Here is a 922746-nt window from a genome sequence, read left to right as displayed (position 1 = left end):
TGAGCAGCCCTCTGGCCCCGCCGCGGTGCTCGCCGCGCTCTCCCAGGCCGAGCCTCCATCGCTCGGTGCCCTCCGGCGTGCGTTCGAGCTGGCCGCCCCTCCGGTCATCCCCGCGGAGCTCGTGTCCCTGCTGAAGAAGGAGGAGGCCCTCCCGGAGCTCCTCGTCCTGGTGCTCGACACGCTGGGCTCGCACGGCCTGGCCACGGCACCCTTGTGCACGCCTTTCTTCTCCCACCCGGCTCCCCAGGTGGCCGCCGCTGCCCTGCGCGCCGCCGGGCGCATGCGCCTGCCGCTGGACCCGGGGGGGCTCCAGCGCGCGCTCGGCTCGGCCGAGCCCATGCTGCGTGATGCCGCCATTGTGGCTGGACTACAGGGGGGCCACCGCAGCGCCTGGGCCGCCTGTCAGGCCGTGGTCGAGTCACGCACCCCCAGCGCTCGGTTGCCTCTGTTGTTGCTGGCCATGGGCGGCGATGAGCGGGATACGAAGGGGCTGCTGGAGCTGCTCTCCGACGAGTCTCTCCGTCCGGACGTGCTGTGGGCGCTCGGCTTCTCCGGCAGTGTCGCCGCCGCCGAGGCCTGTCTCGAGTGGATGCGGCAGGAGCCCAGCGCCGCGCTGGCGGGCGAGGCTTTCAGCGCCATCACCGGGCTGCCCATCGAAGGGAAGTATGCCGCCGAGAGCCAGGAGCCGGAGGCGGAGCAGCCCGTTCCCCTGGAGCGGGAGGATCTCGACGCCGACCTCGTACCCCGGCCCGAGGACGCGCTGCCGCTGCCCCGGGCGGAGGCCGTGGCCTCGTGGTGGATGGAGGCCCGCCGCCGAATGGACGCGCGGGCGCGCTACCTCGCGGGCCAGCCCTTCACGCCGCAGGTGCTGCTCGACGCGCTCGCCAATGCTCCCATGCGGCGCCGCCACGCCCTGGCCCTGGAACTGACACTGCGCAGCCGGGGCGCCCTTCAGGTGCCGACGCGGGCGTTCGTCCCGCGTCAGCTCGCATCCTTGCAGCAGGCGCGCGCGGCCACGCCTTCCACCTTCAGCCGCCCCTTCGCCGAGGGACTCCGAGGCTGAACTCCTGGTAAGTGAATCTTCAGAGACCAATAAGTTTCACTGGTGTGTTTCTGACCCGTGATTCAGTAACCCCCTGGCGGAGTTTCTGACCGGCGGGTTAGTCATGCGGCCGTCATGGCCCGTCCCGCGGATCCACATGCCCGAGCAGCCCTCATCGCCGCCGCGCGCGCGGAGTTCGTGAAGAAGGGGCTGCGCGGGGCACGCATCGAGGACATCACCGCGGCCTGCGGCCTCTCCAAGGGCGCCTTCTACCTGCACGCCGCCTCCAAGGAGGCCCTCTTCGGCGAGGTGGTGGGCGAGTTCACCTCCGCGATGAACCTGCTCATCGAGCGGCGCATCCAGGAGATGGAGCGCTTCTTCGCCGAGCACGGCCCGCTGGAGGCGCGCGACGTGGCCGAGCGCTCCGAGCGCTACGAGCTGATGGTGGAGATGAACACCGAGGCGGACCTGGGCACGCTGGAGTTGATGTGGGCCTACCGCGATGTGGTGCACGTGCTCATGCGCGGCAGTCAGGGCACCGAGTTCGAGTCGCTGATGTGGGGCATGGTGGACCGCGAGGTATCGCGGGTGACGCGGGAGTTCGAGCGCCTGCAGGCGGATTGCGTGAGCCGCGCGGACGTACCGGCCACCGTCATCGGCTCGCTCATCGTCGGCACGTACCTGCTGCTGGCGCAGCAGATGAGCCAGATGGAGCAGAAGCCGGACCTGGCCGGGTGGGCCCGCTCCATCCACCGGCTCATCCGCGAGGGCAGCCTGCCCCCGGGCTCCACGCCGCGGGCCGCGTCCGCGTCGAAGCCGAAGAAGACTTCCCCGCGCAAGCCCCAGGCCCGCGCGCTCTCTCGTACCCGCAGCACCTCGAGGTCATGACCGTGAAACTCTCCAGGACGCAGCTTGTCGCCGGGCTTGCCGCCGTGGGCATGGCGGCCACCGCGCTTCCCCTCTCGGGCTGCAAGGCCGACGCGGCTCCGGCCCCCGCCGCCACCAAGGGCTCCACGCCGGAGCTTCCCTCGGTGACGGTGCTCACCCCGCGCGCGGTGAAGACGTCGCTGCGCGAGGAGGTGACGGGCACGCTCTTCCCCGCCCAGGCCCTGCAGGTGGGCTTCGAGGTGGGCGGCCGCCTGGACAAGGTGCGCGTGAAGAAGGGCCAGACGGTGCAGGAGGGCCAGGTGCTGGCGCAGCTCAACGCGGAGATTTCCGACGCGCAGCTCGCGCAGGCCCAGGCCTCGGTGGCCGCCGCCGAGGTGAGCGCCGCCATGGCCACCGACGTGGCCGGCCGCAACGCGAAGCTGCAGGAGCAGGGCAACGTGAGCGACCTGCAGAACCTCACCTCCAGCACCCAGGCGAAGCAGGCCGAGGCGCAGTTGCTCGCCGCGAAGGCGCAGCTCGCGCAGGCGCAGGCGGGGCGGCGCAAGCACGACCTGAAGGCGCCCTTCTCCGGCACCGTCGTGGACGCGCCCGAGCAGGTGGGCGCCATCGTAGGCCCGGGCGTGCCGATGTTCTCGGTGGAGAACCTGGGCACCCTGCTGCTGAAGACGACGGTGACGGATTCCGTCCGTGCGCGCCTCAAGCCGGGCACGAAGGTGCGCGTGGAGGTCATCGGTGGCGGCGCGTCCACGGACGAGGCTGTCATCCGCACCGTCATCGCCTCGGCGGACGCGGCCACCCGCCGCATCCCGGTGGACATCCTGGTGCCCAACAAGGATGGCCGCTTCGTGGCCAACACCCTGGCGCGCGTCATCCTCCCGCTGAGCGACGAGCAGGAGGCGCAGGCGCTGCCCACCTCGGCGCTGTCCTCCTCGGGTGGTGACCATGTCTACGTGGTGGGCGCCTCCAACGAGGTGCGCCGCGTGGACGTGCAGGTCATCGAGCGCGGCATGCGCGAGGTGGTGGTGAAGGCCGCCGCTCCGTTGGACAAGGTCGTCGAGTACCCCACGGCGTCCCTCTCCGAGGGCACGCGCGTCTCCGTGAAGTAATCCCCGCCGCACGATTCCAGGGCGTCCCCTCCCATGCTCCTCAGCGACGTCTCCATTCGCCGGCCGATCTTCACGGCCATGATGTCCCTCTGCCTCATCGTCCTCGGAGTGATGGGGTACACGCGGCTGGGGACCGATCTCTTCCCGGACATCTCCATCCCGGTGGTGGTGGTCAACACCATCTACAAGGGCGCGGGCCCGGGTGAGATCGAAACCCAGGTCATCAAGCCCATCGAGGATGCCGTCGCCGGCATCAGCGGGGTGGATAAAATCCACTCCTTCAGCCGCGAGAACGTGGGCACGGTCATCGTCCAGTTCAAGCTGTCGGCGAACCTGGACCGGTCGGTGCAGGAGGTGCGCGACAAGGTCTCGGGCATCACCAACAAGCTGCCGCAGGAAGCGGATGTTCCGGTGGTGGGCCGCGTGGACATCTCCGCGGTGCCCGTTCTCACCTACGCGGCGAGCGCCGAGGTGGACTCGCGCAGGGTGCGCAAGATCATCGAGGACCAGCTCAAGCCGTCGCTGGCGCAGCTCGAGGGCGTGGCGGACGTGCGCATCAACGGTGGTGACGTGCGCGAAATCCAGGTGGACGTGGACCTGGACAAGGCGCGCGCGGTGGGGGTGTCCGCGATGGACATCGCCCAGCGCATCGGCTCGGAGAACCTGGATCTGCCGGCGGGCCGGTTGCAGCTCGGGCCCACCGAGCTGACGGTGCGCTCGCTGGGACAGTTCAAGAGCGTGGACGAGCTGCGCCAGCTCCCGGTGGCGCAGAGCCGCACGGGCGCCCAGGTGCGGCTGGAGGAGATCGCCACCATCACGGACGGCGCGGCCGAGCGTCGCACCACGGCGCGCCTCAACGGCAATGACGCCGTCATCCTCGAGGTCATCAAGCAGCCCGGCTCCAACACCGTGGCGGTGAGCGACGCGGTGAAGATGGCGATGGACAAGCTGGTGCCCACCCTGGGCCATGGCTTCCAGACGCGGCTGCTCATCGATCAGTCGGTGGACATCCGCGAGAACGCCCACGAGGTGTGGGTCGCCCTGCTGTTCGGCGGCGCGATGGCGGTGCTCATCATCCTGATGTTCCTGTTGGACCCGCGCGGCACCTTCATCTCCTCGCTGGCGCTGCCCACGTCCGTCATCGGCACGTTCTTCGTGATGTACGTGCTGAACTACTCGCTCAACCAGATGACGCTGCTGGCGCTGTCGCTGGCCATCGGTCTGCTCATCGACGACGCGGTGGTGGTGCGCGAGGCCATCACCCACCGCCTGGAGAAGGGGGAGGATCCGGTGAGCGCGGCCTCCAACGGCACCAAGGACGTGGGCCTGGCGGTGCTCGCCACCACGTTCGCCCTGGTGGCGGTGTTCATCCCGGTGGCCTTCATGCCGGGCATGGTGGGCCAGTTCCTCCAGCAGTTCGGCATCACCATCTCGGTGGCGGTGCTCATCTCGCTCTTCATCTCCTTCACGTTGGACCCGATGCTGTCCGCACGGCTGGCGAAGCAGCGGCAGGCGGGCGAGCACCACCAGGAGAACGCGGTGGCCAGCGCCATCCGCCGCTTCCTGGATGGCAGCGAGCGCGTCTACGCGAACATCCTGCGCTGGGTGCTGGACCACAAGTGGCTCACCACGGGCATCACCGTGCTGGTGATGGTGGTGTCCTTCGGCGCCGCCAGCCGCCTGGGCATGGAGTTCCTCTCCGCCGAGGACCGCTCGCAGTTCATCGTGCAGCTCATCCTGCCGGATGCCTCCAGCCTGGAACAGACGGGCAAGCGCGTGGCGCAGGCCGAGGAGATCCTCAAGGGCATCCCCGAGGTGACGGACGTCTACGCCATCGTCGGAGACAACGGCGATGTGAACAAGGCGCGCCTCCGGGTCATCACCACGAACAAGCAGTCGCGTACGCGGGGCATCCAGGCCATCAAGGAAGAGGCGCGCGGGCTCCTCACTCCGGCGCTGCCCGCCACCCGCGTCAACCTGCAGGACCTGCCCATCATCGACGGCCTGGGTGGCGACTTCTATCCCATCATGATTCGTGTCACCGGCCCGGACCTGGGGAAGATCCACGAGGAGTCCGAGCGCATCGCCCAGATTCTCCGGGACATCCCGGGCACGGCGGACGTGCGCGTGGACTACAACCCGCCCAAGCCGGAGCTGGCCATCGAGGTGGACCGGGCGCGCGCCAAGGACCTGGGCGTGAGCGCCGCGGCCATCGCCCTGCAGATGCGCATGGCCATCGGCGGTGACGTGGCCGCCAAGCTGCGCGAGGGCGTCGACGAGACGGACATCCGCGTGCGGCTGAGCGAGCGCGACCGCGCCACCCCCGAGCGCGTGCGGCAGATCATGCTCGCCACGCCCAAGGGGCTCGTCCCGGTGACGGACGTGGCGAAGGTGGAGCTGCGCGACGGACCGAGTGTCATCGAGCACGAGAACCGTCAGCGGCAGCTCGCCGTCTACTCCCAGCTCAACGGCGCCCCCCTGGGTGACGTGGCGGCGAAGCTCAAGGAGAAGATCGCCGAGAAGCCGCTGGCCCCGGGCTACTCGCTCATCTACGACGGGCAGATCAAGATGATGACCGAGCAGAACGACGCCTTCAGCACCGCGTTCCTGCTGGCCTTCGTCTTCATCTACATGGTGCTCGCCAGCCAGTTCGAGTCGCTCAAGCACCCCTTCACCATCATGGTGTCGCTGCCGCTGGCGCTCGTGGGCGCGCTGCTGGGCCTCGTCTTCGGCGGCTACCACGTGTCCATGGGCGCGATGATCGGCATCATCCTGTTGATGGGCCTGGTGACGAAGAACGCCATTCTCCTGGTGGACGGCGCGCTGCAGTACCTGCGCGAGGGCGCCACGGTGGACGAGGCGCTCATGAAGGCGGGCCCGCGCCGGCTGCGTCCCATCCTCATGACGAGCGCCGCCATGGCCATCGGCATGGTGCCCACGGCCATCGGCAAGGGCGTGGGCTCCGAGTTCCGCGCGCCCATGGCCATCGCCGTCATCGGCGGCGTCATCACCTCCACCTTCCTCACGCTGCTGGTGGTGCCGGTGGTGTTCGCGGCCATGGAGCGCATCGGCTTCTCCAAGCGCCCCCAGAAGAAGGACGAGGGCCTGCCCATCCCCGTCCCGGAGTCCCAGGAGCAGCGCGCCGCCTGAGTGGCCGCGGGCGCTGCCCCTCTCCCCATCCTCCTTCGCTTGCCCTTGCCTATGTTCATCCGAATCGCTGCCGGGTCCGCCCGGCGCCCCCTCTCGCTCGTCCTCCTCGCCGCTCTCTCTCCGCTCGGCGCGCTCGCCCAGACGGCCGCGGACGCCCCGCGCGCCGTGGAGCCCGCCGCCCGGCCCGAGCCGGTGGGGGCTCCCGCTCCCGGCACGCTGCGCACGGTGACGCTGCGGGAGGTGCTCTCCCTGGCCGCGACGCAGAGCCCGGACGTGGCCGCCGCCCGCGCCCAGGCCGCCGTGGCCGCCGCCGGAGTCCGCCGCGCCTGGACGGCCTGGCAGCCCGAGGTGACGCTCGGCGCCCAGTACGTCCACTCCAGCGCCGAGGCCCAGCTCGACCTCGGCGGCTTCGTCGGGTTGGTGGCCGGCGTGTTCCAGCTCATGCCGGTCAACCCGCAGCTCGTCCCGGAGCCCGTCGTCATCACGGCGAGGAATTCGCAGTACGCGTCGGCGCAGATCTCCCAGCCCCTCTTCACTCCTGCGGGTGTCTTCCTGCTCGGCCCGGCGAAGGCGGGCGCGGAGGCCGCGGAGCTGGGCGCCCTGGAGGCCCGTGAGCAGGTGTTGCTGGCGGTGGCGCGCACCTTCCTGGGGCTGCAGGGCATCCATCAGATGATGGACGCGGCGCGGGAGGCCGAGTCGGTGGCCCTCCAGCGCGAGGGCGAGGCGAAGGCGCAGCTCGGCGCGGGAATGACGGTGGAGGCGGCGCTGTTGCGCGCCCAGTCGGAGACGGCCCAGGCCCGCGTGCAGCTCGCGCAGCTCTCCGGCCAGTACGCGCAGTTGCTGGCGCTCCTGGGTGCACTGGTGGGCGAGCCGGTGCAGCCCGCCCTGCTCGAGTCCTCCGGCGGCCCCCGGTGGCTCATCCCCTCCGAGGACCAGAGCCCCTGGGAGGACACGTACGCGGTGCGCTCGGCCTCGCTGGCGGTGAAGGCCAACGAGGGCAAGGTGACGTACGATCTCTTCTCGTGGCTGCCGAGCGTGGTGGCCCAGGCCCGCGGCCTCTACAACTCCAACGCGGGCTTCACCGGGCAGAACACCACCTACGAGGTGTCCGTCGCGGCCTCGATGCCGCTGTACGACCGGGGGCAGCGCTACGCGGCGCTGGCCGAGGACCGGGCGCGGCTGGCGCAGGCGAAGGCGCAGTACGCGTCGGCGCGCGCCAGGGCGCATGCCAACTGGGTGGCGGCCAAGGCCAACATCCAGGCCGCCGAGGCCGCGCTGGCCCAGGCCGAGTCCCAGGCGCAGCTCGCGGCCCGGGTGCAGAAGCAGGTGGCGGCGGCCTTCCGGGCGGGCATGTCCACGAGCCTGGAGATGTCGGACGCGGACACGCGGCGTTTCCTCGCCGCCAGCGCCGCGGCCCAGGCCCGGGCCACGCTGGAAATCCGCCGCGTGGAGCTGGCCGGTGCCGCGGGCCGCATCGCCGCCTCGGTCGACGAGGCGGAGCAGCCCAGGCCCTGAGCTGAGAAACCTTCCTGAGAAACCTTCCCTCTCCCCCCGGGAGAGGGTCAGGGTGAGGGTGCCCGGGCCCGTTCTTCAACCCGTGGACCGCGCTGTGGGCAGAGGGTTCAACCCGGGTTCACCCGAAACCCTCACCCCGTCCCTCTCCCGAGAGGAGAGGGGAAATGGCCGCTCACCCTGGGTAGAGCGTATCCATCGCGTCCAGCACGTTCGAGAGCAGCCTCTGGCCCTCGGACGTGTCCGGGCACAGCCCGCCCCAGGCGAGCGTGAGGTTGGACCCCACCTGCTTGTAGAGCATCCGCCCGCGCATCCTCACCGGCTCGTAACTCTGGCGTCCGCCGGCCATGAACTCGCTGCCGGGCAGGCCGAAGACGGCGTAGTAGCGCAGGTCCGGCGACACGGCGTCCCGCAGGTAGTGCAGTCCGCTGGGGATGGTGGCCGCCACGTCCAGCACGTGCCAGGAGCGGTGCCGGCCCGCCTTCACTTCCTCGGTGCGGAAGCACATGCGCGGCGGCGGGCACCCGAGCGCGCCCGCAGTGAGCCAGTTGTAGTCGAGCTCCGGCACCTGGAGCATCTCGGGGATGTTGGGGGTGCCGTCCGTGTGGAAGCCCCAGGCGCTCCCGTCCGGCTCGTACGAGCGCAGCCCATAGGCACCGTAGAACACGTTGTACCAGGGGCTGTGCGGGTTGTAGTACTCGGAGCACCCCGTCGAGTCCGCGAAGTCCCCGATGGTGAACGCCACCAGCAGGTCGAAGGAGCGCCGCGTCTCGCGAGCCATGAAGGGCTCGTGCGCCACCGCTCCGATGGAGCCCGGCAGCAAAGGCACCGGCGTGGGGATGTTGGCGGCGGCCATGAAGTTGTCCCCTCCACCCGGCAGGGGGGTGGCGCGCATGGCCAGCGTCGCCAGCTCTTTTTGCAGTCCCATGAAGTGTCTCTCCTGTCCGCGCTAGAATCTCCGGCATGCCGGAGCGGCTCGTCTACGAACATACCGTTGAGGGGCTCTTCGTGCGGGGCCTCGCCAGGCGTATTTCACCGGCGGTGAAGCAGCGGCTGCGCCAGTCCGGGCTGGACCTGGATGGCAAGCTGCTGCCGGCCTACCCCTTCGACACCTGGGCCCGGTGCGTGGCCATCGCCGCCGAGGCGCTCTACCCCCACGAGCTCCAGTCCGTGGCCTACCAGTGCCTGGGCGCGCGGATGGTGGAGGGCTACCGGGAGACCTTCACCGGGCGGCTGATGTTCCGTGTCCTCCAGTTGCTCGGCCCGCAGCGGCTCGTCGCCCGCGCCGAGCAGAACTTCCGCTCGGGCAACAACTACACCGAGGTCCGCCACTCGGACATCGCGGCCAACGTGGTGGAGCTGTGGGTGAACGAGCCCGGGCCCACCCGCTATGTCGTCCAGGGCGCCATGCTCGAGACGCTGCGCGCCGCCCGGCCTGGGGATGCGGGCGTGCGCGTGGACGTGCTCGACTTCACCGCCGAGAGCGTCACCTTCCGCGTCGCCTGGACGGAGGGGGAGTGAGCCCCGGCGCACCCGAGGGGCCCGCGCTCCTCGCGGTGGACCTCGGGTTGCGCTCCGGGCTGGCCCTGTATGGCCCCGACGGGCGGCTGCGCTGGTACCGCTCGCAGAACTTCGGCAGCCAGTCCCGCCTCAAGCGCGCCGTGCCCTCCGTGCTGCACTCGGCCGGGCCGCTCGCGTGGTTGGTGTTGGAGGGGGGAGGACCCATCGCCGAGGTGTGGGAGCGCGAGGCGTTGCGGCGCGCGCTCCCCGTGCTCCGCGTGTCCGCCCAGGACTGGCGCGCCCGGCTCCTGTACGCCCGCGAGCAGCGCTCCGGCGGGCTGGCGAAGGAGGCCGCCGATGGGCTCGCGCGCCGGGTGATTGAGTGGTCCGGTGCTCCCCGGCCCACGTCGCTCCGGCATGACGCCGCGGAGGCGGTGTTGCTGGGGTTGTGGGCTTCGCTGGAGGTCGGCTGGTTGGAACAGGTTCCTCCCGAGGTCCGCAGGTAGGCATGGCCACCCAAAAGAAAGAGCCCGACCCCGGGAAGAGGTCAGGCTCCAGGACTCGTCCGGGTTGACGGACTAGCTGGCGGCGCGAACGTTCTGCGCCTGCAGGCCCTTGGGGCCCTTGGTCACTTCGAACTCCACGCGCTGGCCCTCGGCCAGGGTGCGGAAGCCATCCATGTTGATGGCCGTGTGGTGGCAGAACACGTCCTCACCACCGCCGTCCTGCGTGATGAACCCAAAGCCCTTCGCGTCGTTGAACCACTTGACAGTGCCAGTTGCCATGAACCGTTCTTCTTTCGTTACAAGGCGGAACATGCCGCCTTTTCGGCTCTGACTTGAGCCGGGGCTCAAGGCGTAATCCCTCTATTCCGAAATGTCGAGTGGGGGCCCTCCCCAAGTGTTCAGGTTCGAGCAGCGTTGATGCCCGACTCCAGGGCGTCCACGTCCTCGGAGGTGAGCTGCACGGACTCACCGGTGGGCGGATCGAAGGGCGCGCGGCCGATCTGCTTCGTGCCGAGGCTGGGGAAGAAGGGCGCCAGCAGGTAGTTGCGGATGCACCAGCCGAAGAAGCTGCGCTGCACCAGCTCCGGGTGGATGTTCGGGGCAATCTTCGCGTGCAGCTCGGGCAGCGTGCTCCAGTGCGCGCCGGCCATCTCGTGGTGGGCGGTGTGCAGGCCGTTGTTGAAGAGCAGGAAGTTGATGAGCTTGCCGTCGAAGCTGCGCGAGTGGTCGTGCTCGCTCCAGGGGTCCGTGTGGACGTGCTGGATGTAGTTGAAGAACATGATGGTCCACAGCGCGAAGAGCGCCGGGATGAGGAAGGCGAACGTCCACACCTTGATGCCGGCGCCCAGCCCGTGCATCGCGATGGCCACGCCCAGCAGCGCCAGATGCGCGCCCGCCCACACCACGTACTGCAGGATGATCTGCCGGAAGAGCACCGGGTTGGAGCGGCGCGCCTTGGCGATGTACTGCTTGATGGGATCGCTCTGCCAATAGGACGAGACGAAGAAATACGTGAAGGCCACCAGCCAGTTGTTCTTGTTGGTGTAGCGCCAGGTGATGGTGGCGTCGCCGGCCTTGTTCACCAGCTTGTGGTGGTTGAGGTTGTGCGTGGGCACCCAGGCGAAGGTGGGGTAGCCGTAGAAGTGGGAGATCCACAGGCCCATCAGCGAGTTCATCCGCCGGTTCTTGAAGGTGGGGCAGTGGTTGTGGTTGTGCGCGATGACGCCGGCGGCAAGGGCCAGATAGCAGCCGAGCGGGCTGAGGTACGGGATGAGCTCGGGCCTGGCGTACTGTGCCAGCGCTACCACTGGCATGAAGAGGCACCAGAGAAGGGTTCGGTAGTCGGCTGCGTAGCGAGGAGTCATGGTTGTCCCGGGGCTATAACCGACCCAGTATGGGACACCTAGGACCGTTTCAGGAAGGGACTCGCCCCGCGCTGTCCGAGCAGGCATGAACCGCTGAACGCCTCGGCGGCCGGGCGTGACTACCTTCGAGATGGGAGGTCGTCGCCGATGAGTCCCAGCCCTGTTCCCCAACCCCGGGCCGCCACGGTGCGCGGCGCACTGGAGGCCGAGCTGTCCTCGGCGCCGGAGACGGGCCTCACCGCGAAGGAGCTCTCCGCGCTCGTGGGCATCTCCGAGAAGGACGTGGCCGGGCACCTGGAGCACCTGGAGAAGTCCCTGCGGGCCGGGGGCGCCGCGCTGGAGGTGATTCCCTCCGAGTGTCTCGCCTGCGGCTTCGTCTTCAAGGAGCGCAAGCGCCTGACGCGGCCCGGCTCCTGCCCCGAGTGCCGCTCCACCCGTATCGATCCGCCCGCGTTCCGCATCCGTTGAAGGCTCGCCCAGGCGGCCCGCAAAAGCGAAGCGGCGGGAAGCCGGGGCTCCCCGCCGCTCGTGTCACTTCAGGCCGTGGGGCCCGAGGGTGACTAGGCCGGCTTCACGCCCGGCTTGCTGTCACCGGCGATGGCGGCCATCGGGGTCTCGATGCGCATGCCGTAGAAGGAGCGGTACACGAACACCATCGAGGCGACGAAGAAGGCGCCCGCGAGCACCGTGGTGAGGGTGCGCTGGCCGGACGCGGCCAGCTCCACCGCCAGCTCCACGGCGAGCAGGCCGAAGAGGGTGGTGAACTTGATGACCGGGTTGAGCGCCACGGACGAGGTGTCCTTGAACGGATCGCCCACCGTGTCGCCCACGACCGTGGCCGCGTGCAGGTCCGTGCCCTTGGCCTTCAGCTCCGTCTCCACCAGCTTCTTGGCGTTGTCCCACGCGCCGCCGGCGTTCGCCATGAAGACGGCCTGGTAGAGGCCGAAGATGGCGATGGAGATGAGGTAGCCCACGAAGAAGTACGGCTCGAGGAAGGCGAAGGCCAGGGTGCTGAAGAACACACCCAGGAAGATGTTGAGCATGCCCTTCTGCGCGTACTGGGTGCAGATCTCCACCACGCGCTTGGAGTCCTCCACGCTCGCCTTCTCCACGCCCTCCAGCTTGATGTTGGCCTTGATGAACTCCACCGCGCGGTAGGCGCCCGTGGACACGGCCTGCATCGACGCGCCGGAGAACCAGTAGATGATGGCGCCGCCCGTCACCAGGCCGAGCAGGAACGGGGCGTGCAGCAGCGACAGGTTGGCGGCGTTGGCGGCATTGAGCGAGCGGAAGCCGTCGGCCCCCACGGTGATGCCCACCAGGATGACGATGATGGAGAAGATCATCGTGGTGGCGCCCACCACGGCGGTGCCGATGAGCACCGGCTTGGCGGTGGCCTTGAAGGTGTTGCCCGCGCCGTCGTTCTCCTCGAGGTACTGCTTGCCCTTCTCGAAGTCCGGGGTGAAGCCGAAGTCCTTCTGGACCTCCTCCTTCACGTTGGGGACGTTCTCGATGAGGGACAGCTCGTACACGCTCTGCGCGTTGTCCGTCACCGGGCCGTACGAGTCCACCGCGATGGTGACCGGGCCCATGCCCAGGAAGCCGAAGGCCACCAGACCGAAGGCGAACACCGCCGGGGCGATCATCAGCGTGTTGGGGATGTCGAGGCTGAAGAAGTAGGCCCCACCCATCAGCGCCGCGATGATGATGCCCATCCAGTAGGCCGAGAAGTTACCGGCCACCAGGCCCGAGATGACGTTGAGCGACGCACCACCCTCGCGGGAGGCCGTGACGACCTCGCGCACGTGGCGGCTCTCGGTGGAGGTGAAGACCTTGATGGCCTCGGGGATGATGGCGCCGGCCAGCGTGCCGCAGGTGATGATGGCCGACATCTTCCACCACAGCGTGCTGTCATTGGCCAGGTTGGGGATGAGCAGGTAGGACACCAGGAACGTCAGCGCCACGGACACGATGGACGTCAGCCACACCAGGAACGTGAGCGGGTGCTCGAAGTTCATGTGGTCCGCGGTCTTGTACTTGCCGCCCTGGATGATGCCGTTGAGGCCGTAGGAGCCGAGCGAGGCCAGCACCATCACGATGCGCATCATGAAGATCCAGACGAGGAGCTGGACCTGGAACTCGGGCGGAACGGCGAGGAGGATGAAGGTGATGAGCGCCACGCCCGTCACGCCGTAGGTCTCGAAGCCGTCGGCCGAGGGGCCCACCGAGTCACCGGCGTTGTCACCGGTGCAGTCGGCGATCACGCCGGGGTTGCGCGCGTCGTCTTCCTTGATCTTGAAGACGATCTTCATCAGGTCCGAGCCGATGTCGGCGATCTTCGTGAAGATACCGCCGGCGATGCGGAGCACCGAGGCGCCCAGCGACTCACCGATGGCGAAGCCGATGAAGCAGGGGCCGGCGAAGTCGCGCGGCACGAACAGGAGGATGATGAGCATCAGCAGGAGCTCGGTGGAGATGAGCACCATGCCGATGGACATACCGGCCTGCAGGGGGATGGAGTAGGTGGGGTAGGGCTTGCCGCGCAGCGACGCGAAGGCGGTGCGGCTGTTGGCGAAGGTGTTCACCCGGATGCCGAACCAGGCCACGCCGTAGCTGCCGGCGATGCCGACGAGGCTGAACACCAGGATGGTGATGACCTTGACGGCCTCCATGTGCCGCAGGAAGCCGAAGTACACCACCATCACGGCGCCGATGAGCACCTGGAGGATGAGGATGAACTTGCCCTGGGTGATGAGGTACGTCTTGCAGGTCTCGTAGATGAGCTCGGAGATCTCGAGCATCGACTTGTGGACCGGCAGGTTGCGCAGCGACGAATACTGCATGAAGCCGAAGGCGAGGCCGAAGAGGGAGACGACGATGCCCGCCATCAGCAGGGCACGGCCGTTGAGGTCCCCGATGAAGGAGACCTGGGTGAAGTCCGGGAGGACGAGGTCCGCCTCGCTGGCGCGGGCGGTGCCGGAGGCCAGCACGGCCAGGAGTCCGAGGACCCTGACGGCGGTTCCGGTGACGCTCGCGCGGAGAGCGTCCATGCGTGAAGTGGGGTTCATGGGGTTCAACTCCTCAAAAGCTCATCATCTGTGGCGGGCGGCGCTCTCGGCCTCCGCTCGCCGGGAAGAAGAGGGGGTGTCGAGGGGTTGGCCGCCTGCGGGCGGACATCCGCACGCCGACGCTTCAGCACAGCCTCGCCCTTCAGGGCCGGAGAGCACGCCTGAAGGCGGCCCGCGTGTACCACGGCCCTGGTAGCGAAGTCGAATTCCTGGAAAGTGATTGTCGCGAGAATCCCTCTCCCTTTGGGAGAGGGACGGGGCGACGAGCCTTATCCCACAGGTAAGGCCGGCTTCTCGTGAAGGTGTGTCGGCGAGACTCAGAGCACCTTCACCTTGATGCTCTTGAGCTTCCTGATCGCCCCGCATGATGGTGACGGTCCAGTCACCGGCCTTGTTCATGCGCACGCCGGTCCACTGACGGGAGCGCCAGCCCTCGCCCTTGATCTTCACGTCCTTGGTCTCGCGCACCACGTTGCCCTGCTTCACCTGGACCATCAGGTCCTCGATGCTGTCACCCTGGGGAACCAGGTAGGACTGCCACAGCATCACGTTGGTGCCGGCCTTGACGCCATCGGCGCTGGCCTCGGCGATGCACTCGAACTTGTTGGGGCCGTCCTTGGCCACCTCGGTGCACAGCTTGGCGTCCACGAGCACGGGGCCCTGGCCCTGGCCCTTGTAGAAGTACTCCCACGTGGTCTTCACCGCGTCGGCGGACGGGGCCTTCACGGGCTCCTGCGCCGGGGCGGCCGACTCGTCCTGAGCCATCGCCACGCCGCTGAACGCCACCACCGCGCACATCGCCAGCTTCTTCAGATTGCCTGCCATGGTGTTTCCCCCTCGATTCGGGATGAGCGGGGCCGGCCAGTCCCGCCGGCCCCCTGGGGGCAGGTGTCTAGCACAGGACGCACCCGTGCTGGCCAGCCTCACCCCCACAGGAAGAAGGCGAGGGTGACGAGCGGCAGGTAGACGAAGAAGGCCACCAGCAGGAAGCCGAGGATGTCCTTGAAGTCGAGCCGCGCCACGGCCAGCAGGGGCAGGGCCCAGAAGGGTTGGATGAGATCGGTGGCCATGTCCCCCCAGGCGTACGCGAGCACCACCTTCTCCGGTGCCACCCCGAGCGTCCGGGCCGCCTCCAGCAGGTAGGGCGCCTCGATGGCCCACTTGGAGCCGCCCGAGGGCACGAAGTAGTTCACCACGCCGCTGTAGAGGTAGACGATGGCGGGGAACGTCTGGGTGGTGGAGAGCGAGACGAAGAGCTGGCCGATGCGCTCGGTGAGGCCGGTGGCCTTGAAGATGCCGTAGATGCCCGCGTAGAGGGGGAACTGCAGCACGATGCCGTGCAGCACGCCGGCGGCCTCCTCGCTGGCCTTGAGCAGCCGCGCGGGGGTGCCGTGCAGCAGCACCGCCAGCGTGAGGAAGAGGAAGTTCACCACGTTGAGGTTGATGGCCTTCCAGCCGCCGTGGAGCCACAGGTGGCGTCCGAACCAGACGAGCCCCATCACGCCGAAGAGCACGTTGAGCAGCGGTGAGAAGTCCAGCCACACGGCGGGGCTCTTCTCGCGCGGGCGCACGGGCGGCTCGAAGTCCTTCAATTGCTCCAGGATGGCCGGGTCCACCCGCACCGCCGCCCCGGGCCGCGGGTGCAGCGCCCAGGCCAGCAGCGTGAGGCCGCACACCACCGCCACGGTGAGCCCGAGGTTGAAGGGGGAGAAGAGCGTGCGGTCGATGGGGATGAGGCCGAGCTGCTTCTCCAGGAAGTGGCCGGGGGTGGCCACCAGCAGCGGGGCGGAGGCGGACAGGCCGGCGTGCCACGTGGCGCCCAGGCCGAAGTACGCGCAGGCCACCAGCAGCCGGTAGTCCACCTCCGGCTGCCGCCGCACCACGAAGCGCACCAGCATGGCGCTGGCCACCAGGGACAGGCCCCAGTTGATGTAGGCCAGGCCCATGGACACCGAGGCCATGAGCACCACCGCGCCCCGCGGGCCACGCGCCAGCCCCGCCAGGTGCTCCAGCAGCGCCCGCACCGGCCGTGTGAGCGCCAGCAGGTACCCGGTGAACATCACCAGCGCCATCTGCATGGAGAAGGTGAGCAGCTCCCAGAAGCCGCCTCCCCACGCATCCACCACCTTGCCGGCCGGCGTGCCCACCCAGCCCATCGCCAACCCCATGGTGAGCAGCGACAGCAGCACCGCGATGGCGAACGAGCTGGGCACGAAGCGCGCGGAGAAACGGCCCAGGGCCTCCGCGATGCGAACGAGTGTTTCCACGGGACGTCGGGCTCCGTTGAGGGGGGGAGGACATCCACTCCCGGGGCCTCATCTGAACACGGAGCAGCACGCCTTCCGAGAAAACCGGCACGGGCTCTTCCCGGCCCCGCGGCCACTCCCGTGACCACTGGCGCACACTCCGGGCCGTTCGAGTGTCTGGATTGTGGCGGAATGGAACCGGGGAACAGCTTCGCTTGTCAGGGAATGCGCAGCCCCCCACTTGTGAGTCCGTGGAGCAATGGCCATCTGGCCTCCCATGGCCTACCGCATCCATATCCCAGTGGAGCTGTGGAGCACCTTGAAAGCGCTCCCACCCGCGCTCGTCGAACGGGTGCACCGGCGCATCGACGACATCGCCCAACTGGCCGAGGTGGCTCCTCCCCTCAACCCGCTCTGGTTCAAGCTCGGCGCCACCGACCGGCCCCTGCTGCGCTGCATCGTGGATGGGTACGCCCTCCTCTATGAGGTCGACGAGTCCTGCCGCACCGTCTCCGTGCTCGACGTCGAGCAGGAGGAGTCCGACTCGGGCTCGCTGTCCCCGGATCTCCTGGCCGCCAACGGCCGTCACTGACGCGGCTTCCCCCCCGTCGCCCGTTGCACCCTCGCCCCCCCGGGAGAGGGGATGTGGATTCATCTGGTGCGCAGGACGCCGTACGCCGTCATCAGCCCCCCTCCGGCGATGATGATGCCCCGCACCCAGGCCGCCGCAGCGCGTCCATCCGTTCGCCACCACCGCTCCGCGCCACCGAGGCAGGACCCTCCGGGCCCGGGCTCGCCCAACTGGTCCGATTGTTGGACCAGCCGGTGACGGTCGCCGCCGGAGCGCGGCCTTCCGGGCCCGGGCTCAGCGCGCAGCCTCAGTGGATCATTCAGAGGTGGACTGGAAACAGACGGCGGAGCGGTAGATGTTTCAGCCCGGTTGAGGTGCTTTTTACAGCCCTCCGAGCGTCCACCTGTACCAGCGAATGAGGGGATGCGCTCCGATAGTGTCCCACAGGCGGGGCACTTCAACTACTTCGCGACGGAGCAAGTGCGCGAACCCGCGTCGGCGGCGGCGGCACGAAGCTGGCAAGGAGCAGAGGTGCCGTGGAACCCGACTCCCGCCCGAACTGCGCCTGCCACACTCCGCACACGGAAATGGCGGAGTGCCCCACCGTCGTGCGGACCCCGGAGGCCCGCGCGTCGGCCCCGATGACCCTGCCGCCCTCGGGCGAGCGGGCGGAGCGGCTCGTGGGCCAGCGCTTCGGCAGCTTCATGTCCCTGCGCGAGCTGGGCCGCGGCGGCATGGGCACGGTGTTGCTCGCCGAGCACGTCCTCATCCCCAAGCGCGTCGCGGTGAAGGTGCTCCACCGCCACCTCGCCGATGAGCCGGATCTCGTCGCCCGCTTCCTCGCCGAGGCGCGCGCGATGAGCCTCGTACAGCACGAGAACGTCGTCACCGTCTACGACCTCGACACGCGCGACGGCCGCCCCTACTTCGTCATGGAGTACCTGGAGGGCCAGAGCCTCGCCGCCTTCGCGCGCGGGCCGCTCGAGCCGGCACTGGCCGTGGAGTTGCTCGCCCAGGTGTGCGACGCGCTCGGGGCCGCCCACGCGCGCGGCATCGTCCACCGCGACCTCAAGCCCGCCAACGTCTTCCTCGTGCCGGGCCCCCATGGGCGCCACCGGGTGAAGCTGCTCGACTTCGGCATCGCCAAGCGGCTCGTCCAGCTCGACGGGGAGACGCCCACGCGCACCGGCGTGCTCATGGGCACGCCCGAGTTCATGGCCCCCGAGCAGTGCGGCGGCGAGGACGTGGACGCGCGCACCGACCTCTACGCGGTGGGGGTGCTCGGCTACCTGCTGCTCACCGGCACCGCGCCCTTCACCGGCCGCAACGCCGCCGAAATCCTCGTGGCCCACCTGCAGCAGGCCCCGCGCCCGCCGCACGAGGTGCGCCCGGGGATTCCGGCCTCGCTGTCCGCGGTGCTGCTGCGTGCGCTCGCCAAGCGTCCCGAGGCGCGTTTCGCCACCGCCGCCGAGCTGCGCGCCGCCCTGGAGGCGTCCATGACGCCAGCGCGCACGCCCGCGCCGCTGCCCTCGGCCGGCTTCTTCGCGCGCGTGCCGGTGCATGGCTCGCTGGGCACGCGCGAGTACCCCTGCGAGCGCGTGGGCCGCACCGGCCTCTTCCTGCGCACCGGCGACGAGCCACCTCCTGTCCTCTCGGACGTGTCGCTGTTGCTGCGGCTGCCCGGGGGCGAGCTGCCCTGCACCGGCCAGGTGGTGCGCCACGTGACGGCCGAGCAGGCCCGGGCGTGGAACATGGTCCCGGGCTTCGGCGTGGAGCTGCGCGACGCCACCGCCACCTTCCAGCAGAACTTCGCCCGGCTGCTCGCGGGGGAGAAGCCGCCCGAGTCCCCGTCTCCCGCCGCTCCCCACCCGGACGACGCCCGCGCCGAGCCCGTGCTGCGCGAGTTCCGTCAGCGGCTCTCCGGAGACCACTACTCGGTGCTGCGCCTGCCCCGGGACGCCGACGCGGACATGGTGCGCACCAGCGCCCGCGACTCCCGCAACCGGCTCGAGCCCCTGCTCGCGCTCCCGCTGTCTCCCGGCCAGCGCACCTTCGTCCAGCGTGCGCTGGGCAAGGTGGCCGAGGCGCTCCTCGTGCTCGGCCACCTGGAGCGGCGTGTGGAGTACGACGCGGAGCTGCGCAACCTGGACGGCGTGGTGCGCTGCCTCGCCGCCGGCCTCACCGTCACCGCCCTGGAGGCGTGCCGCCGGCGCTACCTCGCCCGCCACCCGGAGACGGAGGGCCACTCGTTGCTGCACCTGGCCTCCGGGGAGGCCTTCCGCTCCGCTGGCCGCCTGCCTGAGGCCGTCTCCGCCTACGAGGCCGCCCTGCGGGTGGATCCGCTCCACCTCGAGGCCCTCAAACGCTGGCATGCCCTCCGGGTGAGGGTGCGTGGCCATGCGGCGCCCGCGGCCTCCCGTTAGGATGGGGCCGCTCCCATGGCCTCCGACCCTTCAGACCTCGACGACAAGCTCCCCCTCCAGGGGCGTTTCAACCGCTTCCGCAAACTGGCCGGCCTCTCCGCCCAGCTCAGCGCGGACGTCCTCAAGAACGGGGCGAAGCGGCTCGCCGGCCAGGAGCCGGAGTTCCTGAGCAAGGCCGCCGCCGAGAAACTCGTCTCCACCCTGGGAGAAGCTCAAGGGCGCGGCCATGAAGCTCGGCCAGGCCGTGTCCATGGACACGGAGCTGCTCAGTCCCGAGGTGCGCCAGGTCATCGCCCGCCTGCAGAACGAGGCCCCGCACATGCCCTGGGAGGTGGTGGCCCGCGTCATCCGCGAGGAGCTCGGGGACGCCCCGGAGGTGCTCTTCCGCGAGTTCGAGCCGAAGCCGCTCGCCGCCGCCTCGCTGGGCCAGGTGCACCGCGCCGTGCTGCACGACGGCCGGTCCGTGGCGGTGAAGGTGCAGTACCCCGGCATCGCCGAGACACTCTCCGGCGACATGGACAACCTGGGCGTGGTGGTGAAGACCGTCTCCAAGGCCTCTCGCCTCACCGACGGCACCGCCTACTTCCAGGAGCTGCGCGAGGAGATGTTGCTGGAGACGGACTACCTGCGTGAGGCCGGGCTGTGCACCACCTTCGCCCGCGGCGCGGCGCGCCTGCCGGACCTGAAGGTGCCCGAGGTCATCTCCGAGCGGACCTCCCGGCGCGTGCTCACCCTGGAGCTGCTGAAGGGCCGCACCCTCAAGGACTGGGTCGTCTCCGCGCCCTCCGCCGAGGAGCGCTTCCGCGTGGCGCGCCAGCTCATCCTCGCCATCTACGGGCCCTTCTTCCTCAGCGGGGAGATGCAGGCGGATCCGCACCCGGGCAACTTCATGGTGCTCGAGGATGGGCGGCTGGGGGTGCTCGACTTCGGCTCCGTCAAGCGCTTCAGCCCGCGCTTCGTGGACGCCAACCGGCGCATGTTCCTGCACGCGGTGCGGCTCGAGTCCATGGACGTGATGGGCCTGAGCCGTGAGGTGGGCTTCACCTCGGAGCTGCCGGACGCGGAGGCCGCCCCCCTCATCCAGGAGATTCTGCACATCGCCGGGCGGCCCATGCGGACCACGCCCTACGACTACGCCACGTGCCAGATTCCGCGCGACATGAAGCTGCACTTCGCGCGCAACGCCGCCCGCTTCCTGAAGATCCGTCCGCCCGCCGAGGCGGTGATGTTCTTCCGCTCCACGGGAGGGCTGGCGCAGAACCTGAAGTTGATTGGGGCCCGGGGCGACTTCCGCGGCGTCTTCCAGGAGGTCGCCTCGCTGCTGTGAGCGGCCCGGGGACGACCCTCCCCCCCCCCGCCCTCTCCCAGAGGAGAGGGAGCATGCGCGACTAGCGGGCCCCCGCCGCCGGCAGCCGGCTCTTCTTGTAGATGCTGATGAGCTTGCGGGCCAGCGCCTCGCCCTGGACGCTCTTGGAGATGTAGCCGTCGGCTCCCGAGGCCAGCGCCAGCGAGCGCAGCTTCGATTCGTCCGAGGCCGAATACAGGATGAAACGCGTGGTGGCCGGCGCCTGGTTGCGCGCCAACGCCAGCACCTTGTCACCGCTCAGCGCCGGAATGTTCACGTCCAGCAGCACCAGGTCCGGCATCGCGTGCCGCACCAGGTTGGACACGCCCAACGAGGAACGGTGCGTGCGCACCTCGAAGCCATAGGCGTGCAACGACCGCTCCAACAGCATCAGCTGATCCACATCATCGTCCACCACGAGGACACGAATCTTGTTCTCGCTCTCGGACATGGGCTCCCCTTGGAGGCTTGGCAAGATGATCTCCAGGATACCGCCTCGGGCTGCCGCTGGGAGGCCCACCCCCCCTCCCAGAAGCCGTCGAGGCCACAATTCCGGCCTCCACAGGCCGGGGAGATGTGCAAAGCCGGTAAGAGTCCATGACCCCGGGTCCAGGGAGATGGGCAAAGTCTGGAAGACGACAGGGCGGAAGCCGTGCCGGGGCGCTCACTCGCGCCGCGAGGACACCCGGGGCAGCCGGACGGTGAACACCGTGCCCTCCTCGCGTGTCGAGCGCGCCTCGGCCGCCCCCCCGTGCGCGGCGGCGATCTGCTGGACGATGTAGAGCCCCAGCCCCAGTCCGGACGTGGCGCTGCTCCCGCGTGCCTCTCCCCGGCGGAAGGGCTCGAACAGCCCGGGCAGCACCTCTCCGGGAATGGGCTCGCCCTGGTTGTGCACCTCGATGCGCACCCGCGCTCCCTCCGCCTGGAGGGCCAGCGTGATGGGCGTCCCCTCGGGGCTGTAGTCGACGGCGTTGCGCAGCAGGTTGCCGAGCAGTTGCGCCAGCCGGTCCTGATCCCACTGGCCCTGCAGGTCGCCGTGCGCTTCCAGCCGCAGCTCGCGCGCCGGATGGGCCACCTCCAGCTCGCTCACCACGCGCCGGCCCAGCGAGCCCAGGTCACAGGGGGCCGGGGTGATGGGGATGCCACCGCCCAGCCGCCCCCGCGTCAAATCCAACAGGTCGCCGATCATCCGCGCCATCTGCTCGGCGTTGAGGGAGATGCGCTGGGCCAGCCGCAGCGCCCGCTCCGGCAGCGTCTCCTGGCGCAGCAAGAGGGTGGCCGACAGCGTGATGATGCTCAGCGGGTTGCGCAGGTCATGGCTGACGATGCCGAGGAAACGCTCGCGGAACTCGGCCGTCTGGCGAAGCTGCTCCTCGAAGCGCTTGAGGTCGGTGATGTCCACCACCGACGTGGCCACCATGAGGGGGCGGCCCTCGCGATCCTTCACCGGGGCGTAGCTCTCCAGGTAATAGCCGGGCTCCCCCCCGCGGCTCGGGGTGGGGTGGGCGCGCTCCACGTTGAGCTCCGGCTCGCCCGTCTCCAGGACGCGCCGGTAGTGGGGCTCGACGGTGGGGGCGACGTGCGGGACGACCTCCCAGAGGGTGCGCCCGAGGGTCTGCTCCTCGGTGATGCCGTTGATGGCGGCGAGCGCGGGGTTGATGCGGACGTAGCGCAAGTCCTTGTCCACGCAGCACAGGCCCACCGGGATGGTGGCCAACAGCGTGTCCACCAGCGCCAGGGCCTCCTCGCGCTCCTGCGCCAGGGCCCGGCGCAGCGCGATGTCCCGCGCGGAGAACACCGCCCCACCGGGAGTGCCGTCGGGCTGGAGCAGGGGCCGGGCCGTGACGGAGACGGGCAGCCGCGTCCCATCCGGCCGGTGGAGCCACAGCAGCTCGTCGCGCACGTGCTCGCCCAGGAGCGCGCGGTAGAGCGGCACCCGCTCCAGGGGCAGCGGGTGCCCCTCCTCGTCGGACAGCCCGTACGCCTCCACCCATTGGGCCGGGGGAAGCTCCTTCAGGCCCACGCCATGCTGGCGCTCGGCCTCCGGGTTGAAGATGCGCAGCACGCCCTGGGCATCCGCCACGACGATGGCATCGCCGCTCTGCGCGATGATGCCCTCCAGCAGCGCCCGCTGCCGCTCGGCCTCGGCCCGGGCGGCGCGCTCGCGCTCCCACATCGCCGCCCGCTCCTCCTCCGCCTTCCGGCGCTCCTCGTCGCGGCCGTGCTCGGAGTCGGCGACGGCATCGCCCATGGCGAGGTCCAGGCCGCGGTGGAGCGCCCGCTGCTCGGCGAGGACGAGCACGCCGCCGGTCTCCTCCAGCAGCCCGAGGATGCAGTCGCGCACGGCCCCGTACTCGCGGACGATCTGCGTGACGTCGTAGCCGAGCGCCTGCCGTTGGGCGCGGTGCCGGCGTGCCGTCTGGCGCATCCGCCCGCTCAGCGCGGACGAGGCCTCCGCGCTGGAAGGGTTGCTCAGGAGCTCGTACAGCTCATCGAGGAGTTGCGGGAGCGTGTCGCGGATGACGGAACGCGGCTGCCCCTGCAGCGGGAAGCGAGCCAGCACCTCACGCTCGAACCGCTGGAGGATGTCCTCCCGCCGCAGGGCGAGGAGGTCGGCCAGTGCACCCATGGAAGTGCAGCTAGACACGCCAGAGGGGAGCGGGCAAGGACGCGAGGGGCCCGGGCCGGGTCTGTCTTGTTCAGGGGTACAATTCACTTCCACGCCGAGGCTGAGGACAGTGAGAGACAAATGTCCTTCACCATTCATATCGAACAGCCCGTGGCTCCCCTGCTGGAGGAGTTGCCCTTTCCGGTCCGGGACTCGCTCCGGGCCCACCTCCAGCGCATCGCCGAAACCGCCGAATTCCTGCCCCCGGAGGACCCCCGCTGGGAGGACCTGGTGCAGGTGCAGCCGGATGGAGACGGCCTGCGCACCTACGTGGCGGGCTGCTGCGTCCGCCTCCACCTGCTGCATGACAGCCGCGAGCTGGTGGTGGAGCAGATCGGCCGCGTGCGCATCCGCCTCCCCGAGTCCCTGGCGCTCGCCTGGTAGGCTCCCCTCCCGCTGAGCAGCCCGCTGTGTCCAGTACCAGGGACGCATTTGACGACGGGTCGACAAACCGCCGCGACAGAGTCACTCCAAAGTTGAACGTCCAGCCCTAGAATCCCCCACGAGCGCAATGGGTTTAGTAAGGGGCTGAGACGTAAGGAGTCACCTCATGACGGTGGGAATGACGGCGGGACGGATTCGGATCGGCATCCTGGAGGACCAGCAGGTCTTCCGCGAGAGCCTCGTGGCGCTCTTCCAGGGGTCGGGGATGGACGTGGTCGCCCAGGGCCGGGACGTCGAGGGCTTCCTCGCCCAGGTGCGGGAGGTGAAGCCGGACGTGGTGCTGGTGGACCTGCGGCTCGAGCGCCCGGACAGCAGGGAAGTGGAGGATGGCCTGAAGGTGGTGGAGGCGCTGCGCGAGCAGCAGCCGCAGACCCGAGCCCTCATCCTGTCGTCCGTCCGGGAGCTGCCGGTGATGGAGCGCTGCTTCCAGGCTGGTGCCGCCGGGTACCTGAGCAAGCTCACCGTGAGCGGCGCGGAGCTGGTCACCGCCGTGGAGCAGGTGGCCCGGGGCGAGTGGGTGGTCCCCGCGGATTTCATGAGCCCGGCGCAGGCCGCGCGCGCCGAGCGCCCCGTCACCCCGCTGGATCGCCTCACCCTGCGCGAGCGCGAGGTGCTGGGCCTGGTGGCCTCCGGCGCGGACAACCTGCAGATCTCCGCCCGGCTGGGCATCACCGAGCGCACGGTGAAGGCGCACGTCTCCAATCTCTACCGCAAGCTGGGAGTCCAGAACCGCGTGGAGATGGCCATGATGGCGTACCAGACCGGCCTCTCCACGCCGATGGACGCGCAGCACCCGTAGCGGCGCGGGCCGCCCTGTACCCGAGTGCGTTGTACCCGGGCACACTTCTCCGGACGGGCGCGCGGACACATCCTCAAGAGTGGCACGGCATCTCCCTCTGGCCGTGCCCGGTCCGCGAGACCGCGTCTGTCCAATGTCCCCCCGGGCCGGGGCAGGGCTGTCCCACTCTGCCCCGGTCTTTTTTTGTCCGGCGGGGGCACTCAGGCCGGGACGGTGTGGTCCTTGTCGAGGAAGGCCGTGAGCTTCTGGATGAGCTCGGCGCCCTGGACGCTCTTGGACAGGTAGCCATCCGCACCCGAGGCCCGCGCGAGCGAGCGCAGCCGCGACTCGTCCGAGGCCGAGTAGAGGATGAACTTGGTGTTCCGCGGCGCATAGCGGCGGGCCAGGCTCAGCACCTGGTCTCCCTTGAGCGCGGGGAAGTTCACGTCCAGCATCACCAGGTTCGGCTCCCCATTGCGCACCAGGTTGGACACGCCCAGCGCGGAGTGGTGCGTCTGCACCTCGAAATGAGGCGTCAGCGTCCGGCGCACGAGCTCCAGCAAATCCGGATCATCGTCCACCACGAGGACCCGGACCTTGGGGACCGCCACATCAACCATGACTTCTCCCGAGATGCTTGCGAATGGTCTCGAGCAGCAGGTCGCGGTCGAGAGGCTTGGTGAGGTACCCGTTGCAGCCGGCGGCCGAGGCCTTCTCCTGGTACTCGCGGCCGGCGTGGGCGGTGACGGCGATGACCGGGATGGAGGACGCCGCGGGGAGCTGCCGCAGGCGGCGGGTGGCCTCCCAGCCGTCCAGGCGGGGCAGCGACAGGTCCATCAGGATGAGGTCCGGCGTCTCCTTGCTGGCGCGCTCCACGCCGAGCTCGCCGTCCTCGGCCTCCAGCACCTCGAAGAGGCCGCCGAGGTAGCGCCGGACGATGTCGCGGTTCTGCGGGTTGTCCTCGATGTAGAGGATGCGTGGCAGGCGCCCGGCGCGCTGGGCGCTCTGCTTGAGGAGCAGCCCCTTGGCCTGGCCGATGACTTCCTCCAGGGCATGGCCGCCCTTCTGGACGAAGCCCGCGAAGCCGTCACGCAGCACGGACTGCTCCTCGCTGGAGAGCGTCTTGCCGGTGAGCACCACCACCGGGACGTGGACCTTTTCGGCGCGCAGGCGGCGCAGCACCTCGAAGCCGTCCAGGTTGGGCATCATCAAATCCAACACCACCAGGGTGGGCGGGGAGACGCGGGCCTTGAGCAGGGCGTCCTCGCCGCTGTGGGCCTCGTTGGTGGAGAAGCCCGCGCGGCGCAGGGAGCGGCTGACGAGCTCGCGCGTGGAGGCGTCGTCGTCCACCACCAGCACGTCGCCGGAGCTGGTGGCGCCACCGATGTTGCGGCGCACCACGTCCACCAGGTGCTCGGGCTCGATGGGCTTGATGAGGTACTCGCACGCCCCCAGCGAGAAGCCGCGCGCGCGCTGCTCCTCCACGGAGATGATGATGACGGGGATGCGCGCCAGGTCCGGCTCGCTCTTGAGGGTGGACAGCACGCTCCAGCCGTCCAGGCGCGGCAGGTAGATGTCCAGCACGATGGCGTGCGGACGGAGCTCCCTCGCCTTCTTGAGCGCCTCCAGCCCATCCGAGGCCGTCACCACGGTGAAGCCCGCGGGCACGAGCTGCCCGGCCACCAGGTGCTGGACGAGCGGATCATCATCCACCACCAGCACGGTGCCGCCCTGCATCATGGGCGCGAGCGCCCCGCCCACGTCCTGCGGGGACACCGGCTTGTCCAGCTCGCGCGAGGTGCCCAGCGCCTCCCCCTCGAGGATGCCGGCCAGCCGCACCGTGAAGGTGGTGCCGCGGCCCAGGATGCTCTGCACCTCCACGCCGCCGCCGAGCACCTTGCTCAGCTCCTTGACGATGGCCAGCCCCAGCCCGGTGCCGCCCACCGTGCGCGTGGTGGAGCCGTCCACCTGGCGGAACTTCTCGAAGATGAAGGGGAGCTGGTCCCCGGGAATGCCGATGCCCGTGTCCTCGACGATGAAGACGGCCTCGTTGCCCTCGGCGCGCGCCGTGAGGGACACCTCGCCGGACTCGGTGAACTTGGCCGCGTTGGACAGCAGGTTGAGCAGGATTTGCCGCAGTTTCAGCGCGTCCGTGCGCACGTACGCCACGCGCTCGTCGATGTCCGTGCGCAGCTCGACGTCCTTGCCCTTGAGGTACTCCTTCACCGTGGCCGTGCACTCCTCGGCCAGCTCCTGCATGTCCACCCGCTCCACCACGACTTCCACCCGGCCCGCTTCAATCTTGGACAGGTCGAGGATGTCGTTGATGAGCGCCAGCAGCGTCTGTGCGTTCTTCTTCACCACGTTGAGGTCGCGCCGGCCGTGCGGCGTGAGCCGGCTGCCCTCCTCGCGCATCAGCAGATCGCAATAGCCGATGATGCCGTTGAGCGGCGTGCGGATTTCGTGGCTGAAGTTGGCCAGGAACTCGCTCTTGAGCCGGGCGGCGGCCTCGGCCTCGCGCGCGCGCTCCTCCTCGTTGCGCTTGGCCGACGTCAGCTCCGTGGCCAGCCGGTCCAGGTCCTCGTTCTGCTGGCGGATGATCTCCATCTGGAGGGCCCGCTGCTGGTAGCTGGCCAGCGTGCGCGCGGACACGGCGCGGCTCTTCTTGAGCTCCTCCAGGTTCTCCGCCAGGCGCTTGTTGGACTCCTCCAGCTCGGCCTTGGACTTGCGCAGCGCCTCCTCGGCGGCCTTGCGCTCGGTGATGTCCTCGGTGATGCCCAGCACGTAGCGGGCCTCGCCCTTGTCATCCAGCAGCGGCAGCTTGCGCGTGGCGTAGATGCGGTCCACCCCGCCGGTGCGCGCCACCTCCTCGAAGGCCTTGAGCTTCTTCGTCTGGAGGATTTCGGTGTCGATGGCCACGAAGGAGTCGGCCTGCTCCGGGGGGAAGTAGTCGTGGTCCAGCTTGCCGAGCAGCCACTCCTTGGTGACGCCGAAGGCGTCCGCGAAGGTCTTGTTGGCCACCTGCAGCCGGCGCGCCTCGGCGTCCTTCACGAAGAGGACGAAGGGGAGGCTGTCGACGATGCACTCCAGCAGCCAGCGCGAGCGCTCCTGCTGCTTCTCGGCCTCCACGTGCTGGCGGCGCTCGATGACGCGCTGGAGGCTCGCGGCGGACGACGGGCACGAGCACGGCCATCCGCTCCGGGTCGATGTAGCTGGCGGCGCCGGCCTCCTCCATGGCCGCGCTCATCTCCGCGTCGTCCCACTTCGCGGAGATGACGAGGAAGGAGAGCTGGGGGGCCTTCTCGCGCAGCAGCGGCGCGGCCTCGCGGAAGCCCAGCTCCGGCAGGCCCGAGGCGCACACGGCCAGCTCCCACGGCGTGTCCAGCGCCGCCGCCAGCTCCTCGCGGGAGGACACGCGCCGCGCGGACACCTTCAGCTCCGCGCGCCGCAGCAGCTCCAGGACGCGTGCGCACTCCCCCTCGCCGCCCACCAGGAGCAGCCGGGGCGCCTCATTGCCCGACACCGCAGGAGCCGGAGTGCTCATCCGTCAGTTTCCCCCAAACGCCAGGACCGTCAGCGTCGTGTTGATGTGGAACCCCGAGTAGATCTCGAAGTGCACATTCATTCCAGCCGCCGCCGGTGCGTGGCGCAAGGTCTCGGCCAACTGGGGGATGGTGCCGGTCGCGCCGGCGTACCACATGCGCCCACTGCAATGGAAAAGCAGGGTGGCCTGGGGGTTCTGGACGCGGCGGGGGAGCTCCTCCTGGAAGAAGGCGCGGGTGAGGCCCGCCATGTCCCCCATCTTCATCAGCTCCAGCTCGGTGCCCTCCTCCAGGAGGTTGGCGAAGAGGACGGAGCCGTCGGGCAGGGGCTTCCAGGGGGAGCGGATGAAGTACTCGCGGCCCACCTTGAGGGCGGTGGGGTGGACGGCGAAGCCCCGGGGCTTGCCGAACTCCAGCTCGTCCACCGGGACACCGAGCAGGTCGGCGTAGCGCTGGGCCGCCGGCTTGCCGTCGATCTCCAGGGCCCGGGTGGCGCTCTCGTCCACGCGGGTGATGGTGAGGCGCTCGCCGGTGGGCTGGTACCAGTGCGAGCGCAGGGCACCCCAGGGCGCGCTCGTCTTGAAGAGGGCCACCACCACGGCGTCGGTGACGACCTCGCCGTCCACGTGCAGCAGGGCGGACTGTTTCGTGGGGTCCTGCTCGTGGTCGGCGGCGCCCCCGCCCACCAGCACCAGCGTCTGGTTCTTCTCGAGGATGCCGAGCAGCAGCTCCTCCTTCTTGTAACGGAAGCCATCGTCGATGACGAGGCCCACGTACTGGCGCGAGTCGATGTCCGACTGGCGCACGCCCAGGTCCTGCGCGGCGTGCTTCATGGCGCTGGCGCCAGCGCCCACGGCGTCCACGGACAGGCCGCTGCCCAGGCCCAGGCCCACCTCGAAGTCACCGGAGAGCGCGCCCAGCACCACGCTGCCGGAGTGGATGCCCGTGTTGTCCAGCTCGCCCGCGGTGGTGGCGCCCACCAGGCGCGTGCCCTTGGGCAGCCGCTCGCGCACGGCCCGGTTGAGGGCCCGCTGATCCCTGTCCCGCGAGGCGAACAGGGTGACGAGCCTGGGCGTCTCGCCTCCCTGCAGTTGTCCGAGGAGGTCCTCCGCGGCGGCGACGGGCTCGGCCCGCGTGGTACGGGCCGTCTGCATCTTCACTCGAGCCAAGGAGGACCTCCGGGAGGTGTGGGGGGCCGCGGCGTTAGAAGCCGCTCCCCGGGTGGGTGGTGTGGCAGGCGCCGGTGCACTGCTGGAAGGACTCACGCCCGCCGCCGACATACATGCTCTCGATGGGGCCGAACTGGGCCACGTGCGAGTCGGGGTAGCTCTTGTGGCACGAGAGGCAGGCGGCCTTGCTGGTGCGCTGCGTGCTCTCCCGCGTCACGTGGCAGCTCGAGCACTGCTCCTTGGGAGCGTCGAAGCGGTCCGAGCGCGAGTGGATGAAGTGCGTGCGCACCACGATGGGGCCTTCCAGCTCGAAGCCCAGCGGGGCGTGGCAGCCGGCGCACGCGGCGCGGTTGTCATTGCCGTGCAGCACCTGGGAGAACTCGCCGCCCTGGTCGTGGCACGTCTTGCAGGAGCCCGTGGTGAGCGCCGCCTGGGTGCGCTCGGGGGTGCCCACCTGGATTTCGAGGGTGCGGCTGGCGGGGACGTCCTCGCCCAGGTAGACGCGGCGGCCCTTCACCGTCACCAGGTAGGTGCCGGGCTCGGCGTTCGCCGGAAGCTGGTACGTCCACGAGGTGCTCACCGGCGCGTCCCAGCCCAGCGTCTCCGGGAAGAAGGCCCCGCCGAAGAGCTTGTTGGACGGCGGGAAGGTCTGGAACTGGGCGTAGACGCCGTCGCGCTCGAGCGTGCCGATGGTCTGCACGTCCTCGGGGCCGAGGAACGCGTCCAGGTCCACGATGCTGCGGATGGGCTGGATGCGCTGGGCGGGCCCGATGATCTGCGTCATCAGCATGCGCTCCCGGTGCTTGCGGCGGTAGTACGTGGTGGACGGGTCGATGAAGGCGAAGGCGCGGTAGTACTGGATGCCCGGCTCATTCTGCCCGAAAACCACCTCGTTGTAGGAAGGCAGGCTGCCCTCCGCGTGGAGGCGCTTGCCCGCCCCATCGCGCAGCGCCATCTGGAAGGTGACGGCCGTGCCGGGCGCGTAGGTGCCATCCGCGCGCGGCGGGGTGACGGCCTGCACGTCGATGGAGAAGCCATACGCGTAGGTGGGCGCGGCCACCTGCGTGACGGGGATGGTGTAGGCGGCGCCGGGACGCAGCGACCAGCTCAGCCGCAGGGCGGTGGTGTCCGGCGGGAGGGTGAAGGGGATGGCGCCGGTGCGGGCGTTGCGCACCTCGACGAGGGCCTCCTCGGAGAAGTTCTTCGCGCCCGTGCAGTCCGTGGCCGTGCGGCAGTCGTAGGTCCACTGGATGGCGCGCAGGCGGCGGATGAAGAAGTCGTCGTTGGACTTGCGCCGGTCGTCCTTGCCGATGTGCAGGGAGACGGCCCGGCCCGTGGGCAGGCCCTCGGCGTCCACCGGCTGCACGTTGAAGACGCTCGGCTGCTCCATCCACTGGGCATTCCGGTAGAAGCGGCGGCGGGTGAAGGTGCCGTCCGGGTTGGCCAGGGGGATGGGCTCCTCGTCGGCCAGGCTCACGCCGTCCCAGGAGAGCTGCGCGAAGTCGCCCGCGCGCCGCAGGCCGTCCACGCCCTCGTCCCGCGTGGCCGTCAGCGAGGCCCTCAGGTCGATCTGATTGATGTAGAAGGTCTGCCCGGCCTTCACCTTCAGGGGAAGGCCCGTGCCGTCATCCACCTCGAGCGCCAGCCCCACCGCCGACTCCAGGCTCGGGCGCATGGCCGCGGCCTCCGTGAGGGCCTCGGACAGACTGGGGGCCGCCGCCGAGGTGCTCTCCGTGAGGGCCTGGGACTGGTGGGGGGGCCTGGCCGCGCTGGCCTCGCGCATCGCGGTGACCTCCCGCTCCGTGCAGCCTCCCGCGAGCAGCGCGAGGGCCGCGAACCACATTCCCCTCACCCGGCCCGGAACGCGGACAGACGACTGCGACGGCACACAGAGTGCTCTCACTCCGCTCATGGCGGCCCCTCTCATTTCGGTTTGGGTCCCGGGCAACGCCCCCACCCGGCCCTGTTCTCGCCACCGGCTTCCGTTCCCTACCTGTCAGGTCGGAGCCGATGCTTCCTCGAGTGCTCCCCTGTCCTTCAGGGAACGGCTCGGTTTGAGCCAGGGCAGAATAAAGTGATTCGACCTGGAATTTCAACTTCTATGGGAATTATTCACCCACCTCTTAAGCCATTTTTGGCGGTTTGGTGTGAGACGCTGTAGGTGACGTGTGCGGTTGGGTGAGAGGACGCGTCGCGTCATCCCCGGCCCCGTCTAGGACGAGGCGTGGGAAGCGGGCAGCTCGACGGTGAAGGTGGCGCCGTGGCCCGGGCGGCTGGAGACGTGGATGGTGCCGCCATGGGCCTCGACGAGCTGGTGGACGATGTAGAGGCCGAGCCCGGTGCCGGGCCGGCCGGTGGTGCCCAGCCGCTCGAAGCGGCCGAAGAGGCGCTCCTGGGCGTCGGGGGGCAGGCCCACGCCGTTGTCCTTCACGGCGAGCCGGGCCCGCCCGCCCTCGGCGAGCACGTGCACCTCGATGGGTTGGCCCTGGCCGAACTTCAGGGCGTTGCTGAGCAGGTTGGTGGCTACGCGATCCAGGCGATGACGGTCCCACCGGCCATGCACCGGGCCCTGGGCGTGCACCACCAGGGGGCTGCCGGCGGCGGCGGCCTGGTCCGAGAAGCGCTCGGCCACTTCGCGGGTGAGGGCGGCCAGGTCCAGCTCCTCGAGGTCCAGGGGGAGCCGGCCCTCGGACAGGCGCGAGAGGTCCAGGAGATCATGCACCATCAGGCCCATGCGGCGCGCCTCGCGCTCGACGAGGGCGAGCCCCTCCTGGGCACGCGGATCCTGCCGCGTCTGGGCGCGCAGCCGCTGCAATCGCAGTTGAAGCGCGAGCAGGGGATTGCCCAGGTCATGCGCGGCCACGCCCACCAGCTCGAAGGCGCCCTGCACCTGGGCGCGCAGGCGGGCGTTCTCCCGGGCCAGGGCGTCCTGTGCGGAGTCCGGCGCGGAGGAGCGGGGCGCCTCGGGGGGGAACGTCTGGCGCAGCGTCCAGCCCAGGGCGCACCCCATGGCCAGCCCCACGAAGCCCATCATCATCACCAGCAACCGCGGCCCGTCGGCCTCCTCGCTCCGGAGGGGCAGGGGCCCCGGTGCCAGGAGCAGGTAGCCCGCCCCGAGCAGGGCGAAGGCAGACAGGTTCACGCCCGCGCGCAGCGCGGCCGTTGGATGACGCGGCGGCATGTGGCTCTCCCCCCCAGCGGCCATGGACTCCGGGCGCGCAGGTCGAGCCACCTTGCCTGGAGTGGGAGGGTCTCGAAATCGCCCCGGTGGGCAGGGGGCTGTCGAATGGGTGACAGCGGCATCGCCCCGGAGTACGAGGCCGCACCTGAATTCGAGGGGTTCGCGGGATGGCCGTGGGGGTGGGCCGGGGTTATGAGCGAATCCCCTTTCACATCGAGGGTCCGTTTCCGACCATGTCCTTTGTCCCTGGCAACAAGGTCCGCTACCTCCCCCAGCCCGAGTGGGGCGTGGGGCATCTCATGGAACTGCAGGATGAGGGCGCCAAGGCGCTCGTCCTCTTCCCCGCCCGGACGGGAGAGCCGGTGCTGGTGTCCACCAAGGGCGGCGCCCTGGTGCACTACGCGCTGACGAAGGGGGAGCCGGTGCAGACGGCCAAGGGCCGGCGCGCCACCGTGCTGGGCGAGGAGGAGGGCGGCCGGGGCCTGCGCCGCTACGTCCTGCGCTACACCGACACGGGGGAGGAGGACGAGATGCCCGAGTCCGAGGTGCACGCGCTCGCGCCGCGCTCGGATCTGCTCTCCACGCTGCGGGATGGGCGCGTCGGGGACTCGCGCGCCTTCGCGCTGCGCAAGCAGGCGCTGGTGATGGACGACGAGCGGCGGTGTGACGCGCTGGGCGCGCTGCTGGCCAGCCGGGTGATGGTGAAGCCGCACCAGGTGGGCGTGGTGCAGCGCGTGCTGAGCGCGCGCCGGCCGCGCTTCGTGCTCGCCGACGAGGTGGGCCTGGGCAAGACAATCGAGGCGGGCATGGTGTTCAGCGCCCTGCGCCTGTCGGGCCTGGCCAGGCGCGTGCTGGTGGTGGCGCCCAGCCACCTCACCGTGCAGTGGCTGGTGGAAGCTCTTCCACAAGTTCAACCAGCTCTTCACGCTGATGGACTCGGATCGCTACGCGCAGTCGCTCAAGGAGATGCCCGGGGTGTCGCCGTGGGCGCGCTTCCCGCTGGTGGTGACGAGCCTGGAGATGCTGGCGCGCGGCGAGGAGCACCGCCGGGCGGTGGCGGGCGAGGACGCCTTCTGGGACCTGGTCATCATCGACGAGGCGCACCACCTCAAGGGCGAAAAGGCCTTCGAGGCGGCCGAGGCGCTGGCGGGCAACAGCTGGGGCCTGCTGCTGCTGACGGCGACGCCCATGCAGTTGGATCCGGCCGAGTACCACGGGCTGCTCACGCTCATCGACGCGTCCACGGCGCCCACGGTGAAGGGCTTCGAGCAGCGGCTGGCGCGGCAGGAGGAGCTGAGCGCGGCGGTGCGCGGGTTGCTGGAAGGCAAGGACGCGGCGGGGGCGGTGAAGGCCCTGGCGGCGCGCTTCCCGGACGACGCGAAGCTGAAGACGCTGAAGGAGCGCGACGCGCTGATGCAGCACCTGGCGGAGACGTACAGCCTGTCGGACCGGCTGGTGCGCAACCGGCGCGCGGTGGTGGGCGGCTTCTCCACGCGGCGTCTGCACCGGCACCCGGTGAAGCTGTCGGCCGAGGAGCTGAAGACGCGGGACGCGGCGCTGGCGGCCCTGGCGGAGAGCAACCTGCGCGGCGCACCGCTGGGCAACCTGCTGCGCCGGTTGGAGTCGAGCCCCGCGGCCTTCGGCGAGGCGCTGCGCACCAACAAGGCGCTGGCCGGGGTGGCGGGGAGCCTCAAGCTGCCCTCGCGCGACGCGAAGTTCGGCGCCTTCCTGGAGGTGCTGCGCGGCCGCATCTGGAGCGCGGAGCCCAACGCGAAGGTGCTCGTCTTCACGGAGAGCCGCGACACCCTGGAGACGCTGCGCGCGGAGCTGGGACGCGAGGGCGTGGAGGCGCTCGCCTACCATGGAGATCTGCCGATGGTGGATCGCGACCGGCAGGTGGCGCGCTTCCGAGATCCGGAGGGCCCCAAGGTGCTGCTGTGCACGGAGGTGGGCGGCGAGGGCCGCAACTTCCAGTTCGCGCACCACCTGGTGCACTACGACCTGCCGTGGAGCCCGTCCACGGTGGAGCAGCGCATCGGCCGTCTGGACCGCATCGGGCAGAACCACCCGGTGGAGATCCACGTGTTCGACCCGGCGGGGACGCTGGCGTCGGACGTGCTGATGCTGCTGGCGGACGCGGTGGGCGTGTTCGGCGAGACGGTGGGTGGCCTGGACGCGGTGCTGGAGGAGGTGGAGGAGCGGCTGACGGAGATGGCGCTGCTGCCGCGCGAGTCGCGGGTGGCGTACGCCTCGGAGCTGAAGGAGCGGGTGGAGAAGGCGCGGGCGCAGGTGAAGCGCGCGTATGACCCGCTGCTGGACATCCGCTCGTTCGACAAGGACGCGGTGGCGCGGCTGGTGACGCGGGCGCAGGAGCGCATCGGCGTGGAGGCCGACGAGGAGGAGGAGCAGAGCCTCGAGGAGGGCCTGTGGAGCGTGGCGAGGGATCTCGATGAGAAGCTCGAGGAGACGGTGACGGAGCTGGCGAAGCGGGTGGGCATCGGCGTGGACACGGACGAGCAGGTGGATGCCTTCCAGTGCGCGTTCCACTTCGGCCACGCGTTGAAGGTGGAGGGCCTGCCGGGAATCGACATCAACGAGGACCGGACGGTGCTGGGCACCTTCTGGCGGGACACGGCGGTGGAGGCGGAGGAGCTGGAGTACTTCGCGACGGGCCACTCGATTGTCGAGGCGCTGTTCGGCTTCCTGCGGGACGGGCCGTACGGGCGCAGCGGGGCGCGGTTCATCGAGAAGCGCGGGCCGCTGAAGGCCAAGGGCGTGGAGCTGCTCTACCACGTGCAGATGCCGGAGCCCGAGGACACGTCTCCGGGCGCGCGGGTGCCGAGCCGGCAGATCGCCCGTTTCCTGGAGCGCACGCTGGTGCACGTGGCGGTGGTGGAAGGCCCCACGGGCCCGAAGGCGGACACGTCGGTGCTGCCGGCGCTGGAGGCCGAGGGCAAGGGGCTCAAGGGCGACGAGTGGCTGCGCATCTTCCCGGGCTTTGGCGCCTTCGTGGACCAGGGCATTCCGGTGGCGCAGAAGGCGGCCGAGGCGGAGATGGCGAAGCTGCAGACGCGGGCGCGCAAGGCCATCGAAGCCGAGCGTGACGGGGCGCTGGAGCGGATGCGGCTGTCGCTGACGCACCAGGGGCTGGAAGCGGAAGCGGTGGAGGATCAGCTCGCCGCGGAGCGCACGCACTACGAGCGGCTGCTGACGGCGCTGGCGGGAGCGAAGGTGGTGCTCGACTCGGCCTGCGGCTTCGTCATCAATCGCTAACGCTGTTTGTGTATACCTTGTTGAGCCTTTGTTGAGTCTTCTGGAGGCCCTTCCACTCGAACCTTTCCCCTCTCCCTTCGGGAGAAGGACGGGGTGAGGGTATCGGGCCCCTGTTCTCACTTTCTGGGAGCACCGCTGGCAAACCGTGCGCTCGGCGGCCTGCCAGCTCGAAGCTCAGGTAGATGAGATGCGCGGACGTGTGTGTATTTGTTGGGACATAAACGAGCCACAACGATACAGGTTCACGTGACCCGCTGCGGCGGTACACCCTCGAGAACCGCACCATGCACGGACCCCACCCACTGCGTCCCGACACCTTGGATCAGCGCACCCACCCCAGTGGCCCTGGCCTGCCGAGCGCTTCTTCCCGCCCTGGCGCGAGCGCCAGTCCCTGAATCGGGGAGACGACATGTTCGAACAGAACGCGCAGGCGGTTCTGGAGCTGGTGGACGCGCGGGACGACCAGGCCCAGCGCCTCATTGATAGCCTCTACGACTACGCCATCATCATGCTCGATGTCTCGGGGCGGGTGCGGAGCTGGAACAGCGGCGCGGAGCGCATCAAGGGCTACAGGCGGGAGGAGATCCTCGGCCGGCACTTCTCCGTCTTCTACCCGCCCGAGGACGTCGTCGTCGGCCGGAGCGAGCGCGAGCTGCGGACCGCCGAGAAGGAGGGGCGTTTCGAGGAGGAGGGCTGGCGCGTGCGCAAGAGCGGCGAGCGCTTCTGGGCCAACGTGATCCTCACCACCATGCGCGACGCCAAGGGCCAGCTCATCGGGTTCGCCAAGGTGACGAGGGACCTCACCGAGCGCCGGAAGGCCGAGGAGCAGCTCCGGCAGAGCGAGGAGCGCTTCCGGCTGCTGGTCACGAGCGTGAAGGACTACGCCATCTTCATGGTGGGGCCCGACGGGCGCGTGGAGAGCTGGAACGCGGGAGCCCAGCGCATCAAGGGCTACGAGGCCGGGGAGATCATCGGCCAGTCCATCACGCGCTTCTACCCGGACGAGCTGGTGGCCCAGGGCAGGCCGTGGGCGCTCCTGCACGAGGCGGCGGAGTCGGGACACGTCGAGGACGTGGGCTGGCGCGTGCGCAAGGACGGGACGCCCTTCTGGGCGGACGTGGTCATCACCGCACTGCGCGACGAGAGCGGGCAGCTTCGGGGCTTCGCCAAGGTGACGAGGGATCTCACCGATCGCAAGCGGGCGGAGGAGGAGCGCCTGCGGCTCGCCCAGGCCCAGGAGTCCATCCGGCTGCGCGACGAGTTCCTCGCCATCGCCTCGCACGAGCTGAAGACGCCGCTCACCGCGCTCCAGCTCCAACTCCAGAGCCTGCAGATCCGCGGGGAGTCCCTCGCGCCGGGGGTCTCCGCGAAGCTCGACCGCGCCATCCACAGCACCGAGCGGCTGGCGGGCCTCATCGAGACGCTGCTCGACGTCTCCCGGCTGAGCACCGGCCAGCTCACGCTCAGGCAGGAGCGGATGGAGCTGCTCGCCACGGTGAAGGACGTGACGGAGCGGCTGCAAGAGGCGGCCGCCCAGGCGGACTGTCCGGTCGTGGTCCGGGAGGGGCCTCTCCTCGAGGGGACGTGGGATCGCCTCCGCATCGAGCAGGTCGTCTCCAACCTGCTGTCCAACGCGTTCAAATACGCGGCGGGAAGCCCGGTGAGGCTCTCGGTCTCGCGGGAGGGCACGGAGGCGATCCTCGTCATCCATGACAAGGGGCCCGGCATCCCGGAGAAGGACCTGCACCGGCTGTTCAAGCGGTTCGAGCGCGCCGCGCCGATGAAACACTATGGCGGACTGGGCCTGGGGCTGTACGTGACGCGGGAGATCGTCCAGGCCCACGGCGGGAGCATCTCGGTGGAGAACGCCGCGGAAGGCGGCGCCCGCTTCACGGTGCGCCTGCCTCTGTAAAGCGCGGAGGTGAGGCTCAGACGCGCAGCTTCTCGCGCAGCACCTTGGCCCGGCCCTGCGTGTCCGGGTCCGAGCTGGTGCAGCTCGATGCCCTTGAGCCGCTGATCCAGGCTCTTGGGCAGCTTCGCCTTCACCAGCTTGCCCCCGGCCTCCATCTCCTCCAGCTTGCCCAGCGCCTTGTCGGCGATGCGCTCACGCGGATGGCCCAGCAGGCTGTCGAGGAAGTACGGATCCTCGGGCAGCTCGGGGTACTTCTCCAGGTAGTCCACCACGCCCGCCGCCCAGGCCCGCGGATCCTCGGCGGACTCCATCAGCTTCTGCATGGCCTGTTTCTGCGCCTTGCGCTTGCCCTCGGGGTCGAAGGTCTTCGCCAGGCCCTCGGGCAGCTCGCCGCCGGTGAAGAGCGCGTCCGCCGCCGCCTTGTACTTCTCGTAGGACGCGCTGCGCTCGATGCGCTGCTGCGCCGGGTCATCCTGCCGGGAAGCTCGGGCCCCGGCCCTTGCCGCGTGAAGCGTCGATCTCCCGCCAGCTCTTCGTCCGTTTGCCGGAGAAGCCCCCGCCGCCCCGATCGTCGTCCTTGTCACGTGCCATTCGTCACTTTCCCTTCCGGGCACTCCACAGCGCCGCCAGTCCGCGCTTCACCAGGGTGCGTGCCTTCGCCAGCTCCTCGGGTGACAGGGGGTGCTCCTCGTCCTGCTCCGCCTCGAACAGCGCCTCGTCCGCGTATGCGGTCAGGGCCGTGGGCACTGGCGAAGTCTCCATGCCCGGTGTCTCCAGCGCCGCGGGAGCCACGCTCGCCAGTCCCTGCGGCCAACCGAGCTCCAGCATGGCATGCAGCTCGAAGAGCAGGTGACGGGCGACACCGTATCCTTCGTCCGTCAGCCCCGCGGCGTCAAGCACCCCCAGCAGCGCGTCCTGCTTGTTTTCGAACGCATCGTGCAGGCGGGTGCGTCCCTTTTCGTCGTCTTCCAGATAACGCCACGCGCCCTCCACGAATGCCGTGTCCGGCTCGCCCGGGGCGAAGGGCGTGGGAGGCTCCGTCTTCTGCTTCTTGGGCCGGGGCGGGCGAGGGCCGTCCTCGAACCGCACCTGCTTGCCTTCCTGTACCAGGTCCCACAACCCCAGCAGGTTCTGGAAGAGGCGGCGGGCCAGCTCGGGGGACTCGAAGCGCGGCTCGCGCCCGCCGAAGAGGCTGGGAATGACTTCCTGCGAGGGGCGTCCCTCGGCATGGGCCTGCCGCATGTGGGCCAGCACCGTGAGGCTGTCATGGGAAGTGCCCGCGAGCTCCAGCAGCCCGTCGAGCACCGGCGCGCCCTCGAAGTGGCGCACGAAATCCATCTGTTTGGAACGGGAGCGACTCATGAGGTGCACACCGTAGCGCCCGGACGGCGGAGAGGCACGCGGCTCAATGCGGTGCGTGTTCCCACTCGCCCATCAGATCGTCCTGGTGCTGCTTGGGGTTGGTGGGCCATTGGTAGTCCTCGGGCATGTGGCCTCCGCCCTGCTCGGCCGTGCCAATCCAGCTCACGTCCGGGAAGCGGGAGTCCGGACTGGGGTAGAGCGGCTCCAGTTCGTCCGTCACCCCGGTGCGGTTGGGGGGCACCACGAAGGGGGTCTCTGGGGGGTTGATGTTCGCCATGAGTGGGCTTCTCCAGTCCCAACCATGGGGATGACCCCACCCGAAGGCCCGGCCCGTCCCGGGGAGACCGGCCAGGGGACCAGCGGCATGCCCGAGCCGTCCTTTCCTGGACGAGACCCGCTCCACGCCTTTGCTCCTTCCGTTTCCTCCCTTCCGACCCTAGGCTGACGCCCCGTCCATGAGCGATCTGTCCTCGGAGAGACTGAAGGCCGCGGTGCTGGCGCTGTACCAGGCGCGCCCGGTGGAAGGGCCTCCGGGTGACGACGGCCAGCGCTCCGTCTGGCACCTGTCCACCCAGGGGGCGGAGCTGCTCTCCTTCGTGGACCCCGAGGGCCGCGTGCAGCGCCAGGAGCTCACGCTGCTGGATGAGCACTGCGTGTGGTCCAACGGCGTGGGCCTGCGCACCGGACGCGTCGAGCAGGACGGGGCCGCGCGCGCCGACACGAGCGTCGTCCACCCGGACGCCCAGCCCGTCCCCGCCCGGCTGTTGCGCGCCGCGCTCGCCCTCGAGCACTACGAGGGCGAGGATCGCTACATCCTTCATATCCAGCGGGTGCTCGCGCTCGCGCGCCAGGGCCTCGTGCTCGCCGGCGGCGCCGGTGCCGCGCCCGCGCCCGCCGCACCGCGGGCTTCCGCGCCTCAGGCTTCCACTCCCGCCGCTCCGTCCCCGGTGCCGTTCCAGGCCCCGTCCGTCGACCCTGTCATGCTCCGCAGACAGAAGACCGAGGGACTGACGATGCTCATCGTCCTTGGCGTGGGTCTGCTGTTCAGCGTGTGGCTGCTGTACTGGCTGCTCTGAGGGAGTCCGCGCAACTCAAGCGGCGACGGCGCCCTCGCCGAGCAACTGGGCGTAGCGGCCCCCCCGGGCGGAGAGCTCCGCGTGGGTGCCCGCCTCCACCACCCGGCCCGCGTCCAGCACCACGATGAGGTCCGCGTCACGCACCGTGGACAGGCGGTGCGCGATGACGAGCACCGTGCGCCCCTTCATCAGCGCCGCCAGGCCCGCGCCCACCGCGGCCTCGCTCTGCGCGTCCAGCGCGCTGGTGGGCTCGTCCAGCAGCAGCACCGAGGGCCGCCGCAGGAAGGCCCGCGCCAGCGCGAGCCGCTGCCGCTGTCCACCCGACAGCCGCGCGCCGCGCTCACCCACCGGCTCGTCCAGGCCGCCCGGCAGGGCTCCCACGAAGTCCTCCGCGTGCGCCAGCCGCAGCGCCTCCCACACCTCTTCGTCCGTCGCCTCGGGCCGCCCCAGCAGCAGGTTGTGCCGCACGCTGCCCGAGAAGAGCACCGGCTCCTGCGGCACCCACGCCAGCTGCGCGCGCACGCTCGAGGGCTTGAGCTGGGACATCGGTGTGCCGTCCCACCCCACCGTGCCGCCGCTCGGGGGCATGAAACCCAGCAGCACGGAGAAGAGCGTCGTCTTGCCCGCGCCCGAGGCTCCCACCAGCGCCACCCGCGCTCCCGCCGGCACCGTGAGGTCCACCCCGCGCAGCGCCTCGCGGCCGTCCGCGTAGGTGGCGCGCACGCCCTTCAGCGTCAACGCCTGGGTGAGGGGATGGGCCTCCGCTCCCTCGTCCGGCGGCACGGGCACGTCCGCCAGCGCGAAGAGGCGCTCGGCCGCCACCAGCCCGATGATCACCTGCGAGAGCGTGCCGCTGAGCGACTTCACCGGCTGGTAGAGGAGCAGCACTGCGGCGAGGAAGGACAGCAGCCGCCCGGAGAGCGACGGGTCCCCGGAGATGGCCCGCGCGCCCCAGGCCACCGCCACCGCGACGCCGGCAATCCCCATCACCTCCACCGTGGGGCTGTACGCCCCGCGCAGGAAGAGCGAGCGGCGCATCTGCGTCAGGTAGCGCCCCGACTCGGCCTCGAAGGACGCCAGCGCCCGGGGCGCGCCCCCATAGGCCTGCACCACCGGCAGCGCCTGCAGCTGCTCCGCGGTGAGCGCCGTGAGGGCCCCGAGGCTCGTCTGCGAGCGGTTGGCCACCTTCTTCAGCGAGCGGGCGAAGCTGCGCACCGGCAGCACCGTGAGCGGCATCACCACGAAGGTGATGAGGAAGAGCTTCGCGTCGATGAGCAGGCACGTGACGAGCAACGCGACAATCTGCAGCCCGTCCCTCACATAGGAGGAGAGCGCCTGCGTCACGGAGAACTCCACCAACGGTACGTCCGCGGTGAAGCGGGTGAGCAGCTCGCCCGAGTGCTGCCGCTCGAAGAAGGCCGGCGGCTGGGCGAGCAGCCGGGCGTAGAGGAAGGCCCGCAGGTCCGCCATCACCCGCTGCCCCAGCCGCTGCATCCACCCGCCCTGGAGGAAACCCGCGGTGGCCTTCACCGCCGCCAGGGCCACCACGAGCACGGGCAGCACGCCGAGCAGTTGCTCGCCCGGCAGCGTGAATCCCGCCAGCACCACGGGTGTTCCCGTAAGGACAGCGTGTAATAGCGGCCCCACCAACCAGGCGTAGCCTGAAGTAGCGGCCGCGGCGGCCAGGGAGGCGCTCACACCGCATACCAGCAGCCTCCGATAGGGACGGAGGTAGCCCAGCAGACGGCGATAGACGTTCGGGGAAGGACGGGGGGCCACGGCGGAGCGCTCACTCTCGCACCGTCAAGCGTCCCGGGCAAAGGCTCGTGCCCACTCGCTTGCCCTGCTGCCCGGTATCCGGTCCATGTGGGAGCTTTCATTGCCCCTGCGGGAAGCGGCGGACAGGTTTCCGCTAGCCATGGACAACACCAACACTGGGAAAGAGGCGCTGTTCAGTCCGGGCTGTGAGCCGGTGGTCGAGGATGAAGAGCGCCGCCGGCTCTTGTGGCTGATGGCGGAGTACTTCCGAACCATCGGCTGCACGGACCTCAAAGCCCGGCTGCCCGGCTTCATGCCACCGCCCATTCTTTCGGGCACCATCGAGGACCACCGGCCAGACTTCACGTGCCGTCAGTCCGACTCGGCTCGCACCCCCATCATCCTGGAGATCGTCACGCCAGGCATGGTGGAGGACCCCGCCACGGAGAACCGCTGGAGCCTCTTGTCCAGCGCGGCGAAGCTCTACAACGCGGAGCTTCACTTCGTGGTCCCCAAGTGGGCTCAAAGGGGCGCGGTCGACCCGGTGCTCAAACGGCGGCTCGCTCGCATGGAGCTGACGGCCAACCGGGTGTGGACGGTCTGAAGCCCTACCGGAGCCCGATGTGTCGAGCGTTCATTCCGATGCGCCCGCCCCCTTGATGGGGCGGGCGCGGATTGCCGGACCTCCCGCCTGCGTTATAGTGATTTCGAAGACTACGCGAGCGTAGAAAGTCCAATAAATCCAGGGGTTTGAACGCAATGCCAGCGGCGGCGGGCCAGAAACGCGACTACTACGAGGTACTGGGGGTCCAGAAGAACGTCTCGGGGCAGGAGCTCAAGAGCGCGTTCCGGAAGGTGGCCTTGCAGTACCACCCGGACCGGAACCCCGGGAACCATGAGGCCGAGGAGAAGTTCAAGGAGGCCTCGGAAGCCTATGAGGTGCTGAGCGACCCGGAGCGGCGGGCCCGGTACGACCGGTTCGGCCATGCGGGCGTGGGCGGCGCGGCCGGGGGAGATCCGTTCGGCGGCTTCCAGGGCGTCAACATCAACGACATCTTCGGGGAAATCTTCGGAGACATCTTCGGTGGGCGGGGTGGCCGGGGCCGGGTGAGCAACCGCGGCGCGGACCTGCGCTTCAACCTGGAGATCTCCTTCGAGGAGGCGGCGTTCGGCTGCCGTCCGAAGGTGCCGATTCCGCGTCCGAAGAAGTGCGACACGTGCAGCGGCTCGGGCAGCAAGAGCGGCTCGGCGCCCAAGGCGTGCGGCACGTGCGGTGGCTCGGGCGAGCTGCGCTTCACCCAGGGCTTCTTCGCGGTGAGCCGGCCGTGCACCGACTGCGGCGGCACGGGCGCGGTGGTGCCGGACCCGTGCGGCAAGTGCCGGGGCTCGGGCAAGGTGCCCGCCGAGGAGGTCATCGAGGTCAACATCCCCGCCGGCGTGGACAACGGCACGCGGGTGCGGCTGGGCGGCCTGGGCGAGCCGGGTGACCGGGGCGGGCCTCCGGGCGACCTCTACGTGACAGTGATTGTCCGCGAGCACTCGCTCTTCCAGCGCGAGGACTACGACGTCTTCTGCGAGGTGCCCATCTCCTTCACGCAGGCGGCGCTGGGCGCGAAGATCGACGTGCCCACGCTGGACGGGAAGGTGAAGATGACCATCCCCGAGGGCACGCAGTCGGGCAAGGTGTTCCGGCTCAAGGGCAAGGGCATCCCCCACCTGCACAGCGGCCAGCGCGGAGACCAGCACGTGCGCGTGGTGGTGGAGACGCCCACGGCGCTGTCGGCGAAGCAGAAGGAGCTGCTCGAGAAGTTCGCCGACGCCAGCGGGGAGGACGTGCACCCTCAGTCGAAGAACTTCTTCGAGAAGGTGCGCGAGCTCTTCGGCTGAGTTGCACAACCCCTCTCCCCCGGGAGAGGGACGGGGTGAGGGTGCCGCGGACCACGCAGTCCGGGCACCCTTTTCCTTTTCAGGCGGGCCCTACTGCACGGTGATGATGTCCGAGAGGGCCTGCGAGCCGGTGATGGGCACGGTGAGGCGGAACGGCTGCTCGGTGATGTCCATCCCCGGGGTGGTGTTCGAGTCGAAGACGATGACGTACGTGTTGCCCGAGGTCATCAGGCCGGGCGGCAGCCGCACCCGGGGGTTGTTGGTCCGCACGGAGCCCACCAGCCTGCTCACCGTCGCGGTGCCCTGCACCGAGAGCTGGTGCACGAAGATGATGTAGTGCATGTCCGGCGAGCTGGAGGGCGGCGTCCAGGTCAGCTCGGGCGTGGGGGTGGTGAGGGTGACGGGCTGGAAGGCGTCCATGCCCTCGATGCGCGGATTCCCCACGGGACCGAACGGGGGGGCGATCTCCCGGGAGGTGAAGGCCGCGACCGTGTCCGCATCGGAGATGGACGCGAAGACGGCGCCCGGGGTCGTCGTGCCGGGCAGCGTGTAGAGCACCTGGTAGCGCGACTCCATGACCCCGATGGGATTCCAGCTCGCGGGGTAGGGATTGGCGTAGGTGAGGGTGGTGCGCATCTCGTCCACGGTGGGCGCCTGGGCGATCTCGACGAGCCGGGGCACGGAGGTGAAGTAGCCGTAGGTGAGTGGCCTGGGCAGGATGTCGAAGACCAGGAGCTGCGTGACCACGGTGGCGCGCGGGTTCACCGAGGCCGCCAGGTTCTTGTACGCGAGGATGTCCCAGTGGAGGGGGGCCTCGAGCGGCGTCAGCTCGCTCATGGCGGCGGAGATCGTCTGCTTCTCCGCGATGCGCATCTGGAAGGGCGTCGGAGCCTCGACGGCGTGGCTGACGGAGCGGTAGGGCAGCGTCTCGCTGGTGCCTTCGAGCGTGGCGGTGCGGCTGGCGAGCTGGGTGAGGAGGACGCGATCCCCCTGGCTCGAGTCGATGAGCGGTTGGCCGGCGCGGACCGTGTAGGTGAAGCTTCCGGACGTGGCCGTGTTGGTGATGGTGGGCGTGAGCCGGAAGCGCGGCACGTTGGCGTTGGAGGAGAAGAGGGTGATGCTGTCGGTGGCCTGCCACGAGCGCAGGTTGCTGAGCTCGAAGACCATCTCGGCGGCACCGGCATCCGCGGGCTGGGTCATGGGATCCGGCCTGCCGAGCGCGGGCGCGGAGAGATCCACTTCCCGCGAGTCCGTCACCACGAAGAAGGTGGGGTCCACGCGCAGGTAGTAGGGGCCGGCCGGGACGTTGGGCACGGTGAAGGTGCCATCCGCACGGCCCTCACCCTCGTAGGTGACGAAGGTGCCACCCTCCAGGACGAGCGCCTGGGGCGGCGCGGCCGAGAGATCCACCGGGACGCGGACCTCGCCGGTGTCCGTCAGGTAGATGCGGCTGCGCTCTCCGCTGACCTTGGCCAGCGTTCCCGCGTCGACGCCGGCATCCACCTCCGTTCCGGCGTCGGGAGGAGTCGGATCCGGGGACGGACAGGCTGTCAGCCCGAGTGTGAGTGCCAGGCATGACAGCAAGGAAACTGGGAGACGGCTCGAACGCATCTTCTTCCCCTGTAGGACGGGCACTGGTGATGGGGGTACCCGTTCGCGCTTCCACCGTACCACTAGGAGGCCACGCGCTGGGCGTCCGGGGCTGGCTCCACCAGCCGGCCCGAGTCCAGCCGCACGAGCCGATCCGCCACGTGGAAGTAACGATCGTCGTGGCTGATGACGAGCACGGCCTTGCCGGCGCGCTTCATCTCGGGGAGCAGCTCCTCGTAGAAGATCTGCTTGAAGACGGGATCCTGATCCGCGGCCCACTCGTCGAAGACGTAGATGGGGCGATCCTCCAGCCAGGAGGCGAGCAGGGCCAGCCGCTTGCGCTGGCCCAGGGAGAGCGCGGTGGTGGAGAGCTTCCCGTCGGTGACGCGCACCTTCTGATCCAGGTTCAGCCGGGCCAGGTAGTGCGCCACCTGGCCGGAGCGCTCGGGAGGAGCCAGGCCGAGCAGATTCTCGAAGAGGTGGAAGTCCGAGAAGACGGTGGAGAAGAGCTGGCGGTAGGCGTCGCGCGTCTCGTCGGTGACGGGCTGGCCATCCAGCCGCACCTCGCCGGACTCGGGCGCGTAGAGGCCGGTGAAGAGCTTGGCGAGGGTCGTCTTGCCGCTGCCGTTGCCGCCCACCAGGAAGAGCAGCTCGCCCGGCTCCAGGCTCATCCGGAGGGGGCCGAGGGTGAAGCGGGAGTCGTCATTCTCGCGGTGGTAGGTATGGGTGACGTCCACCAGCTCCAGCCGGCGGAAGGTGCGCGGCGGGTTGCTGGAGGCCAGGGCCGTGGGCGGCTCGGCGGAGGCTTGCAGGGACAGGCCCATGTCCTCCACCTTCTTCATCGCGACGTCCGCGCGGGCCAGGTAGGGGACCAGCTCGGTGAGGGCCTGCAGCGGCTGCTGCAGATAGAGCACGGTGAGCGTGTAGCCCGTCAGCTCGGCCAGGCTCAGCGGGCTGAGCACGGGCATGGCGAAGATGAGCAGCCCGATGACGACGAAGAAGAGGAACATGCCCCAGCTACTGCTGGCCGAGTAGATGTTGAGGCTGCGGGTGTACATCTGCCGCAGCGTGGCCGCCGTGCCCTCCAGCACCTCCCCGAGGAAGACCTCGCGGCGGTTGCCGTTGAGCTTGAGCTCCTCGATGCCCTCGGTGATGGAGCGGAAGTGCTTGTAGAGCACATCCTGCGTCTTGCGCGCCTCCGCCACGCCCCGCACGGCGATGCCGCTGAGGAGCGAGAAGGAGAGGACGCCCAGCGACAGGAAGACGACCATGCCCAGGAAGAGCTTCCAGGACAGCCACGCCAGCCACCCCAGGCAGCCGATCAGGATGGCGGCATTGACGACGATGATGGGCAGCAGCATCAGCCCGTTGCTGATCGTGGCGATGTCCTCGGTGAGGGTGGCCATGAGCTGATGGGCCCCCTTCTCCTCGAGGCTGCGCAGGGGCGCCGTGAGGATGCTGCGGCTGAGCCGCAGGCGCATCTCGTAGAGCGCGCCCTGCTGCATCCCGTTGAGCAGCACCTGGGAGATGATGCGGGCCACCAGCGCCAGCAGCATCAGGCCGATGAAGCCGCCCACCAGGACGCCATCCGTCAGGCTGGTGCCGGTCAGCTTGCGGTTGATGAGGGCGATGAGGGCCGCGCTGCTGGCTCCGGAGAGCAGGCCGCAGAAGGCCGACAGGAGGACGCTGCCGCGCGAGGCGCGGAGCAGGAGGGCAAGGAGTTTCATGGGGTCCTTTGGGCCGCGGCGGCCTGCTCGTGGGCGCGCTCCAGGTACTCGCGCAGTCGCTCGGCCACGGCCTGCACGGCAGGAGGCTGCAACAGCTCGAAGTGTGCGCCGGGCACCTCGTGGATGTCCAGCCTGCCCGGGGCCAGGGCCGCCCAGCCGCGATCCTCGGCCTGGCCCGGTGCCGGCTTGCTGGCCCGCAGCAGGATGAGCCGCCCGCCCACGGACGGGGTGGGCGTGTAGTGCCAGAGGGCCCGCAGGTTGGCCTCGAAGACGTCCCGCAGGGCGCGCACCTGCTCCACCCCCACGCCGGGCAGGGCGAGCCGGGCCTGGCGCGCTCCCTCCATCAGCACGTGGAGCAACTCCTCGCGTCCCAGCGTCTTCACCTGCTCCTCGGGCACCTTGAAGCCCTGGCCGACCAGCTCCTCCACCAGCCCCACGAAGGCCTGTTGGAGGGCCTCGTCCTCGTTGGGGAGGTGCGAGGGCCGCCCGCCAGGCACCTGCGCGTCGATGAGCAGCAACGGCTCCACCTGCTCGCCCTGGCGCTGGAGCTGCTGGGCCATCTCATAGGCCACCACTCCGCCCATGGACCAGCCACCGAGCAGGTAGGGCCCGGAGGGCTGCACGGTGCGGATGGCCTCCACGTAGAGGGCCGCCATCTCCTCGACTGTCTGGCTGGGGGGCAACGAGCCGTCGAGCCCACGCGACTCGAGGGCGTAGAGGGGCTGCTGGGGACCGAGCTGGCGTGCCAGCTCGGCGTAGCCGATGACGGTGCCGCCCACCGGGTGGACACAGAAGAGGGGACGGCGCGGGTTGCCCGGCTCCCGGGGCACGAGCGGCACCAGGGGGGACCAGGCCTGGGGCACCCCGCGCAGCAGTTGCGCGAGCTGCTCCACGGTGGGTGCCTGGAAGAGCGCGGCCAGGGGCAGGGTGCGGCCCGTCACCTCGCGCAGCCGGCCCATGAGGCGCACGGCGAGCAGCGAGTGCCCGCCCAGCTCGAAGAAGTTGCCGTGTGCGCCGATGGGCCGCACGTTCAGCACCTCCTCCCAGATGCTCGCCACCTGCAGCTCGAGGGCATCGCGCGGCGGCACGTAGGCCCCCGCCGCCTCGATGCGGCCCTGCTCCGGCGCGGGCAGCGCCTTCCTGTCCACCTTGCCGCTGGAGTTGAGCGGCAGCTTCTCCAGGGCCACGAAGGCCGAGGGCACCATGTACTCCGGCAGCTTCTGCCGCAGGGCGCCGCGCAGCCCGGCCAGGTCGAAGGGCTGGCCGTCGCGGGCCACGAGGTAGGCCACCAGCCGCTTGTCGCCAGGCGTGTCCTCGCGGGCCACCACGCTGGCCTGCTGGACCCCCGGGTGGCTGGAGAGCACGGCCTCGATCTCCTCGAGCCTCGATGCGGAAGCCGCGCACCTTCACCTGGAAGTCCACGCGGCCCAGGTAGTCGAGGGTTCCGTCCGGCAGCCAGCGCACCAGGTCCCCGGTCCGGTACAGGCGGGCGCCGGGCTGCGGGCTGAAAGGATCCGCGACGAACTTCTGGGACGTCAGCTCGGGGCGGCGCAGGTAGCCGCGGGCCACGCCGGCGCCGCCGACGTACAGCTCACCGGGGACGCCCACGGGCACGGGCTGCATGCGCGCATCGAGCACGTAGCCGCGCACGTTGGGCAGCAGCCGCCCGAGCGTGGGCCGGGGCCAGTCACGCACCTCGCACGCCGTGGTGTCCACCGTGCACTCGGTGGGGCCGTAGACGTTGAAGAAGCGGGTGCGCGGGTGCTGGGACAGCGTGGTCCACAGCGCCTCGTCCAGCGCCTCGCCGCCCACGAGCACGTGCGTGGGCACGCCCTCGGTCCGGGTGGCCAGGCCCGCGCTCAGCAACAGGCGCAGGTGCGAGGGCGAGCAGTCCAGGACGTCCAGCCGATCGCGCGCCAGCAGCGCCAGGAGCGCGTCCACGTCGCCGCGGGCCTGGTCGGGCACCATGCAGAGCGCGTGGCCATCGAGGATCTGCACGAGTTGCTTCACCGACGCATCGAAGGACAGCGGCGCGTTGAGGCTCACCCGGAGCTGGCGCTGGACGCCGGCGTACACGGTGCTGGCCAGGGCGCGGTGCAGGTTGAGCACGGAGCCCTGTTCAATCATCACGCCCTTGGGCACACCGGTGGAGCCGGAGGTGTAGATGACGTAGGCCAGGTCCCCGGGGCCGTTGACGAGGGGCGGATTCTCCATGCTCTCGCGGGCGAGCCGTGGGCCCTCCGCGTCCAGGCAGAGCACCTGGGCGGTGGGGGCCTGGAGCCGGGGGAGCAGGTGCTGCTGGGTGAGCAGCAGCGGCGCCTGCGAGTCCGCGAGCACGAGGGCCAGGCGCTCCTGGGGGTAGGCGGGATCCAACGGCACATAGGCGCCGCCGGCCTTGAGGATGCCGAACACGGCCACCACCTGCTCCAGGGAGCGCTCCAGGCACATGGCCACCAGGACATTGGGGCCGATGCCCCGCGCGCGCAGCAGGTGCGCGAGCTGGTTGGCCCGCTGGTTGAGCTCGCGGAAGGTGAGCGAGGCGCCCTCGTACATGAGGGCCAGCGCCTCCGGGGTGCGAGCCACCTGGGCCTCGAACGCGGCGGGCAGGGACTGCTCGACGGCGAAGTCCCGCCGGGTGTCGTTCCACTCCGCCAGGAGCTGGCGCCGCTCCGCCTCGGAGAGCAGGGGCAGCAGCCCCAGGCTCCGCTCGGGGTGGGCGACGGCTCCCTCCAGCAGGACGCCCAGGTGTCCGGCCAGGCGCGCGGCGGTCTGGGGCTCGAACAGGTCCGCGTTGTAGCTGAGCACGCCGGCGAGCTCCCCGGCATGCTCGGCGAAGGTGAGGGACAGCTCGAAGCGGGCCGTCTGCGCGTCCACCTCCAGCGGGCGGAGCGCCAGCCCGGGCGTCTCCAGGGCCTGGACGGGGGTGTTCTGGAAGGTGAGCGTCACCTGGAAGAGCGGCGAGCGGCTCAGGTCGCGCTCGGGATGGAGCTCCTCGACGAGCTTCTCGAAGGGCACCTCCTGGTGGGCGTAGGCGCCGAGCGTCGTCTCGCGCACCTGGGCCAGCAGGGCGCGGAAGCTCTGCTGGGGCGAGAGGCGGGTGCGCAGCACGAGCGTGTTGACGAAGAAGCCGATGAGGCCCTCCACCTCGCCGCGGTTGCGGCCGGCGATGGGCGATCCGACGCTGATGTCGTCCTGCCCTGAGTAGCGGGAGAGCAGCACCTGGAAGGCCGCCAGCAGCAGCATGAAGGGGGTGACCCCCTCGCGCTGGCAGAGCTTCAGCAGCGCCTGCGAGAGCGCCGCGGGCAGCACCACGGGCTGGCTGGCGCCACGGTGGGTCATCACGGGAGGCCGCGGCCTGTCCGTGGGCAGCTCCAGCGCGCGAGGCGCATCCGCCAGTTGCTGGCGCCACCAGGAGAGCTGCTGCTCGAGCACGTCGCCCTGGAGCCAGCCCCGCTGCCACGCCGAGTAGTCCGCGTACTGCACGGGCAGCTCCGGCAGGGGCGAGGGCTTGCCCTGGGTGAAGGACTGGTAGAGCGCGGCCACCTCGCGCACCAGCACGCCCATGGACCAGCCGTCCGAGACGATGTGGTGCAGCGTGACCACGAGCACATGCTGGTGCTCGTCCAGCCGCAAGAGCAGGGCACGCAGCAGGGGCCCGCGGCCGAGGTCGAAAGGCCGCAGCGCGTACTCGGTGGTGAGCCGCCGCACCTCGGCCTCACGCTCGGCGGGAGGCAGGGAGTGCAGCTCCACCACCTGCCACGGCAGCGAGCCCTGGGGGGCGATGACCTGCACGGGCTCGCCCTGGTGGGTGTGGAAGGTGGTGCGCAGCGACTCGTGGCGCTGCACCAGCGCGGAGAGGCTGTTCTCCAGCGCCGTGACATCCAGCGCCCCTTCCAGCTTCACGGCCGTGGGCACGTTGTAGAAGGGGTTGCCCGGCTGGAGCTGATCCAGGAACCACAGCCGCTGCTGGGCGAAGGAGAGCGGAAGCGGCCCCTCCCGCGAGACGCGGGTGAGGGCAGGAGCCTGGACGCCCTGGCCCGCCCGGACGGCCGCGTCGAGCCTCACCGCCAGGGTGGCGATGGTGGGGGCCTCGAAGAGATCGCGCAGGGGCAGCTCGGCCTTGAAGGCGGTGCGGATGCGCGAGAGCACCTGGGTGGCCAGCAGCGAGTGGCCGCCTAGCTCGAAGAAGTGGTCGTGGACGCCGATGCGAGGCACGCGGAGCACCTCGGACCAGAGCTGGGCGAGGAGCTGCTCGGTCTCGTTGCGCGGGGCCACGTACTCCTGGCTCGTCTGCGCCTGCTCCGGCACGGGCAGGGCCTTGCGGTCCACCTTGCCGTTGGGAGAGAGGGGCAGCGTGCCGAGCACCATGAGCGCGGAGGGCACCATGTACTCGGGCAGGCTCTGCTTGAGGAAGGAGCGCAGCTCGGCGGCGGAGAGCGTCTGCTCCGGCTGGGCCACGAGGTAGGCCACCAGGCGCTTGTCGCCCGGGGAGTCCTCGCGGGCCAGCACCACGGCCTCGCGCACGGCCGGGTGGCCGCGCAGCGCCGTCTCGATTTCACCCAGCTCGATGCGGAAGCCGCGCACCTTCACCTGGTTGTCGATGCGGCCCAGGTACTCGAGCACACCGTCGGGCAGGTAGCGGACCCTGTCACCGGTGCGGTAGAGGCGCTCACCGGGGGTGGTGGAGAAGGGATTGGGGACGAAGCGCTCGGCGGCCAGCTCCGGACGATGCAGGTAGCCCCGGGCCAGTCCCGCGCCGCCCAGGTAGAGCTCGCCCGGCACGCCCACCGGCACCAGTTGCATGCTGGCATCCAGCACGTAGCCCTGGGTACCCGCCAGCGGCCTGCCAATGGTGGGCTCGCCCTGGAGCTGCCGGGGCACGCGCACGAAGGTGGAGTAGGTGGTGTCCTTGGTGGGGCCGTAGAGGTTGTAGAGGGCCTCCACGTGGGGCTGCTCGTGGATGAGCCGCGAGAGGGCGCCGGTGAGCGGCTCGCCCGCGAGGTTGACGGTGCGCACCGAGGTGGGCACGCCCTTGCCTCGCAACAGCTCCGCCATGGCGGAGGGCACGGTGTTGATGAGGGTGACTTCCTGGCGGGCCTCGAGCGTGGGCAGCGCCAGGGCATTCTCGGCCACGATGACCGCGCCGCCGCTGCTCAGAGGCGCGAAGAGCTCGAAGACGGAGAGGTCGAAGTTGAGCGAGGTGGCCGCGAGCACGCCGGCGAGCTGCTGGGACGAGAAGACGCGCAGGGCCCAGTGGACGAAGGCCACGGAGTTGCGGTGCTCGAGGGAGACACCCTTGGGCCGGCCGGTGGAGCCGGAGGTGTAGAGCACGTAGGCCAGGTTGCTGGGGTGCACGGGGGCATGGCAGCGCTGCGAGGGCAGGGACTCGAGCAGCTCCCGGGCCTCATCCAGCAGCACCACGTGGGCGGGGTGCGCGGGCAGGGAACGGGCGGGGCGCTGCTGGGTGAGAAGCACGGGCACGCGCGTCTGCTCGAGCATGTAGCCCAGGCGCTCCTGGGGGTAGGCGGGGTCCAGGGGCACATAGGTGCCGCCCGCCTTGAGGACGCCCAGCACGGCGATGACCAGGAAGCTCGGAGCGCTCCAGGCACAGGCCGACCTTGACCTCGGGCCCGACGCCGAGGGCACGCAGGTGGTGGGCGAGCTGGTTGGAGCGGCGCTCCAGCTCGCGGTAGGTGAGGCGCCGGGTGCCGGAGATGACGGCGATGGCGTCGGGAGTGCGCTCCACCTGGGCTTCCACGAGGTGGTGGAGGCAGGTGTCACCCACCGGCTCGGGAAGCGGCTCGCTCCAGTCGACGAGGAGCTGACGGCGCTCGGCCTCGCCCAGCAGGGGCAGCTCCCAGAGCATGCGCTCGGGGGAGGCGGCGATGCCCTCCAGCAGCACGTGCAGGTGCCCCAGCATGCGCTGGACGGTGGAGGGCTCGTACAGGTCGGTGTTGTACTCCAGGTCACCCAGGAAGCCCTGTTCGGTCTCCAGGAAGCCCAGGGAGAGGTCGAACTTGGCCGAGTCACCCTCGAGAGGCACAGGACGCAGCGTGAGGCCGGGCAGGGACTGCTCCGGCATGGGAGCGTTCTGCACGGTGAACATGACCTGGAAGAGCGGCGAGCGGCTCATGTCGCGCTCGGGCTGAAGCTCCTCCACCAGCTTCTCGAAAGGCACCTCCTGGTGGGCATAGGCCCCCAGCGTCGTCTCCTTCACCTGGGCGAGCAGCTCGCGGAAGCTCCGCTGGGGCGAGAGGCGGGAGCGCAGGACGAGGGTGTTGACGAAGAAGCCGATGAGCCCCTCCACCTCACCGCGGTTGCGGCCAGCGATGGGCGAACCGACGGAGATGTCGTCCTGTCCCGAGTAGCGGGACATGAGCACCTGGAAGGCGGCCAGCAGCACCATGAAAGGCGTGGCGCCTTCCCGCTGGGCCAGCGCCTTGAGGGCCTGCGACAACGACAGGGGGAGCTGCGTGCGGAGGATGGCGCCGCGGTGGGTCATCACGGGAGGCCGCGGCCTGTCCGTGGGCAGCTCCAGCGCGCGGGGCGCGTCCGCCAACTGCTGACGCCACCAGCCGAGCTGCTTTTCGAGCACCTCGCCCTGAAGCCAGGCGCGCTGCCATACCGAGTAGTCCGCGTACTGCACGGGCAGCTCGGGCAGGGGGGAGGGCCGGCCCTGGGAGAAGGCCGAGTAGAGCGCACCCATCTCCCGGATCAGCACACCCATGGACCAGCCGTCCGAGACGATGTGGTGCATGGTGAGCAGCAGCACGTGGGACTGCTCCTCCAGCCGCAGCAGCAGGGCGCGCAGCACGGGCCCGCGGCTGAGATCGAAGGGCTTCATCGCATCGGCCAGCGCCAGCCGCCGCATCTCGGACTCACGCTGGGAGGGCGGCAGGGACTGGAGCTCCACCACCTGCAGCGGCAGTGAGCCGTGGGAGGCGATGACTTGCACGGGCTGGCCCTGCTCCTCACGGAAGACGGTGCGCAGCGACTCGTGGCGCCGGACGAGCTCGTCGAAGCTTCGCTCCAGGGCCGCGACGTCGAGCTGCCCCTCCAGCCGCACCAGCGTGGGGATGTTGTAGAAGGCGCCGCCCGGCTGGAGCTGCTCGAGGAACCACAGCCGCTGCTGAGCGAACGAGAGCGGCAGGGCGCCCTCGCGAGACACCCGCGTCAGCGCTGGAGCCTGGGACACGGGGCTCGTTCCGCGCGAGGCGTCGATGCGCCCGGCCAGCCCGGCCAGCGTGGGGGCGTCGAACAGCTCGCGCAGGGCCAGCTCCACCTGGAAGGCCTCGCGGATGCGCGAGAGCACCTGAGTGGCCAGCAGCGAGTGGCCGCCCAGCTCGAAGAAGTGGTCGTGGACGCCGATGCGAGGCACGCGGAGCACCTCGGACCAGAGCTGGGCGAGGAGCTGCTCCGTCTCGTTGCGAGGGGCCACGTACTCCTGGCTCGTCTGCACCTGCTCCGGTACGGGCAGGGCCTTGCGGTCCACCTTGCCGTTGGGCGAGAGGGGCAGCTTGTCGAGCACCATGAGCGCGGAGGGCACCATGTACTCGGGCAGGCTTTGCTTGAGGAAGGAGCGCAGCTCGGCGGCGGAGAGCGTCTGCTCCGGCTGGGCCACGAGGTAGGCCACCAGGCGCTTGTCGCCCGGGGAGTCCTCGCGGGCCAGCACCACGGCCTCGCGCACGGCCGGGTGGCCGCGCAGCGCCGTCTCGATTTCACCCAGCTCGATGCGGAAGCCGCGCACCTTCACCTGGTTGTCGATGCGGCCCAGGTACTCGAGCACACCGTCGGGCAGGTAGCGGACCCTGTCACCGGTACGGTACAGGCGCTCACCGGGGGTGGTGGAGAAGGGATTGGGAACGAAGCGCTCGGCGGCGAGTTCCGGACGGTGCAGGTAGCCCCGGGCCAGTCCCGCGCCGCCCAGGTAGAGCTCGCCCGGCACGCCCACCGGCACCAGTTGCATGCTGGCATCCAGCACGTAGCCCTGGGTACCCGCCAGCGGCCTGCCAATGGTGGGCTCGCCCTGGAGCTGCCGGGGCACGCGCACGAAGGTGGAGTAGGTGGTGTCCTCGGTGGGGCCGTAGAGGTTGTAGAGGGCCTCCACGTGGGGCTGCTCGTGGATGAGCCGCGAGAGGGCGCCGGTGAGCGGCTCGCCCGCGAGGTTGACGGTGCGCACCGAGGTGGGCACGCCCTTGCCTCGCAACAGCTCCGCCATGGCGGAGGGCACGGTGTTGATGAGGGTGACTTCCTGGCGGGCCTCGAGCGTGGGCAGCGCCAGGGCATTCTCGGCCACGATGACCGCGCCGCCGCTGCTCAGAGGCGCGAAGAGCTCGAAGACGGAGAGGTCGAAGTTGAGCGAGGTGGCCGCGAGCACGCCGGCGAGCTGCTGGGACGAGAAGACGCGCAGGGCCCAGTGGACGAAGGCCACGGAGTTGCGGTGCTCGAGGGAGACACCCTTGGGCCGGCCGGTGGAGCCGGAGGTGTAGAGCACGTAGGCCAGGTTGCTGGGGTGCACGGGGGCATGGCAGCGCTGCGAGGGCAGGGACTCGAGCAGCTCCCGGGCCTCATCCAGCAGCACCACGTGGGCGGGGTGCGCGGGCAGGGAACGGGCGGGGCGCTGCTGGGTGAGAAGCACGGGCACGCGCGTCTGCTCGAGCATGTAGCCCAGGCGCTCCTGGGGGTAGGCGGGGTCCAGGGGCACATAGGTGCCGCCCGCCTTGAGGACGCCCAGCACGGCGATGACCAGGAAGCTCGGAGCGCTCCAGGCACAGGCCGACCTTGACCTCGGGCCCGACGCCGAGGGCACGCAGGTGGTGGGCGAGCTGGTTGGAGCGGCGCTCCAGCTCGCGGTAGGTGAGGCGCCGGGTGCCGGAGATGACGGCGATGGCGTCGGGAGTGCGCTCCACCTGGGCTTCCACGAGGTGGTGGAGGCAGGTGTCACCCACCGGCTCGGGAAGCGGCTCGCTCCAGTCGACGAGGAGCTGACGGCGCTCGGCCTCGCCCAGCAGGGGCAGCTCCCAGAGCATGCGCTCGGGGGAGGCGGCGATGCCCTCCAGCAGCACGTGCAGGTGCCCCAGCATGCGCTGGACGGTGGAGGGCTCGTACAGGTCGGTGTTGTACTCCAGGTCACCCAGGAAGCCCTGTTCGGTCTCCAGGAAGCCCAGGGAGAGGTCGAACTTGGCCGAGTCACCCTCGAGAGGCACAGGACGCAGCGTGAGGCCGGGCAGGGACTGCTCCGGCATGGGAGCGTTCTGCACGGTGAACATGACCTGGAAGAGCGGCGAGCGGCTCATGTCGCGCTCGGGCTGCAGCTCCTCCACCAGCTTCTCGAAGGGCACCTCCTGGTGGGCATAGGCGCCCAGGGTCGTCTCCCGCACGCGCGCGAGCAGCTCGCGGAAGCTCCGCTGGGGTGAGAGGCGGGAGCGCAGGACGAGGGTGTTGACGAAGAAGCCGATGAGCCCCTCCACCTCACCGCGGTTGCGGCCGGCGATGGGCGAGCCGACGGAGATGTCGTCCTGTCCCGAGTAGCGGGACATGAGCACCTGGAAGGCGGCCAGCAGCACCATGAAAGGCGTGACGCCTTCCCGCTGGGCCAGCGCCTTGAGGGCCTGAGACAAGGGCAGAGGGAGCTGCACGCGGCTGGTGGCGCCGCGGTGGGTCATCACGGGAGGCCGCGGCCTGTCCGTGGGCAGCTCCAGCGCGCGAGGCGCATCCGCCAACTGCTGACGCCACCAGCCGAGCTGTTGCTCGAGCACCTCGCCCTGGAGCCAGCCCCGCTGCCAGGCCGAGTAGTCCGCGTACTGCACGGGCAGCTCGGGCAGGGGCGAGGGCTTGCCCTGGGAGAAGGCCGCGTAGAGCGCACCCATCTCGCGGACCAGCACGCCCATGGACCAGCCGTCCGAGACGATGTGATGCAGGGTCAGCATGAGCACATGCTGGTGCTCGTCCAGATGCAGCAGCAGGGCGCGCATCACCGGCCCGTGGCCGAGGTCGAAAGGCCGCAGCGCCTCCTCGTTGGTGAGCCGCCGCACCTCCACCTCACGCTCGGTGGAGGGCAGGGCGCGCAGATCCACCACCCGCAGCGGCAGTGTGCCGTCGGGGGCAATGACCTGCACGGGCTGGCCCTGCCGGGTATGGAAGGTGGTGCGCAACGACTCGTGGCGCCGCACCAGCTCGGAGAGCGCGTGCTCGAGTGCCGTGACATCCAACGCGCCTTCCAGCTTCACGGCCGTGGGCACGTTGTAGAAGGCGCTGCCCGGCTGGAGTTGATCCAGGAACCACAGCCGCTGCTGGGCGAAGGACAGGGGCAGGAGCCCGTCTCGGGAGACCCGGGTGACGGGAGGGGCCTGGACGCCCTGGCCCTCGCGCATGGCCTCATCGAGCTTCAGCGCCAGAGCGGCGATGGACGTGGCTTCGAAGAGCGCACGCAGGGGCAGCTCGACCTGGAAGGTGGCGCGGAGGCGGGAAAGAATCTGGGTGGCCAGCAGCGAGTGGCCGCCCAGGTCGAAGAAGTTGTCGTGGATGCCGATGCGAGGCACCCGGAGCACCTCGGACCAGAGCTGCGCGAGGAGCCGCTCGGTCTCGTTGCGAGGGGCCACGTACTCCTGGCTCGTCTGCGCCTGATCCGGCACGGGCAGGGCCTTGCGGTCCACCTTGCCGTTGGGATTGAGCGGGAGCTTGTCGAGCTTCACCAGGGCGGCCGGGACCATGTAGTCCGGCAGCTTGTCCTTGAGGTAGGCCTTGAGCTCAGCGGCCTCGAAACCCTGGCCCTCGCGAGCCACCACGTAGCCCACCAGGCGTCTGTCGCCCGGAGAGTCCTCGCGCACCATCACCACGGCTTCGCCCACGCCCGGGTAGCCCAGGAGCGCGGACTCCACCTCGCCCAACTCGATGCGGAAGCCGCGCACCTTCACCTGCGAGTCCACACGGCCCACGAACTCGATGTCGCCGCCGGGCAGCCAACGCACGACGTCGCCGGTGCGGTAGAGCCGCTCTCCGGGCTGGCTGGCGAAGGGGTGGGGGACGAACTTCTCGGCCGTCAGTTCGGGGCGGTGCAGATAGCCCCAGGCCAGGCCCTCGCCGCCAATGTACAGCTCACCCGGCACGCCCACGGGCACCGGCAGCCCGTTGCGATCGAGCACATACAGCGTCGTGTTGGACAGCGCGCCGCCGATGGGCACGGTCGTCACGTTCTGCGCCACCTGCTCCACGTGGTACCAGGTGGCGAAGGTGGTGCTCTCGGTGGGGCCGTACACGTGCAGCAGCTTGCCCGGAGCGCCCTTGGTCAATACTTCCCGCACCGAATTGGGGTCGGAGGCCTCGCCACCGAAGTGGAGCTGGCGCAGGACGGAGAAGGACTCGGGCCGCTCGCGGGCCACCTGGTTGAAGAGGGCGGTGGTGACGAACAACACGTTGATGCGGGTGCGCTCCAGGTGCTCGCCCAGGGCCCTGGCCTCGAGGGCCACGTCCTTGGGGACACCCACCAGGCGGGCGCCATTGAGCAGCGCGCCCCACAGCTCGAAGGTGGCCGCATCGAAGGAGGCGTTGGACGCCTGCCCCACACGGTCGGTCTCCTTCAGCTCGATGAAGTTGGTGTTACGCACCAGGCGCACCACGGCCTGATGGGGGACGCACACGCCCTTGGGCTTGCCGGTGGAGCCCGAGGTGTAGATGACGTAGGCGGCCTGTGCGGAGTCGACGGACCGGACAAGCTGTTCCGCGGACTGCTGACGGATGAGGTGCTGGTCCTCGTCCAGGCACACCAATGCGCGCTCACCGAGGGGCAGGGACTGCACGAGGTGGCGCTGGGCCACCACGACGCGGGCCTGGGTGTCTTCCAGCATGAAAGACAGGCGCTGCTGGGGGTAGGACGGGTCGAGCGGGACGTAGGCGGCGCCGGCCTTGAGGATGCCGAGCAGGCCAATGACGAGGTCAGCGGAGCGCTCGACGCAGATGCCGACGAGCTCACCGGAGCGCACGCCCTTGGAGGCCAGGAAGTGGGCGAGTTGGTTGGCGCGCTGGTTGAGCTGCACCGTAGGAGAGCTGGGTCTCGCCGAACTCCAGAGCAATGGCCTCGGGGTGGCCGAGGGCGCGCTGCTCGAAGAGGTGATGGATGCTCTGCTGGCGCGGGAAATCGGTGTGGGTCTGATTCCAGTCCACCAGCACCTGCTGACGCTCGGTGGCACTGAGCAGGGGCAGCTCCCGCACCTTGCGATCAGGAGCGGAGACAATCCCCTCCAGCAGCACCTGCAACTGCTCGAGCATGCGCCGGGCCGTGGCGGCCTCATACAGGTCGGTGTTGTACTCCAGCTCCCCTGCGAAGCCCTGGTCGGTCTCCAGGAAGCCCAGGGTGAGATCGAACTTGGCCGAGTCGCCCTCGAGTGCCAGCGGGCTCAGCTTGAGCCCCTGCGTGGCCAACTCCGGCATGGGCGCGTTCTGCACGGCGAACATGACCTGGAAGAGCGGCGTGCGGCTCTGGTCCCGCTCGGGCTGGAAGCTCTTCCACCAGCTTCTCGAAAGGCACTTCCTGGTGGGCGTAGGCGCCCAGCGTCGTCTCCCGCACGCGCGCGAGCAGCTCGCGGAAGCTCTGCTGGGCGGAGATGCGGGTGCGCAGGACGAGCGTGTTGACGAAGAAGCCGATGAGGCCTTCCACCTCGCCGCGGTTGCGGCCGGCGATGGGGGAGCCGACGGAGATGTCGTCCTGACCCGAGTAGCGGGACATCAGCACCTGGAAGGCCGCCAGCAGCACCATGAAGGGCGTGGCACCTTCCCGCTGGGCCAGCGCCTTGAGGGCCTGCGACAAGGGCAGAGGCAACTGCGTGCGGCAGATGGCGCCGCGGTGGGTCTGCACGGCAGGCCGGGGCCTGTCCGTGGGCAGCTCCAGCGCGCGGGGCGCATCCGCCAGTTGCTGGCGCCACCAGCCGAGTTGCTGCTCGAGCACCTCGCCCTGGAGCCAGCCCCGCTGCCACGCGGAGTAGTCCGCATACTGCACGGGCAGCTCCGGCAGGGGCGAGGGCTTGCCCTGGGAGAAGGCCCCGTAGAGCGCGGCCATCTCGCGCACCAGCACACCCATGGACCAACCGTCCGAGATGATGTGGTGCAGGGTGAGCATGAGCACATGCTGGTGCTCGTCCAGACGCAGCAGCAGGGCGCGCAGCAGGGGCCCGCGGCCGAGGTCGAAGGGCCGCAGCGCCTCCTCGGTGGTGAGCCGCCGCACCTCGGCTTCACGCCCGGCGGAGGGCAGGGCGCTCAGATCCACCACCTGCAGCGGCAGCGTGCCGTCGGGGGCAATGACCTGCACGGACTGGCCCTGCTGGGTGTGGAAGGTGGTGCGCAGCGACTCGTGGCGCCGCACCAGCTCGGAGAGGCTGTTCTCCAGCGCCGTGACATCCAACGCGCCTTCCAGCTTCACGGCGGTGGGCACGTTGTAGAAGGCGCTGCCCGGCTCGAGCTGATCCAGGAACCACAGCCGCTGCTGGGCGAAGGACAGGGGAAGGGCGCCCTCCCGCGAGACGCGGGTGATGGGCGGAGCCTGGGTGCCCTGGCCAGCCCCGAGGGACGCGTCGAGCCTCAGCGCGAGCGCGGCGATGGTGGGGGACTCGAAGAAATCGCGCAGGGGCAGCTCGGCCTTGAAGGCGGTGCGGATGCGCGAGAGGGCCTGGGTGGCCAGCAGCGAGTGCCCACCCAGCTCGAAGAAGTTGTCGTGGATGCCAATGCGCGGTGCCGCGAGCACCTCGGACCAGAGCTGCGCGAGGAGCCGCTCGGTCTCGTTGCGAGGGGCCACGTACTCCTGGCTCGTCTGCACCTGATCCGGCACGGGCAGGGCCTTGCGGTCCACCTTGCCGTTGGGATTGAGCGGGAGCTTGTCGAGCTTCACCAGGGCGGCCGGGACCATGTAGTCCGGCAGCTTGTCCTTGAGGTAGGCCTTGCAGCTCAGCGGCCTCGAAACCCTGGCCCTCGCGAGCCACCACGTAGCCCACCAGGCGCCTGTCGCCCGGAGAGTCCTCACGCACCATCACCACGGCTTCGCCCACGCCCGGGTAGCCCAGGAGCGCGGACTCCACCTCGCCCAACTCGATGCGGAAGCCGCGCACCTTCACCTGCGAGTCCACACGGCCCACGAACTCGATGTCGCCGCCGGGCAGCCAACGCACGACGTCGCCGGTGCGGTAGAGCCGCTCTCCGGGCTGGCTGGCGAAGGGGTGGGGAACGAACTTCTCGGCCGTCAGCTCGGGGCGGTGCAGGTAGCCCCAGGCCAGGCCCTCGCCGCCAATGTACAGCTCACCCGGCACGCCCACGGGCACCGGCAGCCCGTTGCGATCGAGCACATACAGCGTGGTGTTGGACAGCGCGCCGCCAATGGGCACGGTCGTCACGTTCTGCGCCACCTGCTCCACGTGGTACCAGGTGGCGAAGGTGGTGCTCTCGGTGGGGCCGTACACGTGCAGCAGCTTGCCCGGAGCGCCCTTCTGTAGAACCTCGCGCACCCACTTGGGGTCGGAGGCTTCGCCACCGAAGTGGAGCTGGCGCAGGACGGAGAAGGACTCGGGCCGCTCGCGGGCCACCTGGTTGAAGAGAGCGGTGGTGACGAAGAGCACGTTGATGCGGGTGCGCTCCAGGTGCTCGCCCAGGGCCTTGGCCTCGAGCGCCACATCCTTGGGGACGCCCACGAGGCGGGCACCATTGAGCAGCGCGCCCCACAGCTCGAAGGTGGCCGCGTCGAAGGAGGCGTTGGACGCCTGCCCCACGCGGTCGCTCTCCTTCAGCTCGATGAAGTTGGTGTTGCGCACCAGGCGCACCACGGCCTGATGGGGGACGCACACGCCCTTGGGCTTGCCGGTGGAGCCCGAGGTGTAGATGACGTAGGCGGCCTGTGCGGAGTCGACGGAAAGAGGGAGCTGCTGGGCGGACTGCTGGCCGATGAGGTGCTGGTCCTCGTCCAGGCACACCAATGCGCGCTCACCGAGGGGCAGGGACTGCGCGAGGTGGCGCTGGGCCACCACGACGCGGGCCTGGGTGTCTTCCAGCATGAAAGACAGGCGCTGCTGGGGGTAGGACGGGTCGAGCGGGACGTAGGCGGCGCCGGCCTTGAGGATGCCGAGCAGACCGACGACGAGGTCAGCGGAGCGCTCGACGCAGATGCCGACGAGCTCACCGGAGCGCACGCCCTTGGAATCCAGGAAGTGGGCGAGCTGGTTGGCGCGCGTGTTGAGCTCGCCGTAGGAGAGCTGGGTCTCACCGAACTCCAGGGCCACGGCCTCGGGGTGGCCGAGGGCGCGCTGCTCGAAGAGGTGATGGATGCTCTGCTGGCGCGGGAAGTCGGTGTGGGTCTGGTTCCAGTCCACCAGCACCTGCTGACGCTCGGTGGCGCCGAGCAGAGGGAACTCCCGCACCCTACGGTCAGGAGCGGAGACAATCCCCTCCAGCAGCACCTGCAACTGCTCGAGCATGCGCCGGGCCGTGGAGGCCTCATACAGATCGGTGCTGTACTCGACCTCCGCGAGGAAGCCTTCCGCCCGTTCCGTGAGGGTGACCGTCAGATCGAACTTGGCCGAGTCTCCCTCCACCGTCAGCGGGCGCAACTTCAGCCCCGGCAAGCTCAGCTCCGGCATGGGCGCGTTCTGCACGGCGAACATGACCTGGAAGAGCGGCGTGCGGCTCATGTCCCGTTCGGGCTGGAGGCTCCTCCACCAGCTTCTCGAAGGGCACGTCCTGGTGGGCATAGGCCCCCAGCGTCGTCTCCTTCACCTGGGCGAGCAGCTCCCGGAAGCTCTGCTGGGGCGAGAGCCGGGTGCGCAGCACCAGCGTGTTGACGAAGAAGCCGATGAGGCCCTCCAGCTCGCCCCGGTTGCGGCCGGCGATGGGCGAGCCCACGCACACGTCTTCCTGCCCCGAGTAGCGGGACATCAGCACCTGGAAGGCCGCCAGCAGCACCATGAAGGGCGTGGCTCCTTCCTGCTGGGCCAGCGCCTTGAGGGACTCGGAGAGCGCCTTGGGCAGCGTTCGCGAGCACGTGGCCCCCCGGAAGGAGGGACGAGGCGGGCGAGGCTTGTCGGTGGGCAGCTCCAGCACCCGCGGGGCGCCTACGAGCTGCTTGCGCCAATAGTCGAGCTGCTTGGACAGGACGTCGCCCCGGAGCCACTCGCGCTGCCAGGCCGCGTAGTCCGCGTACTGCACCGCCAGCTCCATCAGCGGCGAAGGCTTGCCCTGGACGAAGGACGCGTAGAGCGCGCCCATCTCCCGCACCAGCACGCCCATGGACCAGCCGTCCGAGACGATGTGGTGCATGGTCAGCAGCAGCACGTACTCCTGCTCCGCCAATCTCAGCAGGCTGGCGCGCAGCAGGGGGCCTCGCTCCAGCTCGAAGGGCTTGCGCGCCTCGTCCTCCGCCAGCCGCCGCACCTCGGCCTCGTGCTGCCCGGTGGGCAGGGCCCGCAGGTCCACCGTCTCCAGGGCGAGCTCCGCCTGGGGCGCGATGACCTGCACCGGCTGGCCCTGCTCCGTGCGCAGCGTGGTGCGCAGCGACTCGTGACGCCGGAGCAGCTCGTTGAAGCACCGCCGCAGCGTCGGCTCGTCGAGCGCTCCGGTGAGCCGGATGGCCACGGGGATGTTGTAGAAGGCGCTGCCCGGCTGGAGCTGATCCAACAGCCACAGCCGCTGCTGGGCGAAGGACAGCGGATGCAGGTCCGTGGTGCGCGGCCTCCGGGGGATGGCTGCCTTGACGTTGCCTGCCTGCTTCTGACGAAGCTGACGCAGCAGCAGCTCTCGCTTCTCGGGGGGGAGCGATGCGAGGCGGTCGTACACGTCACTCATTAGAAGAGACCTTCTTGGTTGTATCGTCGAGCTGAGAGTTCGAGAGGAGCGCTTCTGTCTCTTCACCCGAGAGCTGATCGAGCTCGGCCATCATCCGTTCCAGCTCCGCGGTGTCCACTTGCGAGGCCTGCTCGTTGAGGATCTTCACCGCGACGTTGGCGACGGTGGGTTCCCCGAAGAAGTCTCGCAGGGGCAGCTCCACCTGGAAGGTGGTGCGGATACGGGAGAGGGCCTGGGTGGCCAGCAGCGAGTGGCCGCCCAGGTCGAAGAAGCTGTCGTGGATGCTGACGCGGTCCACCCCGAGCACCTCGGCCCAGAGCTCCGAGACGAGCCGCTCGGTATCATTACGAGGGGCCACGTACTCCCGGTTCGTCTCCACCCGGTCCGGCACGGGCAGGGCCTTGCGGTCCACCTTGCCGTTGGGGTTGAGCGGGAGCTTGTCGAGCTTCACCAGCGCGGCCGGGACCATGTAGTCCGGCATCTTGTCCTTGAGGTAGGCCTTGAGCGCCCCCACCTCGAGGCCCTCGCCCTCGCGAGCCACCACGTAGCCCACCAGGCGCTTGTCGCCCGGGGTGTCCTCGCGCACCATCACCACGGCCTCGCCCACGCCGGGGTAGCCCACCAGCGTGGACTCCACCTCTCCCAGCTCGATGCGGAAGCCACGCACCTTCACCTGCGAGTCCACACGGCCCACGAACTCGAGGCTCCCCGCGGGCAGCCAGCGCACGACGTCGCCGGTGCGGTAGAGCCGCTCTCCGGGCTGGCTGGCGAAGGGATTCGGGACGAACTTCTCGGCCGTCAGCTCGGGGCGGTGCAGGTAGCCCCAGGCCAGGCCCTCGCCGCCGATGTACAGCTCACCCGGCACGCCCACGGGCACCGGCAGCCCGTTGCGGTCGAGCACATACAGCGTGGTGTTGGACAGCGCTCCACCGATGGGAATGGTGGTGATGCCATCGGCCACCTGCTCCACGTGGTACCAGGTGGCGAAGGTGGTGCTCTCGGTGGGGCCGTACACGTGCAGCAGCTTGCCCGGAGCGCCCTTCTGTAGAACCTCGCGCACCCACTTGGGGTCGGAGGCTTCGCCACCGAAGTGGAGCTGGCGCAGGACGGAGAAGGACTCGGGCCGCTCGCGGGCCACCTGGTTGAAGAGGGCGGTGGTGACGAAGAGCACGTTGATGCGGGTGCGCTCCAGGTGCTCGCCCAGGGCCCTGGCCTCGAGCGCCACGTCCTTGGGGACACCCACCAGCCGGGCACCATTGAGCAGCGCGCCCCACAGCTCGAAGGTGGCCGCGTCGAAGGAGGCGTTGGACGCCTGCCCCACGCGGTCGCTCTCCTTCAGCTCGATGAAGTTGGTGTTGCGCACCAGCCTCACGACAGCCTGATGGGGGACGCACACGCCCTTGGGCTTGCCGGTGGAGCCCGAGGTGTAGATGACGTAGGCGGCCTGTGCGGAGTCGACGGACCGGACGAGCTGCTCCGCGGACTGCTGACGGATGAGGTGCAGATCCTCATCGAGGCAGACGACTGCGCGCTCACCGAGGGGCAGAGCCTGCACGAGGTGGCGCTGGGCCACCACGACACGGGCCTGGGTGTCCTCGAGCATGAAGGCCAGGCGCTGCTGCGGGTAGGACGGGTCGAGCGGGACGTAGGCGGCGCCGGCCTTCAGGATGCCGAGCAGGCCGACGACGAGGTCAGCGGAGCGCTCGACGCAGATGCCGACGAGCTCACCGGAGCGCACGCCCTTGGAGGCCAGGAAGTGGGCGAGCTGGTTGGCGCGCTGGTTGAGCTCGCCGTAGGAGAGCTGGGTCTCGCCGAACTCCAGGGCAACGGCCTCGGGGTGGCCGAGGGCGCGCTGCTCGAAGAGGTGGTGGATGCTCTGCTGGCGCGGGAAATCGGTGTGGGTCTGGTTCCAGTCCACCAGCACCTGCTGACGCTCCGTGGCACTGAGCAGGGGCAGCTCCCCCACCTTGCGGTCAGGAGCGGAGACAATTCCCTCCAGCAGCACCTGCAACTGCTCGAGCATGCGCCGGGCCGTGGCCGCCTCGTACAGGTCGGTGTTGTACTCCAGCCACATCGAGAACCCAGCGGGTGTCTCGGCGACCGACATCGTCAGGTCGAACTTCGAGGTCTGGCTCTCGGGCTCGATGGCCCGCAGCTTCAAGCCGGGGAGCTTCAGCTCGGGCTGCGGGGCATTCTGCAGACCGAACATGACCTGGAAGAGCGGCGTGCGGCTCTGGTCGCGCTCGGGCTTCAGCTCCTCCACCAGCTTCTCGAAGGGCACGTCCTGGTGGGCATAGGCCCCCAGCGTCGTCTCCTTCACCTGGGCGAGCAGCTCTCGGAAGCTCTGCTGGGTGGAGATGCGGGTGCGCAGCACGAGCGTGTTGACGAAGAAGCCGATGAGGCCCTCCACCTCGCTCCGGCCGCGGCCGGCGATGGGCGAGCCCACGCAGATGTCGTCCTGTCCCGAGTAGCGGGACATCAACACCTGGAAGGCCGTCAGCAGCACCATGAAGGGCGTGGCCCCCGCCTCGTGCCCCACGGACTCGAGGGCCTTGGAGAAGCTCGAAGGGGAGCTGTGCCGTCAGGCTGGCGCCGCGGGAGGTCAGCACCGTGGGCCGGGGCTTGTCGGTGGGCAGCGTCAGGACCTGCGGAGCCCCCGTGAGCTGCTGGCGCCAGTAGCCGAGCTGCTGGGCCAGGACGTCGCCCTGGAGCCACTCGCGCTGCCAGGCCGCGTAGTCCGCGTACTGCACGGGCAGCTCCGGCAAGGGCGAGGGCTTGCCCTGCACATGGGCCTCGTAGAGCGCCGCCATCTCCCGCACCAGCACGCCCATGGACCAGCCGTCCGAGACGACGTGGTGCATGGTCAGCATCAGCATGTGCACCTGCTCGTCCTGACGCAGCAGCAGGGGCCGCAGCAGCGGTCCCCGCATCAGGTCGAACGGCCGGCGGACCTCGGCTTCCACCTGCCGCCGCACCTCGGCCTCTCGCTCCCCGGTGGGCAGCTCCCTCAGGTCCACCACCGCCAGCGGCAGCCGGGCCTCGGGGGCAATCACCTGCACGGGCTGGCCCTGCTCCTCACGGAAGACGGTGCGCAGCGACTCGTGGCGCCGGACGAGCTCGTCGAAGCTGCGCTCCAGGGCCGCGACGTCGAGCTGCCCTTCCAGCCGCACCATCACGGGGATGTTGTAGAAGGCGCTGCCCGGCTGGAGCTGATCCAGGAACCACAGGCGCTGCTGGGCGAACGAGAGCGGCAGGGCCCCCTCGCGAGACACCCGCGTCAGCGCTGGGGCCTGGGACGCGGGGCTCGTCCCGCGCGAGGCGTCGATGCTCCCGGCCAGCCCGGCCAGCGTGGGCGTGTCGAACAGCTCGCGCAGGGGCAGCTCCACCTGGAAGGCCTCGCGGATGCGCACCACCACCTGGGTGGCCAGCAGCGAGTGGCCGCCCAGCTCGAAGAAGTCATCGCGCAGGCCCACCCGCTCCAGGCCCAGCAGCGAGCGCCAGATGTCCGCCAGCTTCACCTCGGTGTCCGTGCGCGGGGCCTCGAAGCCGGCCGCGTCCGAGCGCGAGCCGTCCGGCTCGGGCAGGGCCTTGCGGTCCACCTTGCCGTTGGGCGAGAGCGGCATCGCCTCCAGCACCACATAGACCGGGGGCACCATGTACTCGGGCAGCCGCTCCTTCATCCAGGCGCGCAGCGCGCTGGTATCGGGCGGGGACTCGGAGTCCTTGGCGACGACGTAGGCCACCAGGCGCTTGTCGCCCGGTACGTCCTCACGCACCACCACGGTGGACTCGCGCACCTGCATGTGCTGCGCGAGCACCGACTCGATCTCCCCCAGCTCGATGCGGAAGCCACGCACCTTCACCTGCGCGTCGCGGCGGCCGAGGAACTCGATACGGCCATCGGGCAGGTAACGGGCCAGGTCCCCCGTGCGGTACAGGCGGGCTCCGGGCTCGGTGCTGAAGGGGTGCGGCACGAACTTCTCGGCCGTCAGCTCCGGGCGGTTGAGGTAGCCGGCAGCCAGGCCGTCACCGCCGGTGTAGAGCTCACCGGCCACGCCCACGGGCACCGGCTGCATCCACGCATCCAGCAGGTACACCTGGGTGTTGGAGATGGGCTTGCCGATGGACACGGAGTGACTCACCTGGGACACGTCCCGCATGGGGTAGCAGCAGGTGAAGGTGGTGTTCTCGGTGGGACCGTAGCCGTTGACCACGAGCCCTCCGTCCGCGAGCCGCTCCTTCACGCGGCCCACGGGGAGCACGTCACCACCGGCCAGCAGTTGCCGCACGCCGCGCAGGGCCTGGGGCTGGGTGGCCTGCATCTGCTCGAAGAGCGCGGCCGTCAGCCACAGCGTCGTCACGCCGGAGCGCACCAGGACCGTGCCCAGCTCGTCCAGGGCGGGCGTGCCAGCGGGGTACACCACGAGCTTCGCGCCGTGCAGCAGCGCGCCCCACAGCTCCAGCGTGGAGGCGTCGAAGGAGATGGGCGCGAGCTGGAGGAAGACCTCCTGGGGGCCCAGGTCGATGAAGGTGCTGCCCTGAACCAGGCGCACGACACCGCGGTGGGGCACGCACACGCCCTTGGGCCGGCCGGTGGAGCCGGAGGTGTACATGACGTAGGCCACGTGCTCGGCCGTGATGCCGGACGAGGGATTCTCCCCGGGCTGCACCTGGACCTGATCCCAGTCGGCGTCCAGGCAGACGAAGAGCGAGCCCTGCGCGGGCAGCTCATCGGCCAGGTCCTCCTGGGTCACGATGACCATGACGCCGGTGTCCTGGAGCATGAAGGACAGCCGGTCGGCCGGGTAGGAGGGGTCGAGCGGGACGTAGGTACCCCCGGCCTTGAGGATGCCGAGGATGCCGACGATGAGCTCGAGCGAGCGCGCCAGGCACAGGCCCACGCGCGACTCGGGACCCACGCCGTAGGCCCGCAGGTGGTGGGCGAGCTGGTTGGCGCGGGTGTTGAGCTCACGGTAGGTGAGCGTCTGGCCCTGGTACTCCACGGCCACGGCTTCCGGCGTGCGCTCCACCTGCGCCTCGAAGAGCGAGGGGAGGGTGGCCTCGCGCGGGTAGTCCACCCGGGTGGCGTTCCAGTCCACCAGGAGCTGGCGGCGCGCGGCCTCGCTCAGCAGCGGCAGCTCCCGCACCTTGCGCTCGGGGGCGGCGACGATGCCCTCCAGCAACGTGCGCATCTGCTCCAGCATCCGCGTGGCGGTGCCGTGGTCGAACAGATCCGTGTTGTACTCGAGCAGCGTGTGCAGGCCCTGGGGCGTCTCGGTGAAGGTGAGCGTCAGGTCGAACTTGGCGGTGGGGGCCCAGGTGGCCTCCAGCGGGCGCAGCGCCAGGCCCGGCAGCGTCAGCTCCGAGCGGGGCACGTTCTGCAGCACGAACATCACCTGGAAGAGCGGCGAGCGGCTCAGGTCACGCTCCGGGCGCAGCTCCTCCACCAGCCGCTCGAAGGGCACGTCCTGGTGGGCCAGGCTCTCCAGCACCACCTCACGCACCTGCGCCAGCAGCTCGCGGAACGTCTGCTCCGGCGTCAGGCGGGTGCGCAGCACCAGCGTGTTGACGAAGCAGCCCACCAGCCGCTCCAGCTCGGCGTGGTTGCGGCCGGCGATGGGGCTTCCCACGCTCAGGTCGAGCTGTCCGGACAGCCGGTGCAGCAGCACCTGATACGCCGAGAGCAGCACCATGTACGGGGTGGCGCCCTCGCGCTGGCTCATCGACTGGACGGCCTCCATCAGCGCGCGAGGCATGATCACCGTCTGGTGCGCTCCGCGGAAGCTCTGCACCGCGGGCCGCGGCCTGTCCGTGGGCAACTCCAGCGCGCGAGGCGCATCAGCGAGTTGCTGGCGCCACCAGGCGAGCTGCTGCTCGAGCAGCTCCCCCTGCAGCCATCCGCGCTGCCAGGCCGCGTAGTCCATGTACTGCACCTGCGGCTCGGGCAGCGGCGAGGGCCGTCCGGCGAGGAAGGCCTCGTAGATGGCCGCCGCCTCCTGGATGAGCACCGCCATGGTCCAGTCGTCCGAGACGATGTGGTGCATGGTCAGCAGCAGCACGTGCTCGCGCTCGGCCAGGGACAGCAGCGCCGCGCGCAGCAGCGGCCCACGGCCCAGGTCGAAGGGACGCTGGGCTTCCTCGAGCGCCAACCGCCGCGCCTCGTCCATGCGCCCGGCTTCGGGCAGGTGCTTCAGGTCCACGCTACGCAGCAGGGCCTGCGCGTGGGTGATGACCTGCACCGGCTGGCCGGAGCGGGCGGGGAAGATGGTGCGCAGCGACTCGTGGCGGCGCAGCAGCTCCGCCAGACTCCGCTCGAGCGTGGGCACGTCGAGCGAGCCCTCCAGGCGGACGGCGAGGGCGATGTTGTAGAGCGGGCTGCCCGGCTCGAGCTGGTCGAGGAACCACAGCCGCTGCTGGGCGAAGGACAGGGGCGGCTCGCCCTCGCGCGGCAGGGCGCGCAGGGGCGGGAGCTGCAGGCGGCGCCCGGAGCGCAGGGCCACTTCCAGCTTCCCGGCCAGCGTGGCCACCGTGGAGGACTGGAACAGCTCGCGCAGCGGGAAGCCTCGACGCCGAAGTGCGCGGCGACGCGCGAGAGCACCTGGGTGGCCAGCAGCGAGTGGCCGCCCAGCTCGAAGAAGTTGTCGTGGATGCCAACGCGGGGCACGCGCAGCACCTCGGCCCAGAGCTGGGCGAGGAGCCGCTCGGTCTCGTTGCGCGGGGCCACGTACTCCTGGCTGGCCTCCGGCCGCTCCGGGGCGGGCAGGGCCTTGCGGTCCACCTTGCCATTGGGCGAGAGCGGCAGCTTGTCGAGCACCACCATCGCCGACGGCACCATGTACTCGGGCAGCGCCTGCTTGAGGGCGGACCGCACATCGCCGGTCACGAGCGTCTGCTCCGGCTGCGCCACGAGGTACGCCACCAGGCGCTTGTCGCCGGGCACGTCCTCGCGGGCCACCACCACGGCCTCCTTGACGGACGGGTGCTGCAGCAGGGCCGACTCCACCTCGCCCAGCTCGATGCGGAAGCCACGCACCTTCACCTGGTGGTCCAGACGGCCCAGGTATTCGATTTCACCCTCGGGCAGGAACCGGGCGAGGTCTCCGGTGCGGTACAGGCGCGCTCCGGGCTCGGCGGCGTACGGGTCCGGGACGAACTTCTCGGCCGTCAGCTCGGGCCTGCCCCAGTAGCCGCGGGCCGGCTGCACGCCGCCGATGAACAGCTCTCCCGGCACCCCCACGGGCACCGGGTTCATCTGGCCGTCCAGCACGTACATCTGCGTGTTGGAGACAGGGCGGCCGATGGGAATGGAGCGGCGCTTGTCGCCCGGCTTGCACTCCCAGAACGTCACGTCCACGGCGGCCTCGGTGGGGCCGTAGAGGTTGTGCAGCTCGGCCTTCAGCTTGCCGTGGAAGCGCTCCGCGTGCTCCACGCCGAGGGCCTCACCACTGCAGATGACGCGCTGGATGCCGCGGCACTGCTCCACGCCCGGCTGCTCCAGGAAGGCCTGAAGCATGGAGGGCACGAAGTGCAGGGTGGTGATGCGCTCCTGCTGGATGAGGTTCACCAGGTAGGCGGGGTCCTGGTGCCCACCGGGCTTCGCCACCACGAGACGAGCGCCGGTCATGAGGGTCCAGAAGAACTCCCAGACGGAGACGTCGAAGCTGAAGGGGGTCTTCTGCAGGACGGAGTCCTGGGCACCGAGGCCGTAGGCCTCCTGCATCCAGAGCAGGCGGTTGCAGATGGCCTGATGGAAGTTCATGGCGCCCTTGGGGCGGCCGGTGGAGCCCGAGGTGTAGATGATGTACGCGAGGCCTCGCGGGTGGAGCTGGAGGTTGGGCCGGGCGGTGCTGTGGGCCGCCACCTGGCTCCACTGGGAGTCGAGGCACACGCGCGTGGCGGAGGAGGCCGGCAGTTGCTCCACGAGGTGCTGCTGGGTGAGCAGCACGGGCACGCTCGAATCCTGGAGCATGTACGCGAGGCGATCCTGCGGGTAGCTGGGATCGATGGGCACGTAGGCGCCGCCGGCCTTGAGGATGCCGAGCAGGGCGACGACCATCTCCAGGGAGCGGTCGGTGCAGACGCCAACGGGGACCTCGGGCCCCACCCCCAGGGAGAGCAGGTGGTGGGCGAGCCGGTTGGCGCGCTGATCGAGCTCACGGTAGGTGAGCGTCTGGCCCTCGTAGGTGACAGCGGGCGCATCGGGCGTGCGGTCCACCTGCTGCTCCACCATCTGGTGCAGCCGGGCCTCGGCGGGACGCGGCAGCGCCGTGGCGTTCCATTCCACCAGCACGCGCTCGCGCTCCTCCGCGGGCAGCATGGGCAGCCGGGAGATGCGCTGGCCGGGATCGGCGACGATGCCCTGGAGCAGCGTCTGGAGGTGGCCCAGCATGCGCCGGGCCGTGGCCGCCTCGTACAGGTCGGTGTTGTACTCCAGCTCCGTGTGGAAGCCGTCCGCCTGCTCCGTGAAGGTGAGCGTCAGGTCGAACTTCGCCGTGCGTCCCTCGGCGGCCATCGGGCGCAGCTTCAGCTCCGGCAGGGCCAGGTCCGGCATCGGTGCGTTCTGCACCACGAACATCACCTGGAAGAGCGGTGAGCGGCTCAGGTCGCGCTCGGGCTGGAGCTCTTCCACGAGCTTCTCGAAGGGCACCTCCTGGTGGGCATAGGCGTCCAGGGTGGTCTGCCGCACCTGGGCCAGCAGCTCGCGGAAGCTCAGGTGGCCCGAGGGCCGCGCGCGCAGCGCCAGCATGTTCACGAACAGGCCGATGAGGCCCTCGAGCTCGGGACGGGTGCGGCCCGCGATGGGCGAGCCCACGCAGATGTCCTCCTGTCCCGAGTAGCGGTGGAGCAGCACCTGGAAGGCGGCCTGCAACACCATGAAGGGCGTGGCGCCCTCCTTCTGGCCGAGCGTCTTGAGGGCCTCGGACAGCTCGCGCGGCAGGAGCTGGGTGTGGCTCGCGCCCCGGAACGTCTGCACCGGCGGGCGAGGCCTGTCCGTGGGCAGCTCCAGCGCATGCGGCACCCCCTCGAGCTGCTGGCGCCACCAGCCGAGCTGCTGGGCGAACGTCTCGCCCTGGAGCCTGTCCCGCTGCCAGGCCGCGTAGTCCACGTACTGCACCGCCAGCTCCGGCAGGGGCGAGGGCTGGCCTTGCGAGAAGGACGCGTAGAGCGCGCCCAGCTCGCGCACCAGCACACCCAAGGACCAGCCGTCCGAGATGATGTGGTGCATCGTCAGCACGAGCACGTGCTCACGCTCCGCCAGCTTCAACAACAGCGCGCGCAGGAGCGGGCCCTGGGCCAGCTCGAAGGGCCGCAGCGCCTCCTGCTGCACCTGCTGGTGGGCCTCTTCTCCACGGCGGGCCTCCGGCTCGTGGCTCAGGTCCACCCGCGCGAGCGGCAGCTCCAGCGAGGGGGCGATGACCTGGCTCGGCGCTCCGCCGTGCGACACGAAGGTGGTGCGCAGCGACTCATGGCGGCGGACCAGCTCGGCCAGGCCGCGCTCCAGAGCGGCCGCGTCCAGCGTCCCCTCGAGCCGCACCACCACGGGGATGTTGTAGAGCGAAGTGCCCGGCTCCAGCTTGTCGAAGAACCACAGCCGCTGCTGGGCGGACGAGAGCGGCAGGGCCCCCTCCCGCGTGGCACGCGGCAGCACCTCGGCCGGGCGCTCCAGGCCCGCGCCGCGGGCGGCGTCGATCTTCCCGGCCAGCCCCAGGACGGTGGGGTGCTCGAGCAGCTCGCGCAGCGGCACGTCCACCTGGAAGAGGGTGCGCACGCGCGAGGCGATCTGCGTGGCCAGCAGCGAGTGGCCGCCCAGCTCGAAGAAGTTGTCGTGGAGGCCGATGCCGTCGATGCCGAGCATCTCCTCCCACAGCGTGGCCACGGCGCGCTCGGTGTCACCGCGGGGCGCCTCGTAGGCATTGGCCAGGTCCGGCCGCTGGTGGCGGGCGGAAGGCTTCGCCGCGGGCGCGGCCTGCTGCACCTGCGCGTCCTCGTGGCTCCGCTCGCGCGCGGGCTCGGCCCAGGCGGCGCCCTGCACCCGCCGCTGCTCGATGAAGTAGCGCTGGCGCTGGAAGGGATAGGTGGGCAGCGGGAGCCGCTGCCGGCGCTCGGGAGCGTGGAGCTTCGCCCAGTCCACCTGGACTCCGGCGAGCCACATGCGGCCGAGCGTCTCCAGGAAGGCCGCGCTGTCGGGCTGCTCATCCTTCGCGCGGGGCAGCGTGGAGAGCACCGTGCGCCCCACCGCGGCCGGCCCGGCCTGCCGCACCAGCATGCCCAGGGCCTGTCCGGGGCCCACCTCGAGCAGCAGCGCCTCCGGCGAGGCCAGCAGCGTGGTGACTCCGTCGCCGAAGCGCACCGCCCGGCGCAGGTGCTCGGTCCAGTAGCGGGGATCCGTCGCCTGCTCGGCGGTGATCCACGTGCCGCTCAGGTTGGAGACGAAGGGAATTTTCGGCGGGCTGAGCTTCACCTGCCGCACGCGCTCGGTGAAGGGGGCGAGGATGGGGTCCATCATCGCCGAGTGGAAGGCGTGCGAGGTGCGCAGCCGGCGGTGCTCCACGCCCAGCGGCGCGAGGCGGGCCTCCAGCGCCTCGATGGCCTCGGTGGGGCCGGAGACGACGCAGAGCGAGGGCGCGTTGACGGCGGCCAGCGACAGCCGCTCGCCGAGCAGCGGCAGCACCTGCTGCTCGGGCAGGGCCACCGAGAGCATGGTGCCGCCCGGCAGCGACTGCATCAGCTTGCCGCGCGCCGCCACCAGCGCCAGGGCATCGTCCAGCGAGAGCACGCCCGCGATGCAGGCGGCGACGTACTCACCGAGGCTGTGGCCGATGAGGGCCTGCGGCTTGACGCCGAGGGCGATCCACTGCCGGGCCAGGGCGTACTCGATGGCGAAGAGGGCGGGCTGGGCGAGCGCCGTCTGCTGCAGCCGCTCGTTGGCCTCGGCGGCGCGCGCCTCGGGGGCGTGGAGGAGCTCGCGCAAATCCAGGCCGAGGTGGGCCTGGAGCTTGTGGCAGCAGGCGTCCAGGTTCTGGCGGAACAGGGGCGCGGTGGCGTACAGGCCACGCGCCATGCCCACGTGCTGCGAGCCCTGGCCCGGGAAGAGGAAGGTGACGGTGCGCTCGGTGGCCTCCTGCACCTGGGTGAGCAGGCGCTGGGGATGCTGGCCGGAGAGCACGGCCCGCGCGTCCTCGAGGCCCCGGCACACCACGGCACGGCGGTGGGTGAAGCGCTGGCGTCCCGCCTGGAGGGTGAAGGCCACGTCCGCGAAGCTCCAGCTCCGGGCGCCGCGACAGGTGCTCCGCGAGCTGTCCGGTGGCCTGCTCGAGCGCGGGGGCCGAACGGGCCGACAGCACCAGGAGCTGCCAGGGCTGGGCGCTGGGCGTGCGCGCCACCGCGGGAGCCTCCTCGAGGATGGCGTGGGCGTTGGTGCCGCCGATGCCGAAGGAGCTCACCCCGGCGCGCCGGGGCTCGTCACCGGCGGGCCACTCGCGCAGGGTGTCGTTGACGTAGAAGGGCGAGCGCTCCAGGCCCAGCCCGGGGTTGGGCTCGCGGAAGTGGAGGCTGGGGGGCATCTGGCGGTGCTGCAGCGCGAGCGCCGCCTTGATGAGGCCCGTGACGCCGGCGGCCGCATCCAGGTGCCCGATGTTGGTCTTCACCGAGCCGATCGCACAGGAGCCCGGGCCGCCGTGCTGATCCTTGTAGGCCTGGGTGAGGCCGGCGATCTCGATGGGATCTCCCAGGCGGGTGCCGGTGCCATGGGCCTCGACGTACTGGATGCTGCTGGCGTCCACGCCCGCGACGGCGAGGGCCTCGGAGATGGCGCCCGCCTGCCCCTCGATGCTGGGCGCGGTGAAGCCCACCTTGCCGGAGCCGTCGTTGTTGAGGGCCGAGCCGCGGATGACGGCATGGATGAAGTCCCCGTCCTTGAGCGCGTCGGACATGCGCTTGAGGACGACGACGCCCACGCCGGAGCCGGCCACGGTGCCCTGGCCCTGGGCATCGAAGGCGCGGCAGTGCCCGTCGGGCGAGAGGATGGAGCCCTCCTGGAAGACGTAGCCGGAGCGCTGGGGGAAGGAGATGGAGACACCGCCGGCCAGGGCCATGTCCGACTCGCCGGACAGCAGGCTCTGGCAGGCCAGGTGCACGGCCACCAGCGAGCTGGAGCAGGCCGTCTGCACGCTGATGCTCGGCCCGCGCAGGTTGAGCTTGTGCGAGACGCGCGTGGCCAGGAAGTCCTTGTCGTTGGCGAGCAGCAGGGCATAGGGCCCGGCCGAGCGCACCACGTCCGGCTGCGACATCAGGTTGTAGAGCAGGTAGCTGCTGATGCTGGAGCTGGCGAAGACGGCGGTGGAGCCGCGCTGGCGCTCGGCGTCATAGCCGGCGCGCTCCAGCGCCTCCCACGCGCACTCCAGGAAGAGGCGGTGCTGCGGATCGAGCAGCTCGGCCTCGCGCGGGTTGAAGCCGAAGAAGCCCGCGTCGAAGAGCTCGGGGCCCTCGAGGGGGAAGCCGGCGCGCACATAGCCGGGCTGGCCACGCAGCACCGGATCCACCCCGGCCGCCTCCAGCTCCTCCTCGGAGAAGGAGACCCGGGCCTCCACGCCCTCACTCAGGTTGCGCCAGAAGGTTTCCACATCCCGGGCCCCGGGAAAGCGGCCCGTCATGCCGACGATGGCAATGGTCTCGAACTGCTCGGACACGGCGTTGTCACTCATCCGGCGTTTCCCCTGTGGACTGCTCGGCGCGGCCTGCTCTACGTACGCGCCGTCTCTGCTCGAGCAGCGTCCTGCGATTATCAGCGCGTTCCTGACTCTCCTGACGCAAGTCCGGTTCGTTGGTGCGTCCAGCGAGGTACGCCGCGAGCGCGCTGATGGATGGGTATTTGAAGAGTTCTGTCAGGGAGATTTCAAGCCCCAGCTCGGCACGCAGCCGGCCATGCGCTCGCACCAGCAGCAGCGAGTTGCCGCCGACGTCGAAGAAGCGATCGTGGATGCCGACCTTCTCCACGCCGAGCACTTCCTGCCACAACCGGGCGAGGTTGCGCTCCAGCTCGGTCCGGGGCTCCACGTAGGGCGTGTCGGACTGGAGGCGCAGTCCCTCCGGAGCCGGCAGGGCCTTGCGGTCGAGCTTGCCGTTGGGAGACAGCGGCATGAGCACCAGGGGCACGAAGGCCGCCGGCACCATGTGCTCGGGGAGCCGCTGTCCCAGGTGGGCGCGCAGTTCCTCCAGCGTGGGTGCCTGCTCGGCGGCCACGTAGTAGGCGACCAGGCGCTTGTCGCCGGGCACATCCTCGCGGGCCACCACCACGGCCTCCTTGAGGGCCGGGTGCTGCAACAGCGCCGACTCGATCTCCCCCAGCTCGATGCGGAAGCCACGCACCTTCACCTGGTTGTCGATGCGGCCCAGGTACTCGATTTCGCCCTCGGGCAGGAACCGGGCGAGGTCTCCGGTGCGGTACAGCCGCGCTCCGGGCTCGGAGGCGTACGGGTCCGGGACGAACTTCTCGGCCGTCAGCTCGGGCCTGTTCCAGTAGCCACGGGCGGGCTGCACGCCACCGATGTACAGCTCACCGGCCACGCCCACCGGTACCGGGTGCATGTGGCCGTCCAGCACGTACATCTGCGTATTGGACACGGGCCTGCCAATAGGGATGGAGCGGCGCTTGTCACCCGGCAGGCACTGCCAGAACGTCACGTCCACGGCGGCCTCGGTGGGGCCGTAGAGGTTGTGCAGCCCGGCACTCAGCTTGCCGTGGAAACGCTCCACCAGCTCGGCGCCGAGCGCCTCACCGCTGCAGATGACGCGCTGGAGGCCGCGGCACTGCTCCACGCCCGGCTGCTCCAGGAAGACCTGAAGCATGGAGGGGACGAAGTGCAGGGTGGTGATGTGCTCGCGCTGGATGAGCTCGACCAGGTAGGCGGGGTCCTGGTGCCCACCGGGCTTCGCCACGACGAGGCGAGCGCCCGTCATGAGGGTCCAGAAGAACTCCCAGACGGAGACGTCGAAGCTGAAGGGGGTCTTCTGCAGGACGGAGTCCTGGGCACCGAGGCCATAGGCCTCCTGCATCCAGAGCAGGCGGTTGCAGATGGCCTGGTGGAAGTTCATGGCGCCCTTGGGGCGGCCGGTGGAGCCCGAGGTGTAGATGATGTACGCGAGCCCCTGGGCGTGGATGGGAACCTGGGGCCGGGCGGTGCTGTGGGCCGCCACCTGGCTCCACTGGGAGTCGAGGCACACGCGCGTGGTGGAGGAAGCGGGCAGCCGCTCCACGAGGTGCTGCTGGGTGAGCAGCACGGGCACGCTCGAATCCTGGAGCATGTACGCGAGGCGATCCTGGGGATAGCCGGGGTCGATGGGCACGTAGGCGCCGCCGGCCTTGAGGATGCCGAGCAGGGCGACGACCATCTCGAGGGAGCGGTCGGTGCAGACGCCAACGGGAACCTCGGGACCCACGCCCAGGGAGAGCAGGTGGTGGGCGAGCTGGTTGGCGCGCTGGTCGAGCTCACGGTAGGTGAGCGTCTGCCCCTCGTAGGTGACGGCGGGCGCGTCGGGCGTGCGGTCCACCTGCTGCTCCACCATCAGGTGCAGGCGGGCCTCGGCGGGACGGGGCAGCGCCGTCTGGTTCCACTCCACCAGCACGCGCTTGCGCTCCGCTTCCGGCATCATCGGCTGCGCGTCATGGCGGGCCATGGGGTCGCGGGCGATCTGCTCGAGTGCCGCCGCGTAGTGCCCCGCGAGCGCCTGCACCTGCGCATCCGGCAGATCGCTCGGGTCGTAGTAGAGCTGCACGCGGACGTCCGAGGTGACGAAGTCGAGGCCCGCCTCCACCGCCAGGGCGAAGTTGGTGCGGGCGAACTCGCTCGCGCCGAGCAACTCCAGCCCGCCCCGGTCCAGCACCTTGCGGTACATGTGGAAGTGGGTGAAGTCGAACATCGTCTCGAAGAGCGGCACGCCGGGCGCGGCGCGCTGCACCTCGGAGAGCGGGTAGCGGCGGTGCGGGAGCAGCTCGCGCTCGTGGCGGAAGGTCTCCTGGAGGAGCTCCAGCCAGCTCCGGCCCGGCGGTAGCTGCATCCGGAAGGGGAGGGTGTTGAGGAACAGCCCCTTCACCTGGTCTCCATCCGCGGTTTCCGGGCGCCCGTTGCACACGAGGCCGGTGACGACGTCACGTTGGGCGGAGAGCTGTCCCATCACCCGGACGTGCGCGGCCAGCAGCACCGTCTTGATGGGGACGCCGGCGCGGCGGGCCACCTGCTTGAGCGTCTGGGAGAGTTCGGGCGTGATGGAGACGCGCTGCTGGTGGAAGGCCGAGTCGGGACGGCTCTCGGCCGGGTGCGGCCAGCGCGAGAGCGTGCCGGGGACGAGTCCCTGGAGCTGGCCGGCCCAGAAGGCCCGGGTGGCCTCGCTGCGCATCGCCTCGCGCTCCATGACGATGAAGTCGCGGAAGGACTGCTCCGGCAGCGGCGCCACGGCGGGCGGGGTCCCCTCCAGGTGCGCGAGGTAGTGCTCGAAGAGCTCGGCGATGAGGGAGTTGATGCTCCAGCCGTCGCCGATGACGTGGTGCTCGGTCCACCCGAACTCGAAGGTGTTCTCGGAGAGGAGGTGGGCCGTGCAGCGCAGCAGGGGAGGCCGGGTCAGGTCGAAGCGCTGCTGGTGCTCGGCGGCGTAGTGGGCCGTGAGCACGGACGCCTGCTGCTCCGGGCCCTGGCCGCGCAGGTCCTTCACGGTGAGCGGGAGCGGGGCGGTGCGGTGGATGAGCTGGAGCGGCTCGGAGTAGCCGGTCAGCGCGTAGCTGGTGCGGAGGATGGCGTGCCGGGCGGCGATGTCCGCCAACGCCTGCTCCATGGCACCCGGGTCGAAGCGCCCCTGGAGCCGGACGAAGTTGACGTTGAGGTAGACGGCCTTCTCCGGGTTCAGCTCGGCGTGGAACACCATGCCGAGCTGGAGCGAGCTCATGGGGAAGGCGTCCTCGAGGCCCTCCGGCAGCGCGCGCCGGTCCTGCTCGGACACGAGGCTGAAGGGCGAGGTGCGCGGGGTCTGCTCGAGACTCGGGGCCTCGTTGCCCAGCACGCGAGCCAGTGCCCGCGGGGTGGGGTTCTGGAAGAGCTGCGCCACGGTGAAGCGCAGCCCCCGCTGTCCGGCGTGTGCGACGACGGGGATGCTGCGGATGGAGTCACCGCCCAGCTCGAAGAAGTTGTCCTCGGCTCCCACCTGCTCCAGGCCGAGCACCTGGGCGAAGATGGAGGTGAGCACCCGCTCCTCGTTCGTCTCGGGCGCGACGTAGGTGTGCTCCTGCCGGGCGAACTGCGGCGCGGGGAGCGCCTTGCGGTCGAGCTTGCCGTTGGGAGACAGCGGCATGAGCGCCAGGGGCACGAAGACCATCGGCACCATGTACTCGGGGAGCAGCTTCCCGAGGTGGGCGCGCAACTCGTCGCGCGTGGGCTCCTGCCCGGCCGCCACGAAGTACGCGACCAGGCGCTTGTCGCCGGGCGAGTCCTCGCGGGCCACCACCACGGCCTCCTTGAGGGCCGGGTGCTGCAACAGCGCCGACTCGATCTCCCCCAGCTCGATGCGGAAGCCACGCACCTTCACCTGGTTGTCGATGCGGCCCAGGTATTCGATTTCCCCCTGCGCCAGGAACCGGGCGAGGTCGCCGGTGCGGTACAGGCGCGCTCCGGGCTCGGAGGCGTACGGGTCCGGGACGAACTTCTCGGCCGTCAGCTCGGGCCTGTTCCAGTAGCCACGGGCCAGTTGCACGCCGCCGATGTACAGCTCACCGGCCACGCCCACCGGCACCGGGTTCATCTGGCCGTCCAGCACGTACATCTGTGTGTTGGAGACAGGGCGGCCGATGGGGATGGAGCGGCGCTTGTCGCCCGGCAGGCACTGCCAGAACGTCACGTCCACGGCGGCCTCGGTGGGGCCGTAGAGGTTGTGCAGCCCGGCACCCAGCTTGCCGTGGAAGCGCTCCACGTGTTCCGCACCCAGGGCTTCACCGCTGCAGATGACGCGCTGGAGGCCGCGGCACTGCTCCACGCCCGGCTGCTCCAGGAAGACCTGAAGCATGGAGGGGACGAAGTGCAGGGTGGTGATGCGCTCCTGCTGGATGAGCTCGATCAGGTAGGCGGCATCCTGATGGCCACCGGGCTTCGCCATCACGAGGCGAGCGCCCGTCATGAGGGTCCAGAAGAACTCCCAGACGGAGACGTCGAAGCTGAAGGGGGTCTTCTGCAGGACGGAGTCCTGGGCACCGAGGCCGTAGGCCTCCTGCATCCAGAGCAGGCGGTTGCAGATGGCCTGGTGGAAGTTCATGGCGCCCTTGGGGCGGCCGGTGGAGCCCGAGGTGTAGATGATGTACGCGAGCCCCTGGGCGTGGACGGGAACCTGGGGCCGGGCGGTGCTGTGGGCCGCCACCTGGCTCCACTGGGAGTCGAGGCACACGCGCGTGGTGGAGGAAGCGGGCAGCCGCTCCACGAGGTGCTGCTGGGTGAGCAGCACGGGCACGCTCGAATCCTGGAGCATGTACGCGAGGCGATCCTGGGGATAGCCGGGGTCGATGGGCACGTAGGCACCACCGGCCTTGAGGATGCCAAGCAGGGCCACGACCATCTCGAGGGAGCGATCGGTGCAGACGCCGACGGGAATCTCGGGACCCACGCCCAGGGAGAGCAGGTGGTGGGCGAGCTGGTTGGCGCGCTGGTCGAGCTGCACGGTAGGTGAGGCTCTGGCCTTCGTACGTGACGGCGGGCGCATCGGGCGTGCGGTCCACCTGCTGCTCCACCATCAGGTGCAGGCGAGCCTCGGCGGGACGCGGCAGCGCCGTCTGGTTCCACTCCACCAGGACGCGCTTGCGCTCCTCTTCCGGCATCATCGGCAGCCGGGAGATGCGCTGGCCGGGATCGGCGACGATGCCCTGGAGCAGCGTCCGCAGGTACACCCCGAGGCGGGTGATGGTGGAGGCATCGAACAGGTCGGTGTTGTACTCGAAGGCGCCGACCAGCCCCTGCTCCTCGCGGGACAGCGAGAGGTGCAGGTCGAACATCGCCGTGCCCGTGTGCGTGTCCTCGGTGTTCAGGCGCAGGCCGGGCATTTGCGGAAGCGCCCCCTGGGCGTTCTGCAGCACGAACATCACCTGGAACAGCGGCGTGCGGCTCAGGTCGCGCACCGGCTGGAGCACGTCCACGAGCTTCTCGAACGGGACGTCCTGGTGGGCATAGGCCCCCAGCGCTCCCTGGCGCACGCGCTGGAGCAGCTCACGGAAGGTGGGCTCGGCCTCCAGGTTCGTGCGCAGCACGAGCGTGTTGACGAACAGGCCGATGAGCCCGTGCGTCTCGGGGCGCTCGCGTCCCGCGATGGGCGTGCCCACCGTCAGGTCACTCTGTCCCGAGCAGCGGTGCAGCAGGACCTTGAAGGCCGCCAGCAGGGCCATGAAGGGCGTGACGCCCTCGCGCAGGCTCAGCGCCTCGAGGGCCTCGGCCAGCTCGCGCGGCAGGTGCAGCGGCAGCTTCGCGCCGCGGTACGTCTGCACCGCCGGGCGAGGCCTGTCCGTGGGCAGCTCCAGCACCGGAGACGCCCCCGCGAGGTGCTGCTTCCACCAGGAGAGCTGCGACTCGAGCACCTCGCCCTGCATCCACCCGCGCAGCCAGAGCGCGTAGTTGGCGTACTGGATGGGCAGCTCCGGCAGGGCCGGCGTCTTGCCAGCCTGGAGCGCCTCGTACACCTGGGCCAGCTCGCGCACGAGCACACCCATGGACCAGCCATCCGAGAGGATGTGGTGCATCGTCGCCAGCAGCAGGTGCTCGCGCTCGCCCAGCTTCAGCAGCGTCACGCGCAGCAGCGGCCCGCGCGCCAGATCGAAAGGACGGCGCGCCTCCTCGGCGAGGAGCCGGCGTGCCTCCTCCTGGCGCTCGCGCTCCGGCAGCGAAGACAGGTCCACCAGCGGCAGCGGCAGGCTCGCCTCGGGGGCGATGACCTGGAAGGCCCGGCCGTCCACGGTGCTCACCGTCGTCCTCAGCGACTCGTGGCGCTGGAGGAGGGTGGCGAAGCTCCGCTCCAGGGCCGCCACGTCCAGCGCCCCCTCGAGCCGCAGCGCGGTGGGGATGTTGTAGAAGGCGTTGCCCGGCTCGAGCTGGTCCAGGAACCACAGCCGCTGCTGGGCGAACGAGAGCGGCAGCTCCACGCCCGAGGGCCTGCGGGAAATCGTGATGCGCGGCGCGGAGGACTCCCGGCGCCGGGCGACGATGGTGCGTGCCAGCTCGGCCGTGCTCGGGCCCTGGAGCAGGGCCTCCATGGGCAGGCTCACTCCCAGCACCTTCTCGATTTCCCCCGTCATCTCCACCGAGGCCATCGAGTCCAGGCCCAGGCGGGTGAGGGGCACCGAGGGGTCCACCTCCTCACGGCGCACCCGCAGCAGCGCGGGCAGCCGCTCCAGCAGCCAGGCTTCAATCGCCTCGTCCGCCACCGGCCCCGAGTCCACCGCGGCCGTCACCGCCGCCCCGGCCTGGGGCGCCCCGGCCTGCTCCTGCTGCGACTCCTGCCACGACAACACCACCCGCAGCTCGCCCGCGTTCAGGCTCGCGCGGCAGGCGCGGCGCTGGATCTTCCCGCTGGACGTCTTGGGAATGGCGCCCGGCTCGATGAGCACCACCGCGTGAAGCTGCAGCTCGTGCGTCTCGGCCACCCGCTGGCGGATGAGCCCCACCAGCGACTCGGGCGGGTCGGGCAGCTTCCTCGGGTCCACCTCCTGCACCACCACCAGCCGCTCCTCGCCGTCCACCTCCTGGGCGAAGGCCGCGCCGCAGCCCGGGCGCAGCGCCGGATGGCTCTGATCCACCGTCATCTCGATGTCCTGCGGGTAGTGGTTGCGCCCGCGGATGATGATGAGGTCCTTGAGCCGGCCGGTGACGAACAGCTCGCCGTCCTCGCGCAGGAAGCCCAGGTCTCCGGTGCGCAGCCAGGGGCCCTCGCCGCTGTCGCTCAGCCGGCCCTGGAACGTCTGCGCCGACTCCTCGGGCCGCTGCCAGTAGCCCAGGGCGACGCTCGGCCCGCGCACCCAGATTTCACCCACCCGGCCCGGCGCGCACCGCCGCGACTTCTCCAGGTCCGCGATGAGCAGCTCCTGGTCCGGCATCGTCCGGCCGCAGCCCACCATCAGCCGCGCATCCGGCTGGGCCGCGTCCGCCGTCACCACCTCGTTGCGCGCCAGGGCGAGGCCCGACAGCGACATCTCCTGAGGAGGCTGCGCGGCGTCTCCACCCGAGGCGATGAGCGTGCCCTCGGCCAGGCCGTAGCAGGGATAGATGGCCTCGCGCCGGAAGCCCTGGGGCCCGAAGGCCGCGAGGAACCGCTCCAGCGTCTCGGTCCGCACCGGCTCGGCCCCGCTGAAGGCCACCTTCCAGCGGCTCAAATCGAGCTGCGCGCGCTCCTGCGGCGTCATCTTCCGCACGCACAAGTCGTAGGCGAAGTTCGGCCCGCCACTCACCGTGGCTCCGAAGCGCGAGACGGCCTCCAGCCAGCGGCGCGGCTGCTTGAGGAACGTCAGCGGCGACATCAGCGCCACCGGGAAGGCCCGGTACAGCGGCTGGAGGATGCCGCCGATCAGCCCCATGTCGTGGTACGGCGGCAGCCAGATGACGCCCACCGACTCCTCCGTGGTTCCGAAGGAGCGGCTGATGCACTCGAGGTTGTGCAGCAGGTTGCCGTGGCTGAGCATCACGCCCTTGGGCGTGCCCGTGGAGCCCGAGGTGTACTGCAGGAAGGCCAGCGCCTCGCGCCGCAGCTCCGGCCGCTTCCACGGCGCCTGCCGGTCCTCGGGCAGCTCATCCGTGGCCATCCAGTGCAGGGCGCGCAGATCCGGCGCCTGCTCGAACAGGAACTCCCCCATGCCGTGGATGAAGGACACGGTGAGCACCACCGAGGCCCGCGCATCCTGGATGATGGAGCGCAGCCGCGGCAGCGTCCGCTCCAGCCGCATCGGGTCCGGCGGGTAGGCCGGCACCGCCACCATTCCCGCGTAGAGACACCCGAAGAACCCGGCGATGTACTCGAGTCCGGGCGGGTAGAGCAGCATCACCCGGTCCCCTGGCGAGGCCACCTCCTGCAGCGCCGCCGCGATGAGCCGCGCGCGCTCATCCAGCCGCGCGTACGTCATCGTGGACTCTTCACCTTCGGAGTCTTCCAGGAAGGTGTACAGCCGCCGCTCGGGCATTACGGAGGCGCGTGCCTCCACCAGATGCACGAGGGTCGCGGACTCACTCTGAGGGGGGGGCATCGGGGGGGTCTCCGCCGGGCTCGTCCGGCGTGGAAAAACATCCCATCAGGTAGCACGACGTGAGGGGACGTTCCTGTAGCGGATACTGGACAGAAGCTATTCTGGTGGCGAATACTGACGCAAGTTCCAGGCGGTGACGGGAGATGGCAGCGGAGGCGGGGTCGACCAGTCCCGGAACGCGTTCAGGAGCAACCCCCCGACATGATGCAGAACTGGATGAAGTGGATGGCCGCCTGCGTGGCGCTGCTCGCCCCGCCCGTGCTGGCGCAGTCGCCGGCGCAGGAGGTGTCGGTGGGTACGACCAGCGTCTACTATGCCTCTTTCTACAGCCGTTCGCCCACCGTGCTGACGGCGGAGGTGGCCTACAACCGCGCACTGGCGTCCGAGGGGTTCTGGAGCCGGGTGCGGGTCGGAGGCGGACTGCGGGGTGGACTTCCCAGCAGCCTGAGGAGCTTGCCGCTGGAGCTCTACGTCCAGGCCCGGCTCACGGCGCGCCTCGGTATCTGGGAGGGCGCGGCGGGGCCCGAGGTGGGGGTGAGCGGGCTGTCGGGGCTCTACCCGCTGCTGGGGGACAATGACGCGGGACAGCAAGAGGCCGCGCTGGTGGGCCCGGCGTACTTCGGCTTCGGCGCGGCGCCGCTGCGCTTCCACCTGGGCCGGGTGCTGCTGAGCGCCATGGAGTTCAACCTGGCCGCGAGCGGGCCGCCCATGGGCTCCGCCTCGGTCATTCGTGTCACCCTGCTTCGCCTGGGAGTCTCGCTGTGAAGCCCTCTTCCACCTGCCAGATGCTGCTCGCGGGCGTCCTGTTGGGCGCGGCCGCCTGCACGCCCGTGACCCCGCTGGATACCTCGCAGCTCCCCGCAATCGAGAGCCTCATCCAGGAGATCGACGAGGCGCGGTTGATGGCCAACGTCTCCGACCTGGTGGCGGCCCACAAGAGCGAGGCGCCGCTGGACTGCGAGCTGCTGGGCACCAACAGCTCCGTCTACCCGGAGCTGTGCAACCTCACGCACCTGCGCGCGGGCGAGCTGATGCACACCCGGCTCGAGCAGTTGGACCTGCCGGTGCGCCGTGAGGTGGTGGCCAAGGACACGCTGACCGTCTCCAACGTCATCGCGGAGCACAAGGGCGTGAAGTACCCGGAGGAGGTCATCCTCATCTCCGCCCACTTCGACGCCTACTACGCGGCGGCGGATGACAACAGCACGGGCGTGTCCGCGGTGCTGGAGCTGGCGCGCGTCCTCTCGCGCTACAAGTTCGATCGCACGCTGCGCTTCGTCGGCTTCGATCTCGAGGAGCTGGGCTACGTGGGCAGCCACCGCTACGTGGACTCGCTGGGCACCAGCAACGAGGTGGTGCTGACGGTGAACTTCGACAGTCTGGGCTACTACAACGACACCCCGGGCTCGCAGAATGTCTCCCTCGGGCTGCCCGCGCCCTCGGAGGCCAACTTCCTGGCGGTGCTGGGGAATGACAACTCCCTGGAGCGCGTCAACGAGATCGTCGCGCTCAACCAGGAGTTCGAGATGATCCGCATGTTCGGGGTGGTGGCCGGCGGCCTGGGCAACAACCCCGGCAACGCCCCGCTGCTGCGCAGCGATCACGGCCCCTTCTGGCTGCGCGGACACCAGGCCATCTTCATCAGCGACACGGCCTACTTCCGCAATCCCGGTTACCACAACGAGAAAGACACCATCGAAGTGCTCAACCCTCCCATGTTCCGCAGGGCCGTGCAGATCTCCGCCGCCGCCATCGCCTACTGGGCGGGAGGCCCGCGATGAAGCGCGCCCTGCTCGCCGCGGCCCTCGTGGCGCTCGCACCGGCAGGCTCGCGCGCCGCCGACGAGCAGCCCGCCGCCGAGGTGTCTGCCCACCAGTTCACGGTCTACAGCCGCGGGGGTGTCCAGGCGTACCTCTCGCCCAACCGCTCCACCGGGATGTTCGGTGGCTCCCTGGGGGTGCGTGACACCATTCACGGCCGCTTCATCCTCCAGGCGGACGTGGGCTACCTGATGAACTTCGGCAACGTGGTGCCGGTGCAGGTGGCGGCCGGCATCCAGCGCAAGGGCTTCTACACCCCGGCCGCGCTGATGACGCTCACCGGCTTCCTGGGAGACAGACTCACCTTCGTCACCCCGGATCACCCCTCCGTCAACCGCATCCCGCCGATGGCGTTGGGCGTGCTGCTGGCGCCGGCGCGCTTCACCGTGGCCGGTGGCCAGCTCTCCCTGCTCGAGTTCGGCCTGGGCCTCAGCCCGGAGTTCCCCGGGCTCGGGGTGGCCTACCAGCTCAACCTCGTGGACGTGGGCGTCTCCTTCTAGTTCTAGCGGCCCGGCGGAGCGGCCGGCCGCGAATTTTCTGATCCAGCGGAATACGCGCGTGGCGGAGTGGAGGCTCATGTGCCGCCACCTGCGCGCGTGCCGCAGAGGGCCCCACCGGCCCTGGAGACCAGGGCGGTTGACCACCCGTGAACGCCCCGGGGGCGCGGTGCGTCAGCCGAGTGCCGCCGGGTGGACGTTCATCACGTCCCGAAGCGAAGGGCACTCACCAACCCTCCCGCCCGTGCCCATACCGAGCACGCAACCAAGGGAGATGGGGGAGGTGCCGGCATGGCCACATACCGACTCATCCGCAAGCTGGCAGCAGGCGGCATGGCGGAGGTGTTCCTGGCCAAGGTGGTCGGGGCCGAGGGCTTCGAGAAGCCGGTCGCGGTGAAGCGAATCCTTCCGTCGCTCGCGCAGGACCGGGAGTTCGTGGAGTTGTTCCTGCGCGAGGCGAAGCTGACGGTGTGCTTGCAGCACGCCAACGTGGTGCAGGTGTTCGACCTGGGCTCCATCAACGGCCAGTACTACATGGTCATGGAGTTCATGGACGGAGAGAACCTGCGCGCGGTGCAGCGGGGCGCCTCGGGCAACCAGGTACCGCTGGGCCTGCGCGAGGTGTGCTTCATCGTCCAGCAGGTCACCGAGGGCTTGGCGTACGCGCACAGCCGCTCGGACGCGGTGGGCCGGCCGCTCAACATCATCCACCGGGACGTCAACCCGTCCAACGTGATGGTGGCCAGCAGCGGCGAGGTGAAGCTGGCGGACTTCGGCATCGCCAAGGCGGCCAACGCGCAGAATGGCACCCAGGCCGGCGTGGTGAAGGGCAAGGCGGGCTACCTCGCGCCGGAGCAGGTGAAGGGCGCGGAGGTGGATCAGCGCGCGGACCTCTTCCTCATCGGCCTGATGCTGTACGAGCTGCTCGCGGGCAGGCAGCTCTTCAGCGGGCCGGACTACTTCCTCACGCTGCGCAACATCGCCCAGTTCGACGTGAAGAGCCTGGCGCCGGTGCCGGGCGTGCCTCCGGCGCTCTGGAGCATCGTCACCCGGGCGCTGGCGCCGGAGCCGTCCGCGCGCTTCCAGCGGGCGCGGGACATCTCGGACGCGCTGCAGAACTTCCTCTTCGATCACCGGCTGCGCGTGGGCCCGCAGGACGTGGCGGCGCTCTTCTCGCGCTGCTTCCCCGAGCGCCGCTCGCCGCTGGAGGGGGCCACCGAGGTGCGGGGCGAGGAGATCCGCCTGGGCTCGGACGCGGGGCTGCAGCGCCCGCAGACGATCACCTCGGTGCGCTCGCGCCCGCCCTTCCCGGGTGGGCCTCGTCCGGGGACGGGCTCCATTCCCGTGATGCGGCCGGTGACGGACCCGGGCCGGTTGACGCCGCCGCCGCCGCCGCCCGAGGCGCGCGCGCGCACCTCCGTCACCATGCAGGTGCCTCCGCCGCCCGGCACCCGGAACACCTCGCTCACCATGCAGGTGGGCCCTCCGGCCGGTGCGCGCACGGGCACGCAGCCGGGGCTCAACACCTCCCTCTCCCTGCAGACGCAGACGCGCGTGATGCGCCCCGCGCGCCGCAAGCTGGGGGAGATGCTGGTGGCCTCCGGCAGGCTGTCGGAGACGCAGCTCAAGGGCGCGCTGGAGCGGCAGAAGCGCACCGGCGGCCGCATTGGCGAGCTGCTCGTCGCCGAGGGCATCGTCTCCGAGGAGGACGTGGTCCGCGCCCTGAGCGAGCAGGGAGGCCTCTCGTTCGTCTCGGACAAGGTGCTGCGCACCATGCCGGTGCCCAAGGCGCTGCTGTCGCTGCTGCCGGTGGAGAAGGCCGAGCGGCTCGAGGCGGTGCCCGTGGCCCAGCAGGCCAAGGAGCTGGTGTGCGCCATGCGCGAGCCGCGCGACCTGGCCCGCCTGGACGAGCTGAAGTTCATCACCGGCTGCCCCGTGCGGGGCATCTACGCCACCGAGGGCGCCATCCGCCGCGCCATCGGCCGCTTCTACCGCGGGGATGACCCGGACCAGATGGATGACTGGTCCAACATGATGCCGCTGGCGGGCTCGGAGTCGGAGGCGGGTGTCACGCCCTACGCCGACAAGCACACCCGCACGCGCGAGCGCCTGCTGGACGAGTCCGCCTTCGAGGAGATTTCCGCGGTGCCCACGCTGCCGCCCGCGGCGCCGCCGCCGGTGGCCGAGCCCACGCCCGTGCCCGCGCCGCCGATGCTGCGCGCGACGCCCGCGCCCGCCTCGCTGGCGCGCACCATGCTGGTGGTGTCAGACGACGCGGAGCTGCGCGAGGCGGCCGTGCGGTTGCTCACGCGTCAGGGCGTGGCGGCCTCGGGCAGCAGCGCCGCGGACGTGGAGAAGGCCATGGCCCTGGGCGGCACCGAGGTGGCGCTGGTGGCCGCGGACACGGTGCAGGATGCGCCCGCGGTGGTGGCGCGGTTGATGACGGTGGCGCCCTCCATGGAGGTGCGCGTGCTGCCCTCGCTGGCCGAGGCGCTCGGCGGCGAGGCGGGTCCGTTGAGCCGCGCGGCGCGGTTGCATGCGCGTGTGGTGGACGCGGCGCTCGCGGCACTCGGCGGAGTGGGCGTGCAGGGCGCGGCGTTGGCCAAGCTGGCCCGGCGCGTGGCCCGGCGGCTCGGCGCGGGGCGTGCGGAGGCCGAGCGGGCCTCGGCGGTGGCCTATGCGCTGGCGCTCGCGGCCTTCCAGGAGTCGGGCTCGGGGGATCGCTTCACCCGGCCCTCGTGCGAGTCGATGCGCGCCATCCTCGGCCGGGACGCGGGCGAGCTGGCCGGGCTCATCGGGTCGTGCACCCGGGACGCGGCGCCGCTGACGGAGAGGGCCGACAAGGCCACGCAGGCGCTGGCCGCGGCGGTGTCGCTGTTGGAGGTCGCGGGCACGGCCATGCTGGGCGCCGCGGCCGCGTCACAGTCGCTCGTCAAGCTGCGCGCCGAGGGGCGGTTGCCCGCGGCGGCCCTGGAGGCGCTCTCCGCCGAGGTGATGGAGCTGGTGCTGGGCGAGAAGGCCTCGCACACGGTGGTGCTCGCCGAGCCCAATTCGGCGCGGGCCTCGGCGCTCCAGGCGCGCTTCCTCGCGGACGGGGTGCGGGTGGTGCTCGCCGACTCCGCGGCCCGGGCGCGCGTGCTGCTGTCGCAGGGCAGCCAGGCGCTCGTGGTGGCCTCTCGGCTGCCGGACGGGGACGGTGCCGAGCTCACCCGCTCGCTGCGCTCCGTGGCGGAGACGGCCGCGCTGCCCATCTTCGTGCTGGCGCCGCCGGAGGATCCGGGGCTCGTGGAGGCCGGGCTGGATGCCGGTGCGGACGACGTCCTCACGTATCCGGTCAACCCGGAGGTGCTGGTGGCCAAGCTGCGGCGTGCGTTGCAGCCTCGCCGGACGTCGGTGACTCCGGTTCCGGCTCCCGTGATGGCGGCGATGGCCCCGGCCTCCGTTTCCGCATGAGCGCCTGAGCCGCCTCAGTACCGGAGGCTGGATTTCTCCCCGCGCAGCAGCTCCAGGAGCGAGGTCGCCGCCTCGAGCGGATGGGTCGCGAAGTGCCTCACCCCGCGGCTCCAGGGCCTGCGCATCCAGCGCTTCGGCGGAAGGTCAGCCGCCGCGGCGCGGACGGTGCCGGAGGCCGGTGGCTCCTCCGGGGCGCTCGCGCTCCTGCGCGGCTCCTCCTCGGACATGGGCACGTAGCGGGGATGCGGGACGCTGCCGCGCTCTACCTGGACGGGGTGGGCCTCGGCGTGCTTCGTGGCGGCCACCATCTGGTGCGTGGCGAGCGTCTCCGGTGACTCCCGTTCCTCCAGGGGCCGCTGCTCGTCGCGGGCGCGCCTCGAGGACCAGAAGACCTCCACGAGGTCCGTCGCCTCCAGGCGGGCCCGCGGGTGGCCATGCTCGGGCGTGAGCAGGACGCCGTGTTCGTCCAGGGCCTGCACTTCGTCGAGCCGCACCCGGTGCTCGCGCGTGACGACCACCCGGCGCTCGAGCACGAAGCCCTCGTCATCGACGGCGATGACGCGTCCGAGCGGCTCGCCATCGTGGCCGCGCACCACCATTCCCGCACGAATCTTGGATTGAGACATGACTGACTCCGTTCGCGTTCTTCAGTCCCCGTTCTCCGTGTCGAGCGGCCCGGGCAGGGCGTTCACGTGCACCACGTGCCCTCCCTCGTCCGGGGGCGCCCGGGCGGCCTCGCTCTCCTCCGGGGTGTGGGGCGCCCGCTCCTCGAAGCCGTCGCCCTCCAGGTTTCGCTGCCGCTGCTCGCTCGTGCTCCCGTAGCCCTCCCGCAGCCGTTCCCTACCTGTCATGGTCATCCGCTCCTGGGTGTGAACGTCCAAGCCGTAACGGTTGGGATGGGAAGCGGGGGCCGCAACGCCTCCCTCCCTGGGAGAGCCCGGCCCCGGTCCAGTCCCGGCAGGCGCCTTCTCCACCGGCCGCCGGGCAGGCGAGTACCCAGGCACACACCCCCGTGGCCCGGGGCCCACATGGGCCTGGCTCCCGAGGCGGCCGCTCCGGGGAGCCAGGGCGGCACGTCTGGTGCAAAACCCAGGAGGCGGGGTGGGGAATGTCCCCCCCGCTCGACTGTCGACGGAGGCGCGCCCCACTGCTATGCACACCCACACCATGGATGTTCGCCCCTCTCCGCGCCGCGCGCTGCTGCTCGCGCTGGTGCTGCTGATGTCCGCCTGCAAGACGCCCTCCGCCACGGGCGGTGGCTCTTCCCCTGGCCATTCGTCCGGCTCTTCCTCGGGCCAGGGCCGCAACGAAGACGTACCCCAGGGAGACCCGTTCCCCTCGAGGCCCTCCGTCGAGGCGCGCAAGGACGCGCAGGCGGACCAGGCGCTCGCCCAGGCCATCCAGCAGGCCGAGACGGCGCCGCGCAAGCAGGCCGCCGAGGCCTTCCTCGCGGTCCGCAAGGCGTACCCGCAGACGACGGCGGGCCAGGAGGCCCTCTACCGGGCGGGCGTGCTCTTCTACGACTCGCAGGACTACGTCAACGCGCGGAAGACCTTCAACGAGCTGCTCTTCGAGAACCCGCTCCATCCGCAGGCCACGGAGGCCAAGCGCCGGCTGGGCCGGGCCGCGTTGGAGGTGGGGGCGTTCCGCGACGCGTACCAGACGCTCTACAGCCTCGCCGAGCGCGCCGAGGGCGCCGAGCGCATCCAGTTGCTCGAGGACTCCGTGAAGGCGGCGGAGAAGGCGGGCCTGTACGGGCAGGCGCTGCGAATCTCGGTGGACCTGGCCGGCAACGCCCAGACGCCCGAGGCGCAGCAGGCCGCGGTGGCGCGGGTGCAGCAGTTGGTGGAGGGCCGCGCGGGCTTCATGGACGTGGCGGAGATCATGGAGGAGCTGTCTCCGGCCAACCCCGCCTGGCCGGTGCTGAGCTTCAAGCTGGCCCGCATCTACTACCACCTGCGTGACTGGACGCGGCTGGAGGAGCAGCTCAACCGTTTCCTGGCCGAGGCGCCCAACCACCCGTTCGCCGGTCAGGCCCGCGAGCTGCTCGCGCGCGCCACCCGCCGCGTGGACGTGCAGACGAAGACGGTGGGCGTGCTGCTGCCGCTGTCCGGCAGGTACAAGGCGGTGGGCGAGGCGGTGCTGCGGGGCATCAAGCTGGCCCTGGCCGGCAGCGACATCGAGCTCGTCGTCAAGGACACCCAGGGGGACGTGAACGTCACCGGGCAGGCCATGGAGCAGCTCGCCTTCGACGAGGGCGCCATCGCCGTGCTGGGCCCCATCACGGTGGACGAGTCCCGCCGCGCCGCGCTGCTGGCCGAGGAGCTGCAGGTGCCGCTGCTGACGCTCACGCGCCAGGAGGACATCACCGGCATCGGGCCCTTCGTCTTCCGCAACATGCTCACCAACTCGGCGCAGGCGCGGGCCATCGCCGACTTCGCGATGAAGCAGAAGGGCTTCAAGAGCTTCGCGATGCTCTACCCCAACATGACGTACGGGGTGGAGCTGGCCAACGACTTCTGGGACCACGTGGTGGCCAACGGCGGCCAGGTGCGCGGCGCCGAGACGTACGACCACGACCAGACGACGTTCACCACCGAGGCCAAGAAGCTGGTGGGCCGCTACTACCTGGAGGACCGGCTCGACTACATCGAGGGCGTGCGCGAGGTGCAGAAGGAGACCACCGGCCAGGACGCGTTCCGCAGGCGCAAGGCGATGGAGAAGATGAAGGGCAACGTGGAGCCCATCATCGACTTCGAGGCCATCTTCATCCCCGACGAGTGGAAGCGGGTGAGCCTGGTGGCGCCGGCGCTGGCGGTGGAGGACATCGTCACCAACGCCTGTGACGCGCGCGACCTGGAGCGCATCCGCAAGACGACGGGCCGCAAGGACCTCAAGACGGTGATGCTGCTGGGCACCAATGCGTGGAGCAGCGGCAAGGGCGCCAGCGGCCTGCCCGAGCTCGTCGAGCGCGGGGGCAAGTTCGTCACCTGCTCGGTGTACGTGGACGGCTTCTTCGTGGACTCGCAGCGGCCGGCCACGCAGCGCTTCGTGAAGGCCTACCGCCAGGCGAACCCCGGGGACCCGGGCCTGTTCGAGGCCTATGGCTACGACTCGGCGCGCATGGTGCGCCAGTTGCTCGAGTCGAAGCAGGCGCCCAAGAGCCGCGGGGAGTTCCGCGAGTCCCTGGCCAACGTGAAGGACTTCGACGGTGCCACGGGCAAGACGTCCTTCGATGAGAAGCGCGAGGCGCGCAAGCCCCTCTTCCTGCTCTCGGTGAGCAACAAGGGCGTGACGGAGGTGCCTCCGGAGCAGTCGGCGGCGCTGGGTGGCTCGTGAGGGCCGCCGCGCCTCGTGCGCTGTGGCTCGCGAGTCTGCTGTCCCTGGCGGGGTGCCGGCACGCCGCGCCGGTGCTCTCGCCGGACACCGCCTCCCGGTTGGAGTCCACGCCGGGCGGCTTCCTCGCCGGTGAGGTGGTGGGCCTCGAGGACGGCGCCGTCCTCGACCGCAAGGACTTCGTCTGGACGCTGGCCTTCTCGCCGGAGTCCTCGCGCGTGGCCTACTCGCACATGGGCGCGCGCGATTACCAGCTCGCGCTCTGGACGCTGAGGCCCTCGCTGGCGCGCGTGGTGGACCAGGCCCTCAACCCCTCCGAGTTCGACGTGGAGGCGCTGGCCTTCTCCCGGGACGGCTCGCTGCTGGCGAGCGCGGGCTGGGACGGCATGGTGCGCCTGCATGACGCGGCCACTGGCGCGCTGAAGGCGAGCCTGCGCACCGAGGAGCCCCTCACCGCGGTGGCCTTCCACCCGGCCGGGGGCTACCTCGTGGTGGGCAGCGCCCAGGGGTTGGTCACCGTGCTGCGCGTGGCGGACCTGGGCTTCTCCTTCGAGGCGCGGCCCCACACGGACCGGGTGAGCGCGCTCGCCTTCGCGCAGGACGGGACGCTGTACTCGGGGAGCTGGGACAAGCGCATCCGGGTGTTCGACGCGCGCGAGGAGGCGCTGCGGCGCGAGCAGGCGCGGGTGCGTTTCGAGCGGCGCGGGGGCTTCGCGGTGGTGGGTGGGACGCTCAACGGGAAGTCGCCGGTGGCCTTCGCGCTGGATGCGCGCGCGCCCGCGCTCGTGCTTGGCACGCAGGCGGCGGCGGCGGCCGGTATCGACACGGCCATGTTGCAGGAGACGGTGTCGCTGCCCACGGCGATGGGCTCCACGCTGGCGCGGGTGGCCCGTGGCCAGCACCTGCGCCTCAAGGGGCTGGAACTGGACGGCCTGGATGCGGCGGTGTGTGACGCGTGTCTGCCTCCGGGCGTGGGGGGCGTGCTGGGTGCTCCCTTCGCCGAGCGCGTGGACGTGGCCTTCGACGACGCCACGGGCGAGGCCGTGCTCACGCTGAAGGCTCCCGCGCCGGTGGGGCAGGAGGAGCGGGGGCTGGTGCTCGCTCCGCGCACCGGGTTCACCTTCGAGGCGCACGTGAATGACGTCACGCTCGACGCGGCCGGGCGCCGCCTGGGCGTGGCCTTCTCCGAGCCCAAGGCCGAGCGCAACCGCACCGTCTACGAGCGCGAGAAGAAGGGGCTCGTGGAGCCGCCCGCAGAGTGGAACGCCGCGGCGCTGGTGGACGCGGCCTCGGGGCAGGTGTTGCGGAAGTGGACGGCGCACCGGGGCGTGGTGGCCTCCGCGGGCATCTCCCCGGATGGGCGCTCGCTGGCGAGTGGTGGCTGGGACAAGCTGCTGTACGTCTGGCGCGAGGGGCAGGAGGCGCCGGTGGCGGAGCGGAAGTTCGGCTGGTCCGTGCGCCGGGTGCGCTTCAGCCCGGACGGGCGGCTGGTGGGCGTGGCTGCGTGGACGCCGCAGAAGGCCGCTGGAAACCAGGAGAGCGATCCAGCCGCGGCCCTCTTCCCCGTGCGCTACGCCGCTCCCACCGTGGAACGGTGAGGCGAGACCACTTCAGGGAACAATTCCCCTCTCCCGAAGGGCGAGGGGATATTGGGCGTGGTGGTCAACGCATGTTTCCAGGGGCCACCTTCGCGGACTGACCCTCACCCTAGCCCTCTCCCAGAGGGAGAGGGGACATCCACGGGTTCTCGGAATGGGGCTGCTCACTCTCGGGCTCGTCCAGCACCGTGAGGATCGGCCGGGCATCCGCCAGGGTCGGCGCGAAGAGGGACGGCTGCTCGGGATCGGCGAACACCGCCGCGAAGTCCTCGGGCGTCAGTGCGCGCACCAGCCGGGCCGCGAAGGTCTCGCGTAACTGCCGGGCGTAGAAGTCGGCGTCATAGTTCCGGGGATCCTTCCCCGTCTCGCCCGCCTCCGGCTCGGGCAGCAGTCCCGCACGCCCTCCCACCGCCCGGTACACCCGGACGTGCTCGCCGGAAGCCCAGTGGGTCCGCCCGCTCGCCAGCATGGCCTCGTAGGGCAGCTCGCGCCTGCGCGCGGCGAGGTATTGCGCCGGTGTCTTCGTCAGCCGGACCTGTGCCGCCACGCTCAGCGTCGGGAGCGTCCGCCGGCGCAGGGCCGTCACGGTCTCGACATAGGCGTCCCGCACGCCCGGGATGTCTCCCGCGAGCAGGCAGCGCAGCGCCCGGCGCAGGAAGTCCTCGCCGAAGGGCTCCGCCCGGCTGGACCGGAACGCCACGCCGCGCAGGATGAGCGCTCCGTCGTAGGGCTGCAGCGCGTAGTTCTTCGGTTCGTGCGAGAGCATCGCGGCGTAGCGTCCGTCGAACTCGAGGCGGACCTTGGGGGGCAGCAGGGCCGCGACTTCGGAGACCACCCGGCGCTCGTCGGCCTCGCTCCAGCCGTCCGGCACGGAGAAGTACACGCCGTCCGTGTCGGCCTCCAGCAGCGTGACGCCGCGCCGTGCCAGCTCCTGGCAGATCTGCGCCAACACCTCGCGTCCACGCCGCGTCACCTCGTTGGCGGCGTGCACGTCCGCGAAGCGCGTGAGCCCGCCCGCGCCCAGGTAGCCGTAGGCCGAGTTCACGACGATCTTCATCGCCGCGGAGAGCGCCTCATTCGTGTGCCGTTCCGGAGAGCCGGGCGCCGCGGCCTTCGCGCGAGCCTTGGCCGCCAGCCGCTGCTCCACGAGCCGGTCCACCAGCGCGAGCATCACGCCGAGCCGATCCCTCCGCGGGCCGATGCGGTACTGGCGCATCAGCGAGGGGTACAGGCTGGCGACGTCGGCCTTCACCACGTGCCGCGCCACGCCCGTGGCGAACAGGTGGAGCGCCGCGCCGCTGTGGGGTGTGCCGTCGCCTGGCTCATGGGCGGGCAGCGCGGCCCCCGCCCGGAGATAGGCGCGCACGAGCAGCGGGTCGATGACACCGGTGGCGGGCCCCGCGTCGGCGAGGCGCTCGTAGCGGCGCGGCGCCATCCGGGCGAGCGCGAAGGCCGCCCCGCCGAGCATGCGCGCCAGTCCGGCGGCCTCCGTCACGTCATCGCGGGCGTAGCGCCGCACGCGCTCGGGGTCGCTGCCGAAGACCTCGTACACCTGGGACCCTGGAATGTGCTCCCGTTCCGGGCCCGCGAGGCCCAGGTGCCGCGCGACGGCCTTGAGCCCGTGCCCCGGCAGCTCCCGGGTGGAGAAATCATGCCGCCGCACGGCATCCAGCGTGTCGATGAACTCGCGGCCGGGGACGGTGTACCGCGCGCGGCGCATCGCATCGTGGGCGGCTCCCCCCCGTCCGGGAGAGGCCCCTCGTGCGGCGGGACGCTGCCGCAGGCCCGGCGCACCGGCACGTCCCAGCGCGAGCGGCACGCCGAGCAACCGCGCTCGGTGGGCGATGAACGGGAGATCGAAGCCGTGCAGGTTGTGGTTCTCGAGCACGTCCGGGTCGATGGTGCGCACCCGCGCGACCAGCCGCTGGAGAAGGTCCGCCTCGGCGGCGTCGCCATCGCCGTGGGCCTCGAGGGTATCGGTCCTGCCCTCCGCATCCCGGATCGCCACGAGGAAGATCCGGTCGTGCGTGGGATCCAACCCGGTGGTTTCGAGATCCAACTGCATGCGGCGCAGGTCATCGAACCGGAAGCTCGCGGAAGTACGTGCGCCCCGAGGCGACGAGGTACTGCTCCTCGGGAGGAAGTGTGAGCACCGCCTGGGCGCCCAGCTCCCGCAGGTTCCCGAACGAGCGGCCGAGTCTCCGCGAGGCGCCCTGGAGCACGGCCGTGGCCAGCGCGCGCCCATCCTCCGCGCGGACCAGGTAGCGAAGCGCGCCGGGACCCTCCAGCTCCTGCCAGGTCACCCGGTACGGCGCGGGCCCCGCGTGCTCGGGCTGGAGCCTCGCGCCGAGGTGCTTCACATCCTCCAGCGAGGCGAGCAGCAACCAGGGACGGAAGCGCACATCCTCGCGCACGAGCGCGCCGCTCTGGGGAAGCCGCCGCCACACGAAGGCGCGGCCATCGGGCTCCGCCCACACCGAGACGATGCCGGGCGTGTCATCCCAGCCCCAGAGCCACTCATCCTCCGGCGTGTGCGCCATCGTGGGCTCTTCAGTAGTTGAGGTGGATGGCCTCGCGGGGCAGCCCGAGCGTCCGCAGCGCGTCGATCACCCCCTGCACCATGCCCGACTGGCCGCAGACGAAGGCCACGGTGTCCTCCACCTGCTCCTCGTCCAGGCACGCCTGCACGTAACCGGTGAGGCCCTGCCAGCCGCTCGCGCCCGGCTGGCTCACCGTGCGCACCACGCGGATGCCCGCCGCCTCCCAGTGCTGCAGCTCGTCCTCGTAGGCGAAGGCCTGAGGGGTGCGCGCTCCGAAGTACAGCGTCACCCGCCCGTAGGCGCTCCGCTCCTGGCGGATGCTCTCGATGACGGAGCGGATGGGGGAGATGCCCGAGCCGGTGGCGAACAGCAGCAGGTTCCCGCCCCGCGCCCGCACCAGGGGGAAGCCCCGGCCTTCGGGACGCCCGCTGTGCACCGGGGCCCCCGGCTGCAGCTTCACCAGGGCATCCGCCAGCGGGCTGCCCCCCTTGAGGAGGAACTCCCAGCGGGTACCGAAGGGCTCCGGGGCCGAGGCGATGGCGAACAGACTCTCGCCCACCTCGGGCAGGGCCAGCCGCACGTACTGCCCCGGGGTGCGATGGGTCCCCACCAGCGGGGTTCCGCCAATGTCCAGGACGAGCTCGGTGAGGCCCTCCGCGGCCGGGAGGACGGCTGCCACGGTGGTGGGGTGCCAGTCGTTCATGTCGGAACTTGATTTAACCCGGACCCGGCCCGCCGTCGCCCTTTGATAACCTGGGGGGCGTGAAGACCCTGCTCTGGTTGGTGTTGTTCCTCATCGGGCTGGCCGGCGTGGTGCTGCCGGCCCTCTACCTCCATACCGCCAGCAAGCTGCCCCAGCTCGAGACGGAGTTCGACCTGGAGAAGCAGCTGCGCCACTCCATCGAGGGGGAGCGGATGAGCCTCCAGGCGGGCACCTTCGGGCCCAAGCGGCCCATTGCCTACGCGCGGCCGGACTTCTCGCGCCTGCCCAAGGACCTGGTGGCCCTCTACATCGCGCAGCTCGGGTGCCCCACCTACTTCCAGACGCGGCGCGAGGACGGTGCGAAGTGGGCCTGGCGCCTCTTCTCCGTCGTCACCTTCGGCACCGAGCCGCCGGGGGATGGGGCCTGCGAGCGGCGCATCGCCACGCGGCTCGCCGTGGCGCTGGGCATCCCGGGCTCGCTGGAGCAGGCGGTGGCGGCCAACCGCCTGCACTCCTTCCTCCAGAAGGACCAGCTCATCGCCTATGACCTGTCCACCCTCTACTTCGACCGGGGCGTCGTCGGGGTGGAGGACGCGGCCTTCAAGGTCTTCGGGCGCGAGCTGGACACGCTCAAGCTGCCGGAGCTGGCCGAGCTGGCGCTCACCCTGCCGCCGCACGAGATGTACTGGGATGCGCTCGTGTGCCGCAACGCGAGCCTCATCCGGCAGAACCGGGACGTGCTGCTGTCGGACCTGGCGACCTACAAGCTGGTGACCGAGGAGCGGGCGCGCAACGCCATGGCCCAGCCCGTCATCTGCAGCAAGTGAGGCGCCGGGGGCCTGGCGCGGGCCGGGCCCCTCGTCACTTGCGGCGCAGGAAGAACTTCTCCCAGCCGTCCAGCTCCTTGGCCACCTGACGGCGCTCCTCGGCCGTCGTGGCCGCCTCGGCCTTCTTGCGGATGTTCTCGAGGGTGCGGCGCGTGGCGGGGCTGAGCTTCTGGCCGGACTCGGAGAGCGTGTCGACTTCCTTGTCCAGCTTGCGGATGCGGGTGAGCAGCGCGGCCTGGGTGAGCGAGCGCTTCACCGGAGGCTCCGGCGTCTCGGTCGCCGTCACCACCTGCGCCGCCGGCTGCACGGCGTTGCCCTGCTGGGCCGTGGCGCTGGCCGGAAGGACGCTGCCCGCGTCGGGCACCGCGGCCGGGGGCGGCGTCTGCTGCGCCAGGCCCGCGCCCGCGTCCGGCGTGGGCTCCACCACCGGCTGAGGCGCGGGCTTCACGGGCTCCGGGGGCGGCGCGATGACCACCTGCGGCGGCGGGGTGGGCTCTCCGCGCAGGGCGAGCACGAGGCCACCGCCCACGGCCACCAGCGCGAGTGCTCCCACGCCCATGAGCAGCCGCCGCGAGGACGTGCCGCCCGTGTCGCGCGGCGTCTCGGGTGGGGGCCGCGGCTTCACCGGCTCGGGCGCCGGGACGGGCTCGGGCTCGAGGGGCTCGGCGGGCGCCAGGTCCCGCGGCGTCTCCCGGCGGGCGGGCTCCGGGGCGGTGGGGCGGGCCTGGGCCGGGTGGGCGAGGGTGTCGCGCAGCCGCTGGAGCTGGCGGCGGAGCTGCTCGGCGGAACCGGGGCGCGCCTCCGGATCCTTGGTGAGCATCTGCAGGACGAAGGCGTCGAGCGCCGCGGGCAGCTCGGGGACGAACTCCGAGGGCCTCGGCGGCCGCGCGTCCACGTGCTTCATCAGCAGATCCACCGGCGAGGTGCCGGTGAAGGGCAGCCGGCCGGTGACCATCTCGAAGGCCACCACGCCCAGGGCGTAGAGGTCCGTCATGGGCCCCACGGGCTGGCCCCGGGCCTGCTCGGGCGCCATGTACTCCGGGGTGCCCACCACCATGTCCGTGCGCGTCTGCGCGGTGCGCCCGGTGGGCAGGCCCATCTTCGCCAGGCCGAAGTCCAGCAGCTTCACGTAGCGCGAGCCGTCCGGCTGCTTCACCAGGTAGATGTTGCTCGGCTTGAGGTCGCGGTGCACCACGCCGGCCCCGTGCGCGGCGCCCAGCGCGCTGAGCACCTCGTCGAGGATGTCCAGCGCCTCGGACACCGGCAGCCGGCCCTTCTCCGTCAGGTGCGCGTCGAGGGCCACGCCCTCGAGGTACTCCATGATGATGTACTGGCGGCCGTCGGGCACCTGGCCGAAGCCGAAGATGTCCACGATGCCGCGGTGGCGGATGGCGTTGACGGCGCGGGCCTCGGCCAGCAGGCGCGCCACCTGCTCCTCGGCGGCGGCCAGCTCCGGGCGCAGCACCTTCACCGCCACGCGCTTGCCGATCAGCGGCTGGATGCCTTCGTACACCAGGCCCATGCCGCCCACGCCGATGCGCTGGCGCAGCTCGTACTCACCGACCTTCAACCCGGTGAGCGGATCCTGCGCGGAGGAGTCGTCCATCACGTGCACCGTCCTCCCGGGTGACGTCCGGCGTGCGCCTCCCGGGTCGCCGCTGAAGGGCGAGGTCGAGGCGTCGAGCAGCACGGTGCCGTCGCGTGGGCAGATATCGGTATCCGCCGGCACGGAGAGACCGCAGGTTTCGCAGAGACGGGAGTCAGCCATCGGGGAAGTGGCCCCAGGGTAGCAGACCGGGAGCGGATTCCCACAAGCAGGCGACCAGGCGGGGGGGACCCGCCTGGTCGGATGCCGTCAAGGGGACGTGGAGAGGCAGTTGTGGACGTCCTGCTGGAGGACCTTCAGGTTGGTGGGGCCGGGGCCCTCACCGGGCGCGCCCGCGGGGCCCCGCGTGACGCGCGTGTCCTTCTGGGTCACGGACGAGCCGGTCTCGCACCACAGCCCCACGGAGGGGCCACCCGCGCCGTTGCCGCCGTGGCCTCCATTGCCGCCCTTGCCCCCGTTGCCGCCGTTGCCGCCCACGCCTCCCACGACCGTCACCTTGTACGTGGGATGCGTCTGGGGGTTCGTCTGGCCTCCGGGTGCGCCCACCCCGCCGGTGCTTCCGATGCCGCCCCTTCCGCCGTTGCCGCCCTTGCCTCCGCCGGCCGTCACCAGGGTGGTGCTCTCCAACTCCACGTGCCCGTTGATGACGAGCACGGCGATGGAGGCCCCGCCGCCCTGGCCGCCGTTGCCGCCCTGGCCCGGGCAGCCGCCAGCGCCTCCACCCCCGCCGCCGCCTCCCTTCGACACGGCCTCGCCGCCCGCGGAGACCACGCCACCGCCACCGCCACCGCCACCGCCACCGCCCGGTTCTCCCACCCGGCCGGCGTCGCCCGCGCTGGCGCGCCACGTTCCGCCCTCCAGCACGCCGGTCTCATGGCCCGCGGGGCCGGCCATTCCATTGCCTCCATCGAAGCCCTCCTGCCCGGGGTTGCCGGGCTTGCCCCGGAAGGTGCAGCCGCTGCAGCTCAGGTTGGCGTCGTAGTCGGCGGCTCCCGGGGTCCCCCCATCCGAGGAGGGAAGGCCCCCCTCGCCGCTCGTGGCGGGCAGGCCGAAGGTGCCTCCCTTGCCCCCGGTTCCTCCCCGGTAGGTGCCACACGCGCTGTTGCCGGGCGTTCCACCCACGGCCTGCGTGTCGGCCGGCGTCTCGACGGGGTTGGGGGGTTGGCCACCATCCGCGGCGTGTGGGATGTCGCCGCCGGGGGTGCCATCCCTGCCGGGCTTGCCGGCCGCGGCCGCCACCTCCACATGACGCAGGCGCACGCTCGCGTCCAGCACCCGCAGGCCGATGGAGGGTGCTCCAGGCTCGGAGCCCTGGATGGCGTTGATGTGCAGCCGCTCCAGGGTGATGACCCCGGCGTCCGGGTCCGGCCGGGTCACCGTCAGGCCGATGCTGCCTCCGTTGATGCGCGCGATGTGGTCGGCGCTCCGCTTCCAGTTCCCGTCCAGGCCGCTGTAGCCGCCGTAGAGGGAGACGGGCATGTTCAGCTCCAGCCCCGGCTCGTTGTAGTCACCCTGGGCGAGGTAGAGCACCCCGCCGCCGTCGGCGGCCACGGGCAGGGCGTACTGGAGGGTCTTGAACGGGGCCTCGCGGGTCCCGGGATTGACGCGGTCCAGGCCCCGGGAGGGATCGACGAAGAAGCCGCCGTCGGCGGCGCCGTCGAAGTCGTCGCAGTTGGAGTCGTGGAAGAGATCATCCGGCAGGTCCACCGCCGAGCGATCGCACCCGCTGGGCTGGCACTGGCCGGAGGCCACGCATTCCTCGAACGCCGTCTTGAAGTCGAAGCAACCGGTGGTGGCCAGCAGCGCCAGCACGAGCCCCGCGGCGAAAGGCTTCTTCGTCTCGAGCATGTGAGTCCTCACGGGAGTGTTCCGGCCACACCCACCATCCCGCCGCCGTTGCCCACGGAGGCGGTGGGCCGCACCTGAGAAGGCGTGCCCGGGTCCTTGCCAGACAGCAGATAGATGAGCCCCGTCGTCACCACGCCGGCCGCGCCCGCCGCGAAGGAGGCCCGGCTCAGCCACTGCGCCCGCTCGCCCGAGGCCCGCAGCCCGGCGCCGTCCGTGGGGCCGGAGACCCGCTTCGCCTTGAGGGCGGCGTAGTCATTGCTGGCCTGCACGTAGAAGACCGTGCCCACGCCCAGGAGCACCGCGCCACCGGCGGCCGGCATCCACGCCCAGCCCGGCGCGCTCGAGCGCGAGGCCGTCACCTCGGGCGTCACCGGCACCGGCTGGACGGGCGTGGGGAGGGGCTGGGGCTGGAGTCTCGACCAGGGGCTCCGAGGACGGACGCAGCGCGCGGCGCACCGGCGGCACCACCTTCTCGCTGGCCTGGGTGAGCGCGTCGAGCAACTGGTCCTCGCGCACGCCCGGCACGTAGTGCTCGGAGAGCTGCTCGCCGTCGCGCGTGGCGTAGGCCTTCAGGCCCACCCGGTAGCCGCTGAGGAACTGCACCAGCTCGGCGATCACCACCGCGTCGGCCTGGGCGGCCTCGCCCATCGTGATGCGGCAGGCGGCCTCCAGCCGGTTGCACCCGAGCACCGTCTTGCGCTGCGCGGGCGGCAGCCGCTGCGACAGCTCCGAGGCGCGGACCACCTGCAGCCCCTGCGTCTTGAGCTGCTCGTACACATGCTCCTGGGCGAAGGAGACGATGTGGGAGGGGACCCCCGCGGCTTCGGGCGGGGCGATCAGCACGGTGAGCGGTGCCTCGGAGGTCGCGGGCGCCTGGCCGAGCACGACGAGCGTGGCGAGGAGTGAAAGGAACACGGTGGCGTCACTTTCCCCTCATGTGGCGCCTACCGCAAGGTCACGCACTCCAAGTAATGCGGGGTGCGTGAGCGCGTGTGTCCAGGCGAGCGGGCTCAGCGGCGGGGCTTCTCGGGGATGGGCTTGATGTGCGTCTTCTCCGAGCTGTCCAACTCGCGCGGTGCGTCATCGTCCTCCAGGTCCTCCGAGGGGACGGGAGGAGGAGGCCGCACGGGAGCGGGAGCGGGCCTGCGAGGAGGCGCCGCCACGGCGGGGCGTGCGCCGGTGGGCGAGGCGGGACGCGGCGGAGGCGTGGCGGGACGGGCCGGACGCGGCGGAGGGATGCCGCGGCCCTGGGTCGCGTCGAGATCCTCGGCCATGAGGTCCGCGGACACCTGCACGCTGGGCTCGTCGGGGGGAGCGCCGAACCCGTCATCCGCCTCGGAGGCGAAGGGGTTGCGCGTGGGCGGCGGCGTCTTGTCGGGGTCCTGCTCCATGACGGGCGGGGGAGGACGGTTGGCGGGCAGGTTGGGCCTCGGGGCGGGCCCGGTGCGCGCGGCGGGAACCTCGTTTGTCCGGGACCGCGCGGGCGGCTCGGGAGCCCGGGGGGCCGCGATGGGGAGGTTGGCGGGCACCTGCACCTGCACCGGCGCGGAGGCGGGCGACGGGGGCTTGTCGCCCTTGGCGTCGTGGGCCTCGTCCTTCAGGCGCTGCTCGAAGTCCGCCCACTCCTTCTTGAAGCTGGAGGGATCCTGCTCGCCGCGCTCGCGGTGCTTGAGCGAGGGGGCCCAGCGCACGGTGTAGCTCTCACCGGCCTGGAAGGAGGGCGGGGGCGGCACGCCGTAGGTGGCCGGGTCGAAGAAGGACTCGTCCAGGTCCGAGAAGCCGTAGGCGCGCGCCCGGGCGACGAAGTTGGGGATGATGCCGGTGGGCGCGTGGTAGCCGAGGATGTGGCCGTCCTCGTCCTTCGTCACCGGGGTGAAGACGAAGATGTCCTGGGTGCGGTAGTCGCCCTTCTCGGTGAGGGGGAGCACCTCGGAGAGGGCAATCGTCTTACGGCTGCCGTCGTGGAGACGCTCGCAGCAGACGATGAAGTTGATGGCGCTGGCGACCTGGGCGCGGATGGCCACCATGGGCAGGTCGATGCCGGACATGAGGCAGAGCGACTCGATGCGGCGCAGGGTGTCGGTGGGCGTGTTGGCGTGGGTGGTGGCCAGCGAGCCGCCGTGGCCGGTGTTCATCGCCTGCACGAGGTAGAAGGCCTCGCCGCCGCGCACCTCGCCCACCACGATGCGGTCCGGGCGCAGACGCAGGGCCGAGTTGAGCAGGTCTCCCATGTCCACGCCGCCCTTGCCGAACTTGTCCGGGGGCCGGCTCTCGAAGGGCACGAGGTGGGACTGGTTGAGCTGGAGCTCGGCCGAGTCCTCGATGGTGAGGATGCGCTCCTCGTCGGGGATGAGGGAGGAGACGATGTTGAGCAGCGTCGTCTTGCCCGAGCCCGTCCCGCCGGACACCAGCATGTTGAGCTTGGTGTGGATGCCCGCGTCGATGAGCCGCGCCATCTGCGGCGTCATGGACTTGAATTTGATCAAGGACTCGATGGTGAGCTTGTCCTTGAAGAACTTGCGGATGGAGATGGTGGTGCCCTTGCGGGCGATGGGCGGGATGACGACGTGGATGCGGCTGCCGTCGGGCAGGCGCGCGTCCAGGCGGGGGCGCTCGTCATTGAGGAGGCGGCCGACGAACTGCGCCATGTTGCGCGCGGCGCCGATCAGCCCTTCTTCGGTGAACGTGGCATCGGTCTTGGAGACCTTGCCCTTGCGCTCGATCCAGATGTCGGTGGGCCCGTTGATCATGATCTCGGAGACCGAGGGGTCGTCGAGATAGGGGAGGACGGGCTTGAGGAAGGCGCGGAGCGACTCGTTGTACATCGACATGGCGCCCCCGAGGGTAGCCCGACTGGGGCCGAGGCCCAAGTAGACGGCTTGCTTGACGGGAGGGAGGGGAGACGGGCGGCTGGGGAACGGCTCAGCTGCAGCTCCGTCAGCAACCCCGCCCCGTCGAGCAGTCCGCGAACCTGGTCGGCCAGGGCCACGTGAGCCGGGTCGTGCCCGTTGAAGCGCTCCGGGGTGAGAATGACGAGCGTGCCCTTGTCCTCCACTGGCGCGGTCCGCACCGGCTCTGGCAGGGGGGGCACCTCTCCCCGGTTCCGGGAGAAGTACATCAGCCAACCCATATGGGGGGGGCCCACGGGTTCATCTCGTAGTTCCTGATAGGCTTGCGAGTAGACCCCGCCATCGTCCGGCTCCCAGGCCAGCACCATGGCACGCATCATCTCCGTCAGCACGGACGCGGTGAGCACGCGTTCCGCTCCCGGCCCTTCATCTGGCAGATAAAGAAGACAATTGTTCGGTGGAGGCGTCACGGCGGAACCACAGCTGAGCATCACACTGCCGCCATGCCCATCCTCCTCGTGCCCTGTCCATGCACTGAAGCTGACGCCGAATGCCCCCTCGTTGTACTTCCTGCTCTTGAAGAAGCGCAGGAGGGTCTCATAGGTGGGCTCGAACCGCAGTTGCAGTGCTTTCTTGAGCGAGTTCGCCTGCTCGAACCATCGAGCATAGGTCGGGTCGCATTGGGACAGAAGACGGAAGAGAGCTCCGCACGCCGAGCGCATTCGTCCGCGGACTCCTTGCGACCTGACCAGTAGACTCCCGCATAGAAGTCGTCTTGCATGGACATGCCACAGGGCTACGGCGGCGTGTGGACCACGTCAATTCCCTGGATTCTGTTCCTCTTGAACAACTTCTTGAGGATGGCGACCATCTGGGGCTCCGCGACATTCCAGCGGATGGGGACACCATTGGCCACCCGCTGCTGCCGTTGAGCCTGTCTGACAAGCCGCTCCGCGCCCTTGAAATGTCGCTTGGGATTGAGCTTCGCGTCGAAGTGCTTCTCGTAGCCCAGGCCCTTGGTCTCCTGGAGGATGCCCCCGTCGAAGCCATCGAAGTCCGCCTTCTCTCCGTTGCGCCACACGCGGTACACCCAGCCTGCGGGGGCCTTCGTCACCTTGTGCTGGAAGGCGCGCGAGCGCGGTGACATCCACTCGTTCTTGGGTACCCACTGGCCGGGCCCGCCCACGGGCGGCACCCAGTTGCCTCCCCCGCCCGAGCCCACCTGGGCCAGGTGAATGCCCCAGGTAACGCTCAACCCCTGTCCCGCCACGGCCACGGCCCGCCCGGGCACCGCCACCAGCCGCAGCACCAGCTCGCCCTTGCGCGTCAGCGTCAGCACGGGCACCGACAGTCGGCCGAGCTTCTCGCCCCATTGCACCGACTTCACCGCCCCCGCCCCCGAGGTGCCCACCGTCAGCAGCGCGTTGGCCATCAGCCGCGACACCGTGCGCACCTGCTCGCCCCGCGGCTTCTGGCGGAACGCTTCCCAGTACTCGGGGGCGTTCTGGAGGAGCACGCGCGCCACCCCCGGCAACTGGGCGATTCCCTCCAACGTCTCGTCCGGTTCGACGACGAGCCGGTAGAGCGCCTCCACCGTATCCCCCAGCGCCAGTCCCACCCCGTCCAGTGCCGGCAGCACCACGCCGTCATCCGGCACGTAGGGGCCCAGTGGCTTCGCGCCCCGGGGCACCTCCAGCCCCGTGTCCACCGGCCACAGTTGCCCGTCCTCCACCGCGTGGAAGGGGCCTACCTCGTAGCGGCCCGCGCGCAGCGTGCCGTCCTCGGCGAGCCGAACCTCTCCGGCCCGCTGCACCGCTTCTCCCGTCACCACCTCCACCACGTAGCCGTCTGGCCGCACCACCCGCAGCCGGTGGAAGCGGTCCATGCGCGCGTGCAGCTCCTCGCGCGTCACGGGTCTCTCGCCCGTGGCCACCTCCAGCAGCAGGTGCGCCGCCATGCGCTGGCGGGGAAACTCCACGAGCCCCGCCTCCGCCTCCACCAGGTGTCCCAGCAGTCGCACCGCTTGCTCGGGTGACAGGGTGGGACCGTTCTTGGGCAGCACCTCGTGGGGCACGCCCACCTGCGCGAGCAGGCCTTGGAAGTGGTCCAGGCTGAAGGGCACCGGCCAGGGGTGTCCGTCCCCCACGCCATCGCGCCAGCCCACCGGGCCCGCTTCCCCGTCCTCCAGCGGCTCCTCCTCCGGCACCGGGTGGCCTGCCCTCGAGCCGGGTGCGCCTCCGGGTACGTTCGCCACGGCTTCCGGGGCACTCCACTCCTCGTCGAAATCGTCCTCCGGGTCGTCGTCCTCGTCGGGCGAGGGGGCCTCCTCTACCGGTGCCGCGGTCCGCGTGGAGTCGGTCGCGGGCCTGGGCAGGCGCGCCTGTGCGGCGAAGGCCGGTGTCAGGCGGTGGGGGCGCGGGCTCCCCAACAGCCCGGCTGGAGGCGCTCCCGTGGCGCACCCGCCCAGCATCCAGGCCACCAGCAGCAGGAGCGTGCCCGCGTGCCACCGCGCGTGACGACAGCAGGAGACAGCGAGCCCCGCGAACATGCGTCCTCCTGGAGTGCTTCGTGGTCCCCAGGCTACGGCTCGCCCTGACGCACCCGCGCCCATGTCTCGCGACCTGAAGCCACCTGATGGGTTTGGCTCGCCAGCCTGGCCATGCTGGGTTACCTCGCGGACTCGCGGCAGCCCGCGGCGGACGGGGCAGGGCCCGCCCAGGTGTAGACGTCTACACCTGATGTGGGGGGGCACTTCTCCCCGGGCCTCACCTGGGAGGTGGGTGCTGTTACACTGCCCCACCTCGGAGGTGGTGCGCATGAGCGAAGCCGGCACGGACAGCGGTGGGCAGGAGCAGCGGCGGCCGGAGGAGTGGGCGCACCTCCCGCACGAGTCCGCACCGTGGCGGCCGGGGCCGGGGCTGGAAGTGGCCGGCTACCGGCTGGAGGCGAGGCTGGGCACCGGCGGCCAGGGCACGGTGTTCCGAGCCACGCGCGGGGGACAGCAGTACGCGGTGAAGTTCCTCTTCCTGCCGCGCTCGGCGCCCTGGGCCTGGCGCGAGCGCGACGTCATGGTGAAGCTCAGCCACGCGGGCGGCCTGCCCCTGGTGGACGAGGGCGTGTGGCCCGAGCACCCGCCGCTCTACCTCTTCCTCGTCATGCCCCTGGTGCGCGGGCTGCCGCTGGACGTGTGGACGCGCGTCAACAACCCCTGTGCCCTCCAGGCGGCGCAGCTCTTCGGCCAGGCGGCGCGCCAGCTCTCGGTGGTGCACGCGGCCGGAGTCGTCCACCGGGACGTGAAGGGCGCCAACCTGCTGGTGTACGGCGAGGACCGGGTGGTGCTGGTGGACTTCGGGGTGGCCACCTACGAGGACGCCCCACCGGTGACGGGGGCCCTTCCCCCGGGTACCTGGCCCTATCTCAGTCCCCGGGTGTGGCGCTCCTGGCGCGGCGAGGAGGCGTCGCGCGCCAGCCCGGGCGATGACCTGTGGGCGCTCGGGGTGGAACTCTACCTCGTGCTCACGGGCCGGCTGCCCTTCCTGGGCGGCGAGGGCGAGCTGGTGCACGCCATCCTGCGCCAGGAGCCGCCGGTGCCGCACGAGTACAACCCCCGGGTGCCGCGGGCGCTGGGCGAGGTGTGCTGGCGCATGCTGCGCAAGCAGCCCGGGGAGCGGTACGCGGATGCGCTCGCGGTGGACGCGGCCCTCGGGGAGGCGCTGAAGCAGGCGGACGAGACGTGGCGGGTGCCGCTGTGCGAGGCGTGGGGGCCGCACCACGCCACCACCGTGCGCGAGCGCGACATGTGGCAGGGGGCGGACCTGCTGGCCCTCTATGCGCGGCTGGCCTCCTACCCCCGGGGGCCGGTGCGCGGCAGGCCGCGTGCGCGCGACGAGGTGTCCACCCTGCTCTCGCGGGGGCCGCCGCCAGGGCCTGGCCTCGAGGCTCCCGCCGGGGGCACGGTGTCCACGGAGCCGTCCGTGACGCTCCCCGCGCCACAGGTGGCGCTCGAGGTGGACGGGCCCCGGGCCGCCTCGCGAGAGGCCGTGACGCTCGCCGGGCCCGGCGGGGCGCGAGTGGAGGACGCGCCCCAGTCGGAGACACCACCGGCCGTGCCCGTCCGGGAGGCCGCCCTGCCCGCGGTGCGCTCGCGCCGGGTGCTCCTGGCCACCGCCGCGGTGCTCGCGTTGGGCCTGGGCGTGTGGCTCGCCGCTCGCCCGCCGCCTGGCTCCGGGTCCACCACCCCACCGCTGGGGACACCCCTCGTCAGCCTACCGGAGGAGTTCCTTCCTATCACCCTGGAGCCTTCTGGCCAGGAAGTGGCGCCCCCGTGGAAGCGGCCGGAAGGTGACGGTGGCGCGGCGCCCGAAGCGGCGGCAATCCCCGCGCCCGTCGCCCCCGCGACGCGCTCCCAGGAGACGCGCGTGAAGACTCCAGCGAAGGTCCCCGCCCCCCCGCGGCAGCAGCCGAAGCAGACGGGCTCCACGGCCGGAAGGGTGGGCTCGCTCATGCTCGGCTGTGCCCTCGCCACCGGCTGCCCCGGCCCCACCACCACGCCCCAGGTGCGGCCTACGCCCCCACTCCCGCCTCCCGCCGAGTGCCCGGAAGGCGCCGCCCAGGCCATGAAGGAGCTGGGCCTGCTGTACACAGGCTCTCGGGGGGTGGTCGACGTTGGCACCCGCGACAGGTTCATCATCGTGCGTCCGGGCCCGGTCACTATTCCTCTGATGGGGGGGTTTGGGGATTGGGGCAAGTTGCCGGTAGGCACCCTGTTCACCGGCGAGCGGCTCTTCGGGGAGCGTGTGCACGGCCGCTTCACCCAGGCCCACACGCCCGACGGGCACACGTATCCGGTGTGCCTGGAGTTTCGCGACGGGGCGGAGTGGGGCTGGGAGAGGTTTGAAGACTTTGGCCAGGACCTCGCCAGGATCTCCACGGGTGGGACTCTCGAACCGGTGAAGCGTTTCGGGGAGGCGTGGCGGTACAAGGACCGGACGAGGCCGTAGGAGCATACGTCGGAGGCCCTGTTGCACTGGTTCACTCCGGAGGTCACCCCGCTCATGCCTTCCCTGCTCACCGCCCCTTTGTTGCTCGCGCTCTTCCCGGCCCTGTCGGCCCCCGGGCAGGTCTACCTCCAGCCCCGCTCCTGCGAGTCGTTGTACCTGGAGTCCCGTCAGCCGCGCGAACGGGCGGAGCGGTGCGAGGCCGAGCTGGAGCAGGAGCACACCCGCCCGGAGGGGCCGCGCCCCAGCGGCATCACGGACCTGTTCGATGCCGGGCTGGTGGGGGAGGGCCAGGGCGTCGTGGTGCGGCACATCATCAATGATGTCACCCAGAGCCCCGATGAAATGCTCAGCGTGAAGAAGGCCTGGAGCTACCGCGCCGAGCCGCGGAGCCTCGTGGCGGTGGAGCTGCGGGTGTTGAACACGAGCCTCCTGCCTTGGACGGCGGACAGCGTCGAGGGAGCGGAGCTCGTGAGCACGCAAGGTGTGCGGCTGCGGGTGGTGCGGGTGTGGCAGCGCACGCCCGCCGAGCCCGGAGTGCTGGCGCAGCTCGTGGTGGAGGCGGAGGCCACGGTCGAGCAGTGCCAGGGCACCTTCCTCCTGAAGCTGGGCGAGGCGGGAGGGCCGCGCACCCTCACCGTGCGCGGCGTGAGCTTCCCTTGAGCGACGGAGCCGCCTGCTCCTGGCCCGGTTCATTTCCCGAGCGGTGGTATCAGCCCCGCCTTCTCGAGCTGCTCGCGAACGCTCGCGGCCAGAGCGACATGTGCCGGGTTCTCCAGGGAGAAGCGCTCCCTCGTGAGGAGGATGAGCGTGCCCTGGTCCTCCAGCGGCTCGAGGTGCACCTGCTCCGGAAGGGGAGGCAGGCTTCCGCACCGGTTGGCGACATAGGTGAGCCACCCGACGCAGGGGCGCCCATCCTCCATCGCCTTGCGCGTGACCCGGTCACCCTCGGCGATCACCGCGCACCCGTCCGCGTCCCACACCCGCACGATGGTGCGCACCACCTGCTTCAGCACGGGGAGGGCGAGCACCCGGCTGGCGGCCGGCTCCTCCCGAGGCAGGTAGAGCTGACACCCGTTGGCATAGTAGGGACTGTTGGAGCCGCAGAGGAAGCGCAGCATGCCGCCACGCCCCTGCCGCTCCTGCCCCGTCCAGGCCTCGAAGGTGAACACGTCCCTGTCGAGCCGGTACTTCCTTCTCTTGAAGAAGCGGAGGAAGGCCTCGGAAGTAGGCTCGAACGGCAGCCCGAGCGAGTGCTTGCGCGAGTACGCGAACTCGAACCAGCTCGCATATGCCGGGTCGCACTGGCCCAATTGCTGGAAGAGTGCCTCCACGCGCTGGGCACACTCCTCGGCGGATTCCCTACGGCCTGCCCAATGTGCTCCCACCTGGAAAGGTTCCATGAATCAATACTACGCCATCTGACCGCAGAAGTAGTGTAAGACGAGGGCTTCAACGGGGTTCGATACCAGGAGACGTGATGGGCTCGATGAAGGACAGGCTGCCGGCGGACTGGAAGAAGGTGCTGAAGGGCGTGCTGGACGGCCCGGCGTTCGCGGAGCTGGAGGCGTTCATCGCGGCGGAGCGGCGGGATCACACGGTGTACCCGTCGGAGGAGGACCTGTTCTCGGCCTTCCGGCTGACGCCGTACGAGAAGGTGAAGGTGCTGCTGCTCGGGCAGGACCCGTACCATGGACCGGGACAGGCTCATGGCCTGGCGTTCTCGGTGCGGCCGGGAGTGAAGCCGCCGCCCTCGCTGGTGAACATCTTCAAGGAGCTGCAGAGCGATGTGGGCGCGCCGAAGCCGAAGGACGGCTCGCTGGTGCCGTGGGCGGAGCAGGGGGTGCTGCTGCTCAACGCGGTGCTGACGGTGTGCCAGGGAGAGGCCAATGCCCACGAGGGGCATGGCTGGGAGTACTTCACCGACGCCGTCATCCAGAAGGTGAGCGACAAGCCGGAGCCGGTGGTGTTCATCCTGTGGGGGAGCTACGCGCAGAAGAAGAGGGCGCTCATCGACGAGTCGCGGCACACCGTCCTCGCGGGGACGCACCCCTCGCCCCTGTCGGCGAAGAAGGGGTTCTTCGGGAGCAAGCCCTTCAGTGGCGCCAACGCCGCCTTGAAGAAGGCGGGGCGAGAGCCCATCGACTGGACGCTGCCGGCATGAAGCCGGGGACCCGGTGGTGACGCCCGTACGAGCAAGGCGGCCCGCGACTGGTTAGAGTCTAGCCACCATGGCGAAGACCGCACCCCGCAAGGCCCCGGCGAGCCAGAAGAAGGCCGTCCGCGAGGCACCGAAGAAGAAGAGCGCCGTTTCCGCGAAGAAGAGCCCCGCGCCCGTGAAGAAGCGTGCGGCTCCGGTGAAGAAGCCCGCCGCCGCGAAGAAGCGTGCCGCTCCGGTGCCACCTCCCGCGCCCGAGGAGACCGTGCAGGACGTGGCGGCCCCCATCGCCGAGCCCGTCCCCGAGATGAAGGCCCTGCCTGCTGGCGAGCCCGTGCCCGGTCCCACGCTGCCCTTCGAGATCGACCCCAAGCGCGTGGAGGAGAGCCTGGGCAAGCTGCGCGACGAGCTCGTGCACTGGGCCAACAAGGGCCGCTACACGAAGGTGCGCTTCAAGTTCCGCGGCAAGCAGTTGCTGCCGGACCTGCCCATCGCCGCCGTGGTCGCCGCCGAGGGGCTGACCTTCTACTGGGGCGGCATCCTGCGGGCGCTCGTCTTCACCGTGGCCGGAGGAAGCCTGCTCCAGGTGGAGCTCGTCAACGACGCGGACAAGCGCGTGCAGGCCGGCAAGGAGGCCCTGCTCGCCGGTGACCTGGACGACGCCCTGGCGCACTTCCGCGAGGCGCTCGCGATGGACCGGGACAACATCGGCGCGCACCTCAACGTGGGGGTGGCCCTCAAGCTGAAGGGAGACCGCACGGGGGCCCTGGCCTCCTTCGAGCGGGCCAAGGAACTGGACCCGGAAGGCCCCCTCGGCGTCGAGGCCGAGCGGCTCGCCGCTCCGCTGCGTCCAAAGGGAGACACCATGGCCCAGGTGGGTTGAGCCACCATGGGAGCACCGCTCGACGAATACCAACTGCGTTTGGAGGGCCGGGCGGGGCTGCTGGTGCCCGCCCGCGAGCGCTACTACCGGCTGGTGTTGGTGCTCGCCGAGTCCCGGTGGCAGGAGCGGTTGCGGCGCGAGTTGCCCCTGGTGCGCGAGGTGGCCGCCCACCAGGAGGCGTTGGACGCGATGCTCGCTCCCGCCCTGCGCCGCGCCCAGGCCGAGGACTGGCCCACCCACCACCCGACCGTCCGCTGCCTGCACGAGGTGCACTCGCTCCATGAGCAGCTCGTCCGGGACGTGGCCCGCAAGCTCGGACGCAGTACCCAGGAGCCCCTGGGCAGCCTGATGCGGGCCCTGGAGGACTGGCTCATCACCATTCCTCGCGAAATCCCTCCCCACCTGCGCGCGAGCACCGCGCTGGAGCTGCTGCCGGACTCGCTGCCCGCGCTCCGGGAGGCCGCCGCCTTCGGGGGCTTCCTGGAGCCGCTCTTCGCCCACCCCATGCTGCTCACCGGCCGCATCCCCTTCACCCATGTGCAGCGCGAGGAGCTGCGCCTGTGGTGGCCCAGGGGCGAGGCCGCCCTGGCCTCCGTCTGGAACCGGCTGTCCGGGGTGGATGCGAAGGGGTTCATGGTGGCCGAGCTCCGCAAGCAGGCCACCCGGGCGCCGCACCACCCGCCGCGTACCGGCCCCGAGCGCCTGCTGCACGCCGAATACTGGCACCAGGAGGCGTGGGCCCGGATGCGCCAGCTCGTCCAGGTGCGGCTGGCCCCGCTCGTGCCCGAGCCCCACGAGCTCACCCCCGTGCTCTGGTGGCTCTTCGAGCGCGAGTACGTGCCGCGCGTCCGGCTCCTCGCCTCGGAGGCCCTCCCGGACGCCCGGGCCGGTCTGATCGAAGTCGCCTACGAGCTGTGGGACGCCCAGCGCCCGGATATTCCCGATGACGAGCATTGGACGCCCGCACGCTGGGTGCGGCTGGAAGAGCAGGCCTGGCGGGCGGATGAAGGCCGGAGCGGAGCGGACGGGGAGCGGGTCCGGGGCGTCCTCCGGGAGCTCATCCAGCGGCACGGGATTGGCTCGCAAACCCTGCGCGGCTGGAAGGATTCGTCGCGGCTCGTCCCGCTGGTGCAACAAGCGCGCTCGCTCATCGGTTGAAGGGGGAAAACAGCGGCCCGGAAGGGTGTCCGAAGCCCCCCGGCCGGGCAGGCTCCGGACCGCCTTTCTGGCTACCCCTCACCACCCTCGTGTTTCCCTTGTTGACGCAGGAAAATCCGGGGGTTAGGTAACCACGTTACCCAAGATGGGCCCCCTCGCGCGGGCCCCTTCGAGACCCCCAGATTTCATGGCCGACGACACTACCGACAAGCCGGCAACGCCCCCCGCTCCTCCGCCTCCGGGCAGCGTGGGAGAACTCATCCCCGTCAACATCGAAGACGAGATGCGCCGCTCGTATCTCGACTACTCGATGTCCGTCATCATCGGGCGCGCCCTGCCCGACGTGCGTGACGGCCTCAAGCCCGTGCATCGCCGCGTCCTCTACGCGATGAACGACCTGGGCAACTACCACAACCGCGCCTACAAGAAGTCCGCGCGCGTGGTGGGTGACGTCATCGGTAAGTACCACCCCCACGGCGACACCGCCGTCTATGACGCCATGGTGCGTCTGGCCCAGGAGTGGAGCCTCCGCTACCTGCTGGTGGACGGCCAGGGCAACTTCGGCTCGGTGGACGGCGATTCCCCGGCCGCCATGCGTTACACCGAAGTGCGCATGGACCGTCTGGCCGAGGAGATGCTCTCGGACATCGACAAGGAGACGGTCGACTTCGGTCCCAACTACGACGACTCCACCGTCGAGCCGCTCGTCCTCCCCAGCAAGTTCCCCAACCTCCTGGTCAACGGCAGCACGGGCATCGCGGTGGGTATGACCACCAACATCCCGCCGCACAACATGACCGAGGTGCTCGACGGGACGCTGCACCTCATCGATCACCCCGAGGCCACCGTCCGGGAGCTGATGCAGTTCATCCCGGGTCCGGACTTCCCCACCGCCGGCTTCATCTCCGGCCGTGAGGGCATCGTCCGCGCCTACGAGACGGGCCGCGGCCAGATTACCCTGCGCGCCCGCACGGAGATCGAAACCTCCAAGAAGGGCGACCGTGAGAGCATCATCGTCACGGAGATCCCCTACCAGGTGAACAAGGCGCGGCTCATCGAGAAGATCGCCGACCTGGTGCGCGAGAAGAAGCTGGAGGGCATCAGCGACATCCGCGACGAGAGCGACCGGCAGGGCATGCGCATCGTCATCGAGCTCAAGCGCGATGCGATGTCCGCGGTGGTGCTCAACAACCTGTTCGCCAACACCCCGCTGGAGACGACCTTCGGCGCGGTGATGCTGGCCATCGACGCGGGCCAGCCGCGCACGCTCACCCTCAAGGAGCTGCTCGAGCGCTTCATCTCGCACCGCCGCGACGTGGTGACGCGCCGCAGCCGCTACGAGCTGCGCAAGGCGCGCTCCCGCCGCCACATCGTCGAGGGCTTGCTCGTCGCGCAGGATCTCATCGACCTGGTGGTCAGCCTCATCCGCGCCTCGAAGGACCCGGACGAGGCGCGCTGGGGCCTGATGAACATCCTGTCGCCGGCCCTCTACGAGCACGAGCGCTTCAAGAACCTGCAGCGCATCGACTACGAGAAGGCCAAGGCGCAGATGGAGCTGCTCGTCTCGCGCGCGCGCGCCGAGGTGCCGAGCTACTCGGGCCTGGAGCACAAGTACGAGGGCTCGGGCTTCAGCGAGGAGCAGGCGAAGAACATCCTCGAGATGCGCCTGCAGCGCCTCACCGGCCTGCAGCGCGAGGAGCTGTTCCGCGAGCTGGTGGACCTCATCCGCGAGATTCTCCGGCTGGAGGACATCCTCGGCAACGAGTCGAGCCTGCTCAACGTCATCAAGACGGAGCTGGCGGAGATCCGCGAGCGCTACGGAGACAAGCGGCGCACGGAGATCACCGGCGCGGCGGATGAGATGACGAGCGAGGACCTCATCGCCGAGGAGACGATGGTGGTCACGCTGTCGCACACGGGCTACGTGAAGCGCTCGCCGCTGAGCGAGTACCGGGCGCAGAAGCGCGGTGGGCGCGGCAAGACGGGCGCGACGACGAAGGAAGACGATTTCGTCACGGACCTGTTCGTGGCGAGCACGCACGCCTTCCTGATGCCCATCACCAACAAGGGCCGGCTGTACTCGCTGAAGGTGCACGAGATTCCGTCGGCGGGCCGGACGTCGCGCGGCAAGGCGATCGTGAACCTGGTGCAGTTCGGCGAGGGCGAGCGGCTGGCGCAGGTGCTGGTGACGCGGGAGTTCGTGGAGAACCAGTTCGTGTTCTTCGTGACGAAGCGGGGCGTGGTGAAGCGCACGGACCTGTCGGCGTTCGCCAACGTGCGCTCCAGCGGCATCATCGCGCTGGGCATCGACGAAGGGGACGAGCTCGTCGCGGTGAAGATCACCGACGGGACGAAGGACATCCTGCTGTCCACGGCGACGGGCATGAGCATCCGCTTCCCGGAGAGCGAAGTGCGCTCGATGGGCCGTCAGGCGTACGGCGTGAAGGGAATCACGCTGGAGGACGGTGACGAGGTGGTGGGCGCGGACGTGGTGGAGAAGGACACCACCATCCTGACGGTGACGGAGAACGGCTACGGCAAGCGGACGGAGGAGAGCGAGTACCGTCAGCAGGGCCGAGGCGGCAAGGGCATCATCGACATCAAGGCCACCGAGCGGAACGGCAAGGTGGTGGGCCTGGTCCAGGTGACGGACAAGGACGAGGTGATGTTGGTGACGAACGGCGGAATGCTCATCCGGATGAAGGCGAAGGAGATCTCCGTCATTGGCCGCAACACGCAGGGCGTGCGGTTGATCGCGCTGGAGAGCGCGGACGAGAAGGTGACGGGCATCTCGAAGCTGCCGGAGTCGGATGAGGAGACGGAGACCGTGACGCCGGTGGAAGCCGCCGCGCCGGAGGAGCCGTCGGACGCGGGAGCCGCCCCGGAGAGCGCCGAGGAGCCCACGGAGAACGGGTCCTCGGAGCCGGAGCCCGAGCCGAGCTGAGGTAGCCAGGAACCCCTCTCCCCTCGGGAGAGGGACGGGGAGGGCTGGGGTGAGGGAATGTCCCTCCTCCGGCCCTCTTCGCGTTTCAGAGCCCGGAAGCCCCGCAGGGCAGTCCGGAGTGAAACCCCGCACAGAAGCGCCATGGAAACCCCCTACCGCAAGTCCGTCACCGGACGGTCAACCCCGCCTTGCCTGCGTCATTAAGTTCTGGAGGCAGGCGCGCCTTCTCCTGAGTCGAGACAGGCGGCCGGCGGAGGGGGGTTCAATGCGTTCTTTCTTACTCCTGGCCCTGGCTGGAGCCACGGCGCTGACGGCCTGTCGTGCGTCGGTGGAGGAGCCAGCCGTTCCCACCACACCCCAGGTATCGAGGCACCCGGAGCGCCGGGGAATCGGCCTGCTGAGCGTGAGTGGGCTGCAGACGCTGGCGGAGCCGGAGGAGGACATCGTCGTGGATCCGCGGCGCTCGCTGGCGGTGACGGACGAGGTCATCCTGGCGCGCTTCAGCTTCGAGGAGGTGATGAACCGGCTGGCGGAGCAGAGCGGCATTCCGGGGCTCACGGGGCTGAGGCTCTACCAGGAGTGGTGGGACTCGCAGCGGAAGGCGCCGGGGCTGGGGCTGGGCGGCCCGCACTGCGATGACAGCTTGCTGCCGGACGGAAAGCCGGGCTTCAACGGGTTCAGTTACACGTGTCATCGCGAGGAGTGGCGCCAGGCGTTGGAGAACCCCTTCGTGGAGCCCGCGACCAATCCCGCGGCCTACGTGCCCATCGGGCTCTTCAACCGCTTCGACCTGGCGGCGGAGGACGGGAGCGACTGCGGGGAGTACCGCATCGTCTTCGCGCGCCGCTCGGGCATCACAGACCCGCAGAAGCGCAACCTGATCGCCTTCGAGGGCGTGCTGCCCAACCCGCGCGAGAAGAAGGGGCTCGACGGGTGCCGCAAGGTGGCGCGCTTCTGGGCGGAGCTCTCCCGGGAGCCGGATCCCGCGGCGCGCGCCGAGGCGCTGCACCGCTTCTACTTCGAGGGCGTGGGGAAGTTCCCGCCGGTCATCCACATCGACCACCTCGGCAGCGGCACGGAGCCGGTCACCGGCCAGGTACGCACCAACCAGTTCATGCACAACATCTGGACGCTGCGCGAGTTCCGCCTGCGCAAGCGCTGCGAGGGGGACACGTGCGTGATGCGCTTCGAGCCGGACACGGTGAAGACGAACCCGGCCGGCGTGCTCTTCAGCGCGAGGCAGGACCATCCGCTGAAGGAGGCGTTCTCGGAGTCGCTCACGTCCCAGGTGGAAGCGCTGTCGGCCAATGACCTGCTGCGCTACACCCTGGACGTCGAGGACCGCTTCAACAGCGGGCAGAGCAACTCGAGCGGGACGGAGAACCTCTACGCCCACCAGATGGGCAACGGGGAGAGCCCGCTGCGCACGAAGCTCCAGGCGCGGCTCAACAGCCTGGGCAATCCGCTCACGGCGGCGAACATCATCGCGCGGACGCAGACGCTCTCGTGCGCGGGCTGCCACCAGTTGAGCACCGGAGCGAACCTCGGAGGCGGGCTCACCTGGCCCTCGAAGACGACCCTCTTCACCTTCGTGCACGTGAGCGAGCGCACGATGGAGGCGGGGCCGGATGGCCCGCGTTTCGGGCTCTCGGAGGCGCTGGTGGGCACCTTCCTCCCACCCCGGCAGCAGTTGCTGGAGGCCTTCCTCGAGCGGCGTCCGCCCTTCGACAAGCATCCGGACCCCGATGACGAGTGCCAGGAGCCGGAGGGGCCTGGGGCGCGAGCCGGCAAGCCCGGCAAGGACAAGCCCGGCAAGGACAGGCCCGGCAAGGACCGGTGCGACGACGAGGGCGAGGACGACTGAGGACACTCGCGGGGCGAGGCGGCTTGCCCCACGAGCGGCCGGGCGCCTACGGTGAGGGGCCGCAATGGTAAGGGGTCTCCATCCGTAGGAGAGGACATGAACGTCGCAGGCCTTCGAGCAATGGGGACCCGGTTCTTCCGTTACGTGCGAGACCCGCGCGTGCCGAAGTGGCGGAGGTTCGCGGGGTTGTTCGCCGTCATTTACTTCGTGATGCCGTTGGACGCGCTGCCGGACGTCGTGCCCATCCTGGGCTGGTTGGACGACGTGGGCGTGTTGTCGGCGGCGGCCCTCTTCATGGTGCGCGAGGTGCAGCGCCACCAGCCGGAGAGTGAGCCGTCGGGGTGGCCGCAGCCGGTGGCGGAGCAGGCGGGCACGCCGCCGCTGCGCGAGCGCTGACAACCTCGCGCCGCCAACGACCATCGTGCTGGCCCCGGGTGTCCGCTGGCGGTTATGAGGGCCCTCATGACCGCCACCAATCATCAGTTCCGTCTCGCCGCCCGTCCCGTGGGCATGCCCAAGCGTGAAGACTGGTCCTACACCGAAGAGCCTGTGCGTGAGCCGGGCGAGGGAGAGCTGCTGGTCAAGGTGCTCTACCTCTCGCTCGACCCGGCCATGCGCGGCTGGATGAACGAGGGCAAGTCCTATATCCCGCCCGTGGGCATCGGCGAGGTCATGCGCGCTGGCGCCGTGGGCCGCGTCATCGCCAGCAAGCACCCCGGCTTCGCGGTGGGAGACCATGTCTCCGGCACCTTCGGCGTGCAGGAGTACGCGCTCTCCAACGGCAAGGGTGTCACCAAGGTGGACACGAGCTTCGCCGCGCTGCCCGTGTACCTCGGCACGCTCGGCATGCCGGGCATGACGGCGTACTTCGGGCTGCTGGACATCGGCAAGCCGCAGCCGGGCAACACCGTCGTCGTCTCGGGCGCGGCCGGCGCCGTGGGCACGGTGGTGGGGCAGATCGCCAAGCTCAAGGGCTGCCGCGTGGTGGGCATCGCCGGTGGCGCCGACAAGTGCCGCTACATCGTCGAGGAGGCTCGGCTTCGACGCGGCCATCGACTACAAGTCCGAGGACGTCAAGAAGGCGCTGCGCACGCACTGCCCCAACGGCGTGGACGTCTACTTCGACAACGTCGGTGGCGACATCCTCGATGCGGTGCTCACGCAGCTCGCGCGCAATGCGCGCATCATCATCTGCGGAGCCATCTCCCAGTACAACAACACGACCCCGGTGAAGGGCCCGTCCAACTACCTGTCGCTGCTCGTCAACCGCGCGAGCATGACGGGCATGGTGGTGTTCGACTACGCCGCGCGCTACGGCGAGGCCGCGCGCGAGATGGCCGGCTGGATGGCCGCGGGCAAGCTCAAGTCGCGCGAGGACATCGTCGAGGGACTGGAGACGTTCCCGGACACCCTGCTCAAGCTCTTCAAGGGTGAGAACACGGGCAAGCTCGTGCTCAAGGTGGCCGGGGAGTAGTCGTGTTGCGCATGCTCCCTCTCCCAGGGGGAGAGGGGAAGTCAGCGCGCGGCGAGCGCGTCGACGTGCTGGCGCAGGGCCACTTCGTTCTCCAGCCGCGAGCTGAGCCCGGCGATGGGCTGAGCGGCCTGGGCGATGCGCCCGCGGGTACGAGGACCCGCGGCCACGAGCCAGGCCACGCCGAGGACGAGCTCGGCCACGTCGGGAGCGCCCCCGAGCTGCGGGACGAGCGCGAGCAGCGCCTCCACGGCCTTCTTCACCTGAGCGCCGTGCAGGGCATGGCTGCTGGTGATGCCCTGGCGCAGCAGCTCCAGCAGGGCGAGCGCGGTGGCGCGGGCCTGGCGCACGGGCTCGGCGCCCGGACCCGTGCCCGCCCAGAGGCCGCTGGCGAGCTGCTGCTCGAGCAGGCCCACCCCGCCGCCGGTCGCGAACACCTGCTCGCTGGCGGCCTTCTCGGCCATGGGCGCGGCCCGCGACATGCTGGCGAGCTCCTCCGCGGACTCCTCCGCCTCGCCGTCATCGCTCAGGGCGTCCATGACGGGCTCCGCTTCCCTGGGCGCCGGAGCCTTGTCCTCGAACAGGGCACTGAAGAAGCCCCCCTTCTTCTTGGCCTCCTTGGGAGCCGGGGCGGCGCGAGCTGGAGAAGGCGGCGCGGCCGGCGCGGCGGCCATGGGCGCGGGCATCCGAGGAGGAGGAGGCGGCGCGCCCGGGGGCATGGGCTTCGAGAGCATCGCGACCTTCGCGCGCCGCGACGCACTGCCTCCCGAGGAGGCACCGAGGACGGCGCCCTCGGCCTCCTCCCGCTTCGCCGTGCCGAACATGGCCCAGCCCGCGGGAGCGTTGACGGGGACGACGCGCGTCTCCGGCTGGCCCGAGGCGCGGCGCTCGCCCGTGCGCTCCTCCACCACGACGAAGGAGGTGTAGGGCGTGACGATGCCGTGCGCGAGCGCGAGCTGGACGATGCGCTCCTTGAGGGACTGCGCACGCCGGCCCACCAGCGCCGCGTCCTGCCACGCGCGGATGCGCTCGGCGGCCCACAGCTTCTCCACCGCGGGCCGGTCGCTCTGCGCGGGGAAGCTCACGGGGATGGAGAGCGAGAAGGTCTCCGCGCCCGACTTCCCCTTGAGCACCAGCTTGCCGCTGCCCGGCGTGGTGTAGCGGCCGAAGAGGCTCCACGGCGTGCCGTCCACGAGCTGCGGCGGCTCGGCGGGGGCCAGCTCCGAGGCCTCCACGCCCTCGAAGCGCACCTCCACGCCGGTGACGCGGGGCGCGAGCGCGCGGGAGAACTGCGCCACCACCTTGTCGTCGATGCGCTCGCCCGGGTGGATGAACTCCACCGCGCCGCCCGTCTGCCGGGCCAGGTCCTTGAGCAGCACGTCACTCACATTGGTGCCGATGCCGAAGGAGTAGATGCGCGCCGTCTTGCGCGCCCCCATCACCGCGTTGAGGATTTCGGATTCGTTGCCCACCTGGCCGTCGGTGAGCAGCACCACCACGCCGTCCGGCGCCGCCTGCATCGCGGCCACCATCGGCTGGAGCAGCTCGGTGCCACCACTGGCGTTCAGCGCGGCCACCCAGCGGTCCGCCTGCTCCAGCGTCTTCTGGGTGAAGGTCACCGGCTCCGGCGAGAAGAGGCGGAAGGAGTTCTCGAAGGCGATGATGTTGAAGCGGTCCCCCTCGCGCAGGTGGCGCAGGCACAGCCGGAGCGCGCCCTGGGCCTGGGGGAGGCTCTCGCCGTCCATGGAGCCCGAGGTGTCCACCACGAACACCACCTCCTGGCGCCTGGGGCCCGCGGCCATGCCGAGCAGGTCCGGCACCACGGTGAGGGCGAAGCTGCCCGGCTCCTCGCCCATGCGGTGGGTGACGAGCGTGGTGAGCGGGGTGCTGGTGTCCGGGCTGCGGATGCTCAGCACGAGGTCGCGGTCCAGCGCCACGTGGGGCTGGGAGAGCTTCACGCGCGTGCCGCCCTCGGCGCGCGAGATGTCCAGCTTGTGCGAGGGGCTCTCCACCACCACCTCGCGGCCCAGCGCCAGCAGCAGGTCCAGCGTGAGGCCGTAGCGCGCGTCCCCCACGGGCGGGGTGATGCGGTCCGCGTCGGGCACGCGGTTCGTCGGCTCGGCCGAGCCGTGGGCGGAGCGGTCCCCCGTGGGCGCGCCGGGGATGTAGCGGGGCGCGACGAGCGTGGGCAGGGCCCAGCGTACGCAGCCCTCCTCCACCTGGATGGCCTGGAGGAACTCCACCTCCACGAGCGTCTCCTCGCCGGGCAGCAGGTTGCCCACCTGGGCGGTGAAGACGTTGGGGCGCTCCTGGTCGAGCAGGGCGGCGCCGTGGCCGGCCGTCACCGCGTCGTCATAGGCGCGGAAGGCCTCCTCGCGCTCCTTGAGGACGCCCTGCACGCGGCGCCCGGCGCACTCCATGGAGAAGGCGGTGAGGGTGGCGTCGGAGGGGAGGGGGAAGACGTAGACGGCCTCGACGGGCTTGGACTCGGTGTTGCGGTAGCGCTGGCGCACGCGCACCCGGGCGTGGCCTCCGAGCAGCTCACCGGTGACGTCCACGCCTTGCAGGGGAACCTGGGCACCGCTCTGCGTGTACAGACCTGCCTTCTGGATCTCCATGGCTCTACCTTTCCTGGGACTCTTGAATGAGGGCGCGCACGCGTTCCATGAGCGCCCGGGTCTTCGCGTCCGCCGTGTCGGCGAGGTGCAGCTCCAGCCCCGGCGCCAGCTCCCACCGGCGCCAGCTTGTCACCGGGGCCGAGGGGTTGGCAGGGGCCTCGTCCTTCACCGGCCCGGGGCGGGACGGCGCGGCGGGGGGCACCGCGGACGGCGCGGCGGGGACGGCCTCGGAGGCGAGGGACGTGGGCTCCGCGTCCGCGAGCGCCTTCAGCTCGTCGGGGCCCAGCCGCGTCAGCTCCACCTGGATGGCATCGAGCGGGAGGAACCTCGCCTGGAGGACCCGGATGGCCTTGAGGCGCACCAGGTGCTCCTCGCCATAGACGGTGTCCGGCCCCCTGAAGGGCGGGGCGGGCAGCAGCCCGCGCTGGACGTAGTAGCGCACGGTGCGCGGGGACACGCCCGCCGCCTCGGCCAGCTCCGTCAGCTTCCACTCCTTGCGTGTGTTCGTCGTGCTCACGCCCCTGACAGTAGGACTCGACAGTGGTGGTGTCAAGTCGTCACTGGTGATTTGTCACTGTCATGTAGCCAGTGGCGGGAGGGAGGAGGGCAGGCGACCTGGCTTGCACGGGGAGGGAGCGGGTGTGACAGAGAGGGGCATGGACGCAACGGGCGGCATGGACATCTCCTCCATCCGGGTCATCGGAGCGGCGGTGACGCCAGCGGTGATGGTGTCGGCGTGCGGCATCCTGGCCACGGGGCTGGACAACCAGATCGCGCGGATGACGTCGCGCTCGCGGGACATGCTGAAGGAGTGGCGCTCGCTGCCGGAGGACAGCCCGCGGCGCGAGGTGCTGCGGCTGGAGGTGGGCATCCTGGACCAGAGGCACCGGCTGCTGGCGCGGGCGATGGCGATGGCCTACGGGGCGCTCATCTCGTTCGTGGTGACGTCGCTGCTGTACCTGTCGCAGCGGCGCTTCGGCGTGCCGGATGTGTTGCCGGTGGTGTCCTTCTCGGTGGGCGTGGTGCTGCTGGGAAGCATCGCGCTGTTCGCGCTCGCGTCGTTGCGGCTGGGGCGTGCTGCCCTCGAGCTGGAGAAGCGCGAGATGTTCGGGGTCGTCGTACCGCCCGGGCCCGGGGGCGAATCGTAGAGCAATCGCCCGGGAGGAAGGCGAGCACGCCTGTCCCGAGACCCAGAAAGAGGTCTGGACGTCCGGAGCCCTTGCCCGCCCGCCCGGCCTCGCGGTGAGTGAAGCGGCCCCCGCTGCCTGGACGCCCTCCCGATGTGGCGAGGCGGGGCTCCCCGGGGAGTGCTGCGCTGGGGAAGCGCACTGCACATGCTGATCAGCGGAGCGCCCGCCAGGGTGCTCGCGACAGGCACCCCCGAGCGAGGAGAGGCACCATGGACGAGACCCATCGCAGGACGTTCCGCCCCCTACCCGAAGTGCGGTGGGGCGCGGTGGCCACGGGCGCGTTGTTGGGCGCGGCGGTGTGGCTGGTGCTGCTGCGCTTCGGGGACGTGCCCCGGGCGCTGCTGCTGGAAGAGGAACCCGGACTGGGGCGCCAGGTGTGGTGGGTGGTGGCGCCGCTGCTGGCCGCGGGCCTGGCGGCATGGACGGGAGCCTCCGCCTCGGGCGAGCGCGGCATCCTCGGCGCGTACCTTCACGGACTGCTCGCCTGGGCGGGCGCGCTCCTGCTCGCGGCGGTGGTGGGGCCGGGCAGCATCGGCGTGCTGCCGCAGGCGGGATGGAGCGGGCTCGCGGCGGTGGTGGGCGCGGTGGTGGGGGCGGCGCTCGGACGCGCCCTGCTCGCCGGGCGGTTGGCGGCGCCACGCGGGTTGCACGGGCACGGCCGCACGGCCGAGTCGAGCCAGGTCTCCCAGGTCCGGTCGCGGTGGCGCGAGGTGCTCACGGCGCGGCGGGGCGCTCCGGAGGGCCGCCGGCCCGGGGCCCACGAGGACACGGGGCGTCCGGACCAGGACCTGCACTGAGGTGAGGGCACGGGTGGGGACGAGGCACGACACGACGGGCAACCGAGGAGCGGACGGTCATGGCTGGAGACGGGACGGAGGAGCTAAGGACGGGGCTCGCGGTGCGAGGCGCGGACGGCAGGCGCCTGGGCACGCTGGTGGGGCTCGAGGCGGGGGCGCTGGTGGTGGAGCGCGGCTTCTTCTGGCCGCAGCGTTTCACCATCTCCCGCAGTGACGTGGGGGTGGTGAAGGACGGGGAGGTGCGGCTGCTCGGAGGGGCCGCGCTGCGCGAGACGCATACCGGGGCCCCCTTGAGCGAGCCCCTCCATCGGGAAGAGGCCGCCGCGCGGGAGACGTCCGGAGCCGGCGTGCGCGAGGAAGGCGATGACGTCCGGGTGCCGCTGGCGCGCGAGGACGCGTACCCGCTGCTGCGCATGCGCGACGTGGGCGCGGTGCGCGTGCGCAAGGTGGTGCGCACCGAGCTGAAGCAGCTCACCGTGGAGGTGCGGCGCGAGGAACTCGTGGTGGAGCGCCTTCCCGTGCAACCGGGGGCCGCCGGTGCTCCCGAGCGCACCGCGGGGGCGTTCGAGGAGTTCGAGCAGGTCATCCCCCTGTGGCGCGAGGACGTGGAGGTGGTGAAGCGCGCCGCCGTCTACGAGGAGGTGCACCTGAAGAAGGCGGTGGAGCGGCGCACGTGGACCGAGGAGGTGCCGCTGCGCCACGAAGTGGCCCGCGTGGAGGAGGAGGGCGAGGCGCAAATGGTCGTGGACGACACGCGCCCGGACCCGCACTCGCACTGACTCACTTCGGCTGCATGCCGAGCGCCCGCATCAGGTCCAGGGGGATGGGGATGATGGTCTGGTTGCCGCCGCCCGTTATCTCCACCAGCGTCTGCAGGTAGCGGAGCTGGAGGGTGATGGGATTGCGGTCGAGCACCTCGGCGGCCATGGAGAGCTTCTCGGCGGCCTGGTGCTCGCCCTCGGCGGCGATGATCTTGGCGCGGCGCTCGCGTTCGGCCTCGGCCTGGCGGGCGATGGCGCGCTGCATCTCCACGGGCAGGTCGATGTGCTTCACCTCCACGTTGGAGACCTTGATGCCCCACGGGTCGGTGTGGGCATCGAGCACCTTCTGGATGTCGCGGTTGACGCGGTCGCGCTCGGAGAGGAGCTGGTCCAGCTCCACCTGGCCGAGGATGGCGCGCAGGGTGGTCTGCGCGAGCTGGCTGGTGGCGTAGAGGTAGTCCTCCACCTGGAGCACGGCCTTGTCGGCGTGGATGACGCGGAAGTAGACGACGGCGTTCACCTTCACGCTGACGTTGTCCTTGGTGATGACGTCCTGCGGGGGCACGTCGCGCGCGACGGTGCGCATGTCGATGATGACGATGCGCTCGACGAAGGGGATGATCCACCGGAAGCCGGCGCGCTTGAGGCCCACGAAGCGGCCGAGCCGGAAGACGACGCCGTTCTCGTACTCGTTGACGATGCGCACGCCGGAGAGGAAGGCGAGCAGGAGGATGCCCAGGGGAATGAGCAGCCCGAGGGCGCCGAAGAAATCGTTCATGTCTTCACCTCATCGACGAAAAGGGTGAGCCCCTCCACACGGCGCACCACCACGCGGGCGCCGGGAGAGAGGGGAGTGGAGGAGACGGCGGCCCAGCGCTCGCCATGGACGAACACCTCGCCGCCGGAAGGCGAGACGGTATCGAGCGCCTGGCCCACCTCGCCGACGAGGCCCATGTCACCGGCGAGCTGGGGCTTGCGGCGGGTCTCGGCGGCGCGGAAGGCGAGGTAGACGGCGGCCCCGGCGACGAAGAGGGCGGTGGGCAGCATCGTGCGCAGCGGAACCCGGAGGGGCGTGTCGAGGAACCACTCCGGGTCGAACTTGTTCACGAGGAACACGCCGCCGAGCACGAGCAGTCCCAGGCCGGCGGCACCGAGCAGGCCGCTGGTGAAGAAGAGCTCGCCGCGAGCAACCCGACGCCGAGCACGAGCAGGATGATGGCGCCGATGTTCACGGGCAGGGCGGAGGAGGCGAGCAGGGCGAGCACCAGACACACCACGCCGATGATGCCGGGGATGAACAGGCCGGGGTGGGTGAACTCCACGGCGATGCCGAGGCCGGCGAGGAGGAAGAGGATGTAGACGACGGCCGGCTGGGCGAGGGCGTGGAGGATGCGCTGGGCGAGGGTGGGCTTCTGTTCCACCAGCAGGGCATTGGCGGTGCGCAGCGTGACGGGCGTGTCGCCGACGGTGACGGAGCGGCCGTTGGCCCACTCGAGGAAGGCCTCCTGGGTGGGAGTGACGTGCTCGATGACGTTCAGCGCGAGAGCCTTCTCGGCGGGGACGCTCTCGCTCTGGCGGACGGCGCGAATGGCCCACTCGACGTTGCGGCCGCGCTGCTTCGCGATGGACTCGACGAAGGCGACGGTGTCGTTCTCGATTTTGCGGGCCATCTCCTTGCCACCCGCGGCCTCGGGGTCCTGGCCGGAGAGCCCGACGACGGGGTGGGCGGCGCCGATGTTGGTACCGGGCGCCATGCCGGCGAGGTGGGAGGCGAGGGTGATGAAGACACCGGCGCTGCCGGCCCGGGCGCCGGAAGGCCCGACCCACACGAGGACGGGAACGCGGGCCCCGAGGAAGGCGCGGACGATGTCGCGGGTGGACTCGAGCTCTCCGCCGGGAGTGTCGAGCCGGACGAGAAGCGCCTGATGACCGGCCTCCTCGGCACGGCGGACACAATCGACGAGGAAGGCACTGGAGCCGGCATCGACGGTGCCATCGAGGACGCAGTGGGAGACGACCCCGGGCGCGGGAGAATCCGCGCGGCTGGTTGCCTGGCCGAGCAGCAACAAGCCCAGTGCGAGCACTCCCCAGAACGAACGCCCGAACCCGCCCATCGTGCCTCCAAGTCGCCCACCATCAGCCAGCACCACGTATCCACTGGGCCCCCCGGTGTCGCCCCTCCCTGAAAGGCAACCATCCAGCCGAGCACGCCTCACAGTGGGTCAAGCGTTGCCTGTGATACAGAGCGGCCAGTCCATGCTGCGTATCCAACCGAATCCCGACTCCGTGCTCGCCCTGTCTCCGGTGGAGACCCAGACGCCCGCGCGAGGTGGGCACCTGCTGCTGATGGGCGGAGGCTTCAAGCCCTTGGAGGTGCTCAAGCGCTTCGTGCAACTGGCGGAAGGCGGCGAGCGCCCGGTGGTGGTGTTCCCGATGGCGAGCGAGAAGAGCCGTCCCACGGGAGCGGAGCTGAAGAAGCAGCTCGAGGCGGCGGGGGCGAGGCATGTGCAGGTGGTGCACATCGACGAGCGGCGGGACGCGCTGAAGCCCGAGGTGGCGGAGGCGGTGAAGCGTGCGGGCGGGGTCTTCTTCAGTGGAGGGGACCAGAACCGGATTTCACAGCGGCTGGTGGACACGCCGGTGCTGGAGGCGCTGCGGGAGGTGATGGCGCGCGGGGGAGTGGTGGCGGGGACGAGCGCGGGAGCGGCGTGCCAGAGCGAGGTGATGTTCGTGGGCGAGGGGGACGAGACGGTGCTGCGCGCGTCGAACATCGTGACGACGCGAGGAATCGGGCTGCTGCCGGGGACGATCGTGGACTCGCACTTCATGGCGAGGAAGCGGCAGGGGCGGCTGGTGAACCTGGTGGCGGAGCACCCCTCGCTGTTGGGGGTGGGCATCGACGAGGCGACGGCGGCGTGGGTGAAGCCGGACGGGACGCTCGAGGTGCTGGGGGAGGGGTGGGTGGTGCTGTATGACGCCGCGAACGCGCGGGTGGCGCGCACGGCGGACAACCGGATGGCGGTCTCGGGACTGGTGCAGCACGTGCTGGTGGACGGACAGCGCTTCAACCTCCATCAACGGACGATGGCGGAAGAAGCGGAGGCCATCGCCCTCCCCATGGCGAGCCGCTAGCCCCGTCATCCCACCGTGGAAGCTCCCTCTCCCTCTGGGAGGGGGTTGGGGTGAGGGTCTTCCCGCCGCTGCTCACTGGCGAGCGTCTCGAGCAGAAGAAGCTCATCGAGCAGCAGCCGGGGCAGGAGGAAGTGATGGCGGACGCGCTCGCGTCCACTCGCTCCGAGCGCATGCGCATCCTGGGGATGGCGCAGGAGGTGGAGCAGGGCCTCCGCGCACTCCTCGACGCTGTCCACGAGGATGCCGCCGGTGCCCGGGGGCATCTGCATCGGAATGCCGCCGACGCGCCCGGCGACGACGGGCGTGCCCTTCCAGAGGGCCTCGGAGACGACGAGCCCGAAGCCCTCGCGCAGGGACTTCTGGATGACGACGTCGGAGAGGGACTGGAAGGCATTGACCTCGACGTTGCCCACGCCGACGAGGTTGGTGAAGACATGGATGAGGGGATCTCCGGCGGTCTCCGAGCGGACCTTCTCGTAGATGTCCCAGGCCTCGGGGTCGTCGAGGGCCATGGAGCTGACGAGGGCGAGCTGGAGGTGGGGGATGCGCTGGCGGACGAGCCGGTAGGCGGCGACGACGCCGAGGGGGTCCTTCCACTTGTCGAAGCGGCTGACCTGGGTGACGAGGGGGCGGTCGAGCCGGACGCCGATCCACTCGAGGATGTGGCGGGCGAGTTCCTTGGGGAGGGCGAGGTTCTTGGGGCTGAGGGGATCGATGGCGGGCGGGAGGATGGCGACGCGGCGGATGGGGAAGCGGGGGGGGATGAAGTTCTCGAGGGTGAAGACGGCGGCGTCGTAGGCGCCGAGGTAGGGCGTGAGGAAGTCCCAGATGGAGGGATTGGGGTGGGAGGTATCGATGTGGCAGCGCCAGATCCACCGGGAGCCGCGGTGGCGGGCGAGCCCGGCGATGGCGGCGGGCTGGGGATCGTGAACGATGACGAAGTCATAGCCCTCGGCGAGGTGGGGCGCGTTGAGCTGGGCGTTGCCGAGGTAGAGGGCCTTCTCGGTCTCGGAGAGCTCGCCGGGAGCACCCTGCAGGCCGTTGTGGAGCCGCTTGGTGATCTGGAAGAAGGAGTCGCCGCCGCGGATGATCTTCCACTCGGTCTCGAGCCCGAGGTCCCTCAGGAGGGGGACGCAGGAGCGGAGGATCTCCGAGACGCCGCCGCCGTAGGAGGTGGCGTTGAGGTGGAGGATGCGGGCGCCGCGCAGACGTTGGGCGACGCGGACGAGCGCCTCGAGCTGCTCGTCGGGAGCGACGCCCCGGTACGCATCGAGGGACCTGTCACCGATGTCGATGACGTCGAGCATGGGAGCTCCTGACCGCGAAGGTGCGGCTCGGAGAAAAGGTGACGATGCCCACGAGGGAAGGCGGAAGGGTGGAGCCTGGCGGGTGGAGCGGGGGGCGAAGAGGGGAGCGCCTCTGGGGGCGCGTGCATCCGATGGAGGACGGAGCGGGGCGGGAGCGCGTTGCGGAGGAGGGAGGGGCTCCCTACGGTGGGAGCGGGATGCTTTCAGGAGGACGCATGCGCCGTGCCCTGCTCATCACGATAGGAGTGGTCGTTTCCCTGGTGGCCTGCCGGACGACGCAGCCACCGGGAACGGAGAACGCGATGCCGATCCAGGATCCGGCACAGAAGGAGGAGGGGCAGTTGGTGCCCGCGGAGCCGCCGGGGCCGACAGGTCCGCTCATCGTGCCGGACCCGGGCGCGGACGGAGGAACGCCTCCGTAGCCTTTCTGTAGAGAGTCCGTGGTCCGTGGAACCCCTCCGGAGGCCCTCTCCCTCGCCCTCCGGGAGAGGGGTCGGGGGTGAGGGTGTATCCGTCCCCCGTGTCGAGCCCGCGTGAACGCCCCGCGAGGCTCCACGGCGGCCGTGACAGGCGCGAGCGGCTGGCGCACAGTGGCGCCGTCGATGCGGGGACGTTCATCCCAACACAGAGCAGGAACGAGAGCCCGCGGTGCGGCGTGGATGGCCCTGATGGGGACACTGCTGCTGACACTGGGGGAGGGGTGCGCCCGGAGGGCGCCCGAGGGAGCGCGAGTGGAGACGACAGTCTACGTGGCACGCCGGATCCGGACGCTGGACGAGCGGAAGCCGGAGGCGCGGGCGCTGGCGGTGCGGAAGGGGCGGCTGGTGGCGGTGGGGACGAAGGCCGAGGTGCTGAAGGCGGCGGGCGAGGGGGCGCGGGTCGTCGATTACGGCGACGCGGTGGTGGTGCCGGGGCTGGTGGACGCGCACGCGCACATCGCGGGGCTGGGCCGGAGCCTGACGGTGGCGAGGCTCGAGGGGGCGCGCTCGGTGGACGAGGTGGTGCGGCGCCTGGCGGAGGCGCCGTCGACGAGCTTCCAGGGGGACTGGCTGATGGGGAAGGGGTGGGACCAGAACGGGTGGCCGGGCCAGCAGTTCCCCGGGCGGGACGAGCTGGACGCGCGCTTCCCCCGGACGCCGGTGTACCTGGAGCGGGTGGACCACCACGCGGCGTGGGTGAACGGGGAGGCGCTGAAGCGGGCGGGGATTTCGCGCGAGACGCCGGACCCGGCGGGAGGACGGATCCTCCGGGACGCGAAGGGGGAGCCGACGGGCGTGCTGGTGGACAACGCGATGGACCTGGTGGCGAAGGTGGTGCCGCCGCCGACGGACGAGCAGTTGGAGGCGAGACTGTCCGCGGCGCTGGAGCGTTGCGCGCAGGTGGGGCTGACGGGGGTGCACGACGCGGGGATGGACCTGAGGACGTTCCGCAAGCTGCAGGCGTGGGACATGGCGGGGCGGCTGCCGGTGCGGGTGTACGCGATGGCGGACGGGCAGGGGGAGGAGCGGCACACGTACCTGGAGCTGGGGACGTACGGGGGGCGGCTGCTGGAGATGAAGTCGGTGAAGTTCCTGCTGGACGGGGCGCTGGGCTCGCGAGGGGCGGCGCTGCACACGGCCTACAGTGACGCGCCGGGGGAGACGGGGCTGCTGTTGATGGAGCCGGAGGAGCTCGCGAGGAGGACGTGGGCCTTCATGGAGCGGGGCTTCCAGGTGTGCGTGCACGCGATTGGAGACCGGGCGAACACGCTGGTGGTGGACACGCTGATTCGAGCGTCGGCGGCGACGGGGACGAAGCCGCTGCGGCACCGGGTGGAGCACGCGCAGATTCTCCGGCCCGAGGACATCCAGAAGCTGGGGGAGGCGGGGTTGGTGGCGAGCGTGCAGCCGACGCACGCGACGAGCGACATGGGGTGGGCGGAGGCGAGGCTGGGAGCGGAGCGGCTGAAGGGCGCGTACGCGTGGAAGAGCCTGAAGGAAGCGGGGGCGGTGCTGGCGTTGGGGAGCGACTTCCCGATCGAGAACCCGGACGTGCTGGCGGGGCTGTACGCGGCGCGGACGCGACAGGACGCGGCGGGGAAGCCGGAGGGCGGGTGGCAGCCGCGGGAGCGCCTGTCGGGGCAGGAGGCGCTGGAGGGCTTCACGGTGGGACCGGCGTGGGCGTCGTTCGCGGAGGCGCGGCGGGGGAGGCTGGTGGAGGGGATGGACGCGGACTTCACGGTGCTGACGGTGGACCCGGTGTCGGACGAGGCGAAGGCACTGGTGGACGCGAAGGTCGTGGCCACGGTGGTGGACGGCCGCGAAGTGCACCGCTCGCACTGAAACGACGCCCCCCTCTCTCCACCCAATATCCCCTCTCCCCTCGGGAGAGGGACGGGGTGAGGGTGCCCGTCCCCCGGGTTCACCCCCCGAGCCCCTACCCGAACAACCGTGAGCGAGCGGTCTCGGCGATGGCGACGACCGCGGGATGGCGGAGCCGGCGCTCGACGGAGATGGCGTAGAAGCACGTCTCGATGTCGTGGGTCTGGCCGATGACGGAGACGTTGAACTGGCGGGAGACCTCGGCCTCGATGACGGAGGGGGCGGCGAAGACGCCGTGGCCGCGCTGGCCGAAGGCCTTCAAAAGGGCGCTGTCGTCGAAGTCGCCGATGACGAGGGGGTAGATGCCCTGGGCCTCGAACCAGAGCTCCAGCGAGCGGCGGACGGAGGAGGCGTCCGAGGGCAGGAGCATGGGAGCGCCGTCGAGGGAGCGGGGGAAGCCCTTGGCGAGATGGGCGAGCTTGGAGGCGGCGAAGAAGGAGACGCCGCACTTGCCGAGCAGGTGATTGAAGGCGCGGATGCTGACGGGCTCGGAGGAGGGGGCGTCGGCGAGGACGGTGTCGAGCTCGTGGAGGGCGAGGGAGGCGAGGAGTTGGGGGAGGGGGCCTTCGCGGCAGGTGATGTGGATGTCGGGGGAGACGTCGAAGGCGGGCTGGAGGAGCCGTTCGGCGACGAGCTTGGGGATGACGTCGGTGACGCCGACGGCGAAGCGGAGCTGCTGGCCGGAGGGAAGGCCGTTGACGACGTTCTTGAGCTCGTTGCCGAGGCGGAAGATGTCATCGGCGTAGCGGAGGACGGTGCGGCCGACGTCGGTGAGGACGAGGCGGCGGCCCTGCCGCTCAAAGAGCTTGTGGCCGAGCGACTCCTCGAGGAGCTTGAGCTGGGCGCTGATGGTGGGCTGGGCGAGGCGGAGCTCCTGGCTGGCCTTGGCGATGGAGCCGGCGCGGGCGACGGTCCAGAAGTAGAGGAGGTGGTGGTAGTTGAGCCAGCTCACGGGGGGCCTCCGGGAGGACAGGGGAGGATTTAACGAAAACGCACAGGCGGTGCGTGAGAAGACGGTGGGAGGGAGGCCGGGCGTGCGAGCGGGGAGGGGGAAGGGGGCGAAGTAGAGGGGAGTTGAAGAACCAGCTTGACGGAAGGGCCGAGTCCCCGTAAATCGCCCCTACTTCGCGCGGTTGAGCAGCACGCCCAGGTAGCTCAGTTGGTAGAGCAGGGGACTGAAAATCCCCGTGTCGGTGGTTCGATTCCGCCCCTGGGCACAAAAACTCAAGAGATTTCAGGGCGTTGAACTTCGGTTCGGCGCCCTTTCTTTTTGCCCACGAAGCTCATGGGCAAAATACGGGCAACCCCCCGCACGTTCTCCCCAATGGAGGTCGAGGACGATGGGCGAGGGCACGAGCAAGAGCCAGGACTACGCGGAGACGTGGGAGGGCGGGTTCGTCCGTCTCGATGCGAAGGGCCGGAAGGTCTACGTGATCCGCCGGATGATCAACGGGCGGAACTACAAGGTGAGCACCCGGGCAACCACGCTCCGTGCGGCCATGGAGCAGCTCAAGCGGTTCGAGACCGACCCGGAGAACTACAACCCGGCGGGCCTGCCCCACGAGCAGCCGATCTACCTGGACGCACCGCTCGCGGAAGAGTTCCTGCTGTGGAGCCGGGACACGAAGAAGAACTCGCGCGAGTGGCTGGAGAAGCAGCAGCGTTACCTCGCGTGGTGGGCGGATCAGCTCAAGGGGCTCGACCTGCGGAAGCTCAACCTCGTGGACCACATCAAGCCCGCGTTGAAGACGGCCGGGAACGTCCCTCACCGGATCGCGGTCCTCAAGAGCCTCTACTCCTGGTTGCGCAAGGAGAAGCACCTGCTCTCGGTGAACGAGGACCCAACGTTCCAGACGTTGGTGGTGCCCCAAGCGAGGCCCGAGCAGTGGAAGCGCGACAAGGTGGTTCCCCGGGAGCACTACCTCCTGGCCCGGGAGCACCTGGCTCCCTACTGGCGCGACGGGATGGACGTGCAGGCTGGCACCGGCTGGCATGTCACGGAACTGGTGCGCTTCGCTAAGATGGGCAGCGTGGAGCCGTACCGGGGCGATGCCGAGGGTGTCGCGGGCGTGCTGGTGTGTCCTCAGACCAAGAGCGGCGAGCCTCTGCGTACCGCCGTGTCCGCCGACGTGTTGGAGGCCGGGAGGCGGCTACTGGAGAGAGGCACCTTCGGTCGCGAGAAGTACGGTATGGCCGTCAACGCGGCCTGCAAGGCTGCGGGCATCCCACCCTTCACCCCGGGAAGATTCCGGCACTCCGTCGCCACCTGGGCCATCGAGAAGGGAGCTGCCCCGGCCTCGGTGGCGGCCTTCCTCAACCACAAAAGCCCGAGCACCACGCGGCGCTTCTACGCGACGCATGCTGTCCCCGCGAAAATTCCTACTCTACGGTGAGGCTCGGCTCTTGGTGAGTGTCATCCCACTACTTCGGCACGGCCCGGACAAGCTGTGCAACGGTCTTGATGTGGATGAACATTGGCAAAGGCCAAGAGGTTGCACCGTCGAGCGGTTTGAATCCGTGCTTCTTGTAGAATTGGGAGGCGCTCTCGTCCTTGGCCTCAGTGAAAATGCCGGAGCACCCAAGGAGTTCAGAAGCGTGCAGGCACTTCTCGAAGGCATCGAGAAGCATTCGTTTGCCGCGCATCTGCCCCTGTGCCCGTTTATCTACGGCCAGCCTGCCCAGTAGAGCTGCGCCGTGGAGCTTGGGGGCGTTCTGTCGCAATACCCTCGGAAGTGCCGCATCACGCTCAACTGTGGCCATGGTGAGGGTGTAATACCCCACCACTTTTGGGGCACCTTCGTCCTGGCGAAGGACGAAGGTGTTGCCGAAGTGCCTCTGATGATTCGGGAGTGCGTGGTCGAAAAAGAACCTGTCTAGCGGTTCAACCCCGCAGGAGAAATCCGACTTCAGATCCTCATCGGTGATGGGGTTGATGCTGAACAAGTACCGATCCGATTGCGTGGGGCTAACGCTTCAGCTTGGTGAAGGCGGCGAGAACCTCAGGTTCTGCATCTGGAGGATTCGCACAGATCTCCAGATAGCGGGAATACTGAGTAGGTGACAGTTCCACCTTTTGGGTGAACTCCATCCACTCGTGCTCGCGCTTCGGCTCATCGCGCTCACGCTTCGGATCACGGCTCCGCGCCTTCAGTTTGGCAGCCTGCAGCATCGTGTCCTCCGGGACCAAAGCGGCCTTGGAACGGCCTTGCTTCTTCTCGTGAACCGCCATGTGCACACCATGGCGGTACGGTGCGTAGCACCGTACCGCCATGCTCCCTGATAGTAAAGCCCCCTGCCTCTGGGGGCAAGGCTCTTGACGTACTCATCCCTGGTGGCGCAGGCTCGCACACGAGCCTGCGCCACCAGGGATGAGTACATGGACGGCAGTGTGCCTAGCGGTGCTAACCCGGTGCACACTTAGAACCCGAATCTCCCTCGCACTATTCGTTCCCTCTCGAAGCTAAGTCGCCTCTTTGGGGGTACCACCCCGAGTGCATAGAAGCCGAGAGCTGGCTCGGGTGCTTGCTTGGGGACTAGGCGTCCTTTCCGAAGCGTCGCTCATTCTGAAGGGGGACTTCGGCTCAGCGAGAGGACGGTCTGCGCCTGCGGTTCGGGCTGCTTCAGAGGGCAAGAGCCATTCGCTTCTCGGCATAAGGCCCTTGGTAGTGACCTTGACGCTTTGGCCAGGTGGTCAATGCGCCTTCTTCCAATCCACCCGAGGAGGAACGCAGATGGAACACATCAGCCTCTCCGCTGAGCTGGGGGAGATTCGTTACGCCATTGAGGGCGCCCACTGGATCGCGGACAGCGTCGCCATGGGCGCGGTGCCCGACCCGGAGCGGGTGCACAGCGCGCCCGTCATCATCAGTGCCATCCTGCTGCTGGTGGAGAACAGGCTGCATCAACTCGGCCGTGTGCTCCGGGGCGAGGAGAACCCGGCGCACTTGTTGACGCCGCACAACGCCACCACCCAGGAGGATGCGGACAGGGACGACGTGGTTCTGCGGGCCTGGGACTGGAGCGGAGCGTCGAGGCTGTCTCCGTCCGAGAAGAAGGAGACCGAGCAACCCCGTCCAGTAGCGGAAACGGAGCCCACCCGTTCGTTGGAAGAAAGCCCTCCCGCCGAGCCCAGTAAGCAGGGGCAGCAACCGCCAACCACCGAAGAGCAGAGCTGACGTCTGCTGCCGGTGTCGCGCCTGGAGTTCCAGGGGAAGGGAGGTGAAGACGACGATGGGCGCCGTGAAGAAGCTGGCCACCTCACCGCTCACCCGCCGGGTAGCAGCGGCCATCCTGCTCGGGCTGGCCGAGCACCTGCGGGAAGTGATGCGACTGGGGCGGTGAAGAAGTCGGAGAAGAGAGGCACGGTCCCCGCTGCACCAGCACCCACCGTGGTGTCTCCGGCCTCGGCCGGGTGGTGTGGCGGGGGCCGGGTTGTCGGGCACCAGCTCCGGTGTAGTTCCACCGCTGGAAGTCCCCGGTCACTTTTCCCGGTGGTCCTCGAGATTTTTAGGTGTCAGGGGCGCCCTACCCCCTCGTGCGCGAGGAGTTGAAGGGCGAACACTGGGTACGGCCATCAGTAACTCCTGGGCGAAGCTCGCCAAGTCCCGTGTACCGGGAGCAGCCCGCTGGAGAATCCCCCTAAAAAACTTGAGGTCCACCCCATCCCGGGGGCTCAGGTGAAGATCGGGGGCTTGCAGGTGGACCCGCGACAAGGGAACCCCTGTCCCCCTGGGGTGGGGGCTCTCACTCAGCTTCGATAGCCCTACTGATTAGCGAGGAGGGAGAAGAGGGCCGGGAGGAGCCGTCAGAACGAACCCGACGAACCAGCCCGGCATGGCTGGGGGCAAGCTGACGGCGCGAATCAGCTTTCTCCTTCTGTGGGCTCCGATGGCGACTCGAAGAACCTCCTGCGATGGAAGTAGTACCAGGGCACCGGATTCTTATTGGTCTTCCGCGCGACACCGTAGGCGTTCACGGCGCTGTTGATGGACCCATGCACCATGATGTCCGCAAGATCCTCGGCAGTCCCTTCCGTGCTCGCGTGGAAGTTCAGATGGAAGATGAACGCATTCCTCGTAAGGACCAAGTAGAGGTCACCGAGGAGACGCTCGAAAATATCGAGTTGGCCCTGTAGGTCGCCCAGAGACTGGAAGTGCCGTGCGTCGAAGTGCCGCTCGTAACGGTGCGCGCGGACCCTGTTACGGTCCCGTTCCAGCGGCTCGGTTTGTTTCATGAACCGTTTGACGAGCGCCTGTACTCCTTTTGGCGTGACCGGGGACTCGCCGGGTATTAAGCGGTCGAGCGCGCCATTGATGCTCCGGGTCACAAGCTCGCGATGGTGCTGCTGCACCTCGGCTTGAATGCGGGCGTAGTCTTCAGGGCCATCTATGCCGCCATGTAGCATGGCGGGCACCATGGGAATCTCCGACGGGTCGCACCGTCGTAGACGGGAGCAGTCCTGTTCCAGAAGGTGGAGGAGCCCGCGTTTAACCAGGCGCTCTCGGGTGGAGAAGAGGTCGATGACGAACATGTCGAAGCTGTCGCGGGCGAGTTGGAAAACCGCATCGTTCCAGATGCGGACTCTCCTGCGGCTGGTCTTCTTCTGGCTGAGCTGGTTCATGACCTTGTCCAGCTCCTTGGAAATGGCCAGCAAGAGCGGATGGCGCCTCTTGGTTACGACGTAGGCGTTGATGGCCTCGTTCAGCGTCACCAAGATTTCATCCCGCTGCTCCGGCGGCGGTGGGGAATTGGAACTGTCGGTCATGGTGGTGACCAGCATGCTCCCACTGGGGTCGGCTGCAAGTCCGTGGAGCTGGCACTCCCCGGGAAGTGCAGGGTGGTTGTCTCACTTCACGAGCCGCAGCTTCACCCTCAACGCCTGCGTCTCGGGCGAGTTCTCCGTCTTCGTGTTGGCCAGCTCGGCGCGGATCTGGTGGAAGATGGCGAGCTGCCGCTGCATGGTGCCCTCCAGCGTCCGGCGGGCCTTCTCCAGCTTCCGCAGATCCGCGTCTTCGAGCAGCAATACCTCGGCGGCGAGTCGTTCACGCACGGGACCGAGGATGGCCTCTTCCTCGGCCAGCTTCATGGTGAGGGCGCTCTTCACCACCCGGGCCATGTTGCCCAGGTTCTCGTAGATGGCCGGGGGGATGCGCTCCGTCTCCTTGTTCTCCTCGGCCATCTTGAGCGCGAAGGCCAGGGGCTCCACCACGACCATCGGCAGGCCCGGCACCTCGCGCAGCACGGTCACGGTCTTCTCCACCCCGGTGAGGAAGGCTTTCGTCCTCTCCGCGTCCTTCGGCGGGGTGGGGATGGCCTCCACGGACTCGACGAAGGCCGTCATCATCGCCAGCGCCATGCGGGTGCTGTCGTAGGTCTTGAACTCGTCCGTCTTCTCCAACTCCTCCTCCAACCGGGCCCGCATCCGGCCGTTCTCCACCCGGCTCAGCCGCTCCAACTTCCAGCTCGTGTCCGCGAGCTGCGCGACGCTGGTGGCCTCGGGCATGGTGCTGGGGGAGAAGCTGGTGAACCACTCGCTCACGAACTTCTCGTAGGCATCCGGGTCTTCTCCGGGAAGAAGAAGATGCGAGGCGGAGAACCCGTAGCGGACGGAGTTGAGCGAGGAGGTGGCCTTGCCCTGGGAGGTCTTGGGACCGTGGGATTTGGCCCCGTTGATCGCGCTGGTGGCGGCTTGTCGGACGGAGCGGACAGAGGGTAACTGCTCGCCGGACCCCGTCGTGACGAGAGGGGCAGTGGCGTGAGGCGTCCAGGCAATAAACCTGGAGGTGCACGTGGAGAAGGAGTTGGAGCAGTTCCGGCAGGAGGCGCAGAGGCTGAGGGCAGGACGAGCGAAGGGCTCGGGCCCCTTCCCCGAGCCACTGAGAGTGTTCGCGGTGCGCTACCTGGCACAGGCGATAGAGAAGGGGGAGACGTTCAAGTCGGTGGTGGAGCGGCTGGGAGTGTCGGAGCCGACGTTGCAGGCGTGGAGACGGGGGCAGACGCCCGGCAGCAAGAAGGCGCAGCGCAGTGAGCCGAAGGCCGCGCCGTTGATGCCCGTGGTGGTGCGCCCGCCGAAGGCGCATGCGGCCTCGCCAGTGGCGACTACCTTCGCGGTAGTGTCGCCGCAGGGCTGGAGAGTGGAGGGACTGGGCCTGGAGGAAGCGGCGCAGTTGCTGCGGAGGCTGGCGTGCTGACGCTCACGCGGGCGGTGCGCGTGTTCGCCAGTGCGGTGCCCGTGGACATGCGCAAGGGCTTCGACGGGCTGAGCGCCCTGGTGGAGCAGCAGTTGGGAGGACAGCTCCTCAAGGGCGACGTCTTCCTCTTCGTCGGGAGGTGCCGGCGGCGCGCCAAGGTGCTGTACTTCGACGGCACGGGGCTGGTGCTACTCACCAAACGCCTCTTCAAGGGACGTTTCGCCAGGCCCTGGGTACAGCAGGGAGCGCCGAGTGTGGAGCTGACGGTGGCCGAGCTGTCGCTGTTTCTGGAGGGCTGCGAGCTGGCCGGGCGCTGGAAGCTGTCGCCCCCCGCCTTCGAGGAGAAAGAGCTTGCGGTGGCGCCCGTCGTGTAGCACTACCGCGGAAGTATGGTTCGCCTCGAGCACGTAACAGACTTGGAGACGGCCAAGCAGATGGCCGCGCTGCTCGAGGCGGAGAATGCGCGGCTGCACCAGCGCCTGGAAGTCCTCGTCGCGGAGAATGCCCGGCTCAAAGGCGAGGATGCCCCGCAGCGGCTGCAGATGGAGCTCAACCAGCTCAAGGAGCAGCTGGCGCTCATGCAGCAACGCCTCTTCGGCGCCTCCAGCGAGAAGCGCAAGCCTGCCACGCAGACGCCGGTGCCGGAGAGCACACGCAAGCAGCGCGGACACGGGCCGAGAGCCCAGCCGCAGTTGCCCGTGCAGGAGGTGGTGCTGCCCCTGGACGAGGCCGACAAGGTGTGCGGCTTGTGCGGCGGGGCGTTGAAGGAGTGGACGGGACAGACGGAGGACAGCCAGGAGGTGAGCGTGGTGGAGCGCCACTTCGTCCTCAAGCACTACCGACGGCAGAAGTACCGCTGCCCCTGCGGATGCGCGCCCGTCACCGCGCCGGCCCCGCCGCGCCTCATTGAGGGCGGTCGCTACTCGGTGGACTTCGCCGTCCACGTCGCCCTGCAGAAGTATGGCTTCCACCTGCCGCTGGCGCGCCAGGAGCGCATGTTTGAGCGTGAGGGCCTGGTGGTGGACAGCCAGACGCTCTGGGACCAACTGTCCGCGCTGGCCCTGCACCTGCAGCCCAGCTACGAGGCGCTGCCCGCCATCGTCTTCTCCTCCCCGCTCATCCACGCGGACGAGACGCACTGGTACATGCTGAACAAGGGCCCGGGGAAGAAGTGGTACGCGTGGACGGTGGCCTGTACGGACGCGGTGTACCACCGGATTCTGCCCAGCCGCTCCGGGGCCACCGCCAAGCTGGTGCTGGGTGACTACGCGGGCGTCGTCATGGTGGATGGCTACGCCGCCTACCAGACGGCGACGAAGCCCGGAGCGGACGGGCCAGCATCCTGCTCCCTGGTGTTTTGCTGGGCCCATGTGCGACGCAAATTCGTGGAGGCTGAGAGCGTGGCCCCCGCGTGCGCCGAGGTGCTGTCTCTCATGGGCCAGCTGTATGCCATTGAGGCCGACTTCCCGGACCCGCACGTCCTGCAGGGGGAGCAACAGGCCGCGGCGCTCGCGCAACGGCTCACGGTGCGACAGGAGAAGTCCGCTCCGCTGGTGGCTGCCATCCGCGAGTGGGCGCTCGCTCAGCGCTCGCTGCCGGGCAGCGCTCTGCGCAAGGCGCTCGAGTACATGCTGGGGCTGTGGAACGGCTTGACCGTCTTCCTCTCCAATGCCTGGGTGCCGCTGGACAACAACCTGGTGGAGCGGCAGCTGCGCGACATGGTGGTGGGTCGCAAGAATCACTACGGCTCCAAGTCGCTGCGCGGTACCGAGGTGGCGGCCCTCTTCTACTCGCTTATTGAGACGGCCCGCCTGCGCGGTGAGGACCCGGGGCGCTACCTGCTGCGCGCCGCTCTCGCCGCCATCGCCAATCCCGGCACTGTCACTCTCCCGTCCAGTTCCGACTGACGTCTCCGCGCACTGCCTCGATGCCCGGCAGGCTCATCCCCGCCCCGTCCAGACGGGGCGCGGCGAGCTGTTACAAAGAAGCCAGCCCGGCTACCGCCCATTCGGACTGGAGCCATCTGCGCGCCACCGCCCCCACCGCTTCCGGATTACCTCCGTCCCCCTCTTCCCATGAGGCGGGGGCGTCCCGATGGATGGGTGTGCCGACGATGCACGGAGTGGTGGGACTGGCACCCGTACCGGCCTCCGACAGAGCAGGAACTCGACATGCCGTGCGTTGAATGCCGCAAGACGATGGATCCCGAGGAGCGCGCGGTGGAGGTGAACCGGCACCTGCTGGCGCGACTCAGCGCGGGCTCGGCCCTCCCGGTCTTGCCTGTTCCCGCCGTGTCTCCGCTCCCGGTCCGTCAGCAGCGCAAGGCCAGCTCCGGGCTGTTGTCGAAGAAGGAGGCCGCCCGTCGCCTCGGGGTGGACCGGGCCACCACCCTGGCGCAGTTCATCGCCTCGGACCGCATCAAGACGGTGGACGTCAACGGGCACCAGCGCATCCCCGTGTCCGAGATCGAGCGCATCTTGAGCGAGGGCCTCCCCGCTACCGAGGAGCCGCGTCCCAAGACTCGTCGTTCTCCGAGGGCGGCCATGTCCATGCCCTCCGAGTCTCCCGGGGATGAGATTCTCAAGCTGAAGCTCTGACCATCCTCAAGGCGGGTGACCGCTTAGATTACCCCTTGGTATGCTGGTGGTCATGGCCAACGACCCACACCGGGAGCACTGCCGACGCCAGCACCGTGTACTGGGGCACTACCTCAGTATCGAATCGTGGAGACGCGGTTTGGACTGCATCGTCATAGTTCGTGCAGACCTGTCCGCTTTCTTGGGGCTCAAGCGCTTCAAGGATACGCGCATCCAGTGGTTACAACAGGATCTCAAGCCCTGGTTTCCGTACCAAGAGCCCTACTACGCGACCAAGGCACCTTCGTCTCTCCGCTCTCTATTCTTGTCGCGCGTGCCGATCAGCAAGCACCTGCCGGCTGGTTCAATGACCACGCGAGAGAGGATACGGAGAATGGCCTCCAATTCCCCTAAGACGGCGCCCTTCTTCGGGAAGGAGGGCGCGACCAATCGCCCCAATGAGGAGCAGATTATCTCGCGCATGGCGTTGCTGTCCTCCGGCCTGCTAAAGCCCTAGACAGTTCCGCGTTTCAAGGTCGTGCCGCGCGAACAAGAGAAGGTGCCCACTGTGCTCAACAGGTGTGGGCAAATTACGGGCAACTACATCGCCCGTTTTCGACGGCTTCAACCCCGTCTCCAGAGGAGAGTTGGAAGGGCCTCCGGCCCTTTTATGGACTGAAAATCCCCGTGTCGGTGGTTCGATTCCGCCCCTGGGCACTTCCCACAGTTCCGCAGTACACCGAGGCCGATACGCACCCCGTATCGGCCTTTCGTGTTTTCAGCCCCTGGGCTCGACGGCATCGCCCGGAGTCATCGCCCCCCCGAGGCGCGCAGGAGATACAGGGCCCAGCCCGTATCGATCCACCGGGTCGAGCCCTTCGGAGTTCCTTCCAGATAGCGCAGCCGGTTGACGCGGGCTTCGTCCAGCAGGCCTCCCGTGGTGTGCGCGTCGTCGCGCGCGATGATGGCCCAGGCAATATCGGTCAAGGAGACCGTCCGCTCCTCGAAGCCACCTTCACCGCCATCGATGCGCACCCCTCCTTGGGCGGCGCTGCCCACGATGCGACAGCGCTTGCCGTCCTGCTCGATGAGGTCCCCGGGACGATGCGTGCTCAGCAGGTGGTTGACCCAGGCCGTGGCTCGTTCCGTCGCATCAAGGGGCATCCGACGTGAACTCTGGCGGCCGTGCCCGAGCGCCCGCCAGGTGACGTAGTCCACTGGCTCCACGAGGGCCCAGAGCTCCTCGTCCTCCCGCCAGCGAGCAACACCCGCATATCTCCAGGTTTCTTCCGGTGCGCTCCGGGTCAGCACGAAGGCCGTTTCCGCCGGGCGGCGAGCCTCGATACGCAAGTCCAGGCGATCCGGCTCGGTGAGCGCTCCCTTTTCAGTCACACACAGGAAGAGATGGCCCTGGATGCGCCCGGTCTCGAGGGGTGTGGAGAGGCCGAACGTGCGGGCTGCTTCTTCATCCGTCATCCGCTCGCCAATGGCGGGTCCGAGTCTCGCCGGTGGAATCACCTCCACGAGCAGGGCGATGGGAACCACCTCCTCTGTCGCCTCGTAGGATGGCCGAGCCGGGTTGTCGGAGCGGAGAATCCACCTGTCACCCACTCGCACGACCCGCTTCACCTGATACCCGTAGCCTGATGGGTCCGGCACCTGCACGAGCGCCACCTTGCCCTCGACCGTGCCGACACCGGCGGCTCTGGCGTAGCGCATGACGAGCCAGTCACCGTCTCGAATCGGGCGCTCGCCTCCATCCATGGAGTCGCCGGACGCACGTATCGCGAAGAGCCCCTCGCCACTGGCCTGGACCGGGAGGCTCACCTGCTCCGCTTCTGGCGCGCTCTCCAGTGCGAGGGAGTGGCTCACCGCTCCCGCCGCGGCACGCAGGCTCGGGAATGCCACGAGTGTTCCCCGGGAGGGCAGGGAAATCACCTCCGCTTCGACGGGAGCCACGCTCCATCCGTCCGGTCCCGGCGTGAAACGGACGTGGAACGCGGTGCTCGGCTGGCCCACCGTGGGACCGAACCAACGCCGCAGCAGGTCCGGCAGGGCATTGCGATCCGTCCCCGCGGGCCTCGCCACGTTGCAGAATTCCTTCGCCATCCGGAAGCGCCAGGGACTGCCATCCGGCAGCCTCACGTCCAGTTCGCCCTCTGGCAGGTCCGTCCGCTGCTTGCGTGAGGGCAGCTTGATGATGGGGTCTCGTGTGTTCCGGAGAATCTTGGCCTCGAAGGCCGCCCCAGGTGTCTCCATGCGCTGCCGGGCGCGGTACTGCGCGAGCCGGTAGTCCACCAGCTCCCGCGTGAGTTCCACGAAGGCCTCCCTCGTCTCCTCGGTAATGGGGAGGCGGGAAGCGAACTGGTTGTCCTCCTTCCGGAACCAGGGGCCTCCGATCCACGCCTTGACCGGGTTGTCGTTCCAGTACTTGAGGAAGGACTGCGGCTCCGGGTTGCGCCAGTCGTCTCCCAGCGCCTTGACTCCCTCGATGTCCCGCAGCAGCTCCGGGGAGCGGCGCAGGATGGCCAGGCTGCGCTCGGCCAGCTGCGGGAGCGTCAGCCCCTTATCCAAGGCTCCGGCTTCGAGGATCGCCTCCAGCGAGACCATCTTGAAGCTCTTGGTCATGGGCGTGGTCTCGAGTTCATCGAACCACTTCGCACCCATCTCCAATGCGCGGGACTGCTCCTGCGTCAGGTCGCCCTGGCTTTGCACGAATCGCAGCCATCCCCCTTCCACCCCACGGAGTGTGGCGGGCCGGTAGCCCATCCGGTACAGCTCACCCGCCGTGGGCCGCCGCTCCCAGGTCTCCCGCAGCTCGAGATAGACCCGCTCCACTTCGCTGCGTCCGTTCGGCAGCAATTTCGCCAGCAGGTCCTTGGCCTCCAACTCCACCTGCACCGAGCAGCCGGGAGGCAGCTCGGGTTCCTTGCCGTCCACGAGGAAGTCGCGCAGCGACAGCCGCTCGCCCGAATCCGCCAGCGCCAGCAGTGCGCGCACCCGGTCCAGGAACACCCGGTGGTTGCCGACGAAGTCGATGACCGTGACAGTGGGCTTGCCGTCGGCCTTGCGCAGTCCGCGCCCGAGCTGCTGCAGGAACACCACGGGTGACTCCGTGGGACGCAGCATCACCACCCGGTCCACGGCGGGCACGTCCACGCCCTCGTTGAAGAGGTCCACCGCGCAGACCGCGTCCAGCTCGCCAGCCGCCAGCTTGCGCAGTGCCTCCGCCCGGTCGTCCGTTCCCCGCGCCGAGTGCACGGCCACGACCCGTACGCCCCGCTCCTTCAACCAGCCCTTCACGTAATCCGCGTGCGACACCGAGCAGCAGAACACCAGCGTCCGCGTCGCGCGGTGCTCCTCCCACGCCGACCACATCCGCTGCATGCGTGCTTCCGTCTGCACCGCCGCCGCGAGCTTCTCCGGGTCGAAGCGCCGGTTGCGCCACGGGATGTTCTCGTACGCGATGTCGTCCTTGAGCCCATGGTACGTGAATGGCACCAGCAGCCCTCGAGCGATGCCCTCGCCCACGTCCGCACGGTAGGCGAGATGATCGTCGAACAGGCCCAGCACGTCGCCCTCGTCCGCGCGCTCCGGAGTCGCCGTCAGCCCGAGCAGGAACTCCGGTTCCAGGCTCGCCAGGATGCTCCGGTAGCTCGCCGCCGCCGCGTGGTGCACCTCATCCACGACGACGTAGTCGAAGCGGGGCACCTCCCGGAGCTTCGCGAGGCTATCGGGGCGTGACAGCTTCTGCACGGACGCGAAGACCACGTCCCCCTCGAGGTCCGACTGGTCCGCGACGAACCAGCCAAAGCGTGACTCGGGGAGCTGCCGCCGGAACGTCTCCGCCGCCTGGGCCAGGAGCTCCGCCCGGTGTGCGAGGAAGAGCACCCGCGCACGTTGCTTCCGCGCCTTTTCAAAGGCTTCCACATCCAGCGCCGCCAGCAGCGTCTTCCCCAGTCCCGTCGCCAGTACCACCAGTGCCCGTTGGCGCCTGTCCTGCCGGCTCCGTGCCAACGCCTCGAGCGCCTCGCGCTGCACTTCATGGGGCTGGCGCGGCGTTTCCAGGTACTCCACCTCCGCGTCATCCGACGGCGGTGGGCGCGGGAGCTGCCGTGCCCGGGCCGCGTACCGCTCGATCCAGGCCGCATCGAAGCGCAGCGCCCGCGACCACCAGCTCTCGAATGCCGCCACCACCTCCTGCCAGGCGTGCGGATCCCGGTCGCGCTCGATGCGCAGGTTCCACTCCACGCCCGTGCGCAAGGCCGCATGCGACACGTTGCTCGAGCCTACGAACGCCGCGCCCAGCCCTGGTCCCTCGAAACGCCAGGACTTCGGATGGAACGAGCGCCCCAGCTTCTCCGTTTCCACGACCCGCGCTTCGAAGGTGCCTCGGGGGGTCTCGCGTTGCTCCACACCCCCACGCCGTGCCGCACTTTCGTCCATCCAGTCGAGTAGCCGGCGCAGTGCCGCTGCCTGCGTGATGGCCAGGTAGTCCCCGGTGAGAATGCGCACCCGCGCGCCCCGCGCCAGCGCCGCCTCCACCGACTCGTGCAGCACCTCCAGCCCACTGTCCTGGACGAAGGCGGCCAGCACCGCCACTTCCGTGGCGCGCGCGAACAGCGGATCCAGGTGCCGCTGGAATGGATCCTCCAGGCCTCCCGTGGCCAGGGGCTTCACCGACGCCGCGAGATAGTTGCCCTTGCCCGGAATCACGTGGCGCACTCCACCCCGCGGGTCCGCCATGTCTCCCCGGTAGCGGGGAATCACGTGCACGTGGAGGTGGAAGACCGTCTGCCCCGCCACCTCGCCCACGTTGATGCCAAGGTTGTAGCCGTCCGGCGGCCGGGGGCTCGCGTCCAGCCCGCGCTTCACCTCGTCCACCAACTCGAAGAGGGCCCGCTGTTCCTCGGGCGTGGCCTCGAACCAGGTGGCCACCGGCCGGCGCGGAATCACGAGTGTATGTCCCGGGCTCACCGGGAACCGGTCCCGGATGGCGAAGGACAGCGAGTTGGATGCCACCCACTCGGACTCGGGGATCTTCAGGAAGGGCGAACTCACGCGCGCACCCTACCCCACGAGGACAATCCTCAAGAACCACCGCGGCAGGTCCCGTTAAGAGGCGGGCGGCATGCCCCGAGTCGCTTCCTGTGCTGGCGTGGCTTCTTCTACCCTTCCAGGGCGACTCGCTCCCCCAGGAGGTGGGCCATGGCCATGCGCCAGGCAGGTGCCCTGCTGCTGATACTGCTGACGGCCTGCGCGAGCACGACGCGCCACCTCCCCCTGAGTCCAGCCCCGGATTACACACTGGAGACCCGCTGGTACGAGGTGGACGACGTCGAGCCGGGCAGGGGCGCCACTCGTCCGGTGGCGGTGGGCCGGGAGGAATTCCAGCGTGCCTTCCGGCAACTCGCCCAGGACGTGCGGTGGGATGCCCCGCCTCAGGAGACCGCCCGCGCGCTGCTGGAGGCGGGGTTGGAGGAGGAGTGGGTGGCCGAGGTGTACCGGGGCCGCGTGCTCACCCTGGTGCCGCTGACGGACAAGGGGCTCTTGACGCCGGTGGAGGAAGCGGCGCTGAGGGAGGAGTACGAGGGCATGTGCCGCACCTGGGGTGGGGGGGACTGCCTGCGCCTGTACGCGGACGGCCCCTACCTGCGGGCGGACGACCGGCGCACGCTGGCCTTCGCGCTGGCCTTCAGCTCCGTGCTGGAGGAGACACGACAGGCGCTGGTGCGCGAGGCGCTCAATCCCCAGGCCGTGGTGGCCACGCTCGCCTGGATGGGGGGCATGTACCTGGCCATGTGGCTGGTGCCCGAGCCCGTCACCAAAGCAGCGGCCGCGGTGCTGACGCTGGCGCTGATGGGCTGGGTGGGTGTGGACGCCCTATGGGGGCTGGTGGACGGATGGGCCCGGCTGGCGCACCGGGCGCACGAAGCACGCACCTTTACCGAGCTGAACGAGGCCGCGCAGGAGTACGCCAGGACGGTGGGGGACCACACCGCTCGGGCATTGGTGATGGCGGTGGCGGCGGTGATGGGCGGCAAGGTCGCGGAGGTGGCCAGGAAACTGCGCTCACTGCCGGGGTATGCCCGGGCGCTGGTGCAGGCCGAGGTGCAGGGTGCTCGCCTGGGGATGGTGGCGGAGGTAGAGGCGGTAGCGGCCACCTCGGAGGGCGGCTTCTGGGTGATGATGCGCGGCAAGCGGGGCGGGGGCGGCGTGGCGCCGGGGGCCCCCGTGCCCGGAGGCGTGTCCGTGCTCAGCGTGCTGCGCCACCGCCTGGGCAACCTCCAGGTGGTGCTCAGCAACGGGCAGCGCTGGCACGTGCCGCGCGGCAGGTCACTCCAGGACATTCCGGCTGCGGACCCGCTGGGGGACGCGCTGCAGGCCGCCGCCACCCGGTTTGCGAAGCGCTGGGGAAAACACAGGCTCACGCGCGCAGAGCAAGACGCCATCAACGAAGCCCTCAAACAGGGCCAGCATCTCCAGGCAGCCCGGCTCGAGGGGCAGGCTCGGGGACGCTGGGTACAGAAAGAGCTGGAGTCGGAGTTCCCTCGATTGGAATGGAATCGTCAAGGGGTCGATATCACCAACCCCGCGGGGCTGGAGTTCCACTATGAGGTGCTCGCCGGGACGGCGGATAACTTCGGGCGGCACGGACGCCGGATGTCCGAGGTCTTCTTCCGGATGATCTACTTCTGACAGGGGACGACTGCGCGCATGAATATCATCTATGAGGACCGGCAAATAGAGGGCGAGCGGCTGGAGTTGGATGGCAAGAAAGGCAATTACTACCTCGGTCCGAACCTGACCCTGCGGCGCTGCACCGTGGTCACTCGCGTGAGTGCGCGCTGGTTGCATATCCGGCAAACGCAGTTCATCGATTGTGCCATCGAGGTGAAGCAGGAACTGAAGAACCACCAGGACTGGGTCAAGACATCCCTGAAAGGCTGCCGGTTTTCGGGGCGCCTGTTCGGGTGTGACTTCGGCCACTGGCCCGACTTCGCGGACGGGTGGGAGTACGGTGCCCTCGTGGACTGCGACTTCTCCGAGGCCTGCCTGGATGCGTGCCGGTTTCACGGCTGCGATCCACGTACCCTCCGCTTTCCGCCGTGGCCTTGCTTCACCTTCCTGAATCCGATTGGCAGGAGCCGTGAGTTGAACAGCGTCGAGTGGCCAGGGCGCTTCGGGGGAGTCGTGGTGGAAAACCTGCATCAGGACCCGCCTTCTACCGTGGCATTGACCTACCACGCCCCGTCCGTTGCAAAGCGGTTGGGGACCACCGCGGAAGAGCTCAGGTCCGTCATCGAGAAGTTCGATTTCATCGTGTACTGACACACAGGGATCGAATCGCCAACCCTGACGAAGAGGAGGGCGCGCATGAACATCATCTACGAGGACCGGGAAATAGAGGGCGAGCGGCTGGAACTGACCGACAAGGAAGGTAACTACTACCTCGGTCCGAACCTGACCCTGCGGCGCTGCACCGTGGTCACTCGCGTGAGTGCGCGCTGGTTGCACATCCTCCCCACGCGCCTCATCGACTGCACCGTCGAGGTGAAGCAGGAACTGAAGAACTTCGCCTGGGTGAGAGCCGCCCTGAAAAGCTGCCGATTCACGGGGCGCATGGCGAGCTGCGACTTCGGCCCCTGGCGCGACTACAAAGAGGGTTGGGAGAACGGTGCCGTCGAGGACTGCGACTTCACCGAGGCCCGGCTGAGCAACTGCCGCTTCCACGGCTGTGACATGCGCTCTCTGCGCCTGCCCCCGTGGCCCTGCTTCACCATCCTGGACCCCATTGGCAGGCTGCGTGAGCTCAACAGCGTCCAATGGCCGGACCAGTTCGGCCGCATCATCATCAAGAACTTCTACAAACACCCCCCGTCCACGGTGGCCTTGACGTACCACGCCCCCACGGTGGCGAAGCAGTACGACACCACCGAGGCGGAGCTCCGCGCCGTCGTCGAGAAGTTCGACTTCATCGTCTACTGACGCCGCCTGGCGTCGTATTCGTCGCTGAGAGGGCGACTCGCCCCCCAGGAGGAGAACCATGGCGATGCGCCAGGCAGGCGCCCTGCTGATGATACTGCTGACGGCGTGCGCGAGCACGGTGCGCCACGTGCCCCGGGGGACGTCGCCGCGGGAGACGGCGGACACCCGGTGGTACGAGGTGGTGGAGGTGGAGCCGGGAGCAGTGGCGACGCGGCCGGTGGAGGTGGGCCGGGAGGAATTCCAGCGGGCGATGAGGCGGCTGGCCCGCGAGGCGCGCTGGGACGTGGCGCCGCGGGAGGCGGCGCGGGCGCTGCTGGAGGAGGGGCTGGAGGAGGAGTGGGTGGCGGAGGTGTACCGGGGGCGGGTGCTCACGCTGGTGCCGCTCACGGACGAAGGGCCGCTGACACCACTGGAGGAGGCGGCGCTGAGGGAGGGGTACGAGGGGGTATGTCGGGGATGGGGAGGAGGCGACTGCCTGGGGCTGTACGCGGACGGCCGCTACCTGCGGGCGGACGACCGGCGCACGCTGGCCTTCGCCCTGGCGTTTGGGGACGTGCTGGAGGAGACGCGCCAGGCGCTGGTGCGCGAGGCGCTGGACCCCCGGGCGGTGCTGGCGACGCTGGCCTGGACAGGGGGCATGTACCTGGCCATGTGGCTGGTGCCCGAGCCGGCCAGCAAGGCAGTGGCCGGGGCACTGACGCTGGCGCTGGTGGGCTGGCTGGGGGTGGACGCGCTGTGGGGGTTGGTGGACGGGTGGGCGAGGCTGGCGCACCGGGCGCACGAGGCGCGCACGCTGGAGGAGTTGCGCGAGGCGGGACGGGAGTATGCCAGGAGGGTGGGGGAGCACGCGGCGCGGGCGCTGGTGATGGCGGTGACGGCGGTGGTGGGGGGCAAGGCGGCGCAGGTGGCCCGCACGCTGCGCTCGCTGCCGGGGTATGCGCGGGCGCTGGTGCAGGCCGAGGCGCAGGGGGTGAGGCTGGGGGCGGTGGCGGAGGTGGAGGCGGTGGCGGTCGGCTCGGAGGGGGGCCTGTGGCTGATGATGCGCGGCAAGCGGGGCGGGGGCGGCGTGGCGCCGGGGGCCCCCGTGCCCGGAGGCGTGTCCGTGCTCAGCGTGCTGCGCCACCGCCTGGGCAACCTCCAGGTGGTGCTCAGCAACGGGCAGCGCTGGCACGTGCCGCGCGGCAGGTCACTCCAGGACATTCCGGCCTCGGACCCGCTGGGGGACGCGCTGCAGGCCGCCGCCATCCGGACGGCGAAGCGCTGGGGAAAGCACCGGCTCACCCTCGAAGAGCAGGCCGCCATCGACCGGGCCCTCGAACAGGGCCAATACTTCCAAGCAGCCCGGTTGGAGGGGCAAGCCCGGGGGCGCTGGGTAGAGGCGGAATTGAGAAAGGAGTTCCAGCACCTGGAATGGAATCGCCAGGGGGTCGACATCCCTCATCCCGCGGGGCTGGAGTTCCACTATGAGGTGCTCGCCGGGACGGCGGACAACTTCGGGCGGCATGGGCGCCGGATGTCCGAGGTCTTCTTCCGGATGATCTACTTCTGACAGGAGACGATTGCGCGCGTGAACATCATCTACAAGGACGAAGAAATGGAGGGGCAGCGGCTGGACCTGGCTGACAGGCAGGGCATCTATTTCCTCGGCCCGAACCTGACCTTGCGGCGTTGCACCATGGTGCTTCGTGTGCCTGGGCGCTGGCTGCACATCCTGCCCACGCGCTTCATCGACTGCGCCATCGAGGTGAAGCAGGAGTTGAAGAACTGCGCCTGGGCATGTGCCTCCCTGAAGGGCTGCCGGTTCACGGGGCGTATGGCGAACTGCGACTTTGGTCCTTGGACCGATTACACGGCCGGGTGGGAGAACGGTGCCGTCGAAGACTGCGACTTCACCGAGGCCCGGCTGAGCAACTGCCGCTTCCACGGCTGTGACATGCGCTCTCTGCGCCTGCCCCCGTGGCCCTGCTTCACCATCCTGGACCCCATTGGCAGGCTGCGTGAGCTCAACAGCGTCCAATGGCCGGACCAGTTCGGCCGCATCATCATCAAGAACTTCTACAAACACCCCCCGTCCACGGTGGCCTTGACGTACCACGCCCCCACGGTGGCGAAGCAGTACGACACCACCGAGGCGGAGCTCCGCGCCGTCGTCGAGAAGTTCGACTTCATCGTGTACTGACCTACAGGGATCGAATCGCCAACCCTGACGAAGAGGAGGGCGCGCATGAACATCATCTACAAGCGCTCCTGGCTTTCCTCGAGAAGCTGGACGGAGTCATCTACTGACACAACCCGCCCGGTCTGTACGACCGCGGACGTCTTCCTGGGAAGGTGACTTCCCAAGTCACACAGGGAGGCCCATGCTCTGGCCGCCATGAGCACCTACCAATACTACGAGTTCCGGGCCGTGGACCGGCCGCTCACCTCCGCTGAGCAGGGCGCCCTGCGCAAGCTCTCCACCCGCGCGGACATCACCTCCACCCGCTTCGTCAATGTCTACAACTACGGGGACTTCGGCGGTGACCCGGACCGCTTGATGGAGCGGTACTTCGACGCCTTCGTCTACCTGTCGAGCTGGGGCTCCCGCGAGTTCCAGCTCCGTCTGCCCCGCGGGCTGTTCGACCCCGCTCTCGCCCGGCCCTATTTGCGCGAGGAGGTCCTCTCGGTGCGCACCACGAGCGAGCACGTCATCCTCAAGTTCCATGTCGCCGCGGAGGACGAAGGCGATTGGACGCAAGGGGAGGGCTGGCTCGACTCGCTGCTCCCGGTGCGCGAGCTGCTGCTCTCGGGCGATCTGCGCGCCCTCTACATCGGCTGGCTCGCGGGTGGGCCCGGGGACGAGGAAGAGGGCTCGGACGGGCAACCGGAGCCCCCCGTACCGCCCGGCCTGCGCGAGTCCTCCAAGCCGCTCCGGGCCCTCGCCGACTTCTTCTTCGTGCCACGCTCGCTGCTCACCGCGGCCGCCAAGGCCAACCCCGCTCCGGCCTCCTCGGCCCTGCCGAAGCAGGCGCTGGCGCAGTGGCTCTCCACCCTTCCCGCCGCCGAGAAGGACGCGCTCCTCCTGCGCATCATCGAGGGCCCGCAGCCCCTGCTCGGCGCGGAGCTGCTCCATCGTTTCCGGCAGGCCCATCCCCGCGAGCAGGACGCCCAGGCCGCCGGGACGCGGCGCACGCGGGGAGAAGCTCCAGGCCTCGGCCGAGGCGCACGAGGCCGAGCAGGAGTCGCGCCTGGCCCGCCGGAAGGCCCGGGAGCGCGTCCGGGCGCTCGAGGCGCTCGCGGCGCGTGAGCCCGAGCTGTGGCGCGAGGCGGCCTCCCTCCTGGCCACCCAGAAGCGCACCGGGCACGAGCGGGCGCTCCAGCTCCTCGTGGACTTGAGGGACCTCGCCCGGCACCGGGGGACGGTGGCCGACTTCCAGCGCAAGCTCTCCAGCCTCCGCGAGGAGAACGCGCGACGCCGCAAGCTCCTCCATCGCCTGGACGAGGCGGGGCTCGTGTAGGCCCCGGTGCACGCCCAGTGTAGGCGGTCAACCCCCCGTCCGTGCGCCAGCCGGGTAGCCCCGTGACAACGAACGTGGTGGGACGGCCTGCATCCGGTACATTGCCTCTCGCCAGAACCCCACAGCCGGGGTCTCCAGGCAGGGAGTTCCATGACACCACGTGTGGAAGAGACGGATGTCCTCATCGTCGGGTGCGGCCCCGTGGGGGCGCTGACGGCCAATTTCCTCGGGCTCTATGGGGTCCGCACGCTCCTCGTCGAGCGCATGCCCACTCCCCACGGCCTGCCGCGTGCCATCACGTGTGACGACGAGGCCCTGCGCATCTATCAGGCCGCCGGCCTCGCCGAGCCCATGGATGCCCACATGTACACCGTCCCCGAGGTCCAGATGACCGGGGCCAATGGTGAGCTCTTCGCCCGCGTCGTCATCCAGGGGCTCGACTTCGGCAACGGCTTCCCCGCCCTCCGTTTCTTCAGCCAGCCCTACGTCGAGGACGTCCTGCGCCAGGGGCTCTCCCGCTTCCCCCATGTCGAGCTGCGCTTCGGCCAGTCCGTCGAGGCCTACTCGCAGGACCCGCACGGCATCTCCGCCACCGTCCGCGATGCCCGCGACGGCTCCGAGCACACCGTGCGCGCCCGCTACCTGCTGGCCTGTGACGGGGGCCGCAGCACCCTGCGCCGCCTCGCCGGCATCGAGATGGTGGGCTCCACCTATGACGAGCAGATGCTCGCCATCTCCCTCCTGCTGCCCGAGCCTCCGCCGCCCCTGTGCCGCATGGTGTGTGATCCCCACCGCCACGTCTTCGTCGCCCGCTGCTCCGGCAACGAAATGCGCGTCGACTGCACCATCCGTCAGGACGAGAAGGTCGAGGATCTGCTCCGCCCCGAGCGCATCCGCGAGTTCATCGCCCCCTTCGTGGACCCGGATCGCGCCACCGTCCTGCGCGCCGCCGCCTACGTCTTCAACCGCCGCATGGCCTCGCGCTGGCGTGACGGGCGGCTGTTCCTCCTCGGCGATGCCGCCCACCTCATGCCGCCCGTGCTCGGCCAGGGGCTGTGCTCCGGTCTGCGCGACGCCCACAACCTCTCCTGGAAGCTCGCGTCCGTGCTCCACGGCCATGCCGATGAGCCGCTGCTCGACACCTACGAGCAGGAGCGCCGCCCCCACGTCGAGGCCATGCTCGACACCAGCGTCCACATGGGCCGCGTCGTCCTCACCGGCAGCCGCCCCATGGCCATGCTGCGCGACAGCGTCTTCCGGGCGCTCGACAACATCCCCCGCGTGCAGCGCTTCATCCGCAACTTCGAGTTCAAGCCCCGGCCCCTCATCTCCCGCGGCTTCATGCTCGGCGGCTCGCGCGCCCACCGCCAGGCCCCCGAGGGCACCTACTTCCCCCAGCCCCGCGTGGGCGCTCCGGGCGGTGAGGTGGTGCGGCTCGACGAGCTGCTGGGCCCCGGCTTCGCCGTGCTGGTGCACCCCGACACCCGCGAGACGGCGCGCCGCGGTGCCCAGGTGCTCGCCGACAGCCTGGGGGCCCGGTGCCTGCGCATCATCCCGCCGCGCTCCGGCCAGGCCCAGCCCGGTGAGGTGGTGGACACCGAGGGCAAGCTCGACGCGTGGTTCCGCGAGCACAAGGTGGAGATCGCCGTCCTCCGCCCGGATCGCTACCTCTACGGTGCCGTGCGGGGCTCGCATCTCGCCTCGCTCTCCACCGCGCTGCGCGGGTGGATCCACGGCTCGCCGGGCGCCCCGGCGCCGCCCGCGCCCGCATTCAAATCCTCGGTGGGCTGAGCGCCGCGCCAGCCCTCGGGGAATTTCCACTGAACCCACCCGTTGGGTGGGCTCTTCGAGCCATGGAGGGAGAGCGGATGCTCAGACAGAAGTTGCTCGTCACGGGGTTGGTGCTGCTGGCCGGGACGGCCGCGTGTGCCCAGGGCCGGGCCGCGACGCCCGGGACGGCGGCCACCAGCGCCGCGCAGAAGCCCGGCGCCCAGGTGAAGACGAAGACGTTGAAGAACGGGTTGAAGGTCATCGTCTGGGCGGACCCGGACAACCCCAGCGTCGCGCTCTACAACTGGTTCCGCGTGGGCAGCCGCAACGAGCGCCCCGGCATCACCGGCCTGTCCCACTTCTTCGAGCACATGATGTTCAACGGCGCGAAGAAGTACGGCCCGGGTGAGTTCGATCGCGTCATGGAGGCGCACGGCGGCCGCAACAACGCCTACACCTCCGAGGACGTCACCGTGTACCAGGACTGGTTTCCGCGCTCGGCGCTGGAGAAGATTTTCGACCTGGAGGCGGACCGGCTGCAGCACCTCGCCATCGACCCGAAGGTGGTGGAGAGCGAGCGCGGCGTCGTCTACTCGGAGCGGCGCTCCAGCGTGGACAACGACAACAACGGGCTGCTCATGGAGCAGGTGCAGGCCACCGCCTTCGTGGCCCACCCCTACCAGTTCCCCGTCATCGGCTGGCCCTCGGACATCGAGAGCTGGAAGCTGGAGGACCTGGAGCGCTACTTCCGCACCTACTACGCGCCCAACAACGCCACCCTCATCGTGGTGGGCGCGGTGACGCCCGAGGAGATCTTCTCGCTGGCGGAGAAGTACCTCGAGCCCATCCCCGCCCAGCCCGAGCCCGAGCCGGTGCGCACCCAGGAGCCGCCGCAGCAGGGCGAGCGCCGGGTGGTGGTGCGCAAGATGGCCCAGGCGCCGCTGCTGCAGATGGCCTTCCACGGTCTCAAGGCCAGTGACGCGGACGCGCCCGCGTTGGACCTGCTGGTGCGCATCCTCACCGAGGGCGACTCCTCGCGGCTGCACCGGCGGCTGGTGGAGGAGGAGCGGGTGGCCATCAACGTGGGCGGCTACCGGGGCGCGGGGTTCGATCCCTCGCTCACGTGGATGCTGGTGGACCTGCCGCCGGGAGGCGACCTGGCCAGGGCCGAGGCGGTGCTCGACGCGGAGCTGGCGAAGGTGGTGTCCACGGGCGTCTCGGACGCGGAGCTGCGCAAGGCGAAGAACATCGTCGTGGCGGACTTCTGGCGCAGCCTGGAGACGAACAGCGGCCGGGCGCAGGCGCTCGGCACCTACGAGGTGTTCCACGGCGACTGGCAGAAGCTCTTCCAGGTGCCGGAGCGCTACGAGGCGGTGACGCGCGAGCAGGTGCAGAAGGTGGCGGCGAAGGTGTTCGCGAAGAACAACCGCTCGGTGGGCGTGCTGGTGCCCGAAGCCGCGGCGGACGAGGCGAAGAAGGAGGCGGCGCGATGAAGGTGATGAACGGGAAGGTGGCGCTCGCGGCGCTGCTGGTGGCCTCCTCGGCGGGGGCACAGGAGACGAAGGCCCCGGCGGCGCAGCAGGTGCGCAAGGCCGCGGTACAGGATGCGGTGAAGCTGCCCAAAGCCACCGTGCTGGAGCTGAAGAACGGCGCGCGGCTGCTCCTGGTGGAGAAGCACGAGGTGCCGCTGGTGTCCTTCAGCGCGAAGGTGCGCGGCGGGGCGCTCGGAGACCCGGAGGGCAAGGAGGGCGTGGCCGCGCTCGCCGCCGAGCTGCTCCAGAAGGGCGCGGGCAAGCGGGACGCCGCGCAGTTCGCCGAGGCGGTGGACAGCGTGGGCGGCGTGCTCGGAGTGGCCTCCAGCCGCGAGTCGCTCGAGATTGGCGGGCAGTTCATGTCGCGCGACACCGCCCTCATGGTGGAGCTGCTCTCGGACATGCTCATGCGGCCCCGCTTCGACGCCGCCGAGCTGGAGAAGATGCGCGAGCGGATGGTGTCGGAGGCTCGCCGCGGCGAAGGACGGAGACCTGCGCGGCATCATCGGCACCTACTTCCAGGCCTTCCACTTCGGGCCGCACCCCTACGGCCGGCCCGTGGGCGGCAGCGAGGCCTCGCTCGCCACCCTCACGCGCGAGGACGTGCTGGCGTACGCGAAGTCGCACCTGGGCGGAGACCGGCTCATCCTCTCGGTGGTGGGCGACTTCGACGCGAAGAAGCTCGCGAAGCAGCTCGAGGCGGCGCTCGGGGGGTGGAATCGCGCGGGCACTCCGGCTCCGGCGGCTCCGCCCACCCAGCCGCTCGAGGGCCGGCGCGTGCTGCTCGTGGACAAGCCGGACGCCACGCAGACGTACTTCTGGGCCGGCAACACCGGCATCTCGCGCACCGACCCCGCTCGCGTGGATGTGACGCTCGCCAACACGGTGCTCGGCGGCCGTTTCACCTCGCTGCTCAATACGGCTCTGCGCGTGAAGTCCGGCCTCACCTACGGCGCCGGCTCGTTGGTGCTCCCGGGCATCCAGCCGGGCCCCTTCGCCGTCTCCTCGTACACCAAGACGGAGGCCACCGGGCAGGCGCTGGACATGGCCCTGGACGTGCTCGCCAGCTACCGCCAGCAGGGCATGGATGACGCCACGCTCGCCTCCGCCAAGGAGTACCTGCTGGGCCAGTTCCCTCCCACCCTGGAGACGAGCCAGCAGATCGCCGCCAGGCTGTCCGAGCTCGCCTTCTACGGCCTGGACTCGAGCGACGTGGATGAGTTCGCCTCCAAGGTGGCCGCCGCCGACAAGGCCCGCATCCAGGCCGCCATCCAGCGCGTCATGCCCGCACAGGATGACCTCACCCTCGTGCTCATCGGCAAGGCCTCTGCCATCCGCGACGTGGCTCGCAAGTATGGGCCCGTGACGGAGATGAGCATTACCGACCCGCACTTCTCTCCCCGGGCCTCGGGGAAGGCGCAGTAGGCGTATACCCTCACCCCAACCCTCTCCCAGAGGGAGAGGGGGCCTCCACGGGTTCGACCCTCTCCCTCTGGGAGAGGGCCGGGGTGAGGGTCTTCCGTGGCTCCCCGCTGCCTACTTCGGCAGCGCCGCGTAGCGGTCCATGCACTTCCGGTAGCGCCTGTTCACCGACTGCGCGAACCACGCCGTGGACTTGTCCCCACTGAGTTTCGGGCTCCGGATGACCACCGTGGGCAACTGCTCGTAGGCCGGTGTCTCCCCCGTCTGCTCCTGGTACACGCGCTTGATGGCGCTCCAGGTGTCCGTCTCCTCGAAGGCGAGCTCCTTCTCCTTCTCCACGTCCTTGCGCACCCTCCGCTCGCTCACGTCCTCCGGCACGTACCGCTCCCGGAAGGCCAGGAGCGCCTTCAGCGAGTTGCTGTCCTCGTCCACCGGCTCGCCCTGCTTGTCGTAGGCCAGCAGGTCTCCGTCCATCACCAGCTTGATGCCCGTGAGGCGGCTCACCTGCGCCTGCACCGCCGCGTTGCGTGAGGCGTAGAAGCCCGCGTTGTAGTCCGCGAAGCGGTAGAGCGGCTCGCTGTAGTGCGCCTCGTAGCCCAGCAGCCGCGCCGTGCCGTAGTACACCCCGCCACTCCGCGTGTAGAGCTCCTCGCGCACCCGCTGCAGCGCCCGCTCGTCGCCTCCCGCCAGCTCCTCCGAGAAGCGCACGCTCACCTGCATCGAGCCCGCCGTGGTGATGGGGTTGAGATCCTCCAGCCGCGTGGACTTGAAGAGGCTGCTCGCCACCTTCGCCGCGAAGTACGTCTTCGGGAACTCCGTCTCGTAGTACTCCAGCAGCTCGCGGAAGACGCGGTCCAGGTCCCGCTCCGTCTTCACCTGTGCCAGCCGCTGCTCGAAGGTCCGCGAGTAGCCCGGCGCCTTGCCCTCCAGCAGCCCCTTGATGGCCGGCGGCCCCAGCGGGCCCAGCTTGTCCGCGTAGGACTCCAGCTTCTGCTGGACGATGCGCGACAGGCCCGGCACCGCCGGGTTGGCCTCGAAGCCGGACTCCTGCTCGATGACCGCCAGCACCGAGCACACCGACTCCGCCGAGGGGTACAGCCGGTGCGCCTCCAGCGCCGCCAGCACGTCCTCCGCCCAGCCCGCCCGGTCCTTCTCACCCGGAGGCACGAGCTGCGTCGCCTGCTCCACCGTGACGCGGGGGGGCAGCGGCACCTCGGGCCGGGTATGGCGCGGGGCACAGGCCGCCAGCGCCGCCAGCCCGCATACGGCCAGCACGTTGCGCCCCACATGGAAGAATCGCGCACCGTTCCATGCCCCCCGGGAGGAGACGCGTGGAGGGAGGGGCATTTTTACAGTCCATGAATCAGAAAAATTCCTGAAAACCATCACAGCCTCTTGTTCGCTGCTTAATTCGGAGTTCAAGTGAACCGTCTCTTCTTCCGAGGAGTATCGAATTGGCTAATCGAGTGATGCGGACCCTGTGTGTGGCGTGGCTGGGCGCGAGCCTCGCCGCCTGCGGTTCGACGGTGGAGCTCAACGAGGAGGCGGTGCGGGCGGGGGAGAAGGACGTCGACATCCAGGCGGCGCTGGCGCGTTTCAAGGACGTGCGCGTCGCGGGCAGCGAGGCCGGCGTTCCCTACGCGGTGACGGGCAAGCTGGGCCGGCTGTCGCCCGCGGGCACCGTGGGCGAGCTGCGCGCGAAGGACGAGCTGCGCGAGGCGGTGGTGGACCTCGCGCCGGTGTTCCGCGTGAGCGGAGAGGACCTGGTGCTCAAGCGCTCCACCGTGGACGAGCAGGGCCACCGGCACGTGCGCTTCCAGCAGACGCTCAACGGCCTGCGCGTGGTGGGCGGCGAGCTCATCGTGCACGCGGATGGCGCGGGCAACATCTACGCGGTCAACGGCTCGGCCCGGACGGGTGAGCAGGTATCCGCCTCGGCCCGGGTGGCCCCCGAGGCCGCGCTGCAGGCGGCCGTGGCCGGCTCCACCGCCCGGAGCGCTTCCGTCCAGGGCGAGGCGAAGCTCGTCTACGTGCGCGCCGAGCACGGCCAGGAGCTGCGGCTGGCCTACGAGGTGTCCGTGAAGGGCGAGCGCGACGGCATGCCCGCCGATGACCTGGTCTACGTGGACGCGCTGCGCGGCGGCGTCCTCCTGGAGAACCCGCTCATCCACTCGGCGCTCAACCGCAAGGTGTACTCGGCCAACAATGGCTCCACCACGCCGGGCACGCTCAAGCGCAGCGAGGGCCAGGCGGCCATCGGCGACGCCCATGTCGACACCAACTACGACATGCTGGGCGTTACCTACAACTGCTACAAGACGCTCTTCAACCGCGACTCGTACGACAACGCGGGCGCCACGCTCATCAGCACCGTCCACTACGGCAGCAACTACGTCAACGCCTACTGGGACGGCACCCAGATGGTGTACGGCGACGGCAACAACTCGGACTCCATCGAGCTGGGCAAGGACCTGGACGTCACCGTCCACGAGCTGACCCATGCCGTGACGGACTCCGAGTCGGACCTCATCTACTCGGGTGAGTCCGGTGGCCTCAACGAGTCCATGTCCGACATCTTCGCCGGTGTGTGCGAGAGCTGGAACCGCGGCTGGGCCGTGGACGCGGACATCTTCAAGATTGGCGAGGACATCTGGACGCCCGGCACCGCGGGTGACGCGCTCCGCTACATGGATGACCCGGCCAAGGATGGCGTGTCGCTCGACTTCTACGGCGACTACTCCGCGGGCGTGGACGTGCACTACAGCTCGGGCATCAGCAACCTGGTGTTCTCGCTGCTGACCAAGGGTGGCACGCACCCGCGCGGCAAGTCGGCCAACGTGGTGCCGGCCATCGGCCCGGAGAAGGCCGGCCGCATCTTCTACAAGGCCAACACGGACCTCTTCACCGCCAGCACCACCTTCGAGCAGGCCAAGACGTACACCCTGCAGGCCGCCGAGACGCTCTTCGGCGCGGGCTCGGCCGAGGTCCTGGCCGTGAACGAGGCCTGGAAGGCCGTGGGCGTGCCGCCTCCGCCGCCCGTGGTCACCGCGCTGACCAACGGCGTGGCGCTGACGGGCCTCTCCGGTGGCAAGAAGTACTACTCGCTCCAGGTGCCCGCCGGACAGGGCAGCCTCGTGTTCGACATGAGCGGTGGCACGGGTGACGCGGACATGCACGTGAAGTTCGGCGCGCTGCCGACCGCCAGCTCCTACGACTGCCGCCCGTACAAGGGGGGCAACGCGGAGAACTGCTCCTTCACCAACCCGGCCGCGGGCACCTGGTACGTGTACCTGAACCCCTACTCGGCGTTCTCGGGCGTCACCCTCAAGGGGACGTACACCGCGGGCACGGGTGGTGGCGGCACGCCGGTGACCACCACGATCAACGACAGCGTGGCCTCGGGCGCCTCGGACAACTTCGGCCCGTACAGCGTGGTGGCTGGCAGCAAGTTCAAGGTGGTGATGTCGGGCTCGGGTGACCCGGACCTCTACGTCCGCTTCGGCGCGGCGCCCACGACCAGCACCTACAACTGCCGTCCGTACGCCTCCGGCGCCTCCGAGACGTGCGACCTGACGGTGCCCGCCGGCCAGAGCAGCGCGTACGTCATGGTGCGCGGCTACACCTCGGCCACGTACACCCTGAACATCAGCTACACCAGGCCGTAGTTCCGGTGAGCAGGATGGGTTGACGGGCGGGCGGCTCTCCACGCGGGGGCCGCCCGTCGTCTTTTTCGTCACCGCCGAAGCTGGATGTCTCGCGCGAGGCTCTCGCCCCCGCCCACCAGATCGAACGAGGCCCGCACGGGCGCGCCCTCGGTGATGTCCTTCAGCGGGATGTGGCGGCCCCGGCGCAGACCGCGGCTGCGGCCATCGATGCGCAACTCGTAGACGTTGCCCTCGTCATCGCTCACCTCGATGGTGCCGGGGCGCACGCGTTTCACCCGGCCATCCACGGTGCCCGTGGCGATGGTGACCTCCTCGGCGGGCGCGGTGGCGGAGATGCTCCCGTTGCCGGCACGTGCCGCCTCCGCGGCCTCGAGCAACCCGATACGCTCCTCGTCCATCAGGTCGGGACGGGCGGGCCGGCTCCCCGGCCGCTCCCAGGAGCCGGAGTCCGTCTCCAGCAGTTGCGAGGGCGGGGTCTCCGCGTCCGTTTCACTCGCGAGGCGCTCTCCCGGTGGCTCGGCCTGGCTGTCTTCGGCAGGAGGGGCCGCCAGCTCCGGCAGCTCGACGACGTCGATGGTCTGGACGGGGGCGGGCTCGGCCCGGGTCTCGGCGGCCACCGCGACCTGTGTGACTTCGGTTTTCGGCTCCGGCTTCCGGCACCCCGTCAGACAGAGGACACAGCAGCCCAGCAGCCCCCACCCCATCCATTTCCCCATCCCCACCCCCCACACTCGCCCGCGGGGAAGGTGGGGCCCTCGCACGGCCACGGCAACCCACCCGTCCGGGCCGCTGTTCGCCGGCCGCGAGAGAGCAGGCAGGCCACCGTGCGCCTGCTCCGAGCGATATCCCCTCTCCCTTCGGGAGAGGGTCAGGGTGAGGGTGTCTCGCCCCCCGGGTTCCCCCCTCGCGGCCCGCGCCACCGTTGCATCAACTCGCGCGCACTGCCTCCGCGCTCGAGCCGTGCGTCCACCACGGAGAGATCCGGCGCCAGCTCCAGGACGAACGCGAGCGTCGGCTCGCCGCGCAGGTGGTAGCGCAGGTCGCCAATCCGCACCACGGTGCCCCCCTGTGCACCGGGCGCCGAGGAGATGACGGGGAAGCGGGCCCAGGCGAGCGCCTCGTGCACGGTGGGCACGGCGCGCACGGAGGAGGGGAGTGCCTCCACCGAGGGCCTGGGCAGCCGGCGCTCCTCGCGCGGAGGCGCGCCGGGGGACACGGAACCCGCGACGTACTCGGAGGGGAGCACGGCCACGTAGCGCCAGGTGGTGAGCGAGAACCACGCGGGGAAGACCTGCACGCGCTCCGCCGAGGGCCAGGCCTCGCGCACGCGGGACGTCAGCGTGGCCTGGAGCACGACGCGCAGGCCCACGTACGCGGCCGAGCACGCGAGTCCCACGAGCAGGGCCCGCCGCCACTGTGCCCGGCGGCGCCAGGCCCATACCGCACCGGCGAGCAGGGGGAGGGTGACGAGCGGGTCCACCACCATCGTCCAGTCGAGCGTGAGGCGCCGGTCGGAGAAGGGGAGGAGGAGCCGGGTGCCCCAGCCGGTCCACAGGTCGGGCAGCAGGTGGGCCACGCCGAGCGCGAGCAGGCTGGAGAGGTAGACGGGGAGGAAGCGGGCGCGGCGGAAGAAGAGCAGGGCGAGCCCGGTGGCGGCGAGGGCCACGACGGGCGCGAAGGCGAGCGCGTGCGACAGGCCCCGGTGGGCGCGCAGGGCGTGGTCGACGGAGTTGGCCGCCGGTAGGAGGGTGTCGAGATCGGGCAGCTCGGCGGCGAGCACGGAGCCGAGGAGCACGGCCTTGTCGGTGGGGGAGAGGGGAGTGCCCGAGGGGGACTCGGGCCGGCGCAGCGCGCCGAGGGCGAGGCCCAGCAACCCGTGGGTGAGGTTGTCCATGGCGTCACGCTCCCAGGGCGCCGGCCACGCGCTTCACATGCGCGCGGACGAGCTCGCGGGCCCGGGTGAGCTCCTCCAGGTTCGTGGGGACATACCCGAGGCACAGCACCACTTCGTCCTCGGGGGTTGCACGGGCGCCCAGCGCGGCGTAGTCGAGCGTGCGCGAGAGGGGCTCGCCCTCGGTGTCCGGGGTGAAGCGGCCGAACACGGCGGCGTGGGTGCCCCGGCCGGGCGCGGTCTCCTTCAGGGCGAAGAGCTGGCGCACGGCCTCGAGCGCCGCGGGGCGGGCGGCGAGCGCCTCGGGGTCCACGGGCCCCGCGAGCTCCCACTCGAGCAGGCGCAGGCAGCCGCGGACGAATTCCACGTCGGTGATGACGAGCCCGTACAGGTACCAGTCCGCGCACGCCGCGTGGACGAGCCGGGCCTGGGCGTCCGTGAGCCACGTGAAGGAGGGGCAGGTGAAGGTTTCACAGATGTCGGCGCGGTAGACGCCGCAGTCACGCAGATCCGCGCCGCCCGTCACCTTCGGGTGGCCGAGGCAGCCCACCCGTGTGTGCTCCGCGTCGATGAAGCCCAGCAACGGGCAGACGCGCACGGCGGGGAAGAGGGGACTCTCCCGCCGGGACTCCAGGAGCGAGCGGGCCGCGGCGTGCCAGGCCTCCGGCTCATGAGGAACGGTGCGCAGGGCCTCGGTCTGCGCGGCGAGCTGCCCGGTGAGCGTGGCGCGCGAGTGGTCGCGGAAGTTGTAGAGGCCACAGCAGGCGCCGCACGAGGCGCCACGGCCGGGCTGGCACAGGTGGAAGGAGACGGACATGTCAGAACCACTCGGGCCGCATGCGCGTGTACGAGTCTTCCCCCGAGCGGCACAGCGCCACCAGGTGGCTCACCCGAGGCAGCTCCGTGTTCAGCCAGTACTGCGCCGCCGCCAGCTTCCCCTCGTAGAAGTCCCGGCCCTCGCCACCGCGCGCCAGGCCCTCGCGCGCCGCCGCCGCCTGCGCCAGCCACCGCCACGACACCGCCAGCACCGAGAACAGCTCCATGTAGTCCGCGCTGTGGCGCAACATCCGCTCCACCTCTCCCGCCATGCCCGCCGCTCCCAGCTCCGTCGTCAGCTCCACCACTTCCTGCAACGCCTTCCCCAGCGCCTCGCCCCACGCCGGCTCCACTCCCGCCCGCCGCGCCCGCTCCACCGTCGCCCCCACCTCCTCCGCGAAGGCCCTCATCGCCTCGCCCCCCGCCGCCATCACCTTGCGCCCCAGCAGGTCCAACCCCTGGATGCCCGTGGTGCCCTCGTGGATGCTGTTGAGCTTCTGGTCCCGCAGGTACGCCTCGGGCAGGTACTCGCTCGAGTAGCCGTAGCCCCCGTGCACCTGCACCGCCAGCGCGTTGGCCTCGAAGCCCTTCTCCGCGGGGAACGTCTTCGCCAGCGGCGTGAGCAGATCCAACAGCAGCCCCGCGCGCTGGCGCTCCTCCTCCGTCTTCCCGTGCGCCGCCACGTCCGCCTGCCACGAGGCCGCCGCCAGCAGCGACAGGCCTCCTTCCACGATCGCCTTCTGCCGCAGCAACATCCGCCGCACGTCCGCGTGCTCGATGATGGGGCGTTGCGGCTGCGTCGCGTTCTTCTCCCACGCGGGGCGCCCCTGCGGCCGGTTCTGCGCGTACGCCAGCGCCTCGTGGTACGCCACCGAGGCCGTCGCCACGCCGTTGAGGCCCACCATGATGCGCGCCTCGTTCATCATCTGGAACATGTGGGCCAGCCCCTTGCCCGCCTCGCCCACCAGCCACCCGCGGCAATCCCCGCCCTCGCCGTAGTTGAGCGCCAGGCTCGGCAGCCCCTTCCAGCCAATCTTGTGGATGGCCCCCGCCACCCGCACGTCGTTGTCCACCAGCCGCCCGCCCTCGGGCCGGCGCGCGGGCACCGCGAAGAGCGACAGGCCCCTCGTCCCCGCCGGAGCGCCCTCGATGCGCGCCAGCGTGAGGTGCACCACGTTCTCCGTGAAGTCCTGGTCCCCTCCACTGATGAAGATCTTCGAGCCCGTGATGCGGTACGTCCCGTCCTCCGCCGGCGTCGCCCGGGTCCTCACGTCCGCCAGGCTGCTGCCCGCCTGCGGCTCGGTGAGCGCCATGGTGCCCGTCCACTCGCCCCGGTACATCCGCGCCATGAACTCGTCCTTGAGCCATGGGCTGCCGAAGGCCTCGATGAGGTGCGCCGCGCCGCTGGTGAGCCCGATGAAGCCGTACGCGCTCAGGTTCGCCGCCATCAGGTACGCCGACGCCAGCGAGTACACCGTGATGGGGAGTTGCTGGCCGCCTGCCTCCACCGGGTGCGTCGCCGACAGCAGGCCCAGCTCCACGAGCTGCGGGTACAGCTTGCGCATCAGTGGATGCACGTGGACGCGCCCATCCCGGAACGCGGGCGGCTCCGCGTCCATGAGCCGGTACGTGGGCAGGAGCACGTCCCTCGCGAACCGGCGCGTGCTGTCCAGGAAGAGCGTGAACGTCTCGCGCGAGTGGTCCGCGAAGGCCGGGAGCTGGCACAGCGACGCAGTGTCCAGCACCTCGTAGAGCTGGAAGTCCACGTCACGGTCGGAGAGCAGCGGGTTCGAGGCGGGGGCGGTCATGGGGCGTGTGTTATCCCATAGAGCCGCGGTGTGCAGGGACAGTGTTACCAGCGGTGAGACAGGCCCGCTCCCGCGTAGACTGACAGTGGCGGCGCCGGTTCGAAGTAACGCCCCCGGCTCGCGTTCACCCGCACGTTGTCGCTGTAGCGCGCCGAGAGCAGGTTCTGGAACCCCAGGAACGGGCTCACCTCGAACCTCCCCATCGGGAAGCGGTGCCCCAGCCTCGCGTTCACCACCCAGGCCGTGTGCTCTCGCACCCTGTTCGCGTCGTCCGCGTACAGCCCGCCCGCGCTGAACACTTCCACCGCCGCCCTCGCCCCGCTCGCGTGCTGGTACACCGCCTCCGCGCTCACCTGGTTCGCTGGAATGCCTGGCACCCGATTGCCTCTCAGTTGTCTGCCCTGGGACACGTAGTCGCGGAACGTCGCCTGCAACGCGTTGTAGGCCGCCCTCACCCGCAGCTCCTCCGTCACCTTCGCCTCCAGCGCCACCTCCGCCCCCACGTGCCGCGAGCGTCCCGTGTTGCGGAAGTACGCCCGCGCCCGCTCGTCCTCGAAGCGCACCAGCCCGTCTCGTATCCACACCGAGAACAGCGCCACGTCGTAGCGCAGCCGGCCCCACAGCAGTCCGCGCGCTCCCAGCTCCACCCCGTTCGAGCGCTGGGGCTTCAAGTCCCTCGACAGCCCACCGCCCGTCCCCGCCGGCACCGCCAGCTCCGTCGTCGTCGGCGCCTCGAAGGACTGCGTGACGCTCGCGAACACCGACACTTCCTGCCTCGGCGCCCAGATGAGCCCCAGCCGTCCCGTGGGCTGCTGGAACGTCCGCGTCCCCGTCCCGTCCCCGTCCTCCTTCAGGAAGTCCTCCACCGTGTAGCGCGACACGTCGAACCGCGCTCCCGCCACCAGCGTCAGGCGCTCGCGCAGCTCCAGCTCCTCCTGCGCGAAGAGGCCCATCCCCAGCACGCCCTCGTCCTGGTCCAGTTGCAGCACGCTGCCCGGGCGGCCCTCCACGTTGTCGAAGTTCTTCCGCCGGTCCGCCTGTGACTGCACCTCCGCTCCCACCGTGAAGCGGCTGCGCAGCCCGAGGAGCGGCCCCCGGTTCCCGTAGCGCACCGACACCCCATCGAAGGTCCGGTCGAACGCCACCACCACTTGCGGCAGCGCGTTCTGGAAGCGCCGCAGCGCCAGGAAGCCGCTCGCCTCCACCTCATGCTCCTCGCCCAGGCGCCGCCGGTACGTCAGCCCCAGCCGCCCCTGCCTCACCGACTCGCCCGCGCGGTACTGCGCGTTGAGCGGCGAGGCCTGCCGGGGGTCCCCCTCCACCTCCGCCCGCGTCAGCCCTCCCGCGTCTCCCGCCTCCGGCGCGTCCACCAGCGACAGCACCGCCTTCAGCTCCGAGCGCCCATCCGGCGTCCAGCCCACCTTCCCGTTCAGCAGCACCTGCTCCGTGCCCGACAGCCGCCGCCACCCCTGCTGCGTCTGCCGCGACGCCCCCACCATCCAGCGCATGTCCCCGCTCTTCCCCCCGCCCTTCACGTTCAGCTTCCACAGCGCGTTGTCCCCGTGCACCGTGCGCGCCTCCACGAAGGATCGCTCCGGGCCTTCCTCCGTGGTGATGCTCACCACTCCTCCCGCGGCGTTCCCGTACAGCGACGAGGCCAGCCCCCGCAGCACCTCGATGCGCTCCGCCGAGGCCATGTCCAGGCTGTCCACGTTCGTCTGCCCGTCCGGCATCGTCTCCGGAAAGCCGTCCACCAGCACGGTGATGCCCCGGATGCCGAACGCCGAGCGCGCTCCGAAACCCCGGATGGACAGCCTCAGGTCCTGCGAGGCGTTGTTCCGGCTCTGCGTCACCAGCCCCGGCACGCCCACCAGCGACTCGTACAGGCCCAGCGTGGCCCGGCCCGCCTGGATGTCCTCCCGCTCCACCACGCTCACCGCCGCCGGCGTGCGGCTCAGCGGCGTGGGCACCTTCGGCGCCACCACCGTCGTCTCCTGGGGCTCCGTGGGAGGAGTTTCAGGTGCGGGGGATGCGGTTTGTGCCAGCGTGGCGGACAGCAGCGCGCAGGGGAGCAGCCAGGACATCCGGAGAAGTTAGCGCTCCACCTGCACGCCCTTCCAGAAGGCGATGTGGTCCCGGATGTTGCTCGCCGCGTCCTTGGGCTCCGGGTAGTACCAGGCCGCGTCCTTGTTCACCTTCCCGTCCACCTCCACGTCGTAGTAGCTCGCCACCCCCTTCCACGGACACGTGGTGTGCGTGGTGCTGTCCTTCAGCACCTCGCGCTTCACCGCCTCCCGCGGAAAGTAGACGTTCCCCTCCACCACCTCGTACGTGGTGCTCTCGGCGAGCACCGCTCCGTTCCACATCGCCCTGGCCATGGAAATAGTCTCGCATACCCACCCTGGGCGCCGGGCCCCAGGGCGGGCGGCCAGATGAGTGCTCCACACTTCGTCCCCCGGGAGAGCGGATGCGGCGGACGAGTGTCCGCTGGTGGAAAGGTGGGGGGAGGGGAATGGGGTGGGGCGCTCCGGGCTGTTCTGGTCCTGTTAACGTCCCCCGTCCCCTTCATGAACCCCACCGAGCGACGCGTCCCGGACGTGCAACCGCTGTTGAATCCGACCCTGAGCCTCGACGGCCAGAATCGCACCACGGACTCGCTGCAGCTCCTCGCCGAGGCGGGCGCCCTGCTGGGCTCCTCGTTGGATTACGAGACGACGCTGGCGGCCCTCACCCGGCTGGCCGTGCCCCGGCTCGCGGACTGGTGCTCCCTGGACATCCAAGGCGAGGACGGTGTCGTCCGGCTGCTCGCCGTGGCGCACGTGGACCCGGCCAAGGTGAAGTTCGCCCACGAGCTGCGCCGGCGCTACCCGCCCGACCCGAAGGACGCTCACGGCATCCACGAGGTCATCCGCACCGGCCGCTCCTCGATACTCCCGGACATCCCCGACGAGCTGCTCGTCAAGGCCACGCGCGATGCCGAGCACCTGCGCATCGCTCGCGAGCTGGGACTGCGCTCGGCCATGACCGTGCCCCTCACCGCGCGGGGCCGCACCTTCGGGGCCCTCGCGCTCGTCAACTCCGAGTCCGGCCGGCGCTTCACCCCCGAGGACCTGGCCCTCGCCGAACAGCTCGCCGGCCGCGCCGCCCTGGCCGTGGACAACGCGCGCCTCTACACCGACGCCGTCCGCGCCGAGGCGCGCTTCCGCTCCCTCATCCATGCCACCGCCCAGGCCGTCTGGGTCACCCAGCCGGACGGATCCGTGTCGGAGGACTCGCCCTCCTGGCGCGCCTTCACCGGGCAGTCGCGGGAGGAGTACCAGGGTTACGGCTGGCTCGCCGTCGTCCACCCCGAGGACCAGGAGCGCGTGCGGCGGGGATGGCAGGCCGCCCGCGCCATCAAGCAGCCCTACGAAGTGGAGATGCGCGTGTGCCGGCCGGATGGCGGCTGGGCCATCACCCTGTCGCGCGCCGTGCCCATGCTCGATGCCCAGGGGCAGGTGCGCGAGTGGATCGGCACCAGCACGGACATCACCGCCCAGCGCCGCGCCGAGGAGACCTCGCGCCGTCTGGAGAGCGAGCAGCGCGCCCGCCAGCTCGAGGCCTTGCGCGCCGAGGTCAGCGAGGTGCTCTCCCGCGAGGACTCCCCGCCCCGGCTGATGCAGGCCTGCGCCGAGGTGATGGTGCGCAACCTGCCCGTGCTCTCCCTCGTGCAGCTCTGGACCTTCAGCCGTGAGGCCCAGGCGCTGCACCTGGAGGGCAACGCCGGCCCCGCCGCGCCCCTGTCGTTGAATCCGTCCCGGCTGGAGCTGGGGCAGACGCTCGTGGGCGTCGTGGGCCAGTCGCGCCAGCCCCTGCTCGTCAACGAGCTGCAGGCGGACCCCCGGTTGCGCTCGCGCACGTGGGCGCAGGCCAACGAGCTGGTGTCCTTCCTGGGCGCTCCGCTGCTGGTGCGCGGCCAGCTCGTGGGCGTGCTCTCCGTCTACGGCCAGATTTCCCTGGAGGAGGAGACGCTCGCCACGCTGGCCACCGTGGCGGACGCGGTGGCCCAGGGGCTCGAGCGCCGCCGCGCCGAGGTCTCCCTCCAGGAGCATGCCCGCGAGCTGGCGCGCTCCAACGAGGAGTTGCAGCAGTTCGCCTACGTGGCCTCCCATGACCTGCAGGAGCCCCTGCGCATGGTGGCCAGCTACACGCAGCTCCTGGCGCGGCGCTACCAGGGCCGGCTCGACGCGGACGCGGACGAGTTCATCCACTTCGCCGTGGACGGGGTGAACCGCATGCAGCGGCTCATCCAGGACCTGCTGGCCTACTCGCGCGTGGGCACGCGCGGCCACGAGTTCAAACCGCTCGACTCCGGCCAGGCGTTGAACAAGGCGCTGGCCAACCTCAAGACGCTGGTGGACGAGACGGGGGCCAGCATCATCCAGGGCAAGCTGCCCCAGGTGATGGTGGACGAGACGCAGCTCACCCAGCTCTTCCAGAACCTGGTGGGCAACGCGCTGAAGTTCCGCGGCCAGACGCCGCCCCGCGTGCTGGTGGAGGCCGAGCTCCAGGGCACCGAGTGGCGCTTCACCGTCGAGGACAACGGCATCGGCATCGAGCCCCAGTACTACGAGCGCATCTTCGTCATCTTCCAGCGGCTCCACGGCAAGGAGGAGTACCCCGGCACCGGCATCGGGCTGGCCATCTGCAAGAAGATCGTCGAGCGGCACGGAGGCCGTATCGGTCTGGACTCCCAACCCGGGCAGGGGACGACGTTCTGGTTCACCCTTCCCGCGGTTCCCACCCTTTCACCCCCGGGCACCCCTTCATGAGTGACGACACCCTCGGACGCCCCATCGAAATCCTCCTGGTGGAGGACAACCCTGGCGACGTGCGCCTGACCATCGAAGCCCTCAAGGAGGGCAAGGTGCGCAACAGCCTCTCCGTCGCACGCGACGGGGTGGAGGCGCTGGCCTTCCTTCGCCGCGAGGGCCCCCATGCCAACGCGGCGCGGCCGGATCTCATCCTGTTGGATCTCAACCTGCCCAAGAAGGACGGGCGCGAGGTGCTGGCGGAGATCAAGGATGACTCGCGCCTGCGCCGCATCCCCGTGGTGGTGCTGACCACGTCCAAGGCGGAGGAGGACATCCTGCGCACCTACGATCTGCACGCCAACTGCTACATCACCAAGCCGGTGGACCTGGAGCAGTTCATCTCGGTGGTGCGCTCCATCGACGACTTCTGGCTGTCGGTGGTCCGGCTGCCTTCGGTGGAGTGAGGCCGCCATGACCCTGGATCAGGCGAGGCCGTTGCGGCTGCTGTTGGTGGAGGACAACCCCGGGGACGCCCGGCTCCTGCAGGAGGAGCTGAAGGAGGTGGCGTCCGCCCGCTTCGAGGTGTGCCATGTGACGCGCATGGCCGAGGCGCTGGCGGCGGTGGGCGAGCCGGGGCTGGACGTGGTGCTGCTGGACCTGTCGCTGCCGGACGGGCACGGGCTGTCCAACATCGAGCGGGTGGTGCAGGCGGCGCCGGCGCTGCCGCTGGTGGTGCTCACCGGCACGGACGACGAGCAGCTCGCGATGCGGGCGGTGCACGCGGGCGCGCAGGACTACCTGGTGAAGGGCCAGGTGACGGGTCCGCTGCTGGTGCGCGCGCTGCGCTATGCCATCGAGCGCAAGCGGGCCGAGGAGGGCCTCAAGCGCGAGGAGGCCGCGCGGCAGACGGCGCTCTTCCGCGAGCAGTTCCTGGGCATTCTCGGGCATGACCTGCGCAATCCGTTGCAGGCCATCTCCGGCAACGCGGCGCTGCTGCTGCGCTACGGCGGCCTGTCCGAGCCCCAGCGCAAGGCGCTCAACCGCATCTCCATCTCCTCGGACCGGATGGCGCGGATGATCTCCGACATCCTGGACTTCACCCGCACGCGGCTGGGCGGGGGCTACACGCTGCAGCGCACGTGGATGAACGTGCACGAGGTGCTCAAGCAGGTGGTGGAGGAGCTGGAGGTCGCGCACCCGCAGAAGCGCTTCGAGCTGAATGTGTCCGGCACCGGCTGGGGCGAGTGGGACGCGGACCGCATCGCCCAGGCGGCCTCCAACCTGGTGGGCAACGCGGTGCAGTACTCGCCGGAGGACAGCCCGGTGCGGGTCCTGGCGCGCGACGAGGGCGATGGGGTGCGGGTGGAGGTGCACAACCTGGGCACGCCCATCCCGGCCGAGCGCCTGTCGCACATCTTCGATCCGTTCGTGCGCGGGCGGGAGGGTTCCCGCTCGGGCTCCCGCTCGGGGCTGGGGCTGGGGCTCTACATCACGTGTGAGATCGTGAAGGCGCACGGGGGCTCGCTGCAGGTGCGCTCCACGGAGGCCGAGGGCACGTGCTTCTGGCTGAACCTGCCGCGCCATCCGCCCTCCGCCGCGAAGAGCTGAGCCCCCTCTGGCGGCTGACCAGCCGGAGGAGCGCACCCGCTGAGCGGTCCCGTGACAAGACGTTCCCCTCCGACGGAGACGGCGACTCCGGCACCTGGCAGTACGAGGTGGAGGTCTACCGCTCGCCACCCCGCTCGATGCCCAGGAGCTTCATCCCCGCTGGTGCATGTGCAACCTAGTGGCAAGGGGCTGGCGGTACGAGAGCAGGAGTGGAGCGGGATGTCCGAGATCGAGACGCCCCAGGATGGGGCGCTGGAGCCGAGGGCGTACACACTGCGGACACGGCGGGGCCCGGTGGACACGCTGCTGTACGAGTCCCTGGGGGCGAAGGAGGGGGTGCTCCTGGCCGGTGGGGTGGGGGGAGGCTTCGACACACCGGCGCTCGGGCTCTACCCGCGGCTGGCCGAGGAGCTGCTCCGCCACCACATGTCCACGCTGCGGTTGAAGTACCGCCACCCGACGGACCTGACGGAGTCGGTGCACGACGTGCTCGCCGGGGTGGAATTCCTGGTGGGGCGGGGGTTGGAGCGGGTGGCCCTGGTGGGGCACTCGTTCGGCGGGGCGGTGATGATCGACGCCGGGGCGCAGTCCCCCTGGGTGACGACGGTGGTGGGGCTGGCGCCGCAGAGCTACGGGACGGAGGCGGTGTCACAACTGGTGCCGCGCTCGCTGCTGCTCGTGCACGGCCTGTCGGACGCGGTGCTGCCACCGAGTTGCTCGCAGAGCATCCACGAGCGGGCGAGGGGACGGAAGGAGCTGGAGCTCATCCCGGGCGCGGGCCACGTCCTGGACGAGGCCGCCGAGCGCGTCTTCACCCGGGTGCGTGACTGGCTGCTGCGAGAGCTGCGCGCCTGAGTCCTCCGGGGGGAGGGTCTCGAGGTTCCCGAGCCCTCCCCGGTGCGAACCGTCAGCTGTGCTTGTCGCTGCCCGAGCTGTCCTTGCTGCCCTGCTCGGAGGGCCCGCTGAACTCGCGCTGGCGCTCGGTGCCCTCGGCGTCGCTGGGAGCGCTCTCCTTCTCCGACTTGCCGAAGACCTCCTTGCGGGTCTCTTCGCTCATCTTCGCGTCCCCGTGCATCGTGGGGTTCTCTTCCTGCGGCTTGCGAGGCATATCGTGCGTCCTCCGGCGCGATGGGTTTGTTGGACTTGTGACTCAAGGTCGGGTGGTCCGGAGGAGACGGCAAGCCTGGGGGCGGCATGGAGACCGGGCGGGCGGGCAGCGGCTCACCCGTGTCTCTGCCCCACGCGCTCCAGGGGCGGCCCTAGCTTGAGAGGAAAGGAGGTCGCTCGAATGGCATTCCTCATTGGCTTCGTCATTTTCTTCCTGGTCATCGCGCTCACCGTCATCCTGGGGGGCATCAGCAAGGTGGGAGACAGGCGCGTGGAGATGGAGGGGCGTCCCACCGAGGGGCAGCGTCTGCCCACGGACCGGGAAGCCCACGGTTACTGAGTCTCGTCCCGCGCGCCGGGAGGGCGCGGGTTGTAGTAGCGCCGCAACCAGCGGGACAGCCCGTCCAGGCCGGGGAAGAGCACGCGCTCGGTGATGTTGGCCTGGTCGAGCTTGTCCCGCACCTCCTGCTTGAGGTGCGCGGGGACGATGAGGCGGCGCACGCCCTTCTTCTGCTTCTCGAGGAACGTGTCCAGCCGCGCCGAGGCATCGTTCATCACCGAGAAGAGGGCGAACTGGTTGACGATGCGCTCGTCGATGGAGGGCGGCTCGAAGAAGAGCACGAAGGGATGGCGGGTGAGCTTGTCGAAGGTGCCGAGGTCCCCGGCCACCGTGGCGAGCATCTCGGCGCTGAAGACGTCCGCGCCCTCTTCCTGGAGCTGGGCCTTGAGGGGGCGGGGCAGCAGCCGGTTCGTCTCCCGGTAGTCCACGCTCCACACCACGCCGTCCACCCCGTACAGCTCGGGGTCTTCCGAGAGGAAATGCAGCGCCACGTAGGGGCTGAAGGTCCAGTCCAGCAGGCGGGTGGGCAGGCCGTGGTGCTGGGCGAGCGACAGCCAATCCCACAGGGACTCGCAGGGGTTGGAGGTGCCGCGCGCGTATTTGCGGAAGGCGCGCAGCATGACGTGCTCCTGCCGGGAGTAGTTGCCCCCACGACGGTTGAGGCTGGTGGCCAGGTCGTGGCGCGAGTCGGGCATGCCGCGGAAGGCGAGCGTGGGGCGGAAGCGCTGGAGGCTTTCGTTCCACGAGCCCGCGAAGAGCGCGTCCTGCAGCTCCACCCAGCTCTGCACCCGGTGTTCCAACACGGCGGGAAGATGGGCAGCCCGCGACGCCCTGGCACGTGGGGGGACAAGCCCCTCCCCGCCCGAGTGTCAGGAAAAGAGGGTGGGAGATTGTCTCCAGGGCCGATGCCGCGGTGCGTGAAGTGACGCCCGTTTCCAGCCTGTTCTGGAGGGCATGAGCGAAACCCCGGAAGGACTCCGCTTCCTGCCCGGCTTCCTCTCCGAGGAAGAGGAGCGGGTGCTGGTGGACGAGCTGTCGCGGCTCTCCTTCCGGGAGATCCACATGCACGGCGTGGTGGCGCGGCGCACCGTGGTGCACTACGGCTGGGACTACGGCTACGAGTCCTGGCGCCTCACGCCCGCGCCACCCCTGCCCTCCTTCCTGGAACCGGTGAGGGCCCGCTGCGCCGAAGCAGCGGGCCTGCCACCCGAAGCGCTCGAGGAGCTCCTCGTCTCCCGCTACCCTCCGGGCGCGGGCATCGGCTGGCACCGGGATGCGCCGATGTTCGGCCCCAGCGTCATCGGCGTCTCACTGCTCGGCGCGTCGCGGATGCGCTTCCGGCGCGAGGTGGGCGGCGCGTACGAGACCTTCGTGCTCGAGCTCCCGCCGCGCTCCGCGTACATCCTGGCCGGCGCGTCACGCTTCACCTGGCAGCACACGATTTCTCCGGTGAAGACCCTGCGCTACTCGCTGAGCTTCCGCACCGTGAAGACCCGGCCGGGCCCTCCCTCCGGGTGACCCCGGGCACGCGGTCTCCTCGGGCGGGGCTGCTTCCCCGGTGCAGGAGCATCCACGGGGGGCTGTACCGCGGTGGGATGGCATCGGCGCCGGGCATGCCCACGCTGCGTGACAGGGCCTGTCCACTTCTGAAAGCCATTCATTTCCAGACACGGACAGGCCTCCCCCGGACGGCGTGTGTCCTTCCGGGTTCACTCCTGGTTCACGAGGTTCCGCAATGAAAGCCCTTCTCTCTCCCCGGGTTCACGGCTACGGCGACTATCTCATCGTGGCGCTGCTCGCGCTGGCGCCCACCTTGTTCAACTTCTCCGGATTGCCAGCGGTGTTCTGCTACGTGCTGGCCGTGGCGCAACTGGGCATGAGCCTGATGACGGCCTATCCGCTCGGCGTGGCGAAGATCATCCCCTTCCCCGTCCACGGCTCCGTCGAGGTCGTCGTCTCCGTCTTCCTCGTCATCGCGCCCTTCCTGTTCGGCTTCTCGCGAGTCGTTTCGGCGCGCAACTTCTTCCTCGTCTCGGGAATTGGCCTTTTCCTGGTCTGGCTGACGACCAACTACAAGGCAGCCGAGCGTCCGCTTCAGGGCGGCATGGGCCTGCGGCGCCGTGTCCACGGCTGAGCAGGACGCTGGAATCAAGCCGGACCAGGGCTCGTGGCCAAGTTGCTCGGATGACAACCGGCGCCTCGTTCCGGCGGGGGCTGTTGAACCCAAGGACAGGTGCCGGTCCCGGGGGGCGGGGATACCTCTAAAAACAGTCATCTGGCGATGTCGCCAAAATCTCTTGAATCACCCTGACCCGGAATTCCTTCCATGAACTCCCATGGTGTGACGATCCGAAGGATGCAGGCACTGCGGGGACCCAACCTCTACGCCTACAAACCCGTGCTGAAGGTGGAGCTGGACATCGGACCCTTCGAGGAACGGCCCAGCGACACCTTCCCCGGCTTCGTCGAGCGGCTGACGTCCTGGCTGCCCGGGTTGCACAAGCACGAGTGCAGCATCGGCAGGCCCGGCGGGTTCGTGGAGCGGCTGCGGCGCGGCACCTGGCTGGCCCACATCACCGAGCACGTCACCATCGCGCTGCAGAACGAGATGGGCTTCGACGTGGGGTATGGCCGGGCGCGGGGCACGGGCCAGCGCGGTGTCTACAACGTCGTCGTCGCCTATGAGGAGGAGGAGCCCGCGCGCGAGGCCTTCAAGACGGCGCTGGAGATGACGCTGGCCGCCATGCTCGACGAGGCCTACGACGCGCCCTCGGCCCTCGAGCGCCTGCGCGACATGGCCGACGACTACCGGCTGGGGCCGAGCACGCGCGCCATCGTCGACGCCGCGCGCCGCCGCGGCATCCCCGTGCGCCGGCTCACGCCCACCGGCAGCCTCGTGCAGCTCGGCTACGGCATCCACCAGAAGCGGATTCTCGCCTCGCAGACGTCCGACACCTCCGCGCTCGCGGTGGAGATCTGCCAGGAGAAGCCCCTCACCAACATGGTGCTGCGCAACGTGGGCATCTCCGTGCCCGAGGGCCGCACCGTGCGCTCGGCGGACGAGGCGTGGGAGGTGGCCGAGGAACTGGGCCTGCCCGTCATCCTCAAGCCGGAGGCGGGCAACCAGGGCAAGGGCGTGATGGTCAACCTGCGCTCCGAGGCCGAGGTGCGCCAGGCCTACGAGGTGGCCAGCCAGTTCCGCGGCGACGTGCTGGTGGAGCGCCACATCGAGGGCGAGGACTACCGCATCCTGGTCGTCAACGGGAAGATGGTGGCCGCCTCCCGGAGAGACCCGGCGCAGGTGGTGGGCGACGGCAAGCGCACCGTGGCGCAGCTGGTCGAGGTGGCCAACCAGGATCCCCGCCGGCGCCCGGGCCACAGCAGCGCCCTCACCCGCATCCGGCTGGACGATGCCGCGCGCGTGGTGCTCGGACAGCAGGGGCTGTCGCTCGAGTCCGTCCCGGCACCGGGGCAGGTGGTGAAGCTGCGGCAGAACTGCAACCTGTCCACCGGCGGCACCGCGACGGACGTGACGGACGAGGTGCACCCGAGCAACGCGCACATGGCCGAGCTCGCCGCGCAGGTGCTCAACCTGGACGTGGCCGGAATCGATCTGCTGTGCAAGGACATCCGGCGCCCGCTGATGGAGCAGGGCGGGGCCATCGTCGAGGTGAACGCGGCGCCCGGGCTGCGCATGCACCTGCAGCCGACGAGTGGCCTGCCGCGCGACGTGGGCGGGCCCATCGTGGAGTCGCTCTACCCGGATGGAGCGCCCTCGCGCATCCCCATCGTCGCCATCACCGGCACCAACGGGAAGACGACGGTGACGCGGCTGGTGGCGCACATGTTCGAGACGTCGCACCAGTGCGTGGGCATGACGAGCACGGATGGCACGTACATCCGCCGCGAGCGCATCCTCGAGGGCGACTGCTCCGGGCCGAGGAGCGCCCAGGCGGTGCTGCTGCACCCGCGCGTGGAGGTGGCGGTGCTGGAGGTGGCGCGCGGAGGCATCCTGCGCGCGGGACTCGGCTTCGACTGGTGCAGCGTGGGCGTCGTCACCAACGTCAGCCCGGACCACCTGGGCCAGGGCGGCATCAACACCCTGGAGGAGCTGGCGCGGGTGAAGCAGGTCGTCATCGAGTCGGTGGCGAAGGATGGCCACGCGGTGCTCAACGCGGATGACCCGCTGGTGGCGGAGATGGCGGCCGCCACGAAGGGCAAGGTCGTCTATTTCTCGCGCCACGCGGACAACCCCATCCTCCAGGCCCACCTGGCCGGGGGCGGCATGGGCGTGTTCGTCGAGAACGGCACCATCGTCACGGCCCGCGACGGCCGCCGCCTGCTGCTGACGCACCTGGACCGCATCACCTTCACCGCCGGAGGCACCATCCGCTTCCAACTGGAGAACGCGCTCGCCGCCACCGCGGCCGCCTGGGCCCAGGGGCTCAACCCCGCGTTCATCGTGCGCGCGCTGACCACCTTCCGCATGGACCCCACCATGGCGCCGGGCCGCTTCAACGTGCTCGGGGTGGCGGGGCGGCAGGTCATCCTGGACTACGGGCACAACGTCGCCGCCGTCAAGGCGCTCGGTGAGACCGTGCCCCGGGGCGGAGAGCGCCGCAACATCATGGTCATCGGCCTGCCGGGGGACCGCCGGGACGAGGACCTCCTGGCCACCGTCCAGGCGACGCTCCCCTTCGTGGACGAGTACGTGCTCCATGACCTGAGGGACCGGCGCGAGCGCGCGGAGAACGAGGTGCCCCTGCTCATGCGGAGCTGCCTGAAGCCGGGCACTCCCCATGAGATTGTTCCGGACCACCGGCAGGGCATTCTGCGGGCCTTCGCCCGCTCGAAGCCCGGAGACCGCATCATCATCCTCGCGGACCTGGTGGACGAGGCCCTGGCGGTCATCCGGGAGCTCGCGGCGGCGGACGAGACCGAAGTGGAGGCCTGCGAGACGCCGGTGACCCAGGCGTTCGAATAGGCGGCCCGATGCTCACCCTCATCCGCGATGGCGAGCTCCACACCCCGGCACCGGCGGGCGTCCAGCCGGTGCTGCTCGTGGGGGAACGCATCGCGCATGTGGGGCCGGTGGACGAGGCGCGGCTGACGTCCCTGGAGATTCCGTGCGAGGTGGTGGATGCGCGCGGCTGTCTCGTCGTCCCGGGCCTCGTGGATCCGCACGAGCACCTCATTGGCGCGGGCGGGGAGAAGGGCTTCGCCAGCCGCATGCACGAGGTGACGCTGGAGCAGTTGCTGCTCGCGGGCATCACCACCGTGGTGGGCTGTCTGGGCACGGACAGCGCCACGCGGCACCTGGGCGCGCTGGTGGGCAAGGCCCGGCAGCTCACCGAGGGCGGGGTGAGTGCCTTCCTCTACACCGGGGGCTTCCATCTCCCGCCGCGCACCCTCACCGGCTCCGTGGTGGAGGACCTGGTGCTCATCGACTGCGTCCTCGGCGTGGGCGAGCTGGCCATCGCCGATGCCCGCTCCAGCCAGGCGAGCACCGCCGAGCTGGCGCGCGTGGTGGCCGACACCATGGTGGGCGGCACGCTCTCCGGAAAGGCCGGTGTCACCCACTTCCACACGGGACCTGGACGCGCCCGCATGTCCCAGCTCCACGAGCTGCTGGACACGTACGAGGTGCGGCCCGAGTGTCTCTACGCCACCCACGCCAACCGCACCGATGAGCTGTTGGATGACGCCATCGCCCTCTCGCGCCGGGGCGCCTATGTCGACATGGACACCGTGGACCCCGGGCTGGGGCGGTGGTTGCGCTACTACCTCGAGCACGGCGGCGTGCCCGAGCGGCTGACGGTGTCCTCCGATGCGCACACGGCGGGGGCGGAACCGGCCCGGCTGCACCAGGAGCTCGTCGCCTCGGTGCGCGAGCACGGGCTGGCGCTGGACACGGTGCTGCCCTTCTTCACGGCCAACCCCGCGGCGGCGCTGAAGCTGCGCCAGAAGGGACGGCTGGCTCCGGGAATGGATGCGGATCTCCTCCTCCTGGATGCGCGCACCCTGGACGTCGTCCACGTCTTCACGCGGGGGAAGCGGCGGGTCGGAAACGGGAAGCTGTTCGTCCCGCCGGAGGGCCGCGGGACATGACGCAGCGGCGCCGGGGCGATCTGCTGGTGATTGGCGGCAGCGAGAAGAAGGACTCGGACGAGGAGCGCGCCATCCTGCGTCAGGCCGCGAGGAAGGCCCTGGGGGAGGAGGGTGGGCGCATCGTCGTGCTCACCGTGGCCTCCATGGAGCCCGAGCCGCTGGCGGAGATCTACCAGAAGGCCTTCGGCCGGCTGGGCGTGCGCCAGATGGAGGTGCTCGACATCCGCAACCGCGAGCAGGCCTATGAGCCCGCCAACGTGCGGAAGCTCGCGGGCGCCTCGGTGCTCTTCTTCACCGGCGGAGACCAGTTGCGCATCACCAGCCAGATGGGAGGCTCGCCACTGCTGGAGCGCATCTTCGCGCTGCACGAAGAGGGAGCGGCCATCGTCGGGACCTCGGCGGGCGCGGCGGCCATGTCCGAGACGATGCTCATCGGCGGACCCACCAACCGCTCCTGCCTCAGCACCCTGGCGATGGCCCCGGGGCTCGGACTGCTCAAGGGCGTCGTCGTGGACTCGCACTTCACCGAGCGGGGCCGCTTCGCGCGGCTGATGGGCGCCGTCGCGCAGAATCCCCACAACCTGGGCATCGGCCTCGACGAGGACACCGCCGTGCTCGTGTCGGAGAACGACGAGGAGCTCACCGTCCTCGGCTCGGGCGCCGTCTACATCATCGACGGCCGGGGCATCCGCTTCACCAGTCTCTCCGAGAGGCACCCCGAGAGGATCCTCACCGTCCATGACGCGCGTGTCCACGTCCTGGGCCGGGGAGATCGTTACAACCTGAAGGAGCGCCGTCCCATCGTTCCGTCTCCCGAGAAGAGTGACGCGGGTGGGGGAAGCGTGCTCCAGGAGAGGAGTGAGTGACATGGAACGAAAGACGGGCGGGACGAAGAAGAACGGGCAGGCCGGCAAGGGAAACGGGGGGAACGGCAAGAGCGTGGCGCGAGAGCGCACGGCGCAGCGCCGGACCCAGATGTCGAGGCCGGACGACGGCTCGAAGGGCCCCGGGGCGCGCGCCTTGTCGCCCCCCGACGAGCGGCGGCCGATCGCCGGGCGCCTCATCATCATTGGTGGCCATGAGGACAGGGAGAACGACCGTCTCATCCTGCGCCAGGTGGCGAGCTGCGCACGGGGGGGGCGCGTGGTCGTCTGTACGGTGGCCAGCGACGTGCCCCATGAGCTCTGGGAGACGTATGAGCGCGCCTTCCGGGAAGCTCGGGTGCTCGGACGTCGTCCACCTCGACATCGAGCGGCGCGCGGACCTGCTGCTCGACCCGCCCCTCCATCTGCTGGAAGGGGCCGATGCCTTCTTCTTCACCGGTGGCGGGCAGCTGAAGATCACCACGCGCTTCGCGGGCACGCGGTTGTGCGCCGCGGTCGAGGAGTTCTACCGCCAGGGCGGCACGGTGGCGGGTACCTCGGCGGGCGCGGCGGCCATGTCCGACACGATGCTCGTGACCGGGCCCAGCCGGGAGAGCCACAAGATTGGCGAGTCGCTGCAGATGGCCCCGGGGCTCGGGTTCATCCGGGACGTCATCGTCGACCAGCACTTCGCCGAGCGCGGGCGCATCGGCCGGCTCCTGGGCGCGGTGGCCCAGAATCCGCGCTTCATCGGCCTGGGCATCGACGAGGACACGGCGGTCATCGTCGAGCGGGAGGAGCGCTTCACCGTCATCGGCGCGGGAGCCGTCTACGTCGCCGACGCCGAGGACGCGACCTACACCAACGTGGCGGAGGAGGAGGACAACCGGGCCCTCTCGCTCTTCAACGTCCGGCTCCATGTCTTGAGCCAGGGCGACAGCTACGACCTGCGGAGCCGCCAACCGTCGCACCAGTTCGCCCGGAAAGTGGAGGAACAGTTGGAGCGGTCCAAGCACCTCCGGAAGGGCGCGTCCCCGGCCGAAGCGGCGGGGGCCCACGTCCACTGACGCGGCGCCGGGTGGCATGAGCGGGTCTCCTGGATTGTTCCTGGCAACAGGTGCATCCTCGGCCCCCCTCGTGTCCGCTCACGCCATGCTCATCGATACAATCCTGGGCGATGTTCCCCGCTCCACCTTCCTCCAGGAGCACTACCAGAAGCAGCCTCTCGCGAAGCCCGCCACGGCGGCGCACCTGCGGGAGCTGGCGACGTGGGCCACCGTCGATCGCCTCGTCGAGACGACCGCGTGTGATCTGCTGCTGGTGCGCGACGGCAAGCTGTGGCCCGGCCCCCGGCCCACGACCGCCGCCGAGGCCCGCGCGCGCTTCCAGGAGGGCTACTCCCTGGCCCTGCGCAACCCGGACCGGTACGACGCCGGCCTCGCCGAGCTGGGGCGCACCCTCTCCGCCGAGCTGCAGGGCACCGTCAACCTGCAGGTGTATTGCACGCCCGCGGGCCACGGCAGCTTCGGCTGGCATTGCGACCCCGAGGAGGTCTTCATCTTCCAGACCGCCGGGGCCAAGCGCTACCTGCTGCGCCAGAACACGCTCAACCCCACGCCCCTGCACGAGACGCTCACCGACGAGATGAACCCCTCGCGCGAGCGGACTCCCGTCCAGGAGTGCCGGTTGGAAGCGGGTGACTGGCTCTACATTCCCGGCGGCTACTGGCACGAGGTGACCGCGCCGGACCAGGAGGCCATCTCCATCTCCGTGGGGCTCATGCCTCCCACGGGCATCGACGTGCTGGACTTCATCCGCACGCACCTGCTGCGCTCGCCGGCGTGGCAGCGGCGGCTGCCGATGCTGGGCCACGCCTCCCCGTTGTCGGACCCGGAGAAGATGGAGGCGTACCGCGCGCTCTTCCGGGAAGCTCGGCGGCGAGGTGACGCGGATGATGGAGGACCCGCGCTTCGTGCTGCGCTTCATGGCCGCCGCCGCCACGGCGGGCCTGCGCTCCTCGGTGCTGCGCGAAGGCACCTCTCGCGACAAGGAGGGGTGAGAAGCGGGGTGAGACGAGCGGTGCGTTACGGGCTCACCGCGGGCTCGTAGCAGGACTCCTCCTCCTCACCGTCCGTGTAGCGGACGACGAGGCCCGAGGGCTTGTGCTGGTGCGCCAGCCTGCGCCCGCAGTGGATGGCCTGCGTCACGTTGGAAAACCGCTCGAGGCTGCGCCTGCCCTCGAGCCGGACGTACCAACCCCGGCCATCCGCCGCCACGATCACCCACCGTCGGCTGTTGGCGGGTCCCACCTCGCGTCGCTCGCTCTCTTTCCGAATCGCCAGGCTCATAAAATCAACCTGTCATCCACAGGCGAACGACGCATTGTCCCTGGGATCAGCTTGCGGAAAGCACCCGGGCGAGCAGGCGGGGGCTCCGATACATCCCGATACAGGGAGTAACGGACGTCCTGGGGCCGGGGCCCTGAAATGGCAAGGCCCCGGGCTTTACCCACCCGGGGCCCTCGTCATGGGCTGGCCGGCGCACGGGCCCTGCCAGGGCAGCCGCGCGCGCCAGTCTCCCTGGTATCAGCGTCCCGTGCTGCCGCCGGGGTTCACGGAGCCGCCGGAGCCCGAGCCGCTGCCGCCCACGTCGCCGGAGCCCGAGCCGCCGATGTCGCCGCCCGTGCCCGAGCCGCCCATGTCATCACCGGTGCCGGTGCCGCCCAGATCGCCGCCAGTGCCCGAGCCACCGGTGCCGGAGCCGCCCATGTCATCGCCGGTACCAGTGCCGCCCAGGTCGCCACCGGTGCCCGAGCCGCCCATGTCACCACCGGTGCCCGAGCCGCCCACGTCACCACCGGTGCCCGAGCCGCCCAGGTCACCACCGGTGCCCGTACCGCCGATGTTGCCGCCGCCCGTGCCGCCGATGTCGCCACCGGTGCCGGAGCCGCCCAGATCGCCGCCCGTGCCCGTGCCGCCACCGGTGCTCGTGCCGCCGCCGCTCACGTCGCCGCCACCCACGCTGCCCGAGCCGCCGCCGCCCACGTTTCCGCCACCGATGTCGCCGCCGGTGCCCGTCCCGCCGATGTCACCCGTTCCTCCGGTACCTCCGCCCGTGGAACCTCCCGTCGTTCCACCTCCCGTGGTACCTCCGGTGGTGCCGCCGCCTTGGGTCGTGTCGGCCCCGCCCGCTCCCTGATTCCCAGAGCCGCCCGCTCCCTTGCACCCCACGCCGAAGAGCAGCGCCGCGGACAACGCACCCACCACCACCGTCTTGATGTGCTTCATGGCTTTTCCTCCCATTGGTCCTCTTGGGAGGCTACGTACCGATCACGCACCGCAGCATTGGACGTGAAGCCAAGAAAGCCGAGTGGACCGACGCCGGGCTCCCAGCATGGATGGACGAGCCGCCTCAGCGAGGCGGACGAATGCTCCCTCTCCCCTCGGGACAGGGGAAATGAGCGCGGGCGTTGAGTGTCTGGCAGCTTACCAGACTGGCCTCTTCCCCCGTGGCATCGTTCGTGCGAGACCGGGGGGGTCCAGAGCGGACATTGCGTACCGTGGAGGTGCGCAGAACCCTTTGCACCCGTGACAGGTCAACTGATGGATACGGATCTCGACAATCCCCAGCTCGCGCGTGACGGTTTCGACGCCGCGAGCTTCCGCGAGCTGCTCGCCCGGTTCAAACGTGGCGAGCTGATCGAAGCCCCGCCCCTGGCGGGCTCCCTCCAGCCGCTCCAGGAAGGGGATATCCAGCCGCTGCCGCGCCCCGGCACTCCCGAGTACGAGGACTGCAAGGCGCGCGGTGAGGAGGCGTTCCGCAAGGGCCATGTGGCCGGCCTCGTGGTGGCCGGTGGCGCCGGCACGCGCTTCGGCGGCGGCGTGAAGGGGCTCGTGCAGGTGGCGGGAGGGAAGACCTTCCTCGACTTCAAGCTGCAGGAGGCTCGCCAGCTCGGGAGGCTCTACGGGCGTCCGGTGCCCATGGCGCTGATGACGTCCTACCTCACCCATGACGAGATCGCCGAGTTCCTGGCGGACCACCGGCTGCAGGAGAACGTGTTCCTCTTCCGCCAGCGGATGCTCCCGCGGCTCACGGCCAATGGCGAGCTGTTCAAGGACGCCGAGGGCAAGCCGTCGTTCGCGCCCTCCGGGCACGGCGACGTCTTCCGGGCGCTGCGCGAGAGCGGCGTGGGCGACGAGCTGGCCCGGCGCGGCGTGCGCCACGTGTATTTCTCCAACGTTGACAACCTGGGGGCGACGCTGGACCCGGTTGTCATCGGCCTGCACATCAAGCAGGGCAAGGCCATGACGGTGGAGGTGACGCCGCGCAAGAACCCCAGCGGGGCGCTCGACGCGGGCGCGGCGCCGGTGCGGCTCAAGGGCCAGCTCCAGCTCGTGGAGAAGGTGGACCCGGCGCAGCATGGGTTCATCTCCACCAACAACATCACCTTCGATCTCGAGGCGATGATCGCGAAGGAGGTCCCGATTCCCTACCGGGTGGTCTCCAAGAAGGTGGACGACAAGCCGGTGATTCAGCTCGAGCAGGTGACGGCGGAGGCCAGCAGCCTCACCCGTTCGGATGGCCAGCCGCTCATGCCGGTGGCCTTCATCGAGGTGGAGCGCGTGGACCCGGCGACCAGCCGGTTCGAGCCGGTGAAGGCGCCGGACGACCTGCCGCGCGTGGCGGAGCGGCTCAAGCCGCGCCTGCTGGGCTCCTGAGCCGGTGAGCGGCCGTACCCCGGCCGGGGTCCACGCTCCTTTATAGGGGCGGTGGACCCAAGCTTCCGGGGATGAGGCTTCGCACGAGCGGTCTGGCGGGGGAGGGGCACGTCGGAGTGCTGCCCCCGCGCATCGCCCGGCGCCAGGTGGAGGTGGAGGGCGTCCGGGCCCAGGTGTTGGAAGCGGGAGAGGGGCCGGTGTTGCTCCTGCTCGCGAGCATGCTGGTGCGGGCGCGCAGCTACCTGCCGCTCATCCGCAGGCTGTCGGCGCACTTCCGGGTCCTCACCGTGGAGCTGCCGGGCTCCGGGCGTTCGGCTGCCGTGCGCAAGCCGTGGACGCTGGCGGCGCTGCTCCGGTGGGCGCCGCGGGTGCGGATGCCGGTACTGCTCGCGTGGGGCCGGAGGGACCACACCATGCCCCTGTCGTGCGCGGAGCGGCTGCGCGAGCGCCTGCCGCATGCCCGGGTGTACGTCGGCGCCGGGAGCCACGACTGGCTCATCACCGATTCACGGGAGTTCACCCGGGCCGTGCTCGCGTTCGCGGGCGGGCCCGGTGTGTGACGGGCGCCTCCCGCTTCGTGCCGGGCCTCACACCTTGCTCGTGGGTCCGTGCCAGAGGGTGCGCCGGTAGTGGCGGAGGCCCGTCCGGGGACAGGGCGCCCGCGCCTCGGTCTGATCGCCCCAGCCCTCGGGCGCGGGCGTGTGCAGCAGGGGCGATTCCTTCCGGAGCTGCTCGAAGACGCACGTGTCCCAGTGCTCGCCGTTGAGGGCGAGCCAGTCGAACAGGGTCCGCACCCCCTCCGGGGCCAGCACCGGATCCATCAGCACGTCGAGGTGCTCGGCGCTGCCCTCGCCGAGCAGCCGCACCACGCGGGCCCCGTCCTCCTCACGGATGGCCAGCGGGGCGAGCCCCACGAGCCGGCCCTCGCTGCGCAGGGTCACCACCCAGGGCGGCCGCGGCGAGAAGGACGCGCCGGAGCCTCCGGTACCAGGGCAGCAGCCACTCCGGCCGCTGGTAGGTGGTGGCCGTGGGACAGCGCGTCCACAACCAGCGCCACTCGCCCTGGAGCTGCTCGAGGCCCCGAAGGGAGACGACTTCCTCCACCTCGAGGGGAGCGGGTGCTCGTGCTGGCCGGAGGTGGGGTGTTCCGATGTCCGTGCTCAGTGCCATGGTGCCTCCGGAAGTTTCAGTGCCTCGAGGGCCTCGCGGGCCAGCTCCCGCCAGCGGGCGCCCGTCATCCTCCTGCCGGAGGTCTCGTACGGGAGCGCTCCCTCGCGCGGTGGACGGGTGAAGTCGTAGCGGGGCGCGGCCCGGTAGCTCTCGCACCCCACCGGGAAGGACTCCAAGGCCCCGCTCTGCGAGGCGTAGCACGCGAGCATCCGCCGCTTGGCGGCGCACTCCGCCTCGGTGAAGGCCACCGTGGCCACCGGACGTCCATCCGGAGCGGGGAGGAAGCTGGGCGCCATCTCCAGCAGCACCGGAGGCGTGCGCCCCGTCCGGGCCAGCAGCGCCACGGCCGCATGCGAGATGAAGGCCGCGGAGTCGTGGTCCGGATGACGGCCCTCGTAGGGAGGGACGACGAGGAGCGCCGGGCGGAGCGCCTTGATCAGCGCCACCAGGTACCCGGTGAGCGTGGCGAGCTCCTGCGCGGCCTCGTGAGCCACTCCCCCGAGCGAGAAGAGGTTGTCCCGGGGCACTCCGGCGAGGGAGAGCGCCGCGAAGGACTCCTCCTCGCGGATGCGCGCATAGGCCTCGCGCGTGGGCGGGGAACCGGGGGCGCGCAGCGAGGCATCCCGTGGAGCGCCGTCGGTGACGTGGACGACGTGGCAGCCGGGACTGCGGCGCAGCAGCCACGAGGCGTCCAGCACCTCGTCATTCGGGTGTGCGGCCACGAAGAGGACGGAGCCCCGCAGGGCCTGGGGCGGCAGCAGCAGGGGCGCGAGGATGTCTCCGACGGTGCGCCCGTCACCGCCCAGATATTTGTCCAAGGACGCCGATTCATCAGGAGGCCGCATGCATGGGCCTCCTTCCTGGTGCTCTCTCCACGCCGCCTCCCATCCATCCCGCCCTGTCCCGCTCCATCCCGTGCCAAGCCACCCTGTTTCAACCCGCCCCAGCCCGCCCCAATTCTCCCAACTGTCCCCTCTCCCTCCGGGAGAGGGTCAGGGTGAGGGTGTCCGTCACCGTTCTTCAACTCCGTGAGCACGGGTGGGGGATGCAACCCGGGTGGACCCGGCACCCTCACCCCGTCCCTCTCCCGGGGGGAGAGGGGAGATTGGCTCACACGTGCTCTTCGGGCCGCGGCGCGAGCACCGTGGTGCTCTCCGAGTCCAGGCCGCGGGCAGCCCGGGTGCCGAGGAGCTGGATGGCCTCGCGGTAGCCGTTGAGCGTTCCCACGTCCACGTAGGACTCGCCCGCGCGCACGGCGAGCGCCTTGCCGCCCCGGGCGAGCCACTCGTTCACCAGCGTGCCGATGTACGGATCTCTCGGCTCGCGGGTGAGCCACAGCGCATGCAGCTCGCGCAGGATGGCCCCGGTGAGCTTGAAGGCGCCCCAGATCCAATGGCTGGTGGCCGCGGCCTGCTTCACTTGAATCTCCCGCACCGTGCCGTCCTTGTCGGCCACCACGGCGTCGAAGAGCTCGGGGTGGGCGACGGGGAAGCAGAGGAACGAGAGCCCACCGCTCGGCAGCCGGCACAGGCCGTCCTCGGGGAACCAGACGGTGTCGGGCAGGCCGATGAGCACCTCCTCGTCCGGGTGGATGAGGGGCACGGCGCGGAAGAGCGAGTCACACAGGCCCAGCGGCTCCGGCTGCACGGCGTAGCAGACCTGCGCGCCGCCCACCGAGCCGCCGTAGTACTCGACGATGTCGGATTTGCCCGGGGAGATGATGAAGCAGAGCTTCTCGGCGCCCGCGCGCACCATGCGGTCCACCAGGTACTCGCTCACGGCCTTGGGCCGCTCCGTCTTCCCGTCGTAACGGCCTCCTACGGGCAGAAGCTCCTTGGAGAAGGCGAGGGGTTGAATCCGGCTGCCGATGCCTGCCGCGGGTATGAGTCCCCACATGTTTCAGTTCCTCGCATGGTTCGAGACGCGCCCACCGTCCAACAACGCCACCAACTCCTCCGCACGTCTTTCCGCGGTGTGCTCGGTGAGCGCACGCTCCCGGGCGCGCCGGCCCACCCGGGCCAGCTCCTCCGGCGAGAGGGAGAGCGCCTCCACGGCATCCTCGGTGGAATGCGCGATGAGGACCTCCTCGCCGGGAACGAAGAAGGAATCCAGGCCCTCCCAGTCGTCCGTCAGCACCGGGGTGCCGCAGGCCGCGGCCTCGAAGAGGCGGCCCGAGGGGCACCAACCCATGGCGGCCATGGGGGCGCGGGTGACGTTGAGGGTGAGGCTGGAGGAACAATAGAAGGCCGGGTGCTCGACGGGCGGCAGGTGCTGGACGAAGAAGAGGTTGGGCGTCCAGGCGAAGTCCTGCGGATACTGCGCCCCGCCGATGACGAAGCGCCGCCCGGGCATGCGCCGCGCGGGCTCCAGGAAGAAGCGCTCCAGGGCCTCCTGCCGGTTGGCGGCGTAGGTGCCCAGGTAGGAGAGGTCGCTCTGGTAGTGCGGCCTGCCATCCACCGGGAAGTGCACCCGCGGATCCACGCTGCCATACAGGGGCAGGGCGTTGCGCGCGCCGAAGAGCCGCCGCAGCCCGGTGAGGGCCTCGCCGCCCGTGTAGCTCAGCACGATGTCGTAGCCGCCCAGTCCCTCGGGGCCGATGTACTCGACGTCCTCTCCGCGCTCGGCCCGCTCCAGGGTGACGGGCGTGTCCATGTCATAGAAGGACTTCACCGGCACGGGCGAGCCCAGCAGCAGCCGGCCCGCCTCGACACCGTCGGCGCAATAGGACGTCACCATGCCCGCGTCCGCGTCCCGCAGGTGCCGGATGGCCTGGGGCAGGGCGTCCTTCCAGGAGGCATACAGAATCAGCTCCGAGCCCGGCGGCAGCTCGAGCAGGTCGCGGTGGTTCGCGTAGAAGGGCTGGTCGTGCTCGAAGAAGACGACGCGGTGGCCGCGGGCGGTGAGGGCCGAGATGAGCCCCCGCCAGAGGGTGGCGTGTCCATTGCCCCAGGAAGAGCTGACCGTGAGGCCGAAGATGACCAGCTTCATGCCGACTCCTGCAGGGTGGAGGGCAGGGTGATGGCCCCGACGGCCTCCTCGAGGAGGCGGCGCACCTGGGGGGCGAGCCGCACACGGGCCAGCCGCCAGCGCTGATTGGGGCGCAGCCGTCCGAGCGTGTAGGCCACCTTGCGGCGGGTGTGCTCGAGCGGGAAGTAGCGGGCGAAGCCCGAGGCATTGAGCGAGAAGAAGGAGAGGGCGTCCGCGTCGTTGAGGAGCGTGAGGCTCATGTCGCCCTCGGGACGCTCGTGGCGGCCGATGAGCCAGCGCACGCGCTCGATGGTGGCCTTGTCCATGCCCACGTCCGAGAGCAGCGCGCACGCCACGTCCGCGCCGCGGGCGGCATGGGCGTCCTTGAAGGCCTGGTAGTCCGAGGCGTGGTGCTCCACGCGGGCGTCGGCCTCGGAGAGCAGGCGCTCCACGTCGTGGAAGAGGGCCGCCGTCTGGAGGGCCAGGTCCGCATGGGGCGCGAGCCGCAGCACCCACTGCCAGGTGTCCAGGGCATGCCGGTAGTCCGCCACGACGAGCGGCTTGCTCAAGTCGTGCAGGGCCAGGTGGCGCGAGAGGATGGCGTCGAAGAGGCCCCCGGCGGAGGCGGCGTTGCGGCGGCCGATCAGTCCCTGGTAACGGGTGAGGACCTCCAGGGCCGTGGCGGCCAGGGCCTCGCGCGGCGAGCCGGTGATGTGCAGGGCCAGGTCGTGGCCCGCGAGGTTCCCGGAGGCGTCGGCGGTGAAGATGCGCTCGTCCCAGTCGAAGGGATCGAACCCCGGGGCGCGCCATTGCTGGGCGTCCAGCTTGAGCACGTTCTGGTGCCCGTCCAGGGTGAGGGGCCACACCGTGATGGTGGGGAACTCCTCGGCCAGCAGGACGAAGGCACCGGAGTGCGTGGGCGTCGCCTCATCAGCCCGGAAGTCGGTTTCGGACAGCAGGAGCTGTCGGATCATCGCGTCTCCCGCGGGTGGCCCGCACGTGAGGACGCGTCAAACTGCTGCCGCCAGGGTGGAATGGCCAGGGCCCCGTGTATGGGCGCGTGGGCCAATGCACCGCGAGACGAGCCTCACGTGTGCCAGTGCACGGTGCCGGGCGGGGCACCCGTGCGCTGGCGCACAACCGGGTGGGTCCACCCGGGAGACTGCTGGACTACGGACGGCCGTTGTCGGCCGGCTGGTCGAAGGCGTACTGATCCGCGTGCGGCGCCTCGTCCTTGTGGAACATGGGGCACTTCTGGCAGGTGAAGCCCTCCCAGTCCTCACGGACGGCCGCGTCGATGCACACCGAGTAGTAGCGGCAGTGGACATTGCGGTAGTCCTCGACGCGGTGGTGGTCCGCCCACATGGGCAGGCGGAGCTCGGTGGGGTTGGGCTTGGGTGGCGAGCAGGCCATGTCGCTGAAACTCCCTCTCTAGAATCCGTGGGCCCCCTCGGGGGACCTCTTCATACCCACTGGTGCGTCGCGTCATTCCCGAGCGCGAAAGGGGCACGCGGGGAGGCTCCTCGTCCACATAACAGGCGAGCGAGCGGGCGCTTCGTGGCAAGGCCGTGACACCGGCGGCTCCAGGGGCTTGACCGTCTGTCCGGTGGACCTTCACTCGGCGCTTCATCCGGATGGCGCTTTCCCGGAGAATGCCCCCCGTGCGTTCCCTGTCCGACCCCCCCTCGTCTCTCCTGGCCCGCAGGCTGGGGCTGATCGCCTTCACCGTCTTCACCCTGCTCGCCGCGGCTGGCTGTTCGCCCTTCGCCCGCGCCATCAAGGCGGGGGATGAGTTCGCCACCCAGCAGAAGTGGGCCGAGGCGGAGGACGCCTACCAGCGCGCCCTCGCCGCGGAGCCCGGAGACTCGGAGGCGAAGGCGAAGCTGCTCAAGCTGCGCCAGGCCTGGAGCGCGGACGTGTTCCAGGGCGCCAGGGCGAAGCACGCCGAGGGGGACCTGGCCGGTGCCACCCCGCTGCTGGTGCGCGCGCTGCAACTGGACAGCGAGAATGGCGATGCGCGCATGCTGCTGACCCAGACGCTGGACGCCCGGGTGGAGGTGGCCCGGAAGGCGTTGCAGGAGGAGCGGCTGCAGGAGGCCCGGGCCGAGTTCGACGCGGTGCTGGCGGTGGACGAGGGCCACGTGGCGGCGCGCAAGGGCGTGGTGGCGGTGCAGACGGCGCTGGCCCGCCGGTGGTTCGGCACCGCGCAGCGGCTGGAGGAGGAGGGCAAGCTGGGCAACGCGCTGCTGGCGTACGTGCGCGCCAACCAGGAGCGGGTGGGGGCCACGCCGGCGCTCGAGCGCGCCGAGGTGGTGCGCCGCAAGCTTCAGGACGAGGTGGCCTTCCTGGTGGTGACGGGGCCCGCGGAGGACAAGGCGGAGGCGCCGGACGTGGCGCAGCGGCTGTCGCCCGGGCGGCTGTCGGCGCTGCTGCCGCAGGAGGTGCCCATCCGCGTCATCACCGCCGATGCGCCGAAGGACCACGAGGGCGTGCGCCTGGGGCTGGCGGTGGAGCGGGTGATGCCGGTGAAGTCGGTGGAGCAGGCGCAGAAGTCGCAGCGCTACCTGGTGACGAACAAGGCGGTGCCCAACCCGCGCCGGTTGCAGACGGAGTCGGTGCTGCTGGAGCAGGAGCGCAAGCTGGAGGAGGTGGAGCGCAAGCTGTCGGGCGTGCTGCGCGACTACCTGCGCAAGCAGGACGAGCTGGCCCAGGCGCGCGAGGTGGCCGGCCGCTGCCGCTCCCGCGAGCGCCAGGCGTGCAGCACCGCGCTGGCCGAGTGCGTGCGGGCTTTCGGCCAGGCCAGGCCCGGGGAGGTGCCCAAGGAGTGCAGCCCCTCGCGCTGCAACCCCCAGTGCGAGGCGGAGGAGAGCGCGCTGACGCAGCGGGCCTCGGCGGCGCAGGAGCTGGAGCGCCGGCTGGAGTCGGCCCAGGAGAGCGCGGAGGCGCAGCGGCGCGAGGTGCAGCGCGGCCGGGACGCCTACTACCGCGAGCCCCTCACGGTGGACGAGCCCGTCTACGCCGACTACCCGTATGACGTGGAGCTGCACCGGCTGTCGATCACGGCGAGCGTCACCGAGCGGCTGGTGGCGCTGTCCAAGGACGCGGTGGCGGCCTCACCGCGCAGCGAGGACTACGCGGCCATGCACGAGGACTCGGCCAACAAGGCCTACGACAAGGTGGGCGTGCTGGCGGACCCCGTGCAGCTCCGCACCGAGGCGGAGCTGCGTGTGGAGGCGGGGGACAAGGCCATGGCGTCCATCGCCCAGCGGGTGATGGAGCACTTCGACGTCTACCGCCAGCGCCGGGTGGAGGACGCGCGCCGGGGCATGGTGCGCCCCAGCGCCGAGGACGTGGTGGAGACGGCGGTGCGCGCGCTGCTGCTCACCGCCGATGCGCCTCCCCAGGACATCCTCCAGGCGCTGGCCCAGGCACGCGGCCTCACCAATCCCGAGTCCATCTACGGGCGCTGAGGCGCGCGTGGCGCACGGGGCGGGGCCTCAGCCGGCCATCGCCTCGTTCGGGGACCAGAGCGCGGCCTCGGCCGTCTGCAGGCAGTCCCCGAGGAAACGCAGGTAGATGTCGAGCGCCTCGGCGCCGGCCTCCGCGAGCGTCCGGGCGTTCTCCGGCATGAGCTGCAGCAGCTCCTCCATCATCCGCGAGTTGGTGCTGCCCACGTCGAGCTGCACGTGCTCCTTGAGGAAGCTGAGCCCCTCCAGCGTCTCCCGGCCGAGCACCCGCGCCACGTTGGACAGCAGGTGCGGCCCCAGCACCAGGGACAGGTTGTCGATCTCGAACTCGATGGCGATCTGCGCCGCCGGCAGCTCTCCGGCGATGGTCGCCTCGTGGAGCTGCCGGTAGGCCCGCATCGCGTCCGTGGGGTACTGGGCCAGCAGCCGCTCCGTGTGGAGCATGGCCCGGCGCCGGATGTTCCAGCGGCGCACGAGCATCCGCACGTCGTCGGTCATCATCTGGTGATGGCCTGACTCCTGCTTGGAGTGCTTGAGCAGCCCCTTGCCCACCGAGTCCAGGCCGAGCACGAGGCAGCGCTGGCCCGCCCGGCGGATCCACCCCTCCACGGGCTCGGTCATGTACACGCCGAACGAGTGGTACTGGATGAAGAAACGCTCGAGGACCGCCGGCTCGATGGCGGGGTCCACCAGCCTGCGCATCACGGGGTCCGTCGAGATGCGGGCTCGCGCGGGCAGGACGTAGGGCTCATACAGCTCTTTGACCAGACTCATGGCGGCAACTCCTTCGGTACGGCTACGGCACTTCAAACGGTGGGGGCCACGGGCGTCAGGCGGCCCACGGTCGCTTCGCTCACGTACTCCAGGAAATCCGGCAGCAGCCTCGCGGAGAGCATCCACAGGCAGGGCTTCGTGCCGGGCTCGTCATGCAGCCGGGCCGCGGCGGTGTAGCTGTCGTCCTCGTCCTCGCGCAGGAAGACGAAGGCGCCGCGGCCCCGCCGCGCGTACCACTCACGGGCCGCGTCCAGCAGCGCCACATAGGCGTCCGGGCCGTCGAGGGTGAGCGGGAACAGGCGCGCCGCGTCCAGCAGGCGGAAGAGGTTCGTCCCCGGCTGTCCCAGCTCGAGGAGGAGGGCGGCCACCGCCACGCCGTCGCGGCGAGCCACCAGCACCTGGCGCTCGCGCTCCAGCCCGGCCTCGTGCCACGTCTCCATCGTGTCCCGCAGATCCAACCGCTCGCGCGACAGGTCCAACGCGTCCACGTAGCAGGCCGGGCGCGTGCGGGCGATCTGCTCCACCAGGCGCGTCTTCTCCTCGAAGCGGGCCGGGCCGATGTCGAACCCCTGGGCGGACAGCCCGCTGGGCTCATCGCAGCTCACGTGCATCAGGCGCACGGGCATGACCAGGGCCTCGCCGCTGGCCTCGTGCTCCCGCGCGTAGGTGTGGTGGACGCGCTCCATGAGGGGCACGGTGGACTCGGTGTAGGCGACGAGCCACCGGAAGTGGGGATCGCTCTGGATGTGCTCCAGCGTGCGCACGTGGATGTCGCGCAGAATCTGTCCGGGCGGCACGTCCGTGGTGGGCTTGCCGGAGCGCTTGGCGAGCTGGTGCACCAGCCAGGTGTGGCGGTAGGACCGGACGGAGGACAGCGTGGCCTCCACCCCGCGCTCCGAGGGCCACACCGTCTGGCAGAAGAGCCGGGGCTGGCGCGCGGCGTGGTGGCCCGTCTCCAGGAAGCCGGCGCGCAGCTCCTCGAAGTGCTCCGTCGTCTTGCCGGCCAGGTTGAAGTAGCCCGAGTCCACGAACAGCTCCCACAGCGGCTCGAGCAGCTCCTCCGCGCCGCGCGTGGAAGGGCAGAGCGCCTGGGAGACGAGCTGCACCCAGCGCGCCTCGTCCACCGGCGTGCGCGGGGTGACCTGGAGGCCGAACAGCCGCTGCCCGTCCTGGGGCTTGCCGCCCACGTAGCGGACCTCGCCGCGCAGGAGGATGGACTCACCGCTCGCGCTTCGCACCTCGAGGGGCTGGAGCAGCAGCCCCGGGAAGATGAGATCCTCGGGGGTGCCGCGCAGGCACAGGCCATGGAAGGACAGGTCCACCACCTCGCGCTCGAGCGAGCCCAGCTCGCCCCACAGCGGGTGGTGGAAGTGGGCCGTCATTCCAGCGGGAGCGGGCACACGCCGGTGCGAGCGGTGGCGCACCTTCCACAGCCGCCGCGGCAGGGGCGTCACCATCCGGCCGCCCCGCGTCTCCAGCGCGGGCACGCGCATGCGGTAGGCCGTGTTGTGGCCCACCACTTCAATGTCATAGGGCGCCGTGCCCCAGTTGGCTCCCGGCTCCTCCAGCCGCCAGTGGAGCTGCGAGGACGCCACGTCGAAGTACTCCAGCGACACGCGCAGCGTCCGGCCGAGCTGCCGCAGCAGTCCCTCGTGCTTCATGACGCACACGGACTTGAGGATGGAGCGGATGCGCTCGGGCTCGACGAAGGACTCCTCGATGGGCTGCGGCGACACGGCGGGCAGGGCGCGTCCCTCGCGGGCCGCCGCGTCCAGCACGGAGAGGATCTGCCGGCCCTGGTCCCGCGTCACCCCCACCAGTTGGATGCCGATGGGCGCGTCATACCGGCGCGGATCGCTCCAGAAGGCTCCCCGCAGCGGGCCGATGGTGCGGCCGTTGTCGTCCAGGAGCAGTTGCAGCAGGCGGTCGCGCGGAGGCAGCTCGGCGCCGGGCTCGGGCAGGGCCCACACCACGGTGGGGCTCAGCCGCGTCACCCGGCTGCTGCTGATGCCGGGCTGGGACAGGATGAGGTTGATGCCCTTCTCCGGACCCTCGGCGTGCAGCGAATAGCCCGAGTAGGTGCCGGCGGCGAGGCCCGCCCCGGCCGATGTCTCCACGTCTCCACGCATGTGTGGCTCCTCCTCCCTCTTCGGGATGGCGGCTGCTGGCGCCGCCTCGCCGTGGTCGTGCTCTTCCACGACGAGGGTAATCCCTTGCATGAAAAGAGAACGCCCGGGGCCCCCTTTCGTCAAGGCGGACAGTGCCATTCTTTGCTCATGCTTTCCGCCGGGGGCGCGGGGCTGGAAAAGTCCGCTCCTCCGGGTCGAGACCCCGGAACCCCGCTGTATCTCAGGGAAAACGGCTCCCGCGTAGAGCCGGGCAAACAATGACTTGCAGGGCGCGCGTGGGGCATTGTCAGGCTTTTGCCGGGCTGGCGGCTCTGCAGCCCGGGCGGAGCCGTGCCCCTGGGGTGTGAATCCCTGGCCAGCGGGTGCAAGGGATTGCTGGGAAGGGGGGAAATGCGAGGAATTGGCCGGGCGGAGGGTGTCCGCCGGTGGGCAGCGCAGGGGCACCGCGCCGCCCCGGGTGTGCGCCGGAGGACGGAGCCCGGTTCGGGCCGCCCGCTGGGATGTGGGGGCTCTCGGGCTTTCAGGGCTCCGGGGCCCTCTCCCCATGGACGTTGGCGGCGGGAACGGCGAGGCTGCGCCCCCATGGCGAGACCCACCCCCGAGGATCACTTCAATACCGAGGTGCTCAAGTTGATGCTCCAACTGGCCTGGAGCGATGGGCAGATCGACGTGCAGGAGGTGGGGACCATCCTCGGCGCGGCGCGCAGTTGGGGGGTGCCGGAGCAGGAGGTCGCCGCCCTCAAGAAGGCGCTGGAGGGGGGCGTCAAGCTGCCGGCGCCGGACCTGGGACTGCTGCGCGGCCGTCCGGACGAGGTCTTCGAGGCGGCGCGTGCGCTCATCGCGAGCGACGGCAAGCTGCAGGCCGCCGAGCAGGAGATGCTCGAGGAGTTGCGCCTCATTCTGGACGCCGGGCGCTGAGCCGCCACAGCTCCGAAAGAGAGTCGATGGACGCGGATACACGAGAGGCGCTGGCGCAGCGCATCGAGCTGGCCACGCCGGAAGAGCAGATCTCCGGGATCTTCTGCGAGAACACCTTCCTGGCGATCCGGGAGCTGCTGGGCAGGCAGCAGGCGGATGCGGTGCGGAGCTCCACGTGGCCGCTGCGGCCGTGGGTGAGCGTGCAGCGCTATCCCGTGGCGGACCTGTTGCGGATGGTGGGCAGCGCGGCGGACCTCGCCGAGAAGCAGGGGCTCCTGTCCTATACGCAGGCCCTGGAGGAGCCTCGGCGGCTGGGTCACCCGCATCACCCAGGGCACACCGTTCAGCAGGGCCGCTCACCTGGCCGTGGGCAATGAGCCGCATGAGCGGCTGGCCCTCTCGCAGTCGTCGGCGCGCGTCCTCGTCACGTATGGCGAGCGCAAGTACGAGCGCGAGGGGCCCAGCCATGCCCGGCTGCTGTGGAAGCGCGAGCTGATGGGGCCCTCGTTCCTGCTGGGGGCCTACACGGTCATCGCCCAGGGCATCCCCGGCGTGAACATCACCGTCACGCTGGGGCCGTGCCTGCCGCCGGGGATGAACTTCCAACTGCACTGCGCCTGGTGACGCGGGCCGGAGGGGCCCTCACTCCTCCGACTTCGCCACCGCGGCCGGAGCCGGCACCAGCGTCTCGCGCCGCAGCAGGAGCTGGGCGTTCTGCTTGGGCAGGATGCGCACCTGGAAGCGCCGCTGGTAGGTGTCCTCCTTGGAGAAGACGTCCCGGTCCGTCACCAGCAGCAGGGCGGTGGGCACCGCGTACCGCTGCGAGTTGTTGCCGTAGTAGTGCACCAGCACGAAGTACGTGCCCGGGGCCGCCTTGCGCGCGTGGTACAGCTCCGGCCCCAGCCCGTCCGTGATGTCCCAGTGCAGCAGGCCGCCCAGGGACGTCTGCTTGTGGCGGTAGAAGCACTTCTCGCCATTGGGCTCCATCACCCACAGGTCGATGTCCGTCCCGTCCGAGTTCCAGTGCGTGGTGAGCTGGTAGTCGATGGGGGCCATCTCTCCAGCCCGCTGGAGCTCGCGCCGCCGGGCCTCCAGGGCCGCGGACTGTCCGGCCAGCCGGGGATGCTTCGCCAGCGCCGCCAGCATCCGGCCGTAGTGGTAGGCCGCCACCACCTTCGTCTGCCCGTCGTGGCGCTTCCAGGCGCGGGCCAGGACGATCTCCCAGTTGCGCGCGGCTTCCGCGGGCCGCCCCGCCGCGTCCAGGGCCAGGGCCTCCTCCAGGTAGGACTGGGGCTCGAAGGGACGGTTGAGCCGCACGTGCTCGAAGAGCTCCGTGGCGGCCGGGAACTGGCCGAGCGCCAGCAACCCGTAGCCCACCAGCCGCAGCGCCTCGGCGTCCTTGGGGCGCAGCTCCACCGGAGAGGAGAGGGCCCGCACCGCGCCCCACGTGTCGCCCGAGAAGGCCCGCTTGCGCGCCACCGCCTCGTACACGAGCACGTCCTCCTTGTTGTCCCGCCGCGCCCGCCGGTACGCCAGCTCCGCCTGCAGCCGCTCCTCGCCTCCCGCGTAGGGCTCGTCCCGCAGCGGTTGCGCCTTCATCCGCGAGCCCAGCTCCGCCTGCTTCTCCTTCAGCACCCGCAGCACCTCGCGGCCCGATCCCGGCACTCCGTCCAACGACAGCCCCAGCAGCTCGTCCCGGCGCTGGTCCTCCTGCTGCCGCCGCAGCGCGTCCAGGTTGGTGAGGTCCATCTGCTCGTCGCGCACCGCGTAGCGCACGTAGTCGCCCTCCGACTCCAGCACCAGCATGGAGGCCCGCGCGTTGGCCAGCCGGTAGTGCTGGCTGAGCGCCACCACCATCCGGTCCAGCTTCACGTCATCCAGGCCCACCAGCCGCGACACGAAGGCTCGGCCCAGGCGCGGGGGGCGAAGGTGCTGTCCTGCTCACGCGGCAGCGGCACCGCCAGCGTGCGCTCCTCGCCCGCGGCCTGCGTCACCACCTCGAGCTGCGCCTGGCCCTCGCCGGTCAGCCGCCCCGCCACCTGCAACTCCTGCCCCGCGTAGACGAGGTGCGGCCGGCCCGCCACCACCAGGTCCTTCACCGGCGCACCCTTCACGCCCACCCGGGCGAGCACCACCGAGGCCGCCCGGTGCGCACGTGCCGCCGCCTCCACCTCGGCGCCGGAGAGCACGCTCACCACCCGGCCTCCCCCCGAGCGCGCCAGCGCGTCGAAGAGGTCCGTGTTCACCGAGGCCTCGCCGAAGCGGTAGCTCACCCAGCGCAGCGTCTCCGCGGCCGGGTGGCGGGAGATGAGCTCCTCCACGTTGCTCTGTCCCCAGGTGACGTTGCCGTCCGAGAGCAGGAAGGCCGTCACCCGCCCGCCGCCCGCCGGGGGCTTCAGCCAGTCGCGCCCGGCCCGGTCCAGCTCGGCCAGCATGCCGCTCACGTTGGAGGCGCCCTCGAGGTAGACGCGCTCCAGCTCGGCGAACGTCTGCTGGCGCGCTTCGGGCGTATTGCGCCGGAAACCGGTGCCGTGCAGCCAGCGCGGGCGCACGTCGAAGAGGAGCACCGCGTACTCGGTGAGGCTCGGGTCCTTCTCCAGCAGCGCGCGCAGCATGGAGCCCTGGAGCGCCCAGGCGTTGCCGTCCTCCGCCGAGAGTGAGGTGTCCACCACCAGCACCGCCCGCCCCGTGGCCGCCTCCGCGCTGCTCGCGGTGAGCCGCTCCGGCATCCGTACCCGCGTGTAGAAGGCGTGCCCGGGCAGTCCCGCCGGGTCCGCGCCCACCAGCACGTCCGCCTCCGCGCTCCGGGGCGTGAGCGCCACGTCCAGCGCTCCGTCCCCCTTCAGCTTCGGCCAGTCCCACGCCTGCCAGGTGCCGAGCGTGAGCGGCTTGCCCGTTTCCGGGCCCACCACCACCTCGCCCGCGTGCCTCGGGTCCACGTGCACGCGTGCCGAGACCTTCAGGCCCTTGCCCGCCCCCGGCGGCACCGGCCACGTGTAGCGCAGGCGCTGGCCGTCGAAGAGGAGCGTCTGCTCGTAGGCGATGACCACGCGCTTGAGGGACTTGGGCGGCAGGGGGAAGACGCGCGCGCTGAAGTTGGAGGCGCCCGCCCACTCCAGCAGCGCCGGGTCCACGTTGCGGCGCACCACGTCCTCGTACACCTCCCGGGCGCGCTTCTGCTCGACGACGCGGGCCTCCTGGGGCTCGCCCCACGAGCGCTTCGCTCCCGGCGGGCTCGGCGGGGCCGCGGCCACCAGTGTCTCCGCCTTGCCCGAGTCTCCCAGCGGCGGCAGCAGCTCCGTGGACTGGAAGAGCGAGGGCGAGTCCACCGCCACCGCCCCCGAGTACAGCGCGAAGCCCGCCACCGTCGCCCCGCCCGGCAGCGGGTAGTAGAAGGTGCCTTCCAGCGCGCGCGCGGTGTTGTTCTCGAAGAGGTAGTCCACCACCGTGCGCGCACGGGCTCCCTGGATGTACGTCACCACGCGCACCTCGCGCGTCACCAGCGGCTGGTAGCGGCCCTCGTCGTCCTGCACCAGCACCTTGGCCGCGCGCTGCGCCGTCTCCACCTTCGGCAGCACCGGCCGGGGCGCCTCGGCCGGCTCGGGCTTCTCCTCGGGTTTCTGTGCGGATGCGGGGGCCCGCCTCGCCGGGCTCGGGGCGGCGCCACCCCCTCGGCCCCCGCTGGAGGCGCGCTCCGATGAGCTGCCCCTGATGATCTGGATGATCTCCCGCCGCTTCTGCTGCAGCTCGCGGGGGCGCTCCTCGTATTCGAGCGCATCTCCGTCCAGGGCGGCCGCCCGAGGCTCGGGGGGTGGGGCCGCGGGAGCCTCGGCCATCGGGGCGGGCTCCGCCACGGGAATGGGGGCTGGTGGCGGCGGGGCCGCCTGGGCCATCCCGGCTTCCATCTCCTCGGAGCCCAGGGACTCGTCGACTTCCGCCTCATCGTTCGCCCCGAAGGTCCTGAGGTTCCGGCGGGTCGGCCGCGGCCCACCGGCGGGCTGGCCTCCGTGCGGGTTCGCCTCACCCACGAGCCGGAAGAGCTGCTCCTCGGTGACGGGCTGCGGATCGGCGACGGCATCGCGCAGCGCCGGAAGGTCCACCGTCCCCGTGTCCTGCACGCCCGGCACGGTGGTGGGCGCGGTGAGCCCGGCCTGGGCGAAGGGGCCCGGGTCCGCCTTGGGGGCCTCGGGAACAACGGGTTTCTCTTCGTCCGGAGAGCTGCGCTTGCAGCCCGGCAGGGCCAGGGCCGCGAGAAGGAGTCCGGTGAGCAGGGCGCGCGGGAGGGACATGGGGCCGCAGGTTAGCCCACCTGCGTCCTGCCCGTTGTCACCTCACGGCTGGGACTGCTGGGCGCGCCGGGAGAAGCGCAGCACGGCACGGAAGATGGACTCCACGCCGTCCGGGTCCAGCCCCAGCTCGGTGGCCCAGGCCCGGCGTGTGGCGATGACTTCATCCTCCCGGGCCGGGTCCGGTACGGGCTGGCCCGCCTCGGCCTTGGCGCGAATCGCTCGCCGGGCCAGCTCGGCCCGCCGCGCCAGCAGCTCCACCAACTCCCGGTCGAGCTGGTCGATGTGCTCGCGCGTCTCCTTGAGCTCCGGCAGGCCCGTCTCGAGCGCGGGCAGCTCCATGCGGGCCGTGTCCGGCGTGGCCGCTTCGGGCGGAATCGCCTCCAGCTCCTGGTGGATGGCCCCGAGCGCCTGGAGCAGGTGCCTGCGCGCCTCGTGGGCGAAGGGGTTCTCGTGCTGGATGGCGGTGAAGAGGTGTCCGGCGTCCGAGCGGACGATCTCGATGGTGCGTGACAGCGCCTTGAAGCTCGCGGGCGCGAAGGGCACGTCCACCCCCGAGCCGGCGTCCACCATCCCCTTGGCCACGAAGAAGGTGAGCGCGTGCGTGTGCGCCATCACCCGGTCATGGCCCTCGGGCGTCTGCTCGATGACCTCGCAGCCCAGCCGCTCGAAGAAGACCCGGGCCCGGCGGGCCGCGTCCGGGTGGAGCGGGTTGGGAGACACGACCACGCGCAACGGGCGCTCGGCCATGGCGAGGCTGAGGGGACCGAAGAGCGGATGGGTGCCCACCCATGGCACCCGCGTGCCGAGCACCTCGTTCATGGCCTGCACGGGCTTCACCTTGACGCTGCCCACGTCGAGCACCAGTTGCTCCGGCTTCAGGTGGGGGCTCAGCGCCTGGAGCACCTCCCGCATCCTCGGCACCGGCACGGCCACCACCACCTGCTCGGCCCCGGTGAGCAGCCCCTGGAGCGAGCCGGCGCGGTGGGGCTCGGGGATGTCCGCCGCGGTATCCCACGCCCGGTAACCGATGCCCGCCGCGTCCAGCAGGGAGCCGAGTGCGCGGCCAAAGCGGCCATATCCAACGATGGCGACCGTCATGCCGCCAACTCTACACGAGGGGGGGCCATGGCCGTGTTCTCCGCACCGGCGCAGAGTGGCGTCCTCCGCAGTGCCCAGAGGGAATCGACGTGTCCGAAGCGAAGAAGAACGTGGAGCGGACCCGGCACATCTTCGAGGAGATGGCCCGGACCGGCAGCAACCAGCCGCTCCTCGAGTTGATGGATGATGAGGCCGTCTACAAGCTGTCCCTCCCCAAGGGCACGCCCCTCAGCGGCGAGTTCCGGGGCAGGCAGGCCATTCACGAGTACTTCGAGCGGCTCGATCAGGTGCTCGAGGTCCTGGAGGTGAAGACCTGGGACTTCGTCGGCAATGGCGACCAGGTCATCGTCCTCGGTGACGAGCAGTTCGTCGTGAAGAAGACCGGGCGCACCTGCTACAGCGAGTTCGCCTTCGTCCTCGACTTCAGCGGCGGGAAGATCGTCCGCGCGCTCGTCATCGAGGACCTGTCCGGGGTCGTCGAGGCCTTCGCGCCCGCGAATACACGGGCGGCTTCACGGGCTTCGGGGAGTTGAGGCACGGCGGGGAGGACGGGCCCGCGCACCCTCACCCCGTCCCTCTCCCGAGGGGAGAGGGGAGGGGGCTCAGTGGGCACTTGGGGGGGTGCTCAGCACCTTCATCGTGCCTCGCGTGACGCCGAACTGCTCGTGGACCGCCGTGCGCCGCACCGCCTCGGCCGGGGAGATCCGTCCGGCCAGCAGCTCCTGGTAGGCCCCCAGCACGCGCGTGGCTTCCTCCTGCGACTCGCGCACGAACTCCACCCGGAAGCGGCGGACCCCGCGCTCCAGCAGCTTCGGCACCAGCGAGGCCGCGCTCTGCGCCTGCGCGTTGAACACCGTGTTGCGGCAGCCCACGTCCACGATGACCGGGTGCTCCAGCCCGATGCGGTCGCGCAGCGAAATCTGATGCTTCTCGCACGGGCGTCCGCAGCTCTTGAAGTCGCGTCCGCTGGAGAGCGTGTGTGAGTACACGCAGTGCTCCGTGTGGAACGTGGCGATGTGGTGGTGCAGCGCCACGGCGAAGCGGTGCGCCGGCGAGTGGTCGAGCAGCGAGAAGAGCTGCGTCTCGTCCAGGTCGTGCGAGAAGGTGAGCGTGTCCAGCCCGAGGCTCAGCAGGTGCGCCGCCGTCAGCGAGTTGGTGACGTTGAGCGAGAAGTCCCCGTGCAGCACCGGGCGCGGCTGGCCCTCGGGCCGCTCCAGGAAGTGCATCAGCGCGCCCCAGTGGCGCACCAGCACCGCGTCGGGACGCAGCTTGTCGATGCGCGCGTCGTAGCCTTCCTCGCCCGGCTTCTGCACGCGCACGGTGGCGATCGTCACGCGCAGCCCCGCGGCCCTCGCTCGCTCCACGGCGCGCTGCAGGCCCACCATCTCCATCCAGTCCAGCTCCACCTCGCGCAGCCCGGCGGCGAGCACGGCCTCCAACTGCGCGTCATTGCGGCACAGCGGCAGCAGGCGCGGAGTCTCCTCGGCCGCCACCTCGGGCACGCGCGCCAGCAGCGAGGCGCGTACCTGCTCCAGCACCGGCGTCTCCACCACCGTGCGCTGGTGGCCCCGCTCCACCGCCGCGGTGAGCTCCGTCACGAGGTCTCGGCGCAGCGCCTTGAGCTCCGAGACCGGCAGGTGCAGCCCCGGCGTCAGCTCCGCGCAGTCCAGCCGCGCCAGCGTGAAGGGCGTGCCTCCGAAGGCGCCCAGCTTGTCCTTCAGCAGCGCTTCGTCGAGGCCCTTGCCCCGGGATGCGGTGAGCGGCGTCGGGCTGGCGGCCGAGCACTCGTGTCCCCAGGCGCTCGCATGCAGGCGCAGGGGTGCGCCCTCGGTGCCCGAGACCTTCAGCGTGAGCGGGATGCGGCCCTCGGGCTCGCCGTGGGAGAGCAGGCTCTCGGTGCGGCGGGCGAGGGACGGGTCGCTGTTGAGCCACACGCGCTGCCCCGGCGCCACGCGCCCGAGGTCCGGACCCGGGTGGCCGAAGCCCAGCACCCAGCCCTGGCCCTTGCGGTCCACGCGGAAGATGGGGCCTCCGGGCTCGTGCTTGTCCTCGGGGGCATTCGCATCGAAGACGACGCCCATGCCCGGGCGCGGGTCCACATGGGCCGGAGTGGGCTCTCCACCCGGGAGGGGAGAGGAGATGGGACCGTTGGGGGCCTCGGGGCGCTGCTCGCCCAGGCCGAGGCCACCGGTCCACGGGCGCTCATCGGGGGTGACGAACACCTCCTTGCCGGACACGGAGCGCACGCGGCCGAGGTACAGGCCCCGGTGCTTGGGGAAGCGGCCCTCGACGAGCGTCTGGTGGTCCGAGCCCCCGAGGAAGCCATTGGAGAAGCCCCGGCTGTAGGTGAGGGACATGTCGGCCAGGTCCTTCTCGAGCTGGCGCTCATCCGGCTTGCCGGCGATGACTCCGTCCACCCACCGCCGGTAGCCCTGCACGGTGGTGGTCACGTACTGCGGGCCCTTGAGGCGGCCCTCGATCTTCAGGCTGTGGACGCCGATGTCCACGAGGTCGGGGATGGCCCGTACGCCCGCGAGGTCCTTGGGGCTGAGCAGGTAGCGCACGTCGCCGAGGTCGCGCGTCTGGTGGTCCACCACCAGGTCATAGGGCAGACGGCAGGACTGGGCACACTGGCCCCGGTTGGCCGAGCGCCCGCCCCAGGCCTCGCTGGTGAGGCACTGGCCGCTCCAGGACATGCACAGCGCGCCGTGGATGAAGACCTCCAGCTCCATGTCCGTCTGGCTGGCCAGCCGGCGGATTTCAACGGTGGAGAAGCTCGCGGGGGACGACGACGCGGGTGACACCCAGGCCCCGGGCGAAGCGGATGCCCTCGGCGCTGGAGACGGTCATCTGCGTGGAGGCGTGCAGCTCCAACTGCGGGCAGATGGCGCGGGCCAGCAGGGCGATGGCCGGATCCTGGATGATGAGGGCGTCCACGCCGGACTCGGCCACGCGGCGCAGGATGCGCTCCACCAGGGGCAGCTCGGGCTCGAAGACGAGCGTGTTGAGCGTCACGTAGGCGCGCGCCCCGGCGCGGTGCACCAGCACCATCGTCTCGGGCAGGCGTTCGAGCGAGAAGTTGTCGGCACGGGCGCGGGCGTTGAAGCCCTCGTCCAACCCGAAATAGACGGCATCGGCACCGGCGGCGAGTGCCGCGCGCAGTGAATCGAGGTCGCCCGCGGGTGCGAGAATTTCAGGACGTCGGGAAGCCATGCTGCCTCCATAACACGCAGCCCACGTTCCAGAGCCCGCTCGGAGCCGTCCCCGGTCCTCCCCCGGACGGGTGAGGGGCGTCCGTGCGGCCCGCGTCGGAATAAAGGGCGCCTCCCGGGGCGAGGTGTTTCAGGGCTGGCCGCTGGCGGTCGCCGTATGCGCTCCCGTCAGGTAGCGCTCGCGGACGAACGTGTCCAACCGGTCGAAGGCGGTGGTGAGGATGTCCTCCGGCGGGAGGAACACCACCCGGAAATGGTGCGTGCCCGCCTTCTGCCCGAAGCCGCTGCCGTGCACGAAGAGCACGCCCGTCTCGCGCAGCAGCGACAGCACGAACTGCTCGTCGTCCGTCACACCGGGCAGTTGGAGACGGACCATCGCGTAGAAGGCGGCGGCGGGCTCCACCACGGACAGCCCGGGGATGGCGTTGATGCGGCGCACCATCAGGTCACGCCGTGAGCGCATCCGCTTCATCATCTCCGGGATGTGCTCCTGCGGCCCCTCCAGCGCGGGCTGGATGGCGTACTGCTGTGGAGCGGGCGCGCACAGCCGGGCGTCCGCCAGCCGCAGCACCGCATTTTTCAGCTCCGGCATCAGGTGCGAATTGCAGAAGACGAGCCACCCCATCCGCCAGCCACAGGCGAGGTACGCCTTGGACAGCCCATTGAAGGTGATGATGGGCACGTCCGCCGCCAGCGACGCGGTGGGGGTGTGGTCCTTGTCGTAGAGCAGCTTGTCGTAGATTTCGTCGGAGAGAATCACCAGCCCGCGCCGCCGGGCGATCTCCAGCAGCCCCTCCAGCGCCTTGCGGCCGAGCACCGCGCCCGTGGGGTTGTTGGGGTTGCACAGCAGGAGCGCGCGGGTGCCGGGAGTGCACAGCGCGTCGAGCTCCTCGAGGTCCAACGTCCAGCCGCGCTCCTCGTCCAGGGTGTAGGGCACCCCCCGGGCGTTCAGCTTGGCCATGAGGGCGTTGTAGAGCGGGTAGCCGGGGCAGGGCAGCAGCACGCGCTCGCCGGGCTCCAACAGGGCGGTGAGGGCCAGCTCCAGGGCTTCGCTGGCGCCACTGGTGACCACCACGTCCGAAGGCGTGACGCCGGGGATGCCGGTGCGCGTGCACTCGCGGGCGATGGCCTCGCGTGCGGCCGGGATTCCCGCCGAGGGCGCATAGCCGTTGTGGCCGTCGCGCATCGCCTTGTGCACCGCCTCGATGAGGTGCGGCGGCGTCTGGAAGTCGAACTTCAGCGGATCGCCGATGTTCAGGAAGAGGATGCGCTGGCCCTGAGCCTCCAGACGGCTCGCCTCGGCCACGACGTTGCGGATGGCGTATCGGACGTTCTCGATGTGCCTGGCGGCGCGAATCACGGGAATCCTTGGGAAGGGTCGCTGTCTATCTAGCAACTGGCTCCGCCCCGCGTTGCTGGACGTTCTTCTCCCGGTGCGGGGGATGACAGGGGCGAGCGCGGAGTGTCCTGTTTCAGGACAGAAGTGTTCGATTCCGGGACAAGCCCCGCTTTCGTGAACAAGCCCTTGAAACTCCAGGAGATTTGGGCGGATTTGTCACGGCGCGTTACATCCCTGCGGTGGAGAGTGGAGCCCTGACGCACCGGGTCAGTTTTGGGAGCCCAGCAATATCGAGGGCTTGGCTGCTGGCACGCTGGATGCTTAAGGAAGGCCTACACCAAAACGCGGGCCGCCAACTCCTCCTCCTCTGACGGTCCGCTGTGGTGAGCGGCGGATGAGCTCCCCCAGAGGGCTCGTCCGCCGCTGTTTTTTTCGGTTCAGGCGGGCGCGGACTCGAAGAGCTCCTGCAGGGATTGCACGGACACGGCCCTGCGGAGCCAGCGCCTGAGCTGTTCCATCTCGGTGCAGGCGGCAATGCGCTGGCGGGTCTGCTCGTCCACGTGGAGGCCCCGGGCCTCGAGGACCTCGAACAGGGCCCTCATCTCGCCCATCTGGACGCCTTCCTGGAGGCCTTCCCGCCGACCTTCCTCGCGCCCTTGAGCGAAGTAACGCCGGGCGAACTCGCTCTGGTACTCGTAGGTGCCACTGCGCATCAGTGCCTCCAGGGCGGTGCGTGCCGCGTCATTCAGCGAGCACATCACCAGGTCAAAATAGAAGCGCGCCCGCTCTTCATCAATCCCCACCAGGCCAGGCAGCACCGCCTCGGCGATGGCCGCTCCCCTCTCGCCCTGTCCGTGCGCCATGGCGGACAGCACCAGCAACTCCACCGCCTCGCGCGCCTGCTCGGGCCGGGTAATCACCGGAATGCTCTCCGGGCCCGCCAGGTAGGGCTTCAGCACGAAGCCCCGGTGGCCCGTCTCCAACGGCTGCCCGCACCAGCGGGCCACCCCCACGTCCGGTGCCACCACCAGCAGCACCGTGGGGCACTTCAATCGTGCCCTCATGTGGGTGAGGTACAGCGGCCACGTGTAGCGTTTCTCCTCGTCCGGCGAGAGCTGCACCTCCACCACGATGGCGAAACGAGGCGTGTCCTCCCACAGTTGCACCACCAGGTCCGCCCGGTACTCGGTGGGCACCACCTGGGTCAGCGCCGCGGACTCCGCCCGGGCCTCCGCGTAGGCGGGCACCTCGACACCGAGCGCGTCACGCAACAACTCGGCCGCCAGAGTGGGGCGGTTGCGGAACAACTCCAGGAGGGCCTCGTGCCGGAGGGAGGGCATACGACGGGGAGGTGATTTTAAAAGTCACCTCCCTGTCAATACCCAGGCTGACTCCAGAAGTAGTCCGCAGCCCGCTCACGCCGGACGAGGCGTGTGCCCATCCCCCCCCGGAGCGGAAGGCGGGGTGCCGTGCTCAGGGCGCTTGAGCAGCTTCGTGCGGGCCGTCTCCACCAGCGTGTACAGCACGGGGATGAAGATGAGGTTGACGAAGGTGGACAGCAGCATGCCGCCGAACACCGCCGTGCCCAGCGACTTGCGCGAGGCGGCGCCCGCGCCCGTGGCCAGCACCAGCGGCACCACGCCCAGCAGGAAGGCGAAGGACGTCATGATGATGGGCCGCAGCCGTGTGTCCGCCGCCTGGATGGCCGCTTCCACCACGCTCTTGCCCTGATGGCGGAGCTGCTCGGCGAACTCCACGATGAGCACCGCGTTCTTGCTGGACAGGCCCACCAGCATCAGCAGACCGACCTGGCAGAAGACGTCGTTGGCGAGCCCTCGCAGCAACTGGAAGCCGAGCGCCCCGAGGATGGCCACCGGCACCGCCAGCATGATGACGAAGGGCAGGGCGAAGCTCTCGTACTGCGCCGACAGCACCAGGAAGACGAAGATGACGCCCAGGGCGAAGATGAGCGCGACCTTGCCCGCGGACTGCTTCTGCTCGAGCGACAGGCCCGTCCACTCGAAGGTGAAGCCGGCCGGCAGGCCCTGGCGGGCCACGGCCTCCATGGCCTCGAGCGCCTGGCCCGTGCTGACGCCGGGCGCGCCCTGGCCGTTGATGGTGGCCGAGCGGAACAGGTTGTAGTGCGTGATGTTCTGCGCGGTGGTGACGGGCTCCACCTTCACGAGGCTCTCCAGGGGCACCATCTCCCCCAGCGCCGAGCGCACGTAGAAGGCGGAGATGTCCTTGGGCTCGTTGCGGAAGGGCATGGCCGCCTGCACGTAGACGCGGTAGACGCGGTTGGCGAAGGTGAAGTCATTGACGTACTGGCTGCCCATGTAGACCTGCAGCGTGGAGTAGAGCGCGTCCAGCGACACGCCCAGCGCCTTGGCCTTCTCCCGGTCCACCGACACGTTGAGCAGCGGGGTGCTCGCCGTGAAGGAGGAGAAGACGCTGCGCAGGTCCGGTGACTGGTTGGCCCGCGCGGAGACCTGCTGCGTGGCCGCCGCCAGTTCTTCCAGGGTGTGGTTGCCGCTCTGGTCCTCCAGGACGAACTCGAAGCCGCCCACGCTGCCCACGCCGCGGATGGTGGGCGGCGCGAAGGCCAGCACCCGCGCTCCGGGGATGGAGGCGAAGGGCCCTCGCAGCCGGTTGATGAGTCCCGCCACGCTCTGCTCCTTCTCCTCGCGCTCCTCCCACGGGTGGAGGTTGACGAAGAGGACGCCGTAGTTGGGGCCGGTGCCCAGCAGCGAGAAGCCGCCCACGGTGAAGATGTCCGCCACCTCCTTCTGCTGGCGCAGCACCTCCTCCGCCTGGATGAGCACCTGCCGCGTGTAATCCAGCGAGGTGCCCTCGGGGCCCTGGATGGCGACGATGAGGTAGCCCTGGTCCTCCTCGGGGATGAAGCCGGTGGGTGTGAGGCGGTAGAGCAGCGCCGTGAGGCCCATGAGCACCACGAAGGCGCCCAGCACCACCCAGCGCAGGGTGGGGGTCAGCAGCCGGCCCAGGAAGCGCGCGTAGCCGCGCCGGAAGGCGTCCATGGTCTGGTCCACCCAGCGGAAGACGCGCCACTTCTCCCCCTCGTGCGCGCGCAGCAGCCGGGCGCACAGCGCGGGGGACAGCGTGAGGGCCACCAGGGCCGACAGGCTGATGGAGAAGGCGAGGGTGAGCGCGAACTGCCGGTAGATGGAGCCCGTGGTCCCCGGGAAGAAGGCCACCGGGACGAACACCGCGGAGAGCACCAGCGCGATCGCCACCACCGCGCCGCCCACCTGCTTCATGCTCCGGTGCGACGCCTCGCGCGCGTCCACGTTCTCCTCCACCATGACGCGCTCGACGTTCTCGATGACCACGATGGCGTCATCCACCACCAGGCCCGTGGCCAGCGTCAGGCCGAAGAGCGTCAGCGTGTTGAGCGAGAAGCCGAACGCGCTCACGAAGGCGAAGGTGCCCACCAGCGACACCGGCAGCGTCGTGGCCACCACGAGGATGCTGCGCCAGCCGTGCAGGAAGATGAAGATGACGAAGATGACCAGCGCGATGGCCTCCACCAGCGTGCGCAGCACCTCCTCGATGGAGGCCTCCACCGCCCGCGTGGTGTCGAAGGCGCTCTCGTAGACCATGCCCGGCGGGAAGTTGGCCTTCAGCCGCTCCAGCTCGGCCACCACGCCCTCGCGCACCTCCAGTGCGTTGGAGCCGGGGAGCTGGAAGATGCCCAGGCCCACCGCGTCCCGGCCGTTGAAGCGCAGGAGCTGGTTGTAGTTCTCCGCGCCCAGCTCCGCCCGGCCCACGTCCTTCAACTGCACCAGCGTGCCGTCCTCGCTTCGCCGCAGGACGATGTCCCCGAACTGCTCCGGGGTGGAGAGCTGGCCGAGCACCTGCACGTTGATTTGATACGTCTGCCCCTGGGGCGAGGGCGGCTGGCCCACCTGTCCGGCGGCCACCTGCACGTTCTGCTCGCGCAGCGCGCCCACCACGTCCTGCGCGGTGAGGCCCCGGCTCGCCAGCTTCGTGGGGTCCAACCACAGGCGCATGGCGAAGCGGCGCTCGCCGAAGATGCGCACGTCGCCCACGCCATTCACGCGCAGCAGGGCGTCGCGGATGTAGACGTCCGCGTAGTTGCTGAGAAAGCCCGTGTCGTAGCGCCCTTCCCGGTCATACAGCCCGAAGGACATGAGGAGCTGCGACTGCGTCTTGTTGATGGTGATGCCCAGCGCGTTCACCTCGGCGGGCAGCCGCGCCGAGGCGGTGGCCACCCGGTTCTGCACCTCCACCGCGGCGACGTCCAGGTCGCGCTCCGGCTCGAAGGTGACGGTGATGGTGCTGGTGCCGTTGTTGCTGCTGGTGGAGGAGATGTAGCGCATGCCCTCCAGGCCGTTGAGCTGGCGCTCCAGCACCGTCGTCACCGCGCTCTCCACCACCTCGGCGGAGGCGCCGATGTACGTGGACGTCACCGTCACCTGCGGCGCCGCGAGCTTCCGGGTACTGCTCGACGGGAAGGCTGGGGATGGAGATGGCTCCCACCAGCGTGATGAGGATGGAGAGGACGCTGGCGAAGATGGGCCGGCGGATGAAGAAGTCGGAGAACATGGGCGCTCACTTCCCCCCGTCCGGGCCCGGCGCCGTGCCCGCGTCCGCGGCGCCGCCCACGCCAGGGCCCTCGCCCGGAAGCTGCTTCACGGGCTTCGGCTGGATGGGCTGCCCATCCCGCAGCGCCTGGAGCGAACCGACGATGACCGGCGTGCCCGCCTCCAGGCCCTCCAACAGCTCGTAGTAGTTGCCCTGGAGCACGCCCAGCTTCACCGGCCGGCGCTGCGCCACCATGGGGCCGCCATCGCCCTGCACCGCCACCATGGCGAAGTACTGGCTGCTCTGCTGCGTCACCGCGAAGGTGGGCAGCCGCAGCGCCTCGCGCGTGTCGTACACCACCCGGGTGTGCACCACCTGGCCGGCGCGCAGCCCCTGCGTGTTGTCGAAGGCGGCCTTCAGCTCCACCAGTTGCGTGCGCGGGTCCGACGTGGGGGCCACGAAGAAGACGGGCGCGCTCACCACCGGTGTGCCCTCGTCGTCCAGCACCTCCACCAGGGTGGTGCCCACCTCCACCTCGGAGGCGCGCTCGGGCGGCACCGCCACGGACACCTCCAGCGCGCGGCTCTGGTCCACGTTCGTCAGCGCCGTCTGCGGGGTGACGTAGTCGCCCACCTTCACGGGGATGTCGCCCACCACGCCGGCGAAGGGCGCCTGCACCCCGAAGTAGCCGAGCTCCACCTGCTGGGCCTGCAGCTGGGCCTCCGCCGAGCGCGCGCTGGCCTCGGCCGCCGCCGCCTGGGCCACCGCCTGCTCATAGTCCTGCCGGCTCATGAGTCCCTCGCGCAGCAACTGCTCGGCGCGCTGCCGGCTGCTGCGCGCGAACTGCCGCTGGGCCAGGGCCGAGGCGCGCTGGGCCTCGGCGCTCTGCACTCCCGCGCGCTCGCGCCTTGGATCGATCGCCAGCAGAAGCTGGCCCTGCTTCACCTCCTGGCCCGGCTTCACCGCGATGCGCTGCACGTAGCCGGCTACCTGTGGAAAGACGGTGATGCTGCGGCGGGAGATGAGCGTCCCCAGGTACTCGCCCGTGTCACGCACCGGGCCCGGTTGCAGCTCCAGCACCTCCACCGGCAGCGCCTGTCCGCCGCCGGGCCCTCCAGGGCCTCCGGGTCCACCCTTTCCCTCCGTGCGCTGACACCCGGCCAGGGCCAGGGCCGCCAGCCACACTCCCCACACTCCCTGCCTCACCAGTCGCATGCCGCCTCCACCAGGAATGCCTCGATTCGCGCCTGGAATAGCTGAAGCTCGCTCACCACCAGGTTCAGCTCCGCCTGCCGCAGCGCCGCCGCGGACACCACCAGGTCCTGACTCGTCCCGGCGCCCACCTCGAAGGCCCGGCGGGTCAGCCGGTCGTTCTCCGCCGCGAGCTCCCGCGCCCGGGTGGCGATCTCCTGCTCCGCCCGCGCCACGTCCACCTCGCGCCGCACCTGCCGCACCTCGACCGAGGCCCCGCGCCGCCGCTCCACCACTTCCTGGCGCGCCGTCTCCTCCTGGGCTCGCGCCTGCCGCACGCGGCCTCCGCGCGCGCCTCCTTCATAGAAGGGCAGGGTGAGCACCGCGCCGATGTTCCACACCGGCACCCGCGCGAAGCCCGGGTCCACCGTGAAGCCCACCACCGTGCTCTGCGCCTCCAGCGTGGGCAGGTACTGCGCCTGGGCCGCCGCCACGTCGTGCCCGGCCGCCTCCACCTGCGCGCGCGCCGCCGCCAGGTCCGGCCGCTCCTCCAGCGACGGGAGGCTCCGGCACTCCTGCTGGCCCTGCTTCAGCAGCTCCTCGAGGGACACGTTGCGCGCCAGCCCCACCGGCTGCTCCTGCCCCAGAATGAGCGCCAGGGTATCCCGCGCCTGCATCAGCGAGTTGTCCCCGGAGACCACCGACGAGCGCGCCGACTCCGCGTCCTGCCGCAGGCGGATGACGTCCAGTTGCGTACCCGCGCCCAGCTCCAGCCTCCGCTGGGCGAGCGCCAGCCGCTCCAGGGCGGCGCGCAGGTTGACGCGGTTCACCTCGGAGATCCGCTCGGCGGAAGCCACCCGCGCCAGCGTGCGGGCGAGCTCCCCGGTGAGCTGACGCCGTGTCTCCTCCAGCGACAGCTCGGCCGCCCGGCGCGACGCTCCCGCCGAGCGCAGCGATTGGATGGCACCCCAGTCGAGCAGGGGGACGGAGGCCGTCACCGTGACGGTGCCCAGGGGCGCGGTGGGCAGGGGGCCGTCGCCACCACCGGCGCCAATGCCTCCTCCGCCGATGCCGCCCCCGATGAAGGGGGTTGCCGGGTCGAGCACGTTGTATTGGACACCGGCCGAGCCCCCGACGGTGGGCAGCAGTCCGGCGAGCGCCACGCGCCGCAGTCCCGCGGCGGACTCCACCTGGGCCAGGGCGATGCGCAGATCCGTGGAGCGCTGGCGCAGCAACTCGAGCGCCTCGTCCCAGGAGCCCACCTGCACCGGAGCCGGAGGCACGGGCTCCAGCATCGGGTCGGAGACCTCGGGCTGAAAGGGCGGAGACACGGCGGTGGGCTGCTGTGGCGCGGCCCCCGGTCCGGTCTGCGCCAACATGGCTCCGGCGGGGAGGCCGGCGTGCCAGAGCAGGGCTGTGAGCAGGAGGGCGGTCATGGGCAGGCCGCCCACGTTGGTGCCTGCCGCCGCGCATCGCCTCCTACCGGAGGGCAGTCATGACACAGCAGGACATTGTGGGTGCTCGCTAGCGAGCACTTGCGTCACCCTGGAGCAGGAAGGTGACAGCGGGGCGGGACGGGTGCTCGCTGGTGGGCACTTGTGTCCCGCTGTCCGGCGTCAGCTCAGGTCCTTCGAGGCCGTCCGCGGCGGCTCCCGCGGGGGCAGGGGCTGGCCGAGGCAGTCGGTGCCCGGGGCGGGCGCGCGGGTGCTGCGGGGCCGGTACTCCCAGTGCCACGGCTCCGAGGGCACCGTGCGCCGGAAGCCATGGCGGCACGCGTTGGCGGCGAGCCAGCGGTAGGTGGGGGACTCCTCGTCGCCGACGACGACGTCCACCGCGAGGCCCCGCTGGTGGTTGGAGCGGCCGGGGCGCGCGGCCTTGGGGCCCAGGCCCTTGCGGTAGCGCTCGTAGAGCAGGCGCTGCTCCCGGCGGGTGCGGTAGCCGCTGGTCACCCAGAGCCCGATGCCCTCCGAGCGGGCCACGGTGGCCATCCGCAGGAAGGAGGACGCGGCGTCACGGTGCAGCGACTTGCCACCCGGGAGGGTGACGAGGTGCTTGGGCGTGGCCGTCTTCACCCGCTTGCGTTTCGCGTCCGCGCCAGGCGCGACACCAGGAACGAGCAGGCACACGAGGGCGAGGAGAAAGCTCCAGCGGAGCGGCGGGAACGGCATGGGCGGTTCCTGTCCAAGGGGGCAGGAATGGTTGCTCTCACATTCATTCCCGGAATGCGAGCAGGCGGCCGGGCAGGCGCCGCAGGGTCCGCTGGCTCGAAACCGCTCGGAGAAGAGCGTCTGGAGGGGGTGGCTCGTCTGGCCGCCTGCTCTCCCGGTAGAGTGCGGGCACTCCCATGACGACCGCCCTCCGTTCCGTGTCTCCGAGCGAGGAGACTTCCGCCGCTTCCGCTCCCGTCTCCACTCCCGCGGTGCTGCCCGCAGCGCGCCTGATGGCGCACGCCGCCGCGTGGCTCACCCTGTTGGGGCTGCTCACCGGCGGCTACGTCTCCGCGGCCATGACGGGCAAGGTGCCCGTGGATCCTCATGCCGCGCTCGCCTCGCACCTCAACGCGCTGATGGGGGCCTTCCTGCTGCTGGGCGTGGCCTGGACGCTGCCGATGCTGCGCTACGGGGCCACGGGACAGCGGCGGCTCGCGTGGGCCTTCATCGTGTCCAACTTCGCCAACTGGTTCGTCACCGGCGTGAAGGCGTGGCTGCGCGTCTCCGGCGTGGATGCCACCGGCGAGCCCGTGAATGACGCCGTGTTCGGCGTGCTCACGCTCTCCGTGGTGTTGCCGGCGCTCGGCGCGGCGGCGGCGTGGGTGTACGGTTTCCGGCGTCCCACCGCTTCTTAGGAGACCCGCACGTGGGTGGTGCGCGGGCCCTCGTCGATTCCGGCGGTGCTGCACCCGGCGGCGTGAGGCGCCTCAGTCCAGCGTGGCGCTCACGTCGGAGCGGGTGAGGCGCAGGGTGGCCATGCGGCGGCGGCGGGCATCGGCGATGGACAGGTGCCAGCCGGCGGCGAACAGTCCCACCGCGAGGCATCCGCCCCACAGAGCCCGGGCGCCGTAGTGCCCCAGCACCCACGAGCCGAGCGTGGGGGCGATGCAGGCCGACAGGGCCCACAGCATGTAATAGGCGCCCTGGTAGGTGCCGCGCTGCTCGGTGGGCGCCAGGTCCGCCACCACGGCCGAGCCCGCCGGGGCCTGGGCGATCTCCCCCAGCGTCCACACCACCACCGCGAAGGCCGCCATCGCCGGGTCCGCGCCGAGCGCATGCAGCCCGAAGCCAAGCCCCGTCAGGCCCGAGGCCCAGGCCAGCGCCGTTGCGCGCCGCACCTGTCCCATTGCCCGGCCGGCGAAGGGTTGCAGCAGCACGATGAGCACGCCGTTCACCGCCAGCACCGCGCCGAAGGTGGCGGGCGACATGCCCTGCGAGGTCAGGTCCAGCGGCAGCGTCACGTTGCCCTGGGAGAAGATGATGCAGGTGAGGACGATGGGCAGGGCGAAGGAGAGGAACACCGGATCCCAGAAGGGCGCGAGCCCGGGCAGCCCGCGCGACGGCTCCGCGCTCCGTGCTGCCCGGGTGGGGCGCGTCTCCGGCACCTTCCACCAGACGATGAGCCCGTAGAGGAAGGTGGTGCAGGCGTCCGCCACGAAGAGCACGAGGAAGCCGAAGCGCGAGGCGAGTCCCGCCAGGGGCAGGGCGATGGCGAAGCCCACGTTGACCACCCAGTACAGCAGGCCGTAGGCGCGTGCGCGGTCCTCGGGCTTCACCACGTCCGCGATGGCCGCCGACACCGCCGGCCGGTACAGCTCGCCCAGCAGGCCCAGCAGGAAGGCCGACACGCAGAGGTGCCACGTCTCGCGTGCGAAGCCCATGGACAGCATCGCCGCCGAGCCCAGCCACAGCCCCGCGAGCAGCGTCTTGCGCCGGCCCACCCGGTCCGCGAGCATCCCTCCGACGAGCCCCGCCAGCACGCCGCCCGCTCCGTGCAGGGACACCACCATCCCCGCTTCCTCCACCCGGAAGCCGCGCTCGCGCGTGAGGTACAGGGCCAGGAAGGGCACCACGAAGGCGCCCAGCCGGTTCACCAGCGTTCCCGTCCACAGGTACCAGTACGTGCCCGGCAGTCCTCCCGCCGTGGCCCGGACCTCTGCCCCCAGTCGTCCCAACAGGTGCTTCATGACGGGGCGCAGCTTGCGGGAAGTGGCCCGGGGGCGCCAGGGGCGGGCTTTCCCCTACTCCGGGAGTGGGTGGCCCGCGTAGGATTCGCACCCGGAGGAAGACGAGTGACCCGACCCTACAAGCCCGAAGGTTATCCGAGCGTCTCGGCGTACGTGATGGTGGATGGCGCCCAGCGAGTGATCGACTTCTTGAAGAAGGCCTTCGATGCCACGGAGCTGCGCCGCTTCGACAGCCCGGATGGCTCGATCATGCACGTCGAGGTGCGAATCGAGGACTCGGTGGTCATGCTCTCCGATGGCGGAGGCCCCTTTCCGGCGTTTCCCGTCTGGCTCCACCTCTATGTCCCGGATGTGGATGCGACGTACCGGCGCGCGCTCGCGGCGGGCGGAGTCTCCGTTCAGGAGCCGCAGCAGAAGAAGGACGACCCGGACCGCCGGGGCGGTGTGAAGGATCCCTCGGGAAACACCTGGTGGATTTCCACCCAGGTCGGGTGAGGCAGAAGACGGCGGAGCGGGGAGCACCCGTTGAGGGAATCAGCGTTTGCGCAGGAAGCCTTCCAGCACGCCGGCCACGTTGGTGCCGATCTCATCCACCGCGTAGCCGCCTTCCTGCACGAACACCGTCGGCACCTTCAGCCCGGCCAGCCGCTGTCCGATGAGCGGGTAGTGCTCCTGGGCGAGCTTGAAGGCGCTGATGGGGTCGCCCTCATAGGTGTCGACGCCGAGCGACACCACCAGCGCGTCGGGCGAGAACGTGGCGATGGAGTCCATCGCCGCATCAAGGGCGGTGCTGTACTCCTTCCAGATGGTGCCGCGCGGCAGCGGGAGGTTGAGGGTGTAGCCCTCTCCGGCGCCCGCGCCGCGCTCGTCGGCATAGCCGAGGAAGTAGGGGTACTCCGTCTCCGGGGTCGCGTGGATGGAGACGAACTGCACGTCCGAGCGCTCCCAGAAGATGTCCTGGGTGCCGTTGCCGTGGTGGTAGTCCACGTCCAGCACCGCCACCCGGGCGAATCCCTGGTCTCGCAGGTGCTGCGCCGCCAGGGCCGCGTTGTTGAGGAAGCAGTAGCCGCCGTAGAGGGAGTGCCCGGCGTGGTGTCCGGGCGGACGGCACAGGGCGTAGGCGCTCTTCTCTCCCTCGGCGACCAGCGCGGCGGCGGTCAGGGCGCACCAGGCGGCGGCGAGGGCGGCTTCCCAGGTGCCCTCGACGATGGGCGTGCTGGCGTCGAAGGCGTAGTAGCCCATCCTGCCGTTGATGCCGGAGGGGATGTGGTCCCGGCGCAGGCCGCGGGCGGGAAAGCCGCTCGGAAGCATGAAGCCCTGCTTGCCGAGCGCCCGCCACTCGTCATGGGCGGTGCGCAGGAACTCGACGAACCCGGCGTCGTGGACGCGCAGCAGCGATTCCTGGGGGAAGGAGCGGGGCTCGAGCACCGCGAACCCGGCGCGCTCCACGGCCTTCAGGATGTAGTCGGCGCGCACCGGCATCTCGAAGCACGGCACCAGCTCGCCGCGATGCAGTTCCTTGCCACCGTCATGACGGGCGTGCAGCGGGGAATGGACGACTTTCACCGGGGGGGTCTCCAGGGCTGAAGGAGGAGCGGCCCGGCGAGTTGTAACGCAGCGCGGGTCCGTCATCCAAGGAGGGGGGCCCTGTCCCCAGCACGGGCGTGAAGTGGAGCAACACCGGGCGGCTTGGCACCGGCCGCCGGGAAAAATCGATTTCGTCAGGTTCCCGGACGGGAACGCGTCGTTGGACTCGAACGCCAGAACGCGTGAGATGCCACCGGACCGCCGCCGCGGGTCATCCGCCGCGCCCGCGTCAGGCCTCGCGCCGAGCCACCGTCTTGGGGAGCCCAACCCCTGACGAGAGGTTCGCGAATGGCGACGAATCCCCGCATCAAACGGGCCATCGTGTTTGGCCGGAATCCGCATCAGTCCGATTCCTTCGACACGGAGGCCGAGGCGGCCGAAGCCCTGGGCGTCGAAACCTTCCAGTTGGATCTGCACGCCCTGCTCGAGGGCAACACGGACCGGGCGCTCGCCGCCATCCCCGAGCGGGGCCACCTGCGGCTGCTCTACCGGGGGTGGATGCTCACGGGGGAGGAGTACGAGGCGCTGGACGAGGCGCTCGGCGAGCTGGGCCACGAGCTGATGACGACGCCCGCGGAGTACGCGGCGGCCCACTACCTGCCGAACTGGTACCCGCGGCTGAAGGGGTACACCGCCCGCTCCGTCTGGACCGAGGGCACGGACGTGTTGGAGGCATGGCATGCCGCGCAGGAGCTGGGCTCGCCGCCGTGGCTCGTGAAGGACCACGTGAAGTCAGCGAAGGAGCGCTGGGCCGAGGCGTGCTTCGTTCCAGCGGGCGCCACGCGCGAGGACTTCGAACGCATCTGCGCCGCGCTGCTGGAGGAGCGCGGAGACCGTTTCGAGCGCGGGTTCGTGGTCAGGCGCTTCCTGCCGTTCAAGGTGCGGGGGCGGACGCCGAGCGGGCCCGCGCACCTCGAGTTCCGGCTGTTCTTCGGGCGGGGGCGGCTGCTGGCGGCGGAGTCCTACGACGACTTCGATGTCGACGTCCCGGACTTCTCGGCCTTCGAGCGGCTCGCACGGAAGGTCGAGGCGCGCTTCTTCACCATGGACGTCGCGATGCTCGAGGACGGCCGCTGGGTGGTGGTCGAGGTGAATGATGGAGGGGTCTCCGGGCTCCCGGCGAGCATCGACCCCCGCGAGCTGTTCGCGGCGTTGCTGGGCGTGGACCGGTAGTAGGAGGGGAGGCCCCTCGCCTGCTCCCCCTGCCAGCCCAGAGGGCTGTCAGGTGGAAGGCGGGGGGCGGTGCGTGGAGATGGCACCGGCCGGGCGAAGACGTTAAGGGAGAGCCCCATGGAGCCCACCACCGACCTGGCCACCTGTCTGCTCTGTGGCGCTGGAGCCTCTCCGGCGCTGAACCTGCCGCGCTTCGCTGGCGCCTCGTGTCAGGGCTGTGCCCAGCGCGTGGGCCACCTGCTGGTGCAGGAGCCCACGCTGCTCACGGACATCTGGCCGCTGCTCGCCGACGACTCGGAGCTGGAGGAGCCCGAGCCCACGGTGCAGCGCGCCGATGGGAAGACGGTGGAGCTGCGCCAGGTCATCGCGGAGATGAAGCGCGAGCTGTCGGTCGAGGACCGCATGAAGCTCGCCGAGCTGTACGGCGAGATCGGCCTGATTCGCGAGCAGCTCGAGGAGTGTGGCCGGGTGCTCGTCGCCGCCTCCGCTCCCGCGTTGGCCCAGCGTGCGCTCGACGTGCTCTTCTCGCCCGAGCTGTGCTCGCCCCGTGGAATCGAGGAGCTCCGCGGGCGCTTGTTCCCGGCCTGATCTCACTGGAGATCCACTCGGATTTGCAGCACAACGCGCGTGTGCGCGCCACCCTCCACTTCCTCACCGAGCTCCTCCAACGCGAGCGCCCGCTCCTCTCCGGAGAAGGACGTCCCGCCTCGCGTTCCTCCGGGAGGCGTTCTTCGTGAGCCAGCTCGTCGGACTGCTGGCCGCCAGTCTCCTCCTCGGCACCATCGCCCGGCGCAGTGGCCGCTTCCCGGAGCAGACGCCGCTGGCCCTCAACGCCTTCGTGCTCAACGTGGCGCTGCCCGCGCTGGTGCTGCGCGCGGTGCACAGCCTGACGCTCGCCCCCGAGCTGCTCGCCGCCGCCGCCACGCCTTGGCTCGTCTTCGGCGGCTCGTGGCTCTTCTTCCGCGCCCTGGGCCCGCGGCTGGGCTTTCCGCCCGGCACCGTGGCGGCGCTCGTCCTCACCGGCGGGTTGAGCAACACCGCCTTCGTGGGCCTGCCCCTCATCGAGGGCCTCATGGGCCGCGAGGCGCTGCGGGTGGCCGTCGTGGTCGATCAGCTCGGCTCGTTCATGGTGCTGGGCACGGTGGCCACGCTCTTCGCCGCGCGCGCCGCCGCGAAGGACACCCGCACCGGGTCACTCCTCAAGCGGGTGGTGGGCTTTCCGCCCTTCATCGCCCTGGTGGCCGCGTTCCTGCTCCAGCCGTGGGACTGGCCCGCGTGGGTGGACGTGGTGCTCGGCCGGCTGGGTGACATGCTCACCCCGCTGGCGCTCTTCTCCGTGGGTTTCCAGTTGCGGCTCTCGGGCGTGAAGGGCCGGGTGCGCGCGCTCGCGCTGGGGCTCGGCTACAAACTCGCGCTGGCGCCGCTCGTCATCGCGCTGCTGCTGCGGGTGCTGCCCGGCATGGGCCGGCTCACCTTCGAGGTGTCCGTTCTCCAGGCCGCCATGGCTCCCATGGTCACTTCCGCCATCCTCGCCACGGACAACGGGTTGGACCCGGAGCTTCTCCGCTCTCATGGTGGGGTTGGGCATTCCGCTCTCGTTCGCCACGGTGCCCATCATCCTGCTGCTCCTGCGCTGAAGGCCGTGCGAGGCCTACGCGAAGGCCTGCGTGGCGTAGGCGATCTCCAGCCCCTCCTTGCGCATGCGCAGCCGCGTGCGCGACAGCCAGTGGCAGTGCGGGCAGTAGCTGTGGGCGCCGTTGCCCGGCGTGCTGCGGATGGTCACGGCACCGCCGCACAGCATGCAGCCCTCGGGCAGGGTGAACTCCGAGATGGTGTCACCCGTGTTCTTGTCAGTTGATCCGGTCATGCCCTTTCACGTAACGCAGCAATCGGCGGCCACAAGTCGCCGGGCCGCGATTTCCGGAAACCCTCGGAGGGCAGGCAGGCGGGCCTGTAGCACCTACCGTCCCCTCGCGCCTTGTCCACGGCCGGACAGCGCAACCCGGCGAATGCAGGGGCTCGGGTTGGCACGCCATTTCCAAGAGAAAGGCGTTTCAGAGGGGGGAGGGTGGGCATGGAGATTGCGCGAGTCGCGCTTCGCCGGCGTGGGAAGAACTGGGGGGTGGAGGTGACCCTCAAGGAGGGCGGTGTGCGGCGCTATCGCTACGGCAGCGAGGCGCAGGCGCGTTACTTCGCCGCCGTATTCGAGCTGGGACCGCGTTGGCTGCCTCCGGTGCCGTCGCGGAGCAGGCGTTCGCGGGCTGGGGCACTCTCCGCCGGGAGGGCAGCGAGCGGCCCCAGGTAGACCCAGGGGGTCCGGGCATCCCCCGGGCCCTCGTGCGGGTTCCGGAGAGGCCGCGCATCTGCTAGGAGTCACGCCTCATGAGCAAGAGCAACTACACCCCCCGCCCGAACCGCGAGCCCATCACCCGTGAGACGGATCCCGCCGGCCGCTGGTCCGCGAAGTTCCCGGACATGATCGGTTACAAGAGCCAGGGTGGCGGCAAGCTGCCCGCAGACTACGGGTGGAACACCAATCCCAAGCAGTGGCAGGAGGAGATGACGCCCGAGACCCTCGCCACCGAGTACCGCAACCTGGTGATTCCGCGCCACCCCGTGCCCGCGCCCGCCGCGCTGCCCGAGGGCGCCAAGGCCGAGTCCAAGTAGCACTCAGGTGAAGGGCAGGGCCGCGAGAGGCCTAAGCCATCCCACGGGCCTTGTGGACGATGGCGTCCGCGAGGCACTCTGCCGCCCGGGGTCCACCCTGGCGCAGGAAGAGGTTGGGCTCGGTGATCTCCAGCTCCATCAGCCGCAGCGCGCCCTGCTCGTCCCGCGCCACGTCCACCCGGGCGTAGAGCAGCTCGAAACCCGTGGCGGCGAGCACCTGGCGGGCGAAGGCGCGCTCGTCATGGCCCCCGTGCATACCTCAACTCCGGGCGGCGGCGATGACCGCGCCGAGCCGGCGCATGCCCTCTTCGATGAGCTCCGGCGGACGGTTGGAGAAGTTCAGCCGCATGAACTCCGAGCGCGGCTCGGCGGCGAAGAAGGGGGCGCCGGGCACGAAGGCGACGCGCTTCTCGAGCGCCTGCGGGAAGAGGGCGTCCGCGCTCATGCCGCGCGGCAGCTCCACCCATACGAACATGCCGCCATCCGGCTCCGTCCACCGGGTGCCCTCGGGCATGTGCTTCTCCAGCGAGGCGAGCATCGCCTGGCACCGCTCGCCGTAGACGGCGCGCAGCTTGTCCAGGTTGGCGTTGTAGTCGAAGCGCGACAGCAACCGTGCCGTGGCGCGCTGCGCGACCGTGGCGGTGTGCAGGTCCGCCGACTGCTTCACGACGGTGAGGGTGCGGATGAGCTCGCGCGGACCCACGGCCCAGCCGATGCGCAGCCCGGGGGCCAGCGTCTTCGAGAACGTCCCCAGGTTGATGACCACGCCCTCGGTGTCCAGCGAGGCCAGCGACGGCAGGTGCGCGCCCCGGAAGCGCAGCTCCCCATACGGGTTGTCCTCGAGGATGAGGATGCGGTGGCGCTGGGCGAAGCGCACCAGCGCGTGCCGGCGCTCCAGCGACAGCGTGGTGCCCTTGGGATTCTGGAAGTTGGGCACCAGGTAGATGAGCTTGGGCCTGCGGCCGACGTGGTGGAGCAGCCCCTCCAGCTCGTCCACGCGCATGCCCTGGTCATCGCTGCCCACGACGGCGTAGGAGGCCTCGTAGCCGCTGAAGACCTGCAGCGCGGCGAGGTAGCTGGGATTCTCCACCACCACCACGTCGCCCGGGTCCAGCAGCACCTTGGCCACCAGGTCGATGCCCTGCTGCGAGCCGTTGGTGATGAGCACCTGATCCGTCGCCAGGTGCAGGCCCTGCCCACCCAGATGCGAGCAGATCCACTCGCGCAGCGGCCCGTAGCCCTCGGTGGTGCTGTACTGCAGGGCGGCGCGGCCCTCCTCGGCGAACACCTCGGCGTGCGCCTGGGCGATGGCCTCCACCGGGAAGAGCTCGGGCGCCGGCAGCCCGCCAGCGAAGGAGAGCACGTCGGGACGCTCGGCCACCTTGAGGATCTCCCGCACGGCGGAGGCCTTCATCCGCGACATGCGCTGGGCGAGCGGGAACGGTGGAGGGGCGGGAAGGGGGATGGCCGCGGTCATGCTCAGGCTCCTTTCAGCTCTTCGGGGGAGACGTGGATGTACGTCTCTTCCTTGATGGATGTCAGAACGATGGTGGTGTGCGTGCGCGTGACGCCGGAGATGGTCCGCAGCGTCTCCACGAGCAGCGTGTCGAGCGTCTTCGTGTTCCGGGTGCGCACCTTGAGGAGGTACGAGTCCTGACCGGCGACGCGGTGGGCCTCGAGCACCTCGGGCATCGCCAGCACCTTGCGGGCGAACCCGTCGAAGTACTTCGGGTGCTCGATGCTCACGCCGATGAAGGCGGTGATGTCCTTGCCCAGCTTCGACGCGTCCACGCGCGCCGTGTAGCCGGTGATGACGCCCCGCTCCTCCAGCTTGCGGATGCGCTCGGCCACCGCCGGCTGGGACAGCCCCACCGAGCGGGACAGCTCGAGCTGCGTGGCCCGGCCATCGCGCTGCAGCAGGTCGACGATGCGGTGGTCCAGTTCGTCCATGGAATCCCAGTGGCCTTATTTTTATAAGTCCCAGCGACTCGGTGCCTATAACCTATATGTCTCGCACGGACGGTGCAAGAGGGCAGCAGGCGGGCGGACGAGCCCTTCCCCCTCCGGAGTGTCCGTGTCATCACGAATGCGGGGAGCCCCGTCAGTCCTCAGTGCACGTCTCGCGCCCACCGGCTACGAGGAGCGCATCCATGGATTCCGCCTTCCGTCAGCAGTTCCTCGGACTCGAACTGACGCTGGCCCGGCGCTTCGCCACGGTCGAGTCACGGCCCTGGGGATATTTCGTCCACGAGGTGGGAAATCCCGACCACTGGGATGCGAACACCGCGCGCTGGCTCCGGGCGGAGGAGCCGGAGGCCACCATCGAGGAGGTGGTGGCGCTGTACCGGGCCAGGGGGCTCGTCCCGCGGGTGCGGTTGGATGACCTGAGCGCACCCGGCGACGCCGTGGAGCGGCTCGTGGCGCGAGGCTTCCAGAAGGACTCGCAGCGCCTGCGCCTCATGCACTGGGTGCCGGAGCCCTCCCGCCCACTTCCGGTGTTGTTCTCGGGCGTCACGCTGGAGGTGGCGGGCCCGGGAGCTCATCCGCTCCCTGGCGGAGATTCTAGGAGGCGCCAACGCGTGGGAGGGACGCGAGTGGCTGGTGCGCTACCTGGAGCGGCTGGTTCCCAACCCCGCGTCGCACTACTACCTCGCGCGCGTGGACGGTGTGCCCGCCGCGATGGCGGCGCTCTACGAGGGCGAGGGGGGCGCGCTGGTGCAGGATGTGGCGACGCGCCCCAGGTACCGCCGGTGCGGCCTGTCGACGGCGTTGATCACCTGGCTGCAGCGCAGGGCCACGGTGCCGCTCTTCCTCCAGGTGAGCAACCCCGAGGCGGAGCGCATCTACGCGCGCGCGGGCTTCCAGGTGTGGGGAGAGCTCGAGCAGGTGACGTGCCGCCTGCCCGAGCCGTGAAGCCGGTGAGACGTCTCAGGGCGCCGCGAAACCGGCGAGCTGGATGAGCTGGCTGTCCTGGAGCTGATGCAGGGGGCAGGGCGTGGCGAGCAGGAGGTGCGCCGAGGAGTTCTTCTTGAGCTTCTCGGGCAGCTCCTCCACGGAGAAGTAGGAGGCGCTCGGCAGCTCGAAGGGCGCGCTCGCCTGGTACTTGCCGGAGATGCGGGGCGGGGTGCCACCCGAGCCCGAGGAGCCCTCGTACATCGTCTTGCTCACGTCGAAGCGGGTGAAGCACTGCTCCTCGCTGACGGGCAGCACGTAGTCGTCGAAGCCCGAGTCCACCTTCAGGGAGAACGTCCGCGTCTTGCCGGACTCCGAGTCCTCGAGCTTCACCTCGTGGGCGCCCTGCGCCACGTCGAAGCGCAGGTGCTCGCCGGAGCTGCTCGCGGGAGAGAGGCTCTGGCCGTCGATGAACAGCTTCACCTGCTGTCCCTCGTTCACCACGATGTGCACCTTGCCGCTGCCCATCATGTGATTCCACGCCGCCCCGATTCCCATGCCGCCCACGACGACGCCAACGACGGCGACCTTCAGCTTCTGAAATACGGACATGTCCTCTCCTTCGCCGGCATGACGCGCCGACGCCCCCCGCCCTCCGGTGTGGAGGTCCAGGTAGACGACGCTGTAGATCAGCGCCTCGGTTCGAAGCAATCCCCCCACCATTGGAGGCTGCCCGGGAGGAGACGGCACGCGGCCTGGTTCCTGGCGTAGAGTGGGGGCCGGGGAGAGCAGATGAACATCCGTTTCAATCGCCGGGTTGCCCTCGGCATCGCCGCGGTGCTCGCAGTGGGGCTCGTGAGGTGGGCCACCTCGGACGTGTGCGTGTCCGCCTGGGTCTTTCAGGGAGTGAAGGTGGACCGCTGCCCGGACGGCAACTTCCGGCAGACGGTGGGCCTGCGCGCCGAGGGACTCGCCCGGGAGGCCACCGGCACCCTCCATGTGTCGGCCGAGGCCCATGGTGCCACCCGGAACGCCTGGGAGCGGCTGAGCGCGCCGGTGCGGCGCCTGGAGGCCTCGCTCTTCCTCGTGGACGCCGAGGGCAAGGAGTCCCCCCTGGCTCCCGAGGAGCGCTGGGAGCAGGAGGACTCCGACTTCTCCCTGCGCGCCCAGGTGAAGCTGCCCGCGCTGCCGGATGGGGATTACAAGCTGCGCGCCCGCGTCACCACGCCGCTGGGCACCGACACCGTGGAAGCCCCGCTGGCGCTCTATGCACCCGCCCGCGTCCACGTCCTCACCGACCGGCCCCTCTACGAGCCCGGCCACCAGGTGCGCTTCCGCGCCGTGGTGCTGCGCGCGAAGGACCTCGCGCCCATCGACGGGCGCCCGGGCACGTGGTTCGTCACCGACCCGTCCGGCGAGGTGGTGCTGGAGCAGCGCATGCCCGCGGGCCCGTGGGGCGTGGTGGCCGGGGACTTCCCGCTCGACCGGGGCGCGCCCACCGGCAGATGGACGGCGCGCTGGACGAGCGGTGAGGCCTCCGGCGAGGCCTCCTTCCAGGTGAAGCCCTTCACCCTGCCGCGCTTCCGCGTGGAGGCCGTCAGCACGAAGCCCTTCTGGCGCATGGGCGAGTCGCCCGTCGTCGAGGGGCGGGTCGTCTACAGCTCGGGCGCGCCGGTGGTGGACGCGGCCGTGGCCCTCTCCTGGAACGTCCAGGGCGCGTGGCCCGCTCCCCTCGAGTGGCTCGACGAGAAGGCGAAGGACGCGCTGCCCCGGAAGGCGCGCACGGATGCCGCGGGACGCTTCCGGCTCACCCTGCCGCGCGTGCCCCATGACCTGCGGGGCCAGGCCACCCTCTCCGCGTGGCTGTCCGCCACGGACCCCGCGGGAGACCAGGTGCAGGGAGGCGCCTCGGTGCTGCTCTCCGAGGATGCGATCTCCGTGTCGGCGGTGACGGAGCTGTCGGACGGCCTGGCGGACGGCTACAGCAACCGCGTGTACCTGCGCGCCACCACCGCCAGCGGCCAGTTGCTGCCCGGCGCGGAGCTCACCGTGAAGCGCGCGTGGGACCCGCGTGACGAGGGCGTGCGCGCGGTGACGGACGAGGACGGCGTGGCCGCCTTCCAGCTCGACCCGGGCCCGCCCGTCAACGTCGTCATTCCTCCCATGCCGGTGCGCCGCCAGCCTCCGCCGCCTCCGGTGGGATTGGGCGGGGTGGGGGACCTCTTCGCGGACACCGGCTCGCCCGCCCTGGAGGACCAGCTCGCCCTGGAGCGGTGGCTGCAGTCCCTGCACTCCTGTGCGCGCTTCGTGCCGCCCGAGGAGGGCTCCAACCAGGTGACGCTGGGCGTGCGCGTGGCCGCGGGGGGCTCGGTGGTGGACGTGGTGTCGGATGGCTTGCCGCTGGGCGCCTGCCTCGCCTCGGTGGTGCGTGCGCGCGCGCTGCCGCCCGGCCGTGAGCGGATGCTGGCGCTCACCCTGGACGTGCTCGACCCGGGCCTGCCCTCCCTCGAGTTCCAGGTGCTCGCCGTCTCCGGTGTCAGCGAGGGGTTGGCGGAGGCGCTGCGGCTCGCGGCGCTCGATGCGCGCGAGTGCCTGCCCGGAAACCTCTCGCTGTCCGCTCCGCTGCCGGCCGTGCTCACCTGGCGCACGCGCCCGAAGCAGCGCGAGGTGGAGGTGGGCTGGGCGTCCCTGCCCCAGGCACAGGGCATGCTCCCCGCCGCCCACCTCTCCTGCATCCAGTCCCGCTTCGCGCGGCTGGTGCTGAGCGCCGAGCCCGGCAATGCCATGGGCGTGGTGCGCTTCACCGCCGAGCCCACGGGGGGCGGCTCCGACGGTGCCGTGGCCCAGGAGACGACGCTGCTCGGCTACGAGCTGAGGGTGAGCGCGAAGGCGGGCAAGGAGGAGCTGGGCTCGACGAAGCTCGTGTTGTCTCCGGCCCGGTTGCCGCCCGCGCGCTTGAGGGCCACGCCGGTGCTGGCGCGTGCCGGTGAAGAGGTGCGCATCGAGCTGCTGCGCGGCCCGGACTTCAACGGGGCGCTGCCCAAGGAGCTCCTCCTCATGGCCGGGGAGAAGGAGCTGAAGGCGGAGGTGGACAACAAGACCGCGCGCTTCCGCCTGCCCGAGGATTTCGAGGGCTGGGCCGAGGCGAGCTGGGCGGGAGCGGTGGCCCGGGTGTACGTGGCGCCGCGCGCGCAGCTCGCGCTCGAGGTGACGCCGGACAAGACGGCCTACGCGCCCGGCGAGCTGGCCCACCTGCAGGTGCACACGCGGGTGGACGGGAAGGACGGCCCGGCGGCGGTGGGCCTCTTCGGCGTGGACGACAGCTTGTCGCAGCTCGTGCCGCTGCCGGGGGCGGGCGCGCTCGACGGCATGCGTCCGGTGCCCACGGTGTCGTCGCCGGCCTTCGACGTGCTGGATGGGACGGCGCTCGCCATGGGCCGCATCCGGGGCGCCAACGCGGCCGCCGCCACGCTGCTGCGGGTGTCGGGCGTGCCGCAGCGGGATGGCGGGGAGCGGCGGTTGTCGCTCCAGGTGTCGAAGCCCTTCGAGCCGGAGGTGGAACTGACCGAGCCCTTCTACCGGGTGCTCGCGGAGCTGACGGTGCAGGCGCGCGCCTGGGAGGAGTCGGCGCCCCAGAGCGAGACGCTCTCGCCCGAGGGGATGGCGGCGCTGTGGGAGAAGGCGCTGGAGGCCTGTGAGAAGCGCGGCGAGGCGGTGACGGACGCCTTTGGCCGCCGGTTGAAGCTGTCGCGGCTGCCGCCGGAGCTGCTCACCCTCACCGACCCGCGGGCGGTGGTGGTGAATGGCACGCGGCTGCCCGAGGACGTCGAGAACTGGGGCGCGTGGGTCGCCCGGGAGGCGCCATGAAGCGCTACATCGTTGTGGGTGGGACGTGCCTCGTCGCGGGCTTCGCGTTGAACATGTGCGCGCAGGGCCTGCGGAGCTACGAGCCGGCACCCTTGTACGCGATGGCGGGTGAGGACCGCTCGAGGGCGAAGAAGAGCCTCAGGACCTTCGGCGAGAATGACGCGGAGGAGATGGAGGACGCGGCGCCGATGGTGCCTGCTGCCCAGGTCATGGGGAGCGCGGTGGGCGGCATGAGGGGAGGAGTGGAGGGATACGTGATGAGTGCCGATGCGCCGGGAGCGCCGCCTCCACCGCCTCCGCCCGCGCCCCCGGCGGAGGCACCGGCCACGCCGGGACGCGCCTGGTTCCCCGAGACGTTCCTCTTCGAGCCGTTGGTGGTGACGGATGCGTCCGGCTCGGCCTCTGTGCCGGTGAAGGTGCCGGACCGGCTGACGAGCTGGCGGGTGCTGGCGCTGGCGCACTCGCGCTCGGGAGCGCAGGCCGGGGCGGTGAGCGGCTTCGCGGGCACGCTGCCCACCTACGTGGACCCGGTGCTGCCGCCCTTCCTGCGTGCCGGAGACGTGGTGCGCGTGCCGGTGCAGGTGGTGAATACGACGGGCTCGCCGGTGACGCGCCCGCTGAAGGTGGAGGCCCAGGGCGCGGAGGTGGAGGGAGGCTCGCGCACGGTGACGGTGCCGGCGGCGGGCAGCGTGGTGGAGTACGTGACGGTGCGGGCGGCGCAGCCGGGGCCGGTGACGCTGCGGGCCTCGCTGGGAGGCACGGACTCGGTGGTGCGCACCTTCGACGTGTGGCCCACGGGCCGGCCGGTGGCGCAGACGCACGGAGGCACCCTGGCCGCGCCGCGCGCCCTGGAGCTCGCGGGCCCCGAGGACGCGGTGGCGGGCAGTGAGCGGGTGCGGTTGCTCGTCTTCCCGGGCGCGTTGGGCGTGTTGCGCGCGGAGCTGTCCGCGGCGTCCGGGCGCGGGGGCGTGGCCGAGGATGGCTATGCGCTGCTGCTCGCCGGCCGCGCGCCGGAGTTGCTGAAGTCACTGGGCGCGACGGCGGACGCGGAGTCGTTGAAGCGCATGTCGGCGCTCGCCGGGCAGCGGGTGCTGCGGACGGGCCGCGCGCCGGACGTGGCCACCGCGGCGCTGTTGGCGGAAGCGGCGCTGGCGCACCCGGACAACCCCGTGCTGGCGCGTCTGGGCGAGCGCCTCTCCGGACAGGTGGCCTCGGCGCAGCGGCCGGATGGCACGTGCCAGGGCGCGGACGGGTGGACGTTGCAGCGGCTGCTGGTGGCCACCGCGGAGTGCGCCCGGGCGGTGCGGGCCGGGGCGGGCTCGGACGCGGGGCGCCGCAGGGCCTCGGGCTTCAATGCGCGTGTGGCGGGCGCCTTCGAGCGCTACGTGGCGCGGGTGCAGGACGGCTACACGGCGGCGGCGGTGCTGGCCAGCGGGGGCGTGTCCGGCACGGTGAGGGAGGTGCTGCGCAAGCAGGTGCGTGAGGCCCTCCAGAAGCGGCCGGACGGCTCGGCCTTCCTGCCGGTGGGCCCGGGCGTGGTGCGCGCGGATGGACTCGTGCCCACGGTGGCCGAGGCCACCGCGCTCGCGGTGCTGGCGCTCGTGGAGGACAAGGAGGCTCCGCTGGCGGACCTGGGCACCTCGCTGCTCGCGGACTACCGGCCGGAGCGTGGATGGGGTGACGGGCGCGCCAACCTCGTGGGCCTGCAGGCGGCGCTGGCGCTCTTCAAGGAGCCGCTGCCGTCCCAGGTGAGCGTGGTGCTGGAGCGCGACGGCAAGGTGGTGACGGAGGGCACGTTCGACGCGAAGGCGCTGCGGGAGGTGCTCGCGCTGGAGGGCGCCGCGACGGGCTCGGCGGGCAAGCACACGTGGACGGTGCGCGCGGAGCCGGCGGTGCCGGGGCTGGGTTTCTCCCTCACGCTGGGGGCCTACGTGCCGTGGCGCGCGAGCGAGGCGGGCCGTGGGCTGGAGTTGGCGGTGAAGGGCCCTGCGGAGGTGAAGGTGGGGATGCCGGCCGAGGTCACGGTGCAGGCGGCCTCGCCCGCGGGGATGGCGCTCACGCTGCGCCAGGGATTGCCCGCGGGGGTGCAGGTGGACCGCGCGAGCCTGGATGCGCTGGTAAGAGAGGGGAAGGTGACGTCCTACGAGGTGGAGGATGGGGCGGTGAGCCTCACCCTGCCGCCCCGAGGCGCGGCGGAGCCCTTCAGTGCGCGCTTCCGGGTGATACCGACGCTGGCGGGCTCACTGCAGGCGGGGGCCTCGAGCCTCACGCCGGTGGAGCGGCCGGAGCTCGTCTTCCACGTGCCCCCGGCCACCTGGGCGGTGCGCTGAGCCCAACTCCCCTCAAATACCCTCTCAATTTCCCCTCTCCCCTCGGGAGAGGGACGGGGTGAGGGTATCGAAGCTCCCGGGTTGTCTCCGTGTCCGCGCCTCCGATTTCACGAGGGCGTAGGCAACCCGACCCCGTGCTCCCCAGATAATAGAGGTTTCCTCGTTTGAGTCTGGGTCATCGAGCACGGAGGTTGACGGAACATGAATCACAGGTGGATGCGGAAGTCGTGCGTCTTGGCGCTGGCCCTGGGTGTCGCCGTTCACGCGGGTCCGGCCGGAGCGGTCACGCCGACGAATGTGAGCAAGGTTTCACGGGTGACGGGAGCCACTCCCGCGGGAGAGTTCCTCCCCAATCCCAATCAAACGCATACGAACTACGAGGTGATGGGCACGGACCTCGGCATCATGTGGGACAAGGGGGGCGGAGAGATCTTCGTCCTCTTTGGTGACACCTTCGGCCATGGCTGGTGTGGCAACGGCGGGTGCGGAGGGGGATGGCGCAGCAATGTGCTCGCCAGGTCTTCCGACAGGGTCCTGTCGGACGGCCTGTCCTTCTCCACGATGATCCAGGACTACTCCCGGCACGCCAAGGAGCTCCTGCCCTCGAAGAAGATCAACTTCGATGAGATGACGGTCATCCCGACGGCGGGCGTCACCGTGGGCTCGCGGCACTACATCCACTACATGTCCGTCAACAATTGGGGCGAGGCGGGCAGGTGGTCCACGAACTACTCGGGAATGGCGTACTCGGACGACAACGGGCAGAACTGGATCAAACACCCGAGCGCGAGGTGGCAGAACACCAGCACCTGGACGAACAACTTCCAGATGGCGGCCTTCGTCAAGAATGGCGGCTTCGTCTACATGTACGCGACGCCGAATGGCCGCTTCGGGAACGTGCACCTGGCAAGGGTCCCCGAGAACGCGCTGCTGAACATCAATGACTACCGGTACTGGGATGGCAATGGCTGGTCATCCTCCCAGGCCGCGGCCGTGCCCGTGGCGATGGGAGGCGCGGGCGAGCTCTCCGTTGCCTACAACTCCTATTTCGGCCGGTTCCTCATGACCTACCTGAACGAGAACCGTCAGGCGGTGGTGATGCGGGACGCTCCGACGCCGACGGGGCCGTGGAGCGGCGAGAAGGTGCTCGCGAGCGGGACGGGCCATCCCGGCCTCTACAACGCGTTCATCCATCCCTGGGCCACCAGCGGGACCGACCTGTACTTCGTCATGTCCCAGTGGACGCCGTACAACACGTTCTTGATGAGGGCCACGCTGACGAGCGACGCGTACGGGGACAACCTCCTGTCCGAGCCCGGCTTCGAGACCCAGGCGGCCACGTCCGTGATGACGCCCTGGTACGTGCAGGGCAACGGCGGCATCGACCGCAATCTGGGCACCGCGCGGACGGGCCAGGACGCGGGCTACGTGCGCGCCAGCAGCGGCTGGAATGCCCTCAAGCAGAGCGTGGCCGTCCGGCCCCATACCGACTACACGCTGAGGGGCTGGGTGCGTACCTCTGCCAACAATGCGGCGGGCTACTTCGGGGCGATGGGCGTGAACAACGGCCCCATCGTGGGGGAGACTCCGTTTGGCGCCCTGACGGGCTACACGCAGCTCACCGTGTCCTTCAACTCCGGGCCGCACTCCGTGGTCGAGGTGTACGGCGGCATGTGGGCGAACAATGGCGACACCTGGATGCAACTGGATGACGTCAGTCTCACTCGCGGCACGAACCTCGTCGGCCATGCCGGCTTCGAGCCGCAGCCCTCCTCGAGCGCGTCCTCGCCCTGGTACGCCGAGGGCAATGCGGGAATCGATCGCAACCTGGGGGTCGCCAGGACGGGGGCCAACAACGCCTGGGTGAGGAACAGCACCGGCTGGAATGCCATCAAGCAGGAGGTCTCGGTGGTCCCGAACACGCTCTACACCCTGACGGCGTGGCTCCGGACGTCCGGCAACTTCAACGATGGCTACTTCGGCGCGCGGATGCTGAACGGTGGGCCCATCCTGAGCGAGACCCACCTGCTCCAGCCCCTGGCTGGCTATACCCAGGTGACGGTCCAGTTCAATTCCGGTGCGAACCACAGCGTCGAGCTGTTCGCGGGACTCTGGGCCACCAGCGACACCTGGATGCAGGTGGACGACTTCCGCCTGACCCGGAATTGACCGGGACGGCCGGCACCGGTGCTACCCTCGCACCGGTGCAGCCCCGCCGGCCCAAGCAGGAGTGAGGGGGTCGTCCCGGCGCCTGCTATTTCTTGGGAGGCGCGTTCCCTCTGCCCCCTCCCGACGGCTGGCCCGTCGTGCTGGGCCAGTTGGGGTTCCCACCACCTCCACCCCCGCTCTGCCCGCCGCCCTGGTTGCCCCCGCCGCCGCCACTCTGGCCGCTACTGCCCTTGCCTCCACTGTCACCTTGTCCCATGGCTGCGTCCTTTCGATTCGAGCCTCGATGTCACTCGGGTGCTCTGTGAAAGGATGCTCACCGTGCGGACGGTGTGTGTGGCGTGATGCGCGGCCAGTGCGAGCGCTCGTTCGGCTGCCTTCAGTGTGTCAAAGGCGGACCCCGATGGGTCCTGTCCCGGGACAGACCCCAGGCCACCAGCGCGACGATGATGACGGCGAGCACCGCGAGCCAGAGCCAGCCCATACCCCACCGGGTGGAGTCGTAGACCTCATAGGGCTCGATGGGCTCGGCCGTCTGGGCGAGCGCCAGCGCCGGGGTGAGGAAGAGCGACCACAGGAACGCCTGCAGGGCGCGGAGTTGGTGGAGCATGTTCGGCCTCCCGCGGCCTGGAGCACCCGGCCGCTCCTTGAACGGTCTTCACCTCCGGGGACTTGGACAAGGCACGGCTCCAGGGCACTCGGGCGAGCGCGTTACAGCGGAGGACGGACGTAGGCGCCGTCTTCCCGGGTGTAGTCCTGGATGTAGACGCGATCGGACGTGCCCGGCTCCTTGCTCTTGCGCGCCGGCTTCTTCGGCTCCGCCGGGGGCTCGTTCTTCTGCGCGGGCGCCTCCACGGCGATCGTCTTCAGCTCGGCATCGGAGGCTCGGGCCTTGTGGATGGCGGCCTCGTCGTAGATGGAGATCCACCAGCCTCCGAAGCTCCCCTCCGCCGTGGGCGGCGTGACCTCGAACGTGAGCCCCGCGCGCTCCAGCTTGTCTTCATCGAGCGACAGGCCGTGGACCAGCTCCCGATCCGCCGCCTGCTGGAGGAGCCCGGCCATCAGGTTCCGCAGCTCCTCCTTCGTGCGCGCCTTGCCCGCGTAGATACCGATCTCCACCCCAGCGGGGTGCTGGGGGTCTCCGTAGATGTTCAGCTCGCCCCGCGCCGTCTCGTACGTGAGGTAGGGCACGTACCGGAAGATGCCGGTGTCGATGACCTCCGACGGAACCTGCTGGAGATCCCTCGCTCCGAACCTCGTCGCGAACGTCTCGATGATCAGTCCGGAGTCGATGAGACGGCCCTCGGTCGCGGGCCGTCTGGACGCGGGAGGAGACGACAACGCGGCCGGGGTGCTCTTCAGCGCCGGGGCGGCGGGTGGCGCGGGCTGCTCACGGAGCTGCGAACGCTCCGCATTCGGGCAACCGCCGAGCAACACCATCGTGAGCATTCCACTGGCTACAGCGGACTTCGGAGTCATCTTCCCCCTCGCACGGAACGGAATCATCGGGTGCGAGGACTCTACCGGATGCCAGCGCGGGCTCGATAGCCGCGCGGAGTGAAGAGGCGAAGCACGGCCAGCCGAGCGGGCGGCTCAGCCGTTCGGACCCGAGAGGGGCTGCGACGTGTCGCCCGGCGTGGAGCGCAGCCGGCGGATGGCCCGCAGCAGCAGCTCGCCGTCGAGCGGATTGGAGACGTAACCCTTCGCTCCAATCTGGTGGGCCCGCTCGAGGTCCTCGTCCGTGGAGGTGCCCGAGAGGATCAGCGCGCCGGAGATGCGGGCCTCTCCCGCCAGCAGCCCCTCCATCGCCTGCACCGGGGCGAACACGATGTCCGAGGGGGTCGAATGCATGACCTCCAGCGGAGAGGCGACCCGGGTCCTCAGCCCGTGCCGGGCGAGCGCTCGCGAGATGAGGGTGGCGGTGACGGGGGGCCACGCGTAGAGCAGCAGGGGCGCATCCGGGCCCGCGGAGCCGGTGGTGCCGGTGCCCGGCTCGATGACGTCCTCTTGGAGGCCATAGAGCGCGCCGAGCGCATGGCCCAGCGCCGTGTCCGAGGCGAGGTGCGGCTCGACGCGCGGCTTGCCGGAGATCGCGCGCACCGCGTCCAGCGCCTCGAGCGAGGCCGGGGCGGGCAGGGCGATGTGCAGCACCACGCGCTCCCCCTTCTCCAGCCGCAGCGGCACCACCCGGTACTTCTGGGCAATGCGCTTGGGCACCAGCCGCGTGAGCTTTGGATCCAGGCGCTCGCGATCCAGGTCGATCGCCGGCAGGCCGAGCTGCAGCGAGAGAGCGCGCAGGATGTCGGCCTCGGTGCACAGCCCCTCGCGCACCAGCGCCTTTCCGAGCGGAACCCGGGCCTCGTGGTGGTGCACCAGCCCGAGCCGGAGCTGGGCCCGGTCGATGAGCCCCAGCTCCATCAGGATTTCACCGAGCATGCGCTTGGACCCGAGCTGCATGGCTGTAACCGTTGCCATGCGGCCCCTGGGCGGCGATGGGCAGCCGGACGAGCCCCCGTCCCGCCGGCTGCTCTCCGGTCAGAAGTCGACGAGGGTGGCCCGGCCCCGGAGCGGGACGGAGATGTACGTCTGCAACTGCGCGTCCGTGGGGAGCCGGGAGAAGCGGCTGCGGGTGAGGAACCCATGCGTCTCGAGGCGCACCTCGCGCTCCGGGCCATCCACCCGGGCCCTCGGAATCACCACGGTGAAGAGCAGCGAGCCCGCGTCGGCATCCGGCTCGAGCGTGATGGTCACCAACGTCCCGAGCTTCCGTCTCCTCCTGACGGATGTCATCGCCGCTCGCGTTCACCTCCCGGCAGGAGTCCTGGTAGTGGAGCCGGGGGTCCCCGGTGAAGCTGGTCGTCGAGAAGTGGATGGCCACTCCCCGGCCCAACAACTCGAACATGTTGGGCATGACCGGCTCGGTGCGCGTCTCCGGGATGGTGTGTACGGGTGCGGCTTCCATTCGGGCTTCCATGGTGCTCCTCCTGTCGGGTCCAGTGCAGCCGGAGTGGGCTGCCATGGAAGATGGAGGAGTCGAGTCCCGGACGTGACGCGTCCGCCGTGCGCGCCGGGCAGCCGGCCCCCCAGGCTCAGGCTTCCGAGGTGAGCCAGCGCAGCAGCGCGTCCGCCGCGTCCACGTGGACGAAGTGGCCCGCCTCGGGGAGCGTGGCCACCGGGCAGCCCAGGGACTCCATCCGCGCCAGGTCCGCATCGGAGACGTAGTGGGCCCGGCCGCCGCGGATGCAGCGCACCTTCGCGCCCGGGCGCGTCAGCGCGGCCCACAGGTCCTCCCCGTTCACCCGTGCGTGGAACTCGGCGAGCGACTCGCGGTCGAAGCGCCAGCGCACTCCGCCGTCCGATGCGGACTCCAGGTTCATCAGGAGCCAGTCCGACAGGGGCCCGGACAGCCCGCGCCCCATCAACTCCGCGCGCATCGTCTTGCGGTCCGGCGCACCGGGAGGCGCGGCCCGGAGGATCTCCAACACCTTGCCGCTCTCCGACAGCTCGGTGGGAATGGGGCTGGGGGAGATGTCCAGCAGCGTCACGCTGGCCACGTCGGCGGGGGAGCGGAGGCTCGCGGCGAGCGACACGCGCCCGCCCAGCGAGTGACCCACCAGCTCCAGCGGCCCTTGCAGCCCGGCCGCACGCGCCGTCTCCAGAACGTCCCCGGCCACCGTGGCCAGGGTGGCCCCGGGCGGCAGCCGTGGCGAGGCGCCGTGGCCCGTCATGTCCAGCAGCAGGAAGCGGCGGCTCTTGTCCACCTCGCTCCATGCCGTGGCCAGCGAGCGCAGGTTGCGCCCCGTGCCGAGGAAACCATGCAGCAGCACCGTTGGCCGCTGCCCCTCTCCTACCTGGAAGCTCTCGAGAATCACGGTTGCCTCCTATAGCCCGGGAGCCTCCCCATCGCAGCGCCTTCGCTCACATCCCGAAGGGCCAGGTGTCCGCGGCATCCTCCTCCTCGTGGCCGGCGTCCCGGTCCAGGGGGTGCAGGGCGCTGGTGAGATCGAAGTGCATCACCGCGTCGAACTGCGCCGGCAGGTCCGCGTGGAAGTAGTGGCTGTGGCGCTCGCTGTGGGGCGCGTAGATGACGCCGATGGCGCGCTCCAGCCGCCGCTCGCGCAGGCCCGAGCCCGCCTCGCCCAGGTCCTCCATCCTCAGGAGGAAGCCCGGCAGGCCCACCTCGTGGAAGAGCGCCTCGTAGCTGCCCCCCAGGGCCGGCCGCACCCGCCGCCTCAGGCCCGGCATGTCCCACTCACGCGCGGCGATGACGGTGCCCGAGTACGTGGTGAAGCCCACGTTGTACGTCTCCTTGCCATGGCGCTCGCGCAGCAACTGGCCCAGGTTCAGCTCGCCCTGGTCCCCCATCTGCGTGGCGCGCGCATCGCCCAGGTGCGAGTTGTGCGCCCAGATGACCATGCGGGCCGTGCCGTAGCGGCGGCCGAGGTACTCGGCCAGGGCGTCCGCCGTGTCCGCCATGTGCGTGTCCCGCAGGTTCCAGGACTCGTCGCGCCCCGCGAACATGGTGCGGTAGTAGGCCTCCGCGTCGCGCGCCAGCCGCGCGTTCTGCTCCGCGTAGAAGAGCGCGTCCTGCTCGAGCACCCCCTCCACCTTGCGCCGGCGCAGGTCCAACAACTGCTCGAGCACCTCGTTCGAGCAGGTGTCCGCGTAGCCATACGCCGTGGCGTGGCCGTAGGCCTGCGGGTCCGTGCCGTAGCGGTCGAAGCACGCGTAGCGGTGCCGGGCCCGCTCGGCCGCCGCCGGATCCCTCGTCTCCAGGTAGCGCACCACTTCGCGCATGGAGGCGTGCAGGCTGTAGAGGTCCAACCCGTAGAAGCCCACCTGGGGCGAGTCCTTGTCCCGCGCGGCGTTGTGCGCGCGCAGCCACTCCACCAGGCCCAGCACCTCCTCGTTGCGCCACATCCACCGGGGGAAGCGATGGAAGTTGTCGAGCGCCCGCCGCGCGTCCGTGTCCGGCCCCTGGCCTTGCACGTACTGGTTGAGCCGCAGCGCGTCCGGCCAGTCCGCTTCCACGGCCACCGCGGTGAAGCCCCGCTCGACGATGAGCCGGCGGGTGAGCGCGGCGCGGGCCCTGTAGAACTCGTGCGTCCCGTGGGTGGCCTCACCCAGCAGGACGAAGCGCGCGTCTCCGATGCCTTCCAGCAGCGCGTCGAAGTCCGAGTCATCGTCCTTCAGGGCAATGGCCGCGGTGCGCACTCCTTCGATGAGCTCTGGACGGAATTGCTGCTCGCCTTGTCTGTCTTCATCGAACGGATTCATGCATTGAAGGTGGGCAGGCGGCCCCGGCCTGCCCATGCGGCCCCGGCAAGCCGGAGGGTTGACGGACGGGAAGGCACGCCCGCTCCCCAACTGGCCCTCCCCTGGCGAGCAGGCAGGCGCCCGCTTTCAATCCCGGAATAAGCAAGGCTGGCCGACCCTGTAGGGCATGAACACCTTCGACGACATGGAGCCCAAGCGAGAGAACATGAAGGTATCGGCCGGGAGGGGTGGTTGGGGTGTTCGCTGGCTGGTGCTGGCGATGGTGCTCATGGCGGGGACGGCCCAGGCCAAGGTGATCGCGGGAGTCCGCATGCCGGATGCCATCTCGCTCCAGGGCAAGGAGCTCCTGCTGGACCACATGGCGCTCAAGAAGAAGCTCTTCTTCGAGATCTACGTCTGGGGCCTCTACCTGGAGCAGAAGCCGGACTCCACCAAACAGGCCATCGACTTCCAGGGGCCCAAGCAGTTGCAGCTCCACTTCCGGCGCAGCATCAAGCGCGAGCAGTTGGCGGATGCCTTCCGCGCCTTCCTCTCCAACAGCCGGGCGCTGCGCTCGCCGGAGATGAAGCGCCAGTCGGAGCTGCTCGTCCAGTCCCTCAAGGGCGTGCGCAAGGGCGACACCCTGCTCATCACCTATCTGCCGGACAAGGGACTGCAGGTCTCCGGTGAGGGCAGCCGGGGCGCGATGATTCCCGGCAAGGCCTTCGCGGACGCGCTCTTCGACGCGTGGCTGTCGGAGAACCCCATCTACGAGCGTTAGCCGCGCTCAGATGAGGAAGGAGCCCCGGACCTCGGCGCCTTCGGCGAGCATGGCCGCGGTCCGGTCCAGACGCTCACGGCTGAGGTGGGTGAGCGCGCGGCGGACCTCGGGATGGGTGAGCACCCGCTCCTTGACGGTCTCCTGATCGAGCACCAGCAGCAGGCACGGGGTGGCGGCGCGCACGGTGGCGGTGACGCGCAGGTCCAGCAGCAGGGAGATCTCCCCGAAGAGGGCGCCTTCCGTCATGTCGGGGTAGGGGCGCTCGCCGCCCTCCGGATCCTGGTGCACCACGGAGCAGCGTCCGCGCAGCAGCAGGTGGAGCGCCTGGCTGCGCTGGCCCTGCTGGAGCAGCACGGTGCCGGGCTCCACGGTGCGCGTCTGGAAGCGCTGGGCGATGGCCCGCTTCTGCTCGTCGGAGAGCGGCTGGAAGACGGGGTTGGACGCGAGCAGGTTGTCCAGCAACCGGTCCTTGTAGAACTGCTGCACCACCTGCTCGAAGGCGGGGAAGCGGGCGCCGAGCTGCGCGAGCATCTCGCGCGTCACCTCGAACAGGGTGCAATCGCGGATGGCGATGACGCTGGCCATGCGCGGGGCGTCCGACATGAGTCCCATCTCGCCGAAGAAGGAGCCCTCGGCCAGCTCGGCCAGCGTGCGGGGTGGGGCGTTCTCGGGCGTGTGCACCACGCGCACCGTGCCCTGGACGAGGATGAACATGGAGTGGCCCCGTTCGCCCTCGGTGATGATGTGCTCGCCTCCGTGGACGCGGCGCATCTCCAGCAGATCGATCAACGCCAGGAACACGTCTCGGGGGAGCTTGGAGAACAGGGGCGTGGCGGGCTCGGGCTCTCCGGTTCGCGGGCGCTCCTCGGCGCTCTGCATGGCGATCAGACCGGCCAGGTTCTCCTGCGTCTCCGCGTGGTGGGGATCGATGGCGAGGATGAGCTTGCAGGCGGCGATGGCGTGGATGCTGTTGCCCTCGGCGGCGTAGCGGATGGCGAGGTAGTGGAACTCGCGGACGGCCTCCTCCCGGTGCCCGAGCTGGGCGAGGAGCTCGGCCACCTTGAGGCGCGCGGAGGCCTCGTGGGGCGTGAGCTCCAGCACCTTGCGATAGTCGGCGAGCGCCTCCTCGGGTCTGCCCTGGAGGATGTTGGCGGCGGCGCTGTCCTTGTATTGACGGATCAGTTGCTGGGCTTCAGCGGGGGGAGTCGCCATGGGAGCCTCCAGACGGGTGCTGCGGGTACGAAGGGTCCGCATGATCGGTGAGATGGAGGGCCGGGTAAAGACACAGGGGGTATCGGCCCTGGGGACCGCGCTCCAACGTCGTGCTGTCGCATGACCCGATGGGTTATGCTGCGGGCGCGGAGTCCGTCTCCGAGTGCCGTCTCACCACCGAGGAGGGCGCCTCATGCGTTGGCCGTTCGTGCTGGGTATCGCGCTGCTGGCGGGGTTCTTGGGGACGGGGTGCCCGGAGGCGATCTACGGGAAGGGTGGTTCCCTGGATGACGCGATGGCCGAGGACATCGAGGAGCAGCAGGACGAGCGTCAGCGCGAGTTGGGGAAGCCGGTAGAATGTCGTGGGCACAAGAAGTTGGTGCAGGTCTGTGCTGATGCGCAACGGCGGGAGACGTGCTTCTGGGAGTGCAGATGAAGTGGCGCATCATCCTGGGCGTCACCGTGGGCCTGATGCTTCCGCTGTCGTTCTTGTTCGACCACTGCGGAGCCTGGCTGCAGAAGCAGCAGAGGCAGGCGAGTCTCTCACAAGGCGCGAAGCTCGTTCCCATCCTCGCTCTAGATGAAAGACGCGCGCTCCTGACCTACGGACGTTCCTGCCAGGATCAGAAGGACTGCGATCCTCCGCTGGCATGCCTGTCTCTCGCTCCTGGGAGGCAAAGCGTCTGTGCTGACAGTTCGTGCATGACGGACCTGCAATGCAAGCAGGGGTTTACCTGCCGGACCCGGCAGGCACCAGGAAATGGCCCGCTGGTGCGCCGGTGTGTCCTCATGGGGGTTCGAAAGGAGGGGCAGCCCTGTTTTGACAATGCGCGAGAGAAGGAAGCCGCTTGTGAACCAGGGCTGCTGTGCGGCGGTGGTGGCACGTGCGGCCGTCCCTGCCAGTTGGAGGTGCCTTCGAGTTGCCCCGAGGGGTTCGTTTGCCGGGCGGATCCGGAGGCCCCTTCCTGTCAGCCCTTCTGCAAGGGCGGAGATTGTCCTGAGGGACAGGCGTGTGTGGGGGCAGGCACCGACGAGGCCCAATGCATGGCCGTCATTGGTGAGAACTGCCAGCGGCAACCTTGTCCCGAAGGGCAGCAATGCAAGGTCGTCAGCTACACCCCCGAAACCGAGGTGTGGAGCGCCACCATGGAGTGCTTGATCCCTTGTGACGGAACGCACCCTTGCCCCGAGGATTCCGTGTGTTTCCGGGGCGGATGCCGACGGAAGTGTGGACCGGACGCGCAAGACGTCTGCGGCCCAGGCCGACAATGTCATGGGTATCCGTCCAAGCAGCTCTGGCTTTGCGAGCCATCCCGAAATTGAGACCTGGCGCACAGGCGACGGGCTTGAATCGACCTCGGAAGTTACTCCCCTCAAGCCGCTTCTTGAGGTAGTATCCCCGGCATGGACGAGGACGACAACGGCAAATTGAAGCGCGTGCTCGGTGGTGCGCTCCTGCTCGCCCGGGAGAACTCGGGCCTCACTCAGGTCGAGGTTGCCTCTCACGTGGGCATCGCCTCGGCCGTCTATGGCCGCATCGAGCGCGGCCAGATGCTCCCCAGCGTGCCCACCCTCTGCCGGTTGTGCATGACCCTCAAGGTTTCCTCGGATGTGCTCCTGGGACTCGATGCCGCGGAGCGGGAAGCCCTCGCTGCTCCGCCCGTACCGGAAGCCCCTCCCGAGCTGCGCCGCCTCGCGGCCCTCGTGCGCACGCTCTCTCCTTCCTCCCTCCGCATGCTGACGGCCGTGGCCACCGCCGTGGGCAAGTAGGCGCGCCCGCTCAACGTGCCGCCGGGGACGCGGGTGCGGGCGCCGCGAGGGCCTCGACGGCGCACTGGACTCCCTGCACCACCCTGGCCATGCGCTCGTAGTCGAGCGTGTCCCAGGTGTCTCCGGGCGTGTGGTAGTGCGGATTGCGGAAGAGGGCGGTGTCGGTGACCATCACCGCCGGGTAGCCCTCGTCCCAGTAGCTCGCATGATCCGAGAAGTCCACGCCCTCGAGGTTCCGGGGCGCGGCGAGCGATTCGGAGTTGAGTCCGCTCACGGCGCCCAGGGCCCGGTGCACGCGGTCCACCAGCTCGCCCTGGTCGGTGCGGCCCACCACCGCGATGAAGTTTCCCACCGAGGGGTAGCGCAGCCGCAGCGCGGCCACCGGGTAGCGCTGGCTGTCCGGAGCATCGGAGAAGTAGCCGATGCTCTCGATGGAGATCATCGCGCGCACCTTCACGCCCTGCTCGCGCAGCCCCCGCGCGTGCACCTTGCTGCCCATGGTGCTCCGGCGGAAGTGCGGCGGCTCCTCCAGGGTGTAGCCCACGAGGTCCACCCGCATCGGCGGAGGGTGCTCGCCCAGCCACGCCGCGAGCTCCAACAGGCCGGCCACCCCGCTGGCGTTGTCGTCCGCGCCGGGCGCTTCCTGTGCCGCGTCGTAGTGCGCGCCGATGACGAGCCGCTCCTCGCTGTCCGGGCCGAAGGTGGCGATGACATTGCGGTAGCTCGCGCCCCCCGCCGTGTAGGGCTCCGAGCTGCACGCGCCCGCCCGCCCGCGTCAGCGCGCCGGCGACGTAGTCCGCGGTGCGCTCGAGGTTGTCCGGGTGCTGGTGGTCTCTCGGCTGGAAGGTCTCGCTCAGGGCGCGCACGTGCGTCTTCAGCCGCTCGGGGTCCACCTTGCCCGGGGTACAGGCCGTGGCCACCGGCTCCGGTGACGCGCGCCCCCGCAGGGCCACCGCCGCGCCGAGCACACCGAGCCCCACCACCGCGCCGAGCACGAGGGGGCGCCTCCTGGACATCCACGAAGAGCTGCACGGGCGGGACGAAGCCATGCCGGGTGGGGGCATGTCCATGGTGCCGGTGGGCCTCCCGTCCACGAGCGGGCACGGGGACTCGCCGGGAGTGCCCGCGCGCTTCCACTCCGCGTATCCTCGCGGGCCATGATGCTGAAGATCGTCCAGGCCGGAGAGCCGGTGTTGCGCCGGCGCGCGAGAGACCTCACCCCCGAGGAGATGACGGGCCCCGCGGTGCGTCAGCTCATCTCCCTCATGCGCGAGACCATGCGGGACGCGCCGGGGGTGGGGCTGGCCGCGCCGCAGGTGGGCGTGGACGTGCGGCTCGCGGTCATCGAGGACCGGGCCGAATACCAGGCGGCCCTCTCCCCCGAGGAACTGGCCGCCCGGGAGCGCCAGCCGGTGGACTTCCACGTCATCATCAACCCGCGCCTCGTGGTGGAGGACCCCGAGCCGGTGGAGTTCTACGAGGGCTGTCTGAGCGTCAGCGGCTTCTCCGCCCTGGTGCGGCGGGCGCGCGCCGTGCGTGTGGAGGCCTTCGACGAGAACGGCCAGGCCATCTCCATTCAGGCGCGCGGCTGGTACGCCCGCATCCTCCAGCATGAGATCGACCACCTGGACGGCATGCTCTACATCGACCGGATGGAGCCGCGCAGCTTCTCCACCCAGGAGAACCACCGCCGCCACTGGGCTTCCCGCCCGCTGGACGAGGTGCGTCAGGCGCTCGGACTCTCCGGGCGTCAGGGCTGAAGCCCGGATTCCCGCCCCCTCGCCGGGCGGCCATCCGGGCCGCCCTCCGCCTCCGGCCGCCCCGCCATGCCTACCGTGAAACGAGCAACCCCTTTTCACGAGAGAACCATGGCCGATAAACGCAAGACCCCGGATGCCCGAGAGGGCGCACGAGCCATCCCCGAGGAGCGCTGGGAGCACAGCGCGCAGGCCGAGCGGCGGCTGGACGAATTGGCCCGGGAGGGCATTGCTCCTCGGGAAGCCGGGCATTCCCCGTACTCCGCTTACGGCGACGAGGGCCTCGCGCCCGAGTTGAAGAAGTCGCGCGAAGAGTTGGACGAGACCATCACCGACCAGAGCCGGGTGGGCCAGAAGGCCAACGCGGACGACTGAGCCCCAGGCGGTTGTCGGTATTTGAGCACGGACATGTATGCCTTCCGTGGAGCGGGTGAGGAAGGCGTGCACGGTCCAACAGGACAGGCCACCGGGGGCGGCGCCGTGTCAGAGTGCCGGGTAGCCTGGAGGTGATGCTCCGGTGGTGGGGGCATGGTGCCCTCCCGCCGCGAGTCGCGCATGCGTGCTCCTGTCCTGATGGTCGTGCTGCTCTCGGTGGCGGCCTGTGGCGAGGACTCCCTGGAGGTGCTCCAGGAGGAGGCCTCGGATTGCCCCGAGGCGCCCGTGATGCGGCTCGGCCCGGTGCCCTCCGCGGCCGTGGTGCTCAACGCCTACTACCTCCAGGAGGAGGCCACTCGGGACTTGCGGCGCGGCCGCACCGAGTCGCCCGCCGTGGAGGAGACGCTCGCCAAGGCCTCGGCGCTCGGGGCCCATGCCGTGCGCACCACCGGCTACAACGACGCGGCCGACAAGCGGGGCGACTCCACCATCCAGGTGGCACCGCTGCAGTACGACGAGGTGTCCCTGCGCGGGCTGGACCTGGTGCTCCACCGCGCCGCCGCGTACGGCGTGAAGCTCGTCCTGCCGCTGGGCAACTACTGGGATGCCTACGGGGGCACCCGCCGCTATGTGGAGTGGGCGGGGCTGCCCTCGCCCGTGGAGGGAGATCCGCGCTTCTTCACCGAGCGTGCGGTCATCGACCACTACAAGGCGCACGTGGCCCGGCTGCTCTCGCGCGAGAACACCTTCGACGGGCTGCGCTATGGCGAGCACCCGGCCGTGCTGGCCTGGGAGTTGCTCAACGAGCCTCGCGGCAAGGGATTGGACACGGAGGGCGCGGCCATGCGCGCCTGGGTGGACGAGGTGGCCGCGGTGGTGAAGCAGTACGCGCCCGGGCACCTGGTGGGCACCGGCGAGGAGGGCTTCGACACCTCGCTGGCGGGCTATGACGAGCTCTTCTGGCGGGGCGCGGCCACCTCTCCCTTCTTCGAGGGGGGCAGCAGCTTCCGCCGCAACACGGCCTCGCCCTTCATCGACTTCGGCAGCGTGCACTTCTACCCGGAGGCTCTACGGGGTGAAGCCGGAGGAGACGGCCCGCGCCGGGGCGCACTGGTTCTTCGAGCACGCCGCCATCGCCCGGGACCTGGGCAAACCCCTGTTCATCGGCGAGTTCGCCCTGCGCAACCACGGGGGTTTCTCACTCGACGAGCGGCGCGCCATGTACCGCGGGTGGTTCCGCTGTGCGTGGCGCACCGGCGCGGGCGCCAGCGGCCCGTGGATGTTCGCCAACGATGCGCGTCCGGACGCGTGGGACGAGTTCACCTTCTATTACCGGGATGGCACCGTCCCCGCGGACCCGCGCAACCGTTACGCGGACCTCGTCGTCGAGGCCGCGGCGCTCTCCGGCTCGCGTTGAGCTGTCTTTCCGCGTGGCCCCGCCGGAAAACCTCACATCCCAATGAATAAGTCTTGGATTGGGGTTGTCAGGGATGGCGGGGATGGCCAGTTTTCCTGTATAGGAGGGCCTATCATGAGGAAGGATAGCCGTATGAGCATTTCGAGCAGGGTGGCCGCGTGGTTGTGCATCGGCGCGCTGGGTTTCGCGCAGCAGGCCCACGCCGGGAACATGGGATGGGAGCGCCGGAACGCGGAGAGCCTCGACCAGTCGTGTGGTGATGACCTCACCGACGACGGCACCTACGAGCCCTGCACGCTGGGCAACGCCGAGCGCCGGAAGCTGGTCGATGACATCTACGAGTACAGCTACCGCGTTCGGGTCGGTCCCGGCGCCTACGACATCATCACCCTCCACCGGGTGGTGCGCGAGCTGGGCCAGTGGTCGCCGGTGCGCACGGCGAAGTCGGTGTTCATGGTGCATGGCGATGCCCTGGGTTTCCGGGGCGCCTTCCTGTCCAGCGCCGGGAGCGCGGCGGTGGCGCCGGGTCACTCCATCGCCGTCTTCCTCGCCCGCCGGGGTGTGGATGTGTGGGGCATCGACCTGCGCTGGGTGAACGTGCCGGGCGGGACGACGGACTTCTCCTTCATGCGGGACTGGAACCTGGGCCTGCACGCCCGGGACGTGGGGACGGGGATGGCCCTGGCGCGTGGGTGGCGTGCGTACACCGGCAACGGGGCCGGGCGGATGACGCTGATGGGGTGGAGCCGGGGTGCCACCGTCTCCTACGCCTACCTGAACGGGGAGACGCAGCAGCCGCCGGACAAGCGCCACGTGAGCGGCTTCATCCCCGTGGACATGGCCTACACGTTGGCCCCCGGCGCCACGCAGGAGCGCTCGGCGGCGTGCCAGACGTATGCGGCGCTCGCGCAGGCCCAGGCCGCGGGACAGTACGAGGGGGGGCAGCTCGGAGCGACCCTGCAGGGCCTCGCGGCACTCGCCATCTTCCAGCCGGCGGCGCCCTCGGCCCTCCTTCCGGGGGGCACGAACCGGGAGGCGGCGCTCGCCTTCGGTGCGGCGACCCACGCCTTCCAGAATCCGCCCGTCATCCCGGCCTATCACTGGACCGGAGGCCAGTTCAGCGCGGTGGGCCTTCCCACGGCGCTCTCGTGGACCGCCGAGCGCTTCTTCTTCGACACCCTGACGCAGGCCGCTCCCTACCAGAGCATCGGCGAGCAGGTGGACACCCTGGCCATGTGGTGCGGTGCGCCGGACGTGCCGTATGACGACCACCTGGGGCTGGTGCGGGTGCCGGTGCTGTACGTGGGCGCCGCGGGCGGCTTCGGCGGCTACGGCCTCCACAGCCTCTCCCTGCTGGGGAGCCCGGACATCTCCACCCATGTGGTGCAGCGCTACCCGGACACGTACCGCGCGGTGGACTACGGCCACGCGGACCTGTTCCTGGCGGCCGATGCGCAGCAGGCCGTGTGGGCGCCCATCCTCGACTGGGTGCAGCGCCACTGAGGCTCGGAGGGGCGCCGAGGGCTCAGAGGGACGCCGCGGCCCGTCCCAGGCCCTCGGCCACCGAGGTGAAGGCGTCCTTCGTCTTCACCCGCTCCTCGCCGAAGCGCTCCGTGTAGAGCCGGCGCACGGCGGGAATCTGCGAGGAGCCTCCGGTGAGGAACACGGCGTCCACCTCACCGGCCCCCGTGCAGCGCTCCAGCAGCCCCTCGGTCACCTCGCGCAGCTCGTTGAGCAGCGGCGCGGAGGCCTCCTCGAACTCGGCGCGGGTGATGGGCTCGTGCAGGTGGATGCGGGCCTCCTCGAAGTCGAGCGTCGTCTCCTCCTTCGAGGACAGCTCCACCTTCACGGCCTCGATGGCGCGGAACAGCCGGTAGCCGAGGTTGTCCATGACGAGGTCGTACAGGGCCTCGGCCTCGGCGGGCTTGTCGCTGGACTCGAGCATCAGCTCCAACAGCTCCTGGGTGGACTTCTCGCGGATGAAGGACATCTCGTGCCAGGAGAGCAGCTTGGACATGACGTGCTGGGGCACCGCCAGCCGCTTGTCGCTGAAGCCGCGCACCCTGTACGTGGAGCCGGCGCCGAAGCGGGGCAGCAGCTTGTAGCGCATGATTTCGGCGTCGAAACGGTCACCGCCGATGCGCACGCCGGTGGAGCCCACCACGTCCGCGCGCCGGTCCGGGTTGTCCCGGCGCGAGGGCCCCAGCCGCATCAGCGTGAGGTCCGTGGTACCGGCGCCGAAGTCCGCCACCAGCACCAGCTCGTCCCGGGTGAGCTGCGCCTCGTACGAGAGCGCGGCGGCGATGGGCTCGATGAGGAACTGGATGTTCGTGAAGCCGGCGATCTCCGCGGCCTTGCGCAGGCGCTGCTCGGCGAGCACATCCGCCTCGGGGTCCGGGGAGAAGAGGGCGGGGCGGCCGAGCACCACGGACTCGGGAGCACCGCCGGTGTGGGCGGCGGCGGCCTCGCGCACCCGGCGCAGCAGCAGGGCGACCAGATCCTCGATGAGCCAGGTGCGGCCGCGGATCTGCGTGGCGCGGAAGGAGGCGCTGTGCAGGAAGGACTTCACCGATTGGATGAAGCGGCCGGTGTGGTCTTCGAGGTAGCGGGCGATGGCCGGAGCGCCCGTGTAGACCTCGCGCTCGTCCTCGGGGAAGAAGATGACGGAGCGGTAGAGGCGCGGGTCGGTGTACCCGGGCGAGATGGGCAGCACCGTCCCGTCCGGAAGGGCGATGGCTGTGTTGCTGGTTCCGAAGTCGAGTCCGCAGGCGGCCATGGGGGCGCCTCCTATACGCGCAAACGGTGCGCATGGGTAGCGCCGAGTGGGGGACCGGCCCCGATGCCCGCCCGGCACCCGCGGGAGCGGCCTCGGGCCCTCCGCCGCGTCATTCCAACAACTGGCGCAGGCCGCGGGCCAGCCGCTCGGCGTGCCAGCGTTGCAGCTCGCGAGCCGTCCGGGCGGCGCGCTCGGCCCGCTCCTCCCGCACGCGCTCCTGCAGCGTGCGCGCGGCGGTGCGCTCGGCGGCGGTGCCCTTCGCGGCGAAGCCCTCGAGCAGCCCCAACCGCACGTCCGAGTCATGCAGCTCGCCCAGCACCTCCTGGAGCGGCACCAGCGCTTCCAGCATCGCCTCCATCTTCCGTCGCAGGGCGGGACGGAACATCTCCGCCTCGTAGCGGAGCTTCTTCACCTCCTTGCGCAGCTCATGGGCCGTGAGCGCGTCCGGAGCGGCCGCGTAGTCCTCCATGAGTCGCTCCACCTTGCGCAGGCGGCGGCGGAGCTGGCGGCGGACGCGCTGGCCTCCATAACGTCCGGGGCCCTCCAGGCGCTTCGCCTCGTCCAGGAGCGCGGGCACCGTCCGCTCCTCCCAGCGCTTCAGCGCGCGCCGCAACTGCTTCTCCTTCGTGCCGAGCTGGGACTCCACGCTCGCGCGCAGGGCCTCGAAACCCGCGCGCTTCGCCGGCTTCTCCTTCCGGGTCGCCTGTTTCAACCAGGCTCCCTGCACGTGCACGTCGCGCACCTCGCCGAGCGCGTCCTGGAGCTTCTTCACCTCGCGCTCCAGCGGCGCCAGCCCACCCAGCTCGCGGAACACCTTCAGCGCCGCGCGCAGGCGGCGGGTGGCCACGCGCAGGTCATGGACACCGTCCTCGGTGAGTGCGTCTCCGAGCGCGTCCTGCTCGTGGCGCACGTCGGCCAGGCGGCTGGAGACGAGCCGGCGGGCGGCCTCTTCCAGGCGGCTGTCCGGGCCGAGTCCGCGGATGGGAGTAGGGCGTGGCATGGCTCCTCCCTCACTTCCGGCGCGCGGCCTTCTTCTCGTACTCGGCGGCGGTCTCCTGGATCATCCGCTCGGCGGATTCCGGTCCCTCCCAGCCGAGGATGCGCACGTCCTTGTCCGCGAAGGCGACGGCGGCGGTGAAGAAGTGCTCCAACTCCTCGCGCTCCCGGCGGGACAGGTCCTTGATGGAGTTCAGGTTCTCCGCGCGCGCCGCGATGATGGGAACGACGAGCAACCGGTCGTTGCGCTCCCGGCCACCGCCCCGCTTCTTCTTCTGGTCCACCTTCAGCACGCCGAGCGCGCGGCAGGGGAGCACCACGCCGGGGTAGGTGGACTGGTCCCAGAACACCAGTGCGTCGAGCGGGTCTCCGTCGGGAGCCAAGGTGCTGGGGATGAAGCCCCAGTCGAAGGGGTAGCGCATTCCGTGCACCAGGGGCTTGGAGACGGTGAAGGCTCCGAGCTTCCGGCTCGTACTTCAGCTTGACGGTGGCACCCTGGGGCGACTCGACGACGACGTGGAAGGAGCCGCCCTTGCCGCGCAGCGGAATGCGGGTGAGATCCGTGGTCATGCCGTCGAGGCTCGGACGGACGGCCCTCGGGGACAAGCGCCCCCGCGGGCGAGTTTCACCTCGACAACCTTCGAGCGTCCGCCGTCAGGCCGTGGTGGCGGAGGCCAGCAGCGAGCGCTTCGCGGCACGAGCCGAGCCGAGGCCCCCGAGGGTGTACCAGAGCACGGTGAGGAACGCGGTGGAGCGCTTCGCGCGGCTGGGGCGCTTGCCGAGCCCGAGGTAGGGCGGCAGCACCACGGCCCCCAGGCCCGCGAGCGCGCCGAGGAGGGCCCCGCGCAGGTAGATGCGGCGCGGGCGGCCGATGGCGACGAGGGCGAAGTAGAGCGTGTTGCTCAACAGGTCGCCGATGAGGCTCTGCTGGTACAGCGCGCGGCCATGGGGCGTGGGCAGGCCGAGCCGCTTGGAGATCTTCTTGATGGAGCGCATGCCGAGCACATCCATGCGCGGAGGATGCTTCAGGACGGCACGCGCGCCCTGGTGGACGAGCGTGAGGGAGACGGCACCGGCGAGGCCGGGGCCGAGCGACTGGAGGAATCCTCGGGGCTGGGAGACGAGCTCACTCATGGTGCCCCTCAAGCTAGGCACCGGGCCCGCCGTGTTCCCGCGCCGGAAGCCCGCCCGTCTGGCCGGTGGGCGAGGAGCCCGCCCGGTCAGGGTCCACCAGGGGAACGTCAGGAGGGACTACTCGAGCTTCCGGCACCTTCATGCCGCGCTGCACGGCCGGGCGGGCCGCCACGGTGTCCATCCAGCGCCGCACGTTGGCCACGGCGGGCAGCAGCTCCGGGTAGTACTGCGTCGCGCCCGCCAGCCACGGGTACGTGGCGATGTCCGCCACCGAGTACTCGGGCGCCAGGAACTCGTGCTGCGCCAGGTGCTTGTCCATCACGCCCAGGATGCGCTGGGACTCCTGGGTGTAGCGCTCGATGGCGTACGGAATCTGCTCCTTGGCGGCGCGCTTGAAGTGGCCGAGCTGCCCGAGCATCGGTCCCACGGCGCTCATCTGGAACATCAGCCACTGCACCGCCTCGGTGCGCCCGCGCGGGTCCGCCGGCAGGAGCTTCCCCGTCTTCTCCGCGAGGTAGAGCAGGATGGCGCCGGATTCGAAGACGGACAGCGGCTTTCCGCCCGGGCCCTGGTGGTCCACGATGGCCGGAATCTTGTTGTTGGGATTGATGGCGAGGAACCCGGGCTTGAACTGGTCGCCCTTGGAGATGTCCACCACGTGGACCGTATAGGGCAGCCCCAGCTCCTCCAGCGCGATGGACGCCTTGCGCCCGTTGGGCGTCGTGAACGTGTAGAGATCGATCATCGTCCCACTCCTGTCAGTTCGGCGCTCTTCCGCCACAGCGTCTCGGCGCCTTCGTCGCTCTGGGCGGCCTTGGACTCGCGGGCCACCTTGCTCTTGATGAAGTACTTCGCGCTCACGCCCTCCACCTCGGGCGAGGAGGCCAGGTACACGGAGGTGCGGGCGCCGCCCTCGGCCGAGAGCATGAAGGGCGCGGCCAGCTTCACCAAGTGCTTGAAGAAGCCCTCGGAGTTGAGGCCGAAGCCGGTGCGCACCACGCCCGGGTGCAGGCTGTTGACCGTCACCTTCGTGCCCTGCAGCCGCTTGGACAGGGCCCGGGAGAAGAGGATGTTGGCCAGCTTCGAGTTGCCATAGACGCGGATGGGGCTGTAGCCGCCGCGCTCGGCCTGCAGGTCGTCGAGGAAGCCGAGCGAGCCCATGCGGTGGCCCTCGGAGGAGACGTTCACCACGCGCGAGGGGCCGCTGGCCTTCAGCACGTCCAGCAGCAGGTGGGTGAGCAGGAAGTGGGAGAGGTGGTTGGTGGCGAAGGTGGCCTCGAAGCCATCCGGTGTCACCTTGCGGCGGTCGAGCATGAGGCCCGCGTTGTTGAGCAGCACGTCCAGCCGCGAGTAGCGGGCCTGGAAGTCCTGGGCGAGCTGGCGGACGGAGGCCAGTGAGGTGAGATCCGCGAGGAGCAGATCCAACTTCGCGCCGGGCACGGTGCGGCGCACCTCGGCGAGCGCGGCCTCGCCCCGCCCCTTGTCACGTCCCGACAGCACGACGGTGGCCCCCGCGCGTGCGAGCACCCGGGCCGACTCGAGCCCGATGCCCGAGGTGGCTCCGGTGATGAAGCAGACCTTCCCTTGCATGTTTCCCGGCGTCATCTGGTATGGCCCTCCCGAAAAGAGGGCCCTCTATAACCGGCCGGGTGGCCCGCGCGCACGCTGGCGAGCGGGCCCTGGTGCCTGGTGAGGCTCAAGCGTTGGGAGAGGGGCTGCGATCCTCGATGATGGGTGAGGGCGCGACCTCGTCGCGGCCGGTGGCGGCCGAGCCGTACAGGTGGCTCTCCAGGAACCACATGTCCTGCTCCACCACGGCGAGGGTCTGGGTGAACAGATCCTCGGTGACCGGGTCATTGAGATCGCCCGCGCGCTGGATGCCCCCGCGGATGGTGGAGGCGTAGATGGTGATGCGGTCCACGAGGACGCGCACGTGATCATCGCCGTTCACCGCGCTCAGGTCGTACTCATCCAGCTCGCTGTTCTTGGTGGCCAGGCGGATGGTGCCCTGGGCATAGCCACCGAGGGCCCCGGCGCGTTCGGCGAACTCATCGGCCTGTTTGCGCACGTGGTCGGCCACATCGTCGAAGAGCTCATGGCGGCTGATGAAGTCCCTGCCGCGGATGTTCCAGTGGGCCTGCTTCACCTGCCAGTGCAGGTCGATGGCCGTGGCCAGGCAGACGTTGAGCAGGTCGATGAGCTCCGCGCGGGACTCGCGTGGGAGATTGATATGGCTGGGGAACTTCGTGGTCATGCGTCATCCCTCGTCGTGGGTCCGCCCGGCCCGAAAGCCGCCGGTTTGTCTCTGACGGTGGTGACGGAGGGGGCCCACGCCAACCGGGGAACGACATGCCTGGAGGGCAGGCGGGCGTGGGCGCTCGGCCGGGCGTGCGCCCTGGGACTACTGCCGCGGAGCCCGCGCCAGCACCTCCACCGTCGCGGAGATGACGGCCGGGGCGCTCAGCATCATCTGGTGGGCGGGCACGAAGAAGGTGCGCTCGGTGGCGCCGGGCAGGCGTGCGCTGTCCGCAGGGACGACGGTGCTGTCGAGCGGCGTCCAGAAGGAGAAGACCTCGGTGTCTCCGAAGGGCTGCTCGCGGCGGTTCAGCTCGCGCAGGAAGGCGCTGTCCGGGCGCATCTGCACCAGGGCCGGGTCCGCCTTCAGGTACGCCACCCGCGTGCCGTGGTGCGGCCCCGAGATGGACACGAAGCGGCGCACGCGCGGCTGGCCTCCCAGCTCCTGCATCCAGTAGCGCGAGGACAGCGTGCCCTGGCTGAAGGCCACCACGTCGATGCGCTCGGCGCCGGTGCGCTTGCGCAGGCCCTCGGCCGCGCGGCGCACCTGGTAGGCCATCACCTCGATGGGAAGCTGGCCGTTGTTCGGGTGCAGGCGCACCGCGTGCAGCCGCTCCTTCGGCCAGCCCGCCTGCTGGAACGCATCGAGCATCGCGAAGAAGGCGCCCGGGGTGTCATCGGTGCCGTGCACGAACAGCACGGGCACGTGCTCGGACGTGGGCGTGGGCTTCGCCTCGGGGGTGGCCGCACAGCCCGTCATGGCGGCGAGCAGCGCCAGCACGAGCACCCGGTGGGCGCGTGGAGAGAGGTCTCGAAGGGGGGTGGACATGGTGGGCTCCAGGGGGACGGCTGGAGCCCTCTGTGTATCAGGTCTCCAGCAGCACGAAATCCACCACGGTGTTCCACAGGCGCTCGAACTGGAGCCGGCGGAAACCGGAGCCCGAGATGAGCCAATCCACGTGCGGCGGCCGGTGGGCCGGCTGGTCGAAGTGGCCGATGGCGTCCAGGTGGTCCGCGCGCACGGCCGCCAGCACCCGCCCGTACACCTGCGAGCGCGTGGGGACGATGCCGTCACAGGCCTGCGGGCCCGGCATGGCGCCGTAGGCCTCCACGAGCGCCTCCGTCTGCGCCGGGGTGTGCAGGGGAATCGCCGTGAGGGGCATGCGCTGGGTGCGCCCGTAGAGGAAGCCGTACACGGTGTGTGTCATCTGGGCGTACGGGTCCAACCCCGCGCTCAACCGCGCGCGCAGCGACGGCGGCCGCGCCTGGGTGATGACCGAGCCGTAGCGCACGCCGGGCCGGTCCAGGGTGCTCGCGTTGAAGAGGTCGATGCCCTCGGGGGTGAGCTGGGGGATGAGCGAGGCGTCGTTGGTCACGTCGCCCAGGAAGCGGACGAGCCCTCCCGGCGCTCGACGGAGAAGTCCCCCAGGAGCTGCTCGAAGAGCTGGTCCAGGATGGTGGGGCGGAAGCCGAGCTGCTCGTCCCAGCGTGTCAGCAGGCTCCCCAGCCGGAAGGCCACCGTCAACGGCAGCCGGCCGAAGCGCAGCACGTACACAGTGAAGAGCGACAGGAGCTGCAGCAGCTTTTGTCCGAAGAGCCCCAGGAAGAAGGACGCCAGCGGGGTGCCCGAGTGCGGGGTGGACACCGTCACCACCGTGCGGACGCGGCGGGCGTAGGGCTCCGCGTCGATGTCATCGCCCAGCAACGCGCCCGGGCTGACGAACAGCCGCGAGTCCAACCCTCCGGTGGAGTGGCCGATGAGGTGGATGGGACCGTCGCTGTTCTTCGCGGTGGCGTCGATGGCCTTGAAGAGATCCGCGGCGCGCGTGCGAATGGAGCCGGTGGGGTGCGAGAGCACCTGCACCACCTCGACCTCCACACCGCGGCGCGCCATCTCCGCCACGAAGTAGTCGCGCACGTGCCCGAAGTAGAGCAGCTCTCCCAGGTTGGCGAAGCCGAAGAAGCCGGGGACCAGGTAGATGTGGTGCTTCGTCGCCATTGTGCCCAACCTTCCGCAGTCCCCGCCTCCAACTCAAGCCCGACGTGCATCCCCCGTCTCCCGGGTTGACGGCGCGCCACTCCCGGGCCACAACCCGGCCCTTCTCCCTACCCAGGAAGGAACGCTCGCCCGTGCAACGTCTGCTCGCTCTCGGCCTGCTCTTCGCCCTCCCCGCCGCCGCCGAGGAGGGGATGTGGACCTATGACGCTTTCCCCCGGGCCGCTGTGAAGGCCGCCCATGGTTTCGAGCCCTCGCAAGACTGGCTGGACTCCCTGCGGCTCTCCTCCGTCCGGCTGGCCGGCGGGTGCTCGGCGAGCTTCGTGTCGCCGGACGGGCTGGTGATGACCAACCACCACTGCATCCGCTCCTGTGTGCAGGACCTGTCCTCTCCGAAGCGCGACTACCTGGCCACGGGCTTCTTCGCCAGGGAGCTGAAGGACGAGCTGCGCTGCCCCAAGGTGGAGGCCAACCAGCTCATGAAGATGACGGACGTCACCGCCCGTCTCCAAGGGGCCACGAAGGGGCTGAGCGGCGCCGCCTTCAACACCGCCCTCAAGGCGGAGATGTCCACCATCGAGAGCGAGTGCGCCACCGGGCCCGAGGTGCGCTGTGACGTGGTGACGCTCTTCAATGGGGGCAAGTACCACCTCTACGAGTACCGCCGCTTCCAGGACGTGCGGCTGGCCTTCGCGCCCGAGTTCTCCATGGCCGCCTTCGGCGGGGACGCGGACAACTTCCACTTCCCGCGCTACGGCTTCGACGCGGCCTTCCTGCGTGTGTGGGACGCCAATGGCCAGCCGCTGAAGACGAAGCACTACCTGCCCTGGGCGAAGGAGGGCACGAAGGAGGGCGACCTGGTCTTCGTCTCCGGCCACCCCGGCGCCACCCAGCGGCAGCTCACCGTGGCGGAGCTGGAGTTCCAGCGGGACGTGGCGCTGCCGTTCCAGTTGCTGTACCTGGCGGAGCGGCGCGGCATGTTGCGCGAGTACGCCTCGACGACGCCGGAGCGTTTCCGCACCACGCGGGCGAAGCTGCGCTCGGTGGAGAACGCGCTGAAGGCGCTCCGGGGCCGGCACCAGGCCCTGGCCGAGCCCTCGCTGCTCGCCGACAAGCGCAAGGCCGAGGCGGACCTCCGGGCGAAGGTGGCGGCGGACCCGAAGCTCAAGGCCACCACCGCGGGCGCCTGGGATGACATCTCCCGCGCCCTGGAGACCTGGCGGCCGCTGATCGCCGAGTACCGGCTGAAGGAGGACGGTTATGGCTTCTCGTCCGAGCTCTTCGACATCGCCCAGCATCTGGTGCGCGTGGCGGACGAGCGGCTCGAGCCCAACCCGGAGCGGCTGCGCGAGTACACGGAAGGGCAGCTCCCCGCCCTGCGCCAGGGGCTGCTGCGCGAGGCCCCCATCCCCGCGGAGCTGGAGGCGCTCTCGCTCACCTTCGGCTTCAACAAGCTGCGCGAGACGCTCGGCGCGGATGACCCGTTCGTGCAGACGGTGCTCGGCCGCGAGGCCCCGGAGGATCTGGCGCGTGCGCTGGTGAAGGGCACGAAGCTGTACGACGTGAAGGAGCGCCAGCGGCTGTTCGAGGGCGGCAAGGCGGCGGTGGAGGCCTCGAAGGATCCGATGATCCTCCTGGCGCGCCGGGTGGACGCGCAGGCGCGCGAGGTGCGCAAGCGCTACGAGGACACGGTGGAGTCGGTGCTGAAGAAGAACGGGGAGCTGCTCGCGCAGGCGCGGCTGGCGGCCTACGGCACCACGGGCTACCCGGACGCCACGTTCACGCTTCGCCTCAACTACGGCACGGTGAAGGGCTGGGAGGAGGGCGGGCGGAAGGTGCCGCCGCTGACGACGTTCGCCGGCGCCTACGAGCGGCACACGGGCAAGGAGCCCTTCCGGCTGCCGGACTCGTGGATGAAGGCCCGCGGCAAGGTGCCCGGCGAGACGCCCTTCAACGTGGCCACCACCAACGACATCATCGGAGGCAACTCGGGCTCGCCGATGGTGGACCGCGAGGGCCGCGTGGTGGGGCTCATCTTCGATGGGAACCTGCACTCGCTGGGCGGCGAGTACGCCTACGTGCCGGAGACCAACCGCGCGGTGTCCGTGCACGCCGAGGGCCTGCTGCGGGCCCTCGAGCACATCTACGGCGCCGGGCGGCTCGTGAAGGAACTGCGCGCCAATCAGCGCTGAGCCCCCTCAATCGCATCCCTCAATCCCATCCCTCAATCCCTTCCCTCTCCCCTCGGGAGAGGGTCAGGGTGAGGGTGCCGGGGCCCACGGGTTGAACCCGTGTGGATGCGAACCCGCGTCCACGAGATACCCTCACCCCGTCCCTCTCCCGGAGGGAGAGGGGAAATGGCCGCAGGGAAATGGCCGCAGGGGAAATGGCCGCAGGGGAAATGGGCTCAGGCGGCCACGGTGCCGCTGAGCTTCGTCACGCGGCCGGAGATGGCGGTCGGGTTGAGGATGTTGTCGAACATCGGGCTGGTCTTCTCCGCCGCCTCGCGGATCTCCTCCAGCGTGGCCGCGTCCGCGTCCGTGTCCACCTCGACCGTGTACTGCAGCTCGGAGAAGCCCGCGCGCACCTTCGGGTCCAGGTTCAGGTAGCCCCGCAGGTCGAACGGCGCGCTCACCTTGATGCGCAGGTTGCGGTAGTCCAGCCCGCGCATCCTCGCCTGCGTCACCCAGCCAATCGTCAGGCACGTGCCCAGCGCGGCCAGCAGCAGCTCCATCGGATCGATGTGCTGATCCTTGCCACCCAACGCCGTGGGCTCGTCCGTCTCCAGCGTGAAGGAGCGCGCCCTCGTCACCGCCTGGGCCCCATCGCGCCACTCCGTCACCGTCTCGAAGCGGCCCTTGCCCGCCTCCGGGTTGGCGGACACGTGCGCCTTCGTCTTCTGCAGCGTGTCGAGGTCGAGCGTGCAGCAGCTACCGATGTCTTCCATGGCTCTCTCCAGGTGTTCGAGGGGCACTGACGCTAGGTCGGTGCCGTTCGGGGCCGCAAGACGGCCCAAGGGCCGATGACGCCCGGTGATGCGCCCGCTCACGCGGTGTCACAGCGCGCGGCGTCCTCCACCCGGCACGGCCCACGCCCAGTAGAGCAGCGTGCCCAGCACGCCCGCCCAGGGCACGTAGGGCACCCCCGCGACCACGCCGTCCATGCACAGGTGGATGCGGCACTCGGGCCTCTCCAGCGTGGCGCAGGCGCCGAGCAGCAGCGGCACGTGGCTGGCGATGTAGCCCATGCCCAGCCCGCGAATCACATCCCCCCGCACCCACCGGCGCGTCATCACCCGCCACAGCGTGGGCAGTGTCACCAACGTGGCCAGCGCGCTGAGCACCAGCTTCTGCTGCCGCACCTGCGTGGCCACCAGCAGCACTCCCATCGTCGCCAGCAGCGGCGGCCAGAGCGGGGCGTGGGGATCCTGTTCGTCCTCGGGGGCCGGCATGGGTGAAGGCTTGCCCAGGAGCGTCTCGGGGCGACACTCCCGTGATGCGCTGTGTCGCCTCCTGGACCCTCGTGCGCTCCGTACGTTGCGCGCTGCGTCAGGGATGAATTACTCTCATCCGTACGAGCAGGTGGGATTAGGCGGGGCTGCCGGGTTGTCCCCGGGCAGACCAGGCGAGTGTCTCTCAGGTAACATTCACTTCCTGTGGTGGGGGGGAGAAGGAGACGCGTTGATGATGGCGGAAGTGCCGCAACCGGAACCCAGGAAGGTAGCGGCCATCATGTTCACGGACATGGTGAAGCTCAGCCCGGAAGTCCGGAGGGATGAGGCGCTCAACAACGAGCTGCGCCAGGAGCATGGCCGGCTGGTGCGCGGACTGCTCTCCGGACACGGGGGACGCGAAATCAAGCAGCTCGAGGACGGCTTCCTCGTCGAGTTCGACGAGGCCCTGCCCGCGGTGGCCTGCGCGCTGGAGCTGCAGTCGGCGCTGTGCGCGCGCAACGAATGTGTCCCGCAGACGCGCCGGGTGGAGCTGCGCATCGGCATCCACCTGGGCTCGGTGGTGCACCGCGACGGAGACATCTTCGGCGAGGGCGTCAACGTGGCCGCCCGGCTCGAGTCGCTCGCCCGGCCCGGCAGCCTCTACGTCAGCGAGCCCGTGGTGCTGCAGGTGCGGAGCCAGGTGATGGCGCCCGTGGTGCGCTTGAGCCGGGGGGACTTGAAGAACATCCGCCTGCCGGTGCCCGTCTACCGGATTGATCCGCCCGTGCGCCGGCGCCGCGGCTCGTGGATGACGCGCCTGCGCAACCTGCTGCGCACGGCGGGCTGAGTCCTCGCGCGGACCGGGGGCGCTATAAGGTGCGCCCTCATGCAAGAGCTCACCCTCGTCGTCGCGTCGAAGAACTACTCCTCCTGGTCGCTGCGGCCCTACCTCGCGCTCGCCCACACCGGGCAGCCCTTCCGCGAGGTGGTGGTGCCGCTGGGCCAGGCGGACACCGCCGCTCGAATCTCGAAGTACTCGCCCAGTGGCCGGGTGCCGGCGCTGCTGCACGGCGAGCTCGTCATCTGGGACTCGCTGGCCATCTGCGAGTACCTGGCCGAGCAGTTCCCCCAGGCGAAGCTGTGGCCCCAGGACAGCGCCGCCCGCGCCCTGGCCCGCTCCGTCACCGCGGAGATGCACTCGAGCTTCGCCGCCCTGCGCACGCACATGCCCATGAACCTCCACGCCCGCAGCCCCGGCGAGGGCCGCGCTCCCGGCGTCGCCGAGGACATCTCCCGCGTCACCTCGCTGTGGACGGAGTGCCGCTCGCGCTTCGGGCAGGGCGGGCCGTTCCTCTTCGGCTCCTTCTCCATCGCGGATGCCTTCTACGCGCCCGTCGTCACGCGCTTCGTCACCTATGGGGTGGAGCTGGACGCGGTGGGCGCCGCCTACCGGGACGCGGTGCTCGCCCTGCCGGCCATGAAGGCCTGGACGGAGGCCGCCCGCCACGAGCCGCCCGTGGCCCGCTACGAGAAGAAGTAGGGGACGGCTACAGCCCCAGGGCCTTCAACCGCGCGTCGAAGGCCTCGGCGGTGGTGAAGAGGTGGCCGCGGATGCCCAGCGCGTTCGCGGCCTCGACGAACTCGGGGATGTCGTCGAAGAAGGCGGCCTCGTGCGGCGCGCAGCCCGCGTGCTTCAGGGCCTCCTGGTAGATGGCGGGCTCGGGCTTCACGTGGCCCACCTCGCAGCTCAGCACCAGGTGATCGAAGCGCTCCAGCACCGGCAGCCTCGGCCGCAACCAGTCGAGGTGCAGCACGTTGGTGTTGGACAGCAGCACCAGCTTCACCCGCCCCACCAGCCCCTCCACCCGCGGCAGCACCGCCTCGTGGACGGTGAAGTGGCTGCTCCAGAGGGCGTTGAACTCCTCGGCGGGCAGGTCCACCCCCAGCGCGCCGCACACGTCGCGCCGGATGCCCTCGGCGCCCACCAGCCCCCGGTTGGCCGCCGTCCAGCCCGCGCCCGACAGCCGCCGCTCGGCCTCCGCGGGAGCCAGTCCCGCCCTCGCCCCCAGCCTGCGGAACAGCAGGCCGTTGTCGTGGAAGACGAGGACGTTGCCGAGATCCAGGATGACGGCGCGAAGCGGAGGGCTCATGGGCCGGGTTTTATACCCGGTAGCTGCGCGCCACGTGCTGCATCTGCTCGGCCACCTCGCGCAACGCCTGCGAGACGCGCTGGGTGGCCTGCAGCCCCACCATGGTGTCGTGCATCAGACTGGAGAGGTCCGTCAGCGCGCCGAAGATCTCGTTGATGCCCGCGTTCTGCTGGCTCACCGCGTTGGAGATCTGCCGCACGGCGTTCATGTTGTCCTGCACGATGCCGCTGAGCGCCTCGATGTTCTCGCCGCTGGTGCGCGCCTGCGTCAGGCCCGCCTCCATGCGCACCTGGCCCTGCTCGCTGAGCTCCACCGTCTTGAGGATGGCCTGGGTGATGTCCTCGAGCAGCCCGCCCACCTGCCCGGTGGACTGGATGGACTGGTTGGCCAGGGTGCGGATCTCCTTGGCCACGATGCCGAAGCCCTTGCCGTGCTCGCCGGAGCGCACCGCCTCGATGGCGGCGTTGAGCGCCAGCATGTTGGAGCGGTCCGCCAGCCCCTTCACCGTCAGGGTGATGCCGCCGATGCGCTGGGCGCGCTCGTTGAGGCCGCTGATCTGCACGGCCATCTCGTTGACCTGGTCGCGCAGCGTCTGGAAGCCATTCATGCTCTCGGCGAGCGCGCGGGCACCGCCCTGGCCCAGCTCCTCGGCGCGCGAGGCCACCATGAGCACCGCGGCGGCCCGCTCGGCGGCCACCTCCGACGTCTGCTTGATTTCCTGCGCCGTCACCTGCGTCTGCTGCAGGGCCGCCGCCTGGCGGGTGAGGTTGCTCTCCTCCTGCTCGGCGGCGCGCGTCAGCTCGGCCACGGTGTCGGTGAGCACCTGCGTGCCGCGCTGCAGGCTCTCGGTCGTCTCGCGCAGGTGGTCCACGAGCTGCACGAAGGAGCGGGCCAGCTCGCCCACCTCGTCATCCGAGCGCACGTCGGGCTTCTGGGTGAGGTCTCCCTCCTGCACGATGTGGCGCACCACCTGGCTCAGCCGGGTGATGGGCGCGGTGATGCCACGGGCCAGCAGCAGGGCGGCCAGGGCGGCCAGCGCCACCACGGCCATCACCAGCGCCGCGGTGCCGGCGCGCAGCTTGTTCACCGAGGCGTAGACATCCTGGGGGTCCGAGAGCGCCACGAAGCGCCAGCCGTCGCCCACGTCCGGAATCTCCTCGCCGTTGATGGCCTGCACGGCCACGGCGTGGGGGTTGCTCCAGGCATTCGTGCCCCGCGAGTCGAAGAGCACGGTGCCCGAGGCGGTACGCACCTCCAGGGCGAAGCTGTCGTTCTTGCGCGAGCGGGCGCGGGCCAGCGCGGCCTTCACCACCTCGCCCACCTGGCCCCAGTCATAGGCCGCCAGCAGCACGCCCATCCGCCGTCCGCCCCGCGACTCCGCCACCGGCGCCGCCAGGTGCAGCACCTGCATGCCGAAGACGGGGTCCTCCTGGGTGAGCGTCGCGCTGGTGAAGCGCCCCTCCTGGGCCGCCTTGAACCAGGGCGCGTCACGCACCGCCGCCTCCTGGCCCGCGAAGGAGTCGCGCAGCGCCGGCGTGCTCGCGGACACGGCCTTGCCCTCGTCGGTGAAGAGCACCAGCCCGGTGAAGGTGGTGTAGCGCAGCTGCAGCCGTGACAGCACCCCGTCGCTCAGCGAGTAGCTGTCGCGCTGCAGGGACTCGCGCAGCAGCGCGTCCTCCGCCCAGCTCCGCACGCTCGTCTCGCGCTCCACCAGCGAGGCCTCCACGAGATCCTTCAGGCCCTCCGCCTCGATGCGGAGCATCTCGTGCACCTGCTCCTGCATCATCGTCTGGGTGGTGCCCACCCCCAGCCAGGTGGAGATGAGCAGCGGCGCGACGGCGAGCAGGGTGACGTACAGCGTCAGGCGGCCACGCAGCTTCAGGGTGCCGATCAGGGGAAGTCTCATGAATCTCGTTACGTCCGCGTGAGGACGCCGGGAGGGACCCCAATGTCCCCCCGCCGACGCTCCTCCCACCTGTACCACGGAGCGCACCCGAGCGGAGGGTGCACGTTCCTGGATGTAGGTCCAGGTGGGGGAGCCGGGCGGACGAGGCCCGGAGCGGAGAGGTGCTCCGGGCGTTCAGCCTGCCCGCTTGCCTACCTAGGAGAGCGGGATGCGCTCGGGCAGCTCGCGATCCGGCACGTTCATGTAGTCCGCGCGGAAGTCCAACATCAGCTTCTGGTGCACGCGGGTGCTGACGAGCTTGCGCAGCAGGCCGAGCATGCCGGGCGGGGCGGCGATCACCAGCCGGTCATAGGCGTGGTCGTTGAGGCCCCGCTCCAGCCGGGCGGCGAGCTCCCGGGCGAAGCGGTCGATCTCCAACTGCTGGCGAGCATCGGGTTGATTCTCGGGTTGGGGTTTGTGCAGGGAGCCGGCGTTGGGGTTGTCCGGCTGGTTGAGAAGCTGCCGGGACATGGACCGGCTCTCCTCGTGCTGGAACTCCTCCCGCAGGTCCCATTTCTCCGCGCGCTCGTCCGTCGCGAAGAGCTTGGCCCGGCTCCCATTGGCCACCAATATCCACAGCGCGTCCGCCATCGTTCATCCTCCTGTCCCTTGAGGTGCGGACCCCCACCGTCCCCGGCAAGCTTCCTTCCCCGGGCGGAGCGTGCCGGGGCGTCGGGCGGGCGGGCGCCGGGGCACCTTCCCTGGAGGCGGGGGCCTGGCATATGCCCGGGTTGCAACCGGGGATGCACCCCGGGGTTGAAGCTTTTTTGGCGGGAGGCCGAGGACGATGCGCGAGATGGGTGAAGCGGCGGCCAGCTGGCTGGCGGGCAGGCTGGGGGAGATGGAAGAAGCGCTCGCCGCGCTGGTGGAGGTGAACTCCTGGACGGAGAACGCGGAGGGCGGCCGCAAGGTCGGTGCCCTGCTGCGCGAGCAGTTCTCCATGCCAGGGCTGGTGTCCGAAGTGGTGCCCAGCACGCGGTACGCGGACCACCTGGTGTTCCGCTCGGAGGGCAGGAAGGGGCTCGAGCCGGTGGCGCTGGTGGGCCACCTGGACACGGTGTTTCCGCCGGGCAAGTTCGAGGGCTACCGGAAGGACGGGGCGCTGCGGCGGGGCCCGGGCGTGCTGGACATGAAGGGCGGGCTCGTCGTCATCGCCTGGACGCTCAAGGCGCTCGCGGCGTCGGGGGGGCTGGAGAAGCTGCCCCCGCTGCGGCTGGTGGTGGTGTCGGACGAGGAGGTGGGCTCGCCCGAGGGCGCCGGCGTCATCCGCAACGCCATCGCCGGGGCGAAGGCGTGCCTCGTCTTCGAGTCCGGCCGGGCGGCGGACGCCATCATCACCCGGCGCAAGGGCACCGGCATGGCCACCGCGGTGGCGCACGGCAAGGCGGCCCACGCGGGCAACGCGCACCAGGAGGGGGCCAATGCGCTGTGGGCGATCGCCCGCTTCGTGGACCGGGTGCAGCAGCTCACCGACTACCCGCGCGGCATCACCGTCAACGTGGGCAAGGTGACGGGCGGGCAGGGGAAGAACACCGTGCCGGACCACGCGGTGGCGGAGGTGGATCTGCGCTTCTGCACGCGCGCGGACGGGGAGGAGCTGGTGCGGCGCTTCGGCCAGGCGGCCGAGGAGGCGGCGGCCAGCGTTCCCGGCACCCGCATCGAGGTGAAGGGTGGGGTGGCGCGCGAGCCGTTGGAGCGCACCGAGGCCTCGGCGGCGCTGATGACGGCATATGGCGCGTGTGCCCATGCCTCCGGGCTGGGCCATGGCGAGTCACCGCTGGTGGGCGGCGGCTCGGATGCGAGCACCTCGTCCTCCATGGGGATTCCGTCCATCGACGGGCTGGGCCCCCGGGGCAAGGGCTTCCACACGGTGGACGAGTTCATCGAGGTGGACACCTTGATTCCCAAGGCCCAGGCGCTGGCGCGCTACCTCGCGTCGCTCGCGGGCTGAGGCCGTCCCTCACGCGGACGGCTGCTCTCGAGATGCCGGGGCGGTGGGCTCCGGCGTCACCGGGGCGGGCCGGCCCAGGCTGGCGATGTCCACCGTCAACAGCTCGTAGAGCACCACGTTCCACCACCAGAAGAAGATCGCGCTGATCCCCACGTACACCAGCGGCGCGTTCGTCCACACCTGCATCGGGTGGTGGAACACCCGGTCGGCGACGAAGCCCGCCAGCCACTCGCCGGCCCAGCAGGCCGTCCCGGCGATGATCATCCGCTTCACCATTCCCACGTTCCGGCGCAGGAACCAGAAGAAGTTCAGGCACCAGATGATGGTCACCGAGCCCGCCCACAGTCCCACGCTCTCGAAGGAGAACCAGTGGTAGGGCGAGAGGGGATAGGTCCATCCGGGCGCGCCGGTGAGCTTCCAGTAGAGCTGGTTCTGCAGCAGCTCCACGAACCAGAAGATGGGCGTCACGTAGCTGACGTGGAACGCGAGCGAGCCCAGATACCCGGCCACCCTCCGATGCTTGCCGCTGCCAAACGACTCCGTCACATCCCTCGACATGGTGACTTCCTCCGCGGCGGGAGTGTGCCACGCGGGCACCCCGGTGCCGGGCGGACTGCCGCTTCCTCACGGGGATATCAGAGGTAGGTCCGGGGGCTACATGGCGGGGCGGGGTGGCACGGGGGGCAAGCGGCGCTCCGCAGCGGGCTCTGTTCGGGGTAGAACAGAGTGTATGCGTACCCCCGTCGTGTATGTGGCCGGCCTGCTGGCGCTCGCGCTGGCCGCCGGCCCGGCCAGGGCCCAGGGCGGCCTTGGGCTGGACCTGTCCGATGATTCGAGCACCCAGAGCAACGAGCAGCCGCAGGACACCGGAGAGGGCACTCCGCCGGACTCCGAGGGCGGCATGGGCCTGGGCCTGGATTTGAGCAGCGGCACGCCGGGCGCGGACCTGCAGCCGCGCTTCGCGCTGGTGGGGCTGGACACGCCCGAGCGCGCGGGTGCCGCGCAGGCGAAGCGGTGGATGGGCTGGCTCCAGTCGGTGGCGCTGCGCACCGGCCGGGTGGCGAAGGCCTCCGACCCCGCGGAAATCCGCGAGCAGCTCGGGGCGGACTACGCGGCCGCGCTGCGCTGCGAGGAGGCCTCGTGTTTGAGCGCGCCGGCGGACACGGTCGACGCGGACCTGCTCACCACGGCGCGCCTGGCGCTGGAGGACGAGGGCTGGACGCTGCGGCTGTGGACGTATGACCGGGACCGGGGCGTGGTGGAGACGGACGTGGTGACGGGCCGCAAGCCGACCGACAGCAACTTCATCCGCGAGGCGGGCGCCGTGCTGTCCAAGCGGGTGACGGACCTGGCCCGGCAGCGCTCGATGCTGAAGGTGTCCAGCAACGTGTCGCAGGCGGTGGTGCGCGTGGGCGAGCGCATGCTGGGCGTGGGCAACGTGGAGGCGAAGCTGCCGCCCGGCGAGGTGCAGCTCATCGTCGAGGCCGACGAGTACTCCACCTATACGAAGACGCTCACCCTCGCTCCGGGTGAGACGCAGGAGGTGGCGGCGCGGCTGGAGCTCAATGGCCCCGCGCCCGAAGGCCCTCCGGCGGACGCCGTGGCGGGCGTGAAGAAGAAGTCGGGCGGCCCCTCCGGCCCCTCCGTCTTCAGCCGTCCCGCCCTCTACACCACGGTGCTGGGACTGGCGGCGGTGGGCGCGGGCGTGGCCATGGGCATGGGCCTCCAGGGCAAGGTGCAGGACGCCAACGGTGACGGGGTGATGGACCTCTCGCGCACCGAGTACCTGGCCGCCCGGCAGCAGTCGATGATTTCCACGGCGCTCATGGCGGGTGGTGGCGCGGTGGCGGGCGGCAGCCTGCTGTGGCTCCTCATCGTCCCGGCGCGTTCCGAGCCGGTGTCCTCCTCGGTGGCCCCCGTTTCCAGCGGGAAGGGCACCAGCGGCACGGCCCTCCACTTCGTGATTGGCGGGAGCTTCTGAACATGAAGTCCTTTTCTTCCCTCTTCTGTTGTCTGGTGCTCGCGCTGTCCGCCGCGGGCTGTTGGGTGCCGGAGCTCCCGGACTCCACCGTCTTCAGTTGCGACACGGCCAAGGACTGCGCCGCCGAGGGCGTGGTGTGCGCTCCCCGCCCGGGCCAGCAGCGCGGCTACTGCTGCTCGCCCACCGCCGAGGTGTGCAATGGCGCCGATGAGAACTGCAACGGCCAGCCGGACGACCTGGCCGAGGCGAGCTGCTACACCGGTCCCGAGGGCACGCTGGACCTGGGCAACTGCAAGGCCGGCAAGGCCGCCTGTGGCGCCAACGGCACCGTGGTGTGCGCCGGTGAGGTCCTGCCCGCCGCCGCCGAGTCCTGCAACGGCGAGGATGACGACTGCGACGGCGAGGCGGACGAGGGCTTCAACCTCCAGACGGACATGGCCAACTGCGGCCGGTGCGGCAGATTCTGCAACGCCGTGACGGAGCTGTGCGTCGATGGGGCCTGCAAGTCGCGCGGCGAGAAGGTCTGCGACGACGACGCCGACGACGATGGGGACGGCTCCAAGGACTGCGCGGACAGCGACTGCGACAACCAGACGCGCGCGTGCAACGCCGGTGACGCGGCCAAGAACTGCATCTGCATCGGCCGGGCGATTGGCGAGGGCAACTGCGGCGACAACCTCGACAACGATGCCGATGGCTTCACCGACTGCGTCGAGCAGGAGTGCGACAACAAGTCCTGCGGCACCGGCTGCGTGTGCTCCAGCTACGTCAAGAAGGAGACCGCGTGCGGCGACGGGGTGGACAACGACGGCGACACCAGGACGGACTGCGCGGACTCCGACTGCGCCAACCTGTCGTGCGGCACCGGCTGCCTCTGCCAGGGCGGCAAGGCCGTGGAGACCGTGTGCTTCGACGGCGTCAACAACGACAAGACCGAGGGCACGGACTGCGCGGATTCCGATTGCCACGGCAAGGAGTGCAGCGCCGCCGGCGGTTGCACGTGCACGACGAGCGGCTCCAAGTTGGAGACCACCTGCAACGACACCCTGGACAACGACGGCAATGGCGCCATCGACTGTGTCGCCGGCAACGCGGACGCCAACTGCGTCAACGGGACGTGCGGCGCGGGTTGCAGCTTCGTCAACTGCGTCAAGGTGGAGACGGCCTGCACCGACCTGGGCGACAACGACGGGGACACCCGGAGCGACTGCGCGGACACGGATTGCAACGGCAAGTCGTGCGGCACCAACTGCATCTGCTCGGGCGGGGTGAAGAAGGAGAACTCCTGCACCGACCGGGCTGACAACGACGGGGATGCCCTGATCGACTGCGCGGACAGGGTGGACTGTCCCGCCGGCGTGGCCTGCACCCGGAACAACGGCAATCCGGGAACGTGCCAGAACAACGGCTCCTGCAACTGACGGTGTGCGCTTGATGCGCACCTGAGCGCGGGCCCGCCCGGCGTGGCGGGCCTCTTTCCACTAATGACTCCCAGGAGGCGTCCGACGCCCTGGGCGGGACAGAAGAGTCGTCACCCTGGCGACAACGCGGGCTGTGTGGGTTGCCGGGGAATGAGAGGATGAAAAGGTTTGCCGCCCATGCGCGGCGACGACTTCATCTCGAGCACGGTGCTCTCCAGCAACCCCCAAGCCGCAGGCAACTCGACGGTCGTGGACCGCGAGCTTCAGGAAGGCGACATCCTCGGCAGCTACCAGTTGGAGCGCCTGCTGGGCGAGGGCTCCATGGGCCAGGTGTTCCAGGCGCGCCACACGCGGCTGGGGCGCCAGGTGGCCCTCAAGGTGCTGCGCTCCGCCTTCTCCCATGACAAGGGCTTCGTGCAGCGCTTCTTCCAGGAGGCGCGCGCCGTCAATCAGATCAACCACGAGCACATCGTGGAGATCTTCGACTTCATCGAGGACACGGAGCACGGGCGTGTCTACTGCGTGATGGAGCTGCTGCGGGGGCAGAGCCTCTCGGCCCTCCTGCAGGAGGAGCGGCTGTCGGTGTCGCGCATCCGCCGCATGCTGGTGCAGGTGTGCGCGGCGTTGGGGGCGGCGCACCAGCTTGGGGTGGTGCACCGGGACATCAAGCCGGACAACCTCTTCGTCACCCACAAGGGCGGACAGCAGGACTACGTGAAGGTGCTCGACTTCGGGGTGGCCAAGGTGCTCACCGCCGACAGCACCAGCGGGACGCTGGACGGCACCATCATCGGCACGCCCACGTACATGTCGCCGGAGCAGGCCGCCGGGCTGCCGGTGGACCACCGCGCGGACATCTACGCGGTGGGCACCGTCCTCTACGAGCTGCTCGGCGGCCAGCCGCCCTTCCAGGCCCCCAACTTCGGCCAGCTCATGGTGAAGGTCCTCACCGAGCCGCCGCCCGCGCTGCCCTCGCACACTCCGGCGGGAGAGCCGGTGCCGGCGGTGCTGGCCCAGCTCGCCCTGCGCTGCCTGGCCAAGGAGCCCGAGGACCGGCCGCAGCAGCTCGCCGAGGTCATCACCGCGCTGCTGGCGGACACGGGGCTGGAGCGGGTGGGCGCTCCCGCTTCCCCCGTGCTCTTCGAGGACGAGCGGCCCACCCAGCCCATGGCGGTGCCCGCGGCCCTGTCCGGTGCGCGGCGTCCGTGGCCGCTGATCGCCGCGGGCCTGGTAGCCGTGGCCGCCGCGGGGCTCGTGCTCGCGTGGGGCGTGGAGCGTGGCGCCTCCCCCGCCGCATCCCCCGTCACCCTCACCGTGCACTCGGTGCCCGAGGGCGCGACGGTGGTGCGCGCCGATACCGGCGAGGCGCTCGGGGTGACGCCGCTGGTGAAGCAGTTGCCTCAGGCCGCCGAGCCCCTGGGCCTGCGTGTGGAGATGGCCGGCTTCGATTCCAGCGAGCACGAGGTGCGGCTCGACTCGCCCGCGACGCTCGAGGTGCCCCTGGTCCCGGCGGTGCAGCAGAAGCCGGGCCGCAAGGATGCGCGGGAGGCCGTGCCCGTGCGCACCAACATCCACCGCAAGAAGAATCCCGGGGTGCGCGATGATGTCATTGATCCGTTCGCTCGCTGAGCGTTCCGTGTTGCCGGTGCTGGTGGCGGTGGCGCTCGCCGCCTCGCCCCTGGCAGCGCACGCCGCCAACATGGAGGCGGGCTCGCACGTGGAGTCGCAGGCCCGAGCGAAGTTCTCCGAGGGCAACATCGCCTACGACCTGGCCGAGTTCCAGAAGGCCCTGGACGCCTACAGCGAGGCGTACCGGCTGATGCCCCTGCCGGGCTTCCTCTTCAACATCGCCCAGTGCCACCGGCAACTGGGCCGTCCCGAGCGCGCCGCCTTCTTCTACCGGCGCTACCTGTCGCTCTCCAAGGAGGAGCCGCCCAACGCCGTGCTGGTGAAGGAGCTCATCGCGGAGATGGACGAGGCGGTGCGCAAGGAGCACCTGCGGCGTCTGGCGCGGGAGGAGACGGCGAGGGATCAGGCGAAGGCCGCGGCGCTGCGGGCGCAGGCGGAGGCGGTCGCCGGGCGCCGCGTCCAGCAGGGCGAGAGCAAGCGCAACCTGGTGCCCCGGGCCCGGACGCCCGCGCAGGCCGATGCCGAGGTGAAGAGCGGCAACAGCCTGATGAAGAAGTGGTGGGTGTGGGCGGGGGCGGGCGCCGTGGCGGTGATCGCCGGCGGCGTCATCTACGCGGCCACCGCTCCCCAGCCGCGCCCCACCACGCTGGGCACCGTGCGTTAGTCCGGGCCGCGGAAGTCCGGGCCGGACACCCGAGCCCGATCAGGCCGGGGTTTCCCGGGGCCCACCCCGCTGGTGGGCCAGCATCAGCGCGGCCGTGTGGCCCATGCGCGTGTGGAAGCTCTCGGCGTCGTGGAAGGTGAGCCGCACGTCCCCGAGCTGCAGCTGCATGCCGGACTCCAGCGGCAGGTGTTGCCCGGGCCGGAGCCGCTTGCCGCTGAGCATGGCCGGCCCTCCCTGGGCCAGCGCCTCCACCGTCCAGCTTCCGTCCGGCTGGATGTGGAGCACCAGGTGCTCGCGTGACACCGTGGCGTCGTTGATGACGAAGACGTTGTGCGAGGCCCGCCCCAGCGTCAGGGTGTCCCGCCCCGGAGCCACCGCCAGCTCGAAGCACATGGCATCTCCCGAGGGCAGGCAGTCGCGGAGATCCGAGGTGGGCAGCCGGGTGGTGCCGTGGTTCTGCTCGCTGGTCTCCGGAACGTTCCACACGCCGGCCTCCCACACCAGCCAGCAGTGCGGGTAGCGGGCCCGGAACTTCTCCTTGAGTGCGAGGTGCTGCCGCACGAGCAGCGACAGCAGCAGGGAACGCGCCATGATGAGACAGAGAAACACCTTCGGGGCGTGATCGCCACTGATCCCGATGTCTGGGCTCGCCGGGTTGTCCAAGAGTGCGCGTTTGGGAGGGGCGTTTTCGGCCGGAAGCAGGCGTCCAAACGGCTGGCACGGATTTTCACCCGGCCCACCTCCGGCGTAAGGTGTCGCTCAAATGTTTCAGTGGGCTTCACGCGGTTGTCACACAGCGGGAGCCCACTGCGCAGGTCCAACCCCCAACCCCCCCAGGGACTGCATGCGCAATCACCCCCGCCATCTCCTGGCACTGTTGAGTGCAGGACTTCTCCTGCTCACCGCGTGCCCAGGCACCGAGTCCGAGTGCGGCAACGGCCAACGTGAAGGCACGGAGCAATGTGACGACGGCAACACCGCCAACGGTGACGGCTGTTCCAGCAGCTGTACCACCGAGGTGGCCCCGCCCGTCTGCGGCAATGGCGAGGTGGAGGTAGGCGAGGCGTGTGACGACGGCAATGATCGCGACGGGGACGGCTGCCAGAAGGACTGCAGCGAGACCCCGCCGGGCCAGGAAGTGCTGGCCGTGTGCGGCAACGGCATCCGGGAGATCTCGGAGGCGTGCGACGACGGCAACACGGTGAACGGTGACGGGTGCGAGAGCACCTGCGTGCCCACCCGTCCGGCGCAGGATATGTGCCCCGGTGCGGCGGACCTGCCGCAGCCGGCGGCCGGTGCCACCTGTACGGTGGTACCCGTGCCCGAGGGCACCACCGCCAGCGGCGCGCGCCTCTACATGGGCGTGGTGCTGCTGGACGGCAAGACGCTCAACGGCGGCCAGGTGCTGGTGGACGACAAGGGCATCATCCAGTGCTCGGCGTGCGACTGCTCGGGTGAGGCCGCCGCGGCCGGAGCCGTGAAGATCTCCTGCCCCCAGGGCGTCATCTCCCCGGCGCTCATCAACGCGCACGACCACATCGACTACCAGAAGGCGCCGGAGGCCGGGCGCCAGGAGCGCTACGAGCACCGCCACGACTGGCGTGTGGGCGGGGCCGCGCATGACGGGCACACGCGGCTGCCCGCTGGCGCCACCGCGGCCGACCTCGGCGTGCGTTGGGCCGAGCTGCGCCAGGTGATGTCCGGCACCACCGCCGTCGTCAGCAGCGGCGGTCGTCCCGGCTTCCTGCGTGACCTGAACTCCGCCGGTGCGGCCCAGGAGGGCCTCGCCGAGCCGGACGTGAACTTCCAGACCTTCCCCATCGGTGACTCCGGCGGCGAGGAGCTGTCGAGCGGGTGCAACTACCGGACGAGCCTGGACACGCCGAGCAACATTCCGCCCCTGTCGGCCTACCTGCCGCACGTGGCCGAGGGCATCTCGGCGTCGGCGCAGAACGAGTTCCGCTGCCTGTCGGGCGAGGGCGAGGGCAGCCAGCAACTGATGACGCCGCGCACGGCCATCATCCACGGCATCGGCCTCACGGCGTCGGACATCGCCAGGATGGCCGAGAAGGGCACGGGCCTCGTCTGGTCGCCGCGCTCCAACATCTCGCTGTACGGCGAGACGGCGATGATCACCGCCTACAAGCAGCTCGGCGTGAACATCGCGCTGGGCACGGACTGGCTGCAGTCGGGCTCCATGAACATCCTGCGCGAGCTGCGGTGCGCCAACTACCTCAACGAGGTGCACTACTCGCGGACCTTCACCGACGAGGAGCTGTGGCGGATGGTCACCGCGAACGCCGCGGACCTGTCGGAGACCTGGGAGAAGCTGGGCCGCATCGCCCCCAAGAAGGTGGCGGACCTGGCCATCTTCAAGCTGAAGTCCTACGCCTACTCCCCGCACAGCGCCGTCATCAACGCCAACGCGGAGGACGTGGTCCTCACCGTGCGCGGCGGCAAGCCGCTCTACGGCGACAAGGACGTGGTGGCCGCGCTGACCGCGGGCGCGGTGGACCCCTGCGATGATCTGCCCATGTGCGGCACCACCAAGGCGGTGTGCGCGAAGTCCGAGACGGGCAAGACGTTCGCCGAGCTGAGTGAGGCCAACAAGAGCGCCTACGCGCTCTTCTTCTGCGGCGATACGGCCCCGGCCAACGAGCCCACCTGCGAGCCGCAGCGCACGGCCACCACCCCGGTGGCCGCCTCGCAGAACGGCTCCACCGTCTACACCGGCACGCGCCGGCTCGCCGACTACGACGGTGACGGCGTGGCCAACGCCCAGGACAACTGCCCCATCGTCTTCAACCCCATCCGCCCCATGGACAACGGCAAGCAGGCGGATACCGACAACGACGGCGTGGGTGATGCGTGCGACCCGTGCCCGCTGGCGGCCAACTCCACCACCTGCACGGCGCCCAACCCGAAGGACGAGGACGGCGACGGCAAGTTCAGCCCCGACGACAACTGCCCCGGCGTGGCCAACGCGGACCAGCAGGACACGGACGGTGATGGCCGCGGTGATGCGTGCGATGCGTGCCCCAACTCCAACCCGGACGACAAGGTCTGCGCGGTCTCCCTCTATGACGTGAAGAGGCCGGCGCCCGCCGGCACCCTGCCGCTCATGGGCTACACCATCACCATCCCCAAGGCGGTGGTGACGGCCATCGCGGGCAACAGCTACTTCGTCCAGGTGCCCACGGCGGATCTGACCTCCGGCCCGGACTGGTCCGGCGCCTACGTCTTCTCCTCCTCGTCCACCGCCGCCAAGCCCGCGGTGGGAGATCTCATCGAGATCAAGTCGGCCGTGGTGGCGAACTACTTCGGGCAGATCCAGCTCACCAACGTGACGTTCACGAAGCTGGGCACCGCCCCGCTGCCGGCGCCCGTCGCCGTCTCCCCGTCCGAGGTGAACACCGGCGGCTCGCGCGCCGCGGCGCTCGAGAGCGTGCTGGTGGAGGTCTCCAACGTGTTCGTGTCCAAGCAGGAGCCCACCCCGGGCTCGGCCGACAACGCGCCCACGTACGAGTTCGTCGTGGACACCCGCGCCGACGGCTCGGAGACGCAGGGCCTGCGCGTGAACGATCTCATGTACCGGCACCCCATGCCCGAGGTGGGCACGGAGTTCCGCCGCGTGCGCGGCATCCTCGAGTGGCGCAACGGCAACTCCAAGGTCGAGCCGCGCAGCGCGGACGATCTGCTCCTGCCCCCGCCGCCGCTGGCCTCCTTCGGAACGGCCGACAACCAGTACATCCGGGTGGATCCCGCGTGCGACCCCAACGGGTGCTCGATCATCGGTCAGCCGAAGCTCCTGGTGTCGCTGCCCAGCGTCTACGGTGAGGACGTCGAGGTCACCGTCACCTCGTCCGACACGGCCAGCCTGCGCGTGGCCCAGGGCGGGAAGGTGATCATCCCCAAGGGACAGCTCAGCGCCGAGGTGAAGCTCATCCCCGTGGCGATGGCGAGCCGCGTGACGCTGACCGCCACCCTGGGCGCCTCAAGCAAGACGACCGCGGTGCGCGTGCTGGGCACCACGGAGCAGCCCACGCTCACCGCGCTCACCCCGGACCGCATCGTCACCGCCGCGTCCCATGACGTGACGGTCATGGCGACCCTGGACATCCCCGCTCCGGCGGGCACCGCCCTCGCGTTCGAGGTGTCGCCTCCGGAGCTCGGCACGATCGAGCCCGCGACGGTGACGGTTGGCACCGATAGCACCACGGTCTACTTCACCTTCAAGACCTCGGCGGCGCCGGCCGTCAGCGTGGGGGCCCTCACCGCCCGGGTGGCGGGCTCCTCCGCCACGCCGTTTACCTCCACCATCGAGGTGGTCGCCAGCCTCCCGGAGCTCGTCAGCATCAGCCCGACTCCGGTCGTCGTCTTCCAGGGCAACACCCAGTCGTTCACGCTCGTCATGAGCGATGTGACGCCGGGAGACATGCTCGTGAAGCTGGTGGCGGCGCCCACCACGGCGGGGGCGGCCTTCGGCACGGTGCCCTTCGTGGTGCCGGTGCCCGGGGGCGCGCAGCTCGCCTCCTTCACCTTCACCGCGGATGCCGCGGGCAGCGGCACGGGCACCGTCAAGGCCTCGTTCGGAGGGAAGGAGGTCACCGCCAACGTGACGGTGCGCCTGCCCTACCCGAAGATCGCCAGCATCAGCCCCACCCAGGCCAAGCTGGTTCCCAAGGCCTCGCGCACCTTCACCGTGACGCTCGACAAGCCGGCCGAGGCCGAGGGCTTCACCGTGGCGTTCGCCCTCACTCCCGCCGAGCTGGGCACGGTCAACGCGACCGCGACCATCCCCTCGGGTGCCAGGACGGTGGATGTGACGTTCACCGCGGGCGAGGTGGACGTGACGGGCAAGCTCGTGGCCTCCAACTCCCTGGGCGCGGGTAGCTCGGCCTCGGCGAACATCGAGGTCGCCGCGCTGCCTCCGCACGTGGTCATCAGCGAGGTCAGCGGCCGTGGCCCCTCCACCGGCCCCAGCCCGGACCTGCAGCAGGACGAGTTCGTGGAACTCTACAACCCGTCCGGTGAGGAGGTCGACCTGAGCGGCTGGAAGCTCCAGTACAAGAGCGCGGGCGGTACGACCTACGGCACCTCGAACACCTATACGATTCCGGAGGGCAAGAGCATCCCGGCGTATGGGTACTTCCTGATCGCCAACGGCAACTTCCGCGGCTCCGTCACCCCGGATGCGACCCACTCGCTCAACATGTCGGGCTCGGCCGGCGCGGTCCGCATCGGCAAGCCCGAGGTGGGCGCCTCGCTGGACGACCCGAACGCGGTGGATACGCTCGGCTATGGCACCACCGCCGTCGGTTCCGAGACCAAGTTCGGTCCCGCGCATCCCGCGGCCGGTGGCAGCCTCGAGCGCAAGGCGCTCGCCACCTCGACGGCCGACTCGATGGCCACGGGCGGCGCCGACGCGGCGAAGGGCAACGGCTACGACTCCAACGACAACTCGGTGGACTTCGTGCAGCGCGCCACGCGCGACCCGCAGAGCTCCGCGAGCCCGACCGAGCAGCCGTAATCGAAGCTGGACCTGCCCGCCTCCACCGTGAGGCGGGCGGGGCCGGTGAAGTGCTCACGCCCTCCGTGTCACGCAGTCCGGTGACGCGGGGGGCGTTGCCGTTTCAGCGCGTGACGGTGCCTTCCACCAACAACTGCGCCAGCGTCGTGAGGGTGGCGTCGTACGTCACCGTCTCGCGGAACAGGTTCTGGTGCAGCACCGCGCCGATGAAGCCGCCGATGATGCTGTGCGCGGCCTGGTGCGCGTCCACGTCCAGCCGGAACTCCTTCGTCTTGTTCTGCCCGTAGCGGATGATGTTCTCCGCCGCCGCGACGTAGATGCCCAGCTTCTCCCGGATGGCCTCGGCCACCCGGTCGTTGTTCTCCGCAGACTCCGCCGACACCATCCCGAAGAAGATGCCGTACTCGCGGTGGTAGCGCAGGAACTGCTGCGTGCGCTCCATGAACGACTTGAGCTGCACCCGGGCCGGCTGCTTGCGGTGCTCGCTGAGCATCTCCTGGAACTCGGCCATGTAGCGCCCGTGCAGCTCCTCGATGGCCGCCAGCAGCAGATCCTCCTTGGTGGGGAAGTGCCAGTAGAGGGCCCCGGGCGTCATCCGGATGGCCTTGGCCAGCTCCGCCATCGTGGTCGCCAGGATGCCCCGGCGCGCGAACAGCGTGATGGCCGCCTCCATGATTTCCACTCGCGTCCGAGCCGCGCGCTCTTGCTTGATCTCCCGCTTCGCCGGTTCCTTGCGCATCTGGGTGGGTATCCTACCCCACCTCACGCGCGTCGCGTCACGACCCCCCGCGTCAGGCGAGCAAGGTCACCTTGACGATTTCCGGCGGGGCGGCCACGCGCAGCGGCGGGCCCCAGAAGCCCGTGCCGCGGCTCACGTAGATGTGGCTGTCGCCCTCGCGGAACAGGCCGGCGTCGTGCTCCCAGATGGCGGACACCATCAGGTTGAAGGGGAAGAACTGGCCCCCGTGCGTGTGCCCGGAGAGCTGCAGCCCCATGCCCGCCTTCAGCGCCTGCTCGCGCCAGCCCGCGGGTTGGTGCGCCAGCAGCACCGAGGCCCGCGAGGGATCCCTCCCCGCCGTGGCCGCCGCCAGGTCATAGCCGCGCTCGGGGTAGCCCGAGCGCCGGGCCCCCCAGTCATCCACGCCCACCAGATCGAAGGATGCCCCCGGCTCGCCGATGCGCACGTGGCGGTTGCGCAACACCATCAGGCCCATGCGCGTGAGCGCCTCGGCCCACTCCTCGTCCCCCGAGTAGTACTCGTGGTTGCCGGTGACGAAGTAGGTGCCGTGCCGCGAGCGCAGGTTGCCCAGCGCGCCGACGCCGTGGGCCAGGTGCGCCACCCGGCCGTCCACGAGGTCTCCCGTGATGCACACCAGGTCGCCCTTCAGGGCGTTGCACTGCGCCACCACCGCGTCCATGAAGCGGCGCTGGATGAGCGGCCCCACGTGCACGTCGCTGAGCTGGATGATGCTGAAGCCGTCCAGCGCCTTGGGCAGGCCGGGCAGCTTCACCGCCACCTCGTTCACCACCGGCGGGTGGAAGGCACGCCACACGCCATAGCCGGCCATGCCTCCGGTGGCCGCCAGCGCCACCCCCGCCGTCGTCCGGGCGAGGAACTGCCGCCGCTCCTCGTCCACCCCGGGGGGCACGGGGGCCTGCGCCTCGCGGCGGCGCTTCAGCCAGCCGTTGAGCGTGTGCAGCCCCCCGAGCGACAGCACCGTCAGCAGCAGGTAGACGGCCACGCCCATCCAGAACCAGTTGAGCCGCGAGAGGAAGGACGCCGTCTGCTGGGGGAGCAGGCGCGGCACGAACCACCAGCTCGTCATGAGCGTGGCCAGCAGCCCCATCAGCACCACGCCGGCCCGTCGCCAGTGGGGGTGCTTCGCCGTGTCCCGGAAGAGCCGGCGGTACAGGTAGACGTGCCCCAGCACCACCACCAGGGACATGGTTCCGAAGAAGATGAGGGATTGCAGCGAGATGCGCATGGCGGTCTGAATACTCACCGGCGCCCCGTGCGCCGCAACCCCATCGTACGTGAAGAAACGTGAAGCCGGACCCTCACCCCACGAGCGTGCGGAGGGCCGCGGGCAGCTCCGGGTGCTGGAAGCGGTAGCAGGCCTCGAGCGCGCGCCGGGGCAGCACCCGCTGGCCTCCCAGCACCACCTCGGACATCTCCCCCAGCGCCGCCTTCAGCGCGAAGGAGGGCACCGGCAGGATGGCCGGCCGGTGCAGCGCCGCCCCCAGGGCCCGCGAGAAGTCCGCGTTCGTCACCGGCTCCGGCGCCGTCACGTTCATCGGGCCCGACAGCTCCGGCTGCTCCAGCGCGAAGAGCAGCAGGCCCAGCGTGTCGTCGCGGTGCACCCAACTCATGTACTGCTGCCCCGAGCCCATGCGCCCCCCCACGCCCAGGCGGAAGGCGGGCAGCATCTGCTCGAGCGCGCCGCCCTCCGGGTGCAGCACCACGCCGATGCGCGCCACCACCGTGCGGATGCCCGCCGCGGCCGCCGGCTGCGCCTCGGCCTCCCAGGCCCGGCACACCCGGGCGAGGAAGTCGTCCCCCGGTGCGCTGCTCTCCGTGAGCGGCTCCTCGCCCCGGTTGCCGCCGTAGTAGCCGATGGCCGACGCCGACACGAAGTGCCGCACCGTGCCCGCCGCCCGCATGGCCTCCACCAGCAGCCGCGTGCCCACCACCCGGCTGTCGAGGATTCGCTGGCGCGCGCGCTCCGTCCACCGCTGGGCCACCGGCTCGCCCGCCAGGTGCACCACCGCCTCGGCGCCGCCCAGGGCCTCCGGGGAGAGGGGCCCGGCCGCATCGTAGAAGGCGCCGCTCACTCCCCTGGGGAGGCGCCCCAGCGTGCGCTCCACGTCCCGCGCCAGCACGTGCACCCCGTGGCCCTTCTCCAGCAGCCGTTGCACGAAGAGGGGACCGAGAAAACCACTGGCTCCGGTGAGGGCGACCTTCACGGGTTCATCTCCTGGGGAATCTCCCGGCCGAGCAGCGTGCCGAGCGCCTGGAAGAAGGTCCCCTGATCCTCCTCCTTCATGCGCCCGGAGTACCGGTAGACGAGCGTTCCGTTGCCATCCAGCAGCAGCACCGAGGACGTCTTGGTGGGCAGGTTCCACGGCGCCGCCCCCAGCGTTCCCTTCAGGTCCACCAGGATGGGAATGCCCCACTTCTTCTCTTCGTCGCGCACGTGGGACAGCGCGATGCCCCGGGCGGGGAAGAAGTCGTACGACTCCAGGTTGGCCACCGCCACCACGAAGGCCGCCTCCAGCAGTCCCAACTCCTTACCCCGCGAGAAGAGAGCGTCCTTCAAGGGTGAGTTGAGTGTCGTGGAGTGGCGATCCTCATAAAAAAGAATGACGGGTTTTCCCCGCCATCGCGAGAGAGCCACTTCCTTTCCGTTGGAGCCCCGCAACGTTGCGTCCATCGGTCCAACCTGTGGCGCGGTGGCGAGCGAGGGACTCGTGGCCAACAGGGCGGCCGTCAGCATGCCAGCAATCCGTGCAGTCATCGGGGACTCCCGTGAACGAAGCTTCTACGAACCTTGAACATAGCCTTGACAGAGGCTGGACACAAAGGTTACCTCCACCACAGAAGCCACCCACCCGGCCGGAGGAAGGTTGTATGGGGCTCACGCCCTTCATCACTGCAGCGCCCATGCCGGCTCCCTCGGTGGAGCAGGCGTGGCTGCAGTTGGTGCAGGCCCGGGTGGAGTCGTCGCTGGCGGAGCTGCTGGAGCTGCCGGACGAGGCCCGGTTGGACATCCGTTGGACGCAGGCGCTGGGACACGTCCGCGAGTACGTGTTGCGCCCCGTCTTGAGGATGCGCCCGGCGTTGCTGCTGGCCGGCTACTGCCTGGCCCGGGGCTCGGCGGCGGTGCCGGCCGGGCTGTGGCGCTTCGCCGCGGGGCTGGAGCTGCTGCACGCCTACCAGGCCGTCCATGACGACGCGGTGGAGCAGACGGTGCTGCGGCGCGGAGGGCTGACGCTGCACCACGTGCTGGCGCCGGCCCCCACGGGGCAGCACCTGTCCGTGGTGGTGGGGGATCATCTCTTCGCCCGGGCCATGGAGACGCTGCTGGGCTCGGAGCTGCCGGGCGCCGCGCAGGCCGGCCAGTACTACCTGCGGCTGTGCCGCTACACCTCGGTGGGGCGCTACGTGGACCTGCGACAGGGCGGCGTGCGCCTGGGCCAGGGCGGGGTGCTCCAGGCGATGCGGCTGGCGCGCATGAAGATGGTGCGCGAGGGCCTGGCGCCGGCCCTGGTGTGCGGGGCGATGCTGGCCGGGGCGGACGACGGGCTGCGGCTGCGGCTGGCGCGGGTGGGCTGCGGCGTGGGGCTCGCCCATGAGCTGCGCGACGAGCTGCTCGGCCTCTTCGGCGAGGCGAGGGGCGGCGCCAGGGCCCCGCGGTGCGACTTCCTGGTGGGCCGGCGCACCTTCCCCGTTGTCGCCGCCTGGTCACGGGCGCTTCCCGAGGTGCGCCGGGAGCTGGAGACGTTGTGGGCGCTGCCGGCGGAGCGCCGGGACGAGGCCGCGCTCGGGCGGGTGCGCCGGCTGGTGGAGGACGCCGGAGGCCGGAGCGTCACCGAACATCTGGTGGGGCGGGCCTCGCACGGAGCCGTGCGGGCGCTGTCGGCGCTGCCCAACCCCCATGGTCTGCGCGAGCTGGTGCAGGCCCTCATCGGCCAACTGGCCCACCGCATGGTCTGAGAGGAGAAGCACCGTGAGGAGCGGCAAACGACAGGCGGTGGTGGTGGGCGCGGGCGTCGGCGGACTGGCGGCGGCGGCGCGGCTGGCCCACCAGGGCTTCGACGTGCAGCTCTTCGAGAAGACGGACGGTCCGGGCGGGCGCTGCAACCGCCTCCAGGTGGAGGGCTTCACCTGGGACATCGGCCCCACCATCGTCCTCATGCCCGAGGTGTTCCAGGAGACGTTCGCCTCGCTCGGCCGGCGCATGGAGGACTACCTCACGCTCATGCGGTGTGACCCGAACTACCGCATCCACTACCGCGACGGCTCGGACATCACCTTCACCTCCGAGCTGTGCGCCATGGGGCGCGAGCTGGAGCGGATTGAACCGGGCAGCTACGCGCGCTACCTGGCCTTCCTCGCGCAGGGCCGCACCCAGTACCGCATCAGCCTGGATCATCTGGTGGGCCGCAACTACGCGGGCATCTCCGACTACTTCGCGCCCTCGGTGCTCAAGAAGATCTTCCAGGTGCGCGCCCACCGCCGCATGTACGCGGACGTCAGCCGCTTCTTCCAGGACGAGCGGCTGCGCGCGGCGATGACCTTCCAGACGATGTACCTGGGCGTGTCGCCCTTCGCCTCGCCGGCGGTGTACGGCCTTCTGCCCTTCACGGAGCTGGGCGTGGGCGTGTGGTTCCCCAAGGGGGGCCTCTACGCCATTCCTCTCGCGCTGGAGAAGGTGGCGCGCGAGGAGGGCGTGCGGCTGAACTACGGCACTCCGGTCAAGCGCATCCTCACCGGGGGCTCGCGCGCGGTGGGCGTGGAGCTCGAGGACGGGCAGGTGGTGAAGGCGGACGTGGTGCTGTGCAACGCGGATCTGCCCTACGCGTACGAGAAGCTGCTGGACCCGGGCGTCACCCGGCTCAAGCGCGCGAAGACGCTGCGCTACACCTCCAGCGGCTACATGCTCTACCTCGGGCTCAAGCGCCGCTACGAGGGGCTCAACCACCACAACGTCTTCTTCGGCAACGACTACAAGGGCTCGTTCGACGACATCTTCGAGCGCTTCCGCGTCCCGGAGGACCCGAGCTTCTACGTCAACGCTCCGGCCCACACGGACCCGAGCCTCGCGCCGCCGGGCAAGGACTCGCTCTACGTGCTCGTGCCGGTGCCGCACCAGCACCCGGGGTTGGACTGGAAGGTGGAGGGCCCGAAGGTGAGGGCGAAGGTGTTCCGCCGCCTGGCCGAGCTGGGCTACCCGGAGCTGGAGCGGGACATCGAGGTGGAGCGCGTCTACACGCCGGACGACTGGGCTTCCACCTTCAACCTGGCCCGGGGCAGTGCCTTCGGGCTGGCGCAGAACTTCTTTCAGATTGGCCCCTTCCGCCCCGCCAACCAGGATGCACGGGTGCGGAATCTGTTCTTCGTGGGGGCCTCCACCCAGCCGGGCACCGGTCTTCCCACGGTCCTCATCTCCGCGCGGCTGGTGGTGGAGCGCATCCTGGCGTGGTCCGGAGCGGCGGAAGTGGTGCAGGAGCCCGGAAGTGCCGGGCGCGGCGCAATCGAGGAGGCGGCATGAAGTCGCACGACAACACCCTGGTCGCACGTGGTTACGAGATGGCGGAGCGCGTCACGCGTTTTCACGCCAAGAGCTTCTTCTTCGCCTCGTTCATGCTCTTCGGACTGCGGCGCAAGGCGGCCTTCGCCCTGTACGCCTACTGCCGGCGCCTGGATGACATGGTGGACGTGGCGGACGGTGCGGACCGGGGTGCGGTGCCCGAGGACCTGGGCGAGCGGTTGATGCGCGCGCGCCGGGCGGTGGCCGAGCTCTTCGTGGACGCGCCGGAGCTGGGAGACCCGCGCATGCCTCCGCCCGCCACGCGCGCCAGCGGGGGCGACGGCCCGTGGGACCCGGCGGAGTTCGCCGCCCTGCAGGACGTCATCCGCCGCTTCCGCGTGCCCGAGCAGCCCATGCAGGACCTCATCTCCGGCATGGAGATGGACCTGACGAAGCGCCGCTACGAGACCTGGGCCGAGCTGGATTTGTACTGCTACCGGGTGGCCGGCGTGGTGGGGCTGATGATGGCGCCCATGCTGGGGTGCTCGGCGGAGTGGGCGCTCGGGCCGGCGGCGGACCTGGGCCGCGCCATGCAGCTCACCAACATCCTCCGGGACGTGAAGGAGGACCTGGACCGGGACCGCGTCTACCTGCCGCGCGAGGAGCTGGCGGCCTTCGGCCTCACGGTGGACGACCTGCGCGCGGGCGTGGTGGATGACCGGTGGCGCGGCTTCATGCGCTTCCAGATCGACCGGGCGCGCGCCTACTACGCGCGGGCGGCGGCGGGCATCCCCGCGCTCACCGGCTTCGGCTGCCAGCGCATGGTGAAGCTGATGGGCTCCATCTACGGGGACATCCTGCGCGTCATCGAGCAGAACGACTACGACGTCTTCAAGGGGCGGCTGTCGGTGCCGGGCAAGCGCAAGCTGGCCCTGGCCAGCACCATCCTGGTGCGGCCCGCGGCCGTGCTACCCGCGCCGCCGACGCCCGAGGTGTCGGTGCCATTGCTGCCCAGGGGGGCCACCACGGGAGTGAGGTTATGAGCGACGACAAGGTACAGACGTTGAAGGTGAAGCGCTCCTCGCGCCTGTCGGGTTTCTACCGGCAGACGCCGGAGAGCCGCCGGACACGGCTGGTGGAGTCACGCTGGCTGGCGCCGGAGGAGGCCGAGGCCTGCGCGGGCCTGGGTGGCTTCGACGAGGCCTGCGCGGACGCCATGGTGGAGAACGTCATCGGCCTGCACGGCCTGCCGCTGGGCGTGGCGCTCAACTTCGTGGTGAACGGGCAGGACCGGCTGCTGCCCATGTCGGTGGAGGAGCCCTCCATCATCGCCGCGGCCAGCTATGCCGCGCGCCTGTGCGCCGAGGGGGGCGGCTTCTCCGTGGCGTGGGACGAGCCCATCACCACCGCCCAGGTGCAACTGCTGGACGTGCCCGCGCTGACGGCGGCCGGCAGCGTGCTGCGTGCGCGCTCGGCGGAGCTGCTGGCCGAGGCCAATGGATGCCTGGGCGCCATGTGCGCCCGGGGGGGCGGGGCGCGGGAGCTGGAGGTGCGCGTGCTGGACGCCACCACGCTCGTCGTCCACGTGCACGTGGACACCCGGGACGCCATGGGCGCCAACCTCGTCAACGGCCTGGCCGAGCGGATGGCACCCCGGCTCGCGGAGCTGACCGGGGGCCGGGTGGGGCTGAAGATTCTCACCAACCTGGCGGACCGCCGGAAGGTGTACGTGCGCGCGACGGTGCCCGCGCCGGCACTGGCCTCCGAGGGCTTCCCCGACGGCACGGCGGTGCGCGATGCCATCCTCGAGGCCCAGCTCTTCGCGGAGATGGACCCGTACCGGGCCGTCACGCACAACAAGGGCGTGATGAACGGGGTGGACGCGGTGCTGGTGGCGTGCGGCAACGACTGGCGCGCGGCGGAGGCGGGGGCGCACGCGTACGCGGCGCGCTCGGGCGTGTACCGGCCGCTCACCGCGTGGAAGAAGGGCCCGGCGGGCGAGCTGGTGGGCCTGTTGGAGATGCCCCTGGCCACGTCCACGGTGGGCGGCGCGGCGCGCACGCACCCGGGCGTGCAGCGGGCGCTGAAGCTGGCGCGGGTGACGAGCGCGGTGGACCTGGCGGGCGTGGCCGCGGCGGCGGGACTGGCCACCAACCTGGCGGCGCTCAAGGCGCTGTCCACCGAGGGCATCCAGAAGGGCCACATGGCGCTGCACGCGCGGCGCGTGGCCGCGGAGGCGGGGGCCCAGGGCGAGCTGGTGACCATCGTGGCCGAGCGGCTGGCGCGTGAGCGCGTCTACCGGCCCGAGCGTGCGCGGGAGATCCTCGCCGAGGAGGCCCGGCGGCAGGAGAACGCGCGATGAAGACGATGCGTGTCGCGGTGGTGGGCGGCGGAATCGGAGGGCTGACGGCCGCCGGGCTCCTGGCGAAGGAGGGCCACGACGTCACGCTCTTCGAGGGAGGCCCAACCCTCGGAGGAAAGGCGCAGTGCGTGCAGGTGGACGGGCTCCGGCTGGACACCGGACCCACGCTGCTCACGCTGCCGGACGTGGTCAAGGGGCTGTTCGAGCGGCTGGGCGGGGCGGAGCTGCTGCCGCCCATCACCGAGCTGGAGCCCCAGTGCACCTACCGCTTCTCGGACGGGTGCGGCTTCGTGGCGTACAAGGATGTCGAGCGCACCGCCCAGAGCGCGGGCGAGCTGCGCCCCAGTGAGCGGCGCGGGGTGCATGGCTTCTACGCGGAGGCCGAGGCCATCTGGCGCGCCGCGGGCGAGCCGTACCTGGAGGCGCCCTTCGAGGGCATGGCGGGCTTCATGGCGCGGGTGGCGCGGCGGGGCGTGACGGCGATGGCCAAGGGGATGAAGCTGGCCACGCTGGACGAGCTGGCGCGGGCGCACTTCAGGACGGACCACATGCAGCAGTTCGTGGGCCGCTTCGCCACGTATGCTGGGGCCTCGCCCTACGAGGCGAGCGCGGCCTACGCCCTCATCCCCCACATCGAGCGCGCGTATGGCGTGCACCACGTGCGGGGAGGCATCGGCGCGCTGGTGGACGCGCTCGGCGCGGCGGTGAAGCGCCAGGGCGTGAAGGTGCACCTCAACGAGCGGGTGGGCTACACGCGCGACGCGCGGGGCTACCGGGTGGGGCCCCGGGGCGGCGAGGAGCACTTCGACTCGGTGGTGGTGAACGCGGATCCGCTGGACAGGCTGGGGCGGGGCAGTGAGGCGCTGTCGCTGTCGGGCTACGTGCTGCTGCTGGAGGTGGACGGCCGTCCCGCGCTGCCGCACCACACGGTGCTGTTCAGCCGGGACTACCGCCGCGAGTTCGACGAGCTCTTCGGGGGACAGCTCGCCACTGACCCGACGGTGTACTTCTGCAACCCCTCGGCGACGGACCCGACGGTGGCGCCGCCGGACAGGACGGGCCTCTTCGTCATGGTGAATGCCCCGGCGCTGCCGCGCGAGCCGGGGGCCCATGAGCAGGCGGCGGCCGCGTGGGAGCTGCAGGCCGGGCGGGTGAAGGCGCAGATGTTCGACAAGCTGCTGGCGCACTACCCGGAGCTGCGCGGGCGCATGCGGGTGGTGGGGCAGCGCACGCCGGTGGACCTGGCGGCCCTGGGCGCGCCGGGCGGCTCCATCTACGGCTTCCTGCCGCACGGGAAGTTCGGCCCCTTCCGCCGTCCGCGCATCCGGGGCGGCACGCCGGGGCTCTTCTTCGCGGGCGGAGGCACGCACCCGGGAGGCGGGGTGCCGCTGGTGATGTTGTCGGGCCGCTTCGCCGCGGAGATGGCGTCCGAGCACCTGCGGAGGAGCGCATGAGGCGCCTGGACCTCGCCCTCGCGGGCACGCCGCGGGGGGATGCGTGGCGGGAAGCACTGCCGGCGCTGCCGGACACCCCGGGGGCGTACCGCTGGTTCTACGCCGACGTGACGGCGGGAGAGTACAGCGCGGTGTGCATCTTCATGGTGGGCTCGCTCTTCTCTCCGCGCTACTCGGCGGGGGTGAAGCGGGGAGCACTGCCGCTCGAGCACTGCGCGGTGAACTTCGCGCTGTACCACCGGAGCACGCGCCGGCGCTGGGTGCTGAGCGAGTACCCGCGCGCGGCGGTGCAGGTGCAGCGGGGAGGCCGGGCCCTGCAGCTCGGCCGCTCGCTGCTGGAGTACGGGCTGGACGGCACGGTGCGCATGGAGGTGGACGAGCGGTGCGCGCCCTTCGGTGGGCCGCTGCGGGCGCGGCTGGTGCTGGAGCCCCAGGTGACGGCGGCGGACGAGGTGCAACTGGTGCCGGGGCTGCCGCACTACTGGCGGGCGCTGGCGCCCCGGGCGAAGGCGCGGCTGGAGGTGTTCTCCGAGGGCGTGGAGGTGGAGGGAATCGGCTACCACGACAGCAACCACGGCGAGGAGCTGCTGGGGGCGCGGCTGCCGGGATGGCACTGGGCGCGCGTGCACGGGCCGGAGGAGACGGTGGTGGACTACCACCTGCCGGGCGGGGTGGCGCCGCTGCGGGTGACGGCGGGTGCGCTGGGCACGAAGTCCGAGCGGAGGCCGCTGCTGGCGGAGGCGCGCGACACGAGCCTGACGGGCTGGGGCCTGCGCGTGCCGGCGCGGCTGTACGCGGGCAACGAGGTGGTGGACGAGCCCCGGCTATTGGAGTCCTCGCCCTTCTACGCGCGGGTGGAGGCGCGGCGGGACGGGCTGGACGTGATGGGGGAGGTGGCGGACTTCCGCCGTTTCCACTCGCCCTTCATCCGCTGGATGGCGCACTTCCGCACGCGCGTGGAGCGTGGGGCATGAATCCGCTGGAGGCCATGGGGCTGGGCTGGGTGGTGCTGGCGGGAGGCTTCAGCGCGGTGGCGCTGGGCCGGCTGTTGCGGCAGCGCCGCCGTGCGGTGGAGCCCACGCGGGTGCCGGTGCTGCTGCTGCGGCCGGTGGACGCGCCCACGGAGCGGGAGTTGGAGAACCTGTCGAGGCCCCTCGACTACGCGGGGCCGCTGGAGCACGTGGTGCTCTCGCCCCAGGCGCCGAAGCTGCCGGAGGGCGTGCGCTGGCTGCGGAGCGAGCCGGGGACGCCGAACCGGAAGGTGGGGCACCTGCTGCACGCGCTGGAGACGCTGCCGTGGGATGGGCGGGTGGTGCTGGTGGTGGACGCGGACGTGGCGGTGACGGGGGCGCTGGTGGAGGGCCTGGTGGCACCGGTGGCCGCGGGGGCGGCGCTGAGCACGGCGGTGCCGACGCCGGTGGGCGAGCGGGCGCTGGCGGACCGGGCGGTGGCGGGGCTGCTGCGGCGCACGCACCACAGCTTCCGGGCGTTGCACGTGATGAGCGCGGGGGCCAAGGCGGTGTGTGGCAAGGCGCTCGGGCTGAGCACCCGGGCGGTGGACGAGCTGCGGGCGCTGGCGGACCACATCGGCGAGGACCTGGAGTTGTCCAAGCGGTTGCACGCCCAGGGCCTGGACGTGGCGCTGTGCGAGGTGCCGGCGTTGGTGCCGATGGCGCCGGGAACCTGGAGCGGGGCACTGGAGCGCTTCACGAGGTGGATGCAGGTGCTCGGAAGCCACCGGCCGGGGCTGTACCCGACGGTGCCGCTGCTCTTCACGCCGACGTGGCCGCTGCTCGTGCTGAGCCTTTTCACGGGCTCGAAGTGGCTGAGCGCGGGAGTCGCGGGTCTGCTGTGGGTGAGAACCCTGCTCTCCTGGCGCCTGACCGTACTCAGTACCCCTCTCCCCCCGGGAGAGGGACGGGGTGAGGGTGCCGGGTTCAACACTCCGGGCCCCGTGCTGTGGGACTGGCTGTTGGGCGAGGCGCTGCTGCTCGCCGCGTTCATGACTTCTCTCGTGCGGCCGCCGCGGGTGACGTGGCGGGGCCGTACCTACGCGTTGCATTCCGGGGGCCGCATGTCGCCGGAGCTGCAGTGGAGGCCGAGGATGACGTACGCACGTTTTCTGGGACTGTTCGTCGTCCTGCCCATTCTGTTCCTGCTGGTGCGCTACCGGCGCACGCTGACGCCGCGAGGGCTGGCGCCGATGGGCCTGCTGATGGTGGTGGTCTACGCGGCGACGACGCCGTGGGACAACCTGGCGGTGAAGTGGGGGCTGTGGGGCTTCAAGCCCGAGCTCATCTGGGGCATCAAGATTGGCTACCTGCCGCTGGAGGAGTACCTCTTCTTCGGGTTGCAGACGCTGCTGGTGGGCCTGTGGGCGCGCGCGCGGCTGCTCCGGGTGCTGGAGGCGCCCGAGCCCCAGAAGACGCAGCCGGCCGAGGGGACGCGGAAGCCCCGGCTGGACGCCGGAGAGGTGGCGTCATGATGGAGTCGCGCTGGGCGTACATGATTCACCTGTTCGCGTGGGCGGTGCCCTTCATCGTGTTTCAGCTCGTGGTGCTGGTGCACCACTTCCGGGGGCGCTCGTGGGCGGTGCTGCGGGCGGTGCTGCCCCCGGCCCTGGTGGTGGGCACGTACCTGGCGGTGGCGGACCACCTGGCCATCCGCGTGGGCATCTGGAACTTCGGCGAGGGCAAGCACCTGGGCGTCTACGTGGCCGGGGTGCCCCTCGAGGAGATCTTCTTTTTCCTGCTGACGAGCGTGATGGTGTCGCTCGGGCTGACGCTCTTCACGGTGCTCCTCTCGCGGCGGGAGGCGCGGGTGCCGTGATACGCGCGGCGAAGGGAGGACTCTTCGGGAAGGTGCTCGACGGGTACGTGGGGTGGAAGTTCCGGTCGTCGTTCCGGGGCCTGTGGGTGCGCGGGCAGTTGCCGGGAGGCGAGGGCGCGCGGCTGGTGTACGCCAACCATTCCAACTGGTGGGACGGCTTCGTGCTGCACCAGTTGGGGAGGGCGGCGGAGTGGGATGCGTACTGCGTGATGGAGGAGCAGAACCTGGAGCGCTACCGCTTCCTGTCGAAGCTGGGGGCCTTCAGCATCCGCAGGGGCGAGGCGGCCTCGTCGCTGGAGACGCTGCGTTACGCGCGGGAGCTGCTGAGAAAACCGCGGGCGGCGGTGTGCATCTTCCCGGAGGGCGAGCTGCGCCCCTTCGGCGTGCTGCCGTTGCGGCTGGAGCGCGGGGTGGAGCTGCTGGGGCGGGTGGGGCAGGTGGAGTGCGTGCCGCTGGCCATCCGCTACACCTTCTTCGAGCACGAGCGGCCGGACGTGCTGGTGGAGGTGGGGACGGCGCACGCGGCGGGGGGGCTGTCTCGCTTCCAGTCGGAGCTGGAGGGGGCGGTGCGCCGGCTGGCGGAGGTGAAGAGCCTGGAGGGTTTCTCGCGGGTGGTGGCGGGCGGAATGGGCGTGGCGGAGCGCTGGGACACGGTGCGAGGGAAGGCGCCCTCGGCATGACGCTGCGCATCCGAACCATCGCCCGGCTGACGGGCATCCGCGAGGCCACGCTGCGGGCGTGGGAGCGGCGCTATGGCTTCCCTCGCCCGCACCGCAACGAGAGCAACTACCGCGTCTACTCCCGGGACGAGGTGGAGAACATCCGCCGGGTGGCGAAGCTCATCACCGAGGGCCTGTCGGTGAGCGAGGCCATCGCCCAGGTGCGCACGGTGCCGGTGGGGGAACTGCCGGTGCGCGAGCGGCTGGCGGAGCGCTTCTGGTCGGCGGTGATGGTGATGGACGGGGAGGAGGCGGACCGGGTGCTGGGGGAGGCGCGGGCTTCCATGGAGGTGGAACCCTACGTGGACACCGTCCTCATGCCGCTGCTCCGGGAGATGGGGGAGCGGCTGGACATCGCGCGCGAGCACCTGGCCTCGGCGCTCATCCGCCAGCGGCTGCGGGCGCTGTTGCTGGCCGAGGACACGCGCCCGGGGGGCCCTCGGGTGCTCCTGGCCTGTCCGGAACGCGACATGCACGAGGGCGGGCTGCTGGCACTGGGGCTGCATCTCAAGCGCAAGGGCTGGCGGGTGACGCTGCTGGGGGCGGACACCCCGGCCGAGGCCCTGAGAGGGGCGTGTGTTCAGGTGAGCCCGGACCTGGTGGCGCTCTCGTGTGTGCGGCGGCGGGAGGCGGAGGAGCTGCGGCAGGTGCTGCAGAGCGCGGTGGAGGCGTGTGCACCGGCGATGGTAGTAGTAGGGGGGCCGGGCGCACGCGAGCACTTGAAGGCCATCTTCAGCGCGGGAGCACAGTACGCGGAGTCCACGGAGGAGCTGATGGCCCTCTGGCAGCAGGCGCGCGGCGCGTCGAACCGCACCTGAGGAGAGGGTGGGGCGAGGAGGAGTGGGATGGCCGAGCGCACCTATAGAATCCACATCGCCGCCGAGCTGTCGGGGGTGAGGGTGGAGCTGATCCGCGCCTGGGAGCGGCGCTATGGCGTGCTGGCGCCCCGGCGCACGCCGTCGGGCTACCGGGTGTACACGGACCGGGATGTGGCGCTGCTGCGGCGGCTCAAGCAGCTCACCGAGGAGGGCGTGTCCATCAGCGAGGCGGCGACGATGCTGCCGCAGTTGCTGGAGGAACTCGACACGGCGCAGCCGGTGCCCGAGCCCGTGTCCGAGGCGAGCGCCACGAGCCTGACGGCCTGGCGGGACGAGGCGCTGGCGGCGGCGGCGGCGTTGGATCAGCGGCGGGTGTCGCAGGTGCTGAACGAGGTGCTGGCGGCGCTGACGCCCCTGAAGGCCTACGAGCAGGTGCTGGTGCCCTTGCAGCGCGAGGTGGGCGAGCGCTGGCATACGGGGGCCTTCTCGGTGGCGCAGGAGCACCTGGTGACGCAGGAGGTGCGTGCGCGAGTCATCAGCCTGCTGCACGCGGCGCCGGACACGGGCCGGCGGCGCGCGGTGCTGGCCTGCTTTCCGGACGAGCAGCACGAGATGGGGTTGTTGGGGGCGGCGTTGCGGATGAGGCACGCGGGGGTGGCGGTGACGCTGTTGGGCCAGCGGACGCCGGCGGCGGAGGTGGGCCGGGTGGCGCGCGAGCTGAAGGCGGAGCTCGTGGGGCTGTCGGCGGTGACGGACCACGGGGCGCAGGACTTCGAGGACTCGCTGTCACGCATCGTGGCGGGCGTGCCCCGGGGAACGCCCATCTGGGTAGGAGGCGCGGCGGCCCACGTGCACCAGGACGTGTGCGAGCGGCTGGGCGTGCACCTCTTCGAGCGCGGAACGGACTGGGCGCGGCTGCTGGGCGGGTGAGCGCGCTGAGCCTCCGGGGCGGGGGCCTCAGTGCACCCCGCCCATCATCCGCCGGATGGGGCGCACGAAGAGGGCCAGCACCAGGCCCGCGGCGATGGCGATGGCGGCGACCGCGCCGAAGAGCTGTGGCAGGGGCATCGCCTCGAAGCCTCCCGCCACCAGCCCGGCGATGAGGTTGCCCAGGGACACGGACATGAACCACACGCCCATCATCAGCCCCACCATGCGGGCCGGGGCCAGCTTCGTCACCGTGCTCAGCCCCACCGGGCTCAGGCTCAGCTCCCCGAGCGTGTGCAGCAGGTAGGTGAGCACCAGCCACAGCGGGCTCACCTTGTGGCCGGACGCCGCCGCCAGTGAGGCCAACACCATCACCCCGAAGCCCGCTCCCAGCAGCACCAGCCCTCCCGAGAACTTCGCCGGGCTGGACGGCTCGCGCCCGCGCCGGTTGAGCCACACCCACAGCCAGGCGAACACCGGCGCCAGCCCGATGATGAGCAGCGCGTTGATGGACTGCAGGGAGCTGGCCGGTACCTCCCAGCCGAACACCACCCGGTCGGTGAGCTCGCGGGCGAAGAGGTTGAGCGAGGAGCCCGCCTGCTCGAAGCCGGCCCAGAAGATGGCCGAGCAGATGAAGAGCACGCCGATGACGCCCAGCCGCCGCTTCTCGCCCGCGTCCAGCCCGCCCGCCGTGAACATGTAGGCGAAGAAGGCGAGCGCCAGCGACACGATGATGAGCCCGCCCGCGCTGGCCAGCCCCACCGCCGTGGTGAGGTCCACCACGCCCAGCAGTTGCAGCACCACCAGCAGGCCCACCAGCACCCCCACCACCGCGAGCCCCAACGTGCGCGAGCCTCCGCCCGCCGGCTGCCCCGCTGTCCCGGGCGAGGCGCCCCGCGCGTCCTTGGGCTCGAGTCCCACCTGGCCCAGGTGCTTGCCTCCCACCACGTACTGGATGACGCCGAACACCATGCCCACGCCCGCGACGCCGAAGCCCAGGTGCCAGTCCACCTTCTCTCCCAGGTAGCCCACCACCAGCGGCGAGAGGAAGGCGCCGATGTTGATGCCCATGTAGAAGATGGAGAAGCCCGCGTCCCGCCGCGCGCCGCCCTCGGGGTAGAGGTCTCCCACCATGGTGCTGATGTTGGGCTTGAGCAGCCCCGTGCCCACCACGATGAGCAGCAGCCCCAGGTAGAAGAAGAACAGCCCGGGCAGCGCCATGCTGAAGTGGCCCAGGGCGATGATGATGCCGCCGGAGAGCACCGCGCGCCGCTGGCCGATCACCCGGTCCGCCAGCCACCCGCCCGGCATGGCCGCCAGGTACACGCCCGAGGTGTACAGGCCGTAGATGGCGCCCGCCTTGATCGCGTCGAAGCCCAGGCCCCCCTTCTCCACCGCCGCCGTCATGAAGAGGATGAGCAGCGCCCGCATGCCGTAGTAGCTGAAGCGCTCCCACAGCTCGGTGAAGAAGAGCGTGGAGAGCCCGCGCGGGTGGCCGAAGAAGCCTCCCTGCTCCGGGGGGGTGGGCCCCCCGGGTGAGGCGAGGGGGGCGGCCGAGTCGCTGGTGAATTCCGAGGTGGGTGTCTTGGGCATTCCGGGCTCCTGGCCCGGACTCTACCCACGTGCGGGCCTCCACCGTGCACGGACCTTCATCCTCCCGCCGAGACGTCCGGCGATGGACGTCCTCACCCCTCCTTCGGGGCCGAGGCCACGGCGGCGAAGCGGTCCCCGTACGGCGGCACCTCGCGGTAGTCGATGCGGCACACGAGCACCTGCGGCCGGCGCTCCTCGTCCGCGCGCTTGAGCACCTCGGGCAGCAGCTCCGTGAGCTGGCCGGGCCGCGTCACCTCGTAGGCCCGGGCGCCCAGCGACTCGGAGAACTTCACCAGGTCCGGGTCTCCCAGGCTGAAGTACGGGTCGTCCAGCGCGTACTCGCCGCCCGACTGCGCGTGCTCGCCGTGGTTCACCATGCCCAGGTAGTTGTCGTTGAGGACGATGTAGACGGCCCCCACCTTGTAGCGCACCGCCGTGACGAGCTCGGTGCCATTCATCAGGAACGAGCCGTCCCCGGTGAGCGCGATGGCCGTGTTCTCCGGCTTGCCCACCTTGCCGCCGATGACGGCGCCCATGGACCAGCCCATGGAGGACAGGCCACAGGGGTAGAAGACGCGCGCGGGCGGGGTGATGCGCAGGCAGTGCGTGGCCCAGCCGGTGCAGTTGCCCATGTCCACGTACAGGTCCGTGCGGCCGTGCAGGTGCGGGTTGAGCTCCTCCATCACATGCTGCGGCTTGAGCGGGCCGTCCTCGGGCAGCACGTCCGCGGCCGAGCGGTGGGCGAGGTTCAGCGCGTTGAGGTGCTGGCGGCGCTCGCGCACGTGCGCCTCGTTGCCCGGCGCGGCGCCGTGGCCGAACTCCACCAGCCCCGCCACCACCGAGCCCACGTCCGCCACGATGGGCAGATTCACCTGGAGGAACTGGCCGATGACGCACGGGGTGGCGTCCACCTGGATGACGGTGTGCGCCGTCTGGAAGAGCGTGGAGAAGCTCTTCGTGGCCCACTCCCCCAGGCGGCTGCCCAGCACCATCAACACGTCCACGCCCTCGCGCAGGTACTGCTCGGCGCGCTTGCTGCCGGCGATGCCCAGCACGCCCAGCGAGAGCGGATCCTCCTCGGAGAAGAGCCCCTTGCCGCGCAGGCTGGTGGCCACGGGGATGCAATAGCGGCGCACGAGCGCGGCGAACTCCGCGCCCCGGCTCTCCAGCGCCTCGCGCGCGCCCGAGCCCAGGTACACCAGGGGCCGCCTGGCGTTCCGCAGCAGCTCGAAGGCCGTGTACACGTCGGAGGCCGGCGCCGCGGGCAGGGTGCTCTTCCAGGCGCCCGGCGCGGTGGGCACGCTCACCTTCGCCAGCGTCTGCCGGGCGATGTTGGTGGGGATGCTCACGTGCACCGCTCCATGCGGCACCGCGTGCGCCGTCTTCAGCGCCCGCTCCAGCAGGCGCGGGAAGCTCTTGGCGTCCACCACGGTGGTGCTGGAGGCCGTGCAGTGGCGGAACATCTCCCCGGTGTTGATGCCGCCCTCATCGGTGCTCTCCTGGATGGCGCCCAGCCCGAAGCGCTCGGTGGACACCTGCCCGCTGATGGTCAGCAGCGGCACCTGATCCAGGTGCGCCGAGGCCACGCCCGTCATCGCGTTGGTGGCGCCGGGGCCGGCCGTCACCGCGCACACGCCCAGCTTGCCCGTGGCGCGCGCGTACCCGTCCGCCATGAAGGCCGAGCCGCCCTCGTGGCTGCCGATGATGAAGCGGATGCGCGCCTGGCGCCGCAGCGCCTGCACCAGCGGCGCGATGTTGCCCCCGGGGATGCCGAACACCGCATCCACCTGCTCCGCCTCCAGGTGCGCCAGCAGCGCCTCCGCCACCGTGAGGTTCTCGTACGTGTGGAAGGAGCGCAGCTTCGTCAGCCCGGCCTGGGGCTCCTCCGGGTGCTGCTCCGGATGCGCGTTGCCGTCCCGCGAGGCCGCGGCCGCTTCCACCCGCCCGTCCCGCAACGGGTGCATCCCCTGCTGGAACAGGGGGGTGGTGGGCTCTCCGCGGAGTGACTGGCTCTGCGGGGCCTTGGCGAGGGCGGGCTGGGACACGGGCTCCCCTTTCTTCTTCTTGGACGTTCGGGGTGCGCGCTTCCCCAGAACAGCGGGTTTGTGGACCTCGACTGGATCTCGGATAGTGAGAACGCGAGGATCGCGTGCGCGCGACGCGGTGTGTCGGAGGGTGACGGTTGCGCAAAGTACCCCAGTTTCTCCAGCGGGCAAACAAGTAAATCAAAAGATTTCAGGCCCACTGGATTCGGGATGTGGTAGGGCGCGCGCCCCGTTCCAAACCCTTGAATTTCCGGGCGGAAGAAAGTTCGAGCTAAGCTGGCGGGCACCTTTCCGGCTGCCTCGGACGCGAGGCTCTTCCCCAGCCGGAACACGAGGCAAGTGATGCCTGTCCCACAAAACGTCGTCACGGACTATGGCTTCCGGGTGCAAGCGCCCGGGTACATCACGCCGGCGGAGGCGCGGGCCTGGTTCGAGGATCTGCGCTCCCGGGTGGTGGCCATGAACGGCAAGTCCTTCGGATTGCTGGTGGACTCGCGATCGCAGAAGGCCAACCCGCCGGACACCCAGGAGCTCATCAAGGAGTCGATGGTGTGGCTGCGTGGCCATGGCATGGAGCGCTCCGTGGTGGTGTTGGACAGCACGGTGGCGTTGATTCAAATCCTCCGGCTGGCGAAGTCCACGGGCGTGTACGCCTACGAGCGCTACCTGGACGCGCTGAAGGATCCGGAGTGGGAGACGAAGGCGGTGGATTGGATCGTCCGCGGCATCGATCCGGATCTGCCGCAGCCGGCGCAGAAGCAGGCGCGCTGAGCGCGGACGGGGGGACAGCGTCATGGCCCGCTACCGTTATCCGTGCACCGGCCCCGTGGAGACGGAGGGCTTCGAGCACTTCGTGGCGGGGCAGTTGGGCCCCGCGCGGGCGAACCTGAAGGCCTTCGCGGCAGAGCTGGGCGAGCGCTTCGGGGCGAGGCACCTGGCGCTGGTGAACTCGGGCAGCTCGGCGAACCTGGCGGCGGCGCTCGCGCTGGCGGAGCGCACGGGCCCCGGGGCGCACGCGGTGACGGCGGGCTTCACCTTCCCCACGACGTTGTCGTCGCTGCGCACCGCGGGCTTCGCGGTGACGGTGGTGGACACGGAGCCGGGCGGCTTCTGCATCGACCCGGAGGCGGTGCGGCGCGCGCTGCGGCCGGAGACGCGGGTGGTGTGCGTGACGCACTTCCTGGGTTTCCCGGCGGCGCTGGAGGCACTGCTCGAGCTGGCGCGGGAGCGCGACCTGCTGGTGCTGCAGGACGCCTGCGAGACGATGGACCTGCGCATCGGCGGGAAGCCGGCGCACGCGTACGGGACGCTGGCGACGTGGAGCTTCTACCACCCGCACCACCTGTCCTCGTTCGGCGGGGGCGCGGTGGTGTGCCCGGACGCGAGCTGGCAGCGGGTGGTGGAGTCGGTGACGCACTGGGGCCGCGAGTGCACCTGTCACTATGACCCGAGTGCGTGCACGGCGCCGCCGGGCATCCACCACAACTTCCACTACGTGCGGATGGGGCACAACCTGGAGCTGTCCGAGCTGAATGCCTGCTTCGGCCGCTTCCAGTTGCGTAAGTGGGAGGCGCACGAGGCGAGGCGTCACGCGCATTACGCCACGCTGTACGAGGCGCTGCGGGACGAGCCGGGCCTGACGGTGTACGCGGCGCCGGCGGACAACGGCTCGCCGTTCGTCTTCCCCTTCACGGTGAAGGCGGGGAGCGCGGCGGGGCTGGCCGAGCGGCTGATGGGGCGCGGGGTGGAGGTGCGCACGTTGATGGGCGGAGCCATCACCCGGCAGCCGGCGTGGAAGGATTTGCCGCACGACGGGCTGGCGCACTGCACGGCCCTGGCGGAGGCGTCGCTCTTCGTGGGCATCCACCAGACGCTGGGCGAGGAGGACGTGGCGGCGGTGGCGCGCATCATCGCCGAAGAGGCGCGGCGGTGAGCTGGAGGCGGGCGCTGGCGCTGGCCTCGGCGCGGCCGCTGGACTTCACCATTCAGTACCCTCCGTCGCGGGAGTACTTCCGCGAGCGTTTCGCGTCACCGGCTGGAGAGGGCGTGGCGCTGGAGGCGCTGAAGCGGGTGCTGCTGTACGTGCACGTGCCCTTCTGCGAGGCGAAGTGCTTCTACTGCAACTTCGCGGTGGATCTGCGCAAGGGCGCGGCGGTGCACGCGCGCTACGTGGACGCGCTGTGCGCGCAGCTCGGGCAACTGGACGCGGCGCTGCCCGAGGGGTGCTCGGTGCCGGGCATCGACATCGGCGGAGGGACGCCGGCGCTGCTGGCGCCGGAGCTGCTCGGACGGGTGCTGGAGGCGCTGCGCCCGTGGCGGCGGCGGTGCGAGGTGGCATGGCCGTTGTCCATCGAGACGACGCCGCGGGTGGCGGCGACGGACGGGGAGCGGCTGGCGGTGCTGAAGGCGGGCGGGGTGGACCGGGTGTCCATGGGGCTGCAGAGCACGAATGACGAGACGCTGGCGCAGGTGAACCGGCGGGCGCAGCGCAACCTGGGCGAGCGGGCGGTGGAGGCGCTGGCGGCGGTGGGCTTCCGCCGGGTGAACGTGGACCTGGTGTTCGGGCTGCCGGGGCAGACGCGGGAGCACTGGTGGCAGGACCTGGAGCGGGTGACGGCGCTGCCGGTGGACTCGGTGACGACGTACGACTGCCTGTACCGGGGAGCGGGGCGCGCGATGCCGAGGCTCACGGCGGTGCGGCCCACGCCGGGGGACTACGGCGCGCTGTACGACCTGGCCTATGAGCACCTGACGGCGAACGGCTTCCATGCGCCGTATGGCTCGGTGAACTTCTCGCGGCACGCGGGGGAGACGGGGACGTCGCCGTACTTCGAGGGGCGGCTGTTGGACGGGTTGCCGTACGTGGGCGCGGGCAACTACGCGTCGAGCCTGGTGGGGGCGCGCTGGTGGTTCGCGCCGTACGAGGTGGACACGTACGTGGCGGCGGTGGAGGGCGGGGCGGTGCTGCCGGAGGAAGACGGGTACACGCTGCCGGACGCGGAGCGGTGCGCGAAGTACGTGCTGCTCTCGTTGAACTTCGGGCTCATTGACCCGGCGCGCTTCCGGGCCTTCGCGGGAGTGGAGCTGGAGGCGATGTACGGGCCGCGGTTGGAGCACGCCCAGGAGGTGGGCTGGCTGCGGAAGGAGGGCGGGGTGTACGGGGTGGAGCCGGGCCGGTTCAGTGAGCTGCCGTGGATCCGCGCGCTCTTCTACGCACCGGGCGCGGTGGAGTGGCTGTCCGGGCGCACGCCGTTGCCGGAAGCGTTGCGGATCACGGGCTGAGTCCGCGTAGTCTCGGGCTCCATATGAAAGCCCTGCACCGCAAAGAGCTCTACGGCTGGTCCGTCTTCGACGAGGCGCGCAACCTGGACTTCCACAGCGTCCTGTGGGTGCGCCCCGAGGGCAACGTGGTCATCGACCCGCTGCCGCTGTCCCCGCACGATGCCGCGCACCTGCGTGCGCTCGGCGGGGTGGCCTGGGTGGTGGTGACCAACTCGGAGCATGTCCGCAACACCCGCGAGCTGGTCTCCACCTTCGGCGCGAAGGTGGCCGGCCCTCGCGCCGAGGCGGACACCTTTCCTCTCCAGTGTGACCGGTGGCTCTCCACGGGCGAGTCACTCGTCCCCGGGCTGGAGGCGCTGGAGCTGCACGGCTCCAAGACGCCCGGTGAGCTGGCCCTGCTCCTGGAGGACACGACGCTGGTGACGGGAGACCTCATTCGCGGCCACGTGGGCGGCCGGCTCAACCTCCTGCCGGACGCGAAGCTGAAGGACTCCGCCCGGGCCCGTGCCTCTGTGCGCGAGCTGGTCGAGCGATGGCCGCGCATCGACGCGGTGCTGGTGGGGGATGGCTGGCCGGTGTTCCGCGGCGGGCGCGCGGCCCTGGAGGAGCTGGCGCGCGCGTTACAAGGGTGAGGTGCGCGGAGTGCCGAGCAACTGCAGCGTGCGCACCGCGACGTCCGCGATCGTCTGCGCGCACGGGTAGCAGCCTCCACCGCAACACGGGGGCCACTCGCCCTCGGGGTCGCGCAGGAGCGGATGGACGCAGCCACGGTAGGCGAAGGGCAACCCGAGCTCGTCGCACGCCTGCCGCAGCGCGTCCTGTACGCGCGGGTCTCTCACGTCGCTCACCCTGCGGGTATAACCGTCCGCGACTCCACCCACCACGCTTCCTGGCCCGTGCTCCCAGGAAGCGGGCAGGCCGTTGCCGGGTGCTTCACACCGCGTAGCACGCCTTGCGCGCCACCCAGCGGACGACATCCATCGCGCTGAGGACGCCCACCACCTTGCCCTCGGCGGACACCACCAGCACGCGGTGGACGCGCGCGGAGGCCATCACCGCGGCCGCCTGGGGCACCGTCGTCCCCTCCCGCACCACCACGGGGGTGGCGTTCATCAACTCGGAGGCCGTGGCTCCTGCACGCTCGGGATGCAGCCTCGGTGTGTCCTCCTCCTCATCCGAGGCCCGGAGCAGGTCCGCCCGGCTCACCACGCCCACCAGGCGCTCGTCCTCGTCCAGCACCGGCACGCCGCTCACCTTGCGCGTGGCGAACAGCTCCGCCAGTTCCTCCGCGAGCATCTCCTCGCCGACGCAGTAGAGGTTCTGGGTCATCAACTCGTCCACGCGGGTGTGCTCGAGCAGCGGGGGGAGCAGCGGCTCGTAGATCTCGCCGGGAGGAGGAGGGGGCGTTGGGGCCTCGGGGTGGCAGCGGAGGCTCTCGGGCCCGGCCGCTCCCCGCTGGATGTGCTCCAGGTGTGGGCAGCCTTCGCACGTCTCCAGGTCCACCACCTGTTGGGAGTCCGGACACTTCACCGTCCAGCGGACCTCCTCCTCTCCCTGGCCCAGCCCGGTCGATACCCGGTGGATCGGCAATGGGATTCCTTCCGCCTCGCGCAGGTCCTTCATGGGCAGCCTCCCCCCGGCCATTCCGCACGCAAAAGTTGCGCTTCGGCATGGGCCAGGGAGGAGTGGAGCAAGCCGCGCGCCACCGCCGTCACGGGGGTAACCTGGGTGCCCCTCGTTCCGGAGTCGCTCGATGAAGCTGGATCGCCGTGCCGTCCTCTGCCTGCTTGCCCTGAATGTGGCGTGTGCCACGGCTCGTCCCGTCTCCACGGACCGGGAGGCGCCCCGGCTGCTGTCCGGGTCCGAGCAGATCGCCGTGCGCGAGGCCTGGCTGGTGAAGCGCCACGGGATGCTCCTGCCGATGATGCGCCAGCACGGCGTGGGCATGTGGATCATCGTGAACGAGGAGTTCCATGACGACCCCCTCACCCAGTATGTCGCGCCGCCGCGGCCCTACGCGGGCAACCGGGACGTCTTCGTCTTCATCGACGCGGGCGAGCAGGGGCTGAAGAAGTACGCGCTCCCGGCCTATGAAGAGGAGAACCTCGTCCGCTTCTTCGAGGTGCCGGAGCAGACGCGGGTCTACAAGCAGGTGCTGGGCGAGCTCGTTTCACAATACCGGCCGGGCACCATCGCGTTGGGGATCGGCGGCAGGCGGGGGGTGACGCGCAGTCTGACGCGGGACTCCTACACCTACCTCGTCGAGGCGTTGGGGCCCGAGGCGGAGGCGCGCTTCGTCAGCGCGGCGCCGCTCATCGAGGAGTACCTGGACACGCGCATCCCCGAGGAGCTGGAGCACTACCGCACGCTGGTGGCGCTCACGGAGCGGATGGTGAAGCGGGCCTTCTCGCCGGAGGTGGTGAAGCCGGGTGTCACGACGGTGGGGGACGTGCGCCGCTGGCTGTATGACGAGTTGGGACGGTGGGGCGTGGGAACCTGGTTCCAGCCGGACCTGCGCGTGCAGCGCAAGGGGCAGGGCTCCGGCTCGTCGCGGGGCTTCCTCGCGGTGTCCAGGGAGGACGTGGTCATCCAGCGGGGAGACCTGCTGCACGTGGACTTCGGCATCAGCTACCTGGGGCTGCACAGCGACTGGCAGAAGATGGCCTACGTGCTGCGCGAGGGCGAGAAGGACGTGCCCGAGGGGCTGAAGCGGGCGCTGGCGAACACGAACGCGCTGCAGGACGCGCTGGTGAAGGAGTCACGTCCGGGGCGCTCGTCCGGCGAGGTGTATGAGGCCGTGATGGCCGTGATGAAGGAGAAGGGAATCGTGGCCCAGGTGTACTCGCACCCGCTGGGCAACCAGGGGCACGCGCTGGGCGCCTCCATCGACTTCCGCTCGGCCAGCCGCAAGGACGAGCCCAGGAAGCTGCGCGAGGGCTCGTACATCGCCATCGAGGCTCAACACGCGCACCCCGGTGCCCGAGTGGGACGGCCAGGAGGTGTTCGCGATGCAGGAGGATCCCGCGTACCTCACCGCCGAGGGCTGGCGCTTCTTCGTGCCCCGGCAGGAGGCGTACTACGTCATTCCGTAGTCGCCTCGTGCCCGGGGGGGCGCTCAGCGCGCGTAGATGCGCTTGTGGTCGCGCGTGCCCTGGTAGCGGAAGCCCTCGCCGGCGGTCTCCTCGGCGGGCTTGTCGTCCAGCTTCTCGCGCGCGGCCATGATGGCCTCGTACTCGGGGATGCTCAGCGCGCGCCGCTTCTCCAGCAGGTTCTCCAGGCCCAGCGCCTTCACGCGCGCCTGCGCCTCGGGCTGCACCACCGCGCTGAAGAACTCCGCGCACGAGCCGCTGCCGTACGAGAACAGGCCCACGCGCTTGCCCGTGAGATCCTCGCGCGAGCACGACAGGAGGCTCGCCAGCGCCAGGTACATGGAGCCCGTGTAGATGTTGCCCACCTGCGAGGGCAGCATGAGGCTCGGGCCCACCAGCCGGTCGAAGCTCGCGTCCGGCTCCTTGTCGCCGTCCAGCGTGCGGATGTGGCGGTGCGCCTTGCGCGACATCTTCCCGTACGGCACGTGGTACACGAGCGCGGCGAAGCGGTCGCTGTACATGCCCTCGCCGCCCGCGTCCTCGGCCGCTTCCTGGTAGGCCTTGTACGCCCCCTCCAGCGCGTCCAGGTAGCACTGCACCGAGTAGTGCCCGTCCACCACCGCGTCCTTCGAGTAGAGCGGACGCCAGAAGTCCATCACGTCCTTGGCGTACGCGCCCGTCTTCCCGGTCTCGAAGGCCAGCAGCTTCGGCTGGTCGGACACCAGCAGCGCCACCGCGCCCGCGCCCTGCGTGGGCTCACCCGGCGTGCCCACGCCGTAGCGCGCGATGTCCGAGCAGATGATGAGGGCCTTCTTCCCCTTGGCGCTGCCCGAGCGCACCCAGTCCATGGCCAGCAGCAGCGCCGCGGTGCCGCCGTAGCAGGCGTGCTTCGTCTCGAAGACGCGGCAGCGCGTGGTCAGCCCCAGCAGGCCCTGCACGTAGGAAGACACCGGCTTGGAGTGATCCACCGCCGTCTCGGTGCCCACCACCAGCATGCCCACGTCCTCGGCGGTGCACCCGGCCGCTTCCATGGCCATCCGCGCCGCGCGCGCCGCCAGCGTCACCGTGTCTTCTTCCACCAGGGGCACGGCCATCCGCGTCACGCCCAGGCCATCCACGTACTTGCCAGGCGCCACGCCGCGCGCCTTGGCCAGCTCCGCCAGCTCCACGTAGGTGGGCGGCACCGCGATACCAAGGCTCTCCAGTCCTGCCTGCATCCAGCACTCCTTCAATTCTTCAGTGGAGGGACACTGAAAGTTGGGGGGAGAACAGTCTGAACCATTGGACGGGTGTGTTTCCACCCCCGGAGACGCCTTGTCCCGGTGACAAGGTGGGGGGATGTAGCCCGGGTTGCGGCAGAGGGGGGCGGCATGGGATAGGGAGGCCCTTTTTTGACCTCAAACGGAGTCGAAGGATGAATTTCGAGCTGGCCTTCGTCCTGCTCTTCTCCATCGCGACGGCGGTGGCGATCGCGGCGCGCTACTTCAAGTTCCCGTACACGGTGGCCCTGGTGGTGGCGGGCCTGGTGCTCGGTTCGGTGCGTGCCTTCGAGCCGCCCCACCTCACGAAGGAGCTGCTCTTCGCCATCATCCTGCCGGGGCTGCTCTTCGAGGCCGCCTTCCACGTGGAGTTCCGCAAGTTCTGGAAGAACAAGCTGGCCATCCACTCGCTGGCCATTCCCGGGGTCGCGGCGGCGGTCGGGCTCACCGCGCTCATCCTCACGCCGGTGGTGGAGGGGCTGCACTTCGTGTCGGGCTTCGGCTTCATCCACGCGCTGGTGTTCGCCGCGGTCATCGTCTCCACGGATCCCATCGCCGTGGTGGGGCTCTTCAAGGCGCTGGGGGCGCCCAAGCGGCTGGCCATCCTCGTGGAGGGCGAGAGCCTGCTCAATGACGGGACGGCCGTGGTGCTCTTCACGCTCATCGTCGCGGCGGCCACGGGAGGCACCTTCACCGTGGGCGGGGCGGTGCTGGAGTTCGTGAAGGTGGCCGGTATGGGCATGCTCATCGGCGGCGCGGTGGGCTTCGCCGTCTCCCAGGTCATCCAGCGCGTGGACGACGCGATGGTGGAGATCACCCTCACGGTCATCGCCGCATATGGCTCGTTCGTGGTGGCCGAGCACTTCCACTACTCGGGCGTCATCGCCACGGTGGTGGCGGGCATGCTGTGCGGCAACTGGGCGGCGCACCAGGGGATGAGCCCCACCACGCGCGTGGCGGTGGCGAGCTTCTGGGAGTACCTGGCCTTCGCGCTCAACTCGGTGGTGTTCCTGCTCATCGGCCTGGAGGTGCAGCTCGGCTCGCTGCTGGCCTCGTGGAAGCCGATCCTCGCGGCGTATGGGGCGGTGATGGTGGGGCGCGCGCTGGTGGTGTACGGCGTGTCGGGCCTGTTGCGCTTCACCTCCGAGCGCATGCCCTGGAGCTGGACCGCGGTGCTCACCTGGAGCGGGCTGCGCGGGGCCATCTCCATGGTGCTCATCCTCGGCTTGCCGGCGGACTTCCCCCACCGCGAGCTGCTGGTGAACATGACGTTCGGCGTGGTGGTGCTCGCCATCATCTTCCAGGGGCTCACCATGGCGCCGCTGCTGCGGCGGCTGGGCATCACCGGCCTGAAGGACGTCTACCAGGAGCAGTACGAGCTGGCGCGGGGCCGGCTGGGGGCGGCGCACGCCGCGCTGGCCTCGCTGGAGGGCATGCGCCGCACGCGGGAGATTCCCGCCGACGTGCTGGAGCAGCTCGAGCGGGACTACCAGCAGAAGGTGGCCGCCGCCGAGCAGGAGCTGTCCGCGCTCAAGCAGCAGTCCATGCGCTTCCATGAGGAGGAGCACCAGGAGGCGGTCCGGCGGGTGCTCATCGTGGAGAAGGAGTCGCTCCTCAAGGCGTACCAGAAGGGGGCCATCGGCAAGGAGGCCTACGAGCACCTGATCGCGGACCTGGACGAGCGGATCGCCCAGGCGGATGCCGCCGAGAGTCATGTGCCTCCGGTGGCGGGCGCCTCCGTCCCGGGCGCGGTGGGCACCTGAGGCCGTAGGCCCGTGCCGGGCGCCGGGGTATGAAGGCGCCCGTGCCCGAGATCGATCGCCTCAGTCCCACGCGCCGGCCGGACGAGCGGCCCGTCATGTACCAGCGCTGGCGCCAGTTGCTCTTCCTGCACTGGGCGCTGCCGCCGGAGGTGATGGCGCCGCTGCTGCCGCCGGGGCTGACGCTGGACACCTTCGACGGCAAGGCCTGGGTGGGCCTGGTGCCCTTCACCATGCGCGGCGTGCGTCCCCGGGGCCTGCCCGCGGTGGGCTTCCTGTCGGACTTCCACGAAACCAACGTCCGCACCTACGTGCACTTCCAGGGGAAGGACCCGGGGGTTTGGTTCTTCAGCCTGGAGGCCGCCAACGCCATCGCGGTGCGGCTGGCGCGGGCGTGGTTCAAGCTGCCCTACCAGTACGCGCGCATGGAGGCTCACCACTGGAGGGGAAGGCGGACGGGAAGGGGAGCCCTTCGCCTACCGCTCCGAGCGCCTCTGGCCGGGGCCCACGCCCGCCACGTGCGCCGTGCGCTGCACGCCCCGGGGCCCGGCCGCCCCCTCCATCCCGGGCACGCTCCAGCACTTCCTCGTCGAGCGCTACTTCCTCTACTCCACCGCCCACGGCTCGCTCTTCCGCGGCCAGGTGCACCACCCGCCCTACCAGGTGCGCGGCGCCGAGGTGGAGGGCCTGGACGAGTCGCTCCTGGCCGCCGCTGGCATCTCCCGTCCCGCCGAGCCCCCGCTGGCACTCTTCTCGGAGGGCGTCGACGTCGACGTGTTCCGGCTGAAGCGCGTGGCGTGACGCGGGGGGGCTAGCAGGCGCCGCAGTCGGCGGCGCAGCTCTTGGTGGTGGTGCCCGTGCCGCAGCTCTCCGTGGCCTGGCACACGCCGTCGCCACAGCTGTAGAAGTCCGCGGGCTGCATGCGCGTGGTGACGGGCCGGTAGGTGACGCCGTTGTAGGAGCAGGACGTGTAGAAGGTGTTGGTCGCGTCCCGGGTGCAGTACGTGGCGCAGCTCCCCACGTACGTCATGGGCGTGCACTGCGAGGCATTGGGCGAGCCGGCGAGGCCGCACACGCGCGGGCTGCTCTGGCTGCTCGTGAGGGACAGGCCGTCGTTGCCGCCGTAGACGCCCGTGCTCCCGTCGAAGAGGTTGCCGAAGAAGCACGCCTCCTTGACGCTGTAGTCCGCCAGCTCCTGGGTCGTATAGGTGATGGTGTTGCCGGCCCCGTTGAGCCCCAGCAGGGAGATGGTGACGTTGATGCCGAACTTGTTGGCGTGCGCCGCCATGCACGCCGACACCACCTGCAGCTCCGCCGTGGTGGCCGCCGAGCCGTTGGCCCAGCCCGGCGCCAGCCCCAGCACGCCGTTCCACGTATAGGTGGTGCCCCCGCTCGTGTACGAGCGCGTCTCGCCCGACGGCACCGCGCACGCCACCACGTACTTCATCACCTCGTTGCGCACCGTCGCGTCGCCCTGGAACCAGTCGTTGAAGCCGCTCGTCGACAAGCCGTTGAGGCTCAGCCCGTTGAGGCTCAGCCCGTTGAGGCTCAGCCCGTTGAGGCTCAGCCCGTTGAGGCTCAGCCCGTTGCCCACGATGATCTTCTGGGCCGTGCTCCCCCACTCCTCCCCGCCCGTCTCTTCCGGCAGCCCCTCCGCCGGTCCGCACCCGACGGCGCAGGCCAGCAGCACTGCCAGGAACTCCCAACCACTGCGCCGAGACTCAAAGGTCTTCAACAGCATGGTCCACCCCCTGGGAATGGATGACGCGGGATATGTCGCTCTGCCTGTCACTCCCCCTCGTGGAGCCCCTCGGAATTCCAGCCCGACAAGCTGAACTCCACGCCATCAGTGTGATTACTGCGAGTGATGAAAAAAAGGTCATCCCCGCCAGAACCGTCTAGTCGGTCAGAATTGAGACACCTGAAATGTTGGTAACGGGCAGCCAACCCACGCATGGAGTCCGGCAGTGAAAGGCGTTTCACGAGCCGTCTGGGGACGTGCGAAGACGTGCGAAGACGACGCGAGGCGCGGGAGGCCTCACGTCGTCTGGGATTGAGAGGGAAGGGGAGTCTCAGCCCGCCAGCGGCAGGGAGCAGGCGCGCGCGGCCGAGGGGGTGACGCCGAAACCGCTCGCGTCGCGCACCACCCAGCCGGCGATGTCCGCCAGGGGTCCACCGGTGATGTCGAGGCCCTCGGGGCCGCGCCGCGCATCCACCTGGCCCACGTGGACGCAGGCGTGCACGCTCACGCGCGTGCCGGCCGCGAGCTTCTGGGCGCGCTGGTGCAGCTCGCGCGCCTTCTCCAGCAACTCCCGGGCGTCCACGCGCGGCGCCTCATCCAGCGGGCGCACGCCCAGCAGCGCCATGCCCGTCTGCACGGCGAGCACGAAGCCCGCCGCGCGCAGCTCCTGCTCCAGGCCGTCGAGCACCTCGGAGACGGCGGCGTAGGCGGCATCGTCCTCGGCGCCGTCCTCGAGCACCACCTCGGCGTGCAGGGCGAAGGCGCGCACGCTCCTGCCCGAGGCCATCATCCGCTCGGCGCTCGCCGGGGCCACCGCCTCGCGCAGCGCGGCGCGGAAGGAGGCCACGTCCGGGTAGCGCCGCTCCGCTTCCTTCTCCAGGCAGCGCAGCACCACCGCGTCCACCGCGGGCGGCACGGGCACCTCGGTGCTCGGCCGCGGCGCCGGGGCCTCCAGGTGCATCCGCTCCACCTCCAGCCGGTCCTCGGACTGGAAGGGGTAGTGGCCCGTGAGCATCTGGTACAGCAGCACGCCCAGCGCGTAGATGTCCGTGGTGGGGCCGATGTTGCCGCTGCGGAACTGCTCGGGCGCCATGGCCTGCGAGGTGCCCAGCCGCTGGCCCGCCACCGTCAGCCCCTCCTGCCCCGGCTCCGGGTGGATGAACTTGGCGATGCCGAAGTCCAGCAGCTTCACCACCGGCGGCTCTCCCTCGGACACCACCGCCACGTTGCTCGCCTTCAAATCCCGGTGCACCACGCCCGCCTGGTGCGCCGCCTCCAGCGCCGCGCAGACCGGCTCCAGGTACGCCAGCGCCCGCTCCGGTGACAGCCTCCCGCGCTCCTGCAGGAGCTGGCTGAGCGTGCGCCCCGGCAGCAGCTCCATCACGTAGTACGGGCTGCCGTCCTGCAGCATGCCGAAGTCGTAGACGTCCACGATGTGCGGGTGGCGGATCTGATTGACGACCCGCGCCTCGCGCACGAAGCGCTGCAACATCTCTCCCTGGTCCGTCAGGTGCGGGTGCAGCACCTTCACCGCGGCGCGCCGGCCGAGGATGCGGTGTTCAGCTTCGTACACCGCGCCATGGCCCCCCGAGGCGAGCACCGCCTTGAGCATGTACTCGCCAGCGAGGGCTCCGGGCGCGGGCTGCACGCGAGCGGGATGCTCCCGGGGTGGCGTCCGCTCAGTCCGGGGGAGGATGTGAAAAGTGCTGTCCGTGTCCGCCATTGCTTCAAGTTTACCACCGCCGGGAGAGGCCCTTTCCCGAGGGGGGGGCCTCTGTCGAGCGCCCGGCACTTCGGTTACCCTCCTGGGGCGAGGTGTCCAGTGGTGGATGAATGGGCCCGAGAGACACGGGGTGGGTGAGGTGCCCCGGGCCCCGACTCTGCTGGATACTTCCACGGCTGTCCGAAAACTCCTGCCCCCGGGAAGAGCATGGCCATGAAGATGGTGGACGATCTCACGATGTGCGGAGGGCCCGCGAAGCCACTCCAGTCCTCGGAGAGCGCGTGCCTCATCCTCACCAGCACGACGACGCCGGCGGCGATCGGAAAGGTGTTCCGCATCGAGTCCGCGGAGCACGTGCTCGGACGGGGAGCGGACGCGGGATTCCAGATCAACGACCATGGCGTGTCGCGCCGGCACGCGCGCATCAGCCGCTCGCCGGAGGGTGGCTTCCACCTGTCGGATCTGGGCTCGACCAACGGCACCTACCTCAATGGTGTGCGCGTCGCGTCGGCCGAGCTGCACGAGGGCGACCGGGTGCAGATCGGCACCGTGACGGTGCTGCGCTTCTCCATGCGCGAGCTGGTGGAGCAGGGCGAGGAGCAGCTTCGCCAGGCCCTGAGCGCGGCGCGCGTGGGCATCTGGGATTGGAACGCCGTCACCGGCGCGGTGACGTGGAGTGAACAGGTGGACCGGCTGCTGAGCCTGCCGGTGGGCTCGCTGTCGGGACGGCCCACGGACCTCTCCGAGGTGGTGCACCCGGGAGACCTGCCGCGCGTGCGCGAGGCGCTGGCCACGGCGCTCGCTCAGCGCGAGCACCTGGACGTGGAGTACCGCATCGAGCTGGCGGGCGCGCGCGGCCGGTGGCTGTCCTGCAAGGGGGACGTGCTGTGCGACGAGACGGGCACTCCGGTGCGGATCACCGGCACGGTGATGGACATCACCGAGCGCAAGGTGGCCGAGCAGGAGCTGCGCCGCCAGGCCCTCATCTTCGAGAGCCTGTGCGAGGGCGTCGTCGTCACGGACCGGACCGGGCGGATCATCGACTGGAACGCGAGCGCGGAGAAGATGTTCGGCCGGGGCAAGGCCGAGGCGCTCGGGCAGACGCTCTTCTCGCTGCTGCATCCGGGCGCGGAGGACAAGCGCACGGGCGAGGTGCTCGCGGCGCTGGAGCGCGACGGCCGGTGGACGGGGGAGATGGACTTCAAGCGGGCCGACGGCACGCAGAGCTACTGCGAGTCCGTGGTGGCGCCGCTGCGGGACGCGGAAGGCCGGACCATCGCCCACATCATGGTCCACCGCGACACCACCGAGCGCCGCGTGCTCCAGACGCGGTTGCAGATGGCGGACCGGCTGGCCTCGGTGGGCACGCTGGGCGCGGGCGTGGCGCATGAAATCAACAACCCGCTGGCGTACATGCTCGTCAACCTGCACCTCATCTCCGAGGGGATGGAGAAGCTGGAGGAGCTCGCCGGTGGCGGACAACGTGGAGCCGCTGCACCAGGTCATCCGCGAGACGGTGGAGGGCGCCGAGCGCATCGCCTCCATCGTGAGGGACTTGAAGACGTTCGCCCGCGGCCAGCAGGAGGACAGGCTGGGGCCGGTGGAGGTGAGCAAGGCGGTGGAGCTGGCGTGCAAGATGGCGGACAACGTCATCAAGCACCGCGCGCGGCTGGTGACGCAGTTCGAGCCGGTGCCCTCGGTGCAGGGCAACGAGTCGCGGCTGTGCCAGGTGTTCCTCAACCTGCTGCTCAACGCGGCGCACGCCATCCCCGAGGGGGATGCGAAGGACCACGAGATTCGCGTCGTCATTCGCGAGAGCGGCGCGGGCGAGGTGGTGGTGGAGGTGCGCGACACGGGCGTGGGCATGGCGCCGGAGGTGCAGGCGCGCATCTTCGATCCGTTCTTCACCACCAAGCCGGTGGGCGAGGGCACGGGACTGGGGCTGTCCATCTGCCACGGCATCATCGACTCCATGGGCGGGCGCATCGCCGTGGAGAGCCAGCCGGGCAAGGGGAGCACCTTCCGCGTGAGCCTGGGCGTGGCCGGGACGCCGGTGGAGGTGCGGGTGGAGGCCGCTCCGGTGCCCAGCGCGGGCCGGGCGCGCATCCTGGTGGTGGACGACGAGCCCTACGTGACGCGGGCGCTCCAGCGTTCGCTGTCGCCGGACCATGAGGTGGCCACCGTCAACGGGGCCCGGGCCGCGCTCAAGCTGTTGGATCAAGGCAACCGCTTCGACCTCATCCTCTGTGACGTGATGATGCCGGGGATGACGGGCATGGACCTGTACGCCGAGCTCAACCGCGCCGCGCCGGATCAGGCCCAGCGCGTGGTCTTCATGACGGGTGGGGCCTTCACCCCGCGCGCGCTGAGCTTCCTGCAGGAGGTGGCCAACCCGAAGCTGAGCAAGCCGTTGGACTTGCGCCAGCTCCGGGCATTGGTGAGCCGCTCCGCGCAATCGCCCGCTCCCGCCGCGGCGCCGTCGGCGGCCGCTCCGGTGGCCGTGCTCCAGGGCGGTGCGAGATGAGCGAGCGGCAGTCGGGACGTGCCACGGCCGCGCCCCTGCTCGTCCCGGACGAGCCCTCGGCTCCCTCGCTTCACCCGGTGTCCCCCGCGCCGGTGCCGGCGCCGGCGCCGCCCGAGTTGACGGTGCGTGCGCTGGTTGTCGGAGGACTCATCGGCTCGGTGGTGGCCGTCACCAACGTCAACACGGGGCTGAAGACGGGCTTCTGGGAATCGGGGTGCGTGCTGTCCTCGCTGCTGGCCTTCGGTGGCCTGTCGGCGCTGGCCCGGCGTGGCACTCCCGTCTCCCCGCTGGAGACGAACCTCGCCCAGACGGCCGCTGTCTCCGTGGGGGCGATGCCCGCCAGCGTGGGGCTGCTGGGCGTGGTGCCCGCGCTCGCCATTCTGGGGACGCCGCAGCCGCCCGGCTGGGCGCTGGCGCTGTGGGGCGTGGGGCTGGGGACGCTCGGCGTGCTGTTCGCCTTCTCGCTCCGCCGGCGCCTGCTCGAGGACGAGGCCCTGCCCTTTCCCACCGGCGCCGCCGCCGCGGAGCTGCATCTCCCGGTTGCACTCCGCCGGCTCGGCCTACGCGGCGCGCGTCCGGGGTCTGTGGGTGAGTGGCCTCGCCTCCATGACGCTCACCTTCTTGAGGGATGCGCGGGGCCTCGTGCCTCCGGCGGCGCTGCTGCCCGGGACGTGGACGGTGGGCGGACTGGGCGCGGACACATTGATGCTGGGCATCGCCTGGAGTCCGATGATGCTGGGCATCGGCATGCTGGTGGGCCTCCAGACGGGGCTGAGCATGCTGCTGGGGGCGGGGCTGGCGTGGGGCGGACTGGCGCCCTGGCTGGTGAGCGCGGGGGTGGTGAGCGCGGAGGCGGTGGAGAAGGCCGGGATCGAGCCCCTCTCCGACTGGCTGCTGTGGCCCGGTGTGGGGTTGCTGGCGGGCGCGGCGGCCACATCGCTCGTGTCCCAGGTGCGCGCCCTCCCCGCCGTGATGGGGGACTTGCGCAAGCTGGGGCGGGACGGCGGGGGCTGGGAGTCCACGGCCGGCCGGTGGGTGGCGAGGGCGGTGCTCCCGGCCATCCTCCTCACCGGGGGAATGGCGTGGTTCGCCTTCCAGCTCAGCCCGCTGTACTTCCTCCTGGCGCTGCTGCTGGCCTTCCCGCTGAGCGCGGCGTGCGCCCGTGCGACGGGTCAGACGGACGTCGCGCCCATGAGTCCGGTGGGCCATCTCGCGCAGGTGGGTTTCGGCATGGCGGGAGCGGGGCAGGCCAGCCTCAACCTGGCGGCCGGCGGGGTGGTGTCGGGCGCCGCGTCTCATGCCAGCGCCAGCCTGTGGTCGCTCCAGGCCGGGCGCCTGCTGGGGGCCACCGCCTCGCGACAGCTCCTCGTCCAGCTCCCGGGACTGCTGCTGGGCGCCGCCGTGGCCGTCCCCACCTACTACCTGCTGGTGTCCACGCACCGGGTGGGCTCCCCGCTGTTGTCCGCGCCCTCGGCGAAGACGTTCATGGCCGTGGCGCGGGTGGCCTCGAATGGGCTGGCGGGAATGCCACGCGCGGCCACGCTGGCCATGGGCCTGGCCTTCGTCGCGGGCGTGCTGCTGTCGGTGGGTGCGCGCGGGCGGCTGGCGCGCCTGCTGCCCTCGGCCGCGGCCATGGGCATCGGCTTCCTCCTTCCGGCCCCCATCGCGGTGACGCTGAGCCTGGGGGCCGTGTTGGCCGCCCTCGTGGGCCGCCTCCGCCCCTCCGCCACGCAGAACGATGCAGTCGGCGGGCTCGGGCGCCATCATCGGCGAGTCCCTCTTGAGCGTCCTCATCGCGGCGGTGACTGCCTTCCTGATGAAGCCTCCGGGCTGAGGGCCCTCACGCCGCGGGGGTGACGTGCGCGCTCTGGAGGCTGCGCTTGAGCCGGCCTCCCATGACGTTGGGAATCTTCTCGGCCCGGCGCAGCGCCTCCTCCAGGCAGCGCACGGCCGCCGCCCGCTCGCCCCGCCTCAGCCACGCCAGCCCCCTCAGCTCCAGCACCTCCAGCGGCTCCTGCTCCACCGAGCACTCGTTGGAGCGCGCCAGCAGCGCCTCCCACTCCTCGGGCGTGGCGTCGCGCGTGGCCAGCTCCACCGCGTCGAAGATGACTTCCTCCGAGGGGCTGAACTCCGCGCCGCTCTGCTTCAACGTCCGGCGGATCTCCGTCAGCAGCGCGCGCGTCTTCTCGTCCTGCCCGGTGTAGGCCAGCGCCCGGGCCTGCAGCAGCAACGCCCACGGCCTCGGGGCCATCTCCGGGTGGTGCCGCTCCAGCTCGATGGCGCGGGCGATGTGCGGGGCCGCCGCCTCCGCGTCCCCCGCCTGGTAGAGCAGCTCGCCCATGTTGTGCTCGGCGAAATACTCCCAGCCCACCATGCCCAGCTCGCGCCCCAGGTGCAGGAAGCGCTCCTGGTCCTGCATCGCCCCCTGGAAGTCGTTGCGCGCCACCCACAGGTTGCGCCGGTTGTTGATGGCGCTGCCCAGGTGCAGCCGGTCCCCGCGCTCGCTGCACTCGGCGATGACCTCCTCGAAGATGCTCTCCGCCTCGTCGATGTGGCCGAGGTTGGGGAGGATGACCCCGAGCAGGAGCTGTGCCACCACCAGCGACTCGTAACCCGCGTCCCCCAGCTTCCGGGCCCGCTCGGCCGCCTCCTGCAGCGGCTCGCAGCACTCCTCCCACTGGCCGTTGCGGAACTGCGCGCGCCCCAGGCCCAGCAGCAACCGCACCTGCAAGAGCGGCGATTGCAGCTTCCCGGCGAAGACCATCTCCTGGGCCGCGTACACCCGCTCCTCGGAGCGCGCGTAGTCGTTGATCCAGTCGTAGGCCATGGCCTCGTCCAGCAGCAGATCCACCTCGTCCGTCACCGCCTCCAACTGCCGGGCCAGCTCGCGCGCCGCGGCGAAGTCCGCCAGCGAGTCCTCGTAGCGTCCCACGCGGTAGCGCATGAGGCCCCGGCCCCGGAGCACGGTGAGGCGGCGCCGCCGGTCATCGAGCTTCCAGCAGCTCGAGCGCGCGCGTATAGGTGGACTCGGCCTCGATGTACGCGTGACGGCCGCGAGCGGACTCGGCCAGGTCGATGTAGAGGGCGGCGGCCTCGTCGCGCAGGCCGGCGGCGGCGGCGTGCAGGGCCAGACGGGGCAGGCGCTGACGCTCGGCGGCTCCCGCCCGGCTCTGGTAGTAGCGGAACGCGGCGCGGTGGATGCGCACCCGGTCCGCCTCGGGCAGTGAGCGTTCCACCGTGGCGCGCAACAGCTCGTTGCGGAAGCTGAGGCCCTCCTGCCGGTGGCTCACCAGCAGGCCGAGGTCCACCAGCCGGCGCGTGGCGTGGCGCGGGTCCAACGGGAAGTCCGCCGCGCCGCCGTCCTCCTCCAACTCGTGCACCACGCCCTCGGCCTCGGCGGCGGTGAAGTCCGTGCCGAGCAGCGCGCACAGCCGGGCGTGCGCCGCCAGCTCCACGGGAAGCGCGCCCAACTCGCGGTCCGCCAGCCAGTCCACCAGCCGCAGCTCCGGCATCCGGTCCAGCTCGTCCGTGGCGAGGTACCAGCTGCCCCCGTGGGCACGCTGGCGCACGAGGCCCTGGCGCTTGAGGCCCCGCACCAGCTCCACGAGGAAGAGGGGGATGCGCTGGGCGCGCTCGGCGAGGTGCTCGAGCGCGGCGGCGGGGATGTTCTCCGCGGGGCGCAGCAGGGTGCGGCACAGCTCCACGGCGCTGGGCGGCGACAGGGGGCCGAGCGGCAGCACCTGGCGGCGGGCGGCGCGCGTACCCCAGGAGGGGCGCAGGCGCTCGAAGCCGGGGCGCGCCAGCACGCACACCCAGAGGGGGAGGCGGGACTCGGCGAGCGCGGCGTACTCCAGTGCGTCCAGGGCCGTCTCCTCGGCGTACTGCGCGTCGTCGAGCACCAGGCACAGGGGCCGGCGGCGGGCGCGCGCGGCCAACAGCTCACCGGCGGCGCGCATGGCGAGGGAGCGAAGGGCGCCAGGGGCCGCGGCCCAGTTCTGCAGTCCGGCGGCGCCCGGTGCGAGCCACCCGAGGGTGGAGGCCACGCCGGGCCACAGCTCGGTGGCCAGTTGGGGCCCCAGCAACTCGAAGCAGGTGGCGCGGCCCTCGTGGTCGGAGCCCGTCAGCTCGGCATCGCCGCGGAAGTCGTACAGGGCGCCGCGCAGCAACATGCGCAGGGTGCCCTCCGGGTCTCCCTGCACCGGCTCGCGGGCGCGCCAGGTGACGACGCGCGCGTTGGGCAGGCCCACCTGGAGCTGCTGGGCGAGCGCGGCGCTCAGGTGCGTCTTGCCATGGCCCCGGTCTCCCAGCACGGTGACGAGCGTGGGCGCGCCCTCCACCAGCGCCAGGCCCGCGCCCTCCATCAACTCGGCCAGCTCGCTGCCGCGGCCCACCAGCACGCCGCTGCCATGCTGGAGGATGGTGACGTCGTCGCGTCCCAGGCTCGCCGGGGCGCGCCGGAAGACGCCCTCGCGGCCCGTCACCGGCTCGCACGGCAGGTCCGGAAGGGCCTCGGCCGCCGCGCCCGTCAGCAGGAGGGTGGAGGGGTCCTCGTCGGTGGGGTAGCGGTCCTTGCGCGCGAAGATGGGGCCGAGGTAGCGCGCGGGGCCGCCGGGGCGGCGCTGCACCGTCACCGTGGCCACGTCCACCAGCGCGGCGGGCGCGAGGTTCTGCGCGGCGAGGCCCTCGGCGGCCTGCCGGGCGCGCTGCACGGGGTTCTCCCCCGCGTCCGGATCGAAGACGCCGGCGAAACGGGTGCCCTCGTGGGAGGCCATCTGCCCGCCGAAGCCGGCGAGCGCCTTCTGCACGGTGACGGGGTTGGCGCCGGAGCGGAAGAAGAGCACCGCCACCGAGCGCCGCACGGGAGCGGAGGGCGTGGGCGCGGCCTTCTCCAGCAGGGCCCGCGCGGGGGTCAGCGCGGGAGGCTTGCCGGTGCTGGCCAGCGCCTCCTGGAGCACGAGCCGCAGGGAGGCCACGGTGTCATAGCGGCGCTCGCGCTCCTTGGTGAGGCAGCGCAGCACCACCTGCTCGAGCGCGGCGGGCGCGGGCACGAGCTCCGAGGGACGCAGGGGCCGGCGCGCCAGGTGGGCGTGGATGACGTCGGACGGGGTGCCGAAGAAGGGCGGGCGGCCGGTGAGCATCTCGTAGAAGAGGATGCCCAGGGAGTAGATGTCCGAGCGGATGTCCAGGCCGGCCTGGCCCGAGCACTGCTCCGGGGACATGTACTCGACGGTGCCCGCGAAGGAGTCGCCGATGGGGGGCGTGGGCTCGTCGGCGGAGGTGAGGGCGGGCGTGCCCACCGAGCGCGCGAGGCCGAAGTCGAAGAAGCCGGCGGAATGCGTGCCGTCGTCGAGGAAGACGTTCTCCGGCTTGAGATCTCCGTGGAGGTAGCCGTGGCCGTGCACCACCGCGAGCGCGTCCAGCAGGGCCAGTGCGCGCGAGGTGAATTCGGCGAGCGGCATGGGGCCGGCGACCTGCGCCATGCGTTGCGCGAGGGTGGGCCGCGCGATGAACTGCATGACGAGGTACGGGGCACCGTTGGGCAGGGTGCCCGTGCCGTGCACGGCGGGGACGGTGGGAGGGCCGATGACGCGCAGCACCTCGGTCTCGCGGGCGAGCTGGGCGCGGGCGAGGGGCACCTCGGAGTGGGCCACCTTGATGGCCACGTGCAGGCCGTCGTGCTCGCGCCAGGCGGAGTAGAGGGTTCCGAAGCCGCCGCGCGCTACTTCCTCCTCCAGCCTGTAGCCGGCAATGACGAAGGATGGCGACGGCCGGCCAGGCCCCGCGGAGGGGGCGTTGGTCGGGGTCGCTCCTCGGGGACAGTGCGCGTGGGTCCCCTCCCAACGCTGCCCGCATGTCACACAACGCGGCACGTCCCCAATCTACCGCAACCCGGCCGCGTTTCCCCCGCTTGACAGCAAGTGACGCCTGCAATGGGCGGGATGCGGCGGAGCTGGCGGGCTCATACTCGGAAAGTCGTGAATGCCGTGCCCGGCTTCCCGGGCCGGGTCTTCACAGGGGGCGCGAGGAGCGTGAGCCCGTGCGTGCGACGCGGTTGCGGTGGCTGCCAGCCCAACGCTCCGCGGACGAGGCGGACCGTCATGCGCGAAAGCGCCTGCGTGTGCCCCGCACTCGTTGACGTCAACGAGTGATGTGGGTTGATGTGCGATGCTCGTTGACGTCAACGAGTGGAGCGAGGGGTGTTTCTCCAGGCGTCCCGTGCCGTGGGGTGGTGCTACGCTGGCCCACCTCGGAGGTCACCCGCATGGACGAGGGAGGGGGCATGGAGGCGCCGGCGGGCTCGCGGCGGCGGGTGCTGGAGCGGTTGCGCGCGCGCCGAGCCGGGAGTGACGCCGCGCTCCATGTTTCGCTGCCACCCCTGGGCACCACGGTGGGGGGCTTCGTCCTGGAGGCGCTGTTGGGGCAGGGAGGCTACGGCACCGTGTACCTCGCCCGGCGTGGCGGGTGCCTGTTCGCCGTCAAGCTCATCTCCCTGCCCCAGGCGGGGGAGTGGGCGCGCCGCGAGCCTCGACGTCATGCTGCGCCTGGAGGAGGTGGGAGGCGTGGGCCTCAAGGGCCATGGCCTCTGGCCCGATGAGGCGCCCCGCTTCCTGTTCATCGCCATGGAGTACGTGCCCGGCGAGGAGCTGTACGGCTGGGCCATGCACCACAACCCGCATGCGCTGGAGGCGGTGGACGTGCTGCTGGAGCTGGCGCGGGAATTGGCGGTGGTGCACTCGGCGGGAGTGGTGCACCGCGACATCAAGGGCGACAACGTATTGGTGCGCCACGTGGACGGGCTGCCGGTGCTGCTGGACTTCAGCGTGGCCACCTACCCGGGGGCGCCGCGCGTCACGGGCCAGGAGGTGCCCGGCTGCCGGGAGTACCTCAGTCCCCAGGCCGTGCGTTTCAACCACGAGCACGCCCCGGAGGAGCGTTACCCGGCCAGCGCCGCGGATGACCTGTGGGCGTTGGGCGTGCTGGCCTACAAGCTGCTGACGGCCACCTGGCCCTTCCAGGGACACAACGTGGTGGAGACGGAGCGGCGAATCCTGCACGCGCAGCCGGAGCCGCCGCACGTGCGCAACCCTCGCGTGCCCCGAGCGGTGGGGGAGGTGTGCCTGCGGTTGCTGGAGAAGGAGCCTTGCGCGCGCTACCCGGACGCGGACGCCGTGGTGGCGGCCCTGGAGGAGGTGCGGCGGGGAGCGGACGAGGCGTGGCGGGTGCCGTTGTGCGAGGCGTGGGGCCCGGACGCGGCCACCACGCAGCGCCAGGGGCCGCTGTCGATGGAGCGGATGGGCGCCCGGTGGAAGAGGCTGGTGGACTACGAGCGGCGCCATCCGAGGCGCGGCATGCCCCGGCTGGCTCCGCCCTCCGAGGGGGCTCGGCCCGTCCCGGGGTGGACGGTGGGGCGGGGCGTGCGCGTGCTGGTGCTCGCTGGGATGGGCCTGCTGTGCGCGGAGCACGCGCGGCCCGTGTCCATGTCCGCGCGTCCGTCCCTGCCCGTGGCTTCCCGTGTCACTTCCCAGGTGTCCTCCTGGGTGCTGACGCCCGAGGTGGTGTTTCGTGGCCAGGAAGTGGCGCCGTGGGGGAAGCCGCCGGAAGGTGATGGGAGCGCGGCGCCTGGGTGGGCGGCAACTCCCGCGCCCGTCGCCAGCGCGACGCCGCCCAAGGACACGCGCGTGAAGATTTCACGGAAGGACTCCGCTCCGCTGGAGAACAGCCCTCGGCCCCGGAGCCCCGGGCCCCGGACGAAGGAGACGGGCCCCCTGGCGCGGAGGGCGGGGACGGCCCTGCTCACCTGCGCTCTGGCCACCGGCTGCTCCGGCCCCGCCACCCAGGTGCGTCCCCAGCCGCCCGGGCCCGCCGAGTGCCCGGCTGGCTCGGCCGAGGCCATGAGCAAGCTGAGGGCTTGGACCCGGCTCATGGTCACCTTCCACACCAGCGGAGGCGGCCGCGTCATCACCGTGAGCGGGGGCGAGGCCACCGTGATGTTGCGCCAGACCTCGGGGACGCTGGTGGCCGGCTCCACCCTCACGGGGCAGCTCATCGTCACGGACAAGCGCGTGTATGGCCGCTTCACCCGGGCCCGTCTGCCCAACGGCGAGACGTTCCCCGTCTGCTTCGAGATCTCCGAGTTCAAAGCGGGGGAGCTGGTGGCGGGGATCTCCGTGGAGGAACCCGCCCCCGAGCCGGGCCTCGCGCGCATCTTCTCCACCCAGGGCGTGGAGGCGGTGAAGCGCTTTGGCCTCCTGCCTGAGGAGTGACGGGTACGCCGCCGGACCGTGCGGAGCGCGGAAGGACATGGCAGCGGCTGACGCCAGAGGTTGCTGCTAGAGTCACCACTCTGGAGGTTCAGTCCCCATGTCCACCCTGCCCGTTGTGCTCGCAGTGCTCGTGTTCTTGGTGAGCGCGCCCTCCGCTGCCCAGCCCGGCTCCGAGCCCGCGACATCCGGAGCGGAGCGCCAGTTGCTGCTGCCGGCGGACTTGCCGGGGCAGCCATATGAGGTCCGCATCGGCCCGGGCGTTTCCACCAACCTGTTCTTCGATGCGCCCGTGCAACTCGTGGGAGTGGAGGCGCGCGAGCACTTCCGCCGGGCGGTGGCGGCGGAGGACTCCATCATCCTCCTGCCCTCGCGCGAGCTGCTGGTGGGACAGCGGTTGCGGATGACCGTGCGCTTCATGGAGGGCGTGGCTCCGGCGCGCGTGAAGTTCATCCTGGTGGTGGTGCCTCCGGCGCTGGCCGAGCGCCAGGTGGAGGTGTCCCGGTCCCGTGCCCCGGAGCTGTGCCAGCAGGAGGCTCGTGAGGCGCATGAGAAGGCGCGGCAGTGCCAGGCTGAGCTGGCGCGGCTGCGTGCGGAGCCGAAGGGCTCGAGCGGGCTGACGGGCCTGCTCACCCTGGAGCTGATGGACGGTCAGGGGGTGCTTGCCCTCGGACTCCGGCTCGTCTGGCTGGAAGGACAGGCCCTCGCGGTGGACACGGCCACGAGCTACCGCGCCACCCGTCCGCTCAAGCCAGGAGAGGAGAAGGAGACGCCGAGGACGAGGCGGGTGGCCATGGAGCTGTGGGTGACGAGCGGAGACGCGCTGCCGTGGACGGCGGCGGGCGCGGAGCTGGTGTCCGAGGACGGCGCGCGGCACACGCTGTCGGTGTGGCAGGGGACGCCCATCCTCGCGGGGGCGGAGATGCAGCGTGTGGTGCTCGAAGCGGAGCTGCCGGAGGCGGAGGCCCAGGGCTCCTTCTCCGTCGAGCTCTGGGAGGAAGGCCGGACGCGCTCCGTCACCTTCGGAGGCGTGTCCTTCCCATGAGACCCATGGGGCGGCCCATGTCTGTTTTCGTCCACGGAGACGTGGCGTCACGGTGTTATCCTGGCTGCCTACAGTGGAGGCTCAATGCCCAAGAAGAGCTCCTTGCTGGTGCTGTTGCTGCTCACTGGGATGACAGGTTGCCCGACCTTCGGCCCGGACGGTGCCATCACAATGGCTCTCCATAAGGACATGGTGAATCTCCATGTGAATTGCCGGATGAGCGGAAACGAGTGGAGAGACAAATGCGGTAATGACTATTGGCGCAGATCTCCCGAGGAACGGGGGAGTTGTCCGCGCGAGTGTCGACCTGCCCGGCCGCAACAGGAGTAGCACGTGAAAATGAAGTGGCGCATGTCCCTGCAGGTACTGCTGGTCCTCCTCCTGCTCCTGCCCTTGCTCTGGCTGAGCTCCATCGCCATGTTCGGGCCTGGTGCGCGGGTGACCCTGCCTCAGGACAAGCCCCTCGTTCCCATGCTTTCGCGTGAAGAGCGCCTGCGCCTGACCACCTATGAGCATGACTGCGGCACGGACGCGGACTGTGAGACGCAACTCCGCTGCGTCTACGACGTGCGGACAGCGCGTCAGCACTGTACGGATAGCTCGTGCACGGAGGACGGACATTGTCCGGATGGATTTGCCTGCATCCCCTTCGGGACTGTGAACGGCAAGGAGCGGGTCCGTGTCTGTTCAATGCTCGGTGTGCGCAAAGAGGGGGAGATTTGTGAGAGTCTGCCTTCCGACCGGCAAGAGGGCTGTGCGCCGGGTCTTGTCTGTCAGGGATTTTGTGGCCGGCCGTGCCGTGTAGAAGAGCCCGCCAGTTGCCCTGAAGGGTATTTCTGTCACGTGGGAGGCGCGGGCTCTTCATGTCTGCCGACGTGTGAGGGCCGCTCCTGTCCGGCGGACCAGCGATGTGTCCAGTTGATGGGAGGACACACCTCTGTGTGCATGACGATCCACGGGCAAGACTGTGAACGGACGCCCTGCTCGCCGGGAATGCACTGCACGCTCAACACCTATCCGACCACTCCGGGTCAAATCTGGATGGAGTGCCTGCGGAATTGTGGCGAAGACGAGCCGACCTGCCCCGAGGGCTCGGTCTGCTTCCTCTACCAATGCCGCAAGTCGTGCGACCCCCAAGACTCCTCGGTTTGTGGGCCGGGCTTCAGTTGTGGACGCAATCATCCCAGCATGCCTTGGGCGTGCGTGCCGGGCACTCGCTCCAGAACTCCAACGGAAAACTGAGTAGGCGGATCCAACTCACACCGCGTGAAGGGCTCCAGGGGTGACCGCTCGGGTTCTTTCGTTCCGCTGAACTCCTGGGGTAATGTATCTCCCGCTTCCACACGGACTGGCAGCCCGGTCGCCGGGAGTGCCGCCGCCCACCGGAGGCAGGAGCGTTGCCGCAGATGGGTTCCCCGCCGTCTCGTCCGAAGCAGACCGCCCAAGGCAAGGAGGCCACGGAGTGTGTCCTCTTCTCCAACGAGGACACCGAGTTCCTCGTCGTCTGGCGCATGGATCGCGGGCCGCACGGGCTGGTGCGGTACCTGGTCCGCCCTCGGACCCGCCAGCGGGTGGGGGACCTGATGGAGGTGGACGTGCTGCCGCCTCACGCGCCCTCGAGCGCACGCGAGCGCATGGCGGAGGAGGCCCAGCTCGCCTCGTGGCTCACCCACCCATCCATCGCGCGAGTCCACGGCTTGTTCGAGGACGGTGGGAGGACCTTCCTCCTCAAGGAGCACGTGGAGGGCTGCAACCTGGATACGGTCATCAACCTGGGCATCCTGCGCGGAAGGTGGATGTCCGAGGCGTTCTGTCTCTACGTGGGCGGCATGGTGGCTGGGGCGCTGCACTCCGCGCACACAGCCAGGGACGAGGCGGGACGGCCGCTGGGTTTCGTCCACCGCTCGGTGAATCCCTGCTGCATCCGCGTCGGGCTGGGGGGCGTGGTGAAGCTGACGGACTTCGCCTCGGCCTGGTCCCTGCTGCCGGGGCGCTTGCGGACCCCGAAGGGGCTGCTCCGGGGGGAAATCGACTACGCCGCGCCCGAGCGCTTGCTGGCGCCGGGCGGGCACGGGGTGGATGCCCGGGCGGACGTCTTCTCACTGGGCATGGTGTTGCTGGAGCTGCTGACGGGCAGGAGCCTCTACGGGCTGGAGGCGGTGGAGCGGGCGGCGCTCGGGCCACGGCGCAAGCTCAAGGCCCGGTCCAGCGCGAAGGCGGAGCTGCCGAGCTGGGCGTCTGTGGGAGAGATGGCCGCGCTCGCCGCCGCCTTCCGCCCCGAGCACGTGGAGGCCGCCATGCAGGGAGTGTCCGCACCCTTGAAGGCCATCCTCCACAAGGCCCTGCGTGCTGACCCGGCCGAGCGCTATGCGACGGCGGCGGAGTTGCAAGCCGGCCTCCAGGCGTGCCGGCGGGCGCTGCGCGAGGAGTCTTATGGGGCGGAGGATGCCGCGTCGGAACTGCTCGTGGCACAGGCGGAGGCGGTGGTCTCTCCTCATCGTGAGCAGGCCGGGTTGCTCGAGTGGGGCATCTTTCCGGACGACGTCCCCATGCAGTGGTGAGAGGGTAGGAATGAGCGGAACGAAGATCGCCATCAAGAGCCTGAGCCAGTCGGATCTGTCATTTTTCAAGGCCCACCAGCAGCGCTCGAATCAGAAGGCGCTCCAACTCGACAGCGAGGTCTTCGTTGAGTGCTTCTATCCGGGGCTCCGAGGCTCTCTGGAGCAGCGGGTGTTACTCCTGACGCTCATGGGGCCAGGGGGAAGGGGGCCCCACCCCCTGACGCGCTTGGCCTTACGTCTCCCTGGCGCGGAAGACTGGCTCATCAAAGGTGAGCTCGTCCGTGATCCGGAAGAGGAGCCTGGCCGCTACGGGGAACTCAGGGAAGGCGATTTTGTCATCATGGCCTTCGAGGGCCATGCACAGCCGGAATCCGTGATGCTCGTCCTCGTCTCGGCTACCGAGGACAGCGTGCTGCATGAAACCCTCGCGGGGCGCCTCGAGTTCACGGGCAAGCACGGCATGCGGAAGGTGGCGCAGGCCGTCATCGCCCAGCTCCGCGCCGACACCCTCGACGCCTATCCCGATGGTGAGCACCCGCTCGATACCCTCATCTCTCCCGACACGGTCGAGGATGCGCTCTTTGGCACCGGCGCTCCCGCTCCTACCGACGCCCGGCGCTCCGGCAGGCAGGCCCCCCTCTCACCCGAGGCCCTGCGCCGTCAGCTCCTCGCCGCCGAGGAGATCGGTCAACAAGGAGAAGAACTCTTCGGAGCGTGGCTCACCGCCACGGGCCACGAGGAGGGGGACTTCACGTGGATTTCGGAGACCCATGCGCGCTCGGCGTATGACCTCGAAGTGCACGCGGCCAGGTGGCTCGACGGCACGCCGAAGGTCTTCGTCGACGTGAAGACGACGCGAGGCCCGTTCGAGCGGCAGATCCACATGAGCATCGCCGAGCTGCGCTTCGCGGTGGAGACGGAGGGCTACCGGATCGCGCGCTTGTACAAGCTCGATGCTGAGACGCCTAAGCTCCGGATGCTCACCGGCGTGCAGGCGGTGGCGGCGCGGATTCTCGAGCAGCTGGAAGCGCTGCCAGAGGGCGTCATGGTGGACAGCCTGCAGCTCGAGCCGGGGTTGTTCGACGCCGAGCTGAGCACCGAACTCTCGTAGCGCAGCCTCCCCGCCTGGGTGCTTCAGTTCATGCGGACGGGTGCTTCTACTTCGCGGCCAGCCTGCGCTCCGACGACGTCGTCCGGACCAGGCTCCTCCGCCAGCGCCACCAGCGAGGCGGTAGGCGGGCGTTCGCGAAGGCGGTTCAGGTCTCCTCGCCGGGAAGGAGCGTGAGAAGCAGTTCGTCGTCGGGGTTGAGCGGGCGCCAGCCGGGCGGCGGCGGCGTGGCAAGGAGCGCTGCGCTGACCTGTCTTGCTCTGTCCTGATGAGTATCTGGGGTGTAGGCAATCCACGAGCTGAGCGCCTTGGCGACTTCGAAACGGTTGGCGTCATTCAACACGGCCGGCCACCCGTTGGGGAGACCTTCGGACAGCTCGCGCACAAGCACGTCGCGAACAAAGCGTGTGACCTGCTTGCGCTGCTCTGCCTCGCCAAGCAATCCGCTCAATACTTGCACTGCTGCAACGTCATCCTTTCCAAGCTCTTCGGCCAGCAAGTACAACGGGACGGCGGGACGCGCCTCGGCAAAGGCGGTGAGCGAATCGTATCCACGCTGATGGACTCGCTCATACAGGCGCACCTTGACGTTGCCTTGCCACGCACGCCCATCGCTCATCGTGCTCTCCAGCGAATGAACTTCATCGGGATTCTATAGTCCCTCATGTTCTTTGCGACGATCTCCAGGAGCTCGTTTCGCGTCAACATCCGACCGGCCAACACCTCGGCCTCACTCAATCGGCTCATGATCATCCGGTTCCATTCACCGGGCCACATGCGCCCCAGTTTCCAGTTCCCCCCGCCGTGGATGGCCTCGTGGTGCGCCCGCTCCAACGTAAGTGCTCGCCCGAGCCCGTCGTGACGTGAGGGCCGAGGCATGAGCATGTCCGTCGCCCCATGAAGGAGGCGGAAGCGATGGACATGAAGGAGCAGGCGGAGAAGTTCCGGAAGGCGGTGCTCGAGAGGGGAGGAGTGGGCCCGCGAGCGCGCTACACAGCGGAGCAGAGACAGGAGGCGGTGGAGTACGGGCGAGCGTGGAGGAAGCGGCGAAGGAGTTGGGCATGAGCAGCTGGACGCTCAGCCGGTGGGGCAGCGCGGCGCGGCGAGCCGGCAAGCAGCAGCCCGCGAGGCAGGGGCTGGTCCCCGTCGAGGTGAAGGCCGAGCGTGCCCAGGGGCGAGGAAGGGGGCTGGTAGTGCACGGGCCGGGGGGAGTCCGGGTGGAGGGGTTGTGCGTTGAGGACGCGGTGAGGTTGCTGTGAGGGCTGCTGTGATTGGCTCCACGCGTAGGCTCGCGGTGTACGCCTACGGGCAGCCGTGCGACATGCGCAAGAGCTTCGATGGGCTGTGCGGGCTGGTGAAGCAGGCGCTGGGGCGCGACTTTCTGTCGGGAGACGTCTTTCTCTTTGTCGGACGAGACAGGAAGAGGGCCAAGGCGCTCTTCTGGGACGGCACCGGGCTGTGCTTGTACGCCAAGCGGCTGGAGAAAGGACGCTTCGCGCCGCTGTGGCAGCCAGAGAAAGACAAGCAGCCGCTGGTGCTGACGGTGTCGGAGTTGGCCCTGTTCCTGGAGGGCAGCGCGCTGGTGGGGCGAGCGCCGCTGTCGCCCGCGCCGTACACGCTGGCGCCGCTCTTCCAGCTGGAGGACGCTGGCGCGGTGACTTCGTGAGTCATGCCGCGCGCACTACTTGCGCGGGCGGGTGCTGGCATGGCACTACCCGCGCATGAGCTTCCAGCTGACGACGGAGAAGGACGTGGAGAGGCTGCGCCAGGCGGCCCTCCTGTTGGAGGCGGAAAACAGACGCCTGGTGGCGCGCGTGGTGGAGCTCACGCGCAAGCTGATGAGCGCCCAAGGCCGGGACGCCGAGGAGTTGCAGCTGCGTTTGCAGGAGTTGGAGCGGCAGCTGGCGCAGCGCACCGGCGAGCTGTTTGGCCGCTCCAGCGAGAAACGCCCCCACCGCGAGCAGGACGAGGGGAAACAAGCCGGGCTGGCCGAGCCCGCGCCCGGCCACGGTCCGCGCGCCCAGCCCACGCTGCCGCTGCTGGAGCAAGTTCACACGCTGGAGGAGCCGGACAAGCAGTGCCCCAAGTGCGGTGGGGCGCTGGCGGAAATGAAGGGCTGCTACGAGACTCTCTGCTGCATGTCCTGAGCGGACCCCGGGCGCCACGGTGGCCATCGCACCGCGGTGAGCGTCCCGTCATGTCCTGCGCTCGTCGTCAAGCTCCTCGGTCACGGGGACCGGCGAGCATTTACATTCCTCCTATACTTTTCCATGGGAAGCCATAGGGGAGGAGGGAGGTGGCGATCGTTTCGGTTCCGGCCTGCGGAATTCATGCATCAATCTCCGCCCCAGGGGCTCATTGAGCTGAGGCAGGTGCAGGTGCAGGAACCTCGTCCTCGTACCAAGGTATTCACCTTGGGCATCTGGGGGTTTGTTGTCATGAAGATCTTGATCAGGGCTGTACTTTTGAGTGTGGGCCTTATGGCGGGAACAGCCTCCGCCGAAGTGCCGTACCAGTTCATCGCCAAGCAATACACCGAGGTGCTGGGACGTGGCCCCGACCAATCCGGGTGGGCGTATTACGCCAACCGCTTCAGCGCCAGCGGGTGTTCACAGGCCATGCTCAGGCAATACGGTCGCGAGTTCTACCAGTCAAACGAGTTCGCCTCGCGCGGCTACAACAACTCGGAGAAGGTCGCCGTGGCCTATCGCGGAATCCTGAGCCGGGAACCGAGTGCGAGCGAGGTCGACAATTGGGTTGGGCAGCTGAACACCGGCAGCCCTTGGATGACCATCGTGGACAACTTCTTCAACAGCCCCGAGTTCGGGAGCTTGGTGTCGAGTATCTGCATGGGTCGCGACTACAAAGCCAACGGTGGACGGCCCGCTGTGCTCACCACCACGCGCCTCCAGTCCGCCCTGCAGGCGCAACTCAACGCGGGCGGTGTCGTGACGCTTGGGCCGCAGGAGGTGGTCTACATCACCAGCACCCTTTTCATCCCGGCGGGCGCCACCCTGCGCACCAACGCCGTGAGCGGGAATCACACGGCCCGCTTCGGCCGTCTCGTGCGCGATGCCATGTTCGACGGTCCGATCGTCGAGCTTCGGGGCACCATGGACATGGTGTGGGTCGACGGCCAGGGCGGCCGATTCACCTATGACATACCAAGAATTACGGTGTCAGCCATGCAGGGAACGATCCAGAATTCCCGTCTCAGTGATCCCTCCGGCTGGACGAGCTTTCATGCGCCGGAGGGGTGCACCGGTCCCGTCATGATCACGAACAACCTGTTCACGGGTTATGCCAACCCGCACTACGGAGGCGGCTGGGCGGATGGTATCAGCATCGCGTGCCGTGGGAGCACGGTGCGATACAACTCTGTCATCGATGCCACGGACGTAGGCATCATCGTCTTCTCCCGCCCGAACAGTGTCGGGTGGAGTGGCACGAATATCGTGGTGCAGAACAATACCATCGTTGCCGCCGGCCGTAGCGCCTACGGAGGGCTCGCGTTCGACGCTGGGCACCAGACCGGAGCGGACTTTACCGGCTCGTACATCCAGGACAATCTCCTCTGGACGAGCCCGCTCCAGCACTTCGACGTCGCCCTGACCGTGGGGACCAACCCGTGGGATTGGGGGATGGGCACGAATGCAACAGCCATCCGCAACAATTCGGGAAGCCTGAGCGCTACCGTCCACTTGGGAATCGTCGTGGACGGCATGCAGAACACCACCGTGACGGGAAACAACTTCTCCACGGTGGGCGTCAACACCGGCATCAGATGCCCGCAGAACGGCGGCGTGAGCGCTGATGTTACCTCCGGCCATGTCTCGGGCTCCATCCAGTCCCCGTACATGAACATTCAGGTGCACAACTGCATGTACCACTGACCCATGCTCATCGCGACACACCGTGCGCGTCGGCGGCATCGAGCTTCCGCGAGTGCAGAGGCCCGGCCCTCCAGAGATGGAGAGCGAGGTGTGGGGGCAGGCGGCGGGTGCTGGCGTGCCTGACGGCTCATGTCCATGTCGCCGGTGAAGCCGCGCTTCTCGAACCACTCGCGGAACTCTTGAGGCATAACGTGGTGCTCTGGTGGCTCGGCCATGCCAGCCCCCGCCTTGCCCGTCACGCGCATGCCCCGTACCTCGGGCCCGTCGCCGAGTGACTCGCGCACGCCGCGCGGCAACTCGCCGTGCGCCATCATCATCTGGTCGGCCTGAATCCGCACCGCGGCGCTGATGGCGGGCAGGGAGAGGATGCCCGCGCGCACCAGCCGCTGCATCATCTCCACCCACTCGGCGGAGACGACAACCCTCGTGCGCATCATCACGCCGCTGGTGCCCATCACCATGCCCACCCCGAGGGTCACGGGGCCGAGGGCCGCAACGCTGGCAGCGAGAACTTCAGCGCCGGCCGCATCGTCACCAGCTCCATGAGCTGCGCCAGCACCATCAGCTTCTCGACGTTCCTCAGCCCCGAGTGAAGGCGCTGCGCCGTCGAAGGTCTTCGTCGACGTGAAGACGACGCGAGGCCCGTTCGAGCGGCAGATCCACATGAGCATCGCCGAGCTGCGCTTCGCGGCGGAGACGGAGGGCTCCCGGATCGCGCGCTTGTACGAGCTCGATGCTGAGACGCCCAAGCTCCGGATGCTCACCGGCGTGCAGGCGGTGGCGGCGCGGATTCTCGAGCAACTGGAAGCGCTGCCCGAGGGCGTCACGGTGGACAGCCTGCGGCTTGACCCGGGGTTGTTCGACGTCGAGCTGAGGACGAGGCTCTCCTAGCGCCGCCTCTCCGCCGGGCACGAAAAAGCGGGGAGGGAACACCGGCCATTGTCTGGCCGGCCTCCCTCCCCGCCTGGGTGCTTCAATTCATGCGGACGGGTGCTTCTACTTCGCGGCCAGGGTGGGCTCCGCGCTCATGCCCTCCTGGAGCGCCTTCAGGAGCCGCGCCACCTCCGACACCGGCACGTCCTGCACGCTCAGCAGCGTCTTGCCGTCCAGGCTGCGCGAGCTGAGGCGGACCGGGGCCACCCCATTGAAGTTGCGGAAGAGGCTGTCCTCGAAGAACAGCAGGCGCGCCTGGTCCGGCACGGGGACACGCACCGGAGCCGGGGTCTTCTTGGCCTTGGTGGCCCGCTCCACCTCGTCCACGCTGCACTCGGCGAAGGCCTTGTTCACCACCGTGCCGTCATCCCGCGGCACGTCGATGAGCATCGGGCCCGGGTTCCCCCTGTCCAGGTCGATGCCGGTCGCCTCCACGTAGCGGAGCAGGGCCCGCAGGGTGTACACGCCGAAATGCGTGCAGATCGCCTCCGGGAAGTTGCGCGCCACGGTGCCGTACACGGTCAGCGTGGACTGCGAGAGCGCCTTCACGTTCTTGCTGAAGTAGACCTGGGCGTTCGCGTGGCCGGCCAGCTCCGCCAGCTTCCGGTCCACCACGTGGTTGTAGAGCGTGCCGATCTGGTGCGTGGCGGTGTTCCCCTGCTGGATCAGCCCGTTGATGGTGTCCCGGATCTGATCGAGCGTCATGTCGGTGCCAACTGCCTGCATCACTGCCATGGTGCTGCCCCCCTCTGGGTGAGCCGCTGGAGCGCGGCTGACCTCGGCCATGGCAGTCCACGTGCCAGGAGGCGATGTCCCTTCTTTCGGACGCTTACCTGGAGGCTGAAGTCCGAGACCATCTGTGTTCCGGGCAGGTCGTCCGAAATACGGGACTGTCACTCGTTGACGTCAACGAGTGGATGCCCCTTCGCCATCGAGGCGATGGGGGTCCTCCCCGGGGTATGACTCAAACGGAGCCCTGCTTCGGGCCTGGTGGGCCGAGCCGCAGTGGATCCCACACGAGCTGCTCGGTGGGCGTCAGCTTCATGTGGGTGAACCCGTGGCGCTGCACGAAACGGGCGAAGCGCTCGGAGACGGTCAGGCATCCATACAGCCCTCGGGGACGGAAGATGTCCTCTTCCCGCCAGGTGCCGGGCTCCAGCGTGTAGCCGTAGATGGCGTTCTTGGTCGCTTCGCGGCATTCCCCGCATGTGGGAGGGTCATCGGCGTAGACGATGCGGCTGCGCGCCATGTCCACGGCCGCGCGGCTGAAGCAGGCCGTGACGGCCAGGTAGTGGGGCACGTGGGCCGGTTTGGGACCCCGCCGCTTGCGGCGCACCCGGACCACCTCCACCGGGTGGAAGCCCTCCAGCCCCGTCAGGCCTTCCTCCCGGAAGGCCCGGGCGAACCGCTCGGAGACGAGCAGGTCATCCCCCGAGGACTCCATGAAGTCCCCGAGCTCCTCTCCGTGCAGTAACAGCTCGACGCGGTAGGGGGGCAACCACTGCATCATCCCTATCGCACCGCCGCACCGTGGGCAGCGGGCCCCCTCTTCGCGATTGACGGGCTCGCGCTTGTCGACGTCGACATCATGACGGGACCCGATCTCGCCCTTCTCCAGGACAAAGAAGCGTGGGGCAGCGGCCGGCTCAGAAACCATGGGGGAACCTCGCCAGCATGTCGGGCCGGTTGTAGATGAGCCGGAGGTAGGCTTCGAACTGTTTTGCGGTCGCTTCGCGGTTTCTCCTGAGCCATTGGACGACTTCCGCGTCCAGCTCCCGGTGCCACTCCTGGTAGCCACAGTGGGCTTTCTCATCCACGGCCCGGGTGACGAAGCGCTCATCGCGTGGCTTGTACTGACCCTTGAGCGTCTGGTGATCCTCCAGCGCCTTGGCGATGGGCCGGGAGATGACGTGGTGCAACTGCCCCGTGCATTGGATGGGCTCGGAACAGTCCGCGGCCGCGGCCTGGGCTGCATCATCTCCCTTGCGGAGGACCTGCTCCACCATCTTGGTAGGCGCCGTGGCCTTCTCCACGAGCTCCATGGCCGCATTGACGATTCTCTCCTCGCACAGGCACCCCGGTGCCTCGCCGGGAGTGGAGGGAAGCTGTGTGAGCAGCAGCACCAGCAGGCTTGCGAACATGGGGCACCTTCGAGTCAGCGACTGGGAGTCAGCGACTGGACTCGGAAGTTACCGTGACCGCCCGGGCTTGTTGATGGGGAGGTGAGCGCCTAGGCACGAACCTTCCCGGGTGCAAGGGGACGAGAGAGGGCCGCCCCGTCCGCCGGTCTGAGAGGGCGGGGGCGTGACACCTTGCGCCGTGGGGGGAGCGGCTCCACCTAGAAGGGGTCAGGGTCATGGGTGGAGGTTGGGGGAGCCACTCCGGGAGGTATCTCCGTGAAGCTCGATTTTTCCTCGTTCCTGCTGGGGTGCGGCGTGGGGGCCAGCTCGTTGCTGCTGGGCAGGCACCTGCGCCCGCTGCTGCTGGATATGGCCACGATCCTCTACCGCCTGCAGGAGCGGGTGATGGCGGGGACGCCGATGGGGCAGGAGGCCCTCGCGGGCCTGCTGGCCGAGGCCCGGGCCCGAGCGTGCCTGCGCGCCGGCTCCCATCCCTCGAACCATTCCACCCACCCCCCCACCCATCAGCCCACGAACCACTCCGCCAGGCTCCCCGCTCCCTTCGGGAGAGGGACGGGGTGACGCCGTTACCGCGGCCCCGAGCCGAAGCGTGCGCGGAACATGGCCACGAGGTCCTCATCGAGGACGTAATCCTCCACATAGAGCCGGGCGGCCTCGAAGCGCAGCTCGCGCAGCTTGCGGTAGTGCAGGTCGAGGTCACGCGGAGTGGGGGTGCCCACGAGGCACGGAGCGTCCTCGAAACGTGAGCTGAGGATGCTGGAGAAGACGCACCCCATGAGCGTGTCGTCGAGGGGGTGCAGCAGCTTGAGCGCGGCGCGGATTTTATGGTCCCAGCCGGTGGCGAAGGTGATCTCCCGTATCTCGCCGACGGGCCTGTGGCTGCGGAGGGCGCCGGCCTCGGTGAAGAGGACATCGCGGCGCTCCTGGAAGCGGCGGATGGCGCGGCGCGGGTCGAAGCAGTGGGGCGCCGAGTCATCCACCACGAGCGTGCCGGGGCGCAGCCTGTCCACGTCGAGCAGGTTGGCGGCGCTGGTGGCGCTGAGGAAGCAGGAGGCCTCGTACACCTCGCCGGGCACGGTGTTGCCGGAGATGCACGTCACCTCCACCTTGCCCCGGAAGCCCAGCTCCCCCACCAGCTCCTCGGTGAGGTGCAGCAGGTGCTCGCGCTTGGCGGGGACGTCGCAGAGCTGGAGGACGCGCGGGTGGGGCAGCGTGCGCAGCAGCAGCCGGAGGATGGCGGTGCCGATGGAGCCGGCGCCGAGGAGCGCCACGTGCTCGTCCTCCAGCCTGCGGCCGCCCGCGCGCAACACCTGCTCCGCCATCATCACGAAGCAGGCGGCGGTGGTGGCGTGGCCGGTGGTGAAGCGGGGCAGCCCGGAGCGGCCGGCGGTGGCCTCCTGGAGGGCGCGCCCGTAGTCGGTGGCCGAGGGCACCAGGCCCGTGAGGGACACGGTGTCGGCGCCCAGCCGCGCGGCCTCCTCGAGCCCCCGGACGGCGGCGTCCACGGTGCGCTGCTTGTCCACGTAGAGGGCGGCGTCCTCCAGCGGCAGCACGATGAGCCCGATGCGGCCGAGGAACGTCTCGTACACGCTGACGAGCGAGGCCTCGCCGTGGAGACAGTCGCGGATGAACTCGCGGGGCGTGAGCCGGAGCTGCTCCAGGAAGGCGCGGGGCAGGGTGGCGAGCGCGGCGGCGTCCACGGAGAGCTTCGCGCTGTACTCCACCTTGCGCGCGGGGCGGCGCTCCTCGGCGCCGCCCACGTCGTTGTACACATCGGCGACGGCGAGCAGGTGCACGGCGCTCTCGGGCAGGGTGGGCCCGGCGTAGTAGAGCGAGAACAGCACCTTCTCGAAGAGCACGGGGAAGGAGAGGTTCGAGGACACGAGCTCCTCCAGCCGCGGGTCCAACGTGCCGCGCAGCCCCTGGCGCTGCTCGCGCAGGTGCACCTTGAGGCGCTCCCAGATGTGGAGGACGGAGAGCATCTCCAGGAAGTCGGGGCGCTGGAACTGGTGGGGGAAGGGGCTCGGCAGGGTGGTGGTGCCGTTGCTCTCGGCGGTGAGGAAGACGCGGACGGTGTGCGCCAGCAGGTTCAGCATGGCGAGGAAGCTGGCGTAGAACTCGCGGTCACCGCCGAGCTGGCGCATGGGGATGACGGAGTCCAGGTCCGCGAAGGTGCCGTTGAGGAGCACGTTCTGCGGCTCGATGCACTGCCCGTTCTTGAAGTGCTGGATGTCGGCGGGGAAGTAGCCGAGCAGCAGCAGGCGCGCGGCGAGCCGCACCCAGGAGTCGACGACGGCCTCGGGGTCCAGGTTGTGCTTGAGGGTGGCGTAGACGAGGCGCGTGTTGGCGAAGCCGCCGGAGCCGGTGCGCTGGCTCTCCTGGGCGAGCGTGCCGGCGAAGTGGCTCACCCGCGGGAAGGGCGCCTTGGGGAACCAGTAGACGTAACAGGCCAGCCCATCGCGCAGCTCGTTCTGGGCGATGGTGAGCGTGAAGCCGGACAGCAGCGGCAACAGCCGCGAGCGGAAGCGCGCCACCACCTCCTCGGACCAGCGCACCACCAGCAGGGGCAGGGGCAGCCCGCCGGGCTCGTGGTACTCCTCCAGGAAGCGGCCCTGCAGCTCGGCCGCGCGCTGCGCCTCGTTGAGCGCCTCGGGCAGCGTGACGGCGCCGGGTACCTTGCGCTCCTGGATGAGGAAGTATTCCAGCGTGTTCGTCACCGAGTGCTTCGCGAAGCGCTCGAAGAGCCGCTGCTGGAGGAGCTGGAAGAAGCCGATCTGGTCCTCGCACCGGACCTCGGCGCCCTTGATGGCCAGCACGCTCTCGCCGGGGCCGCGCCGGTAGAAGGAGCGGAAGTGGCCCTGCGGGCGGAAGAAGCCCTCGGTATCGAAAGTGCCATTGGTGGGCGGCACGGGGATGTCCCGCTTCATCCGCTCCAGCTCCTCGGCCACCCAGGGCTCGGCCTCGCGCAGGTAGCGCCAGAGCGCGGGGGCGTCGCGGGCCACGTCCCAGGCGATGGAGAAGGGGCCCGACTCCGCGCGGGGCTTGTGCGTGCCCAGCTCCTCCAGCAGTTGTCCGAGCGGATGGCTCAGCAGGGCCTCGAGCTTCAGCGCGAGCCCGTACCGGCTCTCCAGCAGTTGCTGCAGCTCGAGCTGGCGCATCGAGTCCAGTCCGAGCTCCGCGAGGGTGCGCCGGGGGTCCAACGCCTCGGGGGCGATGCCGATGAGGCGGGCGAGCTGCTCGCGCAGGAAGGCGGAGGGGCTCGCGTCGGTGGGCTCGGCGCGGGGGGGCGCGAGCCGGGCCGTGTGCAGGACGTCCAGCGTGCCCGCGAGGTAGTCCTGCTTGCAGGCGTTGCGCTGAATCTTGCCGCTGGACGTCTTGGGCATGGTGCCGGGGCGCACCAGCACCAGCGTGTCCAGGTGGATGCCGTGCGTGGCGGCCACGGACTGCCGGGCGGCGTGGGTGATGTCCTCGAGGTTGTCTCCCTCGCGGCCGCGCTGGACCTCCTGGACGACGACGAGCCGCTCCTCCTGGCCGGAGTCGATGGAGAAGGCGGCGCCGCAGCCGGGGCGCAGCGCGGGGTGGCTCTCCTCGACGGTGCGCTCGAGGTCCTGCGGGTAGTGGTTGCGGCCCCGGATGATGACCAGGTCCTTGATGCGGCCGGCGAAGAACAGCTCGCCGTCCTGGAGGAAGCCGAGGTCCCCGGTGCGCAGCCAGGGGCCGTCGGCGGTGTCGGCGCGCAGGGCGCGGAAGGTGTGCCCGGTCTCCTCGGGGCGGTTCCAGTAGCCCTGGGCGACGCTCGGGCCCGACACCCAGATTTCCCCCACCCGGTCCGAGGAGCAGCGCGTGCGCGTGACGGGGTCCACGATGACGACCTGCCCGTCGAGCCACGGGCGGCCCAGGCCCACCATGCGCCGCGAGCCCGGCGTCCCCTCGGGCAGCTCGACGACCCACCAGGACTCCAGCGCCGCACCATCCACCGTGCGCACCGCGCGGCGCGTCCCCGGGAAGCCGCCCGTCACCATGAGCGTGGCCTCGGCGAGGCCGTAGAGCGGGCGCAGCGCGTCCGAGCGCAACCCGCTCGGGGCGAAGGCGCGGGTGAAGCGCTCCACCGTGTCCGCGCGCACGGGCTCGGCGGCGTTGAAGGCGTAGCTCCAACTGCTCAGGTCCAGGCCCTCGCGCTGCTCCGGCGTCACCTTGCGCGCGCACAGGTCGAAGGCGAAGTTGGGCCCACCGCTGAGGGTGCCTCGGTAGCGGGAGATGGCCCGCAGCCAGCGCACCGGTTTCTGCAGGAACGACTCGGGCGGCAGCAGGACGATGGGAAAGCCGGCGTACACCGGTTGCAGCACGCAGCCGATGAGTCCCATGTCGTGGTACATCGGCAGCCAGCTCACGCCCACGGAGTCCTCGGTGCCGCCGAAGGCCCGCTGGATGATGGCGGAGTTGTGCAGCAGGTTGCCGTGCGTGAGCAGCACGCCCTTGGGCACGGCGGTGGAGCCCGAGGTGTACTGGATGAAGGCGAGCGTGCCGGACGTCACCTCCGGTGGCCGCCACGCCTGCCCGGCATCAGGCTCCAACGCGTCGGTGGCCACCCAGCGCAGGGCGGCGAGCTTCCGGCGCCTGGCTGGAGAGCCCGTCCACCAGGTCACGGATGGCGTGCGTGGTGAGCACCAGGGTGGCCTGGGCGTCCTGGGCGATGGCGCGCAGCCGCGGCAGCGTGCGGTGCAGGCGCGACGGGTCCGGCGGGTACACCGGCACGGCCACGACTCCGGCGTACAGCGCACCGAAGAAGGCGGCGGCGTAGTCCAGCCCGAAGGGGTAGAGGAGCAACGCGCGCTCGCCCGCGGCAACGGAGCGCTGGAGCGTGGCGGCGATGGCCCGGGCCTGCCGGTCCAGCTCCGCGAAGTCCAGGTGCCGCGTCTCCGTCTCTCCATCTTCCAGGAGGGTGAAGACACGGCGCGAGGGCTGCTCCAGTGCCCTCCTCCGCAGAATGTCCACAAAGGTCGAGCCGGGCTCGCGCCGCACCAATGCCAGGGGCTTCATGTCTCTCGGCACCACACAGGGGGGAGACGCCGCGCGGGGGGACGCGGCGTTGCCGGGGGACAGGGGGGTTGCCCACCGGCGGACGGATCTTCATCCGCCCGCCGGTGGGCTTCAATGGGGCGGGGACACCCCACCTGGGTACCTAGCGACGCCGCGATCGGCGAGCTTGGGCGGGCGCGGCGGCCTTGCGCCGGCTGAGCAGCGTGGCCAGCGCCAGCCCCGCGGCGACGAGCAGGGGCATGCCACCCGTCGAGGAGGCACCGCAACTCGCGGGAGGCATCCCCGCGGTGGCGAGCGTCGCGTCCTCGGGGATGATGCCGCCCGTGCCCGGGACGGAGTCCGAGCCAGGCACCTGGGCGATGGGCCCCTCCAGCTCGGGAGGCGGATCTCCCTCACCGGAGGCGCCATCGTCCGGCGTGCCCTCGGGAGCCGGGGCCGGAGCCGGAGCCGGCGCGGGCTCCGGGGTGGCGACGACGGGCGGGGGCATCACGTCCTCGAGGCGGGTGGCCTGGACGAAGCCGTCGTGGAAGACCACGCCCTCGGGGGCGATGGACGCGTCGCGGTAGAGGCCCATCTTGAGGTAGTTGCGCTGGCCCGAGTACTGCGTGGCCACCTTCATCAGGGGCAGGACGACCTTGCCGTTGTGGTACAGCTCGACGAAGCCGACCTTCGGATCCGGCGACCACTTCACGTGCAGGACGAAGTCGTTCCACTGCTCACGCTGGAGCGGGGAGCGCCAGACGATCTTCCCGGTGCTTCCGCCCACGCGCAGGCGGAGCTGATCATCCACCACGTAGAACTCGAGCGGCGGCGAGCCACTGTTCCCGTCGTGGTGCCACTGGGTGAAGATCTGCCACTTCGACGAGCGTGGGAAGCTCTTCGGGAAGAGGGTGCTCCACTTGTAGAAGAACTCGGAGCCGGCGGGCTCACGGTCCACGTAGAGCAGCTCGTTGCGGTTGCCGCTCGCGTTGATGGGATCATCGCCCTGGCGGACGGTGGTCTTCAGCGCGTAGCGGCCCTCTCGCACCGGCGAGCTGACCACCAGCAGGCGGCTCGAGGAGACAGTCTGCACGCGATCCCACTGCGAGAGGTTGCCGGTCTCGAAATCTCCCCTCCACACGGTGGAGGCGGTCGCCAGGGTGGGCAGCAGCAGCGCGAAGGGGGCAAGTCTCAGCAAACGCTTCAAGCTCGGTCCTTTCGTTCCGTTTGAGTGCCCACGGACAAACGGACCGCCTTCCCACTTCCCGGCGTGCCTCCCTGTCAGCCCTCCCCGAAGCAGGAGCCCCCTGGCCTTCTCGTACTGCCTCCCGCCACACGGGCCCCTCGCCGGAAGCCCGTCCGGCGAGGAAGCACGTGCCCCCACGATTTCAGGCGGTTAGGGCCGCAGCGTGGTGGCGGAGGTGGTCCGCGAGGAAGGTCGAGACGAAGTAGTAGCCGTGGTCGTACCCGTCTTGGGAACGGAGCGTCAGGGGCTGCCCCGCCTGGTCGCAGGCCTCCCGGAGGAGCTCGGGTTTGAGCTGATCCACGAGGAACTTGTCGCGCGTGCCCTGGTCCACGAGGAGGGGCGGAAGGCGCGTGCGCGCGGAGCGGATGAGCTCGGTGGTGTCCCACTCCTTCCAGGCCTCGGTGTCGGCTCCGAAGTAGGTGCGGAAGGCCTTCTGCCCCCAGGGGACGCGCATGGGCGCGCAGATGGGCGCGAAGGCCGAGACGGAGCGGTAGCGGCCGGGCTGGCGCAGGGCGCAGACGAGGGCGCCATGTCCTCCCATGGAGTGGCCGAAGATGCCCTCGCGGTCCATGCGGGCGGGGAAGTTCTTCCCGATGAGGCCGGGCAGCTCGCCGGTGACGTAGCTGAACATGCGGAAGCGCGAGGCCCAGGGCGCCTGGGTCGCGTCCACGTAGAAGCCGGCGGCGGTGCCCACCTCCCAGTCGGCGCTCTCGTTGGGAATGCCGGTGTCGCGCGGGCTGGTGTCGGGGACCACGAGCATCAGCCCCAGCTCGGCGGCGAGCCGCTGTGCACCGGCCTTGATCTGGAAGGTCTCCTCCGTGCAGGTGAGGCCCGAGAGGAAGTAGAGCACGGGCACCTTGCCCGCCTGCGCCTGCGGGGGCACGTAGACGGAGAAGCGCATCTCGCCGCCACACACCGCCGAGTCGTGGCGGTAGTAGGAGACGGTGCCTCCGAAGCAGCGGTGCTCGGAGGCGAGCCGGAGTGCCGTGTCCATCAGTACGTCACCACGGCGCGGATGGACTCACCCCGGTGCATCAGGTCGAAGCCCTCGTTGATGCGCTCCAGGGGCAGGGTGTGGGTGATGAGCGGGTCGATCTCAATCTTCCCGTCCATGTACCAGTCGACGATGCGGGGCACGTCGGTGCGGCCGCGGGCGCCGCCGAAGGCACTGCCCTTCCACACGCGCCCGGTGACGAGCTGGAAGGGACGGGTGCTGATCTCCTGTCCGGCCGCGGCCACGCCGATGATGATGCTCTCGCCCCAGCCGCGGTGGCAGCACTCGAGCGCCTGCCGCATGGTCTGCACGTTGCCGATGCACTCGAAGCTGTAGTCGGCGCCGCCGCCGGTGAGGTTGACGAGGTAGGGCACCAGGTCCGCGCCCACCTCCTTCGGGTTGACGAAGTGGGTCATGCCGAACTTCTCGGCCATCTCGCGCCGGGCGGGGTTGAGGTCCACGCCGACAATCTGGTCCGCGCCCACCATGCGGCAGGCCTGCACCACGTTGAGGCCGATGCCGCCCAGGCCGAAGACGACCACGCGGGCGCCCGCCTCCACCTTGGCGGTGTAGATGACGGCGCCGATGCCCGTGGTCACTCCGCAGCCGATGTAGCAGACCTTGTCGAAGGGGGCGTCCTCGCGAATCTTCGCCACGGCGATCTCCGGGAGCACCGTGTGCGTCGCGAAGGTGGACGTGCCCATGTAGTGGTGGACGGGGTCCTTGCCGATCCGGAAGCGGCTGGTGCCATCGGGCATGAGGCCCTTGCCCTGGGTGGCGCGGATGGCGGTACAGAGGTTCGTCTTCTGCGACAGGCAGGACTTACACTGGCGGCACTCGGGCGTGTAGAGCGGGATGACGTGGTCACCCTTCTTGAGCGAGGTGACGCCGGGGCCCACGTCCACCACCACGCCCGCGCCCTCGTGGCCGAGGATGCTGGGGAAGATGCCCTCGGGGTCCTTGCCCGAGAGCGTATACGCGTCGGTATGGCAGATGCCCGTGGCCTTCAGCTCGATGAGGACCTCGCCGGCCTTGGGGCCTTCGAGGTGCACTGTCTCGATGCGCAGGGGCTTGCCGGGTTCGAATGCGACCGCTGCCTTGATGTCCATGCGGGTGTCCTCCAGGGATGTAGCGGGTTGAGTCGGAGGGTAGCTACCACGCGCGAGGCACGGTGGCTCCACCGGCCGAAGAATTGCGCTTCCCGACAGTCGCGGTAACACATGTCCGGATTTGCTGGTCATCGAGTAGCACCGGACGAGGCGCATGAGAGGCGTGGCCGACAGAGCGAGGGCAGTGGAGCGGCCCGGCGGGACGAGTGTCCTGCTGGTGGCGCTGTTGCTCGCCGTGTCGGCCTCCGGGTGCGGCCAGTTGAACGATTCCATTGATTCCCTCACCCTCCGGTTGGAGGAGTGGGACCGGCACCGGCACGGCACCGCCGGGAAGTCCGGACAGGGCACGGCTCTCCCGCACCAGGCCTCGGTGCGTGAGTGGGAGCCGGAGCCAGCACAGCGTTCCGCCCGGGTACGAGGAACGCTCATCGGGGGCCTCGCGGTCAGCCGCGCGGACACCCCGGCAGCAGGGGAGACCGGGCTTCAACGGTCTCCGACGGGCCAGGAGGCACAGCCTCCGAGGCAGGCCCGGATCTACGAGTCCCCGCGGGTGAAGAAGGGACTCCCACCCGGTGCCGGGTCCGCCATGGCGCGGACACGGGTGACCGCGCCCGAGGGAATGGCGCGGTGGTTGGCCGCCGGTTCAAAGCCGGTGAAGGCCATCCGCCAGGCAGTCAGCGTGAGCGCGCCGCGGCTGCAGGGCGTTGTCCGAGGCAGGTGGATCCAATCCACCGAGCCGTTGGACGTGGAGCGCCCGCTGATGGGCGGCACCTCCCCTCCGCACCTCCTCGCGCGCCTGGGAACGCCGGGGAGACGCTCGCCTGAAGCGGTGAGCCGTCATTCGAACCCGGAGAAGCCACCACGACTCGCCGTGACCGGGAGTGCTGCCGGAAGGCCCGTGCTCGCGCGCGGGTCCGGCCCCCCGCCTCGGGCGCAACAGGTGAGGCGGGAGGGTGCACGGCGGGGCTCTGGCCCGAGCGCCGAGCACCTGCACGCCTCCGCCAGGCGTGGACGTGTCGTGACGCGTGTACCCCCGGGGCGACAGAAAGCACTGGCAGCGGTGCGTCCTGAATGGGACGCAGGGCCGCCTCGACCCGGGCGTGTCCAGGGTGGCCTGGAGCGACGCGCTCCAGAACACCACCAGGAACATCGCGTCCGCCCTCCACGTGGAGATCGCGCTGAACACCGCGCTCGACGAGCCGTTGCGGGCCTACGGGACGACGTCCGCCCATGGTCAGGAGAGCCGTGCCCAAGGAACGTTTCTGCAGGGATGCGGCCACGGGTGATAGGAGCGGGGCTGCGTCCATGCTCGGCAACGGCGCCGTCCTTGGCGAATGTTGCTCAGGCAGTGGAGCGACAGAGGCTTGGCAGCTAGGACGGATTGGGGACCGGTACGCGCCAACTCCCCCACTTCTGATGAAGCAGAGGCTTCATTGGGCTTGGTGGTGTTGTGTGAAGTCCTAGGCATCTCCTTCTTGGACCAAGCCTGTTGCGACCCCATGGATGGGCTTGTAGCCCTTTTCCTTCTAGGGGTTGACCATCTCGCCGCCTGACCTCAAGCTGCTTCCCCGGTAAGTCGCGCCGTGCGCTACATTGCTGCTATGAACCTGGAGGAGTTCTGCGCCAAGTACCCGGCTCACCCGCCGAGGAGAGCAGCGGATAACGCGTCGGAGCTTCGGCTGCTGACCGAGCCAGAGGGCGTGCGCCAGCTCGTATCCCCTCCTGCAGAGACGACGACACCGGCCTCACCCCGACTGAACCCTGATGTGCGCTACGGGCGGCATCTCTGGGTTTTCCGCGAGACGGAGGTTCCGTACATCTTGGAGGCTGCTCCCATGGCAAGCCCGGCATTGGCTTCAGGTGTCGCTAAGCACACGAATCTCACTGGAGGCTCGCCGGCTTCTTGTGGGGGAGAACTGTGGATCGATCCTGCCGATGAGCGGCTTCTATATGTGAACGGGGCATCCGGGCGCTATGGCCCGCAGACGCCGCAGCAACTTGTAGATGCAGTTTCCGTGTTCCGGGGCAGGGGATTCGAAGTGGTCAGTTTTGGCTGGGATGAGGACGTCAACAAGCCCGCGAGGATCTTACGACCGTGAACTCGATCGAACCAAGGCTGCTTGACTCCGTTTTTGGGCAAGGGCCTGGAGATACGCCAGTGGAGCGGGCGCGACACTCATCGCGCACTTTTGTGAGAAGCATCGACCAGTTGGCCGAGTACTCCACTGGAGCCCGAGGACGGCGCCTGACCGCGTACGAAGCGTTGGAGGCGTACGGGTTCGAGAGGCTTGCTGAAGCTGTGCTGGAAGGCTCTGCGTTGCTGGCAGCCTCTCGGGACGCGCTGGGGCGTGTGCTTCACGACCGTAGAGAGCAGTTGGCGTTGACCCCCGGGCGTGTGGCAGCGCGTGCCAAAGTCGACGTGAGTGTCGTCGAGGCTGCGGAACAGTCGAGGCGAGTATCGATTCGGGAGTGCGAAAGAATCGCTCGAGCGATGGGTCTGGATGAACGGTTCATCTCAGTGCTGCCCGAGCCCGCCGGTAACGAACGGGTGGCTGTCCGCCTTCGGACTCTGGGTCGCGAGAATCAGGGAATGATGACGCACGCGGCGGTCTCGGCAATTTCCGAGGCTGCGTGGGTCGCCATGACTCAAATCCGGATTGAAGAATCATTGAGACTCAGGCCTGCACCCATTGGCATTGAGTACAGCCCCAACTATGGGACGCCGGGGTATCCTGCCTACAGATGGGGCTACCTGCTCGCGGTGGAGGCAAGGCGCTCCCTGGGATTGGGTAATGCTCCGCTCAGTTCCCTCCGCGAACTTGCAGAGGAGCGCCTTGGGCTCCCAGTCATTCAGTCCGAGCTTGGTGAGTCGATCGCGGGGGTGACGGTCGAGGTAGGAGATCGCCGTGCCATCGTAGTCAATCTGAGCGGCAGGAACCGACACGTCTACGTGAGGCGGAACACAATTGCTCACGAACTGGGACATCTACTCTTCGATCCGCCCAACCGTCTCAATTCTCTCCGAGTCGATGAGTATGAGGACCTCGAGGCGCCCTCCGAAATGCTGCCGGATGCAGTAGAGCAGCGAGCGAACTCATTTGCTGCGGAGTTTCTGGTTCCGCAGTCCGAAGTGGTGGCCCGCTATAGGTCAAATGTCGAGGACCCTGTGGGCACCATCATGGATGAGTTCGGAGTGAGCTTCACGGTAGCCCGCTATCAGTTGTGGAACGGGCTTGATCGTGTGGTCCCTCTTGAGCAACTGGTGTCCAATCGCAGGCAACCACCACATGAATGGGAGGGTCGAGAGGCTTTCACTGTCGACTATCATCCCATTCGGCACATACGGCCTTCGCGGGCAGGGCGCTTCAGCGCATTGGCGGTGCGAGCAGCGCAGGAGGGCATCGTTTCCTGGGATACGGCTGCTGAGTGGCTGGAGACAACCTTGGAGGAGGTGCAGGGCTCAGCAGATATGTTGCGGGACTTGTTTCCGGCAGTATTTCAATAGGCCGCGAACTGATTCGCCATTATCTGTTGATTCCCTTCAAGCCACCGCTCTTCGCTCTCCAGGCAGCAGCCTGCGCTTGGCTTGGGGGAGTGTGGGCTTGCCTTCGAGTGTACAAGCCCACTCCGAGTCCAGGAGGCTTCAACGGCCAAGGTCCCTGCTAGGACTTCTCCGGGGCCTTGCGGCGATGGAACCCCATGCGGTCAGATGACCCGCATGTCCGCTCCGCTCTCGCCTGACGTGCTCAGTACTCCCGAGGGAATCTCCAACCCCTACCCCGCCTATCGGGCCTTCCAGGGCCCCCCGGTGCGCTACCTGAGGCTCCCCGCGGGGCCCCTCACGGGCCGGACCGAGCCGCTCTACGCCTGGGCGCTGCTCCGTCACGCCGATGTCCTCGCCGCCATCCGCGACCCCGCCACGTTCTCCTCGCAGTCGCCGGCGGTGTTCAAGACGATGCCCAAGTTCGCGCTCCTCCACGATGACCCGCCGCACCACACCCGGATGCGGCGGCTCGTGAGCAAGGCGTTCAGCCCGCAGCGCATCGCCTCGCTCTCCGAGTGGATTGGTCGCATCGCCAACGAGCTGCTCGACACCGCGGGCAGAGGCCCCGTGGAACTCATGGCGGCCTACGCCGTCCCCCTGCCGATGCGGGTCATCGCCGGGATGCTGGGCGTCCCGGACGCGGACTATCCGTCCTTCAAGCTCTGGTCGGAGGCCGTGGTCGCCTACGTCGGCATGTCCGCGGAGGAGCGTGGGCGCAAGATGCAGGAGATGATGGGCTACCTGGCCCAGATCATCGCCGCGCGCCGCGCGCAGCCCGCCGAGGATCTCATCTCCGCGCTCGTGGAGGCCGAGGTCGACGGCACGGCCCTCACCGATGCGGAGATCCGCAGCTTCGCCGCGGTGTTGCTCGTCGCGGGCAACGAGACGACCACCAACCTGATCGGCAACATGATGGCCCTGCTCGCGGACCGCCCCGAGCTCTGGCGCCGGGCCCGCGAGGATCGCTCCCTGGTCGAGCCCATCATCGAGGAGGTGCTGCGCTACGAGAGCCCGGTGCAGCGCTTCCCCCGGGTCACGACCCGGCCGGTGAAGATCGGCGACGTGGAGATCGGCGCGGGGGAGATCGTCGACATCGTCTATGGCGCGGCCAACCGGGATCCTTCCGTCTTCGAGGATCCGGACTCGTTCCGGCCGGAGCGCCCGACGAACCCGCAGCACCTGGGCTTCGGGCTGGGGACCCACTTCTGCCTGGGTGCTCCGCTGGCCCGGCTCGAGGCCCGCATCACGCTCAATGCGTTCCTGGACAGGTTCCCGGCGCTCGGGCGCGGGGAGGGCGCCGCGGTGCGGCAGGGGTTCGCCCCGGTGAGCCTCGGCTACAAGTCGCTGCCGCTCGTGCTCGGCTGAGCGGAGCGGCTACATCAGCGGCAACTCCAGCGTGGCCGTGGCACCCTTGCCCGGCCCCTCGCTCTCCAGCGTGAGGCGCCCGCCCAGCTTCTGGGCGGCCAGCGCGCTCGAGTGCAGGCCCAGGCCATGCCCGTCCTCGCGCGTGGTGAATCCCTGGCGGAAGAGCCGCTCGCGCACCTCGGGCGCGATGCCCATGCCGTTGTCCACCACCTGGATGCGCGCCACGTCCTGCCGCGCGTCGAGCCGCACGTACAGGTGGCGCTGGCCCGGGGGCAGCACGGCCATGGCGTTCTTGGCGTTGGTGATGAGGTTGATGAGGATCTGCAGCACCTTGTGCTTGTCCAACTTCGTCCTGGAGAGCGTGGAGAGCTCCCGGACGACGTTGACGCCGTGGCTCTTGAGCGCGGGCATCTGGATGCTCAGCGCTTCCTCGACGACCAGGGGCAGATCGCACTCCTCGGTGACGAGCGTGTCCCCGGCATAGGTCTGCTGCACCTTGACGATGGCCCGGATGTGCTCGACGTGCTGGGTCGTCGCCTCCAGGCCCTCCTTCAGCACCGCCTGCTCCTGGTGCAGCTCCTCGGAGAGCGCGGAGAGGTAGTCCGGGAGCTGGGAGCCGCGCGGATCCCGGGTGAGGAAGTCCGCCAGCTCCCGCCGGTGATCCTCGAGCATGTCGGCGACCAGCTTCAACCGCCCCAGGCGCGAGGTGCCCACCGTCTGGTTCATCACCTGCACGTTGACGATGGCGCTGGTCAGCACGTTGCCGACGTTGTGGAGCACGTTGGTGGCCACCTTGGCCATGCCCGCCGCCCGCGCCGTCTCCACCAGTTGCGCCTGGGCCTGCCGCAGCTCCCGCGTCCGCTCGTCCACCCGCCGCTCCAGCTCGTCGTTGGCGCGGCGCAGGGCCGTCTCGGCGCGCTGCACGTCGGCGTACAGCCGCGCGTTCTCGATGGAGATGGCGGCCTGCGAGGCGAGCTGTCCCAGCAGGGAGAGGCGCGCGGGCGTGAAGGCGTTGGTGGTGAGGCTGTTCTCCAGGTAGAGCATCCCGCGGAACTCCTCCTGGCGCAGCAGGGGCAGGCAGAGCAGGGAGCGGGCCTTCCCGCGCTCCAGCCAGGCATCCGACGAGAAGGGGTGGGGCTGGGAGGCATCGCCGATGAGCACGTGCTCCCGCGTGCGCTTGACGTAGGAGAGGAGCGTCCACGGCAGGGGCGTCTCGTCCGGGCCGGCCGGGGCGCCCTCGGGCACGGTGCCCGAGTGGGCCACCACCGAGAGCGTGTTGCCGTGGGGCAGCAACAGGGCACCGCGCTGGGCGCCCGCGTTCTCGATGGCCACCCGCAGCAGCGTGGCCGCCAGCCGCTCCAGGACGATCTCCCCGGAGATGGCCTGCTGGGCCTTCACCACCGTGAGCGCGTCGAGCTGCTGCGTCGAGTTCGTGTCCGTGGTGGCCGTCTCGGCGGGCGCGGCGGAGGCCAGGGACGGCCATTCGGCGTCCAGGTGCCGCACCTTCCCGTGGGCGCCCCAGAGCAGGTACGCCTCCCGGGCCTTGTGCGCGTAGGCCTCGGCGATGGTGGGCATCCGCTGCTCGCGCCAGAAGCAGGCCGCGAGCTCGTTGGCCAGGGCGGCGTTCTGGATGAAGCCATGCTCTCGGGCGGACTGGACGGCCTCCTCGTAGGCGCGCAGGGCTTCCTTGTCGCGGCCCGTGAGGCGGGCCAGCTCCGCGAACACCATGCGCTCTGGCGCGCGGAAGGTCGAGGGGACGTTGCCGGCCCACTCGGCCAGTTGTTGCTGAGCCCCCCGCAGGGTCTCCAGGGCCTGCTGCTGCTCCCCGGTGCTCAGCTCGCCGAAGCAGGCGGCCAGGGTCAGGGCGCGGTAGAGGTGGAAGTCCAGGAGCTGGATTTGAATGCTCGAGGCCCAGGTGAGACCGGCCGCCCGTTCACCCGCCTCGCGCGCCTCCGCGTAGGCCCCGCTCATGAAGCGCGAGCGCATCTTGAGGATCCAATAGAAGCACCGCATGGTGCTCATGCGGTCCGGTGACAGCCCGGCTTCGAAGGTGTCCTCGTCGAAGTCCTCCCCGCTCAGCGAGCCGAACGCGCGCGAGAACCCGCGCAGGTGCTGCACGTACCGCTGGAGGTGGTGGAGGATGTGTTGCGCATCCTGGAAGCCCGCCTTGCGGACGAAGGTGAGCCGCGCGACGGATTCCTGGTAGACCTCCTCCAGCGGATGCCCCACGGCGAGGCGGTCCGTGACGATGTTGATGCAGCAATAGCAGGCGGCCTGGAACTCACTGCCCTGCAGCGCGAGCTGGAAGCCCTTGCGCAGGGGCTCCAGCGTCCCGGAGAGCGGCTGGGTCCAGTAGGTGATCATCGCCATGAGGTAGATGATCCGGCTGCGGAAGGCCGTCAGGTCGTAGCGCTCGACGAGCGCGCAGGCCAGCAGGCCGAAGGCATGGCCCTCCTGGTACCGCTTGAAGGTGGTGCCCAGCACCGCGCCGTACCAGCCCAGGCCATAGGCGGCCGCCTCGGTCACTCCGTGGCGGAGGATGAGGGAGACCATCCGGCACAGGTGGAGGACGAACAGGTTGCGGTCGAAGAAGGACGCGGGCGCGGAGAGGGTGGAGAGGACGCTGATCACCGCCTCCAGGTCCCGGTCCGTCATCCTCGGCAGGTGGATGAGGCTCGGGATGGGGCGCTCGCCCAGCAGGGCCTGGACCTCCTCGTTGGCGGCGACCACCTCCTCCCAGGAGGGGTGCGGTGGGATGGGCATGCCCATCCGGGCCAGACACTCCACGAGGCAGGTGGTGGCGGCGTGGATTTCGCCGGCGGCGAGGTGGATGCCGCTCTTCAAGCGGTAGACGGCCGCCAGGTCCGCGGGGGTGCGCGCCCGGGGCAGGAGTTCCTCCAGCAGGCGGCGGGCCTCGGCGGTGTTGCCGCTCATGCAGCTCGCAGCTCGCCTGGTCGCGCCGCAGCTTGAAGGCCAGCGTGGGCGCGCTCTCCCAGGGATCTCCGGGGAGCAGGTGGAAGGCCGTGGCCAGATAGACGACGGCCGAGCGGAAGGCGGTCGAGGCCTTGGCCCTCGCTCCGGCCTCGGCGTTGAGGCGGGCCACGCGGTGGCGCTCCGCGGGCTCATCGATCAGCTCCGCGCCGGCGTTGAGCTGGCCCACCACGTCGAAGAGCTTCTCGTGCACCTCCTCGGGCGACAGGCTCGCCAGCAGCAGGCGGCCGATGTGCAGGTGGACGGCCTTGCGCTGGTCCTCGGGGATGAGGGCATGGGCCGCCTGCTGGATGCGGTCATGCAGGAAGCGGTACTGCTCGGGGCCCACGCACATCAGCAGGCCCTCCTGGAGCGCGGGCTCCAGGCCCTTCTCCACTTCGGCCGTCTCCGCCATGTGGGAGATGACGAGCAGGATGCGCGGGGAGAAGCTGTTGCCCACGCAGGCGGCCAGCCGCAGCAGGTGCTGGGTGCCATGGGGGAGCTGGCGCAGCTTGCCCACCATGAAGTCCACGACGTTGTCGGAGTAGCCCTTCGCCCGGACTCCCTCGGCGTCCCAACGCCAGGTGCCCTCGGCCGTGCGCACCAACAGGCCGTCCTGGTTGAGCGTGAGCAGGAATTGCAGCAGGAAGAAGGGGTTGCCGCCCGTCTTCTCCCGGGCCAGGGCCGCGAGCGGTCCGATGAGCTCCTCCCCCGCGCCGGGGAGCGTGTCGGCCACCAGCCGCCGCACGTCCTCCAGCGCGAGCGGCTCGAGCGGGAGGTCCGTCATCCGCGCGTTGGCCTTGCGCACCGCCTCCAGCGCCAGCGCGAGCGGATGGGTGGGGCCCACCTCGTTGTCCCGGTAGGCTCCGAGGAGCAGCACCGGCGGTGCCTCCGGGTGGGTGAGCAGGTGTTGGAGGAGCTGGAGGCTGGCCAGATCGGCCCACTGCAGGTCATCCAGGAACAGGACGAGCGGATGCTCGGGCGTGGCGAACACGCCCAGGAGCCTGCGGAACACGCGGTTGAAGCGGTGCTGCGCCTCGACGGGCGGCAGCTCCTGGACGGACGGCTGCTTGCCGAGGATGAGCTCCCATTGCGGCACCACGTCCACGAGGACCTGGCCATGGCCCTCCAGGGTGTCGTGCAACTGCTCGCGCCAGCGCGTCAGCTCCTCGTCCGTCCCCGAGAGGAGCTGCTGCGTCAGCCCGCGGAGGGCCTGGGCCAGGGTGGAGTAGGGGATGTCCTGCTGGAACTGGTCGAACTTGCCGCTGAGGAAGAAGCCGCGCTGGCGCACCACCGGCTTGTGCAGCTCGTGCACCACCGAGGACTTGCCGATGCCGGAGTAGCCGTGCACCAGGACGAAGCTCCGGCCGGCCATGCCGGGCGACGCGCTCGAAGCTCTGCAGCAGGGCGGTGGCCTGCGTGTCGCGCCCGTAGCGCCGCTGCGGGAGCTGGAAGCGGGTGGGCACATCGTGGACGCCGAGCGGGAAGTCCTCCTTCTCGCCCCGGAGCAGGCCGTCGCGGCACCGCTCCAGGTCCACCTTCAGCCCCTCCGCGCTCTGGTAGCGCTCCTCGGCCACCTTGGCCAGCAGCTTCAGGACGATGGCGGACAGGACGGGCGGCAGCTCCTTCTCCCGCTCGAGCGGGGGCTGCGGCGCCAGCGCCATGTGGGCATGGAACCACTCGAGCGCGTCGAGCCCCTGGAAGGGGCGGCTGCCCGTCAGCAGCTCGTAGAGGGTAATCCCCAGGGAGTAGAGGTCGGTGCGGTAGTCCACCGAGCGGTTCATGCGCCCGGTCTGCTCCGGGGACATGTACGCCAGCGTCCCTTCGATGAGGGAGGCCTGCACCGCGTCCACGTGCTCGACGAGCTGGAGGCTGGCGATGCCGAAGTCGATGAGGTGCGTCTCTCCCGAGGGCGTGAGGATGATGTTGGCCGGCTTGATGTCCTTGTGGATGATGCCCCGGCGGTGGATCTCCGCGAGGGCCGAGGCCAGGGAGATGGCCTGCTCCAGGACGCGGAGCACGTCGAAGGGCTTGCCGGTGAGCGAGGACAGGGGAATGCCCTCGATCTCCTCCAGCAGCAGCACCGGGCGGTCCTGGAACTGCTCGCAGGCAATGGCCCGGGTGACGCCGCGCACGTCCCGGAGCCGTTGGAGGATGCCGAACTCGCGCCGGTAGCGCTCGCGCTCGCGGGGGCCCGGAGAGGTGGCCACCGGCGTCTTGAGGATGAGCGGAAGCCCGTCCGCGTCACGCACGGCGTGGAACAGCAGGTTCATGCCAGTGGACTTGACGACTCCTCGCGGCGTGTAACCTGGGATGTTCAGCATCTCGGGCGTCCTGGGCTGGGCGCCGCCCGCACAGCGGCTCGACCACCATGGGTGAGGCCCCGATGGGAACAGACCCGGGAAGGATCTGCAACGCGGGAGTGTGTGCCCCGGAGTGCGCCCCCTCCCCCGCGGAGCGGCCGCATCGGCCACGCCCGCTGACCGGCCAGGCTTGCCCGACGGTCGAGGAGGCGGTGAAGGAAGACGGTGAGCGCGTGGCCGTTGCACTTGGGGCGTGGTCCGAGCCATGCCGTCGTGCGTTTCGGAGGTGGTAGGGTACCCCATGGCTCGCCGTCCCAGAGAAGAGCAGGGCCTCACGTCATGAGCATCACGTCCTTCCTCCTGCCCGGGTACACGCTCCAGGGCCTCTTCCAGGAGACGGGGGCCAACGTCCTCTACCGCGCGGTGCGTGAGGCCGACGGGCTGCCCGTCATCGTGAAGACGCCTCGCTCCTGGCACCCCGGCCCCCGCGAGCGCGCCCGCTACCAGCGCGAGTACGACCTCCTGATGCACCTGAAGGGCGCTCCCGGTGTGCTCACCGCCCACACGCACGAGGTGCTCCAGGAGCGGCCCGTCCTCGTGCTGGAGGACGTGGGGGGCAAGGCCCTCTCGGAGCTGGTGGGCCCTCCGCTCGAGCCGTCCCGCTTCCTCACGTGGGCCCTCTCCCTGACGGCCACCCTCGCGGAAGTCCACCGGCGCGGCGTCATCCACAAGGACATCAAGCCCGCCAACGTGCTCGTCTCCCCCTCGGGCACGGCCTGGCTCATCGACTTCGGCATCGCCACCCTGCAGCGGGTGGAGCACGTGGAGGCCGTCCTCCAGCAGCCGCTCGCCGAGGGCACTCCGGCCTATATGTCCCCGGAGCAGTCGGGGCGGATGAATCGCGCGGTGGACTACCGCACGGACTTCTACTCGCTGGGCATCTCCTTCTACGAGGTGCTGACGGGGCGGCTGCCCTTCCGCGGGCACGACGTGCTCGAGTGGTTCCACGCCCATCTGGCCCAGGCCCCCGTGCCTCCGCACCAGGTGGTGCCGTCCATTCCCCCCGCGCTCTCGGCGGTGGTGATGAAGCTGCTGGCCAAGGTGGCCGAGGAGCGCTACCAGAGTGCCGAGGGGCTGCGGGCGGATCTGGAGCGGTGCCAGGAGGCCTCGCGGCACGGCTCGCTGGAGACCTTCCCCCTGGGCAGCCGGGACGTCCCCGCCCGCTTTCAGCTCCCCCAGCGGCTGTATGGCCGCGAGGCGGAGGTGGACACCCTGCTCAAGGCCTTCGAGCGGGTGGCGCGCACGGGGCGCACCGAGTGGGTGCTCGTGCGGGGTTACGCCGGCATCGGCAAGTCCGCCGTGGTCCGCGAGCTGCACCGCCCCGTGCTGCGGCGGCGCGGCTTCTTCCTCAGCGGCAAGTTCGACCAGCTCCAGCACGACGTCCCGTACTCCACCCTGGCGCGGGCCATCCAGGAGCTGGTGCAGCAACTGCTGGCCGGCAGCGACGAGGAGGTGGCCGGCTGGCGCCAACGGCTGCTGGAGGCCTGGGAGGGCAACGGCCAGGTGCTGGTGGACCTGGTGCCCCAGCTCGAGCGGATCGCCGGCGCGCAGCCCGCCCTCCCCGAGCTGCCCCCCGTCGAGGCGCGCAACCGCTTCAACCGCGTCTTCCAGCGCTTCCTCGGCGTCTTCGCCACCTCCGAGCGTCCCCTCGTCCTCTTCCTGGATGACCTCCAGTGGGCGGACTTCGCCAGCCTCGAGCTGCTCCGGTACATCACCACGCACCCGGATACGCCGCCCGTGCTGCTGATTGGCGCCTACCGGGACAACGAGGTGAGCCCCTCACACCCGCTGGTGCGGACCCTGGCGCAGGTGCGCGAGGAGGGGGCGAGGATGGGGGACATCCACCTGGGCCCCCTGACGCCGGAGCAGACGCGGCGGCTGGTGGCCGATGCCTTTCCCGGGGCCAGCGAGGAGCTGGTGGTGCCCCTGGCGTCGCTCGTCCAGGAGAAGACGGGAGGCAACCCCTTCTTCCTCCTCCAGTGGGTGCAGGCGCTCCACCAGGACGGCCTGGTGGTGCGGGCCCCGGAGGGCGGCTGGCGCTGGGACGCCGAGGGGGTCCGGGCCCGGGGGTACTCGGACAACGTCGTCGACTTCATGGTGGGCCGGCTGCGGCAGTTGCCGGAGGAGACGCGGCAGCTCCTCAGTCTGGCGGCGTGCGTGGGCAATACCTTCTCCGTGCGCAAGCTGGCCCTCCTCTCCCACCAGGACGTCTCCCAGGTGGAGCAGGGCCTGGAGCCCGCGCTCCGGGAGGAGCTGCTGGTGCGGGGGGAGGCGAGCGGTACCGCTTCTCACACGATCGCATCCAGCAGGCGTCCTATACCCTCATCCCCGAGCGGGAGCGCGAGGCCGTCCACCTGCGCGTGGGCCGCCTGCTGTTGGCGCGGCTCTCGCCGGACGAGCTGCGCGAGCGCCTCTTCGAGGTGGTGGGCCACCTCAACGCGGGGGTGGCGTTGATGCGGGAGGAGGCGGAGCGCTCCCAACTGGCGCACCTCAATGCCGAAGCGGGCTGGAGGGCCAAGGCCTCGCATGCGCACCGCTCGGCCGTGGCCTGCTTCAACACGGCCTTCTCCCTGCTGCCCGGAGACCCCTGGGCCGCGGAGGGCTCCCTGGCCTTCAAGCTGCGCATGGCCCAGGCGAGCAGCGAGGTGATGAGCGGCAACACCGCCGAGGCGCGCCGGTGGGTGGAGGAGCTGCTTCCCCGGGCCCGCACGCGCGCGGAGATGGCGGAGGCCTATCGCTTCAAGAGCGATCTGCTCGTCTCCTCCAGTGATGCGGAGGGTGCCGTCGCCTGCCTGCTGGAGTGCCTGGAGAAGTTCGGCATGCCCCTGCCGCTGGAGCCCTCCTGGGAGGAGGTGGTGGCCGCCCACGAGGAGGCGTGGTCCCTGCTGCATGCGCGTCCCCTCGAGAGCCTCCTCTCGCAGCCGGCCGTGACGGACCCGGACATGCAGGCGGCGCTGAGCGTCCTCGCGGCCCTGTTCTCGCCCGCCTTCTTCTGCCGGAGGAACCTGCACGCCCTCCACCTGTGCCGGATGGTGAGCCTCACCCTCCGTCATGGGACGGTGGATGCCTCCGCGCACGCGTATGCGTGGTTCGGGTTCCTGAGCAGCACCGTCTTCAAGCGGTACCGCGAGGGACTGGCCATCAGCGACTTCGCGTGCCAGCTCGCCGAGCGCCAGGGCCTCTCCCCCTACCAGGGCGAGGCGCTCCACGCCCGGGCCATCAACGGGGTGTGGTCCAACCCGTACTCCTCTTCGCGGGAGTTCATCCGCAGGGCCTTCCAGCAGTCGGTCCTGGCGGGGGACTTCCGCAATGCCGCCCTCTGCTTCAACCAGAGCACCTTCATTCCCCTCGCCATGGGCCGCGACCTGGTGGAGGTGGGGCAGGAGGCCCTGGCGGGCTACGACTTCGCCTCCAAGGTGGGCTTCTGGGACGTCTCCCAGATGATGCTCGTCGTGCGGCGTTACGTGGAGCAGCTCCAAGGCCTCTCCGGCTCCTTCTCCACCTTGAATGGAGACGGCTTCGAGGAGGAGGCGTTCGAGGCGCGGCTGGCCGTGGGGAGTCTGATTCCGCTGCGGTGCAGCTACGGCATCGTGAAGATGATGTCGCGCTTCATGTGCGGCGCCCATGAGCAGGCGCGCCAGGTGGCGGAGAGCATCAAGGAGCTGCTCTGGTCCAACTTCGGTCAGGTCTACCATTACCTCTATGTGCTGTACGAGGCGCTGACCCTGGCGGCGTGCTGCCGGGACGCTTCGCCGGCGCGGCGGCGCGAGTACCTCGAGGCCATCGAGAAGCACCACCGGCAGCTCGTGGAGTGGGCCGGGAACTGCCCGGAGAACTTCCGCGCCGCCGAGCGGCTGGTCTCCGCGGAGCTGGCGCGGCTGAACGGCGAAGCGGAGCAGGCCCACCGCGCCTACGAGGAGGCGCTCCAGTCCGCCCGCGAGCAGGGCTCCCAGCAGAACGCGGCCCTGGTCTGTGAGCTGGCCGCGCGCTTCTGGAAGGAGCGGGGGATGTCCACCACCGCCCTCCTCTTCGCCCGGGAGGCCCGCGAGGCCTGGGCGCAGTGGGGCGCCGAGGGCAAGGCGCGGCACCTGGATGAGCAGTGGCCCGTGCTGGCCTCGCCCTCCGTGAAGCGCCAGGACTCCAGCACCACCTACGACACGGACAGCAACCACCTGGATGCGCTCACGGTGGTCAAGGCCCAGCAGGCCATCTCCAGTGAGATCGTCCTGGCGCGGCTGGTGGACACCCTCATGCGCGTGGCGCTGGAGACCGCCGGAGCCCAGCGCGGCGCGCTGCTGTTGCTGCGGCAGGACACGCTGGAGGTGGAGGCCCTCGTGGACTCCACCCCGGACCGGGCCTCGCTTCCCGGGGAGCCCGCGCGGCGCCTGCCGTGGACCCTGCTGACGTACGTGCGGCGCTCGGGCGAGTACGTCCTCCTCAATGACACCGCCCAGCCCCACGCCTTCTCCAACGATCCGTACTTCTCCCAGGCGACGGCCCGCTGTCTGCTGTGCCTCCCCCTGGGCCGGGGGGAGACGCTCGGCGGGGTGCTGTACCTGGAGAACGACCTGGCCACCGAGGCCTTCTCCCCCAGCCGCATCGCCCTGCTCAAGCACCTCGCCTCCCAGGCCGCCATCTCGGTGGAGAACGCGCGCCTGTACGAGGAGGTGCGGCGGGCCGAGACGGCGCTGCGCCAGTCCAATGACGAGCTGGAGCGGCGCGTGGAGGAGCGCACGCGCGAGCTGAAGCAGGCGCAGTCCCACTTGATGGAGACGGCGCGCGTGGTGGGTATGGCGGAGATCGCCTCCAACATCCTCCACGAGGCCGGCAATGCCCTCACCAGCGTCGTGGTGGACTCGGACCTGCTGCGCAGGACGGTGCAGGCCTCACGCGTGGGCCGGGTGAAGCAGGTCGTGGAGATGATGGATGCGCGGCACGAGGACCTGGCGGACTTCCTCACCCGGGACCCGCGCGGCAGCCTCCTGCCGGGCTACCTCTCCGGCCTCGCGGGCGAGCTGCTGCAGGAGCAGGAGGTGCTGCGGCAGGGCCTGGAGGACCTGGATGATCACGTGGACAAGGTGCGGACCATCATCCAGACACAGCGGACCTACGCGAAGTCCATGCTGCTGCCGGACGAGTGCGACCTGACCGGACTGGTGGAGGAAGCCCTGCGGCTCCACCGGTTGACCTCGCGGCAGTCTCCGGTCCCGGTCACCAAGGAGCTCGCCGTGCTGCCCCTGGTGAAGGTGGACAAGCACCGGGTGCTGCAGATCCTCCTCAACCTGCTCAGCAACGCGCGCAGTGCCCTGGAGCCCCTGCCCGAGGCCGAGCGGCGAATGGAGGTGAGGCTGGCCGCGGAGGGCGGATGGGTCCGCATCCAGGTGGTGGACAACGGCGAGGGCCTGACGCAGGACGTCCGCGAGCGCCTCTTCACGCAAGGCTTCAGCACGCGCAAGGAGGGCTACGGCTACGGCCTGCATGCCAGCGCGCTGGCGGCCCGGCTCATGGGGGGACGGCTGACCCTGGAGAGCGAGGGGCCCGGAAAGGGCGCCATCGCCACCGTCGAGCTTCCCTTCACGCCCTAGGCGCGGGCGGGCTCTCGGGCCTGCCCTCGCCGAGGAAGCGGGCCCGCAGGGTGCGGACCACCTCGGCGTCCCAGCGCGGGGAGAGCAGCTCCACGGCGGTGCGCCGGTAGCGCAGCGCGCAGGCGAGGCACACCAGCGTGGCCGTCAGCCCGATGAGGCTGTTCTGCCAGGAGGCCAGGTCCCACTGGCCGTCCCAGAACCACTCGCGCAGGCTGGTGGGCCAGAAGTACCAGATGGGCCAGCCCGGGCCGCTGCCCGCGAGGTCACACACCAGGTGGAGGTGGAAGGCCAGCAGGGCGAGCAGCCCCACCTGGAGCCGCTGCCGGGCCAGCGCCGCGCACACCCCAGCCGTCAACAGCGCGCCCACGTACCCGTGGAAGATGAGGTGGTGGTAGCGCGCGTAGAGCTCGCCCCCGCCCAGAATCGTCAGCCCATCCAGGTCCGGTGCCAGCCCCGCGCAGACGACGAGCACCCGGTCCCTCCGCGCCTCCAGGCGCTGGGTCATCAACCAGGACAGCTCGGCGTGGACGATGGGATTCATGGGGGACATTCTGGCGCCCTCGGGCCGGGGTTTGCCAGCCCATGAACGGTTCCCCCCGGGTGGGGGAGGGGATGGCGGGTGAGTGGCGGGATATCCGTGGCAGGCTCGCGGGGTTCTTCACCAGGAGCGAGTCATGTCCACACCTTCACCGCGCAACATGACCGACTACGAGGCGACCCGCCGGTCCTTCCAGTGGGAGCGCCCCGAATACTTCAACTTCGCCACGGACTTCATCGACCGCTGGGCAGCCGAGCGTCCCGACGCTCCGGCGCTGCAGTGGAGTGACGAGGCGGGCCACGCGCAGCTCTTCACGTGGAAGGACGTGAAGCAGCGCTCGCTGCACGCGGCGCAGTTCCTCGCCAGCCAGGGCCTGCACAAGGGCGACCGCGTCTTCGTGATGATGCCGCGGATTCCGGAGTGGTGGTTCCTCGTGCTGGGCTGCATCCGGGCGGGCATCGTCTTCATGCCGGGCACGCCCATGCTCACCACCAAGGACATCCGCTACCGGCTGCTGGCGGCGGACGCCAACGGTGTCATCGCGGACGCGAGCTGCCTGGACCGGTTCGAGGGCCTGGTGGGCACGGGCCGCGTGGAGACGTGGGTGGCGGTGGGCAAGGCGCCCTCGCCCTGGGTGGTCTACACGACGGGCGCCGCGGGCACGGGCCAGCATGGCGGCGGTTTCGGGCGCACGCGGGCGGATGACCCGATGCTCATCTATTTCACCTCGGGCACCACGGGCATGCCGAAGATGGTGCAGCACACGCAGGCCAGCTATGGCCTGGGGCACCAGATTACGGGCCGCTACTGGCTGGACCTGACGCCGGAGGACCGGCACCTGACGCTGTCGGACACGGGCTGGGCCAAGTGCGCGTGGGGCAAGCTGTTCGGCCCGTGGAGCCAGGGCGCCTGCAACGTGGTGTACGACTTCCGGGGGCGCTTCGACGCGGCGCGGATTCTTCGGGTGCTCGAGCGGCAGCGGGTGACGACGTTCTGCGCGCCGCCCACGGCGTGGCGGGCGCTCGTGCTGCAGGACCTGTCGCAGTACGACCTGTCCTCGGTGCGGCACGCGTTGAGCGCGGGCGAGCCGCTCAACCCCGAGGTCATCGACACGTGGAAGCAGGCCACGGGGCTGCACATCCGCGAGGGCTACGGGCAGACGGAGTCGGTGATGATCGTGGGGATGTTCTCCGCGCTGGAGCCGAAGGTGGGCTCGATGGGCAAGCCGTCGCCGGGCTTCGACGTGTCCATCATCGACGGCGAGGGCAACGAGGTGCCCTCGGGCCAGGAGGGAGACATCGCGGTGCGGGTGAAGCCCGTGCCCCCGGTGGGCCTCTTCACCGGCTACCTCAACGACGATTCGGCGAACCTCGCGGCCTTCCGGGGCGACTGGTACGTGACGGGAGACCGGGCGGTGAAGGACGCGGACGGTTACTTTCTGGTTCGTGGGCCGCAGTGACGACGTCATCAAGACGTCGGGCTACCGGGTGGGGCCCTTCGAGGTGGAGTCGGCCCTGCTGGAGCACGCGGCGGTGGCGGAGTCCGCGGTGGTGGGCGTCCCGGACGAGCGCATCGGCCAGCGCATCAAGGCGTACGTGGTGCTGGCGCCGGGCTTCAAGGCCTCGGAGGCGCTCGCCGAGGAGCTGCGCGAGTACGTGAAGAAGACGACGGCCCCGTACAAGTACCCGCGCGACATCGAGTTCGTCCCGGAGCTGCCCAAGACGGTGAGCGGGAAGATCCGCCGCACCGAGCTGCGGGCCATGTCCCAGCAGCCCGCGAAGAAGGACTGAGCCACCCCCTTCACGTGCGGAGGCCCGCGGGCAGTGCGTGCCCGCGGGCCTCCATGGCTTCATTCGCTGCTTCGGGTGTTACGGGAGCGTGCCCACATAGGCGGCGATCGTCTTGGTCTGCTCGACGGCCGAGGAGAAGCCCACGCCCACGAGGACGTTGTTGTCGGCGGAGGTGAGGTACGACGCGTTGATGGAGCCGTAGGGGTTGACGCCCGCGTTGATCTGGTAGATCGGCCCCGTCATCCGCACGCCCGAGGCGGTCAGCTCGATGCGGCGGTAGTAGACGATGAGGGTGCGCAGGTCATGCGTGCCCTGCTGGCCAGCGGCCACGCCCACGATGGCGTACCCATCCGGCACGGAGGCCCACGCCTCGAGCGTCCCATAGGGGTTGCTGCCCCGGCGGACGATGGTGCGCCCGCCCATCGTGCCGTCGGCGTAGGGCTGGCGGTACTCGACATGCAGCGTCTCGTAATTGCTGTCGGAGACGATGCGCGCGCCGATGCCCGTCACCACCTGGCGGTTGCAGCTGGTTCCCGCCAGCGAGCTCACCTCGAGCGACGCGTTCGGCTCACGGCCCACGCGGGCGGTGGTGTACGAGCCGATCAGCCCGGGCTCGCAGGGCGGCACGTAGCACCACGACTCGGGGTTGGTCGAGTCGCAGGGCTGGCAGCCGAAGTCATAGACGGGATCGCACGTCCCGTTGCAGTACGGGTAGCGCGGGTCGTCGATCGGGCAGCGCTCGATGGGCTCGCAGAACGGGTCGTCGAGCCGGCACACCTCGATCGCCGCGTCCTTCACCGAGCCGAGCTGCTCGGGCACGTCCACGAACTGCGCGTCCTTGGGGTAGTTGATCGCCACGGGCTCGCCGGTGGCGGGGTCGATGATGGACGTGGCCTCATCGGTCGCGCCACAGGCGACGAGGAGGGGAATCAAGGCAGATGAAACCACGAGCAGCATTTTCTTGAAGGTCATCGCTATCTCCAGGCAACAGAGGGCCCATGCGTCGCCCAAGGGCGGAGCGCCGGGTGAATCCGACTGCGTGTGTGTGAGTCCGCTGAGCGCCGTCGCCGCTTCGCGGCTTCCGGCTGGCCTCATCCTGGAAACGAAAAAGGCGGGAAAATGTCGCAAAGACCGGTGACGGATTTTTCCCCGGCCCCTCGTCCCGGAAATGGAACGTGCTGGAGAGCCCGAAGAGTCCCAGCCCGTCATCTCCTACCTTTCGTGGCACGGTGCGCCCGGTGGGCGGCGCCGCCACCAACCGCGACTTGGCGCTGGCCGTGGAGGAGGGGGGCTTCCGCGAGGACCTGTACTACCGGCTCAACGTCCTCGCTCAAGGCAAGGATTCAGGCTCGCTTGTAAAGAGCGCATGGAAGAGGGTGGTGTCCGGTGGCTCCACTGGCTCGACATAGAGAGGAACGCGGATGTCGGCCATATCGCGTGGAAGTGCGTACACGCCGAAAGTCGCCTCGAGCTTCCTGGAAATGACATCGGCAGCGTGTCGCATTTCCACAGGAAGCGGAGCGAAGAAGACTCTGCGTTGGTGCCGCTTGTTGCCAACCAGGACGTACTGCACGCCATAAACCGTATACACTGGCGCCAGGATACTGACGCACCCAACGACGATGAATCGATGCGCGCTCGATTGTTCGTCTACAGGCGAGTAGGCCGCGCACCGAAAGCAGGCATCAGGAGTCGCGGTGGCATTGCCGATGGTGAAATCAGGGAGTTCCTCCTTGAGCTCATCCAGTAGCGCCCACCATTGGCCGAGCTTTTTCAACTCTTGATCCCATAAATCGGTGAGCTTCCTGTGCTCGGGGCTGCCGTCATAAGCCCTGTCGGAACGCCAGTACTTGCGCGCAATGGATGACAGTTGTTCTGTCGAGAGGGGCATGAGTTCAGCGTCCAAGCATGGCGGATTCCGCTTTGGGATGACATGCCGTCTTGACACGGGAACCACCGACGGCGGCCTCCAAGGTCAAATGGAATTCCGTCTTGAAGGTTTCACACAAGATGCCCATGGGGGTCTCAACCGTCGAGGGAGTGAAAGCGATTTGCGCCGCGGCATTGCCAGAATTCGCGGCGATGCGTTGGGCGGCCGGAAGAGTGATCAAGCCGTCCTCTTTGGTCCTTATTGGCATATCAACGCCCATGTTGCAGAGGATCGCATCACCCGTATCGCTCTTGATGGGCAACCGAAGGCAGGCCGCACGCCACCCGCCCGGCTCTTCGCCGCGTTGTTTGACGATGGTGACAAACCGGAAGTTTCCCGGCACGAGCGCACCCTCGACCAGGGTGACAGTTCTCGGCGTAGCGCATCCTGAGAGTAGAAGGGCAATACTCAGTTGTATGGCCCGAGTTCCAATGCGTGCGCGCCGGGCTTCGTCGGAGGCGGGGAGCTTGTGGATGGACATGGGCACACCTCAACCCGCCGATTACAGGAATCGGCTGACAGCCAGGTCAAGCTGCTGGGTCTGGCGAGGTGCTGAAAATCAACGCTCCTTGCTTCACAGCCGGGAACGTGACGTTTCCGAGGGGACGGTGCGGTGAGCCTGCCCCGTCTTGTGACTCTCCCGCACTTGATGGGGTTCTGCAGCGGCGGTCAGTTCCCGAATCGAGCCCCTGTCACGAGCGGGACGGGGGCTCTTCGGCGGGATGTGCATCCAGCTCCTCGCGGTCGAGCGAGGCGGGCAGCAGCGCGTTGGCGAGGATGCCGACGAGCGCGGCGAGGGCCATGCCGTGCAGTTCGATGTGCACGCCGCCGAAGGCCACGGGAATCTTCGCGCCGCCGAGGCCGAGCACGAGGATGAGGCTGACGACGATGAGGTTGCGGCTGTGGGCGAAGTCGATGCGCGCCTCGGAGAGGGTGCGGATGCCCACGGAGGCAATCATCCCGAAGAGCAGGATGCTCACGCCGCCGAGCACTCCGGGCGGGAGGCTCTGGAAGACGGCGGCCAGCTTGGGCGAGAGGCCGAAGAGCATGGCGAAGCCGGCGGCGATGCGAATGACGGCGGGGTCGTAGACGCGGGTGACGGCGAGGACGCCGGTGTTCTCCGCGTAGGTGGTGGCGGCGGGACCCCCAATCACCGCGGAGGCCATGTTGGCGATGCCATCGGCGAAGAGGGTGCGGGGCAGGCCCGGACGCTCGAGGAAGTTCTTCCCCACCACGCGGCCATTCACGATGACGTCGCCGATGTGCTCGATGAAGGTGACGAGGGCCACCGGGGCGAGCACGAAGATGGCGCTCCAGGAAAACGTGGGGCCGTGGAAGGGAGGCAGGCCCACCCAGGCGGCCTCGCGGATGGCCTCGAGCCGTGCGGGCTCCACGGCGCCGAGCACCAGCGAGGCCACGTAGCCGGCGATGACGGCGATGAGGATGGGAATCATCTTGAAGAGGCCGCGGGCGAAGACGCTGGTGAGGATGGCGGCCATCAGCGTGACGAGCGCGAGCCCCCAGTGACTCTGCGCCTGGTTGACGGCGACGCCGGCGAGGCTGAGCCCGATGACGATGATGACGGACCCGGTGACGATGGGGGGAAACACCTGCTGGACGCGCCGGATGCCGACGGCCTTCACCAGGCCGGAGAAGACGAGGTACATGGCACCGGCGGCGACGAGCCCACCGCCCACGGCGGCGGGGCCCTCGGCCTTCAGCACGGCGATGATGGGGGCGATGAAGGCGAAGCTGCTGCCCAGGAAGATGGGCACGCCCAACCCGGTGAGGACGTGGAAGAGGAGGGTGGCGAGCCCGGCCCCGAAGAGGGCGACACTGGGATTGAGGCCGGTGAGCAGCGGCACCAGCACGGTGGCGCCGAACATGGCGATGGTGTGCTGGAGGCCCAGCACGACCTTCTTCTGGAGCGGGAGGGGCATGGGCCCGCCTTAGAGCTTCAGGGGCAGGGTCCGCAAGCGCTTCCCGGTGAGGGTGAAGAGGGCATTGGCCACGGCGGCGGCCACGGGTCCCATGGGCGGCTCGCCCATGCCCAGCGGTTGGTCGCCCTCGCCCACCAGCAGCGTGTCGATGTCCGGGGCCTCGCGCATCGTCAGCAGCGGGTAGTCGTGGAAGTTCCCCGCCTCCACCTGCCCGTCCTTGAGCGTGATGCGCTCGGAGAGGGTGGAGCTCAGGGCCATCATGATGCTGCCCTCCACCTGGGCGGTGGCACCGTCCGGGTTGATGACGAGGCCGCAGTCCACGGCGCAGGTGACGCGGTGCACCCGCACCCGGCCTTCCTCCACGGAGACCTCGGCCACCTGGGCCACCACGGTCCTCATGTCCACGGAGCACGCGATGCCACGTGCCCGGCCCTCGGGCGCGGGCGTGCCCCAACCGGCGCGCTTCGCCGCGGCCTCCAGCACCCGGCGGAAGCGGCGCCCCAGCTCGTCCTCACCGAGGTGCTTCAGCCGGAAGGCCAGCGGATCCTCCCCCGCGGCATGGGCGAGCTCGTCCATGAAGCCCTCCAGCGCGAAGGTGTTGGCGAGCAGGCCCAGGCCCCGCCAGGTGGCGGTGGGCACGGGCAGCTTCACGCGCTGGGCGCGCACCCGGCGGTGGGGCAGGGCGTAGCGGATGGTGGCCCCGCGCCAGGAGCCGAGGTCCGCGCCCAGCACCGTGGCCAGGGCCTCGGGGACCAGCGAGAAGAGCACGTCGCCACTCGCCTGCTGGTGCTCGAAGGCCAGCACTCGGCCGGACTCCTCCAGCGAGGCCCGCAGCACGTGGTGCGTGGGCGGGCGGAAGAACCCGTGGCGGAACTCCTCGGTGCGCGTCCACCCCACGTGCACCGGCCGGCCCGTGGCCTGCGACAGCCGCGCGGCCTCGATGGCGGCCTTGGGGTCCAGGCGCCGGCCGAAGCCACCGCCCAGGTGCGTGGGGACGAGCTCGATGCTCTCCTCCTCCCGCTCCAGCGCCTTCGCGAGCTGCTTGCGGATGCTCCCGGGCGACTGCGTGGACGTCCACACGCGGACGCGCTCGGGCTTCACCTCCACCAGCGCGGCCTGCGGCTCCAGGTGCGCGTGCGCCGCCAGCGGCGTGCGGTACTCGGCGCTGAGCTGCTTGCCGCGTCCCAGGTGCTCCGGCACGTCGCCCTCGTCCTGGACGATGACTCCCTCTCCCTCCTTCACCGTCGTCAGCGCGTCGACGTCCGCCTGCTGGAGCGACTCGCCCCCGGTCCACTCCAGCTCCAGGTGGGCCAGCGCCGCATGGGCCTGCTCGCGGGACTCGGCGGCCACGGAGGCGAAGTCCTTCCCGATGACCACCGCCACCACGCCCGGCTGCTCGCGCGCCTTGCCCTCGCGAGCGGCACGCAGCGTGCTCCCCAGCCGCGGCGGCCGGGCCGAGGCCCCATACAGCATGCCGGGCAGCCGCTGGTCATAGCCATACACGCCCTGCCCGGTGAGCTTGGCCTCCAGGTCCAGGCGCGGCATCGACTGGCCGATGACCTGGAAGTCCTTGGCCGGCTTGAGGGCCGGTGGCTGCTCGGGCACTTCCCACGCGCCCGTGTGCCGCGCCACCACCTCGCCGTAGCGCAACGTGCGCCCGGGCTGGTCGCGCACGCTCAGCGTCCCACCGGCGGCCACGAGCGACGCGGCGGGCACGCCCAACTGGCGGGCGGCCTCGGCGCGCAGCATCTCCCGGAGCGTGGCGGCCCCCTCGCGCAGGGGCTGGTACAGGCCCACCACCGTCATGCTGCCCGAGGTGCCCCGCTCGTCCACCGGGCCGTGGGCGGTGTTGGCATGCACCACCTCCATCCGCTCCCAGGGGACTTCCAGCTCCTCGGCGGCGAGCTGCGCCAGCGCGGTGTGGATGCCCTGGCCCATCTCCACCTTGGGCACGTGCAGGCGCACGCGGTCGTCCGGCAGGATTTCGAACCAGACGGTGGGGTCCACCGGGTCCCCCGAGGGGGCGATGCCCTCGTCCAGGACTCGCGCCACGCCCAGGCGCATGGCGGGCAGGCCGAGGGCCAGTGCCCCCGCGCCGCCCATGCCCAGGCCCAGCAGGAACTGCCGGCGCGTCGGGCGCCAGGTCTTCTTCGGAGCCACCGGCTCGCTCATGGCCTGGTCTCCTGGGCGAGCTGCTCCGCGGCGGAGAGCACGGCCTTCTTGATGCGGCAGTAGGTGCCACAGCGGCAGTAGTTGCGCTCCATGGCCTCCACCACCTGCTCGGGCGTGGGGCTCGGGTTGCGCTCCAGCAGGGCGGCGGCCGTCATCATCTGCCCGCTCATGCACCAGCCGCACTGGGGCGCCTGCACCTCGAGGAACGCCCGCTGCACGGGGTGCAGCCGCGGTCTGCCATCCGGCCCCGGGGTGGACAGGCCCTCCACGGTGCGGATGCGCGCGCCGGCCAGGGAGGAGACGGGAGAGATGCAGGCCCGGGTGGCCACACCATCCACATGGAGGGTGCACGCGCCGCAGATGCCGGCACCGCAGCCGAAGCGGGTGCCCACCAGCCCCAGCTCGTCCCGCAGCACCCACAGCAGCACGCGGTGGGGGTTCTCGTCGGGAACCTCATACTCCCGGTCATTGATGATGAGCTTCATAGGTCTTCCAGGGGGCGGGCGGGTGTCCTGCGTCCTCGCCTTCGTCCGGGGACGATACCTCACTCCGCCCGCATCCATGCTTGCCGCCACTCGCGGTGCGCATTCCGTGGGGGGCACCGCCTCCGGGTGTTGATGGACGCCGCGGGAGCCCTCAGCATGCGGCTCACATGACGAAGACCGCGCCCCCCGCCCGCTTGCTGGCCCGGGTCCTTCGTGGACTCCCGTGGCTGCCCTTTCTGGCCTTCCTGGTGATGTGGCCGTTCAGCTACGGCTTCTACACCTCGTTCGGCCTCGACACGGACCGTGTCCATGAGGGCTCCGGGCTGCGGACACATCATCGGATCCGCTGGCCGGGGGACGGCTCCTTCTGGTTGGGGGCCGAGTCGTTCTGGCTGCCAGCCTCGGAGCCCCTGGACGCCTTCGATCTGGGAGGCGCCTTCTTCCAGGCGCCGCGCCGGCCGCGGCCGCGCTCCTCGTGGAACGAGCGGGGGTTCTGGCTCTTCCGCGGGCTGCACCCGAAGCCCTCCGTTCCGGTGACATCCGCGACGTACGCGGGGTCTTCCTGGGTGGGCGTCCCGAGCTGGCTGCCCGTGCTGCTCCTGGGACTCCGGCCCGTGCGTACGTGGATCCGCGGACGGCGGGTCGCGAAATCCTCCGAGTCCCCGTGAAAGAGGACCCAGCGGCATCAAACACTTGCAACGCAAGGGGAAGTGAATGAGGTGGATGGAGTCTCCGCGCGCGGGCCGTTAGGCTTTGCATGACAATCCTTGCAAGGAGTTGCGTGCATGCTGAGCCGGCGCCGTTTCCTCCTCACCAGTGCGCTCGCCGCGGGGGCGGGGGCCGTTCCCACCGGAGCCGCCGCCGCGGAGAAGAAGCCGCGGGCCTCCACGGACTCCTTCAAGGACTGGGGCGCCGTGCGGCGGCAGTTCGAGCTGGATCCCCGCTACATCCACCTCAGTCTGTTCTTCCTCGCCTCGCATCCGCGCCCGGTGCGCGAGGCCATCGCGAGCTACCGCCGGCAGCTCGAGGCCAACCCGCTCCATACCGTGGAGCGGCTGGTGTTCGGAGGGCCCGAGGAGTACGTCCCGGCGAAGGTGTGCAACGCCATTGCCTCGTACATCGGCGGGAGCGCGGATGACATCGCGCTGACGCAAAACACCACGACCGGTCTCGCCGTCATCTACCAGGGTCTGCCCCTGAAGCCGGGAGATGAGATCCTCACCACCTCGCATGACCACTTCGTGCACCACGAGGCCATCCGCCTCGCGGCCGAGCGCAGTGGCGCGACGTGGCGGAAGGTTCCTCTCTTCGACGCGTACGACGCCATCTCCGCCGATGCGATGGTCGAGCGCCTGCGGAAGGCCATCCGCCCGGAGACGCGCGTGGTGGGCGTGACGTGGGTGCACTCGAGCAGCGGGCTCAAGCTGCCGCTGCGGCGCATCGCAGATGTCCTCGCGGTGGTGAATCGCGAGCGCGCCCCCGAGCGCCGGGTCTTCTTCGTCGTCGATGGTGTCCACGGCCTCGGCGTGGAGTCACCGGACATCGTGGCCATGGGGATGGATGCGTTCTCGGCGGGCACGCACAAGTGGATTTTCGGCCCGCGCGGCACCGGGTTCGTCTGGGCCCGCCCCGAGGTGTGGTCCGTCATGCGGCCCCTCATGCCGAGCACCTCGTCCGCCGAGCTGTTCTTCGCCTGGGCCGGCGAGAAGCCGCCCGAGATGCCCGCCCGCGCCACCTGGTTCTCCCCCGGTGGTTTCCAGGCCTTCGAGCACTACTGGGCCGTCCCCACCGCGTTCGAGTTCCATCAGGCCATCGGGCCCCAACGCATCACCGGGCGCATCCACGAGTTGAATGCCCAGATGCGCGAGGGGCTGGCGAAGATGCCCCACGTCACCCTGTACACGCCGCGCTCCCGGGAAGCTCTCCTCGGGCATGGTGTGCTTCGACGTGAAGGGCATGACGGCGCAGCAGACCGTGCAGCGGCTCGCCGAGCGGAACAGGATTCTCGCCTCGACCACGCCCTACGCCGTGCCGTTCGCGCGGGTGGCGTTCGGCATCCAGAACACCCCGGACGAGGTGGAGAAGACGCTCGCCGCCATCCGCTCCATGGCGTGAGCGGATTCCCGGGGCGCGGCTCAGGGCCCTTCGGCCACCGGCAGCGTGAAGAAGAAGGTGCTGCCGGAGCCCACCTGGCTCTCCACCCACAGCTGGCCCCCGTGGGCTTCGATGATGCCCTTGGCGATGTAGAGGCCGAGCCCGGTCCCCTCCTGCGCCCGCATCTTGGCTTGCCAGTACCGGTTGAACAGGTGGGGGAGCTGCTCCTTGGGAATGCCCGGGCCGGTGTCCCGCACGGAGAACCTCACGTCCCTCCCCACCGGTTCGGCCGTGAGCTGGATGGAGCCGCCCTCCGGGGTGAACTTGATGGCGTTTCCCATCAGGTTCGAGAACACCTGGAAGATGCGCTCCCGGTCGGCTTGGACCCGCACCTCGGGCCGAGCCACCTTCTGTGTGATGGAGAGCCGCTTCTGCCCCGCGAGTGGATGGAAGAGCTCCATACACTCCTCGATCAGGCTCTCCAGCTCTTCCGGCCGGGGCTCGATGGCGAAGCGTCCCGCCTCGATCTTCGCGAGATCGAGCAGGTCCCGGATGAGGGTGTTCATCCGGTCGGTCGCGTGCTGGATGCGCTCGATGGAGGTGTGGAGCCGCCGCCAGGGGCCCTCGCGGTCCAGGGGCATGGCGCGGAGGATGAGCCCTACCTGGAGATGGATGACGCCGAGCGGGTTCTTCAAGTCGTGCGAGACGACCGCGACCAGGTCGTCCCTGGCCTGGACGGCCTTCTGCTCCCGAAGCACCTGATGCCCCAGGTCCACCTCGATGGCGTAGCGCCTCAGGTCCGCGGCGGCTTCCACCTCGGCCGGCGTCCACGGCAGCGAGGTCGAGCGGACGACCTCCTTCCACAGCGCGAAGGAGCGGCGCGGGTGGAGGTGCGGCTCCTGTCCTTCCCTCTCGACGGGCCTGGTGGGGTCACCTCCCCAATTCACCGTCTGGAGGACCTCCGGCCGGAACCACAGGACATAGTCGGGGGCGGGCTTGGGAAGGGAGACCGCGAGCAGGCCGCTGGCGGCTTCCTTGAACGCCTCCGCTGGCGGGTAGAGGCCCGGCAGGGCCCTGGTGTGGAAGACCCCCTCCTTGACCGTCTCGCGCAGCCACCCGACGAGGCCCTCGAGGGCCGATTCCGGAGGGACACGCCCCACCGTCCAGCACCGGCCCTCGCAGAACACGGCCGCGCCGCCCGCTCCAGCGAGCCCCAGCAGTTCCCCTGGCTGTTTCACGAGGCCGGCGAGCGCCTCTTCCTCTTCGGCCCGCATCGCTTCCACCAGGCGCTCCTGGTGCCCGCGCAGCTTCTTGCGGAGCTCCAGCGTCTCGCGCTCCTCCTGGACCCCAATCAGTTGCGAGGTGATGCGGCCGATGAGCTCACACGCGGCCCGCAGCTCGTAGGAGAGGTACCTCGGGGAGGAATGGTTTCCGCAGGAGATGAGTCCCCACAGCCTTCCCCCCACGACGAGGGAGATGCTCATGGAGGCGCGGAGGCCCAGGTTCCGCATGTACTCGAGGTGAATGGGCGAGACACTCCGGAGAACGGAGAAGCTCAGGTCCAGGGGCTGCTGGTTGTCGGGCCGGAGGCTGGGAAGGAGGGGCGCGGGCCTGTACTCCCTGTCGGGGATGATGCGCAGCCAGTTGAGCAGGTAGAGCCGGCGTGCCTGTTGGGGGATGTCCGAGGCGGGATAATGAAGGCCGAGGTACGCATCCATGCCCTCCAGCTTGTCCTCGGACAGGACCTCGCCATTGTCCTCCTCATCGAAGCGGTACGTCATGACCCGCTCGAACCCCGTGAGCCGGCGCACCTCGGCGGCGGCCGTGTCACAAAGCTCGCGCAGGTTCTCCGCCGCTTGCAGCCGGGCGAGGGTTCGCTGGAGGAGGTGCTTCGGAGACCCGTTCCCCGCCTCCACCCCGGCCCTGACCGGCTCGAGCTCCAGGAGGGTGGCGCCCTGGTGGCGATGGACGATTCCGTCGAAAGCGCGCGAGCCCACCGTGACAGGAAACGGGTTGTATTCCTGGGGATGGCCGCTCCGCAGCGCTTCCGTCAGCAGGCCCAGCGCGGCCGCATCGAGCAGGTTCGCGAGCGGGTGGCCCACCAGCGGCTCCGGGTCGACGCCCAGGACGTCCGCTGTGTTCGCGCTCACCTGGGCGACCGTCAGCGCGGGCTCGTGCAGGGCGAACAGGACGCCATGCGGCTGAATGGAGCCCGGAATGTGGATGGGCTCCTTGGCGCAGCTGCTCAGATCAACGACCAGCCCGGGCCACGAGGTGTCGGTTTTCATGGGGAGAATCCTGGTGGGGACCGCTGCGCCACGGCGTAGGTACCCGCCCCTTCAGCTCCAGTCCGAGTGGACGAAACCCGCCTCGGGCTTGTCCCGGCGCTGGTAGGTGTGTGCGCCGAAGGCGTCGCGCTGCGCCTGCGTCAGGTTCTGCGGCAGCTCCGCGCTCCGGTAGCTGTCGTAGTACGCCAGGCTCGTGCTGAACACCGGCACCGCGATTCCCAGCCGCGTCGCCACCCCCACCGTGCGCCTCCACGCCGGCGCCATCTTCTCCAGCACCGGCGCCAGGCTGTCCGCCAGCATCAGGTTCGGCAGGTCCGGCTTCTTCTCGAACGCCTCGCGCAACGGCGTGAGCAGCTTCGCGCGGATGATGCACCCCGCCCGCCAGATGCGCGCCATCTCCGCCAGCGACACGTTCCACGTGTACTCGTTCGACGCCGCCTGGATGAGCCGCATCCCCTGCGCGTACGTCACCACCCTCGCCGCGTACAGCGCGTCATGCGCCCACGCCGCCAGATTCGCCTTCTCGTCCGCCGACAGGTTTTCGCCCCGTGGGCCGTGAAGGACGCGGCTCGCCGCCACGCGCTCGTCCTTCATCGAGGACAGGTTGCGCGCGTCCAGCGCCCCCGCGATCGACGGCACCGGCACCCCCAGGTCCAGCGACACCTGCACCGTCCACTTCCCCGTGCCCTTCTGGCCCGCCTTGTCCAACACCAGGTCCACCAGCGGCTTGCCCGTCTCCGCGTCCTTCTTGCGCAGCACCTTGATGGTGGTCTCCAGCAGGAAGGACTCGGCGATGCCCTCGTTCCACTTCGAGAAGAGGTCCGCGAGCTGGTCCGCCGGGAGTCCCAGTCCCCGGCGCAGCAAGTCATACGTCTCCGCCAGGAGCTGCATGTCCGCGTACTCGATGCCGTTGTGCACCATCTTCACGAAGTGCCCCGCGCCGTCCGGGCCCACGTGCGTCACGCACATTCCCGCCTCGCTCCTCGCCGCGATGGCCTCCAGCACCGGGCGCACCTGCGCGTACGCCTCGGCCGGGCCTCCCGGCATGATGGACGGGCCGTAGCGCGCTCCTTCCTCTCCGCCCGACACGCCCACCCCCATGAAGTGCAGCCCCTTCTGCTTCCAGGCCTCCTCACGCTTGCGCGTGTCCTGGAACCAGGAGTTGCCACAGTCCAGCAGCACGTCTCCCGGCTGCAGCAGCGGCTCCAGCCTCTCCATCATCGAGTCCACCGCCGCTCCCGCCGTCACCATCAGCAGGATGCGGCGCGGGCGCTCCAGCGCCGCCACGAAGTCCTCCAGCCTCGCGTGGCCCTGGAGGCTCTCGGGCGCGCCCTTCGTGCGCAATTCATCGAAGCGCTCCGGATGCCGGTCCCACACCGCCACCCGGTAGCCGTGGTCCGCCACGTTCAGCGCGAGGCTCTGCCCCATCACCCCCATCCCCGCCACCCCGAACTGCGCGCGCCCCTGCTGCCCCTGTGCTGTGGTCATTGCGTTCACTCCTGTGTGTCGGTTCTGGAGGGGAGACCCTTCACTCCTGGCCCGCCGCGCCCCGGTCCATCATCCACTGCGCGTGCTCCACCTTCGCCGCCGGCAGGTCCTCGCCCGCCAGCACCCGGCGCACCATGTCCCGCTTGCCCGCCCCGCTCACCAGCCCCAGCACCTTCCTCGCCGACTGGAGCACCGGCAGCGTCAGCGTCATCCTCCACGGCGGCGGCTTCGGGCCCACCACCGCCAGCACCCGCCGCTCCTGCTCCTGCAACGCCTCGTGGCCCGGGAAGAGCGACGCGGTGTGCCCGTCCTCGCCCATGCCCAGCACCACCACGTCCAGCTCCGGCGGCAACTGCCGCGCGTAGTCCCTCGCCGCCTGCTCCCGGTCCGCCCGCTCTCCCTGCATCCGGAAGATTTGATGCGGCCCCACCCCCAGCGGCTTGAAGAGCGCCTCCTCCGCCAACAGGTAGTTGCTCTCCGGGTGGTCCGGCGGCACGAAGCGCTCGTCCACGAAGTAGAAGTCCACCAGCGCCCACGGCACGTCCCGCTTCGCCAGCTCCCGGTACACCGGCCCCGGCGTGCTCCCGCCCGACAGCGCCAGGCTCGCCCGCCGGCCTCCCGCCACCGCCTCCACCAGGTGTTTCGCCACCCAGTCCGCCCCCGCCCGCGCCAGCGCCTCCTTCTCCACCACGATGGGGGCCGGCCTCATCCCTTCAGCTCCATCCACCGCCGCCCATCCCGCCCCAGCAGCGCCGCCGCCGCGTCCGGCCCCGCGCTCCCCGGCTCGTACGTGTGCAGCGCTCCTCCCTTCCCCGAGTCCAGCGACTCGAGAATGGGCGTCACCCACGCCCACGCCTGCTCCACGCTGTCCTGCCGCGCGAAGAGCGTCGTGTTGCCCCGCATGCAGTCCAGCATCAGCCGCTCGTACGCCTCCGGCACCGGCTTGTGGAAGCTGTTGGCGTAGTCGAAGTCCATCGTCACGCCGGCGATGTTGATGTCCTCGCCCGGCACCTTCGACTCGAAGCTCAGGGCAATCCCCTCGCGCGGCTGGATGCGCAGCGTCAGCACGTTGGGCTGCAGCCGCTGGCACGTGTCGCTCGTGTTGAAGAGGCAGTGCGGCACGGACTTGTAGTGGATGGACACCTCCGTCACCCGCTTGCTCAGGCTCTTGCCCGCGCGCACGTAGAAGGGCACCCCCTGCCACCGCCACGTGTCGATGTACGTCTTCATCGCCACGTAGGTGGGCGTCTTCGACTCCTTGCCCACCCCGTGCTCGTCCAGGTAGCCCCGGTATTGTCCCTGCACCACGTACTTCTCCACCTCGCGGCCCACCACCGGGCGCAGCGCGCGGAACACCTTGTTCTTCTCGTCCCGGATGTCCTCCGAGGCGAACGACACCGGCGGCTCCATCGCGCACAGCGCCAGCACCTGCAACAGGTGGTTCTGCACCATGTCCCGGATGACGCCCGTCTCGTCGTAGAAGCGCCCGCGCCCCTCCACTCCAATCTTCTCCGCCGCCGTTATCTCCACGTGGTCGATGTGCTGCCGGTTCCACAGCGGCTCGAAGATGGCGTTGGCGAAGCGGAAGACGAGGATGTTCTGCACCGTCTCCTTCCCCAGGTAATGGTCGATGCGGAAGATCTGCTTCTCGTCCAGCACCCCCGCCAGCGCCCGGTTGAGCTCCTTCGCCGTGGTCAGATCCCGGCCAAAGGGCTTCTCGATGACGAGCCGCCGCCAGGGCCGCTTCACCTCCGGATTCTCCCGGTACAGCAGCCCGGAGCCGGCCAGGCCCTCGAGCAGCGAGGGGAAGGTGGAGGCCGGCGTGGCCAGGTAGTAGAGCTGGTTGCCCTGGGTGCCGAAGCGCTCGGCGATGCGCTCCAGGTGCTCGCGCAGGCGCACGTACGAGTCCGGGTCGTCATAGGCGCCCGTCATCATCTCCAGTTTGGCGGCGAGCCGCTCCCATGTGGCCTCGTCCAGCGGCTGCGTGCGGGCGAACTTCTTCAGCCCCTCCTTCACCTGGGCGCGGAACTGCTCCAGGTTGTGCTCCGAGCGGCTGAAGGCCACCACCGCGAACTGCTCGGGCAGGTTGCCCTGCCGCGCCAGCTCGAAGAGCGCCGGGAAGAGCTTGCGCTGCGCCAGGTCTCCCGTGGCCCCGAAGAGGACCATGAGGCACGGGTCCGGTCTTCCCGCCCGTAGCAACGGGTCTCCCTCGCGGGGATGGGTCTCGATGTGCACGCCCTGCTCGTCCATGTCGGCCTCCGGAACGGCGATGCGGGGAACATATGCGCTCGTCCCTTCGCGGGTGCATCAATACGTCGTCACACGCCCCCTCCCATGAGGCCGACTCCGCCGTCCGGTGCTGGATGGGGAAGCGGCAAGCGTTGGCCGGATGACGGCCGGGCCTCCCCCCTTCGCGGGGGCCCGGAGCGGGCTCGGGGGCTTGCACGGTACACTCCCCAACCTTCCCCCCGGAGGCTGCGGGTCCTCCGCTCAGAGAGTGTCGCCATGTATGAGTCCGCGCTTGCCCGGCAGGTGCTCGAGACCGTCCTCCATCAGGCCGTGTTCCACCGGGCCTCGCGCATCCGCGTGGTGCGCGGCTGGGTGGCGGAGACGGAATCCCTGTCTCCGGAGCACCTGTCCTCCCAGTTCGCCACCCATGCCCGGGGCACACGCGCCGAGGGGGCCCGGCTCCTGCTCAACCTCATCCACGTGGAGGCGCGCTGCCGCACGTGTGGCCGCACCTACGCCCCCGAGCACCCACGGCTGCGCTGCCCCGTCTGCGGCAGCGCCGATGGCGAGAAGCTCGGGCAGACGGGACTCGCCGTCACCGCCATCGAGGTGGACTGAGCCTGCTCGATCACGTCGTGTGAAATAGACCCTACCCGGTGCATCCGGGGCCTCGACCCACCGGCCGGGTAACCTCGGCGCCGGAGGTGCGGCGGATGCACGACGAGATGGGCGGCGCGGGCGGGTGGCCCCTGCTGGAGCTGGCGCCGGGCGAGCGCGTGGCGGGCTTCACCCTCGAGGGGAAGATCGCCACCGGTAGCTTCGGCACCGTCTTCAAGGCCTCCCGGGACGGGCGCGCCTTCGCCGTGAAGCTGGTGCGCATGGGCCCGCGCGGCGAGCGCGAGGTGGATGCGCTGCGCCGTGCGCAGTTCCCCAATGTCGTCAGCTTCCTCGGCTACAGCCTCTGGCCGGACGACGCGCCCCGCTTCCTCGTGCTGGCCCTGGAGCTGGTGGAGGGCCGCCCGCTGGACGTGTGGGTCCGCGAGGAGAACCCGTCCGCGCTCGAGCTGGTGCTCCGCGTGCTGCTGCCCCTGACGGGCACCCTGGCCGGAGTGCATGCCGCGGGCGTGGTGCACCGGGACGTGAAGGAAGCCAACATCCTCATGCGCGAGGCGGACGGGCAGCCGGTGCTGGTGGACTTCGGCGCGGCCGCGTACGAGGGGGCCCGGCGCCTGACGATGCAGCTTCCGCCCGGCACCCCGGAGTACCGCAGCCCCGAGGCGCTGCGCTTCGCCCGGCAGTGGGAAGGCGAGCCCTATCCCTTCGGCCCGGCGGATGACCTGTGGGCGCTGGGCGTCACGCTCTACTGGCTGCTCACGCGCGAGCTCCCCTTTGGAGACAGGAAGGATCCGGGCCTGATGCGCGTCATCCTCGAGGAGACGCCTCCGGCCCCGCGGGAGCTCAACCCGCGCGTGCCTCCGGCGCTGGACGCGCTGTGCCTGCGCATGCTGGAGAAGGCCCCCGAGGCGCGCTACGCGGATGCCGTGGCGCTCGAGGAGGCCCTGGAGGCCGCGGCGGCCCTGGCGGATGACGCCTGGCGCGTGCCGCTGTTTCCCGGGGGCCGGACGCAGAAGCACTCCGTTCCGGCTCCGGTGGCGCCCGTCCGTCCCGTGGCCCGGTGGTGGCCGTGGGCCGCGGGGTTGGGTGTCGGCGCCGCCGTGACGCTGGGCGGTCTCCTGATGGCCTCCGGGCCGCGTGCTCCCGCCACCCAACGTACTGAGTCAGCAACCCCCACCCCGGCGCAACAGGCCGCCCTCCGCCAGGAAATAGCGTCTCCCCATCCAACGGGAGACGTTGCTCCCAGCGCGGCACCTGAGGCGTCACCCACTCCCGAGCCCGTCGCCCGTGCGACGACGCGAAGCGAGGTACCCGCGATGACGAAATCCCAGACGACCCGTTCCCTGCTTGCCGCTGGCTGCCTCGTTGGCTCCGCCTGCGCGAGCGGTCCGCAGCAGCGTCCGCCTCCCGCGCCCGCCGAGTGCCCGCCCGGCGCCGCCGCTACCCGGGAGCTGTTCCAGATTCCCGCGGGAGAGACGCACTTCGCCGTCTTTCCGGCCTTCGAGAAGACCCGCATCGCCGTCATCCGCGAGGGCGAGGTCACCATCGACATGTGGGCCGCCTGGGGACGGCTGCCGGCGAATACCCGCTTCAGAGGCCAGGCCATCTTCGGAACGGGGCGGGTTTATGGCCGGTTCACCGAGGCCCTCCTGCCCAGTGGGGAGACCGTGCCCATCTGCCTGGAGTGGGTGTCCAGCTCCGGGCTTGGCTGGGAGATGGAGCCGGGGAGCACGGCGAAGGAGGCCCGTATCTGGTGGGATCCCCGAGTCAAATCCGTGTCTCGCTTCCGCTAGCACCCCGTGCAGGAGGCTGCTTCCCGTGCTTCCCTCTTCCTTCTCTTCCCTCCTGGCGCTCGTGCTTCTTCGAGGTGAGCCCGTCCTGGAGCCATCCAGGCGGGCCGCCTGCGAGGACGTGCAGCGCATCGAGCTGGCGCTCGCGCCCACCGAGGTGGCCCGGGAGATCTGCGTCAGCCCGGGACTCACGACGAGCCTGCGATTCGACGCTCCCGCGATCGTGGACCTGCAAGACGAGGTGCGTTTCGAGGAGGTGGTCCGTGGCCGCAGACTCCTCACCCTGATGCCACCCCCCGACATGGCCGAGGGGGAGCGGTTGCGGCTCACGGTGCGCTTCGAGGGAGACGCTCCCTCGAGCGGCATCACGGTGATGTTGGTGGGCCACCCCGGGCAGGCGACGCACCAGGTGGCGGTATACCGGGACGAGCGCACCCGGGAGTCCCTTCGGCGGGAATTGCTCCAGGAGCGTGCCAGGTCCGCGCAGCTGCGCGAAGCGCTGGCGCGAGCGCAAGCTCTGCTTGACCAGTCGGGGGGACTGCGGAGCCTCATCGCCAGCAGGGTGATGGGACCGGATGGGGTCCATGCTCAGAGGCTTCAACTGAAAGTGTCCGGGCCGCCGGAAGGTGGCCTCTCCTGGGCGAGTGGTACGAGCTACCGTGCCGACAGGAGCGTGGCGGCGGAGGTGTGGCTGAGGAACTCCGGGCCGGAGCCGTGGAAGGTTGCTGGGGGCTCCCTGGTGGACGCTCGGGGCGTGGAGATGAAGGGGGTGAAGTTTCGGCAGGACGAGCCCATCGCGCCCGACCAGATCAACCAGGTGATCGTGGAAGTGGATGCATCCACTGAGCAGGCTCGCGGCGAGTTGACGCTGACGCTGTGGGACGCGGCGGGCCGCACCATCACCCTTCCCAAGGTCACGTTCCCGTAGACGCTGTGCTCCTTGGGGGAGGGGCGCTGCATGGTAGGTTCCGGGTGTCAACTCCGACCCCATCACGCTCATGACGCTCCTGCCGTTGATCTTAGTGCTCGTCACCACGCAGCTTCCCTGTGGCCCCAGAGAGTTCTCGGACACCTGCAAGTGCAAGCAAGGCATGGCCACCGCCTGTGAAGCCTTGCGCCAGACGGACAAGAAGTTGGCGGATGCGCTGGAAGCGGCGGCCCATCAGGCGGTGAGGGAGGTGGTGCAGGCCAGCAGTGCGCAGGGAAGCGAGGGGTCCGAGTCCCAGGTGGAGTAAGCCGCGCAGGCGTCCTCCGATGCGCCCGAGCCGCCTGAATGCAAGGGCCAGGAGCACCACGTCATCTCCAGGCGCATCGCCAGGGAGTTGGAGAAGCACCGTAAACTTCGAGGCCTCTACAAAGCTCGCGATCCACGCTTCGTCGCCCGGGCGAAGGACGAAGAATCACACTGCGGTTACCAGCGTTGGCACCGTGAGGTGGATGACGAGGTCGTTGAGTGGCTCAGGACGAACGGAACCGCGACAGCAAGAAAGTTCGAGGAGTATCTACGGGAGATCTACTCCCGGCCAGAGATGCTCGCGAGGTTCCCCAATGGCTACTGACTCCTCCGCTGCCCCACGCTTCTTCGTTTTGAAGAATGAAAGATGGGGGAGTCACGATGTCGATTTCACCAGCATTGATGACAATGTGGGCGAAGCATCGAGATGCCCTCGATGTGGAGACTTCATTGGTTCGCTGCCGTGGTTGCCACCTTACCGTGGCACATTGGAACTCTATGGCAAGGACCCTGGTGACTTCATCAGGGTCGCCGGTGCTGAAGTCCTTATCAGTGAGCGTCTGGCTGAGGCGTTCCGTGCGGAAGGGCTCACTGGTTTACAGGGTTTCCATCCCGTGGAGGTGATGCGGGTGCGCAGACAGCGTCGTGGGCCGAAGCCATCCTCCATGCCCACGTACTTTCTGACCACGCCCGTGTTCGGAAGTGCGGCGGTGGACGAAGCCCGCAGCCGCATCCGGCGTGACTCGCCCATCACCTGTGACTGGTGCCGCGAGACCGGAGTGGACTCCATCCACGGGTTCGTTCTCGAGCAGGGAAGTTGGAACGGCGACGACGTCTTTGTCGCCCGCGGCATGCCTGGGTCCATCATCGTCTCCGAGCGCTTCGCGGGCTTCGTCGCTCGGCACGGCTTCACCAACATGAAGCTGACGCCCACGGAGGAGTACACGTGGGATCCCCTGCGGCGCGGCCCGCCGCCCGCGACTCCGAGTGGTCAGGACTGAAGCGCCCTGGCGCGGGAGGGCCCCGGCTCACCAGGTGCCGACGCCGAGGTGCAACCCGCCGCGGGCGTCAATCTCCTCCAGCAGCGCGGAGCCGCCGAGCGCCAGGCCATAGGCGGGCATGGACTCGGTGACGAGCCGGCCGTCGTCGCTGGCGAGGTACGTCACCGGGGCGGTGAGGCGGGAGAAGCCGGAGGTGCGCAGCAGCTTCTCCGCGGCGCGGCCGATGAGGAAGGCGAGGGCGAGCTCCACGCCGTGTCCGGCGAGCAGCGCCAGCACGCGCTGGGTGAGGAGCGTCCCGAGTCCCTGCTTCTGGTGCTCGGGCGCCACGGCGATGCCCAGGCCCGCCACCTTCACCATGCGGCCCCCCAGCATCACCTCGCGAAAGGTGACGGTGCGGAAGCCCGCGAGCGCCCCGCCGCGCCGCACCGTCACCACCAGGTCCGGCCGCGTGTCGTAGTAGTAGCGGCCGTGCACCTTGGCCTCTCCCGGGAAGCAGCGGGCCACCAGCGCGCACAGCTCCGGCTCCAGCCCGGGCGGCAGTGCTCCGGCGTCGTGCACCTCGAGGGCCTCGTCCAGGCTCGTTGCGGGCCGGGCCCTCCCACGCGCCTTCACCGTCTCGTTGTAGAGCACCACCTTGTGCAGCTCCACCGTGCCGCCGAAGACGGAGAGGCACAGCAAGTCCCTCAGCATCCCCTCGGCGCCCTCGCTCTTGCGCAGGCCCTTGCCTCCGAGCACGCGGATGAGGCCCTGGGCCGCGTCCACCGCCGTCTCCACGCCGTGCAGCTTGATGATGGACAGGGTGCCGAAGACGTCCTCGCCCCGGGAGAGTCCGCCCAGCGCCGAGTCCAGCAGCGCCTCCAGCGTCTCCTCGGCCACGCGCATGCGCACCAGCCGCTCCTGAATGTACTGGTGGCGCCCCAGGGGCTCGCCGAAGGTGCGGCGCGACTGCGCATGGGCCATCCCGCGCTCCAGGCAGCGGCGCACCGCCGCGAGGTACAGCACGCCGGTAAGCAGTCGCTCCTCGGTGAAGGTGGTGCGGAACAGGCGCACGCCATCCCCCAGCTCGCCGAGCCGTGCATCCGCGGGCAGCACCACCCGGCGGGCGATGAGGTTGCCGGTGGCGGAGGTGGCCAGACCCGTGAGGTCCTTCACCTGGCGCAGGTGCACGCCCGGGCGGGCCGTCTCCAGCAGGAAGAGGTTCACCGCGTGGGCCGGAGGCACGCCGGCCAGCCGCGCGGAGACGATGGCCAGGTCCGCGGGCCCCACGTTGGTGATGCTGCACTTGCGCGCGTCCAGCCGCGGGCCCTCCGGCGTGGGCACCACCCGCGCGCGCAGGGCGAGGATGTCCGTCCCGGCGCGCGGCTCGGTGTTGGCCACCGCGCCCACCCACTCGCCCGACAGCAGGCGCGGCAGGTAGAGCGCGCGCTGGGCCTCGGTCCCGGCCCGGGCCAGCAGCCGCACGCAGACGAAGTGCGCGAGCAGCGAGGTGGCCAGCCCGAGGTCCCCCGAGCCCGCCGCGAAGCCCGCCAGCGCATGCACCACGCCGGACAGGCCCTCGCCCCCCTTCGAGGGCTCCTGGGCGGGCTCCAGCGCCACGCGGAACAGGCCCTCATCGCCGAGCCACCGGAACGCCGCCCGGTCGAAACCCGGGGCCACGGCTTCGCTCCCGCGCCGCTTGCGTCCTTGCTTCGCGCGCTCGGTGCGGTAGCGCTCACCCAGGGTGCGGAACCGCTCGTGTAGCGCGCTCTTCATACCGGCCTCCTGTCAGCCCGAGTCTACACCCGGGCGGGGGCACGGCCGGTGGCCGCCGGTGCTTCAGGCCTTCGCCAGCGCCTGCTCCAGGCGGGCGGCCTCCTGCCGCACCTCATCCGTCTCGGCCAGCGGCAGGGCGAGGAGCTTCTTCACCTGCTCGCGCGCCTTGGCCTGCTGTCCCGCCCGCGACTGGGCCAGGGCGAGGTTGAGCAGGGGCTCGGGCCGCTGGGGGGCACGCCGCACGGCCTCCTCCAACACCGTGATGGCACGGGGGAGGTGTTGACCCTCCGGCTCGGAGGGGATGCGCAACAGGAGCTGGCCCAGGTTGTTGGCGGCGCGCCAGCCGTCGGGCGCCAGACCCATGCCCGCCTCGTACGCTTCCACCGCCTTGTCGTACGCGGGCGGCTCCTGCGCCTCGTAGCAGGTGGCCTCCGCCATCTTGAGCGCCTCGGTGGCCAGGCCCAGCGAGTCCATGGTGCGGCACAGGTGGAGCACCTGCGGGTACTGGCCGCGCGCCAGCATGAGCTGCGCGAGGTTGGCCTGTGCGTCGGGATCCTTGGGCCGCTGGGCCGCCAGCGCCGAGGCCGCCTTGTAGGAGGCGTTCACGTCGCGCAGCGCCATGCTCAGCACGGTGAGGGACGCGAGCAGGCGGGGGTGGCGGGGCAGCGCCTTGAGTCCCTGCTCGAGCACGCGCTTGGCCCCCGGCAAGTCATCCCGCGACGCGAGTGCGTGCGACAGGCTGAGGTACGCGGGCATGAAGCCGGGCTGCTGGGCGATGACCTGCCGCAACGTGGCGAGGCCCTCCTCGTCCTTGCCCGCCTCGAGCTGCACCTGTCCCAGCCGGTAGCGGAAGACGGCGTTGTCCGGGCCGAACTGCACGGCCCGGGCGAGCGACTCCAGCGCCTGCTCCGTCTTGTCCTGCTTGATGAGCATCATCCCGCGGCCGAAGTGGGCCTCGGCGCGCTTGGGCTCCTTCGCCATCACCTGCTGGTAGCCCTTGAGGGCCACGTCGAGCTGGCCCTGCTGGGCGGCGATGTTCGCGCGCAGCAGCAGGGTGTCCCCGGTGACGCCCTGGGCCTCGACCTGGGCGATGAGCTCCTCGGCCTGGGGGAACTTGCCCTCCAGCAGGGACAGCTTGGCCAGGACCACCAGGGCTTCCCGGTTCGCCGGCTGGCGGGCGAGTACCTTCTTGGCCTCCGCATGGGCCTTGGCCAACTGCCCCGCAGCGAGGAGCTTCTCGAGAGGATTCATGGCGTGTGAGTGTCCCCCAGGGGCTCGGGGGCTGTCGAGCATGCGCTGGAAATGCGAAGGGCCTCGCCGAAGCGAGGCCCTGGGAACAGCCGTCAGTCCGGGGAACTACCAGGAGGTGACGAAGTCCTTGACGCCCTCGGCGGCGTCCTTGATGCCCCCGCCGATGTCCTTCACGGTGTCCACGGCCTTGCCCACGTCCAGCTCGACACCGAACTCCACGCTGCCGCCGATGCCCAGCGCGGCGCCCACGTCGAAGTTGGCCGACAGCTTGCCGTCCTGCAGGCCCACGTTGGCCTCGAACTCGGCGCCGATACCGGCGAAGGCCTCCGCGCCCACCGTGGCGGAAGCGGGACCGACCTCCTGCGTCACCTGGCCGCTGGCGCGGGCACCGGCGAAGGCCTCGCCGCCCACCTGGGCCGCCACGTCACCGTGGAGCGGATCCACCACGACCTGGCCCGTGACGCTGGCCTCGGCGCCCACGTTGCCCTCGGCCTGCCACGAGGTCTTCCCCACGGGGCTGTCCACGTGGCCTTCCACCGAGCCGCGCACCAGGTTGGCCTGCGCCGAGGCGCCGCCCTGCGCAATCACCTTGCCGTTGGCCGGGTCGAAGGACACCGAGCCGTTGGCGTTGGCGCCGGCCGTGAGGGCCTGGCCCTCCACCGTGTTGTGGAAGGAGCCGTTCACATCACCCGAGGTGTGCGAGCCCTGGAAGGCCGCCCACTCCTTGCCCACGTTCCCGGAGACCAGCTCCTGCTCGTAGCCGCTCGTCTCCAGCGTCTTCTGGGTGGCCGTCTGGCCGGGGCTGTTGGTCTGCGTGGTGCTGGTGGTGCGGCGCTGGCCGTCGATCAGCCCCTGCTCGTGCGGGGTGAGCGTCTCACCGCGCTGCTGCTTGGCCGTGATGGACTCGAGCTCCGCCTGGCGCTGCGGGTTGTTGTCCGCGCGGAAATCACGCTGGACCTCGCGGTACGCCTGATTGCGCTCCGCACCGGGCTCGGCGCGGGTCTGCGACACGGGGCGGTAACGGTTGAACTCAGCGGAACGCGAGATCGAGGTCATGGCGGGGCTCCAGGGGGATTTTGGCGGGTGCGGCGTTGAAAGGGTTATCGGCGGTGCCCGCGGGAAGTTTCCTGGCTCCTGATTATTTGTGCATTTTCCGGGGCCTATTCCGGCTCTTCCCCAGGAAATCCGGGCACATAGCGCCCCGGGGCGAGGATGCCGGCGGGATCAAGGGCCTGCTTCAGGCGCCGCAGGATCGCGGGTGAATCATCCCCCGTGGGCAGGGCGTCCTGCGCCGACTGGAGGCCCAGCCGGGTGGGGTAGTACCCGGAGGTGGTCAGCTCGCGCGCCAGCGCCCGGTAGCAGGCCAGGGCGCGCTCGTCCTCTCCGCGCTTGTCGCGATCAAAGGCGAGGGCCACGACGAGGTACAGGCAGCGGGGGGACTGGGCCAGCAGCGCCAGGTTGGGCTCGAAGCCGAACAGGCGGGGGAGGCGGTCCGCGATGCCCACGGCGCGCTGGGCCTCCTCGCCGGTGAAGGGCAGGGCCACCGAGCACCAGATGAAGCCGCAGCGGTCCCGGTCCGGGTGGGGAGCCTCCGGCTTGGGCGTGCGCTTGCGCCAGTACGTCATGGACAGGTTGATGTCCGTGGGGACGCCCTGGAAGGGGCTCTCGCCGTCCGGAGGGGGAGGGGAGAGGCGCAGCGGGCGCGGCAGTCCCTCGAGCGCGGCGGCCAGCCGGCGCTCCAGCACCGCGCCCATGTCCTCGTCCGGGGCATGGAGGGCGCCGCTGATGGCCCAGCGGCCGAAGCCCTCGCGGAACTGGTCCAGGAGAAAGGCCGGCAGGGGCGTGCGCCCACTCGTCGCGGCATACGGGTACTGCTTCGCGATGCTGAGCGCCTTCAGGTCGTTCCAGAAGAAGAAGCTGCTGCGCAGCGTGCCGTCGAGCGCGAAGCTCCTGGAGCCTGTCCAGCCGCTCCCAGAGCTGCGCGTCCTCGTCCACGGAGATGAAGAACTCGCGGAGGTAGGGCTGCTTGCGCCCCAGCCAGAACGTCATGCGCGTCACCACGCCCAGCGAGGACTGGCTGAAGAGCCCGTCCAACGAGGGGCCCACGCCCCAGCGGAAGACGGGCGCCGCCCGCGCGCCGGGAAAGCGCGCCAGTCCCGTCTCCACCCGCTCGCCCGTGGGAAGCACCACCTCCAGGGCACACACGTGCTGGAAGATGTCCGCGTGCGGCCCGCGCCCGTCTCCCCGCTCGAGCGCGTTGCCCACCATGCTCGCGTCCGGCGAGCCCCCGATGCTGGTGATGAAGGTGCGGGAGCCCCGGGCCCGCAGCCACGCATGGGCCTGGCGGAAGGTGACGCCGGGCTCGACGGTGAGGTAGGCGAGCTTCTCGTCGTGGGCGAGGATGCGGTTCATCCGGCCCAGCTCCATCAACACGCTGCCGTCCCGGGGCGGCACGCGCGAGCCGTAACCCCAGTTGCGTCCGGCGCTCACCGGGTAGACGGGGACGCGGTGCTCCTGGGCGATGCGCAGGCAGGCCTGGACCTCGGCGGTGCTCGCCGGGCGGAGGATGGCGGGGATGCGCTGGGTGGTGGCGAAGGTGGCCGTCTCCGCGGCCGCGAGCGCCTCCGGCTCGATGACCACGTGCTCCTCGCCCAGCGCGGAGCGCCATGCGGCCAGGGCGGACTCCAGCGCGCTCATCGCTCCCTCCCGGACGGTGACGGGGAGGGGCGCGGGGGCGGGGAGTTCGGCTTCCGGTGATGGACGCTCACGCTTCCCAGTATGCCAGACACTGCTAGCGGGGCTGCATGGGCATGCGGGTGCGTCGTGGTGCCTCGGCGTCATTGATACCCTGGGCGTAGATGACCAGATGCCCACTCCCTGCCGTACTGTCGCTGTCCCTCGCCGTGCTGCTGCTGTCCGCGTGCGCCACTTCTTCACCTGCGTTGCGTGAGGGGGAGGGCGCGGAGCATGACGACGCCATCGCCTGTGAGGAGGCGGATGCCGATCAATGTGTCGTGCTGGCATGTGAGGAGGGCGAGTGCGGCGTTTTTGGCTGTGAGGATGTGGATCCGGAGGCGGTCGCACGCGCGCCGCTGGGCCATGGTGCGGAGCTGGCCCGAGGCTACCGCCCGCTCTTCCGCACCCCTGGCACGCAGCGGAACTGGAGGCGTGCGGGGCTCAGGGATGGTGTCCGGCCCCGCCTGACGTTCCATTTCCAATACCGCCACGGCTACCTTCCGGCCTTCCCCCGGCTCGAAGGCAGGCTGATCAAACACCACCTGTTCCCGCAGCAGGAGAACCTAGCGCAGTGGTTCAAGATCCAGGGTATCAACATCCATCAGTGGACGATGTTCATCCCGGAGCACGTGCACCTTCGCATCCACCGTGGCGCGCGGGGCGGCGCGTGGAACGCGGCGTGGCAGCAGTTCGTGAATGCCAACTGGTATCGCCGTGTGCCGCCGGAGGAGTTGCTGCGCACGGCGTTCGAGTTCGCCTTCCGCTTCGACATCGTCGGTCCCCTCATGCCGTACTCCGCCACGGTTTCCCCACCAGGCCCCCAACTCCTCGCTCCGTGAACGCCGAGGATGGAGACACGAACGCATGAAGTTCTATCGACTCGAGCGAGACCCTTCGCCACGCTACACGGGCTATCTGAATGCCGCGCACAAGTGGGGGCTACCCGGTCTGGAGCCCTGCCCGACATGTAAATGCGGAGGGGCGGGGGCGGGCCTCGAATACCCGTGCGTGGACCTGTCCAGCCTGCCCCCTGATGAGTTGAAGAAGCTGTCCGATTTCTGGCCCGTTCCACTCAAGGAGATCGAGCGGCTGCGGGAGGTGGTGCGCCCGTTGGTCCCCCCGGGAGCCAGGCTGGAGCCGGGAACACTGTTCGGGCCTCTGCAAGGCACCGGGGTGGGCTACTTCGGCCAACTGGACCTGTATGTGCCCTGGGCCTTGTGCCTGCGCCGCGAGGCGTTGGAGCGCTTGCAGGAAGCGGGCGTGCGGGGCCTGCAAGGGTGCCCCACCCGCATCCGCTTCCGCACCAAGCACGCCCCCACGTTGCTCGAGATGCAGATGGAACTGCACGGCCAGCTTCACCCCGACTGCCTGCCGCCAGACCTCCAGCCTCCATGCCCCACCTGCGGGAATGAATTCCTCACCCGCCCGGACCCCATCATCCTCGACGCCGCCACGCTCCCCCCGGAGCCCGACCTCTTCCGTTTGAAGCAGGGCGCGACGCTCATCGTCGCCAATGAGCGCTTCGTGGAGACGGTGCGGCGCCTGGAGCTGGATGGGGTGCTCTTCCACGAGCTGGAGGTCCGCTGACGCGCGTGCGGCTCAGTTCACGGTGAACTCGCGCGACGTGCCGCTGTAGGGGCGGATGAGCCCGTCCCAGCCGGACTTCCAGTCCCCGTCATGGCGGATGCGGTAGGTGCCCGGCACCGTGTCCGCCGGAATCGTCCACTCGGTGGTGACGTGCGAGCAGCCGTAGGTGGGGGCGCAGTCGTGGCGCTTCCAGCGGTACTTCGTCTCCCAGTCCCAGTCGTTGGCCACCGTCACCCACGAGGTGCCCGACTTGCGCTGCACCTGCAGGTACGTGCCCTGGCGGCGGAGGTTGTTCTTCGGGTGGCCGCCCCAGAACTTCACGCTCACCGTCTGGCCTCGGGTGTAGCTGGCGAGCGCGTTCGTGACGACGCCGCCGAAGCTCACCGTCAGCAGTTTGTCGTCGTACACCACGCCCGTCTGCACCGTGGACTGCTCGTTGCGCAAGTCCCTCGGGGTGGGGCCCGGCGCCACCGTGGCGCCCGTGCGCAGGGCCACCGCCAGCTTGTCCACCTCCTGCTGCACCGCCGCGAGCGTCCACGGGCCGAAGTGCGTGGAGGCACCCTCGTAGTCCTGCTTCGCGTACTCCTCGCGCGTGGACAGGTAGCCCGCGTAGGCGTTGGACAGGCCGGCGATGATCACCTGGTTCACCCCCAGCGGGGAGAGCTGCGCGAGCACCTGCTGCCGCACCCGCCGCCCCGCCATGGTGGTGGGCTCGAAGGGCAGCCCCACCAGCGCCACGTTGCCCAGCCGCACCACCTGCAGCGGGAGCACCTCGGGCGTCCACGGGTAGGGCGTCAGCGTGCCCGTCTGCAGGACGATGGGCTTCTCTCCCTGGCACGGCGTGGTGGAGATGGTGCAGTTGAAGACGCTCCAGACACTCTTGATGCTCTCGCAGGTGGAGCCCTCGTGGCCGTAGCCCGGGCCGTCCTCGGCGCCGGCAATCATCGAGTCGCCGATGGCCGCCTCGCAGGTGGTGCGCCACACCCCATCCGTGTACGCGGGCGCCACCTGCACCGAGTCCATCGCCACGTAGGCGTGCCGGAAGTCCACCCCGCCCGTCAGCCGCACCGAGGCCGTGTCATAGAGCGTCTTCGCCAGGTTGAACTGCTTGCGCGCGGACAGCTCCGTGCTCTCGAAATCGTTGGCGCCACCGCCGTTGGTACCGCCGTAGATGTTGGGCGTCACGTCGCCCTCGCTGCTCTGCGCGAAGGCCGCCACGAAGGTGCTCTGCGCGGTGTAGTTCGTCCCCTTGAGCTTCTCGAAGAGATAGGAGGCGTAGCCCTTGTTGTCGCCGCTGATGAGCAGGTTGTCATTGCCCATGGAGGTGGCGTGCACGGCGAACCAGTTGATGAGGCCCAGCTCGCGCCCGTCATCCGCCTGCAGCCGCAGCAGCGTCATGCGCTTGTCCGTGTCGTGGGCGTACTGCGCGCGCTCGGTGGCGGGGTTGCGCAGGTAGGCCTCGGGGGAGCGGTTGAGGCTCGCATCGAGCAGGTCCCCGGAGGCGATGCGGAGGGTGCCGGGCGTCAGGTTGTCGTGGGCGCGGACGATGGACTGGAAGATGCCGTCCACGATGGCGTCGAAGCCCTGCCGGTCGTAGCCGAGCACGGTGAGGTTGTAGAGCGCGTAGTGCGAGTGGCCCCCGGGCCCCGCGTGCGTGTGCGTGGCGCTCACCATCACGTTCTCGTCCGTGTAGAGGGTGCCGTACTTCGCGCGCAGCTTCTCCATCACCTGCTGCCTCACGCCCTGGAAGACCTGGCCGAGGTCCGCGCTCACGAACACCGCGCGCTTGCCGTTGCAGGGCGAGGCGATGACGAAGGCACGCGAGCGCAGGCGCTGGTGGATGCCCGCCGTCTTCTGGTTCACCATGGCGTAGCCCATCATCCCGATTTCCGCCGCCGGGCCGGTGATGTCGTAGAGGCCCGCGCCAATCTGGAAGCCCTGGTTGGCCGAGCACGGATCGGCGAGCGCGGCTTTCTGCTGGGAGAGAGGCTCGGCCTCGTCCGGGGGTGGGGCCTTCGTGTCGCAGGCGCCCAGGGCGAGCGCGAGCGCCACGGCCGCCAGCAGGCGGGGGGAGGAGAAGAGACGTCGTTGCATGGGGGCTCCAGGAGCGGGATGCCGGGATTGTGGGCGGGAGTCTGCCCGGGTTGCGGCCTCCTTGGGTTGGTGCGGTGCGTCGAATGCGAGGGTTCTGTCCGCGACAGTGAAGCCCGCCTCCGGCCCGGAAGCCCTGACGGGGCGCGGAGGCCCCGTGCTCTCCTGTCCCCGGATGCAGGTGCCGGGGAGGAGCTCGCCGCATGTGGAGGCTCAGCCGTCTGGGAATGGTGCTGGCCGTGGTGCTCGCTGGAGGGAGCGCCTCCGCGCAATCCAAGGACACCGCCGTGCCCGAGGCCCCGGAGACTCCCGGCGGCGTGAAGACTCCGGAGACGCCCGAGGAGCCGGAACAGGAGCCGGACGGCACGCGGCCTTTCGGTGAGTCCCCGGGCTCGGAGCCGGCGGTGGTGGACCCCTCCCTCACGGGCATGGTGATGAAGGTGGGCCCCGCCACGGAGGAGGACCTGAAGCGCGGCTACGTCTCCTTCCGCGCCCGCATCAAGGTGGACCTCAACTACGACTTCCGGCCCATCCTCAACGAGGAGGACTTCGCCCCGGCCTCCATCCCGGTGGGCGCGGAGCCCCGCGGGCCCAACCTGAACTTCAACGCGAAGCAGACCCGGCTCTTCTTCGAGGGTGGAAAGCTGACGCTGCTGGGGCCGCTCATCGGCCACATCTCCGCGGACTTCTACGGCGAGGGCTCCAGCGGCGGTGACTTCCGCGTCTACGAGGCCTACGCCATCGTCGGTCCGCTGCTGGCGGGGCGGAAGTGGACGACGTTCATGGACCTGGCGGCCGTACCCGACACGCTCGACTTCCAGGGGCCGGGCTCCATGCTGGCCACCCGGCGCGAGGTGCTGCGCTACGGCAACACCTTCGGCCCGCTGCTGGTGCAGCTGGCGTTGGAGCGGCCGCTGCCGGACCTCACGTTTTCCGACGCGGACACGCAGGAGGCACGCACGCCCGCGCCGGACGTGGTGGGCGCGGTGGAGTGGAACCTCGGCAAGGGCCGTCACGTGCGCGCGGCGGGCCTCGCGCGGTGGCTCTCCTATGCCGGGGCCGGCAGTGAGGCGGGCAAGGTGCTGGGGTGGGGCGGCACGTTGAGCGGCCTCTGGACGTGGGGCGAGCGCGGCTGGCGCACCTCGGCCCAGGTGCACTACGGCTCCGGGCTCGGCGCCTATACGGCCGACGTCGCGGGGCTGGGGCTGGATGCCGTGGTGGTGGGCCCGGGCAGGCTGGAGGCGGTGCCCACCTTCGGGATGTTCGCCGCCATCGAGCCGAAGTGGACCGAGCACCTCGCCTCCTCGTTCGTCTACGGCTACCACGCGATGTTCCCCCTCGACGTCCAGCCGGGCGGCACGCTGAGGCGCACGCACTACCTCTCCGGCAACCTGCTCGTCTCCCCGGTGCGCTCCGTCACCTTCGGCGCGGAGCTGCTCTTCGGACGGCGGGAGAACAAGGACGGCGCCGGGGGCAACGCCGTGCGGCTCATCTTCTCCACCCGCGTCTTCTACTGAGCCGTTACCGCGCCTTCAGGGTCCGGTGGACGCGGCCCACGGCGGTGATGAGCTGCTCCACCTCGTCCCAGGTGTTGGCCACGGTGGGCGTGGCGCGCAGCACCCCCTTGTCGCGCGGCACCAGCGGATGGCCCTGCAGCGTCACGTTGATGCCCTCCTCGAAGAGGAGCTGCCCGCCGCGCTCCACGTTCTCCGCGCTCCCCACATAGGCGCTGACGATGGGGAACCACGATGCGCCCCAGCTCCGGCAGCCGCCCCGTGGTGGACAGCACCCCGTCCACCACCACCAGCCGCGCCGTGGCGTCCGCGTGCGTCGCCAGCCCCGCCTCCAGCGTCGAGAGGTCCCCATGGTGGAAGCTGGTGAGCGTGGCCCCCATGTCCCTCGCCAGCCGGCAGCCGTCATGGTTGACCTTGTGCACCTCCTTGTCCGCGAAGATGGCCGCTCCCTTGCCCGTCAGCGCCGGGATGAGGCCGATGCCGATGAGGCTGATGGTGGGCAGCACCAGCGCGTCCTCGGTGCCCAGCAGCGCGGCGAGCCCGGCCTCGAGCCGCTCGTACAGCTCGGGGCTGCAGCACATGCGCGCCCAGGAGGGGTGCGTGCCCCACTCGCGCACCGCCGGGCCAATGGCCTCCATCACCTCGGGCCTCAGGTCCAACCCCAGGTAGTTGCACGAGGCGAAGTCCGTCAGCCACCTCCCCCGCACGAGCACCTTCCGGCCCCGGATGGCGGTGGCCACGTTGTCGTACAGGCCGCTGCGCTGCAGTAGCTCGTACACCTCGCGGTTCTTCCGGCTCAGCACCCGGTCGATGGCTTGGTCGAAGACGTCGCTCATGAAATCCTTTGGGCTCGTAGAATCTTCGAATACACGGCCCCTCCCTGCGTCTGGATGACATCATGAACCGATTCCTTGGCCCCGCTTCCCTCGGACTGTCCGTCCTGGCGCTCGCCATTGCCCTCTTCGGCTCCCGCGGCGAGCCGGTGTCTCCCCCTCCCGCCAACGAGCCGGCCGCCGATGTCTTCACTTCACTGGAGCTGGAGTCGATTGAACGCAGGGTGGAATCCCTGGAGCAGACCTCGCTGAGCCTGTCCAAGCGGCTGATGTTGCTGGAGCAGCGGCCGAGGGGGGCTTCCGATGGCGGCGGGGTGGCCATGGCCCCCGCCTCCCTGGCCGCCGAGGTGGAGCAGCTCCGCTCGGAGGTGCGCGGGATGATCGCCGGAGAGGCCCTGCAGTCCCAGGGCGGGCGCGACTACCTCAAGGAGGCGGTGCGCTCGGTGCAGGAGGAGATGCGGACGGAGCAGCGGGAGCAGCGGCAGCAGCAGATGCTCCAGGCGCAGGAGCAGGCCCAGGCGGGACGCGCCGAGCGCCTGCGCCAGTTCGTCTCCGACGCGAAGTTGAGCTACAGCCAGGAGCAGGAGCTCACGCGCCGCATGCAGGGCGAGGACGCCCAGCGCCAGGCGCTCTTCGACGCGGTGCGCGCCGGGGCGAAGTCACCCCGGGACGCCCGGCAGGAGGTCCGCCAGTTGCGCCAGCAGACGGACAAGGAGATGGCGGCCGTCCTCGATGAGTCGCAGCGGGTGCGGTACGAGGAGATGCGCCGTGAGGAGCGCCGCGAGGAGCGTCCCCGGGGAGGGCAGCGGCGGGGACAGGGCGGCGATCAGCCCTGAGCCCGGCCCAGGGCTCCGTCGATGATGAGGCCGAGAAAGGCCGCGTAGGACAGGCCCGCCTCCTTCGCGGCCAGCACGCAGGGGGCGCTCGGGGCCAGGTACGAGTTGGGCGTGATGTCGATGAGCAGCGGGACTCCGCTCGCGTCCAGCCGGAACTCCACCCGGCCCCAGTCCCTGCCTCCCGCGAGCTGGAAGGCCCTCACGCACAGCTCCTCCACCGACTCGCGCTCTCTCCCTTCAGCCGCTGGAGCAGCGAGGGGCCGTCGTCCTCGTACGCGCCCGGCGCGGCGGCGTCCTGGGTGCAGCCCATGGCGGCACCCATGAGCGCGACGAGCGGAATTCGGGAGCGGACCATCTGCACACCTCGGGGCGAGCCTCCGGACCCTTCACTCCGAGCGTACGTCAGGCGAGCCTCCCCCAGCCAGCCCGCGCCGGGAGACGCGCGCTCACGCGGGCTGCTCCTCGGGCGGGAGCTCGAGGGGATCGACGCGGGAGAAGGCGTCGAGGATGGCCCGGATGATGGCGCTCCGCCCGGTGAAGAAGGCGCTCACGTGTCCCCCGGTCAGGTAGCGCAGCTCCGCCCCGCGCCAGTGTTGCAGCAGGCGCAGCGTGGAGGCGGAGGGGACGAAACCGTCCTGGCGCGCGGCCATGAAGATGGCGCGGCGCGGGTTGGCCAGAGGGGGCAGGGCGGTGGTGGCCGCCGCCGAGAGGAAGCTCGGCCAACCGCTTTCGCGCCGCCTCGGGGCCTCCGGTGGTGCGGCCCAGCGCCTCCCAGTCGGGGACGGCGGACAGCACGCCCTCGGTGAAGACGGGCGCCGAGGAGTGCGCCGCGGCCAGGGGGATGACGGCCGCGGGCAGCGGGAACATCGCGGCGGCATAGGCGGCAATGCTGCCTCCCATGCTGTAGCCGGAGATGCCCACCTTGGGGTGTCCGGTCGCCAGCAGCCACCCGAGCAGCGCCGTCGCCTCCACCGCCGTGGCGCGGAACATCAGCAGCAGGTCCACCACCGTGCGCACCGCCGCGCCCTTCTGCCCGGGCGGACGGCGCGAGCCGTAGAAGGGATTCTCCAGCAGCAGGGCGCCCACGCCCTCCCGGGCCAGCTCCTTCGCGATGAAGCGGCGCAGGCCGAAGCCCTCGTCACCCGAGGAGGCCAGGAAGACGCACACCGGAGGGCGCGGGCCGGCCTGGTGGGGCAGCAGCAACTGGAAGCGCGCCTCGCGGCAGGCCTCGGGCAGCGAGCCCACGGCGGCGGGGCTGGGGAAGCGCCCCTCCTGGACGAGCAGGTGCCCCTCGCGCCGCGCCGGGCGCACCGTCACCTCGGTGAGCTCGGGGAAGGCGAAGCCCTGCGGGCCCTGGGTGAGCTTCTCCAGGAGCGCGTTGGAGCCCCAGCCGTCCTCGAAGAAGCGGGGCTGGCGCGCCACCGTGAATTTCGCGGCGAGCGCGTCCAACCAGTGCATGCGATTCATTCTGGGACTCCCGGGGAATGCCGCCCGGCATCCTCGCCGCGTCCGGGCGGCATTCCAACCGGAGAAGTACCCGGTTACTGCTGCTCGAGGGCGGTGGCGGGCACCGGCTCGGGCTCGTCCGCCACGGACTCCAGCGTGTCGGCCGGCGGCACCGTCTTCTGGTCGCGCAGGAACTCGGGCAGCCGGGTGGGGTCGTACGTGGGGCCCGGGGGGGAGTCCACGGACATCGTCGAGACACCGGACGGCGAGGCCACCGAGGCCGGCAGCGTCTTTGTCAGCGTGAGGCTGTCGCGCACCGTGCCGCTGGCGGTGATGAACTTCGTGGTCAGCGTGCCGCCGTCCACCACCACGTCCAGGTAGCCCATGTTGGTGTTGTCGCGGAAGGCCGTCCAGCTCGGCTGCGACGCGATGCCGAAGGAGCGCAGGGTGGCGCCGCCGCTGCCCACCACGATGTAGGGGATGCCGCGCGTGCCCGCCGGGGCCACCGCGTCCCCCTTCATCGGCCTGGTGCGCTCGTAGTTGTGGTCATGCCCGGTGAGGACCAGGTCCACCCCGTGCTGCTCGAAGAGGGGCGCGTAGTCTCGGCGCATGGCCGTGCTCGAGAGGTGCTCGCCGCTGGACCAGGGCGGGTGGTGGAAGAAGACGACCTTCCAGGGGCGGCTCGTGGCGGCCAGGTCCTGGGCCAGCCACGCCTTCTGCAGGGCGGTGGTGCAGTCGGTGAGCGTGAAGCTGCGGCAGTTGGAGTCGAGCGAGACGAAGTGCACCGGACCCCAATCGAAGGAGTAGTAGCGCTCGCTCTTCGCCGGGTTGTTGGCCGGCAGGTAGAAGTTGTCCAGGTACGGCTTGCCCGCGTTGGTGACGTACTCGTGGTTGCCCGGCGTGGGGAAGAGGGGCACCTCGCGCAGCAGGGCCGCCATGGGCTTGAACATGTTGCTCTGGAACTCCGCCTCGGTGCCGGAGGAGTACGCGTTGTCGCCCAGGGTGAGCAGGAACTCGCCGGCGCGCGCGGGCGTGAGCTGCTGGAGCACCTTGGCCTGGCTGCTGCCGCCGGTGCCGAAGTCACCCATGGCGGTGAAGTGCACGCGCTTCGTCTCGGGGCCGGTGGCCGTCTGGAAGCGCCGCACGCCGGTGACGGAGCCGCAGGCCTCGACGACGTAGCTGTACGTGCGGCCCGGGAGCAGCCCGCTGAGCTTCACCGCGTGCTGCCACCCGGCCGCCGTGGCCGTGGCGGTGCGCGAGATGTCCGAGCCCTCGCCGAAGCGCACGAAGGGCGTGCAGGACACGCCGGTGCGGAAGGCCACCAGGGCGCTGGTGGTGCCCACGCTCTGCAGGTACGGCAGGCGCGGCAGGGCCGGGCCCGAGTCCGTGGTGGGGGCGGTGGGCGGCGCCGTGGTGTCGTCGCCACAGGCGCGCGCCTCGGTGATGGAGGCCCAGTCGTTGACGGTGTTGCCGTTGACGGTGACGCGCAGGTAGCGCGCCTTGCGCAGGCCGGTGAAGCGGTACGTCTGGGCCGAGGCCGTCAGCGCGCTGGTGGCCTCGTACGCCTGGGTGAAGGTGGCGCCGTCCTCGGAGGTGGCGAGCGTGAAGTGGTTCTGGCGCGCGGTGCCCTGGTGCCAGGCGATGGTGGCGCCGGCCAGGGACTGCGAGGTGCCCAGGTCGAGCGTGAGCCACGAGCCCTTGCCGAGCCCGCTCCAGCGGGTGGCCAGGTTGTCGTCGTAGGCATTGGCGGCCACGCTGCCCGCGCCGTCATCCCCGCTGGCGGTCGCCTTGGCGGTGGTGAGCTGACGGCAGTTGCTCGCGGTGAGCCCGGACGCGGTGGTGCCCAGGTCTCCAGCCGTGGGGGCGGCGGGGACCTCGGCGGCGGGAGCATCGGTGGCGGGCGGGCTGGCGGCGGGTGGCCCGGCCGGAGGCTGTGCAGGGGCCGAGGGGGCCTCGGCTGCCGGGGCCTCCGAGGGAGAAGGCGTGGGGGGTGCTTCACAGGCCGTGGTGAGCAGGACGCCCAGCAGACACGAGGATGAGAGCAGTCGGTTGCGTTTGTGCATCGTGGGGCCACAAACGGAAGGCACCGGCAGGCATTCCTCCAGGGGCTTCACCCGGCGTGTACCCGTCTGCTGGCCCGCCGGGCTTTCGACCCCTCGTATCCCGGCGTTGTCCGGGGCCCGTTCCGGCCGGAGTCCGGGCTTCGGGCCCCTTTCGGGTGAGCGATGGACGTCCGGAGAGGTCTCCTCCCGAACAATGAGTTTTTGAGAAGGGCCGGGAGGGATACGATGCGGGCACCCCCATGCCACGCAAGACACGCGGATTCACAATCACCGAGGTACTCGTGACGGTGGCGTTGCTGGGCCTGTTCACCGGTCTCACCCTCACGGCGCTCGGTCCCCTCAACGGCCGCTACCGCCGCAGACAGGCCGCGGAGTTGGTCGCCGCGGGGGCGGCGCGGGCCCGGCTCCTGGCCCGGGACTCGGGGCGGTGCTTCCACCTGGAGGTCTACCAGGACGACACCCCGGTGAGCACCGGGAGTCCGGGCAACCGGTTGCGCCTGTCGCGCCGCGCGACGGCCGACTGCGAGACGCCCGCCACCGAGGCGGACCTGCAGCTCGTCGAGACGGTGCCCATGCCCGAGTCGACGACGGTGCGGGTGGAGCCCGGGGCGGCGGCGGTGTGGCGGCCCAACGGGCGGTTGCACGGCGAGGACATGAACAAGACGCCCGCGAAGCTGCGGGTGACGTCCGGGGGCGAGGACCTGTCCATCCTGCTCGCGGTCCATGGCCCGGTGTGCGTGAGGGACGAGCTCTCCTCGGAGGCATGCCCATGAGTGGAAGGACGCACGGGCGCGGGCGCGGGTACGTGCTCGCCGAGGCCCTGGTGGGCGGCGTGGTGATGATGCTCGCCCTCGTCGGCGTGTTCGGCGCGCTCTCGCGAGGCGGCGAGCACGTGGGCCGGGCCCTGGCGGACCAGGACGCGGCGCAGCGGGCCACCGAGCAGCTCGAGTGGTTGCGCGCGCAGCCTCCCGCGTCCCCGGCCTGGGCTGTCGGAACGACCAAGCCCTGCCAGGCGCTGCTGGTGGCGCTCCCCACCGGGTGGACGTGCACCGTCACCGTGACGCAGGTGACGGATACGGCCGTGGCCGCGCCCGTCTCCGGCTCCCTGTCCTACAAGAAGGCCGTGGTCCGGGTGGACTACCGGGGCACCTCGCTGATCCTGGAGGCGCTGAGATGGTGAAGGGGCCTCGGGGCTTCACGCTCATCGAGCTTCCTGGTGGGCAGCGCGGTGGCGCTCACCGTGCTGGCCGTCGCGTTCGCCGCCTTCGTCCACACCACGGCCATGCACCGCCGGCAGGTGGAGCTCGCGGAGATGAAGCGGGGCGCCGCGCTCGTGCTGGGGCAGCTTGGCGCGGAGCTGCGGCAGGCCGGGCTCGGCCGCCCCCGGCATGCGCACGCCGAGGGCGGTGGCGCGCTCTTTCCGCCCACCTTCCTCGTCGCGCAGGAGACCCAGCTCGCCTTCCTGACGGACCTGCCCCGGAGGGACTCGAACTTCAACGGGCACTCGCAGCTCGCGGATGACCAGAGCACGGGGCTCCCCGCGAATGGGATTGCCCTGCTCAACGAGCTCAACGGCGGCTGCGACATCTCCTCCGCCACCGGCCACTGCTCCTCCACCGGGGAGAGCCTGCTCTTCCCCCCGGACGCGGGCCTCGACGACTGCGCGAGCTCGGCCGCGTCGCCCACCTGCCCCTGGGGCCTCAACCGCTACCAGGGCAACGAGTACCTCATCGTGGCCAACGCGAAGGGGAACTGGGTGGAGCGGCAGCTCCATTCGTCGCTCCATGCCGAGGTCTCCGGGGGCCGCAGGACGCTCGTGCTCGCGGATTCGCTCCCGGCGGACTTCCTCTCCGGCCCCAACCGCGGCTTCGTCTCCACGCCGGACCGTGTCTATTACGGGCTCGACGCCGGTGGGGTGAGGCGCAAGCAGTGCTGGGGCAGCATCTTCTCGCCGGGCAGCAGCAGCACGTTCGACCTGAGCTGTTCGGACCTCTTCGCGCCCAACGCGACGGGCTGGGAGGTGCTGACCACCGGCGTGGCCGGGCTGCGGTTCTCCTATTGGAGCGCCAGCGGAACCCTGCTCCCCGTGCCCGTGACGGACGCGGCCGATCTGCGCGGCATCCGCCGGGTGGACATCGAGCTCGACCTCGAGCGCGAGCTGCCCGATGGCGAGACCCTGAGCCACTCCGCTTCCCTGTCCATCACCCTGAGGCAATGAATGCGTCCGCCCATGTCGAGAGGTAGAGCCGTCCAGGGTGCCAGGCGCGCCGGCTTCACGCTGTTGGCCCTGCTGCTCGTCCTGGCCGCGATGACGCTGCTGGTCGGCACGACGCTGCAGCTCGGTGAGGACGAGCGGCGCAGCGCGAGCCTCATGCGTCACGACGCGCGCGCGCTGGCCCTCGCGGAGGCCGGCGTGGAGCGCTCCCGCGCGTACCTGGCCGCCCTGCTCGCCACGAACGTGGACCTGGACCGGGCGCTGGACCCGAATCTGGACACCGACTGCAGCTCGCTCCCCACGCTCGGCGGCGAGCAGGACGATGACCACCTGCCCGTCTTCACCGATGGGGAAGACGTGGAGCTGCCGGGCTCGGGCAAGCGCTTCTACCGCGTCCCCCATGCCGATGGCGCGTACCTGGTGCGCTTCGACGACAACGACGACGACGGGGATTCACCCGCTCCCGTGGCCGCTACCTCCAACAACCCCGGAGGCGGTTGCATGGAGGGGGATGACCTCGCGCCGGGGAAGAACAACCCGGTCCGGGACAGGGATCAGACGGTCATCGTCACCGTGGTGGGGCTCTACCCGGGGACGGACCCGGCCACCGCCCAGGCGCGCAAGGTGCTGCGCGTGCGCGTCGGGCCGCAGCCCGCGGCGGGCATCATCGCCGGGGGCTCCATCGACATGGATGGTGCCTCGCACGTGTGCGGCGCTCATGGCGACATCTTCGCCACCGAGGACATCACCGGCACCGGCTGCATGTGCGGCACCGGCTGCAAGGGAGGCCCGCCGAAGAAGCAGGCGTGTGCTGCCAACACCACCTGCCTGGCGCAGTCGGGGGGAGACGTCTGCTCCGCCAAGGGAGGGGGCTCGAACAGCCAGTGCGTGCCCGGCACCATCGTGCCGCCGCCTCCGGTGGTGAATGTGTGGAGCAGCGTCAACGCGCCCCCGGGCTGTGCCGGCGGCGTGTGCACGCCCTTCTACTACCTGCGCGACAGGAGCACCGGGGTCCAGGTGCACATGTGGAACTACTCCAAGACCGGCTGCGAGCAGCCCCAGGCCTGCGTCCGCATCTTCCATCCCGGCGAGACGTCGCTCGCCGATCCCTGCAGCAAATGCTGGGAGGAGGTGTTCGATGGCGCGAGCTGCCCGGGCCCGGCCTCGGCCAAGAAGGAGGTTCGCAAGCTCGACGATCCGAGCCTGACGTTGCCCACCACCCCCGCCGACTGGGTCTGTAGCAGTTCGGCCCCTCCGGTCTGGAAGGCACACAATGTGGCCTCCGCCAATGGGAGCAACTGCGATCCCGGCAACGGCCTCTACCCGGCACTGACGGGTGACTTCAGCAAGGATGCGGCCTTCAACTCCAATGGGGGCTTCCAGTATCAGGGCGCGCGGCTTCCGCGCGGTGTCTGGATGGTGGAGGGCAACGTGGAGTTCGCCAACAACTCGCCCGCCTGTGCGGACTACCCGTATCCGCACGACTGGAAGGGCGCCACGGTGCTGGCCCAGGGGAACGTGGAGATCAAGGCCAATATCAGCCTGATCCCCGGGCACCCCCGTGGCGTCGCCCTGCTCGCCGGCCGCGACATGAAGGTCTCGCAGGGCAACACCTACCTCAACACGTGTGGCCAGAGCGCGGCCCTGCTCGTCCACGAGCAGTTCTACATGGTCGCCAACTCCCACCTGACGGGGCAGCTCGTGGTGGAGGGCTCGGGAGAGTGCTCCGGGGCCGTCGACGGCGCCTCCGTCACCCTGAAGGGCAACGCCACCATCGAGGTGGTGGCGCCGCCGCCCATCGCCTCGGGCCGGCCCGCCTCCGTGCTCGAGTGGAGCGAGTCCGCCTACTGAGGGACGAGGAAGGGGCGCAGGAAGTCATCCGCCTCGGCGGCGATGCGCTCGAGGGACTCCACCAGCTCGTGGCCATCCTCCACCTCCACGAACCGGACGTGGCGCTTGCCGTGCGCCCACTCGCGCGAGTAGCGGATGTCCGTCGTCGTGTCCCGGCGCCCGTGGATGAGGAGCGTGGGCACGCGCACGTCCGGCCAGCCGCCCGAGCGGGCCTCGATGGTGTCGAGGTCGTGGATGAGGCCGAAGTGCACGCGCGTCTGGCGCTTCTCCGCGTAGTCCTGCGTCTCCAGCCAGCCCGTCTCCTGCCAGCGGCGCATGCCCTCCGCGCCCACCGTGCGCCGCATCTGCTCCGGGGCACGCAGGGCGGGGGCCAGCAGCACCAGCGCGCACACCCGCGCGTCCTCCTCCGCCACGCGGCACGCCGTCAGCCCGCCCAGGCTGGAGCCGAAGACGATGGCCCTGTCCCGCTCGCCGCCGATGGCATCGCGCACCGTGCGCATCATCGCGCTCAGGCTCAGGTGCTCGAGCGAGGGCTGCCGCAGGTTCAACCGCTCCAGGTGGATGCCCTGGCGCGCGTAGTGCCCGGCGAGCGCCACGCCCTTGGCGGACTGGGGCCCCGAGGCGAAGCCATGCAGGTAGAGCCAGCGGGGGCCGGCGGGGGAGGACGGGGCAGGGGAGGTGCTCATGGCGGCGCACTCTACCCCCGCGGGCCCGCGCGGAAATGATGAGGGCCCCGGGTTGGTGGGAAACCCGGGGCCCTCCAGCTCGCGTCAGATGCTGCGAGCCCAGCGAATCAGAGGCCGATGCCGGCCAGCGCCGACTTGATGAGGCCCGCCCTCACGCCGCTGTTGTGCGTGCCGCGGCCGAGCGAGTCCCCGCCGAAGCCGTAGTGGTGCAGCGCGACGACCTCGTGCGTGGTGGCGGAGAGCACCGGCGAGCCCGAGGAGCCGCCCAGCGTGTCCGCGTTGTAGGAGGCGTCCGTGGAGCTGAAGTTGGCGTTCATGATGGAGCCCGGCGAGTACTTCTTCGTCGGGGCGCAGCCGGACTGCGTGTTGTAGTCGCAGTTCTGGTGCACGACGTAGATGCTGGCGTTGGTGGCCGCGTCGGTGCCGGCGATGGTCAACTTGCCGTACACCTGGCCCGGGAGCTGGCCGTTGAGCGGCGCGCAGCGCAGCGCCGTCATGTCCAGGTTCTTCCACGTCTGCACGAAGCTGGAGCAGTCGTACCAGATGCGGGCCGTGGAGCTCACGCCGTCGATGTAGTTGAAGGACACCTTGGCGCCACGGGCATCACCGGAGCGAGCCACGCAGTGGTTGTTGGTGATGACGACGTCATCGGACACCAGCCACGCCGTGCAGCGCGAGCCCTTCGCCGGGATGGAGATGTAGCCCACCGCGCTCGCACGGGCGGCCTCGGTACCGGCCAGCAGCGTGCTGCTCTTCCAGTCCACGGAGCCCACGATGACCGTCGACTCGGTGGACATGAGCGTGTCCGACGACAGGCTCTCGTCGACTTCCGGAGCGCCGCACGCCGTGAGGAAGCCAGCCGCCGCCAGACCCAGGTACCGAAGCTTGCGCATCAATCGCTCTCCCGTGCTGCGAGGTGATGCGCCTGCCTTGAGCACTGCCCATGCCAACCTCCAAGTGCCCGGACTTCCTGGCTCGGGCCCGCCCGGCGAGGGAGGGCGTGGAACACGGCCGCGCAGAGGGTTTGTAAAGCGGCCATGCACTCCGGGGTCCAACCGTTGGGATTCCCTCTGGAAACCCACCGCGCACGGCACTGTCCAGTAATGGGACGCCCGGGGGGAAGGGTGACCGGAAGCAGGACACTTCGTGGGGAGCGGGGAGGCGCGCGCCCCGGCCGGAAGGTGGTATGCCGGGGGCCTATGACTGCACCCGTGGCGCTCATCACCGGCGGCTCGCGAGGCGTGGGCCGCGCCCTGTCGTTGCGGCTCGCGAAGGCGGGCTACGACATCGTCTCCACCTACCGGCGTGATGCCGAGGCCGCCGCCGAGCTCATCAAGGACGTGGAGGCGCTCGGCCGCCGCTGCCGCACCGTCATCGCCGACCAACTCGAGCCGGCCAGCCTCCATGCCGCCTTCGATCTCGTGCAGCAGGAGTTCGGCGGGTTGGATGTCTTCGTGGCCAACGCCGCCTCCACCGCCTTCACGCCGCTGATGCAGATGAAGCTGCACCAGATGGACAAGACGTTCAACGTCACGGTGAAGAGCTTCCTGCTGGCCGCGCAGCGCGCCGTGCCGCTGATGGCGGGCCGCAAGGGCCGCATCGTGGCGGTGTCCGGCATGGACTCGCGCATGCCGCTGCCCTTCCACGGCTTCCTCGGGGCGATGAAGGGCTCCATGGAGATTCTGGTGAAGTACCTGGCCGCCGAGCTGGCGTCCTCCGGCGTGCGCGTCAACGCCGTCAACCCCGGCTACATCGACACCGAGTCCAGCCGCTTCTACATGGGCGATGCCTGGGAGACGCTCGAGGCCAAGGTGAAGGACAGCGTGCCCGTGGGCTACGTGGCCAGCGCGGATGAGATCGCCAAGACGATTGAATGGCTGTGCTCCGAGGGCTCCTCGTACGTGAACGGCCAGACGCTGGTGGTGGATGGGGGCCTGGAGGTGAACTACGCCATGCAGTTCGCCAGCGCCCTCACCCAGTCCGACAAGTAAAGGAAGAGGTCATCCCATGCCCACCCGCCTGCGCCTCTACCAGGTCGATGCCTTCTCCTCCCAGGTCTTCGGAGGCAACCCCGCCGCTGTGTGCCCGCTGGATGCGTGGCTGCCGGACGAGGTGCTCCAGGCGATTGCCGCGGAGAACAACCTCTCCGAGACGGCCTTCGTGCTGCGCGACGAGGTGCGCGGCTGGCAGATCCGCTGGTTCACCCCCACGCAGGAGGTGGACCTGTGCGGCCATGCCACGCTGGCGGCGGCCTACATCCTCTTCACGCGGCTGGCGCCGGGACTGGAGCGGGCGCAGTTCAACTCGCGCTCGGGGCCGCTGGTGGTGACGCAGCAGGAGGGGGAGTGGATGGAGATGGACTTCCCCTCGCGGCCGCCGGAGCCCTGCGCGATACCGGAGGGGTTGGCGGAGGCGCTGGGCGCCGAGCCGCGTGAGACGCTGGTGTCGAGGGATTTGCTGGCCGTCTTCGACACGGAGGAGCAGGTGAGGGCGCTGGCCCCGGACATGGGGAAGCTGGCCCAACTGGAGTACTTCGCGGTGACGGCGACGGCGAGGGGCTCGGAGTCGGACTTCGTCTCGCGCTTCTTCGCGCCGCGGGTGGGCGTGCCGGAGGATCCGGTGACGGGCTCGGCGCACTGCACGCTGGTGCCCTACTGGTCGCAGAAGCTGGGCAAGAAGCAGTTGCTGGCGCACCAGATTTCCCACCGCGGCGGCGTGCTCCAGTGCGAGGACCGCGGCGAGCGCGTGGGCATCTCCGGCCAGGCCGTGCTGTACCTCGAGGGCCACATCTCGCTGTGAGGCGATTCCACTTCTCGCCGGCGAGAAGTGAAATCAGGGGACCCGATTCCACTTGTCGCCGACGACAAGTGAAACGCGAGGGGCCAATTCCACTTCTCGCCGACGAGAAGTGAAACCAGGGGACCCGATTCCACTTGTCGCCGACGACAAGTGAAACGGCTCGGGCGGCTGTGCGGCATTTTTTACAGGGTGCCCCCGCCCGGCCGCCGACGGTCCTCCATGTAGGTGTCACTCCCGGGATTGGCGTCTCGCCTGCCTGCGGGCACACTGCGCGCCGCCTGAACGTGCGAGCAGGACGGGGACCCACCCCCTCTCTCGTCGCGGACACAGGAGGGGAGCGCACGGATGCGCCTGCTGCACACGTCGGACTGGCACCTTGGGCACACGTTGTACGACACCTCGCGCGAGGCCGAGCACGCGGCCTTCCTCGAGTGGCTGCTCGACACCCTCGAGACCCACAAGGTGGATGCCCTCCTGGTGGCCGGCGACATCTTCGACACCGCCAACCCCAGCGCCGAGGCCCAGGCCGCCTGGTACCGCTTCGTCGCCCAGGCCCGCATCCGCTGCCCCAAGCTCGATGTCGTCGTGATCGGCGGCAACCATGACTCGGCGGCCCGGCTGGATGCGCCCGACCCCCTCTTCGCCGCGCTCGACGTGCGCGTGGTGGGCGGCCTGCCCAAGGCCCGGGGCTCGGTGGACCTGGAGCGCCTGCTGGTGCCGCTGAAGAACGCCCAGGGCAAGGTGGGCGCGTGGGTGGCGGCCGTGCCGTACCTGCGGCCCGCGGATCTCCCGCTCGTCTCCGAGGAAGGGGGGGACAAGCTCATCGAGGGCGTGCGCTCGGTGTACGCCGAGGTGCTGGAGGGCGCGCGCGCCAGGCGCAAGCCGGGCCAGGCCCTCGTGGCCATGGGCCATTGCTACATGGTGGGCACCGAGCTGTCCGCGCTCAGCGAGCGCAAGATTCTCGGGGGCAACCAGCACGCGCTGCCGGTGGACCTCTTCCCCGAGGAGCTGGCGTACGCGGCGCTCGGGCACCTGCACAAGGCGCAGCGCGTGGGCGGACGCGAGGGCGTGCGCTACAGCGGCTCGCCCATTCCCCTGTCGCTCTCCGAGGCCAGCTACGCGCACCAGGTGCTGCTGGTGGAGCTGGAGGGCGAGCAGCTCTCCTCCGTGCGGCCGCTGCCCGTGCCGCGCCGGGTGGAGATTGAACGGGTGCCCAAGCGCGACGCGGCCACGCTGGATGACGTGGTGCAGATGCTGGAGGCCCTGCCCGCGCTGGAGGCGGACACGCCCGACTGGCGGCGCCCCTACCTGGAGGTGTGCGTCGCGCTGCCCCGCCCCGAGCCCGCGCTGCGCCGCCGGGTGGAGGCCGCGCTCGAGGGCAAGGCCGCGCGGTTGGTGAAGCTCACCCCCGCCTATACCGGCAGCGGCCACACGCTCGCGGAGGCGCGGCCGGGCGTCTCCCTCAAGGAGCGCACCCCCGAGGACGTCTTCCGCGCCCGCTACGCGCGCGACTACACCGAGCCGTTGGAGCCCGTGCTGCTCGAGGCCTTCCATTCGCTGCTCACCCAGGTGCAGGAGGACGCGTCATGAGGATTCTCGCCATCCGTGGCTGCAACCTGACGAGCCTCGCGGGGGACTTCGCGCTGGAGTTGGATCAGCCGCCGCTCGACAAGATGGGGCTGTTCGCCATCACCGGAGCCACCGGCGCGGGCAAGAGCACGCTGCTGGACGCCATGTGCCTGGCCCTCTTCGACCGCACCCCGCGGCTGGGCGAGCGCGGCGGTGTCCCGGTGGGGCGCGCCGACGAGGACGAGGAAGCGCGGCTGATGGCCAACGACGTGCGCGGCGTGCTGCGGCGCGGCGCGGGCGAGGGCTTCGCCGAGGTGGACTTCCTGGGCAAGGACGGCCGCCGCTACCGCGCGCGCTGGTCCGTGTGGCGGGCGCGCAAGCTCGCCGAGGGCCGCTTCCGGCCGCAGGAGATGACCCTCACCGACGTGGCCACCCAGCAGCAATTCGGGCGCACCAAGTCCGAGGTGCTCAAGGCCATCGAGGAGCGGCTGGGCCTGTCCTTCGACCAGTTCCGGCGCTCGGCGCTGCTGGCGCAGAACGAGTTCGCCGCCTTCCTGCGCGCGGACGCCAACGAGCGCGCGGAGCTGCTGGAGCGGATGACGGGGACGGAGGTGTACAGCCGGGTGTCCATGGCCGCGCACCAGCGCCAGAAGGAGGTGCAGGAGGAGCTGTCGAAGCTGGAGCAGGGCGTGGCGGCCATTGCCCGGCTGTCCGACGAGGAGCGCGCGGCGGCGGAGGAGGGGCGGGCGCGGGAGGAGGCGGCGCTGGGCGAGGCGCGGGCGGCACAGGCGCGGGCCGAGCAGGCGCTGCACTGGTACACGGAGCGCTCGCGGCTGGTGGCGCAGGAGGCCGAGGCGGAGCAGTCGCGCCAGCGCGCGGCCCAGGCGCAGGAGGCCGCGGAGCCCCGGAAGGCGGAGCTGGAGCGGGTGCGCGCGGCGGAGGTGCTGCGGGCCCCGCTCCACCGGGTGGACGAGGCCTCGCGGAGGCTGGTGGAGGCGGAAGCGGCGCTGACGGCGCGGCGCGCGGAGGCGGAAGCGGCCCGGGCCTCGGCACAGGTGCGCGAGGAGGCGCGGGCGAAGGCGGAGGCGCGGGCGAAGGCGGCGGCGGAGGCGGAGGCGGCCGCGCGCCCGGCCCTGGACGAGGCGCTGAAGCTGGACGCGGAGCTGGCGCGGGCGCGGAGTGATGAGCAGGAGGCCGCGCGCAAGCTGGAGGCGGCTCGCGAGTCCGAGCGGGTGGCCCAGGAGTCACTGGCGCGGGTGGCGCGGGAAGAGGAGGCCGCGCGCGCGGAGCTGGAGGCGGCGAAGGCGTGGCTCGGTGAGAACAAGCGCCTGGAGGCCATGGCCCGGGAGTGGCCCCGCTGGGAGGCGGAGCTCACCCGCTACGGCCGCGCGGCACAGGACGAAACCAAGGCCCGCGAGTCTCTCTCTCAGGTGCAGTCGCGGACGGGAGCGCTGCGGACGGAGGCCGAGCGCCGGGGCGAGGAGAAGCGCAAGGCGGACGAGTCCCTGGAGGCGGCGAAGGCCCGCGTGGCCAGCGCCGAGGCCGCGCAGGGCAAGGAGGCGGGCGCGGAACGGCGGGCCCGCCGGGTGGAGTTGCAGTCCCGGCAGGAGGGGCTGCGGGCGTTGACGGACGCGCGCAAGGGCGCGAGCGAGGCGGCCCGGGCGGAGCAGGAGGCGGCCGAGGAGGCCAGCAGGGCCCGGGCGGAGCAGGCATCCGCGACGGCCGAGGCCGAGGCCGCGAAGGTGCGCCGCCTCGAGCAGGAGGCCGCGCTGAAGGAGGCCCGCCGGGCGTTCGCCGACGCGCGGGCGACGTTGGATCTCGCCGAGCACCGCGCGGAGCTGCGGGCGGGCCAGCCCTGTCCCCTCTGCGGTGCCACCGAGCACCCCTACCGCCAGACGGGAACCGCGCTGGAGGGGCTCGCCACGAAGGCGCGGGCGCGGGTGGAGGAGCTGGAAGGGGAGTCCGCCGTGGCAGCGCGGGCGGAGGCCGAGGCCAGTGCACGGGCGGCGGCGGCGGGCCCGCGCGCGGCGCAGGCAGAGGCCCGGAGGGAGGCCGCGGCGAAGCAGCGTGCCCAGCAGCGCACGGCGTGGAGCCACTCGCGCGCGAAGCTCGCGGGGACGCTGCCCCCGGAGGACGTGGAGGCCGAGGGGCTCGAGGCCTGGCTGGAGGTGGCGCTCGCGGAGGTGAAGGCGCTGCAGGCCGGGCTGAATGCCGAGGAGGAAGCGGCGGAGAAGCTGGAGCGCGCGGCGAAGGAGGCCCGGACCGCGCTCACCGCCGTGCACGAGCGCCAGAAGGCGGTGGAGGAGGCCCTGCGTCAGGCGGAGGAGGCGCTGCGCCAGAACACCGAGGCCGAGTCCACCGCCAGTCGCGAGGTGGAGCAGGCCGCGCGCATCCGCCAGGAGGTGCTGGAGGTGTTGGCGGCTCCCTTCAAGGACCTGCCGCGCTGGCAGGAGTCGCTGTCCGCGAAGCCGGCCGACTTCCGTGCGCACTGCGCGAAGCGGGTGACGGAGTGGAATACCCGCGAGCAGGCCTCGAAGGACGCGGAGGCGCGCGTCGCGCAGGCGAAGGAGAAGCGCGCTCCGGCGGAGACGGCGGCCGGAGTGCAGCACGCCTTGACCGAGAGCTGCGCCCAGGCGCTCTCCAGGGCCCAGGAGGCGGTGCGGGAGAAGCAGGCCGCGCGCGGGGCGCTGCTCGGCGGACGTCCCACCGCCGAGGTGCGTGACGGGCTCGAGCGGGAGGTGCGGGAAGCGTCCCAGGCCTTCGAGTCCGTCCGCGCCGACGCCGAGAAGGTGAAGCAGGATGCCGCCGCCGCGGCCGCGCGTGCCCAGGACGCGGTGCAGGCCCGTGAGTCCGCGGGCACCGCCAGGACCGAGGCCGAGGCGGCGCTCTCGGCACTGCTGTCGGCGCGGAGTCTCTCGCTGGAGGCCGTGCGTCTCCTGCTCGCGCGGGATGCCGCCTGGTGCGAGGCCGAGGAGCGTGCGCTGTCGGCGCTCCGCCAGGCACAGGAGCACGCCCTGGCCGTGCTGACGGAGCGTCAGACGCAGCGCACGCGGCACGAGGCCTCCGGTCAGCCCTCCATCGCCGAGGTGGATGCTCCGGCCGCTTGCGAGCAGGCCCGCCTGGACACCGAGGTCCGGCGTCAGTCTGTCGCTCGATTGGAAGCCCAACTCAACCAGGACGACGAGGCCCGCCGCCGCCACGGCGAGCAGGCCCGGCTCCTTGAGGAGAAGCAGCGCGCCAGCGGCGTGTGGCGCACCCTCAGTGAGCTCATCGGCTCGCACGATGGCCGCAAGTTCAAGGTGTTCGCCCAGAGCCTCACCCTGGACGCACTCCTGCACTACGCCAACGCGCACCTCGAGGAGCTGGCCCCGCGCTACCGCCTCATGCGCGTGCCGAAGTACGACCTCGACCTGCAGGTGGTGGACGGGGACATGGGCGACGAGGTGCGCGGCGTCTCCAGCCTCTCGGGCGGGGAGAGCTTCCTCGTGTCCCTGGCGCTCGCCCTGGGCCTGGCCTCGCTCTCCTCGGAGACGACCCAGGTGGAGACGCTCTTCATCGACGAGGGCTTCGGCACGCTGGACCCGGAGACCCTGGAGATGGCCCTGGCCACGCTCGACGCGCTCCAGGCCACCGGCCGGCAGGTGGGCATCATCTCCCACGTGTCCGGGCTCGCCGAGCGCATTGGCGCGCAGGTGCGCGTGGTGAAGCAGGGGGCCGGACGCAGCCGGCTCGTCGTGATGGGCGAGACGGGCATCCTGGCCTCTCCGCCCCCCGCGGTACGGCCCGCGGCGTCGGTGGGGTAGGGCGTCAGCTCGCTGGGCCGCTGGCCAGGCTCGCCAGGTAGCGGTCCAGCGTCTCGGCGAAGGTGGGGTCGTCGTTGAGGAAGGCGAGCCCCACGCCCCCCCTGTACGGATCGTCCACCACGTGCACCACCAGTGCGTCTCCCTGCAGGCGCTCGCCGTTGGGCAGCCGCACCTGGACCGTCACCACGCTGTCCACGGGAGGGCGGTGCGCCGTGCGCACGAAGAGGCCACCGTTGGAGATGTTCGTCGCGTGCTCGCGCACGAAGTCCAGCTCCGTGCGGAACTCCATCTCCAGCTTCACCGCGAAGCGGCGTCCGTGCCGCTGGGTGTCGAACGTCTCGTAGGTGCGGGCACCTTCCTGGGCCGCGGGCTCCGCCTCCGGGGCGGGCTCGGGGGCTTCAGGTGCCGCGGCGGGGGCGGGAGCCGGGGCGTTGGCCGCGTTGGCGAAGAAGTCGATGGGGACGGAGCCAGGCCCGGGCGGCGGCCCTTCCGGAATGGGCTCCCGGACGGCGAGCTGTTGCAGGTGCCCGTGCAGCACGATGGCCGCGGCCTCGTAGTCCTCCAGCTCGTGGGTGTCCGGGCCGGTGAGCGAGTCGTTCCGGAACGCGTCGCGAGCCGCCTTGGGCAGGCGCCACAGCTCCACCAGGGTGCCACCACTCTGTTGCACCTGCTGTGTCAGCTCCTCCAGGGCGGTGCGCGGGTAGCTGGGCGCCTCCAGCTTCAACTCCAGGGTGGCTTCCGCTTCCCGTAAGGCCACGACGATGCCTGGCGGTGTCGGCGGGGGCAGCAACGCCCCCAGCCCCTCCACCAGCTCTCTCACCCGCTCTGCACGGGCTGAGCCATTCCACAACGCCGCGAGACCGAACACAGGCACGTCGACGGACCATAGCCGAGCCCGCCGCCGGGTGGGTCAACCATCGTGCATTTCCCACCAGTGAACGCTCTGCCAGCAGGCGGGCGCAAATGTGTGGGCCGCCTGGACGCATTCCGTCCTGCCTCGGGCAGATCGAACCCCTGCGCATAGACACCCACCTGGGCAACGGAGGACTGCATTCCCAGCTTGGCGGACTGATTTTCGACCCCCCCTCCCTTTCCGTCTGTGTTGAGTGCCATGCGTCCTCAATCCCGATTCCTCGCGGCCGCGCTGCTCGTGGCCACACTCGTTTCAGGCTGTGGTGATAGCCCTGTCGACCCCGATCCCCAGCCGGATGGTGGGACGACGGATCCCGGCGGCAACCCGCCGCCGCCCCCACCTCCCCCTCCCCCGGAGCTGCCCACGGCGGAGGACCCCTTTGGAGATCCTCCGGGCCCGGGCGCCGGTCCCCGCAACGCGACGATCGACACCGACTGTGACGGCCTCACGGATGAGGAGGAGTGGGGCACCATCTATACCGGTGGCCTGAAGACCGACCCGGGCCGGTGGGACACGGATGGGGATGGCCTCCGCGATGGTGTCGAGGCGGGCCGCACCTCCACCGTCAACACGAGCCCGGAGTGCCAGGCCCTCTTCATCGCGGACGCGGACCCGTCGTCGGCGCGCGCGACGAATCCGACCATCGCGGACACGGACGGGGACGGGCTGAAGGACGGCCTGGAGGACCGCAACTACAACGGCAAGCTGGACCCGGGCGAGACCGATCCGGCCAACCCCGACATGGATGGGGACGGGCTGAAGGACGGTGACGAGGACGCCAACAAGAACACCGTGGTGGACTTCGGCGAGACGGATCCGCGCAAGCGGGACACGGACGCCGATGGCCTTTCGGACTCCATCGAGCTGAACATCACCGGGACGAATGCCCTCAAGGCCGACACCGACGGCGACTCGTGCCTGGACGGTGCCGAGGATCTCAACGGCAATGGCGTGAAGGAGCCGGGTGAGACCGACCCGAAGAACGGCTCCGACTGCGGCGGTGGGACCAGCGCCCAGGACACGGACGGCGATGGCGTGCCGGACACCATCGAGGACGCCAACGGCAACGGTGTCAAGGACGCGACCGAGACCGACTTCCGCAATGCGGACACGGACGGCGATGGCCTGTCGGACGGCGTGGAGGATCGCAACCACAACGGTGTGGTGGACTCCAACGAGAGCGATCCGCGCTTGAAGGACACGGACTGCGACGGTCTGCTCGACGGCGCGGACCAGGGCGCCTTCAAGGGCGAGGACACCAACGGCAACGGCCTGCGCGACGTGGGCGAGACGGACCCGACCAGGCGCGACACGGACGGGGACGGCCTGTTGGACGGCGTGGAGCGGGGCATTCCCGCCAGCGCGGCGCCCGTCACCACCTGCGGCTACCCGGGGGACGCCAACCCGGCCACCGTCACGGATCCGCTCAACCCCGACTCCGATGGGGATGGCATCGCCGACGGTGCCGAGGACTCGAACCAGAACGGCCAGAAGGACCCGGGCGAGCTGGATCCCCGCGACCGCACCGACGGGGCCACGACCACGCCGGCCGGCCAGGCCTGCGCGGCGAGCAACCTGCGGCAGGTCGTCTTCAAGGAGGACAGCGGCGGGGACATCCGTCTGGCGCTCCGGCCTTCCTTCGGTGAGGTGAAGCAGATCGTGCTCGCGGGCAAGGGCCGGGGCTTCATCGGCTACGACGACACGAACAAGGTGGCCTTCATCGCCTACAAGCGCGGCCAGGCGGGCAGCTCGACCACCGTGGTGGGCGACGAGCTGTTCGTGCGCGGCCAGTTCTCCCCGTCGGTGGCGGCGGGCACCACGCAGACCTTCACCACCTGGGACGGCCACCCCGCGCTGCAGGCCTTCTACGACCAGAGCGCGACCACCAACCTGCGCGACTACGCCAACTCGGTGGCCAACCAGCTCGTCGGCTCGGGGGCCGGAGCGCTCACGGGTGGTGCGGCCGTGAACGGGCCGTACAAGCTCCAGGCGCAGTACGTCCACCGCTCCAACGCGAGCGTGCTGGTGGTGCTGGCCATCACCCCCACGGCGCGCTTCGTGGACCCGGGGCTCTTTGTCATGAACGACACCGCGGGCGGCACGGCGCTGGCCCAGTTCGGTGACGCGGACGCGGTGCAGTGCGAGACCTTCACCACGGGCAACGGCATGGCCGACTTCCTCTTCGTGGTGGACGACAGCGGCTCCATGCAGACCTCGCAGGGCGCCCTGGGCGACGCCGCCGCGGCCGTGGCCAACCGGCTGGGCAACTCGCAGCTCGACTGGCGCATCTCCATGGTGACCACGTCCTATACGCAGCCGGACTACTCGTGGCCCAACCGCAACGTGTTCCGCGGCTTCACGCGCAACATCGATCAGTTCAAGGCGTGGCTGCAGCAGGGCGCGACCTGCCCGGATCCCAGGCAGTTCTGCTGGGTGGGCATCGACGGTGCCAGCGAGGAGCGCTCCCTGGAGGGCGCGCGCGTGGCGGTGGACTACATGACCAACGCCAGCACGCCCGCGGACAGGAAGTACCGTCCGGGTGCCCGGCTGGTGGTCATCCTCCTCACCGACGTGCGTGACCAGCCGGACACCGTTCCGGTCAGCACGTACATCGACTACTTCAAGGGCGCCAACCCCACCGGCGGGCTCATCCAGATGCACGGCATCATCTGTGACCCGGCCGGCGGCGACTGCTACCCGGGCGAGCCCTCGGCCAACCCGCGGCACCTGGACGTCATCCAGGCCACCGGCGGCATCGTGGGCAGCATCCGCAGCACCACGTCCATCCAGAACGCCATCAACACCATCGTGGACAGCGTGATTGCCTCCACGGGTTACCGCACGCTCAAGCCGCCCATCGGTGCCTCGGTGCGGGTGGCGCTGGAGTCGGTGCAGAACCCCGCGGCATGCTCCGCGAGCGACCTGCCTCGCAGCCGGACGAACGGCTTCGACGTGGACGGCATCAGCCAGGCGCTGTCCTTCTACGGCGCGTGCCGTCCGGCCTCCGCGGGGGCGACGAAGGCCGCCATCTCCTACCGCTACTGGAGCGACCTGACGCCGAACCAGGACGGCAACCCGCCGCCCTGCTCGACGGACACGGGCTACTACGACCCGGCGGCTCCGGACTTCTGCAAGGGCAACCTCACGTGCAACCGGCAGACGAACCGGTGCGAGTGCCCCTCGGACTGCGGCGGTGGCGGGGCTCCGGGCGAGGTGTGCAACACCAGCCGGGACGTGTGCGACTTCACCTGCACGGCGGACTGCGGTGGCACGTGCGGCAGCTTCCAGGCGTGCAACACGTCCACCTGCACCTGCCAGTGCGTGGCGAGCGCCACGTGCGCGCCGGGCTTCAAGTTCGACCCGGCGGCCTGCGGCTGCGTCTGCGACACGGGGGCGCTCAACTGCGGCTCCACCTACCAGCCCGACGCCGCCACCTGCGCCTGTGTCTGCAAGGACGAGTGCGGTGGTTGCGGGCCGGGGACGACGTGCAACCAGAGCCTCTGCCGCTGCGAGCCGAAGCTGAACTGAGTGCTGCGAAAGGAGCGGCCCCGGTGGGTTCCTGACCCGCCGGGGCCGCCGTACCCGGGCCGGAAGCCGCTGAGTCCCAGCGGTCTCCGGCCCTGGTGTTTCAGGGCTTCGCCGCCACGCCCCCATTCATGTACGGGGGCATGTCGGCGGGGGGCTCCGGGTTGCGCCAGACGGCGACCGGCTGGATGCCGTCCTCGGTGAGCCGCCACGGCCCGAGCACCGCCTCGAGCTGCGCCGGGGTACGCATGTGGAAGGCGGGCCCCATCATCTTCACCAGCTCGGGATGCTCCAGGGCCTTGGGGCTGTCGCAGTCGAAGGCGAGGTAGCTCCCCGGCGGCGCCAGGTCGTAGAGCTGCTGGAACGAGGCGCGGATCTGCTCGTCCGTCATGAAGGCCTCGACGCCCACGACGATGATGCCGAGCCGGCGCAGGGGGCCGAGCACCTGCCTCACGGCGCCGAGGTCGAGCGTCGACAGGTCCGTGGCGTCGCACCGGAGGTAGGCCGTGCCCGGCACGCCCGCGAGGATGCGCTGGCCCAGCGCGACATTGGAGTCGTCGATGTCCGTGTACACCACGCGCGCCCCGGGGACCGTCTCGTGGACGTTGCCCTGGGTGGGCAGGCCGGAGCCCAGGACGAGGAACTGGTCCACGCCCTGGGCCTGGATGTAGCGCGAGGCCCGCCCGATGAAGCCGCGCAGCGCGCGGAACACCGGCCGGAAGTCCTTGAAGACGGCTTCAAAGGCCTTCGCCGCCGCCACGTCTACCGGGTAGTGGTGGCTGCCTCCGAGCCAGTAGTCGAACATCCGGCCCGTGTTGGGCACCGTCGGCTCCGCTTCGTGTCCCATGTCTTCCTCCCCTGTCCTGGCATGGCGGGTGCGGGGGCGACCATAGCCGACCGGAAAGTCACGTGCCGGGCTGCTAGAGTCCTCTGCCGGGCGCCTGCCCCTCCCCTGTTCCGGAGTTCATCGATGCAGAGCCGATTTCCCCTCGTCCTGGCCACGACGCTGCTTGGCGCGGCCTCCCTGTCCGCTTGCGGCACCACCCCCACCGAGGATCGCGAGCGCGTCACCTTCCCCGCCCGGGACGACTTCCCGGACCTGGGCGGCGTGGAGTCCCTGTCGCCCCTCTCGCGCACCTACACGTTCGATCCGAACCTGGAGCACAGCCACCTCTTCGTGCAGCTCTTCAGCGCCTCGCTCGGGCATGACCACGTGGTCCGCGCCACGCAGTGGTGGGGCTCCCTCGCCTTCGACCCGTCCAACCTGTCCGGGTGCGCTGTCTCCGTGACGGTGGAGGTGGAGGGGCTCGACCCCGAGCGTGACGAGATGCGCGACCTCACGGGCCAGGAGCGCGTCTCCCGGAGTGACCGGGAGCAGATCCGCGAGCACCTGAGGGCCAAGGAGCAGCTGAACCTGGAGGAGCACAAGACGCTCGAGTTCACCTCGCGCTCCTGCGTGCTCACGGGCGAGAAGGGGATGGACGGGCGCTCGGTGGTGGAGGTGACGGGCGACCTGAAGCTGCGCGGCGTCACCCGGGAGGTGCGGCTGCCCCTGGAGGTGGCGGTGGACGAGAAGCAGGTGGCGGCGCGGGGCGTGCTGACCACCCGCCACTCGGACTTCGGCTTCGAGCCCTATTCGGCGCTGGGTGGGCTCTTCAAGAACAAGGACGAGCTCTACTTCGTCCTCGACGTGCGCGGCCAGCGCGTGCCCGGGAAATGAGAGGACGTGGGATGAAGAAGGTACTCGTCGCGGTGCTCGCCGTGGTGCTGCTGGGAGGGCTGGGGGTGGCGGGGGTCGCGTGGGGGCTGCGGCCCCGGATGCGTCCGGCCCCGGACCGGAAGGTGGAGGCCACCCCCGAGAAGCTCGTGCGGGGCCGCTACCTCGCGGAGAACGTGGCCGCCTGCTTCCATTGCCACTCGCAGGCGGACAAGTCCCTCTTCGGCACGCCGCCGAAGCCCGGCACCGTGGGCGGCGGTGGCATGTGCATGGGGCCGGAGGACGACTTCCCCGGCGCCCTCTGTGCCTCCAACCTCACGTCCGACCTTGAGACGGGGCTCGGCCAGTGGACGGATGGGGAGATCATCCGCGCCATCCGCGAGGGGGTGAGCCGGGATGGCCGGCCGCTGATGGCCATCATGCCCTACGGCTTCTACCGGGAGATGTCGGACGAGGACGTGGAGGCGATCGTGGCGTACCTGCGGACCCTCCCGCCCATCCGCAATTCGCTCACGGCGTCGCGGTTCGACTTCCCGCTCAACGTCGCCGTGCGCTTCATGCCCGAGCCGCTGGAGCAGCCCGTCACCGCGCCGGCCCGCTCGGACACGGTGGCCTACGGCGGGTATCTGCTCACCCTGGGCGGCTGCGCGGAGTGCCACACGCCCAACCGGGGGCCGCTGTCCGGGCAGCGGTTCGCCGGAGGCCGGGAGTTCTGGCTGGACAATGAGGTGTCGGTCCGCAGCGCGAACCTCACCCCGCATGAGACGGGCATCGGAGGGCTCAGCCGGGAGGTCTTCATCGGGCTCTTCAAGCGTCACGCGCTGCCCGAGGCCCGGCGCGAGGTGCCCTGGCGGCTCAACACGGCGATGGCGTGGCTGTCCTACGGGGGGATGACGGAGGCGGACGTGGGCGCCATCTACGACTACCTGAAGACGCTGCCGCCGGTGGACAACGCCGTCACCCCGTGGAGCCTCCCGGGCGCGGCTCCGGCCACGCCGTGAGGTTTTCGGCGTGGCGGCCGGCCTCCTCCAGGAGCGCGCGGTGCGCGGGGATGGCGAGGAACGAGCGGCGCAACCCCTCGTCGTGGAGCTTCCCCGCCCACTCCTGGAGTTGACGGTGGGCCGTCTCCAGGACGCGGGCCGCGCGGGCGTCCTCCTGGTCGCGGAGGACGCGGAAGCACGTCAGCCATACCCGGAAGGGATCCTCCACGCCATGGAGCGCGCCCTGCTCCAGGTGCGTGAGGAGCTCCTCGGCGTACCCGCGGGCCTGCTGCCGCTCGCCGGCCGCCAGTGCGACGGCGGCCAGGCCCGCGACGGCCTCCATCTCCAGGTGCCGCATCCGCGTCTCCACCCGGATTGCCCGGGCCTGCTGGAAGGCCTCGCGGGCCTCGGGCAGGCGCGCCAGGGAGAGCAACGCGTGGCCCCGGCTCATCCAGGCATAGCCCTGGTAGCGGGGGCTGCCGACCTCCTGGCCGATGCGCAGCGCCTGCTCGGCGAGCTCGAGCGCGGCGGGCGCGTCCCCCAGCTGGTGGTGGATGAGCGCCAGGTTGCAGCGGTCCACGCACTCCCAGAACCGGTACCCGATGTCCCGGCTGAACTGGAGGGTCTGTTCGAAGTCGGCCCGGGAGCCGGCGAAGTCGCCCAGACTCTTGCGCACGTAGGCCTGGTACCGGAGGGCGGAGAACTCCAGCCAGCGGTTGCCCATGGCGCGGCAGAAGGGGAGCACCCGGAGGATGTAGGTGAGGCTCGTCGCCAGGTCTCCGAGCTCGTGGAGGGCGGCGCTGAGGTTGAGCATGCTCTCCACCTCGAGCTGCTCGAGCCGCGCGGATTCGGCGAGCGCCAGGCTGCGCTCGAAATGGGTCCGGGCGTTCTCGAAGTCACCCTGGTGGTGGCGCAGCATCCGTCCCCAGCGCAGGTGGCCGAGCGCCTCGCTGGCCACATCCCCTGTCTGCTGGGACAGGCGGATGGCCTTGCGCACCGCCTCCACGCCCTCGGTGAACTCGCCGACCTCCGAGGCGTAGAGGGCGCGGCGCAGGGCCACCTCCACCTGCCGCTGCTCGTCGCCGAGCAGCTCGGCCAGCGCCTCCATCAGCTCCAGGTCCCTCCGCTGCGCCCGCCGCTCGCCGATGACACCGTGGACCTTCTCGAGCGCGGCCACGATGGTGTAGCGCTCGGCGAGGTTCGCCTCGGACGTCAGCACCAGGGCCCGGTCCAGGAACGAGCGCGCCTCGGCGTTGGCGAACAGGGACAGGGCTTCTTCTCCCGCGCGCCGCAGGTAGACGGCGGCCCGGGTGCCTTGTCCGGAGGCCTCCAGGTGATCGGCGATGAGCCCGAGGTGCTCCCGGGAGCGCTCGCCTCCACGGGCCAGCAGCCACTCGGCGATGCGTCCATGGAAGGCGCGCCGCTCGCGCTTGAGCACCGTGTCGTACGTCACTTCGCGCAGGATGGCGTGCTTGAAGATGTACTCGCGCGTCCCGGCGAAGGCGGGAGTGGACTGCTCGAAGATCAGCTCGCGCTCCTGGAGGGCGGCCAGGGCCGCGTGGAGGGGGACGGGCGGCTCCTGCTCCTGCCCCATCCGCTCGAGGGCCTCGTCCCAGAAGAGCCGGCCCACCACCGAGGCGCGCTGGAGGATTTCCCGCTCGTGGGCGGGGAGGCTGTCCAGGCGGGCCTGGAGGACGCCGCTCAGCGTGGAGGGCACCTTGAGCGAGGTGAGCCGGCGTGGCTCGACGCGCCAGCGCTCGCCCTCCGCGAGGATGACGCCCTCCTCGAGCAGCATCTGGATGAGCTCCTCGAGGTAGAAGGGGTTGCCCTCGGCGCGGGAGACCACGAGCTCGTGGAGGGCCGGGGGAATGGCCTCCACCCTGCGCAGCAGCTCCTCCACGAGCCGGTGGCTGTCCTCCTGGGAGAGGGGCCGCAGCTCGAGCCGGACGTGGTGGGGGGCGGTGGCCCATTGAGGCCGGCGCTCGAAGAACTCGGGCCGCGCGGTGCACAGCACGAGGAGCCTCTCCGGGGCGAGCGTCTGGAGCAGGCGCTCGAGCAGATCCAACGCGCTGTCATCGGCCCAGTGGATGTCCTCGAGGAAGAGGACCATGGGCTCGCGGCTGAGCAGGGCGCGGAAGTACTCGCTGAGGGCGGCGAGGCCGCGGGCCCGGAGGCCCTGCTCGTCCATGGGACTGCCCTTGAGGTGGGGGCTGTCGTTGAAGTCGAAGCCGATGAGCGAGCCGGCGAAGTGGGCGCGGATGCGGCTGGAGGCCTCGGGGCCGAGGGCCTCGAAGAAGCTCTCCTCGAGCCGGGCGCGCACCACGCTGGGCACGTCACTGTCCTGGACCTGGAGGTGGAAGGAGAACAAATCCCTCAGCAGGGCATTGGGATGCCTGCGCATCTCCGGGCTGCCGCGGCCGCGCAGACACCGGGGCGGCGAGGGCAGCGACTCGAGCCACGTCTCGAACTCGCCGAGCAGCCGGGACTTGCCGATGCCCGCCTCGCCGGTGAGGGTGATGCGCTGGCAGCCGCCGCCGGAGAGCGCCGTGGAGAGGGCGGAGCGCAGGAGGCCCAACTCCTCCTCGCGCCCCACCAGCCGGGCCCAGATGCCGTCCAGCCCGCGCCCCTTGCGCTGGAAGGTGCGCGGCCGGGCCGCCGTCACCCGGTACACCTGGAGCGGCTCCTGCTTGCCCTTGAGCCGGAGGGGAGCCTGGGGCTCGGTCTCGAAGGCCCCGCTCACCTGGCGGTACGTCCCGTGGGAGATGAGGATGCCGCCCTCGGGAGCGGCCTGCTCCAGGCGGCTGGCCGTGTTGACGGTGTCGCCCATCACCGTGAGCTCGCCGAGCATGCCCACCACGCCCAGGAGGACGGGGCCGGTGTGGATGCCGATGCGCATGCGCAGGCCCTCGGGGGGGCCGGCCAGGAAGGAGTCGAGCTGGGCCTGGATGTCCAGGGCGGCGTGGAGGGCCTGCTCCGCGTCGTCCTCGCGGGCGCCGTCCGCGCCCCAGAGCGCCATCACCGCATCGCCGATGTGTTTGTCGATGCGGCCCCCGTGCCGGACGATGGCCGCGTCCACGCGCGCCCAGAGCTGGTTCATCAGCTCGCTGACGTCCTCCGGGTCCATCTGCTCGCTCAGGGAGGTGAAGCCGCAGAGGTCGCCGAAGAGGACCGTGACGTGCCGGCGCTCCAGGGGAACGCGGGAGGCGAGCGCCGCGAGCCGTGCGCGCAAGGCCGCGAGCGCGGCCTCGGTGGCCTCGTGGCCCAGGGTGGGGCGCTGGGCCTCCAGCAGGGCCATGGCCTGCTCGAGCAGGTGGCGTTCTTTGCTCATCGTCCTCCTGGAGCCGGCATGGGCCGTATTTCACCACATGACCGGTGCGCGACCCACCACCATAACGGGCAGGCTCCAGGGCCTGCCACCCACGCGGAGTGAGGAGGGCCCTCAGCGCACCGGCTGGAGGCCCGTGGGGGCCGAGTCCGTGCGGAAGACGGGGTAGAGGTTGAAGCGTGCGTCGTAGGCCGGGTGGCGCTCGTAGAAGAAGCGCAGGCGGGCGCGGGGATTCCGGGCGAACTCCGGGTCCTTCAACTGCTCGTCCCAGGCGGCCTTCACGGCGGGATTCTTGGCGAGCAGCTCGCGCGCGAAGGGCTCCAGCACGTAGTCCTCGACGTACTCCTTCTGCTCGAAGTGGTTGTTGAAGAAGCCCCAGGCGAGCAGCGAGTCCGGTCCGAGCGGCTCGAGCAGGTGCGCCAGCAGGGGCACGTTCGTCTGCGCGGCGGGCACGTAGAGCGTCCCGGCGGGCAGCGCCTGCGGCTCCTTCTTCCACTGGCCCTTCACGGACAGGAGCTGGCGGCCCTCGACGGAGGCGGGGCGGAACTTCGTCTCGGTGGCGCGGAACACCTCCACCGGGGCGGAGGGGAGCTCCTTGCCGAGCCGCTGGAAGCGCAGGCCGTGCGTGGCGAGCTTCTCCGCCACCCAGCTCGCATGCGCCGGGGGAACGAGGTAGCCGCCCGCGGGCAGCGCGGCGGTGAGGACGGGGCGGAGCTCCTCATAATAGGGAATGGTCCACACCTGGGGCTTCGTGTCGTCGTAGCGGATCCACGGCTGGGTGGTGAGCTCGGAGGGGGTGCGCTCGTAGGCGTAGCCGCGGAAGGCGAAGGGGCGGTGCTTCTCCGTGTTGTCCCAGATGAGCACCACCTCGCGGACCTTGCCGGAGGTGGCCTCGGTGTCGGAGGCCTTCACGGCGGACAGGAGGGCCTGGCCATCCCGGGCGGTGAGGCGCAGCAGGCCCTCCAGCACGTGGCGCGTGGTGGCCACGCGGTGGGCGTAGGGCTTCCAGGAGTGGGTCTCCACCAGCACGCCGTAGCGCCGGTGGGCGGCCCAGTACTGGTGGCTGAAGCGCGGGGGAGACACGCCGTAGGTCACCCCCGAGGCGGGGTCATCGTTGTCCCGGAAGGAGGGGTAGAAGGGCAGGGGAAGGTGGCCCTTGGCCTCCAACTCGGTGAAGAGCTCCTCGCGCAGCTTCGCGCCGAGGGTGCGCACCGTCTCCGGGCCCACCTTCTGCGGCTCCAGCTGCACGCTCACGTCGTGCTCGAATTTGGCGCCGTCGGTGACGTGCAGGTCCACGTAGAAGAGCGGGTTCCAGGTGTGCAGCAGCTTGAGCAGCGCCACCATTTCCGGGGCGTCGGCCTTCACGTAGTCGCGGTTGAGGTTGAGGTTCTGCCCGGTGACACGCCAGCCCATTTCCTCGGGGCCCACCTGGTTGGGGCGGTTGTTGGGGCCGAAGCGCTCGTGGCCATCCACGTTGAAGACGGGGACGAAGACGGCCGTCACCTGCTTCAGCACGCCCGGAAGTGCCTTGCCATCGAGCAGGTCGCGCAGCAGCCAGAAGCCGGCGTCCTTGCCGTCGATCTCCCCGGAGTGGATGCCGCCCTGGAAGAGGACGACGGGACGGCCCTTCTTGGCGGTGGCGGCGGGGGTGAGGGTGCCATCCGCGCTGGCCACGAGGGCGAGCATGGGGCGGCCCTCGGGGGTGGTGCCGAAGGTGTCACAGCGCACCTTGCCGGGGTAGCGCTGGGGGAAGGCGCGGCAGAGGGACTCCACCTCCGCGTAGCGGCCGGTGCGGGTCCAGCCGCTCTGCTCGGCGACGGTGGTGAGGGGAGCCTGGTGGAGGGCGAGGGCGAGGAGGACGGACAGGAGCATGGCACCCCCCTCACAGCACACCGCCCGCCCTGCCTCAACCCTGGAGCGTCATCCCGCGCGGCGCACGGCGAGGCTCAGGATGCGTCTTCCGGTTCCCCTGCGGGGGGAAGGGGGTAGAGCGCACGGTGGTTGATGAGGCGGTGGTAGATCGCGACGTGGTACTTGCCCGCGATCGAGATGAAGGCATTTCGTGGCGGTTTGGGCTGGCTTTGGAGCCAGGCGTCGGCCTCTTCGCGTGTGCTGAAGGAAGCCACCGGCACAACTGGGCCACGGCGCGCGAGATCCTCGAGATAGGACTCGATGGCGGGGAGCTTGATCAGGCTGCGGATGTCCCGCTCACGGTGGTACGCGACGAGGTGGTAGTCATCCGAGACCAGCACGTGGGTCCCATGAGGTGGCTCGGGGTGGTTCTTGAGCCAGGTGTCCGCCTCCTCACGTGTCTTGAATGAAGCCACCGCGTAGGGCGGGTCCTCCTTGCCATGCTGGAGGTAATCCTCGAACGAGTGGGTTCTGCCGGTCTCCGAAATGAACATGAGTGCCGCGGCGGCAATCCTGAAGAGTTCCTTCTCTTCTGGGGAGGGCGTGTTGTTGATGGTCTGTCCAAGAAGACTTTGTACGTCTAGAAAAAGCTTGTCCATGTCCATGGCATGACCGCCTTGATGTGTAATGAGAGTCTCACCCACGGCGCACGCCGAGGCTCTCTCCCACGGCGAGCACATGAAGCGGCTCGCGGGGCAGCTTCCGGCGGCCCCACTCGGCGTCCAGGCGCTGGGGGGGCTCGTCCAGGGGCTCATCGGTGAGCTTGAAGGTGCCCCAGTGCATGGCGAGGAAGCGCCGGGCCCCGAGGTCCTCATAGGCTTGCACCGCCTGCTCGGGGTTCATGTGCTGCTTCTCCATGAACCAGCCCGGGTCATACGCGCCAATGGGCAGCATGGCCGCGTCCAGCCCGGGGAAGCGCCGGCCAATCTCCTTGAAGCCGTCGAAGTACGCGGTGTCGCCCGAGTGGTAGACGCACGCGCTGGAGCCCTCCACCACGAAACCGCCCCAGAGCGTCTCGTTGACGTCGTTGAGGCCGCGGCGGCTCCAGTGCTGGGCGGGGACGAAGTGCACCGTCACCGGTCCCACCTTCGTGGAGCCCCACCAGTCCAGCTCGGTGACGGGCGGCGAGCCGGGGCGGAAGTAGCGCGCCATGCGCAGGCCGCTGACGACGGGCGCGCCCACCTGGCGCACGGTGGGCATGTCCAGGTGATCGAAGTGGTTGTGCGACACCAGCGTGGCGGTGATGGGCGGCAGCTTCTCCATGGGCACGCCCGGGCCCACGTTGCGGCGGATGAATCCCGTGATGCTGTCGCGCAGCGCGGGGTCGATGAGCAGCGACACGCCGTCGAGCTGCACCAGCCAGCTCGCATGGCCCAGCCAGGTGAGGCGCGCGCCCTCGCCGGGGGCCGGAGGCGTCGCCAGCGCGGCGAGGTCCGGCTCCACGCGGCGCACGGGCGCGGTGTCCGGGCTCTTGCGGCGCTTGCCCGCCAGCTTGTCGCCCACGGCCCACTTGAAGACGTTGCCGAGGGGGTGGGGGAGGCTTCCATCCAGGTTCTTGAAGCGCGCCGCCATGAGGCTCTCTCCCGGGCCCGGGCGAAGGGGTGGGCCCGGGTCCTGTCTTGTTCCGGTGCCGGCCTCGGATGCAAGGACGATGTGGGAACGCGGTTGCCCACACGGAGTACCCGGGGACTGTCCGGTGGGCACAACGGAGGAGTCGCTTCTTTCTCCTGCTGACCAGATGCGGGTGTTTCCCCCGTGCGCGGGCGCTTGGGGATGAAGAGAAATTCCCTCCGTGGGTAGGGGAAGGAAGGGGTGGAGGAGCCATGCGACTCGGTCGCTTGCTGGTGGTGGTGTGGGTGTGGGGTGTTGCTCTGGTCCAGGTGGGTTGCGGCGGGTGTGGAGATCCACCGGTCACCTACAGCCTGCCCGGTGGCTCCGCCGGAATCTGCGCGGACGGCTTGCGCAACGGGGACGAGCTGGACGTGGACTGCGGCGGGAGCTGCCAGCCGTGCGGCAGCCGCGGTGACACCTGCCAGGACGACGTGGACTGTCCGGGTGGCGTGTGCCGGGGCGGCGTCTGCCAGTCCGCACCGCCGGGCTGCACGGGGAGCGCGTGTGCGGCGCCCACGTGCACGGATGGGATGAAGAACGGCTCCGAGACGGGCGTGGACTGCGGCGGCGGGTGCCCCGCGTGCGCCGAGGGAGACACCTGCGGAGAGGCCTCCGACTGCGCGTCCTCGCTCCTGTGCCTCGAGAGCGTGTGCTCGCGGTGCAGGGAGGATTCGCACTGCGCGGCCGGCTTCGCGTGCCGGGCGGGCGCCTGCGTGGAGGACGACTTCGCGCCCCGGGTGCAGATGGCCTTCCTGCCGGGGAGCACGGTGCTCCGCGTGCGTTTCTCCGAGCCCATGCTGCGGGATGGCTCGGCCACCAGCATCCTCAATCCCGACAACTACTGCGTGGAGCTGACGGATGAGACGCCCCACGAGTGCACGCCCTCGGATGCCTTCTGGCTGGGGAGCGAGCTCACCGAGGTGGATCCCAGCACCGTCGACATCCAGCTTCCCTTCGCGCCGGGAAACGGCCGCTACACCGTGCATGTGTCCGGGGTGGTGGACCGGAAGGCCAACGAGGTGGGCTCGCCGCGCCACGCGGACTTCGAGGTGGGCGGCGCGCCGCGCCTCATGAGTGCCACCACGCTGGGGCGCGACCGCGTCGTGCTCACCTTCTCCCGTCCCATGCTGCCAGGGCCGGATGTGCCGGGGAGCGCCGGCTGCTCCTCGCGCGCCACCTGTGCCCCGCGCTACCAACTGACGGGGTCCTCCGCGTTGGGCGCCGTGCTCTCCGCCCGGGTGCTCTCCGCTCCGCGTGACAACGAGGTGATCCTCACCCACGAGCGCCTCCAGGGGGGCGGGCAATACACCGTCCTCGCCGCCAACGGGGTGGACGGCGACGGGCTGCAATCCGTGTGGGGCGAGCGCCTGGGCGCCTCGCCGCTGGACCGCGTCACCTTCACCGGGTTCGGCCCGCTCGTGCAGCTCCTGGCAGGACGGGCCGGTGCAGGTGGATCCGTTCGCGGACGGGGTCGCCTCCACGTCGGCCGTCGCGTACCGGGGCCGCATGTACCTGGGCCCCAACGCCAGCGGCACGCGCGCGGTGGGCATGGACCAGGACGGCGTCCGGCCCGATGACCTGGCCTTCCACTTCCGCAAGGACACCCAGCGGGGTTCCGGCTCGCGCAGCGCCAACACCGCCGGTGCGCCCTTCCCGTCCATCGGCTTCGCCGGGTGCCGGGAGAACTCGTACGAGTGCGGCCCGGACAACGAGGACGGCCGCGCCCTCTTCGCCTCGGGCACCTTCGGCGGCACCGAGTGGTTGATGATCGCCGGCACCCGGAGCGGGGGGGGGCTCGACTACGTGTACATGTCCCGGGACGACGACGCGACGCTGGGCATGAAGTACGTGGACCTGAGCCAGGCGCTGGACGGGACGTCGGCGCGGAGCTTCTCCGCCCTGGGCTTCCACGAGGGCCGGGCGTACCTGGGTGTCCCTGTCAGTGGGGGGACGCGCCGGCCCGAGCTCCTCGCGCTGCTGCGTGCTCCGGCGGAGACGGCCGAGGGACTGGATGCGCGGGGCAACGGCACCACGGGTGGGGCGTGCAAGCCCTCGTCGCATGACGTGTGCAACCTGGCGGCGCACCGGATGCCGGGCATTGGCGCGGCGGGCACTCCCGCCAACCCCGCGCGCACGGTGGGTATCGACTTCGTCGGCGAGTTCAACGGCAAGCTCTACCTGGGCAACAACGGAGGCCTCGTGCGCGCCACCGTGCAGCAGCCGCTGGACTACGAGAGCTTCGCCCACGCACTGGGTGTCCATCACCCCGAGCGCGCCGGAGTACCAGGCGAAGCAGTCCCTCACCACCGACAAGGCGATGGACCTCGAGCCGTCCGACCGGGCCTGGCGGATGGCCGTCTTCAACGGCCACGTGTACCTGGGACGCAACACCACCGCGGGCCCGCAGTTGTGGCGGTGCGACCCCGAGCGCGTCTCCGGTCCGTCGCCGGCCAGCGTGCAGGATTGCGACGCGGGGGATTGGGTGCTCATCGCCGCCAACGGCCAGGGGGATGGGCAGCTCAGCCAGTTCGACAACCCGCGCAACACGCGGCTGACGCTGCTGGCCGCCAACGGCGGCTCCCTCTACGTGGGCTTCGACAACGCGGTGGACGGAGTCGTCATCTACCGCTCGGCGGTGGAGGTGCCCACGAGCCGCTCGGACTTCACGGGCCGGGGCGGGTGTCTGGCGGCCAGTACGGGCTGCGCGGGCCTGGGGGGCAACGGCTTCGGCCAGCCTTCGGTGCACACGCGGCTCGGGGAGGCCGCCACCGTGACCGATGGGGAACTTGGCTTCCTCTATGTGCCGGTGAGCGGAGGCCCGGGGACGCCGGTGCGCCTCTACCGCCAGCGGGACTGACGAGCGCGGGGAAGGGGCGGCGGCTTCGATTCCCGCCGCTTCCACTTTTTTATGCCGTGCTTACGGGTGGTTAGCAGCTTCCTCCATCCGTGTTGCACGTATGTCGCACGCGGGCGCAGAGGGCCGGTCGAGAACCCCGACCGCTTCTCTGTGCGTGTCCGGGCTCAGGTAGGCATAGCGCTCCGTTATGTCGATGGTCGCGTGCCCCATCAGATCCTTGATGACCGTCAGCGGTATGAGCCTGCCCCGGTTTTGTGGCTCTTCCGCAGTTTGTGTGAACTCGGGCCGCATGAGGATGGTTGCACGACTGAGGCTCGGCTGCTCGCCGCTGCAGAACCACATGAAGTGCGGGAGAGCCACGTAACCGGGGCAATCCCACACCCAGCAGGGGGCGGCAAGGGGCGTGAGCTTGTGGGGCAGCGTGAGGACTTGGGGCTCAACACCCCGCGCGCTGGGCGCGCCTGCGCGTTGGAGCCAGGCTCCTCCTCGACGTGGGCAGTCCCAGGTGCTCTACCACGGCGCCTACCCCATTGGGTACCGTCACGTCCGCCACAACCCGCTGCCTGCCTCCACATCCCGGGGTCGCCGCTGCCTACGTCTCGACCACCACCTGGACCCCAACCTGCTGGGCGACCGGTGTCCAGATGTCCGTCTCGACGCCCGGCGTCTCGATGGACACGACGAGGGCGTACCGCGCACCCAGGTCGCTGCGATCGCGCTTCGGCTGGTCCTTCCACCAACCGCTCACCGGGTACACGGCGATGACGCCGCGCTCGGCGAGGTCCGCGGCGTTGCAGGAGAGGATGTCCGAGTGGAGCGAGCCTCGGTTGCGTGCCTGCTCGCCGAGGTACCACTCCGACGAGTCGCCGCCCGTGGCGGGCTTGGCCTCGTCCTCTTCGAGTGCCTTTTTGTTGAGGCGCTTGCGGAACTCCTCGCTCGACTCCGTCGGTCCCTTCACGTCGAAGCGAAGGCCGTGCGAGGCGTAGCGGTGCCGCTTCTTCCAGCCACGCCTGCCGGGGTTCGGCTCGATGAAGTACGAGAGCGTGATGCGCAGGCGCACCGGCGTCGCGCCGAGCTCCGCAAGCACGTCGCGCGGCCAGGGCAGGTCGAAGAAGTGCAGCTCGCGCATCTTCCCCTCGGTGAACGGGCGGATGCTGCTCTGCGCGACGAGGGTGAGCGCGTCGTTCGCGCTCCGCATGGCTCGCTCGGCGCTGGGCACGCCGAAGCCATAGCGCTGGACGAGCTTCGCGCGGGCGCGCTTGCCGCTCGCGCCGCGCAGATGGGTCCGCATCTGTGCCGACCATTTCGCCGAGTGCACCACGAGGGCGCGCAGCGTCTCGGGCCAGTAGGTCGGGTATTCGGCCGAGATGAGGGCAGCGAGGCGCGCGGCCTGCGCCGTCGCCGCGCTGGTCGCCCAGCTCAGAACGAAGGACTTGTCGCTGGGCTCGAAATAGGTCGAAAGCAGCGAGAGATCGGGGCACGGGAAGTCGACCGCTCCCCTGGCGTTCTTCACGACGTTGCCGCCCTCGAAGACGACGTCGGGCTTGATGGGCCACGCGTCCGCGAAGGTCACGCCGGTGGTGCTCCACGGCGACAGCTCCCCCGGTCGCGCCACGGGCTGCCAGCTCGCCCACTTTGGGTCGTTGATGACGGCCTTCTCGGTCACGGCGCCAACCGTGAGCGCGTTCCACGCCTGGCCGGGGTCGTGGATGGGATCGGTGTCGCTGCGATCGAGGTGGTCGACGGAGAGCGTGGTCTCGGCAACGTTGCCGGCGCAGAGCACGAAGAGGCGTCGCGCGGAGTCCTCGCCCTCGTCGAGGTACTCGAGCCCCTGCGTGCTCGGATCGAACGAGCGGCCAGCGGCAAGGGCGTCGACCGCTGCGGACCACGACGTGGGTTGGCCTCGATCGCGCTCGTCGGTCGCAGCGATGGACATCGAGAACGTGCGACGGCGCTCGGGGGCTTGGATCTCTGCGCGGCTCGCCGCTTCGGCCGTGACCGCACCGTAGAGGTCGGGCGGGTTCACAGGGTGCCCATCGGGCGGCAGGATCTTTACCGACTCGAGCCGGTGCCGGAGCACGACGTTCTGTGTGCCAGCGAGGATCGGCGTGAGGTCGCCGTAGAGCGCGAGGCCGGCCATCCCGGTGCCGTGTCCGAGGTGGTCATGCGTGCCCCACGCTGGGTCGCAGCTGTGGCAGTCGTCGGCATCGAGGGATGCTTCGAGCAGCGCGTGCCCGCGCGTGACCCCGGTGTCGAGCACGCAGACCGCTGGCGCGTCGGCTGATGGCGGCGTGACGCGATTGCGCAGCTCCTTCGCCCACTCGCCCTGGTCCTCGGGGCCCATGTCGACGAATACCGTGCTGGTCTCCTTGGCCTTGCGGACCTCGGCCACGTCGTTGAGCACATCGATCGACGCGGCGAGCTGCGCGGGCGCGCTACGCACGAGGGTGACGATGCGATCGTCGAACATGAGACGCCGCGGCACGATGTCGATCTCCTGCGCAGCCGCGAACTCCATCAGGCGCTCGAGCTCGTTGCCGTCCTGGCGACGAAGCCAGACCTCCCACCAGATCGTCTCGTTCTCCTCGGGGTATGCCTCGGTGGTGTCGGTCCACAGACCGCGCAGCGTCGCGAGTCGAAGCGTCGCGACCGGATCGATCATGTCCTCGTAGCGGCGCTCGCGTTCCTTCTTCGGCGTCGTCTTCGAGTAGCTCTCGAAGCGCTTGAGGAAGTGCTTCACCTTCCCGTCGGGCACGAACACCGTCGCGCGCTCGATGCGGCGTGGCTCGGGCTCGTCCGTCTTCGAGTAGCTGACGGCGACGACCTCGATGCCTTGCCGCGAGTCCTCGAACGACGTCACCTGGAGCGGCACGCCGGGCTGGCTCTCGAACTGCACGTAGAGCCCGGGCGCCGCTCCGTGGACCTCGATGCCAGCCTCGTCGCGGCGCCTGTTGGCCTCGACGACGGCCGCCTTGAGCGCGCGCTCCAGCGCCTTGCCGTGCTTCGCGCGGCTCGTCGGCGGCGCGGGCTTGGGGACGTCGATCTTCCGCCCGTGCGGCTTGTACTCCTCAGCCGTTGGTGGGCCAGGGACGAGGATGTGCTTGCGATTGCGAGGAGCGGCCACGCGTCAGTCCCCCGGCGCCCGTTATGCGTGCGTACTACGTCGTTCCGCGAGCGCGGCCACGAGTTCGGCGTCTCGCACGGTCGTGGTGTGATCGAGGATGGCGTTCTTCGCGGCCTGTTCGCAGGCCATTGCGATCTCGGCGTGGCTGAGTCCTTCTGCCGCCTTCGCCGCCGCGTGCCACCCGATGTTGCTCGTGTCGAGGAGCGCCAGCCGCCTGCGCATCACGCGGGTCGCGATCTCTTCGGTGGGCAGCGAGTACTCGAGCACGGCGTCGAAGCGGCGGAAGAGCGCGCGGTCGAGGAGGCCGACGTGGTTCGTCGCACCGAGCACGATGCTGTCGGATTCGTCTTGCTCGAGGAATTGCAGAAACGAGTTGAGCACGCGGCGGATTTCGCCGACGTCGTTCTTGGAGCCGCGCTCGCCGCCGAGCGCATCGAACTCGTCGAAGAGGTAGACGCCCCGCGTGGACTGGATTGCATCGAACACGAGTCGCAGCTTGGCTGCGGTTTCACCCATGTACTTCGTGATGAGCCCGTCGAGCTGGATGTTGAAGAGGGGCAGGCCCAGCTCGCCCGCGAGCGCTGCAGCGGTCATCGTCTTGCCGGTTCCGGGTGGACCCACGAGGAGGAGCTTCCGCATCGGCGAGAACCCATGCTCGCGGAGACGGTCGCGTTCACGCTGCTCGGTGAGCACGCGGTCGAGGCGCGCGCGGAGAACCTCGGGGAGCGCCATGTCGGTCACGCGCGTCTTCGGGTAGCCCACGGAGAGCAGGCCCGCGAGCTCGCCTCGGGGCTGGGCCAGCGGGACGGGCTTGGGCCCCCGGGTCGGCTCCGTGGCCTTCGCACGCGCCTTCACCTGATCGACGAGCTCGCGCAGCTCCTGGGCGAACTTACCGTGGCCGCTCCGCGCCGCTTGCGCCGCCACCTGCATGGCGATCGCGTAGAAGCGCGTGTCGTCGCCATCGGCGTGGCTCCGGATGAGCGCTTTGACTTGGTCCGCGGTGGCCATGACGTCCTTCTTTGTACCCCCAGCCCCCGACCCAGAGCCATCGGAAGCGCGCAACCCATCAAGATTCTGCCCCGGAAGTAAAGGCGTTGCACCTCTTTGGCCTGACCCTCGTGAGGCGGGCCTTCATTCCCCCCCAGGCGGCAAGGGGCGTGGGCTTGTGGGGCAGCGTGAGGGCTTGGGGCTCAACACCACGTGCGCTGGGCGAGCCTCCGTGCTGGAGCCAAGCTCGTCCTCGACGTGGGCAGTCCCAGGTGCTCCAGAATGGCGCGTACCCCACTGGGTGCCGTCACGTACGCCATAACCCGCCTGCCTCCACACCTCACGCAGGCGAACACCTCAAAGTCGAACGTCCTCCTGAGCAGCTCGTCCCAGTCCACTCAAGGCGTCGTCTCCTTCAGCGACTCCTCACCACGAGGCCCTAGCACTTACTGAGAGGCCCGTCGCGTCGACTTGGCCAGCTTGGACGCTCACCACGAGCCCCAGCACTTACCGCGTCCACCATGCATGTTGCACGTATGTCGCAGGAGCCTGCGGAACGGGCTGGAACAGGGCGGGATGACGCGGGACGCGGCGGGATATCGACTCCCAAGCATTCCGGGCGGTTGCGAGGTAAGGGCGCGATTCTGCTGGGGGTTTCGCACTGCCCGGCGCGGGTTCGATTCCCGCCGCCTCCAGCGGGAACAGCACGCTGCCTACGATGCCCCGGCGCTGGGCGGACTCGGAGGCGAGGCCGAAGTTCAGCCAGCGGGTTGGTTGAGCAGGAGCGCTCCCGCGGGTCCGGCGACCGCGCGAATCGCCGCGAGCACGGCGTACGTCAACCCCGCCACCCTACTGCGGACGTGGTATGGCCGGGGTGCGTCATGGAGACCTGTCTGGTCATCCGCCGCACCGCCGTGCTAGGAACCCGGCCTCGGGAGGACTGCATGAAAAAAGAAGACAACCCGTTGAGCGGAAGCAGCTCGGTGGGGCCGTATCACGTCACCCTGCGCTATCGCTCCATCGGCGGAGGACTGGGGCGCCTGTATGAGGCGCGCAACAACGAGACGGGCAACCCCGCCCTGGTGCTCATGCCCGGCCCGAAAGGAGACCTGCGCGCGGAAGAGGACTGGCAGGTGCGCGCCACCGCCAACGTCTCACCGCCCTATCTCGCGCTGGAGGTGGAGCACGCGCCCGTGAACGGGCAACCGCGGCAGCTGTCGTGGATGATTGAGCGGTGGGCCGCTGCCCTCGTGCGCATCGACAACTGGCCGGAGGCGCGAGCCCACCTGACGGGAGGCGCGAAGGAGCCTCGTCCGCGTCCGGCGGGCCGGCTCGGTTCGCCCGGTGGCGCCCTGGGGCTGGCCGCGCTGCTCGCGCTCGCGGTGGTCCTCTGGCCACGGGCCACCGTGCACCCGCAGGCGGTGCACCCCCAGGAAATGCACTCAACGGTGGAGAACCTGGTCCTCATCCGGTCGAGCGGCGACTCCATGACTGGGATTGAGGGCTTCCCCATGCCCGACAAACCCGTGGCGGGCCAGAAGAAGCCTCCGTGCAATCCAAAGCGTGACGAAGTGGAGATCCGCGGTGGGTGCTGGATGGAAGTCGCCAGACGTCCGCCCTGCTCCGAAGGCGTGGCCGAGTACCAGGGCAAGTGCTACGTCGGCGTGGGTGCCGTGATTCGGCCCCCCACCTCCATCGGCCCCTGAAGCGTCAGGCCGACTGCTCCACCTGGGAGTCGCGCACGCCCACGAGTTCTTTGACGCCTTCCCCAGGCGTGGCTCAGGCGTGGCTCAGGAGATCCAGCGGCGGACACGAAGCAGGAGGTAGCCCTCCGGGCAATACACGTTGGAATGCCCCGACTCACCGGAGTGGGTCTCGTTGAAGACGGTGATGGCGCCCGGAGGCAGGTCCGGCCGCCACGTCACGGTGCGGACCTCGCCGTGGTGGAGGGTCTGGCACTCGGGGCAGTAGAGGCCGGTGCCGGTCTTGGAGAGGTACTCCGCGGCGCCCACCTCGGTCAGGCCCAGCTCGACCTCGGCGCCATCGGGCAGCTCGGAGCGCTTCAGCGCATCCAGTTGCGCGAGCGCCCAGGTGTCGAAGTTGTCGCGGACCTCGCGCGAGAGGTGCGCCAGCACGCGCTCGACGTCGAAGAAGAACTTCATCGTGGGCGGGCCACCGGCCCCTGTCCAGACCGGCACCCTGCGGCGCGCCCGCGCCAGTCCCCGCTCGACCTCCTGCGCGGTGAGCCGATGATACGTGTCACGCACCTCGCGCACCTTGGCCCGGGTGAGCCTGAGAATCGGATGGGTGTATCCCGGCGCGGGCATCACGACGCGCTCGTCCGAGGTGCGCGTGTCCTCGGAGAAGAGCCAGGTCTGGACGGCCTGACGGAAGTGCGGCACCGCGTCGCGCACCCTGCCGGCCTGGAGCAGCGCCTCGGCGAGCTGGACCCGCAGCGGGTCGTCGAAGGCCCGAGCGCGGACCCGCTGCTCGAGCATCTCGAGGGTCGGCGTGCCGTCGAGCGTGACGTCCTCGCCCGCCAGCCAGCGCTGGCGGACGGCCTCGTCGGACTGCCCCGTCCGCTCCTGGAGCTCAGCGATGCGCTTGCGGATGCGCGGTGGGTCCTGGTGGTGCTCGCAGGTCTCGAGCAGGAGCTTCAGCGCGTCCTCGACGCGTCCCCGGCTCGCATACAGCTCGGCGATTCGCGCCCGGTAGCGGGCCACCGGAGCCGGGGCTCCCTGCTTCTCGTAGAGGTCGACGAACCGCCAGAGTACCTCCTCGTCATCCGGGTCGAGCGTCAGCACCTTCAGCAGCAGCCGATAGGCATCGCCGTACTCGCCCGAGTCGACCAGCTCCCGCGCCTTCGAAAGAGAAGCCTGCCTGTCCATGGGTGGAAGCGGAGACCAACAGCTCCGCGAGGCCCCGCTCCCGCGGTGCTAGGTGGTGACCACCTGGCGCACGGCCAGCCCGAGCAGCAACGTGTAGGAGACGCTCGAGGAGGCGCTGTGCTTGCCGGGGTTGCCGTGGCTGGTGACGAGTTCGCGGCGCAGCGTCTGCACGTTGCGCTGGCCCGCCAGGCTGCGCATCACCTGGGTGTTGTTGATGGCGTCGAGCGCCTGCGCGAAGCGCTGGAAGTCCAGGTCCGCGCCCTTCTGGCGCTCCTCCTTCTTGATGACGGCCTCCCACTCCTGGGCGCGGGTGACGCAGGAGATGAGCGAGCAGCTGTGCTTGAGCGCCTCCTTGAGCGCCGGCATCAGGGTCTGGTCGCGCAGGCCGGTGATGATGGACGAATCCGCCACCACGTTCATCCCGAACACGGGCCAGAAGCCCGAGTCCGAGTCGCCCCCGTGCATGCCCCGCCAGACGTACTCGGGCTCGTGGGCGTTGGGGAACTCCGCGTCACAGTCGAGCGCCACCTGGCTGCCCAGGTGCAAGGGCGTCGTCTTGGGGTGGGCGGAGCCCAGGACGCTGTTGCCCTTGGAGTGCATGCCGGGCACCACCAGGTCACACGCGTGCACCACGTCCTTGGGGTTGTAGTAGTGGCGGATGTTGGCCGCGTCGGCGTGAAGGCTCAGCCAGTGCTGGGACGTGCGGCCGTGGCACACGGGCGGCGCGGAGAGGGGGAAGCAGTACTTGGCCACCGAGCCGTCCTGCACGCCCAGCACCGCGCCGAGCGGTCCGCACGTCAGATCCAGATAGGCGCACTGCGCGAGGGCTCCGCCGAGGCTGTGGCCGGTGACGTAGATGGAGCGGGGCTTGACGCCCTGCACGGCCCAGCGGAAGGCGGCCTCGAGCGAGTCGCCGCAGCTCTCGTAGGCGAAGTAGAAGCCGCAGGCCATCGTCGAGCCGCCGTACTTGCCCACCTGGGTGCCCTTGAGGTGGTTCATGTCGGTGACCCAGTCCGGGCTGCCGCGGCTCTTGAACTGGGCGCCGAGCATCGCGCGGGCGCCATCGCCGCTGCGGCTGCCGCGGAAGACGATGGTGGCCGAGCGCGTGGTGGGATCGAAGAGCACCGCGCCCAGGAGGCTGGGCCAGCCGGCCGTCGGGTGGTTCTCCGTCATGCCGGTGCGGCCCTGGAAGTAGCCGCAGCGCACCGTGCCCGTGGCACCGGCCAGCGTGTGCCCGTTATTGACGGCGTCCCCCTCCAGGTCGAAGGCCTTCGCGCGATTGATGCTCAGGTCCAGCGGCCGGGGCTGGAAGAGGATGTAGTTGCTGTCGGTGCCGCCCCGGTACACCACGCCCTGGTGCGGGTTGGGCGTGCGATCCAGGTGGTACATCAGCGGATCGAACTTGCGATCCTGCTTGGGCGTCTCGCGCTCGTCGTGGATGTTCTCCATGAGCCGGTCGCGCGCCGTGCTGCTCAGCTTGAAGCCCGCGCCCCAGGACTCGTAGAAGGGATCCATCGGGAACTGGCAGCTCTGGGCGTAGGCCTTGTAGGCGAAGCGGCTGTACTCCAGGCACCTGCGCGCCACGTTGATGGAGCGGCTCTCGAGTCCGTAAGCGGGCACGGGCACCTCTGGGGGATGGGGTTGTCGGGGAAATCCCAGATTACCAGGGCAAGTGGGCCCCATCAACGTCCGTCCCTCCGAGGCGTCTGACCTCCTTCTCGGAGCTCCCCTTCAGTCCAGCCGCAGGGAGGAGAGGAACCGATGTGCGGCGTCGAGCTCCTCCTGGCCCGAGTTGCCCGTCAACGTCACCCAGAGGGTGGGGCCACGACCGGAGGTGACCGCCCAGAGCCACATCGTTCCCGCCTGTGGGTGGGTGAACATGCCCCCGGCGTAGCGCAGCCCCGACTCCGTGCGGCCCGTCTCCGTCCGGGTCGGCGGAGGAAGGTTCATCCCCGCCGCGGCGAAGCGCTCGATGACGCGCAGCAGGTCGGCATCCGTGAAGTTCTCCGACAGTTCCCCGAGTGGACCGGTGAGCGAGTACTGGAGCGCGGTGGTACCTCCTGGGTTCATCCAACCATTGGCCCCTCCCGCGACCTCCGGCTGGGTCCATCCAGCCGGCGCCTCGAAGCTCAATCGCGGTGGTGCTTGAGCGGCTCCCGGCCGGTAACACTCGACCGTCTTCCCGCTCTGGCCGGAGATGGCTTTTTCCGCTGCCGCATCTCGTTCGTAGCCGTTGGCCTGGAGCTGGGCACGGACTTCCTCGTAGCGCTCCTTGCTCATGGCGCTTGGGTCGAGGCATGCCCCCTGGGCTGCCTGTCCGGCCTCGGTCCTGGCCGTCGCCGCCGGAGCCGGAGCCGGAGCCGGAGCCGCATCCGAGTTGGCACGTGAGGAGGAACAAGCCAGCCCCAGGCTGGCGGTGACGAGCGTGATGATGAAGAGGCGGAGCATGGGCCGGAAAGACTACGCCGTCGTGGCGCGACGGAGAGCGGGCCCGGTGCCTGCTCTGACCGGGAATGGAAGGAGGTGAAATCCTCCCCAGCAGTTCGCTGAATCCTGCGCAGGATCTCCCGCCTGTTGGCCACCAGCCAGGGAGACGGGCCCTTCCCCCGTTCCTCCAGGTGTTTTCTTCGCAAGTCCGCCGGGCTGGAGAAATATCCGGCCATGAGCGTGCGGCAATTCGACATCGTGGTGATTGGCTCGGGACCGGGCGGCGAGGGAGCCGCCATGAAGGCCGCCAAGTCGGGCAAGCGGGTATGCATGGTGGAGCGGCTCCCCCTGGTGGGCGGGGCCTGTACCCACACCGCCACCATCCCCTCCAAGGCGCTGCGTCACGCCATCCAGCGCCTGGTGGACGTGCAGGTGGACCATCCCGACCTGCGCATCGAGCTGGCCAAGAGCTGGAAGTTCAAGGACATGATGCGGACGGCCTCGTCCGTGGTGTCGCGCCAGGTGCGGCTGCGCACCACCTTCTACGAGCGCAACCGGGTGGAGCTGGTGGTGGGCCAGGCCCGCTTCCTGGATGCCTCCACCGTCGAGGTCAGCGAGCCTCGGGGCGCCAGCGAGCTGCTGTCCGCCAAGTCCTTCGTGGTGGCCCCGGGCTCGCGCCCCTACCGCCCGCCGGAGCTGGACTTCAACCACCCACGCATCTTCGACTCGGACACCATCCTCAAGCTGGGCGAGACGCCGCTGACGATGATCATCTACGGCGCGGGCGTCATCGGCTGCGAGTACGCCTCCATGTTCCGCATGCTGGGCGTGAAGGTGGACCTCATCAACACGCGCGAGCGGCTGCTGTCCTTCCTGGACGACGAGATTTCCGACGCGCTCTCCTACCACCTGCGCGAGCAGGGCGTGCTCATCCGCCACCAGGAGCTGATGGAGCGGGTGGAGACGCGCGACGATGGGATTGTCCTGCACCTCAAGAGCGGCAAGCGGCTGAAGGCGGACATCTTCCTGTGGGCCAACGGGCGCACGGGCAACACGCAGGACCTGGGGCTCGAGGCGCTGGGCATCCAGACGGACTCGCGCGGCAACATCCCGGTGAACGACGCGTACCAGACGGCCGTGCCCCACGTGTACGCGGTGGGGGACGTGGTGGGAAATCCCTCGTTGGCCAGCGCCTCGTATGACCAGGGGCGTTTCGCCGCCACGCACATCGTCGAGGGGCGGCTGGAGATCAAGCTGGTGAAGGACATCCCCACGGGCATCTACACCAGCCCGGAGATCAGCAGCCTGGGGCGCACCGAGCAGGAGCTCACGCGGGATGGGGTGCCCTATGAGGTGGGCCACGCCTTCTTCAAGAGCCTGGCGCGCGCTCAAATCACGGGCCGCACGGTGGGGATGCTCAAGATGCTCTTCCACCGGGAGACGCGGGAGATCCTCGGCCTCCACTGCTTCGGGGACAACGCCTCGGAGATCATCCACATCGGCCAGGCCATCATGGCGCAGGAGGGGGCGGGCAACTCCATCGACTACTTCATCAACACCACGTTCAACTACCCCACCATGGCCGAGGCGTACCGGGTGGCGGCGCTCAACGGGCTCAACCGGCTGTTCTGACGGGGAGCCCTCCGTCGGGCTCGGCGCTGGCGGCGGTCCTCGCACGCCTCGTGCTTGCCACTGCCTGCTAACGCAGGCGTACCTTCAGGTGCTCCTCAGCGGCGTTGGGCCGCCCGAGGAAGGCATCGAGCAGGCGTTCCTCGACAGAGTCTTGTTCCCAGACCGCGGCCCGCTCGAGCCCCACACATTCCTGGGGCTCGGCGGCGCGCTTGTTGCCAGCCGTGTCGAAGATGGTGCAGCGACGGAAGTCCCCCACGTCCTGTCTGAATTGAACGAGCGGCTGGGCCAGATGCTCCTCGAGCGTCCTCCAACCGATGGGCTCCCACGCATCGAGGGCCAGCAGGTTGACGGCAATCTTGAAGAGGACGGACCTGGACGCGATTCTGTCCAGATCGGAGTCCGGGCCGGTGGTCCTGTGGTTGTAGAAGGCAACATGGGGTGGCTCGAGCAGTCTGCCGTACCCGAAGGAACCATCGGCGAGCGTCAGTCTGAAAAACGTGCCTGTCTTGTGATTGTTTTTGCCCAACGCTCAATCTCCGGTGTAGGGGTGGAGCTGCCCCCAGTGCTTCGTGGCAGCATCGTGGAACAGCTTTCCCAGCGGATTATCTTTCGCCACGCCGCGCTGGATGTTCTCGGTACGGTACGGTGCTTGACTGTCGGATTGAGCACCCCATGGAAGTCGATCAACTGCTGCTCTCTCCCGCGGATCCGCCAGTAAGCGACATCGACATACCTGCTCGCGTAGTTGACCGCGGTTCCGACATCGAACTCGTCACGCACGGCCGGTAGGAAACCAGGAATTTTCGGTTCATCATTTTCGTCTTGGTTGATGTGATGATTTGAATCTCGAGAGGCAACAGCCAGATTGGCTTGCGCTTCCAGATCCTTGTTCAGGTCAATGACCATGCTTGTCCGGCCCGAGTAGGAGCGCCTGGTTGTTCTGTTGAACTTCGTGTAGGTCACATAGATGCGGCCTGGACGCCTTGTGTCTTTGTCGGCGCCTGGATCTGGACTGCCAGGCGAGTGAGGATCGGATGTGGGTTTCAGCTCAGGCGTGCGCGCAGGTGTGCCCTGAAGCACCGTGTCCTTGGGTGCATAGCAGCCTTGAATCCACCCCTGAAGGTCGCCGAAGTGCGTGCCGTAGAACGTGTCGGCGATGTCGAGTGGCGTCTGCCTTCCGTCCAGGGCGGCCTTGAGGGTCAAACAGACCAGGACCACGCTGCCGCCAGCCGCCATCAGCGCGCCGCCCGCCAGGAGGGTCTTGCCCGTGGTGGCACCCGTTGCTGTTTCCGCCGCGGTGGTGGCGCCTTGGGGCACGAGGCGGAGCACGGCGCGTGGAAGTCCGTCACCCAGGCCCCCGCCGACAATGCCCTGGAGCGGTGGCGGCGGGGCCGGGGCCTGCGGCGTCATGGGTAGGCCCAACCTGAGCATGTCCCGACCGGTGCCGGGACGGGTGCCGTGTGTGGTGGCGCTACATCCCACAAGGAACATGAAAAGCAGCAGCGCTACCCGATGTGACATGCGGAGCCTCGTCCGGCAGGGTAGCGCGAGGATCGCACGACCCAGCCTCCTCAAGGTATCCGCGGGCGAGGAACTCATGTGTGAAGGGGTGTCCCATGTGGTGGGCCACACTTTCGTTCAACCATCCCACCATGGCCGAGGCGTACCGGGTAGCGGCGCTCAACGGCCTCAACCGGCTGTTCTGACGGGTTGAATCCCGGCGTGTCTCGGGTAGTAGATGGGAGATGGGGGCGCGAGGTGCGCGTCCGGTGAGTCCGAGGCACGGCATGCGGCAAGGCAATGGCGAGGGGGAGTTGAGCCCAGCGGTGGTGGAGTCGCTGGTGGGGAACCACCGGCGCTTCCTGGGTTTCCTCGAGCGGCGGGTGGGCAGCCGGGCGGTGGCCGAGGAGATCCTCCAGGCCGCCTATGTGCGCACCCTGGAGAAGGGCGGAGACCTGGAGGAGGGGGAGGGCGCCGTCGCCTGGTTCTACCGCCTGTTGCGCAACGCGCTGGTGGACCACTACCGCCGGCAGGGCGCCGAGGGCCGGGCGCTGGAGCGCGAGGCGCGCGAGGCCTCCGAGTTGGGGCCGGACCCCGAGCTGACGCAGACCGTCTGTGCGTGCATCCACGACCTGTTGCCCGCGCTGAAGCCCGAGTACGCGGAGATGGTGCGGCAGGTGGACCTGGAGGGGCGCGGCGTGCCGGAGGTGGCGCGGGAGGCGGGCATCACCGCGAACAACGCCGGGGTGAGGCTGCACCGGGCGCGGCAGGCCCTCAAGAAGCAGTTGGAGCGGAGCTGCGGCACCTGCGCGTCGCATGGGTGCCTGGACTGCACCTGCGGCGAGCCGGGTGGGGGCTGCAAGCCCTCCGCGTGAAGCGGCGCGTCAGGGCTGGAGGGCGCCAGGGCTGCTTGAGCTTCAATGGCGCTCACCACATCAAGGTGGGGGCGGTGGGGCAATCCACGTCAGGCGATGCTTTGAGGCTCGCTCGTGAAGAGCGCATGGAAGAGCGTGGTGTGCGGCGGTTCCTTCCAGCCCACGATCAACGGAATCGGGGTCTGGGCGAGCTCGTGGGGAAGTGCGCGCACCTCGAAGGTGGCTTCGAGCCTCCGGGCGATGACCTCCGCGGGGTGCTGCATCTCTGGCGGAAGGGAGTCCAGGAACACCTTGTCGCCGCTGTGCTTCTTGCCTCTGTATTCGAACTGCACGCCATAGACGGTGTACAGGGGGGCCAGGATGCTGACGCAGCCCACGACGACCCAGGGACGCAGGTAGGTTGGATCTCTTGGGGGATATGCGGAGCAACGGAAGCTGGTGTTGGCCGTCGCGGTCCCATCCCCAATGGTGAAGCCCGGCAGTTCCTTTTCGAGCTCCTCCAGGAACGCCCACCACTGGTCGAGCTTCTTCAGCTTTTCATCCCAGAGCTCGCAGAGCCGGATGTGCTCGGGGGAGTTCACCGGCCTGTTGTCGTACTCCTTGTCCGCGCGGAAGTAGTTCCGCGCGATGGCGAGCAGTTGCTCTGCTGAAAGAGGCATGGATTCAAGGACCGATGTCAACGGGAGTGGTCTTCTTGTGGCACGTCTTCATGACGAGTGATTGGTTGATGACGCGGCCTAGAATCACGCCATATGTGCTCTTGAAGCTCTCGCATGCGAGACCCAGGGGCGTTTCGGGCGTAGTGGAGCTGAAGACGGCGAGTGCTGCCTGGTTGGCGCAGTCCGCTGAAAGACGCTGAGCCAGTGGGGTAGAGATGGGTCCATCCTCGTCAGTCTCCATCGGCATTTCGACACCGAACCTGCAAAGGAAGGAATCGACTCCCGGGTCTCTCTTGAGCGAGAGGCCGACACATGCCGCGCGCCAGCCTCCTGGTCCCTTGCCGCGCTTGGGAACGATGGTGACGAACTGGAAGTTCTTCGGCTCGAACTGCCCCTCGACGATGGTCCTGGTTCCACCTGTGGCGCATCCCGAGAGAAGCAGGAGCATCAGTGGGAGCGCGTAGAACCGCGTGAAATGCAGGGGCTCGCCCAGGAGACGTGAACCAGGAGTGGCCATGACCGCACTTTCCAGGTGATTCGTAACGGTGGGACTCGGGCCGGTCATCAAACGATGGAGCAGTGAGGATGGGCAGCGGGCCCTCGCGATTCTGTTGGCAGCAGAACCCGGCTCACGCCTGTCCGGCGAGCCGGGAGGCAGCCGCAAGCGGCTCTCTTGGTGGGCATGGGGACGCGATATGTACCTGTCCGAACCGGAGGGCCTGGCGTGCCCACTGTAAGAGTCTGGCCGGCACTCCGTCAGCCCGGGTGAAAGGACGAATCCTCATGGCCCACGAGCACACCCACCCGCATGACTCCCACGCTGCCCACCCGGCGGGCCCTCCCTCCCCCGGCGAGGGCCAGGTGCTGGATCCGGTCTGCGGAATGACGATCGACCCGGCGGCCGCCAAGGGGGGCAGCCACATCCACAAGGGCGCGACCTACCACTTCTGCAACCCGAAGTGCCGGGAGCGCTTCGCCGCCGAGCCCGAGAAGTACCTCCCCAAGGACCCCGTGTGCGGGATGTCGGTGAACCCGAACGCCCCCAAGGGCGGCACCCACGTCCACGAGGGCAAGACGTACTTCTTCTGCAATCCGAAGTGCCGGGAGCGCTTCGCCGCCGAGCCCCGGAAGTTCCTCGAGGCGAAGGGCGAGCCCGAGCCGGTGGAGGCTCCGGCGGGCACGATGTGGATCTGCCCGATGGACCCCGAGGTCCGCCAGGACCATCCAGGCGCCTGCCCCAAGTGCGGCATGGCGCTGGAGCCCGAGCAGCCGGTGGCGATGACAGCGCGCACCGAGTGGGTGTGCCCCATGCACCCGGAGATCGTCCGGAACGAGCCGGGGGCGTGCCCCATCTGCGGCATGGCGCTGGAGCCGCGCACGGTGCTGCCCGAGGAGCAACCGGACCCCGAGCTGCTGAGCATGACGCGGCGGTTCCGGGTGGGCGTGGTCCTCACGCTGCCGCTGCTCTTCCTGGGCATGTCCGAGATGATTCCCGGCCAGCCGGTGCAGCGCGCCTTCGACCCGCGGTGGCTGGCCTGGGTACAGCTCGTGTTGGCGAGCCCGGTGGTGCTCTGGGGCGGCTGGCCTTTCTTCGAGCGCGGCTGGGCATCGCTGAAGAACCGGCACCTCAACATGTTCACCCTCATCGCCATCGGGACGGGGGCGGCATACCTCTTCAGCGTCTTCGCCACGCTGGCGCCGGGGCTGTTGCCGCATGCCTTCACCGGCCATGGCGGCGCGGTGCCCGTCTACTACGAGGCGGCGGCGACCATCATCACGCTGGTGTTGCTCGGACAGGTGCTGGAGCTGCGAGCCCGCCGTGCCACCTCGGGGGCCCTGCGGGCGCTGCTCAGCCTCGCCCCGGCCGTGGCCCGGCGCATCCGCGAGGATGGCCGTGAGGAAGACGTCTCCCTCGAGCAGGTGAAGGCCGGGGACTCGCTGCGCGTGCGCCCCGGCGAGAAGGTGCCGGTGGACGGGGTGGTGCTGGAGGGGGAGAGCGCGGTGGACGAGTCCATGGTGACGGGCGAGTCCATTCCGGTGGAGAAGGTGCCCGGGACCCGCGTCACGGGAGGCACCGTCAACGGCACGGGCAGCCTGGTGATGAAGGCCGAGCGGGTGGGGCGGGACACGCTGCTCTCGCGCATCGTCCAGCGGGTGAGCGAGGCTCAGCGCTCGCGTGCGCCGATTCAACGGCTGGCGGACAAGGTGGCTGCGGTGTTCGTCCCGGCGGTCATCGTGGTGTCGGTGCTCACCTTCCTCGTCTGGGCTTTCGTGGGGCCCGAGCCGCGGCTGGCGTACGCGCTGGTGAACGCGGTGGCGGTGCTCATCATCGCCTGCCCGTGCGCGCTGGGCCTGGCCACGCCCATGTCCGTGGTGGTGGGGACGGGGAAGGGGGCCGGGGTGGGCGTGCTCATCCGCGACGCCGAGGCGCTGGAGCTGCTGGAGAAGGTGGACACTCTGGTGGTGGACAAGACGGGCACGCTGACGGAGGGCAAGCCGAAGCTGGTGTCGGTGGTGGCGGCGGAGGGCATGGACGAGGCGCGGCTGCTGCACCTGGCGGCGAGCCTGGAGCGGGCCAGCGAGCACCCGCTGGCGGCGGCGGTGGTGGCGGGGGCCGAGGCGCGCGGGGCGGTGCTGACGGCGGCGCGGGACTTCCGCTCGGTGACGGGCAAGGGGGTGACGGGACGCGTGGCTGGCTCGGAGGTGGCGCTGGGCAACGTGGCGCTGCTGGAGTCGCTGGGCGTGGACGCGGGGGCGCTGCGGCCTCGCTCGGAGGAGCTGCGGCGCGAGGGCCAGACGGTGATGTACGTGGCGGTGGACGGCAGGCCGGCGGGACTGCTCGGGGTGGCGGATCCCATCAAGGCGACCACGCCCGAGGCCCTGGCCACGCTGCACCGCGAGGGAGTGCGGGTGGTGATGCTCACGGGAGACAGCCGCACCACGGCGGAGGCGGTGGCGCGCCAGTTGGGAATCGACGAGGTGGTGGCGGAGGTGCTGCCCGAGGGGAAGGGGGACGTGGTGAAGCGGTTGCAGGCCGGGGGCCGCACGGTGGCGATGGCGGGAGACGGGGTGAATGACGCGCCCGCGCTGGCGCAGGCGGACGTGGGCATCGCGATGGGGACGGGGACGGACATCGCCATGGAGAGCGCGTCGGTGACGCTGGTGAAGGGGGACCTGCGAGGGATTGCCCGGGCGCGCAAGCTGAGCCGGGGCACGCTGCGCAACATCCGGCAGAACCTCTTCTTCGCCTTCGTCTACAACACGCTGGGCGTGCCCATCGCGGCGGGCGTGCTGTACCCCTTCTTCGGGTGGCTGCTGAGTCCCATGCTCGCGGCGGCGGCGATGAGCCTCTCGTCCGTGTCCGTCATCGGCAACGCGCTGCGGCTGCGCGGGCTGAGCCTGTAGCGGGGACCCGCGCTTGCGGACCCTGCCCGCGGCGCGGGAACATCCTCTTCCGCGCACCGCGAGGTGCGTGAGGCCCTCTCCACGGACGGGCGATGAACCCGGTCCCGCTGGGAGCCGGCGGTTGGCATGGTGTACTCCCCGGGCGTCCCATTAGACTGGGGCCCATGTCTTCTCGTGAGGAAGGGCGTGGCCCGGCCGCGCCGTCAGGACTCGTCTCGGTGGTCCGGCTCCCCCAGAGCTGGTTCATCCTCTGCGCCTCGCGCGAGCTGGGCCGCAAGCCGCTCGCGCGCATGCTGCAGGGCACACCGCTCGTCCTCTTCCGCAACGAGGCCGACCAGCCCGCCGCGCTGATGGACCGCTGCCCCCACCGCAACGTGCCCCTGTCCATGGGCAAGGTGGTGGACGGCCAGCTTCAGTGCGGCTACCACGGCTGGCGCTTCGATGCCTCGGGCCAGTGCCGCGCCATCCCCGGCCTCCTCGGCGAGCCGGAGGCGAAGTCCCGCTGTGCCGCCTCGTACGCCACGCGCGAGCAGGACGGCTTCGTCTGGGTGTACTCCACGCCCGGCGTCGAGCCCACGTCCGAGCCCTACCGCTTCCCCCTGCTGGACGCCCACGGCTACAGCACCGTGCGCCGCACCCTGCGCGCGAAGGGCTCGCTGCACTCCCTGCTGGAGAACACGCTGGATGTGCCGCACACGGCCTTCCTCCACGGGGGCCTGTTCCGCACCGAGAAGAAGCGCAACGAGATTGAAGTGGTGGTGCGCCGGGGCGCGGACCGGGTGGAGGCCGAGTACATCGGCGAGCCCCGTCCGGAGGGCCTCGCCGCGAGGCTGCTGGCCCCGGGCGGCGGCGTGGTGCAGCACTTCGACCGCTTCCTGCTGCCCTCCATCGCCCAGGTGGAGTACCGCCTCGGTGACGACAGCCACGTCATCATCACCTCGGCGATGACGCCCGCGGAGGACTGGGACACGGTGGTGTACGCCGTCGTCACCTTCCGCATGCCCCTGCCGCACTGGCTGGTGAAGCCCTTCATCACCCCGGTGGCCCTCCACATCTTCGGGCAGGACGCCAAGATTCTGGAGCGCCAGACGGAGACCATCCGCCGCTTCGGCTCCGAGACGTTCGCCTCCACCGAGGTGGACGTGCTCGGCCCGCCCATCCTCCGCCTGCTGCGCCAGGCCGAGCGCGAGAAGGTGGCCACCTCGGCCGAGGTGCAGGAGACGCGGCTGAAGATGCAGGTGTAGGACACTCCTGAGCGCCAGCGGACAATCCAGGACCTTCCAGGCTCACCGAGTTTCCACCAGCGCACAGACTTCCCTCAGGGGGCATGGCCGGAAGTCGGGGGGAATTGTCACCCTGCGGTCATGCTCCCCACGCTGACCACCGAGAAACGCGTCTTCGCGCAGTCAGTGGATGCCCTCTTCGTGAGGGCCCTGGGCCCGCACCTCACGCAGGAGGGGCGGCGCCGGCTGAAGGACGTGGGGCTGAATTTGAGCGAGCCGCTGCGGCCGGCCTATGGGCTGGAGTCGTGGAAGGCCTTCCTGCGGGTGGCGGTGAGAGACGTCTTCCCGGCGGCCCCGCCCCAGGAGGCCTGGTGGGCCCTGGGCGAGCGCTACCTGCAGGGCTTCCGGCAGACGGCGCAGGGGCGGGCGAGCATGTCGCTCGTCACGCGGCTGGGGCCCCGGCACACGCTGGAGCGGGTGCCGCACAACGTGCGGGCCGGCAACAACTTCAACGAGGTGCAGGTGGAGGAGCTGGGCACGCACACGGCCACGCTGTGGATGAAGGACGTGGGCGCGGACAACCCCTTCTTCGCCTGTGGCTTCCTCGCCGAGACGTTGCGCGCGGCCGGGGCGGGCGGCATCACCGTGGACCCGGTGTCCTTCGATGGCACGGCGGCCACCTTCCGGCTCACCTGGACGCATGCGGCCACCCGGCCGGCCGCGGCGGGGCTGACGCGGCGCTGAGCGCGTCAGCCTCCGGGTGCTCCGGCTACGCCGTCAGCACCACCCGCAGGCACTGGTCCTTCTTCTTCTTGAACATGTCGTACGCCTTGGGCGCCTCGTCGAGCGCCATGCGGTGCGACACCACGAAGGACGGGTCCACCTCTCCGCGCTCGGCGTGGCCGATGAGCCGGTCCAGGTAGCGTTGGGCGTGCATCTGCCCCATGCGCAGCGTGAGGCCCTTGTTCATCGCCGCGCCCATGGGGAACTTGTCCAGCACCGCGCCGTACACGCCCATGATGGAGACGATGCCGCCCTTGCGGCACGCCTGGATGGCCTCGCGCAGCACGTACGGCCGCTCCGTCTCGAGCCGCACCGCCTGCTTCACCCGGTCGTAGACGCCCTCGTAGCCCACCTCATGGGCCTCCATGCCCACCGCGTCGATGCACGCGTCCGGGCCCTGGCCGCCGGTGAGCTCCTTGAGGGCCTCGACCACGTTCACCTTCGTGTAGTCGAGCACCTCGGCCTGGCAGTGGTTGCGCGCCATGGCCAGCCGCTCGGGGAGCCGGTCGATGGCGATGACGCGCCCGGCGCCCAGCAGCCAGGCGCTCTTCATGGCGAAGAGGCCTACCGCGCCGCAGCCCCACACCGCCACGGTGTCCCCGTGCTGGATGTTGCAGAGGTCCGCCCCCATGAAGCCGGTGGGGAAGGCGTCCGAGAGGAAGAGGGCCTGCTCGTCGCTGAGGCCCTGCGGCACCTTGCGCGGCCCCACGTCGGCATAGGGCACGCGGATGTACTCGGCGTGGCTGCCCGCGTAGCCGCCCATCATGTGCGAGTAGCCGAAGATGCCGCAGGTGGCGTGCCCCCACACCTTCTCGGCCATGGCCGGTTTGGGGTTGGAGTTGTCGCAGAGGGAGAACTGGCCCTTCTTGCAGTGGAAGCAGTCGCCGCAACTGATGACCGAGGGGACGATGACGCGGTCCCCCGGCTTGAGGTTCTTCACCTTGCTGCCCACCTCGACGATTTCCCCCATGAACTCGTGGCCGAGGATGTCGCCCTTGAACACGGAGGGGATGTAGCCGTCGTAGAGGTGGAGATCCGAGCCGCAGATGGTGGTGGCCCGCACCTTCACGATGGCGTCCCGCGGATTGAGGAGCGCGGGGTCGGGGACCGTCTCCACCCGCACGTCATTCACACCCGTCCAGCACACAGCCTTCATGGTTGCACCTCCGTCCTCGGGTCCTCTGCTCAGGAGCGCGGCGCCAGCGTCTTGCCCAGGGGCGAGCGCTTGCCGTGGGGCTGGGATTCGACGGTGGCGACCTCGCCCGTCTCCATGAGCTGTTTGAACTGGCGCAGGCCCCGGGCGAGGTGCTGCTTGGGCTCCTCGCCGAGCAGCTTGGCCACCATGGCGGCGGCCCGGCCACCGGGCACGTGGTAGCGCAGCGCGAGGTGCACCACCGTGCCGCGGCCACCCGGCGCGTCCTCGAAGCGGACGGTGCCGGTGTGCTCCAGCATGGAGCCGGGCACGGTGCTCCAGACAATCCGCTCGCCGGGCCGGTCCTCGGTGAGCTGCGAGTCCCACTCGAGCACGACGCCCGCGGGACCCTGGAAGACCCAGTGGCTCTTCTGGTTCTCGAGGTTCCGCACCGACAGCAACTGGGGGATGAAGCGCGGGTGCCGCTCGAAGTCACGCCACACGTGGTACAGCTCCTCGCGCGGCTTGAGGATGGTGGTGCTCAGCTCGAAGGCGACGCCCGGCTGCTCGCCCGGCACTTCCGTCATGCCCATGAGGGCGAGGGCCCGGCTGCGCCCCGTCAGCCCGCGGTGCAGGATGGAGCCGCCCACCAGCGCCACGAGGATGGCGGGGACGGTGCGGCGCCGCAGCCCGTAGGCCACCATTCCGAGTCCCACCGCCAGGGAGAGCGCCCGCTCGCCGGTGCTCACGTTCACCCCCTTGGAGCCGTGCTGGAGCTCGGGGTGGAGCTGGGGCCGGTGCGCTCCGCGGGTCGCAATCAGTTCGCTTTCCTGCAGCATCATCGGGCGTCCTCCTACATGGCGGGGGAGGAAGCTCTTCATGCCCCAGGGTGGGACCCACTGCCCTTCCGTGCGAGGGATGTGTTCTCCTCCGGCGGGTGCGCCGGGCGAGGCACCTGGAGGGGACATGCGAGGCCACCGTTGGTTCGAGCTGGAAGGGCTGGCGCCGTACCAGCCCTATGCCGTGCTGCCGCTGCGGCTGTTCACCGCGGCGGTGCTCATCTACGGCACGCAGGACAACGTCTTCAGCGCCGAGCGGATGCACGAGTTCGAGGTGTTCCTCGCCGGGCGGGGCACGCCGCTGCCGAGGCTGGCGGCCCACGTGTCGGTGTATGCCCAGTTCCTCTGCGGCCTGCTCATCCTCGCGGGCGCGGCCACGCGTCAGGCCGGGGCGGTGATGGGGGTGAACTTCCTGGCCGCGCTGGTCATCGCCCATCGCGACACTCCCTATCAGGCCAACATCGCTCCGCTCGCGATGCTCGCCCTGTCGGCCTTCTTCCTGCTGCACGGGGCCGGTCCGGTGTCCGTGGCGGCCTGGCTCGCCGGGCGCCGCTGAGGCGTCCTCCAGCACGCCCGATCTCCGGCCGCGGCGCTCCTGGCCGGTGCTCGCCCGGCGTAGCGGCTGTGGAGCTCCTACGTGCCGCTCGCCGCGGCCATGTAGAAGTGGATGCGGGTGACGGCGCGGTAGCCCATGCGGAGGTAGACGGGGCGGCCCGCCTCGGTGGCGTGCAGCACCGTGCGCTGGAGCCCCTGGGTGCGGTGGGCCTCGGCGAGTGCCTGGCGCATGACGGCCTCGGCGTACCCGAGCCGGCGGTGCTCCTTCATCGTCGCCACCAGGGCGACGTAGGCCACGCCGTCCACCGGGAGGATGGTCGCGCAGCTCGCGGCCTGCCCGTCGCGGTAGCCGACGTAACCCACGCCGAGGCCCGCGCCGGAGAAGTAGGCCGGCACGTCGACGATTCCACGCACCATGTCGCGGGGGGCGTCGTAGGCGAGCGCGTTGAGGTCCGCCACCGCATGCCGGCCCTCCGTGTCCACGGCCTGGCGCAGCTCGAGCGAGGGCAGGGGCCGCACGGGCTCCACGAGGCGGTCGGTGACCATGCCGGTGGTGTCCATGCCGGTCTTCAGGCCGTAGGGGGCGAGCAGCTCGGCGGCGCGGGGACGCAGCCCGGGAGCGAGCCAGTCCTCGCACACGGCGAGCATCCACGGGTTGCCCCGGGGCTGGAAGTAGCGGGCGGCGGCGGCGGCGGCGCGCTGCAGTCCCTCGGCCGTCTCCTGGGGCGCGGGGAGGAAGGCCACGTTGAGCATGGCCCAGGCGACGTTGGACGAGGCGATGTGCACCTCGGGCAGGTCCAGCACCTCGCCCGTGGGGCTGTGCCGGGCGAAGAAGCGCCAGGCTCCGAGGAACTGGGTGTTGGACTCGAGAATCTCGTCGATGGGCATGCCGTGCTCCAGGCTGGGGGGGCGGCCATCCTAACGTCTGAGGCCCCCCGTGCGGGCGGGCGCATTGACGCCCCCCCTAAACCGGTGTTCAGTCTGAGGGAGAGAGCGCCATGGCCCCCCAGATTGCCCTCGATTTCGTCGCCACGTCGTCCCAGCCCGTCCACCCGGCCCTCGAGCCGTTCCACCCGGTGGTGCAGCGGTGGTTCACCGAGCGGCTCGGCGAGCCCTCGCGCCCTCAGGTAGAGGGCTGGCCCCTCATCCAGGCGCAGCAGGACGTGCTGATCGCCGCGCCCACGGGCAGCGGCAAGACGCTCACGGCCTTCCTGGCCGCGTTGGACCGGCTCTTCCGCCAGGCGCTGGAGGGAAGCCTGCCGGACCAGACGCAGGTGCTGTACGTGTCGCCGCTCAAGGCGCTGGGCAACGACGTGCAGAAGAACCTGCTGCAGCCGTTGGAGGAGCTGCTCCAGCGGGCGCGGGCGGCGGGCTTCAAGCCGCAGGAGCTGCGGGTGCAGGTGCGCACGGGGGACACCTCGGCGTCCGAGCGCGCGCAGATGGTGCGCCGGCCGCCGCACATCCTCATCACCACGCCGGAGTCCATCTACCTGTACCTGACGGCGGACCGGGCGAGGGCCACGCTGCGCTCGGTGCGGACGGTCATCGTGGATGAGATCCACGCGCTGGCGAGGGACAAGCGGGGCAGCCACTTCGCGCTGTCGCTGGAGCGGTTGAAGGCGCTCACGGAGGTGAGGCCGCAGCTCATCGGCCTGTCGGCGACGCAGAAGCCGCTGGAGGCCATCGCCGGCTTCCTGACGGGGGAGAGGGCGCGGGAGTGCCGGCTGGTGCAGGTGGGCCACCAGCGGCCGTGGGACTTGAGGGTGGAGATACCCGACGCGGAGCTGGGCTCGCTGGCCACGAACGAGATGTGGGGCCAGGTGTATGACCGGCTGGTGCAGCTGGCGGGGGAGCACCGCACGACGCTCGTCTTCGTGAACACGCGGAAGATGGCGGAGCGGGTGGCGCACGACCTGGGCGAGCGGCTGGGGGTGGAGAAGGTGGCGGCGCACCACGGCAGCATGTCGAGGGAGATGCGGCTGTCGGCGGAGGAGCGGCTGAAGGCGGGGCAGCTCTCGGTGATGGTGGCGACGGCGTCGCTCGAGCTGGGCATCGACGTGGGCAACGTGGACCTGGTGGTGCAGCTGGGGACGACGCGCTCCATCTCGGTGCTGTTGCAGCGGGTGGGCCGAGCGGGCCACTACAAGGGAGGAATCTCGAAGGGCATCCTCATCGCGATGACGCGCGACGAGTTGATGGAGTGCGTCGGGCTGCTGAACGCGGTGCGCGAGGGGGACCTGGACGCGGTGCGGATTCCGGAGAAGCCGCTGGACGTGCTGGCGCAGCAGGTGGTGGCGGCGTGCGCGTGCGAGGAGTGGGACGAGCGGGCCCTCTACAGCCTGTTCCGCCGGGCGTACCCGTACCGGCACCTGACGTACGAGGAGTACGAGAAGGTGCTGGAGACGCTCTCGGAGGGCGTGTCGTTGCGGCGGGGGAGGGCGGGGGTGCACCTGCACCGGGACAGGGTGAACCAGCGGCTGAAGGCGCGCCGGGGCGTGCGGATTACGGCGCTCACGAATGGCGGAGCGATTCCGGACACCTTCACGTTCAACGTGGTGGCGCAGCCCGAGGGCAAGGTGGTGGGGACGCTGGACGAGGACTTCGCGGTGGAGTCGACGCCCGGGGACATCTTCCTGCTGGGGACGACGGCGTGGAGGATTCAGCGGGTGATGGGGGCGTCGGTGATGGTGGAGAACGCGCACGGGCAGCCGCCGACGGTGCCGTTCTGGAGAGGCGAGGCGCCGGGCCGCACGGACGAGCTGAGCGTGCACGTGGGGAGGCTGCGGGAGGAGCTGACGGCGCGGAAGGACGCGGCGCTCTTCCTGGAGAAGGAGCTGCGGGTGCCGCCGCCGGCGGTGGACGCGCTGCTGGCGTACCTGAGGGCGGGGCAGCAGGTGCTGGGGGTGGTGCCGAGCAACACCACGATCGTGGCCGAGCGCTTCTTCGACGAAGCGGGAGGGATGCAGCTCATCCTCCACGCGCCCTTCGGGAGCCGGGTGAACCGGGCGTGGGGCCTGGCGCTGCGCAAGCGCTTCTGCCGCACGTTCGATTTCGAGCTGCAGGCGGCGGCGACGGAAGACGGGCTGCTGTTGTCGCTGGGTGAGCAGCACTCGTTCCCGTTGGAGGACATCTTCCAGTTCCTGAATCCGGAGAACGTGGAGGAGGTGCTGGTGCAGGCGGTGCTGCAGGTGCCGCTGTTCGGGACACGCTTCCGGTGGAACGCGACACGGGCGCTGTCACTGTCCCGGTTCTCGGGGGGCAAGCGGGTGGCACCGAACCTCCAGCGGGCGAGGAGCGAGGACCTGCTGGCGGCGGTGTTCCCGGCACAGGTGGGCTGCCAGGACAACCATGGAGGGGCGGACGTCGAGCTGCCGGACCATCCGCTGGTGAAGCAGACGATGGAGGACTGCCTGCGCGAGGCGATGGACATCGAGGGCCTGCGCGAGGTGCTGAGGAGGATGAAGGACGGGCGCATCAAGCTGGTGGCGAAGGACGTGCCGGAGCCGAGCCTGTTCGCGCACCAGATGGTGAACAGCCAGCCGTACACGTTCCTGGACGACGCACCGGCGGAGGAGCGGCGGGTGCGCAACGTGGTGCTGAGGCGGACGTTGCCGGCGGAGGACGCGGCCTCGTTCGGAGCGCTGGACGCGGACGCCATCGAGCAGGTGGTGCGGGACGCGGCGCCGCCGATGCGGGACGAGGACGAGCTGCACGACGCGCTGTTGCAACTGGTGCTGCTGCCGGAGGTGGAGGTGCCGAAGCGCTTCGTGGCGAGCCTCGTGGCGCAGCGGCGGGTGGCCTGGCTGGAGGTGGGCGGGTCGCGGTTCCTGGTGCCCGCGGAGCGGCAGAGCGCGATCCGGGTGCTCTTTCCGGAGGTGCCACTGCAACCGGAGTTGCAGCCGTTGCCGGGGGACAAGCCGGTGGAGCGGGATGCGGCGGTGCAACAGGTGGTGCGAGGGTGGATGGAGCTGTTGGGGCCAACGACGGCGGGAGAACTGGCGGCGCAGACTGCATTGGACGAGTCGGAGATCTTCCTGTCGCTGCACCAGTTGGAGGCAACGGGAGGAATCCTGAGAGGCCGTTTCCGCCCACTCATCCCCAACCACCCAGAAGAACAACCACAGACCCAACCACAGTCACAACCCCTCTCCCTCCGGGAGAGGGACGGGGTGAGGGTGTCGGAGACCCCGGGTTCCACCCCGGCCGTGGTGGAGTGGTGTGATCGCCGTCTCCTCCAGCGCATCCACCGGCTGACCGTAGGACGCCTGCGCAAGGAGATCGAGCCGCTCAGTGCCCAGGACTTCATGCGCTTCCTCTTCCGGTGGCACCACCTGGAAGAGCTGGACGCGCTGCGAGGGTCCACGGGACTCTCAAAGGCCATCACCCTGCTGCAGGGCTACGAAGCGCCGGCCTCGGCGTGGGAGCGCTACCTCCTACCCGCGCGGATGAAGGGGTACCTGGGAGACCTGCTGGAGCGGGCCTGCTACTCGGGAGAGGTGGCCTGGGGCCGCCTCACCCAGAAGGACGCGAAGCCGGTACCCGGCCCGCGCCGGGGAGCCCCCGCCACGCCCCCTGAGCCGGAGCCCCCCCGCACCCGAGCGGCGACACCGAACCGGAACGCGAGCCTGACCTTCGTGCGCCGGGAGGACCTGGACTGGATGCTGTCGGCGGCGAGGCCGAACGCGGTGCTGTCGGATGGGGGCGTGTGGGTGCCACCGGACCTGTCGGGCCCGGCGAAGGACGTGGTGGCGGTGCTGGAGCAGCGGGGAGCGTGCTTCTTCAACGATCTCTGCTCGCGCTCGCGCCGTCTGCCCGCGGAGGTGGAGGACGCGCTGTGGGAGCTGGTGGCGCGAGGCCTCGTGACGGCGGACGCGGTGCAGAACCTGCGGGTGCTGCAGAGCCCGGCGCAGCGCAAGCGGCAGAAGTTGTTGCAGCGAGGAGGCCCTGGCCGTTGGAGCCTGCTGGTGCCCTCGGAGCCGAAGGGCGAGGACGAAGTCCGTGAATCCCTCGCGAGGCTGTTCCTCCAGCGCTACGGCATCGTCTGGCGGGACCTGGTGATGCGCGAGTCGCTGGCGCCCTCGTGGCGCGAGCTGCTGTACGTGTACCGGAGGATGGAGGCGCGAGGAGAAATCCGCGGAGGCCGCTTCGTGGCAGGCTTCGTGGGTGAGCAGTTCGCGCTCCCGGAGGCGGTGGACGTGGCGCGAGCGGTGCGGAGGCAGGCACCCTCGGGAGTGCGAGTGCAACTGTCAGCGGTGGACCCGCTGAACCTCACGGGAGTGGTGACACCGGGCCCGCGAGTGCCCGCCACGGTAGGCAATGTGGTCACCTACGTGGACGGAGTACCGCAAGGCTTCGACGCGCAGGGAGACGGCGAGGACACCGAGGAGGAGTCCAGCCCCGGCGAGACGGCCCAGACGAACTGAGCGCGAGGCCGCTCAGTTCTCGCCCCCGCGGCGCGCGAGCACCACGCCCGCGGGCGACACGGCATAGGACTCGAACCAGTCCGGGAACCGGCTCCGCGCCTCGCCACACCGGTCGAACCGCTCGTCCACGGTGACGTAGTACACGTCGCGCCACTTGAAGACGCGGGCATCCAGCGCCGCCGCGGGGCTCGGGCACTTGGAGAACAGCTCGCTCTCGGGACCGACGCGCTGGACGACCTCCCGGATGGCGGCACTGGCGGCCAGCGCCGCCCCACCGTCCACGGAGCCCAGGTTGGTGATCTCCAAGACGTTCCTCCTCTCCGGCCATTCGACGCCCCCTCCGGGCTTCTGCTTCTGCGCGGTGGCGGTGGAGGCACAACCCACGCTCAGGAGGACGGACAACACTGGGAGGAGCAGGAGGTTCCAACGGGACACATCACCAGACACGCGCTTCATGGGGAGGCCACCTCCTTCAGCGAGATGTGCCCATCATCCGGGAAGCCCCCCGCCTCGGGCATCACGCGGGGTTCCGCTCTTCATCACGATTTCATCATGACGCCGGGCCCGCGAGTCCGGTTGAACGGTGCTCCTCCTCCTCGTGCTTGCGAATGGTCTCGACCAGCGGATCAAGAGTCTTCCGGAGGAAGCAGTCCCATCTTTATTGCATGGCGCTTGGTGGTCTGCATCTCATCCCAAAGGAAGGTACCGGGGTCCGGGAAGAGACGTTCCGCCAGTTTGCCAAGCCGAAGTGCCTTCTCCACGGACTCCTTCGTCTCCTCATTGTTCCAATACCTGATCTTGAAGAACCAGGCATCCTCGAGTGTCTCCAGCGCTTGCTGCTCCCCTTCCTCGTAGAGTTTCATCGCTTCCGGAGGGCCATCGTGGAAGGTGTCTAGAAAGTTCCCCAACTCCAACAAGGCCGGAGCGCTACGATATGAACCCAGTACGGCTGATTCTAATAAACGCTTGATCTCGGAGAGCACTTCCTCTGCGTTTCTTCCAGGTTGGTCGGCGACTTGTTGTAGCCGGGCAAGATAGCGGAGGTTGTAGGTGAAGGCAGGGCATGCCTCGGCGAGCTCACGATGCATCCTGAATTGCTCTGGATTCCCCCGAATGGGTTCCCCGGCCTTCCGAGCCGCTTCGAACTTCTGGACCAACTCTTCAAGGCTGGGATGTGCCATGCGCCCACCTCTAATGGTTTTCCATCAGGCGATCCGGGTTCTTGATGATCTTGCTCGCCATTTGGAGTTGTGCCTGTGTTGCCAGGCTGGAGTCCTTCCGTTACATGGTTGCTTTGAGCCATCCCTGAGGGTAACTCCTCAGGGGAGCCGAAGCTCAAAGCAGGCATTTCGCTTATAGGCCATCAGCGCTCAATATTCATCCTGCGAGGAAATGGAAAATGGCTTTTTCTTTTGCCCACTGATTCAATCTTGTCAATTGGCCGTCTTGCTCCCTTGACATTCAACAACTCGTATCCGAGAGTCAGTGCGCTCTCGATGTACGCCTTTTCTAGTGTGGACAGGGCATTGTTCATCTGCTGCCCTGGTTTTGAAATCCATTTCCCGATGAGGACTATTCTGGCGCCTTTGTCGGCATTTTCCAGCCCTCTCATTAGGGGGACGTTTTTGTAGAAATGGTCCGTAATGCGCTTGCGTAGGTTGCTGGCCTTTCCAACGTATATTGGAGAGTGACTCTCCCCAAATCTGCGGGCAAAAACATATATGCCTGGGTCTTCGGGCAATAGTTCTGGGTTGCAGCTGTAAATCAGCTTTTCGTTGTTTACGTATTCAAGGCTGATCGGGTCATCCCATTCTACTTGTAGATTCATGCCACTTGCCTCTGATTGTTTGAGATTGTGAGATTGATACTGTGAGATTGATACTGTGAGATTGATTCGGTAGGAGGTGGCTCCCGCGGAGTATACCCGGGGAGATGGAACCTCCTGCCGAATCAGATACTTCTGAGCGCTACTTCGCGCGCCCTTCCTTCCACGCCTGCAGGAGTTGCTCATAGGGCACGGTCTCGCCCTTGGGCTTCTCGTTGGCGAGCTTCGCGTGGGGGGCGCCGGGCGCGTCGAGCCACTCCTTGGGCTCCTTCTTCGGGTTGAGCTTGGGCGGGCAGTTCTGCATGCCCGCGCGCTCGAGCCGGCCCAGCACGTCGTCCATCTGCTCGGCGAGCGAGTCCATGGCCTGCTGCGGCGTCTTCTCGCCCTCGACGGCCAGGCTGATGTTCTGCCACCAGAGCTGCGCCAGCTTCGGGTAGTCCGGCACGTTGGTGCCCGTTGGCGTCCACGCCACGCGCGCCGGGCTCCGGTAGAACTCCACCAGGCCGCCGTAGCGGTCCGCCACCTTCGTCACGTGCTCGGAGCGCACGTCCGAGTCGCGAACCGGCGTCAGTCCCACGAGGAACTTCTTCAGGGATGTGGTCTTGGCCACGGTGAACTGCGCGTACAGCCACGCGGCCTTGCGCCTCTCCAGCGGGGTGCTCTTGAGCATCGTCCACGAGCCGGTGTCCTGGTAGCCGAGCTTCGTGCCCTCCTGCCAGTACGGGCCGTGCGGCGAGGGCGCCATGCGCCACTTGGGCGAGCCGTCCGCGTTCACCACCGGCAGCCCCGGCTTGGTCAGCGCCGCGGTGAAACCCGTGTACCAGAAGATCTGCTGCGCCACGTTGCCCTGGCCGGGGACCGGGCCGGCCTCGGAGAACGTCATGCCGGCGGCCTGGGGCGGCGCGTACTTCTTCAACCAGTCGATGTACCGGGTGAGCGCGTACACCGCGGCCGGGCCGTTCGTCTCGCCGCCGCGCGCCACCGAGGCGCCCGCCGGGTTGCAGCCCTCGACGCGGATGCCCCACTCGTCCACCGGCTTGCCATTGGGCAGGCCCTTGTCGCCCACGCCCGCCATGGACAGCCACGCGTCCGTGAAGCGCCAGCCCAGGGACGGATCCTTCTTCCCGTAGTCCATGTGGCCGTACACCCGGATGCCGTCGATCTCCTTCACGTCACGGGTGAAGAACTCGGCGATGTCCTCGTAGGCGGACCAGTTCACCGGCACGCCCAGCTCGTAGCCGTACTTCTTCTGGAAGCGCTCGCGCAGGTCCGGCCGGCTGAACCAGTCCTGGCGGAACCAGTACAGGTTGGCGAACTGCTGGTCCGGCAACTGGTACAGCTTGCCGTCCGGGCCGGTGACGAAGCTCTTGCCCATGAAGTCGTCGATGTCGAGCGTGGGTAGCGTCACGTCCTTGCCCTCGCCCGCCATGAAGTCCGACAGCGGCACCACGTGGCCGTAGCGCACGTGGGTGCCAATCAAATCGCTGTCATTCACATACATGTCATAGATGCTGCGGCCCGACTGCATCTGGGTCTGCAGCTTCTCGATGACATCGCCTTCCTGGATGAGGTCGTGCTTGACCTTGATGCCGGTAATCTCCTCGAAGGCCTTGGCCATCGTCTTGGCCTCGTAGACGTGGGTGTCGATCGTCTCCGAGACCACGTTGATGGTGGTGCCGCGGTAGGGGGCGGCGGCCTCTCGGAACCACTTCAGCTCCGCGAGCTGCTGCTCCCGGGTGAGGGTGCTCGGCTGGAACTCCTCGTCCACCCACTTCTCGGCGGCCTTCTCCAGCGCGGCCATGTCCGCCTGCTGTTGCTGCGCGGTGGCGGCGGGCTTCGCACCGTCCTCCGGCTTCGACTCCTTCTTGCAACCGGCGGCGGGGACCGCCAAGGCCAGGGCCAGCGTCCATCTCAACGTGTTCTTCAAAGGGTTACCCCCAGCGAGCGATGAAGATCATGAACAGCAACGACAGACCTGAAGCGAACCAGACAGAACACATCCGTCAGCCCCACCCACGCGAGGTGGATGAAGGCGCTGCCCATGAGGCCGACGAAGAGGCGGTCTCCGCGGGTGGTGGCCATGGGCAGCAGGCCCCGGCGGGGCAGGGAAGGGGAGCGGATTCCCCAGACGGTATAGGCGGCGAGCAGCAGCGCGATGACCCCGAAGAAGCCGGCCGTCGTCGGCGTCCAGGCCATCCATTCGAAATCCATGGCGGCTCACACCCTTCCCAGGGCGAAGCCCTTGGCGATGTAGTTGCGCACGAAGTAGATGACGACCGCGCCCGGCACGAGCGTCAGCACGCCAGCGGCGGCGAGCAGGCCCCAGTCCATGCCGGCGGCGCTCACGGTGCGCGTCATGGTGGCGACGATGGGCTTGGCGTCCACGGACGTGAGGGTGCGTGCGAGCAGCAGCTCCACCCAGCTGAACATGAAGCAGAAGAACGCCGTCACGCCCACGCCCGAGCGGATGAGGGGCAGGAAGATGCGCACGAAGAAGCGGGGGAAGCTGTACCCGTCGAGGTACGCGGTCTCGTCGATCTCCCGCGGCACGCCGGACATGAAGCCCTCGAGAATCCACACCGACAGGGGCACGGTGAAGAGCATGTGCGCGAGGGCCACGGCCCAGGGCGTGTCGAACAGGCCGATGCTCGAGTAGAGCTGGAAGAAGGGCAGCAGGAAGACGGCCGGGGGCGACATGCGGTTGCTCAGCAGCCAGAAGAAGAGGTGCGAGTCGCCGAGGAAGCGGTAGCGCGAGAAGGCATAGGCCGCGGGCAGGGCCAGCAGCACGGAGAGCACGGTGTTGATGCCCACGTACGTGAGCGAGTTGAGGTAGCCGTCGCTCCAGGCCGGGTCGGTGAAGATGGTGACGTAGTTGGCGAGCGTGGGGTCGCGAGGCCAGAGCGTGAAGCCGCCCAATATCTCCTCGTTCGTCTTCAGCGACATGCCCACCAGCCAGTAGATGGGGATGAAGCTCAGCAGCAGGTAGAGGGGGACGGCGAGCCGTCTCATCTCGCCTCCTTGGACGTCATCGCCGTATAGAAGATGTAGCTGAACAGCAGGATGATGAGGAAGTAGACGAGCGAGAAGGCCGCCGCCGGGCCCAGGTCGAACTGGCCCACCGCGAGCCGCGTGAGGTATTGGCTCAGGAAGGTGGTGGCGTTGCCGGGCCCGCCGCCGGTGAGGACGAAGGGCTCGGTGTAGATCATGAAGCTGTCCATGAAGCGCAGCAGCACGGCGATGGTCAGCACGCCGCGCAGCCGGGGCAGTTGGATGAAGCGGAACGTGGCCCAGGCCGAGGCGCCGTCGATGCGCGCGGCCTGATAGTAGGCCTCGGGGATGGCGCGCAGGCCCGCGTAGCAGAGCAGGGCCACCAGCGGCGTCCAATGCCACACGTCCATGAGCAGCACTGTGAGCCAGGCATCCAGCGCGTTGGACGTGTAGTTGTATGGGATGCCGAGCGCGTTGATGGCCACGCCGAAGAGGCCGATGTCCCCCCGGGCGAAGATCTGCCAGATGGTGCCCACCACGTTGAAGGGGATGAGCAGGGGCAGGCCCAGCAGCACCAGGCACACGGAGGCGGCGCGGCCCTCCTTGGGCAGCACGAGCGCCAGCGCCACGCCGAGCGGAATCTCCAGGGCCAGCACCGCCAGCGAGAAGCCGAGCTGCCGCCGCAGGGCGCCGTGCAGCTCGGGGTCCCTCAGCACCTTGCGGAACCACTCGGTGCCCACGAAGACGCGCTGGTCCGGTCCGAGGATGTCCTGCACCGAGTAGTTCACCACCGTCATCAACGGGATGATGGCGCTGAAGGCGACGGCCACCAGCACGGGCAGCACCAGCAGCCAGGCGCGCTGATTCGTGGGTTTGCTCATGGGATGGCTCGGCCTCCGGCGTACAGCGTCGTCCAGCGGGGCGGCAGCTCCAGCCAGCAGGTCTCCCCGGGCGCGAGCCGCTCCTCCTCGGGCAGCCGCACCTTGAGGGCCTGCGCCCCCAGCCGCGCGGTGGCCAGCTTGTGCCGCCCCAGGTCCTCCACCTGCGTCACCTCCACCCGCACCGAGGACGGCGTGCCCTCGGGGACGCGCCGGAGGAACTCGGGACGGATGCCGAGCCGCAGCTCGCCTCCGGCCGACCGGGCCCGCGCGCACACGCCCGCGTCCAGCGCCAGCCGCTGCCCCTCCACCACCACCGTGCCGTCCTCCACGGTGCACGGCAGCAGGTTCATCCCCGGGCTGCCGATGAAGTAGCCCACGAAGGTGTCCGCCGGGCGCTCGAAGAGCTCCTGCGGCGTGCCCACCTGCACCACCCGCCCCTGGTTCATCACCACCACCCGGTCCGCGAGCGTCAGCGCCTCCACCTGATCGTGCGTCACGTACACGATCGTCAGCTTCAACTGCTCGTGCACCTGCTTCAGCTTGCGGCGCAGCAGCCACTTCACGTGCGGGTCGATGACCGTCAGGGGCTCGTCCAGGAGGATGGCCGCCACGTCCCGGCGCACCAGCCCCCGGCCCAGGGAAATCCGCTGGCGCAGGTCCGCGGACAGCCCGCTGGCCCTCATGCGCAGGTCCGGGGTGAGCTCCAACAGCTCCGCGACTTCCTCCACCCGCGTCCGCGTCTCGCTGGCGCCCAGCCCCCGGTTGCGCAGCGGGAAGGCCAGGTTCTCCGAGACGGTCATCGTGTCGTAGATGACGGGGAACTGGAACACCTGGGCGATGTTGCGCCGCTGCGGCGGGGCCGCGGTGACGTCCACGCCGTCGAAGAGCACCTGTCCCCGGGTGGGCCGCAGCAGGCCGGAGATGATGTTGAGCAGCGTCGTCTTCCCGCACCCCGAGGGCCCCAGCAGCGCGTAGGCGCCGCCGTCCTCCCAGACGAGCTCCAGGGGGCGCAGCGCGTAGTCCTGCTCGGACGCGGGCGCGGGCACGTAGGCGTGGGCGATGCCGCGGAGCTCAATCCTGGCCATGCGCGGGCTCCTCGGTGGTGGAGGGAGAGGCGAAGGGGGGCGCGGCCACGAGCCGGCCCTCGGGGCTGAACACGAACATCCGCGCGGGCGGGACGAACAGCTCCAGCGGCGCGCCGTACGGGTGCCGGTGCACGCCCTCCACCTGCGCGGTGAGCGCGAGCCCGCCGTGCGCCGCGTGCACGAGCGTCTCGGAGCCGCTCACCTCCTCCACCTCCACGTGCGCGGGGATGCGGACGTCCCCGGGCGCGCCGGGCGACAGCCGCACGTGGTGGGCGCGGATGCCCAGCCGGTAGCGGCCGGCCGCGAGGCCCCGCAGGTGCCCGGACAGCGGGAAGGCCACCTCGGGCGACAGGCGCGCTCCCGCGTCCGCGGACACCTCGGCGTCCCACAGGTTCATCTGCGGGTCGCTGAAAATCTGGCCCACGCGCTCGGTGGCGGGGGACTGGTACACCTCCAGGGTCCGGCCCGTCTGCAGCAGGCGGCCCTCGTGGAGCACCGACGTCCACCCGCCGAGCAGCAGCGCCTCGGTGGGCTCGGTGGTGGCGTACACCACGACGGCGGGGCGGTTGCGGAAGAGCTGGCGGATTTCGGTGCGCAGCTCCTCGCGCAGCTTGTAGTCGAGGTTGGCCAGGGGCTCGTCCAGCAGCAGCAGCGAGGCGTCCTTGGCCAGCGCGCGCGCCATGGCCGTGCGCTGTTGCTGTCCGCCGCTCAGCTCCGCGGGGAGCCGCTGCAGGTAGGGCTCCAGGCGGAGCGCGGCGGCCGTCTCCCGCACGCGCCGGTCGAGCTCCGGCCCCCGCAGCTTCCCCGCCAGCCGCAGCGGCGAGGCGATGTTCTCGTAGACGGTGAGCGAGGGGTAGTTGACGAACTGCTGGTACACCATGGCCACGTTGCGGTGGCGCACGTCCACGCCCGTCACATCGGCGCCGTCCGCCCGGAGCGTCCCCGTGGTGGGCTTGTCCAGCCCGGCCATGAGGCGCAGCAGCGACGTCTTTCCCGCGCCGGTGCGGCCCAGCAGGATGTGGAAGGCGCCGGGCTCGAGCTTCAGGTGGATGTCCGCGAGGTGGGTTTCTCCCTCCACCACGCGTGTGACCTTCTCCAGCTCGATGCCGTGCCTCACCCGGTGTGTCCCCTCGCTGCGCTACGCCGTGAGTGACCGCGGCGCGCATCGTAGGGAGAATTCACGCCGGGTCCAGCTTCACCGCTCGGACTCCATCCGGGCCGCCGACGGCGCGAAGGCGGCGGGGACGCTCCCCGTTAGGTGAGGCACGAGCCCCTCCCATTCGTCGGCTGGCCGAATCAGCGAGCGGGCAAGGAGGCGTTCCTCCTGCTTCCCTGCCTACAGGGCTGGCGGAAGTTTGACACTTGGACGAAATCCTCGTTCCTCCCCCTCCGGCTAATGGACATGCTCGAACAAGCCTTGTTCTCCCCAGAGCCTCGTACCCTGTTGCAGACGTTGAAGGTGGAGACCCGCCCCCACCACGAGCGCGCCGAGCGCGTGGTGCGCCTGATGTCCCCGGACCTGACCCTGTCGGGCTACCAGCGTCACCTGGAAGCGCTCTACGGCCTCTACGCTCCGCTGGAAGGCGCCCTCGCGGCCTGCCTGGAGGGCCGCTTCCCCGAGCTGCGTCTCGCCGAGCGGTGGAAGGTGCCGCTGCTGGAGGAGGATCTCCGGGCACTCGGCCATGATGGCGCCTCGCTGGCCCGCCTGCCGGTGCACCCGGGCCTGCCCGGGCTGTCCGAAGTGCCCGAGGCGCTCGGGGCCCTGTACGTCCTGGAGGGGGCGACGCTCGGGGGACAGCTCATCCTGCGTCACCTCACGCGCCACTTCGAGGGTGCCCGGGCGGGGGGCTTCGCCTTCTTCCGGGCCTATGGCGAGTCCGTGGGGCCCATGTGGAAGGCCTTCGGCGAGGCCCTGCTGCGGGCCTGTCCGGAGCCGGCAGCCGCTCCCCGGGTGGTGCGGGGGGCCCAGGACACTTTCGAGGCCTTCGAGGCCTGGCTCCGCGAGGTCCATGCCGATGCGCCCTCCTGTCTCTGACGCGGACCTCTCGCAGTGTGAGCGCGAGCCCATCCACCTGTTGGGGGGCATCCAGCCGCATGGGGTGCTGCTGGCCTTCTCGGAGCCGGACCTCACCCTGAGGGTGGTGAGCGCCAACTCCGAGGCCCTGCTGGGGCGCCCACCGGAGGCGCTCCTGGACCGGCCGCTGGGGGAAGTCCTCCACTCCTCCTCGCTCGTCCTGCTCACCCGGGCCCTGTCCCAGCCCGCCACCGGCGCCTTGCGCCTGGAGGCCGCGGGCCGCTTCTTCACCGGCGTCCCGCACCGGAGTGACGGGCTGGTGGTGCTGGAGTTGGAGCCCACCGGGGAGGGCACCCGCGAGGAGGAAGCGCTGGGCATGGTGGACCTGCTCCTCTCGCCGCTGGCCCGCGCCCACGGGCCGCTGGGGCTGCTCCAGGCGGCGGCGGAGGCGGTGCGTGCGCTCACCAGCTTCGACCGGGTGATGGTGTACCGCTTCGACGCGGACTGGCACGGCGAGGTGGTGGCGGAGAGCCGCGACGAGGCCATGGACAGCTTCCAGGGCATGCACTTCCCCGCGAGCGACATCCCCGCCCAGGCCCGTGCCCTCTACACGCGCCACACGTTGCGGCTCATCGCCGACGCGCGCGCCGCGCCCGTGCCGCTGAGGCCCGCCGTCCTGCCCTCGCTGGAGCGCCCGCTGGACCTGTCCGGCGCGGCCCTGCGCAGCGTGTCTCCGGTGCACCTGGAGTACCTCGCCAACATGGGGGTGGGCGCCTCCATGTCCATCTCGCTGGTGCGCGAGGGGCGCCTGTGGGGCCTCATCGCCTGCCACCACCGCACGCCCCTCGTCGTCCCGGCCGCCACGCGCCGCGCCTGTGACGTGCTGGCCCGGCTGGTGTCGCTGCAGCTCGCCTCCGAGGAGCGCGCCAGCGTGTCCTCCGAGCTCGCCCGCCGCGCCCACCTCCAGACGCAACTGGTGGAGCGGCTCTCCGAGCAGGCCGCGACGCTGCCCGTGGCCCTCGCCGCCCAGGCGGAGCTCCTCCTCGGGCTCACCGGCGCGGGCGGGGTGGCCCTGTTGCTCGGCCAGACTCCCGTGCTCGTGGGCCACACGCCCTCCGCCCACGACGTGGACGAGCTGGCCACCTGGCTCGACGGGCAGCACTTCGAGGGCACCTTCCAGACGGAGCGGCTCGGCCAGCTCCACCCACCGGCCGCCGAGTACACGGACGTGGCCAGCGGGCTGCTCGCGGTGCGCCTGGACGAGGCCTCACCCCGCTTCATCCTCTGGTTCCGCCCGGAGGTGGCGCGCACCGTCACCTGGGCGGGCAATCCCCGGAAGCCGGTGGTGCCCGGGCCCGGTGCCAGCCGCCTCCACCCCCGGGCCTCCTTCGACGCCTGGAAGGAGACGGTGCGCGGGGCGGGGACTCCCTGGACGCCGGTGGATGTGGCCGCCGCCATGGGCTTCCGCTCGGCGCTGGTGGGCGTGCTGCTGCGCCATGCCGCCGCCCTCGCCCGCTCCAACGCGGAGCTGGATGCCTTCAGCGGCACCGTGGCGCATGACCTCAAGGAGCCGCTGCGCGGCATCCAGCAGTACGTGGGCTTCCTCCTCGAGGACCACGGCGAGGAGCTCGGCGAGGAGGGGCGCAAGCAGCTCGAGGAGGTGCGCTGGCTGGCCGGACGCACCCAGGGGCAGATGGATGCCCTCTTCGAATACAGCCGCGCGGGGCGGGTGGAGCTGGCCTGGGGCAGCGTGGACATGCAGGAGCTGGTGGACGAGGTCCTGCTCACCGTGTCCGCCCGGCTCCAGGAGAACCAGCTGGAGGTGCGAGTCCCCCGGCGGCTGCCCCGGGTGGAGTGTGACGGGGTCCGCATCCAGCAAGTCTGGGCCAACCTCCTCACCAATGCCGCCAAGTACCACCCGTCGAGCGGGCCGCGCTGGGTGGAGCTGGGCTTCCACGGCCCGGGCGAGCCCCTGTCCCACCCGGCACGGCGGCGGCCGGATGCGTACGTCTTCTATGTGAAGGACAACGGCATCGGCATCGCCGGGCGTTTCCACGAGGACATCTTCGAGATGTTCCGCCGGCTGCACCCCGCCCATGCCTATGGAGGCGGCAGTGGAGCCGGGCTGGCCATCGCACGCAGGCTCGTCCGGCTGCACGGCGGCGAGCTGTGGGTGGAGTCCGCGCCCGGCCAGGGCTCCACCTTCTTCTTCACGCTGGGAGAGAGGCCCCGCTGATGCAACGGCCCCTGCTGCTCGTGGAGGACACGGACTCGGACGCGGAGGCGCTGTTGCGCGTGGCCCGCAAGCTGCCGCTGTCCGCGCCCGTGGTGCGGGTGCGGGATGGGGAGTCGGCGCTCGACTACCTCTTCCAGCGGGGGGCGTACGTGGGAGCGCCCCGTCCGGTGCTGGTGTTGCTGGACCTGAACCTGCCGGGCATTGGAGGTCAGGAGGTGCTCGCCCAGCTCAAGGCCGACCCGGCGCTGCGCTCGCTGCCCGTCATCATCTTCTCCAACTCCAACGAGGCGCGGGACGTGAGCACGGCCTACGCCGGAGGCGCCAACAGCTATCTCTTCAAACCGAGCGGAGCCACCGAGCTCCACGAGGCCGCGCGCGCCTTGGAGTGCTTCTGGTTCAGCGCCGCGCTGCTCCCCGGAGTGGAGGAGCCCTCGGGATGAGCTTGCGTGTGCTCCTCGTCGACGACAGCCTCGCGGATCAGCGGGCGCTGCGGCGTGCGCTCGAGAAGGACACGGAGACGCAGTGGGAGGTGGAGCTGGCCAGCTCCGCCGAGGAGGCCCTGGCGCGTCTGGGGCGTCCCCCGATCCCCGACGCGCTGGTGCTGGACTTCCACCTGCCGGGCATGGACGGGGTGACGCTGTTGCGTGAGGTGCGCGAGCGGTGCAAGGAGCGCATGCCGGCGGTGGTGGTGTACACCGGCAGCGGCAGCGAGTCCGTGGCGGTGGCGGCGATGAAGGCCGGGGCCCACGACTACCTCCTCAAGGACAGCTTCTCGCCGGAGCGCCTGCGCCACAGCCTCCACAACGCGGTGGAGACGGTGCGCATGACGCACGAGCTGGAGGATCGCCGCCGCCAGGCGGAGAGCGCCGAGCGGGCGGCGCGCGAGGCCCTCGCGGTGCGTGACGAGTTCTTCGCCATCGCCACGCATGACCTCAAGGGGCCGCTGCAGAGCATCCTGCTGAGTACGCAGCTCCTGCGCCGCCAGTTGCCAGCGGAGGCGCAGACGGCCGGGGTGAAGACGCGGCTGGAGCAGATTCTGCGGGGAGCCCAGCGCATGGGCGAGCTCATCGACCACTTCCTGGAGGTGACGAGGGGAGGGGAGAAGCCGCTGAAGCGCGAGCCGGTGGACCTGTTCGCGCTGGTGCGCGCGAAGGTGCGCGAGCTGGGGCCGTTGGGGGCGACGCACCCGGTGCACCTGCACGTGGAGGGCGAGGACTTCCAGGGCAAGTGGGACGAGGCGAGCCTGGAGCGGGTGTTGGACAACCTGCTGGGCAACGCGGTGAAGTACAGCCCGAGGGGTGGCTCCATCGACGTGTGGCTGAGCGAGGAGACACCGGGGCCCGAGGGCTGGGTGCGGCTGCGGGTGCAGGACCAGGGGATGGGGATTCCGGCGGAGGATCTGCCGCACATTTTCGAGCGCTTCCGCCGGGGCCGGAACGTGGCCCCGGTGATTTCCGGCAGCGGGGTGGGACTGGCGAGCGCGCACCGGCTGGTGGAGCTGCACGGCGGAACGCTCACGGTGGAGAGCGAGGAGGGCAAGGGCTCCACCTTCACCGTGCGCCTGCCGCGAGAGCTGGGCGTGCGCGACTCCCAGGTGGAGCAGTCGGCCTGACGCGTCAGGGGCCGATGGAGGTGGGGGGACGAATCACGGCGCCCACGGCGACGTAACACTTGCCCTGGTACTCGGCCGCGCCTTTGGAACAGGGCGGACGCCTGGCGATTTCCATCCAGCACCCACCGTGGATCTCCACTTCGGCACTCACTACATCGCACGGAGGCTTTTTCTGTCCCTCGAAGGGCTTGCTGGGCATGGGGAAGCCCTGAATCCCCGCTGTGGGTTCATTGCTCGAACGGGTGAAGACCGGGCTCTCCTCCATGGAGTGCATTTCCTGGGGGTGCACCGCCTGCGGGGGCTCGGTAGCCCGTGGCCAGAGGACCACCGCGAGCGCGAGCAGCGAAGCCAGCCCCAGGGCACCACCGGGCGAACCGAGCCGGCCCGCCGGACGCGGATGAGGCTCCTTCGCGCCGCCCGTCAGGTGGGCTCGCGCCTCCGGCCAGTTGTCGATGCGCACGAGGGCCGCGGCCCACCGCTCGATCATCCACAACAGTTGCCGCGGTTGCCCGTTCACGGGAGCGTGCTCCACCTCCAGCGCGAGATAGGGCGGTGAGACGTTGGCGGTGGCGCGCACCTGCCAGTTCTCTTCCGCGCGCAGATCTCCTTTGGGGCCGGGCATGAGCACGAGGGCGGGGTTGCCCGTCTCGTTGTTGCGCGCCTCGTACAGGCGCCCCAGCCCACCGCCGAGGCCGCGGTAGCGTTTGAGAACGTGATACGGCCCCACCGAGTTTCCGCTCCGGGAACTGTCTTCCTTCTTCATGGCGTCCTCCGAGCCCGGGTTCCTAGCACGGCGGTGCGGCGGATGACCAGACAGGTCTCCATGGCCCACCCCGGCAATACCACGTCCGCAGTAGGGTGGCGGCGTTCACCTACGCCGTGCTCGCGACGATTCGCGCGGTCGCCGGACCTGAGGGAGCGCTCCTGCTCATGAAGAACTACACCAGGGCGTAGCTGACGGCACCCGGTGGGGTGCGCACTATTTTGGAGCACAGAGACGGCACGCACATCGGCGGCGCCGAGCCCTCACCCTTGCCGCGCAGGCGGCCACCGACGACGGAGAGCGTCAGCCCCGCGGCATCGCGCCCGGTCTTCCACAGCCTCTCCACGCCCGAGCGGACCACCGGCCGCTCCGTACCGAGCCGTTGCTCCCGAAGCAACGCCACCAGATCATCCTCGTGCATGACGGACCATCCTCTCGTGGGTGCACCGGGCCCATATTTGAAGCCTCGGATTGTCAGATCCCACAAGTGAGAGTTACTCTCGATATCGGGCCGTGCTCCAATCGGAGGGACTTGTGGAAGCATTCAATTCGAAGCCTCGAAATTTCGGAGATTTGCTCGGTAAGCATGAGGAAAAGACGGTTGTGGTCCCTGCCTACCAGAGGCCGTTCTCTTGGGAGAAAACTCATGTGGCCGCCTTTTGGTCCGACTTTTGGGACTTCCACGATAAGAGAAAGCCTGCGGAGCGCTATTTCCTCGGACCAGTCGTAATCATTGAGGGCAAAACTGAGATCAATCTCCTTGATGGGCAGCAACGTGTAGCTACGGCTACAATCATGTTTTCGGTCATTCGTGACTTGGCGCGTGCTCTTGGATCGGATGGGGGGGATTTTGCGCGTGATGTCCAGCGCGATGTTATCGAGAAAAACAAGAAGAAGCATTACTCGCTTGATCTTTCAGAGACTGACAAGCCGTTCTTCCGCAAGGTCATTCAAGATGACCCGCCTTCTGAGTCCGCCGTCGCGGAGTGCAAATCACACGACTTGATTTTGAAGGCAAAGAACTACCTAAAGGCTGAGTTTACGAAGAAGTTGGAGGGGTTTTCTGCGGAGGAGTCTCTAGAAAAATTGCAGGGTGCCTACCAGACGCTTGCGAACGCGCTAACGGTTGTTGCTATTTCAGTAGAATCTGAAGATGCCGCCTATCAGATCTTTGAGACGCTCAATGATCGTGGCCTGCGTTTGTCGGTTCCCGATCTGATGCTTAATTTTCTGATGCGTTCAGCAGGTGATGCTGGCGAGCGCGACTCAATCCGCGATAGTTGGTCTGAGATGCTGGAAGGCTTGGGTAAGCGTCGTGACCCAGCCCGGTTCATTCGCCACTATTGGCTGTCGATGCATGGGGATGTCAAGAGTCGCAAACTCTTTACTGAGTTCAAGGAGCGATTCAGCAAGAAGGAGTTCAAAGGCGGTCCTGTTGATTTCGCTGATCGATGTGCCGCTGAGGCAGGTAGTTATCGCGCGATACTTGAATTTGATGAGTCGAAACTTGGTGAAGCCAAGGAGTTGGTTGAGGCGTTGATTTCGCGTTTGGGAGCACCAGCGGAGCCGCTTGTTCTTGCTGGCGTTCGGTGTCTATCGAAAAAGCAACTGCGTTCACTCTGCGAAACCGCTGTGGGTCTTGTTGTGCGGTACTCTGCGATTGCGGATAAGGACTCCGCGCGCCTTGAAACAGCGATGTTTGCGGCGGCTCGGTTACTTTCGGATTCAAACAGCGGCAAGTCTGTCGAGAAGGCCCTGAATGCTGCTCAGGATAAGTTGGCTGAGATCTACCCGAGTGATGAAGAAGTTCTCGCGCGTGCTCACAATGTTGGACTGAGCCGCAATGAGGCCCATTATATTGTGTCTCGGATTGCCCTGCAGATGCAGACCAAGACAAAGGAGATTGCTCTTGGCGATTTGACGCTTGAGCACATATTCCCTCAAAATCCGAGCAAGAATGCTTGGCCGAATGCAGATGAGCTTCGCCCCTTGCTTTGGAATATTGGAAATCTTACGGTTTTGAGTAAGCCGATCAATAGCTCGGCGTCGAATAGTTCCATAGACAAGAAGCGAACTGAGTATGCAAAGTCGGAACTTCTGATCAACAAGGGGCTTGCAGCAGATGGTAAGTGGACTGCGAAAAGCATAGTGACGCGGTCGCATGTGTTGCTCGAATGGGTTTGCAAACTTTGGCCCAAGCCGTGATGCTATTGGAGCGCCTTTCTGGGGTTTGCTATTGCTCTACGCTGTCTCCTCCCTTGAGGATGAGCAAAATCAGTAATCGGCGCATCCCCCAGCAGCTCGCCGCTTTGGGCTAGAGACGCCAGAAGGGCACACTGGGGGCACATGAATGAAGAAAAGCCCAGCAACCCTTTAAGATTGCTGGTCTTCCAGGAATGGGGGCGGCGGGGGCGGGAGTCGAATCCGCAGACAAGGCGATAGAAAACCCCAGGCAGGACGCGCTGTACCCGCTATCGCCTTGATTTCGCTCGGGTTCGTCATCCCGCCCCATCCCACGCGCTTCCCCCGTGTGCCACCTCTAACCCCGCTGGAGGGGCACACTGGGGGCAGATGCCCCGCTGAGGCCGAGAAATCGGGCCCTGGCGCTAGCCCGGATTTGTCACACCGGGCACGGACATAGGGCTGGTGTCGCGGCGTAGCCTGCTGGTGGCCGCGAGCCTGGCCTCGCGTCGGTTCTGGCTCCGGTAACGGGCAAAGCTCCGCCCTCTCCAGCCGGAGTCGGACCCGCGCGAGGTTGTCAAAGAGCTGCGGACGTCAGGAGGGCGCGGGGACGGAGAGCAGTTGCTCGGCGATGCGCGCGAAGAGGTCTCGCACCGGGGCGGCAGCGCTCAGGGACAGGACGACGCGGCGGACGCTCACGCGGACAATGGCAGCGACCTTCAGCAGCTTGAGCCGGAGGGTGCCCGCCTGCGCGCGCTCGAGTTCCGTGCCCTTCAGGCCGAAGTGCCGCAGCAGGTTGAGCAGCACATAGGCCACGGAGGCAAACCACAGGCGCAGTTGGTTGGCGCGTAGGGTGTGGGCGCTGGTGCGGTCGGCGAAGAGGTCCAGCTGCTGCTCTTTTATCCGGTTCTCCATGTCGCCGCGCGCGCAGTAGAGCTCCTCGTAGAGCGAGCGCGCGGGGTGCTCCTTGTCGGACAAGGACGTCACGACGAAGCGCGGGTTGTGCTTGTCGCCCAGCCACTCCGCCTTGGCCACCACGCGGCGCTCCCGAGTCCAGGAGTCCTGAGTCCGGTAGCGCAGCTCGCGGTAGGCACGTGTCGGTGCTCCATCGCGTTCCTCCAGCGACACCTTGCGCACCAGCTGCGAGTCCGCCGCAATCATCTCCTCCAGCCGCTTGTTGCGGGCCAGGCCGAAGACGAAGTCGACGCCGTTGTCTTCGCACCACGTCATGAGGCCATCTCTCGCGAAGCCAGAGTCCGCACGCAGCACGATGCGTGTGGCGGGCCAGCGCGCGCGAATGCGGGCCACAATGCGCTCCACCTCCTCCAGTGCGCCCTCCGACGCGTCGATGCCGGAGGTCCGCAGCTTCGCGCACAGCAGGAAGTCTCCGGCGAAGATGTAGAGCGGCAGGTAGCAGTAATTGCCGTAGTAGCCGTGGAAGAAGCGGCCTTCCTGCGTGCCGTGGATGGGGTCGTCGGTGGCGTCCAGGTCCAGCACCACCTCACGCAGCGGACGGCGGTGCGCGTCGAGGAAGGCGTCGACGAAGAAGTGCTCAATGGCTTGCGCGTCGTAAACCACTTTGCGGTAGCGCGCCTGCGCCGTCGCATCCGCCGGCGTCAACTCCAGCCGGTTGAGCGTGCTGGGGCTGGCCAGCTGCCGCGCCGGGTCCGCCTTGCCCACCACCGCTGCCAGCAGCGGGTCATGACGCAGCGCCGCGTGGTCCACCAGGTCCTCGTAGCCGCAGGCGATGCCGAAGACGCGCTGGCGCACCAGCTCCTCCACCGAGTGGTGGATGAGGTCCGGGTCGCGAAGGTCACGAAAACAGGCCGCGAACTTGCGCATCAGCCCGAAGCGCTGGTCGAGCCGATGCAGCAGCACCAAGCCCCCATCGGAGGAGATGTGCTCCGCGTCGAACGCGGCCACCAGTTTTCGGCGGCCAACGGCATCGAACTCCAGCTGCTTCGGGGTACACTCTGTTTTCACCGCGTAGCTCCTACCGGTAGATGGAAAGCCTTGAGAACTCTCCACTTATCAGTCGGCCGCTACGCGGTGCTCCCTCTACACGTGATCGATCCGGGCTAGGTCCTCCCCTGAAGGGAATTACTTCGCTTGGCTTAGTGATGTAATCTGACCGCCTCGGGCAAGTGCTGCCGAGTTCTTTCTGGAGCCCGCATGCCGGCACTTATCAAACAGAGCGAAATCACATGCCCAGAACCGGTCATCATCGACTTCGGGTTTTCGGGCCTGAGTGAGAAACACGCGCAGTCGATCATGCGAGACATCATCCGGGACAACTGGCCAGAGCTCCGTCGTCCCGATCAATGTGTGTACGTCATTCGTCTCGTTGGCCAAGTCGCCGCTTCGTACCCTCTTGACTTCTCGCCCGTCATCTACGTGGGTGAAGGAAACGCCTATGAACGGCTCTACAACCACACGAACTGGATCGTCCCCCTCGTTCAGAGCGTGCCCAGGCTTGGAATCGAAATTCGAATCGCCCAGGTGGCACGTCGGAATAACGTGAACCTATACCAGTACATTGAGGCCGACCTGCTGCGATGGTTCGCGGACATTTACGGATCGCTGCCGTGGTTCAACCGCCAGTTCGAACCGTCCAAGGAGGGCACGCACACGTACGAGCCAGGGGCTGAGCGCGACCTCATGCGTCTCATCGGCGTCGGTGGCGGGAACAGATTTCTCTGGGCGATCCAGCCGACCCACAATAATGAACTCTACCTTCCGTACACGAAGGGGGCCACAGCGGCAGCTTGAGCGTCGCCCCGACGCGGAGGTGTCAAAGGACTCGTGTGTGCCAGGAGAAGCCTGCGTGAGGAGGAAGCGATGTAGGAGCGGAAACCTCACGAAGGGACCCTGCGGGTTCAAACCCCGCCCGGCAAAGGAGGCCACCAGCCGGAGGCGAGTCTTGCGTGGTGCCGGTGAGAGCCGGGCTGCGAAGCGTAGACAGCTCTTTCTGGAGGAGGGCCACGTGGACGATAGAGAACGAGTACGACACCTGACCTCCTATGACAAAGAGGAGGTCCTTGAAGCCCTCCGTGAGCTCAAGCTGGACAAGGAGACCCCACCCTCTGATGAGGTCGTGGAGGCTGGGCTGGAGTTGATGAAGAGCCTGGATTCCGAGCTGCGGTATGAGGCCGTCTGGGCCCTGTGCCTTCATTGGGGACACCTGCGTACGCTCCCCATGCTCCGGGCGATGCTGGAGGGACAGGAGAAGGATCTGGAGGTGCAGATCATCGCCGCCCGCTCCATCGGTTCGATGGTCGAGCGATGGGGTCACCCTGATGAGCAGTCGTTCAGAGTGCTCGCGCGCGTCGCGCTGGATGAAAGCGCGGCCGCTGAACTCAGGGGGGTTGCGTATACCAGCCTTCGTGCTGCCGCCGGACTGCTCCCGCCAGAAGAGGAAGCGCGTCTCGAAGAAGATATCCGCCAACTGGATGTGGATTGGAAGTGGTTACGCGCGATGGCCGGTTGAAGCTCAGTAGCCCACCAGTCAAGCTGCGGCTTCACATGTCCGGCTCGCATGTCCAAGCGTACTGCTCGGAGTAGCGGTGACACTTGTAATAGGGGCCGCAGGCGTTGGGGACGGCCGGGTCACAGGTCTTCCTGCAGTAGTGCATCTGGCAGACGAATCCCTCGGGGCAGTCAGACGTGTGCTCCTCACCACAACGGATGAGGCACGTCCCCCAGGCTTCGTGCGGGTGGCTGAAGGTATTCCACATGGAACACTTCTGACCCCCAGGACAGGGGGTCCGCTGGCAGTTCTGGCCATGCACCTGCGCGCACACCGACACGCCCTCCTCGATGTTGGGCTGGATGCAGTCCTGGCCCTCGGGACACGCACGGCCCTCACACGTGGGCAGGCAGGAGGGCCCATCGAGGCCCTCGCGGCAGAAGAAGCCCTCCGGACAACTCCCGGGCTCTTCCACCCGGCACGGCCGGCCGCACCGGCGGTCCTGGCACAGCAGGCCCCGTTCGCATGCCGTTTCACGCGAAGACGACATGTTCGAGCAGGGCTCGCCCTCCTTGCGCACGCCCACCAGCGTGCATTGGCGGAGTTGGGGCCCGCCCTTCACCGCCTCCACCGTGCGGCACACCATGTCCTCGGCGCAATGCTGATCCGTCATGCACCGGCTGTCGGTGCAGTACCTCCATTTGGAACGCGCATTGAAGAAGCAGGCGAGCGGTGGCTGGCAGTCCTCGCGGCCCGAGCAGGGGCGCTCGTAGGTCATCAGGCTCTGGCGCTCTCCGGGCGAGAGCATGGGGACGAGCTTGGCCTCGGGAGCCGGCTGCAATCCTCCCAGCATGGCCGTATGGATGGCCCAGGCCAACGGGAGGAGCAGGAGGAGGCCCAACAGAGGGGCCAGGAGGGTGCGCCAGCGCATCACGGGCTTCACTTTGGCCCGGCTCCGGAGTTGTTGCGCATGCCGTTGAGCCGAGAAGGTGTCAAAGGACTCGTTCCCGGCACCTCGTTTCCTACGAATCCTCTGACACCCTTCCCGGCCGCCGGAGGTAGGAGCACGGCGGCGGGCTCCCGAGGTACGTTCCCGGGTGTGACCGACAGACTCGCCAGCTCGCTCCCAGCCGAGGCACTCCAGGCGATCGATGAGCTGATCCTCGAGGGCCGCACCCTCCATGCCTTCCTGGTGATCAGGGAGAAGGCGGGCTGTTCTCTCTTCGAGGCTCAGGAGCTCCACTGGGAGCGCCGGATGACGCTGAAGGAGGCTCCATCCGGTCCTGCGCGAAAGAGACGAGGAGGAGGCGAGGCAGGCCACTCCGGAGGCCTGGCGCGCGAAGGCGCTACGGGGGTTGGACCAGTTGGAATCAGCCCCCCTCGTCCTGGAAGCGCTCTGGGATGGAGACACGACGAGCTGGATTCTCGTGCTCAGCGCCATCCTGCCCGGCGCCTCTCGCGCGCATCCGCGGTTCACGGAGGTTCATCTGGTCTCCATGCGCGGAAGTGGCGAGCCGGTGATCGCGGTGGCTCAGGAGCTCGGCCGGATGGCCCACGCGCGCTGGAACATCCCCCTCTACTTCCCCGCGCTCGAGCCGCCGGACATCGACCCTCCGCGCTGGTGGGATACGGGCCTCTCTGCAGGAGGAGCACCATGAAAGACCGACAGAGCGAGCAACAGGACTCCGGCCTCCCCACGGGATTGGGGAAGCCGGCGGAGCGGGCACTGGCCGGGGCCGGGTACGTGCGGCTCGAACAGTTCACCCGGGTCAGTGAGGCCGAACTCCTGGCGCTGCACGGCGTGGGACCCAAGGCGCTGGAGCGGCTCCGCCAGGCCTTGGAGGCCCGGGGGTTGTCGTTCGCCGGAGGGAAGACCCGGACCACCCACAAGAAGTAGCGCCATCAGGGGGAGGGACGATGCGTGATTCTGGCAAGCCACCCCCCGAGGTGTCAGTCCCCCGCCCCCCAGGTGTCAGACCATTCGTAGGGGGCAGTGTGCCGCTACGGGTCCTTTGACACCTTTCCGAGCCAGGAAGGGTGTCAGACGACTTGTAGGAGGCGAGGTGTCAGAACGAGTTCTTTGACACCTTCCCGGCTGCCTCTCGTCCGTCGCGGAGCGCCCTGAGGCGGGCCGCTACTTCACCAGGGTCTTGAAGCGCTCGGAGAACTTCGGCTCCACGTCGCCTGCCGGCTCCAGCTCCACGACAGCCTGGGTCTTCGAGTCCGTGAGGAGGACCACCCCGTCGTCGCGGACCGTCACGGCGTAGCGGCCCTTCTCGAGGGATGTGTTGCACGACTGTCTCACCGAGGTGGGGTCCGCCGTCGACGTGGAGCCCTTCTTCACCTCGCGCGTGAGGTGGTTCACGCCGCCCGAGGCCGCGACATTCCCCGGAATCACGAGCGAGTCCTTCTCCCAGCTCACCTCGGTGCTGAGCTCCACGTCGCAGCCCAGGGCCTCCTTGTTCGAGGCGCCCTTCAACGTGAGAGACTGCATCCGCACGGTGAGCTGTTCTCCCGCGAAGGTCCAGATCATCCGGACCCAGACATACTTGAACGTGGAGCCCTCGCTCTTGTTGAAGCTCTCCAGGAACAGCTTCTGCATGGCGGAGCGCTTGCCATTTTGGGTGACCCAGGCCATCTCGAAGGATCCACGGGGTGGGGCCGCGAGCCCTGGAGTGGAAAGCAGACAGAGGGTGGTGACGAGGAGGGTCCGCAACCGCCAGTGCGATGAAGACATGTCTCGACGGTAGTACTTCCAGGAGAAGGAAGCGATGCCTTTCGAGCAACGCGAGCACTCGGCAACGCCGGCCTCTACGCGCTCCGCGCGGTTGCTACTCGAGCGGGAGCTGTAGCGGCACCGTGGTTTGGACCACTCCTTGGTAACGGGGACATGGAGACGGCGGACGGGTCGGAGGCGAAGGTAAAGTCGCCACCAATCTGCACCCATTCACCTGCGCCGCGTGAAGGGGCGTCATCGCGCCCGACCGCTTGCCCGGAGGCGGACAGCACCGAACAAGTGTTGAATATCTCGCTCGCCTGCCCGTCTACCTGCGACCCATTCACTGGAGGCAGCACTCATGCAGACCCTGGCACGATGTGGAGTCATTCTGGCAGCCGCAGTCATCTTCGGAGCGTGCGGCGGCCCCGCCCATGACCGGGCGGACGACATCAAGCCCGAGGCACCGTCCGGCACGTTCGCGGGCACTCCGTGGACGATGACCCACGCGACCGTCTCGAAGAGCGACTCGAAGCTGAGCGTGCGGCTGTTCTCGGAGCCGGTGGCCGATTGCGCGCAGTTTCCGCCTGAGGGCTCCACCGCCGGCTACCTCCTCTGGACGATGCCCGCGGAGCTCGGCAGGCGCTCGCTCAAGCTGTCCTTGACCGATTTCAGCTCCCCCGACAATCAGACGATCACCTTCGTGACGCCTCCTTCGAGCAACAACATCTCGGTCGACGGCATCATCAACGTGACGCAACTCACCGACACCTCGGTGACCTTTGGGTTTCTCGCCAAGGCCGGCACGGGGTACGACGTGAACGGAACGATCACCACCAAGATCTGCCCGTAGCTCGGCCGGGTCATCCGGTTCGGCGAAGTTCGTGAGAGGCGTCCGGCTCTGGCCGGGCGCCTCTCTCTTTTTCCATCCCGAGCCACCCTTCCTGGCCCCCCTCCAGCTACGGGCAAGCGGTCGCTCTGTCTCTGCACAACGTTCCCCTTGCGTGCGTCCGTGGATGTCAGGGCGCGCTTTCATACTCCGAGCCGCCCCGCCAAGACCCTACAGGTCCTGAATCGATTGGAGGACGTGGCCATGCGCTTTCGAGCGTGCATCGCACTTCTGCTCTTTGTCTCAGCCTGCGCTACATCAGTGCCGAGCCCAGGAAAGTCAGCGGCCCAGGACCCGAGGCGCGCCAATCTCCAGCGAGCAGCGACGCTGCCGTGGACGGATGGGGGGCGTTGCGCCGTCCGCGAAGCTTCCGAGCCCTGGCCCGTGCTGGCGGAGCGGTGCTTTCATGCCCTCGACCACGACCGGCTCGAGTTTCACGACACCATGGGACGATGCGCGGTGGCCTCTACGGGCGCCGCTGCCATGGGGCTCGGTGTCTGCGTCCTCGCGGCGCCGGAGATCATCGTGGGGACGGTGATCGTCGCGGGCGTGGTGGTGGTGGGCTTCGCCATCAAAGAGGCGTTGGATACTTACGCGGAGAAGAGGGGCCGTCCCCAGGTAAGGCCCGTGCCTGAAACGCGGCCCGTGCCTGAAACGGAATCGTTCACGTCGCTGTTCAATGAGAACACCAAGGAGCAGGAAGATGCGAAGATTGGACCGAGGATTACTGAGGTCACGGAAGAGGAGGGGGTGATTGAGATCGTTGCAGAAGGCGAGAATGGCGAAATTCGAATCATGGGCAACATCGAAATCAATGAGGGGACGATCACGCTTGAGCAGGCCCACATTCAAGGTCAAGGCGCCGGAACAAGCGGTTTGAAGGAAATGGGTGAGATTATCCGTGAGTTCGGGCGATCACGTGGTGCAAGCGAAGTCATCATTCAAGGTGCGATGCGAACGACCGGAGCGCGCCCCGGTCACACGCCTCGTCCAATTCGAGTCCGTGTGAAATGAGCCCCATTCAACTCGTATTCTCTGGCTGGAAGGACGATCCGCGCTCGGTGGATCTCGTTCATCTTCTTCGTCGTGAACTCAAGCTATCGCTTGGTGCTTCCAAGCGGATCGTGGATTCGATTGTTGCTCGGCCCGTGGAGATGGTCGAGGTCTCCAATGAAATGGTCGCGAAACGGGTGCGCGAACTCGGTGCAGGTATCGGACTCTATGCAGCCGTGAAGGGACCGAAACTCTATTTCACTGGCCAGAGACCCAACGCGAATCGGGAATCTCTGGTTCACTTGCTCTCGGTGGATGGTGGCCTCGCCGTGGATGAGGCAGGCCGCCTGGTTGACCGACTGGCTAGCTTGGGTGGAACAGCAGTGGAGAGCGATGATCGGGAGTGTGCCCGTAGATGCTGTGAGGGGGCCGAGCTGCTAGGTTTTGTCTGTACTCTCATCTCATAGGAGATAGCGCCCCTCCGAGCCGGACCACGAGAGCTGGTCCCAATCGAGCGTGCCGACGAGGCGGGCGGCCTCCGGGCCGAGATGACTCCGGGCCCAGCGGACGAGCGCGGGCTGGGAGGGAACGCCGTCGTCGGGCGCACCCTCCACGGGATCGCAGGGCGTGCCAGTCGCCTCGACAGGGGCGGCGGTGAGCAGGGTCAGGAGGAGGAACAGGTTCACCGGAGATGCTCCTCGCAGGACTCGGTCCTGTTCGAGGACTGGCTCGCGGTACGGAGTAGAATCCGTTGCCCCTTCTGGACCTGCCCATGCGCCTGCCCTTGAGGTTCCACCTCGACGACCTCTCCGGTGAACCGACCCGCGCCCTGATCGCGAGGCACCTCGCCGGCATGCATGCGAACTCTCCCGCGGAAAGCGTGCACGCCTTCGACATCGACAAGCTGCGGCGACCCGACGTGACGTTCTGGTCCGCCTGGCTCGGGGAGGAGATCGCCGGCTGCGGAGCACTCAAGCGCCTCGACGCCCAGCGCGGCGAGCTCAAGTCGATGCGCGTGGCTGACGCCTTCCTCGGCCGTGGGGTCGGGAAGGCAATGCTCGAGCACCTCATCGCGGAGGCCGGGAAGAGGGGCCTACGAAGCCTGTGGCTGGAGACGGGCTCGTCCGCGGCCTTCCTCCCCGCGCTCCGGCTCTACGAGCGCGCGGGCTTCGTCCGCTGCGGCCCGTTCGACGGTTACACCGACGACCCCTTCAGCGTCTTCATGACGCGGGAGATCTGACAACCGGTATAGAGTATGGCTCCCCCCTCACCAGGAGCCCCCGCGCATGGACGTCCATTACACCTGGATCGGCGCACCTCCGGCGGATCGCAACCGGGACATCGCCGACCCCAAGCGCACGAGCACCCGGGTGCAAGGGAAGTCCGTCAACCTCTACTTCTGGTGCCTCGACGAGCACGTCGCGGCGTACCAGCGGGACTTCTCCGGGTGCAAGAACGTCACCGTCCGGGGAATGCAGTCGTTCCTGACGGGCGCGGCCAGCACCGCGTACCGGTGGTACTACTGGTACAAGAAGTCGGACGACTGGGCCGTCCAGGCCATGACGGACATCCTCGCGTGGGGACTCGAGCGGGGGACGCCCACGTCGTACCGGGCCTTCGTCAAGGATGCCTGGTCCCTCTTCCTCATGTACACGTGGGGGGGCTACGTGCTGGACGCGGGCGTGGGGCCGCTCGACGTGGGCAGCCTCTCCCTCCCCGAGCCCAAGGCCTTCATGGCGCCAACGCTCACCGAGGACGACGCCCTGCAGATGCGGCGCTTCCGCCCGTCCTCACTGCCAGGGCCCTTCGGACAGTTCGACATGACGTTGAACGAGTCGTGGGCGGACGCGGTCTGCACCGCGATGAATTACAAGTGCGGCGAGGAGATGGACTCCGAGACGTGTCCGCAGATCGAGGTCTGGATGCTGGCCAGTCCCCGGTATGGCAACGGCGCCTGGGCGGCCCTGCGGCAGTACTGCCTGGTCTGGGGCCGCATGCAGCAGCACGGAACGCTGACCTCCGAGAACGCCCCCCAGGTCTTCCGGTATCTGATCGCCGGCTCCGTCTTCAACGGGCTGACGGATGGCCACGGCGGCGAGGCCTGGAGGCGCTCGCTCTGGGCCACCGGAAAAGACGAGAGTGGCAGGGTCGAGGTGCCCGCCCTGAAGCTGCGCAAGACGTACCACGGCTCCAGCGCGAAGTAGCTCACGCGGGCCAGGCTGGGAGCTGTTCGAGGACTGGCTCGCGGAAGTTGCCCGCGTCCGCGTGTGTTGAGGTTGCGGCTGTTGCGGAACCAGGAGACGGTGCGGAAGCTCAGGGTCCCATCCCCGAGCAGTGAGAGGTGACGGTGTTACGAGCAGGAGCCGAGCGGATGGACCTCAGCGGGGCGCTCGCGCGACTGGACACCGAGGGCTACGCGCCGCTCGGACGCGTGCTCGGGGACGACGGGCTCACCGCGTTGCGCGAGCGCGCGGAGGACCTGATGCTCGGGCGCGTCGCCGACCCCGGGCTCTTCTTCCAGATGGACGCCCAGACGGGACAGTACGAGGACGCGGGCCTCGGCTGGCGGGGTCCCTCGCTCGCCTACCGGAAGATCGAGCGGCTGGAGAAGGACGAGCGTTTCCTCGCGTGGCTCTCCAACCCGCTGTTCGAGCGGGTGGCGCGCGCGCGCATCCCGGGCGGCATCGTCCTCTACCGCGCCATCCTGTTCAACAAGGGGGAGCCGGGGGGCGGCGCCATCCGCTGGCACCAGGATGGTGGAACGCTCTGGGGACTGAGCCAGGAGCCGGAGCTGCAGATATGGACCGCGCTGGACGACGCCCCGGCGGACGGTGGCTGCCTCGAGGTGGTTCCGGGAAGTCATCGTCAGGGCCTCGCGCGGCCCATGGGCGGGGTCATTCCGGAGGAGCAGTTGCTGGCGCACAGAGCCGAGGAGCGTGCCGTCTCCCTGCCAGTCCAGGCGGGCGAGGCGGTGTTGCTCCACAACCAGCTCTGGCACCGCTCGGGCCCGAGCCGCGAGGGGCACCGGCGGCTCGGCTTCTCCCTCTGTTACATGAGCGACGCCACGCGTTGTCTGCGCAAGAAGCGCGCCCCCCGGGAGTTCTTCCGCGTCTTCGAGGGGCGCGGGTGAGCTACGTTGGACACCCTCATCACACCTCAGGACACCATGCCGACCGACGACAAGAAGAGCACGGAGAAGAAGGCAGCGAGCACCCAGGCGAAGTCCGCGGCCTCCAAGGCGAAGCCCGCGGCCGCCAAGAAGGCCCACAAGGCGGGCAAGCCGTCCAACCCCTTCCTCGTGGAGAATCCGCCGCCGAAGATGCGCGGCAACCGCAAGTAGCCGGGGGCCGGCCGCGCCAGGCCTTCGGGGAGGGCGGAGCCCCTTGGGTTCGGGACCCAGGGGGGCGGCGTTGGCGTTCGGAGGTTCACGACAGCGCTCGCGGTGGCGGCCCACCTCCTCGACAGCGGGCGGGCACGGCATCAACAATGCTGGAATGCTCACGGTCTACGGCTTCGGCCGCGTCAACTCGAAGGTAGTGGGTCTCACGCGCGATTTGCGCGTCCTGTGGGCGCTCGAGGAGCTGGGCGTGCCCTACCGGGTGCACGGCGTGGATCATCCCGCGGGGGAAACCAGGAGCGAGGAGTACCGGCGGCTGAACCCCTTCGCTCAGGTGCCGGTGCTCGAGGACGACGGCTTCGTGCTCACCGAGACGGGCGCGATCCTGCTGTACCTGGCGGAGAAGACGGGCGGATTGATGCCCGCGGATCTCCAAGGCCGCGCCGAGGTGACACGCTGGTGCTTCGCCGCGCTCAACACCCTGGAGCCCCCGCTGTTCCAGATCGTGATGATCGATCTGTTCGGCGCCGCCGATCCCACCGGCCCGCAGCGGCGTCCCGAGCTGGTGCAGTGGGCCGGGCGCGCGCTGACATCGCTCGAGGGCTGGCTTCGGGAGCGTCCGTATCTCACCGGCGAGGCGTTCACCGTGGCGGACATCCTGATGACCACGGTGCTGCGCGAGGTGCGCAACGCGGGCGTGCTCGACGGCTTCCCCCGGGTCTCCGCCTACCGCGAGCGCTGTGAGGCACGGCCCGCATGGAAGCGGACGCTGGAGGCCTATGAGCAGCGCCTCGGGGCCCCGGCGGGCAGCGCGCGCTAGCCGCGTCTGGATTCCGGAGAAGGGGAGGGGTGCCCGGGACCTGACTCAGGGCTCGGAGAAGCCGCCGCGTACCCACTCGTTGGCGACGTCTCTGTTGAACTTGAAGTTCACGGGCACGCGATGCTTCGCGACGGTCGCGCCAGCGTCGTCGACGGCCGAGAGCAGCGCGTGGGGCTCATACTCATCGGCCACGAGCTCGAGCCGAACCTCGTACCAGCGGCCCTCCCAGGCGATGGAGAGCTTCTTGATCATGGCCTGGTCGCGCTGCCGCGCGGAGCGGTCCAGGACCTCCGAGGCCGTTTTCACGAAGGTCGCGAACGCCGTCGCATCGAAGGGCTTGGGGTTCTTCTTGTCGCGGCCCATCACCCACGGACTGATGAGGACGGGCTCGGCGATCCCCTGCTTGCGGATTTCCACGGCCCAGCCGTCGTCGTCCTCGTTCTTGATGACCCTGGCCGTCCAGCCGTTCTTCCGCCAGAACGTGGGCTCCATGACTTCGGGCTCGGAAGGCGTGCGCTCGTCGCTCATGGGCGTTCCTCATACCCTCCGATGGCCATTTGCCGGAGAAGTATCTGCTCCCCGGCGAAGGTGTCAGACGACTCGTGTACAGCGCGGGGGTCACCCCGGAGCGCGGGGTGTTGAGCCCCGAGCAGTCGCGCCGCCGGGAGGTGCCACTGGAGCGGGGATGTGCGGTGAGCGAGAAATCGCCTGGCCCAGGGGCGCTGCTATCCTGCGCCCCTCATGCCCGCGTGCCCGTGCTGCCAGGAGGTCCTGACGCCTGCCCTCCTGGGCTTCGGTGGCCGCCGCCTCGCGGGGGACTGCGAGGTGTGTGGTGAGGCCGTGTGCCAGGCCTGCCTGCACCCGGGCCCGCCCCCCAACGGCGGCCCCACCCCGCGAGCGTCCCGGGGCAAGGCCTGCGCCAGTTGTCTGTGGGAGGCTTCCACGGCGCGCGGTGAGCAGCCGTCCTTCCCCGAGCCACCGGGGCGGCGCAGACGGGCGAAGCAGGCGGCCTGCGCGCATCCCCACGCGGTGCGGTGGATGCGGTGCTGCCCCACCTGCGGCGCCGAGCTGGCTTGGGAGGCCGAGCACGACAACCCCGTGTGCGATGCGTGCGGAGCGCCCTCCCATCTGGCCTTCAACTGCTGCTGGGCCTGCGGCGAATCCTTCGGTGAGGACAACGAGCCGGGGGACACCGCCGAGGGCTACGCACTCGCCTTCGACTGCCGCTCCCGGAAGTGCCAGGGGCGGGTGGCCTGGCTCATGCCGTACTGCCCCTGGTGTGCGGCGGCGCAGCGCTGGCAACCCTCTCAGGCGGCGGACGCGCCCGCATGCGTGGAGTGCGAGGCGAAGCTCGAGCCCACCTGGGCCTTCTGCGTGTCGTGTGGCGAAGAGGCACCGCTGCCCGAGGACTGCTTCGAGTGCGGCGCACCGCTCGAGGAGGCGGAGTGCGCCGCGCGCTGCGAGCACTGCGGAGGGATGGTGTGTGGCGAATGCTTCGGCGACTACACGCTGCCGAAGGCCGGTGGCCCCGGCGTACGTGAGCTGCTGCTGTGCTCGGCGTGTGGAGAGGCGCTCGGGGCCTCTCCCGTCCCGGAAGACGCGCCGGAGGGCGAAGACGAGCCTCCCGCGGCCCGGGACGTTCCTCCCCCCAGCAGCCCGTGGGAGGTGCTCGGCGTGGCTCCGGGCACGCCCCTCTCCGAGGTGAAACGGGTCTACCTCGCCCTCATCACCCAGTACCATCCGGACAAGGTGGCGCAGCTGGGTCCGAAGCTCCAGGCGCTGGCAACGGAAGAGACGCGCCGGCTCAACGAGGCGTGGAGCGAGCTGCGCGGGCGGGCTCGCTGAGAGCCTGTTTTCGCCGGTTGAAAACCGAGGCTTGGGGTTGGCACGCGCCGGGAAGGGGCTTTTCCGATGAGGTACAGGCTTGTCGCGGGCGGAGCCGTGCTCCTGCTGCTGGGGCTCTTCCTGGCCCTCGCGCCCGGCGGCACGGAGGGGCGAAGGGCCTCCGCGACGACGCGGGCCGCCGGTACGGGCCCGGAGGCCTCTGCGCCGGTCCCGGAGGCCCAGGAGCGCGCCGCGCTGCGCGGGTGGGTCCAGGATGCCCAGGGCCTGCCCGTGGCGGCCCATGTGCTCGCCTTCGAGGCCGGGCCCGCCCTGACACGGGAGGGCCTGGAGCAGCATGTGGCCGCGGAAGCCTGGGAGGCGCCTGCTCGGGCCACCACCGCCACGGGCCCGGACGGAGACTTCCTGCTGCGGGTCCCCGAGGGCCGCTACCACCTGCTGGCCGAGGTGGGAGGGCGGCCCGCCGCGCTCGCCCTGGACGTGCATCCGGGCCCTTCCGAGGTGCGCTTGGTGGTGACGGACGGGGTGCGCCTGCTGGGCCAGGTGGTGGACGTGGCGGGGGGCGTGGCCCGGGCCCGCGTCACCGTGGTGAGCCTGGCGCCCGTGCGGCGCCTGACGGAGGTGGAGAGCGACGAGACGGGCGCCTTCGAGGTGGAGGGGCTGCTCCCCCAGGCGCGCCATGGCGTGTGGGCCCGCGCGGCGGGCCATGGCCAACGGGTGGTGCTCGTTCCCGCATCCCGGCCCGTCACGGTGATGCTGCCCTGCGCGCTGCGCGTGGAGGGCCGGGTGCTCGAGCGCGGCGTCGCCGCGCCAGGGGCCCGGGTGTGGCCGCGCGGGGGAGGGCCGGAGGTCCGGGCCGACGCCGCGGGCCGCTTCGTGCTGGAGGGGCTCGACTGCAGCGGGCGCACCGAGCTGCTCGCCGAGAGCGCCACGGGCGTGGGCGAGCGGGCCATCGAGCCACTGAGCGAGGACACCTCGGGGCTCGACATCTCCCTGGAGCCGGCGGGCGGGCTCCGCGTCCGGGTGGTGGAGGCGCGCTCGGGCCGGCTGCTCGAGGGCGCGAGCGTCCAGTCTCCGGCCGCACCGGAGGCCGTCTGGCGCGAGGAGGACGTGGGCCACTTCCGGGCCGCTCCGTTGATGCCGGGCCCCCATGTCCTCCTCGTCCGGGCACCGGGCCATGGGGCCGTGCAACGGGTCCTCGAGGTGGGCGCGGGCCCCGGGACGGAAGTCGAGATCGAGCTGCCGCCGGAGAGCGTGCTCGCGGGCCGGGTCCTGGGGCCCGAGGGGCTGGGAATGGAGGGCGCGCGGATCCACCTCATGGGGCCCGGGCGGAGCGGGGCGGAGGAGGTGCTCACGGGCGCGGATGGACGCTTCGAAGTGCGTGGGCTCGCGGAGGACACGTATGCGCTGCGCGTCGAGCGCCCAGGGTACCTCTCCGTGACGCGAGAGCTCCGGCTGCCGCGGACCGAGCCGTTGGAGCTTCTCCCTGGCGCCCGCGGCGGCGGTGTCCGTGAAGGTGCTCGGCGCGCGCGGGGAGCCCGTGGAGGAGGCGAGCGTGTCCCTTTCCCTGGGGGGCGGGGAGACGGTGCGGGAGGAAGGCACGGACGCCCGGGGGAGCGTCCACTTCGGGGGGCTCGTTCCGGGCCGCTACCTCGCGAAGGTGCGTGCCCCGGGCTACCTCACGTCCGAGCCCGTCCCGGTGGAGGCGTGGGACGAGGAGACCCTGCCTGTCCCGGTGGTGCTGCGAGAGGGCCTCACGCTGTCCGGCCGCGTCCGGGACGCGCGGGGCGTGCCGGTGGGCCAGGCGGACGTGGTCCTCACGGGGGACGGAACGAGCGTGGGCAGCACCCGCACGGATGCCCGGGGCCGCTTCACCCTGCCGGGCCTCGTGCCGGGACGCGCCTGGCTCCGGGTGGAGAAGTTCGGCCACCCGATGCGGGAGGTGGAGGTGGAGGTGCCCGCGCCGGACCTGGAGCTGATGCTGGAGAGCCCCAGGGCCGAGTGAATCCCGCTCGGGCCGTCCTCAGTTCTGCAGCTGCGAGCGCCTCAGGGTCTTCGTGGAGACGGTGACGCCCGCTCCCGAGATGCTCGAGCGCTTCTCGGGGTTCTGGATGACCTTGAGCGTGACGGTGGGGTCCGCCAGCGTCGTGTTGAACTCCATGATGCCGAAGCTGTACTCGGCGGGCGTGCTGGGCGAACCAATCCCGGAAGAGATCAGCTCATACAGGGGGTAGCCCCCCGCGGGGGTCCGATCGGTGAGCAGACTCCGGTGGATGTCACCCGTCACGAAGAGCACGCCTCCAATCTTGTTGGCGGTGATGAAGTCGAAGAGCGCCTGCTTCTGGGTTCCCCAGCAGTTGTTGCCCAGCGTGGAGCCATTCACAATCACCTTGAAGGTCGCCTTGGAAGCCAGCAGCTCGCTCTTCAGCCAGCCGAACTGCGTGGCGCCGTACATCTTCGGCGAATACCCCGAGGGCATGGACCTGGGGCAGTCGCGGCCCCAGCGGTCATCCATCATGAAGAACTCGACGCCGCCCCAGTTGAACCGGTGGTAGATGCCGTCGCCGGCGAACGGGGGGTGGGGATAGAGGTTCGCGTACGCCTCGCGGGCCACGTCCTTCTGGGCGAAGGTGCCATCCTCGTCGTTCGGACCATAGTCGTGGTCATCCCAGACGGCGAAGGTCGGGAAGGCGCGGAAGACGTTCGTGAATTCCGGCACGGCGCGCTGCTGGAAGTACTTGAACCAGTAGTGGTCCTTCGAGGGGGGGTTCTCCGTCGTGTACATGTTGTCCCCCACGAGCAACTGGATGTTGGGCTCTCCCGTGTTGAGCTGCTCGTGCATGATGTCCCACGAGGGCTGGCTCGGCGCATTCGCGCCGTTCATGCAGGACGCGACACCGACCTTGAATCGCGCCGGCCCGGCAGGCTCGGTCCTGAAATAGAAGCCACCGCGCTCGCCCGTGAAGCCCGAGGCGAAGATTCCATAGTGATACCGGGTGTTGGGCTTCAGTCCTTCGAAGGCGCCCTTCCAGGAGCGGAAGCCACCGCCGGTTCCCGAATCCGTCATCTGCACCGTGGCCACCCAGCAGGTCTCGCAGGCGGTCGCCTCCCGGGCGCGCAGGGTCAGCGTTTCACCGGCGGCGTCTCCGAAGGACGCCGAGGTGCCCACCCAGATGCTGGCGCCGGTCGTCCACGCACGGCCCACGAAGGGGACACGCACGAGGGGCGCGGCGTAGGCCTGCGCGACATTGGGAACCACGAGGCCGGCGGCCACGGACAGTCCCAGCAGCACGCCCGATAGGGAGCTCCTTGTCATTGTCTTCTCCTCTGGCACCACCACGTGGGCCGTTCGTCTCAAACGGGGAATATCCGTTTTCCTTGCGAAACGCCATACCGAAGAAAAAGATGAACGGCCGGGACGGCGAATCGTCCGGCACCCTTTCTGGACGTCACCGCCGTGCGCGTCCGCCGGACCGCAGCGCGTAGACGCGGACATGGTCGAACTCGGCGGTGAAGTCGCCGCCCCCACCCATCGCCACGAGGGAGATGCGCGGGTTGTTCAACGAGTGCGTCCAGGTTCCGCCGCGGACCCAATCCACGCCGTTCTGGCTCGTGTACGCGGTGTACGCCGTGGTGTCGCCGCCAGCGGCGCGGCGCGCCTCGCCCGTGAGGCGCTCGACCGCGATGCGCAGGTACGTCCAGTCCTTCGAGGGGGGGCCGACGACGGTGTTGCCCTGGCGCCCCCAGCCGGCCGGCACCGGCGCCAGCTCCTTGGTGAACTCCGTCTGGCGTGTCTCCCACATGGCTGTGTTCGTCAGTTTGATGAAGTTGTCGTCGCCGCCGTAGATCACCAGGCCGGCCTGCGCGTGGTTGAAACAGCAGCCCTCGTCCGGCACGTCGAGGCGCACCCTGGTTTCGACCAGGTAGTCGCCCTTGGGCGCCGGGCGTGTCAGCAGGGAGGCGTTGTTGCTGTCGAGGTGGAGGTCGGCGTTCCGCACCTGGAAGCGGAACGTCCCATCGGCAACGGCGTACGTGCTCGAGTCTGGCGGACGCACCCACGACCACGAGCCGCTCAGCGCGGTCCCGTCGAACATGTCCGTCGCCGCCGCGATGCGGTTCCCGGGGACGTGCGATTGCGCCAGCTTCGTCCGGTAGCGGGACTTCCACCCAGCCCGAGCCGCGGGCGCGGGCATCTTGCCGTCCGAAGCCCAGAGGCCACCGCGCACGGTTGGCCACCCGTCGATCCAGTCCAAGGGGTCCAACAGCGCGGGCCGCTTGGTGAAGCCTGTCGCCGATTCGAAGAACGGGTCGGAGCGATCGACGGCGTGGTAGATGGTCCACCATTGACCCGCCGCATCCTGGAACACCGTGTTGTGCCCGGTGCCCACCCAACGGTTGCCGTTCATGCTGATGACGGGTGTTCCGCCGGTCCGCGTGTCCAGCAGCGAGTTTCCCTCGCGATCCACGAACGGCCCGAGCGGACGGGTGGACCGCCCGGCGAAGACGTTGTAGCCGGTCAGCGCGCCGTTGCAGCAATTCGTCGCCGATCCGAACAGGTAGTAGTAGCCGTCGCGGAGGACGACGTTCGCGCCTTCGTAGCGGTTGCCAATGCTGATCAGCGTTTCGTCGGTGCCCACGGATGCACCCTCGGCGGTCAAGGTGACCGTCCTGGCGAAGATGCCCCCGGAGTAACTGCCGTAGTACAAGACACTCTCCGCGCCGACGGAGTCACCTAGGACGTCTGGATCGAAGGTCCAGAGGAACGCGCAGGGCTCCGTTTTGGCCGTGTCCTTGCGCGGGCCGACCACGGGCTCGTCGGAGAATTTCCACGGCCCGGTGGGGCTGTCGCTGGTCGCCACACCGATCGCGCTGTCGCCCGTGCACGTCGTCGTGGTCGTGTCGGTGACGACGAAGAACAGATAGTACTTGTCGTGCGCCGAGGAGTAGATGACGTCCGGCGCCCACAGCCCCGCGTTGCTGACGGCGTAGCCAGGCAGCGACTGGAAGGCATCGCCGACGTACTCCCAGTTGATCAGGTCGAGGGACCGCATCTGGGGGAGCCTGTGGAAGACCAACTTCCCCTGAGCGTCGAGGTCCTTGTCGTTCAGCGGATCCGTCGTGCAGTACATGTACCAGTACGGATCGCCCTGTCTCTGCCCGCGCAGCACCGTGGGATCGGCACAGCTTTCGATGACCCCGCCCTGGGGGAGCTTCGGCTTCAACGGGTTGTTGTAGAAGCCGGGGCCTTTCGGGCTGGCGGCCAACGCCGGTGGCGCGGCGAGCGTGGCGAGCAGCAACAGCGCCGCGAGCACGCGTGGCAGGGCCTTGGATGGAGTGAAGCGACGAGTGTCCATGCCGGACATGGTGTCAAAGAACTCGAAACGGGGGACATCCAAGTCTTTCCGAAGACTTCACGTGTACGGACTTCCGGCTCCGTGTGACGTGAAGGGGGGCAAGCAGGGAGGCGAGCCGCGGGCTTGCGCTCGGCTCGTGGTAGATCGGGCCATGGCCGACCTCTCCACGGACATCGAGGCCCTCCAAGCGGCGCACGACGCGGTCGCGGAGCGGGTTTCCCTCACCCTCCGCTGGCGCCTGGGACTCCTGCTCCTGCTCACGGTCTCGCTCACCGCGGCCTGGAACGGGATCCGCACGGGAGAGGCGGCCGCGGCGCGCAAGAGGATCCAGGCCCTGGATCCCCGAGGAGACTGGGACGGCTCGCGGAGGCTCGCGCTGTATGAGCTCGATCCGATCCGGGACGCGTTCGCTGACGAGGAGCTGGAGACCCATCCGGTCATGACCCGGCTCCTCTCGGGTGACACCTCGGGACACCTCGCCGCCATGCTCCAGGGAGCGCCGCCCCCCCAGCCGATCTGGGAGGAGGGGCGGCAGCTCCGCGAGGCGTACCGGAAAGCCTTCGTGATCACACCCAAGGTCCTGGACGTCGCCATCCCCTTCGACCTGCGGCTCTGGCTGCTGGTCCTGCCCGTGATCCTGCTCGGCTCGGAGGTGCACGTGCGCATCCTCCGCCGCAAGCGCGAGATCCTCCAGGAGCTCATCGGCCGGCTGGCGGCGAAGGCGGGCGACAGCGTCTGGGCTACCACCTACCTGTTCGTGGAGCCGGGCAGCGGGCGAAGGACCGCCTTCGCCCGGCACCCCTCGCAGGCAGAGGAGGTGTTCTCCGCGCTCGCCACGCAGGTCATCACGGGTTACGTCCTCTGGAGCGCGATCCCCTACTGGAACGAACTGCACGATTTCCTCTCCAGCGCGTATCTCCCCGTGCTCGCGCTGCTGGCGTTCTGGTGCCTGCTCTACGTCTCCTGGGTGGGCGCGCAGCTCGAGGAGCAGCTCGCCGCCGCCACGAACGCACCGGTGCGGCGGGGCCGGCTCCAGGGCTTCCTCCTCAGGGCCGTGGAGCGTGTGCGCCGGCTGGGAGAGCGCATCGGTTCGCGGAGGCTGCTCGCCGCGGGAGGGCTGGCGGTGTTGGCCTCGCTCACCGCGCAGTTGGGGGGCCGCCGCGGCGGCTTGCGCGGTTGGGAGCCCTCACCGGATCCTCCTGGCCGCCGCCGTTCGGCCTCCAACCCACCGAGCAGCTCCTGCCTGCATGGATGAGGCTTTCGTGGCTCGCCTACGCGGCCGCCCTGGCCGCGGCCCTGCTGGTGCTCGCGGAGCTGATCCTTCGGGAGCGGGCTCCCGCGGGGCTGCGCCGGGCCGCCGCGCCGACCACCCTGCTCGCTTTCTCCTGGTTCCTGGTGATGGACGCGCGCATCGATGTCCTCAGGAGCCTCCAGCCGCTGTCCGGCCTCTTGTTCCTCATGCCCGCCCTTGCACGCGTGGCCGTCTCGCCCGGCCCCGAAGAGGCGCGCATGTGGAGGAGCGCCCTGGCCGCGTTCTACGCTCCGTTCTTCCTTGCGACCTGGATCGACGCCTTGGGTGGCGTCACGACGACCGGCCACTACCCCGATACGGGCCTCTCGGAGTGGATCGGCGTGAGCTTCCTCGGCTGGTTCCTCCTCCTCAACGGGACGCTCGCCATGCTGGCCGGTCTGGCGCTTCTTCCGCATGCGCCGCCGGTTTCCCCGGCCGTGGACGTGCGCCCCGCCGCCGCCGGACGCGGGGGCACCGCGCCGCGGAAGCGGCGTGGCGGGCGGCGCGAATCGCGAGCGCCATCACCTTGAGGGCGACGGGTTGGGGACCCGTGACGGGAGTTGCTCCCCGGGACGCTTGCCGCACGCCGTACCCCGGGTCACATCCGCCACCGCTCGACTCCTTCTGACGGGCAGCGGAAATCCGCGGAGTCCTCCCTCGTCCGTAGCCACATGCCCAGGAGAGGATCATGTCTCACCCTCCTCATCGCCTCGGCGTCCTCACATGCATCGCATTGCTGCTGACGGCCTGCGCGGCACGGCAACCCACGCTCCGCGAGGAGCCTCCCCTGGGCGCCCCACCGCCGGAGGAGGAGCTCCAGGAGCAGGCAGCGGACTACGATGATGAGTTCATCATCGAGAACCGCCGGGCGCAGTTCACGAAGTTCGGGCGGGCCGAGGCCGGTTTCACCCAGGAGCAGGAGCGGCGGATCGAGTCCAACTGCCCCTTCGGGCTCCCTCGGGCCCTGAAGGCCTGGGAGCACGGGCCCACGAGGTATGTCCTTCGTGAGGGCTATGTCCTCCAGCACAGCGGAAGCGACAAGATTCCCCTCTGGGTCTGCGAGGGGGCGGAGCGGGCCGAGCTGGACGGGAACGTGCCGCGACCCGGGCAGTCGGCTTTCAAGCCGGAGCCGGAGCTCCCCAAGGGCGAGCGTGCGGAGCTCCCCTGATTACAAAGGCTCCGGCTACAGCCGTGGGCACATGGCTCCCGCCGGCAACCAGACCGTGGACCACCAGCGCAAGCTGGAGACCTTCTACCTCTCGAACATGGTCCCCCAGCTCCAGGTGCACAACGGGGAGATCTGGGCCGCGCTCGAGGACCTGTCCCGTGACTGGGCACAGGCCCGGGGCAAGGCCTACATCATCACCGGGCCGATGTTCTACGACCCCGCGGAGGAGGCTCCCCAAACGGCGGATGGCTTCATCGAGGTGTTCCGGATCGGCGCGAACGCGCTGCCCGTCCCCACCCACCTCTTCAAGATCGTCGTCGCCGAGAATGCCGGCGGGCAGTGGGAGGCCATTGCCTTCGTCCAGGAGCACAGACGCTACGACAAGCCGTGGGACTTCTCCGAGACCATCCAATCCATCGACTGGATCGAGGAGCGCGTGGGGTTCGATTTCATGCCCGACCTCGAGGAGGAGCAGGAGCAGGCGCTCGAGGCCTCCCCATCACCCATGTGGCAGTGAACGATGCCGACCATCCACAATCATCGTGGTGCCTTCCGCCCCCTGCGGGGCGGGACGGCGGTGGTCAATCCCCAGGTCAAGCACCCGGGCACGCTGGGCTTCATCGCGGTGGACGAGAGCGACCCGGCCCAGCAGTTCATCGTGAGCGGTTATCACGTGCTCGTGCGGCTGGGGGGGGAGCCAGGAGTCCAGGGCGAGCCCATCTTCCAGCCCTCCAATCAGGGGCCGAGCTCCGAGGTCGCCTTCGTGGAGCTGTCACGGGCGGACGCGAGACTGGATTGTGCGGCGGCCAGGGTCGCCGCGAACATCCAGACGAGCCCGCGCATCCTGGGACTTGGCCGGCCCGGGCCGCCACGGGTGGCGCAGGTGGGAATGCGGCTGGTCAAGTGCGGGCTCGCCACGGGAATCACCGAAGGGGTGGTGACGGAGGTCCACGGCGACCGCGTGCGGCTGGAGTGCCCCCAGGGCTTTCCCGAGGACTATGAGCTCTCGGACGCGGCGGACTCGGGAGCCCTCTGGCTGGAGCTCGAGACGAGGGCGCCCGTGGCGCTCCATGCCCGCGGCAACCCCGATGGGGCGGAGTGGGCCGAGGGCATCGCCATCCACCAGGTCCTCCGTGCCCTGAGACTCCGCATGTGACGCGGGCTCCCCCAGGCAGGTTTTGACCCCCCTTTGGAGGCACTCTCCGCCAGGTCTCTTCTCTTCTCCCCGCCGGGCTCTACAATCCCCGGCGTGATGAACTTTCGACCTTCTCGTTGGGGTGCGGTGCTGTCTCTCTCCCTGGTGTTCGGGCTGTGCGGCCCGGGGCCGAGCGCCTGGGCCGCCAAGGGCGCGCGGGGCGCCAGCTCGGCCAAGAAGGCCAAGAAGGCCAAGGCCCGTAAGGGTCCCCAGCCGAAACTGCTCTCGCCCTCGGAGGACGCCGAGCTCAAGCCGGGCAAGGTCACCTTCATGTGGAAGGTGGTGGCCAGGCGCGTGCGCCTCGAGGTGGCGCGCGACGAGGAGTTCTCCGACACCGTCTTCGACCGGCCGGTGAATGGGCGCAAGGCGGCGCTCTCGCTCGAGCCCGGCACGTACTACTGGCGGGTGACGGTCCCTCGCAAAACGCCCTCCGACCCGCGCATGCTGACCGTGGCCGCCGAGCCGCAGCCGGAGCTGCAGCCCGAGCCGGCGCCGCAGCCGCAGCCGATTGCGGCCGAAGGCCTGGGGCTGGACCTCACCGGGGCCACGTCCCCCAGCGCCACCAGCGAGGCTCCTCCGAGCGATGCGGCCGCCCAGGTCTCCCCCGAGGTGACGAGCGGCTCGAGCGCGCCGAAGGAGCCCACGGAATCGGTGGTGGCCGAGGCGGAGCGGACGTCGTCCCGTGGCTCGAAGAAGGTGTGGAGCGTCTTCATCGGTGGCTCGGCCGCGTATGGCGCGAGCGCGCCCCACTCGATGGCGACACTGCGGTACGAGGTCAGCGCCGCGGTGCGGCTCGCCAATCCCTTCGAGCTGAGCCTCGGGCTGGGTGGCACGTCGATCAGTGCGCTCGGCACCCGCGACGCGAGCTGGCCGTATTACACGTGGATCGGGCAGGTCTACGCCGACCTCGGAGGGCGGTACCGGCTGGTGCGCTTCGACAACGGCGCGCTGTACGGGCTCGTGGCGGGGCGGCTCTCCTTCTTCACCGGCAGGGAGGACCAGCGCGGCTTCCTCGTGGACCGCGGCCCGTTCTCGGCCGGTGCCGGCATCGCCTACCGCTTCCGGGCGGGCCTCCCGTTGGAGCTCGGCCTGCGCGGCAACGTCCTCACCGGCAACAAGCTGGGCGGCGAGCTCGAGCTCGGCCTGCGCGTGCTGGTGTTCTAGGGCCGCACTCCTCGTCCCGGAGGCCTGGACGGGCCTCCGGGACAGGGCGTCTCAGTGCACCGCGGGCAGGCTGCCGCGCAGCATGAAGAAGATGACCACGCCGGTGACGGACACGTAGAGCCAGATGGGCGCCAGCCACCGCGTCACCTTCCGGTGCTTGTCGAAGGCCTTGCGCCACGCGAAGTAGAAGGACAGCAGCGCGCCCGGCACCACGAACAGCGACAGCAGCACGTGGCTGGCGAGGATGGTGAGGTACACCGTCCTCATCACGCCGCTCCCCGCGTAGCGCGTGTCGCCGTGGACGAAGTGGTAGGCCAGGTAGCACACCAGGAAGAGCCCCGAGGACGCGAAGGCCGACACCATCAGGTACTGGTGCACGCGCCTCGCCTTGCGGAGGATGGCCACCCAGCCCGCGGCGAGGAACGCCGCCGCCAGTGCGTTGAGGCTCGCGTTCACCGCGGGCAGGAAGCGCAGGTCCACGCCCTGCACCGCGCCTCCTCGGCGGATGAGAAGAATATACGCGAGAAATGAGAGAGCGGCGGCGGAGACCACCGCCGTGAAGACGTAGAAGCCGCGGTCGCTCACCGGGGCCGACGGAGCAGAGGTGACGTCAGACATGGCGTAGCTTTCTGTCCTGACTGTGCCCCGCATGCAACTCGGGAAGCTTGCTTCCCAGTTACAAGAGCAAGCGTATGGCTATTAACGGGAATTCCTGGCATAAGAGGCGCCAGCAGTCCCCCCGCTGCGCTTTCCCGGAGGTACCCGTGCGCCTCGCACGACGCTTGCTCGCCCCCCTGGCGACGGCCGTTCTCCTGGCCTCTCTCCCCGCCCTCGCGGAAGAACCGGTGTGTGCCCCGGTCTCGAAGGTTCCGCTCGAGCGCCACCTGCGCCAACTCACGCTGGATCTGCTTGGCCGCCCCCCCACCTATGAGGAGTACCAGGCCGCGCTCGCCAAGGGCGAGGTGACGGCCGAGGACGTCCGCGCGCTGATGGACAAGGACGAGTTCTACGCGCGCATCCGCGGCTACCACCGCGCGCTCCTCTGGAGCAACGTGAGCGCCAGCGTCTACAACAACTCCAACTCGCGCCTGTCGGGCGCGGGCTCGGTGACGGACGCGATGTCCCTGCGCGGCAACAGCAGCCGCCCGCTGCGCGGTGCCAACGGCCAGGGCTGTGACAGCTACATCGCCCAGGACGTGTGCGGCGCCCGGCAGGATCCGCATGTGGACCCCGCCCTCCCCGCCACCGCGGAGGCGTGCTCCAAGGAGCGCTACGACGAGCGCGACGTGCCGCTGCCGGTGAGCTGGGATTACGACACCAACTTCTACACCTGCGAGCGGTTGGACCAGACCCCGACGAACGCCAACATCAAGACCTGCCAGGACGCCATCGCCGCGACGCGCCTCCAGGACAAGGATCTCTACTTCTGCGACATGCGGCGCATCAACCTCGGCAACCCCGCGGTGCCGACGCTCGTGCCGCACCTGTGCAAGCCCAGGACGCTGACGCTCGCCCCGGTCGTGGACGCGGCGGACGGCAACAGGGTGGTGGCCTTCGCGGACGCCAGCAGCCGGCTCGACCGCTGCGGCCTGACGCTCCGCCAGAAGCGCACCAATGGCATGGAAATCAAGGGCTCCTACGAGCCGCAGCGCGGCTGCGTCCAGCGCGAGGGCTACGTCACGCGGCCCGCGCCCTTCTGGAACGCCGGGGGGCCGGACGTGAGGGTGTGCGCCATCGAGGCCCAGGCGCGGCTGGCCAACCCGTGGACGCTGGAGTCCTGCACCACCGCGCGCTTCAACGGAGACCGGAGCTGCGGCTGTGGCGAGGGCATGGGCCGCTGCGAGGCGCCCGGTGGCTCCACGCACACGGCCCGCGTGGAGGCCATCAGTGACGAGCCCGAGCTCATCGCCGAGTCGGTGGTGCGCCGCGACGAGCCCTACTTCAACATCCTCACCACGCGCCGCTCCTTCCTCAACGGCCCGCTGTCCGCGCTGTACAGGGATGCGCAGCAGGGCGTGGGCGTGCTCAGCGTGACGCCTCCGGCCGAGCGCGAGGTGATGCCCGACATCCCCTTCGCCCAGGCGGACACCTGGAAGGAGTACGTGCGCGACGCCGAGCACTCGGGGGTGCTCACCACGCCCTCGTTCCTCTACCGCTTCCCCACCCACCGCGCGCGCGTCAACCACTTCTACTCGGCCTTCCTCTGCAAGGCCTTCACGCCGCCGGCCAACGCCCGCCTGCCGTCCGCCGAGGACGCGTGCAACCGGGAGAACAACCTGGCCAAGCGCTGTGGCTGCAACTACTGCCACGCCACCATCGAGCCCACCGGCGCCCACTGGGGCCGCTACGCCGAGCGCGCCGCCCTCTTCCTCCACCCGGAGCAGTTCCCCCGCTACGACCCGAAGTGCCGCGACTGCGCGCTCTCGGGCAACACCTCGTGCGGCGGCGAATGCGGCCAGTACGTGATGCAGGCCTATGACGGCGACGGCGCCAACTCGCTGGGCCTGCTCAAGACGTACCTCTACCGCACCGCGGACGAGGAGACGAACATCGAGAGCGGCCCCGCCCTGCTGGTGCAGCGCATGCTGCAGACGGGCGACCTGGAGCGCTGCACGGTGCGGCGCGTCTGGCAGGAGTTCCTCGGCCGGCCCATGTCGGCGGAGGAGCAGCGCCTCTATCTCCAGCCGCTCGCCGATGACTTCGCGCGGGATGGCCACCGTTTCAAGGCGCTCATCGAGCGCGTGGTGATGTCGGACGCCTACCGGAGGATCGACTGATGCGCCGCCTGCTCCTCTTCGCACTGCTCGCGCTCGGTGCCACCGGGTGTGAGAAGACTCCCGCCGCTCCGCCCCCGGTGGACGGCCAGCTCGAGCCCGTGGGCAACCCGCACGGGGACATGGGCACGCCGCTGCCGGACCCCGAGCTGCAGGACGGCCGGGTGGGGCGCTCGCCCCGCCGGCTCACCGTGAACCAGTTGGCCCGCTCCATCGAGGTGGCGGTGGGCCGTCCGTGGACGGGCCTCGAGAGCGGCCTGGCCACCACCCTGGGCCGCGCCGACTACGCGCTCGTCAACCAGGAGAGCACCGAGCCCAACCTCGTCTTCGCCAAGTTCCTCGAGGACGGGGCGCGCGAGGTGTGCATGGCGCAGGCGGCCGCCGAGAAGGCCCTGGCCTCTCCCGGGGCCCGCGTGCTCAGCCGCACGATTCCCGGGCCGCTCTCGGATTTGCGCAAGCTGTCCGACGCCCAGGTGCGCGAGCTGCTCGTGTACCTGTCCACGCGCTTCTGGGGCTCGCCGCTGCAGGGCGAGGAGCTGACGCGCTGGTCGGCCTTCTTCACGAAGGCGGCGACACGCGCGGAGGCCATCACCAATGGCCGCGACCAGGCCCTGGCCGCGGTGTGCATCGCGATGATGACGGACTCGCGCTTCCTCACCTACTGACGGCTCCGGGGAGATGCTTCCATGAAGAAGAACGACCAGATTCCCACGTCGCGCCGGACCCTCCTGAAGGCCGCCGCTGGCGTCATGGGCGCCACCCTGTTCGGGGGCCTGCCCTTCCGCTCCTTCGCGCAGGCGGCCGCGCTCAAGCCCGCGGACCGCTGCTTCGTCTTCGTCTACTTCTCGGGCGGGTGGGACCAGCTCCTCGCCTTCGATCCGAGGGACCCGGAGGTCTTCACGCCCGAGCGGGTGGCGGAGACGCGCATCCTCCCGGGCTACAACCTCTTCACCGACGCGAGCTTCCAGGACAGCCCCATCATCCCGGACGCGCTGCCCGGAGTGGGCCCCTCCAACATCACCTTCGGCCCGGCGGTGAGCGACCTGGCCAGGCACTACGACGTCATGTCGGTGGTGCGTGGCATCAACATGACCACGCTCGCGCATGAAGAAGGCATGCGCTACTTCATCACCGGCAAGCGCCCCATCGGCGCCGCGGCGCGTGGCTCGTCCACGGCGACGGAGATCGTCGGCCAGCTCCTGCCCACCGTGCCCATCCCGTCCATCGCGTATGGCGTCGAGTCCTACAACGACCGCTACCCGGGCAGTGCCAACGCCCTGCGCGTGAGCCGCTCGAAGGACCTGGTGGACACGCTGTCGCCGAGCAAGAAGCGGCTCGACAGCCAGATCGAGAACGAGCTGCTGCTGCTGGGAGGCGAGCCCGTCACCTGTGACGAGGCGGCCCTGAGCGCGGGCGGGGTGGGCGGCACGTACCACACCAGCCGCGGGCAGGTGCAGCAGGTGCTGTCGAGCGGGCTCAACCAGGCCTTCGACTTCGCCCTGAATACGCCCACGACCAACGATACCCGCACGTTCTACAACCTGCCGGCCTCGGGGCCCTACGACAGCGCGGCGGGGCGCGCGGCGCTGGTGGCCACGGCGCTGAAGCTGGGCATCAGCCAGTGCGTGTCCATCAACCTGGTGGGCGGCCTGGACACGCACTTCGGCACGCAGACGACGCACGCCACCAACCTGCGCACGGGCTTCAACGCGCTGTCGCGGCTGGTGGACGACCTGAAGCGCACCAGCCACCCGTCCGGTGGCAACTTCATGGACCACACCACCATCCTGGTGTTCTCCGAGTTCGCGCGCACCCCGCTCATCAACGCCACCAACGGCCGGGACCATCACCTGACGAATAGCTGCCTGCTGATGGGCGCCGGGGTGAAGCACAACACGGTGTTCGGCCACAGCGGTGACATCGGCATGGCGCCGGGGCTGGTGGACCTGAAGACGGGCGCGAAGGATCAAAACAACGGGGACAACATCCTCCCCGAGCACATCATCGCGACGGTGCTGGCGTCCGCCAACCTGGACTACAGCATCACGCGTGTCGACCCCCTCAAGGCGCTGCTGGCGACGTGATGGCTACCCGAGCTTCGTACCGAGTCCGCTCCCTGTGGCTCGCGGCCCTGCTGGTGGGCTGCGACTCCATGCCCTACGTTCTGCAGGACTACCCGAGTCCCCAGCCCTTCGCGCCGATGCAGGTGCAGCCGGACGTGGAGGTGGCGCCGGCGCCGGGCTTCGCGGATCAAACGGGAGGCGGCATCTTCGCGACGGCGGACGGCCAGGTCATCCGCCTGCGGCTGGACGGGACGAGGGGCGCGCTGGAGAGCCACCCGGGCAACACGGTGACGCCGGGCCGGGCCCGCGCCGTCTTCCGGATGGGGCCGGGCTCGGCGCTGGTGGAGGCGGACAACGGCCTCTTCCTGGCGCAGTCGGGCTGGCTCATCGCCCCGCCCTGGCGCGAGGTGCTGAGCACCGGACTGGCGGCCACGGCGACGACGCCGGATGGCGCGGTGTGGCTCGGGCATGCCTCGGGCCTCTACCGGCTGCAGGACGGCGCGCTGTCCGCGCTCAAGGTGAATGGCCAGGCGCTGGAGGGCATCACCGCGCTGGCGTCGGCGCCCGCCGAGGATGGGGCGCAGGGCCTGTGGTTCCTGCGCCAGGACACGCTGAGCGTCGCCGTGCGCACGGCCCCGGGCACGTGGCAGGTGCGCCAGGTCACCACGCTGCCGCTGGAGGAGGGCGAGCGCGTGGTGGGGCTGGCGGGGCTGGGCGCCTCGCAGAAGGGCAAGGGCGAGGCGTGGGTGCTGACGTCGGAGCGGCTGCTGCGGCGCGCGGCGGACGGGTGGCGGCAGCAGGCGCTCGCGCGCAAGCCGGAGCAGGTGCTGGCCGCGGGGCGCTTCGTCTGGGTGAAGATGGACGGCAAGCTCCTCGCCCATGACGCGGACGCGGGCACGTGGGGCGAGGTCTCGGGCGTGGACACGCGCGAGCTCCGCTTCCTGGCCGCCGACGAGAGTGGGTGTGCCTGGGTGCGGCTCGGCGCCGACACGGTGGCGCTCAGCCGCGGCCCGGTGCCGCGCGTGCTCGGGCTGCTCGAGGGCACGCAGGTGGTGGAGGACGCCCTGGTGGTGCGCGCGCGCCTGGTGCCGGGCGTGGCGCCGCTGAGCTTCACCTACGAGGTGGCGGGCGTGGAGGTGCCGGTGCCCGGCCCCATCTACAGCCTCGGCGGTACGGAGGCGGACGGGACGCCGAAGGCCTACTCCTTCGTGGGCCTGGAGCCGGGGACGCACACCCTCCATGCCGTGGCGCGCTACGCGGACGGCACCGAGGCCCGGCGCTCGGTGAGCTTCGACTACCAGCCCCTCTCCACCGTGGCGCTCGGCTGGGACAAGGACATCCGTCCCATCCACGAGGCGCGGTGCGCGAAGTGCCATACCACCGGCCCGGCCCGGCCCCTCTCCACGTACACGCTGTGGAAGGACAACGCGGAGCTCATCATCGCGGCGGTGAAGGATCAGCGCATGCCCGCGGATGGACCGTTGGACCCGCAGCTCATCTCCCTCATCCAGCGCTGGGCCGCTACCGGCGCGAACCCCTGAGGCGCTTCACCATGACCCGAGTCTCCCGCGCGTCGCTCGTGCTCGCCCTCCTGTCGGCTGCCTGCCAGCCGGAGCAGCCCCCCGAGCCGCCCGCGGCGGTGGATCCCTGCGCGGGTCTGCCGCCCCTTGCCCTCTCCGCGAGCCCCACCCGGGCGCGGGTGAATGATCCCGTCACGCTCTCGGCCACGGGAGGCAGCGGCCACTACCGCTTCCTCGCCGAGCCCGGAGGCTCCTCGGGAGAGATGCGGGGCTCGCGCTTCATCGCCGGGCCCACGCCGTCGGTGGACACGCTGGTGGTGGAGGATCTGCGCTGCCCCGGAGACGCGACCGCCCAGGTGGAGGTGGTGGCGGCCTTCGACGTGGCGCCCGCGCGGGCCACGCTGAAGCCGGGCACGTCCTTCCAGGTGCAGGTGACGGGGCAGATGGGCTCGCCCGTCTTCACCCTGGAGCGGAGCGATGCGAACAGCTCGGTGACGCCCTCGGGCCAGTACACGGCGGGGACGGGGACGGGCGTGGACCTGGTGCGGGTGCGGGACAGCCGCACGGGAGACGAGGCCCTGCTCCAGTTCGAGGTCCGCGCGGACGCGGTGCTGCGCGGAGAGCCGGCGCGCCTGGCGGTGCCCGCGGGCTCCTCGGTGCAACTGGCGACGGCGGGCGGGAGCGACCGGATCGTTCTGGACGAAGGTGTCCGGCCCGGGGTGGGTGGAGGGCGGGCGCTTCTGGGCCGAGCCCGGCGCGAAGGGCGCGGTGGTGCTGGAGGCGTCGGACGTCTTCACCCAGCAGAAGGCCTCGGTGTCGGTGCGCGTGCTGGACGAGCTGACGCGCGACACGCAGCCGCACGGGCAGCTCACCGACACGGCCGCGGTGGTGACGGCGGACTTCGACGGGGATGGGGTGGCGGACGTGGCGGTGGGGCGGCCGGAGAGCGACCTCCACCGTCCCCAGGGTGGCGTGGTGCTCATCTTCAAGGGGAGCCCGTCGGGTCTGCCCGCGGCGCCCACGTGGGTGCTGACGGGAGAGACGGACACGGCGCGGTTCGGTGACGGGCTGGCGGCCGGAGACATCGACAAGGATGGGAAGGCGGAGCTGGTGGTGTCCTCGCCGGGCGCGGACGTCACCATCGACAGCTCGGGCGCGGTGTACCTGTACCGCTTCGGCGGCAGCGGGCCGGAGCGCATGCGGCCGCCGCTGGCCGGAGTGGGCCGCGGCGCCTTCGGCACGGGCGTGGCGCTCGAGGACGTGGATGGCGACGGGGACCTGGATCTGCTGGCGGGCTCGCCCGCGGGTGACCTCGCGTCCTCCAACTCCATCAACACGCGCGGCGTGGTGGACATCTTCCAGCTCAACCCGGGCGAGCCGGTGCCGGACCTGCCCTCCATCCGGCTGGGCGGGAGCGACGTGAGCGTGAGCGGGGCCCTCGAGCAGCGCTCCCGGACGGGCATGGGGCAGGCGGTGGTGGTGGCGGACCTCAACGGGGATGGGCGGGCGGACATCGCGGCCCTGGGCAAGACGTCGCGCTACCGGGCGGATGGCTCTTCCCTGGGCGTGGTGCAGCCGGCGGTGTCCGTGTTCCTCGCGCGTGCCGAGGGCCCGCGCTTCCGCCCCACGCCGGACGTCTTCGTGCACCCCACGAACACGGCGGACGGCAACGAGGGCTCCTGGCGGCTGGGCACCATTCCGGGTGAAGGGACGCGGCCCCCGCTGCTGATGGTGTTGCTGGACCGCGCGGACTCGCCGGACCTGCGCGCGAGCGGCGGGCTGGGCGCGCTGTCGGACGCGGGCGGGGCGCTGCTCTTCGACGTGAGCTCGTACGCGGCCACGGGCGAGCCCCCGTCCACGCCGCCCCAGTTGCTGCTCGCCAACGCGTATGCCCGTTTCTATGGGGACGCGGCCTCCATCTACGCGGGGCGGGGCTGGGCGCTGGCGGACGTGGATGGCACTCCCGGCGCGGAGCTGCTGCTGGGCGCGCCCTACGCGAGCATTCCCTCGGGCACCACCTCGCTGCGCTATGGCGGCAAGGTGCTGGTGTACCCGCTGAAGGAGCTGGCCCGGGGCACGGCCGTCAACAAGCCGGCCTCCTTCCTGCCGGGACTGGCGAAGTCGGACGCCTTTGGCGTGGGCCTCGCGCCCTGGAAGCTGCCGGGGAGCGCGGGGCTGGTGGTCTTCGCGGGGCGCGCCTCCGCGACGGACGGGCGTGCCTTCACCGGGCGGGTGGATGGCTTCGTGAAGGTGGGTGACTCGCTCGGGACGTGGGCGCGCAGCAGCTACCTGGTGCCGGCGAAGCCCAGCGTGGAGCGCTTCGGCGAGTCGGTGGCGGTGGCGCGCAACGCGTCCGGAGGCGTGGTGGCGCTGGTGGGCTCTCCGGGTTACCACGGCCCGGGAAGCAACGGCGACGGCAACGATCTGTTGGCGGGCCGCGCGTGGACGTACGGCGCGGCGGGCGGCGCGGGCACGCTCGTGGCCGAGGGGACGGCCTCGCCGCTGTACAACGGGCGCAGCGTGGGCTCGGACGTGGCCTTCACGGACTTCAACGGGGATGGGCGGGCGGACCTGGTGATGGGCGCGTCGGGCTTCACCGTCCCGAGGACCGCCTCGAGTGCCGCGGAACTGGCGGAGGCGTACGCGGTGGTGAGGACCGGGTGTCTGCCCACGGGCGGCTCGAACGTGCAGACGGGCGGCGTGCTGGTGTCGCTGGGCCAGGCGGACGGCACCTTCAAGACGGCGTACCGGCTGTGGGCGCTGGGCAACATCACGGAGAACTGCATCGCCTCCAGTGGCACCTGCTCGCGCGGAGGCATCGGCCGCGGGGTGGTGGGCGGCTTCGACTTCAACGGGGACGGCCTGCAGGACATCGGCGCGCTGCGCAACAACGGCTTCGAGCTCTTCCTGGGACGTGCGCCGGATGACGCCACGCTGGCGAAGCGGACCATGGGGTGCGACCCCGTCTATTCCTCTCCCTACTTCGCGACGTCGTCCACGCTGGCGCAGACGACCTCGGTGCCCGTGTCGCTGGGAGACCTGGACGCGGATGGCTGCGACGAGGTGGCGTGGCGCTACTCGGATGGCAGCCAGCGCTCGGGCGTGGCGGTGCTGTTCGGGTACGACGCGGGCGGTGCCCGGTGTGGTGGGCGCACCACCGCGAAGCTGGTGCGGCTGGCGGCGGACCCGGAAGTGGGCATGAACTTCATGGGGCTGGGCCTGTCGGTGGCGCGCGTGGGCCGCGTGCTGGGCAAGTCGGGCCCGGACTACCTGGCGGTGAGCGCGACGAACGTGCCCTACAACGGCGTGACGCAGCCGGCGGTGCTGCTGTTCGACACGGCGAAGCTGAAGGACGCCTGGCTGGGCACGCCGGGCAAGGCCGTGGTGGGCGCGATGGAGGCCACCGTGCAGCCCCAGGTGCTGGTGCACCGCTCGCGGGCGGTGGGCTTCGGGACGGTGCTGACGGGTGGGGTGGACCTGACGGGTGACGGCGTTCCGGAGCTGGTGGTGAGCGCTCCGGGCGCGTCGGTGGCCTCGGATGGCGGAGGCGCGGTGTTCGTGTACGCGGGCGGGCCGGGGCTCACCGGCGTGCTCACGCCCATGCTGACGCTGACGGGCGACGTGACGGAGCGCGCGGGCTTCGGCAACGACCTGGCGCTGATGGCGGGGAGTGGAAGCTCTCCGCCCACGCTCGTCATCGGCGCGCCGCTGAGCTACCGCACGGGCACGCAGAACGGCACGGCCTTCGTGGTTCCGCTCGGCTTCTGAGCGGGCCCCCTCAGTGCGTCATGGCGGTGGACGGCTCGGAGATGCCTTCGAGCACGCGTCCGGCCAGCCGCTGGTCCTCCATCTCCATGGCGAGGTCCCCCAGGGAGACGATGCCGATGAGCCGCTCCCGCTCGTCCACGACGAGCAGGCGGCGCACCTGGAGCTCTCTCATCTGATGGGCGACGTCCTCGACGTCGTCGTCCACGGAGCACGTCTGCACGTTGCGGGTCATCACGTCGGCGACGGAGGCCGTCCGCGGGTTGAAACCCAGGGCCAGGCCGCGCACGACGATGTCCCGGTCGGTGAGGATGCCGACGACGCGCTCGCCCTCGACGATGGGCAGGGAGCCCACGTTGAGCAGGCGCATCATCTCGGCGGCGGCCATCAACGTCGTCTCCGGGTGGGCGGCGACGGCGTCCGGAGTCATCACGTCACGAATCTTCATGGGACGCACCTCATGGCTGTGAATGGATGCTTCGCAGGGGAGGGTGTGTCCGCTCCGGCGTGTCTGCCGCGAATTCCTCATTCCCTGTCCGTGACTGGACGTCCGCCCTCCAGGTGGATTGCGGTAGCGGGGCCACGCCTGCCCGCCTGCCCGCCGGAGCAGGGCCCCACGGGTCCGCGGGCGTGCGCATCGTTGAGCACATGGGAAGCGAAGCCATTGGATGGTTCAGCTCGTTCGTGCTGGTGCTGACCATCGCCAATCAGGTCTACAAACAGTGGCGGTCGGGCACGAGCAAGGGTGTGTCCAAGTGGCTCTTCGTGGGGCAGATCACCGCCTCCACGGGCTTCACCATTTACAGCGTGCTGGTGGACAACTGGGTCTTCGTGGTGACCAACGCCCTGATGTTGCTGAGCGCGCTGGTGGGCATCGTCATCGTGATGAAGCACCGGCGCGCGGAGCGGCGGGCCTCCCGGCACGTCCCCGCGCCCTCGGGGGCGAGCCCCGCGAGGGCCTGAGCCCCGTCCTGGACACACGAAGGCCCCCAAGGCCTCTCCCGAGGGAGGGGCAGGGGGCCCCGGGGCCACCGGTTCAGCTCACCGGCTGCGGCGACATCTGGCGGGTGAGCTCCTCGGGCGACTTCAGCATGGAGGGGTGGCCGCCGTGCTGGACGCGCTGCCCCTCGTCGATGGGCGCGGAGAACGTCTTGGCGATCTTGTTGTAGGTCCCGAGGATGAGGATGGTGGGTGCCCACTGGCCGACGAAGTTCGCCCAGGTCTTGCGGCCGCTGATCATCAGGAGCGCGCTGGCGGCCATGCACCCGATGGCGACACCGAGGAAGCTGATGGAGGGAATGCGCCGCGTCTGCATCTCGACATTGGTGGTGACGGTATCTTCGTTCTTCATGTCCGGTGCCTCCGTAGGTGGAAGAGGTATGGGGCAAAGGTGCGCATGGAGGGGGGGACGGGACCGGAGGGGTGACGCCACCCTGCCTGCTGTCCGGGCGGGCGCTGGGGCGGTGGGGTTGGCCGTGCGGGCCGGTCCGAGCACATTGCCAGGGACTCAGAGGTGAGGGGGGAGGGGACGACATGGGACGCAAGTCCGAGGTGGAGAAGCTGCGCAGCCTGGCGCAGATGGACGTGGACGCGGTGGGGGCCTACGACGCGGCCATTGCGCGGGTGAAGGAGCCGCTGGTGCGCGAGCGGCTGAACGACTTCCGGGTGGACCACGTGCGCCATGTGCAGGACCTCAACGCGTTCATCCGCCAGTTCGGGGGCGAGCCGGTGGAGCTGCGGCCGGACCTGAAGGGCGCGGCGATGAAGGGCCTGACGGCGATGACGAGCATGATGGGGACGGAGGCGGCCCTGGTGGCGATGCTCGGCAACGAGGAGTTCACCAACCGGGCCTATGAGCTGGCGTTGAACTTCGAGTGGAGTCCCGAGGTGCGCACGCTCATCGAGAAGCACCGGCGGGACGAGGAGCGGCACATCACCTGGGTGAAGGACGCGGTGCGCCAGCGCCCGTGGGTGATCGACGGCGCCGAGGTGCGGGCGTAGGGACGGGGCGAGGGGGCCCCGCTTCCCGGGTTGAACCGCGAGACAATCCCCTCTCCCCTGGGAGAGGGCCAGGGGGAGGGTCTACATTCGGAGGGCACGACCCGCGCGGAGCGCGGAATCCCGAGCCCCGGAGGCCCCACCGTGAGTGACACCCTGCCCGAGCTGCGCGCGACGCTGAGCGAGCTGGTCGCCCTGGACACGACGTCCTCGCGTCCCAACGCACCGTTGGTGCAGTGGGCGGGAGCGCGGCTGGAGGCGGCGGGCTTCCAGGTGGAGCGGGTGACGTACCGGGACGGGGCGGGGGTGGAGAAGGTGAACCTCGTCGCGGTGAAGGGGGGCGGGGGCGAGGAGCGGGCGGGGCTGGCGCTGGTGGGGCACACCGACTGCGTGCCGTACGACGCGGCGTGGACGGACGCGCTGCGGCTGACGGAGCGGGACGGGAGGCTGTACGGCCGGGGGGCGTGCGACACGAAGGGCTTCATCTCCTGCGCGCTGTACGCGGCCACGCACTTCACGGGGCGGCTGAAGGCACCGTTGATGGTGCTGCTGACGGCGGACGAGGAGCTGGGCTGCGAGGGGGCCAAGCAACTGGTGGCGCTGGGCAAGGGGCGGGCGCGCTACGCCATCGTGGGAGAGCCGACCTCGCTGGTGCCGGTGCGGGCGCACAAGGGGTACTGCTTGGCGGAGGTGGAGGTGCGGGGGCGGGAGGGGCACAGCGCGTACCCGGACGAGGGGGCGTCGGCCATCTTCCGGGCGGGGCGCTTCCTGCAGAAGCTGGAGACGCTGGCGCGCACGCGGTTGCGCGAGGAGCGGGACGAGTCCTTCGAGCCGCCCTTCACCACGGTGAACGTGGGCCTCATCAGCGGAGGCAAGGCGCCCAACGTCATCTCCGGGGCCTGCCGTTTCACGGTGGAGTGGCGCCCCATTCCCCGGCAGCCGAAGGAGCGGGTGTTGGAGTTGCTCGAGTCCATCCGGCACGAGCTGGTGCGGGACGAGCCCGGTTACGAGGCGCGCATCCAGTTGCTGCGGGCGGAGCCGGCGGTGGACACGCGGGCGGACGCGGAGGTGGTGCGGGTGTTGGCGGAGCTGTCCGGCAACGCGCCCATCACGGTGCCCTTCGGCACGGAGGCCCCGCAGCTCACGGAGCTGGGCGCGCAGGCGGTGGTGTTCGGACCGGGGGACATCCGGGTGGCGCACCAGACGGGGGAGTACGTCCCGATGGAAGACCTGGTGCGGTGCGAGGCGTACCTCACGCGGGCCATCGCGCACTTCTGCGGTGCGGAGGTACCGGAAAACCCCTACTGAGCGTCAAGGCGCACCGGGTCATGGGTTGGGGGGGCTCTCCGGCCTTGTCTGCTTTCCCGGCCTGGGTGTTACAGTCCTCGGAGGTAGGGCCGGACACCAGTCCGCGAGGGTCGCGACGGGCCATGGGGAGGGGCCGCGACATGCAATTCGTCCCTTTCGAAGACGGCATCGAGGTCAAGGGACAGGCGGTGAAGGCCGTCGTGGAGGGCTTCAACAACTTCGCGGTGCTCGCCAGCGCCTACCTGCTGGACGAGGGCATTGGCACGCCCACTCCCAACGGGCTGGCGAACCTGGACCTGGAGGGGTGGTACTCGCAGAAGTCCTGGCTGCTGTGCTTCCAGCAGATCGGCAAGCAGTTGGGGGACGGGCTGCTGATGCAGATCGGCATGGCCATCCCCCGCAACGCGAGATTCCCGGAGGGGGTCCGCGACATCTACTCGGGCTTCAAGGCCCTGGATGTGGCGTACCACCTGAACCACCGGAAGAACGGCCGGACGATGTTCGACCTGGAGACCGGGCGGATGGAGGAGGGGATTGGCCACTACGGCTACGAGCCGGTGCCCGGGCAGCGGAAGATCATCAGCCTGTGCGAGACGCCGTACCCGTGCGCGTTCGACCATGGCGTGCTCACGGCCCTGGCCCACCGCTACGAGTCCAACGCGCGCGTGGTGCACGACGAGACGAAGCCGTGCCGCAAGTGGCGGGGCGACCGCTGCACCTACGTCATCACCTGGTGAGGACGGCTTCCCGGGAGGCAGGGGAGGGTGTCCCATCCTCCCTTCCACCTGATAGCCTGAAGGCCAGCAGACAGATCGGACACCATGGCAGCGCTCAATACCCTCGGAACCACCGGCCGCGTCCTCCTGGTGGATGACAGCCCCATTGCTCTCGAAGCCATCGGCTCCCGGTTGATGGAGAGTGGCCTGGACGTGGTGATGTCCAGCTCGCCTCGCGAAGCCCTGGGGCTCGCGACCGAGGGCCCCCAGCCGTTCGACCTGCTCATCCTCGACGTGATGATGCCGGAGATGAACGGCCACGAGCTGACGCGCCGCCTGCGCAGCCACTCGCGGACCAACAACACGCCCATCCTCCTGCTCACCTCGCTGGACTCCACGGATGACCGGGTGAACGGCCTGGTGGCGGGCGCCGACGACTTCTTCACGAAGACCGCGCCGGATGCAGAGATGCTGGCCCGGGTGCGCTCGTTCATCTCGCTGGGGAAGATGCGCGCCCAGTTGCAGGCGCAGCACGAGGCCATGGCCCGCGTCATGCGCGAGCCGGAAGCCCCCACGCCCCCGCAGGCCCGCGTGGAGATCATCCACCACATGCCCGTGGTGAGCGAGCGGCTCGCGCGGGCCGTGCGCGGCTCGCCCCAGGGCGGCGAGTTCCAGCTCACCCAGCGCGCGCCCTCGCAGCGCATGCTGACCTCCGACGCGGACCTGCTCGTCGTCAGCTACGCCGTGGCGCTCGAGGGAGATCAGCCCCTGCTCAAGCGCTTCGGCTTCGACGAGGAGGCGCCCGCCCTGCTGGTGGTGGACGAGTCGGAGTCCACCTCGCGGCGCGTGATGGCGTTCGACGCGGGCGCCGACGACTACCTCACCCTGCAGACGCCCATGGCCGAGCTGGCCGCCCGTCTGGGCAGCGCCCTGCGCCGCCAGCGCCGCCAGCGTCAGCTTCGCACCTCGCGAGACCGGGCCATGCTGGTGGCGGTGACGGATCCGCTCACCGGGCTGTACAACCGCGCCTATTTCCACGAGGCGCTCGGCGTCGAGTTCCGCCGGGCCCAGCGCTACAAGCACCCGATGACGCTGGTGCTGCTGGACCTGGATCACTTCAAGCAGGTCAACGACAACCTCGGCCACACCGCCGGAGACCAGGCGCTGCGCGAGGTGTCGTTGAGGCTGCGCCAGACGGCGCGCTCGACGGACGTGGTGGCCCGGCACGGTGGCGAGGAGTTCGCGATGATCCTCCCCGAGACGGACCTGGAGCACGGGCTGATCGCCGCCGAGCGTTTCCGGGCCGCGGTGGATGGGGCCACGGTGCACGGGGCCCGGGGCGGCAGCCGCGCGCTGACCATCAGCGCCGGAGTGGGCTGCTACCCCGCGCACGCCACCTCCATGTCCGAGCTCGATCGAGCTCACCGACCAGGCGCTCTACAGCGCCAAGCGCCAGGGCCGTAACCGGGTGTGCGCGGTGTCGGTGGGCGCGGAGCCCTCCGCCCTCCCTCCGGCGCCCACCGTCAGCCCCACCAACAGCGTGCTGGAGCGGCTGCGCCGGTTGGTGGCGGAGGACCTGGAAGGGCCGCTCACGGCCTCGCGCACGGCCGCCCGCATGCTGCACGAGGCCTCCGCCCCTGGCGACGCGCTGCACATCCTCACCTCCCAGTTGCGCACGTCCACCGACGAGGTGCGGCAGGAGCTGCTGCGGCTGATGGACGACCTGTCCCGGGCCGTGCTCGACGCGGGCCGGACGGCGGGAGCGCCTCGCAACGAGCAGAAGTGACGCGGGGCTCCTACATCCCCGTGCCGGTGTAGCGCTGGAAGGGGCCGGTGATGACCACGGTGAGGCCGTCGCCCTGCATGTTGACGAAGAGGGCGCGCCCATCCGGAGAAAAGCACACGCCGGCGAGCTCGCCCTGGGAGAGCGCGTTGCGCGCGAGGTTCTTCACCTGCCCGGAGGGGGTGAGGATGCGCAGGTGCTCGTCGGGCCTGCGCAGGTCGTCTCCGTCCTCGGCCATCACCAGGTCGCCCCACGGGGCCACGCAGAGGTTGTCCGGCATGTCGAGCAGGCTCCGGTCCTTCGCCTGGGCCAGCAGGTGCAGCGTCCCACCCTGGAGCCCCGAGGGCGTGTAGCGCCAGAGCTGCCCGCCGGACTCGGGGCCGCCGGTGGTGGCGCAGAAGTAGATGGAGCCCTCGTGGAAGAAGATGCCCTCGCCCCGGCGGAAGACGGCGGCCCCGCGCTCGGCGCCCTGCGCGCGGAGCGAGTCGTCCTGGGCACCCGGGCGGGGCAGGTCCACCCAGTCCACCTGGAAGGTGTCACCCGGCTGGACGCGCGCGTTCATGTCCCGCGAGGGTTCGGCCTCGATGCGCAACGCCTGCAACCGGCCGCGGGACTCCGGCCCGAGCCGCTCGCCAGGGCTGTCGGGCACGAAGCGGTAGAAGCAGCCGTCTCCCCGGTCCTCGGTGAGGTAGGTGATGAAGGAGGTCGGGTCCACCACGGCCGCCTCGTGGTTCATCTTGCCGAGCGCGGGGAGGGGCACCGCGTCCCGCACCTCGCTGGCCGCCGGGTCACACAGGAAGACGTAGCCGTGGCCGTTCTTGACGGTCTCCTCGCAGGTGAGCCAGCCCCACGGTGAGGCGCCCCCGGCGCAGTTGCGCGCGGAGCCCGTGAGCACGAGGTTGCTGGAGACGCGGGTGAAGGCGCTGGCGTCCACCACCACGCGTGTCACGCCGCCCGGGTTGCCGTCCTGGGGCCGGTACGCCTGGGCGGGCACGGGCTGCCCCGTGAAGTACGGGCCCAGGTTCTCCTGGCCCGTCTCCAGCTCGTGGTTGCGCATCAGCACCAGCGTGTTGCTGCCCTCGGGCCCGGCGAAGCAGCCCATGCCGTCGGGCTGTCCCGGCACGCGGTAGCCGTCGCTCATCCGGTCTCCCCGGCGCTCGAGGACGTGGTAGCGGAAGCCCTCGGGCAGGTCGAGGACGCCCTCCGGGTCCGGCAGCAGCCCGTTGGCATCCTCGGGGAGGGCACAGCGGCCCAGCAGGAAGGGCAGCGCGAGGGCCGTGCTCGCTTGGAGGAAGGAGCGGCGGTGGAGGCGGCGCGGGTGGCTCATGGCGGGGCAGCAGAGCGAAGCCGGAGGAGCGCGTCGAGTGGCGGGCAGCCGAGCGCCTCCTCCTCGTGAGGCGCAGCGGGAGCGGGTGCTTCCCGCTCGCCAGCGGCCCTTTCCGGGGTATTGTTGATGCTCAAACTAAATCCCAGGAGAACCGGACATGGGGAAGAGGTTGTTGGCACCGCTGTGCGCCCTGGCGCTGGCGGCGGGGTGCGTGCCGCAGGGCAAGTACGACGCGGCGATGCAGCGGGCCCAGACACTGGATGAGCAGCTCCAGGAGGAGAAGGGGGCCCGGGCGGCGGCGGACGGCAAGGTGCGTCAGTTGGAGGAGCAGGTGAAGGGGCTGGAGGAGAAGGTGGCGGGGCTGGAGCGGGAGAAGGAGGCGCTGGCCACGCGGCTCAACACCTCCGAGGCGCGGCTGACGGCGGGAGCCGCCGAGCGCCGGGCCCTGGAGCAGACGAACGCCGAGCTCGCCGCCCTCAACGAGGAGCTGGCCCGCTCCAAGCGCAAGCTCACCGAGGCCAAGGAGGCACTGGAGAAGAAGAGCGCCGAGTACGAGGGCCTCGCCAAGAGCCTGGAGAAGGAGATCTCCGAGGGGAAGATCGAGCTGTCGGAGCTCCGGGGCCGGATGACGGTGAACCTGAAGGACAAGATCTTGTTCGCCTCGGGCTCGGCGCGGGTGGGCAAGGAGGGGCAGGAGGCGCTGGCGAAGATCGCCGAGGCGCTCAAGGGGGTGCAGGGGAAGATCATCCGGGTGGAGGGGCACACGGACGACGTGCCCACGGACCCGAAGGGACCGTTCCCCTCGAACTGGGAGCTGAGCCTGGCGCGGTCGATGGCGGTGGTGCGGTCGCTGCAGGACGCGGGGGTGGACCCCACGGTGCTGTCGGCCGCGGGCTATGGCCCGTATCAGCCCATCGCGCCCAATGACTCGCCGGACAACCGCAGCCTCAACCGGCGCATCGAGATCGTCCTGGCGCCCGGGGTGACGGCGGCGGCCACGGCCGGCCGCTGAGCCCTCGGAGGGAGCCCTCCGGGCGCGCTCGTGACCAACTGGTCCGATTGTTGGACCAGTTGCTCGAGACCGCGCCCGGCGGGTGCTCTCCTGACTAGGCCTCCGGCAGCGCGCAGGTGCCGAGGTCGCGCAGCACCTTCTTGGCCTCGGCGATGAGGGACGGGCCCCGCACCTCGGCGCCCAGCTTCACCACCAGCTTCATGTCCGGGGTGAGCCGGTAGACGCCCTTGGAGCGCTGCACCAGGCCCGCCACCTTCATCCCGTCCAGCAGCGCGTCCGCGCCCAATGTCACCACCAGCCGGCCCGGGCCTCCCTCCAGCGCGCGCAGCCGGAGGTCTCTCATGTCGATCTTCAGCAGCGTCTGCTCCGAGAGGTTGTCCACCTCGTCCGGCGCCTCGCCGAAGCGGTCCACCAGCTCCGAGCGCAGATCCTGTACCTCGTCCGGATTGCTCGCCTGGCTGAAGCGCTTGTAGAACACCAGCCGCTGGTGCACGTCCGGCACGTAGTCGTCCGGAATGAGCGCCGGCATCGACAGCGTGATCTCCGGCTCGATCTGCACCTTCGGCGGCTCGCCCCGCACCTCGGACACCGCCTCCTCCAGAAGCTGCGCGTACAGGTCGAAGCCAATCGCCGAGATGGAGCCCGACTGCTCGGAGCCCAGCAGGTTGCCGGCGCCTCGGATCTCCAGGTCGTGGCTCGCGATGGAGAAGCCCGCGCCCAGCTCGGTGAAGCGCTGCAACACCTCCAGGCGCCGCTGCGCGTCCTTCGTCACCACGCGCCGCGTCGGCACCAGCAGGTACGCATACGCGCGCTCCTTCGAGCGGCCCACACGCCCTCGCAACTGGTAGAGCTGCGCCAGGCCGAACGTGTCCGCGCGGTTGACGATCATCGTGTTGGCGCTCGAGATGTCGATGCCGCTCTCGATGATGCTGGTGCACAGCAGCACCTGGTGCTTCTTCTCGGTGAACTCCAGCATCGCCTTCTCGAGCTGGCCCTCCCCCATCTGCCCGTGCGCCACGCCGACGGAGACGTTCGGCAGCAGCCGCTTGAGCATCTCCTCCATCGAGGGCAGCGACTCCACCCGGTTGTGCACGAAGAAGACCTGGCCGCCGCGGGCGATCTCCCGCTCGATGGCCTCCTTGATGGTCTGCTCGTCGAACTTCAGCACGAAGGTGCGGATGGAGCGCCGGTCCTGCGGCGGGGTGGCGATGATGCTCATCTCGCGCACACCCGACATGGCCATGTGCAGCGTGCGGGGAATCGGCGTCGCCGACAGCGTGAGCACGTCCACCAGGGCGCGCAGCTTCTTGATCTGCTCCTTGTGCTTCACCCCGAAGCGCTGCTCCTCGTCCACCACGAGCAGCCCCAGGTCCTTGAAGGCCACGTCCCCACCCAGCAGCTTGTGCGTGCCGATGAGGATGTCCACCTTGCCTTCCTTCGCGCGCTTGAGGACCTCCCGCACCTCGGCGGGCTTCTTCATCCCGGAGATGACGTCCACCACCACCGGGTAGTCCTTGAAGCGCTTCTTGAAGGACAGGTAGTGCTGCTGCGCCAGCACCGTGGTGGGCACCAGCACCGCCACCTGCTTGCGGTCCAACGTGGCCTTGAAAGCGGCGCGCATCGCCACCTCCGTCTTGCCGTAGCCCACGTCTCCGCAGACGAGCCGGTCCATCGGCTCGGACTTCTGCATGTCGTTGAGCACGTCCTCGATGGCCTTGGCCTGGTCCGGTGTCTCCTCGAACTCGAAGTCTGCCTCGAACTGGGCGTAGTACCGGTCCGGCGCGCTGAAGGCGTGACCCGGGTGCGCCCGGCGTGCCGCCGCGATGGTGAGCAGGTCCGCCGCCATCTTCAGCAGCTGCTCCTTCACCCGCTTCTTCGTCTTCTCCCAGGACGTCGTCCCCAGCTTGTCCAGCGTCACCTTGGTGGGGTCGCCACCGGTGAACTTCTGGATGAGCCGCATGCGGCTCACCGGGAGGTAGATCTTGTCCTTGCCCGCGTACTCCAGGACGAGGAAGTCCCCGGGCACCCCGTTCACCTGCATCTTCGTCAGGCCCGCGTAGCGGCCCAGTCCGAAGTCGGTGTGGACGATGATGTCCCCTTCCTTCAGGTCCTTGAAGCCCGAGGCGAAGGCATCCAGGCTCTTCGAGCGCCGCACCCGCCGCCGCGCCCGCGCTCCAAATATCTCCTCGTCCGACAGCACCGCGATGCCGCCCGTGCCGTCCACGAAGCCGTGGCTCACCTCGCCCGTGAAGAGGTGGGCGAAGACCGAGGGCTCGAACAGCGTCGCGGCGTCCTCGAGCGGCCCGGTGTGGACGCGGACCATCACGTTGCGGTCCAACAGCAGGCGCTTGAGCCGGTCCGCCTGGCTCAGCGTGCCGCAGGCCACCGCGCACGCAATCCGTGTGTCCCGCCAGCGCTGGAGCCGCTCGACGAGCGGGGTGAGCGCGCCCTCCTCGCCGTGGTGGGCCAGGATGGCCTCGCGCACGTCCTGCGTCGTGCCGAAGGGGAAGAGCACCGGCGGCGCCTCGCCCTGGGTGAGCGACAGGCCCCCACCCTCCATCACCCGGTAGGCCCCGAGCCGCTGCTCCGCCTGCTCGCGCGTGAGGAAGTGCTCCTCCGGGGGATAGGTGAGCTCCTGTTCCGCATCGGCGGCCGCGGCCGAGCGCTCCACCTCGGTCCACAGGTCCTCGGCGATGCGCTCGAGGCCCATGGGGTCATCCAGGTAGAAGAGCGGCTCCGGGTGCCACAGTCCCAGGTAGTCGAAGACGGTGCCCAGGCCTCCCTCGAAGAAGCCGGGCAGCAGGCCCTCCAGGCCGAAACCGGGCAGGCCCTCGCGGATGGCGTCCAGGCGCTCGCGCAGCTTCGTGGTGGGCAGGTTGATGCGGTCCGCCACCTCGCGGGCGGCGGCCTCGGCGCGCACGCGCGTCTGCTCGGAGAAGATGACCTCGCGCGCCGGCAGGAGGATGATCTCCTTGAGCGAGTCCACCGTGCGCTGCGTCTCCGGATCGAAGGCGCGGATGGACTCGATGGTGTCGCCGAAGAACTCGATGCGGACGGGCTTCTCGTAGAGCGGGCTGAAGACGTCGATGAGGCCGCCGCGCACGGAGAAGGTGCCCAGGTCCTCGACGAGCGGGCTGCTCTGGTAGCCCATGTTGGCGAGCTTCCGGGCGAGCTCGTCCCGATCGAAGTCCTGGCCCACGCCGATGCGCTCGGAGAGCTCCTTCATCACCGTGGGCGGGAGCACCCGGCGCAGCAGGCCGCGCATCGAGAGCACGAGCGCGGGGAAGCGGGTGCCCTGGCTCAGGTGGAAGAGGGCGCCGAGCCGGTCCGCGACGGTGTCCGCGTCCGGGGAGAAGCTCGTCGAAGGGGAGCACCTCGTCGGCGGGCAGCCGCAGGACGTGGGGCTCGAAGGGGGTGCCCTTGCCGCCGAGGAAGAAGGCGAGATCTCCCGCGAGGGCATCCGCGGCCTCCTCGTCCGTGGCGATGCAGACGAGGGGCGCCTTCAGGGTGCGCGTCAGCCGGGCGAGCGCATAGGCCCGAGCGGCTCCCTGGAGGCCTTGCGTGCGGACGCGCTGCCCCGGGCGGAGCAGCTCCAGCACACGGGCGAAGGGGTCCCCTGCCACGGGAGGCCCACCAAGCGCCTCCACACCGAGCTTCTGGGTAAAAGGAGTTTCCATCCGAGGGGGGCGACCTGGAGCGCCCCCCCGGTAATTAGGAGCCGGACCCGTGTAGGTCAACGGAAGAGCGAGGGAGCCAGTTGGCGACAGGCACTCCGGCCCCCGGGCCTACACTCCCCTACTCAGCCCCGGACCCGGAAGTCCTCGTCGTCATCGTCCTTGTCGTCATCGTCATCGCCGCCATCACCGCCGCCTTTTCCATCCCCATCGAGGAGGGCAAGCGGAGAGCGCGGGGCCTCCTCGGAGGCGGAAGCGGCCGCGAGCGGTGCGCTGGTGAGGCGGGCGAGAGCAAGCAGGGAGACGAGGGCGAGGGTGAGGATGCGCATGGGGGGAATGCCTCCTGTCACTGGGGACGACATGCGTGACAGGGATATTCACCCCCGTCCCGATGGGGAATCAGCCCTTCTTGAAAGTGCGGATGTAGGCGACAAGGGCGTCGATCTGCCCGGGGGTCAGCTTCTCCTTGTAGGCCTTCATCTTCTTGTTGCGCGGGGAGCCGTCGGCGATGGCCTCGCGGATGTCGTCGTTGGTCTGGGCCTGCTGCCAGGCGGGCTGGGACATGTCGACGATGGCCTCCTTCTTTCCCATCTGGGTCTGCGCCCGGCCATCCGGCCCGTGGCAGGACTTGCACTTGGCCGTCCAGACCTCGGCCACCGTGTCTTCGGCGTGGGCGGCGGTGGCCAGCGAGAGGGAGAGCAGCAGGGCGAGACGGGTCTTCATGGTTGGGGAGCCTCCAGGCGTCGTGGCACTCGTTTGGGGCAGCAATGGGGTGCTGGTAGTTTGCGCGGGAGTGCAGAAGCGCGTCCATCTCCCAGCCCTCACCAGCTTGCGCGGTGTCGCCGCCGTCTGGGTGGTCCTCTACCACTTCCAGGACGTCCTGCGCGCGGCGGGAGCGGTGCCTGCTCCCCTGGCACGTCTGGTGGGCCACGGCCACTACGCCGTCGATCTCTTCTTCCTGCTCAGCGGCTACGTCATCGCCTACAACTACCTGGACCTGCCCAGGCCGCTCGAGCGACGGACGTGCTTCCGCTTCCTCTTCATGCGCCTGGCGCGCATCTACCCCGCGCACCTGGTGGGGCTGCTCGCGGTGGTGCCCATGGTGATGGCCGCCCGGCTCATGGGCATGGGCCTGACAGACGAGGGGTACGGGCTCGCGACCTTCCTGCAGCACCTCACGCTCACCCAGGCGTGGGTCCCGTTCATGAAGCTCAGTTGGAACTACCCCGCCTGGTCGGTCAGCGCGGAGTGGTTCGCCTACCTCTCCTTCCCCGTGCTGGCGGTGGGCCTGCGCCGGGTCCGGGGGAGGGTGGCCAACGCCCTGCTGCTGGTGGCCTGCGCGGGGCTGCTCTCGTCCGGGGGCTTCGTGCCCCACACGGCGCCCTTCCGGGAGCTGTGGCGCGTGATGCTGGCCTTCCCGGTGGGCATGGCCCTCTTCCACGTGTCGCGCACGCTGCGCCCCGCGCCGTGGCTGCCGCGCGGGGTGGCGGTGCTCTCGGCCGCGGGCCTCCTGCTGGCGCTGATGGCCGAGGGCGTCCCCCACCGGCTCTTCTTCGTCCTCTTCGCCGTGCTCCTCTGGGCGCTGTCGGAGCTGCGGCCGGGAGACCTGTCCGCCTTCTGTGCGCGGCCCCTGGTGTGGCTGGGCGAGGTCTCCTACTCGCTCTACATCTGCCATGCCCTGGTGCAGAAGGTGCTCAACGAGCTGCTCCCCGCCCGCGCCCTGGAGGCCCTGCCGCTTCCCCAGCGGGTGCTGGGGCTCGGCCTCTACGCGGCGCTCCTGCTGGGCTCGGCCTACGGGCTGTGGCGCCTCGTGGAGGAGCCCTCCCGTCGCTTCTTGAAGCGGGTGCTCGACCGGACGGCGCCGGACGCGCGCGGCGAGCCGGTGGCCCCCGTCGTGCCGGGGACCTAGTGGAGTGTCCGACAAGTTTTTCAACATAGTCAGGACAGGTGCCGGTCCACCCACGAACGCATCTTGGCGCGAGTCCAGGACCAGGTGAAGGGGTGGGCGTAGAGGCGGTTGTACTCGGGCCAGCTGGCGTCGAGGTGCTTGATGAGCTCGTCACGGCTGGCCCAGTCCCCTCGTTGCAGGTAGCGCTCGGTGAAAGCGCGAAGCAGCAACTCCGCCTGATTGAGCCAGGAGGCATGAGCTGGAGTGAAAATCACCCGGACGTGCGGGTAGTGGGTGCGAAGGAAGTCGAGCGTCTGCCTGGCGGTGTGACTGGAGCCGTTGTCCCAGATGAGGTGGATGCGCCTGGCGTCGCGATGGTCCCCAAGGAGTTGCGGCAGTACGGCTCGCAAGCAGTCCCCGTTGTTTCTCTCCAGGTCCCAGCTGCGCATGCGGCCGGAGTGCACTACCAGCTTGGCCAGGAGGTTCACCGTACCGTGCCGCTTGTACTCGAACTCCCGGTGCTCGATGAGGCCGGGCTGCATGGACCGCACGGGCTGGTCGCCGTGCAGCACCTGGATGTTGGGCTTCTCGTCCACGCACAACACCACTTCGCCCTTCTGGGCCAACTGCTGCGCTTGCTCATAGCACCACAGCACCTGGGCCGCTTTGTGACGGAAAGTGTCGTCCAGGGTGGGTGTCTTCCAGTAACGCGTGCGGTGCGGCTGCAAGTCAGCGTCGTGCAGGATGAGCGCCACCGTGGAGTGAGAGATGGTGGGCGCAATGCCACGCTGACGTGCCACCAGGGCCAGGCTCCGGGTGGACCAGTGCGTCATCTCCAAACCGACGCCCGCCGGCTCACAACATGCCAACTGCTCCACCTCCACTCGCTGCAGGGGGGGAAAGCTCCCGCGGACGGCCGGAGCGGGGTGCATCCAGCACCACATCGACACCGTATGCTTCGTAGCGACGACACAAGTTCCAAATGGTGGTGCGCTCCAGTTCGAGTCTGTCGGCCAGCTCCGACACGACGATGTCCGGGGCGGTCATGGCCAGCAGGATGCGCGCTCGACGCGCGACGCGCTGCTCGGTACGTCCGTCCTCCACCAGCGTCTTGAGGTAGGCCACTTCCCCAGGCGAAAGGTGGAGGAGATGCGGCGGTCGTCTCCTCATCCACCCAACTTACCCGGTCTCTTCGTCCACCCAACCTACCCGCTGGCCCGATTATGTTGAAAAACTTGTCGGACACTCCACTAGAAGCCCAGGGTCCGTCCGGGAGGCACGAGCCAGACCTTCTCGAGGAAGCGCACCGCGCCCTGGTCCGCGCCGTGGTGTTTCACCGTCGCGGCCTGCACGCCGAAGAGCAGCGCGAGTGTCGCCAGTCCCGCGAGCAGGGGCGTGGCACCTGGGCGGCCCGTTCCGCTCAGTCCCAGCCGCGCGAAGACCCAGACGGCCAGGCCGAGCAGCAGGGCCAGCAGCAGCAGTCCGGCCTCCGGGTTGGAGAGGCCGAGGACGTTGAGCGCGCTCGGAGGCTGGTAGCCCGCCCGCAGCAGCGGCACGGCCAGCCCGAGGACCACGTTGGACACGTCATCGGGCACGTAGTTGACGAAGGTGGCCACGCCCGTGAACACGATGGACGCGGTGCACAGCGCCGCGGCCGCGCTCGCGAGCGCCTGGCGGCCCGAGGCCCGCAGCCGCTCCAGCAGCAGGGCCGCGGGCAGCAGCAGGAAGGGCACCAGCCCCGTCAGGTGGCGCGGCCCCGTCGTCCAGCCCCACGAGTCATACGAAAAGGAGGACGTGAAGTACGTGTACCCGGCGAGCAGCGCCACGACGAGCCACAGGTGCGCCCGCATCTCCCGGCTGGCGCGGGCCTCGCGCCGCAGCACCCCCACTCCCGGCAGCGCGAGCAGCAGGAAGGGCGACAGGGTGAACAGCCCGCGCAGCGGCGAGAAGAAGGAGAGGGCGAAGGCGCGGGGATCCGGGTAGCGGATGCCCAGGAAGCCTCCCAGGTGCCACGGCTGATAGGCCGCGTCGTTGAGGTACTTGTACCCGCTCTCCAGCGGGTGCCCGAAGGCCGCCTGGTGGTAGAGCATCAGCCCCACCACGAAGGGCAGCGCCCCCAGGGTAGCCAGTCCGGCGCCCCGGCCCAGGCGCACCCACCGCGCGCGCACCGGCTCGTCGCGCCACAGCACCGTGAGCACCGCGTACAGCATCAGCCCCAGCACCCCCAGCGCACCGGTGTACTCGGCGGCCACCGTGGCGCCCGCGCAGGCTCCGCCCACGAGGTAGCCCCGCTCGCGCCACTCGCCGCGCGCCAGCCGCCACAGCGCGTAGAAGCCGCCGAAGAGCAGCACCGCCGTCGTCTGGTGGCTCATGAAGAGCAGCGAGTAGCTGAAGGCCAGCGAGCCCAGCCCGTACGTCACCGTCACCGCGTCCGCCACCGCCGGGGACACGTACGCCCCCAGGAAGCGGCGCACCCACCACAGCATCACCAGCGTGGGCAGCACCGTGAGGAAGAGCCGGCTGAAGAAGACGAGCGGCACTTCTTTCACCGCGTACAGGAAGCCGCCGCTCCACGCGCGCAGCACCGCGTACACGGGCACCGCGGCGAAGGAGAGCAGCGGGGCCTTGGAGGGGTAGTACTTCCCGTCCTTCACCGACAGGTCGCCGACGTAGCCGAAGTCCTTCAGCGCCCGGTTGATGTCGAGCGTCCCGTACTCCACCAGCGCCCGCGTCTGCCACAGCCGGCACAGCTCATTGGGCGAGCGCAGGCCCGGGTGGTACGGGAACAGCAACACGTACAGCGCCACGAGCACCGCGTAGGCCGCGCGCGAGCCGGGCAGGGCACTCACAGCGCGTCGCTGCCGCGTTCCCCCGTGCGGATGCGCACGGCCTCGTCCACCGGCAGGACGAAGATCTTCCCATCCCCAATCTTGCCCTCGGCGCCCGAGCGGGCCGCGCGCACGATGGCGTCCACCACGCGCGTCACCATGTCGTCGTCCACCACCACCTCCACCTTCACCTTGGGCAGGAAGTCCACCACGTACTCGGCGCCCTTGTAGAGCTCCGTGTGGCCCTTCTGCCGGCCGAAGCCCTTCACCTCCACCGCCGTCAGTCCGTGCACGCCCACCTCGTGGAGGGCGTCCTTCACGTCGTCCAGCTTGAAGGGCTTGATGATGGCTTCGATCTTCTTCACTCGGCACCTCCAGTGGCGCGCGCCACCGCGAAGAGGCTCATTCCCACCGGCAGCTTCACCTGACTCTCGGCCTTCGCCAAGAACGGGGCGATCCGGTCATACACCTTGAGCTGCAGCTTCGGCACCGAGCGGCGGCGCATCACCCGGCTGTTCATGAACCAGCCCGGAATCCCCACCAGGTTCATCCACTCGAGCGTCTCCACCTCGAAGCCGTTGCCCTCCAGCACCTGGCGCAGGGCCTCCGGGGTGTAGCGCCGGTGGTGCCCCACCGCCTCGTCGATGGAGCCGAAGAGCCGCGGCAGCGCCGGCACCAGCACCACCACCTTGCCGCCCACGGGCAGAATCTGGCGGAAGCGGCGCACCGCCGCGGCGTCGTCCGGAATGTGCTCCAGCACGTTGGAGAGCACGATGGTGTCCAGCCGCTCGGCCTGGAGGGACTCCCAGTCCGCCAGCGCCACGTCCGAGAGGTATGGCCGCACGTGCGGCTTGCCCCGGAACTTGTTCTTCAGCCGGTCCACGTAGAAGCGGTCCACCTCGAGCGCGATGAGCAGCTCCAGCCCCGGCTCCAGCTTCTCGGTGATGGTGCCAATGCCCGCGCCAATCTCCAGCACGCGCCGGCCCAGGTGCTCGCGGAAGCGCTGGCCCAGCCAGGCGTTGTAGTTGCTGGCGCCGTCCATGCGCTCCAGCGTGGTGTAGCCCTCGTGCTGGTTGTCCGCGTCGTTCTGCACCGTGGCGTAGCGCAGCAGCGTGCGCAGCCGCGCGAGCTGCGCGCCCAGCGGCCGGTGCGGCGCCGTGTCCAGCGTCACCGGCACCTCCGCCAGCCGGTAGAGCTGCGCCGACAGCTTCACGACGATCTCCGCGTCCACCGAGTCGTCCTCGCTGGTGAGCGCCACCGACTTGAGGGCCTCGGTGCGGAAGGCGCGCTGGCCGCAGAGCGGATCCTCCAGCGACACGTCGGTGACGAAGCGGGTGACATGGCCCAGGGCCCGGTCCGCCAGCACCTCCGCGTCCAGCTTCGGCCCCCGCCGGCTGCCGAACACGGCGTCCGCCGCGTCCTCGCGGATGGGCCGGCACAGCGCCTCGCAGGCCTCCAGCGAGTAGGCCGCGTCCGCGTCCTGCAGGACGGTGATGTCGCCTGTCACCCGGCCGAGCGCCGCCCGGATGGCCGCTCCCTTTCCGGACAGGCCGGAGAGGACATGCACGTTGGGCCGGGTAGGCGCGTCCAGGGGCCCGTCCCCGGCGAGGATGACCTCGGTGCCTCGCGCGGCGAGCGCATGGGCGAAGCGGGAGGCGGCCTCGGCGGACGCGGGGGTGAACGGGATGACGAACGAGAGGGACTGGCTCACGGCCGGGTGACTACCACATGGCGGGCACGGGTGCTCGCAGGTGTGCACACCGCGTGGCAGGAGGGCTTGCGAGCGAGGCGGTGAAGATTGACCCCCCCGTCCTCCCGGGGCAGTCTGGCCCGTCGTGGAAGAGACTTCGAACGAAGCCCCCGAGGCGCCCGAGCCGTCGCTGGACGTGATGCAGTACGTCCGCGCGCTCTGGAGGCGCAAGTGGCTCATCCTCGGCGTGACGGCCGTGATGGTGCTGGTGGGCCTGTTCCATACGCTTCGCCAGCCGAAAATCTACGCGGCCAGCACCTCGCTCATCATCGACGTCGCCGCCCCCCGGGTGCTCGACACCGAGGTGAAGGAGGTCATGGGCGACGAGCGCGGCAACTACTGGGCGAACAAGGAGTACTACCAGACGCAGAGCGAGGTCATCACCTCGCGCGCGGTGGCCTCGCGGGTGGTGGACCGGCTGGGCCTGCGCACCGACGCGGCCTTCCTCGGGGTGGCGGGCATCCAGGACGAGGAGGCGCGCAAGAAGGCCATGGCCGCCGCGGACCCGGTGTCCCTGGTGCGCTCGCGCATCACCGTCATTCCCTCGGCCAACTCGCGCGTGGTGCGCATCGCCGTGGAGGACGTGGACCCCAAGCGCGCGGCGCTGCTGGCCAACGAGGTGGCCGAGGCCTACATCGCGGAGAACCTCGCCCTGCGGCTGAAGACGACCGAGGGCGCCAGCGTCTGGCTCGAGGAGCGGATGGGCGAGCTGGGCTCGCGCGCCGGCACCAGCGAGCTGGACCTCTACAAGTTCAAGCGCAGCGCGGATGTGCTCTCCCTGTCCGTCAATGGCAAGGACGGGCAGCAGCATCCGAGCACGGCGAAGCTGGCGTACGACCGGTACATGGACGAGCTCATCGCCGTGCGCACGCGGATGGCGGCGGTGCAGGCCCGGGTGGATGCCATGTACCAGCTCCGCAAGAACGCGAGCCCCGACGCGGACCACTGGGCCGAGGGCCTCCCGGAGGCCGGCGAGGGCGCCCTGCGCGACCTGCGCGCCAAGGTGCTGGAGCAGCGCACCGCCTGTGTGGAGCTGTCCGAGCGCTACCTGCCGGAGCACCCCAAGATGCAGGAGTGCCAGGGGAAGCTGACCGTGATGCAGCAGGAGCTGCGGCGCGGCCTGGAGAACCTGGTGCGGAGCGCGGAGACGGCGCTGGCGGCCGTGAAGGCCAACGAGCGCACGCTGCTCGAGCGGGTGGCGCAGGCCAAGGCCGAGGCCTTCGAGCTGACGGAGAAGGAGATCGCCTACCACAAGCTCCGGCGCGAGGCGGAGAACGACCAGCGGCTGTTCGAGATGGTCCTCAAGCGCTTCAAGGAGCTGGAGCTGTCGGGCCAGCTCCGCACCAGCAACGTGCGCGTGCTGGACGCGGCGCTGCCCAACCCGGTGCCGGTGCGGCCCAACACCCGCAGCGCGGTGATGCTCTTCTTCCTGCTGGGTTTCATGGGCGGCGTGGCGGTGGTGCTGGGCCTGGAGCTGCTCGACGCGAGCGTGGCCAACCGCGCGGACGTGGAGGAGCGGCTGGGGCTGGCCTTCATCGGCGCCATGCCGCCGCTGAAGCCCGAGGACGGAGGGCCGACGGACCTGTTCATCCACCGCCACCCGCGCTCGCCGGCGGCGGAGATGTGCCGGGCCATCCGCACCAACCTGCTCTTCATGTCGCCGGACAAGCCGTTCCGCACGGTGGTGGTGAGCTCGGCCGGGCCCGCCGAGGGCAAGTCCACCGTCGTCATCAACCTGGGCATGGTGATGGCGCAGACGGGCACCCGGGTGCTGCTGATGGACACGGACATGCGCCGGCCGCGCCTGCACAAGGCCTTCGGCGTGCCCGACGACGTGGGCGTCAGCTCGCTGGTGGTGGGCGAGGGCTCGCTGGAGAGCGCCATCAAGTCCACGGACGTGCCCAACCTCTTCGTGCTGCCCTGCGGGCCGCTGCCGCCCAACCCCGCCGAGCTGCTCCATACGCGCGCCTTCTCCGAGCTGCTCGGCAAGCTGCGCGAGCGCTTCGACTGCGTCCTGCTGGACAGCCCGCCGCTGGGGCCCGTCTCCGACGCGCTCGTCCTCTCCAAGCAGACCGACGGCATCCTGCTGGTGCTCAAGGCGGGGACCACCCAGCGCGAGCATGCGAAGCGGGCCATCCGCTCGCTGCGCGACGTGAAGGCCCGCGTCATCGGCGCCCTGCTCAACCACGTGGACCTCAAGGGCGGCAAGTACGGGGCCGAGAATTACGGCTACAACTACCGTGGCTATGGCAACGAGCGTGACGAGCAGCGCACCGTTTCCTGAGGACGCTCCGGTATGAAGGTCCTCCAACTCGGCAAGTACTACGCCCCCTACCGGGGCGGCATGGAGACGCACCTGTCGGGCCTGTGTGAGGAGCTCAAGGGCCGCGTGCAGTTGGAAGTCCTCGTCTCCAACTCGGCCCCGCGCACCGTGCGCGAGGTGGTGAAGGGCGTGCCCGTCACCCGTTGCGCCGAGCTGGTGAAGGTGGCCTCCACCTCGCTCAACCCCACGCTGCCGCTGGAGTTGTCGCGGCGCCGGTACGAGCTGCTGCACATGCACTTCCCGCACCCCATGGCGGTGATGGGGTACCTGGGCAGCGTGCGGCCCCGGCGGCACGGGCTCGTCATCACCTACCACAGCGACGTGGTGCGCCAGAAACGGCTGCTCAAGGTGTACGGGCCCTTCATGCAGCGGGCGCTGGCGCGCGCGGACGCCATCCTGGTGGGCTCGCCCAACTACGTGGAGACGTCCGAGGCACTGCGGCCGCACCGGGACCGGTGCCACGTGGTGCCCTTCGGCATCGACGTGTCGCGCTTCGTCCGCACGCCCGAGCGCGAGGCGGCGGCCGCGGCCGTGAGGGCCCGCTACGGCGGCGCCCCGTTGCTCATGGGGGTGGGGCGGCTCGTCTCCTACAAGGGGTTCGACCACGCCATCCGCGCGCTGCGCGAGGTGGAGGGGGCGCACCTGCTGCTGGTGGGCGACGGGCCGTTGCGCGCGGAGCTGGAGGCCCTGGCCCGGGCGTGCGGGGTGGCCGGGCGCGTCCACTTCCTCGGGAACCTCGGGGACGAGGAGCTGCTCGCGCTCTACTTCGCGTGTGACGCCTACGTGCTGTCCTCCGTCACCCGCGCCGAGGCCTTCGCGCTGGTGCAGCTCGAGGCCCTGGCGTGCGGGCTGCCCGTCATCAACACCGCGTTGGACTCGGGGGTGCCCTTCGTCAGCCGCCACGAGGAGAGCGGCCTCACCGTGCCGCCGGGGGACGAGGCGGCGCTGGCCGCGGCCATGCGGCGCATGCTGGCGCACCCGGAGCAGCGGCGGGCCTGGGGCGAGGCGGGCCGCGCGCGCGTGCTGGCCGAGTTCACCCAGGCGCGCATGGGCGAGCGCGTGCTCGCCGTGTACCGGGACGTCATGGACGCGAGAAGGGCGCGGGGATGATCGGCCTCCTCCTGACGCTCCTGTCCTTCGGTGGGACGATGCGGGCCACGCGGCGCGGCCTGGGCCACGGGCTGGGCGCGTTGCTGCTGGTCGGCTACTTCTACGGCATCCTCCGGGCGCGCTTCGCCGACGGCCTGTCCCACTTCATGTTCGACGGCGCCGTGGCCGGCCTCTATCTGGCCATCCTCACGGGCCGGAAGCGGCAGATGCGCCTGGGCCATGATGGCCAGGTGCTGCGGCTCTGGGTCCGGGCGCTGATGGTGTGGCCGCTGTGCACCATGCTGCTCTCGCCCTTCTTCGACGCGCAGCACTTCTTCATCCAGTTGGTGGGCCTGCGCGTGGCCATCCTGCTGCTGCCGTTGATGGCCATCGGCGCGAAGATGACGGACGAGGAGCTGGACTCGCTGGGGACGTGGGTGCTGTGGCTCAACGCCGTGGCCTTCCTCTTCGCCCTGGCGCAGCTCGTCATCGGCGTGGAGCCTTTCTTCCCGCGCAACGCCGTCACCATCATCCTCTACATGTCCAACGACGTGGGCGCGGAGCGCGCGCTGCGCATCCCGGCCATCTTCAACACCGCGCACGCGTATGGCGGCACCATGCTGGTGTCCCTGCCGCTGCTGGTGCGCCGCTGGCAGCGCCTCTCCTCCACCCGGAGCCGGGTGATGACCGGGGCGGTGTTGGTGGCCAGTGCCCTGGGCATCTTCATCAGCGCGACGCGCAGCCCGGTGGTGCAGCTCTTCGTCATCCTGATGCTGGTGGTGCTCGTCACCGGCCTGTCGCTGAAGGTGCTGGCGGGGGTGGCGGGGCTGGTGGGCGTGGTGGGCGTGGTCGTCCTCCAGAACCCTCGCTTCCAGCGCTTCCTCACGCTGGAGAACACCGGATATGTCGCGGAGCGCGTGTCCTGGAGCGTGAACTCCAGTCTGATGGACGTCATCACCCAGCACCCGCTGGGCAACGGGCTGGGCAGCGCAGCGGGGACGAGCATTCCCTTCTTCCTGTCCCACCTGGCCCGGCCGCAGCACGGCCTGGAGAACGAGTTCGCCCGCATCACCATGGAGCAGGGAGTCATCGGCCTGGTGATGTGGCTGTGCTTCCTCGGCTGGATCTTCACCCGGTTGCCGCCGCGCCGCCGGGGAGGCTCGCTGGTGGGAGAGCGGATGATGTGGGCCACCCTCCTGACGGTGTGGGCCACCGCCTTCATGGGCACGGGCATGCTCTCGTCGATTCCCGGCACCGCCTTCGTGCTGCTGTGGATGGGCGTCATCGTCGGGACGCGCCGTCCCGCGCCCGTTCCGCAGCGCCGGCCCGCGGCTCCCAAGGCCCCCGCGCCCCAGACGTCCATTCCGGCGTCCGCGCCCCCGGGGCTCTCGGAAGGGCGCGCATGAGCCCTCGTAGACGGGTGGCCTTCGTGGTGAATGGCACGCCGGGCAGTCCCATGAGCACCCGCGCCGAGGCCTTCGCGCGGGCGTTGGCGGCGGACTTCGACGGCGTGCTGCTCCACCGGCACCCCCGGAAGCTGCGGGCCATCGCCGAGCTGGTGTCCGGCTTGCGCGCCCTGCGGCCCGAGGCCGTGTACGTGCTCGACCTGGGGTACTCGGGCGTCGCCGCGGCGGCGTTGTATGGGGCGCTGGGGCGGGTGCTCGGACGCTGTCCTCGCGTCGTGGACACCGGAGATGCCATCGCCGCCCTCTCGCGCTCGGTGGGCGGCCGGGGCCGGGTGGGGGAGCTGCTCACCGAGGGCCTCGAGCAGTTCGGTCTGCGCACCGCGAATGCCATCGTGGTGCGGGGCACCTTCCACCAGCGGCTGCTGGCGGAGCAGGGCCTCGCCAGCACCGTCATCCAGGACGGGGTGCACGTGGAGGCGTTCCTACCCCGTCCCGCCGCGGAGCTGCGCCGGAAGCTGGGACTGGAGGGGGTGCTGACGGTCGGCATCCTCGGCTCCTCCATCTGGAGCGAGCGGCTGCGGGTGGCCGTGGGGTGGGAGCTGGTCGAGCTGATGCGTCTGTTGAAGGGCCGGCCCGTGAAGGGCGTGCTCATCGGCGACGGCAGCGGGGTGCCCCACCTGCGCGAGCGGTGCCGGCGCTACGGCATCGAGGAGCAGGTGCGCTTCATCGACCGCGTGCCCTACGCATCCGTGCCCGAGTACCTCGGAGCGCTCGACGTGGTGCTGTCGACGCAGAGCAACGACGTCGTGGGCCAGGTGCGCACCACGGGGAAGCTGCCCCTCTACATGGCCAACGGGCGCTTCATCCTCGCCACCGACGTGGGCGAGGCTTCGCTGGTGCTGCCCGGGGAGATGCGTGTGCCCTATGAGGGCGTAGTGGATTCCACCTACCCGTCCCGTCTGGCCGAGCGCGTGGAGGGACTGCTCGCCCGGCCCGAGCGGCTGCGCGCGGGAGAAGCACTCGTGGGCGTGGCCCGGGAGCGGTTTGACTACACCGTGCTGGCCGCGCGGGTCCGCGACGTGCTCCAACGCGTCATGCGCGCCCGGTGACGGCGCCGACGGCTCTCACGCCGCGTGCGGCCTCGAAATACTCCCCGAAGGCCAATCCCTCTCATTTGACAGGAATCTGTTCACTTCTATAGGTTGCCCGCCTCCTTCCTGAAAGGAATTCTCGTGCGACTCTGGAAACTCAGCGCGGCAATCCTCGCGCTCTTCGTTGTGGCTTGTGGTGGGGAAACCGGAACGACGGTGGATTCGCAGGAGGCGGGCACGCTGCAGCTTCCGCTGACCGCGTCGTCCTCGGACGGCAAGGTCTACCGGCTGGTGGGGGCGACGTTCAACGTCACCGGGACGCAGACGGTCACCGTCACGGACACGGCGGCGGACACGGTGATGGTGCCGCTGCAGGCCGGCTCCTACACCATCGAGCTCGCTCCCGGCTGGACGATGGAGCGCGTGGATGCGCCCGGAGCGCCCGTGCCGGCCGCGCTGCTGTCTCCCAACCCCCTGCCGTTCTTCGTGAAGAAGGAGGAGCCGACCCAGGTGCGCTTCCAGTTCAAGCTGCCCGGCGAGGGCAGCGCGGACGTGGGCTTCGAGGTGGACAGCGGCGGGTGGTTCGCCGGGAGCTTTCTGCTCGACTCGGCCGGTGGTTCCATTCCCAACCCCTACGAGGAACTGGTGGGCAAGAGCGTGCCCTTCCTCATCAGCTTCAAGTCGTACACCACCACCCGGGAGAGCTGGGGCATGACGCAGGTGCGCACCGGCCCCGTCACCGTCCAGTTCGGCGGGGCTCCTTCCGCGCAGCTGGAGCGCATCGCCGCGGCCCTGAAGGACGCGGAACTCTTCCTCAGCCTGCGGACGGTCTCGGGCTCCACGGTCGAGTTCAGCAACGCGAACCTCTTCAGCCCCTCGACCGGCATCATGTTGGACTTCTTCCCGGGCTTCAGCTCCTTCCTGGGGGTGGTGGACGGCGATGGCTTCCCGGTCTTCCGGCCCTTCTCGGTCGATGCGCCCATGCGCATCAACGAGCCCGCGAACAGCGCGGTGGGCCTGTCGAGTGTGAACGCCTCGCCGTGAGCCCTCCCGGCGGCGCTCGTCCTCGCGCCGCCCTGTAGTACCCCGCGGCTACCCCGCGGCCCGCGGTGTCCTCCGGACGCAGTCAGCGAAGGGGGGACGCCGCGAGCCGTTCGTACAGCCGGAAGTAGGCCGCGGCCATCTCGGCCCAGCCGTGCTCCCGGGCCACCTCGCGCGCTTGGAGCCCCATCCGCTCGCGCAGCGAGGCATCCTCCACCAGCGAGCGCATCGCCCGGGCGAGCGCGGCGGCATCCTCCGCATCCGGCAGGACGACTCCGCACTGGGGAGTCACCAGGCTCGCGGCGCCCACCGAGCGCGCCGTCACCACCGGCACCCCCGAGGCCAGCGCCTCCAGCACCACCAGCGCGAATGTCTCGTAGCGCGAGGGGAAGACGAACAGGTCGCTCGCGCGCAGCAGCCGGGCCACGTCGTCGCGGAAGCCGAGGAAGCTCACCCGCTGTGCCACCCCCAGCCGCTCGGCCAGGGCGGGGAAGGGTGAGCCGCGCACGTCTCCCACCACGGCCAGGTGCAGCCCCGGCACCTCGCGCAGCGCGGCCAGCACCGTGTCCAGGTTCTTGCGGCCCGTGCGGATGCCTCCGACGAAGAGGGCCAGGGGCCTGTCCTCGGGCAGGCCCCACGCCGCGCGCGACTCCCTCCCCGGGTGGAACTCCTCCAGGTCCACGCCGTTGGGCACCGTCACCACCTGCCCGGGCGGGAGGCCCGTGGCGAGCAGGTCCTCTCGCACCGGCTCCGACACCGCGGCGACGAGCCGGGCCTGGCGGTAGGCCCGCTGCTCCCAGCGCGCGTTGGCCGCCGTGTAGAGCCACTGGTAGGTGGACCGCAGGCGGCCCGTGATTTCGGAGGCGCGCACGCTGGAGCGCAGCCACGCCGCGTGGACGAAGTGCGAGGTGTTGAGGTGGTGCGGCGCGTCGAGCACGTAGCCGTTGGCGTGGATGATGTCGGCCTCGCCGCGCACGCGCCGCACCAGGGCCGAGGCCCGCTGGGTGAACTCGGCCACCTTGAGCAGGTGGGGCTTCTGCACGCGGGGGTGGAGGCGCAGCCAGCGCGCGCCGCGCTCGAGCAGCTCCGGCTCCACCTGGTCCGCCAGCAGCAGCACCTCATGGCCCCGGGCGAGGGCGTGGCGGGCGAGCTGGTAGTTGACGCGGCCCTGGCCGTCGCCGCGGATGACGTTGTGGGTGACGAGCGCCAGCTTCATGCGGCTCCCAGGCTCGGGCTCAATGTCCCGCGAGCCGCCGGTAGGTGTCGAGGATGGTGCGCGCGTGGTTCGTCCAGGAGTAGCCACGCCCACGCGAAATCCGCTGGCTCCGGGCCGCCGCGGGCTCCGGTGCTTCCACCCGCCGGTGCACCGCCTCCGTCCAGGCGCCGATGTCTCCCACCGGGGCGTAGGTGATGGCGTCCCCGCCCACCTCGCGCAGCACGGGCAGGTCGCTCGCCACCACGGGCGTGCCGCAGGCCAGGGCCTCGATGACGGGCAGCCCGAAGCCCTCGGCCTCGCTCGTCACCAGCACCACCCGCGCCTTCCGGTACAGCCCGGCGAGCGTCGCCCGGCCGAGCTTCGGCGGTTGCAGCAGCGCGTCGCCCAGGCCGAGCCGCGCCACCTGGTCCCGCTGGGCGTCGTTCAGCGCCGCCCCCTGCTGCACCAGGCGCAGCTCCGGGTTCCGGCGGCGCAGCGCCGCGAATACCTCGAAGAGCACATCCACGCGCTTGCGCGGAATCCCGCTGCCCACGTGCAGCACGTAGGGGCGGCCACCGAGCGGACGCAACAGCTCGTCGCTGAGGTCTCCCGGCACGGGCTCGGGCCCGAATTCGGGTGAGACGCCCAGCGGTGCGTGCACCAGCCGCTCCGGGGGCACCACACCATGGCGCAGCAGCTCATCGCGCACCGCGCCGGTGCTGTGGAACACCACGGCCGCCCGCTGCAGCCCCTTCAGCGAGGCCCACGCCATGGCGCGGAACCACGCGGGCCGCGGCTCCTTCTCCGGCTCCAGGATGCTGCGGAAGGCATCCAGGTCATGGCAGTACACGCCCGTGCGCCCGGGCGGCAGCGCGTGCACGAGCTGCGCGTACGTGTGGTCCACCACGTGCCAGGCCTCCTGCCCTCGCGTGCGCAGCGCCACCCGGGCCGGGTAGGTGAGGAAGCGTGTCAGCACCCGGTCCACGTTGAGCGCGCCCCGGCGCTGGCTCAGCACGGGCAGCCGCCGCGCCAGGGGCACCAGCTTCGGACGCACCGACGTCACGAAGACCTGGTCCGCCAGCGGGCCGTGGAATTGCTCGTGCAGCGCCTCGCCCGCGAGGTCCATGCTCGGCCAGCCCTCGTCGAGCGGGTCCATCAGCAGCGCCAGACGCAAGGGAATGCCGGTGTTGCTCATGGGTCCTCCACCACGCGCGCGCGGACGCGTTCCCTCAATACGTCCAGCGTATGCGCGAGCGAGAAGTTCTCCTGGTAGAAATCCGCCGCGCGGCGGCCCAGGGCGGGCCATGAGCCGGGAGCGGACAGCAGGGCCTCGGCCGTCTCCAGGACGGCGGCGGCCGTGGGCTCGGCGGCCAGGGCGAGCGCACCCGAGTCCCGCCAGGGCGGCTCGGTGGCGGGGCCCGCGTTGGACACCAGCGGCATTCCGAGCCCCAGTCCCGCCATGGCGCTGCCGCGGCGCGTGCTGATGCCGTCGGTGAAGGGTTGCACGAGCACGTCGCAGGCCTTCAGCGTGGCGGCGAGCTCGTCCCCGGGAAGCCCTCCCACTGCCTGCACGCGTCCGGCGAGCTTCCGGGTGGCGGCCGGTGAGCTGCTCGGCGAAGCGCGTGCTGCCCCGGCCCGCCAGCACCACCCGGCGGCGCGCATCCTCGCGCAGCAGCGCGGGCAGCACTTCCTCCAACATGCCCGCGATGAGCGCTCCGTACGTCCCCAGGTGGCCGATCAGCACCGTCTCCGGGCTGGGGCGCAGCGAGGCGCGTCGGGACTCCACGGCGCTCGCGGGCGGCTGCGTGGGCAGGTTGCTCGGCACGGGCAGCCACTCGAGGGGCACCCGGCGCGGCGGCGCGTGGAGGAGCCTGTTCCACCAGAGGGTGGAGACGAAGACGCGGTCCGCCCGCGCCAGCACGAGCGCCGCCATGACCCGGGTGACGGTGCCCAGCACGTTGTGGCGCCACGGCAGCTTCCAGCCCCAGGGGAAGCAGACCTCGTGGAAGAACATCCACACCTCGTCCCCCCGGCGCCGCGCGAGCCACAGCGCGAAGGGGACGTTCATCGCCTTGTAGCCGAAGGCATGGGGCACGTACTGCACCACCAGCCGCTTCGGGCCGGGGAGCCCCTCCAGCTCGTGCTCCAGCCGCTTCAGGCCGCGCACCCCGAAGCCCTCGGGCAGCCGGTGCACGGTGACTCCCTCGGGGGCCGGGGCCTCGTGTGGCTCGCCCGGGGCCCAGACGTGGACGGAGCAGCCCGCGCGCGCGAGCCCCTCGGCCACCTGCCACGTGTAGTCGCTCACCCCGCCGGGCCGCGGGGGGAACTCGCCGGTGAGCAGGTGCCAGGAGACACCGAGCGCGTCCGCGTACCGTCCGCTCATTCCCGCCCTCCCAACACCCGCATGTACACGTCCCGCACCTGGGTGGCGTAGCGCTCCCGGGTGAAGCGCGCGAGCACCGAGCGCCGGGCCTCCTCGCCCAGCCGCGCGCGCAGCTCCGGCTCCCGGACGAGCCGTGCCATGGCCCCGGCGAGCCCCTCCACGTCCCCGGGGGTGAAGGACAGCGCGTCGTGCCCGGAGCGGACGAGCCTCCGCGGCCCCGCCCGCGGCGGACACCACCACGGGCCGGGCGCACGACATGGCCTCGACGATCGTCATTCCGAAGGGCTCCGGCCGCGTGCTGGCGTGCACCACGCCATCGAGCGCCCGGTAGATGGAGGCGGGCTCGGACTGGAAGGGGATGAAGCCCACGTGGGACTCCAGGCCCAGCGCGTGCGCGGTGGCGCGCAGCTCCGCCTCCGCGTACTGCGAGCCGGGCGTGCGGTACACGGGGCTGCCCACCACGTAGAAGCGCACCGCGTGCGTGGGGTGCAGGGCCCGCAGGCGCGCCGCCGCCTGGAGGAACACCTCCTGCCCCTTCCAGCGCGCGTAGGTGGCCACCAGTCCCAGCCGCACCGTGCCCTCGGGCGCCGGGGGCAGGCCCGCGAGCGTGTCGAGCCGTCCGCCCCCGGCGGGGCCGGGAGAGAAGCGCTCGGTGTCCACGCCGTTGTGCACCGGGTGCACCGGGACGCGGCCGAGCACGTGCCGGGCGTCCTCGGCCACCGCCGCCGAGTTGGCGATAGCCGCCGCCGCGCGCACCCCGGCCAGGCGCAGGACGCGCCGCAGCAGGGGCCGCTCGCCCAGGAAGTCATGGAGGTGCCACACCACGGGGGCGCCCGGGGCGCAGAGCGCGGAGAGCAGGTGCGTCTTGAGGCCGTTGGAGTGGACGAGGGTGGGGCGGAAGTGCCGCAGCGCCCGTTGCAGGGCGAGCAGGTGGGCCGCCGCGGCCGGGGTGGCCCGGGCCAGGGCGGTGCCGAAGCGCAGGTAGCGGTCCGCGCCCGCGCCGCGCAGTTGCGAATCCCCCAGGGAGGCGAGCGCGGTGGACAGGGGCAGGGCGAGCGTCTCGACGCCGAGGGCCCGGGCCTGCTCCGTCAGCGGCCCCTCCGCTCCGGCGATGAGGCCGAGCCAGGGGGCCTCGGGTTCACGGCGCAGACAGTCCAGCAGGTCGAGGAGCGTGCGCTCCGCTCCACCCACCACCCCCACCGGACTCAGGAAGAGCAACCGCACGGCTCGGAACCCACCAGAGGTGGACCGGCCGGGTCAAGGCACGGATTCACACATGAGGGGTGGGGAACAGGCCCGCGGCTCCCTCTCCCTCTGGGAGAGGGTTGGGGTGAGGGTCTTCACGCCGGTGGACGACCCTCACCCCCCGCCCTCTCCCAGAGGGAGAGGGAGCATGCGCAACCCGAGCCGTGGAGCCTGGCCGCCAGGAGGCAGAGAGTCCTGGCCTCCTCCGGACGGAAGGCAACCGCTCCCGATGCGGGCGATGGCAGGATAGGAGCCTCCTCTATGAGTCGACCCCCGGCGAGCCCTGGCCCGCGCATCCTCCTCGTCGCGCGGCACCGTGCCGTGGTGGGCGGTGTGGAGTCGCACCTGCGCACGCTGCTGCCACTCCTCCAGGCCCGGGGCCTTGCTCCCGGGCTCCTCTTCGAGCACGACGCCGCCCCGGGCCAGACGCGCATCGACGAGGGGCTCGGCATCCCCGTGTGGAACGCCGCCGGGCTGGGCCGCGAGGGGGTGCTGCGGGCCGTGGCGGAGTGGGGGCCCGGCCGCGTCTACCAGCACGGCGTGCAGGACCTCGACCTGGAGGAGGCGCTGCTGGAGCGCTACCCGGCCCTGCTCTTCCTCCACGCCTACTACGGCACCTGCATCAGCGGGATGAAGCGCCACGCCTTTCCCCGGCCCGTGCCCTGCCAGCGCGTGCTGAGCCCCGCGTGTCTCGTGCACTACCTCCCGCGCCGTTGCGGCGGGCGCAGCCCCCTCACCGCCGTGCGCGAGTACCACTATCAACAGCGCCGCCTCGCGCTCGCCCGCCGTTACGGCACCGTGCTGGTGGGCAGCCGGGCCATGCGCGAGGAGTACCTGCGGCACGGGCTCGCCGCGTCCCAGGTGGTGTGCGTGCCCCTCTTCGGCGATGGCGCGCCGGACCCCGAGCCGCCCGCGCCCCGCTCCCCGTCCGGGCAACTCCTCATGGTGGGACGGCTCACGGGAGCTCAAGGGCGGCGTGGAGCTGGTGCGAGCGCTGCCCTCGGCGCGTGCGGGGCTGGGCCGCGAGCTGGAGCTGGTGGTGGCCGGAGATGGCCCGGAGCGCCCGCGCATGGAGGCGGAAGCGGCGGCGCTGCGGGTGCCGGTGCGCTTCGCGGGCTGGGTGGACCGGGCCGGGCGGGAGGAGCTGATGCGGCGGGCGGACCTGCTCGCGGTGCCCAGCGTCTGGCCCGAGCCCTTCGGCATGGTGGGCGTGGAGGCCGGGGGCGTCGGCCTGCCCGCGGTGGCCTTCGCGGTGGGAGGCATCCCCGACTGGTGCGAACCGGGCGTGTCCGGCGAGCTCGCTCCGGGTGACCCGCCCGCGCCCGAGGGACTCGCCGCCGCCATCGTCCGGGCGCTCGCCGATGCGGGCCACCATGCCCGGCTGCGCGAGGGTGCCTGGCGCATGGCCCGGCGCTTCAACGCCGCGGCCCACGTGGACGCGCTGTGCGCGCTCCTCGAGGCCAGGTAGGCCACGTCCTGTCAGAGGGCGAGGTTCCGGCCGCGCCCGGGAGCAACTGGTCCAACAATCGGACCAGTTGGCACGCCGCGGGGCCGGAAGGTGCTCCTCGCCTCAACCGAGGCCGAGCCTGCCCCGTGCCGATGCCCACCGTGTCCGGAGCGCCTCCACCCGGGGACGGACGTACGTGCCCAGCGTGCCCTCGAACAGCAGCGGGCGCATGAGGAGCAGATAGAGGACGCCCACGAACATGCCGGCCAGCGTGAGCTGAGGGAAGCCTCGCGGCGTCAGCCCCACGGTGATGCCCAGCGACACGGCGGCCACCACCGCGCACCGCACGCCCCACGGGAGGAGGTTGCGCAGCACCTGCCACACCGTGCGCCCGGTGTCCTTCGCGAAGAGGGACAGGTTCATCGGCAGCGACACCGTGCAGATGCCGATGATGGGGGCGAGCGCCGCGCCCGTCCACCCGGCCAGGGACACGCCGGCCCACATCGCCAGCAGCGTCACTCCTCCGTCGGTGACGGCCGTCAGCGCCAGCCGCCGCTCATGGCCGAAGCAGAACAGGCACGTGTTCACCGACAGGCAGAAGTGGCGCAGCACCATGCTCGTGAGGAACAGCAGCGTCAGCACCAGCCCGCCGTACTGCTCCGTGCCCACCCACCGCAGCACGAAGCCCTCGTTGATGGTCAGCACGCCGCAGAAGACGGCCCCGCTGATGAACAGCGTGAGGCGCTCCACCGCGCTGGCCACCTCGGTGATGCGCTCCTTGCTGCTGCTCATCCGCAGCTCGGCCAGGGCGGGCTGGGCACTCGCGAGCACCAGTTGCGGCGCATTGGACAGCACGCTCACCAGCTTGGCCGTGCACGTGAAGGGCACCACGGCCTCGGGCCCGAGCAGCTTGCCGATGATGACCACGTCCGTGCCCAGCCGCAGAAGCTGCGCCACGTTGCCCAGGGTGATCCACAAGGAGCGCGACAGCCAGGAGCGGATGCCCTGCACCGAGAGCCGGGGCAGCTTGCGGGGCAGTGCCTCCGGGAAGGCGGTGCGCAGGCGCCAGAGGCAGGCGAGGGCCGACAGGACCTGGGTGGCCACCCAGCCGGCGGCGACGGCGTACAGGCCCGCGTCCGCGAGGACCAGCCCCACGCTCGTCACGGTCCCGGCCGCCCAGCCCACCGTCTGGAGCATGCCCAGGAAGCGCAAGTCCTGGAGCCCATTGAGCACGGCCTGGAAGAGACGCAGCGGGAAGAAGACGACGAAGGTGCCCAGCACCATCAGGAAGGGGTGGAGCACCTTGTCACTGCTCTCGGGCAACAGCAGCAGCAGGAGCGAGGCGCCCAGGGCCACGAGCGGAACCTGGAGGATCGCGAGCTGCAGGGCCTGGCCGAACACCTCGGCCACGGCGGGCAGGGGCCGGCCGGGGTTGCGCCCCGCCGCGTAGGCCGTCTCGCGCGGGAGCAGGGCGGCCACGCCGAGGTCCAGCAGTCCCAGGTAGCCCAGCAGGGAGCTGACCACGAGCCACAGCCCCAGGTCCGACTGGCCCAGGTGCCGCAGCAGGAAGGGCGTGAGGAAGAGGCCCACCACCAGGGTCAGCACCTGATTGGCGAGCCCCCAGCTGAAGCCGCTCAGGAACCGGCTGGAGCGAGTCACCCTGGCACCATCGGCCATCCCCCTCGTGGCCGCAAGCACCCATCCTCCGTTGGCTGGTGGGCGGGCGGGCTTGCGTGCATTGCGTTTCCGGCGGACGCGTTTCCGCTTTCATCTAGGATGCGCCGTCATGACAGAGCCCACCGGGTCAAAGGCCGGTGTCCGGGGCCGGGTGTCGGTGGTGATTCCCACCAAGGACCGGCTGCCGCTGCTCACCGAGGCGTTGGAGTCGCTCCAGCGGCAGCGCCACACGGACTGGGAGGCGCTCGTCGTGGACGATGGCTCCCGGGATGGCACGGTGGAACGCCTCCGCGAGTGGGGAGCCGCCGACCCGCGCATCCGGGGACTGGTGCGCGAGGGCGAGCCGGCGGGGGGCAACCGCTGCCGCAACCTCGGCTTCGCCGCCTCCACGGGCGAGTACCTCATCTTCCTGGACGATGACGACGCCTTCTCCCCGCGCTGCCTGGAGGAGCGCGTGCGGTGGATGGAGACCCGTCCCGAGCTGGACTTCGGTGTCTTCCCCGTCCAGACGTTCCTCGAGAAGCCCGGGGACATGCCGCGCGTGCTGCCGGCCGAGCCCGGGCGGGACGACATCGAGCGCTACCTGCGCGTGGACGTCCCCTGGCAGACGGCGAGCCCCCTGTGGCGCCGGAGCGCCCTGGAGAGGCTGGGCCCCTGGGACGAGGCCTTGCCGTGCTGGCAGGACTGGGAGTTCTACGTGCGCGCGCTCGCCAGCGGCGTGCGCTACGCGTGTTTCCCCGAGGGGCCGTGGTTCTTCCACCGGGTGCAGACGCCCGGCCGGACGGCCATCTCCACCAAGAAGCGGGGGCCGGTGCAGTTGCGCGGCGTGGAGCGGGCCGTGGCCTCCGGGCTCCGCACCCTGCGGGAGCATGGCGGCCTCACCGAGCGCCGGCGGGTGCTGCTGGCCCGGCTCCACCTCTCCGTGGGCGAGCAGTTGTGCGAGCAGGGGCTCCGGGACGAGGCCCTCGCGGTGTGGGGCCGCTGCAAGGAGCGGGGGCTCGTCTCCGAGGCCCAGTACCGCGAGGGGCGGCTCTTCCTCTCGGTGTGGCGGACGCGGCTGGCGCGGGGCGTCCTGCGGCGCTACCTCGCGCTGCGCTGGCGGGAGTGAGCCGGCCGCTCAGCCGTGGGTGATGATGGCGTAGGCGCCACCGGCTACCCGGCGCATGTCCACGCGCATCCGGGCCTCGGTGGACCAGCGGCGCAGGACCTCCTCCTCGCCGGGCCGGTCCGCGTCGTCCAGCAGGATGACGGCGCCGGGGGCGAGCCGCGCGCCGAGCACCGGCCACAGCCCATAACGTCCGCCGGGCGTCTCCCCGGGAGGGCCGTCGCAGATGACGAGCTGGAAGGCCGGGGGCATGCGCTCCACGGGGGGCGTGTACCAGGAGTAGCCGGTGCCGTAGTCCTGGAGCGGGGCGAGGCAATCGTGCACGTGGGGGATGCGGTTGCGCCTCAGGGCGCCGGACACGCGGGCATGCCACTGGGGCAGGTGCTCCAGCGTCCACGTCTCCACGCCGCGCCGGCCGGCGAGCAGTCCCAGCAGCAGGGTGGAGACGCCCGAGCCACACTCGAGGATGGGGCCGGGGGTGCTCACGGCCCGCTCCATCAACTCCCGCAGGTACTCGGGGCGCGCGGCGTAGCCCGTGTTGCCCCAGCCGGCCCGCAGCTCCTCCAGCAACTGGTTCGTGGGCAGCTGGCCCGGGGGCAGCGCGGAGATCCGCTCCACGGCGCGGCGCAGTTGCCAGTCACGCACCAGGCCCTGGACGGGTTGCTTCAGCCGCTCGGGCATCCATCGGGCCAGCGGGCGCAACCGGGTGATGAGTGTCTGCATCGCGTGTTCCTCGGGGCCTCGACGGCGGCTCGGGCCCACTCTCACATGTTATCCGCCGGCTCTTCCAGCCTGCAGGCAACAGCTCCGCCTGGAGCTGACTTGAGCCCTTCCGGGGGGACGCTTATAAGCGCGCCCCATGCGGATGCCCTGGTGGATGCAGGCGCTCAAGCGCCGGGTGGCGATTCCTGTTCTCAGCCGGACGCACCCCGAGGTGCGGGTCCGGGTGAATGACTACCTGATGAAGGTGGACCTCCGGGATGAGATCGTCGGCACCCTGCTCTACGTCGAGGGGGACTACGAGCCCGAGTTCCGCCGGCTGCTGGAGCAGCTGGAGCTGGAGGGAGGGGTGTGTCTGGACATCGGCGCCAACATCGGGCTGCACACCCTGACGCTGAGCCGGCGGGTGGGCCCGCGGGGCAAGGTCATCTCCTTCGAGCCGGAGCAGCACAACCACGAGCTGCTGCGGGAGAACCTGCGCCTCAATCAGGTGCAGAACGTGGACGCGCGCCGCACGGCGGTGGGGGAGCGGATGGGCACCGTGCGCATGGCGCTCCATCCCTACAACTACGGCGACCACCGCGTGACACAGGAAGGCGGCCCGGGGCAGGAGGTGCCGCTCACGACGGTGGACGAGGCGGTCAAGGACATCCCCGACGGGCAGATCCGCCTGGTGAAGATCGACGTCCAGGGATACGAGCAGAACGTGCTCGAGGGCATGCGCCAGACGGTGGCGCGCCATCCCGGCATGGTGCTCCTCCTCGAGGTGTTTCCCGAGGCGCTCCTGCAGGCCGGCTCTTCCGCTTCCAAGCTGGTGCGGACGCTGGTGGAGCTGGGCTTCGGGGGCTGGGAGATCCACCAGCGCCGGTTGATTCCCCTGGGCGAGCCCTGGGTCTACGACCAGATGTGGAATGGCTGTGAGGCGAACCTCGTGCTCTCGCGCGACACCGCCCGGCTGAAGCAGGTGGTGGGCCGGTGCTTCGGCCGCACGCTGCCCTGAGGGCGGCGCGCTCCGCTCAAGGCGTGACGGACTCGAACCACGTGCGCAGCCGGGCCAGCGGGTCCGCCACCACGTGGGCCTCGACGGCGGCTCGCGCGAGCTTCTCCCATGCGTGGCAGCTCCGCGCGGCGCTGAATCGCCTCCTCCAGCGCCTCGGCGAGCGCCTGCTCACTGGCGGCGGGGATGACCCAGCCCGTGCGGCCGGGCTCGACCCAGGCGGCGGCGCCACATTGGTCCGTCACGATGACGGGCAGCCCGCAGGCCATGGCCTCGCCCACCACGAGCCCGAAGCCGTCCTCCAGCGAGGGCAGCACGAAGAGCTCGGAGCGCTGGTAGACGGGGCGCGGGTCTCCCGGGCTCGCCTCCACCAGCAGGCCCTGGCACTCGCGCTGGAAGAGCCGCCGGGACACCCGGTCTCCCGTGGCGCCCACGATGTGCAACTGGACGCGCCCGGCGCCCACCTGGCGCACCGCGCGCAGCAGGTAGGGGAAGCCCTTGCGCACGTCCAGCGAGCCGACGAAGCACACGCGCAGGGGGCCCTCGGCGGCGGGCCGCGTGGTCGGAGGCTGGAAGTGCTCCAGGTCGATGGGCAGCTCGATGACGGAGATCTTCCCCTCCGGCACTCCACGGCGGACGAGGGAGTCGCGGGCCCAGGGGGAGGAGACGCGGATGGCGTGGGCCAGCGCGTACTCGCGTTCAATCCGGCGCACGGCCGCGGGGGTGGGGTGTCCCAGGTGGGGGCGGCGGGCCTGGCGCCACGTCTCGCGGACATAGACGTCCCGGAAGCCGGCGATGTGTCCGTTGGGGTTGTCGGCCACGCAGGGCACGCCCGCGCGCCGGGCCCACTCGAGGGACTCGAGCCCCACCTGCGTGAAGGTGTACAGCCGCGAGGGCCGCAGGTGCTCCAGGCGGGCCGCGGCCCACTTTCCGAGGTGCTCGTCCAGGTGGAGCTGGAGGGCCCCGGTGAGCCACCGGTAGGGGGTCCATCGCCGCACGGCCGCGAGCAGGGGGCGTGGAGGCGTGTGCCAGACGATGCCCGGGAGCGAGGCCAGCCGGGTGTCGGTGGGGGGCGGCCCGAGCACGTGCAGCGGCGTCCCCGCACGGGAGAGCGCGCGCAGCAGGGTGGCCGCGTGTGTCCCCATGCCACCCGCGCCCGCGGCGGCACCACTGACGAGGGCCGTGCCCGGCGCGTGTGTGCTTCCACCTTGCATCCGCCTTCCCATATCGGATTCCCATCGGATGAGACAGGTCAGGAGCGAGGCGTTTGGCCTTTCCGGCTGCTGGCACCTCCAGCATGCAGGCAACAGTGACCTGGCACCGGGGGACATTGACGCTCCGCGCCAGCCCGGCCACCATGCGCGCCCCTGGGGGTGAGCTCAAAAGATGATTACCTATCTGGTGGCCTTCCTCGTCGCGCTGATGGTGGCGCTGGCGCTGACGCTGGTGGTGCGCAACCGCGCGCTGGCCTGGGGCCTGCTGGACCAGGCCAACTCCAGCCGCAAGGTGCATGTGCGCCCCATTCCCCGCCTGGGCGGCATTGGCATCGTGGGCGGCTTCTTCGCGCCCCTGTGCGCGCTCTTCCTGGTGGACTCGGGGGTGGGCTACCACTTCCGCTCGCACACGGCGCTGGTGTGGGGCCTGTTCGGCGGGGGCCTGGGAATCGCGGCCCTGGGCCTCTACGACGACCTGCGCGGCGCGGGCGCGAAGCTGAAGTTCAGCGTGCAGCTCCTGTTGGCTCTCGGCCTGTACGTGCTCGGCTTCCGCATCGAGCTGATCGCCAACCCCTTCGGGCCGCCGGTGCCGCTGGGGCTGCTGAGCCTGCCCTTCACGATGCTGTGGGTGGTGGGCGTCATCAACGCGCTCAACCTGATTGATGGGCTGGATGGGCTGGCGGGCGGGGTGGCCTTCTTCGGGGTGGGCACCAACTTCATCCTCGCGCTCAGCCGCGGGGACGTGCTGCTGTGCCTGGTGATGGCGGCGCTGGCGGGCGCCATCCTCGGCTTCCTCGTCTTCAACTTCAACCCGGCCTCCATCTTCATGGGGGACACGGGCAGCATGTTCCTGGGCTTCGTGCTGGCGGCCGTCTCCATCAAGACGAGCGCCAAGAGTGGCACCGCGGTGGCCATGCTGGTGCCGGTGATGGCGCTGGGCCTGCCCATCATGGACACGCTGCTGGCCATGGTGCGGCGCTCGGTGCTGGGCCGGCCCATGTTCAGCGCGGACAAGGAGCACATCCACCACCGGATGATGAGCCGGCTGGTGCTCAGCCACCGCGGGGCGGTGCTGATGCTCTACGGCCTGTGTGCCCTCTTCATGCTGACGGCGCTCGGCCTGCACTGGGCCAACACCGCGCAGAGCGCCATGCTGCTCACGGGCATGGCGGTGGTGGTGGCGGTGCTGATGCGCAAGCTGGGCTACCTGGACCTGCGGCGCGCCGGGGACATGGGCGAGGCGCGGCGCAAGAACATCCGCCTGCGCTCGCTGGTGAAGGACGTGACGGACGAGGTGCGCGCCGGCAACGGGGTGAAGGACCTCTGGGACGCGGTGCGCCCGCTGGCGGACGCGCTCGACGCCTCCCGCCTGGAGCTGCGCCTGGAGCGCCAGCGCGAGGGCAACCGGGACGGCCTCACCTTCGAGACGCAGCGGCCCGCGGGCTCGGCGCTGCCGCTGGAGGTGTTCCTGGACGTGAAGAGCGGGGACGAGAGGCTCGGCCGCTTCACGATTGCCTGGAGTGACGGGCGCGCGGAGATCAACCGCGACGAGGAGCTGGCGCTGGAGCTGGTGGCGGACGCGGTGGGAGACCGGGCGGCGAAGCTGCTGGCGCGGGCGGATGCGGATCCGCAGCGTGTCGTGGCGCTGCGCCGGTGAGCGGCGGGGGCGCGGGGGCGTTGCTGGAGGTGCTCCGGGCGTGGCCCGAGGCCCCGCGTGACGCCGTGCCCACGGACATGGCGGCCCTGGTGCACGCGGCGGCCCGGCATGGGCTCGCGGGCTTCGTGCAGCACGCGTTGGGCCGCTCGGGCTGGACGGTGGACGAGCCGGTGCGCACGAGCCTGCGCCGCGAGGCCCTGGCGCAGGCGGCCCGGGGCATGCGGGTGAAGGCGCTGCTGGTGCGGAGCCTGGATGCGCTGGCGGCGGTGGGCCTGGTGCCGGTGCTGCTCAAGGGGTACGGGCTGGGCCTGCGCCTCTATCCGGAGCCGCTGCAGCGGGCCACCACGGACGTGGACCTGCTGGTGGCGGACGCGGAGGTGGACGGGGCCTCGGGCGCGCTGGTGGGACTGGGGCTGAAGCCGCTCGGCGAGGCCGCGGCGGCGCATGCGCGGGAGCACGAGCACCACCTGACGTTCACCGGTGCGGCGGGGATGGTGGAGCTGCACTTCCGCGCGCTGGTGGGGTACGGCCAGACGCTGGAGGCGGACGCGCTGCTGGCCCGAGCGGAGGAGGCCACGCTGGAGGGCCGGCGCGTGCGCTACCTGCGCGCGGAGGACGAGCTCGTCTACCTGGCGATTCACGCGAGCAACCACCTGTTGCAGCGGCTGGCGTGGCTCTTCGACTTGAAGCTGCTGGTGCTGGCGTGCCCGGGGCTGGACTGGGGACGGGTGGTGGAGGTGGCGAGGGGGACGGCCTTCCCGCACCTGGCGTGGTACGCGCTGGAGGCGGCGCGGAGGCTGATGGGGGCCGCGGTGCCGGAGGAGGTGCTGGCGGCACTGGCGCCCCCCGTGTGGCAGCGGCGGATGGCGGCGCGCTTCTTCACGGCGGGGCGGCTGCTGGAGACGGAGTTGATGAACCACAAGCCGACGTGGGTGGCGGCGAAGCTGCTGCTCGCGCCCCGGCTGCTGCCCATGGCGCGCTACACCCTGCGCCGGCTGCGGGACGATGGGCTCACCGCGCTGCGTTCGAGGTGAGGAGGCCGGGCCGCGCCCGCCGGCCTCCCCGCCACGTGTACGTCAGACGGCCGTGGCGGCCGCGGCGGTGGGAGCCGCGGGCTGGCGCATCGGCTGGGCCTTGCCGTATGTCAGCGAGCGCCACACCCACTCGGCGGGGCCGAAGCGGAAGCGCGCCAGCCACCAGTGGCTGAGGACCACCTGCAGCGCGAAGATGCCCAGCGTGAGCCCGATGTTCGTCGCGATGCTCGTCTTCCCGATGAGCCCCAATCCGAAACCGTAATAGATGAAGAGGCTGATGACCGTCTGGCCCAGGTAGTTCGTCAGCGCCATGCGGCCCACGGGGGCGAGCACCATCAGCCGCCGTTGCCACGTCTCACGCTGGAAGAGGAGCACGAGGCCCGTGACGTAGACGGTGGCGAGGCCCACCTCGTTGAGCTGCCGCACCGGGCCGAGCAGGACCGTCCATGACGCCTGCGGATCAATCATCTTCTGGCGCATCATGTACCCCACCCCGATCCCCACCCCGCTGGAGATCACGGCGATGACCAGGCTCCAGCGGAACAGCTTGCGGAAGAAGGCCAGGTGCTGGGGCGCGTCGTGGAAGAGGCGCCGACGCCCGGCCCAGAGTCCGAGCAGGAACCGGCCGAGGAGGGCGAACAGCACGGGCGCCAGGCCCTGGATGAACTGGCCGAAGTAGTAGCGGGCGTTGGCGCGCACCACCTCGAAGTAGCTGCCGCTCGAGAAGGCCTGCATCGTCTCGGCGCGGGCCTGGTTGGAGCGCTCCATGGCCGCCTTGGCCGCCTCGGCTCCGGCCTCCGCGCCGCCACCACTCAGCAGCGTGGGCAGGAACTTCATGGCGCTGTTCACCACGACGGGCGAGATGAAGATGAGGACGGCGGCCCAGATGAGCAGCGTCTTGTCGCCGCGCTTGCGGAACAGCAGCAGCGTGAAGCCCAGGGTCGCGTAGCTGGTGAGGATGTCGCCGAGCCACAGCCCGAACAGGTGCACGCAGCCGATGAGGAACATCACGCCCAGCCGCCGCATGTAGAGCGGGGCGATGGCGGCCCCTCGCGCCTCGGCCCGCATCATCTGCACCGAGAAGCCCAGGCCGAAGAGGAACGAGAAGATGGTGATGAACTTGCCGAAGATGAGCGTCCCGTTGGTGTACATCAGGGCGGTGTCCAGCCCCGAGGCCGAGGCCATGGCGGCCTCCATCTGCGGGCGCGTCATGTAGGCGCGGCCGGAGAACCACATGAGGACGTTGGACAGGAAGACGCCGCCCAGCGCGAAGCCGCGCAGGACGTCCAGCAGGGCGAGTCGTTCACTGCTGTCGACGGGACGGGCTTCGTCCTGGGCGGCGGGAAGGGGAGAGGGCGGTGGGCTCATGGGCGGAAAAGCCATGCCGGACTTGTGCCAATCCGCTCGTATTCCCAGCAGGCAGGAGACCGCCGGGCACGGACCCCCCCAGCCTGTCCGTATCCGGACAGCGCCGTTCCATATCCGGACAACCCCGCCCTGGCGGTGGCGATCCGACAGGCCCCGCGGCTTCCGATTGCGTCATGTACGTGGGAGTCGTTAAAGCTGCGGCGCCATGGCCACCAGCCTCCTCGACACCATCCGCGTCCTCGCTTCCTTCGATCCACCCCGTGGCTCCCTGCGTGGGGCCCCCTGGGAGGAGTACGTGGAGTGGGCCATCGCGCAGGGGCTGGCGCCGCTGGCCTCCTACAACCTCCAGTACCGCCTGCCCGGAGTGGATGCGCCGGACTGGGTGCGGGACCGGTTGCTGAGCGTCTACTCGGGCTCGGTCAACGACAACGTGATGAAGCTCGTCAACTTCAAGCGCTGCGTGGACGAGCTGGAGGGCCGCAAGCTCCTGCTCATCGGGGCGGCGTCCTTCGCCGACACGCTCTACCCGCACGTGGCCTTCCGTCCCGTGCTGGAGCTCCAGTTGCTGCTCAAGCGCATGGACGTGGAGGGCTTCGCCGGCTACCTCGCCCAGCACGAGTTCCGCCCGGAGCCGAATGAGCCGGCCCACGGCGCGCTCAAGGTGGTGTCCGACGGCCGCACCGCCATCTTCCTCTACGCGGACGTGCTGGGCGCCGAGCGCCGCGCCGAGGTGCAGGGCATCTTCGATCGCGCCAGGCCCATGAAGATGTACGGCCCGTCCCTGTTCCGTCCGGACCTGGAGGACGCGGTGCTGCTGGTGTGTCTGGAGCAGGCGCGCGAGGGCTATCAGGTGCCCTGGCTGTCCTTCGTGGACCTGCGCGAGCTGATGACGGGGGCGAAGGCGATGGGCGGCGTCTACTCGCGCTCCGTGGACGTGGCGGTGCTGCTGGAGCGGGCGAAGGCGTGGAAGCTGGAGCGCGCCCTCTACACCTCGCTGTCCATCGTGGCGCGGCTCTTCCCCGAGACGGCCCAGGCGCTCGAGCCCGCCCTGCCGCCGCTGCGCCGTGCCACGCGCGAGCTGTTGAACCGGTTGGTCGTCCAGCCGGCGAGCGAGCCGGGGAAGATGAGCCATATCCGGGGCTCGGAGCGGCTGCGCCGGCTGCTGACCGGGCAGTGAGGCGAGGGGTGGGGCGCTACTCGCCCCTTCCCCCCGATGCCTCTCCCGGCGTAAGAGCTTTCCCGGCTGCTGAAAGCCAGGACGCTCATGCACATCGCCATCATTGGAACCGGTTACGTAGGACTGGTCGCGGGCACCTGCTTCGCGGACTCGGGTAACGACGTCGTCTGCGTGGACATCGACGCGCGGAAGATCGCCCAGCTCCAGCAGGGGGAAGTTCCCATCTACGAGCCGGGGCTCGAGGAGCTCATCCGCAAGAACACGCGGGACCGGCGCCTGAGCTTCACCACGGAGCTGGCACCGGCGGTGGCGCGCGCGCAGGTGGTGTTCATCGCGGTGGGCACGCCCGAGGGCGAGAGCGGCGAGGCGGACCTCCAGTACGTGCTGTCGGCGGCGGAGCAGGTGGGCCGCGCCATGCGGCAGTACACGGTGGTGGTGGACAAGAGCACCGTGCCGGTGGGCACCGCGGACAAGGTGCGCGAGGTCATCTCCCGGGTGACGGAGGTGGAGTTCGACGTCGTCTCCAACCCCGAGTTCCTCAAGGAGGGCGCGGCGCTGGACGACTTCCTCAAGCCGGACCGGGTGGTGATCGGCGCGGAGTCGGAGCGGGCGCGCAAGGTGATGGGCCAGCTCTACGCGCCCTTCGTGCGCACGGAGAACCCCATCCTCTACATGGACACGCGCTCGGCCGAGCTGACGAAGTACGCGGCCAACGCGATGCTGGCCACGCGCATCTCCTTCATGAACGACATGGCGGCCCTCTGCGAGCGGGTGGGCGCGGACGTGGACTTCGTGCGCAAGGGCATGGGCGCGGACAAGCGCATCGGCTACCCCTTCCTCTTCCCGGGCGTGGGCTATGGCGGAAGCTGCTTCCCCAAGGACGTGAAGGCGCTGGTGGCCAAGGGCCGCGAGCAGGGGCTGGAGTTGGATCTGCTGCGCGCGGTGGAGCGCACCAACGAGCGGCAGAAGAAGCTGCTGGTGCAGAAGGCGGTGAAGCACTTCGGCTCGCTGGAGGGGCGCCACTTCGCGGTGTGGGGCCTGGCCTTCAAGCCGAAGACGGACGACATGCGCGAGGCGCCGTCCGTGGAGGTCATCGAGGGCCTGCTGGCCAAGGGCGCGAAGGTGTCGGCGCATGACCCGGTGGCCGAGCGCTCCGCGCGCCGCGTGCTGGGTGACCGCATCCGCTACACGAACGTGCCCTACGAGGCGCTGGAGGGCGCGGACGCGCTCTTCGTCGTCACCGAGTGGAACGAGTTCCGCCACCCGGACTTCGAGCGCATGAAGGCGCTGATGAAGACCCCGGTCATCTTCGACGGCCGCAACATCTACGACCCGGCGCGGATGCGGGAGCTGGGCTTCACGTACATGGGGCTCGGCAGGAAGTAGCGCTCAGTGCGGCCGGGGGCCGCGCTCTTCCTCATCCGGGGAGCGCGTCCCAGGGGCTCCGCGGGACACGGGAGGTGTCACGCCCTGGTCAGCGCCAGGCTCACTTCGCCAGACCGCAGGCGGCCTTGCCCTCGTCCGTCAGGAGGATGTCGCAGGTCGTCCGGTCGTCCGGATTGATGGTGCAGGTGTCCAACCGCTCCTCGCAGGCGGTGAGATCCTCGTCGGTCGGCTCGACGCTCCGCTCGCGCTCGGCCACGGCTTGGATGCACTCGTCCCGCCGGAACTGTTCGACGCAGTCGCAGAGCCGCTCCGACAACTGCCGGCACGGACTCTTGCAACCAGCGAGGGCAAGCAGGGCGGAGCAGAGCAGGGTGATGGCAGTGGAGCGGCGCATGAGGTGGGCGAAGATGCCAGAAGACGCCCGGGATGCAAGCAATGGCGGCCGGAAGGTCGGCTGGTAGCTTCTCCGGCTGCTCACCCTCCTGGAGGCCCGAGTCCACTTCCAGGCGTCCCGCCGGAGCCGTGCCATACTCGGGAGCCGTCCATGTCGCCCGCGTCCCACTCCCGCTCGCGCACGTCCCGGTACACCCACGGTGCCGAGGTGGTGCTGACGGTGCTGCTGGTGTTGCTGCCGCTGGCGCTCGGGAGCGCGCCCACGTGGGTGCACGGGCCCCTGGTGGGGCTCGCGGGTCTCGCCTTCGTGCTGGCATGCGTGGGGGCCTGGAGGCAGCAACGCTCCCTGTACCTGCCCCTGCTCGCGCTGCCCCTGGGCGCGGGGGTCCTGCTGTGTCTGCTGCAGCTCGTTCCGCTGCCGCCGGGACTCCTCGCCGTCCTCAGCCCCGAGGCGGCCGGGCTGCGCGACTTCGTCCTCGTCCCCCTCGGACTGGACGGCCCGCGGCCCCTGTCGATGGACCCACCGGCCACCTGGCGCGAGCTGGCCAGACACGTGGCCTACCTGCTCCTCTTCATCGCCGCGGTGCAGGTGTGCCGCTCCGGACGCGCGCGCCGCCGGCTGCTGACCACGCTCGCCTTCACCGGCGCGGGCGTGGCGGTGTTGGGCCTGCTGCACGCGCTGCTCGGCTTCGACACGCTCTTCGGCGTCATCCGCTTCATCCACGCGCGTCCGCCGCTCCTCACGCCCTTCGGCAATCCCAACCACCTCGCGGCCTTCCTGGGCCTGTCGGCCACCGTGTCCGTGGGGCTCGCGCTCTCCGGCGAGGGGCGGACGCGCGCGGTGCCCTACGTGCTGGCCACGGTGCTGAGCGGGACGGGGGTGGTGCTGTCCCTCTCGCGTGGGGGCATCGCCTTCTTCGTCTTCGGGATGCTCGCCTTCGCCCTCCTGCTGCTGCGCTCGCGCCAGGAGGGGTCGGAGCGGGCTCGCACGTGGCGCCGGGGCGGCATGGTGGTGCTGTGCCTCCTCGCGGTGCTCGCGGTGGGGGGACAGGCTGCCTCCGAGCACCTCGCGGCCGAGCTGGAGACGGCGGACAGCGTCGAGGAGCTGCGTCACAGCAAGGTGGCGCAGTGGCCGGTGCTGGCCTCGGTCGCGAGGGCCTACCCGCTCGGCCTGGGCCGCGGCGCCTTCGAGTCCGTCTTCCCGCGCTACCAGACGCAGCCCGTCCTCCACACCTCGACGCACCCGGAGAACGCGGTGCTGCAGCTCGCCACGGAGTTCGGCGTGCCCGGGCTGCTGCTGCTCGCCGTGACGCTGTGGGGCTTTGGCCGGTTGTTGCGGCGGGAGGGCTTGGGCGCGGAGGAGCTGGCGGTGCTCGCGGGGGTGGCGGCGCTCGGGCTGCATGCAGCTCTTCGACTTCAGCCTGGAGCTGCCCGCGAGCGCGGTGGCCGTCTGGGTGGCGCTGGCCAGCGTGGCCCGTCCCGAGGACCGGCAACGGGCCGAGGCCGCGCGTGGCCATGCGCCCCCGCGTGTGCTCGCGGCGGGAGTGGCCCTGACCGCGGTGGCTCTGGCGGCCCTCGTCCCCGGCTGGAGCACGTTGGAGACGGCGGAGGCGGAACTCGGGGCGCTCGTCGCCGCGCGAGCCCCGCTCACCGAGGTGCGCGCCCGTGGGCTCGCGCTCATCGACCGGCACCCGGCGGACCATGCCCTGCAGGATCTGGTGGGCATGGCCCATGCGAACGCGGGGCGTGCGGAAGCGGCCGAGGCGCTCGCCTTCGCCAACCGCGCCTTGTTCCTGAACCCGGTGGATGCGTGGGCCCACCGGATGGCCGCGCAGGCCCTGCTCACCCTGGGGCACCGCACCCAGGCCTTCCTCGAGTACCGGCTGGCCTTCGAGGCGGGGGACCAGGCGTTGATGTGGAGCGAGGCGATCGAGCGGCCGCGGACGCTCGCGGAGTTGCAGGCCCTCACGCCGGACACGGCCCGGCACGTGGTGGTATTCGCCTCCCAGCTCCAGCGCGCGGGACATCAGGAGCTGCTGCTTCCCTGGCTCGCCTGGGCTCGCGAGCGCTTCGATGCGGTGCCCGAATCGGCGCAGCTCTGGGAGCGCGAGGCACGGGTGCGGCTCCAGCGGCGCGAGCTGGCGGAGGCCGAGGCGGCCAGCGCGGAGGTTGCCCGGAGGGCCCCGGACGCGCTCTCCTCGCACCTGCTGCGCGCGGACGTCCTCCAGGCGCTGGGCCGCGGGAACGAGGCGGTCGAGGTGCTCGAGGCGTTGAGGCCCCGCTTTCCCGGCAACGTGGAGCTGGCCTTCGCGCTCGCGCGGTTGCAGGTGGACATGGGGCTGACCCGGCGCGCGAGGGAGTCGCTCCAACAGGTGAATCCCCTCGTGTCCAACTACTCGCAGCGCGCCCAGCTCTACATCCTCGAGGCCTCCAGCTACGAGCGGGAGGGGTTGCGCACGCGGGCGCTGGAGTCCTGGAAGTCCGCGGTGCGCATGCAGCCGAGTTGGAGTCTCTGGTTCAAGGTGGCGCGGCTGCACGAGTCGCTGCACCAGTTCGACGCGGCGGCGCGGGCGGTGCGTGAGGGCTTGCTGCTGCAGCCCGAGGCGCAGCGTGGGGAAGGGGAGGCGTGGGTGGCACGCTTGGAGGCGGCGGAGCGCCAGCGCGTGGAGGAGCGCAGCCGGGAGCGTGGAGGCTCGGGCGGGGCGGATTCCGTCCTCCTGCGGGCCATGGGCGCGGACGAGGAGATGGGAACGGCCGGGGGCGAGGAGCCCTGAGCCGCTGAGTCCCAGGCGCCTCAGTCGAGGAAGCGGCGTTCCCAGCGGAGCATGTCTTCCGGCGTGAAGGAGGGCAGTCGCCCTCGATCCTGGTGGTACAGCCAGGGCTCCAGGGCGCGCGCCAGCTCGCGGTAGGCGGGCAGTGTGTCGCCTCGTTCGGTGTCTCCCGCCTCGGGCCAGGGGCCCATTGTGATGACGGCTCGGTCTCCCTCCAACTCCTGCACGATGGTGCTCTCGGAGCGCAGTTGGGTACGTAGTTTGGCGATGCCTCCCAGTTGTTCCAACACGGGTTGGCCGAGGAATGTCATCCATGAGGGACCGAGCACTCTCGAGCCAATGTTCCACGAGAGCGTGTCCTGGTTGGGGATGTCCAAGCCCGGGTAGCGGAAGCAGAGCTCGCTGACCTTGTCCAGAACACCTATCAGGTCAATGGCGCACTGGAAGGAGAGGCCAGCGTAACCGGAGCAGAGAAAGGGAAGGTGCGATGCCAGTTCCACCGCCAACTCCCGGACCTGCCCTGGCCCGTGCTCTTCCATGTATTCGGTAGGCAACCAGAAGCTCACCGCGGTCATGGCTCCCGGATGGTGGGGCATCACCGGGAGTTCGGGCCGTTTGCCACGGTACCCAAAGTGATACCGTTGTTCGGCACGGGGTGTACCCGCGAGATCGGTGTTGAGCCCCCAACCACTCAGTAGTTCTTGCCGGATGTGTGCCCAACTGGTGTCGTCGAGCTTCTGCCACTCCCCTTCATCATCCGCATACCAGCCGAGTGTTTGGGGGCCCACCGCGCGCAAGTACACATCCAAGGCGCGAACCACTCCGGGCCCCATGTCGAAATGGGGATGTAGGTAGAAGGTGATGCTCAGTCCCTCACGGATCAGGTGGGGGCCTCTGTCGATACGGATTCTCGGGTAGTGCTCGCCCATCACAGGACTCCCAACCAGGGGATGACCATCTGCGGTGGGGGTCCCAGGGCTTCCTCATACATTCTTTTCTGGTCGAAGGGATGGCAGGGGTGCCCTGGGGGGTATTTCCTCCATTGTGGACCCTGGCCGCTGTTCACACAGGGGAACTTGAAGTCGAAGACGGCTTGGGCGTTGAGAGGATCGCCCGGGTGAAGGACGACATCGGGCCTCAGGGTTCCTATCAGCTCGCTACTGCATCCACTGTCCAGCAGCTCCTGGACCTTGTCGCAACGGATGAAGGTCGTCTGCCCTGTATTCCTGTCATAGCGGTAGCACGGCTCCAGGCTGTAGCCGCCCGGGCGCAATTCATTCAATTTCGTGTCCGCGCACTGGAGGGCCACTTCATGCATCTCGGCCCCGAGCCGTATGGCCCAGGTCACGCGTCTTCCTGTCGTGTCTTTCGTCAATTGACGGCACTCGTCATCCGATGGAGTCGGTTTTTCGAAGTGCTCCCTGTGCCGGAGGAGAACTGTTGACCGGGCCAGGTTGGCACACTTCTTCAACTCCTCCTCGATGTTGCCCCGCAGCTTTTTGTCCAACGCCCCCAGCACCGCCGCACCGGAGGCCACGGCCGTGCCCACCGCCTGCACCGTGGTCACCTCCTTCCCGGTGAGGGTGGCGCAAGCCTGGGGATTGCGCAGGCAGGCATTCGACACCGAGTCGAGTGCGTAATGGCTCCGAGTGCCTCGGACGGGCATGACGACACAGGCCCCGAGGAACACGCTGCTGGCGATGACCCACCAGGGGCCGCGCATGCGCTGGGATGACATGGCCTCCACCTCATCCCGGCCGTGGTCACCCCGCTGGCGGCCCTCTTGCCGGAAGCCGGCATCCTACGTGGCGGCTTCCGGACTTCCAGGTCACTGGTGCATGTCGTGCTGCACCGTGCTCCGCCCCGCGTGCTCCTGGGTGATGGAGGCCGTCCTCGGTGATTCGAGGCCGATGAAGTCCTCGACGCTCACCTCCAGCGCCTCCTCATGGGAGCCCGCGCGCAGCAGCAGATCCTCCGCCACCCCGAGTCCCTCGTCCATGAGCACCGGCAGCCCGTAGAGGTGGCCGAAGGGCGGTTCCGCGCCCAGCTCACACTCGGGGAAGCGGTTCGCGAACGTATCCTCGGTGGCCAGCCGGGTCTCCCGGGCGCCGAGCACCTCGCGGACCTTCTCCAGGTCCAGGGTGTCCGTCGCGGGAATGATGCAGATGCACAACTGACCGTCGGCCTCGACGATGACGGACTTGGCCACGCGGTAACCCGTCACGTGGAGCGCCTGGGCCAACTCCTGCGCCGTCACCGCGCGCGGATGCCAGTGGCGAAGAAAGGGCACGTGCTGCTGATGGAGATAGTGCTGGATGGGCTCGGGGATCATGGGCGGTACCTTCTGTTTCGAAGGTGGACTGCCCCTGCCCTTCAGGCCATGGCTGGCCGGGCGCGTGCCTCCCGAGCGGGCGGGCACGCGCCCCGGGCCTCTCGTGCCCGCACTCGTTGACGTCAACGAGTGATGATGTGAGGCAATGTGTGATACTCTGGCTCGTTGACGTCAACGAGTGACGCGCCTGGGGGCTGCAGCTCCCGCGTGCGGCTCCAAGCGTCAGGGCCCTGGCCATGAGTGCTTGGGCTCGAATGTGCGCCAACCTGTTGCCAGCGGTCATGTTAGGCTGGCCCACTCTGGAGGTAGCGCGCGCATGAGCGAGGCCGTGGAGGGGCGGATTGCGGTGGAGGGGCGGTGGGCGGCGAAAGGGTCGCGCTGGGCCGGGCGGGAGTGGGAGGACGCGGGGCCGCCTCCACTCGGGACGGAGGTGGACGGCTACCGGTTGGAGCGGCGGCTGGGGGAGGGCGGACAGGGCACGGTGTACCGGGCGCGCCGCGGACGGCGGCTGTATGCCCTCAAGTTCCTGTCGCTGGACTCGCCCGACTGGGCCTGGCGGGAGTTGGAGGTGCGGCTGCGGCTGCGGCGCGTGGGCGGCCTGGCGGTGGAGAGCCACGGGTTGTGGCCGCACGAGGCCCCGCGTTTCCTCTACCTCGTCACCCCCTACGTGCACGGGCGCCCGCTGTACGCCTGGGCCCGGGGGAAGAATCCCACCGCGCGTGAGGTGGCCTGGGTGGTGCGGTGGGTGGCGCGGCCACTCGCGGCGGTGCACGCGGCCGGCGTGGTGCACCGGGACATCAAGGGAAGCAACGTGCTGGTGGACAAGAGGGATGGGCGGCCGGTGCTGGTGGACTTCGGGGTGGGCACGTACGCCGGTGCTCCCGAAATCACCAACCCGATGGGGCTGCCGGGCACCCGCCACTACCGCAGCCCGGAGGCGCTGCGCTTCCGGCGCGAGAGGGCGGGCGAGCACTCCCCGGCGCGGGCCTCGGATGACCTGTGGGCGCTGGGCGTGCTGCTGTATTGGCTGCTCACGGGCGGCTACCCCTTTGACACCGAGGTGGCGGACGAGGGTGTGCTGGCGGACCTCATCCTGAAGCACGAGCCCGAGCCGCCGCACGTGCTCAACCCGCGCGTGCCCCGGGCGCTGAGCGAGCTGTGCCTGCGCATGCTGGAGAAGTCACCCGAGGCGCGCTTCCCGGAGGCCGAGGCGGTGGGCGTGGCGCTGGAGGGGGTGTTGGCGGAGGCGGATGGCGCGTGGGACGTGCCGCTGTGCGAGCAGTGGAGCCCGGACGACGCCACCACGCCGCAGGAGCAGTGGCTGGACTGGGGGGACATGAGGGACAAGGCGCGGCGGCTGCTGGCGTACGCGCGGCGCTTTCCCCGGCGTGGCCGGCCCGAGCCCCTGGCGGAGGCGTCCACGCTCGCGCCCTCTCCGGAAGATATGCCGCCCGGAGCGAGCAGTGCCACGAGGGGAGCGCGCCCCCCGCCGCCGCGAACACGCCCTGGGTCCATGCGCGCGCTGGCCTGGGGCGGTGCCGCGTTGACGTTGGGCCTGGTGGGTTTGCTCTTGTTGCGGCCGGCCCCCACTCCGGAGGTGAGGTCCGCACCCAGAATGCGACAGGTAACAGAATCCGGCCAGGAAGTGGCGAGACTCGTGAAGCCGCCGGAAGGTGACGGAGGCGCAGCGCCCGAGAAGGCGCCAACCCCTGCGCCCGTCGCGGTTGCGACGCCCCGGAAGGATGGCACGCGCGTGAGGACTCCCAAGCAGGCTTCCACCCCCCGACAGCAGAAGCGGCAGGAGACACAGGGCTCGCTGCTCGACGCCGCTGGAAGGACATGCGTCCTGGTCTGGGCCGCGGGTCAGCTCGCCTGCGCCAGCCCCGTGCCCCAGGTGCGCCCCACGGCCCCCACCTCGCGCCTGCCTCCGCCCGCCGAGTGCCCCGCCGGCTCCGTGGAGACGATGAAGGAGGTGGGGGGGCTGAGCGTCGGAGTGCGCCACGGCACCGTCTTCGTCATCGACGGTGAGTACGTCATCAGTCAACGCATCACCGTGCGCCCGGGTCAGGCGGCCACGCTCACCATGGGGGATTCGTTCTGGAAGTTTCCAGCGCATACCCGGTTCATCGGGCAGCTCCTCTTCGGGGAGGGGCGCGTCTACGGGCGCTTCACCCAGGCGCGCACTCCCGACGGGCTGACGTACTCCGTCTGCTTCGACCTCTACGACAATGCGACAGACATGCAGCGCGGCGTGTGGATGGAGCCCGGCAGCCGGCCGGATGCCGCGATCATCTATTCCTCGGTGGCTCTCGTTTCGGTGAAGCGCTTCGAATAGGGACCGCGGAGTCACGGGAGCGCAAGAAGGAAGAGCCAACGTGGGAGGTTCCTGTTAGCATCGCCACTCCAGAGGTCTCGTTCCCATGCTCACCTGGTCCGCCCTTCTGCTCCTGCTCCACTCGAGCGATCCCGCATTCGCACAGCCCGTCACCACCCCCTGGGACCTGTCGGGCGCCCCCCGCTTCACGGTGACGCCGGACACGGCGGATGAGGCACGGGAGGTGCCCATCGGGCCGAATCGCACCCTCGCGTTCGTCTTCGACACGCCCGTCCAGAGCGGAGGGGTCGTGGTGGAGGAGCGAGAGCGTTTCCGTCAGGTCGAGTTGTCGAAGGACGGGCACATGCTCAACCTGCTGCCCTCGGGCGAGCTGAAGCCGGGCAAGCGGTTGACGTTGACGGTGCGTTTCGCGGATGGGGCAACGCCCGCGAGCCTGGAGTTCACGCTGGTGGTGTCGCCGCGGGCCGAGTCGCAGGTGGAGGTCTACCGCAAGCCGCGCCCGTGCGACTCGTACCGGCAACAGGCCGAGGAGGCGGAGGCGAGCGCCAGGCAATGCCAGACACAACGGGCACGGGAGCGCGCGGAGCGTGATGCGCCCCGGGGCATCATGGGCCTGCTCGCCTTGAATCAGATGAACCACGAGGGCGTCCGCGCCAGGCCCCTCAGGGACGTCACCCTCCGCCCTGGAGAAGCCTTCACCGTGGAGGGGGTGGTGAGCTACCGCGCCACGGGAGGAGTGGAAGGTGCTCCGGTGTCGCGGCTGGCGGTGGAACTGAAGCTCTGGAACCGGGGCACCGAGCCCTGGACTCCCACGCACGCGCAGCTCGTGGGCGAGGGCGTGCGGTGGGATGTCCTGGTGTGGCCGCCACAGCCCATTGCACCGGGCGACTCGCTACGCGTGCTGGTGGAAGTGGAGCTGCCCGGGCAACCGGCATCCGGCCCCTACCTGCTCGAGCCTCTGGGACGCGAGCACGACCCGGACGGCCACGCTCTCGGGAGTGACATTCCCATGATTCAGGACGCCATGGGTCTTTCATCACCTGCCAGTCCTGACGCATCTCTTCACTCGGGGGCCAGACATATCTGACGTTCGCCATGCATGGAGCGGGTTTCTCGTGCTCGCGATCACGCTCCGGGTCGCGCGGGAGTGCGCGGGGCTCACCCAGCAGCAGGTCGAGGCGGCCCTGGGTATGCACACGGGAGTATGCGACGACATCGAGCGCGCGCAGCGGATGCCGACCGTCGAGATGCTCCGAGGCCTCTGCCCGATTCTGCGTCTGGATTTCGCGGCGGTGGCGGCCATCGTGGACCGAGGCGGCACCACCCTTCCGTGCTGATCTGATGCTAATGCCGCCCCAACTCCCTGTTCCATGCCCACAATGGCCCGCTCGCCGCGTATCTGTAGGCGCTGGAAACATCCTCGAAGACCTCCGGGGGAAGCGCGCGGAGGCGCTCGCGCAGGAAGTCCGGGTCGCGGAGCGCCTCGCGGTGCTTCAAGTCGGCGTCCATCTCCACCACGACAGGCATCACCCGGAGCACGGCCTCCATGCACTCTTCTCGGGTAGCGCGAGACATGCGCTCCACCGTCAGGGCCAGGTGCTCGCGGACCGAGGCCGGGCCTTTGGGGCACCAGGCCTCCAGGGTCTTGCCGTAGATATCCTCCATGAGTTCTTCCAGCGTGTACTCCCTATCGGGCCAGAACGCGTAGCGAGGGCCCTGGAGCACGTCCCAGAAGCGGAGCACCGAGGTGAGCTGGTTCGCCACGTGCACAGCGCTATGCGGCGGGCGCGGAGACACGGCATGGTAGAGAGCCCCCCAAGGAGTGCTCAGGCAGAAGGACTCGAAGGACTCTTCCGTGCGTTGACGCTCCTCCTTCGGGACGCCTTCATCCAAGCCCATGAAGACGTCGCCGAAGAAGTGCATCCGCCAGCGCGGGCGGAACCAGTCGAAACCTTCGCCCCCCTGGTGCATCACCAGCACCTCACCGGGCTGCACCTGGCGCATCTGCCGGGGCAGGGGAAAGGCACCGGTCTTGAGGTACTTCCGGGCCCACCAGTGGCCCTCGGCTCTCCCCTTGCGGAGGATGGCAGCGGTGGTGCCGTAGAGCCACGCTGGAAACTCGAGCACCGGGGAGTGTTCCGTGTTCATGGCCTTGCGCGCTACCACGGCGGTCAGATGCGCCTCAAGCGGCAGGCGCTTCGTGCGGCTCTCCTTGAATCAGATGGGCGAGGATGGCATTCCCTCCAAGCTCATCACCAAGGACATTGCCCTGCGCCCAGGAGAATCCTTCACCGTGGAGCGTGCTATGAGCTACCGCGCCACAGGGGGAGAGAAAGAGGTCACGGTGACGCGGCTGGCGGTGGATATGAATCTCCGGAACCAGGGGGGCCATCCCTGGACTCCCACGCACGCGCAACTCGTGGGGGAGGGCGTGCGGTGGGACTTGGAGGTGTGGTCGCCGCGGCCCTTGGCGCCGGGCGAATTGAGCCGCGTGCTGGTGGAGGTGGATCGGCCCGGGCGCGCGGCTTCTGGCCCCTATGTGCTCAAGTTGTGGGACCAGAGCACGAACCGGACGGCCACCCTCTCGGGGGTGACGCTCCCATGACAACCTAACAGGTGAAGTCGGGTGATGGGGGCGATTGCCTGGAGCGGCATTCAGGGCAGTGGGACTGTATGTAGACTCGTCCATTCTGCATCTTGCGTTCGCCAAAGTCGGCTGCTTTTCTAAAGGCGTGTCTGCCCTGCATTTCCGAGCAACGGGGGCAGCTTTTGTACTGGCCGTCTCTGGTTGTGATTGAGTCGGTTAAGGGCTCTCCACATCCTGGGCATGGTGAACTCATGGCTTGAACCTCTCGTTTTTTTTTGTCTTGAGAGTTGTTGGGATCATGCTGCGGACTTCTTCGTTGCTTTCGGGTTGCTGCCTGTTTTGTTGCTCCTTTCATGCGCGGGAGTTGGGGCGAGGACGGTTATCTGTCCTGCGGTTCGCCTTCTGTGAGCGCGTCTCCAGGTGAACCAGCCGTACTCAATGCTGTCCGTGCCCTGGCCTGTGAAGGATGGCCGGTCAGGAAGCACGTATACGTCTGGGCAATAAGTACGCATGAATGCGTTTCGTTTCCCTGTGCCAAGGAAGTTCAATCGTAGCAGTGCTGCCACGATTTCTGCATGACGCAAGCTAGCCTCAATGAACTCCATCGCATGCGTGAACGGGGGATTGGCGAGAACTACCTCGAAAGATCGAGTATTGAGTGGATGATGACGCGGAATGTTAAGGAAGTCGTCGATGAAGATTCTGGACGGGTCGACTAGCGATTCAAGTGGTTTGCGGCAGTCGGGTCGTATCTCGATTGCAGTCCACGTTATGTCTGGCCGGTCGACCGCTCTGATAATAGCTCCCTCGCCCGCTCCTGGTTCTAGCCAATTCCCGCTTGGTAATGGCAAGCGCTCAAGGAGTCGATGCACACACCATGCTGGTGTGGGGTAAAAGTCGTTACGCACTTTCTGGCTGCCACGATTTGTTGAACTCAAGTTGAATCACCTTCCTCCCGTGAACCTTGAGGTTGTGGTGGTCGATGCTGGAGAGCCTGGACCCGAGATCCTGAACTCATAACAGCCTGCCCGCTCTGGCGGGTCCTGGCGGACGCTTAGGTGTGCAGTGCGCATCCTGGTTGATTACCTGCGCAGTGAGGAGGGGTAAGCCAGGAGGCCTGGAGTCTGGGCTAGGTGCCTACCGATGCTTCAGGGATTAAGGGGGCAGATGGGGCTTATGCCGTCTTACGACTGCTCGTCTGCTGTGGAAGCACGGCACCTTGCAGGTGCTGATTCCATCGATTGTGAAAGCTCTGAATGATGGAGAGCAGGCAGAAGTTATGTCTCCTGCTCAGTAGGCGACCGGGTACGGTATAGGCACTCAGGACGGGCCGTCCGCCGATTCAAAGGGACGGTTCAACCACCCCTTACGTTTTGCGCCGAACCGTCGGGGGCTTCGGCTTGATTTCCAGAACCTCACGGCATGCACGCGGCGTCTCACGATGCTTGCCCCATTCCCGGCAGTTCTTACAGTGGCTCTGTGGGCCCTCCTCGTGCTCGCTAGACGTGCGGGCCTGTGTTGTGCCGAAAGCGGCCGGGTACGAGTAGAAGACGTGCTGGGTTCCGTGCTTTTCGGAGCATCCGGGGCACGATTTCAGCTTCTCGTCCTGTGACCACTGCGCCTCAGTCAGCGGCTTGTGGCAGTTGGTGCAAAGCATGTGCTTTCCCTTAGAGGGCTGATTGGGGCTCTTGCCCCGCGTGACCGTCCGAGCTTCATAAGACCCGCTTGTCTACCGGCTGCAGTTGAACAGGTGTCGAAAGTTGCAGTTCCGGGCCTCACTTCTGGAAATCGTAGACGCTGCCCAGGTGGAGGATGCGCGTCAGCTCGTCCAGCGCCGTCATCGTCTCGCGGGCCAGCTTCGGGTCCGCCAGGTCCTTGGCGCGCAGGTCCTCACGGTAGTGCCGCTTCACCCAGCCGGCGAGCGTCTCGTGCAGCTCCGGGCTGTAGAAGACGTTGGCCTTCACCGCGGCGCGCTCGCTGTCGGTGAGCCACACGCGCTGGCGCAGGCACGCCGGGCCGCCGCCGTTGTTCATCGACTGGCGCACGTCCAGGTAATACACGCGCTTCACCGGGTTGTTCTCCGCCACCACCCGCTCCAGGAAGCGCCGCGCCGGCTCCGTCTCCCGGCTCTCCTCGGGCGCGATGATGGCCATGGTGCCGTCCGGCAGCGTCAGCACCTGCGAGTTGAACGGGTAGGCCTTCACCGCGTCCCGCGCCGGCAGCTCCTCGGTGCTGGCCAGCACGTACGTGAAGCCCTCGCCCAGCTTCTCGCGCAGCGTCTTCAGCAGCCCCTGCGGGTCCACGAAGGCCAGCTCGTGCAGCATGAGGAAGCTCTCGTTGCCCACCGCCATCACGTCCGTGTGGAAGGCGCCCGCGTCGATTCCCTCGGGGGCCTGCTGCGGCAGCAGCACCCGCGCCGGATCCAGCTTGTGGAGCCGCGCGAGGGCCTGGCTGAACTCGTACGTCTGCCGGGCGGGGAAGCGGGTAGGGTGGCGCACGTCGTCCCGCCACGCGCTCCGGCCCCAGGCGAGCAGGTGCACCGCCTTGTGCCCCGGGGTGACCAGCCGGATGTGGTTGGCCGCGCCCTCGTCCGCGAAGTGCCCGCCGCCGGGCAGCGGCGCGTGCACGGCGAAGCGCTGCTCATCCGCGAAGATGGCGCGCAGCACCGCGTGCGTCGTCTCCGCCTCCAGCGCCCGGTGGAACATCTGCTGGAGGTTGGCCGGCGTCAGGTGCATGCGCCCGTCCGCCGTGTCCTCCGAGGGCGCCCCCGTGGCCGCGTTCGCCGTCCACATGGCCGCCGAGCTGGACGTCAGCCGCAGCAGATGGTCCGCCTCCTTGCCGGCCCGGGTGATGACCTCCTCGTCCGTGCCGGTGAAGCCCAGCGCGCGCAGCGCCTTGAGCGAGGGCCTCGGCTGGGGCGGCAGCACGGCCTGACCCACCCCCAGGCCCGCGACGAAGCGCATCTTCTCCAGGCCCTGGAGGGCCGCCTCGCGGGGATGGCTCACCTCACCGACATGCACCGCGGACGCCAGGTTGCCGGGCGACAGACCGCCATAATTGTGGGTGGGACCGACGATGCCGTCGAAGTTGTATTCGCGCATGGGATATGGAAACGCTCGTGGAGCGCCCACCCTTAGCAAAGCGCCTCAAGCGTTTCCTCCGCTACCTGCTCGTCCGTGCGGCATTGGCCATCGTCAGCCGCCTTCCGCTCGGCTTCGCCCGGTGGTTGGGGGCGGGCTTCGGCCGGTTCGCCTTCGCCGTGGCGGGCGGGGAGCGCCGCAAGGCCTTGAAGTCATTGGCCCGCGCCTTCCCGGAGAAGTCCGACGCGGAGCGGCATGAATTGGCCCGCGCCTCCTTCCGTCACCTGGGCATGGCCGCATTCGAGGTGGGCGCCACCGCCGCCATGGACCGTCAGCTCGAGCGCCTGGTCCGCTGGGAGGCCGGGGATCGGGGCGTCCTGGAGGCCGCGCTCGCCCGGGGCCGGGGCGTCGTCTTCGTCTCCGGCCATGTGGGCAACTGGGAGCTGCTGGCCCGGCGGGTGGCGCGCGCGGGCTACCCCAGCCAGAGCATCGCCAAGGAGACCACGGACCCGCGGCTCACCACGCTCGTCGAGCGCTTCCGCGCCCAGGGCGGGGTACGCAGCATCTGGCGCGGCCAGGAGGGCTCGGCCCGGGCCATGCTGCGGGCCCTCAAGGCGGGGGAGATCCTCGGGCTGCTCATCGACCAGGACACGAAGGTGCAGTCCGTCTTCGTCCCCTTCTTCGGCGAGCTGGCGGCCACGCCCCGGGCGGCGGCGGACCTGGCGCTGCGCACGGGCGCGGCGGTGGTGGTGGGCTTCTGTCAGCGCGAGGGCGACAGCTACCACCTCTGGATGGAAGAGGTGCCCTGGCAGTCGAGCGGGGACCGCGAGGCCGATGCCGTGACGCTCACGGCTGCTCTCTCGCTGAGCATCGAGGCAGCCATCCGCCGGGCCCCCGAGCAATGGGTGTGGATGCACCAGCGTTGGAAGACCCGTCCCACCCCTGCCCGGTGATAGAGATACCCCTCGTGCGACGTCCCCTCCTCAGCCTCCTTGCCCTCCTGGCGGCCTGCGCTCCGAAGCAGGCGGCCGAAGACGCCGCGCCACCCGCCGTGGTGATGCATGGGGCGCGGCTGCGCTCGTATGACGGCAGCACGCTGACCATGACGGGCGAGGCCGAGCAGGCGACCTGGCAGCGCACGGGCGAGCTCACCGCCACCCGGGCCACCGTGCACGTGATGGGGAAGGACGCGAAGGGCGGACAGACCGAAGGGGACACCACGGTGCGCGCGCAGCGCATGGAGGGCAGCCCCGGCACCCGGCAGTTGGTGGCCTCGGGAGACGTGGAGGTGCGCACGGCCTCCGGGATGGTGGCGCGCACCCCTCGAGCCACTTATGACGGTACCCAACAGCTCGCGCGGGGCACGGAGGGCGTGGTGGTGACGGGACCCACGGGTCGGATGCGGGCGGACTCCTTCACCCTGTCCTTCCCCACGGGGCAGTACGACTTCGAGGGCTCGGTGCACACCACCCTCCAGGGAGGCGCGCGGTGATTGAGTTCCTGGCCACGGCCTTCTTCGCCACCCAGCCGGTGCAGCCCGCCGCGGCCGCCTCCGCCGTGGCCCCTCGCGCCCCCAGCGCGGTGGTGGCCTCCCCGAAGGGCGGCGAGACGGAGATCACCTCCAAGCGGATGACCATCCTGCGCGACCAGTCCACCCTCCGGTTCAAGGAGGACGTGCGGGCGAAGCGCGAGTCGATGGACCTGCGCTGCGACGAGCTCACCGCCCACTATGCCCAGTTCAACGGCAAGTACACGGCGACGCGCGGCGAGTGCGTGGGCAACGTGCGCGCGGTGGACGGCGAGCGCACCGCCCAGGGCGAGCGGGCCGACTTCGACGTGCCCAACCGCCTGCTGGTGGTGACGGGCAACCCCGAGGCGAGGGATTCCTCGGCCGACCTCAAGGGTTCCGAGCTGCGGCTGATGCTCGGCAGCCAGAACTTCGAGGTGAAGGACGCCACCGTCACCCTGCGCTCGGCGCCTCTCGAGGGCAAGGGGGCCGAGCAGAACATCCCGGTGGTCATCACCTCCAAGCGGGTGGCCGGCACGCGCGCCCAGGCCTCCTTCATGGGCGATGTGGTGGTGAAGCACCGGACCCTGGATCTGCGGTGCGACAAGCTGACGGCCTACTACAACGGCACGGGCGAGGTGACGCGGGCCGACTGCGCGGGCAACGTGCGCGCGGTGGACGGTGATCGCCGGGCCAAGGGGGAGCGGGCCCGCCTCAACGTGCCCAGCCGGATGCTGGTGGTGACGGGCAACCCGGAGGCGGAGGATCCGATGATCCACTTCCGGGGCACCCAGGTGCGCATGGCGCTCGGGGGCAAGAGCTTCGAGGGGGATGACGCCACCGTCGTCTTCAAGACGGCGCCCCTGAAGGAACAGCAGCAGCGCAAGGACAAGCCAGGGGGAACGAAGCAGCCATGACCAGCCATCTCCACGCCGAGGGTCTGCAGAAGAGCTTCCGGGGCCGCCGGGTGGTGCAGGGCGTGTCCTTCCATGTCTCGCAGGGCGAGGTGGTGGGGCTGCTCGGCCCCAACGGCGCCGGCAAGTCGACGAGCTTCAACATGGTGGTGGGCCTGGTGCGGCCCGACGCCGGACGGGTGCGCGTGGACAATGAGGACCTCACGGCCCTGCCCATGCACCGCCGGGCCCTGCGCGGCGTGGGCTACCTCCCCCAGGAGGCCTCCGTCTTCCGCAAGCTCACCGTCTTCGAGAACTTCCTGTCCGTGCTGGAGCTGCAGAAGGGCTTGGACAAGGCCGCTCGCGAGCGCCGCGCCCGTGAGCTGCTGGAGGAGTTCGGCCTGGGCCACGTGGCCCACTCCTTCGGCGAGACGCTCTCCGGGGGCGAGCGCCGCCGCGCGGAGATTGCCCGCTCGCTCATCCCCAACCCCCGCTTCATCCTCTTCGACGAGCCCTTCGCCGGCGTGGACCCCATCAACGTGGGCGACATCCAGCGGCAGATTTCCCACCTGAAGTCCCGCGGCCTGGGCGTCCTCATCACCGACCACAACGTCCAGGACACCCTGGGCATCTGTGACCGTGCCTACATCATCGCACAGGGTGAAATCCTGGAGGAGGGCACCCCGCAGCAGATTGCCTCCTCGGCCCGGGCGCGGGCGGTGTACCTCGGGGAGCGATTCCGCTTGCAGTCGGTTTGAGGGCCGAGAATCCGGCTTCACTCCCCCCTGCCAGGCCGGTCACCGCCCCTCGCCGACACGGTTCCGCACGTCCATTTCGCAACGTCTCCCTGTTGGACGGAGACAGTGCAAGTAGGCGGAATAAAAGAAGAATTTCACAAAATGCAAAGTGCGGGCCGGACTCTCGGACACTGGACGAAGTCAGGGGGCCTTGCTACTTTGGCACGGTCCTTGATGGCGGGCCGCCGTCGAGTCGATTGTTGAAACGGGCGGGAGATAGAAATGGCGATGGAACTCAAGCAGAGCCTGAAGCTTTCGCAGCAGCTGGTGATGACGCCCCAGCTGCAGCAGGCCATCAAGCTGCTGCAACTCTCTCGGATGGAGCTGCTGGAGCAGGTCCGCGAGGAGATGGACCAGAACCCCCTCCTGGAGCAGCCCGAAGAGACGCCTTTTGGCGATACCTCGGACAAGGAGCCGGGCGAGGCCTCCATGGAGGCGGCGAACACGGAGATGCCGGCGGGCATGGAAGCCCGGACGCCGGATGCGGCACCCGAGTTCAAGGCGGACGGGGATGGGCCTCCGGAGATCGACTGGGAGGCCTACCTCAACAGCTACCAGTTCAACGAGCCGACGACTGCCTCCAACAAGGGCAACGTGGCGACCGAGGACATGCCGTCCTTCGAAGCCAACCTGGTGGAGAAGGAGGACCTGGCGGACCACCTGCAGGAGCAGCTCGGGACGCTGCGGCTCAACGAGGCCGAGCGGCGTGTCGGGATGCTGATTCTGGGCAACCTGGACCATGACGGGTACCTGAAGCTGGAGGATGTGGAGGGAGATCCCCTCATCCGCCTGGCCAACGAGGCGGACGTGCCCATGTCGGTGGCCGAGCGCACGCTGCGGCGCATCCAGAACCTGGATCCGAAGGGCTGCGCCGCCCGTGACTTGCAGGAGTGCCTGCTCATCCAGGTGTCGGCGCTCAAGGACAAGTCCGCGGCGCTGCTGGGCCTCATCATCAAGCGGCACATGAAGTACCTGGAGAGCAAGAACCTTCCGGCCATCGCGAAGGACTTGAAGGTGCCGCTCGAGGACGTGGTGGAGGCATCCAAGCTGCTGCCGAAGCTGGACCCGAAGCCGGGCCGCAACTTCAGCGGGGATGACGCGCAGTACATCACCCCCGACGTGTTCGTCTACAAGATGGGCGAGGACGAGTACACGGTGGTGCTCAACGACGACGGCCTGTCGAAGCTGCGGATCTCCGGCATGTACCGCAGCGCGCTGAAGAGCGGCGGGGTGGGGCCCGGGCAGACGAAGGAGTTCATCCAGGAGAAGCTGCGCAGCGCGCAGTGGCTCATCCGCTCCATCCACCAGCGCCAGCGCACCATCTACAAGGTCACCGAGAGCATCGTGAAGTTCCAGAAGGACTTCCTGGACCAGGGCATCGCGCACCTCAAGCCGCTGATCCTCCGGGACGTGGCCGAGGACATCGGGATGCACGAGTCCACGGTGTCGCGCGTGACGACGAACAAGTACGTGCACACGCCGCAGGGCATCTTCGAGCTGAAGTACTTCTTCAACTCGTCCATTGCCCGCGTGTCCGGTGAGGACACGGCGAGCGAGGCCGTGAAGCACCACATCAAGCAACTGGTGTCGCAGGAAGATCCGCGCAATCCGTACTCGGACCAGAAGATCGTGGAGCTGCTCAAGGCGCAGGGGACGGAGATCGCCCGGCGCACGGTGGCCAAGTACCGCGAGGTGCTGGGCATCCTCCCGAGCAGCAAGCGCAAGCGCTACTTCTGAGCCCGGCTACCAGGGCGCCCCATTTCCGAATATCCCCTCTCCCTCCGGGAGAGGAGCCCCCCGTCGTTCAAAGGGGGGGCAAGCCCCCCGGGGTGAGGGTATGGGAGGCCCTGGGTTGAGCCCCTGTTCCGGGAAGCGGGCAGGGCGGTGGCGGCGAGATCCCCCGTGTTGTACGTGTCGCCCACCGATATGAGCGCGAACGATCCCCTCCTCTACCGTGAGCCCACGCCCCTCGCCGTTCCGCCAGTGACGCTGGAGGGCGAGACCGTCCGTCTGGCGCCGCTGGAGATGAGCCATGCGCCCGCGCTGGCCGCGGTGCTCGAGCCCGGCATCTTCGAGCACTTCAACGTGGTGCTGAGCACGCTCGGGGACGTGGAGGCGTACATCGCCGACACCCTGGCGGCCGCGGAGCGCGGGGTGGAGCGTCCCTTCGTCATCCTCGAGAAGGAGACGGGCACGCCCGTGGGCAGCACGCGCTACCTGGACATCCAGCGCAAGCACCGCACCCTGGAGATCGGCAGCACGTGGTTGGCCAGGCGCGTGTGGCGCTCGCGGGTGAACACCGAGTGCAAGTACCTGCTGCTGCGCCATGCCTTCGAGGACCTGAAGGTCATGCGGGTGCAGCTCAAGACGGACCGGCGCAACGCACGCTCGCGAGCGGCCATCGAGCGCATCGGCGGCCGCTTCGAGGGCATCCTCCGCCACCACATGCTGGTGCGCGGCGGCGTGGTCCGCGACACCGCCTTCTACGGCTTCATCGATAGCGAGTGGCCCGAGGCGAAGGCTCGCCTGGAGGCGATGCTGGCCGGGCGCTGAGCTCGAGCGCGTCCTCCAGCAGCCGTACCCGGACGGAGGGAAGGTAGAGGCTTTCCGCCCGCTCGCGGCCCGCGCGTCCCAGGGACTGCCTCGCCCCGGGGTCCGCCACCCAGCGCGCGAGCACCTCGGCGAGGGCATCCGCCCGCGGTTGCACCCGGGCTCCACAGCTCTCGTCGACGATCTCCCGCGCCCCGCCCATGTCCGTCGTCAGCACCGGCAGGCCCGCGTACATCGCCTCCACGAAGACGATGCCGAAGCCCTCGGGCACCACGTTGGGGTGGCAGAACACGTCCGCTCCGGTGAACAGCCGCGGGACGTCCGTGCGCTGCCCGAGGAAGCGCACCCGGTTCGTCAGCCCCCACTGCGCGGCCTGGGCGCGCAGGCGCTCCTCGTAGGCCCGCTCCTCCGGACGTTGCGCGCCTCCCACCACCAGGCACTCCCACGCCGCGTCACGCCCCAACCGCGCCAGGGCCTCCAGCAGCAGCGCGTGCCCCTTGCCCGGCTCCATCCGGCTCAACTGGAGGATGACCGTCGTGCCCTCGGCCACGCCCAGCTCCTGGCGCACGGCTCGGCGCACCTCGGGCTCCTTCGGGATGCGGTCCTCGACGGGACAGCCGGCGACGAGCGGCGGGGGCCGGGGCACCAGCGCGGACACGGACCCGGCCGTGAACTCCGAGTTGGTGAGGAGCGCATCCGGAGGGAACCGGGCCATCAGCCGGTCCAGCCGGTGATGGGGGTCCACCTGGTTGTGCACGAAGAGCGCCTGCCGGTAGCCGAGCAGCGCCGGGGCCGCGACGAGCTTCAGCCACGTGGAGTGGTACACCACCAGGTCCGGGCTCCACGCGCTCAGCAACCGGCGCAGCCGCAGTTGCGGCCCCACGAGCGTCCACGGACGCCCCAGCCGCGCCGGGCCGAGCACCTCCACCGACGCCCCCGCCTCCCGCAGCTCCCTGGCCAGCCGGCCCTCGAAGAACAGCGCGAAGCGGTGCTCCAGCCGCCGTGGCGACTTCGCCAGCGTCACGAGGAAGGTCTCCACGCCCCCGTACAGGTTTCCCGCCGCCAGATGGAGCACTCGGCCCGCCACGTTGCCTCCTCGATGCCGCGGCCTACCCCCTCCCCGAGGGCTCCGGCGCCACGCGGATCATCCGCTTGCCGATGTTGGCCCCGTGCAGCAGCCCCATCAAGGCCCGTGGCGCGTTCTCCAGCCCGTCGATGATGTCCTCGCGGACCTTCAGCCGTCCTTCGGCCACCCAGCCCGCCAGCGCCCGCTCGGCCTGCTTCCGGCGGTCATAGAAGTCCAGGACGATGAACCCTTCCATCCGCAGGCGGAGGATGGACAGCAGGCCCGGAACGCCGAGCAGCCTCGGGGGCGGTGTGTCGGTGTCGAGGATGGACACGACGCCGCAGCAGACGATGCGCCCGTGTTTCTTCATCCGGAACAGCGCCGCCTGGAACACCGCGCCGCCCACGTTGTCGAAGTAGACGTCCACGCCCTCGGGGCAGCAGGCCGCCAGCCGCTCGGAGAGGTCCTCGGATTGGTAGTCGATGGCCGCGTCGAAGCCGAGCTCCCCGATGAGCCAGCGGCACTTCTCCGGGCCTCCGGCGATGCCGATGACGCGGCACCCGTGGAGCTTCGCGATCTGCCCGGCGAACGAGCCCACCGCCCCCGCCGCCGCCGACACGAGCACGGTCTCCCCGGCACGCACCCGCCCGATCTCCAGCATGCCGAAGTACGCCGTCTTGCCCGTCACCCCGAGCACGCTCATCCAGTGCGACAACGGCTCACGCGGCTCCAACGGGTAGAGCGCGTCCCCCGGGAGCAAGGCGTAGTCCTGCCAGCCGCCCTCACACTCGACGAGGTCTCCTGGGCGGAAACGCGGGTCCCTCGAGGCCACCACCTCGTTGAGCGTGAACCCGGCCATCACCTCGCCGAGCCCGATGGGCGGACGGTAGGTGGGGTCGGGAAACATCCACGCCCGGTTGGCGGGATCCAATGAGAGATAGACGGTCCGCGTCAGCACCTCTCCGGGTCCGGGCTCGGGCACCGGTGTCTCGCGGTAGTCGAAGTCGGACTCGCGCAACCGGCCCTCGGGCCTGCGCGCCAGGAGGAACTGGCGGTTGAGGGTAGGCATGCAGTGGCTCTCCCTTGCGGTTCTGGGATGGAAGGCCCGGGGGACGGCGTGTGATGGGCATCCGAGACTGGGGCTCGCCCGGCTGCCCGGCTGGAGCGGGAGGATGCGTCGGGGAACGGGCCATTCCAGAGGGGGGTGGTAGGGTGCGCGCGATGGCTTCCGCTTCGTCTCTCCGTTTCGTCCTGGGCGCGCTCGCCGCGTGGGGGCTCCTCGCCGGTTGTGGCCGCACCGTGGCCCAGCCCGCCACCCTCGCGGACCTGAAGGACCGCACCCTCAAGTTCACCCTCACGGACGTGGACTCGCTGGAGCGAGACTCGTCCGTCGGCGCGCACCGCTTCACCCTCGTCTTCTCCGAGGGCCTCTCCTGCGCCCGGCTCGCCGACGGCGCCACCGCCACCCTCAACGGCCAGCCCATGAAGCTCGAGCCCGGCGGCGTGCCCGACACCGGGGTGGGCGGACGCGAGGTGTGCGAGCCCCCGCGCGCCACCTTCGACTTCGACCCCGAGCGCTGGGACGGCGAGCCCACCGAGGACCTCCGCGTCATCCTCCAGGACGACACCCATTCGGTGGTGCTCGTCCTGCGCGATGCCAAGGCCAAGCGGCGCTTCCTGCGCGCGGAGAGCGGCTCCCCGGGCATCCTGCGCCGCGGGCAGACCTACTCCTATGTGTGGCTGCCCGAGACGGATGTCCTCCAGGCGCCCGCGCAGGCCAGCCTCATCCACAAGAACAGCGGGGCCCTGGCCGTGCTCGAGGTGCGGCAGGAGGGCAACGCGGCCCGCTTCACCGTTCCCGCCGAGACCGTCGAGGGCCAGTACCTCCTGCGGCTGAGCGGCACCGCCGTCGCGCAGGTGCTCTCCTGCGAGGGCGTGGCCGGCTGCGAGGGGGGCCTCTTCCACTCGGGGGACACGGACGTGACCGTCAGCCCCTGAGCCCGCCCGCCTTCCTGGCAAGGGTTCCTCCTCCGGCGGTTGCCGGGGTCCGGCCTCCTCCCCACCGTGGGGAGGGTAGGCAACCCGAGAGGACCCCTCCATGGCTCAGAAGAATCCGCGCGAAGCAGGACCCAAGCCCCCCATGCCCGGCCAGGAGCAGGCGCATCCTGGACTCGAGGCCCAGATGACCCCCGAGCCGGACTACGGCCTCACGAGCTACAAGGGGCTCGGCCGGTTGAAGGACAGGGTGGTCCTCATCACCGGTGGGGACAGCGGCATCGGCCGCGCGGTGTGCCTGGCCTTCGCCCGCGAGGGCGCCGACGTGGCCTTCGCCTACCTCAACGAGGATCCGGACGCCGAAGTGACGCGCAAGGTGGTCGAGGACTCGGGCCACCAGGTGCTCTCGCTCAAGGGCGACATCACCGACGAGAGCGTCTGCCGCCGCATCATCGAGGACACGGTGAAGCGCTTCGGCCGCATCGACGTGCTCGTCAACAACGCGGCCTACCAGGGCAAGAAGGTGGAGAAGTTCGAGGAGCTCACGGCCGAGCGCGTCGAGCGCACCTTCCGCACCAACATCATCGCCATGTTCAACCTGGTGCGGTACGCGCTGCCGCACATGAAGGCGGGTGCCTCCATCATCAACACGGCGTCCATCCAGGCCTACCAGCCGTCGGCGGGCATCCTCGACTACGCGTGCACCAAGGGCGCCATCGTCACCTTCACCAAGGGCCTGGCGCAGGAGCTCATCGAGCGCGGCATCCGCGTCAACTGCGTGGCCCCGGGCCCGGTGTGGACGCCGCTGATTCCCCAGTCCTTCGACGCCGAGAAGGTGAAGAAGTTCGGCGAGCAGTCGCCCATGGGCCGGGCGGCGCAGCCGGTGGAGCTCGCGCCCTCGTTCGTGTTCCTGGCCTCGGACGAGTCGCGCTACGTGAACGGGGAGATCCTCGGCGTCACCGGCGGCCAGGTCCTCGCCTGAAGCCGCGGGGACAGGCGTGGGAGGCGGCGGCTTCGATTCCCGCCGCCTCCACTGGAAGTTACCCGCCGCCTTGAGTCGAACCCACTCTTAACGAGGAGGCGTGGATCATCTTGGGGGACCAAATCGGTTCTTGTCGAACCAAATTTGGACCAAATCCGTTGGCGTATAGGCAGGAGAGAGGGCGAGTTGAGGGGGAGGGCTGGAGCAGAGGGGCCGAGGAGGGCCGCTGACGGGTGCCGGCCGAGCTGTGAGCTGGGCCGGTGCAGAGGCCACGCAGCCTCCTTGGGCATGCCTGCCCAGGCCACCCTCCTATGAGGGGCGCGGCAGGGGCATCAGGTCTCTTGGCTGTGGCGGCGTAAGCCTCAACACCAAGCGGCCCTGGGGTGGCGCTCGCGCCGGGGTCAGGCTCGCACCTGCCGTGGGCAGTCCCAGGTGCTCCAAAATGGCGCGTACCCCACCGGGTGCCGTCGCGTACGCCAACACCCGCCGCCTGCCTCCACAGTTCATGCAGGCGAACACTTCCACCGCGAATGTCCTGCGCAGCAGCTCTGCCCAGTCCACTCGCGGCGTCCTCTCCCTCCTCGGTTCCTTCCTGGTCGCTGCCTCAAGCGCCACGCTCGCCTTCTCACCTGCTTGGGGGAACGAAGCGCGGCCAGGAAGGTGGTATGTCGCATGAAGGGTGTCAGACGATTCGTAGGCTGAGGAAGGGTGTCCAGGAAGGGTGTGGAGACGAGGTGCCGGAACGAATCCTTTGACACCTTCCCCGACACCTTCCCCGGAGCCATGTTGGGCGGGAGTAGCGCCTCCTGCTCGCGTAGGCGTCGAACCACACGAGCGGCCTCTGGAGCAGGCGCCACGGAAGCCCGTGGGAGCCTGGCGGTAGCGTGTGCCCTGGCGAGGTGTGGCTGGGGAGGAGCGCGGGTGGGGAGCCCCCGAGGAAGAGTCCCCGCTGTGCGCAACTGGAGGGCTTCTCCCTGCATGCCAACACCCACCTGCACGCCAACGACAGGGCGGGGCTGTAGAGGCTGTGCCGGTACGGGGCCCGTAAGCTCCAGGTCGCCGAGGGGTAGGGCGGGGCGGCCGAAAAACTCACGAGGGGCGGCGGGGTGCCGTATCCTCGTGGGTGCCCATGCTGACGTCCCTGAAAGTCACCGGATTCCGCAACCTCTCCTCGCTGTCGATGGAGGGGTTGACGCGCGTCAACCTGCTGGTGGGGGAGAACAACGCGGGCAAGACGTCGGTGCTGGAGGCCATCGAGATTCTATTGCTCGCTCGGAGCGAGCCCTGGGTGCTCGCGAACGGCCCTCTGCGCAGGGGTGAAAGCGTTCCTCTTCAGCTAGGCGAGGACCAAATCCCGGGGCGCCTCGATCTTGAGAATCTCTTCCATGGGAGCGATACATCGCCGGAAAGCAGGTTTGAGATTCTAGGCGAGAGTTCCGACGGTCCTCGCGTCGTTTCATGTTCCATCAAGCCCGCCGAACTGGATCGCGGGCAACGTGAGCCCCACCGCATCCGATTGGGCCAGCCTCTGGGGTGGTCTGTCACTTCACCGAGCATCGAGGGGGAAATCGATCGCGGTCTTCAAACCTTCCGTCTTCCTCTCAATCTTTCGGTGGACAAACTGGGCAGAGCACCGACGCAGCTCGTCGAGGCGTCACCGCGGTCGGGCGCCGAGGGTTCTTCCGAACCGCCCGCCTTGTTTGTTGGAACGGGTGCTCCTGCCGCGGCCTCCATTGGCGCGATGTGGGATGGAGTCGTGTTGACCCCAGAAGAAATGAAAGTGGTTGAAGCGCTTCGACTCATTCAGCCAGACATTGAGCGCCTTGCCTGGGTTCATACCCCTTTGGGTCGTGGAACGAGTGGCATGCTCGTGAAGCTGCACGACTCGGATCGGCGTTTTCCTCTGGGCAGTATGGGAGAGGGGATCAAGCGTCTCCTCGTGCTAGCGATGAATCTCGTCAAATCGGCGGGGGGCTATCTTCTGGTGGATGAGATCGACACAGGCCTCCACTACTCGGTCATGGTGAAGATGTGGAAGCTCGTGGTCGAGACCGCCCGGCGATTGGACATCCAGATCTTCGCCACCAGTCACAGCCTCGACTGCATCCAAGCCCTCGCAGGGCTCTATGAGAACGAGCCCGATGTGCGGGACGAGATCTCGCTCCATCGCATCGAGAAGGGCGCGGAAGCGAGCATCCGCTACTCCGCCGATGAGATCCTCGCCGCCGCCCGTCGTCAGGTGGAGGTGCGGTAATGCCGCCCCCGAAGAACAGTCCCTACCGGTTGCTGGTCGAGGGACCCGACGACATGCACGCCATCCTGGGTCTGATGAAGCGGCATGACTACGACTGGGACGATCCCAAGCTCATCCGGCCCCTTGTCGAGTACGCAGGTGGGATCAGCCAGTTGCTCGATGCGACCAACCTGTCTACCGGCGCCAAGAGCCACGCACGCATGGGCCTGGTTCTCGACGCGGACCTCGAAGCGGCCCAACGATGGCAGCAGGTCCGGGACTGCTTCTCGAATCTGGGCATCAAGCTGCCTGAATCTCCGGCTCCGGATGGGACCGTGGTCGACGTCCCGCACACTCCAGGGATCAAGGTCTCCAAGCTGGGAATCTGGCTGATGCCCGACAATCAGCAACCGGGCATTCTTGAGCACTTCCTGGGGAGGCTGGTCCCAGCGAACGATCCCTGTTGGGCCTATGCCGAGGAAGTCACGGCGAAGGCTCGGGTTCTTGGCGGATCGCTCGCGGAGAAGGACCACGCCAAGGGCCGCATCCACACTTGGCTGGCGTGGCAGTCGGACCCCGGACTTCCCTTCGGCACCGCGCTCACGGCTCGTCTTCTCGGCCGCGACTCGCCCGAAGCGTTGGCGTTCGTGGCGTGGTTCCGGCGTCTCTTCTCGTGATGAACGCTCCCGCGTGCATTCCCCGGAGAAGGTGTCAAACGACTTGAGCCGGAGAAGGTGTCAAACGACTTGAGCGGCACGTCCCAGCAGCCGGGAGCGCAGGGGACGGGAGAGCGCCAAGCCCACCTCGTTCTCGACGGGGACTCGCCGTACGAGGTGCCTGACACCTTCCCGGCTAGCCGCCAACGGCGGCTCCCTCTACGTGGGCTTCGACAACGCGGTGGACGGAGTCGTCATCTACCGCTCGGCGGTGGAGGTGCCCGCGAGCCGCTCGGACTTCACGGGCCAGGGCGGGTGTCTGGCGTCCACGGCGGGTTGCGCGGGCCTGGGGGGCAACGGCTTCGGCCAGCCGTCGGTGCACACGCGGCTCGGCGAGGCTGCCACCGTGACCGATGGGGAGCTCGGCTTCCTCTATGTCCCGGTGAGCGGAGGCCCAGGGACGCCGGTGCGCGTCTACCGCCAGCGGGACTGAGGAGCGCGGGGAGAGGCGGCGGCTTCGATTCCCGCCGCCCCCATGCAGAACCTCATTCCACCCGAGACACTCCCGCCCGATTCCGGGTGGGGGGCCGGCGTTCACCGCGCTTGATTCAGGTGGGCTCCACTCAGGGTGGCGCCGTCGCGGGGAGTCCACCTCCCTGGAAGGAGCGCGCCTCTTGCGGATGTCGTCCCATCGCCTTGCCCCCTCGCCCGTGGCCTTCATGGCCACGGTGCTCATCCTGCTCTCGGGAGCGGCTCGTAGCGAAGTCGTCCTCAGCCAGGGCTTCCAGAGCTCCACCTCGGTGGCGCACTACGAGAACCTCACGAGTCCCACCCTGGGCCAGTTCAATGACATCGGCCAGGAGGTGAACAGCGGGACCTGGTCCATCACCCAGGGGCGGCTGCAGATCTCCCGCACGGGGGCCAGCCTTCCGGACATGGTGCCGGCCACGGTGAAGCTCAATCCCTTCGGTCCGCTGTTCGGTCCCAATGGCGTGCCGGCGCACTCCCGGACCACGGACTTCCAGGACTTCTTCTCGAGCACCCAGGTCGCCACGCTGTCCGTCAGGGACATCAACAACATCGGCTTCTTCATCGAAGGGCTGGAGCCGCAGTTCGAGCGGTTCAATGCGGCGCAGAGCCCGAACGCCCCCGACACCGAGAACGACTACGCGCACCACTTCCAGGCGGCACCGGGCTCGTTCAGGTCCGCGCTCAGTGGCGAGATTCCCTCGGGCTCCAGCCTCATCCCGGAGCACATCGTCCTGCGGGCCCAGGCGCTCTCCTGCGCTGGCTGCCACCAGCTCAACAACAACGCCAACCTGGGTGAGGGGCTCACCTGGCCTCCCTCGAACGTCTTCGTCCATGTCTCGGAGCTGGCGCAGGACCTGGAGAGCGGCCCGGACGGCCCGCGCTTCAACACCTCTCCCGCGCTCGAGGGCGTCTTCCTGTCACACCGGAAGAAGGTGCTGGAGGACTTCCTGAATGGGACCCCTCGCACACCCAGGCCACGTTCTCCGCCACCGCCGCCTCGCCGGACTCCGGGGCCCAGAGGAAGAAGCCTGGCAAGCAGCGTGTGCCGACGCTGGGCGGTAGCACCACGCACGGAGTGGCCCTCGTTCAGCCCGCACTGGACGCGGTAGCGGCCCGGGTTGGGGTTGTGCCGTGCAGGTCCGGGTGGCACGGTGCCGGGAACCGCTGCTCAGGAGGGGAGCCCGTGCCCACCATCGTCAGTTCCCACATCGACACCGAGCGCCTCACGCTGCGCTGCCCGCGACTCGAGGACTTCGAGGAGTCCCTCGCGATGTGGGGAGATCCCCAGGTCGTCCGCTACATCACCGGCAAGCCGGCCACCCCCGAGGACATGTGGGCCCGGCTGCTGCGCTACGTGGGCCACTGGCAGTTGATGGGGTTCGGGTTCTGGGTGGTGCGTGAGAAGAGCACGGGCCGCTTCGTGGGCGAGGTGGGCCTCGCGGACTTCCGGCGGGACATCGAGCCCTCGCTCGGGGGGTCCAAGGAGGCGGGATGGGTGCTGTCTCCGTGGGCCCAGGGAAAGGGTTACGCCACGGAGGCCGTGCGCGCCGCGCTGCGGTGGACGGGGGACCGGTTCGGTCCGGAGCGCGTGGTGTGCATCATCGATCCGGCGAACGAGGCCTCGCTCAAGGTCGCGCACAAATGCGGGTTCCGCGAGTTCGCACGCGGCACCTACAAGGGCGGGCCGAGCGTGATGTTCGAGCGGCTCCCCGGCGCATGAGACGGACGGGAGGCCGGTGGAGCGGGCCGGCGCCGGGGTTCCGTCAGGATGCAGCGGACTCCTCGATGGGCTGATAGGGCAGCTCCAGCGTGAACGTGGCGCCCCGCCCGGGCCCCTCACTGTGGACCGTCAGCGAGCCCCCAGCTCCTGGGCCGCCACGGCACTGGAGTGCAGGCCGAAGCCGTGCCCCTCCTTCCGGGTGGTGAAGCCGTACTGGAAGATGCGCGTGAGCAGCTCCTGGGAGATGCCCATGCCATTGTCCTGGACCTCGATGCGGACGCGGCCGGGCTCGGGGAGGTCCAGCTTCACGGTCAGGAGGCGCTGCTCCGCCGGCGTCCCATCCATGGCGTATTTGGCGTTGCTGATGAGATTGACCGGAATCATCAGCACCTTGTGCTTGTCTGTCATGAAGGGAGGCAGGAAGCGCAGCTGCCGGACCTCCTTCACCTGGTGGCGGGTGAGCGCGGCCGCGTTGATGCGCAGCGCGTCGTCCACCAGCGACGACAGCAGGACGGGCTCGCTCATCCGGGGTGTGCGGGCATGGTTCTGCTGCACCTTGACGATATCGCCGATGTGCTCCGTGTACCGGCCCACATCCTCCAGCAGGGTGCAGATCTCCTCGCGCTCCTTCAGCAGGTTCTGTCCCAGCTTGTTCAGAAAGGGCAGGAGGTTGCGCCCCCGCTCGTCATGGGCGAGGAAGTGCTGGAGGTCCGTCTGGCGCTCCTCGAGCAGGGAAGCCACCTTGCTCACGTGCTCCAACCGCAGCTCGCCCACCCTGCTCCGCGCAAGCTGCGAGGAGGTGTAGACGCTGTTGAGCACATTGCCCACGTTGTGCAGCACGTTGGTGGCGATCTCCGCCATGCCCGCCTGCCGCGCCGTCTGCACGAGCTGCCCGTGGACCGTCTTCAGCTCCCGGGTGCGCTCCTCGACGCGGTGCTCCAGTCCCTCGTTGGCCTGGCGCAACTGCGCCTCCCGCTGCTGGACCTTGTCGGCCATGAGCCGGAAGGCCCCCGCGAGCTGCCCCAGCTCGTCCTCGCGTGAGGCGTCCAGCGCCACCTGGAAATCACCGGACGCCACCCGGTGGGTGGCCTGGGTGAGCACCCGCAGCGGTTGGGCGATGTGCTTCTGGAGCACCCAGTACATGATGACCAGCTCCAGCAGCAGGGACGCCAGGCCGAACAGCAGCACATAGCGCGCCGACCTCCAGGCGGAGGCGGTCACCACGCTCTCGGGCAGCACCGTGACGAAGTTCCAGTCCGGCCCCTGCAGCCGGGCCACGGCGATGTACTCGCCATACTCGGGCAGCTCCAGGACCTCTTCGCCGGGCTGGCGGTTCTTCACCTTCTCGAAGAGGCTGCGCAGGTGGGCCCGCTCTTCTTCGGAAGAAAGCCGGGGGGGAACCCCGCCGGGCCGCGGATGGGTGCCGAGGATGTCGTAGCCCATGGTGGCGTCCCGCATGTCCAGCGCGGGATGAGCGATGAGCTGGCCGTCATCCCGCACGAGCAGGTTGTAGGTGCCGGGCAAGTGGTCGTTGATGGAGCGGGCCATCAGCTCATCCAGCAGGATGTCATGGGAGAACGACGCGACATGGCGGCCCTCCATGTCCAGCGGGGTGCTCGCCGTGACCAGCCAGTTCTGGGTGGGAGGGTACAGGTCGTTGCCGCTCCAGGCCGTTTGCCGCTGTGGGTTCTTCCCGGGCGTGGTGATGGTGAACAACTCGTACTCGAGTGTCGGGTCATCCGTCGGGAGATCCAGGGCCCATCTGGGCCTCGCGGGCCAGTACGTGAGGACCGGTCCCTCCACCAGGGTGACGTAGGTATCCGTGAAGCGGGCGGAGAAGGCGGGCCCGTACTGCGTGATGACCTCGTGGGCGGCCAGGATGCGGCGGCGCAGCTCCGTATCGAGCTTCACGCCGGGGGGACGAAGAGGCCCACCATCCTCGTTCCGTCGAAGCCCTCGGCGCGGGAGCGGATGGTGCCATCCGGCCACCAGGTGAACAGGCTCTCGAAGAGCGGCTCCGGGTCCCGCTGGCTCCAGGCCCGGATGCGCTCCTCCAGGGCCTTCTTGAGGAGCGCATGGTTGTCCTGCGCCAGCATGAAGATGGCCTGCTCCCGCTGACTGCGCTCCGCCACATGCCGCGCGAGCTGCTGGATGGCTTCCTCGCGCAGCGTGTGGAACATGTGCACGTAGCTGACGAGCGTGGTCAGGGCGATGAGGATGCCAATGCGCACGCCCATCTGGATGAGGGTCGAGCGAGCCAGGGAGGTAGGGGCGCGGCGAGTGGGAGCTGGCATTTGGGAATGGCTCAACCCCGGCCCGCGCGGGATGTTACCCTCCGTCCCTCGGGTTCAGGGTTCGTTCAGCGTCTGTCTGGCTTGAATGGAGCGAGCGCCAGGGAGCCCGCATGGCATGCCGTCCAGAGGCCTGCCCGGCGCCCCCGCCCTTTCCGCACGGGGGCGGCCGGGGTTCAGACGCCCCCCTTCAGCGTGGGCCGCGCGTCAGTGCCGCGGCTGGCACTTGCGGCAGGCGTTGCCATCAATGGTGCGCGACTCATACGTGCACTCGTTCGCGGCCTTCACGCCCACGCGTACCTTGGAGATGTAGTCCTTGAACTGCACACACACCCGAACCATCTTGTCGGGCCCTGGCAGCTCGAAGCGGTAGTCCGCGTCGAGGCCCTGGCACGGCCCGCCCACCGACTTGAGGCGGTCCGTGACGTCCTCCACGCCTCGGGACTCCGTCCTCACCGTGACGCGGAAGTCCTCGATGGGGCAGTTGCCGAAGTCCAGGAAGACGTGGGTGATGTTCTTGTCGCGCTCGATGTCGATACAGCGCCTCACTCCGCACTGGTTGTGATCATCGTCTTCGAGGCCGTCGGCGGCTTCGAGATACCTCGCCGCCGCGCTGGGGACCGAGGCTCGCGAGGGCTCCGGCTCCACGCCGCCGCAACCGATGCTCCCCACCGCGCCCACCATGACCGCCGCCACCATGCCTGCTCTCCAAAGCTTCATCGGAGACCTCGCTTTCGGTGCCCGAAGGCGTCCCGGGGTTGCGTGCATCGCTTCCCGGCTGGTGCTTTGAGCAACGCCTGTGCCGCTCGCGGGGCTGTCGGGTTCCGCGTCCTTTCCCTGGCTGGCGAGACAGGGGCCATGGGACGGCGAGGCAGGGTCAGTGGTGATTCACGAAGGCCGCGGGAAACGTGCGGGGACTCGCGTGGTGCTCATGTCGCCACTCAGGTCAGGAGAGGACTCCCCGGAGGAGCCGCACGAGCGCTGGGAGCGCGCGCACCCTGTCCCCGGTCTCTTACTGCTCTACGGAAATTTTCTCCTGTAAGTCTTACCGACTGGAGGGCAGGTGCTGACCGCCCCTGGAAGGTAAGCGCTTGAAATCACAGGCCATTGTCCCTGGAGCGCGGCTGGCACGCGAGATGCTCTATGCCTTCAGCAAGAAGTCAGCGGGGCAGGGCGGGTGGGGTGGTCGGGTCGGGCGGGGCAGGACGGGGTCGGGCGGGCTGGGAAGAGTACGACGAGCAGGACGGGCGGGGCGGTCGGGGCGGCGGGCAGGTCGGGGCAGGACGGGGTCGGGTCGGTCGGGTTGAGCAGGGCAGGACGGGGTCGGGGACGGGCAGGACGGGGTTGGGGACGGTCGGGGGGCGGCGGGTCGGTGGGGGGGGGGTTGGACGGGGGTCGGGAAGAGTTTGACGGGCAGGGCGTTGTGGGGCGGCGGGTCGGTCGGGGTTGTGCGGTGTGACGGGTAGGGACGCTTCGGGGGAAGCACAGCAGTCTTCGGGGGCAGTACGGGGAAGTGGGTCGGGGAGGCGCTACGGGGGTGGCGCCTCCCCGATTTTTTTTCGGGCGCGCACGCCACACCGGCTCGGTTTTCCGTGGTGGAAAACCATCGGCGCCCTCTGTCTCGGGCGTCCGCCTCCCCGTGCGCCCGGTGAATCGCGAGGCAAGGCGCTTGCAGTCGCGCCGCCCCGATTCCCTCATCCCTCACCCGGAGGCAGATCATGAGACACAAGCTGTTCGGTCTCGGCGGGCTGGTCGTGGCGCTGGCCATGCTCTCAGCCTGTGGAGCGTCCCGCGGCAACTTCGATGATGTTTCGGATGGTTCTTCTGGAGGGGCTCCCACCCTTCCCGGTGTGCCCTATACGGGTGGCGACATGGGAGAAGGGGCTCCTCCGGAGGGCGGCAGCGGCTCCCCGGCTCCGGGCCAGGGCGGCCCTGCTCCGGCCCCCGGACAGCTCACCGCCGGAGACTGGGACGACAACCTCAACTTCTCCTTCTTCCAGAAGTACCTCACCGAGGCGCCCCAGGGCATGCCCGCCCACCCCAGCACCGATCGCGTGGTCATCACCGTGCGCGATGAGGAGGGCCGCCCCGTCCCCAATGCCCGCGTCACCGTGGGAGATGCCGCGGGCAAGCGGCTCGAGGCGCCCACGGCCGCCGACGGCCGGCTGATCTTCCTTCCCACCCATGACGGCGCGCCGGGCAACGGCGCCTTCTCGGTGACGGTGACGCCTCCGCCCGGCCAGGGGGGCGCGCCCTTCACCACCTCCGCCGAGGGCACCGCGTGGAATCTCACCCTGCCGGGCGCTCACGGCGTCCTGCCCACCGAGCTGGACGTGGCCTTCGTGGTGGACGCCACCGGCAGCATGGGCGACGAGATCGACTACCTGAAGGCGGAGATCCAGGGCATCGTCGACTCGGTGCGCAACACCTACCCGGGCGTCTCGGCGCGGTTCGCGCTGGTGATGTACCGCGATGATGGTGACGCGTACGTCGTGCTGCCCTTCGACTTCACCTCGGACGTGAGCCTCTTCCGGAAGCGGCTGTCGGAGCAGTCGGCGTATGGCGGCGGCGACTACCCCGAGGCCATGGAGCGCGGGCTCGGCGCCATCCACCAGCTCTCGTGGCGCACGGGCAACACCGCGCGCCTCACCTTCCTGGTGGCCGACGCGCCCACGCACACGCAGCACTACCAGGCCTTCCTGCGCGAGGCCAACCGCGCCCGCCTGTCCGGCATCAAGGTGTACCCGGTCGCCGCCAGCGGCGTGGCCGACGAGGCCGAGTACCTCATGCGCATCGCCGCGCAGCTCACCCTGGGCCGCTACATCTTCCTCACGAATGACTCGGGCATCGGCGGCGACCACGCGGAGCCGCACATCCCCTGCTATCAGGTGCAGCTCCTCAAGCACCTGCTCGTGCGCGCCATCGGTTCCGAGCTGACCGGACGGCGGCTGCCCGCCTCGGGCACGGAGATCCTGCGCACCGTGGGCAACCCCGCGCAGGATGGCTCCTGCACGCGCGAGGATGGGTCGGTGACGTACCTCTGAGGGGCTCTCCCCTCGGCGTGGGACCGCGCCTCCCCGCTACGGCTGGGGAGGTGGCGGCGCGCCCCGCGAGAGCGCGAAGTAGGAGGAGGGACCCCGCTCATGGGCCTCCTGGAGCAGGCGCGGGACGTCCTCGCGCCGCGCCAGCTCCTTCTTGATGCCGTACACGTGCGCGTACCCCCGGAGGTAGCGCACGAGGTAGATGTCGTACGCCTCGCGCATCTGGCTGAGGTACTCGGTGGCCACCAGCGGCGCCAGCTTCACATGGTCGACGGAGAAGCTCGTCATAGGAGCTTCCGGAGGCGGTCAGCAGCGGGCGGTACCGCGGCAGCACCAGCTCGCGCAGGGGCTCGGTGACGGCGACGACGTCCTGCCCCGGGCCGCTCCGCACCCCGGACACATCCAGGGTCCAGTCGTGGTGGAACATGACGAGGTCCGGGTTCAGCTCCCGGAGTGAGGCCGCGGTGGGAGGCTTCCGGGCGGTCTCTCGCGTGTTGAGGCCCACCAGGTCCACCACCCGCGCCTCGGTCCAGAAGGGCATGCGCCCGGCCTCCGTCAGCGCCACCACGGTGCCCCGGTCCAGCCGTCTGCCCAGCTCGAAGGAGAAGCGATCCATGTAGGGATCGGACGGCGCGCGCACGAGGGTGTCCCGGAGCAGCCACGCCTGGGGCAGACAGGCACAGACGAGCGCCACCAGGAAGGCCAGCCGCGAGGGCCCGCCATCCGGAGCCGACGTGGGCCTGGCGAGCAGCAGTTGAAGGACGAGCAGCAGCGCGAGCAGGGCGGGGGCCTGGAAGCGCATGGCGATGTTCTGGCTGGGCACCCCGAGGCTCAGCAGGGCGATGTGCAGGGCGAAGGGTGCGAGCCCGAGCAGGAAGGGCGTCACCTCGGCCAGCCTGTCACGGGAGAGGAAGAGGAGGGCGGCGGCGAGGAAGACGAGCAGCGGGGCGGCGAGCTGGCTCAGCCAGGCGAGGTTCTCCCCCAGGCCGGGCAGGGGCGAGGGGGCGTGGGACTTCACGTAGAGGGGCAGGGGCAGCAGCTCCCCGAAGTAGGTGGCGCGCCAGACGAAGTAGACGGCTCCCCCGAGCGCGCAGGCGCCCATGACGCGCACGAAGCGTCCGCGCTGTCCCTGCGGGGCCCTCACGAGCGCGAGCAGCGTCATGCCCACTCCGATGACGACGCCATCGGGCCGCACCAGCGCGAGCAACAGCCCGGCGACGGGGACGAGCAACCGCACGCGCTCGGAGCGGGCCGTGAACAGCCGGTAGGTGAGGAGCGCCACCCCTCCATAGAACATGCTGCTGAAGCCGACGTAGGCCGCCGTGGCCGCCGTCGTCACCAGCAGCACGCCGGGGGTCAGCAGCAGGTGCCAGTGACGCCGCGGCTCGAGCTCGCGCAGGGGCACGGCGCTGAGCAGGAGCCCCGCGCAGAGCGCTGTCCCGAGCGCATTGACGGCGACGGCCGCCACCGCCACGTCCAACCCCAGCGCGTGGAGCGCGGCCAGGGTCACCATCCACAGGAAGTCCGTGGCGCCCTCCGCGGGGGGGCCGCCCGGGTTGAAGGCGATGCCGTGCCCCTCCGCCAGGTTCCGTGCGTACCGGAAGAGGATGTAGGCGTCCTCATGCGGGAAGCGGTGCTGGAGGTAGAGCAGGCCGAGGGCGAGGGAGGCGAGCCCGGCGCTGATGACGATCAGCGCTGGCAGGAGCACCTGGCGTGGGAGGGCAGGAGAAGCCATGGCACCTGGAGGGGAGCCGACAGGGAGACCCAGCGCGAATGCTGCCGCGGGGGTCCTCACGGGTAAAGCGGCCGTCACGCCCCCACGGCCGCTCCTGTCACCCCTTGGACGGATGCCGCGCGGGAAGAAAGAGGGTGCCAATCATCCCGGCTGCCCCGGTCCTGGGGTCGATGTGCCGCGAAACCACTCCAGGAGGAACACGATGAGCCGTTGGATTCCGCTTCACCTGCTCTGGGCGCTGGCCCTGTGCCTGCTCGCGCCCTCTGCCCGGGCCTCCACCGTGATGGCGCTCGATGTGCCGGCCCTCACCCGGAAGCTCGGAGCAGGTGCTCCAGGGCCGGGTGCCGCGGGCCACCAGCCACCCGCTCCAGGGCACCGGGCGCATCGTCACCGAGGTGGAAGTCGCGGGAGGAACGGCTGGAGCGCTCCGCCAGCACGTGAGTGGTGCGCCGGAGCTCGCGCCCGGTGAGGAGGTGGTGCTCTTCCTCGCGCACGGGACGGAGGGCTTGCGCGTGGTGGGTCTGGCCCAGGGCGTGTTCCGCGTCCAGCGCTCGGAGGACGGCCGGAAGGTGCTCGCCACCTCGGTGCTCCCCGAGGCGTTGCGCCTCGTGGATCCGCTGTCGCTCCAGCCCGTGCCCGGCACCGCGCGGACGATGGACCTCCAGGAGCCTCCGGGCCCGGGTGCTCGCGGCGGCCGGTGGCGCGTCGCCCCCCGCTCCACGTTCCTCCAGCCGCTCTCGCTCCAGACGTCCGCGCCCGCCTATTCCCGCTCGCGCACCCAGCCGAGCGAGGGCGCTGCCGAGGGGCATTGCCTGTGGTGGCAGGGGGGCAGCACGCTAGCTGCGGCTGTCGCTGGGCGGGGGCGTCCTGCTGCACGCGGGGCCGGTGGAGCTCACGCTCGGGGCGGAGGGCCAGGGAACCTGGGTGCGGCAGACGATTCGCCGGGTGGACGCGGAGCAGGCCGGACGCATCTTCGGCATCAAGGAGCCCCCGCGCTGGGGACTCATCTGGGGCCTGGGGCCCTTCGCCTTCGTGACGTATCCGCTCGCCGAACGCCTCCTGCTGGGCGTGGAGGGCGCGGCCGGTCTCACCCATGTGCCCCGGCACGATGGCTCCTCGGAGTTCCGGCCCTCGGCCCAGCTTCACCTGTCCGTGCACTGGGCCCTCTAAGCCAGGAGGGGTAGGTCCTGTCAGGGGGAGGTTCCGGCCGCGATGAGGAGCAACTGGTCCGATTGTTGGACCAGTCGGCACGCCACTCGGCCGGAAGGTGTCCCGAGCTTTCCCGCGGGAACTTCGCCGGAAATGCGCCGCCCCGCCGGGTGTTGGGGGCCGCGCCGTTTTTTCCCGTGCCCGGGCGCCCCCGGGCCGAAAGCGAGTCCATCATGCGCCGTTTTCCTCGTACTCCCCTCATCGCCGCGCTCGCCCTGCTGTGCGCCCCCGCCGCCCGTGCCGCCGATGCACCCGCTCCGGATGGGGCGAACTGGTGGAAGCACGTGGAGTTCCTCGCCAGTGACGCGCTGGAGGGACGGGAGACGGGCAGCGAGGGCTACCGCAAGGCCGCGGCCTATGTCACCGAGCAGCTCGTGGCCGCCGGGGTGAAGCCCGGGGCGGGGGAGAGCTACCTCCAGGAGGTGGCGCTGGTGTCGCGCCGGTTGGTGGAGGAGCGCTCGCGCCTGGCGCTGGTGCGCGGGGGCAAGGAGACGCGGCTGACGCTCGGCCAGGACGCCGTCATCTCCTCCCGGACGGGGGTGGCGGGCTCGGTCGACGCGCCCCTGGTGTTCGTGGGCTACGGCCTGTCCATCCCCGAGGCCGGTCACGATGACCTCGCGGGTGTGGACCTCCAGGGGAAGATCGCCGTCGTCATGCAGGGCGGCCCCGAAAAGGTCTCCGGCGCGCTGCGTGCCCACCACGGCTCCACGAGCGAGCGGGTGAAGGCGCTGAAGAAGGCGGGCGCGGTGGGGCTCGTCACGCTGCAGAACCCCAAGCTCGTGGAGGTCCCCTGGGAGCGCGTCGCGGGGGCTCGCAAGCAGCGCTCGATGATGTTCGCCGACCCGGCCCTCAACGATGACGAGGGGCTGAAGCTGAGCGTCGTCGTCAACATGGCCCACGCCCAGAAGCTGTTCGCGGGTGCTCCGCACACCTATGCGTCGCTGGTCGCGCTGGCGAACGCGGACAAGCCGATGCCGAGGTTCGAGCTGCCCGCGCGCCTGAAGGCCCAGGTCGCCTTCGAAACGGCGCCGGTGAAGGCCGCCAACGTGGTGGGGGTGCTGCCCGGGAGCGACCCGAAGCTCGCGGGGGAGTACGTGGTCATCTCCGCGCACCTGGACCACGTGGGCGTGGGCGAGCCGGTGAAGGGCGACCGCATCTACAACGGCGCCATGGACAACGCCTCGGGCGTGGCGGCGGTGCTCGAGGTGGCGCGGGTGCTCCAGGCCTCGGCGGAGAAGCCCCGGCGTTCGGTGCTCTTCGCCCTGGTGACGGGGGAGGAGAAGGGCCTGCTGGGCGCGAAGTATTTCGCGGCCCGTCCCACCGTGCCGGCGGCGGGCCTGCTGGCGGACCTCAACATGGACATGTTCCTGCCGCTCACGCCCTTCACCCATGTGGTGGCCTACGGCCTGGAGGAGTCCACGCTCGGCGAGTCGCTGAAGCAGGTGGCGGCGGCCCACGGGGTGAAGGTGCAGGCGGACCCGCAGCCCAACCGCATGGGCTTCGTGCGCAGCGACCAGTACGCCTTCATCCGCGAGGGCGTGCCGGCACTGGCCTTCAAGTTCGGCGCCGAGCCGGGCTCGAAGGAGGAGCAGCAGTTGCGGCAGTGGTACCGCGAGCGCTACCACGCGCCGTCGGATGACCTCTCCCAGCCGGTGAACAAGGAAGGCGCGGCGAAGTTCGTCCGGATGCTCGCCGGCCTCGCCCGCACCGTGGCGGACGCGCCCGAGCGCCCGCGCTGGAACGACACCAGCTTCTTCCGCCGCTTCGCCAAGGAGGAAGGGCAGGGGAGCACGGGCTCGCGGCCGTAGGGGCGAGGCGCCCTGGACTGCGCACCCGGGCCGGGGTGTGCACCTTCAACCGAAAGAGGAAGCCCCCATGTCCGCACCCGGTGAGAGTGACGTCGCCCGCCTCAAGCGCCTGGCCGCCGAGCGCGCGGTGGAGTCCATCCAGGAGGGCATGGTGGTGGGGCTCGGCTCGGGCAGCACCTCGGCCTTCGTGGTGCACCGGCTGGCGGCCCTGCGCGCCGAGGGGAAGCTGACGGGCGTGGTGGGCGTGCCCACCTCCGTGGGGACGGAGGAACTGGCGCGCTCGCTGGGGGTGCCCCTCACCACGCTGGAGGAGCACCCGGAGTTGGACCTCACCCTCGATGGGGCGGACGAGGTGGACCCCGCACTGCGCCTCATCAAGGGCGGGGGAGGGGCACTGCTGCGCGAGAAGATCGTCGCCCAGGCGAGCCGGCGGGTGCTCATCGTGGTGGACGCGGGCAAGCTGTCGCCCCGGCTGGGGACGCAGTGGCCGGTGCCGGTGGAGGTGCTGCCCTTCGGCTGGCGCTCCCAGGCGCTCTTCCTGGAGCGGCTCGGTGCCCGCGTCACCCCGCGGCAGGGCCGGGAGGGGGCACCCTACCGGACGGACCAGGGCAACTTCGTCCTCGATTGCGCCTTCGGCCCCCTCGAGCATCCGGAGGAGCTGGCCTCACGGCTGGAGGCCCGCGCCGGCATCGTGGAGCATGGCCTGTTCATCGGCCTGACTTCCGAGCTGGTGGTGGCCGGGCCCGGTGGGGTGGAGCACCGCCGCCCCTCGTGAGGCGGACCCGGGCGGGCGGACGGCGCGACGCTCTCCTGCCTGCCTGTTCCCTCGGCCCCACGTGCTCGGGTGCTTACCTGTTGGGGGACTCGAACTCGGGGGTACTTCTCATGACCATCGAAACACTCGTCATCTGGCTCGTCGTCGGCCTCATCGCGGGCTGGCTGGCCTCGGCGGTGGTGGGCGGCGGCTACGGCATCGTGGGCGACATCATCATCGGTGTCGTGGGCGCCTTCATCGGCGGCTGGCTCTTCCGGGCACTTGGCATCGGCGCACCCGGAAGCGGCATCGTGTCCACCATCATCGTCGCCTTCGTGGGAGCGTGTGTCCTGCTCCTCCTGCTACGGGCGCTCCACCGCACGCGCTACCGCTCCACATGAGCTGAGCCATGCCGGGCCCGGGTTCCCCGGGCTCGGCCCCAGCCCCTCACGCCCTGACGCTCGGACGGCGTGAGGCCGCGCTCGGCTCCTTGCCCGCGAGCTTCAGCGGGTTGAAGTCCGGGAACACCGGCAGCTCGACGAAGAACGCCGCGCCCCGGCCCGGGCCCTCGCTCTCCACCCAGATGCGGCCGCCGTGGGCCTCGATGATCTGCCGGCTGATGAAGAGCCCCAGGCCCAGCCCCGACACGTCGCTCGCGGAGATGGCCCGCTCGAAGCGGTTGAAGATGCGCTCCTGGCTCTCCTTCGCGATGCCGAGCCCCTGGTCCTCCACGCTCAGCAGGATGCGCCCTTCCTGCAACCGCAGCTTCACGGCCACCGGCTTGTGGTCGCCATAGCGCATGGCGTTGGTGAGCAGGTTCGTCACCACCTGCTCGATGCGGAAGCGGTCCCACTCGGCCTCCAGCCGCTCCGGTGCCTCCAGCGTGGCGGGGGTGCGGGCCTCGGCCAGATGCGGGCTCAGGCGCTCCATCACCTCGCGGATGAGCTCGACGGCGTCCACCGGGCCCGGCTCGATGACGAGGCGGCCCGTCCGGATGCGCGCGATGTCGAGCATGTCACCGACCAGCCGTGTGAGCCGCGCGAGCTGGTGGTTGGACTGCTCCACGAGTTTGCTCACCCGCTTCGGCTCATAGGCGCCCGGATCTCCCCGCTCGATACGCCGCTGCGTCATCTGCATCTGCAGCTTCAGCGACGTGAGCGGGGTCCTCAGCTCATGGCTCGCGATGGAGAGGAACTCGTCGCGTGTCCGCAGGGCCTCCTTGAGCTGATCCTCGGCCTCAAGCTGCGCGGTGATGTCCGTGTTCGTGCCGAACCAGCGGCGCACCTGGCCCGAGCCGTCGCGGATGGGATGGGCCCGGGAGAGGAACCAGCGGTACTCCCCCGTCTTGCCGCGCAGCGGGAAGGTGTCTTCCCACACCTCGCCCGCGGCGATGTGCCGCAAGAAACGCTCGGTGACGCGCTCCACGTGGTCCGGGTGGTGGACCTGCTGCCAGCCCCAGCCCTCCATCTCGTCGTGCGTCGTGCCCGTGTAGTCGAACCAGCGCTGGTTGTACCAGAAGATGGCGCCCGTCTCGTCCGTCATCCAGGCGAGCTGGGAGATGTTGTCGGCGAGGGCCTCGAAGTGCTCCTTGCTCTCACGCAGGGCGGCTTCGGTCCGGCGGCGCTCGGTCAGGTCCAGCATCGAGCCAATCATGCGGACCGCCTTGCCGGAGGCGTCCCGGCCAATGTGCCCGCGATCCAGGAAGGTGGCGTAGGAGCCATCGCTCCTGCGGAAGCGGTACTCGTCCGTCCAGGCGTCCTGGCCGCCGTCGATCGCCGCGTGGATGCCGGTGACGACCCGGCCGCGATCCTCCGGATGGATATGTCTGTACCACCCATCGATGGTGGGGCCGAGCTCCTCTCGCGTGCAGCCGAAATGCGTCAGCACCGCCTCGTTCCATTCGAGCAGGTCCGTCGTGAGATCCCAGTCCCAGATGACGTCGTTGGTGGCGCGGCTGACGAGCCGGTGCCGCTCCTCGTTCCTTCGGACGGCCGCCTCGGCCTGGACGCGGTCCGTGATGTCCGTCTGCGCGACCACGGCCCCGAGGATTCGTCCCTCCGCGTCCCGCACCGGCGCGGCGGAGTTGAGGATGGTGCGGCGGAGCCCCGGTGCGTCGAAGGGTTCGATCTCCACGAGGTCGCCGGGGACGGGCTCCCCGCGCAGGGCCCGGGCCATCGCCCACTCCCCCGCCTCCAGGCGGCGCCCGTGCCGCTCCGAGCCGTCCGCCCACCAACCCTTCCACTCCTGGTACTCGTCCACGCTGCCGGACTCGGGCGCGTTCCCCCACAGGCGCGCATTGGCGGGGTTCATCCGGACGAGCTTGCCGCTCGCCTCCGCCACGATGATGCCCGCGGGCGCCGCTTGGAGCACGGCGTCGAGCAGGTGGCTCTCGGCCTCGGCCCTGGCGGCGGCCTGATGCGCGCGGGCCTCGCTCTCGCGCAGCGCCTGCTCGGTCCGTTTGCGCTCGGTGACGTCCTTGAAGAGGATCGCGACCTGCCGGGCCTCCGGCTCGCCCGCGCGCGCGGCGAACACCTCGAACCAGCGGTTCATCGCCGGAGCGTGATTCTCGAAGCGGAGGGTCTCGCCGGTGAGCGCCACGTTGCCGTAGCGCCTGAACCAGGACTCGTCGAGCTCCGGAACGAGCTCCCGGGCCGTCCTGCCGGTGGCGTTCACGAGCCCCGTGTGGCCCTCGAAGGCGGCGTTCGTCTCGAGGAACCGGTAATCGATGGGCTTGCCGTGCTCGTCGAGGAGCATCTGGATGAGGCAGAAGCCTTCGTCGATGGACTCGAAGAGCGTCCGGTAGCGCCGTTGCGAAGCGTGCAGCGCCTGCCCGGCACGGACTTGGTCCGTGAGGTCGCGGGTGACGATGATGGCGAGCACCTGCCTTCCCTCCTCATCCCGGACGGGCGCGCCGCTGAAGTGGATGTGCCAGTGCTGCCCGGTATCGCGCCGCCGGGCGCGGAGCTGCAACCCGGGGAGGGTCTCTCCCCGCAGCACTCGCGAGACCGGCCACTCCTCCACCGGAAGAGACCGCCCATCATCCGAGGAGAGCTCGTAGATCTCCGCGAAGAACCCGAGATCGCGCTTCATCTCCGCGGCACTCGCGAAGCCGTTGATGCGTGCCTCCGCCTCGTTGAGGAGGACCACGCTTCCGTCCATGCCGAAGACGACCACGCCGTCGGCCATCGCGTTGAGCACCGCCTCGAGCTGCGCGCGGCTGTTGCCGGTGTGCTCCACGTCCCGTGCGGAGTCCCGGACCGTCCGCCAGGGAGCGAAGCGGTCGATGGCGTTCTCGATGGCCTGGGTCAGTGCCCGTGCGCTCAGAGCGCCTGGCCCGACGACTTCCATGGCGCCCGCCCGCAGTGCCGCTCGCCCCGTTTCAGGCCTGTCCGCCGGGGTGAGGATGACGACCGGCCAGGGCGGCACCGGACCATCGGCCCGGAGCGCTGCCAGCACCTCCAGCGCATCCAGGCCCGGTGGCTCATGCACGAGGAGCACGCAGTCAGGTGACACGTCTCCAGCGTTCAGCGCACGCACTCCGGCCGTGCCGGTCTCGGATTCGATGAGCTCGTAATGGCTCCCGGCGCCCTGCTCCATCACCTGGCGAAGCTCGGCTCGCAGCCCGGCATGATGGGCGATGATCAGGAGCTTGCAGGCCTGAGGGCTCACGTCGATGGCCTCTCCAGCGATGGGTTTTTCATCCGGCGTCTCTCCTGGGGCTGACGTCATCACTGGCTGCTCGAAAGCCCGGCGGCCGGGTAACGACGGGAGCGGCGTGCTCGATGCCGCCCATGGAGCCCGGGAGGCGGGTCCATCTCAGGGCCCTGCATGGGAAACTCCGGAGCGTGAAGTGAACAGCCCGCACCTGGAAATGGATGCGCTGGATTCGCTTCCAGGGGATTTCACGCTCGCTCGTCTCCTCTTCGGCCGGGGGGCGGGACTACCCTTGCTGGCGCAGCAGCGTGGCCACCACCCACAGCAGCTCCGCGGGTTCGAGCGGCTTGGCCACGTGCGAGTCGAAGCCCGCCCGGAGTGCGGCGGCCTGGTCCTCCTGACGGGCATACGCGGTGAGCGCCACGGCGGGCACCCGTCCGGACTGCTCGGGGGGCCGGGTGCGCACCTCCCGGATGAGCGCGTACCCATCCATCCCGGGCATGCCGATGTCCGAGATGATCAGCTCCGGAGGCTCCAGGCTCAGCCGCTCGAGGGCCTCGGCCGCGTTGGCCGCGGTGGTGACCCGGGCCTTTCCCTCCTGGAGCAACGTGGCCACCAGCTCGCGCGTGTCCTTCTCGTCGTCGATCACCAGGATGTGGCGCCCGTGGAGCGCCTTCGGGTAGTCGGCGGGGAGTTGGGGCGGGTGCTGCGGGAGCGGGCGTGCCGGCTCGGCCACGTCCGGGCGGGGCGCCACCAGCGGCAACAGGACGGTGAAGGTGGCCCCCTGTCCCTTGCCCGCGCTCCGGGCCTCGACCGTGCCGCCGTGCAGCTCCACCAGGTGGCGCACGATGGCCAGCCCCAGTCCCAGTCCGCCATGGCGCCGCGTGGAGGAGGCGTCCGCCTGGGTGAATCGCTCGAAGAGGCGGGGCAGGAAGCCCGGGGCGATTCCATCGCCGGTGTCCCGCACCTGGAGCTCCACGTGCGCCGGGCGCCAGCCGAGCGACACCGTCACGCTCCCTTCCTGGGGCGTGAACTTCACCGCGTTGGACAGGAGGTTCCACACCACCTGCTGCAGCCGGTCCGGGTCTCCCATCAAGGGGACCGTCTGGGGCTCCAGGGAGACCTGGAGCTGGATGCCCCGGGCCTCGGCGGCCGGGCGCACCACGTCCACCGCGCTCTCGATGACCTTCTCCATCTGCGTGGGGCGCACGTCCAGCCGCAGCCGGCCGCTGACGATCCGGTTGACGTCCAGCAGATCCTCGACGAGCTGCGTCTGTGCCCGGGCATTGCGCTCGATGGTCTCCAGGGCCCGCTCGCGCTTGTCCTGCGGGAGCTGCCGCGTGCGAAGAATCTGCACCCAGCCGAGGATGGCCGTCAGCGGCGTGCGCAGCTCGTGGGAGAGCACCCCGAGGAACTCGTCCTTGAGACGGCTGGCCTGCTCGGCGCGTTGGCGCTCCGCCTCGGCCGCCTCGTAGAGGCGCGCGCGCTCCAGGGCCTGGCCACACTGCTGCGCGAGCATCTGGAGGAACTGCAGCTCCTCGGGGACGCAAACGCGCGGGTCGGGGTAGCTCAGCACGAGCGCGCCGACGGACTGTCCATGCACCCACATGGGGAACACCGCGACCGCATGGTCACCCCGCGAGGCGCGCAGGGCGAAGATCTCCGGGTACTTCCCGGCCATCTCCGCGTTGGAGCGGAACCAGAGCTCCCGGCCCGTGCGCACCGCGTCCATGACGGGGTTGTTGGCTCCGGGAGACAGCTCCCGGACATGGCGCACGAAGCTCTCCGGGTACCCCACGTCATGGAGGCTCTCCAGCGAGCCGTCCGCGCGCTGGCGGTAGACGGCACCGGCCTCGGCGCCCATGCCGCCCACCGCCACGGAGAGCACGGTCCGCGCCACATCGGCCGGGGTGAGGGCCTGGGACAGGGCGGAGGTGACGACCTGCAGGCGCGCGGCATGCTCCTCGGCCTGACGGGCCTCGGTGATGTTGTCGAAGACGGTCACCGCGGCGATCGTCCGGCCGCGCTCGTCCCGGATGGGAGCGCAGTTGACCTTGATGAAGCGGTTGTCCTTGTCCGGCCGGCGCAGCCACAGCACCTCGCCGCGCACCACCTCGCCGTGCAGCACGGCGCGCGCCTGCGGCAGCTCCTCGGGCGGGTACGGGCTGCCATCCAGCCGGTGGTGGTGGTAGGCCGCGTAGCCCCGCACATCCGGCGACTGGATGAGCGGGTGGCCCCAGATGGCCTCCGCCTGCGGGTTGGCGTACGTCAGCTCTCCCTGGGGCCCCGCCAGCAGGAAGCCCGAGGGCATCTGCTCGAGGATGGCCGACAGCAGCCGCTCATTGGTCTCCAGCTCCGCCATCAGCCGGTCGCGCTCGGCCTCGGCGGTCTTCCTCTCGGAGATGTCCGTGTTGGTGCCCACCCACTCGCGCACGCCGCCGTCCAGGTTGAACACGGGCACGGCGCGCGACACGACCCAGCGCCAGCTCCCGTTGGCGTGGCGCAGTCGGTACTCGCGGGCGAACGGCGTCTTCGTGGTGACGGCCTGCTTCCAGGCGTCGCTGAACGCCGGGGCGTCCTCGGGGTGGATGGCCTCCAGCCAGGTGGTGCCATCCAACCACTGCTCGAGCGTGAGGCCGGTGAAGGCCCGCCAGGTGGGCGCGTCCTCCACGGGAATCCCCTGGGCGTTGGTGGTCCAGATGGCCGAGGCCGACGTCTGCACCAGCGAGCGGAACCGCTCCTCGCTCTCGTTCAGCGCCGCCTCGGCGTGCCCGGCGCCGGGCCGCCCGGTGATGTCCTCGCCTTGGAAGAGCCACTCCACGAGCCGCCCCGTCTCGTCCTTCACCGGGAGCGCCCGCACATGCACGTCGCGCCAGACGCCGTCCTCCCGGCGCACGCGGCAGGTGAGCTTCGCCCGCGTTGGCGCGGCCGGGCCCGAGCAGGGTGCCTTCGGGATCCAACGGGCCGCGGTCCTCGGGATGGATGGCGTGCTGCCAGTGCCAGCCGAGCATCTGGCCGGAGGACTGGCCGGTGAAGGCCGCCCAGGAGGCGGAAGGTTCCTGCATCCGTCCCGCCTCATCCACCACCCAGACGAGCCGGGCGGCATCCGCGAGGAGTGCACGGACGCGCAGGGTGTCACGTGTGGGGAGGGCCAGAGCGAGCATGAACAGGTCTCCTGAAGGCGTCGGCCTGCCCACGTCAATCCCCCGGGCAGAAGGGAGTCCTCACCGAGCCGGGCCCATTATGACCTCAAATCCCGCCGGTTTGATGTCACGGCACATTTCCCCTGGCGTTGCGCCTCGGGTGTCAGGGCTCCGGGCTCTGCTGGGGCGGGGGGCGCCTGGGGCGTCACCCCGACGAAAAACCCGCCACGTCGACTCTGTCCGGATGGGACGATGAAAGGAGTCCGTGGGGGGAGGCCTGCTTCTGGGAGCCTGGAATATGCGCATCGATTTCGACGCCGTGGGACGTGCGAGGAAGCGGTGGTTCACCCGTCGCGTGGGACTGGCGGCGGGGCTGGTGGTGGCGGGAGCCGCGGGGCTGCTGGCCCTGCCGGGCCGCTCCGGCGGTGTGCCGGTGCCCGGGAAGGCCGCGTGCTGCACGGGCGCGGCCGCGCTGGGTGACACGATGATCAACGCCTCGGGAGGAGGCGACAAGGAGTTCTTCGAGGTGCCCGGCAGCCCGCCGGGCGCCATCTTCCTGCTGGGCAACAACGCGTCCATGCAGGAGTACACCGAGTACCTGCCCGAGGTGGGTGACACCTCGAAGCCGGGCTGCTCGGATCCGGCGTTGGTGGAGGCGATGAAGTGGTTCGATCGCGGCAGCGCGGACCCGGCGCTCAACGGCGCCATTCCGTTCGACGCGGACCCGGACTTCTCCACGACGGAGACGCACTTCTTCGATCCGGACAAGTACTACCACTCGCGCGGGCGCCGCCTGGCGTGGCAGGTGGAGGAGGGCCCGTACTCGCTGCCGGTGGACATGCGGAGCATGGTGGGCTTCACGGACCTGATGCAGGTGTGCGGCAACGCCATGGACTGGAGCGAGCCGTGGGGCTCGCCCGTGTACGCGGAGTGCCAGAAGTGCCTGACGGACAAGGGCTGGTGGCGCGGCCTGCTGGCGAGCACGCCCACGGCTCCCGCTGGCGAGACGCTGCCGGTGGAGGCGCGGCGCAAGTGGGTGCTGAGCGGCCGCGTGCTCAACGTGCGCCCGCCGAAGTTCGTGGTGGCGCGCAAGGTGCTCAAGGACGTGGTCTCCACGGCGGTGGACCTGCGCATGGGCGTGGCGACGTTCGGCCCGGATCGTGGCTGGTTCGATCCGCCGGTGTTGCTGCGTCCGCTGAAGCCCGCGTGTGACAAGTCCCTGCCGGTGCTGGACGAGACGGCGCTGGGGCGGGCCGAGCTGCGCAAGGCCATCAACTCCATCTCCTTCCGCAACGACGAGCGCTCCATCGGCGAGGCGCTCTTCGGACTGGGCGGGTACTTCTCCTCGCAGAAGGTGGATGGCCGGTGGGAGCGGTGGTTCACCAACCCCATCAGCCCGGGCTGGGGCTGGCCGGGGTGCTGCAATGGCGGCACGGTGGATGATCCGCTCACGGGCAAGGACGGCGAGCCGTGGGGCTCGCAGTCGCCCGACGAGTGGCTCAAGGACACGCAGCCGTGGGAGGGCACGGGCCAGGATCGCTCGGTGTGCTCGGCCTGCCAGGCCAGCTCCATCATCGTGCTGGCGGATGGCGCGCCCCGGTACGACAACACGGTGCCCATCACGAAGATGATGGAGGTGCTGAAGGCGCGGGGCGCGAAGCACGCGGATGGCACGCCGCTCACGTTCGACCCGAGCAGCCCGGAGACGAACCCGGCGCCGGGTGGGGTGAACTACTGCGACGAGTTCGGCGCGACGAAGGAGGATTGCGACTACGCCAACTGGCCCACGGGGCTGGCGAAGACGAACAAGAACTTCATGGACGACGTGGCCTTCTTCCTGGCCAACGCGGACCTGCGCGATGACCTCGCGGGGGACCAGTCGGTGCGCACGTACACCATCGGTTACGGCGACAACAGCCCGATGCTCCAGAGCATCGCGAAGGCGGGCAAGGGCCGCTTCTTCCGCGCCAACAACGCGGGAGATCTGCGCGACGCGCTCATGGCCGCGCTCGGGGATGTGAAGGAGGTCTCCACCGCGTTCTCCTCCGCGAGTGTCGCGAGCGTGCAGGCGGGAGGCTCGCAGTCCTCCTACGTGCCTCGCTTCAATCCGCGCCGGGGCCGGCCCTACGAGGGCCACCTCTACCGCTTCTTCTTCTTCAGCGAGTTCTCGCAGGGCTGCCAGGTGGTGCTGGCCCGGAGCCCGGGGGGAGACCCGCGCGACCTCAATGGAGACAAGGACTGCGACGACTCCTTCTTCCTCGACAAGCCGGCGGGCTTCACCCCTGCGCCGGGCGCGGTGGTGGACCCTTCCAGCTTCACGCGCGCCAACATCGTCCAGGAGAACACCGAGGGCGTCTGGGTGAAGGTGCAGACGGCCTCGCTCTCCAGTGACGGCCGGCTGGTGGGCGGCACGCCGGCACAGCCCTTCTGGGACCTGGCGGAGACGCTCGGCCAGCGCAGCGCGAGCGCGCCGTGCGACCCGGCGGATCCCCTCAACCCCACGGGAGGCCGCTGCCTCTTCACGCTCGTGGACCGCGACAAGGACGGCCGCTTCACGGAGGCGGACAACCCGCCCATGCCCTTCGACGTGGCCCATCGCGCCGAGGCTCGAGGAGTACGTGCTGGCGGCGGGGGATGGCTTCTGCGCGGTGGCCTTCGCGAAGCTGAAGAAGGCCTGGACGGGCACGCCCGCTCAGCGGAGCGAGTGCGTGGACACGCTCATCCGCTTCGTGCGCGGCGTGGACGTGTTCGACTACGACGGGGACCTGCTCACGGACGAGGACCGGCCGTGCTCGGGCAACCCGTCGCGCTCGTGCAAGCTCGCGGACATCTTCCACTCCACGCCGGTGACGGTGGACCCGCCCATCAAGCCCTTCCTGTGCACGTTGGGGCTGAGCGGCCAGTGTCTGTCCACGCTCTACGACGACTTCACCGCGTCGGTGTCGTCGGAGACGCCGTGCGCCACGCCGGCGGCGGGCAAGCCCTGCTACGCGCCCACGCCGATGGATCCGCCGCGCGGCTCCAGCGCCCACCGTTTCGGGGCCTATGACGTGTTCCGCAAGGCGAACGCGAAGCGGGAGCGCATCGTGCTGGTGGGCTCCAACGGCGGCATGCTGCACGCCGTGCACGCGGGCACGTCGCTCGGCCGGGACAAGAAGAGCGCCGTCGACGACGCGCACGACCTGGGTACCGGCCAGGAGCTGTGGGGCTTCATCCCGCCGGACCTGTTGCCCAAGCTGGGCCTGATGATGAACGGCCACGAGTTCTACGTGGACGGCACGGCCATGGTGCGTGACATCTGGGCGGACGGCTCCGCGAGCAGCACGGGCACGGGCAACGACGTGAAGGAGGCGGGCGAGTTCCACACGCTCGCCATCCTCACCGAGCGCTCCGGAGGCCAGCGCTTCGCCGCGCTGGACGTGACGAACCCGCGCGAGATGTTGAAGCCGGACGGCAAGCCCTTCCGCTGGATGTTCCCCAACGCGTGCGAGCCGGAGTCGGCCATGGTGGGCCAGTCGTGGACGAACTTCGCGCCCAAGCCGCCGCCCATCGGCCCGGTGCGGCTCGCGAAGGGCAATGCGCGTGGCTGGGAGGAGCGTTGGGTGGCCGTGCTCAACGGCGGTTACAGCTCGGACCTCTCGCGTGGCCGCGGCGTGTACATGCTGGATGCGTGGACGGGCGGCAAGCTGTGGTCCGCGGAGGCGCGGCCCGGTGCCTCCTCGTCGGATGCGTACACGAGCGGGGTGCTCGACCGGATGCAGCCCATCGCGGCCGCACCGGCGCTGGTGGACATCGGTAACGCGGAGAATGTGCAGATGGACCTGGATGGCTTCTTCGACACGCTCATCGCCGGTGACCTGGGCGGCCAGGTGTGGACGTTCCGTTTCCACGAGCCGGGCGTCCTCGGCGGTGATGGCCAGGTGAACAACTGGTTCGGTGCGCGCTCGCTGGAGATGGCGCGCGGCAGCGACTTCCAGAAGCAGCCGTTCTTCCACATGGCCTCCACCGTGCGTCAGCCGGAGACGGGCTGGCTGCGCGCCTTCCTGGGCACGGGAGACCGTCAGCACCTGCGCTCCAAGGAGGGGACGAACTGCGGTCCGGACGATCTGCTGGCCTGCGTGCGGATGAAGTGCGACGTGAAGGCGGAGCTCACCGCCGACATCAACGGGCTGCTGCGCACGTCCGTCATCGAGTACGACAACGGGGTGCTGGTGAAGAACACCGGGGCACTCTCGGGCTCGGTGGCACCGGTGTGCTCGTCCGCGCGCCTGGAGCTCACCGGTCTGCGCATCCGGTGCGACAAGGGCACGGCCCTCGGCAGCGGCTCGTACTACTTCCCCGCGGTGGGTTCGGCGGAGCCCGCCAGCACCGACGCCGAGTGCGCGAAGACGGGAGGCGAGTGGTCGTGCACGCTGGCCTCGCTGCCCTCCGACTCGCATGGAGACCTGAACCTGGGCGCGGACGCCAGCAAGGTGCCGCACAACCGCTACTTCGGCTTCCACGCATACGGAGGCTGGCAGCGCCACTTCGAGAACGCCACCGAGGCCGTCGCGTTCGACGGCAGGCGCGTGACGGACGGCGCCTTCGACTGCGGCCCGGGTGTCGACTGCTCGCTGGTGGATGTCACCATTCCGGACAGCGCCTACGCGACGTACCTGCACCCGGAGCTGGGCACCCTGCGCTACGTCCCCGCGGGCACGATGGCGGCGCTCCCTCGCGGCACGATGGAGGGGCCGGGCTGGTTCCTGCGGTATGGCGGCCTGCAGGAGAAGACGGCCGCGGGCTCGGCCGTGCTGGGCGGCATCGTGTTCTGGCCGAGCTTCTCGCCTCCCGCGGGGGCCACCGTCTCCGCGTGCAAGCTGTCGGGCGGGGGTGACCTGAGCCGCTCGTGGCAGGCGGACGTCATCACCGGTCTGCCGGACCAGGCGGAGGGTTTCCGGGTGACGGACGAGGACGGCACGCTGCTCGGGTACATGCCCGCCAAGACGCTGGATGCGTGGGCTCCGCCTCCGGAGCCGGCGGCGGTCGTCTCGGTGTCCTCGACGGGCGGCATCCGCTACGAGGTGGTGATGCCGGGCGTGGGACAGGCGCCGCTCATCGAGACGCTGCGCGAGCGCGAGAACACCACGCCGGACATCTACTGGCTGGAGGTGCCGCGCAACCTGCACGCGTGCCGGCACGAGGACACGAGCTACTGCCCGTGAGCGACGGACGCCGGGTCAGACAGTCGAGGACCCGGCGTCCTCCGCGGCAGTCTCGCCGCGCGGCACGCGCACCGTGAAGGTGGTGCCCGCCTCCGGGCTGGAGTGCACCTGGATGTCGCCGTGATGGGCGCGCACCAGGTGCTTCACGATGAACAGCCCCAGGCCGATGCTGCGCTGGGCGCTGTCCATCCCGGACGCTCCGCGTTGCAGGGGCTCGAAGATGCGCGCCAGGTCCTCGGGAGAGATGGGCTTGCCCAGGTTGTGGACGCGCAGCCGCAGCGAGCCGTCCTCGCTCGTGCAGCTCACGGTCACGGGCGTCTCGGGCGGGCTGTATTGGAGGGCGTTGGTCAGGAGGTTCGTCAGGACCTGCGCCATGCGGTCGGCGTCCAGCGTGCCTACTCCGTCGCCCGAGCACTCCACCCGGAGCGTGCGTCCGGGGTGGGCGAACTGCACTTCCTCCACCACGTGCCGGGTCAGCTCGTGCAGGTCCACGGGTTGGGGGTTGAGGGTGATGCCGCCGGCCATGCTGGCCTGGGTGAAGTCCAGCAAGTCCCTCACCATGCGCGTCATCCGCTCGGCGCTGCTGCGGATGCGCGTGAGCAGGCGCACCTGGGTGGCCTCGTCCCGGCCCTGCTTGCGCAGGCCCGACTCCGCCGCCAGGGTGATGGCGGTGAGCGGGTTGCGCAGGTCGTGGCTGACGATGCCCACGAACTGCTGTGCGAGCTCGGCCCGGCGCAGGGCCTCGGCGCGCAGCTCGCGCAGCTCGGTGATGTCCCGGCTCACTCCGATGAAACCGGTGGGCTCGCCCTGGGCCGAGCGCATGGGAACGGTGCGGATGTTGATCCACACCTCGCTTCCGTCCTTGCGCCTTCCCAGCCACTCGCCCGTGCGCGCGCCCACGGCGATGATGCGCGCGAGGCCGTCCGCCAGCTCCTCGGGGGATTGGCTCGGGTAGATGGCCGCCAGCGATTGGCCCAGCATCTCCCCGGCGCTATAGCCGAAGAGCTGCGTGGCCCCCTCGTTCCAATAGGTGATGCGGCCGGCCAGGTCCGTCACGATGATGCTGTCGTGCACGTTGGCCAGGATGTCCACCTGCGTGCGGAGCTGGGCGTTGGCGGCCTCCAGGGCGGCGCGGGCCGCGCGCTCGGACTCCAGAAGCTGCGCGCGCTCCCGGGCCACCTCGTGCGTGCGCAGCACGGTGCGAAGCGTGGCCACCAGCTCCTCGGGCTCCACGGGGGCCACCAGGTAGCCGTCCGCGCCTCCGAGCAGTCCCTGCGTCTTGTCCTGCGTGGTGGTGAAGTTGGCGGACATCTGGATGATGGGGATGGAGGACGTGGCCGGGTCCTCCTTCAGCCTGCGGCTCACCTCGAAACCCGTCAGGTCCGGCAGGCGCACGTCCAGCAGGAGGACGTCGGGAGCCTCCCGGGCGAGTTTGAGCGCGTCCGCCGCAGTGGCCGCTTCCCGGGTCCTGAAGCCCGCCAGCTCCAGCATCCGCGCGAGCATGTACCTCTTGGCCTCGTCGTCCTCGACGATGAGCACGACGGGCGAGGGGGGCTGGGGGGATGGAGTCTTTTCCATGGAGGGGGGGCAATCCCAGGGGGGCTCTGTTCGCCCTCATACAACAGCGTTGCGCCTACGTCCCAACCCACCTGCCGTCGATTCCCCTTCACTCGGGGTGCTCCATTCTTGACGGGGGGGCCCGTGCCAGCGACCGTGACGGGGTGAGCGCGCCTTCCGTTCCGCGCGCGCCCGGTTCCGGCCAGGCGCCTGCTTCCCATTCCGACAGCTCCGCGCTCCCCGCCGCCGAGCGGTTGCGGCTGTTGCTCGAGCACATGTCCGAGGCCTTCCTCTCGCTGGATGCGCGGGGGCGGGTGCTCGAGTGCAACGCGCGGGCGGCGGCGTTGTTCGGGGTGGCTTCCGAGCGGCTGTGTGGCCAGGAGCCGTGGACGGTGGTGCCCGCGCTGGCGGGCCGGACGCTGCATGGGCGGTTGTTGACGGCGCTCGAGACGCGCCAGCCCGCGCGCTTCCTCGCGTCGCTGCCGCCGCGCTCCTGGGTGGAGGTGTCCGTCGTCCCCGTGCGCGAGGAGCTGTGGGTGCTCGCCTCCGACATCACCCAGCGCGAGGAGGCCCAGGCGCTGGTGGAGGAGACGGAGAAGCGCTTCCGGCTGTTGGGGGAGCGCTTCCAGGTGGCGCTCGACTCCGCGCAGATGGCCGTCTGGGAGACGAACCTCGCCACCGGCCAGGTGTTCCGCTCCGAGGGGCATGACCGGCTCTACGGCTACCCCGAGCCGCTCAAGACGTGGACGCACGAGATGTTCCTGGCCTCGCTCCACCCGGAGGACCGTCCGGAGGTGGAGGCGCAGGTCACCGGCATCTTCTCCAACGACGTGAAGGCCTATACGTCCACCTTCCGCACCCGGTGGCCGGATGGCACCTGGCACTGGCTGACCAGCCGCGCCACCGTGATGCGTGATGGCCAGGGCCGGCCCATGGTGGTGCGCGGCGCCATGCTCGACATCACCACGCTGAAGGAGACGGAGCTGGCGCTGCAGGAGGCGGTGCGCGTGCGCGACGACTTCCTGTCGCTCGCCAGCCACGAGCTGAAGACGCCGCTCACCGGCCTGTTGCTGCAGATGCAGATGGTGCGGCGGTTGGAGGCGGAGGCGGCCTCCCTCACCCTGGACTCCCCGAAGGTGCGGGCGCGGATGGAGGCCATCGACCGCTCCCTGCGGCGGCTGGGCCTGCTGGTGGACAACCTGCTGGACGTCGGGCGCATGCGCCAGGGCAAGCTGGACTTCTTCTTCAGCCAGGGGGACCTGTCGGCGCTGGTGTCCGAGCTGGTGGAGCGCACCCGCGACGAGGCGCGGCTGGCGGGCGTGTCCCTCACCGCGGACATTGCCCCGGGGCTGGTGGGCCGCTTCGACAGGCTGCGGATGGAGCAGGTGGTGACGAACCTGCTGTCCAATGGGCTGCGCCACGGCGGGGGACAGCCGATGGAGGTGCGGCTGGAGAAGACCTCCGAGGGGGCACGGCTGGTGGTGCGCGACGAGGGGCCCGGCGTCCCCGCGGCCGATCGCGAGCGCATCTTCGCGCGCTTCGAGCAGGTGCGGGGCGCGGCACGCGCGGGCGGCCTGGGCCTCGGGCTGTTCATCGTGCGGCAGATCGTCGAGGGACACCGCGGCCAGGTGCACGTGGAGCCTGGCCCCGGCGGGCGGGGCGCTGCCTTCGTGGTCGAGCTCCCTTTGTAACCGGCGCGCGCGTCCACTGATTCCCAGTGCCTTCGGGACTCGCACTGGGCGTCTCAGGAGTTCAGCCGAGCTGGAAAGTCAAGACGACACTGCCAACACTGCCTGTTGAGTGGAGTGCGATCAGCCGTCCTTTCGAGTGGGCGGGTTGCTTTCGTCCCTTCAGAGCGTTTCTGATCTGTACCGGAGTACCAGTCGCCGTTTCACTCCAGCCCCCCACGGAGGCAATCAACGCATGCAGCTCAACATCACCTTCCGCCAGTTCGGCTCGTCCGATGCCCTCAAGGAGTACGCGAAGGAGAAGGTCGAGCGGGTGAACAAGTACCTGGATAGAGCCGGTGAGGCTCACGTGGTGCTGTCGCTCGAGCGGCACCTGCACCATGCGGAGATCACCATCCACTCCGGCTCCTGGGTGCTGCGCGGCAGGGAGAAGAGCGAGGACATGTACGCGTCCATCGATCTCGCGATGGACAAGATCGAAGCGCAGCTCCGCAAGTACAAGGAGAAGATCAAGAACCACCACGGCCGCGACCGCGTGCACCACCGCCAGGGGCTGGTGAACCAGCTCAAGGTGCGCCACAAGGTGTTCGAGGTGCCCGGGGATATGCTGGAGGAGGCCGCCGAGCCCGCTCCCGCCGCGCAGCCGCCGGCCCCGAGCCTGCCGGCGACCGAGCAGCTCGCGCAGTCCACCACGCGCATCGTGCGCACCTCGGAGATCACCGTGAAGCCCATGCCGGTGGACGAGGCGGTGATGCAGATGAACCTGATGAACCAGGACTTCTACGTCTTCCAGCACGCCACCACGCACGAGGTCTGCGTGCTGTACCGGCGCAAGGAGGACGGGCAGTACGGTCTCATCGCGACGCACGGCTCCACGCCCACGCCCACCGCGGGCTGAGTCCTAGCGCGCGCCGCCGCCCTTCCGCTCGTCTTGGAAGGGTGCGGCGGCTGGCGCGGCGGCGGTCCGCCGGGGAACCGGCGAATCCAGTCCGTGACCGAAGGCGAGCCGGCTCAGCCCCACGGGGAGCCGGCCCGGTGTGCCGATCTCCCCGAAGAGGGCGGCGGCGGCGGCCTCGGTGGCGGCGGGCTGGTACGAGTAGATGGCCAGCACGGCCCGGGCCTCGTCGGCTTGTTCGGTGAGGTAGGGCAGGCCCATGGACACCACCAGCACCGGGCGTCCGGTGGCGGCGGCCATGGTGACGAGCTCGAGCTGGCGTGAGTTGATCATCCCCACCACCACCACGTCCGAGGCGAGCGCCAGGCGGCGCGCCTGTTGCCGGAGCACGGCCCGGCGGGCCTGCGTGGGCCAGGCGGGCACGTTGAGCACCTGGGCGCCCGGTGAGCGCTCGAGGAGGGCCTCGCCCAGCGAGCGCTCGGGGGTGATGAGGCCCAGGCGCGCCCCGGGGGAGAGGGGGAAGTGCTTGCCGTCGGTGCGCAGCAGGGTGACGGCGGCGCGGGCGATGCGGTGGGCCACCTCGGCATTCTCCGGAGAGGGCGGGGTGGCCAGGCGCTCCTCCAGGAGGGGGGGCTGCTCGAAGAGGCCGCGGCGCAGCTTGGAGGTGAGGATGCGGCGCACGGCCTCGTCCAGCCGCGCCGGGGGAAGCTCTCCGCTCCAGGCCGCGGACATGAGGGCCTCGTACACCTCCGTCTTCTTCTCCGCGCGCCAGGGGACGAGCACCATGTCCGCGCCGGCCTTCACCGCCATCACCGCGGCCCGGCCCACGCCGTAGCGCAGGGCGATGGCGTCCATCTCCAGCTCGTCGGTGAGCACCAGCCCGTCGAAGCCGAGCCGCTGGCGCAGCAGCCCCTCCAGCACCTGGGGGTGGACGGTGGCGGGCAGGTCGTCCCCGGTGAGGCCGGGCACGGCCACGTGGGCCGTCATCAGCCCGTCCAGGCCGTCCTGGATGACGGCGCGGAAGGGCTCCATCTGCGCGAGCACCTCCTCGCGGGACTCGCGCATGACGGGCAGGGCGGTGTGGCTGTCGGCGTCCGTGGAGCCATGGCCGGGGAAGTGCTTGGCGACGGTGACGAGCCCCGCGTCCTGCTGGCCGCGCACGAAGGCGCGCCCCAGCTCGGAGACGAGCGGCACCGAGTCCCCATAGGAGCGGATGCCGATGACGGGGTTGCGCGGGTTGAGGTTGACGTCGAGCACGGGCGCCAGGTTCATGTTGAAGCCCAGGCGCTTGAGGTCCTCGCCCTGGGCCAGCCCCGCGGCGTAGGCCAGCTCCGCCGAGCGGGTGGCCCCCAGCGCCATGTTGCCGGGCAGCACCACCACGCCGTCCTTCACCCGCACCACGTTGCCCCCCTCCTGGTCCAGCGCGAGGAAGGGGGGAATGGCGTCGGCCAGCAGCCGGCGCAGGCCGTCGTTGAGCCGGGCCACCTGCTCGCCGCTGGCGATGTTGCGCCGGAAGAGGCACACCCCCCCCACCCGGCGGCCGCGCACCAGCGCCTCCACGGACTCGTCCACCTCGGTGCCGCCAAAGCCCACCATCATCAACTGGCCCACCTTGTCCTCGACGGACAGGCGGGACATGAGGCGCTCGACGCGGGACTGGAGCACCTCCTCCGCCGAGGGGGGCACCGGGGTGGCTTCTTCCCCGGCCTGGGTGGGGAGGTGGGGCGCGGCGGCCTCGGGCGGGCCGGAGGTGGTGGCGCAGGCCCCGAAGCAGAGGACGAGCAGCAGGAGGAGTGCGCGGAGGGGCCGGGGGAACACGGTGGGCCGGGAGCCTAGACGAGCCCTTCGCCCCCTCCATTTTCTGGCCGGAGAAGTTGAAGAGGCCCTTCCAGGCCCACCCCGGACCATTCGGCTACCGTGCAGATGGGGGAAGAATCCACCCGGATGAGGACAGGGCAGGCAGGCGACCCTTGCGCGAATCGAGGGTCAGGAGTAATTGCCCGCTCTAGGGAGCGCCACCGCGGGAGCGCCAGCTTGCGAATCTCCGAGTTCCTCAGCCCAGAAGCACTGATCGCGGACCTCCAGGCCCGCGACAAGCAGGCGGTGCTGCGCGAAATGAGCGCCGTGCTGGCCCGGGCCCATCCCTCCTTGAAGGAGGAGCGCCTGGTGGAGGTGTTGCGCGAGCGCGAGAAGCTCGGCTCCACCGGCATCGGCGAGGGTGTGGCCATTCCCCACGGCAAGCTGCCCGGGCTCACCAACCTGGTGGCCGCCTTCGGGGTCTCGCGCCAAGGCGTGGACTTCGAGGCCATCGACGGCAAGCCCACCCACCTCTTCTTCGCCCTGGTCGCCCCGGAGAACAGTGCCGGTGTCCACCTCAAGGCACTGGCGCGCATCTCGCGCCTCTTCAAGAATCCCCGCTTCCGCGCCTCCATCCTGGAGGCCGCCTCCGCCGCGGACATCCACGCGCTGATCGTCCAGGAAGACGCCCGGCCCTGAAGGGGGCCGTGTCCCCGGCCGGCTCAGCGCGCGGCGGGCGCCGCCACGCTCCCGGGGCTCTCCAGGAGGAGGGTGACGGGGCCGTCATTGACGAGCGCCACCTTCATGTCCGCCGCGAAGATGCCCGTACCCACGGTGAGGCCGCGGGCGCGCAGCACCTCGCAGACGCGCTCGTACAGGGCCTTGGCGCCCGCCGGTTCCATGGCGTCGATGAAGCTGGGCCGCCGGCCCTTGCGCGCATCCCCATAGAGGGTGAACTGGCTCACGACGATGAGCTGCCGCGAGGTGTCCTCCAGGGAGAGGTTCATCTTGCCCGCCGCATCCTCGAAGATGCGCAGCGTGGCGAGCTTCTCCGCCATCCACGCCACATCGGCCTCGGTGTCGCCCTTGCCCACCCCGAGCAGCACGAGCAGCCCCGGGCCCACCTGGCTGACGCGCTCGCCGTTGACGGTGACGGAGGCCTCAAGGACCCGCTGGACCACTGCCTTCATATCGTGCTCGTTCCCAGCGCTCCTCTGGCCGATTGTCTGGCCGGCGAGGGAACAACCAGTGGGCCTCGAACGTACCCAGGGTGGATTCCCCAGGCAATGCCTGCCCTCGGGGCGGACATCCCCCGAGTGCCCAGATGACCTGCCGCGGGGGGTGACATAGGATGCGCGACCGCATGACTGTTCAGCGACCTTGTCGCACCTGTGGGGGGTCTCATCCGGAAGGGGCGAAGGAATGCCCTCGTGACGGCACTCCTCTGTCCATCGAGTCCCATCCGGACGACAAGACGGTGATGGGCCCGGCGCCCACCGGCCCCGTGGAGGAGCGATACCCCTCCGTGGATGAGCCCGAGGCGGAGTGGGAGTCCACCGTCCGCAAGGACATCATGGTGGGCCAGCGCATCGGCGAGTACATGGTGCGCCGGCGCATCGGCAGCGGCGGCATGGGCGTCGTCTACGAGGGCGAGCACCCGGTCATCGGCCGCAAGGTCGCCATCAAGATCATCCGCCCGGACTCCTCGGAGGGCGTGCGCTCGAGAGACCTCGTCGGCGAGGCCCGCGCGGTGAGCGCCATCCGCCACCGCGGCATCATCGACATCTTCGGCTTCGGCACGCTCCCGGGCATCGGCCAGTACCTGGTGATGGAGTACCTCAACGGCCGGCCGCTCGATGAGGTCATCCTGGACCGGGCGCCGATGCCGCCCGCCGAGGCCGTCCGGCTCATCATCGAGGTGCTCGGCGCGCTGTCGGCCGCGCACGCCGTGGGCGTCATCCACCGCGACCTCAAGCCGGGCAACATCTTCCTCGTGCTGGAGTCCAACGGCTCCGAGTACGTGAAGGTGCTCGACTTCGGCCTGGCCAAGCAGGGCACCACGCCCAACGGCCCCACGCCGCAGACGCGCGCGAGCATGATCGTCGGCACCCCGGAGTACATGGCGCCGGAGCAGGCGTGTGGCCAGCCGGTGAGTCCGCGCACCGACCTGTACGCGGTGGGCATCATCCTCTTCGAGATGCTCACCGGCCGGCTGCCCTTCCGGGGCGACTCGCCGATGCACGTGGCCATCCAGCAGGTGCAGGCCCAGCCGCCCTCGCCGGACTCGCTGGTGGAGGGTCTGCCGCCGGAGCTCAATGCCCTCGTGCTGCGGCTGCTGGCGAAGGAGCCCGAGGAGCGGTTCGCCTCGGCCGAGGCGGTGGCGCGCGAGCTGAAGACGATCGCCCGGACGCTGGCCGTGGACATGACGCAGTTGTCCGGCTTCGCCCGGACGATGCCGGAGCCCGTCTCGCGCCCCTCTCCGCGGCAGGAGGCCCCCGTGGCGCCTCCGCGTGCCGCGCGCACGCCGGCCCCGCCTCCCGCGGAGACGGTGGAGGCCCCGAAGGTCCTCACCGGCTCACGCCCGGCCCTCGCTCCGCCGGAGTCCGAGGCGACGGCGGTGGCCGTTCCCGGTGCCCGCCCCGCGCTGGTCGCGCGCCCTCAGGCGGCACGTCCCCAGGCGCGCCCGCAGGCCGCCGCCCCCCGTACTCCGCCCACCACCGATGTGGTTCCGGTCCAGGAGTTGCGCGCGCCCGTCGCGTCCAACTCCCGCATGAAGCTGCTGATGGGGGTGGGGCTGGCGGCGGTCCTCCTGGGTGTGGGCGCGGGGGTGGTTGTCTCCAATCGCGACAGCGGCCCGGCCGTACCGGAGGTGCCGGGGACGGCCGCGTCGAAGGACCCGGTGGCCGCCACCGGCTCGACGCCGCAGCCCCAGCCCACCCCGCCGGACCCTCCGCCCCGGGTCGAGACGCCCGTTCAGCCGGAGACGCCGCCCACCTCTCAGACCGTGGCCACGGTCCCGGATCCGGTTCCCGAGAAAACCGAGCCGAATTCCGCACAGCAAAATGCGACCTCTGTCGTGAAGCCCCGTTCTCCTTCCAGTGCGAATGGATGGCTTCGGGTCATCGCCGCGAAGTGTTGGACGGACGTGTACGTCGACAGCAAGCGCAGGGGCCGCGCCCCGATATACTCCTTGCCCCTGCCCTCGGGGCCGCATGTCCTCGGGCTTCTTGGCAATCCCAGGGTCAAGAGGCATGAAGAGGACATCGTCATCAAGCCGGGGGAGACGCTCGAAATCAACGCCCCGTGCATGCCCGCCGGGTAAGAAGAGACGCCCTCTCCTCCAGGAGCCGCCATTTCCCATGTTTCACCGTTCGCTCTTGCTGCTGCTGTTGCTCCTCCCCCTGTCCACCTGGGCGGCGCAACTGCCGGGCATCCGGCTCTATCAACGGGGGGAGTACGCCAAGGCGAGCCGCACGCTGAAGCAGGAGATCAACAACCCCAGGCGGACCGACGAGCAACGGGCTCTGGCGCGCGTCTACCTCGCCGCCTCGTTGCTTGCGCTCGAGAAGGAGGACGAGGCGTTCCTGCAGCTCGAGGAATTGGCGCGCACCTACCCGGAGCAGCGGGTGGATCCCGCGCTCTTCCCGCCGGAACTGGTGGATCTGGAACTGAAGGTGCGTGCCCAGATCGAGGTCGAGCGGCGGCGCCAGGAGGCCGAGCAGGCCGAGCTCAACCGGATCGCCGCCCAGGAGGATGCCGAGCGGCGCCGGCGTGAGCAGGAGCAGGCGGCCCGCGACCAGCTGGCGGAGATGCCGCGGGACGAGGTGCCGGGCCCGGCGCCCGTCGAGCCCAGCTCCTCCGCCCTCCGGCTGCGTCCGGAGGTCACCGGTTTCGTCGATATGTTGGGCCAGGGCTCCCGGGGGTTTGGTGTGGGCGCCACCCTGGGCTTCGGCGCGCTGGATACCAGTGCGCGGCTGCTGCCCGGTCCCGAGGGGCGGTGGGGGTTGAGCCTGGACGTGGGTTATCTCTTCGGCCGCGGCATGTTCCAGCCGCGGGTGGGTCTGCGGGGGACGGGCGTACTGGGGGTGGGCGTGGGGGGAGGAGCCGTGGTGGGCGTGCGGCTGACGCCCCTGCCCTGGTTCACCTGGCTGTTGGACGTGGGAATCGAGAAGTACAGGGTGAGGGTGAGCGACCAGGATCGTTTCCGGGATGTCACCCTGGTGGCCTCCACGGGCCTGGGTTTCAATCTGTTCTAGGTGTCTCCCTTGACCGGGGAGCCTGGGGGATCGCTGTCCGCTCTACCGATGGGGAGAAGCTTCGTGTCCGCTCGTATCGTTCGCGGCGCCGTCATGGCCGCCGCTCTCGTTCCACTCGCGCTCGCCCTGCTGCCGGCCCCGGCCCTCGCGCAGCCCAGGTGGGAGCCCCAGGTCACCTGGAACACGTACCTGGGTGGAGCGGAGACCGACGTGGCGGAGGACGTCACCACCAACGAGCGGGGCGATGTCTTCGTGACGGGCTCGACGAATTCGATCGGCTTCCTGGGCACCACGGGCCTGCCCTCCGTGACCACGAACCGGGATGCCTATGTGGCCCGGGTCAGCGCGGACGGAGAGACCCTGGAGTGGGTGCGCGTGTTTGGCAGCGCCGACACCGACGGTGATTCCGGCATGCGGGTGGCTCGCGGTCCGGCCGGGACGCTGTATGTCGTGGGGAAGATTCGCTCCTCCCTGGACTCCGCCTCGGGCGCCGGGCGCACCTACGGTGAGTACGCGGCAGGTGGTTCGGATGCCTTCCTTGCCCAGCTGTCCGAGGCGGATGGCACGCTGAACTGGTTCATGTTCCTGGGTGGCACGAGCTCGGACGAGGGCCTGGACCTCGCGGTGGACACGGTCAACCACCGGGTGTACGTCGCCGGGAAGACCGCCTCGGACGACTTCCCGAGTCAGACCGGGCGCTACTCCCGTGCCGATGTGTCCGATGCGTTCGTCACCCGGGTGGATGTTTCCTCGGACAACGTTCCGGCCATCACGTGGTCGCGGCTCATCGGGAAGCTCGGAAATCGACGAGGGCTTCGCGGTGGCGCTCGAGGGGTCCGCCGTCTACCTGGGCGGAATCATCGGTTCCAACGACATCAAGCTGACCGTGGACAAGTTCCGCTCGTCCTTCCATTCCGGCTCGGACGACGGCTTCGTCACGAAGCTGCGTTCCGACACCGGTGAGGTCGAGTGGCTGTTCTACGTGGGGGGCGACGGCAAGGACGATGTCCGCGACCTCCTGGTGCGCGGTGACACCACGGAGCTCATCGTCGTGGGCAATACGAACTCCTCGAATTTCGCCGCGCGTGACAGAACGGGCGACGTCTACGTGCTCCGGCTGGAGTCGGTGGGGGGTTCACTGGCCGGAACGGTGCAGGCCGTGGGACGCGCGGGCTCGCTCGACGAGACGACCGGCCAGGCCGCGATGGACGTGAACCACAACGTCTTCATCGGAGGCTCGACGGAATCCTCGAGGGACTTCGCCACCCTGTATGGCTGGGACACCGAATACTCGGGTTCGTCCGAGGGCTTCGTCGCCATGTGGTTCCCGGGCGAGAAGACGCCGTTCTGGATTTCCTACCTGGGTGGGTCCAACTCCCTGGCGGGAGGGGCGGAGTCGGTGCGAGGGGTGGCCGCCAGCCCGTTCGGGATGCTCACCCTGTGCGGGAGTTCCTTCGCGGCGGACCTGATGCGCGCCACGTCGGGCTTCGAACGTGAAGCGAGCGAGAAGGAGAACGGCTTCCTCTTCCGGGTGGTGACGGACACCTCGGACCCGAGAGCGGGCACGGTGAACCTCACGCTCAACGGCGAGGGCCACCTGACGGCGCAGTGGTCCGGCTTCGTGGACGAGGAGACGGACGTCGTTGGCTACGAGTGGGCCATTTCCACCCAGGGGAGCCCCGGTCCGGACCTCACCTTCCAGCGCGCGGACCTCGTGACGACGACGGTCACCGCCAGCGAGGTGGCCCAGCCGGAGATGACCTATTACGCCCATGTGCGCGCCATCAATGGCGTGGGCGGCCGCTCCCCGGTCATTTCGTCGCCGGGCTTCACGGTGCCGGTGCCGGTGCCGGTGCCGGGCGGTGGAGATGGAGGAGCCGGGACGGACGGCGAGGTCGAGGTGCTCGCTCCGCTCGGCTGGGGTTGCGGCAGCACGGGGAGCGGCGGCGTGGCGGGAGCGCTCGGACTGGTGGTGCTGGCCCTGCTGTCGCCGCGCCGTACGCGCGTGGCCCGGGGAGGTTCGCGGGGGTGAGGCCCGGAGTACCGAGGCTTCGGGCGGCTCGCGCCGCCGGAAGGCCTCGCCTCCTTGCGTGTAGGGCGTCAGCATTTGTTTTCTCTGGAGAGGGGCGCTCGTGTCTCGTCATCTGTACGGTTTGGTGGCCGCGGCCGGAGCCATCCTCGTGTCGTGGGTGGCGCTGAGCCAGCCCGCGTCTTCCAGTGCTTCGGCCATGGAGCCACCAGCCCAACGGATGGCGCCCGTCTTCCGGCCGGGCATCGCCCCGGTGCCCGCGGGCACGCAGGGACACTATGAGCTGCGCCACCTGCGCTCGCGAGCCGTCTTCACCGACAGGGGGGTGGAGGTGCATCTGCCCTCGCGGACGCAGCCGTCCCGCACCGTGGGCTGGAGCGTGGCGGGTGGGCGTCAGGTGCGGCCGCGGGCGGAAAAGCCGCGGGAGACGAACCTGCACCGGCGGGTGGGGCCGCAGAAGTCCTGGGAGTCGGAGGGGCCTGCCTACGGCAGGCTGCTCTACCCGGGGGTCCGGCCGGGCGTGGACCTGTGGTTCGAGGAGCATGTCGAGGGCGTGGAGTACGGCTTCCGGGCCGGGCGCGGGGCGGACCTGAAGCGGGTGAAGCTCGAGTACGACGGCGCTCGCCAGGTGCGGGTGGTGGACGAGGGGCGGGCGCTGGAGGTGGTCCTGGACGAGGGCGTGCTGCGCGAGGAAGGGCTGCACTGCGCGCAGGAGGAGGCGGATGGCACCCCGTATGCGGTGGCATGCCGGTTCACGGACGCACGCCCGGTAGGCCGGGAGCGCTGGGCGTACGCCATCGAGGTGGACGTGGTGGAGCCGGAACGCCCGGTGGTGGTGGACCCGGTCATCCGCTGGAGCCACTACCTCGGTGGGTCTCGCGACGATGCGTTCGGGGGCATGGCCGTGACCGACGCGGGGGAGATCTTCGTCGTCGGGACCCTCATGCAGCAGGATCTCGGGACCGGCAACGACATCGAAATCGATGGGTTGCCGATGGTGAGTCCGACCGCGAAGGCCGTGCTCATCGGCAGCTTCCACGCGGATGGCGGGTTCAGGGGGTGGCGGGCCTTGCACGGGGGCGGCGAAGACATCGGCCAGGCCGTCACCATCGGCAAGGACGGCATGGTGTACGTCGCGGGTGGGACCACGTCGACGAACTTCCCCAACCTCCCCACCTACTGCCTCAACCATGGGGCGTATACCCCGGGGGTTGGTGCGCCGGTGAGGTCGGATGCCTTCGTGGCCCAGTTCGATCCCAAGGCGTTCAAGTTCCTCGGGGTCTTCCTCGTGGGGACGCCAGTGGGGAACGAGGTCGCTCACGGCATCGCCTCCGGGCCGGATGGCCGCCTCTACCTCGTGGGGCAGACCTCCTCCCCGGTGTTTCCCGGTGACGCCTTGGCCCCGGATGCGGGCGTGGACGCAGGCGTGGACGCGGGCTCGGGCGGGGACGAGGAGCCGTATGATGCCGGCGTGGAGGGGGGGAGGGACGGGAGCGTGGATGCGTTCGTGACGCGGCTCCTTCCTTCCGTGCCCTCCGTGGATACGGGGTTCACGTGCCCGGGCGGCCCCGAAGCCGCCACGTTGGAGTGGTCTATCGTGGGGCGCGGGTCCCATGATGATGTCGTCTACGCGGTCGCCCTGGATGACGCGGGCAAGGTCTACGTCACGGGCAGGACGGCCTCCCTGGGAATGCTCCCGGCGCTCTCGGTCACACGGCAGCACGCGGGGGACGCGGGCAACGACGACGTCTTCGTCGCGCGAGTGGACCCGGATGCCGGTACGGTCGAGAAGAGCCTCTACCTGGGAGGCCTGGGGAACGAGGAGGGGCGTGCGCTCGCGCTCAAGGGGTCCGGCAGTACCAGCCTCTTCGTGGGTGGGACGACCCGCTCGGCGGGCTTCCCGCTGATCACGGGCTCCGGCGTCTCCATGTCCGATGCTTTCGTGGTGGCGCTCGACAAGGACACGTTCGCCCTGCAGGGCTCGAGCACTTTCGGAGGCGCCGAAGGAGATGACGAGGGGCTGGCACTGGCCGTCGACCGAAGCGCCGTGGCCGGGAAGAACATCGTCTACCTGGGGGGGAGGACCACCTCGGCGAATGACTTCCCGTTCGTGGCTGCCTTCGACACGCGCTTCGGCGCGGGCCTTACCGAGGGGTTCGTGGCCCGGCTGGAAGTGGATGCGGGCGCTCCCTCGTGGGCGACGCTGGTGGGGGGCGAGAAGGATGACGCGGTGCTCGCCCTGAGCAATCAGCTCCCGGGGCGCCTCCTGGTCGGTGGCACCACCAGCTCCAGTGACCTGGCTCCGGGCACGAGCGGCGGGAAGGCGCCGGCCGGCGAGGGTGACCTGTTCCTCCTCCAGGTGGATCTAACCGCGGACGGGGGAACGAATCCCGGCGAGGACGCGGGGACGGATGCGGGCGAGGACGCGGGGACGGAGGCGGGCGATGACGGGGGAACGCGGCCCGACGATGACGCTGGGACGGGTGCGGGCGAGGACGCGGGCCCGCTCCGCTCTCCCCTGGGTTGGTCCTGTGATGCCAGTGGAACCAGCGGTGGGCCGGGTGCCCTCTTGCTCGGCATTCTCGCCGGGTTGGCGCTGCTTGCTCGCCGCCGGACGCGGGCGGACCGCCCCGGATGAGGGGAGGACACTGATTCGTTCTCTTTTGTAGGGGGGCTGCCGTGTCTCATCGTTCGTTGGGTGTGGTGGCCGCAGCCGCGGCGATCCTCGTGGTGTGTGGGGCGATGGGCCAGCCCGGGTCTTCCAGTGCTCCGGCCGTGGTCCACCCGGCGGACCCGCTGAAGGCGCCCGTCTTCCGGCCGGGCATCGCCCCGGTGTCCGAGGGTCCGGCGGGACGGTACGAGTTGCGCCACCTGCGCTCGCGCGCGCTCTTCACCGACAGCGGCGTGGAGTTGCGCCTGCCCTCGCGCACCCAGGAGTCACGAGCCCTGAGCTGGCGCGTGGCCGGTGGGCGTCCGGTGCCGCCCCGGGCGGAGAATCCCCGGGAGGCGAAGCTCCACCGGTTCTTGGGGCCGGAGGCCTCCTGGGAGCGCGATGTGCCCACCTACGGCGGGCTGCGCTACCCGGGCGTGCTGCCCGGGGTGGAGCTGTGGTTCGAGGAGCGTGCCGAGGGCGTGGAGTACGGCTTCCGGGCCGAGCGCGGGGCGGACTTGCGGCGGGTGGAGCTGGAGTACGACGGTGCGCGGGAGGTGCGGGTGGTGGAGGAGGGGCGGGCGCTGGAGGTGGACCTGGGGGAGGGCGTGCTGCGAGAGCAGGGGTTGCACTGCGAGCAGGAGGGGGCGGACGGGGTGATGAAGGCGGTGGGTTGCCGCTTCGCGCACGCACGGCCCGTGGGCCAGGACCGGTGGGCGTACGCCATCGAGGTGGACGTGGAGGACCCCGAGCGTCCGGTGGTGGTGGACCCGCTCGTTCTCTGGAACACCTATCTGGGGGGCCGCGGTAGCTACAACGCGCTCCGGGCCATCCAGCAGAACAGCACGGGGGATGTCTTCATCGTCGGGACGACCGACACGCCTCCGCTCAGCCCGCCGCTGGATGTGAGCCGTGCTTTCGGCGGCCTGGGGGGCGTGTCCGATGTGCTCGTCGCCAGGTTCAACAGGGACGGTGGGCTCATCTGGTCGGCGCTGCTCGGCGGGGGCGGGGGTGATGTCGGCATGGCGCTGGCCATCGGTGACGCGGGTGAGCTGTACATCGCGGGCAGCACGGGTTCTCCGGACTTCCAGCGGCAGTTGCCCGATGGAGGAACGGCGAGCAGTCCCACCCTGGGGTTGGTGGATGGCTTCGTCGCCCAGCTCGATCCCACTGGAACGCGGCTCGGCTGGTTCGTGCGCCTGGGCGGCAACAACGTGGACTTCGTCAACAACCTGCTCCGGACGCCCGACGGCCAGTTGTACGTCATCGGGGATACCACCTCGACGAACATCCCGAACCTCAAGGGCGTCACGGATCCCACCATCCGGGGGGAGGAGGGATTCATCACCCGCATCAACCCCGACGTGACGCCCATTGCGCCGCTCTGGACCGTGCTCGTCCAGGGGCCGGGGAACGAGTCCCTGCACGGTCTCGCGCACGACGGCTCCGGCACGCTCTACGTCACCGGACGCACGGCACCCCTGTCGGGGGGCTCCCAGGATGCGCTCGTCGCCGTCGTCAATGGGAGCGGCACCCTCTCTCCCAGCATCGCGAAGCAGTTCTCCCTGGGCGGCGGCAGGTTCGACGAGGGGCGTGCCGTGCGCATCGCGGGCCCCTCCACGCAGCAGGAGGTGCAGGTGTTCGGGACCACCGAATCGACTGACTTCGCCGGTGGAGCCAGGGGCGGTTCCGATGTCTTCGTGGCGACGTTCCCGGCCTATGCATCCGACAGCAACATGCCCCAGAAGAAGCTGGGGCTGCTGGGCAGCACGGCGGGGGTGGAATATCTCTGGAGCCTGACGGCCGATGGCGCTGGGCGGGTCTACATCGGTGGGACGACCACCTCGCTGCTGGGCTTTCCCACCAGCACGGCATTCGACTCCTCCTACTCCGGGGGGGCGTGGGATGGGTTCGTGGCGAGGGTCAACCTCGATGCGCAGCCCGTGCTCGAGTGGGCTTCGTACGTCGGAGGAGAGGGGGAGGAGGAGGTCTATGCGCTGCAGGTCGACAGACTGAACCCGGCGCGGCTGCTCATCGGCGGCTCCACCAGCTCGACGGAGCTGATGTACTCGGACGCGGGCTACGACACGACCCCGAATCTCGACTCCCCCAAGGAGATGTTCCTGATGACGGTGGACCTGGATGCTCCGACGCCGGAGCCGCCGGACGGGGGAACACCGCCGCCGGACGGGGGAACACCGCCGCCGGACGGGGGAACACCGCCGCCGGACGGGGGAACACCGCCGCCGGACGGAGGGGGGACGCCCGTGCCGGATGCCGGGGAGCCGGGACCGATGCGGTCCCCGGTGGGCTGGTCCTGTGATTCCAGCACCAGCGGAGATGGGCCGGCGGCGCTCGCGCTCACGGCGCTGGCCGTGCTGATGCTGCTCGTCTCCCGCCGGAGGCTGCGCGCCTGACGGATTCCGGGTCCGGTCTCCCGGGCGCGCTTTTCACGAAGTTGTCCAACAGTTGGACAAGTTCGTGCGTTCCGGCACCGGGCGGGCGGCCGTGCCCGGCATTAACCTCCTCGCCGCGCGGAGGAGGCAGGCACATGGCGAATGCGACGGGCACGGCGCTCGTGACGGGTGGCAACCGGGGGATTGGGCTCGAGGTCTGCCGGCAACTGGGCCGGCTCGGCATGCGGGTGTTGCTGACGGCCCGGGACATCGCCGAGGGCGCGAAGGCCACCGCGTCCCTGCACGCCGAGGGGTTGGACGTCACCTTCGAGCCGCTCGACGTCACGTCCCAGGAGAGCCTCCACCAGTTGGTGGACCGGCTCGAGCGCCAGGACACCCGGCTCGCGGCGCTCGTCAACAACGCGGGCCTCGCCATGGAGGGCTTCGACGCGAACGTCGCCGAGCGGACCCTCGCCGCGAACTTCTTCGGAGTGCTGCACGTCACCGAGCGCCTGCTGCCGATGATGGAGGATCACGGCCGCATCGTCATGGTGTCGAGCGGGGTGGGGGAGCTGGAGGGGCTGTCCCCCGCGCTCCGCCAGCGCTTCGAGCCGCCCCCGCCCAAGGAGGAGCTCGTCGCGCTGCTGCGGACGTTCGTCGACGACGTGCGGAGCGGCGAGTACGCGCAGCGGGGCTGGCCGGGCTCGGCCTACCGGGTCTCGAAGGTGGGGCTCAACGCGCTGACGCGCCTGCTCGCGGAGGAGCTGAAGCCGCGTCACATTCTCGTCAACGCCGTCTGCCCCGGCTGGGTGAAGACGCGCATGGGCGGAGCGCACGCGCCGCGAGGGGTGGAGGAGGGCGCGGACACGATTGTATGGGCCGCAACGCTTCCCCCGGACGGGCCCTCGGGCGGGTTCTTCCGCAACCGCCGATCCATTCCCTGGTAGTCCGGGCTCTCACTCCAGCGCAACGCCGCCGCCATGTCGGCACGGGTGGGCAGGCGCTTCCCTCGGAAAACCCGCCTGGCCGCCTGCCCGTTTTTCTCACGAAGCGAACACTGGTCCACAGATTGGGTAACGCTTTGCCGCCTGGTGGAAGGCCGGGCGCCCAAGAGGGCGGTTCTCGTGGAGTGTCTCCCTTGCCGCCCCCCCATCCCCCTCCCATAATGGCCCTCACCTTTCCCGGAGAGCACGTGCAGGTCTACCGAGCCAGAACACTCTTGGCCGTGACGGTCGCCATTTTCGTCACGCTTCCGCGAGCGGGTGTCGCCGCGCCGGACGACAAGAAGCGCGCGGAGCGCGAGGCCCTCAAGGCCTCGTTGATGCAGGTGCTGCAGCGCGAGCCCCTCAGCGCCAGCCGCGTGGCCGTCCACATGATGAGCCTCGATGACGGCAGCGTGGTGTTCAGCCACAACGCCGACGAGTTGCTCAACCCCGCTTCCAACGTGAAGCTCGTCACCTCGGCGGCGGCGCTCGTCACGCTGGGGCCCGAGTACCGCTACGAGACCGAGTTCCTCGTGGAGGCCGAGTCCGATGGCCTCAAGGCCAAGACGCTCTACGTGCGTGGCAAGGGGGACCCCTCCGTCACCACCGAGCGCCTCTTCGGCATGGTGAACGATCTCTTCCACACCGGCCTGCGCGAGGTGCAGGAGATCATCGTGGATGACTCCTGGTTCGACGCCGAGCGCACGCCGCCCGGCTTCGATCAGGAGGACTCGGACCGGGCCTACATGGCGCCCACGGGTGCGCTGAGCCTCAACTGGAACGCGGTGGGCGTGTACCTGCGCCCCGGTGACGCCATCGGCGCCAAGGGCGTGGTGGAGATCGAGCCGCAGAGCGAGTTCTTCGTGGTGGAGAACGCGCTGACCACGGGCAATGCCCGGGCGCGCCGCTTCTCGGTGGCCTCGGATGCCGCGGGGGCGCAGCAGAAGATCGTCGTCCGGGGCCAGGTGCCGGTCGGCGGCGCCTACATGAGCGTGTACAAGAAGATCGACAACCCGCCCATGTACTTCGGCCAGACGCTCAAGCAGATGCTGAACGCGCGGGGCGTGAAGGTGAAGGGCAAGGTGAAGCCGGGAGTCACGCCCACCAAGGCGAAGCTGGTGTACGTGGCCCAGTCGGACACCTTCGACATCATCCTCAAGCGGCTCAACAAGCTCTCGAGCAACTTCGTGGCCGAGACGCTCCTCAAGACGATGGGCGCCGAGGCGCGGGGCGCGCCGGGCAGCTTCGCCAAGGGCATCGACGTGGTGGAGGACTTCCTCTCGCGCGAGGTGGGCATCCCCCGCGGCACCTACGTGATGAAGAACGGCAGCGGCCTCAACGACGCCAACCGTTTCTCGGCCACGCAGTTCGACCGCATCCTGCGCCACATGTACGAGCGCTTCCCGCTGGCGCCCGAGTACCTGTCCTCGCTGGGCATCGCCGGCAAGGACGGCACGCTCAGGTACCGCTTCGACGGGACGGAGGCGGTGGGCCGGCTGCGCGCGAAGACGGGCACGCTGGAGAACGTGTCGGCGCTGAGCGGCTACGTGCAGGCGGCCGGTGGGGAGAAGTTCATCTTCTCCATGATGGTGAATGACTACCCGGGCCGCTCTGGCCCCGTGGTGCGCGGGCTGGATGCGCTGGGCGCGGCGGTGGCCTCGGTGGGCTCCACCATGGGTCCCGGGCGCGCGGTGGCGGAGCTGGCCAGCGGCGAGCAGTCCAGCAGCTCCCAGGCCGAGGTGGTCAGCCGGGTGAAGACGTACCTGGCGCTGGGCAGCCAGCGGGATGCGCGCAACATCGGCTTCCTGCGCACGGCGTGGCGCAGCGAGCGCGACCCGGCGGTGCGGGCGGTGGTGGCCGAGAGCCTCTACCAGTCCAATCCGCAGGACTACCTCGGGGTGCGCACGCTGCTGGACAGCTACTCGGCGGGCACGGACGTGTATGGCCGGCTGCGCTCGGTGGCACGGGAGCTGTCGGTGGAAGTGCCCGGCCTGGGCAGCATGGTGGAGCTGGCCGCCAGCGGAAACGCCGAGGCGCTCTCGCGCGTCATCGAGCTGGCCTCGGCCGCCTCGGGGGATGCCTCCTCCGAGTCGGAGATGGCCGAGGGCCTGACGGCGGTGGCCCGCACGGCGCCCGAGGAGCTGGTGCTGGCGCTCAAGGGCGCCGCGGTGAAGGACCGCGAGACGGCCACCACGCTGCTGGCGCGGGGGCTGGTGCAGGCCGGTGAGGCGGAGCACCCCTTCTGGAAGGCGCTCAAGAAGAGCCTGGGCTCCACCGACACGAAGCTGGCGGACTTCGCCCGCTCGCTGGATGGGACGCTGTCGCGCAAGGTGGCCGAGGAGAAGGCCCCCAAGCCCCTGGTGCCCGTGCAGGTGGTGGCGCCGGCCTCGGCCGTCCAGGTGGGGCCCGCGGGCATCGAGCGCACCGCCGATACCCGTCCGGGCGGGTGAGCGTGGCTCCTGGCCGCTTGCCCGTCCCTCGTCCCAGCGGTGAACGGATGACCGGGTGAATCCCTGTTCAGGTGGGGACTCGCCCGGTATGCTATAGGGCGAGTCCGGTGGTGGGTGTTGGACCCCCACCCGACGCAATGTGACCGGTCCGTGGTGGACCGGTCCTCGTGGAAAGGCAAGGCATCATGGCTGGAGGAGTCAACAAGGTCATCCTCATCGGCAACCTGGGCGCGGATCCGGAGGTGCGTTTCACCCCGGGCGGCCAGGCGGTGGCCAACTTCCGCATCGCGACCAGCGACACCTGGACCGACAAGAACGGCCAGAAGCAGGAGCGCACGGAGTGGCACCGCATCGTGGTGTGGGGGAAGCTCGCGGAGCTCTGCGGTGAGTACCTGAAGAAGGGCCGCCAGTGCTACGTCGAGGGCCGCCTGCAGACGCGGGAGTGGACCGACAAGGAGAACCGGAAGAACTACACCACCGAAGTGGTGGCCAACGCGGTGACCTTCCTCGGCGGCCGTGATGGCGCCGGAGCGGGCGCGGGCGGTGGTGGCGGTGGTGGTGCACGCGGCGGCTACTCGCAGCAGCGCGGGGGCGGCCAGCAGCAGGGCGGTTACGACGACTACGGTCCTCCGCCCATGGGGATGGATGAGGGTGGCGGCGGTGGCGGCAACGGCGGCGGGGACGACGACATCCCGTTCTAGGTTGCGCGCCTCGGCGCCTGGAAGTGAAACGGCCGCTCCCGGGAGACCGGGGCGGCCGTTCGCCTTGGGGGAGGGCGGGGACTCAGTGGTCCGTCTGCACGCCACGCGCCTGCATGATGCGGGCACGCTCCTGCATGACCTCCTCGGTGCCGCCGGCCTTGTAGAGCGCGAAGAGGGCGCCCCAACCCATGCCGAGCAGCACGAGGAAGATGACGATGGACCAGGGCTCGAAGCGGCGCATGGAGCGCTCGGAGGCCAGCAGGCCCCAGCCCATGGCGAAGCCCTGCAGACCGTTGGCCAGGTGGTAGGCCGTGCCCAGCACGCCCAGCGTGTAGACCATGATGGTGGGCGCGTGCCAGCGCATCTCGTAGGCGATGGCGGCGAAGGGCTCCGCGCCGCCGTAGATGAGCCGCGGCTGGAGGAAGGCCAGCCAGATGTGGGCGCCCAGGAAGAAGAGCACGCCCACGGCGGCCACGCGCTGAACGAGGTACTTGACGTTGCCGTAGTAGGGGTAGGCGATGTTGTTCGGCCTGAAGCTGAACATGCGCACCAGGCCCCAGCCGGTGTGGAAGAGCAGCGGCAGCATCACGATGATGAACGTGAGGGCCTGCGCGTACGGGTGCTTGTACTGGGTCACCGCCGTCTGCCAAGCCGCGCCACCGTAGAAGGCGGCGAGGTTGTCCCAGAGGTGGTTCACCACCCAGATGCTCAGCGGCACCATGGCGAGGAACGAGCCCAGGCGGGACTGGAGGAGCGGTGTCTTCTGGGGGACGGCGGTAGCGGTGGCGGCGTGCGTGCTCATCGGTACTCCGGACATCGCGCGGTTGGGGGCCGCATGAGTGACAGTCGGACGGACAGGGGGTTATAGCCCTTCCGGCGCGAGGGGAGGATTTTCTGCCATGAGTGGAGGCAGTCCGGGCGCACGGAGGTATCAGCCCGGGTGATGCTTCCCAGGAGGCCCCGCTGGCCGGAGCCCGGCCGGGGGAGCCCCGGGTCTGAATGTCATTGGCGAGCGGCTCGCGGGTGGGCACGCTACTTCCAGACCTTATGGCCGATGAACTCGTCAGTGGATTGTTGAAGGAAACCGACCTGCGCGTGGTGCTCGTCACCGCCAGTGAGCTCGCCCGGCGGGCGCGCGAGCTGCACCGCTCCGCGACGGCCTCGGCCTTGCTGATGGCGGAGGGCCTGGCCGCCGGAGCCCTGCTCGCCTCGCAGCAGAAGAGCGACTCGCGCGTCAACCTGCAGCTCGAGTGCGACGGCCCCCTGCGGGGCCTCTTCGTGGACGCGGACACCACGGGCGTGCTGCGCGGCTACGCGAAGAATCCCCTCGTGTCGCACCTGGGCGCCGAGGGCGCGTACCACTGGCGTCCGGCGCTGGGGAACAAGGGCTTCCTCTCGGTGCTGCGCGACCTGGGAGGAGGGGAGTACTACCGCTCGGCGGTGGAGCTCGAGGCCTTCGACCTCGCGAGGGACCTGGAGCGCTACTTCGCCATGTCGGACCAGTTGCCCACGCGCGTCTACCTCACCGTGCTGCCGGGCCTGGCCGATGGCGCCCCCGAGCCGCTGGGCACCGTGGCGGGCCTGTTCCTCCAGCCGCTGCCGGACGGGGATCAGGCGGCCTTCCGGGAGTTGGGAGACAGGCTGGCCCGGGACTTCGAGCCCACCCTGAAGGCGCATGGCGGCCAGGGGGCGACGGCGCTCCTCAAGGCGCTGGTGCCCCATCCGGACCTGGAGGTGATGTCGCGCTACCCCGTCTCCTTCACGTGCAGCTGCAGCAAGGAGCGGGTGAAGCGGGCCCTGGTGACCATGGGCCGGGCGGAGCTGGAGGACATCCTCGCCAACGAGGGCGAGGCCCGGGCGGACTGCCACTTCTGTACGACGCACTACGTCGTCACGGGGGAGGAGATTCGCGAGATTTTGGCGTCGATGGCCCAGGCGACGAGCTGAGCCGGAGCCGTCGAGCAGGCAGGCAGGCTCCGGCGGGAGTGGCGGCACCGGGCCGCCCGGGGTATGACGCGGCCCGCACCCCAGACCGGAGTCCTCCCCGTGGCCATCAAGCGGGCAACGCCCACCAAGGCACCGCCCACCCAGGCAACGCCCAAGGGCACGAAGGGCAAGCCTTCCCCGAAGCAGCAGGTGGAGAAGCTCGTCTCCATCCCGTCGGACATGATTCTCGCGCCCCAGGTGGAGGCGCCGCGCCAACTCACCGGGAGAGATCAGTCGCGCTCGAACCGGAGCGTCCAGGAGCTGTCCTGGGCGGAGTTCGATCGCGCGGTGCAGAAGCTGGCGCGCACCATCAGCCAGTCGTTCAAGCCCCAGGCCGTGGTGGGCGTGGCGCACGGAGGGGTGTTCGTGGGCGGGGCGCTGTCCAGCGCACTCGGCTGCGACTTCTACCCGGTGCGCATCAGCCGCCGCAGCCGGGACAAGGGCGCGGCCAAGCCGAAGCTGAGCGGGGAGATGCCGCGCGAGCTCAAGGGCAAGCGCGTGCTCATCGTGGATGACGTCGTCTCCAGCGGCGACACGCTGGAGCTGGCCACCGCCCTGGCGCAGAAGGTGGGCGCCCGGGAGGTGCACACCGCCTCGCTGGTGGCGCGCCCCGGTGGCTTCACCCCGAGCTTCTGCGCGCTGCCCACCGACGCGCTCGTCGTCTTCCCGTGGGACTATGAGGCCGTCACGGAGGACGAGCGCTTCGACGTGGACCCGGACAAGGCGGGCGCCTAGCCGGGAGGGAGAACCAGGGGCGAGATGATCATCGGCACCGCGGGGCACATCGATCACGGCAAGACGTCACTGGTCAAGGCGCTCACCGGTATCGACACCGACAGGCTCAAGGAGGAGAAGCGCCGGGGCATCACCCTCGAGCTGGGCTTCGCGCACCTGAAGCTCGACGACGGCACGGTGGCGGGCGTGGTGGACGTGCCCGGGCACGAGCGCTTCGTGAAGGCGATGGTGGCGGGCGCCGGCGGGGTGGACCTGGCGGTGCTCGTGGTGGCCGCGGACGAGGGCGTGATGCCCCAGACGCGCGAGCACCTGGACATCTGCCGGTTGCTCGGCGTGAAGGCCGGAGTCATCGCGCTCACCAAGTCGGACCTGCTGGCGGAGCTGGGCGCCGAGTGGCGCGCGCTGGTGGAAGCGGACCTGGCCACGCTGGTGGGAGGCACCTTCCTGGAGGGCGCGCCGGTGGTGCCCGTGTCCTCGCGGACGGGGGAGGGGCTGGACGCGCTGCGGGCCGCGCTCACCCGTGCGGCCCGGGGCCTGCCCTCGCGCCCCGCGGAGGGCCCCGCCTTCCTGCCGGTGGACCGGGCCTTCACCATCAAGGGCTTCGGCACGGTGGTGACGGGCACGCTGCTGTCGGGCACCTTCGCGGTGGAGGATGCCATTTCGCTGCTGCCGGGCCTGCCGGGCCCGTTGCGCGTGCGCGGGCTGCAGATGCACGGCGAGGCGGTGCAGAAGGTGGCGGCGGGCCAGCGCACCGCGGTGAACCTGACGGGCGTGGAGCCCGAGGCGATTGCCCGGGGCATGGTGCTGGTGAAGGCCGGCGAGGTGCCCGAGACGCACATGCTGGACGTGGAGCTGAGCCTGCTGCCCGCGGCGGAGGAGGGACTTTCCCGGCGCCGCAAGCTGCTGCTGCACCTGGGCACCGCGCAGGTGGAGGCCACGGTGGCGCTGCTCGACTTGGAGAAGCTGGAGCCGGGAGAGACGGCGCTCGCGCAGTTGCGGCTGTCCGGGCCGCTGGCGGCGTTGCCGGGCCAGCGCTTCATCCTCCGGGGCTCGCGCGCGCTGCCGGGCCGGGGCGCCACGCTGGCCGGTGGGCGCGTGCTGTCCATCACCCCGCCGCGCCGCCGCAAGGGAGGCGCCGAGGTGGTGGCCCCGTTGTTGGAGGCGGAGCCGGGCGGCCAGGTGGCGTGGTTGCTGCGCCAGACGGGCTACCGGGGCCTCACGCAGCAGGAGCTCTTCGCCCGCTCGGCGCTCGCGCCCAAGGTGCTCTCCCGGGCGCTGGAGCTGCTCGGTGCGCGGGGCACGGCGCTGCTGGTGGACAAGGAGCGGCGGCTCTACGTCTCGGGCGAGGTGTTCGAGGGCCTGCAGGCGCGCGCCCTGGCGCTGCTCGCGGCCTTCCATGAGCGCGAGCCGCTGCGCGAGGGCCTGTCGCGCGAGGAGCTGCGCCAGCGGCTGAGCGGCGAGCTGGACGCGCGCCTCTTCAGCCGGGTGGTGCAGGCGCTGGCGGACGCGGGGAAGGTGGAGGTGGACAAGGAGGTGGTGCGCCTCAAGGGGCGGGGCCGCACGCTGTCGCTGGACGAGGACGCGGCGCGCACGCGGCTGGTGGCGGACCTGTCCGGGGCGGGGTTGGCGCCGCCCACGCTCAACGAGCTGGCCGAGCGGCTGCGGTTGCCGGCGGCGCGGGTGCAGGAGTTGCTCAAGGTGGCGGTGGCCGAGGGCCGGGTGGTGCGGGTCAGCGAGGAGCTGTTCTTCGACGCCGGGGCACTGGGGGGGCTGAAGGAGCGGCTGGTTGCCCACCTGCGCGAGAAGAAGGAGATTTCCACCCAGGCCTTCAAGGAGCTGGTGGGGCAGAGCCGGAAGTTCGTCATTCCCCTCTCGGAGTACTTCGACCGCGAGAAGGTAACGCTGCGGGTCGGAGAGAAACGGGTGCTGCGGCGCGCATGACGACGAAGCATTTCAGCCAGACGGCCCTGAGGGCCCTCCTCGAGTCCCTGGGCAACCCCATGTACGTGGCGCGTGGGGGCCGGGTGTGGGCGGCCAACGACGCCTACCTGGAGATGCTGGGACGGGGCCGGCAGGAGGTGGAGGGCCGCCTCTTCCTGGAGTTCGTGCGTCCGGAAGACCGGGCGCGGCTCGAGGCGCGCTACCGGCGGCGGGAGGAGGGGTCGCTGAAGGAGCCGGGCCCCCAGCGCTACCTGATGCCCAGGGCGGATGGGGGGACGCTGGAGGTGGCGTCCTACGTGCAGGAGGTGGAGGTCGAGGGGCTGGGCGCGGCGTTGCTCATCAACTGTCTGGTGCTGGGCCAGCGGCCGGCGGAGCTGGTGGTGGCCGAGCGCCTGGTGGAGACGAGCGCGGAGCTCGTCGCGGCGCGCTCGGAGGAGGCGGTGCGGCGGGTGGCGTTGGCGGGCCTGACCGGTGCGGGCTTCTCGGCGAGCTTCCTGGTGCGGGATGGGGAGCGCTTCCTCGCCCGGGACGGAAGCCCGGCTCCGGAGGATGGGGCGCTGGGGCTGCGCGCGCTGTCCGAGGGACGGCCCGTCTTCGGCGTCGCGGACCGGGACGAGTCCACGCCCGTCTACCTTCCCCTGGGCACCACGCTGTCGGAGGTGCTGTGGGTGTCCGGGGTGGGGTTGTCCCCCTCCTACGGCTCGGTGCTGGCGCTCTTCGCCAAGGTGGTGGGGGCCGCGCTCACCGACGCGCGGCTGCTGACGGACGTGGAGCGGGGCCGGTGGGAGATGGTGGCGGTGGCCGAGGCGGCGCGCTTCGTCGCCCAGCCGGAGCCGCCCTCGCCCGAGGACTTCCTCTCGCGCCTGGCCTCGCTGCTCGGCGCCGCGGCCGTGCTGCTGTATGCCCCCGCGGTTCCCGAGGGCGAGCTCGTCCTCACGGCGCAGGTGGGGCTGGATGGGGAGCTGCGGGCCGTGCTCGCCGCGCCGCTGGGGGGCATGTCGCCGTCCGCGGTGGTGGCCCGGGGCGCGGTGCTCTCCAACGAGGCCGAGGAGTGCGCGCTGATGGAGGCCACGAGCGGCCGGCTGGGCTGTGGCGCGGCGGTGCGCCTGGCCCATGGCGGCCACCCGCGCGGGCTCCTCCAGGTGCTGCGTCCGCCCGGGCATCCCTTTGGCGGGGCGGACCTGCGGCTGCTGGGCACGCTGTCCGAGCTGTTGATGACGCTGTTGGATCAACGCCGCCTGCGCACCGAGTCCGCCCGGCAGCTCGCCGACACGCGCCTGCTGTTGGACCTGGCCCGCACCACCACCGCCACCCTGGAGGTGGCCAGCATCCTGGACGTGGCCTCGGACTTCCTCGTCAAGCTGCTGGATGTCTCCAACTGCTTCATCCTCCTGCACGACGAGCAGGCCCGGGTGCTGCGGGGAGCGGCCGCCTCCGCCACCCACCGCGACTTCTTCCGCGGCGTGGTGATTGAGTTGGATGACGCCGGCAGCGTCGCCGCGCGCGTGGCCCGCGAGCGCCGGCCGGTCTGCATGCCGGACCTGTCGAAGGTCGAGGGCATGGCGCAGCGCGAGCTCGTCCGCCGCTTCGAGGAGAAGGCCCTGCTGGCGCTGCCGCTCACCTCGCGCGAGGAGCTCATCGGCGTGGTGCTGCTGGATGACACCCGCCAGCCGCGCAACTTCGACACCGCCTTCGTCGAGCTGGCCGAGGCCACCTGCGGGCAGATCGCCCTGGCCATCGCCAACGCCAAGCTCTACGAGTCGCTCTGGGCCTCCTACGCGGAGCTGGCCGCCGCGCGCGCGGAGATGGTCCAGCGCGAGCGGCTGGCCGCGCTCGGGGAGCTGTCCGCCATCGTGGCCCACGAGGTGCGCAACCCGCTGGGCGTCATCTTCAACGCCGTGGCCTCGCTGCGCCGCCTGCTCAAGGCCGAGGGCGACGCGGCCATGCTGCTGGACATCCTCGCGGAGGAGAGCGACCGGCTCAACCGCATGGTGGGCGACCTGTTGGACTACACCCGCCCGCGCGAGCTCATCCTGCAAGCCGAGGACGTGCCCCGTGTGCTGCAGGACGGGATGGATGCCGTGGGGCCCCAGCAGCAGGGGGGCTCCCAGCGTGTCACCTTCTCCGTCGACGTGGCGGCGGACGTGCCCCGCGTGCCCCTGGACCGGCGCCTCATCCGCCAGGTGCTGGTCAACGTGCTGGTCAACGCCCTGCAGGCCATGCCGCAGGGCGGGGTCATCCACGTGCGTGCCCGCCGCGAGGCGCACGGCAACAAGGACATGGTGCGCGTGGACGTGGTGGACCAGGGCTGCGGCATTCCCACCGAGCTGGTGCACCGCGTCTTCGAGCCCTTCTTCACCACCAAGGCCCAGGGCACGGGCCTGGGGCTCGCCGTGGTCAAGCGCATCATCGAGCAGCACCACGGTGACCTGTCCCTGGAGAGCACTCCGGGCCGTGGCACCACCTTCACCTTCCGCCTTCCCCTCACCCAGCCGACGAGCCTGCCGTGAACGACGCATCGACGCCCCTCACTCGCGGTCGCATCCTGGTCGTGGACGACCAGCGCAACATGCGGGCCACCACCGCGCTCCTCCTGCGCTCCGAGGGCTATTCCGTCTTCGAGGCGGCCACGGGTGAGGAGGCGCTCACGACGCTGTCGGCCAACGGCGTGGACCTGATGCTGACGGACCTGAAGATGGAGCCCATGGACGGGCTCACCCTGCTGAAGAAGGCGCTGGAGGTGGCCCCGCGGCTGCAGGTCATCATGATGACGGCCTTCGGCTCCATCGAGAGCGCGGTGGAGGCCATGCGCCAGGGGGCCTTCGACTACGTCACCAAGCCCTTCAAGGAGGGCGAGCTTCCGCTACCGGGTGGAGCGCGCGCTGGAGCGGGCGCGGATGCAGGCGACGTTGGACATGCTCACCGGCGAGTTCAACGAGCGTCACGGCCTGAGCGCGCTGGTGGGCGGCAGCCCGGCGATGCTCGAGCTGACGCAGCGCCTGATGCGCGTGGCGCAGAGCGACGCCACGGTGCTGGTGCAGGGCGAGAGCGGCACGGGCAAGGAGCTCGTCGCCCGCGCGGTGCACGCGCACAGCCGGCGCAAGGACAAGCCCTTCGTCCCCGTCAACTGCGCCGCCATCTCCGAGACGCTGCTGGAGAGCGAGCTGTTCGGCCACGCCAAGGGGGCCTTCACCGGCGCGGTGCGGGCCCGGCGCGGCCTCGTGGAGGAGGCGCATGGCGGCACGCTCTTCATCGACGAGGTGACCGAGACGACGCCCGCCTTCCAGTCCAAGCTGCTGCGCACGCTGCAGGAGGGCGAGGTGCGGCGCGTGGGCGAGTCCACCTCCGTGTTGGTGGACGTGCGGATTGTCGCCGCCACCAACCGGGACATCGAGCTGGAGGTGCGCGAGAAGCGCTTCCGGCAGGACCTCTACTACCGGCTCAACGTGGTGACGCTGCGCGTGCCGCCCCTGCGCGAGCGCCTGGAGGACGTGCGGCAGCTGGCCGAGCACTTCCTCAAGCGGGCCAACGCGCGCGGCCCCAAGCCCAAGCGCCTGTCCGAGGCAGCGGTGGCGCACCTGCAGACCTACAGCTTCCCGGGCAACGTGCGCGAGCTGGAGAACCTGGTGGAGCAGGCGGCGGCGCTGGCCGAGGGCGAGGAGCTGCTGCCCGAGGACTTCCCGCTGCGCCCCAATGCCCGCCTGGAGGCCAGTGGCCTGGTGGGGACGGCACCCACCGCCTCCTCGCTGGACACCAGCACCCGGGTGCCCACGCTGGCCGAGGCGGTGGAGGAGGCCGAGCGGCGGGCGATTGCCCAGGCCCTGGAGCGGCACGGGATGAACCTGGGACAGGTGGCCGACGACCTGGCCGTCTCCTCCACCACGCTGTGGCGGAAGATGAAGCGCCTCAACCTGCGTCCACCCGGAGCCGATCAGCGGGAGTGAGTCTGTACGGCGGGTGTCGGGTGAGGGACACCCCGCCAGAAGTGAAATGCCCCTTCAATCTTGAAAGGCGGAAGTGCTTGAGATGATTGCGGATTTTCAATTCTGCAAAGGGATTGCAGGACTGCAATGCGGAAGAGGGGCACCCAGGGGACATCCGGACTGCCAAGTGCCTGAAGTTACTGGACTCTGAGATTCCAGAAGCGCTGGCACGACGAGTGCTAAAGCCTATCCCCGGAGCACGTCGGCGTGGCCTGAAGAGGTTCCCCCCCACCGCTTCAGCGTCCCCGATGAGCTTAATTTAGAAGAACCCGCGGCCCGGTCCCCTTTCTGAGGGGGCCGGGCCGCCTTCTTTTTGGGCCCAGGGAGTCCCGCGTTTCACTTCTGCAAAGGGATTTCAGGGCTGCAATGCAGGGCTGCAAACCGCTGGCGAGGGCAGGGGATGCCACGGCGCCAGGTGCCTGGAATCACTGGACTCTTGAGGCGCGGAAGGGCTGGCACGGCTACTGCTAGGGAGTAGATACAGAGCACGTCGAAGTGAGGCTGAAGAGGTTCCCCCCCACCCCTTCAGCACTTCCGGTGAGCTTCTTAGAAGAACCCGCGGCCCGGTCCCCTTTCTGAGGGTACCGGGCCGCCTTCTTTTCCGGGCCTCGGGCTCCACCTCGGGTGCTTTTCACTTCTGCAACTCATTTCAGCGCTGCAATGCAGGGCTGCAATCGGCCAGCGGAGCTGGGAGGCCCCCCAACTCCAAGTGCCTGGATTCACTGGCCTCCTGGGGCGGAAGTGGGCTGGCATGACGAGTGCTAAAGGATGGAGACGGAGCACGTCGAAGCGAGGCTGAAGTGGTTCCCCCCCACCCCTTCAGCACCTTCCGGTGAGCTTCTTGAGAAGACCTGCGGCCCGGTTCCCTTTCTGAGGGTGCCGGGCCGCCTTCTTTTCGGGCCCTGGGCTCGGCTCCCACCGCCACTGTCCCTCCGGTGCTTTTTCACTTCTGCAACTCATTTCAGCGCTGCAATGCAGGGCTGCAATCGGCCAGCGGAGTTGGGGACGCCCGAAAGTCCAAGTGCCTGGATTCACTGGCCTCCTGGGGCGGAAGTGGGCTGGCATGACGAGTGCTAAAGGGTAGACACGGAGCACGTCGAAGCGAGGCTGAAGTGGTTCCCCCCCACCCCTTCAGCACCTTCCGGTGAGCTTCTTGAGAAGACCTGCGGCCCGGTTCCCTTCATGAGGGTGCCGGGCCGCCTTCTTTTATACGCTCCGTGATTCGCGCCTGGGCCATTGGCGCGGAGGAGGGGGCTTCCGACATGCGCGAGGCACGAGGTGATGCGCTGGGGCTGCGGCCGGCGCGGGTAGAGGACCACGCCGACTTCGCCCGGCTGTTTGGCGAATTGGGCGTGGAGGATCCACCGCCGCCGCTGGACGTGTGGGTGTCGGACCTCGTGAAGCGAGCCTTCTTCCTGGAGGGGCCGGAGGGGGTGGCCGCGTACGCCGTCGTCGATGTCCTGGAGGAGACCGGCTACGTGGTGAACCTGGTGGTGGCTCCAGGGCAGCGGGGGAAGGGGCTGGGGCGGAAGGTGATGCGGGAACTCGCCACCTGGTTCCGGGCGAAGGGTTGCCGCGAGTGGATGCTGTACGTGAAGCCGGACAACGCACCGGCGCTGGCGTTGTATGGCTCGGTGGGGATGAAGGCGGGGCGGCTGGAGACCACGTGGCGCCTGTCGAGGGACCACCTGGAAGCCCTGCCGCTGGCGCCCGAGGCGCTCGAGGTGGTGCCGGTGGCCGGGCCGGACTTCGCTCCGCTCACCCAGGCCTTCGGGCTGGTGCCGGGCAAACTGGCCCGCTTCGCCACCCTGAGCACGCACCGGTTGCTGCGCCTGAGGGACCCGGAGCGCCCGGAGGCGGCCGGACTGGGACTGATGGATGTCCGGCCCCTGGTGCGTGTGCTGGCGCCCTTCTTCGCGGCGACGCCCGCGCACGCGCGAGCGCTCCTGGACGCGGCCTTCCTCGAGCTTGGGAGCGGCGAGGCGCTGCGCGTGGTGACGGGGGACGCGGAGTTCGGCTCCCTGCTGCGCGAGGCGGGGGCGCGGGCCGTGCTGGAGACGCTGGCGATGCGCGGGCCGTTGCCGGACCCGCAATGAAAACGCCCGGGCGGAAGCCGCCCGGGCGTGGGTGAAGCCGGAGGAGGGGTGTCTCAGCGGGTGAAGGGCAGCAGCTTCCCGGCCTGGACGAGCCACTCGGTGAGGGGGCCGGGCAGGATGCCCAGCAGCACCACGGCGACGGTGGAGACCACCAGGGCCAGCTCGGTCATCCAGCTCCGCTCGAGGACGTGAGCGCCCTCGGGCACGGGCCGCATGTACATGTAGACGACCACGCGCAGGTAGTAATAGGCGCCGGCCGCGCTGGAGAGCACCGCGATGATGGTGAGCCCGACGAGGCCCGCGTCCACGGCGGCGCGGAAGAGGATGAGCTTTCCGATGAAGCCGATGGTGGGCGGGATGCCGGCGAGCGACAGCATGAAGGCCGCCATGGCGAAGGCCCAACCCGGACGGCGCTGCGCGAGGCCGCTGAAGCGCTCCAGGTCCCAGGCGGTGCCCTTCTCCTCGTCCTCACGGCGCTCCAGCAGGGAGACGACGGCGAAGGCGCCCAGCGCGGTGAAGGTGTAGGCGAGCAGGTAGTAGAGGATGCTGCTGAGGGCTTCGCCCCGGGCCTGGCTGGCGCCGACGAGCCTCGGTGGGGCTGAGCAGCCGGAACTCCTGGCCCGCGCCGGAAGCGAAGAGGGCCGCCACGCCCAGCAGCAGGTAGCCGGCGTGGGCGATGGAGGAGTAGGCCAGCATGCGCTTCACGTTGCGCTGCGGGATGGCCAGCAGGTTGCCCGCCACCATGGTGAGCAGCGCCAGGGTGGAGAACATGGCGAAGGGCAGCTCCGGATCGATGCCACCGCCCACGCTGTCGAACACGCGCACCAGCGCGACGAAGGCGGCGGCCTTGACGCCCGCGCTCATGAGCGCGGTGACGGGGGTGGGCGCACCCTCGTACACGTCCGGCGTCCACATGTGGAAGGGCACCGCGGCCACCTTGAAGGCGAAGCCGGCGGCCACCAGCACCGCGCCCGCGTAGACGAGCGCCGCGTTGTTGGCCATGGCCGCGCGCAGCGGCACCGCCATGTCCGAGAGATGGGTGGTCCCGGAGGCGCCGTACAGCAGCGCCGAGCCGTAGAGCAGCACGGCCGACGAGAAGGCGCCGAGGATGAAGTACTTGAAGCCCGCCTCGCTCGGCCGCGTGCCGCGCCGCAGGTACGACGTCAGCGCGTAGGTGGCGATGGAGAGCACCTCGACGTTGATGAAGAGGGTGATGAGCTCGTTGGACAGGCCCAGCAGGCTCATGCCCGCGCCCGCGAAGAGCATGAGCGCGTAGAACTCACCGCGCTCGGCGCCGCGCTTGCGCAGGAAGCCGGCCGCGGTGAGCGAGGCCAGCGCCAGCGACACGCAGACGATGAACGTCAGGAAGCTGGAGAAGGGGTCCAACACCCCGAAGCCGAGGAACACCGGGCGGGCCGGCTCGGCCAGCAGCGACAGGGCCACGAAGCCGGCGATGACGGACGTGGCGGTGGCCAGCACCGCCTGGTAGCCGCGCGACGAGCTGGCGGCGAGGAACACCTCCGACAGGAGCAGGATGCAGGCTCCCACCACCAGGATGATGGCGGGCAGCAGCGGGAGGAAGTCCGCCGAGGTCAGGTTGGGCAGGTTCATGATGGAGACTCTCGACTAGCGCCGATCGGCGAGCGGGCCCGGCATCGGGGCGTTGGGAGCAGCGGCGAGGCCGGCCGGGGGCAGGCCCATCACCGAGATCTGCACGTCGCCCGGCCGCACCTGGCTGCCAGGGAAGCCCAGCTCGGCGCGCTGGATGAAGCGCTCGGTGGACGGGTTGATGCGATCCAGGAAGGGCTGCGGCATCAGGCCCATCACCAGCACCAGGACGAGGAAGGGCGCCACGGTGGCGAACTCGCGCAGGCTCAGGTCCGTGAGGCCCTGGTTCTCGCGATGGGTGAGGGGGCCGAAGAACACCTTCTGCACCATCCACAGCATGTACGCCGCGCCGAGGATGACGCCCAGGGTGGCCAGCGCGCCGAAGGCGAGGCCCAGGCTGCTCTTGAAGGTGCCCAGCAGCACCAGGAACTCGCCCACGAAGCCGTTGGTGCCCGGCACCGCCACGGACGAGAAGGTGATGATGAGGAAGGAGGCCGTGTACACCGGCACCACCTTGGCGATGCCGCCGTAGTCGGACATCAGGCGGGTGTGGCGCCGCTCGTACAGGAAGCCGAACAGGAGGAACAGGGCGCCCGTGGACACGCCGTGGTTGAGCATCTGGTAGGCGCTACCGGTGGCGCCCTCGGCCGTGACGGCCAGGATGCCCAGCATGCAGTAGCCCAGGTGGCTCACGGACGAGTAGGCGATGAGCTTCTTGATGTCCCGCTGCGCCAGGCACATGAGCGCGCCGTAGACGATGCCAATCACCGCCAGGGTGGCCAGGAAGGGCCGGGCCTGGTGCGCGGCGGACGGGAAGAACGGGATGGCGAAGCGCCAGAAGCCGAACGTTCCCATCTTCAGCATGACGCCGGCCAGGATCATGGAGCCGGCCACGGGGGCCTGCACGTGGGCGTCGGGCAACCACGTGTGCACCGGCCACATCGGCACCTTGATGGCGAAGGCGATGGCGAAGGCGGCGAACAGCCAGGGGCCCCAGCGGTGGAGGATGCCGGCCATGCCCGTGAGCTGCGAGCAGTCCCCGGTGCCCATGCAGGCGGCGATCTGCGCGTTGGCGCCCGACATGCTGTTGTAGATGGTGGCGTAGTCGAAGGAGCGGTTACCCGGCGTGCTGCTGATGAAGTAGATCGCCACGATGGCCACCAGCATGAGCAGCGAGCCGGCCAGCGTGTAGAGGAAGAACTTCACCGCCGCCATCTGGCGATCCTTGGCGCCCCACACGCCCACCAGCAGGTACATGGGGATGAGCATCGCTTCCCAGAAGATGTAGAAGAGCAGCACGTCCAGGGACACCAGCGCGCCGAGCATCACCGTCTGCAGCACGAGCAGCGAGAGGTGGAACTCCTTCACGCGCTCGGTGATGTACGTCTGCGAGGCCATCACCACGAGGGGCCCCAGGAAGACGGTCAGCAGCAGCAGGCTGGCGGCCAGGCCGTCCACGCCGATGTGGTAGCTGACGCCGAGCTGCTCGAGCCACCGCGTGCGGTACTCGAGCTGGAACTCGGGGCCGGCCGCGTCGAAGCGCAGGTAGGCCCAGACGCCGAACACCAAGTCCACCATCATGCCGATGAACGTGATGGCGCGGATCTGCCCGCGCTCGGCACCCGGAAGCATCCAGATGAGCGCCGCGAAGAGCAGCGGCAGGTAGACGACGAGGTTGAGCAGATGCGTATCGAAGAAGCTCATTTCAGCACCAGGATGAGCGCGTACACCGCGCCGCCGAGCAGGGCCAGGGCCATCACCGCGGCATAGGCCTGTGCGTCTCCCGTCTGCACGTAGCGGAGCGCACTGCCCACGCGGGCCGTGACCCACGCGGTACCGCGCACCGCCACCGTGTCGATGAGGAGGGTGTCCACCAGCTTGTAGAGGATGGCGCTCACGTTCTTCACCGGCCGGATGACCAGGAACTCGTAGGCCTCATCCACATAGAACTTGTTCTGCGTGAAGCGCCGCGCGCCGCGGGCCCAGGCCGGAGCCGGCTGGCCCACCCGCGAGGGGAAGAACTTCAGGTACATGAAGCCGGCCGCCGCACCGCCCGCCAGCGCCACCAGCCACGCCTTGAGGTAGTCGAAGAGGCTCGGGACGCTGTGGTCCAGCCGCACCTCGCCGCCACGGGCGGCGATGCGCTCGGCGCTGGAGAACACGGGGCCCAGGAAGTTCTCCATCACCGGCTGCATGACACCACCCCGGCCCGGCATCAGCGGCAGCGCCTGGACGAGCGCGACCACGCTGAGGAACGCCAGCACCCACAGCGGCGCCGTCATCCGCCAGTCGCTCTCGTGAGCGTGGGGAATCTTCGCCTCCGGCGAGCGCTTGCCCTCGAAGGTGAGCAGGTACACGCGCGACATGTAGAAGGCGGTGCAGGCGGCGATCAGCAGGCCCACGTAGTAGATGGCGCTCGAGGCCCACTCGTACCCGTGCAGGTGGTTGTGGTGGATGCCGTGGAAGATGGCGTCCTTGGAGAAGAAGCCGGAGAGCGGGACGATGCCGGTGATGGCCAGGGTGGCCACCAGGAAGGTGAACCACGTCTGCTTCATCTCGCGGCGCACGCCGCCCAGCTTCTTGATGTCCGTCTCGTCCGCGTTGCCGTGCATGACGCTGCCGGCGCCGAGGAAGAGGCAGGCCTTGAAGAAGGCGTGGGTGACCAGGTGCAGCACGGCCGCCCAGAAGATGCCCATGCCCACGCCCATGAACATGATGCCGAGCTGGGACACCGTGGAGTAGGCGAGCACCTTCTTGATGTCGTCCTGCGCGAAGGCGATGAGCGCGGCCACCAGCGAGGTGATGGTGCCGATGATGGCCACCGTCACCATGGCGGTGGGGCTGAGCACGAGCAGGAAGCTCATGCGGCTGAAGAGGTAGACGCCCGCGGTCACCATCGTCGCCGCGTGGATGAGGGCGGAGACGGGGGTCGGGCCGGCCATGGCGTCCGGCAGCCAGACGTACAGCGGGAACTGGGCGCTCTTGCCCGCCGCGCCGAGCAGGAACAGCAGCAGCGCCGCCGTGAGCACGCCCCCGAAGGTGCGGCCCTGGAGCGGCCCCTCGGTGATGGGCGACTGCAGGCTGAGGCCCCCCTGGGCCTTCTCCGCCGACACGTGCATGGCGTTGGCCATGACTTCCAGGCCCTGGAAGGACACGGGGCCCTTCATCTGCAGGCCCTCGCGGAAGCGCACCTGCGCCGTCTCCGGGTTGCCGCCCACCATGCTGAAGTTGGCGGGAGTGGCCTGGGTGTTGAAGGCGCTCACCAGCAGGACGATGAGGAAGGTGGCGATGAGGAACGCGAAGTCACCGATGCGGTTGGTGACGAAGGCCTTGCGGCCCGCCCACGCCTTGGCCGTGTCCGAGTACCAGAAGCCGATGAGCAGGTAGCTGGCCATACCGACGCCCTCCCAACCCACGAAGAGCAGGACCAGGTTGTCGGCCAGCACCAGCGTCAGCATCGCCGCCACGAAGAGGTTGAGGTACGCGAAGTACCGCCAGTACCCATCGTCGTGGGACATGTAGCTGGTGGAGTACAGGTGGATGAGGAAGCCCACGCCGGTGATGACCAGCAGCAGCGTCCCCGACAGGTGGTCCACCATGAAGCCGAAGTTCACCCGGAAGGTGCCGGCCGAGAACCACGTCCCGAAGTCGTACCCGAAGGCGTAGCGGATGGTGCCCGTCGAGAAGGCATTCTCCATGGCCACCGCCTGGGACGCCTCCAGCGGGCTCACCGCCAGGAACGCCGACAGCGACAGCAGGAAGGAGCCCGCCACCGCGGCACAGGCCACCAGGTAGACGTTGGCGCGGCCGAGCATCCGGCCGAACACGCCGCAGATGAACGCGCCCAGCAGGGGCAGGGCGATGATCAGCCACAGGGCGGCGGGATCCAGCCGCAACTGAAGGAGGAATTGCTTGAGATCCATGGGCAGGAGGGCTCGCTTGGCGGAATGAGGTGCCGGGACGTCAGTGCTTCATCGTCCGGATTTCTTCGATGCTGATGGTGCCCCGGCTGCGGAACACGGCGATGACGATGGCGAGGCCGATGGAGGCCTCGGCCGCCGCGACCGCGATCACGAAGAAGGCGGACACGTGGCCCGTCAGGTGGCCGTTCTGCTTGGCGAAGGCGAGGAACGTCAGGTTCGCCGCGTTGAGCATGAGCTCCACGCACATGAAGACCACCAGCGCGTTGCGGCGGATCAGCACGCCGAACATGCCGAGGCAGAAGAGGGCGGCGGCGAGGATGAGGTAGTAGGAGATCGGGACCATGGCCGTGTGAAGGGCGAGCGCCGCCCGCCTTCTAGCAGAGGGTTGAAGGGGACGGGCTCAAATCCGCGACTTGGCCACCACCACCGCGCCCACCATGGCCACCAGCAGCAGGAGGCTGACGGCTTCGAAGGGCAGCAGCCACTGGGTGTAGATGACCTGGCCGATGGCCGGCAGCGTGCCGAAGCCGCTCGCGACGGCCTGCGCCCCGGTGAACGTCGTGGTGGGGGGCGGCATCCGCCAGATGGCCACCACCAGCACCACCAGCAGCCCGGCCGCCGCGCCCCCGCCCGCGATGCGCGCGAGCGTCAGCCGCGGCCCGGTCGAGGTGACCTCGCCCAGGTTGAGCAGCATGATGACGAAGAGGAAGAGCACCATGATGGCGCCCGCGTAGACCAGCACCTGCAGCACCGCCACGGTGTGGGCCCACAACAGGACGTAGATGCCGGCCAGGAAGAAGAACGTGGCCACCAGCGACATCGCCGAGCTGATGGGGCTCTTGGCGAAGATGACCAGCCCGGCGGATAGCAGCGTCAGGAGCGCGAAGGCTCCGAAGAGAACCAGCTCGACGTTCACGACCAGTCTCCGAACGCGCCCCAGGGCTTGTCGCCGAACGGGCAGCGGTGCTCGCGGATGTGCGCCTCGAACTCGTCACGGAAGCGCATGAGGAAGGAATGGGTCGGCAGCGCCGCGGCATCGCCCAGCGCGCAGATGGTGTTGCCCAGGCCGATCGGCGGGTAGGGCGCGATGGAGGACGCCACGTTGGAGAGGATCTCCACGTCGCCCGGCTCGCCCCGGCCCTCTTCGATTTTACGCAGCAGGCGGGTCTGCCAGGGGGTGCCCTCGCGGCACGGGGTGCACTGGCCGCAGGACTCCTCGGCGTAGAAGCGCGCCACGCGCCACAGGCTGCGCACCATGCAGGTGGTGTCATCCATGACGATGACGCCGCCGGAGCCGGCCATGGTCTGCTTCACCTTGACCGCCTCGAACTCCATGGCGATGTCCAGCTCGTCCGGGCTGAGGATGGGCGCCGAGGAGCCGCCGGGAATCACGGCCTTCACCTTGCGGCCCGCGGGCAGGCCCCGGCCGTACTTGTCGTCGAAGATGAGCTGCGTGAAGGTGGTGTCCAGCGACACCTCGTAGACGCCCGGCCGGTTCACCGTGCCCGAGAGGCACACCAGGCGGGTGCCGCCCGACTTGTCGGTGCCCAGCCCGGCGTACCAGCCCGCGCCGCGGGTGAAGACGTGGGGCACGCTGGCGAGCGTCTCCACGTTGTTCACCACCGTGGGGGAGCCGAACAGGCCCACCACCGCGGGGAACGGCGGCTTGAGGCGGGGCCAGCCCTTCTTGCCCTCGAGGCTCTCCAGCAGCGCCGTCTCCTCGCCGCAGATGTAGGCGCCCGCGCCGCGCACCACGTAGCAGTCCAGCTGGTAGTCCTTGCCCAGCATCTTCTTGCCGAAGATGCCGGCGGCGTACGCCTCGCGGATGGCCGCGTTGGTGCGCTCCGCCTGGAACTTGAACTCCCCGCGCAGGTACACGTAGCAGGTGTGCACGCCCAGCGCGTAGGACGCGATGGCGATGCCCTCCAGCATCATGTGCGGATCATGCTCGAGGATGTAGCGGTCCTTGAAGGTGCCCGGCTCGGACTCGTCGCCGTTGACGGCCAGGTACTTGGGCTTGGGGCTGTCCTTGGGGACGAAGCTCCACTTGAGGCCCGTGGGGAAGCCGGCGCCGCCGCGCCCGCGGAGGTTGGACTTCTTCACCTCGTCGATGATCTGCGCCGGCGCCAGCTCCAGGGCCTTCTCCAGCCCCTTGTAGCCCCCGCGCTTCTTGTACTCGTCGAGCGTCCAGGAGTTGGGCTTGCCCCAGGCGGCCGAGATGATCGGTTCGAATGCCGTTGTCGCCATGGAATCAGGTTCCTTGATGGAGGAAGTCAGGAGAGCTTGTCGAAGATCGCGTCCAGCTTGGCCTTCGTGAGGCTCTCGTGGTGGTCCTCGTTGATTTGCAGGCACGGCGCGGTGCCGCAAGAGGCGAGGCACTCGGTCTCGCGCAGGGTGAAGCGCTCGTTCGCCTCTCCCGCCTTCAGGCCGAGCTTCTGCTCCAGGTAGGCGAGCATCTTCTCCGCGCCCCACAGGGCACAGGAGAGGTTGGTGCAGACGTCCACCACGTACTTGCCGGGCTTCTTGAGGTGGTACATCACGTAGAAGCTCGCGACCTCGTAGGCGCGCTCGGGCGTGACGCCCAGCCGGCTGGCGACCAGCTTGAGTCCCTCGGGGGGCAGCCAGCCTTTCAGCTCCTGCAGCAACCGCAGCGCCGGAAGCATCGCGGCGCTTTTACGATCGGCCGGGTAGTGCGAGAGGATCTCGGCGATCTCCGCATCGAACTTCTTCTGCTCTTCGGGGGTGAACAGGGGCTCCGCCATGGCGGGCGCTTCGTAAGTCTCGAAAGGCTTCGTTGTCAACATAAACCCACGGCGCTACACTCAGGCCCATCAGCGAAATGCCGAGCGATTTCAAGCCTTTGTTATGAACCGGGGATCAGACGACAAGCGCGACGAGCCCCGGGTACCACTCGTTCTGCGGGTGCAGTTCCCGAATCAGGAGCGAATGGTGGCGGTCACGGAGAACCTCTCCAAGGGGGGGATCTTCGTGCAGACCGAGCGTACCTTCACGCCCGGACAGGAGCTGGGACTGGCACTTTCTTTCCCGGGGCTCCTGAATCCGGTACAAGTCGTGGGGACGGTGGCCTGGGTACGGCCCGCATCCGAGGAGGCGCCGGGTGGTGTCGGCATCCGGGTGGTGCGCGATCAGGACCGGCAGCGATTGGGTGAACTCTTGAGCTCGGCAGGACAGACCCGCGCGTCGGACCGGACGGCCCTCCCCGCCGAGGGCTATCGTGTGCTCATCGTCGAGGACAACCCGCACATCGTCGAGATGTACAGCTACGTGCTCAAGAAGCTGGCGAGCGGGGAGCTGGCGGGCAAGGTGCCGCTGGAGGTCCACTTCTCGCCGGACGGGCACCACGCGCTGCAGGCGCTGCGCTCCAGCCAGTTCAGCCTGGTGATGACGGACCTGTACATGCCGGTGATGGACGGGTTCGCGCTCATCGAGAGGATTCGCGCCGAGGAGCCGCTCAAGTCCATTCCCGTGGTGGCCATCTCCGCGGGAGGCCCGGAGGCGCGCGAGCGCGCCATGCAACTGGGCGTGGACATCTACCTGCGCAAGCCGGTGCGTTTCCAGGAAGTGCTGGAGACGGTGAAGCAGCTGCTGCACATTCCCTGACGGCCTGCTCGGGGGGCGGAAGAGCGCTGATTTGAGGCAGGGCGCCGGGACGCGTAGAGTCCGGCCCACATGTCCAAGCCCTCCATTCACCGCGATACCGTCTGCGGCGAGGCGTTGTTCATCCTCCAGAGCTTGAGGGAGAACGGCCGTCTGGGACGCTCCAGCAAGCTGGCCGATGTGAAGGCCGCGCTCGAGCCGTCCGTCTCGCTGGAGTTCGACAGCTACTACCTCTTCCTGCGCAAGTCCCACTACATCGCCCTGGATCACCGGGAGGCGCAACTGCGCCTGACGGAGTTGGGCGAGCGCGTGGTGGATGGCGAGCTGCAGGACAAGTTCGCCGTGGAGGTGGAGGAGTTCTTCGCCGAGCAGCTCGGCGTGTCCCCGGCCGCCGCCCAGCGAGAGGCCGAGGTGGCCGATCCCCGGATGCCCCCGCCCCCGCCGGACACCCTCCTGGAGGACGCGGAGGTGGTGCGGGCCGTGGACGCGCTGCCCCCGCTGCCGAGGGCCCGCACGTCCGGGACGTTTGGCTTCGAGGTGCCGGTGGCCGCTCCGCCGGTGCCGGTGCCGCCTCCGGTGGCCAGCGTGCGCAACGAGGCCATGCCCGCCGCGCCCGTGCCTCCCGTGGCGCCCATGCCGCCTCCCGTGCCCGCTCCCGTCTCCGCCGCTCCCGTGGCCAGGGCCCCGGAGCTGTTGGATCAGCGCTACCAGAAGCTCGAGGCGCTCGGCACCGGACCGCTCGGCACCGCGTACAAGGGCCGCTTCAACGCGCTCGGGCTGGACATCTGCGTCAAGGAGCTGAAGGACATCTTCGGCTACTTCTCCTTCCTGCAGCGCGGCGAGGTGCTCAAGCGGCTGAAGAAGGAGCTGTGCGCGCAGGCCCAGGTGCGCCACCCGGCCATCGTCCAGGTGCTGGACCAGAACACGGAGACGGCCCGGCCCTACTACGTGCTCGAGCTGCTGCACGGCAGCCTCAAGGGCAAGCTGGAGGAGGGTGGAGGCAAGGGCGTGCCGGTGGCGCTCGCCACGCGCTGCTTCCTGCAGATCGCCTACGGGTTGCGCGCCGCGCACGCCGCGGGCCTCACCCACCACAACCTCAAGCCGGAGAACGTCCTCTTCGACGCCTACGGCAACGCGAAGCTGGGTGACTTCGGCCTGGTGCGCGTGGTGGAGCAGGACGCCTCCAAGGGTCTGCCCCAGGTCTTCGTGGGCGCCAGCGGCATGGTGTACCTGGCCCCCGAGCTCATCCAGCCCAATCGCATGAAGGACGCCGGTCCCGCTTCCGACGTCTACGGGCTGGGCATCCTCCTCTACGAGATGCTCACCGGACAGATTCCGGGCCGCCGCTCGCCGCTGCCCTCCGAGGTCAACCCGGAGGCCCCCGCCGGCCTGGATGCCATCTTCGACAAGATGACCCAGGACCGCGTGGAGCAGCGCTACCCGGACATCGACGCGATGCTGGAGGACTTCTACAAGTCCTTCCCCGAGGCGCAGTTCCTCTCCAAGGGCGATCTCATCCTGTCCTCGGAGCCGCGGTAGCGCCTGCCGTGTGACGAGTGCTCGCGGTGGGCGGGCCGGGCTGTCAGACTCGCTGCATCATGAGCGACAGCTCGAACCCGCAGGACTCCGTGCTCATCACCGTCACCGGGAAGGACCATCCCGGCATCACCGCCCGCCTGACGGGCATCCTCGCCGAGGTGGGCGCGGCGCTGCTCGACATCGAGCAGGTGGTGGTGCAGGGGCAGCTCACCCTCTGTCTGCTGGTGCGCCTGCTCGAGACGCGCGGCGTGCTCAAGGAGCTGCTCTTCGTGGCCCGGGAGCTGGGCGTGTCACTGGACTTCCAGCCGGTGGCCGCGCCGAAGGCTCCGGCCACCCTGGCCCCCAACCGCCATGTCGTCACCGTGGTGGGCCGCGCCCTGGGCGCGCGGGAGCTGCACGCCGTGACCGAGCGGCTGGCCCGGCACGCGGCCAACATCGAGCGCGTCAACCGCCTGTCCGAGGCGGAGCTCGGCTCTATCGAAATCCACATCGCCCTGCCGCCGGAGCGCGAGCCCGAGGAGCTCAAGCGCTCGCTGCTGGAGCTGTCCATGTCCACCAGCGCCTTCGACGTGGCGCTGCAGCGCGAGAGCCTCTATCGGCGCAGCAAGCGGATGGTGGTGATGGACATGGACTCCACGCTCATCCGCATCGAGGTCATCGACGAGCTGGCGCGGGCCTACGGCGTGGGCGAGCGGGTGTCGCGCATCACCGAGCGCGCCATGCACGGGGAGATGGACTACGACGAGTCCCTGCGCCAGCGCGTGGCGCTGCTCAAGGGATTGGACGCGAAGGTGCTGCACGACATCGCCGCCAACCTCCCGCTCACCGAAGGTGCGGAGACGCTCATCCGCGTGCTCAAGCGGCTGGGCTACCGCACCGCCATTCTCAGCGGTGGTTTCTCCGTGGCCGCCGAGGCGCTCAAGGCGCGGCTGGGCATCGACCACGCCCACTCCAACATGCTGGAGGAGGTGGACGGCAAGCTCACCGGCCGCACGCTGGGGCCCATCGTCAACGCGCAACGCAAGGCCGAGCTGTTGGAGAGCATCGCCCAGGCGGAGGGCATCCTCCTCGACCAGGTCATCGCCGTGGGCGACGGTGCCAATGACCTGCTGATGCTGGAGCGCGCGGGCCTGGGTATCGCCTTCCGCGCCAAGCCCAAGCTGCGTCAGGCGGCCGATACCTCCATCTCCGCCGGCAGCCTGGACACCATCCTCTACCTCCTGGGCCTCACCGGCCGCGAGCTCCAGGAGGTGTTGGGGTAGGGCACTTCAGGAGGGGCGCATGCGCGCCGCCAGCTCCCGCTGCTGAAGCATGCCCTTCTCCAGCAGCAGCTCGAGCAGGGCGCGCAGAATCTTGGAGCTCTTCTCCTGGTTGGCCTGCACCGCCTGCAGCCGCTGCATCTCCTCGGGGGAGAACACCTCGGCGGGGGAGGGCGAGGCGCTGAGAATCTCGTCGAGCAGGTCCGAGGCGCTGCCCGCACCGCCGGATCGCGAGGGCGCCGCGGCCTGCCGGGCGTTCTCCCGGGCCATGTTCGGCGCGATGTCGGCGATGGCCTTCACCACCGTCTTGCCGCTCATGTCGACGACCTTGAACTCCTCCTCGTCACCGGAGGAGGACGAGGACGAGGCGGAGCTGCTCCGGCTCGGGGAGTGGGACGAGTGGGTGACGGCCGGGTCCTGGTTGCGGTAGTGGCGCAGGATGGCGTTCTGGATCTCCCGGTCACCGGCCACCACGGGGACGACGCGCGTGCGGCTGCGGGCGGCCACCTGGTCGATGGTCTGCAGGTCGGTGGGGTCCGCCATGGCGAGCACGAGCGTCTTGCCGTTGTCGCGCAGGGACACGGGGAAGACGCCCTTCTGCTCGGCGATGCCGACGTCCAGCTTGGCGAGGGCTCCCACGTCCTTGGCGGTGCCCAGTTGGACGCGCTGCATGCCCAGGCCCTGGGCGATGGCCTCGGTGAGGGTGTCCTCCTTGGCGATGCCCATGTCGGCGATGATGCGCGACAGGCGCCCGCCCCACTGGTCATGCTGGGCGAGCGCGCTGCGAAGCTGCATCTCGTCGATGACGCGGGCCTTGACGAGAATCTCTCCGATACGGTTGCGAGGTGCGGCCATGGCCTCCAGTCTACGGAGGAAGGAGCCCGGAGTCGCGTTCGATGCCACGTGGATTCGATACCTGCCTGGCGGAAGGGGTAGCGCTCTTCAACGCCGGGCGTTTCTTCGAGGCCCATGAGGCCTGGGAGGAGGTCTGGCTGCACGAGCACGGCCACCGCCGGTTGCTGCTGCAGGGCCTCATCCTCGTGGCGGCGGGTTGGCTCAAGCGCGACGCGGGCAATGCCCAGGGCGCGTGGACGCTCTTCTCCCGCGCCCTGGCGCGGCTCGAGTCCTTGCCCCCGGCGTGTGAAGGCGTGGACGTGAGCGGCCTGCGCCCCCAGGTGGTGGGCTGGCGCGAGGGCGGCCCCTGTGCCCGGCCCCTGCTCGCCCGGCTGCTCCCCGACCCGGCAGGAGAACCCTGATGCAACCCTTCGCGGACGACGCGCTGCTGCTCTGCCCCTACTGTGGTGAGGAGGTGGAGGTGTCGGTGGACCCGGGTGGCCCCTCGTCGGAGACGTACGTGGAAGACTGCCCGGTGTGCTGCCGGCCATGGGTGGTGCACGTCTCCCGCGAGGAGGAGGACGTGTCCGTCTACCTCGGGCGCGAGGACGACTGAGCCGGCCGGAAGGGGCCCGCGGCGCGTCGCCTTGACACGTTCCGAAGCATGGTTCTCTTGAAGCTGTGAGCGACGCCGGGCCCTGAAGACAGCGGGTCCGGCGCCAACAGACAACTACTCAGTTTCAACTCAACCAGCGCGCCGCTGCTCCGTCCGGAGTGGGGCGCGAACAGGAGACGTCCATGCTGAACCGTTGGAACCCGTTCGAGATGAGCAATGGTGCCGTGGCGCTGGGCCCCCTCATGGCCAAGGAGTTCGACCAGCTCTTCCGGGAGCTGAGCGTTCGCCAGGGCAATGCCCGCGAGCTCGTCCCGCCCGCGGACATCTTCGAGACGGCCGAGGGCATCACCCTCCAGGTGGACCTGCCGGGGCATGACCCGAAGGCCATCGAGGTGAAGGTGGAGAACGACACCCTCACCCTCAGGTCGGAGCGCAAGGCGGCGGAGCGCACCGACAAGGACGGCGCGCGGCGCCTGGAGCGCAGCTTCGGCGTGTACGCCCGCTCCTTCGTGCTGCCGCGCACCGTGGACGCGTCCCGGGTGGAGGCCCGCTACGAGAATGGCGTGCTCACCCTGACGCTGCCGCGGCGTGAGGAGTCCCGGCCCCGCGTGGTCGAGGTGAAGGTCAACGGCTGATGACGAAGGGTTGGCACCGGGCGGGACGGGCCTCTGGGAAGCGGCTCGTCCCGTCCAGTGGAAGCCGGCGCGGGACACACGGGCGGCGATGCGCACTCAACGGGGGCCTTGGAACCGGCCCCCTGGAGACGCTTCGCCGCTCGCGGCGTTGGCGCGGACTAGTGGAGTGTCCGACAAGTTTTTCAACATAGTGGGCGGACACCGCTTTTCCGACCCGGTATTAGCCGGTCGGGTGGCGCCTCCGGTAGGGCGTTGCGCCCCCAACGACTATGTTGAATTACTTCGCGGACAGTCCACTAGCGCTTGACGGCGGTGGTGGTGCCACCGAGCGCCAGCGGGACGCGGAACAAGTCGAGCACCTGCTGCACGTCCAGCGGCTTGGGCAGGCACGCCACGGCGCCGGCCTGCTTGGAGCTTCTCCACCACCTCGGGCGAGTGGGCGGACGTCATGGTGATGAGCCGCACGCCCTCCATCTGCTTGCGGGCGCGGATGCGGCGGCACACCTCGATACCGTCGATGTCCGGCATGTTCAGGTCGATGAGCATGCCGTGCGGCTTCTGCTCGCTCACGAGCAGGAGCGCCTCGACGCCGCTGGTGGTCGTCTGCAACTCCACCTGGTTCGCGTAGGGCTTGAAGGCACGCTTGATGGCGTCGAGCACCTGCCGCTCGTCATCCACCACCAGCAGGCGCACGGTGCTGCTGCCCAGTTCCTCGGGCACCGGCATCTGGTGGGTGATGAGGAAGGTGCGAAGGTCCGCCGAGCGCACGCGCCGGTGACCGCCCGGCGTCCGGAACGCCATGAGGATGCCGCGGTCGATCCACTTGCTCACCGTGGACGGGTCCACCTGGAGCAACCGGCTGATGTCGTGGGTCGTGTAGAGCTGATCCGTCATCGAACTCCCCTCACTCTGCACTGCTGGCTTCCGGCCTTCATAGGATAAGACACCTAAGCGGGAAGCGAAAATTCTTCGATTTCACAACTTGACAGCTTGTAGGGCATCAGGGTCCCTCATGTGTTGAACGGTGGCCTCCCACCGTCCCGATGCCCGCAAGCACAACTCGACCAGCTCGCGCGCGGCTCCGTGACCTCCCCGGCACCGCGCGACGTAATGCACCGACTGACGAACCTCGGCGGCGGCGTCCGCCGGGCAGGCCGAGAGGCCCGCCATGCCCAGAGGGCCCAGGTCGTTGAGGTCATCCCCCATGTACGCGCACTCCTCGGGGGACACCTCGAGCTGGGACAGCAGCTCCCGGAAACCGGCCGCCTTGTTCTTGCGGCCCTGGAGCACCGCGGCCAGGCCCAGCTCCCGGCCGCGCACTTCCACGATGGAGGAGGAGCGTGCGGTGAGGATGGCGGTGCGCAACCCCGCCAGCCTCGCCATCACCAGACCGTGGCCGTCCTTGACGTCGAAGCGCTTCATCACCTCGCCGCCATCGCCGTAGAACAGGCCACCATCCGTGAGGACGCCGTCCACGTCGAAGGCGAGCAGACGCACGCGTGCCGCGCGCTCCGTCAGCTCGTCCCTGCTCGGTTTGGGCGGCAGCTCCGTCATGTCGCGTCCCTTGGACTCCCTCCCCACGACTTCGTTCACACTACTTACCGCGAATTCCTTCACTCCGCAGGTTCGTGACCCAGCACTCGCCGAATACCCAGTACCTGACGTAGCACGTCCTCGAACATCTGGGGGTTGAGCGAGCATGGACCGTCACACAGGGCACGGTCCGGGTCTTCATGCACTTCCGTGAAAAGCGCGTCTATTCCGGCGGCCGCGGCGGAGCGGGCCAGCAGGGACACGAACTTGCGCTCACCGCCCGTCTGGCCATCTCCGGAGGAGGGCAGTTGCACGGAGTGGGTGGCGTCGAAGCACACGACGAGCCCGGCCTCGCGCATCTGGGCGAAGCCGCGCATGTCCACCACCAGGTTGTTGTACCCGAAGGTGGCGCCGCGCTCGGTGACGAGCACGTTGGGGTTGCCCGTCTCCACCGCCTTGCGCGCCGAGTGGACGATGTCCTTGGGGGCGACGAACTGGCCCTTCTTGAGGTTGACGCCCTTGCCCGTGCGCGCCACCGCCTCCACCAGGTCCGTCTGGCGGCAGAGGAAGGCGGGAATCTGGATGATGTCCACCACCTCGGCGGCGGGGGCCACGTGGCTCGTCTCGTGGACGTCGGTGAGGATGGGCACGCCCACCTCGCGCTTGATGCGCGCGAGGATGCGCAGGCCTTCCTTCAAACCGGGGCCCCGGAAGGACTTGCCGCTGGTGCGGTTGGCCTTGTCGTAGGAGCACTTGAAGGCGTAGGGCACGCCCAGCCGGCTCGTGATCTCCTTGAGCAGCTTCGCGTGGCGCAGCGCCATCTCCTCGGACTCGATGCTGTCCGGGCCGGCGATGACGAAGAGCTTCTGACCGGGGCCGACCTCGTGGCCGCACAGGTTGATGCGCGGGCTCATGCCTGCGTCCTTCCCGCGTCACGCTGCGCGAGGGCCGCGCGGATGAAGCCGGAGAAGAGCGGGTGGGGCGCGAAGGGCTTGCTCTTGAATTCCGGGTGGAACTGGCAGCCGACGAAGTGGGGGTGGTCCGGCAGCTCGATCATCTCCACGAGGTTGAGCTCGGGGTTGTGGCCGGACACCACGAGGCCCGCCTCCTGCAGCCGGCCGCGGTAGGCGTTGTTCACCTCGTACCGGTGGCGGTGGCGCTCCTGGATGACGTCCTCCCCATACAGCTTGTGCGCCAGCGAGCCGGGCTTGAGCGCGCAGGCGTAGCTGCCCAGGCGCATGGTACCCCCCTTGTCCTGCACCTTCACCTGGCTCTCCATGAGCGTCACTACCGGGTGCGGGGTGTGCTCGTTGAACTCCAGGGAGTTGGAGTCGGCCAGGTTCAGCACGTTGCGGCTGAACTCCACCACCGCCATCTGCAGGCCCAGGCAGATGCCGAAGAAGGGCACCCGCTTCTCCCGGGCGTAGCGCACCGCGGAGATCTTCCCCTCGGTGCCGCGCACCCCGAAGCCGCCGGGCACCAGGATGGCGTCCACCCCGCCCAGCAGCGCCTCGGCGCCCTTCTCCTCCACGTCCTGCGAGTCCACGAACTGCAGGTCCACCTTCACGTCGTTGGCGATGCCACCGTGGAGCAGCGACTCGTTGAGGCTCTTGTAGCTCTCCTTGAGGTCCACGTACTTGCCGACGATGCCCACCTTCACCTCGCCGCGGCCCGGCGAGTACACCTTGCGGATGATGTCCTCCCAGCGCTCCAGCCGGGCGGCACGCGTCCAGATGTTGAGCGTCTCGGCCAGCCGCTCGTCGATGCCCTGGCGGTGCAGCTCCAGCGGCAGCTCGTAGATGCTCTTCACGTCCGGCGAGGTGAACACGTTGCCCGGGTCCACGTTGCAGAACATGGCAATCTTGTCCTTCATCTCGCGGGAGATTTCCCGGTCGGTGCGGCAGATGAGGAAGTTGGGCTGGATGCCGATCTCCCGCAGCTTCATCACCGAGTGCTGGGTGGGCTTGGTCTTCACCTCGCCGGCCGCGCCGATGTAGGGCAGCAGCGTGAGGTGCATGTAGACGGTGTTGCCCGCGCCCACGTCGTAGCGCATCTGGCGGATGGCCTCGAGGAAGGGCAGCGACTCGATGTCGCCCACGGTGCCGCCCACCTCGACGATGACCGCGTCCATGCCCTGCGCCGCCTGGCGGATGCAGGACTTGATCTCATCGGTGATGTGCGGAATCACCTGGACCGTCTTGCCCAGGTACTCGCCCCGCCGCTCCTTCTGGATGACGGCGTGGTAGATGCGCCCGGAGGTGAAGTTGTTGAGCCGGGACATCCGCGCGTTGGTGAAGCGCTCGTAATGGCCCAGGTCCATGTCGGTCTCGCCACCGTCGTCGGTGACGAAGACCTCACCATGCTGGAACGGGCTCATCGTGCCCGGGTCGATGTTGATGTACGGGTCGAGCTTGAGCAGCGTGATGTCGAGCCCACGGTTCTCGAGCAGGGCGCCAATGGAAGCAGAGGCGAGCCCCTTGCCCAGCGAACTCACGACCCCGCCGGTCACGAAGATGAACTTGGTCTTCTTGGAGCGCATGACCCTTCCTGCCAAGAGACCCCGGGGGCGTCAATGATTCTGTCGACGCCCCCGGACGCTCGCCTGGTCACGGAAGTCCGGCAAGGGACGCATTTCACTCCTGGCCCTGGGTCCGCGGCCGGGACTCGGCGTAGTCGCGGGCCCTGGGCTCGAGGTCGCGCTGCTCGCGCAAGGGGCAGTGACGGCAGGACCACCCGTCCCAGCCGCGTTTCACCGCCAGATGAAGACAGGCGTCATAGTTGAAGCAGAACAGGTTGCGCTGGGCCTCCACCGCCGTCTCGTCACGCAGGGCGGAAGGCAGAGGACTCGGGCACGGTGTGATGGACAAGGTCAGGCACTCCGGCGGATGAACGGGCCTTTTCCCCCCTCGCGCGTGCAACAGGGTTGTCGCACGTGCATTCCCGAGGGCCCGGCAAAAAAAGGACCGCCCGTCCCGCGGCCCCAAGCGTGGAGGGGTGCGCGAAACGGGCGGGCCCGAACTGCTGGCGTCGACACTTCCGCCGCCTGGGGGCTTCTTCAGCGCGCCAGACGAGCGGAGGTGGACGCCTGATTCATGCTGTCGATCAAGGCATCACCTCCTTTCTGCGGCGGCTTATGTAATGGCGGGTTTTTCTCCGCGCCACCCCGCATGGGAGGTATTTCGTGCCTGGAGGTAGGGCGGGCGGGAGGGCGGGCCCCCGTCAGGAGGCCATGAACTAGGCCGCCACGAACTGACGCTCCACCAGCCGGCGGTAGAGGCCCTCCTGGCCCATGAGCGCGGCGTGGTTGCCGCTCTGCACCACCTGGCCTCCCTCCAGCACCAGCACCCGGTCCGCGCCAATCACCGTGGACAGGCGGTGGGCGATGATGATGGTGGAGCGGCCCTGCATCAGCCGGTCCAGGGCCTCCTGCACCAGGTGCTCGCTCTCCGCGTCGAGCGCGCTGGTGGCCTCGTCCAGCACCAGCAGGCGCGGGTTCTTGAGCACCGCGCGGGCGATGGCGATGCGCTGCTTCTGGCCGCCGGAGAGCTGCACGCCGCGCTCACCCACCAGGGTGCGGTAGCCCTCGGGGAAGCGGGAGATGAACTCGTGCGCGTTGGCGGCGCGCGCGGCCGCCTCCACCTCGGCGTCGGTGGCGTCCATGCGGCCGTAGCGGATGTTGTCCGAGATGGAGGTGGCGAAGAGCATCGGCTCCTGCGCCACCGTGCCAATCTGCTGTCGCAGCCACTCGGGGTCCAACGCGCTCAGCGGTCTGCCGTCCAGCAGCACGCGCCCGCCCTGCGGGTCGTACATGCGGGCCAGCAGCCCGGCGATGGTGGACTTGCCCGCGCCCGAGGGGCCGACGATGGCCACCACCTCGCCCGCGTCCAGCTTCAGGTCGATGCCCTGCAGCACCGGCACGTCCGGGCGCGTGGGGTAGGCGAAGCGCACCTGCTGGAACTCGACGCGGCCCTGCACCGACGGAAGGCGCTCGCCGCCCGTGGAGGGGATGGCGGGCTGGCGGTCGATGAGCTCGAAGACGCGCTCGGCGGCACCGGCGGCGCGCATGAAGTCCGCCCACAGGTCCGTCAGGGCGCCCAGCGCGAAGGCCACCATCATCGAGTAGATGAGGAAGGAGGTGAGGTTGCCCACCGTCATCTTCCCGTCCAGCACCAGCCGGCCGCCGTACCAGAGCACCACCGCCGAGGCGAGGTAGGAGGCGGAGGAGGCCGCGGCCATGAAGACGGAGGACTGACCCACCCGGCGGCGCGCGATGTCATAGGCGCGCTCGGTGGCCGAGCGGTAGCGCTCCACCTCGTGCCGCTCGGCGGCGAACGAGCGCACCGTGCGGATGCCGGAGAGGCTCTCCTCGGCCACCTGGTTGGCGGCGGCGAGCGCGTCCTGCGTCTGTTTGGAGAGCCCGCGCACCTTGCGGCCGTACGTCACGGCCCCCACCGCCACCGCCGGGACGATGGCCAGCATCAGCCCCGTGAGCACCGGCGAGGTGTAGAGCAGCAGCGCGATGCCGCCCAGGGCCTGCGCCGCGTTGCGCAGGCCCATGGAGATGTTCACGCTCACCGCGTTCTGCAGCACCGTGGTGTCCGAAGCCAGCCGGTTGGTGAGCTCACCCGTCTTGCGCTCGTCGAAGAAGCCCACCTCCTGGGACATGAGGCTGCCGAAGAGGTCCTGCCGCAGCCGCGTCACCACGCGCTCGCCCGCGGTGGTGAAGAGGTAGTAGCGCAGCGCCATCGCCGCGCCCTGCAGCACGAAGACGACTCCCATCGTCAGGGCGATGTTGTCGATCTGCGAGCGGTCTCCCGCCTTGATGGCCTGGTCGATGATGTCGCCGATGGCCTTGGGGTACACCAGCATCAGGCCGCTGGCGATGAGCAGGAAGACGATACCGCCCAGGATCCTGCGCGCTTGAGGGCGCGCGAGGCTCAGGATGCGGCGCACCGTCAGGGGGGAAATCTTGGGCTTCTTGGAGGCGGTGGGTTGCTGGGGGGCGTCGGACACGCGCGCAGACTAACGCGGGACGTGCCCCGCCGCATGCTTCCCTACAAAGCGGGGGGCCAGGCTCAGGCGCCCCGCATCGCCGCCTCCACCCGGGCCACGTCCCCGGGCACGTCCACCGCCACCGAGCGCCCCGTCACCTTCCCGCAACGGATGCGGATGCCGTGCTCCAGCGCTCGTAGCTGCTCCAACTTCTCCGCCTGCTCCAGCGGGGTGGCGCTCAGCTCCGCCAGCCGCAGCAGCGTCTCGCGCCGGTACCCGTACAGCCCCAGGTGCGCCCAGCGCTTCACGGCCGCCGCCTCGCCCGGCTCGCGGATGAAGGGCACCGTGCTGCGGCTGAAGTAGAGCGCGTCCCCGTTGAGCGCCAGCACCGCCTTCACCACGTGCGGGCTGTCCTCCTCGGCCGCCTCCAGCGGGCGCACCAGCGTGCCCATCTCCACCTCCGGGTGCGCGAAGAGGCCCGCCAGCACCCGCAGTGAAACCGGGTCCACCAGCGGCTCGTCGCCCTGCACGTTCACCCAGACGTCCACCTCCAGACGCTGCCGCGCCACCTCGGCCACCCGGTCCGTCCCCGTGGCGCACTCGGGCGACGTCATCACCACCGTGCCTCCGAAGCCCTCCACCACCGCCTGGATGCGGACATCATCGGTGGCCACCACCACCTCGTCGAAGGCCCGGGCCTCCTGGCAGCGGCGCCAGACGTGCTCGATCATCGGCCGGCCGGCGATGAGGGCCAGCGGCTTGCCGGGAAAGCGCGTGCTGGCATAGCGGGCGGGGATGACGGCGAAGGTGCGGGGCGAGGACATGGTGCGGCGCTCTCTATCAGATCCACGACGCTGCAAGGCCCCGGAGGGAGGGGGGCACTAGGCAGCCGGGGGCCCGTGCCTAGCTTCCCGCCACCATGAAGAAGGTCCTCCATATCGTCGGCGCTCGTCCCAACTTCATGAAGGTGGCTCCCATCCATCGGGCCATCTCCGAGCGCGGCGTACTCGAACAGAAGCTGGTGCACACCGGGCAGCACTACGACGTGAAGATGAGTGACGTCTTCTTCACCGACCTGGGCATGCCCGCCCCGGACATCCACCTCGGCATCGGCTCGGGCAGCCACGCCGAGCAGACGGCCAAGGTCATGATCGAGCTGGAGAAGGTGTTCTCCACCGAGAAGCCCGGCATCGTCTCCGTGGTGGGTGACGTCAACAGCACCCTGGCCGCCGCGCTCGTGGCGGTGAAGATGGGCATCCCCATCGCCCACGTGGAGGCGGGTCTGCGCAGCTTCGACCCCGCCATGCCCGAGGAGATCAACCGCGTCCTCACCGACCGCATCTCCCACCTGCTGCTGACGCCCTCGGCCGACGCGGACGCCAACCTGATCCGCGAGGGCGTGGAGCCCGAGCGCATCCGGCTGGTGGGCAACGTGATGATCGACTCGCTGCTGGCGGCCCGGGAGAAGGCCCTGCGGCTGTCCACGCTCGAGGACCTGGGGCTCCACGCGCGCGGCTACGCCGTGTGCACCCTGCACCGGGCCTCCAACGTGGATGACGCCCAGGTGCTCACCGGGCTGCTCTCCGCGCTGAGCCACGTGGCCAGCCGGCTGCCGGTGGTGTTCCCCGTCCACCCGCGGACCCGCAAGCGCATCACCGAGCTGGGCCTGGACGCCTCGCTGGCGCGCACCCCGGGCCTGCGCCTGGTGGACCCCATGGGCTACCTGGAGTTCCTCGCGCTCACCTCCCAGGCCCGGCTCGTCTTCACCGACTCCGGCGGCCTCCAGGAGGAGACCACCGTGCTCGGCATTCCCTGCCTCACCGTGCGCGAGAACACCGAGCGCCCCATCACCGTGGACATCGGCACCAACCTCGTGGTGGGCACGGATCCGGGCCGCATCCGGCAGGCCGCGGACCGCATCCTCGATGGTCACGAGAAGAAGGGCCGTGTCCCGGAGCTGTGGGACGGGCGCACCGGCGAGCGCATCGCCCGCCTCTACGAGGAGTTCCTCGGGATGGGCAAGGCGCCGCGGCGCACGGGCGGCAACCGGATCGTCCCCTCCGCTCCAGGGCCGGAGCACCACCCGGTTTGAGCCGCGGGCACTCGTGCCCGTAGCGGAAGCATCCGAGGGCCATCACGGAAAGGGCCTGAGCCTGGCGAGGCTCGGCCGGACCCGTGAGGCCCTCGATTGTTATGCGCCCACAGGGTGTCAGGGGTCATGTTATGCTGTCCCACTGCGGAGGTCATACGCATGGGGCAGGCAGTGGAGGGGCGTTCGGCTGAGCCGGGACGTGTGAGAAGGCCGCGGCGGATTCTCCCGAGGGATGAGGGGGGCGCGGCAACGCCACCGCGAGCCGGAGACTCGGTGGACGGCTTCCGGCTGGAGACGCGGCTGGGTGAGGGCGGTCAGGGCACCGTCTTCCGCGCTCGGCGTGGGGGCCGGCTGTATGCCGTCAAGCTGCTCCCCCTGGCGTCGGACGACTGGGCCTGGCGCGAGCTGGAGGTGCGGCTGCGGTTGCGGCGCGTGGGCTCGGTGAAGGTGCTGGGCTGCGGCCTCTGGCCCGTCTCCCGCCCCCGCTTCGTCTACCTCGTCATGCCGTACGTGCGCGGGCGCCCGCTGTATGAATGGGCGAAGGCGAGCAACCCCTCGGCGCGGGACATGGCGCTCCAGGTGCTGGAGGTGGCGCGGCAGTTGGTGGCCGTGCACCGGGCGGGCGTGGTGCACCGCGACATCAAGGGCGCCAACGTGCTGGTGCGCAAGAAGGATGGGCGGCCGGTGCTGGTGGACTTCGGGGTGGGCACGTACGTGGGCGCGCCCGAGATCACCAACCCGATGGGGCTGCCGGGCACCCGGCACTACCGCAGCCCGGAGGCGCTGCGCTTCCGGCGTGAGAGGGCGGGCGAGCACTCCCCGGCGCGGGCCTCGGATGACCTGTGGGCGCTGGGCGTGCTGCTGTACTGGCTGCTCACGGGCAGCTACCCCTTCGACACCGAGGGGCCCGTCGCGGACGAGGGCACCCTGGCGGACGTCATCCTGAAGCAAGCACCCGAGCCGCCGCACCTGCGCAACCCGCGCGTGCCCCGCGCCCTGAGCGAGCTGTGCCTGCGCATGCTGGAGAAGCCGCTCGAGGCGCGCTACCCGGATGCGGTGGCGCTGTGCGCGGCGCTGGAGGCGGAGCTGGCGGAGGCGGACGGCGCATGGGACGTGCCGCTGTGCGAGGCGTGGGGCCCGGACGATGCCACCACGCCCCAGCAAGAGGGACTCGACCTGGGGGACTGGATGGACAAGGTGCGGCGGCTGAAGCTGCACGCGCGGCTCCGCCCCCGGCGCGGCCGGCCCGTGCCCCTGGCGGAGGCCTCCACGCTTCCTGGCTCACTGGAGGAGTCTCCGCCCGGAGAGGGGGAGGACGGAGCGGAGGAGCTGCCCGGTTCCGTATCGCCGCGAACCCGGCGCCCCCCGCGCCATGCGCGCTTCTGGGGCTGCGTCCTGGGGTTGGGTCTTCTGGTGGGGCTGGCCCTTGCGCACCACGCATTCACCCGTGCGTCCGAGGTGGGGGCAACTACTTCCGCAGTGACTTCCGAGGCCACCACTTCCGAAGTCAGAAAATTGGCGCCCGCGAGCAATCCGCCGGAGAGTGTTGAGGGTGCAGCGCCCGCGAAGGCGGCAACCCCTGCGCCCGTCGCCACTGCGACGCCCCGGAAGGACAGCACGCGCGTGAAGACTCCCAAGCAGGTCAATTCCTCTCAGAAGAAGCAGCGGGATTCGCAGGGCACGAGGGTGGGTGCGGCGGGCAAGGCGTGCACCCTGGTCCTGGTCGCCGGTCAGCTCGCCTGCGCGAGCCCCGCCCTCCAGGTGCGGCCCCCGCCTTCGTACCTGCCTCCTCCGGCGGAGTGCCCGCCCGGGGCCATCGAGGGCATGAAGGCCATGGGGCTGAGGATCGGGGAGAGCACGCTGGCCGCCTTGAACCATTTGGAAGGCGGCAAACGCATCAACGTGCACCCCGGCCCGGGCGCCACGCTCTATGTGGGCACCCCATGGGGAACGAAGGACTTTGGCACCGTTTTCACCGGCGAGCTCTTCTTTGCAAACGGGCGCGTGTATGGCCGTTTCACCGAGGCCCGCACGCGAGACAACTACACGTACCCGGTCTGCATGGAGATCTACGATTTTGGCCGTGACGGCAAGCGGGGGGCGGTGATGAGGGCTCCCAGTAGCAGCCCGGACATCGCTGAAGTCTTTTCCATGGTGCAACTGGGCACGGTGGATCACTTCGAATAGGGAGTGGTCCCCATGCGTTCCTTGCCCCCCGCTGCTCTGCTGTTGCTCGTTGCCGCGAGCGCTCAGGCTCTGGCGCTGCCCGCCGCCGAGGAAATGACGGGCAGCCCGCGCTTCATGGTGACGACGGATGCTGCCAGTGAATCACGCCAGGTCCGCATCAGTCCGGGACTTGGAACCCTGTTCGTCTTCGACACGCCCGTGCAACGCGAGGGGGTCATCTTGGCGCAGCGTGAGCGCTTCCGGCAGGCCTCGCTGTCCGAGGACGGCCTCGTGCTCACGCTCCTGCCCTTGCGCGAGTTGTCCATGGGGACACGCTTGCGGCTGACCGTGCGCTTCGCGGATGGGGCGGTCCCGGCGAGCGTGGACTTCCTGCTGGTGGTGCATCCCCAGGCCGAGCGCCAGATCGAGGTGTTCCGCCTTCCTCGCTCCGGTGAATCCTACAAGCAGGAGTCCGAGGCGGCCCAAGCGGAGTCCCAGCAGTGCAAGATGCAACTGGTGCGGGAGCGCGCGGAGTGTGGCAGGCCCTCCGGCCTCACCGGGCTGATCGTCTTGCGTCAGATGGACTGGCATGGCACTCGTGCCAGGTTCATCGAGGAGGGCCTCCCCCTGGGCCGCGGAGAACCCTTTCGTACGCAGTATGTGACGAGCTACAGCGCCACGAGCGGAAATAAAGGGGAAGAGGTGGTTCGGCTGGCGGTGGATCTGCAGCTGGCGAACAACGGTCTCCAGCCCTGGAGGGCCGCGAATGCGGAGCTGGTGGGCCCGGGCGGGCGGTGGACGATGGCGGTGTGGTCGCCTCATCCCATTGTTCCGGGCGCCTGGGGCCGTATCGTGGTGGAGGTGGAGTTGCCGCTGGCCGAACTGCGCAGCGGCAGCCATGTGCTCAAGCTCTGGGACGAGGACGGAGTGCGGACGGCCACCGTGTTGGGCGTGACGTTCCCGGAGTGAAAGGTTTCATTCCCCCAGCCAGTAGAGGCTGCGCCGGGTGCGGAACACCTGCTCCAGGAACTCCGAGAACGAGTTGGCGATCCGCGAGCAGTACTCCGGGTTGGGCCAGGTCTCGCGGTCTCCATCCATGAGCGGATATCGCCCGTCGATCTGCCGGCTCACGTCGAGAACGATATAGTTGCCGTCGCGCACGTGGCAGATGGCGTACATCGATGCTGGACCGCGCGAATCATCATCCTTTCCACGGATGGCAACGCGTGCGCGGACGATCTTCGACAAGGGCAGGATTTCATAGGGCGAGTCTGGCCATTGAATCAGAGCGGCCCCATTGCAGTGCAGATAGAAGGCCCGCAGATCCTGGTCCAACTTCCAGCCCATCCGGCTCTCGAACTCCTTGATCTCCTCAAGCGTGGCGGGAGGCCGCGGGAAGTGAGCGCGGGAGACCTCGTCGAGCAGGTGGCTCATGGGCGTGGTCATCGTCAATAGTCCGTATAGGGCAGGTCAGGTCCCACGGTGTTCCAGGGCGCCTGCCCGTCGTAGCAGGCGGGGTACTGGTCGGTGAACACCTTGTGTGCGTCCGGCTGCGCGGGGAAGATGTTGTTGGGGTCCACCGGGTCGCCACCGTGCCAGAGATCCCGGATGTGATGGCCCGCCCAGGAGGTCCCGTTCTCGCTGGGCCACTCTCCGAACTTCTTGCCCCACTTCTCCCGGAAGGACTCTCGAATGTTGTCCCACTTCTTGCGTTCAGCCTCCTTCTTCGCCTTTGGCAACGTGGGGAATTTGCAGCAGCAGTGATAGATGCCGTAGCGGCTACCGGCTTCGACGGGGACCGGCAAGAGGACGAGGCTTCCCTCCCAGTCCAGCTTGATGTCGGCTAGCCACATGCAGCCCATGAGCGGGTAGCCTTCACTGGCGCACTCCCTCTGGCATCCGTTCATGAACTGCCGGCGACACTGCCAAGGGCCGTAGAAGAGGGTCGTCTTCAGTCGTCCGCCCGGTACATTCAACCAGGGCAATTCCTTCTTCACGGCGGGCTTGGTTCCTGGCGAGGGTGAAGGACCAGAACCTCCCGTCCCCTGGGTCGTGGCGCATCCGGCGAGGAGCAACAGCAACACTGCCGTCCAGCTTGGTTTCATGAGGATTCTTTCTGGCGCGTGCCCCGCCCCTCTCAGGGATCCAGTCCCGGAGAATACCCGGTCGCGTTGACAGCGTCTGGTGCCTCCCCTCTGAGTACTTCCAGGACACCGGCACGGGCCGGGTGTGCCCATGCCGGTCGTCGTTCGCTGACAGCGTCCTCCGCCGTGCTCTCTAGAAGCTCGGCGGCAGGCCGCCGGGGCTCGGGTAGATCGCCTCGGTGAGGTTCGTCATCCCGCAGTGGTGCGTGCAGACGCACTGCGTCTTCGCCAGGATGGGTCCGTTGAACTGCACCACCTGGGGATTGATGAGCAGCGCTCCTCCCGTGATGCCCTGGAGATCCTCCTCCGAGAGCTCCGCCATCGACTTTCCACAGGGGCTCTCGGGGAGCGAGTCCCGCTGCTCCTGGGTGAGGCTCGCCCTGAACCTCGGGTCCTTCCAGGCCCGGATGATGGTTGCCGTGTCCATTCGCGTTCTCCTTTCGAATGCCCGCTCCAACTTGGAGCGGGCATTGGATGGAGACCGCCTCCCGCCGATGTGACGCACCGGGCGTCCGCGCCCGCCCGCGGGGCACTCAGCGCCGTGCGCCCACTCTCGGCAGCAGGTTCGACGCTCGGGCGCGGACGTTGGCGTAGGAGTCCGAGCCCGCCGCTTCCTCGAGGAAGGGCACCGCGGGGGCTCCCACCTCCCGCACGAGGAACTCCGCGCACTTCCTGTGGAAGCGATCGCTCACCAGACAGCGGATGAGGTCGCGGATGAGCTTCTCGTCCGTGCGGTAGGCGGGCTCGTTGCGAATGGCCGCGCCGTACGAGGCGAGTCCATCCACCCAACGCAGGTTGTCGAAGTTGACGTTCCCCTCCAGATACGCGGCATAGGCATTCGCCGGATACTGCGCTCGCAGCCGGGCGAGCGCGCTCAGGGTCTGCTCCCGCCGCCGCTCTCCCTGCTTCGCCCAGCTTTCGATCTGCTCGATGCCGGGAAGCTCTTCCCGTGCCCCGGTCCGTTCCCCGGCGGGAGCTTCCGTCTTCTCCGCGAGCGCCGCCGGCTTCTCCGCGGGAGCGGGCGGCGGCTTCGCGGGCGGCGGCTTCGGTGCGGAGGGGCTCTTCGTGGCGGAGGCAGGCGCGCTCCTGGCGGGCACCGGCTCCTGCTCCGCCGGCCAGAGCAACGCCGCGCCGAGGCCCAGCAGGAGCACGCCCGCGGCCCCCACGGCCACCATCGGTCTCGTGTCCCGCGGTGGCACCAGTTCCCGCGAGCCAGGCTCCGCCGGGGACGCCCTCCGCTCCAGCAGCATCCCGCCGCCCTGGGGATGGTGGGGGAGGGTGGCGGCCTCCTGCGCGGAAGGCGCTCCCGCGTGCATCCCCTGCACGGTGGGGTGCGCGGCCGAGGGGCTCAGGTCCGGAAGGGTGTCCAGCGCGGTGGCGAAGTCCGCGGCCGATTGGAACCGGTCCCCGGGCTGCTTCGCCAACGCCTTGTGGACGACCCCCTCCAGCTCCTGGGAGAAGCCCGCACCGGAGCGGAGGCTGCCCAGCGCCGGCGGCACGGCCTCCTGGTGCTTGCGCATCACCTCGGCGGCCCCGTCTCCATCGAAGGGCCGCGCCGCGGTGAGCAGCTCGAAGAGGAGCACGCCGACGGAGTAGAGGTCCGTCCGGGCGTCGATCGCCCCGGCGCGGATCTGCTCCGGGGCCATGTAGCCGGGCGTGCCCACCGCCAGGCCCGTGGTCAGGCCCGTCACCGTGTCGCGAAGCCGCGCCAGTCCGAAGTCCAGGATGCGGACCTGATCTCCCAGCCCGATGGCCTCCGTCAGGATGATGTTGTCCGGCTTGATGTCGCGGTGGACGATGCCCTGGGCATGCGCGTGGGCCAGCCCCGCGAGCACCTGTCTCACGATGCCCAGCGCCCGCTTCACCGGCAGCGGCCCGCCCTCGCGCACCAGCGAGCGCAGCGTCTGCCCCGTCACGAAGTCCATCACCATGAAGGGCGCGTTGTCCTCCACGCCGAAGTCGATCACCGAGACGCAGCACGGGTGCGACAGCCGGCTCATCGCCTGCGCTTCGATGTGGAACCGCCGCTGGAAGCCCTCGTCCGCCGCCATCCACGAATGGAGGAACTTGATGGCCACCGCCCGGCCCAGCTCGAGGCGCTCGCCACGGTACACCACTCCCATTCCCCCGGCGGCGAGCCGCTCGAGAATCCGGTAACGCTGCTGCAGGACGGTGCCAATACGGGGATCGGAGGCGACGGTGGCTTCCATGGGAGGCGGACGACGTTATCAGGCCCGCCTTCCCGACGGGGGGACACCCGCCTGGGTCTGGGAGGGCTGGCGGCCAGGCGGGCGCCCGTGCCCGTGCCGGAGCCCTCACCACGTTCCTCGGGACCCCGCGAGGGGCCGGACACTTCCGGAGGACCGGACGCACCTTCTCCTACGAGCAGCCAGGAGAGGAGAACAACCTTGGGGGTAACGAGTTTCGCATGAGCGTCGCGGCACACCCGCCGACCCGCCTGGCGGATCTGCTGAAGTCCCGGAAGGAAGAGCTCATCGAACGATGGGCCAGGCAGGTGAGGGAGCGTCTGCCTCTCGGGGCGTCCAATCGCGCGGAGCTCGTGGACAGCCTGCCGGACTTCCTCGAGGGGCTGCTGAGGGCCTTGCGCCAGGACTCGTGCCCCGCGGAGGCCGTGGACGCGTCCGAGATGCCGGCGGTGGCCGAGGTGCACGGCCGGCAGCGCTACCGGATTGGCGCGGACATCAACGCCGTCGTCCGGGAATACGGCATCTTGCGAGACCTCATCTTCGACCTGGCCGAGGAGGCGGGTCACCCGCCGCGCATGCCGGAAGTGCGCGTGGTCACCCAGGCCATCACCACGGGCATCGCCGAGGCCGTCAGCCACTTCGCCGAGGAGCGCGAGAAGGTGCTGCGGGCGAGCGAGGCCCGGCTCCAGTCCATCATCGACCATGCCCCCGCCGCCATCTACGCGAAGGATCCCCAGGGCCGCTTCATCCTCGTCAACCGCCACTTCGAGCTCCTCTTCCGTCTCCCGCGCGAGGCGCTGCTGGGGAAGACGGATGCGGACATCTTCCCCCCGCACCTGGCCGAAGCGTTCCGCGCCAATGACCGGCGGGTGCTCGCGGACAACGCGCCCCTGTGGGTCGAGGAGGAGGCCCCGCATCCGGAGGGGCCGCACACGTACCTTTCCGTGAAGTTCCCCCTGCCGGACGCCGAGGGCCGGCCCGCCGCCGTCTGCGGCATCTCCACCGACGTGAGCGAGCGCAAGCGCGCCGAGCGGGCCCTGCGCGAGAGCGAGGAGCGCTTCCGGCTGCTGGTGGAGGGCGTGGAGGACTACGCCATCTTCATGCTGGACCCCGAGGGCCGGGTGGCGAGCTGGAATCCCGGCGCGCAGCGCATCAAGGGCTACAAGGCCGAGGAGATCATCGGCCAATCCTTCACCCGCTTCTACCTCCCCGCGGACGTGGAGGCCGGAGTGCCCCAGCAGGGCCTGCGGACCGCCGCCAACGAGGGCCACTTCCATTCGGAGGGCCAGCGCGTGCGCCAGGACGGCGGCCTCTTCTGGGCGGACGTCGCCATCACCGCGCTGCGCGACGAGGCGGGCCACCTCCGCGGCTTCGCCAAGGTCACCCGGGACATCTCCGCGCGCAAGCGGAGCGAGCAGTCCCTGCGCGTGACGACCCAGCGGCACGAGGCCATGCTGGAGACGGCGGTGGACGGCATCCTCACCATCGACGAGCGGGGCCTCATCCAGGACATCAACCCGGCCACGCTGCGCATCTTCGGCTATGCGCCCGAGGAGCTCATCGGCCGCAACATCCGCATGCTCATGCCCCAGCCGTACCGGAGCGAGCACGACGGCTACATGGCCAACTACCTGCGCACGGGCGAGCGCAAGGTCATCGGCATCGGGCGCGAGGTGAAGGGCCGGCGCAAGGACGGGAGCGTCTTCCCGTTGGAACTCTCCGTCAGCGAGCTGCGCCTGCCCGAGGGACGCTTCTTCATGGGGGTGGTGCGGGACATCTCCGCCCGCAAGCGCGCCGAGGAGGCGCAGGCCCTCTTCCTCGAGGTGGGGACGCTCCTGTCCCAGTCGCTCGATGTCGCCACCACCTTGAAGGGCTTCGCCTCGCTGGTGGTGAGCCGGCTGGCCGACTCCTGCACGGTGGACCTGCTGGGGGAGGACGGGCAGTTGCACCGGCTGGAGGCGGCGGCCCGCGAGCCGGAGTACCACCCCCTCATCCGCGAGGTGCTGGCCTGGTCCCCGCTGGTGGGGAGCGACAGTCCCATGGCCCTCGCCCTGAAGCGCGGTGAGGTCGTGGCCATCCCGGACATCACCCCCGCGTTGCTGGATGCCGCGGCCCGGAACCCGGAGCACCGGGCCATCATGAGCAGGCTCCCCTTGCGCTCCGGGGCCCTCGTGCCCCTGGTGGCCCGGGGCCGCAAGCTGGGCATCATCAGTCTCTACTGGCACCAGTCCCGGGGCGCCGCGCTGGCGGCGGACGTGGAGGTGGCCCGGGGCGTGGCGGACCGCGCCGCCGTGGCCATCGACAACGCGCGCCTCTTCCAGGAGCTGCAGGAGGCCGTGCGGGTGCGCGAGGACGTGGTGGCCATCGTCAGCCATGATCTGCGCTCGCCCCTCAACGCCATCACCCTGGCGGCCACGGCCCTGCTCAAACGCGAGGAGGTGGACGAGCGCACGGCGAAGACGGCCAGCCGCATCTTCTCCGCCTCGGACCGCGCCAGCCGGATGATTCGCGACCTGCTCGACTTCACCCAGGCCCGCGTGGGCCGTGGCATTCCCATCCACCGCGGGCCCCTGGACTTCCATTTCCACGTGCGGCGGATTCTCTCCGAGGTGCGCATGGCCCATCCGGAGCGGCACATCGAGCTGGCCGCCGGCGGGGAGGGGCAGGGGGAGTGGGACGCGGACCGGCTGGCCCAGGTCGTCACCAACCTGGTGGGCAACGCACTGCAGCACAGCCCTCCGGGGACGCCCGTGCGGGTGTCCACCCGGAGCGAGGACTCGCTCGTCGAGCTCGAGGTGCACAACGAGGGCCCCCCCATTTCCCCCGAGCTGCTGCCCACCCTCTTCGAGCCCTACCGCCGGGGGCCCGAGTCCGGGGAGGGCAGGGGCAGCCTCGGCCTGGGCCTCTTCATCACCCGGCAGATCGTCCTCGGCCATGGTGGCGTCATCGGCGTACGCTCCACCCTCGCGGAGGGAACCACCTTCACCGTGCGCCTGCCCCGGCGGCCATCGACTCCCAGCTCCTGACCCGCTCTCCTGGCTGCTCCCATGACCGTGCCCCAGCCCTCCACTCCCATTCCCATCCTGGTGGTCGACGACGACCCGGACATCCGCGAGGCCCTTCGCGACATCCTCGACGACGCGGGCTACAGCGTCGTCCTCGCGTTCCACGGCCAGATGGCGTTGGAGCTGCTGGGGACGATGGGCCAGCCCTGCCTCGTGCTGCTGGACTGGATGATGCCCGTGATGGATGGGGCGCAATTCCTCCACCTGCTGCGGGAGAACCCGCTCTACGATCCGGTGAAGGTCATCCTCTGCACCGCGAGCGGGCGGGACGTGCCTCCGGGTGCCCAGGGGCTCTTGCGCAAGCCCTTCGAGCTGGAGGAGTTGCTGGCCGTCGTGGCCGATTCCTGCGACTGAGCGTTACCCCCAGGAGATCTCGTACTCGTTGGCGGTGGGCCCCGCCTGCCACGAGCGCACCCGGGCTCCCTTCACCTTCGCGGCCTCGAACGTCGCCAGGAAGCCGCCCTCGACGTACGGGCGCGGACTGAAGTCGTGTTGGACGGTGAGCACCCCGCTCCAGGGCCCCGTCAGCCTCACGGCGACCTCCACGCCACTCACCCCCACCTGGATGGCCCACGGCAGGCTGTTGAGCAGCCGGTGCGGATCTCCCTGCACCAACACCAGCAGCGTCCTGCCCACCGCCGACACCAGGAAGTTCGCCGCCGATTGCTGTCCCAGGTGCCGCAGCGCCGTCTCGAAGTCCTCCGGAGCCCCGGGCGTGCGCATCCGGGCAGCGCTGTAGAGCACCTCGAGGTACTTGCTGGAGGGGTAGCTGAAGAAGTCCAGGAACTTCTTCTCCCCGAGCGCCGCCAGGCACTGATGGACCGCGGCTTCGCCTCCCCGCTGCCGCACCACCTCCAGCACGGCGTTGAAGAGCATTCCTCGCACGGCGGCCGTCGCCGGCAGCGAGGACAGGAGCCCGCGCAACTCCTCCTCGGAGCCGTGCGGCGGCGAGTGGCGTCTGGCGTTCGGGTCCTTCATAGGCCTCACGTCTCCGGTCTCAACGGGCTGGAGGACAGGTGATTCCACGTCCACCCCGTGTTCGGCAAGAGGGCCCCCGGGTGCCCGGTGTCCCCGGCCCCCCGCCGAGGGGAGGGGGCATGGGGGCGCTCCCAGTGAAGTGGGACGGACCCGGGGAGGAAGCGGCCAGCGCGTTGTGTTAAGCCGGAACCGTCGAATGAGAGAGCAGCGAGAGGACATCCCCCGCCCGTCTGGCGAAGCCCCCGAGGGCTACGTCGACATCCCGTTCGTCGTCGAGCCGAACTATGCCGGCTGGCGGCTGGATCGCTACCTCTCCGAGAAGCTCCGCCGCCTGACGCGTGAGCGCCTCCACGGCATCATCCAGCGGGGCGTCCTGTGTGAAGGGCGCCGGCTCAAGCCCTCCACGCCCGTCTACCCGGGCCTCTCCTTCCGCATCCGCCGGCCCGTCAGCGCGGAGCCGGAGACGCCCACCGCGCTGCCCACCGTCTTCCAGGACGATTGGCTGCTCGTGCTCGACAAGCCCGCGGGGCTCCCCATCCATCCCACGGCGCGCTACCACAAGGGCACGCTCGTCTCCCTGCTGCGCGAGCGTTTCGGAGAGGCCTTCGCCGAGCCCGCCCACCGCCTGGACCGCGAGACGAGCGGCCTCGTCGTCTGCGGGCGCACCACCGAGTCCTGCCGCGTCCTCGGCCGCCTCTTCGTCTCGCGTGACGTCCACAAGGAGTACCTCGCCGTGTGCGAGGGCCATCCGCCCGAGGACACCTTCCACGTGGACGCGCCCATCGCCGAGGGCACCGAGCTCATCCGCATCGCCGTGCGCATCGACGCCGTGGAGGGCAAGGAGAGCCGCACCCGCTTCCAGGTGCTCCAGCGTTTCACCCGCGAGGGCCAGCCCTTCGCCCTGCTGCGCTGCTTCCCGGAGACGGGGCGCCAGCATCAAATCCGCATCCACCTGCGCGAGGCCGGCTTCCCCCTGGTGGGCGACAAGATGTACGGCCCGGATCCCGGCTACTTCGACCGCTTCAGCAAGCACTGCCTGGAGCCCGAGGCCTGGGAGCGCCTGCGTCTGCCCCGCCACGCCCTGCACGCCGCGCGCATCTCCTTCCCTCACCCGGGCACCGGGAGGGCCGTCACCTTCGACTCGCCCCTGCCCGGGGATCTCCAGGACTTCATTTCCGGACGGCCCATCACATGAGTGGGGTGCGGATGTCTCCAGCCGATTCCAGTGAGAAGGGCGGACTGCCCCCCGAGTCCCTCCTGGAAGTGCTCACCGACGGGGTGACGGTCTTCGACTCGGACGGGCGCTTCACCTACCTCAACACCGTGGCCGAGCAGGTGCTCGGCTCCCCGCGTGAGCAGCTCCTCGGCCGCAAGGTGGGGGAGGTGTTTCCCGACTTCCGGCAGACGCCGCTCGGCGCGGCCGCTCAACGGTCCCTGACGGAGCGGGTGCCCATCACCCTCGAGGCCTTCTATGCCCCCCAGGGCAACTGGCTCGAGGCGCGCATGGTGCCGCGCGAGGGCCACCTCGTGGTGTTCCTCCGGGACGTGACGGCGCACCACCAGGCGGAGGCGGCCCGGGAGAAGAGCGCCGCCCGGCTCTCGCTGCTGCAGGAGATGACGGCGAAGCTGTCCGCGGCCGTCTCCACCGAGGAGGTGGGGGACGTCCTCCTTCGCGGCGCCATGGCGGCGACGGGCGCGGAGATTGGCTGGGTGGGCCTGGTGGAGCCGGAGGGCCAGGCGCTGCGGCAGGTGGCCTGCGCGGGAGTCCCTCCCGAGGTGAGACGCCAGTACGAGCGGCTCCCGCTCGACGTGGCGCTCCCCCTCACTCGGGCCTTCCTCTCCGGGGAGCCCGAGTGGCTGGGCTCGCTCGCGGACTACGAGGAGCGCTATCCGCACCTGCTGGAGTACGTGCGTGCCTCCGCCCGCCATGCCAGCGCCTATGTGCCCATGCGCGCCAAGGACACCTCCCTGGGCGCCATCACGCTCGCCTTCGTGGAGCCCCGCGTCTTCGACGCGGATGACCGCGGTTTCATGATGGCGCTGGCGCACCATGGCGCGCTCGCGTTCGACCGGGCCCGGCTCTTCGACCGGGAGCAGGCCGCGCGCGCCGAGGCCGAGTCCCATTTGATGGCGCAGGTACACGCGCGGCGTGAGCTGGAGGCCGTGGCCTGGCGGCAGCGCTTCCTCTCCGAGGCCAGCACGCTGCTGGCCGGCTCGCTCGACTACACCACCACCATGGAGAGCCTGACGCGGCTGGTGGTGCCCGAGCTCGCGGACTGGTGCGGCGTGGACGTGCTCACCGCGGAGGGCCGCGCGGAGCACCTGGCGCTGACCCATGCGGAACCCTCCCTTTTGGAGAGGGCACGCGAGGCCATGCGCCACAACCCCATCGACCTGTCGGCCGAGCACGGGGCGGGCAAGGTGCTGCGCACGGGCCAGCCGGAGTGGATCGCGGACATGTCGGACCAGCGGCTCGCCGCCATTGCCCGGGCCACCCCGGTGGTGCCGCTGCTGCGGGAGCTCGGCGTCCGCTCCTATCTCTGCGTGCCGCTGGTGGCGCGCGGCCGGGTGCTCGGCTGTCTCACCCTGCTCCAGTCCGGGAGCGGCCGGAGGTACTCCGAGGCGGACCTGCGGCTGGCCGAGGAGCTGGCGCACCGGGCGGCCCTCTGCGCGGACAACGCGCGCCTGTACCGCGAGGCCCAGGAGGCCATCCGCCTGCGCGACGAGTTCCTCTCCATCGCCAGCCATGAGCTGAAGACGCCCCTCACCTCGCTGCGGCTGCAGCTCTCCCTGCTCGAGCGGCTCCTGCGGAAGGACGCGCTGGCGCAACTCGGCGGCAAGCTGGAAGGTGCCCACCGCCAGGTGGACCGGCTCGCCAGCCTCGTCACCACGCTGCTCGACGTGAGCCGCATCGCCACCGGCCGCATCAGCCTGGAGCTGTCCGAGGTGGACCTGTCGCTCGCCGTGCGCGAGGCCCTGGAGCGGTTGCGCGAGGTGTTCACCCAGGCCGGCTGCGCCGTGACGTTCCAGGCCCGGGAGCCCGTGGTGGGGTGGTGGGACGCGCTGCGGGTGGATCAGGTCATCGTCAACCTGCTCACCAACGCGGCCAAGTACGGACAGGGCCGGCCCGTCACCGTCACCGTGGAGGCGGAGGGCGAGTGCGCCCGGCTCATCGTGCGGGACGAGGGCATCGGCATCGCCGCCGAGGCCCAGCCGCGCCTCTTCGGGCGCTTCGAGCGCGCGGTGAGCGTGCGGCACTACGGCGGCCTGGGACTGGGGCTCTACATCAGCCGGCAGATCGTCGAGGCCCTCGGCGGACGGGTGAGCGTGGACAGCCGCCCGGACAAGGGCGCCACCTTCACGGTGGAGCTGCCACGGGGGGGGCCGCGCTGCTGACGGTGGCCCGGAGGGCCTGGGCCTTGCGGACGAAGCCGGACAGTCCGAGGGCCTGGGCGTTCTCCTCCAGCACCCGCAGCCGCTGCCAGGCCAGGGGGAGCCGGCCCCAGGCCACCTCCGCCTCCGCGAGTGCCAGCCGGGCCTCGTACTCCAGCGGGACGAGCCCCTTGCGCCGCGCCTCGGCGAGCACCGTCTCCAGCCGCTTCACCGCCTCGCCGGGCCTGCCCGTCGCGGAGAGCACCCGCGCCGCCACCAGCGCCGAGCCGAGCCGCGTCTGGACGTGCTGGCTCCGGGTGGCGAGGGCCTCCGCCCGGGCGCTCGCCTCGCGCGCCAGGGCGGGTTGGCGCCGGGCCAGGTGCGCCAGGGCGAGGGCCGTGTGGGCCTGGGCCGCTCCATCCGGCAGCCCCAGGCCGTGCAGCGTCTCCGCCGCGGCCCGCAGCGGCTCCAGTCCGGCCTCAGGCCTGTCCTCCTCCACCGCCAGCAGCCCGAGCGCCACCTGTGTCTCGGCCACCTCGCTGCGGCCTTCCAGCTTCCGGCGCAGTTTCAGTGCCTCCTCATATTGGCCGCGCGCGCGCACCAGGTTCCCCTCCAGCAGCGCCACCGTCCCGTCGCCCTGGAGGTGGTAGGCGATATAGCGGTCATCCTGCGTCTGCCGGGAGAGGGCGAGCCCTTCCGTGTAGTGCCGCCGCGCCTCCTCCGGGTGGCCCTCTTCCAGCGCGAGGTTGCCCAGCGTCCACAGCCCCACCTGCAGGGCGTAGCGGTAGCCCGTCTCCCGGCTCAGGCGCACGCCCTCCTCTCCGGATTTGCGCGCCCGGGCCAGGTCTCCGCGCATCAACCGCAGTTGGGCCAGGTTGGTGGCCGTCAGCCCCTCGTAGCGCCGGTCGTTGATCTCCCGCTCGATGGACAGCGCCTCCTCGAAGAGCGGCTCGGCCTGGACGAGCCGGCCCTGCATGAGCAGGGTGTCTGCGATGTTCTGCAGCGCCAGGGCCACGCCGCCCCGGTGGTTGATGTCCTTCCAGATGCGCAACGCCTCGGAGAAGACGCGCTTGGCCTCCTCGTAGTTGCCCTCCTCGTAGGCGATGTTGGCCAGCCGGTTGAGCGTCTGCCCCTCGGAGCCCGGATCCCCGGCCTCGACGAAGATGCGCAGGGCCTGCTGGCAGGCGGTGGTGGCATCCGGGGGGTTGCCCAGACGCAGCAGGGCGTTGCATTGCGCCAGACGGGCCCGGCCCACCAGCAGGCGAGAGCCCCGCGCGGTGCCCTTCTCCACCGCGCTCGCGGCCAGGGGCAGCACACCTTTATAGTCGGAGAGGCTGTGGCGCACCTGGGCCTCGGCGAGGTCGATGCGCCCGTCGCCGGAGGCGGGCGGGGCCATGCGGCCGCGAAGCTCGGCGAGGGTGGCGAGCGCGTCGCGTCCCTGGCCTCCGGAGGACTGGGCGCTGGCGAGCCGCAGGCCGTGGTCGAGGTTGTCCGGGAAGAGGCTGGAGAGGGTGCGGTAGTTGTCCACCGCCCTGGCCCAATCCTTCTCCATCTCGTGGACGCGGCCCTCCACCAGCAGTTGCTCCTCGCGGGACAGGCCCTTGGCGAGCGCGAGCGCCCGCTGGGCCGCCTCGAGCGCACGCGTGTCGTAGCCGAGCACCGCCCACGTCTCCGCGAGGGCGGAGTGGGCCAGGGCGAAACGGGGGTCCGAGGCGATGGCCTGGGTGAAGAAGTCCCGGGCTGTCAGGGGCTCGTAGGAGCGCAGCCGGGCGAGGCCCTCGGCGTAGAGGCGCAGCGCGGTGGCGTTGGCGGGCCGCGCGCCCGTGATGCGCCCGGTGTCCGCCGTCGTGCCGTGCGGGCCGAGCTTCCCCCGGAGCTGGTCGCCCATGCGCGCGACGAGCTCGAGGATCTCCGCCTGCGTCCCCTTCTCGCTGAGCATGGCCACCTCCTCACCGCTGGAGGCGTCCTGCAGCCGGAGGACGAGGCTGAGCTTGCCTCCCGTCTCCTCCGGCAGCGCCAGGTAGGAGCCGAGCACCACGAGGTCCACTCCCAGGTGCTCGCGGATGCGGGCGAGCGTGTCGGGCGCCAGGCTCTCGCTGTCCGTCAGGGACAGCTCCTGCTTCATCCGCACGACGGTCTCGCCCGACACCAGGCGCAGGTCCTCCCCCGCGGCGAGCCTCGGCGGTGAGCATCTCGGAGAAGGCCGTGGACAGCCACGCGGCCTCGGCCCGTCCGTTGAGGTTCTTGAAGCCGAGCACCGCCACCGCGCGGCGTGGCTTCACCTTCCGTTCCTCCGTGCTGGTGGGAGCGGGGCTCTCGGGGCTCCACTCCGGGGCCGGCCCTGTCCGCGCCGCGTAACCGCCCAGCGCGGCGAGCAGGAGCCCGCACAGCGCGATCAGCACTCCGCGGATCCGGCGCTCCTTCCTGGGCGCGGCGGGCACCGTGGGAATGGCGGGCAGCGAGGGGCTCGAGAGGGTGACGCGCCGGGCCTTGGCCGTGTCCATGGGCGCCATCAGCGGCGCCTTGCCCACCACGCCCACCTCGCACACCTCCACCGGCTCCTCCACCCCGGCCAGCAGGTAGAAGCCATGGGCGCGCCAGGACAGCCCGGGTCCCACCCCGCTGGTGCCCACGACGGCGCGGCGGGCGATGTCGAAGGCGGCGCGCGTCATCAACGTCTGCCCACCCTGGGCCAGCGGCATGATGCGCGCGGCGATCAGCTTGGTGAGTCCCTCCACGTCCACGGGCTTGGCGCCCTGGGCCACCAGGTGGGGCGGGTTCTCGCGCAGCACCACCTCGCCCAGGTGGATGCCCGCACGCGCCTGGAGCCGCACTCCCTGCTCCCGCTCCAGCAGGGCAAGCCGCTCGTGGTAGGCGAGGGCGTAACGCGTGGCTTCCACCGGCCGCTCGAAGAGCAGCAGGAAGCCGTCGGTCTTGTCGATCTCCTGCCCGCCGTGCAGGTGCAGCAGCTCGCGGGCGAGTTGATCATGCCGGGCGAAGAGCTCGGCGGCGCGCGCGTCGCCCAGGGACTCGACGAGCCGGGTGCTGTCGGTGAGGTCCAACAACAGCACGGTGCGGATGGCGACGCTCGGCTCGTCGAGCGGACGGGGCACCCCGCTGGGCTGCACGAGCGTGCGGACCACCTCGCGGGCGCTGGTGAAGCGCTTGCGCGGGAGAGGATCCATGCAGCGGCGGATGACCACCTCCCAGCGGTGGGGCAGTCCCAGCCCCTCCGCGGACGGCGAGCCGCGGCGAAGCTGCTCGAGCAGGGTCATCGTCTCGGACTCGGGCGAGGACAGCGCGCCCGCGAGGAAGCTCGAGCAGGACGAGGCCCAACGAGTAGAGGTCCGAGGCGCCCGTGGGCACGGAGCCCTGGTGCCGCTCGGGTGCCAGATGGGGGGCGGTGGCCGGCGGGGTTCCGGCCTCCCAGGCCCACGCGGGCGCGGCGAGGATGGCGCGCGTCCCCTCCGGTGCCGGCATGAGCATCACCCGGGCGCTGCGGAGATCTCCGTGGACGAGGCCCGCGTCGTGCAGTGTGGCCAGGCCCTCGCAGAGCTGGCGGGCCAGGGGCAGCGCCTCCTGGGGCGAGAGTGGACCGCGCTGGCGCAGCCGCTCCTCGAGGCTGTCGCCCTCGAGCAGCTCCGTGGTCAGGAAGGGCTGCTCCACCCCGGACGTCTCGTCGTGGTGGCGGCCCACCTCCAGGATGCGCTGCACGTGGGGACTCACCACGTCCCGGGCCCGGTGCAGCTCGCGCTCGAGGCGCTCCAGCGTCTCCCGGTCTCCGCCGCTCGTGCGGACCAGCCTCAGCGTGACGCGCTGCTGGCGTTCCACATCGAGCGCCTCATACGTCTCGTCCCGCCCCACGGGGGTGATGGATCGCAGCAGCCTGTAGCGGCCCACGAAGAGCCGCTCGCTACCAGAGGAGGTCATCGGAGCCATTCCGGACACCGGGGGGGGAACCGGGCCGGATTGTGCCACACGCCATCCGGGAGGTGAGCCCCGTACCGCGTCATGAACAGGGCGCTACAGCCAAATGGCTGAAGGGAGACGTTGTAGGTGGAATTCCCTCACGTGCGTGGGTCTTCTCCGGGCAGTCACGACTCCTCCTTCGGGCTGCCGAGCACGAAGAGGAGCACCCAGGGAAAGCACGCGAACAGCGGGAAGAAGATGGAGACCAGCAGTCCGGGCAGCACGGAGTAGCCCTTGTCTTTCGAGAAGCTCATGCAGGCCCAGGCGAAGAGTGCCCACCCGGCGTACCCGAGCGGCTTGTCTATCCCCACCCCCATGAAGGACATGTAGTAGAGGGCCAGGCCGGCGGCGATGCCCACCCTGACCTTGTGCTTTCGCCACCAGCGCTGCTTCGGCGGGCGGGAGCTCGCGGGTGGATGGCGCTCGAGGAACTGGCGGACGGCGTACTCGGGCCGGGTGACCACGAGACGCTGCTTTCCGGCCTGGAGCGTGACGTCCTGTCCGGTGAGCCCGCGGAGTGGGCGCTCGGTGGACGGCCAGAACCTCCCACCCCGCGCGTGGGTCAGCTCCCGCAGGGCCTGGGTGTACTCATCGGGAGGCAGCAGCCGCAGGTGCTCCACCACGGCCTCCAGCCGCCGCAGCTCCGAGTCCTGGGGACGACGGGCCTCCAGGCCCACGAGGCTCCGGCAGAGGTCGAGGAGGGTGCGGTGGCGCGCTGGGAGGAGGGCGACTCCGTGGGGCCCGAACACGCCCAGGCCCCAGCGCCTGGGCGCTTCCGAGTCCCCCCGGGGGACGTACGCCAGGTGGGTGACCACGTCGTGCACCTGGGGCTGCTCGAGCCGCGGGTGTGCGCTCCGGACGCCGAGCCGGATCAGCGAGGCCAGGGTCTCGGAGTAGGAGAGGGAGAAGAGGGTGAGCCCCTTCCGCTTCACGCGGACGCCGATCCACCCGGGAAGCAGGGTGATGGCCGCGGGCTCGAGAGCGGCGAGGGGGAGCTGGACCGGCTCGCCGAACCAGGGTTGCCAGAGCAGCCGCTTCGGGGTGAGCCAGACCTGGCCGGGCGAGGGCCAGGAGAGCATCCAGTCCTCGAAGAGCACGGGGTCTTCCGCGTCAGGCGGCCGGGGCGGGAGCGCGAGTGCCAGTGCTTCCAGCGCGTCCAGCGCTTCCACGAGAGAAGCCCCGTCGTGGGGGGAGGCTTGCGCGAGCCGTTTGCCGGCCAGGGCCTCCAGCTCCGCGCGCAGGGAACGCAGCTCCTTCAGGACGCGCAGCCCCGGATGCTCCTGGGGCCACTGCTCCCGGCTGGCGCGGTGCTCCACGTAGGTGAGCACCTCGGAGAGCTTCGCCTCCTGCTCCCGCGTCTCCTTCAGCAGCTCCGGTCGGCTCCTCAGTGCGCTCTGCCATTGGAAGGAGGCGAGGTGCCGCGTGAGGAGGGTGTAGCGCTCCCGGGCCCGCTCGATGTGCTCCCACCGGCCTTCGAGCTGGCGGCGCAGGGCCTCGAGCGGTGGGGACAGGGGCGCGGACATTCCGGAGATTCTGCCATACGTACGGACCCGCATTGGCGGGCGGGGAGGGCTCTCCTATGCTGCCGGGCCCATGAAGGTCGCGCTGGTCGTGATGCCGCTGGCGGCGGTCCACCGCCCGAGTCTCGCCGCGGGCCTGCTCCAGGCGGCGGTGAAGGCCCGGGGCATCGAGTGCCAGACGAAGTACTTCAACGTCACCCTCTGGAAGATGCTGGGAGCGGAGTCCTACCGCTTCTTCTGCCATGAGGCGCCCATGACGGCGCTGGCCGGGGAGTGGGCCTTCGCGCAGGCCTTCCACGGGCGGCGCGAGGGAGCGCGGGAGGCGTACGCGCGAGAGGTGTTGGACCATCCGGTGTGGGGAATGCCCGCCGCGCCGCGCGAGCACATCTGGGCCCTGGAGGAGGTGGCGCCCGCGTTCCTGCGTGTCGTCTTCGAAGCCTGTGATTGGGGCCAGTACGAGCTGGTGGGCTTCACCAGCACCTTCGAGCAGACGATGCCCTCGCTGTGCCTGGCGCGGATGATTCGCGAGCGCTATCCGAAGGTGAAGCTGGTGGCCGGCGGCGCCAACTTCGAGGCGGGCATGGGCCGGCAGTACATGGAGCAGTACGGGTTCCTCGACTACGTGGCCACGGGCGAGGCGGACGTCTCCTTTCCCCAGCTCTGCGAGAACCTGCGCGAGGGCCGCGGCGAAGTGCCTCCGGGCTTCCTCTACCGGGAGGGCGGCGAGGTGCGCGAGTCGCCCCGGCGCAAGGAGCCGGGCTACGCCCACCTCGACGCACTGCCGACGCCCGACTACGAGGACTTCTTCCACCTGGTGCGCACGAGCGCCCCGGAGCTGGCGGCCGGAATGTGGCTGCCGCTGGAAGCCTCGCGCGGCTGCTGGTGGGGAGAGCACTCGCACTGCACCTTCTGCGGCCTCAACGGCGAGGCGATGACCTTCCGCCGCAAGAGCTGGCGGCGCGTGGTGGACGAGCTGGAGGAGGTGGGCCGGCGCCATGGCGCCACGCCCGTGCAGTACGCCGACAACATCCTGGCGATGGACTACTTCAAGGACCTGCTGCCCCACTGGGCGGGCCAGCCGGTGCGCACGGAGAAGTTCTTCGAGATCAAATCCAACCTCAAACGCCGCCAGGTGCGGCTGCTACGGGAGGCGGGCATCACCCGGGTGCAGGCCGGTGTGGAGACGCTGGCGGACGGAACGCTCAAGGTGATGCGCAAGGGCGTGTCGGGCGCGCAGAACGTGGCGCTGCTGCGCTGGTGCCAGGAATCCGGCGTGGACTCGCTCTGGAACGTCATCTACGGCTTCCCCCGCGAGGACGTGGACGACTACGCGCGCACGCTCGCGCTCCTCCGGAAGATGGCGCACCTGCGGCCCCCGGACATCTGCTCGCCCATCCGCATGGACCGCTTCAGCCCCAACCACGCGGGTTGGAGGGAGCAGGGCTTCACCGGCATCCGGCCCATGCCGGCCTACCGGCACGTCTTCTCGCTGCCGGAGGAGACGCTGCACGAGCTGGCCTACTACTTCGATTACGAGCACCCGCGCTTCCACGAGGTGCTCGCCCGGGGCGCACAACTCCACTCCTTTATCCTCCAGTGGCAGGAGCGCCACCGGCGGCGGGACAACGGAGAAGCTCGCCGTGCGGCCACACTGGCAGGGCGGCTTCGTGCTCGTGGACAGCCGCTTCAACGTCGCGCCCGCCAGCGAGCGTCTGGCCGAGGCCACCGTGTCGCTGCTGCTGGCGTGCGATGCGCCCACTTCACGCGAGCAGGCGCTGCGGACGGCGGCGGAGGCCACCAGCGCCTCGAATGCCAGGGCCCTGGAGGGAGAGCTGTCCCGGCTGCTCGAGCGGGGCATCATCGCCAGCCTGGGCTCGCTCCTGGTGACGCTGGCGATGCTTCCGGAAGAACTGCGGACGGAGCGGCTCGCGAGAGCCCACTGACAATCAAAGGGAGGGGAGATGTCGAAGCAGACGAGATACCTGCTGACGGTGGATTCGGCGACGGGAGCGGCCGTGAAGCTGGAGCGCGTGGGGGAGGCGGGAGACCTGACCGAGGTGCCCTTGAGCACGCTCTCGATGGCGCCCCCGGCCGGAGTGGGGCCTCCGCCCATGCCCCACCCGATGATGAACTTCATGGCCGTTCCGCAGATGCCGGCCATGTTCCCCTTCCTGGTGCCGGCGTATGTCTGTTTCATGGGCATGCCCGTCCCCATGCCGGTCGCGAGCTTCGCCCCACCGGGGGCTCCCGTCGCGAGCATGGGCATCACCGGACCTGGCGCGCCCGGGGGGCCCGGGACGTATGCGGCGTTCTCTGGCCCTGGCGCACCCGGAGGCCCCGGGGTGTATGCGACGCTCTCGGGCCCTGGAGCGCCCGGCGCGCCGGGAGGACAGACCTTCGCGCAGACGCAGGGTCCTGGGGGACCCGGTGTCACCACCACCGCGACGCAGGGACCCGGCGCACCGGGCGGTCTGACGGGCGGTACACAGGGACCGGGGGGCACCTCTGGCGGTGGAGAGGGGGAGCTCGCTGTAGGCTGGGCGCGTGGACCTGAACGCCGCCGCCCGGAAACTCCAATCGCTCCGTTCCTCGATGACCGGTCATACCGACCGGAGCGAGGAGCAGCGCATCCTCGAGCTGTTCTCCGGCGCGACCGGCGCCGAGCTCAACTACCTGCTGAGCAACGTGGACCTGGACGCGTTGCTCGGTGACGTGGATGACCGGGTGGTGGGCCCGGACAACCTCACCGCCTTGCTGGAGCTGCTGTGCGTGAAGCGGGCCTCCGAGCTGGGCCTGCCCGTCCGCGTCGCGCTCATCGCCGCGCTCCAGAAGGGAGACACCCACGGGCTGGCCGAGCGCATGGTGCGCGCCCTGTTCCTCGGGTTGCGCGGCCGCGAGCTGTCCGAGTTCAAGAACCTGCTCGATGGCCGGGGCCACTCCCACGACTTGCAACAACTGCTCTTCCACGATGTGGACGACGCGCGCATCCGGCAGGACATCCTCACACACATCCAGCGGGAAGCCGCCGCCGCCCCGAGTGGCGAGAACAAGGTGCTCAGCGACATCGACGACACCTTCCTGGCCAACTGGAAGGACGCGCGCTACCCGCCCAAGACGGTGTACCCCGGTGTGCTCCAGTTCTACCGCGAGTTGGACCGGGGGCCGGGCACCATCCCCGGGCGCGAGGGGGACCTCACCTTCATCAGCGCGCGGCCGCAGGATCCGCTCGGCCTCATCGAGGACCGGACGCTGGCCACGCTGCGCGAGCACGGGGTGTCGTCGGCGGTGATGCTTTCGGGGGCATTCACCCACCTGCTGGGCAACTCGCGCATCGCCGCCATGAAGTTCGAGAACTTCAGCCGCTACGTGCAGCTCTATCCCGAGTATGGCTTCGTCTTCACGGGCGACAGCGGCCAGGGGGATGTCGCATTTGGTGAGAGGATGCTGGCGGAGCACCCGGAGTCGGTGCGGGCCGTGTTCATCCACGATGTGATCGACACCCCCGAGCCCGTCCGCATGACGTGGCGCGGCAAACGCATCTTCTTCTTCGACACCTATATAGGGGCCGCGGCGGAGGCCTTCGAGGTGGGGGTCATCGCCCGGGACGGAGTGGCCCGCGTCGCTCGCGCCGCCCGGGAAGAGCTGGCGCGCGTGCCCTTCGCCTCCGACCCCCAACGTCAGTCCCGTGTGGCAGAACTGGAGCGTGATCTCCGGCGCGCCGAGGCCCTCACGGGCTCCAAAGCCTGACATGAAAGTATTCATGCCACATCGTTTCCCGAGATGAATGGAAGCGCGTGGAAAGTCGTCATTCCAGCACTGTCGGCCTCTGCGGGGCTGGCGGCTTGGTTCGCTTAAAAGAGTGATTCATTTCTTGGGTGGAACTGGTGTAAAAGTCCAATGACGGTCCTGCATCGTCAGTAGGAAGCCAGGAGCGCACTGCCGAATGCGAAGCGGTGAGGGAGACCTCGCCGTTCCTGGTGCAGGCCGGTCTCCAATGGAGAACTGTGATGCGCCCGAACGAGAACAGAGGGGGGACGAATGCAAACTGAGACCCTGAAGAGGAGCTGTAGCGGCATCCGTGCACGGATGCTGATGGCGATGAGCGCGCTGTTGATCGCGGCGTGCGGCGGCGAGATGCCGTCGGACGCGGACAGCGCGAAGTCGGACGAGGCGCCTTCCGCGGTGAGCACGCGTGCTCAGGGCGTGGGCAGCACCAACAAGGTGCTCATCCTGGCCAGCACGGTGACCGGTGGCAGCACCAGCCTCGAGGCCACCGCCGCCCGGGCGCAGGGCTATACGGTGGAGCTCGCGAGCGACGCGGCCTGGGCCGCGAAGACCTCGGCGGACTTCGCCACCTACCGCGCCCTGATTCTCGGTGACAACACGTGCAGTGGCGTGAGCCTGATCGCCGCCGCCGTGGCCAACCGCAACGTCTGGGGCCCGGTCGTCGACGGTAACGTCATCCTGGTCGGTACCGACCCCGTGTTCCACAGGGGCCGCGACAACGGCCTGCTCACCATCAACTCCGTCAAGTTCGCCGCCGCTCAGGAAGGCAAGACGGGTATGTACATCAGCCTGAGCTGCTACTACGACGGGGCCGCGCCCAAGACGCCGCTGCCCATCATGCAGCCGTTCGGTACCTTCACCGTGACGGGCGTGGGCTGCTACAACGACGCCCACATCGTGGCCAGCCACTCGGCCCTCACGGGCCTGACGGACGCCACGCTCTCCAACTGGAGCTGCTCCGTTCACGAGGCCTTCGACACCTACCCCGAGGCCAACTTCACCCCGCTCGCCATCGCGCGTGACCCGATGTACGGCTCGCGCTTCCCGGGCTCCAGGGACTTCGCGGACGGCTCGCACGGCGTGCCCTACATCCTGGCCCGCGGCGCGGTGCCCGTGAACTGCGGCGACGGCGTGACGCAGTACCCCGAGCAGTGCGACACCGGCGCCAACAACGGCAAGCCCGGCACCCCCTGCTCCTCCACGTGCCGGCTGAACTGGTGCGGTGACGGCGTGGTGAACGCCGGCGAGCAGTGTGACAACGGCGCCCTCAACGGCTCTGGCACCTGCAGCGCCTCGTGCACCATCGCGGTCCTCAACCGTCCGCCCGAGGCGAAGTGCAAGAACCTGACGCTGTCGGCCAACGCCACCTGCGGCGCCACCGGCTCCATCGACAACGGCTCGACCGACCCGGACGGTGACCTGGTGGGCTGCACGCAGTCCACGTCGGCCTTCGGTCCCGGCACCACCGCCGTGACGCTGACCTGCACGGACAAGGCGGGCCTGAAGTCCACCTGCTCGGCGACGGTGAGCGTGGTCGACGACACGCTGCCGAGCCTGGTGTGCCCGGCCAACGTGACGGCCGAGTGCTCCGGTGGCGCGGCGAGCGCGGACCCCGGCACGGCGAGCAGCTCCGACAACTGCGGCATCCCGTCCGTGGCGAGCAGCCCGGGCGCCGGCAGCTTCCCGCTGGGCACCACCTCCGTCACGCACACCGCGACGGACTACTTCGGCAACGTCGCCACCTGCTCCAACACGGTGACGGTGGCCGACACCCAGGCCCCCGTGGTGTCCCTGGCGGGCTACGCCTCGGTGACCGTGGAGTGCCGCACCTCGTACGTCGAGGCGGGCGCCTCGGCCACGGACGTGTGCTTCGGTGACCTGTCGTCCGCGGTGACCGTCTCGGGCTCCGTCGACACCAAGACGCCGGGCACCTACACGCTGACCTACGCGGCGAAGGACGCGGCCGGCAACGTCGGCACCGCGTACCGCACGGTCACGGTCGTTCCGGGCGCCTCCGGCCTGTGCGAGGACCGGGGCGGCGGCTGGATCCTGACGGGCAGCATGGCGCTGCCGCGGCTGCTCCACACCGCCACCCTGCTGGACGACGGCCGGGTGCTGGTGGCCGGTGGCTTCAACACCACCTCGGAGCTGTACAACCCGGAGACCAAGACCTGGTCCGCCACGGGCAACACCCTGGGCTCGCACCGCGGCCACACGGCCACCAAGCTGCAGGATGGCCGGGTGCTGATCGCGGGCGGCGGCGTGTGCCCCCTCACCAGCGCCACCGCCGAGGTGTACGTGCCGGCCCTGGGCAGGTGGAGGCCCGCGGGCATCCTCAACACCCAGCGCTACCACCACAGCGCGGTCCTGCTGCCCAACGGCAAGGTCCTCGTGGCCGGTGGCCGCACGGGTGAGTACGACAGCGCCACGCTGGCCTCGGCCGAGCTGTATGACCCGGCCACCAACACCTGGTCCTACACCGGCAGCCTGAACACGGCCCGCGCCTTCCACACCATGACCCTGCTGCCTGGCGGCAAGGTGCTGGTGACGGGTGGCAGCGACGCCTCCGACGGCCTCATCTCCTCCGCGGAGCTCTACGACCCGGCCACCGGGAAGTGGACGGCCGCCGCGAGCCTGAGCACGGGCCGCGCTTCCCACACCGCCACCCTGCTGCCTGGCGGCAAGGTGCTGGTCGCGGGCGGCTCGGGCATCGACGTGGCGCTGAGCTCGTCGGCCGAGCTGTATGACCCGGCCACCAACACCTGGTCGGCCACGGGCAGCATGGGCGCGCCCCGCCGGTTCCACACCGCCAACGTGCTCCCGGATGGCCGGGTGCTGGTGGCCGGTGGTTACCACCAGTTCACGGGCATCATGACGGCGTCCGAGCTCTACAACCCGGCCACGGGCACCTGGAGCGAGACGGCGGCCATGAACGTGGACCGCTACAAGCACACCGCCACCCTGCTCAACAACGGCACGGTGCTCGCGGTGGGCGGTGTGAGCAACCACGACCAGGCGTCGGCCGAGTACTACGACCTGTCCGAGCTGTAATCACGGCTCGTCGCCGAGGGGCCGGGAGGGCGGCAGCAGCCCTCCCGGTGATGCAATCCGAGGCGTAACAGGCTTTCATGCAGGGGACGCGAGGCTCTCGAGCCCGCGTCCCCTGTTTCTTTGCGGGTGTGCCTCGGGGGGGGGCACCCGCTCTTCTCGGAAGGAAGTCCGCAGATGTCTCATCGTTCCATGGAGTGTTCGTGGCTGCTGGCGCTCGCGCTGGCGGGGGGAAGTTCCTTGGCCCAGGCGCAGGCCACTCCGGTTCCGGGGTGCCGTCCTCCCACGGTCATCAAGGACGTGGCTCCGGGGGTGCCCAGCTCGTCCCCCATGCATTTCCAGCGGATGGGCACGACGGTCTACTTCGCGGCGAGCGGCGCCACGGTCGGCAGCAACACCGAGCTGTGGAAGAGCGACGGGACGGCGGCGGGGACGGTGATGGTCAAGGACATCCACCCGGGAGGGGACTCCATCCCGGATCTGCTGACCGACCTGAACGGGACGCTGCTGTTCACCGCGGATGATGGCGAGCACGGCGTCGAGCTGTGGAAGAGCGACGGGACGGCGGCGGGCACGGTGATGGTCCGGGAGATCGGCGAGGGGCTGGAGTCCGGTGGCACCACGGACATCGTCAAGCTGGGCGGCAAGGCCTACCTCACCGCCTTCAACCACGAGCAGGGCCGCGAGCTGTGGGAGTCGGACGGGACGTTCGCCGGCACGCGGATCATCAAGGACATCAACCCCGGCCTGCGCAGTGGCCTGGCCGCCAGGACGCTGCGGGTGGCGGGCAACACCCTCTTCTTCTCCGCGGATGACGGCACCCATGGCTTCGAGCTGTGGAAGAGCGACGGGACGGAAGCGGGCACGGTGCGCGTCAAGGACATCGCCCCGGGGGCGCTCAACGCCAGCGTCGGTGACGTGACGGCGGTGGGCTCCACCGTCTTCTTCACGGCCAACGACGGCTCGACGGACAACGAGTTGTGGAAGAGCGACGGGACGGAAGCGGGCACGGTGCGCGTGAAGGACATCTTCGGCAAGCCCTTCCACCCCGCGCCCGAGAACCTGGTGGCGGTGGGCGGCAAGCTCTTCTTCCGTCTCGACAACGAGGTGAATGGCGCCGAGCTGTGGGTGAGCGACGGGACGGCGGCGGGGACCGTGATGGTCAAGGACATCCGGAGCGGAGCGGCGGACTCCTTCCCGGGAGACTTCACCGACGTGGGGGGGACGCTCTACTTCACCGCGGATGACGGCGTCAGCGGGGTGGAGCTGTGGAAGAGCGACGGGACGGCGGCGGGCACGGTGCGCGTCAAGGACATCCGCGCCGGGAGCACGGGCTCGATGCCGCAGTTGCTGACGGCCGGGGGCTCGAGGCTCTTCTTCGTGGCGGACGACGGCTCTGGCGCCACGCTGTGGCTGAGCGATGGGACGGAGGCGGGGACCCGGGCGGTGGACGCCTTGGCCGCCAACAATCCGCAGGCGCTGACGTTCACGGGCGGCACCCTTTACTACTCTGCCGAGGACGCCGCGCAGGGGCGGGAGCTGTACTCGCTGACCCCGGAGTTCTTCGGCGACTGCACGCCGCCGTCCATCACCTGCCCGGGGAATGTCACGGTGGAGGCCACGGGCCGCTCGGGCGCCACGGTGAACTTCGATCCCGCGACGGCGACGGATGAGGGCTCCGCGGCTCCCGCGGTGAGCTACAGCCAGGAGTCCGGGACGGCCTTCCCCGTGAAGGACAACGTGGTGACGGCCACGGCCACCGACGCCGCGGGCAACACCAACACCTGCTCCTTCACGGTGACGGTGAAGGACAGCGGAGCGCCCACCCTGACCTGTCCGGCGGACGTGGAGGCCACCGCCACCAGCGACGCGGGCGCGGTGGTCAACTACGCGCCGGCGCAGGCGACGGACAGCATCTCGGACGTCACCCTCGGCTACAGCACGGCGTCCGGGAGCACCTTCCCCGTGGGCAACAACCGCGTGGAGGTCTCGGCGACGGATGCCTCGGGCAACAGGGCGAGCTGCTCCTTCACGGTGAAGGTCGCCGCGGCGGGCGGCTCCGGGTGCGGCTGCACCTCGGGCTTCTCGGCCGATGCGGCCTGGCTGTTGCTGGGCACGCTCGTTCCGCTGATGGCGCGCCGCCGCCGCACCTCTCCGTAACCCTTCCAGAGCGGCTCACCCGGGCGCCTCACGAGGGCGCCCGGGCAGCCGGGGAGGCGAGGGGGCAAGGCCCCGCTGCTCGAAACCATCGCGATTCCCATCTTCCGCCGGGGAGGCGTCCGGGAGGACCGGCCGCCTCCGTTCCCTCACCGCGGCAGGAGCGAGCGATGGCGCAGCGGATGGATGTTCGGGTTGGCATGGATGTGAAGAGCAGGGACGGGCACCGGGTGGGCAAGGTGATCGGCCTGGCGGACGATGCCTTCGTGGTGGAGAAGGGCGTGTTCTACGCCAAGGACTACCGGGTGCCTTTCCGGTCCGTGGAGACCATCGAGGGCGATGACATCCGCCTCTCGTTGGACAAGGACCAGCTCCAGAAGGCCAGTGTGGGCGAGGCGCTGCAGGCGGCCGACCGGTTGGGCATGGGGACGGACTCGCTGTCCGAGGCCCGCATGGACAGCGCCAAGTTCCAGGACCACGACCAGTACGACGTGCGCACCGAGCGCGAGAAGGAGGTGGAGGTGACGCCTCCCATCGGCTTCGATCCGAATACCCCCTCGCGCTACTAGGACAAGCGCTCCTGGGACATGCACATCGTCCAGTTCCTGCTGCCGCTGCGGGACAACGAGCGGCGCCCGTTCCCCCGTGCGGACTTCGAGAAGGTCCGCACCGAGCTCACCGAGCGGTTCGGGGGCGTCACCGCCTTCTTGCAGTCCCCGGCCTCGGGGGCGTGGAAGGAGGAGGAGGGGGAGGGGGAGACGGTGCGGGACGAGATGCTGCTCTTCGAGGTGATGGTGGAGCCGCTCGACCGGAAGTGGTGGAGCGGCTACCGCGCGGAACTGGAGCGCCGTTTCCGGCAGGAGCGCATCGTCGTGCGTGCCCTCGGGACCGAGATGCTCTGAGAAGCCGTGAGGGACTCAGGCCGCGACGGGACGCTTCGCGCGCTCGTAGTGCCCGGCGAGGATCTCCAGGTAGTTGCCGTGCTCCACCCACTCCAGCAGGTGCATGACCCGCCAGGCGACGAACGGGTGGCTGCTGTCCATGGTCATCAGCGTCGCGAGCAGCCCGTCGAACCAGTTGTCCTCCTCCAGCTTCGCCAGCGTGCGCGCCTGCCGGATGAAGGGGGCCAACTGCATCTTCGTGCGCCGGGTGACGCCCGGCCGGTTGCCGCCCGCCAGCTTCATCAGCACGTTGAGCGAGGCGCCCAGGTCCCTGCATGCGAGCAGGCCCGCGCGGTCCGCCGTCAGCTCGGAGCAGCGCATCCACTTGTAGAGCGCCTTCTGCAGCGGGAAGCTCAGCACCTGGCCCACCGTGCCCAGCAGGTGGGTGCCGCTCGCCATCACCACGGCCACCGTGCGGTAGAGGCCATGCTCCGCGTGCATGTGGCCCAGCTCGTGCCCCATCACGGACACCACCTCCGTGTCGTCGAGCTGATCGAGCAGGCCCGCGAAGATGGTCACCGCCGGCTCCTCGCTGCCGTAGGTGGCCGCGTTGGCATGCGGGGACTCGGAGAGGAACAGCGTGGGCCGCAGGCCCAGGTCCAGGCTCTGGCGCGAGCGCTCCAGCAGCGCCACCAGCTCGGGGAACTGGTCCTCTCCGCACAGGACGGAGCTGGACAGGTTGAGCAGCCGGAAACTGCGCTCGCCCAGTTGCGTCATCAGCCAGCGCATCAGCGCGGGGAAGCCGGGAATGCCCTTGAGGGCCGCCAGCGTCGTGCGGTCCAGCGAGTGCTCGTAGGCATTCGAGGCGATGTGCGTGAGGGGCTCGTGGGGGGCGAGGAACAGCGGCTCGCCGCACGCACCGCACTCACAGTGGTGGGGCTCGAGGATGGCCCGGGACACCTGGACGCGGTTGCGCCGGCCACAGTGGCGGCACTCGAGCAGCTTCACGGGGACCTGCTTCGCGTCCGGCCAGAGGGCCTGGGCGAGGGGGGCGCGGGACTCGTTCTTCATGACTTCCTCCCGGCCGCGCTCTTCTTGGCCGTGCTCTTCCTGGCCGCGCTCTTCTTCTTCGCGGGCTGGCGCACCCGCGCCTCCACGACGTCCTCCTCCTGCTCCTTCCGGGTGGCCTCGGCGCCGAGGAACTCGCGGCGCTTCTGGAGGTCGCGGATGCACCGCTCGCCCACCCGCTTGGTGAGGACCTTGTTCATCGACGAGCCCACCGCGATGCCCACCAGCGGCAGCGCCCGCACCAGGCCCTTGGAGAGCTGGAGGAGGGCGATCTTCGTCATCACGCTCACGAGGTGCTTGGAGACCTCGCGCGGCGCGTACTTCCAGATGGCGACGCCCTCGGCCTTGGCGAGGTCCACCAGGGCGTTCTCGCCGCTCTTGGCGTCGTAGGTGCTCACCGAGGCGAGCAGGAACGCGAGCTGCCGCTCCTCGTCCTTGCGGATGTCGAAGCCGTGCAGGTAGCTGAGAATGAGCGCCATCTCCACCTCGTACTTGAGGAGGAAGCCCATGTCCGCGAGGGCCCCGCCCAACGCGGCCACCAGGGTACCGGCCCCGGGAATCAGCGCGGGCGCGGCGGCGAGGCCTCCGGCGATGGCGGCGCGATTGGAGAAGGAGCGCACCACCTCCTCGGAGGCTTCGCGCTTGTCCCCCCCGGCCCGCCGCAGGTGCTGCTCGGCGAGGGCGATGAGGCTGTCCGTGTCCGAGAGGATGCGCTCGACGGCGGTGAGGAGCTTGCGCCCCTGGCTCAGGTCTTCGGCTTCCTTCATGGAATTCCCCCTCGGTGTGTGGAGCGGAGGACGCCAGCACGGCGCCCGATGCCGGGACGCTCGCGAAGCCTCGCGGCCCTGTCAAGCCGGGGGGCGGCGGGCCCTCCCCCTGCTTCCCGGCGTGGCGCACCCCTCCGACGGTGAAGGGAGGCGCACATTAAGGCTGAAGAGAGGGGCCCGAGCCCGGCCCCGGCGAGGCGCGAGGAGGCGGTCATGTTCGTGGTGACGGGAGCATCGGGACATACGGGGTCCGTGGTGGCGCGGACGCTGTTGCAGCAGGGGCAGCGGGTCCGGGTCATCCTACGGGATGAGGCCAAGGCCGGACCCTGGCGGCAGTGGGGCGCGGAGGTCGTGCTGGCGGACTTGCGCGACGTCTCCACGCTGGCCATGGCGATGGTGGGCGCACGCGGGGCCTACCTGATGGTGCCGCCGCCCGTGCCCTCGAGCACCGGGGTGATGGAGGCGTGCTGGACGGTGGTGGACGCGATGGGGCGGGCGGTGGAGGAGAGCGGGCTGCCGCACTTCGTGCTGCTCTCCTCGGTGGGCGCGCAGCACGCGGAGGGGACGGGCGTCGTGAAGACGCTGCACCTCGCGGAGCGGGAGCTGGGCTCGCGAGGCACGCCGATGACGATCCTCCGCTCGGCGTACTTCATGGAGAACTGGGGCGAGGGGCTGCGCGCGGTGGTGGCCTCGGGCGTGATGCCGGACTTCATCGGCCCCGCGGATCGCCGGATTCACCTGGTGGCGACACGGGACGTGGGGGAGATCGCGGCCCGGTTGCTGCGCGAGCCCACGTTGGGCCGGCGTGTGGTGGAGCTGACGGGGCCGGTGGAGTACAGCCCCATCGAGGTCGCGGACACGCTGGCGAGGCTGCTCGCCCGGCCCATCCGCGTGCAGGAGCACACGCCCGCGGCCGAGGTGCCGATGCTCATGGGGATGGGTTTCTCCGCGGAGGTGGCGAACCTGCTGGCGGAACTCGACGACGCCATCCACCACGGCCGGCTCACCTTCGAGCATCCCATCCACGTGGTGCGCGGGTGGACCACGCTCGACGAGGTGCTCGGTGGGTTGCTGCGGTCTCTGGGGGCCCTGCCGCACATGGGCGAGGGCACGACGGCGTCTCCGTAGACGCGGGAGGTTTTCAGCCCGTGGCGCTCGTGGGGAATGACGCAGGAGGCTGGGCCATGGGGCCATTCATGAGATGGTGCCCCCATGGGAACGGCCTCGGTGACACGGAGGGCGATGGCGGTGAGCCTCGCCTTCCTGCTTGTTTCGTGCAGTGCGGCACACGCCCCGGCGGTCGGACCCACGGGCCCCCGAGACCTGGCCAGGTACGTGATTGTTCTGAAGCAACAGGCAGATGGGCAGGTGGTGCACGCCTGGGTTCCGCTGAAGGAATTCGATCTGGCGAAGTTCCAGCACGCCATGAGGACGAGGAGCGTCCGTCGGAACATCGTGCGTGTGTCCTCGTCAGACTTGAATGCGTATTGCCAGGGTCGATATGAGCAGTGCATGGATGATTGCCCCAGGAGTGGCAGTCCATTCGAGATTGGCCACCGCAAATACAGGGACACCCGGGCACAACCGTGGCGCATTGCCAGAGGGCGGTGGTGTCGGGAAAATTGTATGGATGCTTTTGCTCAATGTGTAAGGGGCCGCGGTGAATGGGCAGAGGAGTACGCCGCCGAGTTCGACGCGATAGAACCCGCCATCGACTGGATCAAGAAGCATCGCACGGAGCTTGTCGTGGGCTCTGTCGTGGTCATCGCCGGTGTGGCCTTCGCGGTCGTGGTCGCTGGCTCGGGAGGCGCGGCACTCGTTTTGGCGCCACTCCTGGTCATGGCGGAAATCTCCCCGGGAATGCTCCCCGAAATCCAGATCGAGGGGGCATGCAGGTGACAATCCATGAGCAGCTTGTAGACGTGGTGCTTTTCATCGGAGCCCGGAGGCGAGCAGCGGAGGCGAAGGGTCGGCACGAGGAAGTGAAGCTCTGGCGCTATGTGTGGCTGCTCGACGACTTCGTCCGCGTGACAGGCCAGGTCTACCGGTTCGAAGATTCACTCAGGAGAGAGCTTTCAGCGGAACGGCCTTCCATCAGCACTCATCTGGGCGATCATGAGGGGACGCTCGCGCAACCGGTGATGGATCTACTGCTCGAGACCCTGGACGAAACGCCCGAGCCCGAACAGAAGCAGCACGTGCGCGTTCTCATCGCCCTCGTCAACTTCCTCGCCGAGACGGGGCAACTCGATGAAGCGGATGGCTTCGTCGTCAATCGATGGGACTACGCCCCGGTGGCTATCGCGCACTTCTCCAACCCTGAGGAGGCCCAGGCCTGGATGAAGAGCGTCGCGGAACCACCGAGCCCGGTCCGCATTCTCATCGGCGATGAGTATTTCCAATTCTGGTATATGCGTGAGGACAACACGCGCGGGATGTATCGCGATTATCCCATAGAGCCGGACTTGGAATGGCTGACGGCCAGGGGAATCCCTCCAGAGACGCCGTCGTTCGCCACGCGCGTGGAGGCGGAGGCGTGGTTGAAGAGCCACCCAGCCCATCCCTATACCTTCGTGGCAATCGCCGGGGAGCACTACTTCGCGGTGCATCACCCGTGGCTGAAGCGCCACTCCCTCCACCACGTGGCGTCGACCCTGGAGGCCTGGGAGGAGCGCAAGCGGCTCGTCGAACTCGATACGGACCAGGAGACAGAGGACCCGTCAGAGGGAGCCGGTGAGTAGGCGGTCCCGCCAACTCCACGCTACGCGGGGAGGACGGGCGCTTCGGCCAGAGTCGGTGCTCGGGACGCGCTCAGGGCCTCGTCGCGCCGCGGTGGCCGCGTCACCTCGCGCGAGCGCGACATGTCCATCCGCCAGCGCTCCTCGAAGTCCGCCGCGAACGCGTGGTCGTCCACGACCAGCGAGCCTTCCTCCAGGTACTCCATGGAGAGGAAGTCGAGGTTGATGGACCCGACCACGACGATCCGATCGTCCACCAGCATCGTCTTCGCGTGCATCATGGAGGGCTGGTACTCGTACACCTTCACGCCGCTGCGCTCGAGCCGGCGGTAGAAGCGGCGTTGGATGAAGGTCACGCTCGGGTGGTCCTGGTAGGGCCCCGGCAGCAGCAGCCGCAACTCCACCCCCAGGGCCGGGCGTGCGCACAGCGAGCGGAGCACCTGCGGGGGCGGGACGAAGTACGCATTCGCGATCCACACGCGCTGCCGTGCGGCGGCCAGCGCGATGTGCGTCACCCACCGGGCATGCGACAGCCCCTTCACGTCGGTGCTCGTCACGTACGCGGCGCATGCGTCTCCAGCGGGCCGGGTCCGCTCGAACTCCGCGGCGGGCAGCATCGGTCCGCCTGTTTCCATCCAGTGGTTGGCGAACGCCACCTGCATCTGCCGCACGACGGGCCCTTCCACTTCCACGCTCGACTCCCGCCAGCCGTCCGGAGAGAGCCCGTTGCCGTTCCACTCGGGTGCGATGCCGAAGCCGCCCGTGATGCCCACCCGCCCATCCACCACGACGAGCTTGCGGTGGTTCCGCCCGGTGAAGGCGAAAGGGTAGTCCTTGGGGGGCCGGAAGTAGTGCACCTCGCAGCCCGCCTCCACCAGGCGAGGGTAGAGCTGCTCGGCGAAGCCGGGGCTGCCCATCGGGTCGACGAGGATGCGCACCGCCACCCCCTCGCGCGCCCGGAGGCATGCGAGCTCGGCCAGGTGCTCGCCGGGCTGCCCCGGCCTCCAGATGTACACGTTGACGTGGATGCTGTGGCGCGCGGCGCGAAACGCTTCCTCGATCGCGGTGAACACCTCGCCGTTGTCCCGCCACGCGAGGCGGTTTCCGCCCACCATCGAGACCGCTGTCGCCTGCATCAGTGCGAGGCCCACGCAGTCCACCCCTCCGGGCAGGCCCCTGCCCCTGCCCAGCGAGCCCCAGGGGCCGAAGGCCATCCGCCGGTTCAGCCCGCGTCGTGCGAGCAGCCCCAGCCCGGCGCCCACCGCGAGTCCCGCTCCCAGCGCACGCATCATGCGCTGCAAGCTATGCATCACCCTCCGTGCCAACCGTCTGGGAGGGCGTGCGCTCGTCAGGCCGCCTGCCCGGGACGCCCGGGTTGAGGTTGCCCGTCAGGGACTTGCCGGAGAAGCACGCGGTGCAGAAGGTGGTGCGCTCCTTGTCCGTGGCCGGCATGACCCTCAGTGCTCCGAGCGCCCTTCCGGCCAGCGCAGCTCCGCCCGGGTGCCGTGGGGGGAGAGGGGGGTGAGCAGCACCCGCCAGCCGAAGTGCTGCGCCAGCCGCTCCACCAGCGACAGCCCCACGCCGAAGCCACTGCGCTCGGGCGCGACCGCGCCGAGGCCCTCGCCGCTATCGCTGACGCTCCAGCAGCCCGCCTCCACCCGAACGCGCACCTGTCCGGCGCGCGTGTAGCTGAAGGCGTTCTTCACCAGGTTTCCGAGCAGCACACGCGCCACCGAGGCTGGCACCGGCGCATGCACCAGGCCTTCCGCCTCCACCACCACCGCCACCTCCGGGCTGCGCAGCCCGTCGTACAGCGCCACCACCTCGCGCGAAACCGAGGTGAGCTCGACAGGACTCGCCCGTACGCCGCTCGCGTGCCAGCCACAGAATGCCCTCGGTGAGCAGGCCCATCTGGTGCACGGCATCCCGCAGCCGTGCGAACGTCTCCTGGTCCCGCGGCGGGTGACGCTCGAGAATCTCCACCGCTCCCTGGGCCACGGCGAGCGGCGTGCGCAGCTCGTGGCTCGCGTCGCGGTTGAACTGCCGCTCGCGCTCGAGCAGGGCCTGGATGCGCGCGTCTCGCGCGCGCAGCGCCTCGAGCAGCGCGTGCACCTCGGCCACCGCCCCGTCCTCTCCGGGGAGCGCCGCGCCCTCCGACTGCAGCGAGCGCCTGAGTCCTTCCAGCGGCCCACTGAGGCGGCGAGCGACCCGGCTGGAAATCACCGCCGCCGCCAGCAGCGCGAGCGCCGCGCTCGACGCGAGCATGTCCCCCCTGCGGAGCAGCCGCGAGGTCGTGCGGGTGAAGGTGTTGGCACGGAAGGCCACGTACAGCGTGTCACCCGAGGCCGCCCGCGGGCGCACTGCCACGTGGAAGTGCCCCGCCTCGCCCGCCGCTACCTCGTACTCCCCGCGCGCCAGGACGGGAGACAGCGCCTGCGCGAGCGCGGCCGGCAGGGCGACGTGCCCCCGATGCACGCTCATGCCCACCGCCGGCCGCGGAGGCTCCTGGCCGGACGTGAGCGCCTGCTCCTGCCGGTCGGCTTCGGCCGCCACCAGGCGGTCGAAGATGACGTCCTCCAGGTCGTAGCTGAAGAGCACGAAGAAGCCGCCCATCACCGCGAGCGCCAACACGGACGAGAGCAGCAGGGCGCGCCAGAGCACCGCGCGCAGCGGGCGAAGCCCCTCAGGCAAGGTGAACCTCCAACGCGTACCCCTCGTGGCGCCGGGTGACCACGAGCTGCTCGAGGCCCAGCTCGCCGAGCGCCTTGCGCAGGCCGTACACGTGGGTGCGCAGCGCGCTGCCCTCCCGAGGTGCCTCCCCCCACAGCCGGTCGGCGAGCGTCGCCGCCGGCACACTCTCCGGGGCGGCCTCCATCAAGAGTTGGAGCACCCGCGCCTCGGTGCGGCTGAGCCGGACCTGCCGCTCGCCCCGGCGCGCCCATCCGCTCTCGGGCTCCAGCAGCAGCGAGCCCAGGGACAGCGTGCGGCCGCTGGGGGGCACGGGCCGGCGTGCCAGGGCCTCCAGGCGCCAGCGCAGCTCGCGCAGGGAGAAGGGCTTGACGAGGTAGTCGTCGGCGCCGGCGGCGAAGCCCTCCTCCTTGTCCTCGAGCGTGTCGCGCGCGGTGAGCATCAGCACCGGCACCAGCCGCGGGGCCGCCTGCCGCAAGTGCCGGCACACCCGCAGGCCGTCCATGCCCGGCAGCGTGAGGTCGAGCACGATGACGTCGTAGGGATGAGCGAGCGCGAGCGCCAGGCCCTCGGGGCCCGTGGAGGCGAAGTCGAGGGTGATGTCCGGCTCGAGGAACCGGGCGATGTTCGCCTGCAGGTCCCGGTTGTCCTCCACCACCAGTACGCGCATCGCGAGAAGGCCCTCCAGGCGGAGACGTTACCGCACGCATGTCAATTCCGCGTCAACGCGCGGCTGACCCGTGGCCGACCCCCTTCCGTGCAGGGTGCGTGTCTCTCTTGCTCAGGAGGTACCCCGAGATGAAGCACCTGCTGCTGTCCGCGCTTGTCCTGCTCACCCCGTGCCTGGCGTCCGCGGCCGAGGCCCCGCCCGCCTCTCCCATGACCGGCGCCGTGGCACGAGAGGTGCGCGCCGCCGATGGAGAGCGCATCCCCGTGCTCGTCCTCGAGCCGCACCGGCCGTCCAAGGGCCCGGCGCCGGTGGCGGTGCTCGTGCATGGCCTGACGCGCAGCAAGGAGGACTGGCTCGTGGACGCGAAGCCCACCTTCGGCGGCGCCTTCACCGAGGCGCTGCGCGAGGCGGGCTACCGCGTCTACCTGTTCGATGCGCGGCTGCACGGCGCGCGTGCGGTCGAGGGGGACAAGCCCTCCGCGCGGGTGAAGCGCTCGCACGAGGGCGACAGCGGCCCGTACCGCTCGATGGTGGCGGGCACCACGGAGGACGCGCAGGCCGTGCTCGCCCACGCGCTCGAGGGGAGCCGTCCTCCGCGCGTCCTGCTCGGTGGCTACAGCATGGGGGCCCAGGTGGCACTCCTGCTGGCCGCGCGAGAGCCGCGGGTCACGCACCTCGTCACGATGGTGCCGCCGTACGTGGACCCGGTGCTCGAGGAGGTGGCGCCCGTGCGCGCCGTCGGCCGCATCCAGCAGCGCTGGCTGCTCCTGACAGCCAGGCGCGATGGTTTCGCCACGCCCGAGCAGAACGAGGCCCTCTTCGCCGCGGCCCCCTCCCGGCACAAGGCGCACCACTCCTTCGACAGCGGCCACGCGCTGCCGCGCGACTACCTCGCCGAGGTGCAGCGCTGGCTGGCCGCCCAGCCCTGAGCGGTCCGCGCCGGGAGCGAGAGTGAGGCCACACCGTAGAGAAGTGCTCGCGCCTGCAATCGGCTCCCCCAGGGGACCATTCATGAGATGGTGCCCCCATGAGAACGGCCTCGGTCACACAGAGGGCGATGGCGATGAGCCTTGCCCTCGTGCTTGTTTCCTGCAGTGCGGCACACGCCCCGGCGGTCGGACCGGCGAGCCCCCGAGACCTGGCCAGGTACGTGATTGTTCTGAAGCAACAAGCAGATGGGCAGGTGGTGCACGCCTGGGTTCCGCTGAAGGAATTCGATCTGACGAAGTTCCAGCACGCCATGAGCGCGATGCGCGTCCGTCGAAACATCGTGCGTGTCTCCTCGTCGGACTTGAATGCGTATTGCGAGGGGCGGCGTAAGCAGTGCGAAGCGGACTGTCTCAGGAGTGCCAGGCCATTTGCGATCGGCCGCCGCAAATACCAGGACACCCGGGTACAGCCTTGGCGCATCGCCAGGGGGCGGTGGTGTCCGGAAAACTGCATGGATGCGTTTGTTTCGTGCACGAAGGGGCGGGGTGAGTGGGCAGAGGAGTACTCCGCCGAGTTTGACGCGGTAGAACCTGCCGTTGACTGGCTCAAGAAACATCGCGCGGAGCTTGTCGTGGGCTCCATCGTGGTCATTGCCGGTGTGGCCTTCGCCGTCGTGGTCGCTGGCTCGGGAGGCGCGGCACTCGTTCTGGCGCCACTCCTGATCATGGCGGAAGTCTCCCCGGAAATGCTCCCTGGAATCCAGGGCGAGGGGGCATGCGATGACCATCCATGAGCAGCTTGCAGACGTGATACTTTTCATCGGGACCCGGTGGCGAGCAGCGCAGGCGAAGAGCCGATACGAGGAAGCGAAGCTCTGGAGCTATGTGCGGATGCTCGACGATTTCGTCCGCGTGACAGGCCAGGTCTACCGGTTCGAAGACTCACTCAGGAGAGCGCTTCCAGCGGAACGGCCCTCCGTCAGCACTCGTCTGGAAAAGCATGAGGGGTCGCTCGCGCAACCGGCGATGGAACTGCTGCTCGAGACCCTGGACGAAACGCCCGAGCCCGAACAGAAGCAACAGGTGCGCGTTCTCATCGCCCTCATCAACTTCCTCGCTGAGACGGGGCAACTCGATGAGGCGAACGGCTTCGTCGTCAATCGACGGGACTACGCCCCGGTGGCCATCGCGCACTTCGCCAACCCTGAGGAGGCCCAGGCCTGGATGAAGAGCGTCGCGGAACCACCGAGCCCGGTCCGCATCCTCATCGGCGATGAGTATTACCAATTCTGGTATATGCGTGAGGACAATACGCGTGGAATGTATAAAGATTATGCAATAGAGCCGGAATTGGAATGGCTGATGGCCAGGGGAATCCCTCCAGAGACGCCTTCTTTCGCCACACGCGAGGAGGCGGAGGCGTGGTTGATGAGCCACCCAGCCAATCCCGATACCTTCGTGGCAATCGCCGGGGAGCACTACTTCGCGGTGCATCACCCGAGGCTGAAGCGCCACTCCCTCCACCATGTGGCGTCGACCCTGGAGGCCTGGGAGGAGCGCAAGCGGCTCGTCGAACTCGATACGGACCAGGATGAGGAGGGGCCGCACTCGGATACCGAGTGAGGGCCGGGATGGAGGAGGGGGAGAACCCCACCCCGGCCCTCTCCCATGGGAGGAGGTGCGCGCCACCGGCTTCGCGGCTGGCACCTCCGTCCCATCCCTCTGCCCGAAGCGGGAGAGGGGGCGCATTCTTCTCACGAGCCGGTCTTGCGCATCTTCTCCGCGGCCGGCACGGCCCTCAGCAGCCGCACGGGCATCTTGTCCACCAGCTGCTCCGTGTACTGCGTGAACAGGCGGTACATCACCGGCAGCAGCACCAGCGTCAGCGCGCACGCGGAGAGGGTGCCCGCCACGATGACCACCGCCAGCGGCTTCTGCGTCTCCGAGCCGATACCCCGGCTCAAACACGCCGGCACCAGGCCCAGCGCGGCCAGGGCCGCCGTCATCAGCACCGGCCGCAGCCGCTCCTGTGCTCCGTTGAGGATGGCCTCGTCCAGCCCTTCGCCCGCCGCGCGCCGCTCGGCGATGGCCGACATCACCAGCACCCCATTGAGCGCCGCCTGGCCGATGAGCGCGATGAATCCCACCGCCGCCGCCACCGACAGCGGCATGCCCGCCAGGTACAGGCCGAACACCCCGCCCATCAGCGCGAACGGCACGTTCATCAGCGTGATGACCGCGCGTCCGAACGACTCGAACGCCTTGAACAGCAGCAGCAGCGTGAGCAGGAGCGCCACCGGTACCACCGTCATCAGCCGGTTCATCGCCCGCTCCTTGTTCTCGAACTCGCCGCCCCACTCCAAGGTGATGCCCGCCGGGTTGGGCGCCTGCTGCTGCACCTTCTCGCGCGCCTCGTTGACGAACGAGCCCAGGTCCCTCCCGCGCACGTTCATGCGGATGCCGATGTAGCGCCGGCCGTTCTCCCGGTTGATGGAGGCCCGGCCAAAGCCCGTCTCCACGCGCGCCAGCGTCTCCAGCGGCACCGTGGCACCGCCTTCCACCGGCACGCGCAGCCGGGCCAGCTTCTCGATGTCGTCACGGCTGGACAGCGGCAGGCGCATCACCACGTCGAAGCGCCGCTCACCCTCCCAGAACTCACTCACCGGACGGCCGCCCACCGCTGTCTGGAAGACGTGCTGGAACTCGCCCAGCGACATGCCGTGACGCGCCAGCGCCACCCGGTCCGGTATCACCTTGATGTCCGGCACCTCGCCGCTCTTCACGATGCCCAGGTCCGCCACGCCCGGCACGCCGGAGATGACGTCCTTCACCTTCTCCGCCTGCTCCTGCAGCACCTTCAAGTCATCCCCGTAGAGCTTCACCGCCACCTGGCCGAACTGGCCGCTGATGCTCTCGTTGACGTTGTCCCGGATGGGTTGGCTGAAGTTCACCTCCAGGCCCGGCACCTCGTCGATGGCCTTCTGCAGCACGGCGATGACGGAGGCCAGGTCCGGTGTCTCCTCTGGCCACTGCTCGGGAGGCTTGAGCTTCACGAAGAACTCGAGGTTGTTGGTGAGCGTGGCGTCCGTGCCGTCCTCGGGCCGGCCGAGCTGGCTGAGCACCCCGTCCACCTGCGGCGCCTGGCGGATGAGCCGGGTGAGGCGCGGCACCAGCTTGCGGCCCTCGGACAGCGAGACGTTGGAGGGCAGGGTGAACGTCATGTAGAGGCCGCCCTCGTTGAGATCCGGCAGGAACTCGCTGCCCATGCGCGGCAGCATCCACCCGGCGAGGGCCAGGCCCAGCGAGGCCAGCGCGATGACGAGCCAGGGCTTGCGCAGCGCGAAGCGCAGGGTGGGCGCGTACGCCCGGGAGGCCGCGCGCAGCACCGGCGACTCCTTGTGCTCCACCGGCTTGCGGTACACCAGCGAGGCCAGCACCGGAATCAACGTCACCGAGAAGATGAGGGCCCCCACCAGCGCGGCCACCACCGTGTTGGCCATGGGCGCGAAGATGCGCCCCTCCACCCGCTGCAGCATGAAGATGGGCAGGTAGGCCGCGATGATGATGAGCAGCGCGAACACCGTGGGCCGCACCACCGCCCGCGTGGCCGCCTGGATGCGCTCCATCGGCGTCTGTGGAGCCTCGCCCGGCTGGCCGTGGCCGGACAGGCGCAGGAGGATGCTCTCGATGATGACCACGCCGCCGTCCACGATGACGCCGAAGTCCACCGCGCCCATGGACAGCAGGTTGGCCGACATGCCCCGCATCTTCAGGTAGATGAACGAGGTGAGCAGCGAGAGGGGAATGAGCGTGCCCACCACCAGCGCCGCCTTCAGGTCCAGCAGGAAGACGAAGAGCACCAGGGTCACCAGGAGGGCGCCCTCCAGCATGTTGCGGCCCACCGTGCGCAGCGTGGTGTTCACCAGCTCCGTGCGATCATAGAAGGGGGAGATCTCCGCCTCCTCCGCTTGCAGCCGCGCGTTGAGGCCCGTGACGGCGTCCCGCACCCGGCTCAGCACCACCGAGGGGTTCTCTCCGCGGCGCATCAGCACGATGCCCTCCACCACGTCGGTGTCGCCCTCGCGGCTCACCACGCCCTGGCGCGGCGCCCAGCCCTCCGTCACGTCCGCCACGTCCTTGATGAAGACGGGGGTGCCCTCGTGCGTGGCCACGCGCACGTGGAGGATGTCGTCCAGGGTGCGGAACAGGCCCTCGCTGCGGATGACGAACTGCTCGCTGCCGCGCTCCAGCGTGCCGCCGCTCGCGTTGAGCGAGCCGCCCCTCAGCGCATCCTCCAGGTCCTTGAGCGTCAGGCCGAAGGCCGCCAGGTGCGTGGGGTCCGGCTGGACGTGGATCTCCTTGAGCAGGCCGCCGTAGCTCACCACGTCCGCCACGCCGTCCACGCGCAAGAGGCCCGGCCGCACCACCCAGTCCTGCAGGGTGCGCAGCTTCATCGGGTCGCCCTTCGCGCCCTGGAGGGTGTAGCGATAGATTTCTCCAATGGGCGTGGCCAGGGGCCCGAGCTTCCGGCACCACGCCCTCGGGCAGCTCCGCGTCGCGCAGCCGCTCCAGCACCTGCTGGCGGGCGAAGAGCGCGTCCACCCCGTCATTGAAGGTGAGCGTGACGAAGGAGAGGCCAAAGAGCGACAGGTTGCGCAGGCGGGCCAGGCCCGGGGTGCCGTTGAGGGCGCGCTCCAGCGGAATGCCAATCTGCCGCTCCACCTCCTCGGAGGGCTGGCCGGAGTAGAGGGTGATGACGTTCACCTGCGTGTCCGTGGAGTCCGGGAAGGCCTCCACCGTCAGGTCCGTGAAGGACATCCATCCCCAGAGGGCCACCAGCACCGTGAGGAAGAGGACGGCCGCGCGGTTCTTCAGACTGAATTCGACGAGCTTTTCGAACATGGACGTTTTCCCCGCGCGCCTAGTTGGCCAGCTCGATGGTGTTCTCCAGCAGCAGCGCGCCGCGGGCGACGTAGCGGATGCCGGGCTCCAACCCCTGGTGCACCTCCACTTCCCCGCCGCGGCGGCGGCCGGTCAGCACCGCCACGCGCTCCAGCCGGCCCGCCTCGCGCGCCACGAAGACGACCGAGCGCGCTCCGTCCGTCACCACCGCGCTGGCCGGCACGCGCACGCGCCGGACCGTGTCAGCGGCCTGGGGCGTCACCTCCACGAAGGCGTTGGGCCGCAGCGCCCGGTCCTCGTTGGCCACCCGGAGGCGGACCTCCACGGTGCGCCGGCGCGGGTCCACCACCTCGGAGATGCGCTCCACCGTGCCGCGCCGTTCCACAGCGCCGGACTGGGTGCGGACGAGCGCCGTCTGCCCCTCGCGCAGGTCCGCGGCGTCCGTCTCCTGCACGTCCGCGATGACCAGCACCTCGCCCAGATCGGAGAGCCGCACGAGCGGCCCGTCCCGCTCCGGCGTCACCTCCTGGTTGGCCACCACGTCCAGGTCCACCACCGTGCCCGCGCGCGGCGCCGTCACCCAGAAGAGGTTGTCGCCCTCGGCGGACACCGAGAGGCTCGCCTTCCGGGCCTGGGCGGCGCGCAGGGCCAGTTGCGCCTGGTGCAGCTCGGCCTCGGCGGCCGCCAGCTCCTTCTCCGGAGCGGCCTGCACGGCCACCAGCTCGCGCACCCGCTCGGCGCTGCGCTGCTTGTTGGCCACCTCCGTTCCGGCGCTCTTCACCTCGCGCTCGAGGTCCGCCCAGGCGCCGGAGCGCACGGAGAAGAGGCGCTCGCCGGCCTTCACCCGATCCCCCAGGCGCACGCGCACCTGGTCCACCCGCCCGGCCAGGGGCGCGCCCATCGAGGCGGTCCGGCGCTCGTCCAGGTCCACCCGGCCCGGGGCCGGCAGCGGCGCGAGCATGGGGGCCTCGACGGCCACCGAGAAGCTCGATGTACTGCCACTGCGGCCCCGCGGGAGGCAGGTGCACGCTCTCGCCCCTCACGATGGGGCTGGGGGGAGGCGCGGGCTCGGCCCCGGCTGGAGTGGGGCGGCCGAGCACCAGTCCAGCGGTGACGGCGGCGCCCAGGCCGAGGCCCGCGGCGGCGAGCCAGAAAGGACGGCGGGGAGGACGGGAGGAAGACGAGGTCATGGTGGGGGTCTCCAACGAGGGAAAGGGGTTCAGAAGTGCTGGCTCAGCTCGCGGGGAGGTGTGGGGCCTCCGGCGCTCACGCGCTCCATCGCCACCGCGAGGCGGAAGGCGGAGAGGTCCAGCTCCGCGGCATCCAGCAGGAGCTGGCCGTAGGTGCGGCGGGCGAGGAGCAGCTCCAGCATCGAGGCGCCGCCGGCCTTCACCGCCACCTCCATCCGCTGCACGAGCTGGGTGGCCTGGGGCAGGGTCTGCGTGCGCATCCGCGTGCGCCGGGCCTCCATCGCGCCGTGCTGGGCGGACAGGGCCGTCAGCTCCCGTTGGGCCTGGGCGGTGAGCCAGGCGTGGGTGCTCGCGGCGGCCTCGGCGGAGGCGCTCGCGGCCAGCGCGTCCGCCTGGCCCCGGTCGAAGACGGGCAGGGGGATGCTGAGGTTGAGGCCCACCGAGTGGAGCTGATTGCCGGAGATGACGAACTGGTCGTACACGTAGCCGGCCTGCACGGTGGGGTCCGGAATCCAGCGCCGCCGCGCGAGGGTGAGGGCGGCCCGGGCGCCACGCTGCTGGGCCTCCAGGGCTCGCAGGTCCGGCCGCTGCTCCAGTCCCGTCGCGGGCGGCGGGTTCGACAGGCGCGTGGCGAGGAACCCGGCCGCCGTCTCGGGGCCGCCGAAGGGCACGCAGGCGAGGCCCGCCGTGCGCGAGCACTCCAGGAGTGCCTCGGCCAGGCGGTGGCGCTCCCCGGCGAGCTGCTCCTGGAGCTGGGCCTCCTCCAGCAGGGCCCGGTCCGCGTCCAGGCCCGAGGTGTCCCCGCGCTGCGCCCGGGCGCGCTGCAGCTCCGTGAGGCGCGCGGCATCCCCGGCCAGCCGCTCCAGCTCGGCCAGACGCACCTCGACGGTGGCCACCTCGGCGACGCGCTCCAGCACGTCCTGGGTGCGCGCGCGGAGCTGGGCCTGCACCTCGAGCGCGGTGGAAGCGAGGGCCGCGCGGGCCGCGTCCTGGCGGGGGCCCCGCTTGCCCAGCTCGATGAGCTGCGAGAGGCCCACGCTGAAGTTGGGCACCTCGGTGAGGCGGTTGAGGCCGGGCGGGTTGGTGGGGCCCAGCGGCAGGGTGTTGGCGCCGAGCCCCAGCTCGGGGTTGGGCAGCAGTCCGGCCCGCACCAGCTCCGCGCGCGCCGAGTCCACGCGGGCCCGGGCGGTGGCGAACTCGGGCGAGCGCTCCCACAGCCGCGAGGCCAGGCTGTCCTCATCCGGCAGCGAGGCCAGGGCGAGCGAGTCGGCCGGGGCGGTGGAGGAGGGGGTGGCGGGGGAGGGGGCCTGGGCGGGGGCGGCGGTGGCCCCGAGCAACAGGCAGGAGACGAGCAGCGGAGGAACGCGGCGCACGGAGGAGGCTCCCAGTGAGGTTCGGGAGTCCCCTGGGCAAGCCGCGTGCCCGCGTCATCGCGAGGGATTTCGAGGAGTTACGCGCCCGGGCCGGTTGCAGCGGCTGCCATGGCGGGCCGGAATTCCAAATCCTGACATTGCAGATTCTGCAATCGGAGCGTCAGTCCTCGCCGAGCCGCTTGAGGAAGGTGGCGTAGGCGAGGCCGAGCACCTTGGCCGCCTCCACGCGCCGGCCCCCCAGGCGCTCCAGCGTCCAGCGGGCGTAGGCGCGCTCCACCTCCTCCATGGGGCGGGGTGGGGTGGGCAGGGTGAAGGCCTCCGGGCTGTCCGTCATGGCCGGGCCCGTGGGTGCCGGGGCCGCGGGCTTCACGCCCGCCAGCACGTCCAGTTGCAGCTCCGGGCCGGGCTCCATCACCAGCGCGCGCTCGAGGAGGTTGCGCAACTCGCGCACGTTGCCGGGGAAGGCGTAGGCCTGGAGCCGGGCCCGGGCGTGCTCGCCGAGCACCCTCTCCTCGCGCCGTCCGCTTCCCGGCGCAGGCCGGCCAGCAGGCCCTCGGCCAGGGGGAGGATGTCCTCGCGCCGCTCGCGCAGCGGGGGGATGTCGATGCGGAAGACGCTCAGGCGGAACCACAGGTCCTCGCGGAACTCGCCGCGGGCCATGAGGGCGGGCAGGTCCCGGTTGGTGGCGGCGACGATGCGCGCGCTGCTGGAGTGCTCGGTGGTGCCGCCCAGGCGCCGGAAGCGCCCCGAGTCGAGGAAGGTGAGCAGCTTGGCCTGGAGGCTCAGGGGCAGCTCGCCCACCTCGTCGAGGAAGAGGGTCCCCCCGTGGGCCACCTCCACCAGGCCGCGGCGGGCGGTGCGCGCGTCGGTGAAGGCGCCCTTCTCGTGGCCGAACAGCTCGCTCTCCACCGTCTGCTCGGGCAGGGCCGCGCAGTTGACGTGGACGAAGGGCGCGCCCTCGCCCCCCGAGGAGAAACCATGCAGGTGGCGGGCGAGCATCTCCTTGCCCACGCCCGTCTCCCCCAGCAGCAGCACGGCGCTGCGGGGCGAGGCGGCGATGCGCTCCAGGGCGGCGAGCACCCGCTGCATCGCGGCCGAGGCGGGCGGGACGAGCCGGCGCCGTCCGGACAGCTCGGCCTCGGCGGCGGCCAGCCGCTCCTTGAGGCGCCCCGTGTCCAGCGCCCGGCGCACGCGCAGCACCAGGTCGGTCAGCTCCACCGGCTTGGCCAGGTAGTCCACGGCTCCCGCGCGCATGGCGTCCACCGCGCTGGCGATGTCGCCGTGCGCCGTCACCATCACCACCGCCGCGCCGGGCGCCTGGGCCTTCAGCTCGGGGAGGAAGGTGAGCCCGTCCCCATCCAGCAGCCGCCGGTCCAACACCACCAGGGCGGGGGTGAGGCGCCCGAGCGCGGCGCGGGCCTCGTGCAGCGAGCGCGCCAGGGTGACGGCGTAGCCCTCGCGTTGCAGGGCCGCCGCGCCCATCGAGGAGAAGGCCCGGTCATCATCGACGAAGAGGAGGGGAGTGCTCATGCCGACAGCTCCTGGACGTCCGGGAAGTCCCCGGGGTGCGGTTGCACGGGCAGGTGCACGCGGAAGCGGCTGCCGCCGGGAATGCGGGCGAAGGTCAGCCGCCCGCCCTGCTGCTCCACCGCGCGCCGGCTCATGGACAGCCCCAGGCCCACCCCCTTGGGTTTGCTGGTGACGAAGGGCTCGAAGAGCCGGTCCTCGAAGCCGGGGGGCGGCCCGCCCGCGTTGTCCTCCACCTCCACCACCGCCTCGCCGTCGCGCTGGTGCAGCCTCACCCGCACCTCGGGCGAGGCCACCTGTCCCAGATCCTTGGCCGCCACGGCCGCCTCCATGGCGTTGCGCACCAGGTTGTCCAGCGCGGTGGCCAGCAGCAGCGGGTCTCCCGAGAGGAGCAGCTCCCCGTCCAGCTGGGCCTCCACGCGCACCTCCTCGGCCTCGGGCAGCACGCGCAGCCCGTCGAGCACCTCGCGCACCAGGTGCGGCAGGTCCACCGGGATGCGCTGCACGCGCGGCTGCTTGCCGAAGTGCAGCAGCGAGGTGGCCAGGTGGGCCAGCCGGTCGATCTGCCCCCGCAGCGTGCGCACCGCGAAGCCCTGCTCCTCGGAGGGCGCGAGCATGCCGATGGCGGCCTTGAGGCCATTGAGCGAGTTCTTCACCTCATGGGCGATGAGGCTGGCGGCCGAGCCGAGGGCGGCCATCGTCTCCTTCTCCGCCGCGCGCCGCTCCATGCCCAGGAAGAGCCGGTAGACGCGCCGCCAGTGCAGGCTGAAGAGGAGCAGCGTGCCCACCTGCAGCACGGCGAGCACGAGCAGTTGCAGCAGCAGCCGGTCACGGATGGGGGCGAGGGTGGCGGTCTCGTCCGCGGCGAGCACCAGCCGCAGCTCCGTGCCCGGCACGGGCGTGGCCCAGGCGAACACCTGCCCGTGGAGCAGCTCCCACTCCTGGCCCTCTCCGTTCAGCAGGGACTCCACCCTCGCGCCGAAGCCCGGTGCGGTGGCCCAGGCGGGAGGGGAGTCGGGGACGAAGAGGTCTCCCTGGCGGTTGAGCACCAGCAAGGTGAGGTGCTCGCCGGTGGGCCGGGCTCCGGGGAGCTCCTCGCCCGTGTCGAGCAGGCCCACGAGCATGCCCGCCGTGCGGTTGTGGCGCACCACGGGGACGGCGACGACGAAGGTGGACGAGCCCGGGGCGAGCGCATCCACGGTGGGGGCCTGCTGGGCGAGGACGCGTTGGAACCAGGGGCGCTCACTCAGCGAGGGGGCCACGGGCAGTCCGGGGGGCTCGCTCCAGCGGGGGCGGCCCGCCGCATCCAGCAGGAGGATGCCCTGGCGGAAGAGGCCGGCGTCCGGGGTGGTGAGGTCCTGCATGTCCTCGGTGGCCTTGTCCTCCTGCATGTCGGGGCCGACACCGGCGGCCACGCGCGACAGCTCGGACTTGAGCAGCTTCAGGTGCAGGCTGAGCGCCTGGGCATACACCCGGGCCTCGCGGGCGGTGCGGGTGCGGAACTGGCTGCGCGCCTCGTGGACGTCGCCGCGGTAGGAGAGCAGCGGCCCGGCCACGGCCACCAGCCCCAGCAGCACGAGGCCTGCGAACACGGAGCGGGTGAACTGCCGCTCGGCGCGGAAGGCCTCGGGATGGGAAGGACCCGCCATCTGCGGTACCGGGCGCGCCTCAGGCGCTGGCGAGCTTCGGGGCGGACGCGGACGCCGGGGCGCCCGGGTTGAGGTTGCCCGTCAGGTACTTGCCGGAGAAGCACGCGGTGCAGAAGGTGGTGCGCTCCTTGTCTCCCACCGCGCTGCCCAGGCCCTCCATGGAGATGTAGCCCAGCGTGTCCGCCGTCACGTAGCGGGCGATCTCCTCCACGCTGTGGCTGGAGGCGATGAGCTCCTGCCGGCTCGGCGTGTCGATGCCGTAGTAGCAGGGCCACTGCGTGGGCGGAGAGGAGATGCGCAGGTGCACCTCCAGCGCGCCGGCCGCCTTGAGCATCTTCACGATCTTCCGGCTCGTGGTGCCGCGCACGATGGAGTCGTCCACCACCACCACGCGCTTGCCCTTGAGCACCTGGCGCACCGCCGACAGCTTCAGCTTCACGCCGAAGTGGCGGATGGACTGCTGGGGCTCGATGAAGGTGCGGCCCACGTAGTGGCTGCGGATGAGGCCCACGTCGTACGGGATGCCGCTCGCCTGCGCGTAGCCGATGGCCGCGGGCACGCCCGAGTCCGGCACCGCGATGACCAGGTCCGCCCCGGGCGTCGGCTGCTCCTTGGCCAACTGCCGGCCCATCTCCTTGCGCGTCTCGTACACGCTCGTGCCGAACAGCACCGAGTCCGGCTTGGCGAAGTACACGTGCTCGAAGATGCAGCGGCCCAGCCGCGTGGGCGGGAAGGGCTGGCTGGCGTGCAGGCCCGTCTCGTCGATGACCACCATCTCCCCGGCCTCGAGCTTCGCGCAGGTACTCGGCCTCGATGAGATCCAACGCCGTCGTCTCGCTGGCCAGCACCCAGCTGTTCTTCACCATGCCGAGCACCAGCGGGCGGAAGCCGTTGGGATCTCTCACCGCCACCAGCTTCTTGTCGGTGAGGAAGAGGATGCTGTAGGCGCCCTTCACCTTGGAGAGGGCCTCGACGACCTTCTGCTCGAAGGTGGGCTGCTTGGAGCGGGCGATGAGGTGGATGACCACCTCGGTGTCCGAGTCCGACTGGAAGATGGCGCCGTCGGCCTCGAGCTGGGTGCGCAACTCCTGCGCGTTCACCAGGTTGCCGTTGTGGGCCACCGCGAGCTGGCCGCCCACGTACTCCACCGTGAGGGGCTGGGCGTTCTTGAGCTGGCTGACGCCCGCCGTGGAGTAGCGCACATGGCCGATGGCCGCGCTGCCCGGCAGCTTCTCGAGCACCGGCGCGGTGAAGATGTCCGCCACGAGTCCCATTTCCCGGTGGGCCCGAAGATTCTGGCCGTCCGAGGCGACGATGCCGGCGGACTCCTGCCCGCGGTGCTGCAGGGCATGCAGGCCGAGGTACGTCAGGTTGGACGCTTCTGCGTTACCAACGATTCCGAAGATCCCACACATGCCGCGAGCCTTACCCCCTTCGGGTGCCGAACGGAACGGAGAACGGTTCCCCCTCCGAGGGGTATTCCGGGAGGGGATGTGGGGAAGGAGCAGGCAGCCGGACAGTCCCCCGGAATTCCCCGGCTGGAGGTAGGCTTCCCCTCTTCATGTCTTCGCGCTCGCGGCCCTGGCTGCGCACCCTGCTTCCCCTGACACTCCTGACCGTGGGCTCCGCGTATTCGCTCGCCTCCTGGAACTGGTGTGGACGGTGGGGCGAGCGGGCGCCCGTGGTGCTCGAGCAGGCGAGGGCCGAGGGGCCCTTGCGAGCCGGTGCGGCGAAGGTGCCCCTGGCTCCACCCTATCCCGTGGTGGTGGCGGGCTATGGGCCTCCCCGCCCCGAGGCCAGCCAGGCGGACGTCGCGCCCCAGGCCCGGGCCGTGGTGCTGGCCACGGGGGACCTGAAGGTGGGGCTGGTGTCGCTGGAGCTGCTGCTGGTGACGGACGAGCTCGTGGCCGCGGTGCGCGAGCGGGCCGCCGGACTGGGGCTCCAGCACATCCTGGTGGTGGCCACGCACTCGCACTCGTCCTTCGGGGGCTACGACTCGCGGCTGGTGTCGCAACTGGTGGGCACCGGGCGTTTCCGGAAGGCGGCGCTGGAGGCGGCGGTGGCCGGGGCCAGCGAGGCGCTGCGTCAGTCGGTGGCGCGGCTCGCCGAGGTTTCCCTGGAGGTGGGAGAGGCGCGGGAGCCGGGCCTGGTGCGCTCGCGCTCGGGGGGAGAGGACCCGGATGGCGCCCTCACCCGCGCGGTGCTGAGGGGCGCGGAGGGGCCGGTGGCGGAGCTGCTGGTGTTCGCCGCGCACCCCGCGATGGTGCCGAGGAAGCGGGACTTCGTGGATCCGGACTGGCCGGGGCGGCTGAGCCTGCTGCGCGAGGAGCGGGGTGGGGTGACGCTGGTGCTGCAGGGTGCGGGAGGCAACGTCTCGGTGGCCTTCAACGAGGGCGAGGGCGTGGAGAAGGTGCTGGGGTACGCGCGGGCGGTGGCGGGGCTGGCCGAGCGCGCGGCGCCGGTGGCGGCCGGGAGCGCGAAGCTGGCCTTCGCGCGGGTGGAGGTGGCGCTGCCGAGGCCGGACGCCTCGCGGCTGGTGCCGTCGTACTCGCGGGCGGCGGGGGACAACTTCCTGTGCGCGTCGTCCTCGCGGACGGCAGAGGTGGGGGCGCTGACGCTGGGGCCGCTGGAGCTGCTGCTGCTGCCGGGCGAGCCCACGGTGGACGCGGGGGCGGCGCTGCTGCGGCGCACGGGGGCCACGGGCGTGCTGGGGCTGGTGGACGGTTACGTGGGCTACGTGGAGACGCCCGAGCGGGTGCAAGCGGGCGAGGGCGAGTCGCGCCGCCAGTACTTCGGCCCCGCGCTGCTGGAGCGCCTGGCCACGGGGGCGGATGAGGCCGCCCGGGCCGCGGGCTTCACGCGCTGATCGGACCGCTCAGATCTTCTCGAGCTTCTCGAACTTCGAGTCCTCGTCCCGCTTCTTGAAGAGCAGGGCGGTGCGGCCCAGGAGCTGCGCCAGCTCGGCCCCGGTGCCCTCGGCGAGCTTCTTGGCGGCCTCGTGGCGGTCCTCCGGGCCCTCGTTGATCTTCACCTTGATGCAGCTCGTGGTCCTGCAGCGCCTGCTCGACGGCGGCGATGACGCCCTCGGTGACGCCCGACTGGCCCACGATGACCACCGGCTCCAGGTGGTGTCCCAGCCCGCGAAGGTGGCGGCGCTGTTTTCCGGTCAACGGCAAGATGCTTCTCCTCGTGTGGGGGAGCGCTTGGAAGCACTCCCGGGGTGGCGCACCCTACTTCTTTTGCGCCGCTTGCGCCGCCATGCGGATCTCCCGCTGCGCGTCGATGTGATTGGGCTGGACCTCCACCGTCTTCTGGAAGTGCTTCAGCGCGCCGTGGTTGTCACCGCATAGCTTGGCGATGACCCCCAGGAAATAGTGCCCCGAGGCCACCTTGTCGTTCTGCTTCAGACAGAAACTGGATGTCCTTGTAGGCCTCGTTGTAGCCCACCTTCTTGTCCTCGAAGGTGAAGAAGCGGGCGTAGCCGCGCCAGGCGTAGAACTCGGGCTCCTCGGGGTTGAGCTGGATGGCCTCGTCGAGCAGCTTGGCGGCGTCGGCGAACTTGCGGGCCTTGATGTAGAGGCCGGCCTTGCGGAAGAGCTCCTCGCTCTTGAGGATGGCCTCCACGTCCACCTGCGACGGCTTGCTGCCGCCAGTCTTGCAGCTCCTCGATGTACGCGGCGCGGGCCTTGTCGTCCGAGAGCGCGCGGTAGGCATCGCCGATGTAGCCGAAGATGTCGGCCTTGAGCTTCTCCAGCTCCGGGGGCGCGCCGGGAGGCAGCGTGTCCGGGTGGTACTGCTTGGCCAGCTTGAAGTAGGCGATCTTCACCGCCGGGCCGTTGGTGTCCGCGCCCAGGTTCAGCCGCTCGAAGTGGTTCTGCTCCTTCAGCTTGGCGGCGAGCTTCCCGGAGCGCGGGAATCTCGCTGGCGCCCTGCGCGGAGCCCGGGGCCGCCGCGGGAGCGGGAGCCTGGGCGGGAGCGGCCGGTTTCGCCGCGGGAGCGGCGGTGGCGGCGGGCGCCGCCGGGCGAGGAGCCTGGGGCGCGGCGGAAGGAGGAGGCGAGGCGGGCTTCGCCGCGGCGGTGGGCTGCGGAGCGGCGGCGGAGGGCGGAGCCGCCGGACGGGGCGCGGTGACCTGGGGAACGGCGCCCGCCTGGGCGACACCCGGAGACGTGGGGCGGGCCGCCTGGGGCGCGGCGGCGGGAGGCGTGGCCGGTTTGGCGGCGGGGGCCACGGGAGGAGCCGTCTTGGCGGCGGGAGCCACGGGCGGCGCCGTCTTGGCGGCGGGGGCCACGGGAGGAGCCGTCTTGGCGGCGGGCTGGGCCGCCGGAGCATTCGGCTGCGTGGGAGGCGGAGCCGCCACACGCGGGGCCACGGCCGCGAAGGACACCCCATCGAGCTCCTTGAGGAGGAACACGATGCGCAGCAGGTGGTCGGCGTCCTGGGGCAGGTCGTTGAGGAGCTGGCCGGCCGAGCGCACCCCGTCGATGAGGGCGAGCACGCGCACCTCGTGAGGGGTGAGCCGCAGGTCGCCGGTGGCCACGCGTCCGTTGGCCTTCATCACCGGCAGGTTCAGCACGGGCTGGAGCCGGCGGCGGAGGTCCGCGCTGGGGATGCGGCGCACGAGGTCGCTCAGCACGGCCCACTTGTTGCCCAGCGGCATGGCCTTGGCGGGGGGCAGCTCCCTGGCCTCGAAGGTGAAGGAGCCGGACTCGGCGCGCAGGCCCTTGAGGAGGATGGCCTGGGCGCGGTGGGCGAGCTGGGTGAAGGCGGAGGCGGGCTGGAGGAGCCCCAGGCCGAAGAGGGCGGCGAGCAGCTCCCCGCCGAAGCGGCCCTTGGCGGCCTCGGCCTGCTGGAGCTGCTCGGCGGTGGCGAGCTTCGCCTGGACGAGCCAGGTGCCGAGCGTGTCCTCGGGGTGGGTGGAGTCGATGAACTCGGGGTTGCCCTTGCGGAAGTGGATGCTGACGGCGCAGTCGGCGAGGGTGAGCGTGAGCAGCCCCGTGTGGTTGCCGGCGGCGATGAGGCCGTAGAGGCGCACGGGCGAGTGCGTCTCGAGCGGTCCGCTGGTGGGAGGCGGCTCGTCGGGAGCGGCGGAGACGGAGGGGAAGGTGGCCGACGGGCGTGCGACGGCCGGTGCCGGAGCGGCGGCTGGGGGAGGCGCCGCCGGAGCGGGCTGCGCGGGTGCACCGGGCGCGGCGGGGCGTGGGGCGGCCGCGACGGGTATCCCACCGGGCACCGTGGCGGAGGGCGGGCGAGCGGCACCCGGAGGCACCGCACCGGGGTTGGCGACGGGCACACCGGCCCCGGGAACAGGAGGACGGGTGACGGCGGGACCGGCGACAGGCACACCCGTACCGGGAACGGGAGGACGGGTGACGGCGGGACCGGCGACGGGCACACCGGCCCCGGGAACAGGAGGACGGGTGACGGCGGGACCGGCGGCGGGCACACCGGCCCCGGGAGGGGGAGGCCGGGCCATGGCACCGGGGCCGGCGACGGGCACACCCGCGCCAGGAGGAGGACGGGCCACGGCACCCGGGCCCGCGATGGGCACACCCGCCCCGGCCACGGGAGGCCGGGTCATGGCACGAGGGGCCGCCGCGGGCGCACCTGGAGCGGGCGGGGCCGCGGGGACGCTCGGACCTGGGGGCACGACGTCGCCCCACGTCTCGCGCGGGAAGGAATCGCGGAGGTGCGGGAAGCGCCCGGGGAAGGCGAAATTGATGCCGTCCTCGGACACCTGGAGCCGCCCCTGGATGATGCCGTTATCGATGAGCAGCTCGATGGTCGGCAGGGCGAGCGGACCCCAGATGGTCCCCTGTTCGTTCCGCACGAAGTATTGCCGGACTTCTCCCTCCGCCATCTCGGATGTCGCTCCTTGTGTGCCTGAGGCACCCTAACCCGGTCCCAACGGGGTTGCTAACGTGGTTGCTACGGCGCTTCCAGCGAGGCCAGTCCGATGAGGCTCAGACAGGCCAGATCGGCGTCCTGGGCGCTGGGCGGGTCGAAACAGTAGACCTCGGTGTCGAACACCTTGCACAGGCCCTTGGGGGTGGCCGCGCAGGACACCTTGGAATAGGCCTTGGTGCAGCCGTAGCCGCACACCGGCTGGCCGTCGCTGAGCTGGCACTGCAAGGGGGGCAGGTTCTTGCCATAGGCACAGAGCACCTCGGCGGGCGGGTCGACGCAGGTGAGCTGCATGCCATCGCTCTTGCAGGCGCCCATGGGCGTCTTGTTGCAGGCCACCTTCCCGGCGCCCAGGGTGCACTTGTAGCCGCACGCGTTTTCCAGGCCGTTGCCGCGGCACTCGGCGCGAGGCGTGTCCTTGCCATGGACGGCGTACACCTCGGGGGGCGGATCGAAACAGATGATGTTGTCGTTGCGCCCGGCGCACACGCCCGCGGGAGTGCGCGCGCACTTCACCTTGCCGGGCTGGGTGGCGCACTGGTAGCCGCAGGCCACCTGTCCGTCGACGACCTTGCACTCGGGCTCGGGCAGCGCGCTGCCGTAGATGCGGACGATATGGGGGGGCGGGTCGAAGCAGACGGCCTGGCCGTCCAGGACCTGGCAGGTGCCCTGGGGCGTCTGCGCGCACTGCACGCGCCGCCCATCCGACTTGCACTGGTAGCCACACGCCACGTGCCCGTCGATGGCGCGGCAGGTGGGCCCTTTCGGGTCCACGGGCGCGGGCGGGGCGGACAGCAGCACGAGGGTCATCACGGAAACGAGAGACGCGAGCACGGAGGGACCTCGGCGGGGGGCGTTCCCCGAATTGACGCCCAGAGTCGGTGCGCACGCAAGCTTTGGACGTGGTAGGTGGCCGCTCGTGGAAGTCACCGCACTCGAAATCGTCCTGTTGTGTGTCGCGGCCCTCACGGCCGGTGTGGTGGATGCCATCGCCGGAGGAGGAGGGCTCGTGACGCTGCCCGCTCTCCTGGCGACCGGCCTGCCACCGCACGAGGCGCTGGGCACCAACAAGGGGCAGTCGGTGTTCGGCGCGTTCGCGGCGCTGGTGCGCTTCTACCGGGCGGGGCTGCTGAACAAGCAGCTCGCGACCGTCACCTTCCCGCTGGGGCTGGTGGGCTCGTTCCTCGGCGCGGGGCTGGTGCTGCTGATGCGTCCCGAGGTCCTCAAGCCCGTGGTGCTCACCCTGCTGGTGATCGTCGCGGTCTTCCTGGCCTTCCGCCGGGGACCGCCGCCGGGCGAGCGGCCGGAGCCTCCCCGCAAGCGGCTGCTGGCGCTGGGCGCGGTCATCGCGCTGGTCATCGGCACCTATGACGGCTTCTTCGGGCCGGGGACGGGGACGTTCCTCATCATCGCCTTCTCGGGGCTGCTGGGGCACGGGCTGACGAAGGCCTCGGCGGACGCGAAGGTGGTGAACTTCGCCTCCAACCTCGCGGCGGTGAGCCTCTTCGCCTACCGGGGCCTGGTGCTCTGGCACGTGGCCCTGCCCATGGCGGCGGCCCAGTTCGCCGGTGGGTGGATTGGCGCGCACATGGCCGTGCGCGGGGGTGACAAGCTGGTGCGCAAGGTGGTGCTGCTGGTGGTGGTGGCCCTCGTGCTCAAGCTGGGCCGGGACGTGTTCGCCGGGTGAGCCCGCTCAGCCGATGAACACCAGCAGGCCGTGGCCGCGCTTCACCACGGTGGCCGCGAACTTCTTCAGCTCGTCGAAGTAGGAGAAGAGCTCCTCTTCCGGGTCCAGGTCGGGCGGCGGCTCCTCCCAGAAGCCCGGGTAGATGTCCTCTTCCTGGAGGCGCGCGGGCTCGTAGCGCTTGCGCAGCGTGTCCTCGGAGAGGGCGTCGAGCGCCTTGGAGAGGGCCTTCACCTGGTCCGGCGTGAAGACGCGCGCGGTGCCCTCGTCCGAGGGGATGTCGCCCACGTCCTGGCCGCCGCGCACCAGGAAGTCCAGCGGTGCCTTGCCCTCCCAGGCGGTGCCCGTCATCAGGTACTGCAGACCATGCCAGGTCTCACCGATGTCGAGGTCCAGGAAGCGCGCGCCCTCCGCGTCGCCGAAGTCCTCCTCGTCGTCGATGAACTCCTCGAGCTTGTCGGGGTGCTCGAGCAGCTTCTGGCGCTGGGTGTCCGTCAGGCTGCGCAGGGTGCAGAGCATCTCCATCCGTTTCTCCTGCCCGGTTCACGGGGGCGCCGACCTTACCAGCGGATCACAAACCCTCGAAAGGATTGAGCCCATGAGGGTGTGTCCTCCGGAGGGACCGGGCAATCCCTCGGGATTTGAATGTTTTTCCATTTTTCTGGGATGAGCCCGTTTTCGGGGCCTCTATAGGGAGAGCTTCACTCCATCCCCACCTGGCGGCGCGGAGACGCCGCCCCCCGGAGGTTGTCTTCATGAGGAAACACCCGTTCGTTCCGGCGCTCGCCATCGCGAGCGCCGTCCCGGCGTTGCTGTTCGGATGCGGCGGAGAGGTCACGCCCCTCGAGGCGGAGGCCGAGGCCGCGGCCATCGCGAGCATCGAGGCAGGTCTCGCATGTAACACGAAGATCACCTACGGCGACGCGTGGATGCGTCCGTCGGGGCACACGGCCCAGTTCGATATCGCGGCCGGTTCGGTGACCTGGGACGGCACCTGCCACAACGACGGCATCAACTCCTATGTGGTGCTCTCGAACGGGTGGAAGCCGTACTTCCGCGGCCTCAACTCGTGCGTGCTGGCGTTCGACTCGACGTGCGCCACCACCGCCTCGTGCTCGACGCGCATCACGTATGGGGCCTCGTGGATCCACCCGTCGCACCCGGCGATGTACGACGACGCGGGTGGGCGCGTGTTCTGGGACCGGGCGTGCGTCAACGAGGGCACCAACTCCTACGCCACGCTCTCGAACACCTGGACGCCGTACTTCACCGGCTCGAACGCGTGCGCCATGTCGTTCCGGTACACGGAGTGTGGCGGGCTCTACAAGAACCCGGTGTACCCCACCGGCTGCGCCGATCCGGGCGTCGTGCATGATGGGACCCAGTACATCGCCACCTGCACGTCGGGGAATGCCACCGACGCGTTTCCGCTCCGCACCTCGAAGGACCTGGTGAACTGGTCGGCCGCGGGCGTCATCTTCCCGTCGGCCCGGAAGCCCACGTGGGCCAAGAGCGACTACTGGGCGCCGGAGATCCACCGCGTCGGGACGGGCTACATCGCGTACTACACCGCGCGTCATGTGAACGGAAAGCTGTCCATCGGTGCCGCCACCGCCACGAGCGCGCTCGGACCGTACACCGACATCGGCGCGCCCCTCGTGCACGACTCGGCCATGGGGATGATCGACGCCACCACGTTCGTGGATACCGCCGGGGTGCGGTACCTCGTGTGGAAGGCGGACGGCAACGCGGTCGGTCAGCCGACGCCCATCTACGGTCAGCAGCTCTCGGCGGATGGCAAGTCGCTGGTCGGCACGCGCAGGACGCTGATCTCCAACAACCTGGGCTGGGAAGGCGGCGTCGTCGAGGCCCCGTGGGTCGTCGCGAAGGACGGCTACTACTACCTCTTCTACAGCGGCAACGCCTATTACGACGGCCGCTATGCCATTGGCGTCGCCCGTGCGACGAGCCCGCTGGGGACGTACACGAAGCTCGGCGCGCCGATCCTCAAGAGCACTGGCACGTGGGTCGGCCCGGGGCATGGCTCGGTCGTCCGTTCGCCCGCGGGCACCACGAGCATGGTCTATCACGCGTGGGACAGCGGCCACACCGGGCGCTACCTGCTGGTGGACCCCATCCTCTGGCGCAACGGCTGGCCCGAGATGCCCGAGGCGCCGTCCGCCACGTCGCGGCCCATGCCGTAGTCACCGCTTCACCGGAGGGCCCTCTCCAGCGAGGAGAGGGCGCTCTCACCGCAGCAACTCGCCCACGCGGCGCCGGGCCTCCTCCACCTGCTCCCGCGTGGCGAGGAAGGCCCCGTTGAACGCCGGGCACTCGTCCACGAGCTCCCGCATCGCGGCGAACGCCGCCTTCGAGAGGAAGGGGGCGAGGTGCACCCATCGCTTCCGGGAGGCCCAGGGCTTGCCGGAGGCGATGTCCCGCGCGAGCTGGGCGCGTGCCCGCGCGGCCTCTCCCCGTTCCGCGGGCACCCGGCGGGCGAGCGCGGCGTCGAAAGCACAGGCGCTCCGCATCACCACGTCCTCGTGGAGCACCCGCCACCCCTGGCCGAAGCACGGGACGAGCCCCTCCCGGGCGAGGAGTTCCCCGGCACGCGAGCGGTCCCCGGCGGCCTCCGGATGCGCTTCCAGCCCGAGGTTGCACGTGGCGATGGCCATCTGCGCCGCCTCCAGTGCGCGCAAGGGCCGGCCCGCGTGGCCGCAGCCGGAGACCAGGACGTTGGCCAGGTAGCCCAGCTCCTGCATGCACCGGGAGAAGGCCTCGGGGGCCTCGCCCTGGATCCAGGCCAGGGCTTCGCGGAGGGCCGTGGCCGAGGCGTGCGTTCCGGTGCCATCGCCCGAGCCGAGCAGGGCCATGGGGGGCGATGCCGTCAGCACCTCCGCCTCCTGGAGGAGGTGGAGCAGGGGCAGGGTGGAGGCGGGTTGCCCGGGCCGTGCGCCTTCCACTCCAGGGGGCGGCGTCCGTGTGGCCTCCCGCTGAGCCCGGACGTAGCCGCGGGTGATGGGGTCGTCTCCCACGCGCCCGGACCTCGCGAGGCCCAGGAAGGCCGCCGCGTCCGTGGGGGCGACGAAGCCCTCGCGCTCCCGCCGCTCCTCGCGCGCCTGGGAGACGTCCGTTTCGAGCTGCTCTGCCGTGGTGAGGACCGCGTACAGCCCGCCATGGTCCTCGATGAGCTCCGAGGCGAGGTGACAACAGCGCTCGAGCAGACGCGTGAGCAGCTCATGGTGCGACTCGTCGAGCGCGACGAGTACCGAGAGCACCGCATCCCACGACTCCGGCCGGCGGGCGATGAGGAGGAACCGGTCCAGCTCATGGCTCAGGCTGCTCTCCAGCGCCTTGTCCACGAGGGCCTCGTCCGCCCATCCCTCGCCCGGGCGCAGGCGCTCCATCGTCAGCACATCCAGGTCCAGCACGAGGAGCTGTCCGGACAGCGCGAAGGTGACGAAGTCCTCGTCCATCTCCGCGAGCCTGGCCGCCGCCCGGTCCGCCCCCATCTCGAGCATCACCTCCAGCCAGAGGCCGAAGCGCTCCGCGTCGAACCGCTCCTGGCGGCCCGGGCGCTCGCTGCGCCACAGGTCCTCGTCGAAGATGCGCGCCAGCTGCTGCGTCGTGGCGAGTGCCACCAACTCCCCCGCGTCCTCCAACCCGACGTGGTGGATGAGGCGCGTCAGGGCGGGCGCCGGGAGCTGCTGGAGGGCCGAGACCTGTTCCGGGCTCTCGAGGATGCGGTACAGCAGCGACCGGGTATCCACGCTTCTGCTCAGTGGGCTCGCCATGCGTGCCTCCCTCTATAGATGAACAAGTGGTTCATTTTTGACGGATGCGAAGACTCCGGAGTGGGCCCGGCCCCTCGCCTGCTCAGGACTCGAAGAGCGCCGCGAGCCCGGTCAGGTGGTAGCGGGAGAGGGCCTCCACGGCCTCGCGGATGTCCCGCTCCTGCTCGAAGTGACGGAGGATGCGCCCCAGGGTTGTGACGTAGCTCCGGTAGAGCTCCTCGAGCGCGAAGCGCGTGGGGTGGGCGGGCCGGGCGTGGAAGTGGGCGGTGGCGGACTCGAGCAGGAACTGGACCAGCTCTTCCGCGAAGTGCTCATGCGGAGTGCCCTCGGGGCCCGAGAGCAGCACGACGACACGCAGGCGGTTGCTCAGACTGAAGGCCAGTACCTCCTCGGACAGCAGGCGATAGGGCGCCGTGGGCTCCAGCTTCCGGAGGTCCTTCACACCCCGGGCCGCCTCGACGCGCTGCTTCAGGAGGCGCCGGAAGGTGGTGACGAAGGTTCCGGGGAGGGCGGCCTCGTAGAGGGCGTTCTTGTTCTCGAAGTAACGGTAGATGTTGCCGGTGGAGACCCGGGCGGCCGAGGCGATCTCCGCCATGCTGGCGCTCCGGAATCCCTTGCGCGCGAACACCTCGAGCGCGGCCGCGAGGATGGCCTCGTGAACCTCGTCCTTGAGGTACTGCGCCATCCCGCGCCTCCTCATGAGTGAATGGCTCATTCACTATTATGCGCCACTCCGGGTAAAGGCAAGAGGCGGGAAGGGCAGCCGGGCGGGCCGTGGTTGGAGCGTTATGGTGCGTATAAGAAGGACAGGGTGGCTCGCGGGGCACCGTTGCCCGAGGGGCGGATTGGACCTAAGAGGCAACCGGCCCCGCTCGTGAGCCAGGCCCCCCGCCACCGATTCGAGGACGCAGCATGTCGCAAACCCCTCTGCACATCGCCCAGGACTTTCCACCCACCTCGGTCGAGGAGTGGCGTCGCCTCGTGGACAAGGACCTGAAGGGAAAGCCCTTCACGTCCCTCCAGTCCGCACTCGAAGGGGGCCTCACGCTTCAGCCGCTGTACTCGCGGGAGGACGTGGGCCAGGCCGCCCCGCCCGAGCCTCCCGGCGTCGCCCCCTTCCTGCGTGGGACGCACCCGCTCGGCCTGACGGAAGGCGGCTGGCTCGTCTGCCAGGAGTACGGCGAGCCCGACGTGGCCATTGCCGCCGAGGTCATCCGGGTCGATCTCGATCGGGGTGTCTCGGGCCTGTGGCTCCGCCTCGGTGAGACCCGGGGCATCCAGGTGCGCGACGCCGCTGGCATGGAGCGCCTCCTCGCCCATGTCCCGCTCTCCAAGACGCCCGTCTACCTGGAGTCCGAGGACAACGCCTCGTCCATGGCGGCCCTCCTGCTTCAGGCCGCCGAGCGCACCCAGACCCCGCGTGAGGCCCTCCGGGGTTGCCTCGGGGTGGATCCGCTCGGCGTCCTGGCTCGCACGGGCGCTCTGCGGAGCGGGCTCCAGGCGGCCTTCGCGGAAGCGGCCCCGCTCGTCACGTCCACGCGCAAGGGCTCACCGGGGCTGCGCGCGCTCCTCGTCTCAACGCGGGCCTACGCCGATGCGGGCGCCACGTCCGTGCACGAGCTGGCGTGGGCGATCGCCACCGGCGTGGAGTACCTGCGCGGGCTCGAGCGTGCCGGGGTTCCTCCCGAGGACGCGGCCCGCTCCGTCCAGTTCTCGTTCTCGGTGGGCAGCCAGTTCTTCCCCGAGATCGCCAAGCTCCGTGCAGCGCGGCTCCTGTGGTCCAAGGCCGTCGCGGCCTCGGGCGGTTCTCCCGAGGCGCAGGCCATGGTGCTCCACGCCCGCACGGCGGCCGCCACCAAGACGCAGCGGGACCCGTGGGTGAACATCCTGCGTTCGACCTCCGAGTCCTTCGCGGCCGTCATCGGCGGGGCCGACAGCATCACCACGTCGCCCTTCGACGAAGCGATCGGACTGCCCGACGAGGGCTCCCGCCGCATTGCCCGCAACACGCAGCTCATCCTGCGAGATGAGTCGAGCCTGAACCGCGTCACGGACCCCGCGGGTGGCAGCTACTACATCGAGCAGCTCACCCTCGACTTCGCCCGCGCCGCCTGGACCGAGTTCCGGCGCATCGAGGCGCTCGGCGGCATGACGGCGGCGCTCGTGCAGGGTGACATCGCCCGGGTGCTCGCGGAGACGGTCGCGGCCCGGAACAAGGCCATCCGCACGCGCCGCCTGCCCATCGTGGGCGTGAGCGAGTTCCCGAATCTCGACGAGCAGTCCGTGCGCAGAACCCCGCGCTCGCCCGAGGCCCCCGCATCGGGCGGACCGGCCGAGCTGCGGATGACGCCGCTGCGTCCGGTGCGTATGGCCGAGCCCTTCGAGTCGCTGCGGGACGCGAGCGACCGCTACCTCGCGGCGCACGGGCATCGTCCCCGGGCGTTCATGGCCAACCTCGGTACGGTGGCGGAGCACACGGCCCGTGCGATGTGGATCGCCAATGCGCTGGCCGCGGGAGGCATCGATCCGCTGCAGCACCATGGCTTCGCCGATGTGGCCCAGGCCGCTTCGCTCATCGCGGCCTCCGGAGCCCAGCTCGTGGTGATCTCCGGTCCGGATGCGATGTATCCCGAGTGGGTGCCCGCCCTGACGGCTGCCCTCAAGCAGCAGAGCGGACGAATCGTGGCCGTCGCGGGCCGCCCTGGTGAGCACGAGGGTGCGTTCCGGGCGGCGGGGGTCGACCTGTTCATCTACGCGGGTGCCGACCTGTTCGAGACCTTGTCTTCGCTGCACAAGCAGCTCGGAGTGTCCTGATGCGCAGCAACGTGCCGAATTTCGCGGAGATCGACTTCGACGCCCCCGAGACGCTCTCGCCCGCGTCCACGCGCGACTCGCTGCGGCGGAGCGCTCACGAGAGCACGCAGCGCGCCGAGCCCTGGATCACCCCCGAGGGCATTCCCGTCAAGCCCGTGTTCTCCGCCGAGGATCTCCAGGGCGTCGAGCACCTCGGGACGATGCCGGGCCTGCCGCCCTTCGTTCGGGGCCCGTACTCGACGATGTACGTGCAGCAGCCCTGGACCGTCCGGCAGTACGCTGGCTTCTCCACGGCCGAGGCCTCCAACGCCTTCTACCGCCGCAACCTCGCGGCCGGTCAGAAGGGGCTCTCCATCGCCTTCGATCTCGCCACGCACCGCGGTTACGACAGCGATCACCCGCGGGTGACTGGCGACGTGGGCATGGCGGGCGTGGCCATCGACTCCATCAAGGACATGCGCATCCTGTTCGATCGCATCCCGCTGGATCAGATGAGCGTGTCGATGACGATGAACGGCGCGGTGCTCCCCATCCTCGCGCTCTACGTGGTCGCGGCCGAGGAGCAGGGCGTACGTTCCGAGCAGCTCAGCGGAACCATCCAGAACGACATCCTCAAGGAGTTCATGGTCCGCAATACGTACATCTACCCGCCCGGGCCCTCGATGCGGATCATCGGCGACATCTTCCGCTTCACGGCCGAGAAGATGCCGCGCTTCAACAGCATCAGCATCAGCGGCTACCACATGCAGGAGGCCGGGGCGACGCAGGACCTGGAGCTCGGCTACACCCTCGCCGACGGCGTCGAGTACGTGCGCGCGGGACTCGCGGCCGGACTGGACGTGGATGCCTTCGCGCCGCGCCTGTCGTTCTTCTGGGCCATCGGCATGAACTTCTTCATGGAGGTGGCGAAGATGCGCGCGGCCCGGATGATCTGGGCCCGGCTCATCAAGGACTTCAAGCCGAAGAGCAGCAAGAGCATGGCGCTGCGCACCCACTGCCAGACGTCCGGCTGGAGCCTCACCGCGCAGGACGTGTTCAACAACGTGGTCCGCACGTGCATCGAGGCGATGGCGGCCACCCAGGGCCACACCCAGAGTCTCCACACCAACTCGCTCGACGAGGCCATCGCGCTGCCCACGGACTTCAGCGCGCGCATCGCCCGCAATACCCAGCTCTATCTCCAGCTCGAGAGCGGGACCACGCGGGTGATCGACCCGTGGGGCGGCAGCTACTACGTCGAGCGGCTCACCCATGAACTCGCCCAGAAGGCGTGGGCGCACATCCAGGAGGTCGAGGCGCTCGGAGGCATGACCAAGGCCATCGAGAAGGGCCTGCCCAAGCTGCGCATCGAGGAGGCCGCGGCGCGGACGCAGGCGCGTATCGACTCGGGCCGCCAGGCCATCATCGGCGTGAACAAGTATCCGCTCGAGCGCGAGGAGTCCCTGGAGATCCTCAAGGTGGACAACACGGCGGTGCGCGAGTCGCAGATCGCCCGGCTGCGCGAGCTGCGTGCCGAGCGCAACCCGGCCGACGTGAAGCAGAAGCTGGAGGCGCTCACCCAGGCCGCTCAGCGCAGCGAGGGCAACCTGCTCGCGCTGGCGATCGATGCGGCGCGCGCCAAGGCGACGGTGGGGGAAATCAGCGAGGCGCTGGAGAAGGTCTTCGGGCGCTACGAGGCCACGGTGCGAAGCATCTCGGGTGTGTACTCCAGTGAGGCGGGCAAGGACGCGCAGGGTATTGTCAGGGCTCGCGAGAGGGCCGATGCGTTCCTGGCGAAGCACGGGCGGCGTCCGCGCATCCTCATCGCGAAGATGGGCCAGGACGGACACGACCGCGGGCAGAAGGTCATCGCGACGGCGTTCGCGGATCTGGGCTTCGACGTGGACATCGGGCCGCTCTTCCAGACGCCCGAGGAGTCCGCCCGCCAGGCGGTCGAGAACGACGTGCACATCGTCGGTGCGAGCTCGCTCGCCGCGGGACACCTGACGCTCGTTCCCCAGCTCAAGAAGGCGCTCGGGGAGCTGGGCCGTGAGGACATCATGGTGGTGGTCGGCGGCGTGATTCCGGCCCAGGACTACGAGGCCCTGCGGGAGGCTGGCGCCGTGGCGATCTTCGGCCCGGGCACGGTCATCGCGAAGGCGGCCATCGAGCTGCTCGACAAGCTCGACGCCGCGCTGGGGGATTCTTGAAGCCCCTGCAGGCCGACGCGTACGTCGAGGGCGTGCGCGCGGGGGAGCGCGCCATGCTCGCCCGCACCATCACGCTCATCGAGAGCGAGCACCCCAGGCACGAGGCGCTCGCGCAGGAGGTGCTCACCCGGTTGCTGCCCTACACGGGCGGGGCGCTGCGGGTGGGCATCAGCGGCGTGCCGGGCGTGGGGAAGAGCACGTTCATCGACGCGCTCGGGATGCACCTGGTGGGGCTCGGCAAGCGCGTGGCGGTGCTCGCGATCGATCCGTCGAGCACGGTCTCGGGCGGGAGCATCCTGGGCGACAAGACGCGGATGGCGCGGCTGTCGCGCGAGAGCCTCGCGTACATCCGTCCCAGCCCTTCCAGCGGAACCCTGGGAGGCGTGGCCCGCAAGACGCGCGAGACGCTGCTGCTGTGCGAGGCCGCCGGCTTCGACGTGGTGCTGGTGGAGACCGTGGGGGTCGGCCAGTCGGAGACGGTCGTGGCCGACATGGTGGACTTCTACCTGGTGCTCATGCTGGCGGGAGCAGGGGACGAGCTGCAGGGCATCAAGCGCGGCATCCTCGAGATCGCGGACATGCTCGCGATCAACAAGGCGGACGGAGACAACGCGATCCGCGCGGAGCGGGCGCGGTCCGAGTATCGCGCGGCGCTGCACCTGATGCGCCCGGGAGCGGAGCCCGACATCACGACCTGCAGCGCGCTGGAGAACACCGGCATCGAGCGCGTGTGGTCGTCGATCGAGAAACGCCTGGAGGCCCAGCGGGCGTCGGGCGAGCTGGAGAAGCGCCGCAGGGTGCAGCAGGTCCAGTGGATGTGGTCGATGATCGAGGACGGGCTGCGCGCCGCCCTGCATGCGCATCCCGGTGTGGCCTCGCTCGGGCCCGCGCTGGAGCGCGATGTTCGTGAGGGCCGTGCGACCCCCACACTCGCGGCCCGGCGTGTCCTGGAGACATTTCTCCCAGGGCCCCGGAGTTAATCCTCTTCAGACTATCCCCTCTCCCCTCGGGAGAGGGTCAGGGTGAGGGTGCCCGGGCCCGTTCTTCAACCCGTGGCCCGCAGTGGGGACAGCGGGTTCAACCCGGGTTCACCCGAAACCCTCACCCCGTCCCTCTCCCGGAGGGAGAGGGGAAATTGTCCTACTCGACCACCACGAGCTTCGCGTTGATCTCCACCGCGGTGCCTTCCTTGGCCGGCAGCTCCACCACCTTGCCGGCCTTGGGGCTCTTCAGCTCGTTCTCCATCTTCATCGCCTCGATGACGACCAGGCCCTGTCCCTCCTTCACCTCGTCGCCCACCTTCACCAGCACCTTCACCACCTTGCCGGGCATGGGGGCCGAGATGACCTGCTTGCCCTCCACCGAGAAGCCCGCCGTGGCCGCGCGCAGCCGCAGCCGCCGCTCGTCCGCCACGTCGATGCGGTTCACCTGCCCCCGCACCGACACCTGCACCTCGTCACCCTGCTCGTCGAACTCGACGCTGTAGGACGTTCCATCCACCAGCATGGACACCGCGCCGTGGTCCAGCGTCAGCGCGTCCACGATGAAGGTCTTTCCGCCGTGCGTGAGCTTGAAGCGGTTCTCGCCGGCCGACTCGATGTCCACCGGCACCGCTTCCTTCTGTCCCTGCAGCTTCGCGAAGTAACGCATTGGAATCGATTCCCCGTGGAGTTAGCGCCCGCGGCGGTTCGCCAGCCGCCACGCCGAGATGCCGCCCTTGCCGCCCTCGGACGTCGCCTGGGTCAGCGTCTTCGCCTTCTTCTGATCCCGCTGGTACGCGTACACCACGCTCGCCAGCAGCGCGGCCTCCGTCAGCTGCGGATCCTCGCCCTTGCCCAGCAGCGTCTCGTGCTCGCGCGTGAGGAAGCTCGTGTCGTAGTCGCCCTCGACGAACTCCGGGTGCGAGAGGATCGCCTTCAGGTAGCGCGTGTTGGTGGTGATGCCCTTCACCACGTACTCGGTCAGCGCCCGCTTCGCCCGCTCGATGGCCTCGCGCCGCGTGGGAGCCCACACGGACAGCTTGGAGATCATCGGATCGTAGAAGTTGGGCACCGTGTACCCGGGGAACACACCCGAGTCGTCGCGCAGGTACGGGCCACCCGGCACACGCAGGTAGTTGATGCGGCCCGGGCTCGGCATGAAGTTGCGCGCCGGATCCTCCGCGTAGACGCGCACCTCGATGGAGTGCCCGTTGGGCGTGGGCGCCTCGGTGTACGGGAGCTTCTCGCCCTCGGCGACCTTGATCTGCCAGGCCACCAGATCCAACCCCGTCACCCACTCCGTCACCGGGTGCTCCACCTGGAGGCGGGTGTTCATCTCCAGGAAGTAGAAGTTGCGGTGCACGTCCACGAGGAACTCCACCGTGCCCGCGCCCACGTAGCCCACGGCCTTGGCGGCCTTCACCGCCACCTCGCCCATCTTCGCGCGCATCTCCGGGGTGAGGATGGGGCTGGGCGTCTCCTCCACCACCTTCTGGTGGCGGCGCTGCGCCGAGCACTCGCGCTCGTTGAGGTGGATGGTGTTGCCGTACTGGTCGGCGAACACCTGGATCTCCACGTGGTGCGGCTTCTCGAGGTACTTCTCGATGTAGACGGCGTCGTTGCCGAAGGCGTTCATCGCCTCGCTCTTGGCTGCGCGCCAGGAGGACTCGAACTCCTCCATCCGCTCCACCTTGCGCATGCCCTTGCCGCCACCGCCGCCGGCCGCCTTGAGCATCACCGGCACGCCAATCTTCTCGGCGTAGGCGCGGGCCTCCTCGACGGTGGCGATGGGCTCGGCGGTGCCGGGGACGACGGGCACGCCGGCCTTGATCATGTTCTGGCGGGCGCGCGTCTTCTCGCCCATGGCGTCCATGGCGCTGGCGGGCGGGCCAATGAAGATGATGCCGGCCTTCTCGCACGCGCGCACGAAGGACGCGTTCTCCGAGAGGAAGCCGTAGCCGGGATGGATGGCGTCCGCGCCGGCCTTCTTGGCGGCCTCCAGAATCCGCTCCTGCACGAGATAGCTCTCACGCGAGGGCGGGGGGCCCACCAGGAAGGCCTGATCGGCGGTGCGGACGTGCAGGGCGGAGCGGTCCGCCTCGGAGTAGACCGCCACCGTGGCGATGCCGAGCTCCTTGCAGGTGCGCATCACCCGGACGGCGATCTCTCCGCGGTTGGCGATGAGGATTTTGCGGATCTTGGCCATGGGCGCTCCCTTTAGCACAGGGGAGCGCGGGCTCGGCGAGCACGTTGGCGGCGAGGAGCACTCCCCGTCCGCCAATACGCTCTTCTACTCGGAGCCTGTAGCGGCTACTTGCGGTTGCTGAGGTACTGCTCCATCAGCCGGCGGGCCTCGCTCAGCTTGGCGTCGACGAAGCGGTCATCCTCGTCCGGCTCGGGCGGCGGAGGCGGCTGCTCCTGGCGGCGGCCCTTGCCGGGGGTGGCCGGGGCGTTGGGGTCCTCGTTGCCGAAGTCCACCGCCGCGGCGAGCAGGTTGCGGGCGGTCGCCCCGCCGTCGAGCAGGCGGCCGAGCAGGGGCGCTTCCACGCCCAGCCAGCGAGCGGTCTGACGCACCACGTCGATGTACTCGCCCTCGAGGGAGCGGGAGGGACGGCCGGGCTCACTCAGGGAGGCGCGGCCATAGCTGCCGGCTTTGTCGGTGTAGAGGCCCACCGCCTGGTCGCGGAAGTCGCGCGCCACGGAGCGGACGAGGGAGTCGAGGTGGTCCTCGGGGACGGCCTTGCCACCGGAGGGGCTCAGCTTCAGCTCGGCCACGCGCCAGCCGGCATCGGCCAGGGCGGTCGCGGACTCGACCCAGCGGACCTCCGGGAGGGGAACGTTGGCGGACTCACACGCCCGGGAGAGCGTCTGGCGCAGGGCGGCGAGGTTGCCTTCGATGTCGGCGAGGAAGAGGACGAGGCGGGGTTGAGACAAAAGGGGGCTCCTTATGTGGTGCGTCCCTTCAAAGCCTGAACGCCCCCCCTAAAATTTCCCGGGGAGGCGTTCCACTGTTTCTCGGGGCGAATCCCTTGCCTGCCTGCCTGCTTACAGCGGGATGTTGCCGTGCTTGCGCGGGGGGTTCTCCTGGCGCTTGTTCTTGAGCATCTCCAGGGCGCGGATGACCTTGGCGCGCGTCTCCTCGGGGCGGATGACCTCGTCGATGTAGCCGAGCTCGGCCGCCTTGAAGGGGTTGGCGAACTTCTCGCGGTACTCGTTCACCAGCCGGGTGCGCTCGGCGTTGGCGTCCGAGGCCTTGAGCAACTCGTTGCGGAAGATGATGTTGACCGCGCCCTCGGGGCCCATGACGGCGATCTCCGCCGTGGGGTAGGCGTAGTTGATGTCCGCGCGGATGTGCTTGGAGGCCATCACGTCGTAGGCCCCGCCGTAGGCCTTGCGGGTGATGAGGGTGATTTTGGGGACGGTGGCCTCGGCGAAGGCGTAGAGCAGCTTGGCGCCGTGGGTGATGATGCCGCCCCACTCCTGGTCGGTGCCGGGCAGGAAGCCGGGCACGTCCACCAGGGTGATGAGGGGGATGTTGAAGCAGTCGCAGAAGCGCACGAAGCGCGCCGCCTTCACGCTCGCGTCGATGTCGAGGCAGCCCGCGAGCACGGCCGGTTGGTTGGCCACGATGCCCACCGACTTGCCGTTCATGCGGGCGAAGCCGATGACCATGTTCTTCGCGAAGTGCTCCTGCACCTCGAAGAAGTGCTTGTTGTCCACGACAGCGCGGATGATCTCCTTGATGTCGTAGGGCTTGTTCGGGTTGCTGGGGACGACCGTCTTGAGGCTCTCGTCGGCGCGGAACGGATCGTCATCGCACGGCTGGGCGGGAGGGTCCTCCTGGTTGTTGGAGGGGAGGAAGGAGAGCAGCTCGCGCGTCATGAGGATGGCGGCCTGCTCGTTCTCCGCGGCGAAGTGCGCCACGCCGGACTTCTGGTTGTGCGCGAGCGCGCCGCCCAGGTCCTCCTTGGTCACCTCCTGGTGCGTCACCGTCTTGATGACGTCCGGGCCGGTGATGAACATGTAGGAGGTGTCCTTCACCATCATGATGAAGTCCGTGATGGCCGGCGAGTACACCGCGCCGCCCGCGCACGGGCCCAGGATGAGGGAGATTTGCGGCACCACGCCCGAGGCGAGGGTGTTGCGCAGGAAGATGTCGGCGTAGCCGGCGAGGCTCTCGACGCCCTCCTGGATGCGCGCGCCGCCCGAGTCGTTCAGGCCGATGACGGGAGCGCCCACGCGCATGGCCATGTCCATGATCTTGCAGATCTTCTGGGCATAGGCGCCGGAGAGCGAGCCGCCGAAGACGGTGAAGTCCTGGGCGAAGACGAAGATCTGCCGGCCCTCGACGGTGCCGTAGCCGGTGACGACGCCGTCGCCGAGGATCTTCTTGTCACCCATGCCGAAGTCGTTGCTGCGGTGGGTGACGAACTTGTCCATCTCCGTGAAGGAGCCGGGATCGAGCAGCAGATCGATGCGCTCGCGAGCGGTGAGCTTGCCGGCCTCGTGCTGCTTGGCGATGCGGTCAGCGCCACCGCCCAGCTCGGCCTGCTTCTCCATCTGCTGCAGCCGGGCGCGAAGGGGATCCTTTTCCGTGGTTCCGTCCATGGGGCGCGCATCTAGCACGATTGGACCCGGGAGGGGGACCCACGGCGTAGGCGCGGGGAGGCCCTGGATGGCGAGGAATGAGCGTCACTTCTAGGCGTCTAGAAGTGATGTGGGGGGATGTACGATTCCACTTCTAGGCGTCTAGAAGTGACGAGGGCCCGTACCCCTCGATGCTTCCCGCCGCCTCTGGAGCACAGCACCATGCGCGGTGGCATGACCCTTCGCGTCATCGATCGAGTCGTTCGAGCTATCGGGTGGTGCCCTCGTCTGGGCGTGCTGGCCCTGGCGTTGGGTGTGCTGCTGGTGGGGTGCGCCACGGCGGCACCGCCCATGAGCGAAGCGGCAGTGGATGGGGAGGCACGGGTCTTCGCTACCCTGCCGACGGACTTCGCGCCGGTGCAGGTGGGGGATGCCGAGTTCTCAACCGCCATGGCGGGTCTGGTGCTGGACATGCCGCTGCGGGTGGTGCCCGCGCCGGCGCCCATGTGGGCAGGCCGTAGGTACGCGCTGACTTCCGGGTCAATGGAAGGGCAGGCGTGTCAGCCGGAGCTGGCCGGGTCCTACGGACGCTTCTGCGCACGGCGCGGCACTCCGGGCGATTGTCTCTCCCTCTTCGAAGATGGGGCGTGCCTTCAGGACGATGACAAGCGCCGCATCGCGCTGGCGCTGGCCGTGGAACCCGCGCTGGAAGGCGTGGACGCGGAGTTGCGGACGATGCTCGACCCCACGCGCGTGGCGGCCATGGCGAGCCTTACCATCACGGCCTACATGGCCTTGATCGTGGCACCGGAACCTGCATCAGGACACCTGTGTTAGCGGGAATGGATGTGATGATGGTGGTGCTGCGTGGGACGGCGTGACGTCCGTTTTCGAGCAAGGGCGGCCTGGATGAGCTGCTCCACCTCGTGGGTCAGCCGGAAGCAGAAATTGCCCTTCGGTAGAGCGCGCTCGGGCGTGAGGATGCCCTTCTTTATCCAGTACCGCACGGTGTCCCAGGTTACTCCGTACTTCTCGACGAGCCCGCGCGTGGAGTAGCGGCCGTCCGGCAGACGAGCCGGCGGGCGCGGATGGTGACTGTGACCTCGGTGATGCGGCGGTTTGCCCGGTGCGTAGCCCTGCTCGCGCGCCCTGGCCAGGAGCGCCTCCAATTCGGGCGTCATCTCGAACCAGAAGGGCTCCTTGTTCCACTTGTGCATGGGCGTGCGGCTGTGCACGGGGGTTATCAGGCCGCGGTGGACCCAGTAGTGGACCATGGGGGCCGTCACTCCGAAATGCGCGATGAGACCGCGGACGGAATAGAGCCCCTGCTCGTCGCGCTCGGGCGCGCGGATGCTGAATCCTCCAGCAGTTCGTCCAGCACGAATGCCCTCTCGCTTGCGAATGCCCGCCACCAGGCGGTTGGTGAAGGTGTGCCGCAGGCCGCTCTTCAAGCCACGCCGGTTGAGCTCCTCTGCTATTTGCGAATCGCAGTAATGCTTCCTGGCGAGCTTGCGAATCTTGGCGATGACTTGGGGTGACGTCCTTCTGGATTCGGAAAATGTGGGCCGAGGCGTCTGCAACTCGGTGATGGCCCCTGTCTTCCAGAGGATTCGGATGCGGGTGGCCCGCTTGGGCACGTCCACCGGCGAGAGCACCACCTCTTGGATGAGCAGCCGCAGTATCCGCTTCTTGTCCGAGTTGGTCGTGGTCGGCGCGTTCCACAGCGCGGGCAGGTCGCCCGCCAGCGTTAGTATCTTCTTCTTGTCCTTGTCCGAGAGCTTCCAGCGGACGGGTGCTCCTGGCCTGCTCGTACTCATGCTCGACCCGCGCGAGTTCCTCGAGCTTCTGATTCCATCGCGACTCCAGCGTGCGGGCCACCACGCGATTCTCCGGCTCCACGGCGTTGTACTGGCGCTCGGCGCGCTGGGCCTCGTAGCGCACCCGCTCCAGGCGCAGCTTCCACTGGCGGTTGACCTCCTCGGCCTGCCGCTCCACCTCCTTGAGGACCGCCAGCGACAGGTCCAATTCGGGCGGGGCGAAAGCCACCAGCAGGGTCTCGACTATCTTGTCGTCAATGCGGCGTGCGACTGTGGACCAGCAGTTGCCCTCGCCATAGATGCGCCGGCTGCACTGGTAGCTGGGGTCGTCGGCGACGGAGTAGTCCGGGTGCATCCGCCGGCCACACTTGCCGCACAGCACCAGCCCCTGGAGCAACGCCGGACCTCCGCGTGGCGCACCTCGGCCGCGCACATGCGCCCCTCTGACCGCATTGTCTTCGAGGCGCTTCAAGTTCTCCAGGTACTGCTCCCAGGAGATGTACGCGGGGTGCGCATCGCGCAGGAACGCATGCCACTGCTCTGGCTCCTGGAGCGTCTCGTGCTTGCGTCGCATCTCTCCTTCGACGAGGACGCGCCGGTCGCGATTGCGGCCCCAGGCGTAGGCTCCGGCGTAGACTGGATTGCGCAGGATGGACACGGCACGCGGGACATCCAACGCGTGCCAGCGAATTTCCGCCGGAGCGCCCCGGTGGGCATGCCGTGAGGGGAAGAGCAGCTTGTTGCGGGTGAAGTAACGCACGGCGCCGCTGACACTGCCCTCCAGGCGGAAGCGCTCGAAGAGGAGACGGAGGGCCTTCTGCACCTGCTCGTCGGGGTCGAAGACGAGCGCACCGTCCTCGAAGATGTAGCCGGTGGGCGGGGGATAGACGAGCTCACCCTTCTTCGCCTTGTGCAGGATGCCGCCTTGCAGGCGCAGGCGCATGGAGTGGCGCTCGGCGTCACTCATGGTGCCCTTCATGCCCAGCACCAGCCGGTCATTGAAGTCGTTGGCGTCGTAGACGCCATCGTCATCGATGATGAGCGTGTCGGAGAGCGCACAGAGGTCGAGCAGCCGATGCCAATCGGATGAGGAGCGCGCCAGGCGTGACACCTCCAGCGACAAGACGGCGCCCACCTTGCCGAGGCTGACCTCGGCCGTCAGCCGCTGGAAGCCCTTGCGCCGGGTGGCACTGGCACCGCTCTGACCCAGGTCCTCATCGATGACCTCCACCTGAGTGGCGTCCCAGCCGAGTTTCTTGGCCAGCTCCACCAGGGCGTACTGGCGCTCAGTCGACTCGCGGTGCTCGTGGACCTGCAACAGGGTGGATTGGCGGATGTACACCAGCGCGGGTCTGGCCAGGTGCTCTGACCGAATCTTGGTGCTCATCTCTTGCCTCGCTTCCCGCGGGAGCCTTGGTGAGGGCCTTGAACAGCACGTCGGCCAGCACGCCCAGCAGCTCGTGCCGGGCCGCCGCGGGCAGTGCGGTGAAGAGCTCGCCCGGCGATGACCGGCCGTTGGCGCTTCTCGTCCGACGCACTACCTTCCTGGTCATGGAGCCGGGACTTATTCCTCAAGTCATCGAGAAGAACACTCAGCTCGCGGAGCGATTCAGGGTGCAGCTTCGGACATTTCCCTCGGAACTCGAGCGGTGGGGGCCTGGGCCGTAGGTCCGTCCAATCCTCGGGAACCTTCGCGAGCCGGCCATCGGGAAACAGCAGCACGACGCTGGGGCGGCCGAGGTAGCGCAGGCGCTGCTGCACGGGGAATGCACGCCCCACGAACGGATGGAGCGGGTGGGTGATGACCACCCAATCTCTCGACGGCTGCGTCTTTAAGGGGGGGCGTCGTTGGGGGCTTGCCCGAACCGTTATCGAAGGGGGCCGCGGCTGCCTTTACCGTCCTCATGTGGAGCTACCTGGGGATGGAATTCTGGGGGCTCCTCGAGGGGTGGATGGTGCTCTCGGAGGAGTCCGCTCGGGCCACCACCTTCGCGGAACTGCGCGAGGCAGGCGAGCGGTTCGGTCAGCGGATCGGGCCCAACAGCGTGCGCATCCTGGTCATGGTGGGTACGGCGGCGATTGGTGAAACGGCCGCGCTGATGTCCAGGGCACCGAATCTGCCGGGGTTCGCGAACGCTTCACTTCGGGGTGTGCAGCATGGTGGTGTGCGCGTGCTTGGGGCGGCGGCCGGGACGGAGCGGGTCATCGTATCGGTGGCCGAGGGCACCATCCGCGTCGTGCTGCCAGCCAACGCCCTGGCCATGTCCGGTGGTGAGCCGCGCCAGAATCCCTCCCCGAGCAAGACGGACAAGACCAGCAAGGAGGGCAGGCTTCTATCCAATGGGCATCGGGCCTTCAAATCCTTCAAGGACTTCAAGGATTACATGGGGAAGGCGGGCGAGGGGAAGCAGTGGCACCACATCATCGAGCAGCACCGAGGCAACGTAGAGCGATTTGGTCACGAAGCCCTTCACAACACCGAGAACGTGATTGCCTTGGATAAGAACGTGCACGAGGAGATCAGTGCGTTCTACTCGTCCAGGCAAGATGCTGCGGGTGGAATGGTGGTTCGTGAATGGCTCCGCAATCAATCCTACGAGCAGCAACGAGCCTTCGGTTTGAAGACCTTGAAGCGGTTTGGAGTCATTCTATGAAAAAGGCACACTGGAAGACGCTCTCGACGGAGCAGCTGGTTGAGGAGTTTGGAACCCTTTCGGCTGGTCATGGGCGTGACATCGAAGGGGCGAAGCCCAAGGCTGCGAATCGTAAGTTCGACGTCCTCGTGGCGATCCGTAGGGAGTTGAGGGAGCGAGGCCCCGAGGCGCAGCGGCAATTACTGAAGTTGATGGATTCTCCCGCGCCAGGAACTCGCTACTGGGTTGCTTCGTATGCGCTCGAGTTCGCACCCAGCGAAGCAGAGCGCGTGCTCGCCGAACTGGCGAAAATCCCCAGGAGCCTGGTGGGTTTTACTGCGGAGTGGACACTGCAGGAGTGGAAGGCGGGCACCTTCAATCCCGCTCTTTGATGATTGGTCGGGCCTTGGAGGTGCTCGTTTGGCGTAATCCTCAAGGCGCGGCGGGCAGCGTCCAGAGGGTGGAGAAGCGATGGGCCCCGCCGGTGCTGTCGAGCCAGCCCGAGATGCTCGTGCTGTTGGCCAGCAGCGGCCCCAGCTCCAGTCCCACGGTGAAGAGGCCCGCGAGCTCCTGGCTGGAGACGACGTCCATCAGCGACACCTGGTTCAACCCGCTCGCCAGCCGCTTCGGGTCCACGGTGAAGTCCACCGCGTGCGGCAGCTTCGCGCCTCCCTGCGGCAGCGCCGTCAGAAGCGCCTGCACCACCGCCTCGTCGTTGCCCACCACGAGCTGTTTGCCCTTCAGCCGGACGAAGAGGGTGCCTCCCTTCACGTCCAACGCGTACCCGTCCGCCAGCGCCTTCGCTCCGGGGAACTTCGCCACCGGGGCGAGTGCGGCCTTCATCGCCGCGGCGTCCGTCACCTCGGCGGCGACCGCCTGGCGCGAGGCGAAGAAGCGGCCCTCGGGCGTGCGCAGGTTGGGGCGCGACTTCACGCTGTCCACCACCACCAGCACGTTGCCCGTGAGGCGCTCGGACACCGCGCGAGAGATTGACGACACCTCGGCCGGAGGACAGGCCGGGCACGCCTGCTGGATGAGTGCGCGCACGCTCCCCACCGCCTGGCTCACCCCGGACGGTGCCACCCGCGCCCGCGAGAACAGCATCCCCTCGGGCTTCATCGTCCCGTAGGGGCTCGTCCCCGTCGTCTGGAAGGGCGGCAGCGGAAGCTGTGTGGCCGTCCCCTCCAGCCGCAGTTCCGTGGCGCTGCCATCCACGCCCACCACCATGCCCCGCCCGGGCAGCAGCACGTAGACGGCTCCGGGAAGCTGCCCCAGCCGCGCGTCCGGCTTGGGCGCCTTGCCCACCAGCCGCGAGACCTCCTTCACCATCACCGCTCCCTGCCCATCGTCGACGAAGCCCCCGCCCGTGGTCGAGAAGGCACACGCCTCCTGGCCCTTGAGGGCGTAACCGGCATTGCCTCCGGACTCGCGCGGGATGCTCACCGTGGTGACTCCGCCCGAGGTCGTGGGCTTCACCTCCGTCTTGCCACTGCCGGAGATCAGCATCCCGGCGGCCTTCTCCTGGAAGAGCTTCGGGTCCTTCAGCCGCGTGCAGGAAATACGGCCATTGGAGCGCAGGGACACCGTCATGGGGCCCGTGGGGTCGATGCCCAGGCGGGTGAGGGTGTCCGGCTGGCTGGGGTCGAACGAGAGCCAGGGGTGGAGCTCGGCGTACCAGACGATGGGCCGCAGCAGGGCCGCGTGCTGTCCCGCACGGTCCAGGAAGGCGGTGACCCCCTGGATCTCATCCAGCCGAGGGATGTGGACGACGGTCCCCGAGGCGCTGGCGGCGCGGGGCGCGGGGGCGGCGGCGAGCGAGGCCGCGAGGACGAGGGCGAGCATGGTCCGCTGTGAGTGCAGCGCTCCCCGGGCCCTGTCAAGGTGAAGTCCCAGGGCATGTCTGTTCCCCTCCAACCTCCCGGTGGGCCTGCCTCGGGCCGGGGACGTGCACTCCCTGACTGCCCGCCTGGCATCCCTCTCGCGATTGCTGCCAACCGCGAGCCGCTGCCCTAACGTCAGCGGGTGATGACTGCGACCATTGCCGACAATCCGCTGCTTCAGAACGAAGGACTTCCGAAGTTCGACCGTATCCGCCCGGAGCATGTCGAGCCGGCCATCCGCGAGCTGCTGACGCGCCTGAACGCCGACCTCGATGCCCTCGAGCGCGACGTCCAGCCCACCTGGGAGGGGACGGTGGCGCGCCTGTCCGCCATCACCGAGCCGCTCGGCCTCGCCTGGGGCGCGGTGAACCACCTCATGGGTGTGCAGAACAGCCCCGAGCTGCGCCAGGCCCACTCCGCCGTCGAGGGGGATGTCGTCGAGACCTTCATGCGCATCGGCCAGAGCGGGCCCCTCTACCGGGCACTCAAGGCCCTGCGCGAGGGGCCGGAGTGGAAGAAGCTCGATCCGGCCCAGCACCGCGTCGTCGACGCCTCCATCCGCGACGCCGAGCTGTCCGGTGTGGGCCTCGAGGGCGAGGCCCGCGAGCGCTTCCAGGAGATCGAGCGCGAGCTGGCCGAGCTCTCCACCCGCTTCACCAACAACGTCATCGACGCCAACAAGGCCTGGTCCATGACGCTCACGAAGCCCGAGGAGGTGGAGGGTCTGCCGCCCAGTGCGCTCGCCATGGCCGCCCAGATGGCGATGCAGGGACTGGCCGAGGGAGCCCCCGAGCCCACCCCCGAGAAGGGTCCCTGGCGCATCACCCTGGATGCTCCCAGCTTCGGGCCCTTCATGGAGCACTCGCGCCGCCCCGAGCTGCGCGAGAAGCTCTATCGCGCCTTCGTCACCCGCGCCTCCTCCGGCGACTCGGACAACGGCCCCCTCATCGAGCGCATCCTCACCCTGCGCCGGGAGAAGTCGCGCCTGCTCGGCTACCCGTCCTTCGCCGAGGTGAGCCTCGCCGCGAAGATGGCGCCCGGCGTGCAGGCCGTCGAAAAGCTGCTCGGTGAGCTGCGAGACGCCGCCCGCTCCCGCGCCCAGGCCGAGCTGACCGAGCTGCACCGAGTACGCCCGCCGCAAGACGGGCAATGCCTCGCTCGAGCTGAAGCTGTGGGACGTGCCCTTCTGGGCCGAGCGGCTGCGCGAGGAGCGCTACGCCTATACCGACGAGGAGCTTCGTCCGTACTTCGCGCTGCCCCGCGTGCTGGACGGCCTGTTCGACACCGCGAAGCGCCTCTTCGGCGTCACGGTGCGCGCCGCCAACGGCGAGGTCCCCGTGTGGGACCCGAGCGTCCAGTTCTTCCGCGTGGCCGACGAGTCCGGCAAGGACATCGCCGCCTTCTACCTGGACCCCTACAGCCGCCCGGCCACCAAGCGCGGTGGAGCGTGGATGAATGGCGCGCTCGACCGCAAGCGCCAGCCGGATGGGAGCCTGCGGCTGCCGGTGGCCTACCTCGTCTGCAATGCCACGCCTCCGGTGGGCAACAAGCCCGCGCTCCTCACCTTCCGCGAGGTGGAGACGCTCTTCCACGAGTTCGGCCACGGACTGCAGCACATGCTCACCCGCGTGGACTACCCCGAGGCCGCCGGCATCAACAACGTGGAGTGGGACGCCGTGGAGCTGCCCAGCCAGTTCATGGAGAACTGGTGCTTCCACGAGGAGACCCTCTCCCGGCTCGCCCGCCACGTGGACTCCGGCGAGCCGCTGCCCAAGCACCTGCAGGACAAGATCCGCGCCGGACGCATCTTCCGCGCCGCCTCCATGTCGCTGCGCCAGGTGTACTTCGCCACGCTGGACCTGGAGCTGCACCACCGCTACCAGCCCGGCGGCGACGGGCAGGCCGGATTCCTCGAGGTGCAGAAGCGCGTGGCGAAGGAGAACACCGTGCTCCCGCCGCTCCCGGAGGATCGCTTCCTCTGCTCCTTCACCCACATCTTCGCGGGCGGGTACGCCGCGGGCTACTACAGCTACAAGTGGGCCGAGGTCCTCTCCGCGGATGCCTTCTCCGCCTTCGAGGAGGCGGGGCTGTCCGACGCGCAGGCGCTGTCGCGCACTGGCCGGCGCTTCCGCGACACGGTGCTCGCGCTCGGCGGCAGCCGCCACCCGCTGGAGGTCTTCCAGGAGTTCCGCGGCCGCGCTCCCAGCACCCAGCCCCTGCTCAAGCAGACGGGCCTGCTGGAGACGCAGGAGCTCGAGTCCACGGCGCCGATGATGTAGCGCGCCTCAGCGCCTCCTGGCCTGGGTGAGCCCCGCCTCCTGGAGGCGCTCGGCCGCCCAGGCCTCCGCGGCCGCCAGGTGGGGGAAGGTGGCCAGCGGCACGGGCAGCGGCTTGAAGAACAGGATGGCGCTGAGCGACAGCCGGACGATCGGCGAGACGAGGATGATGGCCGAGCCCACCACCTGCTCGCGCAGGGCCCGCTCGTGCTCCTCGAACCACTCCACCTGGCGCCAGCGCTGCTCGATGGGCACCAGGCCGATCCGGCTCAGGTCGACGAGGAGGATGAACCGCTCCCCGCGCCCCAGGTAGCCGGCGAGGGTGGCGAGGCACGCCTCGTGCCCATGGGCGGGCAGCGTTCCCGGCAGCCCGAGGTGCAGCAGGGGCCAGCGCGAGTCATCGAAGGTGGCTCTGTCGAAAGCGGGCATGTCATCCGAGCCCCAGCCGTTGCGCCGCGCGGAGCACCATGCCGATGCGGGTCTGGCTCATGGGCCCCATTCTGACAGCCTCCAGGAAACGTGCTATTCGGCGCGCCCGGGTGGCTCGGCCCCCTTCTTCTCGTCGTGGAGCAGGCAGCAATGGAGCAGCGTCGAACCGAGGGGTTCATCTATCTGGCGGGCTTCGGAGCCTCGATTCCGCTGTCCAATTGGATGATCGGCCATGTGGGTGTGGTGTGCCCGGACCAGGGGCCCTGTCTGCTCCCCGTGGGGCCGGGCCTGCTCGCCCCCAGTGGCGTCCTCGTCGTCGGCATCGCCTTCGTGCTGCGCGACCTGGTACAGCGCCGGCTGGGCAAGGGCTGGACGCTGCTGGCCATCACCCTGGGCGCGGTGCTCTCCGCGCTGCTCGCCCCCCCGCCCCTCGTCGTCGCCTCGAGCGCTGCCTTCGCCATCTCGGAGCTGGCCGACTTCGCCGTCTACACGCCCCTGCAGCGGCGCGGCCTCGTGCTGGCCGTGCTCGCCAGCAGCCTCGTGGGCCTCGTCGTCGACAGCGTCCTCTTCCTCCAGCTCGCCTTCGGGAGCCTCGACTTCCTCGCGGGGCAGGTGGTGGGCAAGGCGTGGATGGTGCTCCTGTCGCTCCCGTTCGTCGCCTGGCTCCGGCGCAGGGACGAGCGGCTCGGCATCCAGCCCGCCTGACTCCTCCACGCCCCCTCTCAGGAGACGCCTTCGCGGCGGGAGCGGTCCTCCTTCACCGCCGCCAGCGCGATGAGGTCCGCAGCCCGGCGGGCCTGCTCGGAAGAGGGCGCCGTACGGGTGAAGTCCGCCAGGGCCTCGCGCAGTGCTTGCTCCACGCGCTCGGTGCGGCGGAGTCCCTGTGACTCCAACAGCCAGCCCAGGGCCCGGTGGGCATAGGGGTGCCAGGCCTCCGCGCCGCCCGTCGCCTCGGCGGTGAGCGCGATGACCCGCCGCACCGCGTCCGACAGCACCGCCGCGCGATCCTCCTCGTCCGGCGGCAGCGCCACGGAGCGGAAGTACGTGTCGAGCGTGCAGAGCCACTCGTGGGCCACGCCGAGCGCGGAGAGGATGCGCTCGATGTTGCCCTCCACGTCCAGGCCGGACGGCTCGTCCTGGCGGGGGAAGAGGCCGTGGAAGCCGTGGGTGTACCAGGCCCCGGCGTGCTCGGCGAGCAGCGCGTCCACGCCCTCGTGGAGCGTGCGGCGCGTGCGTTCGTCCAGGTGCCGGGTGCCCGTGGGCAGGTGGGGGGCCAGGTACTGCCGGAGACGTGCCGCGAGGTGGGCCGGCCTGAAGTCGTCGAGGCTCTCCCGGATGAGAGCCCAGGTGTTCTCGTCCCCGTGCTTCTTCCTGCTCATGGCGCCTCCCCACCGGAGACCCGTCTCGCGCTACCGCGTGCCGCGAGCCGGACGAAACGCGCGTAGCGCACCACATCCCCGAGGGCTTGGGGAGAAAGATCCTCGGGGCGAGTAGTGCAGTGTGCAGCGGACGTGGGAGGTCTCACGGAAGCGGGGAGAACTGGCGGAGACCGCTGACGATCCGCGAGTCCAGGATTCCGGGCAAGGTGTCCTGGACCACCTCTCCATCCCACGACGTGACGCGCAGCGGAACGAGTCCCAGGCCGAGGCCCGTGGGCTGGACGAAGTAGTTGTAGTCCTGGCGCGGCACCTCCACCCAGGTGACGAGGTTCCACCACTCCAGCTTGCGGATGGGCTTGTGGTGGTTGCGCACCTGGATGCCGGTCCACCACTGGCTGCTGCCCTCCTTGAAGCGGTAGCGGAGGGGCCCGGTCACGGGGCAGGTGACGAAGCGCCACTTCACCTGCACGCGGCCCGCGGCCATGTCCGCCAGCTTCGCGAAGGCCGAGGGGCTCAGGTCCAGATGGCCCGGCGTGGTGCAGTCGGGGCAGCTATCCACGATGCGCACGCGCAGGGTGCCCTTGGGCCCCTGAATCTCGGCGCAGGCGCCGCACACCGCGCTGCCCTGGTACTCGGTCTTGATGATGGCGGCGACGTCCAGATCCTCCGGGGTGGGATCGAAGCTGCAATTGCCCTCGCCCGTCGCCTCCCAGTAGTAGGTGATGACGCCATCCCTGAACGCGCTGATCGGGCGCGCGGTCATCGTGCTGCCGCTGGTGCCCGCGTCGGGGCTGGAGCCGGTGCCCGCATCAGGGCTGGAGCCTGTGCCCGCATCAGGGCTGGAGCCGGTGCCCGCGTCGGAGCCGGAGCCGGTGCCCGCGTCAGGACCAGCGCCTGTGCCCGCGTCAGTACCGGAGCCGGTGCCCGCGTCGGAGCCGGGGCCCGGTGGTTCATCGGGGTCCGTGGGGGGCTGGCATGCGGCCGAGCACAGCAGCACGGCGGCGAGGGCGGAACGAACGAGGAAGGAGGATGTGCGACGCATGGGGCACGCTCCACGGGAAGAGCCGCGTGGCCGTCATGGTGCGCACCTCGTGGACTCCGCGCACGCCGTGCCTTCTCACCTTGTCACACTCCAGCCATCTGTCTTCCCGTTCTCCAAGAGCACACCGGAATTCCGAGAGTGGTGCGGACACATCTTTCCGTCTGAATCGCGCCATGAATCAAGGTGAACGATCGCTCCACCAGAGTCGCTCCGGTGAATGTCGTTCCCGAGGATAGAATCGAACCGTCATGCCCGTTCCCTCCAAGCCAGGACCTCATGCCTCCAACCGTGCGTCCATGACGCGAGCGGCCCTGGAAAGTCTCCGGGCACCTCCGTTGGCGACCTGCCTGGTGCTCATCAAGCATCCCGAGCAGGGCGATGAGCTCAACGGCAAGGCGCTGTGCGATCAGATCCGCCAGCTCCTCAAGAACCAGCCGGGCACCTTCTGCTTCTTCCACGAGGGCACCGGGATGGTGAACGCGCGCATCGGTTATGCGAGCGCGTTCAAGGAGCTCGACCGCGAGCTGGTGGAGCGGACGACGGAGGTGGTGTGCGCCATCCCCGGTCCCATCCCCCGGATGATGCTCTACACGGTCGCGACGATCGCCGAGAAGCCCTGGACCATCTTCCGCACCCGCCCCGAAGCCGAGATGCACATGCGGATGCGGGGCTATGACGCCGCGGACTACACCCAGCCCTTCGAGGGGACGCTGAAGCTGAAGGTGCTGGGCCGCTCCTGACTCACGGGCGGCGCAGCCTCGAGTTCAGCCAGCCCTGGCCCGGGCGCGCCGACCCGTCCACCGCGAGCGGGGTGATGGAGATGGCGCCCTGCTCCAACGCGGTGGTGTCGGCGTCCTGCTGGGTCTCGGGGGCGCACTGGATGTCGAGCCCGCAGATGTGCCCCGCCGAGTAGTAGATGCCGTTGGCGTCCACCCGGTAGTACCGCGGGCGGACCACCTCCGCGTGTCCCACGCTCGTCACGCGGGGCGGCTGCACGAGCGCGGGGTCGAACTTCCCCTCGGCATCGAGCACGACAGGGTAGTTGACGTTGAGGGCGACCCGGCCAGGCAGCAGCGGCTCGCCGGGCCGGGCGGTCTCACGCAACTGGGCAATCAGCTCCTTGACGAAGGCCGCGGCATGGGGCGCCGCCGCGCCGGTCTGCGAGAAGCCCGTGCTCGCGTCCTGCATGTGGATGGAGATGCTCACGGCCAGGGAGGGCACGCCTTCCTCCGCGGCGGTGACGGCCGCGCCGACCGTGCCCGAGTGGTTCACCGCGCGTCCCACGTTCTGGCCGGAGTTCATGCCCGAGACGACGAGGTCGGGAGGCACGTCTCCCAGCACCGCCGACAGGCCGAAGAGGACGGAGTCGGAGGGCGAACCCGTGATGGCCCAGGCCTCGCCCGGCGTGCCGCCGCACGAGAACTCCGAGCGCGTGGCGCGCAGGTACAGGTTGAGGCCGAGCGCGCCGCTGCTGCCGCTGCGGTCGGCGGAGGGCGCCACGACGGTCACCTGATGGCCGGCGGCGCACAGCGTGTCGCGCAGCAGGCGCAGGCCGGACGCGTTGATGCCGTCGTCACTGGTCAGGAGGATCCGCAGCGGGCGCTCGGCGGCGGGCGAGGAGGCGCCGGGAGAGGCCAGGGCCTCCGTCCCCGTCCCGAGGAGCGAAGCGAGGAGGAACATGCCGAGGGTGCGAGAGGTGCGCATGGATGACCTGGGGGGGCTGCGAGTGTGGAGTTCTCAAAAGAGAGAACGGAAACACCCCGCGAAAGTCGCAAATCCGAGCCGCGCTTCTCGTGCCCCCCACGGCTCCGCGAAAGGCCAGGAACAACTCCGTCACGGTCCGTGAGTGTTCATCCTCGGAAAGTCTCATTGTCCTCGGGTACACGTCGGGGGCGCCGGCTCTTCCCCAGCCCCTACCTTCCGCGTATTCAGGAGTTTCCTGTTGTTGGGCCGGAAACCGGCGCTGTGCGCCGTGGGGGGAAGTATGGCGAACCTGAGAAATCTGCCGCGTCAGGCCTGGGGTGACCTCCAGTCGAAGCTGCGCCACCTGCCGTTGGTGGGGACGCTGCGCAACATGCTCGTGGACGCGCCGGAGCTGTCCAGCCCGGCCCCCCGGGATTCGGGGCTGGTGGACGCCGGGCGCGTGGAGGCGTACCAGCGCGCCATCGAGCGCTACGTGCGGCCGGGCCAGGTGGTGGTGGACGTGGGCACGGGCACCGGACTGCGGGCCCTGCTCGCCTCGAAGCGGGGCCCGCGCAAGCTGTACGCGGTGGATGCCTCGCGCAACCTGGACACGGCGCGCTGGGTGGCCCGGCGCAACGGGGTGCCGGACATCGAATTCGTGCGCACGGACAGCGCGCGCTTCCGCCCTCCGGAGAAGGTGGACGTCCTGCTGCACGAGCAGCTCGGGGACGCGCTCTTCGACGCGGGGCTCATTCCGCGGCTGCTGGGCCTGCGCGACAGGCTGCTGGTGGACGGCGGCCGCATCCTCCCCAACCGCTTCGAGGTCTTCTTCGAGCCGGTGCAACTGCGCGAGGAGGCGCGCCTGCCCTTCATCTGGAACCAGCAGGTGCCGGATGTGGACTTGAGCTGCCTGCAGGTGCTGCGGGACACGATGAGTCCCGCGTACTTCACCCGCTTCGTCCGGCCGCAGGACGTGGAGCGGCTGCTGTGCCACCCGGAGCCGGCCTTCGCGCTCGACCTGGAGACGCTGCGCGCGGGCTCGCTGCCCCAGCGCCTGCGCCTGGCGCGGCCGGTGGTGCACGAGGGGCGCATGGACGGCCTGTGCCTCTTCTACCGGGCCCGCTTCGACTCCGAGCTTCTCCTTCGACACCTTCCCCGAGCGCCCGCGGGCATGTACCCCGGTACTACTGCTGCGGATGGACTCCCGGGACTTTGCCCGTTACGAGACGATCTGCCTGGAGCTGTCGTTGCCGGAGCTGTCGGACATCACCACATGGCGATGGAGCTTCCTGTGAGGGTACCCGTCTGCCTGTCTCCCGATTCATCCTGCTCTCCCTGCTGTTGACGTCGTCCGCTGGTGCCCAGGCCCCCGGCGGCCAGCAGGCCGGGGGCGGAGCGCGCACCCTGGCCGGCCGGTGCGGCTCGGCCAACTGGGTGTGCGTGGCCCAGTGCATCGATGTGTCGTGTGTGGAGCGGTGCCTGGCCAAGGGCTGCGAGAAGGCGCTGGGGGCGCTCGCGCAGTGCGCGGCGAAGTCCGGCTGCGGACCGGACGACTCGGACTGCGTGGCGCGCGTGTGTGGCAAGCAATGCGGGCGCACCTTCGAGCCCGCGCCGCGCAGCCCCGAGAAGGAGTCCCCGGACCCGTGCGCGGACGCCTCGCTGGGCTCGGGGGCGGTGCCCAAGGAGCTGGTGGGCCGCTGGTCGCTGGAGGCGGCGAGCATCCGCCCGGAGGAGAAGGCGAAGATCGTCGGACAGGAGAACACGGACGCGGAGCCGCGCCCGGACTACGCGCGCGCGCTGGAGGTGACGCCCGGAGGGTGCTTCCTGCTGCGGACGAAGCTGGAGGACGCCACGTTGGGCCGGGGCAACGCGCTGGAGGTCCGCGCCTGGGGCGCCTTCCAGGTGAACGAGAAGGACGACACGGTGGAGCTGCGGACGAAGTCCGGACAAGCGGTGGGGCCGGTGTGCGGCAAGCCGCGCGTCATCGGCCTGTCCAAGGGCAAGTTCCAGCCGACCCTGTACACGTACGATGTGGAGGGAGACACGCTCACCCTGACCGCGAAGACGCCCTCGCTGCAGACGTTTCAGTTCCGCCGTCAGACGGCGGAACAGGCAGAGTAGACGGATATGTCCGAGCGGATGCACCCTTCCGACGCGTCGTGGCTCCAGATGGAGGAGCCCACCAGCCTCATGGTCATCACGGCGGTGCTCTGGTTCGACGAGCCCCTGGACTGGGAGCGGCTGAAGGACGTGGTGCACGAGCGGCTGGTGGAGCGCTACCCGCGCTTCCGGCAGCGGGTGGTGACGGGAGGGCTGCTGGGGACGGCGCGCTGGGAGGACGATCCGGACTTCCGCCTGGAGACGCACCTGCGGCGCACGCGGCTGCGGCCCCCCGGAGACCGGGCCGAGCTGGAGCGGATGGTGGGCGAGTCCATGAGCACGCCCCTGGATTTCTCCCGCCCGCTCTGGGAGCTGCACGTCATCCAGGGGTACGAGGAGGGGAGCGCGCTGCTGATGCGGGTGCACCACTGCATCGCGGATGGCATCTCGCTGGCGCGGGTGCTGCTGTCGCTGACGGACGAGCGCGCGGACGGTGGCGGCGGGAGGGCCGGCTACTTCGAGGAAGCGGAGGAGGCCCCGGGGACGTTGACCCGGCTGCTGCGGGGCGCACGGACGGTGGTGGGCTCGACGCGGGCGGCGTGGAAGCGGGGCGCGGAGCTGCTGGCCGAGCCCATCCAGCTCATGGACCTGGCGGTGGAGGGCGCGCGAGGGGCCTCGGCGCTGAGCCGGCTGCTGACGCTGATGAACGATCCGCCGTCGCCCTTCACGGGTGAGCTGGGACGGGTGAAGCAGGTGGCCTGGTCACGGCCGGTGCCGGTGGGGAAGGTGAGGGAGATCGGCCACGGCACGGGCAGCACGGTGAACGACGTGGTGATGGCGGTGGTGGCGGGGATGCTGCGCCGCTTCATGGAGGATCGCGGACAGCCGCCCGAGGACGTGCGGGCGGTGGTGCCGGTGAACCTGCGCTCGCTGAGGGAGCCCATTCCGCGAGAGCTGGGCAACCGGTTCGGGGTGGTGTTCCTGCCCTTGCCGCTCGGGCTGGAGGACCCGGTGGAGCGGCTGTGGGAGCTGAAGCGGCGGATGGACAAGCTGAAGCGCTCGCCGGAGGCGGCGGTGGTGTTCGGCATGCTGTCCGCGGCGGGGATGGCGCCGGCGCCGGTGGAGCGGATGGCGGTGGACGTGATGAGGAAGAAGGCCTCGGTGGTGCTGACGAACGTCCCGGGGCCGAAGCGTCCGGTGTACCTGGCGGGGGCGAGGCTCGCGGGAGTGATGTTCTGGGTGCCCATGGCGGCACGGCTGGGCGTGGGCCTGAGCATCTTCAGCTACGCGGGCCACGTGACGCTGGGCGTGGCGGCGGATGAGGGCCTGGTACCGGATCCGCGCGAGCTCATCGAGGACTTCGAGGTGGAGCTCGAGGCGCTGGCCGAGGCGGTGAGGGACTCCGGCCATTCCCGGCCGCTGCACTGAGCCCCTGGGGGCCCGTCACCGGCCGCGCTTCTTCTGGGAGTCCGTGGAGGAGCGCGGGGCCTTCTTCGTGTCCGGCTTCACGCGGGGCTCCTGGCGGGCCACTTCCTGGCCGAGCTTGAGGTAGCTCTCCAGGCGCTCCGGGGCGAGCTGCCCGCCGCGGATGGCCTCGTGGACGGCGCAGCCCGGCTCCTTCTCGTGGCGGCAGTTGCTGAAGCGGCACCCGGCCGCCAGCTCCTCGATGTCCGTGAAGGCGGTGCGCAGGCCCTCGTCGCTCTCCATCAACCCGAGCTCGCGCATGCCGGGCGTGTCGATGACGAGGCCGCCCTGCGGCAGCACGAACAGCTCGCGGTGGGTGGTGGTGTGCCGGCCCTTGTCGTCCTCGCGCGTGGTGCCCACCTCCATGCGCGCGGAGCCCAGCATCCGGTTGATGAGGGTGGACTTGCCCACGCCGGACGAGCCGATGAGCGCCACCGTCCGGTTGCCGCCGATGTACTGCCAGAGCGCGTCGAGCCCCTCGCCGGTGTAGGCGCTGACGGTGTGCAGGGGGACGTCCGGGGCCAGGGCGGCGATGCGCTCGCGGGCCGCCTCCACGTCCTCACACAGGTCCGCCTTGGTGAGCACCACCACGGGCTGGGCCCCACTGTCCCAGGCGACCGTCAGGTAGCGCTCGAGCCGCCGCGGATTCAGGTCCCTCGTCAGCGCGGAGACGAGGAAGACCACGTCCAGGTTGGCGGCCACCACCTGCTCCTCGTCGGCCCGGCCGGCGGCCTTGCGGACGAGCTGGGTGCGCCGGGGCAGCACCGACTGGATGACGGTGGTGCCCTCCTGGCTCTGGGGCTCGAAGGTGACCCAGTCGCCGACGACCGGGCGCACGGACTCTCCCTTGCGGATGGCCATGCGCAGCCGTCCGGGGATGGTGGCCCGCAGATCTCCCCGCGCCGAGAAGAGCACGTACTCCACGCCATAGTCGGCGCCGATGCGCGCCGGCTCCTCGACTTCGCTCGCACGGGAGCGCCAGGCCTCCTGGAAGGGGGGCCCCCAGCCGAGCTTCTCCAAGACGTGATCATCCATGCTCATGGGGCGCTCACACTATGCCCATCGCGGCGGGGTTGGGGTAGGGAGAAGGTCCATGGCGACGGACTCCCAGCCCGAAGGACGGCCGCGCTCCCGCGTGTGGGCGGTGACGGTGGCGACGCTGCTGGGCGCCGCGCTCGGCGAGTGGACGCGTGTTCCCGCCGGTGCGCTCCTCGGGGGCATGCTGGTGTCGCTCGTGGCCGCGCTCTCCCTGTCGGTGCACGTCCCCGTGCCCCGCCCGCTGCTGCTGGCCTCGCAGGCCGTGCTGGGCGCCACCCTCTGCTCCTCCTTCAATCCCTCCGCGTGGAGCGCGCTCGCCGAGCACTGGCCCGTCGCGCTCGTCAACGTCGTGGGTGTGGTGGTCATCGGCCAGGCGGTGGCGCTCGGCTTCGCCCGGCTGGGCGGCGTGGATGTCCGCACCGCCACCCTCGGGCTGATGCCGGGAGGCGCCTCGGCCATGGTGGCGCTGAGCGAGGAGCTCGGTGCCGACTCGCGGCTGGTGACGCTCTTCCAGTACCTGCGCCTGGGCGTGGTCATCGTCGTGGCGGCGGTGGTGGGCCGGTGGTCGGGCTCCATGCCGGACACGCAGGTGGCCACCGTCGCGGCGCTGCCCGGAGCGCCGTCTCCCCTGGTGGCGTGGGGCACGACAGCCCTCGTCGCCGTCATCGGCGGAGCGGCGGGGACGTGGCTGAAGCTGCCCGCGGGAGGCTTCCTCGGGCCACTCCTGCTGGGAATTCCCCTCACGGCCCTGGACATTCCGGTGGGCGCCTGGCCTCCGGGCGTACTGCCCGTGGCGTTGTGGGCGATCGGGGCCCGCGTGGGCAGCCACTTCGACGAGGCGGCCATGCTCGAGCTCAAGCGCGTGATGCTCGGCGCCCTCGGGGCCGCGGTGGCCATGGTGGGCGGGTGCCTGCTGCTCGCGTGGCTCTGGTCCTCCGTGGGCGGGGTGGATCTGCTCACCACCTACTTCGCCACCTCGCCCGGTGGGGCCGACTCGGTGCTCGCCATCGCCCTGGAGACCCGCGCCAGCCTCTCACTGGTGCTCGCCGTGCAGGTGGGGCGGCTCCTGCTCATCTTCCTCGTCGCCCCCCTGTTCATGCGCCGGCTGGCCGCGCGGCGGTAGCTCACACCAGCCCGTGCTCCTCGAGCTTGTTGTAGAGGGTGCGCCGGCTGATGCCGAGCAGGCGCGCGGCGAGCGTGCGGTTGTCCCCGGCGCGATCGAGGGCGTCCACCAGCGCCTGCCGCTCCATGTCCTTGCGCTGTGACTCCAGGGTGCGTCCCTCGCTCCCGGTGCCGCCGCCCGGTGCGGGCATGGCCAGGGCGTTCGGGAAGGGGCTCGCGGGCGTGGGAGCCGGCGCCATGGGGACGATGCCCGGCTGCCGCGCCACCTCGCGCCTCACCTCGTCCCCGGTGAGGATGGGGGTGTCGGAGAGCACCACCAGGCGCTCGATGAAGTTCTGGAGCTGGCGCACGTTGCCGGGCCACGGCTGGGCGCGCAGGGCCTCGAGCCCGTCCGGCGTCAGGGTGAAGGGCGGCCGGCCGTTGGCCTTCGCGTGTACGTCCAGGAAGTGCCGCACGAGCGGCTCGATGTCCTCGGGCCGGGCGCGCAGCGGGGGCAGCCATACCGGCACCACGTTGAGCCGGTAGAAGAGGTCCTCGCGGAACTCGCCCTTGCGCACCATCTCCTCGAGGTTGCGGTGCGTGGCCGCCACGAAGCGCACGTCCACCTTCAGCGTCTGCGTGCCGCCGAGCCGCTCGAACTCGCGCTCCTGCAGCAGCCGCAGCAGCTTCACCTGCACCTGCGGGGTGATGTCGCCAATCTCGTCGAGGAAGAGGGTGCCGCCGCTGGCCAGCTCCACGCGGCCGGGCTTGCGGGTGGCCGCGCCGGTGAAGGCGCCCTTCTCGTAGCCGAACAGCTCGCTCTCCAGCAGCGTGTCCGGCAGGGCCGCGCAGTGCAGCTTCACGAAGGGCCCGCCGCGCCGGGGGCTGGCGTCGTGCACCGCCTTGGCGGCCAGCTCCTTGCCCGTGCCGGACTCGCCGCGCAACAGCACCGTGGCCGTGCCCGAGGCGGCCCGCGTCAGCATCGCCTGCGCCTCGGCCATGGCGGTGCTGCCGCCCACGAAGGAGCTGGCCTCCTTCACCAGCGGACGCGCCCCCTCCTCCTGCTGCGCGCGGAGCAGTGCCTTGCGGATGCTGAAGAGGATCTCCTCCCGGTCGAAGGGCTTGAGGGCGAAGTCCGCGGCACCGGCCTTCATGGCCTCCACCGCCAGCGGCACGGTGCCGTGCGCGGTGAGGAGGATGACGGGGACGTCCGGCCAGGAGCGTCCCACCTCGGCCAGCAGCTCCAGGCCTCCCATGCCGGGCATGCGCACGTCGCTCACCACCACGTCGATGGGCTTGCGGCCCAGCAGGGCGAGCGCCTCCTGTCCGTTGGACGCCGTGTGCACGGTCAGCCCCACCTGGCCCAGCAGCGCGCCGAGCACCTTGGCCACGGCGGGGTCGTCATCCACCAGCAACACGTTTCCCTTCAGCAGCTCGGCCACGGTGCTTCGTCTCCTGGTACGGGGGGGGCCGGCGGGCGCATGGGAGGCCGGCGGGCGTACCGGGCCGATGCTACCGCGCCCTTCCTGGCGCGTCAGCGCCGCCGCGCACGGATCGCACCCGGTGTGAGGGTCCCCGTCTTCCCGGGCCTGGTCATCCTGCTCGGACGGCGAGCCGGTGGGGGAGCGCGGACAGGGGAGGGGAGGGGGCCGTGGGTTCTCCAAAGGAGGAGCATCCCCCATGAACAGGCTCTACCGGATTCTCGCGGTGCTCGTGGCGCTGGTGGCGGGCGGGGCGCTCGGAGACGAGGGGCGTCCCCTCGCCAGGGCGACGTTCGCGGGGGGCTGCTTCTGGTGCATGGAGCCCCCCTTCGACAAGGTGGAGGGCGTGGTGTCCACCACGTCGGGCTACACGGGCGGGCAGAAGGAGAACCCCACCTACGAGGAGGTCTCCTCCGGCGGTACGGGCCACATCGAGGCCGTCGAGGTGGTGTACGACCCGGCGAAGGTCGGTTACGAGCGGTTGCTGGACCTCTTCTGGCACAACGTGGACCCGCTCACCGCGGACGGCCAGTTCTGCGACCGGGGAAGCCAGTACCGCTCGGCCATCTTCGTGCATGACGAGACGCAGCGGCGGCTCGCCGAGGACTCCAAGCGGCAACTGGAGGCGTCGGGGCGGTTCTCCCAGCCCATCGTCACGGAAGTCCTCCCCGCCCAGGCGTTCTACCCGGCCGAGGCGTACCACCAGGACTACTACCTCGAGCACCCGCTCAAGTACCGCTTCTACCGCTCCTCGTGTGGCCGGGATGCGCGTCTGCGGGAGGTGTGGGGCGAGGAAGCGGGGAAGTAGGAAACCGGGCAGCCAGGGGCCCTTCTCCTCCGGCGCCGGGCCCATCGAGGCCCCGGCGCCGGCGAACCCCACCGCTACGGGTGGAAGTAGACGTTGTCGAGGAACACCGTGCCGCCGTTGGGCGCGACCAGGACCATCTGGGCCAGGTGGTGCATGTTCGCCAGGCCCGTGAAGTCGCTGGCCAGCGTCAGCTCATAGGACAGCCACGCCCCGATGGCGAGCGGCGGCGTCGAGTCGGCCGTGAGGGTGGCGGTCCCCTCGGTGTCGTCGTCGCCACCAAAGCGGCCGTCAGGCCCGAAGTCGACCAGCTTCACCTGGAAGTTGGTCGCGTTGTCCGGCGTCCACAGGTCCAGGTGCAGTTTGGTGAGTCCCCGTCCCGCCGCGTCGATCTGGTTGTCACCTTTACCGTCACCGTCCTCGTCGGGGCCATAGAACTCGACGCCGATGAAGGTCGCCGTGTTGGTGAAGACGTACTTGCGGGGGGCGGCGCTTCCCTCGCCGGTGGTGATGGCGAACGGCTCCCCACCGGACCCGGCGCTCCAGAACGTCAGCCACGTGTCGACATCGCCGCTCTTGTCGGAGTCCGTGCCCGTGTAGCCGCCCGTCACGGAGCTGTAGAGCGAGTAGACGGACTCCGAGGGCGCATGGGCGGGCGCGGGAGGCAGCGTGGCCGGCTGGCCCAGCACGCCGGTGACGGTGATGGCGTAGGAGCCGCTGACGGCCGCGCCACCGAGCGTGGCGGAGATGGTCACCGGGCCGCCCGCCCCCACGCCGGTGATGACGCCGCTGCCGTTGACCGTGGCGACCGACGGGTCGGACGAGGTGAAGTCGAAGAAGGTGTTGGCCACCGGCTTCACGGTGACCGGGCTCCCCGGGTCGCCCGCGATGGTGAAGACGGCCTGGCTCTGGTTCGGGTCGATGGTGTAGGTGCCGGCCGTCGCAACCGACGCCGCGGTGGTGGTGCCGTTGCCGATGGAGGCCGTGGCCGCGCCGAGGACGCCGGTGCCGAGGTGCTCATAGATGACGTCGGCGAGGTAGAGGGTGTAGTCGTCGGGTGCGTCGGCGACGTGGAAGAGGCCCCCCACGTTCTTGTACCTGGCCGGGTTGGGGATGGGGATGGTGAACTTCTGCCACGCCGTGGTGAGCGCGAGCGCGGCCCGCTCACTGCCGTAGCCGGTACCGGAGCCGGCGCCCGCGTCGTTGCCGATGCCCGCCACGTTGAGCGTCCCGGCCTTGCTCGCCTTCGCCCAGAAGGTCAGCGCGTTGTAGGCGGACAGGTCGCGGGGCGTCGAGGTCACCCAGGCGCCGCCGGAGTACCCAGTGCCACCGGTGACCTGGAAGTTGATGATCTTGCGGCCGTTGAAGGTCTCGGTGGCGTCGACGGTGACGCTGTTGATGGCGCCGCCGAAGCCCAAGAAGGTCACGTCCGTGCCATGGCCGTCGTAGAAGACGACCTGGTTCGCGTCGGACGGGGCCGGCGCCGCGGTATCGCTGACCGTCACGCTGGTGGAAGCGCTCTTGCCGGAGACCGTGGCGGTGATCCGGGCCGTCCCGGCGGCCACGGCGGTCACCAGGCCACCCGGGCTGCTCACCCTGGCGGTGGCGGGGGTGTCGGAGTCGAAGGTCGCGTCCGCCGTGAGGCTCTTTGTCGAGCCATCGCTGTAAGTCCCGGTGACGGTGAGCTGCTGGGTGGCTCCGGCGGCGAGGGGGATGCTGGCCGGGGTCACACTCACCCCCGTCAGCGTGGCGGCGGGCTGCTCAGCCGGGTCGCAAGCCGTTTGTACCAGGACCATCAGCAGCAACAGAGAGGACACGACCAGGCGATTCCGTGGGGTCATCACGCAATTCACGCTCCGGTGAGGGTGGGGTGCAGCGGAAGTTGCTGCGACGGGGCGGGCTCCTTGACCGGTGCTTCCAACGCCCTCGAGCAACTTTGTTCGTTACCCGAAGAAAGTAACTACCAAAAAATCGGGATGTCAAACTTGTGCTTCGTCCTCGCCGCACGTGCGCCATCACCGCGCCGAGCGCGGGCCGCACCACGCGCTCGACGCGGTCCGTCATGAGCCCGCGGTCAGCCGGGCGGGGAGGCCCGCGAGCGGATAAGGTGAAGCGTGGAGAACCGCGGCTTCCCTCACCCCTCGAGGTACTCGTCCATGCACCGAACCCTCCTGTTTTCACTCGCGATGCTGACGCTCGCCGCCCGGCCGGCCGCGGCCGGGCCGTCCGCCCGGTTCCGTATCGACCCGCTGCCGGGTGCGAAGATCCAGGGCCTGTCGGACAAGGAGAGCCGGGCCTTCTTCTCGGGCGTGGAAGCGCTCTCGGCCCATCTGGCGGCGATCCCCGCCATCAACGCGCCGGCCGCGCCGGTCTGCATCGCGCTCCAGCGCGAGGTCTTCCGCTACCCGATGACGGCCAAACAGGCGGAGGGGAAGATCAGCGTCAGCTACCTGGCGCCGATGTCCGGCCAGACCTGCCACACGGCGAAGATCGTCAACAGCTCCCTTCCGCTGAGCATCAACCTCGCGCCTTTCGCCGAGCGGAGTGAGGCCTACGACGAGGACGAAGCGGGCCGGATGCTCGCACCCCAGGCCTACACCCAGCTCGGTGACGGCCTGTTCCTGATCCAGCACAAGAAGAGCCGCTACTACGTCATCACCCGCGACCGTGAACCGGCGCTGGTGCCGGTCACCCTGGAGCGCCACCTGAAGAACGCGGAGCGCAAGGCCGCACAGCGAATGCAGGAAGTCGAACAGCAAGAGGCGAACCACCGGGAGTGGCTCGAGCAGATGCACGCCAGTTACGGCCGGGATCTGCAGAAGGCCCCGGCCGCGCTGCGCCAGAGCCTTGCTCGCAACATCAGTGACGCGGAGGAGTCGAATCGGAAGGCGCGCGCCGAGGCGGCGGAGTCCCTCGCCGGGGTACGCGGCAAACTGGGTTCGCTCTCAGCGGAGCAGCGCGCGAGCCAGGTCTGCCTGGACTTCGCGGACGGAAATCAGCCCTCGTCCGTGACCAGCGGCGCGTGTGCCGCGCCCCGGGTGCGCCTGTTCGCCCTCAACCCGGCGCTCTCCAAGCCCTCCAAGGGCTTGTTCCGCTACCTGGTCGTCGAGGCGACCGAGGGCCGGCATTCCACCGAGCAGGAGCACAACTTCCGCCACAGGACGGAGTTGGTGAAGCAATTCGATTTCTCTGCCCTCGCGGGGGTCTTCCGCGCGGCAGGGAAGTAACGGACATGCGGACGCCGCTACACAGGCGTTGGCCATAGGGGATCGAGATGCGACTGAAGCGACTGACGGCAGGCGACCGGGAGCCGGCGAAGGTGCTGTTTACCCTGATGGCGGAGGTCTTCGAGGAAGGCAGCGGGAAGCTGAGTGATGACTATGTCGACCGGCTCCTCGGCCGAGAGGATTTCTGGGCGATTGCCGCGTTCGTCGGCAATGACATCGTCGGGGGAGTCACCGCGCATACCCTGCCCATGACGCGAGCGCAGTATTCCGAGATCTTCATCTACAACATCGCCGTGCGACGCGAGCATCAGCGACAAGGGATTGGCCGCCGGCTGGTCGAGGAGCTTCGGGCCCAGGCGGCTGGCGTGGGAATCACGGATCTGTTCGTCCCCGCCGATAACGAGGATGCCCACGCGCTCGATTTCTACCGCGCTCTCGGCGGGGAGGCCGCCCCCGTGACGATCTTCACGTTCACCGAAGCGAAGGAAGCCGGCCGCGGGCCCCTCTGATTGGTGGGCAGGCAGGCCAAAATACCTGGGTTGCGGGCCGTGGTTATCAAGGCCATGCGCCACAACGGACATGGACACGAAGCGGCTGTGACCTCGAAGCAGTCCTCCGAAGGTCTCCTCGGCACCCCCCAGCAGGCGGCCCCGCAGTACGACACCTCGGCCATCATGGGCGGGCTCTATGGGGATGGAATCATCGGCCTCAAGGGGGCCTTCGAGCGGAGCTGGGTGCAGCAGGTCGGACAGGACATCAAGGTCCTGTTCCAGGAGGCGCTCGCGCGGCCGGGCGGCGCGCTCGGCCGGGGTCCCAATCGCTACTATGTCGAGATCCACCCGGAGCGGCTCAGCGGATTCCTCGAGCTCATCACGCACCCGTGGGTGAGGGCGGTGTGTGAGTCCGTGCTGGGACCGGACTACAAGGTCGTCGAGCTGGGCTTCGACGTGCCGGGCCCTGGCGCCCTGAACCAGCCCTGGCACCGGGACTTCCCCAGCCCGCAGGAGACGCTGCGCGGCCGGCGCTTGAACTCGCTGGCCTTCAACCTCACGACCGTCGATGTCACCGAGGACATGGGCCCCTTCGAGATCGCCGTCGGCACGCAGTGGGACGACGGCCCCGACTTCGAGCATGGGATGTTCCCGCCCAAGTCGCACTACCCCCGCTACCAGGCGCGCGCGCAGCGGAAGATGCCGAAGATGGGCGACATCTCGGCGCGCTCCGCCCTGACGATCCACCGGGGCACGGCCAATCAATCGGACAAGTCCCGGCCGGTCCTCGTCCTCGGCGTCGACGCGCCTTGTGCCCGCAACGCGGATCGTCACGACCTGCAGCTCACCCGCCGCTACCACGACTCGCTGCCGCCGGAGGTGCGCCGGCACCTGACGTACCGCGTGGTCGAGGAGCTGCAGCCCATCGAGCAGGTTCACACCATCGAAGGTCTCGTGATGGGCGACGCCTGACCCGGTCATGGGGCAGGGGAGTGGCCCGGGGCTCGGCCTGTTGCCCGCCCGGTCCGGCGTCCGATGGGAACCCGCCGGAGTGATGCCCACCTTCCGTCAGGCGCCGTACTCCGCCGGAGGGACATCACATGCAGAACACGAGGAAGTGGGACGGGAGCCGGAGCGAGCTTCCGGATCTCGTCTGTCTGTCGCACCTGCGTTGGGGTTTCGTCTTCCAGCGCCCGCAGCACCTCATGTCGCGCTTCGCGCGTGAGCGCCGCGTCTTCTTCGTGGAAGAGCCCGCCTGGGGCCCCGGTCGCACCCGTCTGGAGGTCACCCGCTCGCCCGAGGGCGTCTGGGTGGCCGTTCCTCACATCCAGGTGGAGGGGGCCACCCAGGTGACGCCGGATCCTCCACCGGGCACCCGCGTGGATCCTGAGCTTCCTCGGGCAGATACAGCGCGAGCTGCTCGAGGCGATGCTCGTGGACGAGGGCGTGAACGACTTCGTGCTCTGGTACTACACGCCCATGGCCCTCGCCTTCTCGCACGCGCTGCGGCCTCGCGCGGTGGTCTACGACTGCATGGACGAGCTGTCCGCCTTCAGCGGTGCACCGCCCATCCTGGTACAGCGCGAGCGGGAGCTGATGCGCCGCGCGGACGTCATGTTCACCGGAGGCCACCACCTCTACGAGGCCAAACGGGAGCAGCACGCCAACGTGCACCCCTTCCCCAGCAGCGTGGACGTGCCGCACTTCGCGCAGGCCCGCATGGGGCCGGCCGACCCGGCTGATCAAGCCCACCTTCCCCGGCCGCGGATCGGCTTCTGCGGCGTCATCGACGAGCGGATGGATCTGGCCCTGGTGGAGGGCGTCGCCCGGGCCCGCCCGGACTGGCAGCTCGTGATGGTGGGGCCCGTGGTGAAGATCTCCCCGGACAGCCTGCCGCGCCTGCCCAACATCCACTACCTGGGGGGCAAGAGCTACAAGGAGCTGCCGGCCTACCTCGCCAACTGGGATGTGGCCATGACGCCCTTCGCCCGCACCCCGGCCACGCGCTTCCTGAGTCCCACCAAGACGCCCGAGTACCTCGCGGCGGGCAGGCCCGTGGTGTCCACCTCCATCCGGGATGTGGTGCGGCCCTACGGCGAGCAGGGCCTGGTGCGTATCGCGGACACGCCGGAGGCCTTCGTCCGGGCGGTGGAGGAGTCCCTGTCCCAGTCGAGGGAGGACTGGCTGCCACGCGTGGACGCGTTCCTCTCGCGCCTCTCCTGGGACCACACCTGGAGCGGGATGAAGCACCGCATCGACGAGGCGGTGGGCGCGCGCGCGGGCACCGAGGTCACCGAGCTCGTGGAGTAGCGCACGGGGCGCCTTCCGGCCGCGCGGAGTGCCGGCTGGTCCAACAATCGGACCAGTTGCTCCCCGTCGCGGCCGGAACCTCCTGGCTCAGCGGTGGCGCTGCATCCAGCGCCAGGCGGACTCGACGATGGCGTCGAGCTTCTGCTGCGTGGGTTTCCAGCCGAGCTCGCGCGTGATGCGCCCGGAGCTGGCGATGAGCACCGCCGGATCTCCGGCCCGCCGCGGGCCCTTGGTCACCGGAATCTCCTTGCCCGTGACGCGGCGGGCGCAGTCGATGACCTGCTTCACGCTGTAGCCCTCGCCCCCGCAGCCCAGGTTGTAGATGGAGCTCGGGTGGCCCTTGGCCAGCGCGTGCAGCGCGAGGATGTGCGCCTGCGCGAGATCCACCACGTGGATGTAGTCGCGCACGCAGGTGCCATCCGGCGTGGGGTAGTCGTCTCCGAAGACGGTGACGTCCGGACGCTGGCCGGCCGCCGCCTGGAGGACGATCGGGATGAGGTGCGTCTCGGGATCATGGCGCTCGCCACTGCGCTCGGTGGCCCCGGCGGCGTTGAAGTAGCGCAGGCTCACGTACTTCAGCCCGTGCGCCGCGTCGTACCAGCGCAGCGCCCGCTCGAAGGCGAGCTTCGTCTCGCCATACGGGTTGGTCGGCTGCGTCGGATCGCTCTCCTCGATGGGCTGCTTGGCCGGCTCGCCGTAGACCGCGGCCGTGGAGGAGAAGACGAGGTACTTCACGTCCGACTCCCGCATGGCATCCAGCAGGCTGAGCCCGCCGAGGACGTTGTTGCGGTAGTACTTGGCGGGGACCTTCACCGACTCGCCCACCAGCGAGTCGGCCGCCATGTGCACCACGGCTTCGATCTTGTGCTGGGCGAGCGTCTCGCGCAGGAAGTGGGTGTCGAGCAGATCCCCCTTCACGAAGGTGGCGCCCTCCACCACCGCCTCCCGGTGGCCCTTGTAGAGGCTGTCGTAGACGACGGCCTGGTCACCCCCCCGCAGCAACTCCTCCGTCACGACGCTCCCGATGTAACCCGCACCGCCCGTCACCATGACTCGCATCGCTGTCGCCTCCGCACACCGCGCAGGCCACCCGGCCACCGCCGGACACCCGCTGCGTGGGTTTGATCTCGTCTTCCACGAGGTAACGCTCCAGGGCGTTGGTGAGCGGGGGCATCACCTGACCCCGCTCGCTGGCCAGGGCGCTATACCGGGGCCGCGCCGCCGTCCATCCAAATGAAGCCAGGGGACGTCCCTCCACCCGCTGGGGATCCAACCCGGCCGAGCGGGCCACCTGGCGCGCGAGCTCCGCCCACGTCACCTCGCCCGCGTTGGTGAGGTGCCACACGCCCTGCTCCTCGTCGATGAGGAGGTCCAGGCAGGTATGGACGAGATCCGGCACGTACGTGGGGGAGACGACCACGTCATCCGCCGCCGCGAACCGCTCCCCGCGCGCCAGGGCCGAGAGGGCGAGGGTGACGAAGTTGTACTCGTCCCAGGGACCGAAGAAGGCCCCGGTGCGGACCATCAGCGCGGAGGGCAGGCGCTCCAGCACCCGGCGCTCGGCCTCCACCTTGCTGCGGCCATACACGTTGAGCGGCTGGACGGGGCTGCTCTCCACGAAGGGCGAGCTCTGCCCGTCTCCGAAGACGAGGTCCGAGGAGAAGGTGACCAGCCGCACGCCCCGCTCGGCGCAGGCGGTGGCGAGCACCTCCGGGCCGAGGGCGTTCTCGCGGAAGCACCGCTCGGCATCCGTCTCGGCGTCGTCCACGCGCACGTAGCCGGCGGCGTTGATGACGGCCCAGGGCTGGAAGCGCTCGAGGGCGCGCTCCACCGACTCCGGCGAGGCGATGTCCATCTCCTGGCGCGACAGGAGCTGGAAGGCGATGCCGCGTTGCATGCACAGCCGCGCGAAGGCCCGCCCCAACGTTCCCGTGGAACCCGAGATGAGCAAGGGCCGGGGCGTGCGGGCCCGCACACACCGCTCGGGCACCCAGCCGATGTGGGGCGACGGGTTGTCGCCATGCAGGCTGGCCGCGAAGTGGGGCTCCGGCCGCTCCTTGCGCCTCCACCAGCCCGGCGAGTCGAGCAGCGGGTGCTCGAACTCCCCGCGGGTGGCCAGCCCCCGCGTCATATGGGCCAGCGCGGTGGGGCGAGGGGCGGGCGCACGCATGTCGAAGACCCCGGGCTCGTAGAAGCCGCGCTCGGCCGTCACCAGCGTGTTCCAGTCATACGCCCCCAGCAGGCTCCACACGGTGAGGGCGCGCACGTCGACACCCTCCGCGCGCAGCGAGCAGACGGCCTCCCAGGCCTCTCCCAGCCAGCGAAGCTGGTCCTCGCGGGTGCAGCCCAGGTGCACCTCGGTGAAGGCCACCGGCAGCCGGTAGCGCTCCCACGCCATGGCGAGGATGTCCCGGTGGCCGGCGATGGCGTCCTTCCACACCGCGGAGATGTGCACGTCCGCGTACGCGTCCCGGTGGTTGCCGCCGTGCGACCACTCCGGGTAGTGCTCCATCCGCTCGTCGAGCAGCCGGTCGCTGGTGATGTAGTAGTTCATGCCCACCACGTCCGGGGGCATGGGGTTGTCGAGGAACCACCCGAGCCTCCTTCTCGGAGACGCCCCATTGCAGCAGGTAGGGCCACAGCGGGTGCTGCCGGTCGATGCGCCCGCAGAGCAGGTCCAGGCTCAGCCAGCGGCGGTGGTTCTCGAACTCGGCCTGGTAGGCCAGGTGCGGGGTGCTGTAGGTGCGCCCCATGTCTTCCGTCTGGATGAGGCGGGCCTTGGGGTTCACCTCGCGGATGGCGCGCATGGCCTCCACCACCGCGCGGCACTGCACCATCATCGTGCGCGCGAAGGTGGGGTAGTCCTTGCCGTGCGGATACCAGTGGCCGTACAGCCCGCTGAAGCGCCCGGTGGTGAGCGGCTCGTTGACGGGCGTGTAGTCCTCCACCCACGGGTAGCGCTCGGCCACGGCCCGCGCGTAGTGCGCGAGCTCGAAGGGGAAGGCCGGGTCCACCAGGCTGGTGTGCCGCGGTCCGCTGCCGTGGTGGACGAGCCCGACGATGGGCCGTATCCCCAACTCCCGCAGGCGGGGCAGCCGCGCGTCCGGCCACGTCCAGTCCGCGCGGTGCGGCCCGTTCGGAGCGATGTGCTCCCAGAGCACCGGGTAGCGGATGGCCTGGATGCCGAGCGCCGCGATGAGATCCAGATCCTCGATGCGCCGCCAGTGGCCGCTGCGCGCCATCTGGTCGAAGTACCGGTCCCCCACCCGGTTGACCGTGCCCTCGATGCCGCCCCAGATTTCAGGAAGGCCCTCGGGCCTTCCGGAGCTCTTCGGACTCACGCGTGCCCCTCCACCTGCATGTCGAGCAGCTCGCGGCGGCGCACGCCGATGATCTTCGTGCACAGGGTGAGCGCCTGCGCCACCACCTGGTCCATGTTGTAGTACTTGTACGTGGCGAGCCGGCCCACGAAGTGGACGCCCGGCGTGTCCTTCGCGAGCGCCTCGTACTTGCGGTACAGCTCGGCGTTCTCCGGACGGGGCACCGGGTAGTACGGGTCACCCTCGGCGGTGGGGTACTCGTAGACGACGCTCGTCTTCGGGTGCTCCTGGCCGGTGAGGTACTTGAACTCGGTGCAGCGCGTGTACGGGTACTCGTTGGGGAAGTTCACCACCGGCGCTTCCTGGAACTTCTCCTGGCTGTGCGTCTCGTGCCGGAAGTTCAGCGAGCGGTAGGGCAGCTTCCCGTAGCAGTAGTCGAAGTACTCGTCCACGGGGCCCGTGAAGATCATCTCCCGGTAGGGGATGACGTCCTTCACCTCGTGGTAGTCGGTGTTGAGGAGGATCTTGATGTTCGGGTGATCCAGCATCCGCTCGAACATCCGGGTGTACCCGTGCTTGGGCATCACCTGGTACTTGTCGCTGAAGTAGCGGTCATCCCGGTTGGTGCGCACCGGGATGCGGGCGATGACCGTGGAGTCCAGCTCGCTCGGGTCCAGGCCCCACTGCTTGCGCGTGTAGTTGCGGAAGAACTTCTCGTACAGCTCGCGCCCCACCTTGCTGAGGACCACGTCCTCGGAGGTGCGGATGGCGTCGCGCTTCTCCGCGAGCTTCGCGAGGAACTGCTCCACGTCGAAGGAGGTGAGGTTGAGGCCGAAGTACTGGTTGAGGGTGGTGAGGTTGATGGGGATGGGCATGAGCTGCCCATCCACGCTCGCCAGCACCCGGTGCATGTAGGGCCGCCACTCGGTGAAGCGGCTCAGGTAGTCGAAGACGTCCTGGGAGTTGGTGTGGAAGATGTGGGGCCCGTACTTGTGCACGAGCACCCCGTCATCGTTGTAGTGGTCGTACGCGTTGCCGCCGATGTGCGGCCGCTTCTCCACGATGAGGACCTTCTTGCCATGGACGCTCGCGAGCCGCTCGGCCATCACGCTGCCAGCGAAACCCGCTCCCACGATCATGTAATCGAACATGTTGTCTGCTCCTGTTTGGGGCGCGGGCTCGCGCCGGGTTCTCGAATCAGAGGGTGGCTGAGTCTTCGCTGGCCTTGATGGGGAGGGCCGTGACGCGCTCGTCCTCCCGCTGCATCGCGGCGGCATCGAGCAGGGACTTCATGCGGGCCCAGGTGGTGTCCCAGGACATGGTCGCCAGGTGCGCATCCACCCGGGGCAGCCACGTGGTGCGGTCCTCGGTCATGGCCGCCTCGCAGGCGCGCACGAAGTCCTCCGGCGTGTCCGCGATGCGCACCAGGCCCTGCTCGCCGTAGGGGCGCACCACGTCGCGGATGGACGTGGACACCACGGGCTTGCCGGCCGCGAGGTACTCGGGCGTCTTGGTGGGGGAGATGAAGCGCGTGGACTCGTTGCGCGCGAAGGGCAGCAGCGCCACGTCCCAGCCGGACAGGTACGCCGGCAGCTCCGTGTAGAGCTTGCCTCCCAGGAAGTGGAGGTTGGGCCGCCGCGGCAGGGACGCCGGATCGATCTTCACCACCGGGCCGATGATGATGAGCTGCCAGTCCGGACGCGCGTCGGCCACCGCCTCCAGCAGCCCGAGGTCCATCCGCTCGTCCACCACGCCGAAGAAGCCGAGGCGCGGGTGGGGAATGAAGCCCTGATCCGCGGGCTCCTGCAGTTGGCGGCGCGCGGTGGCGAAGTGCGCCACGTCCACGCTGCTGGGGAAGGCGTGCACGCTGTGGTGCCGGTCCCGCTTGGCCTCGTAGAGGCTCTGGCCGCCGGTGAAGACCACGTTGGCGCGCTCGAGCAGCTCGGCCTCGCGGTGCAGCAGCGCGGGCGGCGCGCCCCGGAAGGCGGACAGCTCGTCCATGCAGTCGTAGGCCTCGGCCAACGGCTCCAGGTGGCGCGTGAAGGGCAGCGCCATCGGGGTGTAGTACCAGCTCACGTACCGCTTCACGTCATGGCGGACGAGCATCTCGTCGAGCAGCGCCCGCTGCATGGCCATGGCCTGTTGCTCGTCCAGGCCCTCGGGCAGGTGCGGGACGGCCACCCAGACCCCCTCGGGCGAGCGCGTGACGTGGAGCCGCGGCTGCTTGCGGTCGTAGATGGGCTCCTCGAAGAAGAACACCCGGCGCTCGCGCGCGAAGCGGCTGAGCAGATGCTGCGGGCGCTGGAAGACGAAGTTCCAGCGAAGATGCGAGAAGCACACCAGGTCCGGCAGATGGCCGGTCTCCATCACACTGTTGCCCGACTGAATCGTCATCTATCCCCTCCGTGCTCGCCCTTGGCGGCTACGGGGGGACGGTGGGCACCTCTCGCATCCCCTCCCACTGGCCTCGGGGACAGATGGCGCAAGCCTGGCTGCCTGCCGTCCCGCACGGGGTGTGTGCTGGATCAGTCCTTGGTCTGGGACTCGGGGACGAGCACTGTCGCTTTGTGGGCCGAGCGCTCCGAGTAGCGGGCGGCAATGCGGGCCGCGGCGTCCGCTCCCTTGCCCGCCCTGGCCAGCATCACCACGGAGCCGCCGAAGCCGCCGCCCGTCAACCGGGCCCCGAGCACGCCGGGCTCGGCGCGGGCGAGGTCCACCAGCAGATCGATCTCCGGGACGGAGACCTCGTAGTCGTCACGCTGCGAGGCATGCGAGGCGTACAGCAGCGGCCCCAGCGCGGCCAGGTCCCCCGAGCGCAGGGCCCGCACGGTGTCCAGCACGCGGGCGTTCTCGGTGAGCACGTGACGCACGCGGCGGCCGAGCGGCTCGGGCAGTGCCAGGGCACGGGGCAGCTCCGCGTCGGGAAGGTCCCGCAGCGACGCCACTCCGAGCTGGGCGGCGGCACGCTCGCACTCGGCGCGGCGCACCTTGTAGTCGCCGCCCGCGTGGCTGTGCGTCACGCCCGAGTTGATGACGATGGGCTCCACCCCGGCGGGCAGGGGGATGCGCTCGTATTTGAGGTCGCGGGTGTCCAGGAAGAGCGCCGCGCCCGTGCCCGCGAGGCTGGAGGCCATCTGGTCCATCACCCCGATGGGCGCGCCGACGAAGTCGGTCTCCACCTTCTGGCCCAGCAGGGCGATGCTCACGTCATCCAGCTTCAGCCTGAAGGCCTCCCGGAGGCCCCGCAGCAGGGCCACCTCGAGGGCGGCGCTCGAGGACAGTCCGCTGCCGAGCGGCACGTGCGAGTGCAGCCACAGGTCGAAGCCCCCGACCTCCAGGCCCTGCGCGCGCAGCACGTGGGTGACGCCCTGGATGTAGTCGAGCCAGCCCCGGCCGCGCTGCTCCTGGCCCAGTTCGTAGGTGTCCACGCTGCCCTGGGCGCCGAGGTTGGCGCTGAAGGCGCGCACCTGCCGGTCCTCGCGCGGGGCCAGCAGCACCTCGGTCTGCTGGGGAATGGCCATCGGCAGCACGAAGCCCCCGTTGTAGTCGGTGTGCTCGCCGATGAGGTTCACCCGCCCCGGCGCCTGGACGCGGACCTTGGGGGGCCGGCCGAAGAGCGTCTCGAAGCGGGGCGCGTCATCCGGAGGGGGGTGCATCGCCGTTCCTCTCAGGGCTCAGGGGCCCGCGGGCTCGGGCTCACCTGTCTCGGTGGTGGGCCGGGGACGCCCGGAGGGCGCGGGGGGCATGGGGATGTCGCTGAAGAAGCGCGGGCCGCGCGTGGCCAGTGCTATCTGCTCCAGGGGGAACTTGGGCGTGCGGTCCGAGTACAGCAGCCCGTTCGCTTCCTGGTACGTGTCGGAGAACTGCGTGTAACAGAAGCCCGCGAACAGATCGAGCGAGCGCACCACCTCCATCAGCGCGGTGTAGCGGCGCGCCAGGTCGTCCGGCCCCGCGCACTGCGAGTAGCCCCACTCCCGCTGGTCGCCGCGCGACATGGAGATGCCGCCGAACTCGGAGAGCACGAGGGGATGGTCCGCATGCGGGTGGCCGTCGAGGACGATGACCCGCCCGCCCGGCCGCTCGCGCCGGAACAGGTGCGGGCGCACCTCGTGCGAGTGGTAGCGCTGGGCGATCTTCTGGGGATCGGCGTCGTAGTCGTGGATGCCGATGATGTCGGTGGCCACGCTCTCCCACCCGTCGTTGCCGATGACGGGACGCCCCGGGTCGAGCGTGCGCGTGAGGTGGAAGAGCGCCTGCACGTAGTGCCGCTCGGCGGCGTTGTCCGGCAGGTTGGGCACGCCCCAGGACTCGTTGAGCGGAACCCACGCCACGATGCAGGGGTGGCTGTAGTCGCGGGCGAGCACCTCGAGCCACTCGCGCGTGAGCCGCTCGACGGACTGGCGGGTGAAGCGGTAGGCGCTGGGCATCTCCTCCCAGACGATGAGCCCCAGCCGGTCCGCCCAATAGAGGTAGCGCGGGTCCTCGATCTTCTGGTGCTTGCGCACGCCGTTGAAGCCCATGGCGCGGGCGAGCTCCACGTCCCGCCGCAGTGCCGCGTCGTCCGGCGCGGTGATGCCCGTGCTGTCCCAGTAGCCCTGGTCGAGCACCAGCCGCATGGGGTAGGGCCGTCCGTTGAGCACGAACCGGTCTCCCTGCACCGAGACGGCGCGCAGCGCGGTGTAGCTGTCCACCGCGTCGAGGAGCCGGCCGTTGGCGTCACGCAGCTCGATGCGGGCGTCGATGAGCGTGGGCGAGGTGGGGCTCCACAGCAGCTCGTTGCGGAAGTCGTCGATGCCCGGGTCCGACAGGGCGATGCGGCGGTACACCTCGCCGAGCACCACCGTGTACGAGTCCTGGGCGAGCAGGGTGCTCCCCACGCTCAGCCGCACGTCCAGCCGCAGCCCCTCGGGGCGCGTCCCCTCGATGTGCACCTCGAGCCCCAGCTCCCAGCGGTTGAGGTTGGGCGTCCAGCGCAGGCCCTCGACGCGGGTGACGGGCACGCGCTCGAGCCAGACCGTCTGCCAGATGCCGGTGGTGCGCGGGTACCAGATGGAGTGGGGATCCAACTGCCAGTCCTGCTTGCCCCGGGGCTTGGCGAGCTCGGCGGGGTCATCCTCCGCGCGCAGGACGATCTCCTGCGGGCCGTCGCGGTGGAGCAGATCGGTGATGTCGACCTTGAAGGGCGTGTAGCCGCCCTCGTGGTGGGCGCAGCGCGAGCCGTTGACCCAGACGGTGGCGACGTGGTCCACCGCGCCGAAGTGCAGCACCAGCCGCTCCTGGGCGGAGAGCGCGGGAGGCTCGAAGGTGCGGCGGTACCAGCAGGCCCGGTAGAAGCCGGTATCCCCCACGCCGCTGCGCTCCGTCTCCGGCGCGAAGGGCACGCGGATGCGCGCGTCCCAGCTCACCTCCGCGGGCACCGACCAGCGCCCGAGCGGATCGATCGCGAAGTCCCAGTCCCCATTGAGCGGGCACCACCCCGCGCGTCTCAACTGTGGGCGAGGGTAGCCCCGCACGGGCGTTGCTGGGTCCTCGGTGGGTCCCCCCCATCGCTCGGGAGCGGGGGTGGCTTCCGGTACAGTGGCCCCTGGTACAATGGGGGTATGTGCCGCACGCTTTGAGTCCTGGCTACCCATGCGGGAAGAGTAGGCACCGCGTGTCAGCGTGGAGGCAGAGTGTTCTCCCTGCCCGGTCGTGGAGCAGCCCGGCGGAAGCGGAGCCCGGGACGCGGGCAGGGGAGGGAGCGCAGCGACGGACGGCGTGTGTGTTCCCGCGCGAGCTTGCTCACGCCGCTGCCCGCTGACGGGCGCGCCGATAGGCGGGGCGGGCGTGCAACCGCTCGAGATAGGTGCCGAGGTTGGGAAAGGCTTGAAAGGATTCCACGGCGCCCGTGGGCCGCGCCGCCTCCAGCACGAAGCTCATCTGGATGTCGGCGGCGCTGAAGCTGTTGCCGACCAGGTAGTCCCGCTCGCCGAGCGCTCCCGAGATGTAGCCGAGGTGGTTCTTCACCTCGCTGGAGATGCGCGGCTCAAGCGGCGCGCCCGCCTCGCCCAGACGTCCCACGTACAGGCTGAGCAGGAGGGGCACCATGGCCGAGCCCTCGGCGTAGTGCAGCCAATGCACGTAGGTGTCGTACTCGGCCGAGTCCGGCGCGGGCGCGAGCCGCCCCTGGCCATGACGGCGCACGACGGAGTCGATGATGGCTCCGGACTCGGCGAGCACCCGTCCGTCGTCCTCGAGGACCGGGGACTTGCCGAGCGGATGGATGGCCTTGAGCTCGGGAGGTGCGTAGCCCGTCTTCGGGTCGCGCGGGTAGATGACGAGCTCGTAGTCGAGCCCCAATTCCTCCAGGAGCCAGAGGATGCGCTGCGAACGGGAGTTCACGAGGTGGTGCAGTTTGAGCATGGGGCCAGAATACGTGAGGCGAAGGTCGGCCTACGCCGCCTCGGCTTGCCGCTTCATGTGGGCGGCGATCCGCTCGATGAGGCCGTACGGAATCGGCTCGTTCAGCGGGAATTTGATCGTGTCCTTCGCATCGCGATAGGGCGCGAGCTCCTCCTCGATGGGAGCCTCGGAGCGGTAGATCGGGTAGAGGCCGATGTGGCGCTTCCACGCCGCGAAATACACGGCGTGCCGATCGTTGAGCATCAGCGCGGGCATCCCATACTTGATCTTCTCTTCCGCCGCGGGCAGCACCTTCCGCATCGACTTCCGGACCTTCTCGAGGATGACCTGGACGTCCTTGGGATGCGAGGCGATGTACTCGTCGATGGTCGAGAACTTGGGAGCCATGCCACTTCCTCCGGCAGCGAGAGCGGGACGGCATCATCCTACGAAGTCCTCGCTCCTCTCCGGGATTCGTCAGCCCGGCCAGGGCTCCGCTTCTCCCGGCACGGGCGCCCCGGCGGGTGCATCGGAGACCGGCAGGCGCAGGGTCACGGTGGTGCCTCGGCCCTCGTGGCTCGTCAGCACCACCTCTCCGCCGTGGGCCTCCACCACCCGCCGTACGAAGGCCAGCCCCAGTCCGCTCCCCGTGGCCTTGGTGGTGTAGAAGTCGTCGAAGGCCCGCTCGCGCGTGCGCGCGTTCATGCCCTCGCCCGTGTCCTCCACGCTGATCGCCACGCCCGTTCCGTCGAGCTTCGTCCGCAGCGTCAGGGTGCCCCCGCGCTGCATCGCCTCGAAGGCGTTGCGCACCAGGTTCTCCACCGCGTTGGCCAGCAAGTCCCAGTCCCCCGTGCAGCGCGGCAGGTCCACCGCCAGCTCGCGGTTGATCTCCACCTCGGGGCGCCCGGTGAAGGCCTGCAGGGACAGCACGCTCGCCGCCAACTGGTTCAGGTCCAGCGGCTGCCGCAGCGGCTCCACCCGGCCCAGGCGCTGATAGGTGCTCACCACCCGGTCCAGCCGCTCCACCTGCTCCAGCAGCAGGTCCAGGAACTCGCCCTTGTCGTTCCAGGACTGTCCCCGCGAGTGCTCCACCTTGAGGTACTGCGCGGCCCCCTTGAGCGCGGCGATGGGGTTCTTCAGGTCATGCGCCATCTGCGCGGAGAAGCGGCCCAGGGTGGCCATCTGCTCCAGCCGCTCGCGCTGCGCCACGAAGGCGATGACGCCCCGGCGCATGATGGCCAGCATGATCAGCGTGATGGCCGCCGTCCCCACCACCAGCGCGCCGTACTGCCCGGCGAAGAGCTGGAAGACCGCGAGGTAGGACAACACGCCCATCAGCGCCAGCAGCAGCGCGTACATCGCGTGGACGTTGGACAGCTCCTGGCCGAAGAGGCGCAGGCGCAGGGCCACCACCGCGATGGCCGGCAGGCCCAGCAGCGTGCCCAGGTTGCCCAGGCGCGGCACCTCCTGGCCCAGCACCGCCACCAGGTCCGTGCCCAGCAGTGTCACCAGCAGCGCCAGCCCCGTGAGCATCAGGCCCGCCCGGGTACGCTCGGTGGCGCGCACCTCGCGGCGCAGGTGCCGGGTGAGCAGGCCGAAGCCCCCGAGCAGCAGGGGCGTGGCGAAGGCCAGCACCGTCAGGACGAAGCCGCGCGAATTCACCACCCCGGCCACGCTCGCCGAGCCCAGGCCCGCCACCGCCGTGGCCGCCAGCACGCCGAAGACGCCGTACGCGGAGAACATCATCGCCGCCAGCCGGCGCCGCGCGCCCACGAAGGAGAGGATGAAGTGCAGCGCGGACGGAGCGCTCATCAGCGCCGCCGCCGTGGCGATGAAGCGCCAGCCCGGCCCTCCCGAGTGCGCCAGGGCGAAGTCGGCGAAGTTCCACGTGGACAGGGCGATGCACAGCACGGAGAGCGGCAGCGCCAGCACGCTGCGCCCCACGCGCACCAGGGCCAGTCCCGCCACGGCCAGCAGCCCCGCGCAGGCCCCGAGGCTGATCCACGCCTGGGTCATCTCATCTCCTCTCCGTCCACCGTGCCTTACAGCAGGGCCAGGCGGCGCGCCCGGGCGGGGTCCGCCATCGCGGCCTCCCACCGGCGCACGGCCGCTTCACGCTCCGCCTCGGGCGCATCGGCGTAGTAGCCCAGCGTGTCGTTGAGGCCCCGGCTGAGCTCCTCGATGGCGGCCAGGCGCACGTCCAGCTCCGGGTGGCGCAGCGAGCTCACGAGCCAGTCCGCACGGCGGCGGCTCCGGTTCTCCGCCCACCACGCCGTCCACGCGCGCTTGTCCAGGCCGAGCGTGGCGCGCGTCACCTCGCGCAGCGCCTCGGCGGCGGCCTGGGCGCACATCTCGTCGTCGCTGCCGGTGAGGTTGATGAGGCCTTCGATGGCCTCGCGGTCGTGCAGCGTGCCCAGGGCGCGCGCCGCCAGCGAGCGCCGCAGCGCGTCCCGGCTGGTCGAGCTCCTGGCGCAGCTCCCTGCGGGCGGCGTCCAGGCGCGGCAGGTGCTTGAGGGCGGCGGCGGCCACGCGCGCGGCGCTGGAGATGTCCGGCTCGTAGTCGAAGAGGCCGCGCAGCACGCCGTCCACCAGCTCCACGTACGGGAGGCTGCCCGCGGTGAGGAGCGCGAAGTAGCGCGTGTCCGCGTCGCTCGAGTCCAGCAGCGGCGCCAGTGCCTGGGCCGCGGGCCGGCCGAGCCGCGACATGGCACCGGGAATGGGGCCCAGCTCATCGGCCTCGGGCAGCTCCACCACGGGCAGGCGGCTCCACGCGGTGGGGCCGGGGAAGTGCGTGGCGAGCACCTTGGCGCTGGCCTCGGGCGAGCGCGCCAGCTCGGCCATGGCGCTCGCGCGCTGGTTGGCGTCCGGGCCGGTGAGGCGCTTGAGCAGCGGGCCGAAGTCCGGGGGCGGGCGCTCCTCCTGGGACATGACGAGCGGGGCCATGGAAGCGGCGCGGCCCAGCGCGTTGGCGGTGCGGTTGACGAAGGGGCTCCACCCCAGGCCCGCGGCCATGGCGGGCGCCGGGGCGCTCGGGGCCGTGGGGGCGCTGGTGTTGGGCGCGGCCTGCTCGTCCACGTCCACGTCGAAGTCCAGCGCGCGCAGCTCGCCCAGGCGCTGCTTGCGGAAGAGGATGAGCTCCTGGAAGGCCGCGGGCAGGTCCTGGCAGAACAGGATGAAGTCGGACAGGCGGCGCTGGCTGATGGGCTTCTGGCCGCAGTCACCGTAGAGGACGGCCACGAGTCGGCCGCGCACTTCCACGGGGTAGAGGAAGAGGGTGCGGGGCGGCTGGCGGCCGAACAGCTCCAGGTAGTGCTTCGTCAGGCTGTCCGGCGGCATGGGGCCCGCGTAGCTGCCGCGGGTGATGGCCACGGTGCGGAAGACGCTGGCGGCGTCGAGCGGGATGGACACCAGGGAGAGCTGCTCGCTGGCCAGCCCGTCACCCCGCGCGTCCCAGCCGGCGGCGGCGCCCCGCAGCACGGCGAAGGCGGCCACGTAGTCGAAGGTGCGGCGGCCGAAGCGCAGGGCGGTGTCGATGAGGCGGTCGCGGTCCCGCGTGGACTCCTTGAGGGCGGCGCGGGCCTGCGCGAGCGTCCACTCGGGCACGTCGTCGCGGGCGGACTGCGGCGCGGCGGGCACGGGAGCGCGCGGCTCGAGCTGCGGGCGCGGCAGGGGCCCTCCCGCGGAAGCGACGGGCTGCGGCGCGGGGGCGGGAGCGGCGGGCTGCGCCTGGGGCGGAGGCTGCTGCACCGGGGGACGCGCGGCGGCCGGGGCGGCGGGCGCGGGCTGGGCCTGCGGAGGCGGAGCGGCGGGACGCGCGGCGGGCGCGGGCTGGGCCTGGGGAGGCGGAGCCGCGGGACGCCCGGGCTCGGGCATGTTCAGGCGCAGCGGCTCACGGAGGGCGGCCGGAGGCGTCGCGGCGGGGGCCGCCGGGCGCGGAGGCTGCGTGGGGGCGGGGCCGGCGGCCGGAGCCGGAGGCGCGCTGTTGGCGCGCGGGGGCTGCTGCTGCGGCGGGGGCTTGGGCGCGGGCTGGGGTTGCGGCTCGGGCTGGGCGATCGGGAAGGGCTCGGCGGCCACGGAGCGCGCCAGACGCTCCACCATCTCCAACGTGAGGGCCGCATCGTCCGCGGGCTTCGGGGGCGGAGCGGGGGCGGGCGCGGGCTTCGCGGCTGGAGCCGGTGCGGGCTGCACGGGAGCCGCGGCCGGCTGCACGGGCTGGGGTGCCGCGGGAGCCGCCGCGCCCATGCGCTCGGGATCGAGCGAGGCGAGCAGGGCGCCGTAGCGCGGGGGCAGGGGCTGCCGGTAGATGACGGAGATCCACTCGCGGACGCGGACCTCGGTGGCCACCCACAGCTCGAGCGGCTTGCCGAGGAGGAAGCCCACCTCCTCCAGCTCCTTCTTGGGCACCGGGTAGCCGCAGGCCACGTGCAGGGTGCTGCCATCGAGCGACAGCGGCACCACGCACAGGCGATCGGCGATCTTCGGCGGGATGAAGGAGGCGACGTCCGCGTTGGGCTCGAAGTCGGCGAGGTTGACGGGACGCAGCCCGGAGGCCTCTCCGAGCGCGTGCAGCACCTGGGGCTCGGGGAGGAGCCGGCGCTCCATCAGGGCGGTGTCGATGGCGCCACCCTGCGCCGTCTGATGACGCAAGGCTTCCTCGGCCTTGTCCTGGGGAAGGAGGCCTTGCGCGATCAGGGTGTGGGCAAGATGGGAAGGCATGGGAGACGCGGGCATCTTAAAGCCACGGCGGGCAGGCACAACGAATCCTTCAAAAACCTGCCTGCTCTCCTGCTGGGAGCCTTGATTTCCCGCGGGAGGGGTCTCGCACGCCTGGTAGGGGGGCCAACGGCCTTCCCGTGACAGCCTCGCCGCCCCCGAGGAGCGGGGGAGCGGCGGATCACAGCTCGGGTGTTAGCTCGGCTGCACGACGTACGTGGAGGTCAGCTTGTCGTGGAGCGTCTGGCCGCGGCGGTCGAAGAGGGCCATCCAGAAGCCCGCCAGGAAGAGCCCGAAGGACAGGGTGGCCAGCATGGCGCGGACGATGGCGCGGCCCGGTGCCGGAGCGAGCCCGTGCGTGTCCACGAGCCTCAGTCCCAGCAGCCGCCGCCCCAGCGTGCGTCCATTCCAGAGGAAGGCGGACACGGCGCAGTAGACGAGCGAGAGCACCAGGAGGAGGGCGGCGCCGGGCAGCAGCACGGACTGGAGGGAGCGGATCTGGACGACGATGGCGTCGATCCCCGAGAGGTTCGTCTGGGGCGTCTGAACGCCGGCCACGGAGGAGGCGAGCATGAGGTAGAGCGCGGCCACTCCGGCGATGGCGCCGGTGTCGATGGAGAGGGCCAGCAACCGGCGCCAGAGCGAGGCCGGACGCGCGTGGATCTCCGTCTCCTTGGACGTCGTGCCCGTGAGCTTGGGGGCCGCCGGGGCGGCTACGGCCGGGGCGGCGGGCGGCGGGACCCGGGCGGCGACGGTCGCGGTCGCGGGAATGGTGGGCAGCTCGGACTCCTCGACATCGACCGGGAAGGACTCCTCTTCAATGGAGAGGTCCAGCGGAGCGGGAGCGGCCTTCGCGGGCGCGACGTTCGGAAGGCCCGCGGTGGCCTGCGGGCGGGGAGGCACCACGGGCAGCCCCGGAGCGGACGCCTGCTGGGGCGCCACGGCGTTCGGCACGCCGAAGGCCGGAGTGTTCGAGCGCGGAGCCGGGGCCGCGACGCCGGGCAGGTGGATGGCGGGAGGCTGAGGGGGCGCTGGCGGAGGAGGGCGGGGCGCGGCGGCCTGGGCCGGAGCCGGGGGCGCCGGAGCACGGGCCATGGGGGCCTGCGCGGGAGCCTGGGGCGCCGGAGGACGGGCCATGGCGGGCTGCGCGGGCGCCGGGGACATCGGCGCGGCGGGAACCTGGGGCCGGGGCGCGGGAGCCGCTGCCATCTGGGCGGCCGGGGCCTGCGCGCGCGGGGGCATGACGGGCAGCCCCGGAGCGCGAGGCGCGGCCGGAGCCGGGGCCTGCTGACGCGAGGCCACGGGAGTCATGCCGGGGGGCGTCGCGGCGCCGCGAGCGGTCATCCCGGGCGGTGCGGCGGCGGGACCAGGAGGCATCGCCGGCGCGTCACGGTCCGGGCGACGGCGGTCGATCTGGATGTCCTTATCCAGAAAATTCGGGACGGCCCGGGCCGCGGGCTGGGATGCGGCGGCGCAGCTGGGGCAGTCCCCTACAGGCGGCAGCGGAGCTCCGCACTTCAGGCACTTGGACAACGGTTCCTCCCGGATGAAGAAGGCTGTAGCACCATGAAACGCCTTCCTCGTGCCGGGAGCAAGAAAACCGCCGGAAGCCGGGGTTCCCCGCCTGGAGACCGTCTCAGGCGAAGCGTTTGTTCCGGGTGACGATCATCACCCCGAGCGAAACCAACGCCGAGACGATGAGGGCCATCGCGATGCCCAGGGGATGGACGCGCTCGGTGACCCCGACGGGGGCCAGCATGGAGCTGAAGACGCCGCCGAGGAGACCGCCAATCCCTCCGAGGAGCAGGCTGCCCCAGAAGCCCACCAGGCGCGTTGGCGGCAAGATGACCCGCGCGAGAAGGCCCACGAGCATTCCGACGAGCGCATAGGCGTAGATGGCCATGGGTGCCACTCCCTGTCTGGCGCCTCGGCATGAGGCCGCCGTTGCCGAGCAAACATAGGAATGGCGTGACGGGGTGGGCATCCGCGAGGCGGCGGGGGCCCGGCCTCCCGGCACCTGGCCGAGCTCTACCCGAGCTCCCCGTCCAGGAAGCCCATGACGGCGAGCGCGGCGAGGGCGGCCGTCTCGGTGCGGAGGATGCGGCGGCCGAGCGTGACGGGGCGGGCGCCCAGGGCCCGGAGCGCGGAGACCTCCTCGCGGGCCAGGCCGCCCTCGGGGCCCACCACCAGGGCGACGGGAGCGCCGGGCGCGCAGGAGCGGAAGGCCTCGCTCAGCGGCACGGCGGACTCCTCCTCGTCGAGCACGAACAGGGTGGTGCCGGGGGCGAGCGAGCGCGCCGCGTCCACGAGGGGGCGCGGGGGGTGGACGAGGGGCACGTCATTGCGGCGGCACTGGCGGGCGGCCTCCTCGACGATCTTCGTCCAGCGCGTGGTGCGCTCCTCGGCGCGCTTGGGCTCGAGCTTCACCACGCTGCGGGCGGTGGCCACGGGGTGGAAGGCGGTGGCGCCCAACTCGGTGCCCTTTTGCAGCACCCACTCCAGCTTGTCGCCCTTGGGGAGCCCCTGGAGGATGTGGAGCGGCCGGGAAGGCGGGGTGTGCCGGGCCTCGCCGAGCACCAGACGCACCTGCTCCGCGTCCAGCGAGGCCACGCGCGCCTCGAAAGCGCGGCCCGCGCCGTCGAAGACCTCGAGCGGGGAGCCCTCGGCGAGCCGCAGGACGTGGACGAGGTAATGGCGCCGCTCGCCCGAGAGCGTCACCTCGGGGGGAGCGGGCTCGGGGAGCGGGACGAAGAGTCGGACCACGGGTGGGCTGTCCTCCGGGGGGTGGGGGGACCCCCTTCTACCAGGGCCGGCTCAGTGGCGGAGGCCGCGGAGCTGGAAGTCGGCGACGGAGGGCAGGTGGTCGGACGCGTTGGTGGAGTGGTCCACCTCGAGCAGCAGGGGCTCGAGCTGGCGGGAGGCGAAGAAGGTGTCGAAGCGCTTGCCGGTGGCGGGCACCACGCCGGTGCCGTCGGGCAGGGAGTTGAGGGTGGACATGTCGGCCACGTCCTGGAGGCGCAGCCACGGCTCCGAGTGCTTCGGGAAGGCGCCGGCGACGAGCATCTCGCGGGCCTCGTCCGGCTTGATGAAGGAGCCGTCCGGCATGCGCACGCGCAGCTCGCGGGCGCGGCGCAGCGGGTCCGGCAACTCGTGCTCGAGGGCGTGGAGGGCGCGGCGCACGCGCACGTCGCCGATGTTGCCCACGCCCCAGTCGCCCACGCTGGGGTGCACGTCGCCGTAGCGCGACTCATAGTCCTTCACCGTCTCGGTGGGCTCGTGCTTGCGGATGGGGCCGGGCAGCAGGGAGTAGTGGTGCTTGACGTTGATGTTGGCGTTGAAGTCGCCCAGGGCGATGGAGGGCACGCCGTCGCGGGCGTGCAGGGTGGCCTGGAGCTGCCAGAGCTGGCCGGCGTTGATGCCGCTGTCGCCCAGCGAGTGGTGCACGTTGTAGAGGGCCACGGGGCCGCCGGGCACGTCGATGAGCGCGAAGAGCGCGCCCCGGTCCTCGTCCAGCTCGCCCACGAAGCCCTGGCGGGCGATGGCGGCGGCGCGGGCCTCCTCGGGGAATGCATAGGTGTAGTGCGTGGCCTCGAGGAGGGGGTAGCGGCTGAGGATGGCCTTGCCGTTGATGACGGGCCCGGCCACGTCGCGGCCCTGGTAGACGAGGTGGAAGCCGTAGTCGCGCGCGAGCTCGATGGCGGTGGGCTGGCTGGCCTCCTGGAGCGCGATGATGTCCGGCATCCGGCCGAGCTCCTCCAGCGAGGCGAAGTAGCTCTCGAGCAGCGCACGGCGCTCGCCGCCCAGGAGGATGTTGTACGTCATCACGCGGAGCGCGTGGTCACGGGGCGGGCGCGGCTGGGGGTGGTGCACCAGCAGCGTGGTTCCATTCCCGAGCCGGCGAGGGCCATCGGCCACCGGCAGCGACTCGAAGCCCTGGAAGACCTGGGTGGGCTCCTGGTGCGGCAGGTGCTGGGGCGGTGCGGCGGGGACTCCGTCGATGACACTCCTCCCGAAGGGGAGGCGGTCCAGTAATCGCGAGAGGGCCTGTCCTGGCATGAGTCCTCTATTTGTTGGCGCCCTACCCACCCTGCACGGGCTCACCGGAGGCTTCGTTGCTCACCGGGCCGGCGTCCTCGGTGCCGCCTGCCCCCTCGGCGGACAGGCCGGGGGGCTTATTGGTGGGGTCGGCCCCGTAGCCGGCCTTGCGGCCCGTGACGGTGTCGTCATCCGCGTTGCCCGGGAAGAGTCCCTCGCGCTGGTCCGCGAAGCCGCGCCGCTCGTCGGGGACGCCGCGTCCGGATGGGTCGGTGGGGGGACTCGATTGGGTGACGGCGTCCGTGTAGCCCGCGCCGGGTGTCGTGGTCTTGCTGAACTTGCCTGCCATGGTGGGCTCCTGAGGGTGTGCCTTCCCTCAATCTCGGGCGGGCGGTGGCACCCGCCAACCCATCCAGCGGTCCTCGGGGGAGGGGTGGCGGGGGAGCGGGCCCTTGGGAGCGAGGCAAGGAGGCGGCACACCTGCGATGCGCAGCGCGGCATGTCCTCTCCGCGGTGACGGGCGGCTTGCGCACGGTGGGGCGGCTGCGGTTCTCATGGGGGGCGAGGAGACCTCCATGGCGCGCCGCGTGAGCAGTGACAGTACGGTGGCCCGGTTCGAGGTGGCGCGGGCCAACCAGGAGCGGGTGTTCGCCGAGAGCGCGCTGCGAGGAGAGCGCGTGGTGTCGCGGGTGCGCCTCGCGCTGTTGGTGTTGGTGATTCTGAGCCAGGCCGTCCTCGCGCGGATGTCGGGCGAGCTGATTCCGAGGGATCCGCCGAGGATGGCGGCGGTGCTGGGCTATCTGGTCTTCGCGCTCACCATCGCGCTGGCGCTGCACGTGCAGAAGAAGCCGAACCCGCGCAGGGCGAGGTGGATGCCGGTGTTCGCCACGGTGCTGGACTGTGGCTTCTTCGGGTTCGCGGCGTGGCGGGCGGTCTCCATGACGGGGGTCTTCAACCCGCAGATGCTGGCGGCGAGCCTGGCGGTGGTGCTCGCCTTCTCGGTGGCGCGCTACAGCTGGCTGCACGTGGTGCTGTCCACGGGGATGTCCTCGGCGACGTTCGCGCTGGTGTGCTGGGGGCTGGGGGAGTTCTCCGTCTCGAAGGTGAGCTTCGTGCTGGGCTGCTACCTCGCGCTGGGGATGCTCATCGGGTGGGCGAACACGGCGGTGAGCAGCATGTTCCTGGGGCTGAGGAGGCGCGACAACCTCTCGCGATTCCTGCCGCGGCAGGTGGTGGAGCGGGTGCTGCAGACGGGGGACGGGACGTTGGAGCCGGTGCAGCGGGAGGTGACGATCCTCTTCAGCGACATCCGGGACTTCACGGCGCTGAGCGAGTCACTGCCGCCCCGGGCGGTGCTGGGGCTGCTGGACGACTACTTCGGGCACATGGGGCAGATCGTCATGGGGCACGGGGGCATCGTGAACAAGTTCCTGGGGGACGGGATGCTGGCGTGCTGGGGCGTGCCGGACGGGGACGCGAATCACGCGGTGCACGCGATGCAGGCGGCGCTCGACATGCGCAGGAAGCTGGAGGAGCTCAACGCGTGGAGGGAGCAGCGGGGAGAGCCGGCGCTGCGCATCGGCATCGGGCTGCACACGGGGGTGGTGGCGGCGGGGATGCTGGGAGGCGCGGAGCAGCACGAGTACACGGTGATTGGGGACGCGGTGAATCTGGCCTCGCGGGTGGAGGGCCTGACGAAGGCGTTGGGGGTGGACATCCTGGTGAGCGAGAGCACCTGGAGGGCGGGGGAGGGCCGTTTCCAGGGGGAGCGGATGTCCGAGGAGCGGGTGAAGGGGAGGAAGGAGTCGGTGGTGGTCTACTCCCTGAAGGGCCGGGCGCCGCCGGACAAGACGGAGCCCGTCCCCGGGATGCCGAGAACCGCCGACTCCCGCTGAGCGGACTACCGGGCCGTCTGCGGAGCCGTCTGCGCCTGGGGAGCGATCTTGTAATCCCCGGTCAGCAGGGCGACGAAGAACAGCGGCCCCACGAGGGCGTGGACGAGGTTGGTGAGGAAGGAAGGAGACTTCTTCTCCCAGACGGCGTGGCCGGCGAGCTGGACGAGCCAGCCGACGACGGCGATGGCGATGACGGCCTCGCGAGGCAGCAGGCGGCCCAGCGGGATGCACAGGGCGGCGGCGACGGAGACGATGAGTCCCAGCCTGGCATCGGCGCGCAGGAACCAGATGGAGGCCAGGGCCCAGGCCACGTAGGCGAGGGTGAGCGAGCCACCGGGCAGCGCGGGGACGGACACCAGCCGCACCCAGTCCAGCATGGCGACGATGTGCAGGACGATGAGGGGGATGGCGAGCTTGTGGGTGAGGCGGTTGGTGGGGTGCTGGTGGGCGGAGATGTACTCGTCGAACAGCGCCTGGGTCTGTGGCTTCAGCATGGGGAGACTCTAACCCTCCGTCGGACCGGATGTTACTTCGCGCGGTGGAAGTCCAGCCGCACCCACTCGCCCTGTTGGGCACCGGGCTCCGGCACCAGGCCGAGGTTCACGTACGCCGCCTCCACCTCCGCCTTCTGGTGCGCGAGCACTCCGGCCATCAGCAGCTTGTCCTTCACCTTGGGGGCGATGAGCGGCGCCAGCTCGATGAGCGTGTTGGCGAGGATGTTGGCCACCACCAGGTCGAAGGTGCCCTCCACCGCCGTCAGCTCCTTGCCCGACAGCTCCACGTCCGGCGTGCCGTTGTCCACGGCGTTCTCCCGCGACAGCTCCACCGACACCGGATCGTTGTCCGTGCCCACCACCCGCCCCGCGCCCAGCTTCTTCGCGGCGATCGCCAGCACGCCCGTACCTGTCCCCACATCCAGCACACTCGCCCCCGGATGGGTGCTCATGTAGTCATCCACCGCACCCAGACACAGGGAGGTGGTGGGGTGGTCGCCGGTGCCGAAGGCCATCTTCGGCTCGATGACGAGGCGCACCTTGTCGGCCGGGGCGTTCTGCGCCTCCCAGGGGGGGCCCACCCAGAGCCGGCCCACCTGCACGGACTTGATGTGGGCCTTCCAGGCATTGCTCCAGTCCTGCTGCTGCTCCTCGGCCAGCGCCAGGCGCGCCGAGGGGTAGGCCTCGTGCATCTCCGCACGGGCCTGCTCGGCCGTGTCCGCGTCGTCGAAGTAGGCCACGAGGATGTGCTCGCCCGCCGCGGGCACCCGCACTCCCGGCATGGTGGGACCCTCCCGGTCCCTCACTTCCAGTCCCATGGCCCCCAGCTCGTGCAGCAGCTCCTGGGCGGCCTCCGACTCCGTTTCCGGCAGATCCACCGTGAGTGTCTGATACGTCCCCGTCATGTGGCCCTTCTCGCGTCTGGCGTTGCTTTCCCGAAGATGCCGGGATGCCTGCAGCGGGGAAAGAAATTTCCGAGGCAGCATGTCTGCTCCGCTGCTCGTTCCGTAGGGGAGCGGAGGATGCGATGATCCCTCGTCGGAATTTGCGGTAAGCTGGTTCACCAAGGACCATGTAGTAGCCCTCGAAGCTCAGCTTTCTTTTTTGCGCCCGGTGTCCGGATGGTGTGTGGCTCTGCTCGGGGGCGCCGGATGATGGACTCCCTTATGAAGCGAACCCGCCGCAATACCGGTTTCTCCCTCATCGAGATGGCGACCGTCACGGGAATCGTCGCCATTCTCGCCGCGCTCGCGTACGCCGCGTTGGAGGTGCTGCCGCAGCGCACGCGGCTGACAGGTGGCGCGCTCGAGTTCGCCGCGGTCATCTCCAGTGCCCGCTCGCACGCGTATGGCCGCAACCAGCGCGTGGCGGTGATCATCAACGCGGATGGGCCCACCATGGGCAATCCCATCCGCTACTGGGTGGTGGTGGACCCCTGGTCCAACCTGGCCGCGACGATGAGGTCCAATCCCGACTGGCGCACGCTGACGGAGCTGGTGCCCGGTACTCCCGCGCCTCCGGGGGCGGAGTTCCCGCTGTTCGACTCGGGGAACTTCAATCCCTCCGTGCGGGTGCTGGAGGGCGGCTTCATCGAGGCCGTGGGCCGTGTGGCGCACAAGGGCTGCACCTCGCTGTTGGCCAACCGCATCGGCCTCGCCAAGGGCCAGCCGTCGGTGCGTCCCGACATCTTCCCGCCGCCCTTCTGCTTCGTTCCCAGCGAGAAGCCTTGCACCTTCTGCTCCGGGGACGGAACGACGAAGCCGTTGCGCGGCGTCATCTTCTTCGAGCCGGACGGTGCCGTGACGTTCGCCGATGCCGAGGGCAATCCGTCTCGGGACGGCGCGGCCTCCATCTCCTTCCTCCCGGTGGGCGGCGGCGGTCTGCAGAGCGCGCAGGCCATCGTCATCACCAACACCGGTCTCGTCCGGACCTTCTCGGCTACGAGGTGATTGCCATGCTGCGACGCGCTTCCTTCCGCTCACGCCACGGCTTCACGACGATCGAATCCCTCATCGCCGCGGTCGTGTTCCTGGTGGGCCTCGCCGGGCTGCTCGGCGCGCTCGTCCAGGCGCGTGGCGCCACCGGCCAGGCCCGCAGGCTCATGCAGGCCACCGATGTCGCCAACGACCTGGCCGAGCAGATCCAACTCTGGGACTTCAACGACTCGCGGCTGGCCGCCAACGACGCCTTGTGCGCGGAGGATCCGCTGGACAAGGACGACAAGCTGCTCACGCCGGGCACCGGTGACTACAACGCCTACGTGGCGTGCATGCACGGTGAGCTGATGCTGCGCCTGGGGGGTGCCTCGTTCGGCGGCCTGCAGCGGGCCGCCTTCAAGGACGAGGACAAGGTCGAGGGCCGCAACGAGACGGTCTACCAGCGCTACTACATCGTCCGCACCGAGAACGTGCGCGAGGGCGTGCGGCGCATGCAGGTCTGGGTCAAGGTGCTCTACATGGATGCGGGGGAGCCGCGCGTCGTGACGACCCAGACGATGCGCATCCAGATGGGAGGCGTGTGATGCGGCGCCAGCGTGGATTTACCCTGATCGAGCTGATGGTGGGCTCGGCCGTGACGTTCCTCACGGTGCTCGCCGTCTCCGCGGCCTTCCTCGGCTACACCCAGTCCTTCTACACGCAGGCGGGCATCCGGGGCGGCCAGGCCTCGTTGCGGCAGACGCACATGATGGTGGTGCGCAACCTGCGCATGGCCGGCTACGGCATGGAGCCGCCGCTCGCCTTCGACTTCCCGGATGGCTGGTCGCGCGACTCGCTCGGCGCCGTCAACCGCTCGGACCGGCTCGTCTTCCGGATGCGCAACCCGGCGTTCAACGCCTTCGCCACCTCGATGACGGCCACGACCATCACCCTGGCCAGTGGCCTGCCCGAGACGCTGCGCAGGGGGCAGATCGTCCAGGTGGTGTGCCCGGGCGCGCTCGGCTGGAGCTACGGCCAGCTCAGCGCGGATGCCCCCCGGGGCACCTCGAGCCTCGTGCTCGAGGCGGCCGACGGCAGGTTCCCCCGGCTCAACGACTTCTCCGCGAGCTGCTTCGGCTCCGGCTCCGGTGGACTGGGCGTGTACGTCTTCAAGATCGACGTCTACGACTACTCCATCCGCCTCATCGACGAGGATGCCAATCCCGGCACGCCGGACCGGCCCTACCTGTTCCGCCGTCATGGGCTGGCCGAGACGGACCCGGTCAACTCGTTTGGCGAGCCGGTGGCCGAGGACATCGAGGCGCTGCGCGTCTCCTTCTTGAGGGGGGATGGCTCCTTCTTCATCCCCACCCGGTACGACGACTCGCTCCACCCGGCGCCCGGCTACGACACGCCTCTCGACGACGCGCGGCGCAGCAACGACAACCCGGCCAACATCCGCGCCGTGGTGGTGGGCCTGGTGGCGCGCAGCACCACCCGCGACTCGGGCGCCAGCCCCCGGGTGATGAACCAGATTCCCTCCTTCGGCAGCAAGCTGACCCCCTTGGGTGGCAAGCTCGTCCCGGTGGCGGAGGATCCCATCCCCAAGCCGCTGGACTACGGCTTCCGCCGCATCGTCTCCGAAATGTCGGTGCACGTGCGTAACATGCGCTCCTCGGAGATGCCCGTTCCCGTCTATACGCTGGATTCGACGACTCCGGACGCCTGCAAGGGCGCCCTTCCCAAGGATGACTTCAATTGCGCTGGAGGCTAGGAGGACTTGCCATGAAGAAACGCCTCGGCAGACGCGGTTCCGTGCTGTTGCTGGTGGTGGTGTTGCTGGCGGTCATCAGTCTGCTGGCCGCCGCCGCCGTTTCCTTCTCTCACAGTGAGCTGGGCGCGGCCCGCAACGAGCGCAGCGGCGATGAGCTGCTCGCGTGCGCGGACGCGGGCCGTCAGTACATGCTCTCGCGCTTCAGCCTCCTGGATGGCGCGCCCGTGGATCTCTCCGCCGTCAACGTGGACCTCAACGCGGCCGGTGCCGCGGACTGCCCCGACGCCGGCAACGTCCCCGAGGATTCCCGATGTGCGCGTAGCGGCCACATCGGCCAGATGTCAGTCGCGGGTGTCACGGCCGTCGAAGGCAGGGCGGGCGGAGACCGGCGGGCACTGAGAGATCTGTCCAATACTGTCGGAAAAACCACCTTGGGTGGCGTTCCGCATAAGATTACGGTCCACTGTGTGGACGAAAACGGTCGTGGGACCGAAGTGGAATTCGTCGTGCGATTCGGTCTCTAGGAGCCTTTCATGATGCGCATCGACTTCGACACCATGCGACGTACCCTGCGGAAGCCCTTGTTCCGCGGGGTCGGCGTGGCTGCGGGAGTAGTGGTTGCGGGGGCCGTGGGACTGTTGGCCCGGGACAGCCGTTCGGGAGAGGTGGACGTGCCCGCCAAGGCCGCGTGCTGTACGAGCGCGCTGGCCATCGGCGACGCGATGATCAACCCCTCGCAGGGAGGCGACAAGGACTTCTTCGAAGTCCCCTCCAGCCCTCCGAGCGCCATGTTCCTGCTGGGCAACAACGAGTCCATGCAGGACTACCCCGTGTACCTGCCCGAGGTCTTCACACCGGGCTTCTACCCCACGCCCACGGCCGCCACCAAACCCGGTGACCTCGGCGGAGAGGGCTCGGCCGGTCTCGCCATCAACACGGGTTGTACGGACCCGGCGCTCGTGGCCGCGATGGATAGCTGGTTCGACAGGACCAGCCCGTTGCCGGAGAAGAACGGCTCCGTCGTCTACGACTCCGACGGTGACCTGAAGTCGCCGTTCTTCGATCCGAACCGCTTCTACTTCTCGCGCGGCCGCCGGCTCGCGTGGAACGTGAAGGAAGGTCCGTTCACCATCAACGGTAACGACTTCGAAGGCCCGCTGAACACCTACGGCGACGCGCTGACGGCCTGCTACGGCAGCGTGGGTTGGGACACGACGGACTACCCGTACGGGGCCGTCGACGCGCCCCTGATGACGGAGTGCCGGGCGTGTCTGGCGAGCAAGGGCTGGTGGCGTGGTCCCATCGTGACGGCCAAGGCCAGTCCGGGCCAGGCCGGCCCGAACAAGGAGCTGGATGAGCCGCCGCTCGTTCCCGAGGCGATGCGCAAGTGGGTCGTCAGCGGCCGTGTGCTCAACGTGCGTCCGCCCAAGTTCGTGGTGGCGCGCAAGGTGCTCAAGGACGTCATCAAGATGGCGCCCAACGTCCGCATGGGCGTGGCCACCTTCGGTGAGGACCACGGTTGGTTCGATCCCACGCTGATTCTCGAGCCGCTGCGCCCGAGCTGCGACGACTCCTTCCCGGAGATCAAGGAGACGGGCTCCACGGGCCTCAACCGCGGCCGGCTCACGGCGGCCGTGAACGAGGTGAACTTCCGCAACAACGAGCGCTCCATCGGTGAGGCGCTGTTCGGCCTGGGTGGCTACTTCTCCTCGCAGAAGGCGGATGGCAAGTGGGAGGGCTGGTTCAAGCAGCCGCTCAACCCCGGCTACTTCGGCTGGCCGGGCTGCTGCAACGGCGGCACCACGGATGACCCGTACACCGGCAAGCCGGGCGCCTTCTGGGCCGTGGACTCCGCGGAGTGGGTGAAGCCGCCCTATACGGATCCCATCACCGGCAAGTACCTGCCGGGCCAGCCCTGGGAGGATCCGACCCCGGGTGGCCGGCGTTCCGTGTGCTTCGGCTGCCAGGTCAGCTCCGTCATCGTGCTGACGGACGGCGCGCCCAAGTACGACAACTCGGTGCCCATCACGAAGATGATGCAGCTCCTGGTGGACAAGGGCGTGCGGCACGGCGCCAAGACGGGCCTGCTGGAGGGCACGCCGGTGCGCTTCGACGCGACCACCCCCGACACCAACCCGGACGTGGGCGGCATCAACTACTGCGACCAGTTCGTGAAGGTGGACCACCCGGATCCCACCCCGGACGAGTACTTCACCAAGGCGGACTGCGACTACACCTACTACAACTGGCCGGTCGGCCACGGTGTGGGCAACCGCAACTTCATGGATGACGTGTCCTTCTTCCTGGCCAACATGGACCTGCGCGACGACATGCCGGGCGTGCAGTCCATGCGCACGTACACCATCGGTTACGGTGACAACAGCGCCATGCTCCAGAGCATCGCGCGGGCCGGCAAGGGCAACTTCTACCAGGCCAACGATGCCGTGCAGCTGCGCACCGCCATCCTGGACGCGCTCGGCGACATCCGGCAGCTCTCCACCTCGTTCGCCGCCGCCAACATCTCCGGCGTGCAGGCCACGGGTGTGCAGTCCTCCGTGTTCGTGCCCCGCTTCATCCCCCGCCGCAACCGTCCGTACGAGGGCCACCTCTACCGCTTCTTCTACTACAGCGAGTTCGGCCAGGGCTGCGACGACTCCAGGGCGAAGACCACGGCCGGGGACCCGCTCGACCTCAACAAGGACAAGGACTGCGACGACACCTTCTTCCTCGACAGCGACGGCATCGGCTATCTCGCTGGAGGCGTTCCGGACGTGAAGACCTTTGGGCCCAACAACATCGTCCAGGAGAACACCGCGGGCGAGTGGGTCAAGGTGAACACGGCCACCCCCGTGGGGGATGGCAAGGTGGAGGGCGGCGTGAAGGCCAAGCCCTTCTGGAACCTGGGTGAGACGATCGGCAAGCGCTCGGCGATCGCGCGGTGCGATCCGACCAAGCCGCTCGGCGGCGCCGATGGCGACAGCGGCCGCTGCATCTTCACGCTCATCGACCGCAACAACAACGGCAAGTTCGACACGGAGGACAACCCGCCCGTCGAGTTCCACGAGTACAACATCGACGAGCTCCAGAAGTACCTGCTGGCGGGCGGCGACACCTTCTGCAGCACGCTCTACGCCAAGGCGGGCCTGGGGCCGTGGGACGGCACCGCCGCCCAGCAGAAGACGTGTGCGGAGACGCTCATCCGCTTCGTGCGCGGCGTGGACGTCTTCGACTACGACGGTGACTCCATCAAGAACGAGGAGCGGCCGTGCGCGGACAACAAGGCGGGAGACACGGCGTCCTGCAAGCTCGCGGACATCTTCCACTCCACGCCGGTGACGGTGGAGTCTCCGGGAGATCCGTTCCTCTGCTCGCTGGGCCTCAATTCCCAGTGCGTGTCCACGCTCTACGAGGACTTCTCCTCCTCGGTGTCCTCCGAGCCGCGGTGCGGGTCCGGCGGCAAGCCCTGCTACAAGCCCACGCCGCTGGCGGCGAGCACCAGGGGCATGAAGCATGGCGCCTATGGCGACTACATGAAGAGCATGGAAGCCCGTCCGCGCATCGCGCTGGTGGGCTCCAACGGCGGCATGATCCACGCCGTCCACGTGGGTGACGCGGTGGTTCCGGTTCCGGACCCGACCGACCCCGCGGCCAAGAAGAAGAGCTTCGGCACCACCTACACCCCGGGCACGGGCCAGGAGATCTGGGCCTTCATCCCGCCGGATCTGCTGCCCAAGCTGAGCCTGATGGTGGGCGCCAAGCACGAGTACTACGTGGATGGAACGCCCATGGTGCGTGACATCTGGGCGGACGGTGAGCTCAAGACGACCGCGGAGGATGGTTCCGCCAAGGACGGCACCAAGCAGGAGGGCGAGTTCCGCACCATCGCCGTCATCACCGAGCGCGGGGGTGGCCAGCGCTACACGGCGCTGGACATGACGGACCCGTACATGATGCTCAAGAGCCTCACGGCCCCGACGGCTCCGGACACGAAGCCGTTCCGGTGGATGTTCCCCAACGCGTGCGACCCGGAGTCGGCCAGCATGGGCCAGTCCTGGTCCAACTTCGCTCCCAAGCCGCCTCCCATCGGGCCGGTGCGCCTCGAGTCCTCCGCCAGTGGGGACTCCGCGCGTGGGTGGGAGGAGCGCTGGGTGGCCGTGCTCAACGGCGGTTACAGCTCGGACCTGACGCGCGGCCGCGGCGTCTACATGGTGGATGCGTGGACGGGCAAGATGCTGTGGTCCGTGGAGGCCCAGCCTGGCCACAAGGCGTCGGATCCCTACAACGACGTCATCAACCAGATGATGCCCGTGGCGGCCTCGCCGGCGCTGGTGGACATCGGCAAGGGCGAGAGCGTGGAGCGGGACCTGGACGGCTTCTTCGACACCATGGTCGTCGGCGACATGGGCGGCCAGGTGTGGACGTTCCGCTTCAAGGAGCCGGGCAAGCTGGACGCCAGCGGCATGGTGTCCAACTGGTACGGCGCCCGCTCGCTGGAGATGCAGCGTGAGGACGGGGCCACCTTCGGGGCGGCCAACGCCCATGAGAAGGCTCCCTTCTTCAACATCCCCTCCAACGTCCTGCAGCCGGAGACGGGCTGGCTGCGCAGCTTCATGGGCACCGGCGACAAGCAGCACCTGCGCACCACGGCGGGCTCGGACTGCGGTCCGGACGATCTGCTGGCGTGCATCCGGCTCAAGTGCAACGTGTCGGCCACGCTGGTCGCCGAGGTCAACGGCCAGAAGCGCACCACCACGCTCAAGTACGAGCTGGGTGTGCTGAAGGAGAACAAGGAGGAGTGGTTGAGCGGCCTGGGTGACGCGTGCTCCGGCTCGCGGATGGAGCTGACGAATCTCGCCATCAGCTGCCCCGCCGCGTCGTACGGCACCACCACGTACCCGGCGCCCTGGACCGGTGCGGAGAAGACGTTCAAGACGGAGTCCTTCGCCAAGAGCACCGGCACGAAGTGGACGGGCGATCACCTCAACCTCAACACGAGCGAGCACCCGGACCTGAAGCTGGGCGAGGAGGAGAAGAAGGCCGTGGCGAACAACCGCTACTTCGGCTTCCACGCGTACGGTGGCGCGATGCGCAAGTTCTCCACCAAGGACGGCGCGGTCGAGTTCGACAAGATGCGCGTGTCGGACAAGGCGAGCGGGTACGCCTGCCCCTTGGGAGTCACGTGCTCGCTGGTGGACGTGACGATTCCGGACGCGGCCTACGAGTACCTGGCGCCGGACGCCTCGGGCTACAAGCAGCGCTACATCCCGGCGGCGAAGATGGGTGGGCTCAAGCGCGGCGCTTCCGAGGGGCCGGGCTGGTTCATCCGCTACAACAACTCGCTGCTGGAGCGCACGGCGGCCGGCTCGACGGTGCTCGCGGGCGTCGTCTTCTGGCCCTCGTTCGCCCCGGTCGCGGGCAAGAGTGGCTCGGCCTGCTCGCTGTCCGGCTCGGGTGACATGTCCTACATGTGGCAGGCGGACGCCATCACCGGTCTGCCGGACATGGCCGAGGGCTTCCGGTCGGGTACCGGCTTCATCGACAGCAAGGGCCGTGGCACCACCGCTCCTCCGAGCGAGGGCTCGCCCATCATCTCGCTGTCGGCGACGGGCGGCATCCGCTTCGAAGTGGCGGTGACGAGCCCGGGCGATGCGCCCAAGACGGAGAAGCTGCGTGACCAGAAGAACGTCACCCCCGACATCTACTGGATGGAGGTGCCGCGCAACCTGCACGCGTGCCGTCACGAGAACGCCGAGGCCTGCGCCCAGCCGTAACGGGGGCCACCCGGTGAGCCGGGCCCCCACTGGGGCCCGGTAACGAAAATCCCCTCTCCCCAGCATGCGGGAGAGGGGATTTTGTTTTTGCGGGGAAGGGCGGCCCGGCTCAGGGGCCGACGTGGGCCAGCGCGCCGCGCTCGAAGTCGATGAGCTGGCGGGCCACCGCGCGCACGTCCTCGGCCGTCACCGCCGCCACGCGCTCGGCGTAGTGGAGGAAGTTCTCCTGGCCCAGGCCGTAGCAGGCATCCAGCGCGAGCAGCGCGGCGCGCGCGCCGTTGCGCTGCAGGCCAATCTCATGGGTGCCGATGAGGTGCTGCTTCGCGCGGGCGAGCTCCGCCTCGGGGATGGGCTCGTCGCGCACGCGGGCCAGCTCCTCGCGGATGCCGGCGAGCGCGGCCTCCACCTTCTCGGGGCTGGTGCCCATGTAGACGGCGAAGTAGCCCGGATCCACGCCCTCGATGGAGAAGCTGCTCACGCTGTAGGCCATGGAGCGCTTGTCGCGCAGCTCCACGAAGAGGCGCCCGCCCTGGCCACTGAGCAGCGTGGAGAGCACCTCCAGCGCGTGCCGCCTCGGGTCGTTCACCCGCACCCCCTTGAAGCCCCACACCAGGTGGGACTGCGCGCGCGCGAGCTGCTTCTTGCTCGAGCGCGGGGCGTCGAGGGGAGGCTCGGGCTTCACCTCGGGCGGAGGCGCCGCGCGGCCGCGGGAGGCGCCGAAGGCCTCGTGCGCGAGGGCGAGCACCTCGTCCGTTCTCACGTCGCCCACCACCGTCAGGGTGAGCTGCGAGGGGTCCATGTACGCGGCGTGGTAGGCGCGCAGCGCGTCCGGCCCCAGCTTCTCCACCGAGGACTGCTCGCCCAGGGAGGACAGCCGGTAGGGGTGCGTGCGGAACATCGTCCGGCCGAAGAGATCGAACGCCACGCCGCTGGGCTTGTCCTCGCGGGTGAGGATGTCCTGCAACAGCAGGGTGCGCTCGCGGGCCACCTCGGCCTCGGGGAAGCTGGGGTTGAGGAGGCAGTCGGCGAAGAGGCGGAAGGCGTCCCGGAAGTAGCGGGAGAGGAACTCGCCGCGCAGGCCCACCGAGTTGCGCCCGCCCTGGCCCGAGAGCGAGCCGGCGAAGCTGTCGATGATGTGGGAGATCTCCTCCGCGTCGTGCGAGGGCGTGCCCCGGGTGAGGCTGCGGCTCAGCAGCGTGGTGAGGCCGTTGTTCTCCTGCCTCTCGTAGCGCACGCCGCCGGGGAAGGCGGCGCGCATGGCGAAGAGGGGCACGGCCCGCTCCTCGCGCACGAGGATGCGCGCCCCGGACGGCAGCCGCTCCTCCACGATTCGGCCGGGGGAGGCGGGCGCGGTGCGGCCCACCTGGAGGGCCGGAGCGGCGGGCGCGGCCTTGGGAGTGCGGCGCTCGGGCGCGGCGGCGGGCTTCTCGCGGGACACCCGGTCGAGAATCTCCTCGGCCTGCTCCGCGCCGAAGGGCGTGCCCGGAGGCAGCAGCCCGGTGACGATGGTGCGCTCGAAGCGCAGGTAGCGCTCGGCCACCTCTCGGATGTGCTCGGGGGTGAGCCGGGCGATGGCCTCGTAGTAGCGCGCCTCCGCCTCCAGCTCCCCCATGGAAGACTGGTAGTGGCCCATCTTGCGCGCCAGGCCCTGCACCGTCTCGCGCTGGTAGACGGCCTCGGCCTCGATGAGGGCCTTCACCGTGGCCAGCTCGTCCGCGGGCACCAGCTCCGTGCGCAGCGTGCTCAGCACCCGCACCGTCTCCTCGAGCGCCTGCGTCAGCGTCGCGGGCGGCAGCGTGAGGCTGGCGGAGAAGAGGCCCGGGTCCCTCGGGGTGTAGGCGTACGCGTGGATGTCGTTGACGAGGCTGCGCTTGCGCTTGACCTCCAGCACCAGCCGCGAGGCCTCACCCTGGCCGGCGAGCATGGCCAGCGCGTCCAGCGCGGGCACGTCCGGGTGGTCCGCCTGGGGAATGGGGAAGGCGAGGTTGAAATACACCTCCTTCACCTCGTCCGGACGCAGCAGCACGCGGCGGCGGGTGGCCTCGGGCTCGCGCGCCCGCGTCACGCCCCCCTCGTAGGGGCGGCCCCAGTCACCGCCGAAAATCTCCTCCACCCACTGGCGCAGCTCCGCCTCGGTGAAGTCTCCCGCGGCCGACAGCACCAGGTTCTTCGGCGTGTAGTGCCGCCGGTAGAACTCGAGCACCTTGTCCCGGGTGAAGCTGCGCACGCTCTCCGCCGTGCCGATGACGGGGAAGCGGTAGGGGTGCTCCTGGTAGGCGGTGGAGAAGAGGTCCCTCGAGGCGCGCCGGGCCGGGGTGTCCTGGCTGCGTTTGATCTCCTCGCACACCACCTCGATTTCCCGCGACAGCTCGTCCGCGTCGAAGGACGAGGCGCGGATGGCATCGCCGAGGATGTCCAGGCCCATGCGGGCGAACTGGCTGGCGATGACGATGTGGTAGACCGTCTGGTCGAAGGACGTCCAGGCGTTGATCTCCCCGCCATGGGCCTCGATGTCGCGGGCGATCTCCCCGGGGCCGCGGCGGGCCGTGCCCTTGAAGAGCATGTGCTCGTGCAGGTGCGCCAGGCCGGCCTGGTCGGGGCGCTCGTCGGCGCTGCCGGCCTTCACCCACACCTGGAAGGCGGCCACCCGGGCGGCGTGCTGCTCATCGAAGACGACGGTGAGTCCGTTGGAAAGTGTGTAGCGCTGAGCCATGGAACGTTCGAACCTGACACCGGCCGTGTGGGTAGGCAAGGCGAGCCGGGGGCCTTTCCGACCAGTCCCTAACGCCCGGAAGTGTTGGCCGCGACCCTGTTGTGAGCCTGGAGACCAGCCGGGGAGGCCCGTGTGCTCATGGCGTGTGGAGCGCTGTGGAGAAGAGGAGGTCCGGGGGTTAACCTCGGCCCTCATGGGGTCGTCGTCAGAGGAGCTGGATCCGCTCGCGGAATTGAGGGAGAGCCTGGAGGAGGAGGCGGCGTCCGTGGGGGCCGCGTCCGCGCGTCCCGCCGCCCCGGGTGTGCCTCCGCCGTTGCCTCCCCGCCGGGGAGCGCCCGCCGCGCCGGCCGCCTTCCGGCCCGCCATATCGCTGCCGTCCGTGCAGTCCGCGTCCTCCCGGGCTCCGGAGCCTCAGCCTCCGCCCATTCCCGCCCGTCCGGTGGGCACGGCGGATCCCTTCTCCGAGCCGGCCGAGCCGCGCCCGGCCCTCGGCGGCGCTCCGGAGGACAAGGTCGAGCACTTCCGCTCGGTGGTGAAGCAGAAGACGGAGACGCTGGCCCGCGCCCGGGCGCTGTACGCCGAGCGGGAGTCCGAGCTTCCAGTCGCTGCGCGTGTCCGAGGCCGCGCTGCGGGGACAGTTGGCGGAGGCGCGCGAGCAGCTCGCCACGTTGAAGGACGCATCGGCGAAGCTGGAGCAGACCTCCGTGGCGCTCTCGCGCGAGGCGGCGCGCACCGGGGTGGCCGAGGCGCGGGTGGCGCAGCTCGAGGGCGAGCTGCAGACGGTGGAGGAGGAGCGCAGGGACCTGTCGCGGGCGCTGGCCGAGGTGGAGGCGGAGCTGCCGCGCCTCACCGGGGAGCTGAAGCACGAGCGGGACTCGCGGGCGGCGCTCGCCGAGGAGCTCATCGGGGCGAAGGAGGCCCTGTCGCTGGCGCAGGACCGGGTGGGCGAGCTGGCGGCCGAGCGCGCGGAGATGCAGGGCGCGCTGGAGGCCGTGCGCGAGCAGTACCAGGCCAACCTGGCCGAGCTGGAGAGCACCAGCGAGCAGCTTCAGGCCGTCCTACGGGAGCAGGAGCTCCTCGAGGCGGAGAAGGTGGGGCTGAAGGCCCGGGTGGCGCAGCTCGAGGCGCAGCTCGCGGAGTCCGAGGGGTCGAGCAGCTCGCTGGAGGAGGCGCAGGCGCGCACCCGCGAGCTGGAGGCCGAGCGCGACGAGGCGCGGGCGGCGTTGGCGGAGCTGTCGCCCCGGCTGGAGGAGGCGGAGGCGGAGCTGGCGTCGGCGCGCGAGTCGCTGGCGCTGAGCGAGGCCGAGGCGGTGCAGCTCCGCGACCGGATGGAAGCGGACGCGGCGGCGCTGAGCGAGGCGGCGGAGCAGGCCGAGGCGCAGGTGGCGGCGCTGCGGGCCGAGCTGGGGGCGGTGGAGGAGGACCGCAAGGACATGGCGCGCGCGCTCGCGGATGTGGAGGCGGAGCTGGGCCGCATCCAGGCGCGGGCACAACAGGACTCGGAGCGCGCGGCGGCGGCCGAGGCGCGGACCGCGGAGCTGGAGGGAGAGCTGACGGCGGTGGAGTCGGACCGCCAGGACATGGCGCGCGCGCTCGCCGATGTGGAGACGGAGCTGGGACGGGTGCGGCAGCAGGTGGAGCAGCAGCAGGACGCGCGCGCGGCGGAGGAGTCGCTCGAGGTGGAGGAGCTGGACGCCGACAGCCGGGCCCGCGATGCCGAGGCTCAGGCGGAGCGGCTGCGGCAGCGGGTGAAGATGCTGGAGGGCGCGCTGGAGGCCTCGCGCGGCAAGAGTGGCCCGGCTCCGGAGGAGTTGGTCGCCGAGCGCGATCAGCTCAAGGAGGACATGGCGGCGATGAAGCGCAAGCTGATGGCGGCGGAGACGGCGCTGGAATCGGCGGCCAGCTACAAGATGAAGGTGGCGAAGCTGGAGGCGCAGCTCGCGCAACTCCGGGGGGCGAAGTAGCGCGGAATGGACTTCGCGGGCCCCATTGATCCCCTCACGGGGACAGCAGCGGCGCGGTTCGGGCTGTACGTGCACTTTCCGTACTGCCTCTCCAAATGCCCCTACTGCGATTTCGCGGTGGCGGTGGTGCGGGAGGTGCCGGAGGAGCGCTACGCGCGCGCGGTGCTGGCGGAGCTGGACACGCGGCTGGCGGCGGAGCCCTCGCTGCGCGGGCGGACGCTGGAGTCCATCTTCCTCGGCGGCGGCACACCGTCCATCTGGCACCCGCGCTGGGTGGCGCTCGTGTTGGAGGGCGTGGCGGCGCGGCTGAAGGTGGCGCCCGGGGCGGAGATCTCCCTGGAGGCCAACCCGAGTGTCGCGGACGCCGAGCGCTTCGCGGGCTACCGGGCCGCGGGCGTCAACCGCGTCTCGCTGGGCGTGCAGTCCTTCGACGATGCGCTGCTGAAGGCGCTGGGGCGCGAGCACACCGGCCCGGGGGCGGTGGCGGCGTACGAGACGGCGCGGCGGGCGGGCTTCGACGTGGTGTCCATGGACTTCATCTACGGGGTGCATGGGCAGACGCGGGCGCAGGCGGAGTCGGATGCGCGCCGGGCCGCGGCGCTCGGGCCCGAGCACCTGTCCACCTACGCGCTGACGGTGGACCGCGAGTCGCTGGCGGTGGCCACGCCGCTGTCCCGGCAGCTCGACAAGGGCGAGGTGGTGCTGCCTCCGGACGAGGAGGTGGTGGAGATGACGAAGGCCATCCGCGACGCCTACGGCGAGCACGGGTTGCTGCGTTATGAAATCTCCAACCACGCCCGGCCCGGGTATGGCTCGCGGCACAACGCGCTCTACTGGACGGGCGGCGAGTACCTCGCGCTGGGCGTGGGTGCCACGGGCATGCTGCTCACGTCCGGGCCCGGCGAGCGGCCCGCGGGCTACCGCTACGTGAACCTGCGCGGCTCGGACGCGTACATGCGCACCGCGGAGGAGGGGAAGCCGCCCGAGTCCAGCCGCGAGGAGCTGAGCCCCCTGGAGCTCTTCGAGGAGCGCCTGGCCATGGGGCTGCGGCTGCGCTCCGGGGTGGACTGGGAGACGGTGTGCACGCGCTACGGGCAGGACCCGGAGCCGCGCCGCAAGGAGATCGCCCGGCTGGTGCAGCACGGCCTGGCGAGGCTCGAGGGCTCGAGGCTCGTGCTCACCGAGGCGGGCGCGGACGTGCACAGCGCCATCAGTGCGCGGCTTCTGTAGTCCCCGTGGCCTGTGAATCCGTCTCCTACCGCCGGTCCGGATTCCGGGGCGCCTTCATCGGCTTGTGCTGGCGGCACCGGGTGGGACGGGGCCCGTCCTTCATCCGGGTGACCACCAGCCCCGCGTACACGTCCGCGTGTTCAGCCAGGTACGCCGCCAGGTCCACCTCGACGACCCGGCCCGCGAAGTGGTCGCCGACGATCCACTTCCCCCCGCCACTGTAGACGCCGGTGTGCCACACCCAGACGGGCCGCTCCTTCAGCAGGCCGATGTGCGGCTCGGCCGGGTTCGGGTCGAAGCCCACGAGTTGCAGCACGTCACCGGCCTGGAGCCTCGAGACCTCCAGCTCCGAGGTGGCGATGGGCGCCATTCCCTCCACCGGCTGCCCCAGCTCACCCGCCGGCACCGACTGCGTCGGGAACACCGAGTAGGACTTCCAGCCGCACTTGCCCACGCGCTCGGCCGCGTAGAAGAGCACGCCCTGGCAGTCGATGCCCTCTCCCGGCCGCCTCATCCGGCCACCGAACTGGTAGGGCACGCCGAGCACCTCGCGCGCCGCCGCGACGAACTTCCCGTTCTTGCCATCCGGCGGCTGGGCGAGCGCGTCGCCGCCGAGGCTGGCCCACAGCAGGACCGTTCCAACCGTTCCGTACCAACGCATGGTGTCTCCCACGAGCTTTGGTGTTCGCGCCGGTTGGATGCTTCGCGCTACCCTCGGAGTTCCACCATCAGGGGCTGCGCTTGCCAGCCGGGGCCGCCGGGGGCGCCACCAGCTCCACGCGGCCGTTGGTATAGAGGGCGGTGACCCGGCCACCGCGAAGCTCCAGCGCCGCGAGGTGGCGGCCGTAACCGGTGCTCAGCCCGGTGTCGATGAACACCGCCTTCCCGCCGAGCCGCGTCCGGATCTTCCCATCGCGGTCCGTGGTGTGTCCCATCACCATCCGCTTCGCGCCAAGACGTTGCAGCACCGCCTCCAGGGCACGCGCCGCTTCCTCCTCCTGCCCCAGCGCGTAGCCGCGGAACCACAACGGCCCCTGCGGGTCCTTGGCCCCTCCGGGCGGGTTGCCGGGGAACAGGTCCTGCCGCACCCAGCGGTTGAGCTCGGCCAGCGTCTTCGCCGGCACCTCCGGGGCGACTCCCCCGTGCACGAAGAGCGTGTCGTTGATGCGCACCACCGCGGGATGCGCGCGCAGCCACTGGCCGTAGCGCCCCTGCGGCCCGTACGCCGCCCGGAGCCCGTTGAGCCCTCGCGGCGTGCCGGGCGCATCCGGCTCCGGGCTCTGGTCCGCGAACGAGGCCATCTCGCCCGGGGCCACGTAGCGCAGATCCCCGAGCATGTTCATCACCTCGTGGTTGCCCAGCAGCGCGTGCACCCGGCCTCCCGCCGCGAGCGCCTCGCCCTCCAGCCGCATCAGCAGCTCGAAGGCCTCCCGCGTGCGCTCCCCCCGGTCAGGGATGTCCCCCGTCTGCACCAGGTGCGCCTTGCCGCCGATCCACCGGCCTTGCTCGTTGATGAGCTTCGCCAGCCGCAGCACTTCCTTCAGCGCGTCCACGTCCCCGTGCACGTCTCCCACCGCCACCACGCGCTCCACTCCCGTGAAGGTATCCGGCACCGCATCCTCCAGGCGGCGCGTGGCCGGAGTGGCCGGGGGCGGCGCCGCCGCCAACAACAGGGGGACCAGCAGGGGTAGGACGAGCGGGCGGAGGGTGAGGGACACGGTGCTTTCCTCGGGGAATCCCTCACCCTAACCCTCTCCCAGCGGGAGCGGGGACTCGAAACGGAAACGGCGCGAGCAGGACGTTTGCCTGCTCGCGCCGTCTGTGTCCGGCCAGGGCCGGGTGCTCCGTTACTTCGCCTGCTCGGTGTCCTCGCCAGCGACCTTCAGGATGTTGAACTCGACGCGGCGGTTGTTCTCACGGCCCGCCGCCGTCTTGTTCGTGTCCACCGGCTTCGTCTGACCGTAGCCCACCGACTCGAGGCGCTCCGCGGCCACGCCCTCCTTGATGAGGAAGGCACGCACCCTGGCCGCGCGCCGCTCCGACAGGTTCTGGTTCTTCGCGGGCTTGCCCTGGTTGTCCGTGTGGCCCTCCACGCGCAGCAGCTCGATCTGCGGGTTGGCGCGCAGGATCGCCGCCACCTGATTCAGCAGATCGAACGACTTGGGCAGGATGACGTCCTTGTTGGTGGCGAAGTACACCTTGTCCAGGATGACGATGCGCTTGGCCTCCAGGCGCACCTTGGACTTGCCCTCGTCAGGGCAGCCGTCGTCGTCCTTCACGCCGTTGATGGTCTCGGGCTCGTTGGGGCACTGGTCCTCCCAGTCCGGCACGCCGTCCTTGTCGTTGTCCGGATCCGGGCAGCCGTCCTCGTCCTGGAAGCCGTCGTTGTCCTCGGGCTGGGTGGGGCACTTGTCCTGACCATCCATCAGGCCGTCCTTGTCCGTGTCCACGGGCATCTCGTCCGGGCAGCCGTCCTCGTCCTGGAAGCCGTTCACGGACTCGGGCTGGTTGGGGCACCGGTCCTTCGTGTCCGGGATGCCGTCTCCGTCGTTGTCCGGATCCGCGCAGCCGTCCTCGTCCTGGAAGCCGTCCAGGTCCTCGGGGCCCTGGGCGCACTGGTCCTTGTCGTCCGCGACCCCATCCTTGTCCGTGTCGGCGGGCGCGGGCGGAGTGGCCGGCTGGGCCGGAGCGCGCTCACCGGGCTGCGTCCAGTCGAGCCCGGCGAAGAGGCGGAAGCCCGGGGTGCCGTAGCCGCGGGAGAGGCCCGGGCCACCGCCCACGTGGGCCGCCAGCCCGGGGCTGATGCGGTACTGCACCGCCGCGAGCAGCTCCAGCGGACGCCCCTCCATGTCCTGGTCCTTCAACCCGAAGGCACCCGCCAGGTTGGCGCGCACCGCGAGCTTCTCGGTCAGGGGCACCTGGGCACCCACCGCGTACATCAGCTCGGTGCCCGTGCGCAGGTTGCGCACCTGCTGCTCGGGCTGGAGGTTGGCGCCCACGTTGGCCACCAGCCGCAGCCCGTTGCCATTGCCCCACTCGCCCACGAGCTGCGGCCGGGCGCTCACGCCCGCGCCGCCGCGGAAGCCCGCGCCGCCCGCGCTGGGCAGCAGCACGGGCACGGCCACGCCCAGGTCGAACCCGCCCGCGTTCAGCAGGTGGGCCTTGGGCACCAGCCGCAGGTCACCCAGGCCCGCGCCGCTCACACCGCCCTGGAAGGCCGGCGTGATGGAGGCGTCGCGCTCGGAGGCCTGGTACGTGAGGGGCACGGCCACGCCCAGCTCGAACCGGTTCCACAGCGAGATGGAGCCCATCAGGTCCACCGTCACCTGGTTGGCGACGATGGAGTAGACGAAGTCGTCCTGACGCGGGTCGAGGAAGCCCAGCGGGTTGCTCGCGTAGTTGACCGAGGCCGCCAGGTGCCAGCCGAGGTGCCCGTCCACCTTGGCGCCATGGACGCCGAGGATGTCGGTGGCACCCGGGCCGGGCTTGTAGCGCTGCACGTCGATGGACTGGGACAGCGGGGACGGCGTGGGACCCTGGGCCTCCACCGCCGGAGCGGACAGGACGCCCACGAGGCCCAGCACCCCACCGGCCAGCGCGGTGCCACGGCGCGAGCCGCGCCGCGAGCGCATGACCGGCATGGCGAGCAGCAGCGCCGCCAGCCACACCAGCGGAGAGGCGCTCCCCGAGGTGCTGCAGCCCCGGCCGGCGATGATGAAGTCGTCCGTGTCGTCCAGCGGGTTGGTGTTGTTCTTCACCTCGTCACCGTCGGACAGGCCACCGTCGTCGGTGTCCGTGTCGCTCGGATCCGTCTCGCCCGAGCCCAGGCGGCCATCGAGGTTCTTGTCCTCCTCACCGTCCTTGAGGCCGTCGCCATCGGTGTCGGCATTCTTCGGGTTGGTGGTGGTGGTGGGGTCCTCGTCCGGCACGAAGTTGGGCGAGCTCGTGTTGGTGCCCGCGGGAGCGTTGGCCCGCGTCACACCCAGCTCGGTGCCGTCCTTGATGCCGTCGTTGTCGCTGTCCGGGTCGAGCGCGTCGATGAAGCCGTCCCCATCCGTGTCGGTGAGGCCGTCCGCGCCATCCATCACGCCGTCGTCATCGCTGTCGTTGTCGTTCGGGTCGAGGCCGAGCTCCGCCTCGCGGACATCGGGGACGCCGTCGCCGTCCGTGTCGCGGTTCACGTCGTCGTCCGCGGGGTCGAGCGGGTTGGTCTCGCCCGGATCCACGACGCCGTTCTGGTTGAGGTCCTCGACGCCATCGGGGACGCCGCCGCCATCGGTGTCGGGGTTCGTCGGGTCGGTCTCGCCCGCGTCCACGACGCCGTCACGGTCCTTGTCCTCGATGCCATCCGGCAGGCCGTCGCTGTCCGAGTCGGTCTTCGTCGGATCGGTCTCACCCGGATCCACGACGCCGTCACGGTCCTTGTCCTCGGTGCCATCGGGGATGCCGTCGCCATCCGAGTCGGTGCTGCGCGGATCGGTCTCGCCCGGGTCCACGACGCCGTCACGGTCCTTGTCCTCGACACCATCCGGGATGCCGTCCCCGTCGGTGTCGGCCTTCGTCGGATCCGTACCGGTGGCGATCTCCACATCGTCGGGGATGCCGTCACCGTCGGTGTCGGTGACGGTCAGGTCGTCCGCGGGGTCGAGCGGGTTGCGCTCACCCGCGTCGATGCGGCCGTTGTGGTTGGTGTCCTCCACGCCGTCGGACACGCCGCCGCCGTCGGTGTCCACCTTGAGCGGGTCCGTCGTGGTGGTGGGGTCCAGATCCGGCTGGAAGATGGCCGTGTTGGTGCCCGTGCCCTGGGGCGCGGTCAGGCCCAGCTCGGTGCCGTCCTGGAGGCCGTCCCCGTCGGTGTCCCGGTTGCGCGGATTGGTCTCACCCGCGTCCACGATGCCGTCGCGGTCGGCGTCCTCGTTGCCGTCCAGGATGCCGTCGTCGTCCGAGTCGTCATCGTTCGGATCCGTGCCGGTGGCCGTCTCGACGTCGTCGGGGATGCCGTCGCCGTCGGTGTCCTTCGCGCCCACCTTGTCGTCGGCGGGGTCGTTGGGATTGCGCTCACCCGCGTCGATGCGGCCGTTGTGGTTGGTGTCCTCCACGCCATCGGACACGCCGCCATCGTCGGTGTCCGAGTCGAGCGGGTCCGTCGTGGTGGTGGGGTCCACATCCGGCTGGAAGATGGACGTGTTGGTGTTCGAGCCCTGGGGCGCGGTCAGGCCCAGCTCGGTGCCGTCCTGGAGGCCGTCCCCGTCGGTGTCCCGGTTGCGCGGGTCGGTCTCGCCCGGGTCCACGTAGCCGTCGCGGTTGGCGTCCTCGTTGCCGTCCGTGATGCCGTCGTCGTCCGAGTCGTCATCGGTGGGGCTGGTGCCGGTGGCCGTCTCGATGCTGTCGGCGATGCCGTCCTTGTCCGTGTCCAGGCCGATGAACCAGGTGTAGGTGGCCGGGGTGGGGTCCACCACGCCGCTATAGGTCCGGGCGCGCACGGCGAAGGTGTGCCAGCCGTCGGTCAGGTCCGTGTAGCTCTTCGGGCTGCCGCACGTCACGAAGGTCCGGCCATCGAGGCTGCAGTCGTAGCTGCCGACGTCACCCCGGCCCAGGGCGTCGAAGGTGAAGGAGACCGTGGTGCTCATGGTCTCCGGCTCCGGCGGAGTGACGGTGAGGATGCGCGTATCCGGCGGCTTCGCGTCGATGGTGAACGGGACGCTCGTCGCGGAGCTGGTGTTGCCCGCAGCGTCCTTGGCGATGGCGCTGACGGTGTGCGCGCCGTCCGCGAGCGGCTCCGGCGCCGGGAACGACCAGTTGCCCGCGCTGTCCGCCACCACCCGGCCGATGACCTTGCCATCCACGCTCACGATGACCGTGGCGTTGGGCTCGGCGGTGCCGGTGAACAGGGGCCGCTGGATGGTGAGGACGGCGCCCGAGGTGGGGTAGGTGATGACGGGCGGGTTGGGCGCCACCGTGTCCACGGTGAAGGTGGTGCTCGCCGGCTGGCTCGGGTTGCCCGCGCTGTCGGTGGCCACCGCGTTGACGGTGTGGGGGCCCTCGGCCAGCGGCGTGGTGCCCGTGCAGGACCAGTTGCCGGAGGCATCGGTGGTCGCGGTGCACAGCACCGTGCCGCCCGAGCTCCTCACGGTGACCGTGGTGCCCGGAAGGGCGGTGCCGGTGTACGTGGGCGTGTTGTCGTGGGTGATGGAGCCCGTGGCCGGCGCGGTGATGACGGGCGTCGGGACGATGGCGACCTCGATGCGCGTGGGGCCGCTGCCGGCCGGGCTGCGCGAGGGCGTCGTCACCGGGTCGATGCCCAGCAGGCCGCCCGCGGTGATGAAGGCCTGGTTCTCCACCTTGCCCACGGTGGTGGACTTCACCCGCATCTGGAAGGAGATGCTGGTGCTCTCGCCCACATCCCCCGGGCTGACGATGCCCTTGATGCTGCCGCCCGAGGTGGGCGTGGCACCCGTGCCCAGGTAGACGGTGAGGGTATGGCGGGAGGAGTCGTAGTGGCCGACGTCGTCTCCCGTGGCGTCGGTCAGCGGACCCGGGGCGAGCGAGTCGCTGGCCGCCACGGTGAGGAGCCGGAGCGAGCCCGGCACGTAGTCGAGCTGCGCGGGCAGCGGGTCCGTGAGGACGGTGTCGCGCGAGTGGTCATCGCCCACGTTGCGGGTGGTGATGGTGTACTCGAGGATGTCGTCCGGGCGGACCGTGCCGTCGGTCCGGGTGACGTTGCGCACCGACTTGAGGGTGTTGGTGAAGTCGGGGGCCTGGGTGGTGATGGAGGTGATGAAGCCGCCCAGCCAGAACTTGTCGCCGCTGGTGTTGACGCGCACCGTGGCCGACTTGGCGCCCGCTGCCACCGTGACGTCCACCACGTCCAGGTCCATGCCGGACAAGCTGCCGGCGGTACCGGTGAGCTGCGGACGGTCATAGCGGTGGCTGATGGGCAGGGTGTCGAGCACCCCGTCGGTGCCGGTGGGCACGCCGGTCAGCGGCGTGTCGGTGCGCACGCTGGTCTTCTTGTTGGTCCACGAGCGCGTGCTGTTGAAGAAGTTGTTGGGCGGGTTGAGGTCGTTGCTGATCAGCGCGCCGTTGAACTCGAACGTGTCGTTGATGTCCGGTGCCGGGTCATCTCCCTCGAAGGCGATGACGCCCAGCTTGGCGTCCTGGGCATAGGCCGGCACGTGGAAGCCGGCCAGCGAGATGGTGGTGCCGGGCGTTCCCGCCACCACGCGCATGCTGTCGAAGAGCTTCAGGTGCCGCTTGTTGGCGGCGGGCTCCTCGTAGAAGACCACCATCCACCAGGCGTCGAAGAGGTACTCGCCCGTCGTGGTGTCGAAGGGAATGGCCTGCACATCGCTCACCTGGTAGACGCCCGCGCCGTACGCCTTCACCAGGTCCGTGATGTCCGCCGTGGACTGGTACTGGTACTCGGCGCCCGGGTCCTGCTGGAAGGCGTAGTCGTCGGCGGTGAGGAACTTCTCGAAGCCGGCCACGCCCGAGCGCGACACCGTGGCGGTGAGGTCCGGCGCGGCGATCTTGTCACCGGCGGCCGAGTTGAAGCGGGTGGCCGCCCAGTAGATGCGCGCGTACACCACCCGGGCCCCGGGGGGCAGGGTGAGCACCGCCTGGCTGCGGGCGTGCAACGGGTTGGGGGAGGTGGGGGTGACGCCCGGCGCGAGGTAGGGCCGGGTGGAGGCCCCGGTGTTCTCGAGCGTCCAGTCGTCCAGGGTCCAGAAGAAGTCCGGGGAGGTGTCACGCCCGGAGCAGCTCGTCTCGCCGAACACGGTGCCGTTGGGCGGCATCCTACCGGTGAGGGGCCGCGGCGTCGTGCTGCGGCAGTCCTGACCGAGCGTGTTCCCGATGAGCGCGAAGTTGCCGTACAGGTCGGCCGTGTAACGCAGCTTGGGGTCCGCGTTGTTGGTGGGCGCTTGCGCCCGCGCGCTGCCGGCCGTCAGCAACACCGCGAGTGCGAGCAGCAGTGCCGGCGCGTACTGCCGCGCGGGCTTCCGGCTCGTGGCCGGGAGTGGCGATAGGAGGTTTCGCATAGGTGCCACGGGGGTTCCGAGGTGGTGGGGATGGCCAGGGCGCCCCCTGTGCAAAGTCGGAGCCACGGGTCATCCGGGTGTTCACCTTATGTCACTTCGATTCCCGGCCGCGAGTTTCGGGCTTGCGCCTGCCTGGACCTCCCCGGTGACGGGTTGGGGCTCCAGGGGTCTGGCCGGGGGGACTTGCTCGCGGAGAGGGCGGGGGAGCGTGGCGGAACGCCCCTGGGGCGAAACGCCACGCCACACCCATGGGGCGGCGTGCGCCCACCTGATATGAGCACCGCCCATGGGCATGAGTTGGCTCCTGTGGATTGTGCTTTCCTCGCTGACGGGCAGCCCGGTGCTGTCCGCCCTGGCGGTGCTGGGCCTCGTCATCGTGGCGGACCGCTACACGGTGGGGATTCTCCCCAGCCCGTTGAGGGCCATTGGCCGGTGGCAGCGGGCCTCGAAGCTGCAGCGGCTGCTGCACTCCAACCCGCACGATCGGCGGGCGCGCTACGAGCTGGCGGACCTGTGGGTGCGGCGGGGGAAGTACGCGGCGGCGGCGGAGGTGCTCAAGCCCAACCTGGAGGCGGGCGACGACGACGTGGGGACGCTGTTCCTGCTCGGCGTGGCGTACCTGGGGGCGGGGGACGCGAAGCGGGGCGAGCTGCTGCTGGACGAGGCGGCGAAGTCGGAGCCGGGCTACCAGATGGGGGCGGTGGACCTGGAGCGCGGGCGCTTCCGGCTGGCGCGCGGGGACACGAAGGGCGCCATCGAGGCCCTGAATCGCCTGCGCGAGGCGCGGCAGGGGACGGTGGAGGGGCGGGTGCTGCTGGCCCGGGCGTTGGACAAGAGCGGCCGGGACGCGGACGCGGCGCTGATGCGCGAGGAGGCCTGGAAGGAGTACGTGGCCGCCCCCAGCTTCCAGCGACGGCGCGAGCGGCTGTGGGCCTGGCGGGCACGCCCCAGCCGGCCGCTTGCCTATGGGGCGATGCTGGTGGTGGTGCTCGCCCTGGGCTTCTCCGTGTTGAGCCGGGTGACGGCCCCGGAGCCCTCGCCGGACGGCTACGGCTACTACGACGACCCGGGCCTGGCGGCCGACAACGAGTGATGTGCGGGGAATCCCCTGCTAGGCTGGAAGTTCCATGTTTCAGACCCCCGCCCAGGTCCTGAGGCAGCGCGAGGGGGCGCTCGCCGAGACTCCATTTCCCCTGCTGTTGCACGCGCTGGCCATCGAGGAGCGCACGTGCACGCTGGAGCTGAAGGTGCGCCAGCGCGAGAAGCGCATCACCTTCGAGGACGGCGCGCCGGTGGCGTGCTCCAGCAACCTGCTGCACGAGACGCTGGGCAAGTTCCTGGTGGAGAAGGGGAAGCTCTCGGAGACGGACTACCAGAAGGCGCTCGCCGAGAGCGTGTCGACGGAAGTGCCCATCGGGGGGCTGCTGGTGCAGAAGGGGCTCATCAGCCCGTTCGATCTGTACAAGCAGATGCAGGCGAACATGGCGATGAAGCTGCTGGACTGCTTCCGGTGGACGGACGCGCGCTTCCGGCTCATCGCGGACATCGAGCCGCCGGACACCAGCGTGCGGATGAACACCTCGCAGCTCATCCTCACGGGCATCGCGACGATGATGCCCTTCGACGAGGTGGCCACGCACTTCACCTTCACGGATGACCGGCACTTCGCGCAGGTGCCGGGCGTGGAGGGGCCGAGGCTGTCCTCGAAGGACGCGCGGCTCTTCCAGGCGCTGCGCTTCCGGCCCACCTTCCCGGAGCTGCAGCAGCGCTCGGGGCTGGACACGGATTCCACGCTGCGCCGGCTGTATGCCTTCTGCCTGCTGGGGCTGGCGGACTTCGCGGAGGAGGTGGACAAGCGCCCGGCGCCGGCCCCCTCGGCGATGGCCGCGGCGCCCATGCCCATGCCGGGCCCCGCGCTGACGCCCCTGCCGGGGACGATCGAAACGGTGGATCCGGCGTCCCTGGTGCCGGCGGCGGCCACGGGCCTGCCGTTCTCGGACGAGGACGAGGCGGTGAAGAACGCGCTGTTGAGCGCCTTCATGTCGCACCGGAGCCAGGATCCGTTCGATCTGCTGGGAGTGCCGGAGGACGTGCAGCCGGTGGCGCTGCGCAAGGCCTTCCTGGCGCTGGCGGACAAGTTCTCGCCGCTGCGCTTCCAGACGGCGGACCTGAAGGAGAAGGCGGAGGGGCTGCTGGTGGGGTACGCGAGGGCGTACGGGGCGCTGTCGGAGACGGAGCAGGCGGCGCTGTGGCGCAAGCGGCGGGCGGCGGCGCGGGAGAAGAAGGTGGGGACGGGGCGGCCGACGACGGCGGAGCAGTTCCGCATCCGGACGGACCTGCTGGACGCGAGCACCCAGTACGAGGAGGCGCGCAAGCGGCTGAAGGCGGAGAACTACGCGGGCGCCTTCGAGTACTTCGAATACGCGTGCGACATCGATCCGAAGCCGGTGTACCGGGCGTACCGGGCGTGGGCGCGCTACCTGATGAAGCCGGAGTCGCACGGGAAGCTGGCGCTGCAGGAGCTGCTGGACGTGGTGAAGCAGGAGCCCGGGTGCGAGGAGGCGTGGTACTTCACGGGCGAGGTGTCGCGAGGCGAGGCGCAGTGGGCGCAGGCCGAGGATGCGTACCGCAAGGCCTTCAAGCTCAACCCGAAGAACCGGCAGTACGTGGACCTCATCCAGGACACGATGAAGCGCGTGAAGCGCTGAAGCGCGGGCGCACCGTGGCGCGTGTCACTCGCTGGCGGGCGGGGGTTCCGGACGTTCGATGAGACCGGCCCGGTCGAGCAGCTCGCGCACGCGGGCGGTGAGGGCCACGTGCTCGGGGTTGTCCGCCGTCATGGGCTCAGGCGAGAGAATCAGGAGCCAGCCCAGCGTGCCCACTGGCTCGATGCGCACGGGCGCGGGCAGCGGCGGCAACCTGCCCAGACGGCGCGACAGGTACGTCAGCCATCCCACTCGCCGCTCCCACTTCCGTTTCTGGGTGAGGTCCACCATTTCAGTGGAGTTGACGAGGGCGTAGTCGGGGTCCCACGCCGTCACCATGCACGTGAGCACCTCGGCCAGCATGGGCGCGCGCAGCAGCCGCTCCCGCACCACGCCCTGCCTGGGGGGGTTGAGCAGGCACGAATTGGGCCCGCCCCACGGCGAGTATCCGCCACACGTCAGGTGGAGTTTCGTGGCCTCCTTCTTGGCGTTCCACACCATCTGGAAGAAGCCCATATCCTCGATGACCTCCCTGCCGATGTCGGTGCGGCTCCTGCCCTTGAGGAAGAAGGCCTCCAACTCCTTCAGCTCCGGGCGCACGGGCCAGCCCGGCAGCTCGCGGGGGAAGCCACGGCCTGGCCCGTACCACTGGGCGAACGTCGGGTCACACCGCGCCAGCATGTGGAAGAAGAGCTCCGCGCGCCGCGCACACTCCAGCGCCGTTTCCTTGCGCGGTCCCCAGTACGCCCCGATGTAGTAGTCCTCTTGCATGCGCGCTCCTTTCTACGGCACGGGCCGCGTGTGGTGGACTAAGGGTTGGCTCGGGAAGGGTCACTGGGGCCGCTTGAGTCGCACGCCGTGCTCGCGCTCCAGGAGGGCCTGTGTTTCGGCGGACACGCCCGTGCCGCGCAGATCCAGCTCGCGCAGCCGCGGCAGTTGGAGGAGCACGGCCATTCCCGCGTCCGTCACGGTGTCGCGCGTGAGATAGAGGGTGCGCAGCGAGCGGGGCAGGTGCGGGAGGCCCGCGTCGGTGATGCGGGTGCTGGCCAGACTGAGCCAGGTGAGCTGGCCCAACCTCGCGAGCAGCGGTGCGCTGGAGTCATCGAGCTTCGTGCCGCCGAGGTCCAGGGAGGAGAGCCGCGGCAACCGTTCGAGCGCGGAGAGCCCCGGGCCCTGGATGGGCGAGGAGCGGACGTAGAGGGTCTCCAGCTCGCGCAACGCGGCGAGGTGCTCGAGCCCCGCGTCCGTCACCTGGGTCTTCACGAGGTGGAGGGAGCGGAGGCGGGGGAAGAGCTGGAGCGCGGCGAGCCCCTCGTCGGTGATGCCGGTGCGGCTCAGGTCGAGGGAGCGCAGGCCGGCGCGCATGCCCATCCGGCGCAGGCCCTCGGCGCCGAGGGGATTCTCGCTGAGCTCGAGCGAGGAGAGGGAGTGCAGGGGCGCGAGTGCCTCCAGGGACGCATCGTCGAGCCCGAGTCCGGAGAGGCCGAGGGACTCGAGCTGCTCGAAGCCCCCGACGACGCGCAACCCGGTGCGGGTGACGGCGGTACGTGACAGGTCCAGCTCGCGCAGCATCCGCAGGGAGGCGAGGTGCTGGAGGCCGGCGTCGGTGAGGGCCGAGTCCTGGAGGTGGAGCACCACCAGCTTCTGGAGGCCGGAGAGCCAGCGGAGCCCGGGGCCTCCGGTGCGCGTCTTGCCGAGCACCAGGGCGTACAGGGAAGTCAGTCCGGAGAGGTGCTCGAGCCCGGCATCGGAGATCCGGGTCCCTCCGAGGTGAAGCTCCTCGAGGGTGAGCAGCCCGGCGAGGTGGACGAGTCCCGCGTCGGTGATGGCGGTCCTCGCCAGTCCGAGCCTGGCGAGCCGGGGCATGTGGCGGAGCGCGGCGAGCCCCGCGTCGGTGATCTCCGTCCCGCTGAGGATGAGCGTGTGCAGGTTGGAGCCGGGGAGCCGCGCGAGCACGGTGTCCCCGGCCATGGTGTCGGAGAGGTCGAGCCACTCCAGATGGGGGAGGCCGGCGAGGAAGTCGAGTCCCGGAGGGCCGACGGCGGTGCTCCCGAGGCCGAGGCGGCGCAGCCCGGTGAGGGTGGCGAGGGGAGGCAGGCCGCGGAGTGACACGGCGGTCTCGTTCAGCAGCAGCTCCGTGAGACGAGTCCTGCCCTCCAGGTGGAGGAGCCCCTGGTTGGTCACGGCGGTGCGCTCGAGGTGGAGGGACTCCAGCGTTTCCAGGCCGCGGAGGGCGGCGAGGTGCGCATCACCCAAAGCCGTATTCGAGAGGTAGAGGGTGGTGAGCCGGGTGCCCTCGACGAGGCGGGAGAGGAGGGCGGGCTCGGGGAGCCCCTGTTCCCCAAAGGAGAGGCCGGGGACCTGGTACTCGCGCAGCACGGAGGCGAGCGCGAGCGCCTCCTCCTCGGTGCGGAGAGGGGCGAGAGGCACGGCGTACCAGGTGCCTTCCGGAGCTGGCTCGGCGGGGAAGGTGCTCGGTGGTGGCAGCACGCTCCGTTCCACGGAGGTGCCATCCGGAAGGAGCACGTAAACGCGGAGAAGCGGACGAGGCGGCTCAGGGACGACGACGGGGGGCGCGGAGGGAGGGGGACGCGGAGCCGTCGCACACGCCGAGGTCAGCAACAGGACGAACAAGAACCGGTGCATCCCCGGAGCCTACTTCCCCTCGCCCTCCGGGAGAGGGACGGGGTGAGGGTGCCACGGCTCCCGGGTTGCCCCCTGAGAGTCGGAGAAGAACGCCGTCTCAGTGCACGACAGTCACCGGCCGTCCCGCGTGCTGAACGACGCGGTCGCTCACGGAGCCGAGCAACCACTTGCCGCCGGGGTTGAGGCCGCGGGCGCCGACGACGATGTGGTCGGCGCCGAGCTTCTCGGCCATGGAGACGATGGTGTCGGCGGGGCGGCCGATCTCCACGATCTTTTCCACCTGGGCCTTGGGCAGATCGGCGGCGACCTCATCGAGCATGCGCCGGACGGCGTCCATTTCCTCGGGGGTGCGCTGGGGCCCGGAGATGAGCTCCGAGTCCAGGAAGCCGAGGGTGAGCATGCGGGGAGGCTCGAGTACGAAGAGGAGACTGATGCGCGAGCCGGTCTGCTGCGCGAGATCATGAGCGAAGCGTGCGGCCTTGCGAGAGGTCTCCGAGCCATCGATGGCGACGAGGATGTGGTGGATCACGTCCGCTCCTTCAGGGAAGCAAGAGGGGGCGAGGGCCCCCATACCGTCAGGGTGGGGCGGGGAGCGTCAGGGGCAAGCCGGAACCCGTTCCCACTGTTGGCGAGGGGGAATGTGCCTGACCGGATGCTCGGTGCCCAGAGGGAAATCCCCTCTCCCTCTGGGAGAGGGTTTAGGGTGAGGGTCTTCAGGCTCTTCCGGGAGGAGAGCGGGCAGGGAGGCGCACATGGACACGTTCGCACGGGACCTGGAGTGGACGAAGCTGCAGATGCCGCTGACGCGGAGGTGGTGCGAGGCACTGCCGAAGCTGGAGGGCGTGCGGCTCGCGTGCTCGATGCACCTGGACCTCAAGATGGTGCCGGCGGTGGAGGCACTGCTGAACAAGGGGGCGGCGGTGTTCCTGGCGACGTGCAACCCCACCACGGTGCGGGACGAGGTGGTCGAGCACCTGCGCGGGCGCGGGGCCGTGGCGCACGCCTGGAAGAACATGCCCGCGGACGAGTACGCCTCGGCGATCGACCAGGCGCTGGCCTGGGAGCCGACGCACCTGTGCGAGATGGGAGGGGACCTCTCGCTGGCCCTCCACGCGCGGGGGCTGGAGACGCGGGTGAAGGCGGGGCTGGAGGCGACGGGCTCGGGCATCGCGCGGCTGCGCTCGCTGGCGCTGCGCTACCCGGTGTTCAACTGGGACGACCTGCCCATCAAGGAGGGCCTGCACAACCGCTGGCTGGTGGGGCTGTCCACGTGGCAGGCCTTCTGCGAGCGCACGAAGCTGACGCTGCACGGCAAGCGGGTGCTGGTGGTGGGCTACGGCCTGGTGGGGCAGGGCGTGGCGGATGTGGCGCGGGCGTTTGGCGGGACGGTGCAGGTGGTGGAGAAGGACCCCGCGCGGCTGATGGAGGCGCGCTACGCGGGGTGGGAGGCGGGGACGATGATGACCCCGGAAGCTCCTCTCGCGCATCGACGTCATCGTCACGGCCACGGGGGTGACGGGCGTCCTCGGCGCGGAGGAGGTGAAGTACCTGAAGACGGGGTGCTTCCTGCTCAACGTGGGGCACGTGCCGGATGAAATCGACGTGAAGGCGCTCGGGGCGAGGCGGGAGATCATCCCCCACGTGGAGGAGACGCGGCCCCACGGGAGGCCCGTCTACCTGTTCGCCGGAGGCTCGATGGCGAACCTCACGGCGGGGTGGGGGGACAGCCTGAACGCCTTCGACGTCACCCTGGCCACGATGATGGCGGGGCTCGGCTTCATCTGCACCCGGGGGAGCGAGGGGAAGCCGGGGCTGCACCCGCTCCCTCGCCCGGTCTGGTCGGCGGTGGCCGCGGCGGCCGCCAGCATCTGAGGCGGGACGCTACGGCTTCACGGTGGTGACGAACTTCGTCTTCCCGTCCTGGACCTCGAGAATCACCGCCTGCTTCACGGCGTCGCGGTTCCTGTCGAGGTTGATGGTGCCGGCCACGCCGGGGAAGTCCTTGGTGGCGGCGATGGCGTCGCGGATGGCCTTGCCCGACAGGTCCGGCGCGCGCTTCATCGCGTCGATGGCGAGCCACGCGGCGTCATAGGCCAGGGCGGCCACGCTGTCCGGCACGGCGCCGTGGGCCTCCTTGTACTTCGTGATGAACTCCTGCACCTTCGGATCCGGGTTATCCACCGAGTAGTGGTTGGAGTAGTAGCTGCCCTCGATGGCGGTGCCGCCCAGCTCGAAGAGCTTGTCGGACTCCCAGCCATCGCCGCCGAGCAGCGGCACCATCAGGCCCAGCTCGCGCGCCTGGCGGGCGATGATGCCCACGTCCGTGTAGTAGCCGGGAACGAAGAGGGCCTCCGGCTTCCGCTGCTTGAGGGCGGTGAGCTGCGCGCGGAAGTCCGTGTCGCCCTTCGAGTAGCTCTCGGTGGCCACGAGGTTGCCGCCCATCTCGGAGAACTTCCGGCTGAACACGTCCGTCAGGCCCACCGAGTACGCGCTCTTGTTGTCCTGCAGCACGGCCACCCGGTTGAGCTTCAGGTGGTCGCGGGCGAACTTCGCCATCACGTAGCCCTGGAAGGGATCGATGAAGCAGACGCGGAAGATGTAGTCGCCCTTCTTGGTGACGGCGGGGTTGGTGGACGAGGGGGTAATCATGGGCACCCCGGCCGCCTGGGCCTTGTCCGCCATGGCCATGGAGTTGGTGGAGGCGGCCTCGCCGAGGATGACGGCCACCTTGTCCTGGGTGATGAGGCGCGTGGCCGCCTGGGCGGCCTCCTCGGGCTTGCCCTGGCTGTCGTAGACGCGCACCTCCAGCTTCTTGCCCTTCACCCCGCCGGCGGCATTGGCCTCGGCGATGGCCAGGGCGATGCCGTTGCGCGCGGAGACGCCGAAGGTGGCCTCGCTGCCGGTGAGGCTGCCCACCTGGCCCAGGAGGATCGTATCCGAGTTCGCCGGGGTGGCCCCGGTGGAGGCCGCGGCGGGGGTGGGGGGCTGCGAAGAGGGCGCGGGCGGGACCTTCTTCTCACAAGCGGCCAGCAGCACGGTGAGCGCGGCGAGCAGCATCGGGGCGGCGGAACGGCGCATACGTACTTCCTCCACACATCAAGTCGCCCGCCTTCTATCCCACTCCCGCCAGGCTGGCGCGCCCCCTCCCTCCGTGGGCACGTTGACACCCGGGGACAGGCCGATTTTCCTTCGGCCCTTGGAGGGAGCCGGGAATGCAGCTTCGGGAGAGGACGTGGAGGTTCGCCGCGCTGAGCGCGGTGGGCATGTGGCTGGTGGCCTGTTCGCCGGGGGGCCTCAACCTGGCGTGCTCCGGGCCCGACGATTGTCTCGAGTCCGAGCTCTGCCATCCGGACCACCAGATATGCGTGCAGACGTGTACCTCCCTCAAGGACTGCCCCCCCAAGGCCGAGAGCTGCGAGGCGCTGGGCGGGGCGGAGCTCCAGCGCATCTGCACGTGCCGGACAAAGGAGTGTGTGGGAGACAGGGAGCAGCCGTAGCCGCCAACGGGGTAGACTCCCGGCGGGCGGCGGGGATCTCCGAGAGGGCTTGGGGCCGACGAATGAGCGATGAGACGGATGAGGGCCGGGATCCCTCCTACGATGCCGAGCAGGATCTGGAGAGCCGGTTGCTCCTGGCGACGCCGGAGTACAACACGCGCGGCATCCTGTTCCTGGCCACGTTGACGACCGTCCGGGAAGCTCGGCGGGGAGGAGATGGTGAAGCTCTGCCAACAGGCGAGCGGGGAGACGGAGTTCGTCGAGTTCTTCAGCTACCCCACCCATGCCCTCCTGCGGATGCTGGGCGCCGCGGCGCGGTTGCTGAGCGCCCGGTACGGCGGCTACGCGGAGGTCCTGTGGCTGATCGGCAAGAGGACGGCAGAGCTCTACATGAACTCGGTGGTGGGCCGCTCCGCGCAACTGGTGTCCGCGACGGATCCCATGCGCCTGGTGCGGACCCTGGAGGAGCTCTACAAGGTCTCCATGGCCTACTGTGCGCCGACGGTGGTCTGGAAGGGGCCCAGGCGAGGCGTCCTCTCCGTCCAACGCTCCTTCACGCCGCTCCCGTACCACGAGGGGGGAGCGGTGACGATCGGCGTCCTCCTGGGGTTGAAGAACGTGGAGGCGCGCGCGCGGAGCACGGGGCCGCTCAGCCTAGACCTGGAGCTCTCCTGGGAGTGAGCGGCCAGGGCGGCCTCAGCGGCGGACGAGCTCGAGGTAGATGAGGTTCTCGGTCTCGTCCCGGAAGAGCTCCTGCCGGCGCAGTTGCGTCCTGGGAATCTCGCTCATCCAGCCCGCCACGTCGGACTCCTCGCGGTAGATGAGCCACCAGTCCATGCAGGCTTCCATGTACGCCTTGAAGGCCGCGTCCTTGTGCGGGTCGGCGTAGTTGGCCAGCAGCAGGCGTCCACCCGGGCGCAGCATCGAGAAGAGCTGTGCCGTCAGGCGAATGGCGATGGGCTGCGGGAGGTAGTCGTAGAGCCCGGACGCGTAGACGAGGTCCATGTCCTCGAAGCGCAACTGGTTGCGCAGGATGTCCTTCACCGCGCCGGCCACCGGCTTGACGCCCAGGTGCCCCAGCTCGCTGTCGATGACTCCCAGGCTGCGCAGATCCTGGTCGAGCGCCAGGAACTCGCCCACCTGCCGCTGCTGCATGGCGAGCGAGCGCCGGGACTCTCGCAGGTGGCCACACGCCACGGAGAGGACCCGGGCATCGGCCCGCTCCCCGGAGACGCGATCGATGTAGCGCGACAGATAATCCCTCCGCCCCCGGAGCGAGGCGGTGCTCTGTTGCGCGCAGAGGAAGCGGTTGATCCCCACCCCGATGGGGGTGGTGCCAAGGCGCTCGGGGGCGAGATCCTCGTAGACGAAGTCGAGCATCACCGCGTCACCGGCGTACTGGCGAGGCTTCTCGAAGCCGCGGCGGGTGAACGGCTCCTGGCGGACGAGGGAATGAACCGGGTGGGTCCGGCAGGTGTCGAGGCAGAAGCGCCGCCAGTCCTCGGGAACGAGCGTGGAGCGCGCGTGCCCCAGGGCGGAGAGCAGGGTGTGCATGCCTCGCGAGATGTCCCCGCCCAGGAGCTGGTCATGGGCCAGGTCCAATTCCCGCGACAGGGGGGCGCGCCACTCCGCGGCCCAGTCCTTCGTCAGGTTCAGATCGAGCGAGTTGCCATTCACCTGTTGCGCATGTTCCTGCATGTCGACTCTCGTTGGCTCGCCCCCCTCTCCCCCCCGGTGACGGCTTGCTTCGGCCGGGGTTCCGTTTGTGTGGGCTGCTGCCCACGTTGAGTAAAATGGTTTGTGACGGTCCGCCTCTTCCTCGGAAAACATCCCCTGCTTGCTGCCCTGGCGGACGGTGACCGGCGGGAATCAACGCGCGCCGCTCAGAGCACCTTGCTCGCCACGGCGTCGAAGAGGCGGTTGGGCACCCACTTCGCCACCTCGACGGCCCGGGCCATCGGCCAGGGGAAGCCGTACTCGTCCTGGGCGCGCAGGATGGCCTGTCCCATCAACTCCACGGCCGCGTCCGCCTCCAGCAGGAAGGGCATGGTGTGCTGGATGTTGGCCGTCATCTCCGTCTTCACGAAGCCGGGCTTGATGCAGGTGACGCGCACCTGGGTGCCCTGGAGATCCACGCGCAGGCTCTCCAGGAAGGTGTTGAGGAAGGCCTTGGAGGCCGAATAGGCCGCGTTCTGCGGCAGGCCCCGGCAGCTCGCGAGGCTGGAGACGCCCACCAGGTGCCCGCGGTTGCGCTCCACCATGCGGGGCAGCACCGCGGACAGCGTGGCCGCCGCGCCGGTGACGTTCACGTCGATGACCTTCCGGGCGTGCTCCCACGGGAAGTCCCGGGCGTGGGTCTGCCCGCCCACACCGGCGTTGGCCACCACGAGGTCCAATCCGCCACAGGCATCGTCCAGCGCGCGGACACGCTCGAGCGTGGCGTCCGCGTGGGAGACATCCAGCTCCACGGGCTCGATGTGGGCACCCGCCGCCTTCGCCTCCTGGGCGAGCGCCTCCAGGTGGGCGCGGCGCCGGGCGGCGGCGTACACCTTCACGCCCCGCTTGCCCAACCACAGCGCCAGTCCACATCCCAGGCCGCTGGAGGCTCCCGTCACCAGCGCCGTCCGATAGCTCATCTCGTTCATGGGCTTCCTCCTGTGAGGGGAGGCAGTTAACGCGGCGCCTCCGGAGGCGGCCAGCAGCGGCTGCTCCATCTGTTGGGTAGAATCGCCAGGACATGTCCTCTTCCCAATCCCTGGCCGATTCCCTCCGCGAAGGTGTGCGCTGCCCCGTCCTCACCGACGAGAGCGCGCTCGAGCGCTACAGCTTCGACTTCGGGAACATGCGTCCGCGGCGCCCCCAGGTGGTGGTCCGCGCCCGGTGTGAGGAGGACGTGGTGCACACGCTGCGGGTGGCGCGGGCCTTCGGGGTTCCGGTCAGCTCCCGGGGCTCGGGGCACTCCATCGGCGGGCAGTGCCTGTCCGAGGGCATCGTGCTCGCCCATGACGCGGAGGCGGGCGAGGCGCGCATGTTGGAGGACGGCTGCGTCGAGGCCACCTGCCGCGGCCGCTGGAAGCGCGTGGAGCGCACCCTGTCCGCCGCGGGGCGGATGTTCCCCCTCTACACCAATCAGCTCCGCACGTCGGTGGGCGGCACGCTGTCGGTGGGCGGCTACGGCGTCCGCTCCTTCGTGGCGGGCGCGCAGGTGGACCACGTGGAGCGGGCCCGGCTCATCCTTCCGGATGGACAGGCGGTGTGGTGCTCGCGCGAGGAGAACGCCGAGCTGTTCCGCTTCGCCCTCGCCGGCGTGGGACAGGTGGGCGTCCTGGAGCGCGTGGTGCTGCGCAGCCTGCCCGAGCGGTCCTTCGCGCGGCTGCAGATGAACCGCCACCGCAACCTGCGGGAGATGGTGGACGCGCTCGCGTGGACGGCCGACTGGAAGGGGCCCGCGCCGGAGCTCTTCTTCGCGGAGCACAAGGCCGGGAAGCTCTGGTCCATCTTCGGCTCCCTCCACGAGACGGAGGAGGCGGCCAAGGCCTCGAGCCACCCGGAGCCGCTCGTGCGCATGGAGCGCGAGCGCGTGCACATGGTGGTGAAGTCGGAGGTGCTGCACAAGGGCGAGGACGAGGGCGAGGTCTTCGATCCCAACACGTGCCAGGTGATGGCCGACTACTGCCTGGACCTGGAGGGGCTGCGGCGTTTCGTGGCCTTCCTGGAGGCGGAGCCCGCTCGCTTCTGGCTGCCGGGGCTGGACCTGCTGCGCGTGCTCGGGCTCTCGCAGCCGGAGGATGGTGGACGTTGGCCGTTCGATCTGCGGGCGGCCTTCGGCGGGACGTCGCGCGTCTACGGCATCGGCCTGTACTACCAGTGCCGGCGCTCGGACCGGGCCGGGCTGGAGGCGGTGCGGGCCGCGCACCGTGCGTGCCTGGAGAAGTGCCTGGAGCTGGGTGGCCGTCCGTACCTCTACGGCTGGATGGAGCTGGACCGCGATGCCCGGCAGGCCGTGTACGGGCAGGACTACGCGCGGATGCGGACCCTGCGCCAGGAGCTGGATCCGCGTGGCCTGCTCAACCCCGAGGCGCTGTAACCGGCCCCTCCAGCGTCAGCACCGAGGGCACCTGCTCCGGCCGCGCCAGGCGGAGCAGGCCGTAGCCCGTTCCCGCCAGGCCGTGCATCAGCCCCGGCATCTCCAGCCCGAAGGGGACGCCGCACCGGCAGCCGCGCCGCTCGAGCGACTCCAGCACCATGGCCGTGCGCCGCTCCAGCCCGGCGGCCCACCGCTCGCCACCGGGGGTCCCGCGCGCCTGCAGCAGCAGCTCCAGCGAGCCGAGGTCCCCGTGGCACAGCGAATGGTCATGGCCGAAGCCGTGCGCCCCCACCGTCTCCAGGGCCGCTTCCAGCGCCTCGCGTGCGTCCGCGTCTCCGTGGCGCAGCGCGCGCAGCAGGGCCAGCCCCGCGCCGGACGCGCCCTGGCACCAGGACGTCTCCTCCGGCCCGTGGCGCCGCTGCTTCCCCGCGGCCAGTGCCTCGCGAGCCGCGGTGCGGAAGCGCTCCTCCCCGGTGAGCGTGGCGAGCTCCAGCAGCGCCAGCGCGGTGCCGTCCACACCCCGGGCGAGGCCCGCCTCGGCCTGGGTACCGGGCGCGGCCAGCAGGCCCAGCAGCCCTTCGCCGCAGCGGCGCGCCAGCTCCAGCACGCGGGGTGAGGGAGCGGCGCGGTGCAGGGCCACCAGGGCCAGCAGCGTTCCCGCGGTTCCGGACTGGAGCCCGTGCCGCGCCTCCGCGTCCAGGAGCGCGGGCAGGTGTTGGCCGGCGAGCTCCGCCGCCTTGCGCAGCAGCTCCTCCCGCCCCCAGAGAGACCCGAGCCGCGCCAGCATATAAAGGATGCCGCCCCAGCCGTCGAAGCCCCCCGCGGACGCAACGGGCTCGCGCTCCTGCTCCAGCCGGTGCAGCACCATGGCCACGAGGCGCCGGGCGGCCTCTCCATGGCGGCCCATTCCGGCCACCGGCTCCAACTGCCCCAGGAAGAGGGCCACGCCGGGCAGCCCCGCGGCGAGGTCCAGGCCCAGCGGACCCATCACCCACCGCCGCTCCCTGCCGGGTGACAGCCCATACGCGGCACCGCCCCGTGGCTCCAGGGGGACGAGCTTCAGCAGCCTGTCTCCCAGGGCCACCGCCGCCGCGGTGAGGCGCTCGGGGGTGGCGGGCGCGTGCGGCTCGGCCAGCGGGTACGTGTTCCCCGGTGCATCCACGTCCGGGACGAGCGTGGCCATGGACGCGCGGATGAACCACGTCTGCCGCTCCAGGTCCTCCGGGCCGAACTGCTCCAGGCGCCGCCGCACCAGGGTGAGCCCCTCCTCGGCGAACACGCCGGGGATGCGTGAGTTGTCCGCGGCCCACACGTCGAGCGAGCCGGGGCGCGTGGTGAAGAGCGGCACGTCTCCCTGCTCCAGCGCCTCGCGCTCGGCGCGGACGATGGCGGGGATGAAGGGGAAGCGCTCGGTGTCCGTCCACAGCCTGTCGAGGAAACGGTCGCGGTCCAGCGCGTCCCGCATCACGTCCGGGTGGAGGCTGTCCTCCAGCACCGAGGTGTAGAGCAGGGTGGGGCGCATCAGCACGCGCACCTCGTCGTCCCGCATGCGCCACAGGGGGCCGTCCTTGGCCAGCATCGCGTCGCGCCCGGTGCGCAGCAGCTCGTACATGCGCGTGAAGCCGGCGAGCAGCGCGTCCGTCTGGGCGAGCGTGTCCACGTTCTGGCCCTGCAACGTGGGGCGGTTGTGGCCCTCGGGCATCACCTGCCGCTTGCGGGCGATGTGCATCTCGTCCGTGCCGGAGCCTTCCAACCGGGGCACGGCGCGGGGGCTCACCTGGCCACCGATGGAGGCCAGGCCGCTGATGTCGATACCGGCGGACTCGGCGTTGGCCCACACCCGCTGAGGCAGCAGCCCCACGCGCAGCACCGAGTCGAACATCTCCTGCCGGGCCTGCTGGGCCGAGCCCTCGTCCACCACGGGCAGGTGCGGGTGCAGCAGCGACTCCAGGTCCACCAGCACCGGATGCTCGCCGGAGGCGACGATGTTCTGGAAGTGGAAGTCGGTGGCCTCCAGCGCGTAGAGCAGCGCGAGGAACGCGCCCAGCCGCTGGTAGAATCGCCCCACCTGCTCCTCTGTCTCGCACGGGGCCGTCTCGGCGAACTCCATCCACCCGTAGGCGCCCTGGTCCATCACCCGCAGGCGCCGGAAGGGCGTGGGGTTGCCGCGGCGATCCACCCACGCCAGCAGCTCCTGGAAGTGTGCGTCGATGGCCAGCGAGCGCGGCTTGTAGACCACGTGCAGGCCGGACTCGAAGACGAGCATGCGCACGGAGCGGCCACCGCGGTGGACGTCTCCCACGCCGCCGCGCACCCGGACGAGCCTGCCGGGCTCCTTCCCTGGACTGAGGGCCTCGCGCAGCATCGGCCAGTCCGCGCACAGCCGCTCCATCAGCTCCAGCGACACCTCCACCCAGGTGTCCACCTGATGGCCCAGGCGCCGGGCCAGGACGGTGTACTCCTCGAACAGGCCCCGCGCGGAGACGGGGTGCTTCAACCAGCGCACGAAGCTGGCGAAGCGCTCCTGGGCGCTCGTTCCCTCCAGCCGCTCCTCCAGCCGCGCCACGTTCAGCTCCAGCACCAGGGTGCGGCCGAGCAACTGCAGCAGCTCCGAGGGCAGCGGGGCGAAGAGGGTGGCCTCGGCGGTCTCCAGCGTGAAGGGCGCCTCGGGGTAGCGCTCGAGGAGCCCGCGCAGTCCGGCGCGCAGGCGCTCGAGGCCGTCATGGACGAGCGGCGCGACGGCGACGAGGAAGGCACTGTCCGGCCGGCGGAGCACGCCCGGAGGCAGGGGCATCGCCGGCAGGGGCTCCCCGTGACGGTCCAGGGTGCGGAGGAAGGTCTTCAGTCCCCGTGGCAGCCCGGCGCTCCGGTCCCGCACCACCTCGGGAGGCTCTCCGAGGAGCTGGAAGAAACGCGCCTCGGTGAGGCCGTCGGTGGCGAGGCGGCGGGAGAAGAGCGCCTCCTGGTCCATCGGAGGCCGCGAGCGCCAGCGCTTCATTCGCTTCTGGGCGAGCCCGGCATCCACCGGCGGAGTGGAGCCCTCGGGGAGGGTGGCCGCGCGCTCCAGCAGCGAGAGGGCCCGGTACCAGACAGACTCGGGAGAGGGGCTCATGGGGTGGGGTCCGGGGGGGTCAGGCGGCGCGGGCGGAGGCGCGGCCCCAGAGGTGCTTGAGGCCCGGGTAGGCCTTGGCCTCCAGGGGGGCGCCCGGTTGGAAGACGACCTTCACGTGGTTGAGGTAGCGCATGAAGAGGCTCAGCGTGTCCGGCCCCTGGGCCTCGGCGCCGCGGACGAGGTTGGCGGGCCAGCGCTCGCGCTCGGTGCGGTGGTCGGACAGCCCCATCCACGCGAGCAGGGCGTCACGCTTCTCCGGACGGCACAGCTCGCGCTGCACGAGGTGCTCCAGCAGGGGCTTCCACCGCTCCTTGAAGCCGCCCAGCGTGAGGGCGTCCACGTAGCACTCCAGGCCCAGCTTGGGGAACACGCGCTCGCCCACGTCCAGCGCCAGGCAGATGCGGTCGGTGTGCGGGGCCAGCGAGGACAGCAGCGCGTCCAGCTCGCCCGAGGGCCCGTCCCAGCCGATGTCCCGCAGGTAGGCGGTGAGCCCGGTGGTGGGAATGCCCCGCACGCACAGCCGCAGCGCGTCGATGGGCCGCGAGAGCATCATCCCCACCTGGTAGACGTTGCCACCGGCGGGGAGGGCCTCGTAGGCGCGGCGCACGCTGGCGCGCGGGGCGGCGGGGCCGGGCTCGCCGCGCATCACCCCGGTGGCCAGGGCGACGAGCTCCAGCGGCTTCTCCAGTCCCTGCCGGGGCCCGAAGAAGATGGCCGGCGTGGGCGCGGTGGTGGGGCGGCCGGCCACGTCGAACTCCAGCCAGAAGTCCTCCACGTCCGCGTGCAGCGCGTCCTCGGGGTTGGACCAGCGGGCGCAGAAGTCGAACACGCGCCGCCACACGGGGTTGTCCAGCAGCTCCGGCGGGGGCCGCACGTCCGGGTTGCGCCCACCGAAGGCGGTGCGGGTGCCGTCATGCGTCTGCACGCGCACCAGGAAGTCCGCCTTGGCCTTGGGCTCGGCCAGCCGACACTCGAAGCCGGAGCCGGTGCACGGAGGCAGCGCCCGGGCGATGGGGCCGATGTCCGCGAGCGCCTCGGGGGAGACGAGCACGGAGGGCATGTGCGGCTCGCCCACCCGCAGGTAGTCCAGCATGGAGTACTTCATGGTGTGTCCTCCCGGTGTGCCTGGCTCATCCCACCTGCTGGCGCCGCGCCGCGGGGGCGGGGGCCTCCACCAACTGTCCTCCCACCAGCGCGGCGTAGTGGCCGCCGAGCGCCAGCAGCTCGTCGTGCGTCCCGCACTCGACGATGGAGCCCTCGTGCAGCACGAGGATGAGGTCCGCGCTGCGCACGGTGCTCATCCGGTGGGCGATGACGACGCGGGTGCAGCGCAGCTCGTCCAGGTGCTCGTCCACCTGCCGCTCCGTCACCACGTCCAGGTGGCTGGTGGCCTCGTCCAGCAGCAGCACGGTGGGGCGCTGGCAGAGGGCGCGCGCCAGGGCCATCCGCTGGCGCTGGCCACCGGAGAAGTTGGTGCCCCCGGCCGTCACCTTCGTCTCGTAGCCCATGGGCAGGCGGGCCACCTCGTCGTGGATGGCCGCCAGCCGCGCCGCCTGCTGCACCTCCTCCAGCGAGGACTCCTGGCTGTTGAAGGAGATGTTCTCCCGGATGGTGCCGGTGAAGAGGAAGGGCTCCTGCAGCACCGCGCCGAACTGCGCGCGCAGCGAGCGGTAGTCCAGCTCGCGCAGGGACTGGCCGTCGTAGAGGATGTCGCCCTCGGTGGGCTCGTGCAGGCCGAGCAGCAGGGTGCCCAGCGTCGTCTTCCCGGAGCCGGTGCGCCCCACCAGGGCCACCTTCTGCCCGGGCTCGATGGTGAGGGAGATGTCGCGCAGCACCCACGGGGAGTGGCGGTTGTAGCGGAAGCTCACGTGGCGCAGCTCCAGGCGCCCCGTCAGCTTGGGGGCCGGGCGCACCTTGGAGACGTCCTGCTCCGGCGGGGCGTCGAAGACATCCACCAGCCGCTCCAGGTTGGCGCCCACGGACTGGAGCTGCTGCACGGTGGCCACCAGCGAGGCCAGGGGCAGCAGGCAGGCGGCGGCGAGGGCGTGCAGGCCGAGCATCGTGCCCAGCGACATCTCCTGGTTCATCACCATCCGCGCGCCGAGCCACAGCAGCGCGAGCGGGCCGAGGGAGCGCAGGGTGAGCTGGGCCATGTCCAGCCCGGCCGCGAGGTGGCTGCGCCGCACGGAGATGTTGAGGTGGCGGGTGAAGACGTCACCCCAGTGCTCCAGCGCGCGGGACTCGCCGCCCGAGGCCTTCAACGTGGCGATGCCGGTGAGGGCCTCGGTGAGGTAGCCCTGCGCCTCGCCCTGGGTGGTGAGGAACTGCTGCATCAACGCGTGCCGCCGCGCGCTGGTGCTCATCACCAGCAACACCTGGAAGAGGCCCAGTCCGGCCACGGCGAGGCCGAAGGCCGGCGCGCGCGCGAGCAGCAGGGCCAGGTACACCAGCACCAGCCCTCCATCGAGCACCACCGTGAGCGCGCGGCCCGCCAGCGCCTCGCGGATGGCCACGTTGCTCGCCAGGCGCGCCATGAGGTCGCCCGTGGTGCGCTGCTGGAAGTAGCGCAGCGGCAGCGCCACCAGGTGCTCGAAGAGTCCGAGCATCATCCGCTGGTCCACCTGCGCGTAGAGGTACACCGTCAGCATCGAGCGCAGCCAGGCCGCCACGAGCTGGGTGAGCACCAGCACCCCGATGCCCATCCCCAACAGGGTGAGCAGATCCGTGGACACCGACGGCAGCAGCCGGTCCACCACGAGCTGCGTGGCCAGGGGCAGCGCCAACCCCAGCCCCTGCAGCACCAGGGACACGAGGAGGAGCTGCGTCAGCACGCCGCTCAGCAGCCCGGTGCCCACCAGCCTCGACAGGTGGGCGGGCCACGTCGGAGGCTCCGCGGGCCGGGTCTCGAACGCGGGCCCGGGCTCGAAGGTGAGGACCACGCCGTTGCTGAGGCTCCGCGCGAAGCTCCGCGCGTCCAGGCGCCGCCGGCCCACCGCGGGGTCGACGATCTCCACCCGCGAGGGGGACCAGCGCTCCACCACCACATAGTGGTTGTTGTTCCAGTAGGCGATGGCCGGCAGGGGCACCTGGGCGAAGTTCTCCGGCTTGATGGAGAAGGCCTTGCTGGTGAGCCCGTGCTGCCGGGCCGCCTCGAGAATCCGCCGGGCCGAGGTGCCATCGCGTCCCGAGTCGAAGAGCTTCCCGGCACTCGTTCAGGGTGGTGCTGCGGCCGTGGTAGCCGAGGACCATCGCCACGCAGGCGGCGCTGCACTCGGTGGACGTCATCTGCAGGATGACGGGCACCCGGCGCCGGAAGAGGCCCCAGCCGGCTCGCGGCTTCGGAGCGGGGGGCACCGCGCGCACGGCCGGCGTCTGCTCACCGCCGCTCATGGGCCACCTCCTGCTTCACCTGGAGCGCGAGCACCCCATCCGCCAGGGCCCAGGCCGCGAGTGCTCCCGCGGTGAGCACCAGTCCCAGCACGCACCACAGCAGGGCGAAACCCCGGGGCGAGACGAACCGCGGCAGTTGCAGCGCGGCCTGCTGCCGCTTCGGGGGCTGGGGGGCCGGCGGAGGGACGGACGGGGACGTTGGTGTCTCGGGCAAGGGCCAGTCCTGTCGCGAGGGGTCCGGAAGTGCTCCCGGAGGACAAAAAAAAGGGCGGGGCGTTCGAAGTCGCCCCGCCCGCAGCATCGTCCGTCCGCCGTGCCCGCCTCAAGGGGAGCCACCGGCCGACGGCTCGAGCCGTTCTACTCGGCCGCCTGCTCCGCGGCGACGCAGCTGCACCAGTCGCAGCTGGCGGCGGCGTTACCGCCCACGAGCACGTCCAGCGCCTCGTCGGTCAGCTCCATCATGCCGGCCGGGTTCTCCGGAATCATCTCCCGCTCCGACTCGCTCAGCTCGTTGCGGAAATCTTCGTCCTTCCACGCACGGATGATCTTGTTCGACATGGCGGTGCTCCCTGTGGGGGTGAACTGCCAGCTCGGGGGATGAGCTGTCCTTCACGACGAAAGAAACCCTACTGGATATCCGTCATCACTGTCAAAGGTGGGAGCCATTAAAATTCAGCGCAGTATGTTTTTCAGGAAAGAACCGTGATGCTGGAAATATCCGGGTTGGCTGCCCAGGCGCTCGAGGAGGTCCGCGGCGCGCGTGGGGCCATCGAAGGCGGCGAGGGCGTGCTGGAGGCGCTGGGCGTGGGCGCGAGGAGCCGGGTCCTCCAGCAGGGCGCGCACGGCCTCGCGGAGCTGGAGGGGCTCGGGGCTGGAGGAGGGCAGCGCGAGACGCGTGGCGGCGCCGGTCCGGACACAGGCCTCGGCCACGGCGGGGTACTCCAGGGCGAGGTGCGGCCCCTCGAGGAGCAGCAGCAGGGCGGGACACCCGTGGGTGAGCGCGCCCAGCGCCGCGGCGGAGGTGGGCGGGGAGAGGACGGCGCGGGCCCGCTCGAGCACGAAGGCCTCGGGCAGGTGGGGGCGCACGAGGAAGTTCGCGGGCGCGGTGGAGGCGGCGGCGGGCGGAGCGAGGGCGAGCACCCGGAGGGGCTCGTCGCGCAAGGCTTCGACGAAGGCGGGCCAGGTGGCCGGAGGAAGCGTGGCGCCGCCGAGGCGGGCGAAGAGGACGGGGAGGCTTTGGGCGGCGGCCTCGTCCAGCCAGTCGCGCAGCGCCGCGTCGGGCTCCTCGCGGGGCAGTCCGAGGCAGTCGCCGACCAGGTGCACGCGTGACGGCAGCGAGTCCACGTCCGCTTCCAGCTCGGGCACGGTGCGCAGCAACAGCAGGTCGCCGAGGAGCGAAGAGTCCTGGGGCGCCCGGTGCTCGGGAGGCAGGCCGCACGCCTGGCGCGCGGTGGCGTAGTGGGGCATCAGCCCCTCGTAGAGGCTCGACGGCGTGCGCGGTGAGGGCGTCGCGCTGCCCGGGCGGCGGAGGCTCGGCGCGGGGGAAGATCCAGGCCATCTGTCCCACCACGCCCAACGGGAGGCGCTGGCGCTCGGCGGCGAGGGGCACGCCGAAGGCGAGCTGCTGGCCCACCAGCACATCCGCGGGGAAGTGCTTCAGCGCGGACTCGATGTGCCGCACCTGCCGCACCATCTCCATGGGGAGGGCGCAGGTGCTCGTGTCGAAGCTCGGCCCGTCCGGCTCACCGCGGGCAAGACGCTCGAAGCCCTCGCGCCGCAGCAGGGGGGCGAGGGGCGGGCCGGTGACGAAGGCCACGGAGTGCCCGCGCTCACGCAGCGCTCGGGCGATGGCGAGGGCCGCGTGAATGTCTCCCACGCGGTCCATGCAGCAGAAGAGGTAACGCAAGGGCTCCTCCTGGCCGGTTCACGAGGCGTTCGCGCGAGGCATCCGCTGGCGGAGGTGGCCCAGCTCCTCCAGGAGATCCGCGGCGCGGGCGGGCCCGTCCACTTGGGCGAGCGCCTCCCGGAGCCGTCCGGCGTTCCGCGCGAGCGAGGGCGTGGCGAGCAATTCCTCCACGGCCGCGCGGATGGAGCGGGGCGTGAGATCGTCATCGGAGCGGCGCAGGAGGCTGAGGGCGGCACCGGCCCGCCGGCAGCGCTCCGAGGTGGAGAACTGCTCGCCCCCGGCGACGAGGAGCAGCGCGGGCACGGAGTGGGTGAGGGCGCCGAGCACGACCGTGGTGGTGCCGCTGGCGATGATGCCGTGTGCCTGGCGCAGGATGGAGGACTGCGGCACGTGGCGGCGCACGAGGAAGTGGGGAGGGAATTGCTCCTCTTCCACACCGGGCTTGCGGATGGCCGCGACGACGCGCGCGGGCATGTCCTTCAGGGCCTCCACCACGAGGGGCCAGAAGTCGCAGAACTCGAGATCCCTGGCGGGCTGCACATAGAAGAGGGGCAGGCCGGAGGCCCGTGCTTCCTGCAGCCACTGCTCCAGCGCGGGATCTGGCGGCGCCTCGGGCGGCTCCCAGAGGCAGTCACCCACGAGGCGCACGCGCTCGGGCAGGGAGGCCACGTCCCCTTCGAGCCTCCGGCACCGAGCGCAGCATCAGCAGATCGCCGATGAGGGGCGTCTCGCGGTAGCGCGGAGAGGAGGCGCGCAGGCCCATCGCCTCGCGGGCTTCGTTGAAGCGGGCGAGGAGTCCGTCGTGCAGGGAGGCGGCGCGCCGCGCGAGCATCTCCGGCCCGGGAGGCCCGTCGGTGACGGGGAAGATGTACGAGGCCAGCCCGAGGCTCGCGACGGGGAGTCCCTGGCGCTCAGCGGCGAGGAGCGGCCCGAGCGCGAGCTGCTGGCCCACGAGCACGTCCGCGTGGAAGCGCCCGAGCGCGTACTCCACGTGCCGGGCCTGCCGGACCATCTCCAGCGGCTGGGCGAAGATCTCGATCTGGAAGCTCTTCCCATCCTGCTCGCCGCGGGGGATGCGCTCGAAGCCGGAGTCCTGCACGAAGTGGGCGAAGGTGGGGCCGGTGACGAAGGCCACCTCATGGGAGCGCCGCCGCAGCTCCCGAGCGATGGCGAGGGCCGGGAAGAGGAAGCCGGGACTGTCGAGCGAACAGAACAGGTAGCGCACGCGAGCCTCCTCCTCCCCGCTGGCCGAAGCTCCGCGGAGGGACGTCCGGGAAGTCTAATCGAAACCAGAAGAATTGGAGAAGGTGGAACTCCCAGCCACCTGCATACCCATCGCTCGGGCAGCCGAAGCCCTGTCCTCGCGAGGAAGGGAAAGACCCCACGGGTTGTGCGACCATGGACTTCATCCCACCTGCCTGCAGTGGAGCGACATGTCGATGAGCCGCGATTCACGCGAACGGACACTCACCTCCAAGCTGGCGGAGGCGCTGACCAGCTCCCTGCACCTCTCGGAGGTGTTTTCCAACGCCGAGGACGTGCTGTTCCAGCTCCTGCCGGCGGATTACATGGCGCTGTGTGTGTCCAGGCCGGGCCGGCAGGGGGATTACGACTGGTGGGCGACGAAGATGCCGGCCCCGTTCCTCGCCCGCTACTCCGAGCTGGCCGAGGATGATTTCGTGCGCAGCGCGGTCGTGCGCAGGCCCAACCTGGTGTTGCGTGACACGGAGATGGTGCCGCAGCGCAAGGTGCTGGAGCGCAGCCGGTGGTACCGGTACTGCCGCGAGCTGGGCATGCCGCTGGAGCAGGTGATGTCGGTGTTGCTGGACGTGAAAGGCGGGGTGCACGGCGGCCTCACGCTCTACCGCGAGCGGCGCCGGCCGTTTTCCAGGCGGGACCAGTCCCGTCTCCAGGGACTGACGCCTTTGTTGACCCACACGGTCCGCAATTGCCGGATGTATGCCGAGGTGGCGGCGCGCGGCCAGATGCTGGATGCGTTCTTCCATCATCGGGGCGCCAGGTGCGTCGTGCGGGCCAGTCCCTTCACCGAGGAGCTGCGCACGCCTTCCACCACCGCGTTGCTGAAGCGGTGGTTCCATCCCTCCGAACTGGGGTCTTCGGGCCTTCCCACGGAGTTGGTGGAGCGGCTTGCCCTGCTGGCGGCCAGGGGAGGAGATGGGCGGCTCGGTTGGGACACCTGGGCGCGGGATGGCGAGGTGCGGGGCCTGGCGGACCAGGACCTGCGGGTGACCTTCACCCGGCTGCCGGAGCGGGATGGCCAGCGGCTCTGGGCGTTGGAGTTCCAGGAGATTCCGCGTGCCATCCCCGTACCCGAGGCGTGGCGTCAGCTCCTCACGAAGCGCGAAGCCGAGGTCGTGAGCTACGTGCTCCAGGGCTGGGACAACCAGTTGATCGCTGAGCACTTCGGCCGCGCACGGGGAACGGTGAAGAAACATCTGCAGCGTGTCTTCGACAAGCTGGGCATGGACAGCCGGAAGGCCCTCATGTCCCGGGCCGGCCTCATGTCCAGGGGGCCTCTCTCGTGACCTCTCTTCCTCCACTGGACAGGCCTCCTGAGGGGAGCCGGTTGCTCCGCGTCTGGACCTCTCAAGAGAAGAGGCCGCTGTAGAGGGCGCGCGTGGTGCGGGCCGACAGCAGCAGTGCCGACTGTTCCCGCGGGTCCGTCAGCGAGCGCAGGACCGAGGCCAGCTCGGCCACATGACTTCCATCCGCGTCCCCATGGCCGCGCAGGAAGGTGACCGCCTTGCGGATGTTCGGGATGGCGTTGGCCGCGAGCAGGCGCTCCACGGTCCTGCTGGCGTGTTGCACGGACAGGTATTCCAGCACGTAGGCCGTGCCGAGGAACGCGGCGGGCACGCCGGACAGCGTGGTGTAGCGGTTCCACGCGACATAGGCGATGACCGCGGGGCTCTGCTCCGCGCCTTCGACCCGCTCGGCCGGCCACCCCAGGTTCTTCAGGTCCGCCAGCAACCACCGCTCGTGCCCGCGCTCCTCCGCTGACTTCTGGAGGAGCAGCTCCGCCAACCGGGGATGCCAGCCCAGCCGCTTCATCCGGTGGCCCGCCTCCGCCAGGAGCGGCGTGGTCCACCGCACGTAATGGTACGTCTGCACCAGGTAGTGGGCGTAGCTGCCGGCTTCGATGCTCCCATCGATGAGGCGCCGGGCGGCGGGGTGCGCCTTCAACTCCTCCACGAGCGTGCGCGCCTCGTCCTGCAGGGTGTCCATCCAATCCGTCTGCGTCTGTGTTCCGTTCGGCGTGTGCATGTACGTCTCCTGTCCAGGGCCGCTGCGGGTCCTGGGGGTTGAGAAGGAATGGGGCGGGGAGTGGGTCAGACCTGGGCGTGGCGCGAGATGCCTCGGCCCAGGGAAGCGAAGCAGGCCAGGGTTCTGGCCGGAACCTCATCCAGTGCCGCGACGAGCGGCAGGGAGAAGCGGTGGAACCCCGTGTCGTAGAGAGGCTCGGCGATGAACCGTGCCCCCATCTTGTAGGCGAAGAACGACAACACCCGGGGCATCCTCAGTCCGTTGAAATGCCCCTGCCGGGCGCGGTCTCGCTCCGAGGGGGTGAAGCGAGGAGCGCTCGGCGTGGCGGGGGGCACCGGAGGCGCGTGGGCCCGTGCACGCCAGCGCTGGCTCACCAGCCCCTGCCGCATCGCCATCTGGTGGATGAGCTGGGCGTCCTCGGTGGAGTCCGTCTCCATGTTCGCGGAAGCAATCCAGTGCGTCACCCCCCGCTGGCGGCTTTCCGCGTAGAGCCCGGCCTGGAGCCACACGAGCGCCTCGGAATGGCGCCACTCCTTGAGGACGCAGAAGCGCGTGCTCTCCGCGAACATCAGTCCCGGTCCCCCCACGTCCGGCAATTCCAGCTTCTGCTCCAGCTCGATGCCCAGGCGTCCACCCGTGGCGCTTGCCACTTCGGAGTTGGGCAGCAGCAGCCTCGAGGTGGCCACCGGCGTGTCATCCGCGTAGACGACGAGATGAACGGTGGTCTCCAAGGTGTCGAAGCCGTTCACCTCCCGGAGTGTCGTGGTGGCCGTGCTTCCAAGCAGTCCCAGCTCCTTGCCAAAGACGGCCCAGCGGATGCGCAGCGCATCGTCGAGCTGCCGCTGGGTGGTGGCGACGCGGCAAGACAGTGTCGTCATGCTTCCCCTCACATGAAGTGACACGGCCCCTCGCCGTGTCTTCACCCGGTTCCTTCGCCGCCAAAGGCCCGAGTTCGCCGGGCCAGGTTTTTCCCTCCCGGCACGGGCTGGAGCCGGGCCGCCGTCTCCTGTCCATACCTCTTGAGGGGTACAGACAACGCCTTCGGGCATCACCCAACTTCTTCCGCCATGCGGAAGCCGTGCCCGTCGAACTCCATGGGTCCGGTGCCGAAGGAGTGGAGGCGACACATTGAACGCATGGGCGAATGAGTCCTGGCGAGGAGAGGGGATGCGCTATCCATCACCGGCGGATGAGAGGCTTCTGCACGCGCGCGTGGTCCAGCAGGACCCAGTGGCTTCCACTGACGTCTTCATGACGTACATGGATCGAATCGTGAAGATCCTGATGCAGCGGCTGGGCTGTGACGAGGACGCTGCCCATGACTCCACTGTCGAGGTGATCTTCACCTACATCCACAGGCCCGCCCGGTATGACCCGGACAAGGGACGCTTGTTCTCCTACCTCATGCAGGCGGCCAAGCACCGGGCGCTGGACAAGCGTCGCGCAGCGGACGCACGGGCCCGGCGAGATCAAAAATACGGCAGCGATGTCGAACATGGCACGAGGACTCCGAAGGAAGCATTGGAGGACCTGGTGGAGGCGAGACTCGCCATGAATCGGCTCGTGGAGCGCCACATCCTGAAGAGTGAACGGGACTGGGAGGCCCTCCGGCTCATCCTCGTGGGTGAGCGTTCGACCGAGCGTCTCGCGGAAGCCCTGGGGTTGGCGTCGCTGCCCAGGGAAGAGCTGAAGCGGGCGGTGAAGCGGCATCGGGACCGCCTCATGAAGTTGCTGGAGCGTTTTGGAAAGGAGGATTCCGATGGCCAATCCTAAGTGGCTCGAGGTCGCGGCCCGGCGCAGCGGGCAGCTCTCCTGGACGCTCGGCTACGTCTTCGAGCAGTACCGGAAATACGAAGGCAGGTCCGCCGAGGAGCTCGCGGTGGAACTGGACTGCTCGCCGGAGACACTCGCGTGGTTGTCCCTGTGCCGGCGCCCCAGCGAGGAACGCTTCGTCGAGCACCTGGAGATGATCGAGAAACGTTTCGCAGTGGAACCTCATCGGCTCGCGGCCGTGGTGCGGCACGTCGAGGTGTTGGATGTTCTTCCCGCGAGTCAGGAGCAGGAGGAGGCGCACGAGGAGTCCTTCCTGCTCGCGGCGAGAGATCACACCACCGACGACGAGACGAATTCATGACAGAGGCCTGGTTGCAGGAAGCCGTGAAGGCATGCCGTCTGCCGTCCTGCATTCCATTGAGCGACCTGCTCAAGAAGATAGGCATGGTGCTGCCCATCAGTCTGGTGGCCATGCCTCGCCTCACGTGTGGCATGGCTCGCGACTGGCTGGACTCGAAGGGGCGCGCGCACGGAGGGCTGCCACGCACGGGCCGCCGTCTGCATGGGTGCATGGTCGCGCATGCGGGCCGTGGGATTCTCTTCTATGACGGCCAGGACGAAGCACCCCAGCAGCGCTTCACCCTGATGCATGAAGTGGCGCACTTCGTGCTCGATCACCATCTGCCCCGGGCCCACGCGCTGCGCGCCTTGGGGCAGGACATCCTTCCGGTCCTCAACGGCGAGCACGCCCCCGCGCCTCACCAGTCCCTGTTCTTGACGCTCAAGCGGATTCCCTCCGGTGTCCAGGTCCGGTTCATCGAGCGCACCGCGTCCGGAGACCCCTGCACGGGCAAGGCGATGGAAGCGGAGCTGCGCGCGGATCTCCTTGCCTTCGAGCTGCTGGCTCCGGCCCTGGAGGCGCTTCCTCTCGTGAGGGGCTGTTCCTGGCAGGATGCGGAGGCGCGGCTGGCCTCGCGATTCGGGCTTCCGGTCAAGGAGGCGCGGGCCTACGTCCGGTTGTTGTTGGCCCGCGAGCCCGAGCGCCGTCCCTTCTTCCTGAAGTTCACGCCCACGGAGGAGCGGTAGCCATGCAGAATGGAACCCCGCCGGATGGAGGAAGGCGATTCGTCGGAGACGCGGATTACCGGGCGATCCTGGGAGAAGATCTCTCCACCACGCTCGATCTCCGCACCTGGGAGAAGGGGTGGGAAATCGAGCGGTTGATCTCCCGCATCCGTTCCCAGGTCGCCAGCGCCGAGACCTCGGAAGCGCGCATCCGGGCGGCCATCCGCCAGGAGATCTTCCCCGACCTCAAGAGGCAGACCCGGATTCCCGAGGCGGGAGTCTATGAGGCCAGTCCCGAGAGGCTGAAGACCGTCTTCGAGAGCCTGCTCTTCCCCGGACGGGTCGAGGCGGTGAACAGCATCGCCGCGTCTCATGACAGCCTGGCGCTGGGCATCACCCAGATCGGTGTGTCCATCGTGGGCTATGGGGGCCGGTCCGGAACCTTCTCCCAGCGCCTCTTTCGCAAGGATGTGGCCGCGCGCAACCCGGACACGCTGAAGGTGGTGCAGGACTGCCTGGAGCGGCGGCATGAGCGCGGCCCGAGGGACAACGTGTCCATGCTGATGCGCCGCTACATCCGGGCCTATGCCGAGCGGGCCATCCTCCTGGACAGATCCGAGGCGGAATGGCGCATCGGTCCGGGCAATCCCTGCTCACGGGAGATGCTCTCCGGCGCCAACTACAAACCCCTGTTGAAGGCGTCGATCGACGTGCTGAAGCGGCTCATCCGGGAGCACCAGAAGTTCGTGTTCGTTTCCAAGGAGCTGGACGAGGAGGGGTACCTGACGCTCGGAGACGCGTTGAAGGCGGGCGAGTACGCCATCCTCCATACGCTCGAGGAGGACAGCAGCTACTTCGTCCGGCGGTGGCACTACGATCATCAGATGGGGGACGAGGCGCTCGCCTTCGTGATGGACTACTGCCCGGAGGTCTTCATCGGACTGTTCCGGGCCTCGGAGCAGTCGCCGCCGCGTCTCTTCTACGCGCACCGGAAGCACGTCCACATCGCGGCCCATGTGGCCCTGGCCGACAGCATCCTGCGGCCCGACCGGGGGTTCCCGATGCTCCTGGACGTCGCGGACGCGTCGTGCCGTGGCGTCTTCGGTTCGGAATCCTTCCTGGGCCTGGTGAACGACGCCTACACGCGCGCGGGCTCGCATCATCACTATTTCGGCGGACGCTGACGGCGTTGGCGGGAGACCTGAGACATGGCTGACGACAAGACTCCGAAGTTCCCGGGCACCGGTGTGCCCCCCGGCGGGTTGGCCCGCCCGGCGGCTCCCCAGGGCAACCCCAGGGCTCCTGGACAACCGGGTTCGGCGGCTCCTCCTCGTGGCGCGCGGCCGATGGGTCCTGCTCCACAAACGGCTGGCCGTGGGGCTCCGCCACCTTCCGGGATGGGCCCCGGGCGTGGCGCGCCCGCTCGTCCTGCCGCTCCGCCGGAGCGCAGGGCTCCACCGGCTCCGGACATGGACGCTCCGTACAATGAGGTCGTCCGGCCGCTCCCGGACAAGGTGCTCGGAGAAGCTCGAGGAGCTTCGGCACCAGGCGGAACGGGTGACCGCGGGTCTGGATCCCGAGCTCGAGAAAGCGGTGGGCTTCACCCACTTCGACACCACCTCGAGCCAGGACAACCTCATCACCGTCCTGACGACCCGGAAGGATCTCCACCTGCTGGCATCCCAGACGCTCGTGCGGGTGAAGTCCAAGGAGGACAACCGCTCCTACCTGGGCCTGGTCGTCCGCGGCCCCTTCGCCGAGCCCGATGCCGTCTCCGCCAATTCCACGATCGCCGTGGGTGTGGTGGTCCAGGGCAAGAAGCTCACCTATACCTTCGACTACCACGGGCGCGCCGAGATCGAGATCCTCGGCGAGGAGCTCGGCGGGAAGCTGGTTCCTCCCGGTCACCGGCCCCGGCCGAAGAGCCCCGTCTTCCTCCTGGATGACGCGGAGAGCGAGCACGTCCTCGGCATGAGTGGAGACCTGTGTCTGGGGATGGTGGTGGGCTACGACTACATGGAAGCCCGCTTCCACCCCATGGACAAGTCCGTCCTTCCCCGCCACACGGGCATCATCGGCACGACGGGTGGAGGCAAGTCCACGACCGTCGCGACGCTCATCCATCGGGCGCAGGAGGCGGGAATCGCCACCATCGTCTTCGACGTGGAGGGGGAATACACGCATGTGGACAAGCCCACCGACGACCCGTCGATGATCGAGGCGCTCAAGCGCCGCAAGCAGAAACCCCAGGGCGTGAGGGAACTGCACATCCACCACCTGATGGGCCGGGACAGCCGCAACCCCCGGCACAAGAACCTGCACCCGTTCGCGTTGAACTTCTCGAGCCTCTCGCCCTACGCGATCGCGGAGATCCTCGACCTGTCGGACGCCCAGCGGGAGCGCTTCCACAAGGCCTACGACGTCACCAAGCTGCTGCTGGAGGACTTCGGCATCTTCCCGAGGACCCCCGAGGAGCGTCAGCAGGTGTTGGAGCCTCGATGAGCTGTCGACGGGCTTCCCCCGCATGACCATCCAGCACCTCCTGGACGTCGTGAGCACCTATATCTACAGCCTGAGTGACGAGGGGAAGGCGGAGACCAGGAGCCGGTCGAAACCCACGTCCCGGCGGCAGGCCAGCCTCCTGGAGCCCACGGAGGGCACCGAGGCGGACAGCCCGGAACCGCCCCAGGACAACCTCCCCACCCTGTACAGCGAGTTCCGGAACAGTTTCGGCCGGGTGATGGGCCGGGTGATGGCCCATGCGAGCAGGAACGAGATCAGCTGGAAGACCCTGGCTGGCAAGCTCCACTACCTGCGGCGCCTCAAGCTCTTCGATGTCGGCTCGGCGCCCGGAGTGGACTACGGCTCGATGCTGACTCCCGGGCGGGTATCGGTGATCGACCTGTCGGACACGGATTCGCCCCAGCTCAACAACCTCGTCATCGCGGACATCCTCCGCGGGCTCCAGGAGACCCAGGAGGCGCGCTACCAGCGGGCCAATGAGCAGGGGCAATCCGTCACGCCGGTCCTCATCATCATCGAGGAGGCCCACGAGTTCCTCTCGGCGAGCCGCATCTCCCAGATGCCCGTGCTGTTCGAGCAGGTGGCCCGGATCGCCAAGCGCGGCCGCAAGCGGTGGCTGGGACTCGTCTTCGTCACCCAACTGCCGCAGCACCTTCCCAACGAGGTGCTCGGTCTGCTCAACAACTTCATCATCCACAAGATCACCGACAGCACGGTCATCTCCCGGATGCAGAAGACCGCGGGCACCATCGACGAGAGCCTCTGGAACCGGGTGTCGAGACTCGCACCCGGGCAGGCGCTCGTGTCGTTCAGCAACTTCACGCGGCCGTTGATGGTCGCGGTGGACCCCGCCCCTGTGAAGCGGTTGCTCGTGGAGTAGCTGGCGTGGGCGGGCCTGGAGTCCAGCCCGCCCCCGCCGATGTGGACGGAGCCGCTGTCAGGGCTGCTTCTGCAACTGGACGGTCATGGACGTCATCCCGCCCGAGGGATTGAGGGTGACCGTGCCCGCGGTGAGGAACTCCTCGGTGATCCGGAGCGCCAGGGAGTCGGTGATGGTGTCATCGCTGCTGAAGTCGATATCCCAGAGCTGGAACACCCACGGCTCCGCCAGCAACTGGCTCGCCTTCGCGGTGCAGCCGCCGCTGGTCCACGCCGGAGTGTAGCTCTCCACCTCGGGCGTCTGGGTGTAGGTGGTCGACCCCGGGCACCGCATCGAGACGACGACGTCCGGCGCGGAGTCGTCACCATCCCAGTAGGTGCCATTGTCGCTGGAGGCGATGCGGGCCGAGACGGGCTGCACGCGCCAGACGCTGTTCGGGTCCACGCCGCACGTCTGGTCCGTCTTGCACACCTTGCTGGAACCACAGGCCATGCACGCGGCTCCCGCCTTGCCACAGGCGGAGGCGGTGTTGCCCGTCTGGCACGTATTGTTGAAGCAGCAGCCCGTGCAGTTCGAGGCGCTGCACGGCTGCTGGGTGCCTCCTCCCGGGTTTCCATCTCCTGGAGTGTCGTCGTCACCGCCGCAGCCAACCAGGAGGGACAGCGCGAGGACGGCCCCTGCGAAAAACCTGTTCATGTCTTCTCGATGGAGGGGGGCGTGCTTGAAGGTGGGTACAACGCCGGGACGGGCCTCCCCCCCTCTCGAAGGCCCGTCCCGGGACGCACTGGCCGGGACCAACGGTCGGCGCGCAAGATGCGCCGTGGAGAGCACCGTGTCTGTACCCCTCAGGTGGTATGCGGCGGTGGCTCTTCGACGGTGGCTCTTCCGCGAGGGACCGCGCGAGCGGCCATTCGCGGGCCTTCACTCCCAGTCGCCGGGTAGCCAGGACGCCGGGCGCTGACGGCACGAATTTTAATGCGGACCAACTTAGTCCTGTTTAAAGAGCCCTCACGCACAGGTGCCCTCGGAACAGGGGGCGCCGGATGGCTGGAGAGATTCCGAATGCTCCGGATGAGCAAGATGACCGACTACGGCATCGTGCTGCTGACCGAGCTGGCGCGCGCCGGGAACGAGACGCGCACGGCGAGGGAGTTGGCGGCCGGTACCGGTGTGCCCCTACCCTCGGTGAGCAAGGTGCTCAAGGGGCTGCAGGGTGCTGGCCTGCTGGTGTCCCACCGCGGCGCGAGCGGCGGCTATGGGCTGTCCCGGCCCGCCGACCACATTCCCCTCACGGAGATCATCTCCGCGCTCGAGGGCCCCGTCTCCCTCACCGAGTGTGGAGCGCAGGGAGCCCATCCGCCCGCGGGCACCTGCGAGCTGGAGACGGTGTGCCGGGTGCGCGGCCATTGGCGCGTCATCAACCGCACCATCCAGGACGCGCTCGGGCGGCTGACGCTGGCGGACCTGTGCGCGCCGGTGCCCCGGCTGGTGGGCCTCGGGGTGCCCGCCCGCCCGGCCGCTCCCGCCCAGAACCCGAACCCCAATCCCGCCACGGCTGGAGGAGCCCACTCATGAGCACGCAGACCATTCAGAGAGCTCACCAGGCGCCAGTACGAGGCCGGCTTCGTCACCGACGTGGAGTCCGAGGCCATTCCCCCCGGGCTCAACGAGGACGTCATCCGCCTCATCTCCGCCAAGAAGGGCGAGCCGGACTTCATGCTCGAGTGGCGTCTGCGCGCCTACCGGCACTGGCTCACCCTGAAGGAGCCGCGCTGGCAGAAGGCAGAGTACTCCACCATCAACTACCAGGACATCATCTACTACTCGGCACCCAAGAAGAAGCCGAAGCTGGACAGCCTGGACCAGGTGGACCCGGAGATCCTCAAGACGTACGAGAAGCTCGGCATCCCGCTGCACGAGCAGAAGCTGATGCAGAACGTGGCGGTGGACGCCGTGTTCGACTCGGTGTCGGTGGCCACCACCTTCAAGGACAAGCTGGCCAAGGCCGGCGTCATCTTCTGCTCCTTCTCCGAGGCGGTGCGCGAGCACCCGGAGCTGGTGAAGAAGTACCTGGGCACGGTGGTGCCGCACTCGGACAACTTCTTCGCGGCGCTCAACTCGGCGGTGTTCAGCGACGGCTCGTTCGTCTACGTGCCCAAGGGCGTGCGCTGCCCCATGGAGCTGTCCACCTACTTCCGCATCAACGCGGAGAACACCGGCCAGTTCGAGCGCACCCTCATCGTCGCCGACGAGGGCGCCTATGTGAGCTACCTCGAGGGCTGCACCGCGCCCATGCGCGACACCAACCAGCTCCACGCCGCCGTGGTGGAGCTCGTCGCGCTGGACGGGGCCACCATCAAGTACTCCACCGTGCAGAACTGGTACCCGGGTGACGAGGAGGGCCGAGGCGGCATCTACAACTTCGTCACCAAGCGCGGCATCGCCCACCACCGCTCCAAGATTTCCTGGACGCAGGTGGAGACGGGCTCGGCCGTCACGTGGAAGTACCCCAGCGTCATCCTCAAGGGGGATGACTCGGTGGGCGAGTTCTACTCGGTGGCGCTGGCCAACCACCGGCAGCAGGCGGACACGGGGACGAAGATGATCCACCTGGGCCGCAACTCGAAGAGCACCATCGTCTCCAAGGGGATTTCCGCGGGCCGGGGGCAGAACACCTACCGGGGCCTGGTGAAGGTGCTCAAGAGCGCCGAGGGCGCGCGCAACTACACCCAGTGCGATTCGTTGCTGCTGGGGAGCAAGTGCGGGGCCCACACGCTGCCGTACATCGAGGTGAAGAACTCCTCGGCGCAGGTGGAGCACGAGGCGTCCACGTCGAAGATTGGCGAGGACCAGCTCTTCTACTGCCAGCAGCGGGGCATTTCGAAGGAAGACGCCGTATCGATGATCGTCAATGGCTTCTGCCGGCAGGTCTTCAAGGAGCTGCCGATGGAGTTTGCCGTCGAGGCGCAGAAGCTGCTCAGCGTGAGTCTGGAAGGGAGCGTGGGATGAAGCCGCTGCTCAGCATCAAGGGTCTGCACGTACGCGTGGCGGGCCGCGAAGTCCTCAAGGGAATCGACCTGGAGCTCATGCCCGGCGAGGTGCATGCCATCATGGGCCCCAACGGCTCGGGCAAGAGCACGCTGTCGCAGGTGCTCTCCGGCCGCGAGACGTACGAGGTGACGAAGGGCGAGGTGCTCTTCGACGGGAAGGACCTGCTGTCCATGCAGCCGGAGGACCGGGCGCACGCGGGCGTCTTCATGGCCTTCCAGTACCCGGTGGAGATTCCGGGCGTGGGCAACCTGCACTTCCTGCGCACGGCGCTCAACGCCCGGCGGCGCACCGAGGGCAAGGAGGAGCTGGACGCCATGGACTTCCTCCAGCTCGCCCGGGAGAAGTCCAAGCTGGTGCAGCTCGACCAGGCCTTCATGCAGCGCTCGGTGAACGAGGGCTTCTCCGGCGGCGAGAAGAAGCGCAACGAGATCTTCCAGATGGCGGTGCTGGAGCCGAAGCTGGCCATCCTCGACGAGACGGACTCGGGGCTGGACATCGACGCGCTGCGCATCGTCTCCGGAGGCATCAACGCGCTGCGCTCGCCGGAGAGGAGCATGCTCGTCATCACGCACTACCAGCGGCTGCTGGAGTACGTGGTGCCGGACAAGGTGTCGGTGCTGGCGGCGGGGAAGATCGTCCGCACGGGCGGGCGCGAGCTGGCGCTGGAGCTGGAGAAGAAGGGCTACGCGTGGCTGGGCCAGGGCGCCGCCGCGGGTGGCAAGGAGGCGAGGCCGTGACAGAGGCGGGGCTCCAGCACTACCTCGACCTGGCCGAGCGCTTCCAGGCGGAGCGGGCCGCGGGCGCCCCGGCGTGGCTGCGGGCCTTCCGGCAGGAGGGCATCGCGCAGCTCGCGCGTCAGGGCTTCCCCACGACGAAGCTCGAGGATTGGAGGTACATGAACGTGGCCCCCATCTCCGGCCAGGCCTTCAGCCCCGTGCGCACCGTGCACGAGGCCGGGGTGGAGGCGGCGGTGGCGCGGCTGGCGCTGCCGGGCCCGGGACCACGGCTGGTGTTCGTGGACGGCTGGTACGTCCGGGAGCTGTCGCGGCTGGACGGCCTTCCCGAGGGCCTCACGGTGCGCAGCCTGCGCGAGGCGCTGCAGGACAGCGAGCCGCTGGAGGCGCTGGTGGGCCACCGGGCGCGCACGGACGCCAGTGCCTTCACCGCGCTCAACGCGGCGCTGCTGGAGGAGGGCGCGGTGGTGCGGGTGGCGCCGGGGACGGTGTGCACCGAGCCCGTGCAGCTCCTCTTCCTCGCGCGGGGTGACAGGCACGTGGCGCTGGCCAGCCCCCGGGTGGTGGTGCAGGCCGGGGACAACAGCGAGCTCACGCTGGTGGAGAGCTACGTGGGCGCGGCGCCGGGCGTCTCCTTCACCAACGCGGTGACGGAGGTGGTGCTGGGCACCGGGGCGCGGGTCACGCACCTCAAGCTGCAGGCCGAGGCGGAGACGGCCTTCCACATCGGCGGCCTGCACGTGGAGCTGGGGCGGGACAGCCGCTTCGCCTCGCACCTCATCGCCCTGGGCGGGGCGGTCGCGCGCAACGAGGTGCACTCCGCCTTCGGGGCCGAGGGCGGCGAGTGCACCCTGCAGGGCCTGTACGTGGGCCACGGCACGCAGCACCTGGACAACTGGACGAACCTGGACCACGCGCACCCGCGCTGCACCAGCCGCGAGCTGTACAAGGGCGTGCTGGACGACCATGCGCGCGGCACCTTCCACGGCAAGGTGCTGGTGCGTCCGGACGCGCAGCAGACGGACTCGCGCCAGTCCAACCGCAACCTCCTGCTCTCGGAGGCGGCGATGGCGGACGCGCGGCCGCAGCTCGAGATCCTCGCGGATGACGTGAAGTGCGCGCACGGCGCGACGGTGGGCCGGCTGGACGAGCAGGCGCTCTTCTACCTGCGCTCGCGGGGCATCTCCCGGGCGGAGGCGGAGTCGCTGCTGACGCACGCCTTCGCCAAGGAGGTGGTGGGGGCCGTTCCGCTGGCGGCGCTGAGGGATCAGGTGGAGGAGCTGCTGGCACGCAAGCTCCCGGGAGCGAAGGAGGGACGGGCATGAGCGGGGCACCTTTCGACGTGGCGCGCATCCGTGCGGACTTCCCCATCCTCCACCAGGAGGTGCGGGGCCGGCCGCTGGTGTACCTGGACAGCGCGGCGACGACGCAGAAACCCCAGGCCGTCATCGACGCGCTGGTGCGCTACTACACGCACGACAACGCCAACGTGCACCGCGGCGTGCACGCGCTCTCCGAGCGCTCCACGAAGGCCTACGAGGGTGCTCGCGAGCGCATCCGCCGCTTCATCAACGCGCGCGAGACGAAGGAGATCATCTTCGTGCGCGGCTGCACCGAGGCCATCAACCTGGTGGCGCAGTCGTTCGGCCGCGGCAATGTGGGCCCCGGTGACGAGGTGCTCATCACCGCCATGGAGCACCACTCGAACATCGTCCCCTGGCAGATGCTCTGCCAGCAGGTGGGCGCCACGCTGAAGATGCTCCCGGTGGACGAGCGGGGAGACCTGCGGCTGGAGCAGCTCGAGGCGAACCTGACGGAGCGCACGAAGCTGCTCGCGGTGACACACGTGTCCAACGCGCTGGGTACGGTGAATCCGGTGCGCGACATCGTCAAACGGGCCCACGCGAAGGGCGTGCCGGTGCTGGTGGATGGGGCGCAGGCGCTGGCGCACTTCCGGGTGGACGTGCAGGACCTGGACTGCGACTTCTACGCCTTCTCCGGCCACAAGATGTTCGGGCCCACGGGCATCGGCGTGCTCTACGGCAAGGCCTCGGTGCTGGAGTCCATGCCGCCGTGGCAGGGCGGTGGGGACATGATCCTCACCGTGACGATGGAGAAGACGGTCTACAACCGCCTGCCGTACCGCTTCGAGGCGGGCACGCCGGACATCTCGGGCGCGGTGGGGCTCGCGGCGGCGATGGACTACCTCGACGCGGTGGGGCTGGACGCCATCTCGGCGCACGACCAGGAGCTGCTGGAGTACGGGTCGCGGGCGCTGGAGGGGGTGCCGGGGTTGAAGCTGTTCAGCCGGGCGCGTGAGCGCTCCGGGGTGCTGTCCTTCCTCATGGAGGACGTGCACGCGCACGACGTGGGCACCATCCTGGATCGCGAGGGCGTGGCCATCCGGGCGGGGCACCACTGCGCGCAGCCGCTGCTGTCGTGCTTCGGGGTGGCGGCCACGGTGCGGGCATCGCTGGCCCTGTACAACACGCGCGAGGACATCGACGCGCTGGTGCGTGGGCTCCACAAGGTGCGGGAGGTGTTCGCGTGAGCTCGGACCTGCAAGACCTGTATCAAGAGGTGGTGCTGGAGCACAGCAAGCGCCCGCGCAACTTCCGCGAGGTGGAGGGCGCCAACCGGCGGGCCGACGGCTACAACCCTCTCTGCGGGGACCAGCTCACGGTGACGCTGAAGATGGACGGCGACGTCATCAAGGACGTGGGCTTTGTGGGGCAGGGGTGCGCCATCTCCCGGGCGTCGGCGTCGCTGATGACGGGGGCGGTGAAGGAGCTGTCGCGGGAGGACGCGGAGCGGCTCTTCGAGCTGGTGCACAAGCTGGTGATGGAGGGTCCCGAGGGCCTGGACATGGAGGCCCTGGGCAAGCTGGCGGTGCTCTCCGGGGTGAATGAATTCCCGTCCCGGGTGAAGTGCGCGAGCCTCGCGTGGCATGCGCTGCGCGCGGCGCTCGAGGGCAAGGCGTCCTCGGTCTCGACGGAGTAGGGAGGAAGCTCGGATGAGAGGTTTGCTGACGCCACTCGCGCGCGACTGCGAAGTGACGATGATTCCCAGCGGTGAGCGGGTGACGGTCCCCGCGGGCACCGAGGTGCGGGTGCTCCAGACGCTTGGCGGCAACGTGACCGTGCAGGGCGACTATGGGCAGCTCATGCGCATCGACGAGAAGGACGTCGAGGTGCTGGGCGCCGACTATCTCGCGCAGAACCCGAAGTCCGACGAGCCCCAGGACGCCGGGGGTGCGTTCGACGAGGAGCGTGTCTGGGAGCAGCTGCGCACGGTGTATGACCCGGAGATTCCGGTGAACATCGTGGAGCTGGGCCTGGTGTACACGTGCAAGGCCACGCCGCTGCCGGAGGGCGGTCACCGGGTGGAGATTCAGATGACGGTGACGGCGCCGGGGTGTGGCATGGGGCCGGTGCTGGTGGAGGACGTGCGCCAGAAGGTGACGAGCCTGCCCGGGGTGAAGGAGGCGGACGTGCAACTGGTGTGGGAGCCGCCCTGGGATCAGAGCCGCATGTCGGACGTGGCGCGGCTGCAGCTCGGGTGGATGTAGCTCCGGGTTCCCTCCCGTGCATATCCCCTCTCCCCCTGGGAGAGGGTTAGGGTGAGGGTCTGAATCTGGCCCGCACCGGGCCGTCAGGAGGGGATATGCGAAAGCCAGTCTGGAGTGGTCTCGTTCTCTGTGCCCTGCTCGGCTGCACGGGGCCGAAGTCCTCGACGGGAGCGGGTGAGGAGCCTCAGCCTCCTCCCAGCGCCGGGAGCCCCACGGAAGCACCGGTGGAGGCTCCCGCGGAGGCGCCCCAGCCGCTTCAGGTGACGGCGGCTCCGGCGCCCAAGGACGACCTCATCCTCAAGGGCGTCGAGCTCCAGGGCGACACGCTGGTGGCGAGGGTGATGCACTCGGGCGGCTGCAAGCCGCACACGTACGAGCTGCTCTGGAATGGCACCTTCCAGCAGTCCGCGGCGGGCGAGGCGCAGGCGGAGCTGGTGCTGGCCCACGACGCGAACGGGGATTCCTGCGAGGCGCTGCTGAACCGGACCGCGAGCTTCGACCTCGGGCCCCTGGCGCGGCGCTGGCGGGAGCAGAACAAGGGCGAGCACGGCGCGGTGGAGCTGCGCTTCGCCGGCTCGCAGGTCACCGGGCGTTACAGCTTCTGAGCGGGCGGGGACCGGAGCGGGTCCGGTCCCAGCGCGGGCTCACGGCGTCGCGAGATCCGGCGCCGGGGTGCTCTCGGGGGCCTGCGGAGCGGTGGGCGCGAGGTTCAGCTCCTCCGCGCGGGGCTGCAGGCCGGTGATGGCGGTGATGATCCTCTCCATCCCATCGAAGAAGCCGATGGCCTCCAGCGGCCGGTTGAGCCAGCCGGTGGTGATGCAGTAGTGGCTCGTGTGGGGCGCGGTGTGGTGCACGTCATGGTGCTCGCGGCCGAGGATGATGCCGCGGGCCTGCAGCCACGACACCAGGGGCGAGACGTGCTGCATGTGCGACCACTTGTGGAACTGGTTGGTTCCGAAGACGCCCAGGCACAGCATCAGCACGAAGGTGAGCGCGGACGAGGCCCAGGGCGCCTGAGGCCCCGAGGGCAGCAGCAGCGCGAGCGCCAGCACCGGCACGCTCACCAGGCAGTTGTGGCCGTTGGTGGCCACGAAGCCATGGCGGGTGATGTCGAGCGGATCCTCGTGGTGGACGCGGAAGGGGGTGACGAAGGTCTTCCCCAGCACCGGCGTGTTCCGCGCGAACCACGTATCGAAGAGCCAGTGCACCAGGCCGGACACGAGGTCGGCCGTCACGAAGCCCAGCACCGCGCTCACCGCGATCATCACCACCGTCTGGGAGCCGGCCGCCTGCACCACGCGGCGCGCGAGCAGGGCACACAGCACGAAGAAGAGGACGACGCCGAGTTTTTCCTGCCATTGGGCGGGGCGGGCTTGTGTGGACGTGGCGACGGACATGCGGGGGTTCCTGGGGTGGCGGCCAGGTCCCTGAGTGGGTCCTGCCTTGAGTGTTGACCAGCCTACACCAACAGTGGAGGTGTTGCGCCCTGGGCCTGCCCGCTCGCACGGATCACAAGTGGGTGTCTGGGCGGATTGCGAGGCACGCCCGAGGGTGGGACACAGGACGCCATGAGCGTCCGCGTCGAGAAGAACGGCCCCGTCACCACCGTCATCCTCCACCGTCCCGAGGTGCGCAACGCCGTGGATGGCCCCACGGCCGAGGCCCTCGCGCGAGCCTTCCGGGAGTTCGAGGCGGATGACGAGGCACGGGTTGGAGTCCTGCTCGGGGAGGGAGGCACCTTCTGCGCGGGCGCGGACCTGAAGGCGGTGGCGGAGGGGCGGCTGCCGCACCTGGCGCCCGAGGGGGATGGGCCGATGGGGCCCTCGCGGATGTTGCTGCGCAAACCGGTGGTCGCCGCCATCTCGGGCCACGCCGTGGCGGGAGGGTTGGAGCTGGCGCTCTGGTGTGACCTGCGCGTGGCCGAGGAGGACGCCGTGCTGGGCGTGTTCTGCCGCCGCTGGGGTGTGCCGCTCATCGACGGCGGCACGGTGCGGCTGCCGCGGTTGATTGGCCTGTCACGCGCGTTGGACCTCATCCTCACCGGCCGTCCGGTGACGGCGCAGGAGGCGCTGGGCATGGGGCTCGTCAACCGCGTGGTGCCTCGGGGGGGTGCGCGCGAGGCCGCGGAGCAGTTGGCCCGGGAGCTCGCCGCCTTCCCGCGGGACTGCATGAACGCGGACCGGCGCTCGGCGTATGAGCAGGCCGGGCTCCCGCTGGAGCAGGCGCTGCTCCAGGAGTTCCAGCGGGGCATCCAGGTGCTCGAGAAGGAGTCGCTGGCGGGCGCGAAACGCTTCGCGGACGGCGCTGGCCGGCACGGCACGTTCGAGTAGGCCGAAGTTCACTCCTGGTACGGCCCCCTCGGCGGATTCCGGCGGGGCCGGGCTCCTGGCCATCAACAAGACGGGGAAGACCCGGTGGCGGCTGCGCTTCACCCAGTCCCGGGCCGTGACGGCCTACCTGTTTCGTCCAGGATGGGGCAAACGCCAGGCTCACCGTCGTCTACACGCCATAGACGCGGGATTCCGAGGCGGGGCGGCGGGCTTGGTGTTAGGGTGACCTGACAGCTACGGGCAGAACAGGCCCGTTCGTACGCTCTCCCGCCCCTGGGGCGAGGGGGCGTATCGAGGTCCCCCCGGCTTCACGGGGATGCCAGCCAGGTGGGCCGCCTGCCGTCCACGGTCCACTTGATGCCGTATCGCAGGGGCCTGCCCCATCTTTACGGGGCGCAGGTCTGAAACCCCTTTTCGGAGGAAGATCACATCATTCGCGAACAGAGAAGTCCTCGCGGCGGTAGCCGCGACCAGAGAACGAATCGCCGTATCCGCGCTCGCGAGGTTCGCGTCGTGGGGTCCGATGGCGGCCAGCTTGGCGTCATGCCCCTCGAGGCCGCCCTGACGCTGGCCCGGAATGAAGGGCTCGACCTCGTCGAGATCAGCCCCATGGCCCAGCCGCCCGTCTGCAAGGTCATGGACTATGGCAAGTTCAAGTACGAGGAAAAGAAGAAGGCCTCGGAATCCAAGCGTGCCCAGGTCGTGGTCCAGCTCAAGGAAGTGAAGCTGCGCCCGAAGACCGAGGAGCACGACTACGAGTTCAAGGTCCGCAACACGCGCCGTTTCATCGAGGACGGCAACAAGGCGAAGGTCGTCATCCAGTTCCGTGGCCGTGAAATCACCCACAAGGAACAGGGCACGGCCATCCTGACGGACGTGGCGAACGACCTGAAGGATGTGGCGGTGGTCGAGATGCCGCCCCGCATGGAAGGGCGCATGATGTTCATGATTCTCGCGCCCACGCCGAAGGTCGCCCAGCGCGCCCGCGAGGCCGTCAAGCAGGCCGCGGCCAACGCGAAGAAGTCCCCTCCGCCGGCGAGTGCCGCGGGTGCCGGGAAGCCGGCTCCTGCTGAAAAGGCTCCCGACGCGGCCCCGCAGGAAGCCGCTCCCAGCGCTCCCAGCCCGAGCCCGGGCCCGGCGGCTCCGTAAGCGGAAGCACCCGCACGCGGTGGACGTGGTCCACCGCGTGTGGCGTAACCTCAGGCCGGGTTCTCGAAACGCCTCGGGCCGCCGTGGAAGTGCTGGTCGAGAAAAGCCTCGGCCCGCTCCCGCGCGGCGCTCGTCCCGGACGAGAGCGCCCCCTCCTCACCCCAGGCCGCGAAGCGAGCCCGCTCCAGCACCGAGCCGGGGCGCGGGTCCGTGCCGGGTGCGAGGCCCCGCTCCACGGCCGACAGCAGCGCGTGGGCCTGCTCCACCACCGAGCGCGCCTCCTCGAATGAGACCGTCCCGCCCGCCAGCGCGTTGAAGAGCTGGCAGGCATAGCGGCGGCAGCCTTCCGGACGCTCGGCGTAGAGGGTGCACAGGCGGCCCCTCAAGGCCGTGCAGCACTGGCGGATGGCGGGAAGCTCCATTCGCGAGCGGCACCACGTCCAGCCCGTTCCGCCGGGCCGCGTCCACCTCGGCGGGCTGGAGCGGAACGTGGCTGAAGAGGTTGCCGTCACAGCACAGGCCGCAGTGGCGGCACAGCTCGGACAGGGACATGGCGCTCCCTACTTCACCAGCACCAGGTCCCTCGCCTGGACGAGGTCCACCTCGCCCGCGAAGTGCGCGAAGTCCTCGTACTGCTTCACCGGGATGCGGGCGCGCTCCACGCGCAGCGTCTCGTCGACGGTGAGCGTGCGGCCCTCCTGCTTCTCCGTGCGCAGCAGGCGCCCGAAGGGGCTCTCCACCTTCAACTGGGCCTGGGGATCCGCCAGCCGGAAGCCCTGCGGCATCGTCAGCGTCACCACCGTGCGGCTCGCCTCCGTGTCGTCGATGTAGAGCGGCGTGGTGCGCGTGCTGAGCTGCACGTACTGGCGGCCCAGGCTCGCGGGCATGGTGATGGGGGGCAGCACCAGCTTGTCCTTGTCCACCCGGGCGAAGCCGGACGCCTTGAAGGCGTAGCGCACCGTGAAGGGCGCCCCCACCTCCTCCGAGCGCTCCAGCTTCAGGTCCGTCAGCTCCGCCCCGCTGAAGTAGCGGCCCACCGCGCTCTGCAGCGCCTGGCGCCGGCGCTCCCCGGAGATGGCCTCGAAGGCCTCCGCGAGCTGCGCCGCGTCGAAGCCCGTGTACTGCTCCTCGCCCTTGCCCAGAAGCTGGCCGCTCCCATCCACCTCCAGCGCCAGCTTCACCAGCTTGCCGGGCTGCTGCTTCACCGGCGGCGTCTTCACCTTCTCCAGCGCGCGGCCGGGCTCGGGCAGCAGGTACGCGTCCCGCTCGCCCAGCGCGGACTCGGGCAGCTCGCCGAAGGGGGCGAAGCGCGTGGTGGTGTCCAGCCACACCGGTGCCTCTCCCGGCACCTCGGCCCGCAGCGCCACGTACGGCAGCAGCGACTCCTCGGGGAAGAGGTAGTCCGCCGGATCCGCCGAGAAGGTGCGCACCGCCACGAGGCGCGCCGGAATCCCCAGCGACTCCAGCCCCGCCTTCAGCACCCACAGCCGGCTGCCCCGGTCCTGCGCCACCGACGACGCCGCCGACTGCGTCAGCCCCGCGTCCCGGCCGATGAAGCGCTTCATCACCGCCGCGTACAGCGCCTTCACCGCCTCCAGCCCGCGCTTGTCTCCGGCCGCCTCGCGCGCGAAGGCCTCCAGCTCCCAGTTGAGCGCGCCCCGGTCCAGGAAGGCGTCCGAGTACACCGTCACCAGCTTGTCGTTGCCCGTGGTGCCCGCGCCCACCACCACGAAGGGCAGGTACTCCGTGCTCGACGGCGGACCGTCCGGCTCGGGGATGAAGGGCGGCACGTTCCTCGCCTCGAAGGTGAAGATCTCCTCGTCTCCCTTCACCACCGGCGGCGGCACCTTCAGGTTGTGCGCGTCCACCTTCATGCCCGTACCCCTGGGCGCCACCACCGTGTACGTGGCCCGGTGGTCCGGCAGGTTGGCGACGCGGAAGTAGAAGTCCGACGCGGTGAAGCCCGGCTGCGCCGGTCCGCGCGAGGCCTCGGCCACCAGGTACTCCACCTCCACGTAGTCCCCCACCTGCACGCCCGGCAGGCTGATGGTGTCCTTGCCCGCGATGTTCTCCGGCTCCAGCACCGTGCCGTCCGCCTTGAGGGTGCGCAGCGCCAGCACCTGCGCGCCCGAGGGCAGGTGCACCTCGGCGATCTCCTGCACGCCGCTCTGCTCCAGCGCCTTCTGGATGGTGTGGATGCGGGTGACCTGCGAGCCGTCCTGCCACACCTGCGTGGCCGCCGCGTCCAGCACGAACACCGCGGCGCTCTCCTGCGGGCCCGGGCTGGCCTCGTAGTCCTTGATGGCCTGCCGCCCGTCGATGGCGTGCGCCTGGAGGAGCTCCTGTCCCGTCTTCGCGCGCACCACGGCACGGCGCAGGGCCAGGTTGCCTCCCTCCAGCAGCAGGGCCTGCTCGCGCAGCGCCAGCGCCCCGGCCGCGTCTCCGGCCAGCTCGCGCACGTCCGCCAGCTTCTCCACCACCCGCGCGTTGCGCGGCCAGAGCGCGCTCAGGTTCTTCAGCGTGGCCGAGGCCTCGTCGAAGCGGCGCTGCGCCACGTACGCGCCCGTCAGGGACAGGCCCGTGGTGATGTCACCCGGGTTGCGCGTGAGCTGCTGCTGGTAGAGGGCGGCGGAGCGCTCCAGGTCTCCCCGCATCCGCGCGTGCTCGGCGGCACGGGTGAGCGCGCCCGGGCAGCCCGTCAGCGAGGCCATCAGCTCGTCCGCGCGCGCCACCGCGTCGCGGCGCCGCGCCAGCCCGTAGCGCAGCCCCAGCGCATCACACAGCCGCGGCTGCACCTGGAGCGCCGCCTCCATGCTCTCCTCGGCCGCGCTCTCCACCTCCAGGGCCATGGCCGTGCGCGCCTCCAGCAGGTACAGGGGCCAGCCCGGCTGCTTCGCCGCCGCCCGCGCCTTCTTGAGCGTCTCCATCGCCGCGGCGTTCTGCCCGTCGTTGAGCGACAGCTCGGCGCGCAGCAACAGCGCCGTCACGTCGCCCGGATCCTTCGTCAGCGCCGCCTCGAGGTCTCGCGTCGCGCGCCCGCGCGCCACCTTGGTGGGGATGCTCCGGTCCAGCGAGGCCAGCTCGGCGCGCAGCGACAGGACGGCGGCCACCTGCGAGCTCTTCTGCAGGCGCGTCATCAGCCGCCAGGCACCGTCGGAGTCCCTGCCCATTCCGTCGCGCACTCCGGCGAAGTCCGCCAGCAGCGGGCCCGCCTCACCGGCGAGCGCGGCGGCCAGGTCCTCCGCGCGGGGGTACACCAGCTCCGCCTTCGCTTCCCGGGGCGCCGAGCCCCACGAGGAGGGCGCGGGCCCGGTGGCCGGGCTGTAGCGGATGTTCGACGGGCGTCCGTCCGCGCGCGCCAGGGCGAAGGACACGTTGGCCCCGCGCTGCTGGTCCTTCAGCAGCTTGATGAGGATGCGGTGCCGGCCCGCCGCGAGCTGCACGGGACGCGCGGCCACGGTGGAGGCGGCGCGGGTGAAGTCGCGGCGCTCCAGCAGGGGCGCTCCATCCACCATCACCTTGAAGGAGGAGGCGGAGACGGCGCGCACCAGGTAGACGCCGGCCTCGGACACCTCGGCGTCCACGGCCATCAGGTAGATGTCGCCGCTGGCCGGCTCGCCCGCCACGTCCAGGCGGCTGTCGGGCGCGCGCAGGGTGCGCGGCACGAGCGGGCCGAAGGGGCCGGTGAAGGGGCCCGCCAGGGAGCCATTCTTCTCCGGCGGGGTGGTCTCGTCGAAGGCGAGCAGGTGCCAGGGCGAGAAGGGCCCCACCAGGGTGGCGGTGTCCACCGCGCCCATGTCCTTGAGCGCGCGGGCCTGGGCGGCCCGGTCGTCCCTCAGGCCGAGGATGGCCACCTGGCTGGCGCGCAGGAGCTGGGCGGCCTCGCCCGCGGCACCGGCGTCGAGCGCGGCCTGGAGGCCCGTGAGGATGACGTCATCCAGCTCGGGGGAGGTGCCCACCAGGTCCAGCACGTAGCGGGAGGAGGGCACCGCGAGCGGATGGCGCGGCGCGCGGGTGGCCACGGCCAGCGCGGCATCGAGCGCGCGGCGCGGGTTGGCGGCGCGGCGCGCGAGCAGGTGCTGGCCATAGAGGGCGTAGGGGTCGGCCGGGTCCTTGGCGCCCGCCTCGTCGAAGCGGGCCTGGGCGGCGGCCGGGTCTCCCGTCATCAACCAGGCGTGGAAGCCGGCGAGCGCGAGCGTGCGCGCTTCGCCGTTTCCCTTCTGCGCCGAGTTGGCGGCTCGTTCGAGCACCTCGGTGGGCGAGGTGGAGTGGGCACAGCCGGCCACGACGAGGCCGGCGACGAGCAGCAGCGCGAAGAAGCGGTGAGTGGGCGTGCGCATGGAGCGCACAGGGATAATTCAATCCCCCGGGTGAGGCCACATCCAGTTGCAGCGGTTGGCCTCTCTCCTGCTCACTTCCGTTTTCCCTTGGGTGGAGGGGCGGGCTTGGGCGCGGGCTTCGGGGCGGGCCGCTTGACGGGAGCCGGAGCAACCGCCCTGGCTGCCTCCACCCGGGCGGGCGCTGGCGCCGAGGCCACGGCGGCGGGCTTGGGCGGCGCGGGCTTGACCTGGTAGCTGAAGTTCTCGGCCTGACAGATGCCCTCGATGCAGCCGAGGGCGGGGACGGGGGCGCCGCCGAACCGCAACTCCTGCCAGTTCAGCCCCAGTTGGAGGGGCTCGAAGATGGGGCGCTTGTCTCCCTTGGTACCCAGCAAGGCGACGAGGGCACCTTCCTCGTCCACGGACAGCTCGAGCTTCCACGGGGCCTTCGGGGGAATCAGGCCCCAGCATGGTGCCCTGCTTCTCTCCCAGGCTCCACTCGAGCCGGAGGGGGACATCGGCCCCGCCATACACCAGGGCCACGTACCGCTTCGGATCGCCGGGCTGCTTGGTTTCCTCGAGCAGCAGCAGTGCGACCTGCGAGTCCGGCAGGGGATTGTGGAGCACGGCCTGCCGGAGCGTCTCGAGGAACGTGGGCTCGCGGCGCAGGGTGTCCACCCGGGCCACCAGGCGGGCGGTGTCGCCCTTCATGCCCGGCAGGTCCACGCGCATGAGGCCCACGCGCGACTGGCCCTCCACGGCCGTGAAGACGAGCTTCTTGTCATCGGGCTCGAGGGGACGGCCGGACACCAGCAGCGAGGGTTTGTCGGGCCCTTCACCCAGCGTCACCTTGCGCGGCTCGCCGTCCGAGGACGTCAACCGCCCCTCCAGGCGCTTCGCCGAGGCCGGTCCGAGATCCGCGGTGAGTGCCTTGCCCGGCGTTATCACCACGCTCTTGTGCGTGGCCTGCCAGTACGCCAGGCCCAACACGCCCACCGCGGCCAGCACCAGCAGCGTGGCCACGCCTTGCAGGAGGACGCGCACCGCCTTGCGCACGGCCCGGCCCATGCGCTGCATCCGGTTGAGCTTCGCCGGCCGCATGGTGGTGTAGTTCGGGGCGAGCGGCTCCAGGTCCCGGATGAGATCGGACACGCTCGCGTAGCGATCCGCGGGCTGCTGCTTGAGGCAGCGCGCGATGATGCCGTCCAGCCTCGAGTCCAGCTTCGGCTTGCGGCGCGAGGGGGCCTCGAAGCTGCCCGCGGGCAGCTCGCCCACGAGCATCTCGTAGAGGATGAGGCCGAGCGCGAAGATGTCCGCGCGCCCATCCGCGTTCTTGGCATCCACCCGTTGCTCGGGCGCCATATAGGACAGCGTCCCCATGGCCATATGGGTGCCGGTGAGGGCGAAGCGCGTGCTGGTGTCCTCGAGGAAGGAGGCCAGGCCGAAGTCCGTCACCTTGGGGATGTCGCCGGCCTGCTCGTCGAAGAGGATGTTCTCCGGCTTGAGGTCCCGGTGAATGACGCCGCGGCCGTGCGCGTACTCGATGGCCCGGCAGATCTGCAGCATCACCCGCAGCGTCTCCTGGGGGTCCTGCTCGGGCGCGCGCATCCGCTCGCGCAGCGAGGCCCCGTCCACGAACTCCATCACCAGGTAGTACGTGGACGCGGTGCTGCCCTTGTCGACGATGGAGACGATGTTGGGGTGGTGCAGGGTGGCGAGCGCCGCGGCTTCCTTCTGGAAGCGGGCGACGAAGCTCTCGTCCTGGGCGAGCTGCTGGTTGAGCAGCTTCACGGCGACGGTGCGGCCCAGGGAAAGCTGGGTGGCCTTGTGCACTTCTCCCATGCCGCCGGCGCCGACGAGGCGCTCCAAGCGGTAGCCAGGGATGAGATTGGGCGCGTGCGGCCGGCTGATGGCGGTGGCGGTGGCTTCGAGCGAGGACATGAGGGGCCGGGCGCAGGCTAGCAGAACCTTCCGGTTCCGGGCGTACACGATGATCCATGACGCTACATCGATGGCGTCAGTGAAGTGGCCCCGGACACAGAGGCGCATGACGCCGGCCGCCGTTTCTTCCTGCGTACCGTTTTCCAGCTACACCGCACCCCCCGGGTTCGCCGCGGGTGCGGGAGGTGTGGCGATGCGTGTAGGACTGGCTGCGTCGAAGTGGCCGGCGGCGCGCTCCTCGCAGTTGTCGCAGTGTCCGCAGTCCACGTGCTCCGGCTCACCGAAGTATTCGCCGAGCAGGCGCCAGCGGCACCCGGTGGTCTGCCCGTAGCGCATCATCTGCTGGAGGCGTTGGCGATCACTCTGGTGGCGCGTCTCGTAGGCGGTGAGGTAGTCGGCGAGCTCCTCGGCGGTCTCGAAGTCGCGCAGCTGCTTCAGCCCGCGGGGGCCGCGCTCGAGGATGCCGGCGCCGGCGAGCTGTGCCGCCAGCACCTTCACCCGGTTGGCCGGCAGTCCCGAGGCCTCGGTGAGCACCTTGAGGGACACGGGCTTGCCCTGGCGGTGGGCCCACAGCTCGCGCAGCACCGAGTAGAGCGCCTGGGACTCCTCGCGCCGGGGGTACTTGCCCCCGAGGAAGTAGCTCTGGATGCGTTTGTCCTCCAGCCGGTAGAGCAGCACCGCGCGCGCCGGCTCGCCGTCACGGCCCGCGCGTCCGGCCTCCTGGTAGTAGCTCTCCAGCGAGTCGGGGAACTGCCAGTGCACCACGAAGCGGATGTCCGGCTTGTCGATGCCCAGGCCAAAGGCCTTGGTGGCCACGATGACGCGGTAGCCGTTCTCCATGAAGCGCTGCTGCACCTCCTCGCGCTCGGACGTCTTCATCTGGCCGTGGTAGCGGGCGGCCGGGATGCCGGCGGCCTCGAGCCACCGCCACACCTCCTCGGCCTTGCGGACGGTGGCGGTGTAGATGATGCCGGTGCCCTGCTCCTGCTGGAGCAGCTTCATCACCCGGGCCTTCTTGGCCTCGGGGTTCACCGTGCGGGCCACCTCCATGAAGAGGTTGTCGCGCTGGATGCCGGTGTTCACCACCCGGGCCCGCTCCATGCCGAGCTGCCGCAGCACGTCCTCGCGCACCTGGGGGGTGGCGGTGGCCGTGAGCGCGAGGATGGGCGGCCGGCCGAGCTGCTGCACGGCGTCGCGCAGCGCGAGGAACGCCGGGCGGAAGTCGTGCCCCCACTGGGAGACGCAGTGGGCCTCGTCCACGACGAAGAGGGAGACGCCCGCCTTGCGCAGCGCCTCGAGGCGCTCGGGTTTCTCGAGCTGCTCGGGCGTGACGTAGATGAGCTCGTGCTCGCCGCGGCGGACCTCCCGCGCCACCTGGTCCGCCTCGCGCGCGGTGAGCGTGGAGTCGAGCTTCACCACGTCCACCGCCGCCTCGGAGAGCTTGTCGTGCTGGTCCCGCATGAGCGCCAGCAGCGGCGAGACGACGACGGTGGCCCTGGGCAGCAGCAGGGCGGGGAGCTGGAAGGTCAGCGACTTGCCCGCGCCGGTGGGCATTACCCCCAGCACGTCCTCGCCGTCCAACAGGGCCTCGATGATCTCCTGCTGGCCGGGCCGCAGCTCCTCCACACCGAAGTGCTCCCGGGCTTCGGCCATGAGCTTCTTCCAGCTCGGACGGGGTTGGCCGTGACTCGCTCCTGCCGCGTCTCTGTCTCCGGAAGTGCCCATGGCGTCCCTGAAGGTAGGGGGCCGGGTTCACCCCAGGGAGCCCGTCTGGACCGCGGAACAGTCCGATGGACCGAAGGTGCCGGAGAGCCCCCGCCACCTTGCCTGCCGGGCATCCAGCCTGGGATTGACCCATGGATCAGGGCCCTCCGCCGGGACAGAACGCCGCACAGGTACCAACGTTCTCCCAGGCACTCGCGGGAGGGCACCATGAAGACCATCGCCGATATGATGGAGGCCGGCGCGGAGCACATCTTCGAACGCTGGTTGGAGCGGGTTCAGCAAGACCATGCTCCCGGTCCTCTCTCCAGGCCGGAACTGGCGGACCACATTCCGGACTTCCTGCGCGAGGTGGTGGCCGCGCTGCGCCGCGAAGAGGAAGGACAGGCGCCGAAGACGCACCGGGTGGGCCCCCTGGGCTGGGAACACGGCGAGCAACGCTTCCGCGTCGGCTTCGAGCTTCTCCAACATCGTGCGGGAGTACGGTGCCCTGCACGACTGCATCTACGATTTCGTGGAGGAGCGGGGACACGCGCTCCTTCGCGTGGAGGAGGTGCGCGTCCTCGTGCAGTGCTTCAACCGGGCCATCGCGGAGGCCGTCGTGCACTACACGCGCATCCGCGAGCGGGAGCTCCTGGAACCCGAGGCGCATCCGCCTCCAGGCTAGACGGTGTCCTCCGGCTGCGTGCCCCGGAAAACGGCGAGGGCGCCTCCCCGCGAAGGGTGGCGCCCTCGGTGCATCAAGACGAAGCGGAAGGACTACTTGGTCTCGGCGGCCGTCTCGGCCTTCTTCTCGGCCTTCTTGCCGGCCTTCTTCACCTCGGGCTTGGCCTCGGCCTTCATGGCCTCCGGCTTGGCCTCGGCCTTCATGGCCTCCGGCTTGGCCTCGGCCTTCATCTCGGCGGCGGGAGCGGCCGGGGCGGCGGGAGCGGCGGCGGGGGCGGCCGGCTTGGCCTCGGCCTTCACGGGCTCAGAGGCAAACGCGGACATGGAGGCGGTCAGGGCGATGGCGGCGATGATGTTCTTCATGTGGATTCTCCGAGCAGCAACGAAACGTCGCGGCATTGCGGCGTTGCGTGATGGACACTGAGCACCCGCCGTGCCAGGGCCGCCCCCGAGGGAAGGTGCCGCGGGGTTGCGGAGATTCTCCCCATTCCGCCTGCCCGGCCTGGGGGCGCCCTCCCCAGAAAGCGCTGGAGGTCTTTGACGACACCGCCTGTCTTGGGGATGCTGGCCATGTCAGCCGGAGACAGTAGAGCCCGGTCTAGCCCGGAGACGCATGCCGCGTGTCCGGAGGACGGGAGCGAAGGCATGCGGTACCTCTTCATCGCGTTGGCAGCGGGCGGGTTGGGGGTGGGATGCGCGACCCCGCGGGTGTCCTCTCAGCCCCAGATGTCGGTGGAGGTGGAGCGCTGGCAGCGGCAGTATCAGGAAGAGCGCGAACGTGCGGAAGCACTCGCGGTCAGGCTCGCCGAAGCGGAGAGTGCGCTCGAGGCGGCGGCCCAGGAGCGCGCCGACTCCGTGCAGCTCACCCACCTCCTGGAGGAGGAGCTGGGCCGGGCGGCGGCGGTGCGGCACTCGTTGGTGGAGCACAACGCGCAGCTCGTGTCCCGGCAGCGTGAGCTGACGGCGCTGCAGGAGGAGTCGGAGGACGTGTGGTACCAGACGGCGCTCTCCCGGGCCCGGCGTCGCAGTCAGCCCCAGCCCTCGCAGGAGCCCTCGCAGGCGCCGTCCCCGACGATGCCCGCCGGTAGTCCGTGCAGCTTCTCCCGCGTCCATCCGGGGTTACCGCGCCGGCTTCCTGTTCGCGGTGATGTTGCTGGCGGCGGTGGCCGGCGTGACGCTCTGGACGGAGGTGCGCAGCAGCCGTCAGGTGGCCGAGCGCGTCCAGGAGGCGCTCGACCGGGCCGGCCTCATCGGCCGCATCCGGGTGGACGCGCTCTCGCTGGAGTCCGCCATCGAGGCCCACATCCGCGCCACGGATGATCCGCAGCGGCAGGCCGCGGACGAGGTGATGGAGGACATCCTCGCGGACATCCGCGAGGCCACCCAGGAGTACACGCGCGACGTGCCCCGCGGCGACACGCTGGTGGTGTGGCAGCGCTTCAACATGGCCTGCACCCGGCTCGCCGAGCAGGTGCGCGCCGCGGCGGTCTTCTCCCATCGGCAGGAGGCCGAGCAGGCCCGGCACCATCTGGTGGAGCAGGTGCGCCCCCTGGCCGAGGAGATCGACGGATTGGCGGGGCAGCTCGCGCGGGAGAATGCGGACGAGGCCCGGCTGTTGTTGGGCCACCTGGCCGCGCTGCGCGCGCGCAACCTCGCGTTCGGCGGCGGGGTGACGCTGCTGGCGGTGCTCGTGTCGCTCGGAGTGGGCTGGCGCATCACCTCGGTGCTCGGGCGGCAGGAGGCCACCATCCAGGCGCAGATGGAGGAACTGGACCGGCGCAACCAGGAGCTGGACGCCTTCACCCGGCGCGTGGCGCACGATTTGATGGGGCCGCTGTCGCCGCTCAAAGGGTACCTCACGCTGCTGCGCCGCTCGGGGGCGGTGAAGGACGCGCAGGCGCTGGAGCTGGTGTCGCTCTCCGAGTCCAGCGCGGTGCGCATGGGCGAGCTCATCGAGGCGCTGCTGCGCTTCTGCCGCGCCGGTACGCGGGGCGAGCCCACGGTGGGTGAGCTGGACACGGCGGTGAGCACGCTGCTGCTGGAGGTGAGCCAGACGGCCGCCGCGCAGGGCGTGGCGCTGGAGCGCTCGCTGGAGTCCGGCGTGAAGGTGCCGTGTCCCTCGCAGTTGTTGCAGCTCATCGCGCAGAACCTGCTGTCCAACGCGGTGAAGTACACGGCGGGCCGGCCCGAGGCGCGTGTCTCCGTGAAGGTGGCACGCGAGGGCGGCGAGGCGGTGCTGGAGGTGGCCGACACCGGCGCCGGCATGAGCCCGGAGACGCAGGCGAAGCTCTTCCAGCCCTTCTTCCGCGCCCCGGAGACCCGGGGGATTCCCGGGCATGGGCTCGGCCTGGCCACCACGAAGCGGCTGGTGGATGCCCACGGTGGCGTGCTGCTGGTGCGCTCGGCGCCGGGCGCGGGCACCCGGGTGACGGTCCGCTTTCCTCTCGCGGCCGAGGCCGCGCCCCCTGTCCGCGGAGTCGGTACATGAGTCCCGCCCGTATCCTCGTCGTCGATGATGATCCCCACGCGCGGGACTTGCTTAAGCGCCTGCTCGGCATGCTCGGCGAGGTGCTCCAGGCCTCGCACCCGAAGGAGGCCAGCACGCGGCTCACGGAGGAGGGGCCGTTCGATCTGGTGCTCACCGACATGGCCATGCCCAACGCGGGGGATGGGCTCACCGTGCTCAATGAGGTGCGCGCGCAGTTGCCGGACACGCCCGTCATCGTGGTGACGGCCTTCGGCAATATCGAGGGCGCGCTGGACAGCATCCAGCAGGGCGCCTTCGACTACCTCGCCAAGCCCTTCGACGTGGACGCCATCGTGCGCGTGGCGAAGCGGGCGTTGGAGCAGAAGCGGCTGGTGGAGGAGAACCGCTCGCTGCGCAAGCAGGTGGAGCGCGGCTCCATGGTGGGTCGCAGCCCGGCGCTGCTCGAGGTCTACAAGCAGGTGGCCCGGGCGGCGGCCACCTCGGTGCCGGTGCTGATTACCGGCGAGACGGGCACGGGCAAGGAGATGGTCGCGCGCGCACTGCACCGGCGCTCGCCGCGCTCGGGTGGGTCCTTCATCCCCGTGGACTGTGGCGCCATCGCCGAGTCCCTCATGGAGAGCGAGCTGTTCGGCCATGCGCGCGGCTCGTTCACCGGAGCCTCGGGCGCCAGGCGCGGCGTCTTCGAGGAGGCCCACGGCGGCACGTTGTTCCTCGATGAGATCGGGGACGTGGGGCCCAAGGTGCAGGCGCAGTTGCTGCGCGCGCTGCAGGAGGGGGAGATCCGCCGCGTCGGAGAGAGCTCGCCGGTGAAGGTGGACGTCCGCGTGGTGGCCGCGACCAACAAGGACCTGAAGGCGCGGGTGGCCGAGGGCTTGTTCCGCGAGGACCTGTTGTACCGGCTGGACGTGGTGCACCTGCACCTGCCGCCCCTGCGCGAGCGGCGCGAGGACATCCCCGCCCTGGTGGAGTACTTCGCCGCGTTGCATGCCCGGGGCGGCGCGGCGCCCGTGGTCACGGCCGAGGTCATGACACGGCTCACCGCGTACGACTGGCCGGGGAATGTGCGGCAGTTGGAGAACGTGGTGGCCCGGGCACTCGCGCTCAACGTCACCGGCGTGCTGGGGCCCCAGGACTTTCCCGAGCCCATCGGGGATGCGCCGAAGAAGCTCAGTGGCCTGGCCGGGGACATGCCCAGTCTGGCCGAGCTGTCCCGGCGGTATGCGGCCCATGTGCTCCAGCATGTGGGCGGCAACAAGAGCGAGGCCGCGCGGTTGCTCGGCGTGGACCGCAAGACGCTCTACAAGCTGCTCGAGGCCCAGGAGCCCGCGGAGTAGGGCTCAGCTCACCACGGAGACGGTGACACGGCGGTGGTGGGGGGCCGTCCGGTGCTCCCAGACGTAGATGCCCTGCCACGTTCCCAGGTTCGCTTCGCCGCCCTTCACCGGCACGCTCAGCGAGTTCTGCGTCAGCACCGTGCGCACGTGCGCCGGCATGTCATCGGGGCCCTCGGCGTCGTGGCGGAAGAGGGGGTCCCCGTCCTTCACCAGCCGCGAGAAGAAGGACTCCAGATCCTTCCGCACGTCCGGGTCCGCGTTCTCACACAACAGCAGCGAGGCGCTCGTGTGGTGCAGGAAGAGGGTGCACAGACCTTCCCGCGCACCGCTCTCCTCCACCGCTCGCTGCACCTCGCCCGTGATGTCGTAGAAGCCCCGGCCCCGCGTCGCCACCGTCAGTTCCTTCGCGCGATACATGGCTGCCTCCTCGGGGCCGGGATGTGATTCAACGGCTCGTGAGCCGGGTGTGCAGGAACTCCGCCATCCGTTCCAGCACTTCCGGGGCGATCGTGTGCGGTCCGTTGAATGGGATGAACTCCACCGACAGTCCCGCGCCCGTCAGCAGATCCCGGAGCCGCTCCGCCTGGCCGTACGCCAGCACGTTGTCGACGCGCCCGTGGCTCTGCAGCACCGGCAGGCTCGTGCGCTTCTCCGCCCGTTGCTTCCAATCGTCCTGGCAGATCAGCGTCCCCGACAGGATGCACAACCCCGCCGGTGCCTCCTCCAGCCGCAGCGCCACGTCCGTCGTCACCATGCCGCCCTGGCTGAACCCGCCCAGGACGATCCGCCCATAGGGCAGCTTCGTCGCCGCCGACAGCGCCGACAGCAGGCTCATCAACCCGCGCCTCGCCTGGGCCAGCCCCTCGGGCGTCGCGACCGAGAACTTGTCCCAGTCGCGCTCCTGCCCCATCAGCACCTCCTGAGGCAGGTGGAACCAGGCCCGCGCGTGCGGCATCCCCATCGCCGACAGCGACAGCGGCGCCGCCGGGAACACGAATCGCACCTTCGCGCCCAGCTCCGGCTTCAGCTCCACCAGCTCCATCGCCAGCGGCACCAGGTCCGAGGCGGGCGCCCCGAAGCCGTGGCACAGCACCACCGCCAGCTCCGGGCTCGCTCCCTCGGGGATCGCATCCACCACCTGGCAGTCCAGCTCGCCCAGGCGCGTATGCATCCGTCTCATCGCGTGGCTCATTACTTGGGCTGCTCGGCGGTGATCTTCACCTTCTTCACCACCACGTCCTTCACCGGCCTGTTGGGCCCGGCGGTCGGCACCTTCGAGATGGCCTCCACCACCTCGTAGCCCTTCACCACCTCGCCGAAGATGGTGTGCCGGCCCGTCAGGTGCTCCGGAATCGACGTCGTGATGAAGAACTGGCTCCCGTTCGTCTCCGGTCCCCGGTTCGCCATCGCCAGCAGGCCCACCTTGTCGAACGTCCGCCCGTTCTGGACCTCGTCCTCGAAGTTGTAGCCCGGCGAGCCCGTGCCCTGGCCCAGGGGATCTCCGCCCTGGATCATGAAGTCCGGGATGACGCGGTGGAAGATGATGTTCTGGTACAGCGGCGTGCCCTTCTTCACCTCGTTCGTCTTCGGGTCCGTCCACGTCTGCTCACCGGTGGCCAGGCCCACGAAGTTCGCCACCGTGAGCGGCGAGTCCTTCGAGAAGAGCCTCAACACGATGGTGCCCTGGTTCGTCTCCATCGTGGCGAACAGCTCCTGGCCCTGCAGCGCCTTCTGCTGCCAGGGGCCCGGGTTCTCCGCGGGAGGCCGCGAGCGGGGTGCCGGGCTGGAGCCGTGCACCTTCGGCTCGGTGGCGGTCGGCGGGTCCGCCGGAGGCATCACGGGCACGGGCGCGGGCGGCGTGGTGGGCGGCGTCTGCTGGGCCGCGGGGGGCGTCGAGCCCGTGGGAGGAGTGCCCTCGGCCTGCTTCTCCTTGTCCTTGGAGCAGGCGGTGAGGGCGAGAAGCAGGAGTCCGGTCTTCAGGAGTCGATTGCTCATGGGGCGGGCATCCTACAGAGCGAACGGAGGCTCGCAACGGGGGCGTAGAGGAATGCGCCGCGCTGAACCGGTGTTCAGAAGCGCGCACGTGTGCCCCAAGCGTTCAATCCCGTACCGTTGCCGTGATCCGGCTCGTGGGGAGGGAACCGTAGAATCCCCGCTATCGTCAGTTCTCCCGGTGCTCGAGCGTAGAGCGCCTGGGGGTGGGTGTCCCTCTCTGGAGGAAGCAATGGCCGCCGTCATCAAGGATGTCGTCGTTCTGCTGCCGGGTCTGCTCGGCAGCGTGCTCAAGCGGGACGGCAAGGAAATCTGGGGGTTGTCCGGCAGTGCCATCTTCCGCGCGCTCTTCAGCGGCGCCGGCAGTGTGAAGTCCCTCACCCTGAAGTCCGACAGCGGGGGCGAGCTCGCCGATGACGGGGTGGAAGCCACCGCCATGCTCCCCGACACGCACCTCCTTCCCGGCTTCTGGAAGGTGGATGGCTACACCCGCGTGGCCGAGACGCTGGTGAGCCAGCTCGGCCTCATCCCGGGCGCCAACTTCTTCGAGTTCCCCTACGACTGGCGGCGCGACATCCGCTTCACCGCGAAGCGGCTCGCCCAGCAGGCTCCGCGCTGGCTCCACGCGTGGCGCAACAGCCACGGGGGCCATCCCGACGCGCGCCTCATCCTCGTGGGCCACTCCATGGGCGGCGTCGTCTCGCGCTACTTCCTCGAGTGCCTCGGAGGCTGGAAGGACACCCGCGCGCTCATCACCTTCGGCACGCCCCACCGCGGCTCGTTCATGGCGCTGCAGGCGCTCGCGCTGGGTTTCCGCAAGGACCTGGGGCCGCTGAACCTCTTCGACCTGACGGAGATGGTGCGCTCGCTGCCCGCGGCGTACCAGTTGCTGCCCATCTACCCGTGCGTGCAGATGCCCGACGGGCGCGTCGTCCGTCCGGGCGAGGCGCAGGGCATCGGCGGTCTGGACCCCATCCGGGCCGCGCAGGGACTCGCCTTCCAGCGGGAGATCGAGAGCGCGATGCTGGCCAACTCGCGCAGCTCCGCGTACCTCGAGCAGGGCTACAACCTCCATCCCGTGGTGGGCACCTTCCAGCCCACGCTGCAGGGCGTGCGTGTCTCCGCGTCCGGCGCGCTGGAGATGCTCCACAGCGACCCGGACGGCACGGACAACGGCGGTGATGGCACCGTGCCGCGCGTCTCCGCCTTTCCGCTGGAGGAGCGGCACCATGCGCGGGTCATGTACAGCCCCACGTCCCACGCCTCGCTGCAGAATGCCGTCGAGGTGCTGGCCCACGTGCAGGGGGTGCTCACCGGCCAGGACATCAACCTCAGCAAGTACCGGGCGCCGGAGCTGGCTCCCAAGCAGCTCTCGCTGCACATCGAGGACGCGTACGCGCACGACGAGCCGGTGACGGTTCGCGTCCGCCCCTCGGCCGAGCCGGTCTCGCTCCGGGCCTACGCCACCAACGTGAAGACGCAGCAGACCTTCTCGGTGGAGCTCGCGCGGAATGCGGATGGCTTCCACGTGGGGGAGTTGCCTCCGCTGCCAGCCGCCCTGTACCGCGTGAGCGTCAAGGGAGGCCCCGAGGTCATCCCCGTGACGGACGTCTTCGCCGTCTTCCACCGCGCGGGCGAGCTGCCGGAGGACGAGGAGGACGTGGTGGAGCAACTGGTGAGCTTCCACACCCCGGAACAGAACCGGAGTGATGAGAAGGCAGCGGCGCCCGCGGTTCATTACGCCGGGCTGGTGAAGCCCGCGCCGGCGCCGAGCGAGCCTCCGGCCCAGGAGGACGAGGGGCAGGCCATCACCCGCTACCCCTCGGTGGAGCCGATCGTGCCCGCGCGTGCGGGGCAGGCGCTTCCCCTGACAGTGGACCTGTCGCTGGCCGAGGTGGGCGCGAAGACGGAGTCCGCGGGCGTCACGCTCGCCGGACTGGCGACGGACTGGCAGGAGCTTCCCATCAAGGTCCGGCTGCTCTGCTCGGAGATGACGTTCCGCCCTGGAGCGGATACGGGCGTGGTGTTGGTGCGGCGCAACGAGGATTCCATCGCCGCCACCCTCACCGGGACCGTCAACCCGGGTGCCTCGGGCGAGCTCACCGTGGTGGCCACCTTCGAGTACGGGGGGCGTTTCTGCGGCGCGGCCCGCAGGCGCATCCCCATCGAGTCCTCCGGCTCGGGCGGCGCGGATCCGTCCTCCTCGCGTTCCTCCTCCACGCCACCGTCCGGTGTGACGCCCGCGTCCGCGCGGGAGGCGGAGGCGGGGAAGGGGACGTTCGCCCTCGAGGCCGGTGCCCAGAAGCCCCACCTGACGGTGCAGATCCACCGGCTGGACAAGAGCAATCCGCGGCGCCTGTACTGGATGCTCCACGTGTCGGTGCCGTGCAAGGGATTGCCGGCCCGGCTCTCGGGAGACCTGGACCTGGGCTCGGACCCGTCCGCCTTCTTCCAGAGCGTGGCCGCCACGGCGCGCGAGCTGCGCTCCGGGGACCACTACCCCTGGTTCCTCGGGCTGGGGAAGCTGCTCTACCAGCGCACGCCCAACGCCTTCCGCGAGACGTTTCGCGCCCTGCGCCAGGAGTACGGGCCGGGCTTCCCCATCCAGTTCATCACCGATGATCCGCACATCCCCTGGGAGCTGATGGCGCCCTCGGATGTGCCGGACGCGGAGCTGCTGTGCATGGATCATCCGGTGGCGCGGTGGCTGCTCGACTACCAGACGTCGATGACGGCGCGGCTGACCCACGGGGACCACCTCATCACCATCGCGCCGGACTACCAGTTCCATCCGCACCTGGCGCCCCTGCCGCAGGCGCAGGAGGAGTCGCGGCAGCTCTCCAAGCGCTTCCGGGCGGTGCGCGTCGCGGGAAGGCGTCAGCCCGTGATGAACCTGTTGGGCGGAGGCTACGCGCCCACCGTGGGGGTGGTGCACTTCGCCGGGCACGGCAAGTACAGCCCGAACAACGAGGTGTCGCCCTCCTGCGTGTACCTGGAGGATGGCGAGCTGAGGACGCTCGAGGTCCGCAACTCCATGGTGATGCTGGGCCAGAAGTCGCGGCCGCTCGTCATCTTCAACGCCTGCGAGGTGGGCACGGCCACCGAGATGCTCGGAGGCATCGGGGGCTGGGCCGAGACGTTCGTGAGCGAGTCCTTCGCGGGCTTCATCGCGCCGCTGTGGCCCGTGCAGGACGCGCATGCACGCAACGCGGTGGAGCAGCTCGTGTCCGACCTGCGGGAGAAGCACCTCTCCGTGGGCGAGGCCCTCCGGCGCCTGCGCCAGAGCGAGGCGAGGACGTCTCCCACGTACCTGTCCTACGTGTACGTGGGGGATGTGATGGCGCGCTTCGCTCCGGCGGCCGCCGCGGCCAGCACCGCGGCGGCGTGAGGCTCAGGGCCGCGTTTCGAGCGCCAGGGCGACCATCGTCTCGGTGAGGTCGCTCGGGAAGTAGTTGGAGAAGCCGGGCAGGCCCGTGAGGGCCGCCTCGGCGTGGTCCATGTCGTCCAGCCGCACCACGCGCGAGCCCGGCACCTCCGCGTCCACCGCGTTCACCAGCCCGTCGCACGCCCACCCGTAGCGCTCCTGCACGTAGGCGCACAGCGGCCGCATCAACGAGCGCCTCGACAGCCGCGACGTCGCCAGGGACACCGTGGGGATGTCCGCGGGGTACGGGTGCTGGCGCACGAACTCCATCCGCCGCGCGTACGACAGGTCCTCCACCGAGCCCGCGTCCCCCTGGAACAGCGTGGGAAACGTCACGTCCAGCAGCCGCCGCAGCGAGGGCGTCGTCACCAGATCATTGGCGATGACCGAGCCGCCAAACGGCGACTGCAGTGTCACCACCGCCCGCACGTGCCGGCGCAGCTCCGGGTAGAGCGCCAGCGTGCTCAGCGCCTCCACGCCCCCCTTGCTGTGGCCCACCAGCACCACCGTGCGGCCGAAGTGAATGGCATCCAGCAGCGCCTCGCGCACCACCTTCACGTTGTTCGTGAGCCGCCCCTCGGTGTCCACCGCCACCTCGCGCGTCTCCAGCCCCCGCTTCTCCAGTCGCGCCTGGTTGTCCTCCAGGTAGCCGGGTACCTCGTCCCCCATCATCCCCTTCACCAGCAGGTACTGGTGGCGCCGGGCCTCGTCCGGCAGTACCGGCTCGCCCTCGCGCACCCGCTGGTGCACCTCGCGGAAACGGGCCGTGATGTCCGTGGGGGGCGGTGTCTCCGCCTTGAACCAGCCGGCGAGCCCCGTGCTCCCGGGGCCCGGCGCACGCACCGCCTCGGGCAGTCCGCGCAGCGAGCGCAGGAGCCGGGCCACCGCGCCCGTGGCGGGCGGCTGGAGGGTGTTGGCGGCGGGGCCTACCCCCTCGGCTGGAGGGGGAGGAGGGGGGAGGGGAGCGGGGTCCTTCCGAGGCATGCGGACCCCGAGCGTACCAGGGCCGGGCCCGTCCGTTCTCCAGCACACACAGGGGTGGGCCTCATGGTAGAAGGTGGGGCTCGAAGGGGAGGACGGACGCTGACGACCGGACAGGAATGGCTGGTGGATGTATGCGGGTGCCCGCCGGAGCGCCTGAAGGACACGGTTGCGCTCGCGGCCCTGTTCGAGGAGCTCATCGTGCTGCTGGAGCTGAAGGTGATAGGCCAGCCGCAGTGGCACGTGTTCCCGGAGCCGGGAGGCATCACCGGCCTCACGCTGCTGGCGGAGAGCCACCTCGCCGTCCATACCTTTCCCGAGCACGGCTTCGCCGCGCTCAACGTCTATTGCTGCCGCACCCGTCAGCGCCCGGACTTCGAGGCACTGGTGGCGCGGCACCTGGGCGCGGCCTCCTGCCGCGTCCGTGAGCTGCCCCGGGGGGTGGAGGCGTGACGCAGGGCAACTGTCCTTCGTGTGGGGCTCCGGTCGAGTTCACCGCGGGCACGGCGCTGGTGGTGGTGTGCGGCCACTGCCAGACGGTGGTGGCCCGGCAGGGCAAACACCTCGAGGCGCACGGGAAGATTGGCGCCATCGTCGACACCGACTCGCCCCTCCAGCTCAACGCCGAGGGCCGCATCGGCCGCGACGGCTACCGGCTGGTGGGCCACCTGCAGAAGGACCACGGCGCGGGGCCCTGGGACGAGTGGTACGTCGAGTTCGACGACGGGCGCACCGGCTGGCTCTCCGAGTCCGAGGGCGCCTTCCACCTGCTGCTCGCCTCCGGCACCGCGCCGGACCTGTCGCCCGAGGACTTCGAGCCCGGCCAACGCTTCTCCCTTCAGGGCCACCGGCTGGTGGTGGAGGAGATCGGGCACGGTCACGTGGTGTCCGCCGCGGGTCAGCTCCCCAGTGACGTGGACCCGACCGTGGACAGCCGCTACGTGGACGCCACGGGCCCCGGCGGAGTCTTCGTCACGCTGGACTTCGGCGACGGGACGAGCGAGCCCGAGGTCTACGTCGGCAAGAAGCTGAAGCTGACGGAACTGGGCATCTCCCCGGACCAGCTCCGGCCGAAGGTGAAGAAGGTGGCGCTGCAGCAGGCGCGCTGCACCCAGTGCAACGGCCCGCTGGAGCTGCGCGCGCCGGACCGCACCAGGCGCGTGGCCTGCCCCTTCTGCGGCGCGCTGCTGGACGCGAGCCGGGGCAAGCTGGCCTTCCTCCAGCTCCTGGAGAAGCCGGACCACCCGCCCCTCATTCCCCTGGGCGCCAAGGGCAAGCTGCGGGACGCCGAGTGGGTGTGCATCGGCTTCCTGGTGCGCTCGTGCACGGTGGAGGGCGTCCGCTACCCGTGGGAGGAGTACCTCCTCTTCAACCGGCAGCGCGGCTTCATCTGGTTGATGCAGTCCAACGGGCACTGGACCGTCCTCGAGCCGCTGCCCGCGGGCGACGTGGCGGTGGCCCCGGGCGTCGCCGCGCACCTGGACAGCCGCCGCTACCGGGCCTTCCAGAGCGTGACGGCCGTCACCGAGACGGTGCTCGGCGAGTTCTACTGGGAGGTCGAGGCCGGCGAGAGCGCGGAGGCCGAGGAGTACGTGGCGCCGCCGTTCTCGGTGAATGTGGACCGCACCGAGAACGAGGTGTCGTACACGCTCGGCGAGTACCTGGCGCCCGAGGTCATCAAGCAGGCCTTCAATCTCCAGGAGCCCCTGCCCACGCCCCATGGCATCGCGCCCAGCCAGCCCAACCCGCACTCGAGCACGGCCACCTGGACGTGGACGGGCATCTGGGCGATGGCGCTGCTCGCCGTCTTCCTCGTCGTCAGCGTGATGGCCGACAAGCGGACGGTGCTGACGCAGCAGGTGCGCCTGGAGCCGGACGCGCAGTCCGGCACGCCCACGGCCATGCACTTCAGCGAGCCCTTCGAAGTCCGCAAGCGGGGCAACGTGCAGGCCACCCTGGTGGCGCCGGTGCGCAACTCCTGGCTCGGCGTCCAGGGAGACCTGGTCAATGAGCAGACCGGCGAGGTCATCAGCTTCTACGACGAGGTGAGCTACTACTCCGGCAGCGACTCGGACGGCTCGTGGAGCGAGGGCGGCCAGACGGAGACGGAGTACCTGTCCGCGGTGCCCCCGGGGCGCTACGTGCTGCGCACCACGGCGTTCTTCGACGGCCGGCCGCCCATGGGGCAGAGCTATCAAGTGACGCTCGTCAGCGACAAACCGCGCGGCACCTGGTTCTGCACCGCGCTGGTGCTGCTGCTCATCGGGCCCGCGTTGGCCTTCTTCCGCTCCTCCAGCTTCGAATCGGCGCGCTGGGCGGAGAGCAACCTGGGTTCCAGCTCCGATGATTGAGAGAGGGTGTCCATGAAGTTCATCGGTGGAGTCATCGTCCTCATCTATGCAGTGGTGGCATTCACGGGCTGTGAGCCCTTCACCCGTTCGCAGCGTGGCCAGGCGGTGGCACGCGGCGGCGGCGTGCGAACCTGGACCGGCGGTTTCATGGGAGGGAAGTGATGTTCCTGGGTGTCCTGGCTGTGGTGGTGAACCTGGACAACCTGCTGGCGAGTCTCGTGTACTCGCTGGTGGGTCTGGCCGTGTTCGTGGCGGGCCTGTTCGTCTTCCGGCTCATCATGCCCTTCGACGTGCACAAGGAGATCGAGGTCGACCAGAACACGGCGCTCGGTATCGTGATGGGTTGTTTCATTCTCGGCCTGGCCATCATCGTGGCCGCGGCCATCTCGGGCTGATGCCCCGCGGCAGGCAGTCCCCGCTTTGAACAAGACGCTCCTTTTCTGCACCGTCCTCGTCATCGCCACGTGTGGGCTCATCTATCGAGCTCATCGCCGGCGCGCTGGCGAGCTACCTCCTCGGCGACTCCATCACCCAGTTCTCCACGGTGATTGGCACCTACCTGTTCGCCATGGGCATCGGCAGTTGGCTCTCGCGCTTCATCGAGCGCGGAGTCCCCCAGCGCTTCGTGGAAATCGAGCTGGGGGTGGCCCTGGTGGGCGGCCTGTGCGCGCCGATGCTCTTTCTCACCTTCGCCCTCACGGACGTCTTCCGGGTGGCGCTGTACGGCAACGTGCTGGTCATCGGCACGTTGGTGGGGTTGGAGATCCCCCTGCTGCTGCGCATCCTGAAGGACGAGGTCAAGTTCAAGGATCTGGTCAGCCAGGTGCTGACGTTCGACTACCTGGGCGCGCTGGCGGCGAGCATCACCTTCCCGCTGCTCTTCGTGCCCAAGCTGGGGCTGGTGCGCACCTCGCTGCTCTTCGGGCTGCTCAACGCGCTGGTGGGGCTGTGGAGCACGTGGCTGCTGGCGCCGGTGCTGGCCCACCCCATGCGGCTGCGGGTGAAGGCCGTGGCGCTCAGCCTCTTCCTGCTGGTGGGGCTCGTGATGGGCGACCGGCTCACCCACTTCTCCGAGGAGCATCTGTACTCGGACGACGTGGTGCACGCGACGACTCGCCCTACCAGCGGATTGTCCTGACGCGCGGCAAGCGGGGCTTCTCGCTGTACCTCAACGGCAACCTGCAGTTCTCCAGCCTGGACGAGTACCGCTACCACGAGGCGCTGGTGCACCCGGCCCTGGTGCGCGCGGGCAAGGTGGAGCGGGTGCTGGTGCTCGGCGGCGGAGACGGGCTCGCGGCGCGGGAGATCCTCAAGTACCCCGAGGTGAAGAACGTCACCCTGGTGGACCTGGATCCGGCGATGACGGGGCTCGCCACGCGCTACGACGAGCTGGCCAGGCTCAACGCGCACGCGCTGGAGGACCCGCGCATGCACGTCATCAACACGGACGCGATGGAGTACCTGCGGGAGAAGCCGGAGACGTGGGACGTCATCGTGGTGGACTTCCCGGACCCCAACAACTTCTCGCTGGGCAAGCTGTACACCACGGGCTTCTACAAGCTGCTCAAGCGGCGGCTGGGGCCGGACGGGGTGGCCGTCATCCAGAGCACCTCGCCGCTCTACGCCCGGCGCTCCTTCTGGTGCATCGACACCACGCTGAAGGCGGCGGGCTTCTGGACGCAGCCCTACCACGCGCTGGTGCCCTCCTTCGGCGAGTGGGGCTACGTGCTGGTGGGCCATGAGCCCGTGCCGCCACGCCGCCCGTTGCCCGAGGGGCTGCGTTTCCTCACCGAGGACACGCACGAGGGCCTCTTCCACTTCCCCCTGGATATGGGCCCGCTGCCGGCGGAGGTGAACCGGCTGAACAACCAGGTGCTCGTCCACTACTACGAGGAGGAGTGGCGGCGGTGGAACTGACGCGGCGGAGCTCGTCGCCGCGTTCCTCGGCTCGGCGGTGGCGGCCAGTGCGTGCCGGCGGATGAGTCCGCGCGCGCCGGTGCCCGGTGCCATCGTGGACCGGGCGGTGGACGTGGGGCACAAGCTGCGCGGCGGGGCGCTGCCGCGCGCGGCGGAGGCCCAGGCGGTGGACGTGCTGGTGGTGGGCGGAGGCGTGGCGGGCCTGAGCGCGGCGTGGCGGCTGGCGGCCGCGGGCGTGAAGGACGTGCGGGTGGTGGAGCTGGAGTCGGAGCCGGGAGGCACGTCCCGCTCGGGGCGCAACGAGGTGTCCGCGTACCCGTGGGGCGCGCACTACCTGCCGGCCCCGCTGGTGGACTCGGGGCCGGTGACGCGGCTGCTGCGGGAGATGGGCGCGGTGACGGGCGTGGACGCGCAGGGCTACCCCGAATACGGCGAGGAGCTGCTCATCCGCGAGCCCGAGGAGCGCCTCTTCTACAAGGGCGAGTGGTACGAGGGCCTCTACCTGCGCGCGGGGGCGAGCCCGGCGGAGCTGGCGGAGCTGGAGCGTTTCGAGGCGAGGATGAACGCCTTCGCGGCGGCGCGGGACGCCAAGGGGCGCAAGGCCTTCGCGGTGCCCACGGCGCTCTCCAGCGATGACGCCGAGTGGACGGCGCTGGACAAGGTGACGATGGCGCGGTGGATGGAGGCGGAAGGCTTCCGCTCGCCGCGGCTGCGCTGGCTGGTGGACTACGCGTGCCGGGACGACTACGGCACCACGGCCGAGGGCGTCTCGGCGTGGGCGGGCATCTGGTACTTCGCCGCGAGGCAGGACGGGAAGGGGGAGCGCAGCGAGGGCTTCCTGAGCTGGCCCGAGGGCAACGGCCGGCTGGTGAAGCAACTGCTGTCCGCGCTGGCGCCGGGACAGGTGGAGCGGGACGTGCTGGTGCACTCGGTGGAGCCCGTGGAGGGCGGCTGCCGGGTGGACGCGGTGGAGGCGGGGACGGGCAAGCCGAGGGCATACCGGGCACGGCAGGTGGTGCTGGCGTGTCCGCGCTTCGTGGCGGCGCACGTGGTGGCCCCGTGGCGGGAGCAGCGCCCCGAGTGGCTGGGCGCCTTCCAGTACGGGCCGTGGGTGGTGGCGAACCTGACGCTCTCGGAGAAGCCGGAGTCCCACGGCTTCCCGCTGGCATGGGACAACGTCTTCTACGAGAGCCGCAGCCTGGGCTACGTGGTGGCCACGCACCAGGCGCTGCGCATGGACGAGCGCGGGCCCACGGTGCTCACCTGGTACCTGCCCATGGCCGGGCTGGACATGAAGGCCGAGCGCCAGAAGGTGCTCTCCGCGGGCTACGCCGAGTGGGAGGGGCTGGTGATGGCGGACATGATGGCCGCGCACCCGGGAATCGCCACGCAGGCCCGGCGCCTGGAAGTCATGCGCTGGGGACATGCCATGGTGCGGCCCACGCCCGGTTTCCTCTGGGGCCCGGAGCGCTTCGCGGCGCAGGAGAGCCTGGGCGAGTCACTGCACTTCGCGCACTCGGACCTGGGCGGCATGGCCCTCTTCGAGGAGGCCAACTGGTTCGGCGTGAAGGCGGCCGAGAAGGCCCTGAAGGGCCTGGGCCGCGCGGACACGAGCTGGCTCTGAGGGCTGCTCCCTCTCCCTCTGGGAGAGGGCTGGGGTGAGGGTCGCTTCAGGCCACCGCGGTGGTGACGGGCGGGTGGCGCAGCGTGGCGGCGGCGGTGGCGAGCGAGGCCGTGAGCACCAGCGCCAGGGCCCAGAGTCCCACCGCGTCCCAGCGGACGATGGGCAGGCCCCGGAGCGCCTGCATCGCGAGCACCAGCGTCACCCCCACGTAGGCCACTCCCGTGGCGCGGACGGCGGCCAGGCGCTGCGCCTCGAAGCGGTTCCGCCGGCGCGCCAGCAGCGCCGCGAGGAGGGGCAGTACCTGCATGGCGTGCAGTCCGAGGAAGTGCGCGGGCCGCATGTCGCCGGCCACGGTGCTCCAGCCGACCAGCGGCAGCCCCGGGCCTCCGTCCGGCACGCCGAACGTATGCGAGCCCGCCTCGACCACCCGCTGTCCGGCCCGCATGGCCTCGAGCTGCGCCGGGTTCGGGCTCGTCATGAAGTACCCGAGCCCCATGCCAATCACCGCCGCGATGAAGCCGGTACGCAGCGCGGCCGCGAGCGGGCGATCCGCCAGCCGAGCGCGCAGCAGGGCGAGCGCGAGCACGATCATCGTCACCCACAGCACCGTGATGGCGATGCCCATCATGCTGAAGATGGCCGCGTCGAAGGGGGTGGCGATGTTGAAGTGGCTGCGGACTCCGCGCGCCGCCTGGAGCGTGATGGCGACCATCTCGATGGCACCGGCTGCGGCGAGGATGTGGCCCGAGAGCCGGACGAGCCGCCGCCGTTCGGAGAGGAAGGAGAAGAAGTACAACACGGTGGCGTTGTACGCGGTCAGCGACAGGTAGAACTTCGTGGGCTTGAGCCAGACGGGCTCGCCCACCAGTTGCCGCGAATCCAGGAGCAGCCCGAGCGTGGTGAACACGGCGCCCAGGGCCATGACGACGGTGGCGGCGGCGAGCGTCGGAGAGAGGGACCAGGCGCGGTTCCAGAGCGCGCGCACGGAGAGGGGAGCGGTGGAGGCGGACATCAGCGGACTCCTTCGGTGGCCAGGGGAGCGGCCGGCTGGGGCAGCGAGGCGATGGCCGGCAGGAAGCGCCGGGTGAGGAGACGGACGGCCGCGTAGGCGAGGTAGCCGGTGGGGCCGAGCATGAAGGTCAGCAGGAGGCAGGGCACGACGAGCAGGTGAGGGATGCCCCGGCGCTGCGCGTCCGCCAGCACGACCCTGCCCACCAGGAAGTCGAACGCGAGGTAGTGGATCCACCCCGCGAGCAGCATGCCGGGGCGCTGGAGGGCCGCCCCGATGTGCTCCAGCGTGTCGAACTGGCCGAGCAGCCCCGGCAGGTGCGGCGCGACCAGGGCCAGGTAGACGGCGCCGATCACCAGCGGGATGACGTCGCTCTCCAGCACCCACCGGGTGAACCGGGCCCGGGGCGCCAGCACCATCGCCGCCCAGCCCAGCAGCACCGGGACGTTCAGCACCTTCAGGATCAGCTCGCCGTCCATGGCTCCTCCCGCGGTTCATCCGCGTTCATGTTTCTCATGTAAACATCGCATGTGGTCGCTGTCAACATCGCCCGGACACGAGGCCCTGCCCGCCTGCTCGCGACAAGGGCCGGAAGCGGCGATCGCTCGTCGGCATCCGGCCATCGTGTGGCGGCTCGTGAGCCCCCCTTCGGCTTCACTCCACCTTCTGGACCTGGAAACCGAGGCGGGGGAAGTGCACGACGACCTCGCCCGCACGTGCATCCACTCGCCGGACGGCGAGCTCATTCGGGCGCGACAGCACGAGCTCTCCTTCCACCGGATCCGTGCCGTAGTCCGTGGCCGAGACCGTCACGCGCGCGCCCCGCGAGAGGCCGTGCAGGTCGACGAAGGCCTCTCCTTCGGTGGGCAGGGGCTTGCTGGCGGCGGCGAGCTGGACCGCTTCACCGCTCTCCAGCTTGTCGTAGGTGCCGTGACCCAGCGCCTGCATGCGCTCCATCCATGCCACCAGGCGCGTGTGGGAATCGAGGATGGACGCGATGGGGCCGGCCCGCTGGACGTACCAGAGCGCATGGTAGACGGAGAAGTCGGCGATGCTCGTGGACCGGCCGAGCAGCCACTGCCTGCCATCCCCGAGCTGGTCCTCGAGCTGCTCGAGGTACAGCCGCAGCGCCCCGGTGGCTTCGGGAACACCCATGCGCGGCGCGTTGGCCCGGAAGGCGGCGCGGTCGGCGATGAAGGCCTTGAGCTGCTCGGGCGGCAGGTTGGCGAAGATGCTCTGCAGGCCGGCGGGCTGGAAGCAGTAGGCGATCGCGGTCCAGAACAGTGTGGAGTCCGCCCACTGTGCCTGGATGCGAGCCAGCCCCGCGGACTCGATGGGGTAGAGCGTCGGCGTGGGCGCGAGCCGCTCCAGCACGTCGGCGATCAGCGCCGTATCACAGTAGATGTCCGCGCCGATCTGCAGCAGCGGGGTCTTGCGATAGCCGCCCGTCAGGGCGATCACGTCCGGTTTGGGCATGATCGCGGGAATGAAGACGGAGGTCCATTGCAGGCCCTTGAAGCCGAGAAGGGTGCGGACCTTCTCGGAGAAGGGGGAGCGCGGGTAGTGGTGGAGGATGAGCCGGGACATGCCCCCAGTCTTTCCGAGGCACGCTCCCGGAGGCGAGAAGGAACTTCCCGGGGCGCTTTCCGCTGCTCACTTCGCGGAAGGCGCCGGCCGTGGCTTGAAGCGAAGGCGTGAGCGCTCGCGTGCTTTGTCGGCTTCGATCTCGCGGTCTCGCGGCTGGGCCGTCGTGGACAGCGAGTCGATCAGCACGCGGGCGGCGGCCGCGACATCATCCACGGCTCGCGCGAAGGCCGCTTCGTTGGCCTGCGACGGTTTGTTGAAGCCGCTCAGCTTGCGGACGAACTGCAAGGCGGCCGCCCGGACCTCGTCTTCCGTGGCGGGCGGCTCGAAGTTGAACAGCGTCTTGATGTTCCGGCACATGGTTGCCTCCAACGCTCGACATGGACGGAGCGCCCTTCCGTTTCATTTGTATCAGCACGTGCGCGGGGGGCGCACGGGAGGTTGCCCTGTCCCAGGGGGCCTGAGCAGGTTCGGCACCATGAGCGACTCCACGGACCTCAAGACAGCGGACCTCTGCGACGCGCACGCGGGCTCTCCCCATTTCCAGATCGCCGAGCCCGGCTTCCTCGACTATGGCGGCCGCCGCTCCTTCTCCGGCCCCATCAGCACGGTGCGCGCGCCCGAGGACAACTCCCTCGTGCGCAAGGCGCTGGAGGAGCCCGGACAGGGCAGGGTGCTGGTGGTGGATGGGGGTGGCAGCCGCCGCTGCGCGCTGGTGGGGGATCAGTTGGCGGCGCTCGCGCGGAAGAACGGCTGGGCGGGCGTGGTGGTGAACGGTTGCATCCGCGACGCCGAGGAGGTGGGCCGCACCGCCATCGGGGTCAAGGCGCTGGGCACGCATCCGCTCAAGAGCGGCAAGCGCAACGAGGGCCAGCGCGACGTGGAGGTGCGCTTCGCGGGCGTCACCTTCCGGCCCGGTCATCACCTCTACGCGGATGCGGACGGTCTCGTCACGTCGGAGAAGGCATTGAGCTGAGACGCATTGGCCGCGGGGGGCTGCCACCCAGGAGGAAAGCGCCGATGAACGCCTGGAGACCGGGGCGGGGCGCTTCCTGGCCCCGCTGGGCCCTCGAGCACTACGGGCTTTGGACGGAGCAACGGCCCGCAGCGCGGCGCGTGAGGTCCTCGGCCACCGTGCGCAGCAGGCCCCGCGTCAGCGCCGAGCGCTCCGCCTCCGTCTTCTCCCCCCGGGTGAGCCACTGCGCCACCTTCCCCAGACTCGCCGCCGTCACCACCTGCAGCCGTACCCCCACCTCCACCACCAAGGCCGCCTCCGCCTCCGGCTCCTCCTCCAGCGTCCACGCCACCCGCTCCAGCTCCAGCGTCCCCACGCCCGCCGCCAGCGGCCTGCCGTCCAGCACCCAGCCGCCCTCCTTCGCCGAGTACGCCAGCACCTGCGTCAGCCTCGCCGCGTCCATCCGCTCGGAGAACCACAGCGGCCGGCGCCGCAGCAGCGTCAGCTCCACCTCCAGCCGCCCCGCCAGCCCCAGCCGCATCAGCCGCTCCAGCTCGGGCGCCACCAGCGCGAGCGTCTCGGGCCGCACCACCACGCGCCGTCCCGTCCGCGCCGCCGAGCACGTCACCTTCGGCGGCTCCTCCCCGCGGGCCATGGGCGCGAGCAGGCCCAGCGCGGCCACCAGCGCCGCACCGAGCCTCCTCCTCGTGCTCGTGCCGGGTCCCCTCATGTGTCTCAGAAGGGCCGGACGAAGAGCAGCCGCGCCTCGGGGGTGAACGACGCCCGCTCGTCCGTGCGCCACGCCACCGACAGGTGCACCGAGTCTCCGAAGTAGAACTGCGCGCCCAGTCCCAGCTTCGGGTCCATCCAGCCCAGCTCCGGCCGGTGCACCGAGCCCACGTCCACGAAGGCCCCGAAGAAGCCCCACCGGTACTCCGCGCTCGCCAGCAGCGAGGCGTCCCCGCGGAACTCCTTGAAGGCGTAGCCACGCAGCCCACTCCACCCGCCCAGCGCCTCCTGCTTCTGCAGCGGCAGGTCCGCTCCCCCCGCCGCGCGCACGCGCAGCCTCAGCCCGTCCTCGTGGCCCGTGCTCACGTACAGCACGTTGTCGCTCACCACCTTCCAGAAGCGGTACTCCGCGCCGCCGCCCAGCTCCGGGCTTCCCACCTCCACCGTCAGCAGGCTGCGCACCGCCATCCGCTCCGGCCACTCCCAGTCATTGCGCAGCAGCGACAGCTCGGGGTTGCGGAAGAGCGAGCCCACCCGCTCGGTCCGGGCCGCGTCGCTCGCATACTCGAGGCGCCCCACCACCGACGTCATCCGCCCCTCGTCCACCAGCGGGTTGGGGAAGGGCGCCGAGTCGCGCCGGAAGAGCGAGAAGGGCGGCGAGAAGCTCACCAGCGAGTCGTACGTGTCCCGGCGGTACTCCGCTCCCACCAGCCACTGCTGGGCGAAGCGCCAGGTGGCGAAGCCCGTGAGCCCCTTGCGCCGGAAGTACTCCGCGTCCGGGCGGTTGAGCAGCGCGGAGTAGATGTACGAGTCGATCGCTCCCATCCGCCACCGGTCGTTGGTGTCCGTGAAGTCGTAGAGCTGGACGCCCACCTCGGCGAGCCGCACCCGCGGCACCTGCACCTTCGCCCCCACCAGCCAGTTGAGCCGCCGCTGGAACGCCGTGTGCTCCGGGTCTCCCGGAATCCGCTGGCCGCCCCACCTCAGGGGAATGGTCAGCGCCGCGTCCAGCGTCACGTGCGCCCGGTTGCGCACGTCCCACAGCTTGAGCGAGCCCGACAGTCCCGGCGCGAAGCCCGTCACCTGCGTGTGCATGGGGAGCAGCTCCACGTCGAAGCTGGAGCCCCTCGGGCGGGCGTGCACCACCACGCGGCGGCCCACGGTGGTGATGGCCTCCTCCTCCCCGGACCCGCGCTTCCACTGCTCTCCCAGCGCGTCCCAGGAGAGCTCCACCTCGTCCTCCCAGTGCTTCCGCTTCTTCTTGCGCCGCGTCTCCTCCTCCACCGGCCGGTAGCTCCGCCCGCCGCCCTCCTCACGCACCTCCTCGAAGCGCGTGGCCGGCCGGGGGAGCGTCTCCACTTCCCACAGCGTGAGGAAGGGCATCTCCTGTTTCAACCGGCCCTCCGCGCGCCGCAGGTCGCTGCGCAGCAGCACGTCGCCCGGCTTGATGCCCATCACCTCGCGCACCCGCGCCGCCACGTCCTCCTCCACGCCTCGCACCTCCACCGCCTCCACCTTGCCCTCGTCCACCCGCAGCCGTAGCTGCTCCTCCGGCGTCAGCGTGGCGTCGAGGCTCGCGAGCAGGTAGCCCTCGTCTTCGATCTCCTCCAGCGCCCGCTCCAGCGCGCCCGGCAGGCCCTTCCACACGAAGCCCGGGTGGAACCTGCCCTCGTCGAAGAAGGCCAGCAGCTCTCTCGGCGGGTTCGGCGCCGGGCACTTCCGCGAGGAGATGTGCACCCGCACTCCCTCCGTCCCGATGCGCACGTGGGCCTCCGTGCCCTCGTCGTCGTCCGTGTCGCCGTCGTCCCCGTCGTCCCCGTCCTCGGAGGAGGGGTAGGGCACCTGGAACAGCTCTTCCTGCACGTCCCGCTGCGCGTCGGCTTGCAGGCCGGTGAGCTCCACGCTCGCCACGTAGGGCTGCTCCTCCAGCGTCACCACCAGCACCGGCGTCGAGCCCTCCGCGAGCCGCACCGTGGGCGTCACCTTCGTGAACAGTCCCGTGCGCACGAGCCGCTGGAGGATGAGCGCCGCGTGCTCGGGGGTGAGCGAGCCCTTCGCCGGAACGCGGGCCAGTCCGCGCACCAGGGGCTCGGGGAGGCGCTGGAGGCCCTCGAGCTTCACCTCCGCCAGCGCGCGGTTCTCCCCGTTGATGCTCAGCCGCAACGCGCCGAGCACCTCGGAGTCCGCCTCGTCCTGCTCCCCGGCCAGGCAGGGATCCTCCGCCGGCCGCGAGGGCGGCTCCTCCTGGACGGGGCTCGAGGCGGCGGGGCCCTGGGCGCTCGCCGCGAGAGAGAACAAACAGAGAAAGAGTGGGATGCGGTTCATGCGGGACGGGAGGAGCACGAGTCGTTCCAGGCCGAGGCGCGCGGCAAGTGCGCGAAACCACGGGGCTCGCGCCGCGGCGAGGATGTCATCCCCACATCGTGATGTCGTGGGGTGATGTGCTGATGACATCGGCGGGCCCGGGAGCGCGGACCCGCCGAGGAACCGGCCCGCGTGCGGCTCACGCCGCCAGGGTCAGGGCGGGAATCGCCCCGAGCTGCTGCAGCATGGTGAGCATGTCCGGGTTGTCCCAGATCACCACGATCTTGCCGTCACGGAGCTGGTAGTGGGGCTGGTCGACGATCTGGAAGCGCTTCCCGGCCGGCGCGATGCCCAGGAAGGTTCCAATCTGCGTGCCGCTCATGGTGATGCGGGGCGCCATCAGGTCCTTCTCGTAGAGGAACCCGTCGAGTGTGAAGCGGAGGTCCGAGAAGGCATCCACCCAGCCCTGGACGATGGCCTGCACCCCGGCCAGACCGGGCGGTGTGCCGGGCACGGCGGGGTGCGCGATGACATCGTCCGCGAAGAACCTGCCGAGCTGGTCCACCTTGCGCTCGGTGTAGATGGTGTTCAGGTACTCCAGGTAGAACTCCCGGGCCTTCTTGGCATCCATGCTGTCCCCCGTGATGCTGAGTGGCGTGCTGCGTGGAGGGGCCATCCTGGAAGCCCGGCGGCCGGATGACAACCCGGGGGCCCACGTCACACGGCGGGGATGCCGAGTGCCTTGAGGCGGCGGTGGAGGTTGCCCCGGTCCACCTGGAGCAGGCGCGCGGCTCCGGCGATGCTGCCGCCTTCCTCCAGCGCGGCCTTGATGAGGGTGCGCTCGAAGTCGTCCACGTGCTCGCGGTAGCTCTTCTGGCCGAGCACGAGGCGCGCGGGGGCCGCCGCCGTCAGCGCCGCCGCTCCGGTGAGGGACTCCGGCGTCAGGGTGAGTGGGCCCTCGCCGCGCAGGAGGTTCTGGCGCTCCACATGGTTGCGCAGCTCGCGCACGTTGCCGGGCCAGGGCCAGGCGCGCAGGGCCTCCTCGGCGCCGGGCGCCAGCACCAGCGGCACGTTCGGCCCGGCCAGCTCCGCCGCGAAGGCGCGCGCCAGCGGGAGGATGTCCTCGGGCCGCTCGCGCAGGGGTGGCAGGGCGAGGGGCATCACGTTGAGCCGGAAGTAGAGATCCTGCCGGAAACGCTCCTCGCGCACCGCGAGCGCCAGGTCCCGGTGCGTGGCCGCGAGGATGCGCACGTTCACCGGCACCGGCAGGCCACCGCCCAGCCGCTCCACCTCCTTCGTCTCCAGCACGCGCAGCAGCTTGGCCTGCAGCTCCAGCGGCATGTCCCCCAGCTCGTCGAGGAACAGCGTGCCGCCGTGGGCCTGCTCGATGCGGCCGAGCCGCCGCGCGGTGGCACCCGAGAAGGCGCCGCGCTCGTGGCCGAACAGCTCGCTCTCCAGCAGCGTGGAGGGGATGGCGGCGCAGTTGACCGCGACCAGCCGCCCCTTGCGGCCGGAGGCGAGGTGGAGCGCCCGGGCCACGCGCTCCTTGCCCGTGCCCGTCTCTCCGGTGATGAGGATGGCCGCGTCGCTCGGGCCCACGCGGGCGATGAGCGTGCGCAGGGCCTCCATGGCCGGGCTGTCCCCCACGAGGTGCCCGGGACGCGCCAGCTCCTCGCGCAGCCGCTGTTGCTCCTCGCGCAACTCGCCCAGGGCCAGCGCGTTGCGCAGCGCCGTGAGCAGCCGCTCGGGCGAGGGCGGCTTCTCCACGAAGTCGGTGGCGCCCAGCTTCAGCGCCTGCACGGCCTCGGCGGGGGAGGCCTCGCCGGAGAGCACCACCACCGGGACGGGGAGGGGACGGGGCAGCCGTGCGAGCAGCTCCAGGCCCGTCTCTCCGGGCATGCGCAGGTCCAACAACATGAGCGCCGGGGGCTGGCCGGGTGCGTCGAGCAGGCGCAGGGCCTCGGCGGCGGAGCGGGCCTCCACGGGGGAGAAGCCCTCGTCGGAGAGCAGGCCGCGCAGGCCCTTGAGGACGCCCGGGTCGTCATCCACCAGGAGGATGCGCGGGCCGGACACCTGGGAGCGCGGGGCGGCGAGAGGGGCGTTCACGGGCCCAGCGTAGCGCAAGGGCACCGGGGATGGCTCAGCGCGAGGGGAGGGGCCGCCATCCACCCAGGAGGGCCCGTGGAATCAGGAGGGAGGGCGAGTCCCAGGCCCTCTCAGTTGCTCCAACTCGGCCTGGAGCTTCGCCAGGCGCCGCTCTGCCTCCTCGCGGTTGCGCGCCTCCTCCTCCGCACGCCGCTCCGCTTTCTCCGCGCGCCGCTCCGCCTCCTCAATCAGCTCATGGGACTTCAGCAGCAGCGCGTTGCCCGCCCACAGCCGCAGCGTCCCCCCCGTCAGCTCGAACTCCAATCCCAGCACCTCCGAGCGGTAGCGGCCCCTCTCTGGAGCAATGCGCTCGTACCGGCTCGCCTCGGGCGTGGGCAGCCGATACGCCTCCAGCCGCTCCCTCGCCCGGTCATAGATGAAGTACTCGGGAATCCTCAGCCGGGCGTAGCGCTCCACGTTGTACTCGGCGTCCTTCTTGCGGTCGCCGCCCACGTGGACCTCCATCACCCACTCCAGTCCCTTGCCCTCGTGGCTCACCACCCACTTCTGGCGCGGGTGCGTCTCCACGTCCCGCACCGCCAGCAGATCCGGCGCGAAGCGCCTCTCGTCCGGGTAGTACACCGGCAGCTCCGTGCCCAGGTACACCTGCCGCCCCTGCCGCGAGAAGAATCCCCGGAGCACGTCCAGCGTCTCCAGCTTCGCCTGGGAGTGCAGATCCCCCTCCGGCATCGCCATCTCGTCCCACGTCACCTCGCCGGGAAGTGACTCCACCACCTGCGCCCGCTCCTCCACACTCATCCCATCCCACTCTTGCTGCGTGGGCGCCCGGGGAAAGGCGTCTCCACGCTCCTGTGCGCGCTGTGCCATGCCCGGAAGCCTGGGATGGGCTGCCGCGCGCGTCAATCGCCCCCGCCGCGCTGCCTGAGCAAGTGTCGGGCCGGACACCCGGGCCTCTCGCTGCGAGTGGAAGGCGCCCGCGACCATCTCCGGGCCGCGTGCGACATTTCTCCGGGAGTCTCGTTTCCAGGATGGAGGACGTACGCGCGCGTTCCCCTAACCGATTCAGGAGCGGACCCCATGAAGAAGATCCTCTCGAGCCTCATCCTCGCGGCCACCCTGGTGGGCTGTGGCGGGATGGAGTCCCCCGAGCCCACGTTGGAGCAGCCCCAGCATCAGGAGGTCACGGCGATGGGACCGCCGGGAGGGCCGCCCGCGGATGCCTGCAAGGTGACGCTCGATTGGTGCCCGTTCGATGCCGCGGATACGGGCTACTGCCAGATCTCGGACCAGTGTGACCAGCAGGAGGCCCAGCTGCTCTGCGAGCAGGCCTACTACCGGCAGTGCCTCTGAGGCGGACTCCCGCTCATCACGGGGAGCCGACCTCGGCGAGCGCCGCTTCCAGGGACTCCCCTCCGCGCACGATGCGCGCCAGCCGTCCCGTCGCGTCGTAGAGCAGCACCGTGGGGAGCGCGAGCTGCCCGCCGGGAGAGAGCGGCTCGGCCACCGCCTCGGACAGGGCCTCCACCGGGTAGGTGATGGACAGCTTCGCGGCCTCGGCCCGCACCTGCTCGGGGGCATGGGCCGCCAGCCCGCGCACCTGCCACCGGCCCTCCCGGGCCAGCCTGGACAAGAGGGGCACCTCCTCGCGGCAGGGCTTGCACCAGGAGGCGAAGAGCTGCACCGCCGCGGGCCGCCCGTCCTTCGTGCCACCCACCTGCTCGAGCTTCCAGGGGGAGCTTCGCCAGGCGCGGGCGTGGCGCGCGAGGGGTGAAGGGGGTGGAGTCCTTCGCGCCGCCCTCCGTCAGGGACCACCGCCGGCCCGCCGCGAGCACGCCGAAGGACTCGGTCACCCCGGCGCGCCACGTCACCTCGACCTCCGCCTGCTCCTCCGGACCGAGCCCCACGTGCACGGTGGGGTCCACCGCGCTCACGTAGCCCCGGGCCAGCAACACGGGGAAGGCCCGGGTGCCCGCCGCCGTGCGGACCCGGACCGTCGCGGTGCTCGCCTCGGGGTCGCCTCCCGTGGCGCGCAGCCGCACCTCCAGCGCGTGGCCCACGGCTCCTTCATTCACGAAGAGCTGCAGGCGCGGCCGGGCGCGGTTGAGCATGAGCAGCTCCTGGTCCCCATCCCCGTCCAGGTCCTGGGCCACCAGGGCGCGGCCATCGGCACGTGAGGAGAAGCCATCCGCGTACGCACTCTCCTCGAAGCTTCCGTCCGGCCGCTGCATCCACAGCTTCTTGGGCTCCCAGCCCGAGAAGGACTGCTCGAAGCCCGTCCGGCCCACGCGGCGCAGCGGAGAGGGACCCGTGGCCCCCACCATGGCATAGGGGGAGGAGGAGGCCTGGGAAGGAGTCCGGCCCGTTGACTTGCCCTGAAGTGAGAGCGCCAGGACCTGGCGCCAGTACACACTTCAAAGATCTTTTCGATTGGGGGCGCTGTAGTAGCCGTTGGCGACGGCGAGGTCCAACCGGCCATCATCGTCCGCGTCGAGGAAGATGGAGCCGAAGGCCCACAAGCCCCGGTTGACGCCCCGCGCGCGAGCCACCTCGTCGAAGCCGCCGTCCTCGCGGGAGAGATAGAGCGTGTTGCCCGCCGCGAACTTGTCCAGGCGGGCCTTCAGCTCGGGACGGACCCGGGCGGCGGCCAGCACGCGCGTGCCCGCCTTGGAGAACATGTTGGCGACATAGAGATCCAACCGCCCATCGCCGTTCACGTCCCCCACGTCCGCGCTCATGCCATTGCCCGGATCCCTCAAGTGGTGGGCGTCCGTCACATCGCGAGGAGTGCCCTGGGCGTCGAAGCGCCAGAGGTCGTTGTCGCCGAAGTCATTGGCCACGTACACCTGCGGCCGTCCCTCTCCGAGCAGGTCGGCGGCGACGGCGGCGAGCCCCCAGCGCCGATGCCGCTCGTCCCGGGGGGGAGCCACCTCCTGGAAGGTCAGGTCCCCCTTGCCCCGGAAGAAGCGGGCGGGGCGGCCATCCTTCGCAGCGAGGAAGTCGTCCGGCCCGTACTTCATCGGGTAGTGGAGGAACACGAGGTCCAGCTTGCCGTCGGCGTCGAAGTCGGTGGCGAGCGAGGCGTGCGAATTGGCGGGCGGGAGCCGGGAGGCGACGACGGTGAAGCGCCCCTTCCCGTCATTGCGGAGCGCGGCGGGGCGGGACTCGGCGTTCCAGGCCGTCTGCGTGGTGACGATGACGTCCGGGTCTCCATCCGCGTCGAAGTCACCCGCCGCAAGGGAGGAGAACCACGCGCCCTTCGGGGGTGACACGGCCAGGCGCGTGCGCACGTAACGGAGCGGGGCCGTGGCACGGAACAGGTACAGGGCGCGCGGGTCGGCGACGAGCACGTCCACGAGCCCGTCCCCATCGAAGTCACGCACGGCGAGAGCCCCGTTGCTCATGGAGGCCTGAATGCCCGCGGCCTCACCGTCCGCCTCGGGAGGGAGCACGAGCCCGGCGCGCTCCGCCTCCTCGAGGAAACGAGGCTCGGGCCGGACGGCTTCCTGACGCCACGCCAGCTCCACCTGCTCCAGGCGCCAGGCCGCCCGGCGTGGCTGGCTCAGGGTGGCGGAAGCCTCGCCTCGAACCGAGCGGCGCGCGCCCTCGCGGTCCACGCCATCCAGTTCGAGCAGCAGACGCGCGGTGGTGCCCTCGGGCCGCGGCTCGAAGGCGAGCGCCCGCACGCTGCACCCGGAGATCCAGACGAAAGGATCGGTGGGCAGCCGGACCTCCGGGGCCGCGACGTCACCCGGCAGGGTGAAGCGGCCCTGCTTGAGAGGCGTGCACACCCGGCTGTCGAAGAAGGACTCCAGCGAGTCCTGCAGCGCCTCGCGGGAGTCGAGCTGGCGGAGCATCCGAGAGGCGCCCGGGTCCGATTCACCGCGGACGGGCGCGGCGGTGAGGCACAGCAAGGCTCCGAGCACGAATGGACGCATCGCCAGGGAGTCTACCATTCATGGTCATGCTTTTCGCGGTGGGCGCGGGCTCGCGGGGGCCCGTGCGCCTTCCGGGGCGCCGCCTCGCGGGCCACGTCCACGAAGGCCCGCAGCGCGGGCGATACCTGCGCGCGGCTGGGGAAGTAGAGGAACAGGCCCGGCACCCACGCCGCGTAGGGCTCCAGCACCACGCGCAGGGTGTCTCGCCTCAGTTCCTCCATCACCATGGGCTCGAACGCGTAGGCGAGCCCCACCCCGGCCTCTGCCATCCGCAGCATCAGGTGGCTGTCCGAGGTGATGACGGGCCCCCGCACCGGCACGCGCCAGCTCCGCGGCCCGCGCTCCAGCTCCCACTGGTAGATGCCTGACGTCGTGGTGGAGCGGATGCAGATGCAGTCATGGGACAGCAGGCCGTCCGGCGTCTCCGGCGTGCCCCTCCGCTCCAGGTACGAGGGCGCGGCCACCACCACGAACCGGCACGCATCCGACAGCCGGACCTGCACCATGTCCCGCTCGATGGACTCCGTCAGCCGGAGCCCCGCGTCCAGCCCCTTGGCCACGATGTCCACGAAGCGATCCTCCACCCGGACGTCCACCTCCACCTTCGGGTAGCGCGCGAGGAACCGCGGCAGCAGCGGCGCGAGGAGGGTGGACACCGCGATGGTGGGCACCGATAGCCGCACCCGGCCCGTCACCTCCCCCGGCTGCACCACGGCCGTCCTCAGCGCCTCCAGCGCCTGGTCCACCGCCGGCCCGGCGTTCTCCAGCAGGCGCCGCCCCGCATCCGTCAGCGCGACACTCCGGGAGGTCCGCGTGAGCAGGGGGACGCCCAGCCGCTCCTCGAGCTGGCGGACGGATTGGCTCAGCGCCGACGGAGAGATGCCGAGCCTCGGCGGCGGCGGCCGTGAAGCCGCGCTTCCGGGCCACGGCGAGGAACGCATTCAGGGCATTGAGCGGGGTAAAGGCCATCTTGAAGTATTTCTAAATGGCCCATGTGGATCCTGCCAGTTTCGCCCGCTGTTCCCGGAGTACATACCTGGAGGGCGCGTGGCCCCCAGGCCACGAAAACTCCCAAGGAAAATCCCATGCCGAAGACTCCCGCCTATGCCGCCCCCGCCGCTGGAAAGCCGCTGGCGCCCTTCTCGTTCGAGCAGCGCGAGGTCGGCCCCCATGACGTGCTCATCGACATCCTCTACTGCGGGGTCTGCCACTCCGACATCCACCAGGCCCGTGACGAGTGGGGCGGCGCCATCTTCCCCATGGTGCCGGGCCACGAGATCATTGGCCGCGTCAAGCAGGTGGGCCAGCACGTCACGAAGCTGAAGGTGGGCGACATGGCGGGCGTCGGCTGCATGGTGGACTCGTGCCGCGACTGTCAGACGTGCCGCCGCGACCTGGAGCAGTTCTGCGAGAAGGGGATGGCCGGCACCTACAACAGCACGTACATGGACCGGAAGACGCCGACCTACGGCGGCTACGCGTCGCGCGTCGTCGTCACCGAGCACTTCGCGCTGAAGGTGCCCGAAGGGCTCGACCCCGCCGCCGCCGCGCCGCTGCTGTGCGCCGGCATCACCACGTACTCGCCGCTGCGCCAGTGGAACTGCAAGAAGGGCGACCGCGTGGGCGTGGTGGGCCTGGGCGGGCTGGGCCACATGGCCGTGAAGCTCGCCGCGTCCATGGGTGCGGAGGTGACGGTGCTCAGCACGTCCCGCTCCAAGGAGGCCGACGCGCGCCGCCTGGGTGCCCAGGGCTTCGAGGTCACCAAGGACGCGGACACCTTCAAGAAGCTGTCGGGCCGCTTCGACCTCATCCTCGACACCATCTCCGCCCCGCATGACTACAACCAGTACCTGGGCATGCTGCGCCCCCAGGGCACCATGGTGGTCGTCGGCGTGCCGCCGGAGGCGGTGCCCGTGCACGCGTTCTCGCTCATCGGCGGGAACAAGCGCCTGGCCGGGTCGATGATCGGCGGCATCGCCGAGACGCAGGAGATGCTCGACTACTGCGCGAAGCACAAAATCGTGTCGGACATCGAGATCATCCCCATCCAGAAGATCAACGAGGCCTACGAGCGCATGATGAAGGGCGACGTGCGCTACCGCTTCGTCATCGACCTCGCGAGCCTCGAGCGCGCGTAGCGCGAGCGCGTCCACAGGGCAAGTCCTCCACCGGGAAGGCCTCAAGGGGACGGCCGTGCTTCCCCCGCGGATGGAGGACCGAGGGGCAGCTCCACGAGCGCGAGCGTGCCGCCCCCGGGGGCGGGCTCCAGGCGCAGGGTGCCGCCGTGCTCGTGCGCTATCTTCTGGGCGATGGGGAGCCCCAGGCCGCTGCCCTCGGGCTTGGTGCTGAAGAGGCCCCGGGTGAGGGCGGGGCCCTCGAGCACGCCGGGAATCCCGCTGCCGCCATCGCGGATGGAGACGCGCACCAAAGAGGGCAGCGCCTCGATGGAGATGCGCACGGGGGCGGCGCCGGACGCGGAGGCCTCGGTGGCGTTCTTGAGGAGATTGCCGAAGAGGCGGCGCAGGCCATCCGGGTCCGCGGAGAGCGAGGGCTCGGGGCCGGGTTGCAGCTCCACGGGCACGGGCGAGGTGTCCTGGTAGAGGGCGCACACGTCGGCGAGCAGCGGGCGCAGGGCCACGGGTTGGAATCTCGGTGCGGGCAGGCGGGCGAAGTCGGAGAAGCTCCGCGTCATCCGCATGAGCCGTTCCACCTCCTCCTGCAGCAGCGACACGGACTCGGTGAGGCGGGTGGCGTCCGGGGGCGCGTCCCCGCGCGACAGCCGCGCCAGCGCGAGCTTCATCCCGGTGAGGGGATTGCGCAGCTCGTGGGCGAGCGCGCGGGCCACATCTTGCCAGGCCGCTATCTGCTCGGCGGCCTTGAGGCGCTCGCGCTGGGCGGAGAGCTCACGGCCCATGCGGTTGAATTGGACGAGGAGGAATTGAAGCTCGTCGCGGGGCGCGTCGGGGGCGGGGAGCTGGACGGAGAGGTCGCCCCGCGCATAGGCCCACATGCCGCGGGTGAGGGTGGAGACGGGGCGGGTGAGGGCGCGGCCGAGCAGCACGGCGGCGGCGGTGAGCACGGCGGCCGAGACGAGCAGCAGGGCGGCGATGAGCCAGGGCGTGCGGCGCGCGAGCGCACGGCGGGCGAGCTCCGCCTGGGCGAGGTTGAGGCGGGCCTCGTCGAGCGCGGCCTGGGAGTGCCCTTCACGGGCGAGCCCCGCGGACACCTCCTCGAGCACCTGCTCCACGGGCGCCAGGGAGACGGAGAGCAGCTCCTCCAGGGCCTGCCGAGCGATGAAGCCGAGCAGCACGAGCGGGACCAGCCCCGTGACGAGCATCACGGCGAGGAGCCGGCGGCGGAAGCTGGCGGGAGGCGGCGGCAGGTCGGAAGGCATCGGCGGGGCGATGTTGGCGCCGCGCGGCGTCTGCTTCCAGCTTTGGGTTCAGGCGTAGAGGCGGGGAGGGATGCCGTACTGGGTGCGGAGCCGCTCGGCGGCGAGGCGCAGTCCCTGCTCCTCGATGCGCGCGCTCGCCCAGCCCACCGCCTCCACCTCCTGGACGGTGATGATGTAGGGCACGGGCAGCGGCCTGAAGTGCATCACCGTGCTCACGGCCAGCCGGATGATGGGGGAGGTGATGACGAACGCCATCCCGAGGACCACCTCTCGGATGCGGCCCTCGTGCTGCTGCAACCAGAGGATCTGCCGTTGCCGCTGCTCGGGGGTGGGCAGGCCTCCCCGGGTCAGGTCGGTGACGCTGATGTAGCGATCGCCCCGCCGGAGGCTGGCGGTCGTCGTCTCCAGGTAGTGCTCGTACTGCCGGGGCGTGGGCGTTCCCACGAACCGGACGATGCGGAGTGGCCAGCGCGAATCATCGAAGGTGACGGAGGAGTCGGGGAGCAATGGCACTCCGGAAGGGCTGGGGCTTCTGGCCTCGCCGGGAGCTTCCCTGTATGCCCTGGGAGCAGGGGGAAAAAAAGGAGCAGAACGCCTCCCTGTTCAGCAGCGGTCCAATCGACGGCCCTCCATCTGACGTTCGGGGCTGGTAGCCTCCGGGGTGATGTCTCGTCTTCTCGCTCCCTCCCAGGCCTGGCTCTTCGGACGAGGCGTGGATCTCTCCGTCTTCGCGGGCAGCGCGCTCGTGTCGGTGGGGCTCGTGCTCGCCGCGCCCGCGCTGGGTGCCGTGGGGGATACGCCGCTGTGGGCCTGGGCGCTGCTCGTCGTCTGTGTCGACGTGGCCCACGTCTGGTCCACCCTCTTCCGCACCTACCTCGACGGGGACGAGGTGCGGCGCCGGCCCGGGCTCTACGTCGGCGCCCCGCTCGCCGCGTACCTGCTGGGGGTGCTCGCGTATCTCCTCTCGCCGGGTACCTTCTGGCGCCTCTTCGCGTACACCGCGCTCTTCCACTTCATCCGCCAGCAGTACGGGTGGGTGGCCCTCTATGGCCGCAAGGCCCGCGTCTCCGGCACCGAGCGTGCCCTGGACGCCGCCGCCATCTACGCCGCCACGCTCGGCCCCGTGCTCTGGTGGCATGCCCACCTTCCCCGGGCCTTCTGGTGGTTCGTGGAGAACGACTTCCTCTCCGGCCTGCCCACGTGGGTGGGGACGGGGGCGCTCGTCCTCCAGGCGCTGGTGCTCGCCGCGTGGGCGGGCTTCCAGGTGTCGCGCGTCGTGCGCGGCGAGGGCCTCCAGGTGGGCAAGGTGCTGCTCGTGCTCGCCACCGGGGTGACGTGGTTCGGCGGCATCGTGCTCGCCCAGGACGACTTCGCCTTCACGGTGATGAACGTCGTCCTGCACGGTGTGCCCTACTTCGCGTTGCTCTTCCGTTATATGCGTGGGCGGCTCGCCGAGGGGGGTCCTGGCTGGCTGGGGCCCGTGATGCGCGCGGGCCTGCCCGGCTTCCTGGGGCTGCTGTGCGTGCTCGCCTTCGGGGAGGAGCTCCTCTGGGACAAGCTGGTGTGGCACGAGCGGTCCCGCCTCTTCGGCGAGGGCGGCCCGGAGCTGCCCGCGGACGTGCTGGCGCTCGTGGTGCCGCTGCTCGCGCTGCCGCAGGCCACGCACTACGTGCTGGACGCGTTCATCTGGAAGGCGGGCCGGGACGCCCGGCTCCTCGCGCGGCTCGGGTGGGCACGCGGCGGGAGTGAAGGTTCTAAAGGTGGCACGGCCCCCATTTCCGGGTTGGCCATTCCCGGCACGGCTGAGTAAGGGTCGGGGACGTATGTCCCGACTCCTGCTCGTTTCCAATCGCCTCCCCGTCACCGTCAAGTCGGACAAGGACGGGGTCTCCGTGGTCCGCAGCGCCGGAGGGCTCGCCACGGGCCTGCGCGGCCCGCATGAGCGCTCGGGGGGCGTTTGGATTGGTTGGCCCGGGGATGTGTCGCGCCTCACGCCGCCGCAGCGCGCCTCGGTGGAGTCCCAGCTCGCCGAGCTGCGCTGCGTCCCCATCCAGCTGAGCGCCAGCGAGGTCAGCCGCTACTACGAGGGCTACTCCAACCAGGTCCTCTGGCCGCTGTGCCACTACTTCATCGACCGCATCCCCCGGCAGGACCGGGACTGGGACGTCTACCGCAAGGTGAACGAGCGCTTCGCCGACCTGGTGGCGCGCCAGTACCAGCCCGGGGACACCATCTGGGTGCACGACTACCAGCTCATGCTGGTCCCGGCGCTCCTGCGCGCGCGGCTTCCCCAGGCGCGCATCGGCTACTTCCACCACATCCCCTTCCCGTCGAGTGAGATCTTCCGCAGCCTGCCGCACCGCAACGAGCTGGTGCGCGGCCTGCTGGGGGCGGACCTCATCGGCTTCCACACGCTCACGTACGTGCGCCACTTCGCCAGCACCCTCATGCGTCTGCTGGGCCTGGAGACGGTGGTGGACCGCGTCGACCACGAGGGGCGCGAGGTGCGGCTGGGGGCCTTCCCCATGGGCATCGACGCGCAGGCCTTCGAGAACCTGGCCAATGAGCCGGCGGTGCTCGAGGAGGTGCGCGTGCACCGGGAGAAGAGCTGGGGCAGCGGCTGGTGCTGGGCGTGGACCGGCTGGACTACACCAAGGGGATTCCCCGGCGGTTGCTCGCGGTGCAGCGGTTGCTGGAGCGCGAGCCCTCCTGGCGGGGCCGGCTGCGCTTCGTCCAGGTGGCCGTCCCCAGCCGTACCGGCGTGGAGGACTACGCCACCTACCGCGAGCGGGTGAACGAGCTCGTGGGGCGCATCAACGGCCTCTATGGCAGCGTCCACAACGTCCCCGTCCATTACCTCTACCGCTCCTTCAACGAGAAGCAGCTCGCGGCCCTCTACCGCGCCGCGGACGTGATGCTCGTCACCCCCATCCGCGATGGGATGAACCTGGTGGCCAAGGAGTTCTGCGCGGCCCGCCCGGACGGGGATGGGGTGCTGGTGCTCAGCGAGTTCGCCGGCGCCGCGGACGAGCTGGGGGACGCCCTCCTGGTGAACCCCTACGACGTGGATGGGCTGTCGGCCGCGCTGGAGACCGCGCTGGAGATGCCGGAGGAGGAGCGGCGCGCGCGCATGCGCCCCCTGCGGGCACGGGTGAAGGAGTACGACGTGCATTGGTGGGTGGACTCCTTCCTGAACGCACTCCATTCCACGCCCACGCCTCCGCCGCGCGTGGAGCCGGCGGGCGCGGAGGTGGCGCTCGAGCGCATGCGCGGGGCCGAGCGCCTGCTGCTCCTCCTCGACTACGACGGCACGCTCGTGCCCTTCGCGCCGAGGCCGGAGCAGGCCGCCCCGGACGTGGCGCTCTTGGATCTGCTGCAGCGGCTCACCGCCCGGCCCGGCACCCAGGTGCACATCGTCAGCGGGCGGCCCCAGGACACGCTGGAGGCGTGGGTCGGCGCGCTCCCCGTGGGCCTGCACGCCGAGCACGGCCTCTACTCCCGCATGGCGCCCGGCCAGCCCTGGACGGCCCTGGCGGGCGTGCCCACGGACTGGAAGGCCCTGGTGCGGCCGGTGCTCGAGGCCTTCGCCGCGCGCGTGCCCGGGGCCCTCGTGGAGGAGAAGACGGCGTCGCTCGCGTGGCACTACCGGCAGGTGGACCGGGTGTTCGGCGCGAGCCAGGCGCGCGAGCTGCGGCTGCACCTCGGGGAGGTGTTCGCCCACGGTCCGCTGGAGGTGCTGCCCGGCGACATGGTGGTGGAGGTGCGCGCGCGCGGGGTGAACAAGGGCCGCGTGGTGGGCACCGTCACCGAGGGCATGGCACCCGGCACGCTGGTGGTGGCCATCGGCGACGACCGCACGGACGAGGATCTCTTCGCCGCGCTGCCCCAGGGCAGCATCGCCATCCACGCGGGTGGCAAGAAGACGCGCGCCGGCTATCGGGTGAACGGCCCCTCCGAGGTGCGCCAGCTCCTCTCCGCGCTGCTGCCGGGCTGAGGCGGCTCAGGGCTGGATGTTCTCGTGCTCCAGCAGCGCCAGGAGCCCGTCCTCCATGGCCTCGCGCGCCACGGCCGTCTGCCGGTGGAGCAGCGCGTGCATCCGCTGATCCTTCTCGTCCCGGCTCTCACAGTCCTTCGAGTACTCCTCGAAGGCGCGCAGGCCGCTGATGAGCTGGGCGAGGTGGTTGGGGCACTCGCACTTCACCGTGGCCACCCGCTCCAACAGCCGGCCGAGCTGCTCAGGGGTGAAGCGCGGGGGCCTCGGCTCGCGCGACGGGCCCTCGGGCGCGCCCTGGCTCCGGGCCTGCCGCGCCTCGTCGAGCGCCCGGTGGACGTGGGTGCGCAGCAGCCCGAGGGGAAGCGGCCCCTGGATGAAGCGGATGCGCTGGGAGGTGAGCGCCTGGAGCATGCCGTGGTGCGTCAGGCGGTAGCTGACGAGGGCATGCGCGGCCCCGGTGGCCGAGAGCAACCCGGGCACCAGCCGCTCCGGCACCTTGCCCAGGTCCACGAAGTCCAGTGCGAGCACCTGGGGCTGGAGCGCCGGCACCTCGGCGCGGAACGCCTCCAGCGAGGTCCCCGCCCATACCACTTCCAGGTCCCGCAGCGCCCGCGGGTTGGCCTGGAGTTGGCTGGGATAGGTGTCTCCCAACAGCGCCAGCTTCACCATGTGTTGCCCCCTGGGCCCGGAGCGGGCCGGCGCATGGATGCGCGAGCGGAGGCGGCGTTTCTCCCGCTGTCCTTCAGGCGGCCTGGCTCGAGGCGCCGCTCTCCCCGGCGATGGGCAGGGTGATGCGGAAGGTGGTGCCCTGGCCCGGCTGGCTCTCCACGCGGAGCTTCTCCCCCGAGCGAGGTGATGATTTCCTGACACACCGGCAGGCCCAGTCCCGTGCCCACGCCCACGGGCTTGGTGGTGAAGAAGGGCTCGAAGATGCGCGAGAGGTTCTCCGGGGGGATGCCGCACCCGGTGTCGCTCACCGCCAGCGTGACGTGGCCGGGCGCGCTTCGCCTCGCCACCACGCGGATCTCGTTCCGCTCCACCTGGCCCGGCTCGATGGCATGCGCCGCGTTGATGAGCAGGTTGAGGAGCACCTGGCTCAAGCGCGCCGCGTTGCCGCGCACCGGGGGGACATCCGCGCAGTCCTCGATGAGGCGCGCACGCGGGCGGATCTCATGCCCGGCCATCTTGGCGGCCCCGCGCACCACCTGTCCCAGCTCCACCGGGCCCAGCGTGGCGTCGTCCGGCCGGACGAACTGCTTGAGGTCCTGCACGATGAAGCGGACCCGCTCGGCGCCCTCGCACGCCTCGGTGACGGCCGCGAGCATCTCCCGCCACTCCTCCGCGGAGGCCGTGCCCTCCGTCCGGTGCAGCTCCTCCTGGAGGTAGCGCAGGTTGCCGAGGATGTAGGCCAGCGGGTTGTTGATTTCATGGCCCACGCCCGCCGCGAGCCGGCCCACGGTGGCGAGCCGGTCCGCGAGGAGCAACTGGTTCTGGGCCTCATGGAGCTGCTGGAGGCTCTGCTCCAGCCGGGCGTTGGCCGCGGCCAGCTCCGCCGTCCGGGATCGCACCGTCTCCTCCAGCAGGGAGTTGTAGCGCTGCTTCTCGCGCATCAGCTCACGCAGCTCGGCGGCCATCCGGTTGAAGGCACGCGCCAGGGTGGCGAGCTCGTCGCCGCCCTTCACGGTCAGCTCGTGCTCGAAGTCCCCGTGTCCGATGCGCTCCGCCCCCGCGCGCAGCTCCCGCAGGGAGCGCTGCAGGGGCTCGAGGATGGCCAGGGCGATTCCCACCACGAACAGCAGCGCCAGCGCGGGGAGGAGCTTCGAGAGCCTGTTGCCGAGCCGTGAGCGCTCGTCCCAGCCCCGCCGGAGCTCCGCCATCCTGGCGCGCTCCGCCGAGATGATCTCCTCCAGGGGGTTGCCCACCGTCTCCTCGAAGTCCTGGAACAGCTCCCACCAGGCGTCGGGAGGCAGCGGCTGGCCATCCTCCATCGTGCGCGCGAGCCCCCGGGCGCGCAGGGCCCAGCGGTGCTGCGCCGCATGGAGCCCGGCGATGCGCTCGTGGGTCCGCTCCTCCCACTCCCGCCTGTCCGGGGCCGTCGAGAGCTGGCCCTCCTGGCGCGCGAGGTGCTCCAGCCGCGTGAAGTCCTCGTCCATGCGCACGTCCTGCTCGTTCAGGAGGTGCGAGATGTCCGCTTCATCCCGCTGCGCGTGCCGCAGGGCATCGACGAAGGGCCAGGTGCTGTTGTGCATCCGGCCGTAGAGATCGATCTGATCCTGGATGAGGCTCAGGTGCTGGCGGGAGTGCACGCCGCGCTGGGTGCCCTTGAAGAGCTCCACCCCCATCGCGAAGACGAAGCCGATGGCCACCACCGCGAACAGCCAGACCTTCGAGCGCATCGTCATCCCGGCTTCTCCCCGTTGCCTCCAGGGGTCCTGCTCCCGGGAGGCCAGGACTTCCGGCGGGCGGTGTCCCCCCTCCGCCGGAGTCCCTCTTGCAGCACTGGATTAACGAGGATATTCCGTAATTCCCCGGAAAAGGATCCGGGGCCCCCTGATTCTTCTACCGCCCGGCGGTGGGCGAGGCGGGCCCGCGCAGGGTGACCTTGCGCGCGAAGGCCTGGTCCACGCGGCCGAGGAAGGAGCGGAAGGCGGCGTAGTCGTCCGCCTTCACCCGGGCGGCGGTGAGGGCCACCTCGCCGTCGCAGATGAGCTGGTTGCCCTCCTGGCGGAAGCCGAGGCGCACCCGGCCGAAGGGCGTCTCCTCCTGATGGGCGGGAGGCAGCTCGGCCACGCTGTAACCCTGGGGCAGGGTGTAGCGGAAGGTGAAGCGGTTGACCCAGGGGCCGTTCATCACCAGGTCGAAGCGGCGCTCGGCGAGCGAGGCGTAGGACTGGGTGTAGGAGCGGCCGGTGCCGAAGGGGAGGAAGCGGAGCTGGCCGGGCATGGCCTCGGCGAAGCGGGGGATGGACATGCGGAAGTCCACCTGCACGTCGTCATCCAGGCGCGTGGTGTCGTTGAGCTTCACCTCCTGCACGGTGAGGCCGGGGAAGCTCTGGGCCCAGGCGCGCTCGAAGGTGGACTTGCGCGAGGACACGGCGCGGTAGGCGCGGCGGTACTCGGGCGCCATCTGCCCGCCCACGCTGGTGGCCCCGGACACGTCGGCGCCGCCGTCCGGCCGCAGCCCCAGGTTCATGGTGAGGCGGGTGGCGTTGTCCTTGGCCCGCGCCTCGGGCGTGGTGGAGAAGGTCGCCTTGCCGTCCGGCTCCACCACCAGCACGTTGGCCACGCGGTCTCCGCTGGGCAGCTCGCGCGCGCCGTGGAACTCGGCGGTGCCGTCCAGGTACAGGTCGAAGCGCGGCACGTAGACGATGGCGTGGTTGAAGGCCGCGAGGCTCGCCGGCTCCTCGCCGATGGAGCCCAGGTTGCGCATGCGCAGCAGCACCAGGCGGCTCTCCACACCGGCCACCTTCAGCATGGAGTGGATGAGGCTCGCCTTGTCCTTGCAGTCGCCGAAGCGGCGCGCCAGCACGCGGTCCACCCGGTAGGGCTTGTAGCCGTGGATGCCGAACTCGAGCGCCACGTAGCGCGTGTTCGTCACCACGAAGCTGTAGATGGCGCGCACCACGGCCTGCTCGTCCTTGCGGTCCACGCCCTGCAGCACGGTGTCCACCGTGCGGCGCAGCTCCTCGTTGGGGGTGAGCTGATCACGCACGAGGCCCCACCAGTAGCGGCCCACCTCGTCCCAGGTGCGGTAGGTGGACACGTGGAGGTTGGCGGCCACCTCGGCCCAACCGGGCATGCCGGGCTCCGGCACCACCTTGGACACGTGCTTCGCGCTCCAGCGGTAGAGGACACTGCCGCCCTCCACGTCCTCGCGCGCGTGCGTCACGCCGGGCAGCTTCTTCTCGTTCCAGTAGAGGGGCCGCTCCTTGGGCATCTCCACGAGGAACTGGTAGGCCACCTTCGGGTAGACGCCCTGCACGCTCTCCACGTCGCCCCAGTAGTCGGACAGGAGGTTGTCCTGGGCGGTGTCGTCCACGCGGTACTGCAGCTCCAGCACGTCCCCCACGGCGAGCGCGGGGAAGGAGAGCATCTTGGCGCGGGCGTCGTAGTACATGCCCGTCCAGGGCTCGTTGATGTTGCGGTCGCTCTCGCCGTAGCTGTCCACCACGGAGCCATCCGGCTTGGTGATGCGGGCGCGGAGGATCTGCACCTCCTGCCGGTCCGGCGAGTAGGTGACGGGGTGGGAGCGGAAGGCATCCACGCCGCGGGCGTTGAGCACCTTCACGGCGAACTGGTGCAGCCGGCTGGAGAGGCCGCTCTTCTGCACGCGCACGTAGGTGGTGTCCACCAGGTACACGGCGTCCTCGTTGGTATAGCCGTCGGCCTGCTTCTCCACCGTCTTGAAGTCGGTGAGGTAGCGGGTGCCGGTGCTGGCGGACTCCCCCTTGAGGGTGCGCACGGCCTCCTTGAGGGCGGGGTTCTGCGGGCGCAGCGCCAGCGAGCGCTCGAAGGAGGAGAGGGCCTCCTCGCGGCGGCCGGCGGACAGCAGCGCGCGGCCCTCGCGCTCGTACACCTCGGGCTCGTCGGGGGAGAGGGCCCGGGCCTCGGCGAACCAGGTGGTGGCCGCGTCGAGCTGGCCATTGGCGGCGCGCAGCTCCGCGAGCTTCAGGCGGGTGGCGTTGTCGAAGGGGTCCAGGGAGATCATCTGCGCGAACTCGCGCGCGGCGGCCTCCACCTGGCCCAGGTCCGCGAGCTGCATGGCGAGCTGGGCGCGGCTGTAGCGGTCGTCATGGCGCAGCGCCAGGGCCACGCGCAGGCGGGCAATGGAGTCCTGGGGGCGGTCCAGCATGCGGGCGGCGGCGGCGGCGGAGCGCACCACGCGGGGGATGCGCGGCATGCGCTGGAGCGTCTCCTCCACCATCATGTGCGCGCGGGCGGACTCGCCGAGCGTCTCGTGGGCGCGGGCCAGGGTGAGGCGGGCGGCGGCCGAGTCCGGGGTGAGCTCCACCACGGGCTTGAGCAGCTCGATGGCGCGCTCGGGGTGGCCGCGCTCCAGCTCGTGCTCGGCGAGCGCCACGCGGGCCCGGGTGGAGGTGGGGTTCGCGCGCAGGGCGGCCTCGAGGAAGCGGCGGCGCAGGTTGAGGTCGTCGCGGTGCGTCTCGGCGGCCAGGAGCTGCAGGCGCACGTCCTGGGGCGCCTCGCGGGCGGCGCGGTCGGCCTCCACGGTGGCGGTGTGCTCGCGCTCGTCGAAGGCGCGGAAGAAGTCGAGCACCGTGGCGTACTCGCCGCGGAGCTGCGCATCGGCGGGGTTCTTCGTCACCAGCTCCTTGAGGGCGGAGGTGACGGTGGGCAGCGCCTGGGGCGCGGCGGAGGGGCCCTTGGTGAGCGCGGGAGGCGTGGAGGGGAGGGTGGGGCGCAGACGGGCGGCCGGGTCCCGGCGCAGGTAGAAGCCGAGCGGGCCGGACTCCTGGCACACCTTGATGAGGACGCGGTTGAGCCCCTTGCGCAGGCGCACGGAGACGCGCGACTGGTCGGGGCGGGGCAGGTTGTAGTGGTCGCTGCTGGAGACCTTCTCGCCATTCACCCACAGGCGGAAGGCGCCGGAGGTGCCCATGCCGAGTGCCACGCGCGTCTCGGCCGGAGCCTCGAGCCAGGTGAGGGCATAGGCCACGGCCTCGCGGTTGGGGCGCACGGCGGAGCCGAGGTCCACGTAGCCCTGGGTGGGGCTGGCGGCGAGCCGGCGCCAGGAGACCTGACGGCCCTTGGCGCCCGCGTAGGTGGCAGAGAGGTCGAGGTTGGCGGCCTCGGGGCCGAAGTCCGTGTCGCAGCCGGACTTGCCCTCGTTGTCGAAGCCGCCGACGACGTAGTAGTCGCCGATGAAGCCAAGGGAGGAGTCATGGATTTCGGAGGCGCGCTTGAGCCGGCCGCGCGAGCGCTCCAGGTCCATGAAGAGGTGCCAGGCGGTGGTGCGGGTCCCGGGGTCGGTGTCGCGCCGGGTGGCCACCTCGGTATACGTCTTCACGAGGGGGGTGAGGTCCTCGAGGTCCTCGCGGTAGGCGTGCAGCCGGATGAGCTGCGCCGCGCCGCGGGGGGAGGAGGCGAGCTTGAGGGCTTCCTCGGCCTGCTCTCGGGCGGCCGTGACGCTGTCGGTGGCGGCCCGGGACAGCAGCGGGCAGGCGAACACGAGCAGCGCGACGAGCCAGGGGGTGCGCGAGTGCACGGCGAGCGGTGGGGTACGGGACATCCGTGTTCCTCGTCCGTCGAAAAAGGGTGCCGGGGGTGAGAGTCGGCGCGGGTGAACAGCCGGTCTTCGGAGAGCCTTCCCCTGCATGCGACTTCATGGGCGGACAAGCAACTGAAATGTAGGCCGTGGAGCGAGCAGGGAGCCGCAGCGGTAGGCAGGCAACGGATTCCCTCTCCCTCCGCGCGAGGACCAGGGGGCGGGCCGCCATGCAGTCGGCTGCCCCCTGGTCCTCACGGCCGGGCTGGTTACGGGCCCGCCTGCTCCCAGCCCGCGTCGTCCTCGGCCAGCCTCCGCACCCACTCCCTCGCGGTGAGTCCCGAGCTGGTGGCGACATCCGGAGTGGAGAGGACCACGTGCGGGTCGCCCGGCAGGTAGTACGTCTTCACGTTCGGGGCCGCCGAGGCGCGCACCGCCTCCATCCGGGTCTGGATCTGGGCGCCATTCAGGCCGAAGTAGGCGGCGATGGTTCCGTCCTGGAGGTAGCCGAGCATGCCGTAGCGTCGCGGCGCGGCCAGCAACCGGGCCGAGCTGTCGAGCACGGCCGCGAGGCCCGTCTCGCACTGCGTGCAGCCGGGCGGAAACTCGAGGCCCCAGGTCTGGCGCATCGTCCCATAGCGGCCATCCCCCGCCGTGTCGATGATGAGCCCCGAGTCATTCAGCACGTCGACCCGGGCCCAGGGCAGGGCCTTCTGCACGCGCCACCAGTGGAGGGTCGCCCCGTAGCCGCCCGCGCTCACCCCGGAGAGCCACACCCGGCTGGCCTCGGGGAAGGTGGGCCGCAGCCGCCGCAGGTACGCATCCATGTTCCGGGCGCCGACATGCTCGAGCTTCCTCGGGCCGAACCAGTCATAGGTGTGGACGCGCGTCCCGGCGTGGAGGTCGCCCGTGCAGTAGGGGATGTAGACGAAGCTCGCGTCGCGGAACGGGTTGCCGGTGTCGGCGCGGTCGAAGAACGCCGCCAGGTTGGAAGCCTGGGCCTCCGCCAGGACCGGGCCCTCGCTCATGGTGTCGTTGATGTGCGTGGCGGTGCCGAGCGCGCAGGCCGCCGCCTCCCAGCACGCGCCGCCGCCAGCGAGGAAGATGAGCACCCGGTCCGAGCGGTCGGTCAGGTTGACGGCCATGCCCGTGGAAGAACCGTTGGCGCAGTGCGCGTCGGGAACCGGGACGAACGTCCAGGTCTCCTTGGGCGCCTCGATGGGAGGTGCCTCGTTCACCGTGTATGGGATTGACGGGAGATCGTACTCTCCGCCGGAGTCCGTCTGCCCTCCGTCGAGTCCCGCATCCGGGCCGGAGCCCGCGTCGGTGTTTCCCGTGGTGGGGTAGGGCGTTCCACAGGCGGACAGCAGCAGGAGGCTCAGGAACGCAAGCACACGGTGGCTCATAGGCTGGCCAGTATAGCGGCTCGCCATGCAGGAGGTTCCGTGGACCGGGTGAAGAGTCCGGGTCCTACGGCGCGCGGTGCGTGGCCCCGGGCGGGAACCACTTGCGCAGCACCCGCGGCGAGGCCGCGCGGTAGATGTTGTCGTGGCGCAGGTCCGGCCTGGGCTCGCACTGCCACTTCAGCCCGGCCGGTGCGCTGGTGCGGAGCGTTTCCTCCAGACGTGCCACGGCGGGGACGATGTTGTCCTCGTCAGCGGACGACAGGTACAGGGTGTTGCGCAGGTCCGGTTGGGCCTCGAGGCGCTCGCTGGCCTTGCGCACCAACTCCTCGCCGTTCCACCATAGGCTTGGGCTCAAGGCGATATAGGTGTTGAACAGCTTGGGCTGCAGGAAGAAGGTTTCGACGATGAAGAGACCGGCGAGGGATTCGCCGATGATCGCGGTCTCCTTCGTCACGCGGTACCGGCGGCGCACCTGGGGCATCAGCTCGTCGCGGATGAATCCGCGGAACGCGGCCGAGCCGCCGACGCGCGGGGCGATCTTCCGGTCTTCGTCGACCTGGGTGGGGCCGGTCATGTCACGCCGCCGCTCGGTGTTCTCGATGCCGACCACGATGAGTGGGCGCATCTCGCCGGCGCGGATCGCGGTGTCGACGGTGGTGGCGACGTGCGGGAAGTCCTCCTGGAGGCCGCCGTCGGGCATGTACAGCACCGGATAGCGCGTGGACTTCGCCGCGTCGTAGCCCGGCGGCGTGTAGACGTTGATGCGCCGGTTCTCCTTGAGCGTCTTGGACTCGAGGGTGAACGACTGGTGCGGAGGCACGGGCTCGGTGGCCTCCGCGCGGGTCGTCGAGCCGGCGGTCATCACGGCGAACAGGAACAGGCAGGCTCGCTTCATCAACTGTCGCATCACGTGACTCCTCACGGGGAAAGGGATTGAGGCGGTCGTGGGCCCCGTTTCCCTACCGGCAGATAGCACTTGCCTTGGTACTCGGCCTGCTCCTCATGACACGGCGGTCGGCGCTCGATTGCTACCCAGCAGCCGCCGTTGATCGCGACCTCGTCCCGCCCGGTGCGGCAGGGCGGCCTGGCCTGGTCGGAGAAGGGCTTGTCGGGAAGTGGGTAGGCGATACCCGCCGGACCCTGCACCGTACCGTCGATCAGGAATGGGGACGGGCGCCCGGTGTCCGACAGCTCACCCATGCCGGAAGTCGAAGGGAGTGGAGTGGGAGAGCCCGTCGGACGGGTCCCCACGCTGAACCAGAGGCCCCCGCCCAGTGCGAGCACGATGAGTCCCGCGGCCAGCAGCCCCTTCAGCGGAGGGCGCCTCATCCACTGGCCCATCGGCGTGCCGGTCAGGTGGGCACGCATCCTGGCGTTGTCCCTCACGGCCTCGAGCCCCGCGAGCAGCAGGGTGAACAGGTCGGCCAGTTCCGCCAACCTGCCCGAGGCCGGCGCCCGCTCCACTTCCAACGAGATGAAGGGGGGCGTGACCTGGAAGGAGGCGCGCACCTGCCAGTTCTTCTTGGGCCCCCAGGTGGGGCGTGGACCGGGCAGCATCACCATGGCCGGGGCGCCCGTCTGGACGTTGCGCGCCTCGTGGATGTGGCCCAGCTCCGCCGACGCGTGCTTGTGCCGTTTGCCGAGTTGGAACGGGCCCAACCTCTCGCCCTTCTTCTTCGTGGCCGTCATGCGCTGTCCTCGATCGCTTTCCCTACCACGCCCGAGTGGCGTCAGTAGAAGCCCGGTGCGCTCGACTCATACCACGGGGGAGGTCCCTTCCGAGTGGGGAACTCGCGAGGTCATGTTTCTCTGTCGAGGCGGCGACGCGAACTCGACGCACATCCTCCGCTCATGCTCATGCTGGAGCGTCAGAATCGTTCGCGGGCCTGGGCGAGGGTGAACTCTTTGTGGGAGGGGGAGACAGGACCTGTCCTCTCGACGAGCCAGGAGGGAGCGCCCTGGGGCAGGTAGAAGTCCTCCTCGAAGGGGGACAGCCCCAGATGGTGCAAGTACTCCTTGAGCATGTCGAAGGTGAAGCGATCCCTGACTCTGCGGGCCTGATACTGCTCCAGCTTCTCGAAGGGGAAGGGCTCACCGGACTGGCCAAAGACCCAGCGGCCCCCATCGTTGGCGGCATAGAGGGTGCGCAGGTAGTTGAGCCAGTCCGTCTGCCGTGGGCCATACAGCTCGAACATCACGGCACCGTAGCGGCCCCCGTCCTTGCGGAGGGTATGGGGCACCGCGACCACTCGCATGCCCCGGCAGCCCAGCGTCTCGGCCATATAGGACATGGCGCTCGCGGCATCAGTGCCCCCCGTGCGTTCTCGACGTACCCCGTCCAGGGGCTGCGCGTCGGGATGAAGAGGTGCCTCAGCGCCTCCGGACTGGTCAGGGGCAACAGGGCGGAGAGGGCTTGCTCCAGAGGACCCGAGACCGGGTGCACTCCCACGGACATGCCACGGGGTGCCACCAGCCCTCCCTGCCACGCGGCGAAGGCGCGGGCGGCCTGCTCCGCATCGGTCTCCAGAAATCCCATCTCTGAAGTCGTCGGTGCCCAGCGGTCCTCCAGGAGCAGTCCCTTCATGTTCTCGGTCATCGGGTGAGGGATGGCGTCACAGGCATCAGCGTCTAAATGGCTGAATCCATTCACGAAAACGCCTTCAGGACGTGTCCTTTGGGAAATGGGGGGGCCTCCAACTGATCGCCGGTAGGGACTCCAGTCGGGACAACAGACAAGCAACCATGCCCCGAGACAGGCGAGCGTAAGCATGCAGGGACATTCCGCAAGAGCTATATTCCTCAGAAGGAATGGAGCACACCAAGACCCAACGGATTCAGGAGTTCATCAAGAGGCTGGGTGCATTGGCGCCCGCGGCCAGCTTCGCGGAGGCCAAGCAACAACTGGATGACACCCTGAATGCAGTGGAGGACGAGATGACGTCCATCCCCTTCAACCCGGAGACTTGGGAGACCGATGGGCGGATGTACCCGGTGCAACCCGACAATGCCCGAACGGTGCCGGGGCACCCTTCCGTCAAGCGACTCCGCAGCCGGGGCCACAACACCTTCATCGGGGCCAACGGCTCCATCGAAATCCAAGCGGTCGGCAACGCCGCGGTTCTCTTCCGCAAACCCGGTGTGGACGGAAAAGGAGTGTGGGAGCAATGAATCCGATTTCGTCGCTGGCGAAGCAAGTTCAGGCGCGCTTTCCCCGGTGGCGGTTCACCGAGGATATGGCCGAGCAGCCGAGTGGATCCTCCTTCCTGGATGTCGAGTTCGAGGGTCGCACCGCTGTCGTGGAATGGCGGCCTGGGAAGGGGTTCGGCATCTCAGCGGGGCCCATCGAGGGATACGGCACAGGGCCGGATGAGGTCTATCCCACCGAGGAGAGCGTCCTGGAGCGGCTCGAGGATGTGTTGGAACGCGCTCAGCACACGGTGCCGCTCCGGGAGATCTCCCTCAAGAGGCTCCGAGAGATGAGGCGCATCACCCAGGAAGAGCTCGCCCATGCCTTGGAGATCCAACAAGCCAGCGTGTCGAAGGTCGAGGGGCGGGGCGACATGCGGTTGAGCACGCTCTACAAGTTCGTGGAGGCGCTGGGTGGAAAGCTGGAGCTCGTTGCCCGCTTCCCCGAATTCGAAGTGAAGATCAATCCCTTGAATGAGGCCCCTTCAGGAGAGCAGCCCGAAACGGCATAGCCCTACCGGCCGCTCAGGCCAGGGAGAAGGCCCGGGCGAGGGTGATGACCTCGACACGGCTGGCCCCCGCCTCCCGGAGCGCGGCGGCGGCGGCGCGGACGGTGGCCCCGGTGGTGAGCACGTCATCCACGAGGAGGAACTCCCGGCCGGCCACGGAGGGAGCCGCGGTGAAGGCCCCGGCCACGTTCTGGGCGCGCTCGGCCTCGGACAGGCCCACCTGACGCCGGGTCTCCCGGGCCCGGTTGAGCAGGCCCACGGGTGCCTCGCGGCCGGTGGCGCGGGCCAGCTCACCCGCCAGCAATTGCGTCTGGTCGTACTTGCGCTCGCGGAAGCGCTGGTCGTGGAGCGGGAGCGCGACGAGCACGGCGGGGGCCTGCTCGAGGAACTGGCGGCACTCGGAGGCGAGCAGCTCCGCGAGGGCGGGGGCGAAGCTCCGGGTGGTCCTCGTACTTGAAGCGGTGGATGGCGCGGGCGACGGGGCCCTCGTGGGCGAAGGGCGCCGCGGCCCGGGTGAACGGCGGGGGCGAGAGGTGGCAGCGCGGGCAGGTGTCGCGGGGGAAGGTGCCGGGCTCGGCGCAGGTGCGGCAGCGCGAGGGCGGGAGCCGCTCCACGGCGAGGTCACACGTCTCGCAGAAGGCCGCGCGCACGGGCATCACCTTCGCGCAGGCGATGCACGCGGGCGGATAGAGGAGCTCGAGGAGCGAGGGGATCACGGTGCGGGAGTTAATACGGATGGACGGGGGCCGGGAAGGTTGTCTGGACCTGGAAGAAGTCTTCGGCTTGGATGGACCCATGAAGAAGCTCGCCATCGTCGTCGCCGGAGGACCTGCTCCGGGCATCAACAGCGTGATTGGAGCGGCCACCATCCGCGCCCGCCTCTCGGGTGTGGACGTGCTCGGCATCCAGGATGGTTTCAAGTGGATCTCCGAGGGGGACTTGTCCCACGTCGTTCCCCTCTCCATCGATGACACCAGCCGCATCCACTTCCGCGGCGGCTCGTACATCGGCATCTCCCGGGCCAACCCCACCCGCTCCCCCGAGCACTTCCAGCGCACGCTCGACGCGCTCCAGAAGCTCGACGTGGGCATGCTCATCACCATCGGCGGGGATGGCACCGCGACGCTCGCGCAGATCATCTCGGAGAAGACCCGGGGCAGCATCCGTGTGGTCCACGTCCCCAAGACGATCGACAACGACATCGACCTGCCCTACGACGTGAGCACCTTCGGGTTCCAGACCGCGCGCCACGTCGGGGTGGAGATCGTCAAGAACCTGATGGTGGACGCGAAGACGACCCACCGCTGGTACTTCGTCGTGGCCCAGGGCCGCAAGGCGGGGCACCTGGCCCTCTCCATCGGCAAGGCCGTGGGCGCCACCAACACCATCATCCCCGAGGAGTTCCAGAAGGGGTGCCCCGTCGCGTTCAACACCGTGGTGGACATCCTCGCGGGCTCGGTCATCAAGCGGCTGGGCTACGGCCGCCAGGACGGCATCGTCATGCTGGCCGAGGGCCTCGCGGACTGCATCGATCCGGAGGATCTGGCCAGGCACACGGAGATCCCCCGGGACCACATGGGCAACATCCACGTGGCGGAGATCAACCTGGGCGAGGTGCTCGAGAAGGCGGTGAAGGAGCGGCTCGCCGGCCTGGGCATCAAGGCCACGCTCATCACCAAGTACATCGGGTACGAGGTGCGCTGCGCGGACCCCATTCCCTTCGACATGGAGTACACGCGCGACCTCGGCTACTGCGCGGCCCGCTACATCATCGAGGGCGGCACCGAGGCGGTGGTCTCCATCGTCAACGGGCGCTTCCAGCCCATCTCCTTCCAGGACATGAAGGACCCGTCCACGGGGCGGCCCCGGGTGCGGCTGGTGGACGTGGACTCGGACCGCTACAAGATCGCCCGGAGCTTCATGCTGCGGCTCAAGCGGCAGGACTTCGAGCAGCCGGAGGAGCTGGCCCGGTTCGCCGCGGCCGCCCGCCTCACGCCCGAGGCCTTCCGCGAGCAGTTCTACCACCTGGTGAAGGACGAGCCCCAGGTGGCTATCGACGTGGAGATGGGGCTCGCCGCCAAGGCGGTGGAGCCGACGGGCGGCCCGGCGAAGTAGGGCCGGGTGCTGGCCTGCCCCTGAGCGCCGTCAGGGCCTGGGGTCAGGCGGCGCGGGCGGTGAGGTCCTCCTGGGCGGAGCAGGCCTCGTAGATGGGGAGGCTCACGCGGAAGGTGGTGCCCTGGCCCACCTCGCTCCGGACGGAGATCTCCCCGCCCAGCGCGGTGATGATGCCGTGGCACACCGAGAGCCCCAGGCCCGTGCCCACGCCGACCGGCTTGGTGGTGAAGAACGGGTTGAAGATGCGCTCCAGGTTCTCCGCCGGGATGCCGCAGCCCGTGTCACTCACCTCCACGGCGACCTGGTGGGGGCCGGCCATCCGGGTGGAGATACGGATCTCGTTCCGTGCCGTCTGCCCCGGCGAGATGGAATGGGCCGCGTTGATGAGCAGGTTGAGGAACACCTGGCACAGGCGCGCCTTGTGCGCATGGACTCGAGGTACCGCCTCCAGCGATTCCACCAGGCGGGCCCGGTCGCGCAGCTCGTACGCCGCCACCTTCACCGCGCCGCGGAGGCTGGCCACGACATCCACGGGACCGCGCTCCATGTCGTTGGGGTGGGAGAGCACCTTGAGGTCACGCACGATGAGGCTGACGCGCTCGGCGCCGTCGCGGGCCTCGGCGATGGCCTCGATCATCTCCTGCTGCTCCTCCGGCGTGGTGGCGCCCCCCGTGCGCAGGAGCTGCTGCTGCACGTAGTCGAGGTTGCCGACGATGAAGGCGAGCGGGTTGTTGATCTCGTGCCCCAGGCCCGCCGCGAGCTGGCCGATGGTCGCGAGCCGGTCGGCGAAGAGCAGCTGCGCCTGCGCGGCCTGGAGCTGCTTCAGGCTCTCCTGGAGCCGGGCGTTGGCCAGCTCCAGCTCGCAGGTGCGCTGCCGCACGGTCTCCTCCAGCAGGGTGGTGTAGTGGCGGCTCTCCCGCTCGGACAGCTCGGCCTCGGCCCTCAGCAGCCGCTTGCGGATGGCCTCCGCGCGCTCGGCGCGGCTTTCGAGCACCGTGAACGACCCTCCCATGCCTTGCGCCTTCATCATGCGGACCTCGCGTGCGGAACGGCCCATGGCATTGCGAGGCGCATGCCACCGTGCCTCCCGGGGAGGCGGGGGGCGCGGGTGTGGCGTTTCGCCCCAGGGGTGGGCACCGAGGGGTGCGGCATTCTGGGTGGGTGCGGCGATCCGCCACAGGCTCAGGGGAGCAAGCCCAGCCGATTCATCTCGGACGGCTTGGGCAGTCCCATGACCTGGAGCAGCGTGGGAGCGATGTCCGCGAGGATGCCGGGGCGCAGCTTCTGCCCCCGGAAGTCCGGATGGATGAGGTGGAAGGGCACCGGGTTGAGCGTGTGCGCCGTGTGGGGCTCTCCGGTGGCCGGGTCGCGCATCTGCTCGCAGTTGCCGTGGTCCGCGGAGATGGCCAGCACCCAGCCGTGCCGGGCGCAGGCCTGCCCCAGTTGCCCGAGGCACTCGTCCACCGTGGTGACGGCCCTCATGGCCGGTTCCAGCAGGCCCGTGTGGCCCACCATGTCCGGGTTGGCGAAGTTCACCAGCGCGAAGTCGTAGGCCCCCGATTCGATGCGCCGCACCAGCTCCAGGGACACCTCGCGCGCGCTCATCTCGGGCTTGAGGTCGTACGTCTTCACGTCGCGCGGCGAGGGCACCAGGTGCCGGTCCTCGCCCGGGTACACCACCTCGCGGCCCCCGTTGAAGAAGAAGGTGACGTGCGCGTACTTCTCGGTCTCCGCGGTGCGGAACTGGCGCCAGCCCGCGTGCGCGATGGCCTCGGGGAAGATCTCACTCGGCTGGTCGGGCGCGAACGCCACCGGCAGGCCGAACGTCTCGTCGTACTGGGTCAGGCACACGTACATGCCCAGGTGCAGGCCGCCCCGGTCGAACTCCTTGAAGTCGTCGAAGGCGAGCGCGCGCGTCAGCTCGCGGGCACGGTCCGCGCGGAAGTTGAAGAACAGCACCACGTCGCCATCGCGGATGCGGCCCACCGGGGTGCCGTCGCCGTGGGCGATGATGGTGGGTTTGATGAACTCGTCCGTCACCTTCTCCGCGTAGGAGGCGCGGATGGCGGAGAGCGCATCGGGGGCCTTGGGGCCCTTGGCGTGGACGATGGCCTCGTAGGCGAGCTGCACCCGGTCCCACCGCTTGTCGCGGTCCATGCCGTAGTAGCGCCCGCCCACGGTGGCGATCTGTCCGGTGCGCGTCTCGCGCAGGAACTTCTCCAGTTCCTCCACGTAGCCGAGCCCGCTCTGGGGCGGGGTGTCGCGTCCGTCGGTGAAGGCGTGGACGTAGACGTGGGGGACGCCCCGCTCGTGCGCCGCCTTGAGGAGGCTGTAGAGGTGCTCCATCGACGAGTGCACGCCGCCGGGGGACACCAGCCCGAGCAGGTGGACGGCCTTGCCCTCCGCCTTGGCCTTGTCGAACGCGGCGCGGATGACGGGGTTGGCGGCGAGCTTCTCCGGACTCGCTCGCCCGGTTGATGCGCACCAGGTCCTGGTAGACGATGCGGCCGGCGCCGATGTTGGTGTGGCCCACCTCGGAGTTGCCCATCTGCCCCTCGGGGAGACCGACGGCCAGCCCGGACGTCTGCAGCTCCGTGTAGGGAGTGCCGTTCGTGAGCGCGTCGAGGTGGGGCGTGCCGGCGAGGGCGATGGCGTTGTCGTCGCGTTCCTTGCGGACGCCCCAGCCATCGAGGATGCAGAGGAGGATCTTGTGCGCGGGCTTCATGCCGGAAACCTAAGGGTGGGTTTCCGGAGGTGGAGTGGGGTAGGGGCAGGGTGCGCGGGCGCTCGGCTGGTGGGCCCCACGGCTCACGGGAGGGCGCAGAGCCCGGCCGAGCACACCAGCCCGCTGCCGCAGACCCGGCCGCAGGTGCCACAGTTGTTCGCGTCCGAGCGTACGTCCACGCAGCCGCTCCCGCAGAAGACGAGGGGCTCGGCGCACTGGCAGCGGCTGTTGGTGCACGTCTCGTCCACGGCGCAGGCTCGGCCGCAGGCACCGCAGTGCTGCGTGCTCGTGCGCAGGTCCACGCACTGGCCATCGCACTCGGCCTGGCCGGACGGACAGGCACACGCGCCCCGGGTGCACACCTGGCCCGAAGTGCAGGCGTTGCCACAGGTGCCGCAGTGGCGTGCGTCGCTCGTGAGGTTGGCGCAGGTGCCGTCACACTCGACGCTGCCCACGGGGCAGTCGAGGCGGCAGCGGCCTCCCACGCACACCTCGTTGGAGCCGCAGGCCGTGCCGCAGGTGCCGCAGTGGAAGGCGTCGGACTGCACGTCCACGCAGCCCTGGCCGCAGCGGCGCAGGCCCGGGTCACACGCGTCCACGCATTCGCCGTCCTGGCACAGGCCCGCGCCGCACGCGTTGCCGCAAGCGCCGCAGTGGTTGCCGTCCGAGCCGAGGTCCGTGCACGCGCCATCGCAGGCGGTCAGCGGGGGCTCGCAGGCGCAGGAGCCCGCAGCGCAGGACTCACGGGAGCCACAGGCCGCGCCGCAGGTGCCACAGCTCGCCGTGCTCGTCTCGAGCGCCACGCAGCCGCGCTCGCACTGCGTCAGCCCGGCGGCACAGGCGTCCGTGCACCGGCCCCGGCTGCACACCTGTCCGTCCTCGCAGGCCGTGCCGCAGGTGCCGCAGTGGTTGGCGTCGCCGCGCGTGTCCACGCATGCCGCCTCACAGCGTGTCTGGCCGGCGGCACAGGCCGGCAGCTCGTCCCTGGGGATGCAGCGCTCCTCCATGCACACCGAGCCCTCGGGGCACCGGGGATCATCGGGCTGGCCGCAGAAGGAGGGCGTGGTGCGCGTGCACCCGAGGCCAGTGACACACGTCATCACCACGAGCAGGAGCAGACGCGGGAGCGGGGACATGGGGGGCCGGGACTCTACCCTACTCGCGCCGGGTGCGCGTCTTGTAGGTGAGCACGGGCGCGAGCGTCGCCACCACCCGGACGAGCCCCGCGTCCACGAGGTCCTGCACCACGCGGTCGATGGCCTTGTACGCCGGAGGAGCCTCCTCGAAGAGCAGGTCCCGGTCCTCGCAGATGACGTGGCTCTTGAAGGAGGTGCGGGTGAGGGCCTCGGGGGTGAAGCGCTCGCGCATGCGCTCGCGGGCACTGGTGCGCGTCCACTTGCGGCCGGCCCCGTGCGCCAGGCTGTAGGCATGGCCCGCGCCGTCGCCCAGCGGCAGCACCAGGTAGCTCAGCGAGCCTCGGCTGCCGGGAATCACCACCGGCCCCTGGTCCGAGGGCGCCGCGCCCTTGCGGTGCAGCCAGCAGGTGTGTCCCTCGTGCTGCTGGGGGGTGACGCTGTTGTGGCAGACATCGAGCACCCGCCGTCCCCCCGCCGCGATGCCCTGCATCATCCTTCCGGCGATGGTGGCGCGATTGGCCCGCGCCCAGGACACTGCGTGGTCATGCCGCGAGAGGTACAGCCGCGCCTCGTCCGAGTCCTCCACGAGGCTCCCGGTGCCATGCCGGTCCACGTGGGCCCGGAGGATGGCCTCGCCCAGTCCCCGGGAGCCGGAGTGCACCAGCAGCAGGAGCCGGGCCGTCTCCAGCCCCAAGGCGGTGAAGGTCTCCGCGTCGTGCACCGCGTCCACCCGTTGCACCTCGGCGAAGTGGTTGCCGCCCCCCACCGTGCCGAGCGCCGCCTCGAAGCCGCAGGGCTTCACGCCCATGCTGGCCAGGACCGCGTCCGTGTCGCCCTCCCACGGTCCCTCCAGGTCCAGGCGCGCCGCCCATCGCTCCGGCTTCGCCTTGCGCGCGGGGAGATCCAACTCCCACAGGCCCATCCCACAGCCGATGTCGTTGCCGACGAGGAAGGGATAGAAGAGACCTTCGGATGCGAACGCGGCGCCCACGGGAGCGCCCTTGCCCGGGTGCAGATCCGGAAGGCCCACGGCGGAGCGCATGCCGGGAAGCCGCGAGGCGGCCTCGAGTTGGCGGACGGCTTCACCCTCCACCCACGAGTGGGGCGAGGCGATGACACGGACGTGAGGGGTGGGGGAATTCATGTCCCCTCGGACGCGCGTGCCGTCCGCTGCCTGACGGCACCGCCCGGACGGCTGCCCGCCTACTTGTGGTAGGGCTCGCCCTTGAGAATCGTGAAGGCGCGGTAGAGCTGCTCCACCAGCACCACCCGCGCCAGCCGGTGCGGCAGCGTCATCTTCGACAGCGAGAGCACCAGGTCCGCGGATTGTCTCACCCGGTCGTCCAGGCCCTCGTCCCCGCCGATGACGAGCAGCAGATCCTTCGCGCCATCCTGGGCCCGGCCCACGTACCGGCTGAATTCCACCGAGTCCAGCAGCTTGCCCCGCTCGTCGAGCGCGACAATCAGATCCTGCGGCTTGCGGCGCGCGAGGATGGCCTCGGCCTCGGCGGCCTTGGCATCCGGCGCCTTGCCCTTCTTCCCACCCGCCTCGGGCAGCTCCAGCAGCTCGAAGCGGGTGTAGTGGGCCAGGCGCGAGGCGTACTCCTGGACCGCGGGCTCATACAGGCCCGAGCGGTCCTTGCCGATGGAGAGGAGCCGGACCTTCAGGCCACCTTCTCCCGCGACGCGTCGGCCCAGAGGCCCTCGAGGTCATAGTGCGAGCGCGCCTCGGAGAAGAAGAGGTGGGCCACCACCTCGCCGAAGTCCAGCAGCACCCACTGGCCGGTGTCCATGCCCTCGTGGCCGATGGGGCGCAGGTTCTCCGTCTCCTTGAGCTTCACCAGCACGTGCTCGGCCATGGCCGACACCTGCCGGTCGCTCTCGCCCGAGGCCACCACGAAGTAGTCCGCGTAGGACGTCATCCCGCGCACGTCGAGGATGACGATGTCCAATCCCTTCTTGTCCGACAGCAGGGTGCCAATCTTGCGCGCCAGCCCATGGGCGCGCGGGTTCTCCGCGGGAGCGCCGACGGCCGCGCCTCCGGGCGAAAGCGCCTTCTTCTTGGTGGTCTTCTTCCGCGCGGGCAGCTTCTTGGCTGCTCCCTTCTTCGCCGCGGTCTTGGTGCGTGCGGTGAGCGACGTCGCGCTCTTCTTCTTGGCCGCTGCCTTCTTCGTGGTCGTCTTCTTCTTGGTCGCCATACGTGTCCGGGGCACCCTAGCGCACCTGCCCCTGTCCCAGAATGACGTACTTCTGGCTGGTCAACTCTCGCAACCCCATGGGCCCAAAAGCGTGCAGTCGGCTGGTGGAAATCCCGATCTCCGCCCCCAGCCCCAGCTCGCCCCCGTCGTTGAAGCGGGTGGAGGCGTTCCACGCCACCGCGCTCGCCTGGGCCTCCCGGGTGAAACGGCCCGCCACCGCCTCGTCCGAGGTGACGATGGCCTCCGTGTGTTCGCTTCCGTACCGGGCGATGTGTCCCAGCGCCGCGTCCAGCCCGTCCACCACCCTCACCGCCAGGATGAGGTCCAGGAACTCCCGCCCCCAGTCGTCCTCCGAGGCCGGGGTCACCGCCACCCCGGCCCGGGAGAGCACCTCCACCGTGGCCGCGTCCCCCCGCAGCTCCACCCCCTTCGCCACCAGCTCCCGGCCCGCCTGGGGCAGGAAGCGCTCCGCCACCGCCCGGTCCACCAACAGGCACTCGGCGGCGTTGCACACCCCCGGGCGGCTCGTCTTCGCGTTCACCGCGATTCGCGTGGCCATGTCCAGGTCCGCCGCCGCGTGCACGTACACGTGGCATACACCCTTGTAGTGCTTCACCACCGGAATCCGCGCGTTCTCCGCCACGAAGCGGATGAGGCCCTCGCCCCCTCGGGGGATGCACAGGTCAATCAGCCCCTCCAGCTTCAGCAGCTCCAGCAGCGTCTCGCGCTCGCCCGGGGGCACCGGCTGGATGCACGCGGCCGGCAGTCCCGCCTCGGTGACGCCCGCCGCCAGCGCCGAGGCGATGGCCGTGTTGGAGCGTGCCGCCTCGCTCCCCCCGCGCAGCAGTGCCGCGTTGCCGCTCTTGAGGCACAGCGCCGCCGCGTCGCTCGTCACGTTGGGGCGGGCCTCGTAGATCATCAACACCACTCCCAGCGGCAGCCGCACCTTGCGCACGTGCAGGCCGTTGGGCCGGTCCCACTCCTCCGTCACCTCGCCCACCGGGTCCTTCAGGCCCGCCACCGACTCCACCGCCCGGGCCATGCCCTCCACCCGCGAGGCGTCCAGCAGCAACCGGTCCAGGAAGGCCCCTCCCTTGCCGGAGGCCCGCGCGGCGGCCATGTCCGCCTCGTTGGCGGCGAGCAGGGTGGGGAGGGCTTCGCGCAGGTGGCGCGCCATGGCCCGCAGGGCCTCATCCTTCTGGCCGGTGGGGGCGGTGGCGAGCACACGGGAGGCCGCCCGGGCGGCCTCGGCGAGGGAGCGCACGTCTTCCTTGGCAACGGACATGCCTCTCCTCTATCACCGCCCCATGAGCAACGCCCGGTTGGAGCAGTTCAAGCAGATGGCGGCCGAGTTTCCCGACGCGCCCATGGCGCACTTCTCCCTGGGAAAGGCCTATTTGGAGCTGAGGCAGTACGCCGAGGCGGCCCAGGCCCTGGAGACGGCGGTGCGGTTGGACCCGAGTTACGCCGCGGCCATGGTGTCCCTGGGGGACGCCTACACCGGGGCGGGACAGACGCAGCAGGCCCGCGAGGTGCTCACCCGCGCCCGCGACACGGCGCTCGCCCAGAGCCACGCCAGCCTCGCCGAGGAGATCGACGAGCGGCTGTCCGGCCTGGACTGAGGCCCGTTTACGGCCGCCAGGTGAGGCCCACGCCCCCCACCTGGCGGAAGTAGAAGAGGCCGTTGCGCGACAGCTCGGTGCCGTACATCGCGAACGACAGCTCCACATCCACCCGCTCGCTCAGGGGCCGGGCCAGCTTCAGCGACAGCATGTGCTGCCCCTCGTCGTCGTCGAGCAGGGTGATCTCCGGCGAGAGGAAGACGCCGTCCGGGTAGAGGTTGAGGCCCAGCGCGCCCTGGGCCATCAGCGTCAGCTTCCAGGGCAGCCGCACCCCCGCGGTGCCGCTCAGCCGGTGGCGTTGGACGGACTCGCCATAGCTGTTGGAGCTGGTCTCCAGGTACGAGTAGGTCAGCCCCAGCGCCAGCGGGCCCTTGTAGCTGTAGCCCGCGCTCGCCATCAGCACGCCGTCCTGGCGCCGCCCCGTCCACTGCTGCGGCGAGCTGTCCGGCGGGTACCTCACGGAGGAGCTGAAGCGGCGTTGGCCGTACTCCCCGGTGACGGTGAAGGCATGCCGCCTGTCCAGGCGATAGCGCGCGAGGAAGCCCACCTCGGGGCTGCCGAAGCTGGCGGAGAAGTTGGGGCGGTAGAGGAAGCGGTGCGCTCCGGCGCGCACGCGCAGGGAGAGCCGGGCATCCGGGGCATGCTCGAGGAAGACGGACGCCGCCAGGTCCGTGTACGCGCGGCTGCCGCCCCGCCGGTCCTTGGCGCGCCCCTCCACGCCCACCCCCACCGTCTCTCCCACGGCGAACGAGCCCTCCAGCGCGGCGGCCTGTACCAGCACGTCCTCGCCGGCAAAGGCCACGTACTTGCGGCCGCCGCCGTCGTAGCGGCCCACGAGCTGCCAGCGGTCCGCGGTGTAGCGGCCCTCTCCCGTGGCGAGCAGGCCGAATACCGTGTCCAGGGTGTCCGGACGCTTCTCGCCCTGGCTGAAGTCACGCGGCGCGTTGCCGTCCAGCATCAGCCGGCCCGCCACGCGCAGCTGTCCCTCCACGTCGGCGGCATGCGCGCCACCGGCGAGCGCCAGGGGAAACACCACGAGCGCGGAGAGGAGCCGTTTCAACGGGCGCAACATACTCCCTGCCATGGCCGCATGCCCTGTCCACGAGAGGGCAGCCTGCCGGGCGGGGCGATGACTGCGTGCCCGGACGATCGGTAGAGTGGGTGCCATGCGACTCACATCCGTACTCCCCGTGTGTGCCCTGCTCTGGCTCGCGGCCTGCGCTCCCCCCGGCTTCACCGCGGAGGTGAAGGGCGAGACGACCGTGGCCGGAGATCCAACGGGCATCTCCACCGTCCTCGACGCGTTTCCGGCCATCGGCAGCTTCTCCAGCCTCGACTTCGACCAGAACCAGGACTTCAAGAACCAGGGCGTCACCAAGGAGCAGGTGTCCTCCGCGAGGCTGCAGTCGCTGAGCCTCAAGGTGCTCTCTCCGGCGGACCAGGACTTCTCCTTCCTCGACACGCTGGAGTTCTACGCGAAGGCGGGGGACCAGGAGGTGCTGGTGGCCTCCAAGCGGAACATCGCCTCGCTGAACCTCAAGGCGCCCAACCCGGTCCTGGTGCTGGACGTGACGGGCGCGGAGCTGCAGCCCTTCATCACCGCGCCCTCCATGAGCATCAGCGTGCGAGGCAAGGGCCGCAAGCCCTCGAAGGAAGTGCGTCTGCAGGTGGACGTGAAGCTGGACGTGCAGGTGCGGCTGCTGGACTAGCGCAGCTCGCGGGCCCGGCGCTCCAGCGAGCCCGCGCGGGAGTCCAGCTCGCGGGCGAGCGACTCGAGCCGGGCCGCCTCCGCCTCCAGGCTCCGCAGGTCCTCCGGGTTGCCGCTGGCGAGCGCCTGGGCACGCACCGTGCCCACCTGGGGCCGGGCGTCGGAGGCACGGTAGATGGGCGCGACCTGCTCCACCGGCTCCAGGCCTCCTCCCATGTCCGGCGAGCCCGTCCCTCCGCCGCCTCCCGGCGCCCCTGGTACCGGACTGCCTCCGCCGGAGGTGTACGGCGGCGGCGGGTCCGCCTGCGCGCCCCCCGCCGAGACGCCCTCCTGCGGCGAGCGGTTGAACAGGCCTCCGCCGCTGCGCTGGGAAGCCTCCACCGAGATGGACTTCGTGGAGGAGTCGAAGCGCAGGCGCATCTGCCGGTCCTGCTCGTCGAACATGGACTCCTCACCGAGGAAGTCGCTCATGCGCCGGTCCAGCTCGCGCTCCTCGCGCACCTCGGTGATGCGGCCGCGCAGGGCCTGGAGGCGCTGGCGCACCTTGTCCTCGGAGTCGCGCAGCACGTCCGCCTGCTCCAGCAAGTCCTCCGGGTCGTCGCTGGACTCGCGGCGGTCGAATGCCGGCACCTGGGAGGCGGGCAGCGCGGAGCGCAGTGCATCGCGCTCGGTGCGCAGGTCGCGCATGCGGGCAATCAGCTTGGAGCGGGCCTCGCGGTCCGGGGTGGCGTCCCACGCGGCGCGCACCCGGGCCAGCTCGTCGGAGAGCGCCGTGTGCAGCGCCAGGTTGCGGCGCTCCGCCTCGGTCTCGGCCCCGGCGAGCGACTGGGCCAGCCCGGAGAGCTGGCCGGACAGCTCCTGCGACTGCCGCAGCGCCGTCTCCAGCTCCGGGCCCGCCACCAGCCGGCCCTTCTGCTCGGACTTGAGCTGCTCGATGCGTCCGGCCAGGGTGTTGAGCTCCGCGCGCAGCACCTGCTGCCGGTCTCTCAGGTCTCGCACCTGGCCGCGCGCCGTGCGGGCCTCGAGCCGCAGCGAGTCCACTCCCGAGGCCGCCCACACGGGTGCACCCAGGGTGAGACACAGCAGGAGGGGGAGCAGGACGCGCTTCATCAATCCCGTCCTAACAGCAAGCCGGATGCCAGGGCCAATCCCCGTCCGGGCGTTTCCTTGCCCACAAAACCCGAGAGGTTCCGCGGACTTCGCGCACGGCCGGGCCAGGGTTGCTGAGGGGGAATGACGGAAAACCACGATGGGAGCGGGGAGGCGGTAGATTTTCGAGGGGGCGGTTTCTTTTCTACAGCCGGACGCGGCGCTCCGCCACCCGCTGGATTCCGGCCCGCGGGGGCCGGCTCAGTTCTCCTCGGGGCGCTCGCTCCTGGCGATGAAGCCGTACTTCTCCAGCTTGTAGTAGAGCGCGGACGTTTTGATGCCCAACAGCCGGGCCGTCTCCGTCTTCACGCCGCCGGCCTTCTCGTAGGCGCGGGCGATGAGCTGGCGCTCGAGGTCCTCGAGGATGTCGGGCAGGGGCCGGTCCCCCATGGGCACGGGCAGGCCGGAGTCGGCCCGGGGCGGGGTGCCGGTGAGGTGCGTGGGCAGGTCCGTCGCGGCGAGCGTCTCGCCCTCGGCGAAGACGAGCGACTGCTCGATGACGTTCTCCAGCTCGCGCACGTTGCCGGGCCAGGCGTAGCGGGCCAGCGCGCGCAGGGCGGTGTCCTCCAGGGCCTTCACCCGCTTGTTCACCCGGGGGGAATGCTTGGCCACGAAGTGACGGGCCAGCGCGGTGATGTCCTCGGGGCGCTCGCGCAGGGGCGGAATCTGCAGGGGGACGATGTGCAGCCGGTAGTAGAGGTCCTCGCGGAAGCGGCCGGCCTTCACCTCGGCCTGGAGGTCGCGGTGGGTGGCGCTCACCACGCGCACGTCCACCTTGAGCGTCTCCTCGCCGCCCACGCGTTGGATTTCCTTCTCCTGGAGCACGCGCAGCAGCTTCGTCTGGACGGAGTGGGGGATTTCACCAATCTCGTCGAGGAAGAGGGTGCCGCCGTCGGCGAGCTCGAAGCGGCCGAGCTTGCGCTTGACGGCGCCGGTGAAGGCGCCGCGCTCGTGGCCGAAGAGCTCGCTCTCCAGGAGCGTCTCGGCGAGGGCGGCGCAGTGGACGACGACGAAGGGCCCGTCCTTGCGGGGGGAGAGCTGGTGGAGCATGCGCGCCACGAGCCCTTGCCGGTGCCGGACTCGCCGCGCACGAAGACGGTGGCGTCGGTGGCGGCGGCCTTGCGCACCATGCCGACGAGCCGCTGCATGGGCTCGCTGTCGCCCACCATGAGGTTGCCGTGGGCGAGGGCGGCGTCGGACTCGAGCGCCTCGGTGCGGGCGGACAGGCGCTCCACCTGGCGGCGGGCGGAGGACAGCTCCAGGCCCTTCTCCACCTTGGCGCGCAGCACGTCCGGGGTGAAGGGCTTGGTGATGAAGTCGTAGGCGCCCTGCTGCATGGCCTGCACGGCCGTCTCGATGGTGCCGAAGGCGGTGACGACCATGACGACGGCGGCCGGGTCGTGCGCCTTGAGCGTCCGGGTGACGGCGATGCCGTCCATGCCGTCCATCTTCAGGTCGGTGACGACCAGGTCGAAGGGCGTCTTCTTGTAGGCGGAGACACCGTCGGTGCCGGAGCGGGCGGCCGTCACGGTGTGGCCGGAGCGGGTGAGGGTGACGGCCATGCCCTCGCGGAGGGTGTCGTGGTCGTCGATGACGAGGATGCGGGCCATGGACGCGACCATATATCAGTGCACAATGCGCCCGCCCATGAGCACCCCCCTGACGGCCACCCCCCTGACGTCCCTGCACGAGCTGCTGGCGCGCCACGTTCCCACCGACGACAAGGAGCGGGAGGACCTGGCGCGGATGCGCGCCCTGGCCACGGAGCTGGAGAAGCCCTTCTCGCGGGCCCAGGAGCGGGGCCACTTCACCGGCAGTGCGGTGGTGGTGGATCCGGCGGGCGAGCGGGTGGTGATGGTGCACCATGGGAAGCTGAAGCGGTGGTTGCAGCCGGGCGGGCACGCGGAGGAGGCGGACGCGGGCAGCATGGAGACCACGGCGCTGCGCGAGGCGCGGGAGGAGACGGGGTGCCGGGTGCGGCTGCACGCGAGCGCGCCGAGGCCGCTGGACGTAGACATCCACACCATTCCGGCGCGCAAGACCGAGCCGGAGCACGTGCACCTGGACGTGCGCTACCTGGTGGTGGCGGAGGACCCGGAGTCACTGGCGCATGACCCGGGTGAGTCCTCGGGCGCGCAGTGGCTGACGTGGGACGAGGCGCTGGCGCGGGCGGACGAGGCGCCCCTGCGGCGCTTGATGGAGAAGGCGCGGGCGGCGGCGCGCGCGGGGTAGCAGCGCACGCTCGAGGGGCGCCGTGGAAAATTCGAGCGTGTTTGTCATTGCTGTTCGATGCTCGACAGCCTGCCATTGGGGGGGGCCGCACGGGGGCCCCCCGCAGATTCTCTGAATCATCTTCCAACTCGCGGGCTCCATTCATTTGAGGGGAATTCGCTCGAATTCGCGAAGCCCCTTTTTGTGAACCCATCCACCCCAGTACCCCAGCGAGAGGAAGTCCCTATGAGCTTCATCCGAGGCGGTAGAAGTGCAGCTCTGGCGCTGTTCATGGCCGCACTGGCACTCGTTTCCTTCGGTCCGGTGGCGGAAGCGGCTTCGAACAAGGCGTCCGGCAAGCCGGACTCGTCCTTCGATGTGGCGTTGTCGGTGAACAACAAGACCCAGAGCGCGCGTGTCGAGATCTCGCCCGAGGCGCAGGACGTGCTCGGGCAGGCCCATGGAACCAGTGCCCGGGGTGGCGCGCAGCTCCAGAGCATCGTCCAGGAGCGTCTCCAGCAGCTGATCAGCGAGGGGAAGGTCCAGGTGCCGGAAGGTGCGGTGCCTCACGTCATCGTCAAGGCGGAGCGTGGCACGGCGCTGCGTTCCAGCGAGTCCCCGCTCGCGGCGGATACGTGCTTCCTCCCCGCGACCTACTCCGTGACGTACTACATCTACTTCGACTCCCCGAGCTGCAACTATTACGTGGCGACCGACTACTACAATGCCCTGTACGACCAGTGCACCAACACGGTGTATGTGATGGATTACCTGGGCTCGACGGTGGACGGTCCCTACGCGTGCTGAGCTGAGACCTCACCTCCATTGAGTGTCAGCATTCACCGCCTCGGCGCAGTCCGGGGCGGTGAATGTCTTTCAGAAAACCGCCTCCAACAGCCAGGCTCCGAATCCGAGCAGGTGCCAGTGGTGGAGCCAGGCGGCGAAGGCCGTCGCGGCCAGCGTGGCTCCCGTGAGGGACAGGCGCAGGGCCAGCGTCCCGGAGCGCTTCCACCAGGCGCGTGCACTCCAGGCGAAGGCTCCCGGGGTGAGCACCGCCGCCCCGAGCGCGCAGGCCATCGAGACTCCCAGCAGCCGGGGCGCGGCGCCGTACTCCACCAGTTCGACGTGGTGGCGCACCAGGAGCGTGAAGCCGCTCAGGAACAGCAGGTGCAGCAGACCGATGACCGCCAGCAGCCCCGTGGCCGGGCTCCGGTGGAGGACGCCCGCCAACACGGCCAGCGCGAAGAGCGTGGCGCACACGGCGAGCAGCCCGTAGGTGAAGGCGGACGTCTCGTACCAGGGCACCCGCTCGTACGCCGCCGCGGGCTGGTTCTCGAAGAAGAGGTGCGTGATGTGGCCCGCGGCGTCCTCGCGGAAGGCCACGCGCTCCGGTGCGGCCGGGTCCTCGGCCGGACGGAAGAGGCGGGGCTCTACCTCCACCCAGCGTCGAGGCGCGTGCCCGGGCTCCCGGATGTGCAGGGTGCCATCTCTGCCGTCTCGCACGCGGATCTCCTGGCGCCAGCCCAGCGAGGACTCCGCCGTGCCGTAGGCCCTCCACGTCGTCTGATATCCCCCCGCGAACCGTGCCGCCCGCTCGGCGAAGTCCCGCGGGGGCACGGGTTTGTCCGAGGGCGGGGCAGGGGGGCCGTGCGCGAGGACGGTGCGCAGCAGCTCCATCCGGGCCCGCTGCGCGCCTTCCTTCTCCCCCGGGCCGTTGTACGAGACGAACAGCCCCGTCCCCTGCTCGGGCATCAGCACCAGCAGCGAGTGGAAGAGGTACGCGTCCCCCAGGTGCCCGATGAGCCGCTGGCCATCGAGGTGGAACTCCATGAAGCCATGGGCCCACCCGCTCAACCGGGGATCATGCGTGAAGTGCTGGCAATGCATCCGCCGCACCGTCTCCTCGCGCAGGATGCGGTGGCCCTCGTGCTGCCCTCCCTGGAGGTGCGCGAGCATGAACCTCGCCAGGTCCGTGGCGGTCGTGAGCAGCGAGCCGCTGGAGGCCACCACCACCTGCTCCAGGGGCTGGGCGCGCGGGCTTCCGTTCTCGAGCGTGTGTCCCAGCGCCATGTCGGCGGCGAGCTCTGGCGGCACCGTCCTCCTGAAGAAGGTGCGCCTCATCCCCAGCGGCTCCAGCACGTTCTCCCGGAGGTATTGCTCGAAGGGTCGGCCCGACACCCGCTCGACGATGTGCTCGGCCAGGCTCGTTCCGTAGTCGGAGTACGCCGAAAGCTCACCCGGCGGCCGCACCCGGGCCGGCATGCGCTCCCGCAGGTACTCCAACAGCGTGCCGGGGGGTGGGCCCTCCGGCCAGAGGCGCTCGTGCACCTCGAAACCTCCCGCGTGCGCCATCAGGTGCGCGAGCGTGAGGGGCCGGTCGTACGCCCCCGGAAGCCGCAGGTCCTCCAGGTACATGTGGACGTCCGCGTCCAGGTCAATCCGCCCCCGCTCGGCGAGCTGCATCACCGCCGTCCAGACGAACAGCTTGCCCAGGGAGGCCACGCGGAAGAGGGTCTTGTCCGCCACCACGGGCGTGTGCTTCCCGGCGTCCGCGTCGCCGTAGCCCCGGGCCACCACCTGGCCATCCCGCACCACCGCCACCGTCGCTCCGGGAATCCGGTACGCCGCGAGCTGCCCGGTGACCACGCGGTCCACGAGCGGCTCCAGCGACATCACCTCCGCCCGCCGGGGAACCTCGGCCCATGCTGGCACCGCCAGGGCGAACACGAGCACCAGGGCGACGACTCCCAGGGCGGCTCTGTGTTGCTCGGACGGCATGCCGCAGGTGTAGCGGACTTCCCCTGTCGAAGGGAACACAGGGGCACGCTTCCCACCGTTGTTCTCCTGGCCCCGGACGGTGCGGGCCATTAACAAGGGCCGCCACACCCGTACCCACCAAGGAGGGATGTCATGGAGCAGAGGGCACTCGGAAAGCAGGGGCTGAAGGTCTCCGCCCTGGGCCTGGGCTGCATGGGAATGAGCGACTTCTACGGCTCGGGAGACGAGAAGGAGTCCATCTCCGTCATCCACCGGGCCCTGGAGCTCGGGGTGAACTTCTTCGACACGGCCGACATGTACGGGCCGTTCACCAACGAGAAGCTGCTGGGCAAGGCCATCGCCGGCAAGCGCGACCAGGTCATCCTCGCCACCAAGTTCGGCAACGTGCGCGCCGAGGATGGCTCCTTCCTCGGCATCAGCGGCAAGCCCGACTACGTGCTCAAGGCCTGTGATGACTCACTCAAGCGCCTGGGCGTCGACCACATCGACCTCTACTACCAGCATCGCGTGGACCCCACCGTCCCCATCGAGGACACCGTGGGGGCCATGGCCCAACTGGTGAAGCAGGGCAAGGTCCGCTACCTCGGCATGTCCGAGGCCGCGCCCGACACCCTCCGCCGCGCCCACAAGGTGCACCCCATCTCCGCGCTCCAGACCGAGTACTCGCTCTGGAGCAGGGATCCGGAGGACGAGGTGCTCCCCACCGTGCGCGAGCTGGGCATCGGCTTCGTCCCCTACAGCCCGCTGGGCCGCGGCTTCCTCACCGGTCGCTACCGCCGCCTCGAGGACCTCGAGCCCAACGACTGGCGCCGCCACAACCCGCGCTTCCAGGGCGAGAACTTCGCCAAGAACCTCCAGCTCGTGGACAAGATCAACGAGCTGGCCGGGCGCAAGAAGGTGAAGGCCTCGCAGCTCGCGCTCGCGTGGGTGCTGGCCCAGGGCAAGGACCTCGTCCCCATCCCCGGCACCAAGCACGTGAAGTACCTCGAGGAGAACACCGCCGCGGCGGACCTCCGGCTCTCCCCCGAGGAGCTGCGGGAGATCGACGCCATCGCCCCCAAGGGCGCGGCGGCCGGCACCCGCTACCCCGAGGCGGGCATGAAGTCCGTCCACCGCTGAGGCGCGGCTCAGGCCTCCGTGTTGGGGAAGTGCGGGTTCTCGATGAGCCCGAACACGTTGCCGAACGGATCCGCCACGGTGGCCACGCGGATGCCGCCGCCCACGTCTCGCACGGGGCTGGCGGGCTCGATGCCGAGCTTCTTCAGGCGCTCCAGCGCCTGGTCCGCGTTCTCCACGCCCCAGTAGGTCACCGCGCCTCCGGGGCCCGGCTTCCCCGCCGACGTGTCCGGGTCCAGTCCCAGCTCGAAGCCGCCCACGTTGAAGCCCACGTAGAAGGGCTCGTCGAAGTACGGCGCGACGCCCAGCACCTGGCTGTACCAGGCCTTCGCCTTCGCCAGGTCCGTCACGTGGTACACGGTGGTGCGCAGTCCGAGGATGGGGGCGGGGTTCTTCACGGGGTTCTCCGGGTGGATGAGTGGGAAGACCCTCACCCTAACCCTCTCCCAGAGGGAGAGGGGACACCCCGTGGGGTAGGTCAGGCCTTCGGGACCGGCGGGGGCGTCGGGGCCCGCCGCGGCAGCCGCACCGTGAAGCGTGTGCCCAGCCCCTCGTGCGACGTCACGGTGATGCCTCCGCCGTGGGCCAGCACCAGTTGCCGGGTGATGTAGAGCCCCAGCCCCACGCTGCCCGCTCCACTGCCCGCGCGACGGCCCCTGCGGAAGGGCTCGAACAGGTCCGGCAGCGTATCCCCCGCGATGGCGGCCCCCGCGTTGTGCACCTCGAGGAAGACCTCTCCCGGCTCGCCCCGGCAACGCACCCACACCGCAGTGTCCGGCGGACTGTGCTGGAGCGCGTTGCCCACCAGGTTGCCGAGCACCTGCGCGAGCCGGTCCTCGTCCCACTCGCCCCCGCCGTCCCCCTCCTGCGTCAGCTCCACCTGCCGCTCGGGGTGGCTGGCGGCCAGCTCCTCCACCACGCCGCGCGCCAGCTCGAAGAGGTCCATCTTCTTGCGCTCCACCGGGATGCCGCCGCCCAGCCGCGCCTGGCTGAAGTCCAGCAGGTCGCGGATGAGGCGCGTGGAGCGGTCCGACGCGGAGATGATGCGGGTGAGGCTCTTGCTCTGCCGCTCGTCCAGCCCCTCGCGCGCCAGCAGCACGGAGGCCGAGATGCGGATGACGCTCAGCGGGTTGCGCAGATCATGGCTGACGATGCCGAGAATCTGCCGCTCGAAATCGGCGAGCTGGCGCGCCTCGGCCTCCTGCTGCTTCTGCACGGTGATGTCCACGTAGGCGCCCGTCATGTAGAGGGGGCGCCCGTTCGCGTCCACGAACGTCTTTCCCTTGCCGCTCAGCCAGTGCACGCGGCCATCCGGCCACACCACGCGGAAGTCCATCTCGAAGTCCGCGCCCTCGCGTGCGCAGGCCTCGTTGCGGCGCGCCGCCTCGGCCCGGTCCTCCGGGTGCACCAGCGCGAGGCAGTCCTCCATCGTCTGTACCGTGCGCCCCGGCGGCAGGCCGAAGAGCTGGTCCAGGTTCTCGTCCCACTCCAGCGCGTTGGTGCGGATGTCCCAGCGGAAGGTGCCCGTGCCGCCCGCCCACAGCGCCGCGCGCAGCCGCTCGTCGCGCTCCTGCAGCGTGGCCTCCATCCGCTCGCGCTCCTCCAGCAAGTCGCGCAACTGGGCCTCGCTCGCCTCGGCCTGGGCGCGCGCCTGCTGCGCGGCCTCATAGAGGCGGGCCCGCTCCAGCGCCTGTGCTCCCTGCCGTGCCAGCGCGAGGAGGTACTCCTGCTCGTCGGACGACAGGGTGCGCGGACTCGAATAATTCACCACCAGGGCGCCCATCACCCCCCGGCTGCCGCGCAGGGGCACCACCGCCGCGGCCTCGTAGGGAAGGTCCAGCCGCGCCACGGTGGGGTAGCGCCGGTCCCGCTCCTCGCGGTTGGCGAAGGTGACGAGCGTGTCGCCGCGCACCGCCTCCGTCACCGCCAGCGGCGCGTCGAGCGGGATGCGCTCGAGATTGCGCGTCAGGTGCCGCACGTTCTCGGTGACGCTCACCAGCTCGAGCGCCTGGCCATCCTCGGTCATCAGGCACACCGCGCCCGAGTGGGCCTCCAGCGCCGCCACACCCTGGGTGATGATGATGTCCACCACCTGCCGGGGCGTGAGGGCCTCGGAGAGCGCGGCGGTGACGGCCTGCAGGCGCGAGATGCGCTCCTGGGCCCTGCGCTGGTCGTCGATGTCGGCGTTGGTGCCGAACCAGCGGATGACGCGGCCCCGCGCGTCCCGCATGGGCTGGGCCCGGATGAGATACCAGCGCCAGGTGCCACCGACCCGCCAGAGGCGCGCCTCCACCTCGAAGGGCTCCCCGGTGCGCAGGCTGTGCTGCCAGCGCTCCATCATCCGGGGCAGGTCCTCCGGGTGCACGGCCTGGGGCCACTGCGTGGGCTCGCCCGCGGGAACGCCGGTGTTCTCGTAGCCGCGGCGGCTGATGTAGTCCAGCACGCCATCCGGCCGGCTCGTCCAGATGGTGTGCGGCAGCACCTCGGCGAGCGTGCGGTACTGCTGCTGCACCTCGTGCAGGCGCAGCGTCTGGCGCAGCAGGTGCGAGAGGCGCTCCGGGGTGAGCGCCGACTTGGCGAGGTAGTCGGTGGCGCCGGCCTTCATCAGCTCCACGGCGATGTGCTCATCCCCCTGCCCGGTGAGCATGATGACGGGCGTCTCCACCAGGGCGGAGCGCGCCTTGCGCAGCACCTCCAGCCCGTCCTGGCCCGGCATCTGGAAGTCCATCAGGGCGCAGTCGAAGCTCTGCTCCAGCAGGGCGGCGAGCGCGGCCGTGCCGTCACCGACCTCGACGAGCTGCGCGTTCAGCCCCGCCTTGAGCAGGGCGCGCCGCACCGCGAGCCGGTCCACCTCGTCGTCGTCCGCGACCAACAGACGCAGCGGTTGCTCCTCCATGCGCTCCTCGGCCCTCACGGCAGCTCCACTCGGGACCAGTATGCGTTGAGTGCGGTCATCAACTCCACGAAGGCCGGTGAGGCCACGGGCTTGACGAGGTAGCCCGCTACATTGTGCGCGTAGCTTTGCAGCCGGTCTCTATCGTCGTTGGACGTGGTGAGCACCACCACCGGGGTGGCGCGCAGCTCGGGATCGTCACGCAGGGCGCGCAGGAACTCGAGGCCGTTCATCCTCGGCATGTTGAGATCCAACAGGATGAGGCGGTTGCTGGACGGAACCGAGCCGTTGCGCAACAGCTCCAGCGCCTGCCGCCCATCGCCGGCGACGTAGAGGGTGTTGTGGATGTTGCTCTTCTTGAAGGCGCGCTGGACGTTCATGACGTCCACCGCGTCGTCATCCACCAGCAGGATGTTCAGCGTCTTCACGGATACGCTCTCAGCGCCCCTCGTCGGGGATGTGCTTCGGCCAGGTGAAACGGAAGGTAGCCCCCTGGCCGGGGGCGGACTCCAGCCAGGCACGCCCCCCGCGTGCCTCCACGCTCTTCTTCACCACCGACAGACCGATGCCGGTGCTCTCCACCTCATCACGCGCCCGCAGCGTCTGGAAGATGCCCCAGATGCGTTCATGGTACTCTGGAGCGATGCCCGGGCCATTGTCGGCCACGGAGAATTCCCAGAAGGCGTCCAGCGGCCGCCCCTCCACCCGCACCCGCATCCCGGGCGATTGCGCGTGCTTGAAGGCGTTGCCCAGCAGGTTGAGGAACACCTGCTGCAGGGGAACCCGCTCGGTGCGCAGGGTGGGCATGCCGGGCGGCAGCTCGACGAGCGTGCCGGGCGGTGGGGCGAGCAGCTCCACGCACTCGGCGAGCAGCTTGCCCACGTCCACCAGCTCCGGCCGGCTCCGCATCCGGCCCGCGCGGCTGTAGTCGAGGATGCCGTTGATGAGCGCCTCCATGCGCTCCACGCGCCCGCGCAGCAGCCGCATCTGCTCGCGCGTCTCGTCCGTCATCACGCTCTGGAGGTCGTCCTCTATCCACTGCGAGAGGTTGGCGATGCCGCGCAGCGGGGCCTTCAGGTCGTGGCTGGCCACGTAGGCGAATTGATCCAACTCCTGGTTGCTGCGCTCCAGGGCGGCGATGAGGCGCTCGCGCTCGGCCTCGGCGCGCTTGCGCTCGGTGATGTCCAGCACCACCGTGGCCACGCCCAGCGTGGTGCCCTCGGCCGAGCGCACGGGCGCATAGCGCGCCAGCCACGCCCGCTCCTCGCCGGAGGGCAGCCGGGTGGAGGATTCCACCGTCTGTGTCTCCCCGGTCTCCAGCGCCCGCCGCAGCGACTTCACCACGATGTCCACGCCGGGGCCCTGTGTGGAGAGCACCTCGGGCATGGTGTGTCCGAGGTGATCCTCGGCGGGCTTGCGGTTGATGTCCTGCAGGGTGCGGTTGACGCGCACGAAGCACAGCGTCCGGTCGAAGAGGGCGATGCCGGCGGGGGCCGCGTCCAGCAGCGTGTCCAGCATGGCGCGGGCCTGCTCGGCGAGGTAGCGCTCGTGCTGGGCCCGGCGCATGGCCTCCTGGCTGTCGCGGTACATGCGCGCGTTGTCCAGCGCGAGCGCGGCGCGGCGCGCGAACTCCTCGGCCAGCGACAGGTCCGCGGCGGAGAAGCTCCGGATGCTCGCCGCCTGCGCGAGGGTGATGCTGCCCAGCGTCCGCCCGTGCACCACCAGCGGCACGATGATGGAGGAGCGCAGCCCCAGCTCCCGCAGCAGCCGCAGGCCCTCCGCGTCGCGCGTGAGCTGGGCGTGCATCGCGTCCGGGATGACCTCCAACAGCTCCGGCTCCCCGGTGCGCAGCACGTAGCCGAGCCCGTGGCTGGCATGGTGGAGCTCCGCGGGCTCGCGGCGCGCCAGCTCCCAGGCGAAGGGCTCCTTGGTGCTGTCGGTGTGCGTCACCGCGACGCGCTCGACCGTCTCGTCCGGCCGCACCATGTCCACCGTGCACCAGTCCGCCAGCCGCGGGACGATCATCCGCGTGAGGTTGCGCAGCGTCTCCTCGGGGTCGAGCGTGAGGGCGAGCAGGGCGCTGGCCTCGGCGAGGAAGCCGTGCACGTCGGCGGTGCGCTTCTGGTCGTCGATGTCCGTGCAGGTGCCGAACCAGCGGACGATGCGGCCCTGGGGGTCGTGGACGGGAATGGCACGGCCGAGGAACCAGCGCCAGACGCCGTCCAGCCGGCGGCAGCGGTACTCGATTTCGAAGGGCTCACCGGTGACGAGGCTGTGGCGCCAGCGCTTCTCGGCCTCGGACATGTCCTCCGGGTGGAAGGCCTGCTTCCAGCCATTGCCCCGCGACTCCTCGAGGTCCAGGCCGGTGTACTCGTACCAGCGCCGGTTGAGGTAGTCCTGGACTCCGTCGGGCCGCGACGTCCAGACGATTTGCGGCAGGGCCTCCGCCAGCATGCGGAACTGCTCGCGCTCGGTGTCGAGCCGCTGCTCCGGTCCACTGACTCCGAAGACGGAGCTCAGCGGATCGTACGCGGTGAGATCTCCGTCGGATTGGCGGGACACGTCGAGCGGCCCTCCGCGGGGCAAAAGGAGGTGGAACCAGCCGAGCAGCCATCCGTCACCGCCTGTGCGGCACTCCCACCACCCTCTTACTGCGTCCCGGCGATCTCATGTCCGGCACGGCGGACCGGCTGTCGTCCGCGCAACAGGTCGTCGAGGTGCTTACATTTCCTCGAAGCACACTCAGCGTGTGGGGGCTCGTCAGCCCGGCCGGTTCACGGAGGATTTGGCGCGGGAATGAGGGGGAGGGTGAGCTCGAAGGTGGTGGTTCCCGCGAGGGCGACGAGCCGCAGGTCTCCTCCATGGGCGCGGGCGATCTTCCGGGACAGCGGCAGGCCGAGGCCCGTGCCCTTCTCGCGGGTGGTGAAGAAGGGCTCGAAGATGCGCTCGCGTTCGGTTTCGGGCACGCCGGGCCCGGAGTCCTCGACGCGGATGGTGTAGCCGTGGCCCTCGCCGCGGCCCGTCACGCGCACCTTGCCGCCGGGAGGCGAGGCCTGCACCGCGTTCTTCACCATGTTCACCAGCGCGGCCGTCAGCAGGCTGCCGTCCGCTTCCAGCACCGCGGGCTCGGCCACCACCTCCACCGTGACTTCCCGGGCCGCCGCGTCCGCCGCGAGCAGGACGCTGGCCTCGGTGAGCAGGTCCGGCGCCGCCACGGGCGAGCGTGACAGGGGCTGCTCCCGGGCGAAGGCGAGGAAGTCCTCGACGATGCGCTGGAGGTACTCCGCCTCGTGCTGGATGCGCGCCACGTGCCCGGCGGCGTCCGCGTGGGCGCCGGCCTCGAGGTCCTCCGCGAGAATCCCCGAGAAGAGGGAGATGCCACCGAGGGGGTTGCGCACCTCGTGGGCCACGCCCGCCAGCATCAGCTTGAGCTGCCGGTCGCGGCTCTCCAGCGCGCCGCGCATCACCTCCAGCTCACGCGCCAGGACACCAATCTCCCGCGTGGGCTCGGGAGGCACCGGCGTCGTCAGGTCGCCCCGGCCGATGCGCAGCGCCGAGGCCATCAGCCGCCGCAGCGGCCGGGCCAGTCCCCGCGCGGTGAGGATGGCCACGAGCCCGAGCACGCCGAGCGCCACGCCGCTCGCCGCCGCGAAGCTCCGGGACAGGCTCGCCAGTGGGCCGAAGAAGGCCGCGCTGCCCTCCACGGCCACCGCGCCCACCACCTGGCCCTCGCGGCGCACCGGCGCGTAGCCCGTCTTGTAGAAGCGCCCATCCGAGCCCCGGAAGAGCACCTGGCTGGCCGCGCGCTCCCCGGAGAAGACCCGGGACAGCTCGAGCCTGTCCCGTGCGAGCTCCGGCACCTCGGTGCCCACCGGGAGGCCGCCGTCCACGTCCGCGAGCACCCGGCCCTGCGTGTCCACCACATACAGGCGCCGCACGCCGCTCGCGTTCCTCACCTCGGTGAGCAGGCGCACGAGGTTGCGCCACGTGCGCGTGCCCATGGTGTCGTCGCCGGGCTCGATGGTGAGCATCCGCTCACCGCTCACCTGGCTCGCCGTGGCCGCGGCGATGGCGGAGAGGCTCGTGCCCAGCTCCTCTTCCAGGATGGAGCGGGCCAGCGCGTAGACCGCCGTGCCCGTGAGCGCGAGGAAGAGCAGCGTGGGCAGCAGGAAGGCCACGAGCAGGCGCGCCGAGAGCGAGCCCAGCGCGTCCTTCAGGCGGGAGGTGAGGAGAGGCGGGGTGGACATGGGGGAAGACGGTTCAGCACTCTACACCGGCGCCTGGGTGCATGAGCGGCGCGGGAGGTGCACGTGCGTATCGCCGTCGGCTGTCCATCCATGTTCCGGGCCGCGCGGTGCGTGGCCGTGCTGCTCGTCCCGGTGCTCGCCGGTTGTGTCACGGGTTCCGGAGGGCGGACGTCCTCCGCCTGGAGCCAGGAGGGGGCAAGGTTCGAGGAGCCACGAGTGGCTGCTCCGAGGCGGGGAGTCCTGCTGGCCAGGAGCGATGGCCCGGTGGCGGGTGGGGAGTCTCCCAGCTCGACGGTCCAGGGCTACAACGTCCCTGGCCGGAAGCCGGGTTCGCAGATGCCCTGGGAGTTTTTCATGGGCAATGCCTCACACCGGCTCATTGCTTACATGTACGGTGTCAATCATCCGAGGAGCCGCGCCTATTATAACAACAAGCCACTCAAGACCATCATCGAGGAATCAGGGCTCGGTGATACGTCTCGTCTGCTCCCGGACGAGGCATTGATACGTCCGGACATTGCCGACGTCTCGCAGCGGCGACTCTTCGAAATAAAACCCTGGAATGAGCAAGCCCTCCGAGAAGGCCGCGAGGAGGCACGGCGATACCTGGCCGCGCTGAACCGGACCATCCTTGACGACAAACGTTTCATGGGTGGCACGGATTTTCACGGCGAAGCCCTGATTCGTTTCGCGGGAGGGCAATACATCTGGCGGTTGGAGTGGAAGACCTCCGAACCTGGCGTGGTGCAGTACCGGTGGACGCGCAGCCAGAAGCCCTTTGATTCGGAAGCCGCGGCATACAAAGCCGCTCAGTGGGTGGAACTCACGGTGGAGGAATTGCGGCAGTACGGCGGGTGGGTGGAAAGGGCCGTTGAAGGCATGCTCAACCGACGTGAGAAGCTCGCTACCATCAGCGGGACCGTTGGGATGGTCATCGATCTCATCGGTGGAGTCGCGACGACGGTCTTGTGGGGGTCGATTTGGGGTCAGATGAGTTCGGGCGCAGGGGCCCAGCAGCCGCCGTCGCAGGGGGGTGGACAGGTCATCCCCTTCCCAGCGCGCCCGGCCCCCATTGAGCCTCCGGCCCAGGTGCCCGCCGCCGCGGGCATGTCCCTTTCTCCCTGAGGAGCCTGTTTGATAGGAAGCGCTCCATGGCGTCTGGACAGACCGCTTCGCTGCAACTGCCGTCATTCCTGCATGGCACCTTCCGCTCGGTGCAGCAGAAGACGAGGAGGGAGGGGCAGAGGTGTGGCGAGCGATACCGCGAGCAAGGCACCTTCCCTGTTCCCCGGCAGATGCTGGAGGTACCCCCGGGTGAGGTCGTGGTGGCGCACGAAGTGGTGGACTTCCAGCGCGAGCGCCCGGCCTGGCGGCTGTACATGGTGTCGAATGTCATGAGCGCCTTGTCCGAGCCTCCGCAGAGCTCGTTTCCCGTGCGGAGTGACTATGAGGTGCTCTTCCGGCAAACGGCCTGGGGCGCGCTGTTCTTCGCGACGACGTACATGTACCCGGTCAGCGCGGAGCGCACGGCGCAGCGCCTCCAGGAGGTCCTGCGGTTCTGGGAGCCGCTCGAATCCGTGCGCTATCTCTTCAAGAAGCTGGGGGCGGCGCACACGCTGGAGGAGTTGATGGTGGCCTCTTGCGACTGGGCCATGGATGCGTGGTGCCCGGTGAGGGAAGCCTCGGTGCGCGAGCGCCTGGAGATGGCGGTGGAGCGCATGACACGGGCGACGCGGGAGGACTGTATCGAGGCCATCCTCCGGGAAATGCCGCGGGCCCTCGAGCATGCAGGAAGGTTGAAGCACCGCAACGTGGTGGCCGACCCGGCCTTCCAGCGTGAGCGCCTCGCCACGCTCGACCCGCGCTCTTTCGAGCGGGTGTCCGGTGCGTATACGGGAGATCTCATCGGGCAATTACATGATTGGGATCATGAGCTCGGGCTGCGGTAGGCGGACCCCGAGACACACCCTCAATCGAACATCGCTCCCAGCGCCTCGGAGAGCGTCTCGACTCCCACCACCTCCAGCTTCGAGCCCTCCAGCCGCTTCGCGCTCCCCTTGGGGATGACGGCCCGCTTGAAGCCCATCTTCGCCGCCTCCGCCAGCCGCGGCTCCACCTGGCCCACCGCGCGCACCTCGCCCGCCAGGCCCACCTCGCCCAGCACCAGCGTGTGCGCCTCCAGCGGCCGGTTCTGCAGGCTGCTCACCAGTGCCGCGCACACCGCCAGGTCGCACGCCGGCTCCGAGAGCTGCATGCCTCCCGCCACGTTCACGAAGAGATCGCACCCCACCAGCGGGATGTCCTCCTTCTTCTCCAGCACCGCCGCCAGCAGCGCCACGCGGTTGCCGTCCACGCCAATCGCCGTGCGCCGCGCCGTGCCGTAGCCCGTGGGCGCCACCAGCGCCTGCACCTCCACCAGCAGCGGCCTCGTCCCGTTCAGCGTGCACGTCACCACGCTGCCCGCCTTGCCCGCCGGCCGCTCGGCCAGGAAGAGCGCCGAGGGGTCCGGCACCTCCATCAGCCCCGCTCCCTTCATCTCGAAGACGCCAATCTCGTTCGTCGAGCCGAAGCGGTTCTTGTGCGCCCGCAGAATCCGGAAGGGGTGGCCGCGCTCGCCCTCGAAATAGAGGACGGTGTCCACCATGTGCTCCAGCACGCGCGGGCCCGCGATGGAGCCCTCCTTCGTCACGTGCCCCACCAGGAACGTCGGCACCCCGCTGCGCTTGGCGAAGGCCATGAAGCGCCCCGCCACCTCGCGCACCTGCGAGATGCTCCCCGGCGCGCTGCCCAGCTCCGGCAGGTACATCGTCTGGATGGAGTCCACCACCAGCGCCCGCGGCTTGAGGTTCTCGGCCACCGCCAGCACCCGGTCCGCGTCCGTCTCCGCGAAGAGGTGGATGGCCTCGCCCTCCACCCGCAGCCGCTCGGCCCGCATCTTCGTCTGCCGCAGCGACTCCTCGCCCGACACGTACAGCACCGGGCCCCCACGCCCCAGCTTGTCCAGCGCCGCCAGCAGCAGCGTGGACTTGCCGATGCCCGGGTCTCCTCCCAGCAGCACCAGCGAGCCGTCCACCACTCCGCCTCCCAGCACCCGGTCGAACTCGGCGATGCCCGTCTTCCGGCGCTCCTCCTGCTCGCCGCTCACCTCGCGCAGCCGCACCGGCTTGGACGCCCCTCCCGAGGCTCCCCACGCCGGGCGCTTCTCGTCCACCTTCGCCTCGGTCTCCTCCACCAACGAGCTCCACGCGCCGCAGTCGGGGCACTTCCCCAACCACTTCGCCGACTGGTACCCGCACGCCTGACACGTGTAGTGCGTCTTTGCCTTCGCCATGGAACCCCTTGTCTATCGCAGGGGACCCACGTTTCCCTCGCTTTCCCTCACGGCTGCCAACCCCCTCCCGGGAGCCGACCGGGGGGCGAGCGGCCAGGCGTGGGGGTCCCCTCTGGGTCACCCCGGCAAGTTGTGCCCGGGGGCAGGGCTCACCACGTTTCTTCCCAATCGGGGCCGCGCGTCGCGGTACCCCTCTGAAAGGGAGAACGAAGATGGGCATCCTCTGGTTGCTGGTGGTGGGTCTGGTCGCCGGTCTGATCGCGCGTGCTCTCGTTCCCGGGCGTCAGTCCATGGGTCTGCTGATGACGATGGTGCTGGGTGTCGTGGGCTCGTTCGTGGGCGGCTTCATCGGCTCGCTCTTCACGCGACGTGCCATTACGGACATGCACGCCACGGGTCTCATCATGTCGGTGGTGGGCTCCATCGTGGTCCTACTCCTGGTACAGATGGCGGGCCGGGGCCGTCGCATCCACGCCTGATGTCGGGGACCCGGTAGGGGAGGGGCACGCCCGTCGTGTTCCCTCCGCCGGGTCCCTCTTCCTCGGGGGGTGGATCGGGGTCGTCAACCCGGGCGCGCAGCGTGGTTGACAAGGGCGGTTCGCCCACGCACCGTGCGCGCTCCACACCCCCCGAGGAGCCCATGTCCGACTCCGCCGCCCACGATTTCCACGGTCACGCCCACTTCGCCGCTCCGCCTCCGGGTGTCGTCGTCCGCCATGACTGGACGCTCCCCGAGGTGCGCGCCCTCTACGAGCTGCCCCTGCTGGAGCTCATCCACAAGGCGCAGAGCGTCCACCGGGCCGTCTTCCAGGACAACAAGGTGCAGCTCTGCTCGCTGCTGTCCATCAAGACGGGCGGCTGCCCCGAGGACTGCGGCTACTGCCCCCAGGCCGCGCGCTACCACAAGGACACCGGCCTGCAGGCCGAGAAGCTCATGTCCGTGCCCGCCGTGCTCGAGGCCGCCTCCCAGGCCCGCTCGGCCGGTGCCACCCGCTTCTGCATGGGCGCCGCCTGGCGCGAGGTGAAGGACGGGCCCCAGTTCGACAACGTCCTGGAGATGGTCCGCGGCGTGAAGTCGCTCGGCATGGAGGCCTGCGCCACGCTCGGCATGCTCACCGAGAGCCAGGCCAGGCGCCTCAAGGAGGCCGGCCTCTCCGCCTACAACCACAACCTCGATACCTCCGAGGACAAGTACGCGGACATCATCTCCACCCGCACGTATGAGGACCGGCTCCACACGCTCGAGCGCGTGCGCCAGGCCGGCATCTCCGTGTGCTCCGGCGGCATCATCGGCATGGGCGAGTCCGTGGACGACCGCTGCAAGCTCCTGCTCACGCTCGCCAACCAGGAAGTCCACCCCGAGTCCGTCCCCATCAACGCGCTCGTCCCCGTGAAGGGCACGCCGCTGCAGGACCAGAAGCCCGTGCAGTCCGTGGAGATGGTCCGCACCATCGCCACCGCCCGCATCCTCATGCCCCTGGCCATGGTGCGGCTGTCCGCCGGCCGCATGCAGATGAACGAGGAGGCCCAGCTCCTGTGCATGCTCGCCGGCGCCAACTCGCTCTTCTTCGGCGAGAAGCTCCTCACCACCGGCAACCCCGAGTACACCCAGGACATGGCCCTCCTCGAGAAGGCCGGCATCCGCCCCCTGGAGCCGGATACGTCGCGGTAATGACCCGGGATTCGCGAAACCCTCACCCCGTCCCTCTCCCGGAGGGAGAGGGGAGTCTGGCCACGGTGGGGACTGGGAGTGTGGCCACGGAGTGGGCCCGGGCGGACATGGACGCCCTGGCTTCCCGCGGGCTGAAGCGGTTCCTCGAGCCGCTCGATTCCCCCCAGGGCCCGCTCGTCCGCGTCGGGGGCGAGACGCTCGTCAATTTCTCCTCCAACGACTACCTGGGTCTCGCCGCCTCGCCCTCCGTGCGCGCCGCCGCCATCGCCGCCCTGGAGACCCAGGGTGTCGGCTCCGGCGCGAGCCGGCTCGTCGTGGGAGACACCCCCTTCCACCAGCGGCTGGAGGCCCGGCTCGCCGCCTTCGAGCGGGCCGAGGCCGCGCTCCTCTTCAACTCGGGCTACGTCGCCAACGTCGGCACCCTGCAGGCCCTCGTCGGCCCCGAGGACGCCGTCTTCTCCGACGCCCTCAACCACGCCTCCCTCATCGACGGCTGCCGCCTCTCGCGCGCCCGCACCGTCGTCTACCCGCATGCCGACGTCGAGGCGCTCGATAGGGCCCTCGCCTCCACTCCCGCACGCCGCCGGCTCGTCGTCACCGACACCGTGTTCTCCATGGATGGG

The 922746-nt window shown here is 70.1% G+C and carries 724 protein-coding genes, 1 tRNA gene and 57 pseudogenes (2 of these 782 only partly in view); 384 read left to right on the top strand and 398 right to left on the bottom strand.

Going from position 1 to position 922746, the window contains the following annotated elements; translation table 11 throughout:
* From ACN28I_RS24770 to ACN28I_RS24750, 5 genes are all read left to right on the top strand, one after another.
* On the top strand, positions 1-1063 hold the 3' portion of the coding sequence (locus tag ACN28I_RS24770; protein WP_420944408.1) for a TIGR02270 family protein. 263 nt of this gene lie to the left of the window's left edge; only the last 1063 of its 1326 coding nucleotides appear in the window; its start codon lies beyond the left edge, outside the window; the stop codon is at positions 1061-1063.
* A 114-nt stretch (positions 1064-1177) separates the two neighbouring features.
* Entirely contained in the window at positions 1178-1930 is a 753-nt protein-coding gene (locus ACN28I_RS24765) for a TetR/AcrR family transcriptional regulator (RefSeq protein ID WP_420944407.1), read from the top strand.
* A complete protein-coding gene (locus ACN28I_RS24760; protein ID WP_420944406.1) occupies positions 1927-3036 on the top strand; it encodes an efflux RND transporter periplasmic adaptor subunit in 1110 nt (369 codons plus the stop codon). The genes ACN28I_RS24765 and ACN28I_RS24760 overlap by 4 nt, the downstream gene beginning before the upstream one ends.
* Positions 3037-3069: 33 nt before the next feature.
* Positions 3070-6186, top strand: a complete 3117-nt coding sequence (locus ACN28I_RS24755) for an efflux RND transporter permease subunit (RefSeq protein WP_420944405.1) — start codon at positions 3070-3072, stop codon at positions 6184-6186.
* 51 nt (positions 6187-6237) lie between these two features.
* On the top strand, positions 6238-7701 hold the full coding sequence (locus ACN28I_RS24750; RefSeq protein ID WP_420944404.1) for a TolC family protein: 1464 nt from the start codon (positions 6238-6240) through the stop codon (positions 7699-7701).
* Positions 7702-7873: 172 nt separating this feature from the next.
* Here ACN28I_RS24750 and ACN28I_RS24745 read toward each other — a convergent pair whose 3' ends face one another.
* Positions 7874-8626, bottom strand: coding sequence for a hypothetical protein (locus ACN28I_RS24745; RefSeq protein ID WP_420944403.1), 753 nt, complete (start codon positions 8624-8626; stop codon positions 7874-7876).
* A gap of 35 nt (positions 8627-8661) precedes the next feature.
* Between ACN28I_RS24745 and ACN28I_RS24740 the strand changes: the two genes are divergently transcribed.
* Both ACN28I_RS24740 and ACN28I_RS24735 read left to right on the top strand, forming a co-directional pair.
* Positions 8662-9219, top strand: a complete 558-nt coding sequence (locus ACN28I_RS24740; protein ID WP_420944402.1) for a DUF2378 family protein — start codon at positions 8662-8664, stop codon at positions 9217-9219.
* Positions 9216-9704 carry a hypothetical protein gene (locus ACN28I_RS24735; protein WP_420944401.1) on the top strand — a complete coding sequence of 163 codons (489 nt, stop codon included), beginning with the start codon at positions 9216-9218 and terminating at the stop codon, positions 9702-9704. The genes ACN28I_RS24740 and ACN28I_RS24735 overlap by 4 nt, the downstream gene beginning before the upstream one ends.
* A 72-nt stretch (positions 9705-9776) precedes the next feature.
* Here ACN28I_RS24735 and ACN28I_RS24730 read toward each other — a convergent pair whose 3' ends face one another.
* Both ACN28I_RS24730 and ACN28I_RS24725 read right to left on the bottom strand, forming a co-directional pair.
* Positions 9777-9983: a cold-shock protein gene (locus ACN28I_RS24730; protein ID WP_047854950.1), complete on the bottom strand. Its 207-nt coding sequence runs from the start codon at positions 9981-9983 to the stop codon at positions 9777-9779.
* A gap of 119 nt (positions 9984-10102) precedes the next feature.
* The gene (locus ACN28I_RS24725; protein ID WP_420944400.1) at positions 10103-11017 is read right to left on the bottom strand and encodes a fatty acid desaturase; all 915 of its coding nucleotides are present in this window, start codon (positions 11015-11017) and stop codon (positions 10103-10105) included.
* 198 nt (positions 11018-11215) lie between these two features.
* On the opposite strand from ACN28I_RS24725, the gene ACN28I_RS24720 reads away from it, so the two are divergent.
* A complete protein-coding gene (locus tag ACN28I_RS24720; RefSeq protein WP_420944399.1) occupies positions 11216-11536 on the top strand; it encodes a transcriptional regulator in 321 nt (106 codons plus the stop codon).
* Between the two features lie 92 nt (positions 11537-11628).
* Here ACN28I_RS24720 and ACN28I_RS24715 read toward each other — a convergent pair whose 3' ends face one another.
* The 3 genes from ACN28I_RS24715 to ACN28I_RS24705 all read right to left on the bottom strand — a co-directional run bounded on the left by ACN28I_RS24715 (position 11629) and on the right by ACN28I_RS24705 (position 16403).
* Positions 11629-14136 carry a sodium-translocating pyrophosphatase gene (locus tag ACN28I_RS24715; RefSeq protein ID WP_420944398.1) on the bottom strand — a complete coding sequence of 836 codons (2508 nt, stop codon included), beginning with the start codon at positions 14134-14136 and terminating at the stop codon, positions 11629-11631.
* A gap of 24 nt (positions 14137-14160) precedes the next feature.
* Entirely contained in the window at positions 14161-14961 is an 801-nt protein-coding gene (locus ACN28I_RS24710) for a hypothetical protein (protein ID WP_420944397.1), read from the bottom strand.
* A gap of 98 nt (positions 14962-15059) precedes the next feature.
* The gene (locus ACN28I_RS24705; RefSeq protein WP_420944396.1) at positions 15060-16403 is read right to left on the bottom strand and encodes a short-chain fatty acid transporter; all 1344 of its coding nucleotides are present in this window, start codon (positions 16401-16403) and stop codon (positions 15060-15062) included.
* A 298-nt stretch (positions 16404-16701) separates the two neighbouring features.
* Between ACN28I_RS24705 and ACN28I_RS24700 the strand changes: the two genes are divergently transcribed.
* Positions 16702-16974, top strand: a complete 273-nt coding sequence (locus ACN28I_RS24700; protein ID WP_420944395.1) for a type II toxin-antitoxin system RelE family toxin — start codon at positions 16702-16704, stop codon at positions 16972-16974.
* A gap of 587 nt (positions 16975-17561) precedes the next feature.
* Positions 17562-19376 (top strand): protein kinase domain-containing protein, encoded by a 1815-nt coding sequence (locus ACN28I_RS24695; protein WP_420944394.1) that lies wholly within the window; start codon positions 17562-17564, stop codon positions 19374-19376.
* A 30-nt stretch (positions 19377-19406) separates the two neighbouring features.
* Here ACN28I_RS24695 and ACN28I_RS24690 read toward each other — a convergent pair whose 3' ends face one another.
* A complete protein-coding gene (locus tag ACN28I_RS24690) occupies positions 19407-19628 on the bottom strand; it encodes a hypothetical protein (RefSeq protein ID WP_420944393.1) in 222 nt (73 codons plus the stop codon).
* On the opposite strand from ACN28I_RS24690, the gene ACN28I_RS24685 reads away from it, so the two are divergent.
* Positions 19603-20703: an ABC1 kinase family protein gene (locus ACN28I_RS24685; protein ID WP_420944392.1), complete on the top strand. Its 1101-nt coding sequence runs from the start codon at positions 19603-19605 to the stop codon at positions 20701-20703. The two genes, ACN28I_RS24690 and ACN28I_RS24685, sit on opposite strands and share 26 nt — an antisense overlap.
* Positions 20704-20764: 61 nt before the next feature.
* Here the strand turns inward: ACN28I_RS24685 and ACN28I_RS24680 are convergent, their stop codons facing one another.
* Positions 20765-21172 (bottom strand): response regulator, encoded by a 408-nt coding sequence (locus tag ACN28I_RS24680; protein WP_420944391.1) that lies wholly within the window; start codon positions 21170-21172, stop codon positions 20765-20767.
* A gap of 213 nt (positions 21173-21385) precedes the next feature.
* Complete coding sequence (locus tag ACN28I_RS24675; RefSeq protein ID WP_420944390.1) at positions 21386-23350, bottom strand: PAS domain-containing protein; 1965 nt, start codon at positions 23348-23350, stop codon at positions 21386-21388.
* A 120-nt stretch (positions 23351-23470) separates the two neighbouring features.
* On the opposite strand from ACN28I_RS24675, the gene ACN28I_RS24670 reads away from it, so the two are divergent.
* Both ACN28I_RS24670 and ACN28I_RS24665 read left to right on the top strand, forming a co-directional pair.
* The gene (locus ACN28I_RS24670) at positions 23471-23773 is read left to right on the top strand and encodes a hypothetical protein (RefSeq protein ID WP_420944389.1); all 303 of its coding nucleotides are present in this window, start codon (positions 23471-23473) and stop codon (positions 23771-23773) included.
* 166 nt (positions 23774-23939) lie between these two features.
* Positions 23940-24632, top strand: a complete 693-nt coding sequence (locus ACN28I_RS24665; protein ID WP_420944388.1) for a response regulator transcription factor — start codon at positions 23940-23942, stop codon at positions 24630-24632.
* Positions 24633-24832: 200 nt separating this feature from the next.
* On the opposite strand, the gene ACN28I_RS24660 is transcribed toward ACN28I_RS24665, so the two are convergent.
* The 5 genes and pseudogenes from ACN28I_RS24660 to ACN28I_RS24640 all read right to left on the bottom strand — a co-directional run bounded on the left by ACN28I_RS24660 (position 24833) and on the right by ACN28I_RS24640 (position 32503).
* Positions 24833-25231 carry a response regulator gene (locus ACN28I_RS24660; protein WP_420944387.1) on the bottom strand — a complete coding sequence of 133 codons (399 nt, stop codon included), beginning with the start codon at positions 25229-25231 and terminating at the stop codon, positions 24833-24835.
* A pseudogene (locus ACN28I_RS24655) lies at positions 25224-28155 on the bottom strand (response regulator). Before ACN28I_RS24655 ends, ACN28I_RS24660 begins: the two are co-directional and overlap by 8 nt.
* Positions 28156-28158: 3 nt before the next feature.
* Complete coding sequence (locus ACN28I_RS24650; RefSeq protein WP_420944386.1) at positions 28159-29322, bottom strand: FIST signal transduction protein; 1164 nt, start codon at positions 29320-29322, stop codon at positions 28159-28161.
* A gap of 34 nt (positions 29323-29356) precedes the next feature.
* The gene (locus ACN28I_RS24645) at positions 29357-31165 is read right to left on the bottom strand and encodes a cytochrome C (RefSeq protein ID WP_420944385.1); all 1809 of its coding nucleotides are present in this window, start codon (positions 31163-31165) and stop codon (positions 29357-29359) included.
* 369 nt (positions 31166-31534) lie between these two features.
* Positions 31535-32503 (bottom strand): sensor histidine kinase, encoded by a 969-nt coding sequence (locus tag ACN28I_RS24640; protein WP_420944384.1) that lies wholly within the window; start codon positions 32501-32503, stop codon positions 31535-31537.
* A gap of 233 nt (positions 32504-32736) precedes the next feature.
* On the opposite strand from ACN28I_RS24640, the pseudogene ACN28I_RS24635 reads away from it, so the two are divergent.
* Positions 32737-35776 (top strand): annotated as a pseudogene (locus tag ACN28I_RS24635) (helicase-related protein).
* Between the two features lie 409 nt (positions 35777-36185).
* Positions 36186-37688, top strand: a complete 1503-nt coding sequence (locus ACN28I_RS24630) for a PAS domain-containing sensor histidine kinase (RefSeq protein ID WP_420944383.1) — start codon at positions 36186-36188, stop codon at positions 37686-37688.
* A gap of 16 nt (positions 37689-37704) precedes the next feature.
* Here ACN28I_RS24630 and ACN28I_RS24625 read toward each other — a convergent pair.
* The 3 genes and pseudogenes from ACN28I_RS24625 to ACN28I_RS24615 form a co-directional block, all read right to left on the bottom strand.
* Positions 37705-38279, bottom strand: a pseudogene (locus ACN28I_RS24625) (hypothetical protein).
* A 3-nt stretch (positions 38280-38282) separates the two neighbouring features.
* Positions 38283-39050, bottom strand: coding sequence for a hypothetical protein (locus ACN28I_RS24620; protein WP_420944382.1), 768 nt, complete (start codon positions 39048-39050; stop codon positions 38283-38285).
* Between the two features lie 43 nt (positions 39051-39093).
* A complete protein-coding gene (locus ACN28I_RS24615) occupies positions 39094-39327 on the bottom strand; it encodes a hypothetical protein (RefSeq protein ID WP_420944381.1) in 234 nt (77 codons plus the stop codon).
* 178 nt (positions 39328-39505) lie between these two features.
* Here ACN28I_RS24615 and ACN28I_RS24610 point away from each other — a divergent pair, with 178 nt between their 5' ends.
* Entirely contained in the window at positions 39506-40126 is a 621-nt protein-coding gene (locus ACN28I_RS24610) for a hypothetical protein (protein WP_420944380.1), read from the top strand.
* 15 nt (positions 40127-40141) lie between these two features.
* Here the strand turns inward: ACN28I_RS24610 and ACN28I_RS24605 are convergent, their stop codons facing one another.
* A complete protein-coding gene (locus ACN28I_RS24605; RefSeq protein WP_420944379.1) occupies positions 40142-41905 on the bottom strand; it encodes an ABC transporter ATP-binding protein in 1764 nt (587 codons plus the stop codon).
* 139 nt (positions 41906-42044) lie between these two features.
* On the opposite strand from ACN28I_RS24605, the gene ACN28I_RS24600 reads away from it, so the two are divergent.
* Positions 42045-42488 carry a hypothetical protein gene (locus ACN28I_RS24600; RefSeq protein ID WP_420944378.1) on the top strand — a complete coding sequence of 148 codons (444 nt, stop codon included), beginning with the start codon at positions 42045-42047 and terminating at the stop codon, positions 42486-42488.
* A 155-nt stretch (positions 42489-42643) separates the two neighbouring features.
* Complete coding sequence (gene dnaJ, locus ACN28I_RS24595) at positions 42644-43771, top strand: molecular chaperone DnaJ (RefSeq protein WP_420944377.1); 1128 nt, start codon at positions 42644-42646, stop codon at positions 43769-43771.
* Between the two features lie 90 nt (positions 43772-43861).
* On the opposite strand, the gene ACN28I_RS24590 is transcribed toward dnaJ, so the two are convergent.
* The 17 genes and pseudogenes from ACN28I_RS24590 to ACN28I_RS24510 form a co-directional block, all read right to left on the bottom strand.
* Positions 43862-45274 carry a hypothetical protein gene (locus ACN28I_RS24590; protein WP_420944376.1) on the bottom strand — a complete coding sequence of 471 codons (1413 nt, stop codon included), beginning with the start codon at positions 45272-45274 and terminating at the stop codon, positions 43862-43864.
* 170 nt (positions 45275-45444) lie between these two features.
* Positions 45445-47088, bottom strand: coding sequence for a cyclic peptide export ABC transporter (locus ACN28I_RS24585; RefSeq protein ID WP_420944375.1), 1644 nt, complete (start codon positions 47086-47088; stop codon positions 45445-45447).
* Positions 47085-48413 (bottom strand): alpha/beta fold hydrolase, encoded by a 1329-nt coding sequence (locus ACN28I_RS24580; RefSeq protein ID WP_420944374.1) that lies wholly within the window; start codon positions 48411-48413, stop codon positions 47085-47087. The genes ACN28I_RS24585 and ACN28I_RS24580 overlap by 4 nt, the downstream gene beginning before the upstream one ends.
* Positions 48414-48531: 118 nt before the next feature.
* Positions 48532-52614, bottom strand: a pseudogene (locus tag ACN28I_RS24575) (amino acid adenylation domain-containing protein); the annotation flags it as partial.
* A gap of 127 nt (positions 52615-52741) precedes the next feature.
* Positions 52742-54841, bottom strand: a pseudogene (locus ACN28I_RS24570) (condensation domain-containing protein); the annotation flags it as partial.
* Positions 54818-55792, bottom strand: a pseudogene (locus ACN28I_RS24565) (amino acid adenylation domain-containing protein); the annotation flags it as partial. The pseudogenes ACN28I_RS24570 and ACN28I_RS24565, both read right to left, overlap by 24 nt.
* A 112-nt stretch (positions 55793-55904) precedes the next feature.
* Positions 55905-57911 (bottom strand): annotated as a pseudogene (locus ACN28I_RS24560) (condensation domain-containing protein); the annotation flags it as partial.
* A gap of 69 nt (positions 57912-57980) precedes the next feature.
* Positions 57981-59069, bottom strand: a pseudogene (locus ACN28I_RS24555) (amino acid adenylation domain-containing protein); the annotation flags it as partial.
* Positions 59056-59541, bottom strand: coding sequence for a condensation domain-containing protein (locus ACN28I_RS24550; RefSeq protein ID WP_420944373.1), 486 nt, complete (start codon positions 59539-59541; stop codon positions 59056-59058). The pseudogene ACN28I_RS24555 and the gene ACN28I_RS24550, both read right to left, overlap by 14 nt.
* Positions 59542-59644: 103 nt before the next feature.
* Positions 59645-60985: pseudogene (locus ACN28I_RS24545) on the bottom strand (condensation domain-containing protein); the annotation flags it as partial.
* A 181-nt stretch (positions 60986-61166) separates the two neighbouring features.
* Positions 61167-62717: pseudogene (locus tag ACN28I_RS24540) on the bottom strand (non-ribosomal peptide synthetase); the annotation flags it as partial.
* Between the two features lie 121 nt (positions 62718-62838).
* Positions 62839-63903 (bottom strand): annotated as a pseudogene (locus ACN28I_RS24535) (condensation domain-containing protein); the annotation flags it as partial.
* Positions 63896-73552, bottom strand: a pseudogene (locus tag ACN28I_RS24530) (amino acid adenylation domain-containing protein). The pseudogenes ACN28I_RS24535 and ACN28I_RS24530, both read right to left, overlap by 8 nt.
* Positions 73553-73657: 105 nt before the next feature.
* Positions 73658-75154 (bottom strand): annotated as a pseudogene (locus ACN28I_RS24525) (acyltransferase domain-containing protein); the annotation flags it as partial.
* A gap of 19 nt (positions 75155-75173) precedes the next feature.
* A pseudogene (locus ACN28I_RS24520) lies at positions 75174-76607 on the bottom strand (type I polyketide synthase); the annotation flags it as partial.
* Positions 76600-81639, bottom strand: coding sequence for an amino acid adenylation domain-containing protein (locus tag ACN28I_RS24515; protein ID WP_420944372.1), 5040 nt, complete (start codon positions 81637-81639; stop codon positions 76600-76602). The gene ACN28I_RS24515 and the pseudogene ACN28I_RS24520, both read right to left, overlap by 8 nt.
* A gap of 151 nt (positions 81640-81790) precedes the next feature.
* Positions 81791-85156: pseudogene (locus ACN28I_RS24510) on the bottom strand (condensation domain-containing protein); the annotation flags it as partial.
* 201 nt (positions 85157-85357) lie between these two features.
* Here ACN28I_RS24510 and ACN28I_RS24505 point away from each other — a divergent pair.
* From ACN28I_RS24505 to ACN28I_RS24490, 4 genes are all read left to right on the top strand, one after another.
* Positions 85358-85921 (top strand): hypothetical protein, encoded by a 564-nt coding sequence (locus ACN28I_RS24505; protein ID WP_420944371.1) that lies wholly within the window; start codon positions 85358-85360, stop codon positions 85919-85921.
* Positions 85918-86937 carry a M28 family peptidase gene (locus ACN28I_RS24500; RefSeq protein WP_420944370.1) on the top strand — a complete coding sequence of 340 codons (1020 nt, stop codon included), beginning with the start codon at positions 85918-85920 and terminating at the stop codon, positions 86935-86937. Before ACN28I_RS24505 ends, ACN28I_RS24500 begins: the two co-directional genes overlap by 4 nt.
* The gene (locus ACN28I_RS24495; RefSeq protein WP_420944369.1) at positions 86934-87476 is read left to right on the top strand and encodes a hypothetical protein; all 543 of its coding nucleotides are present in this window, start codon (positions 86934-86936) and stop codon (positions 87474-87476) included. The genes ACN28I_RS24500 and ACN28I_RS24495 overlap by 4 nt, the downstream gene beginning before the upstream one ends.
* Before the next feature lie 288 nt (positions 87477-87764).
* Positions 87765-90926 (top strand): protein kinase domain-containing protein, encoded by a 3162-nt coding sequence (locus ACN28I_RS24490; protein ID WP_420944368.1) that lies wholly within the window; start codon positions 87765-87767, stop codon positions 90924-90926.
* 14 nt (positions 90927-90940) lie between these two features.
* On the opposite strand, the gene ACN28I_RS24485 is transcribed toward ACN28I_RS24490, so the two are convergent.
* Together ACN28I_RS24485 and ACN28I_RS24480 are read right to left on the bottom strand one after the other, a co-directional pair.
* Positions 90941-91552, bottom strand: coding sequence for a hypothetical protein (locus tag ACN28I_RS24485; protein WP_420944367.1), 612 nt, complete (start codon positions 91550-91552; stop codon positions 90941-90943).
* Between the two features lie 21 nt (positions 91553-91573).
* On the bottom strand, positions 91574-91777 hold the full coding sequence (locus ACN28I_RS24480; protein WP_420944366.1) for a hypothetical protein: 204 nt from the start codon (positions 91775-91777) through the stop codon (positions 91574-91576).
* 301 nt (positions 91778-92078) lie between these two features.
* Here ACN28I_RS24480 and ACN28I_RS24475 point away from each other — a divergent pair, with 301 nt between their 5' ends.
* On the top strand, positions 92079-94265 hold the full coding sequence (locus tag ACN28I_RS24475) for a penicillin-binding protein activator (RefSeq protein WP_420944365.1): 2187 nt from the start codon (positions 92079-92081) through the stop codon (positions 94263-94265).
* Positions 94262-95860, top strand: a complete 1599-nt coding sequence (locus tag ACN28I_RS24470) for a WD40 repeat domain-containing protein (protein WP_420944364.1) — start codon at positions 94262-94264, stop codon at positions 95858-95860. Before ACN28I_RS24475 ends, ACN28I_RS24470 begins: the two co-directional genes overlap by 4 nt.
* Before the next feature lie 109 nt (positions 95861-95969).
* On the opposite strand, the pseudogene ACN28I_RS24465 reads toward ACN28I_RS24470, so the two are convergent.
* Both ACN28I_RS24465 and ACN28I_RS24460 read right to left on the bottom strand, forming a co-directional pair.
* A pseudogene (locus ACN28I_RS24465) lies at positions 95970-98400 on the bottom strand (ribonuclease H-like domain-containing protein).
* Positions 98401-98410: 10 nt separating this feature from the next.
* Positions 98411-99103 carry an NAD-binding oxidoreductase gene (locus ACN28I_RS24460; RefSeq protein ID WP_420944363.1) on the bottom strand — a complete coding sequence of 231 codons (693 nt, stop codon included), beginning with the start codon at positions 99101-99103 and terminating at the stop codon, positions 98411-98413.
* A gap of 59 nt (positions 99104-99162) precedes the next feature.
* Here ACN28I_RS24460 and ACN28I_RS24455 point away from each other — a divergent pair, with 59 nt between their 5' ends.
* Positions 99163-99930 carry a transglycosylase domain-containing protein gene (locus tag ACN28I_RS24455; protein ID WP_420944362.1) on the top strand — a complete coding sequence of 256 codons (768 nt, stop codon included), beginning with the start codon at positions 99163-99165 and terminating at the stop codon, positions 99928-99930.
* A gap of 34 nt (positions 99931-99964) precedes the next feature.
* Here ACN28I_RS24455 and ACN28I_RS24450 read toward each other — a convergent pair whose 3' ends face one another.
* From ACN28I_RS24450 to ACN28I_RS24420, 7 genes are all read right to left on the bottom strand, one after another.
* Positions 99965-101698: a protein kinase domain-containing protein gene (locus ACN28I_RS24450; RefSeq protein ID WP_420944361.1), complete on the bottom strand. Its 1734-nt coding sequence runs from the start codon at positions 101696-101698 to the stop codon at positions 99965-99967.
* A gap of 87 nt (positions 101699-101785) precedes the next feature.
* On the bottom strand, positions 101786-103384 hold the full coding sequence (locus ACN28I_RS24445; RefSeq protein ID WP_420944360.1) for a PE-PGRS family protein: 1599 nt from the start codon (positions 103382-103384) through the stop codon (positions 101786-101788).
* Between the two features lie 8 nt (positions 103385-103392).
* The gene (locus ACN28I_RS24440) at positions 103393-103671 is read right to left on the bottom strand and encodes a hypothetical protein (RefSeq protein ID WP_420944359.1); all 279 of its coding nucleotides are present in this window, start codon (positions 103669-103671) and stop codon (positions 103393-103395) included.
* A complete protein-coding gene (locus ACN28I_RS24435; RefSeq protein ID WP_420944358.1) occupies positions 103637-104299 on the bottom strand; it encodes a hypothetical protein in 663 nt (220 codons plus the stop codon). Before ACN28I_RS24435 ends, ACN28I_RS24440 begins: the two co-directional genes overlap by 35 nt.
* Before the next feature lie 95 nt (positions 104300-104394).
* Complete coding sequence (locus ACN28I_RS24430) at positions 104395-106215, bottom strand: ATPase, T2SS/T4P/T4SS family (RefSeq protein WP_420944357.1); 1821 nt, start codon at positions 106213-106215, stop codon at positions 104395-104397.
* Positions 106131-106955 carry an Imm52 family immunity protein gene (locus ACN28I_RS24425; RefSeq protein ID WP_420944356.1) on the bottom strand — a complete coding sequence of 275 codons (825 nt, stop codon included), beginning with the start codon at positions 106953-106955 and terminating at the stop codon, positions 106131-106133. Before ACN28I_RS24425 ends, ACN28I_RS24430 begins: the two co-directional genes overlap by 85 nt.
* Positions 106956-107029: 74 nt before the next feature.
* Entirely contained in the window at positions 107030-108781 is a 1752-nt protein-coding gene (locus tag ACN28I_RS24420) for a Tox-REase-5 domain-containing protein (protein WP_420944355.1), read from the bottom strand.
* Positions 108782-109049: 268 nt separating this feature from the next.
* Here ACN28I_RS24420 and ACN28I_RS24415 point away from each other — a divergent pair, with 268 nt between their 5' ends.
* Positions 109050-111233 carry a serine/threonine protein kinase gene (locus ACN28I_RS24415; protein ID WP_420944354.1) on the top strand — a complete coding sequence of 728 codons (2184 nt, stop codon included), beginning with the start codon at positions 109050-109052 and terminating at the stop codon, positions 111231-111233.
* 54 nt (positions 111234-111287) lie between these two features.
* Entirely contained in the window at positions 111288-111893 is a 606-nt protein-coding gene (locus ACN28I_RS24410) for a DUF2381 family protein (RefSeq protein ID WP_420944353.1), read from the top strand.
* A 29-nt stretch (positions 111894-111922) separates the two neighbouring features.
* Here ACN28I_RS24410 and ACN28I_RS24405 read toward each other — a convergent pair whose 3' ends face one another.
* Positions 111923-112633: an Imm52 family immunity protein gene (locus ACN28I_RS24405; protein WP_420944352.1), complete on the bottom strand. Its 711-nt coding sequence runs from the start codon at positions 112631-112633 to the stop codon at positions 111923-111925.
* An 86-nt stretch (positions 112634-112719) separates the two neighbouring features.
* Here ACN28I_RS24405 and ung point away from each other — a divergent pair, with 86 nt between their 5' ends.
* From ung to ACN28I_RS24370, 7 genes and pseudogenes are all read left to right on the top strand, one after another.
* Complete coding sequence (ung, locus tag ACN28I_RS24400; protein ID WP_420948706.1) at positions 112720-113394, top strand: uracil-DNA glycosylase; 675 nt, start codon at positions 112720-112722, stop codon at positions 113392-113394.
* 67 nt (positions 113395-113461) lie between these two features.
* A complete protein-coding gene (locus ACN28I_RS24395; protein ID WP_420944351.1) occupies positions 113462-114271 on the top strand; it encodes a tetratricopeptide repeat protein in 810 nt (269 codons plus the stop codon).
* Between the two features lie 6 nt (positions 114272-114277).
* Positions 114278-115429: a hypothetical protein gene (locus ACN28I_RS24390; RefSeq protein ID WP_420944350.1), complete on the top strand. Its 1152-nt coding sequence runs from the start codon at positions 114278-114280 to the stop codon at positions 115427-115429.
* Positions 115430-115616: 187 nt separating this feature from the next.
* A complete protein-coding gene (gene gyrA, locus ACN28I_RS24385; protein ID WP_420944349.1) occupies positions 115617-118373 on the top strand; it encodes a DNA gyrase subunit A in 2757 nt (918 codons plus the stop codon).
* 265 nt (positions 118374-118638) lie between these two features.
* A complete protein-coding gene (locus ACN28I_RS24380; RefSeq protein WP_420944348.1) occupies positions 118639-120237 on the top strand; it encodes a hypothetical protein in 1599 nt (532 codons plus the stop codon).
* Positions 120238-120333: 96 nt separating this feature from the next.
* Positions 120334-120633 carry a YkvA family protein gene (locus tag ACN28I_RS24375; RefSeq protein ID WP_420944347.1) on the top strand — a complete coding sequence of 100 codons (300 nt, stop codon included), beginning with the start codon at positions 120334-120336 and terminating at the stop codon, positions 120631-120633.
* Positions 120634-120687: 54 nt separating this feature from the next.
* Positions 120688-120978: pseudogene (locus tag ACN28I_RS24370) on the top strand (NADP-dependent oxidoreductase); the annotation flags it as partial.
* On the opposite strand, the gene ACN28I_RS24365 reads toward ACN28I_RS24370, so the two are convergent.
* The gene (locus ACN28I_RS24365; protein WP_420944346.1) at positions 120879-121208 is read right to left on the bottom strand and encodes a hypothetical protein; all 330 of its coding nucleotides are present in this window, start codon (positions 121206-121208) and stop codon (positions 120879-120881) included. The pseudogene ACN28I_RS24370 and the gene ACN28I_RS24365 overlap by 100 nt on opposite strands.
* 26 nt (positions 121209-121234) lie before the next feature.
* On the opposite strand from ACN28I_RS24365, the gene ACN28I_RS24360 reads away from it, so the two are divergent.
* Positions 121235-121711 (top strand): zinc-binding dehydrogenase, encoded by a 477-nt coding sequence (locus tag ACN28I_RS24360; RefSeq protein WP_420944345.1) that lies wholly within the window; start codon positions 121235-121237, stop codon positions 121709-121711.
* A 41-nt stretch (positions 121712-121752) separates the two neighbouring features.
* Here the strand turns inward: ACN28I_RS24360 and ACN28I_RS24355 are convergent, their stop codons facing one another.
* Together ACN28I_RS24355 and ACN28I_RS24350 are read right to left on the bottom strand one after the other, a co-directional pair.
* Positions 121753-124326, bottom strand: a complete 2574-nt coding sequence (locus tag ACN28I_RS24355; RefSeq protein WP_420944344.1) for a VIT domain-containing protein — start codon at positions 124324-124326, stop codon at positions 121753-121755.
* Between the two features lie 4 nt (positions 124327-124330).
* A complete protein-coding gene (locus tag ACN28I_RS24350; protein ID WP_420944343.1) occupies positions 124331-124843 on the bottom strand; it encodes a helix-turn-helix domain-containing protein in 513 nt (170 codons plus the stop codon).
* Positions 124844-124982: 139 nt separating this feature from the next.
* Here ACN28I_RS24350 and ACN28I_RS24345 point away from each other — a divergent pair, with 139 nt between their 5' ends.
* The 3 genes from ACN28I_RS24345 (at position 124983) to ACN28I_RS24335 (ending at position 127092) form a co-directional block, all read left to right on the top strand.
* Positions 124983-125474, top strand: a complete 492-nt coding sequence (locus tag ACN28I_RS24345; RefSeq protein WP_420944342.1) for a DUF2721 domain-containing protein — start codon at positions 124983-124985, stop codon at positions 125472-125474.
* A 251-nt stretch (positions 125475-125725) separates the two neighbouring features.
* Positions 125726-126313, top strand: coding sequence for a hypothetical protein (locus tag ACN28I_RS24340; RefSeq protein WP_420944341.1), 588 nt, complete (start codon positions 125726-125728; stop codon positions 126311-126313).
* Between the two features lie 59 nt (positions 126314-126372).
* On the top strand, positions 126373-127092 hold the full coding sequence (locus ACN28I_RS24335; protein WP_420944340.1) for a YsnF/AvaK domain-containing protein: 720 nt from the start codon (positions 126373-126375) through the stop codon (positions 127090-127092).
* Between the two features lies 1 nt (position 127093).
* Here ACN28I_RS24335 and ACN28I_RS24330 read toward each other — a convergent pair whose 3' ends face one another.
* The 3 genes from ACN28I_RS24330 to ACN28I_RS24320 are packed head-to-tail and all read right to left on the bottom strand — an operon-like array spanning position 127094 to position 129188.
* Positions 127094-127852, bottom strand: coding sequence for a slipin family protein (locus ACN28I_RS24330; RefSeq protein WP_420944339.1), 759 nt, complete (start codon positions 127850-127852; stop codon positions 127094-127096).
* Positions 127849-128190, bottom strand: coding sequence for an NfeD family protein (locus ACN28I_RS24325; protein ID WP_420944338.1), 342 nt, complete (start codon positions 128188-128190; stop codon positions 127849-127851). The genes ACN28I_RS24330 and ACN28I_RS24325 overlap by 4 nt, the downstream gene beginning before the upstream one ends.
* Entirely contained in the window at positions 128178-129188 is a 1011-nt protein-coding gene (locus ACN28I_RS24320) for an NfeD family protein (protein ID WP_420944337.1), read from the bottom strand. Before ACN28I_RS24320 ends, ACN28I_RS24325 begins: the two co-directional genes overlap by 13 nt.
* A gap of 142 nt (positions 129189-129330) precedes the next feature.
* On the opposite strand from ACN28I_RS24320, the gene ACN28I_RS24315 reads away from it, so the two are divergent.
* The gene (locus tag ACN28I_RS24315; RefSeq protein WP_420944336.1) at positions 129331-130206 is read left to right on the top strand and encodes a cyanophycinase; all 876 of its coding nucleotides are present in this window, start codon (positions 129331-129333) and stop codon (positions 130204-130206) included.
* Between the two features lie 5 nt (positions 130207-130211).
* Here the strand turns inward: ACN28I_RS24315 and ACN28I_RS24310 are convergent, their stop codons facing one another.
* On the bottom strand, positions 130212-131513 hold the full coding sequence (locus tag ACN28I_RS24310) for a glycosyltransferase (protein ID WP_420944335.1): 1302 nt from the start codon (positions 131511-131513) through the stop codon (positions 130212-130214).
* A gap of 215 nt (positions 131514-131728) precedes the next feature.
* On the opposite strand from ACN28I_RS24310, the gene ACN28I_RS24305 reads away from it, so the two are divergent.
* Positions 131729-131935, top strand: coding sequence for a hypothetical protein (locus ACN28I_RS24305; RefSeq protein WP_420944334.1), 207 nt, complete (start codon positions 131729-131731; stop codon positions 131933-131935).
* Between the two features lie 180 nt (positions 131936-132115).
* Positions 132116-133834, top strand: coding sequence for an amidohydrolase (locus tag ACN28I_RS24300; RefSeq protein ID WP_420948705.1), 1719 nt, complete (start codon positions 132116-132118; stop codon positions 133832-133834).
* Between the two features lie 94 nt (positions 133835-133928).
* On the opposite strand, the gene nhaR is transcribed toward ACN28I_RS24300, so the two are convergent.
* Positions 133929-134825, bottom strand: a complete 897-nt coding sequence (gene nhaR / locus ACN28I_RS24295; RefSeq protein ID WP_420944333.1) for a transcriptional activator NhaR — start codon at positions 134823-134825, stop codon at positions 133929-133931.
* Positions 134826-135017: 192 nt separating this feature from the next.
* On the opposite strand from nhaR, the gene ACN28I_RS24290 reads away from it, so the two are divergent.
* Positions 135018-135090: transfer RNA gene (locus tag ACN28I_RS24290), tRNA-Phe, on the top strand.
* Positions 135091-135213: 123 nt separating this feature from the next.
* On the top strand, positions 135214-136266 hold the full coding sequence (locus ACN28I_RS24285; RefSeq protein ID WP_420944332.1) for a tyrosine-type recombinase/integrase: 1053 nt from the start codon (positions 135214-135216) through the stop codon (positions 136264-136266).
* Between the two features lie 28 nt (positions 136267-136294).
* Here the strand turns inward: ACN28I_RS24285 and ACN28I_RS24280 are convergent, their stop codons facing one another.
* Together ACN28I_RS24280 and ACN28I_RS24275 are read right to left on the bottom strand one after the other, a co-directional pair.
* Positions 136295-136816, bottom strand: a complete 522-nt coding sequence (locus ACN28I_RS24280) for a GNAT family N-acetyltransferase (protein ID WP_420944331.1) — start codon at positions 136814-136816, stop codon at positions 136295-136297.
* A gap of 22 nt (positions 136817-136838) precedes the next feature.
* Positions 136839-137102, bottom strand: coding sequence for a hypothetical protein (locus ACN28I_RS24275; protein ID WP_420944330.1), 264 nt, complete (start codon positions 137100-137102; stop codon positions 136839-136841).
* A 502-nt stretch (positions 137103-137604) separates the two neighbouring features.
* On the opposite strand from ACN28I_RS24275, the gene ACN28I_RS24270 reads away from it, so the two are divergent.
* Both ACN28I_RS24270 and ACN28I_RS24265 read left to right on the top strand, forming a co-directional pair.
* Positions 137605-138048, top strand: a complete 444-nt coding sequence (locus ACN28I_RS24270; protein ID WP_420944329.1) for a hypothetical protein — start codon at positions 137605-137607, stop codon at positions 138046-138048.
* 43 nt (positions 138049-138091) lie between these two features.
* On the top strand, positions 138092-138214 hold the full coding sequence (locus tag ACN28I_RS24265) for a hypothetical protein (protein WP_420944328.1): 123 nt from the start codon (positions 138092-138094) through the stop codon (positions 138212-138214).
* Positions 138215-138734: 520 nt separating this feature from the next.
* On the opposite strand, the gene ACN28I_RS24260 is transcribed toward ACN28I_RS24265, so the two are convergent.
* Both ACN28I_RS24260 and ACN28I_RS24255 read right to left on the bottom strand, forming a co-directional pair.
* Positions 138735-139652 (bottom strand): hypothetical protein, encoded by a 918-nt coding sequence (locus tag ACN28I_RS24260; protein WP_420944327.1) that lies wholly within the window; start codon positions 139650-139652, stop codon positions 138735-138737.
* Positions 139653-139718: 66 nt separating this feature from the next.
* The gene (locus ACN28I_RS24255; RefSeq protein ID WP_420944326.1) at positions 139719-140411 is read right to left on the bottom strand and encodes a hypothetical protein; all 693 of its coding nucleotides are present in this window, start codon (positions 140409-140411) and stop codon (positions 139719-139721) included.
* Positions 140412-140661: 250 nt separating this feature from the next.
* Here ACN28I_RS24255 and ACN28I_RS24250 point away from each other — a divergent pair, with 250 nt between their 5' ends.
* The 5 genes from ACN28I_RS24250 (at position 140662) to ACN28I_RS24230 (ending at position 144156) form a co-directional block, all read left to right on the top strand.
* Positions 140662-141063, top strand: a complete 402-nt coding sequence (locus ACN28I_RS24250) for a transposase (protein ID WP_420944325.1) — start codon at positions 140662-140664, stop codon at positions 141061-141063.
* Entirely contained in the window at positions 141057-141437 is a 381-nt protein-coding gene (gene tnpB, locus ACN28I_RS24245; RefSeq protein ID WP_420944324.1) for an IS66 family insertion sequence element accessory protein TnpB, read from the top strand. The genes ACN28I_RS24250 and tnpB (ACN28I_RS24245) overlap by 7 nt, the downstream gene beginning before the upstream one ends.
* Positions 141438-141479: 42 nt before the next feature.
* Positions 141480-142970 (top strand): IS66 family transposase, encoded by a 1491-nt coding sequence (tnpC, locus tag ACN28I_RS24240; protein ID WP_420944323.1) that lies wholly within the window; start codon positions 141480-141482, stop codon positions 142968-142970.
* Positions 142971-143234: 264 nt separating this feature from the next.
* Positions 143235-143660 carry a hypothetical protein gene (locus ACN28I_RS24235; RefSeq protein WP_420944322.1) on the top strand — a complete coding sequence of 142 codons (426 nt, stop codon included), beginning with the start codon at positions 143235-143237 and terminating at the stop codon, positions 143658-143660.
* A 139-nt stretch (positions 143661-143799) separates the two neighbouring features.
* A complete protein-coding gene (locus tag ACN28I_RS24230) occupies positions 143800-144156 on the top strand; it encodes a hypothetical protein (RefSeq protein ID WP_420944321.1) in 357 nt (118 codons plus the stop codon).
* A gap of 293 nt (positions 144157-144449) precedes the next feature.
* Here the strand turns inward: ACN28I_RS24230 and ACN28I_RS24225 are convergent, their stop codons facing one another.
* Positions 144450-148700 (bottom strand): DEAD/DEAH box helicase family protein, encoded by a 4251-nt coding sequence (locus ACN28I_RS24225; RefSeq protein WP_420944320.1) that lies wholly within the window; start codon positions 148698-148700, stop codon positions 144450-144452.
* A gap of 147 nt (positions 148701-148847) precedes the next feature.
* Between ACN28I_RS24225 and ACN28I_RS24220 the strand changes: the two genes are divergently transcribed.
* From ACN28I_RS24220 to ACN28I_RS24170, 11 genes and pseudogenes are all read left to right on the top strand, one after another.
* Complete coding sequence (locus ACN28I_RS24220) at positions 148848-150338, top strand: hypothetical protein (protein WP_420944319.1); 1491 nt, start codon at positions 148848-148850, stop codon at positions 150336-150338.
* A gap of 18 nt (positions 150339-150356) precedes the next feature.
* Positions 150357-150971 (top strand): hypothetical protein, encoded by a 615-nt coding sequence (locus ACN28I_RS24215; RefSeq protein ID WP_420944318.1) that lies wholly within the window; start codon positions 150357-150359, stop codon positions 150969-150971.
* Positions 150972-151016: 45 nt separating this feature from the next.
* Positions 151017-151628, top strand: coding sequence for a pentapeptide repeat-containing protein (locus ACN28I_RS24210; RefSeq protein WP_420944317.1), 612 nt, complete (start codon positions 151017-151019; stop codon positions 151626-151628).
* Between the two features lie 58 nt (positions 151629-151686).
* On the top strand, positions 151687-153177 hold the full coding sequence (locus ACN28I_RS24205) for a hypothetical protein (protein ID WP_420944316.1): 1491 nt from the start codon (positions 151687-151689) through the stop codon (positions 153175-153177).
* An 18-nt stretch (positions 153178-153195) separates the two neighbouring features.
* A complete protein-coding gene (locus ACN28I_RS24200) occupies positions 153196-153807 on the top strand; it encodes a pentapeptide repeat-containing protein (RefSeq protein ID WP_420944315.1) in 612 nt (203 codons plus the stop codon).
* Between the two features lie 195 nt (positions 153808-154002).
* Complete coding sequence (locus ACN28I_RS24195; RefSeq protein WP_420944314.1) at positions 154003-154914, top strand: hypothetical protein; 912 nt, start codon at positions 154003-154005, stop codon at positions 154912-154914.
* Between the two features lie 79 nt (positions 154915-154993).
* Complete coding sequence (locus ACN28I_RS24190; protein WP_420944313.1) at positions 154994-155125, top strand: hypothetical protein; 132 nt, start codon at positions 154994-154996, stop codon at positions 155123-155125.
* Positions 155126-155275: 150 nt separating this feature from the next.
* A complete protein-coding gene (locus ACN28I_RS24185; protein ID WP_420944312.1) occupies positions 155276-156916 on the top strand; it encodes a bifunctional 3-(3-hydroxy-phenyl)propionate/3-hydroxycinnamic acid hydroxylase in 1641 nt (546 codons plus the stop codon).
* Positions 156917-156993: 77 nt separating this feature from the next.
* Complete coding sequence (locus ACN28I_RS24180) at positions 156994-158388, top strand: M16 family metallopeptidase (protein WP_420944311.1); 1395 nt, start codon at positions 156994-156996, stop codon at positions 158386-158388.
* Positions 158385-158834: pseudogene (locus ACN28I_RS24175) on the top strand (M16 family metallopeptidase); the annotation flags it as partial. The gene ACN28I_RS24180 and the pseudogene ACN28I_RS24175, both read left to right, overlap by 4 nt.
* 151 nt (positions 158835-158985) lie before the next feature.
* Positions 158986-159852: a M16 family metallopeptidase gene (locus tag ACN28I_RS24170; RefSeq protein WP_420944310.1), complete on the top strand. Its 867-nt coding sequence runs from the start codon at positions 158986-158988 to the stop codon at positions 159850-159852.
* A 111-nt stretch (positions 159853-159963) separates the two neighbouring features.
* Here ACN28I_RS24170 and ACN28I_RS24165 read toward each other — a convergent pair whose 3' ends face one another.
* A complete protein-coding gene (locus ACN28I_RS24165) occupies positions 159964-161124 on the bottom strand; it encodes a DUF1615 family protein (protein WP_420944309.1) in 1161 nt (386 codons plus the stop codon).
* Positions 161125-161318: 194 nt separating this feature from the next.
* Here ACN28I_RS24165 and ACN28I_RS24160 point away from each other — a divergent pair, with 194 nt between their 5' ends.
* Positions 161319-163514 carry a M4 family metallopeptidase gene (locus ACN28I_RS24160; RefSeq protein ID WP_420944308.1) on the top strand — a complete coding sequence of 732 codons (2196 nt, stop codon included), beginning with the start codon at positions 161319-161321 and terminating at the stop codon, positions 163512-163514.
* A 68-nt stretch (positions 163515-163582) separates the two neighbouring features.
* Here the strand turns inward: ACN28I_RS24160 and ACN28I_RS24155 are convergent, their stop codons facing one another.
* The 6 genes from ACN28I_RS24155 to ACN28I_RS24130 all read right to left on the bottom strand — a co-directional run bounded on the left by ACN28I_RS24155 (position 163583) and on the right by ACN28I_RS24130 (position 170407).
* On the bottom strand, positions 163583-164230 hold the full coding sequence (locus tag ACN28I_RS24155) for a hypothetical protein (RefSeq protein ID WP_420944307.1): 648 nt from the start codon (positions 164228-164230) through the stop codon (positions 163583-163585).
* 152 nt (positions 164231-164382) lie between these two features.
* Positions 164383-165408 (bottom strand): metal-dependent hydrolase, encoded by a 1026-nt coding sequence (locus ACN28I_RS24150; RefSeq protein ID WP_420944306.1) that lies wholly within the window; start codon positions 165406-165408, stop codon positions 164383-164385.
* A 4-nt stretch (positions 165409-165412) separates the two neighbouring features.
* Entirely contained in the window at positions 165413-166222 is an 810-nt protein-coding gene (locus tag ACN28I_RS24145; protein WP_420944305.1) for a hypothetical protein, read from the bottom strand.
* Between the two features lies 1 nt (position 166223).
* Entirely contained in the window at positions 166224-168029 is a 1806-nt protein-coding gene (locus ACN28I_RS24140) for an acyl-CoA dehydrogenase (protein WP_420944304.1), read from the bottom strand.
* 44 nt (positions 168030-168073) lie between these two features.
* Positions 168074-170113 carry a TonB-dependent receptor family protein gene (locus tag ACN28I_RS24135; RefSeq protein ID WP_420944303.1) on the bottom strand — a complete coding sequence of 680 codons (2040 nt, stop codon included), beginning with the start codon at positions 170111-170113 and terminating at the stop codon, positions 168074-168076.
* Between the two features lie 9 nt (positions 170114-170122).
* Entirely contained in the window at positions 170123-170407 is a 285-nt protein-coding gene (locus ACN28I_RS24130; protein ID WP_420944302.1) for a DUF427 domain-containing protein, read from the bottom strand.
* Between the two features lie 231 nt (positions 170408-170638).
* Between ACN28I_RS24130 and ACN28I_RS24125 the strand changes: the two genes are divergently transcribed.
* The 4 genes from ACN28I_RS24125 to ACN28I_RS24110 all read left to right on the top strand — a co-directional run bounded on the left by ACN28I_RS24125 (position 170639) and on the right by ACN28I_RS24110 (position 175285).
* Positions 170639-172840, top strand: coding sequence for a GAF domain-containing protein (locus ACN28I_RS24125; RefSeq protein ID WP_420944301.1), 2202 nt, complete (start codon positions 170639-170641; stop codon positions 172838-172840).
* Complete coding sequence (locus tag ACN28I_RS24120) at positions 172837-173286, top strand: response regulator (RefSeq protein ID WP_420944300.1); 450 nt, start codon at positions 172837-172839, stop codon at positions 173284-173286. The genes ACN28I_RS24125 and ACN28I_RS24120 overlap by 4 nt, the downstream gene beginning before the upstream one ends.
* A 7-nt stretch (positions 173287-173293) precedes the next feature.
* Positions 173294-174430 (top strand): ATP-binding protein, encoded by a 1137-nt coding sequence (locus ACN28I_RS24115; RefSeq protein ID WP_420944299.1) that lies wholly within the window; start codon positions 173294-173296, stop codon positions 174428-174430.
* Positions 174431-174649: 219 nt separating this feature from the next.
* Positions 174650-175285 carry an alpha/beta hydrolase gene (locus ACN28I_RS24110; protein WP_420944298.1) on the top strand — a complete coding sequence of 212 codons (636 nt, stop codon included), beginning with the start codon at positions 174650-174652 and terminating at the stop codon, positions 175283-175285.
* A gap of 52 nt (positions 175286-175337) precedes the next feature.
* Here ACN28I_RS24110 and ACN28I_RS24105 read toward each other — a convergent pair whose 3' ends face one another.
* Positions 175338-175538, bottom strand: a complete 201-nt coding sequence (locus ACN28I_RS24105; RefSeq protein ID WP_420944297.1) for a hypothetical protein — start codon at positions 175536-175538, stop codon at positions 175338-175340.
* Positions 175539-175718: 180 nt separating this feature from the next.
* Between ACN28I_RS24105 and ACN28I_RS24100 the strand changes: the two genes are divergently transcribed.
* Complete coding sequence (locus tag ACN28I_RS24100; protein WP_420944296.1) at positions 175719-175877, top strand: hypothetical protein; 159 nt, start codon at positions 175719-175721, stop codon at positions 175875-175877.
* On the opposite strand, the gene ACN28I_RS24095 is transcribed toward ACN28I_RS24100, so the two are convergent.
* The gene (locus ACN28I_RS24095) at positions 175871-176680 is read right to left on the bottom strand and encodes an FRG domain-containing protein (protein WP_420944295.1); all 810 of its coding nucleotides are present in this window, start codon (positions 176678-176680) and stop codon (positions 175871-175873) included. The genes ACN28I_RS24100 and ACN28I_RS24095 overlap by 7 nt on opposite strands.
* 151 nt (positions 176681-176831) lie before the next feature.
* Here ACN28I_RS24095 and ACN28I_RS24090 point away from each other — a divergent pair, with 151 nt between their 5' ends.
* The 7 genes from ACN28I_RS24090 to ACN28I_RS24060 all read left to right on the top strand — a co-directional run bounded on the left by ACN28I_RS24090 (position 176832) and on the right by ACN28I_RS24060 (position 184957).
* Positions 176832-177395, top strand: coding sequence for an alpha-ketoglutarate-dependent dioxygenase AlkB (locus ACN28I_RS24090; protein ID WP_420944294.1), 564 nt, complete (start codon positions 176832-176834; stop codon positions 177393-177395).
* A gap of 217 nt (positions 177396-177612) precedes the next feature.
* Complete coding sequence (locus ACN28I_RS24085) at positions 177613-178011, top strand: SPW repeat domain-containing protein (protein WP_420944293.1); 399 nt, start codon at positions 177613-177615, stop codon at positions 178009-178011.
* Between the two features lie 222 nt (positions 178012-178233).
* Complete coding sequence (gene cphA, locus ACN28I_RS24080) at positions 178234-180861, top strand: cyanophycin synthetase (RefSeq protein ID WP_420944292.1); 2628 nt, start codon at positions 178234-178236, stop codon at positions 180859-180861.
* 8 nt (positions 180862-180869) lie between these two features.
* Positions 180870-181985, top strand: coding sequence for an amidohydrolase family protein (locus ACN28I_RS24075; protein WP_420944291.1), 1116 nt, complete (start codon positions 180870-180872; stop codon positions 181983-181985).
* A complete protein-coding gene (locus tag ACN28I_RS24070; RefSeq protein ID WP_420944290.1) occupies positions 181982-182851 on the top strand; it encodes a cyanophycinase in 870 nt (289 codons plus the stop codon). The genes ACN28I_RS24075 and ACN28I_RS24070 overlap by 4 nt, the downstream gene beginning before the upstream one ends.
* A gap of 212 nt (positions 182852-183063) precedes the next feature.
* Positions 183064-183915, top strand: coding sequence for a cyanophycinase (locus ACN28I_RS24065; RefSeq protein WP_420944289.1), 852 nt, complete (start codon positions 183064-183066; stop codon positions 183913-183915).
* A gap of 85 nt (positions 183916-184000) precedes the next feature.
* On the top strand, positions 184001-184957 hold the full coding sequence (locus ACN28I_RS24060; RefSeq protein WP_420944288.1) for a JmjC domain-containing protein: 957 nt from the start codon (positions 184001-184003) through the stop codon (positions 184955-184957).
* Here the strand turns inward: ACN28I_RS24060 and ACN28I_RS24055 are convergent.
* Positions 184933-185196, bottom strand: coding sequence for a DUF2188 domain-containing protein (locus ACN28I_RS24055; protein WP_420944287.1), 264 nt, complete (start codon positions 185194-185196; stop codon positions 184933-184935). The two genes, ACN28I_RS24060 and ACN28I_RS24055, sit on opposite strands and share 25 nt — an antisense overlap.
* A 237-nt stretch (positions 185197-185433) precedes the next feature.
* Positions 185434-186135 carry a hypothetical protein gene (locus ACN28I_RS24050; protein ID WP_420944286.1) on the bottom strand — a complete coding sequence of 234 codons (702 nt, stop codon included), beginning with the start codon at positions 186133-186135 and terminating at the stop codon, positions 185434-185436.
* A 315-nt stretch (positions 186136-186450) separates the two neighbouring features.
* Here ACN28I_RS24050 and ACN28I_RS24045 point away from each other — a divergent pair, with 315 nt between their 5' ends.
* Together ACN28I_RS24045 and ACN28I_RS24040 are read left to right on the top strand one after the other, a co-directional pair.
* The gene (locus tag ACN28I_RS24045; RefSeq protein ID WP_420944285.1) at positions 186451-187566 is read left to right on the top strand and encodes a UTP--glucose-1-phosphate uridylyltransferase; all 1116 of its coding nucleotides are present in this window, start codon (positions 186451-186453) and stop codon (positions 187564-187566) included.
* A 71-nt stretch (positions 187567-187637) separates the two neighbouring features.
* Entirely contained in the window at positions 187638-188126 is a 489-nt protein-coding gene (locus tag ACN28I_RS24040) for an alpha/beta fold hydrolase (RefSeq protein WP_420944284.1), read from the top strand.
* Between the two features lie 27 nt (positions 188127-188153).
* Here the strand turns inward: ACN28I_RS24040 and ACN28I_RS24035 are convergent, their stop codons facing one another.
* The 7 genes from ACN28I_RS24035 to ACN28I_RS24005 form a co-directional block, all read right to left on the bottom strand.
* Positions 188154-188480 carry a hypothetical protein gene (locus ACN28I_RS24035; RefSeq protein WP_420944283.1) on the bottom strand — a complete coding sequence of 109 codons (327 nt, stop codon included), beginning with the start codon at positions 188478-188480 and terminating at the stop codon, positions 188154-188156.
* Positions 188452-188736, bottom strand: a complete 285-nt coding sequence (locus ACN28I_RS24030) for a hypothetical protein (protein WP_420944282.1) — start codon at positions 188734-188736, stop codon at positions 188452-188454. Before ACN28I_RS24030 ends, ACN28I_RS24035 begins: the two co-directional genes overlap by 29 nt.
* Positions 188727-189581, bottom strand: coding sequence for a PIG-L deacetylase family protein (locus ACN28I_RS24025; protein WP_420944281.1), 855 nt, complete (start codon positions 189579-189581; stop codon positions 188727-188729). The genes ACN28I_RS24030 and ACN28I_RS24025 overlap by 10 nt, the downstream gene beginning before the upstream one ends.
* Before the next feature lie 265 nt (positions 189582-189846).
* A complete protein-coding gene (locus ACN28I_RS24020; RefSeq protein WP_420944280.1) occupies positions 189847-190632 on the bottom strand; it encodes a nucleotidyltransferase family protein in 786 nt (261 codons plus the stop codon).
* 3 nt (positions 190633-190635) lie between these two features.
* Positions 190636-191724 carry a CgeB family protein gene (locus tag ACN28I_RS24015; RefSeq protein WP_420944279.1) on the bottom strand — a complete coding sequence of 363 codons (1089 nt, stop codon included), beginning with the start codon at positions 191722-191724 and terminating at the stop codon, positions 190636-190638.
* Positions 191721-192677, bottom strand: a complete 957-nt coding sequence (locus tag ACN28I_RS24010) for a DUF4202 family protein (RefSeq protein WP_420944278.1) — start codon at positions 192675-192677, stop codon at positions 191721-191723. The genes ACN28I_RS24015 and ACN28I_RS24010 overlap by 4 nt, the downstream gene beginning before the upstream one ends.
* 196 nt (positions 192678-192873) lie before the next feature.
* Positions 192874-193116, bottom strand: a complete 243-nt coding sequence (locus ACN28I_RS24005) for a hypothetical protein (RefSeq protein WP_420944277.1) — start codon at positions 193114-193116, stop codon at positions 192874-192876.
* A gap of 248 nt (positions 193117-193364) precedes the next feature.
* On the opposite strand from ACN28I_RS24005, the gene traC reads away from it, so the two are divergent.
* Positions 193365-195173 carry an outer membrane exchange accessory lipoprotein TraC gene (gene traC / locus ACN28I_RS24000; protein WP_420944276.1) on the top strand — a complete coding sequence of 603 codons (1809 nt, stop codon included), beginning with the start codon at positions 193365-193367 and terminating at the stop codon, positions 195171-195173.
* Positions 195174-195200: 27 nt separating this feature from the next.
* On the opposite strand, the gene ACN28I_RS23995 is transcribed toward traC, so the two are convergent.
* A complete protein-coding gene (locus ACN28I_RS23995; RefSeq protein ID WP_420944275.1) occupies positions 195201-195944 on the bottom strand; it encodes a hypothetical protein in 744 nt (247 codons plus the stop codon).
* Between the two features lie 32 nt (positions 195945-195976).
* Positions 195977-198073, bottom strand: a complete 2097-nt coding sequence (locus ACN28I_RS23990; protein WP_420944274.1) for a hypothetical protein — start codon at positions 198071-198073, stop codon at positions 195977-195979.
* 582 nt (positions 198074-198655) lie between these two features.
* Here ACN28I_RS23990 and ACN28I_RS23985 point away from each other — a divergent pair.
* From ACN28I_RS23985 to ACN28I_RS23975, 3 genes are read left to right on the top strand one after another with little or no spacing between them, the layout of a single operon-like run.
* Entirely contained in the window at positions 198656-198991 is a 336-nt protein-coding gene (locus tag ACN28I_RS23985) for a TerB family tellurite resistance protein (RefSeq protein ID WP_420944273.1), read from the top strand.
* A gap of 26 nt (positions 198992-199017) precedes the next feature.
* Positions 199018-199368 carry a hypothetical protein gene (locus ACN28I_RS23980; protein ID WP_420944272.1) on the top strand — a complete coding sequence of 117 codons (351 nt, stop codon included), beginning with the start codon at positions 199018-199020 and terminating at the stop codon, positions 199366-199368.
* Positions 199274-199615, top strand: coding sequence for a DUF2378 family protein (locus ACN28I_RS23975; protein ID WP_420948704.1), 342 nt, complete (start codon positions 199274-199276; stop codon positions 199613-199615). Before ACN28I_RS23980 ends, ACN28I_RS23975 begins: the two co-directional genes overlap by 95 nt.
* Before the next feature lie 18 nt (positions 199616-199633).
* Here the strand turns inward: ACN28I_RS23975 and ACN28I_RS23970 are convergent, their stop codons facing one another.
* Genes ACN28I_RS23970 through ACN28I_RS23960 form a run of 3 tightly spaced genes read right to left on the bottom strand, consistent with a single transcriptional unit; the run spans position 199634 to position 204378 of the window.
* On the bottom strand, positions 199634-200890 hold the full coding sequence (locus tag ACN28I_RS23970; RefSeq protein ID WP_420944271.1) for a DUF2135 domain-containing protein: 1257 nt from the start codon (positions 200888-200890) through the stop codon (positions 199634-199636).
* Positions 200860-203280, bottom strand: a complete 2421-nt coding sequence (locus ACN28I_RS23965) for a VIT and vWA domain-containing protein (RefSeq protein WP_420944270.1) — start codon at positions 203278-203280, stop codon at positions 200860-200862. Before ACN28I_RS23965 ends, ACN28I_RS23970 begins: the two co-directional genes overlap by 31 nt.
* Positions 203281-203322: 42 nt before the next feature.
* The gene (locus ACN28I_RS23960; RefSeq protein ID WP_420944269.1) at positions 203323-204378 is read right to left on the bottom strand and encodes a prephenate dehydrogenase/arogenate dehydrogenase family protein; all 1056 of its coding nucleotides are present in this window, start codon (positions 204376-204378) and stop codon (positions 203323-203325) included.
* 89 nt (positions 204379-204467) lie between these two features.
* Here ACN28I_RS23960 and ACN28I_RS23955 point away from each other — a divergent pair, with 89 nt between their 5' ends.
* Positions 204468-204911 (top strand): nuclear transport factor 2 family protein, encoded by a 444-nt coding sequence (locus ACN28I_RS23955; RefSeq protein ID WP_420944268.1) that lies wholly within the window; start codon positions 204468-204470, stop codon positions 204909-204911.
* A 69-nt stretch (positions 204912-204980) separates the two neighbouring features.
* On the opposite strand, the pseudogene ACN28I_RS23950 reads toward ACN28I_RS23955, so the two are convergent.
* The 7 genes and pseudogenes from ACN28I_RS23950 to ACN28I_RS23920 form a co-directional block, all read right to left on the bottom strand.
* A pseudogene (locus ACN28I_RS23950) lies at positions 204981-207591 on the bottom strand (DUF3656 domain-containing U32 family peptidase).
* A gap of 129 nt (positions 207592-207720) precedes the next feature.
* Positions 207721-208950 (bottom strand): aminotransferase class I/II-fold pyridoxal phosphate-dependent enzyme, encoded by a 1230-nt coding sequence (locus tag ACN28I_RS23945; RefSeq protein WP_420944267.1) that lies wholly within the window; start codon positions 208948-208950, stop codon positions 207721-207723.
* A 416-nt stretch (positions 208951-209366) separates the two neighbouring features.
* On the bottom strand, positions 209367-210269 hold the full coding sequence (locus tag ACN28I_RS23940) for a hypothetical protein (protein ID WP_420944266.1): 903 nt from the start codon (positions 210267-210269) through the stop codon (positions 209367-209369).
* Between the two features lie 75 nt (positions 210270-210344).
* Positions 210345-213516 (bottom strand): annotated as a pseudogene (locus ACN28I_RS23935) (efflux RND transporter permease subunit).
* A 6-nt stretch (positions 213517-213522) separates the two neighbouring features.
* Positions 213523-214710, bottom strand: a complete 1188-nt coding sequence (locus ACN28I_RS23930; RefSeq protein ID WP_420944265.1) for an efflux RND transporter periplasmic adaptor subunit — start codon at positions 214708-214710, stop codon at positions 213523-213525.
* Complete coding sequence (locus ACN28I_RS23925; RefSeq protein ID WP_420944264.1) at positions 214698-216122, bottom strand: TolC family protein; 1425 nt, start codon at positions 216120-216122, stop codon at positions 214698-214700. Before ACN28I_RS23925 ends, ACN28I_RS23930 begins: the two co-directional genes overlap by 13 nt.
* A 180-nt stretch (positions 216123-216302) precedes the next feature.
* Complete coding sequence (locus tag ACN28I_RS23920; protein ID WP_420944263.1) at positions 216303-216854, bottom strand: M15 family metallopeptidase; 552 nt, start codon at positions 216852-216854, stop codon at positions 216303-216305.
* Positions 216855-217030: 176 nt separating this feature from the next.
* Between ACN28I_RS23920 and ACN28I_RS23915 the strand changes: the two genes are divergently transcribed.
* Entirely contained in the window at positions 217031-217531 is a 501-nt protein-coding gene (locus ACN28I_RS23915; protein ID WP_420944262.1) for a hypothetical protein, read from the top strand.
* Between the two features lie 72 nt (positions 217532-217603).
* Here ACN28I_RS23915 and ACN28I_RS23910 read toward each other — a convergent pair whose 3' ends face one another.
* Positions 217604-218863, bottom strand: a complete 1260-nt coding sequence (locus ACN28I_RS23910; protein WP_420944261.1) for an MDR family MFS transporter — start codon at positions 218861-218863, stop codon at positions 217604-217606.
* Between the two features lie 105 nt (positions 218864-218968).
* On the opposite strand from ACN28I_RS23910, the gene ACN28I_RS23905 reads away from it, so the two are divergent.
* Positions 218969-219358, top strand: a complete 390-nt coding sequence (locus ACN28I_RS23905; protein ID WP_420944260.1) for a VOC family protein — start codon at positions 218969-218971, stop codon at positions 219356-219358.
* A 39-nt stretch (positions 219359-219397) separates the two neighbouring features.
* Here ACN28I_RS23905 and ACN28I_RS23900 read toward each other — a convergent pair whose 3' ends face one another.
* Positions 219398-220429, bottom strand: a complete 1032-nt coding sequence (locus tag ACN28I_RS23900) for a histone deacetylase family protein (protein ID WP_420944259.1) — start codon at positions 220427-220429, stop codon at positions 219398-219400.
* A 309-nt stretch (positions 220430-220738) separates the two neighbouring features.
* Here ACN28I_RS23900 and ACN28I_RS23895 point away from each other — a divergent pair, with 309 nt between their 5' ends.
* The 4 genes from ACN28I_RS23895 to ACN28I_RS23880 all read left to right on the top strand — a co-directional run bounded on the left by ACN28I_RS23895 (position 220739) and on the right by ACN28I_RS23880 (position 224290).
* A complete protein-coding gene (locus tag ACN28I_RS23895; RefSeq protein ID WP_420944258.1) occupies positions 220739-221623 on the top strand; it encodes an ATP-grasp domain-containing protein in 885 nt (294 codons plus the stop codon).
* 117 nt (positions 221624-221740) lie between these two features.
* Entirely contained in the window at positions 221741-222211 is a 471-nt protein-coding gene (locus ACN28I_RS23890) for a hypothetical protein (RefSeq protein WP_420944257.1), read from the top strand.
* Between the two features lie 145 nt (positions 222212-222356).
* Positions 222357-223481, top strand: a complete 1125-nt coding sequence (locus tag ACN28I_RS23885; protein WP_420944256.1) for an AEC family transporter — start codon at positions 222357-222359, stop codon at positions 223479-223481.
* Positions 223482-224005: 524 nt separating this feature from the next.
* Positions 224006-224290 carry a hypothetical protein gene (locus tag ACN28I_RS23880; RefSeq protein ID WP_420944255.1) on the top strand — a complete coding sequence of 95 codons (285 nt, stop codon included), beginning with the start codon at positions 224006-224008 and terminating at the stop codon, positions 224288-224290.
* 31 nt (positions 224291-224321) lie between these two features.
* Here the strand turns inward: ACN28I_RS23880 and ACN28I_RS23875 are convergent, their stop codons facing one another.
* Genes ACN28I_RS23875 through ACN28I_RS23865 form a run of 3 tightly spaced genes read right to left on the bottom strand, consistent with a single transcriptional unit; the run spans position 224322 to position 226240 of the window.
* Positions 224322-224546 (bottom strand): hypothetical protein, encoded by a 225-nt coding sequence (locus ACN28I_RS23875; RefSeq protein ID WP_420944254.1) that lies wholly within the window; start codon positions 224544-224546, stop codon positions 224322-224324.
* A gap of 3 nt (positions 224547-224549) precedes the next feature.
* A complete protein-coding gene (locus ACN28I_RS23870; RefSeq protein WP_420944253.1) occupies positions 224550-225767 on the bottom strand; it encodes a PLP-dependent aminotransferase family protein in 1218 nt (405 codons plus the stop codon).
* 2 nt (positions 225768-225769) lie between these two features.
* Positions 225770-226240: an Lrp/AsnC family transcriptional regulator gene (locus ACN28I_RS23865; protein WP_420944252.1), complete on the bottom strand. Its 471-nt coding sequence runs from the start codon at positions 226238-226240 to the stop codon at positions 225770-225772.
* Between the two features lie 651 nt (positions 226241-226891).
* Between ACN28I_RS23865 and ACN28I_RS23860 the strand changes: the two genes are divergently transcribed.
* A complete protein-coding gene (locus ACN28I_RS23860) occupies positions 226892-227203 on the top strand; it encodes a GNAT family N-acetyltransferase (RefSeq protein WP_420944251.1) in 312 nt (103 codons plus the stop codon).
* A 15-nt stretch (positions 227204-227218) separates the two neighbouring features.
* Here ACN28I_RS23860 and ACN28I_RS23855 read toward each other — a convergent pair whose 3' ends face one another.
* A complete protein-coding gene (locus tag ACN28I_RS23855; protein ID WP_420944250.1) occupies positions 227219-227794 on the bottom strand; it encodes a hypothetical protein in 576 nt (191 codons plus the stop codon).
* 180 nt (positions 227795-227974) lie between these two features.
* On the opposite strand from ACN28I_RS23855, the gene ACN28I_RS23850 reads away from it, so the two are divergent.
* From ACN28I_RS23850 to ACN28I_RS23840, 3 genes are all read left to right on the top strand, one after another.
* Positions 227975-231049: an MG2 domain-containing protein gene (locus tag ACN28I_RS23850; RefSeq protein ID WP_420944249.1), complete on the top strand. Its 3075-nt coding sequence runs from the start codon at positions 227975-227977 to the stop codon at positions 231047-231049.
* Positions 231046-233379 (top strand): alpha-2-macroglobulin family protein, encoded by a 2334-nt coding sequence (locus ACN28I_RS23845; RefSeq protein ID WP_420944248.1) that lies wholly within the window; start codon positions 231046-231048, stop codon positions 233377-233379. The genes ACN28I_RS23850 and ACN28I_RS23845 overlap by 4 nt, the downstream gene beginning before the upstream one ends.
* A 201-nt stretch (positions 233380-233580) precedes the next feature.
* Positions 233581-235548, top strand: coding sequence for a DUF4185 domain-containing protein (locus tag ACN28I_RS23840; RefSeq protein ID WP_420944247.1), 1968 nt, complete (start codon positions 233581-233583; stop codon positions 235546-235548).
* Positions 235549-235924: 376 nt separating this feature from the next.
* Here ACN28I_RS23840 and ACN28I_RS23835 read toward each other — a convergent pair whose 3' ends face one another.
* From ACN28I_RS23835 to ACN28I_RS23810, 6 genes are all read right to left on the bottom strand, one after another.
* Entirely contained in the window at positions 235925-236155 is a 231-nt protein-coding gene (locus tag ACN28I_RS23835; RefSeq protein WP_420944246.1) for a hypothetical protein, read from the bottom strand.
* Positions 236156-236256: 101 nt separating this feature from the next.
* Positions 236257-237024 (bottom strand): hypothetical protein, encoded by a 768-nt coding sequence (locus ACN28I_RS23830; protein WP_420944245.1) that lies wholly within the window; start codon positions 237022-237024, stop codon positions 236257-236259.
* 114 nt (positions 237025-237138) lie between these two features.
* Positions 237139-238002 carry a hypothetical protein gene (locus tag ACN28I_RS23825; RefSeq protein WP_420944244.1) on the bottom strand — a complete coding sequence of 288 codons (864 nt, stop codon included), beginning with the start codon at positions 238000-238002 and terminating at the stop codon, positions 237139-237141.
* Positions 238003-238080: 78 nt separating this feature from the next.
* The gene (locus tag ACN28I_RS23820; RefSeq protein WP_420944243.1) at positions 238081-238299 is read right to left on the bottom strand and encodes a hypothetical protein; all 219 of its coding nucleotides are present in this window, start codon (positions 238297-238299) and stop codon (positions 238081-238083) included.
* A gap of 335 nt (positions 238300-238634) precedes the next feature.
* Positions 238635-239417, bottom strand: coding sequence for an alpha/beta fold hydrolase (locus tag ACN28I_RS23815; RefSeq protein ID WP_420944242.1), 783 nt, complete (start codon positions 239415-239417; stop codon positions 238635-238637).
* 46 nt (positions 239418-239463) lie between these two features.
* Complete coding sequence (locus tag ACN28I_RS23810) at positions 239464-240822, bottom strand: erythromycin esterase family protein (RefSeq protein WP_420944241.1); 1359 nt, start codon at positions 240820-240822, stop codon at positions 239464-239466.
* Positions 240823-240988: 166 nt separating this feature from the next.
* Between ACN28I_RS23810 and ACN28I_RS23805 the strand changes: the two genes are divergently transcribed.
* Positions 240989-241582: a chalcone isomerase family protein gene (locus tag ACN28I_RS23805; protein WP_420944240.1), complete on the top strand. Its 594-nt coding sequence runs from the start codon at positions 240989-240991 to the stop codon at positions 241580-241582.
* Positions 241583-241588: 6 nt separating this feature from the next.
* Here the strand turns inward: ACN28I_RS23805 and ACN28I_RS23800 are convergent, their stop codons facing one another.
* The gene (locus ACN28I_RS23800; RefSeq protein WP_420944239.1) at positions 241589-242794 is read right to left on the bottom strand and encodes a cyclic nucleotide-binding domain-containing protein; all 1206 of its coding nucleotides are present in this window, start codon (positions 242792-242794) and stop codon (positions 241589-241591) included.
* Positions 242795-242987: 193 nt separating this feature from the next.
* Here ACN28I_RS23800 and ACN28I_RS23795 point away from each other — a divergent pair, with 193 nt between their 5' ends.
* Positions 242988-243230 carry a hypothetical protein gene (locus tag ACN28I_RS23795; RefSeq protein ID WP_420944238.1) on the top strand — a complete coding sequence of 81 codons (243 nt, stop codon included), beginning with the start codon at positions 242988-242990 and terminating at the stop codon, positions 243228-243230.
* 968 nt (positions 243231-244198) lie between these two features.
* Positions 244199-244564 (top strand): helix-turn-helix domain-containing protein, encoded by a 366-nt coding sequence (locus ACN28I_RS23790; RefSeq protein ID WP_420944237.1) that lies wholly within the window; start codon positions 244199-244201, stop codon positions 244562-244564.
* A 10-nt stretch (positions 244565-244574) separates the two neighbouring features.
* On the opposite strand, the gene ACN28I_RS23785 is transcribed toward ACN28I_RS23790, so the two are convergent.
* Positions 244575-245234, bottom strand: a complete 660-nt coding sequence (locus tag ACN28I_RS23785) for a M28 family peptidase (RefSeq protein WP_420948703.1) — start codon at positions 245232-245234, stop codon at positions 244575-244577.
* Between the two features lie 487 nt (positions 245235-245721).
* Between ACN28I_RS23785 and def the strand changes: the two genes are divergently transcribed.
* The 4 genes from def to ACN28I_RS23765 all read left to right on the top strand — a co-directional run bounded on the left by def (position 245722) and on the right by ACN28I_RS23765 (position 249616).
* A complete protein-coding gene (def, locus tag ACN28I_RS23780; protein WP_420944236.1) occupies positions 245722-246324 on the top strand; it encodes a peptide deformylase in 603 nt (200 codons plus the stop codon).
* Positions 246325-246432: 108 nt separating this feature from the next.
* Positions 246433-246696, top strand: a complete 264-nt coding sequence (locus ACN28I_RS23775) for a hypothetical protein (RefSeq protein WP_420944235.1) — start codon at positions 246433-246435, stop codon at positions 246694-246696.
* A gap of 180 nt (positions 246697-246876) precedes the next feature.
* Positions 246877-248163 (top strand): glycosyl hydrolase, encoded by a 1287-nt coding sequence (locus ACN28I_RS23770; protein WP_420944234.1) that lies wholly within the window; start codon positions 246877-246879, stop codon positions 248161-248163.
* 82 nt (positions 248164-248245) lie between these two features.
* Positions 248246-249616: a hypothetical protein gene (locus ACN28I_RS23765; RefSeq protein ID WP_420944233.1), complete on the top strand. Its 1371-nt coding sequence runs from the start codon at positions 248246-248248 to the stop codon at positions 249614-249616.
* Positions 249617-249638: 22 nt separating this feature from the next.
* Here ACN28I_RS23765 and ACN28I_RS23760 read toward each other — a convergent pair whose 3' ends face one another.
* The 9 genes and pseudogenes from ACN28I_RS23760 to ACN28I_RS23720 form a co-directional block, all read right to left on the bottom strand.
* Complete coding sequence (locus tag ACN28I_RS23760; protein ID WP_420944232.1) at positions 249639-250889, bottom strand: Hsp70 family protein; 1251 nt, start codon at positions 250887-250889, stop codon at positions 249639-249641.
* 109 nt (positions 250890-250998) lie between these two features.
* Positions 250999-251889, bottom strand: a complete 891-nt coding sequence (locus ACN28I_RS23755; protein ID WP_420944231.1) for a CHAD domain-containing protein — start codon at positions 251887-251889, stop codon at positions 250999-251001.
* A 10-nt stretch (positions 251890-251899) separates the two neighbouring features.
* Positions 251900-252307: an inorganic diphosphatase gene (locus ACN28I_RS23750; protein ID WP_420944230.1), complete on the bottom strand. Its 408-nt coding sequence runs from the start codon at positions 252305-252307 to the stop codon at positions 251900-251902.
* Between the two features lie 232 nt (positions 252308-252539).
* Positions 252540-253019 carry a hypothetical protein gene (locus ACN28I_RS23745; RefSeq protein WP_420944229.1) on the bottom strand — a complete coding sequence of 160 codons (480 nt, stop codon included), beginning with the start codon at positions 253017-253019 and terminating at the stop codon, positions 252540-252542.
* A gap of 13 nt (positions 253020-253032) precedes the next feature.
* Positions 253033-253764 carry a glutathione S-transferase N-terminal domain-containing protein gene (locus ACN28I_RS23740; protein WP_420944228.1) on the bottom strand — a complete coding sequence of 244 codons (732 nt, stop codon included), beginning with the start codon at positions 253762-253764 and terminating at the stop codon, positions 253033-253035.
* Positions 253761-254609 (bottom strand): SDR family oxidoreductase, encoded by an 849-nt coding sequence (locus tag ACN28I_RS23735; RefSeq protein WP_420944227.1) that lies wholly within the window; start codon positions 254607-254609, stop codon positions 253761-253763. The genes ACN28I_RS23740 and ACN28I_RS23735 overlap by 4 nt, the downstream gene beginning before the upstream one ends.
* A 106-nt stretch (positions 254610-254715) precedes the next feature.
* The gene (gene dps / locus ACN28I_RS23730) at positions 254716-255273 is read right to left on the bottom strand and encodes a DNA starvation/stationary phase protection protein Dps (RefSeq protein WP_420944226.1); all 558 of its coding nucleotides are present in this window, start codon (positions 255271-255273) and stop codon (positions 254716-254718) included.
* 147 nt (positions 255274-255420) lie between these two features.
* Entirely contained in the window at positions 255421-256143 is a 723-nt protein-coding gene (locus tag ACN28I_RS23725) for an esterase/lipase family protein (protein ID WP_420944225.1), read from the bottom strand.
* A gap of 37 nt (positions 256144-256180) precedes the next feature.
* Positions 256181-257313 (bottom strand): annotated as a pseudogene (locus ACN28I_RS23720) (esterase/lipase family protein).
* Positions 257314-257504: 191 nt separating this feature from the next.
* On the opposite strand from ACN28I_RS23720, the gene ACN28I_RS23715 reads away from it, so the two are divergent.
* Positions 257505-259502: a S46 family peptidase gene (locus ACN28I_RS23715; protein WP_420948702.1), complete on the top strand. Its 1998-nt coding sequence runs from the start codon at positions 257505-257507 to the stop codon at positions 259500-259502.
* 215 nt (positions 259503-259717) lie between these two features.
* Here the strand turns inward: ACN28I_RS23715 and ACN28I_RS23710 are convergent, their stop codons facing one another.
* Together ACN28I_RS23710 and ACN28I_RS23705 are read right to left on the bottom strand one after the other, a co-directional pair.
* On the bottom strand, positions 259718-260257 hold the full coding sequence (locus ACN28I_RS23710) for an OsmC family protein (protein WP_420944224.1): 540 nt from the start codon (positions 260255-260257) through the stop codon (positions 259718-259720).
* Between the two features lie 108 nt (positions 260258-260365).
* Positions 260366-260761, bottom strand: a complete 396-nt coding sequence (locus ACN28I_RS23705; RefSeq protein ID WP_420944223.1) for a hypothetical protein — start codon at positions 260759-260761, stop codon at positions 260366-260368.
* Between the two features lie 232 nt (positions 260762-260993).
* On the opposite strand from ACN28I_RS23705, the gene ACN28I_RS23700 reads away from it, so the two are divergent.
* Both ACN28I_RS23700 and ACN28I_RS23695 read left to right on the top strand, forming a co-directional pair.
* Complete coding sequence (locus tag ACN28I_RS23700; RefSeq protein ID WP_420944222.1) at positions 260994-261590, top strand: adenylate/guanylate cyclase domain-containing protein; 597 nt, start codon at positions 260994-260996, stop codon at positions 261588-261590.
* A 39-nt stretch (positions 261591-261629) separates the two neighbouring features.
* Complete coding sequence (locus ACN28I_RS23695) at positions 261630-262283, top strand: glutathione S-transferase family protein (protein WP_420944221.1); 654 nt, start codon at positions 261630-261632, stop codon at positions 262281-262283.
* 7 nt (positions 262284-262290) lie between these two features.
* On the opposite strand, the gene ACN28I_RS23690 is transcribed toward ACN28I_RS23695, so the two are convergent.
* The 3 genes from ACN28I_RS23690 to ACN28I_RS23680 form a co-directional block, all read right to left on the bottom strand.
* Entirely contained in the window at positions 262291-262893 is a 603-nt protein-coding gene (locus ACN28I_RS23690; RefSeq protein WP_420944220.1) for an HAD family hydrolase, read from the bottom strand.
* A 10-nt stretch (positions 262894-262903) separates the two neighbouring features.
* Positions 262904-264799, bottom strand: a complete 1896-nt coding sequence (locus tag ACN28I_RS23685; protein WP_420944219.1) for a methyl-accepting chemotaxis protein — start codon at positions 264797-264799, stop codon at positions 262904-262906.
* 195 nt (positions 264800-264994) lie between these two features.
* Positions 264995-265429, bottom strand: a complete 435-nt coding sequence (locus tag ACN28I_RS23680; RefSeq protein WP_420944218.1) for a host attachment protein — start codon at positions 265427-265429, stop codon at positions 264995-264997.
* Positions 265430-265625: 196 nt separating this feature from the next.
* Here ACN28I_RS23680 and ACN28I_RS23675 point away from each other — a divergent pair, with 196 nt between their 5' ends.
* Positions 265626-266789 (top strand): M20 family metallopeptidase, encoded by a 1164-nt coding sequence (locus tag ACN28I_RS23675; protein ID WP_420944217.1) that lies wholly within the window; start codon positions 265626-265628, stop codon positions 266787-266789.
* Positions 266790-266798: 9 nt separating this feature from the next.
* Here ACN28I_RS23675 and ACN28I_RS23670 read toward each other — a convergent pair whose 3' ends face one another.
* Positions 266799-267347 carry a hypothetical protein gene (locus ACN28I_RS23670; RefSeq protein WP_420944216.1) on the bottom strand — a complete coding sequence of 183 codons (549 nt, stop codon included), beginning with the start codon at positions 267345-267347 and terminating at the stop codon, positions 266799-266801.
* 172 nt (positions 267348-267519) lie between these two features.
* Here ACN28I_RS23670 and ACN28I_RS23665 point away from each other — a divergent pair, with 172 nt between their 5' ends.
* The 4 genes from ACN28I_RS23665 to ACN28I_RS23650 all read left to right on the top strand — a co-directional run bounded on the left by ACN28I_RS23665 (position 267520) and on the right by ACN28I_RS23650 (position 272484).
* Entirely contained in the window at positions 267520-268770 is a 1251-nt protein-coding gene (locus ACN28I_RS23665; protein ID WP_420944215.1) for a PEGA domain-containing protein, read from the top strand.
* Positions 268771-268772: 2 nt separating this feature from the next.
* Positions 268773-270191, top strand: a complete 1419-nt coding sequence (locus tag ACN28I_RS23660; RefSeq protein ID WP_420944214.1) for a MopE-related protein — start codon at positions 268773-268775, stop codon at positions 270189-270191.
* Positions 270192-270368: 177 nt separating this feature from the next.
* A complete protein-coding gene (locus tag ACN28I_RS23655) occupies positions 270369-271820 on the top strand; it encodes a protein kinase domain-containing protein (protein ID WP_420944213.1) in 1452 nt (483 codons plus the stop codon).
* Positions 271821-271827: 7 nt separating this feature from the next.
* Positions 271828-272484 carry a tetratricopeptide repeat protein gene (locus ACN28I_RS23650; RefSeq protein ID WP_420944212.1) on the top strand — a complete coding sequence of 219 codons (657 nt, stop codon included), beginning with the start codon at positions 271828-271830 and terminating at the stop codon, positions 272482-272484.
* A 39-nt stretch (positions 272485-272523) separates the two neighbouring features.
* Here ACN28I_RS23650 and ACN28I_RS23645 read toward each other — a convergent pair whose 3' ends face one another.
* Positions 272524-273075 (bottom strand): FHA domain-containing protein, encoded by a 552-nt coding sequence (locus ACN28I_RS23645; RefSeq protein ID WP_420944211.1) that lies wholly within the window; start codon positions 273073-273075, stop codon positions 272524-272526.
* A gap of 253 nt (positions 273076-273328) precedes the next feature.
* On the opposite strand from ACN28I_RS23645, the gene ACN28I_RS23640 reads away from it, so the two are divergent.
* Positions 273329-278014, top strand: a complete 4686-nt coding sequence (locus ACN28I_RS23640) for a lamin tail domain-containing protein (RefSeq protein ID WP_420944210.1) — start codon at positions 273329-273331, stop codon at positions 278012-278014.
* A 103-nt stretch (positions 278015-278117) separates the two neighbouring features.
* Here the strand turns inward: ACN28I_RS23640 and ACN28I_RS23635 are convergent, their stop codons facing one another.
* The 4 genes from ACN28I_RS23635 to ACN28I_RS23620 all read right to left on the bottom strand — a co-directional run bounded on the left by ACN28I_RS23635 (position 278118) and on the right by ACN28I_RS23620 (position 281331).
* Positions 278118-278753: a TetR/AcrR family transcriptional regulator gene (locus ACN28I_RS23635; protein ID WP_420944209.1), complete on the bottom strand. Its 636-nt coding sequence runs from the start codon at positions 278751-278753 to the stop codon at positions 278118-278120.
* Between the two features lie 52 nt (positions 278754-278805).
* Positions 278806-279999, bottom strand: coding sequence for a metallophosphoesterase (locus ACN28I_RS23630; RefSeq protein ID WP_420948701.1), 1194 nt, complete (start codon positions 279997-279999; stop codon positions 278806-278808).
* A 73-nt stretch (positions 280000-280072) separates the two neighbouring features.
* The gene (locus ACN28I_RS23625) at positions 280073-280978 is read right to left on the bottom strand and encodes a TIGR01777 family oxidoreductase (RefSeq protein ID WP_420944208.1); all 906 of its coding nucleotides are present in this window, start codon (positions 280976-280978) and stop codon (positions 280073-280075) included.
* Complete coding sequence (locus ACN28I_RS23620) at positions 280975-281331, bottom strand: hypothetical protein (RefSeq protein WP_420944207.1); 357 nt, start codon at positions 281329-281331, stop codon at positions 280975-280977. Before ACN28I_RS23620 ends, ACN28I_RS23625 begins: the two co-directional genes overlap by 4 nt.
* 311 nt (positions 281332-281642) lie before the next feature.
* On the opposite strand from ACN28I_RS23620, the gene ACN28I_RS23615 reads away from it, so the two are divergent.
* From ACN28I_RS23615 to ACN28I_RS23560, 12 genes and pseudogenes are all read left to right on the top strand, one after another.
* Entirely contained in the window at positions 281643-282728 is a 1086-nt protein-coding gene (locus ACN28I_RS23615; protein WP_420944206.1) for a polyprenyl synthetase family protein, read from the top strand.
* 13 nt (positions 282729-282741) lie between these two features.
* Positions 282742-284286 carry a phytoene desaturase family protein gene (locus ACN28I_RS23610; protein WP_420944205.1) on the top strand — a complete coding sequence of 515 codons (1545 nt, stop codon included), beginning with the start codon at positions 282742-282744 and terminating at the stop codon, positions 284284-284286.
* Positions 284283-285308 (top strand): phytoene/squalene synthase family protein, encoded by a 1026-nt coding sequence (locus ACN28I_RS23605; protein WP_420944204.1) that lies wholly within the window; start codon positions 284283-284285, stop codon positions 285306-285308. Before ACN28I_RS23610 ends, ACN28I_RS23605 begins: the two co-directional genes overlap by 4 nt.
* Positions 285305-286627 (top strand): hydroxymethylglutaryl-CoA reductase, degradative, encoded by a 1323-nt coding sequence (locus ACN28I_RS23600; RefSeq protein WP_420944203.1) that lies wholly within the window; start codon positions 285305-285307, stop codon positions 286625-286627. Before ACN28I_RS23605 ends, ACN28I_RS23600 begins: the two co-directional genes overlap by 4 nt.
* Positions 286624-288081 (top strand): phytoene desaturase family protein, encoded by a 1458-nt coding sequence (locus tag ACN28I_RS23595; RefSeq protein ID WP_420944202.1) that lies wholly within the window; start codon positions 286624-286626, stop codon positions 288079-288081. The genes ACN28I_RS23600 and ACN28I_RS23595 overlap by 4 nt, the downstream gene beginning before the upstream one ends.
* Positions 288078-289055, top strand: coding sequence for a carotenoid 1,2-hydratase (locus ACN28I_RS23590; protein ID WP_420944201.1), 978 nt, complete (start codon positions 288078-288080; stop codon positions 289053-289055). The genes ACN28I_RS23595 and ACN28I_RS23590 overlap by 4 nt, the downstream gene beginning before the upstream one ends.
* Positions 289052-290182, top strand: a pseudogene (locus ACN28I_RS23585) (glycosyltransferase); the annotation flags it as partial. The gene ACN28I_RS23590 and the pseudogene ACN28I_RS23585, both read left to right, overlap by 4 nt.
* A complete protein-coding gene (locus tag ACN28I_RS23580; RefSeq protein WP_420948700.1) occupies positions 290156-290566 on the top strand; it encodes a lycopene cyclase domain-containing protein in 411 nt (136 codons plus the stop codon). The pseudogene ACN28I_RS23585 and the gene ACN28I_RS23580, both read left to right, overlap by 27 nt.
* Positions 290563-290910, top strand: coding sequence for a lycopene cyclase domain-containing protein (locus ACN28I_RS23575; protein WP_420944200.1), 348 nt, complete (start codon positions 290563-290565; stop codon positions 290908-290910). The genes ACN28I_RS23580 and ACN28I_RS23575 overlap by 4 nt, the downstream gene beginning before the upstream one ends.
* Positions 290907-291590, top strand: coding sequence for a lysophospholipid acyltransferase family protein (locus ACN28I_RS23570; protein ID WP_420944199.1), 684 nt, complete (start codon positions 290907-290909; stop codon positions 291588-291590). Before ACN28I_RS23575 ends, ACN28I_RS23570 begins: the two co-directional genes overlap by 4 nt.
* Positions 291587-292447: a MerR family transcriptional regulator gene (locus ACN28I_RS23565; RefSeq protein ID WP_420944198.1), complete on the top strand. Its 861-nt coding sequence runs from the start codon at positions 291587-291589 to the stop codon at positions 292445-292447. Before ACN28I_RS23570 ends, ACN28I_RS23565 begins: the two co-directional genes overlap by 4 nt.
* 27 nt (positions 292448-292474) lie before the next feature.
* Positions 292475-293377 (top strand): MerR family transcriptional regulator, encoded by a 903-nt coding sequence (locus tag ACN28I_RS23560; protein ID WP_420944197.1) that lies wholly within the window; start codon positions 292475-292477, stop codon positions 293375-293377.
* Between the two features lie 27 nt (positions 293378-293404).
* Here ACN28I_RS23560 and ACN28I_RS23555 read toward each other — a convergent pair whose 3' ends face one another.
* Entirely contained in the window at positions 293405-294967 is a 1563-nt protein-coding gene (locus tag ACN28I_RS23555; protein ID WP_420944196.1) for a peptide MFS transporter, read from the bottom strand.
* Between the two features lie 92 nt (positions 294968-295059).
* Positions 295060-297012 carry a thiamine pyrophosphate-binding protein gene (locus ACN28I_RS23550; protein WP_420944195.1) on the bottom strand — a complete coding sequence of 651 codons (1953 nt, stop codon included), beginning with the start codon at positions 297010-297012 and terminating at the stop codon, positions 295060-295062.
* A gap of 342 nt (positions 297013-297354) precedes the next feature.
* On the opposite strand from ACN28I_RS23550, the gene ACN28I_RS23545 reads away from it, so the two are divergent.
* Genes ACN28I_RS23545 through ACN28I_RS23530 form a run of 4 tightly spaced genes read left to right on the top strand, consistent with a single transcriptional unit; the run spans position 297355 to position 300926 of the window.
* On the top strand, positions 297355-297783 hold the full coding sequence (locus ACN28I_RS23545) for a hypothetical protein (RefSeq protein WP_420944194.1): 429 nt from the start codon (positions 297355-297357) through the stop codon (positions 297781-297783).
* A gap of 22 nt (positions 297784-297805) precedes the next feature.
* Complete coding sequence (locus tag ACN28I_RS23540; RefSeq protein WP_420944193.1) at positions 297806-298945, top strand: DegT/DnrJ/EryC1/StrS family aminotransferase; 1140 nt, start codon at positions 297806-297808, stop codon at positions 298943-298945.
* Complete coding sequence (locus ACN28I_RS23535) at positions 298942-300294, top strand: coproporphyrinogen-III oxidase family protein (protein WP_420944192.1); 1353 nt, start codon at positions 298942-298944, stop codon at positions 300292-300294. Before ACN28I_RS23540 ends, ACN28I_RS23535 begins: the two co-directional genes overlap by 4 nt.
* A gap of 23 nt (positions 300295-300317) precedes the next feature.
* Positions 300318-300926 carry an MBL fold metallo-hydrolase gene (locus ACN28I_RS23530; protein WP_420944191.1) on the top strand — a complete coding sequence of 203 codons (609 nt, stop codon included), beginning with the start codon at positions 300318-300320 and terminating at the stop codon, positions 300924-300926.
* Here the strand turns inward: ACN28I_RS23530 and ACN28I_RS23525 are convergent.
* Complete coding sequence (locus ACN28I_RS23525) at positions 300915-301142, bottom strand: hypothetical protein (protein ID WP_420948699.1); 228 nt, start codon at positions 301140-301142, stop codon at positions 300915-300917. The two genes, ACN28I_RS23530 and ACN28I_RS23525, sit on opposite strands and share 12 nt — an antisense overlap.
* 85 nt (positions 301143-301227) lie before the next feature.
* The gene (locus tag ACN28I_RS23520) at positions 301228-301917 is read right to left on the bottom strand and encodes an HPP family protein (protein WP_420944190.1); all 690 of its coding nucleotides are present in this window, start codon (positions 301915-301917) and stop codon (positions 301228-301230) included.
* A gap of 130 nt (positions 301918-302047) precedes the next feature.
* Here ACN28I_RS23520 and ACN28I_RS23515 point away from each other — a divergent pair.
* Positions 302048-303238 (top strand): annotated as a pseudogene (locus ACN28I_RS23515) (M24 family metallopeptidase); the annotation flags it as partial.
* Positions 303239-303409: 171 nt separating this feature from the next.
* Here the strand turns inward: ACN28I_RS23515 and ACN28I_RS23510 are convergent.
* On the bottom strand, positions 303410-304600 hold the full coding sequence (locus tag ACN28I_RS23510) for a hydroxymethylglutaryl-CoA synthase (protein WP_420944189.1): 1191 nt from the start codon (positions 304598-304600) through the stop codon (positions 303410-303412).
* 197 nt (positions 304601-304797) lie between these two features.
* Here ACN28I_RS23510 and ACN28I_RS23505 point away from each other — a divergent pair, with 197 nt between their 5' ends.
* The 3 genes and pseudogenes from ACN28I_RS23505 to ACN28I_RS23495 all read left to right on the top strand — a co-directional run.
* On the top strand, positions 304798-306405 hold the full coding sequence (locus ACN28I_RS23505) for a Na+/H+ antiporter (protein WP_420944188.1): 1608 nt from the start codon (positions 304798-304800) through the stop codon (positions 306403-306405).
* Between the two features lie 29 nt (positions 306406-306434).
* Positions 306435-306782, top strand: a pseudogene (locus ACN28I_RS23500) (YqjF family protein); the annotation flags it as partial.
* A gap of 139 nt (positions 306783-306921) precedes the next feature.
* Positions 306922-307203 (top strand): annotated as a pseudogene (locus tag ACN28I_RS23495) (DUF2071 domain-containing protein); the annotation flags it as partial.
* Between the two features lie 10 nt (positions 307204-307213).
* Here ACN28I_RS23495 and ACN28I_RS23490 read toward each other — a convergent pair.
* Both ACN28I_RS23490 and ACN28I_RS23485 read right to left on the bottom strand, forming a co-directional pair.
* A complete protein-coding gene (locus ACN28I_RS23490; protein ID WP_420944187.1) occupies positions 307214-308143 on the bottom strand; it encodes a hypothetical protein in 930 nt (309 codons plus the stop codon).
* Between the two features lie 331 nt (positions 308144-308474).
* Positions 308475-309866: a protein kinase domain-containing protein gene (locus tag ACN28I_RS23485; protein ID WP_420944186.1), complete on the bottom strand. Its 1392-nt coding sequence runs from the start codon at positions 309864-309866 to the stop codon at positions 308475-308477.
* 207 nt (positions 309867-310073) lie between these two features.
* On the opposite strand from ACN28I_RS23485, the pseudogene ACN28I_RS23480 reads away from it, so the two are divergent.
* The 3 genes and pseudogenes from ACN28I_RS23480 to ACN28I_RS23470 all read left to right on the top strand — a co-directional run bounded on the left by ACN28I_RS23480 (position 310074) and on the right by ACN28I_RS23470 (position 314247).
* Positions 310074-312390 (top strand): annotated as a pseudogene (locus ACN28I_RS23480) (ATP-binding protein).
* Positions 312387-312860 (top strand): annotated as a pseudogene (locus tag ACN28I_RS23475) (OPT/YSL family transporter); the annotation flags it as partial. The pseudogenes ACN28I_RS23480 and ACN28I_RS23475, both read left to right, overlap by 4 nt.
* Before the next feature lie 118 nt (positions 312861-312978).
* Positions 312979-314247: an OPT/YSL family transporter gene (locus ACN28I_RS23470; RefSeq protein ID WP_420948698.1), complete on the top strand. Its 1269-nt coding sequence runs from the start codon at positions 312979-312981 to the stop codon at positions 314245-314247.
* Here ACN28I_RS23470 and ACN28I_RS23465 read toward each other — a convergent pair.
* Positions 314231-315334 (bottom strand): tetratricopeptide repeat protein, encoded by a 1104-nt coding sequence (locus ACN28I_RS23465; RefSeq protein ID WP_420944185.1) that lies wholly within the window; start codon positions 315332-315334, stop codon positions 314231-314233. The genes ACN28I_RS23470 and ACN28I_RS23465 overlap by 17 nt on opposite strands.
* Before the next feature lie 40 nt (positions 315335-315374).
* Positions 315375-318248, bottom strand: coding sequence for a protein kinase domain-containing protein (locus ACN28I_RS23460; RefSeq protein WP_420944184.1), 2874 nt, complete (start codon positions 318246-318248; stop codon positions 315375-315377).
* Between the two features lie 404 nt (positions 318249-318652).
* Between ACN28I_RS23460 and ACN28I_RS23455 the strand changes: the two genes are divergently transcribed.
* From ACN28I_RS23455 to ACN28I_RS23435, 5 genes are all read left to right on the top strand, one after another.
* On the top strand, positions 318653-318985 hold the full coding sequence (locus ACN28I_RS23455) for a hypothetical protein (RefSeq protein WP_420944183.1): 333 nt from the start codon (positions 318653-318655) through the stop codon (positions 318983-318985).
* The gene (locus ACN28I_RS23450) at positions 318924-320654 is read left to right on the top strand and encodes a serine/threonine protein kinase (protein ID WP_420944182.1); all 1731 of its coding nucleotides are present in this window, start codon (positions 318924-318926) and stop codon (positions 320652-320654) included. The genes ACN28I_RS23455 and ACN28I_RS23450 overlap by 62 nt, the downstream gene beginning before the upstream one ends.
* Before the next feature lie 97 nt (positions 320655-320751).
* The gene (locus tag ACN28I_RS23445; RefSeq protein WP_420944181.1) at positions 320752-321696 is read left to right on the top strand and encodes a DUF2381 family protein; all 945 of its coding nucleotides are present in this window, start codon (positions 320752-320754) and stop codon (positions 321694-321696) included.
* Between the two features lie 1406 nt (positions 321697-323102).
* Entirely contained in the window at positions 323103-324257 is a 1155-nt protein-coding gene (locus tag ACN28I_RS23440) for a serine/threonine protein kinase (RefSeq protein ID WP_420944180.1), read from the top strand.
* Between the two features lie 10 nt (positions 324258-324267).
* Positions 324268-325368 carry a hypothetical protein gene (locus tag ACN28I_RS23435; protein ID WP_420944179.1) on the top strand — a complete coding sequence of 367 codons (1101 nt, stop codon included), beginning with the start codon at positions 324268-324270 and terminating at the stop codon, positions 325366-325368.
* Positions 325369-325513: 145 nt separating this feature from the next.
* On the opposite strand, the gene ACN28I_RS23430 is transcribed toward ACN28I_RS23435, so the two are convergent.
* A complete protein-coding gene (locus ACN28I_RS23430) occupies positions 325514-325984 on the bottom strand; it encodes an NUDIX hydrolase (protein WP_420944178.1) in 471 nt (156 codons plus the stop codon).
* A 442-nt stretch (positions 325985-326426) separates the two neighbouring features.
* On the opposite strand from ACN28I_RS23430, the gene ACN28I_RS23425 reads away from it, so the two are divergent.
* From ACN28I_RS23425 to ACN28I_RS23410, 4 genes are all read left to right on the top strand, one after another.
* Positions 326427-326624 (top strand): hypothetical protein, encoded by a 198-nt coding sequence (locus tag ACN28I_RS23425; RefSeq protein ID WP_420944177.1) that lies wholly within the window; start codon positions 326427-326429, stop codon positions 326622-326624.
* 8 nt (positions 326625-326632) lie between these two features.
* Positions 326633-327031, top strand: coding sequence for an IS66 family insertion sequence element accessory protein TnpB (gene tnpB / locus ACN28I_RS23420; protein ID WP_420944176.1), 399 nt, complete (start codon positions 326633-326635; stop codon positions 327029-327031).
* 55 nt (positions 327032-327086) lie between these two features.
* Positions 327087-327512, top strand: coding sequence for a hypothetical protein (locus ACN28I_RS23415; protein WP_420944175.1), 426 nt, complete (start codon positions 327087-327089; stop codon positions 327510-327512).
* Between the two features lie 291 nt (positions 327513-327803).
* On the top strand, positions 327804-329258 hold the full coding sequence (locus ACN28I_RS23410) for a DUF4214 domain-containing protein (protein WP_420944174.1): 1455 nt from the start codon (positions 327804-327806) through the stop codon (positions 329256-329258).
* Here ACN28I_RS23410 and ACN28I_RS23405 read toward each other — a convergent pair.
* A complete protein-coding gene (locus ACN28I_RS23405) occupies positions 329231-329737 on the bottom strand; it encodes a hypothetical protein (protein WP_420944173.1) in 507 nt (168 codons plus the stop codon). The two genes, ACN28I_RS23410 and ACN28I_RS23405, sit on opposite strands and share 28 nt — an antisense overlap.
* Positions 329738-329882: 145 nt before the next feature.
* Here ACN28I_RS23405 and ACN28I_RS23400 point away from each other — a divergent pair, with 145 nt between their 5' ends.
* On the top strand, positions 329883-330149 hold the full coding sequence (locus tag ACN28I_RS23400) for a hypothetical protein (protein ID WP_420944172.1): 267 nt from the start codon (positions 329883-329885) through the stop codon (positions 330147-330149).
* Between the two features lie 105 nt (positions 330150-330254).
* On the opposite strand, the gene ACN28I_RS23395 is transcribed toward ACN28I_RS23400, so the two are convergent.
* From ACN28I_RS23395 to ACN28I_RS23385, 3 genes are all read right to left on the bottom strand, one after another.
* The gene (locus ACN28I_RS23395; RefSeq protein ID WP_420944171.1) at positions 330255-330926 is read right to left on the bottom strand and encodes a hypothetical protein; all 672 of its coding nucleotides are present in this window, start codon (positions 330924-330926) and stop codon (positions 330255-330257) included.
* Between the two features lie 229 nt (positions 330927-331155).
* Positions 331156-331701, bottom strand: coding sequence for a hypothetical protein (locus tag ACN28I_RS23390; RefSeq protein WP_420944170.1), 546 nt, complete (start codon positions 331699-331701; stop codon positions 331156-331158).
* 136 nt (positions 331702-331837) lie between these two features.
* Entirely contained in the window at positions 331838-332332 is a 495-nt protein-coding gene (locus tag ACN28I_RS23385) for a Wall-associated protein precursor (RefSeq protein ID WP_420944169.1), read from the bottom strand.
* Positions 332333-332587: 255 nt separating this feature from the next.
* Between ACN28I_RS23385 and ACN28I_RS23380 the strand changes: the two genes are divergently transcribed.
* Positions 332588-332893, top strand: a complete 306-nt coding sequence (locus ACN28I_RS23380) for a hypothetical protein (RefSeq protein ID WP_420944168.1) — start codon at positions 332588-332590, stop codon at positions 332891-332893.
* A 5-nt stretch (positions 332894-332898) separates the two neighbouring features.
* Here ACN28I_RS23380 and ACN28I_RS23375 read toward each other — a convergent pair whose 3' ends face one another.
* From ACN28I_RS23375 to ACN28I_RS23350, 6 genes are all read right to left on the bottom strand, one after another.
* The gene (locus ACN28I_RS23375; RefSeq protein ID WP_420944167.1) at positions 332899-336978 is read right to left on the bottom strand and encodes an AMP-binding protein; all 4080 of its coding nucleotides are present in this window, start codon (positions 336976-336978) and stop codon (positions 332899-332901) included.
* The gene (locus ACN28I_RS23370; RefSeq protein WP_420944166.1) at positions 336896-337372 is read right to left on the bottom strand and encodes an AMP-binding protein; all 477 of its coding nucleotides are present in this window, start codon (positions 337370-337372) and stop codon (positions 336896-336898) included. The genes ACN28I_RS23375 and ACN28I_RS23370 overlap by 83 nt, the downstream gene beginning before the upstream one ends.
* Before the next feature lie 142 nt (positions 337373-337514).
* The gene (locus ACN28I_RS23365; protein ID WP_420944165.1) at positions 337515-338558 is read right to left on the bottom strand and encodes a polysaccharide lyase; all 1044 of its coding nucleotides are present in this window, start codon (positions 338556-338558) and stop codon (positions 337515-337517) included.
* A 181-nt stretch (positions 338559-338739) separates the two neighbouring features.
* Positions 338740-339591 (bottom strand): S-formylglutathione hydrolase, encoded by an 852-nt coding sequence (fghA, locus tag ACN28I_RS23360; protein ID WP_420944164.1) that lies wholly within the window; start codon positions 339589-339591, stop codon positions 338740-338742.
* Positions 339591-340700 carry an S-(hydroxymethyl)glutathione dehydrogenase/class III alcohol dehydrogenase gene (locus ACN28I_RS23355; RefSeq protein WP_420944163.1) on the bottom strand — a complete coding sequence of 370 codons (1110 nt, stop codon included), beginning with the start codon at positions 340698-340700 and terminating at the stop codon, positions 339591-339593. The genes fghA and ACN28I_RS23355 overlap by 1 nt, the downstream gene beginning before the upstream one ends.
* 534 nt (positions 340701-341234) lie before the next feature.
* Positions 341235-341471, bottom strand: coding sequence for a hypothetical protein (locus tag ACN28I_RS23350; RefSeq protein ID WP_420944162.1), 237 nt, complete (start codon positions 341469-341471; stop codon positions 341235-341237).
* 329 nt (positions 341472-341800) lie between these two features.
* Between ACN28I_RS23350 and ACN28I_RS23345 the strand changes: the two genes are divergently transcribed.
* From ACN28I_RS23345 to ACN28I_RS23335, 3 genes are all read left to right on the top strand, one after another.
* Positions 341801-341986, top strand: coding sequence for a hypothetical protein (locus ACN28I_RS23345; protein ID WP_420944161.1), 186 nt, complete (start codon positions 341801-341803; stop codon positions 341984-341986).
* Positions 341987-342795: 809 nt separating this feature from the next.
* Positions 342796-344205, top strand: coding sequence for an ImmA/IrrE family metallo-endopeptidase (locus ACN28I_RS23340; protein WP_420944160.1), 1410 nt, complete (start codon positions 342796-342798; stop codon positions 344203-344205).
* Positions 344206-344418: 213 nt separating this feature from the next.
* Positions 344419-345609: a cytochrome P450 gene (locus ACN28I_RS23335; protein WP_420944159.1), complete on the top strand. Its 1191-nt coding sequence runs from the start codon at positions 344419-344421 to the stop codon at positions 345607-345609.
* Between the two features lie 9 nt (positions 345610-345618).
* Here ACN28I_RS23335 and ACN28I_RS23330 read toward each other — a convergent pair.
* A pseudogene (locus ACN28I_RS23330) lies at positions 345619-350903 on the bottom strand (trifunctional serine/threonine-protein kinase/ATP-binding protein/sensor histidine kinase).
* Between the two features lie 318 nt (positions 350904-351221).
* Between ACN28I_RS23330 and ACN28I_RS23325 the strand changes: the two are divergent.
* Positions 351222-356527 (top strand): annotated as a pseudogene (locus tag ACN28I_RS23325) (trifunctional serine/threonine-protein kinase/ATP-binding protein/sensor histidine kinase).
* On the opposite strand, the gene ACN28I_RS23320 reads toward ACN28I_RS23325, so the two are convergent.
* On the bottom strand, positions 356517-357068 hold the full coding sequence (locus tag ACN28I_RS23320; protein ID WP_420944158.1) for a metal-dependent hydrolase: 552 nt from the start codon (positions 357066-357068) through the stop codon (positions 356517-356519). The pseudogene ACN28I_RS23325 and the gene ACN28I_RS23320 sit on opposite strands and share 11 nt — an antisense overlap.
* 133 nt (positions 357069-357201) lie before the next feature.
* On the opposite strand from ACN28I_RS23320, the pseudogene ACN28I_RS23315 reads away from it, so the two are divergent.
* Positions 357202-358855 (top strand): annotated as a pseudogene (locus ACN28I_RS23315) (acyl-CoA synthetase).
* Positions 358856-358933: 78 nt separating this feature from the next.
* Here ACN28I_RS23315 and ACN28I_RS23310 read toward each other — a convergent pair.
* Entirely contained in the window at positions 358934-359827 is an 894-nt protein-coding gene (locus ACN28I_RS23310) for a hypothetical protein (RefSeq protein ID WP_420944157.1), read from the bottom strand.
* 257 nt (positions 359828-360084) lie between these two features.
* Between ACN28I_RS23310 and ACN28I_RS23305 the strand changes: the two are divergent.
* A pseudogene (locus ACN28I_RS23305) lies at positions 360085-360183 on the top strand (sigma 54-interacting transcriptional regulator); the annotation flags it as partial.
* 2 nt (positions 360184-360185) lie between these two features.
* Here ACN28I_RS23305 and ACN28I_RS23300 read toward each other — a convergent pair.
* The 5 genes from ACN28I_RS23300 to ACN28I_RS23280 form a co-directional block, all read right to left on the bottom strand.
* Positions 360186-360746, bottom strand: a complete 561-nt coding sequence (locus tag ACN28I_RS23300) for a hypothetical protein (protein ID WP_420944156.1) — start codon at positions 360744-360746, stop codon at positions 360186-360188.
* Positions 360747-360750: 4 nt separating this feature from the next.
* Positions 360751-361266 (bottom strand): hypothetical protein, encoded by a 516-nt coding sequence (locus ACN28I_RS23295; RefSeq protein WP_420944155.1) that lies wholly within the window; start codon positions 361264-361266, stop codon positions 360751-360753.
* A 211-nt stretch (positions 361267-361477) separates the two neighbouring features.
* Positions 361478-362725, bottom strand: a complete 1248-nt coding sequence (locus ACN28I_RS23290) for a uracil-xanthine permease family protein (protein WP_420944154.1) — start codon at positions 362723-362725, stop codon at positions 361478-361480.
* Positions 362726-362734: 9 nt separating this feature from the next.
* On the bottom strand, positions 362735-364897 hold the full coding sequence (locus tag ACN28I_RS23285; RefSeq protein WP_420944153.1) for a molybdopterin cofactor-binding domain-containing protein: 2163 nt from the start codon (positions 364895-364897) through the stop codon (positions 362735-362737).
* Entirely contained in the window at positions 364894-365382 is a 489-nt protein-coding gene (locus ACN28I_RS23280; RefSeq protein WP_420944152.1) for a (2Fe-2S)-binding protein, read from the bottom strand. Before ACN28I_RS23280 ends, ACN28I_RS23285 begins: the two co-directional genes overlap by 4 nt.
* 167 nt (positions 365383-365549) lie before the next feature.
* Here ACN28I_RS23280 and ACN28I_RS23275 point away from each other — a divergent pair, with 167 nt between their 5' ends.
* The 3 genes and pseudogenes from ACN28I_RS23275 (at position 365550) to ACN28I_RS23265 (ending at position 367497) form a co-directional block, all read left to right on the top strand.
* Positions 365550-366050 carry a hypothetical protein gene (locus ACN28I_RS23275; RefSeq protein WP_420944151.1) on the top strand — a complete coding sequence of 167 codons (501 nt, stop codon included), beginning with the start codon at positions 365550-365552 and terminating at the stop codon, positions 366048-366050.
* A gap of 117 nt (positions 366051-366167) precedes the next feature.
* A pseudogene (locus ACN28I_RS23270) lies at positions 366168-367241 on the top strand (aminotransferase class V-fold PLP-dependent enzyme); the annotation flags it as partial.
* Positions 367242-367314: 73 nt separating this feature from the next.
* Entirely contained in the window at positions 367315-367497 is a 183-nt protein-coding gene (locus ACN28I_RS23265) for a hypothetical protein (protein ID WP_420944150.1), read from the top strand.
* A gap of 20 nt (positions 367498-367517) precedes the next feature.
* Here the strand turns inward: ACN28I_RS23265 and ACN28I_RS23260 are convergent, their stop codons facing one another.
* Genes ACN28I_RS23260 through zwf form a run of 4 tightly spaced genes read right to left on the bottom strand, consistent with a single transcriptional unit; the run spans position 367518 to position 373502 of the window.
* Positions 367518-369764 carry an ATP-binding protein gene (locus tag ACN28I_RS23260; RefSeq protein ID WP_420944149.1) on the bottom strand — a complete coding sequence of 749 codons (2247 nt, stop codon included), beginning with the start codon at positions 369762-369764 and terminating at the stop codon, positions 367518-367520.
* A 51-nt stretch (positions 369765-369815) separates the two neighbouring features.
* Positions 369816-371252 (bottom strand): NADP-dependent phosphogluconate dehydrogenase, encoded by a 1437-nt coding sequence (gene gndA / locus ACN28I_RS23255; protein WP_420944148.1) that lies wholly within the window; start codon positions 371250-371252, stop codon positions 369816-369818.
* A 40-nt stretch (positions 371253-371292) separates the two neighbouring features.
* Complete coding sequence (gene pgl, locus ACN28I_RS23250) at positions 371293-371961, bottom strand: 6-phosphogluconolactonase (protein ID WP_420944147.1); 669 nt, start codon at positions 371959-371961, stop codon at positions 371293-371295.
* On the bottom strand, positions 371958-373502 hold the full coding sequence (gene zwf / locus ACN28I_RS23245) for a glucose-6-phosphate dehydrogenase (protein ID WP_420944146.1): 1545 nt from the start codon (positions 373500-373502) through the stop codon (positions 371958-371960). Before zwf ends, pgl begins: the two co-directional genes overlap by 4 nt.
* A 255-nt stretch (positions 373503-373757) precedes the next feature.
* Between zwf and ACN28I_RS23240 the strand changes: the two genes are divergently transcribed.
* The 5 genes from ACN28I_RS23240 (at position 373758) to ACN28I_RS23220 (ending at position 378121) form a co-directional block, all read left to right on the top strand.
* A complete protein-coding gene (locus ACN28I_RS23240) occupies positions 373758-374099 on the top strand; it encodes a hydrogenase maturation nickel metallochaperone HypA (protein WP_420944145.1) in 342 nt (113 codons plus the stop codon).
* Positions 374100-374194: 95 nt separating this feature from the next.
* The gene (locus tag ACN28I_RS23235; protein WP_420944144.1) at positions 374195-375889 is read left to right on the top strand and encodes a serine/threonine protein kinase; all 1695 of its coding nucleotides are present in this window, start codon (positions 374195-374197) and stop codon (positions 375887-375889) included.
* 25 nt (positions 375890-375914) lie between these two features.
* A complete protein-coding gene (locus ACN28I_RS23230; RefSeq protein WP_420944143.1) occupies positions 375915-376814 on the top strand; it encodes a DUF2381 family protein in 900 nt (299 codons plus the stop codon).
* A gap of 163 nt (positions 376815-376977) precedes the next feature.
* The gene (locus tag ACN28I_RS23225) at positions 376978-377121 is read left to right on the top strand and encodes a hypothetical protein (protein ID WP_420944142.1); all 144 of its coding nucleotides are present in this window, start codon (positions 376978-376980) and stop codon (positions 377119-377121) included.
* A 19-nt stretch (positions 377122-377140) separates the two neighbouring features.
* Positions 377141-378121, top strand: a complete 981-nt coding sequence (locus ACN28I_RS23220; RefSeq protein ID WP_420944141.1) for an imm11 family protein — start codon at positions 377141-377143, stop codon at positions 378119-378121.
* Positions 378122-378148: 27 nt separating this feature from the next.
* Here ACN28I_RS23220 and ACN28I_RS23215 read toward each other — a convergent pair whose 3' ends face one another.
* The 5 genes and pseudogenes from ACN28I_RS23215 to ACN28I_RS23195 form a co-directional block, all read right to left on the bottom strand.
* Positions 378149-379873 carry a GNAT family N-acetyltransferase gene (locus tag ACN28I_RS23215; protein ID WP_420944140.1) on the bottom strand — a complete coding sequence of 575 codons (1725 nt, stop codon included), beginning with the start codon at positions 379871-379873 and terminating at the stop codon, positions 378149-378151.
* Between the two features lie 63 nt (positions 379874-379936).
* The gene (locus tag ACN28I_RS23210; RefSeq protein ID WP_420944139.1) at positions 379937-381124 is read right to left on the bottom strand and encodes a tetratricopeptide repeat protein; all 1188 of its coding nucleotides are present in this window, start codon (positions 381122-381124) and stop codon (positions 379937-379939) included.
* 105 nt (positions 381125-381229) lie between these two features.
* Positions 381230-382180 carry a hypothetical protein gene (locus tag ACN28I_RS23205; RefSeq protein ID WP_420944138.1) on the bottom strand — a complete coding sequence of 317 codons (951 nt, stop codon included), beginning with the start codon at positions 382178-382180 and terminating at the stop codon, positions 381230-381232.
* A gap of 104 nt (positions 382181-382284) precedes the next feature.
* Entirely contained in the window at positions 382285-382878 is a 594-nt protein-coding gene (locus tag ACN28I_RS23200; protein WP_420948892.1) for a hypothetical protein, read from the bottom strand.
* 463 nt (positions 382879-383341) lie between these two features.
* A pseudogene (locus ACN28I_RS23195) lies at positions 383342-383647 on the bottom strand (FAD-binding protein); the annotation flags it as partial.
* Here ACN28I_RS23195 and ACN28I_RS23190 point away from each other — a divergent pair.
* The 3 genes from ACN28I_RS23190 (at position 383633) to ACN28I_RS23180 (ending at position 385447) form a co-directional block, all read left to right on the top strand.
* Entirely contained in the window at positions 383633-383881 is a 249-nt protein-coding gene (locus ACN28I_RS23190; protein ID WP_420948891.1) for a hypothetical protein, read from the top strand. The pseudogene ACN28I_RS23195 and the gene ACN28I_RS23190 sit on opposite strands and share 15 nt — an antisense overlap.
* 101 nt (positions 383882-383982) lie before the next feature.
* Positions 383983-384699, top strand: coding sequence for a TIGR02269 family lipoprotein (locus tag ACN28I_RS23185; protein ID WP_420944137.1), 717 nt, complete (start codon positions 383983-383985; stop codon positions 384697-384699).
* 25 nt (positions 384700-384724) lie between these two features.
* Complete coding sequence (locus ACN28I_RS23180; protein ID WP_420944136.1) at positions 384725-385447, top strand: double-CXXCG motif protein; 723 nt, start codon at positions 384725-384727, stop codon at positions 385445-385447.
* A 12-nt stretch (positions 385448-385459) separates the two neighbouring features.
* Here the strand turns inward: ACN28I_RS23180 and ACN28I_RS23175 are convergent, their stop codons facing one another.
* On the bottom strand, positions 385460-387541 hold the full coding sequence (locus ACN28I_RS23175; protein ID WP_420944135.1) for a neutral/alkaline ceramidase: 2082 nt from the start codon (positions 387539-387541) through the stop codon (positions 385460-385462).
* Between the two features lie 200 nt (positions 387542-387741).
* On the opposite strand from ACN28I_RS23175, the gene ACN28I_RS23170 reads away from it, so the two are divergent.
* Complete coding sequence (locus ACN28I_RS23170; RefSeq protein ID WP_420944134.1) at positions 387742-389055, top strand: DcaP family trimeric outer membrane transporter; 1314 nt, start codon at positions 387742-387744, stop codon at positions 389053-389055.
* Here ACN28I_RS23170 and ACN28I_RS23165 read toward each other — a convergent pair.
* Positions 389049-389888, bottom strand: coding sequence for a hypothetical protein (locus tag ACN28I_RS23165; protein WP_420944133.1), 840 nt, complete (start codon positions 389886-389888; stop codon positions 389049-389051). The genes ACN28I_RS23170 and ACN28I_RS23165 overlap by 7 nt on opposite strands.
* Before the next feature lie 62 nt (positions 389889-389950).
* Between ACN28I_RS23165 and ACN28I_RS23160 the strand changes: the two genes are divergently transcribed.
* Positions 389951-390721 carry a hypothetical protein gene (locus tag ACN28I_RS23160; protein ID WP_420944132.1) on the top strand — a complete coding sequence of 257 codons (771 nt, stop codon included), beginning with the start codon at positions 389951-389953 and terminating at the stop codon, positions 390719-390721.
* On the opposite strand, the gene ACN28I_RS23155 is transcribed toward ACN28I_RS23160, so the two are convergent.
* The 5 genes and pseudogenes from ACN28I_RS23155 to ACN28I_RS23135 all read right to left on the bottom strand — a co-directional run bounded on the left by ACN28I_RS23155 (position 390712) and on the right by ACN28I_RS23135 (position 394230).
* Positions 390712-390924, bottom strand: coding sequence for a hypothetical protein (locus ACN28I_RS23155; RefSeq protein WP_420944131.1), 213 nt, complete (start codon positions 390922-390924; stop codon positions 390712-390714). The two genes, ACN28I_RS23160 and ACN28I_RS23155, sit on opposite strands and share 10 nt — an antisense overlap.
* A complete protein-coding gene (locus ACN28I_RS23150) occupies positions 390921-391076 on the bottom strand; it encodes a hypothetical protein (protein WP_420944130.1) in 156 nt (51 codons plus the stop codon). Before ACN28I_RS23150 ends, ACN28I_RS23155 begins: the two co-directional genes overlap by 4 nt.
* A 91-nt stretch (positions 391077-391167) precedes the next feature.
* Positions 391168-391371, bottom strand: coding sequence for an alpha/beta hydrolase family protein (locus ACN28I_RS23145; protein WP_420948697.1), 204 nt, complete (start codon positions 391369-391371; stop codon positions 391168-391170).
* Positions 391372-391489: 118 nt separating this feature from the next.
* Positions 391490-392179: pseudogene (locus ACN28I_RS23140) on the bottom strand (alpha/beta hydrolase family protein); the annotation flags it as partial.
* Between the two features lie 83 nt (positions 392180-392262).
* The gene (locus tag ACN28I_RS23135; protein WP_420944129.1) at positions 392263-394230 is read right to left on the bottom strand and encodes a metallophosphoesterase; all 1968 of its coding nucleotides are present in this window, start codon (positions 394228-394230) and stop codon (positions 392263-392265) included.
* Positions 394231-394469: 239 nt separating this feature from the next.
* On the opposite strand from ACN28I_RS23135, the gene ACN28I_RS23130 reads away from it, so the two are divergent.
* The 4 genes from ACN28I_RS23130 to ACN28I_RS23115 are packed head-to-tail and all read left to right on the top strand — an operon-like array spanning position 394470 to position 398296.
* Positions 394470-395003, top strand: a complete 534-nt coding sequence (locus tag ACN28I_RS23130; protein ID WP_420944128.1) for a prepilin-type N-terminal cleavage/methylation domain-containing protein — start codon at positions 394470-394472, stop codon at positions 395001-395003.
* Positions 395000-395410, top strand: a complete 411-nt coding sequence (locus ACN28I_RS23125; protein WP_420944127.1) for a hypothetical protein — start codon at positions 395000-395002, stop codon at positions 395408-395410. Before ACN28I_RS23130 ends, ACN28I_RS23125 begins: the two co-directional genes overlap by 4 nt.
* Positions 395411-395446: 36 nt before the next feature.
* Positions 395447-396448, top strand: a complete 1002-nt coding sequence (locus ACN28I_RS23120; protein WP_420944126.1) for a hypothetical protein — start codon at positions 395447-395449, stop codon at positions 396446-396448.
* Positions 396449-396460: 12 nt separating this feature from the next.
* Positions 396461-398296: a hypothetical protein gene (locus ACN28I_RS23115; RefSeq protein WP_420944125.1), complete on the top strand. Its 1836-nt coding sequence runs from the start codon at positions 396461-396463 to the stop codon at positions 398294-398296.
* Here ACN28I_RS23115 and ACN28I_RS23110 read toward each other — a convergent pair.
* A complete protein-coding gene (locus ACN28I_RS23110) occupies positions 398290-398982 on the bottom strand; it encodes a YqiA/YcfP family alpha/beta fold hydrolase (RefSeq protein ID WP_420944124.1) in 693 nt (230 codons plus the stop codon). The genes ACN28I_RS23115 and ACN28I_RS23110 overlap by 7 nt on opposite strands.
* Before the next feature lie 107 nt (positions 398983-399089).
* Positions 399090-399875 (bottom strand): trypsin-like serine peptidase, encoded by a 786-nt coding sequence (locus tag ACN28I_RS23105; protein ID WP_420944123.1) that lies wholly within the window; start codon positions 399873-399875, stop codon positions 399090-399092.
* 306 nt (positions 399876-400181) lie between these two features.
* On the opposite strand from ACN28I_RS23105, the gene ACN28I_RS23100 reads away from it, so the two are divergent.
* The 4 genes from ACN28I_RS23100 (at position 400182) to ACN28I_RS23085 (ending at position 407153) form a co-directional block, all read left to right on the top strand.
* A complete protein-coding gene (locus tag ACN28I_RS23100; protein ID WP_420944122.1) occupies positions 400182-400973 on the top strand; it encodes an SDR family NAD(P)-dependent oxidoreductase in 792 nt (263 codons plus the stop codon).
* 16 nt (positions 400974-400989) lie between these two features.
* Entirely contained in the window at positions 400990-401781 is a 792-nt protein-coding gene (locus ACN28I_RS23095; protein ID WP_420944121.1) for a PhzF family phenazine biosynthesis protein, read from the top strand.
* Between the two features lie 345 nt (positions 401782-402126).
* Complete coding sequence (locus tag ACN28I_RS23090) at positions 402127-403371, top strand: exonuclease SbcCD subunit D C-terminal domain-containing protein (protein WP_420944120.1); 1245 nt, start codon at positions 402127-402129, stop codon at positions 403369-403371.
* Positions 403368-407153, top strand: coding sequence for an AAA family ATPase (locus ACN28I_RS23085; RefSeq protein ID WP_420944119.1), 3786 nt, complete (start codon positions 403368-403370; stop codon positions 407151-407153). Before ACN28I_RS23090 ends, ACN28I_RS23085 begins: the two co-directional genes overlap by 4 nt.
* 4 nt (positions 407154-407157) lie before the next feature.
* Here the strand turns inward: ACN28I_RS23085 and ACN28I_RS23080 are convergent, their stop codons facing one another.
* On the bottom strand, positions 407158-407973 hold the full coding sequence (locus ACN28I_RS23080) for a TIGR02266 family protein (protein WP_420944118.1): 816 nt from the start codon (positions 407971-407973) through the stop codon (positions 407158-407160).
* Positions 407974-408264: 291 nt separating this feature from the next.
* Between ACN28I_RS23080 and cglD the strand changes: the two genes are divergently transcribed.
* Positions 408265-411594 (top strand): adventurous gliding motility lipoprotein CglD, encoded by a 3330-nt coding sequence (cglD, locus tag ACN28I_RS23075; protein WP_420944117.1) that lies wholly within the window; start codon positions 408265-408267, stop codon positions 411592-411594.
* 100 nt (positions 411595-411694) lie between these two features.
* Here cglD and ACN28I_RS23070 read toward each other — a convergent pair whose 3' ends face one another.
* The gene (locus ACN28I_RS23070) at positions 411695-412438 is read right to left on the bottom strand and encodes an SAM-dependent methyltransferase (protein WP_420944116.1); all 744 of its coding nucleotides are present in this window, start codon (positions 412436-412438) and stop codon (positions 411695-411697) included.
* 123 nt (positions 412439-412561) lie between these two features.
* On the opposite strand from ACN28I_RS23070, the gene ACN28I_RS23065 reads away from it, so the two are divergent.
* Both ACN28I_RS23065 and ACN28I_RS23060 read left to right on the top strand, forming a co-directional pair.
* Entirely contained in the window at positions 412562-413311 is a 750-nt protein-coding gene (locus ACN28I_RS23065) for a YceI family protein (RefSeq protein WP_420944115.1), read from the top strand.
* 11 nt (positions 413312-413322) lie between these two features.
* Positions 413323-414309, top strand: coding sequence for a c-type cytochrome (locus ACN28I_RS23060; RefSeq protein WP_420944114.1), 987 nt, complete (start codon positions 413323-413325; stop codon positions 414307-414309).
* Here the strand turns inward: ACN28I_RS23060 and ACN28I_RS23055 are convergent.
* The 4 genes from ACN28I_RS23055 to ACN28I_RS23040 form a co-directional block, all read right to left on the bottom strand.
* Complete coding sequence (locus tag ACN28I_RS23055) at positions 414266-417616, bottom strand: ATP-binding protein (protein ID WP_420944113.1); 3351 nt, start codon at positions 417614-417616, stop codon at positions 414266-414268. The two genes, ACN28I_RS23060 and ACN28I_RS23055, sit on opposite strands and share 44 nt — an antisense overlap.
* Before the next feature lie 111 nt (positions 417617-417727).
* On the bottom strand, positions 417728-419485 hold the full coding sequence (locus tag ACN28I_RS23050) for a M14 family metallopeptidase (RefSeq protein WP_420944112.1): 1758 nt from the start codon (positions 419483-419485) through the stop codon (positions 417728-417730).
* Positions 419486-419559: 74 nt separating this feature from the next.
* On the bottom strand, positions 419560-420129 hold the full coding sequence (locus tag ACN28I_RS23045) for a head protein (RefSeq protein ID WP_420944111.1): 570 nt from the start codon (positions 420127-420129) through the stop codon (positions 419560-419562).
* A 31-nt stretch (positions 420130-420160) separates the two neighbouring features.
* Positions 420161-421096, bottom strand: a complete 936-nt coding sequence (locus ACN28I_RS23040) for an MBL fold metallo-hydrolase (RefSeq protein WP_420944110.1) — start codon at positions 421094-421096, stop codon at positions 420161-420163.
* A 251-nt stretch (positions 421097-421347) separates the two neighbouring features.
* Between ACN28I_RS23040 and ACN28I_RS23035 the strand changes: the two genes are divergently transcribed.
* Together ACN28I_RS23035 and ACN28I_RS23030 are read left to right on the top strand one after the other, a co-directional pair.
* Positions 421348-422712, top strand: a complete 1365-nt coding sequence (locus ACN28I_RS23035; protein ID WP_420944109.1) for a hypothetical protein — start codon at positions 421348-421350, stop codon at positions 422710-422712.
* A 677-nt stretch (positions 422713-423389) separates the two neighbouring features.
* Positions 423390-423992 carry a hypothetical protein gene (locus tag ACN28I_RS23030; protein WP_420944108.1) on the top strand — a complete coding sequence of 201 codons (603 nt, stop codon included), beginning with the start codon at positions 423390-423392 and terminating at the stop codon, positions 423990-423992.
* Positions 423993-424584: 592 nt separating this feature from the next.
* Here ACN28I_RS23030 and ACN28I_RS23025 read toward each other — a convergent pair.
* Positions 424585-427116 carry a S8 family peptidase gene (locus ACN28I_RS23025; RefSeq protein WP_420944107.1) on the bottom strand — a complete coding sequence of 844 codons (2532 nt, stop codon included), beginning with the start codon at positions 427114-427116 and terminating at the stop codon, positions 424585-424587.
* Positions 427117-427137: 21 nt separating this feature from the next.
* Positions 427138-428124: an AAA family ATPase gene (locus ACN28I_RS23020; RefSeq protein WP_420944106.1), complete on the bottom strand. Its 987-nt coding sequence runs from the start codon at positions 428122-428124 to the stop codon at positions 427138-427140.
* 923 nt (positions 428125-429047) lie between these two features.
* On the opposite strand from ACN28I_RS23020, the gene ACN28I_RS23015 reads away from it, so the two are divergent.
* Positions 429048-429809, top strand: a complete 762-nt coding sequence (locus ACN28I_RS23015; RefSeq protein ID WP_420944105.1) for a hypothetical protein — start codon at positions 429048-429050, stop codon at positions 429807-429809.
* Between the two features lie 84 nt (positions 429810-429893).
* Here the strand turns inward: ACN28I_RS23015 and ACN28I_RS23010 are convergent, their stop codons facing one another.
* The 3 genes from ACN28I_RS23010 to ACN28I_RS23000 form a co-directional block, all read right to left on the bottom strand.
* Complete coding sequence (locus ACN28I_RS23010; protein WP_420944104.1) at positions 429894-430991, bottom strand: tetratricopeptide repeat protein; 1098 nt, start codon at positions 430989-430991, stop codon at positions 429894-429896.
* 48 nt (positions 430992-431039) lie between these two features.
* Positions 431040-432611, bottom strand: a complete 1572-nt coding sequence (locus tag ACN28I_RS23005; protein WP_420944103.1) for a lipase family protein — start codon at positions 432609-432611, stop codon at positions 431040-431042.
* Positions 432612-432722: 111 nt separating this feature from the next.
* Positions 432723-433439 carry a hypothetical protein gene (locus ACN28I_RS23000; protein ID WP_420944102.1) on the bottom strand — a complete coding sequence of 239 codons (717 nt, stop codon included), beginning with the start codon at positions 433437-433439 and terminating at the stop codon, positions 432723-432725.
* Between the two features lie 213 nt (positions 433440-433652).
* Between ACN28I_RS23000 and sthA the strand changes: the two genes are divergently transcribed.
* Entirely contained in the window at positions 433653-435050 is a 1398-nt protein-coding gene (gene sthA / locus ACN28I_RS22995; RefSeq protein WP_420944101.1) for a Si-specific NAD(P)(+) transhydrogenase, read from the top strand.
* Positions 435051-435117: 67 nt separating this feature from the next.
* On the opposite strand, the gene ACN28I_RS22990 is transcribed toward sthA, so the two are convergent.
* Together ACN28I_RS22990 and ACN28I_RS22985 are read right to left on the bottom strand one after the other, a co-directional pair.
* Positions 435118-435576, bottom strand: a complete 459-nt coding sequence (locus tag ACN28I_RS22990) for an immunity 26/phosphotriesterase HocA family protein (RefSeq protein WP_420944100.1) — start codon at positions 435574-435576, stop codon at positions 435118-435120.
* Positions 435534-436460, bottom strand: coding sequence for a hypothetical protein (locus tag ACN28I_RS22985; RefSeq protein WP_420944099.1), 927 nt, complete (start codon positions 436458-436460; stop codon positions 435534-435536). The genes ACN28I_RS22990 and ACN28I_RS22985 overlap by 43 nt, the downstream gene beginning before the upstream one ends.
* A gap of 377 nt (positions 436461-436837) precedes the next feature.
* Between ACN28I_RS22985 and ACN28I_RS22980 the strand changes: the two genes are divergently transcribed.
* Positions 436838-437425 (top strand): RNA polymerase sigma factor, encoded by a 588-nt coding sequence (locus ACN28I_RS22980; RefSeq protein WP_420944098.1) that lies wholly within the window; start codon positions 436838-436840, stop codon positions 437423-437425.
* Between the two features lie 89 nt (positions 437426-437514).
* On the opposite strand, the gene ACN28I_RS22975 is transcribed toward ACN28I_RS22980, so the two are convergent.
* A complete protein-coding gene (locus tag ACN28I_RS22975; protein ID WP_420944097.1) occupies positions 437515-438084 on the bottom strand; it encodes a hypothetical protein in 570 nt (189 codons plus the stop codon).
* 4 nt (positions 438085-438088) lie between these two features.
* Positions 438089-438601: a hypothetical protein gene (locus ACN28I_RS22970; RefSeq protein WP_420944096.1), complete on the bottom strand. Its 513-nt coding sequence runs from the start codon at positions 438599-438601 to the stop codon at positions 438089-438091.
* Positions 438602-438867: 266 nt separating this feature from the next.
* Here ACN28I_RS22970 and ACN28I_RS22965 point away from each other — a divergent pair, with 266 nt between their 5' ends.
* From ACN28I_RS22965 to ACN28I_RS22955, 3 genes are all read left to right on the top strand, one after another.
* Positions 438868-441489 carry a heavy metal translocating P-type ATPase gene (locus ACN28I_RS22965; protein ID WP_420944095.1) on the top strand — a complete coding sequence of 874 codons (2622 nt, stop codon included), beginning with the start codon at positions 438868-438870 and terminating at the stop codon, positions 441487-441489.
* 164 nt (positions 441490-441653) lie between these two features.
* Entirely contained in the window at positions 441654-442733 is a 1080-nt protein-coding gene (locus ACN28I_RS22960; protein WP_420944094.1) for a Rieske 2Fe-2S domain-containing protein, read from the top strand.
* Between the two features lie 120 nt (positions 442734-442853).
* A complete protein-coding gene (locus ACN28I_RS22955; protein ID WP_420944093.1) occupies positions 442854-443456 on the top strand; it encodes a DUF2378 family protein in 603 nt (200 codons plus the stop codon).
* A 25-nt stretch (positions 443457-443481) separates the two neighbouring features.
* On the opposite strand, the gene ACN28I_RS22950 is transcribed toward ACN28I_RS22955, so the two are convergent.
* A complete protein-coding gene (locus ACN28I_RS22950) occupies positions 443482-444651 on the bottom strand; it encodes a zinc-dependent alcohol dehydrogenase (RefSeq protein WP_420944092.1) in 1170 nt (389 codons plus the stop codon).
* 29 nt (positions 444652-444680) lie between these two features.
* The gene (locus tag ACN28I_RS22945; RefSeq protein ID WP_420944091.1) at positions 444681-445469 is read right to left on the bottom strand and encodes an SRPBCC family protein; all 789 of its coding nucleotides are present in this window, start codon (positions 445467-445469) and stop codon (positions 444681-444683) included.
* A 124-nt stretch (positions 445470-445593) separates the two neighbouring features.
* On the opposite strand from ACN28I_RS22945, the gene ACN28I_RS22940 reads away from it, so the two are divergent.
* Positions 445594-446022, top strand: coding sequence for a DoxX family protein (locus ACN28I_RS22940; RefSeq protein ID WP_420944090.1), 429 nt, complete (start codon positions 445594-445596; stop codon positions 446020-446022).
* 77 nt (positions 446023-446099) lie between these two features.
* On the opposite strand, the gene ACN28I_RS22935 is transcribed toward ACN28I_RS22940, so the two are convergent.
* Entirely contained in the window at positions 446100-446909 is an 810-nt protein-coding gene (locus ACN28I_RS22935; RefSeq protein WP_420944089.1) for a GNAT family N-acetyltransferase, read from the bottom strand.
* A 110-nt stretch (positions 446910-447019) separates the two neighbouring features.
* Between ACN28I_RS22935 and ACN28I_RS22930 the strand changes: the two genes are divergently transcribed.
* Positions 447020-451444, top strand: coding sequence for a DEAD/DEAH box helicase (locus tag ACN28I_RS22930; protein ID WP_420944088.1), 4425 nt, complete (start codon positions 447020-447022; stop codon positions 451442-451444).
* Positions 451445-451456: 12 nt separating this feature from the next.
* Here the strand turns inward: ACN28I_RS22930 and ACN28I_RS22925 are convergent, their stop codons facing one another.
* The 9 genes from ACN28I_RS22925 to ACN28I_RS22885 all read right to left on the bottom strand — a co-directional run bounded on the left by ACN28I_RS22925 (position 451457) and on the right by ACN28I_RS22885 (position 459340).
* On the bottom strand, positions 451457-451900 hold the full coding sequence (locus tag ACN28I_RS22925; protein WP_420944087.1) for a hypothetical protein: 444 nt from the start codon (positions 451898-451900) through the stop codon (positions 451457-451459).
* A 170-nt stretch (positions 451901-452070) separates the two neighbouring features.
* A complete protein-coding gene (locus tag ACN28I_RS22920; protein ID WP_420944086.1) occupies positions 452071-452625 on the bottom strand; it encodes a hypothetical protein in 555 nt (184 codons plus the stop codon).
* Positions 452626-452807: 182 nt separating this feature from the next.
* The gene (locus tag ACN28I_RS22915) at positions 452808-453272 is read right to left on the bottom strand and encodes a hypothetical protein (RefSeq protein ID WP_420944085.1); all 465 of its coding nucleotides are present in this window, start codon (positions 453270-453272) and stop codon (positions 452808-452810) included.
* A gap of 139 nt (positions 453273-453411) precedes the next feature.
* Positions 453412-455196: an ABC transporter substrate-binding protein gene (locus tag ACN28I_RS22910; RefSeq protein WP_420944084.1), complete on the bottom strand. Its 1785-nt coding sequence runs from the start codon at positions 455194-455196 to the stop codon at positions 453412-453414.
* On the bottom strand, positions 455193-455480 hold the full coding sequence (locus tag ACN28I_RS22905) for a DUF2160 domain-containing protein (RefSeq protein WP_420944083.1): 288 nt from the start codon (positions 455478-455480) through the stop codon (positions 455193-455195). The genes ACN28I_RS22910 and ACN28I_RS22905 overlap by 4 nt, the downstream gene beginning before the upstream one ends.
* 6 nt (positions 455481-455486) lie before the next feature.
* On the bottom strand, positions 455487-456278 hold the full coding sequence (locus tag ACN28I_RS22900; RefSeq protein WP_420944082.1) for a carbohydrate ABC transporter permease: 792 nt from the start codon (positions 456276-456278) through the stop codon (positions 455487-455489).
* Entirely contained in the window at positions 456275-457138 is an 864-nt protein-coding gene (locus ACN28I_RS22895; RefSeq protein ID WP_420944081.1) for a carbohydrate ABC transporter permease, read from the bottom strand. Before ACN28I_RS22895 ends, ACN28I_RS22900 begins: the two co-directional genes overlap by 4 nt.
* Entirely contained in the window at positions 457135-458223 is a 1089-nt protein-coding gene (locus tag ACN28I_RS22890) for an ABC transporter ATP-binding protein (protein ID WP_420944080.1), read from the bottom strand. Before ACN28I_RS22890 ends, ACN28I_RS22895 begins: the two co-directional genes overlap by 4 nt.
* A complete protein-coding gene (locus tag ACN28I_RS22885) occupies positions 458210-459340 on the bottom strand; it encodes an ABC transporter ATP-binding protein (RefSeq protein ID WP_420944079.1) in 1131 nt (376 codons plus the stop codon). The genes ACN28I_RS22890 and ACN28I_RS22885 overlap by 14 nt, the downstream gene beginning before the upstream one ends.
* A 327-nt stretch (positions 459341-459667) precedes the next feature.
* Between ACN28I_RS22885 and ACN28I_RS22880 the strand changes: the two genes are divergently transcribed.
* Genes ACN28I_RS22880 through ACN28I_RS22865 form a run of 4 tightly spaced genes read left to right on the top strand, consistent with a single transcriptional unit; the run spans position 459668 to position 464085 of the window.
* Positions 459668-460258, top strand: coding sequence for a biliverdin-producing heme oxygenase (locus ACN28I_RS22880; RefSeq protein ID WP_420944078.1), 591 nt, complete (start codon positions 459668-459670; stop codon positions 460256-460258).
* On the top strand, positions 460239-462473 hold the full coding sequence (locus tag ACN28I_RS22875; protein ID WP_420944077.1) for an ATP-binding protein: 2235 nt from the start codon (positions 460239-460241) through the stop codon (positions 462471-462473). The genes ACN28I_RS22880 and ACN28I_RS22875 overlap by 20 nt, the downstream gene beginning before the upstream one ends.
* Positions 462473-462913, top strand: coding sequence for a response regulator (locus ACN28I_RS22870; RefSeq protein ID WP_420944076.1), 441 nt, complete (start codon positions 462473-462475; stop codon positions 462911-462913). The genes ACN28I_RS22875 and ACN28I_RS22870 overlap by 1 nt, the downstream gene beginning before the upstream one ends.
* Positions 462910-464085, top strand: coding sequence for an ATP-binding protein (locus ACN28I_RS22865; RefSeq protein ID WP_420944075.1), 1176 nt, complete (start codon positions 462910-462912; stop codon positions 464083-464085). Before ACN28I_RS22870 ends, ACN28I_RS22865 begins: the two co-directional genes overlap by 4 nt.
* Before the next feature lie 4 nt (positions 464086-464089).
* Here ACN28I_RS22865 and ACN28I_RS22860 read toward each other — a convergent pair whose 3' ends face one another.
* Both ACN28I_RS22860 and ACN28I_RS22855 read right to left on the bottom strand, forming a co-directional pair.
* Positions 464090-464848, bottom strand: a complete 759-nt coding sequence (locus ACN28I_RS22860) for a hypothetical protein (protein WP_420944074.1) — start codon at positions 464846-464848, stop codon at positions 464090-464092.
* A 175-nt stretch (positions 464849-465023) separates the two neighbouring features.
* Positions 465024-465269 carry a hypothetical protein gene (locus ACN28I_RS22855; RefSeq protein WP_420944073.1) on the bottom strand — a complete coding sequence of 82 codons (246 nt, stop codon included), beginning with the start codon at positions 465267-465269 and terminating at the stop codon, positions 465024-465026.
* A gap of 113 nt (positions 465270-465382) precedes the next feature.
* On the opposite strand from ACN28I_RS22855, the gene ACN28I_RS22850 reads away from it, so the two are divergent.
* The gene (locus ACN28I_RS22850; RefSeq protein ID WP_420944072.1) at positions 465383-467053 is read left to right on the top strand and encodes a DUF262 domain-containing protein; all 1671 of its coding nucleotides are present in this window, start codon (positions 465383-465385) and stop codon (positions 467051-467053) included.
* 570 nt (positions 467054-467623) lie between these two features.
* On the opposite strand, the gene ACN28I_RS22845 is transcribed toward ACN28I_RS22850, so the two are convergent.
* A complete protein-coding gene (locus ACN28I_RS22845; RefSeq protein WP_420940962.1) occupies positions 467624-469012 on the bottom strand; it encodes an IS1380 family transposase in 1389 nt (462 codons plus the stop codon).
* Positions 469013-469201: 189 nt separating this feature from the next.
* On the opposite strand from ACN28I_RS22845, the gene ACN28I_RS22840 reads away from it, so the two are divergent.
* Positions 469202-469798, top strand: a complete 597-nt coding sequence (locus tag ACN28I_RS22840; protein WP_420944071.1) for a hypothetical protein — start codon at positions 469202-469204, stop codon at positions 469796-469798.
* Positions 469799-470012: 214 nt separating this feature from the next.
* A complete protein-coding gene (locus ACN28I_RS22835) occupies positions 470013-470516 on the top strand; it encodes a HEAT repeat domain-containing protein (RefSeq protein ID WP_420944070.1) in 504 nt (167 codons plus the stop codon).
* Between the two features lie 31 nt (positions 470517-470547).
* Here ACN28I_RS22835 and ACN28I_RS22830 read toward each other — a convergent pair whose 3' ends face one another.
* Positions 470548-471426: a hypothetical protein gene (locus tag ACN28I_RS22830; RefSeq protein WP_420944069.1), complete on the bottom strand. Its 879-nt coding sequence runs from the start codon at positions 471424-471426 to the stop codon at positions 470548-470550.
* 433 nt (positions 471427-471859) lie between these two features.
* Between ACN28I_RS22830 and ACN28I_RS22825 the strand changes: the two genes are divergently transcribed.
* Both ACN28I_RS22825 and ACN28I_RS22820 read left to right on the top strand, forming a co-directional pair.
* Positions 471860-472153 (top strand): hypothetical protein, encoded by a 294-nt coding sequence (locus tag ACN28I_RS22825; RefSeq protein WP_420944068.1) that lies wholly within the window; start codon positions 471860-471862, stop codon positions 472151-472153.
* A complete protein-coding gene (locus tag ACN28I_RS22820) occupies positions 472150-472392 on the top strand; it encodes a DNA-binding protein (protein ID WP_420944067.1) in 243 nt (80 codons plus the stop codon). Before ACN28I_RS22825 ends, ACN28I_RS22820 begins: the two co-directional genes overlap by 4 nt.
* A 237-nt stretch (positions 472393-472629) precedes the next feature.
* On the opposite strand, the gene ACN28I_RS22815 is transcribed toward ACN28I_RS22820, so the two are convergent.
* A complete protein-coding gene (locus tag ACN28I_RS22815; protein ID WP_420944066.1) occupies positions 472630-473133 on the bottom strand; it encodes a hypothetical protein in 504 nt (167 codons plus the stop codon).
* Positions 473134-473572: 439 nt separating this feature from the next.
* Here ACN28I_RS22815 and ACN28I_RS22810 point away from each other — a divergent pair, with 439 nt between their 5' ends.
* From ACN28I_RS22810 to ACN28I_RS22800, 3 genes are all read left to right on the top strand, one after another.
* Positions 473573-474064 carry a hypothetical protein gene (locus ACN28I_RS22810; protein WP_420944065.1) on the top strand — a complete coding sequence of 164 codons (492 nt, stop codon included), beginning with the start codon at positions 473573-473575 and terminating at the stop codon, positions 474062-474064.
* Positions 474065-474484: 420 nt separating this feature from the next.
* A complete protein-coding gene (locus ACN28I_RS22805; RefSeq protein ID WP_420944064.1) occupies positions 474485-475114 on the top strand; it encodes a hypothetical protein in 630 nt (209 codons plus the stop codon).
* Positions 475111-475560 (top strand): hypothetical protein, encoded by a 450-nt coding sequence (locus ACN28I_RS22800; RefSeq protein ID WP_420944063.1) that lies wholly within the window; start codon positions 475111-475113, stop codon positions 475558-475560. Before ACN28I_RS22805 ends, ACN28I_RS22800 begins: the two co-directional genes overlap by 4 nt.
* Here ACN28I_RS22800 and ACN28I_RS22795 read toward each other — a convergent pair.
* Positions 475555-475779: a hypothetical protein gene (locus ACN28I_RS22795; RefSeq protein ID WP_420944062.1), complete on the bottom strand. Its 225-nt coding sequence runs from the start codon at positions 475777-475779 to the stop codon at positions 475555-475557. The genes ACN28I_RS22800 and ACN28I_RS22795 overlap by 6 nt on opposite strands.
* 86 nt (positions 475780-475865) lie before the next feature.
* Here ACN28I_RS22795 and ACN28I_RS22790 point away from each other — a divergent pair, with 86 nt between their 5' ends.
* The 5 genes from ACN28I_RS22790 (at position 475866) to ACN28I_RS22770 (ending at position 479250) form a co-directional block, all read left to right on the top strand.
* Entirely contained in the window at positions 475866-476333 is a 468-nt protein-coding gene (locus tag ACN28I_RS22790) for a GNAT family N-acetyltransferase (protein ID WP_420944061.1), read from the top strand.
* 46 nt (positions 476334-476379) lie between these two features.
* Complete coding sequence (locus ACN28I_RS22785) at positions 476380-477297, top strand: hypothetical protein (protein ID WP_420944060.1); 918 nt, start codon at positions 476380-476382, stop codon at positions 477295-477297.
* Positions 477298-477464: 167 nt separating this feature from the next.
* Positions 477465-478223, top strand: coding sequence for a phytanoyl-CoA dioxygenase family protein (locus ACN28I_RS22780; protein ID WP_420944059.1), 759 nt, complete (start codon positions 477465-477467; stop codon positions 478221-478223).
* Between the two features lie 36 nt (positions 478224-478259).
* Positions 478260-478433 carry a hypothetical protein gene (locus ACN28I_RS22775; protein ID WP_420944058.1) on the top strand — a complete coding sequence of 58 codons (174 nt, stop codon included), beginning with the start codon at positions 478260-478262 and terminating at the stop codon, positions 478431-478433.
* A gap of 154 nt (positions 478434-478587) precedes the next feature.
* Positions 478588-479250, top strand: a complete 663-nt coding sequence (locus ACN28I_RS22770; RefSeq protein WP_420944057.1) for a glutathione S-transferase family protein — start codon at positions 478588-478590, stop codon at positions 479248-479250.
* Positions 479251-479295: 45 nt separating this feature from the next.
* Here the strand turns inward: ACN28I_RS22770 and ACN28I_RS22765 are convergent, their stop codons facing one another.
* Positions 479296-479778, bottom strand: coding sequence for a hypothetical protein (locus ACN28I_RS22765; RefSeq protein ID WP_420944056.1), 483 nt, complete (start codon positions 479776-479778; stop codon positions 479296-479298).
* A 213-nt stretch (positions 479779-479991) separates the two neighbouring features.
* Here ACN28I_RS22765 and ACN28I_RS22760 point away from each other — a divergent pair, with 213 nt between their 5' ends.
* From ACN28I_RS22760 to ACN28I_RS22750, 3 genes and pseudogenes are all read left to right on the top strand, one after another.
* A complete protein-coding gene (locus ACN28I_RS22760) occupies positions 479992-481095 on the top strand; it encodes a J domain-containing protein (RefSeq protein WP_420944055.1) in 1104 nt (367 codons plus the stop codon).
* Positions 481096-481161: 66 nt separating this feature from the next.
* Positions 481162-482550 (top strand): annotated as a pseudogene (locus tag ACN28I_RS22755) (carboxypeptidase regulatory-like domain-containing protein); the annotation flags it as partial.
* Between the two features lie 46 nt (positions 482551-482596).
* On the top strand, positions 482597-483097 hold the full coding sequence (locus ACN28I_RS22750; RefSeq protein WP_420948696.1) for a carboxypeptidase regulatory-like domain-containing protein: 501 nt from the start codon (positions 482597-482599) through the stop codon (positions 483095-483097).
* An 18-nt stretch (positions 483098-483115) separates the two neighbouring features.
* Here ACN28I_RS22750 and ACN28I_RS22745 read toward each other — a convergent pair whose 3' ends face one another.
* Both ACN28I_RS22745 and ACN28I_RS22740 read right to left on the bottom strand, forming a co-directional pair.
* Positions 483116-484408: an alkaline phosphatase D family protein gene (locus ACN28I_RS22745; protein WP_420944054.1), complete on the bottom strand. Its 1293-nt coding sequence runs from the start codon at positions 484406-484408 to the stop codon at positions 483116-483118.
* A 133-nt stretch (positions 484409-484541) separates the two neighbouring features.
* A complete protein-coding gene (locus ACN28I_RS22740; RefSeq protein WP_420944053.1) occupies positions 484542-486455 on the bottom strand; it encodes a family 43 glycosylhydrolase in 1914 nt (637 codons plus the stop codon).
* 142 nt (positions 486456-486597) lie between these two features.
* Between ACN28I_RS22740 and ACN28I_RS22735 the strand changes: the two genes are divergently transcribed.
* The 6 genes from ACN28I_RS22735 (at position 486598) to ACN28I_RS22710 (ending at position 491264) form a co-directional block, all read left to right on the top strand.
* Complete coding sequence (locus ACN28I_RS22735; protein ID WP_420944052.1) at positions 486598-487701, top strand: hypothetical protein; 1104 nt, start codon at positions 486598-486600, stop codon at positions 487699-487701.
* The gene (locus tag ACN28I_RS22730; protein ID WP_420944051.1) at positions 487698-488267 is read left to right on the top strand and encodes a hypothetical protein; all 570 of its coding nucleotides are present in this window, start codon (positions 487698-487700) and stop codon (positions 488265-488267) included. Before ACN28I_RS22735 ends, ACN28I_RS22730 begins: the two co-directional genes overlap by 4 nt.
* Before the next feature lie 158 nt (positions 488268-488425).
* Complete coding sequence (locus tag ACN28I_RS22725; RefSeq protein ID WP_420944050.1) at positions 488426-488905, top strand: hypothetical protein; 480 nt, start codon at positions 488426-488428, stop codon at positions 488903-488905.
* 31 nt (positions 488906-488936) lie between these two features.
* Positions 488937-489422 (top strand): DNA/RNA non-specific endonuclease, encoded by a 486-nt coding sequence (locus tag ACN28I_RS22720; protein ID WP_420944049.1) that lies wholly within the window; start codon positions 488937-488939, stop codon positions 489420-489422.
* A gap of 3 nt (positions 489423-489425) precedes the next feature.
* Positions 489426-490061, top strand: coding sequence for a hypothetical protein (locus ACN28I_RS22715; protein ID WP_420944048.1), 636 nt, complete (start codon positions 489426-489428; stop codon positions 490059-490061).
* A gap of 126 nt (positions 490062-490187) precedes the next feature.
* Positions 490188-491264, top strand: coding sequence for a hypothetical protein (locus tag ACN28I_RS22710; protein ID WP_420944047.1), 1077 nt, complete (start codon positions 490188-490190; stop codon positions 491262-491264).
* Between the two features lie 51 nt (positions 491265-491315).
* Here the strand turns inward: ACN28I_RS22710 and ACN28I_RS22705 are convergent, their stop codons facing one another.
* Complete coding sequence (locus tag ACN28I_RS22705) at positions 491316-491882, bottom strand: DUF420 domain-containing protein (RefSeq protein ID WP_420944046.1); 567 nt, start codon at positions 491880-491882, stop codon at positions 491316-491318.
* Between the two features lie 146 nt (positions 491883-492028).
* Between ACN28I_RS22705 and ACN28I_RS22700 the strand changes: the two genes are divergently transcribed.
* The 5 genes from ACN28I_RS22700 to ACN28I_RS22680 all read left to right on the top strand — a co-directional run bounded on the left by ACN28I_RS22700 (position 492029) and on the right by ACN28I_RS22680 (position 501389).
* The gene (locus ACN28I_RS22700; protein WP_420944045.1) at positions 492029-494041 is read left to right on the top strand and encodes a DUF1585 domain-containing protein; all 2013 of its coding nucleotides are present in this window, start codon (positions 492029-492031) and stop codon (positions 494039-494041) included.
* Positions 494041-494703 (top strand): hypothetical protein, encoded by a 663-nt coding sequence (locus ACN28I_RS22695; protein WP_420944044.1) that lies wholly within the window; start codon positions 494041-494043, stop codon positions 494701-494703. Before ACN28I_RS22700 ends, ACN28I_RS22695 begins: the two co-directional genes overlap by 1 nt.
* Before the next feature lie 21 nt (positions 494704-494724).
* Positions 494725-496122 carry a DUF1501 domain-containing protein gene (locus ACN28I_RS22690; RefSeq protein WP_420944043.1) on the top strand — a complete coding sequence of 466 codons (1398 nt, stop codon included), beginning with the start codon at positions 494725-494727 and terminating at the stop codon, positions 496120-496122.
* Positions 496123-496190: 68 nt separating this feature from the next.
* On the top strand, positions 496191-497642 hold the full coding sequence (locus ACN28I_RS22685) for a hypothetical protein (RefSeq protein ID WP_420944042.1): 1452 nt from the start codon (positions 496191-496193) through the stop codon (positions 497640-497642).
* 684 nt (positions 497643-498326) lie between these two features.
* Positions 498327-501389, top strand: coding sequence for an FG-GAP-like repeat-containing protein (locus tag ACN28I_RS22680; RefSeq protein ID WP_420944041.1), 3063 nt, complete (start codon positions 498327-498329; stop codon positions 501387-501389).
* 10 nt (positions 501390-501399) lie between these two features.
* Here the strand turns inward: ACN28I_RS22680 and ACN28I_RS22675 are convergent, their stop codons facing one another.
* Positions 501400-501834, bottom strand: coding sequence for a CBS domain-containing protein (locus ACN28I_RS22675; RefSeq protein ID WP_420944040.1), 435 nt, complete (start codon positions 501832-501834; stop codon positions 501400-501402).
* Between the two features lie 200 nt (positions 501835-502034).
* On the opposite strand from ACN28I_RS22675, the gene ACN28I_RS22670 reads away from it, so the two are divergent.
* Entirely contained in the window at positions 502035-502349 is a 315-nt protein-coding gene (locus ACN28I_RS22670) for a hypothetical protein (RefSeq protein ID WP_420944039.1), read from the top strand.
* Positions 502350-502422: 73 nt separating this feature from the next.
* On the opposite strand, the gene ACN28I_RS22665 is transcribed toward ACN28I_RS22670, so the two are convergent.
* Entirely contained in the window at positions 502423-502737 is a 315-nt protein-coding gene (locus tag ACN28I_RS22665; protein WP_420944038.1) for a hypothetical protein, read from the bottom strand.
* Between the two features lie 182 nt (positions 502738-502919).
* Between ACN28I_RS22665 and ACN28I_RS22660 the strand changes: the two genes are divergently transcribed.
* The 5 genes from ACN28I_RS22660 (at position 502920) to ACN28I_RS22640 (ending at position 507194) form a co-directional block, all read left to right on the top strand.
* Positions 502920-503387 (top strand): ferritin-like domain-containing protein, encoded by a 468-nt coding sequence (locus ACN28I_RS22660; RefSeq protein WP_420944037.1) that lies wholly within the window; start codon positions 502920-502922, stop codon positions 503385-503387.
* A 141-nt stretch (positions 503388-503528) separates the two neighbouring features.
* Positions 503529-504692 carry an acetylornithine deacetylase gene (gene argE / locus ACN28I_RS22655; protein WP_420944036.1) on the top strand — a complete coding sequence of 388 codons (1164 nt, stop codon included), beginning with the start codon at positions 503529-503531 and terminating at the stop codon, positions 504690-504692.
* A 140-nt stretch (positions 504693-504832) separates the two neighbouring features.
* Positions 504833-505429 carry a hypothetical protein gene (locus ACN28I_RS22650; RefSeq protein WP_420944035.1) on the top strand — a complete coding sequence of 199 codons (597 nt, stop codon included), beginning with the start codon at positions 504833-504835 and terminating at the stop codon, positions 505427-505429.
* An 84-nt stretch (positions 505430-505513) separates the two neighbouring features.
* Entirely contained in the window at positions 505514-506872 is a 1359-nt protein-coding gene (locus ACN28I_RS22645) for a diguanylate cyclase (RefSeq protein ID WP_420944034.1), read from the top strand.
* Positions 506873-506885: 13 nt separating this feature from the next.
* Entirely contained in the window at positions 506886-507194 is a 309-nt protein-coding gene (locus tag ACN28I_RS22640) for a hypothetical protein (protein WP_420944033.1), read from the top strand.
* 10 nt (positions 507195-507204) lie between these two features.
* Here the strand turns inward: ACN28I_RS22640 and ACN28I_RS22635 are convergent, their stop codons facing one another.
* Positions 507205-508518: an alkaline phosphatase PhoX gene (locus ACN28I_RS22635; protein WP_420944032.1), complete on the bottom strand. Its 1314-nt coding sequence runs from the start codon at positions 508516-508518 to the stop codon at positions 507205-507207.
* A 157-nt stretch (positions 508519-508675) separates the two neighbouring features.
* Between ACN28I_RS22635 and ACN28I_RS22630 the strand changes: the two genes are divergently transcribed.
* Positions 508676-509530 carry an OmpA family protein gene (locus ACN28I_RS22630; RefSeq protein ID WP_420944031.1) on the top strand — a complete coding sequence of 285 codons (855 nt, stop codon included), beginning with the start codon at positions 508676-508678 and terminating at the stop codon, positions 509528-509530.
* Positions 509531-509624: 94 nt separating this feature from the next.
* On the opposite strand, the pseudogene mfd reads toward ACN28I_RS22630, so the two are convergent.
* From mfd to ACN28I_RS22615, 3 genes and pseudogenes are all read right to left on the bottom strand, one after another.
* Positions 509625-513207 (bottom strand): annotated as a pseudogene (gene mfd / locus ACN28I_RS22625) (transcription-repair coupling factor).
* Positions 513208-513329: 122 nt separating this feature from the next.
* A complete protein-coding gene (locus ACN28I_RS22620; protein ID WP_420944030.1) occupies positions 513330-513533 on the bottom strand; it encodes a hypothetical protein in 204 nt (67 codons plus the stop codon).
* Between the two features lie 70 nt (positions 513534-513603).
* Positions 513604-513927: a c-type cytochrome gene (locus tag ACN28I_RS22615; RefSeq protein ID WP_420944029.1), complete on the bottom strand. Its 324-nt coding sequence runs from the start codon at positions 513925-513927 to the stop codon at positions 513604-513606.
* Between the two features lie 70 nt (positions 513928-513997).
* On the opposite strand from ACN28I_RS22615, the gene ACN28I_RS22610 reads away from it, so the two are divergent.
* Positions 513998-515113 (top strand): acyltransferase family protein, encoded by a 1116-nt coding sequence (locus tag ACN28I_RS22610; protein WP_420944028.1) that lies wholly within the window; start codon positions 513998-514000, stop codon positions 515111-515113.
* 29 nt (positions 515114-515142) lie between these two features.
* Here the strand turns inward: ACN28I_RS22610 and ACN28I_RS22605 are convergent, their stop codons facing one another.
* The 5 genes from ACN28I_RS22605 to ACN28I_RS22585 form a co-directional block, all read right to left on the bottom strand.
* Positions 515143-515925, bottom strand: coding sequence for an IS630 family transposase (locus ACN28I_RS22605; protein WP_420940705.1), 783 nt, complete (start codon positions 515923-515925; stop codon positions 515143-515145).
* A gap of 22 nt (positions 515926-515947) precedes the next feature.
* Positions 515948-516217, bottom strand: a complete 270-nt coding sequence (locus ACN28I_RS22600) for a helix-turn-helix domain-containing protein (RefSeq protein ID WP_420940706.1) — start codon at positions 516215-516217, stop codon at positions 515948-515950.
* 125 nt (positions 516218-516342) lie between these two features.
* On the bottom strand, positions 516343-517941 hold the full coding sequence (locus tag ACN28I_RS22595) for a hypothetical protein (protein ID WP_420944027.1): 1599 nt from the start codon (positions 517939-517941) through the stop codon (positions 516343-516345).
* A complete protein-coding gene (locus ACN28I_RS22590) occupies positions 517938-518285 on the bottom strand; it encodes a P-II family nitrogen regulator (protein ID WP_420944026.1) in 348 nt (115 codons plus the stop codon). The genes ACN28I_RS22595 and ACN28I_RS22590 overlap by 4 nt, the downstream gene beginning before the upstream one ends.
* Positions 518282-519631 carry a bifunctional glycosyltransferase/class I SAM-dependent methyltransferase gene (locus ACN28I_RS22585; RefSeq protein ID WP_420944025.1) on the bottom strand — a complete coding sequence of 450 codons (1350 nt, stop codon included), beginning with the start codon at positions 519629-519631 and terminating at the stop codon, positions 518282-518284. The genes ACN28I_RS22590 and ACN28I_RS22585 overlap by 4 nt, the downstream gene beginning before the upstream one ends.
* A 124-nt stretch (positions 519632-519755) precedes the next feature.
* On the opposite strand from ACN28I_RS22585, the gene ACN28I_RS22580 reads away from it, so the two are divergent.
* From ACN28I_RS22580 to ACN28I_RS22560, 5 genes are all read left to right on the top strand, one after another.
* Positions 519756-521954 (top strand): GumC family protein, encoded by a 2199-nt coding sequence (locus ACN28I_RS22580; RefSeq protein WP_420944024.1) that lies wholly within the window; start codon positions 519756-519758, stop codon positions 521952-521954.
* Positions 521955-521966: 12 nt separating this feature from the next.
* Positions 521967-523103 carry a glycosyltransferase gene (locus tag ACN28I_RS22575; RefSeq protein WP_420944023.1) on the top strand — a complete coding sequence of 379 codons (1137 nt, stop codon included), beginning with the start codon at positions 521967-521969 and terminating at the stop codon, positions 523101-523103.
* Positions 523100-524488 carry an O-antigen ligase family protein gene (locus ACN28I_RS22570; protein ID WP_420944022.1) on the top strand — a complete coding sequence of 463 codons (1389 nt, stop codon included), beginning with the start codon at positions 523100-523102 and terminating at the stop codon, positions 524486-524488. Before ACN28I_RS22575 ends, ACN28I_RS22570 begins: the two co-directional genes overlap by 4 nt.
* Entirely contained in the window at positions 524485-525597 is a 1113-nt protein-coding gene (locus ACN28I_RS22565; protein ID WP_420944021.1) for a glycosyltransferase, read from the top strand. The genes ACN28I_RS22570 and ACN28I_RS22565 overlap by 4 nt, the downstream gene beginning before the upstream one ends.
* Positions 525598-525795: 198 nt before the next feature.
* Positions 525796-526623 (top strand): hypothetical protein, encoded by an 828-nt coding sequence (locus ACN28I_RS22560; protein WP_420944020.1) that lies wholly within the window; start codon positions 525796-525798, stop codon positions 526621-526623.
* 82 nt (positions 526624-526705) lie between these two features.
* Here ACN28I_RS22560 and ACN28I_RS22555 read toward each other — a convergent pair whose 3' ends face one another.
* Together ACN28I_RS22555 and ACN28I_RS22550 are read right to left on the bottom strand one after the other, a co-directional pair.
* Positions 526706-527836 (bottom strand): glycosyltransferase family 4 protein, encoded by a 1131-nt coding sequence (locus tag ACN28I_RS22555; protein ID WP_420944019.1) that lies wholly within the window; start codon positions 527834-527836, stop codon positions 526706-526708.
* 19 nt (positions 527837-527855) lie between these two features.
* Complete coding sequence (locus ACN28I_RS22550; protein ID WP_420944018.1) at positions 527856-531422, bottom strand: glycosyltransferase; 3567 nt, start codon at positions 531420-531422, stop codon at positions 527856-527858.
* A gap of 907 nt (positions 531423-532329) precedes the next feature.
* On the opposite strand from ACN28I_RS22550, the gene ACN28I_RS22545 reads away from it, so the two are divergent.
* A complete protein-coding gene (locus tag ACN28I_RS22545) occupies positions 532330-532911 on the top strand; it encodes a glycosyltransferase family 4 protein (RefSeq protein WP_420944017.1) in 582 nt (193 codons plus the stop codon).
* Between the two features lie 102 nt (positions 532912-533013).
* Here ACN28I_RS22545 and ACN28I_RS22540 read toward each other — a convergent pair whose 3' ends face one another.
* On the bottom strand, positions 533014-534549 hold the full coding sequence (locus ACN28I_RS22540) for a lipopolysaccharide biosynthesis protein (protein WP_420944016.1): 1536 nt from the start codon (positions 534547-534549) through the stop codon (positions 533014-533016).
* Between the two features lie 127 nt (positions 534550-534676).
* On the opposite strand from ACN28I_RS22540, the gene ACN28I_RS22535 reads away from it, so the two are divergent.
* Positions 534677-535675: a glycosyltransferase family 2 protein gene (locus tag ACN28I_RS22535; protein WP_420944015.1), complete on the top strand. Its 999-nt coding sequence runs from the start codon at positions 534677-534679 to the stop codon at positions 535673-535675.
* Positions 535676-535684: 9 nt separating this feature from the next.
* Here the strand turns inward: ACN28I_RS22535 and ACN28I_RS22530 are convergent, their stop codons facing one another.
* Entirely contained in the window at positions 535685-536395 is a 711-nt protein-coding gene (locus ACN28I_RS22530; RefSeq protein ID WP_420944014.1) for a hypothetical protein, read from the bottom strand.
* Positions 536396-536531: 136 nt separating this feature from the next.
* On the opposite strand from ACN28I_RS22530, the gene ACN28I_RS22525 reads away from it, so the two are divergent.
* On the top strand, positions 536532-537392 hold the full coding sequence (locus ACN28I_RS22525; RefSeq protein WP_420944013.1) for an FkbM family methyltransferase: 861 nt from the start codon (positions 536532-536534) through the stop codon (positions 537390-537392).
* On the opposite strand, the gene ACN28I_RS22520 is transcribed toward ACN28I_RS22525, so the two are convergent.
* The gene (locus tag ACN28I_RS22520; protein ID WP_420944012.1) at positions 537287-538603 is read right to left on the bottom strand and encodes a glycosyltransferase family 4 protein; all 1317 of its coding nucleotides are present in this window, start codon (positions 538601-538603) and stop codon (positions 537287-537289) included. The genes ACN28I_RS22525 and ACN28I_RS22520 overlap by 106 nt on opposite strands.
* Before the next feature lie 172 nt (positions 538604-538775).
* On the opposite strand from ACN28I_RS22520, the gene ACN28I_RS22515 reads away from it, so the two are divergent.
* Together ACN28I_RS22515 and ACN28I_RS22510 are read left to right on the top strand one after the other, a co-directional pair.
* The gene (locus ACN28I_RS22515; protein WP_420944011.1) at positions 538776-540260 is read left to right on the top strand and encodes an MraY family glycosyltransferase; all 1485 of its coding nucleotides are present in this window, start codon (positions 538776-538778) and stop codon (positions 540258-540260) included.
* Positions 540257-541294, top strand: coding sequence for a nucleotidyltransferase family protein (locus tag ACN28I_RS22510; protein WP_420944010.1), 1038 nt, complete (start codon positions 540257-540259; stop codon positions 541292-541294). Before ACN28I_RS22515 ends, ACN28I_RS22510 begins: the two co-directional genes overlap by 4 nt.
* 42 nt (positions 541295-541336) lie before the next feature.
* Here ACN28I_RS22510 and ACN28I_RS22505 read toward each other — a convergent pair whose 3' ends face one another.
* Positions 541337-542677, bottom strand: a complete 1341-nt coding sequence (locus tag ACN28I_RS22505) for a DUF418 domain-containing protein (RefSeq protein WP_420944009.1) — start codon at positions 542675-542677, stop codon at positions 541337-541339.
* 190 nt (positions 542678-542867) lie between these two features.
* Here ACN28I_RS22505 and ACN28I_RS22500 point away from each other — a divergent pair, with 190 nt between their 5' ends.
* Positions 542868-543839, top strand: a complete 972-nt coding sequence (locus tag ACN28I_RS22500; protein WP_420944008.1) for a nucleotidyltransferase family protein — start codon at positions 542868-542870, stop codon at positions 543837-543839.
* Between the two features lie 87 nt (positions 543840-543926).
* Positions 543927-545225, top strand: a complete 1299-nt coding sequence (locus ACN28I_RS22495; RefSeq protein WP_420944007.1) for a UDP-glucose dehydrogenase family protein — start codon at positions 543927-543929, stop codon at positions 545223-545225.
* Positions 545226-545325: 100 nt separating this feature from the next.
* Here the strand turns inward: ACN28I_RS22495 and ACN28I_RS22490 are convergent, their stop codons facing one another.
* The 3 genes from ACN28I_RS22490 to ACN28I_RS22480 all read right to left on the bottom strand — a co-directional run bounded on the left by ACN28I_RS22490 (position 545326) and on the right by ACN28I_RS22480 (position 546380).
* Positions 545326-545619 (bottom strand): hypothetical protein, encoded by a 294-nt coding sequence (locus ACN28I_RS22490; RefSeq protein ID WP_420944006.1) that lies wholly within the window; start codon positions 545617-545619, stop codon positions 545326-545328.
* A gap of 80 nt (positions 545620-545699) precedes the next feature.
* Positions 545700-545882 carry a hypothetical protein gene (locus tag ACN28I_RS22485; RefSeq protein WP_420944005.1) on the bottom strand — a complete coding sequence of 61 codons (183 nt, stop codon included), beginning with the start codon at positions 545880-545882 and terminating at the stop codon, positions 545700-545702.
* A 294-nt stretch (positions 545883-546176) separates the two neighbouring features.
* Positions 546177-546380 (bottom strand): hypothetical protein, encoded by a 204-nt coding sequence (locus ACN28I_RS22480; protein ID WP_420944004.1) that lies wholly within the window; start codon positions 546378-546380, stop codon positions 546177-546179.
* 34 nt (positions 546381-546414) lie between these two features.
* Here ACN28I_RS22480 and ACN28I_RS22475 point away from each other — a divergent pair.
* Together ACN28I_RS22475 and ACN28I_RS22470 are read left to right on the top strand one after the other, a co-directional pair.
* Positions 546415-546861: pseudogene (locus ACN28I_RS22475) on the top strand (O-antigen ligase family protein); the annotation flags it as partial.
* A 157-nt stretch (positions 546862-547018) separates the two neighbouring features.
* Entirely contained in the window at positions 547019-548392 is a 1374-nt protein-coding gene (locus ACN28I_RS22470; RefSeq protein WP_420944003.1) for a hypothetical protein, read from the top strand.
* Positions 548393-548412: 20 nt separating this feature from the next.
* Here the strand turns inward: ACN28I_RS22470 and ACN28I_RS22465 are convergent, their stop codons facing one another.
* The 3 genes from ACN28I_RS22465 to ACN28I_RS22455 all read right to left on the bottom strand — a co-directional run bounded on the left by ACN28I_RS22465 (position 548413) and on the right by ACN28I_RS22455 (position 550721).
* Positions 548413-549318, bottom strand: a complete 906-nt coding sequence (locus ACN28I_RS22465; RefSeq protein ID WP_420944002.1) for a DUF3396 domain-containing protein — start codon at positions 549316-549318, stop codon at positions 548413-548415.
* On the bottom strand, positions 549318-550127 hold the full coding sequence (locus tag ACN28I_RS22460; RefSeq protein ID WP_420944001.1) for a hypothetical protein: 810 nt from the start codon (positions 550125-550127) through the stop codon (positions 549318-549320). The genes ACN28I_RS22465 and ACN28I_RS22460 overlap by 1 nt, the downstream gene beginning before the upstream one ends.
* A 90-nt stretch (positions 550128-550217) precedes the next feature.
* The gene (locus tag ACN28I_RS22455) at positions 550218-550721 is read right to left on the bottom strand and encodes an aminoacyl-tRNA deacylase (protein ID WP_420944000.1); all 504 of its coding nucleotides are present in this window, start codon (positions 550719-550721) and stop codon (positions 550218-550220) included.
* A 316-nt stretch (positions 550722-551037) separates the two neighbouring features.
* On the opposite strand from ACN28I_RS22455, the gene ACN28I_RS22450 reads away from it, so the two are divergent.
* The 3 genes from ACN28I_RS22450 (at position 551038) to ACN28I_RS22440 (ending at position 554393) form a co-directional block, all read left to right on the top strand.
* Positions 551038-553056 (top strand): serine/threonine protein kinase, encoded by a 2019-nt coding sequence (locus tag ACN28I_RS22450; protein ID WP_420943999.1) that lies wholly within the window; start codon positions 551038-551040, stop codon positions 553054-553056.
* A gap of 85 nt (positions 553057-553141) precedes the next feature.
* A complete protein-coding gene (locus ACN28I_RS22445) occupies positions 553142-554143 on the top strand; it encodes a DUF2381 family protein (protein ID WP_420943998.1) in 1002 nt (333 codons plus the stop codon).
* Positions 554144-554171: 28 nt separating this feature from the next.
* Positions 554172-554393, top strand: a complete 222-nt coding sequence (locus ACN28I_RS22440) for a helix-turn-helix domain-containing protein (RefSeq protein WP_420943997.1) — start codon at positions 554172-554174, stop codon at positions 554391-554393.
* 7 nt (positions 554394-554400) lie between these two features.
* On the opposite strand, the gene ACN28I_RS22435 is transcribed toward ACN28I_RS22440, so the two are convergent.
* The gene (locus ACN28I_RS22435) at positions 554401-555204 is read right to left on the bottom strand and encodes a hypothetical protein (RefSeq protein ID WP_420943996.1); all 804 of its coding nucleotides are present in this window, start codon (positions 555202-555204) and stop codon (positions 554401-554403) included.
* Positions 555205-555256: 52 nt separating this feature from the next.
* Between ACN28I_RS22435 and ACN28I_RS22430 the strand changes: the two genes are divergently transcribed.
* A complete protein-coding gene (locus ACN28I_RS22430; protein ID WP_420943995.1) occupies positions 555257-555661 on the top strand; it encodes a DUF2381 family protein in 405 nt (134 codons plus the stop codon).
* 1757 nt (positions 555662-557418) lie between these two features.
* Here ACN28I_RS22430 and astB read toward each other — a convergent pair.
* Positions 557419-558744, bottom strand: coding sequence for an N-succinylarginine dihydrolase (gene astB / locus ACN28I_RS22425; RefSeq protein WP_420943994.1), 1326 nt, complete (start codon positions 558742-558744; stop codon positions 557419-557421).
* A gap of 17 nt (positions 558745-558761) precedes the next feature.
* Here astB and ACN28I_RS22420 point away from each other — a divergent pair, with 17 nt between their 5' ends.
* The 6 genes from ACN28I_RS22420 to ACN28I_RS22395 all read left to right on the top strand — a co-directional run bounded on the left by ACN28I_RS22420 (position 558762) and on the right by ACN28I_RS22395 (position 564473).
* Entirely contained in the window at positions 558762-559676 is a 915-nt protein-coding gene (locus ACN28I_RS22420; protein ID WP_420943993.1) for a lysophospholipid acyltransferase family protein, read from the top strand.
* A 14-nt stretch (positions 559677-559690) separates the two neighbouring features.
* The gene (lptC, locus tag ACN28I_RS22415; protein WP_420943992.1) at positions 559691-560215 is read left to right on the top strand and encodes an LPS export ABC transporter periplasmic protein LptC; all 525 of its coding nucleotides are present in this window, start codon (positions 559691-559693) and stop codon (positions 560213-560215) included.
* Complete coding sequence (locus ACN28I_RS22410) at positions 560212-561147, top strand: LptA/OstA family protein (protein ID WP_420943991.1); 936 nt, start codon at positions 560212-560214, stop codon at positions 561145-561147. The genes lptC and ACN28I_RS22410 overlap by 4 nt, the downstream gene beginning before the upstream one ends.
* Entirely contained in the window at positions 561144-561881 is a 738-nt protein-coding gene (lptB, locus tag ACN28I_RS22405) for an LPS export ABC transporter ATP-binding protein (RefSeq protein ID WP_420943990.1), read from the top strand. The genes ACN28I_RS22410 and lptB overlap by 4 nt, the downstream gene beginning before the upstream one ends.
* A gap of 261 nt (positions 561882-562142) precedes the next feature.
* Positions 562143-563657: an RNA polymerase factor sigma-54 gene (gene rpoN, locus ACN28I_RS22400; protein WP_420943989.1), complete on the top strand. Its 1515-nt coding sequence runs from the start codon at positions 562143-562145 to the stop codon at positions 563655-563657.
* A gap of 189 nt (positions 563658-563846) precedes the next feature.
* Positions 563847-564473, top strand: coding sequence for a GNAT family N-acetyltransferase (locus tag ACN28I_RS22395; RefSeq protein WP_420943988.1), 627 nt, complete (start codon positions 563847-563849; stop codon positions 564471-564473).
* Here ACN28I_RS22395 and ACN28I_RS22390 read toward each other — a convergent pair.
* Together ACN28I_RS22390 and ACN28I_RS22385 are read right to left on the bottom strand one after the other, a co-directional pair.
* Positions 564412-565557: a glycosyltransferase gene (locus tag ACN28I_RS22390; RefSeq protein ID WP_420943987.1), complete on the bottom strand. Its 1146-nt coding sequence runs from the start codon at positions 565555-565557 to the stop codon at positions 564412-564414. The genes ACN28I_RS22395 and ACN28I_RS22390 overlap by 62 nt on opposite strands.
* A 22-nt stretch (positions 565558-565579) precedes the next feature.
* Positions 565580-566605, bottom strand: a complete 1026-nt coding sequence (locus ACN28I_RS22385; RefSeq protein WP_420943986.1) for an NADP-dependent oxidoreductase — start codon at positions 566603-566605, stop codon at positions 565580-565582.
* A gap of 152 nt (positions 566606-566757) precedes the next feature.
* Between ACN28I_RS22385 and ACN28I_RS22380 the strand changes: the two genes are divergently transcribed.
* The 7 genes from ACN28I_RS22380 to ACN28I_RS22350 all read left to right on the top strand — a co-directional run bounded on the left by ACN28I_RS22380 (position 566758) and on the right by ACN28I_RS22350 (position 573653).
* The gene (locus ACN28I_RS22380) at positions 566758-567534 is read left to right on the top strand and encodes a hypothetical protein (protein WP_420943985.1); all 777 of its coding nucleotides are present in this window, start codon (positions 566758-566760) and stop codon (positions 567532-567534) included.
* A gap of 100 nt (positions 567535-567634) precedes the next feature.
* The gene (locus ACN28I_RS22375; RefSeq protein WP_420943984.1) at positions 567635-568513 is read left to right on the top strand and encodes an SDR family oxidoreductase; all 879 of its coding nucleotides are present in this window, start codon (positions 567635-567637) and stop codon (positions 568511-568513) included.
* 1129 nt (positions 568514-569642) lie between these two features.
* Positions 569643-570767: an AAA family ATPase gene (locus ACN28I_RS22370; RefSeq protein WP_420943983.1), complete on the top strand. Its 1125-nt coding sequence runs from the start codon at positions 569643-569645 to the stop codon at positions 570765-570767.
* Entirely contained in the window at positions 570767-571423 is a 657-nt protein-coding gene (locus tag ACN28I_RS22365) for a DUF3226 domain-containing protein (RefSeq protein ID WP_420943982.1), read from the top strand. The genes ACN28I_RS22370 and ACN28I_RS22365 overlap by 1 nt, the downstream gene beginning before the upstream one ends.
* A 202-nt stretch (positions 571424-571625) precedes the next feature.
* Entirely contained in the window at positions 571626-571895 is a 270-nt protein-coding gene (locus tag ACN28I_RS22360) for a hypothetical protein (protein ID WP_420943981.1), read from the top strand.
* A 187-nt stretch (positions 571896-572082) separates the two neighbouring features.
* Positions 572083-573042, top strand: coding sequence for a hypothetical protein (locus tag ACN28I_RS22355; RefSeq protein WP_420943980.1), 960 nt, complete (start codon positions 572083-572085; stop codon positions 573040-573042).
* Between the two features lie 74 nt (positions 573043-573116).
* Entirely contained in the window at positions 573117-573653 is a 537-nt protein-coding gene (locus ACN28I_RS22350; protein WP_420943979.1) for a GNAT family N-acetyltransferase, read from the top strand.
* A gap of 129 nt (positions 573654-573782) precedes the next feature.
* Here ACN28I_RS22350 and ACN28I_RS22345 read toward each other — a convergent pair whose 3' ends face one another.
* From ACN28I_RS22345 to ACN28I_RS22335, 3 genes are all read right to left on the bottom strand, one after another.
* Positions 573783-575564, bottom strand: a complete 1782-nt coding sequence (locus tag ACN28I_RS22345) for a HAMP domain-containing protein (RefSeq protein ID WP_420943978.1) — start codon at positions 575562-575564, stop codon at positions 573783-573785.
* On the bottom strand, positions 575561-575947 hold the full coding sequence (locus tag ACN28I_RS22340; RefSeq protein ID WP_420943977.1) for a hypothetical protein: 387 nt from the start codon (positions 575945-575947) through the stop codon (positions 575561-575563). Before ACN28I_RS22340 ends, ACN28I_RS22345 begins: the two co-directional genes overlap by 4 nt.
* 204 nt (positions 575948-576151) lie before the next feature.
* The gene (locus ACN28I_RS22335; protein ID WP_420943976.1) at positions 576152-576643 is read right to left on the bottom strand and encodes a hypothetical protein; all 492 of its coding nucleotides are present in this window, start codon (positions 576641-576643) and stop codon (positions 576152-576154) included.
* 1019 nt (positions 576644-577662) lie between these two features.
* Between ACN28I_RS22335 and ACN28I_RS22330 the strand changes: the two genes are divergently transcribed.
* Positions 577663-578988: a vWA domain-containing protein gene (locus tag ACN28I_RS22330; RefSeq protein WP_420943975.1), complete on the top strand. Its 1326-nt coding sequence runs from the start codon at positions 577663-577665 to the stop codon at positions 578986-578988.
* 97 nt (positions 578989-579085) lie between these two features.
* On the opposite strand, the gene ACN28I_RS22325 is transcribed toward ACN28I_RS22330, so the two are convergent.
* Both ACN28I_RS22325 and ACN28I_RS22320 read right to left on the bottom strand, forming a co-directional pair.
* Positions 579086-580720 carry a hypothetical protein gene (locus tag ACN28I_RS22325; RefSeq protein ID WP_420943974.1) on the bottom strand — a complete coding sequence of 545 codons (1635 nt, stop codon included), beginning with the start codon at positions 580718-580720 and terminating at the stop codon, positions 579086-579088.
* A gap of 305 nt (positions 580721-581025) precedes the next feature.
* Positions 581026-581529: a hypothetical protein gene (locus tag ACN28I_RS22320; RefSeq protein ID WP_420943973.1), complete on the bottom strand. Its 504-nt coding sequence runs from the start codon at positions 581527-581529 to the stop codon at positions 581026-581028.
* A gap of 76 nt (positions 581530-581605) precedes the next feature.
* Here ACN28I_RS22320 and ACN28I_RS22315 point away from each other — a divergent pair, with 76 nt between their 5' ends.
* The 4 genes from ACN28I_RS22315 (at position 581606) to ACN28I_RS22300 (ending at position 584892) form a co-directional block, all read left to right on the top strand.
* Entirely contained in the window at positions 581606-581890 is a 285-nt protein-coding gene (locus ACN28I_RS22315) for a hypothetical protein (protein WP_420943972.1), read from the top strand.
* A gap of 212 nt (positions 581891-582102) precedes the next feature.
* Complete coding sequence (locus ACN28I_RS22310; RefSeq protein WP_420943971.1) at positions 582103-583737, top strand: M28 family metallopeptidase; 1635 nt, start codon at positions 582103-582105, stop codon at positions 583735-583737.
* A gap of 67 nt (positions 583738-583804) precedes the next feature.
* Positions 583805-584512 (top strand): ribose-5-phosphate isomerase RpiA, encoded by a 708-nt coding sequence (gene rpiA / locus ACN28I_RS22305; protein WP_420943970.1) that lies wholly within the window; start codon positions 583805-583807, stop codon positions 584510-584512.
* A gap of 110 nt (positions 584513-584622) precedes the next feature.
* Positions 584623-584892: a GlsB/YeaQ/YmgE family stress response membrane protein gene (locus ACN28I_RS22300; protein WP_420943969.1), complete on the top strand. Its 270-nt coding sequence runs from the start codon at positions 584623-584625 to the stop codon at positions 584890-584892.
* 46 nt (positions 584893-584938) lie between these two features.
* Here ACN28I_RS22300 and ACN28I_RS22295 read toward each other — a convergent pair whose 3' ends face one another.
* Positions 584939-588220 carry a PAS domain S-box protein gene (locus tag ACN28I_RS22295; RefSeq protein WP_420943968.1) on the bottom strand — a complete coding sequence of 1094 codons (3282 nt, stop codon included), beginning with the start codon at positions 588218-588220 and terminating at the stop codon, positions 584939-584941.
* A 211-nt stretch (positions 588221-588431) separates the two neighbouring features.
* Positions 588432-591041: an ATP-binding protein gene (locus ACN28I_RS22290; RefSeq protein WP_420943967.1), complete on the bottom strand. Its 2610-nt coding sequence runs from the start codon at positions 591039-591041 to the stop codon at positions 588432-588434.
* A 91-nt stretch (positions 591042-591132) separates the two neighbouring features.
* Here ACN28I_RS22290 and ACN28I_RS22285 point away from each other — a divergent pair, with 91 nt between their 5' ends.
* Complete coding sequence (locus ACN28I_RS22285) at positions 591133-591324, top strand: hypothetical protein (protein WP_420943966.1); 192 nt, start codon at positions 591133-591135, stop codon at positions 591322-591324.
* Positions 591325-591772: 448 nt separating this feature from the next.
* Positions 591773-594337: a hypothetical protein gene (locus ACN28I_RS22280; RefSeq protein ID WP_420943965.1), complete on the top strand. Its 2565-nt coding sequence runs from the start codon at positions 591773-591775 to the stop codon at positions 594335-594337.
* A gap of 2170 nt (positions 594338-596507) precedes the next feature.
* On the opposite strand, the gene ACN28I_RS22275 is transcribed toward ACN28I_RS22280, so the two are convergent.
* Positions 596508-598070: an ATP-binding protein gene (locus tag ACN28I_RS22275; protein WP_420943964.1), complete on the bottom strand. Its 1563-nt coding sequence runs from the start codon at positions 598068-598070 to the stop codon at positions 596508-596510.
* A 143-nt stretch (positions 598071-598213) separates the two neighbouring features.
* On the opposite strand from ACN28I_RS22275, the gene ACN28I_RS22270 reads away from it, so the two are divergent.
* Positions 598214-599740 carry a PAS domain-containing sensor histidine kinase gene (locus ACN28I_RS22270; protein WP_420943963.1) on the top strand — a complete coding sequence of 509 codons (1527 nt, stop codon included), beginning with the start codon at positions 598214-598216 and terminating at the stop codon, positions 599738-599740.
* 232 nt (positions 599741-599972) lie between these two features.
* Positions 599973-600635 carry a ribosome hibernation-promoting factor, HPF/YfiA family gene (hpf, locus tag ACN28I_RS22265; protein ID WP_420943962.1) on the top strand — a complete coding sequence of 221 codons (663 nt, stop codon included), beginning with the start codon at positions 599973-599975 and terminating at the stop codon, positions 600633-600635.
* Between the two features lie 3 nt (positions 600636-600638).
* On the opposite strand, the gene nagZ is transcribed toward hpf, so the two are convergent.
* Complete coding sequence (gene nagZ / locus ACN28I_RS22260; protein WP_420943961.1) at positions 600639-602450, bottom strand: beta-N-acetylhexosaminidase; 1812 nt, start codon at positions 602448-602450, stop codon at positions 600639-600641.
* Positions 602451-602666: 216 nt separating this feature from the next.
* Here nagZ and ACN28I_RS22255 point away from each other — a divergent pair, with 216 nt between their 5' ends.
* A complete protein-coding gene (locus tag ACN28I_RS22255) occupies positions 602667-603128 on the top strand; it encodes a PTS sugar transporter subunit IIA (RefSeq protein ID WP_420943960.1) in 462 nt (153 codons plus the stop codon).
* A 23-nt stretch (positions 603129-603151) separates the two neighbouring features.
* Here the strand turns inward: ACN28I_RS22255 and dtd are convergent, their stop codons facing one another.
* A complete protein-coding gene (gene dtd, locus ACN28I_RS22250; RefSeq protein WP_420943959.1) occupies positions 603152-603619 on the bottom strand; it encodes a D-aminoacyl-tRNA deacylase in 468 nt (155 codons plus the stop codon).
* A 335-nt stretch (positions 603620-603954) separates the two neighbouring features.
* Between dtd and ACN28I_RS22245 the strand changes: the two genes are divergently transcribed.
* From ACN28I_RS22245 to ACN28I_RS22210, 8 genes are all read left to right on the top strand, one after another.
* Positions 603955-605751, top strand: coding sequence for a protein kinase domain-containing protein (locus ACN28I_RS22245; protein ID WP_420943958.1), 1797 nt, complete (start codon positions 603955-603957; stop codon positions 605749-605751).
* Between the two features lie 37 nt (positions 605752-605788).
* Positions 605789-606685 carry a tetratricopeptide repeat protein gene (locus ACN28I_RS22240; protein WP_420943957.1) on the top strand — a complete coding sequence of 299 codons (897 nt, stop codon included), beginning with the start codon at positions 605789-605791 and terminating at the stop codon, positions 606683-606685.
* 820 nt (positions 606686-607505) lie between these two features.
* The gene (locus ACN28I_RS22235) at positions 607506-608717 is read left to right on the top strand and encodes a hypothetical protein (protein WP_420943956.1); all 1212 of its coding nucleotides are present in this window, start codon (positions 607506-607508) and stop codon (positions 608715-608717) included.
* A 100-nt stretch (positions 608718-608817) separates the two neighbouring features.
* On the top strand, positions 608818-611352 hold the full coding sequence (locus tag ACN28I_RS22230) for an MYXO-CTERM sorting domain-containing protein (protein ID WP_420943955.1): 2535 nt from the start codon (positions 608818-608820) through the stop codon (positions 611350-611352).
* 41 nt (positions 611353-611393) lie between these two features.
* Complete coding sequence (locus ACN28I_RS22225) at positions 611394-613781, top strand: hypothetical protein (protein WP_420943954.1); 2388 nt, start codon at positions 611394-611396, stop codon at positions 613779-613781.
* A 134-nt stretch (positions 613782-613915) separates the two neighbouring features.
* Entirely contained in the window at positions 613916-614707 is a 792-nt protein-coding gene (locus tag ACN28I_RS22220; RefSeq protein ID WP_420943953.1) for an SDR family oxidoreductase, read from the top strand.
* A 245-nt stretch (positions 614708-614952) separates the two neighbouring features.
* Complete coding sequence (gene dacB / locus ACN28I_RS22215; RefSeq protein WP_420943952.1) at positions 614953-617193, top strand: D-alanyl-D-alanine carboxypeptidase/D-alanyl-D-alanine endopeptidase; 2241 nt, start codon at positions 614953-614955, stop codon at positions 617191-617193.
* Between the two features lie 185 nt (positions 617194-617378).
* Positions 617379-617894 (top strand): single-stranded DNA-binding protein, encoded by a 516-nt coding sequence (locus ACN28I_RS22210; protein WP_420943951.1) that lies wholly within the window; start codon positions 617379-617381, stop codon positions 617892-617894.
* An 82-nt stretch (positions 617895-617976) separates the two neighbouring features.
* Here ACN28I_RS22210 and ACN28I_RS22205 read toward each other — a convergent pair whose 3' ends face one another.
* Positions 617977-618696, bottom strand: a complete 720-nt coding sequence (locus ACN28I_RS22205; RefSeq protein ID WP_420943950.1) for a succinate dehydrogenase — start codon at positions 618694-618696, stop codon at positions 617977-617979.
* 245 nt (positions 618697-618941) lie between these two features.
* Here ACN28I_RS22205 and ACN28I_RS22200 point away from each other — a divergent pair, with 245 nt between their 5' ends.
* From ACN28I_RS22200 to ACN28I_RS22175, 6 genes and pseudogenes are all read left to right on the top strand, one after another.
* Positions 618942-619841 carry an Hsp33 family molecular chaperone HslO gene (locus ACN28I_RS22200; RefSeq protein WP_420948695.1) on the top strand — a complete coding sequence of 300 codons (900 nt, stop codon included), beginning with the start codon at positions 618942-618944 and terminating at the stop codon, positions 619839-619841.
* A gap of 99 nt (positions 619842-619940) precedes the next feature.
* Positions 619941-620615: a phosphoribosyltransferase gene (locus ACN28I_RS22195; protein ID WP_420943949.1), complete on the top strand. Its 675-nt coding sequence runs from the start codon at positions 619941-619943 to the stop codon at positions 620613-620615.
* A gap of 24 nt (positions 620616-620639) precedes the next feature.
* On the top strand, positions 620640-622556 hold the full coding sequence (selB, locus tag ACN28I_RS22190; protein WP_420943948.1) for a selenocysteine-specific translation elongation factor: 1917 nt from the start codon (positions 620640-620642) through the stop codon (positions 622554-622556).
* On the top strand, positions 622553-625066 hold the full coding sequence (locus ACN28I_RS22185) for an ATP-binding protein (RefSeq protein WP_420943947.1): 2514 nt from the start codon (positions 622553-622555) through the stop codon (positions 625064-625066). The genes selB and ACN28I_RS22185 overlap by 4 nt, the downstream gene beginning before the upstream one ends.
* A gap of 41 nt (positions 625067-625107) precedes the next feature.
* Positions 625108-626500 (top strand): annotated as a pseudogene (locus ACN28I_RS22180) (sigma-54-dependent transcriptional regulator).
* 1301 nt (positions 626501-627801) lie between these two features.
* Positions 627802-628635, top strand: a complete 834-nt coding sequence (locus tag ACN28I_RS22175; RefSeq protein WP_420943946.1) for a GNAT family N-acetyltransferase — start codon at positions 627802-627804, stop codon at positions 628633-628635.
* Between the two features lie 53 nt (positions 628636-628688).
* Here the strand turns inward: ACN28I_RS22175 and ACN28I_RS22170 are convergent.
* From ACN28I_RS22170 to nuoE, 7 genes and pseudogenes are all read right to left on the bottom strand, one after another.
* Positions 628689-630246, bottom strand: a pseudogene (locus tag ACN28I_RS22170) (NADH-quinone oxidoreductase subunit N).
* Positions 630247-630261: 15 nt separating this feature from the next.
* Positions 630262-631947, bottom strand: coding sequence for a complex I subunit 4 family protein (locus ACN28I_RS22165; RefSeq protein ID WP_420943945.1), 1686 nt, complete (start codon positions 631945-631947; stop codon positions 630262-630264).
* On the bottom strand, positions 631944-634166 hold the full coding sequence (gene nuoL, locus ACN28I_RS22160) for an NADH-quinone oxidoreductase subunit L (RefSeq protein WP_420943944.1): 2223 nt from the start codon (positions 634164-634166) through the stop codon (positions 631944-631946). Before nuoL ends, ACN28I_RS22165 begins: the two co-directional genes overlap by 4 nt.
* 40 nt (positions 634167-634206) lie before the next feature.
* Positions 634207-634509 (bottom strand): NADH-quinone oxidoreductase subunit NuoK, encoded by a 303-nt coding sequence (gene nuoK / locus ACN28I_RS22155; protein WP_376757284.1) that lies wholly within the window; start codon positions 634507-634509, stop codon positions 634207-634209.
* A gap of 57 nt (positions 634510-634566) precedes the next feature.
* Entirely contained in the window at positions 634567-635082 is a 516-nt protein-coding gene (locus tag ACN28I_RS22150) for an NADH-quinone oxidoreductase subunit J (RefSeq protein WP_420943943.1), read from the bottom strand.
* The gene (gene nuoF / locus ACN28I_RS22145; protein WP_420943942.1) at positions 635079-636413 is read right to left on the bottom strand and encodes an NADH-quinone oxidoreductase subunit NuoF; all 1335 of its coding nucleotides are present in this window, start codon (positions 636411-636413) and stop codon (positions 635079-635081) included. Before nuoF ends, ACN28I_RS22150 begins: the two co-directional genes overlap by 4 nt.
* A gap of 26 nt (positions 636414-636439) precedes the next feature.
* Entirely contained in the window at positions 636440-636928 is a 489-nt protein-coding gene (nuoE, locus tag ACN28I_RS22140) for a complex I 24 kDa subunit family protein (protein WP_047855419.1), read from the bottom strand.
* Between the two features lie 103 nt (positions 636929-637031).
* Here nuoE and ACN28I_RS22135 point away from each other — a divergent pair, with 103 nt between their 5' ends.
* The 3 genes from ACN28I_RS22135 (at position 637032) to serB (ending at position 640585) form a co-directional block, all read left to right on the top strand.
* Positions 637032-637787 (top strand): TIGR02266 family protein, encoded by a 756-nt coding sequence (locus ACN28I_RS22135; protein ID WP_420943941.1) that lies wholly within the window; start codon positions 637032-637034, stop codon positions 637785-637787.
* A gap of 69 nt (positions 637788-637856) precedes the next feature.
* A complete protein-coding gene (locus tag ACN28I_RS22130; protein WP_420943940.1) occupies positions 637857-639323 on the top strand; it encodes a serine/threonine-protein kinase in 1467 nt (488 codons plus the stop codon).
* Between the two features lie 59 nt (positions 639324-639382).
* Positions 639383-640585 carry a phosphoserine phosphatase SerB gene (gene serB / locus ACN28I_RS22125; protein ID WP_420943939.1) on the top strand — a complete coding sequence of 401 codons (1203 nt, stop codon included), beginning with the start codon at positions 639383-639385 and terminating at the stop codon, positions 640583-640585.
* A gap of 6 nt (positions 640586-640591) precedes the next feature.
* On the opposite strand, the gene ACN28I_RS22120 is transcribed toward serB, so the two are convergent.
* The gene (locus ACN28I_RS22120) at positions 640592-641437 is read right to left on the bottom strand and encodes a hypothetical protein (RefSeq protein WP_420943938.1); all 846 of its coding nucleotides are present in this window, start codon (positions 641435-641437) and stop codon (positions 640592-640594) included.
* Between the two features lie 41 nt (positions 641438-641478).
* On the opposite strand from ACN28I_RS22120, the gene ACN28I_RS22115 reads away from it, so the two are divergent.
* The 3 genes from ACN28I_RS22115 (at position 641479) to ACN28I_RS22105 (ending at position 642667) form a co-directional block, all read left to right on the top strand.
* Positions 641479-641838, top strand: a complete 360-nt coding sequence (locus ACN28I_RS22115) for a DUF309 domain-containing protein (RefSeq protein ID WP_420943937.1) — start codon at positions 641479-641481, stop codon at positions 641836-641838.
* Positions 641838-642032 carry a CPXCG motif-containing cysteine-rich protein gene (locus tag ACN28I_RS22110; protein ID WP_047855423.1) on the top strand — a complete coding sequence of 65 codons (195 nt, stop codon included), beginning with the start codon at positions 641838-641840 and terminating at the stop codon, positions 642030-642032. The genes ACN28I_RS22115 and ACN28I_RS22110 overlap by 1 nt, the downstream gene beginning before the upstream one ends.
* 182 nt (positions 642033-642214) lie before the next feature.
* Positions 642215-642667: an Hsp20/alpha crystallin family protein gene (locus ACN28I_RS22105; RefSeq protein ID WP_420943936.1), complete on the top strand. Its 453-nt coding sequence runs from the start codon at positions 642215-642217 to the stop codon at positions 642665-642667.
* A 296-nt stretch (positions 642668-642963) separates the two neighbouring features.
* Here ACN28I_RS22105 and ACN28I_RS22100 read toward each other — a convergent pair.
* From ACN28I_RS22100 to kdsB, 7 genes and pseudogenes are all read right to left on the bottom strand, one after another.
* Positions 642964-643561: pseudogene (locus tag ACN28I_RS22100) on the bottom strand (response regulator).
* An 81-nt stretch (positions 643562-643642) separates the two neighbouring features.
* The gene (locus ACN28I_RS22095) at positions 643643-644221 is read right to left on the bottom strand and encodes a KdsC family phosphatase (protein WP_375773737.1); all 579 of its coding nucleotides are present in this window, start codon (positions 644219-644221) and stop codon (positions 643643-643645) included.
* A gap of 59 nt (positions 644222-644280) precedes the next feature.
* A complete protein-coding gene (kdsA, locus tag ACN28I_RS22090) occupies positions 644281-645114 on the bottom strand; it encodes a 3-deoxy-8-phosphooctulonate synthase (RefSeq protein WP_420943935.1) in 834 nt (277 codons plus the stop codon).
* Positions 645111-646739 carry a CTP synthase gene (locus ACN28I_RS22085; RefSeq protein WP_420943934.1) on the bottom strand — a complete coding sequence of 543 codons (1629 nt, stop codon included), beginning with the start codon at positions 646737-646739 and terminating at the stop codon, positions 645111-645113. The genes kdsA and ACN28I_RS22085 overlap by 4 nt, the downstream gene beginning before the upstream one ends.
* 94 nt (positions 646740-646833) lie before the next feature.
* Positions 646834-647067, bottom strand: coding sequence for a hypothetical protein (locus ACN28I_RS22080; RefSeq protein WP_420943933.1), 234 nt, complete (start codon positions 647065-647067; stop codon positions 646834-646836).
* A gap of 367 nt (positions 647068-647434) precedes the next feature.
* Positions 647435-649213, bottom strand: coding sequence for an ABC transporter ATP-binding protein (locus tag ACN28I_RS22075; protein WP_420943932.1), 1779 nt, complete (start codon positions 649211-649213; stop codon positions 647435-647437).
* Positions 649214-649275: 62 nt separating this feature from the next.
* Positions 649276-650016 carry a 3-deoxy-manno-octulosonate cytidylyltransferase gene (gene kdsB / locus ACN28I_RS22070; RefSeq protein ID WP_420943931.1) on the bottom strand — a complete coding sequence of 247 codons (741 nt, stop codon included), beginning with the start codon at positions 650014-650016 and terminating at the stop codon, positions 649276-649278.
* Positions 650017-650111: 95 nt separating this feature from the next.
* Here kdsB and wecB point away from each other — a divergent pair, with 95 nt between their 5' ends.
* From wecB to ACN28I_RS22055, 3 genes are all read left to right on the top strand, one after another.
* A complete protein-coding gene (gene wecB / locus ACN28I_RS22065) occupies positions 650112-651284 on the top strand; it encodes a non-hydrolyzing UDP-N-acetylglucosamine 2-epimerase (protein WP_420943930.1) in 1173 nt (390 codons plus the stop codon).
* A 273-nt stretch (positions 651285-651557) separates the two neighbouring features.
* Positions 651558-653471 carry a serine/threonine-protein kinase gene (locus tag ACN28I_RS22060; protein ID WP_420943929.1) on the top strand — a complete coding sequence of 638 codons (1914 nt, stop codon included), beginning with the start codon at positions 651558-651560 and terminating at the stop codon, positions 653469-653471.
* A 12-nt stretch (positions 653472-653483) separates the two neighbouring features.
* Positions 653484-654419 carry a DUF2381 family protein gene (locus ACN28I_RS22055; RefSeq protein ID WP_420943928.1) on the top strand — a complete coding sequence of 312 codons (936 nt, stop codon included), beginning with the start codon at positions 653484-653486 and terminating at the stop codon, positions 654417-654419.
* Between the two features lie 6 nt (positions 654420-654425).
* Here the strand turns inward: ACN28I_RS22055 and ACN28I_RS22050 are convergent, their stop codons facing one another.
* From ACN28I_RS22050 to ACN28I_RS22035, 4 genes are all read right to left on the bottom strand, one after another.
* A complete protein-coding gene (locus tag ACN28I_RS22050) occupies positions 654426-654896 on the bottom strand; it encodes an SMI1/KNR4 family protein (protein ID WP_420943927.1) in 471 nt (156 codons plus the stop codon).
* A gap of 2 nt (positions 654897-654898) precedes the next feature.
* A complete protein-coding gene (locus tag ACN28I_RS22045) occupies positions 654899-655447 on the bottom strand; it encodes a hypothetical protein (RefSeq protein WP_420943926.1) in 549 nt (182 codons plus the stop codon).
* Between the two features lie 280 nt (positions 655448-655727).
* Positions 655728-656021 carry a mersacidin/lichenicidin family type 2 lantibiotic gene (locus ACN28I_RS22040; RefSeq protein WP_420943925.1) on the bottom strand — a complete coding sequence of 98 codons (294 nt, stop codon included), beginning with the start codon at positions 656019-656021 and terminating at the stop codon, positions 655728-655730.
* 106 nt (positions 656022-656127) lie between these two features.
* Positions 656128-657804, bottom strand: a complete 1677-nt coding sequence (locus ACN28I_RS22035) for a serine/threonine-protein kinase (protein ID WP_420943924.1) — start codon at positions 657802-657804, stop codon at positions 656128-656130.
* A gap of 218 nt (positions 657805-658022) precedes the next feature.
* Here ACN28I_RS22035 and ACN28I_RS22030 point away from each other — a divergent pair, with 218 nt between their 5' ends.
* Positions 658023-660827, top strand: coding sequence for a PAS domain S-box protein (locus ACN28I_RS22030; RefSeq protein WP_420943923.1), 2805 nt, complete (start codon positions 658023-658025; stop codon positions 660825-660827).
* Between the two features lie 21 nt (positions 660828-660848).
* The gene (locus tag ACN28I_RS22025; RefSeq protein ID WP_420943922.1) at positions 660849-661220 is read left to right on the top strand and encodes a response regulator; all 372 of its coding nucleotides are present in this window, start codon (positions 660849-660851) and stop codon (positions 661218-661220) included.
* A 3-nt stretch (positions 661221-661223) separates the two neighbouring features.
* On the opposite strand, the gene ACN28I_RS22020 is transcribed toward ACN28I_RS22025, so the two are convergent.
* Complete coding sequence (locus ACN28I_RS22020) at positions 661224-661844, bottom strand: TIGR02265 family protein (RefSeq protein ID WP_420943921.1); 621 nt, start codon at positions 661842-661844, stop codon at positions 661224-661226.
* A gap of 196 nt (positions 661845-662040) precedes the next feature.
* Between ACN28I_RS22020 and ACN28I_RS22015 the strand changes: the two genes are divergently transcribed.
* Both ACN28I_RS22015 and ACN28I_RS22010 read left to right on the top strand, forming a co-directional pair.
* Positions 662041-663039, top strand: a complete 999-nt coding sequence (locus ACN28I_RS22015) for an RluA family pseudouridine synthase (RefSeq protein ID WP_420943920.1) — start codon at positions 662041-662043, stop codon at positions 663037-663039.
* An 11-nt stretch (positions 663040-663050) separates the two neighbouring features.
* Entirely contained in the window at positions 663051-665240 is a 2190-nt protein-coding gene (locus tag ACN28I_RS22010) for a GAF domain-containing protein (protein ID WP_420943919.1), read from the top strand.
* On the opposite strand, the gene ACN28I_RS22005 is transcribed toward ACN28I_RS22010, so the two are convergent.
* The 3 genes from ACN28I_RS22005 to ACN28I_RS21995 all read right to left on the bottom strand — a co-directional run bounded on the left by ACN28I_RS22005 (position 665203) and on the right by ACN28I_RS21995 (position 670708).
* Positions 665203-667365, bottom strand: coding sequence for a tetratricopeptide repeat protein (locus ACN28I_RS22005; protein ID WP_420943918.1), 2163 nt, complete (start codon positions 667363-667365; stop codon positions 665203-665205). The genes ACN28I_RS22010 and ACN28I_RS22005 overlap by 38 nt on opposite strands.
* A gap of 836 nt (positions 667366-668201) precedes the next feature.
* The gene (locus ACN28I_RS22000; RefSeq protein ID WP_420943917.1) at positions 668202-669146 is read right to left on the bottom strand and encodes a protein kinase domain-containing protein; all 945 of its coding nucleotides are present in this window, start codon (positions 669144-669146) and stop codon (positions 668202-668204) included.
* Positions 669147-669310: 164 nt separating this feature from the next.
* Positions 669311-670708 (bottom strand): hypothetical protein, encoded by a 1398-nt coding sequence (locus ACN28I_RS21995; RefSeq protein WP_420943916.1) that lies wholly within the window; start codon positions 670706-670708, stop codon positions 669311-669313.
* A 70-nt stretch (positions 670709-670778) separates the two neighbouring features.
* On the opposite strand from ACN28I_RS21995, the gene ACN28I_RS21990 reads away from it, so the two are divergent.
* The 6 genes from ACN28I_RS21990 to ACN28I_RS21965 all read left to right on the top strand — a co-directional run bounded on the left by ACN28I_RS21990 (position 670779) and on the right by ACN28I_RS21965 (position 680598).
* Positions 670779-673259 (top strand): RiPP maturation radical SAM C-methyltransferase, encoded by a 2481-nt coding sequence (locus ACN28I_RS21990; protein WP_420943915.1) that lies wholly within the window; start codon positions 670779-670781, stop codon positions 673257-673259.
* Positions 673250-674452, top strand: a complete 1203-nt coding sequence (locus ACN28I_RS21985) for a phosphatase domain-containing protein (protein WP_420943914.1) — start codon at positions 673250-673252, stop codon at positions 674450-674452. Before ACN28I_RS21990 ends, ACN28I_RS21985 begins: the two co-directional genes overlap by 10 nt.
* A 291-nt stretch (positions 674453-674743) precedes the next feature.
* Entirely contained in the window at positions 674744-677542 is a 2799-nt protein-coding gene (locus tag ACN28I_RS21980) for a kelch repeat-containing protein (RefSeq protein ID WP_420943913.1), read from the top strand.
* 174 nt (positions 677543-677716) lie between these two features.
* Complete coding sequence (locus ACN28I_RS21975; protein ID WP_420943912.1) at positions 677717-679699, top strand: ELWxxDGT repeat protein; 1983 nt, start codon at positions 677717-677719, stop codon at positions 679697-679699.
* A 197-nt stretch (positions 679700-679896) separates the two neighbouring features.
* Positions 679897-680265, top strand: coding sequence for a hypothetical protein (locus tag ACN28I_RS21970; RefSeq protein ID WP_420943911.1), 369 nt, complete (start codon positions 679897-679899; stop codon positions 680263-680265).
* An 18-nt stretch (positions 680266-680283) separates the two neighbouring features.
* On the top strand, positions 680284-680598 hold the full coding sequence (locus ACN28I_RS21965; protein ID WP_420943910.1) for a hypothetical protein: 315 nt from the start codon (positions 680284-680286) through the stop codon (positions 680596-680598).
* Positions 680599-680613: 15 nt separating this feature from the next.
* Here ACN28I_RS21965 and ACN28I_RS21960 read toward each other — a convergent pair whose 3' ends face one another.
* Together ACN28I_RS21960 and ACN28I_RS21955 are read right to left on the bottom strand one after the other, a co-directional pair.
* On the bottom strand, positions 680614-681648 hold the full coding sequence (locus ACN28I_RS21960; RefSeq protein ID WP_420943909.1) for a M48 family metallopeptidase: 1035 nt from the start codon (positions 681646-681648) through the stop codon (positions 680614-680616).
* The gene (locus tag ACN28I_RS21955; RefSeq protein ID WP_420943908.1) at positions 681645-682412 is read right to left on the bottom strand and encodes an EcsC family protein; all 768 of its coding nucleotides are present in this window, start codon (positions 682410-682412) and stop codon (positions 681645-681647) included. The genes ACN28I_RS21960 and ACN28I_RS21955 overlap by 4 nt, the downstream gene beginning before the upstream one ends.
* A 213-nt stretch (positions 682413-682625) precedes the next feature.
* Between ACN28I_RS21955 and ACN28I_RS21950 the strand changes: the two genes are divergently transcribed.
* From ACN28I_RS21950 to ACN28I_RS21940, 3 genes are all read left to right on the top strand, one after another.
* Positions 682626-683540, top strand: a complete 915-nt coding sequence (locus tag ACN28I_RS21950; protein ID WP_420943907.1) for an NAD(P)H-binding protein — start codon at positions 682626-682628, stop codon at positions 683538-683540.
* Positions 683541-684038: 498 nt separating this feature from the next.
* A complete protein-coding gene (locus ACN28I_RS21945) occupies positions 684039-684311 on the top strand; it encodes a hypothetical protein (protein WP_420943906.1) in 273 nt (90 codons plus the stop codon).
* Positions 684302-685153 carry a hypothetical protein gene (locus ACN28I_RS21940; RefSeq protein ID WP_420943905.1) on the top strand — a complete coding sequence of 284 codons (852 nt, stop codon included), beginning with the start codon at positions 684302-684304 and terminating at the stop codon, positions 685151-685153. The genes ACN28I_RS21945 and ACN28I_RS21940 overlap by 10 nt, the downstream gene beginning before the upstream one ends.
* Positions 685154-685173: 20 nt before the next feature.
* On the opposite strand, the gene ACN28I_RS21935 is transcribed toward ACN28I_RS21940, so the two are convergent.
* From ACN28I_RS21935 to ACN28I_RS21915, 5 genes are read right to left on the bottom strand one after another with little or no spacing between them, the layout of a single operon-like run.
* Positions 685174-686442: a phospholipase D-like domain-containing protein gene (locus ACN28I_RS21935; RefSeq protein ID WP_420943904.1), complete on the bottom strand. Its 1269-nt coding sequence runs from the start codon at positions 686440-686442 to the stop codon at positions 685174-685176.
* A 10-nt stretch (positions 686443-686452) separates the two neighbouring features.
* Complete coding sequence (locus ACN28I_RS21930) at positions 686453-686602, bottom strand: hypothetical protein (protein ID WP_420943903.1); 150 nt, start codon at positions 686600-686602, stop codon at positions 686453-686455.
* 5 nt (positions 686603-686607) lie between these two features.
* Positions 686608-686820, bottom strand: a complete 213-nt coding sequence (locus ACN28I_RS21925; protein WP_420948694.1) for an ATP-binding protein — start codon at positions 686818-686820, stop codon at positions 686608-686610.
* Entirely contained in the window at positions 686777-687841 is a 1065-nt protein-coding gene (locus ACN28I_RS21920; RefSeq protein WP_420943902.1) for a sensor histidine kinase, read from the bottom strand. The genes ACN28I_RS21925 and ACN28I_RS21920 overlap by 44 nt, the downstream gene beginning before the upstream one ends.
* The gene (locus ACN28I_RS21915) at positions 687834-688508 is read right to left on the bottom strand and encodes a response regulator transcription factor (protein ID WP_420943901.1); all 675 of its coding nucleotides are present in this window, start codon (positions 688506-688508) and stop codon (positions 687834-687836) included. The genes ACN28I_RS21920 and ACN28I_RS21915 overlap by 8 nt, the downstream gene beginning before the upstream one ends.
* Positions 688509-688636: 128 nt before the next feature.
* Between ACN28I_RS21915 and ACN28I_RS21910 the strand changes: the two genes are divergently transcribed.
* The 3 genes from ACN28I_RS21910 to ACN28I_RS21900 all read left to right on the top strand — a co-directional run bounded on the left by ACN28I_RS21910 (position 688637) and on the right by ACN28I_RS21900 (position 691060).
* Complete coding sequence (locus ACN28I_RS21910; protein ID WP_420943900.1) at positions 688637-689437, top strand: alpha/beta hydrolase; 801 nt, start codon at positions 688637-688639, stop codon at positions 689435-689437.
* A gap of 221 nt (positions 689438-689658) precedes the next feature.
* Positions 689659-690231, top strand: coding sequence for a hypothetical protein (locus ACN28I_RS21905; protein WP_420943899.1), 573 nt, complete (start codon positions 689659-689661; stop codon positions 690229-690231).
* Positions 690218-691060 carry a hypothetical protein gene (locus tag ACN28I_RS21900; protein WP_420943898.1) on the top strand — a complete coding sequence of 281 codons (843 nt, stop codon included), beginning with the start codon at positions 690218-690220 and terminating at the stop codon, positions 691058-691060. Before ACN28I_RS21905 ends, ACN28I_RS21900 begins: the two co-directional genes overlap by 14 nt.
* Positions 691061-691191: 131 nt before the next feature.
* Here the strand turns inward: ACN28I_RS21900 and ACN28I_RS21895 are convergent, their stop codons facing one another.
* The 8 genes and pseudogenes from ACN28I_RS21895 to purF all read right to left on the bottom strand — a co-directional run bounded on the left by ACN28I_RS21895 (position 691192) and on the right by purF (position 701493).
* On the bottom strand, positions 691192-694047 hold the full coding sequence (locus ACN28I_RS21895; RefSeq protein ID WP_420943897.1) for an efflux RND transporter permease subunit: 2856 nt from the start codon (positions 694045-694047) through the stop codon (positions 691192-691194).
* Positions 694028-694339: pseudogene (locus ACN28I_RS21890) on the bottom strand (efflux RND transporter permease subunit); the annotation flags it as partial. The pseudogene ACN28I_RS21890 and the gene ACN28I_RS21895, both read right to left, overlap by 20 nt.
* A 19-nt stretch (positions 694340-694358) precedes the next feature.
* Positions 694359-695318, bottom strand: coding sequence for an efflux RND transporter periplasmic adaptor subunit (locus ACN28I_RS21885; protein WP_420943896.1), 960 nt, complete (start codon positions 695316-695318; stop codon positions 694359-694361).
* A 240-nt stretch (positions 695319-695558) separates the two neighbouring features.
* The gene (locus ACN28I_RS21880; RefSeq protein WP_420943895.1) at positions 695559-696902 is read right to left on the bottom strand and encodes a TolC family protein; all 1344 of its coding nucleotides are present in this window, start codon (positions 696900-696902) and stop codon (positions 695559-695561) included.
* 160 nt (positions 696903-697062) lie between these two features.
* Complete coding sequence (locus ACN28I_RS21875) at positions 697063-697407, bottom strand: helix-turn-helix domain-containing protein (protein WP_420943894.1); 345 nt, start codon at positions 697405-697407, stop codon at positions 697063-697065.
* The gene (locus ACN28I_RS21870; protein ID WP_420943893.1) at positions 697314-698432 is read right to left on the bottom strand and encodes a sigma-54-dependent transcriptional regulator; all 1119 of its coding nucleotides are present in this window, start codon (positions 698430-698432) and stop codon (positions 697314-697316) included. Before ACN28I_RS21870 ends, ACN28I_RS21875 begins: the two co-directional genes overlap by 94 nt.
* On the bottom strand, positions 698429-700078 hold the full coding sequence (locus tag ACN28I_RS21865; protein WP_420943892.1) for an ATP-binding protein: 1650 nt from the start codon (positions 700076-700078) through the stop codon (positions 698429-698431). The genes ACN28I_RS21870 and ACN28I_RS21865 overlap by 4 nt, the downstream gene beginning before the upstream one ends.
* A 19-nt stretch (positions 700079-700097) precedes the next feature.
* A pseudogene (gene purF, locus ACN28I_RS21860) lies at positions 700098-701493 on the bottom strand (amidophosphoribosyltransferase).
* A gap of 146 nt (positions 701494-701639) precedes the next feature.
* Here purF and ACN28I_RS21855 point away from each other — a divergent pair.
* Positions 701640-702944, top strand: coding sequence for a hypothetical protein (locus ACN28I_RS21855; protein WP_420943891.1), 1305 nt, complete (start codon positions 701640-701642; stop codon positions 702942-702944).
* A gap of 9 nt (positions 702945-702953) precedes the next feature.
* Here the strand turns inward: ACN28I_RS21855 and ACN28I_RS21850 are convergent, their stop codons facing one another.
* The 4 genes and pseudogenes from ACN28I_RS21850 to ACN28I_RS21835 form a co-directional block, all read right to left on the bottom strand.
* The gene (locus tag ACN28I_RS21850) at positions 702954-703109 is read right to left on the bottom strand and encodes a hypothetical protein (protein ID WP_420943890.1); all 156 of its coding nucleotides are present in this window, start codon (positions 703107-703109) and stop codon (positions 702954-702956) included.
* A gap of 372 nt (positions 703110-703481) precedes the next feature.
* On the bottom strand, positions 703482-704408 hold the full coding sequence (locus ACN28I_RS21845; RefSeq protein ID WP_420948693.1) for a DnaJ domain-containing protein: 927 nt from the start codon (positions 704406-704408) through the stop codon (positions 703482-703484).
* Between the two features lie 331 nt (positions 704409-704739).
* Positions 704740-705552, bottom strand: a pseudogene (locus ACN28I_RS21840) (DUF4388 domain-containing protein); the annotation flags it as partial.
* Positions 705553-706004: 452 nt separating this feature from the next.
* Positions 706005-706814, bottom strand: a complete 810-nt coding sequence (locus tag ACN28I_RS21835) for a hypothetical protein (protein WP_420943889.1) — start codon at positions 706812-706814, stop codon at positions 706005-706007.
* An 85-nt stretch (positions 706815-706899) separates the two neighbouring features.
* Between ACN28I_RS21835 and ACN28I_RS21830 the strand changes: the two genes are divergently transcribed.
* The gene (locus ACN28I_RS21830; RefSeq protein WP_420943888.1) at positions 706900-707667 is read left to right on the top strand and encodes a TSUP family transporter; all 768 of its coding nucleotides are present in this window, start codon (positions 706900-706902) and stop codon (positions 707665-707667) included.
* 6 nt (positions 707668-707673) lie between these two features.
* Here the strand turns inward: ACN28I_RS21830 and ACN28I_RS21825 are convergent, their stop codons facing one another.
* Positions 707674-708189, bottom strand: a complete 516-nt coding sequence (locus ACN28I_RS21825; protein WP_420943887.1) for a YfbM family protein — start codon at positions 708187-708189, stop codon at positions 707674-707676.
* A 230-nt stretch (positions 708190-708419) separates the two neighbouring features.
* On the opposite strand from ACN28I_RS21825, the gene ACN28I_RS21820 reads away from it, so the two are divergent.
* Positions 708420-709868: a glycoside hydrolase family 43 protein gene (locus ACN28I_RS21820; RefSeq protein WP_420943886.1), complete on the top strand. Its 1449-nt coding sequence runs from the start codon at positions 708420-708422 to the stop codon at positions 709866-709868.
* 45 nt (positions 709869-709913) lie between these two features.
* Here ACN28I_RS21820 and ACN28I_RS21815 read toward each other — a convergent pair whose 3' ends face one another.
* Both ACN28I_RS21815 and ACN28I_RS21810 read right to left on the bottom strand, forming a co-directional pair.
* Entirely contained in the window at positions 709914-711458 is a 1545-nt protein-coding gene (locus ACN28I_RS21815) for a DUF6178 family protein (RefSeq protein WP_420943885.1), read from the bottom strand.
* An 82-nt stretch (positions 711459-711540) separates the two neighbouring features.
* Positions 711541-712143 carry a helix-turn-helix domain-containing protein gene (locus tag ACN28I_RS21810; protein ID WP_420943884.1) on the bottom strand — a complete coding sequence of 201 codons (603 nt, stop codon included), beginning with the start codon at positions 712141-712143 and terminating at the stop codon, positions 711541-711543.
* A gap of 227 nt (positions 712144-712370) precedes the next feature.
* Between ACN28I_RS21810 and ACN28I_RS21805 the strand changes: the two genes are divergently transcribed.
* The 3 genes from ACN28I_RS21805 to meaB are packed head-to-tail and all read left to right on the top strand — an operon-like array spanning position 712371 to position 717441.
* Positions 712371-714272: a methylmalonyl-CoA mutase family protein gene (locus tag ACN28I_RS21805; protein ID WP_420943883.1), complete on the top strand. Its 1902-nt coding sequence runs from the start codon at positions 712371-712373 to the stop codon at positions 714270-714272.
* Positions 714272-716461 (top strand): methylmalonyl-CoA mutase, encoded by a 2190-nt coding sequence (gene scpA / locus ACN28I_RS21800; RefSeq protein ID WP_420943882.1) that lies wholly within the window; start codon positions 714272-714274, stop codon positions 716459-716461. The genes ACN28I_RS21805 and scpA overlap by 1 nt, the downstream gene beginning before the upstream one ends.
* The gene (gene meaB, locus ACN28I_RS21795) at positions 716458-717441 is read left to right on the top strand and encodes a methylmalonyl Co-A mutase-associated GTPase MeaB (protein WP_420943881.1); all 984 of its coding nucleotides are present in this window, start codon (positions 716458-716460) and stop codon (positions 717439-717441) included. Before scpA ends, meaB begins: the two co-directional genes overlap by 4 nt.
* Positions 717442-717601: 160 nt before the next feature.
* Here the strand turns inward: meaB and ACN28I_RS21790 are convergent, their stop codons facing one another.
* The 4 genes from ACN28I_RS21790 to ACN28I_RS21775 all read right to left on the bottom strand — a co-directional run bounded on the left by ACN28I_RS21790 (position 717602) and on the right by ACN28I_RS21775 (position 722049).
* On the bottom strand, positions 717602-718111 hold the full coding sequence (locus ACN28I_RS21790; protein ID WP_420943880.1) for a biotin/lipoyl-containing protein: 510 nt from the start codon (positions 718109-718111) through the stop codon (positions 717602-717604).
* 21 nt (positions 718112-718132) lie between these two features.
* Positions 718133-719647 (bottom strand): acetyl-CoA carboxylase biotin carboxylase subunit, encoded by a 1515-nt coding sequence (gene accC / locus ACN28I_RS21785; protein WP_420943879.1) that lies wholly within the window; start codon positions 719645-719647, stop codon positions 718133-718135.
* 104 nt (positions 719648-719751) lie between these two features.
* Entirely contained in the window at positions 719752-720375 is a 624-nt protein-coding gene (locus ACN28I_RS21780; protein ID WP_420943878.1) for a hypothetical protein, read from the bottom strand.
* Between the two features lie 111 nt (positions 720376-720486).
* Positions 720487-722049, bottom strand: coding sequence for an acyl-CoA carboxylase subunit beta (locus tag ACN28I_RS21775; RefSeq protein ID WP_420943877.1), 1563 nt, complete (start codon positions 722047-722049; stop codon positions 720487-720489).
* Positions 722050-722250: 201 nt separating this feature from the next.
* On the opposite strand from ACN28I_RS21775, the gene ACN28I_RS21770 reads away from it, so the two are divergent.
* Positions 722251-722865, top strand: coding sequence for a hypothetical protein (locus tag ACN28I_RS21770; RefSeq protein WP_420943876.1), 615 nt, complete (start codon positions 722251-722253; stop codon positions 722863-722865).
* Here the strand turns inward: ACN28I_RS21770 and ACN28I_RS21765 are convergent.
* The 3 genes and pseudogenes from ACN28I_RS21765 to ACN28I_RS21755 all read right to left on the bottom strand — a co-directional run bounded on the left by ACN28I_RS21765 (position 722862) and on the right by ACN28I_RS21755 (position 725654).
* The gene (locus ACN28I_RS21765) at positions 722862-723845 is read right to left on the bottom strand and encodes a hypothetical protein (protein ID WP_420948890.1); all 984 of its coding nucleotides are present in this window, start codon (positions 723843-723845) and stop codon (positions 722862-722864) included. The two genes, ACN28I_RS21770 and ACN28I_RS21765, sit on opposite strands and share 4 nt — an antisense overlap.
* A 301-nt stretch (positions 723846-724146) precedes the next feature.
* Positions 724147-725232, bottom strand: a pseudogene (locus ACN28I_RS21760) (recombinase family protein); the annotation flags it as partial.
* Entirely contained in the window at positions 725229-725654 is a 426-nt protein-coding gene (locus ACN28I_RS21755; RefSeq protein WP_420943875.1) for a DUF5372 family protein, read from the bottom strand. The gene ACN28I_RS21755 and the pseudogene ACN28I_RS21760, both read right to left, overlap by 4 nt.
* A 143-nt stretch (positions 725655-725797) precedes the next feature.
* On the opposite strand from ACN28I_RS21755, the gene ACN28I_RS21750 reads away from it, so the two are divergent.
* Positions 725798-726499, top strand: a complete 702-nt coding sequence (locus tag ACN28I_RS21750) for a hypothetical protein (protein WP_420943874.1) — start codon at positions 725798-725800, stop codon at positions 726497-726499.
* Positions 726496-726870 carry a DUF2019 domain-containing protein gene (locus ACN28I_RS21745; RefSeq protein WP_420943873.1) on the top strand — a complete coding sequence of 125 codons (375 nt, stop codon included), beginning with the start codon at positions 726496-726498 and terminating at the stop codon, positions 726868-726870. The genes ACN28I_RS21750 and ACN28I_RS21745 overlap by 4 nt, the downstream gene beginning before the upstream one ends.
* Positions 726871-726910: 40 nt before the next feature.
* Here ACN28I_RS21745 and ACN28I_RS21740 read toward each other — a convergent pair whose 3' ends face one another.
* A complete protein-coding gene (locus ACN28I_RS21740; protein WP_420943872.1) occupies positions 726911-728320 on the bottom strand; it encodes a hypothetical protein in 1410 nt (469 codons plus the stop codon).
* Between the two features lie 183 nt (positions 728321-728503).
* Between ACN28I_RS21740 and ACN28I_RS21735 the strand changes: the two are divergent.
* Both ACN28I_RS21735 and ACN28I_RS21730 read left to right on the top strand, forming a co-directional pair.
* A pseudogene (locus ACN28I_RS21735) lies at positions 728504-729427 on the top strand (M3 family metallopeptidase); the annotation flags it as partial.
* 109 nt (positions 729428-729536) lie between these two features.
* Positions 729537-730637, top strand: coding sequence for a M3 family metallopeptidase (locus tag ACN28I_RS21730; RefSeq protein WP_420943871.1), 1101 nt, complete (start codon positions 729537-729539; stop codon positions 730635-730637).
* 6 nt (positions 730638-730643) lie between these two features.
* Here the strand turns inward: ACN28I_RS21730 and ACN28I_RS21725 are convergent, their stop codons facing one another.
* Positions 730644-731063, bottom strand: a complete 420-nt coding sequence (locus tag ACN28I_RS21725; RefSeq protein ID WP_420943870.1) for a hypothetical protein — start codon at positions 731061-731063, stop codon at positions 730644-730646.
* A 150-nt stretch (positions 731064-731213) separates the two neighbouring features.
* Here ACN28I_RS21725 and ACN28I_RS21720 point away from each other — a divergent pair, with 150 nt between their 5' ends.
* Positions 731214-731768, top strand: coding sequence for a VUT family protein (locus ACN28I_RS21720; RefSeq protein ID WP_420943869.1), 555 nt, complete (start codon positions 731214-731216; stop codon positions 731766-731768).
* Positions 731769-731785: 17 nt separating this feature from the next.
* On the opposite strand, the gene ACN28I_RS21715 is transcribed toward ACN28I_RS21720, so the two are convergent.
* Both ACN28I_RS21715 and ACN28I_RS21710 read right to left on the bottom strand, forming a co-directional pair.
* Positions 731786-732442: a hypothetical protein gene (locus ACN28I_RS21715; protein ID WP_420943868.1), complete on the bottom strand. Its 657-nt coding sequence runs from the start codon at positions 732440-732442 to the stop codon at positions 731786-731788.
* 142 nt (positions 732443-732584) lie between these two features.
* Positions 732585-733484, bottom strand: a complete 900-nt coding sequence (locus tag ACN28I_RS21710; protein WP_420943867.1) for an expansin EXLX1 family cellulose-binding protein — start codon at positions 733482-733484, stop codon at positions 732585-732587.
* Positions 733485-733834: 350 nt separating this feature from the next.
* Here ACN28I_RS21710 and ACN28I_RS21705 point away from each other — a divergent pair, with 350 nt between their 5' ends.
* Positions 733835-734224 (top strand): hypothetical protein, encoded by a 390-nt coding sequence (locus ACN28I_RS21705; RefSeq protein ID WP_420943866.1) that lies wholly within the window; start codon positions 733835-733837, stop codon positions 734222-734224.
* A 1-nt stretch (position 734225) separates the two neighbouring features.
* On the opposite strand, the gene surE is transcribed toward ACN28I_RS21705, so the two are convergent.
* Positions 734226-735188: a 5'/3'-nucleotidase SurE gene (surE, locus tag ACN28I_RS21700; RefSeq protein WP_420943865.1), complete on the bottom strand. Its 963-nt coding sequence runs from the start codon at positions 735186-735188 to the stop codon at positions 734226-734228.
* Between the two features lie 280 nt (positions 735189-735468).
* Between surE and ACN28I_RS21695 the strand changes: the two genes are divergently transcribed.
* Genes ACN28I_RS21695 through ACN28I_RS21685 form a run of 3 tightly spaced genes read left to right on the top strand, consistent with a single transcriptional unit; the run spans position 735469 to position 738695 of the window.
* A complete protein-coding gene (locus tag ACN28I_RS21695) occupies positions 735469-736512 on the top strand; it encodes a 50S ribosomal protein L11 methyltransferase (RefSeq protein ID WP_420943864.1) in 1044 nt (347 codons plus the stop codon).
* Positions 736509-737288, top strand: a complete 780-nt coding sequence (locus tag ACN28I_RS21690) for a hypothetical protein (protein ID WP_420943863.1) — start codon at positions 736509-736511, stop codon at positions 737286-737288. Before ACN28I_RS21695 ends, ACN28I_RS21690 begins: the two co-directional genes overlap by 4 nt.
* 6 nt (positions 737289-737294) lie before the next feature.
* A complete protein-coding gene (locus tag ACN28I_RS21685; protein WP_420943862.1) occupies positions 737295-738695 on the top strand; it encodes a WS/DGAT/MGAT family O-acyltransferase in 1401 nt (466 codons plus the stop codon).
* 15 nt (positions 738696-738710) lie between these two features.
* Here ACN28I_RS21685 and rsgA read toward each other — a convergent pair whose 3' ends face one another.
* Positions 738711-739772, bottom strand: a complete 1062-nt coding sequence (gene rsgA / locus ACN28I_RS21680; protein ID WP_420943861.1) for a ribosome small subunit-dependent GTPase A — start codon at positions 739770-739772, stop codon at positions 738711-738713.
* Positions 739773-739824: 52 nt separating this feature from the next.
* On the opposite strand from rsgA, the gene ACN28I_RS21675 reads away from it, so the two are divergent.
* Positions 739825-740892 (top strand): AbrB family transcriptional regulator, encoded by a 1068-nt coding sequence (locus tag ACN28I_RS21675; RefSeq protein ID WP_420943860.1) that lies wholly within the window; start codon positions 739825-739827, stop codon positions 740890-740892.
* Between the two features lies 1 nt (position 740893).
* Here the strand turns inward: ACN28I_RS21675 and ACN28I_RS21670 are convergent, their stop codons facing one another.
* Complete coding sequence (locus ACN28I_RS21670; RefSeq protein ID WP_420943859.1) at positions 740894-742312, bottom strand: sigma-54-dependent transcriptional regulator; 1419 nt, start codon at positions 742310-742312, stop codon at positions 740894-740896.
* A gap of 238 nt (positions 742313-742550) precedes the next feature.
* On the opposite strand from ACN28I_RS21670, the gene msrA reads away from it, so the two are divergent.
* A complete protein-coding gene (msrA, locus tag ACN28I_RS21665; protein ID WP_420943858.1) occupies positions 742551-743159 on the top strand; it encodes a peptide-methionine (S)-S-oxide reductase MsrA in 609 nt (202 codons plus the stop codon).
* Positions 743160-743233: 74 nt separating this feature from the next.
* Here the strand turns inward: msrA and ACN28I_RS21660 are convergent, their stop codons facing one another.
* Complete coding sequence (locus tag ACN28I_RS21660) at positions 743234-744973, bottom strand: Ig-like domain-containing protein (RefSeq protein ID WP_420943857.1); 1740 nt, start codon at positions 744971-744973, stop codon at positions 743234-743236.
* A gap of 339 nt (positions 744974-745312) precedes the next feature.
* On the opposite strand from ACN28I_RS21660, the gene ACN28I_RS21655 reads away from it, so the two are divergent.
* The 4 genes from ACN28I_RS21655 (at position 745313) to ACN28I_RS21640 (ending at position 749184) form a co-directional block, all read left to right on the top strand.
* Positions 745313-746383 (top strand): hypothetical protein, encoded by a 1071-nt coding sequence (locus ACN28I_RS21655; protein WP_420943856.1) that lies wholly within the window; start codon positions 745313-745315, stop codon positions 746381-746383.
* Between the two features lie 47 nt (positions 746384-746430).
* A complete protein-coding gene (locus ACN28I_RS21650) occupies positions 746431-746892 on the top strand; it encodes a GNAT family N-acetyltransferase (protein ID WP_420943855.1) in 462 nt (153 codons plus the stop codon).
* An 87-nt stretch (positions 746893-746979) separates the two neighbouring features.
* On the top strand, positions 746980-747846 hold the full coding sequence (locus ACN28I_RS21645; protein ID WP_420943854.1) for a phytanoyl-CoA dioxygenase family protein: 867 nt from the start codon (positions 746980-746982) through the stop codon (positions 747844-747846).
* Positions 747847-748302: 456 nt separating this feature from the next.
* Positions 748303-749184, top strand: a complete 882-nt coding sequence (locus ACN28I_RS21640; RefSeq protein WP_420943853.1) for a glycosyltransferase — start codon at positions 748303-748305, stop codon at positions 749182-749184.
* An 87-nt stretch (positions 749185-749271) separates the two neighbouring features.
* Here ACN28I_RS21640 and galE read toward each other — a convergent pair whose 3' ends face one another.
* The 16 genes from galE to ACN28I_RS21560 form a co-directional block, all read right to left on the bottom strand.
* Positions 749272-750243: a UDP-glucose 4-epimerase GalE gene (galE, locus tag ACN28I_RS21635; protein WP_420943852.1), complete on the bottom strand. Its 972-nt coding sequence runs from the start codon at positions 750241-750243 to the stop codon at positions 749272-749274.
* Positions 750170-751081: an SDR family oxidoreductase gene (locus tag ACN28I_RS21630; RefSeq protein WP_420948692.1), complete on the bottom strand. Its 912-nt coding sequence runs from the start codon at positions 751079-751081 to the stop codon at positions 750170-750172. The genes galE and ACN28I_RS21630 overlap by 74 nt, the downstream gene beginning before the upstream one ends.
* 328 nt (positions 751082-751409) lie before the next feature.
* Positions 751410-752525, bottom strand: a complete 1116-nt coding sequence (locus ACN28I_RS21625; RefSeq protein ID WP_420943851.1) for a family 1 glycosylhydrolase — start codon at positions 752523-752525, stop codon at positions 751410-751412.
* Positions 752522-753655, bottom strand: coding sequence for a UDP-galactopyranose mutase (glf, locus tag ACN28I_RS21620; protein ID WP_420943850.1), 1134 nt, complete (start codon positions 753653-753655; stop codon positions 752522-752524). The genes ACN28I_RS21625 and glf overlap by 4 nt, the downstream gene beginning before the upstream one ends.
* A gap of 46 nt (positions 753656-753701) precedes the next feature.
* On the bottom strand, positions 753702-754898 hold the full coding sequence (locus ACN28I_RS21615) for a glycosyltransferase family 1 protein (protein ID WP_420943849.1): 1197 nt from the start codon (positions 754896-754898) through the stop codon (positions 753702-753704).
* A 131-nt stretch (positions 754899-755029) separates the two neighbouring features.
* Entirely contained in the window at positions 755030-756160 is a 1131-nt protein-coding gene (gene galK / locus ACN28I_RS21610) for a galactokinase (protein WP_420943848.1), read from the bottom strand.
* Between the two features lie 18 nt (positions 756161-756178).
* Positions 756179-758017, bottom strand: a complete 1839-nt coding sequence (locus ACN28I_RS21605) for a glycoside hydrolase family 2 protein (RefSeq protein ID WP_420943847.1) — start codon at positions 758015-758017, stop codon at positions 756179-756181.
* A gap of 268 nt (positions 758018-758285) precedes the next feature.
* Complete coding sequence (locus ACN28I_RS21600) at positions 758286-758906, bottom strand: glutathione S-transferase family protein (RefSeq protein WP_420943846.1); 621 nt, start codon at positions 758904-758906, stop codon at positions 758286-758288.
* A 30-nt stretch (positions 758907-758936) separates the two neighbouring features.
* The gene (locus ACN28I_RS21595; protein WP_420943845.1) at positions 758937-759293 is read right to left on the bottom strand and encodes an iron chaperone; all 357 of its coding nucleotides are present in this window, start codon (positions 759291-759293) and stop codon (positions 758937-758939) included.
* A gap of 69 nt (positions 759294-759362) precedes the next feature.
* A complete protein-coding gene (locus ACN28I_RS21590) occupies positions 759363-760901 on the bottom strand; it encodes a two-component system sensor histidine kinase NtrB (protein WP_420943844.1) in 1539 nt (512 codons plus the stop codon).
* Between the two features lie 96 nt (positions 760902-760997).
* Entirely contained in the window at positions 760998-763601 is a 2604-nt protein-coding gene (locus tag ACN28I_RS21585; RefSeq protein ID WP_420943843.1) for a FrgA protein, read from the bottom strand.
* 192 nt (positions 763602-763793) lie between these two features.
* Positions 763794-764909: an RDD family protein gene (locus ACN28I_RS21580; protein ID WP_420943842.1), complete on the bottom strand. Its 1116-nt coding sequence runs from the start codon at positions 764907-764909 to the stop codon at positions 763794-763796.
* A gap of 325 nt (positions 764910-765234) precedes the next feature.
* Entirely contained in the window at positions 765235-765501 is a 267-nt protein-coding gene (locus ACN28I_RS21575) for a hypothetical protein (protein ID WP_420943841.1), read from the bottom strand.
* Between the two features lie 125 nt (positions 765502-765626).
* Entirely contained in the window at positions 765627-766361 is a 735-nt protein-coding gene (locus tag ACN28I_RS21570) for a 16S rRNA (uracil(1498)-N(3))-methyltransferase (RefSeq protein WP_420943840.1), read from the bottom strand.
* 51 nt (positions 766362-766412) lie between these two features.
* A complete protein-coding gene (locus ACN28I_RS21565; RefSeq protein ID WP_420943839.1) occupies positions 766413-767654 on the bottom strand; it encodes an endonuclease/exonuclease/phosphatase family protein in 1242 nt (413 codons plus the stop codon).
* Between the two features lie 22 nt (positions 767655-767676).
* Entirely contained in the window at positions 767677-767982 is a 306-nt protein-coding gene (locus tag ACN28I_RS21560) for a hypothetical protein (RefSeq protein WP_420943838.1), read from the bottom strand.
* Positions 767983-768208: 226 nt separating this feature from the next.
* Here ACN28I_RS21560 and ACN28I_RS21555 point away from each other — a divergent pair, with 226 nt between their 5' ends.
* Positions 768209-769528 (top strand): adenylate/guanylate cyclase domain-containing protein, encoded by a 1320-nt coding sequence (locus ACN28I_RS21555; protein WP_420943837.1) that lies wholly within the window; start codon positions 768209-768211, stop codon positions 769526-769528.
* A gap of 5 nt (positions 769529-769533) precedes the next feature.
* On the opposite strand, the gene ACN28I_RS21550 is transcribed toward ACN28I_RS21555, so the two are convergent.
* Complete coding sequence (locus ACN28I_RS21550) at positions 769534-770022, bottom strand: DUF962 domain-containing protein (RefSeq protein ID WP_420943836.1); 489 nt, start codon at positions 770020-770022, stop codon at positions 769534-769536.
* A 32-nt stretch (positions 770023-770054) separates the two neighbouring features.
* Positions 770055-770927, bottom strand: coding sequence for a 50S ribosomal protein L11 methyltransferase (gene prmA, locus ACN28I_RS21545; protein WP_420943835.1), 873 nt, complete (start codon positions 770925-770927; stop codon positions 770055-770057).
* A gap of 261 nt (positions 770928-771188) precedes the next feature.
* Here prmA and ACN28I_RS21540 point away from each other — a divergent pair, with 261 nt between their 5' ends.
* From ACN28I_RS21540 to ACN28I_RS21520, 5 genes are read left to right on the top strand one after another with little or no spacing between them, the layout of a single operon-like run.
* Complete coding sequence (locus tag ACN28I_RS21540; RefSeq protein ID WP_420943834.1) at positions 771189-771971, top strand: pilus assembly FimT family protein; 783 nt, start codon at positions 771189-771191, stop codon at positions 771969-771971.
* 5 nt (positions 771972-771976) lie between these two features.
* Complete coding sequence (locus ACN28I_RS21535; protein ID WP_420943833.1) at positions 771977-772543, top strand: type IV pilus modification PilV family protein; 567 nt, start codon at positions 771977-771979, stop codon at positions 772541-772543.
* Positions 772543-773712 (top strand): prepilin-type N-terminal cleavage/methylation domain-containing protein, encoded by a 1170-nt coding sequence (locus tag ACN28I_RS21530; protein ID WP_420943832.1) that lies wholly within the window; start codon positions 772543-772545, stop codon positions 773710-773712. The genes ACN28I_RS21535 and ACN28I_RS21530 overlap by 1 nt, the downstream gene beginning before the upstream one ends.
* A gap of 11 nt (positions 773713-773723) precedes the next feature.
* The gene (locus ACN28I_RS21525; protein ID WP_420943831.1) at positions 773724-774236 is read left to right on the top strand and encodes a hypothetical protein; all 513 of its coding nucleotides are present in this window, start codon (positions 773724-773726) and stop codon (positions 774234-774236) included.
* 9 nt (positions 774237-774245) lie between these two features.
* On the top strand, positions 774246-779483 hold the full coding sequence (locus ACN28I_RS21520; RefSeq protein ID WP_420943830.1) for a hypothetical protein: 5238 nt from the start codon (positions 774246-774248) through the stop codon (positions 779481-779483).
* 109 nt (positions 779484-779592) lie between these two features.
* Here the strand turns inward: ACN28I_RS21520 and ACN28I_RS21515 are convergent, their stop codons facing one another.
* On the bottom strand, positions 779593-782196 hold the full coding sequence (locus ACN28I_RS21515) for a M16 family metallopeptidase (RefSeq protein WP_420943829.1): 2604 nt from the start codon (positions 782194-782196) through the stop codon (positions 779593-779595).
* Between the two features lie 611 nt (positions 782197-782807).
* On the opposite strand from ACN28I_RS21515, the gene ACN28I_RS21510 reads away from it, so the two are divergent.
* Together ACN28I_RS21510 and hemW are read left to right on the top strand one after the other, a co-directional pair.
* Positions 782808-784160, top strand: coding sequence for a hypothetical protein (locus tag ACN28I_RS21510; protein ID WP_420943828.1), 1353 nt, complete (start codon positions 782808-782810; stop codon positions 784158-784160).
* Between the two features lie 6 nt (positions 784161-784166).
* Entirely contained in the window at positions 784167-785390 is a 1224-nt protein-coding gene (gene hemW, locus ACN28I_RS21505) for a radical SAM family heme chaperone HemW (RefSeq protein WP_420943827.1), read from the top strand.
* 25 nt (positions 785391-785415) lie between these two features.
* Here the strand turns inward: hemW and ACN28I_RS21500 are convergent, their stop codons facing one another.
* The 3 genes from ACN28I_RS21500 to ACN28I_RS21490 form a co-directional block, all read right to left on the bottom strand.
* Positions 785416-786051 (bottom strand): hypothetical protein, encoded by a 636-nt coding sequence (locus ACN28I_RS21500; RefSeq protein WP_420943826.1) that lies wholly within the window; start codon positions 786049-786051, stop codon positions 785416-785418.
* A 67-nt stretch (positions 786052-786118) separates the two neighbouring features.
* Complete coding sequence (locus ACN28I_RS21495; protein ID WP_420943825.1) at positions 786119-787108, bottom strand: metallophosphoesterase; 990 nt, start codon at positions 787106-787108, stop codon at positions 786119-786121.
* A gap of 129 nt (positions 787109-787237) precedes the next feature.
* Positions 787238-793429 (bottom strand): Ig-like domain-containing protein, encoded by a 6192-nt coding sequence (locus ACN28I_RS21490; RefSeq protein WP_420943824.1) that lies wholly within the window; start codon positions 793427-793429, stop codon positions 787238-787240.
* Positions 793430-793715: 286 nt separating this feature from the next.
* Between ACN28I_RS21490 and ACN28I_RS21485 the strand changes: the two genes are divergently transcribed.
* Together ACN28I_RS21485 and ACN28I_RS21480 are read left to right on the top strand one after the other, a co-directional pair.
* Complete coding sequence (locus tag ACN28I_RS21485) at positions 793716-794522, top strand: tetratricopeptide repeat protein (RefSeq protein WP_420943823.1); 807 nt, start codon at positions 793716-793718, stop codon at positions 794520-794522.
* Between the two features lie 34 nt (positions 794523-794556).
* Positions 794557-796137, top strand: a complete 1581-nt coding sequence (locus ACN28I_RS21480; protein ID WP_420943822.1) for a DUF4388 domain-containing protein — start codon at positions 794557-794559, stop codon at positions 796135-796137.
* 24 nt (positions 796138-796161) lie between these two features.
* Here the strand turns inward: ACN28I_RS21480 and ACN28I_RS21475 are convergent, their stop codons facing one another.
* The 3 genes from ACN28I_RS21475 to ACN28I_RS21465 all read right to left on the bottom strand — a co-directional run bounded on the left by ACN28I_RS21475 (position 796162) and on the right by ACN28I_RS21465 (position 799309).
* Entirely contained in the window at positions 796162-796905 is a 744-nt protein-coding gene (locus ACN28I_RS21475) for an Imm52 family immunity protein (RefSeq protein WP_420943821.1), read from the bottom strand.
* A gap of 60 nt (positions 796906-796965) precedes the next feature.
* Positions 796966-798624 carry a hypothetical protein gene (locus ACN28I_RS21470; protein ID WP_420943820.1) on the bottom strand — a complete coding sequence of 553 codons (1659 nt, stop codon included), beginning with the start codon at positions 798622-798624 and terminating at the stop codon, positions 796966-796968.
* Positions 798625-798877: 253 nt separating this feature from the next.
* A complete protein-coding gene (locus tag ACN28I_RS21465; RefSeq protein ID WP_420943819.1) occupies positions 798878-799309 on the bottom strand; it encodes a universal stress protein in 432 nt (143 codons plus the stop codon).
* A gap of 223 nt (positions 799310-799532) precedes the next feature.
* Between ACN28I_RS21465 and ACN28I_RS21460 the strand changes: the two genes are divergently transcribed.
* Together ACN28I_RS21460 and ACN28I_RS21455 are read left to right on the top strand one after the other, a co-directional pair.
* Positions 799533-800375 carry an adenosylhomocysteinase gene (locus ACN28I_RS21460; RefSeq protein ID WP_420943818.1) on the top strand — a complete coding sequence of 281 codons (843 nt, stop codon included), beginning with the start codon at positions 799533-799535 and terminating at the stop codon, positions 800373-800375.
* Positions 800320-800652: a hypothetical protein gene (locus ACN28I_RS21455; protein WP_420943817.1), complete on the top strand. Its 333-nt coding sequence runs from the start codon at positions 800320-800322 to the stop codon at positions 800650-800652. The genes ACN28I_RS21460 and ACN28I_RS21455 overlap by 56 nt, the downstream gene beginning before the upstream one ends.
* Positions 800653-800661: 9 nt before the next feature.
* Here ACN28I_RS21455 and ACN28I_RS21450 read toward each other — a convergent pair whose 3' ends face one another.
* Positions 800662-801858, bottom strand: a complete 1197-nt coding sequence (locus ACN28I_RS21450; protein WP_420943816.1) for an ABC transporter substrate-binding protein — start codon at positions 801856-801858, stop codon at positions 800662-800664.
* A 134-nt stretch (positions 801859-801992) separates the two neighbouring features.
* Between ACN28I_RS21450 and ACN28I_RS21445 the strand changes: the two genes are divergently transcribed.
* Together ACN28I_RS21445 and ACN28I_RS21440 are read left to right on the top strand one after the other, a co-directional pair.
* Complete coding sequence (locus tag ACN28I_RS21445; RefSeq protein WP_420943815.1) at positions 801993-802277, top strand: hypothetical protein; 285 nt, start codon at positions 801993-801995, stop codon at positions 802275-802277.
* A gap of 210 nt (positions 802278-802487) precedes the next feature.
* Positions 802488-802958 (top strand): annotated as a pseudogene (locus ACN28I_RS21440) (DUF2378 family protein); the annotation flags it as partial.
* Positions 802959-802973: 15 nt separating this feature from the next.
* Here ACN28I_RS21440 and ACN28I_RS21435 read toward each other — a convergent pair.
* Positions 802974-803975, bottom strand: a complete 1002-nt coding sequence (locus ACN28I_RS21435; protein WP_420943814.1) for a class I SAM-dependent methyltransferase — start codon at positions 803973-803975, stop codon at positions 802974-802976.
* A gap of 185 nt (positions 803976-804160) precedes the next feature.
* Positions 804161-804922 (bottom strand): SDR family NAD(P)-dependent oxidoreductase, encoded by a 762-nt coding sequence (locus ACN28I_RS21430; protein WP_420943813.1) that lies wholly within the window; start codon positions 804920-804922, stop codon positions 804161-804163.
* Between the two features lie 92 nt (positions 804923-805014).
* Here ACN28I_RS21430 and ACN28I_RS21425 point away from each other — a divergent pair, with 92 nt between their 5' ends.
* Positions 805015-806364, top strand: coding sequence for an FAD-binding oxidoreductase (locus ACN28I_RS21425; RefSeq protein ID WP_420943812.1), 1350 nt, complete (start codon positions 805015-805017; stop codon positions 806362-806364).
* On the opposite strand, the gene ACN28I_RS21420 is transcribed toward ACN28I_RS21425, so the two are convergent.
* From ACN28I_RS21420 to ACN28I_RS21375, 10 genes and pseudogenes are all read right to left on the bottom strand, one after another.
* Positions 806345-809476 (bottom strand): type 2 lanthipeptide synthetase LanM family protein, encoded by a 3132-nt coding sequence (locus ACN28I_RS21420; RefSeq protein WP_420943811.1) that lies wholly within the window; start codon positions 809474-809476, stop codon positions 806345-806347. The genes ACN28I_RS21425 and ACN28I_RS21420 overlap by 20 nt on opposite strands.
* Before the next feature lie 19 nt (positions 809477-809495).
* Positions 809496-810581 carry a hypothetical protein gene (locus ACN28I_RS21415; protein ID WP_420943810.1) on the bottom strand — a complete coding sequence of 362 codons (1086 nt, stop codon included), beginning with the start codon at positions 810579-810581 and terminating at the stop codon, positions 809496-809498.
* 25 nt (positions 810582-810606) lie between these two features.
* Entirely contained in the window at positions 810607-812286 is a 1680-nt protein-coding gene (locus tag ACN28I_RS21410; protein ID WP_420948691.1) for a peptidase domain-containing ABC transporter, read from the bottom strand.
* A 117-nt stretch (positions 812287-812403) separates the two neighbouring features.
* Positions 812404-812661 (bottom strand): annotated as a pseudogene (locus ACN28I_RS21405) (cysteine peptidase family C39 domain-containing protein); the annotation flags it as partial.
* Positions 812662-812686: 25 nt separating this feature from the next.
* Positions 812687-812866: pseudogene (locus tag ACN28I_RS21400) on the bottom strand (cysteine peptidase family C39 domain-containing protein); the annotation flags it as partial.
* Complete coding sequence (locus ACN28I_RS21395; RefSeq protein WP_420943809.1) at positions 812853-813080, bottom strand: hypothetical protein; 228 nt, start codon at positions 813078-813080, stop codon at positions 812853-812855. The gene ACN28I_RS21395 and the pseudogene ACN28I_RS21400, both read right to left, overlap by 14 nt.
* 143 nt (positions 813081-813223) lie before the next feature.
* On the bottom strand, positions 813224-813424 hold the full coding sequence (locus ACN28I_RS21390; RefSeq protein ID WP_420943808.1) for a mersacidin/lichenicidin family type 2 lantibiotic: 201 nt from the start codon (positions 813422-813424) through the stop codon (positions 813224-813226).
* Positions 813425-813538: 114 nt separating this feature from the next.
* Complete coding sequence (locus ACN28I_RS21385; protein ID WP_420943807.1) at positions 813539-814333, bottom strand: glycosyltransferase; 795 nt, start codon at positions 814331-814333, stop codon at positions 813539-813541.
* Positions 814334-814790: 457 nt separating this feature from the next.
* Positions 814791-815441, bottom strand: coding sequence for a glycosyltransferase (locus tag ACN28I_RS21380; RefSeq protein WP_420943806.1), 651 nt, complete (start codon positions 815439-815441; stop codon positions 814791-814793).
* Entirely contained in the window at positions 815404-815997 is a 594-nt protein-coding gene (locus ACN28I_RS21375) for a glycosyltransferase (protein ID WP_420943805.1), read from the bottom strand. The genes ACN28I_RS21380 and ACN28I_RS21375 overlap by 38 nt, the downstream gene beginning before the upstream one ends.
* A 214-nt stretch (positions 815998-816211) precedes the next feature.
* Between ACN28I_RS21375 and ACN28I_RS21370 the strand changes: the two genes are divergently transcribed.
* A complete protein-coding gene (locus ACN28I_RS21370) occupies positions 816212-817318 on the top strand; it encodes a response regulator transcription factor (RefSeq protein ID WP_420943804.1) in 1107 nt (368 codons plus the stop codon).
* Between the two features lie 61 nt (positions 817319-817379).
* Here ACN28I_RS21370 and ACN28I_RS21365 read toward each other — a convergent pair whose 3' ends face one another.
* Entirely contained in the window at positions 817380-818057 is a 678-nt protein-coding gene (locus ACN28I_RS21365) for an iron-containing redox enzyme family protein (protein ID WP_420943803.1), read from the bottom strand.
* Positions 818058-818122: 65 nt separating this feature from the next.
* Complete coding sequence (locus ACN28I_RS21360) at positions 818123-818935, bottom strand: GNAT family N-acetyltransferase (RefSeq protein ID WP_420943802.1); 813 nt, start codon at positions 818933-818935, stop codon at positions 818123-818125.
* 352 nt (positions 818936-819287) lie between these two features.
* Here ACN28I_RS21360 and ACN28I_RS21355 point away from each other — a divergent pair, with 352 nt between their 5' ends.
* The 5 genes and pseudogenes from ACN28I_RS21355 to ACN28I_RS21335 all read left to right on the top strand — a co-directional run bounded on the left by ACN28I_RS21355 (position 819288) and on the right by ACN28I_RS21335 (position 824298).
* On the top strand, positions 819288-819830 hold the full coding sequence (locus ACN28I_RS21355) for a sigma-70 family RNA polymerase sigma factor (protein WP_420943801.1): 543 nt from the start codon (positions 819288-819290) through the stop codon (positions 819828-819830).
* Positions 819817-820191 carry a hypothetical protein gene (locus tag ACN28I_RS21350; protein WP_420943800.1) on the top strand — a complete coding sequence of 125 codons (375 nt, stop codon included), beginning with the start codon at positions 819817-819819 and terminating at the stop codon, positions 820189-820191. The genes ACN28I_RS21355 and ACN28I_RS21350 overlap by 14 nt, the downstream gene beginning before the upstream one ends.
* The gene (locus ACN28I_RS21345) at positions 820188-820916 is read left to right on the top strand and encodes an ImmA/IrrE family metallo-endopeptidase (RefSeq protein ID WP_420943799.1); all 729 of its coding nucleotides are present in this window, start codon (positions 820188-820190) and stop codon (positions 820914-820916) included. The genes ACN28I_RS21350 and ACN28I_RS21345 overlap by 4 nt, the downstream gene beginning before the upstream one ends.
* Positions 820917-820918: 2 nt before the next feature.
* Positions 820919-822079, top strand: a complete 1161-nt coding sequence (locus ACN28I_RS21340; RefSeq protein WP_420943798.1) for a hypothetical protein — start codon at positions 820919-820921, stop codon at positions 822077-822079.
* A 24-nt stretch (positions 822080-822103) separates the two neighbouring features.
* Positions 822104-824298 (top strand): annotated as a pseudogene (locus ACN28I_RS21335) (helicase HerA-like domain-containing protein).
* Between the two features lie 57 nt (positions 824299-824355).
* On the opposite strand, the gene ACN28I_RS21330 reads toward ACN28I_RS21335, so the two are convergent.
* Positions 824356-824994, bottom strand: a complete 639-nt coding sequence (locus ACN28I_RS21330) for a hypothetical protein (protein WP_420943797.1) — start codon at positions 824992-824994, stop codon at positions 824356-824358.
* Between the two features lie 366 nt (positions 824995-825360).
* Here ACN28I_RS21330 and ACN28I_RS21325 point away from each other — a divergent pair, with 366 nt between their 5' ends.
* From ACN28I_RS21325 to ACN28I_RS21290, 8 genes and pseudogenes are all read left to right on the top strand, one after another.
* Positions 825361-825873 (top strand): SUF system Fe-S cluster assembly regulator, encoded by a 513-nt coding sequence (locus tag ACN28I_RS21325; RefSeq protein WP_420943796.1) that lies wholly within the window; start codon positions 825361-825363, stop codon positions 825871-825873.
* Positions 825870-827307, top strand: a pseudogene (sufB, locus tag ACN28I_RS21320) (Fe-S cluster assembly protein SufB). The gene ACN28I_RS21325 and the pseudogene sufB overlap by 4 nt, the downstream one beginning before the upstream one ends.
* Positions 827196-828086: a Fe-S cluster assembly ATPase SufC gene (gene sufC, locus ACN28I_RS21315; RefSeq protein WP_420948690.1), complete on the top strand. Its 891-nt coding sequence runs from the start codon at positions 827196-827198 to the stop codon at positions 828084-828086. Before sufB ends, sufC begins: the two are co-directional and overlap by 112 nt.
* The gene (sufD, locus tag ACN28I_RS21310; protein WP_420943795.1) at positions 828083-829408 is read left to right on the top strand and encodes a Fe-S cluster assembly protein SufD; all 1326 of its coding nucleotides are present in this window, start codon (positions 828083-828085) and stop codon (positions 829406-829408) included. Before sufC ends, sufD begins: the two co-directional genes overlap by 4 nt.
* On the top strand, positions 829405-830634 hold the full coding sequence (locus ACN28I_RS21305; protein ID WP_420943794.1) for a SufS family cysteine desulfurase: 1230 nt from the start codon (positions 829405-829407) through the stop codon (positions 830632-830634). Before sufD ends, ACN28I_RS21305 begins: the two co-directional genes overlap by 4 nt.
* Positions 830631-831083 carry a Fe-S cluster assembly sulfur transfer protein SufU gene (gene sufU / locus ACN28I_RS21300; protein ID WP_420943793.1) on the top strand — a complete coding sequence of 151 codons (453 nt, stop codon included), beginning with the start codon at positions 830631-830633 and terminating at the stop codon, positions 831081-831083. Before ACN28I_RS21305 ends, sufU begins: the two co-directional genes overlap by 4 nt.
* A 13-nt stretch (positions 831084-831096) precedes the next feature.
* A complete protein-coding gene (gene sufT, locus ACN28I_RS21295) occupies positions 831097-831651 on the top strand; it encodes a putative Fe-S cluster assembly protein SufT (protein ID WP_420943792.1) in 555 nt (184 codons plus the stop codon).
* Between the two features lie 95 nt (positions 831652-831746).
* A complete protein-coding gene (locus tag ACN28I_RS21290; protein ID WP_420943791.1) occupies positions 831747-832256 on the top strand; it encodes a hypothetical protein in 510 nt (169 codons plus the stop codon).
* 39 nt (positions 832257-832295) lie between these two features.
* Here the strand turns inward: ACN28I_RS21290 and ACN28I_RS21285 are convergent, their stop codons facing one another.
* The gene (locus ACN28I_RS21285) at positions 832296-833048 is read right to left on the bottom strand and encodes a fatty acid desaturase family protein (RefSeq protein WP_420943790.1); all 753 of its coding nucleotides are present in this window, start codon (positions 833046-833048) and stop codon (positions 832296-832298) included.
* Positions 833049-833219: 171 nt separating this feature from the next.
* Here ACN28I_RS21285 and ACN28I_RS21280 point away from each other — a divergent pair, with 171 nt between their 5' ends.
* Positions 833220-833981 (top strand): crotonase/enoyl-CoA hydratase family protein, encoded by a 762-nt coding sequence (locus tag ACN28I_RS21280; RefSeq protein ID WP_420943789.1) that lies wholly within the window; start codon positions 833220-833222, stop codon positions 833979-833981.
* Positions 833982-834410: 429 nt separating this feature from the next.
* Positions 834411-835130 carry a translation initiation factor IF-3 gene (gene infC / locus ACN28I_RS21275; protein WP_420948689.1) on the top strand — a complete coding sequence of 240 codons (720 nt, stop codon included), beginning with the start codon at positions 834411-834413 and terminating at the stop codon, positions 835128-835130.
* A gap of 50 nt (positions 835131-835180) precedes the next feature.
* Here the strand turns inward: infC and ACN28I_RS21270 are convergent, their stop codons facing one another.
* From ACN28I_RS21270 to ACN28I_RS21255, 4 genes are all read right to left on the bottom strand, one after another.
* Positions 835181-835552, bottom strand: a complete 372-nt coding sequence (locus ACN28I_RS21270) for a YkgJ family cysteine cluster protein (RefSeq protein WP_420943788.1) — start codon at positions 835550-835552, stop codon at positions 835181-835183.
* Between the two features lie 138 nt (positions 835553-835690).
* A complete protein-coding gene (locus ACN28I_RS21265; protein ID WP_420943787.1) occupies positions 835691-839470 on the bottom strand; it encodes a DUF3857 domain-containing protein in 3780 nt (1259 codons plus the stop codon).
* An 18-nt stretch (positions 839471-839488) separates the two neighbouring features.
* On the bottom strand, positions 839489-841390 hold the full coding sequence (locus tag ACN28I_RS21260; RefSeq protein ID WP_420943786.1) for a serine/threonine-protein kinase: 1902 nt from the start codon (positions 841388-841390) through the stop codon (positions 839489-839491).
* Between the two features lie 147 nt (positions 841391-841537).
* Complete coding sequence (locus ACN28I_RS21255) at positions 841538-843043, bottom strand: RecQ family ATP-dependent DNA helicase (RefSeq protein WP_420943785.1); 1506 nt, start codon at positions 843041-843043, stop codon at positions 841538-841540.
* 279 nt (positions 843044-843322) lie between these two features.
* Here ACN28I_RS21255 and ACN28I_RS21250 point away from each other — a divergent pair.
* Positions 843323-843559, top strand: a pseudogene (locus ACN28I_RS21250) (RsbRD N-terminal domain-containing protein); the annotation flags it as partial.
* A gap of 25 nt (positions 843560-843584) precedes the next feature.
* The gene (locus tag ACN28I_RS21245; RefSeq protein WP_420948889.1) at positions 843585-843779 is read left to right on the top strand and encodes a hypothetical protein; all 195 of its coding nucleotides are present in this window, start codon (positions 843585-843587) and stop codon (positions 843777-843779) included.
* Between the two features lie 92 nt (positions 843780-843871).
* On the opposite strand, the gene ACN28I_RS21240 is transcribed toward ACN28I_RS21245, so the two are convergent.
* A complete protein-coding gene (locus tag ACN28I_RS21240) occupies positions 843872-844141 on the bottom strand; it encodes a hypothetical protein (protein ID WP_420948888.1) in 270 nt (89 codons plus the stop codon).
* A 282-nt stretch (positions 844142-844423) separates the two neighbouring features.
* Here ACN28I_RS21240 and ACN28I_RS21235 point away from each other — a divergent pair, with 282 nt between their 5' ends.
* From ACN28I_RS21235 to ACN28I_RS21225, 3 genes are read left to right on the top strand one after another with little or no spacing between them, the layout of a single operon-like run.
* Positions 844424-845098 (top strand): hypothetical protein, encoded by a 675-nt coding sequence (locus tag ACN28I_RS21235; protein WP_420943784.1) that lies wholly within the window; start codon positions 844424-844426, stop codon positions 845096-845098.
* On the top strand, positions 845043-846266 hold the full coding sequence (locus tag ACN28I_RS21230; protein WP_420948688.1) for a sensor histidine kinase: 1224 nt from the start codon (positions 845043-845045) through the stop codon (positions 846264-846266). Before ACN28I_RS21235 ends, ACN28I_RS21230 begins: the two co-directional genes overlap by 56 nt.
* A complete protein-coding gene (locus ACN28I_RS21225) occupies positions 846263-847600 on the top strand; it encodes a sigma-54-dependent transcriptional regulator (RefSeq protein ID WP_420943783.1) in 1338 nt (445 codons plus the stop codon). The genes ACN28I_RS21230 and ACN28I_RS21225 overlap by 4 nt, the downstream gene beginning before the upstream one ends.
* 3 nt (positions 847601-847603) lie before the next feature.
* Here ACN28I_RS21225 and ACN28I_RS21220 read toward each other — a convergent pair whose 3' ends face one another.
* Genes ACN28I_RS21220 through ACN28I_RS21210 form a run of 3 tightly spaced genes read right to left on the bottom strand, consistent with a single transcriptional unit; the run spans position 847604 to position 849595 of the window.
* Positions 847604-848017: a secondary thiamine-phosphate synthase enzyme YjbQ gene (locus ACN28I_RS21220; RefSeq protein WP_420943782.1), complete on the bottom strand. Its 414-nt coding sequence runs from the start codon at positions 848015-848017 to the stop codon at positions 847604-847606.
* A gap of 28 nt (positions 848018-848045) precedes the next feature.
* Positions 848046-848780, bottom strand: coding sequence for an alpha/beta hydrolase (locus ACN28I_RS21215; RefSeq protein ID WP_420943781.1), 735 nt, complete (start codon positions 848778-848780; stop codon positions 848046-848048).
* An 11-nt stretch (positions 848781-848791) separates the two neighbouring features.
* Positions 848792-849595 (bottom strand): peptidylprolyl isomerase, encoded by an 804-nt coding sequence (locus ACN28I_RS21210; protein ID WP_420943780.1) that lies wholly within the window; start codon positions 849593-849595, stop codon positions 848792-848794.
* A gap of 229 nt (positions 849596-849824) precedes the next feature.
* Here ACN28I_RS21210 and ACN28I_RS21205 point away from each other — a divergent pair, with 229 nt between their 5' ends.
* Entirely contained in the window at positions 849825-852980 is a 3156-nt protein-coding gene (locus ACN28I_RS21205; RefSeq protein ID WP_420943779.1) for a lipase/acyltransferase domain-containing protein, read from the top strand.
* A 3-nt stretch (positions 852981-852983) separates the two neighbouring features.
* Here ACN28I_RS21205 and ACN28I_RS21200 read toward each other — a convergent pair whose 3' ends face one another.
* The gene (locus ACN28I_RS21200) at positions 852984-854000 is read right to left on the bottom strand and encodes a lipase (RefSeq protein ID WP_420943778.1); all 1017 of its coding nucleotides are present in this window, start codon (positions 853998-854000) and stop codon (positions 852984-852986) included.
* Between the two features lie 123 nt (positions 854001-854123).
* Between ACN28I_RS21200 and speD the strand changes: the two genes are divergently transcribed.
* From speD to ACN28I_RS21165, 7 genes and pseudogenes are all read left to right on the top strand, one after another.
* Positions 854124-854450 carry an S-adenosylmethionine decarboxylase gene (gene speD / locus ACN28I_RS21195; RefSeq protein WP_420943777.1) on the top strand — a complete coding sequence of 109 codons (327 nt, stop codon included), beginning with the start codon at positions 854124-854126 and terminating at the stop codon, positions 854448-854450.
* Positions 854447-856348, top strand: a complete 1902-nt coding sequence (locus tag ACN28I_RS21190) for a DUF4178 domain-containing protein (RefSeq protein WP_420943776.1) — start codon at positions 854447-854449, stop codon at positions 856346-856348. The genes speD and ACN28I_RS21190 overlap by 4 nt, the downstream gene beginning before the upstream one ends.
* Before the next feature lie 12 nt (positions 856349-856360).
* A complete protein-coding gene (locus ACN28I_RS21185; protein ID WP_420943775.1) occupies positions 856361-856510 on the top strand; it encodes a hypothetical protein in 150 nt (49 codons plus the stop codon).
* A gap of 5 nt (positions 856511-856515) precedes the next feature.
* On the top strand, positions 856516-856743 hold the full coding sequence (locus ACN28I_RS21180) for a DUF350 domain-containing protein (RefSeq protein WP_420948687.1): 228 nt from the start codon (positions 856516-856518) through the stop codon (positions 856741-856743).
* Positions 856744-856814: 71 nt separating this feature from the next.
* Positions 856815-857486 carry a hypothetical protein gene (locus tag ACN28I_RS21175; RefSeq protein WP_420943774.1) on the top strand — a complete coding sequence of 224 codons (672 nt, stop codon included), beginning with the start codon at positions 856815-856817 and terminating at the stop codon, positions 857484-857486.
* Between the two features lie 86 nt (positions 857487-857572).
* Entirely contained in the window at positions 857573-858265 is a 693-nt protein-coding gene (locus ACN28I_RS21170; RefSeq protein WP_420943773.1) for a hypothetical protein, read from the top strand.
* Positions 858256-859889, top strand: a pseudogene (locus tag ACN28I_RS21165) (FAD-dependent oxidoreductase). Before ACN28I_RS21170 ends, ACN28I_RS21165 begins: the two are co-directional and overlap by 10 nt.
* 46 nt (positions 859890-859935) lie before the next feature.
* On the opposite strand, the gene ACN28I_RS21160 reads toward ACN28I_RS21165, so the two are convergent.
* The 4 genes from ACN28I_RS21160 to ACN28I_RS21145 all read right to left on the bottom strand — a co-directional run bounded on the left by ACN28I_RS21160 (position 859936) and on the right by ACN28I_RS21145 (position 862842).
* On the bottom strand, positions 859936-860901 hold the full coding sequence (locus ACN28I_RS21160) for a hypothetical protein (RefSeq protein ID WP_420943772.1): 966 nt from the start codon (positions 860899-860901) through the stop codon (positions 859936-859938).
* Positions 860901-861377 (bottom strand): ABA4-like family protein, encoded by a 477-nt coding sequence (locus ACN28I_RS21155; RefSeq protein WP_420943771.1) that lies wholly within the window; start codon positions 861375-861377, stop codon positions 860901-860903. Before ACN28I_RS21155 ends, ACN28I_RS21160 begins: the two co-directional genes overlap by 1 nt.
* Before the next feature lie 175 nt (positions 861378-861552).
* Positions 861553-862485, bottom strand: coding sequence for a glutathione S-transferase family protein (locus tag ACN28I_RS21150; protein WP_420943770.1), 933 nt, complete (start codon positions 862483-862485; stop codon positions 861553-861555).
* Positions 862486-862551: 66 nt separating this feature from the next.
* The gene (locus ACN28I_RS21145) at positions 862552-862842 is read right to left on the bottom strand and encodes a DUF2277 domain-containing protein (protein ID WP_420943769.1); all 291 of its coding nucleotides are present in this window, start codon (positions 862840-862842) and stop codon (positions 862552-862554) included.
* A gap of 118 nt (positions 862843-862960) precedes the next feature.
* Between ACN28I_RS21145 and rraA the strand changes: the two genes are divergently transcribed.
* Positions 862961-863458: a ribonuclease E activity regulator RraA gene (gene rraA, locus ACN28I_RS21140; RefSeq protein ID WP_420943768.1), complete on the top strand. Its 498-nt coding sequence runs from the start codon at positions 862961-862963 to the stop codon at positions 863456-863458.
* A 100-nt stretch (positions 863459-863558) separates the two neighbouring features.
* Here the strand turns inward: rraA and ACN28I_RS21135 are convergent, their stop codons facing one another.
* The 5 genes from ACN28I_RS21135 to ACN28I_RS21115 all read right to left on the bottom strand — a co-directional run bounded on the left by ACN28I_RS21135 (position 863559) and on the right by ACN28I_RS21115 (position 869443).
* A complete protein-coding gene (locus tag ACN28I_RS21135) occupies positions 863559-864167 on the bottom strand; it encodes a hypothetical protein (RefSeq protein ID WP_420943767.1) in 609 nt (202 codons plus the stop codon).
* A gap of 5 nt (positions 864168-864172) precedes the next feature.
* Positions 864173-866491 (bottom strand): hypothetical protein, encoded by a 2319-nt coding sequence (locus tag ACN28I_RS21130; RefSeq protein ID WP_420943766.1) that lies wholly within the window; start codon positions 866489-866491, stop codon positions 864173-864175.
* A 178-nt stretch (positions 866492-866669) separates the two neighbouring features.
* Positions 866670-867101 carry an ester cyclase gene (locus tag ACN28I_RS21125; RefSeq protein WP_420943765.1) on the bottom strand — a complete coding sequence of 144 codons (432 nt, stop codon included), beginning with the start codon at positions 867099-867101 and terminating at the stop codon, positions 866670-866672.
* Positions 867102-867187: 86 nt separating this feature from the next.
* Entirely contained in the window at positions 867188-868576 is a 1389-nt protein-coding gene (locus ACN28I_RS21120) for a sigma-54-dependent transcriptional regulator (RefSeq protein WP_420943764.1), read from the bottom strand.
* 81 nt (positions 868577-868657) lie between these two features.
* The gene (locus ACN28I_RS21115; RefSeq protein WP_420943763.1) at positions 868658-869443 is read right to left on the bottom strand and encodes a Uma2 family endonuclease; all 786 of its coding nucleotides are present in this window, start codon (positions 869441-869443) and stop codon (positions 868658-868660) included.
* 210 nt (positions 869444-869653) lie between these two features.
* On the opposite strand from ACN28I_RS21115, the gene ACN28I_RS21110 reads away from it, so the two are divergent.
* Entirely contained in the window at positions 869654-869926 is a 273-nt protein-coding gene (locus ACN28I_RS21110) for a hypothetical protein (RefSeq protein ID WP_420943762.1), read from the top strand.
* Between the two features lie 16 nt (positions 869927-869942).
* Here the strand turns inward: ACN28I_RS21110 and ACN28I_RS21105 are convergent, their stop codons facing one another.
* The 4 genes and pseudogenes from ACN28I_RS21105 to ACN28I_RS21090 all read right to left on the bottom strand — a co-directional run bounded on the left by ACN28I_RS21105 (position 869943) and on the right by ACN28I_RS21090 (position 873480).
* Complete coding sequence (locus tag ACN28I_RS21105) at positions 869943-870290, bottom strand: TlpA family protein disulfide reductase (RefSeq protein ID WP_420948887.1); 348 nt, start codon at positions 870288-870290, stop codon at positions 869943-869945.
* A 106-nt stretch (positions 870291-870396) separates the two neighbouring features.
* Positions 870397-870684: pseudogene (locus ACN28I_RS21100) on the bottom strand (ASPIC/UnbV domain-containing protein); the annotation flags it as partial.
* Between the two features lie 303 nt (positions 870685-870987).
* Positions 870988-872529, bottom strand: coding sequence for an FG-GAP repeat domain-containing protein (locus ACN28I_RS21095; RefSeq protein WP_420943761.1), 1542 nt, complete (start codon positions 872527-872529; stop codon positions 870988-870990).
* A pseudogene (locus tag ACN28I_RS21090) lies at positions 872523-873480 on the bottom strand (LysR family transcriptional regulator). The gene ACN28I_RS21095 and the pseudogene ACN28I_RS21090 overlap by 7 nt, the downstream one beginning before the upstream one ends.
* Positions 873481-873596: 116 nt before the next feature.
* Here ACN28I_RS21090 and ACN28I_RS21085 point away from each other — a divergent pair.
* Positions 873597-874649 (top strand): NAD(P)-dependent alcohol dehydrogenase, encoded by a 1053-nt coding sequence (locus tag ACN28I_RS21085; RefSeq protein WP_420943760.1) that lies wholly within the window; start codon positions 873597-873599, stop codon positions 874647-874649.
* A 41-nt stretch (positions 874650-874690) separates the two neighbouring features.
* Here ACN28I_RS21085 and ACN28I_RS21080 read toward each other — a convergent pair whose 3' ends face one another.
* Together ACN28I_RS21080 and ACN28I_RS21075 are read right to left on the bottom strand one after the other, a co-directional pair.
* The gene (locus tag ACN28I_RS21080) at positions 874691-875905 is read right to left on the bottom strand and encodes an ATP-binding protein (RefSeq protein WP_420943759.1); all 1215 of its coding nucleotides are present in this window, start codon (positions 875903-875905) and stop codon (positions 874691-874693) included.
* 48 nt (positions 875906-875953) lie between these two features.
* Complete coding sequence (locus ACN28I_RS21075; RefSeq protein WP_420943758.1) at positions 875954-876412, bottom strand: STAS/SEC14 domain-containing protein; 459 nt, start codon at positions 876410-876412, stop codon at positions 875954-875956.
* Between the two features lie 157 nt (positions 876413-876569).
* Between ACN28I_RS21075 and ACN28I_RS21070 the strand changes: the two genes are divergently transcribed.
* Both ACN28I_RS21070 and ACN28I_RS21065 read left to right on the top strand, forming a co-directional pair.
* Positions 876570-877715: a hypothetical protein gene (locus ACN28I_RS21070; protein ID WP_420943757.1), complete on the top strand. Its 1146-nt coding sequence runs from the start codon at positions 876570-876572 to the stop codon at positions 877713-877715.
* Positions 877716-877728: 13 nt separating this feature from the next.
* Positions 877729-879899, top strand: a pseudogene (locus ACN28I_RS21065) (bifunctional alpha,alpha-trehalose-phosphate synthase (UDP-forming)/trehalose-phosphatase).
* Between the two features lie 6 nt (positions 879900-879905).
* Here ACN28I_RS21065 and ACN28I_RS21060 read toward each other — a convergent pair.
* The 7 genes from ACN28I_RS21060 to ACN28I_RS21030 form a co-directional block, all read right to left on the bottom strand.
* Positions 879906-880568: a hypothetical protein gene (locus tag ACN28I_RS21060; protein ID WP_420943756.1), complete on the bottom strand. Its 663-nt coding sequence runs from the start codon at positions 880566-880568 to the stop codon at positions 879906-879908.
* Positions 880562-882301, bottom strand: coding sequence for a sensor histidine kinase (locus tag ACN28I_RS21055; protein ID WP_420943755.1), 1740 nt, complete (start codon positions 882299-882301; stop codon positions 880562-880564). Before ACN28I_RS21055 ends, ACN28I_RS21060 begins: the two co-directional genes overlap by 7 nt.
* A gap of 157 nt (positions 882302-882458) precedes the next feature.
* A complete protein-coding gene (locus ACN28I_RS21050; protein WP_420943754.1) occupies positions 882459-886145 on the bottom strand; it encodes a DUF3857 domain-containing protein in 3687 nt (1228 codons plus the stop codon).
* A 245-nt stretch (positions 886146-886390) separates the two neighbouring features.
* A complete protein-coding gene (locus ACN28I_RS21045) occupies positions 886391-887515 on the bottom strand; it encodes a pectin acetylesterase-family hydrolase (RefSeq protein WP_420943753.1) in 1125 nt (374 codons plus the stop codon).
* Positions 887516-887591: 76 nt separating this feature from the next.
* Positions 887592-888434: an alpha/beta hydrolase gene (locus ACN28I_RS21040; protein ID WP_420943752.1), complete on the bottom strand. Its 843-nt coding sequence runs from the start codon at positions 888432-888434 to the stop codon at positions 887592-887594.
* A gap of 11 nt (positions 888435-888445) precedes the next feature.
* Positions 888446-889216 (bottom strand): hypothetical protein, encoded by a 771-nt coding sequence (locus tag ACN28I_RS21035; protein WP_420943751.1) that lies wholly within the window; start codon positions 889214-889216, stop codon positions 888446-888448.
* A gap of 179 nt (positions 889217-889395) precedes the next feature.
* Positions 889396-889818 carry a hypothetical protein gene (locus ACN28I_RS21030; RefSeq protein WP_420943750.1) on the bottom strand — a complete coding sequence of 141 codons (423 nt, stop codon included), beginning with the start codon at positions 889816-889818 and terminating at the stop codon, positions 889396-889398.
* 517 nt (positions 889819-890335) lie between these two features.
* Here ACN28I_RS21030 and ACN28I_RS21025 point away from each other — a divergent pair.
* Positions 890336-890695: a hypothetical protein gene (locus tag ACN28I_RS21025; protein WP_420943749.1), complete on the top strand. Its 360-nt coding sequence runs from the start codon at positions 890336-890338 to the stop codon at positions 890693-890695.
* A gap of 65 nt (positions 890696-890760) precedes the next feature.
* A complete protein-coding gene (locus ACN28I_RS21020) occupies positions 890761-891225 on the top strand; it encodes a helix-turn-helix transcriptional regulator (protein ID WP_420943748.1) in 465 nt (154 codons plus the stop codon).
* 13 nt (positions 891226-891238) lie between these two features.
* On the opposite strand, the gene ACN28I_RS21015 is transcribed toward ACN28I_RS21020, so the two are convergent.
* Both ACN28I_RS21015 and ACN28I_RS21010 read right to left on the bottom strand, forming a co-directional pair.
* A complete protein-coding gene (locus tag ACN28I_RS21015) occupies positions 891239-891589 on the bottom strand; it encodes a ComF family protein (RefSeq protein ID WP_420943747.1) in 351 nt (116 codons plus the stop codon).
* Entirely contained in the window at positions 891513-891878 is a 366-nt protein-coding gene (locus tag ACN28I_RS21010; protein ID WP_420948686.1) for a hypothetical protein, read from the bottom strand. The genes ACN28I_RS21015 and ACN28I_RS21010 overlap by 77 nt, the downstream gene beginning before the upstream one ends.
* Before the next feature lie 139 nt (positions 891879-892017).
* On the opposite strand from ACN28I_RS21010, the gene pfp reads away from it, so the two are divergent.
* The gene (gene pfp, locus ACN28I_RS21005; RefSeq protein ID WP_420943746.1) at positions 892018-893337 is read left to right on the top strand and encodes a diphosphate--fructose-6-phosphate 1-phosphotransferase; all 1320 of its coding nucleotides are present in this window, start codon (positions 892018-892020) and stop codon (positions 893335-893337) included.
* A 43-nt stretch (positions 893338-893380) separates the two neighbouring features.
* Here the strand turns inward: pfp and ACN28I_RS21000 are convergent, their stop codons facing one another.
* From ACN28I_RS21000 to ACN28I_RS20965, 8 genes and pseudogenes are all read right to left on the bottom strand, one after another.
* The gene (locus ACN28I_RS21000; RefSeq protein ID WP_420943745.1) at positions 893381-894367 is read right to left on the bottom strand and encodes a sensor histidine kinase; all 987 of its coding nucleotides are present in this window, start codon (positions 894365-894367) and stop codon (positions 893381-893383) included.
* A gap of 152 nt (positions 894368-894519) precedes the next feature.
* Positions 894520-895770, bottom strand: coding sequence for a 2,3-bisphosphoglycerate-independent phosphoglycerate mutase (gene gpmI / locus ACN28I_RS20995; protein ID WP_420948685.1), 1251 nt, complete (start codon positions 895768-895770; stop codon positions 894520-894522).
* Positions 895658-896062, bottom strand: a pseudogene (locus tag ACN28I_RS20990) (hypothetical protein); the annotation flags it as partial. The pseudogene ACN28I_RS20990 and the gene gpmI, both read right to left, overlap by 113 nt.
* An 83-nt stretch (positions 896063-896145) precedes the next feature.
* A complete protein-coding gene (locus ACN28I_RS20985) occupies positions 896146-897198 on the bottom strand; it encodes an MXAN_6577-like cysteine-rich protein (protein WP_420943744.1) in 1053 nt (350 codons plus the stop codon).
* A 19-nt stretch (positions 897199-897217) separates the two neighbouring features.
* Positions 897218-898342: an RNA ligase RtcB family protein gene (locus ACN28I_RS20980; RefSeq protein ID WP_420943743.1), complete on the bottom strand. Its 1125-nt coding sequence runs from the start codon at positions 898340-898342 to the stop codon at positions 897218-897220.
* Between the two features lie 59 nt (positions 898343-898401).
* Positions 898402-898866 carry a 23S rRNA (pseudouridine(1915)-N(3))-methyltransferase RlmH gene (locus ACN28I_RS20975; protein ID WP_420948684.1) on the bottom strand — a complete coding sequence of 155 codons (465 nt, stop codon included), beginning with the start codon at positions 898864-898866 and terminating at the stop codon, positions 898402-898404.
* On the bottom strand, positions 898863-899396 hold the full coding sequence (gene rsfS / locus ACN28I_RS20970; RefSeq protein WP_420943742.1) for a ribosome silencing factor: 534 nt from the start codon (positions 899394-899396) through the stop codon (positions 898863-898865). The genes ACN28I_RS20975 and rsfS overlap by 4 nt, the downstream gene beginning before the upstream one ends.
* Positions 899397-899412: 16 nt before the next feature.
* Positions 899413-900681: a glutamate-5-semialdehyde dehydrogenase gene (locus ACN28I_RS20965; protein ID WP_420943741.1), complete on the bottom strand. Its 1269-nt coding sequence runs from the start codon at positions 900679-900681 to the stop codon at positions 899413-899415.
* On the opposite strand from ACN28I_RS20965, the gene ACN28I_RS20960 reads away from it, so the two are divergent.
* Entirely contained in the window at positions 900680-901018 is a 339-nt protein-coding gene (locus ACN28I_RS20960; RefSeq protein ID WP_420943740.1) for a tetratricopeptide repeat protein, read from the top strand. The two genes, ACN28I_RS20965 and ACN28I_RS20960, sit on opposite strands and share 2 nt — an antisense overlap.
* A gap of 7 nt (positions 901019-901025) precedes the next feature.
* Here ACN28I_RS20960 and ACN28I_RS20955 read toward each other — a convergent pair whose 3' ends face one another.
* Positions 901026-902078: a hypothetical protein gene (locus tag ACN28I_RS20955; RefSeq protein ID WP_420943739.1), complete on the bottom strand. Its 1053-nt coding sequence runs from the start codon at positions 902076-902078 to the stop codon at positions 901026-901028.
* A 106-nt stretch (positions 902079-902184) separates the two neighbouring features.
* On the opposite strand from ACN28I_RS20955, the gene ACN28I_RS20950 reads away from it, so the two are divergent.
* Positions 902185-902727 (top strand): hypothetical protein, encoded by a 543-nt coding sequence (locus ACN28I_RS20950; protein WP_420943738.1) that lies wholly within the window; start codon positions 902185-902187, stop codon positions 902725-902727.
* Here ACN28I_RS20950 and ACN28I_RS20945 read toward each other — a convergent pair.
* Positions 902724-903836, bottom strand: a complete 1113-nt coding sequence (locus ACN28I_RS20945; protein ID WP_420943737.1) for a TetR family transcriptional regulator — start codon at positions 903834-903836, stop codon at positions 902724-902726. The genes ACN28I_RS20950 and ACN28I_RS20945 overlap by 4 nt on opposite strands.
* Positions 903837-904076: 240 nt before the next feature.
* A pseudogene (locus ACN28I_RS20940) lies at positions 904077-905485 on the bottom strand (sigma-54-dependent transcriptional regulator).
* A gap of 37 nt (positions 905486-905522) precedes the next feature.
* Between ACN28I_RS20940 and ACN28I_RS20935 the strand changes: the two are divergent.
* Positions 905523-906107 carry an NUDIX hydrolase gene (locus ACN28I_RS20935; RefSeq protein WP_420943736.1) on the top strand — a complete coding sequence of 195 codons (585 nt, stop codon included), beginning with the start codon at positions 905523-905525 and terminating at the stop codon, positions 906105-906107.
* Positions 906108-906332: 225 nt separating this feature from the next.
* Entirely contained in the window at positions 906333-906893 is a 561-nt protein-coding gene (locus tag ACN28I_RS20930) for a hypothetical protein (RefSeq protein ID WP_420943735.1), read from the top strand.
* A gap of 69 nt (positions 906894-906962) precedes the next feature.
* Here the strand turns inward: ACN28I_RS20930 and ACN28I_RS20925 are convergent, their stop codons facing one another.
* Positions 906963-908903, bottom strand: coding sequence for a serine hydrolase domain-containing protein (locus ACN28I_RS20925; protein WP_420943734.1), 1941 nt, complete (start codon positions 908901-908903; stop codon positions 906963-906965).
* Between the two features lie 93 nt (positions 908904-908996).
* Between ACN28I_RS20925 and ACN28I_RS20920 the strand changes: the two genes are divergently transcribed.
* Positions 908997-909983: an aldo/keto reductase gene (locus ACN28I_RS20920; protein WP_420943733.1), complete on the top strand. Its 987-nt coding sequence runs from the start codon at positions 908997-908999 to the stop codon at positions 909981-909983.
* A gap of 8 nt (positions 909984-909991) precedes the next feature.
* Here the strand turns inward: ACN28I_RS20920 and ACN28I_RS20915 are convergent, their stop codons facing one another.
* The 5 genes from ACN28I_RS20915 to ACN28I_RS20895 form a co-directional block, all read right to left on the bottom strand.
* Complete coding sequence (locus tag ACN28I_RS20915; protein ID WP_420943732.1) at positions 909992-910414, bottom strand: VOC family protein; 423 nt, start codon at positions 910412-910414, stop codon at positions 909992-909994.
* Positions 910415-910458: 44 nt separating this feature from the next.
* Complete coding sequence (locus tag ACN28I_RS20910; protein WP_420943731.1) at positions 910459-912894, bottom strand: PAS domain-containing protein; 2436 nt, start codon at positions 912892-912894, stop codon at positions 910459-910461.
* A complete protein-coding gene (locus ACN28I_RS20905; protein WP_420943730.1) occupies positions 912891-913301 on the bottom strand; it encodes a response regulator in 411 nt (136 codons plus the stop codon). Before ACN28I_RS20905 ends, ACN28I_RS20910 begins: the two co-directional genes overlap by 4 nt.
* A 10-nt stretch (positions 913302-913311) precedes the next feature.
* Positions 913312-915435: a PAS domain-containing sensor histidine kinase gene (locus tag ACN28I_RS20900; protein WP_420943729.1), complete on the bottom strand. Its 2124-nt coding sequence runs from the start codon at positions 915433-915435 to the stop codon at positions 913312-913314.
* 212 nt (positions 915436-915647) lie between these two features.
* Positions 915648-917120 (bottom strand): ATP-binding protein, encoded by a 1473-nt coding sequence (locus ACN28I_RS20895; RefSeq protein ID WP_420943728.1) that lies wholly within the window; start codon positions 917118-917120, stop codon positions 915648-915650.
* A 354-nt stretch (positions 917121-917474) separates the two neighbouring features.
* Between ACN28I_RS20895 and ACN28I_RS20890 the strand changes: the two genes are divergently transcribed.
* Positions 917475-918245: a hypothetical protein gene (locus ACN28I_RS20890; RefSeq protein ID WP_420943727.1), complete on the top strand. Its 771-nt coding sequence runs from the start codon at positions 917475-917477 to the stop codon at positions 918243-918245.
* 26 nt (positions 918246-918271) lie between these two features.
* Positions 918272-919069 carry a hypothetical protein gene (locus ACN28I_RS20885; RefSeq protein ID WP_420943726.1) on the top strand — a complete coding sequence of 266 codons (798 nt, stop codon included), beginning with the start codon at positions 918272-918274 and terminating at the stop codon, positions 919067-919069.
* A 20-nt stretch (positions 919070-919089) separates the two neighbouring features.
* On the opposite strand, the gene radA is transcribed toward ACN28I_RS20885, so the two are convergent.
* Positions 919090-920451, bottom strand: coding sequence for a DNA repair protein RadA (gene radA / locus ACN28I_RS20880; RefSeq protein WP_420943725.1), 1362 nt, complete (start codon positions 920449-920451; stop codon positions 919090-919092).
* A 212-nt stretch (positions 920452-920663) separates the two neighbouring features.
* Here radA and ACN28I_RS20875 point away from each other — a divergent pair, with 212 nt between their 5' ends.
* The 3 genes from ACN28I_RS20875 to bioF all read left to right on the top strand — a co-directional run.
* Entirely contained in the window at positions 920664-920930 is a 267-nt protein-coding gene (locus tag ACN28I_RS20875) for a GlsB/YeaQ/YmgE family stress response membrane protein (protein ID WP_420943724.1), read from the top strand.
* A 161-nt stretch (positions 920931-921091) separates the two neighbouring features.
* Positions 921092-922123, top strand: a complete 1032-nt coding sequence (gene bioB / locus ACN28I_RS20870; RefSeq protein WP_420943723.1) for a biotin synthase BioB — start codon at positions 921092-921094, stop codon at positions 922121-922123.
* 107 nt (positions 922124-922230) lie between these two features.
* A protein-coding gene (bioF, locus tag ACN28I_RS20865) for an 8-amino-7-oxononanoate synthase (RefSeq protein WP_420943722.1) crosses the window boundary here: on the top strand, positions 922231-922746 show its 5' end (the start). 609 nt of this gene lie beyond the right edge of the window; only the first 516 of its 1125 coding nucleotides appear in the window; the start codon lies at positions 922231-922233; its stop codon lies off the right edge, out of view.

The organism is Archangium gephyra (assembly GCF_049060025.1).
In the GTDB taxonomy this organism is placed as follows: domain Bacteria; phylum Myxococcota; class Myxococcia; order Myxococcales; family Myxococcaceae; genus Archangium; species Archangium gephyra_A.
The sequence above is the reverse complement of the archived record's forward strand: the minus strand, read 5'-3'. Positions and strand labels throughout refer to the sequence as shown.

Excerpts from the sequence above, each read along its gene's own strand:
- ACN28I_RS24765 (WP_420944407.1), top strand. The coding sequence starts at position 1,178 with ATGGCCCGTCCCGCGGATCCACATGCCCGAGCAGCCCTCATCGCCGCC.
- ACN28I_RS24760 (WP_420944406.1), top strand. The coding sequence starts at position 1,927 with ATGACCGTGAAACTCTCCAGGACGCAGCTTGTCGCCGGGCTTGCCGCC.
- ACN28I_RS24755 (WP_420944405.1), top strand. The coding sequence starts at position 3,070 with ATGCTCCTCAGCGACGTCTCCATTCGCCGGCCGATCTTCACGGCCATG.
- ACN28I_RS24750 (WP_420944404.1), top strand. The coding sequence starts at position 6,238 with ATGTTCATCCGAATCGCTGCCGGGTCCGCCCGGCGCCCCCTCTCGCTC.
- ACN28I_RS24745 (WP_420944403.1), bottom strand. The coding sequence starts at position 8,626 with ATGGGACTGCAAAAAGAGCTGGCGACGCTGGCCATGCGCGCCACCCCC.
- ACN28I_RS24740 (WP_420944402.1), top strand. The coding sequence starts at position 8,662 with ATGCCGGAGCGGCTCGTCTACGAACATACCGTTGAGGGGCTCTTCGTG.
- ACN28I_RS24730 (WP_047854950.1), bottom strand. The coding sequence starts at position 9,983 with ATGGCAACTGGCACTGTCAAGTGGTTCAACGACGCGAAGGGCTTTGGG.
- ACN28I_RS24725 (WP_420944400.1), bottom strand. The coding sequence starts at position 11,017 with ATGCCAGTGGTAGCGCTGGCACAGTACGCCAGGCCCGAGCTCATCCCG.
- ACN28I_RS24720 (WP_420944399.1), top strand. The coding sequence starts at position 11,216 with ATGAGTCCCAGCCCTGTTCCCCAACCCCGGGCCGCCACGGTGCGCGGC.
- ACN28I_RS24715 (WP_420944398.1), bottom strand. The coding sequence starts at position 14,136 with ATGAACCCCACTTCACGCATGGACGCTCTCCGCGCGAGCGTCACCGGA.
- ACN28I_RS24710 (WP_420944397.1), bottom strand. The coding sequence starts at position 14,961 with ATGGCAGGCAATCTGAAGAAGCTGGCGATGTGCGCGGTGGTGGCGTTC.
- ACN28I_RS24685 (WP_420944392.1), top strand. The coding sequence starts at position 19,603 with ATGAAGCTCGGCCAGGCCGTGTCCATGGACACGGAGCTGCTCAGTCCC.
- ACN28I_RS24690 (WP_420944393.1), bottom strand. The coding sequence starts at position 19,628 with ATGGACACGGCCTGGCCGAGCTTCATGGCCGCGCCCTTGAGCTTCTCC.
- ACN28I_RS24680 (WP_420944391.1), bottom strand. The coding sequence starts at position 21,172 with ATGTCCGAGAGCGAGAACAAGATTCGTGTCCTCGTGGTGGACGATGAT.
- ACN28I_RS24675 (WP_420944390.1), bottom strand. The coding sequence starts at position 23,350 with ATGGGTGCACTGGCCGACCTCCTCGCCCTGCGGCGGGAGGACATCCTC.
- ACN28I_RS24670 (WP_420944389.1), top strand. The coding sequence starts at position 23,471 with ATGTCCTTCACCATTCATATCGAACAGCCCGTGGCTCCCCTGCTGGAG.
- ACN28I_RS24665 (WP_420944388.1), top strand. The coding sequence starts at position 23,940 with ATGACGGTGGGAATGACGGCGGGACGGATTCGGATCGGCATCCTGGAG.
- ACN28I_RS24660 (WP_420944387.1), bottom strand. The coding sequence starts at position 25,231 with ATGGTTGATGTGGCGGTCCCCAAGGTCCGGGTCCTCGTGGTGGACGAT.
- ACN28I_RS24645 (WP_420944385.1), bottom strand. The coding sequence starts at position 31,165 with ATGTGGTTCGCGGCCCTCGCGCTGCTCGCGGGAGGCTGCACGGAGCGG.
- ACN28I_RS24640 (WP_420944384.1), bottom strand. The coding sequence starts at position 32,503 with ATGCCGCCGCGTCATCCAACGGCCGCGCTGCGCGCGGGCGTGAACCTG.
- ACN28I_RS24630 (WP_420944383.1), top strand. The coding sequence starts at position 36,186 with ATGTTCGAACAGAACGCGCAGGCGGTTCTGGAGCTGGTGGACGCGCGG.
- ACN28I_RS24620 (WP_420944382.1), bottom strand. The coding sequence starts at position 39,050 with ATGAGTCGCTCCCGTTCCAAACAGATGGATTTCGTGCGCCACTTCGAG.
- ACN28I_RS24615 (WP_420944381.1), bottom strand. The coding sequence starts at position 39,327 with ATGGCGAACATCAACCCCCCAGAGACCCCCTTCGTGGTGCCCCCCAAC.
- ACN28I_RS24610 (WP_420944380.1), top strand. The coding sequence starts at position 39,506 with ATGAGCGATCTGTCCTCGGAGAGACTGAAGGCCGCGGTGCTGGCGCTG.
- ACN28I_RS24600 (WP_420944378.1), top strand. The coding sequence starts at position 42,045 with ATGGACAACACCAACACTGGGAAAGAGGCGCTGTTCAGTCCGGGCTGT.
- dnaJ (WP_420944377.1), top strand. The coding sequence starts at position 42,644 with ATGCCAGCGGCGGCGGGCCAGAAACGCGACTACTACGAGGTACTGGGG.
- ACN28I_RS24585 (WP_420944375.1), bottom strand. The coding sequence starts at position 47,088 with ATGAAACTCCTTGCCCTCCTGCTCCGCGCCTCGCGCGGCAGCGTCCTC.
- ACN28I_RS24550 (WP_420944373.1), bottom strand. The coding sequence starts at position 59,541 with ATGTTCGCCGTGCAGAACGCGCCCATGCCGGAGTTGGCCACGCAGGGG.
- ACN28I_RS24515 (WP_420944372.1), bottom strand. The coding sequence starts at position 81,639 with ATGCGCCCGCCGTCACGTACGAAGGCCAGAGCCTCACCTACCGTGCAG.
- ACN28I_RS24505 (WP_420944371.1), top strand. The coding sequence starts at position 85,358 with ATGATGCAGAACTGGATGAAGTGGATGGCCGCCTGCGTGGCGCTGCTC.
- ACN28I_RS24495 (WP_420944369.1), top strand. The coding sequence starts at position 86,934 with ATGAAGCGCGCCCTGCTCGCCGCGGCCCTCGTGGCGCTCGCACCGGCA.
- ACN28I_RS24490 (WP_420944368.1), top strand. The coding sequence starts at position 87,765 with ATGGCCACATACCGACTCATCCGCAAGCTGGCAGCAGGCGGCATGGCG.
- ACN28I_RS24485 (WP_420944367.1), bottom strand. The coding sequence starts at position 91,552 with ATGTCTCAATCCAAGATTCGTGCGGGAATGGTGGTGCGCGGCCACGAT.
- ACN28I_RS24480 (WP_420944366.1), bottom strand. The coding sequence starts at position 91,777 with ATGACAGGTAGGGAACGGCTGCGGGAGGGCTACGGGAGCACGAGCGAG.
- ACN28I_RS24475 (WP_420944365.1), top strand. The coding sequence starts at position 92,079 with ATGCACACCCACACCATGGATGTTCGCCCCTCTCCGCGCCGCGCGCTG.
- ACN28I_RS24460 (WP_420944363.1), bottom strand. The coding sequence starts at position 99,103 with ATGAACGACTGGCACCCCACCACCGTGGCAGCCGTCCTCCCGGCCGCG.
- ACN28I_RS24450 (WP_420944361.1), bottom strand. The coding sequence starts at position 101,698 with ATGGCTGACTCCCGTCTCTGCGAAACCTGCGGTCTCTCCGTGCCGGCG.
- ACN28I_RS24445 (WP_420944360.1), bottom strand. The coding sequence starts at position 103,384 with ATGCTCGAGACGAAGAAGCCTTTCGCCGCGGGGCTCGTGCTGGCGCTG.
- ACN28I_RS24430 (WP_420944357.1), bottom strand. The coding sequence starts at position 106,215 with ATGTCGATGTACAACGAGTCGCTCCGCGCCTTCCTCAAGCCCGTCCTC.
- ACN28I_RS24425 (WP_420944356.1), bottom strand. The coding sequence starts at position 106,955 with ATGCGCTCGGCGTGCGGAGCTCTCTTCCGTCTTCTGTCCCAATGCGAC.
- ACN28I_RS24420 (WP_420944355.1), bottom strand. The coding sequence starts at position 108,781 with ATGTTCGCGGGGCTCGCTGTCTCCTGCTGTCGTCACGCGCGGTGGCAC.
- ACN28I_RS24415 (WP_420944354.1), top strand. The coding sequence starts at position 109,050 with ATGAGCGAAGCCGGCACGGACAGCGGTGGGCAGGAGCAGCGGCGGCCG.
- ACN28I_RS24410 (WP_420944353.1), top strand. The coding sequence starts at position 111,288 with ATGCCTTCCCTGCTCACCGCCCCTTTGTTGCTCGCGCTCTTCCCGGCC.
- ACN28I_RS24405 (WP_420944352.1), bottom strand. The coding sequence starts at position 112,633 with ATGGAACCTTTCCAGGTGGGAGCACATTGGGCAGGCCGTAGGGAATCC.
- ung (WP_420948706.1), top strand. The coding sequence starts at position 112,720 with ATGAAGGACAGGCTGCCGGCGGACTGGAAGAAGGTGCTGAAGGGCGTG.
- ACN28I_RS24395 (WP_420944351.1), top strand. The coding sequence starts at position 113,462 with ATGGCGAAGACCGCACCCCGCAAGGCCCCGGCGAGCCAGAAGAAGGCC.
- ACN28I_RS24390 (WP_420944350.1), top strand. The coding sequence starts at position 114,278 with ATGGGAGCACCGCTCGACGAATACCAACTGCGTTTGGAGGGCCGGGCG.
- gyrA (WP_420944349.1), top strand. The coding sequence starts at position 115,617 with ATGGCCGACGACACTACCGACAAGCCGGCAACGCCCCCCGCTCCTCCG.
- ACN28I_RS24380 (WP_420944348.1), top strand. The coding sequence starts at position 118,639 with ATGCGTTCTTTCTTACTCCTGGCCCTGGCTGGAGCCACGGCGCTGACG.
- ACN28I_RS24375 (WP_420944347.1), top strand. The coding sequence starts at position 120,334 with ATGAACGTCGCAGGCCTTCGAGCAATGGGGACCCGGTTCTTCCGTTAC.
- ACN28I_RS24355 (WP_420944344.1), bottom strand. The coding sequence starts at position 124,326 with ATGGAGATCCAGAAGGCAGGTCTGTACACGCAGAGCGGTGCCCAGGTT.
- ACN28I_RS24345 (WP_420944342.1), top strand. The coding sequence starts at position 124,983 with ATGGACGCAACGGGCGGCATGGACATCTCCTCCATCCGGGTCATCGGA.
- ACN28I_RS24340 (WP_420944341.1), top strand. The coding sequence starts at position 125,726 with ATGGACGAGACCCATCGCAGGACGTTCCGCCCCCTACCCGAAGTGCGG.
- ACN28I_RS24335 (WP_420944340.1), top strand. The coding sequence starts at position 126,373 with ATGGCTGGAGACGGGACGGAGGAGCTAAGGACGGGGCTCGCGGTGCGA.
- ACN28I_RS24330 (WP_420944339.1), bottom strand. The coding sequence starts at position 127,852 with ATGAACGATTTCTTCGGCGCCCTCGGGCTGCTCATTCCCCTGGGCATC.
- ACN28I_RS24320 (WP_420944337.1), bottom strand. The coding sequence starts at position 129,188 with ATGGGCGGGTTCGGGCGTTCGTTCTGGGGAGTGCTCGCACTGGGCTTG.
- ACN28I_RS24315 (WP_420944336.1), top strand. The coding sequence starts at position 129,331 with ATGCTGCGTATCCAACCGAATCCCGACTCCGTGCTCGCCCTGTCTCCG.
- ACN28I_RS24310 (WP_420944335.1), bottom strand. The coding sequence starts at position 131,513 with ATGCTCGACGTCATCGACATCGGTGACAGGTCCCTCGATGCGTACCGG.
- ACN28I_RS24305 (WP_420944334.1), top strand. The coding sequence starts at position 131,729 with ATGCGCCGTGCCCTGCTCATCACGATAGGAGTGGTCGTTTCCCTGGTG.
- ACN28I_RS24300 (WP_420948705.1), top strand. The coding sequence starts at position 132,116 with ATGCGGGGACGTTCATCCCAACACAGAGCAGGAACGAGAGCCCGCGGT.
- ACN28I_RS24285 (WP_420944332.1), top strand. The coding sequence starts at position 135,214 with ATGGGCGAGGGCACGAGCAAGAGCCAGGACTACGCGGAGACGTGGGAG.
- ACN28I_RS24275 (WP_420944330.1), bottom strand. The coding sequence starts at position 137,102 with ATGGCGGTTCACGAGAAGAAGCAAGGCCGTTCCAAGGCCGCTTTGGTC.
- ACN28I_RS24270 (WP_420944329.1), top strand. The coding sequence starts at position 137,605 with ATGGAACACATCAGCCTCTCCGCTGAGCTGGGGGAGATTCGTTACGCC.
- ACN28I_RS24260 (WP_420944327.1), bottom strand. The coding sequence starts at position 139,652 with ATGCTGGTCACCACCATGACCGACAGTTCCAATTCCCCACCGCCGCCG.
- ACN28I_RS24235 (WP_420944322.1), top strand. The coding sequence starts at position 143,235 with ATGCCGTGCGTTGAATGCCGCAAGACGATGGATCCCGAGGAGCGCGCG.
- ACN28I_RS24220 (WP_420944319.1), top strand. The coding sequence starts at position 148,848 with ATGGCCATGCGCCAGGCAGGTGCCCTGCTGCTGATACTGCTGACGGCC.
- ACN28I_RS24215 (WP_420944318.1), top strand. The coding sequence starts at position 150,357 with ATGAATATCATCTATGAGGACCGGCAAATAGAGGGCGAGCGGCTGGAG.
- ACN28I_RS24210 (WP_420944317.1), top strand. The coding sequence starts at position 151,017 with ATGAACATCATCTACGAGGACCGGGAAATAGAGGGCGAGCGGCTGGAA.
- ACN28I_RS24205 (WP_420944316.1), top strand. The coding sequence starts at position 151,687 with ATGGCGATGCGCCAGGCAGGCGCCCTGCTGATGATACTGCTGACGGCG.
- ACN28I_RS24195 (WP_420944314.1), top strand. The coding sequence starts at position 154,003 with ATGAGCACCTACCAATACTACGAGTTCCGGGCCGTGGACCGGCCGCTC.
- ACN28I_RS24185 (WP_420944312.1), top strand. The coding sequence starts at position 155,276 with ATGACACCACGTGTGGAAGAGACGGATGTCCTCATCGTCGGGTGCGGC.
- ACN28I_RS24180 (WP_420944311.1), top strand. The coding sequence starts at position 156,994 with ATGCTCAGACAGAAGTTGCTCGTCACGGGGTTGGTGCTGCTGGCCGGG.
- ACN28I_RS24160 (WP_420944308.1), top strand. The coding sequence starts at position 161,319 with ATGCGGACCCTGTGTGTGGCGTGGCTGGGCGCGAGCCTCGCCGCCTGC.
- ACN28I_RS24155 (WP_420944307.1), bottom strand. The coding sequence starts at position 164,230 with ATGGGGAAATGGATGGGGTGGGGGCTGCTGGGCTGCTGTGTCCTCTGT.
- ACN28I_RS24150 (WP_420944306.1), bottom strand. The coding sequence starts at position 165,408 with ATGGACAACCTCACCCACGGGTTGCTGGGCCTCGCCCTCGGCGCGCTG.
- ACN28I_RS24145 (WP_420944305.1), bottom strand. The coding sequence starts at position 166,222 with ATGTCCGTCTCCTTCCACCTGTGCCAGCCCGGCCGTGGCGCCTCGTGC.
- ACN28I_RS24140 (WP_420944304.1), bottom strand. The coding sequence starts at position 168,029 with ATGACCGCCCCCGCCTCGAACCCGCTGCTCTCCGACCGTGACGTGGAC.
- ACN28I_RS24135 (WP_420944303.1), bottom strand. The coding sequence starts at position 170,113 with ATGTCCTGGCTGCTCCCCTGCGCGCTGCTGTCCGCCACGCTGGCACAA.
- ACN28I_RS24130 (WP_420944302.1), bottom strand. The coding sequence starts at position 170,407 with ATGGCCAGGGCGATGTGGAACGGAGCGGTGCTCGCCGAGAGCACCACG.
- ACN28I_RS24120 (WP_420944300.1), top strand. The coding sequence starts at position 172,837 with ATGAGTGACGACACCCTCGGACGCCCCATCGAAATCCTCCTGGTGGAG.
- ACN28I_RS24115 (WP_420944299.1), top strand. The coding sequence starts at position 173,294 with ATGACCCTGGATCAGGCGAGGCCGTTGCGGCTGCTGTTGGTGGAGGAC.
- ACN28I_RS24110 (WP_420944298.1), top strand. The coding sequence starts at position 174,650 with ATGTCCGAGATCGAGACGCCCCAGGATGGGGCGCTGGAGCCGAGGGCG.
- ACN28I_RS24105 (WP_420944297.1), bottom strand. The coding sequence starts at position 175,538 with ATGCCTCGCAAGCCGCAGGAAGAGAACCCCACGATGCACGGGGACGCG.
- ACN28I_RS24100 (WP_420944296.1), top strand. The coding sequence starts at position 175,719 with ATGGCATTCCTCATTGGCTTCGTCATTTTCTTCCTGGTCATCGCGCTC.
- ACN28I_RS24090 (WP_420944294.1), top strand. The coding sequence starts at position 176,832 with ATGAGCGAAACCCCGGAAGGACTCCGCTTCCTGCCCGGCTTCCTCTCC.
- ACN28I_RS24085 (WP_420944293.1), top strand. The coding sequence starts at position 177,613 with ATGAAAGCCCTTCTCTCTCCCCGGGTTCACGGCTACGGCGACTATCTC.
- cphA (WP_420944292.1), top strand. The coding sequence starts at position 178,234 with ATGCAGGCACTGCGGGGACCCAACCTCTACGCCTACAAACCCGTGCTG.
- ACN28I_RS24075 (WP_420944291.1), top strand. The coding sequence starts at position 180,870 with ATGCTCACCCTCATCCGCGATGGCGAGCTCCACACCCCGGCACCGGCG.
- ACN28I_RS24070 (WP_420944290.1), top strand. The coding sequence starts at position 181,982 with ATGACGCAGCGGCGCCGGGGCGATCTGCTGGTGATTGGCGGCAGCGAG.
- ACN28I_RS24065 (WP_420944289.1), top strand. The coding sequence starts at position 183,064 with ATGAGGACAGGGAGAACGACCGTCTCATCCTGCGCCAGGTGGCGAGCT.
- ACN28I_RS24060 (WP_420944288.1), top strand. The coding sequence starts at position 184,001 with ATGCTCATCGATACAATCCTGGGCGATGTTCCCCGCTCCACCTTCCTC.
- ACN28I_RS24055 (WP_420944287.1), bottom strand. The coding sequence starts at position 185,196 with ATGAGCCTGGCGATTCGGAAAGAGAGCGAGCGACGCGAGGTGGGACCC.
- ACN28I_RS24050 (WP_420944286.1), bottom strand. The coding sequence starts at position 186,135 with ATGAAGCACATCAAGACGGTGGTGGTGGGTGCGTTGTCCGCGGCGCTG.
- ACN28I_RS24045 (WP_420944285.1), top strand. The coding sequence starts at position 186,451 with ATGGATACGGATCTCGACAATCCCCAGCTCGCGCGTGACGGTTTCGAC.
- ACN28I_RS24040 (WP_420944284.1), top strand. The coding sequence starts at position 187,638 with ATGAGGCTTCGCACGAGCGGTCTGGCGGGGGAGGGGCACGTCGGAGTG.
- ACN28I_RS24030 (WP_420944282.1), bottom strand. The coding sequence starts at position 188,736 with ATGGCACTGAGCACGGACATCGGAACACCCCACCTCCGGCCAGCACGA.
- ACN28I_RS24025 (WP_420944281.1), bottom strand. The coding sequence starts at position 189,581 with ATGCGGCCTCCTGATGAATCGGCGTCCTTGGACAAATATCTGGGCGGT.
- ACN28I_RS24020 (WP_420944280.1), bottom strand. The coding sequence starts at position 190,632 with ATGTGGGGACTCATACCCGCGGCAGGCATCGGCAGCCGGATTCAACCC.
- ACN28I_RS24015 (WP_420944279.1), bottom strand. The coding sequence starts at position 191,724 with ATGAAGCTGGTCATCTTCGGCCTCACGGTCAGCTCTTCCTGGGGCAAT.
- ACN28I_RS24010 (WP_420944278.1), bottom strand. The coding sequence starts at position 192,677 with ATGATCCGACAGCTCCTGCTGTCCGAAACCGACTTCCGGGCTGATGAG.
- ACN28I_RS24005 (WP_420944277.1), bottom strand. The coding sequence starts at position 193,116 with ATGGCCTGCTCGCCACCCAAGCCCAACCCCACCGAGCTCCGCCTGCCC.
- ACN28I_RS23995 (WP_420944275.1), bottom strand. The coding sequence starts at position 195,944 with ATGAGTCTGGTCAAAGAGCTGTATGAGCCCTACGTCCTGCCCGCGCGA.
- ACN28I_RS23990 (WP_420944274.1), bottom strand. The coding sequence starts at position 198,073 with ATGCGTGGAGACGTGGAGACATCGGCCGGGGCGGGCCTCGCCGCCGGC.
- ACN28I_RS23985 (WP_420944273.1), top strand. The coding sequence starts at position 198,656 with ATGGCGAGACCCACCCCCGAGGATCACTTCAATACCGAGGTGCTCAAG.
- ACN28I_RS23980 (WP_420944272.1), top strand. The coding sequence starts at position 199,018 with ATGGACGCGGATACACGAGAGGCGCTGGCGCAGCGCATCGAGCTGGCC.
- ACN28I_RS23965 (WP_420944270.1), bottom strand. The coding sequence starts at position 203,280 with ATGTCCCTCCCGCGCGCCCTGCTCACCGGACTCCTTCTCGCGGCCCTG.
- ACN28I_RS23960 (WP_420944269.1), bottom strand. The coding sequence starts at position 204,378 with ATGACGGTCGCCATCGTTGGATATGGCCGCTTTGGCCGCGCACTCGGC.
- ACN28I_RS23940 (WP_420944266.1), bottom strand. The coding sequence starts at position 210,269 with ATGCCCTCCCTCCGGCACGAGGCCCTCCTGGAGTTGTTCCGCAACCGC.
- ACN28I_RS23930 (WP_420944265.1), bottom strand. The coding sequence starts at position 214,710 with ATGCGACTGGTGAGGCAGGGAGTGTGGGGAGTGTGGCTGGCGGCCCTG.
- ACN28I_RS23925 (WP_420944264.1), bottom strand. The coding sequence starts at position 216,122 with ATGACCGCCCTCCTGCTCACAGCCCTGCTCTGGCACGCCGGCCTCCCC.
- ACN28I_RS23920 (WP_420944263.1), bottom strand. The coding sequence starts at position 216,854 with ATGCCGTTCCCGCCGCTCCGCTGGAGCTTTCTCCTCGCCCTCGTGTGC.
- ACN28I_RS23915 (WP_420944262.1), top strand. The coding sequence starts at position 217,031 with ATGACGACCGCCCTCCGTTCCGTGTCTCCGAGCGAGGAGACTTCCGCC.
- ACN28I_RS23910 (WP_420944261.1), bottom strand. The coding sequence starts at position 218,863 with ATGAAGCACCTGTTGGGACGACTGGGGGCAGAGGTCCGGGCCACGGCG.
- ACN28I_RS23895 (WP_420944258.1), top strand. The coding sequence starts at position 220,739 with ATGGCGACGAATCCCCGCATCAAACGGGCCATCGTGTTTGGCCGGAAT.
- ACN28I_RS23890 (WP_420944257.1), top strand. The coding sequence starts at position 221,741 with ATGGAGCCCACCACCGACCTGGCCACCTGTCTGCTCTGTGGCGCTGGA.
- ACN28I_RS23880 (WP_420944255.1), top strand. The coding sequence starts at position 224,006 with ATGAGCAAGAGCAACTACACCCCCCGCCCGAACCGCGAGCCCATCACC.
- ACN28I_RS23875 (WP_420944254.1), bottom strand. The coding sequence starts at position 224,546 with ATGCACGGGGGCCATGACGAGCGCGCCTTCGCCCGCCAGGTGCTCGCC.
- ACN28I_RS23870 (WP_420944253.1), bottom strand. The coding sequence starts at position 225,767 with ATGACCGCGGCCATCCCCCTTCCCGCCCCTCCACCGTTCCCGCTCGCC.
- ACN28I_RS23865 (WP_420944252.1), bottom strand. The coding sequence starts at position 226,240 with ATGGACGAACTGGACCACCGCATCGTCGACCTGCTGCAGCGCGATGGC.
- ACN28I_RS23855 (WP_420944250.1), bottom strand. The coding sequence starts at position 227,794 with ATGTCCGTATTTCAGAAGCTGAAGGTCGCCGTCGTTGGCGTCGTCGTG.
- ACN28I_RS23850 (WP_420944249.1), top strand. The coding sequence starts at position 227,975 with ATGAACATCCGTTTCAATCGCCGGGTTGCCCTCGGCATCGCCGCGGTG.
- ACN28I_RS23845 (WP_420944248.1), top strand. The coding sequence starts at position 231,046 with ATGAAGCGCTACATCGTTGTGGGTGGGACGTGCCTCGTCGCGGGCTTC.
- ACN28I_RS23840 (WP_420944247.1), top strand. The coding sequence starts at position 233,581 with ATGAATCACAGGTGGATGCGGAAGTCGTGCGTCTTGGCGCTGGCCCTG.
- ACN28I_RS23835 (WP_420944246.1), bottom strand. The coding sequence starts at position 236,155 with ATGCTCCACCAACTCCGCGCCCTGCAGGCGTTCCTGTGGTCGCTCTTC.
- ACN28I_RS23830 (WP_420944245.1), bottom strand. The coding sequence starts at position 237,024 with ATGACTCCGAAGTCCGCTGTAGCCAGTGGAATGCTCACGATGGTGTTG.
- ACN28I_RS23825 (WP_420944244.1), bottom strand. The coding sequence starts at position 238,002 with ATGCAGCTCGGGTCCAAGCGCATGCTCGGTGAAATCCTGATGGAGCTG.
- ACN28I_RS23810 (WP_420944241.1), bottom strand. The coding sequence starts at position 240,822 with ATGAATCCGTTCGATGAAGACAGACAAGGCGAGCAGCAATTCCGTCCA.
- ACN28I_RS23805 (WP_420944240.1), top strand. The coding sequence starts at position 240,989 with ATGAACACCTTCGACGACATGGAGCCCAAGCGAGAGAACATGAAGGTA.
- ACN28I_RS23800 (WP_420944239.1), bottom strand. The coding sequence starts at position 242,794 with ATGGCGACTCCCCCCGCTGAAGCCCAGCAACTGATCCGTCAATACAAG.
- ACN28I_RS23795 (WP_420944238.1), top strand. The coding sequence starts at position 242,988 with ATGCGTTGGCCGTTCGTGCTGGGTATCGCGCTGCTGGCGGGGTTCTTG.
- ACN28I_RS23790 (WP_420944237.1), top strand. The coding sequence starts at position 244,199 with ATGGACGAGGACGACAACGGCAAATTGAAGCGCGTGCTCGGTGGTGCG.
- def (WP_420944236.1), top strand. The coding sequence starts at position 245,722 with ATGATGCTGAAGATCGTCCAGGCCGGAGAGCCGGTGTTGCGCCGGCGC.
- ACN28I_RS23775 (WP_420944235.1), top strand. The coding sequence starts at position 246,433 with ATGGCCGATAAACGCAAGACCCCGGATGCCCGAGAGGGCGCACGAGCC.
- ACN28I_RS23770 (WP_420944234.1), top strand. The coding sequence starts at position 246,877 with ATGCGTGCTCCTGTCCTGATGGTCGTGCTGCTCTCGGTGGCGGCCTGT.
- ACN28I_RS23765 (WP_420944233.1), top strand. The coding sequence starts at position 248,246 with ATGAGCATTTCGAGCAGGGTGGCCGCGTGGTTGTGCATCGGCGCGCTG.
- ACN28I_RS23760 (WP_420944232.1), bottom strand. The coding sequence starts at position 250,889 with ATGGCCGCCTGCGGACTCGACTTCGGAACCAGCAACACAGCCATCGCC.
- ACN28I_RS23755 (WP_420944231.1), bottom strand. The coding sequence starts at position 251,889 with ATGCCACGCCCTACTCCCATCCGCGGACTCGGCCCGGACAGCCGCCTG.
- ACN28I_RS23750 (WP_420944230.1), bottom strand. The coding sequence starts at position 252,307 with ATGCGCTACCCCTTCGACTGGGGCTTCATCCCCAGCACCTTGGCTCCC.
- ACN28I_RS23745 (WP_420944229.1), bottom strand. The coding sequence starts at position 253,019 with ATGAGTGAGCTCGTCTCCCAGCCCCGAGGATTCCTCCAGTCGCTCGGC.
- ACN28I_RS23740 (WP_420944228.1), bottom strand. The coding sequence starts at position 253,764 with ATGATCGATCTCTACACGTTCACGACGCCCAACGGGCGCAAGGCGTCC.
- ACN28I_RS23735 (WP_420944227.1), bottom strand. The coding sequence starts at position 254,609 with ATGCAAGGGAAGGTCTGCTTCATCACCGGAGCCACCTCGGGCATCGGG.
- dps (WP_420944226.1), bottom strand. The coding sequence starts at position 255,273 with ATGACCACGAAGTTCCCCAGCCATATCAATCTCCCACGCGAGTCCCGC.
- ACN28I_RS23725 (WP_420944225.1), bottom strand. The coding sequence starts at position 256,143 with ATGTCCACCCCCCTTCGAGACCTCTCTCCACGCGCCCACCGGGTGCTC.
- ACN28I_RS23715 (WP_420948702.1), top strand. The coding sequence starts at position 257,505 with ATGTGGACCTATGACGCTTTCCCCCGGGCCGCTGTGAAGGCCGCCCAT.
- ACN28I_RS23710 (WP_420944224.1), bottom strand. The coding sequence starts at position 260,257 with ATGGAAGACATCGGTAGCTGCTGCACGCTCGACCTCGACACGCTGCAG.
- ACN28I_RS23705 (WP_420944223.1), bottom strand. The coding sequence starts at position 260,761 with ATGCCGGCCCCCGAGGACGAACAGGATCCCCACGCCCCGCTCTGGCCG.
- ACN28I_RS23700 (WP_420944222.1), top strand. The coding sequence starts at position 260,994 with ATGATGGCGGAAGTGCCGCAACCGGAACCCAGGAAGGTAGCGGCCATC.
- ACN28I_RS23695 (WP_420944221.1), top strand. The coding sequence starts at position 261,630 with ATGCAAGAGCTCACCCTCGTCGTCGCGTCGAAGAACTACTCCTCCTGG.
- ACN28I_RS23690 (WP_420944220.1), bottom strand. The coding sequence starts at position 262,893 with ATGAGCCCTCCGCTTCGCGCCGTCATCCTGGATCTCGGCAACGTCCTC.
- ACN28I_RS23685 (WP_420944219.1), bottom strand. The coding sequence starts at position 264,799 with ATGAGACTTCCCCTGATCGGCACCCTGAAGCTGCGTGGCCGCCTGACG.
- ACN28I_RS23680 (WP_420944218.1), bottom strand. The coding sequence starts at position 265,429 with ATGGCGGACGCGCTGTGGATATTGGTGGCCAATGGGAGCCGGGCCAAG.
- ACN28I_RS23675 (WP_420944217.1), top strand. The coding sequence starts at position 265,626 with ATGCGCGAGATGGGTGAAGCGGCGGCCAGCTGGCTGGCGGGCAGGCTG.
- ACN28I_RS23670 (WP_420944216.1), bottom strand. The coding sequence starts at position 267,347 with ATGTCGAGGGATGTGACGGAGTCGTTTGGCAGCGGCAAGCATCGGAGG.
- ACN28I_RS23665 (WP_420944215.1), top strand. The coding sequence starts at position 267,520 with ATGCGTACCCCCGTCGTGTATGTGGCCGGCCTGCTGGCGCTCGCGCTG.
- ACN28I_RS23660 (WP_420944214.1), top strand. The coding sequence starts at position 268,773 with ATGAAGTCCTTTTCTTCCCTCTTCTGTTGTCTGGTGCTCGCGCTGTCC.
- ACN28I_RS23655 (WP_420944213.1), top strand. The coding sequence starts at position 270,369 with ATGCGCGGCGACGACTTCATCTCGAGCACGGTGCTCTCCAGCAACCCC.
- ACN28I_RS23645 (WP_420944211.1), bottom strand. The coding sequence starts at position 273,075 with ATGGCGCGTTCCCTGCTGCTGTCGCTGCTCGTGCGGCAGCACCTCGCA.
- ACN28I_RS23640 (WP_420944210.1), top strand. The coding sequence starts at position 273,329 with ATGCGCAATCACCCCCGCCATCTCCTGGCACTGTTGAGTGCAGGACTT.
- ACN28I_RS23635 (WP_420944209.1), bottom strand. The coding sequence starts at position 278,753 with ATGCGCAAGGAACCGGCGAAGCGGGAGATCAAGCAAGAGCGCGCGGCT.
- ACN28I_RS23630 (WP_420948701.1), bottom strand. The coding sequence starts at position 279,999 with ATGCGCATCTCGCTGCAATCCCTCATCTTCTTCGGAACCATGTCCCTG.
- ACN28I_RS23615 (WP_420944206.1), top strand. The coding sequence starts at position 281,643 with ATGGGGCTCACGCCCTTCATCACTGCAGCGCCCATGCCGGCTCCCTCG.
- ACN28I_RS23605 (WP_420944204.1), top strand. The coding sequence starts at position 284,283 with ATGAAGTCGCACGACAACACCCTGGTCGCACGTGGTTACGAGATGGCG.
- ACN28I_RS23600 (WP_420944203.1), top strand. The coding sequence starts at position 285,305 with ATGAGCGACGACAAGGTACAGACGTTGAAGGTGAAGCGCTCCTCGCGC.
- ACN28I_RS23595 (WP_420944202.1), top strand. The coding sequence starts at position 286,624 with ATGAAGACGATGCGTGTCGCGGTGGTGGGCGGCGGAATCGGAGGGCTG.
- ACN28I_RS23590 (WP_420944201.1), top strand. The coding sequence starts at position 288,078 with ATGAGGCGCCTGGACCTCGCCCTCGCGGGCACGCCGCGGGGGGATGCG.
- ACN28I_RS23580 (WP_420948700.1), top strand. The coding sequence starts at position 290,156 with ATGTCGCCGGAGCTGCAGTGGAGGCCGAGGATGACGTACGCACGTTTT.
- ACN28I_RS23575 (WP_420944200.1), top strand. The coding sequence starts at position 290,563 with ATGATGGAGTCGCGCTGGGCGTACATGATTCACCTGTTCGCGTGGGCG.
- ACN28I_RS23565 (WP_420944198.1), top strand. The coding sequence starts at position 291,587 with ATGACGCTGCGCATCCGAACCATCGCCCGGCTGACGGGCATCCGCGAG.
- ACN28I_RS23560 (WP_420944197.1), top strand. The coding sequence starts at position 292,475 with ATGGCCGAGCGCACCTATAGAATCCACATCGCCGCCGAGCTGTCGGGG.
- ACN28I_RS23555 (WP_420944196.1), bottom strand. The coding sequence starts at position 294,967 with ATGCCCAAGACACCCACCTCGGAATTCACCAGCGACTCGGCCGCCCCC.
- ACN28I_RS23545 (WP_420944194.1), top strand. The coding sequence starts at position 297,355 with ATGCCTGTCCCACAAAACGTCGTCACGGACTATGGCTTCCGGGTGCAA.
- ACN28I_RS23540 (WP_420944193.1), top strand. The coding sequence starts at position 297,806 with ATGGCCCGCTACCGTTATCCGTGCACCGGCCCCGTGGAGACGGAGGGC.
- ACN28I_RS23530 (WP_420944191.1), top strand. The coding sequence starts at position 300,318 with ATGAAAGCCCTGCACCGCAAAGAGCTCTACGGCTGGTCCGTCTTCGAC.
- ACN28I_RS23520 (WP_420944190.1), bottom strand. The coding sequence starts at position 301,917 with ATGAAGGACCTGCGCGAGGCGGAAGGAATCCCATTGCCGATCCACCGG.
- ACN28I_RS23510 (WP_420944189.1), bottom strand. The coding sequence starts at position 304,600 with ATGCAGGCAGGACTGGAGAGCCTTGGTATCGCGGTGCCGCCCACCTAC.
- ACN28I_RS23505 (WP_420944188.1), top strand. The coding sequence starts at position 304,798 with ATGAATTTCGAGCTGGCCTTCGTCCTGCTCTTCTCCATCGCGACGGCG.
- ACN28I_RS23490 (WP_420944187.1), bottom strand. The coding sequence starts at position 308,143 with ATGCTGTTGAAGACCTTTGAGTCTCGGCGCAGTGGTTGGGAGTTCCTG.
- ACN28I_RS23485 (WP_420944186.1), bottom strand. The coding sequence starts at position 309,866 with ATGGCGGACACGGACAGCACTTTTCACATCCTCCCCCGGACTGAGCGG.
- ACN28I_RS23465 (WP_420944185.1), bottom strand. The coding sequence starts at position 315,334 with ATGCGCTACCGCGTGGGACGCTACGAGGACTCGCTGGCGGACTTCGCC.
- ACN28I_RS23455 (WP_420944183.1), top strand. The coding sequence starts at position 318,653 with ATGGACGAGGGAGGGGGCATGGAGGCGCCGGCGGGCTCGCGGCGGCGG.
- ACN28I_RS23450 (WP_420944182.1), top strand. The coding sequence starts at position 318,924 with ATGCTGCGCCTGGAGGAGGTGGGAGGCGTGGGCCTCAAGGGCCATGGC.
- ACN28I_RS23445 (WP_420944181.1), top strand. The coding sequence starts at position 320,752 with ATGTCCACCCTGCCCGTTGTGCTCGCAGTGCTCGTGTTCTTGGTGAGC.
- ACN28I_RS23440 (WP_420944180.1), top strand. The coding sequence starts at position 323,103 with ATGGGTTCCCCGCCGTCTCGTCCGAAGCAGACCGCCCAAGGCAAGGAG.
- ACN28I_RS23435 (WP_420944179.1), top strand. The coding sequence starts at position 324,268 with ATGAGCGGAACGAAGATCGCCATCAAGAGCCTGAGCCAGTCGGATCTG.
- ACN28I_RS23430 (WP_420944178.1), bottom strand. The coding sequence starts at position 325,984 with ATGAGCGATGGGCGTGCGTGGCAAGGCAACGTCAAGGTGCGCCTGTAT.
- ACN28I_RS23425 (WP_420944177.1), top strand. The coding sequence starts at position 326,427 with ATGAGCAGCTGGACGCTCAGCCGGTGGGGCAGCGCGGCGCGGCGAGCC.
- ACN28I_RS23415 (WP_420944175.1), top strand. The coding sequence starts at position 327,087 with ATGAGCTTCCAGCTGACGACGGAGAAGGACGTGGAGAGGCTGCGCCAG.
- ACN28I_RS23410 (WP_420944174.1), top strand. The coding sequence starts at position 327,804 with ATGAAGATCTTGATCAGGGCTGTACTTTTGAGTGTGGGCCTTATGGCG.
- ACN28I_RS23395 (WP_420944171.1), bottom strand. The coding sequence starts at position 330,926 with ATGGCAGTGATGCAGGCAGTTGGCACCGACATGACGCTCGATCAGATC.
- ACN28I_RS23390 (WP_420944170.1), bottom strand. The coding sequence starts at position 331,701 with ATGATGCAGTGGTTGCCCCCCTACCGCGTCGAGCTGTTACTGCACGGA.
- ACN28I_RS23385 (WP_420944169.1), bottom strand. The coding sequence starts at position 332,332 with ATGTTCGCAAGCCTGCTGGTGCTGCTGCTCACACAGCTTCCCTCCACT.
- ACN28I_RS23370 (WP_420944166.1), bottom strand. The coding sequence starts at position 337,372 with ATGAAGCCCCTGGCATTGGTGCGGCGCGAGCCCGGCTCGACCTTTGTG.
- fghA (WP_420944164.1), bottom strand. The coding sequence starts at position 339,591 with ATGGACACGGCACTCCGGCTCGCCTCCGAGCACCGCTGCTTCGGAGGC.
- ACN28I_RS23355 (WP_420944163.1), bottom strand. The coding sequence starts at position 340,700 with ATGGACATCAAGGCAGCGGTCGCATTCGAACCCGGCAAGCCCCTGCGC.
- ACN28I_RS23335 (WP_420944159.1), top strand. The coding sequence starts at position 344,419 with ATGTCCGCTCCGCTCTCGCCTGACGTGCTCAGTACTCCCGAGGGAATC.
- ACN28I_RS23320 (WP_420944158.1), bottom strand. The coding sequence starts at position 357,068 with ATGAATCCCATCGTCCACGCCGAGCTGTCCTGGTTGATGACCCAGCGC.
- ACN28I_RS23310 (WP_420944157.1), bottom strand. The coding sequence starts at position 359,827 with ATGACCTTCAAGAAAATGCTGCTCGTGGTTTCATCTGCCTTGATTCCC.
- ACN28I_RS23300 (WP_420944156.1), bottom strand. The coding sequence starts at position 360,746 with ATGCCCCTCTCGACAGAACAACTGTCATCCATTGCGCGCAAGTACTGG.
- ACN28I_RS23295 (WP_420944155.1), bottom strand. The coding sequence starts at position 361,266 with ATGTCCATCCACAAGCTCCCCGCCTCCGACGAAGCCCGGCGCGCACGC.
- ACN28I_RS23290 (WP_420944154.1), bottom strand. The coding sequence starts at position 362,725 with ATGCCCCTCCCGCTCCAGAAGAAGGTCGTGCTGGGCCTCCAGCACACC.
- ACN28I_RS23285 (WP_420944153.1), bottom strand. The coding sequence starts at position 364,897 with ATGAGCGAGCCGGTGGCTCCGAAGAAGACCTGGCGCCCGACGCGCCGG.
- ACN28I_RS23280 (WP_420944152.1), bottom strand. The coding sequence starts at position 365,382 with ATGAAGCTCATCATCAATGACCGGGAGTATGAGGTTCCCGACGAGAAC.
- ACN28I_RS23275 (WP_420944151.1), top strand. The coding sequence starts at position 365,550 with ATGACGAAGACCGCGCCCCCCGCCCGCTTGCTGGCCCGGGTCCTTCGT.
- ACN28I_RS23265 (WP_420944150.1), top strand. The coding sequence starts at position 367,315 with ATGGTGTGCTTCGACGTGAAGGGCATGACGGCGCAGCAGACCGTGCAG.
- ACN28I_RS23260 (WP_420944149.1), bottom strand. The coding sequence starts at position 369,764 with ATGAAAACCGACACCTCGTGGCCCGGGCTGGTCGTTGATCTGAGCAGC.
- gndA (WP_420944148.1), bottom strand. The coding sequence starts at position 371,252 with ATGACCACAGCACAGGGGCAGCAGGGGCGCGCGCAGTTCGGGGTGGCG.
- pgl (WP_420944147.1), bottom strand. The coding sequence starts at position 371,961 with ATGAGGCCGGCCCCCATCGTGGTGGAGAAGGAGGCGCTGGCGCGGGCG.
- zwf (WP_420944146.1), bottom strand. The coding sequence starts at position 373,502 with ATGGACGAGCAGGGCGTGCACATCGAGACCCATCCCCGCGAGGGAGAC.
- ACN28I_RS23240 (WP_420944145.1), top strand. The coding sequence starts at position 373,758 with ATGTATGAGTCCGCGCTTGCCCGGCAGGTGCTCGAGACCGTCCTCCAT.
- ACN28I_RS23235 (WP_420944144.1), top strand. The coding sequence starts at position 374,195 with ATGCACGACGAGATGGGCGGCGCGGGCGGGTGGCCCCTGCTGGAGCTG.
- ACN28I_RS23225 (WP_420944142.1), top strand. The coding sequence starts at position 376,978 with ATGGCCACCGCCTGTGAAGCCTTGCGCCAGACGGACAAGAAGTTGGCG.
- ACN28I_RS23220 (WP_420944141.1), top strand. The coding sequence starts at position 377,141 with ATGCGCCCGAGCCGCCTGAATGCAAGGGCCAGGAGCACCACGTCATCT.
- ACN28I_RS23215 (WP_420944140.1), bottom strand. The coding sequence starts at position 379,873 with ATGAAGAGCGCGCTACACGAGCGGTTCCGCACCCTGGGTGAGCGCTAC.
- ACN28I_RS23210 (WP_420944139.1), bottom strand. The coding sequence starts at position 381,124 with ATGAATCCTCTCGAGAAGCTCCTCGCTGCGGGGCAGTTGGCCAAGGCC.
- ACN28I_RS23205 (WP_420944138.1), bottom strand. The coding sequence starts at position 382,180 with ATGACCTCGATCTCGCGTTCCGCTGAGTTCAACCGTTACCGCCCCGTG.
- ACN28I_RS23200 (WP_420948892.1), bottom strand. The coding sequence starts at position 382,878 with ATGGGCGCGGTGCTGGAGCGCCGGCTGGCCGCCGCGCTCGAGGGACTG.
- ACN28I_RS23185 (WP_420944137.1), top strand. The coding sequence starts at position 383,983 with ATGACCAGATGCCCACTCCCTGCCGTACTGTCGCTGTCCCTCGCCGTG.
- ACN28I_RS23180 (WP_420944136.1), top strand. The coding sequence starts at position 384,725 with ATGAAGTTCTATCGACTCGAGCGAGACCCTTCGCCACGCTACACGGGC.
- ACN28I_RS23175 (WP_420944135.1), bottom strand. The coding sequence starts at position 387,541 with ATGCAACGACGTCTCTTCTCCTCCCCCCGCCTGCTGGCGGCCGTGGCG.
- ACN28I_RS23170 (WP_420944134.1), top strand. The coding sequence starts at position 387,742 with ATGTGGAGGCTCAGCCGTCTGGGAATGGTGCTGGCCGTGGTGCTCGCT.
- ACN28I_RS23165 (WP_420944133.1), bottom strand. The coding sequence starts at position 389,888 with ATGAGCGACGTCTTCGACCAAGCCATCGACCGGGTGCTGAGCCGGAAG.
- ACN28I_RS23160 (WP_420944132.1), top strand. The coding sequence starts at position 389,951 with ATGAACCGATTCCTTGGCCCCGCTTCCCTCGGACTGTCCGTCCTGGCG.
- ACN28I_RS23150 (WP_420944130.1), bottom strand. The coding sequence starts at position 391,076 with ATGGTCCGCTCCCGAATTCCGCTCGTCGCGCTCATGGGTGCCGCCATG.
- ACN28I_RS23145 (WP_420948697.1), bottom strand. The coding sequence starts at position 391,371 with ATGGCCGCGCGCCAGGACGGTTTCGTCCCCTCCGCCTCCACGCTGCGC.
- ACN28I_RS23135 (WP_420944129.1), bottom strand. The coding sequence starts at position 394,230 with ATGCACAAACGCAACCGACTGCTCTCATCCTCGTGTCTGCTGGGCGTC.
- ACN28I_RS23130 (WP_420944128.1), top strand. The coding sequence starts at position 394,470 with ATGCCACGCAAGACACGCGGATTCACAATCACCGAGGTACTCGTGACG.
- ACN28I_RS23125 (WP_420944127.1), top strand. The coding sequence starts at position 395,000 with ATGAGTGGAAGGACGCACGGGCGCGGGCGCGGGTACGTGCTCGCCGAG.
- ACN28I_RS23115 (WP_420944125.1), top strand. The coding sequence starts at position 396,461 with ATGTCGAGAGGTAGAGCCGTCCAGGGTGCCAGGCGCGCCGGCTTCACG.
- ACN28I_RS23110 (WP_420944124.1), bottom strand. The coding sequence starts at position 398,982 with ATGAGCACCTCCCCTGCCCCGTCCTCCCCCGCCGGCCCCCGCTGGCTC.
- ACN28I_RS23105 (WP_420944123.1), bottom strand. The coding sequence starts at position 399,875 with ATGCGCAAGCTTCGGTACCTGGGTCTGGCGGCGGCTGGCTTCCTCACG.
- ACN28I_RS23100 (WP_420944122.1), top strand. The coding sequence starts at position 400,182 with ATGACTGCACCCGTGGCGCTCATCACCGGCGGCTCGCGAGGCGTGGGC.
- ACN28I_RS23095 (WP_420944121.1), top strand. The coding sequence starts at position 400,990 with ATGCCCACCCGCCTGCGCCTCTACCAGGTCGATGCCTTCTCCTCCCAG.
- ACN28I_RS23090 (WP_420944120.1), top strand. The coding sequence starts at position 402,127 with ATGCGCCTGCTGCACACGTCGGACTGGCACCTTGGGCACACGTTGTAC.
- ACN28I_RS23085 (WP_420944119.1), top strand. The coding sequence starts at position 403,368 with ATGAGGATTCTCGCCATCCGTGGCTGCAACCTGACGAGCCTCGCGGGG.
- cglD (WP_420944117.1), top strand. The coding sequence starts at position 408,265 with ATGCGTCCTCAATCCCGATTCCTCGCGGCCGCGCTGCTCGTGGCCACA.
- ACN28I_RS23070 (WP_420944116.1), bottom strand. The coding sequence starts at position 412,438 with ATGGGACACGAAGCGGAGCCGACGGTGCCCAACACGGGCCGGATGTTC.
- ACN28I_RS23065 (WP_420944115.1), top strand. The coding sequence starts at position 412,562 with ATGCAGAGCCGATTTCCCCTCGTCCTGGCCACGACGCTGCTTGGCGCG.
- ACN28I_RS23060 (WP_420944114.1), top strand. The coding sequence starts at position 413,323 with ATGAAGAAGGTACTCGTCGCGGTGCTCGCCGTGGTGCTGCTGGGAGGG.
- ACN28I_RS23055 (WP_420944113.1), bottom strand. The coding sequence starts at position 417,616 with ATGAGCAAAGAACGCCACCTGCTCGAGCAGGCCATGGCCCTGCTGGAG.
- ACN28I_RS23050 (WP_420944112.1), bottom strand. The coding sequence starts at position 419,485 with ATGCTCCTGTCCGTCCTCCTCGCCCTCGCCCTCCACCAGGCTCCCCTC.
- ACN28I_RS23045 (WP_420944111.1), bottom strand. The coding sequence starts at position 420,129 with ATGGACATGGACAAGCTTTTTCTAGACGTACAAAGTCTTCTTGGACAG.
- ACN28I_RS23040 (WP_420944110.1), bottom strand. The coding sequence starts at position 421,096 with ATGGCGGCGCGCTTCAAGAACCTGGATGGAAGCCTCCCCCACCCCCTC.
- ACN28I_RS23035 (WP_420944109.1), top strand. The coding sequence starts at position 421,348 with ATGCGACTCGGTCGCTTGCTGGTGGTGGTGTGGGTGTGGGGTGTTGCT.
- ACN28I_RS23020 (WP_420944106.1), bottom strand. The coding sequence starts at position 428,124 with ATGGCCACCGCGGACCAAGTCAAAGCGCTCATCCGGAGCCACGCCGAT.
- ACN28I_RS23015 (WP_420944105.1), top strand. The coding sequence starts at position 429,048 with ATGAAAAAAGAAGACAACCCGTTGAGCGGAAGCAGCTCGGTGGGGCCG.
- ACN28I_RS23010 (WP_420944104.1), bottom strand. The coding sequence starts at position 430,991 with ATGGACAGGCAGGCTTCTCTTTCGAAGGCGCGGGAGCTGGTCGACTCG.
- ACN28I_RS23000 (WP_420944102.1), bottom strand. The coding sequence starts at position 433,439 with ATGCTCCGCCTCTTCATCATCACGCTCGTCACCGCCAGCCTGGGGCTG.
- sthA (WP_420944101.1), top strand. The coding sequence starts at position 433,653 with ATGAGCGTGCGGCAATTCGACATCGTGGTGATTGGCTCGGGACCGGGC.
- ACN28I_RS22985 (WP_420944099.1), bottom strand. The coding sequence starts at position 436,460 with ATGACGCCGCAGGCCCCGGCCCCGCCGCCACCGCTCCAGGGCATTGTC.
- ACN28I_RS22980 (WP_420944098.1), top strand. The coding sequence starts at position 436,838 with ATGCGGCAAGGCAATGGCGAGGGGGAGTTGAGCCCAGCGGTGGTGGAG.
- ACN28I_RS22975 (WP_420944097.1), bottom strand. The coding sequence starts at position 438,084 with ATGCCTCTTTCAGCAGAGCAACTGCTCGCCATCGCGCGGAACTACTTC.
- ACN28I_RS22970 (WP_420944096.1), bottom strand. The coding sequence starts at position 438,601 with ATGGCCACTCCTGGTTCACGTCTCCTGGGCGAGCCCCTGCATTTCACG.
- ACN28I_RS22965 (WP_420944095.1), top strand. The coding sequence starts at position 438,868 with ATGGCCCACGAGCACACCCACCCGCATGACTCCCACGCTGCCCACCCG.
- ACN28I_RS22960 (WP_420944094.1), top strand. The coding sequence starts at position 441,654 with ATGTCTTCTCGTGAGGAAGGGCGTGGCCCGGCCGCGCCGTCAGGACTC.
- ACN28I_RS22955 (WP_420944093.1), top strand. The coding sequence starts at position 442,854 with ATGCTCCCCACGCTGACCACCGAGAAACGCGTCTTCGCGCAGTCAGTG.
- ACN28I_RS22950 (WP_420944092.1), bottom strand. The coding sequence starts at position 444,651 with ATGAAGGCTGTGTGCTGGACGGGTGTGAATGACGTGCGGGTGGAGACG.
- ACN28I_RS22945 (WP_420944091.1), bottom strand. The coding sequence starts at position 445,469 with ATGATGCTGCAGGAAAGCGAACTGATTGCGACCCGCGGAGCGCACCGG.
- ACN28I_RS22940 (WP_420944090.1), top strand. The coding sequence starts at position 445,594 with ATGCGAGGCCACCGTTGGTTCGAGCTGGAAGGGCTGGCGCCGTACCAG.
- ACN28I_RS22935 (WP_420944089.1), bottom strand. The coding sequence starts at position 446,909 with ATGCCCATCGACGAGATTCTCGAGTCCAACACCCAGTTCCTCGGAGCC.
- ACN28I_RS22930 (WP_420944088.1), top strand. The coding sequence starts at position 447,020 with ATGGCCCCCCAGATTGCCCTCGATTTCGTCGCCACGTCGTCCCAGCCC.
- ACN28I_RS22925 (WP_420944087.1), bottom strand. The coding sequence starts at position 451,900 with ATGAAGCGCGTGTCTGGTGATGTGTCCCGTTGGAACCTCCTGCTCCTC.
- ACN28I_RS22920 (WP_420944086.1), bottom strand. The coding sequence starts at position 452,625 with ATGGCACATCCCAGCCTTGAAGAGTTGGTCCAGAAGTTCGAAGCGGCT.
- ACN28I_RS22915 (WP_420944085.1), bottom strand. The coding sequence starts at position 453,272 with ATGAATCTACAAGTAGAATGGGATGACCCGATCAGCCTTGAATACGTA.
- ACN28I_RS22905 (WP_420944083.1), bottom strand. The coding sequence starts at position 455,480 with ATGGATTTCGAATGGATGGCCTGGACGCCGACGACGGCCGGCTTCTTC.
- ACN28I_RS22900 (WP_420944082.1), bottom strand. The coding sequence starts at position 456,278 with ATGAGACGGCTCGCCGTCCCCCTCTACCTGCTGCTGAGCTTCATCCCC.
- ACN28I_RS22895 (WP_420944081.1), bottom strand. The coding sequence starts at position 457,138 with ATGAGCAAACCCACGAATCAGCGCGCCTGGCTGCTGGTGCTGCCCGTG.
- ACN28I_RS22890 (WP_420944080.1), bottom strand. The coding sequence starts at position 458,223 with ATGGCCAGGATTGAGCTCCGCGGCATCGCCCACGCCTACGTGCCCGCG.
- ACN28I_RS22875 (WP_420944077.1), top strand. The coding sequence starts at position 460,239 with ATGCGCCCTCCTGTCTCTGACGCGGACCTCTCGCAGTGTGAGCGCGAG.
- ACN28I_RS22870 (WP_420944076.1), top strand. The coding sequence starts at position 462,473 with ATGCAACGGCCCCTGCTGCTCGTGGAGGACACGGACTCGGACGCGGAG.
- ACN28I_RS22865 (WP_420944075.1), top strand. The coding sequence starts at position 462,910 with ATGAGCTTGCGTGTGCTCCTCGTCGACGACAGCCTCGCGGATCAGCGG.
- ACN28I_RS22860 (WP_420944074.1), bottom strand. The coding sequence starts at position 464,848 with ATGAAGAAGGAAGACAGTTCCCGGAGCGGAAACTCGGTGGGGCCGTAT.
- ACN28I_RS22855 (WP_420944073.1), bottom strand. The coding sequence starts at position 465,269 with ATGCACGAGGATGATCTGGTGGCGTTGCTTCGGGAGCAACGGCTCGGT.
- ACN28I_RS22840 (WP_420944071.1), top strand. The coding sequence starts at position 469,202 with ATGCCGGCACTTATCAAACAGAGCGAAATCACATGCCCAGAACCGGTC.
- ACN28I_RS22830 (WP_420944069.1), bottom strand. The coding sequence starts at position 471,426 with ATGCGCTGGCGCACCCTCCTGGCCCCTCTGTTGGGCCTCCTCCTGCTC.
- ACN28I_RS22820 (WP_420944067.1), top strand. The coding sequence starts at position 472,150 with ATGAAAGACCGACAGAGCGAGCAACAGGACTCCGGCCTCCCCACGGGA.
- ACN28I_RS22815 (WP_420944066.1), bottom strand. The coding sequence starts at position 473,133 with ATGGCCTGGGTCACCCAAAATGGCAAGCGCTCCGCCATGCAGAAGCTG.
- ACN28I_RS22810 (WP_420944065.1), top strand. The coding sequence starts at position 473,573 with ATGCAGACCCTGGCACGATGTGGAGTCATTCTGGCAGCCGCAGTCATC.
- ACN28I_RS22800 (WP_420944063.1), top strand. The coding sequence starts at position 475,111 with ATGAGCCCCATTCAACTCGTATTCTCTGGCTGGAAGGACGATCCGCGC.
- ACN28I_RS22790 (WP_420944061.1), top strand. The coding sequence starts at position 475,866 with ATGCGCCTGCCCTTGAGGTTCCACCTCGACGACCTCTCCGGTGAACCG.
- ACN28I_RS22785 (WP_420944060.1), top strand. The coding sequence starts at position 476,380 with ATGGACGTCCATTACACCTGGATCGGCGCACCTCCGGCGGATCGCAAC.
- ACN28I_RS22780 (WP_420944059.1), top strand. The coding sequence starts at position 477,465 with ATGGACCTCAGCGGGGCGCTCGCGCGACTGGACACCGAGGGCTACGCG.
- ACN28I_RS22775 (WP_420944058.1), top strand. The coding sequence starts at position 478,260 with ATGCCGACCGACGACAAGAAGAGCACGGAGAAGAAGGCAGCGAGCACC.
- ACN28I_RS22770 (WP_420944057.1), top strand. The coding sequence starts at position 478,588 with ATGCTCACGGTCTACGGCTTCGGCCGCGTCAACTCGAAGGTAGTGGGT.
- ACN28I_RS22765 (WP_420944056.1), bottom strand. The coding sequence starts at position 479,778 with ATGAGCGACGAGCGCACGCCTTCCGAGCCCGAAGTCATGGAGCCCACG.
- ACN28I_RS22760 (WP_420944055.1), top strand. The coding sequence starts at position 479,992 with ATGCCCGCGTGCCCGTGCTGCCAGGAGGTCCTGACGCCTGCCCTCCTG.
- ACN28I_RS22745 (WP_420944054.1), bottom strand. The coding sequence starts at position 484,408 with ATGACAAGGAGCTCCCTATCGGGCGTGCTGCTGGGACTGTCCGTGGCC.
- ACN28I_RS22740 (WP_420944053.1), bottom strand. The coding sequence starts at position 486,455 with ATGTCCGGCATGGACACTCGTCGCTTCACTCCATCCAAGGCCCTGCCA.
- ACN28I_RS22735 (WP_420944052.1), top strand. The coding sequence starts at position 486,598 with ATGGCCGACCTCTCCACGGACATCGAGGCCCTCCAAGCGGCGCACGAC.
- ACN28I_RS22730 (WP_420944051.1), top strand. The coding sequence starts at position 487,698 with ATGAGGCTTTCGTGGCTCGCCTACGCGGCCGCCCTGGCCGCGGCCCTG.
- ACN28I_RS22725 (WP_420944050.1), top strand. The coding sequence starts at position 488,426 with ATGTCTCACCCTCCTCATCGCCTCGGCGTCCTCACATGCATCGCATTG.
- ACN28I_RS22720 (WP_420944049.1), top strand. The coding sequence starts at position 488,937 with ATGGCTCCCGCCGGCAACCAGACCGTGGACCACCAGCGCAAGCTGGAG.
- ACN28I_RS22715 (WP_420944048.1), top strand. The coding sequence starts at position 489,426 with ATGCCGACCATCCACAATCATCGTGGTGCCTTCCGCCCCCTGCGGGGC.
- ACN28I_RS22705 (WP_420944046.1), bottom strand. The coding sequence starts at position 491,882 with ATGTCTGACGTCACCTCTGCTCCGTCGGCCCCGGTGAGCGACCGCGGC.
- ACN28I_RS22695 (WP_420944044.1), top strand. The coding sequence starts at position 494,041 with ATGCGCCGCCTGCTCCTCTTCGCACTGCTCGCGCTCGGTGCCACCGGG.
- ACN28I_RS22690 (WP_420944043.1), top strand. The coding sequence starts at position 494,725 with ATGAAGAAGAACGACCAGATTCCCACGTCGCGCCGGACCCTCCTGAAG.
- ACN28I_RS22685 (WP_420944042.1), top strand. The coding sequence starts at position 496,191 with ATGCCCTACGTTCTGCAGGACTACCCGAGTCCCCAGCCCTTCGCGCCG.
- ACN28I_RS22675 (WP_420944040.1), bottom strand. The coding sequence starts at position 501,834 with ATGAAGATTCGTGACGTGATGACTCCGGACGCCGTCGCCGCCCACCCG.
- ACN28I_RS22670 (WP_420944039.1), top strand. The coding sequence starts at position 502,035 with ATGGGAAGCGAAGCCATTGGATGGTTCAGCTCGTTCGTGCTGGTGCTG.
- ACN28I_RS22665 (WP_420944038.1), bottom strand. The coding sequence starts at position 502,737 with ATGAAGAACGAAGATACCGTCACCACCAATGTCGAGATGCAGACGCGG.
- ACN28I_RS22660 (WP_420944037.1), top strand. The coding sequence starts at position 502,920 with ATGGGACGCAAGTCCGAGGTGGAGAAGCTGCGCAGCCTGGCGCAGATG.
- ACN28I_RS22650 (WP_420944035.1), top strand. The coding sequence starts at position 504,833 with ATGCAATTCGTCCCTTTCGAAGACGGCATCGAGGTCAAGGGACAGGCG.
- ACN28I_RS22645 (WP_420944034.1), top strand. The coding sequence starts at position 505,514 with ATGGCAGCGCTCAATACCCTCGGAACCACCGGCCGCGTCCTCCTGGTG.
- ACN28I_RS22635 (WP_420944032.1), bottom strand. The coding sequence starts at position 508,518 with ATGAGCCACCCGCGCCGCCTCCACCGCCGCTCCTTCCTCCAAGCGAGC.
- ACN28I_RS22630 (WP_420944031.1), top strand. The coding sequence starts at position 508,676 with ATGGGGAAGAGGTTGTTGGCACCGCTGTGCGCCCTGGCGCTGGCGGCG.
- ACN28I_RS22620 (WP_420944030.1), bottom strand. The coding sequence starts at position 513,533 with ATGCGCATCCTCACCCTCGCCCTCGTCTCCCTGCTTGCTCTCGCCCGC.
- ACN28I_RS22615 (WP_420944029.1), bottom strand. The coding sequence starts at position 513,927 with ATGAAGACCCGTCTCGCCCTGCTGCTCTCCCTCTCGCTGGCCACCGCC.
- ACN28I_RS22605 (WP_420940705.1), bottom strand. The coding sequence starts at position 515,925 with ATGACGCACTGGTCCACCCGGAGCCTGGCCCTGGTGGCACGTCAGCGT.
- ACN28I_RS22575 (WP_420944023.1), top strand. The coding sequence starts at position 521,967 with ATGAAGGTCCTCCAACTCGGCAAGTACTACGCCCCCTACCGGGGCGGC.
- ACN28I_RS22570 (WP_420944022.1), top strand. The coding sequence starts at position 523,100 with ATGATCGGCCTCCTCCTGACGCTCCTGTCCTTCGGTGGGACGATGCGG.
- ACN28I_RS22565 (WP_420944021.1), top strand. The coding sequence starts at position 524,485 with ATGAGCCCTCGTAGACGGGTGGCCTTCGTGGTGAATGGCACGCCGGGC.
- ACN28I_RS22555 (WP_420944019.1), bottom strand. The coding sequence starts at position 527,836 with ATGAAGCTGGCGCTCGTCACCCACAACGTCATCCGCGGCGACGGCCAG.
- ACN28I_RS22545 (WP_420944017.1), top strand. The coding sequence starts at position 532,330 with ATGGCGCGCCGGACCCCGAGCCGCCCGCGCCCCGCTCCCCGTCCGGGC.
- ACN28I_RS22535 (WP_420944015.1), top strand. The coding sequence starts at position 534,677 with ATGACAGAGCCCACCGGGTCAAAGGCCGGTGTCCGGGGCCGGGTGTCG.
- ACN28I_RS22530 (WP_420944014.1), bottom strand. The coding sequence starts at position 536,395 with ATGCAGACACTCATCACCCGGTTGCGCCCGCTGGCCCGATGGATGCCC.
- ACN28I_RS22525 (WP_420944013.1), top strand. The coding sequence starts at position 536,532 with ATGCGGATGCCCTGGTGGATGCAGGCGCTCAAGCGCCGGGTGGCGATT.
- ACN28I_RS22520 (WP_420944012.1), bottom strand. The coding sequence starts at position 538,603 with ATGCAAGGTGGAAGCACACACGCGCCGGGCACGGCCCTCGTCAGTGGT.
- ACN28I_RS22515 (WP_420944011.1), top strand. The coding sequence starts at position 538,776 with ATGATTACCTATCTGGTGGCCTTCCTCGTCGCGCTGATGGTGGCGCTG.
- ACN28I_RS22505 (WP_420944009.1), bottom strand. The coding sequence starts at position 542,677 with ATGGCTTTTCCGCCCATGAGCCCACCGCCCTCTCCCCTTCCCGCCGCC.
- ACN28I_RS22500 (WP_420944008.1), top strand. The coding sequence starts at position 542,868 with ATGGCCACCAGCCTCCTCGACACCATCCGCGTCCTCGCTTCCTTCGAT.
- ACN28I_RS22495 (WP_420944007.1), top strand. The coding sequence starts at position 543,927 with ATGCACATCGCCATCATTGGAACCGGTTACGTAGGACTGGTCGCGGGC.
- ACN28I_RS22490 (WP_420944006.1), bottom strand. The coding sequence starts at position 545,619 with ATGCGCCGCTCCACTGCCATCACCCTGCTCTGCTCCGCCCTGCTTGCC.
- ACN28I_RS22470 (WP_420944003.1), top strand. The coding sequence starts at position 547,019 with ATGCAGCTCTTCGACTTCAGCCTGGAGCTGCCCGCGAGCGCGGTGGCC.
- ACN28I_RS22465 (WP_420944002.1), bottom strand. The coding sequence starts at position 549,318 with ATGGGCGAGCACTACCCGAGAATCCGTATCGACAGAGGCCCCCACCTG.
- ACN28I_RS22460 (WP_420944001.1), bottom strand. The coding sequence starts at position 550,127 with ATGTCATCCCAGCGCATGCGCGGCCCCTGGTGGGTCATCGCCAGCAGC.
- ACN28I_RS22455 (WP_420944000.1), bottom strand. The coding sequence starts at position 550,721 with ATGATCCCCGAGCCCATCCAGCACTATCTCCATCAGCAGCACGTGCCC.
- ACN28I_RS22450 (WP_420943999.1), top strand. The coding sequence starts at position 551,038 with ATGAGCGAGGCCGTGGAGGGGCGGATTGCGGTGGAGGGGCGGTGGGCG.
- ACN28I_RS22445 (WP_420943998.1), top strand. The coding sequence starts at position 553,142 with ATGCTCACCTGGTCCGCCCTTCTGCTCCTGCTCCACTCGAGCGATCCC.
- ACN28I_RS22435 (WP_420943996.1), bottom strand. The coding sequence starts at position 555,204 with ATGAACACGGAACACTCCCCGGTGCTCGAGTTTCCAGCGTGGCTCTAC.
- astB (WP_420943994.1), bottom strand. The coding sequence starts at position 558,744 with ATGCGCGAATACAACTTCGACGGCATCGTCGGTCCCACCCACAATTAT.
- lptB (WP_420943990.1), top strand. The coding sequence starts at position 561,144 with ATGACCAGCCATCTCCACGCCGAGGGTCTGCAGAAGAGCTTCCGGGGC.
- rpoN (WP_420943989.1), top strand. The coding sequence starts at position 562,143 with ATGGCGATGGAACTCAAGCAGAGCCTGAAGCTTTCGCAGCAGCTGGTG.
- ACN28I_RS22395 (WP_420943988.1), top strand. The coding sequence starts at position 563,847 with ATGAGCGCGAACGATCCCCTCCTCTACCGTGAGCCCACGCCCCTCGCC.
- ACN28I_RS22385 (WP_420943986.1), bottom strand. The coding sequence starts at position 566,605 with ATGCCTACCCTCAACCGCCAGTTCCTCCTGGCGCGCAGGCCCGAGGGC.
- ACN28I_RS22380 (WP_420943985.1), top strand. The coding sequence starts at position 566,758 with ATGGCTTCCGCTTCGTCTCTCCGTTTCGTCCTGGGCGCGCTCGCCGCG.
- ACN28I_RS22375 (WP_420943984.1), top strand. The coding sequence starts at position 567,635 with ATGGCTCAGAAGAATCCGCGCGAAGCAGGACCCAAGCCCCCCATGCCC.
- ACN28I_RS22370 (WP_420943983.1), top strand. The coding sequence starts at position 569,643 with ATGCTGACGTCCCTGAAAGTCACCGGATTCCGCAACCTCTCCTCGCTG.
- ACN28I_RS22365 (WP_420943982.1), top strand. The coding sequence starts at position 570,767 with ATGCCGCCCCCGAAGAACAGTCCCTACCGGTTGCTGGTCGAGGGACCC.
- ACN28I_RS22355 (WP_420943980.1), top strand. The coding sequence starts at position 572,083 with ATGTCGTCCCATCGCCTTGCCCCCTCGCCCGTGGCCTTCATGGCCACG.
- ACN28I_RS22340 (WP_420943977.1), bottom strand. The coding sequence starts at position 575,947 with ATGCCAGCTCCCACTCGCCGCGCCCCTACCTCCCTGGCTCGCTCGACC.
- ACN28I_RS22335 (WP_420943976.1), bottom strand. The coding sequence starts at position 576,643 with ATGGTGGCGGCGGTCATGGTGGGCGCGGTGGGGAGCATCGGTTGCGGC.
- ACN28I_RS22330 (WP_420943975.1), top strand. The coding sequence starts at position 577,663 with ATGAGACACAAGCTGTTCGGTCTCGGCGGGCTGGTCGTGGCGCTGGCC.
- ACN28I_RS22325 (WP_420943974.1), bottom strand. The coding sequence starts at position 580,720 with ATGGCTTCTCCTGCCCTCCCACGCCAGGTGCTCCTGCCAGCGCTGATC.
- ACN28I_RS22320 (WP_420943973.1), bottom strand. The coding sequence starts at position 581,529 with ATGCCCCTCGGCAGCGCCCTCGCTCGGCTGGGTGCGCGAGCGGGAATA.
- ACN28I_RS22310 (WP_420943971.1), top strand. The coding sequence starts at position 582,103 with ATGCGCCGTTTTCCTCGTACTCCCCTCATCGCCGCGCTCGCCCTGCTG.
- rpiA (WP_420943970.1), top strand. The coding sequence starts at position 583,805 with ATGTCCGCACCCGGTGAGAGTGACGTCGCCCGCCTCAAGCGCCTGGCC.
- ACN28I_RS22300 (WP_420943969.1), top strand. The coding sequence starts at position 584,623 with ATGACCATCGAAACACTCGTCATCTGGCTCGTCGTCGGCCTCATCGCG.
- ACN28I_RS22295 (WP_420943968.1), bottom strand. The coding sequence starts at position 588,220 with ATGACGTCAGCCCCAGGAGAGACGCCGGATGAAAAACCCATCGCTGGA.
- ACN28I_RS22280 (WP_420943965.1), top strand. The coding sequence starts at position 591,773 with ATGATCAACGCCTCGGGAGGAGGCGACAAGGAGTTCTTCGAGGTGCCC.
- ACN28I_RS22275 (WP_420943964.1), bottom strand. The coding sequence starts at position 598,070 with ATGGAAAAGACTCCATCCCCCCAGCCCCCCTCGCCCGTCGTGCTCATC.
- hpf (WP_420943962.1), top strand. The coding sequence starts at position 599,973 with ATGCAGCTCAACATCACCTTCCGCCAGTTCGGCTCGTCCGATGCCCTC.
- dtd (WP_420943959.1), bottom strand. The coding sequence starts at position 603,619 with ATGAAGGCAGTGGTCCAGCGGGTCCTTGAGGCCTCCGTCACCGTCAAC.
- ACN28I_RS22240 (WP_420943957.1), top strand. The coding sequence starts at position 605,789 with ATGTTTCACCGTTCGCTCTTGCTGCTGCTGTTGCTCCTCCCCCTGTCC.
- ACN28I_RS22220 (WP_420943953.1), top strand. The coding sequence starts at position 613,916 with ATGGCGAATGCGACGGGCACGGCGCTCGTGACGGGTGGCAACCGGGGG.
- ACN28I_RS22210 (WP_420943951.1), top strand. The coding sequence starts at position 617,379 with ATGGCTGGAGGAGTCAACAAGGTCATCCTCATCGGCAACCTGGGCGCG.
- ACN28I_RS22205 (WP_420943950.1), bottom strand. The coding sequence starts at position 618,696 with ATGAGCACGCACGCCGCCACCGCTACCGCCGTCCCCCAGAAGACACCG.
- ACN28I_RS22200 (WP_420948695.1), top strand. The coding sequence starts at position 618,942 with ATGGCCGATGAACTCGTCAGTGGATTGTTGAAGGAAACCGACCTGCGC.
- selB (WP_420943948.1), top strand. The coding sequence starts at position 620,640 with ATGATCATCGGCACCGCGGGGCACATCGATCACGGCAAGACGTCACTG.
- ACN28I_RS22185 (WP_420943947.1), top strand. The coding sequence starts at position 622,553 with ATGACGACGAAGCATTTCAGCCAGACGGCCCTGAGGGCCCTCCTCGAG.
- ACN28I_RS22175 (WP_420943946.1), top strand. The coding sequence starts at position 627,802 with ATGCGCGAGGCACGAGGTGATGCGCTGGGGCTGCGGCCGGCGCGGGTA.
- ACN28I_RS22165 (WP_420943945.1), bottom strand. The coding sequence starts at position 631,947 with ATGAGCTTCTTCGATACGCATCTGCTCAACCTCGTCGTCTACCTGCCG.
- nuoL (WP_420943944.1), bottom strand. The coding sequence starts at position 634,166 with ATGGATCTCAAGCAATTCCTCCTTCAGTTGCGGCTGGATCCCGCCGCC.
- nuoK (WP_376757284.1), bottom strand. The coding sequence starts at position 634,509 with ATGGTCCCGATCTCCTACTACCTCATCCTCGCCGCCGCCCTCTTCTGC.
- nuoF (WP_420943942.1), bottom strand. The coding sequence starts at position 636,413 with ATGGCGACAACGGCATTCGAACCGATCATCTCGGCCGCCTGGGGCAAG.
- nuoE (WP_047855419.1), bottom strand. The coding sequence starts at position 636,928 with ATGGCGGAGCCCCTGTTCACCCCCGAAGAGCAGAAGAAGTTCGATGCG.
- ACN28I_RS22135 (WP_420943941.1), top strand. The coding sequence starts at position 637,032 with ATGAACCGGGGATCAGACGACAAGCGCGACGAGCCCCGGGTACCACTC.
- ACN28I_RS22130 (WP_420943940.1), top strand. The coding sequence starts at position 637,857 with ATGTCCAAGCCCTCCATTCACCGCGATACCGTCTGCGGCGAGGCGTTG.
- serB (WP_420943939.1), top strand. The coding sequence starts at position 639,383 with ATGAGCGACAGCTCGAACCCGCAGGACTCCGTGCTCATCACCGTCACC.
- ACN28I_RS22120 (WP_420943938.1), bottom strand. The coding sequence starts at position 641,437 with ATGGCCGCACCTCGCAACCGTATCGGAGAGATTCTCGTCAAGGCCCGC.
- ACN28I_RS22115 (WP_420943937.1), top strand. The coding sequence starts at position 641,479 with ATGCCACGTGGATTCGATACCTGCCTGGCGGAAGGGGTAGCGCTCTTC.
- ACN28I_RS22110 (WP_047855423.1), top strand. The coding sequence starts at position 641,838 with ATGCAACCCTTCGCGGACGACGCGCTGCTGCTCTGCCCCTACTGTGGT.
- ACN28I_RS22105 (WP_420943936.1), top strand. The coding sequence starts at position 642,215 with ATGCTGAACCGTTGGAACCCGTTCGAGATGAGCAATGGTGCCGTGGCG.
- ACN28I_RS22095 (WP_375773737.1), bottom strand. The coding sequence starts at position 644,221 with ATGACGGAGCTGCCGCCCAAACCGAGCAGGGACGAGCTGACGGAGCGC.
- kdsA (WP_420943935.1), bottom strand. The coding sequence starts at position 645,114 with ATGAGCCCGCGCATCAACCTGTGCGGCCACGAGGTCGGCCCCGGTCAG.
- ACN28I_RS22085 (WP_420943934.1), bottom strand. The coding sequence starts at position 646,739 with ATGCGCTCCAAGAAGACCAAGTTCATCTTCGTGACCGGCGGGGTCGTG.
- kdsB (WP_420943931.1), bottom strand. The coding sequence starts at position 650,016 with ATGTCCTCGCCCCGCACCTTCGCCGTCATCCCCGCCCGCTATGCCAGC.
- wecB (WP_420943930.1), top strand. The coding sequence starts at position 650,112 with ATGAAGAAGGTCCTCCATATCGTCGGCGCTCGTCCCAACTTCATGAAG.
- ACN28I_RS22055 (WP_420943928.1), top strand. The coding sequence starts at position 653,484 with ATGCGTTCCTTGCCCCCCGCTGCTCTGCTGTTGCTCGTTGCCGCGAGC.
- ACN28I_RS22050 (WP_420943927.1), bottom strand. The coding sequence starts at position 654,896 with ATGACCACGCCCATGAGCCACCTGCTCGACGAGGTCTCCCGCGCTCAC.
- ACN28I_RS22040 (WP_420943925.1), bottom strand. The coding sequence starts at position 656,021 with ATGGACACGGCAACCATCATCCGGGCCTGGAAGGACCCGAGGTTCAGG.
- ACN28I_RS22035 (WP_420943924.1), bottom strand. The coding sequence starts at position 657,804 with ATGGAAGCCACCGTCGCCTCCGATCCCCGTATTGGCACCGTCCTGCAG.
- ACN28I_RS22030 (WP_420943923.1), top strand. The coding sequence starts at position 658,023 with ATGAGCGTCGCGGCACACCCGCCGACCCGCCTGGCGGATCTGCTGAAG.
- ACN28I_RS22025 (WP_420943922.1), top strand. The coding sequence starts at position 660,849 with ATGACCGTGCCCCAGCCCTCCACTCCCATTCCCATCCTGGTGGTCGAC.
- ACN28I_RS22020 (WP_420943921.1), bottom strand. The coding sequence starts at position 661,844 with ATGAAGGACCCGAACGCCAGACGCCACTCGCCGCCGCACGGCTCCGAG.
- ACN28I_RS22015 (WP_420943920.1), top strand. The coding sequence starts at position 662,041 with ATGAGAGAGCAGCGAGAGGACATCCCCCGCCCGTCTGGCGAAGCCCCC.
- ACN28I_RS22010 (WP_420943919.1), top strand. The coding sequence starts at position 663,051 with ATGTCTCCAGCCGATTCCAGTGAGAAGGGCGGACTGCCCCCCGAGTCC.
- ACN28I_RS22000 (WP_420943917.1), bottom strand. The coding sequence starts at position 669,146 with ATGACCTCCTCTGGTAGCGAGCGGCTCTTCGTGGGCCGCTACAGGCTG.
- ACN28I_RS21995 (WP_420943916.1), bottom strand. The coding sequence starts at position 670,708 with ATGTCCGCGCCCCTGTCCCCACCGCTCGAGGCCCTGCGCCGCCAGCTC.
- ACN28I_RS21990 (WP_420943915.1), top strand. The coding sequence starts at position 670,779 with ATGAAGGTCGCGCTGGTCGTGATGCCGCTGGCGGCGGTCCACCGCCCG.
- ACN28I_RS21980 (WP_420943913.1), top strand. The coding sequence starts at position 674,744 with ATGCAAACTGAGACCCTGAAGAGGAGCTGTAGCGGCATCCGTGCACGG.
- ACN28I_RS21975 (WP_420943912.1), top strand. The coding sequence starts at position 677,717 with ATGTCTCATCGTTCCATGGAGTGTTCGTGGCTGCTGGCGCTCGCGCTG.
- ACN28I_RS21970 (WP_420943911.1), top strand. The coding sequence starts at position 679,897 with ATGGATGTGAAGAGCAGGGACGGGCACCGGGTGGGCAAGGTGATCGGC.
- ACN28I_RS21965 (WP_420943910.1), top strand. The coding sequence starts at position 680,284 with ATGCACATCGTCCAGTTCCTGCTGCCGCTGCGGGACAACGAGCGGCGC.
- ACN28I_RS21960 (WP_420943909.1), bottom strand. The coding sequence starts at position 681,648 with ATGAAGAACGAGTCCCGCGCCCCCCTCGCCCAGGCCCTCTGGCCGGAC.
- ACN28I_RS21955 (WP_420943908.1), bottom strand. The coding sequence starts at position 682,412 with ATGAAGGAAGCCGAAGACCTGAGCCAGGGGCGCAAGCTCCTCACCGCC.
- ACN28I_RS21950 (WP_420943907.1), top strand. The coding sequence starts at position 682,626 with ATGTTCGTGGTGACGGGAGCATCGGGACATACGGGGTCCGTGGTGGCG.
- ACN28I_RS21945 (WP_420943906.1), top strand. The coding sequence starts at position 684,039 with ATGGATGCTTTTGCTCAATGTGTAAGGGGCCGCGGTGAATGGGCAGAG.
- ACN28I_RS21940 (WP_420943905.1), top strand. The coding sequence starts at position 684,302 with ATGCAGGTGACAATCCATGAGCAGCTTGTAGACGTGGTGCTTTTCATC.
- ACN28I_RS21935 (WP_420943904.1), bottom strand. The coding sequence starts at position 686,442 with ATGATGCGTGCGCTGGGAGCGGGACTCGCGGTGGGCGCCGGGCTGGGG.
- ACN28I_RS21930 (WP_420943903.1), bottom strand. The coding sequence starts at position 686,602 with ATGCCGGCCACGGACAAGGAGCGCACCACCTTCTGCACCGCGTGCTTC.
- ACN28I_RS21915 (WP_420943901.1), bottom strand. The coding sequence starts at position 688,508 with ATGCGCGTACTGGTGGTGGAGGACAACCGGGACCTGCAGGCGAACATC.
- ACN28I_RS21910 (WP_420943900.1), top strand. The coding sequence starts at position 688,637 with ATGAAGCACCTGCTGCTGTCCGCGCTTGTCCTGCTCACCCCGTGCCTG.
- ACN28I_RS21900 (WP_420943898.1), top strand. The coding sequence starts at position 690,218 with ATGACCATCCATGAGCAGCTTGCAGACGTGATACTTTTCATCGGGACC.
- ACN28I_RS21895 (WP_420943897.1), bottom strand. The coding sequence starts at position 694,047 with ATGACGGGGTGGACGCGCTCTTCGCCCGCCAGCAGGTGCTGGAGCGGC.
- ACN28I_RS21870 (WP_420943893.1), bottom strand. The coding sequence starts at position 698,432 with ATGAGCACTCCCCTCCTCTTCGTCGATGATGACCGGGCCTTCTCCTCG.
- ACN28I_RS21865 (WP_420943892.1), bottom strand. The coding sequence starts at position 700,078 with ATGGCGGGTCCTTCCCATCCCGAGGCCTTCCGCGCCGAGCGGCAGTTC.
- ACN28I_RS21855 (WP_420943891.1), top strand. The coding sequence starts at position 701,640 with ATGTCTTCGCGCTCGCGGCCCTGGCTGCGCACCCTGCTTCCCCTGACA.
- ACN28I_RS21845 (WP_420948693.1), bottom strand. The coding sequence starts at position 704,408 with ATGCTCCGGCGGCCCAGCCCGCCGCCAAGACGGCTCCTCCCGTGGCCC.
- ACN28I_RS21825 (WP_420943887.1), bottom strand. The coding sequence starts at position 708,189 with ATGGAGATGCTCTGCACCCTGCGCAGCCTGACGGACACCCAGCGCCAG.
- ACN28I_RS21820 (WP_420943886.1), top strand. The coding sequence starts at position 708,420 with ATGAGGAAACACCCGTTCGTTCCGGCGCTCGCCATCGCGAGCGCCGTC.
- ACN28I_RS21815 (WP_420943885.1), bottom strand. The coding sequence starts at position 711,458 with ATGGCGAGCCCACTGAGCAGAAGCGTGGATACCCGGTCGCTGCTGTAC.
- ACN28I_RS21810 (WP_420943884.1), bottom strand. The coding sequence starts at position 712,143 with ATGGCGCAGTACCTCAAGGACGAGGTTCACGAGGCCATCCTCGCGGCC.
- ACN28I_RS21805 (WP_420943883.1), top strand. The coding sequence starts at position 712,371 with ATGTCGCAAACCCCTCTGCACATCGCCCAGGACTTTCCACCCACCTCG.
- scpA (WP_420943882.1), top strand. The coding sequence starts at position 714,272 with ATGCGCAGCAACGTGCCGAATTTCGCGGAGATCGACTTCGACGCCCCC.
- ACN28I_RS21790 (WP_420943880.1), bottom strand. The coding sequence starts at position 718,111 with ATGCGTTACTTCGCGAAGCTGCAGGGACAGAAGGAAGCGGTGCCGGTG.
- accC (WP_420943879.1), bottom strand. The coding sequence starts at position 719,647 with ATGGCCAAGATCCGCAAAATCCTCATCGCCAACCGCGGAGAGATCGCC.
- ACN28I_RS21775 (WP_420943877.1), bottom strand. The coding sequence starts at position 722,049 with ATGGACGGAACCACGGAAAAGGATCCCCTTCGCGCCCGGCTGCAGCAG.
- ACN28I_RS21770 (WP_420943876.1), top strand. The coding sequence starts at position 722,251 with ATGCGCGGTGGCATGACCCTTCGCGTCATCGATCGAGTCGTTCGAGCT.
- ACN28I_RS21765 (WP_420948890.1), bottom strand. The coding sequence starts at position 723,845 with ATGAGTACGAGCAGGCCAGGAGCACCCGTCCGCTGGAAGCTCTCGGAC.
- ACN28I_RS21750 (WP_420943874.1), top strand. The coding sequence starts at position 725,798 with ATGGTGCTCTCGGAGGAGTCCGCTCGGGCCACCACCTTCGCGGAACTG.
- ACN28I_RS21745 (WP_420943873.1), top strand. The coding sequence starts at position 726,496 with ATGAAAAAGGCACACTGGAAGACGCTCTCGACGGAGCAGCTGGTTGAG.
- ACN28I_RS21740 (WP_420943872.1), bottom strand. The coding sequence starts at position 728,320 with ATGCTCGCCCTCGTCCTCGCGGCCTCGCTCGCCGCCGCCCCCGCGCCC.
- ACN28I_RS21725 (WP_420943870.1), bottom strand. The coding sequence starts at position 731,063 with ATGCCCGCTTTCGACAGAGCCACCTTCGATGACTCGCGCTGGCCCCTG.
- ACN28I_RS21720 (WP_420943869.1), top strand. The coding sequence starts at position 731,214 with ATGGAGCAGCGTCGAACCGAGGGGTTCATCTATCTGGCGGGCTTCGGA.
- ACN28I_RS21715 (WP_420943868.1), bottom strand. The coding sequence starts at position 732,442 with ATGAGCAGGAAGAAGCACGGGGACGAGAACACCTGGGCTCTCATCCGG.
- ACN28I_RS21710 (WP_420943867.1), bottom strand. The coding sequence starts at position 733,484 with ATGCGTCGCACATCCTCCTTCCTCGTTCGTTCCGCCCTCGCCGCCGTG.
- surE (WP_420943865.1), bottom strand. The coding sequence starts at position 735,188 with ATGCGCACCTCTCGCACCCTCGGCATGTTCCTCCTCGCTTCGCTCCTC.
- ACN28I_RS21695 (WP_420943864.1), top strand. The coding sequence starts at position 735,469 with ATGGCGAACCTGAGAAATCTGCCGCGTCAGGCCTGGGGTGACCTCCAG.
- ACN28I_RS21685 (WP_420943862.1), top strand. The coding sequence starts at position 737,295 with ATGTCCGAGCGGATGCACCCTTCCGACGCGTCGTGGCTCCAGATGGAG.
- rsgA (WP_420943861.1), bottom strand. The coding sequence starts at position 739,772 with ATGAGCATGGATGATCACGTCTTGGAGAAGCTCGGCTGGGGGCCCCCC.
- ACN28I_RS21675 (WP_420943860.1), top strand. The coding sequence starts at position 739,825 with ATGGCGACGGACTCCCAGCCCGAAGGACGGCCGCGCTCCCGCGTGTGG.
- msrA (WP_420943858.1), top strand. The coding sequence starts at position 742,551 with ATGAACAGGCTCTACCGGATTCTCGCGGTGCTCGTGGCGCTGGTGGCG.
- ACN28I_RS21655 (WP_420943856.1), top strand. The coding sequence starts at position 745,313 with ATGCACCGAACCCTCCTGTTTTCACTCGCGATGCTGACGCTCGCCGCC.
- ACN28I_RS21650 (WP_420943855.1), top strand. The coding sequence starts at position 746,431 with ATGCGACTGAAGCGACTGACGGCAGGCGACCGGGAGCCGGCGAAGGTG.
- ACN28I_RS21640 (WP_420943853.1), top strand. The coding sequence starts at position 748,303 with ATGCTCGTGGACGAGGGCGTGAACGACTTCGTGCTCTGGTACTACACG.
- galE (WP_420943852.1), bottom strand. The coding sequence starts at position 750,243 with ATGCGAGTCATGGTGACGGGCGGTGCGGGTTACATCGGGAGCGTCGTG.
- ACN28I_RS21630 (WP_420948692.1), bottom strand. The coding sequence starts at position 751,081 with ATGCAACGCGGCATCGCCTTCCAGCTCCTGTCGCGCCAGGAGATGGAC.
- glf (WP_420943850.1), bottom strand. The coding sequence starts at position 753,655 with ATGTTCGATTACATGATCGTGGGAGCGGGTTTCGCTGGCAGCGTGATG.
- ACN28I_RS21615 (WP_420943849.1), bottom strand. The coding sequence starts at position 754,898 with ATGACGATTCAGTCGGGCAACAGTGTGATGGAGACCGGCCATCTGCCG.
- galK (WP_420943848.1), bottom strand. The coding sequence starts at position 756,160 with ATGCACCCCCCTCCGGATGACGCGCCCCGCTTCGAGACGCTCTTCGGC.
- ACN28I_RS21600 (WP_420943846.1), bottom strand. The coding sequence starts at position 758,906 with ATGCTCAAACTGCACCACCTCGTGAACTCCCGTTCGCAGCGCATCCTC.
- ACN28I_RS21595 (WP_420943845.1), bottom strand. The coding sequence starts at position 759,293 with ATGGCTCCCAAGTTCTCGACCATCGACGAGTACATCGCCTCGCATCCC.
- ACN28I_RS21590 (WP_420943844.1), bottom strand. The coding sequence starts at position 760,901 with ATGACCCAGGCGTGGATCAGCCTCGGGGCCTGCGCGGGGCTGCTGGCC.
- ACN28I_RS21585 (WP_420943843.1), bottom strand. The coding sequence starts at position 763,601 with ATGCCTTCCCATCTTGCCCACACCCTGATCGCGCAAGGCCTCCTTCCC.
- ACN28I_RS21580 (WP_420943842.1), bottom strand. The coding sequence starts at position 764,909 with ATGACTCCCGTGGCCTCGCGTCAGCAGGCCCCGGCTCCGGCCGCGCCT.
- ACN28I_RS21575 (WP_420943841.1), bottom strand. The coding sequence starts at position 765,501 with ATGGCCATCTACGCCTATGCGCTCGTCGGAATGCTCGTGGGCCTTCTC.
- ACN28I_RS21565 (WP_420943839.1), bottom strand. The coding sequence starts at position 767,654 with ATGCCAGGACAGGCCCTCTCGCGATTACTGGACCGCCTCCCCTTCGGG.
- ACN28I_RS21560 (WP_420943838.1), bottom strand. The coding sequence starts at position 767,982 with ATGGCAGGCAAGTTCAGCAAGACCACGACACCCGGCGCGGGCTACACG.
- ACN28I_RS21555 (WP_420943837.1), top strand. The coding sequence starts at position 768,209 with ATGGCGCGCCGCGTGAGCAGTGACAGTACGGTGGCCCGGTTCGAGGTG.
- ACN28I_RS21550 (WP_420943836.1), bottom strand. The coding sequence starts at position 770,022 with ATGCTGAAGCCACAGACCCAGGCGCTGTTCGACGAGTACATCTCCGCC.
- prmA (WP_420943835.1), bottom strand. The coding sequence starts at position 770,927 with ATGACGGGGACGTATCAGACACTCACGGTGGATCTGCCGGAAACGGAG.
- ACN28I_RS21540 (WP_420943834.1), top strand. The coding sequence starts at position 771,189 with ATGAAGCGAACCCGCCGCAATACCGGTTTCTCCCTCATCGAGATGGCG.
- ACN28I_RS21535 (WP_420943833.1), top strand. The coding sequence starts at position 771,977 with ATGCTGCGACGCGCTTCCTTCCGCTCACGCCACGGCTTCACGACGATC.
- ACN28I_RS21530 (WP_420943832.1), top strand. The coding sequence starts at position 772,543 with ATGCGGCGCCAGCGTGGATTTACCCTGATCGAGCTGATGGTGGGCTCG.
- ACN28I_RS21525 (WP_420943831.1), top strand. The coding sequence starts at position 773,724 with ATGAAGAAACGCCTCGGCAGACGCGGTTCCGTGCTGTTGCTGGTGGTG.
- ACN28I_RS21520 (WP_420943830.1), top strand. The coding sequence starts at position 774,246 with ATGATGCGCATCGACTTCGACACCATGCGACGTACCCTGCGGAAGCCC.
- ACN28I_RS21515 (WP_420943829.1), bottom strand. The coding sequence starts at position 782,196 with ATGGCTCAGCGCTACACACTTTCCAACGGACTCACCGTCGTCTTCGAT.
- hemW (WP_420943827.1), top strand. The coding sequence starts at position 784,167 with ATGGACTTCGCGGGCCCCATTGATCCCCTCACGGGGACAGCAGCGGCG.
- ACN28I_RS21500 (WP_420943826.1), bottom strand. The coding sequence starts at position 786,051 with ATGCGTTGGTACGGAACGGTTGGAACGGTCCTGCTGTGGGCCAGCCTC.
- ACN28I_RS21490 (WP_420943824.1), bottom strand. The coding sequence starts at position 793,429 with ATGCGAAACCTCCTATCGCCACTCCCGGCCACGAGCCGGAAGCCCGCG.
- ACN28I_RS21485 (WP_420943823.1), top strand. The coding sequence starts at position 793,716 with ATGGGCATGAGTTGGCTCCTGTGGATTGTGCTTTCCTCGCTGACGGGC.
- ACN28I_RS21480 (WP_420943822.1), top strand. The coding sequence starts at position 794,557 with ATGTTTCAGACCCCCGCCCAGGTCCTGAGGCAGCGCGAGGGGGCGCTC.
- ACN28I_RS21475 (WP_420943821.1), bottom strand. The coding sequence starts at position 796,905 with ATGCAAGAGGACTACTACATCGGGGCGTACTGGGGACCGCGCAAGGAA.
- ACN28I_RS21460 (WP_420943818.1), top strand. The coding sequence starts at position 799,533 with ATGGACACGTTCGCACGGGACCTGGAGTGGACGAAGCTGCAGATGCCG.
- ACN28I_RS21450 (WP_420943816.1), bottom strand. The coding sequence starts at position 801,858 with ATGCGCCGTTCCGCCGCCCCGATGCTGCTCGCCGCGCTCACCGTGCTG.
- ACN28I_RS21445 (WP_420943815.1), top strand. The coding sequence starts at position 801,993 with ATGCAGCTTCGGGAGAGGACGTGGAGGTTCGCCGCGCTGAGCGCGGTG.
- ACN28I_RS21435 (WP_420943814.1), bottom strand. The coding sequence starts at position 803,975 with ATGCAGGAACATGCGCAACAGGTGAATGGCAACTCGCTCGATCTGAAC.
- ACN28I_RS21430 (WP_420943813.1), bottom strand. The coding sequence starts at position 804,922 with ATGAACGAGATGAGCTATCGGACGGCGCTGGTGACGGGAGCCTCCAGC.
- ACN28I_RS21425 (WP_420943812.1), top strand. The coding sequence starts at position 805,015 with ATGTCCTCTTCCCAATCCCTGGCCGATTCCCTCCGCGAAGGTGTGCGC.
- ACN28I_RS21420 (WP_420943811.1), bottom strand. The coding sequence starts at position 809,476 with ATGAGCCCCTCTCCCGAGTCTGTCTGGTACCGGGCCCTCTCGCTGCTG.
- ACN28I_RS21415 (WP_420943810.1), bottom strand. The coding sequence starts at position 810,581 with ATGAAGTACTCCATGCTGGACTACCTGCGGGTGGGCGAGCCGCACATG.
- ACN28I_RS21390 (WP_420943808.1), bottom strand. The coding sequence starts at position 813,424 with ATGTCGAACAAGATCATCCGTGCGTGGAAGGACGAAGATTTCCGCAAC.
- ACN28I_RS21385 (WP_420943807.1), bottom strand. The coding sequence starts at position 814,333 with ATGCCCCACTACGCCACCGCGCGCCAGGCGTGCGGCCTGCCTCCCGAG.
- ACN28I_RS21370 (WP_420943804.1), top strand. The coding sequence starts at position 816,212 with ATGAGCCGCGATTCACGCGAACGGACACTCACCTCCAAGCTGGCGGAG.
- ACN28I_RS21365 (WP_420943803.1), bottom strand. The coding sequence starts at position 818,057 with ATGCACACGCCGAACGGAACACAGACGCAGACGGATTGGATGGACACC.
- ACN28I_RS21360 (WP_420943802.1), bottom strand. The coding sequence starts at position 818,935 with ATGACGACACTGTCTTGCCGCGTCGCCACCACCCAGCGGCAGCTCGAC.
- ACN28I_RS21350 (WP_420943800.1), top strand. The coding sequence starts at position 819,817 with ATGGCCAATCCTAAGTGGCTCGAGGTCGCGGCCCGGCGCAGCGGGCAG.
- ACN28I_RS21345 (WP_420943799.1), top strand. The coding sequence starts at position 820,188 with ATGACAGAGGCCTGGTTGCAGGAAGCCGTGAAGGCATGCCGTCTGCCG.
- ACN28I_RS21340 (WP_420943798.1), top strand. The coding sequence starts at position 820,919 with ATGCAGAATGGAACCCCGCCGGATGGAGGAAGGCGATTCGTCGGAGAC.
- ACN28I_RS21330 (WP_420943797.1), bottom strand. The coding sequence starts at position 824,994 with ATGAACAGGTTTTTCGCAGGGGCCGTCCTCGCGCTGTCCCTCCTGGTT.
- ACN28I_RS21325 (WP_420943796.1), top strand. The coding sequence starts at position 825,361 with ATGCTCCGGATGAGCAAGATGACCGACTACGGCATCGTGCTGCTGACC.
- ACN28I_RS21305 (WP_420943794.1), top strand. The coding sequence starts at position 829,405 with ATGAGCGGGGCACCTTTCGACGTGGCGCGCATCCGTGCGGACTTCCCC.
- sufT (WP_420943792.1), top strand. The coding sequence starts at position 831,097 with ATGAGAGGTTTGCTGACGCCACTCGCGCGCGACTGCGAAGTGACGATG.
- ACN28I_RS21290 (WP_420943791.1), top strand. The coding sequence starts at position 831,747 with ATGCGAAAGCCAGTCTGGAGTGGTCTCGTTCTCTGTGCCCTGCTCGGC.
- ACN28I_RS21285 (WP_420943790.1), bottom strand. The coding sequence starts at position 833,048 with ATGTCCGTCGCCACGTCCACACAAGCCCGCCCCGCCCAATGGCAGGAA.
- ACN28I_RS21280 (WP_420943789.1), top strand. The coding sequence starts at position 833,220 with ATGAGCGTCCGCGTCGAGAAGAACGGCCCCGTCACCACCGTCATCCTC.
- ACN28I_RS21270 (WP_420943788.1), bottom strand. The coding sequence starts at position 835,552 with ATGGAGCTTCCCGCCATCCGCCAGTGCTGCACGGCCTTGAGGGGCCGC.
- ACN28I_RS21265 (WP_420943787.1), bottom strand. The coding sequence starts at position 839,470 with ATGCGCACGCCCACTCACCGCTTCTTCGCGCTGCTGCTCGTCGCCGGC.
- ACN28I_RS21260 (WP_420943786.1), bottom strand. The coding sequence starts at position 841,390 with ATGTCCTCGCTCGAAGCCACCGCCACCGCCATCAGCCGGCCGCACGCG.
- ACN28I_RS21255 (WP_420943785.1), bottom strand. The coding sequence starts at position 843,043 with ATGGCCGAAGCCCGGGAGCACTTCGGTGTGGAGGAGCTGCGGCCCGGC.
- ACN28I_RS21240 (WP_420948888.1), bottom strand. The coding sequence starts at position 844,141 with ATGAAGAACATCATCGCCGCCATCGCCCTGACCGCCTCCATGTCCGCG.
- ACN28I_RS21235 (WP_420943784.1), top strand. The coding sequence starts at position 844,424 with ATGCGGTACCTCTTCATCGCGTTGGCAGCGGGCGGGTTGGGGGTGGGA.
- ACN28I_RS21225 (WP_420943783.1), top strand. The coding sequence starts at position 846,263 with ATGAGTCCCGCCCGTATCCTCGTCGTCGATGATGATCCCCACGCGCGG.
- ACN28I_RS21220 (WP_420943782.1), bottom strand. The coding sequence starts at position 848,017 with ATGTATCGCGCGAAGGAACTGACGGTGGCGACGCGGGGCCGGGGCTTC.
- ACN28I_RS21215 (WP_420943781.1), bottom strand. The coding sequence starts at position 848,780 with ATGAGACGGATGCATACGCGCCTGGGCGAGCTGGACTGCCAGGTGGTG.
- ACN28I_RS21210 (WP_420943780.1), bottom strand. The coding sequence starts at position 849,595 with ATGAGCAATCGACTCCTGAAGACCGGACTCCTGCTTCTCGCCCTCACC.
- ACN28I_RS21205 (WP_420943779.1), top strand. The coding sequence starts at position 849,825 with ATGGCCGCCGTCATCAAGGATGTCGTCGTTCTGCTGCCGGGTCTGCTC.
- ACN28I_RS21200 (WP_420943778.1), bottom strand. The coding sequence starts at position 854,000 with ATGCCTCGGAAGGACCCCGCTCCCCTCCCCCCTCCTCCCCCTCCAGCC.
- ACN28I_RS21185 (WP_420943775.1), top strand. The coding sequence starts at position 856,361 with ATGAAGTTCATCGGTGGAGTCATCGTCCTCATCTATGCAGTGGTGGCA.
- ACN28I_RS21160 (WP_420943772.1), bottom strand. The coding sequence starts at position 860,901 with ATGTCCGCCTCCACCGCTCCCCTCTCCGTGCGCGCGCTCTGGAACCGC.
- ACN28I_RS21155 (WP_420943771.1), bottom strand. The coding sequence starts at position 861,377 with ATGGACGGCGAGCTGATCCTGAAGGTGCTGAACGTCCCGGTGCTGCTG.
- ACN28I_RS21150 (WP_420943770.1), bottom strand. The coding sequence starts at position 862,485 with ATGTCCCGGCTCATCCTCCACCACTACCCGCGCTCCCCCTTCTCCGAG.
- ACN28I_RS21145 (WP_420943769.1), bottom strand. The coding sequence starts at position 862,842 with ATGTGCCGGAACATCAAGACGCTGTTCAACTTCGAGCCGCCCGCCACG.
- rraA (WP_420943768.1), top strand. The coding sequence starts at position 862,961 with ATGAGCGACTCCACGGACCTCAAGACAGCGGACCTCTGCGACGCGCAC.
- ACN28I_RS21135 (WP_420943767.1), bottom strand. The coding sequence starts at position 864,167 with ATGAGGGGACCCGGCACGAGCACGAGGAGGAGGCTCGGTGCGGCGCTG.
- ACN28I_RS21130 (WP_420943766.1), bottom strand. The coding sequence starts at position 866,491 with ATGAACCGCATCCCACTCTTTCTCTGTTTGTTCTCTCTCGCGGCGAGC.
- ACN28I_RS21125 (WP_420943765.1), bottom strand. The coding sequence starts at position 867,101 with ATGGATGCCAAGAAGGCCCGGGAGTTCTACCTGGAGTACCTGAACACC.
- ACN28I_RS21115 (WP_420943763.1), bottom strand. The coding sequence starts at position 869,443 with ATGGCACAGCGCGCACAGGAGCGTGGAGACGCCTTTCCCCGGGCGCCC.
- ACN28I_RS21110 (WP_420943762.1), top strand. The coding sequence starts at position 869,654 with ATGAAGAAGATCCTCTCGAGCCTCATCCTCGCGGCCACCCTGGTGGGC.
- ACN28I_RS21095 (WP_420943761.1), bottom strand. The coding sequence starts at position 872,529 with ATGGTAGACTCCCTGGCGATGCGTCCATTCGTGCTCGGAGCCTTGCTG.
- ACN28I_RS21085 (WP_420943760.1), top strand. The coding sequence starts at position 873,597 with ATGCCGAAGACTCCCGCCTATGCCGCCCCCGCCGCTGGAAAGCCGCTG.
- ACN28I_RS21080 (WP_420943759.1), bottom strand. The coding sequence starts at position 875,905 with ATGCCTTCCGACCTGCCGCCGCCTCCCGCCAGCTTCCGCCGCCGGCTC.
- ACN28I_RS21070 (WP_420943757.1), top strand. The coding sequence starts at position 876,570 with ATGTCTCGTCTTCTCGCTCCCTCCCAGGCCTGGCTCTTCGGACGAGGC.
- ACN28I_RS21060 (WP_420943756.1), bottom strand. The coding sequence starts at position 880,568 with ATGGTGAAGCTGGCGCTGTTGGGAGACACCTATCCCAGCCAACTCCAG.
- ACN28I_RS21055 (WP_420943755.1), bottom strand. The coding sequence starts at position 882,301 with ATGACGATGCGCTCGAAGGTCTGGCTGTTCGCGGTGGTGGCCATCGGC.
- ACN28I_RS21050 (WP_420943754.1), bottom strand. The coding sequence starts at position 886,145 with ATGTCCCGTACCCCACCGCTCGCCGTGCACTCGCGCACCCCCTGGCTC.
- ACN28I_RS21040 (WP_420943752.1), bottom strand. The coding sequence starts at position 888,434 with ATGCGACAGTTGATGAAGCGAGCCTGCCTGTTCCTGTTCGCCGTGATG.
- ACN28I_RS21035 (WP_420943751.1), bottom strand. The coding sequence starts at position 889,216 with ATGACGGCCACGAAGAAGAAGGGCGAGAGGTTGGGCCCGTTCCAACTC.
- ACN28I_RS21030 (WP_420943750.1), bottom strand. The coding sequence starts at position 889,818 with ATGTCCTATATGGCCGAGACGCTGGGCTGCCGGGGCATGCGAGTGGTC.
- ACN28I_RS21025 (WP_420943749.1), top strand. The coding sequence starts at position 890,336 with ATGGAGCACACCAAGACCCAACGGATTCAGGAGTTCATCAAGAGGCTG.
- ACN28I_RS21020 (WP_420943748.1), top strand. The coding sequence starts at position 890,761 with ATGGCCGAGCAGCCGAGTGGATCCTCCTTCCTGGATGTCGAGTTCGAG.
- ACN28I_RS21010 (WP_420948686.1), bottom strand. The coding sequence starts at position 891,878 with ATGCCCGTGCGCGCGGCCTTCTGCGAGACGTGTGACCTCGCCGTGGAG.
- pfp (WP_420943746.1), top strand. The coding sequence starts at position 892,018 with ATGAAGAAGCTCGCCATCGTCGTCGCCGGAGGACCTGCTCCGGGCATC.
- ACN28I_RS21000 (WP_420943745.1), bottom strand. The coding sequence starts at position 894,367 with ATGATGAAGGCGCAAGGCATGGGAGGGTCGTTCACGGTGCTCGAAAGC.
- ACN28I_RS20985 (WP_420943744.1), bottom strand. The coding sequence starts at position 897,198 with ATGTCCCCGCTCCCGCGTCTGCTCCTGCTCGTGGTGATGACGTGTGTC.
- ACN28I_RS20980 (WP_420943743.1), bottom strand. The coding sequence starts at position 898,342 with ATGAATTCCCCCACCCCTCACGTCCGTGTCATCGCCTCGCCCCACTCG.
- rsfS (WP_420943742.1), bottom strand. The coding sequence starts at position 899,396 with ATGGCGACCAAGAAGAAGACGACCACGAAGAAGGCAGCGGCCAAGAAG.
- ACN28I_RS20960 (WP_420943740.1), top strand. The coding sequence starts at position 900,680 with ATGCCTCTCCTCTATCACCGCCCCATGAGCAACGCCCGGTTGGAGCAG.
- ACN28I_RS20965 (WP_420943741.1), bottom strand. The coding sequence starts at position 900,681 with ATGTCCGTTGCCAAGGAAGACGTGCGCTCCCTCGCCGAGGCCGCCCGG.
- ACN28I_RS20950 (WP_420943738.1), top strand. The coding sequence starts at position 902,185 with ATGCGACTCACATCCGTACTCCCCGTGTGTGCCCTGCTCTGGCTCGCG.
- ACN28I_RS20945 (WP_420943737.1), bottom strand. The coding sequence starts at position 903,836 with ATGAAGCGCGTCCTGCTCCCCCTCCTGCTGTGTCTCACCCTGGGTGCA.
- ACN28I_RS20935 (WP_420943736.1), top strand. The coding sequence starts at position 905,523 with ATGAGCACCCCCCTGACGGCCACCCCCCTGACGTCCCTGCACGAGCTG.
- ACN28I_RS20930 (WP_420943735.1), top strand. The coding sequence starts at position 906,333 with ATGAGCTTCATCCGAGGCGGTAGAAGTGCAGCTCTGGCGCTGTTCATG.
- ACN28I_RS20920 (WP_420943733.1), top strand. The coding sequence starts at position 908,997 with ATGGAGCAGAGGGCACTCGGAAAGCAGGGGCTGAAGGTCTCCGCCCTG.
- ACN28I_RS20895 (WP_420943728.1), bottom strand. The coding sequence starts at position 917,120 with ATGTCCACCCCGCCTCTCCTCACCTCCCGCCTGAAGGACGCGCTGGGC.
- ACN28I_RS20890 (WP_420943727.1), top strand. The coding sequence starts at position 917,475 with ATGGGCAATGCCTCACACCGGCTCATTGCTTACATGTACGGTGTCAAT.
- ACN28I_RS20885 (WP_420943726.1), top strand. The coding sequence starts at position 918,272 with ATGGCGTCTGGACAGACCGCTTCGCTGCAACTGCCGTCATTCCTGCAT.
- radA (WP_420943725.1), bottom strand. The coding sequence starts at position 920,451 with ATGGCGAAGGCAAAGACGCACTACACGTGTCAGGCGTGCGGGTACCAG.
- ACN28I_RS20875 (WP_420943724.1), top strand. The coding sequence starts at position 920,664 with ATGGGCATCCTCTGGTTGCTGGTGGTGGGTCTGGTCGCCGGTCTGATC.
- bioB (WP_420943723.1), top strand. The coding sequence starts at position 921,092 with ATGTCCGACTCCGCCGCCCACGATTTCCACGGTCACGCCCACTTCGCC.